Annotated in this window: 867 protein-coding genes, 7 tRNA genes, 1 other RNA gene, 33 pseudogenes and 2 riboswitches (1 of these 910 cut by a window edge); of the genes and pseudogenes, 445 read left to right on the top strand and 463 right to left on the bottom strand. The window is 53.4% G+C overall.

Translation table 11 applies throughout. The features are described from left to right. Window positions 1-116 precede the first annotated feature (116 nt). Window positions 117-1325 carry a tyrosine-type recombinase/integrase gene (locus tag QFZ34_RS15670; RefSeq protein WP_307282591.1) on the bottom strand — a complete coding sequence of 403 codons (1209 nt, stop codon included), beginning with the start codon at window positions 1323-1325 and terminating at the stop codon, window positions 117-119. A gap of 4 nt (window positions 1326-1329) precedes the next feature. Further along, the gene (locus tag QFZ34_RS15665) at window positions 1330-1809 is read right to left on the bottom strand and encodes an Arc family DNA-binding protein (RefSeq protein WP_370878796.1); all 480 of its coding nucleotides are present in this window, start codon (window positions 1807-1809) and stop codon (window positions 1330-1332) included. A gap of 165 nt (window positions 1810-1974) precedes the next feature. Here QFZ34_RS15665 and QFZ34_RS15660 point away from each other — a divergent pair, with 165 nt between their 5' ends. From QFZ34_RS15660 to QFZ34_RS15610, 11 genes are all read left to right on the top strand, one after another. After that, window positions 1975-2160, top strand: a complete 186-nt coding sequence (locus QFZ34_RS15660; protein WP_307282586.1) for a DNA-binding protein — start codon at window positions 1975-1977, stop codon at window positions 2158-2160. Window positions 2161-2331: 171 nt separating this feature from the next. After that, on the top strand, window positions 2332-2661 hold the full coding sequence (locus tag QFZ34_RS15655; RefSeq protein ID WP_307282584.1) for a winged helix domain-containing protein: 330 nt from the start codon (window positions 2332-2334) through the stop codon (window positions 2659-2661). 169 nt (window positions 2662-2830) lie between these two features. Then, window positions 2831-3418, top strand: coding sequence for a hypothetical protein (locus tag QFZ34_RS15650; protein ID WP_307282582.1), 588 nt, complete (start codon window positions 2831-2833; stop codon window positions 3416-3418). Window positions 3419-3499: 81 nt separating this feature from the next. Continuing rightward, on the top strand, window positions 3500-3814 hold the full coding sequence (locus QFZ34_RS15645; protein ID WP_307282580.1) for a DUF6074 family protein: 315 nt from the start codon (window positions 3500-3502) through the stop codon (window positions 3812-3814). Then, complete coding sequence (locus QFZ34_RS15640; RefSeq protein WP_307282576.1) at window positions 3811-4023, top strand: hypothetical protein; 213 nt, start codon at window positions 3811-3813, stop codon at window positions 4021-4023. The genes QFZ34_RS15645 and QFZ34_RS15640 overlap by 4 nt, the downstream gene beginning before the upstream one ends. A gap of 892 nt (window positions 4024-4915) precedes the next feature. Further along, window positions 4916-5086: a hypothetical protein gene (locus QFZ34_RS15635; RefSeq protein ID WP_307282574.1), complete on the top strand. Its 171-nt coding sequence runs from the start codon at window positions 4916-4918 to the stop codon at window positions 5084-5086. Window positions 5087-5112: 26 nt separating this feature from the next. Beyond that, a complete protein-coding gene (locus QFZ34_RS15630; RefSeq protein WP_307282572.1) occupies window positions 5113-6807 on the top strand; it encodes a hypothetical protein in 1695 nt (564 codons plus the stop codon). Between the two features lie 261 nt (window positions 6808-7068). After that, window positions 7069-7242, top strand: coding sequence for a hypothetical protein (locus QFZ34_RS15625; protein ID WP_307282569.1), 174 nt, complete (start codon window positions 7069-7071; stop codon window positions 7240-7242). Between the two features lie 87 nt (window positions 7243-7329). Next, the gene (locus tag QFZ34_RS15620; RefSeq protein ID WP_307282567.1) at window positions 7330-8241 is read left to right on the top strand and encodes a hypothetical protein; all 912 of its coding nucleotides are present in this window, start codon (window positions 7330-7332) and stop codon (window positions 8239-8241) included. Then, the gene (locus tag QFZ34_RS15615) at window positions 8238-8729 is read left to right on the top strand and encodes a terminase small subunit-like protein (protein ID WP_307282565.1); all 492 of its coding nucleotides are present in this window, start codon (window positions 8238-8240) and stop codon (window positions 8727-8729) included. Before QFZ34_RS15620 ends, QFZ34_RS15615 begins: the two co-directional genes overlap by 4 nt. 11 nt (window positions 8730-8740) lie before the next feature. Beyond that, a complete protein-coding gene (locus QFZ34_RS15610; RefSeq protein ID WP_307282563.1) occupies window positions 8741-9028 on the top strand; it encodes a hypothetical protein in 288 nt (95 codons plus the stop codon). An 18-nt stretch (window positions 9029-9046) separates the two neighbouring features. Here QFZ34_RS15610 and QFZ34_RS15605 read toward each other — a convergent pair whose 3' ends face one another. Next, complete coding sequence (locus QFZ34_RS15605; protein WP_307282561.1) at window positions 9047-9838, bottom strand: sulfotransferase family protein; 792 nt, start codon at window positions 9836-9838, stop codon at window positions 9047-9049. A gap of 146 nt (window positions 9839-9984) precedes the next feature. Between QFZ34_RS15605 and QFZ34_RS15600 the strand changes: the two genes are divergently transcribed. After that, window positions 9985-10689, top strand: a complete 705-nt coding sequence (locus QFZ34_RS15600) for a sulfotransferase domain-containing protein (protein ID WP_307282559.1) — start codon at window positions 9985-9987, stop codon at window positions 10687-10689. A gap of 2 nt (window positions 10690-10691) precedes the next feature. Here QFZ34_RS15600 and QFZ34_RS15595 read toward each other — a convergent pair whose 3' ends face one another. Then, window positions 10692-11429, bottom strand: a complete 738-nt coding sequence (locus QFZ34_RS15595) for a class I SAM-dependent methyltransferase (protein ID WP_307282557.1) — start codon at window positions 11427-11429, stop codon at window positions 10692-10694. Between the two features lie 1320 nt (window positions 11430-12749). Between QFZ34_RS15595 and QFZ34_RS15590 the strand changes: the two genes are divergently transcribed. From QFZ34_RS15590 to QFZ34_RS15565, 6 genes are all read left to right on the top strand, one after another. Continuing rightward, window positions 12750-13547, top strand: a complete 798-nt coding sequence (locus tag QFZ34_RS15590; RefSeq protein WP_307282555.1) for a class I SAM-dependent methyltransferase — start codon at window positions 12750-12752, stop codon at window positions 13545-13547. Between the two features lie 852 nt (window positions 13548-14399). Further along, complete coding sequence (locus QFZ34_RS15585; protein WP_307282553.1) at window positions 14400-14591, top strand: hypothetical protein; 192 nt, start codon at window positions 14400-14402, stop codon at window positions 14589-14591. A 629-nt stretch (window positions 14592-15220) separates the two neighbouring features. Next, window positions 15221-15895 carry an SOS response-associated peptidase gene (locus QFZ34_RS15580; protein ID WP_307282551.1) on the top strand — a complete coding sequence of 225 codons (675 nt, stop codon included), beginning with the start codon at window positions 15221-15223 and terminating at the stop codon, window positions 15893-15895. 11 nt (window positions 15896-15906) lie between these two features. Continuing rightward, complete coding sequence (locus QFZ34_RS15575; protein WP_307282549.1) at window positions 15907-16326, top strand: hypothetical protein; 420 nt, start codon at window positions 15907-15909, stop codon at window positions 16324-16326. A gap of 21 nt (window positions 16327-16347) precedes the next feature. Beyond that, complete coding sequence (locus QFZ34_RS15570; RefSeq protein WP_307282547.1) at window positions 16348-16701, top strand: hypothetical protein; 354 nt, start codon at window positions 16348-16350, stop codon at window positions 16699-16701. An 85-nt stretch (window positions 16702-16786) separates the two neighbouring features. Further along, complete coding sequence (locus QFZ34_RS15565) at window positions 16787-17083, top strand: hypothetical protein (protein ID WP_307282545.1); 297 nt, start codon at window positions 16787-16789, stop codon at window positions 17081-17083. A gap of 142 nt (window positions 17084-17225) precedes the next feature. Here QFZ34_RS15565 and QFZ34_RS15560 read toward each other — a convergent pair whose 3' ends face one another. After that, a complete protein-coding gene (locus QFZ34_RS15560) occupies window positions 17226-18104 on the bottom strand; it encodes a tetratricopeptide repeat protein (RefSeq protein WP_307282543.1) in 879 nt (292 codons plus the stop codon). 158 nt (window positions 18105-18262) lie between these two features. On the opposite strand from QFZ34_RS15560, the gene QFZ34_RS15555 reads away from it, so the two are divergent. Next, complete coding sequence (locus QFZ34_RS15555; RefSeq protein ID WP_307282541.1) at window positions 18263-18541, top strand: DUF982 domain-containing protein; 279 nt, start codon at window positions 18263-18265, stop codon at window positions 18539-18541. On the opposite strand, the gene QFZ34_RS15550 is transcribed toward QFZ34_RS15555, so the two are convergent. Continuing rightward, window positions 18538-18765: a hypothetical protein gene (locus QFZ34_RS15550; RefSeq protein WP_307282539.1), complete on the bottom strand. Its 228-nt coding sequence runs from the start codon at window positions 18763-18765 to the stop codon at window positions 18538-18540. The two genes, QFZ34_RS15555 and QFZ34_RS15550, sit on opposite strands and share 4 nt — an antisense overlap. A 160-nt stretch (window positions 18766-18925) precedes the next feature. Here QFZ34_RS15550 and QFZ34_RS23430 point away from each other — a divergent pair. Next, window positions 18926-19246, top strand: a pseudogene (locus QFZ34_RS23430) (Y4lK-related protein). A gap of 580 nt (window positions 19247-19826) precedes the next feature. On the opposite strand, the gene QFZ34_RS15540 reads toward QFZ34_RS23430, so the two are convergent. Genes QFZ34_RS15540 through QFZ34_RS15530 form a run of 3 tightly spaced genes read right to left on the bottom strand, consistent with a single transcriptional unit; the run spans window position 19827 to window position 21198 of the window. After that, entirely contained in the window at window positions 19827-20363 is a 537-nt protein-coding gene (locus QFZ34_RS15540; protein ID WP_307282535.1) for a hypothetical protein, read from the bottom strand. Window positions 20364-20419: 56 nt separating this feature from the next. After that, the gene (locus QFZ34_RS15535; RefSeq protein WP_307282533.1) at window positions 20420-20590 is read right to left on the bottom strand and encodes a hypothetical protein; all 171 of its coding nucleotides are present in this window, start codon (window positions 20588-20590) and stop codon (window positions 20420-20422) included. Then, window positions 20590-21198 carry a hypothetical protein gene (locus tag QFZ34_RS15530; RefSeq protein ID WP_307282530.1) on the bottom strand — a complete coding sequence of 203 codons (609 nt, stop codon included), beginning with the start codon at window positions 21196-21198 and terminating at the stop codon, window positions 20590-20592. Before QFZ34_RS15530 ends, QFZ34_RS15535 begins: the two co-directional genes overlap by 1 nt. A gap of 162 nt (window positions 21199-21360) precedes the next feature. On the opposite strand from QFZ34_RS15530, the gene QFZ34_RS15525 reads away from it, so the two are divergent. Beyond that, complete coding sequence (locus QFZ34_RS15525; protein WP_307282528.1) at window positions 21361-21606, top strand: helix-turn-helix domain-containing protein; 246 nt, start codon at window positions 21361-21363, stop codon at window positions 21604-21606. Between the two features lie 184 nt (window positions 21607-21790). Here QFZ34_RS15525 and QFZ34_RS15520 read toward each other — a convergent pair whose 3' ends face one another. Next, window positions 21791-23755: an AAA family ATPase gene (locus QFZ34_RS15520; RefSeq protein WP_307282525.1), complete on the bottom strand. Its 1965-nt coding sequence runs from the start codon at window positions 23753-23755 to the stop codon at window positions 21791-21793. A gap of 752 nt (window positions 23756-24507) precedes the next feature. Further along, entirely contained in the window at window positions 24508-25479 is a 972-nt protein-coding gene (locus QFZ34_RS15515; protein ID WP_307282523.1) for a site-specific integrase, read from the bottom strand. Between the two features lie 848 nt (window positions 25480-26327). Here QFZ34_RS15515 and QFZ34_RS15510 point away from each other — a divergent pair. The 3 genes from QFZ34_RS15510 (at window position 26328) to QFZ34_RS15500 (ending at window position 28887) form a co-directional block, all read left to right on the top strand. Next, window positions 26328-27656, top strand: a complete 1329-nt coding sequence (locus QFZ34_RS15510) for a deoxyguanosinetriphosphate triphosphohydrolase family protein (protein ID WP_307286364.1) — start codon at window positions 26328-26330, stop codon at window positions 27654-27656. Window positions 27657-27691: 35 nt separating this feature from the next. After that, window positions 27692-28375 carry an HNH endonuclease gene (locus QFZ34_RS15505; RefSeq protein ID WP_307282521.1) on the top strand — a complete coding sequence of 228 codons (684 nt, stop codon included), beginning with the start codon at window positions 27692-27694 and terminating at the stop codon, window positions 28373-28375. A gap of 296 nt (window positions 28376-28671) precedes the next feature. Continuing rightward, a complete protein-coding gene (locus QFZ34_RS15500) occupies window positions 28672-28887 on the top strand; it encodes a hypothetical protein (RefSeq protein ID WP_307282519.1) in 216 nt (71 codons plus the stop codon). A gap of 472 nt (window positions 28888-29359) precedes the next feature. Here the strand turns inward: QFZ34_RS15500 and QFZ34_RS15495 are convergent, their stop codons facing one another. After that, window positions 29360-29698 carry a hypothetical protein gene (locus QFZ34_RS15495; RefSeq protein WP_307282517.1) on the bottom strand — a complete coding sequence of 113 codons (339 nt, stop codon included), beginning with the start codon at window positions 29696-29698 and terminating at the stop codon, window positions 29360-29362. Window positions 29699-30624: 926 nt separating this feature from the next. On the opposite strand from QFZ34_RS15495, the gene QFZ34_RS15490 reads away from it, so the two are divergent. Further along, on the top strand, window positions 30625-31053 hold the full coding sequence (locus QFZ34_RS15490; protein ID WP_307282516.1) for a hypothetical protein: 429 nt from the start codon (window positions 30625-30627) through the stop codon (window positions 31051-31053). A 29-nt stretch (window positions 31054-31082) separates the two neighbouring features. Here QFZ34_RS15490 and QFZ34_RS15485 read toward each other — a convergent pair whose 3' ends face one another. The 8 genes from QFZ34_RS15485 to QFZ34_RS15450 form a co-directional block, all read right to left on the bottom strand. Beyond that, window positions 31083-31328: a hypothetical protein gene (locus QFZ34_RS15485; protein WP_307282514.1), complete on the bottom strand. Its 246-nt coding sequence runs from the start codon at window positions 31326-31328 to the stop codon at window positions 31083-31085. Window position 31329: 1 nt separating this feature from the next. Continuing rightward, window positions 31330-31551: a hypothetical protein gene (locus QFZ34_RS15480; protein WP_307282512.1), complete on the bottom strand. Its 222-nt coding sequence runs from the start codon at window positions 31549-31551 to the stop codon at window positions 31330-31332. Then, window positions 31548-31850, bottom strand: a complete 303-nt coding sequence (locus tag QFZ34_RS15475; protein WP_307282510.1) for a hypothetical protein — start codon at window positions 31848-31850, stop codon at window positions 31548-31550. The genes QFZ34_RS15480 and QFZ34_RS15475 overlap by 4 nt, the downstream gene beginning before the upstream one ends. Before the next feature lie 167 nt (window positions 31851-32017). Continuing rightward, window positions 32018-32215 carry a hypothetical protein gene (locus tag QFZ34_RS15470; protein ID WP_307282508.1) on the bottom strand — a complete coding sequence of 66 codons (198 nt, stop codon included), beginning with the start codon at window positions 32213-32215 and terminating at the stop codon, window positions 32018-32020. Between the two features lie 19 nt (window positions 32216-32234). Continuing rightward, window positions 32235-33017 carry an HNH endonuclease gene (locus tag QFZ34_RS15465; protein WP_307282507.1) on the bottom strand — a complete coding sequence of 261 codons (783 nt, stop codon included), beginning with the start codon at window positions 33015-33017 and terminating at the stop codon, window positions 32235-32237. Beyond that, window positions 33014-33472, bottom strand: a complete 459-nt coding sequence (locus QFZ34_RS15460; protein ID WP_307282505.1) for a hypothetical protein — start codon at window positions 33470-33472, stop codon at window positions 33014-33016. The genes QFZ34_RS15465 and QFZ34_RS15460 overlap by 4 nt, the downstream gene beginning before the upstream one ends. After that, on the bottom strand, window positions 33444-34214 hold the full coding sequence (locus tag QFZ34_RS15455; protein WP_307282503.1) for a hypothetical protein: 771 nt from the start codon (window positions 34212-34214) through the stop codon (window positions 33444-33446). The genes QFZ34_RS15460 and QFZ34_RS15455 overlap by 29 nt, the downstream gene beginning before the upstream one ends. Before the next feature lie 229 nt (window positions 34215-34443). Further along, window positions 34444-34517 (bottom strand) — tRNA-Gln (locus tag QFZ34_RS15450). 183 nt (window positions 34518-34700) lie between these two features. Between QFZ34_RS15450 and QFZ34_RS15445 the strand changes: the two genes are divergently transcribed. Both QFZ34_RS15445 and QFZ34_RS15440 read left to right on the top strand, forming a co-directional pair. Further along, a complete protein-coding gene (locus QFZ34_RS15445) occupies window positions 34701-36125 on the top strand; it encodes a phosphomannomutase (RefSeq protein WP_307282501.1) in 1425 nt (474 codons plus the stop codon). 235 nt (window positions 36126-36360) lie between these two features. Then, window positions 36361-37335, top strand: coding sequence for a LacI family DNA-binding transcriptional regulator (locus tag QFZ34_RS15440; protein ID WP_307282499.1), 975 nt, complete (start codon window positions 36361-36363; stop codon window positions 37333-37335). Window positions 37336-37376: 41 nt separating this feature from the next. Here the strand turns inward: QFZ34_RS15440 and QFZ34_RS15435 are convergent, their stop codons facing one another. Genes QFZ34_RS15435 through QFZ34_RS15425 form a run of 3 tightly spaced genes read right to left on the bottom strand, consistent with a single transcriptional unit; the run spans window position 37377 to window position 39522 of the window. Further along, window positions 37377-37832 carry an RbsD/FucU family protein gene (locus QFZ34_RS15435; protein ID WP_307282496.1) on the bottom strand — a complete coding sequence of 152 codons (456 nt, stop codon included), beginning with the start codon at window positions 37830-37832 and terminating at the stop codon, window positions 37377-37379. 18 nt (window positions 37833-37850) lie between these two features. Continuing rightward, a complete protein-coding gene (gene rbsK, locus QFZ34_RS15430) occupies window positions 37851-38780 on the bottom strand; it encodes a ribokinase (protein WP_115051349.1) in 930 nt (309 codons plus the stop codon). A gap of 25 nt (window positions 38781-38805) precedes the next feature. Next, window positions 38806-39522, bottom strand: a complete 717-nt coding sequence (locus QFZ34_RS15425) for an ABC transporter permease (RefSeq protein ID WP_307282494.1) — start codon at window positions 39520-39522, stop codon at window positions 38806-38808. 7 nt (window positions 39523-39529) lie between these two features. Between QFZ34_RS15425 and QFZ34_RS15420 the strand changes: the two genes are divergently transcribed. After that, the gene (locus tag QFZ34_RS15420; RefSeq protein ID WP_307282492.1) at window positions 39530-39709 is read left to right on the top strand and encodes a hypothetical protein; all 180 of its coding nucleotides are present in this window, start codon (window positions 39530-39532) and stop codon (window positions 39707-39709) included. A 101-nt stretch (window positions 39710-39810) separates the two neighbouring features. On the opposite strand, the gene QFZ34_RS15415 is transcribed toward QFZ34_RS15420, so the two are convergent. From QFZ34_RS15415 to QFZ34_RS15390, 6 genes are all read right to left on the bottom strand, one after another. Next, window positions 39811-40788, bottom strand: a complete 978-nt coding sequence (locus QFZ34_RS15415; protein ID WP_115051351.1) for an ABC transporter permease — start codon at window positions 40786-40788, stop codon at window positions 39811-39813. Then, complete coding sequence (locus QFZ34_RS15410) at window positions 40785-42284, bottom strand: sugar ABC transporter ATP-binding protein (protein WP_307282490.1); 1500 nt, start codon at window positions 42282-42284, stop codon at window positions 40785-40787. Before QFZ34_RS15410 ends, QFZ34_RS15415 begins: the two co-directional genes overlap by 4 nt. A gap of 85 nt (window positions 42285-42369) precedes the next feature. After that, window positions 42370-43413 carry an autoinducer 2 ABC transporter substrate-binding protein gene (locus QFZ34_RS15405; protein ID WP_115051353.1) on the bottom strand — a complete coding sequence of 348 codons (1044 nt, stop codon included), beginning with the start codon at window positions 43411-43413 and terminating at the stop codon, window positions 42370-42372. Window positions 43414-43621: 208 nt separating this feature from the next. After that, a complete protein-coding gene (locus QFZ34_RS15400; RefSeq protein ID WP_307282486.1) occupies window positions 43622-45004 on the bottom strand; it encodes an FAD-containing oxidoreductase in 1383 nt (460 codons plus the stop codon). Then, the gene (locus QFZ34_RS15395; protein ID WP_307282484.1) at window positions 45001-45462 is read right to left on the bottom strand and encodes a DUF4126 domain-containing protein; all 462 of its coding nucleotides are present in this window, start codon (window positions 45460-45462) and stop codon (window positions 45001-45003) included. The genes QFZ34_RS15400 and QFZ34_RS15395 overlap by 4 nt, the downstream gene beginning before the upstream one ends. Window positions 45463-45784: 322 nt before the next feature. After that, window positions 45785-45964 carry a nucleotide exchange factor GrpE gene (locus tag QFZ34_RS15390; RefSeq protein WP_162802384.1) on the bottom strand — a complete coding sequence of 60 codons (180 nt, stop codon included), beginning with the start codon at window positions 45962-45964 and terminating at the stop codon, window positions 45785-45787. Window positions 45965-46167: 203 nt separating this feature from the next. On the opposite strand from QFZ34_RS15390, the gene QFZ34_RS15385 reads away from it, so the two are divergent. Then, a complete protein-coding gene (locus QFZ34_RS15385) occupies window positions 46168-47094 on the top strand; it encodes a transglutaminase-like domain-containing protein (RefSeq protein ID WP_115051607.1) in 927 nt (308 codons plus the stop codon). A gap of 113 nt (window positions 47095-47207) precedes the next feature. After that, the gene (locus QFZ34_RS15380; protein ID WP_115051356.1) at window positions 47208-47474 is read left to right on the top strand and encodes a hypothetical protein; all 267 of its coding nucleotides are present in this window, start codon (window positions 47208-47210) and stop codon (window positions 47472-47474) included. A gap of 4 nt (window positions 47475-47478) precedes the next feature. Here QFZ34_RS15380 and QFZ34_RS15375 read toward each other — a convergent pair whose 3' ends face one another. The 6 genes from QFZ34_RS15375 to ffs all read right to left on the bottom strand — a co-directional run bounded on the left by QFZ34_RS15375 (window position 47479) and on the right by ffs (window position 52715). Continuing rightward, the gene (locus QFZ34_RS15375; RefSeq protein ID WP_307282481.1) at window positions 47479-48726 is read right to left on the bottom strand and encodes a lytic murein transglycosylase; all 1248 of its coding nucleotides are present in this window, start codon (window positions 48724-48726) and stop codon (window positions 47479-47481) included. A gap of 30 nt (window positions 48727-48756) precedes the next feature. After that, window positions 48757-49206, bottom strand: coding sequence for a pyridoxamine 5'-phosphate oxidase family protein (locus QFZ34_RS15370; RefSeq protein WP_115051358.1), 450 nt, complete (start codon window positions 49204-49206; stop codon window positions 48757-48759). A 95-nt stretch (window positions 49207-49301) separates the two neighbouring features. Continuing rightward, the gene (gene recR / locus QFZ34_RS15365; protein ID WP_307282478.1) at window positions 49302-49907 is read right to left on the bottom strand and encodes a recombination mediator RecR; all 606 of its coding nucleotides are present in this window, start codon (window positions 49905-49907) and stop codon (window positions 49302-49304) included. A gap of 437 nt (window positions 49908-50344) precedes the next feature. Further along, window positions 50345-50668: a YbaB/EbfC family nucleoid-associated protein gene (locus tag QFZ34_RS15360; protein WP_008122553.1), complete on the bottom strand. Its 324-nt coding sequence runs from the start codon at window positions 50666-50668 to the stop codon at window positions 50345-50347. 17 nt (window positions 50669-50685) lie between these two features. Continuing rightward, window positions 50686-52503: a DNA polymerase III subunit gamma/tau gene (locus QFZ34_RS15355; protein ID WP_370878791.1), complete on the bottom strand. Its 1818-nt coding sequence runs from the start codon at window positions 52501-52503 to the stop codon at window positions 50686-50688. A gap of 115 nt (window positions 52504-52618) precedes the next feature. After that, an RNA gene (ffs, locus tag QFZ34_RS15350) (signal recognition particle sRNA small type) lies at window positions 52619-52715 on the bottom strand. 70 nt (window positions 52716-52785) lie between these two features. Between ffs and QFZ34_RS15345 the strand changes: the two genes are divergently transcribed. The 3 genes from QFZ34_RS15345 to QFZ34_RS15335 are packed head-to-tail and all read left to right on the top strand — an operon-like array spanning window position 52786 to window position 55008. Beyond that, window positions 52786-53190 (top strand): HIT domain-containing protein, encoded by a 405-nt coding sequence (locus QFZ34_RS15345; protein ID WP_115051608.1) that lies wholly within the window; start codon window positions 52786-52788, stop codon window positions 53188-53190. A 39-nt stretch (window positions 53191-53229) separates the two neighbouring features. Further along, complete coding sequence (nudC, locus tag QFZ34_RS15340) at window positions 53230-54174, top strand: NAD(+) diphosphatase (RefSeq protein WP_307282475.1); 945 nt, start codon at window positions 53230-53232, stop codon at window positions 54172-54174. Window positions 54175-54198: 24 nt separating this feature from the next. Beyond that, window positions 54199-55008 carry an alpha/beta fold hydrolase gene (locus tag QFZ34_RS15335; protein WP_307282473.1) on the top strand — a complete coding sequence of 270 codons (810 nt, stop codon included), beginning with the start codon at window positions 54199-54201 and terminating at the stop codon, window positions 55006-55008. Here the strand turns inward: QFZ34_RS15335 and QFZ34_RS15330 are convergent, their stop codons facing one another. Both QFZ34_RS15330 and QFZ34_RS15325 read right to left on the bottom strand, forming a co-directional pair. Then, a complete protein-coding gene (locus QFZ34_RS15330; protein ID WP_307282471.1) occupies window positions 55009-55872 on the bottom strand; it encodes a prephenate dehydratase in 864 nt (287 codons plus the stop codon). It abuts the gene before it with no gap. Further along, entirely contained in the window at window positions 55872-56615 is a 744-nt protein-coding gene (locus QFZ34_RS15325) for a 3-deoxy-manno-octulosonate cytidylyltransferase (protein ID WP_370878854.1), read from the bottom strand. Before QFZ34_RS15325 ends, QFZ34_RS15330 begins: the two co-directional genes overlap by 1 nt. Window positions 56616-56791: 176 nt before the next feature. Here QFZ34_RS15325 and QFZ34_RS15320 point away from each other — a divergent pair, with 176 nt between their 5' ends. The 7 genes from QFZ34_RS15320 to QFZ34_RS15290 all read left to right on the top strand — a co-directional run bounded on the left by QFZ34_RS15320 (window position 56792) and on the right by QFZ34_RS15290 (window position 66187). After that, a complete protein-coding gene (locus QFZ34_RS15320) occupies window positions 56792-57448 on the top strand; it encodes a c-type cytochrome (protein ID WP_307282466.1) in 657 nt (218 codons plus the stop codon). Window positions 57449-57587: 139 nt separating this feature from the next. Continuing rightward, window positions 57588-59468 (top strand): extracellular solute-binding protein, encoded by a 1881-nt coding sequence (locus QFZ34_RS15315; protein WP_370878788.1) that lies wholly within the window; start codon window positions 57588-57590, stop codon window positions 59466-59468. Continuing rightward, on the top strand, window positions 59465-61333 hold the full coding sequence (locus QFZ34_RS15310; protein WP_307286356.1) for an extracellular solute-binding protein: 1869 nt from the start codon (window positions 59465-59467) through the stop codon (window positions 61331-61333). The genes QFZ34_RS15315 and QFZ34_RS15310 overlap by 4 nt, the downstream gene beginning before the upstream one ends. Window positions 61334-61363: 30 nt before the next feature. Next, entirely contained in the window at window positions 61364-62467 is a 1104-nt protein-coding gene (locus QFZ34_RS15305; RefSeq protein WP_307282463.1) for a microcin C ABC transporter permease YejB, read from the top strand. After that, window positions 62467-63603, top strand: a complete 1137-nt coding sequence (locus QFZ34_RS15300) for an ABC transporter permease (protein WP_307282462.1) — start codon at window positions 62467-62469, stop codon at window positions 63601-63603. Before QFZ34_RS15305 ends, QFZ34_RS15300 begins: the two co-directional genes overlap by 1 nt. Further along, entirely contained in the window at window positions 63600-65231 is a 1632-nt protein-coding gene (locus QFZ34_RS15295) for an ABC transporter ATP-binding protein (RefSeq protein WP_307282459.1), read from the top strand. The genes QFZ34_RS15300 and QFZ34_RS15295 overlap by 4 nt, the downstream gene beginning before the upstream one ends. Then, entirely contained in the window at window positions 65228-66187 is a 960-nt protein-coding gene (locus QFZ34_RS15290) for a 2-hydroxyacid dehydrogenase (protein ID WP_307282457.1), read from the top strand. The genes QFZ34_RS15295 and QFZ34_RS15290 overlap by 4 nt, the downstream gene beginning before the upstream one ends. A 171-nt stretch (window positions 66188-66358) precedes the next feature. Here the strand turns inward: QFZ34_RS15290 and QFZ34_RS15285 are convergent, their stop codons facing one another. The 3 genes from QFZ34_RS15285 to QFZ34_RS15275 all read right to left on the bottom strand — a co-directional run bounded on the left by QFZ34_RS15285 (window position 66359) and on the right by QFZ34_RS15275 (window position 69009). Next, window positions 66359-67228 (bottom strand): C40 family peptidase, encoded by an 870-nt coding sequence (locus QFZ34_RS15285; protein WP_307282455.1) that lies wholly within the window; start codon window positions 67226-67228, stop codon window positions 66359-66361. Then, complete coding sequence (locus QFZ34_RS15280; protein ID WP_115051373.1) at window positions 67225-67572, bottom strand: MarR family transcriptional regulator; 348 nt, start codon at window positions 67570-67572, stop codon at window positions 67225-67227. The genes QFZ34_RS15285 and QFZ34_RS15280 overlap by 4 nt, the downstream gene beginning before the upstream one ends. A 66-nt stretch (window positions 67573-67638) precedes the next feature. Then, the gene (locus QFZ34_RS15275) at window positions 67639-69009 is read right to left on the bottom strand and encodes a leucyl aminopeptidase family protein (RefSeq protein WP_307282452.1); all 1371 of its coding nucleotides are present in this window, start codon (window positions 69007-69009) and stop codon (window positions 67639-67641) included. A gap of 123 nt (window positions 69010-69132) precedes the next feature. On the opposite strand from QFZ34_RS15275, the gene QFZ34_RS15270 reads away from it, so the two are divergent. After that, window positions 69133-69966, top strand: coding sequence for a tetratricopeptide repeat protein (locus tag QFZ34_RS15270; RefSeq protein ID WP_307282449.1), 834 nt, complete (start codon window positions 69133-69135; stop codon window positions 69964-69966). A 42-nt stretch (window positions 69967-70008) separates the two neighbouring features. On the opposite strand, the gene QFZ34_RS15265 is transcribed toward QFZ34_RS15270, so the two are convergent. The 9 genes from QFZ34_RS15265 to QFZ34_RS15225 all read right to left on the bottom strand — a co-directional run bounded on the left by QFZ34_RS15265 (window position 70009) and on the right by QFZ34_RS15225 (window position 78846). Next, window positions 70009-71034, bottom strand: coding sequence for a type II secretion system F family protein (locus QFZ34_RS15265; RefSeq protein ID WP_115051376.1), 1026 nt, complete (start codon window positions 71032-71034; stop codon window positions 70009-70011). A gap of 15 nt (window positions 71035-71049) precedes the next feature. Then, the gene (locus QFZ34_RS15260; protein WP_115051377.1) at window positions 71050-72063 is read right to left on the bottom strand and encodes a type II secretion system F family protein; all 1014 of its coding nucleotides are present in this window, start codon (window positions 72061-72063) and stop codon (window positions 71050-71052) included. 27 nt (window positions 72064-72090) lie between these two features. Next, window positions 72091-73536, bottom strand: coding sequence for a TadA family conjugal transfer-associated ATPase (locus tag QFZ34_RS15255; RefSeq protein ID WP_307282447.1), 1446 nt, complete (start codon window positions 73534-73536; stop codon window positions 72091-72093). A gap of 23 nt (window positions 73537-73559) precedes the next feature. Then, the gene (locus QFZ34_RS15250) at window positions 73560-74843 is read right to left on the bottom strand and encodes a CpaE/TadZ family protein (protein ID WP_115051379.1); all 1284 of its coding nucleotides are present in this window, start codon (window positions 74841-74843) and stop codon (window positions 73560-73562) included. A gap of 20 nt (window positions 74844-74863) precedes the next feature. Beyond that, the gene (locus QFZ34_RS15245; protein ID WP_307282442.1) at window positions 74864-75541 is read right to left on the bottom strand and encodes a CpaD family pilus assembly protein; all 678 of its coding nucleotides are present in this window, start codon (window positions 75539-75541) and stop codon (window positions 74864-74866) included. Window positions 75542-75555: 14 nt separating this feature from the next. Then, window positions 75556-77115 carry a type II and III secretion system protein family protein gene (locus QFZ34_RS15240; protein WP_307282440.1) on the bottom strand — a complete coding sequence of 520 codons (1560 nt, stop codon included), beginning with the start codon at window positions 77113-77115 and terminating at the stop codon, window positions 75556-75558. A gap of 1 nt (window position 77116) precedes the next feature. Beyond that, window positions 77117-77914, bottom strand: coding sequence for a Flp pilus assembly protein CpaB (gene cpaB, locus QFZ34_RS15235; RefSeq protein ID WP_115051381.1), 798 nt, complete (start codon window positions 77912-77914; stop codon window positions 77117-77119). A 203-nt stretch (window positions 77915-78117) separates the two neighbouring features. After that, window positions 78118-78642, bottom strand: a complete 525-nt coding sequence (locus QFZ34_RS15230; RefSeq protein ID WP_307282438.1) for an A24 family peptidase — start codon at window positions 78640-78642, stop codon at window positions 78118-78120. Between the two features lie 3 nt (window positions 78643-78645). Beyond that, window positions 78646-78846 (bottom strand): Flp family type IVb pilin, encoded by a 201-nt coding sequence (locus tag QFZ34_RS15225; RefSeq protein ID WP_115051383.1) that lies wholly within the window; start codon window positions 78844-78846, stop codon window positions 78646-78648. A 223-nt stretch (window positions 78847-79069) separates the two neighbouring features. Here QFZ34_RS15225 and QFZ34_RS15220 point away from each other — a divergent pair, with 223 nt between their 5' ends. The 5 genes from QFZ34_RS15220 (at window position 79070) to QFZ34_RS15200 (ending at window position 83190) form a co-directional block, all read left to right on the top strand. After that, window positions 79070-79504 carry a pilus assembly protein N-terminal domain-containing protein gene (locus QFZ34_RS15220; RefSeq protein ID WP_115051384.1) on the top strand — a complete coding sequence of 145 codons (435 nt, stop codon included), beginning with the start codon at window positions 79070-79072 and terminating at the stop codon, window positions 79502-79504. A 161-nt stretch (window positions 79505-79665) separates the two neighbouring features. Next, complete coding sequence (locus QFZ34_RS15215) at window positions 79666-80211, top strand: TadE/TadG family type IV pilus assembly protein (protein WP_307282434.1); 546 nt, start codon at window positions 79666-79668, stop codon at window positions 80209-80211. Window positions 80212-80224: 13 nt separating this feature from the next. Continuing rightward, window positions 80225-80818 carry a TadE/TadG family type IV pilus assembly protein gene (locus QFZ34_RS15210; protein ID WP_307282432.1) on the top strand — a complete coding sequence of 198 codons (594 nt, stop codon included), beginning with the start codon at window positions 80225-80227 and terminating at the stop codon, window positions 80816-80818. A 645-nt stretch (window positions 80819-81463) separates the two neighbouring features. Beyond that, window positions 81464-82744: a sensor histidine kinase gene (locus tag QFZ34_RS15205; protein WP_307282429.1), complete on the top strand. Its 1281-nt coding sequence runs from the start codon at window positions 81464-81466 to the stop codon at window positions 82742-82744. Then, window positions 82645-83190, top strand: a complete 546-nt coding sequence (locus QFZ34_RS15200) for a response regulator transcription factor (protein ID WP_307286353.1) — start codon at window positions 82645-82647, stop codon at window positions 83188-83190. Before QFZ34_RS15205 ends, QFZ34_RS15200 begins: the two co-directional genes overlap by 100 nt. Window positions 83191-83279: 89 nt before the next feature. Here QFZ34_RS15200 and QFZ34_RS15195 read toward each other — a convergent pair whose 3' ends face one another. After that, on the bottom strand, window positions 83280-83612 hold the full coding sequence (locus tag QFZ34_RS15195; protein WP_307282427.1) for an autotransporter outer membrane beta-barrel domain-containing protein: 333 nt from the start codon (window positions 83610-83612) through the stop codon (window positions 83280-83282). 1121 nt (window positions 83613-84733) lie between these two features. Here QFZ34_RS15195 and QFZ34_RS15190 point away from each other — a divergent pair. The 8 genes and pseudogenes from QFZ34_RS15190 (at window position 84734) to QFZ34_RS15155 (ending at window position 94834) form a co-directional block, all read left to right on the top strand. Next, complete coding sequence (locus QFZ34_RS15190; RefSeq protein WP_307282425.1) at window positions 84734-85963, top strand: phosphopentomutase; 1230 nt, start codon at window positions 84734-84736, stop codon at window positions 85961-85963. Further along, window positions 85956-86849 (top strand): bifunctional DNA-formamidopyrimidine glycosylase/DNA-(apurinic or apyrimidinic site) lyase, encoded by an 894-nt coding sequence (mutM, locus tag QFZ34_RS15185; RefSeq protein WP_307282424.1) that lies wholly within the window; start codon window positions 85956-85958, stop codon window positions 86847-86849. The genes QFZ34_RS15190 and mutM overlap by 8 nt, the downstream gene beginning before the upstream one ends. Window positions 86850-86860: 11 nt before the next feature. Continuing rightward, window positions 86861-87635 (top strand): annotated as a pseudogene (locus QFZ34_RS15180) (enoyl-CoA hydratase). Window positions 87636-87854: 219 nt separating this feature from the next. Further along, window positions 87855-88121, top strand: a complete 267-nt coding sequence (gene rpsT, locus QFZ34_RS15175) for a 30S ribosomal protein S20 (RefSeq protein ID WP_008122492.1) — start codon at window positions 87855-87857, stop codon at window positions 88119-88121. 845 nt (window positions 88122-88966) lie between these two features. Then, entirely contained in the window at window positions 88967-90547 is a 1581-nt protein-coding gene (gene dnaA, locus QFZ34_RS15170) for a chromosomal replication initiator protein DnaA (protein ID WP_115051395.1), read from the top strand. Window positions 90548-90714: 167 nt separating this feature from the next. Further along, entirely contained in the window at window positions 90715-91833 is a 1119-nt protein-coding gene (dnaN, locus tag QFZ34_RS15165) for a DNA polymerase III subunit beta (RefSeq protein WP_115051396.1), read from the top strand. Window positions 91834-91850: 17 nt separating this feature from the next. After that, window positions 91851-93014 (top strand): DNA replication/repair protein RecF, encoded by a 1164-nt coding sequence (recF, locus tag QFZ34_RS15160; RefSeq protein WP_307282420.1) that lies wholly within the window; start codon window positions 91851-91853, stop codon window positions 93012-93014. Window positions 93015-93172: 158 nt separating this feature from the next. Continuing rightward, window positions 93173-94834, top strand: a complete 1662-nt coding sequence (locus QFZ34_RS15155; RefSeq protein ID WP_307282418.1) for an L-lactate permease — start codon at window positions 93173-93175, stop codon at window positions 94832-94834. Window positions 94835-94893: 59 nt separating this feature from the next. On the opposite strand, the gene QFZ34_RS15150 is transcribed toward QFZ34_RS15155, so the two are convergent. Both QFZ34_RS15150 and QFZ34_RS15145 read right to left on the bottom strand, forming a co-directional pair. Beyond that, entirely contained in the window at window positions 94894-95307 is a 414-nt protein-coding gene (locus QFZ34_RS15150; RefSeq protein ID WP_307282417.1) for a pyridoxamine 5'-phosphate oxidase family protein, read from the bottom strand. 109 nt (window positions 95308-95416) lie between these two features. Further along, window positions 95417-95635 carry a hypervirulence associated TUDOR domain-containing protein gene (locus QFZ34_RS15145; RefSeq protein WP_307282415.1) on the bottom strand — a complete coding sequence of 73 codons (219 nt, stop codon included), beginning with the start codon at window positions 95633-95635 and terminating at the stop codon, window positions 95417-95419. 134 nt (window positions 95636-95769) lie between these two features. Here QFZ34_RS15145 and QFZ34_RS15140 point away from each other — a divergent pair, with 134 nt between their 5' ends. Both QFZ34_RS15140 and QFZ34_RS15135 read left to right on the top strand, forming a co-directional pair. Further along, window positions 95770-96216: an SRPBCC family protein gene (locus tag QFZ34_RS15140; protein ID WP_307282413.1), complete on the top strand. Its 447-nt coding sequence runs from the start codon at window positions 95770-95772 to the stop codon at window positions 96214-96216. Then, window positions 96203-96532, top strand: coding sequence for an ArsR/SmtB family transcription factor (locus QFZ34_RS15135; protein ID WP_307282411.1), 330 nt, complete (start codon window positions 96203-96205; stop codon window positions 96530-96532). The genes QFZ34_RS15140 and QFZ34_RS15135 overlap by 14 nt, the downstream gene beginning before the upstream one ends. On the opposite strand, the gene QFZ34_RS15130 is transcribed toward QFZ34_RS15135, so the two are convergent. After that, on the bottom strand, window positions 96509-97123 hold the full coding sequence (locus tag QFZ34_RS15130) for a TetR/AcrR family transcriptional regulator (RefSeq protein WP_115051402.1): 615 nt from the start codon (window positions 97121-97123) through the stop codon (window positions 96509-96511). The two genes, QFZ34_RS15135 and QFZ34_RS15130, sit on opposite strands and share 24 nt — an antisense overlap. 115 nt (window positions 97124-97238) lie before the next feature. Here QFZ34_RS15130 and QFZ34_RS15125 point away from each other — a divergent pair, with 115 nt between their 5' ends. Beyond that, the gene (locus QFZ34_RS15125) at window positions 97239-98444 is read left to right on the top strand and encodes an MFS transporter (protein ID WP_115051403.1); all 1206 of its coding nucleotides are present in this window, start codon (window positions 97239-97241) and stop codon (window positions 98442-98444) included. 154 nt (window positions 98445-98598) lie between these two features. After that, complete coding sequence (locus QFZ34_RS15120; protein ID WP_307282406.1) at window positions 98599-101337, top strand: autotransporter family protein; 2739 nt, start codon at window positions 98599-98601, stop codon at window positions 101335-101337. Between the two features lie 268 nt (window positions 101338-101605). Here QFZ34_RS15120 and QFZ34_RS15115 read toward each other — a convergent pair whose 3' ends face one another. Beyond that, on the bottom strand, window positions 101606-102757 hold the full coding sequence (locus QFZ34_RS15115; RefSeq protein WP_307282405.1) for a DUF2778 domain-containing protein: 1152 nt from the start codon (window positions 102755-102757) through the stop codon (window positions 101606-101608). A gap of 205 nt (window positions 102758-102962) precedes the next feature. Then, a complete protein-coding gene (locus QFZ34_RS15110; RefSeq protein ID WP_307282403.1) occupies window positions 102963-103889 on the bottom strand; it encodes an adenylate/guanylate cyclase domain-containing protein in 927 nt (308 codons plus the stop codon). Window positions 103890-104156: 267 nt separating this feature from the next. On the opposite strand from QFZ34_RS15110, the gene sugE reads away from it, so the two are divergent. From sugE to QFZ34_RS15090, 4 genes are all read left to right on the top strand, one after another. Continuing rightward, the gene (gene sugE / locus QFZ34_RS15105) at window positions 104157-104471 is read left to right on the top strand and encodes a quaternary ammonium compound efflux SMR transporter SugE (protein ID WP_307282400.1); all 315 of its coding nucleotides are present in this window, start codon (window positions 104157-104159) and stop codon (window positions 104469-104471) included. Between the two features lie 287 nt (window positions 104472-104758). Further along, window positions 104759-105538 carry a molybdopterin-synthase adenylyltransferase MoeB gene (locus QFZ34_RS15100; RefSeq protein ID WP_307282399.1) on the top strand — a complete coding sequence of 260 codons (780 nt, stop codon included), beginning with the start codon at window positions 104759-104761 and terminating at the stop codon, window positions 105536-105538. Further along, complete coding sequence (locus tag QFZ34_RS15095) at window positions 105528-106784, top strand: aconitase X (protein WP_307282396.1); 1257 nt, start codon at window positions 105528-105530, stop codon at window positions 106782-106784. The genes QFZ34_RS15100 and QFZ34_RS15095 overlap by 11 nt, the downstream gene beginning before the upstream one ends. Next, window positions 106781-107185, top strand: a complete 405-nt coding sequence (locus QFZ34_RS15090; RefSeq protein ID WP_307282395.1) for an aconitase X swivel domain-containing protein — start codon at window positions 106781-106783, stop codon at window positions 107183-107185. Before QFZ34_RS15095 ends, QFZ34_RS15090 begins: the two co-directional genes overlap by 4 nt. Window positions 107186-107384: 199 nt before the next feature. On the opposite strand, the gene QFZ34_RS15085 is transcribed toward QFZ34_RS15090, so the two are convergent. After that, window positions 107385-108386 carry a 2-hydroxyacid dehydrogenase gene (locus tag QFZ34_RS15085; RefSeq protein ID WP_115051612.1) on the bottom strand — a complete coding sequence of 334 codons (1002 nt, stop codon included), beginning with the start codon at window positions 108384-108386 and terminating at the stop codon, window positions 107385-107387. A 200-nt stretch (window positions 108387-108586) separates the two neighbouring features. On the opposite strand from QFZ34_RS15085, the gene QFZ34_RS15080 reads away from it, so the two are divergent. Next, window positions 108587-109153: an SH3 domain-containing protein gene (locus QFZ34_RS15080; protein WP_370878853.1), complete on the top strand. Its 567-nt coding sequence runs from the start codon at window positions 108587-108589 to the stop codon at window positions 109151-109153. On the opposite strand, the gene QFZ34_RS15075 is transcribed toward QFZ34_RS15080, so the two are convergent. After that, entirely contained in the window at window positions 109150-110676 is a 1527-nt protein-coding gene (locus QFZ34_RS15075; RefSeq protein WP_307282393.1) for an MFS transporter, read from the bottom strand. The two genes, QFZ34_RS15080 and QFZ34_RS15075, sit on opposite strands and share 4 nt — an antisense overlap. Window positions 110677-110806: 130 nt before the next feature. Between QFZ34_RS15075 and QFZ34_RS15070 the strand changes: the two genes are divergently transcribed. After that, window positions 110807-111697 carry a LysR family transcriptional regulator gene (locus QFZ34_RS15070; protein ID WP_115051411.1) on the top strand — a complete coding sequence of 297 codons (891 nt, stop codon included), beginning with the start codon at window positions 110807-110809 and terminating at the stop codon, window positions 111695-111697. A gap of 118 nt (window positions 111698-111815) precedes the next feature. Here the strand turns inward: QFZ34_RS15070 and irrA are convergent, their stop codons facing one another. Further along, entirely contained in the window at window positions 111816-112247 is a 432-nt protein-coding gene (gene irrA, locus QFZ34_RS15065) for an iron response transcriptional regulator IrrA (protein ID WP_115051412.1), read from the bottom strand. A 307-nt stretch (window positions 112248-112554) separates the two neighbouring features. On the opposite strand from irrA, the gene fabA reads away from it, so the two are divergent. The 3 genes from fabA to fabI are packed head-to-tail and all read left to right on the top strand — an operon-like array spanning window position 112555 to window position 115151. Continuing rightward, window positions 112555-113070: a 3-hydroxyacyl-[acyl-carrier-protein] dehydratase FabA gene (gene fabA, locus QFZ34_RS15060; protein WP_008122449.1), complete on the top strand. Its 516-nt coding sequence runs from the start codon at window positions 112555-112557 to the stop codon at window positions 113068-113070. 29 nt (window positions 113071-113099) lie between these two features. After that, complete coding sequence (fabB, locus tag QFZ34_RS15055; protein WP_115051413.1) at window positions 113100-114326, top strand: beta-ketoacyl-ACP synthase I; 1227 nt, start codon at window positions 113100-113102, stop codon at window positions 114324-114326. A 9-nt stretch (window positions 114327-114335) separates the two neighbouring features. After that, entirely contained in the window at window positions 114336-115151 is an 816-nt protein-coding gene (gene fabI, locus QFZ34_RS15050) for an enoyl-ACP reductase FabI (protein ID WP_115051414.1), read from the top strand. A gap of 143 nt (window positions 115152-115294) precedes the next feature. Here fabI and QFZ34_RS15045 read toward each other — a convergent pair whose 3' ends face one another. The 3 genes and pseudogenes from QFZ34_RS15045 to rpsO all read right to left on the bottom strand — a co-directional run bounded on the left by QFZ34_RS15045 (window position 115295) and on the right by rpsO (window position 119022). Then, window positions 115295-116311 carry a class I SAM-dependent methyltransferase gene (locus QFZ34_RS15045; RefSeq protein ID WP_307282387.1) on the bottom strand — a complete coding sequence of 339 codons (1017 nt, stop codon included), beginning with the start codon at window positions 116309-116311 and terminating at the stop codon, window positions 115295-115297. Window positions 116312-116392: 81 nt separating this feature from the next. Next, window positions 116393-118535, bottom strand: a pseudogene (gene pnp / locus QFZ34_RS15040) (polyribonucleotide nucleotidyltransferase). 217 nt (window positions 118536-118752) lie between these two features. Continuing rightward, entirely contained in the window at window positions 118753-119022 is a 270-nt protein-coding gene (gene rpsO / locus QFZ34_RS15035; protein ID WP_008122441.1) for a 30S ribosomal protein S15, read from the bottom strand. Window positions 119023-119264: 242 nt separating this feature from the next. On the opposite strand from rpsO, the gene QFZ34_RS15030 reads away from it, so the two are divergent. Continuing rightward, the gene (locus QFZ34_RS15030; RefSeq protein ID WP_115051417.1) at window positions 119265-119612 is read left to right on the top strand and encodes a gamma-glutamylcyclotransferase family protein; all 348 of its coding nucleotides are present in this window, start codon (window positions 119265-119267) and stop codon (window positions 119610-119612) included. Here QFZ34_RS15030 and truB read toward each other — a convergent pair. The 6 genes and pseudogenes from truB to rimP all read right to left on the bottom strand — a co-directional run bounded on the left by truB (window position 119609) and on the right by rimP (window position 126920). Further along, on the bottom strand, window positions 119609-120580 hold the full coding sequence (gene truB, locus QFZ34_RS15025; protein ID WP_115051418.1) for a tRNA pseudouridine(55) synthase TruB: 972 nt from the start codon (window positions 120578-120580) through the stop codon (window positions 119609-119611). The two genes, QFZ34_RS15030 and truB, sit on opposite strands and share 4 nt — an antisense overlap. Beyond that, on the bottom strand, window positions 120581-121036 hold the full coding sequence (rbfA, locus tag QFZ34_RS15020; RefSeq protein WP_115051419.1) for a 30S ribosome-binding factor RbfA: 456 nt from the start codon (window positions 121034-121036) through the stop codon (window positions 120581-120583). It abuts the gene before it with no gap. Window positions 121037-121115: 79 nt separating this feature from the next. Then, the gene (infB, locus tag QFZ34_RS15015) at window positions 121116-123935 is read right to left on the bottom strand and encodes a translation initiation factor IF-2 (RefSeq protein WP_307282379.1); all 2820 of its coding nucleotides are present in this window, start codon (window positions 123933-123935) and stop codon (window positions 121116-121118) included. Further along, window positions 123932-124585, bottom strand: a complete 654-nt coding sequence (locus QFZ34_RS15010) for an RNA-binding protein (protein ID WP_115051421.1) — start codon at window positions 124583-124585, stop codon at window positions 123932-123934. The genes infB and QFZ34_RS15010 overlap by 4 nt, the downstream gene beginning before the upstream one ends. A 16-nt stretch (window positions 124586-124601) precedes the next feature. Further along, window positions 124602-126203, bottom strand: coding sequence for a transcription termination factor NusA (gene nusA / locus QFZ34_RS15005; RefSeq protein ID WP_115051422.1), 1602 nt, complete (start codon window positions 126201-126203; stop codon window positions 124602-124604). A gap of 62 nt (window positions 126204-126265) precedes the next feature. Continuing rightward, window positions 126266-126920: pseudogene (gene rimP, locus QFZ34_RS15000) on the bottom strand (ribosome maturation factor RimP). A 268-nt stretch (window positions 126921-127188) separates the two neighbouring features. Here rimP and QFZ34_RS14995 point away from each other — a divergent pair. Beyond that, window positions 127189-127353, top strand: coding sequence for a hypothetical protein (locus QFZ34_RS14995; RefSeq protein WP_307282376.1), 165 nt, complete (start codon window positions 127189-127191; stop codon window positions 127351-127353). Window positions 127354-127379: 26 nt separating this feature from the next. On the opposite strand, the gene QFZ34_RS14990 is transcribed toward QFZ34_RS14995, so the two are convergent. The 16 genes and pseudogenes from QFZ34_RS14990 to QFZ34_RS14915 all read right to left on the bottom strand — a co-directional run bounded on the left by QFZ34_RS14990 (window position 127380) and on the right by QFZ34_RS14915 (window position 145758). After that, window positions 127380-128924 carry a tripartite tricarboxylate transporter permease gene (locus tag QFZ34_RS14990; protein ID WP_307282374.1) on the bottom strand — a complete coding sequence of 515 codons (1545 nt, stop codon included), beginning with the start codon at window positions 128922-128924 and terminating at the stop codon, window positions 127380-127382. Between the two features lie 5 nt (window positions 128925-128929). Next, window positions 128930-129421, bottom strand: a complete 492-nt coding sequence (locus tag QFZ34_RS14985) for a tripartite tricarboxylate transporter TctB family protein (protein ID WP_307282372.1) — start codon at window positions 129419-129421, stop codon at window positions 128930-128932. Next, complete coding sequence (locus QFZ34_RS14980) at window positions 129418-130368, bottom strand: Bug family tripartite tricarboxylate transporter substrate binding protein (RefSeq protein WP_115051426.1); 951 nt, start codon at window positions 130366-130368, stop codon at window positions 129418-129420. The genes QFZ34_RS14985 and QFZ34_RS14980 overlap by 4 nt, the downstream gene beginning before the upstream one ends. Before the next feature lie 206 nt (window positions 130369-130574). Continuing rightward, window positions 130575-131273: a tRNA (guanosine(46)-N7)-methyltransferase TrmB gene (gene trmB / locus QFZ34_RS14975; RefSeq protein ID WP_307282370.1), complete on the bottom strand. Its 699-nt coding sequence runs from the start codon at window positions 131271-131273 to the stop codon at window positions 130575-130577. A 22-nt stretch (window positions 131274-131295) separates the two neighbouring features. Beyond that, window positions 131296-132561 (bottom strand): methionine adenosyltransferase, encoded by a 1266-nt coding sequence (gene metK / locus QFZ34_RS14970; RefSeq protein WP_115051615.1) that lies wholly within the window; start codon window positions 132559-132561, stop codon window positions 131296-131298. A 514-nt stretch (window positions 132562-133075) separates the two neighbouring features. After that, complete coding sequence (locus tag QFZ34_RS14965; protein WP_115051428.1) at window positions 133076-133495, bottom strand: helix-turn-helix domain-containing protein; 420 nt, start codon at window positions 133493-133495, stop codon at window positions 133076-133078. 100 nt (window positions 133496-133595) lie between these two features. Then, window positions 133596-135185, bottom strand: coding sequence for an apolipoprotein N-acyltransferase (gene lnt, locus QFZ34_RS14960; RefSeq protein WP_307282366.1), 1590 nt, complete (start codon window positions 135183-135185; stop codon window positions 133596-133598). Between the two features lie 22 nt (window positions 135186-135207). Further along, a complete protein-coding gene (locus QFZ34_RS14955) occupies window positions 135208-136290 on the bottom strand; it encodes a hemolysin family protein (RefSeq protein WP_115051430.1) in 1083 nt (360 codons plus the stop codon). Window positions 136291-136304: 14 nt separating this feature from the next. Next, window positions 136305-136794: pseudogene (gene ybeY / locus QFZ34_RS14950) on the bottom strand (rRNA maturation RNase YbeY). A gap of 9 nt (window positions 136795-136803) precedes the next feature. Beyond that, entirely contained in the window at window positions 136804-137829 is a 1026-nt protein-coding gene (locus tag QFZ34_RS14945; RefSeq protein ID WP_307282363.1) for a PhoH family protein, read from the bottom strand. A 51-nt stretch (window positions 137830-137880) separates the two neighbouring features. Continuing rightward, window positions 137881-139299: a tRNA (N6-isopentenyl adenosine(37)-C2)-methylthiotransferase MiaB gene (gene miaB / locus QFZ34_RS14940; RefSeq protein ID WP_307282362.1), complete on the bottom strand. Its 1419-nt coding sequence runs from the start codon at window positions 139297-139299 to the stop codon at window positions 137881-137883. Between the two features lie 82 nt (window positions 139300-139381). Then, complete coding sequence (olsA, locus tag QFZ34_RS14935; protein ID WP_307282360.1) at window positions 139382-140173, bottom strand: lyso-ornithine lipid O-acyltransferase; 792 nt, start codon at window positions 140171-140173, stop codon at window positions 139382-139384. Window position 140174: 1 nt separating this feature from the next. Then, window positions 140175-140693 carry a ribosomal protein S18-alanine N-acetyltransferase gene (gene rimI, locus QFZ34_RS14930; RefSeq protein ID WP_307282357.1) on the bottom strand — a complete coding sequence of 173 codons (519 nt, stop codon included), beginning with the start codon at window positions 140691-140693 and terminating at the stop codon, window positions 140175-140177. Continuing rightward, window positions 140690-141376: a tRNA (adenosine(37)-N6)-threonylcarbamoyltransferase complex dimerization subunit type 1 TsaB gene (gene tsaB / locus QFZ34_RS14925; protein WP_307282354.1), complete on the bottom strand. Its 687-nt coding sequence runs from the start codon at window positions 141374-141376 to the stop codon at window positions 140690-140692. The genes rimI and tsaB overlap by 4 nt, the downstream gene beginning before the upstream one ends. 93 nt (window positions 141377-141469) lie before the next feature. Further along, window positions 141470-143638 (bottom strand): malate synthase G, encoded by a 2169-nt coding sequence (locus QFZ34_RS14920; protein WP_307286347.1) that lies wholly within the window; start codon window positions 143636-143638, stop codon window positions 141470-141472. Window positions 143639-143742: 104 nt separating this feature from the next. Then, on the bottom strand, window positions 143743-145758 hold the full coding sequence (locus tag QFZ34_RS14915; protein ID WP_115051434.1) for a hydantoinase/oxoprolinase N-terminal domain-containing protein: 2016 nt from the start codon (window positions 145756-145758) through the stop codon (window positions 143743-143745). Window positions 145759-145889: 131 nt separating this feature from the next. Between QFZ34_RS14915 and QFZ34_RS14910 the strand changes: the two genes are divergently transcribed. Further along, on the top strand, window positions 145890-146852 hold the full coding sequence (locus QFZ34_RS14910) for a cation diffusion facilitator family transporter (protein ID WP_307282351.1): 963 nt from the start codon (window positions 145890-145892) through the stop codon (window positions 146850-146852). Between the two features lie 37 nt (window positions 146853-146889). Here QFZ34_RS14910 and QFZ34_RS14905 read toward each other — a convergent pair. Beyond that, window positions 146890-147996, bottom strand: a pseudogene (locus QFZ34_RS14905) (DNA recombination protein RmuC); the annotation flags it as partial. 242 nt (window positions 147997-148238) lie between these two features. Here QFZ34_RS14905 and def point away from each other — a divergent pair. From def to truA, 4 genes are read left to right on the top strand one after another with little or no spacing between them, the layout of a single operon-like run. Next, window positions 148239-148769, top strand: coding sequence for a peptide deformylase (gene def / locus QFZ34_RS14900; RefSeq protein WP_115051437.1), 531 nt, complete (start codon window positions 148239-148241; stop codon window positions 148767-148769). Window positions 148770-148778: 9 nt separating this feature from the next. Beyond that, window positions 148779-149708 (top strand): methionyl-tRNA formyltransferase, encoded by a 930-nt coding sequence (gene fmt / locus QFZ34_RS14895; RefSeq protein WP_307286343.1) that lies wholly within the window; start codon window positions 148779-148781, stop codon window positions 149706-149708. Next, the gene (locus QFZ34_RS14890; RefSeq protein ID WP_307282348.1) at window positions 149705-150199 is read left to right on the top strand and encodes a GNAT family N-acetyltransferase; all 495 of its coding nucleotides are present in this window, start codon (window positions 149705-149707) and stop codon (window positions 150197-150199) included. Before fmt ends, QFZ34_RS14890 begins: the two co-directional genes overlap by 4 nt. Beyond that, window positions 150199-150978 (top strand): tRNA pseudouridine(38-40) synthase TruA, encoded by a 780-nt coding sequence (truA, locus tag QFZ34_RS14885; RefSeq protein WP_115051439.1) that lies wholly within the window; start codon window positions 150199-150201, stop codon window positions 150976-150978. Before QFZ34_RS14890 ends, truA begins: the two co-directional genes overlap by 1 nt. Here the strand turns inward: truA and QFZ34_RS14880 are convergent. Together QFZ34_RS14880 and dapE are read right to left on the bottom strand one after the other, a co-directional pair. Beyond that, on the bottom strand, window positions 150936-151550 hold the full coding sequence (locus QFZ34_RS14880) for a hypothetical protein (RefSeq protein WP_307282344.1): 615 nt from the start codon (window positions 151548-151550) through the stop codon (window positions 150936-150938). The two genes, truA and QFZ34_RS14880, sit on opposite strands and share 43 nt — an antisense overlap. A gap of 7 nt (window positions 151551-151557) precedes the next feature. Beyond that, complete coding sequence (gene dapE / locus QFZ34_RS14875) at window positions 151558-152745, bottom strand: succinyl-diaminopimelate desuccinylase (protein ID WP_307282342.1); 1188 nt, start codon at window positions 152743-152745, stop codon at window positions 151558-151560. Window positions 152746-152828: 83 nt separating this feature from the next. On the opposite strand from dapE, the gene QFZ34_RS14870 reads away from it, so the two are divergent. Then, on the top strand, window positions 152829-153845 hold the full coding sequence (locus QFZ34_RS14870; RefSeq protein WP_307282340.1) for a 2-dehydropantoate 2-reductase: 1017 nt from the start codon (window positions 152829-152831) through the stop codon (window positions 153843-153845). On the opposite strand, the gene dapD is transcribed toward QFZ34_RS14870, so the two are convergent. Further along, window positions 153842-154696 carry a 2,3,4,5-tetrahydropyridine-2,6-dicarboxylate N-succinyltransferase gene (dapD, locus tag QFZ34_RS14865; protein WP_307282338.1) on the bottom strand — a complete coding sequence of 285 codons (855 nt, stop codon included), beginning with the start codon at window positions 154694-154696 and terminating at the stop codon, window positions 153842-153844. The two genes, QFZ34_RS14870 and dapD, sit on opposite strands and share 4 nt — an antisense overlap. Window positions 154697-154846: 150 nt before the next feature. On the opposite strand from dapD, the gene QFZ34_RS14860 reads away from it, so the two are divergent. Beyond that, complete coding sequence (locus QFZ34_RS14860; protein WP_307282336.1) at window positions 154847-155689, top strand: LOG family protein; 843 nt, start codon at window positions 154847-154849, stop codon at window positions 155687-155689. 36 nt (window positions 155690-155725) lie between these two features. Here QFZ34_RS14860 and QFZ34_RS14855 read toward each other — a convergent pair whose 3' ends face one another. Beyond that, entirely contained in the window at window positions 155726-156463 is a 738-nt protein-coding gene (locus tag QFZ34_RS14855) for a pyrimidine 5'-nucleotidase (RefSeq protein ID WP_307282334.1), read from the bottom strand. Between the two features lie 184 nt (window positions 156464-156647). Between QFZ34_RS14855 and QFZ34_RS14850 the strand changes: the two genes are divergently transcribed. Then, window positions 156648-157403 carry a GGDEF domain-containing protein gene (locus QFZ34_RS14850; protein ID WP_307282332.1) on the top strand — a complete coding sequence of 252 codons (756 nt, stop codon included), beginning with the start codon at window positions 156648-156650 and terminating at the stop codon, window positions 157401-157403. 6 nt (window positions 157404-157409) lie between these two features. On the opposite strand, the gene phhA is transcribed toward QFZ34_RS14850, so the two are convergent. Beyond that, window positions 157410-158243 (bottom strand): phenylalanine 4-monooxygenase, encoded by an 834-nt coding sequence (gene phhA, locus QFZ34_RS14845; RefSeq protein WP_307282330.1) that lies wholly within the window; start codon window positions 158241-158243, stop codon window positions 157410-157412. A 122-nt stretch (window positions 158244-158365) separates the two neighbouring features. Between phhA and QFZ34_RS14840 the strand changes: the two genes are divergently transcribed. Beyond that, window positions 158366-158848 (top strand): Lrp/AsnC family transcriptional regulator, encoded by a 483-nt coding sequence (locus tag QFZ34_RS14840; protein ID WP_307282328.1) that lies wholly within the window; start codon window positions 158366-158368, stop codon window positions 158846-158848. Here the strand turns inward: QFZ34_RS14840 and argB are convergent, their stop codons facing one another. Beyond that, window positions 158849-159751 carry an acetylglutamate kinase gene (gene argB, locus QFZ34_RS14835; protein ID WP_115051448.1) on the bottom strand — a complete coding sequence of 301 codons (903 nt, stop codon included), beginning with the start codon at window positions 159749-159751 and terminating at the stop codon, window positions 158849-158851. A 172-nt stretch (window positions 159752-159923) separates the two neighbouring features. Here argB and QFZ34_RS14830 point away from each other — a divergent pair, with 172 nt between their 5' ends. From QFZ34_RS14830 to QFZ34_RS14820, 3 genes are all read left to right on the top strand, one after another. After that, on the top strand, window positions 159924-160463 hold the full coding sequence (locus tag QFZ34_RS14830) for a sigma-70 family RNA polymerase sigma factor (protein WP_115051449.1): 540 nt from the start codon (window positions 159924-159926) through the stop codon (window positions 160461-160463). After that, a complete protein-coding gene (locus tag QFZ34_RS14825; protein ID WP_307282325.1) occupies window positions 160460-161164 on the top strand; it encodes an anti-sigma factor in 705 nt (234 codons plus the stop codon). Before QFZ34_RS14830 ends, QFZ34_RS14825 begins: the two co-directional genes overlap by 4 nt. Window positions 161165-161247: 83 nt before the next feature. Beyond that, window positions 161248-161799: a fasciclin domain-containing protein gene (locus QFZ34_RS14820; RefSeq protein WP_307282323.1), complete on the top strand. Its 552-nt coding sequence runs from the start codon at window positions 161248-161250 to the stop codon at window positions 161797-161799. An 82-nt stretch (window positions 161800-161881) separates the two neighbouring features. Here QFZ34_RS14820 and yihA read toward each other — a convergent pair whose 3' ends face one another. The 4 genes from yihA to rpmH form a co-directional block, all read right to left on the bottom strand. Further along, window positions 161882-162517 (bottom strand): ribosome biogenesis GTP-binding protein YihA/YsxC, encoded by a 636-nt coding sequence (yihA, locus tag QFZ34_RS14815; protein WP_307286340.1) that lies wholly within the window; start codon window positions 162515-162517, stop codon window positions 161882-161884. Window positions 162518-162737: 220 nt separating this feature from the next. Next, window positions 162738-164576, bottom strand: a complete 1839-nt coding sequence (yidC, locus tag QFZ34_RS14810) for a membrane protein insertase YidC (protein WP_115051452.1) — start codon at window positions 164574-164576, stop codon at window positions 162738-162740. Window positions 164577-164623: 47 nt separating this feature from the next. Continuing rightward, entirely contained in the window at window positions 164624-164986 is a 363-nt protein-coding gene (rnpA, locus tag QFZ34_RS14805; RefSeq protein WP_307282321.1) for a ribonuclease P protein component, read from the bottom strand. Between the two features lie 47 nt (window positions 164987-165033). Next, the gene (gene rpmH / locus QFZ34_RS14800) at window positions 165034-165168 is read right to left on the bottom strand and encodes a 50S ribosomal protein L34 (protein ID WP_040853797.1); all 135 of its coding nucleotides are present in this window, start codon (window positions 165166-165168) and stop codon (window positions 165034-165036) included. Between the two features lie 260 nt (window positions 165169-165428). Between rpmH and QFZ34_RS14795 the strand changes: the two genes are divergently transcribed. Beyond that, window positions 165429-166943: a sensor histidine kinase gene (locus QFZ34_RS14795; RefSeq protein ID WP_370878777.1), complete on the top strand. Its 1515-nt coding sequence runs from the start codon at window positions 165429-165431 to the stop codon at window positions 166941-166943. A gap of 17 nt (window positions 166944-166960) precedes the next feature. Beyond that, window positions 166961-168422, top strand: a pseudogene (locus tag QFZ34_RS14790) (phospholipase D-like domain-containing protein). Here QFZ34_RS14790 and QFZ34_RS14785 read toward each other — a convergent pair. From QFZ34_RS14785 to QFZ34_RS14775, 3 genes and pseudogenes are all read right to left on the bottom strand, one after another. After that, a pseudogene (locus QFZ34_RS14785) lies at window positions 168394-169261 on the bottom strand (endonuclease/exonuclease/phosphatase family protein). The pseudogenes QFZ34_RS14790 and QFZ34_RS14785 overlap by 29 nt on opposite strands. A 41-nt stretch (window positions 169262-169302) precedes the next feature. After that, on the bottom strand, window positions 169303-170586 hold the full coding sequence (locus tag QFZ34_RS14780; protein WP_307282306.1) for an NAD(P)/FAD-dependent oxidoreductase: 1284 nt from the start codon (window positions 170584-170586) through the stop codon (window positions 169303-169305). An 88-nt stretch (window positions 170587-170674) separates the two neighbouring features. Further along, window positions 170675-171601 (bottom strand): LysR family transcriptional regulator, encoded by a 927-nt coding sequence (locus QFZ34_RS14775; RefSeq protein ID WP_307282304.1) that lies wholly within the window; start codon window positions 171599-171601, stop codon window positions 170675-170677. A gap of 122 nt (window positions 171602-171723) precedes the next feature. Between QFZ34_RS14775 and hglS the strand changes: the two are divergent. Both hglS and amaB read left to right on the top strand, forming a co-directional pair. Further along, window positions 171724-173113 (top strand): annotated as a pseudogene (gene hglS / locus QFZ34_RS14770) (2-oxoadipate dioxygenase/decarboxylase HglS). A gap of 72 nt (window positions 173114-173185) precedes the next feature. Beyond that, window positions 173186-174697, top strand: a complete 1512-nt coding sequence (gene amaB / locus QFZ34_RS14765; RefSeq protein ID WP_307282302.1) for an L-piperidine-6-carboxylate dehydrogenase — start codon at window positions 173186-173188, stop codon at window positions 174695-174697. A gap of 72 nt (window positions 174698-174769) precedes the next feature. Here amaB and QFZ34_RS14760 read toward each other — a convergent pair whose 3' ends face one another. The 4 genes from QFZ34_RS14760 to QFZ34_RS14745 all read right to left on the bottom strand — a co-directional run bounded on the left by QFZ34_RS14760 (window position 174770) and on the right by QFZ34_RS14745 (window position 177692). Next, window positions 174770-174985 (bottom strand): Fe-Mn family superoxide dismutase, encoded by a 216-nt coding sequence (locus QFZ34_RS14760; RefSeq protein ID WP_307282300.1) that lies wholly within the window; start codon window positions 174983-174985, stop codon window positions 174770-174772. Continuing rightward, a complete protein-coding gene (locus tag QFZ34_RS14755; RefSeq protein ID WP_307282299.1) occupies window positions 174960-175454 on the bottom strand; it encodes a superoxide dismutase in 495 nt (164 codons plus the stop codon). Before QFZ34_RS14755 ends, QFZ34_RS14760 begins: the two co-directional genes overlap by 26 nt. A gap of 96 nt (window positions 175455-175550) precedes the next feature. After that, window positions 175551-176801, bottom strand: a complete 1251-nt coding sequence (locus QFZ34_RS14750) for a serine hydrolase domain-containing protein (RefSeq protein WP_307282297.1) — start codon at window positions 176799-176801, stop codon at window positions 175551-175553. A gap of 90 nt (window positions 176802-176891) precedes the next feature. Continuing rightward, the gene (locus QFZ34_RS14745; RefSeq protein WP_307282295.1) at window positions 176892-177692 is read right to left on the bottom strand and encodes a sulfite exporter TauE/SafE family protein; all 801 of its coding nucleotides are present in this window, start codon (window positions 177690-177692) and stop codon (window positions 176892-176894) included. 120 nt (window positions 177693-177812) lie between these two features. On the opposite strand from QFZ34_RS14745, the gene QFZ34_RS14740 reads away from it, so the two are divergent. Further along, entirely contained in the window at window positions 177813-178703 is an 891-nt protein-coding gene (locus QFZ34_RS14740) for a LysR family transcriptional regulator (RefSeq protein WP_307282292.1), read from the top strand. Window positions 178704-178741: 38 nt separating this feature from the next. On the opposite strand, the gene QFZ34_RS14735 is transcribed toward QFZ34_RS14740, so the two are convergent. After that, the gene (locus QFZ34_RS14735) at window positions 178742-178981 is read right to left on the bottom strand and encodes a hypothetical protein (RefSeq protein ID WP_307282290.1); all 240 of its coding nucleotides are present in this window, start codon (window positions 178979-178981) and stop codon (window positions 178742-178744) included. A 136-nt stretch (window positions 178982-179117) separates the two neighbouring features. Here QFZ34_RS14735 and QFZ34_RS14730 point away from each other — a divergent pair. Beyond that, window positions 179118-179194, top strand: a tRNA-Arg gene (locus tag QFZ34_RS14730). A 77-nt stretch (window positions 179195-179271) separates the two neighbouring features. On the opposite strand, the gene QFZ34_RS14725 is transcribed toward QFZ34_RS14730, so the two are convergent. Then, on the bottom strand, window positions 179272-180474 hold the full coding sequence (locus QFZ34_RS14725; protein ID WP_307282288.1) for an MFS transporter: 1203 nt from the start codon (window positions 180472-180474) through the stop codon (window positions 179272-179274). Window positions 180475-180777: 303 nt separating this feature from the next. Between QFZ34_RS14725 and QFZ34_RS14720 the strand changes: the two genes are divergently transcribed. Continuing rightward, window positions 180778-181170 carry a nuclear transport factor 2 family protein gene (locus tag QFZ34_RS14720; RefSeq protein ID WP_115051464.1) on the top strand — a complete coding sequence of 131 codons (393 nt, stop codon included), beginning with the start codon at window positions 180778-180780 and terminating at the stop codon, window positions 181168-181170. A gap of 86 nt (window positions 181171-181256) precedes the next feature. Here QFZ34_RS14720 and QFZ34_RS14715 read toward each other — a convergent pair whose 3' ends face one another. Beyond that, window positions 181257-181496 (bottom strand): hypothetical protein, encoded by a 240-nt coding sequence (locus QFZ34_RS14715; protein WP_115051465.1) that lies wholly within the window; start codon window positions 181494-181496, stop codon window positions 181257-181259. Window positions 181497-181725: 229 nt separating this feature from the next. Here QFZ34_RS14715 and QFZ34_RS14710 point away from each other — a divergent pair, with 229 nt between their 5' ends. Continuing rightward, window positions 181726-182757: a fatty acid desaturase gene (locus QFZ34_RS14710; protein WP_307282282.1), complete on the top strand. Its 1032-nt coding sequence runs from the start codon at window positions 181726-181728 to the stop codon at window positions 182755-182757. Window positions 182758-182781: 24 nt separating this feature from the next. On the opposite strand, the gene QFZ34_RS14705 is transcribed toward QFZ34_RS14710, so the two are convergent. After that, complete coding sequence (locus QFZ34_RS14705) at window positions 182782-183957, bottom strand: MFS transporter (protein WP_307282280.1); 1176 nt, start codon at window positions 183955-183957, stop codon at window positions 182782-182784. A gap of 121 nt (window positions 183958-184078) precedes the next feature. Between QFZ34_RS14705 and QFZ34_RS14700 the strand changes: the two genes are divergently transcribed. The 3 genes from QFZ34_RS14700 to QFZ34_RS14690 all read left to right on the top strand — a co-directional run bounded on the left by QFZ34_RS14700 (window position 184079) and on the right by QFZ34_RS14690 (window position 185108). Then, the gene (locus QFZ34_RS14700; protein ID WP_115051468.1) at window positions 184079-184459 is read left to right on the top strand and encodes an ArsR/SmtB family transcription factor; all 381 of its coding nucleotides are present in this window, start codon (window positions 184079-184081) and stop codon (window positions 184457-184459) included. Continuing rightward, entirely contained in the window at window positions 184456-184857 is a 402-nt protein-coding gene (locus QFZ34_RS14695; protein WP_115051469.1) for a (R)-mandelonitrile lyase, read from the top strand. Before QFZ34_RS14700 ends, QFZ34_RS14695 begins: the two co-directional genes overlap by 4 nt. 62 nt (window positions 184858-184919) lie before the next feature. Beyond that, a complete protein-coding gene (locus QFZ34_RS14690; protein ID WP_115051470.1) occupies window positions 184920-185108 on the top strand; it encodes a hypothetical protein in 189 nt (62 codons plus the stop codon). Window positions 185109-185114: 6 nt separating this feature from the next. Here QFZ34_RS14690 and QFZ34_RS14685 read toward each other — a convergent pair whose 3' ends face one another. Then, window positions 185115-185354, bottom strand: a complete 240-nt coding sequence (locus QFZ34_RS14685) for a hypothetical protein (RefSeq protein ID WP_307282276.1) — start codon at window positions 185352-185354, stop codon at window positions 185115-185117. Between the two features lie 120 nt (window positions 185355-185474). Between QFZ34_RS14685 and gcvA the strand changes: the two genes are divergently transcribed. Continuing rightward, on the top strand, window positions 185475-186365 hold the full coding sequence (gene gcvA, locus QFZ34_RS14680) for a transcriptional regulator GcvA (protein ID WP_115051472.1): 891 nt from the start codon (window positions 185475-185477) through the stop codon (window positions 186363-186365). Window positions 186366-186398: 33 nt separating this feature from the next. On the opposite strand, the gene QFZ34_RS14675 is transcribed toward gcvA, so the two are convergent. Continuing rightward, window positions 186399-186560: a Thivi_2564 family membrane protein gene (locus QFZ34_RS14675; protein ID WP_115051473.1), complete on the bottom strand. Its 162-nt coding sequence runs from the start codon at window positions 186558-186560 to the stop codon at window positions 186399-186401. 170 nt (window positions 186561-186730) lie between these two features. On the opposite strand from QFZ34_RS14675, the gene QFZ34_RS14670 reads away from it, so the two are divergent. Next, on the top strand, window positions 186731-187144 hold the full coding sequence (locus tag QFZ34_RS14670; protein ID WP_115051474.1) for a VOC family protein: 414 nt from the start codon (window positions 186731-186733) through the stop codon (window positions 187142-187144). Between the two features lie 10 nt (window positions 187145-187154). Continuing rightward, window positions 187155-188012 carry a DMT family transporter gene (locus QFZ34_RS14665; RefSeq protein WP_307282270.1) on the top strand — a complete coding sequence of 286 codons (858 nt, stop codon included), beginning with the start codon at window positions 187155-187157 and terminating at the stop codon, window positions 188010-188012. A gap of 6 nt (window positions 188013-188018) precedes the next feature. On the opposite strand, the gene QFZ34_RS14660 is transcribed toward QFZ34_RS14665, so the two are convergent. Genes QFZ34_RS14660 through QFZ34_RS14650 form a run of 3 tightly spaced genes read right to left on the bottom strand, consistent with a single transcriptional unit; the run spans window position 188019 to window position 189603 of the window. Further along, complete coding sequence (locus QFZ34_RS14660; protein ID WP_307282268.1) at window positions 188019-188360, bottom strand: hypothetical protein; 342 nt, start codon at window positions 188358-188360, stop codon at window positions 188019-188021. 49 nt (window positions 188361-188409) lie between these two features. After that, window positions 188410-188640 (bottom strand): helix-turn-helix domain-containing protein, encoded by a 231-nt coding sequence (locus QFZ34_RS14655; RefSeq protein ID WP_115051477.1) that lies wholly within the window; start codon window positions 188638-188640, stop codon window positions 188410-188412. 60 nt (window positions 188641-188700) lie between these two features. Beyond that, complete coding sequence (locus QFZ34_RS14650; protein ID WP_115051478.1) at window positions 188701-189603, bottom strand: LysR family transcriptional regulator; 903 nt, start codon at window positions 189601-189603, stop codon at window positions 188701-188703. 138 nt (window positions 189604-189741) lie between these two features. Here QFZ34_RS14650 and QFZ34_RS14645 point away from each other — a divergent pair, with 138 nt between their 5' ends. The 3 genes and pseudogenes from QFZ34_RS14645 to QFZ34_RS14635 all read left to right on the top strand — a co-directional run bounded on the left by QFZ34_RS14645 (window position 189742) and on the right by QFZ34_RS14635 (window position 193327). Then, on the top strand, window positions 189742-190566 hold the full coding sequence (locus tag QFZ34_RS14645; RefSeq protein ID WP_307282263.1) for an aldo/keto reductase: 825 nt from the start codon (window positions 189742-189744) through the stop codon (window positions 190564-190566). 218 nt (window positions 190567-190784) lie between these two features. Then, window positions 190785-191970: pseudogene (locus QFZ34_RS14640) on the top strand (MFS transporter). Between the two features lie 67 nt (window positions 191971-192037). After that, window positions 192038-193327, top strand: a complete 1290-nt coding sequence (locus tag QFZ34_RS14635) for a hypothetical protein (protein WP_307282260.1) — start codon at window positions 192038-192040, stop codon at window positions 193325-193327. A gap of 1 nt (window position 193328) precedes the next feature. Here the strand turns inward: QFZ34_RS14635 and QFZ34_RS14630 are convergent, their stop codons facing one another. The 9 genes from QFZ34_RS14630 to QFZ34_RS14590 form a co-directional block, all read right to left on the bottom strand. Next, window positions 193329-193901, bottom strand: coding sequence for a hypothetical protein (locus QFZ34_RS14630; RefSeq protein ID WP_307282258.1), 573 nt, complete (start codon window positions 193899-193901; stop codon window positions 193329-193331). A gap of 4 nt (window positions 193902-193905) precedes the next feature. Then, complete coding sequence (locus QFZ34_RS14625; RefSeq protein ID WP_307282257.1) at window positions 193906-194493, bottom strand: hypothetical protein; 588 nt, start codon at window positions 194491-194493, stop codon at window positions 193906-193908. Next, window positions 194493-195077 (bottom strand): hypothetical protein, encoded by a 585-nt coding sequence (locus tag QFZ34_RS14620; protein WP_115051484.1) that lies wholly within the window; start codon window positions 195075-195077, stop codon window positions 194493-194495. The genes QFZ34_RS14625 and QFZ34_RS14620 overlap by 1 nt, the downstream gene beginning before the upstream one ends. 114 nt (window positions 195078-195191) lie before the next feature. Then, window positions 195192-196049, bottom strand: coding sequence for a D-alanyl-D-alanine carboxypeptidase family protein (locus QFZ34_RS14615; RefSeq protein WP_307282253.1), 858 nt, complete (start codon window positions 196047-196049; stop codon window positions 195192-195194). Between the two features lie 82 nt (window positions 196050-196131). Beyond that, the gene (locus QFZ34_RS14610) at window positions 196132-197178 is read right to left on the bottom strand and encodes an L-idonate 5-dehydrogenase (protein ID WP_307282251.1); all 1047 of its coding nucleotides are present in this window, start codon (window positions 197176-197178) and stop codon (window positions 196132-196134) included. Continuing rightward, entirely contained in the window at window positions 197175-198581 is a 1407-nt protein-coding gene (locus QFZ34_RS14605; protein ID WP_115051487.1) for a TRAP transporter large permease, read from the bottom strand. The genes QFZ34_RS14610 and QFZ34_RS14605 overlap by 4 nt, the downstream gene beginning before the upstream one ends. 3 nt (window positions 198582-198584) lie before the next feature. Beyond that, the gene (locus QFZ34_RS14600) at window positions 198585-199157 is read right to left on the bottom strand and encodes a TRAP transporter small permease (RefSeq protein ID WP_307282249.1); all 573 of its coding nucleotides are present in this window, start codon (window positions 199155-199157) and stop codon (window positions 198585-198587) included. 66 nt (window positions 199158-199223) lie between these two features. Beyond that, window positions 199224-200198, bottom strand: a complete 975-nt coding sequence (locus tag QFZ34_RS14595; protein ID WP_115051489.1) for a sialic acid TRAP transporter substrate-binding protein SiaP — start codon at window positions 200196-200198, stop codon at window positions 199224-199226. 33 nt (window positions 200199-200231) lie between these two features. Next, on the bottom strand, window positions 200232-200975 hold the full coding sequence (locus QFZ34_RS14590) for a FadR/GntR family transcriptional regulator (RefSeq protein ID WP_307282244.1): 744 nt from the start codon (window positions 200973-200975) through the stop codon (window positions 200232-200234). A gap of 304 nt (window positions 200976-201279) precedes the next feature. Here QFZ34_RS14590 and QFZ34_RS23385 point away from each other — a divergent pair, with 304 nt between their 5' ends. After that, on the top strand, window positions 201280-202053 hold the full coding sequence (locus tag QFZ34_RS23385) for a transglycosylase SLT domain-containing protein (RefSeq protein ID WP_370878774.1): 774 nt from the start codon (window positions 201280-201282) through the stop codon (window positions 202051-202053). 22 nt (window positions 202054-202075) lie between these two features. On the opposite strand, the gene thiD is transcribed toward QFZ34_RS23385, so the two are convergent. The 12 genes from thiD to QFZ34_RS14525 all read right to left on the bottom strand — a co-directional run bounded on the left by thiD (window position 202076) and on the right by QFZ34_RS14525 (window position 216573). Beyond that, window positions 202076-202876 (bottom strand): bifunctional hydroxymethylpyrimidine kinase/phosphomethylpyrimidine kinase, encoded by an 801-nt coding sequence (thiD, locus tag QFZ34_RS14580; protein ID WP_115051492.1) that lies wholly within the window; start codon window positions 202874-202876, stop codon window positions 202076-202078. Continuing rightward, the gene (thiE, locus tag QFZ34_RS14575; protein ID WP_370878852.1) at window positions 202873-203538 is read right to left on the bottom strand and encodes a thiamine phosphate synthase; all 666 of its coding nucleotides are present in this window, start codon (window positions 203536-203538) and stop codon (window positions 202873-202875) included. Before thiE ends, thiD begins: the two co-directional genes overlap by 4 nt. A 64-nt stretch (window positions 203539-203602) precedes the next feature. After that, window positions 203603-203706: riboswitch (TPP riboswitch) on the bottom strand. Window positions 203707-203756: 50 nt separating this feature from the next. Beyond that, entirely contained in the window at window positions 203757-204725 is a 969-nt protein-coding gene (locus QFZ34_RS14570; RefSeq protein ID WP_307282240.1) for a TadE/TadG family type IV pilus assembly protein, read from the bottom strand. 148 nt (window positions 204726-204873) lie between these two features. Next, complete coding sequence (locus QFZ34_RS14565) at window positions 204874-205644, bottom strand: ABC transporter ATP-binding protein (protein WP_307282238.1); 771 nt, start codon at window positions 205642-205644, stop codon at window positions 204874-204876. Further along, the gene (locus QFZ34_RS14560) at window positions 205641-206474 is read right to left on the bottom strand and encodes an ABC transporter ATP-binding protein (RefSeq protein ID WP_307282236.1); all 834 of its coding nucleotides are present in this window, start codon (window positions 206472-206474) and stop codon (window positions 205641-205643) included. The genes QFZ34_RS14565 and QFZ34_RS14560 overlap by 4 nt, the downstream gene beginning before the upstream one ends. Further along, on the bottom strand, window positions 206471-207394 hold the full coding sequence (gene nikC / locus QFZ34_RS14555; protein ID WP_115051496.1) for a nickel transporter permease: 924 nt from the start codon (window positions 207392-207394) through the stop codon (window positions 206471-206473). Before nikC ends, QFZ34_RS14560 begins: the two co-directional genes overlap by 4 nt. Beyond that, a complete protein-coding gene (locus tag QFZ34_RS14550; RefSeq protein WP_115051497.1) occupies window positions 207391-208443 on the bottom strand; it encodes an ABC transporter permease in 1053 nt (350 codons plus the stop codon). Before QFZ34_RS14550 ends, nikC begins: the two co-directional genes overlap by 4 nt. 31 nt (window positions 208444-208474) lie before the next feature. Beyond that, entirely contained in the window at window positions 208475-210082 is a 1608-nt protein-coding gene (locus tag QFZ34_RS14545; protein ID WP_115051627.1) for an ABC transporter substrate-binding protein, read from the bottom strand. Window positions 210083-210153: 71 nt separating this feature from the next. After that, window positions 210154-211206 (bottom strand): dipeptidase, encoded by a 1053-nt coding sequence (locus QFZ34_RS14540; protein ID WP_307282232.1) that lies wholly within the window; start codon window positions 211204-211206, stop codon window positions 210154-210156. Between the two features lie 281 nt (window positions 211207-211487). After that, a complete protein-coding gene (gene gyrB / locus QFZ34_RS14535; RefSeq protein ID WP_115051499.1) occupies window positions 211488-213929 on the bottom strand; it encodes a DNA topoisomerase (ATP-hydrolyzing) subunit B in 2442 nt (813 codons plus the stop codon). 479 nt (window positions 213930-214408) lie between these two features. Then, the gene (locus QFZ34_RS14530) at window positions 214409-214837 is read right to left on the bottom strand and encodes a hypothetical protein (RefSeq protein ID WP_307282229.1); all 429 of its coding nucleotides are present in this window, start codon (window positions 214835-214837) and stop codon (window positions 214409-214411) included. Further along, window positions 214834-216573: a S10 family serine carboxypeptidase-like protein gene (locus tag QFZ34_RS14525; protein ID WP_307282227.1), complete on the bottom strand. Its 1740-nt coding sequence runs from the start codon at window positions 216571-216573 to the stop codon at window positions 214834-214836. Before QFZ34_RS14525 ends, QFZ34_RS14530 begins: the two co-directional genes overlap by 4 nt. Window positions 216574-216825: 252 nt before the next feature. Here QFZ34_RS14525 and QFZ34_RS14520 point away from each other — a divergent pair, with 252 nt between their 5' ends. The 3 genes from QFZ34_RS14520 (at window position 216826) to QFZ34_RS14510 (ending at window position 219526) form a co-directional block, all read left to right on the top strand. Next, window positions 216826-218205, top strand: coding sequence for a cytochrome P450 (locus QFZ34_RS14520; protein ID WP_307282225.1), 1380 nt, complete (start codon window positions 216826-216828; stop codon window positions 218203-218205). A gap of 213 nt (window positions 218206-218418) precedes the next feature. Beyond that, complete coding sequence (locus tag QFZ34_RS14515) at window positions 218419-218802, top strand: MbcA/ParS/Xre antitoxin family protein (protein ID WP_115051504.1); 384 nt, start codon at window positions 218419-218421, stop codon at window positions 218800-218802. Beyond that, window positions 218762-219526, top strand: a complete 765-nt coding sequence (locus tag QFZ34_RS14510) for an RES family NAD+ phosphorylase (RefSeq protein WP_115051505.1) — start codon at window positions 218762-218764, stop codon at window positions 219524-219526. The genes QFZ34_RS14515 and QFZ34_RS14510 overlap by 41 nt, the downstream gene beginning before the upstream one ends. Here the strand turns inward: QFZ34_RS14510 and fghA are convergent. The 4 genes from fghA to QFZ34_RS14490 are packed head-to-tail and all read right to left on the bottom strand — an operon-like array spanning window position 219523 to window position 222618. Next, window positions 219523-220356 (bottom strand): S-formylglutathione hydrolase, encoded by an 834-nt coding sequence (fghA, locus tag QFZ34_RS14505; RefSeq protein ID WP_307282224.1) that lies wholly within the window; start codon window positions 220354-220356, stop codon window positions 219523-219525. The two genes, QFZ34_RS14510 and fghA, sit on opposite strands and share 4 nt — an antisense overlap. A 20-nt stretch (window positions 220357-220376) precedes the next feature. Continuing rightward, window positions 220377-221033, bottom strand: coding sequence for a DUF1345 domain-containing protein (locus QFZ34_RS14500; RefSeq protein WP_115051507.1), 657 nt, complete (start codon window positions 221031-221033; stop codon window positions 220377-220379). Beyond that, entirely contained in the window at window positions 221033-221506 is a 474-nt protein-coding gene (locus QFZ34_RS14495; RefSeq protein WP_115051508.1) for a GNAT family N-acetyltransferase, read from the bottom strand. Before QFZ34_RS14495 ends, QFZ34_RS14500 begins: the two co-directional genes overlap by 1 nt. Then, window positions 221506-222618 (bottom strand): S-(hydroxymethyl)glutathione dehydrogenase/class III alcohol dehydrogenase, encoded by a 1113-nt coding sequence (locus tag QFZ34_RS14490; protein ID WP_307286334.1) that lies wholly within the window; start codon window positions 222616-222618, stop codon window positions 221506-221508. The genes QFZ34_RS14495 and QFZ34_RS14490 overlap by 1 nt, the downstream gene beginning before the upstream one ends. A 197-nt stretch (window positions 222619-222815) precedes the next feature. Between QFZ34_RS14490 and hrpB the strand changes: the two genes are divergently transcribed. The 3 genes from hrpB (at window position 222816) to QFZ34_RS14475 (ending at window position 227360) form a co-directional block, all read left to right on the top strand. Next, the gene (hrpB, locus tag QFZ34_RS14485; protein ID WP_307282223.1) at window positions 222816-225263 is read left to right on the top strand and encodes an ATP-dependent helicase HrpB; all 2448 of its coding nucleotides are present in this window, start codon (window positions 222816-222818) and stop codon (window positions 225261-225263) included. Between the two features lie 136 nt (window positions 225264-225399). Continuing rightward, the gene (locus tag QFZ34_RS14480) at window positions 225400-226701 is read left to right on the top strand and encodes an ActS/PrrB/RegB family redox-sensitive histidine kinase (protein ID WP_115051509.1); all 1302 of its coding nucleotides are present in this window, start codon (window positions 225400-225402) and stop codon (window positions 226699-226701) included. Between the two features lie 95 nt (window positions 226702-226796). After that, window positions 226797-227360, top strand: a complete 564-nt coding sequence (locus tag QFZ34_RS14475; RefSeq protein WP_115051510.1) for an ActR/PrrA/RegA family redox response regulator transcription factor — start codon at window positions 226797-226799, stop codon at window positions 227358-227360. Window positions 227361-227966: 606 nt separating this feature from the next. Here QFZ34_RS14475 and QFZ34_RS14470 read toward each other — a convergent pair. Further along, window positions 227967-228461 (bottom strand): MmcB family DNA repair protein, encoded by a 495-nt coding sequence (locus tag QFZ34_RS14470; protein ID WP_115051512.1) that lies wholly within the window; start codon window positions 228459-228461, stop codon window positions 227967-227969. A gap of 174 nt (window positions 228462-228635) precedes the next feature. On the opposite strand from QFZ34_RS14470, the gene QFZ34_RS14465 reads away from it, so the two are divergent. Together QFZ34_RS14465 and QFZ34_RS14460 are read left to right on the top strand one after the other, a co-directional pair. Continuing rightward, complete coding sequence (locus QFZ34_RS14465) at window positions 228636-229253, top strand: L,D-transpeptidase (RefSeq protein ID WP_115051513.1); 618 nt, start codon at window positions 228636-228638, stop codon at window positions 229251-229253. Window positions 229254-229481: 228 nt separating this feature from the next. Beyond that, window positions 229482-231110, top strand: a complete 1629-nt coding sequence (locus QFZ34_RS14460) for an alpha-D-glucose phosphate-specific phosphoglucomutase (RefSeq protein WP_307282218.1) — start codon at window positions 229482-229484, stop codon at window positions 231108-231110. Between the two features lie 112 nt (window positions 231111-231222). Here QFZ34_RS14460 and QFZ34_RS14455 read toward each other — a convergent pair whose 3' ends face one another. After that, entirely contained in the window at window positions 231223-231915 is a 693-nt protein-coding gene (locus tag QFZ34_RS14455; RefSeq protein ID WP_307282216.1) for a winged helix-turn-helix transcriptional regulator, read from the bottom strand. 152 nt (window positions 231916-232067) lie between these two features. Here QFZ34_RS14455 and QFZ34_RS14450 point away from each other — a divergent pair, with 152 nt between their 5' ends. Continuing rightward, window positions 232068-233231 (top strand): acyl-CoA dehydrogenase family protein, encoded by a 1164-nt coding sequence (locus QFZ34_RS14450; protein WP_370878851.1) that lies wholly within the window; start codon window positions 232068-232070, stop codon window positions 233229-233231. 36 nt (window positions 233232-233267) lie between these two features. On the opposite strand, the gene QFZ34_RS14445 is transcribed toward QFZ34_RS14450, so the two are convergent. Beyond that, entirely contained in the window at window positions 233268-234485 is a 1218-nt protein-coding gene (locus QFZ34_RS14445) for an Mrp/NBP35 family ATP-binding protein (RefSeq protein ID WP_307282212.1), read from the bottom strand. A gap of 311 nt (window positions 234486-234796) precedes the next feature. On the opposite strand from QFZ34_RS14445, the gene QFZ34_RS14440 reads away from it, so the two are divergent. From QFZ34_RS14440 to QFZ34_RS14375, 14 genes and pseudogenes are all read left to right on the top strand, one after another. Next, window positions 234797-236014 (top strand): efflux RND transporter periplasmic adaptor subunit, encoded by a 1218-nt coding sequence (locus tag QFZ34_RS14440; protein ID WP_307282210.1) that lies wholly within the window; start codon window positions 234797-234799, stop codon window positions 236012-236014. Continuing rightward, window positions 236011-237963 (top strand): MacB family efflux pump subunit, encoded by a 1953-nt coding sequence (locus QFZ34_RS14435; RefSeq protein ID WP_307282208.1) that lies wholly within the window; start codon window positions 236011-236013, stop codon window positions 237961-237963. The genes QFZ34_RS14440 and QFZ34_RS14435 overlap by 4 nt, the downstream gene beginning before the upstream one ends. Window positions 237964-238195: 232 nt before the next feature. Continuing rightward, a complete protein-coding gene (locus QFZ34_RS14430) occupies window positions 238196-238579 on the top strand; it encodes a hypothetical protein (protein WP_307282206.1) in 384 nt (127 codons plus the stop codon). A gap of 83 nt (window positions 238580-238662) precedes the next feature. Beyond that, entirely contained in the window at window positions 238663-240027 is a 1365-nt protein-coding gene (locus QFZ34_RS14425) for a PepSY-associated TM helix domain-containing protein (protein ID WP_307282204.1), read from the top strand. Window positions 240028-240049: 22 nt separating this feature from the next. Continuing rightward, window positions 240050-240580, top strand: a complete 531-nt coding sequence (locus QFZ34_RS14420) for a copper chaperone PCu(A)C (protein ID WP_307282202.1) — start codon at window positions 240050-240052, stop codon at window positions 240578-240580. Beyond that, window positions 240580-241170: an SCO family protein gene (locus tag QFZ34_RS14415; protein WP_115051524.1), complete on the top strand. Its 591-nt coding sequence runs from the start codon at window positions 240580-240582 to the stop codon at window positions 241168-241170. The genes QFZ34_RS14420 and QFZ34_RS14415 overlap by 1 nt, the downstream gene beginning before the upstream one ends. 390 nt (window positions 241171-241560) lie before the next feature. Continuing rightward, window positions 241561-242067 carry a hypothetical protein gene (locus tag QFZ34_RS14410; protein WP_307282198.1) on the top strand — a complete coding sequence of 169 codons (507 nt, stop codon included), beginning with the start codon at window positions 241561-241563 and terminating at the stop codon, window positions 242065-242067. A gap of 15 nt (window positions 242068-242082) precedes the next feature. Next, window positions 242083-242259, top strand: coding sequence for a hypothetical protein (locus QFZ34_RS14405; RefSeq protein ID WP_162802393.1), 177 nt, complete (start codon window positions 242083-242085; stop codon window positions 242257-242259). 254 nt (window positions 242260-242513) lie between these two features. After that, window positions 242514-243500: a sulfate ABC transporter substrate-binding protein gene (locus QFZ34_RS14400; protein ID WP_370878850.1), complete on the top strand. Its 987-nt coding sequence runs from the start codon at window positions 242514-242516 to the stop codon at window positions 243498-243500. A gap of 60 nt (window positions 243501-243560) precedes the next feature. Then, on the top strand, window positions 243561-244403 hold the full coding sequence (gene cysT / locus QFZ34_RS14395) for a sulfate ABC transporter permease subunit CysT (protein ID WP_115051527.1): 843 nt from the start codon (window positions 243561-243563) through the stop codon (window positions 244401-244403). Continuing rightward, complete coding sequence (gene cysW / locus QFZ34_RS14390; protein ID WP_162802394.1) at window positions 244387-245274, top strand: sulfate ABC transporter permease subunit CysW; 888 nt, start codon at window positions 244387-244389, stop codon at window positions 245272-245274. Before cysT ends, cysW begins: the two co-directional genes overlap by 17 nt. 11 nt (window positions 245275-245285) lie before the next feature. Beyond that, on the top strand, window positions 245286-246326 hold the full coding sequence (locus tag QFZ34_RS14385) for a sulfate/molybdate ABC transporter ATP-binding protein (RefSeq protein ID WP_115051529.1): 1041 nt from the start codon (window positions 245286-245288) through the stop codon (window positions 246324-246326). 274 nt (window positions 246327-246600) lie between these two features. Next, window positions 246601-255190: pseudogene (locus tag QFZ34_RS14380) on the top strand (GH36-type glycosyl hydrolase domain-containing protein). 135 nt (window positions 255191-255325) lie between these two features. Then, window positions 255326-255754, top strand: coding sequence for a Fur family transcriptional regulator (locus QFZ34_RS14375; protein ID WP_115051630.1), 429 nt, complete (start codon window positions 255326-255328; stop codon window positions 255752-255754). A 45-nt stretch (window positions 255755-255799) separates the two neighbouring features. Here QFZ34_RS14375 and ptsN read toward each other — a convergent pair whose 3' ends face one another. The 6 genes and pseudogenes from ptsN to lptC form a co-directional block, all read right to left on the bottom strand. Beyond that, entirely contained in the window at window positions 255800-256264 is a 465-nt protein-coding gene (ptsN, locus tag QFZ34_RS14370) for a PTS IIA-like nitrogen regulatory protein PtsN (RefSeq protein ID WP_008127044.1), read from the bottom strand. A gap of 80 nt (window positions 256265-256344) precedes the next feature. Then, window positions 256345-256935, bottom strand: coding sequence for a ribosome hibernation-promoting factor, HPF/YfiA family (hpf, locus tag QFZ34_RS14365; RefSeq protein ID WP_115051531.1), 591 nt, complete (start codon window positions 256933-256935; stop codon window positions 256345-256347). Between the two features lie 200 nt (window positions 256936-257135). Next, entirely contained in the window at window positions 257136-258773 is a 1638-nt protein-coding gene (rpoN, locus tag QFZ34_RS14360) for an RNA polymerase factor sigma-54 (RefSeq protein ID WP_307282188.1), read from the bottom strand. Between the two features lie 167 nt (window positions 258774-258940). After that, window positions 258941-259669, bottom strand: a pseudogene (gene lptB, locus QFZ34_RS14355) (LPS export ABC transporter ATP-binding protein); the annotation flags it as partial. A gap of 118 nt (window positions 259670-259787) precedes the next feature. Beyond that, window positions 259788-260396, bottom strand: coding sequence for an LptA/OstA family protein (locus QFZ34_RS14350; RefSeq protein ID WP_115051534.1), 609 nt, complete (start codon window positions 260394-260396; stop codon window positions 259788-259790). Between the two features lie 54 nt (window positions 260397-260450). Beyond that, window positions 260451-261188, bottom strand: coding sequence for an LPS export ABC transporter periplasmic protein LptC (gene lptC / locus QFZ34_RS14345; protein WP_115051535.1), 738 nt, complete (start codon window positions 261186-261188; stop codon window positions 260451-260453). A 247-nt stretch (window positions 261189-261435) separates the two neighbouring features. Between lptC and sppA the strand changes: the two genes are divergently transcribed. From sppA to QFZ34_RS14270, 15 genes are all read left to right on the top strand, one after another. Beyond that, complete coding sequence (gene sppA, locus QFZ34_RS14340; RefSeq protein WP_162802402.1) at window positions 261436-262422, top strand: signal peptide peptidase SppA; 987 nt, start codon at window positions 261436-261438, stop codon at window positions 262420-262422. 78 nt (window positions 262423-262500) lie between these two features. After that, window positions 262501-262785, top strand: a complete 285-nt coding sequence (locus QFZ34_RS14335) for an integration host factor subunit beta (protein ID WP_115051536.1) — start codon at window positions 262501-262503, stop codon at window positions 262783-262785. A gap of 37 nt (window positions 262786-262822) precedes the next feature. Then, complete coding sequence (locus tag QFZ34_RS14330; protein ID WP_115051537.1) at window positions 262823-263155, top strand: LapA family protein; 333 nt, start codon at window positions 262823-262825, stop codon at window positions 263153-263155. 19 nt (window positions 263156-263174) lie between these two features. Further along, complete coding sequence (gene lhpI / locus QFZ34_RS14325; RefSeq protein ID WP_115051538.1) at window positions 263175-264140, top strand: bifunctional Delta(1)-pyrroline-2-carboxylate/Delta(1)-piperideine-2-carboxylate reductase; 966 nt, start codon at window positions 263175-263177, stop codon at window positions 264138-264140. Between the two features lie 33 nt (window positions 264141-264173). Continuing rightward, the gene (locus QFZ34_RS14320; protein ID WP_307282181.1) at window positions 264174-265280 is read left to right on the top strand and encodes an RsmD family RNA methyltransferase; all 1107 of its coding nucleotides are present in this window, start codon (window positions 264174-264176) and stop codon (window positions 265278-265280) included. Further along, a complete protein-coding gene (locus tag QFZ34_RS14315; protein WP_115051540.1) occupies window positions 265277-266146 on the top strand; it encodes a TrmH family RNA methyltransferase in 870 nt (289 codons plus the stop codon). Before QFZ34_RS14320 ends, QFZ34_RS14315 begins: the two co-directional genes overlap by 4 nt. Window positions 266147-266159: 13 nt before the next feature. Continuing rightward, the gene (gene lspA / locus QFZ34_RS14310) at window positions 266160-266657 is read left to right on the top strand and encodes a signal peptidase II (RefSeq protein ID WP_115051541.1); all 498 of its coding nucleotides are present in this window, start codon (window positions 266160-266162) and stop codon (window positions 266655-266657) included. 113 nt (window positions 266658-266770) lie between these two features. Next, window positions 266771-267661, top strand: coding sequence for a l-ornithine N(alpha)-acyltransferase (gene olsB, locus QFZ34_RS14305; protein ID WP_370878770.1), 891 nt, complete (start codon window positions 266771-266773; stop codon window positions 267659-267661). 105 nt (window positions 267662-267766) lie between these two features. Continuing rightward, a complete protein-coding gene (mutS, locus tag QFZ34_RS14300; RefSeq protein ID WP_442439616.1) occupies window positions 267767-270490 on the top strand; it encodes a DNA mismatch repair protein MutS in 2724 nt (907 codons plus the stop codon). Window positions 270491-270586: 96 nt separating this feature from the next. After that, entirely contained in the window at window positions 270587-273400 is a 2814-nt protein-coding gene (locus tag QFZ34_RS14295) for a [protein-PII] uridylyltransferase (RefSeq protein ID WP_115051542.1), read from the top strand. 1 nt (window position 273401) lies between these two features. Beyond that, complete coding sequence (murJ, locus tag QFZ34_RS14290) at window positions 273402-274994, top strand: murein biosynthesis integral membrane protein MurJ (RefSeq protein ID WP_307282175.1); 1593 nt, start codon at window positions 273402-273404, stop codon at window positions 274992-274994. Next, window positions 274994-275380, top strand: a complete 387-nt coding sequence (locus tag QFZ34_RS14285; protein ID WP_307282172.1) for a VOC family protein — start codon at window positions 274994-274996, stop codon at window positions 275378-275380. The genes murJ and QFZ34_RS14285 overlap by 1 nt, the downstream gene beginning before the upstream one ends. 87 nt (window positions 275381-275467) lie before the next feature. Beyond that, window positions 275468-276547, top strand: coding sequence for a tryptophan--tRNA ligase (trpS, locus tag QFZ34_RS14280; RefSeq protein WP_307282171.1), 1080 nt, complete (start codon window positions 275468-275470; stop codon window positions 276545-276547). 42 nt (window positions 276548-276589) lie between these two features. Continuing rightward, on the top strand, window positions 276590-277078 hold the full coding sequence (locus tag QFZ34_RS14275; protein ID WP_008127009.1) for a universal stress protein: 489 nt from the start codon (window positions 276590-276592) through the stop codon (window positions 277076-277078). A 99-nt stretch (window positions 277079-277177) separates the two neighbouring features. After that, a complete protein-coding gene (locus tag QFZ34_RS14270) occupies window positions 277178-277756 on the top strand; it encodes a NifU family protein (RefSeq protein ID WP_115051546.1) in 579 nt (192 codons plus the stop codon). A 41-nt stretch (window positions 277757-277797) separates the two neighbouring features. Here the strand turns inward: QFZ34_RS14270 and QFZ34_RS14265 are convergent, their stop codons facing one another. The 3 genes from QFZ34_RS14265 to xylF form a co-directional block, all read right to left on the bottom strand. Continuing rightward, window positions 277798-278577: an ATP-binding cassette domain-containing protein gene (locus QFZ34_RS14265; RefSeq protein WP_115051547.1), complete on the bottom strand. Its 780-nt coding sequence runs from the start codon at window positions 278575-278577 to the stop codon at window positions 277798-277800. Window positions 278578-278591: 14 nt separating this feature from the next. Further along, the gene (locus QFZ34_RS14260; RefSeq protein WP_115051548.1) at window positions 278592-279899 is read right to left on the bottom strand and encodes a sugar ABC transporter permease; all 1308 of its coding nucleotides are present in this window, start codon (window positions 279897-279899) and stop codon (window positions 278592-278594) included. An 81-nt stretch (window positions 279900-279980) separates the two neighbouring features. After that, window positions 279981-281024, bottom strand: coding sequence for a D-xylose ABC transporter substrate-binding protein (gene xylF, locus QFZ34_RS14255; protein WP_115051549.1), 1044 nt, complete (start codon window positions 281022-281024; stop codon window positions 279981-279983). A gap of 207 nt (window positions 281025-281231) precedes the next feature. Between xylF and QFZ34_RS14250 the strand changes: the two genes are divergently transcribed. From QFZ34_RS14250 to xylA, 3 genes are read left to right on the top strand one after another with little or no spacing between them, the layout of a single operon-like run. Continuing rightward, the gene (locus QFZ34_RS14250) at window positions 281232-282473 is read left to right on the top strand and encodes an ROK family transcriptional regulator (RefSeq protein ID WP_307282165.1); all 1242 of its coding nucleotides are present in this window, start codon (window positions 281232-281234) and stop codon (window positions 282471-282473) included. A 15-nt stretch (window positions 282474-282488) separates the two neighbouring features. After that, entirely contained in the window at window positions 282489-283943 is a 1455-nt protein-coding gene (xylB, locus tag QFZ34_RS14245; RefSeq protein ID WP_307282162.1) for a xylulokinase, read from the top strand. Further along, on the top strand, window positions 283940-285250 hold the full coding sequence (xylA, locus tag QFZ34_RS14240; protein ID WP_307282160.1) for a xylose isomerase: 1311 nt from the start codon (window positions 283940-283942) through the stop codon (window positions 285248-285250). The genes xylB and xylA overlap by 4 nt, the downstream gene beginning before the upstream one ends. 67 nt (window positions 285251-285317) lie before the next feature. On the opposite strand, the gene QFZ34_RS14235 is transcribed toward xylA, so the two are convergent. Next, complete coding sequence (locus QFZ34_RS14235) at window positions 285318-286067, bottom strand: SDR family NAD(P)-dependent oxidoreductase (RefSeq protein WP_115051552.1); 750 nt, start codon at window positions 286065-286067, stop codon at window positions 285318-285320. Window positions 286068-286189: 122 nt separating this feature from the next. Between QFZ34_RS14235 and glpK the strand changes: the two genes are divergently transcribed. After that, entirely contained in the window at window positions 286190-287680 is a 1491-nt protein-coding gene (gene glpK, locus QFZ34_RS14230) for a glycerol kinase GlpK (RefSeq protein WP_115051553.1), read from the top strand. 29 nt (window positions 287681-287709) lie between these two features. Here the strand turns inward: glpK and QFZ34_RS14225 are convergent, their stop codons facing one another. Beyond that, window positions 287710-289884 carry a transglycosylase domain-containing protein gene (locus QFZ34_RS14225; protein WP_307282155.1) on the bottom strand — a complete coding sequence of 725 codons (2175 nt, stop codon included), beginning with the start codon at window positions 289882-289884 and terminating at the stop codon, window positions 287710-287712. Window positions 289885-290087: 203 nt separating this feature from the next. Here QFZ34_RS14225 and QFZ34_RS14220 point away from each other — a divergent pair, with 203 nt between their 5' ends. The 4 genes from QFZ34_RS14220 to QFZ34_RS14205 all read left to right on the top strand — a co-directional run bounded on the left by QFZ34_RS14220 (window position 290088) and on the right by QFZ34_RS14205 (window position 294735). Continuing rightward, window positions 290088-290819 (top strand): hypothetical protein, encoded by a 732-nt coding sequence (locus tag QFZ34_RS14220; protein ID WP_307282153.1) that lies wholly within the window; start codon window positions 290088-290090, stop codon window positions 290817-290819. Window positions 290820-290960: 141 nt separating this feature from the next. Next, entirely contained in the window at window positions 290961-291884 is a 924-nt protein-coding gene (locus QFZ34_RS14215; RefSeq protein WP_307282151.1) for a glycosyltransferase family 2 protein, read from the top strand. A gap of 22 nt (window positions 291885-291906) precedes the next feature. Then, window positions 291907-293019 carry a glycosyltransferase gene (locus tag QFZ34_RS14210; protein ID WP_307282149.1) on the top strand — a complete coding sequence of 371 codons (1113 nt, stop codon included), beginning with the start codon at window positions 291907-291909 and terminating at the stop codon, window positions 293017-293019. Between the two features lie 606 nt (window positions 293020-293625). Next, on the top strand, window positions 293626-294735 hold the full coding sequence (locus QFZ34_RS14205; protein ID WP_307282148.1) for an acyltransferase family protein: 1110 nt from the start codon (window positions 293626-293628) through the stop codon (window positions 294733-294735). 4 nt (window positions 294736-294739) lie between these two features. Here the strand turns inward: QFZ34_RS14205 and QFZ34_RS14200 are convergent, their stop codons facing one another. Then, the gene (locus QFZ34_RS14200) at window positions 294740-295357 is read right to left on the bottom strand and encodes a ribonuclease D (RefSeq protein WP_307282145.1); all 618 of its coding nucleotides are present in this window, start codon (window positions 295355-295357) and stop codon (window positions 294740-294742) included. A gap of 13 nt (window positions 295358-295370) precedes the next feature. Continuing rightward, a complete protein-coding gene (locus QFZ34_RS14195; protein ID WP_307282143.1) occupies window positions 295371-296759 on the bottom strand; it encodes a M20/M25/M40 family metallo-hydrolase in 1389 nt (462 codons plus the stop codon). A 414-nt stretch (window positions 296760-297173) separates the two neighbouring features. Between QFZ34_RS14195 and polA the strand changes: the two genes are divergently transcribed. Next, window positions 297174-300125, top strand: a complete 2952-nt coding sequence (polA, locus tag QFZ34_RS14190) for a DNA polymerase I (RefSeq protein WP_307282139.1) — start codon at window positions 297174-297176, stop codon at window positions 300123-300125. 12 nt (window positions 300126-300137) lie between these two features. Here polA and QFZ34_RS14185 read toward each other — a convergent pair whose 3' ends face one another. The 10 genes and pseudogenes from QFZ34_RS14185 to QFZ34_RS14140 form a co-directional block, all read right to left on the bottom strand. Next, entirely contained in the window at window positions 300138-301718 is a 1581-nt protein-coding gene (locus QFZ34_RS14185) for an FGGY-family carbohydrate kinase (RefSeq protein ID WP_307282136.1), read from the bottom strand. Window positions 301719-301741: 23 nt separating this feature from the next. Then, window positions 301742-302404, bottom strand: coding sequence for an HAD family hydrolase (locus tag QFZ34_RS14180; RefSeq protein ID WP_307282134.1), 663 nt, complete (start codon window positions 302402-302404; stop codon window positions 301742-301744). Further along, a complete protein-coding gene (locus QFZ34_RS14175; RefSeq protein WP_307282131.1) occupies window positions 302404-303882 on the bottom strand; it encodes a mannitol dehydrogenase family protein in 1479 nt (492 codons plus the stop codon). The genes QFZ34_RS14180 and QFZ34_RS14175 overlap by 1 nt, the downstream gene beginning before the upstream one ends. A 57-nt stretch (window positions 303883-303939) precedes the next feature. Further along, entirely contained in the window at window positions 303940-304716 is a 777-nt protein-coding gene (locus tag QFZ34_RS14170; protein WP_307282128.1) for an L-iditol 2-dehydrogenase, read from the bottom strand. A 9-nt stretch (window positions 304717-304725) separates the two neighbouring features. Further along, window positions 304726-305724: an ABC transporter ATP-binding protein gene (locus QFZ34_RS14165; protein WP_307282125.1), complete on the bottom strand. Its 999-nt coding sequence runs from the start codon at window positions 305722-305724 to the stop codon at window positions 304726-304728. 42 nt (window positions 305725-305766) lie between these two features. Beyond that, window positions 305767-306597, bottom strand: a complete 831-nt coding sequence (locus QFZ34_RS14160; protein ID WP_307282122.1) for a carbohydrate ABC transporter permease — start codon at window positions 306595-306597, stop codon at window positions 305767-305769. 4 nt (window positions 306598-306601) lie between these two features. After that, window positions 306602-307474, bottom strand: coding sequence for a carbohydrate ABC transporter permease (locus tag QFZ34_RS14155; RefSeq protein WP_307282119.1), 873 nt, complete (start codon window positions 307472-307474; stop codon window positions 306602-306604). 99 nt (window positions 307475-307573) lie between these two features. After that, on the bottom strand, window positions 307574-308884 hold the full coding sequence (locus QFZ34_RS14150; RefSeq protein ID WP_115051590.1) for an ABC transporter substrate-binding protein: 1311 nt from the start codon (window positions 308882-308884) through the stop codon (window positions 307574-307576). A gap of 111 nt (window positions 308885-308995) precedes the next feature. Beyond that, the gene (locus tag QFZ34_RS14145; RefSeq protein ID WP_115051591.1) at window positions 308996-309949 is read right to left on the bottom strand and encodes a sugar-binding transcriptional regulator; all 954 of its coding nucleotides are present in this window, start codon (window positions 309947-309949) and stop codon (window positions 308996-308998) included. A 152-nt stretch (window positions 309950-310101) separates the two neighbouring features. Next, window positions 310102-310374, bottom strand: a pseudogene (locus tag QFZ34_RS14140) (Rdx family protein); the annotation flags it as partial. A gap of 1302 nt (window positions 310375-311676) precedes the next feature. On the opposite strand from QFZ34_RS14140, the gene QFZ34_RS14135 reads away from it, so the two are divergent. Beyond that, window positions 311677-312159: a hypothetical protein gene (locus QFZ34_RS14135; protein ID WP_307282113.1), complete on the top strand. Its 483-nt coding sequence runs from the start codon at window positions 311677-311679 to the stop codon at window positions 312157-312159. Window positions 312160-312347: 188 nt separating this feature from the next. Here QFZ34_RS14135 and QFZ34_RS14130 read toward each other — a convergent pair whose 3' ends face one another. Further along, entirely contained in the window at window positions 312348-312512 is a 165-nt protein-coding gene (locus QFZ34_RS14130) for a hypothetical protein (protein ID WP_307282110.1), read from the bottom strand. 75 nt (window positions 312513-312587) lie between these two features. On the opposite strand from QFZ34_RS14130, the gene QFZ34_RS14125 reads away from it, so the two are divergent. Further along, window positions 312588-313115, top strand: a complete 528-nt coding sequence (locus QFZ34_RS14125) for a hypothetical protein (protein ID WP_307282107.1) — start codon at window positions 312588-312590, stop codon at window positions 313113-313115. 45 nt (window positions 313116-313160) lie between these two features. Here QFZ34_RS14125 and QFZ34_RS14120 read toward each other — a convergent pair whose 3' ends face one another. The 3 genes from QFZ34_RS14120 to lepA all read right to left on the bottom strand — a co-directional run bounded on the left by QFZ34_RS14120 (window position 313161) and on the right by lepA (window position 316233). Further along, entirely contained in the window at window positions 313161-313358 is a 198-nt protein-coding gene (locus tag QFZ34_RS14120) for a hypothetical protein (RefSeq protein ID WP_307282102.1), read from the bottom strand. A gap of 759 nt (window positions 313359-314117) precedes the next feature. Continuing rightward, on the bottom strand, window positions 314118-314399 hold the full coding sequence (locus QFZ34_RS14115; RefSeq protein ID WP_307282099.1) for a hypothetical protein: 282 nt from the start codon (window positions 314397-314399) through the stop codon (window positions 314118-314120). Window positions 314400-314424: 25 nt separating this feature from the next. After that, window positions 314425-316233: a translation elongation factor 4 gene (gene lepA, locus QFZ34_RS14110; RefSeq protein WP_307282096.1), complete on the bottom strand. Its 1809-nt coding sequence runs from the start codon at window positions 316231-316233 to the stop codon at window positions 314425-314427. 148 nt (window positions 316234-316381) lie between these two features. Here lepA and QFZ34_RS14105 point away from each other — a divergent pair, with 148 nt between their 5' ends. Together QFZ34_RS14105 and QFZ34_RS14100 are read left to right on the top strand one after the other, a co-directional pair. Next, window positions 316382-316930, top strand: a complete 549-nt coding sequence (locus QFZ34_RS14105) for a DUF2239 family protein (RefSeq protein ID WP_307282093.1) — start codon at window positions 316382-316384, stop codon at window positions 316928-316930. A gap of 353 nt (window positions 316931-317283) precedes the next feature. After that, window positions 317284-319362, top strand: a complete 2079-nt coding sequence (locus QFZ34_RS14100; protein ID WP_307282088.1) for an alpha/beta hydrolase family protein — start codon at window positions 317284-317286, stop codon at window positions 319360-319362. A gap of 65 nt (window positions 319363-319427) precedes the next feature. On the opposite strand, the gene QFZ34_RS14095 is transcribed toward QFZ34_RS14100, so the two are convergent. From QFZ34_RS14095 to pgi, 5 genes are all read right to left on the bottom strand, one after another. Then, complete coding sequence (locus tag QFZ34_RS14095; RefSeq protein WP_307282086.1) at window positions 319428-321410, bottom strand: PhoX family protein; 1983 nt, start codon at window positions 321408-321410, stop codon at window positions 319428-319430. 135 nt (window positions 321411-321545) lie between these two features. Continuing rightward, entirely contained in the window at window positions 321546-322532 is a 987-nt protein-coding gene (locus QFZ34_RS14090) for a threonine ammonia-lyase (protein WP_307282083.1), read from the bottom strand. A gap of 73 nt (window positions 322533-322605) precedes the next feature. Then, window positions 322606-323352, bottom strand: a complete 747-nt coding sequence (locus tag QFZ34_RS14085; protein WP_307286324.1) for an HAD family hydrolase — start codon at window positions 323350-323352, stop codon at window positions 322606-322608. After that, a complete protein-coding gene (locus tag QFZ34_RS14080; protein WP_115054826.1) occupies window positions 323352-324404 on the bottom strand; it encodes a M14 family metallopeptidase in 1053 nt (350 codons plus the stop codon). The genes QFZ34_RS14085 and QFZ34_RS14080 overlap by 1 nt, the downstream gene beginning before the upstream one ends. Before the next feature lie 44 nt (window positions 324405-324448). Beyond that, window positions 324449-326101, bottom strand: coding sequence for a glucose-6-phosphate isomerase (gene pgi / locus QFZ34_RS14075; protein ID WP_307282080.1), 1653 nt, complete (start codon window positions 326099-326101; stop codon window positions 324449-324451). A gap of 155 nt (window positions 326102-326256) precedes the next feature. Between pgi and QFZ34_RS14070 the strand changes: the two genes are divergently transcribed. Both QFZ34_RS14070 and QFZ34_RS14065 read left to right on the top strand, forming a co-directional pair. Continuing rightward, window positions 326257-326700: an SRPBCC family protein gene (locus QFZ34_RS14070; protein ID WP_115054748.1), complete on the top strand. Its 444-nt coding sequence runs from the start codon at window positions 326257-326259 to the stop codon at window positions 326698-326700. A 108-nt stretch (window positions 326701-326808) separates the two neighbouring features. After that, complete coding sequence (locus QFZ34_RS14065; RefSeq protein ID WP_307282074.1) at window positions 326809-328422, top strand: GMC family oxidoreductase; 1614 nt, start codon at window positions 326809-326811, stop codon at window positions 328420-328422. Here the strand turns inward: QFZ34_RS14065 and QFZ34_RS14060 are convergent. After that, window positions 328413-330044 carry a Na+/H+ antiporter gene (locus QFZ34_RS14060; RefSeq protein ID WP_115054825.1) on the bottom strand — a complete coding sequence of 544 codons (1632 nt, stop codon included), beginning with the start codon at window positions 330042-330044 and terminating at the stop codon, window positions 328413-328415. The two genes, QFZ34_RS14065 and QFZ34_RS14060, sit on opposite strands and share 10 nt — an antisense overlap. 232 nt (window positions 330045-330276) lie before the next feature. Further along, window positions 330277-330936 carry a hypothetical protein gene (locus QFZ34_RS14055; protein WP_307286637.1) on the bottom strand — a complete coding sequence of 220 codons (660 nt, stop codon included), beginning with the start codon at window positions 330934-330936 and terminating at the stop codon, window positions 330277-330279. On the opposite strand from QFZ34_RS14055, the gene QFZ34_RS14050 reads away from it, so the two are divergent. Then, on the top strand, window positions 330854-332605 hold the full coding sequence (locus QFZ34_RS14050; RefSeq protein WP_307282069.1) for a long-chain-fatty-acid--CoA ligase: 1752 nt from the start codon (window positions 330854-330856) through the stop codon (window positions 332603-332605). The two genes, QFZ34_RS14055 and QFZ34_RS14050, sit on opposite strands and share 83 nt — an antisense overlap. A gap of 85 nt (window positions 332606-332690) precedes the next feature. Here the strand turns inward: QFZ34_RS14050 and QFZ34_RS14045 are convergent, their stop codons facing one another. The 3 genes from QFZ34_RS14045 to QFZ34_RS14035 all read right to left on the bottom strand — a co-directional run bounded on the left by QFZ34_RS14045 (window position 332691) and on the right by QFZ34_RS14035 (window position 335684). Next, the gene (locus QFZ34_RS14045; protein WP_307282066.1) at window positions 332691-333068 is read right to left on the bottom strand and encodes a VOC family protein; all 378 of its coding nucleotides are present in this window, start codon (window positions 333066-333068) and stop codon (window positions 332691-332693) included. Between the two features lie 137 nt (window positions 333069-333205). After that, window positions 333206-334795, bottom strand: coding sequence for a peptide chain release factor 3 (locus QFZ34_RS14040; protein WP_307282063.1), 1590 nt, complete (start codon window positions 334793-334795; stop codon window positions 333206-333208). Window positions 334796-334874: 79 nt separating this feature from the next. Then, window positions 334875-335684 carry a class II glutamine amidotransferase gene (locus tag QFZ34_RS14035; RefSeq protein ID WP_307282061.1) on the bottom strand — a complete coding sequence of 270 codons (810 nt, stop codon included), beginning with the start codon at window positions 335682-335684 and terminating at the stop codon, window positions 334875-334877. A gap of 154 nt (window positions 335685-335838) precedes the next feature. Here QFZ34_RS14035 and dut point away from each other — a divergent pair, with 154 nt between their 5' ends. The 7 genes from dut to QFZ34_RS14000 are packed head-to-tail and all read left to right on the top strand — an operon-like array spanning window position 335839 to window position 340187. After that, entirely contained in the window at window positions 335839-336324 is a 486-nt protein-coding gene (dut, locus tag QFZ34_RS14030; RefSeq protein WP_307282058.1) for a dUTP diphosphatase, read from the top strand. Window positions 336325-336340: 16 nt separating this feature from the next. After that, on the top strand, window positions 336341-337159 hold the full coding sequence (locus tag QFZ34_RS14025; RefSeq protein WP_307282055.1) for an isocitrate lyase/PEP mutase family protein: 819 nt from the start codon (window positions 336341-336343) through the stop codon (window positions 337157-337159). A gap of 3 nt (window positions 337160-337162) precedes the next feature. Continuing rightward, window positions 337163-337816: an HAD family hydrolase gene (locus tag QFZ34_RS14020; protein ID WP_307282052.1), complete on the top strand. Its 654-nt coding sequence runs from the start codon at window positions 337163-337165 to the stop codon at window positions 337814-337816. Next, entirely contained in the window at window positions 337816-338820 is a 1005-nt protein-coding gene (locus QFZ34_RS14015; protein WP_307282049.1) for a proline racemase family protein, read from the top strand. The genes QFZ34_RS14020 and QFZ34_RS14015 overlap by 1 nt, the downstream gene beginning before the upstream one ends. Before the next feature lie 59 nt (window positions 338821-338879). Next, on the top strand, window positions 338880-339248 hold the full coding sequence (locus QFZ34_RS14010; RefSeq protein WP_115054738.1) for an ArsR/SmtB family transcription factor: 369 nt from the start codon (window positions 338880-338882) through the stop codon (window positions 339246-339248). A gap of 1 nt (window position 339249) precedes the next feature. Then, complete coding sequence (locus QFZ34_RS14005; RefSeq protein ID WP_307282047.1) at window positions 339250-339795, top strand: SRPBCC family protein; 546 nt, start codon at window positions 339250-339252, stop codon at window positions 339793-339795. A gap of 26 nt (window positions 339796-339821) precedes the next feature. Further along, entirely contained in the window at window positions 339822-340187 is a 366-nt protein-coding gene (locus tag QFZ34_RS14000; protein WP_307282045.1) for a VOC family protein, read from the top strand. Window positions 340188-340204: 17 nt separating this feature from the next. Here the strand turns inward: QFZ34_RS14000 and QFZ34_RS13995 are convergent, their stop codons facing one another. The 5 genes from QFZ34_RS13995 to ubiE all read right to left on the bottom strand — a co-directional run bounded on the left by QFZ34_RS13995 (window position 340205) and on the right by ubiE (window position 345084). Next, window positions 340205-340741, bottom strand: coding sequence for a GNAT family N-acetyltransferase (locus QFZ34_RS13995; protein WP_307282043.1), 537 nt, complete (start codon window positions 340739-340741; stop codon window positions 340205-340207). Between the two features lie 15 nt (window positions 340742-340756). Beyond that, window positions 340757-341269: a GNAT family N-acetyltransferase gene (locus tag QFZ34_RS13990; protein WP_307282040.1), complete on the bottom strand. Its 513-nt coding sequence runs from the start codon at window positions 341267-341269 to the stop codon at window positions 340757-340759. After that, complete coding sequence (gene coaBC, locus QFZ34_RS13985) at window positions 341266-342654, bottom strand: bifunctional phosphopantothenoylcysteine decarboxylase/phosphopantothenate--cysteine ligase CoaBC (RefSeq protein ID WP_307282037.1); 1389 nt, start codon at window positions 342652-342654, stop codon at window positions 341266-341268. The genes QFZ34_RS13990 and coaBC overlap by 4 nt, the downstream gene beginning before the upstream one ends. 68 nt (window positions 342655-342722) lie before the next feature. Next, on the bottom strand, window positions 342723-344300 hold the full coding sequence (gene ubiB, locus QFZ34_RS13980; protein WP_307282035.1) for a 2-polyprenylphenol 6-hydroxylase: 1578 nt from the start codon (window positions 344298-344300) through the stop codon (window positions 342723-342725). 7 nt (window positions 344301-344307) lie between these two features. After that, on the bottom strand, window positions 344308-345084 hold the full coding sequence (gene ubiE / locus QFZ34_RS13975) for a bifunctional demethylmenaquinone methyltransferase/2-methoxy-6-polyprenyl-1,4-benzoquinol methylase UbiE (protein WP_115054731.1): 777 nt from the start codon (window positions 345082-345084) through the stop codon (window positions 344308-344310). 159 nt (window positions 345085-345243) lie between these two features. Here ubiE and upp point away from each other — a divergent pair, with 159 nt between their 5' ends. Then, on the top strand, window positions 345244-345870 hold the full coding sequence (gene upp, locus QFZ34_RS13970; protein WP_115054730.1) for a uracil phosphoribosyltransferase: 627 nt from the start codon (window positions 345244-345246) through the stop codon (window positions 345868-345870). Here the strand turns inward: upp and deoA are convergent, their stop codons facing one another. From deoA to QFZ34_RS13935, 7 genes are read right to left on the bottom strand one after another with little or no spacing between them, the layout of a single operon-like run. Continuing rightward, window positions 345871-347187 carry a thymidine phosphorylase gene (gene deoA, locus QFZ34_RS13965; RefSeq protein WP_307282027.1) on the bottom strand — a complete coding sequence of 439 codons (1317 nt, stop codon included), beginning with the start codon at window positions 347185-347187 and terminating at the stop codon, window positions 345871-345873. Between the two features lie 3 nt (window positions 347188-347190). Continuing rightward, complete coding sequence (locus QFZ34_RS13960) at window positions 347191-347991, bottom strand: purine-nucleoside phosphorylase (RefSeq protein ID WP_307282024.1); 801 nt, start codon at window positions 347989-347991, stop codon at window positions 347191-347193. Beyond that, window positions 347988-348392, bottom strand: a complete 405-nt coding sequence (locus tag QFZ34_RS13955) for a cytidine deaminase (RefSeq protein ID WP_307282021.1) — start codon at window positions 348390-348392, stop codon at window positions 347988-347990. Before QFZ34_RS13955 ends, QFZ34_RS13960 begins: the two co-directional genes overlap by 4 nt. A gap of 2 nt (window positions 348393-348394) precedes the next feature. Further along, the gene (locus tag QFZ34_RS13950; RefSeq protein ID WP_115054726.1) at window positions 348395-349366 is read right to left on the bottom strand and encodes an ABC transporter permease; all 972 of its coding nucleotides are present in this window, start codon (window positions 349364-349366) and stop codon (window positions 348395-348397) included. Next, the gene (locus QFZ34_RS13945) at window positions 349366-350508 is read right to left on the bottom strand and encodes an ABC transporter permease (protein ID WP_307282018.1); all 1143 of its coding nucleotides are present in this window, start codon (window positions 350506-350508) and stop codon (window positions 349366-349368) included. Before QFZ34_RS13945 ends, QFZ34_RS13950 begins: the two co-directional genes overlap by 1 nt. Further along, window positions 350505-351056 carry a cysteine hydrolase family protein gene (locus tag QFZ34_RS13940; protein ID WP_115054724.1) on the bottom strand — a complete coding sequence of 184 codons (552 nt, stop codon included), beginning with the start codon at window positions 351054-351056 and terminating at the stop codon, window positions 350505-350507. Before QFZ34_RS13940 ends, QFZ34_RS13945 begins: the two co-directional genes overlap by 4 nt. Beyond that, on the bottom strand, window positions 351053-352585 hold the full coding sequence (locus QFZ34_RS13935) for an ABC transporter ATP-binding protein (protein WP_307282014.1): 1533 nt from the start codon (window positions 352583-352585) through the stop codon (window positions 351053-351055). The genes QFZ34_RS13940 and QFZ34_RS13935 overlap by 4 nt, the downstream gene beginning before the upstream one ends. 190 nt (window positions 352586-352775) lie before the next feature. On the opposite strand from QFZ34_RS13935, the gene QFZ34_RS13930 reads away from it, so the two are divergent. Both QFZ34_RS13930 and QFZ34_RS13925 read left to right on the top strand, forming a co-directional pair. Then, window positions 352776-352988 (top strand): SlyX family protein, encoded by a 213-nt coding sequence (locus QFZ34_RS13930; protein WP_115054722.1) that lies wholly within the window; start codon window positions 352776-352778, stop codon window positions 352986-352988. Further along, the gene (locus tag QFZ34_RS13925) at window positions 352989-353465 is read left to right on the top strand and encodes a GNAT family N-acetyltransferase (RefSeq protein ID WP_115054721.1); all 477 of its coding nucleotides are present in this window, start codon (window positions 352989-352991) and stop codon (window positions 353463-353465) included. 32 nt (window positions 353466-353497) lie between these two features. Here QFZ34_RS13925 and QFZ34_RS13920 read toward each other — a convergent pair whose 3' ends face one another. The 3 genes from QFZ34_RS13920 to QFZ34_RS13910 form a co-directional block, all read right to left on the bottom strand. Beyond that, entirely contained in the window at window positions 353498-354505 is a 1008-nt protein-coding gene (locus QFZ34_RS13920) for a BMP family lipoprotein (RefSeq protein WP_115054720.1), read from the bottom strand. A gap of 175 nt (window positions 354506-354680) precedes the next feature. Further along, window positions 354681-355346, bottom strand: coding sequence for a peptide-methionine (S)-S-oxide reductase MsrA (gene msrA / locus QFZ34_RS13915; protein WP_307282004.1), 666 nt, complete (start codon window positions 355344-355346; stop codon window positions 354681-354683). Between the two features lie 35 nt (window positions 355347-355381). Further along, on the bottom strand, window positions 355382-355705 hold the full coding sequence (locus QFZ34_RS13910) for a hypothetical protein (protein ID WP_115054718.1): 324 nt from the start codon (window positions 355703-355705) through the stop codon (window positions 355382-355384). 428 nt (window positions 355706-356133) lie between these two features. Between QFZ34_RS13910 and QFZ34_RS13905 the strand changes: the two genes are divergently transcribed. After that, window positions 356134-356224, top strand: a tRNA-Ser gene (locus QFZ34_RS13905). 28 nt (window positions 356225-356252) lie between these two features. Here the strand turns inward: QFZ34_RS13905 and QFZ34_RS13900 are convergent. From QFZ34_RS13900 to QFZ34_RS13860, 9 genes and pseudogenes are all read right to left on the bottom strand, one after another. Beyond that, window positions 356253-357170: a ribokinase gene (locus QFZ34_RS13900; protein WP_307281999.1), complete on the bottom strand. Its 918-nt coding sequence runs from the start codon at window positions 357168-357170 to the stop codon at window positions 356253-356255. A gap of 18 nt (window positions 357171-357188) precedes the next feature. Beyond that, entirely contained in the window at window positions 357189-357839 is a 651-nt protein-coding gene (locus QFZ34_RS13895; protein WP_307281997.1) for a TenA family protein, read from the bottom strand. 4 nt (window positions 357840-357843) lie between these two features. Then, on the bottom strand, window positions 357844-358686 hold the full coding sequence (locus tag QFZ34_RS13890) for a BtpA/SgcQ family protein (RefSeq protein WP_307281995.1): 843 nt from the start codon (window positions 358684-358686) through the stop codon (window positions 357844-357846). A 58-nt stretch (window positions 358687-358744) separates the two neighbouring features. Further along, on the bottom strand, window positions 358745-359512 hold the full coding sequence (locus QFZ34_RS13885; protein ID WP_307281991.1) for a glutamine amidotransferase: 768 nt from the start codon (window positions 359510-359512) through the stop codon (window positions 358745-358747). A 63-nt stretch (window positions 359513-359575) separates the two neighbouring features. Further along, the gene (locus QFZ34_RS13880; protein ID WP_307281989.1) at window positions 359576-360643 is read right to left on the bottom strand and encodes a phosphotriesterase family protein; all 1068 of its coding nucleotides are present in this window, start codon (window positions 360641-360643) and stop codon (window positions 359576-359578) included. Window positions 360644-360648: 5 nt separating this feature from the next. Beyond that, window positions 360649-361647 carry an ABC transporter permease gene (locus QFZ34_RS13875; RefSeq protein ID WP_307281986.1) on the bottom strand — a complete coding sequence of 333 codons (999 nt, stop codon included), beginning with the start codon at window positions 361645-361647 and terminating at the stop codon, window positions 360649-360651. Then, the gene (locus QFZ34_RS13870) at window positions 361644-362465 is read right to left on the bottom strand and encodes an ATP-binding cassette domain-containing protein (protein WP_307281983.1); all 822 of its coding nucleotides are present in this window, start codon (window positions 362463-362465) and stop codon (window positions 361644-361646) included. Before QFZ34_RS13870 ends, QFZ34_RS13875 begins: the two co-directional genes overlap by 4 nt. Continuing rightward, window positions 362462-363412: an ABC transporter substrate-binding protein gene (locus QFZ34_RS13865; RefSeq protein ID WP_115054691.1), complete on the bottom strand. Its 951-nt coding sequence runs from the start codon at window positions 363410-363412 to the stop codon at window positions 362462-362464. Before QFZ34_RS13865 ends, QFZ34_RS13870 begins: the two co-directional genes overlap by 4 nt. A 38-nt stretch (window positions 363413-363450) precedes the next feature. Beyond that, window positions 363451-364474: pseudogene (locus QFZ34_RS13860) on the bottom strand (LacI family DNA-binding transcriptional regulator). Window positions 364475-364809: 335 nt separating this feature from the next. On the opposite strand from QFZ34_RS13860, the gene QFZ34_RS13855 reads away from it, so the two are divergent. Continuing rightward, window positions 364810-365115 (top strand): hypothetical protein, encoded by a 306-nt coding sequence (locus QFZ34_RS13855; RefSeq protein WP_115054819.1) that lies wholly within the window; start codon window positions 364810-364812, stop codon window positions 365113-365115. A 70-nt stretch (window positions 365116-365185) separates the two neighbouring features. Here QFZ34_RS13855 and QFZ34_RS13850 read toward each other — a convergent pair whose 3' ends face one another. After that, window positions 365186-366070 carry a LysR family transcriptional regulator gene (locus QFZ34_RS13850; protein ID WP_307281980.1) on the bottom strand — a complete coding sequence of 295 codons (885 nt, stop codon included), beginning with the start codon at window positions 366068-366070 and terminating at the stop codon, window positions 365186-365188. A 103-nt stretch (window positions 366071-366173) separates the two neighbouring features. Here QFZ34_RS13850 and QFZ34_RS13845 point away from each other — a divergent pair, with 103 nt between their 5' ends. Beyond that, a complete protein-coding gene (locus QFZ34_RS13845) occupies window positions 366174-367163 on the top strand; it encodes a zinc-dependent alcohol dehydrogenase family protein (protein ID WP_307281976.1) in 990 nt (329 codons plus the stop codon). A gap of 6 nt (window positions 367164-367169) precedes the next feature. Here QFZ34_RS13845 and QFZ34_RS13840 read toward each other — a convergent pair whose 3' ends face one another. From QFZ34_RS13840 to QFZ34_RS13830, 3 genes are all read right to left on the bottom strand, one after another. After that, window positions 367170-369122, bottom strand: a complete 1953-nt coding sequence (locus QFZ34_RS13840) for a DUF4139 domain-containing protein (protein ID WP_307281973.1) — start codon at window positions 369120-369122, stop codon at window positions 367170-367172. A gap of 62 nt (window positions 369123-369184) precedes the next feature. Continuing rightward, window positions 369185-370528 carry an MFS transporter gene (locus QFZ34_RS13835; RefSeq protein ID WP_307281970.1) on the bottom strand — a complete coding sequence of 448 codons (1344 nt, stop codon included), beginning with the start codon at window positions 370526-370528 and terminating at the stop codon, window positions 369185-369187. A gap of 37 nt (window positions 370529-370565) precedes the next feature. Continuing rightward, window positions 370566-371630: a histone deacetylase family protein gene (locus QFZ34_RS13830; protein ID WP_307281967.1), complete on the bottom strand. Its 1065-nt coding sequence runs from the start codon at window positions 371628-371630 to the stop codon at window positions 370566-370568. Window positions 371631-371851: 221 nt separating this feature from the next. Between QFZ34_RS13830 and QFZ34_RS13825 the strand changes: the two genes are divergently transcribed. Further along, on the top strand, window positions 371852-373066 hold the full coding sequence (locus QFZ34_RS13825; protein WP_307286319.1) for an MFS transporter: 1215 nt from the start codon (window positions 371852-371854) through the stop codon (window positions 373064-373066). An 8-nt stretch (window positions 373067-373074) separates the two neighbouring features. On the opposite strand, the gene QFZ34_RS13820 is transcribed toward QFZ34_RS13825, so the two are convergent. The 5 genes from QFZ34_RS13820 to argH all read right to left on the bottom strand — a co-directional run bounded on the left by QFZ34_RS13820 (window position 373075) and on the right by argH (window position 377584). Continuing rightward, window positions 373075-373536: a GNAT family N-acetyltransferase gene (locus QFZ34_RS13820; protein ID WP_370878849.1), complete on the bottom strand. Its 462-nt coding sequence runs from the start codon at window positions 373534-373536 to the stop codon at window positions 373075-373077. 79 nt (window positions 373537-373615) lie between these two features. After that, entirely contained in the window at window positions 373616-374446 is an 831-nt protein-coding gene (locus QFZ34_RS13815; protein WP_115054684.1) for an ABC transporter substrate-binding protein, read from the bottom strand. Window positions 374447-374478: 32 nt separating this feature from the next. Next, entirely contained in the window at window positions 374479-375243 is a 765-nt protein-coding gene (locus QFZ34_RS13810; RefSeq protein WP_115054683.1) for an amino acid ABC transporter ATP-binding protein, read from the bottom strand. 2 nt (window positions 375244-375245) lie between these two features. After that, on the bottom strand, window positions 375246-376145 hold the full coding sequence (locus QFZ34_RS13805; protein WP_307281957.1) for an amino acid ABC transporter permease: 900 nt from the start codon (window positions 376143-376145) through the stop codon (window positions 375246-375248). A gap of 5 nt (window positions 376146-376150) precedes the next feature. Further along, window positions 376151-377584 (bottom strand): argininosuccinate lyase, encoded by a 1434-nt coding sequence (argH, locus tag QFZ34_RS13800; RefSeq protein WP_307281955.1) that lies wholly within the window; start codon window positions 377582-377584, stop codon window positions 376151-376153. 127 nt (window positions 377585-377711) lie between these two features. Between argH and QFZ34_RS13795 the strand changes: the two genes are divergently transcribed. Further along, complete coding sequence (locus tag QFZ34_RS13795) at window positions 377712-378620, top strand: LysR substrate-binding domain-containing protein (RefSeq protein ID WP_307281952.1); 909 nt, start codon at window positions 377712-377714, stop codon at window positions 378618-378620. A 107-nt stretch (window positions 378621-378727) separates the two neighbouring features. Next, entirely contained in the window at window positions 378728-378985 is a 258-nt protein-coding gene (locus QFZ34_RS13790) for a DUF982 domain-containing protein (RefSeq protein WP_115054679.1), read from the top strand. Between the two features lie 48 nt (window positions 378986-379033). On the opposite strand, the gene QFZ34_RS13785 is transcribed toward QFZ34_RS13790, so the two are convergent. The 12 genes and pseudogenes from QFZ34_RS13785 to QFZ34_RS13730 all read right to left on the bottom strand — a co-directional run bounded on the left by QFZ34_RS13785 (window position 379034) and on the right by QFZ34_RS13730 (window position 393271). After that, window positions 379034-380692, bottom strand: a complete 1659-nt coding sequence (locus tag QFZ34_RS13785; RefSeq protein WP_307281947.1) for a GMC family oxidoreductase — start codon at window positions 380690-380692, stop codon at window positions 379034-379036. A 1-nt stretch (window position 380693) separates the two neighbouring features. After that, the gene (locus QFZ34_RS13780; RefSeq protein WP_307281945.1) at window positions 380694-381461 is read right to left on the bottom strand and encodes a 3-ketoacyl-ACP reductase; all 768 of its coding nucleotides are present in this window, start codon (window positions 381459-381461) and stop codon (window positions 380694-380696) included. Next, complete coding sequence (locus tag QFZ34_RS13775; protein ID WP_370878760.1) at window positions 381461-382984, bottom strand: GMC oxidoreductase; 1524 nt, start codon at window positions 382982-382984, stop codon at window positions 381461-381463. Before QFZ34_RS13775 ends, QFZ34_RS13780 begins: the two co-directional genes overlap by 1 nt. Window positions 382985-383009: 25 nt before the next feature. Next, window positions 383010-384129, bottom strand: a pseudogene (locus QFZ34_RS13770) (ABC transporter ATP-binding protein). A 4-nt stretch (window positions 384130-384133) separates the two neighbouring features. Next, complete coding sequence (locus tag QFZ34_RS13765) at window positions 384134-385015, bottom strand: carbohydrate ABC transporter permease (RefSeq protein ID WP_115054674.1); 882 nt, start codon at window positions 385013-385015, stop codon at window positions 384134-384136. Further along, entirely contained in the window at window positions 385012-385890 is an 879-nt protein-coding gene (locus tag QFZ34_RS13760) for a carbohydrate ABC transporter permease (protein ID WP_307281938.1), read from the bottom strand. The genes QFZ34_RS13765 and QFZ34_RS13760 overlap by 4 nt, the downstream gene beginning before the upstream one ends. 91 nt (window positions 385891-385981) lie before the next feature. Continuing rightward, window positions 385982-387229: an ABC transporter substrate-binding protein gene (locus QFZ34_RS13755; RefSeq protein ID WP_307281935.1), complete on the bottom strand. Its 1248-nt coding sequence runs from the start codon at window positions 387227-387229 to the stop codon at window positions 385982-385984. Window positions 387230-387334: 105 nt separating this feature from the next. Beyond that, window positions 387335-388844, bottom strand: a pseudogene (locus tag QFZ34_RS13750) (aldehyde dehydrogenase family protein). Next, entirely contained in the window at window positions 388844-389623 is a 780-nt protein-coding gene (locus QFZ34_RS13745; RefSeq protein WP_115054670.1) for an enoyl-CoA hydratase/isomerase family protein, read from the bottom strand. Before QFZ34_RS13745 ends, QFZ34_RS13750 begins: the two are co-directional and overlap by 1 nt. Continuing rightward, window positions 389616-391217, bottom strand: a complete 1602-nt coding sequence (locus tag QFZ34_RS13740; protein ID WP_115054669.1) for an acyl CoA:acetate/3-ketoacid CoA transferase — start codon at window positions 391215-391217, stop codon at window positions 389616-389618. Before QFZ34_RS13740 ends, QFZ34_RS13745 begins: the two co-directional genes overlap by 8 nt. An 18-nt stretch (window positions 391218-391235) precedes the next feature. Beyond that, the gene (locus tag QFZ34_RS13735) at window positions 391236-392237 is read right to left on the bottom strand and encodes a Gfo/Idh/MocA family protein (RefSeq protein WP_307281933.1); all 1002 of its coding nucleotides are present in this window, start codon (window positions 392235-392237) and stop codon (window positions 391236-391238) included. Next, window positions 392234-393271 carry a LacI family DNA-binding transcriptional regulator gene (locus tag QFZ34_RS13730; RefSeq protein WP_307281928.1) on the bottom strand — a complete coding sequence of 346 codons (1038 nt, stop codon included), beginning with the start codon at window positions 393269-393271 and terminating at the stop codon, window positions 392234-392236. Before QFZ34_RS13730 ends, QFZ34_RS13735 begins: the two co-directional genes overlap by 4 nt. Window positions 393272-393530: 259 nt before the next feature. Between QFZ34_RS13730 and QFZ34_RS13725 the strand changes: the two genes are divergently transcribed. Together QFZ34_RS13725 and QFZ34_RS13720 are read left to right on the top strand one after the other, a co-directional pair. Beyond that, window positions 393531-394694 carry a dihydrodipicolinate synthase family protein gene (locus QFZ34_RS13725; RefSeq protein WP_307281925.1) on the top strand — a complete coding sequence of 388 codons (1164 nt, stop codon included), beginning with the start codon at window positions 393531-393533 and terminating at the stop codon, window positions 394692-394694. A gap of 429 nt (window positions 394695-395123) precedes the next feature. Beyond that, a complete protein-coding gene (locus QFZ34_RS13720) occupies window positions 395124-398687 on the top strand; it encodes an autotransporter outer membrane beta-barrel domain-containing protein (RefSeq protein WP_307281922.1) in 3564 nt (1187 codons plus the stop codon). Between the two features lie 121 nt (window positions 398688-398808). Here the strand turns inward: QFZ34_RS13720 and QFZ34_RS13715 are convergent, their stop codons facing one another. From QFZ34_RS13715 to QFZ34_RS13675, 9 genes are all read right to left on the bottom strand, one after another. Beyond that, window positions 398809-400533 (bottom strand): ABC transporter substrate-binding protein, encoded by a 1725-nt coding sequence (locus tag QFZ34_RS13715; RefSeq protein ID WP_115054663.1) that lies wholly within the window; start codon window positions 400531-400533, stop codon window positions 398809-398811. Window positions 400534-400624: 91 nt separating this feature from the next. Further along, window positions 400625-401032, bottom strand: coding sequence for a DUF2160 domain-containing protein (locus QFZ34_RS13710; RefSeq protein WP_307281917.1), 408 nt, complete (start codon window positions 401030-401032; stop codon window positions 400625-400627). After that, window positions 401032-401850: a carbohydrate ABC transporter permease gene (locus QFZ34_RS13705; RefSeq protein WP_115054815.1), complete on the bottom strand. Its 819-nt coding sequence runs from the start codon at window positions 401848-401850 to the stop codon at window positions 401032-401034. Before QFZ34_RS13705 ends, QFZ34_RS13710 begins: the two co-directional genes overlap by 1 nt. Window positions 401851-401929: 79 nt before the next feature. After that, window positions 401930-402796, bottom strand: coding sequence for a carbohydrate ABC transporter permease (locus QFZ34_RS13700; protein WP_115054661.1), 867 nt, complete (start codon window positions 402794-402796; stop codon window positions 401930-401932). 2 nt (window positions 402797-402798) lie between these two features. Then, window positions 402799-403866, bottom strand: coding sequence for an ABC transporter ATP-binding protein (locus QFZ34_RS13695; RefSeq protein WP_307281913.1), 1068 nt, complete (start codon window positions 403864-403866; stop codon window positions 402799-402801). A 3-nt stretch (window positions 403867-403869) separates the two neighbouring features. Then, window positions 403870-404952, bottom strand: a complete 1083-nt coding sequence (locus QFZ34_RS13690; RefSeq protein ID WP_115054659.1) for an ABC transporter ATP-binding protein — start codon at window positions 404950-404952, stop codon at window positions 403870-403872. A 149-nt stretch (window positions 404953-405101) separates the two neighbouring features. After that, window positions 405102-406643: a glycerol-3-phosphate dehydrogenase gene (glpD, locus tag QFZ34_RS13685; protein ID WP_307281909.1), complete on the bottom strand. Its 1542-nt coding sequence runs from the start codon at window positions 406641-406643 to the stop codon at window positions 405102-405104. 113 nt (window positions 406644-406756) lie between these two features. Continuing rightward, window positions 406757-407521 carry a DeoR/GlpR family DNA-binding transcription regulator gene (locus QFZ34_RS13680; protein ID WP_115054813.1) on the bottom strand — a complete coding sequence of 255 codons (765 nt, stop codon included), beginning with the start codon at window positions 407519-407521 and terminating at the stop codon, window positions 406757-406759. 260 nt (window positions 407522-407781) lie between these two features. After that, window positions 407782-408807 carry a LacI family DNA-binding transcriptional regulator gene (locus QFZ34_RS13675; RefSeq protein WP_307281906.1) on the bottom strand — a complete coding sequence of 342 codons (1026 nt, stop codon included), beginning with the start codon at window positions 408805-408807 and terminating at the stop codon, window positions 407782-407784. A gap of 208 nt (window positions 408808-409015) precedes the next feature. On the opposite strand from QFZ34_RS13675, the gene denD reads away from it, so the two are divergent. The 10 genes from denD to QFZ34_RS13625 all read left to right on the top strand — a co-directional run bounded on the left by denD (window position 409016) and on the right by QFZ34_RS13625 (window position 420327). Beyond that, window positions 409016-410005, top strand: coding sequence for a D-erythronate dehydrogenase (gene denD, locus QFZ34_RS13670; RefSeq protein ID WP_307281903.1), 990 nt, complete (start codon window positions 409016-409018; stop codon window positions 410003-410005). Beyond that, window positions 410002-410775: an SDR family oxidoreductase gene (locus QFZ34_RS13665; protein WP_115054656.1), complete on the top strand. Its 774-nt coding sequence runs from the start codon at window positions 410002-410004 to the stop codon at window positions 410773-410775. The genes denD and QFZ34_RS13665 overlap by 4 nt, the downstream gene beginning before the upstream one ends. A 60-nt stretch (window positions 410776-410835) precedes the next feature. After that, window positions 410836-411900, top strand: a complete 1065-nt coding sequence (locus tag QFZ34_RS13660; protein ID WP_307281900.1) for an ABC transporter ATP-binding protein — start codon at window positions 410836-410838, stop codon at window positions 411898-411900. 123 nt (window positions 411901-412023) lie between these two features. Next, a complete protein-coding gene (locus tag QFZ34_RS13655; RefSeq protein WP_115054654.1) occupies window positions 412024-413340 on the top strand; it encodes an ABC transporter substrate-binding protein in 1317 nt (438 codons plus the stop codon). A 171-nt stretch (window positions 413341-413511) separates the two neighbouring features. Further along, entirely contained in the window at window positions 413512-414399 is an 888-nt protein-coding gene (locus QFZ34_RS13650) for a carbohydrate ABC transporter permease (protein ID WP_370878848.1), read from the top strand. A gap of 17 nt (window positions 414400-414416) precedes the next feature. Continuing rightward, window positions 414417-415316 carry a carbohydrate ABC transporter permease gene (locus QFZ34_RS13645; RefSeq protein WP_115054652.1) on the top strand — a complete coding sequence of 300 codons (900 nt, stop codon included), beginning with the start codon at window positions 414417-414419 and terminating at the stop codon, window positions 415314-415316. A 20-nt stretch (window positions 415317-415336) separates the two neighbouring features. Further along, entirely contained in the window at window positions 415337-417139 is a 1803-nt protein-coding gene (locus QFZ34_RS13640) for an IlvD/Edd family dehydratase (protein WP_307281894.1), read from the top strand. 48 nt (window positions 417140-417187) lie between these two features. Beyond that, a complete protein-coding gene (locus tag QFZ34_RS13635; protein ID WP_307281891.1) occupies window positions 417188-417940 on the top strand; it encodes an SDR family NAD(P)-dependent oxidoreductase in 753 nt (250 codons plus the stop codon). A 33-nt stretch (window positions 417941-417973) separates the two neighbouring features. Next, the gene (locus tag QFZ34_RS13630; protein ID WP_115054649.1) at window positions 417974-418813 is read left to right on the top strand and encodes a fumarylacetoacetate hydrolase family protein; all 840 of its coding nucleotides are present in this window, start codon (window positions 417974-417976) and stop codon (window positions 418811-418813) included. A gap of 176 nt (window positions 418814-418989) precedes the next feature. Next, entirely contained in the window at window positions 418990-420327 is a 1338-nt protein-coding gene (locus QFZ34_RS13625; RefSeq protein ID WP_115054648.1) for an MFS transporter, read from the top strand. A 95-nt stretch (window positions 420328-420422) separates the two neighbouring features. On the opposite strand, the gene QFZ34_RS13620 is transcribed toward QFZ34_RS13625, so the two are convergent. Beyond that, window positions 420423-425042 (bottom strand): translocation/assembly module TamB domain-containing protein, encoded by a 4620-nt coding sequence (locus QFZ34_RS13620; protein ID WP_307281885.1) that lies wholly within the window; start codon window positions 425040-425042, stop codon window positions 420423-420425. Then, the gene (locus QFZ34_RS13615; protein WP_307281882.1) at window positions 425039-426967 is read right to left on the bottom strand and encodes an autotransporter assembly complex protein TamA; all 1929 of its coding nucleotides are present in this window, start codon (window positions 426965-426967) and stop codon (window positions 425039-425041) included. The genes QFZ34_RS13620 and QFZ34_RS13615 overlap by 4 nt, the downstream gene beginning before the upstream one ends. Before the next feature lie 346 nt (window positions 426968-427313). Between QFZ34_RS13615 and QFZ34_RS13610 the strand changes: the two genes are divergently transcribed. Together QFZ34_RS13610 and ilvD are read left to right on the top strand one after the other, a co-directional pair. Continuing rightward, window positions 427314-427550, top strand: a complete 237-nt coding sequence (locus QFZ34_RS13610; RefSeq protein WP_008127661.1) for an Lrp/AsnC ligand binding domain-containing protein — start codon at window positions 427314-427316, stop codon at window positions 427548-427550. A gap of 186 nt (window positions 427551-427736) precedes the next feature. After that, on the top strand, window positions 427737-429590 hold the full coding sequence (ilvD, locus tag QFZ34_RS13605) for a dihydroxy-acid dehydratase (protein ID WP_307281874.1): 1854 nt from the start codon (window positions 427737-427739) through the stop codon (window positions 429588-429590). A gap of 84 nt (window positions 429591-429674) precedes the next feature. Here the strand turns inward: ilvD and QFZ34_RS13600 are convergent, their stop codons facing one another. The 7 genes and pseudogenes from QFZ34_RS13600 to aptA all read right to left on the bottom strand — a co-directional run bounded on the left by QFZ34_RS13600 (window position 429675) and on the right by aptA (window position 437646). Continuing rightward, complete coding sequence (locus QFZ34_RS13600) at window positions 429675-430664, bottom strand: ABC transporter substrate-binding protein (protein ID WP_115054644.1); 990 nt, start codon at window positions 430662-430664, stop codon at window positions 429675-429677. Between the two features lie 34 nt (window positions 430665-430698). Continuing rightward, window positions 430699-431805: an ABC transporter permease gene (locus QFZ34_RS13595; protein WP_307281866.1), complete on the bottom strand. Its 1107-nt coding sequence runs from the start codon at window positions 431803-431805 to the stop codon at window positions 430699-430701. Beyond that, window positions 431802-432699 (bottom strand): annotated as a pseudogene (locus tag QFZ34_RS13590) (ABC transporter permease). Before QFZ34_RS13590 ends, QFZ34_RS13595 begins: the two are co-directional and overlap by 4 nt. Beyond that, complete coding sequence (locus QFZ34_RS13585; RefSeq protein ID WP_115054811.1) at window positions 432699-433538, bottom strand: ABC transporter ATP-binding protein; 840 nt, start codon at window positions 433536-433538, stop codon at window positions 432699-432701. The pseudogene QFZ34_RS13590 and the gene QFZ34_RS13585 overlap by 1 nt, the downstream one beginning before the upstream one ends. Continuing rightward, on the bottom strand, window positions 433538-435004 hold the full coding sequence (hydA, locus tag QFZ34_RS13580; protein ID WP_307281862.1) for a dihydropyrimidinase: 1467 nt from the start codon (window positions 435002-435004) through the stop codon (window positions 433538-433540). The genes QFZ34_RS13585 and hydA overlap by 1 nt, the downstream gene beginning before the upstream one ends. A gap of 57 nt (window positions 435005-435061) precedes the next feature. After that, on the bottom strand, window positions 435062-436309 hold the full coding sequence (locus tag QFZ34_RS13575) for a Zn-dependent hydrolase (protein ID WP_307281860.1): 1248 nt from the start codon (window positions 436307-436309) through the stop codon (window positions 435062-435064). 10 nt (window positions 436310-436319) lie between these two features. Then, a pseudogene (gene aptA, locus QFZ34_RS13570) lies at window positions 436320-437646 on the bottom strand (omega-aminotransferase AptA). 222 nt (window positions 437647-437868) lie between these two features. Between aptA and QFZ34_RS13565 the strand changes: the two are divergent. Further along, a complete protein-coding gene (locus QFZ34_RS13565; RefSeq protein WP_307281857.1) occupies window positions 437869-438522 on the top strand; it encodes a TetR family transcriptional regulator C-terminal domain-containing protein in 654 nt (217 codons plus the stop codon). A 205-nt stretch (window positions 438523-438727) separates the two neighbouring features. Here the strand turns inward: QFZ34_RS13565 and preA are convergent, their stop codons facing one another. The 4 genes from preA to QFZ34_RS13545 all read right to left on the bottom strand — a co-directional run bounded on the left by preA (window position 438728) and on the right by QFZ34_RS13545 (window position 446180). Continuing rightward, window positions 438728-440038: an NAD-dependent dihydropyrimidine dehydrogenase subunit PreA gene (preA, locus tag QFZ34_RS13560; RefSeq protein ID WP_115054639.1), complete on the bottom strand. Its 1311-nt coding sequence runs from the start codon at window positions 440036-440038 to the stop codon at window positions 438728-438730. Window positions 440039-440049: 11 nt separating this feature from the next. Beyond that, complete coding sequence (locus QFZ34_RS13555; protein ID WP_307281854.1) at window positions 440050-441507, bottom strand: NAD(P)-dependent oxidoreductase; 1458 nt, start codon at window positions 441505-441507, stop codon at window positions 440050-440052. Between the two features lie 358 nt (window positions 441508-441865). Next, complete coding sequence (locus QFZ34_RS13550; RefSeq protein WP_115054637.1) at window positions 441866-445003, bottom strand: efflux RND transporter permease subunit; 3138 nt, start codon at window positions 445001-445003, stop codon at window positions 441866-441868. A 7-nt stretch (window positions 445004-445010) separates the two neighbouring features. After that, window positions 445011-446180 carry an efflux RND transporter periplasmic adaptor subunit gene (locus QFZ34_RS13545; RefSeq protein WP_307281850.1) on the bottom strand — a complete coding sequence of 390 codons (1170 nt, stop codon included), beginning with the start codon at window positions 446178-446180 and terminating at the stop codon, window positions 445011-445013. A 265-nt stretch (window positions 446181-446445) separates the two neighbouring features. Here QFZ34_RS13545 and pncB point away from each other — a divergent pair, with 265 nt between their 5' ends. Continuing rightward, on the top strand, window positions 446446-447753 hold the full coding sequence (pncB, locus tag QFZ34_RS13540; protein WP_115054635.1) for a nicotinate phosphoribosyltransferase: 1308 nt from the start codon (window positions 446446-446448) through the stop codon (window positions 447751-447753). A gap of 127 nt (window positions 447754-447880) precedes the next feature. Here pncB and QFZ34_RS13535 read toward each other — a convergent pair whose 3' ends face one another. Next, a complete protein-coding gene (locus QFZ34_RS13535; protein ID WP_115054634.1) occupies window positions 447881-448126 on the bottom strand; it encodes a BQ00720 family protein in 246 nt (81 codons plus the stop codon). A gap of 55 nt (window positions 448127-448181) precedes the next feature. After that, window positions 448182-448604 (bottom strand): Hsp20 family protein, encoded by a 423-nt coding sequence (locus QFZ34_RS13530; RefSeq protein WP_115054633.1) that lies wholly within the window; start codon window positions 448602-448604, stop codon window positions 448182-448184. Window positions 448605-448737: 133 nt separating this feature from the next. Between QFZ34_RS13530 and QFZ34_RS13525 the strand changes: the two genes are divergently transcribed. Beyond that, on the top strand, window positions 448738-449676 hold the full coding sequence (locus QFZ34_RS13525) for a nucleoside hydrolase (protein ID WP_307281843.1): 939 nt from the start codon (window positions 448738-448740) through the stop codon (window positions 449674-449676). Between the two features lies 1 nt (window position 449677). On the opposite strand, the gene QFZ34_RS13520 is transcribed toward QFZ34_RS13525, so the two are convergent. Genes QFZ34_RS13520 through cysG form a run of 7 tightly spaced genes read right to left on the bottom strand, consistent with a single transcriptional unit; the run spans window position 449678 to window position 455853 of the window. Continuing rightward, window positions 449678-450022 (bottom strand): 2Fe-2S iron-sulfur cluster-binding protein, encoded by a 345-nt coding sequence (locus tag QFZ34_RS13520; RefSeq protein ID WP_307281840.1) that lies wholly within the window; start codon window positions 450020-450022, stop codon window positions 449678-449680. Beyond that, window positions 450023-451051, bottom strand: a complete 1029-nt coding sequence (locus QFZ34_RS13515) for an NAD(P)/FAD-dependent oxidoreductase (protein ID WP_307281838.1) — start codon at window positions 451049-451051, stop codon at window positions 450023-450025. A gap of 39 nt (window positions 451052-451090) precedes the next feature. Beyond that, window positions 451091-451618 (bottom strand): DUF934 domain-containing protein, encoded by a 528-nt coding sequence (locus QFZ34_RS13510; protein ID WP_370878847.1) that lies wholly within the window; start codon window positions 451616-451618, stop codon window positions 451091-451093. A gap of 5 nt (window positions 451619-451623) precedes the next feature. Further along, complete coding sequence (locus QFZ34_RS13505) at window positions 451624-452379, bottom strand: phosphoadenylyl-sulfate reductase (RefSeq protein WP_307281835.1); 756 nt, start codon at window positions 452377-452379, stop codon at window positions 451624-451626. Next, window positions 452369-454039 (bottom strand): nitrite/sulfite reductase, encoded by a 1671-nt coding sequence (locus tag QFZ34_RS13500; RefSeq protein WP_115054627.1) that lies wholly within the window; start codon window positions 454037-454039, stop codon window positions 452369-452371. The genes QFZ34_RS13505 and QFZ34_RS13500 overlap by 11 nt, the downstream gene beginning before the upstream one ends. Before the next feature lie 20 nt (window positions 454040-454059). Beyond that, window positions 454060-454374, bottom strand: coding sequence for a DUF2849 domain-containing protein (locus QFZ34_RS13495; RefSeq protein ID WP_115054809.1), 315 nt, complete (start codon window positions 454372-454374; stop codon window positions 454060-454062). 18 nt (window positions 454375-454392) lie between these two features. Further along, window positions 454393-455853 carry a siroheme synthase CysG gene (gene cysG / locus QFZ34_RS13490; protein WP_307281829.1) on the bottom strand — a complete coding sequence of 487 codons (1461 nt, stop codon included), beginning with the start codon at window positions 455851-455853 and terminating at the stop codon, window positions 454393-454395. A 348-nt stretch (window positions 455854-456201) separates the two neighbouring features. On the opposite strand from cysG, the gene QFZ34_RS13485 reads away from it, so the two are divergent. Then, window positions 456202-456600 carry a VOC family protein gene (locus QFZ34_RS13485; RefSeq protein ID WP_115054625.1) on the top strand — a complete coding sequence of 133 codons (399 nt, stop codon included), beginning with the start codon at window positions 456202-456204 and terminating at the stop codon, window positions 456598-456600. 107 nt (window positions 456601-456707) lie between these two features. On the opposite strand, the gene QFZ34_RS13480 is transcribed toward QFZ34_RS13485, so the two are convergent. Genes QFZ34_RS13480 through rph form a run of 6 tightly spaced genes read right to left on the bottom strand, consistent with a single transcriptional unit; the run spans window position 456708 to window position 460942 of the window. Next, window positions 456708-457073 (bottom strand): YraN family protein, encoded by a 366-nt coding sequence (locus QFZ34_RS13480; RefSeq protein WP_307281823.1) that lies wholly within the window; start codon window positions 457071-457073, stop codon window positions 456708-456710. 8 nt (window positions 457074-457081) lie between these two features. Further along, the gene (gene rsmI, locus QFZ34_RS13475) at window positions 457082-457945 is read right to left on the bottom strand and encodes a 16S rRNA (cytidine(1402)-2'-O)-methyltransferase (RefSeq protein ID WP_370878846.1); all 864 of its coding nucleotides are present in this window, start codon (window positions 457943-457945) and stop codon (window positions 457082-457084) included. Between the two features lie 54 nt (window positions 457946-457999). Further along, window positions 458000-459166 carry a radical SAM family heme chaperone HemW gene (hemW, locus tag QFZ34_RS13470; RefSeq protein WP_115054623.1) on the bottom strand — a complete coding sequence of 389 codons (1167 nt, stop codon included), beginning with the start codon at window positions 459164-459166 and terminating at the stop codon, window positions 458000-458002. Then, window positions 459163-459810 (bottom strand): RdgB/HAM1 family non-canonical purine NTP pyrophosphatase, encoded by a 648-nt coding sequence (rdgB, locus tag QFZ34_RS13465; RefSeq protein ID WP_307281816.1) that lies wholly within the window; start codon window positions 459808-459810, stop codon window positions 459163-459165. The genes hemW and rdgB overlap by 4 nt, the downstream gene beginning before the upstream one ends. Continuing rightward, window positions 459807-460214 carry a VOC family protein gene (locus tag QFZ34_RS13460; RefSeq protein ID WP_307281813.1) on the bottom strand — a complete coding sequence of 136 codons (408 nt, stop codon included), beginning with the start codon at window positions 460212-460214 and terminating at the stop codon, window positions 459807-459809. Before QFZ34_RS13460 ends, rdgB begins: the two co-directional genes overlap by 4 nt. Window positions 460215-460225: 11 nt before the next feature. Then, window positions 460226-460942: a ribonuclease PH gene (gene rph, locus QFZ34_RS13455; protein WP_307281811.1), complete on the bottom strand. Its 717-nt coding sequence runs from the start codon at window positions 460940-460942 to the stop codon at window positions 460226-460228. Between the two features lie 124 nt (window positions 460943-461066). Here rph and hrcA point away from each other — a divergent pair, with 124 nt between their 5' ends. The 3 genes from hrcA to QFZ34_RS13440 all read left to right on the top strand — a co-directional run bounded on the left by hrcA (window position 461067) and on the right by QFZ34_RS13440 (window position 463686). Next, window positions 461067-462134, top strand: coding sequence for a heat-inducible transcriptional repressor HrcA (gene hrcA, locus QFZ34_RS13450; protein ID WP_307281808.1), 1068 nt, complete (start codon window positions 461067-461069; stop codon window positions 462132-462134). A 76-nt stretch (window positions 462135-462210) separates the two neighbouring features. Continuing rightward, a complete protein-coding gene (grpE, locus tag QFZ34_RS13445) occupies window positions 462211-462924 on the top strand; it encodes a nucleotide exchange factor GrpE (RefSeq protein ID WP_115054619.1) in 714 nt (237 codons plus the stop codon). Between the two features lie 108 nt (window positions 462925-463032). Then, the gene (locus QFZ34_RS13440; RefSeq protein ID WP_115054618.1) at window positions 463033-463686 is read left to right on the top strand and encodes a trimeric intracellular cation channel family protein; all 654 of its coding nucleotides are present in this window, start codon (window positions 463033-463035) and stop codon (window positions 463684-463686) included. 2 nt (window positions 463687-463688) lie between these two features. Here QFZ34_RS13440 and QFZ34_RS13435 read toward each other — a convergent pair whose 3' ends face one another. Next, window positions 463689-464681: an adenosine kinase gene (locus QFZ34_RS13435; protein WP_115054617.1), complete on the bottom strand. Its 993-nt coding sequence runs from the start codon at window positions 464679-464681 to the stop codon at window positions 463689-463691. A 173-nt stretch (window positions 464682-464854) separates the two neighbouring features. Between QFZ34_RS13435 and QFZ34_RS13430 the strand changes: the two genes are divergently transcribed. Further along, on the top strand, window positions 464855-465571 hold the full coding sequence (locus tag QFZ34_RS13430; RefSeq protein ID WP_307281800.1) for a sulfate transporter family protein: 717 nt from the start codon (window positions 464855-464857) through the stop codon (window positions 465569-465571). Here QFZ34_RS13430 and nth read toward each other — a convergent pair. Next, on the bottom strand, window positions 465568-466326 hold the full coding sequence (gene nth / locus QFZ34_RS13425; RefSeq protein WP_307281798.1) for an endonuclease III: 759 nt from the start codon (window positions 466324-466326) through the stop codon (window positions 465568-465570). The two genes, QFZ34_RS13430 and nth, sit on opposite strands and share 4 nt — an antisense overlap. A gap of 22 nt (window positions 466327-466348) precedes the next feature. On the opposite strand from nth, the gene QFZ34_RS13420 reads away from it, so the two are divergent. From QFZ34_RS13420 to cueR, 4 genes are all read left to right on the top strand, one after another. Beyond that, on the top strand, window positions 466349-466855 hold the full coding sequence (locus QFZ34_RS13420; RefSeq protein WP_307281795.1) for a DUF2244 domain-containing protein: 507 nt from the start codon (window positions 466349-466351) through the stop codon (window positions 466853-466855). Window positions 466856-466931: 76 nt separating this feature from the next. After that, window positions 466932-467831, top strand: a complete 900-nt coding sequence (locus QFZ34_RS13415) for a methylated-DNA--[protein]-cysteine S-methyltransferase (protein WP_307281792.1) — start codon at window positions 466932-466934, stop codon at window positions 467829-467831. Between the two features lie 97 nt (window positions 467832-467928). Further along, complete coding sequence (locus QFZ34_RS13410; protein ID WP_307281789.1) at window positions 467929-470424, top strand: heavy metal translocating P-type ATPase; 2496 nt, start codon at window positions 467929-467931, stop codon at window positions 470422-470424. A 7-nt stretch (window positions 470425-470431) separates the two neighbouring features. After that, window positions 470432-470821 carry a Cu(I)-responsive transcriptional regulator gene (gene cueR / locus QFZ34_RS13405; RefSeq protein ID WP_115054611.1) on the top strand — a complete coding sequence of 130 codons (390 nt, stop codon included), beginning with the start codon at window positions 470432-470434 and terminating at the stop codon, window positions 470819-470821. A gap of 2 nt (window positions 470822-470823) precedes the next feature. Here the strand turns inward: cueR and QFZ34_RS13400 are convergent, their stop codons facing one another. Beyond that, entirely contained in the window at window positions 470824-471114 is a 291-nt protein-coding gene (locus tag QFZ34_RS13400; RefSeq protein ID WP_307281784.1) for a Dabb family protein, read from the bottom strand. A 161-nt stretch (window positions 471115-471275) separates the two neighbouring features. Continuing rightward, a complete protein-coding gene (locus tag QFZ34_RS13395; protein WP_307281781.1) occupies window positions 471276-472058 on the bottom strand; it encodes an SDR family oxidoreductase in 783 nt (260 codons plus the stop codon). Window positions 472059-472153: 95 nt separating this feature from the next. On the opposite strand from QFZ34_RS13395, the gene QFZ34_RS13390 reads away from it, so the two are divergent. Together QFZ34_RS13390 and QFZ34_RS13385 are read left to right on the top strand one after the other, a co-directional pair. Continuing rightward, window positions 472154-472615 carry an OsmC family protein gene (locus tag QFZ34_RS13390; RefSeq protein ID WP_307281778.1) on the top strand — a complete coding sequence of 154 codons (462 nt, stop codon included), beginning with the start codon at window positions 472154-472156 and terminating at the stop codon, window positions 472613-472615. Window positions 472616-472637: 22 nt separating this feature from the next. Further along, entirely contained in the window at window positions 472638-472835 is a 198-nt protein-coding gene (locus tag QFZ34_RS13385) for a glutathione S-transferase (protein ID WP_307281775.1), read from the top strand. A 10-nt stretch (window positions 472836-472845) separates the two neighbouring features. Here QFZ34_RS13385 and QFZ34_RS13380 read toward each other — a convergent pair whose 3' ends face one another. Continuing rightward, a complete protein-coding gene (locus QFZ34_RS13380; RefSeq protein ID WP_307281773.1) occupies window positions 472846-473796 on the bottom strand; it encodes a DMT family transporter in 951 nt (316 codons plus the stop codon). Between the two features lie 193 nt (window positions 473797-473989). Between QFZ34_RS13380 and QFZ34_RS13375 the strand changes: the two genes are divergently transcribed. Then, the gene (locus QFZ34_RS13375) at window positions 473990-474361 is read left to right on the top strand and encodes a hypothetical protein (RefSeq protein WP_307281771.1); all 372 of its coding nucleotides are present in this window, start codon (window positions 473990-473992) and stop codon (window positions 474359-474361) included. Here the strand turns inward: QFZ34_RS13375 and QFZ34_RS13370 are convergent. Beyond that, complete coding sequence (locus QFZ34_RS13370) at window positions 474347-474943, bottom strand: TetR/AcrR family transcriptional regulator (RefSeq protein ID WP_115054605.1); 597 nt, start codon at window positions 474941-474943, stop codon at window positions 474347-474349. The genes QFZ34_RS13375 and QFZ34_RS13370 overlap by 15 nt on opposite strands. A gap of 144 nt (window positions 474944-475087) precedes the next feature. On the opposite strand from QFZ34_RS13370, the gene QFZ34_RS13365 reads away from it, so the two are divergent. Continuing rightward, the gene (locus QFZ34_RS13365; protein WP_307281768.1) at window positions 475088-475825 is read left to right on the top strand and encodes an NIPSNAP family protein; all 738 of its coding nucleotides are present in this window, start codon (window positions 475088-475090) and stop codon (window positions 475823-475825) included. An 11-nt stretch (window positions 475826-475836) separates the two neighbouring features. Here the strand turns inward: QFZ34_RS13365 and QFZ34_RS13360 are convergent. Together QFZ34_RS13360 and QFZ34_RS13355 are read right to left on the bottom strand one after the other, a co-directional pair. Then, window positions 475837-475912 (bottom strand) — tRNA-Ala (locus QFZ34_RS13360). 165 nt (window positions 475913-476077) lie between these two features. Continuing rightward, on the bottom strand, window positions 476078-476458 hold the full coding sequence (locus tag QFZ34_RS13355; RefSeq protein WP_115054805.1) for a TIGR02300 family protein: 381 nt from the start codon (window positions 476456-476458) through the stop codon (window positions 476078-476080). 344 nt (window positions 476459-476802) lie between these two features. Here QFZ34_RS13355 and aroA point away from each other — a divergent pair, with 344 nt between their 5' ends. From aroA to rpsA, 4 genes are all read left to right on the top strand, one after another. Beyond that, window positions 476803-478158 (top strand): 3-phosphoshikimate 1-carboxyvinyltransferase, encoded by a 1356-nt coding sequence (gene aroA / locus QFZ34_RS13350; RefSeq protein WP_307281764.1) that lies wholly within the window; start codon window positions 476803-476805, stop codon window positions 478156-478158. 7 nt (window positions 478159-478165) lie between these two features. Further along, window positions 478166-478483, top strand: a complete 318-nt coding sequence (locus tag QFZ34_RS13345; protein WP_307281761.1) for a hypothetical protein — start codon at window positions 478166-478168, stop codon at window positions 478481-478483. Between the two features lie 341 nt (window positions 478484-478824). Continuing rightward, window positions 478825-479463, top strand: a complete 639-nt coding sequence (cmk, locus tag QFZ34_RS13340; RefSeq protein WP_307286316.1) for a (d)CMP kinase — start codon at window positions 478825-478827, stop codon at window positions 479461-479463. Window positions 479464-479601: 138 nt separating this feature from the next. Then, window positions 479602-481302: a 30S ribosomal protein S1 gene (gene rpsA, locus QFZ34_RS13335; protein WP_115054601.1), complete on the top strand. Its 1701-nt coding sequence runs from the start codon at window positions 479602-479604 to the stop codon at window positions 481300-481302. A 75-nt stretch (window positions 481303-481377) separates the two neighbouring features. On the opposite strand, the gene QFZ34_RS13330 is transcribed toward rpsA, so the two are convergent. Next, a complete protein-coding gene (locus QFZ34_RS13330; protein WP_307281755.1) occupies window positions 481378-481965 on the bottom strand; it encodes a hypothetical protein in 588 nt (195 codons plus the stop codon). A gap of 403 nt (window positions 481966-482368) precedes the next feature. On the opposite strand from QFZ34_RS13330, the gene QFZ34_RS13325 reads away from it, so the two are divergent. Then, window positions 482369-483397 (top strand): LacI family DNA-binding transcriptional regulator, encoded by a 1029-nt coding sequence (locus QFZ34_RS13325; protein ID WP_307281752.1) that lies wholly within the window; start codon window positions 482369-482371, stop codon window positions 483395-483397. A 131-nt stretch (window positions 483398-483528) separates the two neighbouring features. Then, entirely contained in the window at window positions 483529-484497 is a 969-nt protein-coding gene (locus tag QFZ34_RS13320) for a complex I NDUFA9 subunit family protein (RefSeq protein WP_115054598.1), read from the top strand. Window positions 484498-484514: 17 nt separating this feature from the next. On the opposite strand, the gene QFZ34_RS13315 is transcribed toward QFZ34_RS13320, so the two are convergent. The 10 genes from QFZ34_RS13315 to QFZ34_RS13270 all read right to left on the bottom strand — a co-directional run bounded on the left by QFZ34_RS13315 (window position 484515) and on the right by QFZ34_RS13270 (window position 496980). After that, window positions 484515-486137, bottom strand: a complete 1623-nt coding sequence (locus QFZ34_RS13315; RefSeq protein WP_307286313.1) for a GMC family oxidoreductase — start codon at window positions 486135-486137, stop codon at window positions 484515-484517. Window positions 486138-486139: 2 nt separating this feature from the next. Next, window positions 486140-487669 (bottom strand): FGGY-family carbohydrate kinase, encoded by a 1530-nt coding sequence (locus QFZ34_RS13310; RefSeq protein WP_307281747.1) that lies wholly within the window; start codon window positions 487667-487669, stop codon window positions 486140-486142. 32 nt (window positions 487670-487701) lie between these two features. Further along, window positions 487702-488466, bottom strand: a complete 765-nt coding sequence (locus tag QFZ34_RS13305) for a class I fructose-bisphosphate aldolase (RefSeq protein WP_307286310.1) — start codon at window positions 488464-488466, stop codon at window positions 487702-487704. Beyond that, window positions 488442-490265 carry a glycerol-3-phosphate dehydrogenase/oxidase gene (locus tag QFZ34_RS13300; protein WP_307281744.1) on the bottom strand — a complete coding sequence of 608 codons (1824 nt, stop codon included), beginning with the start codon at window positions 490263-490265 and terminating at the stop codon, window positions 488442-488444. Before QFZ34_RS13300 ends, QFZ34_RS13305 begins: the two co-directional genes overlap by 25 nt. 11 nt (window positions 490266-490276) lie before the next feature. Further along, entirely contained in the window at window positions 490277-491272 is a 996-nt protein-coding gene (locus QFZ34_RS13295; protein ID WP_307281741.1) for an aldo/keto reductase, read from the bottom strand. After that, window positions 491269-492279: a sugar-binding transcriptional regulator gene (locus QFZ34_RS13290; RefSeq protein WP_307281738.1), complete on the bottom strand. Its 1011-nt coding sequence runs from the start codon at window positions 492277-492279 to the stop codon at window positions 491269-491271. Before QFZ34_RS13290 ends, QFZ34_RS13295 begins: the two co-directional genes overlap by 4 nt. Window position 492280: 1 nt before the next feature. Then, window positions 492281-493270: an ABC transporter permease gene (locus QFZ34_RS13285; RefSeq protein ID WP_115054591.1), complete on the bottom strand. Its 990-nt coding sequence runs from the start codon at window positions 493268-493270 to the stop codon at window positions 492281-492283. A gap of 22 nt (window positions 493271-493292) precedes the next feature. Then, window positions 493293-494831 (bottom strand): sugar ABC transporter ATP-binding protein, encoded by a 1539-nt coding sequence (locus QFZ34_RS13280; protein WP_307281736.1) that lies wholly within the window; start codon window positions 494829-494831, stop codon window positions 493293-493295. Between the two features lie 72 nt (window positions 494832-494903). After that, window positions 494904-495932, bottom strand: a complete 1029-nt coding sequence (locus QFZ34_RS13275) for a substrate-binding domain-containing protein (protein ID WP_307281729.1) — start codon at window positions 495930-495932, stop codon at window positions 494904-494906. A gap of 241 nt (window positions 495933-496173) precedes the next feature. Beyond that, window positions 496174-496980, bottom strand: coding sequence for an undecaprenyl-diphosphate phosphatase (locus QFZ34_RS13270; RefSeq protein WP_307281727.1), 807 nt, complete (start codon window positions 496978-496980; stop codon window positions 496174-496176). A gap of 260 nt (window positions 496981-497240) precedes the next feature. Here QFZ34_RS13270 and QFZ34_RS13265 point away from each other — a divergent pair, with 260 nt between their 5' ends. From QFZ34_RS13265 to QFZ34_RS13255, 3 genes are read left to right on the top strand one after another with little or no spacing between them, the layout of a single operon-like run. After that, window positions 497241-497933, top strand: a complete 693-nt coding sequence (locus tag QFZ34_RS13265; RefSeq protein ID WP_115054588.1) for a glutathione S-transferase family protein — start codon at window positions 497241-497243, stop codon at window positions 497931-497933. Between the two features lie 36 nt (window positions 497934-497969). Then, complete coding sequence (queG, locus tag QFZ34_RS13260) at window positions 497970-499121, top strand: tRNA epoxyqueuosine(34) reductase QueG (protein WP_307281722.1); 1152 nt, start codon at window positions 497970-497972, stop codon at window positions 499119-499121. Then, window positions 499118-499987: an SDR family NAD(P)-dependent oxidoreductase gene (locus tag QFZ34_RS13255; RefSeq protein ID WP_307286307.1), complete on the top strand. Its 870-nt coding sequence runs from the start codon at window positions 499118-499120 to the stop codon at window positions 499985-499987. The genes queG and QFZ34_RS13255 overlap by 4 nt, the downstream gene beginning before the upstream one ends. 9 nt (window positions 499988-499996) lie before the next feature. On the opposite strand, the gene QFZ34_RS13250 is transcribed toward QFZ34_RS13255, so the two are convergent. Then, a complete protein-coding gene (locus tag QFZ34_RS13250) occupies window positions 499997-500986 on the bottom strand; it encodes a zinc-dependent alcohol dehydrogenase family protein (RefSeq protein WP_307281718.1) in 990 nt (329 codons plus the stop codon). Window positions 500987-501162: 176 nt separating this feature from the next. Between QFZ34_RS13250 and mepA the strand changes: the two genes are divergently transcribed. The 7 genes from mepA (at window position 501163) to QFZ34_RS13215 (ending at window position 507494) form a co-directional block, all read left to right on the top strand. Beyond that, window positions 501163-502155, top strand: coding sequence for a penicillin-insensitive murein endopeptidase (mepA, locus tag QFZ34_RS13245; RefSeq protein ID WP_307281715.1), 993 nt, complete (start codon window positions 501163-501165; stop codon window positions 502153-502155). An 88-nt stretch (window positions 502156-502243) separates the two neighbouring features. After that, the gene (locus QFZ34_RS13240) at window positions 502244-502696 is read left to right on the top strand and encodes a methylglyoxal synthase (protein WP_307281711.1); all 453 of its coding nucleotides are present in this window, start codon (window positions 502244-502246) and stop codon (window positions 502694-502696) included. Between the two features lie 15 nt (window positions 502697-502711). Continuing rightward, complete coding sequence (locus QFZ34_RS13235) at window positions 502712-503740, top strand: glucokinase (protein WP_307281708.1); 1029 nt, start codon at window positions 502712-502714, stop codon at window positions 503738-503740. Between the two features lie 178 nt (window positions 503741-503918). Further along, window positions 503919-505751 (top strand): ABC transporter ATP-binding protein, encoded by a 1833-nt coding sequence (locus tag QFZ34_RS13230; RefSeq protein ID WP_115054801.1) that lies wholly within the window; start codon window positions 503919-503921, stop codon window positions 505749-505751. Next, window positions 505748-506584 (top strand): 4-hydroxy-tetrahydrodipicolinate reductase, encoded by an 837-nt coding sequence (dapB, locus tag QFZ34_RS13225; RefSeq protein ID WP_115054582.1) that lies wholly within the window; start codon window positions 505748-505750, stop codon window positions 506582-506584. Before QFZ34_RS13230 ends, dapB begins: the two co-directional genes overlap by 4 nt. A gap of 26 nt (window positions 506585-506610) precedes the next feature. Beyond that, window positions 506611-507231 (top strand): 2,3-bisphosphoglycerate-dependent phosphoglycerate mutase, encoded by a 621-nt coding sequence (locus QFZ34_RS13220; RefSeq protein WP_115054581.1) that lies wholly within the window; start codon window positions 506611-506613, stop codon window positions 507229-507231. Window positions 507232-507409: 178 nt separating this feature from the next. Then, a tRNA-Leu gene (locus QFZ34_RS13215) sits at window positions 507410-507494 on the top strand. Between the two features lie 192 nt (window positions 507495-507686). On the opposite strand, the gene QFZ34_RS13210 is transcribed toward QFZ34_RS13215, so the two are convergent. The 5 genes from QFZ34_RS13210 to QFZ34_RS13190 all read right to left on the bottom strand — a co-directional run bounded on the left by QFZ34_RS13210 (window position 507687) and on the right by QFZ34_RS13190 (window position 513988). Next, entirely contained in the window at window positions 507687-509693 is a 2007-nt protein-coding gene (locus QFZ34_RS13210) for an aldo/keto reductase (RefSeq protein ID WP_307281699.1), read from the bottom strand. Window positions 509694-509838: 145 nt separating this feature from the next. Further along, window positions 509839-510927, bottom strand: coding sequence for an ABC transporter ATP-binding protein (locus QFZ34_RS13205; protein ID WP_307281696.1), 1089 nt, complete (start codon window positions 510925-510927; stop codon window positions 509839-509841). A 14-nt stretch (window positions 510928-510941) separates the two neighbouring features. Further along, window positions 510942-511778, bottom strand: a complete 837-nt coding sequence (locus QFZ34_RS13200) for a carbohydrate ABC transporter permease (protein WP_307281692.1) — start codon at window positions 511776-511778, stop codon at window positions 510942-510944. After that, window positions 511775-512635, bottom strand: a complete 861-nt coding sequence (locus QFZ34_RS13195; protein WP_307281689.1) for a carbohydrate ABC transporter permease — start codon at window positions 512633-512635, stop codon at window positions 511775-511777. Before QFZ34_RS13195 ends, QFZ34_RS13200 begins: the two co-directional genes overlap by 4 nt. Window positions 512636-512707: 72 nt before the next feature. Next, window positions 512708-513988 carry an ABC transporter substrate-binding protein gene (locus QFZ34_RS13190; protein WP_307281685.1) on the bottom strand — a complete coding sequence of 427 codons (1281 nt, stop codon included), beginning with the start codon at window positions 513986-513988 and terminating at the stop codon, window positions 512708-512710. 86 nt (window positions 513989-514074) lie between these two features. On the opposite strand from QFZ34_RS13190, the gene QFZ34_RS13185 reads away from it, so the two are divergent. The 3 genes from QFZ34_RS13185 to QFZ34_RS13175 all read left to right on the top strand — a co-directional run bounded on the left by QFZ34_RS13185 (window position 514075) and on the right by QFZ34_RS13175 (window position 516130). Continuing rightward, window positions 514075-514965 carry a helix-turn-helix domain-containing protein gene (locus tag QFZ34_RS13185; RefSeq protein ID WP_115054575.1) on the top strand — a complete coding sequence of 297 codons (891 nt, stop codon included), beginning with the start codon at window positions 514075-514077 and terminating at the stop codon, window positions 514963-514965. Window positions 514966-515070: 105 nt separating this feature from the next. Next, window positions 515071-515685: a dihydrofolate reductase family protein gene (locus QFZ34_RS13180; protein WP_307281682.1), complete on the top strand. Its 615-nt coding sequence runs from the start codon at window positions 515071-515073 to the stop codon at window positions 515683-515685. Between the two features lie 115 nt (window positions 515686-515800). Next, complete coding sequence (locus QFZ34_RS13175) at window positions 515801-516130, top strand: PepSY domain-containing protein (protein WP_115054573.1); 330 nt, start codon at window positions 515801-515803, stop codon at window positions 516128-516130. A gap of 196 nt (window positions 516131-516326) precedes the next feature. Here QFZ34_RS13175 and QFZ34_RS13170 read toward each other — a convergent pair whose 3' ends face one another. Continuing rightward, window positions 516327-516653: a hypothetical protein gene (locus tag QFZ34_RS13170; protein ID WP_162802590.1), complete on the bottom strand. Its 327-nt coding sequence runs from the start codon at window positions 516651-516653 to the stop codon at window positions 516327-516329. Here QFZ34_RS13170 and QFZ34_RS13165 point away from each other — a divergent pair. Next, window positions 516553-517168 (top strand): annotated as a pseudogene (locus tag QFZ34_RS13165) (transglutaminase-like cysteine peptidase). The gene QFZ34_RS13170 and the pseudogene QFZ34_RS13165 sit on opposite strands and share 101 nt — an antisense overlap. A 49-nt stretch (window positions 517169-517217) precedes the next feature. Here the strand turns inward: QFZ34_RS13165 and QFZ34_RS13160 are convergent. The 6 genes and pseudogenes from QFZ34_RS13160 to QFZ34_RS13135 all read right to left on the bottom strand — a co-directional run bounded on the left by QFZ34_RS13160 (window position 517218) and on the right by QFZ34_RS13135 (window position 523223). Beyond that, window positions 517218-517514, bottom strand: a complete 297-nt coding sequence (locus QFZ34_RS13160) for a metallophosphoesterase family protein (protein ID WP_307281677.1) — start codon at window positions 517512-517514, stop codon at window positions 517218-517220. Between the two features lie 244 nt (window positions 517515-517758). Beyond that, complete coding sequence (locus QFZ34_RS13155; RefSeq protein WP_307281674.1) at window positions 517759-519309, bottom strand: YifB family Mg chelatase-like AAA ATPase; 1551 nt, start codon at window positions 519307-519309, stop codon at window positions 517759-517761. Between the two features lie 106 nt (window positions 519310-519415). After that, window positions 519416-520358, bottom strand: a pseudogene (gene gshB / locus QFZ34_RS13150) (glutathione synthase). An 87-nt stretch (window positions 520359-520445) separates the two neighbouring features. Then, window positions 520446-520799 (bottom strand): septal ring lytic transglycosylase RlpA family protein, encoded by a 354-nt coding sequence (locus tag QFZ34_RS13145; RefSeq protein WP_307281671.1) that lies wholly within the window; start codon window positions 520797-520799, stop codon window positions 520446-520448. Window positions 520800-521225: 426 nt separating this feature from the next. Then, on the bottom strand, window positions 521226-522416 hold the full coding sequence (uxuA, locus tag QFZ34_RS13140; RefSeq protein WP_307281668.1) for a mannonate dehydratase: 1191 nt from the start codon (window positions 522414-522416) through the stop codon (window positions 521226-521228). Between the two features lie 36 nt (window positions 522417-522452). After that, window positions 522453-523223, bottom strand: coding sequence for a GntR family transcriptional regulator (locus QFZ34_RS13135; RefSeq protein WP_115054567.1), 771 nt, complete (start codon window positions 523221-523223; stop codon window positions 522453-522455). Window positions 523224-523418: 195 nt separating this feature from the next. Here QFZ34_RS13135 and uxaC point away from each other — a divergent pair, with 195 nt between their 5' ends. The 6 genes from uxaC to QFZ34_RS13105 all read left to right on the top strand — a co-directional run bounded on the left by uxaC (window position 523419) and on the right by QFZ34_RS13105 (window position 530495). Continuing rightward, window positions 523419-524816 carry a glucuronate isomerase gene (uxaC, locus tag QFZ34_RS13130; protein ID WP_307281664.1) on the top strand — a complete coding sequence of 466 codons (1398 nt, stop codon included), beginning with the start codon at window positions 523419-523421 and terminating at the stop codon, window positions 524814-524816. Window positions 524817-524832: 16 nt separating this feature from the next. After that, window positions 524833-526311 carry a mannitol dehydrogenase family protein gene (locus tag QFZ34_RS13125; protein ID WP_307281661.1) on the top strand — a complete coding sequence of 493 codons (1479 nt, stop codon included), beginning with the start codon at window positions 524833-524835 and terminating at the stop codon, window positions 526309-526311. A 117-nt stretch (window positions 526312-526428) separates the two neighbouring features. After that, window positions 526429-527607: an ABC transporter substrate-binding protein gene (locus tag QFZ34_RS13120; RefSeq protein WP_115054800.1), complete on the top strand. Its 1179-nt coding sequence runs from the start codon at window positions 526429-526431 to the stop codon at window positions 527605-527607. 61 nt (window positions 527608-527668) lie between these two features. After that, entirely contained in the window at window positions 527669-528736 is a 1068-nt protein-coding gene (locus QFZ34_RS13115) for an ABC transporter ATP-binding protein (protein ID WP_115054564.1), read from the top strand. 5 nt (window positions 528737-528741) lie between these two features. After that, entirely contained in the window at window positions 528742-529647 is a 906-nt protein-coding gene (locus QFZ34_RS13110; protein WP_370878748.1) for an ABC transporter permease, read from the top strand. A 2-nt stretch (window positions 529648-529649) separates the two neighbouring features. Beyond that, window positions 529650-530495 carry an ABC transporter permease gene (locus tag QFZ34_RS13105; RefSeq protein ID WP_307281657.1) on the top strand — a complete coding sequence of 282 codons (846 nt, stop codon included), beginning with the start codon at window positions 529650-529652 and terminating at the stop codon, window positions 530493-530495. Window positions 530496-530551: 56 nt separating this feature from the next. On the opposite strand, the gene QFZ34_RS13100 is transcribed toward QFZ34_RS13105, so the two are convergent. The 4 genes from QFZ34_RS13100 to QFZ34_RS13085 all read right to left on the bottom strand — a co-directional run bounded on the left by QFZ34_RS13100 (window position 530552) and on the right by QFZ34_RS13085 (window position 535511). Beyond that, entirely contained in the window at window positions 530552-531568 is a 1017-nt protein-coding gene (locus QFZ34_RS13100) for a Gfo/Idh/MocA family protein (RefSeq protein WP_307281655.1), read from the bottom strand. Then, complete coding sequence (locus tag QFZ34_RS13095) at window positions 531565-532605, bottom strand: Gfo/Idh/MocA family protein (protein WP_307281651.1); 1041 nt, start codon at window positions 532603-532605, stop codon at window positions 531565-531567. The genes QFZ34_RS13100 and QFZ34_RS13095 overlap by 4 nt, the downstream gene beginning before the upstream one ends. Window positions 532606-532617: 12 nt before the next feature. Next, window positions 532618-533808, bottom strand: coding sequence for an extracellular solute-binding protein (locus QFZ34_RS13090; protein WP_307286300.1), 1191 nt, complete (start codon window positions 533806-533808; stop codon window positions 532618-532620). A gap of 176 nt (window positions 533809-533984) precedes the next feature. Further along, complete coding sequence (locus tag QFZ34_RS13085) at window positions 533985-535511, bottom strand: UxaA family hydrolase (protein ID WP_307281649.1); 1527 nt, start codon at window positions 535509-535511, stop codon at window positions 533985-533987. A gap of 549 nt (window positions 535512-536060) precedes the next feature. Between QFZ34_RS13085 and QFZ34_RS13080 the strand changes: the two genes are divergently transcribed. Continuing rightward, complete coding sequence (locus QFZ34_RS13080; RefSeq protein ID WP_115054558.1) at window positions 536061-537500, top strand: calcium-binding protein; 1440 nt, start codon at window positions 536061-536063, stop codon at window positions 537498-537500. 138 nt (window positions 537501-537638) lie between these two features. On the opposite strand, the gene QFZ34_RS13075 is transcribed toward QFZ34_RS13080, so the two are convergent. From QFZ34_RS13075 to QFZ34_RS13040, 8 genes are all read right to left on the bottom strand, one after another. After that, window positions 537639-538910 carry a polyhydroxyalkanoate depolymerase gene (locus QFZ34_RS13075; protein WP_307281645.1) on the bottom strand — a complete coding sequence of 424 codons (1272 nt, stop codon included), beginning with the start codon at window positions 538908-538910 and terminating at the stop codon, window positions 537639-537641. Window positions 538911-539096: 186 nt separating this feature from the next. Beyond that, complete coding sequence (locus QFZ34_RS13070) at window positions 539097-539384, bottom strand: DUF1330 domain-containing protein (RefSeq protein ID WP_115054556.1); 288 nt, start codon at window positions 539382-539384, stop codon at window positions 539097-539099. 103 nt (window positions 539385-539487) lie between these two features. Then, on the bottom strand, window positions 539488-540198 hold the full coding sequence (pyrF, locus tag QFZ34_RS13065; RefSeq protein ID WP_115054555.1) for an orotidine-5'-phosphate decarboxylase: 711 nt from the start codon (window positions 540196-540198) through the stop codon (window positions 539488-539490). A 62-nt stretch (window positions 540199-540260) separates the two neighbouring features. Next, window positions 540261-540857: a phospholipid N-methyltransferase PmtA gene (pmtA, locus tag QFZ34_RS13060; protein WP_115054554.1), complete on the bottom strand. Its 597-nt coding sequence runs from the start codon at window positions 540855-540857 to the stop codon at window positions 540261-540263. Window positions 540858-540940: 83 nt separating this feature from the next. Next, window positions 540941-542071 carry a molecular chaperone DnaJ gene (gene dnaJ, locus QFZ34_RS13055; protein WP_307281632.1) on the bottom strand — a complete coding sequence of 377 codons (1131 nt, stop codon included), beginning with the start codon at window positions 542069-542071 and terminating at the stop codon, window positions 540941-540943. 300 nt (window positions 542072-542371) lie between these two features. After that, window positions 542372-544291 (bottom strand): molecular chaperone DnaK, encoded by a 1920-nt coding sequence (gene dnaK, locus QFZ34_RS13050; protein WP_115054552.1) that lies wholly within the window; start codon window positions 544289-544291, stop codon window positions 542372-542374. 239 nt (window positions 544292-544530) lie between these two features. After that, on the bottom strand, window positions 544531-545517 hold the full coding sequence (locus QFZ34_RS13045; protein ID WP_307281628.1) for a Gfo/Idh/MocA family protein: 987 nt from the start codon (window positions 545515-545517) through the stop codon (window positions 544531-544533). Between the two features lie 74 nt (window positions 545518-545591). Continuing rightward, the gene (locus tag QFZ34_RS13040) at window positions 545592-546482 is read right to left on the bottom strand and encodes a LysR family transcriptional regulator (protein WP_115054798.1); all 891 of its coding nucleotides are present in this window, start codon (window positions 546480-546482) and stop codon (window positions 545592-545594) included. A gap of 138 nt (window positions 546483-546620) precedes the next feature. Here QFZ34_RS13040 and QFZ34_RS13035 point away from each other — a divergent pair, with 138 nt between their 5' ends. Then, the gene (locus QFZ34_RS13035; protein WP_307281625.1) at window positions 546621-547616 is read left to right on the top strand and encodes an aldo/keto reductase; all 996 of its coding nucleotides are present in this window, start codon (window positions 546621-546623) and stop codon (window positions 547614-547616) included. Between the two features lie 38 nt (window positions 547617-547654). Here QFZ34_RS13035 and QFZ34_RS13030 read toward each other — a convergent pair whose 3' ends face one another. The 3 genes from QFZ34_RS13030 to QFZ34_RS13020 all read right to left on the bottom strand — a co-directional run bounded on the left by QFZ34_RS13030 (window position 547655) and on the right by QFZ34_RS13020 (window position 549116). After that, window positions 547655-547858 carry a hypothetical protein gene (locus QFZ34_RS13030; RefSeq protein WP_307281622.1) on the bottom strand — a complete coding sequence of 68 codons (204 nt, stop codon included), beginning with the start codon at window positions 547856-547858 and terminating at the stop codon, window positions 547655-547657. 97 nt (window positions 547859-547955) lie between these two features. Then, window positions 547956-548270, bottom strand: a complete 315-nt coding sequence (locus QFZ34_RS13025) for a hypothetical protein (protein ID WP_115054548.1) — start codon at window positions 548268-548270, stop codon at window positions 547956-547958. 60 nt (window positions 548271-548330) lie between these two features. Continuing rightward, entirely contained in the window at window positions 548331-549116 is a 786-nt protein-coding gene (locus QFZ34_RS13020; RefSeq protein ID WP_307281616.1) for a helix-turn-helix domain-containing protein, read from the bottom strand. Between the two features lie 121 nt (window positions 549117-549237). On the opposite strand from QFZ34_RS13020, the gene QFZ34_RS13015 reads away from it, so the two are divergent. Beyond that, window positions 549238-549627, top strand: a complete 390-nt coding sequence (locus QFZ34_RS13015; protein WP_307281613.1) for a hypothetical protein — start codon at window positions 549238-549240, stop codon at window positions 549625-549627. 205 nt (window positions 549628-549832) lie between these two features. After that, complete coding sequence (locus QFZ34_RS13010; RefSeq protein ID WP_307281610.1) at window positions 549833-550645, top strand: aspartyl/asparaginyl beta-hydroxylase domain-containing protein; 813 nt, start codon at window positions 549833-549835, stop codon at window positions 550643-550645. A gap of 75 nt (window positions 550646-550720) precedes the next feature. Here QFZ34_RS13010 and pheT read toward each other — a convergent pair whose 3' ends face one another. The 6 genes from pheT to infC form a co-directional block, all read right to left on the bottom strand. After that, the gene (gene pheT / locus QFZ34_RS13005) at window positions 550721-553135 is read right to left on the bottom strand and encodes a phenylalanine--tRNA ligase subunit beta (protein ID WP_307281606.1); all 2415 of its coding nucleotides are present in this window, start codon (window positions 553133-553135) and stop codon (window positions 550721-550723) included. Window positions 553136-553199: 64 nt separating this feature from the next. Continuing rightward, window positions 553200-554282 carry a phenylalanine--tRNA ligase subunit alpha gene (gene pheS / locus QFZ34_RS13000; protein WP_307281603.1) on the bottom strand — a complete coding sequence of 361 codons (1083 nt, stop codon included), beginning with the start codon at window positions 554280-554282 and terminating at the stop codon, window positions 553200-553202. 153 nt (window positions 554283-554435) lie between these two features. Further along, window positions 554436-554837, bottom strand: coding sequence for a 50S ribosomal protein L20 (gene rplT / locus QFZ34_RS12995; protein ID WP_008127401.1), 402 nt, complete (start codon window positions 554835-554837; stop codon window positions 554436-554438). Between the two features lie 41 nt (window positions 554838-554878). Next, on the bottom strand, window positions 554879-555079 hold the full coding sequence (gene rpmI, locus QFZ34_RS12990; protein WP_008127399.1) for a 50S ribosomal protein L35: 201 nt from the start codon (window positions 555077-555079) through the stop codon (window positions 554879-554881). Window positions 555080-555272: 193 nt separating this feature from the next. After that, complete coding sequence (locus QFZ34_RS12985; protein WP_307286297.1) at window positions 555273-555890, bottom strand: methyltransferase family protein; 618 nt, start codon at window positions 555888-555890, stop codon at window positions 555273-555275. Window positions 555891-555980: 90 nt separating this feature from the next. Next, a complete protein-coding gene (gene infC, locus QFZ34_RS12980; RefSeq protein WP_040855885.1) occupies window positions 555981-556517 on the bottom strand; it encodes a translation initiation factor IF-3 in 537 nt (178 codons plus the stop codon). Between the two features lie 213 nt (window positions 556518-556730). Between infC and QFZ34_RS12975 the strand changes: the two genes are divergently transcribed. The 10 genes from QFZ34_RS12975 to QFZ34_RS12930 all read left to right on the top strand — a co-directional run bounded on the left by QFZ34_RS12975 (window position 556731) and on the right by QFZ34_RS12930 (window position 565926). Beyond that, window positions 556731-557522: an alpha/beta hydrolase gene (locus QFZ34_RS12975; RefSeq protein ID WP_307281584.1), complete on the top strand. Its 792-nt coding sequence runs from the start codon at window positions 556731-556733 to the stop codon at window positions 557520-557522. An 11-nt stretch (window positions 557523-557533) separates the two neighbouring features. Continuing rightward, entirely contained in the window at window positions 557534-558679 is a 1146-nt protein-coding gene (locus QFZ34_RS12970; RefSeq protein WP_307281581.1) for a benzoate/H(+) symporter BenE family transporter, read from the top strand. Between the two features lie 115 nt (window positions 558680-558794). Continuing rightward, window positions 558795-559244: a DUF2852 domain-containing protein gene (locus QFZ34_RS12965; protein ID WP_115054540.1), complete on the top strand. Its 450-nt coding sequence runs from the start codon at window positions 558795-558797 to the stop codon at window positions 559242-559244. Between the two features lie 109 nt (window positions 559245-559353). Then, window positions 559354-560124, top strand: coding sequence for a M48 family metallopeptidase (locus QFZ34_RS12960; RefSeq protein WP_115054539.1), 771 nt, complete (start codon window positions 559354-559356; stop codon window positions 560122-560124). Further along, on the top strand, window positions 560124-560765 hold the full coding sequence (locus QFZ34_RS12955; RefSeq protein WP_307281576.1) for a YdcF family protein: 642 nt from the start codon (window positions 560124-560126) through the stop codon (window positions 560763-560765). Before QFZ34_RS12960 ends, QFZ34_RS12955 begins: the two co-directional genes overlap by 1 nt. A 69-nt stretch (window positions 560766-560834) precedes the next feature. Further along, window positions 560835-561494 (top strand): phosphoribosylanthranilate isomerase, encoded by a 660-nt coding sequence (locus tag QFZ34_RS12950; RefSeq protein ID WP_307281574.1) that lies wholly within the window; start codon window positions 560835-560837, stop codon window positions 561492-561494. Further along, window positions 561491-562759 carry a tryptophan synthase subunit beta gene (trpB, locus tag QFZ34_RS12945; protein ID WP_370878747.1) on the top strand — a complete coding sequence of 423 codons (1269 nt, stop codon included), beginning with the start codon at window positions 561491-561493 and terminating at the stop codon, window positions 562757-562759. Before QFZ34_RS12950 ends, trpB begins: the two co-directional genes overlap by 4 nt. 2 nt (window positions 562760-562761) lie before the next feature. Further along, window positions 562762-563601: a tryptophan synthase subunit alpha gene (trpA, locus tag QFZ34_RS12940; protein WP_307281572.1), complete on the top strand. Its 840-nt coding sequence runs from the start codon at window positions 562762-562764 to the stop codon at window positions 563599-563601. A gap of 44 nt (window positions 563602-563645) precedes the next feature. Further along, window positions 563646-564566 carry an acetyl-CoA carboxylase, carboxyltransferase subunit beta gene (accD, locus tag QFZ34_RS12935; RefSeq protein ID WP_115054534.1) on the top strand — a complete coding sequence of 307 codons (921 nt, stop codon included), beginning with the start codon at window positions 563646-563648 and terminating at the stop codon, window positions 564564-564566. A gap of 31 nt (window positions 564567-564597) precedes the next feature. Beyond that, window positions 564598-565926 carry a bifunctional folylpolyglutamate synthase/dihydrofolate synthase gene (locus QFZ34_RS12930; RefSeq protein ID WP_307281567.1) on the top strand — a complete coding sequence of 443 codons (1329 nt, stop codon included), beginning with the start codon at window positions 564598-564600 and terminating at the stop codon, window positions 565924-565926. A gap of 57 nt (window positions 565927-565983) precedes the next feature. On the opposite strand, the gene trxA (QFZ34_RS12925) is transcribed toward QFZ34_RS12930, so the two are convergent. The 13 genes from trxA (QFZ34_RS12925) to QFZ34_RS12865 form a co-directional block, all read right to left on the bottom strand. Then, window positions 565984-566310, bottom strand: a complete 327-nt coding sequence (trxA, locus tag QFZ34_RS12925; protein ID WP_115054532.1) for a thioredoxin — start codon at window positions 566308-566310, stop codon at window positions 565984-565986. A gap of 450 nt (window positions 566311-566760) precedes the next feature. Further along, the gene (addA, locus tag QFZ34_RS12920) at window positions 566761-570258 is read right to left on the bottom strand and encodes a double-strand break repair helicase AddA (protein WP_307281561.1); all 3498 of its coding nucleotides are present in this window, start codon (window positions 570256-570258) and stop codon (window positions 566761-566763) included. Next, the gene (addB, locus tag QFZ34_RS12915; protein WP_307281558.1) at window positions 570255-573395 is read right to left on the bottom strand and encodes a double-strand break repair protein AddB; all 3141 of its coding nucleotides are present in this window, start codon (window positions 573393-573395) and stop codon (window positions 570255-570257) included. Before addB ends, addA begins: the two co-directional genes overlap by 4 nt. Further along, window positions 573388-574110 carry a nucleotidyltransferase family protein gene (locus QFZ34_RS12910; RefSeq protein ID WP_115054529.1) on the bottom strand — a complete coding sequence of 241 codons (723 nt, stop codon included), beginning with the start codon at window positions 574108-574110 and terminating at the stop codon, window positions 573388-573390. Before QFZ34_RS12910 ends, addB begins: the two co-directional genes overlap by 8 nt. Further along, a complete protein-coding gene (gene tsaE / locus QFZ34_RS12905; protein WP_307281555.1) occupies window positions 574107-575621 on the bottom strand; it encodes a tRNA (adenosine(37)-N6)-threonylcarbamoyltransferase complex ATPase subunit type 1 TsaE in 1515 nt (504 codons plus the stop codon). The genes QFZ34_RS12910 and tsaE overlap by 4 nt, the downstream gene beginning before the upstream one ends. Window positions 575622-575626: 5 nt before the next feature. Next, complete coding sequence (locus QFZ34_RS12900) at window positions 575627-578155, bottom strand: sensor histidine kinase (protein WP_370878845.1); 2529 nt, start codon at window positions 578153-578155, stop codon at window positions 575627-575629. A gap of 205 nt (window positions 578156-578360) precedes the next feature. Then, window positions 578361-579761 carry an adenosylhomocysteinase gene (ahcY, locus tag QFZ34_RS12895; protein ID WP_115054527.1) on the bottom strand — a complete coding sequence of 467 codons (1401 nt, stop codon included), beginning with the start codon at window positions 579759-579761 and terminating at the stop codon, window positions 578361-578363. Between the two features lie 173 nt (window positions 579762-579934). After that, a complete protein-coding gene (locus QFZ34_RS12890; protein WP_307281547.1) occupies window positions 579935-581080 on the bottom strand; it encodes an alpha-hydroxy acid oxidase in 1146 nt (381 codons plus the stop codon). A 49-nt stretch (window positions 581081-581129) separates the two neighbouring features. Then, window positions 581130-581444: an HPr family phosphocarrier protein gene (locus QFZ34_RS12885; protein WP_115054525.1), complete on the bottom strand. Its 315-nt coding sequence runs from the start codon at window positions 581442-581444 to the stop codon at window positions 581130-581132. A 9-nt stretch (window positions 581445-581453) separates the two neighbouring features. Next, the gene (locus QFZ34_RS12880; protein ID WP_115054524.1) at window positions 581454-581855 is read right to left on the bottom strand and encodes a PTS sugar transporter subunit IIA; all 402 of its coding nucleotides are present in this window, start codon (window positions 581853-581855) and stop codon (window positions 581454-581456) included. A 162-nt stretch (window positions 581856-582017) separates the two neighbouring features. Further along, a complete protein-coding gene (locus QFZ34_RS12875; protein ID WP_307281543.1) occupies window positions 582018-582485 on the bottom strand; it encodes an HPr kinase/phosphorylase in 468 nt (155 codons plus the stop codon). A gap of 4 nt (window positions 582486-582489) precedes the next feature. Then, entirely contained in the window at window positions 582490-584277 is a 1788-nt protein-coding gene (locus QFZ34_RS12870; RefSeq protein WP_115054522.1) for a sensor histidine kinase, read from the bottom strand. Between the two features lie 108 nt (window positions 584278-584385). Next, window positions 584386-585105 carry a response regulator transcription factor gene (locus tag QFZ34_RS12865; RefSeq protein WP_162802600.1) on the bottom strand — a complete coding sequence of 240 codons (720 nt, stop codon included), beginning with the start codon at window positions 585103-585105 and terminating at the stop codon, window positions 584386-584388. A gap of 311 nt (window positions 585106-585416) precedes the next feature. Between QFZ34_RS12865 and QFZ34_RS12860 the strand changes: the two genes are divergently transcribed. From QFZ34_RS12860 to QFZ34_RS12845, 4 genes and pseudogenes are all read left to right on the top strand, one after another. Continuing rightward, window positions 585417-587027 (top strand): phosphoenolpyruvate carboxykinase, encoded by a 1611-nt coding sequence (locus tag QFZ34_RS12860; RefSeq protein WP_115054795.1) that lies wholly within the window; start codon window positions 585417-585419, stop codon window positions 587025-587027. A gap of 93 nt (window positions 587028-587120) precedes the next feature. After that, window positions 587121-587559, top strand: a pseudogene (gene arfB, locus QFZ34_RS12855) (alternative ribosome rescue aminoacyl-tRNA hydrolase ArfB). A gap of 116 nt (window positions 587560-587675) precedes the next feature. Continuing rightward, window positions 587676-588134, top strand: a complete 459-nt coding sequence (lysM, locus tag QFZ34_RS12850) for a peptidoglycan-binding protein LysM (RefSeq protein ID WP_307281536.1) — start codon at window positions 587676-587678, stop codon at window positions 588132-588134. A 66-nt stretch (window positions 588135-588200) separates the two neighbouring features. Beyond that, window positions 588201-588815 (top strand): alpha-ketoglutarate-dependent dioxygenase AlkB family protein, encoded by a 615-nt coding sequence (locus tag QFZ34_RS12845; protein ID WP_307281533.1) that lies wholly within the window; start codon window positions 588201-588203, stop codon window positions 588813-588815. Here QFZ34_RS12845 and coaA read toward each other — a convergent pair. The 7 genes from coaA to hisB are packed head-to-tail and all read right to left on the bottom strand — an operon-like array spanning window position 588802 to window position 593430. Then, complete coding sequence (gene coaA / locus QFZ34_RS12840; protein WP_307281530.1) at window positions 588802-589815, bottom strand: type I pantothenate kinase; 1014 nt, start codon at window positions 589813-589815, stop codon at window positions 588802-588804. The genes QFZ34_RS12845 and coaA overlap by 14 nt on opposite strands. A 2-nt stretch (window positions 589816-589817) precedes the next feature. Then, the gene (locus QFZ34_RS12835; RefSeq protein WP_307281528.1) at window positions 589818-590141 is read right to left on the bottom strand and encodes a phosphoribosyl-ATP diphosphatase; all 324 of its coding nucleotides are present in this window, start codon (window positions 590139-590141) and stop codon (window positions 589818-589820) included. Window positions 590142-590154: 13 nt separating this feature from the next. Beyond that, window positions 590155-590940 carry an imidazole glycerol phosphate synthase subunit HisF gene (gene hisF, locus QFZ34_RS12830; RefSeq protein ID WP_115054517.1) on the bottom strand — a complete coding sequence of 262 codons (786 nt, stop codon included), beginning with the start codon at window positions 590938-590940 and terminating at the stop codon, window positions 590155-590157. Next, window positions 590937-591680 (bottom strand): 1-(5-phosphoribosyl)-5-[(5-phosphoribosylamino)methylideneamino]imidazole-4-carboxamide isomerase, encoded by a 744-nt coding sequence (gene hisA, locus QFZ34_RS12825; RefSeq protein ID WP_115054516.1) that lies wholly within the window; start codon window positions 591678-591680, stop codon window positions 590937-590939. The genes hisF and hisA overlap by 4 nt, the downstream gene beginning before the upstream one ends. Further along, a complete protein-coding gene (gene hisH, locus QFZ34_RS12820) occupies window positions 591677-592327 on the bottom strand; it encodes an imidazole glycerol phosphate synthase subunit HisH (RefSeq protein WP_307281523.1) in 651 nt (216 codons plus the stop codon). Before hisH ends, hisA begins: the two co-directional genes overlap by 4 nt. Window positions 592328-592329: 2 nt before the next feature. Beyond that, window positions 592330-592818, bottom strand: a complete 489-nt coding sequence (locus QFZ34_RS12815; RefSeq protein WP_307281520.1) for a DUF2628 domain-containing protein — start codon at window positions 592816-592818, stop codon at window positions 592330-592332. Between the two features lie 3 nt (window positions 592819-592821). Then, the gene (gene hisB, locus QFZ34_RS12810; RefSeq protein WP_307281516.1) at window positions 592822-593430 is read right to left on the bottom strand and encodes an imidazoleglycerol-phosphate dehydratase HisB; all 609 of its coding nucleotides are present in this window, start codon (window positions 593428-593430) and stop codon (window positions 592822-592824) included. Window positions 593431-593624: 194 nt separating this feature from the next. On the opposite strand from hisB, the gene hslV reads away from it, so the two are divergent. From hslV to QFZ34_RS12785, 5 genes and pseudogenes are all read left to right on the top strand, one after another. Then, window positions 593625-594179, top strand: coding sequence for an ATP-dependent protease subunit HslV (hslV, locus tag QFZ34_RS12805; RefSeq protein ID WP_115054512.1), 555 nt, complete (start codon window positions 593625-593627; stop codon window positions 594177-594179). Beyond that, window positions 594169-594729 carry a GNAT family N-acetyltransferase gene (locus QFZ34_RS12800; protein WP_115054511.1) on the top strand — a complete coding sequence of 187 codons (561 nt, stop codon included), beginning with the start codon at window positions 594169-594171 and terminating at the stop codon, window positions 594727-594729. The genes hslV and QFZ34_RS12800 overlap by 11 nt, the downstream gene beginning before the upstream one ends. Beyond that, window positions 594726-596028 (top strand): annotated as a pseudogene (hslU, locus tag QFZ34_RS12795) (ATP-dependent protease ATPase subunit HslU). Before QFZ34_RS12800 ends, hslU begins: the two are co-directional and overlap by 4 nt. Before the next feature lie 79 nt (window positions 596029-596107). Continuing rightward, window positions 596108-596521, top strand: coding sequence for a lysozyme inhibitor LprI family protein (locus QFZ34_RS12790; protein WP_307281511.1), 414 nt, complete (start codon window positions 596108-596110; stop codon window positions 596519-596521). An 88-nt stretch (window positions 596522-596609) separates the two neighbouring features. Then, window positions 596610-597579, top strand: a pseudogene (locus tag QFZ34_RS12785) (DUF1402 family protein). 29 nt (window positions 597580-597608) lie between these two features. On the opposite strand, the gene QFZ34_RS12780 reads toward QFZ34_RS12785, so the two are convergent. From QFZ34_RS12780 to QFZ34_RS12765, 4 genes are read right to left on the bottom strand one after another with little or no spacing between them, the layout of a single operon-like run. Beyond that, window positions 597609-597980, bottom strand: coding sequence for a helix-turn-helix domain-containing protein (locus QFZ34_RS12780; protein ID WP_115054508.1), 372 nt, complete (start codon window positions 597978-597980; stop codon window positions 597609-597611). Further along, window positions 597977-598522: a Smr/MutS family protein gene (locus QFZ34_RS12775; protein WP_307281508.1), complete on the bottom strand. Its 546-nt coding sequence runs from the start codon at window positions 598520-598522 to the stop codon at window positions 597977-597979. Before QFZ34_RS12775 ends, QFZ34_RS12780 begins: the two co-directional genes overlap by 4 nt. Then, window positions 598519-599619 (bottom strand): murein transglycosylase A, encoded by a 1101-nt coding sequence (gene mltA / locus QFZ34_RS12770; RefSeq protein ID WP_307281505.1) that lies wholly within the window; start codon window positions 599617-599619, stop codon window positions 598519-598521. Before mltA ends, QFZ34_RS12775 begins: the two co-directional genes overlap by 4 nt. Window positions 599620-599638: 19 nt before the next feature. Continuing rightward, a complete protein-coding gene (locus QFZ34_RS12765) occupies window positions 599639-600334 on the bottom strand; it encodes a Tim44/TimA family putative adaptor protein (RefSeq protein ID WP_307281502.1) in 696 nt (231 codons plus the stop codon). A 177-nt stretch (window positions 600335-600511) separates the two neighbouring features. On the opposite strand from QFZ34_RS12765, the gene QFZ34_RS12760 reads away from it, so the two are divergent. Together QFZ34_RS12760 and secB are read left to right on the top strand one after the other, a co-directional pair. Next, the gene (locus QFZ34_RS12760; protein WP_307281498.1) at window positions 600512-600994 is read left to right on the top strand and encodes an FxsA family protein; all 483 of its coding nucleotides are present in this window, start codon (window positions 600512-600514) and stop codon (window positions 600992-600994) included. Window positions 600995-601123: 129 nt separating this feature from the next. Then, entirely contained in the window at window positions 601124-601609 is a 486-nt protein-coding gene (gene secB / locus QFZ34_RS12755) for a protein-export chaperone SecB (RefSeq protein ID WP_008127318.1), read from the top strand. Window positions 601610-601653: 44 nt separating this feature from the next. Here secB and dnaQ read toward each other — a convergent pair whose 3' ends face one another. The 5 genes from dnaQ to QFZ34_RS12730 all read right to left on the bottom strand — a co-directional run bounded on the left by dnaQ (window position 601654) and on the right by QFZ34_RS12730 (window position 605299). Then, on the bottom strand, window positions 601654-602361 hold the full coding sequence (dnaQ, locus tag QFZ34_RS12750) for a DNA polymerase III subunit epsilon (RefSeq protein WP_307281491.1): 708 nt from the start codon (window positions 602359-602361) through the stop codon (window positions 601654-601656). Window positions 602362-602428: 67 nt separating this feature from the next. Beyond that, window positions 602429-603022: a dephospho-CoA kinase gene (coaE, locus tag QFZ34_RS12745; RefSeq protein WP_115054502.1), complete on the bottom strand. Its 594-nt coding sequence runs from the start codon at window positions 603020-603022 to the stop codon at window positions 602429-602431. Further along, entirely contained in the window at window positions 603019-603855 is an 837-nt protein-coding gene (locus tag QFZ34_RS12740) for a shikimate dehydrogenase (RefSeq protein ID WP_307281487.1), read from the bottom strand. The genes coaE and QFZ34_RS12740 overlap by 4 nt, the downstream gene beginning before the upstream one ends. After that, window positions 603848-604441, bottom strand: a complete 594-nt coding sequence (locus QFZ34_RS12735) for a Maf-like protein (RefSeq protein ID WP_370878745.1) — start codon at window positions 604439-604441, stop codon at window positions 603848-603850. Before QFZ34_RS12735 ends, QFZ34_RS12740 begins: the two co-directional genes overlap by 8 nt. Before the next feature lie 24 nt (window positions 604442-604465). Further along, window positions 604466-605299 carry a pyruvate, water dikinase regulatory protein gene (locus QFZ34_RS12730; RefSeq protein ID WP_370878744.1) on the bottom strand — a complete coding sequence of 278 codons (834 nt, stop codon included), beginning with the start codon at window positions 605297-605299 and terminating at the stop codon, window positions 604466-604468. A 404-nt stretch (window positions 605300-605703) separates the two neighbouring features. On the opposite strand from QFZ34_RS12730, the gene hemE reads away from it, so the two are divergent. From hemE to rho, 3 genes are all read left to right on the top strand, one after another. Next, a complete protein-coding gene (hemE, locus tag QFZ34_RS12725; protein ID WP_115054499.1) occupies window positions 605704-606732 on the top strand; it encodes a uroporphyrinogen decarboxylase in 1029 nt (342 codons plus the stop codon). 64 nt (window positions 606733-606796) lie between these two features. Continuing rightward, window positions 606797-607273 (top strand): protoporphyrinogen oxidase HemJ, encoded by a 477-nt coding sequence (hemJ, locus tag QFZ34_RS12720; protein WP_370878844.1) that lies wholly within the window; start codon window positions 606797-606799, stop codon window positions 607271-607273. Between the two features lie 196 nt (window positions 607274-607469). Continuing rightward, window positions 607470-608735: a transcription termination factor Rho gene (rho, locus tag QFZ34_RS12715; RefSeq protein WP_115054498.1), complete on the top strand. Its 1266-nt coding sequence runs from the start codon at window positions 607470-607472 to the stop codon at window positions 608733-608735. Here the strand turns inward: rho and QFZ34_RS12710 are convergent. After that, the gene (locus QFZ34_RS12710; protein ID WP_307281473.1) at window positions 608732-610738 is read right to left on the bottom strand and encodes a thioredoxin domain-containing protein; all 2007 of its coding nucleotides are present in this window, start codon (window positions 610736-610738) and stop codon (window positions 608732-608734) included. The two genes, rho and QFZ34_RS12710, sit on opposite strands and share 4 nt — an antisense overlap. Before the next feature lie 68 nt (window positions 610739-610806). On the opposite strand from QFZ34_RS12710, the gene mnmE reads away from it, so the two are divergent. From mnmE to QFZ34_RS12685, 5 genes are all read left to right on the top strand, one after another. Continuing rightward, window positions 610807-612129 carry a tRNA uridine-5-carboxymethylaminomethyl(34) synthesis GTPase MnmE gene (gene mnmE / locus QFZ34_RS12705; protein ID WP_307281470.1) on the top strand — a complete coding sequence of 441 codons (1323 nt, stop codon included), beginning with the start codon at window positions 610807-610809 and terminating at the stop codon, window positions 612127-612129. 208 nt (window positions 612130-612337) lie between these two features. Beyond that, window positions 612338-614203, top strand: coding sequence for a tRNA uridine-5-carboxymethylaminomethyl(34) synthesis enzyme MnmG (gene mnmG, locus QFZ34_RS12700; protein ID WP_370878743.1), 1866 nt, complete (start codon window positions 612338-612340; stop codon window positions 614201-614203). Then, on the top strand, window positions 614200-614832 hold the full coding sequence (gene rsmG / locus QFZ34_RS12695; protein WP_307281466.1) for a 16S rRNA (guanine(527)-N(7))-methyltransferase RsmG: 633 nt from the start codon (window positions 614200-614202) through the stop codon (window positions 614830-614832). The genes mnmG and rsmG overlap by 4 nt, the downstream gene beginning before the upstream one ends. 63 nt (window positions 614833-614895) lie before the next feature. Next, window positions 614896-615690, top strand: coding sequence for a ParA family protein (locus QFZ34_RS12690; protein WP_115054493.1), 795 nt, complete (start codon window positions 614896-614898; stop codon window positions 615688-615690). 39 nt (window positions 615691-615729) lie between these two features. Further along, window positions 615730-616632, top strand: a complete 903-nt coding sequence (locus tag QFZ34_RS12685) for a ParB/RepB/Spo0J family partition protein (RefSeq protein ID WP_307286286.1) — start codon at window positions 615730-615732, stop codon at window positions 616630-616632. A gap of 15 nt (window positions 616633-616647) precedes the next feature. Here the strand turns inward: QFZ34_RS12685 and holA are convergent, their stop codons facing one another. Beyond that, on the bottom strand, window positions 616648-617700 hold the full coding sequence (holA, locus tag QFZ34_RS12680; RefSeq protein ID WP_307281462.1) for a DNA polymerase III subunit delta: 1053 nt from the start codon (window positions 617698-617700) through the stop codon (window positions 616648-616650). Window positions 617701-617926: 226 nt separating this feature from the next. Then, window positions 617927-618001: transfer RNA gene (locus QFZ34_RS12675), tRNA-Gly, on the bottom strand. A gap of 196 nt (window positions 618002-618197) precedes the next feature. Here QFZ34_RS12675 and QFZ34_RS12670 point away from each other — a divergent pair. From QFZ34_RS12670 to QFZ34_RS12645, 6 genes are all read left to right on the top strand, one after another. Further along, entirely contained in the window at window positions 618198-618695 is a 498-nt protein-coding gene (locus QFZ34_RS12670) for a prolyl-tRNA synthetase associated domain-containing protein (protein ID WP_307281459.1), read from the top strand. Between the two features lie 71 nt (window positions 618696-618766). After that, window positions 618767-619738 carry a thioredoxin gene (gene trxA, locus QFZ34_RS12665; protein WP_115054489.1) on the top strand — a complete coding sequence of 324 codons (972 nt, stop codon included), beginning with the start codon at window positions 618767-618769 and terminating at the stop codon, window positions 619736-619738. A gap of 51 nt (window positions 619739-619789) precedes the next feature. Continuing rightward, entirely contained in the window at window positions 619790-620452 is a 663-nt protein-coding gene (locus QFZ34_RS12660; RefSeq protein WP_115054488.1) for an LON peptidase substrate-binding domain-containing protein, read from the top strand. Between the two features lie 9 nt (window positions 620453-620461). Then, the gene (locus QFZ34_RS12655) at window positions 620462-620656 is read left to right on the top strand and encodes a Trm112 family protein (protein ID WP_115054487.1); all 195 of its coding nucleotides are present in this window, start codon (window positions 620462-620464) and stop codon (window positions 620654-620656) included. 63 nt (window positions 620657-620719) lie between these two features. After that, window positions 620720-621142 carry a metallopeptidase family protein gene (locus tag QFZ34_RS12650; RefSeq protein ID WP_115054486.1) on the top strand — a complete coding sequence of 141 codons (423 nt, stop codon included), beginning with the start codon at window positions 620720-620722 and terminating at the stop codon, window positions 621140-621142. 18 nt (window positions 621143-621160) lie between these two features. Continuing rightward, the gene (locus QFZ34_RS12645; protein ID WP_307281445.1) at window positions 621161-621502 is read left to right on the top strand and encodes a YunG family protein; all 342 of its coding nucleotides are present in this window, start codon (window positions 621161-621163) and stop codon (window positions 621500-621502) included. Here QFZ34_RS12645 and QFZ34_RS12640 read toward each other — a convergent pair. Beyond that, window positions 621499-621708, bottom strand: coding sequence for a DUF1737 domain-containing protein (locus QFZ34_RS12640; RefSeq protein ID WP_115054484.1), 210 nt, complete (start codon window positions 621706-621708; stop codon window positions 621499-621501). The genes QFZ34_RS12645 and QFZ34_RS12640 overlap by 4 nt on opposite strands. 35 nt (window positions 621709-621743) lie before the next feature. Then, window positions 621744-622628, bottom strand: a complete 885-nt coding sequence (locus QFZ34_RS12635) for an HpcH/HpaI aldolase/citrate lyase family protein (protein ID WP_307281439.1) — start codon at window positions 622626-622628, stop codon at window positions 621744-621746. Between the two features lie 150 nt (window positions 622629-622778). Between QFZ34_RS12635 and leuD the strand changes: the two genes are divergently transcribed. Continuing rightward, the gene (gene leuD, locus QFZ34_RS12630; protein ID WP_115054483.1) at window positions 622779-623384 is read left to right on the top strand and encodes a 3-isopropylmalate dehydratase small subunit; all 606 of its coding nucleotides are present in this window, start codon (window positions 622779-622781) and stop codon (window positions 623382-623384) included. A gap of 177 nt (window positions 623385-623561) precedes the next feature. Then, window positions 623562-624674: a 3-isopropylmalate dehydrogenase gene (gene leuB, locus QFZ34_RS12625; protein ID WP_307281434.1), complete on the top strand. Its 1113-nt coding sequence runs from the start codon at window positions 623562-623564 to the stop codon at window positions 624672-624674. Window positions 624675-624741: 67 nt separating this feature from the next. Here the strand turns inward: leuB and QFZ34_RS12620 are convergent, their stop codons facing one another. Beyond that, complete coding sequence (locus tag QFZ34_RS12620) at window positions 624742-626628, bottom strand: MFS transporter (RefSeq protein WP_307281430.1); 1887 nt, start codon at window positions 626626-626628, stop codon at window positions 624742-624744. 581 nt (window positions 626629-627209) lie between these two features. Here QFZ34_RS12620 and QFZ34_RS12615 point away from each other — a divergent pair. Further along, complete coding sequence (locus QFZ34_RS12615) at window positions 627210-628244, top strand: aspartate-semialdehyde dehydrogenase (protein ID WP_115054479.1); 1035 nt, start codon at window positions 627210-627212, stop codon at window positions 628242-628244. Window positions 628245-628293: 49 nt separating this feature from the next. On the opposite strand, the gene QFZ34_RS12610 is transcribed toward QFZ34_RS12615, so the two are convergent. Next, complete coding sequence (locus QFZ34_RS12610) at window positions 628294-628758, bottom strand: MarR family winged helix-turn-helix transcriptional regulator (RefSeq protein ID WP_307281424.1); 465 nt, start codon at window positions 628756-628758, stop codon at window positions 628294-628296. A gap of 155 nt (window positions 628759-628913) precedes the next feature. On the opposite strand from QFZ34_RS12610, the gene QFZ34_RS12605 reads away from it, so the two are divergent. Then, the gene (locus tag QFZ34_RS12605; RefSeq protein ID WP_307281422.1) at window positions 628914-629336 is read left to right on the top strand and encodes an organic hydroperoxide resistance protein; all 423 of its coding nucleotides are present in this window, start codon (window positions 628914-628916) and stop codon (window positions 629334-629336) included. A gap of 177 nt (window positions 629337-629513) precedes the next feature. Then, window positions 629514-630335, top strand: coding sequence for an alpha/beta fold hydrolase (locus QFZ34_RS12600; protein WP_307281420.1), 822 nt, complete (start codon window positions 629514-629516; stop codon window positions 630333-630335). A gap of 10 nt (window positions 630336-630345) precedes the next feature. Here QFZ34_RS12600 and QFZ34_RS12595 read toward each other — a convergent pair. Both QFZ34_RS12595 and QFZ34_RS12590 read right to left on the bottom strand, forming a co-directional pair. Continuing rightward, window positions 630346-632395, bottom strand: a pseudogene (locus tag QFZ34_RS12595) (M3 family metallopeptidase). Window positions 632396-632500: 105 nt separating this feature from the next. Beyond that, entirely contained in the window at window positions 632501-633724 is a 1224-nt protein-coding gene (locus QFZ34_RS12590; protein WP_307281418.1) for an argininosuccinate synthase, read from the bottom strand. A gap of 171 nt (window positions 633725-633895) precedes the next feature. Here QFZ34_RS12590 and QFZ34_RS12585 point away from each other — a divergent pair, with 171 nt between their 5' ends. Beyond that, the gene (locus tag QFZ34_RS12585; RefSeq protein ID WP_115054475.1) at window positions 633896-634537 is read left to right on the top strand and encodes a LysE family translocator; all 642 of its coding nucleotides are present in this window, start codon (window positions 633896-633898) and stop codon (window positions 634535-634537) included. Window position 634538: 1 nt separating this feature from the next. On the opposite strand, the gene QFZ34_RS12580 is transcribed toward QFZ34_RS12585, so the two are convergent. The 4 genes from QFZ34_RS12580 to QFZ34_RS12565 all read right to left on the bottom strand — a co-directional run bounded on the left by QFZ34_RS12580 (window position 634539) and on the right by QFZ34_RS12565 (window position 637477). Next, entirely contained in the window at window positions 634539-634958 is a 420-nt protein-coding gene (locus QFZ34_RS12580) for a hypothetical protein (protein WP_162802599.1), read from the bottom strand. A 6-nt stretch (window positions 634959-634964) separates the two neighbouring features. Continuing rightward, a complete protein-coding gene (gene rlmN, locus QFZ34_RS12575) occupies window positions 634965-636203 on the bottom strand; it encodes a dual-specificity RNA methyltransferase RlmN (RefSeq protein WP_307281413.1) in 1239 nt (412 codons plus the stop codon). A 125-nt stretch (window positions 636204-636328) separates the two neighbouring features. Next, window positions 636329-636832 carry an invasion associated locus B family protein gene (locus QFZ34_RS12570; protein WP_115054472.1) on the bottom strand — a complete coding sequence of 168 codons (504 nt, stop codon included), beginning with the start codon at window positions 636830-636832 and terminating at the stop codon, window positions 636329-636331. A 258-nt stretch (window positions 636833-637090) separates the two neighbouring features. Next, window positions 637091-637477, bottom strand: a complete 387-nt coding sequence (locus tag QFZ34_RS12565) for a YkvA family protein (RefSeq protein ID WP_115054471.1) — start codon at window positions 637475-637477, stop codon at window positions 637091-637093. A 131-nt stretch (window positions 637478-637608) separates the two neighbouring features. Here QFZ34_RS12565 and QFZ34_RS12560 point away from each other — a divergent pair, with 131 nt between their 5' ends. Beyond that, entirely contained in the window at window positions 637609-638079 is a 471-nt protein-coding gene (locus QFZ34_RS12560; protein ID WP_115054470.1) for a low molecular weight protein-tyrosine-phosphatase, read from the top strand. On the opposite strand, the gene thpR is transcribed toward QFZ34_RS12560, so the two are convergent. Beyond that, window positions 638031-638627: an RNA 2',3'-cyclic phosphodiesterase gene (thpR, locus tag QFZ34_RS12555; protein WP_115054469.1), complete on the bottom strand. Its 597-nt coding sequence runs from the start codon at window positions 638625-638627 to the stop codon at window positions 638031-638033. The genes QFZ34_RS12560 and thpR overlap by 49 nt on opposite strands. A gap of 113 nt (window positions 638628-638740) precedes the next feature. Continuing rightward, on the bottom strand, window positions 638741-639430 hold the full coding sequence (locus tag QFZ34_RS12550) for an arylesterase (RefSeq protein WP_307281405.1): 690 nt from the start codon (window positions 639428-639430) through the stop codon (window positions 638741-638743). 69 nt (window positions 639431-639499) lie between these two features. Between QFZ34_RS12550 and QFZ34_RS12545 the strand changes: the two genes are divergently transcribed. From QFZ34_RS12545 to QFZ34_RS12530, 4 genes are all read left to right on the top strand, one after another. Next, entirely contained in the window at window positions 639500-640204 is a 705-nt protein-coding gene (locus tag QFZ34_RS12545; protein WP_115054467.1) for an ABC transporter ATP-binding protein, read from the top strand. Further along, window positions 640201-642765: an ABC transporter permease gene (locus QFZ34_RS12540; RefSeq protein ID WP_307281399.1), complete on the top strand. Its 2565-nt coding sequence runs from the start codon at window positions 640201-640203 to the stop codon at window positions 642763-642765. The genes QFZ34_RS12545 and QFZ34_RS12540 overlap by 4 nt, the downstream gene beginning before the upstream one ends. Window positions 642766-642957: 192 nt before the next feature. Beyond that, window positions 642958-643734, top strand: coding sequence for a Bax inhibitor-1/YccA family protein (locus QFZ34_RS12535; protein ID WP_307281396.1), 777 nt, complete (start codon window positions 642958-642960; stop codon window positions 643732-643734). A gap of 156 nt (window positions 643735-643890) precedes the next feature. Next, on the top strand, window positions 643891-644439 hold the full coding sequence (locus QFZ34_RS12530) for a GNAT family N-acetyltransferase (RefSeq protein WP_307281393.1): 549 nt from the start codon (window positions 643891-643893) through the stop codon (window positions 644437-644439). A gap of 43 nt (window positions 644440-644482) precedes the next feature. Here QFZ34_RS12530 and QFZ34_RS12525 read toward each other — a convergent pair whose 3' ends face one another. The 4 genes from QFZ34_RS12525 to QFZ34_RS12510 are packed head-to-tail and all read right to left on the bottom strand — an operon-like array spanning window position 644483 to window position 648319. Continuing rightward, window positions 644483-645280 (bottom strand): ABC transporter ATP-binding protein, encoded by a 798-nt coding sequence (locus QFZ34_RS12525; RefSeq protein WP_307281390.1) that lies wholly within the window; start codon window positions 645278-645280, stop codon window positions 644483-644485. An 8-nt stretch (window positions 645281-645288) separates the two neighbouring features. Beyond that, on the bottom strand, window positions 645289-646323 hold the full coding sequence (locus QFZ34_RS12520) for a FecCD family ABC transporter permease (RefSeq protein ID WP_307281388.1): 1035 nt from the start codon (window positions 646321-646323) through the stop codon (window positions 645289-645291). Window position 646324: 1 nt separating this feature from the next. After that, window positions 646325-647302, bottom strand: coding sequence for a FecCD family ABC transporter permease (locus QFZ34_RS12515; protein WP_307281385.1), 978 nt, complete (start codon window positions 647300-647302; stop codon window positions 646325-646327). Window positions 647303-647353: 51 nt separating this feature from the next. After that, on the bottom strand, window positions 647354-648319 hold the full coding sequence (locus QFZ34_RS12510) for an ABC transporter substrate-binding protein (protein WP_307281381.1): 966 nt from the start codon (window positions 648317-648319) through the stop codon (window positions 647354-647356). Between the two features lie 338 nt (window positions 648320-648657). On the opposite strand from QFZ34_RS12510, the gene QFZ34_RS12505 reads away from it, so the two are divergent. From QFZ34_RS12505 to QFZ34_RS12470, 8 genes are all read left to right on the top strand, one after another. Next, complete coding sequence (locus tag QFZ34_RS12505; RefSeq protein WP_307281378.1) at window positions 648658-650079, top strand: ABC transporter substrate-binding protein; 1422 nt, start codon at window positions 648658-648660, stop codon at window positions 650077-650079. A 201-nt stretch (window positions 650080-650280) separates the two neighbouring features. After that, window positions 650281-651234: an ABC transporter permease gene (locus QFZ34_RS12500; RefSeq protein ID WP_307281377.1), complete on the top strand. Its 954-nt coding sequence runs from the start codon at window positions 650281-650283 to the stop codon at window positions 651232-651234. Next, window positions 651197-652069 carry an ABC transporter permease gene (locus QFZ34_RS12495; protein ID WP_307281375.1) on the top strand — a complete coding sequence of 291 codons (873 nt, stop codon included), beginning with the start codon at window positions 651197-651199 and terminating at the stop codon, window positions 652067-652069. The genes QFZ34_RS12500 and QFZ34_RS12495 overlap by 38 nt, the downstream gene beginning before the upstream one ends. Continuing rightward, window positions 652069-652911 (top strand): ATP-binding cassette domain-containing protein, encoded by an 843-nt coding sequence (locus tag QFZ34_RS12490; protein WP_307281371.1) that lies wholly within the window; start codon window positions 652069-652071, stop codon window positions 652909-652911. Before QFZ34_RS12495 ends, QFZ34_RS12490 begins: the two co-directional genes overlap by 1 nt. Beyond that, window positions 652911-653237 carry an ATP-binding cassette domain-containing protein gene (locus QFZ34_RS12485; protein ID WP_307281368.1) on the top strand — a complete coding sequence of 109 codons (327 nt, stop codon included), beginning with the start codon at window positions 652911-652913 and terminating at the stop codon, window positions 653235-653237. The genes QFZ34_RS12490 and QFZ34_RS12485 overlap by 1 nt, the downstream gene beginning before the upstream one ends. Before the next feature lie 59 nt (window positions 653238-653296). Beyond that, window positions 653297-654061 (top strand): type III PLP-dependent enzyme domain-containing protein, encoded by a 765-nt coding sequence (locus QFZ34_RS12480; RefSeq protein ID WP_307281365.1) that lies wholly within the window; start codon window positions 653297-653299, stop codon window positions 654059-654061. Next, window positions 654058-655125, top strand: a complete 1068-nt coding sequence (locus tag QFZ34_RS12475) for a PLP-dependent cysteine synthase family protein (protein ID WP_307281363.1) — start codon at window positions 654058-654060, stop codon at window positions 655123-655125. The genes QFZ34_RS12480 and QFZ34_RS12475 overlap by 4 nt, the downstream gene beginning before the upstream one ends. Window positions 655126-655129: 4 nt before the next feature. Then, on the top strand, window positions 655130-656548 hold the full coding sequence (locus QFZ34_RS12470) for an MATE family efflux transporter (RefSeq protein ID WP_307281360.1): 1419 nt from the start codon (window positions 655130-655132) through the stop codon (window positions 656546-656548). 87 nt (window positions 656549-656635) lie between these two features. Here QFZ34_RS12470 and QFZ34_RS12465 read toward each other — a convergent pair whose 3' ends face one another. From QFZ34_RS12465 to acnA, 3 genes are all read right to left on the bottom strand, one after another. Further along, entirely contained in the window at window positions 656636-657007 is a 372-nt protein-coding gene (locus QFZ34_RS12465) for a DUF2794 domain-containing protein (RefSeq protein ID WP_115054455.1), read from the bottom strand. Window positions 657008-657386: 379 nt separating this feature from the next. After that, window positions 657387-658241 (bottom strand): DUF1223 domain-containing protein, encoded by an 855-nt coding sequence (locus QFZ34_RS12460; RefSeq protein WP_307281356.1) that lies wholly within the window; start codon window positions 658239-658241, stop codon window positions 657387-657389. A gap of 106 nt (window positions 658242-658347) precedes the next feature. Next, on the bottom strand, window positions 658348-661035 hold the full coding sequence (gene acnA / locus QFZ34_RS12455) for an aconitate hydratase AcnA (protein WP_115054454.1): 2688 nt from the start codon (window positions 661033-661035) through the stop codon (window positions 658348-658350). A 283-nt stretch (window positions 661036-661318) separates the two neighbouring features. Here acnA and ccmA point away from each other — a divergent pair, with 283 nt between their 5' ends. From ccmA to QFZ34_RS12430, 5 genes are read left to right on the top strand one after another with little or no spacing between them, the layout of a single operon-like run. Then, window positions 661319-661927, top strand: coding sequence for a heme ABC exporter ATP-binding protein CcmA (gene ccmA, locus QFZ34_RS12450; protein ID WP_115054453.1), 609 nt, complete (start codon window positions 661319-661321; stop codon window positions 661925-661927). After that, window positions 661927-662592 carry a heme exporter protein CcmB gene (gene ccmB, locus QFZ34_RS12445; protein ID WP_307281353.1) on the top strand — a complete coding sequence of 222 codons (666 nt, stop codon included), beginning with the start codon at window positions 661927-661929 and terminating at the stop codon, window positions 662590-662592. Before ccmA ends, ccmB begins: the two co-directional genes overlap by 1 nt. A 47-nt stretch (window positions 662593-662639) precedes the next feature. After that, entirely contained in the window at window positions 662640-663404 is a 765-nt protein-coding gene (locus QFZ34_RS12440) for a heme ABC transporter permease (RefSeq protein WP_307281351.1), read from the top strand. Further along, window positions 663401-663577, top strand: a complete 177-nt coding sequence (ccmD, locus tag QFZ34_RS12435) for a heme exporter protein CcmD (RefSeq protein ID WP_307281349.1) — start codon at window positions 663401-663403, stop codon at window positions 663575-663577. The genes QFZ34_RS12440 and ccmD overlap by 4 nt, the downstream gene beginning before the upstream one ends. Beyond that, the gene (locus QFZ34_RS12430; RefSeq protein ID WP_307281347.1) at window positions 663574-664173 is read left to right on the top strand and encodes a DsbE family thiol:disulfide interchange protein; all 600 of its coding nucleotides are present in this window, start codon (window positions 663574-663576) and stop codon (window positions 664171-664173) included. The genes ccmD and QFZ34_RS12430 overlap by 4 nt, the downstream gene beginning before the upstream one ends. A gap of 13 nt (window positions 664174-664186) precedes the next feature. Here QFZ34_RS12430 and QFZ34_RS12425 read toward each other — a convergent pair whose 3' ends face one another. The 6 genes from QFZ34_RS12425 to QFZ34_RS12400 all read right to left on the bottom strand — a co-directional run bounded on the left by QFZ34_RS12425 (window position 664187) and on the right by QFZ34_RS12400 (window position 670557). Next, complete coding sequence (locus tag QFZ34_RS12425) at window positions 664187-664855, bottom strand: septation protein A (protein WP_307281344.1); 669 nt, start codon at window positions 664853-664855, stop codon at window positions 664187-664189. Beyond that, entirely contained in the window at window positions 664855-666363 is a 1509-nt protein-coding gene (gene ftsY, locus QFZ34_RS12420; protein ID WP_307281340.1) for a signal recognition particle-docking protein FtsY, read from the bottom strand. The genes QFZ34_RS12425 and ftsY overlap by 1 nt, the downstream gene beginning before the upstream one ends. Window positions 666364-666380: 17 nt before the next feature. Continuing rightward, on the bottom strand, window positions 666381-667676 hold the full coding sequence (mtaB, locus tag QFZ34_RS12415; RefSeq protein ID WP_307281336.1) for a tRNA (N(6)-L-threonylcarbamoyladenosine(37)-C(2))-methylthiotransferase MtaB: 1296 nt from the start codon (window positions 667674-667676) through the stop codon (window positions 666381-666383). After that, window positions 667676-668563 carry a diaminopimelate epimerase gene (gene dapF / locus QFZ34_RS12410; RefSeq protein ID WP_307286283.1) on the bottom strand — a complete coding sequence of 296 codons (888 nt, stop codon included), beginning with the start codon at window positions 668561-668563 and terminating at the stop codon, window positions 667676-667678. The genes mtaB and dapF overlap by 1 nt, the downstream gene beginning before the upstream one ends. A gap of 103 nt (window positions 668564-668666) precedes the next feature. Beyond that, window positions 668667-669686 carry an NADPH-dependent curcumin/dihydrocurcumin reductase gene (gene curA, locus QFZ34_RS12405; protein WP_307281334.1) on the bottom strand — a complete coding sequence of 340 codons (1020 nt, stop codon included), beginning with the start codon at window positions 669684-669686 and terminating at the stop codon, window positions 668667-668669. A 64-nt stretch (window positions 669687-669750) separates the two neighbouring features. Continuing rightward, window positions 669751-670557 (bottom strand): siderophore-interacting protein, encoded by an 807-nt coding sequence (locus tag QFZ34_RS12400; RefSeq protein WP_307281331.1) that lies wholly within the window; start codon window positions 670555-670557, stop codon window positions 669751-669753. A 150-nt stretch (window positions 670558-670707) separates the two neighbouring features. Between QFZ34_RS12400 and QFZ34_RS12395 the strand changes: the two genes are divergently transcribed. From QFZ34_RS12395 to lpdA, 11 genes are all read left to right on the top strand, one after another. After that, window positions 670708-670905, top strand: a complete 198-nt coding sequence (locus QFZ34_RS12395) for a hypothetical protein (RefSeq protein ID WP_307281329.1) — start codon at window positions 670708-670710, stop codon at window positions 670903-670905. Beyond that, on the top strand, window positions 670893-671426 hold the full coding sequence (locus QFZ34_RS12390; protein ID WP_115054442.1) for a protease inhibitor Inh/omp19 family protein: 534 nt from the start codon (window positions 670893-670895) through the stop codon (window positions 671424-671426). Before QFZ34_RS12395 ends, QFZ34_RS12390 begins: the two co-directional genes overlap by 13 nt. A gap of 34 nt (window positions 671427-671460) precedes the next feature. Continuing rightward, window positions 671461-672630 (top strand): cell division protein ZapE, encoded by a 1170-nt coding sequence (gene zapE, locus QFZ34_RS12385; RefSeq protein ID WP_307281325.1) that lies wholly within the window; start codon window positions 671461-671463, stop codon window positions 672628-672630. A 278-nt stretch (window positions 672631-672908) separates the two neighbouring features. Further along, window positions 672909-673871: a malate dehydrogenase gene (mdh, locus tag QFZ34_RS12380; RefSeq protein WP_115054440.1), complete on the top strand. Its 963-nt coding sequence runs from the start codon at window positions 672909-672911 to the stop codon at window positions 673869-673871. Between the two features lie 70 nt (window positions 673872-673941). Beyond that, window positions 673942-675138, top strand: a complete 1197-nt coding sequence (gene sucC, locus QFZ34_RS12375) for an ADP-forming succinate--CoA ligase subunit beta (RefSeq protein WP_307281321.1) — start codon at window positions 673942-673944, stop codon at window positions 675136-675138. 3 nt (window positions 675139-675141) lie between these two features. Then, window positions 675142-676056 (top strand): succinate--CoA ligase subunit alpha, encoded by a 915-nt coding sequence (sucD, locus tag QFZ34_RS12370; RefSeq protein WP_115054438.1) that lies wholly within the window; start codon window positions 675142-675144, stop codon window positions 676054-676056. 173 nt (window positions 676057-676229) lie between these two features. Continuing rightward, the gene (locus tag QFZ34_RS12365; protein ID WP_307281316.1) at window positions 676230-679241 is read left to right on the top strand and encodes a 2-oxoglutarate dehydrogenase E1 component; all 3012 of its coding nucleotides are present in this window, start codon (window positions 676230-676232) and stop codon (window positions 679239-679241) included. A gap of 67 nt (window positions 679242-679308) precedes the next feature. Continuing rightward, window positions 679309-680601: a 2-oxoglutarate dehydrogenase complex dihydrolipoyllysine-residue succinyltransferase gene (gene odhB, locus QFZ34_RS12360; protein ID WP_115054436.1), complete on the top strand. Its 1293-nt coding sequence runs from the start codon at window positions 679309-679311 to the stop codon at window positions 680599-680601. Between the two features lie 172 nt (window positions 680602-680773). Beyond that, window positions 680774-681412, top strand: a complete 639-nt coding sequence (locus QFZ34_RS12355) for a LysE family translocator (RefSeq protein ID WP_115054435.1) — start codon at window positions 680774-680776, stop codon at window positions 681410-681412. A gap of 6 nt (window positions 681413-681418) precedes the next feature. After that, window positions 681419-681946, top strand: coding sequence for a hypothetical protein (locus QFZ34_RS12350; RefSeq protein ID WP_115054434.1), 528 nt, complete (start codon window positions 681419-681421; stop codon window positions 681944-681946). A gap of 29 nt (window positions 681947-681975) precedes the next feature. Then, a complete protein-coding gene (lpdA, locus tag QFZ34_RS12345) occupies window positions 681976-683382 on the top strand; it encodes a dihydrolipoyl dehydrogenase (RefSeq protein ID WP_307281311.1) in 1407 nt (468 codons plus the stop codon). Window positions 683383-683451: 69 nt separating this feature from the next. Here the strand turns inward: lpdA and QFZ34_RS12340 are convergent, their stop codons facing one another. From QFZ34_RS12340 to QFZ34_RS12330, 3 genes are all read right to left on the bottom strand, one after another. Next, window positions 683452-683799 carry a hypothetical protein gene (locus QFZ34_RS12340; RefSeq protein ID WP_307281309.1) on the bottom strand — a complete coding sequence of 116 codons (348 nt, stop codon included), beginning with the start codon at window positions 683797-683799 and terminating at the stop codon, window positions 683452-683454. A gap of 93 nt (window positions 683800-683892) precedes the next feature. Beyond that, window positions 683893-684954 carry a TraB/GumN family protein gene (locus tag QFZ34_RS12335; protein ID WP_307281306.1) on the bottom strand — a complete coding sequence of 354 codons (1062 nt, stop codon included), beginning with the start codon at window positions 684952-684954 and terminating at the stop codon, window positions 683893-683895. A gap of 21 nt (window positions 684955-684975) precedes the next feature. After that, window positions 684976-685932 carry a tyrosine recombinase XerC gene (locus QFZ34_RS12330; RefSeq protein ID WP_307281304.1) on the bottom strand — a complete coding sequence of 319 codons (957 nt, stop codon included), beginning with the start codon at window positions 685930-685932 and terminating at the stop codon, window positions 684976-684978. A gap of 123 nt (window positions 685933-686055) precedes the next feature. Here QFZ34_RS12330 and rimM point away from each other — a divergent pair, with 123 nt between their 5' ends. From rimM to leuC, 6 genes are all read left to right on the top strand, one after another. Beyond that, window positions 686056-686631 (top strand): ribosome maturation factor RimM, encoded by a 576-nt coding sequence (gene rimM, locus QFZ34_RS12325; protein ID WP_307281301.1) that lies wholly within the window; start codon window positions 686056-686058, stop codon window positions 686629-686631. Then, the gene (gene trmD, locus QFZ34_RS12320) at window positions 686631-687317 is read left to right on the top strand and encodes a tRNA (guanosine(37)-N1)-methyltransferase TrmD (RefSeq protein ID WP_307281298.1); all 687 of its coding nucleotides are present in this window, start codon (window positions 686631-686633) and stop codon (window positions 687315-687317) included. The genes rimM and trmD overlap by 1 nt, the downstream gene beginning before the upstream one ends. Before the next feature lie 176 nt (window positions 687318-687493). Further along, on the top strand, window positions 687494-687946 hold the full coding sequence (gene rplS / locus QFZ34_RS12315; RefSeq protein ID WP_115054427.1) for a 50S ribosomal protein L19: 453 nt from the start codon (window positions 687494-687496) through the stop codon (window positions 687944-687946). Window positions 687947-688167: 221 nt separating this feature from the next. Next, a complete protein-coding gene (locus QFZ34_RS12310; RefSeq protein ID WP_370878843.1) occupies window positions 688168-688920 on the top strand; it encodes a transporter substrate-binding domain-containing protein in 753 nt (250 codons plus the stop codon). A gap of 14 nt (window positions 688921-688934) precedes the next feature. After that, entirely contained in the window at window positions 688935-689753 is an 819-nt protein-coding gene (locus QFZ34_RS12305; protein ID WP_307281292.1) for an amino acid ABC transporter permease, read from the top strand. A gap of 118 nt (window positions 689754-689871) precedes the next feature. Continuing rightward, complete coding sequence (gene leuC / locus QFZ34_RS12300) at window positions 689872-691281, top strand: 3-isopropylmalate dehydratase large subunit (protein ID WP_115054424.1); 1410 nt, start codon at window positions 689872-689874, stop codon at window positions 691279-691281. 204 nt (window positions 691282-691485) lie between these two features. Here the strand turns inward: leuC and queF are convergent, their stop codons facing one another. The 5 genes from queF to QFZ34_RS12275 form a co-directional block, all read right to left on the bottom strand. Further along, on the bottom strand, window positions 691486-691917 hold the full coding sequence (gene queF, locus QFZ34_RS12295) for a preQ(1) synthase (protein ID WP_370878842.1): 432 nt from the start codon (window positions 691915-691917) through the stop codon (window positions 691486-691488). 23 nt (window positions 691918-691940) lie between these two features. Continuing rightward, on the bottom strand, window positions 691941-692327 hold the full coding sequence (locus QFZ34_RS12290) for a 6-pyruvoyl trahydropterin synthase family protein (RefSeq protein WP_115054422.1): 387 nt from the start codon (window positions 692325-692327) through the stop codon (window positions 691941-691943). Between the two features lie 69 nt (window positions 692328-692396). Beyond that, entirely contained in the window at window positions 692397-693050 is a 654-nt protein-coding gene (gene queE, locus QFZ34_RS12285) for a 7-carboxy-7-deazaguanine synthase (RefSeq protein WP_307281288.1), read from the bottom strand. Next, on the bottom strand, window positions 693047-693757 hold the full coding sequence (gene queC, locus QFZ34_RS12280) for a 7-cyano-7-deazaguanine synthase QueC (protein WP_307281285.1): 711 nt from the start codon (window positions 693755-693757) through the stop codon (window positions 693047-693049). Before queC ends, queE begins: the two co-directional genes overlap by 4 nt. A 73-nt stretch (window positions 693758-693830) precedes the next feature. Then, the gene (locus QFZ34_RS12275) at window positions 693831-694253 is read right to left on the bottom strand and encodes a hypothetical protein (RefSeq protein ID WP_307281282.1); all 423 of its coding nucleotides are present in this window, start codon (window positions 694251-694253) and stop codon (window positions 693831-693833) included. A gap of 136 nt (window positions 694254-694389) precedes the next feature. On the opposite strand from QFZ34_RS12275, the gene QFZ34_RS12270 reads away from it, so the two are divergent. From QFZ34_RS12270 to QFZ34_RS12250, 5 genes are all read left to right on the top strand, one after another. Then, a complete protein-coding gene (locus QFZ34_RS12270; protein WP_307281279.1) occupies window positions 694390-694863 on the top strand; it encodes a GNAT family N-acetyltransferase in 474 nt (157 codons plus the stop codon). A 372-nt stretch (window positions 694864-695235) separates the two neighbouring features. Then, a complete protein-coding gene (gene sdhC / locus QFZ34_RS12265; RefSeq protein ID WP_307281276.1) occupies window positions 695236-695634 on the top strand; it encodes a succinate dehydrogenase, cytochrome b556 subunit in 399 nt (132 codons plus the stop codon). Between the two features lie 12 nt (window positions 695635-695646). Continuing rightward, complete coding sequence (gene sdhD, locus QFZ34_RS12260; RefSeq protein ID WP_115054416.1) at window positions 695647-696030, top strand: succinate dehydrogenase, hydrophobic membrane anchor protein; 384 nt, start codon at window positions 695647-695649, stop codon at window positions 696028-696030. 8 nt (window positions 696031-696038) lie between these two features. Continuing rightward, complete coding sequence (gene sdhA / locus QFZ34_RS12255) at window positions 696039-697871, top strand: succinate dehydrogenase flavoprotein subunit (RefSeq protein ID WP_115054415.1); 1833 nt, start codon at window positions 696039-696041, stop codon at window positions 697869-697871. 15 nt (window positions 697872-697886) lie between these two features. Continuing rightward, window positions 697887-698666, top strand: a complete 780-nt coding sequence (locus QFZ34_RS12250) for a succinate dehydrogenase iron-sulfur subunit (RefSeq protein ID WP_115054414.1) — start codon at window positions 697887-697889, stop codon at window positions 698664-698666. A gap of 59 nt (window positions 698667-698725) precedes the next feature. Here the strand turns inward: QFZ34_RS12250 and QFZ34_RS12245 are convergent, their stop codons facing one another. Continuing rightward, window positions 698726-699163 (bottom strand): OsmC family protein, encoded by a 438-nt coding sequence (locus QFZ34_RS12245; RefSeq protein WP_115054413.1) that lies wholly within the window; start codon window positions 699161-699163, stop codon window positions 698726-698728. A gap of 157 nt (window positions 699164-699320) precedes the next feature. Between QFZ34_RS12245 and QFZ34_RS12240 the strand changes: the two genes are divergently transcribed. Beyond that, a complete protein-coding gene (locus QFZ34_RS12240) occupies window positions 699321-699845 on the top strand; it encodes a hypothetical protein (protein WP_115054412.1) in 525 nt (174 codons plus the stop codon). 23 nt (window positions 699846-699868) lie between these two features. Beyond that, window positions 699869-700909, top strand: a complete 1041-nt coding sequence (locus tag QFZ34_RS12235) for an aldo/keto reductase (RefSeq protein WP_307281264.1) — start codon at window positions 699869-699871, stop codon at window positions 700907-700909. A 21-nt stretch (window positions 700910-700930) separates the two neighbouring features. Here QFZ34_RS12235 and QFZ34_RS12230 read toward each other — a convergent pair whose 3' ends face one another. After that, the gene (locus QFZ34_RS12230) at window positions 700931-702154 is read right to left on the bottom strand and encodes a ubiquinone biosynthesis hydroxylase (protein ID WP_307281262.1); all 1224 of its coding nucleotides are present in this window, start codon (window positions 702152-702154) and stop codon (window positions 700931-700933) included. 84 nt (window positions 702155-702238) lie between these two features. Between QFZ34_RS12230 and tesB the strand changes: the two genes are divergently transcribed. From tesB to QFZ34_RS12195, 7 genes and pseudogenes are all read left to right on the top strand, one after another. Then, window positions 702239-703123 (top strand): acyl-CoA thioesterase II, encoded by an 885-nt coding sequence (tesB, locus tag QFZ34_RS12225; protein ID WP_307281260.1) that lies wholly within the window; start codon window positions 702239-702241, stop codon window positions 703121-703123. Between the two features lie 253 nt (window positions 703124-703376). Then, on the top strand, window positions 703377-703715 hold the full coding sequence (locus QFZ34_RS12220; RefSeq protein ID WP_008122182.1) for a P-II family nitrogen regulator: 339 nt from the start codon (window positions 703377-703379) through the stop codon (window positions 703713-703715). A gap of 25 nt (window positions 703716-703740) precedes the next feature. After that, window positions 703741-705117, top strand: coding sequence for an ammonium transporter (locus QFZ34_RS12215; protein ID WP_115054409.1), 1377 nt, complete (start codon window positions 703741-703743; stop codon window positions 705115-705117). 118 nt (window positions 705118-705235) lie between these two features. Continuing rightward, window positions 705236-705519 (top strand): annotated as a pseudogene (locus tag QFZ34_RS12210) (GIY-YIG nuclease family protein). Between the two features lie 369 nt (window positions 705520-705888). Beyond that, window positions 705889-708519 carry a DNA translocase FtsK gene (locus QFZ34_RS12205; protein ID WP_307281253.1) on the top strand — a complete coding sequence of 877 codons (2631 nt, stop codon included), beginning with the start codon at window positions 705889-705891 and terminating at the stop codon, window positions 708517-708519. A gap of 221 nt (window positions 708520-708740) precedes the next feature. Next, entirely contained in the window at window positions 708741-709388 is a 648-nt protein-coding gene (locus tag QFZ34_RS12200; protein ID WP_115054407.1) for an outer membrane lipoprotein carrier protein LolA, read from the top strand. A 98-nt stretch (window positions 709389-709486) separates the two neighbouring features. Then, the gene (locus QFZ34_RS12195; RefSeq protein WP_115054406.1) at window positions 709487-710293 is read left to right on the top strand and encodes an exodeoxyribonuclease III; all 807 of its coding nucleotides are present in this window, start codon (window positions 709487-709489) and stop codon (window positions 710291-710293) included. 130 nt (window positions 710294-710423) lie between these two features. Here QFZ34_RS12195 and QFZ34_RS12190 read toward each other — a convergent pair whose 3' ends face one another. Both QFZ34_RS12190 and QFZ34_RS12185 read right to left on the bottom strand, forming a co-directional pair. Continuing rightward, window positions 710424-710882, bottom strand: a complete 459-nt coding sequence (locus QFZ34_RS12190; RefSeq protein ID WP_115054405.1) for a cyclic nucleotide-binding domain-containing protein — start codon at window positions 710880-710882, stop codon at window positions 710424-710426. 38 nt (window positions 710883-710920) lie between these two features. Further along, window positions 710921-711604 (bottom strand): response regulator transcription factor, encoded by a 684-nt coding sequence (locus QFZ34_RS12185; RefSeq protein WP_008122166.1) that lies wholly within the window; start codon window positions 711602-711604, stop codon window positions 710921-710923. A 129-nt stretch (window positions 711605-711733) separates the two neighbouring features. Between QFZ34_RS12185 and QFZ34_RS12180 the strand changes: the two genes are divergently transcribed. Then, window positions 711734-712267, top strand: coding sequence for a L,D-transpeptidase family protein (locus QFZ34_RS12180; protein ID WP_307281243.1), 534 nt, complete (start codon window positions 711734-711736; stop codon window positions 712265-712267). Here QFZ34_RS12180 and QFZ34_RS12175 read toward each other — a convergent pair. From QFZ34_RS12175 to tsaD, 5 genes and pseudogenes are all read right to left on the bottom strand, one after another. Continuing rightward, window positions 712264-712939: pseudogene (locus QFZ34_RS12175) on the bottom strand (class I SAM-dependent methyltransferase). The gene QFZ34_RS12180 and the pseudogene QFZ34_RS12175 overlap by 4 nt on opposite strands. Then, a complete protein-coding gene (locus QFZ34_RS12170) occupies window positions 712936-713364 on the bottom strand; it encodes an EVE domain-containing protein (RefSeq protein WP_115054402.1) in 429 nt (142 codons plus the stop codon). The pseudogene QFZ34_RS12175 and the gene QFZ34_RS12170 overlap by 4 nt, the downstream one beginning before the upstream one ends. An 8-nt stretch (window positions 713365-713372) precedes the next feature. Further along, window positions 713373-713663, bottom strand: a complete 291-nt coding sequence (locus QFZ34_RS12165; protein ID WP_307281239.1) for a YciI-like protein — start codon at window positions 713661-713663, stop codon at window positions 713373-713375. An 8-nt stretch (window positions 713664-713671) separates the two neighbouring features. Continuing rightward, window positions 713672-714658: an NAD(P)H-dependent glycerol-3-phosphate dehydrogenase gene (locus tag QFZ34_RS12160; RefSeq protein WP_307281237.1), complete on the bottom strand. Its 987-nt coding sequence runs from the start codon at window positions 714656-714658 to the stop codon at window positions 713672-713674. After that, window positions 714655-715734, bottom strand: coding sequence for a tRNA (adenosine(37)-N6)-threonylcarbamoyltransferase complex transferase subunit TsaD (gene tsaD / locus QFZ34_RS12155; RefSeq protein ID WP_307281235.1), 1080 nt, complete (start codon window positions 715732-715734; stop codon window positions 714655-714657). Before tsaD ends, QFZ34_RS12160 begins: the two co-directional genes overlap by 4 nt. An 87-nt stretch (window positions 715735-715821) precedes the next feature. Between tsaD and hemC the strand changes: the two genes are divergently transcribed. From hemC to QFZ34_RS12125, 6 genes are all read left to right on the top strand, one after another. After that, window positions 715822-716751: a hydroxymethylbilane synthase gene (gene hemC / locus QFZ34_RS12150; RefSeq protein WP_307281232.1), complete on the top strand. Its 930-nt coding sequence runs from the start codon at window positions 715822-715824 to the stop codon at window positions 716749-716751. Beyond that, window positions 716705-717460, top strand: coding sequence for a uroporphyrinogen-III synthase (locus QFZ34_RS12145; RefSeq protein ID WP_307281230.1), 756 nt, complete (start codon window positions 716705-716707; stop codon window positions 717458-717460). Before hemC ends, QFZ34_RS12145 begins: the two co-directional genes overlap by 47 nt. A 106-nt stretch (window positions 717461-717566) precedes the next feature. Then, a complete protein-coding gene (locus QFZ34_RS12140; RefSeq protein WP_307281227.1) occupies window positions 717567-718853 on the top strand; it encodes a COG4223 family protein in 1287 nt (428 codons plus the stop codon). 7 nt (window positions 718854-718860) lie between these two features. Continuing rightward, complete coding sequence (locus QFZ34_RS12135; protein WP_307281225.1) at window positions 718861-720543, top strand: heme biosynthesis protein HemY; 1683 nt, start codon at window positions 718861-718863, stop codon at window positions 720541-720543. 109 nt (window positions 720544-720652) lie between these two features. After that, complete coding sequence (locus QFZ34_RS12130) at window positions 720653-721129, top strand: tellurite resistance TerB family protein (RefSeq protein ID WP_115054394.1); 477 nt, start codon at window positions 720653-720655, stop codon at window positions 721127-721129. Window positions 721130-721140: 11 nt separating this feature from the next. Then, on the top strand, window positions 721141-721878 hold the full coding sequence (locus QFZ34_RS12125) for a glutamine amidotransferase (RefSeq protein WP_307281222.1): 738 nt from the start codon (window positions 721141-721143) through the stop codon (window positions 721876-721878). Between the two features lie 5 nt (window positions 721879-721883). Here the strand turns inward: QFZ34_RS12125 and QFZ34_RS12120 are convergent, their stop codons facing one another. Beyond that, window positions 721884-723125, bottom strand: coding sequence for an MFS transporter (locus tag QFZ34_RS12120; RefSeq protein WP_307281220.1), 1242 nt, complete (start codon window positions 723123-723125; stop codon window positions 721884-721886). Window positions 723126-723266: 141 nt separating this feature from the next. Further along, window positions 723267-723953, bottom strand: coding sequence for an aquaporin Z (gene aqpZ, locus QFZ34_RS12115; RefSeq protein WP_115054391.1), 687 nt, complete (start codon window positions 723951-723953; stop codon window positions 723267-723269). Window positions 723954-724209: 256 nt separating this feature from the next. Between aqpZ and QFZ34_RS12110 the strand changes: the two genes are divergently transcribed. Both QFZ34_RS12110 and QFZ34_RS12105 read left to right on the top strand, forming a co-directional pair. Then, window positions 724210-724536, top strand: coding sequence for a YggT family protein (locus tag QFZ34_RS12110; RefSeq protein WP_307281216.1), 327 nt, complete (start codon window positions 724210-724212; stop codon window positions 724534-724536). Next, window positions 724505-724822, top strand: coding sequence for a DUF167 family protein (locus tag QFZ34_RS12105; protein WP_115054389.1), 318 nt, complete (start codon window positions 724505-724507; stop codon window positions 724820-724822). Before QFZ34_RS12110 ends, QFZ34_RS12105 begins: the two co-directional genes overlap by 32 nt. Before the next feature lie 5 nt (window positions 724823-724827). Here QFZ34_RS12105 and ppa read toward each other — a convergent pair whose 3' ends face one another. The 6 genes from ppa to QFZ34_RS12075 all read right to left on the bottom strand — a co-directional run bounded on the left by ppa (window position 724828) and on the right by QFZ34_RS12075 (window position 733444). Then, entirely contained in the window at window positions 724828-725370 is a 543-nt protein-coding gene (gene ppa / locus QFZ34_RS12100; RefSeq protein WP_115054388.1) for an inorganic diphosphatase, read from the bottom strand. Between the two features lie 156 nt (window positions 725371-725526). After that, window positions 725527-726033 (bottom strand): GNAT family N-acetyltransferase, encoded by a 507-nt coding sequence (locus QFZ34_RS12095; protein WP_115054779.1) that lies wholly within the window; start codon window positions 726031-726033, stop codon window positions 725527-725529. Between the two features lie 120 nt (window positions 726034-726153). Further along, window positions 726154-727983 (bottom strand): translational GTPase TypA, encoded by a 1830-nt coding sequence (gene typA, locus QFZ34_RS12090; protein ID WP_115054778.1) that lies wholly within the window; start codon window positions 727981-727983, stop codon window positions 726154-726156. A gap of 137 nt (window positions 727984-728120) precedes the next feature. Continuing rightward, window positions 728121-729494: a magnesium transporter gene (gene mgtE, locus QFZ34_RS12085; RefSeq protein WP_115054387.1), complete on the bottom strand. Its 1374-nt coding sequence runs from the start codon at window positions 729492-729494 to the stop codon at window positions 728121-728123. A 408-nt stretch (window positions 729495-729902) separates the two neighbouring features. Further along, window positions 729903-732344: a GcvT family protein gene (locus QFZ34_RS12080; RefSeq protein WP_307281207.1), complete on the bottom strand. Its 2442-nt coding sequence runs from the start codon at window positions 732342-732344 to the stop codon at window positions 729903-729905. Between the two features lie 194 nt (window positions 732345-732538). Then, the gene (locus tag QFZ34_RS12075; RefSeq protein WP_307281205.1) at window positions 732539-733444 is read right to left on the bottom strand and encodes a choline/ethanolamine kinase family protein; all 906 of its coding nucleotides are present in this window, start codon (window positions 733442-733444) and stop codon (window positions 732539-732541) included. A gap of 344 nt (window positions 733445-733788) precedes the next feature. On the opposite strand from QFZ34_RS12075, the gene QFZ34_RS12070 reads away from it, so the two are divergent. Both QFZ34_RS12070 and QFZ34_RS12065 read left to right on the top strand, forming a co-directional pair. After that, window positions 733789-734553 carry a DeoR/GlpR family DNA-binding transcription regulator gene (locus tag QFZ34_RS12070; protein WP_307281202.1) on the top strand — a complete coding sequence of 255 codons (765 nt, stop codon included), beginning with the start codon at window positions 733789-733791 and terminating at the stop codon, window positions 734551-734553. A gap of 69 nt (window positions 734554-734622) precedes the next feature. Continuing rightward, a complete protein-coding gene (locus QFZ34_RS12065) occupies window positions 734623-735192 on the top strand; it encodes a methylated-DNA--[protein]-cysteine S-methyltransferase (RefSeq protein WP_307281199.1) in 570 nt (189 codons plus the stop codon). Between the two features lie 64 nt (window positions 735193-735256). Here the strand turns inward: QFZ34_RS12065 and QFZ34_RS12060 are convergent. Beyond that, window positions 735257-735998: pseudogene (locus QFZ34_RS12060) on the bottom strand (3-oxoacyl-ACP reductase family protein). A 100-nt stretch (window positions 735999-736098) separates the two neighbouring features. Between QFZ34_RS12060 and QFZ34_RS12055 the strand changes: the two are divergent. After that, on the top strand, window positions 736099-736704 hold the full coding sequence (locus tag QFZ34_RS12055) for a TetR/AcrR family transcriptional regulator (protein ID WP_307281197.1): 606 nt from the start codon (window positions 736099-736101) through the stop codon (window positions 736702-736704). A gap of 6 nt (window positions 736705-736710) precedes the next feature. Here QFZ34_RS12055 and QFZ34_RS12050 read toward each other — a convergent pair whose 3' ends face one another. Next, window positions 736711-737118 (bottom strand): DUF2000 family protein, encoded by a 408-nt coding sequence (locus QFZ34_RS12050; RefSeq protein ID WP_115054381.1) that lies wholly within the window; start codon window positions 737116-737118, stop codon window positions 736711-736713. Here QFZ34_RS12050 and QFZ34_RS12045 point away from each other — a divergent pair. Continuing rightward, window positions 737117-738022 carry an AraC family transcriptional regulator gene (locus QFZ34_RS12045; protein WP_307281194.1) on the top strand — a complete coding sequence of 302 codons (906 nt, stop codon included), beginning with the start codon at window positions 737117-737119 and terminating at the stop codon, window positions 738020-738022. The genes QFZ34_RS12050 and QFZ34_RS12045 overlap by 2 nt on opposite strands. A 78-nt stretch (window positions 738023-738100) precedes the next feature. Here QFZ34_RS12045 and rpsP read toward each other — a convergent pair whose 3' ends face one another. The 5 genes from rpsP to QFZ34_RS12020 all read right to left on the bottom strand — a co-directional run bounded on the left by rpsP (window position 738101) and on the right by QFZ34_RS12020 (window position 741295). Beyond that, the gene (gene rpsP, locus QFZ34_RS12040; RefSeq protein WP_307281193.1) at window positions 738101-738550 is read right to left on the bottom strand and encodes a 30S ribosomal protein S16; all 450 of its coding nucleotides are present in this window, start codon (window positions 738548-738550) and stop codon (window positions 738101-738103) included. 75 nt (window positions 738551-738625) lie between these two features. Further along, entirely contained in the window at window positions 738626-738931 is a 306-nt protein-coding gene (locus QFZ34_RS12035; protein ID WP_115054378.1) for a chorismate mutase, read from the bottom strand. Between the two features lie 2 nt (window positions 738932-738933). Next, window positions 738934-740511, bottom strand: a complete 1578-nt coding sequence (gene ffh, locus QFZ34_RS12030) for a signal recognition particle protein (protein WP_307281190.1) — start codon at window positions 740509-740511, stop codon at window positions 738934-738936. A 247-nt stretch (window positions 740512-740758) separates the two neighbouring features. After that, on the bottom strand, window positions 740759-741067 hold the full coding sequence (locus QFZ34_RS12025; protein WP_307281187.1) for a BrnA antitoxin family protein: 309 nt from the start codon (window positions 741065-741067) through the stop codon (window positions 740759-740761). A 72-nt stretch (window positions 741068-741139) separates the two neighbouring features. Continuing rightward, complete coding sequence (locus tag QFZ34_RS12020) at window positions 741140-741295, bottom strand: BrnT family toxin (protein ID WP_307281185.1); 156 nt, start codon at window positions 741293-741295, stop codon at window positions 741140-741142. 362 nt (window positions 741296-741657) lie between these two features. On the opposite strand from QFZ34_RS12020, the gene QFZ34_RS12015 reads away from it, so the two are divergent. Continuing rightward, entirely contained in the window at window positions 741658-742479 is an 822-nt protein-coding gene (locus QFZ34_RS12015) for a lytic murein transglycosylase (protein ID WP_115054375.1), read from the top strand. A gap of 85 nt (window positions 742480-742564) precedes the next feature. Continuing rightward, window positions 742565-744046, top strand: a complete 1482-nt coding sequence (locus QFZ34_RS12010) for a sensor domain-containing diguanylate cyclase (protein WP_307281180.1) — start codon at window positions 742565-742567, stop codon at window positions 744044-744046. 12 nt (window positions 744047-744058) lie between these two features. On the opposite strand, the gene QFZ34_RS12005 is transcribed toward QFZ34_RS12010, so the two are convergent. Further along, a complete protein-coding gene (locus QFZ34_RS12005) occupies window positions 744059-745162 on the bottom strand; it encodes an NADH:flavin oxidoreductase/NADH oxidase (protein ID WP_307281177.1) in 1104 nt (367 codons plus the stop codon). Window positions 745163-745252: 90 nt separating this feature from the next. Next, window positions 745253-746005, bottom strand: coding sequence for a GGDEF domain-containing protein (locus QFZ34_RS12000; protein ID WP_115054372.1), 753 nt, complete (start codon window positions 746003-746005; stop codon window positions 745253-745255). A gap of 480 nt (window positions 746006-746485) precedes the next feature. On the opposite strand from QFZ34_RS12000, the gene QFZ34_RS11995 reads away from it, so the two are divergent. Together QFZ34_RS11995 and QFZ34_RS23380 are read left to right on the top strand one after the other, a co-directional pair. Beyond that, a complete protein-coding gene (locus QFZ34_RS11995; protein WP_307281172.1) occupies window positions 746486-746668 on the top strand; it encodes a hypothetical protein in 183 nt (60 codons plus the stop codon). 326 nt (window positions 746669-746994) lie between these two features. Continuing rightward, a pseudogene (locus QFZ34_RS23380) lies at window positions 746995-747078 on the top strand (BA14K family protein); the annotation flags it as partial. A gap of 74 nt (window positions 747079-747152) precedes the next feature. Here the strand turns inward: QFZ34_RS23380 and QFZ34_RS11985 are convergent. Genes QFZ34_RS11985 through QFZ34_RS11970 form a run of 4 tightly spaced genes read right to left on the bottom strand, consistent with a single transcriptional unit; the run spans window position 747153 to window position 749606 of the window. Then, the gene (locus QFZ34_RS11985; protein ID WP_115054775.1) at window positions 747153-747830 is read right to left on the bottom strand and encodes a carbonic anhydrase; all 678 of its coding nucleotides are present in this window, start codon (window positions 747828-747830) and stop codon (window positions 747153-747155) included. Between the two features lie 60 nt (window positions 747831-747890). Then, window positions 747891-748427, bottom strand: coding sequence for a GNAT family N-acetyltransferase (locus QFZ34_RS11980; RefSeq protein WP_307281165.1), 537 nt, complete (start codon window positions 748425-748427; stop codon window positions 747891-747893). 4 nt (window positions 748428-748431) lie between these two features. After that, complete coding sequence (gene pdxY / locus QFZ34_RS11975; protein ID WP_307281162.1) at window positions 748432-749313, bottom strand: pyridoxal kinase PdxY; 882 nt, start codon at window positions 749311-749313, stop codon at window positions 748432-748434. 50 nt (window positions 749314-749363) lie between these two features. Then, window positions 749364-749606 (bottom strand): hypothetical protein, encoded by a 243-nt coding sequence (locus QFZ34_RS11970; protein ID WP_307281161.1) that lies wholly within the window; start codon window positions 749604-749606, stop codon window positions 749364-749366. Window positions 749607-749739: 133 nt separating this feature from the next. Here QFZ34_RS11970 and QFZ34_RS11965 point away from each other — a divergent pair, with 133 nt between their 5' ends. The 5 genes from QFZ34_RS11965 (at window position 749740) to QFZ34_RS11945 (ending at window position 758338) form a co-directional block, all read left to right on the top strand. Further along, window positions 749740-750357 carry a LemA family protein gene (locus QFZ34_RS11965; protein WP_115054774.1) on the top strand — a complete coding sequence of 206 codons (618 nt, stop codon included), beginning with the start codon at window positions 749740-749742 and terminating at the stop codon, window positions 750355-750357. Window positions 750358-750375: 18 nt separating this feature from the next. After that, window positions 750376-751206 carry a TPM domain-containing protein gene (locus tag QFZ34_RS11960; protein ID WP_307281159.1) on the top strand — a complete coding sequence of 277 codons (831 nt, stop codon included), beginning with the start codon at window positions 750376-750378 and terminating at the stop codon, window positions 751204-751206. 1 nt (window position 751207) lies between these two features. After that, on the top strand, window positions 751208-751840 hold the full coding sequence (locus QFZ34_RS11955; RefSeq protein WP_307281157.1) for a TPM domain-containing protein: 633 nt from the start codon (window positions 751208-751210) through the stop codon (window positions 751838-751840). Between the two features lie 106 nt (window positions 751841-751946). Further along, entirely contained in the window at window positions 751947-756740 is a 4794-nt protein-coding gene (locus QFZ34_RS11950) for an NAD-glutamate dehydrogenase (RefSeq protein WP_307281153.1), read from the top strand. 236 nt (window positions 756741-756976) lie between these two features. Continuing rightward, window positions 756977-758338 (top strand): MFS transporter, encoded by a 1362-nt coding sequence (locus QFZ34_RS11945; protein ID WP_307281149.1) that lies wholly within the window; start codon window positions 756977-756979, stop codon window positions 758336-758338. Here the strand turns inward: QFZ34_RS11945 and purH are convergent. The 6 genes from purH to htpX all read right to left on the bottom strand — a co-directional run bounded on the left by purH (window position 758328) and on the right by htpX (window position 766597). Next, window positions 758328-759944 (bottom strand): bifunctional phosphoribosylaminoimidazolecarboxamide formyltransferase/IMP cyclohydrolase, encoded by a 1617-nt coding sequence (gene purH / locus QFZ34_RS11940; RefSeq protein WP_307281147.1) that lies wholly within the window; start codon window positions 759942-759944, stop codon window positions 758328-758330. The genes QFZ34_RS11945 and purH overlap by 11 nt on opposite strands. 87 nt (window positions 759945-760031) lie before the next feature. Next, a complete protein-coding gene (locus tag QFZ34_RS11935) occupies window positions 760032-761264 on the bottom strand; it encodes an MFS transporter (protein WP_307281144.1) in 1233 nt (410 codons plus the stop codon). 40 nt (window positions 761265-761304) lie between these two features. Then, window positions 761305-762360 (bottom strand): aldo/keto reductase, encoded by a 1056-nt coding sequence (locus tag QFZ34_RS11930; RefSeq protein ID WP_307281140.1) that lies wholly within the window; start codon window positions 762358-762360, stop codon window positions 761305-761307. Window positions 762361-762488: 128 nt separating this feature from the next. Further along, window positions 762489-764198, bottom strand: a complete 1710-nt coding sequence (locus QFZ34_RS11925; protein ID WP_115054358.1) for a heparinase II/III family protein — start codon at window positions 764196-764198, stop codon at window positions 762489-762491. A gap of 60 nt (window positions 764199-764258) precedes the next feature. Beyond that, window positions 764259-765632, bottom strand: a complete 1374-nt coding sequence (locus QFZ34_RS11920) for an RsmB/NOP family class I SAM-dependent RNA methyltransferase (RefSeq protein ID WP_307281138.1) — start codon at window positions 765630-765632, stop codon at window positions 764259-764261. After that, a complete protein-coding gene (gene htpX, locus QFZ34_RS11915) occupies window positions 765629-766597 on the bottom strand; it encodes a zinc metalloprotease HtpX (protein WP_307281134.1) in 969 nt (322 codons plus the stop codon). Before htpX ends, QFZ34_RS11920 begins: the two co-directional genes overlap by 4 nt. Before the next feature lie 128 nt (window positions 766598-766725). Here htpX and QFZ34_RS11910 point away from each other — a divergent pair, with 128 nt between their 5' ends. Continuing rightward, entirely contained in the window at window positions 766726-766971 is a 246-nt protein-coding gene (locus QFZ34_RS11910; protein WP_307281132.1) for a DUF1674 domain-containing protein, read from the top strand. Window positions 766972-767067: 96 nt separating this feature from the next. On the opposite strand, the pseudogene QFZ34_RS11905 reads toward QFZ34_RS11910, so the two are convergent. Next, window positions 767068-768466: pseudogene (locus tag QFZ34_RS11905) on the bottom strand (MATE family efflux transporter). 197 nt (window positions 768467-768663) lie between these two features. Between QFZ34_RS11905 and QFZ34_RS11900 the strand changes: the two are divergent. The 3 genes from QFZ34_RS11900 to QFZ34_RS11890 all read left to right on the top strand — a co-directional run bounded on the left by QFZ34_RS11900 (window position 768664) and on the right by QFZ34_RS11890 (window position 770931). Then, window positions 768664-768951, top strand: a complete 288-nt coding sequence (locus tag QFZ34_RS11900; protein ID WP_307281129.1) for a type II toxin-antitoxin system RelE/ParE family toxin — start codon at window positions 768664-768666, stop codon at window positions 768949-768951. Further along, window positions 768952-769248 carry an addiction module antidote protein gene (locus QFZ34_RS11895; RefSeq protein WP_115054353.1) on the top strand — a complete coding sequence of 99 codons (297 nt, stop codon included), beginning with the start codon at window positions 768952-768954 and terminating at the stop codon, window positions 769246-769248. A 405-nt stretch (window positions 769249-769653) separates the two neighbouring features. Then, window positions 769654-770931, top strand: coding sequence for an SAM-dependent methyltransferase (locus QFZ34_RS11890; RefSeq protein WP_307281126.1), 1278 nt, complete (start codon window positions 769654-769656; stop codon window positions 770929-770931). Between the two features lie 463 nt (window positions 770932-771394). On the opposite strand, the gene acs is transcribed toward QFZ34_RS11890, so the two are convergent. Together acs and QFZ34_RS11875 are read right to left on the bottom strand one after the other, a co-directional pair. Then, entirely contained in the window at window positions 771395-773347 is a 1953-nt protein-coding gene (gene acs, locus QFZ34_RS11880) for an acetate--CoA ligase (RefSeq protein WP_307281121.1), read from the bottom strand. Between the two features lie 170 nt (window positions 773348-773517). Then, a complete protein-coding gene (locus QFZ34_RS11875) occupies window positions 773518-774195 on the bottom strand; it encodes a YggS family pyridoxal phosphate-dependent enzyme (protein ID WP_307281119.1) in 678 nt (225 codons plus the stop codon). Between the two features lie 279 nt (window positions 774196-774474). Between QFZ34_RS11875 and leuS the strand changes: the two genes are divergently transcribed. Together leuS and QFZ34_RS11865 are read left to right on the top strand one after the other, a co-directional pair. Further along, window positions 774475-777093, top strand: coding sequence for a leucine--tRNA ligase (leuS, locus tag QFZ34_RS11870; protein WP_307281115.1), 2619 nt, complete (start codon window positions 774475-774477; stop codon window positions 777091-777093). Next, window positions 777080-777661 (top strand): LPS assembly lipoprotein LptE, encoded by a 582-nt coding sequence (locus QFZ34_RS11865; RefSeq protein ID WP_115054347.1) that lies wholly within the window; start codon window positions 777080-777082, stop codon window positions 777659-777661. Before leuS ends, QFZ34_RS11865 begins: the two co-directional genes overlap by 14 nt. A 79-nt stretch (window positions 777662-777740) precedes the next feature. Here the strand turns inward: QFZ34_RS11865 and fsa are convergent, their stop codons facing one another. Continuing rightward, the gene (gene fsa, locus QFZ34_RS11860) at window positions 777741-778394 is read right to left on the bottom strand and encodes a fructose-6-phosphate aldolase (RefSeq protein ID WP_115054346.1); all 654 of its coding nucleotides are present in this window, start codon (window positions 778392-778394) and stop codon (window positions 777741-777743) included. A 105-nt stretch (window positions 778395-778499) separates the two neighbouring features. Between fsa and QFZ34_RS11855 the strand changes: the two genes are divergently transcribed. The 7 genes from QFZ34_RS11855 (at window position 778500) to QFZ34_RS11825 (ending at window position 786864) form a co-directional block, all read left to right on the top strand. Continuing rightward, complete coding sequence (locus tag QFZ34_RS11855) at window positions 778500-780683, top strand: primosomal protein N' (RefSeq protein ID WP_307281112.1); 2184 nt, start codon at window positions 778500-778502, stop codon at window positions 780681-780683. Window positions 780684-780964: 281 nt separating this feature from the next. Then, window positions 780965-781354: an AGROH133_08824 family phage infection protein gene (locus QFZ34_RS11850; RefSeq protein ID WP_115054345.1), complete on the top strand. Its 390-nt coding sequence runs from the start codon at window positions 780965-780967 to the stop codon at window positions 781352-781354. 244 nt (window positions 781355-781598) lie between these two features. Next, window positions 781599-782159, top strand: a complete 561-nt coding sequence (locus QFZ34_RS11845; RefSeq protein WP_115054771.1) for a F0F1 ATP synthase subunit delta — start codon at window positions 781599-781601, stop codon at window positions 782157-782159. Continuing rightward, on the top strand, window positions 782159-783688 hold the full coding sequence (gene atpA, locus QFZ34_RS11840; protein ID WP_115054344.1) for a F0F1 ATP synthase subunit alpha: 1530 nt from the start codon (window positions 782159-782161) through the stop codon (window positions 783686-783688). The genes QFZ34_RS11845 and atpA overlap by 1 nt, the downstream gene beginning before the upstream one ends. A 19-nt stretch (window positions 783689-783707) precedes the next feature. Beyond that, window positions 783708-784586, top strand: a complete 879-nt coding sequence (locus QFZ34_RS11835) for a F0F1 ATP synthase subunit gamma (RefSeq protein ID WP_115054343.1) — start codon at window positions 783708-783710, stop codon at window positions 784584-784586. 18 nt (window positions 784587-784604) lie between these two features. Continuing rightward, window positions 784605-786224 carry a F0F1 ATP synthase subunit beta gene (atpD, locus tag QFZ34_RS11830; RefSeq protein ID WP_307281103.1) on the top strand — a complete coding sequence of 540 codons (1620 nt, stop codon included), beginning with the start codon at window positions 784605-784607 and terminating at the stop codon, window positions 786222-786224. A gap of 232 nt (window positions 786225-786456) precedes the next feature. Continuing rightward, a complete protein-coding gene (locus QFZ34_RS11825; protein WP_115054341.1) occupies window positions 786457-786864 on the top strand; it encodes a F0F1 ATP synthase subunit epsilon in 408 nt (135 codons plus the stop codon). Between the two features lie 285 nt (window positions 786865-787149). Here the strand turns inward: QFZ34_RS11825 and QFZ34_RS11820 are convergent, their stop codons facing one another. From QFZ34_RS11820 to QFZ34_RS11805, 4 genes are all read right to left on the bottom strand, one after another. Further along, entirely contained in the window at window positions 787150-787683 is a 534-nt protein-coding gene (locus tag QFZ34_RS11820; protein ID WP_307281099.1) for an RNA pyrophosphohydrolase, read from the bottom strand. Between the two features lie 32 nt (window positions 787684-787715). Beyond that, complete coding sequence (locus QFZ34_RS11815) at window positions 787716-788867, bottom strand: divergent polysaccharide deacetylase family protein (protein WP_370878841.1); 1152 nt, start codon at window positions 788865-788867, stop codon at window positions 787716-787718. Between the two features lie 95 nt (window positions 788868-788962). After that, entirely contained in the window at window positions 788963-790288 is a 1326-nt protein-coding gene (locus tag QFZ34_RS11810) for a S41 family peptidase (protein ID WP_115054338.1), read from the bottom strand. Then, complete coding sequence (locus QFZ34_RS11805) at window positions 790278-791636, bottom strand: murein hydrolase activator EnvC family protein (protein WP_307281095.1); 1359 nt, start codon at window positions 791634-791636, stop codon at window positions 790278-790280. Before QFZ34_RS11805 ends, QFZ34_RS11810 begins: the two co-directional genes overlap by 11 nt. A 289-nt stretch (window positions 791637-791925) precedes the next feature. Here QFZ34_RS11805 and QFZ34_RS11800 point away from each other — a divergent pair, with 289 nt between their 5' ends. Then, the gene (locus tag QFZ34_RS11800) at window positions 791926-792645 is read left to right on the top strand and encodes a glycosyltransferase family 2 protein (protein WP_307281093.1); all 720 of its coding nucleotides are present in this window, start codon (window positions 791926-791928) and stop codon (window positions 792643-792645) included. Here QFZ34_RS11800 and QFZ34_RS11795 read toward each other — a convergent pair. The 3 genes from QFZ34_RS11795 to QFZ34_RS11785 all read right to left on the bottom strand — a co-directional run bounded on the left by QFZ34_RS11795 (window position 792587) and on the right by QFZ34_RS11785 (window position 795254). Beyond that, complete coding sequence (locus QFZ34_RS11795; RefSeq protein WP_307281091.1) at window positions 792587-794053, bottom strand: glycosyltransferase family 39 protein; 1467 nt, start codon at window positions 794051-794053, stop codon at window positions 792587-792589. The two genes, QFZ34_RS11800 and QFZ34_RS11795, sit on opposite strands and share 59 nt — an antisense overlap. 159 nt (window positions 794054-794212) lie before the next feature. Further along, complete coding sequence (locus tag QFZ34_RS11790; protein ID WP_115054334.1) at window positions 794213-794377, bottom strand: DUF1328 domain-containing protein; 165 nt, start codon at window positions 794375-794377, stop codon at window positions 794213-794215. 82 nt (window positions 794378-794459) lie between these two features. Beyond that, window positions 794460-795254 carry a response regulator gene (locus QFZ34_RS11785; RefSeq protein WP_115054333.1) on the bottom strand — a complete coding sequence of 265 codons (795 nt, stop codon included), beginning with the start codon at window positions 795252-795254 and terminating at the stop codon, window positions 794460-794462. Between the two features lie 182 nt (window positions 795255-795436). On the opposite strand from QFZ34_RS11785, the gene QFZ34_RS11780 reads away from it, so the two are divergent. Further along, window positions 795437-795628, top strand: coding sequence for a NepR family anti-sigma factor (locus QFZ34_RS11780; RefSeq protein ID WP_370878741.1), 192 nt, complete (start codon window positions 795437-795439; stop codon window positions 795626-795628). Window positions 795629-795640: 12 nt separating this feature from the next. After that, window positions 795641-796192: an RNA polymerase sigma factor gene (locus QFZ34_RS11775; protein ID WP_115054331.1), complete on the top strand. Its 552-nt coding sequence runs from the start codon at window positions 795641-795643 to the stop codon at window positions 796190-796192. Here the strand turns inward: QFZ34_RS11775 and QFZ34_RS11770 are convergent. Beyond that, the gene (locus QFZ34_RS11770; RefSeq protein WP_307281082.1) at window positions 796175-796588 is read right to left on the bottom strand and encodes a response regulator; all 414 of its coding nucleotides are present in this window, start codon (window positions 796586-796588) and stop codon (window positions 796175-796177) included. The two genes, QFZ34_RS11775 and QFZ34_RS11770, sit on opposite strands and share 18 nt — an antisense overlap. A gap of 155 nt (window positions 796589-796743) precedes the next feature. On the opposite strand from QFZ34_RS11770, the gene QFZ34_RS11765 reads away from it, so the two are divergent. After that, window positions 796744-797499 (top strand): Crp/Fnr family transcriptional regulator, encoded by a 756-nt coding sequence (locus QFZ34_RS11765; protein WP_307281080.1) that lies wholly within the window; start codon window positions 796744-796746, stop codon window positions 797497-797499. Window positions 797500-797512: 13 nt separating this feature from the next. Here QFZ34_RS11765 and QFZ34_RS11760 read toward each other — a convergent pair whose 3' ends face one another. After that, window positions 797513-797734 carry a hypothetical protein gene (locus QFZ34_RS11760; protein WP_115054328.1) on the bottom strand — a complete coding sequence of 74 codons (222 nt, stop codon included), beginning with the start codon at window positions 797732-797734 and terminating at the stop codon, window positions 797513-797515. A gap of 154 nt (window positions 797735-797888) precedes the next feature. Here QFZ34_RS11760 and QFZ34_RS11755 point away from each other — a divergent pair, with 154 nt between their 5' ends. Continuing rightward, the gene (locus QFZ34_RS11755; RefSeq protein ID WP_307281074.1) at window positions 797889-799397 is read left to right on the top strand and encodes a sensor histidine kinase; all 1509 of its coding nucleotides are present in this window, start codon (window positions 797889-797891) and stop codon (window positions 799395-799397) included. Here QFZ34_RS11755 and QFZ34_RS11750 read toward each other — a convergent pair. The 4 genes from QFZ34_RS11750 to QFZ34_RS11735 all read right to left on the bottom strand — a co-directional run bounded on the left by QFZ34_RS11750 (window position 799377) and on the right by QFZ34_RS11735 (window position 801524). Then, entirely contained in the window at window positions 799377-799850 is a 474-nt protein-coding gene (locus QFZ34_RS11750; protein WP_307281072.1) for a hypothetical protein, read from the bottom strand. The genes QFZ34_RS11755 and QFZ34_RS11750 overlap by 21 nt on opposite strands. Before the next feature lie 2 nt (window positions 799851-799852). Next, window positions 799853-800191, bottom strand: a complete 339-nt coding sequence (locus QFZ34_RS11745; RefSeq protein WP_115054325.1) for an ElaB/YgaM/YqjD family protein — start codon at window positions 800189-800191, stop codon at window positions 799853-799855. Window positions 800192-800316: 125 nt separating this feature from the next. After that, window positions 800317-801177 carry a PRC-barrel domain-containing protein gene (locus QFZ34_RS11740; protein WP_307281069.1) on the bottom strand — a complete coding sequence of 287 codons (861 nt, stop codon included), beginning with the start codon at window positions 801175-801177 and terminating at the stop codon, window positions 800317-800319. A 188-nt stretch (window positions 801178-801365) separates the two neighbouring features. After that, entirely contained in the window at window positions 801366-801524 is a 159-nt protein-coding gene (locus QFZ34_RS11735) for a DUF3309 domain-containing protein (protein ID WP_115054323.1), read from the bottom strand. A gap of 179 nt (window positions 801525-801703) precedes the next feature. Here QFZ34_RS11735 and QFZ34_RS11730 point away from each other — a divergent pair, with 179 nt between their 5' ends. From QFZ34_RS11730 to QFZ34_RS11715, 4 genes are all read left to right on the top strand, one after another. Continuing rightward, a complete protein-coding gene (locus QFZ34_RS11730) occupies window positions 801704-803674 on the top strand; it encodes an AI-2E family transporter (RefSeq protein ID WP_115054322.1) in 1971 nt (656 codons plus the stop codon). 255 nt (window positions 803675-803929) lie between these two features. After that, a complete protein-coding gene (locus tag QFZ34_RS11725) occupies window positions 803930-804121 on the top strand; it encodes a CsbD family protein (protein ID WP_115054321.1) in 192 nt (63 codons plus the stop codon). 108 nt (window positions 804122-804229) lie between these two features. Beyond that, window positions 804230-805036 carry a transglutaminase-like domain-containing protein gene (locus QFZ34_RS11720; protein WP_115054320.1) on the top strand — a complete coding sequence of 269 codons (807 nt, stop codon included), beginning with the start codon at window positions 804230-804232 and terminating at the stop codon, window positions 805034-805036. A gap of 167 nt (window positions 805037-805203) precedes the next feature. Next, window positions 805204-805440, top strand: coding sequence for a DUF768 domain-containing protein (locus QFZ34_RS11715; protein WP_115054319.1), 237 nt, complete (start codon window positions 805204-805206; stop codon window positions 805438-805440). A gap of 6 nt (window positions 805441-805446) precedes the next feature. Here the strand turns inward: QFZ34_RS11715 and QFZ34_RS11710 are convergent, their stop codons facing one another. Beyond that, entirely contained in the window at window positions 805447-805875 is a 429-nt protein-coding gene (locus tag QFZ34_RS11710) for an Lrp/AsnC family transcriptional regulator (protein ID WP_115054318.1), read from the bottom strand. A gap of 121 nt (window positions 805876-805996) precedes the next feature. Between QFZ34_RS11710 and QFZ34_RS11705 the strand changes: the two genes are divergently transcribed. Continuing rightward, entirely contained in the window at window positions 805997-807100 is a 1104-nt protein-coding gene (locus QFZ34_RS11705; RefSeq protein WP_115054769.1) for a saccharopine dehydrogenase family protein, read from the top strand. Between the two features lie 63 nt (window positions 807101-807163). Here the strand turns inward: QFZ34_RS11705 and QFZ34_RS11700 are convergent, their stop codons facing one another. The 3 genes from QFZ34_RS11700 to QFZ34_RS11690 all read right to left on the bottom strand — a co-directional run bounded on the left by QFZ34_RS11700 (window position 807164) and on the right by QFZ34_RS11690 (window position 809883). After that, window positions 807164-808414 carry an aminopeptidase gene (locus QFZ34_RS11700; protein WP_307281056.1) on the bottom strand — a complete coding sequence of 417 codons (1251 nt, stop codon included), beginning with the start codon at window positions 808412-808414 and terminating at the stop codon, window positions 807164-807166. Window positions 808415-808519: 105 nt separating this feature from the next. Beyond that, window positions 808520-809371: an SDR family NAD(P)-dependent oxidoreductase gene (locus QFZ34_RS11695; RefSeq protein WP_307281053.1), complete on the bottom strand. Its 852-nt coding sequence runs from the start codon at window positions 809369-809371 to the stop codon at window positions 808520-808522. Between the two features lie 65 nt (window positions 809372-809436). Continuing rightward, entirely contained in the window at window positions 809437-809883 is a 447-nt protein-coding gene (locus QFZ34_RS11690) for a hypothetical protein (protein ID WP_307281050.1), read from the bottom strand. A 257-nt stretch (window positions 809884-810140) separates the two neighbouring features. Between QFZ34_RS11690 and QFZ34_RS11685 the strand changes: the two genes are divergently transcribed. Together QFZ34_RS11685 and QFZ34_RS11680 are read left to right on the top strand one after the other, a co-directional pair. Beyond that, window positions 810141-810428: a DUF6074 family protein gene (locus QFZ34_RS11685; protein WP_115054314.1), complete on the top strand. Its 288-nt coding sequence runs from the start codon at window positions 810141-810143 to the stop codon at window positions 810426-810428. 66 nt (window positions 810429-810494) lie between these two features. Continuing rightward, on the top strand, window positions 810495-810674 hold the full coding sequence (locus QFZ34_RS11680; RefSeq protein ID WP_115054313.1) for a hypothetical protein: 180 nt from the start codon (window positions 810495-810497) through the stop codon (window positions 810672-810674). 60 nt (window positions 810675-810734) lie between these two features. Here QFZ34_RS11680 and QFZ34_RS11675 read toward each other — a convergent pair whose 3' ends face one another. Both QFZ34_RS11675 and QFZ34_RS11670 read right to left on the bottom strand, forming a co-directional pair. Further along, complete coding sequence (locus QFZ34_RS11675) at window positions 810735-812237, bottom strand: argininosuccinate lyase (protein WP_115054312.1); 1503 nt, start codon at window positions 812235-812237, stop codon at window positions 810735-810737. Window positions 812238-812323: 86 nt separating this feature from the next. After that, entirely contained in the window at window positions 812324-813658 is a 1335-nt protein-coding gene (locus tag QFZ34_RS11670) for a dicarboxylate/amino acid:cation symporter (RefSeq protein ID WP_115054311.1), read from the bottom strand. 241 nt (window positions 813659-813899) lie between these two features. Between QFZ34_RS11670 and QFZ34_RS11665 the strand changes: the two genes are divergently transcribed. Beyond that, on the top strand, window positions 813900-815756 hold the full coding sequence (locus QFZ34_RS11665; RefSeq protein ID WP_307281046.1) for a sensor histidine kinase: 1857 nt from the start codon (window positions 813900-813902) through the stop codon (window positions 815754-815756). A 2-nt stretch (window positions 815757-815758) separates the two neighbouring features. Continuing rightward, window positions 815759-817102, top strand: coding sequence for a sigma-54-dependent transcriptional regulator (locus tag QFZ34_RS11660; protein ID WP_307281043.1), 1344 nt, complete (start codon window positions 815759-815761; stop codon window positions 817100-817102). A gap of 40 nt (window positions 817103-817142) precedes the next feature. Here the strand turns inward: QFZ34_RS11660 and QFZ34_RS11655 are convergent. After that, a tRNA-Ser gene (locus QFZ34_RS11655) sits at window positions 817143-817232 on the bottom strand. A gap of 327 nt (window positions 817233-817559) precedes the next feature. Between QFZ34_RS11655 and rplU the strand changes: the two genes are divergently transcribed. The 11 genes and pseudogenes from rplU to QFZ34_RS11600 all read left to right on the top strand — a co-directional run bounded on the left by rplU (window position 817560) and on the right by QFZ34_RS11600 (window position 827936). Further along, window positions 817560-818036, top strand: coding sequence for a 50S ribosomal protein L21 (rplU, locus tag QFZ34_RS11650; protein WP_008121909.1), 477 nt, complete (start codon window positions 817560-817562; stop codon window positions 818034-818036). Window positions 818037-818060: 24 nt separating this feature from the next. Next, window positions 818061-818333: a 50S ribosomal protein L27 gene (gene rpmA / locus QFZ34_RS11645; protein WP_115054309.1), complete on the top strand. Its 273-nt coding sequence runs from the start codon at window positions 818061-818063 to the stop codon at window positions 818331-818333. A gap of 119 nt (window positions 818334-818452) precedes the next feature. Then, window positions 818453-819055 carry a GNAT family N-acetyltransferase gene (locus QFZ34_RS11640; RefSeq protein WP_115054308.1) on the top strand — a complete coding sequence of 201 codons (603 nt, stop codon included), beginning with the start codon at window positions 818453-818455 and terminating at the stop codon, window positions 819053-819055. Window positions 819056-819223: 168 nt separating this feature from the next. Further along, window positions 819224-820258: a GTPase ObgE gene (gene obgE, locus QFZ34_RS11635; protein ID WP_115054307.1), complete on the top strand. Its 1035-nt coding sequence runs from the start codon at window positions 819224-819226 to the stop codon at window positions 820256-820258. Between the two features lie 8 nt (window positions 820259-820266). Further along, on the top strand, window positions 820267-821463 hold the full coding sequence (gene proB, locus QFZ34_RS11630) for a glutamate 5-kinase (RefSeq protein WP_307281033.1): 1197 nt from the start codon (window positions 820267-820269) through the stop codon (window positions 821461-821463). A 3-nt stretch (window positions 821464-821466) separates the two neighbouring features. Continuing rightward, window positions 821467-822762: a glutamate-5-semialdehyde dehydrogenase gene (locus QFZ34_RS11625; protein WP_115054306.1), complete on the top strand. Its 1296-nt coding sequence runs from the start codon at window positions 821467-821469 to the stop codon at window positions 822760-822762. 47 nt (window positions 822763-822809) lie between these two features. After that, on the top strand, window positions 822810-823406 hold the full coding sequence (locus QFZ34_RS11620) for a nicotinate-nucleotide adenylyltransferase (protein ID WP_115054766.1): 597 nt from the start codon (window positions 822810-822812) through the stop codon (window positions 823404-823406). 154 nt (window positions 823407-823560) lie between these two features. Beyond that, window positions 823561-823944, top strand: a complete 384-nt coding sequence (rsfS, locus tag QFZ34_RS11615; protein WP_115054305.1) for a ribosome silencing factor — start codon at window positions 823561-823563, stop codon at window positions 823942-823944. Between the two features lie 77 nt (window positions 823945-824021). Then, entirely contained in the window at window positions 824022-824504 is a 483-nt protein-coding gene (rlmH, locus tag QFZ34_RS11610; RefSeq protein ID WP_307281028.1) for a 23S rRNA (pseudouridine(1915)-N(3))-methyltransferase RlmH, read from the top strand. A 195-nt stretch (window positions 824505-824699) separates the two neighbouring features. Then, on the top strand, window positions 824700-825989 hold the full coding sequence (gene macA, locus QFZ34_RS11605; protein ID WP_307281025.1) for a macrolide transporter subunit MacA: 1290 nt from the start codon (window positions 824700-824702) through the stop codon (window positions 825987-825989). A 2-nt stretch (window positions 825990-825991) separates the two neighbouring features. Next, window positions 825992-827936: pseudogene (locus tag QFZ34_RS11600) on the top strand (MacB family efflux pump subunit). Window position 827937: 1 nt separating this feature from the next. Here the strand turns inward: QFZ34_RS11600 and QFZ34_RS11595 are convergent. Beyond that, window positions 827938-828819 carry a LysR family transcriptional regulator gene (locus QFZ34_RS11595; protein WP_307281022.1) on the bottom strand — a complete coding sequence of 294 codons (882 nt, stop codon included), beginning with the start codon at window positions 828817-828819 and terminating at the stop codon, window positions 827938-827940. 127 nt (window positions 828820-828946) lie between these two features. On the opposite strand from QFZ34_RS11595, the gene QFZ34_RS11590 reads away from it, so the two are divergent. Beyond that, window positions 828947-830443: a CoA-acylating methylmalonate-semialdehyde dehydrogenase gene (locus QFZ34_RS11590; protein WP_115054765.1), complete on the top strand. Its 1497-nt coding sequence runs from the start codon at window positions 828947-828949 to the stop codon at window positions 830441-830443. 53 nt (window positions 830444-830496) lie between these two features. Here QFZ34_RS11590 and QFZ34_RS11585 read toward each other — a convergent pair whose 3' ends face one another. Then, entirely contained in the window at window positions 830497-831150 is a 654-nt protein-coding gene (locus tag QFZ34_RS11585; RefSeq protein ID WP_307281017.1) for a GntR family transcriptional regulator, read from the bottom strand. A gap of 81 nt (window positions 831151-831231) precedes the next feature. Between QFZ34_RS11585 and QFZ34_RS11580 the strand changes: the two genes are divergently transcribed. The 11 genes from QFZ34_RS11580 (at window position 831232) to QFZ34_RS11530 (ending at window position 845809) form a co-directional block, all read left to right on the top strand. Continuing rightward, a complete protein-coding gene (locus QFZ34_RS11580; protein WP_115054299.1) occupies window positions 831232-832125 on the top strand; it encodes a dihydrodipicolinate synthase family protein in 894 nt (297 codons plus the stop codon). Window positions 832126-832147: 22 nt separating this feature from the next. Further along, window positions 832148-833401, top strand: a complete 1254-nt coding sequence (locus QFZ34_RS11575) for an NAD(P)/FAD-dependent oxidoreductase (RefSeq protein ID WP_307286272.1) — start codon at window positions 832148-832150, stop codon at window positions 833399-833401. A gap of 5 nt (window positions 833402-833406) precedes the next feature. Then, complete coding sequence (locus QFZ34_RS11570) at window positions 833407-834408, top strand: 4-hydroxyproline epimerase (protein WP_115054297.1); 1002 nt, start codon at window positions 833407-833409, stop codon at window positions 834406-834408. 267 nt (window positions 834409-834675) lie between these two features. Continuing rightward, the gene (locus QFZ34_RS11565) at window positions 834676-835584 is read left to right on the top strand and encodes a branched-chain amino acid ABC transporter permease (protein ID WP_115054296.1); all 909 of its coding nucleotides are present in this window, start codon (window positions 834676-834678) and stop codon (window positions 835582-835584) included. Between the two features lie 4 nt (window positions 835585-835588). Continuing rightward, window positions 835589-836995, top strand: a complete 1407-nt coding sequence (gene livM / locus QFZ34_RS11560) for a high-affinity branched-chain amino acid ABC transporter permease LivM (protein WP_307281012.1) — start codon at window positions 835589-835591, stop codon at window positions 836993-836995. Further along, window positions 836995-838521, top strand: coding sequence for an ATP-binding cassette domain-containing protein (locus tag QFZ34_RS11555; RefSeq protein WP_307281010.1), 1527 nt, complete (start codon window positions 836995-836997; stop codon window positions 838519-838521). Before livM ends, QFZ34_RS11555 begins: the two co-directional genes overlap by 1 nt. Further along, the gene (locus QFZ34_RS11550; RefSeq protein ID WP_115054293.1) at window positions 838521-839252 is read left to right on the top strand and encodes an ABC transporter ATP-binding protein; all 732 of its coding nucleotides are present in this window, start codon (window positions 838521-838523) and stop codon (window positions 839250-839252) included. The genes QFZ34_RS11555 and QFZ34_RS11550 overlap by 1 nt, the downstream gene beginning before the upstream one ends. Before the next feature lie 47 nt (window positions 839253-839299). After that, the gene (locus tag QFZ34_RS11545) at window positions 839300-839653 is read left to right on the top strand and encodes a DUF6867 family protein (RefSeq protein WP_307281007.1); all 354 of its coding nucleotides are present in this window, start codon (window positions 839300-839302) and stop codon (window positions 839651-839653) included. A 126-nt stretch (window positions 839654-839779) separates the two neighbouring features. Continuing rightward, window positions 839780-840895: a branched-chain amino acid ABC transporter substrate-binding protein gene (locus QFZ34_RS11540; RefSeq protein WP_115054291.1), complete on the top strand. Its 1116-nt coding sequence runs from the start codon at window positions 839780-839782 to the stop codon at window positions 840893-840895. Between the two features lie 168 nt (window positions 840896-841063). After that, window positions 841064-844522, top strand: a complete 3459-nt coding sequence (gene pyc / locus QFZ34_RS11535) for a pyruvate carboxylase (protein WP_307281002.1) — start codon at window positions 841064-841066, stop codon at window positions 844520-844522. A gap of 105 nt (window positions 844523-844627) precedes the next feature. After that, a complete protein-coding gene (locus QFZ34_RS11530) occupies window positions 844628-845809 on the top strand; it encodes an MFS transporter (protein ID WP_115054763.1) in 1182 nt (393 codons plus the stop codon). Between the two features lie 36 nt (window positions 845810-845845). Here QFZ34_RS11530 and QFZ34_RS11525 read toward each other — a convergent pair whose 3' ends face one another. Together QFZ34_RS11525 and QFZ34_RS11520 are read right to left on the bottom strand one after the other, a co-directional pair. Continuing rightward, window positions 845846-846946, bottom strand: coding sequence for a patatin-like phospholipase family protein (locus QFZ34_RS11525; protein WP_307280999.1), 1101 nt, complete (start codon window positions 846944-846946; stop codon window positions 845846-845848). After that, window positions 846946-847725, bottom strand: coding sequence for a 3-hydroxybutyrate dehydrogenase (locus QFZ34_RS11520; protein ID WP_307280997.1), 780 nt, complete (start codon window positions 847723-847725; stop codon window positions 846946-846948). The genes QFZ34_RS11525 and QFZ34_RS11520 overlap by 1 nt, the downstream gene beginning before the upstream one ends. Before the next feature lie 201 nt (window positions 847726-847926). On the opposite strand from QFZ34_RS11520, the gene ispG reads away from it, so the two are divergent. Continuing rightward, window positions 847927-849177, top strand: coding sequence for a flavodoxin-dependent (E)-4-hydroxy-3-methylbut-2-enyl-diphosphate synthase (ispG, locus tag QFZ34_RS11515; protein ID WP_370878840.1), 1251 nt, complete (start codon window positions 847927-847929; stop codon window positions 849175-849177). Window positions 849178-849185: 8 nt separating this feature from the next. On the opposite strand, the gene QFZ34_RS11510 is transcribed toward ispG, so the two are convergent. Further along, complete coding sequence (locus QFZ34_RS11510; protein ID WP_307280994.1) at window positions 849186-850103, bottom strand: polyprenyl synthetase family protein; 918 nt, start codon at window positions 850101-850103, stop codon at window positions 849186-849188. A 230-nt stretch (window positions 850104-850333) separates the two neighbouring features. Between QFZ34_RS11510 and mtgA the strand changes: the two genes are divergently transcribed. From mtgA to QFZ34_RS11495, 3 genes are all read left to right on the top strand, one after another. Then, window positions 850334-850993, top strand: coding sequence for a monofunctional biosynthetic peptidoglycan transglycosylase (gene mtgA, locus QFZ34_RS11505; protein ID WP_162802612.1), 660 nt, complete (start codon window positions 850334-850336; stop codon window positions 850991-850993). A gap of 177 nt (window positions 850994-851170) precedes the next feature. After that, entirely contained in the window at window positions 851171-851353 is a 183-nt protein-coding gene (rpmF, locus tag QFZ34_RS11500) for a 50S ribosomal protein L32 (protein WP_008121851.1), read from the top strand. A gap of 86 nt (window positions 851354-851439) precedes the next feature. Further along, window positions 851440-851844 carry a hypothetical protein gene (locus QFZ34_RS11495; RefSeq protein WP_115054288.1) on the top strand — a complete coding sequence of 135 codons (405 nt, stop codon included), beginning with the start codon at window positions 851440-851442 and terminating at the stop codon, window positions 851842-851844. Window positions 851845-851851: 7 nt separating this feature from the next. Here QFZ34_RS11495 and QFZ34_RS11490 read toward each other — a convergent pair whose 3' ends face one another. Beyond that, window positions 851852-852133: a cupin domain-containing protein gene (locus QFZ34_RS11490; protein WP_307280960.1), complete on the bottom strand. Its 282-nt coding sequence runs from the start codon at window positions 852131-852133 to the stop codon at window positions 851852-851854. Between the two features lie 26 nt (window positions 852134-852159). Beyond that, entirely contained in the window at window positions 852160-852771 is a 612-nt protein-coding gene (gene phaR, locus QFZ34_RS11485) for a polyhydroxyalkanoate synthesis repressor PhaR (protein WP_307280957.1), read from the bottom strand. Window positions 852772-853027: 256 nt separating this feature from the next. Here phaR and QFZ34_RS11480 point away from each other — a divergent pair, with 256 nt between their 5' ends. The 6 genes from QFZ34_RS11480 to QFZ34_RS11455 all read left to right on the top strand — a co-directional run bounded on the left by QFZ34_RS11480 (window position 853028) and on the right by QFZ34_RS11455 (window position 860438). Then, complete coding sequence (locus QFZ34_RS11480; RefSeq protein WP_115054285.1) at window positions 853028-854212, top strand: acetyl-CoA C-acetyltransferase; 1185 nt, start codon at window positions 853028-853030, stop codon at window positions 854210-854212. Between the two features lie 116 nt (window positions 854213-854328). Then, complete coding sequence (locus QFZ34_RS11475) at window positions 854329-855054, top strand: beta-ketoacyl-ACP reductase (protein WP_115054284.1); 726 nt, start codon at window positions 854329-854331, stop codon at window positions 855052-855054. Window positions 855055-855444: 390 nt separating this feature from the next. Then, a complete protein-coding gene (locus tag QFZ34_RS11470) occupies window positions 855445-858459 on the top strand; it encodes a helicase-related protein (RefSeq protein WP_307280949.1) in 3015 nt (1004 codons plus the stop codon). A 4-nt stretch (window positions 858460-858463) separates the two neighbouring features. Then, window positions 858464-858880 (top strand): RNA-binding S4 domain-containing protein, encoded by a 417-nt coding sequence (locus tag QFZ34_RS11465; protein WP_370878839.1) that lies wholly within the window; start codon window positions 858464-858466, stop codon window positions 858878-858880. Between the two features lie 260 nt (window positions 858881-859140). Then, window positions 859141-859479, top strand: coding sequence for a ferredoxin FdxA (fdxA, locus tag QFZ34_RS11460; RefSeq protein ID WP_115054282.1), 339 nt, complete (start codon window positions 859141-859143; stop codon window positions 859477-859479). A gap of 344 nt (window positions 859480-859823) precedes the next feature. Beyond that, the gene (locus QFZ34_RS11455; RefSeq protein ID WP_307280942.1) at window positions 859824-860438 is read left to right on the top strand and encodes a CarD family transcriptional regulator; all 615 of its coding nucleotides are present in this window, start codon (window positions 859824-859826) and stop codon (window positions 860436-860438) included. 50 nt (window positions 860439-860488) lie between these two features. Here the strand turns inward: QFZ34_RS11455 and QFZ34_RS11450 are convergent, their stop codons facing one another. From QFZ34_RS11450 to pcaD, 5 genes are all read right to left on the bottom strand, one after another. Further along, window positions 860489-861922, bottom strand: coding sequence for a M48 family metalloprotease (locus QFZ34_RS11450; RefSeq protein WP_307280939.1), 1434 nt, complete (start codon window positions 861920-861922; stop codon window positions 860489-860491). A gap of 198 nt (window positions 861923-862120) precedes the next feature. Next, entirely contained in the window at window positions 862121-862864 is a 744-nt protein-coding gene (thiQ, locus tag QFZ34_RS11445) for a thiamine ABC transporter ATP-binding protein (RefSeq protein WP_307280936.1), read from the bottom strand. Next, entirely contained in the window at window positions 862857-864488 is a 1632-nt protein-coding gene (gene thiP / locus QFZ34_RS11440; protein WP_307280932.1) for a thiamine/thiamine pyrophosphate ABC transporter permease, read from the bottom strand. The genes thiQ and thiP overlap by 8 nt, the downstream gene beginning before the upstream one ends. A gap of 5 nt (window positions 864489-864493) precedes the next feature. Then, window positions 864494-865507: a thiamine ABC transporter substrate binding subunit gene (thiB, locus tag QFZ34_RS11435; protein ID WP_307280929.1), complete on the bottom strand. Its 1014-nt coding sequence runs from the start codon at window positions 865505-865507 to the stop codon at window positions 864494-864496. A 45-nt stretch (window positions 865508-865552) separates the two neighbouring features. Further along, window positions 865553-865664, bottom strand: a riboswitch (TPP riboswitch). A gap of 699 nt (window positions 865665-866363) precedes the next feature. Continuing rightward, window positions 866364-867194: a 3-oxoadipate enol-lactonase gene (gene pcaD / locus QFZ34_RS11430; protein ID WP_307280926.1), complete on the bottom strand. Its 831-nt coding sequence runs from the start codon at window positions 867192-867194 to the stop codon at window positions 866364-866366. Window positions 867195-867346: 152 nt separating this feature from the next. Between pcaD and pcaF the strand changes: the two genes are divergently transcribed. From pcaF to QFZ34_RS11405, 5 genes and pseudogenes are all read left to right on the top strand, one after another. Next, a complete protein-coding gene (pcaF, locus tag QFZ34_RS11425; RefSeq protein ID WP_307286264.1) occupies window positions 867347-868552 on the top strand; it encodes a 3-oxoadipyl-CoA thiolase in 1206 nt (401 codons plus the stop codon). 54 nt (window positions 868553-868606) lie between these two features. After that, window positions 868607-869242 (top strand): thiamine diphosphokinase, encoded by a 636-nt coding sequence (locus QFZ34_RS11420; protein ID WP_115054113.1) that lies wholly within the window; start codon window positions 868607-868609, stop codon window positions 869240-869242. Between the two features lie 94 nt (window positions 869243-869336). After that, window positions 869337-869618, top strand: a complete 282-nt coding sequence (locus QFZ34_RS11415; RefSeq protein ID WP_008128299.1) for a YMGG-like glycine zipper-containing protein — start codon at window positions 869337-869339, stop codon at window positions 869616-869618. 137 nt (window positions 869619-869755) lie between these two features. Further along, window positions 869756-870085 (top strand): annotated as a pseudogene (locus QFZ34_RS11410) (YMGG-like glycine zipper-containing protein); the annotation flags it as partial. Between the two features lie 194 nt (window positions 870086-870279). Continuing rightward, window positions 870280-872101: pseudogene (locus QFZ34_RS11405) on the top strand (ABC-F family ATP-binding cassette domain-containing protein). An 89-nt stretch (window positions 872102-872190) separates the two neighbouring features. Here QFZ34_RS11405 and QFZ34_RS11400 read toward each other — a convergent pair. The 3 genes from QFZ34_RS11400 to QFZ34_RS11390 form a co-directional block, all read right to left on the bottom strand. Further along, window positions 872191-873030 (bottom strand): tripartite tricarboxylate transporter substrate binding protein, encoded by an 840-nt coding sequence (locus QFZ34_RS11400; RefSeq protein ID WP_307280919.1) that lies wholly within the window; start codon window positions 873028-873030, stop codon window positions 872191-872193. 219 nt (window positions 873031-873249) lie between these two features. Then, on the bottom strand, window positions 873250-873615 hold the full coding sequence (locus tag QFZ34_RS11395; RefSeq protein ID WP_115054117.1) for a cell division protein ZapA: 366 nt from the start codon (window positions 873613-873615) through the stop codon (window positions 873250-873252). A gap of 17 nt (window positions 873616-873632) precedes the next feature. After that, window positions 873633-873905 carry a DUF4164 domain-containing protein gene (locus tag QFZ34_RS11390; RefSeq protein ID WP_115054118.1) on the bottom strand — a complete coding sequence of 91 codons (273 nt, stop codon included), beginning with the start codon at window positions 873903-873905 and terminating at the stop codon, window positions 873633-873635. Between the two features lie 294 nt (window positions 873906-874199). Here QFZ34_RS11390 and tkt point away from each other — a divergent pair, with 294 nt between their 5' ends. The 5 genes and pseudogenes from tkt to QFZ34_RS11365 all read left to right on the top strand — a co-directional run bounded on the left by tkt (window position 874200) and on the right by QFZ34_RS11365 (window position 880617). Further along, a complete protein-coding gene (gene tkt / locus QFZ34_RS11385) occupies window positions 874200-876185 on the top strand; it encodes a transketolase (protein ID WP_307280908.1) in 1986 nt (661 codons plus the stop codon). A gap of 57 nt (window positions 876186-876242) precedes the next feature. Continuing rightward, window positions 876243-877250 carry a type I glyceraldehyde-3-phosphate dehydrogenase gene (gap, locus tag QFZ34_RS11380; protein ID WP_115054120.1) on the top strand — a complete coding sequence of 336 codons (1008 nt, stop codon included), beginning with the start codon at window positions 876243-876245 and terminating at the stop codon, window positions 877248-877250. 123 nt (window positions 877251-877373) lie between these two features. Then, window positions 877374-878568, top strand: a pseudogene (locus QFZ34_RS11375) (phosphoglycerate kinase). A gap of 173 nt (window positions 878569-878741) precedes the next feature. Continuing rightward, window positions 878742-879767, top strand: a complete 1026-nt coding sequence (locus QFZ34_RS11370; protein WP_307280904.1) for a class I fructose-bisphosphate aldolase — start codon at window positions 878742-878744, stop codon at window positions 879765-879767. An 88-nt stretch (window positions 879768-879855) separates the two neighbouring features. Beyond that, window positions 879856-880617, top strand: coding sequence for an SGNH/GDSL hydrolase family protein (locus QFZ34_RS11365; RefSeq protein ID WP_307280902.1), 762 nt, complete (start codon window positions 879856-879858; stop codon window positions 880615-880617). A 5-nt stretch (window positions 880618-880622) separates the two neighbouring features. Here QFZ34_RS11365 and QFZ34_RS11360 read toward each other — a convergent pair whose 3' ends face one another. Continuing rightward, the gene (locus tag QFZ34_RS11360; RefSeq protein ID WP_307280899.1) at window positions 880623-880784 is read right to left on the bottom strand and encodes a hypothetical protein; all 162 of its coding nucleotides are present in this window, start codon (window positions 880782-880784) and stop codon (window positions 880623-880625) included. A 121-nt stretch (window positions 880785-880905) separates the two neighbouring features. Here QFZ34_RS11360 and QFZ34_RS11355 point away from each other — a divergent pair, with 121 nt between their 5' ends. From QFZ34_RS11355 to QFZ34_RS11335, 5 genes are all read left to right on the top strand, one after another. Next, a complete protein-coding gene (locus tag QFZ34_RS11355) occupies window positions 880906-882816 on the top strand; it encodes a propionyl-CoA synthetase (RefSeq protein WP_307280896.1) in 1911 nt (636 codons plus the stop codon). 48 nt (window positions 882817-882864) lie between these two features. Continuing rightward, on the top strand, window positions 882865-883650 hold the full coding sequence (locus QFZ34_RS11350; RefSeq protein ID WP_115054126.1) for an SDR family NAD(P)-dependent oxidoreductase: 786 nt from the start codon (window positions 882865-882867) through the stop codon (window positions 883648-883650). 86 nt (window positions 883651-883736) lie between these two features. After that, entirely contained in the window at window positions 883737-884036 is a 300-nt protein-coding gene (locus QFZ34_RS11345; RefSeq protein WP_162802576.1) for a DUF1127 domain-containing protein, read from the top strand. A gap of 27 nt (window positions 884037-884063) precedes the next feature. Then, the gene (locus QFZ34_RS11340) at window positions 884064-884663 is read left to right on the top strand and encodes a DJ-1/PfpI family protein (protein ID WP_115054127.1); all 600 of its coding nucleotides are present in this window, start codon (window positions 884064-884066) and stop codon (window positions 884661-884663) included. Window positions 884664-884666: 3 nt separating this feature from the next. Beyond that, on the top strand, window positions 884667-885377 hold the full coding sequence (locus QFZ34_RS11335) for a helix-turn-helix transcriptional regulator (protein WP_115054128.1): 711 nt from the start codon (window positions 884667-884669) through the stop codon (window positions 885375-885377). 6 nt (window positions 885378-885383) lie between these two features. On the opposite strand, the gene QFZ34_RS11330 is transcribed toward QFZ34_RS11335, so the two are convergent. Next, window positions 885384-885926, bottom strand: coding sequence for a GNAT family N-acetyltransferase (locus QFZ34_RS11330; RefSeq protein WP_307280885.1), 543 nt, complete (start codon window positions 885924-885926; stop codon window positions 885384-885386). A 77-nt stretch (window positions 885927-886003) separates the two neighbouring features. Further along, window positions 886004-886696, bottom strand: a complete 693-nt coding sequence (locus QFZ34_RS11325; RefSeq protein WP_115054130.1) for a DUF1013 domain-containing protein — start codon at window positions 886694-886696, stop codon at window positions 886004-886006. A gap of 249 nt (window positions 886697-886945) precedes the next feature. Between QFZ34_RS11325 and QFZ34_RS11320 the strand changes: the two genes are divergently transcribed. After that, a complete protein-coding gene (locus QFZ34_RS11320; protein WP_115054131.1) occupies window positions 886946-889144 on the top strand; it encodes an esterase-like activity of phytase family protein in 2199 nt (732 codons plus the stop codon). 52 nt (window positions 889145-889196) lie between these two features. Here QFZ34_RS11320 and QFZ34_RS11315 read toward each other — a convergent pair whose 3' ends face one another. Continuing rightward, on the bottom strand, window positions 889197-890201 hold the full coding sequence (locus tag QFZ34_RS11315; protein ID WP_307280878.1) for an NAD(P)H-quinone oxidoreductase: 1005 nt from the start codon (window positions 890199-890201) through the stop codon (window positions 889197-889199). A gap of 96 nt (window positions 890202-890297) precedes the next feature. Here QFZ34_RS11315 and QFZ34_RS11310 point away from each other — a divergent pair, with 96 nt between their 5' ends. The 3 genes from QFZ34_RS11310 to QFZ34_RS11300 all read left to right on the top strand — a co-directional run bounded on the left by QFZ34_RS11310 (window position 890298) and on the right by QFZ34_RS11300 (window position 892146). Then, on the top strand, window positions 890298-890483 hold the full coding sequence (locus QFZ34_RS11310; RefSeq protein ID WP_115054133.1) for a DUF1192 domain-containing protein: 186 nt from the start codon (window positions 890298-890300) through the stop codon (window positions 890481-890483). Window positions 890484-890594: 111 nt separating this feature from the next. Next, window positions 890595-891836 carry an MFS transporter gene (locus tag QFZ34_RS11305; protein ID WP_115054134.1) on the top strand — a complete coding sequence of 414 codons (1242 nt, stop codon included), beginning with the start codon at window positions 890595-890597 and terminating at the stop codon, window positions 891834-891836. Window positions 891837-891882: 46 nt separating this feature from the next. Further along, window positions 891883-892146: an ArsR/SmtB family transcription factor gene (locus QFZ34_RS11300; RefSeq protein WP_008128262.1), complete on the top strand. Its 264-nt coding sequence runs from the start codon at window positions 891883-891885 to the stop codon at window positions 892144-892146. 137 nt (window positions 892147-892283) lie between these two features. On the opposite strand, the gene QFZ34_RS11295 is transcribed toward QFZ34_RS11300, so the two are convergent. Next, window positions 892284-892463 (bottom strand): YdcH family protein, encoded by a 180-nt coding sequence (locus tag QFZ34_RS11295; protein WP_115054136.1) that lies wholly within the window; start codon window positions 892461-892463, stop codon window positions 892284-892286. Between the two features lie 224 nt (window positions 892464-892687). On the opposite strand from QFZ34_RS11295, the gene QFZ34_RS11290 reads away from it, so the two are divergent. The 5 genes from QFZ34_RS11290 (at window position 892688) to QFZ34_RS11270 (ending at window position 895584) form a co-directional block, all read left to right on the top strand. Next, the gene (locus QFZ34_RS11290; protein WP_008128260.1) at window positions 892688-892891 is read left to right on the top strand and encodes a YdcH family protein; all 204 of its coding nucleotides are present in this window, start codon (window positions 892688-892690) and stop codon (window positions 892889-892891) included. 91 nt (window positions 892892-892982) lie between these two features. After that, window positions 892983-893480, top strand: coding sequence for a 5-(carboxyamino)imidazole ribonucleotide mutase (gene purE, locus QFZ34_RS11285; protein ID WP_115054137.1), 498 nt, complete (start codon window positions 892983-892985; stop codon window positions 893478-893480). A 2-nt stretch (window positions 893481-893482) separates the two neighbouring features. Then, complete coding sequence (locus QFZ34_RS11280) at window positions 893483-894556, top strand: 5-(carboxyamino)imidazole ribonucleotide synthase (protein ID WP_115054138.1); 1074 nt, start codon at window positions 893483-893485, stop codon at window positions 894554-894556. Between the two features lie 166 nt (window positions 894557-894722). Continuing rightward, window positions 894723-894848 carry a type B 50S ribosomal protein L36 gene (gene ykgO, locus QFZ34_RS11275; RefSeq protein WP_040856283.1) on the top strand — a complete coding sequence of 42 codons (126 nt, stop codon included), beginning with the start codon at window positions 894723-894725 and terminating at the stop codon, window positions 894846-894848. Window positions 894849-894909: 61 nt separating this feature from the next. After that, complete coding sequence (locus tag QFZ34_RS11270) at window positions 894910-895584, top strand: tetratricopeptide repeat protein (protein WP_307280856.1); 675 nt, start codon at window positions 894910-894912, stop codon at window positions 895582-895584. A gap of 306 nt (window positions 895585-895890) precedes the next feature. Here QFZ34_RS11270 and pyk read toward each other — a convergent pair whose 3' ends face one another. From pyk to QFZ34_RS11255, 3 genes are all read right to left on the bottom strand, one after another. After that, window positions 895891-897327, bottom strand: a complete 1437-nt coding sequence (pyk, locus tag QFZ34_RS11265) for a pyruvate kinase (RefSeq protein WP_115054140.1) — start codon at window positions 897325-897327, stop codon at window positions 895891-895893. Next, window positions 897324-897797, bottom strand: coding sequence for a DUF1036 domain-containing protein (locus tag QFZ34_RS11260; RefSeq protein WP_307286259.1), 474 nt, complete (start codon window positions 897795-897797; stop codon window positions 897324-897326). Before QFZ34_RS11260 ends, pyk begins: the two co-directional genes overlap by 4 nt. A 210-nt stretch (window positions 897798-898007) precedes the next feature. Then, a complete protein-coding gene (locus QFZ34_RS11255; protein ID WP_307280849.1) occupies window positions 898008-898130 on the bottom strand; it encodes a hypothetical protein in 123 nt (40 codons plus the stop codon). A 252-nt stretch (window positions 898131-898382) separates the two neighbouring features. On the opposite strand from QFZ34_RS11255, the gene QFZ34_RS11250 reads away from it, so the two are divergent. The 3 genes from QFZ34_RS11250 (at window position 898383) to QFZ34_RS11240 (ending at window position 899874) form a co-directional block, all read left to right on the top strand. Beyond that, window positions 898383-899186: an N-formylglutamate amidohydrolase gene (locus QFZ34_RS11250; RefSeq protein WP_307280847.1), complete on the top strand. Its 804-nt coding sequence runs from the start codon at window positions 898383-898385 to the stop codon at window positions 899184-899186. Continuing rightward, the gene (locus tag QFZ34_RS11245; protein WP_115054144.1) at window positions 899179-899484 is read left to right on the top strand and encodes a DUF1244 domain-containing protein; all 306 of its coding nucleotides are present in this window, start codon (window positions 899179-899181) and stop codon (window positions 899482-899484) included. Before QFZ34_RS11250 ends, QFZ34_RS11245 begins: the two co-directional genes overlap by 8 nt. 120 nt (window positions 899485-899604) lie before the next feature. Further along, window positions 899605-899874 carry a DUF2312 domain-containing protein gene (locus QFZ34_RS11240; protein ID WP_008128240.1) on the top strand — a complete coding sequence of 90 codons (270 nt, stop codon included), beginning with the start codon at window positions 899605-899607 and terminating at the stop codon, window positions 899872-899874. Here QFZ34_RS11240 and QFZ34_RS11235 read toward each other — a convergent pair. Further along, window positions 899847-900116 carry a hypothetical protein gene (locus QFZ34_RS11235; protein ID WP_307280842.1) on the bottom strand — a complete coding sequence of 90 codons (270 nt, stop codon included), beginning with the start codon at window positions 900114-900116 and terminating at the stop codon, window positions 899847-899849. The two genes, QFZ34_RS11240 and QFZ34_RS11235, sit on opposite strands and share 28 nt — an antisense overlap. Before the next feature lie 106 nt (window positions 900117-900222). Between QFZ34_RS11235 and QFZ34_RS11230 the strand changes: the two genes are divergently transcribed. Further along, window positions 900223-900375 (top strand): hypothetical protein, encoded by a 153-nt coding sequence (locus QFZ34_RS11230; protein ID WP_307280839.1) that lies wholly within the window; start codon window positions 900223-900225, stop codon window positions 900373-900375. Window positions 900376-900521: 146 nt separating this feature from the next. Here QFZ34_RS11230 and QFZ34_RS11225 read toward each other — a convergent pair whose 3' ends face one another. Further along, window positions 900522-900800 carry a hypothetical protein gene (locus QFZ34_RS11225; protein ID WP_115054145.1) on the bottom strand — a complete coding sequence of 93 codons (279 nt, stop codon included), beginning with the start codon at window positions 900798-900800 and terminating at the stop codon, window positions 900522-900524. 839 nt (window positions 900801-901639) lie between these two features. Between QFZ34_RS11225 and QFZ34_RS11220 the strand changes: the two genes are divergently transcribed. From QFZ34_RS11220 to QFZ34_RS11210, 3 genes are read left to right on the top strand one after another with little or no spacing between them, the layout of a single operon-like run. Further along, entirely contained in the window at window positions 901640-902119 is a 480-nt protein-coding gene (locus tag QFZ34_RS11220) for a carboxymuconolactone decarboxylase family protein (RefSeq protein WP_115054146.1), read from the top strand. A gap of 57 nt (window positions 902120-902176) precedes the next feature. Then, a complete protein-coding gene (locus QFZ34_RS11215) occupies window positions 902177-902932 on the top strand; it encodes an SDR family oxidoreductase (protein WP_307280832.1) in 756 nt (251 codons plus the stop codon). 33 nt (window positions 902933-902965) lie between these two features. After that, window positions 902966-903382 carry a cupin domain-containing protein gene (locus tag QFZ34_RS11210; protein WP_370878740.1) on the top strand — a complete coding sequence of 139 codons (417 nt, stop codon included), beginning with the start codon at window positions 902966-902968 and terminating at the stop codon, window positions 903380-903382. Window positions 903383-903437: 55 nt separating this feature from the next. Here the strand turns inward: QFZ34_RS11210 and QFZ34_RS11205 are convergent, their stop codons facing one another. Beyond that, window positions 903438-903923, bottom strand: coding sequence for an RrF2 family transcriptional regulator (locus tag QFZ34_RS11205; RefSeq protein ID WP_307280830.1), 486 nt, complete (start codon window positions 903921-903923; stop codon window positions 903438-903440). A gap of 415 nt (window positions 903924-904338) precedes the next feature. Between QFZ34_RS11205 and QFZ34_RS11200 the strand changes: the two genes are divergently transcribed. The 6 genes from QFZ34_RS11200 to phoB all read left to right on the top strand — a co-directional run bounded on the left by QFZ34_RS11200 (window position 904339) and on the right by phoB (window position 910867). Continuing rightward, on the top strand, window positions 904339-905388 hold the full coding sequence (locus tag QFZ34_RS11200) for a PstS family phosphate ABC transporter substrate-binding protein (protein ID WP_115054150.1): 1050 nt from the start codon (window positions 904339-904341) through the stop codon (window positions 905386-905388). Between the two features lie 88 nt (window positions 905389-905476). Then, the gene (gene pstC / locus QFZ34_RS11195) at window positions 905477-906850 is read left to right on the top strand and encodes a phosphate ABC transporter permease subunit PstC (protein ID WP_115054151.1); all 1374 of its coding nucleotides are present in this window, start codon (window positions 905477-905479) and stop codon (window positions 906848-906850) included. Next, window positions 906843-908582 carry a phosphate ABC transporter permease PstA gene (pstA, locus tag QFZ34_RS11190; RefSeq protein ID WP_307280825.1) on the top strand — a complete coding sequence of 580 codons (1740 nt, stop codon included), beginning with the start codon at window positions 906843-906845 and terminating at the stop codon, window positions 908580-908582. The genes pstC and pstA overlap by 8 nt, the downstream gene beginning before the upstream one ends. A gap of 14 nt (window positions 908583-908596) precedes the next feature. Beyond that, a complete protein-coding gene (gene pstB, locus QFZ34_RS11185; protein ID WP_307280822.1) occupies window positions 908597-909412 on the top strand; it encodes a phosphate ABC transporter ATP-binding protein PstB in 816 nt (271 codons plus the stop codon). Between the two features lie 23 nt (window positions 909413-909435). Then, window positions 909436-910164 (top strand): phosphate signaling complex protein PhoU, encoded by a 729-nt coding sequence (gene phoU, locus QFZ34_RS11180; RefSeq protein ID WP_115054154.1) that lies wholly within the window; start codon window positions 909436-909438, stop codon window positions 910162-910164. A 16-nt stretch (window positions 910165-910180) separates the two neighbouring features. Further along, window positions 910181-910867 (top strand): phosphate regulon transcriptional regulator PhoB, encoded by a 687-nt coding sequence (gene phoB / locus QFZ34_RS11175; protein ID WP_008128223.1) that lies wholly within the window; start codon window positions 910181-910183, stop codon window positions 910865-910867. 162 nt (window positions 910868-911029) lie between these two features. Here the strand turns inward: phoB and QFZ34_RS11170 are convergent, their stop codons facing one another. Continuing rightward, entirely contained in the window at window positions 911030-912883 is a 1854-nt protein-coding gene (locus QFZ34_RS11170; RefSeq protein WP_307286250.1) for an ABC transporter ATP-binding protein/permease, read from the bottom strand. A gap of 166 nt (window positions 912884-913049) precedes the next feature. Next, complete coding sequence (locus QFZ34_RS11165; RefSeq protein WP_307280808.1) at window positions 913050-914843, bottom strand: chloride channel protein; 1794 nt, start codon at window positions 914841-914843, stop codon at window positions 913050-913052. Between the two features lie 271 nt (window positions 914844-915114). Here QFZ34_RS11165 and QFZ34_RS11160 point away from each other — a divergent pair, with 271 nt between their 5' ends. From QFZ34_RS11160 to QFZ34_RS11130, 7 genes are all read left to right on the top strand, one after another. Beyond that, window positions 915115-915348, top strand: a complete 234-nt coding sequence (locus QFZ34_RS11160; protein WP_115054158.1) for a hypothetical protein — start codon at window positions 915115-915117, stop codon at window positions 915346-915348. 212 nt (window positions 915349-915560) lie between these two features. After that, complete coding sequence (locus QFZ34_RS11155; protein WP_115054159.1) at window positions 915561-916559, top strand: BMP family protein; 999 nt, start codon at window positions 915561-915563, stop codon at window positions 916557-916559. 257 nt (window positions 916560-916816) lie between these two features. Then, the gene (locus QFZ34_RS11150) at window positions 916817-918379 is read left to right on the top strand and encodes an ABC transporter ATP-binding protein (protein ID WP_307280801.1); all 1563 of its coding nucleotides are present in this window, start codon (window positions 916817-916819) and stop codon (window positions 918377-918379) included. Continuing rightward, entirely contained in the window at window positions 918379-919464 is a 1086-nt protein-coding gene (locus QFZ34_RS11145; RefSeq protein WP_115054161.1) for an ABC transporter permease, read from the top strand. The genes QFZ34_RS11150 and QFZ34_RS11145 overlap by 1 nt, the downstream gene beginning before the upstream one ends. A 1-nt stretch (window position 919465) precedes the next feature. Further along, window positions 919466-920407, top strand: coding sequence for an ABC transporter permease (locus QFZ34_RS11140; RefSeq protein WP_115054162.1), 942 nt, complete (start codon window positions 919466-919468; stop codon window positions 920405-920407). A 7-nt stretch (window positions 920408-920414) separates the two neighbouring features. Continuing rightward, a complete protein-coding gene (locus tag QFZ34_RS11135) occupies window positions 920415-921707 on the top strand; it encodes an amidohydrolase family protein (RefSeq protein ID WP_115054268.1) in 1293 nt (430 codons plus the stop codon). A gap of 111 nt (window positions 921708-921818) precedes the next feature. Further along, on the top strand, window positions 921819-922746 hold the 5' portion of the coding sequence (locus QFZ34_RS11130) for an ABC transporter substrate-binding protein (RefSeq protein ID WP_115054163.1). It continues 20 nt past the right edge of the window; only the first 928 of its 948 coding nucleotides appear in the window; its start codon is at window positions 921819-921821; the stop codon falls past the right edge of the window.

The raw sequence follows: 922746 nt of genomic DNA, 5'->3' as shown, positions 1-922746 counted from the left end.
TTGCATAATCGGGGATTGATATTTGGCTGGGGAACCTGGATTCGAACCAGGACTAACGGAGTCAGAGTGTTTCGGCATCCGTTGTTTTAATTACACTATTAGTCGACATGTCGCATCTATGTCGCATTGACTGCCATTAGTCGGTTTTCAGCATCGGCCAACGCTTGAGCTTCGTCAGCAGCCGGGAACAGATGGCCATAGGTATCATAAGTCACTTGAATAGACGAATGCCCCATGCGCGCTTGCACCGCCTTCGGTGATAATTCTAAGCCACCGTCTGCTTTGCTGTTGATGCACCACGACGCGAACCAATGCCGCAAGGCGTGAAGTCCAGTGTATTTGGCTTTTACAATTGGATTGCCTTCATCATCTTTGTTCTCAGAATCCACCACCACGCCAGCCTTTTTCATAGCCGGATGCAACCCGCGCTTGATAATGTTTTGATGCCATTCGACATTGCCCTCGCCGTTTGGAAAGACAAGGTCCAAATCACCTTTCGGGCAAGCTAGCTTCCATTCTTTCAACGAGTTGACTGCCATTGGCGTCAACGGGATGGTTCGTTGCCCTGCATCAGACTTTGGCATCCCAATTACATGGTATTTGTCTGCGCGTTGACGGACATGAAGTTGAGCCTTCTTTAGGTCCACATCCGGCCAGGTCAGGCCGCGCAACTCGGAAGCGCGCAATCCCGTAAATATCGCCACGATGAGAAATGGCCTATAGCGCCCTTCCGCAGCCCCTAGAATCACCCTCACCTCTTCCATGGTCGGAATATCCACGCCGTAGCGAAGCCGCGCCTTTTGGCGCTTCTCAGCCTGACCCGATCCCTTCCCGCGCTTCCTCGATATCTCGTGCACTGCATTGCGAATGACAAGTCCTCGCTCTTGAGCATCCGACAAGATGCTACCGAGGCTCACTGTGACCCGCTTTATCATGGCAGCCGACCTTTCGGCATCGCGCAGTTTGTCTTGAAAGGATCGAACAGTAGGAACCGTTAGTTTATTCAACTTCCAAGTGCCGATCATGGGAACGATGTGGATATTCAAATGCTGCCGGTATTGGTCGACAGTTGAGCGTTCCAATCCCGCGCTATCACAACTGGCCAGCCAAAGCTTGCCTGCTTCGGCAACAGTTACTGTCGCACTATCAGCAACGTGCACTCCCTCGCGAACTTCCACGCTGGCAGTCGAGGCGAAAACGTCTGCCTCCTTTTTTAGCTTGAAGGTTTTTAATCTGCGCACCCCCGTCGCATCAAAGTAATCGACTACCCAAGCAGTTTTTTCTTCGCCTTTTGCATTCGTCCATGTGCGCTTGCGGATAGACATAGTTTTACTGCCCGCCTTTCGCCTCAAGCCTCATTGCTCGATATTTTTCATACAACTGAAAAAACTCTTCCTCGCGCTCATTGTTTGTCTTCAGATCGGCGTTGAAGATTCTTGCCTCTAACTTGTCGATCTTCAAATTTCCCTGACGACTTATTTCACCAAGATGAAGGGTAATTTCTTGCCAAGAAAGCGGGAGGCCGTTCGCATCGAGTATCACGTAAATGGTTTGGTCCTCAGGTACCGTGATATAGGGAAAGTCGCCTTCTTCGGCCTTTTCAAGACGCTGCTCTAAAACTTTCCGCAAGTCTTCGAGATAAGCATTAGTGGTAATTGCTTCCTGCAGCTTGATGCGCTGCTCATCAAGCTTGTTCATCAATTTTTCCACTATCATTGGTTGTAGGAAGCTGCCTTCCAAGCGCGCAATGATTTCAGCCGTCATGCTTCGATGGTTTTCGGTCGCCGCTTTCTCGACCTCCTGTTTCAAGGCCTCTGGTATCCGAAGTCTGAAATGTAAATCTTCTCTAGCCATGCCCCACCAATGCCACACTTTATCGTTGACAGATATGCCACACCTATGACACACATGTCACGCCACACCAATAACACACAATCAAATTGATTCCGTCAAACTGGTTAACGAGGTTTTACAATGAACACCAAAAATGAGCCGGAACTGGTCTGGGGTTTGGAGGCAATCTCCAAAATCATTGGCCGCACGGTGCGCCAGACCCACTACATGCTTTCGACGGGCAAAATACCGGCAAAGCAGATCGGCACCCGCTGGGTCGTAGAGCGCGGTCAGCTCATGCGTTTTTTCATGGAGAGTGCAGCATGACTGACACGAGCGGAAAACGTCAATCTTCTCGCTTGGAACAAAACAGGAATATCTACTTAAAAACCACTGATGCAATGCAAATAGAAACTCCGTTGACGGTCGTCCAGTTTGGCGACGAGCGACTGTCAACGGAGCGCAAACTGAACCTTCCTCCAAGAAAGCAACAGCGCGATGATAGTATCATTTACTAACGATTCCACAACCTCAAAGCGCGGTGCGTACAGGATTTGCGTTGCCATTAAAGACAAGGGTAACCCGATTATCCTGAAGGGCCGCGTAGCTTGGACAGCAGAGCAATTGGTCAAAGCTGGCAGCCAGGGAATTACCACTGTGCAATTCCCGGGTGTTCGGCTCTCTGAACACGTCCGGGTCCTACGGCATGATTTTGGCATCGAGATTGAAACGATTGTCGAAAAACATGATGGGCCTTTCCCAGGCTCACACGGAATATACAAGCTTGTAACCGAACTAGCTGTTCTCACAGAGAGCGAGGTGGCCTGATGGATACACCTCCGTTGAACGCCAAGACATTGGTAGCCAGCCAATGGTTAGCTATTCAGCCAAAACCATTGAATACCACTGTCGTCGAGTTACGTGAACGATTTGACCTAACGCCTCTTGAAGCCTGCCTGGCTATTCGTCACGCTCAAGAAATTCGGAGGGCTGGATAATGGCCGTATATTCCGAACGAGAGCGAACACGGATCGTCACGCCCAAGAAAGAGGCACGTATAATCAAGCATAATGCCCCTGAGAAGGATAGCCCGTGGATCTGGTTGTCTGAGGAACTTCTGTTTTCGCCCTCATTCACCAGCCTGTCAGTCAACGCTCTTAGATGCCTATTCCGAATTCTCGGTGAACATTCGATTAAGGGTCGTAAGTGGAATGGTCAGCTCATAGTAACCCACCCCGACTTTGAGCGTTACGGAGTCACCCATCGATTTATCGCCGACGGTTGTGATGAGTTGGTCTTTAAGGGCCTGCTGGTGAAGAAGACGGGTCGTGCTGCTGACGGCACCGCCCACCCCAATCTCTACCGGTTGACGTTCTTGGGTGACTATGAGGGCAATCCACCTACTCACGAGTGGAAGAATGTCGGTACTGACAAAGCCCTCCAATGGAAAAAGGTGAAGCCGCAAAAGGCAGAAGAACGGTCAAAGGAACATGGCCGAAAGAAAAAACTCTCGCTACACAAAAGTGAAATCACCCGCTTCCCCTTTGTGAAATCGGATATCAATTTTGAAAGGAAGGCTTCATGAAAAACTCAACAAAATCAGTGAGTGCACCAATTTCACAATTGTGTAGTGCTTATCAGAGTTTGGCAGGGGGTATCAAAGCCTATGAATAGTACCTTCAACCGTGGACTCCCCATAAGAAGAAATCCTGCTAGTCCATGCCAAATCATCCTTTTCCCACTGACGCACCGTATAGGAAAGGTTCGTGACGTTGCTGAAAAGCTTGTCGAAAAATCGTCGGCCCGCGCTGCTGACTACTATAGAACGCAAGTATCTGATGCCTTGTTCAAACATTTGGAAAAGCTAGGCCTATCCGAAGACGAACAAGACGAGCAAGTAGGAGCATTCTTTTCTGCGGTCGATGTTGAGGCAGAGCGGCTCGTATACTGGTGGAACCAACCGGGAGGCAAATCGGCATGAGTGATTGCAAGCCAATTTCGCTCTACGATGCATCTTTAATCGCCAAGAAATCTGAGGACACAATTACTCGTTGGGCGAAAAGGTACGACATCGGGAAACAACTTCACAAGGGCGCATCATGGCAGATTGATCCCGTGGGTCTGGCAATTGTTCTTTCCGCCGATGCAGATGCCCTTGCAGTTTACCAAAGCGAAAGGGCGCGGCGATGAAACCAGAAATCCATATAGTTCAGATCGACAACCCCTCCTTCTCTCCTCAGCATACTGGCGAAAAATGGAACACGCCGAAGGTCACTGCTCGGAAAAATGTCCGGGAGAGTGCTGTTGAAACAATGTTTGCTCGGAAATGCATTGATCCCGCTCAGAAGGAGGCGGCTGATAGGTTCAGGGCCTTGTGCGAGGACATGGGTGCAGCCGGAGCTAAGGCCTTCGACTACACCCGAGTTCGCGTAGATGGCGGGTCATGCGGTCAAGCTGGGGCAGACAAAGCCCTTGATGCAGGAACAGCAATGAAAAGATGCCACGATGTCCTCGATAGAATTGATCGAGGTGCATTCGATTTGCTCTGGCGCATAGTAGGCACAGGTTCCGCTCTGTCCGAGTCGGGCTTATCAGTTCGCGACCAGCGATGGGCGCGAGCTTTGCTCTATAGCGGCCTTGATGCTCTCGCGGTCCATTGGGGTTTAAAGACAGCGGAAACAGAGCTGCCCCGCCCCTACTCACCCATGTCCAAGGCTCCAGAGTCAATTTCCGTTAGAGACGCTGCAATCCAGGCGAAGAAGTCTCCTGACTGCATTAAACGCTGGATTCTAAGGTATGGAATTGGCTACCGGATAAGTCCGAAGGCCCCGTGGCGTGTAGACCCTATCGGACTTGATATAGTTCTCTCGGCAGACGCATTGGCACTCGCTGATTATCAACGCTCTGCACGATAGGAATATGCGGAATGTGAGGAATTTAAGCGTTGCTTTGGTTTGAGTTTCACTCAATAGTGGCATAGTGGGAATCCGCGCTAAAGCGGCAGGCAGATACCACATATAGCGGGCCAAGCAATATTGGCCTGATAAGCAACTACATTTAGCTCACAATCAAGGACTCTGACATGGCTGCAATTCGCAGATGCCATCCGATGGTGGAGGCTGTGCATGCTCGCGTTTCGTTGGAAGAACGCCAGCTATTTGAAAGAGCTGCCCGCAAGCGTGGGCAAACCCTAGCTGACTTCGCCCGTGACGCTTTGACCCTCAAAGCTTTGATTGAACTCGACCTCGTCTAACCGTTTCTCTGGAGTGGAGCATTATCGTGCCGATATTAGATATTCAGGGTAAGCAAGTGGAAGTTGATGACAGCTTTCTACGGCTATCACCCGAACAGCAGAATGCGACTGTTGACGAAATAGCCGAACAGATAGGCATCAAGCCACATCAACCTGTTCAATTGGATGGGCGTGATCCGCAAGCTGCTGCTATGGCCGACATGTCGCAAATGACAACTGGCTTCCAGAATGCGCCACAGGAAGACACAGATCGTTTTGTCCGTGCCAATCTTGAGGCATCCAAAATCAATGAAATGCAGGGCGAGCGCGGTCTAATGCGCCGTGCTGCCGATGCGACAAGCGCTAATCTCCCGTTTGCAGATGAAATGTATTCTGGCACCGTTGGCGGCGTTGCACGTATGGCACGCGATGGTGTCGGTTATGGCGAGGCATATAAGCGCGAACAAGCTCTACAAGCCGCTCTAAAGGAAAAGCGCGGCACCGCTGCCAATTTGATTGGCGACGTAGCTGGCGGGATTGCCTTGGGCGCTGGCGTTACATCTGGCCCCCTTACAATGGGTGGCGGTGGTACTGTTGCCGCTTCACGGCCCGCGTGGGGCGGCGCAACGCTTATGGGCCGTGCATCCGGTACTGGTGGCAAACTAGCTGCTGGTATGGGAGAAGGTGCTGCATATGGCGGTCTATATGGTGCCGCCAATGCGGAAGAGGGCAAGCGCCTGGAAGAAGCCGCAAAAGGAAGTGCTTTGGGTGCACTCACTGGCGGCGTCTTCGAAACTGGTGGCAATGTTCTTTCCCGCTTACGCGCGCCAAAGGCAACCACCCCGGCTCCTGGAGTTGATGAGCTTGCCAGCGCATCGCACGCTCTCTACGAAAAGTCACGCGCTGCCGGGATAGCTATCAAGCCCGGATCGTTCGACAAGCTTGCAAACAACGTGGCGATGGCTGCTGGTCGGCCCAATCCTACCCTCCGCCCAAACACGCTTGGCATTATCGACGATGTAGCTTCCATGAAAGGCAAGCCTGTCGATCTGCAAACATTGGATGAGCTTCAACAGTCTGTTCGTATGGCAATGAAGAATGCCCAGCCTCAAGACAAATTCACCTTGGACCGTGTTCAGAAGGTCATCAATCACTATTCAGATAACGTGAACGCAACGGACATCACTGGCGACATTCGAGGTTTCGGTTATGTCAAAGATGCCCGTAAACTATGGGCGCAGAAATCCAAAACACAGACGATTGAAGACCTTCTAGATTTGGCTGACGTTGATACGGGTAAATATACCCAATCCGGCATGGCAAACACGATCCGCCAACGTATGTCTCAGCTTTATAGCCAGATTAAAAAGGGTAAAGCCACCTCTGGCTGGTCACACGACGAGATTGCATTGATCCGTCAAATGGCAAAGGGTGGGTCCAACTCACAGATGGTCAACTGGCTGTCGAAGCTGGCCCCGCGCGGCGTGATTAGCGCGTCTTTGCCGCAAACGGTCGGAGCGACGTCTACCCTCGCACTGGGTCCAGCGGGACTTCTTATCAATGCTGCCGCTCCCATCGCTGGGCATCTTGCTGGCAGAGCCGCTGATAGAGGCGCTGTAACGGCTGCAAATAGCTTAAGGGACGCTGCTGCCCGAGGGTTTGTTTACAGAGCCCCTCAACTCCCCAATCATCTCCGCAGAGCGATCAGTGGGGCCACAGCAGGGGCCACAGAGCTCCAATAATAACCTTCGCGATGAGACAACTACCAATTGCTAAAGGGATAGACCAAAGAAACTCCTCACCGTTTGGCCCAAGGATCGGCTCTCGTTTGCCGGTCCTTACCCATTCGGATTCATGCAGATCAATAATCGGCTTCTGCTGTTCGTCGTTCATAAAACCCCGTTTTCCGTCCTGTACGCGCAATATCGTATTTCCCAGCCTCTAAAACAATAGTCGCTTAACCAGCGCACCTTTCGAACCTTCATAGAAAAAGGAAAACCCTCATGACCAACGTTAGTAGCGGTGTTCCCGCAACCGTGTCTGCAATTCAGTTTGCAAAGCAAGCGGCTGCTTTAGGAATGTTGGGTATTTGGCCGGTGGCTGAAATGGTGCGGCGCGACTGCCCCCGACTGGAGGCGGCGTTCCGCCATGATTACGGAAATCTCCTAGCGACATAGACGAGTTTTTTATCGCAGCAGCTCAGCTTTAACCCCTCTCCTCTTTATAGCTTTCAAGCTAGCAACATACGAAGTTAGGATTTTATCATGCCGGTATCAGGTTGGTCGTCAACGGCCTCTCTAAACACGTCTGTAGGTGGCCTCACTACGGACGGTAATATCCAAGTTGTAGCCAACATTGATGGCATGTTCCGAGGAATGATGGCAGATATTGCCACGGCTCGCGACGATGGCACAATGACCACTTACGCCCCGCGTGGTTATCTTCATGGCTTGACGCTTTCCAACAATGTGGGCGATGCAGTTAATGACCTTGATATTGCGGTTGGTGAATGCGCCGCCGACACCTCGCCCTATAGAAAACTGACATTGGCTTCTGCCATTTCCAAACGGCTTGATGCTGGTTGGGCAGTTGGGTCAAACCAAGGGGGGCTGGACACCGGGTCCTTAGCCGATGGCACCTACCATATATGGCTTATCCAAAGGTCAGATACGGGTGTTGTGGATGCCCTGTTCTCCACCTCTGCGACTGCTCCGACGATGCCAACCAATTACGACCGCAAGCGACGGATTGGTTCTATTATACGCGAAGCGGCAACGATTATAGGGTTTCATCAAAAAGGTGATAAGTTTAAACGCCGTGTATCGGTAACACCATACAATAGCACTGCTGCGGTATCTCCACCCGTTTTAAGATTACTTTCCGTTCCCGATGGCATTGTTGTTGAGCCTATTATGCAGGTCAACCTCGTCGTTAATCCATCTTCAAATGCCTTCAATACTTTTGGGGATGCTGAAAACGGTACGGCGGGCGTAACTGTGGTCCAGAATGTTGCCGCTCCGGCCGGAGCAAATGCTACGTCAGGCAACTGGATTGAGGGCGGGTTTTTTACTGATACTTCCCGTCAGTTGTATCACGGCGTCGGTATCCCCGCCGGTACGATATCCTCTAACACCATTAATATGTGGGGGTGGATTGATACAAGAGGGCGGGTATGATGAGCAGTGACGACAAGACAAGCGGCAGACCATCCATTTACAGCGACGAGCTGGTAGCCAACATATGCGTTGCCTTGGCCTCGGGCCGTTCTCTGCGTGATGTATGTACCGACAAAGGCATGCCAGCCGCTAGCACCGTATTCTTGTGGCTTTCAAAGCATCCCGGCTTTTCGGAGCAGTACGCGCGCGCAATGGAGGCTAGAACTAATGCCCTGGCAGAGGAAATTCTGGAAATTGCCGACGATAGCGCAGGCGATGTACACGTTACTGAGGATGGGAAGGAACTGATCAAGCCTGATGTCATTGCCCGCGCACGTCTGCGAGTAGACACAAGAAAGTGGCTCATGAGTAAGATGGCGCCCAAAAAATATGGCGACAAAATTTCTCAGGAAGTTTCGGGGCCAGATGGAAAGCCAGTTGAGACGGTCACGCGCATTGAGCGCATTATCGTCAAGCCAGCGGACAGAAATGAATCCAGTGAGGCGTAAGGTGTGAGTCGATGAATAAAATAGGCGAAAATACGGGAAATCGAGGCAAAGGTCGGCCAGCCGGTTCACCGAACAGGATCAGCGCGTTACTTAAGGATGCCATACTCAAAGCGGCTACTAACGCTGGCAAAGGTGATATGGTCGCCTACCTGACACAACAAGCAAGAGACAACCCGGGCCCATTCATGGCCCTGCTTGGCAAAGTTCTTCCTCTCCAAATATCAGGAGATGCCGATAGCCCGTTGTCGATTGTCACCCGAATAGAGCTTGTCGCTCCCAGACATGAAGGCATGCAGTAAGGTTTAAAACGAATTTCTTTAATCATACCCAAAGTGCTGAATTACGTCTCCAAGGTGCTTTTTATAGAGCCCGCGAAGGTCGACATCCATTTCATCTTGCCATCGGGCTATAGAATTTGCCCCTTTGGGCGAAGTTATGTGACCGTCAGGAATATCCAGCCCTTTTGAAAGGCAGCCTTGAATAGTTTCAAGTGAAGAGTTGATCTCCAAGTAATTGCAAATGAGACGAAGGCAAGATGCGGTATCCGCGATTAATCTCTCATAGTGGACAATCAACGCGTTACTGGATTTTTGGGCCGACACGAGCTGATCGAACACCTCTTTGTACTTTAGAACTACCTCTTCATTTGTATCGCCGTCTCGCTCTCGAAACCCTTTAAATCCGCGCTTCTGATCGAAGGCTCTCGCAGAGATAAGGACATCCCGCGGATCACGAACCAAACAAATAAACCTTGCGTTTGGTTTAGCGCTAAAAACTGCGTTTAAATCCAGTCTCGGGTGAAACTTCTCGAGAAAATACTGGGGGCGTTTCTCTCTCGCAAGCATGGCGTAGATTGGATCGATATTCTCAATAGGGAGACGATCCGCGTTCACCAAAGTTGAAAGCAAAGGTGTTGCCTCGTCGGCAAAATACTGGGGACTATTTGTGCTCCCCCTTAGCGTTGCATCCTCAGGAAACAAAGCAGAAAGGAAAGGGGAAAACTCAAGAGGATAAGCCGTGTGTGCGACGATTTCCGGATGTCGAGACAACATTGCGTTCAAGTATGTGGTACCTGACCGGCCGACGGCAATTACGAGAAGAGGCTTCATCGCCTCATTAGTGAGGCGAATAGTTGCAAGTCAACTGGCGAGGTGTAAAACAGGAAAAGTTTGCTACGCAACATTAACAAAGGAATCTTTTGTCTCTTGACTCTGTAGCTGTTCGAACGGGCCGAGAGCGAGCGACAGGATTGAAAGTGGTAATCGTGAATAAACATATATTACTTGCATGCATGCCCAAATCTGGAAGCACGTATTTGTCCAATGCGATTGGCGATCTACCAAATTTCAATGTTGGCGTTGCCGTGCCTTCCTGGGGACGACGGGAGCAGGAACTGGATGACGCCTGTTTGTGCCGCTTAGAGGATCAAAATTACGTTATTCAAGTTCATGTGCGCTATTCCGATGCCACTCAACATCACATTGAGAACCACCATCTCGTGCCAATAGTTTTGGTACGGAACATATTCGATGTGGTTCCTAGCTTGATTGATCACCATAGGAAAGAGAGCCTGTTGCACCCGATGGCTTTCGTTCCCGAGGGTATTCAAGGCTGGTCTTTCGAAGCATCGGCGCGTTTTGTCACGACCATGGTTTTGCCTTGGTATTTCAATTTCTATGTCTCTTGGGCCGAGGTTCCCAACAAATTACTGGTCAAGTACGAGGATTGGATATTGAATCCTGAGAAGGAGCTTTTGCGCATCTCGGACTACGCGAAGCTGGACGTCTCAAGTCAAGAGGTCTCCCGTGCGATTTCTAATACCGTCAATTCTTCCCCCCGAAAAAACGTGGTGACTCCTGGTCGCGGTAATGCTCTCCCTGTGGATTGCATATCTCAAATCCACGCAATGGCTGAATTTTATCCGGGCGTCGATTTCGCCCCTATCGGGATAACACACTAGGTTCACACACGGCGAAACAATCTTTGCAAGAGAGGTCTTTGTATCGGTCCGTTGCCGTCCGACGCACTTATGGCAATTGCGGCAGGATAATCAAATGTATCCATTCGAACGTTATCAAATCCAGCTTGCAAGACCTGTTGCCACATGTCAGCGCCATATTCGGTATGGACTAAATAATCATCAGATCCGGTATCGGGAAAACCGTGATAGCTCTTTTGCAGTCCATTACGGGAGCGAGTAACCCGGTCCACGATCACCGGCACCGTATAAGCCAACACTCCGCCCTTGCGGAGCACCCGCCTGCATTCCAACAGGGCCAAGACAGGCTCTTTGATATGCTCCAGTGTATCAGAGTGGATAACCAGATCAAAGGAACCATTGGCATAGGGCATACATTGCATGTCAATTGCGGGATATTCACCAAGCACCCGATTGGGCATTTCCTTTAGCCATTTTGTCAGGTCAGACGCTTCGTTTAGCTCCAGTATTTTCAGAGACTTATATTTCTTGACAAAATCCTGAAAAGTGCCCTGAAAGGACCAGTGGCGCATGACGGCTTTGGAAAGAGCTAGGCTGCGGAAGTTGCAGCCACACTCATCACAGCGCGAACCCTGCTGGCGATTGATGTATTCCCGTTCGAATTCGTTGATTTCCCATTCATTGACCAGTGCGTCCCACAAGATTTTGCCGTGGGTGAATGATTTACCATTGCAAACATTACAAATCATAATACTCCCCACCCTTACTATTAAACACTATTACAGGCGGGCTGCCCCAACATAGCGACAGGATCGCTCAGGCGTTATGTGGCCCAAAAGGCAATCCAATGGAAACAATCACGCGGATTGAGCCGATTTTCATTAGGCCATAGCCCTTCTCTCCCGCAACCGCCAGAATTATCGACGCCGTGTGTGTGAACGAACGTAAGTACCGTTCTTGCGATAGTATCCACGTACAAAAGTGGCCCTACCCGACGATGCGCGATAACTTGACCTGAAGGTGGGAGCCCAAGAGCTGTATCCGTCATATCCACCCGGGCGCGATGCGGCGCTTCTACCGCCACACCGCCTGCCAGCAGCGTCATAGCTATCAGGGGTAGGGCAGTTACTGGCGTAGGTGCGCGATGGTGTCGATGAGTAATTGGGCGAGGTAGAGGCATAGACCGGTGAATAGCTTGTCGGGTACTTTGATGATGCAGTACCATAGACTGGTGCAGTCGATGTTGATGAAATCGACGATGCTGTGGTACTCGCGTCTGCAGTTGCTTGAGCAACTGTGGGTGTGGTTAGGATCGATCCCGCATTGTTCCCAAAGGCGACAATACCACGCTGCCCATCTGAAGTTGTGACATATCCGCTGCCGCCTAACCCATCGGGCGTGCGAGTAACAACAGCCGCCCCATATCTCCCATCGCTACATGAAACAGGTATGGAGATGGTCGGCCTTGTATCGAGTGCGTTGTAGTTACCGCTGCAAGTAAGGGAACTGTTTGGCGATGACAGTTGAAAAGTGCCGCCCGAAACTGCCGCTGTAGTCGTGCCGATTAGAGCTGTGCCATCGTCAAGTTTAACGGCAGCAGGCGTAGTATATGTGCCGCAGCCAGCGACTGCTAAAAGCACTGGCAAATAACACGTTTTCAAGTTGCCCCCCACGTTCTCCGGCCCAGTCACCCGTCTCGCCTAAAGCTGGCCACGGCAACTATAACTTTCCCTGTTTCTTCACGACTTCGGCAGCTCAAAAGCCCCCTGCGCCCCAGACTTAAACATCACGACAAGTCAATAGCGATCCGCTTCATAATCCCCCGATGAAGCTATACGCCTTGCCTCGCGCATGTATAGTAATCCGAATTGACTAGGGATTTTCTTATTGGTCACTTTCTCACCTTACCGACTTCGGCGTATGTGATTGCACAACTCTCATCGCAGGTCTGAATAATCTTGGTATGGCGCGTTATTACATTGGTTTTTACAGAGAATTAAATCGCTACAAAGACTGTCTTGCCGCAATCACTTTGCGACTGGTAGAGTACATTTCTAAACTATGGATACTCGGGAGGGGTAATGGATAGTTTTATTGGTCGAATACTTGCCAGCGCCGACGCAAAAGACGGTGATCTACCTGGCTTTCCGCCACCAGAAGTGCAGGCTCGGTTTGTGGGGCGGAGCGGTCGCGATGCGCTAAGTGAAGTGTTGCCGTTCGTCTCGCTTATTCAGGACTATTCGTTACCTTCGAACAGCACGCAAGTGCTGGATTTTGGTTGTGGGTGGGGTAGGATTGCTCGTTTCTTTCAGAACTCTGTAGACGCAGAAGCCCTGAAACTGGCCGATGTCGATCCAGAAGCGTTGAATTGGTGCAAAGACAGTGGCGTAAAAGGAACAAGGTATCTCTTGGAGCCGACCGGAAAGTTGCCGTTCGACAACAACTCTATCGATGTCGCCTATTCCTATTCCGTGTTTTCTCATCTGTCTGAGGTGTCTGCAGTCCACTGGTTGAATGAGTTGCATCGTGCGCTTCGACCCAACGGAATATTGATCTTCACGACGCAATCTATGCGGTTCTTACAATTGGTTTTGGCCTGTAATCAAAAGACCGATCCGAGCGCAATGGAAGCTAGCATTGGGACATACATGGGACGGAATCCTCAAAGATCCGTCGAACAGTTCCAGTCCGGTCAACACGCGTATTCTGATGTGAATGGCTTAGGCGGCGGTGGGATGTTAAGCGGGGACTTCTACGGATGGGCTGCCATCCCTCAGAAATGGTTTGAAAACCACTTTAGATGGGCCTTTCATGTGGAGGAATACATTGATGATCCAGCTGTGCTCGAACAAGCCGTCTATGTTGCGCGTAAAAAATAACTGACGGTAGACATTCAGCTACGGAGGCATGCAGGATCAATTCTTAATGACCGACCAACCAATCAAAGATCCAGAGAGTGGCCGTTTCCTCACGGGAAATATCGGAGCGGCAGGCCGAAGGGTTCCCGCAATAAGTTGGGTGAGGCATTTCTCGATGATTTGCTCGCGTCATGGGGTATTACTCGGATAGCAATAAGACACGCCATAAAAAGGGCTGTTGCTGGATTGTTCACGACGACTTTTGCGACGCCATAAAAAGCGGTCAGTTAAAAGAACTGGATTTAACTAAATCAATGACTTGGCTCCTGAGAACAGGAGGTAGCCCGATAGCCTAAAATAGGCTCATTTAGGGGCCACAGTTCCGTTTTCTAACGGGGAATAACGGGGTGATTTGTGTTTTAAAAACGGAAAAAACGGCGATTGAACCCACAAGGCCTTTTCCGATGACAACAAATGAAAACATTTCAGACAGCCGCTTTCAGCAAAATCAATGCGTTAAATGAATTTAATAGAGGGTTTTTGCACCTCGGCTTGATAGCGCAACCTCACAAAACCTAACTCGTCCCTTCCCCGGCTAAAAACGGAAAGCCTCGTAGAAGCCCATACAGCGCGCTCTAAAGAATTCTGAGGGATTTGCACATCCTGTGCAGTTAATCGCGCCCCTCGACTCGATATGAGTCACCTGAGCTCAAATCTCGATTGCAATCACGCCAACAGCTCTTGACTCTTATTGAGGATGAGAACATTTTAGGAACATCGCAGCAGATTGCGGCTGCTTCAAAACACAATTTGGACTGAAACTCTGTCTGGCATGGGGAGCGGACAGGCTTGTCTCAAAGAAAAGGGAAAGCCATGAACGAACCCGAGCTAAAGCACGACGACGAGGTTGAGCAGCTTATAGCGGAACACGGTGGAGACGTGCAGGCGGTCATTGCCAAACTGATGGACGAGCGCAGCTTCCTGATCAAGGAACTTGAATATGCTTCGCTTGCCATGGGCTTCGGCTATGCCCGTGGTTGGAAACCAAAGCTGTCGAGGCACTGAGATGGCCAGAAGCAGAGGCGAACCGCCACCCACTTTGATTGACAAGGAATACCCTTTTCATGTCGCGCTGCATTGCGAGGACGTAAAGCTGCATTTTGACCAAGTGTGCTTCCTGTCCCAACAGCTCGGCTGCTATCGCTTGAGCCGGAATGTTTACGTTCATCCCGATCGATACATTGTCTATATGTTTGCAGAACAGCGAAACGCCGAGTGCTTTTTAAAAGCCTTTGATGGGGAATGGATAACGCCTGGACAAAGCAGGAGAGGCAATTGGGTGCCACGTTACACCCGAATGCTGGTTGGCTATGATATCGAAAAGGCACCTTAGAGGCATCCGCGAAACAACGCGGTTCTGTGACCTCGACCCTTGGGACGATCTTTATGCCTACTGCTACAAATGCGGCCAGATAAGCCGTTTGGATCGGGATTCGCTTCAGTGGAAGTACGGCGCACATGTGCGGATAATGTCGCTGACGACCAAGCTGCGCTGCACGATTTGGAGCTGCAAGAACAATGAGCACAATATGATCGGCACCAAGAACAAATTGCGAGATTAACGCCCGCTTGCGCGCAACCAAGGATCGAATATCATCGTGTGAAACAAAGCAAGAAATGGGGCGGGTCTTGCCATGTGCAATCTCTACAAAATATCGACTGGCTTTGATGCGGTCCGCAATCTCTTCAATGGGATCGGAAATCGAACAAACATCACAGATTTCAACCATGAGATTTTTCCGGACTATCCAGCGCCTGTAGCTCGAAAAGATGATAGTGGCGGCTTGGAAGTCTCCATGCTTCGTTGGGGCATGCCAACCCCTCCTTCTAAGATGAAAGGTCCCGTCGATTACGGAATAACAAACGTCCGAAACGGAAACTCGGGTCACTGGCGGCGCTGGCTGGGACCTGAAAATCGATGCATCGTTCCGGCAACAAGCTTTTCCGAATATGGTCAGGTGCGCGATCCGGAATCGAACAAACTGCCGCTGTACTGGTTTGCCCTTAATGAAGAGCAGCCCTTGTTCTGGTTTGCCGGTATCTGGACGTCTTGGTATAGCATGCGAAAGAAGAAGGAAGGCCCTGTCCAGGCTGATATTTTCGCATTCCTGACCACTGACGCCAATGAGGTTGTGAAGCCGATCCATCCCAAGGCAATGCCGGTCATACTGCGCACACGCGAAGAACTTGATATCTGGATGAATGCACCGGCAGAAGAAGCGCTTCAGTTACAACGGCCCCTGCCCGACAATGATTTGGGTGTACTAGCGCCGCCAAAGAAGGTCGAAGAACAGCCGCTTTTGCTCTGAGGGGTTTCAACATGACCGGATATTTCGAACGTGACGCCAAACGTAAGCTCCAAATCGGCTTCCTCGTCGAGTTTGTACTTTTGCTCATTCTTATCGCGGTTCGCGTCGCACTATTAATTGGTGATTCGCTGCCCGCTACGCTCAAGGGATGGCTGATCGAGTATACAAACCCATCCTTTGTTCTGAATCTAGTTCTCATATTCCTCGCTACGGCAACCTGCCTGATGCTGTATATCAACAGGAACTATGACAAGCTGGTCAGGAGTGTTGATTCATACAAGCGTTACGCTCCGCCGGGGTTGCTTCCCAATCAGTCTGCGGGCTTCATTGCCAGTACTCAGGTGCATGGAATGATTGGCGGTGTTCAACTAGGATCAATCGTCGTCACCTTCATATTTGCGGACATTGTCATTTCGCACATTCTGCGATGACCGGAGCAAAGGAGAAGTGTCATGCCTTGGAAAGTCAGATTTCGCGGGAAAAACTACAGCATCGAAAGCTATTTCGATGAAGACTACATGGCAGAAGTCGAAACGAATATGACTGACGTTGAGGAACTGCCCGGTTCATTCAATGTCCAATCGCACGGCGAGCAAATTGTGGAGAATATCACCATCGCGGAGTCTGCTGATCCGACCGAGTTTCCTTTTGAAGCTATAAAAGCAAATCATCCTCAACTTGGCGAGATTTATATTTTCACTGGCGTGCCGGATGAAACCGAGGGTGAGTTACACGTCCTTTATACCAATGCGGCTGCAAACGATCCCGCTTACAACGATACAGCATTTGAGGGCGATGGCACATGATGGGCACAGTTCCGAAGTGGTATGCGCCGTATCAAGGCAGAGAGATTTCTGGCATAAGTATTTACATCCGCGGGGGGCTGTCAGTATGACCAAGTTTGCTTGTTTAGTTTGCCTTGCGCTTTTTTGTTTTTTATTCATTTCAGTGGTTGGTCTAACAGCGTATTATTCTGGACAAGACGGCAGCCCACCACATTCGGTTGAAGTACTCTTCACTGTGATATCTTTGGCAGTGGTGGGGTTATTTCCTTTCAGTATTGCAAGTCTCTTCCTTACAATGGGGTGGCCAATAATAGCGCGCGATAGCTTGTTCTCTAAAAATGCAGAAAACCACCCAATTACTTGGTTCGTCTGGCGTGAAGTGCGCAATAAAAAATGGCGCTGACAACGTCCTTGCCGGTGATCAAAACGTAGCGCAGTCCGTCAAAATACATATGTCGAAATTGAAGAAGAAGACTGATGTCGGAAACACCGCCCTCGCCTAAGCCCGAGTACCCGTCGCATCACCGTCGTTGCTGAGTGCCAGCTTATCCTTTAACAAGCAGTCCCGCCTCTGTCATTTGGTCTAAGATGCGCTGGGATGACTCATGACCGTTTGCAGCAGCCCTTCTAAACCATTCGGCAGCTTTGCTGGTGCTTTGTTCAACACCGTCACCTCTATAGTACACCCCACCTACATTGTATTGAGCATATGCGTCGCCTTGATTGGCCGCTTTCTCAAACAGTTCCAATGCACGTTTGTAATCGACAGGTACTGACCGGCCGTCGTGGTGCATGAGACCTAGAGCGTTTTGGCAGTTTGACAAATTCAATTCTGAGCATTTTTCAAGCCAAGCATAAGCCTTGGCGTCGTCTTGAGACACCCCCAAACCGTTAAGATACATGTTTCCAACATTGTACATCGATTCCGGCACGCCGCCGTTCGCTGCCTTTTCATACCAGTTGAAGGCAGTAGCATCATTTTTTACCAGCCCTAGTCCAGCGTCATAAGCCCCACCGAGCTTGTATTGAGCGAGCGGATAATTGCCGTCAGCGGCCAATCGATACCAATATAAGGCTTGGCTCCGATCACTTGGCACCCCCTGACCAGTTTCATAAAGCAAACCTAAATTAAACTGAGCAACGGTATCGCCTTTATTTGCGGCCTTCCGATAAAGGTCCGTCGAAATATTGAAGTTTACATCCACGCCCAGACCGGTGTGGTACATGTATCCGAGATTAACCTGAGCTTGCGCTACGCCGTTTTCTGCGAGCGGCGTGAGAAGACGCAGTGCTTCGGCATAGTCTTTCTTTTCCAAAGCGACTCGAGCGCTAGCCAAATCTCTCACAACTGAAGTTGAAAGATACCAGACAGCCCCACCGAGACTTATAACCGACAAAACAATAATCAGGATAAATCTCTTCAAGTCCCCCTCCCGACGTGCGCAATGCAGTTCGCACTAGATACACAATAACGCAATTCTGCTTTAAGCATAAGCACGAAGGCAAGGTTTAGCGGAACTGATTCGCTGCAAGAGTCGTTCACCGACTCATGGAAGATAAACCCTTCAAAGAAGTAACCGTAATGACCCGCCAGATCGGCAAGATGAAGGTCATAACCTCCATTAAGCAGGCGGCAGAGTTCATCGTGAATGAGTGGCCGGGCACGGATACCGAAAGGCTCGATATCGCCAAGCATGCGCTGCTGGAATGCTATGATGGCAAGCTGTCACCCGGTGTTGCCCGAATGGCTTTCATCGAGGCCGCCAAGGAAGCTGACATTTACGTCGAAGCAGTTGGCCGCCCGCCATCAACCGGCAAGCTAGAAAAATGGCGCAAGGGAAAGATGCGGCGGAGGGCCTAACAGGGCAAATCCTTGCCCGATTCCTTTGCCTTTTCCAGCACAAGCGCATCGATAGCCCGCTCCACCTCTGGCAAGCCCCAGCCTGCTTGGATAGCCTCTTGGTGAATAGCGTACATATCTTTCGAAGAAACCCTGTCGAGGAACTGATCTTTCATTGCCTCCCGGCATTCGGCTTCGCGCTGTTTCTCATCCTCGTAGTTAAATCGAGGGGATGCGATACTCATGGCACTCACTCCTACGAAACGGACTCAATGCGGAGTGTGCGAATCAGTTCCAACGCCGACGTTCGAATATTTACGTCGGTTGGCACTGTAGGATTATACAGTAGAAAGTTTCGAAGCAGCTGCCTTACTGGTTTGTCTTTCCGAACAGCGCGGAAAGGCCATGACCACGAAAGGACATTGTCAAATGGCAGACAAACGACAGAGATTAATGCTTGAAAGCGAAATACCCGCCTTCGTCGATGAGGTCATCAAGACCGGGTGCGATACCTGCGCAATTGGACATGAATATTACACTATTGGTGACGCCGATTTGCCGAAAGAGAAGATCGACTAAGTGACCGCCGAACTTATCCGCGTCATGGGAAAGTATGGCGACCGAGACCATCTTATACTTGAGATTGTCGCACACCTGCGTTCGCTAGGGCGGTATATCGACGACTCATCCATCGATCATTGGTCAAAGAACCCACAGGCAAATTAAAGAGCGCAACGGCTGCCGTATAGAGGTGGTAAAACCGCTGGATGGTCTTCCGAACGTGACCTATAGTCCATCAAACCGATGGGAGGAACTATGGCTAGCGACATTCGAAAGAGCGAAAAGGGCGGCAACAATGCGAAGTTGGCAAGGGCTATGAAAGAAGCCAGGCGTGCCAGGACCGGAAATTCCTGATAACGAATGACGCTCAAAGCAATAAAGTGCCGCCCCATTCCGAAGGACAGAGCGGCCTCTATTTATAGGGATTTGGTTGTTCTTTCAGTCTTTGGCTCTCAATAATTTTACGAAGCCTATCAATACGTTTGATTTCAAAATGACCATTTATTCGAAGTACCGTTCCTACAACAAAACCTAAAGCCCCAAGGCAAAAAGTAATAAAAGGCCATCCTGTCGGCGCTTTAGGGGAGGTTCATATACACAGTAACAACAGCGCCAACCATGAAGACTACCGCCATAAAAATAGTCATGTTGAATGCGGTGTTTCTATCTTCGAAGTAAATCAACTCAGCTATGAGATAGGAGTCAACCTTATCGTTCGTCCATTCGTCCCATAGATCCAAAGTCGTCATTTAAGGCTCCGCTTTTTCTTAGCGACAGATTTTTTGGGTTTGGCTCTGGCTTTGTCTGTTAGCTCATGCGCTCTCCTTTGCTCCAAGCGATATGCCACAAGCCCATTAAATCCGCGATATAACTCGGATTCACCGGCGCGTATTTGTGTATTCTGGTCGAGCAGTCGGGAGGCCACAATTTGCAATGCGCCAGATACCATCGTCTCTGTGTGACTCAATCGTTCGGCCTCATCCTCGGAGAGGACAAAACCTTCTGGGTAAACAGTCTCTTTGCTTATGGCTTCTTGTAGGTCCCAAGAAGGCGGCCAGTGCCCTACTTCTTCGTGGTAGGCTTGGAGCGCTCGGATGAGTTTTGCACACTGATGGCCAATATTATTGGCCTTTCCAGCACCTCGCGAAACCCGCAATAGGTTTGCTGTGAGTTCTCGTAAGTGAAAACCCACATCAGCCATAACCCGATTTTTGTCGACTGTTTCTTTGTTGTTGTCCGCCACCAGTTTAAGGCGTGGCTTGTCGTCATCTTTCTTCGACATCTATTCCCCCGTCTTTGAGGGAATAGAATCACCAATCCGATCAAATTGAAAGAGTCCTACGCGTCGATAGCGTGTGGGGTCCAGTCGCACATGGTGCGTACAAGCCAGTCATACCAAGCTTTAAGCTTAGGTTGCACGACTGGTGCTATGACAATTGACGCCGTAAGTTGGCCTGCCAAGGCAGTCGCGGTGTTCTGGATAAACAGGCGGCGTGTGACTTGATGCACTATGCAGCCTCCTTAATTACCATGGAACGCAGCACCTTAATCAAATGCTCCTCATCCACACTGTTTTCGTCCTCTTCTTTCATCGCGAGAAAATATTGAGCCTTAGCGGACATATCGGCAGTGCTGCTTGCTGGTTCGTTTATCAGTTTCCACCAAAGATCTATCTCGACCCGGCCCATCTCATCTTGAGTAGCCTCAAGCTCAGGTATGTTGAATGCATTGAGGGTGTGATTATACCGTCCTGTTAGTATACGGAGCTCCTCACACTTTAATCGCCGCATTTCTTCAAATTTTGCGGGAGTTGCTCCCGGTCCAAATGAAGTTTTTTCTAGTCTATCGACGTAGGTGATTATTTCCTTCTCGGTCCAAGCCAATACAGATGGTCGTGACGAAATCTCGACTTGGAGCGGTGGGAAGTATGGTTGCGCTTCATCATACGCTGCATCTACCTTGGCACCAGCCTCTAGGTAAGCAGTTCTTGCGGCCCGATGTTTCTCGATCAGCTCAGCAATTTTGCTAACGTGGTGCTTTGACCGTTTTGCCTTAACCGAAAGCGGGTTGGTGGTGCGAAACTCAGGGGTTGCGATAACTTGTGTATGTTGTCCCATAATCATCTCCTATTGGTATTGAAATTGATCAGTCGCATCATTTTCAACCGAGCTCCCACTACGGTCGTTATCTAAAAAGTATAACCAAAACGCTTGGCTTGTAAAGACTTAAAAAATAGAATATTATCTGAAACAGATATCAAACAGGATAAAATGTATCACATGGAAGCCACGCAGATGCGCGCCGCTCGCGCCCTACTAGGTTGGACACAAGGCGAACTTGCAAAACGATCAGGTGTTTCGGAACCAACAATTAAGCGTATGGAATTGCTTGGTCCTGGGCGAAGCGCCGGAGACACGATTAAAGCTGTACAAAAGGCTATGGAGAATGCTGGAGTTCAGTTCATTCCGGAGAATGGCGGCGGGGCTGGCGTACGCCTTGCGAAACCAAAGGGAGCCGCTGAATAGCGCTGAGAAAATGCGCGACCAATTGAAATAAAGATTCATAGAAGCCCGTACAGGGCGCTCGAGGGGCTAGCGAAGGTTTACGCGCCCAACAATCCCAAACCTCCCTATGACTCAATAGGGCAGCTTTCGTGGTGCCTCTGATAATAGGGAAGAGAACAGAGAAGCGTGGTTCGTCCAGCCCGTCTCACATTTCCCTCTGAAGCATTTGAGTAAAGGTGTCGAGAATTGCGATGGGAGTATGGCCCGGGAATTCTCTCACAACTTCGTTGGCAATATAAAACATCAAATCCGTATGGTCGCGGTTGGTAATGCCGCGATTCATTTTTCGCCGGAGCGACGGAAACCCTTTCAAAACTAGATTCCCTAAATTGTGGTCATCCATGGAATAGTATAATTCGGAAATATCAAAGCATTTTCCGTTGATATATTTTGAAGGCACACAATCAAAGACAAGTCCTGCGAAAACTTTATTTTGCACTCTCTCAATTATGGTCTGTATGGCTTTGTCGTCGAGAGTTGAGAACGCGAAGAAATTTATACCTTCTATGCCGAGCTCCCCTCGATGGACAGGTATATCCTTCAAAATCGCGCATGCTATCAAAAGTGGGTCGAACAGGTAATTTTCCAGTGCATCCCTTTCAGCGTTACCAACCACATAGATTCTTTTGCCTGGTTTATTTGGGGGATTGTCTCGATCAATAAGACCTAGAACGGTGTTATTTCCCCCCGCAATTAGACTGTTTACTATTTTCTCCACGACCCTACATCCGGTATTGATCGTTTCACCGGCAGCAAATTCGCCTCTGCTTGCCATGGTAGACAGATTAAGACCGCTCGACATGAATGTTAAAGACCGCTCACTGTCGCATTCGTGTTTAAGATTTCTGTATAGCGATGAGTAAATCATTGCATCGGACGCATCTTCGCAAAAAACTTGGCGTATACCGGAATAATCAATTGCTAGCGTTGCAACGCCTGCCGTGAGCGTATTCAGCGCCCGTTGCTTGGTCACACATTCCAATCTGGTGGGATTCTTCGTTTGGACCCATATGTTGTCTTTAGGAAACAGCGCTACTGTTGATGGAGAATGCGTCGCCAGAAACACAGTGCAACCGAATTTTTCCACCAGAACATTTTGAACAATTGACAAGAATGTACGTATCATTGAGGGATGAAGCGGTGCATCCACTTCATCCAACATCACGAGTTTTGGATATACGACATTGTTCAGCTTTGCTTCAGTGTGATATCCGACCAGTGCGAGGCTTAATAAAATCTTCTCGCCCGATGACGTTTGATCCATAGGAAGCTCTTTACCGTCTGGCCTGATCAATTTCGGTTCGTAGCTTCCATAAGCTCTTCTTTCCGGAACGCTTATTTTTGTATCAAAGCCTAATCTCACTAGGACGCTGTTCACAACATCCCAAGGTGGCGGTCCAAACTTTTGTTCGAATTGTTCGCCTGCGAGCGCTACGTCGTCGAGAACTCCCTCGTCATTGTCCAACTTCAAAGCTCTGTTATGGGCCCAGATATCGCGATAGCGCTCGAATGTCCGCTTCAAGGACTGTGAGAATAATGGGATGGGCAACATTCCGTCATTTTCAATATCTTCGCTAGTCAGCAAACAAATAGGCAAACCGAGCTTGGATGCGATTTCCTTCACACCTGCAAAATGAGCTCCGCCAATCTTTTCCAATTTTTCTTCATATTCTCTGAGCTTTTCTACGCACTCTTGGAAGCGTATGTCCATAAAGCCTCCACGCCCCCTTGGCACATTAGGTTTGGGCCAGGACGCCCGCGCATCCTTAAGCATGATCTGTTTTTCAGCGAGCCACGCGTATATTTCCGGTCGCGTGGGGCCGCTGATTTTTTCGACGGCAGCCGACAACATCGCACGTCTGATATTTTCTTGTGGTGTTTGGCTTTGAAGAACATTGCTCGATAAAAAGTCTTGAGCGTTGAACGTAACTCTGGACTCGCTAACTGGTGATCCATTTTGATCGAACAGCTTTATATGTCCGTCGCTGATCGCTTTGAATAACTGGGTCTTTCCAGAACCATTAAGACCCGTGATGAGATTAAGGTTATCAAATCCGTCCTGCTCGAAAGGGGTTAGCGCACTGTGAGGTTCATCAAGTACAAGTCGCATGGTTAAACCCCTTAATCGCAGTGAACACAGCTTAAAATTATCTCGCCGCCGCTTGTTATCGTAAGGTAAGCTCGAAGCGCACACGCTGCAAGATAAATGGCGGGCTATCAAACTACCCCCAGACAGCAGACGGCCCGTCAGCGGGTATCCCTTGCAGTGTCAAAGCGATGGGAACGCTATACTTGCAAAAAGGCATTATCGAAGGGAGTGCATTAGCTGATAATACAGCCTAATTACAGCCAACGGCGAGGTCTGATCCAGTCAAATGGATCGTCCCCTTTTCTCTGTTAATACAGAGAAAATACAGAGAGACGGTTATTAACGGGAACCTAACAAAACCCGACATTCAACATCGCCATTGCAATCATTGGCTGCACGGCTTTAAACGGAAGCTAACAGGGGTATATTCACTCGGCAGCGACGAAATTATGTAAACAAATGTGAACATTCCAGCGCCTCCAGAATGCTAACAAATGCTAACATTCCACGCTCACGCCAATGATGACAAATGATGACATTTCAGGAAGGGGGTTAAAATACGATTGTTGTTTGTTTTTAATGATTTGGGCATTTTAAAATGGGACTAAAAAGGCTCGGCACTGATGATATCAAATGATATGGTTTTCACCTATATCCACTTTAGGTAATTATAGCATGAGTGCCTTATAACTCTATAATTGCTAGCAATGGCGCTACCACCAGTCAGCTCGAAAACCGGCACCTTTCCAAGGGCTTACATCCAAAATGACGAATTAAAGGAAGCCAGCCCCGGCATGGTCTTTGTAGCGTTCGGCCCGACGAATATAGCTGCGCACTGTCCTAGGGTCTGTATGGCGGGTTTGATCCATGATGCGGTTAATATCCGCGCCGCGATCCGCTGCACTGGTGACAAAGCCAGCTCGCAATGAATGGCCGGAGAAGTCGGCAACGGTCAGGCCAGCCTTGGCCGCATAGGTCTTCACGATATTTGCAACAGACCTATCCGTTAGCCGTTCCTTGGAAACTCGACCGCCTTTGTTGATGGGCCGGAACAACGGACCGCTTGTAATGCCCGACACATTCAACCACTCACGCACAGCGTTAACAGGCTTTAGACTTTCCCCGTGTGGAATGGCAACCAAGTGGCCTTGGCCCTCCTGATCTGTCTTTGACTTGCGAATGGTGACATCGAGGCCGTTTATCGTTTCGGCTAGATCCTCCACATTCAAGCCTACCAGCTCAGAGCGCCGCATTGCTCCAGCCATTCCAAGCAGGATAAGAGCGCGGTCCCGCTTTCCGGCCATGTCATGCCCCATGTGAGCAAGCATCGCTGCAAGGCGCTCGGCTGTTGCCGGTTGCTTGCGAGTTGGTGCGGTGCCAATGGTGCGACGAATACCGCGCATGACATTCTGCACACCGTCGCTCTCAGATGGGGAGATAAATCCCCGTGCCTTGTGATAATGCCGGATAGCGGACAGGAACACACTAAGGCTAGCGGCCTTCGTTCCATCCTTCATGCGAGCAGTCATATAAGCCGCTACTGTTTCCGGTTCGGCTGGCAGAGTGGTAACAGAGCGAACCTGGCCCCATGTAATAAAGTCCTGCATTGCCTTCTTATATGCCTTCAAGGTGTTTTCAGACTTCGCGGACTGCACCAGCCCGATAACATCGCTATCGACTAAGGCAACAGCGCGAGCGCGCAGCTCATCGGATGAATCAGTCGAAACTGGTAGATTGTTCGTCATAACGTGATTACTTCCGATAAGTGTCATTATCGGAAACGATATAGCACCCGCATTGAGTGCTAGCAAGCTAGCTTGATATCTTTATACTTTGACACGTTCCAAATGGTGTTTTGGCCCCTTATGAGGAAAGCCAGAACCCCACGTTATTAATGGCTGCTATCACGTCGCCGTGTTGTCCGCGAACAGTCAAGGCATGGGTTGCAACGCAGGACATCTGCACACAAGCTGCTTATGCCGACAGCGGCACGTTTCTACGCACTGATGAAATGCTGAAGCAGGGATTTGCGGGCTTGGATTCAGTGAAGAGCAGGTAGAGGCGTTCTTTACAGCTGCTGTAGGACGTTAACCATGAGTCCAGCGTGCATATGTATCTCGGCATTCCGCACGCAGGCTTTTTACTGGCTGTTAGGTCGAGTACAGAGAGCGTGCCCTCGTAGGGTTAATGTTTGGTTAAGGGTGGGTGACTGGACACTTAGAGGGTCTGCCCCTACTACTTTCAACTTGAGCGTCGCGCCCCCTTTGTCGCCTGTGGACAGCATGGAAATCGTGTATTAATGTGTTGTTATGTGATTTGCATCAATCTAAGAAAAATTGAGTTGGCTGCGATGGGAACAAAATACGTTCTTCGTCATTCAATTCAAGTGCATTGGAGGGAGAATTATGCCGTACGCAGAGATTCCATCTGACGACGCAGTCGTATATGCGTTGCGCTCCCTTGGAGGTCGCGCAACGGCTGCCAAATTGTGCGACGAGTTGGTCAAGAACAAGCATCCCCGGCGCGATAGCCAGTTAGCTATCCAGCGCGCCTCAGAGCGGGAACGAATCTTGGTTGGTTCTGATTGGACTTTGTGCTTACCCGCAGAGGCGATTGCTGCCTGACAAAAAAATTGTGGGACATTGATAATCGCAGCACGCGAAGACATGAACGAGGCGGCGGCGATCAGCGATCTGAATTCGAGCGCGATAGAGATCGCCTCTTGTATTCCTCTGCCTTTCATCGCCTTGCAGGCATCACGCAGATCGTCCGCGCAGGTGAAGCAAACGTATTTCATACTAGGCAGCAGCACACCATTAAAGTGGCTCAAGTGGGGCGGCGCTTAGCTCAAAAGCTTCAAAAAGAGCAGCCAACAGAAGCCGCTTACCGTGGCCTCGATCCCGAAGTTGTTGAAGCAGCCTGCATCGCTCACGATCTAGGGCATCCGCCATTTGGGCACGTAGGGGAACACACCCTCCACGAATTGGTTATCAAGAATGATGACGATGGATTCGAGGGGAATGCTCAGTCGTTCCGCATAATCACTAAACTCGCTATTCGGTTTCCTGATGTAGACGGAATCGATATGACTCGCGCGACGCTTGCGGCTTGCCTAAAATATCCCTGGTATCGGGCTAAAACCGGCAAGGCATCCAAAAAATGGTCGGTCTATAAGTCAGAAAAAGAAGACTTTGAATTCGCAAGATCGCGTCACCAAGGGCATAACGAAAAGACGCTTGAGGCAGAATTGATGGATTGGGCTGATGATGTAGCCTATTCTGTCCATGATTTAGAGGATTTTCATCGCTGCAACGCTCTCCCTTGGCAGAAGGTATTTGTAGAGAAGGACAAAATTATCGCCCACGCACTCGGCGGGCAGTCCTCCGTCAAGGCCAAGGAAAGATTTAACGCCGCGTACGATCGGTTGAAGGGGTTCCTTGAGGGAACGTATTCCGAACTACTATCCGAACCATATGAGGGTACCCGCGAACAGCGAGAACAGCTCCGCAGGATGACGTCTACTTTGATAGGAAATTTTATAAACGCAGTAAGAATTAACACAGATAGAGCATCCGACGTAGCTATAACATTCACTCAAGATAGAGTGGATGAGGTCCAAATCCTAAAGCAAATTACCCGTGACTATATAATAGGCAGCCCAATCTTAGCGGCGCAGCAATATGGACAAATGAAGATCATTCGGGATCTATTTGAGGCTCTGACATCAAACCCAGAAAGTTCGACAGGGTACCCCTCGTTTCTGCCGGTTCGACTTCGATATTTGCGCCCAATGGCCGGCACAAGTCCGGCTAGATTTGTCGCTGATTGCATTGCAAGCTTATCTGAGTCTGAAGCGATTGCTCTGCATTCTCGGTTGACGGGACATGTGACCGGTTCTGTACTTGATCCGATCGTGCGGTAGAATGCATTCAACCAAGTCTAGGAAAACTATCGACAATGTTTTTCACTATAATCGATGAACAGTGGGATATTCTTAGAACCGAGCTTACTGGACCGTTCACGACCCAAAGTTTCCGACTTCTCTTGGAAGATCGATTCCCACAGATCTGGGAAAAGCTGGTCGCAAAATATGGAGCGGGTGGAAAAGGCAGCGGAAATTTCTACTCGCCGTCGAACGTTCTTTTCAACTATTTGGAAAGGAAAACTAGGGATGGCGTCCTGATTAAACATGGCTTTGCCCCTTCTCTCATAGGCTGGGGTGCCAATCGCGTGATGCAGTGGGAGTTGACCAACGTCGTCGCGCCACCCCCAACACAAGAAGACCGCAAATTCATCGAAGGAAAGCCGATACTGCGCACTCATTTGGTGCGGGAACGCGCGCAAGGTTTGCGGGCCCACGTACTAAACGCCAGGAAGGATGTTGGCCTTTCCTGCGATCTTTGCCTTACAACTGGTGACGATTTGCCTGACGAGCTTCGCGACGCAATGTTCGAGGTCCATCACAATGAAAAACCACTAGCGTTCTCTGGGGAAACGACCACAACCTTAGACGCGCTCGCTCTATTGTGTGCCTCCTGTCATAGGGTAGTTCATCGGCTTGTGTCAGTAAGAAACGAGTGGTTTACCGTTGAGCAAGTAAAGGCTGAACTTCAATTATCCATGACAGATCATCGGCCGTGACCTTCAAAGTCTTTAGGGTAATAAAAAATATCAACTCGGCACTTATTCCAGTCGTCAAGAGTGCAGCTAGACGAGTCGACGTCGAGTGTTTGATCGAACCAGTTTTCCATTGCGATAGTCATGGCAACCGGACCATGGATCTGAAAGTCTACTTCAGATCGAAACGCGACAAGGTTCAGGTTTTTTCCCAACTCGCCGTGGATAACGTACTGAAGCCTAGGTATGATACTTAAGAGATTGCTTAATATATTTACTCGATCGTGCCATGAATGTGCGTGCTCAACCAAGGTGCTTTCATGCTGACAGAGATTGAAATTGAAGACGTTGGCACGTACCGGCTTCCGAACATGTGGCAGTGGAAACGGATACAACGAGTGCGTGGCCTAAACCGCCACATAGCGCCGCTGGCAGTGGGTCTGGGGCTCACCTACAAAGAATTCCGCTTTGCCATTGGAGAAGCAGAAGGACGCTCAGCGGGCCTACTTGGACCTCACATCACCGGCCAATATTGATCCACTTCCGAGAAGCGGCCCGCCGCCTCGTACAGTGGCATTCCGTCCTCGCATCCACCGCACAGACGAGGAAAAGGCGGAGATTGGTCGATACCTTCTGCAGGTCAAGAAATCGCTTCCACGGGGCCATTTCGGCCCATGGCTAGAGAGCGAAGCCGGCATATCAGAGGCTACAGCCAGATTGTGCGTGCGACTAGTTAGGGACATGTGAGATGAATGCCAGGCATGGTTCTATCCTTGCTGGCATGGGATCAAGCGAGAGTTGCGGCCGAGCCGGATCGCGTTTGCGGCGCACCGTGCCTTGCAAAGAGCGCTCTAGTTCGCGAAGCAGCGGCTTTGATGACTTATGCGGTACTTTTGTCATGAGGATATTTCACGACAAAAAGGTAAACAAGTCGAGACCAAGATAACTACGCCAAATGGCCGCTTGTCAGGCTTAAATCATGACCCACTCTATTCCGATCGTATTTTTTCACTTTCCCTGGGCGATGCGGATTACGTTAGGAGTTGGATTTCCCATCGTATAAGATAACATGTCATCGGACGACATTCGGCCAGCGCGAAGCCCTTGAGCGGCCCGTTCGCAATATACTGCTTGGGCTTGCCTCTCGCCTACACCAGTGATGCGGGCCATATTTTGTTTTTGGAACCTTGTTGTATAAGCGCCTTTGCAGTCGTTGACGAATGGCTTGTAATAGCTTGGATCTTGCATCGCCACTTGAAAAAGAGCTACTTGCGTGTTGGACATGGCGGCGCAACCGGCCATTGCGGTCAGCCCGATCCCAGTAAGAAGTCCAATCAGGTTTCTCAATTTCAGACCCCTTTAAGTGTGCACGAGCCGGGTGGTGTGTGTTTTCCGCCTGATTACTAATTCATTGATTCCTAGCAATGCGGATGACATTGGGAGTTGGCATGCCGGTGTTCAGAGACAGTATATCATTCGATGACATCCCGCCGTTGCGCAGGGCTTTCGCAAATCGCTCACAGTATACTGCTGGGAACTCCCCAAGACTTACATTAATCAAACGTGCCATATACCTACGTTTTTCAATATTAGCTGCTCGCACGTGATTGCTGCACTTTTTTACATATGTGTTATAATGTTCCGGGTTTTGGAACGATTTATGATAAATGGCAGCAGTTTCGTCGGAGGTGGCACATCCTGCCACCATTGCCAGCGACATACACGTTAATGCAATAACCCAAGCTCTCAAGTTAGTTCTCCTCACCGGTATAATGCTCAAGACAATTCTTTGGCGAATTATCAATACCTGATGTGATGTGAAATGCGAGCATTTACACGCTGACCAGAAAGTGTTGGGCCGGTTGGTTTTCTATTGGCGTTTTCGTATTGTCACACGGCATGGTTTGTTCCCGGTTGTGTATGCGTGTCTTCTTCTCAGAAAACGTCTCAGCACCTTCTATCATATGTGGCATCCTGCAATTGCCATTTGATAGTAGTGCAGCGGTAAGCCAAACGTGTTGCTACCATTTTGCTACCCATGCCGATCGAAGTTGAGGTTCGGGAGCATTAGCGCACCAAACCCATTGAAGTCCCACCAGCATCAGCGCCGCTCTGTCCTTCGGGACGGAGCCTCGCTTAGCCATCGCTTGTAGCGCGGGCTTTGGCGCCGAACGTGCGACCATCGGTTGAAAATTTGCCTACGCTTTACTGCACGCGGAATTCGGATATCAATTGCGCTCGGGGCAAAGGTATGACCTCAGTAGGAGAGATAATTGAAACTATCAAAGTTAGTGGCGTGCTTTCTAACATTGGCAACGACGGGTTGTGCGACAACGTATGAGGGACACGGGTTAACCGACGCTTCTAAGGTATCGGGAAATGTAACTGTAAAGTCAGGGCGCATGACGTACGTCGATCAATTGCTTTCATATGATGAGGCATGTCGTGAAGGTGGCCCTGTCTCGATGAAGGTGATGAGACTACCGAAGAACGGAAAAATTGGATTTTCAACGGTTAGAAACCAACCTGTGACCCTTCCAAAGAGTGCCAAATTTTATCATTGCAACAACAAGAAGTTGATGCATATCAACGCCGTGTATATGTCCAAGCCGGGGTTTGTAGGAAATGATAGTGTCACCATCCGCAATCTTGGTGTGGGCTTTACGCAGGACGTGACGGCTCATATTACTGTCACCAAGTAAAATGAAGGATTGAATCTGCTAAGCCTGCGTCAGCTCGGCGATAGCATCCCATCCAAGAAGTTCTTTGGTTCTTCGCTCGGTAGATCACTGAACGCTGCATCCAGTGCGAACCTGTCCCAAACCACCCGGCCATCAATCCGCTTGGGTTTTGGCATTCGTCCATCATTCACCAATTGATCGAACTTCGTGGTGCCTACACCGATATATCGGGCAGCTACTTCACGGGGCATGCCTCGGGGTGGATAGGAGATCGCGTCTGGGCGAAGGCGAGACATCTCACACGTAACCGTGCTTGCGCTTGAACGCATCAAGTTCGCGATCGAGCTCTTCTTCAGTGGGATTGTTTGGGTCGGAGACTATTGCTGGAACGAGACTGTTTGGAACCAGCGTAACGATAACATCACCAATCTTGATCTCAACTCGGCAGCCGGCCTTTACGGCGCCCTTCGCGATGGCCTCCACCTGAGGCTGGGTGATTTTCAAAGGTTGACCGGTCATTGTTTATGCATCTTCATCTCTAAACGGCGCAGAAGGGCTTGCTGAGACGCCTTTCCATCAAACGAGTGGGATGGAACCTTAGCCGATGGCGATCGGTCAACAGGCTTCCTACGGCATCTCTCCATCATCTCTCGGATGCCTTCCTTCGTCACGAAGTCCTTTCGTGCGATCTGGATGATTTCAAGGTTGCCTTTTGCTGCTTCGGTACGCAGTGCGGACGGTGTGAGTCTACCGTGGAATATCTTCTCGCACGCTTCCTGGAGGCTCATCAGGCCAAGGTCGTTGGGATTGTCGCTCATAAGTACCCCCTGCCCTTATCGCGATCGATGTTCCACTTGAATTCGACATCATCAAATAATCCAGGCATAGAGCGTGCCATCCGCCCCCAGTTTAATTACCACCTTCTGTTCCTTGGATATCTTGGCTGCCGCCCGGATTTGCTTTTCTGTCCATATCAGTCGTTTCGTCATTCGTCGTTTTCTTCCGGAGCAATTTCAATCGGCTCCAAGCCTTGCATACTGCGCAATCGGCTTACCGTCATAGAAGCTTCACTTTCACTGATATCCGGAAAATTGAGCGTGCAGCCACATTGTTGGCTACCTGCCACACCAACCCCATTTGTTCCTGCAGCGGTGATATCCAATCCATCGGCATAAAATCCCACTAATCAGACTTGCAGGCGCTCAGCCGACAGCCGATTTGGCTGATGGCGTTTTTCGAGGCGCCCTCCAATCCAAGCCAGGATATAGCGCTTCTGCCTGTTTGAGCTTCCTTGCTCTATCTGCGCCGCGCTCCGGGGCTGCGGGGTCGTCATCCAAATAAGGTGACTTGGCGTGATCTCGCAAAACCTCTTCTATCGCATCAATCGTGTGATTTCGTGCGTCTTTGAGTTGCTGTATTGCGCGTATCGCTGGTCCCCTAATGTGATGTGGTAGGCGATCAATCGGAAAATGAGAAATAGCTAATATGCCCGCCGTCACGGCAGCATCGCATTCGGTGAGACGCATCCTAAGGTCCCTAAGACGACACAATGCCTCACGGTTCAAATCTAACGCCTCTAGGGAATACCAGCCAGTATTCGTGTCCGATATGAGTGTCGACCCGTCACGGTGAAAATGCTCGGTGTAGACGTCGGTATCCGGGCGGAAAAAGCGGAGACCGTCCTCGCGAGCTTTCGCCGGTGGTGTTCTGTTTCCTTTTCGACGGTTGCACTCATCGCACGCCCACATCAGATTGTCGTAGACGTTTTCCAAGTCTGGACGTGAACCGCGTGGTTCGTAGTGATCAATGGTGAAGCGAATGGCCTGCGCCTCCGCTTCAGACATTGTGCAGTACGCGCAACTATGGAAAAAATCTCGCCTGAGAGGTTGCTTGTACTCGTTATATGGAAGTGCTGGCGCGACTACCGATCTAACGACGAGCGGTACTTCATCTCTCTTTACCTCTGGCGATGTCGTTGAATTCATCGATTTTTGCGGGGAATCTTCGAATTTAGTTGGTCGTAAAATTTGTTCAATTCTACGTTAAGGTTCTCGAATACGTTGACTTGGGACTCCAGAACATCCAGCGACATTCCGAATTTAGCGTCCTCAATTCTATCAAGCGACCACCTAACATAGGCCAGGCGATTCTCTTCCGCTTTCGTGATAGTTCTGTCGAGTTTCTTATCGAGCAGGCGCTGCCGCTCCATAAGAAGGCGATCATGCTCGATCGCCGAAATCCGCGTGGCAGCTATCCGACCTGCAATCTTAGCAGTTCCTGCCGCTGCGCCGGAAAGTTTGGGAAGCTCCAATGCCGTAGAACTCCAATTGCCGCTAACTCGTTGACCGTCGCTGGAAGGTATACTTTGCGCATCACGATCGGGCAAGATTCCGGCCGTAATGTCGTCTGTCTTACGGCCGCTCTTTAATAAGGTGCTCATCGAACGCGTTTCCCTCTGCGACTTCCTCAAGATACTCTAGTGCGGAATTCTTGGCAGTAACAACTTCTTTGAACAAATTGTCTCTAACGATCGTTATAGGCCGTTCAAATGTTTTTTGCCAATCGAAGCGAAGCGTCATTAATTGCACCGGGTCGTCTGGTTTAACAACTGTATGAATGCAGCGAGTGAAAAAATTGTCGGTTTCTCTCAATTTTGAAATGATCGTAAAGTTGTAGCTTTCCACTCCTTGTCCCCATGGTCGCGATACATACTTTATAAATCTCAGAATGCCGGGCGGCAAATCATCTTCGGTGACGACTGTTGTTGTAACAATACCAATACGCTTGACTGACCTTTCCTTCGCCATCGGCATCATAAGAGAAATATCCAAGAGTTGCTCTAGCGCATCGTCAAGCAATGATGTGAAAGGAAGAGGTTCTGATGCAAACTCAGCCACCGGGAGGCCACCACTTGTCGGACGAAGCCGCATCTGATGTTGAAACGCAACAGACGACTTCCAAGGATCAAATTGATAAAGGAATCCATTCTCCCGCTGGACGTTTAGAGTAAAACTGTCTTGGCTGGTAATCGAAAATTCACTCTTATTGGGTGTGCTCCATTGGTCAAGCAAAGGGCTCAATGCAGTGAGTAAAGTGTCACTTCCTGCATGATGAGCGCTGTCGTATTGGAAACCTATGGTGGGTGTCGAAGCCAATTTATCGCACCACGTTTCGGTTGTCATTGCTCGCCTCCCAATTTTTCACGTCAGAATATATCAAACAAATGTAAACGAAATAGGATGGAATGGACCGGGTTCATGCCATGTTGCATCCATGTCGCATGGATTTGCGGATAGTGACAGAAAACCATTGTAAATCAATCGGATCATGTTGCACTGGATTGCAACATGCAATTGAACAAGGGCGGGCGCCTGCCCTAGCTTAACTGGATGATTTTATTGAGAAAAAGAGTGGCTGGGGAACCTGGATTCGAACCAGGACTAACGGAGTCAGAGTCCGTGGGTCTACCGTTAACCTATTCCCCAACAGTTGCCCGAGGGACAACAGTGATGCGGGTCGTCATATAGTTGAAATCAATCGGCTTGCAAACCCCTTGATCGCATCTTTTGACAATTGTTTTATCTTGTCGAAAAGGCTGCCCTGATCATAAACTGTTATATATGTGCATTACCACATATGCGCAGGCCCGGGGGCATGAAGAATAAACAATGACAAGCTTGAAATTTGGAACGAGCGGCCTTCGCGGTCTGGTAAGCGAACTTCCCGATGCGATTTGCCGGGCCTATACGCTGGCATTCCTGCGTCACATGCAAAAGGCTCATGCTATTGCGCCAGGCGGTAAGCTGCTGGTCGGTTATGATCTGCGCGAGAGCAGCCCGCGAATCGCCGCCGCCTGTATCGACGCTGCCCGGGTTTTCGGTATGGAGGTTGAAAATAGCGGCCCTCTGCCGACGCCTGCGCTGGCTCTGCGGGCGCTGGCCCAAAAGCTTCCGGCTATCATGGTTACTGGCAGCCACATTCCCGCTGACCGCAATGGCTTGAAATTCTATCGGCCGGATGGCGAGATCGACAAGAGCGATGAGGCGGGTATTCTCGCCGTGCTCGACCTTGCCGGGAATGATATCTCCGTTCCCGACGATGCCGGGGATATTTCGCCAAAGGCGCTGGCAGAATATGAAAATCGGTGCATATCCATACTCGACGCCGGAGCACTTGCAGGCAAGCGCATCGGCGTCTATCAGCATAGCTCGGTCGGGCGCGATCTGATCGTGCGCGTGCTCGGGGCACTGGGCGCGGAAACGGTCGCCATCGCCCGTTCGGATGTATTTGTGCCAGTGGATACGGAAGCATTGCGGCCTGAAGATATTACGCTGGCCGCTGGCGCTGCCGAAAAATACCGACTCGATGCAATGGTCTCAACCGATGGCGATGCGGATCGCCCGCTGGTTGCCGACGAAACCGGGACCTTTATTCGCGGCGATAGTCTTGGCTTGCTGACGGCGCGCTTTTTGAATGCCGATGCCGTCGTGACACCCGTCACCTCCAATACAGCTATTGAGCTAAGTGGCCTTTTTGCCAAGGTCTATCGCACAAAAGTAGGCTCGCCCTATGTCATTGAGGCGATGCAACAGGCCGCCAGGGATGGCTATCAGCGGATCGTCGGCTTTGAGGCCAATGGCGGTGTGCTGCTGGGTTCAAATGTTGATTTGGGCGACGGCATTGTGGTGGCATTGCCTACGCGCGATGCCATGCTGCCGATCATCGCGGTGCTTGGTATGGCGGCGAGAGACAAGGTGCAGGTGTCGAAATTGCTGGAAGACCTTCCCGCGCGCTTCACGCGGAGCGGCCGCATTGAGCATGTTGAATCCAGCAAGAGCAGCCCATTCCTTCAGGCTTTGCTTGACGATGACCAACGCGCAAGCTTTTTTGCCCAGCTCGGCATTATTGAGGCTAATGACGCCATTGATGGCATACGCATTGTTTTTGCGACTGGTGAGGTGGTCCATTATCGCGCCTCGGGCAATGCGCCAGAATTGCGCTGCTATGCGGAAGCTGCAACTGATGCGCGGGCCGAACAATTGCTTGAGTGGGGCTTGCAAAGAGCTGGCGAGCACTTACGCAAATATGGCTGAGCTGGCCTCACGGGAATAGAGCATGCGATTGGAGTGAGGCTGACACCAATTGTCAGCTGGTTGTCTGATTCTAACTGTCTTGGGCACGCTCGTAGCGACTGTTAGCATCAACAAGGCTTCAGTTAAGTATATGTATCTGGTGGCGTTTACGAATTTGACATTTGTATAAGAGTTTGCGACCGGATGGGATACAAGTATCAAATTCACTCCACCAGCGATTCGGAAAAGGTTCTCGATGGTCAACATTAAGGACGTAGCGGCGCGGGCCAATGTTTCCGTCGGTACAGTCTCTCGCGTGCTGGCCAAAAACGAAACTGTCGGGAAAGAACTGCGCGAGCTGGTAGAGGCAACCATCCGGGAGCTGAACTTCCGGCCAAGCGGCGTTGCAAGGGGCTTGAGACGCAGCCGAACCGATATGATCGGTCTGGTTATTCCCGATATTACCAATCCGTTTTTCGCAGAACTTGCAAAACACGTGGAAGCCAGCGCGTCGCAAGCCGGTTTTTCCGTTTTGCTGTCCATCACCAATGATGATCCGAAGATCGAGCTTTCACAGATAGAAACTCTGCTTCGCAGTTATCCGACCGGCTTGATCGTCGTTCCCACGCAATTTGGCGCACCTGCAAAGTGGCAGAGCGATATTGCGACTGTTGCGGTAGACCGCCGCTTGAAAAATTATCCGCTGATTTCGGTGGATCATTATGCGGGTGCTGGCCTTGCCGCGCAGCACCTTTTGCAACTCGGCCATAGGCGTATTGCCTACATTGCGGGGCCCAATGAATCCCCCGTTTCCCGGGAGCGACGCAAAGGGTTTCTAGATACACTTATTGCCGCCGGCATTCAGCCAGAGGTTGTAGAGGGGCATTTCGATTATCAGTCGGGCGAGGTCCTGGGAAAACACTTGCTGAGCAGTCCTGAAGACGTCCGCCCCACCGCAATCGCTACCGCCAGCGACCAGCAAGCTATTGGCTTGATGCGCGCGGCGAGCGATCTTGATCTTAAAGTTCCCGATAATCTCTCAATCATCGGATTCGACGATATTCCGCTCGCTAATCTGATCACGCCAAGACTGACCACGATCAGCCAGCCTGTGGAACAAATCGCAGCGCGAGCAGTGGCGTTTGTTATCGGTGAAAACGCCGCGGGTACCAACGCCGGATTGCTTGATGCGACATTGGTTATACGCAATTCAACGGCTGCACCGCGCTAAGACACTCGTAAGCATCTAGTGGAGCGGCCTTTGCTCCAGGCTCAAGCGTTATCCGGCGCGATGACGCCCTTCGTCAGGATAAAGCATCCATAAAAGCGGCGCTCACCTGTTGCGATAACGCAGTAGGCGTTTTTGGCATGCTCATAAAACGCCATCCGGTCGATTGAAACCATTGGCCAATGCTTACCTTCAGCCTGATCAATCTCCGCCTGCATTTCGATTTGCACATCCGGCACTTCGTCTGGGCTTCCGACAATCTCCATTCGCGCCGCTGCGTCGTCGATGAATGTATCAAGCGGCATAACCGAAAGGATCGCTCGGGCAGCACGTGGCGCCGTTACGGCGTCGATACGCAAAAGACGGCCCAATTTCGTTTGCCGCGCGATGGAATCGCCCGGGAAATTGGTGTCGCAAATAACAAGCCGGTCACCATGCCCCATGGATTTCAGGGCGTAGAGAACATCGGCATTCAGCAGCGGATCGAGATTCTTCAGCACGGTTGCTTACCTCTTCATTTAAGCGGATTGGGTGGTCAGAAACTGCTCGAATTCCCTGGCTGTGGCATAGGACTTCTGCGTGCCTGGGCGTGTGATGGAATCTGCCGCATAAATGGCAGCTTTCTTCAGCGATGGTTCAAGTTCACCGGTTTCGACATAGAACCGCGCGAAGCTGCCTATAAAGGCATCGCCAGCGCCGGTTGTATCTTTCGGCGTGACCTTGACCGGAGCAATCATTGTTGATTGATCTTTTGTTATCAAGCGGGCTCCGCGCGCGCCCAGCGTGACGATGACTGTGCGTATACCTTTGGCGATCAGCGACCGCGCTGCTTGTTCGATTTCGTCATCTGTTCCCGTCGGCAACCCGGTCAACAAGGCCAGCTCAGACTCGTTAGGAACGACGAAAGTGGCTGTCGTGACTTTTGAAGGATCCAAATCCGGTGCAGCAGGTGCCGGATTGAGAATTGTTTCAATTCCATGTTTTTCGGCAAAGGCGAGCGTGTAATACACAGTTTCCAGCGGCACTTCCAACTGCATCAGTATCAGACTGCACTTTTTCAAATCGTCCGCCGCCGCATCAATGTCAGCAGGCTTCAGATCATTATTGGCACCCTTGATAATGAGGATGGAGTTTTCACCCGTTTCATCAACGAATATTGGCGCAACGCCGCTCGATTTGCCTGGAACTGTCCCGACATGGGAGATATCAATTCCGTTGTCTTTGAGATTATTGATCGTGCTTTGACCAAAAACATCATCACCTACTTTGGTGAGCATCAAAACGTCAGCACCAAGTCTTGCCGCAGCAACAGCCTGATTTGCGCCCTTGCCGCCAAAGCCCATGGAAAACTCAGGCGCTTCCAGTGTTTCACCGGGTGCAGGCATGCGGATGATCGATGTGACCAGATCAGTCATGTTGCTGCCGACCACTGCGATGCGTCGTGCCATATGTATGTCCCTCAAATTACAACTCTTATCTATCTGTATTGCGGAAAGCATTCAGGGCAATAACGATGAGCAGAAATCCACCCCATATGAAATCGATCAGATGGTTGGAGAACCGCAATATCTGGAAGCCGGAAGAAAGCAGCATCAGCGCAATCAATGCAATGGAGACGCCAAGCACCCTGCCTTTGCCGCCCGCGGGGTTGGTGCCTCCAAGAACGGCAATCAAAACAGCTTGCAGAAGATAGGATGCACCATAATCCGACTTGGCAGCATTTGTGCGACCGGAAAGGATAATCCCGGCGATGGCGGCCATCATGCCTGTCAGCATATAAGAATAAAGGATCATGCGATCTTTGCGCAGACCGGCAAAAATTGCAGCACGGGGGTTGGTACCGATGAGCATCAGGTTGACGCCGAAGGTTGTACGCGTCAGCAGGATGGCGACCGCACCTGCTACGATAACGAACAGCACGAATGGCGTTGCCAAGCCCAGCACCTTGCCATTGCCAATGAAGTTCCAGCCATCCGGAAAGCCCGTGATTGCGGGACCGCCGGTGAGAACCACGGCAAGACCAGTGAAAATCTGTCCAGTTCCCAGCGTCGCAAGGATAGGCGTAATCCGCAGCTTCGAAATCAGGAACCCGTTCAATAATCCCGCCAGCAATCCGATGCCGAGCGCGAGCAATATGCCGATACCTGTATAGAGCAGGATCATCCCCGGTGGATTGATCTGTTCCGACAATGACCGAGTGGAAGAATACGCCGGCAAGAATGCCGGCAAGATTGGCAATGCCTACCACCGACAGATCGATGCCGCCAGTCAGCATGGCAATCATCATGGCAATCGCCAGAATGCCAAGCTCAGGCATGATGTAGGTAATGGACTCAAAATTATAGTAGCGCAGGAACTTGTCCGGATTCAGCCATGACATCAGTGCAAAAACCAGAATGGTGATGGCGATAAGCTGCAGGATATTGCGGTCCTGCCCGAAAATACGTTTGGCGATTGAACGGTCTGACATTGTGCTTCTCACACCAGTTTCTTGCGATCGCGCCACGCTGTCAGCGCAGTCGCTCCAACGATAATCAAGCCGACGACAACGCGTTGCCATGTTGTATCGACCTTCATGATGATCAGGCTATTCTTGACCATGACGAGCATGAACACTCCGAGCAAGGTTCCGGCAACGCTGCCGCGTCCACCAAAGATCGAAGCGCCGCCCAGCACGACCGCTGCAATGACATCAAGCTCGAAACCTGCGAAATCACGCGGGTTCGCTTGCCAGATCATCGAGCCCTGCAAAAGACCGGCAAATCCTGCCAGAGCGCCTGCAAAACAATAGACAAAGAACAATGTTTTGCGCGTATCGAAGCCCACGCGCTTGGCAGCTTCCGGCGCACCGCCATAGGCAAAAATGCTGCGTCCGATCATCGTGTAGCGTAGAAAAAGATGCGTCACGAGCGCAAGGCCGAGATAGATGAGGATCATGGCCGTCAGGCCGAAATTCGTTCCGGTTGCCGATGTTGAATTGACGAGATTGACCTTGGCAAAATTGATCAGCTCCGGCGGCATCTTATCGATATTGATGATGCTGGTACCGACCAGGCCGAGCAACAGACCGCGCACGACACTGCCGGTTCCAAGCGTGACAATGAGCGGAATCATCCGGAATGTATGAATGAAAAACGCATTGAACGCGCCAAGAACGAGGCCGATAAGGGTTGCAGCTATAAAGGGCACAAGCACGCCTTCATAACCGAAATAGAGCATGCCCTTGACGGTCAGATACATCGCCGCCACCGCAAAGGCGGTGAAGGATACGTCGATACCGCCGGAAATCATTACGACAAGGACGCCCAGCGCCATAATACCGATGATGACATTGCTGCGGAGCAACCCGAACATATTGTCCAGCGACCAGAAGGCCGGGTTAATCAATCCAATAAAGATCATGGCGACCAGTAGAATGGCGGCGATGATAAATTCTGATCGGCGAAAAATCGTCATTTCAAAGCCTTCAACCGGTCGTTCAATGCGTCTTCGTTCAATGCATCTGCTGCGACTTCATCAACAAAACGTCCGCGATGCATGACAATGACACGGTTACAATTCTGCACGAGTTCGGGAACATCGTCAGATATCATCAGCACAGCCAAACCATTCTCGGTAGCCAGCTCACGGATTTTCCGATGAATTTGGGCTTTGGAGCCCACATCGACGCCAACGGTAGGGCCGTTGAGGATAAGGACACGCGCGCCTGTCAACAACCACCGGGCGAGCACCACGCGCTGCTGGTTACCACCGGAAAGATGGTTGACCGGAGTCTGGGGACCGGGTGCTGCAATCTGCATCGCTCCAAACATGGCTTTCGTCGCCGCATCCGCTTTTTTGCGGTCAATGAACATACCGCTGACGAAGTTTTCGAAGGAGGTAGCGAGCATATTGCGCTCGATTGACTGGGTAAGAAACAGCCCTTCGGTCAGACGGTCCTCGGGCACATAGGCAAGACCGCTGGCGATGGCGTCCTGTACGGTCTTCGGGTGGACGGCCTTGCCGTCAATTGTCACCGAACCCGTATATTTTGGGTTCATCCCGAAAAGTGCCAGCGCAAGCTCCGTACGACCGGAGCCGATCAGACCGGACAAGCCGACGATTTCGCCCGCGTGCAATGTCAGGTCAATATTCTCCAACGTGCCCGGAATACTCAACTGTTTGACATTCAGACGCGGCTGCTCATCACCTTTTACAGGCGTCCATTCATAGGTCTGATCCGTGAGGTCATGCCCTGTCATGGCGCGGGTAATGGCCGCCTCGTTAAAATCGCTGATCGGACCTTCTGCAACTTTTTTGCCATTGCGAAGAACAGTCAGCCGCTCGCTGATTTCAAGCATTTCGCGCATTTTATGGCTGACGAAAAGCACTGCAATTCCCTGAGCCTGAATATCGCGGACAATACGGAACAAGGCGTCAACTTCTGGGCGTGTAAGGGCAGTTGTCGGCTCATCCATGATGATAAGCCTGGCATCACCCATCATGGCGCGGGCAATTGCCACGATCTGCTTGCCGGATGTCGGTAGCGATTCCACGTCGGCATCAAGGTCCATGGTGACGCCAAGACGCGCCAGGGCTTTGGTCGCCAGATCGCGAATCCGTTTCCAGCTGACTGACTTTTTGCCTTCAAGAAGCAGCGTGTTCAGCGCCAGATTTTCTGCAACGGTCAAGTTCCCGAACAGAGAAAAATCCTGATAGATAACTTGGATGCCCTGTTGTACGGACCGCGCAGGCGTAAATCCTGTTACTGGCTTACCGTCAATCAGGATCTCCCCCTCGGTGGGCGTATAAACGCCTGCTATGGTCTTGATGATCGTCGACTTGCCGCAGCCGTTTTCACCCGCAAGGCAGTGGATTTCCCCGGGCTTCACAACAAGCGAAACATTATCGAGCGCCACAAGGCCGCCAAACCGCTTGCTGATATTCTTAAGTTCCAGAAGGTTTTCGCTCATGCTTTCCCCGCTATGGTGGAGATCCGCGAATATCAGGAAAGCGGGGGCCTTCTGCAACGCCCCCGCTTTCCTGTCACGTTAAAAATCAGAAATTATATGAATTCATATTGTCTGCGGTAACACCAACCCAACCGGCACCAAAAAGTACATTTGGTCTGGATGCATCTGGAGCGAGCAGATTGTCATAGCCGGGCAGTCCGAGATTGAGACCAGCCTTAATAAGGTCCGTCTTTTTGTTGAGGGCCATGACAGCCAGTTCATTCATGGCATAACCGGCTACTGCTGGATCCCAGAACTGAATGTACTGGATATCGCCATTCTTGAGATATTCGCCTGCAACCGAAACAAGACCTGTACCAGCAAAGAAGACTTTACCCTTTAATCCGCCTTCAGAGATCAGACGTCCAGCACCCGCAGAGGTCGGCATTGGTGCGCCGAGGATACCTTTGACGTCCGGATAGGTTGTCATGGCTTCCTTCAGCTTGGTGTAATCCTGATTGGCATCATCATAGGTTTCCAGACGTTCTGTCGCGAGCGACATGTCGGGGAAATTCTTCTTCTGATATTCAATGGCGCCGTCAATCCAGTCCATCTGCGATTTCGATGTCAAGCTGCCGACGGTAGCAAGATACTTACCCTTGCCGTCCATGGATTTACCCAGAACTTCCATCAACTTGGCCCCGTAGGCCTTGTTGTCAAATGCTTCCAGGACATAATCAGCGTTGACGATGTTCGAAGCTTCATGCGCAATCACGACGATGCCGCGCTCGCGTGCTTTTTTCAGAACCGGCTCAACAGCCTCTACCGAGAATGGCACGATGCAAATGGCATCTACGCCCTGGGCAATAAGATTTTCTACGATCTGCACCTGTGCAGCAGCATCCGCAGAGCTAGGACCGACCATCCAGACGTCAGCGCCTGTTTCGGATTTGAACTGCTCGACACCCTCGCGCATGCGGTCGAACCAGGCAATGCCATCGACCTTGACGACAGTTGCGATCGTATAGGACTTGCCGTCGGCTCCGGTCACATATTCCTTGTTGACCTTCGAGGTGTCGACGGGGCCCTCAGCCAGCGCCGGCACGGCCAGTGCCAGCGTTATTGCCAGTAATGCTAAAAGTTTCTTCACGAGGCTTCCTCCCTTGGTTGCTCTTCGGAGCGAGCACAAACCCGCCAACTCCATCTCTCCCTGACAACCGCAATCATTCTTTTGAATTCATCCGGTCATCGCCGCTTCTTCAATATGAAACGTTTCATTTGACTTTCCAGATCATACGGCAGTTGTCAATACGTTTGTATGTCCATTTAAGCAAATGTATCCGATTATGGATGTCTGTCTAGTTATCGACAGGCTTCAAATCACCAAGCAAGGTGGGAATCAGCTCCGAAACGGTAGGGTGGATAGGCACTGCCCATTGCAATTTCCCATAATCGACATCGGCATTCATCATGTCGAGTATGCCATGAATGGCCTCATCACCGCCGGTTCCCAAAATTGCGGCACCTAGAATCTTCTTTGTTTCCGCATCGACAATAACTTTCATGAAACCCTTGGTCTCATCCTTTTCAATTGCGCGCCCGACGCGTGTCATCGGCCTCTTGGAAATCAGAAGTGGTCGGCCTGACTTGCGCGCCTGTGTTTCGTTCAAACCTACTCGGCCAAGCGGCGGGTCGATATAAAGCGCATAGCCCGGAATACGCGCGCTGACCTTGCGATCCTCTCCGTCGAGCAAATTGGCTGCGACAATCTCAAAATCATTATAGGACGTATGCGTGAAGGCCCCTCGCCCGTTGCAATCACCAAGCGCCCAAATTCCATCCGCGCTGGTCGAAAGATCATCATGGACCTTGATGTAGCCGCGTTCGTCCATCTCGATACCGGCTTTTTCTACATCCAGATCATCGGTATTGGGTAGCCTCCCGATAGCCAAAAGCACATGCGAACCGACGATAGCCGGTGCGCCCGAACTGCAATCGACACTGACTTGCGCGCCCTTCGCATGACGTTTGAACGAAATACATTCGGCATTCAGACGACATTCAATGCCCTCGGCCTCAATTATCTGTCTGATTGCTTCGGAAACATCTTCATCTTCCCGGGAAACCAGTCGCGGACCCTTCTCGACAATTGTCACTTTTGCACCGAACCGGCGGTACATCTGTGCAAATTCGAGTCCGATATAGCTTCCGCCGATCACGACCAGATGTTCGGGAAGTGTGTCCAGCTGCAAGATGCCGGTATTGGTCAGATAATCGATCTCATCAATTCCGGGCATATCCGGAATGACGGCGCGTCCGCCAGTATTGATGAATATTTGAGGCGCCGTATAGGTTTCGCCGCCAACGACTATTTCATGCGGACCGATAAATTTCGCATGACCCTGCACAATGGTGCAATTATCCATGCCCTTCAGCCAACTCTCGATATTATTTCGGGCGGTTGAGGAAACGGTATCGGCTCGTTGCCATATGCGTTTCATGTTAATGCGGATGGGCGTGTCGATCGTAACGCCAAAATCAGCGCCACGTCGCGCCAAATGCGCTGCATAGGCGCTTGCCACCAGCGCCTTGGTCGGCATACAGCCAGTGTTAACGCAGGTGCCGCCGAAAAGCTTCCGCTCAATGAGTAAAACCTTTCTGCCGGCGCTTGTAAGTCTTCCTGCCAGCGCGGGCCCCGCCTGCCCCGCCCCAATAATGATCGCGTCGAAAGAATTACTCATGGCAGCGAAGCAACAATCAGATAGGCACCGATAATAGCCACTGCGTCCTCGATCAATGCCGCAGGCCGATCCTGTCCGAAGCGGGCAGCAAGCGCGCTACGGATATAAGCACCACCATAGGTGCCGATGACAGCGCCTATTGCCCCGGCAATCAACCCGGCAACCAACATGCCGCCGGCAATGCCTATGGCAGCGCCACTGACTGCGCCCATTAGAACGCGTGTGCCAAATTGCACCGGTACTTTTCGACTCGGGGTCGATGGCAACTGATCTGTGATGAGCTCGCCAATGGCGAGTATTGAAATGATCCAGGGCGTGAAGGCATAGCCCAAAAACGCCAGCCAGCTATCACCCAGATTGAGCCAACCCAAATAGGCAGCCCAACTCACCGCTGCCGGCGCGGTCATAGCTCTCAAGCCTGCAATGACACCAATCAGAAGTGCTAGTGTAATGATCATAAAAGTCCAACCCCCGTTGAATTCGCGATCGACCGACAACACAAATGCTCGATGAACAAGAGGTTCAGGCGGCGTTCATATTGCGACACATAATTTGTAAAAATTCAACTGCTGCGCGCGTTACTATTCGCAGCAAATACCGACGGGATTTGTCATGCTTGTTCAGCGTCTTGGCATCGTATTTGTAATATTCTTCGCCTTTGCACTCTCGTTTGGATCCTTCGTGCACAATGCAAAATCAGGACGTGCGCCCTATCATGACAGCTTGATGCAAATCAAAAACTAAGCCTGGTGACTTGTTTTTGATAAGATAGCCACGCTGTTAACGGATTTGCTTCTTTTCCGCCGCATCAAGTCTTTGCAAAAGATCACGTAGAACGTCCGGAATATTCTTTTCGACTTGTGATGGACGGGCCGTTTCGATCGTTCGGCGATAATCAGCGCGCACGACCTGCTCGCGAAGCACATTTGCAGTCCGGTCGTTCACTGGATGTCGTGCCATGATCATTCCAATCCACTCCATGCGGCGCATCTCGCACCGTACTAGCATAACTCAAATAAGCTGATTTGGTTCGAATTGCCGTGATTTATAGTCAACAGTTTATGAATCAACCGAATTGCAAAATCCTTCTACGCAAAAAATTCAAGGCGGCGGAACCAGCATCCCGTCCCGGCGTTGTTCTGAAAAGATTAAAGGATATGCCCATGTTGATCCGTGTTGGTTACGAGATAGGAATTCGTTGCAACGAGCCAACCCCTATGACGACCTATCTAAATCTGGAATCCGCACGGCTGAAAGATGTTCAATGCGAACGTGGACCCACGGCAACGCCAGAGGTTAATCTGGAAACATTCACAGATCTGTTTGGTAATAATTGTCTGCGGCTGGTTGCACCGGCAGGCAATTTGTCACTGAAATATGATGCTGTTGTCAACGATGATGGCCTGCCAGATCCGGTCGATGAAAATGCCGAAGAAGTTTCCGTCGACAAACTTCCCACGGAATGCCTGGCTTACCTTTCTGCCAGCCGCTATTGTGAAACAGACGAGTTGAGCAATCTTGCTTGGAGCCTGTTCGGGCATGTCAAACCGGGTTGGACACGAGTTCAGACAATCTGCGATTACGTCAATCAACGCCTGACATTCAGCTATGGTTTTGCAAGGGCCACACGCACGGCTGCACAGGCCCATGAAGAACGTGTCGGCGTGTGCCGGGATTTCGCTCATCTTGCCGTGGCCTTCTGCCGCTGCATGAATATTCCTGCCCGTTACGTGAATGGCTATATGGGCGATATTGGCGTACCCGCTGATCCGGCCCCGATGGATTTCAATGCATGGTTCGAAGTCTTTCTAGGTGGCAAATGGCACACGTTTGATGCCCGCCATAATCAGCGCCGCATCGGCCGGATTGTCGTCGCCCGCGGCCGTGATGCAGCGGACACCCCCCTCATTTATACATTTGGCCCGCATGAATTGACCAATTTCAAAGTCTGGACGTTCGAAGAGAACGCTCCAACATTTACCAACAGGCGTTTTGAGAAAATATCGCTGGTAACCCCGTGGTTTAGCCAAAGGTGGTCCCGGCTTTCACGGCATATCCGGCAAGCATCCGAGACAGAACCAACGATTTAGAGCCCTTTCTCGCTCGGAATCATTGTATCGGAACAAACATGCTTGAGGTTTGCCATGCCACATTTGGCAGGGTAATTTGCTGCTTCGGTTCGGTCTGAGGAGGAGCCCACAGGATGCTTTTCGATAATGCGTCGAAGTCGATTTACTCGCAAGAAGACTGGAACATCATGCAAGCGGCCTACGACAAAGCCGCCAAAACGCTCGTTGTAAAGTCCAGTACCGATGACGACGCCAGGATCATTGCAGAAACTGTTATGACAGCCTTCAACCGTGGCAATAAGGATATTAATTCTCTGGCGGCCTTGGCGGTTATTACCGCGATCAACTCGCATCCAAGCCTGAACCAAAATGGATTTGAGCAGCGCAAGCGGTCAGGATAAGCGTTTATCTGATCGCTTTGACAAGCGCATTGTCCGGAAAACAGGTTGGCTCCATTCCCTGTTTTGTCTGCCATGCTCCAATTGACCGCCGCGTCTTGAAACCGGGAAACCCATCCGCGCCGCCTGCGTCATATCCCTGCTTTTCCAGCGTCTTTTGCATGCTGGCAATGTCAGAGCGATAAAGTCCGCCAACGTCGCCCCAGCCAGTGCTGAATCCTTTTGCACCATGGGCAATCCGATCACCAATATGCCCGATGAACAGGGCATATAGATCACTCATATTGTACTCTTTTAGGACATAAAAATTCTTGGTAACGATGAATGCAGGCCCGTGCCTTCCGGCGGGCATCAAAAGGAAGCCTTCGCGCTTCATCTCGCTGGACGGAAAAGCCTTGCCATTGACCCGGGTGATACCCAGTTGTTCCCAGGCGGAAAACAGCTTGCCCTGATCCGGCCCCTCGAGGGAACAGCTCACGGTTTCCGGCACGGTGACCTCATAGCCCCAATCCCGTCCTGCCTGCCAGCCATATTGCTTGAGATAATGACCGATAGAACCCAGCGTGTCCGGCACCGAGTTCCAGATATCCCGTTTGCCATCACCGTCAAAATCCACCGCATGTTGCAGGTAAGAGGTCGGCATGAATTGCGGCTGACCGAGCGCTCCGGCCCAGGAGCTTTTCATGGCACCAGCGTCAATATATCCCTTCTGGACAATCTCCAGCGCAGCCATCAGTTCCTTGCGGAACATTTCCTTTCGCGAGGCCAGAAATGCTTTTGTACCAAGTACGGTAAAGGCGTTATTTGGAATTTTTACGCTGCCATATCCGCTCTCGCGTCCCCAGACCGCAAGCACGATCTCACCCGGGACACCATATTTGCTTTCGACGGCCTTCAGGGTCCGGGCATATTGCCCTGCCCGCGCCACGCCGCCAGCAGTTGTGGCATTTATGGTCTTATCATTGAAGTATTTTCCCGGCGAGCCGAACTCGGACTGAGCCTGCTTCTTTGGTGTCTTTGGCTTTTCGCCCGGCAGAATCAGATCAGGCAAGTCCAGATTGGGCGATACGCCGGCAAAAGCCTGATCGAACACTGCTTTCGAAATGCCCGCTGTCTTGGCATCAGGCCAAAGATCATTGGCAAGCCAGTTTTGGAATTGCGCATCAACCTCGGGCTTGGACGCCGCCAAGGCAGATAATGTGCTTGTGCTCAGCACAAGCAGAATACCCAACCCAATGATAAAATGCTTTTTCATCAAATCTTTGAGCCCCGCACTGTTGGCGTCTTAACTGGCAACGGTTTTGTGGCCGGTGGTATGAATGATGGCAACACGGAAATATACCGGTTCCAGCGGACGGACATGATTTCTTGAAATCGTTTTTACATAGGCCGGTTCCCACCACTCAGCCGTTCGGCTCAAAAGACGATGCGCATTATTGCGCGCCTCTATATGGCCGGGTTCGCTTGTCAGCTCTTCGAAAATTCCGGTGACGACGACGCTTTGCCAATTATTAGTGGCAACGATCTCATCAAACTCTATGCACACTTTGGGATTTTCACGCATCCAGTCGACTTTCGTGCCCGCTGACGTGAGTGAATAAAGAGAAACGGCATCGTAAGCGAAACTCAGGGGAATAACGTAGGGTTGATTATCTTTCGCGCACGCCAATCGCCCGATTGTTGCGCGTGCCAGAAACTCCTTGATTTCCTGCTGCGTCATATCCTGGATAATCATGAAACTTCGCCCCTGTTGCCCGGCCCCGAAATTTTTCGGTCCTATCGCATTTTAGTATAACGACCATAAATCTCGAAAAAGACAAGTTAGCGGCTTCACAGTGTGGTTCTTGCGCGCAAGGCAGCCGTTAATGTTCCTTCGTCAAGATAGTCAAGCTCACCCCCAACCGGCACGCCATGAGCAAGCCTGGTAATTCGGACATCAAAATCTGCCAGCTGATCGGTGATATAGTGTGCTGTTGTCTGACCCTCGACAGTCGCATTCACCGCAAGAATAATCTCCTTGATCTCCCCTTCGGCAACCCGTCCGACAAGCGTCGCAATATTGAGATCATCCGGGCCGATACCATCAAGCGGAGAGAGGCGTCCGCCAAGAACATGATAACGGACATTCATCGACCCGGCACGTTCCAACGCCCAAAGATCGGAAACATCCTCGACCACGATCAGTGTCGCGCGTTCGCGGCGTGGATCGGTGCAAATCATGCAGGGGTCGGATGTATCCACATTTCCACATGTTGAGCAGATGCGCACCTTCTCGGCCGCATCCTGCATCGCGGTGCCAAGAGGAATCAGCAGCGCTTCTTTCTTCTTGATAAGGTGGAGGGCGGCGCGCCTGGCAGAACGCGGACCAAGCCCCGGCACTTTGGCTAGGAGCTGGATTAGGCGCTCAATTTCTGGACCGGCGATTCGTTTCGACATATCGCCGGTTTAGAGCAATTCGCGGCTTTAGGGAATCAAAGACCGGCGGAGTGTTCAACCCATCCAACATTTTGGTCGAAATAATACAATCTTGGATTGGTTGTTCCGGCTCCAAGACCCGATAAGGATCGTATCGGCGATCGCAACGGGTTTGAGGGCAAAAGCAGCAGCACTGTGCCAGCCAGTGTATTGGAGAGGACGGGCTTCTCCAACTGCGGCATCAGCCATGCTCTCGACTTGGAGGTGAAACTATGCGGAGATTTCCGTTTAGCGTAACTCTTATTGTGAAAAGAACCCGGACCAGCTGGTCACTGACATCCGGGTTCAATTTTCAAAATGAGACCAGGGGACGGGCGAAGGCTCGTTCCCTACTCCAAGAACAGTCTATCTTAATAAGACATTCTTTCCAATAAACTTCTGGTTGCTTTCGAATAGGATTAAAACGGCAACTTGAATCCCGGAGGAATTGGCAGGCCCGCAGTCAAGGCTTGCGTTTTTTCTGCCATGATTGCCTCGACCTTCGCCTTGGCCTCATTGTGCGCAGCGATGATGAGATCCTCAATGACTTCGATATCATCTTCCTTGAAGAGTGAAGGATCAATGGTCAGTGCAGTCAGTGCGCCTTTGCCGGAAAGCTTGACAGTGACAAGCCCGCCACCCGCCTGCCCTTCGGCCTCAAGTGCGGAAATTTCCTCCTGCATCGAAGCCATCTTCGCCTGCATTTCCTTGGCCTGTTTCATCATGCCCATTATGTCACGCATGGGTTATCTCCTATCGTTCAATCATCTTCTTCAACGGGCGCCAATGTATCATCACCTGCACCTGCAGATAATTCATCATCGGCTTGCCCCGCGGGCGTGGCTATGCGCACGTTGATAATCTTGGCGCCCGGAAACTTCGAAAGTATGGCGGCCACATCCGGATCTGCACGCGCATCGCTCAGCAAGCCTTCACGCTTTGCCGTTTCGACTTCGTTGAGTGTCTTGCTGCCTTCCTCGCGCGAAAGCGAAACCATCCAGCGAATGCCCGTCCAGTCGCCAAGCTTTTGCGATAAATCTGTCAGCAGGGTTTTCGGCGCAGCTTCAGTCAGGTTAATCTCAAGACGCCCGGGCTTGATACTGACCAGCCGCACGCAATTCTTGACCATGATCTTGAACTGCATATCACGCTGCTTGTCTGCAAGTGCGATGATATCTTCAATACTGCCTATCTGAACCGAAGGTACGGCCTCTTCAACAACCTGCGGCGAAGCGAGCATGGCCGGTTCCGGTTGGATAGCTGGTTCAACCAGCCGCATGGTTGCGCCGCCACTCGCGTTCACAGTGCCGCGAGCAGTTGCCACCGCATCGCTGGCACGTGCCATCGAGGCACCGCCATTGCCCGGATTCGGACGCGGCCCATTATTGTCGCCGGCGGTACCAGGCAAAGCTGTGCCGTCATCCAGCGACTTCAATGCTTCATCAAGCGTGGGCAAATCTGCGGCATGGGCAATGCGGATGAGCAGCATTTCGGCTGCCTGAACGGGGCGATTTGAATTCTCGACCTCGGCCATACCTTTCAGCAACATCTGCCAAGTCCGGGAAAGGACGCGAATGGACAATTTCTCTGCAAAATCACGTCCGCGCAGCCGCTCGTCTTCTGACAATGAAATATCGTCGGCAACATCCGGGGTAAAACGAATGCGTGTGACCAAATGATTGAAGTCGGCAAGGTCGGTCAACACTACGCTGGGATCAGCTCCAACATCATATTGCGAGCGGAACTCACGCAATGCCGAAGCCACGTCGCCACGCATCAGCATTTCGAACAAATCGATGATCCGCGCACGATCCGCCAAGCCGAGCATCGAACGCACAGCCTCGCCATTCACTGTGCCTGCTCCATGCGCTATGGCCTGATCGAAAATGGACAGCGAATCACGCACGGAACCCTCGCCTGCCCGCGCGATCATGGACAGCGAGGTATCGTCCACCGTTATGTTTTCCAGACCTGCGATCTTGCGTAAATGCGAGGTCAACAGGCTGGTATCTATGCGGCGCAAATCGAAACGCTGGCAGCGCGACAGAACGGTGATGGGAACCTTGCGGATTTCCGTCGTCGCAAAAATAAATTTCACATGGGGCGGCGGCTCTTCAAGCGTCTTCAACAGGCCGTTAAAGGCCTGATTGGAGAGCATGTGCACCTCATCGATGATGTAGACCTTGTAGCGGGCCGATACCGGACGATAACGAACCTGTTCGATAATCTCGCGAATATCATCAATGCCCGTATGGGAAGCAGCATCCATCTCGATCACGTCGACATGCCTGCCTTCCATGATTGCCTGACAATGCTCGCCCATGACAGAGAGGTCTATGGTTGGCTTGTCTATATCGCCATTCTTGTAATTGAGGGCGCGGCCAAGAATTCGCGCAGTCGTGGTCTTGCCGACACCGCGCACACCCGTCAGCATCCACGCTTGCGCGATCCGTCCTGTCTCGAACGCATTGGTCAGCGTCCTGACCATTGGCTCCTGGCCAATCAGATCGTTGAAATTTTCGGGGCGATATTTGCGGGCGAGCACGCGATAGGCGCTGTCTGGCTTTTTCGTGTCCATCGCGTTTGTTCCGCTCCTGCATTTACTTCTTGTATATGGCGCAAGTTTGGACCGCCATGCACCATAGCGTCAATGCCGGTTGCGGCTTTGACACAGGCAGGTACACATAAAAAGGGTGGGAGGCTGGCACGGCGACCCGTGCCTGGCTCGTTGGGGCTGCTTCCTTCCGGACCTGACCCGGTTGGCGAGTGGCTCGTCCACCACCAACCTCCCGGTTTTCATATCGGCAATCCGAACGCAAAAAGCAAGCGCACACAGAAAAAAACTGCTATTTACTCGTACATCATGACATTCGCACTCGACGCAAAACTAAACGCAGATACCTTCCCCATCGTTAAACTGGGTCTTTGTGACCTGCGCTTGATGAATGACCGGCGTTGGCCATGGCTTATTCTTGTGCCGCAAAGACCGGGAATCACTGAAGTTCATGAATTGACGCCCCTCGATCAGACGATGTTGACATTCGAGGCGGGCATCGCGGCGCAGGCACTCAAGTCGATTACCAATTGCGAAAAGATCAATACGGCTGCACTTGGCAATATAGTTCGCCAACTACACGTTCATGTCATTGCACGGAACACTGGCGATCCGGCATGGCCTGGGCCGGTCTGGGGCCATGGAACACGCGAGCCTTACAGCAAAAACGACGCAAAGGTCTTTGCGAAAACGATTCTCGACGCTATTTAAACAATCCCGTCCAGTTTCCCCGTTCTGGAGCTTCCATTCATGTCGTTTCGTCTTTTTGATGCTCCGCTAGCCGAGCCCAGCCATTTTGTGGGATTCGCCGGGAACAGGATCAATCGGCATTCGGAAAAACGGAGTGACGACGTTGTCACCCTTGCGCTGGCAAATGCCGACGCGCGCATGTTGCTGGTGGGCGATGGCAAGATACTGGTTGATCGCAGCGCCTCGGAAGGGAATGCGTTTTTCGGGATGGAAGCAACCTCGGCGCTTCTCCCGGGATTGAACAAGACAATTTATCTCGGCCTTCAAGACGATATGCCAATATTGGCAGGACCGAGCGGCCTTTCTCCGGAAGCGCTACCTATGGGCATTGAGGCGGTTGACTATCGTTCGGCCTATACGCAAGGGCTTATTCCCCCAGATCAGATAGGAGCCATGGCGCAAGCCGTGTCACTGCTCTCATGGCATGACACCCACAAGTTTTGCGGGCGCTGCGGCCATGAAACCGTCATGCGAGATGGCGGCTATCGTCGTACATGCCCCAATTGCGAGGCTCAGCATTTTCCGCGCACAGACCCGGTTGCGATCATGATGGTCGTGCGCGGCGACAAGTGCCTACTGGCGCGCGGGGCACATTTTGGGACCGGCATGTATTCCTGCCTCGCCGGGTTTATCGAACCCGGAGAGACTATCGAAAATGCAGTGCGCCGCGAAACCATGGAAGAAACCAACCTGCCTGTAGGGCGCGTTCTCTATCATGCCAGCCAGCCTTGGCCTTTTCCCTATTCTTTGATGATCGGTTGCCATGCCGAAGCCCTCTCCGACGATTATATATTGGATACGGCAGAGCTTGAGGCTGGACGCTGGTTCAGCCGCGAGGAAGTCAGGACCATGATGGACCGCACGCATCCAGATGGCCTTATGACGCCGCCCGCAGGGGCCATTGCAGCCCACCTCATCCGCAGCTGGGTGGAGAGCAAGTTTTAATCATTGGATAGAAAGGCGACGCCTGTGGACTTTCGCGATGATGAGCTGAAAAACTTTGAAGCCAATGGTGCGCTGCCATTACCGGATGTGACCGACGAGGGTTTCGTTGAGAACGATGGAGCCAGCATCCACTATTCTGCCTATGGTGCCGGAGCGCCGGTAATCCTGATTCATGGCGGATTGGGCCATGGTGGCAATTGGGGCTATCAGGTTCCAGCTCTTGTCGATGCCGGATACTGCGCGCTTCTCATCGACAGCCGTGGACATGGCCGCAGCACGCGTGACAGTAAATCCTATAGCTATGAGCTGATGGCATCCGATGTGCTTGCGGTCATGGATCGATTGAGCATTGCCAAGGCCGCTCTAATTGGCTGGAGCGACGGCGCCTGCACATCAATGGTGCTCGGCATAAAGGCATCGCATCGCGTCACCGGTGTCTTTTTCTTTGGCTGCAACATGGACCCGAGCGGCACCAAGGAAGTTCAGCCAAGCCTAGCGCTCGATCGTTGCTTCAGCCGCCATGTCAAGGATTATGCCGAGTTATCGGCAACGCCTGATCAGTTCGAGGACTTTCTGGCAGCTGTCGGCAAAATGATGAAAACGGAACCTAATTATGGTGCCGCCGAGTTGGCGAAGATTACGGTGCCGGTCACTGTCGTTCAAAGCGAGCATGATGAATTTATCAAGCAGGAACATGCCGAATATCTCGCGCGCACCATCCCAGGCGCAGAGTTTCTCCTGCTACGGGGTGTCAGTCACTTCGCGCCGCTGCAACGGCCTGACCAATTCAATCAAGCAGTCCAGCAATTTCTCGACCGACTCTCAGCTCAATAATTAGTCTTCGCTTATTTGCGAGCTTCGGAATGTCGTGTCAGCTGGGTAGACACCCAATACACGCACTTCCTTCGAGAAGAATTCCAGCTCCTCCAACGCCTGGGCGACATTCTTATCGTCCGGATGGCCTTCAATGTCCGCGTAAAACTGCGTCGCCGTGAATTTACCGTCGATCTGGTAGCTTTCCAGCTTGGTCATATTCACCATGTTCGTGGCAAAACCGCCCATCGCTTTATAAAGTGCAGCCGGAACGTTGCGGACGCGGAATACAAAAGTGGTCATCATCAGCGCATCGGAGGTACGCGGTGCCCATTTTTTGGTTTTTGTCAGCACGACGAAGCGCGTGACATTGTTTTCAGTGTCCTCGACATCCTCTTCGAGAATATCCAAACCATAGAGGCTTGATGCCAGACGCGGCGCCAAAGCAGCCATCGTCCTGTCCTTGACTTCCGCGACCAGCCGCGCTGCACCGGCGGTGTCGCCAGCGATCACCGGCTTCCAGCCATTCTTGCGAATATATTTGCGGCATTGGCCAAGTGCATGGATATGGCTGTGGACAGAGGTGATCTCGCTGCGCTTCGTGCCCGGTAGAACCATCAGCTGAAAATGGATCGGCAGAAAATATTCGCCAACAATGTGCAGTCGCGATTCCGGTAGCAGATGGTGGATATCGGCAACACGTCCGGCAATGGTATTTTCAATTGGAATCATTGCCAGATCGGCTGCACCGCTTTCAACCGCATTGAACGCATCTTCAAAGGTCGGGCAAGGCATGGGTTCCATCGTTGGAAACATGTTGCGGCAAGCCGTATCGGAATTTGCGCCGGGTTCACCCTGAAAAGAGATGCGGTTGGTCTTGGTCATTATCCTTGGCCTTGTTTCATATTCAATAATTCGCGGGCGCGATCCAGATCTTCCTGCGTGTCCACACCCAACGGCACAGAATCGACAATCTCGACATCAATGCGCATCCCAGACTCAAGCGCGCGCAGTTGCTCCAGCCGCTCACGCCGCTCCAGCGGCGAGGGTCCCAGCCTGACAAAACGCTCAAGAGCGGCCCGGCGATAGGCATAAAGTCCGATATGGTGGTAAAGCGGCCCCTCGCCCCAAGGGGCTGTCGCACGCGTGAAATAGAGTGCACGCAACTGGGTTTCACTCAAAGGCGAGCCGATGATCTTGACCACATTGGGATTGGTCTTTTCCGCTTCGTGGCGAATCTCGACCGCCAGCGTACCAATATCGGCAGGACCATTGAGCAATGGCAATAGAGCGCGCTTTATAACATCCGGTTCGATGGTTGGCAGGTCACCCTGCACATTAACAACCGCATCAATATTCCCATCAGGGTCGAGTGCTTGCAGCGCTTCATAGATGCGGTCGGAGCCGGATTCGTGATCGCTTCGGGTCATGACAGCTTCCAGCCCGTAAGCTTCGACTGCCAACTTTACCTCAGCCGTATCAGTGGCCACAACGGTGCGGCCAAGGCCCGCAGCTATGGCGCGCTCAGCAACGTGAACAATCATCGGCTTGCCTGCAATATCGGCCAAAGGCTTGTTGGGAAGCCGTGTCGAAGCCATTCTTGCCGGTATCAGGTTCAATATTCTCATCATTCCTCACACCCCTACGGTGTCAAAAAGTCTCAGGCAGAACCGCCCTTATATGTGTTGCAAGTGGGAGATAAAACCCCTAGTTTCCGCGCAATCACGAGGGGTTTCTGCCACAAATGCAGCGGTTTGCATTGATCAGATATTGAAGCCCTCCGCAAGAGGAGTAATGAGCGACGATGGGATCCGCATTTAATAAGTACGCCATGGCGTTTCTGGCAACAGTGTTCGTTGTCATGTCCGCGGCCATCATGTCCGACTCCCTGTTCAATTCGCACGCTCCCGAAAAGCCAGGCTTTATTATTGAAGCACCTGAGGGCGGCGAAGCAACCGCAGGCGAAGAGGCTCCTGCCGCAGCGGTGCCGGTGGCAACCCTGCTCGCTTCAGCTGATGCGAAGCGCGGTGAAGCTGTGTTCAAGCGTTGCGCTGCTTGCCACACCGCAGAAAAGGGCGGCGCTAACAAGGTCGGCCCGAATCTTTGGGACATTGTTGAGCGCCCGATCGCGACCCATGAAGGTTTCAGCTATTCCGGCGCCATGAAGGAATTCTCCAAGGGTGGCCAGGAGAAGTGGACCTATGATCACCTCAATCACTTCCTGACCTCGCCAAAGGGCTATATCAAAGGCACCGCCATGGGCTTTGCGGGTGACAAGAAAGATCCGGAGCGTGCCGATTTGATCGCCTATCTGCAGACGCTTTCAGATAGCCCGAAGCCATTCCCTGCAGCTGATGCTGCTCCAGCCGGTGAAAAGCCTGCTGAAGGCGCTGCACCTGCCGCTCCGGCACCAGCGGGCGAAACACCCGCAGCGCCTGCTCAGCCAGCGCCAGCACACTAAAACCTACTCATATCGATCTAAAAGCCGGGCTCAATGCCCGGCTTTTCTGTATCAACTCCCCGTGTTTTTTAAGCGAAGGCCTGTTCTCTGCCGCATTTTCTCTTAGACTGCCTGTCAGATAGAACTGTGGAGACCTATTTTGAGATTTCGCCGCTTCGTTATCAGCCTTGCGCTGCTCGCTGCCACAACCCTTGGCACCCTTCAGATTGCACATGCGGCGGAACCGGAATGGCGTCATGCTACGAGTGCCTTGGGCGAGCCCAAATATAAGGCCGGTTTCAAGCATTATGACTTCGTCAATCCGGATGCACCCAAAGGTGGAACTCTCAATCTCATAGCTCAAGGTTCCTTTGACAGTCTGAACCCATTCATCGTGCAAGGAACCTCTGCTGCGGGCCTTCCCGGCGGTACAATTATGGGAGGGCATCTCTACGATACGTTGCTCGACCGTGCCCTTGACGAACCCGCCACGAGCTATGGTTTGCTCGCCGAAGCGGTCTCTTATCCTGAAGACTTTTCATGGGCAAAGTTCCGATTAACCCCGACAGCAAAATGGCACGATGGTCAGCCGATTACGGTCAACGATGTAATATGGTCATTCAATGTGCTGAAAGAGCAAAGCCCGCTATATAACAAATATTATCACGACGTGACCAAGGCCGAGAAAACAGGGGAACGTGAAGTGACATTCACCTTTGGCGTTAAGGGCAATCGTGAACTTCCAAGTATCATCGGTGAGTTTCCGGTACTTCCAAAGCATTGGTGGGAAGGAACCGATAAAAACGGCAATAAGCGCGATATAACAAAGCCTACATCGGAAATCCCGTTGGGCTCCGGCCCCTATAAAATTGAAAGCGTCGATTTCGGTAAGACAATCATCTGGGTTCGTGTCGCTGATTACTGGGCAAAGAATGCTCCGACCGTTCTTGGACGCAACAATTTTGAGCGTATCCGGTATGAATATTTTCGGGATGCCAATGCCAGCTGGGAAGCTTTCAAGAAGGGTGGCTTTCAGGATTTTCGTGGCGAACCCAGCATTGGACGCTGGACACGTGAATATGACTTTCCGGCAATTGTCCGGGGAGATGTCATTAAAACGATCTTTCCGACCCGATCTTCGGGCCGGATGCAGGGTTTCCTGCTCAATACACGGCGCGACAAGTTCAAGGATATACGAGTTCGGCAGGCGCTAAACCTGGCTTTCGACTTTGAGACCATGAGCAAGAATATGTTCTTTGGCGAATACAAGCGCATCAACAGCTATTTCTCAGGTACAGAACTCGCTTCGAGCGGACTTCCTCAAGGCAAGGAGCTGGAAATCCTCCAAACTGTCAAAGGCGAAGTCCCCGAAGAAGTATTCACTCAGGAATTCAAGAATCCGGTTTCTGATACACCGCAAGCGTTGCGTGAGAATTTGCGCAAGGCAGTGGGATTGTTGCGTGAGGCTGGGTATGAACAGAAGAATGGCAAGCTGGTCAATCAAGCCGGCCAGCCAATGACCATTGAGTTTCTTGGTGATGATCCTCGTGATGAGCGAACAATCGGGCCGTTCATGGCCAGTTTACGCAAACTGGGAATCGATGCACAAATAAGAGCTGTCGATGCCGCGCAATATGCGGCAAGAGTGAATGATTTTGATTATGATGTTTTGGCAATTATGGGTATTGGACAAACGCTTTCTCCCGGCAATGAACAACGCGATTACTGGGGTTCAGCCAATGCGGACGTAAAGGGGGGGCGCAATTATATGGGCATTAAAAACCCCGCCATCGACAAACTCATTGACAAGGTAATCCTTGCTAAGGATCGCGAAGAGCTTATTGCCGCAACCCATGCGCTGGATCGTGTACTCCTGTGGAATTACTACGTCGTACCGCAATGGTATGACGACCGAAGCAGGGTGGCATACTGGAACAAATTCGGAATGCCGGAAAAACAGCCCGACTATATTGGCATGGATCCCTTTTCATGGTGGATCGACACCGCAAAGGAACAGGCTTTGAAAGCGCGCGCCCAATGACGGGATTTAACCGCCGCGAACTTATGAAGCTTTCGGGCGCTGCGATGCTCACTGCCATGGCTCCAAAACTGGCTTTGGCAGATGTGCGGACGGACGTTCCGCTTCATGGCCTCTCTGCGTTTGGCGAGTTGAAATACCCGAAGGATTTTACGCATTTTGACTATGCCAGTCCCGATGCGCCCAAGGGCGGAACCTTCGCTTTTTCGCCCAATACGTGGGTTTTTAATCAGTCGCCCCAAACCTTCAATACGCTCAATACGTTCTCGAACAAGGGAGATGCTCCGCCCCGTATGGAACTCTGTTTCGATACGCTGATGGCATCTGCACTGGACGAACCGGACTCGATTTATGGTCTGGTGGCAGAAACAGTTACCGTTTCCGCCGATCGCAATAGCTTCACCTTCAAACTGCGGCAGGAAGCCCGCTTCCATGACGGCTCGCCAATCACTGCGGAAGATGTTGTTTTCAGCTTTGAAACCCTCAAGGACAAAGGGCATCCCCAACTCCGTCTGGTTCTGACGGAGTTGAGCAAAATTGCTGCACTGGACGCGCATACCGTGCAGCTGATTTTTTCAGGCAAGCATTCTGACCGTGCGATACTCAATATTGCCTCAATACCTATTTTTTCCAAAAAATGGTACGCCACCCGCGACTTTGCGGCATCAACAATGGAACCGCCGCTTGGCTCGGGGGCATATCGTGTTGGCCGTGTCGCTCCTGGCCAAACCATAGAGTATGAACGCGTGGCGGATTATTGGGCCAAGGACCTGAATGTACAACGCGGTCAAAACCACTTTGATCGTATTAAAATTGATTTCTACCGGGAGCGCCAACCGGAATTCGAGGCTTTCAAAAAAGGCGATATTTTCTGGCGATATGAAGCAACCGCAAAAACATGGGCGACAGAGTACAATTTCCCTGCGGTACAACAGAAACGTGTCATTAAACGCAAGTTTACAACGGAAAAGCGCCCGCAATTGCAGGCTTGGGCCATTAATCAGCGCCGCGAGCATTTCCGCGACCCCCAGGTACGCGAAGCTATTGCACTGTGCTTTGATTTTGAGTGGACCCAGAAAAATCTTTTCTATGGTGCATATGAGCGCTCCCATTCAGTGTTTGAGCAATCGGATTTCCGGGCAAGCGGAAAGCCCTCTGCGGAAGAACTCGCCATTCTGGAGCCTTTTCGTGACAGGCTGCCCGAGGCCATATTCGGCGATGCATTGTTGCAAACACCTTCTGATGGCAGCGGGCGTGACCGCAAAAACTTGAAGCGGGCATCCGACCTTTTAAATCAGGCGGGATTCAAACGGGATGGTGACAAGTTGGTGGATGCGCAAGGCAGACCGCTCAATCTTGAACTCTTGATTTATGCTGAAGTCTTCACCCGCAGTTACTCACCTTTCGTAAACAATCTGAAGGCCTTGGGCATCAACGCCTATCTGCGCTTGGCCGATCCCGCGCAATATCAAAGCCGCATTCAGAATTTTGATTTCGACATGATCGGTATGGCGGTGCAACTCTCCCCTACGCCAACACGAGAATCACTGGAGGAGATATTCGGCTCCAAGGGCAGGGATATCCCGGGTTCGTATAATTTTCCCGGCACAGCCGATCCGGTTGTCGATGCGCTTATCGCTAAAGTGAGCGATGCAAAAACGCGTGACGAGCTGGTTTCGCTATTGCGGGTTTTAGATCGGCTCTTGCGTATCAGGCGTGATTGGATTCCAAACTGGTACTCAGCGAATCATCCGATCGCCTATTGGGACATGTTCGGCTTCAAGGAGCCCAAACCCGATTATGGTTTCCCGGTTGAAACGCTGTGGTGGTTCGACGAAGCAAAGGCGAAGGCAATTGGCAAAGTTTGATGGACTGAAAGCGATGAGAGGGCGCCCCTGATGGGAGCCTATGTTCTGCGACGCCTTCTGCTGATGATACCGACATTGTTCGGCATTTTGCTTGTCTGCTTCGTCATCGTGCAATTCGTACCCGGTGGGCCGGTTGAGCGTATTATCAGCCAACTGACCGGACAGGGCGGCAATGCCATGGACCGCATCAGCGGTGGCGGCGGCGATATTGGCCAGGCTCAGGATCAGCTTGGGACGGGATTGGGCAACTCCAAATATCGTGGCGCACAGGGCCTCGACCCGGCCTTTATCGCCAGCCTTGAGAAACAATTTGGTCTTGATAAGCCGCCATTGGAGCGCTTCGGCCTTCTGGTCTGGAATTATATCCGCTTCGATTTCGGGCGAAGCTATTTCCGCGATATAAGTGTGATCGAGCTGATAAAGGAAAAACTGCCGGTCTCCATATCGCTTGGTTTGTGGACGACCCTGCTGTCCTACATGATTTCAATACCCTTGGGCATTCGCAAGGCCATCAAAGACGGATCATCCTTCGATATCTGGACCAGCGGAATTATCATCATTGGCTATGCGATTCCCGGCTTCCTGTTCGGTATCATGCTCATCGTGTTTTTTGCAGGCGGCTCGTTCTTTGATTGGTTTCCGCTACGCGGCTTGACCTCAAATAATTTTAGCCAGCTATCCGGATTTGAGAAGATCGTGGATTACGCCTGGCACCTTGTTCTGCCTTTGACAGCGATACTCCTGTCGGCCTTTGCCACGACCACCCTGCTGACCAAGAATTCATTTCTTGATGAGATTCGCAAACAATATGTCACGACGGCACGGGCAAAGGGCCTCTCGGAACGAAAAATTCTTTATGGCCATGTTTTCCGCAATGCCATGCTGATTGTGATCTCCGGATTTCCCAGCGCCTTCATATCCATCTTCTTCACAGGTCAGCTGCTTATAGAGGCCATCTTCTCTCTCGATGGCCTTGGCCTTCTTGGCTATGAGTCGATCCTCAACCGCGATTATCCCGTGGTTATAGCCACCGTGTATATTTTTGCCCTTATCGGCATTCTCATGACCCTTTTATCTGACCTGCTTTACACTTGGATTGATCCGCGCATCGACTTTGAGCGGAGGGACGTGTGATGACCGATATCGTCGGAACCGCTCCCGCCTCCGTGAAGCGACCGCGCCTTTCGCCGCTCAATGCGCGACGCTGGCAAAACTTCAAGGCAAACCGGCGCGGCTGGTGGGCGCTTTGGATTTTCCTTTTCCTGTTTGCTGTCTCGCTCTGTGCGGAACTTGTTGCCAATGACAAGCCGATCATCGTCTCCTACAAAGGCGAGATTCTCTTTCCAGTTCTGGTCGATTACCCAGAAGAAAAGTTCAACGGCTTTTATGCGGTTACGGATTACCGCGATCCGGTCATTCAGGATGAGATCAATGCCAATGGCTGGGCCATCTGGCCGCCGGTGCGCTACTCTTACAGGACAGTCAATAATGAACTGCCCGAAACGGCGCCTTCAAAGCCCTTCTGGCTCTATACGCCTGAAGAGCGTTGCAATCGCTATGCGCTCGGCGTCAATGATCCCAATTGCACTTTCGGCAATATGAATATTCTCGGGACGGACGATCAGGCCCGCGATGTCTTTGCCCGGGCACTTTATGGCTTTCGCATTTCTGTGCTGTTCGGCCTTATCCTGACCGCCTGCTCCGCGGTCATTGGTGTTACTGCGGGCGCACTGCAAGGCTATTTTGGTGGCTGGGTCGATCTTATCGCCCAGCGTTTCATCGAAATCTGGTCTTCGGTACCCACGCTCTACCTCCTGCTTATCATGTCATCCATATTGCCTCCCGGCTTCTGGATTCTGCTTGGTATCCTGCTGCTATTTTCCTGGGTCAGCTTTGTTGGCATTGTCCGTGCCGAATTTTTGCGCGCCCGTAATTTCGAATATGTGAACGCAGCGCGTGCGCTTGGCGTCCCCGACCGGACAATCATGTTCCGTCACCTTCTGCCCAATGCAATGGTGACGACACTGACCTTCCTGCCCTTCATCCTCAATGGATCAATCACCACATTGACCTCGCTGGATTTTCTCGGTTTCGGCCTGCCTCCGGGCTCGGCATCGCTTGGCGAGCTGCTCGCACAAGGCAAGAACAATCTGCAGGCTCCCTGGCTGGGCATTACTGGCTTCGCCGTGATTTCGTTGATGTTGTCACTGCTGATCTTTGTCGGTGAGGCAACACGTGACGCCTTTGATCCACGCAAGGCTTTCAAATGACCAAAGCTCCCCTCCTCTCCGTCCGCGATCTCTCCGTTGCCTTCACGCAAAACGGGCGGGAAACGCTCGCGGTTGATCATATTTCTTTCGATATTGCTGAGGGTGAGACGGTCGCTCTGGTTGGCGAATCCGGTTCGGGTAAATCCGTCTCGGCCCTTTCAGTGCTGAAGCTTCTGCCCTACCCGCCTGCTTCGCATCCTTCAGGCCAGATTCTGTTCAATGGCGAGGATTTACTCGACAAGGATGAAACTGACCTGCGCCGTGTGCGTGGCAATGACATTACGATGATCTTCCAGGAGCCGATGACCTCGCTCAATCCGCTCCACACGATTGAGAAGCAGATCGTTGAAGTTCTCAAGCTGCATCAGGGCATGCGTGATCAGGCTGCGCGCAAGCGCACTCTGGAATTGCTTGAAGAGGTTGGCATCCGCGACCCTGAAAAGCGTCTGGACGCCTATCCGCACCAGCTTTCCGGCGGACAGCGGCAGCGCGTCATGATTGCCATGGCTCTCGCCAACAAGCCAAAGCTTTTGATCGCCGATGAACCGACAACGGCACTTGATGTGACCGTGCAGGCCCAAATTCTCAAACTCCTTGCGGAGCTGAAATCTGCGCAAGGCATGTCGATGCTCTTCATCACCCATGATCTTGGCATTGTCCGTAAAATCGCGGATCGCGTCTGCGTCATGACAGGTGGCAAAATTGTCGAAACGGGGCCGACAAAGGAAATATTCGACAATCCTCAGCACGCCTATACCAAGCATCTGCTTGCAGCCGAACCGAAAGGCAATCCGCCTTCGGCTGATCTTTCGGCTGAGCCTGTCATGCGCGGCGAGAATATGAAGGTCTGGTTTCCTATCAAGCAGGGCTTTTTCCGCCGCACAATCGACCATGTGAAGGCCGTTGACGGCATCGACGTGACCATTCGCGCCGGTCAGACATTGGGCGTCGTGGGCGAATCCGGTTCCGGCAAGACCACGCTCGGCCTTGCCCTGTCACGCATGATTTCTTCGGAAGGTGTCATCCGTTTCGGCGAAAAGGATATCAACCAGTTTTCCTTCAAACAGATGCGTCCCTTGCGGCGCGAAATGCAGATCGTGTTTCAGGACCCGTTCGGCTCGCTATCGCCGCGCATGTCCATCGCAGAGATTATCGCAGAAGGTTTGAAGGTTCATGAGCCGAAACTTTCTGCCGATGAACGCGATGCGCGCGTCGTGACTGCTCTTAAGGAAGTGAACCTTGATCCGGAAAATCGTTTCCGCTATCCGCACGAATTTTCCGGTGGTCAGCGCCAGCGCATCGCCATTGCGCGCGCCATGGTGCTTAACCCGCGTTTCGTCATGCTGGACGAGCCCACATCTGCGCTCGACATGAGCGTCCAGGCACAGGTTGTCGATCTTTTGCGTTCATTGCAGCAGAAGCATAATCTGGCGTATCTTTTCATCAGCCATGATTTGAAAGTTGTCAGGGCGCTTGCCAATGATGTTCTCGTGATGCGCAATGGCAAGGCGGTGGAATATGGACCATCGGAGGAAATCTTCGCACGTCCGAAGACAGATTATACAAAAGCCCTGATGGCCGCGGCCTTCAGGATAGAAACGGCCGAACAGGGAGCGGTTAGCGAATGACAAGCTTGGAGAGTGATAAGATCCTGCTGGCGGTAACCGGCTGGGATCCGGAGGTTTGGCAGACGGAATTCGCTAAATCAGCGCCCAAGCGCAAACTCGTGCTTGATAGTGAAGCTGACAAGAATGATGTTCGCTATGCACTTGTCTGGAAACAGCGCCCCGGTTCGCTGATGAATCTGCCCAAGCTCGAAGTGATTTTCTCATTGGGTGCAGGCGTCGATCATGTGTTTCATGACACGCAAATCCCTGATGTTCCAATCGTCCGTATTGTCTCGCCTGATCTTACCATGCGCATGAGCGAATATGTGGTCTGGCAGGTGTTGGACCATCACCGTCTTGGTCTTCGCTATCGCGAGCAGCAAAAGCAGCGCGTGTGGCATGAAGATCGGCGCCAGCCAGCCGCTCATGAAGTGAATGTGGGCATTCTCGGTCTTGGTGTGCTTGGACGTGACGCCGCGCAAAAGCTTCGCACGCTCGGGTTCCGCGTCAGTGGCTGGAGCCGCCGCCTGCAAACCATCGAAGGGGTTACAACCCATTATGGCAAGGATGGATTGAAGGATTTTCTCAAGGATGTAGATATTCTTGTCTGCCTGCTTCCCTTGACGCCGGACACGAAGAACATCCTGTCGATGAACATATTTGCGCAGCTGAAGCCGGAAGGTCCTCTCGGCGCGCCTGTCCTTATCAATGCCGGACGTGGCGGCCTGCAAAATGAGGCGGATATTCTGGCAGCGCTTGATCGCGGCATGCTCTCTGCCGTGACCCTCGACGTGTTCAACAAGGAACCATTGCCGAAGGACAGTCCTCTCTGGACTCATCCGCAGGTCATTGTCACACCGCATGCAGCTGCAAGTTCAAGCCCGCAAGCACTGGTGCCTGAAATCGTCGCCCAGATCGAATCCTATGAGCGCGGTGAGCCATTAAAGAACATTGTCGATAAGGCTGCTCAATACTAAGCTTGCATAATCAATGGTGCGTGGTTCGACAGGCTCACCATGAGGAATGTGGGCTGGTTGCAACGACAATCGCAATTTAACGCGCTATGTTCCTGCAAGGAACCCACTCCCTCATGGTGAGCTATCCTGAGCTAGTCGAAGGGCGAACCACGCACCACATGACTGCCAATACTACAACCGCCGCACTGCTGTTGGCTTCCCATACAAATAAGCGATGCGCTCGATAGCATCGGGCAAGGGTTCCAGCGTAACGCTCATTGTATGGCCGCTTGCGTGAAGCAGCGTGGAATGGCTGGCCATGATGCCCACATGGCCTTTCCAGAACACGAAATCACCGCGCTTGAGATTCTTGTAATGTTCATCGGGCTCGATCAATTCGCCGACAGATCCCTCCTGCAAGTCCGTGTCCCGCAAAGCGCCTTGACCGGTCATCAACAGAGACAGTTGCACCAGACCTGAGCAATCAATGCCAAAGCCGGAAACGCCTCCCCAAAGATAGGGCGTGTGCATAAGGCTTTCGGCCACGGCAACATGGTCCTGTGCCACTTCATCAATAGGCACGAGATGCTTGGCAATGACCGCCTCACCGCTTGGCAGCATGGCGTAAAGCGTGCCGCGACGCTCCTGCCCGCCAGTGATTGTCACGAGGGAACCCATCGATAAGGCACGGGATCGCGGATAACGCAGATCGGAGCCGACATAAACGAATGTACGGGGAGCAATGACAATATGCGTCGCTTCATCGGCGCGGCGATAAAGCGATGTATCCACCACATAACCGACATAACCATCGCGCTCGTTCTGCACCCAGCACCAGCCATTATCGTCTTCGAAAACAAGGACGTCATCGCCGTAAAGAAACTGCGTTGTCATGCCTGCATCGCCGCGCGGCTCGGAACGGACATCCACCACAGGGTCGGCGATGCGCATCGGCTTGCCTTCGACGAAGCGCTCAGCCTCGACAAGCCCGCGCAGACTTTCGTCGGCAAGATCAGGCCTATATGCATTCAGCCGCTTGTCGAGTTTCTCGGGTGATTTCAAAGTGGCAATCCTCTCGCTTTGGCGATCACAAGATCACCGAGCCTTTCAACATAGAGCGCACCTTTTACCGTTCTCTTGACGAGAACGTTGCGCTTGTCCTTTTCGTCGCGGTGACGATCAACCAAACCATAGGCCCCCATTGTGTCGAGAGCACGGGTGATGACCGGTTTTGTTACGGCCAGCTTTGCAGCCATCGCGCGGATCGTGTGCGGCGGCGGCTCCAGATAGATCGTAAGCAGGATTGCAAGCTGGCGCATGGTCAGATCATGGGCGTCATCACGCACTTCTGAAAGGGCGATTTCCTTCCACAATGTCAGCGCCTGCAAGGGCTTGAGTTCAAGCATGAACGGCTTCCGCAATCATTTCGGTTCCGTTCCATTCTACTCTGTCACATTTGCGATGCAAGCCGCTCAACTTGCTGGATAGCGTTCTTTCAAAAGACGGTAAAGCGCCCTTATGGCTTGGGCCTCTCCGCCAATGGGTGAATGCGCTTTCTCTACCGGGTTCCAACCAAATATATCGAAATGAGCCCAAGTCTTCGTCCTGGTTACAAAGCGCTGCAGGAACAAGGCGGCCGTAATCGAGCCGGCAAACCCATCCGTGGTGACATTGTTCATGTCCGCGACACGCGAAGAAAGCTTGGCCTCGTAAGGTGTCCAAAGCGGCATGCGCCAAACCGGATCGGCAACAGCGGTTGCACTGGCAGCCACGTCCCAGGCAAAAGCATCATCGTTGGAGTAAAATGGCGGCAGGTCGGGTCCAAGCGCCACACGTGCAGCACCGGTCAACGTCGCCATGTCGATGAGAATCTCAGGCTCTTCTTCATCGGCAAGCGCCAGCGCATCGGCCAGAACCAGCCGGCCCTCTGCATCAGTATTGCCAATTTCTACCGTCAACCCCTTGCGGCTGGTCAGCACGTCGCTCGGCCTGAAAGCATTGGCAGCTATCGAATTTTCAACAGCCGGTATTAACAGGCGCAGGCGCACCGGCAATTTCGCGTCCATGATGAGTTGCGCAAGCGCCAGTACATTGGCTGCGCCGCCCATATCCTTTTTCATCAGAAGCATGCTGCTGGCTGGTTTGATATCCAGACCGCCCGTATCGAAACAGACGCCCTTTCCTACCAGCGTTACTTTCGGCGCGTTCTTTTTTCCCCATTCCAGATCAATCAGCCGGGGTTCTTCGCTGCCAGCGCGCCCTACCGCATGGATCATAGGAAAGTTCTTCTTCAACAGGGCATCGCCCTTTACGACATTGACCGAGGCTTTATGCTCGTCGGCCACATCGCGGACTGCAGTTTCAAGCGCAACCGGCCCCATATCATTGGTTGGCGTATTGATGAGATCGCGCGCGAGAGCGACTGCCTTGGCCAAGCGCTTTACATCCGCCTTGTCCGCGCCTTCGGGCAGCGTCAGGCTGATGCTTGTCTTGTCCTTTTTGGTGTAGCGGGTGAACTTGTATCCTCCAAGAAGGAAGCTCAAAGCTGTCAAATCAGGTTCGTTGACAGCGCCCGCAATATGCCAGGCCCCGTCCGGCAAAGCCGTTGCAAGTTTCCCCGCTGCAAGTCGATTTTCGTCCTTACCCAAACCGAAGAGCGCACCAGCAATTTCGCCGTTCACGCCAGGAACCGTCAACACACGTCCAGCCTGTCCGTCAAAGCCATTTGCTTTTGCCCAGCTGAGTGTTGCGCTTTCAAGACCGGCAGCTTCCAACTCGCCTTTGCGTACAAACCATATGGGTTTGCTGTCACGCGACTTTCTCGCTGTAATTTCGGCGGCCATGGGTTTCTCCTGATCAAACTTCTGCATCCCGGATCGACGTTGTTAAGAGTCCATTAGGGTTAACAGATTATTTCTTTCATACGGGAATGAGTCGCAGACGATAAACTGCGCGTGGGGCAAATTATGACAGGTCCAGCTTTTATTCAACGTAAGCGCAGTTTCATTTTGTCAGTAGCGTTAATCGCTCTGGCGAGCGGCATATCCGGGTGTTCCACCACGGATAAAACGACGACCGGTTCCATAAGTCCGGCGGCCAGCAATTCACCCACAATGCCAGCCGGCAATTTCGACCAGATGAACCAGCAACAATTGATGCAGGCATCGACTAGTCTTGGAACACGCTATCAAGGCAATCCGAAAGATAAAGCGACTGCAATCAATTATGCCACTGTCCTTCGCATGACAAATCGGAGCGATCAGGCATTGGCTGTCATGCGCAGTCTTGCCATCGCCTATCCCAAAGATCGCGATGTTCTGGCGGCCTATGGCAAGGCACTGGCGAGCAGTGGCCAGTTTGAAGCCGCGCTGGACTCTTTGCGCCGGGCGCAAACACCGGAATATCCGGACTGGAGATTGCTATCGGCTGAAGGCGCAATCCTCGACCAGCTCGGCAAGACTGGAGAAGCGCGTGACCTCTACCGCAAGGCCTTGCAGGTCAAGCCCGATGAAGCTTCCATCCTTTCCAACATGGGGATGTCCTACGTTCTCTCGGGCGAGCTGAGTACAGCTGAAACCTATATGCGTAAGGCAGTTGGTGCACCGGGTTCGGATAGCCGTGTTCGCCAAAACCTCGCGCTTGTTGTCGGCTTGCAGGGTCGCTTCGATGAAGCCGAACAGATTGCCAGTCAGGAGCTTTCCGCCCAGCAGGCAAAAACAAATGTTCAGTATTTGCGGTCCATGCTCTCGCAGCAGAATTCATGGAACATGCTCAAGGACAAGAAGTCACCGAAAGGCTGATCGTCTGATCTGCGACCTCCGGGTATATAGCGGCTTCCACCGCTATTTCGCTGTGGCGTGACCGAAGATGCCGCCTTGCGCGTTGATCTGGATGATTGCCGGGCCAAGAATGACGCAGAACAATACCGGCAAAAGAAACACGATCATGGGCACCGTAAGCTTCGGCGGCAATGCGGCTGCCTTCTTTTCCGCAGCCATCAATCGCATTTCGCGGCTTTCATCTGAAAGCACCCGCAGCGCTCCACCAATCGATGTGCCATAGCGTTCAGATTGTGTCAGCGCCTGCACCACCGATTTGACCGTTTCCAGCCCGGTACGCAGGGCCAGGTTTTCATAGGCCTGACGACGCTCAGACAGAAATGATAGCTCCGCATTGGTCAGAACAAGTTCCTCGGCAAGCTCAGCAGATTGCACGCCAATCTCCTCCGATACTTTTTTGAATGCCGCCTCAATCGACATACCGGATTCGACGCAGATTAACAGAAGATCAAGCGCATCCGGCCATGCGGCCTGTATCGCTGTCTGACGTTTGGTTCCGGCATTCTTCACGTAGAGATTGGGCAGATAGAAGCCAACATAGGCACCGGCGAAACATGCGGCCATCCGGACAAATGTGTTCTGATGGGCAAGACCACCCATCGCGAATATCCACAATGCAGCAATTCCGAGCGTCAGGAAAGGCAGGCCAAAACGGGCCGCGAGAAAAATGTTGAGAGCATTTTGCCCGCGAAAGCCAGCAATCCGCAGTGCCCCTGCGGTTTTCTCATCCGCCAGGGCACGTTGAAGATCAAGTCGTTCCACGAATTGGCGAATGCCTTCCCGCTCAACCCGGCGTAGAGAATTCGAAGAGCTTTTCCGCTTGCTATCGCTTTCTGTCGCCAGTCGCGCTCGTTCGCGCGTGCGGATCTGATCCCGTTCCAGTGCAACGGACTTCATTCTCGATTTTAGCGTGGAGCCAGAAAACACCGGCATGAGCAGCGTCACGATTGTCCCGAAAATGGACACTGCCACCAAAACAGCAAAAATGAAGGCTGGATCGTGAATGGCTTTGGTGAAGGTGTTGATCATGGCATACCCACGCTACTAGAATTTGAAGTTGATCATCTTTTTCATGATCATGATGCCAATCGACATCCACGTCCCTGCACATGCCAGAACGAAATTCCCGCTGGAAGTTGTGAAAAGGATCATGATGTAATCGGGGCTTGTCAGATAGACCAGCGCGGCGACAACAAAGGGCAATGCGCCAATAATATAAGCAGAGGCTTTCGCTTCCATTGAAAGCGCCTGTACCTTGGCCGCCATCTTCTTGCGATCGCGCAAAACCCGCGAAAGATTGCCCAGCGCTTCTGAAAGATTGCCACCGGCCTGTGATTGTATCTGGATAACGATGCCGAAGAAGCTTGCTTCCGAACAGGGCATATATTCTGACATGCGCATAGCGGCATCCGGGATGCTTATCCCCACCTGCTGCTGGTCGACGATGCGCCGGAATTCGGTTTTCACCGGCTCGTGCGCCTCCTGCGCAATAAGCCGGATACCGTCATTCAAGGGTAGGCCCGAACGAATGGCCCGGACAATAACGTCGATGGCGTTCGGAAATTCATGCAAGAATGCCTTGATCCGCCGGCCACGACGAAAATAGACATACCAGCGTGGCAAGCCCACTGTTCCGGCAATGAAAAGCCCGGGCAGCAGATAAAGCGGCGAGCCAAAGAACAGCCCCAGCACCGCAACGACGAGTCCGGCTATCGCTGAATAAAGATAGAAACGCGATGGAGACACGCGCATGCCCGCCTGCTGAATAAGCATTTTAAGCGGAGGTGACTTGATATTCTTGTCGCGCAATTTCTGGCGCTGCTCGATATCTTTCAGCGTATCTTGAACTGACTTGCGACGCTTGTTCGCCTCGGCCTGCTTGTCACGTATGGCGAACTTGCCAAAAGACTCGGCATTGGCCAATTTGATCGTGCTGAGACGTTCCTCGGTTTTCTTCTGACGCGCCATCGAGTCAAAGAGGAAGACATAGGCCAAGGCAGCAAAAGTGAATGCCACCAGACCGATGAAGGCCAGCTGTGTCAGATCAAGCCCGGCCATTCGACTGTCCTTCGATACGGGCTAAGCTCATAGCTTGGCCTTTTCCATGGAGTCGAGTGCGTTGGCGAGCCGCCTGTCTTCATTGTAATACCGCGCCCTCTCCCACATATGCGGTCGGCTGATCCCCGTAGAGACATGATGTCCGGTAAGCTTGCCATTGGCGTCCTCGCCGGTAATCTCATAGGTCAGAAGATCCTGCGTAATGATCACGTCGCCCTCCATGCCTATGACCTCGGTCACATGGGTAATCCGCCGTGAACCGTCGCGCAGGCGAGCCGCCTGAATAATGATGTCGACCGAACCGACGATGATTTCGCGCACTGTTCGCTGCGGCAACGCAAAACCACCCATGGCGATCATCGACTCGATACGGCTCAGACACTCGCGTGGACTATTGGAGTGGATCGTACCCATGGAGCCGTCATGGCCGGTATTCATGGCAGACAAGAGGTCGAAAACTTCAGGCCCGCGTACTTCGCCGACAATGATCCGTTCGGGGCGCATGCGCAGGCAGTTTTTAACGAGGTCTCGCATGGTAATTTCGCCTTCGCCTTCGAGGTTAGCGGGGCGTGTTTCGAGGCGTACCACATGCGGCTGCTGTAATTGCAATTCAGCTGAATCTTCGCAGGTGATGATGCGCTCATCCTTGTCGATGTAATTGGTCAGGCAATTCAACAGCGTGGTCTTGCCGGAACCCGTGCCGCCGGAAATCACGATATTGCAGCGGACACGTCCGATAATTTGGAGAAGCTCGGCTCCTGCCGGAGAAATAGCTCCAAACCGCACGAGTTGATCCAGCGTCAGCTTGTCCTTTTTAAATTTGCGGATTGTCAGAACAGGGCCATCAATGGCCAGTGGCGGAGCAATCACATTGACGCGCGAACCATCCGGCAGACGCGCGTCGCATATCGGGCTGGATTCATCGACACGCCGCCCCACCTGGCTGACAATGCGCTGGCAAATATTCAAAAGTTGCTGATTGTCACGGAACCGGACACCAGATTCCTCAACCTTCCCGAGAATTTCGATATAGGTCTTGCGAGCACCATTGACCATGATGTCGGAAATCTCATCGCGAGCCAGCAATGGCTCCAGCGGACCGTATCCCAGCACATCGTTGCAGATATCGTCGAGCAGTTCCTCCTGCTCCGAGATCGACATGGCAAAATTCTTGATTGCAATAATGTCATTGACGATATCGCGGATTTCTTCGCGCGCCACTTGCGGATCGAGCTTCGATAATTGTGCCAGATCAATCGCATCGATAAGAGCGGTAAAAACCTGCGACTTTGTATCGTAATAGGCCTCGTTTCTCTCGCGCACCGGCATGGCGATCTTCGGCACCTCTATCGGTGAGCGTTTGGGCTCCAAAATATCGCGCGGCAGCCGTCCCGCCTCCGGCTTGATTGACGCGAGGGGTGGTGTTGGAGCTCTGAACTCACTTGGCTGGGCATTACCGCGTTTACCGAACATGATGTCGCTTTACCTGCTCACAACTATTTCTTGCGTTTTAACTTCGAGAACACCGAACCCAAACCGGCCTTCTTCCGCGGACTGACCTTTTGCCGTCCTGTCAGAATATGGGCGATCTCATTGATGCTCTGGACCACTGGATTTGCTGGCTCCGTTTCACCCAGCATGCGTCCATTGTTGGAAGCCTGACCGAACAGGCCGGGGTCAAAAGCGATTGTCGCGATGGCCTTGAGTCCAAGCGGGCTGCAAAAATCAGTGGGAGCTATCTCCGGACGTTTTGGAATACCCACCTGATTAAGAACAAGCTGCGGCGGCGTATCGTTCGGACGCAATTGCTTTAAAGCGTCGATGAGATTTTTCGTGTTGCGCAGATTGGCAAGTTCCGGCGATGCGACAATAACCACCTCATCTGCGCGGGCCAGCGTCGTGCGTGTCCAGCCGTTCCATGTATGCGGAACATCAAGGATGACATGTGGAACCGAACGCTGCGCTATGTCGATCAGATGCGCAAATGAGTCATCGCGAAAATCGAACACGCGTTCCAGACTGGATGGAGCTGCCAGGAGCGAAAGATTTTCGGCACATTGTGCCAGCAACCGATCAAGGTAAACGTCGTCGATGCGTTCGGGGGAAAACACCGCTTCCGCGATACCCTGAGCCGGATCCTGATCGAAGTTTATATTCGCCGTGCCATAGGGTAAATCCATATCGGCAATCACGACTTCGCTTTTGAATAGCGAGGAAATGGCCCAGCCAACATTATGAGCAATGGTCGAAGCGCCGACGCCGCCTTTTGCACCGATGAAGGCAATCGAACTACCCAGCGGCTTCAGGCCCGGATCGCTGTACAAACCGCCAATGACGCCGATAATATCCGATAGATCGATCGGGGCGACCATATATTCCGAAATGCCGTTGCGCATCAGTTCGCGATACAGCCACACATCATTGTAGTGACCGATAATGATGACTTTGGTGCTCGGGTCGCAAACTTCTGACAGGGCAGCCAATGCCGCAAGCATTTCCTTGGGCGCCGCGCCTGTTTCCAGCAGAATGAGGTTTGGCGTCGGCACCGTTTGGAAAAGTTCAACGGCAGTTTCCAGCCCGCCCATATGAATCTGGGCATGAGTTTTCGCCATGCGGCGGTCGTCACGCGCGCGAGACATTTGCTCAGCAACCGCTTCCGTTTCGCAGAATATCTGTATCGAAATGCGCGGAATCGGCCTGTGGGCATTCAGCCGCCCTACATGAGCGACACGGTTTGCCTCTTCCAAATATGGGTCTGTGTCCAAGGCCAATTGACTCATTGTCGTTTCCACCGGTGGGATTAATAGGTTACTTCCATTTCGGGCTTGTAGACCCATGTTGGCGCTTTACGGTATCCATCAATGACGGTACCGCGCCGCTCCGCATCAATCGGCGAAGATGCCCGCGGTCCGAGCAAGTCGGCGGGATTGGCAATCTGCGCAGCAAGGTTATTTTGGCTGGCACAGCCAAAATTCGCGTAGTGTTTATTGTCTGCCGTATCCAAAATATCTTTGGGCCACTGGCCACATTGATTTGTCGAGGCAGTCATCGCCGAATAGGACAAACGCACGGGCGCAGAAGCTCCCGGGGCTTGGTATGTTTCGCTGGAAATATTGAACGGCTTCACACCACCACGCCTCAAAGTAGCGGTAATATCGTTACGCAACGCCGCCGCCGCACGCTCATTTGGCGAACCGGCAGGCGTCAGAATATGAATAACGCCGGATCCGTTGGCGTGGTAGTTGCTGATGACCCGCTCCACGATGCTGCGCTGCGTAATGGACAAGCGCTTATCTGCATGGCCGACAGGAATGTCTGCAACTTGTTCCTGTTCGGAAATGACGATGGGATGGTTCGTACGATAATCGTCCGGAATGCTGCCAGTCGTATTGCTCTTTGATGCGCATCCCGCCAGCAAAGCCATGGCGAGGATAGCCAGTACAGTCTTGCAATGCGAACGCTTTACGGTGTCGAACATGATCCTGTCCTTGTTCATTTGTAGATATATCCGACATTGCCCTCGTAACGGGCATCAGGCAGTTTTGCCTCTCTGGACCCGTAGACGCGGTTAACCTGGCCGAGGAATATCCCGGCCGCATCGCTGGCCAGATTAAGATTGTCATCCGGTCTCGCCAGCGCAGTACGCGCCACCGGGCGAACCAGATAAGGCGTGATGATGACGACCAGTTCGGTTTCGTTTCTTACAAAATCACGGCTGCGAAAAAGAGTTCCGAGGATTGGAACCTTTGCCAATCCGGGAAAGCCGGAGATTGCCTGTCGTGACTCATCCCGCATCAATCCGGCGATCATCATGGAACCGCCAGAGGGAAGTTCAACCGCCGTATCGGCAAGCCGCTTGCGGATTGAGATAAGGTTGGCGTTAGGCTCCCGGACAGAAGTTCCAACGGTGAGCGATCCTTCAACCGTAGGTTCTGAAACGGATGTCCGCACTCTCAGACTGATACGCCCAGGTGAAAGCACGACGGGCAAAAACTCGAGAGCGATGCCATATTCAATTTTTTCATGCTCGCGGGTGATCTGTCCCTTATCGTCGACTTCCTGCCCCGACAGAACATTGTACTCGCCGCCTACTTTGAACGTGGCCTTCTCTCCGGAGATGGCCGTCAATGTAGGCTCGGCCAGCGTCTTCATGACGCCTGCCAGTTCCATGGCATTCATGTAGGCACCGATGGACGTGTTCCCGATGGAGCCGGATAGACCCAGACCTGAGCCGCTCAAGGTCTGCCCCAGTCCCGTGGCGTTTTGCGATATGGCGCCATACTCGATGCCGTTGCTTGAGCCCGAGGCAACCAGATTGACACCAAGCTGTTTCATGACGGTGCGACTGACTTCAGCCACGGTAACTTTAAGCGTCACCTGATCTTCACCGGCAATTTGAATGAGATTGATGATCTTGCTCGTCCGGCGCTCTTCGTCCTGGTCACCGACAACGACACTCGTACCGCCATTGCCCGCACTAACCGAGGTTTGGGCATATTGGCCCGTCGTGGCTTCACCACCTGAAACCAAAAGATTGGCAAGTTCTGAAGCGCGTTTGGCATCCAGCGGGGTCTGCACCGTTCCCGTAAGAATGACATTGTCATTCATCAACTCGACCTTGATATCGGAATCCGGAATGTACTTTTTCAGACTGCCTTCCAGACCGGCCACGTCGCGTTCAATCACCAGATCGAAGCTGGCGAGCTGCTCGCCATTGGGGCCAAAGACGAAAACATTCGTTTGGCCGACCTGTTTGCCAAACAGATAGATCCGCCTTGCTGTGCGGGTAACCGCATCTGCAACACCCGGATTGGCAACCAGAATGTCATAGGCATCGGCTGGAAGATCGACAACCAGCGACTTGTTGAGGCCAAGATTGATGCGTTTGGCCTCGCCATGCCCCTGATTGAGTCGAACGACATTACTCTGTGCTGTTGCTGGGCTATGCACAGCTATTGACGCGAGCAAACAGCCCATGGCCGCTGCTGCAAATTTTGCTGCTATCGAATTCGTATACTCGCGTGAGAAAACCTTGCCTGGCTTGTTTGCCATGTTATTTGCGCCCCAGAATTTCGGTGACTGTACCGGACTTGATGAGTTTGACATTGCCGGCACGGCCGGGAGAATTGACAAGATATCCAGCTCCAGGACCGGTTGCTTCCTGCGCATCCTGAATAGAACGCAGCACCAGCGCGAGGCGCGTTGCCATCTGTTGCGAGACAGTCAGGATTTCCGCCTGCTCCGGCGTCAATTCAAGCGTCGCCGTTGAGCCGACTTTTGTTTTTTCACCCGATTCATCTTCCTGAATGGTCTGGTCGATCGCCAGCACGCGGATGTTGCTTAGAATTGTTTCCGTAACATATTGCTTCTGCTCGCCTTCCATCTGGCGGATCATGATGACATCGACATAATCATTGGGGAGAATGAACCCGCCTGCCGAAGTATCTGCCGCAATTTGCGTCGCTACTGCGCGCATGCCAGCTGGAAGCTGGGCTGACATGAAGCTTTGACCTTTACCGATCAGTTTGGCTTCGCGAATTGGTTCTCCTGGAAATATCTGAAGACGAACGGTGGAACCTTTCAGCTCCTCTTCGGCGCTAGGGCGTTCCGAGCGGGTGATGTACCCTTCCGCAAGAGCTGAAACAGGCCAGGCCTGCCACCGCATCTGGTCCTGCATTTCAGCTCCGACACCGAGACTTTCCGTGGCGACCAAGATATCCTGAAGTTCCAGCTGTGGCTTCTCTGCGGGCTGAACGACGGTCGCTTGCGGCTTCATGTTCATGGCCAAATATCCGGCCGCACCCGCAGCAGCCACTGCCACGATCAGGATGACCAGTCGTGCTTTTTGCATGTATGCGCCCCGTTAGACTTTTGTCTTGATACTAAGGTCGCAGAATGCCTGCCATTCGTGTATTTATGGTTAATAAAACGCTTATAAGTATGATTAATGTCGCTTAACGTCTTAATTTTTCGCGCGATTATGCGGGTATTACTTTTACGCCAAGAAGATCAAAGCATAAGTCTTGAAGGCCGATAGAGAAAACCTGCTCTGGGTCAGGAGTGCGCTAGTTGCTGCACGACCCAGGAGCCAAGCGGCGATGCGGGAAAACTCAGCAGTCCAGCGAGACCCAATGCAACACCGTATGGAACGCCTTCTTCTTTCTGGGCAAGGCGTCGCATAAAAGCAAAGCGTGCGGCGAATACAATAATGGTCTGTGAGTTGCGATAGCTCAGGATTGCGAGTGTAAGAACCCCGCCCAATAGCGAAAGCGTCAGCAGATAGCTGACGAGTTCAAGATTCCATCCGAGCCATATCGCAGTTGCGGACATGAGCTTTGCGTCACCACCGCCCATGGTGCCGGTCGCGAAGAGCCCGAAGGTTGCCGCCAGCACCGCGGCTCCGGCAACGAAATGCATGGCATAGGCATCCCAACCCATGCCCGTTAAAGGCGCAAGGATAACGAACGATACAAGCAGTATAATTGACACGCGATTCTGAATTGTCATGGAGAGCAAGTCGGAGATGGCAGCAAAAACCATGGCAAAGGGGAAAATGATAAGGATTGCAGCTTCAATCATCTTTCATTTCCCCGTAGAGGCGGTGACTTCCGTCGCAACATCGGTGAAAAGCGTGTTTACGGCCCTGCCCATGGAATTCGCACCAGCTAGAATACCTATGCTGACGATGGAGGCGATGAGCGTATACTCAATGACCGTTGTGCCTGAATCTTCCTTGAAAAGCTTGGCCAGTATGGCAGGAAAGCGATTAACGCCGCGCTTCATCTTCAGCCTCACATCTTCTTGGATATTGTCTGGTCCAAAAATATCGTTTCGGCATTGCAATCAGTTTAAGAAACAGACTTAGGAAATAGTAAATTCCGCTCAACAACGTTTATTGCTGCGCTGATACCCGCGATATTATGCTTAATATTTCATTGCAGATTTAAATCTTCCTTCATGAATACTATCCATTCTATAGCCGACAGTTTCGGGTGAAGGGCTTCCCATGTTTTATACTAAATTCCAGCCAATACAAATATATGGAATGGCATTGCTCGCAGCCTTGCTCGGTCCACTGCCTGTCGCACAGGCCGATACCGGTATTCACGTCGTTATGAATCAAGCGCGTATCCTCAAGCTTGCTCGCCCGGCTGACACGGTTGTGGTCGGCGACCCCGCGATTGCAGATGCTGTTGTGAAGGATGCCCGCACTGTCGTCCTTACGGGCAAAGGCTTCGGAATCACCAATATTGTTATTCTTGACGCCGAGGGCGGGGCCATCGTCGACGACGAGATCATGGTCAGCCGTAGCGTCGTCAATACGACGCGCGTATATCGCCGCGCCAATGTACAAACTCTTTCCTGCACCCCCTATTGCGAAACAGCGCAAAAGACCGACGCTGAAAAAGAGTCTGACCGCACAATCGGCACGAGCGAGTAAAGCATTCGCGAGACCTGGTTTAATCGGAAACACCCTCAAACCCTCTACACTTCAAGGTTGAGAAATAGTGAATCCTCCGCTTGCAATTTACGGGGTTCCCGGAACCGGTTTCTAACGATTGGCATGTTAATTCTCCCCCGAAATAAAGTGCGGGGAAATGCATGTCGCCCATAAAAAGAAAAACACCCCATAGGCAGGGTTTACTGACGCGGTTTTGGGGCAACCGGCGCGGCACCGTTGCAATTGAATTTGGAATGATCGCGTTGCCGTTCTTCTTCATGATCTTTTCGATTATGGAAGTGGGCGTCGGCTTTACCGCGCAACAGGCCATGGCCAATTCTACCGATATTGTGGCTCGCCAAGTTCTCACCGGGCAATTGCGTCCCGCCGACCTGACGATGACTTCCCTCAAGGCGAAGATTTGCGCTGGACTGCTCATGCCCGAAAAAGATTGCCCAAATCTGGTGGTTGATCTTCGGTCCTATGCAAACTTTGCAGCCATACCCAAAACCTTGCCCATAACATCAACTGGTGACGTGAACAGTACGGGGTTTGTCAGCACGCCGGGCGGGGCCGGTACGATCAATCATTTGCGGGTGTTTTACCGTTATCCCGTCGTGACGGATTTCCTGACACGGCGGATCACTGGAACAACACGTATTCTCCTTTTCTCAAGTGCGACGTGGCGAAATGAATCCTATTTATAAAATGAGTTCGGCCATGGGACGCCTCTTTCGCTCCGGCAAGCGGTTTTGTATTGACCAGCGCGGTGTTGCGGCGATGGAATTTGCGCTCATCGCCCCCGTACTAATCCTGATGTACATGGGCAGCGTGGAGACAATCACAGGCGTGGATGTCGACCGCAAATTAAATCGTGCAGCAACGATGATGTCTGCTTTGCTTACTCAGGAAAAAGGCACGATCACCAAGGCGAAAATTAGCGATATCATGAATATCGGGACAACCACGCTGCTACCCTATACACGCGATACGCCAAAGATAACCGTTACCTCCATCAATGTTTCTGACACAGGTGTAGCCACCGTCGAGTGGTCGCGTCGAAAAGTAAACGGAATTGAGACGCGGCCCTTTACCAAGGGAACAGTGGTTACGCTCGATTCCAATCTGCTTATCAAGAAAACATCCGTGATACGGGTGGATATGAGCATCGCCTATGTCCCCATGATCGCATGGACCATAACTGGTGCGGTCGAAAAGGCAGATGGCAGTGCCGCTGTCGGTATTGGGCTTTCCGACCAATCGTTTGGACGCGTCAGAATCGGTCAATCGTCAACCACATGCTCGGATTGCTGATCTTATCCAGCTTGCGGGAAACCCTCATTTTATTCGCGATCAGTCGAAGCTCAGAAATTCAGCGGTGCGGCACCAGCATTTCAACCGCTTGGCGCTGTTATCTGGCGCGAGACTTGTTATTGTAGATTTTTTTAATGACGTTTTGATTTTGCTTTATGAGATTTCATGAACCCCAGACGTTTTCTAATTCTTGTAGTAACGGTGTGGCTTGCTGCTCAAATCGGCAACATTCTTATATCGGGATTTATTGCCTGGAGCTCCATATCGGACGAGTTCCTTGAGCAAAACCAAAAGATCGCGGAATTGGTTTCCAATCGATTAGCCCATCATGAAGCGATCATGGGATCGCTCAAAGCTTTGACGAGAGGCACATCCGACAAGATTTTCCAACGGCTCACGTCAAACGTCTTCAAAAATTACCCAAGAATTCAAAGCGTCAAAATCTACCGGTTCGATTCCCGTTCCTATAGTGCAAAGCCTGAATTGCTCTATGAGGCTCCCAGCAAAAGCCCGGCATTTCCGATATCGGTTTTGAATGCCTTGCCCAGACAAGAGACAAACACAGTGCGCGTCTATGATGCGCCGGCAATCCCCAATCATTATCTTTCGACGATGGTTTCGAATAACCGGCAAGGTCTCATCGCAGTGGTTTTGCTAATCGACTCAACAAAACTTTTCGATTTGCCCCCGGCATCATATCCTCCGGAAATTAATCTCACCCTGAATGACGTGCTTGTTTTTGGCAGTACAGACCATGACAATGGACGCCACGATCATGAGAAGGATATTTCATCCATTCTCAAGAATGCTCTATATGCGGATCTTGATTGGGATCGGTCCGGCTATCGTTTCAAGATCCATGCACATCGCCCCATTGAGTTTGGTGAATTGGTCACTTTGCCTGAAGTGATACGCTTCGCCTTATTGTCGCTGGCCGCCATTTTGGGCGTCTCTTATGGGCGGTATCAGACCTTGGTTTCCCGGCAATCAAAACAAGCTGAGGAAAAAGCAATCAAACGCTCGGCAATGCTCGAACACGAAAATCGTCTCAGTCACGCCGCACGAGTCAATCAGGTGGGCGAATTGGCGTCCGGCATAATCCATGAGCTGACACAACCACTTTCGGCGCTCCTAAGCCAAAGCCAGGCCGGCATCATGATTATGGAAAAGCTTCAGATCACCGATGATTTATTAAATCGGGCTTTGAGCGCCAATATTATTGAAGCCAAGCGAGCCGGTGAGATCATGGATCGCATCAGAGATTACATTGTAAAAAAGCCCGTTATTTATGAAGAGCTAGACCTCAATATTGTCGTCAGCAACACCGTCAACCTCTTGCAGGGTGAACTGGATAAACAGAACGTGGTACTTGAATTGCAGCTGTTGCAACCGTCCCCCCGGTCGAATTTCAGTGCCATAGAGCTTGAGCAGGTGATTCATAACCTCATTCGTAACGCGACGGATGCATTGGGAACCACAACTCAGCTCGCGAAAAAAATCATAATAAAAACAGACATGGTGGGTCCGATGAATATCATCCGTATCTCTGACAATGGACCCGGAATAAAGGAGCATGTCCTTTCAAAAATATTCGAGCCTTTCTTCACCACGAAGACAAATGGCACGGGCCTTGGTTTGTCCCTTTGCTCGAAATTGCTCGAGCGGGTGGGAGGCACCCTTCACGCAGCAAGTGCAGATGGCGCGGTTTTTACAATAGCTCTGCCGAAGCTGGTCGGCTTGACCGATGCTGGTGCTGATCCGGCTGCCGCATCACGAAGCATTATCCTGTTTATTTGGTCGATGATGATGCAGCCGTTCGCAATGGGCTGTGCATTCTCTTTGAGGCCCATGACAGAAAAGCCCTGGCATATGAAGACCCTGTTGGTTTTCTTCGCTCTATTCCCAGTGCAAAACCCGGCTGTTTAATTCTTGATTTGCAGATGCCTCATCTGACCGGATTGGAGCTGCAAGCCGAACTCCTGCAGCGTGGATTTCGATGGCCCATTATCATGATTACCGGGCACGGAGATGTGCATCATTGTCGGGTTGCGTTTAAATCCGGCGTGATTGACTTTCTCTCGAAACCCATCGATTCTGGTCTGCTTTTTGAAGCGCTCCAAAAAGCCGATCAAGTGCTTGAAGCGCTGGTTGAGGTGGAAAAAGCACGCGCAATTCTTGCAACATTGACACCGCGCGAAGATGAGATTGTCAGGCTCATTTGCCGTGGGTGGGGATCGCGGGAAATCTCCGTAGCACTGGACATTGCCCTGCGAACTGTGGATGCGCATCGCGTCCATATTTGTGAGAAACTGGGGACCAGATCTCCCGCCGAATTTGCTCAAATCATCATGACAGCCGATAGGCAGTCCTAGCGCAAGTTTTGCCGATCACCCGGCTGGCGGCCGAGATGCGAAGTGCAGTCCAAACTCACCACCTGGCGGGTTCGGACTGTATAGACTACTCAAAACCTGAGCGACAAATTTGCCTTGACCGCATTATCGCGGCTTTGTTGCGAAAATTGCCCGGTATATTTGATGCCAAGACGGGTACTTTTACCAATGTCGATATCAATTCCAGCTTCAACATTGAGCGCGTCCTTTGCAATCGGCAAGCCCTGGATGGCGAAATTTCCGCCGCCTGCAAAGGCATGCTGCCCCGTCACTGTCACGTCTCCCATTGCATGATTCCATCCGACCATGCCGTGAGCGGTCAGCGTGGTCTTCTCGCTTAAGAGTAAACTAACATGGCACCTTCTTTCAAAGGGGACAGTCCGCATCGCCTTCACCCATTCCATTCCGCCTCGCACCATAGCAACGGCTATCTGCAAGTGTTTCCAGCGAAGATGGAGCCAAGCAAATGCTCCAATTCTTTGCTTTTGCAAATTCCAACTAACACTACACGTTTGTTGGAACTGCACTTATCTCCTGTCAAAAACTCTAGATCGCCGGGCCTCCTCACGGACGCAAGATGGCAATCTTTCCTCTTGTCTTAGCATCAGATCATCCGAAAACCGGAATTCCACTTTTCAAGCGATGCTTCAGCTTGGCCAAGACCCTTCCGGGCAGAAAACGCAACCTATCTTTTACTTGGCATCGGATTTGCGAAAATCAGGATTCTATTTTGATCTGCATTAGGCGAATGAATTGTCTGAAGCGTGAGCACTGAGTAAATCAACGTCTGTATATTGACATACTCCACAAATATATACCGCACTCACCATCAACTCTATCCGTACGGATACCTATTTTATGAAAATCATCAAGTTTTAATAGAATTTAATCTGGGACTTCGTGACAAATTCTTACCATATTTGTGACAAATTGTTAAATTTTTATCATTTCCAACTTATTATTGCACTTTTAATACTTAATAATTTGAACCGTTTTAAGTATACATTAGAAATAAACTTTCGAGAACCTATCCTATGCCAAAATGGAAATTTACTTCCGCAAATCCATTTTTTCCTGACAACGGCAACCGCTATTCCTCAGAATGCTCGGTAGTTTTACCGGTATTTAGCGCCACCAAGTTTCAGTAAATGCGCAAGCATACTAATTCAAACTGAAACTTCTAAAGATTGCCCCTTGAACCCATTCGTCCGATCTCGCTTGATCAGATCAACCTGAGATAGTCTGTAAACAGTGTTTCAAGGGTGAAATAGCGTTAGGGTTGCATTCCACTTGCATGATTGTCGACCGTACCTCAGGGCGCAATTAGTAATTTTATCCAGAACCCCCGCACATCGCTGATCCGAGAAAATTATCGACGCCGAGGAGCCTTGGCACGTCTGCCCGGACCCTGAAAAATCCATACTCAAAGGCATGATGTATCCACAATTTGTCTTTGGGCGCCGTTTCACCTATCTGTGGTTTTTGGAGCAAAACAAGATCTGCTCAAACTTTCGTGGAGTGGGCCATGTCTCGCGCTTTTCTTTTTGTACTGGATAGTTTTGGCATTGGTGGCGCGCCGGATGCCGCAGCCTTTGGCGACGAGGGTTCCAATACCTATGGCCATATTGCTGAAGCTTGCGAGGCGGGACGAGGTGACAAAGCCGGACTTCGCTCGGGCCCGCTTTCATTGCCTAACCTCAGTGCGCTCGGGCTGGCCCACGCCGCCCACCTGGCTTCCGGCTTTCAATTACCACCCCAGCCTCTAGAACTTACCGGCCTATGGGGTGCAGCGCAGGAAGTCTCCAACGGCAAGGACACGCCGTCCGGCCATTGGGAAATTGCTGGTGTGCCGGTGACTTTCAACTGGGGTTATTTTCCGCAAACGATACCCGCCTTTCCGGCAAGCCTTGTCAGCGCGGCTGTACAGCGTGCCAGCCTGCCCGGAATTCTTGGAGACAAACATGCATCCGGCACAGATATTATAGATGAGTTCGGCGAGGAACACATTCGGACCGGCAAGCCCATCTTCTATACATCCACCGATAGCGTGATCCAGATCGCCGCCCACGAAACGCATTTCGGGCTACAACGGCTTTATGACCTTTGCCAGATCGTGCGCGAGCTGGTCGATCCACTCAATATAGGGCGCGTGATAGCGCGGCCCTTTCTGGGAGAAAGCAAAAGCACATTTGAGCGGACTGGCAATCGCCGTGACTACTCCGTTCCACCGCCGGAACCGACGCTTTTGGACAGGCTCACCGAGGCTGGGCGCACTGTCTTTGCAATCGGCAAGATTGGCGACATCTATGCCCATCGCGGGGTAAGCCATGTGCGCAAGGCGAATGGCAATATGGCGCTGTTCGACGAGACGTTGAAAGCAATGGATGAGGCAAAGGATGGCGACTTGGTTTTCACCAATTTTGTCGATTTCGACATGCTGTATGGCCATCGCCGTGATGTAGCGGGCTATGCGGCCGCGCTTGAGGCGTTTGATCGTCGTCTTCCTGAAGCCCTTGCCAAGCTGAAACCCGGCGACCTCATGATCCTGACGGCTGATCATGGCTGTGATCCAACCTATAAGGGAACCGATCATACGCGTGAGCGGGTTCCGGTTCTGTGCGCAGGGACTGGCCTGCCCCATGCCTCATTGGGGCTTCGCCTCAGCTTCGCAGATATTGGCGAGACGATTGCCGCCCATCTGAATATTGCCGCTGGCAAGCATGGTAAAAGCTTTTTGAAGGGCACCGATGCCTGAATTACCCGAAGTAGAAACTGTAAAGCGCGGCTTGCAACCCTCAATGGAGGGCGCAACCATTCGCCAGGTGGAGCAGCGGCGTCCTGATCTGCGCTTTCCCTTTCCCGAAAACTTTGCCGGGCGTTTGATCGGACAGCGCATCTCATCGCTGGAGCGGCGGGCAAAATATCTCATATTCCACCTTGATAATGGCCTTGGCCTTATCAGTCATCTTGGAATGTCTGGCTCCTACCGCATTGAGCAGGAGGATGGCAGCAATATTCCCGGCACTTTCCATCATGAACGCTCGAAGCTTTCAGCCCATGATCATGTGGTGCTGCATTTGGCAGGAGGCGACGGTATTAACCGCCGTGTCGTCTATAATGATCCGAGACGGTTCGGATTCATGCTTTTTGCCGAGCCGGACCAACTCAATGCCCATCCTCTTATCAAAGGTCTTGGCACGGAGCCGACAGGCAACCGCCTTGATGGTTCCCTCATCGCCAGGCTTTTTGCAGGCAAGTCTGCGCCCCTGAAAGCAGCATTGCTAGACCAGAAGCTCATTGCCGGACTTGGCAACATATATGTCTGTGAAGCATTGTGGCGTGCAGAGCTTTCTCCGGTGCGCATGGCTGGCAGTATTGCGGGCAAGGACGGCGAAGCGACGCCCATGTCCGATCGGCTCGCGACATCGGTCCGGGCTGTTATCGCCGATGCAATCAAGGCAGGCGGTTCCAGTCTTAAAGACTATGCACAGACCAATGGCGAGCTGGGATATTTCCAGCACTCGTTTTCTGTCTATGATCGCGAAGGTTCCCCTTGCCCCCGCAATGGATGCGGTGGCACGATATCGCGCATTGTCCAAAGCGGCCGTTCAACATTTTATTGTCCTGTCTGCCAGCATTAGGAGATTTATTCATGGCCTATGAGAACATCATCGTCGAGACGCGGGAGAAGGTTGGTTTTATTCAGCTCAACCGGCCCAAAGCCCTCAATGCGTTGAACTCCGCTTTGCTGACCGAATTGACAACGGCGCTCGAGCTCTTTGAGTCCAACGCCCGAATAGGCGCAATCGTGATTACGGGCTCTGAAAAAGCCTTTGCTGCTGGCGCCGATATCAAGGAAATGCAAACGTTGCAGTTTGCCGATGCCTATACGGGTGACTATTTCAGCGGCTGGGAGCGCGTTACCGCTATCCGCAAACCCATGATTGCAGCTGTGGCCGGATATGCGCTGGGCGGTGGCTGTGAACTCGCCATGATGTGCGATTTCATCATTGCTGCCGATACGGCCAAATTCGGCCAGCCGGAGATTACTCTTGGCGTGATGCCCGGCATGGGCGGCTCACAGCGGCTCACTCGCTTTGTTGGCAAATCCAAAGCCATGGACATGTGCCTGACAGGCCGAATGATGGATGCGAATGAAGCAGAACGCAGCGGGCTGGTTTCCCGCGTGGTTCCAGCAAATGAACTTGTTGAGGAAGCGCTGAAGGCCGCCCAAAAGATCGCGTCCTTCTCCCTGCCTGTCGTCATGATGACAAAGGAGACGGTGAAACCGGGCTTATGAGACGACGCTGACTGAAGGTCTGCGTTTTGAGCGGCGCGTGTTCCATTCCATGTTTGCGCTGGAAGACCAGAAAGAAGGCATGGCCGCTTTTGCCGAAAAACGCGCCGCCAACTTCAAGGACAGGTAAAAACCGTTTCTCGACAGGCGGATCCAGTGCCCTTTTTGCCCTCCGATCAGCCTGTCGATGCCGACCTTGCGAATTTGCGGGAACTCTCCACAGATTCCAAGTTGACGCATAAGCAAACCTCATCTATAAGCCCGTCAACGTTCGGTGGCCCTTGGCCGCCCTATTATTTTGTGACGACAGCCTGAAGCTGTCGATTAGCTGACAGAAAAGAGAGGCATCATGGCCAACACTCCTTCGGCCAAGAAAGCGGCGCGTAAGATCGAAGCCCGCACCGAAGTAAACAAGTCCCGCCGTTCGCGCGTGCGTACCTTCCTTCGCAAGTTCGAAGATGCGGTAGCAAGTGGCGATCAGGCAGCTGCTGCCCTTGCCTTCAAGGCAGTGGAACCAGAAGTAATGCGCGCTGCATCGAAGGGTGTCTTCCACAAGAACACCGCTTCGCGCAAGGTATCGCGCTTGTCATCGCGCCTGAAGGGCATGACTGCTTAAAACCATTCTAAATTTACATATGAAAACCCGGCTATTCCTTAGCCGGGTTTTTTTATTGGCGTTTTTTTGGGAATAAATTCGTTTCCCGAGGAAAACAATACGGCTTGCCCATGCAATGTCATATGCTTGTCACAAGCAATGTGAGACAGAAAGCGACAGCCACTCTTTATCGTTTATTTTCAATAAGTTAGCGAAGGTAGCCTCCATAGATCAAATGGAGGGTTCGGATTCTCCGGCTGGAGCTACTGTCAAGCGAATATTTATTATTTTTTTTTGGTCGTCGGACTCCGCACTGCAACAAAATGTGAGCTCTAAAAAAGGCGTTGAATCCGAACACTTTTTCCCGCTTGCCCCGACAACAGTTAAAAAAAATGCAATTCCGTTAACCCTTGCTTCATTAAAAATCCCGCGACTCGCACTTGCCCTCACCGCAAAGGTTTTTGTAAGGTCCAGACATCGACGGGGTGGGAAAAACCCAATTAACAGGCTTATAAAATTTTGGTTGTGAACGCAGATTTCTAGTTTGCGTAACGGGTAGTTTTTGTCAGTGCTCAGGTCCAACGGACTTGGAGTCATTTCATTAAACGAGGGCGTTGACGGCGCTGGCGAGAGCCGGGCGTGAGTCTTGTCGCGCTCAAAACTTGAGAAGGATAGAACGGTGACATTGATCGAAAATTCGCAATACGGGTCTTCATTCCAAATGCGTGTCAGCGTTTCAAACTTCAACAACTAGCTTAAAATGAACGGACCGTTCGCAAAGCTGAACGTCCGGATTTACTGTGCGGTGAAAGCCGGCACGCAAAAACCACGGGCAAAACAAAAAGACCCGATACATATCTTTCAGGATGAGGCGAATGACAATGAACAGCGGAATAATGGAAAACGGCGCAAAAGCAGCCATAGTCCCGCTCCATATGGGTGAGGGGAAAGCTATGGAGATAGCCACCAGTCCGGGCGAAGCGATCTTTGAGCGTGTAAAACTCAAACTGAAAGCAAAACTGGGAAGCGAAGTTTATTCGAGCTGGTTTGGCCGCCTGAAGCTGGATGAAACATCAAAGAGCATCGTTCGCCTGTCTGTCCCCACAGCGTTTCTCCGGTCGTGGATCAACAATCACTACGCGGACATGATTGCAGCGCTATGGCGCGAAGAAGACGAACAGGTTCTCAAGGTCGAGATCGTTTTCCGTAGCGCAAGCCGGGCCGCTATCCGCCCATCCTGCGATGAAAGTGCATTGCGCAGCGAAGCCTCTGGAGCTGATCGCGCCGGATCTGACAAGTCCAGCTTCGCCCGCGAAAAGCCGGTATTCCCGGTGGGCAACCTTGCTTCCGACAAGAAAACGCCTGCCCACTTCACCGACCGTGCGCAAAATGCTGTTTTCGGCTCGCCGCTTGATCCCCGCTATACATTCGACACCTTTGTCGACGGCACACCAAACCGTGTCGCTTTGGCTGCTGCCCGCACCATAGCGGATGCCGGCGCCAGTGCTGTCCGCTTCAATCCGCTGTTCATTCACGCCTCGGTTGGCCTCGGCAAGACCCATCTCCTGCAAGCCATTGCAGCCGAAGCCTTGAAGCGGCCAGAACGCGCCCGCGTTGTCTACCTTACCGCTGAATATTTCATGTGGCGCTTTGCAACCGCTATTCGCGACAATAACGCGCTGTCTTTCAAGGAGCAGTTGCGCGATATCGACCTTCTCATCATTGATGACATGCAGTTCCTGCAGGGTAAGTCGATCCAGCATGAGTTCTGCCATCTTATCAATACGCTGCTCGACAGCGCCAAGCAGGTCGTTGTTGCGGCTGACCGTCCCCCATCAGAGCTGGAATCGCTTGATCCACGCGTTCGTTCGCGTCTTCAGGGCGGCGTCGCGCTCGAAATGATCTCGCCAGACTATGCAATGCGCCTTGAAATTCTCCAGCGCCGGCTTGTGGCGGCGCAGGCGGAGGACAAGTCGCTGGATATCACGCCGGAAATTCTTGATCACGTCGCACGTTCCGTTACCGGTAGTGGCCGTGAGCTTGAGGGTGCGTTCAATCAGCTTCTGTTCCGCCAGACTTTCGAGCCCAATCTTTCGGTTGATCGCGTTGACGAGCTTTTGAGCCACCTAATGCGTGGCGGTGAAGCCAAGCGTATTCGCATCGAAGAAATTCAGCGCATCGTTTCGCGTCACTATAATGTTTCCAAGCAGGATCTTCTGTCGAACCGACGCACGCGGACCATCGTCAAGCCACGCCAGATTGCCATGTATCTGGCAAAGATGCTCACACCACGCTCGCTTCCCGAGATCGGTCGCCGTTTCGGCGGACGGGATCACACAACTGTGCTCCATGCCGTGCGCAAGATCGAGGATATTGTCGGCAAGGATCAAAAACTGTCGCAGGAACTTGAACTACTCAAGCGCCTCATCAACGATCAGGCGCAATAAGCAGCGCCATTCAACAGCTTATCAACAGAAAGCCTGCGGCGAGAACGTGTGTTGCTCCCCGCAGGCTTGCTTTTTACGTCTGTTTTCTGCCAATTTGCTTGACCTAAGGGGAATGCCTCCCCACCACCAGACACTTGTTTGGCAAAAGTCAGTGAGACCGGTTTATCATGCGTGTAACTCTTGAACGTTCCAACCTTTTGAAGTCGCTCAACCATGTCCACCGCGTGGTCGAACGGCGCAACACTATTCCGATCCTGTCGAACGTTCTTCTCCATGCCGACGGGGCCAGCCTGGCTCTGAAAGCAACTGATCTTGACCTTGAAGTGACCGAAGCGACTGCGGCACAGATCGAGCAGGCGGGCGCCACCACCGTTCCGGCGCATCTGCTTTACGATATTGTCCGCAAATTGCCCGATGGTGCGGAAGTCATGCTCGCAACCAATGCGGATGGCAATTCCATGGCCGTGACGTCCGGTCGCTCAAGCTTTCGTCTCCAGTGCCTACCGCAATCGGATTTCCCTGAGCTTACAGCCGGTACCTTCACCCATACATTCCGGCTGCCGTCGAGCGCCATCAAAGGCTTGATCGACCGTACGCAGTTTGCAATATCCACCGAAGAAACCCGCTATTATCTCAATGGCATCTATTTCCATACCATTGAAAGCGACGGCACACTGAAGCTCCGCGCTGTTGCAACGGACGGGCACCGTCTTGCCCGGGCCGAGCTTGAGGCTCCCGCCGGTAGTGAGGGCATGCCTGGCATCATCATTCCGCGCAAGACCGTGGCTGAATTGCAAAAACTCGTCGACGATCCCGATGTTGTGGTGACGGTTGAATTATCGGAAACCAAAATTCGCTTCACGATTGGCTCCGTTGTTCTTACATCCAAGCTGATCGATGGCACATTCCCGGATTATCAGCGCGTTATTCCATCAGGCAACGACAAGAAGCTCACAATTGACAGGCAGAGCTTCGCCGCCGCCGTTGACCGCGTTTCGACAATTTCGAGCGAACGCGGTCGCGCCGTCAAACTGACGATCGCCGAAGGTCAGGTTACGCTTACGGTTAATAATCCGGACTCTGGCAGTGCCACTGACGAGCTGGCGGCAGACTATGATTCAGATGCTATCGAGATTGGTTTTAATGCCAAATATCTCCTCGATATCACGGCCCAGCTGACGGGATCCGAAGCGATCTTCATGCTCGCCGATGCTGGCTCACCAACATTGGTGCGTGATACGGGCGATGAGAATGCGCTTTATGTGCTCATGCCGATGCGGGTCTAGCTGCACCTTGCAGTCTCATGGCCGATGATCCCCCTATGGACGCGGGCAAGCCAGCCCGCGTTTCGATCAGCAGGCTGAAGCTCAGAAATTTCCGCAATTATGAAAGCCTGTCCTTACGGCTGGCGCCTTCGCATGTGGTGTTGACGGGCGAAAATGGTGCAGGCAAGACCAATTTGCTTGAAGCCGTTTCGTTTCTGTCTCCAGGTCGGGGTCTGCGCCGCGCGACCTATACCGATGTCACCCGCAACAATGCAATTGATGGCTTTGCCATTCATGCGTCTATCGACACAACCGAAGGTACGGTCGATGTTGGAACAGGCTTGGCCGGAAATGCACCAGGCGATACGGCCCGCCGCGTCCGCGTTAATGGCGTAACGGCCACCAGCGCAGACGATCTTCTCGACTATTCACGCATTCTCTGGCTCGTCCCCGCCATGGATGGGTTGTTTACCGGCCCTGCCGGTGACAGGCGGCGTTTTCTGGATCGCATGGTCCTTGCCATCGATCCGGCCCACGGCAAGCGTGTTCTAGACTATGAAAAGTCGATGCGAAGCCGTAACCGCCTGCTTACAGAGGAGCGTGCCAACGCTTCATGGCTTGATGCGATCGAGACGCCCATGGCGGAACTTGGCATCGCTATTGCTGCGGCGCGTGCGGAATTGATGCGCCTCATCAATGGCATGATAGAGCGAATGCCTGACGACACCCCCTTCCCCAAGGCTGACTGCCTGCTTGAGGGCGAGCTGGAACAGCGCATTGGCATAGAGTCCGCGACGGATGTGGAAGAAACATTCCGCCGCGCGCTGCATGATGGCCGCTCGCGTGACCGGGCAGCGGGGCGCACGCTTGACGGACCGCATCGGTCCGACCTGCTCGTGCGCCATCGGCCCAAATCCATGCCTGCGGAACTTTGCTCTACCGGTGAACAAAAAGCACTGCTGATAGGATTGATCCTTTCCCATGCTCGCCTCACTGGCGAACTTGCAGGGATGGCTCCGATCCTGCTGCTTGATGAAATTGCGGCCCATCTGGACGAAGGGCGCCGGGCGGCGCTCTTTGACATTATCGAAGAGCTGGGAGGTCAGGCTTTCATGACTGGCACGGACCAGGCACTGTTTAAAAGCCTTGAAGGACGTGCGCAGTTTTTCGATGTGTCGCATGGCGAGGTAACTGGCGTCTAAATAGCGCTACACCACATCATTTGCAGCCCATGGTGCAATATCAAGTGGATTAATGCCCTCTACATCCCATGACTTACAAGTTGCGCTTGCAATATCTCCTGATCACGTAACTACTAAGCGAATCTGACACATATATTAATGATGGGAGAGCATTCATTATGTGGAATCAGGTTTACAATCCCTTCAACAATGCTGTTCTGTCGACGCTTGCCGCAGCTGTACCTGTCGTCATTCTGCTTGCGCTGATAGCGTCAAACAAGGTCAAAGTGCATCTGGCGGCGATTATTGCGCTTATCGCTGCCAATCTGGTTGCGATCTATATTTTCACCATGCCTGCTGATCTGTCCCTGCGCGCTTCGCTTTTGGGGGTCATCACCGGCTTTTTCCCGATCGGCTGGATCGTTCTCAATGTCATTTTTCTCTACCGGCTAACGGTTGAGAAAGGTGTCTTCGAGACCTTGCAGAACACGATTGGCGGCGTGACGCGCGACAGGCGCCTGCAAATCCTGCTTATCGCCTTTTCGTTCGGGGCCTTTTTTGAAGGCGCATCCGGCTTCGGCACGCCGGTCGCTGTCACGGCGGCCATTCTCATCGGCCTCGGTTTCTCGCCGCTCGCGGCATCCGGTCTATCGTTGATCGCCAATACCGCTCCTGTTGCCTATGGCGCTCTTGGTACCCCGATAGCCGGTCTTTCGAGCGTGACGGGGATCGATCCATTTTTGCTCGGCGCGATGGTCGGGCGGCAATTGCCATTCTTTTCGGTGATTATTCCATTCTGGGTGGTGTGGGCCTTTGCGGGCTACAAGGGTATGAAGGAAGTTTGGCCCGCCATTCTAGTCACCGGCCTGTCCTTCGCCATCCCGCAATTCCTGATTTCCAACTATGTTAATCCATGGATCGTTGATATTGGCGCTTCGTTGATTTCGATGGCCTGTCTAATTGGCTTCCTGCGCATCTGGCAGCCAAAGGTCATCTGGACATCGACAGCCTTGCGTATCCGCGATGATTCCGCCAGCCAGGTACCGCCGGTCAAACAGACAAAGAAAGAGCCGACGAGAGCGGAAGTCTGGGCTTCCTTGACACCATGGATCATTGTCTGCGCCGTGCTTTTGGTGTGGGGCACTGACTGGTTCAAAGGCATGGTCAACCCGTGGGCCACCTGGAGCTATCCCGTACCCGGTCTTAATGAGCAGATCATGAAGGTCGCGCCAATTGCCGCAACGCCGACACCGGAAAAAGCCGTATTCGCCTTCACATGGCTCTCTTATACGGGTTCGGGCATGTTGATTGCGGCGATCATTTCCGGCTTTCTCATGGGCTATACGCCGGGCGAGCTTGTCCGCAGCTATGGACGCACACTCAAGCTCTGCTCCTATTCACTCATTACCATTTCCGCCATGCTGGCAATCGGCACGCTCACACGGCTGTCCGGCATAGATGCTACCCTCGGGCTGGCTTTTGCGACAACCGGCGTTCTCTACCCGTTCTTCGGCACGTTGCTTGGTTGGCTCGGGGTGGCGCTCACAGGCTCCGATACCGCATCCAATGTGCTGTTCGGCAATCTGCAGAAAATTACTTCCGAGCAACTTGGCCTATCACCAATCCTCATGGGTGCAGCCAATTCATCCGGCGGCGTCATGGGCAAGATGATCGACGCTCAATCCATTGTTGTCGCCTCCACGGCGACCAATTGGTACGGGCATGAAGGAACAATCCTGCGCTTCGTCTTCAAGCACTCGATTGTACTGGCCTGTCTCGTTGGCATCCTCGTCATGCTACAGGCCTATGTCTTCACCTGGATGATCGTGACACCGCCTTGATTGATCGATAATGGCATAACAAAAGGCGCTGCTTACGGCAGCGCCTTTTGTTGGAAGCATCAGATTTTTATTTCGCCCTCTTCCATGCCATCCCAATAATGAGCGCGCTCAGCGCTAACCCTTATCATCGCCATTCCTTTTGTATCGACACCGTCCTTGAACCAATCATCGAGATCCGGTGTCCAATGTTCCTCAAATTTCTTCTTGTCTTTGATGATCTCGGCTTTCCCTTCGAGAGAAATGGAAAATGCCTTTTCACCTTGAAAAGTCAGAGCCACCTTGGGATTTCCCTGGATATCTGAAACCATGTGAGAGTCATCCCAAGTGAAAAAGTAGGAATCCCCATCATATTCGACATCACGATTATTGCTCATGGGGCGTCCTGCAATTGCCCCGTTTTTGGCATGGGTCATCAGCATGCAAATATCGATGTCACGCATCTTCTCTGCCAGATAGGAAATGTTCTTGCTCATGGTTTTCTCCCTTTTATCGTGAAAGGGCAACGCGCTAAGGGTCATTTGGTTCAGCTTGAAACCAATTTTCGGTTTGTTGCCTTGCCATATCAATTTAGAGCCTTGTCTATTACTCAGCAGGCTTCAGTTCCGACCCGCTTTTGAGAACCTTGTCGCCATTTTCCTGTTCGATCAGATAGGCAGGATCTTCCTTGGAAGCTTTGCGTGTTACCTCCGCGCCTTTTATTTTCCGCGTCACCTTGCTCGTGAACGTATGAACAATTTTACCGCTGCCGGTACCATTGCCCCAATTCCATTCAACCGTGTTGCCATTATAGAATTTCGTCATAGTTCTTCCTGTCGATCTCTAAAGACATATTAATCAGGAAAATTCCCATCTGCCTATTCAAACCAGAACCGCAACTTTTTGGTTGCATTTCTTTTCTTGATCTGCCAGATTAAAAGCAACCAGGAGGTTGCATAATGTCTGACCGCATTGAAAAGAACATTGAACTGAATGCGCCTGTCGAAAAGGTTTGGCGCGCGCTCACCGATCATCTCGCATTTGGCGAATGGTTTCGTGTCAAGCTTGATGGGCCCTTTGTTCCCGGTAAGGTTTCCACTGGCCATATTACCTATCCGGGCTATGAACATGTGAAGTGGCACGCGACGGTGAAAGCTATGGACGCGCCTCGTCTGTTCAGTTTTACGTGGCACCCCCACGCAATTGATCCCGATGTGGATTATTCAGATGAGACACCGACCTTGGTCGAGTTTCGCTTGCAGCCTTCGGCCAAGGGAACGCGGTTGACCGTCACCGAGTCCGGATTTGACGCCCTGCCCGCCCATCGCCGCGACGAAGCTCTGCGCTCAAATGACGGCGGTTGGGATGAACAGATAATGAATATCAAGACCTATGTTGAACGATAGCCATCTTCCCGATCCCGCACCTTTATTTGCGGCCTTGGGTGATCGAACCCGCCTGTCGCTGCTGACCAAGCTCAGCGACGGCCAAACTCGTTCAATTGCGGGCCTTTCTTCGGATGCGCAGATTACCCGTCAGGCTGTCACCAAGCATCTCAAGGTTCTTGAGGACGCTGGATTGGTGATCAGCACAAAGGTGGGTCGGGAGAGCCATTTTGCGTTCCGGCCGGAGCCGATCAAAGATATTCGTGCTTATCTTGATGGCGTTTCCCGGCAATGGGATGATGCTTTGGAACGCTTAAGAGTGTTTGTCGAGCGCTGAGGGTTTTGGCAATAATCCATCCAGCAACTGCCGGATGGCCTTGACTGCCTTGCGCAACGTGGCTTCCGGCTCTGTGGAATTCGCGACCCAAAGCGAAGCGTGGGTTAGCGCTCCATTGAGAATGCGGGCCATTGCTTCCGGCTCGACATCCCTTATCGCCCCCTCATCACGAAGTTGCGTCAGGCTGTCGGTCATGGAGCGAATACAGCTATTTGTTGTTGGCCAGTTTGCCGGGTCGCCCAGAACGGCAGGCCCATCCAACAATACAATACGCTGTATTTCCGGCTCGATCGCCATTTCGACATAGGCCACGCATTCATCGACATAGCCCTGCCAGCGGTTGGTTGCTTTCTCATTGACCTTGATCAAGCGATCATTCATCTCCGCATCGATCTGTTTGATAACAGCTTCGAGCAATCCCTTTTTGTCTCCAAAATGGTGATAGAGCGCCCCGCGGGTAAGCCCCGCCGAAGAGGTGAAATCGTCCATTGATGCGTCCGCATAGCCCACTGTACCAAAGGCGTGCCGGGCAGAAGCCAATAGTTTTGCTCGGGTTTCGACGATCATTTCACTGCGCGGCTTATGGGCCATCAAATTTCCTTTCACATACGCAACGTATATTAGTTGACATACGCGGCGTATGCAACTATTTCATTTATATACGTCGCGTATGTAAATGGCGGCTGTTCAACAAAGGATGTCTTTCATGGCCAATCCATATAAAGAAATTTTCGCTGCGCCGGGAAGCGTCGCTTTCTCGGCATCCGGTTTCATCGCCCGCCTGCCACTCGGCATGGTAACGCTCGGCATTGTCACCATGCTATCGCAGACTCACGGCACCTATTGGCTTGCCGGCGCAGTCTCCGCGACATTCGCATTGTCCAATGCGCTCATTGCGCCGCAGGTATCGCGTCTTATGGACCGTTTCGGTCAAAGCCGCGTTCTGCCGATTTCGTCCCTTATCACAATCGCTGCGCTCGCCGGACTTATGCTGGCCGCTCACTACCGCACCCCCGACTGGACATTGTTCCTGTTCGCCATGCTCGCCGGCTTCATGCCCAGCATGACGGCACTCGTTCGTGCACGCTGGACGGAAATTTATCGCGATACACCAAAGTTGCGCACAGCCTTTGCCTTTGAGTCGGTCGTTGACGAGGTGATCTATATGGTTGGCCCGATCATCGCCATCGGCTTCAGTGTTGCTCTTTTCCCGCAAGCTGGACCTCTTGCCGCAACTTTGCTTCTCGCTGTCGGGAGTGCACTGTTCGTTGCACAGAAATCCACTGAACCCGCCATCCATCCGCAGGACCGCACAGACAACGCCTCGGTAATCCGCCTGCCATCGCTGCAAATTATCGCTATCACACTGGCAGCTATCGGAGCGCTGTTCGGTACGGCCGAAGTCACCGCCATCGCCTTTGCCGAAGGGCAGGGCCAGAAGGCCGCCGCCGGTATTGCGCTTGCGAGCTACGCCGCAGGTTCGCTCATTGTTGGCCTCGTCTTTGGTGCTCTAAAGCTCCAGATGCCTTTGGCAAAACAGTTCCTGCTGGCAATCGGCCTTGCCATGCTGACGACGCTGCCCCTGCTCATCGTTGAGGGCATTGGCGGCCTCTCTATTGCTCTTTTTCTGGCAGGCGCTGCGGTATCCCCAACCATTATCATCTCCATGGGCCTGATCGAGCGTATCGTTCCAGCGGCGAAACTGACCGAAGGCATCACATGGGCAATGACGGGCGTCATGATCGGCATGGCGCTAGGCTCTTCCCTTTCAGGCTGGGTAATTGACGAATATGGCGCAAGCCGCGGTTTCTATGTTTCGGTAGGCGCTGGCGTGCTTGCATTCGTCGCCGCCTTTGCCTTCTGCCTCAGATACGGCCCCAAGCCGCAGGTACAGCTAAAAACAGCTGTTTGACAGCCAGCATCACAAAGAAACCAGCAGAGATGTTCGCACCTCTGCCGGTTTTATTAAGTTAATCTGCAACTCTTCAATAAAATGGCTTGTCTACACCTAAAGTATTACCTAACTTCCGCATCGAGTTCACTACATCGCACTTGGGGGGAAGTAGATGGTTCTGGATTTTCTGCGCGGCAAACCTGTGTTGTGCAATGGATTACACAGGACGATACTAACCGGCATCCTTCTTGCCTCAACTACATCAACATTTGGGCTTCTCGCATTCTCCGGCGTTGCGCAAGCAGCCTGCGATCTTACGCCGACAGCTGGCGACAGCACCTATGTCTGCGATAGCGGCGTCAGCACCGGCCTCACCGATAATACCGGCAACAATACGCTTACCATGCCTGCGGGTGGCAGCGGCGCGGTCAATGGAAGCATTGTTTTTGGCGCAGGCGCCGACAATGTGACAATTGGCTCCGGCACAATTACCGGCAATGTCCAGCAGGGCAGCGGCATAGACAATTTCAGTATGACTGGCGGCTCTGTCGGCTCCCTCAACCAGGGTGACAATCTCGATACCTTCTTCATGTCGGGCGGACATATCATCGATGCCTTTGATGACGGCGACCGGGCAATCATGACTGGCGGTCGCATCGGGCGCGTCAACATGAAGCTCGATGACAATCTGTTCGATATGTCCGGCGGTGTCATTGACCGCAATCTTGTTACTGGCTTCGGCAACGACACGATCATACTGTCCAACGGAACGATCGGCGGCAATATCAGCGTGAGCGGCGGCACTGACAGCGTTACAGTTACAGGCGGCAGCGTCGGCGGTAGCATCCTTCTCAGTTTCGGCACTGACACATTCAACTGGGACAGTGGCGGTATTATCTATGGAGCGATTGATCTAGGCGGCGACAATGACGTTGCCACACTCACCAATCTGACCGCTGCAAATATTGGCGCGACGACACAGGTTACGGGCGGCGCAGGCAGCGACGCATTGACCTTCAGCAATGTCGCTGCAGACAATGTTTCGCGGTTTCAAAATTGGGAAAACATCGCTGCGACCAATGACACCGAGCTTACTTTCAACGGCGCCTTGACACTGGGCGATGCGGGTACGCAGACGGGCAACCTCTCGGTTGATTCAACCAGCACTATATTTGGCGGCGGCGCAAACTCAGCCGTTGCATCCTTCGTGGCTGGCCAGTTCGTCAATGTAGCCAATGCAGGCCGCATTGATCTGACCAATGGCACCGGCACAAGTGACAGCTTCCGCATTACCGGTAATTATACCGGTAATGGTGGGCTGCTGTTTCTAGACACTGTGCTTGGCGATGACAGTTCAGCTTCCGATAAGCTCACCATTGACGGCGGCGTTGCTTCCGGTACGACTGGCATCAGCGTTATCAATAATGGCGGCACCGGCGCCAGCACGACGCAAGACGGCATTCTTCTGGTAGAAACCGTCAATGGTGCAACGACCACCAGCAATACATTTGCGCTCAACAATGCTGTCGCGGCAGGTGCCTATGAATATTACCTCTTCAAGGGCGGCATCAGCGACGGCAGCGAACAAAACTGGTATCTGCGCTCCACGCTGGTAAGCTCCCCTGAGCCACCTGCCCCGGCTCCGGCACCCTCGCCAGTTGATCCTGGCCCGGTCGTCGAGCCGCAACCGCCGGAAGTATCTCCGCCACCGCCGCCACCACAGCAAGAGCCAGCGCCACCTTTGCCGGTAAATCCGGACGACCCGAATCCGGTCGATCCCTCGCCGCCTGTGCAGCCGGGAGACATAGCACCGGTCGCGCCTCCACCACCGGCGGAAGCGGCAGCGCCAACACCGCCGCCATCCGCACCGCCTATACCCGGAAATCCGGCGCCGGTGCCCGGGGCTGGTTCAGCCCCGCCGACGCCTGGTGCAACCCGCGTCCTCGGCGATATTGTGTCTCTATACCGCATCGAAGTGCCAACCTATTCGGCAGCAATTCCAGCACTGCGGCAGACAGCCTTTGCAACGCTCAGCACATTCCACGAGCGGCGCGGCGCTCAGGAAATTCTTGCTCCGGGCGAGATCGGTTCAGCCGCATGGGCCCATGTCTTTGGCGAAGACGTCGAACAGGGTTGGGGCGGCACCGTTTCCCCGACCATCGATGGTACGCTCTGGGGCGTACAGGCAGGACTCGACATTCTGCGCTATGAGAGCGAGAGCGGCCATAAGGATACAGCCGGGCTATTCTACGGCTTTGCTTCGCTTGATGCCGATATTCGGGGACAAGCACTTGGTTGGAACAATCTGAAGACCGGCAAGATGGATACGGACACCCACAGCGCCGGTACTTATTGGACCCATATCGGCCCCACAAACTGGTATGTCGATGCCGTTGTCATGGGAAGCTGGTTTAGCGGCACCGCCCGTTCTGATCGGGGCGTTGGCGTTGACGTGGAAGGCAATGGCGTAACGGCATCGCTGGAGGGTGGTTATCCGTTCAAGCTCAGTGATAATTGGGTTTTGGAGCCGCAGGCGCAGATCATCTGGCAGCATATCTCCCTGGACGATCAGGAGGATGAGTTTTCTGATATCGCCTTCGATGCCGATGATGGCTGGACAGGCCGTGTCGGCGCAAGGCTGCAAGGCAATTATCAGACATCATCCGGTCTGTTCCAACCTTATGTGAAGGCCAATCTCTGGCATTCGTTCAAAACCAAGGACAGCGTGAAGTTTGGCGGCGATGATATTGTCACGGAAGGTGAAAACACCTCGCTGGAACTTGGCGGTGGTATCGTTCACAGTTTCAACAAATCGGTCAGCGCTTTCGCTGTGGCTGACTATACGTTTGATATTGATGGCGACAAACGTGAGGTCTTCGAAGGCAATATTGGCCTTAAAGTAAGCTGGTAGGCGGTCATACCGCCTGGAGTATCTTGCGTTTGACCAGTAAATGGATAGTGCGTGCTTCGACAAGCTCGGCATGAGGAATGTAGAGACTGGCAGGGAGCCTAGTCTGAGACGTTGCAAGTAGACACTGCAATCCACTTCTTTCCTCACGCTTAGCTTGTCGAAGCACGCACAACATCCATGCAAAATTACTGAGTTTGCAAAACATTTGGAGCAATTGCAGCGAGAGCGTCAGCGGTTTTGCGTCAGGAATTGCGCAAGACCAACGGCTTTACCGTGACGCAACACTTGTGGATCCGCCAGGCAAACGGGCGACCACGACCAATTGTGTAATTTCGCCACGTTTGAAAGCGGCAAGGAAGCGCTTGTAGTCCTTGAACACAAGGCAACCATTGGAATCGCCGCGCTTGCCCAGCATGTAAGTGTGAGCCAGCAAGCCATCGCGCCCGAAAATCTTGCTCGGGTCGACCGGGTTGAGCCGGATTGCTTCCACTCCATGGAATAGGGCTTCCCGCATGGTCAGCTTATAGGTATGTGGCGGCGTCGCACCGCGCATTTTCTTATGCACGAAGCGTGGGTCGTCTAGCATTGGCCCCAGACCCGAATGTGCTTCAAGACGCTCCCCACTCGGCATATAGACCGTCTTCTGCTCGATACTGTAGATCGCCGTTCGAGCGCGAGCCGTAATAACAGGAGCGGGCTTGTAGCTCGGCGCCATATCCTGAATGTTGTTTTCCTGCGGCGCGTAAGCCATGACTTGCGCGTCGCGCTTTGCCGCATCCGCAAGCCGCTTTGGCTTCATGCCGGGCAATGGAACTTCCGTCTCGACATCAGTCTCCGCCAGAACAAGGCTGAATGGTTCTTGCGGCGACGTGCCAAGGGCTGGACCGGGCTCCTGCAAGGCGACGATTTCGGCAGGTGCAGGCGCGTCCAGAGAACTATAGGATCGGACAGGCGTATAGATTGACGAAACCTGCATTGTATCAAGCCCTGCAGCCCGCGCATCGAACGCATCTGCCTCAAGCGGCGGCTTTGCTGCCACCACCACCTTCGGCTTGGGCGGGGTAATGACAATGACTTCGCCGTTCTTCCCGATAACCGAGCCTTCATCCATGTCACTGACCTGCCAGCCAGTCCGGTTCAACTCCGGCACACGCGGGAACTTTGGTGCGCTTGGATTGGCATCATAGGCAACATGTTGCATGGCATGCCCGGAAAATGGGCTAAAAGCCTGGCCACCGGCACTTGCCGAAACGTGGGGGATAAAGGCGCGCTGCAGGCTGACGACAGCGGCAACCGCACTCAGTGATCCAACGACCCCGAAACCGGCAAGAATAGCCGCGGAAAGGAAGCCGCGCGCCGGCTGACGGCCCTTTTTGGCTTCAGGCTTGGCGCCCCCGACCGTCTTGACTGCAAACGCCATGATACAAGCTTCCCGAACTCTTACTCGATACATATCAGCGCCCCGCAAAATCACTGCTTACAAGGCAGGATTGAGGCCGAGGGCAAAACATGCGCCCATGGCAGGTACTGATGAGAACAGAGAATGAAGAAACTTGGTTACCAAGTGGTTGATGGGGAGAAAATTCAGTCTGAAGTCCTTCTTCGCTCCCGGTGCAAGCCGGTAATCAACCGCCAGCACTGCGGCGATAGCGCATGACCCAACGAATACCTCCAATAACTGCTATGGCGAGTAATGGCCATGCCGCCCAGAATCTCCCTTCCCAGGAAATCATGTTGATGCCCGCTATTGTCAGTCCGATGACCACAAGAGCGGCAATAAAGCGATCAATGCGCTCCGCCGTTTTAGCCCAGCGCAGCCCCCATATTGCTGCCAACACAAGAAGCGGCCAGCGCGACCAGAAGGTGCCGTCCCATGAGAGAAAATTGATGCCGACCAGTCCGATGGCAATGATCGCAAGCAAAGCCAGGCTTGTGCTTTTAGATGCTGCGGCCGTCGCGCCTGTTCTGGTCAAATCAGCTCTGTACCCGTCATTTACTGCAGGAGTAACAGGCTGCGCCTGCTTTGTGTCTTCACCAATCCGCACCGCATAGCTGAGAACGCCACCCTCAATATTCTTGACCTGAAGTTGCCCGAGGCATTCAAATCCGACCGCCAGTTTGTTGCGAACCTGATCATAGACCGTATTGGATATAACGATGCCGCCAGCAGAAGCCGATGCCTGCAAGCGCGCAGCAACATTCACGCCGTCCCCGTAAATATCGTCGCCTTCTGCAATCACATCGCCAAGATTGATGCCGATACGAAACAGCATGCGGGTTTCATCCGGACGGTCGGCATTATAACCGGCAAGTTCCGTTTGCACATCGAGGGCAGCGCGCACCGCCTCCACGACGCTGGAAAACTCCGCGATCAACCCATCGCCCCAAGTGTTGATGACCCGGCCGTAATGTGCCTCAATCAGCCTGCTCATCGCTTCCCTGTAAAGCTTGAGCGTGTCAAGCGTGCCTTCTTCGTCAGCGCGCATCATGCGCGTATAATCCTGCACATCTGCGGAAAAGATCGTGGTCAGCTTGCGGCGCGTTTCGGGCATGGCATCCGTTCTCCCCCGGCTCTTGCCTTGCTTTTGCGGCGAGAAACCCTCGCGACTGAGTTGGAGAATATAGTTTCAAACCGTTTGTGGGAAGGACTGTTCTGCTCTTTCACTCCCCTTGATGTTAAACACCAAAAATACTCATCGCGTCGCTGGCTTGCCTAATTCGCCGTCCGACCTTAAATCAATCTGTGAAGGACGACCTTCACGCGATAATGCGCTTCAGACAAATCCGGGACGGCCCGACAGTTCAAAAGGATGGTCGTCATGGCCTGGATTATTCTCATAACCGCAGGACTTTTCGAAATCGGCTGGGCCATCGGGCTCAAATATACCGATGGCTTTACCAAGTTTACGCCTTCAATTCTCACCGCTGGCAGCATGATTATCAGCGTCGTGCTTCTTGGTCTTGCCCTACGCGATCTGCCAGTTGGTAGCGCCTATGCGGTGTGGACCGGCATTGGCACAGTGGGCACCGCGCTGCTTGGCATGTATATTTTCGGCGAGCCTGCTACTGTGGTGCGGCTTGTCTGTATCGGGTTGATTGTTGCCGGTATCGGCGGGCTGAAGTTTTTGGCGTAGCACGAGAGCTGCACATAAGTATTGCGTGGTTCGCCCTTCAACAAGCTCAGGGGGTTCACCGTAAGAAAGGTGGGATGATCGCAATAATACCGCGGGCATCTCCGTGACATTCCATCCAGACCACCTCTCCGTCACCCTCGGGCTTGATCCGAGGGTCCAAAGACAGATGGTAGAAAATTGGATCCTCGGGTCAAGCCCGAGGATGACGAAGAGGTGGTGGTGTTTTCCTTGAGGGAGGGATAATTCGGCGCATTGGTTTCAGGTTCATCATCCCCTAGAGTAGCAGCATGATCGATCAGCCGAATACTGCCCTTTCCTCTTCTGAAGTTGAACGCTATGCCCGCCATATCATTCTTGGTGAAATTGGCGGCCCTGGTCAGCAAAAGCTGAAGCGCGCCCGCGTGCTCGTGGTGGGCGCGGGTGGGCTTGGTGCGCCTGTGCTGCAATATCTGGCTGCGGCGGGCATTGGCACACTCGGCATTGTCGATGATGACCGTGTTTCCCTGTCAAATCTGCAAAGGCAGATCATCCATTCGACCGAGCTGGTCGGCTCCCCCAAGGGAGAAAGCGCGGCGCGAGCAATCGCAGCGATTAATCCGCATGTCATCGCCGAGGTGCATGAAATGCGCCTTGCGCCCGACAATGCCGCCGATCTCGTTTGCCGCTACGATATTGTTGTCGATGGCTCAGATAATTTCGATACACGCTATTTGCTGGCCGATACTTGCCTTGCTCAAAAGCGCCCGCTGGTTTCGGCAGCGCTGGGGCGGTTTGACGGATCGCTGACCACACTCATGCCCTATGCCACCAACAGCGACGGGGGTTCAAATCCCTCCTACCGCGATCTCTTTCCAAACCCGCCGCCACCCGGGCTTGTTCCTGCCTGCGCCGAAGCGGGGGTGCTTGGCGTCCTTCCCGGCGTCATCGGCACCTTGCAGGCAACCGAGGTCATCAAGCTTGTCACCGGCATAGGCGAGCCGCTGATCGGCAAGCTCCTCCTTTACGATGCGCTGACCTCTCGCTTTGAAACAATCAAATACCGGGCCAGAAAAGCCGATGGCGCTTGAACTTTCCGAGGAACAGCGCGCAATCGCCAGCGGTTCGCGCGGCAAAGGTTCCGCCATGGCCATGCGTATCGTTGCTGCGACAGCGCGGCTAATGGGTGCGCCATCGCTGATCCCGATTGCCTCCGCGCATATTGATGGCGCGCTTTACCATGGCGATAGCGGCACGCTTTTCGCAGAAAAGCTGGTTGAGGGCGGCGCCAAGGTTGCCGTGCGCGCCACGCTGAATGTCGGCTCGCTTGATCTTACCGGCTGTTCTAAAAATCGCTTGCCAGCCCATGAGCGCGATATGGCGCGGCGAATGATGGACGCCTATCGCGTGCTTGGCTGCGAGCCAAGCTGGACCTGCGCGCCCTATCAGGCCGGTCATCGTCCGGCGCTTGGCAGCGATGTCGCATGGGGCGAATCGAATGCGGTTGTGTTCTGCAACTCAGTACTGGGCGCACGCACCAATCGCTATGGCGATTTTCTTGATATTGCCTGCGCCATTGCCGGTTTTGCCCCCTATTATGGGTTGCACATACCGGAAAACCGCCGTGCCACAATCATTTTTGACGTCGGTGCGATTGATCTGGCATTTTTGCGCTCGGAAGTTGCATGGCCCATTCTTGGCAGTCTGTTTGGGCGCGAGATTGGCGATGCCATTGGCGTTGTGGCTGGTGTCCATGCCCATCCTGGAGAAGATGCCTTGAAAGCTTTCGGCGCTGCATCGGCTTCGGCGGGCGCTGTCGGACTTTTCCATGTAGCAGGCGTGACACCCGAAGCGCCGGATCTGGCGACCGCGCTACATCATCAAGCGCCGCAAGCGCTCATCCATGTAACGAACGAGATGATTGCGGATTCGCGTCGGCGTCTTTCTACCGCGCGCGACATGGCGCGCATTGATGCCGTCGCCATTGGCAGCCCTCATCTTTCGGTGTCGGAGTTTGACCGGCTTGAAACTCTCATTGCCGGACGCAAACTCAAGATTCCGCTTTATGCCTGCACTGGACGCCACGCGCTTGCCGCATTGGAGGGCAATGGCCGCCGCCAGTCGCTGGAGGCGTCGGGCGTGGTCATTGTCGCTGATACCTGTGTTGTGGTTACGCCGATTCTGCCGGATATTGAAGGCGCGGTGCTTATGACCAATTCCGGCAAATTCGCCCATTACGCGCCGGGCAATACGGGCTATGGCGTCATTTACGGCTCCATGGCTGAATGCGTGGAAAGCGCTATATTGGCGCGTCCTGTCTTTGGTGCATCGCCATGAGGGCGGAAATTCTGGTTCAGGGGCAAGCGACGCGTGCCGATGCGCTGGTGCTGACCGCGCCGATCAGCTTCTGGGGCGGGGTTAACCCCAAGACAGGCTTGATCGCCGATGTCCGCCATCCGCAGCATGGTGTTTCGATCACCGGCAAAGTGCTTTGCCTGCCGGGAACGATTGGCTCATCTTCGGCAGCAGCCGTTTTGCTGGAATTGGTCTCGGCGGGTCTGGCGCCTGCCGCAATCGTCCTGCACGAGCCCGACGCAATTTTGCTGCTTGGCCTCATCGTTGCGCAGGAAATGGGCCATGCAACGCCGATGGCCCTGCGGATGGATCGCGGAGACTTTGCAGGGTTTGTTGAGCGTGAGCTTTGTATTAGCACTGACGGTTCGATCAGCGTTATTTAAAATCCTAGCATTGGCGTTTTGCGTGGTTCGACGGGGCTCACCATGAGGAATGTAGTGGGGTGCAGCAGATAGAGCCAACTTGTTGGCTCTATGCGTTCTGCTTCTCTTGCAATCAGCCAATCTTCCTCATGGTGAGCTCATCCTGAGCTTGTCGAAGGGCGAACCACGCAAAACAGGTTTGCCAAATCTCGATAAATTCTCACCGGTCCCTTGGCAGCACGCGATCTGGCGGTCTGTGCCCATCGATAAAGGTGCGGATATTAATGATGACCTTCTCGCCCATATCAATACGACCTTCCAGCGTAGCGGAGCCCATATGCGGGAGGATGACCACCTTGCCCGCCTTGGCCAGTTTGCGCAGCTTGGAATTAACGGCTGGCTCATGTTCAAACACATCCAGCGCTGCGCCGGACAATTTGCCCTGATCCAATTGGTCGATCAGCGCCTGCTCATCAATGATCTGGCCGCGTGCCGTATTAACGATAAAGGCAGTTGGCTGCATCAGCGCAATGCGGCGGGCAGAGAGCAAATGGAATGTCGCGGGTGTCGACGGGCAATTGACCGAGATAATATCCATGCGCGCCAGCATCTGGTCGAGGCTTTCCCAATAGGTCGCCTCCAGCTCTTCTTCGGTCTTCGGGCTCACCGGCTTGCGGTTGTGATAATGGATTGAAAGGCCAAAGGCCTTGGCGCGGCGGGCAACGGCAGTGCCGATGCGGCCCATGCCGACAATGCCGAGACGTTTGCCCCAGATGCGGCGACCAAGCATCCAGGTCGGACCCCAGCCCTCCCATTTTCCGTCATCGAGCAGAATGGACGCACCCTCTACGAGACGACGCGGTACTGCCAGCATCAGTGCCATGGTCATGTCGGCGGTGTCTTCGGTCAAAACGTTTGGAGTATTGGTTACAGTGATGCCGCGTGCAGCCGCGGCTACAACATCAATATTGTCGGTGCCATTGCCGAAATTGGCGATCAGCTTGAGATTTGGACCTGCCGCCTTGATGACCTCTTCATCAATACGGTCGGTTACGGTCGGCACGAGAACATTGGCCTGAGAAACCGCCTCTATCAACTCCGCCTTGGTCAACCGCCGATCATCAACATTCAACCGTGCCTCGAAAAGTTCGCGCATGCGCGTTTCGATGGGGTCCGGCAATTTGCGGGTAATTACGACCAGAGGCTTTTTGCTCACCGATATTCCCCTCCCTTTCGCCTGCAATATTGAGAGCTCTTTAACCAAACCATTGCAAACTGCAATTGCTGTTATGCCGCTCCGGCGCGAAACTTGTCACGCCTGAACAACTGTCTACCAAGGCCAGACATAGAAGACAAAGAAAAACAAGGATCGTTCCGCGATCAGATGAAAATCACCAGGTTGAACGGAACGATGAAGGACCAATATTGTTGACGATTAAGAAATTCCACCTTTTCGCCGTTTCCACAAGTCTTGCCGCAGCGCTCGTTACGGCAGCACCGCTGAGCCTGCCCGCGCTTGTCAAAGCCGAGGCCGCCGGGCAGATTGGCCCCAGTGGATTACCCCTGCCGCGTTTCGTCAGCCTCAAGCCCGGACGCGTCAATCTGCGTGTTGGCCCCGGACGCGATTATGCGGTGACATGGCTGTTTCTTAAATCCGGCCTGCCAGTCGAAATTGTCCAGGAATATGATAATTGGCGGCGGATACGCGATTCGGAAGGCACTGAGGGCTGGGTGTATCAATCATTGCTGTCAGGCAAACGGACCGGCATGACTGCACCTTGGCAAAAGGACAAGGACGGGGTCATGCTCAATGTCTTTGCCAAGGCAGATGACAAGACACCCGTTGTTGCGAAAGTACAGCCGGGTGTTCTTGGCACATTGAAGAATTGCAATGGTGATTACTGCCGTGTGGTTTTTGGTGGCGCAAGCGGCTGGATGCGCCAGAACGAGATTTGGGGTGCCTATCCCGGCGAGAAATTCGAGGATTAGGCCGAGGCTATTTTTTCCGACAATTGCTTTGGCCGGAAAACCAAATAGCTGCAAAGCGCCAGAATCCACACCGAGACTGCACCGTAAAGCAGCACCCAGCCATAGCCATGGATAAGCGCAGACCGAATGACCGAGGCGGAAAGGCCCGGCAATTCGGTTGCTATTGCCGCAAGGTTTCCTGATGCGATGCGCTCTGCTGCCGAATAGAGCGCCGTTCCGGACAGAGCCTCTTGCGCAACGCTTTGCAAATGCGCCGAAACACCACTGATAAGGATAAAGCCCATAAGCGCTATGTTGATTGCAAGCGCAGTCAGGCGCGCACTCATATCAATCCCCGACGCCATGCCGGCACGGTTGCTTGCCACAGCTCCAGTTGCAGTGTTGGTGACTGGCGTATTGGTCAGGCCCAAGCCTGTTCCCGCGAGCACCGCACCGGGCAGCATGGTTAGCCAGCTTGCATTTTCCATGCCTGATCCCAACCACATGAAAACAAAGCCAAGACCGATGATGAAAAGTCCCATCGGAATGACAGTACCGGGTCCGAATCGCAGGGTCAGCTTTTCGGCAATAGGCGGGACAATCAAGGTTGGCAGCGTATAGGCAAGGACGGCAAGTCCCGTCGCCACATTGCTATAGCCAAGCGCGGCTTGAAAATAGAGCGGCAGATAAATCATGAATGGCCAGAAACAAAAATTCATGCCCATGGAGCCAAACATTGCACCGGAAAAATTCCGCACCTTGAAGACCGAAAAATCAAACATGGGATAGGGATGGTGCCGCTCGATCATTACAAAGGCGAAAAGACCAGCTAGAGACAGCCCGATCGCGCTCAGAGCAAGAGTGCTGGCAAACCCGGTAACAGGCCCCTGCGTGATGAAAAATACGAGGCAGAAAACCGCAACCGAGTAGGTTCCCATGCCAAAAAAGTCGAGCGACTTGGCTTCCTGATCCGAGGATTCCTTCACGCCCGCATAGGCAAGTACAAAGGTTACAGCTGCGACAACCGCGTGAACCAGAAACACCCATTTCCAATCCAGCAATGCCAGAATCATACCGCCAATAATGGGTCCGAATCCTAGGCCTATGCCAAAAATGACGCCCCATACAGCAAAGGCACGAGCGCGCTGTTTGGCGTCGGAAAATAAATGCGACAAAACCGATATATGACCGATCAGCATGATGCCGCCGCTGATCCCTTGCAGAAATCTGGCGGCAATCAGCACAGCCATATTTTGTGCCAAGCCACAAACCAGCGATGTCACACCGAACATTACAATACTGATCAAAAAGACCCGCTTGCGGCCAAACCGGTCAGCAAGCGTCCCTGCTGCCATCAGGACCGAGGTGCAAGCCAGCGTATAGGCGGTCATGACCCATTGCAGCTCATTGAAACTGCCGTGCAAAACCTGCTCCAGGACTGACAAGATGACCGGGACGCTGGAGATTTCGAGCCCGAACATGAGCGAAGCCAAACAGACCGCTGCCAAAGCAAGCGGTGTTCTGGCCGAGGTAGAACTGATCATGGGTAAATACTCTCTGGTTAAACGATGCCGGAGGGCCAAACAGCAGGTGCCCTGTGGCTATCGTTGTAAAGGGAGATGTCTTATGATAGAAATGATATAATTTCGCGTATTAATTAACATTGGTCATGAAATGAATCCCGACTTTGATCCCCCGCTTTTGCGTGCTTTCATTGCCGTTGTCGATACCGGCAGCTTCACTCATGCAGCGCAACGCTTGCACCTGACCCAATCGGCGATCAGCCATCAGATAAGACGTTTGGAGGAGCAGGTCGGCACGCCTCTGCTCTACAGGACAACGCGCGCTTTAACTTTGACCCCGAGCGGCGTCGATTTCTTGCAATGCGCCAAACAGATTATTGTGATGCTGGACAGTCTGTCCCAGCGGTTCAATCCGTCGCCAGTCACAGGGATCGTACGGTTCGGCGTTATCGAAAATTTCCTGGGTGATAAATTGGCGCATCTGCTTTGCCAGTTCGGCCGCACATATCCCTCCATTACCCTTGATGTGAATGTCAGCCCCAATCTTGATTTGACAGCGATGGTTGCCGCCGGGCAACTCGATTTGGCAGTGCTGCTATGCAAGGAAAATGACGCTGATTGTGGTTCCGTCCTGCGTAAAACACGGCAAGTATGGGTAGCAGCTGACAATTTTACGCTTGCTCCCGGTGCATCGCTGCCGCTTGCCTTGTCCCCTTCGCCCTGTTTTCATCGGCGTGCCTGCGCCACTGCCCTTGAAGAGACCAATTTGGGCTGGCACATTGTTTTCACCTCGCCAAGCCAGCATGGCCTTCACGCCGCTGTTCTCTCAGGACTGGCAATTACCATCATGCCCGATGATGATGTGAGGCCCGGCATGCGAATTGTTGATGGTCAATATGGCTTGCCGCCGCTGCCCGACGCCGCTTTTGTTCTTGCATGGAGTGAAGGCAATAAAACTGATGCGGCCTGTGAATTTGGCAAAATGATCGAAGAAATGTCCCGTGCGCCCATGCAATCACAAAAGATTACGGTTCCGGCATAGGCAGGAAAGCGCATCATTGAAAGCGAAGTTAAGAGGCGGAAGGCGATGTTTACAGCGTCGGCGCTTTACAGAAAGATGCGTATCAAGCTTTCCCGTGGACGCTCGACCGTTCTGCGCTTCAGCCGCGCTTCTTGCGCAGTCGAATGACGATATCGACGTTGACGATTTCCATGCCCTCAGGAACAGGCGGCAGATGACCTACCATGGCGGAGCCATCTGGAATATCGATGACCTCGTTTTCACCTTCAACGAAAAAGTGATGATGGTCGGAGGTATTGGTATCGAAATAAGTCTTTGCACCTTCAACCGCCAGAATGCGCAACATTCCGGCTTGCGTGAATTGATGCAGTGTATTGTAGACCGTCGCCAGCGAAACGGGCACATCGGCGCCAAGCGCCTCTTCGTGCAGCTCTTCGGCTGAAAGATGGCGGTCGCCTTTGGAGAAAATAAGGTTTGCAAGGGCAATACGCTGACGGGTGGGCCTCAGACCAGCAAAGCGCAGGCGCTCCTGTAAGGGAACGTCGGCGTCAATTTCATAAGAAATATGCATGGCGCTTGTGCCACTCCGTTAACTGATATCCAAAGTCGCACAACAGATTTTTATTCAGCGTGCTACACCATTCATATATGCCGTCTTGCGAAATCGATCAATAGGCAGCAAATACGCCGATAATATGTGCTTTGCCAAGGATTCAGTCACATAAGTTTCGCACTGTTTCCAGTGAAAGCAAGGGTTCCATTTGCGCGTGGTTTGCTCTAGGAAGCGTTTTCAGGCGGAAACACTCTATGATAGGGTCCTGCAGCCTGGATGTCGTGTGCCCCAAGCGCAAGATTTGAAGTTACCGATGGGAGAAAGAATGCCAGAACAGAAATCAAGCTACGGCTACGAAGAGCTCCTGGCTTGCGCCCGTGGAGAGATGTTCGGTCAGGGCAATGCCCAACTGCCAGCACCACCTATGCTGATGTTCGACCGCATTACCGAGATTTCTGAAACGGGCGGTGAAAACGGCAAGGGCTATATCCGCGCTGAATTTGATATCAAGCCTGACCTCTGGTTCTTTCCCTGCCACTTCATTGGCGATCCGGTCATGCCAGGTTGTCTCGGACTCGATGCCATGTGGCAATTGACCGGCTTTTATCTGGGCTGGCTCGGCGAGCCTGGCAAAGGCCGCGCTCTATCCACGGGCGAGGTAAAATTCACCGGAATGGTTACGCCAAAAAATAAACTTGTCGAATATGGCATTGATTTCAAGCGTGTAATGCGCGGTCGTCTGGTCCTTGGCATTGCCGATGGCTGGCTAAAGGTCGATGGCGAGACTATCTACAAGGCAACCGACCTGCGGGTTGGCTTGTTCAAGGAAAGCGCGGCGTAAGCCGATGCAATACCTTTAAGGAGATCGCAATGCGGCGAGTGGTTGTGACGGGCATGGGTATTGTGTCCTCTATAGGCAATAATGTGCAGGAGGTTCTCGAATCCCTGCGTACAGCGAAATCGGGCATCGTCTTCGCAGAAGAATATGCAGCCCATGGTTTTCGCAGCCAGGTCAAGGGCGCTCCAACGCTCGACCCGTCTACTCTGGTTGACCGGCGCGCCATGCGTTTTCACGGCGGCGGCACGGCATGGAACCATGTAGCCATGGATCAGGCCATTGCTGATGCCGGCCTTGACGAGAGCCATATCTCCAATGAGCGCACCGGCATCATCATGGGCTCTGGCGGCTCCTCCACACGAACGATTGTTGAGGCCGCTGAAAAGACCATTGAATCCGGCTCCAGCAAAAAAGTCGGGCCCTTCGCTGTGCCAAAGGCCATGTCTTCAACTGCGTCGGCAACGCTTGCTACATGGTTCAAGATCAAAGGCGTGAATTATTCTATCTCTTCGGCTTGCGCGACCTCCAACCATTGCGTCGGCAATGCCTATGAGATGATCCAATATGGCAAACAGGACATGATGTTTGCTGGTGGCTGCGAAGATCTGGACTGGACGCTCTCCGTGCTGTTTGACGGAATGGGCGCGATGTCATCGAAATTCAATGACCGGCCGTCCGTCGCCTCGCGTGCCTATGATAAGAATCGCGATGGCTTTGTTATCTCCGGTGGCGCAGGTGTTCTCGTTCTTGAAGAGTTGGAACATGCCAAAGCGCGCGGCGCCAAAATTTACGGCGAACTGGTCGGCTATGGCGTGACCTCTGACGGGGCCGATATGGTTGCACCGAGCGGCGAAGGCGCTGCACGCTGCATGCGTATGGCTATCGCCAACGTCAAGGGCAAGGTCGATTATATCAATCCCCATGCGACCTCTACACCTGTTGGGGATCTGAAGGAAATTGAGGCGATCCGCGAAGTTTTCGGCTCCGGCGATCAGTGCCCGCCGATTTCTGCCACCAAATCTTTGACCGGCCATTCGCAGGGCGCGACAGGCGTGCATGAGTCGATCTATTCGCTGCTGATGCTCAACAATGATTTTATCGCGGAAAGCGCCAATATCGAAGAACTCGATCCGGCATTTGAAGATATGCCAATCGTGCGCAAGCGCATCGACAATGTAAAATTAAACACAGTCCTGACCAATTCTTTCGGATTTGGCGGCACGAATGCGTCGCTGGTCTTCCAGCGCTACGAGGGTTGAGGAATCAAAATGGGTGATCTGATGAAGGGCAAGCGCGGTCTCATCATGGGAGTCGCGAACAGCCATTCCATTGCCTGGGGCATTGCCAAGGAACTCGCCGACAATGGTGCTGAGCTTGCCTTCACCTATCAGGGTGATGCATTTGGCAAGCGTGTGGCACCTTTGGCCGAACAGCTTGGCTCCAAGTTGCTGCTCCCCTGTGATGTCGAAGACATTGCAACAGTCGATGCTGTTTTCGAGACCCTGGAAAAAGAATGGGGCACGATCGATTTTGTCGTGCATGCCATCGGTTTTTCCGACAAATCACAATTGAAGGGCCGCTATGCGGATGTAACCACGCGCGATAACTTCTCGCGGACAATGGTTATTTCAGCCTATTCCTTCACCGAGGTTGCGCAGCGCGCTTCAAAGCTGATGAAGGAAGGGGGCTCTATCCTGACGCTGACCTATGGCGGCTCCACCCGCGTTATGCCGAACTACAATGTCATGGGTGTCGCCAAGGCCGCTCTTGAAGCCATGGTGCGTTATCTAGCCGCTGATTATGGTCCGGAAGGAATTCGCGTCAATGCAATCTCTGCGGGTCCTGTGCGGACTTTAGCGGGTGCTGGCATTGGCGATGCCCGCGCCATGTTCTCCTATCAGCAGCGCAACGCACCTTTGCGACGCACGGTTGATATTGGCGACGTTGGCCGTTCGGCCCTCTATCTCCTGTCAGATCTATCAAGCGGCGTGACTGGCGAAATCCACTATGTGGACTCCGGCTATAACATTGTTTCAATGCCTACATTGGAAGAGCTGAAAAAATCCGATGACGGCAAGGAATAATCTCCAGCCAGTATCTATAATTGAGAACTGATCTGCCGGTTTGAACCTAAAATTTAGAGAATCGGCAGATTTTCACCGAAAAACCATCGAAAATGACCGAGAATTCTCTACCCTAGATCGAAAATTAGTTGCGTGCGGTAGAGCTACTTCTTCGCTTCAATGATTTTGTACCCGGAATTGTCCTCAATGGGCGTCACGTGCTTGAACAACGATTTCAGTCCTGCTTCGTAGGGCATTTGCCGGTTGGCAACGAGTAGGAGCCGACCACCCGGCTTCATTCGTTTTGCAGCCGCTGCGATAAATCCCTGCCCCATTGTGGGATCGGCGCTTCGCCCGGCATGAAATGGCGGATTCATCACGATCGTGTCGTAAATCTCTGTAATTGCTTCGCTATTTACATCATGCCAGTGGAACTTAACGGGTATTGCGCCACCCGTAATATTGGTTTTCGCAGCTTCCAGCGCTTCGAAATCGGCCTCATATAGGTCCAGCGATTTCAGCTTTTCGGGGTATTTCAGCACCTCACTGGCAAGATAACCCCAGCCCGCTCCAAAGTCCGCTACATGACCGCTGATGCGTCCTGCGAAATGCTTGACCAGCATTGCTGAACCATTGTCGATAGCGGTGTGTGAGAACATGCCTGGCGCCGTATTGAAACGACTTTCAACTTGCGTTGGCGTCGGTATAAGTGACTGAACTTTCTCTTTATTTATCTCTACAGAGCGGTTGAACCAGAAGACCACTGCGTGGTTTTTTGACAGCCTGTCTTCTACCGGAGCAATGCTTTCTACGGTCTTGCGAAAGCTATCTACACCCAGTTTTTTATTGCCGCAGACAACTATTCGCCCGCCTGCTTTGACCTGATTCAATGCCTGGGCCAACCAGCCTTCGTTGCGGCCACGATGCTTGCCAAGCAAGATCAAAGCGCCATCAAACTGTTCATCGCCCTGTAGTCTTGGAACAGCGTTAAATCCTGCCTTCTGCAAGGTGAGATAATCCGGTTTGAACGGTTGAAGACAGGTCAGGATAGACTTCCACTCATCTGCAATAGCGCGATCAGCTTCCGCGCCGAGAAACAACCATGACGCGCCTTTACCAGGCACGGGCAGTATCTCGTCTTCGAACGGAAGGAACAGTGTCTGGAGAGCGCCGTTGGCCATGAGTGGGTCCATCTATAGATAGTTATAACAAGAAAAAAGCGCGCCACTGGGGCGCGCCTTTATTATTACATGGAAGAAAGATTACTCAGCGTCTTCCTGAGCCTTCTTTTCCTGAACGATTTCCTTGCCGGTTTCCTGATCGACAACCTTCATCGACAGGCGAACCTTGCCACGTTCGTCAAAGCCCATGAGCTTGACCCAGACCTTCTGGCCTTCTTTGACAACATCTGAAGTCTTGGCAACGCGATCGGAAGCAAGCTGCGAGATGTGAACCAAGCCGTCGCGTGGACCAAAGAAGTTTACGAAGGCGCCGAAGTCAGCAGTCTTTACAACTGTGCCTTCATAGATCTCGCCTACTTCAGGTTCTGCAACAATCGAGTGGATCCACTTGCGGGCAGCTTCGATTTCCTTGGCAGAGGACGATGCAATCTTGACTGTACCATCGTCTTCAATGTTGATCTTCGCGCCCGTCTTTTCGACGATTTCGCGAATGACCTTGCCGCCTGAACCGATAACATCACGGATCTTGTCGGTCGGAATGTTCATGACTTCAATGCGTGGTGCAAATTCACCGAGTTCCGAACGGCCTTCAGTGATGGCCTTTGCCATTTCACCAAGAATATGCAGACGACCATCTTTGGCCTGAGCCAAAGCAACCTTCATGATCTCTTCGGTGATGCCGTCGATCTTGATATCCATCTGCAGAGCAGTGATACCATTTTCAGAACCGGCCACCTTGAAGTCCATATCGCCAAGATGATCTTCGTCGCCGAGAATGTCGGAAAGAACAGCGAATTTCTCGCCTTCCAGGATCAAGCCCATTGCGATACCAGCAACGGGACGCAGCAGTGGAACGCCAGCATCCATAAGGGCAAGCGATGTTCCGCAAACCGTAGCCATCGAAGATGAACCATTGGATTCAGTGATCTCGGAGACTGTACGCAGCGTGTAGGGGAACTGTTCCTTGGCAGGCAGAACCGGGTGAATAGCACGCCATGCAAGCTTGCCATGACCGATTTCACGACGGCCTGGCGAACCCATGCGACCTGTTTCACCGACCGAGTAGGGCGGGAAATTGTAGTGAAGCATGAATGTCTCTTTGTACATGCCGGTCAGCGAGTCGATATATTGCTCGTCTTCGCCTGTGCCGAGCGTAGCAACAACGATGGCCTGTGTTTCACCACGGGTGAACAGAGCCGAACCGTGTGTACGGGGCAAAAGACCAACTTCCGAAACGATAGGGCGAACTGTTGAAAGATCGCGGCCATCGATGCGGCTGCCTGTGTCGAGAATGTTCCAGCGAACGATCTTCGCCTGAACTGACTTGAATACGGTCGCGATTTCTTCTGCGGAAAATTCTGGCTCTTCAACGCCTTCAGGGAAGAAATGCGCCTTCACCTTAGCCTTGGCAGCGTCAACCGCGTTGTAGCGATCCTGCTTGTCAATGATCTTGTAAGCGGCGCGCAAATCTGCCTCAACAACCTTGAGGACAGCAGCTTCTGCTGCTGAAAGGTCATCGGTCTGGAAATCGCGTGGCTCTTTGGCAGCGACTTCAGCAAGCTTGATGATCGCATCGATAACCGGCTGGAAGCTGCGATGACCGAACATGACAGCGCCGAGCATGATGTCTTCAGCCAATTCCTTGGCTTCCGATTCAACCATCAGAACTGCCTCGCCTGTACCGCGCGACGACCAGATCTAGGCTCGATTCAGGCATTTCATCGACAGTTGGGTTCAGGCGGTATTCGCCATTGATGTAGCCAACGCGTGCGCCACCGATCGGGCCCATGAAAGGAACACCGGAAAGTGTCAGAGCAGCGGAAGCGCCGATCAGCGAGATGATGTCCGGATTGTTTTCAAGATCATGCTGGATAACAGTCAGAACGACCTGGGTGTCATTCTTGTAGCCGTCAGCAAAGAGAGGACGGATCGGACGGTCGATCAGGCGCGAAACCAGTGTTTCGTTTTCGCTGGGACGGCCTTCACGCTTGAAGTAACCACCAGGAATTTTGCCGGCTGCGTAGGTCTTTTCCTGATAGTTGACAGTCAGTGGGAAAAAGTCCTGACCAGCCTTTGGTGCCTTGGCGGAAACAACAGTGGCAAGCACGACTGTCTCACCATAAGTGGCCAGAACCGCGCCATCAGCCTGGCGGGCGATCTTGCCGGTTTCCAGAATGAGCGGACGTCCGCCCCATTCGATTTCAACTTTGTGTTGATTAAACATATCTTGTCCTTGAGTGGAGAAAAACGCGCTTCCCTTTGGATCGCAGCATCTTTCTTCCGTTTCGTTTAGACCAATCACGGGCAAGACAATTTGCAACTCGCATAACGAGTTGCCAGCAATCCTGCCCCATGACCTGTCTCATGGGTATTCTTCATTCCTTGAAGGAATGAGTAGAAACCGGCGGGACAGAAATGTCACCGCCGGTTTCAATCCGTTATTAGCGGCGCAGGCCGAGCTTTTCGATCAGCGTCTGGTAGCGGCTCTGATCAATCTTCTTGAGATAATCAAGAAGGCTGCGGCGCGTCGAGACGAGCTTGAGAAGACCACGGCGGGAATGGTTATCCTTTTTGTGGTCCTTGAAATGTTCGGTCAAATTGACAATGCGCTCTGTCAGAACTGCAACCTGGACTTCCGGAGAACCGGTATCGCCTGGCTTCGTTGCATATTCAGTGATCACTGCCTGCTTGCGTTCAGCGGTTATCGACATCGTATATCCTTTCTTTTGAAGAGGAAAACAGGATGCCCACGGCCGGGATGTCGTCCAGCGGGGGCCAGTTAAAGCGACAGACAAAGCCTGAAGCTTGGGGCCGTATAGTCGAAATTGTGACGAATTACCAGTCGCAAATGATTCTTGGAGCTTTTCCGGCCGATAGCGCTGATTTTCGCTATTGCGAATGTGAAAGCATTTGCCGCAAATATGCTCCCAACTAAATTGGGAAGCCTTGCATTATGAATGACACTCCTTGGATCAACCTATTCTCCTACGGGACCCTGCAATTGGAGAGCGTTCAAATATCGTCGTTCGGGCGGTTGCTTACCGGTTACAAGGATGCCATTCCGGGGTTCAGCCGCTCAATGGTGGAAATCACTGATCCCGATGTCATTCGGGCAAGCGGTAGCAATGTTCATCCCATTGTCAGGCCGAGCAGTAATCCTGCAGACGAGGTAGAGGGAACCCTATTTCACATTACCGAGCAAGAACTCGCTGCTGCCGATGCCTATGAGGTTTCAGACTACAAGCGAATTGAAGTCCGCCTGAAATCCGGCATCAAAGCCTGGGTCTATGTAAAGGCCTAATGCGCAAAAACCCGCTTGGGGTTGAATTGTCCATGCTCGATAAAGCCAATGGCTAGAAGCTTGCCCTTGGCTGTTACACAGGCCTCATCAGCCTCCACAGGTGCGTCACGGCCTCGCAAAATAATCGGATTGCCCATGCGAATCCGATGCGCCTGATCGTCAGATATGGCAATTTGCGGCAGACTTTCCAGCGCAGCGCCCGTATCGATCAAAAAGGCATCCATAACAGAGAAACGTTCGGCAAGACGCTCATATGAGCCTTCGTCACCCTCCCCTTCGGCGGGTGCCGGGGGATGTGCAGCTTCAAGTTCTTCGAGTGTTACAAAATCTGCCTCATCGAAAGGCGCAACTTCCGTTCGACGCAGATCGGCAATGTGGCCGTAACACCCAAGATCACGACCCATATCGCGGGCGAGCGAGCGCACGTAGGTGCCTTTGCCACACTCAACTTCAAAAATTGCAGTAGCCTCGTCAGGGCGTTCAATCAGCTCAAGCCGGTCAATCTCGACTTCTCGCGCAGGTATCTCGACCTCTTCGCCGCCGCGTGCCAGATCATAGGCCCGTTCGCCAGCGATCTTGATGGCTGAGAATTTCGGTGGGGTCTGCTGAATCACGCCAGTATATTTCGGCAGTACCGCCTTGATCGCCGCTTCGTCTGGGCGATTATCCGATGTAGCGCTGATTTCACCTTCCAGATCATCTGTCGTGCGTTCGGCACCCCAGCTCACCGTGAAGCGATAAATCTTTGTGCCATCCATCACATAGGGCACGGTTTTGGTCGCCTCGCCCAGTGCAATCGGCAACATGCCCGAAGCCAAGGGATCAAGCGTGCCCGCATGACCAGCTTTTTCCGCTTTGAACAGCCATTTTATTTTGGAGACGGCCTCCGTCGAGCCCATGCCTTTCGGCTTGTCAAAGATCAGCCAGCCGGATACCGGACGGCCCTTTTTCTTGCGCTGTCTTGCCATTTAATTATCGCCATGCCCCGGCACATCGCCCGGATTCGGATCGCCGCCATCATCATCGTCATGGTCATCATCCAGATCGCGTGTGACCTCCGGTTTGCGCAGCAAAGCGTCAATCTTCGCGTAATTATCGAAGCTTGTATCAATGCGAAAGCGAAATTCCGGCATATATTTCATGGATTTAAGGTATGTGCCTGCACGCCCGCGGATAAATTTAGCATGCTTGTTCAAGGCGGTAATGACACCTTCACTATCCGTTGCACCGACGGGCGATACGAAACAGGTAGCAATCTTCAAATCCGGTGACATGCGCACTTCGGAGATTGCAATGACGGCATTCTCAAGCTTGTCATCCCGCACATCGCCCCGTTGCAGCACTTGTGAAACCGCATGTCGCACCTGCTCGCTGACGCGTAGCTGGCGTTGAGATGGACCTGATCCGGTAGCAAAACGAGCCATTATTACCTATCCAGACAAACAAGAGATCGCCGGATTATTATTCCGGCGATCCTGTTATCAATAATCGAGACGCTTGAGTTTAGAGCGTGCGGGTTACATGTTCGACGCGGAAAGCTTCGATTGTATCGCCTGCGCGAATATCCTCGTAGTTTTCAAACGCCATACCGCATTCCTGACCCATCGGCACTTCGGATACTTCATCCTTGAAGCGCTTGAGCGTCTTGAGCTTGCCTTCGTGGATGACAACGTTGTCGCGGATAAGGCGTACGCCTGCACCACGTTCGACCTTGCCTTCCGTGACACGACAACCGGCGACCTTGCCGACCTTCGTGATATTGAAGACTTCCAGAATTTCCGCATTGCCGATGAAGGTTTCGCGGCGTTCTGGAGAAAGAAGACCGGACATTGCTGCTTTCACATCATCGACCAGATCGTAGATGATGTTGTAGTAGCGAATTTCGATGCCTTCGCGTTCAGCCAGATCACGAGCCTGCTTGTTGGCGCGTACGTTGAAGCCGATGATTGCAGCGTTCGATGCTTCTGCAAGCGCGATATCACTTTCGGTGATTCCGCCCGCACCCGAATGGATGATGCGCGCGCGTACTTCTTCAGTACCTAGCTTGTCGAGAGCGCCGGCAATGGCTTCGATTGAGCCCTGTACGTCACCCTTGATGAGCAACGGGAACTCTTTCAAGCCGGTAACTTGCAACTGGCTCATCATCTGCTCAAGCGATCCACGAGAACCGGCTTGCTTGGCCACAGCCTTTTCACGGGCCAGACGTGTGCGATATTCGGAAATCTCGCGTGCCTTGGCTTCGTTTTCAACAACGGCAAAACGATCACCCGCCTGTGGCGGTCCGCCAAGACCGAGAACCTCAACCGGCATGGCCGGTCCGGCATCCTTCATGTTTTCGCCACGGTCATTGATCAGTGCGCGAACACGGCCCCATTCACTACCGGCAACAATGATGTCGCCAGGGTGCAGAGTACCCTTCTGCACGAGAACAGTAGCCACCGAACCGCGACCGCGATCAAGCTTGGCTTCGATAACCACACCTTCCGCCGTACGAATTGGATCGGCCTTGAGATCCAGAACTTCTGCCTGAAGCAAGATTGTTTCAAGAAGCTTGTCCAGGCCAACGCCGGTTTTCGCAGACACCTCAACGTCCAGCGTTTCGCCGCCCATCGATTCTACGAAAACTTCGTGCTGAAGCAATCCGTTACGCACCTTCTGCGGATCGGCAGAAGGCTTGTCGATCTTGTTGATCGCGACAATGATCGGAACGCCTGCCGCCTTGGCATGATTGATTGATTCAATCGTCTGCGGCATCACGCTATCATCAGCCGCAACCACCAGAATGGCGATATCGGTTGCTTGGGCACCGCGTGCGCGCATTGCCGTGAAGGCAGCGTGGCCCGGCGTATCGATGAAGGTGATCTTCTGACCGTTCTGCTCGACTTGGTAAGCACCAATATGCTGGGTAATGCCACCGGCTTCACCGGATACAACGTTCGCCTTGCGGATAGCGTCCAGCAATGACGTCTTGCCGTGATCGACGTGACCCATAATGGTGACAACAGGTGGCCGTGATACGAATGCACCCTGATCATCCTGAACGTTAAAGATGCCCTCTTCAACATCCGATTCGGCAACGCGGCGAACCGTGTGACCGAATTCTTCGGCAATCAGCTGAGCCATATCGGCATCGATCAAATCGCCCGGCTTCATCATCTGGCCTTCTTTCATCAAATATTTGATGACGTCGACCGAACGCTCAGCCATACGCTGGGCAAGTTCCTGAATGGTGATGGTTTCCGGCAGAACGACTTCACGCGCGATCTTTTCGCGTGTTTCCTGCTGCATGCCGCGCTTGAACTTTTCCTGGCGGCGGCGCATGGCGGAAAGCGAACGGCTGCGGCCTTCATCATTGAGCGCAGAGCCCAATGTCAGCTTGCCGCGACGGCGTTCATCTTCACCTTTGACAACCTTAGGGGTGCGAACTTCAGGCTTTGCCGGGGCAGCACTGCTGCCGCGACGCGCGCCTGCCGGACTACCGCGGCGGGTCTCTTCTTCTTCCGCAACGTTGGTCTTGCGAACGGATACTTTCGAGCTAGCCTCTTCAGTAGCAGCAGACTCGGGTTGACGCTTGCGTGATTCTTCTTCAGCGCGCTGCTTGGCCTGAGCTTCCTTGCGCAGACGCTCTTCTTCTTCTGCCTGACGGCGAGCGGATTCTTCACGCTCCTTGGCGCGCAATGCATCTTCTTCTGCGCGGCGGGCAGCTTCGATAGCTGCCTTGGCCCGATCCTCAATATCGCGTGCTTTAGACCCTTCAAGAGCCTTGCGGCGCGCTTCAAGCTCGGCTGCCGATAGCGTATTCAAGACCATGCCTGAACGATCATTCGGCCGCTGACCGGACGAACGGTATGGCTGTCCGGGACGCTGCGGCGATGATGGTTGAGCCCCACCGCGCTGTGCAGGGCGAGCAGGGGTGGCCGGTGCCGTAGCCTTGCTGGATGGAGCGGCAGCGGGTGCCGGCGCAGCCGAGCGAGGTTCTGGCGCAGGTGCAGGAGCAGCAGCAACTGGCTGAGGCGCAGCGGCAGCTGGCTGGGATACAGCCGGCGCAACTGGTGCCGCCGTCACTGGCGCAGCAGGCGCTGGCGCAGCAGGCGCTGTCTGAACAGGTGCTGGCGCTGGAGCCGGAGCAGCAACAGGTGCAACCTCCGGCTTCTGGTCCGGCAGGCTGAACTTGCGCTTCTTCGTTTCAACGACAACAGACTTCGTCCGCCCGTGGCTGAAATTCTGGCGCACCGTGCTTTGTTCGATACCGGGCCGCTTCAGGGTCAGGGTTTTCTTATTGACGCCAAGCGTCTTGTCGTCTGTCGATTTTATATCGCTCATTCCGTTTCCGTTTCCTTCGCAGCAGTTGCCGCTTTAGCGCTGGTCTGCTCGTCCAGACCCACGCGAAAATGCTGTAGCATCCAGACTCGTTTCATGAGTCCGGCAGCTGCCCTCCCTCTGAGTACGGCAGCATGTATCACATTAACCCCACCCAATGCCAAATCCATTTCATCGCTACTGAACAATGAAAGGGCGGGTATATCAGGTCCGTCGGCATAAACTACCGAACGCCGGGCCTGGTCAAGCTTTCGGACGCCGTCTTCCGCTGCTTCAGAAGCATGCAGCACAAGTCCTGCTGTGCCGTTGCGGATGGCGATATCCACTTTTGCGGCCCCTGTTATCACAACACCGGCCTTTCGCGCCAACCCAAAACTTCCCAAAGCCGATTTTACCAGCATCTGGTCGACGATCTGCCCGAAATTATCGGGAACTGTCACCGCTGTTTTCAGTCCACGCGGGAAAAGCTTTCGCTTTACCGCTTCGTCAATATAGCGCCGCTGGGCCTTGACCCAACATCCCCGTCCGGGAAGGTTGTGCTTTAAGTCAGCAACAACCGATCCATCGGGGCCAGCTACAAACCGGATCATGTCATCGACAGAACCTGCTTCACGCGTGACGATGCACGTTCTGTCGTTCATATCCGCTTCCATTTTCAAGCTACTGGGCTCAGCCAGCAACCTCTTCTTCAGCGTCGGCTTCGGTCTCGGTTGCAACGAGATCATCTTCCGTGATCCATCCAGCCTTCAAACGAGCAGCGAGCACCATCTGTTCCGCATCTGCACGGCTTACTTCAAATGCCGACAAAATGCCGGGGAAATTTACAGTTTCCCCGTCCTTGCGCTCACGCCATCCGGTCAGTTCGTCAACAGCATAGCCAGCAAAGTCTTCCACGGTTTTGACACCGTCTTCACCGACGGCAACCAGAATCGCGTTGGTCATGCCTGGCAGATCACGAAGTTCGTCCGAGACACCCAATTCCTTGCGGCGGGCATCACGCTCTTCTTCGATTCGGCCCAGATATTCCTGCGCGCGCTGTTGAATTTCAGTCGCCGTGTCCTCGTCGAAACCATCGATCGAGGAAATATCGTCGCTATCAACATAAGCGATTTCTTCAACGCTGGCAAAACCTTCGGAGGCAAGAACCTGACCGACCATTTCATCAACGTCCAAGGCTTCCATGAACAGGTTGGAGCGTTCGACAAATTCCTTCTGACGGCGCTCGGACTCTTCCTGCTCTGTGAGGATGTCGATATCCCAGCCTGTCAATTGCGAGGCCAAGCGGACATTCTGACCGCGACGACCGATCGCTAGTGATAATTGGTCATCCGGAACCACAACTTCAATACGCTCGGCATCTTCATCGAGAACAACTTTAGAAACTTCCGCCGGCTGCAATGCATTAACGATAAAGGAAGCAGGCTCTGGTGACCAAGGAATAATGTCGATCTTTTCGCCCTGAAGCTCACCGACAACAGCCTGAACGCGCGAACCACGCATACCGACGCAAGCGCCGACTGGATCAATCGAGGAATCACGCGAAATAACAGCAATCTTGGCGCGTGAACCCGGATCACGGGCTACTGATTTGATTTCAATGATGCCGTCATAAATTTCCGGTACTTCCATGGTGAAAAGCTTCGCCATGAATTGCGGGTGCGTGCGGCTCAGGAAAATCTGCGGACCGCGCTGTTCGCGGCGCACATCATAAACATAGGCGCGAACACGGTCCCCATAGCGGAAAGTTTCGCGGGGGATCAATTCGTCACGACGAACAATAGCTTCACCGCGACCGAGATCGACGATCACATTGCCATATTCAACGCGCTTGACGCTACCATTGATGATTTCGCCGACGCGATCCTTGTATTCGTCATACTGGCGGTCGCGCTCTGCTTCGCGCACTTTCTGCACGATAACCTGTTTTGCAGACTGTGCCGCGATGCGACCGAAATCCATCGGAGGCAATTGGTCCGCAAGGAAATCGCCTGGCTGCGCATCGGGGTTACGATCGCGGGCGGCATCCATACCAATCTGCGTGACCGGATCTTCAACGGTTTCGACGACTTCAAGCAGGCGTTGCAACTTGATTTCGCCCGTCTTGGCGTTGATGTCGGCGCGGATATTGGTTTCCTGGCCATAACGCGAGCGCGCAGCTTTCTGAATGGCATCGGCCATAGCCGCAATAACGATCTCGCGGTCAATCGACTTCTCGCGCGCAACCGCGTCGGCGATCTGCAGAAGTTCTAGCCTGTTTGCACTGACTGCCATTTTCTTCTCCTTGGGTTCACCACCACGCTTCCTCTGCGGGCGTATGAAATTCAATCCGGTTGTTAGCTCTGCTCTTCGTCCGAAGCGTTCGCTTCGTCAGTGTCCGAGCTATTATCTTCTGGTATGCGGCCTTCGCGCAGATCCTTGTCGCGGCGCAATGCATCGCGAATGAGATCATCCGTTAAAATAAGACGGGCATCGGCAATCATTTCGAATGGAACCTCGACAGCTGGCTTGTCGCCATAGGTCGCCTGATCGCTTTCGATCGTTATTGATTGATCTGTAACGTTGGCCGATCCGGCCGCGAAACTTTTTCCTGCCATCGAGAACTGCGGAAGTATCGACCTTTACGATATGCCCACTCCAGACCGAAAAATCCGACTTCCGCACGAGCGGACGGTCGATCCCCGGGGAGGACACTTCCAGATGATAATTCCGGTCAATCGGATCTTCAACATCAAGAACCGGAGACAGCGTGCGGCTCACAAGCTCACAATCTTCAACGGTCATGGTGCCATCGTTCCGCTCAGTCATAATCTGTAGCGTAAGTCCATTAAGACCTGAAAGGCGCGCCCGAACAAGCCGGAAACCTATAGACTGAAGTACCGGCTCAATAATTGAAGCAACACGTGCATCAATGCCGGTTTCCGTAATAATACGCTCTTCCAGGCCAGTTGCCGGTATAGCTTGCTCTTCTGTATTGGTGCCGTCTGTCACGCAAATTTTCCTTGTTTTGGCCCCAAGAAACAAAAAAGAGCGGGACCTGTGTGGACCCACCCCTGTTCTAACGACCAAGAATATACGATCTATATACCGAAACGGGCGGAGACTTTCAAGCGCCGTGACAAATTTCTGCGAACCCAGACCTCCTGTGGTCTGTATAGGTCAATTCGCATAGCTGCCTTGCATAAGAAGCTCTTACTAAACTTGCCTCCCATCCCTATCTTTGTTGCATCGCAATATAAACGCGAAAAGGATGAATAAAATGAGCAAGAATTCCGCAAGTTCCAAGATCAGCCGCATGCTGAACGTATTCGGCAGCGCCGTCGCAGTTGCATCAGCCACACGCACTGGCCACCAGCCAATTGCTTCGGATCTGCGCACGCTGGGCATTGATCCGGTTCAGTTCAGCTCCATCCACCGGAACTAATCGGTCCGGTGGACGGTGAATGAAGCTTAGTCTTCGTTCGCTGCAAGCGAGGCCAGAACTTTACCTTGGCCTCGGGCACGCATGATGAGCGGTATAACCACCGCACAGACAGCCAGAACCAGCAAGGTTACCGCGATTGGTGACCCGACCAATACAGCGAAGTCGCCCTGACTGATCTGGATGGCGCGACGTAGTTGCGTTTCAGCCATCGGGCCAAGGATAAGGCCGACAACAACCGGCGCAATCGGATAACCGAATTGCCGCATGAAGTAGCCAAACAATCCAAAAAGTATCAGCATTGCCAATTCGAACGAGAAGGCGAGCCATCCAAGTTGAAAGACTGCGGAATTTGCTCCTATCGTGCCTAACGTCGCGAAAACAAGAATGCCCGCATAAAGCCATGGCTTGGGAATAGACAGCAAGCGCACCCAAAGGCCGATAAGTGGCAGATTCAGTACCAGCAGCATAAGGTTGGCTACCAGAAGGCTGGCAATCAAGCCCCACACCAATTGCGGGCTTGTTACAAACAGCAATGGCCCGGGCTGAAGTCCGAATTGCTGGAAACCCGCAAGCATGATCGCTGCAGTTGCAGTTGTCGGCAAACCAAGCGTCAGCAGTGGAACCAATGTACCAGCGGCAGAGGCATTATTGGCCGCTTCCGGTCCTGCCACACCCTCAATCGCGCCATGACCAAACTCTTCCGGCTTTTTCGCAAGTTGCTTTTCCACGGAGTAGGAAAGGAACGTACCGATTTCAGCACCGCCGGCAGGCATTGCCCCGATAGGAAAGCCGATAAATGTTCCGCGCAGCCATGGCTTCCACGAACGTGACCAATCTTCCTTGGTCATCCAGATCGAACCTTTAACCGCTTCGATTTTTTCGTCCATTGAAGAGCGTGAGGCCGCAACGGCAAGTGTTTCGCCAATCGCAAAAAGAGCGACTGCCAAGGTGGTGACTTCAATCCCGTCAAGCAAATCGGGAATGCCGAAGGCAAGCCTTGCTTGTCCTGTCAATTGGTCCTGCCCCACCAGACCCAGTGCCAGTCCGATGAACAGCGCTGTCAGGCCGCGTAAAGTAGAATCACCAAAGGCCGCGGAAACCGTCATGAACGCCAGAACCATGAGAGCAAAATACTCCGCAGGTCCAAACGACAAGGCGAACTTCACTATCCAGGGCGCGACAAGCGCCAGACCGATGGTCGCAATCAAACCTGCTACAAAGGAACCAATTGCTGCCGTGGCAAGAGCCGGTCCGCCGCGTCCCGCGCGGGCCATCTTGTTGCCTTCAAGCGCCGTGACGATCGAAGAGCTTTCGCCCGGTGTGTTCAGCAGGATGGATGTCGTCGACCCGCCATACATGCCCCCGTAGTAAATACCGGCAAACATGATGAGTGACCCGGCAGGGTCCAGTTTGTAAGTGACGGGTAGCAAAAGCGCCACCGTCAAAGCCGGGCCGATGCCCGGAAGCACGCCAACAGCGGTGCCCAATGTCACGCCGATCAGGGCGTAGAGAAGGTTCATCGGGTCCATCGCAACGGCGAAGCCCTGGAACAGCAATCCAAACGTGTCCATTGACCTTAACTCCCAAAAAAGAAGTGTTCTGGCGGCCCTGCCGGCAGAGACAATTGAAGCCCCTTGGCAAAGAGTACCCAGACAACAAAGGAAAGGACGATGCCCGCAGGTATCGTTATCCAAAGCTTCGTTTTGCCGAAGCCTCGCGCTGTCGCGGCAAACAACAGGCCCGTGGCAATTGAAAAGCCGACAACGTTAAGAAGGAGCATTTGAGCGGCGAGTCCACCGACAATCCACAGGACCGGGCCCGGCGCCTGTGCCTCTCGCTCAGGAAATTCTCCACGGAAGGCTTCGAACACAGTCCAGATAGCCAAAATAAATAAAACAATACTGATGGCGTATGGGAAAACAGCGGGGCCAATCCGCGTGACGCTGCCGCCATGAGTGGTGGCCGTGCTGTATCCGATTATGATGGCCAGAACCGCCAGAAAGGCGGCAATGCCCAACGCCGCCCGATCAGGGCGGCGCGTTTTTGAGGTTGATGACTGCTGCGTCATTTTACCAAGCCGATATCTTTCAGGATAGCGGACGTTGCTTCCGTATCCTTGGCCAGCTGTGCCTTGAATGCATCGCCTGCAAGATATGTGTCAGCCCAACCTTTGGCCTTCAACTGTTCCTGCCAGCCCTTGGACTTAACCAATTTTTCGATGTCGGCGCCAATAGCCGCTTCCTGCTCCTTAGTGATGCCGGGAGCCGCGGCGACCATGCGCCAATTCTGGATGGAAACGTCGAGGCCACCTTCCTTGAAGGTTGGCGCATCAATGCCCTCAACCTTGGTCTCACTGGAAATACCGATAATACGGAGAGTACCTGACTTGATCTGCGATTCGAACTCACCGTAACCCGAGATACCAACCGTCACCTGATTACCGAGAATGGCTGCAAGTGCTTCGCCGCCGCCAGAAAAGGCAATGTAGTTTACTTTGGTTGGATCGACACCCGCTGCCTTGGCCAAAAGACCTGCAGTGATATGATCTGTACCGCCAGCCGAACCGCCACCCCAGGATACTGCGCCGGGATCAGCCTTAAGCTTCTCGACCAGATCGGCTATCGACTTGATTGGAGAAGCAGCCGGCACGACCAATGCCTCGTATTCGCCAGTAAGGCGCGCAATTGGCGTTACCTGCTCCAAAGTAACTGGCGATGCATTGGTGAGAATTGCACCAACCATCACGTAACCGCCCACGATGAGCTGCGACGGATCGCCTTTGGCGGAGTTTGCAAATTGTGCGAGACCAATCGTACCGCCCGCGCCGGTCACGTTGACGACCTGCACATTGCCCGAGATTTTCTCTTCCTGAAGCACTGTCTGGAGAGTGCGGGCGGTTTGATCCCAACCGCCGCCGGGTGCGGCTGGCGCCATTATTTTATAATCTGCGGCAAAGGCATTTCCGGAAATAGCCATTGCACCGGCAGCTACAAAAGCGAGCAACATCTTACGCATTGTGTGAAGTCCTCCCAAAACGGCCCTCGGCCATCGATTTTTTCAGTTTTTCGAAGATTGGAAAGTTGTCGCCATAGGATTGCGCAGGCATTGTTGCCACGATTAACGCGCATATCTATGGACAGCCTCCCAGCGGTCTCCTCGTCTTTAGAATGATACTAGAAAACTGTCAGGAAGCTGTCACGCGAAATAGCGTGCAAAGAGGCTTAGCGTCGTAGAAATGTCAGATAAGCGCCGACCCTGCCTTCGCGATGAGCTTTCTGCTCATAGCGGGTGCCCGGCCATGCTTCGTAAGGTGTATGCCAATCAGCGGCTGTTTCAGCAAGCCAATCGAACTCACTATGTTCATGACAGTGCTGCAATGTCCAATTTACATAGGTATCTATGTCGGATGCAAAGCGAAAGCGTCCGCCCGATTTCAACACACGAGCAAAGCGACCGAGATTTTTCTGGCTGATAAAACGGCGCTTCCAATGCTTCTTCTTGGGCCAGGGATCAGGATAGAAAAGATCTATTCCATCAAGCGATGCTTCCGGCAGCCAATCGAGCACTTGCGTTGCGTCGTCGTCGTGAAGCCTGATATTGGCGAGCGGATTGTCGTGAAGATCAACAACCAGCTTCGCCATGCTGTTGACGAATGGCTCAACGCCGATAAAGCCCGCTTCAGGGTGACGCGCGGCTTCATGCACAAGATGCTCGCCGCCCCCGAAGCCAATCTCCATACGCACCACGTCAACCTCGGCAGCAAAAAGACTGCGGAGGTCGACGGGTGCTGGGGAAGTAAGATCGAGCTTTAATTCAGGCAGGAGTTCATCCCTGATGGAACGCTGCAAAGGGCGCAGCGCCTTGCCGCTTCTCCTGCCGAAGAATGCTTCTGTTGAACGCTCGCGTCTGGGCTCGGTCATACCATTTATCCACATTGGCCGCTTAGGCGGCCAATGCTGTCTTCAATTGCTTGGCAAGATCTGTCTTTTCCCATGAGAAAGACCCATCGCGGCCGGGTTTCCGTCCGAAATGGCCATAGGCCGAAGTCTTGGCATAGATTGGCTTGTTAAGGTCAAGATGCTTACGAATGCCGGAGGGCGACAGGTCCATAACCTTGCGCAGGGCTTCCTCGACCGCATCTTCCTTTACTTTGCCCGTGCCATGCAGATCAACATAGACCGAAAGCGGCTGGGCAACGCCAATTGCATAGGAAAGCTGGATCGTGCAGCGATCAGCAAAACCCGCGGCTACAACGTTCTTTGCAAGATAACGTGCTGCATATGCCGCAGAACGGTCAACCTTGGTTGTGTCCTTGCCCGAGAAAGCGCCGCCGCCATGAGGAGCAGCACCGCCATAGGTATCGACAATGATTTTGCGGCCAGTGAGGCCAGCATCGCCGTCTGGACCACCAATGACGAACTTGCCCGTAGGATTGATGTACCAGACGCAATCGTCAGCAATCTTCAGATCACCCATGGCTTCGCGAATATAGGGTTCAACGACGCTGCGGACCTTTTTTGAGTCCCAGCTTGCATCCAGATGCTGCGTTGAAAGCACGATTTGGGTTGCTTCTGCCGCCACACCGTCCACATAGCGGACAGTAACCTGGCTCTTGGCATCAGGTCCAAGCTTGCCAGCATCGCCTTCGCCCTTGTGACGGGCTGCTGCCAGCAATTCCAGAATCTTATGGGAATAATAAATTGGAGCAGGCATGAGATCAGGTGTTTCGCGGCATGCGTAGCCGAACATGATGCCCTGGTCGCCAGCGCCTTCTTCACCTTGGCGATCGGCTGCATTATCGACGCCTTGGGCAATATCTGCCGATTGGGGATGCAGCAGAACTTCAATCTTCGCCGTCTTCCAGTTGAAGCCTTCCTGTTCATAACCAATGTCGCGAATGGCGCGACGGGCGGCAGCACGGAATCTGGAAGGATTGATAACCGGATGGCCTTTGGCATCCTTGACGACAGCGCCGTTTTTATCTTTCTTCAGCAATGTATCCGGAACCCGGACTTCGCCAGCTATTACGACCCGGTTCGTTGTCGCCAGAGTTTCGCAGGCAATACGAACAGTCCAGGGATCAACTCCTGTTTTCTTCGCTTCTTTGTAGATCATGTCAACGATTTCATCGGAAATACGGTCACAGACTTTGTCTGGGTGACCTTCCGAAACGGACTCACTGGTAAAAAGATAAGAACTGCGCGTCACGGGGAACCCCTCTTGAAAGCAAACGAACGCCAGCAGGCATATGCCGACTGGCTGCATAGTGTTTGCCAAGCTGCGGCGGTTCCGTCAATTGCTTTCACTTTTAAAAGGATCGCGCCAAGAGGATTTTTTTCCCGTTTCACACCATAAACAGATGAAAAGTTATGGTTGGAGCCTTTCTTGCTTAAGGAGAATCCTTCTACTGAAGGGAATCTTGGGGCAAAATCGAAGGGTTTAGCGAGGTTGATCTCGCCCCATTATGCGTAGGTGCACCGGAAGGATTTGGCCCAATTGCACGCGCCACGGATCGAACTGCATTTGTTACGAATCCAGTCAGCGCGACCGGCGGATTTGAAAGCTGGTTGGTTTGCTTTTGCAAACCAACCAGCTTGGGGTTTCAGCGCGCGTCCAGCCGCTTTGTCACGCAACTTCGGAGAGACGTCGCCCTCGCCACTTTCGGTGTCCCTTGTCACGCCTTTGGCGGAACAGAATTGCTTTTCTTTAAGCAGAAAGGCCTCTAGACCGCATCATCCTCTTGGCCAAGCGTGCGTACGAGGTCGAGCACTTTACGCCGGATTTTCGCGTCGCCAATTTTTGCAAAGGCGCGCGCCAACTGGATACCCTCTGAACTGTTCAGGAAACCAACGACATAGGTTGTCTCGTTTTCTTCCTCAAAACCACGAGGTTTGTCTGACTGACCGGGCATGTCGTCAAAAAAGAATGTAACCGGCACGTTGAGGATATTGGCTATTGCCTGAAGGCGACTGGCACCCACACGGTTCATGCCTTTTTCATATTTTTGAATCTGCTGAAACGTTATTCCTAGGCTCTCACCGAGTTTTTCCTGGCTCAAGCCTATCATATTGCGTCGCAATCTAATTCTTGCGCCAACATGGATATCAACGGGGTTCGGACTCTTTTTACTATTATCAGACATGAAAATCTCATTCATATGAAATGGAATTGAAAATGAATTTTACCATCAATGTATCAACGTACCAAATATCACTTTATTCGACAGGGCTGTATCGGAAATGTCAACCAACACGCCTTCTACCGCGCAAAAAATACCCCAACGCCACAATTAGAACCATTATTAATACAACCAGAAATTGAACCGTATGAACCCCCTCTCCCCAAGGTAGTTCTACGCGTCCTGGAAGTTGAGCATCAATCACACCGACCCCATTGAGTGCAAGCGCATCAATGATTCGTCCATAGGGGTCAACGACTCCTGAAAGACCGTTATTGGCGGCCCGCACCATCGGCAGCCCCTGTTCCACTGCGCGCAATTGCGCCTGTCTGAAATGCTGGTAAGGACCAGGAGTATCGCCATACCATGCATCGTTGGTGACGTTGACAATGGCATTGGCGGCTGCGCCTTGGTAGAACATCTCACCCGGAAAGATGGCCTCATAACATATGAGCGGCAGTACTGAGAAACCGCTGATAACCTCAAGCGAGCGGCGCACCGAAGCTGCGCTGAACCCTCCCGGCAGTTCCACCACTTCGCTAATGCCGATCTTTCGGAGAATGCTCTCAAGCGGCACATATTCCCCGAAGGGCACGAGATGAACTTTATCGGCCGCTCCGGTAATTTCTCCCGAGCTGTCGATGGTATAGATGGTGTTGTAGTAGAGAGGTTCCTCCGCCCCGCCAGGCTCTTCCATTCTGATGGCACCAGCCAAAAGAGTCTGCCCGTCAGCCAAATTATCGGCGATAGCTTGCAGTGCTTCTGGAGTTTTCGTCAGAATATAGGGAACTGCTGTTTCCGGCCAAACTATAATCTGCGGCTTAACTTTCCCCTCTGCTGGCTCTTCAGCGGTCATGGCAAGGTACTTGTCAAATATACCGCGCCGCGCCTCTGCGTCCCATTTGAGATCCTGCGAAATGGAGGGCTGCACGATACGAATATGCGGGCCGTCGAGTTTGATATCCGCTGTGGAGAGCCGGAAAACGCCGAAGCCGACATGAGCGATGATCAGGATGAGTGCAACGGCAAGTCCAGCTATCCGGCCTTGCTTGGCATTATAAACCGCAGGCATGGCAAATACGATTACCGCCAGAATATTCATTGCGAGCAAGCCCACAATAATAGACGATTGCATCAGAACCGGTATTGGCATTGCGGCATAGCCGATGGCGTTCCAGGGAAAACCGGTTAGCACAAAGGAACGCAACCATTCGGCGAGGCCGAAACCAAGGCCGAGCGCAAATATGCGCCCGATCCCGTCGCTCCATATGAGACGCGCAATTACTGCTGCAAAAGCATAGAAAAATGCGAGAAATGCAGGAAGGCCAAAAATTGCCAAGGGAATTGCCCAGGCAAAATTTGCAGCATCGACCAGCAAAGCATTGCCGATCCACCACAGCCCGAAAACAAAATAGCCAAAGCCGAACCACCAGCCGACTATTGCGGCGGGAACCAGCCGACGGATCGGGCCGCTTCCGGCATTATCCACTGCGCCATCAAGCAGCCAGACCAAAACAGGAAAAGCAACAAATGCTACGGCAAAAAAGTCGTAGGGCGGCAAGGCAAAGCTCGCCAGAGCGCCCATAAGAAATGCCAGCCCCCAACGCCGCCAACCCGACAGAAGCACGATCCTATCGATTAGACCCCGGATCATGCCTTGACCAATTTACACAAGATCATTCGTCATCCGCTGATGGCTCGACAACACCTTGGCGCTGGCTACGCGGCCTGCGTTCTGCGTGACGCAGGGGAACAATTCTAACCTTACGTATGCGGCGTGGATCGGCTTCCAAAACGTGAAACTCATATCCGGGAACGGCCTGGACCATTTCGCCACGCACGGGAATGCGTCCGAGAATCGAGAAGATCAGGCCACCGACCGTATCAACATCCTCACCATGTTCGCCGACGACGAAGCCTGAACCGATCTTTTCAGACACTTCGTCAAGATCCGCCCGGGCATCCGTAATGAATACACCCTCCGGATCCTCGACGATCATCACTTCATCATCGTCATGTTCGTCTTCAATATCACCGACAACCATTTCCACGATATCTTCCAGCGAAACCAGACCATCAGTGCCGCCATACTCGTCAATCACGAGCGCTATCTGGATACGCTGCGCCTGCATGCGCCCCATCAAATCACTGGCAAGCATGGAAGGGGGCACGAACAGGATCGTGCGCATCAAGCTCAAATCTGAAATCGTTTTGGTGAGATCAACATTGGAGAGATCAAATTTTGCCGCAACCGGGGACTTGGGCGCGCGCGCCGTTTTTCGTGGCGTTTTAACCCGGGACGTCTTGGTAATGTGATTAACCACGTCGCGGATATGAACCATGCCGCGCGGGTCATCCAGCGTTTCGGCAAAGACTGGCATACGCGAATGACCGGACTTCTCGAATATTTCCAGGAGATCGCCAAGGCTCGTGCTGATTTCGACCGCTTCAATATCAGCGCGCGGAATCATCACATCTTCGACCCGCAGCTCCCGCAGGCGCAAAATGTTATGAAGCATTGCGCGCTCTTCAGGAGAAAAGGCCGTGTCACCATGATGATCCTCGGCAAGCGCAGCATCAAGATCGTCCCTTAAGGACGTTCCGGGGCGTGCGCGCAAGAATGGAAAGATCGTGGAAAGGAGCGAGCGCTTTTCTAAAACAGGCGCTCTGGTGATACTTTGCCCTTCGGCATCACTTTCCTGCCCATTCATGCCTTTGGCTGGCGCGGCAGGATCGTTTTGGTGCGACGTGTCAGACATGGTCCTCAATCAAATTAATCGTCTATGACCGATAGCGCATATGGATCAGGAATTGCAAGCCGCGCAAGAATTTTGCGCTCAAGCTGCTCCATCGCTTCGGCTTCATCATCTGTTTCGTGGTCATATCCGAGGAGATGCAAAACCCCATGAACGATCAGATGCGTGAGGTGATGGTCGAAGGATTTTTCTTCATCTTCCGCTTCCCGCCACAACGGTTTCGCGGGCAATAACGATATCGCCAAGCATCGGTCCGGGCGCTTGACCCGGTTTGATCGGAAAGGCCGGAAAGGACAAGACATTGGTAGGTTTGTCCTTGTCGCGCCAATCGTTATTAAGTTCCTTGATCGCCGCATCATCGGTGAAAACCAGACTTAGCTCGCTGTCGGGCTGGTTTCCGCTAGCCAGTTCGTCCCAAACTGCAGCAATAGCAATTGATGCAAGGTCCGACAGCGCCGCCTCCTCTGGCCAGCCATCGGTTTCAACCAATATGTCAATGTCGATCAAGATACTCCGTCAAGCTTTAGGCTTGGCGCCTTCCTTATCGTAAGCACGAACAATCGCCGCAACCAGCGGATGACGAACCACATCGACATCCGTAAACTTTACGGTGACGATACCCTGAACATCGTTCAAAATATTGAGCGCTTCCACCAATCCGGACTTCTGGCCTGGCGGTAGATCAATCTGGCTCGGATCGCCAGTAATAATCATACGTCCGTTTTCGCCAAGGCGGGTCAGGAACATCTTCATCTGCATTGCAGTCGTATTTTGCGCCTCATCCAGAATAATTGCAGAATGAGCCAGTGTACGCCCGCGCATGAAGGCGAGCGGTGCGATTTCGATAACGCCTGCGGCGATGGCACGCTCAACCTTATCAGCAGGCATCATGTCGTAAAGCGCGTCATAGAGAGGGCGCAGATAAGGGTCGACCTTCTCTTTCATGTCGCCGGGAAGAAAACCAAGCCGCTCACCAGCTTCGACGGCTGGGCGGGAAAGGATGATGCGGTCCACCAGACCACGCTCCAGCAGCATCGCCGCATGGGCGACCGCCAGATAGGTCTTACCCGTACCCGCTGGCCCTACGCCGAACACCATTTCCGACCGGTCAAGCGCGCGCATATAAGCATCTTGCGTCGGCGTGCGAGCGAAGATCGTCTTCTTGCGGGTCGATATCTGGGCTACAGCCATCTTGCTCTTGTTTTCCATTGTGGGAAGCGTCAATTGATCGTCGGCAGCGATAGCCATTCGCAAAGCACCATCAACATCCGATGCGGATATATCATGGCCTTTTTGCAAATGTTCGTAGAGTTGATCCAGAGCGCGCCGAGCCTGCTCCGTTGCTCCTGGCTCGCCACGAATAGCGAGCTGATTGCCTTTGGAACGGACGTCAACGCCCAGCTTCTTTTCGATACGAGCAAGATTCTCGTCAAACTGGCCGAATAGCGCACTCGCCAGCCGATTGTTATCAAATGTCAGTACGATATGCGCCAGGTCCGAGGCTCCGGAAGGAGCGGGTTTCAGTTTTTCGGTGGCGTTCAAACGGCTCTCCTAAAAAAGTATTCGCCTGTTCATATAGTCGCTACTTGTTCCTCAAACCATCTCCCGGAGACCGATAAGGCTGTTGGTTCCCGTGTCAATGATTCGTACATTGATAATGTCGCCGATTCTGCCGCCGTGTACATCGATAATTACAGGTTGTAACCAAGGAGATCGTCCAACCATCTGTCCAGGCACTCTTCCGGCCTTTTCAATGAGCACATCAAAGCTTTTATTCACAAGGCTGCGTTGGAAGGCATATTGCTGTTCGCTGAGCAAAGCCTGCAAACGCTGCAATCTCTCGTCTTTTACCGCTTCATCAATATGGTCAGGCAGATCGGCACCGGGTGTTCCTGGTCGCGGCGAATATTTGAACGAATAGGCTGCGGCGTAGGTAACGTCCCGAACCAGCTGCAACGTCGCCTCAAAATCCTCGTCCGTTTCTCCGGGGAAGCCAACAATGAAGTCACCCGACAGCGCTATATCGGAGCGGGCGTTTCGTATCCGCTCAATCAGACGCAGATAATCGTCGCCCGTATGCTTGCGATTCATCGCTTTCAAAATACGGTCCGAACCAGCCTGAACCGGCAGATGCAGATAGGGCATCAACATATCGAGATCACGATGCGCATTGATCAAAGCGTCATCCATGTCGCGCGGGTGACTGGTAATGTAGCGTAGTCGCGCAATGCCGGGTATCTCGGCCAGCCGGTAAAGCAATTCGCCCAGCCCCCACTCGCGGCCATCATGCCCCTCGCCATGCCACGCATTGACGTTCTGCCCAAGCAGCGTCAGCTCACGTACACCGGCATCGGCGAGTTTTTCGGCTTCTTTCAGAATCTGGGCAACAGGACGCGAAACTTCAGATCCCCGTGTATAGGGGACCACGCAGAACGTACAGAATTTGTCGCACCCCTCCTGGACAGTGAGAAATGCAGTAACGCCGCGGCTTCTCGTCTGCTCCTTTTTGGGAGCGGGCAAATGTTCGAACTTGTCCTCAATCGCATATTCCGTTTCAACGACACGTTCGCCTTTTGCCACACGCGCTAGCGCCTGTGGCAGGCGGTGATATGTTTGGGGGCCGACAACCAGATCAACAACGGGCGCACGCCGCGTAATTTCATCGCCTTCGGCTTGCGCCACGCATCCAGCAACGCCGACCGTGAGTTCGCGGCCCTCTTTGGCGCGCGCATCTTTCATTTTGCGTAGCCGGCCAAGCGCCGAGTACAGCTTTTCAGACGCCTTCTCACGAATATGACAGGTATTGATCAAGACCAGATCGGCATCATCCGCCGTGTCTGTCGGGCTATAACCCTCAGCTGCGAGACTGTCCGTCATCCGCTGGCTGTCATAGACATTCATCTGGCAGCCATAGGTCTTTACATAGACCTTGCGGGTATTGGCCAGTGATGGCGAATGGGCAAGCGCTGCCGACGTCTCGTCCAGCTGATGTTTAATAATGATATCGTCCATGCAGAGGCTTCTAAAGCTTTTTAGCCTCTTTGAAAATAGCCGGATCGGTGAGATTCGTGGCAGTTGCGATCTCCGGCTCGATCTAGTCACGGTCCTGCAGCGACCTTTGCATCATCGCCCGCACTTTCTCTTCCATCAACCGCGCCAAGGCTTTCCGGTCAGACTTGCTGTCAATCACAACTGGCTCGCCAAATCGGACATCAACATCATAGGCGCCCTCCTTGAGCATCCCGATAAGGCTGGGACCAAGCTCCACGTCCCCCGGCCATGCGATGATCGGGCGATGAAACCTGCCCATTGGCAGTCCGTGCACCCGCGTATAAGCGATGGCAACAGGTTGGATCGTGACTGTTTCGACGCTGGTTTCGCGGATTGCTACCTGCGCAGCACCGAACAGCGATGTCTTGAAGGGCAATATACGGTTACCGTCTGATGTCGTGCCTTCCGCAAAAAGCACCATGACATCGCCATCGGCAAGACGCGTTGCTATTTCACTTGCCTGATCATGGGTCTTGCCGCGTTTTTCACGCTCAACGAAGACAGAGCGCTGCAACTTGGCGAAGAGACCGAATAATGGCCAGGTAGCCACCTGAGACTTGGCTATGAAAGAGACTTCCGCGATAGCCGATAAAACGACTATGTCGGCCCATGAGGAATGATTGGCTGCAAGCAGCAATGGCCGATTCTGCGCCATTTTGCCGTGCACATGAATGCGAATTCCAAGCAAATGGCGAACAACCTTATGAAAAAGCACAGGAAGCTTTTTCTGTAATGACCAGCCGGTCTTAACGAAAAGCAGTTGGACCGGCAGCAAGATTATTGTGATGAGTGCAAAGCCGGCCGCTGCCAGAATAAGTCTTAGATGTGCGATCATCTTAGCGGCCAGAACCCGTTTCGCGATGTCCCAGGTCACGGCGCATCGTCAAGGCCGCTGAGCGTCCTGAAGGCGTTTCATAATAGCCGGGCCGTTTTCCCACCTGTTTGAATCCGAGACTGCGATATAGGGCGAGCGCCGGTGCGTTCAGCTCATCCACCTCAAGAAACAGCATGGTCGCACGCGCATTGTACAAATGGCGCAATGCCGCGTCCATCAAGGCATGACCGACGCCCTTGCGCTGAAACTGCGGAGCGACGGCGATGGTTAGTATCTCGGCCTCATCCAGAACAAGCCGTGCAAGAACAAAACCACCGGGCTGCGCCGCACGATTTCCCTCTTCGCGCGCGATAAAACCAAAGACGTTGGCTTCACCAAGCAGCGCGTGAAAATCGTCTTCACTCCACGGCTGCCGGAACGTACCGGCATGAATCGGCACCAGATGAGTTGCGTCCTCCCGCGCAAGCGTTTCGATTACGAAGCTGCGCTGACGCAGATTATCGAAAGGCAGGCCCATCATTCTGCGACCTGCCGCTTCAATACGAAACCCTGTTGCGGCTTAACGTCGAGACCACGCAAATAAAGGGGGCTGGGCAAGGCTGTGTCTTGTGATCGTATTCCAAGTTGCGCAAACGCTTCGATCGTACCGGTCGCCATTGCCGACGTCACGTCCAATGGACGTTCCAGCTTTGCATTGATCAGCGCTGAGGCGGAACCGGCAAGAACAAGATTTTGCCCATGGCCGGCCAGTTGTTCCACGATCCCGGGCAAGGTAACAATCATGGGCTCGGAGGCAGGCGTACTATCGCTTGCGAAAAACTGCGCATAAAACTCATCGCGGCGCGCATCGATCACACTGAGAACTGGTCTTCCGGAGAGGGCTTTTCCGGCATCATAAGCCAGAGCCTCAAGCGTGGTAATCCCTATCGCAGGACAGCGCAAAGCCAAAGCCAGACCGCGCGCCGTTGCCACCCCTACCCGCACGCCAGTAAAGGATCCCGGTCCAATACTGGTGACGACCTTGCTAATTTCGTTGATTGCAATCCCAGCATTGGCAACGGCTTGTTCCATGATTGCCATCAACCGCTCGGCATGGCCTTTGCCAATATCTTCACTGATCTGCGCCAGCATCGTGCCGCTTTCAGCATCGAAGATGGCAACAGAACAAAGATTGGCGGCGGTGTCGAGCGCAAGCAATTTCATGTGCTATCGCCTAAACAAGAATCAGTCGGCAAACAAGAGCACACTCGGCACGGGCAGCTATTCATGTTGATCGCCGCCCGGCATCGAAAAGGTTTATTGGCTTGCTTTCAACTCCAGGCGCCTGCGGTGCAGGACAGGTTCTGTATAGCCATTGGGCTGTTCGCGGCCCTTGAGAACGAGATCACATGCGGCCTGAAACGCTACCGACTTGTCAAAATTACCAGCCATTGGCTGATAAAGAGGATCATTGGCATTTTGCTTGTCGACGACGGCTGCCATACGCTTCATCGTCTCCAACACCTGAGCTTCATTGGTGATTCCATGATGCAGCCAGTTGGCAATATGCTGGGCAGAAATACGCAAAGTTGCCCGATCTTCCATCAATCCGACATTGTTGATATCGGGCACCTTGGAACAACCAACCCCTTGATCGACCCAGCGCACCACATAGCCTAAAATGCCTTGCGCATTATTGTCGAGTTCACGCTGAATATCCTCCGGCGTCCAGTTGGGGCGCAATACGACAGGCACAGATAGAATATCGCTGAGCTTTGCACGCCCCCGTGATTTCAATGCCGCTTGAACTTCCGCAACATTGACCTTGTGATAATGTGTGGCGTGCAGCGTTGCGGCTGTTGGCGATGGTACCCAAGCAGTATTCGCACCAGCCTTCGGGTGACCGATCTTCTGTTCAAGCATTGCCGCCATCAGATCGGGCATCGCCCACATGCCCTTGCCGATCTGGGCATGACCGGAAAGACCACATTCGAGGCCGATATCAACATTCCAGTTCTCATAGGCTCCGATCCACGACGCCTGCTTCATGTCGCCCTTGCGGATCATCGGTCCAGCTTCCATGGAAGTATGAATCTCGTCGCCAGTGCGATCAAGGAAACCGGTGTTGATGAAAACGACCCGTTCTTTTGCTGCACGGATGGATTCCTTCAGGTTGACCGTCGTTCGGCGTTCCTCATCCATGATGCCCATCTTCATCGTATTCGGCTGCATTCCCAAAAGTGCTTCTACGCGCCCAAACAATTCAGCCGCAAAAGCAACCTCTTCTGGGCCATGCATCTTTGGCTTCACCACATACATTGATCCGGCACGGGAGTTCATATGCCGGCCATTTGGACCAATATCGTGAAGTGCCGCCAAGGCCGTGATGGCCGCGTCCATAATGCCCTCAGGCACCTCATTGCCATCCTTGTCGAGGATTGCAGGATTGGTCATCAGATGCCCGACATTACGTACCAGCATGAGGGAGCGTCCCGGTACCGTTAGCGGCTTGCCGTCCTTGCCCGTATATTCCCTATCCGGGTTGAGCTTGCGGGTGACTGTCTTCCCGCCTTTTTCGAAACTGTCTTCAAGATCGCCATTCATCAGGCCGAGCCAATTGCGATAGACAATGACCTTATCCTGCGCATCCACTGCCGCGACGGAGTCTTCGCAATCCTGAATTGTTGTCAGGGCAGATTCCAACAGAACATCGGCAATGTGCGCCTTGTCTGTTGTGCCAATTGGATGATCGGCATTAATCACGATCTCCACATGCAGCCCGTTCTTGATCAGAAGAATTGCCGTCGGGCTTGCCGGATCACCGCGATAGCCCGCGAACTGGCTTTCATTCGCAAGGGAAACAGCCTCATTCCCTGATTTGAGCGCAAGTTTACCGTCTTTAACAGTAAGAGCGGAAATATCCGCCCACTGCGCACCCTGCAATGGCACACTCTCATCAAGAAAAGACTTGGCCCAGGCAATGACTTTCGCACCGCGTACCGGGTTGAATGCTTTTCCTTTTTCCGCCCCGCCTTCATCCGAAATTGCGTCCGTACCGTAAAGCGCATCATAGAGCGAACCCCAACGCGCATTGGCAGCATTGAGCGCATAGCGGGCATTCATGACAGGCACAACAAGCTGCGGACCCGCTGTCACGGCGATTTCAGGATCTACATTGCTCGTCGAGACAGCAAATTTGTCGCCTTCAGGCAGCAAATAACCAATCTCACGCAGGAATGCTTCATACTCCTCCGGTGAGTAACCATTGTCACGCCTGCCCTTGTAGAAATCATCGAGTTGAAGCTGGAATGCGTCGCGTTTTGCCAGCAAAGCGCGATTCTTCGGCGCCAGATCATCAACGATCTGCGCAAAACCTGACCAAAACTGTGCCGCATCGACGCCTGTTCCGGGAATGGCTTCATTCACAACGAAATCGTGAAGCTCTGGAGCCACTTTCAGACCATTCATTTCGATACGTTCGCCCATGATCATGTCCTTATAGATTTGCATTGCATATCCTTGAACACGCCAAGGCCAGTGCAGTCAATTCTCCGATGGTCTGTGTTGAAATCTGTATCGATTGAAATCGATTAGTGTGCGATCCGCGGACGCCCTGACGCTGTAGCGATCAAGATCGCTTCAATGAATTTTCGCTGATCTTCCACCGTTGCCGCGCTGATCTTGCGAATAATTGTGATGTGAGGCTCGTCCGTACCGGCCTCGAGCGCCAGTCGCTGCACCTGATCCTTCAGTGTTGATTCGGCAAATGCGATTGAATCTTCCTCAAGCTGAAAATCCTGAACAGCTTCACCCGCCATTACCCGGAAAAGACCTTCAACAGGCTGGCTTATATGCGCTTCCAGTGACACCCGGACTTGTCCGACAACGGCTCCCAAAGCGTTTGCCACATCCGTATCAACGGGAACGATACATTGAACACCAAGCTCGTCGCCCACAGCAGGGTAATAGACGGGTGCTGACGCTCCAAGTCCGATTAGGGGCCGGTCGATATGCAATTTGATACCGGCAATACCGCCCACCCCAGATAATGCTCGCTGAACGAGTGCGCTTGCGACGGTTTCCTGCCCCTCAAGCCCGTCCTCCGCAAAGACTGTTTCAAGAACGACCTCGGATGAACGCCTGATAAGAGCATCATAGGTTCGGCGCGAAACCTCTTCCGGCGTATCGCAAAAAGGACGACCCGCCCCATCCTTGCGCCTTGCATAAAGAATAGCACCATACCGCGCTGCTTCGGCATTCCAATTGTTCTGAAGACCCAAAACATGACAGGCATCCGAGGGCGTGAACCCCGCAAGATGAACCAATCCGCGAGAGACCAGCCGTGTTATTGCTGCCGTCTGCGACACCGAGGCCAATAGACGATCAAGCGGCTGTGGCTCTGTGGTCATACGCTCGTAAAGCTCGGCCTCTCCCTTGCTCAGGCCAGACGCCATTTGCACCGGCACACCTGTGCGCAAGGCGAAACGTCCATCTAGCCGTCCTGCATTGACCGCTTTAACCTGACGGGCCAGATGCTCGATAACCATGGAACCGTGATTGGCCGCGAGAAGCGCCAGCGGCACAAGCCGTCTTGGTCCAAGCTTGATCCCGGGTGTCATGGCATTGTCGTCCAGCGACACTTCCGAGTCCCCGCCAAGGCCAAAGGTACGCATCGCCACGGCTTCAACCATGGTGCGAAACCCACCAACTGTGGCACCATTGGGATCAAGCCTGGGGCGGCCATCATCCAGCACGGCAACATCAGTCGTCGTGCCGCCAATATCGGAAATAATCGCATTGTCGAGGCCGGTCATATGACGCGCGCCAACGAGACTTGCTGCCGGCCCCGAAAGAATGGTTTCAATGGGCCGGTGGCGGGCAAATGCGGCAGAAACCAGCGCACCATCGCCGCGAACGACCATTAAAGGTGCATGAATCCCGCGCTTGTCCAGAAAACCTTCCGTGGCCGCGACAAGCCGGTCAATCATCGCAATCAGCCGGGCATTGAGGACTGTCGTCAATGCCCGTTTGGGACCGTTCAATTTGGCCGACAATTCATGGCTGCATGTGACTGGCAGCCCTGTCTTATCATGCACAAGATCGCGCACGGCAATCTCATGCTCCGGATTGCGCACGGCAAAATAGGCGCAAATGGCAAAGCCTGTCACTTCAGATTTCAGATGTGGCAATGCCTTTTCAAGGGATGACGCATCGAAAGGTTGAGCACGACCATAGACGTCATGACCACCCGGGATAAATATGACAGGATCGTTGCCAAGAGCATCTTTCAATCCTGCCTTCTCCAGATCAGCATCGGAAAATCCGATCATCACCAATGCGATGCGCCCGCCCTGGCCCTCAACCAACGCGTTGGTGGCCAGTGTCGTCGACATTGACACAAGCCGGATGTCGGCTGGAAGCACAGAAGCTTCGGCAATGATGGCATCGACCGCGCCAGAAATGCCAACACTCAAATCATGGCGTGTCGTAAGCGCTTTTGCCTTGGCAATAACGCCGCGCTCTTCCGACCAGAGTACGGCGTCGGTATAGGTCCCGCCCGTATCCAACCCTAGAAATATTGCTTGCTCTACTGTGGAATCAGTCATGTCGCCCTACACTGTTTGTGGAAGAGTTAGCGCATGAGATGCAAAACCACTAGCATCATATCGACCACTTACTGCCGCAAGCCGGAACCTTACAAAACATTTGGCGTTCTCCGAAGGACAGGGGGCAGACCATGGCAACACAATCGGCGAAAGCGCATGCCGGATCCAAAAAAGTTATTTACGCAGCGATACTTGGCAATCTTCTGATTGCCGTCACCAAGTTTGTCGCGGCTTTCTTTACCGGCAGTTCCGCCATGCTTTCGGAAGGTGTCCACTCTCTGGTTGATACCGGAAATGGAGCGCTTCTCCTCTTTGGTCTGCGCCGCGCGGCCAGACCTGCCGACCGTAGTCATCCGCTCGGCCATGGCCGGGAGCTATACTTCTGGAGTTTCATCGTCGCCTTGTTGGTCTTTGCCGTGGGTGCCGGGGTGTCCTTCTATGAAGGCGTGATCCATATTCTTGATCCGGAGCCCGTTGAAAATCCTATCATCAACTATGTTGTTCTTGGCCTTGCCATGTTGTTCGAGGGAACCTCCTGGTACATAGCGTTGAAGGAATTTCGCACTGTTAAAGGCGACCTTGGTTACGTCGAGGCGGTGCGGATTAGCAAAGATCCAAGCGTCTTTACGGTATTGTTCGAAGACACAGCTGCCCTGCTCGGGCTTGTTATTGCTCTTGTTGGCATTTCCGCCGCGCAACTCTTCGATATTCCAGAATTGGACGGTGTCGCCTCTATCGGAATTTCGATCATACTTGGCGGAACCGCGATTTTTCTGGCGCGAGAGAGCAAGGGCTTGCTGATGGGCGAGGCTGCACTCCCAGAGGTGGATCAGCAAATCCTCGACATTGCCAACCAGGACCCGGCAGTTCAACGCGCCAATGGGGTGCTAACAGTCCATATGGGTCCAAAACAGATCGCGGCGAGCCTCAGTGTGGAATTCGAAGATCACATGCGCGCGCCAGAAATCGAAGCCTGTGTTCAACGCATCGAAGCGGCTCTGAAAAAAGCCAATCCTGATATTATCAGCCTCTTCGTCAAGCCGCAGACGACCGGAACCTGGGAGGTTCGGCGCAAAACCATCGAAGCTGGCTAAGATCGGAATTATCCGTCAGGTCAGATACAGTCTGGCCTTACTCCTCGCCATCGACCACCCGCAAGCGCAATTGGCCTGTCGTGGAAGCTGCCGACCGCGTTGTATCGGGCGCTTTTGTTTCGCCCACTGGCGCTTCCGCAAATTCCAGCGCTTCGATCTTCTGGCCGCGCTTGGTCACCTTGCTGGAAGATACCAGAATATCGTCAATATCCTTGTTTGCCTGACTGAAATGGGTTTGCAGACGCCGCACACGATCATCAAGACGGCCAACATCTTCCATCAACCGGATGACTTCGCCCTGTATCAAATGCGCCTGTTCCCGCATGCGTACGTCTTTGAGCACAGCCTGAATGACCTGAATGGATAGCATCAGCAATGAGGGCGATACGATCACGATACGCGAGCGATGCGCCTTCTGGATCACGCCTTCGAAATTCTCATGAATTTCAGCAAAGACCGATTCCGAGGGCACAAACAGAAACGCCGTATCCTGCGTCTCGCCATTGATAAGATATTTTTCTGCAACATCACGAATATGAATCTCGATATCGCGCCGGAACTGAGTAGCGGCGATCTTCTTGCCTTCCGGCGTTTCGGATTCACGTATGGCGTTCCAGGCTTCCAGGGGAAACTTGGCATCAATGACCAGATTTGCTGCACCATTGGGCATGCGAACCACGCAATCAGGTCTGCTTCCATTCGACAGGGTTGCCTGAAACTCATAAGCGCCCTGCGGCAGACCATCGGCGATAATCGCTTCCATCCGCGCCTGACCGAAGGCCCCACGCGTCTGTTTATTGGCAAGAATTGCCTGTAATTGGACGACCTGACCCGCAAGCGTTTGAATATTATTCTGCGCCGTATCGATGACCGCCAGCCGTTCTTGCAGTTTGGCGAGATTTTCGTGCGTGGACTTGGTCTGATCGGTCATGGTCTGGCCAATTCGGGTGGTCATGCCGTCAAGCCGCTCCCGAATGGATTGATTAAGCTCTGCCTGACGAGAACCGAAAAGTTCAGCCATTGTCTGCATGCGACCTTGCATTTCAGATTGGCTTTTAAGAATTTCTCCCATTCGCGCTTCCGCGTCGCGGGCACGATCTTCCGCCTGTATCTCCGCGACAAGCCGCATCCGTGCTGCCCGCATGGACAGCAACAATGGCAAAAATCACCACCAAAGCCATGACAAACGCCACTGTAAACAGTGTTGCGCCTACAGATATTGAGGTCGCGCCGAGCTGAAACAGCGTTTGATCGAGAGAAATTGAAGTTTCCATAACCCTAGAGTAACCGATTCGATTGGCAAATGTGAGATCAAAACATGAACATTTTTATGATTGGGTCTGATGCCGCATTGACGGCTGAAAATCGAGATATTAGGTGAAGGACATGTCTATCAAACCGCTCGTCATCCTTCCCGATCCGCTGCTTCGTCAAGTTTCCAAACCTGTCGAAAGTTTTGACGTGGATTTGCGCAAATTTTCCGCTGATATGCTGGACACAATGTATGATGCGCCCGGCATTGGTCTGGCGGCCATTCAGGTCGGCACACCCATCCAGATGCTGGTCATTGATCTTGCCAAAGAGGACGAGCCGAAGGCGCCGCAGGTTTACATCAACCCACAGGTGCTTTGGTCCAGCGACGAGCGGAATATTTACGAAGAGGGCTGCCTTTCCATCCCTGATTACTATGCGGAAGTCGAGCGGCCCAAACAGGTTCGCGTTTCCTATTTCGATATTGAGGGGAAGCCCCAAGAAGTCGAAGCGGACGGACTTTTGGCCACATGCCTTCAACATGAGATCGATCATTTGAACGGTATTTTGTTCATCGATTACATTTCGCGGTTGAAGCGTGAAATGGTGGTGAAGAAGTTCAAGAAACTCGCCAAGGATCGCCCCACAAGTCGATTGGCGGTTTAGGCGATGAGTTTGCGAATTATATTTATGGGCACGCCGGATTTTTCCGTGCCTATTCTCAATGCGCTGATCGGTCAGGGCCATGAAATTGTTGCGGTTTACAGCCAGCCACCACGCCCTGCTGGCAGGCGTGGACTTGAGCTGACCCCTTCGCCTGTTCACCGGAATGCGGAGCAATTCGGCATCGAGGTCCGCACACCCAAGAGCCTGAAAGATCCGGATGAGCAGCAGGCCTTTATCGACCTTAAGGCCGATGTTGCGATTGTTGTCGCCTATGGCCTGATTTTACCGAAAGAAATTCTCGAGGGCACCCGCCTCGGTTGCTATAATGGACATGCCTCATTGCTTCCGCGCTGGCGGGGAGCTGCGCCAATTCAGCGTGCCATTATGGCTGGTGACCTTGAAACCGGCATCATGATCATGAAGATGGATGAAGGTCTCGATACTGGGCCGGTCGCCATGGTCGAGAAAATCAACATTACGGCTGACATGACGGCGGGCGAACTGCATGACCAGCTTAGCATGGCCGGCGCTGATCTGATGGTGCGCGCCGTTGCCGCTCTGGAACGCGACAGCCTAACCCTCACGCCGCAATCCGATGAGGGCGTAACCTACGCCTCCAAGATTACCAAGGTCGAAACCCGCATCGACTGGACCCAGCCAGCCATAGACGTTCACAACCGTATTCGTGGCCTGGCGCCGTTTCCCGGTACCTGGTGTGAAATGGAAATTGGCGACGATCTGGAGCGTGTCAAACTTCTGCGCTCAGTGCTCGCCACAGGCGTAGGTGCCCCCGGAACCGTATTGGACGACGATTTGCGCATTGCCTGCGGCGAAGGAGCTGTCCGTCTGCGGACATTGCAGCGTGCAGGCGGCAAAGCCATGGATGGGCAGGAGTTTCAGCGCGGGGCTAAAATCGCGCAAGGCACACGACTGCCATGAGTGACGTCACGGTCCAGACTACAAGCCCTGACGATTATCCTGAAGTTGCCAACCTTGTCGAGCGTGCCTTCGGGGAAACCGGCGAAGTTGAGTTGATTTCTCGGTTGAGAGAAAATAATGATGTTCTGCTCGAGCTTGTTGCCCGGAAAAACGGGATTCTGGCAGGACACATCCTGTTTTCACGCGTGAAGATCACCGGTAAGAACCACGACGCTGTCGCTTTGGCGCCTTTGGCAGTATTGCCGAAGTTTCAAAAGCAAGGTGTTGGGAGTCTCCTCATTCAAACGGCCCATACGGAACTTGTCGCTGCAGGAGAGACCTTATCGCTCGTTCTTGGCGATCCGGCTTATTACGGCAGATTTGGCTATGAGCATCTGCGCGCTGCTGGTTTTGAGAGCGCTTATCAAGGGGAATATCTGCAGGCTTTAGCTTTTGCCGATGCGCCATCGACCGGCGTCCTGCAGTATGCTCTAGCTTTTGGAGCACTCTAATGCCCCGCTACAAGCTTACTGTCGAGTATGATGGTACGCCATATGCAGGTTGGCAGCGTCAGGAAAACGGCCACACCGTCCAGGCCGCCATCGAACAGGCCATCTTCAAGTTTTGCGGTGAGAGCATATCTCTTGGCGCAGCCGGACGCACAGACTCGGGCGTTCATGCCAGCGCGCAGGTTGCCCATGTCGATCTCGTCAAGGACTGGAGCAGTTCAAAAATTCGCGAAGCGCTCAACGCCCATCTCGTTTTTGCGGGCGAAACTGTCAGTATCATAAATGTAGAACTGGTCAGTTCTCAGTTTGACGCGCGATTTTCAGCAACGGGCCGCCACTATCTCTACCGGATCGTCAACCGCCGCCCCCCTGCCCCGCTGGAGGCTTATCGCGCATGGTGGGTGAAAAAGCCGCTTGATGCAGAAGCCATGCACGCTGCAGCGCAGAGGTTGATCGGAACACATGACTTCACCACATTTCGTGCAACGCAGTGCCAATCAAAAAGCCCTGTTAAAACGCTCGATTTCTTGAGCGTCAGCCGCAAGGGCGAAATTGTCGAGATCAGGGCGTCCGCGCGGTCATTTCTGCACAATCAAATTCGCTCTTTCGCTGGAACGCTGCAGGAAGTTGGCTGTGGGCGATGGGATGCGGATGATGTGAGCGCTGCTCTTGAAGCGCGCGATCGGCAGGCGTGCGGCCCTGTAGCACCCCCCCACGGTTTATACCTGATCGGCGTAGACTACCCGCTCACCGACGGCATCGCAATTCCCAGAGCATTTTGAAACGTGATCACCATCAATATCGAACCGATGATGAATGCGATGAAAAACGTCGCTGACCAAATATAGGGTTTTTTCAATGCCACATGCACCAGCCTGTAGGTAAAAACGATAATCAGCGCATAAACCATCATGCTCATGCTGCCAATCAGAGTTGGCCAGTCAGGAAAAAGCATTCGTACCAGCGTGGCTGGCACCGTTAGCCACGCACCTATCGCAGACCCCCAATTGGTGGCGACGACATAAGGGCTGAAACGCTTTACGATTCCCAATGGTCGGGCAAGCAATGCCACTATCACCAACGGCAGAACCCAGCTTGCAAGATCGATAAAGGCAGCACTTCCGATTATGGAAAGCCGGCTTCCAGTTCCCGGACGCAAAGCGACAAGGTCATTGGCAAAAACAATCCAGCCCAGAATGAGCGGCGGCAGCGATATTGTTATGGCGTGAAAAGACTGCCAAAAACCGTCTTCCGAAAAATCAAGCTCTTCAAGACCGTCTGCATGACCATTCATCATGCGCCAGGTGCCGCGAAGATAGCGTTGTATTTCGTTCCAGTCGGGTATGTCGTTCATCAACTCGTCACGCAAAAAAATCCGCAATGAACCGCTCGTAAATCTGCGTCAAGGTTTCAAGATCGGCAACCGATACGCGTTCATCGACCATGTGCATGGTCTGGCCAACAAGACCGAATTCAACCACCGGGCAATAGTCCTTGATGAAACGGGCATCTGATGTGCCGCCGGATGTCGAGAGCTGAGGACGCTTTCCCGTCACCTTTTCAACCGACGAGGTCAAAGTTCCGATCAGCTTTTCATTATGCGTCAGGAATACGTGGCTTGGACGATCGCGCCAGACCAGGTCGTAGTTCACCGGCGTCTTCCTGCCCGGACGTAGCTTGCGGCGGCCTGCCGCCTTGTCGAGCCTGTTATGTATCTCGGCCATCAGCGTCTCATCGGTCCACGTGTCGTTAAATCTGACATTGAAGGTCGCACTGGCTTCGGCAGGGATAACATTGACTGCTGGGTTTCCAACATCAATCGTCGTTACTTCCAGATTGGTCGCCTGGAAATTCTTGGTGCCCTTGTCAAAGGCGGGATAGAGAAGGCTGTCGACGAGCATGGTCAGGCCACGGATCGGATTGTCCGCAAGATGCGGATAGGCAGCATGCCCTTGTATACCGCGCACGATAATCGTGCCCGATAGAGAACCGCGACGGCCAATCTTGATCATATCACCGAGCGTATCCGGATTGGTCGGCTCACCAACGATTGCCGCGTCCCAGCTTTCTCCCTTGGCTTTTGCCCATTCGAGCAATTTACCGGTACCGTTGATGGAAGGCCCTTCCTCATCCCCGGTTATCAGAAATGAGATTGAGCCTTTGAGCTCATCGTTTTTCTCCAGATAGCGGGCAACAGCTGCGGCGAAACAGGCGATGCCGCCCTTCATATCCACAGCCCCGCGCCCATACATCTCGCCATTATGAATGGTCGCAGAGAATGGCGGATAGGTCCATGCCGCTTCATCGCCCACAGGAACCACATCCGTATGTCCCGCGAACATCAAATGCGGTCCGTTTCCGGAACGCCGTGCATAAAGGTTCTCTACATCGGGCGTCCCATCTTCGCTGAAAACGGGTCGTTCGACCGAGAATCCCAACGGTGCCAGCAGGGATTGGACTGTCGTCAGTGCTCCGCCTTCCAAAGGCGTCACGGAAGGGCAGGCGATGAGCCGGGCGAGGTTTTGTACTGGATCAGCAGAGGATTTCATGTGTAATGCGATAATGGAAAAGCGCGATCCTGTCACGCTTCACGTGACTGATTTCGTGCCGCTTTTTGCTTGAAGGATGTGTTATGGTCTCCAACAAGTCGCGCATTGTTGTCGCTGGTTCAGGATCAATCGGGTGCTATGTCGGTGGAAGCTTGGTAGCAGCTGGACGCGCGGTCTGTTTTTTGACGAGGCCTCGCACCGAGGCAAAGCTTCGAGAGGCCGGACTTAAGGTCATCGACCTTGATGGGACACAGCAACTCATTCCACATCATGAGTTCGAACTGAGCAGCGATCCTGCAGTAGCCTTTGCGGATGCCGACATTGTTCTGATCACAGTTAAAAGCGGCGCCACCGAGGAAATGGCCGGACTTGCCGCAAAACATGCGCCTGCTGGTGCCATTATCGTCAGCCTTCAAAACGGCGTCGGCAACACGGAAATTTTACGCCGCATACTGCCGGAAGGAACGGTCGTCATTGCCGGCATGGTGCCATTTAATGTCGTCCTGTCCGACAATTCCGCAGAACCGCTCACGGTAAGGCGAACCACTCAAGGCACAGTCCTCATCGACAAGGTTTTGGCTGAACTGCCCCGCGTCCTTTCCGTGCCCGGCCTGCCGGTGCAAGCGCACCCGGATATAGAGGGTGTTCTTTGGGGAAAATTGCTGATGAACCTCAACAATGCGCCAAATGCGCTGTCAAACTTACCGCTTGCCGAGCAATTGGCAGATCGCAAATGGCGGCAGCTTGTAGCCGACCAGATGAGCGAAGCCCTCAACATCATGACGGCGCACGGCATCGAGCCGGCAAAAATCCAGGGCGTAAAGCCCGCTCTTCTTCCCTGGATTTTAAGATTGCCAAATTTTTTATTTCGCGTCGTCGCGCGCAAGATGCTGGCCATTGATCCGAGGGCACGATCATCCATGTGGGAAGACTTTGCGCGTGGCCGGCCAACGGAAGTGGATTATCTCCAAGGAGTGATTATCCAAATGGCACGGGAGAAGGGCCTATCGGCTACGCTCGCCCGTAAAGTTCTGTCCTGCGTCAAGCAAGCGGAGGGGAAACCCCTCCGCAGCCATTCCATTGAAGAAATCCGGTCTTAATCGCGCAGAAGCTCATTTATCGAGGTCTTGGAGCGGGTCTTTTCGTCAACGCGCTTGACGATAACGGCGCAATAGAGACCTGGCCCCGGCTCACCATTTGGAAAAGGTTTTCCAGGCAGTGTTCCTGCAACCACGACAGAATATGGCGGCACTTCACCATAAAAGATTTCGCCCGTGGCACGGTCGACGATTTTGGTCGATTTGCCGATGAAGACGCCCATACCGAGAACGGCACCTTCGCGAACGATACAGCCTTCAACAACTTCCGAACGGGCGCCAATGAAGCAATTATCTTCGATGATCGTCGGGCCAGCCTGCATGGGTTCAAGAACGCCGCCAATGCCTACACCGCCTGAAAGATGCACGTGCTTGCCGATCTGCGCGCAGGAGCCAACCGTTGCCCACGCATCGACCATAGTGCCCTCGCCGACATAAGCACCGAGATTAACAAAAGACGGCATGAGGATTGCGCCTGGCGCAATATAGGCGGAACGGCGAACGATCGCATTGGGTACTGTGCGTATGCCAGCCTTGGCAAATTCAGTCGCGCCCCAGCCATCGAACTTGGATGGAACCTTGTCCCACCAGGTTGCGCCACCTGGTCCACCTTCGATAATGCCCATTGGGTTGAGGCGGAATGACAGGAGTACAGCCTTTTTAAGCCACTGATTGACCTTCCAATTTCCGTCGGCCTGTTTCTCTGCCACGCGTGCTTCGCCGCTATCAAGGAGAAGCAACGATGTCTCGACCGCATCGCGGATTTCACCGCGTGTTTCAGTGCTGATCGCATCGCGTTCGTCGAAGGCCTTGTCAATCGTCTTTTCGAGGCCATTCAGATCGGGCTTGGACATTTTAAGGTCACTCCATTACACGGGCAATTAATATCAATGGCCTAGTAAGATAAGTCTGCGAGAGGGTCAATCGCAGCACCATAATGTTGGATAAGGAATCCGATTGGATGTCTGCCAGCGTCATCTACGCCGCAGAAGGAGAAGTGAAAATTGAATACTGACGAAAAAAACGGCTGGACGCCATTTTCCCACTCTTCTGAAGCGGTTCGCCGTGTAGGCGAAGCGCCTTCAACACCGCAGACCGAGTCCGACACCTATCGTCTTGCCTTTGCCGATCCCGATTTCATGACCAAACGTGAATTGCGTGCCGTGCGGCTGCAACTCGAATTGCTCAAGCCGGAAATGGCTTTGACCGAGCGTGGCATCCGCTCGACAGTTGTGCTGTTTGGCGGGGCGCGCATTCCGGAGCCCGGCGGTGAGGCATGGGCGGCCAAAAACGAGGTTCAGAAGAAAAACCTTGAAGCAAACTCACGCTATTATGCCGAGGCACGGAAGTTTGCGCAGCTCTGCTCCGTCTATTCGGCGACCACCTACAACCGTGAATTCGTCATTGTGACAGGTGGTGGCCCCGGCGTGATGGAAGCGGGCAATCGCGGTGCTGCCGATGTTGGCGCGCCGACGATCGGTCTTAACATCGTGCTGCCGCATGAACAGGCGCCCAACGCTTATGTTACGCCGGACTTGTGCTTCAATTTCCATTATTTCGCGATCCGCAAGATGCACTTCCTGATGCGCGCCAAAGCAATGGCCATTTTCCCGGGCGGGTTCGGGACAATGGACGAAACATTCGAGGCGCTGACCTTGATTCAGACCGGTCGTATGGAGCGCATACCATTCCTGCTTTTCGGCAAATCATTCTGGGAAAAGACGATCAACTTTGAGTTTCTCGCGGAACAAGGTGTCGTTTCTCCTTCTGATCTCGAACTGATTACGTTCGTGGATGAGGCGGAAGAAGCATGGGACGTCATTCGTAAATTCTACGATTTGCCTTGAACGCAATGATGGCCGCGCATTAACTCCAAGCGGCTCTCATTCCTCAACTTGAGCGGGAACCTGCCTGTCGACCTGACCCGGCAGGATCGCGCTCAAAAATGCCGACAGATTATCGGTGACATAATCAACATGATCCGTTTGACCAGGATCGCGTTCCCAAATTTCTGAAAAAGTTGGTTCGAAATTGTGCGGCACGATCAATACTGTTTTCATGCCCAGCGCTTTAGGCTCGATGAGATTACGAGCAAGATCCTCAAACATGACGCTGCAGCCGGGGTCTATCTTGTACAGGTCTAGAAACCGGTCATAGGTCGCCCTTTCAGGCTTGGGCATCAACTGCGCGGCGACAATATCAAAAATATCGTCAAACTCGTCCAGAACGCCTAGCTGTCTGGCGGCGCGTTCCGCATGACCGCGATCACCATTGGTGAAGATAAATTTGCGGCCGGGCAATTGGCGAAGCGCAATGGTCAATGATGGATCGGGAACCAGCCAAGAATAATCGATATCATGCACTTTCTGCAGAAAGTCATCTGAATCAATATCATAACGATCCATCAATCCCTTGAGGGTCGTGCCATATTCTTTGTAAAATTGTTTTTGTACAATGCGCGCATCTGCACGCGAAAGCTTCAACAAATCGGCTACATAACCCGTCATTTTCATATCAATCTGTGAAAACAGGTTGGAATGATGCGGGTAAAGGGTATTGTCGAGATCGAAAACCCAATCTGTCACATGGGCAAAACTTAAAGGATCTGGTTGGTTTGTCATATTCGCTTGGGTTTCCGCTCAGCTTTCCATCATAGAAAATTGGAGACTCTGCTCATTCTTTTGAAGCAATAGGAGAAAACCGACTTAACTGCGACCGCTTTTAAGTTTTTCGCTAACTGCTGTTTCATGAATTCGTCGTAGTAAACCGTGTTGTTGCTTCCGAGGTTAGGGTCAGGACCCATTAATGTCCAGAATTCTTCTCAAATGTCTGACCATAACGATCGTCTCGGTGATATGCTCATTGTTGATCACCGGAATCATTATGCATGCCAATGACATGCATAATGCGATGGGTTATGTCATCGCGACGGTTTGTCCGGTGCTGATCTCTCCGATCCTCTCCTTTATCGTCATCCGGCAATCCGAGCGGCTAAGCCGCGCTTTGGAAGCGCTCAGGCGCGTGAAAGAAGAGCTGGAAGTCACAAATGCAAAGCTCTTTGAGAAATCATCACGCGACAGCATGACGGGCCTGCTTAATCGTGAGGCATTTTTCGATCATCTTGACGAAGTAAGGACACGTCAGCCCTGCTCGCTTCTCATCATTGATGTCGACCATTTCAAGAAGATCAACGATGTTCACGGCCATTATGTGGGCGATGGTGCCCTGATGGCTATTGCGCGTTGCATAACGGATTGCGTTGGCACAGACGATAGTATCGGACGCATTGGCGGTGAGGAATTCGGCGTCTATCTGGCGACAAAAGAAAACAGCCGCGTAACTGCGGTTGCCGAGATAATCCGGGCAGAGGTAAACCGCATGGATTACCGAACACCCCATAGCGAGCGCGTCAGACTGAGCGTCAGCATTGGCGGGATCGTCGACATATCCAGCGGCGCGGTCGTCGATCATTTTCAGACCGCCGACCGCAAACTCTACGAGGCCAAGCGCAATGGCCGCAATTGTGTATTCATCCAGTCCGGGATGAAAGAAGCGGCCTGAGAAAACTCACACAGCAGCCGCGTCCAGCGGTTCTGCATCCCTCCATTTCGCAATCAAGGCCGGCATATCAGCATTGCTGAACGCATCCCGCAGCGTGTCAAATGTGGGCAGCACAAAATATGCCCGCTGGAACTTGTCAATCTCGTAACCGGTACGCATGACTGTTTCCAGATCAAATGCCACATGATGGGCATCAGAGCTTGTCACCGCAAATTGCAGTTCGCTGAAGGACGACATCAACCCGGCACCAAATGCCTTTAGCGGTGCGCCTTCTTCCTGGATCAAGCCGAATTCGGCCGTATACCAGTACAGCCGCGAAACCATCTGATCGCCGCCCATTTTTACGGCTTCACCGCCCTTTTGTCCGTAAAGCTGCATGAAATCCGCAAAGACCGGCTGGCTCAAGATTGGCACATGGCCAAAAAAGTCGTGAAACATGTCCGGCTCGACGATGTAATCGAGTTCCCTCTTGCTGCGCAGCCAGTTCGTCACCGGGAAACGGCGATTGGCGAGATGATCGAAAAATGGCTCGATCGGGATGAGACCCGGAACAGCAACAATTTCCCAATTTGTCAGCTTGTGCAGACGCTCGCTGACCTCGTGAAAATCCGGGATCTGCTCCAATAGGCCTAGTGCTTCAACACCATCGAGATAGGAGCGATGAGCAAGCTTTGAGGTGAGTTTGGTCTGGCGGTCGCAAAGGGTGCGCCAAACCTCCTGATCCTCGTTTGAATAATCGTAATTTTGCTCCACGGTAAAATCTGGCTGACAAACCGTATAATTACCACGCAGTCCCTGCTCGGCACATTCGCGCGCATATGCTTCTACCGAAACGGTCATGATACCCTCCTCCTCCAATTGTATCGAAATCAGATTAGAGCGAGGCTTGAGGTGAATTTGACCTATTCATCTCCTTAAGCGAATATTTGGAGGCAATCACACCTATAATTTGGGAGAATCGGGTGAAAGAACCTCAATTTGATGAATTTGAAATCAGAATGCTGCGATCCTTGCAGGATAATGGTCGTATTCCGGTTACGGACCTCGCGCAATCTGTCGGCCTTTCGGCCACTCCCTGCGCCAGAAGGTTTGAAGCGCTGCAGGAAAGCGGAGCAATCAAAGGCTTTGCTGCCATTATCGACAGAAAAGCCATTGGCTTGATGGTGGAAGTGTTCATTCAAGTGCGTCTGAATACGCATAGCGACGATTCGCCGGAACGTTTCATCGCAGAAATTCAACGGCTGGACGAAGTTTCATCCTGCTGGACGATGACTGGCACGCATGATTTTCTGTTGCATGTGATGGTTCCAGACGTTGATGATCTCAACGCCTTCGTCATGCATCGGCTCATGCGGTTAAAGGGTGTGCGCGACGTGCACACCCAGCTGGTTTTACAGAATATCAAAGGTCCCGGGAAAATCCCTCTTGATCACTTGAAAAAATGATCAGGGGACGATGAGCGTTCCGGCACCCCGCTCGGTGAACAGTTCCAGAAGCACTGAATGAGGTGTCTTGCCGTTGAGAATGACAACGCCTTCAACGCCGCGATTGATCGCGTCAATACAGGTTTCCACCTTCGGGATCATTCCACCGGAAATTGTGCCATCCTTGATCAGCGCACGCGCTTGTCCGACGGAAAGCTCCTTGATGAGTTCCTTGTTCTTATCGAGAACGCCCGGCACATCTGTGAGGAATAATAGACGTGATGCCGCCAATGCACCGGCAATCGCGCCAGCAAAGGTGTCAGCATTGATGTTGTAGGTGTTTCCATCCCGCCCCGGCGCAACGGGAGCGATGACCGGAATCATTTCGGACCGGGCCAGCAGATCAAGCAGCGTACGGTCTATTTCAACCGGCTCTCCGACAAAACCCAAATCGACGATCTTCTCGATATTGGAGTCCGGATCGATGATGGTTTTCTTTGCCTTCTCGGCAAAGACCATGTTTCCGTCCTTGCCGCACAACCCGATAGCCCATTCGCCCTCTGCATTGATCAGAGCTACGATCTCTTTATTGATCGATCCTGCCAGCACCATCTCAACGATTTCCAGCGTCTTTGCGTCGGTAACGCGCAATCCGCCTTCGAACTTTGATTCAATGCCCATTCTTGCGAGCATTGACGCGATCTGCGGACCACCGCCATGGACGACAATCGGATTGATTCCCGACTGTTTTAGAAGGGCGATATCGCGTGCAAAGGCTTTGCCCAATGCCGCATCCCCCATGGCATGACCGCCATATTTCACCACAACGGTCTTGTTTTCATAGCGCTGCATATAGGGAAGCGCTGCAGAAAGCAGGCTGGCCTGAACTTCAGCAGTGCGGTCGGCTTCAGTAGGGGATGACATGGATGCGAGAGCTCCAGTTTTGCAAGGACGGTGGGTTCTTAACGCTAAAGTCGAGACGGGGCAAACATGATTTCGGCTATTTGCGAATGTTTTTGCCCGATGACCATTGACAGCAAGTCTGTCAGGCAGATTTAACTTGGTTCAAATAGAAGAAAGTTGGAAACGCTGTTGTATGACGCCTGAAGGCATCTCCCAGCTCATAACACGAGTCTCGCTTCGGGACCGCAATGCTTTCGATGCCCTCTATTCATCAACGAGCGCGAAACTTTTTGGTGTGTGCCTGCGTATCTTGAGCAACCGAACGGAGGCTGAAGACGCGCTACAAGACATCTACGTCAAGATCTGGAACAAAGCCGACCGATTTGCGATCGCCGAAACCAGCCCTATTTCATGGCTGGTTGCAATTGCCCGGAACCATTGCATCGATATCTTGCGTGCACGCAAACCATCGTCCAGCGATCTCGATCAGGCAGCCAACATCGCAGAACCTTCAGCCAACCCGGAACAATCTTCTATCGCTGCGAGTGAGTCACGGCGTATCTATGATTGCCTCGGCCAATTGGATCAAGCCAGAGCAAGTGCCGTGCGAGGTGCCTATCTGAATGGCGACAGCTATGAGGATTTGGCGGCGCGGCACAAAGTACCACTGAATACGATGAGGACTTGGCTGCGGCGCAGTCTTCTCAAATTGAAGGAATGTCTCGAAGCATGAGCGCGACCCCAACAGATAGCACGCCGCCGGACGATGATTTCATCGCCGCTGAGTATGTGCTGGGCGTGCTTGCACTGGACGAGAAGCAAAGCGTTGAACGGCGTATCGCCACTGATGTGTCATTCGCCCGGCTTGTGGCCCGCTGGCAGCAGCAGTTCGATGGAATGAATGCAGAGTTTGATCCGGTAACTCCGCCATCGCATATGAAGGCTCTTATCGACAAACGCCTGTTTGGGACCGTTAGTCAGCAATCTGCTCCATTCTTCGGTAATCTTGCCTTCTGGCGCGCCGTTGCCTTTGCCGCGCTGGTTCTCGCTGCTATCGGCTTCGGCCGCGATTTCCTGAACAATTCTTCTGCGCCCGATAGGCAGCTCATTGCGTCAATGGATGCAAGTGGTAGCGCCTACCGCACGGTTGCTGTGTATAATCAGGATCGCAAGCAATTGAAGGTCAGCCTCGTGGCAGGCGAGTTGCCAGCAGATCGTTCACTTGAACTATGGCTGATTGCCGGCACCGACGCGCCTGTCTCGCTTGGCCTCATCAAGTCAGCACAACTTACTGAGTTTCCCCTCGACAGATCACTTGCGGGAAAGCTGCAGGAAGGGACAACGCTCGCCATTACATTGGAGCCTCTCGGCGGCTCACCTAACAAGACAGCAACTGGCGCAATTGTTGCGGCCGGTACCGTGCGCGAAATTTAATGTAGGTGTTTTGAAACTTAAATCAAACCGGCCCCGTATCTCCATCTGACCTCAACCGAGGGAAACAAACAGTGGAGAGAGACATGTTAAAGAAATCACTTGGTCTGATCGCGCTTTCGACAATGCTGATTGCCGGCGTAGCCTACGCAAAGAACCCTATGGTCGGCGGCGCTGCCATGTATGAAAACAAGAACATCATCGAAAATGCCGTTAACTCCAAGGATCACACCACGCTCGTGGCCGCTGTCAAAGCTGCCGGACTGGTCGAAACTTTGTCAGGCAAAGGCCCGTTTACCGTGTTTGCCCCGACAAATGAGGCCTTTGCCGCTTTGCCAAAAGGCACCGTAGACACTTTGCTCAAGCCTGAAAACAAGGACAAGCTCGCCAAAATCCTGACCTGCCACGTTGTTGCGGCCAATGCGTCTTCAAAGGCAATCATGAAGATGGTCGATGATGACAAGGGCGCGCATCCGGTAAAGACTGTTGGCGGATGTCTCTGGACTGCAAAATATGAAGGCAAAAAGCTCACACTTACCGATGAGAATGGCACCGTCGCCAATGTAACCATTGCTAACGTCAATCAATCGAATGGTGTGATCCACGTTATCGACAAAGTATTGTTGCCAAAGATGTAATCTGAGCAACAGACATGCGCAGACTGGCATCTGCGCATAATTGCCCCGCAGAATCCACCGACACCCGGATCAGCGGGGCTTTTTATCGATTTTCCTGCTCTTCCAGCAGCTGGGCAATTGCCGCTCGCAACTCATCAAGACCGGAGCTTTTTTCCGACGACGTTGCCAATATGTGCGGATAGGCGGCTGCACGCTTCTTGATCGCCAATGCCGTCTCATCCATCAACCGTGGAACACCGGCGGGTTTGATCTTGTCGATCTTCGTCAGGACGATCTGATACGAGACCGCCGCTCTGTCGAGCAGATCAAGCACTTCGGCATCATTCTTCTTAATGCCGTGGCGGGCATCTATCAGAAGATAGACGCGTCGAAGCGTTGTGCGTCCACGCAAATAATCAAAAACAAGTCGCGTCCAGGCATCGACCTGCTCTTTCGGCGCCTCTGCAAAGCCATAGCCCGGCATGTCGACAACGGCGAGTGGTGGCAGATCACCATCTTCGCCTGAATAGCCTTCGGGAACAAAGTAATTCAGTTCCTGGGTCCGGCCCGGTGTATTCGACGTACGTGCCAGGCCCTTTTGCCCAATTATCGCGTTGATCAATGAGGATTTACCGACATTTGAACGTCCGGCAAACGCGATCTCAAGCGGCCCTTCCGGCGGGAGGAATTTCATCGCAGGAACCCCGCGGATGAAAACCCATCCCTTGGCGAAGAGCATCCGGCCCTTTTCGATGAGCCTGTTTATATTGTTTTGCGCTTCGTTCACGTCTTTTCCATTCGTTAGGCGGTCGGTACCAGTGGTCTGCGACCGGTGGGACGCAAATGTCAAATTTGCTTTAGACTGCATTCAATATTGATCGGGTTGTTATCAACCGGAAGCCATCAAAAGAAAAGCCCCCGATCATGCCGGGGGCTCCTAAGCTCTTGCCGAGCCGATGTTATTCGGCCGGTTTTGGCTTTTTACGGAACAGCCCCGAAAGATTGTCCCAAAGCTCCACCTTCGCGCCCTGGCGCTTCATGATGATCGCCTGCTGTGTGATGGATAGCGTGTTGTTCCAGGCCCAGTAGATCACCAGACCAGCCGGGAAGCTGGCCAGCATGAATGTGAAAATAACGGGCATCCAGTTGAAGATCATCTGCTGTGTTGGGTCTGGAGGTGTCGGGTTCATGCGCATCTGCAGGAACATCGTCACGCCCATGATCAGCGGCCAGATGCCGATCATCAGGAATGCTGGAACTGTCCAGGGGATAAGACCAAAGAGGTTGAAGATCGATGTGGGATCGGGCGCCGCCAAGTCCTGAATCCAGCCGAAGAATGGCGCATGGCGCATTTCGATGGTGACGTACAGTACCTTGTAGAGCGCGAAGAACACCGGAATCTGGATAAGAATTGGCCAACAACCGGCGATCGGATTGATCTTTTCGGTCTTGTATAATTCCATCATGGCTTGCTGCTGCTTGACCTTGTCATCCGCATATTTCTCACGGATTTCAGTCATCTTGGGCTGCACAAGTTTCATGCGCGCCATTGAAGCATAGGACTTGTTGGCAAGCGGGAAGAACAGCGCTTTCAGGAGAACGGTGACAACAAGAATGGCGACGCCAAAATTGCCGATTGCCTTATAAAGCCAGTCGATGAGGTAGAACATTGGCTTGGTTATGAAGTAGAACCAGCCCCAGTCGATCAGAAGATCGAACTGAGGAATGTTGCGTTCTTTTTCATAGGCGCTGATCTTGCCAACTTCCTTGGCACCCGCGAAAATCATGTTTTCGATGCTTGTCGACTGACCTGGCTCAATCGTCGTTGCGTCCGAAAGGTAGTCACTCTGGTACAAGGGACGGCCACTGTCGAAATAGGACATGCGCGCTTGGAACGGCTTTGCCGGAGATGGTACAAGTGCCGCAGCCCAATATTTATCGGTTATGCCTATCCAACCGGTATTGGTCTTTTCCGGCAAAACTTCTTTTTCTTTTTCAATGGCTGCGAATTTATATTCAAGCAGCTTGCCGTTGGTTACGGCAATAGGCCCTTCCTGAATGACATAGGTGCTTGCATGCAGGGGCTTGGAGAAACGGGTTACACGGCCATAGGACGCCAAGGAGATCGGTGTTTGAGTGCCATTGGTCACGGCATCCTTCACCGTGAACATGTAATTGTCATCAACGCTGATTGTGCGCTTGAATGTCAGGCCCTTTTCGTTGGTAAAGGCAAGCGTGACAGGTGTTGCGGGCGTCAGCTTATTATTGCCCTCCACTGTCCAGACCGTGCTTGGTCCCGGGACCGCACCCGTGGTGTCGTTGCCGGTAAATCCGATTTCGACAAACTGGCCATCGACCATCTGCGAGGGGCTGAGAAGCTGAATAGTCGGCGAGCTATCATCGACCGTCTCGTGATATTGCTTCAGCCGCAGATCGTCCAAACGCGCGCCCGTCAGGCTCAACGAACCGCTAAGGCTGGGCGTATCGATCTGGATACGGCTTGTCTGACCCAGCGCTGCCTCACGGGTCACAGTTCCTGCCGCTTCCGGGGACTGACCTGGAATATTTGCGCCGGGGGCCGCTGGTGTCGATGATGGGAGAGTGGCCGTTCCGTCAGGATTTGTCCCAGCGGGCGCGCTGGCCTGCCCGTCAACACGCGTTTGCCCCTGGCGGGTCGCTTCGATCTGGGCTTGCTCTCGCTGCTGTTCAACGCGGGGGTTCATATAGAACACTTGCCACAGCGTCAGGATCACAATGGATAAGGCAATGGTGATGAAGAAATTACGGTTGGTTTCCATTGTCAGTCCTTGGTCTAATCCAGTCGGGTCGGGTTCAACTGTGCCTGTCAGGGCTTGGATGAACGCCGGGTCATTGATTTCTTGGCAACCCGTTTTGAGAGTTCCCGGGTCAAATCCGCAAACGATGCCTTCAGGGCGTCGGGGCGGGCAACGATCACATAGTCGGTTCCGGCAGCCATGTCATCAGCAACATTGACGCGCACAGCTTCTCGCAGGCGGCGTTTTATGCGGTTGCGGACAACAGCGTTTCCGTTTTTCTTGGTGACCGTAAAGCCTACGCGGGTGGGACCGTCCTGATCGTCCCGCTGTTTGACTTCAACAAGGAAATAAGCACCGCGGCGCTTTTCCCCGTTACGGACAGCCAAAAACTCCGCTCTCTTGCGAAGGCGGAGTGGCTTTTGCTCATTCATTCTATAGTGCCAACTTTGGCCATCCGCACGAAATCGCGCGGAATGACTTATGCCGACAACCGCTTGCGACCGCGAGCGCGACGCGCTGCAATAACCTTGCGGCCGCCTGCCGTTGCCATGCGGGCACGAAACCCGTGACGACGTGCGCGGACAAGCTTGGATGGCTGATAAGTACGCTTCATTTGTTAAATACCGCGGTGTGCGGCCCTTCTTGTGGTCTGTTCTATGACAGGAGCATATCAGGACCGCCGTTAGCGTATTAAAAATACACCGTTGATAAAACGTCACGCGGGGCGGTCAACCCGGACGTGCGCGGCTTATAGATGCGTGAGGCCTATAAGTCAATTGATGGACGTGATTCAAAAATAGGCAAATTCGCACAAGTGATTTATTGTATGGCATGGGCATTTGACCTACACAATGTAGGGTCAATGGAGCTTATATGGTCATCAGTCAGCAAAAGCCGGAACAAAGCCCGCAAATGAGTGCGGGAAGGCGTTTGCCTGTGCTGAAGCGTCTTTCTGGCAAGTTGCTGCGCCTGACCCTCCTGTTTGGCCTGCTGGCCGAGGTCATGATTTTCGTTCCCACCATCGCAGATATGCGCATTCGCTGGCTATCTGACAGGCTCAATACTGTTGCTGCCGCAAGCGTGGTGCTGGCAGCCAGCGACGCCAAAGACGTTCCGCAATCTGTGCAGGATGATGTCTTGCTGGCGACGGGCACCAAGGCCATTGCATTGAAGGAAAATGGAGCTTCCCGCTTGCTAGCGGTATCCGATATGCCTTCGAAGGTCGACAAACACATCGACATTACCGTAACCGACCCTCTGACAATGATCCGGGGTGCATTTGACGAACTCATCTATGGCGGCGACCGCATTATCCGGGTCTACGGCCCTGTGGGCGATACGGGAAAGGTCATAGAGCTACTCACATCCGACGCTCCGTTGCGCAATGCCATGCTGCTTTATGCCCGCAACGTTGCCCTGATCTCTTTGTTCATCTCGGTCATTACAGCCAGTCTCGTTTTCCTCGCCATCAGCCGCCTGCTTATTCGCCCGATACAGCGAATGAGCGATAATATGCTTGCCTTTGCGCAGCAGCCCGATGACCCTCAGCGTATCATCGTACCCGGAAAACGGGAGGATGAGCTGGGTATTGCAGAGCGTGAGCTTGCCGATATGCAGCACCGGCTGCAACGTACCCTCTCCGAACAGAAACATCTGGCTGATCTCGGCCTTGCTGTCTCAAAGATCAATCATGACATGCGCAATATTCTCGCATCCGCCCAGCTGATATCCGATCACCTTGCCAATTCCAGCGATCCGGCAATACAGCGTTTTGTTCCCAAGCTCGTACGGACAATCGACCGGGCCATCAACTATTCACAAACTGTTCTCGCCTATGGGGGGACACAGGAAGCTCCGCCGCAAAGACGCAGGGTCAAGCTCCACGCCATCGTCAATGACGTCGAGGAAATGCTCGATCTTGATGCAAAGGCGGGAGCCGAGACGAAACCAACTATCGAATTCAAGAATCTTGTGCCGGAAACATTCGAAATTGATGTCGACCCCGATCAATTTTTCCGAATTATTTCCAATCTCTGCCGAAACTCTGTCCAGGCCATGCTCGGAGATACCCGTAGCGATCCATCATTGGTCCGGCGGCTGACGGTCACGGCCGGACAAATCGGCACGACCTCAATCATTGGCGTAGACGATACCGGCCCCGGTCTGCCTGCGAAGGCGCGCGAGAATCTCTTTACCGCGTTCAAGGGTTCAGCGCGTTCAGGCGGCACCGGCCTTGGCCTTGCAATTGTTCACGAACTCGTTCGGGCTCATGGCGGCACCATAGAATTGCGTGATCATGAGGGCGCTGGAACCAGTTTTGAAGTCCGCATTCCTAATCAGCCCGTATCGCTTGCTGAATGGCGATCCCGCCGCAGTTCAATTTCTTGACATGAAGTTCAAGCGCAATGTCTGAATACCTCCCTGCTTATTGGCCGCAAATTTTCTTCGTCCTGTCGATTGTTCTTGGCGTTCCCGCGGCCATCCATGCGACCATGACCAAGGAGGAAGTGCGCGCAGCAATTGGTTGGGTTGGCGTTATTATCCTCTCGCCGGTCATTGGCGCTGTCATTTATGCCGTGGTGGGCATCAACCGCATACGGCGCTCTTCCATTTCATCGCAGCGCGCATTCTTGCATGAGATCGGGCAAGGCCAGTTCCTGCGTTTTGATGCTACTGAAAAAGATGTTCTGGCACATTTCGAAAAACGCCTTTCGGCAATGAAGACATTAGGCGATCGCGTAAGCCGCTGCCGCCTCACCACCGGCAACACTATCACCATGCTTCAGACCGGCGACGATGCCTATCATGCAATGCTGGAAGCAGTGGGCTCGGCGGAGCGAAGCGTACTCGTCGAGACATATATATTTGATCGCGACAAGATTGGTTTGCGCCTTGCGGACGCGCTTATCGCTGCATCAAAGCGTGGAGTGGAAGTTCGGGTTTTTAATCGATGCGGTCGGGGCGCGTTATTCCATTCCGAGTATTGTCGGCTACCTTTCCAAGCACGGCGTCAAGGTGGATGTGTTCAATGGCAATATTATCATTGGCCTCCGCCTGCCCTATGCCAATCTTCGAACTCACCGCAAGATATTGGTCGTTGATGGAAGGGTGGTCTTCACCGGCGGCATGAACATTCGAGCCGGTTTCTCGGCCGAGGTTGCAGGCGAAGACAATGCACGCGATACGCATTTTTGCTTGACTGGTCCCATCGTCACCGATCTCTTCCATATAGCCGCTGAAGACTGGCGGTTTTCCACGAACGAAGCTTTGACGGGAGAGGCCTGGCACATCGCTCCTCCGGAAAAGCAATCTGGTGAACCGGTATTCATCCGTGCTGTACCCTCCGGGCCGGACCGCAGCCTTGAAGCCAATCACAAGATGCTCATGGGTGCGTTCTCCATAGCGCAAAGCCACATTCGCATCATGTCGCCCTATTTTCTGCCGGACCGGGAGCTTATCAGCGCCCTGGTCACTGCGGCTCGACGTGGCGTTGAAGTTGATATCGTCATTCCATCCAACAACAATCTCAAACTGGTGGATCGCGCCATGACGGCACAGTTCGACCAGATTTTGAAAAGTCACTGCCGGATATGGCGCGCCAGCGGCAACTTCAATCATTCAAAGTTGCTTTCAGTCGATGGCGTTTGGGCCTATGTGGGCTCATCCAATCTTGACCCCCGATCGCTGCGCCTGAATTTCGAGGTGGATCTTGAGGTCATGGATGCAGAGTTTGCATCGAAGGTAGAGGGATTGGTTCAGAAAGCTCTGAACGATGCAAAACCTGTCCTGCTTCAGGACCTGCGCGCCCGTTCGTTCTGGGAACGTTTGCTGGACAGGATTATCTGGCTAGGCTCACCCTATCTTTGACAAAGGCGGCATCCGCTACAGCCGATTTCAAATCAACATAGGCCTTGATCGGGAGATGATCGGAGGCAACGCGCGCGCAGGGGCGTGTCGTGAACTTCGATAGTTGTCACCAGACTATGGGGATGCCCCAATACCCGGTCCAACGCCAATACCGGAAAGCGTGACGGAAAGCTTGGCACGGCATTTTTTACCGGGTCAAAGATCGGCGATAAGAAATGCAAGGAAGAACCCTTGCCAATGCGCCATTCATTCAGATCGCCCATCAGCAGCGTTGGCCGCGAAGGATCGGCATTTACAGCCCGTAAAATCGCTTCTGACTGCTGCTGGCGCGAATGCCTCAACAATCCGAAATGTGCCGCGATTATCCGTAAAGGTCCGGCGGCGAGATCAATGTCAACGACCAATGCGCCCCGCGGCTCAAGTCCCGGCAGGACGAGCTGCTGCACATGACGCACAACCCCTTCCCTGAACAAAAGAAGGTTGCCGTGCCATCCATGACCTTTGGGATGAAGCGACGTGACCGGCACAGGCACAAGGCTGTTTTCGCGATGCAAACGCGCAAGATCAAGCAATCCGGTACGCTCGCCAAAACGCTTATCAGCCTCTTGAATGGCGATGACATCCGCGCCGATTTCACTGATGACGTGTGCGATGCGGTCCGGATCAAATTTCTTGTCTATCCCGACGCATTTATGAACATTGTAAGAGGCAATCAGCAAATCATTGCGCACGACACGGGTCACGCCTGTAGGGCGCTTGTTGCGATTTCTGACAGCTGCCAAAATACTTGCTGAGACGCTTGGCTTGATTGGCCGCGCCGGTTTCTTGCTATCCATCAAATAGAGATAAGTCGGTATGCGCCGAATGGCAAGCAGGTGTTTTAGAGCCTGTTACCAACCAGATGGGCCAATTGCGCGCCTACCTCGTAATAACCTTCCCGAAGACCGCGCATCCCCTCCTCTTTCGGCTGGGACACCGGAAGCGGCAGATCGGCTCCACTGACGCGGCCGGTAATATGTTCGGCAAGCAAGCGCCCAAAAACAGTTCCTGGAGCAATGCCGCGGCCGTTATAGCCACTGAAGCTTATAATATTGGGCGCGAGCGTGTGGAACCTTGGAAGATTATCACTTGTCATGCCGATCTTGCCGTACCAGCCAGCTTCGAAGGTCACGTCCTTGATTTGGGGGAAGAGTTTGCGGATCGATCTTGCAGCCCAGGCTTTGTGAACAGCCATTCCTGTTCCGCGCAACGCACCGACGCTTCCGAAAACAAGGCGTCCGGCACGGTCCATCCGGAATGAGCTGAGAATTTCCTTCGTATCCCAGCCACCCTGACGTTCAGGCAAAATCGTGTCGCGCACATTTTCCGGCAAAGGCGTCGTGGCGAAATTGAAATAGGGCAAGTGCAAAAGTTCAGCTCTGAGAGCGGGCCATGGCGATGTGGTATAGGCGTTGGTGGCGACAATTACCCAGTCAGCCGAAATGGTACCGGAAGGCGTCCGCACAAGCCAACGCGAGCCGGATCGCTCAGTCGCGCTCACGGCTGTCCTGGTATATATCGCAACGCCAATTGCCTGTGCTGCTCTGGCCAAGCCACGCACATAACCAAGCGGCTGTATCGTACCTGCCCGATTATCCAACAGTGAGCCAGTATATGCGCTCGATCCTACTTTGGCTGCCGTTTCCGCCGCATCCAGAAGATGAACAGCTGCGCCACGCGCCTGCCATTGTTCTGCACGCTGTTCGAGCTGCTTCAGCCCGCTTTTTCCCACGGCGCAGTGCAAGGTGCCCTTGCGCTCCAGTTCGCACTCGATCTGATGTTTGTCCACGAGATTGAAAACGGATTGCGGCGCGTTGCCCAGAAGTTCAAGCAGGCGCTCGCCATGCAATTGCCCAAGCACGGCAGGCAAATCATTTGGCATTACCCACATGCCCGCATTGACGAGGCCAACATTGCGGCCAGAACCACCAAAGCCGATGTCCACCGCGTCGACAACTGCAACCTTCGTTCCGGCTTCAGCAAGATGCAATGCCGCCGAAAGGCCGGTAAAGCCTGCGCCGATTACCGCAACATCGACGGAAATATCGCCACGCAACGGTTCTGTTTTCGGTGCGGGAGGCGCCGTTTTTTCCCATAGGCCGTGCGAGTGTTCATCGTTCAGCATAGCATCACCGTTTGGCCAGTATTATAGATTGCCGTTATAGATCGGGTTTCATTTTGCGAAAATGAAATTCTTGGAAGACATGATGCTTTCAGCGAATGACTGACATATCTGGTTGCTGGTCAGTAACCTGCGCCGCAATCCAGCTGATAAAGCTTTGCACAAGAGGATTCTCTTTTTTGTGCTCCGGCACGACAAGATAGTAATTATTCTCGGTTTGCAGTGGTTGGTCAAAGAGCACCTGCAGGCGGCCCGTCTCCAGCTCCTTTTCGATGAGATAGCGCGGAAGCAGCGCAAATCCCAGTCCCGCCAGAGCGGCTTCAATGACCATGGAAAAATGCTCGAACCGATGTCCCTTATAGGGACTGATGACTTCGGCTTGCTGTGTCTCGAACCACGACGCCCAAGCTTTCGGTCTCGTGGATAAATGCAGCAATGGTGCCGAATTTGCCAATCCGGCAGGCGTATCAACAGGATTGGCGCTGCATAATTCCGGGCTGCCAACAGGGACAATCATTTCGCTGCACAGATAGGTGCATGTGGCATGCGCCCAGACCGGCTGACCATAATGGATTGCCAAATCGAAAGGTTCTTCATCAAAATCAAACGGCTGGGAGCGGGATGCGACGCTTAACGCCATTTCCGGATGATCATTCAAAAAATTTGGCAGTCTTGGCATGAGCCACCGGCTGCCAAATGTCGGCAATGTCGCAATGCTCAATGATGATGCGGATTGCGATGCAGCCATGGCGCGCAACATTGTTTCTTCCGTCAAACCAAGCAGACGCCTGACCTCTGGCAAAAACTTCTGTCCCGCATCAGACAGTACAACCCGCTGACGTATGCGCTCGAACAAGAGCACGCCGATCTGGTTTTCAAGTTCGCTCAATTGCCGCGACACGGCGCTTTGTGTGAGACTCAACTCCTTTGCCGCCTGGGTGAAACTGCCATGGCGGGCCGCACATTCGAATGTTTGAAGAATATCGATGTCGGGGATCAGGCGTCTCGTTAACTTCATTCTCTTCTCGCATCAACCAAGTTTGAATCGTCGTAATACGTGGGGGCTGATAATCTGTATAATCCATGTTGAGCATGACAGGAAAAGATTTGCTGTCCAAATTCAATGCGGAATCGATCATTATGAATTCATCGACGTTTCTTTCGCCGGATGCGATCCGGGCGTCTTTCTCTTCGGCCATGTCTTCCATGTATCGCACTGAGGTGCCTGCTTATGGAACATTGCTGTCACTGGTTGCCGAAGTGAATGCAAAAACACTCGCGGCCTCGCCCGAAATGGCACAGCGCCTTGAGCAAACCGATACGCTTGAACGTATATCGGAAGAGCGTCACGGCGCCATTCGCGTTGGAACCCCAGCCGAGCTTTCCATGCTTCGCCGCGTTTTTGCGGTCATGGGAATGTATCCTGTCGGTTATTACGACCTGAGTGAGGCCGGTGTACCGGTACATTCCACCGCATTCCGTCCCGTTGGCGATGCGGCCTTGAAGATCAATCCTTTCCGGGTCTTCACTTCCTTGTTGCGCCTTGATCTTATCGAAGATGCGGCGCTGCGCGAAGAGGCGCGCAAGACCCTTGATGCCCGTCAGATATTTACGGCAAAGGCTATTTTGCTTCTCGAGAAGGCTGAAATGAATGGCGGGCTTGACGCAACTGATGCTGCATCCTTCGTCCAGGAGATACTCGAAACTTTCCGCTGGCATGATCATGCAAGCGTCAGCAACGACCTCTATCGGCGTCTGCACGATGCCCACCGCCTGATTGCCGATGTTGTGTCCTTCAAGGGACCGCACATCAACCATCTGACACCCCGCACTCTCGATATTGATGCTGTTCAGGCATTGATGCCCGCCAATGGCATTTCGCCGAAAGCGGTCATTGAGGGTCCGCCCACGCGCAAATTGCCCCATCCTTTTGCGCCAGACATCATTCAAGGCATTGGAGGAGAGCGTTTCCTTCATCAATGCTGAAGGCAATTGGGAGAAAGGCTCCCACACTGCACGTTTCGGTGAAATCGAACAGCGCGGGATTGCACTCACGCCCAAGGGCCGCGCGCTATATGACCGGCTGCTGACGAAGTCACGCGAGGTCATTCGGCCGGCCGCGGATGGCTCCAACGCGCAGGCCTATATTGACGCCCTGCAGGATGCGTTCGCCGGCTTCCCCGATGATTGGGCAACCATTCGCACGGAGAAACTCGGCTATTTCCGTTATTCCCCGGTTGCCACCTCGACTGTCCGTGGCAGCGATCTTGAAGAGCTTATCCGCAAGGGTGCGGTGCAGTTCGATCCCATTGTCTATGAGGATTTCCTGCCCGTCAGCGCAGCAGGCATCTTCCAGTCAAACCTTGGCGATACGACGGCTCAAAACTTTGCGGCCAGCCCGAGCCAGCAAGAGTTTGAGCTCCATCTCGGTGCTCCGGTCCTTGATGAATTCGAGCACTATGCCAATCTTGAGAACGCTTCCATCGAAGCCTGCTTACAGCAATTGCGCCCGGTCGCGCTTGCCAGCTAGGCCGTTTCAATAATCCGCGCCGGCTGATAAAAGCCGGTCAGCTCATTCGACAGATAATAAAAGGTAAGCAAGATGACTATTGCTCAGGAAGTAAAGACACTCCTTTCCAAGCTCGGCGTCGCAGACGCGGCTTATACGGGCGGCACGATGGCTTCATTCAGCCCGGTTACTGGTGAAAAAGTTGCCGATGTTGCAGTTCACTCCGCCGCAGATACTGCACAAGCAATCGAAGCTGCTGACGCCGCCTTCCGCGAATGGCGTCTTGTTCCAGCGCCGAAACGTGGTGAACTGGTACGCCTTTTTGGTGAAGAACTGCGCGCGCACAAGAATGACCTTGGCCGGCTTGTTTCCATCGAAGCTGGCAAAATCCCGTCAGAGGGTCTGGGCGAAGTTCAGGAAATGATCGATATCTGCGATTTCGCGGTTGGTCTTTCGCGTCAGCTCTATGGTCTCACCATTGCCACGGAACGTCCCGGCCATCGCATGATGGAAACCTGGCATCCGCTCGGCGTCGTTGGCGTTATCTCTGCCTTCAACTTTCCTGTCGCTGTCTGGGCGTGGAATACGACACTTGCCCTCGTGTGCGGCGATTCCGTTGTCTGGAAGCCGTCAGAAAAAACCCCGCTGACCGGTCTCGCCTGTCAGGCAATTTTTGATCGTGCCGCCAAGCGTTTCGGTGACGTTCCCGCCGGACTTGCGCAAACGCTCATGGGCGACCGCACGATCGGTGAAGCCCTTGTCGACCATCCGAAAGTGGCACTGGTTTCAGCCACGGGCTCCACACGGATGGGCCGCGAAGTCGGGCCGCGCCTGGCCAAGCGTTTTGCCCGCTCAATCCTTGAGCTGGGCGGCAATAATGCCGGTATCGTTTGCCCATCAGCTGATCTCGATATGGCGCTGCGTGCCATTGCTTTTGGAGCCATGGGAACAGCCGGTCAGCGCTGCACCACGCTTCGTCGTCTGTTCGTCCATGAGAGTGTTTATGACACGCTCGTCCCGCGCCTCAAAAAGGCCTATGAAAGCGTTTCCGTCGGCAGCCCGCTTGATACGCCTTCTTTGGTCGGTCCATTGATCGACAAGGCGGCATTTGACCATATGCAAAAATCAATCAGCGAAGCTGTTGCGCATGGCGGCAAGGTTACTGGCGGCGCACGCGTCGACACAGATCATGCCAACGCCTATTATGTGCGCCCTGCCCTGATTGAAATGCCAAAACAGACAGGACCTGTCGTTGAAGAGACCTTCGCTCCAATCCTTTATGTGATGAAGTATAGCGATTTCGATCAGGCGATTGTCGAGCACAATGCCGTCGGTGCTGGTCTGTCATCGTCGATTTTCACGCTTAATTTGCAGGAAGCCGAACGCTTCCTCAGCCCGGACGGTTCGGATTGCGGCATTGCAAATGTCAATATCGGAACATCCGGCGCTGAAATCGGCGGCGCATTCGGCGGCGAAAAAGAGACTGGCGGCGGGCGCGAATCCGGCTCGGATGCGTGGAAAGCCTATATGCGCCGCGCAACCAACACTGTGAACTATTCCAAGGCTTTGCCACTCGCTCAAGGCGTGTCATTCGACATTGATTGATTGATTGAACTTCACTGCGATATTGTTGCTCCCGCTGTTCAAACGGCGGGAGCGATACTTCCATAAACCCGCCTAGGCGGACTGGAATTTCTCTCCAACAAATTGCCAGTTGACCAGCTTTGCCAGCACTGCGGCGACATGCTCGGTTCGCCTGTTCTCATAGTCGAGATAGTAGGCATGTTCCCACACATCGATACCGAGTAGCGTCTTCTTGCCATCTGCCAGCGGATTGCCTGCATCCTGCATTCCAACGACGGCAAGTTTATCGCCATCCTTTACCAACCACACCCAGCCGGTGCCAAAACACCTTGTCCGATTCCGCGACGATCTGCTTTTGCAATTCGTCAATGCCGCCGAATGAACTTTTCGCCGCATCAAGCAAAGCACCCTCAGCGGCGGCAGGTCCACCTTTGAACTGTTCCCAATACAGATTGTGATTCCACGCCTGCGCAGCATTATTGAAAATCGCCGTTTCATTTTCCTTTTTAGCGCGCACGACAACCTCCTCCAGAGGCAGTTCCGCGTAAGGCGTTTTCTCGGTCAGCGTATTGAGCTTTTTGAAGTAGCCCGCATGGTGCTTTCCAAAATGTAAGCCGACAGTGCGAGCTGAAATGACCGGGCTCAATGCCCCTTCTTCATAGGGCAGTTCAGACTGCTTGAAAGGCATTGAAGCCTGGGCACGAACCGAGGGAGAGAAAAGCGTCGTGGCGGCTGCCGCGCCGGATAGCGCGAGCATATGACGGCGGTTCATTTTCATTTTTCATTCTCCTGCGTTCGGTGAATCTCCAGATACATCGCAAACGACTGCAAAGCGCCAGAGTTCCACCGTACACATCTGCTTGTGCAGCTCAATTTATGGTTTTTTCAATTCTGCAACGACTGCATCAAAGAATACATTTGGATCGATCGGCTCCTTGCCCACCGGTTTGGGTTGCGCGCCAAAAGTGACAATGACGACCTTTTCAGCCGGGTCAATATAGATGTTTTGACCTTGAATCCCGATGGCGGAAAATGCGCCATCCTTGATGGAAGGTTCTGTCCATGCGGTCCACCACATATAGCCGTAATCGAGCTTTTTGCCGCCTTTAAGCGTCTTTGGCGTAGTCGCTTCCTTTACCCAGCCCTCCGGCAATATGGACTTTCCATCAATAACGCCATTGTTCATGAAGAAGAGGCCGAAACGCCCGTAGTCGCGCAAGGTCGCGCTAATCCCACTGCCGCCAATCTCAACCCCGTCGGGCGAATCCAGCCACCAGGTCGCATCGGTTTCCATTCCGAAAGGCGCCCAGATTTTCTCCGACAGATAATCCGCAAGCGGCTTTTTCACCGCACCCCGTACTATCTCACCAAGAATCTGTGTTTCGCCCGTGCTGTAGGTATTCAATGTGCCAGGCTCAGCAGCTCGCGGCAGTTTCGCCATAAGCTCTACGGCAGAGCGTGGCTTTTGCGATATCTGCGCTTTTAACAGGGCGCGCCGGTCAGAGTTTGGGTCGGTATAGGTTTCATTCCATTTGACGCCAGACGACATCATCAAAACATCCCGAACCGAAACGCCATCATAGGCGCTGCCTTTCAGCTCAGGCACATAGTCCACGACTTGCGCATCGAGGCCCTTTATCAGCCCATCCTTTATCGCAATGCCCGCAAGGGTAGAACTGATGGACTTTGCCACCGACATCGACATCCAACGTGTCTTTTCCGTATTGCCGCGTTGATATGTTTCAAAGGCAATCTTGCCGTCCTTGATGACGAGCATGGCTGTAATATTGTCCAGCGCCACGAAATCGTAGAGATCGTAATCCTTTTCCTCATACTTGAATTTGACATTCGTGAGCTGCTTGTCAGCTTTTGGAAGATCGAGAGGCTTCGTTCCGGCTTTGATCGTACGTGTTGGAAAGAGCCGGTCAATGTTCCGGTAGGTACTGACAGCCAGATCCGGCAAGAGTGCGCCATCATAAACCTGTTCGACAGTCCCAATAGGCTCATTGCCATGCGGATATGTGCTTTCATCCGCCATCATGGGCGAAGTCGCCCCTATAAGAAGCGCTACCGTACTAAACATCGTGGCTCTGAATGACGGCACAATCATATAATTTCGAAACATTCACATCTCCTCCTTTGTTGCCAGGCGAGAGTGCGGTGTTCTTCGCTTCGGTTCAATGCTTGAAACCGGTTTTTTCCATCATAGCGTGCATTAACTCAGGGACGTGATCGCCAGATATATGCCGAGCAATAGCAGCCCGCTGAAAAAGACACGCCTGAATGCCTCGGCGCTCATTCGCGCTCTAAGCATTTGTCCAATGAACATGCCCAGTAAAGCGGGAATCAGCGCAAGCAGCGAGACACCAAGCAACGGCACAGGTGCCATTTGATCATCAGCATGCAGCGCGAGCCCAAGAGCCAGTGCAATCGTGGATACTGTGAATGACAGCCCCAATGCCTGAATCAGCTCTTCTTTTTCCAGCATCAACGCCTGCAAATAAGGAACCGCCGGAATAACGAATACGCCGGTTGCGCCGGTCACGAGCCCCGTTATCAGCCCGACCAGCGGCGAGAGCAGATTTTCATAACGCACGCTCACCTGAAACCTGACTTGTAGCAATCCCAGCATTGCATAGATCGTCAAAGCTGCACCAAGGCCGGAGAGCGCAACGCCGGTGTGACCGCCTGTCAGCCAACCGCTTCCAGCAACGGTTCCAACAGCAACACCCGCCATCATGGTCCAGAGACGCTTGAAAAGCCGCTTGAACGATGGGCCTGCCAGCAACTGCCATATATTGGTGACGAAGGATGGAATAATCAGGATTGCCGCGCCCTGTGCGGGAGGCATGGTAATTGCCAGAAGGCCCATTGCGACGGTGGGCAAGCCCATTCCCACGACACCCTTTACAAGGCCGGCCAACAAAAACACCGATGCAACGGTAATCCAGATCACCGGAAAGGAGATAAGATGGCCGGTTGCGAGATTGACCAGATTTCCGGCGACTTCCATCATAGCAGCACTTCCTGTTCTTTTGAGCTATTCCACGCCGACTCTTGACCTTTCCCTATCAAGTCCACAATCTGGAATTGCCCGGGCCAGCCTTCGTTATGGCCGAAGTCACGAGGTGTTGGTTTGCGATTTGATCTGGTTGACCTGAGGTTGTTTTTGCATATCGCTGAAAGCGGCAGCATCACTGCGGGTGCAGATCGCTCGGGCCTCGCGCTTGCATCGGCAAGTGCCCGCATAAAGGGCATGGAGGAAATGCTGGGTGTGCTACTCGTCGAGCGGAAACGGCGCGGCGTCACACTTTCCTCGGCAGGCCATACTCTCCTTCACCACGCACGGACAATCCAGAACCAGATTGAGGCGATGGCTGGCGATCTGAGTGAACATGCCGGTGGCGTCAGGGCGCGCATTCGTCTACTGGCCAATACGGCAGCGGCTACACAGTCTCTTCCTAAACTTCTATCGACTTTTCTCGTGGCAAATCCTCATATTGATGTGGACCTTGAGGAACATCCCAGCCACCTGATTGCTGAAAAGCTTGTCAATGGCTATGCGGATCTTGGCATTGCTGCCAGTTGGGCCGATCTTTCGAATCTCGAACAACGGCCCTTTTGCACCGACCGCCTCGCAATCATCGCAGCGCATAATTCCCCATTTGCTCCCGGTGCCCGCTCAATCCGCTTCGAGGATGCGGTAAACGAACCCTTCATCGGCCTCAACATCGGCAATGCCTTGCAGGAGCACATCATCCGGCGGGCAGCACAGCTGGGACGGCACCTCAACTTTCGCGTCCGCGTCACAACGCTGGAAACCGTCGTCCAACTTGTTTCGAATAATGTTGGAATTGCCATTGTCCCGGAAGGGGCGACACGCAAGGCCTCTCGCACACGTAAATTGAGGATAGTTCCTCTCAGCAATGATTGGGCCACACGCCGCCTGTGCCTCTGTGCCCGTCGCTTCAGTGACCTCACGCCGCAGGCAGCACGCCTTGCTGATATTTTGTCTCAAACGGGATAAGACGGCGGCGTTGAAAGCCAAGACGTCCTGCGGGGCGTCTACGACCCGCCGACTTTCGGATCGCCCGCCTTGCCAAGAGCCTCGATCATGTAATCAACAACATCGTCCCCTACTGCCTCTTCGATCTCCGCCTCGTTATAGCCAGCAGCCTTTGCATCGGCGAGCAACGCGCGCGCAAGCTCCTCTCCTCGCTTTTCCGCATCACCAAGCTTATCAAGGTGGACGTTCTGCGCCGTCCAAGTCTTTACGAACGCCAGTGCTGGACCAAGTGTGATCATAATTTCTCCTCCAATTCAGCGCAGCGCCAATGAGAGCGCTAGAACCCTAATACCGTTCATATTCAAAATTCGCCATTGAAGCCTTGACGCGCATCGGCTAGAACCGCTTCGCGCATGCGAGCTGTCGCAGCCCCATGCACCCGTAGCTCAGCTGGATAGAGCGCTGCCCTCCGAAGGCAGAGGTCACAGGTTCGAATCCTGTCGGGTGCGCCATTTCAGTAGAGAACTGCTGGAACTGCGGACTTCGCCCGCTGGGGGGGGCATAGCCTGCTCGGGACCGTTTGAGACAGTCACCTGACAATAGTGGTCGATGGCAAAACTTTGCGCTTTTTCCAGCCAAGCCAGATCAGGGCGAGCGCGGCAGCACCCATCCAGGGCAGCAGTAACAGGTTGAGCATTTGCCATCCAAGGAATTCCAGCAGCGCTGCTGCGCTCACCGAAGACATAAGCCCACAGGCAAAGATCGTCATGTCATTGGTCGCTTGCGCACGCCCTTTTTCGGCTGGCGTATAGGTGCTGGTCAGCAATGTTGTGCCGCCAATATAGAGGAAGTTCCAACCGATTCCGAGCAGGACAAGCGCGCCTGCAAACGAACCGAAACCAGTTCCCGTCAATGACATGGTCACATGACCGGCCAAGAGAACCAGGCCCGTCAGCATAATAGGCAGCACGCCGAAGCGCGCGATCAACGAGCCTGTAAAGAAGGACGGCAAAAACATCCCAAGCACATGGAGTTGAATGACTGTCGCAGTGGCTGGGAGGTCGTGATGATGATGCGCCATGGCAAGCGGCGTTGCGGTCATGGCAAGAATCATGATTCCGTAGCCGGTCACGGCCCCGAAAAGCGCAACGAGATAGACTGGCTGAGTAATGATCTGGCCCCAGGACCGCCCCTTATCCGCATCACTATGAATGGCCTGCGGGGTGGGAACGCGAAGCCAGAGCAGCGCTCCGGCGGCAACCAGAGAGACCAGTGCCAAAAGCAGAAATGAACCGACATATTCGGGCTGCAGCAGCGGACCACCGAGGCGTGCAAGCATGGGACCCGCCACAGCCGCGACGACACCGCCACCCAGCACGAGCGAGATCGCCCGGGAGCGGAAGGTCTCGTCAGCGACCTCGCTCGCAGCGAAGCGGTAGAATTGTGCAAAAGATTGATAACCTCCGACCAGAAACGTGCCGAATGACAAAAGAAGTAGCGACTCCAGCCAGATGCCCAGTGCCGCGCAGAGCCCGCCAACAACACCAAGCAGCGCCCCGGCGACAAAGCCCGTCCGGCGGCCGACCCGTGCCATCCACATTGATGCAGGAAATGTCGCTGCCGCGGTGCCCAGAAACATCGCAGCGATCGGCATAGTTGCCAGCCCCGGACGCGAGGCGACCTGACCGCCGGCCAGAGCGCCGACAGTCACGACAAGCACCGTGACCGTTTGAAAGAGCGCTTGCGCGCTCGCTAGCAAAAATACCTGCCGATGCATGGGATTGCCGATCATGCGGATGCCCTTCAATGCAGCTTAAAGTTGATATACATCTCTAACAACAATCACCAATTATCAAAAGTATAGAATTGCCGGAAAACCATGGCGGCTCATTCTCGCAATGCTTCTGGGGGTCCGGCCCCTGCCTCAACGAGACGGAATGGAACAAAACGTCAAAAATACTGTTGCAATGTGTACGGCAAGACGGCATGCGTTGACTTGCCTTCATCGGCACCCAACAGGGCCGTTCATCAGACCTTAATCGGCATTCGATTATTGCTGGACGGCTAACATGACTGGTCAACGACAGAGCTCATTATGACACTGGAATCCGACTTGAACTTCTCCATCACTGATATTGAGCAGCTTGAAGACAGCCTGCGCAAGGCGATGCTTTCCAGCGATACTGCCGCGTTGGATGAATGTCTCGACGACAATCTCATCGCGATAGATCCTTTTGGACGCAGGCTGAACAAGCAGGAAAACCTCGATTTCCATCGTGCCAATATCCTTAAACTTGATCAGATTGACATGTTGGATTGCTCGGTGCGACTCATGGAAAATGCCGCGACAGTCTCATGGTTCGGAAAAATCGCCGGAACATATTACGGGGAAAGCTTTTCCGAAAAGCTCGCTTATAGCCGGGTCTGGTCACGAACTGACGGGCGGTGGACATTGATCCTCATCCACAGCACCAGAATTACGATGTGAGTTATCCGTCTTAAGTACCGCGATATCTGGGACCAGAGCCAACTCACCCCAGTCGCAGATCAATGATTCAATGTGCGGAAACTGCTCTATTCGAGCTCCAGCACCTCTCCCGCTGTATAGATAATTTCCGGCGGGCCATACTCGCCAACATCCGGCTTCGCTTCCCGGGCCCAAGCGATAACACCAGCATGTTTTGAAGCCAAATCCTTGGCCGTGCGGATGGCGCGATCTTTTGTTTCGAATTGCTGCGGTTCTCCAACCGGGAAAAGCTCGCCAGCATCCCCTTGGTCGAACGCTATGACGACAATCAATTGCACTGGGTCCATTACACTAGCCTTACGTTAAACGATAATCTTAATACTGACCCAAGATTTCAGAGGCAGACCTTCGATCCAGAAAACATCAGTAAACACACGGGGCCATAGGTGCCCTATTCGATACTAAACGCCAAGCACTAACAGCGGTTCCAATAGCGGCACTGTGTTACTGCTTTTGGTAACGTTTTATTTCAAAGCGCACCTTGCGTGATCTTATTCGGCGGCCATATAATAGCGGATGATAACTCCTCCACAAAAAAATAGCCCTGCAGCAAGCTCTGATGCTCGTCCTTGGCTTAAAATTCTAAGCCAATATCGGAAGCCGCATAGAGGTCGGAGCGCCTTTGAACTTGCGGTGACGCTTGTTCCTTTCGCTATTTTCTGGGCTTTGTGCTGGGCCGCTGTCCATTATGGCTATTGGTGGGGTTTGGTTCTCATTATTCCAGCTGCAGGCTTCCTGTTGCGATTGTTCATGATCCAGCATGATTGCGGCCACGGATCATTCTTTGCTCACCGCCACACGGATGACTGGACTGGCCGGGTCATTGGCGTGCTGACATTGACACCTTATGATTATTGGCGACGCAGCCACGCTATTCACCACGCCTCGGCGGGAAATCTGGATGAACGCGGCATTGGTGACATTACTACGCTGACGGTTGCCGAATATCGCGCGCTGTCGCGTTGGGGCCGGATTGGCTATCGCTTCTATCGCCACCCGGCGGTTATGTTTGGTGTGGGGCCTGTTTGGCTGTTCTTCTTCAAGCAGCGTTTGCCCTTCGGCATGATGCGGTCTGGTGCTGCGCCGTGGATTTCAACCATGGCAACCAATCTTGGCATCGCTGTCTGCGCCATATTTCTGATGTGGCTTGTCGGCGTCGGTCCATTTCTGCTGATACACCTGCCCATCGTTACGCTTGCGGGAGCGGCGGGTATTTGGCTGTTTTACGTTCAGCATCAATTCGAAGAGACGCATTGGTCATCGGCACCGGAATGGCAGTTCCATGAAGCCGCCCTGCATGGTTCTTCGCATTACATATTACCGGGTTTTCTCCAATGGATCACGGGCAATATTGGCATTCACCATGTTCATCACCTTTCCAGCAAGGTTCCCTGCTACCGGCTTCCGCAAGTTCTGAAGGACTATCCCGAGCTTGCCGATATTGGCCGTATTACAATCATGGAAAGCCTGCGCTGCGTGAAGCTTGTATTGTGGGATGAAAACCGCAAAAGACTGGTTTCCTTCAGGGAAGCAAGGGCGCAGGTCTGATATCAGCGCCCGGCCCTCGCGCGATCACGCAATCGACAGATGCTCTTTGGGCCTCGCGGTGCGGGCCAGCCTTATTACCGCAAGACCCAGGATTGAGAATATACTGCCAACAGTGCCCAGATAGTTCAGCCCCAGATTGGTGATGACCAGCCCTCCGATCATTGATCCTATGGCAACCCCAAGGTAGAGCGCAGAATAATTGAGCGATAAAGCGAGCGGCGCGCTTTCCGGCGCTATCGCCAATATGCGGCTTGCCTGTGCCGGTGGAAACATCCAGGCGATAACACCCCAGACCACCATGTGCGCGATCAAGACAATACCGGCAAACTCATGTGGCAAGGTCATGATCCAACTGACCAGGATCAGGGCAACTGTATTGAGAATGGATGCAGCAATCACCGTTTTCGTTGCACCGAAGCGATCGGCCAACTGCCCGCCAAGAAAATTGCCGAATGCCGCGCCAACTCCAAAAGCCAGAAGGATAATCGGCAAGTATTCACGGGAAAGACCTGTCCCCTCCAGTGCAACAGCCGCGATATAGGTATATACGGCAAAGCCTCCGGTCATATAGAGAAGCATGGTCAAGAGTGCGGGCAGTAGGCCCGGATGACGGATGACGCTCAGGCGCTTGGCCAAGGTCATTTTATCCGCGTAAAGGCCGCGTGGCAGCAATAGCCAAACGATCAACGTGGCCAGAACACCGATCAGGGCAATGAACAGATATGTGCCGCGCCAGCCCGCAAAGCTGCTTATAAATGCCCCCAATGGCGCGCCAAACGCCACGGCCAGAGTTGTTCCCCCGACGATCACAGAGATCGCTCTGGCGCGATGATGCGGCTGCGATATTGCAACGGCTGTCGCCTGCGCTGTCGCGGCATAAAGCCCGGCAACCACTGCAATCAGGAGGCGTGCTATCAGCAAGAGAATATATGTCGGGGATATTGAAGCAAGAATAGCACCGAGAACAAAGACCAATGCGCTTCCAGCCAGCACGATACGCCTATCCAGCGCACCTGTGAGGGCAGCGACGATGGGCGCTCCAATTGCATAGGCGAAAGCATAGGTCACAACCAGATAGCCTGCCTGAACAAGACTTACCCCCGTGTCTCCAGCGATCTCGGGCAGAAGGCTTGCCACGACAAAGCCTTCAATGCCGATTGCAAATGTGCCCAGCGCCAGTCCTACAAGACGAATGTCCATGGCTAATACCTAGATGTTCAACGATCATTGAACTATTCGCCTCCTCCAAATCAAAGTCAAGCGGTAAGTTCAATAATTATTGAACATTGAAATCTCTCCTGCCAATTGCTATTACATAGGTATGACGAACGCTCTGTATCATCCTGCTCCGGAAGAAATCGCTCTGCCAGCTGTTCTTGCGGCACTGGGCGATGAAACCCGCCTGACAATCATCTCCATGCTTGCGAGATTTGGCGAAGACGAGCGCAATATGACCTGCAGCTATTTTCTAAGCCTCGGATCAAAAACCGCGTTGAGTTATCATATTGGCAAGCTTCGTGAGGCGGGCATTATTTACGTTCGCCCTGAAGGGACAAAGCGCTTGCTGTCCTTGCGGCGCACGGATTTGGAAAAGCGGTTTCCCGGTTTTCTGGATTCAATTCTGGCATCAGCAGCGCAGCTCTCACCTGGCGCTGTTCCCTCCTCCACTGAATTTCCGAAACAATCAGGATTGCCATCATGAGAATAACGCCAAACGGCTCTGTCCCCTCGCGCCGCCCTCCTTCCGATTGGTTTACCGGAACTGTCTGGCAGGATCCAATCATTGAAGCGGAAGAACCTGCGCGATTGCGCGCTGTAACTGTCCGTTTCGAGCCAGGTGCTCGTACGGCCTGGCACACCCATCCACTCGGCCAGACTTTGCACGTGACATCCGGCTCCGGGCTTGCTCAGGTTTGGGGCGAAGCAATAAGGGAGATCAAGGCTGGGGATACAATCTGGATCCCACCGGGCGAAAAGCATTGGCACGGCGCCAGCCCCACTACTTTCATGACCCATATTGCCATGCAGGAAGCGCTCGACGGCAAAGCGGTGGAATGGATGGAAAAGGTTTCAGATACGCAATATTCCGGCCACGATTAGTCTGCTACATTTCTGTTACCTGTTCGGGTTGGAAATGTATGTTCGCATGAAAGGGAATAATCATGGCATTCGAAGACGTCAAAGCCAGAATCGCACTTTTGGTTGAAGAGATGGTCAAGCGGCCAGCGGATGCTCATGAAATCCATGAAACCCTGCGCGAACATTTGAATGAGCTCAGGGCCATGGGCATGCCCTTGCCCGATGACCTTGTAGCGCTTGAACGCAAGCTCGAGACTGATTTCGATTCATAACCGCCATTATAGCGGCCCATTGAAATTATCGTCGAGCCGTCCGTCGACAGAGTGCCTGCGCCTGTAGCCCGTTGAGCTCCTGCCATCCAGGGCTCCAATATCACGCATCATATGGTCTGAGAACTCATCCATACGGACATGACTGACAGGCGCGTTTTTGCCGTGCCCGGTTCTCAATCCCTTGATCCAATTTATCCATGCGGAGAATACTGGTTTGGGTGGTGTATGCGCTTTTGACATGTTCATTTCTCTAACTCCGAGTAAAGGCTGTTGGCCCTTTGTTGAAGCGAAGATGCGCCATACCCCAGTTGTTTTCCAACAAAACGGCAAGTAGTATGCATAAGGACAGCTTATGCGAGAAACTTGATGCAACTCCCTCCCTTATCTGCCATCCGGGTTTTTGAAGCCGCTGCACGCCACGGCAATTTTACCAAGGCCGCCGAAGAGCTGGGCATGACCCAAGCGGCTGTCAGCTATCAGATCAAGCTGCTGGAAGAGCGTATTGGGGCGCTGCTGTTTTTACGCAAACCGCGTCAGGTTGTGCTTACTGAAGTGGGCGTCCGGCTGTCTCCAGCGATCAGCGAAGCGTTTGAGCTCATGCGCGCTGCCATCGCCGCCACACGTGAAAATGCTGACGGCGTCTTGACCGTCAATACAATACCGACTTTTGCTTCAAACTGGTTGGTGCCGCGATTGGGGTCTTTCCAGCTATCACACCCGCAATTGGCGGTACGATTGCAGGCGAGTCGGGAATTGATCGACTTTAACCGCCATCAGGTCGATGTTGCCATCAGGTCGGGAAATGGAAAATGGCCTGGCCTGACGAGCCATAAGCTTTTTGCTGCGGAGTTTTCTCCGATGTTGACACCGGCATTGGCTGCCTCGGTCGGAGGGATAGAAACCCCAAGGGATCTTCTCAAATTACCAATTGTCGACACGGGAGATTATTGGTGGAAATTATGGTTCAGGTCGGTAGGCATTGATAATCCGGATTTGAAAGGCGACCCTCGCAACCGCTTTGGCGATCAGCATCTGGAGGGTAAAGCTGTTTTGGCTGGCATGGGCGTTGGAATTCTCACCCCCGCCTTTTATCAATCCGAAATTCAACAAGGTCAGCTTATCCAACCATTCGATATGGTTGGTGCCGATGCGGATCATTTTTATTGGCTAGTCTATCCTGAAGCACGCAGAAATGTCCCAAAGATCCGCGCTTTTCGCGACTGGATGCTGGAGCAAATCGGCAGCAACGGCAATTGAAAAGGGCGGGTTTAATCCCGCCCGCTCCGATCTTTAAAATACTGCGAGATAGCGCAGCAGCGAGATAATACCGATCACCACCACGATGACCTGAATAATCTGCTTGGCACGGCCATCCAGTGGCAGCATCTGGATGAGATAGAGCACGAGAAAAATCACCAGAACGGTGATCAAAAGACTGATCAAAATCGACATTATTTATTTCCTGTTTTCGGGATCAATACGAGTGTAGCCCTTAGAAACTCTCGTGAGCCGGCTTTTGTTCCATGCAATGCACGTAAAGAGTGCATTGTGCTCGTCCTGCATTGTTTGCTCTGGGCTGCACTGATAGTTTGCGGCAACCGCCATGCTTTCAGGAAATACCCATGCGCTCCTTGTTTCATTTTGCCTATCATGTAACCGATCTCGATGAAGCTCGTCGCTTCTATGGCGAGATTCTTGGCTGCGAGGAGGGTCGCAGCACGGAAACATGGGTTGATTTCGATTTCTTTGGTCATCAGATTTCGCTGCATTTGGGCAAGCCATTCGAGACAACCAATACCGGCAAGGTGGGAGATCACATGGTGCCCATGCCGCATTTCGGCATCATACTTGCGCTTGAAGATTGGAACAGGCTGGCAGATCGGCTGAAGGCTGCAAATGTGGAATTTGTCATGCCACCGGTTGTACGCTTTAAGGGCGAGCCGGGCGAACAATGGACAATGTTCTTCCGCGATCCGTCAGGCAATCCCATCGAAGTCAAAGGCTTTGCCGACTTCGCCAGCATCTACGCCAAGTAGCTTAAAATTCATGGAAGTGCCGCCGTCCAATATCAAGGCTGCGTTCTGGATGACCGGATCGCTGGCAGCCATCATTCTGATGGCGGTCTCCGGCCGCGAAGCTTCCAAAGAGCTGAATGTCTTTCAGATCATGGAGATGCGGTCGTTGATCGGCCTCGCCATGCTTTATCCGCTTATCCGCTCATCGGGCGGTATAAGAGCGATGCGAACCAGCCGCATCTGGCAGCATTTGGGCCGTAATACTGCACATTATGCCGGTCAGTTTGCATGGTTGATGGCGCTGTCAATGATCCCCTTGGCGCAGCTCATTGCAATCGAATTCACCACGCCAGCCTGGACCGCGATCATGGCCGTGGCGTTTTTGGGCGAGCGGCTCAATATCTGGCGCATGCTTACAATAGCGCTTGGAATTATCGGCGTGATCATTATCGTTCGCCCCGGTATCGGCACCATTGAAATCGGTCAATTGATCGTGCTTGGCGCCGCTTTTACCTTCGGGATTTCTTTCACTATGGTCAAATCTCTGACGCGCACGGAAAGCGTGGTCAAGATCATTTTCTGGATGCTGGTCATTCAGTCGGGCATCGGTCTTTTACCTGCCCTGTATAGCTGGCAATGGCCGAGCCTACACGTCATGCCATGGGTTATCATTATTGCCTTCACCGGCACATTCTCGCATTTCTGCATGGCGAAAGCTTTGCTCTATGCCGATGCCACTGTGGTCATTCCCATGGATTTTCTTCGCGTGCCCCTCACCGCAATCGTCGGCTGGCTGGTCTATTCCGAACATATCGATGTCTATACTGCCATCGGCGCGGCGCTGATCCTTTCGGGCAATTTGCTCAACCTCAAGAATCGCAAGTCCTAGAGAGGTCTATTCGTCGGGCTTCTGCATGTCTGATTTATCGGCGTCATTCTTGGCCAGATCCTGCATTCGCGCTTCCGCAGCAGAGGACAGATGCGACCAGATTTTTGCAAGGCTGCCAGCGGCGCGGCTATAGGTTTCGTCAAGCCCCGGCTTGTTGACCAGTTCCTGAACCTCCTTGAAATCATCGACACCTTTTTGAATTACCCGGTGCAGCCTGGAAACCTGTTCCAGCGTAAGGCTGGGCTTTGAAAGGGCCGCGGGAACCTGCTTTACAAGCTGCTGAACCAGATCGGCATGCTGCTTGAGCCGCGCGACCCCAGTGTTTTGTATCTTTCCATCTTCTGTCATGGCTGCATATTCGCCTGCATCCGGCACGAAAGACAGCCCATATTGCTAATTAATGCTGAATCTGGGGTGTCACGTCGGGCAGCCCAACCGAATGCGCTATCCGATGTAACTTGCTTGGCTCGGCCTCAGCGCCCGTCTCGATACCATTGAGCTCTTCCACGGTCAGGCCGCTGGCAATTGCGAGATCTTCGACCGTATAACCGAATTTTTCCTTGATTGTTTTTACAAGATTGACCCCGGCAGTGATCGCGGAGGCTGTTGTTTCAATCACATCGGCCATTGTCATCTCCTTGTTTGGAAAATTTGCGTCTCCGGTAATGCGCCGCCGCGAATTTGGTTCCTATGCTTTCGGCATATTCTCCGCCAGAAAATCAATAAATGTGCGCACGCGAGTAGCCAGGTAATCATGCCCGACAAATACAGCATTGATCTGCTCCATATCGCCAGCATTGTAATCCTCCAGAATGACCTCCAGCCGACCAGCTTCTATGTCATCGGCCAGATGAAAATATCCGAGGCGCGCTATGCCCAACCCAGCCAGACACATCTGCCGCACGATTGCGCCGCTGCTCGCCAGAAAATTGCCGGAAATACCCATCCGCTCGATTTCACCGGTATCGCGATTTTTGAATGGCCACTCCTCAAGAGCGCGGCGGAAATTGAAATTCAGGCAATTGTGCTTCTCTAGATCGGCTGGCTGCTTGGGCCTGCCTCGCCTTGCAATGTAGTCCGGAGATGCAACTACAACCTTGCGACTTTCACACAGTTTGCGTGCTTTCAGGTTCGAGTCGCGCATCGGGCCAACGCGAATTGCGATATCTGCTCGCTCGCCGATAAGATCGACCACGCGCTCGCTCAGGGTGAAATCAAGTTCTACCTCGGGGTATAACTCCAGAAATTTCGGCATAAGCGGAAGGATGAGAAATTGACCGACCGCAACCGACGAATTGACCCGCAACAATCCATGCGGCGCGACCGATGCACCAGAGGCGACGACACGCTCGGTTTCTTCTATTTCAGAAATGATCCGTAGCGCACGCTGGCGGTAAATCTCGCCTTCAGGCGTCAATTGCAATGAGCGTGTTGAGCGTACGAGCAAGCGTGTACCGAGCCGATCCTCGATACGGCGGATCATTTTACTGACCGCCGATGGCGAAAGGCCAAGCTTTCTGCCTGCCGCAGAAAAACTGTCCAATTCAACCGCCGTCACGAAGACGTCCATTTCTCCGGCTCTATTATCCATATCAGACCCCGCTACCGCTTATGAATTAATTTCACAACAGCTGGTCGATAACAAGGAATTATCACACTGGCTGTTTAAGCCCATATGAGGCTTTGGATCATGAGATTTTGTAGCTGCCGCAAATGAGAGGAATAAAGAATGTTCAATGTAAGCGCTCATGGAGCCAAAATTCCGGCAATCGGGTTTGGCACGTTCCGTATGCCTGGCGCGGATGTGCTTCGCATGGTTCCCGCTGCTCTGAAGCTCGGCTATCGCCATATTGATACCGCACAGATCTACGGCAATGAAGCTGAGGTGGGTGAAGCAATCAAGAACTCCGGCGTCTCGCGCGGCGATATATTCCTGACCACCAAGGTTTGGGTCGATAAATACAAGCATGATGATTTCATCAAATCGGTCGATGACAGCCTGTCGAAACTAAAGACAGACTATGTTGACCTCCTGTTGCTGCATTGGCCAAAGAGCGATGTGCCTCTGGCTGAGCGCATTGGAGCGCTCAACGAAGTCCGCGATGCGGGCAAGGTCCGTAATATCGGTGTCAGCAATTTCAGTTCAGCCCTCATGGCTGAATCAGTCAAGTTGAGCAAAGCTCCGATCGTGACAAATCAGGTGGAATATCACCCCTATCTCGATCAAAGCACTGTGTTGAAGGCCGCGCGGGATAGCGGCATGAGCATCACCGCCTATTATGCCATGGCCGATGGCAAAATCATTGGCGATCCGGTCATCAAGGCAATCGCCGCAGCCCATGGCAAGAGCGAAGCGCAGGTTGTTCTGCGTTGGCTCATTCAGCAAGAAGGCGTCATCACGCTTTCCAAAACTGTCAGCGAAGAACGCGCCAAGAGCAATTTCGAGATCTTTGATTTCGAACTGACCAATGAAGAAATGCAGGCCCTGCATGCACTTGCCAAGCCAGATGGACGGATTGTCAATCCGGGTCATCTTGCTCCAAAGTGGGATTAACTCTCACCAACTTTGCTATTGGAACGCGGCATCTCCTCAACCGAGGAGGTGCCGCAGTCGCGTTTAGACCTATCTGTGAATTGAATTCATAACCATTGAGCATGATCTGGTCATTATCAATGGAATTGCGATGGCTCATATTGGGGGCAACCAACCGGCCATCAGTAATTTCTATTTGAGGGCTGGCTTAACGCAGCATCCAATCAAAGGATAGGATCATGCCTCTCGCACTTCTGGCGCTGACGATCAGCGCCTATGCCATCGGAACGACAGAGTTCGTCATTGTCGGCCTCTTGCCCACAGTTGCCACAGATCTCAACATTACGTTGCCGCTCGCCGGGCTTATCGTCAGCGTTTATGCGCTTGGCGTCACCTTCGGCGCACCCATACTGACCGCCCTCACAGGCAGAATCGAGCGCAAGCCATTGCTGCTCGGTCTCATGGCCCTGTTCGTCGTCGGCAACACGGCGGCAGCACTCTCGCCTACCTATGAGCTATTGCTCGTCGCCCGCGTCATCAGCGCATTTGCCCATGGCGTGTTCTTCTCGGTAGGCGCAACAATCGCCGCTGATCTGGTTGCACCCAATCGCCGTGCCTCAGCAATCGCCATGATGTTTCTCGGCCTGACTGTTGCTATCGTCACAGGTGTTCCACTCGGCACATTTATCGGCCAGCAACTTGGCTGGCGTGCAACCTTCTGGGCCGTAACCGTGCTTGGCGTCATCGCATTCCTTGCCATTGCATTCCTTTTGCCATCCAAGATCGCAAAAGCCGCCCCTGCCCGCATCATTGATCAGATTCGTGTTCTGGGCAGTGGCCGTCTTCTGCTTGCCTTTGCCATGACCGCGCTTGGCTATGGCGGCACCTTTGTGATGTTCACATTCCTTGCGCCTGTTCTGGAGCAGATCACTGGCTACGCCAATTCCACAGTCAGCCCTCATCCTCGTTCTCTACGGTCTGTCGATTGCTGTCGGTAATATGGTCGGTGGACGTGTTGCCGATGGCAATCCGGTCAAGGCGCTTTCTGTCATGTTCCTGTTGCAGGCCATCACTCTGGCAGTCTTTACCTTTACCGCCATCTCGCCTGTCTGGTCCTTGGTAACACTTGCTGCACTGGGGGCATTGTCCTTCTCCAATGTGCCCGGCCTCCAGCTCTATGTGGTGCAACTCGCCAAGATCCATACACCTGAAACGGTTGACGTGGCTTCGGCGCTGAACATCGCTGCCTTCAACCTTGGCATTGCCGGTGGTGCCTTCCTTGGCGGCATTGTCGTTGCTTCGCCGCTTGGCCTTGGTGCCACACCCTGGGTTGGCTCGCTGCTTGTTATCGGTGCGCTTGGCCTTACCCTTTGGAGCCAGATGCTCGACCGACGCGAGTCTGCCCGGGTTCTCGCCCACGCCTGACAGGCTCAAAACTTGGCAGCCTTGTAAAAATCGGTAAGGTCAGCATGAGATTCGCAAGAGGTTTTTCATGCTGGCCGAAGTGGCACTGCCCATCAAGCTGACTTTCAAGCTCTGGTTGCGCTTCTGGCCCCAATTGGTGGCGGTGGTGCTTCTGGGACTTACTGCTTCCCATATATTGATGTATCTGGCCGTCAAAACAGCCTATATGAACCATTATGCCGGGCTTGGCGTGTTGACCCTCGTTGCGCTTACGCAGCTGGTAACAACTGTTTCCATGATCCAGATTGTGCGCCCGGGACTGCCTTCTGTCAGCGCTGCCCAAGCACAATCCGACAAGGCAGCGGCGGGCAGCGGCTCCGGATTTTCCCGTTTGACGACGATTATCGCTGTCGCCCTTATCCCGTTCTTTGCCTATTATGCAGCCTGGGGTTTTCTTGGCGATACGGTTCGCCAATATTCCCGTTTGGCCCTGTCGATGATGCCCTTTGGCGGAAATGGCAATGTCTTGGATGTCCTAGACTCCAAATGGATATTGCTGTCCGTTGCGCTCTCCTGGCTTGTTCGCTGGTTTGCCAAGACCATGAAAGAACGCACAAAGCGATCTTTCTGGGAAATCGTCATTGTGGTTTGCGAAACCAACTGGATTTTCATCGGTCTCTACATTGTCAGCCGCTGGAAAGATGACTGGATGCAGGCACTGGTCAATGGCAAACTATGGTCATGGTTTGAGCAATTGCTTGCCGGGATCGCGCAACCTGTTTCGGTTGCCTATGCGGCGACAATGATCCCGGTAGAACAGATTCCCGAAAGCTTTGGCACAATTGCCACCAACCTGTTTTTCCACGCGCTTTTACCCGTGATCTGGCTGGTCATGATTGCGCTGGTCTATGGCTATGATGTTCGTGACCAGACAGAACTCATGCGGGTGCATCACCGGGTCGAGCGTTTTGGCGAACGCTACCAGGCAGTGCCTAAATTTATCCGAGACTTTATCAATCACTTCGTCAGCGGCTACCGCTCGCGTTATCTTCCAATCGCCAATGGCGTGCGGCTGACACTGAATTCCGGGCTGCTGCTCATCGTCACGCTCATCCTCGGCTATCGCTTTATCGAGTGGGTGGCCGCTTGGGCGTGGCTGGGCGCAGCCCATATAATCGGCCCGCAACCCGGCAGGGTTTGGGAATTTGCTGGCAATGCGATTGTCTTTTTGTTGGGCAGCCCGATGCAGGATTCTTCCACCGGTCTGCTCGTGGAGCCCTTGCGCATCTGCTTCCTCGCTGCAATTTTGGAAACAGCCTTCTCGATGAGAAAGACAGAGCCTCAATCGGACACCAGCCTTGTGGCGAAGCCAATCTGATCTATTCGGTGCGGGCGAACCTCAGATAATAAGGCCGCTCGCTATAGACACCCAATGTCGGTCGCAATTCACCTGCCACATCGCTTGGCACGAGGAACCGCTCTTCGATCACCATTCTTGTGCCTTTTTCCGCTCCTGAAAATATGGCCGACGTGCATGTCTGGATACCCTCTTTTGCAGGGCGCATTCCGGGAATGGACGTTGGAGACCACGAGCGACCAGCCTTGTCTGTCAGTCGGATTGCACACATGAGCCATCGCTCCTGCAAATTGGTATCGCCGATCTCCACGAGAAATCTTGCAATCACAGGCACGGAACCTGCGGGCAGCGAGCCGGGGCGAATGCCCTCTTGCACCTTCCGCGTCCCGTAAAACTGCCAGGCGCTGCCACCATAATGCTTGACCTCACCCGCAGCCACTTCAGTGGGGTATAGATCGGTATAACGGCTCATTTCCAAATAGTCGCCATAACTGATGGTGAACAATGAGACCGGGACAATCACCAGCAGGGCCCACAGGCCGCGGCGGCGCCAGCGTCGCTCGGAAGGTTGGGTATCATGATCCGTCACGGCCATCGCGTCAGCTTCCCGCAGCCGGTTGTGGACGTGATATGTCGAAACGATCGACGATCAACGGCAGGCCATCATTGAATTTTTTGAAGTCGTCGATTTTGATCCGCGCTTCGGAATCCAATGAGGGTTTCATCTGCGCCGATAGAAGCAGCGTCGCGCCATTGACCTGATCAGGCAATATCTCAAACGCCAGTTGCACCTGTTTCGGCAATCCGGGCTCGAGCATGTAAGGCGGTTGTCCGGGCAACCAGCCAACGCGATTGCTTTGTGCAAATCTGAGGCCGGTAGGTCCTCGCCAGATGGCCGTTGAAACGCCCGTACTTTTGGTTGTTGCAGCAAGCTCTACCAAGGCGACCGCCCAAAGACCGGAGGTCGTAAGCACCTTTTCTTTTCCGAACTGTGTATAAGTCAATTCGCGCGCAAAAATCACCTGATTGAGCGTTACGTCAAATTCGCGTGTGTGCACTCGATCATGCATCTTGCCATAAGCAGCAATCGGCCCTGTGAGTTCGCCATAACGCGGTTTCGTCACCCACATGCCGTACAGCAAGGCCACCGCCACAAGGATGACGGCAATATTCGCCAAGCGGCGCATCAGCCCTGCTCCCTTTGCAGCGGCAAGCGCACCGAACCCACAATGCTTTTGCTCCCCCACCCCGGCGTTCCGGTCAAATTGTTGCGATGCTTGAATCCCCAAGCCTCAATTGCCAGTTCAACATCATTGCCCGCCACCACATCGCTGGGCATCAGCCAGACATAAACCATTTTCTCCGGCATCCCGGGTTGCAGATTTGGCGACATGGATTCATCGCGCGTAAGATAGACCATCGGTTGTTCGGTCTTTTCTGCAATATTGGCAGGCCATTGAAAGATTTTGTAATAGCCGCTATCGGACTCGATCGTGCGGTTCATCAATTCCACTTCAAGGATGATCGCCTTTTGCCCGTCCTTCGGTGTCGTACTGTAAACTTTCTGGTCAGTTACCCGAATTGAAAGAGGCTTGATAAGCCACTTTCCCGCCTCCATGGATTGACCGGCTGTAATTTGCGGAAGCTGCGGCTTTTCAGCCGCTTCAAATGCTCCCAATACAAAGGCGAGCCCCAACGCCGCGAATGAACCAAGCCCTGCTGTCAGCCAGGCCGTAGCCTTGCTGCGAAACGTGACGAAATGGGACCACATCTATCTGCGTCTCTCCACAACCATTCCGTAACCCAGAAAATGAGTCGCGCTGGACAGACCATGCAACAGCAAGGGGGTGTTTTTCAACCCTGCGGAGAAACCGTCCTGATAAGACTACTTGTGTGCGACTTGCGGCAGATAGGCATTAACAAGACTTACAACTTGCGCATCGCGCTGTCTGGCAGTTTCGCCGCCCATCACGACAGCGACGAGCTGGCGGCCATTATCACTGATCGATGTGACGATATTGAAACCGGAGGCGCGAACATAGCCTGTCTTGATGCCATCTGCGCCGTTCAACTGGGCCAGAACACGGTTATGTCCACGGATGATTTTGCCGTCGAACATGAAATCCTGTGCTCCGAAGTAATGATATTGCTGCGGATAATGCTTACGCAAAGACAAGCCCAGCAAAGCCATATCTCGCGCAGTGGTAATCTGCTGCGCGTCGGGCAACCCGGAAGCGTTGTGAAAAATCGTGCCGCGCATACCGAGCTGTCGGCCTTTTGCGGTCATCTGTGCCGCAAATTGCTCTTCAGTTCCGCCCAGATACTCGGCTAAAGCCACGGCAACATCATTAGCGGATTTAACCACCAGCGCCTTGATTGCAGTATCCACATCAATCGTTCTGCCGGGTTTAAGACCAAGCTTGCTTGGTGCCTGCGAGGCCGCACGAGCCGAAATCGGTATCTGCGTATCCTTGCTGATCCGCCCCGATTGCAACGCCTCGAATGTCAGATAAAGCGTCATCATTTTGGTAAGCGATGCCGGTATGCGCGGCAGATCGGCACCCGCTTGATAAAGCACGGCACCCGTGCTGCCATCAACCACGATGGCAGCGGATTTTTCAGTCGTTGGGGCTGGCGTAATTGCCCCAACGGAATCGAGCGACGTTGCCGTCGTGCATCCACTTGCAACGCTTAAGGTCAGACCCAACACAGCTACGAATTTCACGACAGAATGCAAAAACATGGATACTCGCGGCATATTGTGGTTGGACCAGATGCGCCTTGTTAGCTGATTTCAGCGGCAACGCCAAGCGGTCGCATGAGCATCAGGCTGTCAGAACAACCTTGACGCTGCGCGACCTGTCCAGCGCCGTACGGAAGGCCTCTGGCGCGTCGGCGAGTTTGTATTCGCCTGTTACCAGCTTGAGGACATCAATCTTGTTTTCAACAATCAATTCCACAGCCTCGAAGAATTCATCGCCAAAGCGGAATGTGCCGATCAGATCGAGTTCCTTGGACATGACCGCATTGGCAGGCACGGGAATTGATCCACCGGCAAGATTGCCTATCTGAACGACTGTGCCACCACGCCGCACCGTGCGAATGGCCGAGGCAAGCCCTGCAGGGGTGCCCGAGATTTCAAAAGCAATGTCGAATGGTGTTGCCGCAGCAACTTCGGCCAATCTTTCCTCTCCGCCGGAGACATCGACGATCTGGTCTGCGCCCAGCTCTTCGGCAAACTTCAACGGGGCAGCCGCGATATCGACCATTGTCACGGATTCCGCCCCCGCATGTTTCAGTGCCAGCAATGTCAACAGTCCGATTGGCCCGGAGCCAAAGATGATTGTTGACGTGCCCTTCACATGACCGGCACGGCGTACGGCATGCAGGCAGACTGCCAGCGGCTCAGCCAATGCCGCAGCTTGGAATGGCAGATCGTTCGGGACTTTGACGCATTGCGCGGCAACCGCGTCAAACACACTGGCGAAACCGCCCTGCATGTGAGGCGTCTTGGATGCAGAACCCATGAAATAGATATTTTCGCAAAGGTTCGGGCGTCCCTCATGGCAATAGGCACAGGTTCCGCACCAGCGCGACGGATTGACCGCAACACGGTCGCCAACGGCAATACCAGTAACGTCGCGGCCGATTTCGATGATCTCACCGGCAACTTCATGGCCGAGAATGAGCGGCGAAGTGACCACGAAATCGCCCGTCTTTGCATGCCGGAAATAGTGCATGTCAGAGCCACATATCCCGCCGGCACCGAACTTGACCCGCGCCATATTGGGCGCGAGTTCTCCAAGTTCAATGTCAACGACGCGGAGATCTTCCGCTGCAAAAAGCGTGGCAGCGATACCTTTATTACTCATTTTATCAGGCCTAGTTGGGTTGGGAGCCAAAGTGTAATCGCCGGAATGAAGGTAATGGCGATCAGTGCGATGAAGAGCGGCACCAGCCAGGGCAGAATTGCCATGGTGGTTCGCTCCACGGAAAGCTTCGCGACGCGGGACAGTACAAACAGCACCATGCCTAGCGGCGGATGCAACAGACCGATCATGAGATTAAGCGTCATGATCAGTCCGAAATGAACCGGATCAATGTCGAAACCCAAGACCAGCGGCAAAAGGATCGGCACAAGAATTGTGATTGCCGCAATGGTATCGAGGAAGCAACCGACAAACAGCATCAGTATATTGACCAGTATCAGGAACACCCATTTGCTGTCGGTAATCGAGAGGATGGCCGCAGAAAGAAGCTGCGCCGCCTGACTGACCGTCAGGAGCCAAGCGAAAACCGAAGCGGCAGTGACAATAAACAGCACGGAAGCGGTGGTCTCGATTGTATCAAAGCTCGCTTTGGCGAGACTAGCCATTGTCATTGTACGATAGCGTACCAACCCAAGAAATAGTGACCAGAGAACTGCGGCAACTGCTGCCTCGGTTGGCGTGAACCAACCCATGGTCATGCCGCCAATAAGGATCACAGGTGTCATCAGTGCCATGACGGCGGAAAAGTCGAAATACCAGTCGGCAGCCAGCAGAACCACAAGTGCAATGCCGACCGAAGCATTTATAGACAAGCCGGTAAGCGTGAGCAGATAGATGAGGACTGGCACGCAGGCGACGACGACGATTTCCAGCGACGCTTCAAGCAGATTCTTGAGTTCGAATGGCGTGTCGGAACCCCAGCGTTTCACATAGGCGAAGATAGCAACCGTAATCATCATCAAGACGGTCATGACAATGCCCGGGACGATACCGGCCATAAACAGCGCGCCAATGGAAACATTGGCCATCATGCCATAGATAACGAAAGGCAGGGATGGCGGGAAAATAGGACCAAGCGTTGCCGAAGCTGCCGTAACGCCAACCGCTGCTTCCACCGGATAGCCATGATCCTTCATCGCCTTGATTTCGATTGTGCCGATACCGGCGGCATCGGCCAGTGCCGTTCCCGACATGCCAGAAAAGATTACCGAGCCAATAATATTGACCTGCGCCAGTCCGCCCTTCATCCATCCCACAAGCGAAACCGCAAAGGAATAGATGCGGCCTGTCACACCGGCCGAATTCATCAGATTGCCGGCAAGAATGAAAAACGGCACGGCGAGCAGCGGAAAGCTCTCAACCCCGGCGATCATGCGCTGGGCGACAATAATGTCGGGTGCAACACCGAAAAACACGAGATAGAGCACTGACGCCACGGCCATCGAAATTGCGACCGGCACACCGACAATCATCAATAGTAGAAATGAACCAACAAGCAGCAACATTGATCAGCCCTCGATGCTCTGGAATTCTTCGGGACGTTCCAGAACGGAATAGCCACGGCGGATATTGGCAATAAAAACCTGAATGGAACGAAGCAGCATCAGGACGAAAGATAAGAGAACCCCGTAAAAAACGATGTTGCGCGGCAGATCGATTGTCACCATCATTTCGTCGGCAACAATCTCGACATAGCGCCACATCAACCATACAGCGTAAACGAAGAAGCCAATGCGAACGAGATCGACAAAAGTTGCAAGAATGCGGGCAATGGGAGCAGGCAGATAGTGGTAGAGCACGTCTACCTGAATATGGCGGGAAACACGCACACACATGACAGAGCCGAGAAACACGACGCCGATCAAGCAGTTGATGGCGATTTCCTCAGTCCAGGCATAGCTGTCATTGAGGACATAGCGTGTGAAAAACTGCAAGAAAACGCAGCCGGTCATCAGCCAGAAGACGACGAGCGTCAGCCAATCCTCTACGGCGTATTCGCGCAGGTTAATAACCGGCGCCGCATCCTCGAATGAATGGGCAATTTCTTCCGCTGTGATCTGTGTATGAACTTCCTTGGACATGGCTGTCTCCGTCCTCAGGGCAGAAAAAGAGGCCGGGAGCCAAGGCTGCCCGGCCAGACTGATAGGTTACTTGATGGCGCGAATGGCTTCCCAGTCGGACTTTTCGTAACCGAAGTCTTCAAACTTCACCTTCTCCAGAACGGTCTTTTCAAAGTCAGCCTTGTCGACATCGGTGACTGACAGGCCGCGCTCCTTGAAACTCGCAACAAGTTCCTTTTCCCTAGCCGCAATCGTCTTGGTGGTCTTTTCGGCGGCTTCCTGCATCACATCGCCGAAGATTTTCTTGTCTTCGTCGCTAAGGCTGGCCCAAAGCTGCTTGGAAATGACGGTATTCAGGTGATCGACAATATGGCCGGTCAAAATGATGTTCTTCTGAACTTCGAAGAACTTCTTGGCCTCAATCGTCGTCAGCGGATTTTCCTGCGCTTCGACAGTGCCGTTCTGCAATGCCAGATAGACTTCGGCAAAAGCGATTGGTGTTGTGTTGGCGCCGCAGGCACGCGGCATTGCCAGATAGGCTGGAACGTCCGGGACGCGGATTTTCAACCCGGCCATATCCGAACACTTGGCGATGGGCCTGTTGGCGGTAGTGTGACGCGTGCCATAATAGCTGACCGATGCAATATGATTGCCGGTCTTTTCCTCATAGCCAGCGGCAAGCCGCTTGAAGACATCGCTTTTGGTATAGGCGATCAGATGGTCGGAATCGCGGAAGATATAGGGGAAATAGGTAACGCCGATCGGCTTGGAATCACGGGCAGCAAAGCTTGAACCCGAAATGATGATATCGACTGTGCCGAGCTTCAATCCCTGGTTGATGTCAGCTTCCTTACCAAGCTGAGATGCTGGGAACACGTCAATCTTGTAACGGCCATTGGTGCGCTTGGCGATTTCTTCCGCCGCCCATACGGACTCCGTATGGAATGGTTCGGACGTCTCATAGACGTGCGCCCATTTCAGCGTGGTCTGCGCCTGTGCAACCACTGCCGAAATGGCAAGCGCCGCAGCGGCGCCAAGAAGTGTAGCCAGTTTGAATTTCATTGCTATTTCCTCCCTTATTGAATTTAGTTCGCGTTATTTCTGTCGAGACATCTTTGCAGATTGGTCTCTTTCCGTTTCCAGCTCCTCGTCGAAACTTCTGGAAAATCTCAGCTGCGATTGATGCAGATGATATTGCATCGCAGATTTTGCGCGAGCGGGATCACCACCTGCTATGGCATCGCGTACTGCACGGTGCTCCTCAAAAGCCTCCCGCCATGAAGCCGCACTCTCGAAATAACTGGCCAGCCTGGTGAAATAAGGCGTCATGCGCTGGTCGAATAACTCTCCGACAACGCGGTCGAGCGCGGAATTTTCCATGATGCCGGCAATGGTCGTGTGGAAGGTGCGATCGAGCGCAATCGACACCTGCGGGTTGTTGAATGTGCGCGCCATTTGCGTCAGCACATCGTCCATCGCTTCTATATGTTTCGTTGTCACTGTGCGGGCGGCTTCTTCGGCAATAGCACACTCGATCAGCGCGCGTGCCCGCAATAGCTCGAACGGCCCTTCAAGCTCGTCAGGCTGAATCCGCAGGTGTTTCTCCCGCGGCGACCGCGCCACGTAAACACCTGATCCCATGCGAATATGGATGAGCCCCTCGACCTCAAGGACAATTAAAGCCTCACGAATGGTGGGACGGGAAACGCCAAGTTCCTCCGCCAGTTCACGCTCACCGGGCAAACGTTCTCCGACACCAAGCTGACCATGTTCGATCTGGCTTCGTATCTGGTCTGCCACCTGCCGGTAAAGCCGGCGTGACTGAATGGCTGCGAACATTTAAACCTCCCCACCCGGCTTCCCATTTCCGGCAACTGGTAAACTGGCCTTACCAATATATAACTGATACATTGATATATATGAACGAGTCAACCGCTGGTTCGGATCGGTTTTTACAGGGCAGGTTTTCGCAACTTGTCTCACCTTGACAGGGCGCCCATGAGCATTGTTACATTTTGTATCAGAAAGTGATTGCCTCTAAACCGAACGAACGCGCTATGAGAAACCAATCGTTAAAAGAGATGCTTCGTCAAACCGGTGATAAATGCTGCCTGATACACGATCACTTCGGACATTTGCTTGCTTGAGTTTCGCCTTGGTTTTGGGCGCTTGCACCACGACTGATCCCAAGCTGCCCGAGGCTGCATCACTGCCAATTCCTGAACAATCTCCGCGTGTTGCTGCGGCCGAAGCGCCCGCTAATTCCGATGTGGCCACGGACAGCAAGAGCACCGTCACGGTTGCCACAAGCACGAAAAGCGCCCCTGAATTCAAAGATAACGGTACGCCGCTCGACAGTTTGATTTCAAAATATTCGGTTGCCTACGAAGTGCCTGAATCGCTGGTTCGCCGCATTGTGCATCGGGAAAGCCGCGGTAATCCACAGGCTCGCAACGGTCCCTATTGGGGTCTGATGCAGATGTTGCCCGCGACAGCACGCGGCATGGGTCACACCGGCTCCGCGCAGGATTTGCTGGATGCAGAAACAAATCTCAAATTTGGCGTGAAGTATCTTGCTGGCGCCTACAAGGTTGCCGATAACAATCCTGATCAGGCCGTGCGGCTTTACGCTCGCGGCTATTATTATCAGGCCAAGAAAAAGGGCCTTCTGGAAGAGACCGGCCTGAAACCGTCAAGCACGCCTGTTGCACCCGCGACGATGACGGCGATGGCTCCCGCTGAAACACCGGCTGCCATGCCGGCGCAACTCGCTTATTCAGAAGAACCCGCTGTGGCGTTTCCGGCAGCGATCCCGTTGCCGATGCAACGGCCTGACATTGCTTCGGCAGCCTCCACCAGTGGAGCAACCACAGGCTTGAGCAACGCGACACCAGCCAGCACCGCCGCTCCACTCTGAAATCAAAACTGCACCGGTGCTGCTAGGCCGCCCACCAGCGATGGAAGTGGTGAACCGGCCCACGCCCGCTGCCGACTTTGAGCATTTCGCCAGCCGCCATGGCAGCCGTCAGATAGTCCTTGGCTTCACTAACGGCACCATGCAGAGCCATTCCTTTTGCCAGGCCAGCGGCAATGGCAGACGCTAGTGTGCATCCAGTACCATGATCATTGACTGTCTTGATACGCGGCGTCGAAAATCGCTCCATTCCGGACCCATCAAGCAGAATATCGGTGCTCATATCCCCCTTGGCATGTCCGCCCTTTATAAGTACGGCTGAGGGACCGAGTTCGAGCAGCTTTTTCGCTTGCCGCACCATCTGGGCTTCATCTTCGGCAATCGGCATATTTGTTAGCAAGGCCGCCTCCGGCAAATTGGGAGTCAGCAGCAGCGCGCGCGGCAAGAGAAGCTGGCGCAGAGCGTCGATTGCCGCTGGCTCCAGCAAAGGGTCGCCCGCAGTTGCAACCATGACAGGATCGAACACCGCTTTGCGCTGCCAGCGATCAAGCCCCTGCGCAATTGTCTCTATGGTTGATACTGTCGATACCATGCCGATCTTGATTGCATTCACCTCAAGGTCGGAAAGAACCGCGTCCATCTGAGCCCGGATGATATCGGGCGAAAGATTCTCAATGGCCGTAACACCATGGGTGTTCTGCGCAGTGATCGCGGTGAGCACACTCGCGCCATAAACACCGAGCGCCGAGAAGGTTTTCAAATCGGCCTGGATTCCTGCCCCGCCGCCGCTGTCAGACCCGGCAATAGTCAGCGCTATTGCGGTCATGCTGGCTCTCTTACCTGCAATGCCTCATCCACCGCCGACCGCAAAGTGTGCGCCGCTCCTTGCGGATCGTCCTGACGGAAGATCGCAGAAATGACCGCTACACCATCAGCACCCGCTTCAATGGCAAGCGGCGTGCGCTCGAGCCCAATACCGGCGATAGCGCCTATAGGCAAATGCGGTTTTGCCTTGCGTATGATGGCAGCCAGGCGCTTGAACCCGTCAAAGCCGATCGGTTGCAGGTTTTCCTTGGTGGGTGTTTCAAACAGGCCGCCAATACAGGCATAGTCAATATCGCCATCAATCGCTGCTTGCGCGTCCGGTTCATTCTTGACGGTCAGTCCGATAATCGCATTTGGCCCGAGGAGATGTCGGACATCGGCAACCGCCATGTCTTCGCGCCCCACATGGACACCTTCCACGCCTACGGCAAGCGCAACATCAATCCGGTCATTGACGAGCAGCGGCACGCCTGTCGCCTTGATCGCGGCGTGTATCTGCCGTGCACGATCAATCATGTCACGCGTTGCGGAGTTTTTGTCACGATACTGGATAATTGTTGCACCGCCACGCACCGCAGCCAGAGCCAGCGCCCCTAAATCCTTGTCAGGGCCAATAGCATCAAAATCGACAATAGCATTGAGGCGGTAATCTACATTTGGCACGTCACGGACTCCATTTTCAAAACTGGAGACCCGGATATGTGCGAAGAAAGACGAACCAGCGCGATAATTGCTCAATTCCCGTTCCTACGCCGGCATGATCCGGATCAGGTTCAAGGGTCTTGGCTCAGCGCCATCTCAGCATCGTACGATGCCCCCCTCGGAATGAAATCATGATGAGACGGCGCATCATGGAAGTCAATGCGCCGGTGTTATTTGGCTTAACGCGTCAGGCGGACATATTCCCCGTCAACGGCCTTGCATGCGGCCTTGATCTTGTAAAAGAAGTCCTGCTTATCCCAACCGCCTCCATCTTCCCATCCGTGAAAATGCCATTGCTGATCGCAGTCCAGCAACTCCTCAAGCGTTGCGCCATCTTCTAGTTGCTTAAGCGTGTCCGCTGTGTCCCCTACAAAAAGATACTTTGATTGCGCGGGGTCGTTCGTTGTGAACTTCAGATCATAGTTTTTATATTCGCTATTCGTTGTCGGGCTGCATGTAACATAGCTGCTACTGGTATTGGAATCATATCTACCGATATTGCAGGGCTTCTTTTTGACCTCCATGCGAAGAAAGAACTCTTTGTATTCACCGAGCAAGATCTTGCCGTCAGCCGGGTCTATTATCGTTTTTCCAGTGCCTCGACCATCTTCAGCGGAGAGGTCAGATGCTTCATATATTACCGTTCCCAGCACGACCTCTTTTGTCGTCCCAGGACGAATGACAATCACAGAAACTTTCTTAGCCCAATGTCCATACGCTGCTCCGATCTGGATTTCAGCGCTTGACGGTTTCAATGGTGCCAATGCTTCCGCAAGCACACCTATAGCTACTTTTTCCTTGGCTAGGACCTTCATGAAAAGCGTATTTGTTTCGCCCGCGAGCGATACAATCACGCGTTGATTGCTCGTATCAAAGCCGACCTGCATTTTATCCATCTCGGCGCCGAGATGAGCACGCAGATAGGCGCGTGCACTTGCTTCGGCAGCAGCCTTGTTTTCACCCGTAAAGACGGAGGCTCCGGCCAATGCCGCGGAATCTGCAATGCCCTGCAATCGTGAGCGATCGCCGCTTGCGCGGGTATAATCCACGGCAAGCCCGGTCATTCCCACCATAGGTACGAGCAACAATGCAAATGTGACGGCTGTCGCGCCACTACGGTCTTTCAGAAAGTTTCTTATTTTTTTCATGGCCCACTCCAGTCGCTGGGCAGACCATTGATTCAGCCATGTGAATGACGGCTTATGAAATTCATTCAGATTTTCACCATTCTGCATTCAGGCAGTAAAGAGCGCCTGAATGTTCAGCAATGGTAAAAATCCGGTGAACCTTACAGCTCTATATGGATGCTTCCGGCCGGACAAAACCCTCGCTCGCCAAAAGAAGATTGCGCGTGTAATCTTCCTTGACTGCGTGGCGGGCAAGGTCTGTCGCCGACAGGCGTTCCACCTCTGCGCCATTCTGCATCACCATCAGCCGGTCGCACATATGGGTGACCACCGCCAGATCATGGCTGACCATCAGAAAGGTCAGCTTTCTATCCCGCCTTATCTGCTCCAGCAGGTTGAGAACTTCCGCTTGTACCGAAGCATCAAGGGCTGATGTCGGTTCATCAAGAAGCAGGATTGAAGGCTCCAGGATCAATGCACGGGCAATGGCGACCCGCTGGCGTTGACCGCCGGAAAGCTGATGCGAATAGCGAAAGCGAAAGCTTGAACCAAGACCCACTTCATCAAGCGCGCGCAGGATACGTTTTTCGATATCGGCAAAGCCATGCACGACCAATGGTTCCAGCAACAGCCGATCCACCGTCTGGCGCGGATGCAGCGAACCATAGGGGTCCTGAAACACCATTTGCACTTCGCGGTAAAATGCTTTTGTACGCGACGAGCCAAGCGTCTTGCCATTGACTGTGATCGCGCCGCCGGTAACAGGTGCAAGTCCCGCGACGGCTCGCAGCAAGGTTGACTTTCCCGAGCCGCTCTCGCCCACCAGACCAAAAGACTCGCCCTGCTGGACGTCCAGACTGACGCCGCGCAATGCGCGAAAACGATCATACTTCACTTCAAGATTTTCGACACTGAGAGCCGCCACTTGCAGATTGTTCATGCGGCCCACTCCGGCTTGCGGTCAAGGACCGGCAGCGGATGCCGGTCGGTGCCGATCTGCGGCATGCAATTCATCAACCCGCGTGTATAGGGATGTTTTGCGTTCTTAAGGTCTGCAGCGGCGATTTCTTCGACGATCCGTCCTGCATACATGACGATAACGCGGTCGCAAAAGGAGGAGACCAGCCGCAAATCATGGGAGATGAAGATCAAACCCATGCCGCGATCCCGCACCAGATTGTCGAGGATTCGCAGCACATCCAGCTGCACCGTCACATCAAGCGCGGAAGTCGGTTCATCCGCGATCAGCAGCTCCGGTCCGGTCACCAGCATCATCGCGATCATGGCGCGTTGTCCCATGCCGCCGGAAACTTCATGCGGATGCAGATTAAAGACCCGTTCCGGATCACGTATCTGCACAGCAGCAAGCATGTCGAGCGCGCGCTTGCGCGCCTCGGCTTTGCTCACCTTTTCATGGGTACGCAGCGTTTCAACAATCTGCCTGCCGATGCTCATCACAGGATTGAGCGAATATTTCGGGTCCTGGAGGATCATGGCGATGCGGTTTCCACGCAGGCTTCGCCGCTCCTTTGCCGAAATATCCAGAAGATCCATTCCGTCAAAATTCAACGTATCGGCAGTGATCTTTGCGTGATGTGGCGTCAGTCCCATGATTGCGCGACCGGTCTGGGATTTTCCTGAACCGGACTCGCCAACAATGCCGAGCCTTTCGCGGCCAAGCGTGAACGAAACGCCGCGCACAGCATCCACGACGCCCGTGCGGGTCGGAAATTGCACGCGAAGATCCTTGACTGTCAGCAAGGCGCTCATTGGTTGTTCCCCCTTGGATCGAGCGCATCGCGCAAGCCATCGCCAAGAAGATTAAAGCCCAGACTGACGATGAGAATTGCAAAACCCGGTGCGGCTGCCACCCACCATTGATCCATGATGAACCGGCGGCCGGATGCGATCATCGCACCCCATTCCGGCAATGGCGGCTGTGCGCCCAGACCAAGGAAACCAAGGCCTGCGGCGACCAGGATAATTCCAGCCATGTCGAGTGTCACACGGACGATCAGAGATGAAAGGCAAAGCGGCATGATGTGGCGCAGGACGATACGCATGGGTGATGCACCCATGAGCTGCACGGCGGCAATATAGTCGGAATTGCGCACGGTCAGCGTTTCAGCTCTGGCAATGCGTGCATAGGGCGGCCACGAGGTAACCGCTATGGCAATGACGGCATTCTCAATGCCAGGTCCCAGCGCCGCCACCAAAGCGAGAGCCAGAATGAGCTTTGGAAATGCCAGGAAGATATCGGTGAGCCGCATAAGAATTGCGTCTACCCAGCCTCCGGCATAACCGGCGATGGTGCCGACAAGCAACCCAATCGGCGCGGCGATGATAGCCACGAGGACAACTACATAGAGCGTCAGACGCGAACCATAGATAAGGCGCGAAAGAATATCGCGGCCCTGATCGTCTGTGCCGAGCCAATAATCGCCACCGGGCGGCAAAAGCCGTGCATTGCGCAGATCGCCTGCAACCGGTGAATGCGGCGCAAGCAGAGGAGCGAATAGCGCCACCAGCACCAGCGCAAAAATGATGCCAAGCCCGATCACGGCGAGCCTGTTGCTGGCAAAACGGCTCCAGATCAGATAAGCGCGGCCAAGCCGGGCCTGCATACGCGATTGCGGCCGGTCGCTCATCAGCCATTCACGGCGGGAAATTGGTTTTGCGATCTCGCTCATCGTGCGCGTGTCCGTGGGTCAAGTAGCCGATACAGAAGATCGGAAAGAAGGTTGATGGCGATGAACACGGCACCAATGATAATCGTGCCGCCGAGCACCGCATTCATGTCGGCATTTTGCAGCGAATTGGTGATGTAGCTGCCAAGGCCGGGCCAGGAAAAGATCGTTTCGGTCAACACTGACCCCTCAAGCAGATTGGCAAAGGAGAGCACAATCACAGTCAGCAACGGCACTGCCGCATTGCGCAAGGCATGAGCCCAGATGATACGGGTTTCGGACAGGCCCTTGGCGCGCGCCGCAACAATATATTCCTGCTCAAGCTCGTTCAGCATGAAAGAACGCGTCATCCGGCTGATATAGGCCAGCGAAAAATAACCCAGCACTGAGGCGGGCAGGATGATGAAGCTGAAAATATTGCGGAAGACTTCCCAATTGTTCTGCAAAATCGCGTCAAGCAGGTAAAGGCCGGTAATCGGCGTAAACGTGTACTCGTAGACAACGTCGATACGTCCTGGTCCCGATACCCAGCCAAGCTTGGCGTAAAACAGCACGAGACCGAGCAGCCCCAGCCAGAACACCGGCACTGAATAGCCGATAAGTCCGATAACTCTGACAATCTGGTCGAGGATCGTGCCTCGCTTGACGGCAGCAAGCACTCCAAGCGGAACACCAATAAACGCGCCAATAAGCGTGCCCAATGTTGCCAATTCGAATGTAGCGGGAAAGACGCGGATAATATCGGTCATAACCGGATTGCTGGTCAGAACGGAATTGCCGAACTCACCTTGCAGGACACCCTTAAGATAAAGGAAAAACTGCTGGTAGAGCGGCAGATTCAGTCCGAGCTCTTCACGCACACGCGCCACGACGTGGGCAGGCGCGCGATCGCCTACAATGGCCAGCGCGGGATCGATCGGGATGACACGGCCAATGAAAAACGTGACGGCCAGAAGACCAAGAAATGTGATGGCGCCAATGAGCAGAAACCTGCCCACGGCCCAAGCGAAGTTTGAAGCCCAGGCGCCTGAGCGCCTGGCCTCCAATTGCATGTCAGATGTGCTCACCGGTACGGATTCCGGATTACTTCGTTACATTGAAAACGTAGTTGGTATCAAATGATGGACCAAGCTTGAAGTTCTTGATGTTCGCACGCAGTCCTGCCACTTCCGTCTGCTGGAAGATGATGATGAAGGGGCTGGTTTCAAGCACTTTCTTCTGCAGGTCCTGATACATTGCCGCGCGCTTGGCATTATCACGCTCCAGCAGGGCTGCCTTGGTTTCCTTGGTCAGCTCCGGCACATCCCAGGCATTGCGCCATGCGAGTGTCTTGTTGGTGCCGGTATCAGCATTGTCCGTATTGCTGGTGAAGGTCTCGGCGTTGGAATTCGGATCCCAATAATCCACGCCCCACTGACCAATATAGGAATCATGCGTACGGGCACGATATTTGGTCAGGGTCTGCTTACCGTCGCCCGGGATGATCTCCATTTTCACACCTGCCTGCGCGAGTGTTTGCTGAACTGATTCAGCAATACCCGTCACCGGCTGGTTGTTACGTACATCCATGGTGAAGGAGAAGCCGTCCTTCAATCCTGCCTTCTCGAGCAGTTCCTTGGCCTTAGCCACATCCAGCTTGAACGGCTTTTCATCCAGCTCGCCCAGAATATTCTTTGGCAAGAAGGTCTGGTGGATATCACCGGCACCCTTGATCAGCTGTTCGCCGATGGCATCATAATCGACCAGATATTTAAACGCCTGCCGGACTTCCGGCTTGGCCAGGTTTTCATTTTTCTGGTTGAGGCTGATATAATAAATTGTTCCCTTCGGCGCACTGACCGTGGTGATGTCCTTGTTCTTGGTAACCTGCTCCATATCATTTGGTTCAAGATTACGGGCAACATCAACATCGCCTTTTTCAAGCAGAAGGCGCTGCGCCGCGCTTTCCTTGACGTGGCGATAAATAACACGGGCGAGCGGAGCCTTGGTGCCATAGTAATTGTCATTACGCTCCAGAACGATAATCTCGTTGGCGCGCCAATCGCGAATTTTCATCGGCCCGGAACCCGCATAATTCGTCTTCATCCAGGCATTGCCGAAATCATCATTGACGATGTGCTCGGAGATCAATTTCTTGTCTACAACCGAAGCAACGGTCGATGTCAGGCAATTCAAGACGAAGCTTGGTGCATAAGGCTGATCGACAGTGAAAACAAAAGTGGACGGATCAGCCGCTTTTGCCTTTTCGGTCACATTGTCCTTGTTCAGGCCAAACTGCGTCAGAATGAATGCCGGGCTCAGATCGAGCTTGACGGCACGCTCAAAGGAATAGGCAACATCTTCAGCGGTAAGCGGGTTGCCGGAAGCAAATTGCAGATTGGGCTTGAGTTTGAATGTATAGGTCAGGCCATCATCGGAAACTGTCCAGCTTTCGGCGACATCCGCAACGATCTTCGATGGATCATTGATGTCGAGCCGTACCAGCTTGTCATAGGTGTTGCCGTTGATCTCGCCCATGGTCAGCTCAAAAGCTTCACCCGGATCAAGCGTGATGACGTCATCAATCGCCCATGCCTCGACCAGCGTATCGGCGGGCGTTTCGGCGAAGGCCGGCATGCCCGACAACATTACGGCGGAGATGGCCGCGCTACCGAGCATCATGCGGAACTTTGGGTTCATCTTGGTCATCAACATTGTTCTGGTTCCCTGTTTAGAGCTATTGGCCGGAATCTCTTGAGCTTGTTCCGAACCTTTGTTTATTTTTATTGTTCATGCCAGGCTGAGCCAAGCACGCGCAGCCAGTTTTTACGACAGATTTTTGCAAGATCATCCTCACCATAGCCAGCCTCGCGCAATGCTTCGACCAGTTTCTGGTTGCCGCTTGCATCAGCAATTTCGCCGGGGATTTTAGCACCATCGAAATCAGAACCAAGTGCCACGCAATCAATACCCATGCGATTGACCATATAGTCAATATGACGAACCATATCCGTCAGCGGTGTGTCGGCATTTTCGCGGGCGTCGGGACGCAACATGGCCACGGCGTAATTCAAGCCGACAAGTCCCTTGCTTTCGCGGATTGCATCAAACTGCTTGTCGGTAACATTGCGCGCGACAGGCGTCAGTGCGTGCACATTGGAATGGCTGGCAACCAGGGGTTGGTCGCTGAGACGTGCCACGTCCCAAAAACCCTTTTCAGTTATATGCGCGAGATCAATCAGAATGCCGAGGCGGTTGCATGCCTTGACCAATTCTTCGCCTGCCCCTGTCAGACCGGGACCCGTATCGGGGTCCATTGGATAGGCAAACGGGACGCCATGCGCGAATATGTTGTTCCGGCTCCAGACCGGACCCAGCGAACGTAAGCCAGCTGCATAAAACACATCAAGTGCTGTCAGATCAGCACCAATCGCCTCGCAGCCTTCCATGTGAAGAACTGCCGCAAATTGATCCTGATCGATGCATTCGTTGATTTCCGCTGTACTCCGGCAGAGTTTCCATCCGCCTGCCTGCTGCAACCGGAGGGCTATAGAAGCCATTTCCAACGCAATATCGAGCGATGGAGCGCGTTCAAGCGGCGCTGCAAGCGGTGTCGAATAATGGCCATTGGCATCCGGAGCCTTGAATGCCAAATCACCGGACGGAACGTAGATGGCGCAAAGCCCGCCAACCAGACCGCCTTTCAGTGCACGCTTCTTGTCTATATGGCCTAAACTTGTACCTTCGATGAATTCCTGAACCGGATCCGTTCCGCTTTTCGAATGTTTCCACAACCGGTAGAGCACGTCGTTGTGACCATCGAAGACTGGCTGCATTTCAATTTCCGTTCAGATTTATCAAAAGCCTTGCACCGGCGGATAATCATTTCGTCGAATATCCCAGCACCAATTCTGCCAAAAGATCACGCCCGCAATGAACATTCAAGGGAGTTGTTAGACAAAAGTATAAATACAAGGCTGCCGGACAATTTGCCCACACATTGTGCACTTACCGAACGTGGCTAGGAGCGCAGCCAAGACGCAGCAAGGCGATAATCTTTTGATTACCGCCTTGATATTGATCGGAATGTTTGGGGTGATAAGCGATGCTGTGTTTGTTAAACGTCCAGATTTGCTACGCTGAGCGCATTGTCCTGAATGAACTCACGACGCGGCTCAACATCATCGCCCATCAGACGTGAGAACAGGCTGTCAGCGTCGGTCGCATCGTTCACCTTCACCTGCAGCAGCGAACGTGCGTTTGGATCGAGCGTGGTTTCCCAAAGCTGATCAGCATTCATTTCGCCCAGACCCTTATAGCGTTGCAGCGAAAGCCCCTTGCGGCCAGCGGCGAATACCGCTTCGAGCAATGAGATCGGGCCGGCAATCATATCGGTTTTTTCCTTGCGGCGCAGAACAGGCGGCTTGGAATAAATCTCATGCAGACGGGCGGAATAACGATCCAGCTGGCGCGCGTCAGCCGAGCCAATCAGCGCCATATCCAACGTTACGGTCTCTTTGACGCCGCGCAATGAGCGCTCAAAAATATAGCCGTCAATACCATCATCAGGCGTTGCAAGACGGCCACTCCAGCCCTTTTCCGTTTCTTCGGCAATAAGGTCGAGACGCCCTGCAACTTCTGTCACCAGCGCTTGAGCGCGTGCCGTATCGGAAATGGCTTCGGGGTTCAGAGCACCGGCAATTGTTGCCTGCTCGACAACCGCCCGGTCATAGCGTGTATTCAGGCCCTGCAGCAGATGGCGAACAGCCATCGCGTCATTGATCACCGCACGCAGATCGGAACCAGCGCGAACTTCGCCGCTGTCCAGCTCCATCGAAGCTTCTTCCAAACCGGATTCAATCAGGAATTCTTCGTAGGCGACTTCGTTCTTGAGATATTGCGAGGATTTGCCGCGCGAGACCTTATAAAGCGGCGGCTGTGCAATATAGATATGGCCACGCTCGATCAATTCCGGCATCTGGCGGAAGAAGAAGGTCAACAGCAATGTACGAATATGAGCACCATCGACGTCAGCGTCGGTCATGATTATGATCTTGTGGTAACGCAGCTTGTCCGGGTTAAACTCATCCTTGCCAATGCTCGTTCCCAGCGCCAGGATCAGCGTGCCGATCTGGTCGGATGAAAGCATCCGGTCGAGCTTCACGCGCTCCACATTCAAAATTTTACCACGAAGTGGCAAAATGGCCTGGTTTTGACGCGAGCGTCCGCCCTTGGCAGAACCACCGGCGCTATCCCCCTCGACGATGAAGATTTCCGACTTGGCCGGATCTTTTTCCTGACAATCGGCAAGTTTGCCCGGCAGTGAGCTGATGCTGAGCGAGTTCTTGCGGGTGATGTCGCGCGCCTTGCGCGCGGCTTCGCGGGCCGAGGCTGCCTGAATAACCTTGTCGACCAGCACCTTGCCTTCAGTCGGGTGCTCTTCAAGCCAGGTCGACAATGCCTCATTGACCAGACTTTCCACGACAGCACGCACTTCCGAAGAAACGAGCTTGTCCTTAGTCTGCGACGAGAATTTCGGGTCCGGCACTTTTACCGAAAGCACGGCTGTAAGGCCCTCGCGGCAATCGTCGCCCGTCAGTGTTACCTTGGCTTTCTTGGCCTGACCGGTGCTTTCCGCATAGCCGGTCATCTGACGCGTCAGCGCGCCACGGAAACCGGCAAGATGCGTTCCGCCATCGCGTTGCGGAATATTGTTGGTAAAGCACAGGACATTCTCGTGATAGCTGTCATTCCACCACATGGCGACTTCAACAGTCGTATCATCCCGCTCGCCGCGAATATAAATCGGCTCGCCTACGAGCTCCTTCTTGGAGCGGTCGAGATATTTCACATAGGCAGTCAGTCCGCCCTCGTAAAACAGCTCCAGGTCGACCGGATCGGCATGGCGGCGGTCAGATAGAAGAATACGCACACCGGAATTCAGGAAGGCCAACTCGCGCAGGCGATGTTCCAATGTCTTGAAATCGAATTCAACCATGGTGAAGGTTTCGGTCGAAGGCAGGAACGATACTTCCGTTCCTGTGAGGCCTTCAGAATCGCCGGTCACAACCAGCGGACTATCCGCCACACCATGCGTGAAGCTCATCTCATGAATCTTGCCCTGACGGCGAATCTTCAGCTTCAGCCAGACAGACAGCGCATTGACAACCGAAACACCAACGCCGTGCAAACCGCCGGAGACCTTGTAAGAGTTTTGGTCGAACTTACCGCCCGCATGCAACTGGGTCATAATGACTTCGGCAGCGGAAACGCCTTCCGAGTGCATGTCGGTGGGGATACCGCGGCCATTGTCGGTGACAGTGCAGGAACCATCGGGATTGAGCGTCACTGTAACGCGGGTCGCATGACCGGCAAGCGCCTCGTCAATAGCGTTGTCCACGACTTCGTAAACCATGTGGTGAAGGCCGGAACCGTCGTCCGTGTCACCGATATACATTCCGGGGCGCTTGCGAACTGCATCCAACCCCTTGAGAACCTTGATGGACTCCGCGCCATATTCCGGCGAGGTTTCGGTTGTCATCTCGGGTGTTTCACTCATGTAAATTCAATCTTTTCTAAAGGCAGGAACAGTGCATCTGTCCTTATAGCATATCTTGGGCGAATCATGCCCAAACCTATGCTTAGATATAGTGATTTCTGTTGGTTTTTCCAATTCATGCCGCATGGCTGTCCACGGATGATCGTTAATCTGCGCCAGCACTATGGATAATCTGTGTCCTAGCGGGGTAATTTTGACATTCATGCTCCATCCGCCCGCAGGCTCCTATGCAAATGTCAAATGCGTAAACTCCACTAGAAATATATACTTACCTTTGGTTTTGTTGATTTTGACCTTGGCTACTGGCGGGACCGAACGGACGGGTCGTGGAAACACGACCACCAGCGCTTTGAAAAAGGTTTCAAGCGCACTGGCGAGCAGCCTTGAATAACCGCTCGTTGTGCATTTGGAACCTTGCCGGGAACTGGCCCCGGGCTCTTGGCATCATCGTCTGGCCGCAACCATTCCGGGCCGCCCAACTATTCGATAATCTGTATTTCCTTTGAGGCTGGCCTTTTTATGGGTGACTGCGCATCAAAAAAACCTTTGACCTCGCTATATCGAAGGCTGCCATCCTGATCACGGTCAATCAGTGCGAAATTATCGACAAAGTACCCCACTCCTGCCCTATTGGCAGATTCGATAGTCACCAGATGCGTCGAAGGATCCGCAGCGCGGTCAAAAAGCGCACGAATGCGCGCGTCAACCGCATTGAGCACCGTTTCAGGCGTGATTGGCATAGCGGTTCTTTCGACCGCGCTCTTGGCTGGAGGGTATATTCTCCCCGACATTGTTGCGCCAAATTCCGGGGGCTTTGTCAGCGTGATAACATCGTCAGCAGCCGATCCGGCAACCTGCAAAACAACCGAAGATATAATCGCCACGGTAAAGACCATTCCACGCTTCATGGGTTCCTCGCTTCCGGAAGAGCGGCATTGAACGCGGCAAGCTTCACCACTGCTGGCTGGTCATAAAAGGCATCGAGTTCAGCGAGCACCTTTTCATAGCCATCCGTCTTGCCCGGCCCAATCCCATGCCCGCCAAGGTAGGTTTTTATCGGGATTCTGGAGGACAGATTTGCATTCTCTATATCCACCTCCGTCTTATGGAAGGGCGTATTGAGATCATAATAGCCGTGCTGAATAAGAACCTTCAGATTTGGATTTAGTGTTACGTCGAAAGTCAGATCGGGAATGGCACTTGCAAATCTGTCGCCTGTAACTGACAAATGCTGATCCGGCATATAGTTCCAATGAAGGATAATTTTGCCATTGCTGCCGAGATATCTTGATTTCGCTTTATAGTCGGCAAATCCTGCCAGATAGGATTTGATGTGATCGTAATTAACGTCAGTGCGATCAACGACTGGATCGACCGTGTCTTTCTCCAGAAAATATCGCCCATCATTCATCTGTAATGTCTCTTGAGGGCTGAACCTCTTTACAAACTCCCTGCTATCCATATTCGGATTTGCAATCCATGGATTGCTGTCCGCGCCTTCGCCCAGCTTGTACAGTTTCCCTATCCCTGTGATTTTATACAATCTATTGAGGAAAACTTCAGATTCTGGTTTTTGAAGATAGATGTTCCATTGCGACCGATCGGATATTTTCTGGTCAACGCTTTTAAACACACTTTTGTAGAGATTGTTGAAAGTGACCGCGAAAAGCCTTGCGTCACCCAGAAAGGCTGGCAGATCAAAGTCTGGCTTTTCGACCGACTTGTCATGAAATGCCTTTACCATTGCATATGTTGGCAGAACGCCATGACAGGAAACGTAGCGAGAAGAACAATCGCTATTGATATCAAGAATTGGCGAATTCAGGATCAGACCACTTAAGACCTTCGCTGGTTTTTTGCTGGGATCAGGCAGATAACCACTTTCACCCTTTTCTATCAGCAACTGCGCGATGATCGGCACGCGAAATCCGCCATAGGAAACGCCGTAAATATATTTTGGCGAGCTCTGGCGATTATTGGCGTTGATGTAGCGTGTGATGAAGCTGCGCAAAACTTTTGCATCGCTGTCGACACCCCAAAAATCCTCGTTTTTATTTGGCCAGATAGCTTCAGAATAACCCGTGCCTACCGGATCGACAAAAACGAGGTCCGTTTTGTCCAGTATCGTATTGGGATTATCCTTCCAGAGCAGAGTTTTCGCTTTGTCCGAGGCATCGTCATCGTAACTCTTGGGGCCAAGGAAGCCCAGATCAAGAGCCGCTGATGCGCCACCCGGGCCGCCATTGAATACAAATGTAACCGGCCGGTTTTCTTTTGGCAGATCATCACGCGTATAAGCCGTGTAGAAAATAGCGGCATCGACATCTCTATAGTTCAGACCCGTTTCAATAGGTATCGAGCCTGTCGAAATCAGATGACCAGCGCTTGCGGTAAACTGTACCGGTATCCCCTTCACGGTAATTTTCTGCGACTTGCTTGCCGGCTCCTCGCTAACGGACGAGCGTGAAATGCCATCCTCAGGTCCGTAAGAAAAGACAGCAGAGCCAGGTGTCGGCGCATCAATCTTGGGAACGGTTACCTGCGGTGTAAATGATGATGGCGCTTTTTCAGGCTCTGAATCTGAGCCACCACTACAGGCCGAGAGAAAAACTGCAAGCGTCAGCCCGCACAAGCGATAATGCATGATTAAAAACCTCACAGTATAAATATTTATGCAATAAGATATTGATATTATTACGTAATACTTTGGTCGTATAATGCCAAAATTAAAATAAAATATTGCCCGAAACCGATCTCACTAGAGCTCAAAGGAGGCTGAAGGTCAAGAAAATTACTGCTGTTTCGGCCTTTCCATTTTCCCCTCTCTTCGCCCTGGCTGGGCGAAACTTGTGGACATGAGACGCAATCATACCCACATCGCAATTATGGAGGCGCAATGGATATTTTGAAAACCGCATTCACACCACCGGCACCCGTTCCCCGCACCGGACCTGTCGGTACGCTGCAATTGATCCGGACCATCTATCGCAATCCGCTGGAGCTGTGGGGTGAGCCCTCCTATAACGAACCTTGGGTATCCATTGATTGGTCTTTCGCCCATACGATCATTGCCAATGATCCCGGCCTCATTCGTCATGTCCTTGTCGACAATGCCAAGAACTACAAGATGGCGGCTGTACGCCAGCGTATCCTGCGCCCAATCCTGCGCGACGGACTATTGACGGCCGAGGGCGATACGTGGAAGCGCTCGCGCAAAGCCATGGCACCCGTGTTTACGCCGCGCCACATTAATGGCTTTGCGACAAGCATGCAGCGCGCGACGGAAAATTTCGCTGAGCGTTATGACGGTCATAGCGGCATAACTGATGTTTCACGCGACATGACCATGCTGACCTATGATATTCTGGCCGAAACCCTGTTTTCAGGTGAAATTGCAGGCGATCCTGACCAGTTTTCGCATGAAGTCGATCGGCTTTTCGAGACCATGGGGCGGGTTGATCCATTTGATCTTCTGGGTGCGCCGGAATGGTTGCCGCGCTTTACCCAAATTCGCGGACGCCGTGCTCTCGCTTTCTTCCGGCAGATCGTGGCCAACACGATTGAGATGCGCAAAGCACGCATGGATAAAGAGGGCGACAAGGTTCCAAACGACTTTCTCACTCTGCTCCTGCGTGCGGAAGGGCCCGATGGCCTGTCACGCGCCGAGATCGAGGACAACATCATTACTTTCATCGGTGCTGGCCATGAAACGACCGCACGCGCGCTTGGCTGGACGCTTTATCTGCTGGCAAGAGCGCCATGGGAGCGCGAACTGATCGAACAGGAAATTGATACATTCATGGACCAGCGCGATATGCCGCCGCCCCATGAATGGCTGGATGCATTGCCCTTTACGCGCGCCGCGTTCGAGGAGGCCATGCGGCTCTACCCACCCGCACCATCAATCAACCGGGAGCCGATTGAAGATGATCAGTACCAGGACTTGAAACTGCCTAAAGGGTCAGCCGTTCTGGTCATGCCATGGACCGTGCATCGGCACCGTCTTTATTGGGATCAACCTGACGCGTTCATACCGTCGCGTTTTCACCCGGAAAACCGCGGTAAGATTGATCGCTTCCAATATCTGCCCTTCGGTGCCGGTCCGCGTGTGTGTATTGGTGCCAGTTTTGCCCTGCAGGAAGCCATCATTGCATTGGCCGTGCTGCTGCATCGTTATCGCTTTGATATGGCAAGCTCGGTAAAACCCTGGCCGGTGCAAAAGCTGACAACGCAGCCAAATGGAGGTCTGCCAATGAGTGTTATTGCAAGGCGTTGATGTATTGCGTGGTTCGACAGGCTCACCATGAGGAAGATGGATGATTGCAGGGAGTCAGTATTTGCGATGTATCTGCAATATTGATGATTAGCGTTCAGCCCACCCCACCCTCCTCATGGTGAGCCTGTAGAACCACGCAATACTTTGATGCATGCATTCGCTTGATTTCACAGGAAATTTAATGTAATTATATTTCTAGTGAAAGGACATGCCATGCGAACCAACGCACAACACAAAACTGAAACACCCAGCAAGACCACCGTTGTTTCCAAGGCATTGCTACGCTCTGCCGAATTGCTCGGACTGACCGCCAAGGAGCTTTCCAATATTGTCGGCCTGTCGGAACCTAGCCTTTCGCGCTTGAAGCGCAGCCTTGATGGCTCGCCGCTCACCGGCAAGAGTTACGAGCTTGCCCTGCTCTTCATTCGCCTCTACCGGTCACTGGATGCCATTGTCGGCGGCGATGATGCTGTGGCGCGTCAGTGGATAAGAACCGATAACACCATGCTCGGCGGCAAACCGCTCAACCGTATCAAAACCATTGACGGTCTCACCCATGTCCTCGCCTATCTGGACGCCCGACGCGCTCCGATCTGAAGCCCACGTTCTGCATGGCGCCTGCTGGCGTCTGGTCGAAGCGCAGCACCGTGTTTCTACAATGAAGCTTGTCGACACGCTTGATGAGCAGGCTTTGCTTGAGGATGAGCTGGAGGCCACCAAGCCGCCACTGCCAGCCAATTGTGCGCATCTTGACTACCTGCTGGCCACACCTTTTCGCTATGGTCGATATCCCGGCAATTCAAGGTTCCGGCGCGAAGGGTATTCGCCCGGCGTGTTTTATGCCAGCGAGGCTGTTGAAACAGCCGTTGCTGAAACCGCCTTTTACCGGCTGCTGTTTTTTGCCGAAAGTCCGGGCACTCCATGGCCGCACAATGCACTGGAGTTCACTGCCTTCGAGGCGCGCTATGCCACCACCAAAGCGCTTGATCTTATGGCGCCACCTTTTCTGAAGCAGGCCGCGCAGTGGACTCACCTCAGCGACTATTCCGCCTGCCTCGACCTTTCCGATAAGGCGCAACAGGCAGATATTGAGTTGATCCGCTATCAATCGGTTCGCGACCCTGAAGGCGGTGCCAATCTTGCACTGCTTTCATGTGCCTGCTTCGCGCTGCCGCGGCCAACCAAAATGACAACTTGGCGGCTGCATTTTTCAAGCTATGGCGTCAAGGCAATCTGCGACCAGCCAGATTTGCGTCTAGGCTTTGACCGGGAAACATTCGCTGCCGATCCGAGGATGGCCGCGGCCGGACGCGCCAATTAACCCAGCCTTTCCGCATGCCAGGCAATGTGGTCGGCCATGAAGGTCGAAATGAAGAAGTATGAATGGTCGTAGCCGTCACGCATGTTCAGCGTCAGCGGAATACCTGCCTTCTCACAAGCTTCCTCAAGTAGCCAGGGCCGCAGACCATCGTCCAGAAAACCATCGGCTTTGCCCTGATCGACCAGCAATTCCGGTAGGCGATATCCGTCTTCGATCAAGGCAACAGTGTCATAAGCACGCCAAGCCGTTTCATCACTGCCGAGATATTTCTCGAATGCCGGGCGCGACCAGCCAGCAACCATCGGCCTGGCTATTGGGGCGAAAGCGGAAACGGATTTGAAGCGGCCGGGGTTTTTCAGCGCCAAAGTGATCGCGCCATGGCCACCCATGGAATGGCCGAATATACTCTGGCGCTGCATATCGATTGGAAAGTTTGCGGCGATCAGTGTAGGCAATTCTTCGGCAATATAAGTCGCCATGCGATAGTTTTCGGCATAGGGCGATTGCGTTGCGTCGAGATAGAAACCGGCGCCGCTCCCAAACTGCCAATTGTCCTTCTCATCCGGCACATTCTCCCCGCGAGGGCTGGTATCGGGACAGATGATCGCAACGCCAAGCTCTGCGGCTGTGCGGCGATATTCTCCCTTGTCCATGACATTTTGATGCGTGCAGGTCAGGCCGGAAAGATACCACAAGACGGGCACAGGCCCTTCTTTTGCCTGCGGCGGCAAGAACACTGCAAATGTCATATCGCAAAGGCAGGCATCGCTGCGATGGCGATAAACACCCTGCGTTCCATCAAAACTTTTTGCGACTGAAAGCGTTTCCATGACTGTCCTTATGACTATTCTTATTGGCCAAGCGAGACGGCAACATTGACCGCAGCGGCAACGAGCACCGTGTTGAAAAAGAACGATACAATCGCATGTAGCAGGTTAATCTTGCGCATTTGGGTACTGGTGATACCCGTATCGGAGGTTTGCGCCGTCATGCCGATGACATAGGAAAAATACAGGAACTCAATCCCGCCAGGTTCCTTGCCACCGGGAAAATCCAGCCCGCCAACATGTTTTCGTGTCTTTGTCTTTGCGCCTTCTGCACTCTCATCGGGCTGCCAGTAAAGATGCGCATAATGAATTGCCGTCATCATGTGGATAGTCAGCCAGCCGAGAGGCACCGCGGCCAATGCCAATGTGAGATCAAGGGGCTGCGGGTTCTGGCCTGAATTGATCAGGACAAAAAGCGAGCCCACGGCCACGACCACCGCGCAAAATGTGACCGTGAAAATGATCCATACGGGCTCGTCGGATTTGGCCGCATTGCGGCGCAGATAATCTGCCGTCAATTTTGGGATTCTGATCGTTGTAAAGCCCAAATAGACGAGAAAGAACGCATTGGCAGAGATAACATAGGCAATGCGTGGCACAAAGGCCAAGCCCAATCCCAAAGCTGCAAGCCCGATGAGGGCGGCAATGTAAAAAGGCTTATGCCGCTTGTTCATGGCCACTACTCGGATGTCACAACGGCTGGACGCTGCATATCAATATGGGGGATATTATCCTCCAGATATTCCTCCGACACGGACACGAAACCGAACGAGGCGTAAAAGCGTGACAAATGGCTTTGCGCCGAAAGCTTGATCGGGCTTTCCGGATAGAGCCGTTCGCATTGCGCAATCGCCTCAACCATGATCCTGTCGCCCAGGCGTTGTCCGCGATGTTCCGGCGAAACCACAACGCGCCCGATCCGGGCCGCTGGATCGGTTTTGGCCGGTTTGCGGATACGCGCGCTCGCCACCAGATTCTTGCCGCTCAATATTCGCAGATGCAAGGCATCGGCGTCCTTGCCGTCCAGTTCCGGATAGGCGCATTTCTGCTCGACGACAAAGACATCGACGCGCAGTTTCAGCATGGCATAAAGATCGCGCGGCGACAGCTCGTCCAGCCCGCAAAGGACGACCTTATAGGCATTTGCTTCCATCAGAAGGTCACAACGCTACGGATTGATTTGCCTTCGTGCATCAGGTCGAAAGCCGTATTAATTTCTGTCAAAGGCATGGTGTGGGTAATCAAGCTATCAATATCGATCTTGCCCTCCATATACCAATCGACGATTTTCGGAACATCAGTACGTCCGCGTGCGCCGCCAAAAGCAGTGCCGCGCCAGTTACGACCCGTAACCAGCTGGAAAGGCCGCGTTGAGATTTCCTTACCTGCTTCTGCAACGCCGATCACGATACTGGTGCCCCAGCCGCGATGACAACATTCCAGTGCCTGCCGCATGACATTGGTATTTCCGGTTGCGTCGAATGAAAAGTCCGCGCCGCCGTCGGTCAGATCCTGAATGGCGGAAACCACCTTATCATTGCCAATCTCTGTCGGATTGATGAAATGGGTCATGCCGAATTGCTTTGCCATTGCCACTTTGCCGGGGTTGAGATCGACACCGATGATCTTGTCCGCGCCCACCATGCGAGCGCCCTGAATGACATTGAGGCCGATACCACCCAGACCGAATACAACGACATTCGCGCCGGGCCAGACTTTGCCCGTATAGATCACGGCACCAATGCCGGTAGTGACGCCACAGCCAATGTAGCAGATTTTGTCAAAAGGCGCGTCCTCGCGCACTTTTGCCAAGGCAATCTCTGGCAAAACAGTAAAGTTCGAGAAGGTCGAACAGCCCATATAGTGGAACACTTCACCGCCATCGCAGGAAAAGCGGCTTGTGCCGTCCGGCATGACACCCTGCCCTTGCGTGGCGCGGATGGAAGTACACAGGTTTGACCGTTGCGACAGGCAGGTTTTGCATTGGCGGCATTCCGGCGTGTAGAGCGGAATCACGTGGTCGCCGACCTTCAGTGATGTGACACCGGCGCCAATTTCGCGCACGATCCCTGCACCCTCATGGCCGAGAATTGCCGGGAACTTGCCCTCGGAGTCCAACCCCGACAAAGTATAGGCATCCGTATGGCAGACACCGGTCGCCATGATCTCGACGAGAACTTCGCCGGGCTTGGGTCCGCCAATCTCGATTGTTTCGATGGTCAGTGGCTTGTTGGCTTCCCAAGCGACGGCAGCGCGCGATTTCATGAATGTGTCTCCCAATGCGTCTTCAGTGATTTGCTCACTATCAGGATCGCAGCCCGGATCGTCAATCAAATCGGCGACATTTCTCGTCATGAAACCGCTTTGTCGCAGATGATTGTTTTCCGCTTCAACATTAGAAATCAATGGACTTGGCTCGGGAAAAATTGTCAAAGGCGACGATAACAATTTGCGGATATGCCGTGACAGTTCTTCCAACCCTGCCCGTCACCGAAATCTTTCCCGCTCTTGATAGAGCGCTGGATGCGAGCAATTCTGCGGTGCTTGTCGCCCCGCCAGGTGCTGGTAAAACCACGCTCATTCCCCTGCATCTGCTTGATGCGCCATGGCGCGGCGAACGCACGATCATCCTGCTTGAACCCCGCCGTCTTGCCGCCCGGGCTGCGGCCAGCCGCATGGCGAGCCTGCTGGGCGAAGAGGTTGGCACAACCGTCGGCTATCGTATGCGGCTCGAAAACAAGGTTTCCGCCAAGACCCGCATCCTCGTTGTGACCGAAGGCGTTTTCGCCCGGATGATCCTCGACGATCCCGATCTGACAAACATCGCCGCAGTGCTTTTTGACGAGTTTCACGAACGCAGTCTGGATGCGGATTTCGGCCTTGCGCTGGCCCTTGATGTGCAGGCCGCCCTCCGTCCCGATCTCAAATTGCTGGTCATGTCGGCAACATTGGATGGTGCGCGCGTTGCCAAGCTGCTTGGCGATGTACCGGTGCTTGAAAGCAAGGGGCGTTCTTTCCCCATCGATATTCGCTATCGTGAGCGCAAGCCCGACGAGCGTATTGAAGATGCCATGTCGAAAGCCATCCGCGACACGCTTGCAGACGAGACCGGCAGCATTCTTGCTTTTCTTCCCGGTCAGCGCGAGATCGAACGCACGGCTGAAGCACTGCAAGGCCGCGTGCCTGCCGATACGTTTATCGTGCCGCTCTATGGCGCGCTTGAGGGGCGCGATCAGGATGCGGCAATCAAGCCGGCACCATTTGGCAAGCGCAAGGTGGTGCTTGCCACCTCCATTGCAGAAACATCAATCACCATTGACGGCGTTCGGGTCGTCATTGATAGCGGCCTTGCCCGCTTGCCTAAATTTGAACCCGCAACCGGCTTGACGCGGCTGGAAACTGTGCGCGCGGCACGGGCTGCCGTGGATCAGCGCGCGGGTCGTGCAGGACGCACGGAGCCGGGTATTGCAATCCGCCTTTGGCGTGCCGAACAGACCGCCGCGCTTGAAGCCTTTGCTCCGCCTGAAATTCTGGAAGCAGACCTGACGGGTCTTGTGCTGGATTGCGCTGCATGGGGCGTTTCTAACCCCGCAACGCTCGCCTTTCTCGATGTTCCACCTGCTCCGGCAGTCAAGGAAGCAAAGAGCCTTTTGGAAAATCTCGGCGCACTCGGCAAGGACCATCGTGTCACGCCAATGGGCAATGAAATGCGTGCGCTGGCTCTGCCTGCCCGCCTTGCCCATATGGTGCTGACCGCGCGCGAACGGGGGCAGGCATTACGGGCTGCCGAACTTGCAATCCTCCTTACCGAGCGTGGACTTGGCGGCAATGACATAGATCTCGATGTAAGGCTTTCCCGCTTCCAGCGTGAGCGCGGTGATCGCGCCACCCGTGCCCGTGGATTAGCAAAGCGTCTGGCAGGGTCTGGTCCCGTTGCGGCGGAAGCTGACAGCGTTGGGCGGCTGCTGATCGGTGCCTATCCTGATCGCATTGCCAAATCGCGTGGCAATGGCCAGTTCACTCTGGCCAATGGGCGCGGCGGCGAAGTTGATACTAGCTCTGCACTTGCCAAATCCCCTTGGCTCGTCGTCGCTGATCTGTCCGGACGAGCCGGACGCGCGCGTATTCTTGCTGCTGCCGAGGTAAGTGAGGCGGAAATACGCGAGGCTATGGCGGATCGGATCGTCAGCGGTCGGCAGGTCACCTATGATGCCTCCCGCAATGCGCTTCAGGCCCGCGATGCCACGCGGATCGGTGCCATAGCCCTGTCAGAAAAGACCATGCCCGCCCCAACCGGTGAGGAAGCTGATCTTGGGGTGATTGCTGCTGTCAAAACCCATGGGCTTGATATTCTCCCATGGTCAAAGGAGGCATCGACGCTGCGCCGCCGCCTTGCCTGGCTGCATCAGGGTCTGGAGGCGCCTTGGCCCGCCATGGATGATGACACCTTGCTTGCCACGCTTGACGATTGGTTGAAACCCTTCCTCAAGGGTGGCGCGCAGCTTAACCAAATTCCCGCGCATGTACTGATCGAGGGATTGCGTTCTACCGTTCCCTACGATCTGCAACGCAAGATTGAAACTCTCGCGCCAACCCATTTCGAGGTACCGACCGGATCGCATATCCCGATCCGTTATGATGAGGGCGAGCCGGTTCTTGCCGTGCGGGTGCAGGAACTCTTCGGACTGGCAACCCACCCGGCCATCGCCAATGGCACCATACCGCTCTTGCTGGAACTTCTATCTCCCGCGCACCGGCCCATCCAGATAACACGCGATCTTCCCGGGTTCTGGAAAGGCTCCTGGGCCGATGTTCGCAGCGATATGCGCGGTCGCTATCCCCGCCATGTCTGGCCGGAAGATCCTGCCAATGCTGCCCCCACTGCCCGCGCCAAACCACGGGGAACGTGAGGTGGTTTCCAGCTAATTGCATCTCGACAGACAAGCCCCGTCGAACCACGCACTATATTCTCGCAACACGCAGCCTCCGTTACCCTCGCCGAACTCTCCAATTCCATTTTTGCCACATTTGATCTAAAGCACCTTCATGGTTCAGGATTTTGGCATACGCTCTTCATATTTGTCGCGCCGGTTACGGTTGACTACGCTCATTCGCCTGCGCTGGCTCGCAGTGGCAGGTCAAAGCATCGCGGTGTTGTTTGTCGCGCTCTACCTGAAATTCCCCTTCCCGGTCAGTGTATGTTTTGCGCTGATCGCCTGTTCGGCATGGCTCAATTTGCTCATGTCATTCCGCTATCCGATCAACCACCGGTTACAGCCACGCGCGGCCATTCCCGTGCTTGCTTTTGATATTTTGCAGGTTGCGGGCCTGCTCTACATGACCGGCGGCTTGCAAAATCCCTTTGCTGTTCTGATGATTGTTCCTGTCATCATATCGGCAACGTCTTTGCCCTCATGGTCGACCATTCTGCTTGGACTTCTCGTCACCATCTGCGCCACTGTCCTTGCCTATATTTACCTGCCGCTTCCCTGGTATCCGGGCGAAAGCATGCATCTGCCTTTCATACTCATTGCAGGCGTGTGGTGCTCGGTCGTTTCCGCTCTGGCCTTCACTGCGGTCTATGCCTATCGCGTGGCTGAGGAAGCACGCCTGCTGGCCGATGCGCTGACAGCGACAGAATTGATTCTCCAGCGCGAACAGCATCTGTCCGCGCTGGATGGCCTTGCCGCCGCAGCCGCCCATGAACTTGGTACACCGCTTGCCACCATCGCCCTTGTTGCCAAGGAGATGGAGCGCAGCCTGAAGCAGGATGACCGTTTTGCTGAAGATATCGAGCTTTTGCGTTCGCAGACCCAACGTTGCCGCGAGATTCTGAAACGTCTCACCAGCCTTTCATCCACCAGCGAAGAGCATATGTCCCGGTTGAAGATTTCCTCGCTTATCGAGGAAGTCATTGAACCGAACAGGAACTTTGGGATCGGCATTGAAGTCACCAAATTGCGCGGCGAAGGCATCGAACCATTTATCCGCCGCAACCCCGGCATCATTTACGGCCTGGGTAATCTGGTCGAGAATGCCGTCGATTTCGCCAAGCATACGATTAGGGTCAGTTGGGGCTGGAACGACAAAACCGTCGAGATCATCGTCAGCGATGATGGCAAGGGTTTTGCTCCCGAAATTCTGGACCGTATCGGTGAGCCCTACACGACGGGCCGCGACCGCGAAGTGAATGAACATGGTGGCGGTCTTGGCCTTGGTCTGTTTATTGCAAAAACGCTTCTGGAGCGTTCCGGTGCCACAATAACATTCCGCAACCGCAATGATCCGGGACAGGGCGCGGAGGTCGTCGTGATCTGGCCAATCAGCGAATTGACGACCAGCGGCTAGTTCGCCTGTTAAACAAAACTTGCTCTAGCCTTTGACTTTTTCTTCATTGCGAACCATTACATCACTAACTATTACAAAATGAGCAGGAAACCCTGATGGATAATACGGATCAGGACGATATTGCCGCCATTGGCAACGATCCGACACTTCTTCTTGTTGATGACGACAAGCCGTTCTTGCAGCGTCTGGCGCGCGCCATGGAAACACGCGGCTTCACCGTGGCGATTGCCGATTCGGTGGAGGCGGGGCTTGCCAGCGTCAAAAGCCATGCCCCGGCCTATGCGGTTGTCGATATGCGCCTTGGCGATGGCAATGGTCTCGATATTATCGAAGCCATTCGTGCTCGCCGCGAAGATACGCGCGCGGTGATTCTCACCGGCTACGGCAATATTGCGACAGCGGTTAACGCCGTAAAGCTCGGCGCAATCGATTATCTTTCAAAACCGGCTGATGCGGACGAGGTGTTCGCAGCCCTGACCCGCCGTTCCGGTGAAAAGGTGGCGCCGCCTGAAAATCCGATGTCGGCCGATCGCGTGCGCTGGGAACATATTCAGCGCGTTTATGAAATGTGCGACCGGAATGTTTCTGAAACAGCACGCCGGCTTAACATGCACAGACGCACCTTGCAGCGTATTTTGGCCAAGCGCGCCCCGCGCTAGATTGCCGGACGCTTTACGGGCGATCTATACCCTTTTCTTGTATATTGCACTGCTTCGTCCCACAGGATAACAGCCGTCCACCCTATTATAACCGTCATTGCACTGATGCAGTGCGTGGTTCGACGGGGCTCACCATGAGGGAGGTTGAGGATAGCAATAGCGCTAACAGGACAACCTCCCTGCAGAGCCCCCGGCCTTCCTCATGGTGAGCCCTCCTGAGCCTGTCGAAGGGCGAACCACGCATCGCGCTCTTGCAACCAAGGGCAAACCACAAGGCTCTTGCCACAGGTCAATCTGCCTTCCTGTTATATAGAAGCAACAAGGGCGGCATCATCTGCCGCCCTTGTTTACCGCTCCTAAGCCATAAAGAAACTCCGATACACAATACAAAAATCAGATACGCTTTACAGTTGCATTTAATGAATGTTGCATAACCATAGATTGCATATGGAGGCCGTCAATTAGGCTTTAGGCTTATGGAAATTTGCATTTGCTCCGCAGAAAATATTAGTTGGAAGATCGCAATATGGGCGATAACAGGAGGGAGTTTTCCAACCGTAGGCTAGATTTAACTTACTGATTACAAATATCTTTTTTTAACGCACCCTATTCCATGTCCGTCTGCGGCAGGTCGATGCCGGATAATTCGGCAAGGGTCATGCGCGCGGCGCTGACGCGGGCAAAGCGTAACGTCATTGCCTTGCGTGTTGCGCCTGCCAGCTTGTGCTCGGGCGCATCACGGATGATCTCGGCACCATATCCATCAGATAGAATGAAGCCGCAATCGTCGGGGAATATATCGGCTGGAACACCCGGATGAGTAGCAAAAAACAGCCGGTCGCAATAATCGCGATAGGTCGGCCATTTTCGATCAACCTTCCAGTCCTCGATCGATGATTTTATTTCGACAATCCAGATTTCACCATTGCGGGACAAGGCCACAAGATCGGCGCGACGGCCGGAAGCAAGCGACAATTCCGGCATGACTGCCAAGCCCATTTCGAGGAAAAGCCGCTGCACGCCGCGCCGCACCAGCATGGCATTTTCGGATTGGCGGCCATCAATAAGCGGATTGGTCTGGCTCAGACTGACTATAGGCATGACGGCGAATCTATCGGCAATTTTGCAACCATGTGGTGGAAAATACACCCACAGGTAGGTGAAAACCATGGTTAATGGAAAACTAAGCTTTACGGTTAATGAAGCTTTAACAATAATGGCGCTAAAGAGGCAACAATAAGTAACATATAGATTCGCACAACCAACGGGGTGATCATGCGATTTAAAACTATCGTTCTTGCGGCTGGCCTTATGGGCGCAACTGCTCTAGCCGGCTGTTCCACGATCGGGTTTAATTACTCAACAGCCTCCTATAGTTCAGTTTCGGATGCAGGTTACGTTCTCCCCGCCATTCCCCGTGCAAAAATCCCGCCGCAATTCCTGCGACAGGAAGTTCGCTATGATGGCGGTGAAACACCAGGAACGATCATCGTCGATACACAGACAAAATTTCTCTACTTCGTTCTGGGCGGCGGCAAGGCCATGCGTTACGGCATAGGCGTCGGCAAGGAAGGCTTTGAGTGGAACGGAGCGGCACGCATTGCACTTAAGCGTGAATGGCCGACATGGACCCCGCCAAAAGAAATGATCAAGCGCAAGCCGGAACTGGCTGAATTCCGCAACGGCATGGGACCCGGCCTTCAGAACCCGCTTGGCGCCCGCGCCCTCTATCTCTTCAACAAGGGCGGCGATACCGGCTATCGCCTGCATGGCACGCCGGAGTGGTGGTCCATCGGCAAAGCCATGTCTTCAGGATGCATCCGCCTGATGAATCAGGATATTATCGACCTTTACAATCGCGCCGAGGTTGGTGCCAAGGTTGTCGTCCGCTAGAAGAATTCCGCTCAGGCGGAACCACAAAACATTGCAGCAAAAGGCCACTTTCGAGTGGCCTTTTTGTTGGATGAGTAGGGTCCGGACCCTAGAATACGGCGAAGGCTTCAACCCGTCTTTATTTCCCTCCCCTGATTTTGCCGTGTTGACCTGATCATCTGCCGCCTCATAGATTGCACCTGTCGATCTTGGACCAACCCGGATAGAGGCTAAAACTGGAAAGTGAATATGTTTAAAACCGTTGCCACCACACCATTCGATGACCAAAAGCCCGGCACGTCAGGGCTTCGCAAGAAGGTTCCTGTTTTCCAACAGCCCAATTATGCGGAGAACTTCATTCAGTCCGTATTCGACGCGCTTGAAGGATATGAAGGCAAAACACTGGTGATCGGCGGAGATGGCCGCTTCTACAATCGCGAAGTCATCCAGATCGCCTTGAAAATGGCAGCCGCCAATGGTTTCGGCCGGGTGCTCGTGGGGCAAGGCGGCATATTATCCACTCCGGCGGCGTCCCATCTCATTCGCAAATATGGAGCCTTTGGCGGGCTGATTCTGTCTGCCAGCCACAATCCCGGCGGCCCCACCGAAGATTTCGGAATCAAGTATAATATCGGCAATGGTGGCCCCGCGCCGGAAAAAATTACCGAAGCTATTTTCGCCATTTCCAAGACCATCAAGGAATACAGGATCGCTGAGAGCGCCGACATTGATATCGACACAATCGGCACGCAAAAGCTTGGCGATATGCATGTCGAGATTGTCGATTCGGTTGCCGATTATGCGGCCTTGATGGAAACACTTTTCGATTTTGAAGCTATCCGCGCCTTGATCAAGTCGGGCTTCACCCTGCGTTTTGATTCCATGCATGCGGTTACAGGCCCCTATGGCAAGGAAATTCTCGAAAAGCGCCTTGGCGCGCCGGAAGGTACCTGCCTCAACTTCGTGCCATTGACTGATTTTGGCGGCCACCACCCTGATCCTAATCTGGTTTACGCCAAGGAACTCTACGACCTTCTCATGTCTGCGGATGGTCCTGATTTTGGTGCAGCTTCCGATGGCGATGGCGACCGCAACCTCATCATTGGCAAGGGTATCTTCATCACCCCTTCAGACTCGCTTGCCATGCTGGCAGCCAATGCCCACCTTGCGCGAGGCTATAAGGCCGGGCTTAAGGGCATTGCCCGTTCAATGCCGACAAGTGGCGCCGCCGACCGCGTGGCGGAGAAGCTGAAAATCGGCATGTATGAAACCCCGACGGGCTGGAAATTCTTCGGCAATCTGCTCGATGCGGATATGGCGACCATCTGCGGCGAGGAAAGCTCCGGCACAGGTTCAAACCATGTGCGCGAGAAGGATGGGCTTTGGGCTGTTCTGCTCTGGCTCAATATTCTTGCAGTGCGGCGCGTGAGCGTGCAGGAAATCGCGCTTGAGCATTGGGCCCAGTATGGCCGCAACTATTATTCGCGCCACGATTATGAAGGCGTCGACACGGCCAGTGCAAACAAGGTTATCGACGCGTTGCGGGCCAAGCTCGCCAGCTTGCCGGGCACCTCCGTTCAGGGACTGAAAATCGCAGCTGCCGATGATTTTGCCTATCATGATCCGGTCGACAAATCCGTCAGCGAGCATCAGGGCATTCGCATCCTGTTTGAAGGCGGCTCCCGCGTTGTCTTCCGCCTGTCCGGCACAGGAACATCCGGCGCTACGATCCGCGTTTACATTGAACGCTATGAGCCGGACCCGTCACGACATGATCTGGAAACGCAAGGGGCGCTTGCAGATCTTATCCTTGCTGCCGAAGAGCTTTCCGCCATCAAAGCCCAGACGGGCCGCAAAGAACCGAGCGTAATCACTTAAAGGTGGAGGTTCAGGGCAGACGCAACGGACCTTGATTTGAAAACCGGATATCCGGCAGAGTCGCCCTGCCGGATATCTGTTGCATTACCTCACACTCTTGCATTTTGCCCGATCATGAAACGCGGCGCGGTTCCTGCGCAAACGGGCTTAGCCCCAGCCACTGCTGCATGGCTGCGGCAATTGCCGGATCGCCATCAAATTCGAGATTTCCGGCATCCACTTCGGTCCGGACCCGTGACAGGCCCATCCAGATGGCCGTCATGCTTTTCAATGAACTGGTGATCAGCAGGTCGATGTCATATCCCGGATCGAATCCGCAAAGGTCAACAGAACCGTCCTCAACGACAAGCCAGAAATTTTGCCGCGCTTGAGGCAGTTCAGGGTACAGAAATTGAATCGTACACCGGCGCTGCGGCAATGGTTTCGGATTGAGATGACGGCGCATATCCCACATCAGCAACGATGGATCGAGATTCTTCAGCGAAACCTTGGATTCCACCCAGCGCTGCCCCCAAAAACCGATCCCCATGATTACGGGGCGCAAATCCTCACCGGCCGCCGAAAGATGATACTCCAGAACGCCCCCAGCATTTGGAACAGTCATTATGACGCCAGCGCGTTCAAGCTCTTTCAGGCGTTTTGAAAGGAGTGCGGGCGACATGCGCGGCACGCCCCGGCGCAAATCATTGAAGCGTGTCGTGCCACATAAAAGCTCCCGCAAAATCAGCGTTGTCCATCGAGAGCATAATATTTCAGAGGCCATCGACACCGGACAGAACTGACCGTATCCGCCATGCGTTTCCATGAGTCCCCCTCAGGACTTTATTTTGTTTGAAGGTACTCCAAAAGATCGGGCAAGGGAACGGGCTAGTTCATTTCGTGAACTAGACGAAGCCCGTCAATGAGAGGATTTTTACTTTCACTAAAAACAAAAGCGAGGAGAACATCATGAACACCATGGCACATTCATCATCGGTTGATAATGCCGAGACACATTCTCATGCGAGCCCTGCCGCTGAGATTGCTCGCACATTGTCATCCGCTTTCGCCGATAATGCCGGTCATATCGATGCGACGGATACATTTGTCGCCGATAATTACAGGTTGCTCCAAGAAGCCGGCCTTGTCGAAATCGGCGTACCACTTGAACTTGGAGGTGGAGGCGCGAATGTTACGGAACTGGCGGAAATGTTGCGGATTATCGCACATGCATGCCCCTCGACCGCGCTGGCTTTTTCCATGCACACCCATCAGGTGGCAATTCCCGCTTGGCGTTGGCAGCATCAGAAACTGGCCGCCGTAGAACCTCTGTTGAAACGTGTTGCGGCCGAAAAGCTGATCCTGCTTTCCAGCGGCGGTTCCGACTGGATTGGCGGCTCCGGCAAGGCCGTTAAAGTTGATGGCGGTTATCGCATCTCGGCGCGAAAAATATTCACCTCGGGGGCTAATGCGGGCAATCTTTTGATGACGGGCGCCATGGTTGAAAATGACGACGGATCACATAACGTCATCCATTTTGCTGCTCCCATGAAGGCCGAGGGAGTGAGCGTCGTTGAAACCTGGAAGGCAATGGGCATGCGCGGCACTGGTTCCAACGACGTCATTTTCGATAATCTGTTTATTCCTGATAGCGGCGTCGCCCTCTCACGCAAGGCTGGCGAATGGCATCCTTTGTTCCAGATCATTTCCACAATTGCCTTTCCGCTGATCTATGCGGTTTATCTTGGCGTTGCTGAAAGCGCGCGTGATATTGCCGTTGGTCTCGCCGGTAAGAAACCCTTGAGCGCTCACAGCTTCAATCTTGCTGGCCGAATGGATACAAACTTGCGCGCCGCGCAACTGGCGCATCAGTGGATGGTGAACATAGCTGCCCGCAACGCGCCCTCTGCGACAACCGTCAATGAAACTATGATCGGCCGGTCTCTTATCGCCGAACACGCGATTAAAGCCGTAGACTTGGCAATGGAATTGGCGGGCGGCAGCGGATTTTACCGGGATAACCGTCTTGAACAGCGTTTCCGCGACATACAGGGCGCCCGCTACCACCCGCTACAGCAGGGCCCGCAGGCCCATTATGCCGGAGCGATGGCTTTGGGCCAGCCTGTGGACCATATCTTTTAAAGGGGATTTGGAAGGCGGCCTAAGTGCCGCCATCCTCTAATCAAAAACGATTGCAGGAGCGGTGCGCCCACCCTTGGCCAGTTTCAGCTGTTCCCAAACCTTCGCAGCGATCTCACGATAGACCCTGGTTTGCGGTCCATCCGGATTGCTGATGACGACCGGTGTTCCTGCATCCGACATTTCGCGGATTTCCATGACCAGCGGCACTTCGCCAAGGAATGGAACGCCAAGGCGTTCTGCTTCCTTGCGTGCACCGCCATGGCCGAAAATATCGTAGCGCGCGCCCGTATCCGGCGCGATGAAATAGCTCATATTCTCAACAATGCCGAGCAGCGGCACATCGACCTTTTTGAACATGTTGAGCCCTTTGCGCGCGTCGATCAGCGCCAGATCCTGGGGTGTCGAAACGATCACCGCACCGGCAAGCGGCACCTGCTGCGCCATGGTCAATTGTGCGTCGCCGGTACCGGGCGGCATGTCCACCACCAGCACATCGAGATCGCCCCATTGCACTTCGCGCAGCATTTGTGTCAGCGCCGACATGACCATGGGGCCGCGCCAGATCATCGGCGTTTCCTCGTCCACAAGGAAACCGATCGACATGACCTTCAGCCCATAGCCTTCCATCGGCTTCAGCACCCGGCCGGAAACCACTTCCGGCTTGCCGGAAATGTGCAGCAGACGCGGCATGGAAGGTCCGTAAATATCTGCATCCAAAATACCGACGCGCTGACCATTGGCCTGCAAAGCCAAAGCCAGATTGACAGCGGTCGTCGATTTGCCAACCCCGCCTTTGCCGGATGCGACTGCGATAATGGCGCCAACGCCGGGCACTCCGGATTTGACCGGCGCTGCCGCATGGCTGTGACCGGCATGGCCGGCAGCGGCTGGCGGAGCTTTAGCCGGTACACGTTGCGGCGGCACCGCGCCTGCCGGTGCCGGTCTTTGCGCAGGTCTTGGTGCAGGCGCAGCACGCGGCGCGTCATCGCTTGTCGGGCCGCCGCGTTTTTCGGCGGTCAATGCAACCACTGCGCCTTTTACATCGGGCATTGCCTTGACCACACGTTCGGCGGCAGAGCGGAGCGGCTCCAGCTCTTGAGCACGTTCGGCAGGGACGGTGATCGAAAAGAACACTTTATTGTCGGCGATAAAGATGTCTGACACCAGACCAAGCTCGACAATATTGCTGTTGAAATCCGGACCGGTCACCGTCCTCAATTGTTCCAGGACCTCGGTCTTCGTCACATCTGCCATTGCAATTCCATCCCTGTCATTCTTGGGGTCAGACCCTGACACTTCAGATAATGCAGTTGAGCAGAAACGCCAATGGACATTTGTACGCGGCCTGTCTCTGCGGGCAATAATCCCGCTTTACAATCGCAGTTCAGTTCCCGGTTGGTGGATCAGTTCGTCATTTTCACGCAATATTCATGGAGCAACCCTATCCGGCGATAAGTGAAAACTCGACTCGCGGGATATGTTCGATGTGAAAAAGCCATAATGTGGCGTTCTAGCCAAATCCCTCTATCGCCCATAAGCACCCGCATTTCCGTCAGGTCAGAATCATGCCTCAAGTCCGTTCCCGCTTTCGCAGCCGCGCTCTGAAACTGATCGTCTTCGCCATTATCGCAATTCTTGTCGTCTGGCTGTTGATGACAAAGGTTTTTTCCTCCGGCAAAGCACCAGAGCAGAGCGTGTTCACTGCTCCTGTCGCACTTGGTTTCATTGAGGAGACCGTGCTTGCAACGGGTACTTTGGAGCCGGTACAAATGGTCAATGTCGGTGCGCAGGTTTCTGGGCAGGTGAAAACGCTTTATGTTGAATCCGGCCAGCCGGTAAAGGCCGGTGATCCTATTGCCGAGATTGACTCTGTCCCGCAGGAAAATGCATTGCGTGTTGCCAAGGCGGAACTGGCAAACAGCCAGGCATTGCAGCGGGTCAAACAGGTTCAGCTCAAAAAGGCACAGGCTGCCTATGAGCGGCAGACCGCCTTGCTTGAGCAAAGGGCCGCCTCGCAAATGGCCTTCGATACGGCTGAGTCTGACTATTTTGCCTTGCAGGCGGAGATTGCTTCCCTTGGCGCGCAGATCGAACAGGCGGAAGTCAATGTTGAAACGGCCACGGCCAATCTTGGTTATACGCGAATCGTCTCGCCCATTGATGGCACTGTCATTGCAGTTGTCACCAAGCAGGGCCAGACGCTGAATTCCACACAAACCACGCCAACCGTGGTGATCGTCGCCAAGCTCGATACGATGAATGTGAAGGTCAAAATTTCTGAAGCCGACGTCTGGCGCACCAAGCCCGGCCAGAAGGTGTGGTTCACCATTATGGGCGATGCTCAAACCCGCTATGAAGCCGAACTTCAGCGCATCGATTTTGCCCCGCCATCAATCACCACCGATGCCAAATCCAGCGTCGAAACCGACAGCAGCAAAGGCACCGCAATCTATTATGACGGGTTGCTCACTGTACCGAATCCGGACTCTCGTCTGCGGACGAAAATGACCGCGCAAGTCCATATCATCATCGGCTCGATCAAGGACAAGCCAATCATTCCGTGGTCTGCCCTTTCCAACAGAGAGCCGGATGGCCGTTACAAGGTACAGGTCAAACTGGCTGAGGGAAAAACCGAACAGAGATTTGTCAGGATCGGCTTGACCGACATGATCAAGGCTGAAGTCGTTGAAGGTTTGCGCGTTGGCGACGAGGTTGTCATTGAGGGCGGCACTCCCGCGGCTGACGCCAGCAAGGCTGCAAGCAGCGAGACACCCTCGTCATGAGTTCAGCCCTGCTCGAAGTCAAACAGCTATCGCGTATTTTCGCGGCGGGCAGCGAGGAAGTCATTGCCCTCGATAATATCGACCTGACCATAGAAGCCGGGGAATTCGTCGCCATTGTCGGGGCCAGCGGTTCCGGCAAGTCGACCCTCATGAATATTCTTGGCTGCCTGGATCAGCCGAGCAAGGGCAGCTATATCATGGCCGGTCGCGAGACTTCCGACCTGACGAAAGACGAGCTTGCCGAATTGCGGCGCGAACATTTCGGCTTCATCTTCCAGCGTTATCATCTCATGCCCGATCTTGGCGCCATCGGTAATGTCGAAATACCTGCGGTCTATTCCGGCGCACCAAAGGGCCAGCGCCGGTCGCGCGCCATCGCCATTCTTGAGCGTCTCGGGCTTGGTGATCGCATGGACCATCGGCCGAACCAGCTTTCTGGCGGGCAGCAACAGCGCGTTTCCATCGCGCGGGCCTTGATGAATGGCGGCGAAATCATTCTTGCCGATGAACCGACCGGCGCGCTGGATAGCAAGAGCGGCGAAAATGTCCTCGACATTCTCAAAGAGCTTCATGCTGCCGGTCACACGATCATTATCGTGACGCATGATATGGATGTGGCCGGTCATGCGGACAGGATCATCGAAATCAAGGATGGCGCTATCCTTGCCGACCAGCGCAAACCGGACAGACCCGTGTCCACGACAGCCAAACTGACGCAACAGCCTGCATCTGCCGGATGGCTCAGCGGTTTTATGCGCCGACTTATGGAAGCACTGCCCATGGCTCTGCGTTCCATGATCGCGCATCGCACTCGCACAGCGCTGACCATGCTCGGGATTATCGTTGGTATTGCAGCCGTTGTTGCGGTTGTCGGCCTTGGTGAAGGCGGCCAGCGAATGGTGCTGAACGAAATCAATGGTCTTGGCGCCAGTACGATCAGCATTTTCCCCGGCAAGGATTGGGGCGATGAAAACGCCGCCAAGATTAAAAGCCTCGTGATTGCCGATGCCGAAGCCTTGAGCTCGCAGCCCTATGTAGACAGCGTAACGCCCTCGGTCTCGGCGACCGGCAAAGCCCAGTTTGGTAATGTTTCGGTCGACGCGACAATCAACGGCGTAGGAGATAATTATTTCCGCGTTGTCCAGCGTAAAATCGTGCAAGGCAGTTTCTTCGATGCGCGAAGCCAAGCCATGGGTTTGCAGCAAGTCGTCATTGACGACAATACCAAACAGGCATTGTTCAAGAATGTGGCGAACCCTGTCGGACAGGTGATCGTGGTTGCGCAGGTTCCGGTCGTCGTCATCGGCGTCGCAGCCAAGACCACCGGCGGCATGGGCGAGGACAAACGGCTGCAAATCTACATGCCTTACACAAGCCTCTTTACCCGGATAAGCGGTGCAGGAAGCCTGAGCGAAATCACTTTGCGCGTGTCGGACAATGTGGACACCCAAGCTGCTGAAAAAGCCATCGTCGCGCTGCTTGAGCGCCGTCACGGCACCAAGGACTTTTTCATCTTCAACAGTGATCAGATGCGCAAGACCATCGAAAACACGACGAAGATTCTCTCACTGCTCATGTCATCCATCGCCGCCATCGCCCTCGTCGTCGGCGGTATCGGCGTCATGAACATCATGCTGGTTTCGGTGACCGAGCGTACAAAAGAGATCGGTCTGCGTATGGCGGTCGGCGCACGCCAGATCGATATCATGTTGCAATTTCTGATTGAGGCTTCCGCGGTAACTGTGACCGGCGCAATTATCGGCGTTGGACTCGCTTTGGCGATAGGTGCAGTCTTCGCTCCCATTGGCAGTTCCTTCCCGATGATTGTCTCGGTCAATGCCATCATGGTTGCCTGCATCACCGCCGTCATTGTCGGACTGACATTCGGATTCCTGCCCGCCCGAAAAGCCGCACGACTCAATCCGATTGATGCTCTGGCGCGCGATTAGGGGCAGCAAAACGGACACTTGAACAGTGCTTTCCGATTTCGACCGGGTTTGCTCGACATGTGGCACGGTTTTTCAGAACAATTGGAGAAATTTGCCGAAGAATCGTCGATTCTTGCTCAAAAAAAGTGATCTTAGCGTGCAGTTTGGTTGTCGTCGGTTGCATTACTCTTTGCCGCATGGCTTTTCATCAAAAGTACAGCTATGAAAATGTTGGACTGCTAACGAGGCGATAATGCGCGAAGTTTGGAACAATTGGCGAATGGCGGTGCGCATGCTTTGCGCATTGGCGCTCGTATTTGTTGCCTTTGCCCATCAGCCGGTTTCCGCTGCGCCTGCCCTGGATGATCTTTCAGCCTATACCCTTCCCGACGGCTCTTTGCCCGTGCTTTGCCTGACCGATACCGGCAATGAAAAGGATCATCACAAGACAGCCTGGCATGGCACTGGTTGCGAGGCATGCCGTCTTGTTTCTTCGGTCATATTGCCCGTTCCGGCTACAGTCGCCAGCGCAAAAATTGAACCGTTACAATCACTTGCGATCAAGCGGGAAGCTGCTCTCATTGCGCGGCACGCCTATCCGCCATCCGCTCCGCCGCAAGCACCGCCATCAGTCTGACACCCATTGCGCCCTTTGGCGCTTGAATATGGCCCTGCCCGCGCAGGTCCATCTCCTTTGGCCGTCAGACGATTGGAATAATTATGGCCGTTCTTGCCGAGGCTGGCAAAAAGCCTAACAATATCAGTATATCTCTTTATCGCGCCGTGTGGCGCTGGCATTTTTTAGCGGGACTTTTCGTCATTCCGTTCATGATCAATCTTGCCGTCACGGGCGGGCTCTATCTGTTCAAGGACGAGATTGACGATACGGTTTTCGCCTATCGCAATATTGTGGAACCGCAAGGCCAAACCCTGGCTCCATCAGTGCTTTCGGAAAATGCGAGGGCAGCGGTACCTGGTTCAAAAATTGTCCGATACCGCGTTCCCGCCGATCCATCGCATTCGGTTCGTGTCACTGTCGGCACTTCTACTGAGAACGTTCTCGTTTTCGTTAATCCCTATAGCGGGGCCGTTCTTGGCACTGTTGCGGCCGAAAATGAATTCAATAAGGTGGTCCGGAATATTCACAGCCTGAAATATTTTGGCTTTGTTCCCAATAGGATAATCGAAGCTGTCGGAGGAATGGCGCTTATTTTGGTCGTCACCGGTTTTTATTTATGGTGGCCGCGCTCACAAACCGGCGGCGTTGTCAGCGTCCGTGGAACCCCTTCAAAACGTGTGTTCTGGCGTGACCTCCATGCCGTTACCGGCGCATCTGCCGGAGCGCTGATCTTTTTTCTGGCGATCTCTGGAATGCCTTGGTCGGGCTATTGGGGCGAGCAGGTTAATGCAGCGCTTTCCAGTGCAGGAATGGGTTATCCAACCAAGCTCTGGGATGATGTTCCCCTTTCGACAGTGCCCACTAAGGATGTGGTCGATCATGCTGGCTGGACTGTAGAAAACGCCCCCGTACCGGCGTCCAATACAGCTTCCAAAGGAGAGAACGTCAGTCTTGATCAGATCGTCACCGCTACCAATGAAGCGGGTATGTTTCCCGGCTATGAGGTTTCGCTGCCCAGGGGCAAGGGAGGTGTTTATACCGCCGCGATTTTTCCTGACGACATAGCAAGGCAACAAACGATCCATTATAACCAGTATACGGGTAAGCCATTGATTGACATCAAGTTTTCCGACTACGGCATTGGCGGCAAAGCGATAGAATTTGGCGTTGGGGTTCATATGGGTCAGTACTTTGGGCTGGCGAACCAGATCCTCATGCTCCTGACCTGCCTCGCCATTGCGCTAATGTCGGTAACTGCCATTGTCATGTGGTGGAAACGCCGCCCATCAGGCCGATTGGGCGTGCCGCCCATGCCATCTCAAACCAGCGTCTTTGTCATGCTGACCGTGGTAATCCTGGGCTTCGGCGTAGCTTTTCCGCTTACCGGCTTTGCCATCCTGGCCATGTTGGTCATCGATCAGCTGGTCACTCGTATCCCCTCTCCCCTGAAACGCGTATTCTCGTAAACATTCGAATTGGAGACGTTCCATGAAGACACTATTCCGAATTGCCGCACTTGCATTTGTCGCCACGTCCCTTTCCTTTGCAGCGCAGGCTCACGACCACTCCAAGATGGGGCATGACGCCCCAGCGAGCCAGTCCGAAGATGCAATGGAACCGGTGAAAGCTGGAGATTTGACGCTTAGTAACGCGTTCACCCGTGCTACTTTGCCCGGTGCAAAAGTAGGTGGTGGGTATCTCAAGATCGCCAATTCGGCCAACGAGCCCGACCGGTTAATAGGCGGCACGACACCTGCCGCCGAGCGCGTTGAGGTGCATGAAATGAAAATGGCAGGCGATGTCATGCAAATGCGCCAGCTCAAGGAAGGACTCGAAATACCCGCTGGCGGAACTGCAGAACTTGCTCCGGGGGGACTTCATCTGATGTTTATGAATATAGCCGAGCCGCTGAAGGAAGGCGACATGATCCCCGTGACGCTTGAATTTGCCAAGGCAGGCAAGGTCGAAGTTCAATTTATGGTGGGCGCAGCAAACGCTGCAAGCATGGAGCACAACTGATGAATATGCGGTGGGTTCGCTATGGTCTATGGGCGGCAATCGCTGCCCTTACCATCTTTCTGGTTCTTACTTACGTCAGTGGTCGGCAGGCCAGTACACAAAAATCAGTTGAACTGGGCACGCCTTTTAATCTGATTGATCAAAACGGTGCTCCTATTACCGAGGCCGCATTCAAGGGCCATCCGACAGCTCTGTTTTTTGGTTTCACACACTGCCCTGAGGTCTGCCCAACTACATTGTTCGAAATGGCCGGGCTGCTGAACACGCTTGGCGACGAAGGCAAGGATTTGCGCGTTTTCTTTATATCCGTCGACCCTGAGCGCGATACGCCGGAAGTGATGAAAGGGTATACTGCGGCCTTTACCGACCGGATAACCGGCATTACAGGCAAGCCGGAAGAGATCGAAAAGCTGGTCAAAAGCTGGCGTATCTACGCCAAGAAGGTTCCAACTGAAGATGGTGATTACACAATGGATCACACAGCATCTATCATGTTGCTCGATCGCGATGCGCGCCTGAAAAGCACGATTGATTATAAAGAAGATGCCGACGTTGCCTTGAAAAAGTTAAAGCTGCTCATCGCAGGCTGATTCCATCAAACCGTTCTCCTCCCGCAATCGGGAGGGGATGCCGGCAGAAACTGAAGCTATCAGAACATTTGTATACTAAAAAACTCATAATTTCCTAGAATTATTCTAAGCTATTGATATTTTTGAACGTTTTAAACATTTAGTATTTGACAACCGTTTTTTCAGCAGCCTTTATGCATTTGTACAATGAGTACACCCTTTGATGTTTGGGCCTTGAACCCGTTCGATTGGAGGACCTTATGATTGGTCTTTTTTTGCCATGCCAACGCGTGGTCTCTTTGCTGAGGCGTCAGCGTCCGTCGTTTGCTTTAGGCTCTGATGAGCTTCTGCAGCGATTACGCAATAGCCTGCTTGCTCCTACCCGCAATCTTCCGCAGGACGGAGGTCGCGATGTTTCCTGGCTTATCTGAATCGCGGAACCATACCGGCTGTTATTTCGATCGTGCTCCTGAAAAGCTGGTGCTCGAAGGATATCGCCGCTGGACTGCCGGATTTGAAACCGGCTCTGTTGTTGCATGGGAAATGGCCTATGGTCTCTACAGCGAGATTCTTGGTGATCGCAACGGCAATCATGCCTTGTCAGAACTGTCTTACTTCGTGCGTACATTGCGCCATTGCGCCCTGTGCCCGTTGAAAACATTTCCCTTTGGCTCCCATCACGTCTGCCGAGAAGAATGCATGATATTGGGACTCGTTGCCGGTCTTCAAAATTGCGACATGGTTGCAGCACGAACATGCCTCAATGCAATGGCATGTCCCTCCCGTCACGAGGAAGTCGAAAACGCTGCAATCGCATTTGCCGAAACACTCGTAGAACTGGATCAGGTGCTCCTGCCCATTCCAAAATCTGCGATCGACGACATTATTTCCCGCCCTATGCGCGCGAAATATCACTAAGGAAGGGGAGAAATCATGATTATCAGTTCGCGCCGGGAACGACAATTATCGGTAGCAGCGACAGTGCTATTGACTGCAGCTATCTTTGTCATGCCCATCAAACTACCCAAAGAAGATACAACACGCGCCGAGCTTGCCGGTTACGTCAAAATTGCTGATGCGACGCCCGTGAAACTGACAGTTCGCAAATAAATACCGCACTATTTTTGACGCTGGATCACGACAAGACCCAGCAATTCTTTTTGCGACAGAACCAACACGGCCAAAATATAGACGACTATTCCTATAGACTATGGCTATCCGGTAGAGTTTTCTAATTTTGTGATATAAAAGGAATTCTTTCTAACGCCTCATTTTCAGAGGCTCTGCTACCCTTCAGTTTCAATCACACGGAGGCAGGCATGAAAAATTCCCGATTATCGATAGCCTTCGCGACCGTTCTGCTTATGGCAACGGTCGCGTCACAACCAATGTCTGCTGCCTTGGCGGACACCACGCTCTTGAACGTTTCTTACGACCCAACGCGCGAGCTCTATAAGGATTTCAACGCGGCATTCGCAGCCAAGTGGAAAGCTGACACAGGAGAAACTGTTACCATACAGACGTCCCATGGCGGATCAGGTAAACAGGCACGCGCGGTAATAGACGGCTTGGATGCCGACGTCGTAACACTCGCGCTTGAAAGCGATATTTCGGCGATTGTCTCGGCCACAAAGAAAATTAATCCTGATTGGCGAACAAAATATCCCCATAACTCCGCACCTTACACATCGACCATTGTCTTTCTGGTTCGGAAGGGCAATCCAAAGGGCATCAAGGATTGGGGTGACCTTATCAAGGACGGCGTTGAGGTTATTACACCAAACCCCAAGACATCGGGCGGCGCACGCTGGAATTATCTTGCTGCCTGGGCATGGGCAAATGGCCAGTTCGGCGGCGACGAAGCCAAGATCAAAGAATATATCGCAACACTGTTCCAGCACGTTCCTGTGCTCGATACCGGCGCTCGTGGCTCCACCACGACCTTTGCGCAGCGTGAACTGGGTGACGTTCTCCTAGCCTGGGAAAATGAAGCCTATCTTTCGCTAGAGGAGTTTGGTGCCGACAAGTTCGATATCGTTGTGCCGCCCCAATCAATTTTGGCTGAGCCGCCCGTTGCTATCGTAGACGCGAATGTTGATGCCAAAGGGACAAGAAAAGCGGCGGAAGCCTATCTGCAATACCTCTATTCTGAAGAGGGTCAGACGCTCGCTGCCAAGCATTTCTACCGTCCCAGCGAGCCAAAACTCGTCTCGGCCGATCTCCTCAAGAAACTACCCGAGTTGAAACTGGTGACAATCGATGATCCAATCTTCGGTGGATGGGCCAAAGCACAGCCCTATCACTTTGGAGATGGCGGAACATTTGACCAGATTTACAAGCCGAAACAGTAAAAACATGAAATCCAACCTTGTGAAAACAGGTTGGCAGCCAAACCGCGATGGAGTTACCCAATGACTCCATTCCGCTTCAAGAGGCCAAGTATCATTCCAGGATTTGGAATGACACTTGGCTTCACGCTTGCCTACCTAGCACTTATTGTCCTTATTCCACTTGCCGGTCTGGTGTGGCGCTCTGCCGCTCTCGGCTGGGAGGGCTTTTTCAATGTTGCGATTGATCCTCGGACCGTCAACGCGATGAAGATTAGCTTTGGTACATCATTTATCGCCGCCTTGGTGAACGTCGTCTTTGGCGTTATTGTTGCCTGGGTTCTCGTGCGTTACCGCTTTCCCGGCCGCCGCATTATTGATGCTATTGTCGACTTGCCCTTTGCACTGCCGACCGCTGTTGCCGGCATCGCGCTCACAGCCCTTTATGCCAAGAATGGCTGGATTGGAAAATGGCTCGAACCCTTGGGTATCAAAGTGGCATTCACACCGCTGGGTATCGTCATCGCTTTGATTTTCATTGGTCTTCCCTTCGTTGTTCGCACAGTCCAGCCCGTCATGGAAGAAATCCGCAAGGAAGTGGAAGAGGCAGCTGCGACGCTTGGAGCAACCCGTTTCCAAACCATAACGCGCGTGCTGCTGCCGGGCCTTCAACCTGCCATTCTGACAGGCTTTGCACTGGCCTTCGCCCGGGCAGTTGGAGAATATGGGTCCGTTATCTTCATTGCAGGCAACTTGCCTTATGTTTCGGAAATTGCGCCCTTGCTGATCGTCATCCGGCTCGAGGAATTTGACTATGCGGGTGCCACGGCCATTGCGACAATCATGCTGTCCATCTCCTTCCTGATGCTGCTCGTGATCAATCTCATTCAGGCATGGAGCCGCAGGAGGTATGGCTATGGCACATGATCTGCCGATATCGAATGAATCTGCCAAGGCATGGCATCCTGCCACCACGGAAAGCCGCACGGCACGCTTTGTTCTCATAGCCACTGCACTGGCATTTCTCGGGCTCTTCCTGTTGCTGCCGCTCATTGCTGTTTTTGTTGAGGCTTTCCGCAAAGGTCCAGAAGCCTATCTTGCTGCTTTTGCAGAACCCGATGCGCTTGCCGCAATACGGTTAACCTTACTGGTTGCGGCAATTGCAGTCCCGTTAAACATTGTCTTTGGTGTCGTTGCCGCTTGGGCTATCGCCAAATTCGAATTCAAGGGCAAAGCTTTTTTAACAACACTGATTGACCTGCCATTTTCGGTATCTCCGGTCATTTCTGGTCTGGTTTACGTTCTGCTCTTTTCATCACAAAGCTTCCTTGGTCCCTGGCTGAAATCACATGGCATAGAAGTTCTCTTTGCCGTGCCGGGCATCGTGCTTGCCACCGTATTCGTCACCTTTCCATTCGTGGCTCGCGAATTGATCCCTCTCATGCAGGATCAGGGAACAACGGATGAGGAGGCAGCATTGTCCCTGGGAGCAAATGGCTGGCAGACTTTCTGGCATGTCACCTTGCCCAACATTAAATGGGGCTTGCTCTACGGCGTTCTTTTATGCAACGCCCGGGCAATGGGAGAGTTTGGTGCAGTTTCGGTCGTATCCGGGCATATTCGCGGCCTGACAAATACGATGCCGCTGCATGTCGAAATTCTCTATAATGAATATAATTTTGTCGCTGCTTTTGCAGTGGCTTCGCTACTTGCGCTGCTGGCGCTGGTGACGCTCGTTCTCAAAACTCTGCTGGAGTTGCGATATGGGGCAGAACTTCGCGCTGCTGGTGGACACTAAGGGGAATATTTATGGAAGTTCGAGTAAGTGGTGTGCGCAAGGAGTTTGACCGGTTTCCGGCGCTGCACGACGTATCATTGGATATAAATTCGGGTGAGCTTATTGCATTGCTCGGCCCTTCGGGATCGGGAAAGACAACGCTCTTGCGCCTGATCGCAGGGTTGGAAACCCCGACCGATGGGAAGGTTTTCTTTGGTGATGAGGATGCTTCCTTAAAATCAGTGCAGGAACGCAATGTCGGTTTTGTTTTCCAGCACTATGCCTTGTTCCGCCATATGACTGTCATCGATAATGTCGGCTTCGGTTTGAAAGTGCGGCCCGGCGCCAATCGGCCAAGCAAAGAGGAAATCCGCAGACGTTCGAGCGAACTTCTTGATTTCGTCCAGCTTTCGGGCCTCGAGAAACGTTATCCCGCGCAACTTTCCGGCGGGCAGCGGCAGCGTGTCGCCTTGGCCCGTGCCATGGCTATCGAACCGCGCGTACTGCTGCTTGATGAGCCATTTGGCGCGCTTGATGCCAAAGTTCGGAAGGAACTGCGTCGCTGGCTGCGTGAAATTCATGACAAGACCCAGCACACCACTGTGTTTGTTACGCATGATCAAGATGAAGCACTTGAACTTGCCGACCGTGTGGTCGTGATGAGCCAGGGGAAAATCGAACAGGTTGGCACGCCCGATGAGGTCTATGACCGCCCCAACTCGCCCTTCGTCTATAGTTTCATCGGCGAGTCGAGTTCCCTGGACGTGAGCATCCAATCAGGGACGATCCATCTCGGCGATAAGGCGCTTGATCTGAAAAGTGAACAAGCCGACGGAAAAGGCGTGCTTTATTTTCGCCCCCATGATGTGGAGCTTCTCGGCGGCTCTGAAGCTCGTATCAGTGGCGTCGTAATAGCCAGCCGGCGCGTAGGCGCAACACGCCGTGTCGAACTTGAAATTGATGGCACTGAAAGCCGCGTCGAGATCGAAATTCCAGCTGATCATCCCGCAAAAGTCGGCTCGCCGCTGGCATTCTTGCCAAAGCACTGGCGCGTATTTGGGAAAAGCGCCTAGTAACTGATTGGTAAAAGCCGGAATCTTCAAATCCCGGCTTTTATTTCAGCAAATAAATTTTTCGTCTTAGCGATTTCAGAGTCATTTTATTTATTGTTGCCGACTATCTCGGCGACCACACATAATTCGTTATGGCAATCTGACTCATTTTCATCAAAACTGATCGATAACAACAAAGTGGTGATAGCGTCATTGCTCTGAACCGATTAGATCGTAAAATGCCGCCTTATATTGCAATCTCGAAGATTTTTTTCTTCCAACAGAAACGAAGCAAATGCCCTCATTAAGCTTTTTTCCAGCGTTCGCATCTCAGAAGAAAACCGTCGGCCAGATTTTTTCTGTCCAGCCAAACCCGATCCGGGCACATTATAAGTCGATTGACGATTTGCGTGATCTTGGCGCACGGGTTGCCAAGGGCGAAGATGTTCGCCTGCCTGATTACGAGCCCATGGTTTTTGAGCAAAGAACCGTTGAAAATGCACGGTTGATCTTACACTCTTACCGATCTTCGGATGCCGCGGCCCGTAAAGGCGAAACCATTACCCCGGCGGCTCAATGGCTGCTCGACAACTACTATCTTGTTGACCAAAACATCCAGCAGGTCGAACGCGATCTGCCCAAGAAATTCATTCGGCAATTGCCTTCGCTTGTAAGTCAGAGCGATATACCGCGCGTTATGGCTCTGGCGTGGCTCTATGTGGCCCACACAGACAGCCAATTCTCGCTGAACAGCCTCAGTGCAATTGTTGAAGGTTTTCAAACTGTCGAGCCGCTGCATATCGGCGAATTGTGGGCTCTGCCCTCTGCCGTCCGCTTCATCCTGATCGAAAATGCAAGACGTCTTTCCTTGCGTGTTGAGCGTGCGCGGCGCATGCGCGCCTTTGCCAATAGCGTTGCTGATGAGATTACGCTGAACGCGGAAAAAGACACACTGCCCCAGATGTTGGAACAGTATACGACGGCAGCGCGGGACAGCACCTTTGCGACGCACCTGCTTTATCGCCTGCGTGGTGGCGCCATGCACTCCGGAGCGGCAGTGGCGTGGCTGGAAGAGGTGCTGGAAAAGAACGGCAGCGATGCCGAGGACGCGATTATTCAGGAACATACCCGCCAATCCACTGGCGGCGTGACGATGGGAAACCTTATCCGCAGCCTGAAGGCTATCGACGATGTTGACTGGATTACATGGTTTGAAACAGTCAGTGGTGTAGATGCTGTTCTGCGCGAAAATTCCAATTTCGACGCGCTCGACTTTCATTCGCGTAATGCCTACCGCGTTGCCATCGAAAAGATTGCGCGTCGTTCCGGCAAAAGCGAAAATGACATTACGCAGGCCGCACTTGAGCTTGCGCATAAGAGCGCGGAACAGACCGGCGGTGAAGGCGGGGTTCCCGAACAGCGCAAACGCGACGTAGGCTATTACCTTGCCGGCGATGGGCGGCCCGAGCTTGAGGCAGTTTGCGATTATACACCGACGCTGATTTTGCGTTGGGTGCGTTTCTACCGCAATCTTGGTCTTGCAGGACTATGGGTGCCAGCCTCCATTTTTTCGATCGCCATATTGCTTGTGGTCCATTACTGGCTGACGCGCGCTGGCTTGCCCCGCGATCTGGTTCTGCTGTTTACAGTCCTGGCGGTTTTTCCAACCATGGAAACTGCAAACGGCTTTGTTAATTGGATCATTCCAATGTTCATGCCGCCCACGCGGTTGATTGGTTTTGAGTATAAGAACGGCCTGCCTCCAGAGGCGAAAACACTTGTAGCCGTGCCCACATTAATCACTTCGCGGGATTCAGTCGATGAACACATCCGTAATCTCGAAGTTCACTATCTGACCAATCCGCGAGGCGAAGTCTATTTCGCACTGCTGACGGATTGGGCGGACAGCAAAGTTGAACAAAGCGACGATGATCTGGACATATTGGATTATGCCCGCGAAAAAATCACCGCGCTCAACAACCATTATACACAGAGCAATCCCCGGTTTTTCCTCCTTCATCGCAAGCGCCTTTTCAATGCCCAAGAAAATCGCTGGATGGGTTGGGAGCGCAAGCGCGGTAAACTGCATGAGCTGAACCTGCTGCTACGCGGTGATAAAGATACTACCTATTTCCCCTCCAATGAAGTTATCCCGACCGACATCAAGTTCGTGATGACACTGGATTCGGACACACGTCTTACACCTGATTCAGTCAACCGCCTTGCGGGCAAGCTCATCCATCCCCTCAACCGTCCGATTTACAGCGAGAAAGCCGGTCGCATTGTAAGTGGTTATGCAATTTTGCAACCGCGCGTCACGCCGTCGCTGACGACTGGTGACGATGCCTCCTTCCTGCAACGGGTATTCTCCGTCAATCGCGGCATTGACCCTTATGTCTTTGCGGTTTCTGACGTTTATCAGGATGTCGTTGGCGAAGGCACGTTCACCGGCAAAGGCCTTTATGACATCGATTTCTTCGAGCTCGCCCTTGATGGCAAAATTGGTGAAAACACAATCCTGAGCCACGATTTGCTCGAAGGTGGTTATGCCCGTGCGGCTTTGGTCAGCGATGTGGAAGTCGTCGAAGACTATCCTACCGGCTATAATGTCGATATTTCGCGTCACCACCGCTGGACCCGTGGTGACTGGCAATTATTACCGTACCTGTTCAGCACCAAGCCTGGAATTACCGCTGTTACCCGATGGAAAATGGTGGATAATCTGCGCCGTTCGCTGACGCCGATTTTCTGGATTCTGGCATCCATTGCAGCTTGGACATTGCTGCCGCCCGGCATCGCTGCCTTGTGGCAGTTCTTCATGATTTTCAGCATGTTCATCGTACCAACGATGATCCTGTTCACCAATCTTGTGCCTACGGACATGAACCTTTCACTAAAGGGGCATTTCCAAGCCATTTTAACGGACATATTTGCTGGTGCTGCGGATATTGCCCTGCGCATTACCTTCATTGCCAACATGGCTTGTCTCATGGCAGATGCAATTGCGCGTACTTTGTACCGCCTGTTTGTCTCGCGCAAAAACCTTCTGGAGTGGCGCGCTGCCGCCCAAGCCAAAACAAGCTCGCCTGACACGTTGCAATATTATACTCGTCTGATGTGGCCAGCGGTCATCGTTGCACTGGTTGCAATTATCCTGCCGCTCGCTGGCCATAGCCGCGCCTGGATGCTTGCGGTCCCGTTTGCCGCAATCTGGTTTTTCTCGCCGGTTATTGCCTGGCTGGTCAGTCGGTCTGCCAAGCCTCTGGACGATCTGATCGTGCGATCATCCGACAAGGGCGAATTGCGCCGTTTTGCCCGCCGGACCTGGCATTATTACGATACATTCGTAACCAAGGAACAAAACTTCATTCCTCCAGATAACTTCCAGGAAGATCCCTTTCCCGTTATCGCAACGCGTACCTCGCCAACCAATATCGGCATGTATTTGCTCTCAACTGTTGCCGCCCGTGACTTCGGCTGGATCAGCTTCAACGAAACATTGACGCGTATTGGCGATACAATCGACACGCTCGAAAAAATGGAGAAGTATCGCGGCCATCTTTATAACTGGTACGAAACAACGACACTTCGCCCGCTGCTCCCGCTATACGTATCAGCGGTAGATAGCGGTAATCTCGCCGGTCATCTTGTTGCTCTGTCTTCCGCTCTGGAAAAATGGGCGGAAGCGCCGTCTGTCTATCTTCAAAGTGAGCTCGACGGGATTCTTGATGTTAGCGATATCCTTGAAGAAACAGTTGCCGAAATTCCGGATGACCGCCGTGTTCTGCGGCCTCTCCGCCGCCGTCTTGAAGAGCGTGTGGCCAATTTCCGCCGGGCAATTACAACGATCAAGGAAGAGCCTGAGACCGCATCGCTCCGGACAATCAATCTTGCTCTGTTCGCGGGCGATATTCAACGCCTGACCGAAGAGCTGCATGGTGAGCTAGAGACACCGATAAGTCTCACGGCGAATGAATGGGCGCTGCTTTTGGTCAAAACCTGCCAGGGTCATACTGACGATGCCATGGGCGGCCATGAAAGCACCGACGTTTTGCGTGAAAGGCTTGTTTCTCTCGCAACACGTGCTCGTCAATTGGCCTTCGATACCGACTTCACCTTCCTTGAGCGGAAGGAACGCCGCTTGCTTTCCATCGGCTTCCGGGTTGAAACCAATGAACTCGACGCAAGTTGCTATGAACCTTCTCGCGTCCGAGGCGCGATTGGCCAGCCTTTTTGCTATCGCCAAAGGTGACATACCTGTCGACCATTGGTTCAAGCTCGGCCGGTTGCTCGTCCCAGTGGGCTGGCGCGGAGCGCTGATCTCCTGGTCCGGCTCGATGTTCGAGTATCTGATGCCACCCCTCGTCATGATCGAACCCCTCGGATCGATGCTTGACCAGACCAACAAGCTGATCGTGCAACGTCAGATCGAATATGGCGACTCCAAGGGATTGCCATGGGGCATTTCGGAAGCGGCTTACAATGCGCGCGATCCGGAAATGAATTACCAGTACACCAATTTTGGTGTGCCGACCCTCGGCTTGAAACGCGGCCTGTCCAAGAATTATGTAGTCGCCCCTTATGCAAGCATCATGGCAAGCCAGTATCAGCCAGCGGCCGCTGTCAAGAACCTGAACCGCCTGCGTGAGATGGGAGCGCTTGGAAAATACGGCTTTTATGATGCCGTTGATTTCACCAAATCGCGTGTTCGCGAAGACGAGGAATACGCAATCGTACGCAACTACATGGCGCATCATCACGGCATGTCGATTGTAGCAGTCAACAATGTTGTCTTCGAAGGCCGTATGCGGGAACGCTTCCACGCTGATCCGGTTATCGAAGCCGCCGAGCTTTTGTTGCAGGAAAAAGCTCCACGCGAAATACCGGTATTACAGGCCAAAGCCGACAATCCCATGCGTAAAGCTGTCGAAAGTTCGGAAGAACCGGCTTCAATCCGTTATATTCCGAACCCAATGACCGCACCTTGTGCGACCCAGATCATGTCCAACGGACATTATTCTGTGATGGTCACGGCAAATGGTGGCGGATATAGCCGCTGGAATGGTCTGGCCATCACGCGATTCCAGCCTGATCCTATAGAGAGTGGCTATGGTACATTTCTCTTCCTGCGCGACATGGAAAACGGAGAATGGTGGTCCGCCACCAGCGACCCAGTTCGCTTGGCAGGAGAGAAAAGCACCACGATCTTTACCGATTACAAGGCTGAATTCATCAAGGAAACGGGTACGATCCACTCTACTGTGGAAACTATCGTTGCCTCCGATTCCGATGGTGAAGGCCGCCGCATCGTTATTACCAACACTGGTACCAAGGATCGTATCATCGAAGTTACGTCCTATGCCGAATTGGTTTTGACCAATGACGACACAGATACCGCTCATCCGGCTTTTGCGAAAATGTTCGTGGAAACGGAGATCGATGAACGCGGCGATGCCATTTATGCAACGCGCCGCAAACGAGGTGTGGATGACCCCGATATTCACGTTGCCCACGTCGTTAGCGATGGCTCGGGCGCTATGCGTGAAGTGCAGGTCGAAACCGACCGCCGGGCATTTATAGGTCGGGGGCGTACCCTTCGCAATCCAGTGGTATTCGACGAAGGCGTCACTTTGAGCGGCAATCATGGGTTCGTTCTCGACCCTATTGCCTCCCTGCGATGCCGCGTTCGCGTTCCGGCGCACAAGAAAGTTTCTTTGGTATTCTGGACGCTTGTAAGACCCAACCGCCAGGAGCTTGAAGAAGTGGTCGCCCGCTTCCGTCATCCGGATTGCTTCGCTCGCGAATTCTCGTTGTCCTGGACAAGTTCGCAGGTCCGTCTACATCATATCGGCATTAACCCCGATGAAGCAGCTGTCTTCCAGCGTGTGGCGACCAATCTGATTTACCCGGAAAAATCGTTGCGGTTGCCTTCGAGCAGCATTGCAAGCGGTCTGGGCAGTCAATCTGAACTCTGGCCAATGTCGATTTCAGGCGATTTTCCGATCCTCGCGCTGCGTATCGACGACGAAGCTGATATGGAAACGCTGAGAAACATTCTCAAAGCGCACGAATATTGGCGGGCAAAAGGACTGGTGGTCGACGTTGTTGTAATCAACGAACGCTCTTTCTCATATGCTCAGGATTTCCAGCGTGGACTGGAGGCGATCTGTGAGAATAGCCGCGCACGCGGCGGTCAGTATGGGCCCCGGGTTCACATCTTCACTGTTCGCAAGGATCAGATGAGTGATGCCAGCTACAATACGCTTCTGGCCTCGGCCCGTATCGTATTGCACGCTCAAAATGGCTCGCTTTCCGAACAGTTGAACCGTGTTACTGAACTGAATGCCGAAGCGTTCCCGGCATCCGACATCAAAAGCAAAGCACTGATCGAGGCCGAAACAGATGATCTGCATGGCGTTGCACCAGCGCCGAGCCAGCTTATAGGCAAAGTCCCAGCTAAAACATCAGGCGATGATCTTCAGTTCTGGAATGGTTTTGGCGGGTTTGATCTGGGGACCGGCGAATATGTCGTGCGTTTGAGCGGACTGGCTTGCACGCCGCAGCCATGGATCAATGTGATTTCCAATTCCAGTTTTGGCTTCCATGTTTCTGCGGAAGGTGCTGGCTTTACATGGTCGGGCAATAGCCGTGACTATCAATTGACGCAGTGGTCGAATGATCCGGTAATCAATCGCTCCGGTGAAGCTATCTATGTCGTGGACCTTGATGCGAATACGGCATTCGCTCCAACTGCATCGGTTTTGCGTGACCCATCGGTTCAATATGAAACACGCCACGGACAAGGTTACTCAACCTTCATTTCCAAACATGGCAATATCGGACTTGAACTGACGCATACGATCGACCCTGTGCTACCGGTCAGGGTTTCCAGCCTGAAAATCACCAATCACGGTCGATCATCCAAACAGCTTCGCATTTACGGCTTCGTTGAGTGGATGCTCGGCAATGTTCGCGCAAAGACCGCCCCCTTCATCGTGCCGTCTTACGATAGCGAGAAGGGAGTTCTGTTTGCCCGAAATCCTTACGGGGTCGAACGACGCAATCAGATGGCTTTCTTTGCAAGCAGCGTGAAGCCACAATCCGTCACCGCGGATCGGACAGAATTTTTGGGAAATCTTGGCTCGGTAGAGCGTCCCGCGGCTGTTCTAGAGGCAAAGCGGCTGTCCAATCTGGTGGAAGCTGGCGGCGACCCTTGTGCCGCGCTTGCGGTGGATATTGAGGTTGGCCCCGGCGAAACCAAGGAAGTGCTGTTCTATATGGGCGACACGGGAAACACTGAAGATGCCCACAAGATACTTGCCGAGCACGCAACCCGTACGTTTGAAGACACATTGTTGGCTTCCAAGGCGATCTGGGCCGACTTCCTTGACGGTCTTCAGGTTGACACGCCCGACGACGCTTTCGACATCATGGTCAACCGGTGGCTGCCCTATCAAAGTCTGGCTTGCCGTATATGGGCGCGCTCGGCATTCTATCAAGCCAGTGGCGCTTTCGGGTTCCGCGATCAGTTGCAGGACACATTGTCGATGCTGATCCTCGACCCAGCGCTTGCCCGCAAGCAAATCCTGAATGTCTCAGCACGACAATTCAAGGAAGGTGATGTTCAGCATTGGTGGCTTCCGACAACCGGAGCCGGTGTGCGGACAAAGATTTCCGACGACGTGGTCTGGCTTGGCTATGCAATCGCGCATTACACGTCCGTGACAGGCGATATGAGCATTCTTGATGAGCAAGTTGCCCTTATCGAAGGACGTGCTCTGGAAGAAGCCGAACACGATGCCTTTTATCAGCCGACAATTTCCACCGAGATTGTCAGCGTCTACGAGCATGCTGCCAGAGCGCTTGATCTTGCTGTTGCCCGTACAGGCAGCAATGGATTGCCACTTATGCTGACCGGCGACTGGAACGACGGCATGAACCGTGTCGGCGAAGAGGGCAAAGGCGAGAGCGTGTGGCTTGGCTGGTTCCTGATCAGCACCTTGCGCGATATGTTGCCTATAGCTGAACGCTATAATGATGCTGAGCGTGTAAAACGCTGGCAAGCACATATAGAAAGCGTGAAGGCTTCATTGGAAAAGAATGCTTGGGACGGAGAATGGTATCGCCGCGGCTATTTCGATGATGGCTCTCCATTGGGCTCAAAGATGAGCGAGGAATGCAAGATCGATTCTATCGCTCAATCTTGGAGCGTCCTTTCCGGTTATGGCGATCCGGACCGGGCCAAGCAGGCAATGGGATCGGTCGCCACCCATCTGATTGACGAAGAAGCACAGGTCGTCAAACTGTTTACGCCTCCGTTCAACAAATCGCGCCACGATCCGGGTTATATCAAGAGCTATCCGGTTGGTGTGCGCGAGAATGGCGGACAATATACGCACGCGGCAACTTGGGCGGTTCTGGCAATGGCCAAACTCGGCAATGCCGATGAAGCCTATCGCTGGTTCAGCATGCTTAACCCGGTCAATCACTCCCTTAATGCTGACAAGGCTGAGTCGTATCGTGTTGAACCCTATGTCGTCGCTGCGGATGTTTACTCAGTCGATCCCATGCGCGGTCGCGGTGGCTGGACTTGGTATACGGGCTCCGCTGGCTGGTTATATCGCGTTGCGACGGAAGGAATTCTTGGCATTACCCGACAAGCCGACCGATTATTCGTTGATCCGGCCCTGCCCTCCACATGGGATGGCTTCAGCTTTGTCTTGCGCAATGGTGATGCCAAATATTCAGTTGAGGTCAAACCACTTGCCAGCGGAACCAAGAAGATTACAGTCAATGGAAAGAAGCTGACAAAGCCAGAAGGCGGTATTCCCATGGAGACATCCGGCGAACACAAGGTCACCGTGGAAGTGCCAAGAGTGAGCTAGCTCACCTTTTACAGAGAAACCGCCGTAATCGCCGCCGATGAAATTCATTGGCGGCGATTTCTTTATAACCAAATTTAAAGGCGTCCTCAGTTGAGAAAATTTGCAACTGAGAGCGATCTGACGCATATTCCAGCTATGAAACATGCTTTGAATCAGAAACCTGAATATGAAAAGGAATTGCGCAAAGCGGGCGTACGTATTACGCGGCCCCGGCGCATTATCCTGGATATTTTGAGCTCAACGGAAGACCATCCTGACGCGATGAAAATATTTCATCGTGCCATTGAGATTGACGACAGCATTTCGCTTTCCACAGTCTATCGAACGATGAATTTGCTTGAAGATATGGGTGCCATACATCGCCATGCGTTCAATGGCGGACCATCGCGTTTTGAACAGGCGCATGGCGACCATCATGACCATCTGATTGATATTGATACCGGCGCAGTCATCGAATTCAAATCGGACAAAATTGAAAAACTGCAGGAGGAAATCGCCAAATCGCTCGGGTACGATATTGTACACCACCGACTTGAACTCTATGCGCGAAAAACCGAAAAATAAAAAGCCGCCCAAAGGCGGCCTTTTTTAAAACTACGCAATAAGCCGTCAGGCCGCATTGGAGGCTGGCTGCGACGTCAGCAACTCATAAAGCAGGCTGGCATCATGGGCGGTACGCAATTTGGCGATCCGCTCTGGATCGCGCAACATGCGAGCAATCCTGGACAATGCCTTCAAGTGGTCAGCGCCAGCATTTTCCGGAGCTAGCAAGAGAAACACGATGTCGACGGGCTGATCGTCCAACGCCTCAAAATCGACAGGCGTATCCAACTGGGCAAAAACCCCGGCAATACGCTTTACGCTGTTGATCTTGCCGTGTGGAATGGCAATGCCATTGCCGACACCGGTTGATCCTAGACGCTCGCGTTGCAAAACCGTATCGAAAACCTCGCGCTCGCTCAAACCGGTCAAGGCGGCTGCCTTTTCCGACATGATCTGCAAGAGTTGCTTCTTGGAATTGACTTTCAATGCGGGCAGGACAGCGTCGGGCTGAATGAGATCACCCAGATCCATTATTCTCTTCCTTCCAGTTACCGTCCGCACCTTGTTAAGAGTGCGAACGGTAGTTCAACTCGCCATGAACTTGTTTTTTGTTACCGGGATACGACTTGATCGGCCACCGTTGAGGGATCGATCCAACCAATATTCCCATCTGCGCGGCGATATACGATATTAACCTGCGTACTACCAGCGTTGCGGAACACAACCACAGGACTATCTTTCAAGTCGAGCTCTACGACCGCAGATGCAACACTCATGCTTCTCAAAGCCATCGAGGTTTCAGCGACGATTGTGGGAGCATAATCCTCCGGAATATCCTCATCTTCATCCGGTACAGGTGCCATCACGCGATAAGAAACATCATCGAAAACACCGTTTGAGCCAGGAGCCTGATGCGATTTCAGCCGACGCTTATAGCGGCGCAACCGCTTGTCAACACGCTCACCAGCGGCATCAAATGCCAGTTGTGGATCTTGAGCTTCACCAGCGGCCTGCAATACCGTTCCGGTATCGAGACGCACGAGACAATCTGCGATAAATCGGGAGCCCTGCTTTTCCACAGTAACGTGGCCAGAATACCCGCCACCGAAATATTTGGTGACCATTTCAGCCATCCGCTCTTCGATTTTGACGCGGAAAGCATCGCCGATGTCCATATGTTTTCCAGATACACGCAGACTCATGATACCTCACCTTCATTGTGATTTCATTGCCCGATCCAATCTACACTGTTGTTTCGAATCGAGCAAAGACATCCCGCAAAATCGCGGGGATGATCAATCACATTTCACTTTCCTGATGTTCCATCCTTAGGCGCGCTTCAACTCCATCGTCGTAAACTATCAGCGCTTCGTTCTCCCTGACTGGACTTCTTTGGCCCAGTTCATTTGCCCACTGCCAGTAATCCTACACGTGGCGGAGCAATGAATCCAGACCTTACATTGCTCTTGGTAGCGGAAGCCTCAGCTTTTTTCTCGCGGCGCCGTTGCACCGAGGAAGCGATGTTCATCGCTTCGCGGTATTTGGCTACAGTTCGCCGCGCAATATCAATATTTTGTTCCTTCAACATTTCCACGATTGTATCATCCGAAAGGATTGAATCCGGCGACTCAGCATCAATGAGAATTTTGATTTGATGCCTTACAGATTGCGAAGAATGTTGCTCGGCGCCCTCACTGGCAGCAATGGCTGCATTGAAAAAGTATCGCAGTTCGAAAACGCCACGCTTGGTGAGCATGTACTTATTTGTCGTGACCCGGCTAACCGTGGATTCGTGCATCCCAATGGCATCGGCAACATTGCGCAGATTGAGAGGTTTCAAATATGCGACGCCCTGCAAAAGAAACTGCTCCTGCTGGCGAACAATCTCCGTGGCGACCTTAAGAATCGTCTGAGCGCGCTGGTCAAGACTTCGAATCAACCAGTTCGCATTGTGCATGCATTCCCCCAGAAATGTCTTTTCGTCCGGAGATGTTTTCGCCCTCATTATAGTTGCATAGTAGTTGTTGTTGATCAGCACCCTGGGCAATGTCTCCGAGTTAAGCTCGATACGCCAACTGCCATCGGGAGCCTGGTCAACCTGAACATCGGGGATGATACTATCGGCTATGCCAGACGAAAACGCAGTGCCTGGTTTTGGGTCAAGCAACTGTATTTCCCGAAGCATATCGATAATTTCGGTGTCTCCAAGCCGGCACAGTTTTTTCAAACTATGAAAATCGCGTTTGGCGAGCAGCTCAAGATTTTGAAGCAGGATATCCATCGCTGGTGAGAGGCGTTTTCTGGCACGCAATTGAAGCCGCAGGCATTCAGCAAGATCGCGTGCAAACAAGCCTGCGGGCTCAAATCCCTGCAGGACAAAAAGCAGCTTCTCCAGATGTTCAACGGAAGAACCAATCCGGATGGCGAGTTCGGCAATATCACCACGAAAATAACCAATTTCGTCGACCTGATCAGCGAGTTCGGCTGCGATCATTCGATCTTCTGCTTTTTCGAAAGCGAAAATGATCTGTTCCCTGATATGCTCCTGCATATTGAGAGGCGCTGCGGTCACCTGTTCAAGATTATAGTTCTCTCCACCCGACGAGACATAGCCATCGCCTGCAGATGACTTCCACTGAGAAGCAAGATCACTTGCAATAAAATCGCGGCTACCGGGATCGTCAGGAAAAATATTCTCGAGCGAGCTATCAAACGTATCGGACATTGCACTTGAGCTGGTGGTCTCGCCGCTATTCAACCAAAGACTATCGGCATCATCAGATAAAACCCTGTCGGCACTACTGTCGCTTCGTAGATCCTGATCGCTGTCTGAACGATGTTCGGAATGAACGCCGCCAAACAAAATAGTGTCGTCTGAAGCATCCAGTCTTTCCAATAATGGGTTTTTTTCGATTTCCTGCTCTATGAACTGCTCAAGCTCGATATGATTCAGCTGCAGCAGCCGTATCGACTGCATCAGCAATGGAGTCATCACCAGAGATTGGGTTTGCCTCAAATCGAGTTTTGGCGACAGAGCCATAATATACGCAGCTACTCCATACAGAATTAGTTACTGCAGTACAGAAGTGGCCCAATCCTTGCTTGTCAATTGAAAAGCTCCAAAAACTCGCGTGCTGATGTCATTTTCAACCAGTACGGGTTTGAAAGTTGAGATTTTTATGTCACCGGAGGGCCTGATCGGCAAAATCAGAGCTTGAACTCATCACCAAGATAAAGTCGGCGGACATTCGGATTAGCAATTATTTCGTCCGGGCGACCATGGGTCAAAACCTGACCGGCATGGATAATATAGGCCCTGTCGATGAGCTTGAGCGTTTCGCGAACATTGTGGTCTGTAATCAATACGCCAATGCCACGGCCAGTCAGATGCCTTACCAATTGCTGAATATCCGCAACAGCAATCGGATCAACACCAGCAAACGGCTCGTCGAGCAACATGAAGTTTGGACGCGAGGCCAAAGCACGCGCGATCTCTAGGCGCCTGCGCTCACCACCGGAAAGGGAAATCGCTGGAGCTTTTCGCAAATGGGCAATGTGGAACTCTTCAAGAAGTGAATCCAACTCCTGCGCGCGGGCGTGCCTGTCCTTTTCGACAACCTCGAGCACGGCCTTGATATTATTTTCTACTGATAATCCGCGAAAAATTGAGGCCTCTTGCGGCAAATACCCGATACCAAGGCGCGATCGCCGATACATGGGCATTGTTGTGACATCGAACCCGTCAATTTCTATCGTGCCCTTGTCGACTGGCACGAGCCCGGTCACCATATAAAAACATGTTGTCTTGCCAGCGCCATTCGGCCCAAGAATGCCAACAGCCTCACCGGAACGCACGCCGAATGAAACGCCATTTACGACTTGGCGCCCATTATAGCTTTTCGTGATCCCACGCGCGACGAGTGTGCCCTTCATGCGATCCACGGCCAAGGGATCCGCCGGGCGCATCTCCTGTGAAACACTGGAGTTTGGCCGTGCGGCATTTGTGCTGGGTGAGCGGCGTGAAAATAGGGACACTTACAATTCTTCCGGCGGCTTAGTTCTTTTGGGCGTTTTTAGGCGCAACGACGATTGAAACGCGTCCGGTCTGGCCACTCTTGCAGCTTTCCAGCTGAGCTTCACCGGTTTTCAGCTGAGCTGTAAGCTTACATCCAACAGCAACATTGTCCCCTTGGGAAAGGACGACCTTGCTTCCCGTCAGGACGAGCACTTCGGTCTTCATGTCAAATGTACCGTGATCCCCGGTGGCTACTTGGTCTTCAGACTTCACATAGACTTTATCGCTGACTTCGAGATGATCAATGTCCTGGGCTCCGGCACCAGCCACGCCGCTCGAAACTTTCGAAGCATCTGCGTTTGCGGCATCTTTATTGCCACCTTTAACGTAGTAGACGATCATTGAGCCTGCTTTTAGCAAGGTTGCGCCCTGAACAACCGTAACATTTCCAGTGAATGTTGCGGTACCTGCATCATTATGCAGCACGACCTTGTCGGAATCGATCTGAATTGGCTGATCGCCTGAAAGCTTTATACCGCCGGGCGCTGCACCTGGAGTCTGCTGCGCCATGGCAGGGACAACCAACGCGGAGGCCAACAAACTCACTGCAACCGATGATATCCTGATCAGTTTTGCCCCGAAAGACATTGCTCTCTCTCCTAATCCGAGAAATTTCTTCAAAGTAACAATCCCGACTGTAGATCAGTTGGACGATTTTACCTCATTGTCACCTTCTTGCAGCTTTGTAGGTTGAATGACAAGCCTTACACGCTTTTCAAACGTCACTACCTTACCACCCTCAGTGATCTGCATACTATCGGCAACAATACTGCCATTACGATTTTTTACGCTGACTGGATCATTGGTGGACATGGTATTTCCGGCAATATCAATATCGGCAGATTGCAACTGAGCAGTTATGCCATCCGATGTCACCAAACTTATCTCGCTGTCGAGCTTCAACTGCCTGTTGGCATTGTCGAAAACCCCTGACTTCGCTTTAACCTCAGCGCGCATGTCTTTGCCGATTGGAATTTCCGCGTCAATACCTTCAAGCGATATGACTGAACTGTTTCCAACCTGCTGCAAGGCTCTTACAGCACTCATTTTGTAGGGAAGCTTATCCTTGGTAAAGCCGTCGAGCTTGGGATTCGTCATCACAAGCTTGCCATCCTCGATTCCAGCACCATCCAGAGCAATGTTGTTTGGAACGCCCGAGGCGGAAAAGAATGTAAACCACGAAAATACCGCAGCGCCCACAAGGGCAATTACAGGCAAAGAAAACTTCAACAACCGAACGCGGCGCGAATGACGTTCCGCAGCTTCGAAAACAGTCGATCCCTTGTCGGATGCCGCAAATTGCCGTGCAACCGTCGCATGATGCTCGGCGTCTGCGGCGGCATTTCGCACACCAGTGATATCGGTTTTTTCAATAGACATGGGTTTGGCTGCTGTTACCGTTTATAATATTTCTAGCTAGTTCAACGCCAATATGGTTATTTTTCGATGAAATAGACGTGATTTAGAGCATATGCGATGCGTGTAGGAACAAGTATGTGGTGAGATGGCCAGTTACAAGGTCATTCGCGCACCCATATTTGTACTCATCGATTGGCGCACTGTCTGGACTTCCACTGGGCGATATCGCAAAAGAGTATCACAAACATTGGCGAAACGGACAAAAATGATGGCCAACACAGCGGATGCAATTATCGATAGGCGCAAGCTACGGCGAAAGGTAACTTTCTGGCGTATTGTTGCTTTGCTGGTGGCTGCTTTTGCTTTGATTGCGATCTATCTCATCACCAGCGGTTCGGAAGGCTATACAAGCAAATCCGTTCCTCACATTGCAAAAGTGCGTGTTGAGGGAACAATTCTTGAAGATGAAGAGCTTCTCAAACGCTTGAAAGATATTGGGGAGTCCGACGCCGTCAAAGGTGTTATCGTGTCCATTGATTCACCCGGTGGCACCACTGCTGGCGGTGAAGCAATTTACGAATCTGTCCGCAAAATTGCAGAGAAAAAACCCGTCGTTGCGCAGGTTGGGACTTTGGCTGCCTCAGCCGGATATATGATCGCAGTCGCTACGGATCATATTGTTGCAAGGCAGTCGTCCATTGTCGGTTCCATTGGCGTCTTGTTTCAGTATCCGGATATATCGGAGCTTTTGACAAAGGTCGGTGTAAAAGTCGAAACTATTAAATCCAGCCCGCTAAAAGCTGAACCCAATTTTTTCAATCCTGCAAGCGATGAAGCCAAGGCAATGATCCATCGCATGATAATCGATTCCTACAATTGGTTTGTGGGCCTCGTTGAGGATCGTCGCAAATTTAACCACGAACAGGCGTTGGCGCTGGCAGATGGCTCCGTATTTACTGGTCGTCAGGCTCTATCGAACAAACTTATCGACGCGCTTGGCGGTGAAGAAAAGGCGCTTGAATGGCTTGAAGGTAAGGGCGTAGACCCGAAACTTAAGGTCGTTGAATGGAAACCGGTTGAAAAATCCACCTTTGGTTCTCTTTTCTCGCAATCGGCGATGAAAATGGCTGCCAAACTGCTGGGTCTGCCTGAGACAAGCACTGGAGTGCTCCACGAAATTACTGGCGACAGGATGTTTCTTGACGGACTCGTTTCGGTTTGGCACGTTGACGGCAAGCCCGTGGGAGCGCAATAAGCTATTTACATATAAGATCAGTGGCATAGTCCAGTTCGACTGTGTATCCTGATCTCAAAACCAGAAGGGAATTTTGCTGTGATCAAATCAGAGCTTGTGCAAATAATTGCCAACCGCAATCCGCACCTATTCCAGCGCGATGTGGAGAATATTGTCGGCGCCATCTTTGACGAAATTACAGATGCTTTGGCTGAGGGCAATCGCGTCGAGCTACGAGGCTTCGGTGCATTTTCCGTAAAGAACCGGCCGGCCCGCAGCGGCCGCAACCCGCGAACAGGTGAAAGCGTTGACGTCGAAGAGAAGTGGGTACCGTTCTTCAAGACCGGCAAGGAACTCCGCGACAGGCTGAATGCAAACAGCTGAATCCACACTTGGTAAATAAGCAAAAAGAGGCTTCGATATGATTAATCGCGTGGTCGCCGTACTGATTCTCGTACCGATCGCGATTATTCTGATCGCTTTATCGGTTGCCAATCGCGGTAATGCCCTGTTTACGATTGATCCCTTCAATCCGGGCAACCCTGCGCTTTCCTACTCGGCTCCTTTGTTTGTCTGGTTGTTTGCCGCTTTGATCATCGGTCTTGTTCTCGGCAGTCTTGTCACTTGGTCCAATCAGGGCAAGCATCGCAAGCTGGCGCGTCAACGCAAGCTCGAAGCAGAAATGTTACGCAAGGAAGCGCGCAAGGCAGCCACTGAAACGGCCTCGACACCCAATCTTCCCTCCTTGCATTAATTTCTATCAAGGACCTTTAATGAAACTCGTCTCCCCCGTTGAGGTCGATGCACTGTTGAACTGGCCCGACATGATTAACGCAATCGAGCTGGCATTCCGCCAAGGCGTGATCCAGCCCGTGCGCCACCATCATACTGTTGAGCGCCCGGATGGAGCGGCCTCCACACTGCTTCTAATGCCCGCATGGTCCGATTTTGATGCGCTGGGCGACTCGTCCAAGGGTTATATGGGCGTCAAGATTGTAACTGTCTCGCCAGATAATGGTGCCGTCTCGAAACCTGCCGTGATGGGTGTATATCTGTTGCTCGACGGTAAGACCGGTGAACCAAAAGCTCTTATAGATGGTCAACGCCTGACCTTATGGCGGACAGCAGGGGCGTCCGCTCTTGCAGCACGCTATCTCGCCCGGGAAGATGCATCAAAGCTTGTGGTTCTCGGTGCGGGCGCACTTTCGGGCTTTTTGGCCCGAGCTCATAGCGCCATACGTCCAATTAACGACATCTCGATCTGGAACAGAAATTTTGCCGGAGCCGAGAAAGTAGCGGCAGAGTTGATCCGGGACGGTTTTAACGCCAGAGCTGTTGAAGACAAGGATGCAGCGATCGCGGAGGCCGATATCATCACCGCCGGTACGCTATCCACCGAGCCGTTGATCCTTGGAAAACATCTGAAAGCCGGCGCACACGTCGATCTTATCGGTGCTTTTACGCCGAAGATGCGAGAAAGTGACGATGAGTGCATCAAACGAGCGCGTGTTTTTGTTGATACGAGAGACGGAGCGCTAAAAGAGGGCGGTGATATCGTCCAGCCGATCAAGGCCGGGGTAATCGATTCCGGCCACATAATTGGCGATTTGTTCGACCTCACACGAGGAACAATGAGAGGTCGTCAATCGACGGGCGAGATTACATTGTTCAAATCTGTTGGCGCAGCTCTTGAAGACCTTGCTGCGGGTATCCTTGTCTATGAAAAGGCAATGGCGTAGTAACCTTGGAAAAGGTTGCAAGGAAAATACGGTTTGAAATCGCCCGGCGGTAAAATTAGAAAAACGAAAAACGGCAGTGGCCGACAAGGTGACGTTTCAAAAAATGCTGTGCAGCGGCAAAGCGTAACGAAGCCCCGCCCGCAATTCGCCAAAGCGCACCGTTCCTCCGATGAAGAAACGGAGCGTGCATCGCCGCGAACAGAACAAACTCCAAAGCGCGTGGTTACCCGCCGTACCGGTGCACGTCCGCAGGAAAAGACTGGGCTTATTCTGGAAACGCTTCCGTCTGAAAATTATGCGCTTCTTGATAGCGGCAATGGTTTGAAACTGGAACAGTATGGCCCTTACCGGATTGTCCGCCCGGAAGGTCAAGCGATCTGGCTTCCGGCGTGGAGTAAGAGCGAGTGGGACAAGGCCGATGCAATTTTCACCGGCAATACAGATGAAGAGGGCGTTGGGCGCTGGCAGTTTCCTAATGTGCCGTTGGGTGAAACCTGGCCGCTCGCTTATGATGGCATTTCGTTTTTGGGTCGTTTCACCTCATTCCGGCATGTTGGCGTATTTCCTGAACAGGGGACGCATTGGGCGTATATGCATGATCTGATCCGCGGTGCAAAACGCCCCGTCAAAGTGCTAAACCTCTTTGGTTATACGGGGGTTGCTTCACTCGTAGCAGCCCGGGCAGGCGCCGAGGTCACGCATGTAGACGCGTCGAAGAAAGCCATTCTCTGGGCACGCGAAAATCAGGAAATGGCTGGACTATCGAGCAAGCCTATTCGCTGGATATGCGAAGATGCAATGAAATTCGTGGCGCGGGAAGAACGCCGCGGAAATGGTTACGACATCATCCTCCTTGATCCACCTGCCTATGGGCGCGGCCCCAACGGCGAGGTCTGGCAACTTTTCGACAATTTGCCAGACATGATTGATTTATGCCGATCAATTCTTACCCCAAATCCCTTGGCGGTCGTCTTAACTGCCTATTCGATCCGCGCATCATTTTTTGCCATTCACGAATTGATGCGGGATACGTTTACGGGCCTTGGCGGCGAAGTGCAGTCCGGCGAACTTATTCTTCGCGAGCGCTCCTCAAAGCGCGCCCTTTCCACATCTCTCTTCAGCCGCTGGGGTGCATCATGAGCAAGCAGGACGACCACCATCGCGGCAGCGGCATTGTCCGCCCGGGCAAAGTCAAGGAAGTCACCAGCCTTACAAACCCGATCGTCAAGGATCTGCGTTCGCTGGCATTGAAAAAATTCCGCGATCAGCAGGGTGTGTTTCTTGCCGAAGGACTAAAGCTCGTCATCGACGCACTCGACCTTGGTTGGACAATCAAGACCTTGGTTTACTCCAAAGCCGGTAAGGGAAACTCGCTTGTCGAGCAAGTTGCCGCCAGAACGGTGGCCAAGGGCGGCGATGTGCTGGAGGTCAATGAAAAGATCATCTCGGCAATAACCCGGCGTGACAACCCGCAAATGGTAGTCGGGGTGTTCCAGCAAAACCTCCAAATGCTTTCCAACATCCGTCCACAAGCCAACGACGTTTTCGTGGCTCTGGATCGGGTTCGGGACCCTGGAAACCTCGGTACAATCATTCGAACTGCCGACGCAGCAGGCGCCAAAGGTATTATCCTCATCGGCGACACCACGGACCCGTTCTCGCTTGAAACGGTTCGCGCGACAATGGGGTCGGTATTTGCAGTTCCCCTCATCAGGGCAACGGAAGCAGAATTTCTATCCTGGAGAAAGAGTTTCACGGGTCTGATCGTTGGAACGCATCTCAAGGGTTCAGTGGACTATCGGACTATCCCTTACGCCAATAAGCCGGTCGTCTTGTTAATGGGCAACGAGCAGCAGGGCCTACCCGATCAGCTGTCCTCGGCATGTGATCGGCTGGCGCGAATACCCCAAGCCGGCCGAGCTGACTCCCTTAACCTTGCCATCGCAACCGGAGTAATGCTGTTTGAAATCCGGCGTGACGCCCTGAAGCTTGACGCGACCACTTGAGAAAATGCCATTTATGAGCCGCACGCGTTTTTTTAGCCTTTCTGCAATCATCATGGTTGCTGTCCTGACCGACCAGATAATCAAATATCTCGTCGAAACAGGTATGGATTATCAGCAGCAAATCGATCTTTTACCCTTTCTGGCATTATTTCGTGTTCACAATGAAGGCATTGCCTTTTCAATGTTGAGCGGAATGCACGACATTGCGCTCATAGGGCTTACACTCGTCGTCATAGGCTTCGTAAGTTACCTTTGGTGGAGTACAAACCCGGATCGGTGGATTTCTCGTGCGGGCTTTGCGCTTATTATTGGCGGCGCTCTCGGTAACCTCATTGATCGCAGCGTTCATGGCTATGTAATCGACTATATTCTTTTCCATCTGCCATCATGGTCATTCGCCGTTTTCAATCTCGCCGATGCCTATATTTCTGTTGGTGCAGCATTGGTTGTAATTGAAGAGTTTTTTGTTTGGGCTAAAGAGCGGAAGAACCCACCTGATAAGGCAAACTAGCTGATCAAGCATCGCCGGTTTGGCCTTCGTTTTACGTCATGTTGCCGTCATTAAATCGTAGTAATGAGGGCGAGAACGACTACCGGTCAACCTCCGACGAGGGTCAAATCGATATGGACATCTCCTTGCTTGAATCCGCTTCAATCTCTAAAGATCAAAGCATCATGTCGCAGGTTGATTCAACATCTTCGCCATTTACGGCTCCACAGATTGTCTCGGTGCTTGGCCGAATCGGGACTATGGAGGTTTGCCTTGCGCAAACCGAGGACGAAATTGCCTCCTCCCAGCAATTGCGGTTCAAAGTATTCTTTGACGAACTGGGCGCCAAAGGTTCTGCAACATTAGAGCAGCGCGACGCTGATCGGTTTGATCCCTTTTGCGATCACCTCCTTGTTTATGACACGGCAATACCTGGACCAAAGCACAAACAGATCGTTGGAACATACCGACTCCTGCGTTCCGAAAAAGCGTTCGAGACAGGCGGTTTTTATACTGCAAGCGAATTTTCCATCGAACGCCTCGTCGCCGCCAAGCCGGATTTGCGTTTTCTCGAACTTGGCCGTTCCTGTGTCCTGCCTGAATATCGCTCGAAACGTACTGTCGAATTGCTCTGGCAAGGCATCTGGACCTATTGCCGGTTCCATTCAATTGGCGTGATGTTTGGATGCGCATCCTTCCAAGGCACTGTTCCGGCCGCCCATGCTTTGCCGCTCTCCTTTCTTCATCACAATTGCCGGGCAACGGCCGACTGGGATGTCAAAGCTTTACCTGCTCTTTATCAAGCCATGGACCTTGTTCCGAACGAAGCTATCAATGCCCGTGTGGCACTCTTTGCGATGCCACCCTTGATCAAAGGTTATTTGCGACTTGGTGCAATGATAGGTGATGGTGCCGTTATCGATCACGATTTTGGCACAACGGATGTTTGCATCATTTTGCCCGTTAGCCGCATCTCCGAACGCTACGTCAGCCATTATGCGGCCGAATCGAAACGTTTCGGATAGACATCGTTTTATCACCTGTGGAGAATATCGCAGTTTGACTCTGCAGAGGTGTGTAAATTCGCGGATACCGAATAGATTGCTCCTGCTTAGCTCAGGAGACAAGTTTTGGCCGAATTGGCATCCTCTGTAATTGAACAATCCCCATATGAAGCGAATATCTCGGCGCGTCCAACGCCGATGATGGAGCAGTATATCGAGATTAAGGCGACTAATCCTGACAGTCTTCTGTTTTATCGAATGGGCGATTTTTACGAGCTTTTTTTCGACGATGCCGTCGAAGCTTCCAGGGCCCTCGGGATTACCCTGACAAAGCGTGGAAAACATCTTGGCGAAGATATTCCCATGTGCGGCGTCCCGGTCCATGCCGCTGATGACTATTTGCAGAAACTGATAGCACGAGGCTTTCGGGTTGCAGTTTGCGAACAGGTGGAAGATCCGGCCGAAGCGAGAAAGCGTGGTTCAAAATCCGTTGTAAAGCGCGATGTTGTTCGATTGGTTACACCGGGAACGATCACTGAAGAGAAACTCCTTGATCCTTCTGAAGCAAACTATCTGATGACTATGGGCCGCGTCAAAGGCGCGGATAGGACCCAATTTGCCCTTGCCTGGATCGACATCTCAACCGGAACTTTCCGCGTCAGTGAATCGGACGCTTCGCGTTTACTGGCAGATATACTCCGCGTCGACCCTCGCGAACTGATTGTGGCGGACACAGTTTTTCACGACCCGGAATTGCGTGCAGTTTTTGATATTGTCGGGCGCGCTGTGAGCCCCCAACCGCCGAGCCTGTTTGACAGCGCCACAGCAGAAAATCGCATACAACGCTATTTTGATGTCAGCACTCTAGATGGGTTTGGTCAGTTTTCACGCGCTGAACTCTCCGCCATATCGGGCGCTATCGCCTATGTTGAAAAAACACAGCTCGCGGAACGCCCTCCCTTGATGCGTCCGGAGCGGGAGTCGGAAGGTTCTTCGCTTTTCATAGATCCAGCGACGCGAGGGAATCTTGAGCTCCTACGCACGCTTTCCGGCAAACGTGAAGGTAGCCTGCTGCGAGCGATTGACCGAACAACAACGGGCGGTGGTGCACGTCTTCTGGCCGAGCGCTTGACATCGCCCTTAACAGATCCGGCAGCTATCGCCGAACGCCTTGACTCCATTTCGTTCTTCCTTGCAAGGCAACCCCTGGCCGATCTGATGCAATCGGCCCTAAGAGGCGTTCCTGACATGCCTCGCGCGTTGTCGCGGCTTGCAGTTGGCCGCGGTGGTCCGCGTGACCTTGGAGCTCTCGCGCTTGGTCTGGAAGCCGCCTCCGAGATTTTTCACTTGTTTTCGGGTGAAGAATTACCGTCGGAACTTACCCGCGTTCGCGAATGTCTCGCCCAATTGCCACTGGATTTTACCGCACACCTTGACCGGTCTTTGGCTGATGAATTGCCGTTGCTAAAACGTGATGGGGGATTTGTTCGTGCGGAATATCACGCCGAACTCGATGAAATGCGTGCTCTGCGGGATCACTCGCGCCGGATCATCGCCGGCTTGCAAGCCGACTATATGGAAACCACAGGCATCCGATCGCTGAAAATCAAGCATAATAATGTGCTGGGCTACTTCATCGAGGTAACTGCGAACAATGCTTCCGTCATGACGGATAGTGTTGAGGCAAAGAGCAAGTTCATACATCGTCAAACAATCGCCAATGCCATGCGGTTTACAACCACCGAGCTGGCTGAGCTTGAAACCAAAATCGCAAATGCAGCAGAGCGGGCTCTTTCGATCGAACTTGGCATCTTCGACGCTTTGACAAATGAAACGATTCTCAATGCTGACGCCATACGTGCTGGCGCACTCGCATTATCAACCCTTGATGTATCCGTTGCTCTGGCTGCTCTCTCCGGCGAACAAGGATATTGCCGCCCACTGGTCGACGACAGCTTAGCCTTTGAAATTGTCGCCGGGCGTCATCCCGTGGTCGAGCAATCCCTTAGACGGCAGGCAGAAAGTCCTTTTGTTGCTAACGACTGCAATCTCTCGCCGCTCACCACCGGTAAAGGAGCCATTTGGCTCCTGACGGGCCCCAATATGGGCGGTAAATCAACTTTTCTGCGCCAGAACGCGCTTATAGCCATCCTCGCCCAAATGGGTTCTTTTGTCCCTGCGGGTTCAGCGCATATAGGCGTGGTCGATCGGCTGTTCTCCCGCGTTGGTGCATCCGATGATCTGGCGCGCGGCCGCTCTACATTCATGGTAGAAATGGTTGAAACGGCTGCGATTTTGAACCAGGCAACGGATCGTTCCCTTGTGATCCTTGATGAGATCGGACGCGGCACTGCCACTTTCGATGGTCTTTCCATCGCGTGGGCAGCGGTTGAATATTTGCATGAGAAAAATCAATGCCGCGCAATCTTTGCAACGCATTTTCATGAAATGACTTCGCTTTCCGAAAAGCTTGAGCGCCTAAGCAATGTAACAATGCGTGTAAAGGAATGGGACGGAGACGTTGTATTTTTGCATGAGGTTGCCAAGGGTGCAGCCGACCGTTCCTATGGTGTGCAGGTGGCACGTCTGGCGGGTTTGCCTGAAGCTGTCGTAAATCGGGCCCGTGATGTTTTGCATCAGCTGGAAGCTGGCGAAACCTCTGGCAAAGCGGATAAGCTAATTGATGATTTGCCGCTGTTTTCCGTAGAGGTAAAACGACAGGCACCCAAGCCAGTCCAAGGGAAAGACAGTGCGCTCCTTGTCGCCCTATCGGCAATTAACCCCGACGAGTTGACCCCACGCGAAGCACTTGAAGAACTTTACCGCCTGAAAGGACTAAGCGCACATTAGCGCCAAGACGTATTACTGCCTGCTTCAAAATGTAATCGTTTCGTTTGGCGCAAATTCGCGCTATAGCGTGCGGCCATCATTTGTAAAGTCGTGTTCATGAGCGCCACAGACCTGAAACTGGAACAGATCGTCAGCCCGGACAGGCTTCATCAACAATTTGAAGATCTCGTCAAAGCGGCAGCCAAGCAGGGCAAACCGTCTGTCGAGCGCAGCGATGTTTTGCAGCTCATCAAGCAAACGCTGGAACTTGGCCGCAAAAGCGCTGAAACGATGCTGATGCAAGATGCACGGGGCACACGATGCTCCGTGCGCCTCTCATGGTTGATGGATCAGATCATTACGGCGCTCTATAATTTTGCAACCCGCCATGTTTATCCCGCAGTCAATCCTTCGACTTCAGAGAAAATGACGATCATAGCGGTTGGTGGTTATGGCCGCGGCGGTCTGGCTCCAGGTTCTGATATCGATCTGTTATTTCTCCTACCCTATAAGCAAACCCCCTGGGGTGAGCAGGTGGTCGAATACATTCTATATATGCTTTGGGATATTGGCCTGAAAATCGGTCATGCTACCCGCAATCTGGATGAATCAGTCCGCTTATCGCTTTCGGATATGACCATCCGCACCAGTATTCTGGAGGCACGCTATATTTGCGGCAATCAGGAGCTGTTCGACAAGCTCATTGAGCGATTTGATAAAGAGGTTGTTGAGGGCACCGGTCCCGCCTTCATCGAAGCAAAGCTTGCAGAGCGGGATGCGCGCCACAAGAAATCCGGCGCAACCCGCTATCTCGTCGAACCGAACGTAAAGGAAGGCAAAGGCGGTCAGCGCGACCTGCATACACTCTTCTGGATCGCCAAATATTATTATCGCGTCAAGACAAGCGATGAATTGGTCAAACTGGGCGTGCTTTCGCGCGCGGAACACAATATTTTCCGCAAGGCTGAAGACCTTTTATGGGCAGTTCGCTGCCACATGCACTTTCTTACAGGAAAGTCCGAAGAACGTCTTTCTTTCGATATACAGAGCGAAATCGCAAGGCGCCTTGGCTATACCGCGCATCCCGGACAACGGGATGTCGAGCGCTTTATGAAACATTACTTTCTTGTGGCGAAAGAAGTTGGCGATCTAACGCGTATCATTTGTGCTGCGCTGGAAGAGGAGCAGGCGAAGCATGTTCCAGGTTTCAACCGGATTTTCCTCACTTTTTCGCGCCGAAAACGTAAATTGGCGGGAACCACGGATTTTGTTGTCGACAATCACCGCATTACGATTGCCAATGACGGAGTATTTCACAAGGACCCTGTGAACCTCATCCGTCTTTTCCATCTTGCTGACAAACATGGGTTGGAATTTCACCCGGATGCGATGCAACTGGTTACGCGCTCTCTTTCTCTGATCAAAGCAGACCTGCGCGACAATCAGGAGGCCAATAAACTCTTCCTTGAAATCCTGACTTCAGAGCGCAATCCGGAACTTATCCTACGCCGCATGAACGAATCCGGCGTATTGGGTAAGTTCATTCCGGATTTTGGCAAAGTCGTCGCGATGATGCAGTTCAATATGTACCATCACTACACCGTTGATGAGCATTTACTGCGATGCATCGCAGTAATGTCCGAAATCGAGCGCGGGGAACTCGAACAGGAGCATCCCTTAGCCAATCAGATCATGCCCGGCCTGAAAAAGGACCGTAGTCTCATATATATTGCGCTTCTGCTACATGACATTGCGAAAGGCCGCCCGGAAGATCATTCCATTGCAGGTGCACGTATTGCTAAACGCATATGCCCGCGCTTGGGTCTTTCTAAGGCCGATACCCAAACCGTGGCCTGGTTGGTCGAACAACATCTGACAATGAGCATGGTCGCGCAATCACGCGACTTGAATGATCGCAAAACAATCGAAGACTTTGCCGAGATTGTACAAACGCTCGACCGCATGAAACTGCTGCTGATCCTGACGATCTGCGACATAAAAGCAGTCGGCCCCGGTGTGTGGAACGGCTGGAAGGGGCAGTTATTGCGAAATCTGTTCTACGAAACGGAATTGATGCTTACAGGCGGTTTTTCGGAAGTGCCGCGCAAAGAGCGAACCGACCACGCCAGAGCGCAGCTTGAGCATGCTCTGTCATCGTGGCCGCAGGTCGAACGTCAATCTTATCTCGCACTTCACTATCAGAACTACCTGCTGACAGTGAGCATTGCCGATCAGGTGCGCCATGCGACCTTTGTTCGAGAATCTGACGCCAGTGGCAAGACACTTGCTACCATGGTGAAAACTCACGATTTCGAAGGTGTGACGGAAATTACTGTCCTTTCTCCAGATCATCCGCGACTTCTATCCGTCATCGCGGGTGCATGCGCGGCTGCAGGCGCGAATATCGTCGACGCACAGATTTTTACCACTAGTGATGGGCGGGCGCTCGACACAATCCTGATCAGCCGTGAATTTGCAACTGACGATGACGAGCGGCGGCGCGCCACGCGCGTTGGACGTTTAATTGAGGACGTATTGTCGGGTAAAACCTATCTGCCTGAGATGCTTGCCTCCAGAACAAAGCCTAAGCGCGCTGCAAAGGCATTCAAGATTACGCCCCGGGTGGAGATCAACAATACTCTATCAAACAAATTCACGGTAATCGAAGTTGAAGGTTTGGATCGTCCGGGCGTTCTGTCAGAGATTACAGGAGTAATCTCCGACTTATCGCTCGACATTGCCTCGGCACATGTGACGACATTCGGCGAAAAGGTTATCGACGTTTTCTATGTGACCGACCTTGTTGGCCATCAAATTACCAATACGACCCGACAAAGCCGCATCCGTAAAAAACTTCTCGCGCTTTTCGGCGAGGGCGACATTATTACAGCCCAGCCTCAACGGCAAAACGCCCTCATGACGGCAGAATAGTATGAGCCTCGTCAAGAAATTTGCGACCGTCGCGTCCGGCACATTGATGAGCCGTGTCTTTGGTCTTACCCGCGAAATGCTTATGGCCGCAGCTCTTGGAACGGGTCCGGTTGCGGATGCGTTCAATGCTGCCTTCCGATTTCCCAACACCTTCCGCCGATTGTTTGCGGAGGGTGCATTCAACGCAGCCTTTGTACCTCTTTTTGCAAAGGAAATTGAAGCCAACGGTATGGAGGGGGCCAAGCGGTTTTCGGAAGAAGTCTTTGGCGTTCTGTTCAGCGTTCTGATGGCTCTGACCATTATCATGGAACTGTCCATGCCTCTCATCGTGCGAACCGTGATTGCTCCGGGATTTGTCGATGATCCGCAAAAGTTCGGCAATACGGTTTCGATGGCGATCATCATGTTTCCATATCTGGCATGCATGTCGCTGGCAGCCATGATGGGGGGAATGCTGAACTCCCTTCACCGTTATTTTGCCGCTGCAGTAGCGCCGGTTTTCCTGAATATCATTCTGATTGGCGTGCTCGCCTATGCCTGGTATGCCGGCCATGACGGCATTGCAATTGGCTATGGCCTTTCCTGGGGTGTAATGGCTGCGGGGCTGGTGCAATTGACTATCGTCTGGTTTGCCGTGCGTAAAGCTGGAATATCGATTGGCTTTCGCCGCCCCCGCATGACTGCAAACGTCAAACGACTTTTGGTTTTGGCTCTACCCGCAGCAATTACAGGCGGCATAACGCAGATAAATCTGCTGATAAACACCAATATCGCTTCCGGTAAGGAAGGCGCAATTACGTCACTGGCAAACGCTGATCGCGTCTATCAACTCCCACTCGGCGTTGTAGGTATCGCTGTCGCAACTGTGCTCTTGCCAGAACTTGCCCGCGCCCTTCGCTCTGGAAATTTGAAAGAAGCGGGCAACCTCCAAAATCGTTCGGTCGAGTTCATCTTGTTTCTTACATTGCCAGCCGCTGCAGCGCTTCTGGTCATGTCCGAGCCGATTATTCGGCTCTTGCTCGAACGCGGCGAATTTACCGCTGAGTCAACAAGCCGTGTTGCGAATATTCTTGCGATATATGGTCTTGGCCTACCCGCCTTCGTGCTGATCAAGGCGTTCATACCCGGCTTTTTCGCACGTGAAGATACCAAGACGCCTATGATCTTTGCGGCCGTTTCGGTGGTCATCAATATAGCCATGGCGCTGACACTCTTTCCCATTTTGGCAGAGACAGGCATTGCCACCGCCGAAGTGACAGCTGGATGGGTCAACGCCATCCTTCTGTTTGCTACTCTTATCTGGCGAGGGCATTGGGGACGTGACATCCCGCTTTTGACCCGTATACCGCGATTGATCATTGCCGCTGCCATTATGGCGCTTGCATTGTCCTATGCAATCAAATGGGCGGAGCCCTATCTCGTCGCGCAAGCACCTGTCCATGTTCAGGCAGCTGGCGTTTTCGGTCTCATCTTCATGTCGATGGTCATATATTTCGCATTGGCCTTTGGCAGTGGCGGCGCAAGTCTTGGCATGATCCGCCGCAACGTAAAGCGCCGTGCAAAAGCACCTGAACCACCAGCGGAGAATCCATAATGGCCCGCGGAATTGGACTGATCACACTCGTCGTTGATGACTATGATGAGGCGATTGCCTGGTACACAAATGTGCTGGGTTTTTCCGTTGAGAGCGACACTAAACAATCGGAAACAAAGCGCTGGGTGGTTGTCTCACCGGAAAGAGGTGGCGCAAAGCTGCTTCTTGCTCAGGCTGAAGGCCCGCAACAACAGCAAGCGATAGGCAATCAGACAGGTGGCCGTGTTGCCCTGTTTCTCTATACGGATGACTTTTCAAACGATCACGCGAAAATGCTGCGTGCAGGTGTGAAATTTCCCGAAGAACCAAGACATGAAGCCTATGGCAGCGTAGCTGTTTTCGAGGATCTCTACGGCAATAAATGGGACCTGTTGCAGCTCAAATGATGGTAGGGCTTGAATCCCATGCTTTGCTCTGCCAGAACCGCACGTCATGGCTATCCACCTTGGCCGAAGAAGAATTAAGGACGATTTATGAGCACGTTTGAACCGCTCGTTTTTTCCGGTGTTCAACCAACCGGAAATCTGCACCTTGGCAACTATCTTGGCGCAATCCGCCGTTGGGTCGCTTTGCAGGAAAACAATAATTGCATCTATTGCGTGGTCGATCAGCACGCCATAACGCAGGCGATTTCTGTCTGGGGGGGGCCTTCGGAGCTTTTGCGCAACACGCGTGAGGTTACAGCTGCCTTTTTGGCTGCTGGAGTCGATCCGAAGAAACATATAGTCTTCAATCAAAGCCGTGTTCGCCAGCATTCTGAACTCGCTTGGATATTTAACTGCATCGCCCGGATGGGCTGGCTGAACCGCATGACACAATTCAAGGATAAGGCTGGCAAGGATCGTGAAAACGCGTCCGTTGGCCTATATGTCTACCCCAATCTGATGGCTGCTGACATTCTCGTCTATCGCGCTACGCATGTGCCGGTTGGCGAGGATCAAAAGCAACATCTCGAACTGACCCGTGACATCGCGCAAAAATTCAACACTGATTTTTCCGACCGGATCTCTGAACTTGGCCTTGGAATAGAGACCCAGTCAGGCGACGAAACCATATCAAGCTTCTTTCCATTGACTGAACCAGTCATTGGCGGCCCTGCCGCACGGCTTATGAGCTTACGCGACGGCACCAAGAAAATGTCGAAGTCCGACCCGTCGGATCTTTCCCGAATCAATCTCATCGACGATGCCGATACGATTTCCAAGAAGATCCGAAAGGCAAAGACAGACTCCGATCCTTTGCCTTCCGAAGTCGATGGCTTAAAAGACCGACCCGAGGCGGACAATCTGGTCGGCATTTATGCCGCTTTGACGGATACCGACAAGGAAACCGTACTTCGCAACTTCGGCGGACAGCAATTTTCCATTTTCAAGCCAGTGCTAGCTGAGCTAGCTGTTGAAAAGCTCTCGCCTATCGCTGATGAAATGCGCCGCATTTCCGCTGACCCCGGTTATGTCGACAACGTTCTCAAGGATGGTGGCGAACGGGCTAGTGTCCTTGCGGAAAAGACGATGCATAAGGTTCGTGATATCGTTGGCTTCCTTCAAGACTAGACAAGGCTTGCAGACGATCGACGCTTAAGGCAGGTTGCACAAATGGTATCAAAACGTCTCAGCCGCGAAGCTGGCCATCGCCGTAAATTTCTGGCCATTATTGATGAAACCCCTGAATGTGAGCGGGCGGTTGCTTATGCAGCCCGCCGTGCCAAGACCACTGGGGGTGTTTTGCTGCTCCTGTTTGTCATCGACTCAGCGGACTTTCAAGCGTTTCTCGGAGTTGAGCAAATCATGCGGGCCGAGGCTGAGGAAACCGCAAATTCCACGCTTAGCAAGTTTGCCGCCAGCGTTCGGGAAAGTATTGGCATAGAGTCTGAACTTGCCGTACGAGAGGGGATAACCTCAGAAGAGATCCAAAAACTCATCGAAGAAGATCAGGATATTGCCATCCTGGTTTTGGCTGCCGGTTCCGGCAAGGACGGCCCGGGGCCACTCGTTCAGTCATTAGCAGGTCGGGAAACCTTCTCTATTCCCGTGACCGTCGTGCCCTATAACCTCTCTGACGAAGATCTGGACGCTATTACCTGACGGCATTCTTAAAACGTGATATAATCTTGACTTGAAGAGAATGGTTTAAAGGCCTATATGCCTTTTGAATAGTTCTAAACTAGGGACGCGAGATACGCCATGTTTATCCAGACCGAAGCCACGCCTAATCCAGCAACATTGAAATTCTTGCCGGGAAAGGTGGTGCTTGAGGAAGGCACCGCTGATTTTCGGGATGCAGCTACCGCAGGTGACGCGTCACCTCTCGCTGCCAAGATCTTTGCAGTTCGCGGCGTTTCCGGTGTATTCTTCGGATATGATTTTGTAACTGTGACTAAAACGGATGCGCCCGAATGGCAGCATTTGAAGCCGGCGATCCTCGGCGCCATCATGGAGCATTTCATGTCCGGCGCTCCAGTTATGGCGAATGTGACAGATATTGCTGACAATGCTCAGCGTGAAACTGAAGGCGAGTTCTTCGACAGTGCCGACACCGAGATCGTTGATACGATCAAGGAATTATTGGAAACACGGGTTCGCCCCGCTGTCGCTCAAGATGGTGGCGATATTACATTTCGCGGCTTCGAAAATGGCACGGTGTTTCTCCACATGAAAGGCGCATGCTCAGGCTGCCCCTCTTCCACCGCAACGCTCAAGCACGGTATCCAGAACCTGCTGAAGCACTTCGTTCCGGAAGTTCAACAGGTCGAAGCTATCTGATGTAAAGCTCGAAGCCCGCGCAAGCGGGCTTCTTCTTTATATCAGTTAACGGCGCCTGGTCCAGGAATTGCTCCGGGTGGACATTTGCCCAAGATGATCATGCCGAGCACCTCATCCTCATTTACATCGCCGACCTTTGCGGTTCCGACGACCTGACCATTCTTCATCACCGCGACACGATCTGCGAGATGGAAGACGTCATGAATATCGTGGCTGATAAGGAAAATGCCTATCCCTTCGCTCTTTAGCTGCTTGATTAGCTCGCCGACCTGCGCTGTTTCCTGCGGGCCAAGTGCTGCTGTTGGCTCATCCATGATAAGTATGCGCGCGTTAAAGAGAATAGCTCTCGCAATTGCTACAGACTGACGCTGACCACCTGATAGGGCCTTGACCGGATCCTTAAAGCGTTGAAAGCGCGGGTTGAGACGCCCCATCACTTCTCTTGCACTGTGTTCCATCGCAACATCATCCAGCGTACCCCATGGCGTCATCAGTTCTCGCCCGAGATATAGATTGGCCGCCGTATCCACATTGTCGGCCAGTGCAAGGGTCTGGTAAATCGTCTCAATGCCGTAGGCTTTCGCGTCGCGCGGATTGTTGATCGTGGCCTCTTCGCCACTAACTTTGATCGTACCGCTATCCCGTTTGTAAGCGCCGGATAGAATTTTGATCAATGTCGATTTTCCGGCACCATTATGCCCAAGGAGAGCAACAACTTCCCCCGGGAAAAGATCGATTGATGCGCCATCAACTGCACGGATACCTCCGAAGGCAATTGAGATATTTTCCATATCGATGAGAGCGGTTTGTTTGTTTGTCATAATTTTCTCCTCCCTCAAGCGGTCCGACGGCGATAAATTGTATCAAGCCAAACTGCTATGACGAGCACCAGGCCAACAACGATATTCTGCAATGGAGTGTCGAGGCCCAACAAGACCATCCCGGAACTAAGCGATTGCATTAAAAGCGCTCCGATCATTGCCCCGGCAATCGTGCCCACACCGCCAGCCAATGAGGTGCCACCGATAACAGCGGCTGCAATCGTCAGCAATTCATCCAATGTACCTTGCGCGTTGGTGGCGGCGTTCAGGCGTGCCGTCGAGATGGCGCCGGCTATCGCGCAGAGAATTCCCATAATGATAAAGATTTTCATCGTGACCCAACGCGTATTGATACCCGCAAGGTCGGCTGCTTCCGGGTTACCCCCCATTGCAAAAACGTAACGGCCAAAACGCGTGCGTGTTGTCACGAAAGTCATGATGATGCCTGTCGCCACCGCGATAAGGACTGGTACAGCAATGCCATGGGAAATAAACAACCCACCTTCCGGGATCACAATGCTGTTTGCTTCCGCATATTTACGAACAATGCCTATGGGCCAGTAATAGGCATTTGCGACTGCGACAACGCCCAGCACCAAACCACAAGCGACAAAGCCCATGAATATCTCCGCCCACACAGGGCGACGCGGGAAATTGAAACGTTTCCGCTGACGACGGCTATTAATGATCATGACGACCAAAGCGACACAGGCGACCAAGCCGACAATCCAGCTCCACATCGCGCCAATTGATCCCTCGGGCCCACCGCCCATAAGGCGGAAAGTGGAGTCCATTGGCGCTACGGTTCTGCCGGAGGTTACCCACCACGCAGCACCACGCCAGACCAGAAGCCCGCCGAGCGTTACGATGAATGCAGGGACGCCCATAAATGCAATGATAAAACCTTGAGCGGCGCCGATAATGGCACCCGTTAAAATACCAATGGCAAGGACTATCAGCCAAGTTGCTGAGTGTTCAAACCCCAGCAGTTTGGGTAGAAATTCTGCTTGCGTAACGCCCATGATCATGCCGACAAACCCCAATACCGAGCCGACTGACAGATCAATATTCCGCGTAACAATGATGAGAACCATGCCAGTTGCCATGACAGCCACCGACGAAGTTTGCACGGAAAGGTTCCAGAGATTTCGCGGGGTCAGAAACTGGCCACCAGACAGGAACTGGAAAGCCACCCAGATGATCACCAGCGCCCCTATCATACCGAGGAGCCGCGTATCTAGTTCCGTCGCTTTGAAGAAGCGGGCAACAACACTCAGTTCAGAAGCGCGAGCGCGGTCAAGGCTAATAGCCGGATCACTCATGAAATTTCTCCCAGTTATCTTGTTTGAACGCCGCCGACCCGGAGGATCAGCGGCGTCAAATTTCAGGATATCTTGATCAAACTATTTGCAAGCTGCCACTGCATCGGCTTTTACGCCTTGGCATACGACGTCTTTCGTGACCCAGCCGGCGTCGATGACAACACCCAGATTGTCCTTGGTAACCGGAACTGGTGTCAGAAACACTGCATTGACCTCAACCTTGTTGGCACCGCCAGCAAACTTCTGGACGTTTGGAATTTCTTCCATCTTTTTGCCATCAGCCAATGCCGCCGCGATGTCTGCAGCTTCTTTGCCAAGTTCACGCGAGTCTTTCCAGATTGTCACTGTCTGCGTGCCTAGAGCGACACGATTAAGCGCAGCGAAATCGGCATCCTGACCTGAAACCGGCACGGATCCGGCTAGACCCTGAGCCTGGAGCGCCGCGATGGCACCGCCAGCCGTTCCGTCATTGGCAGCAACAACAGCGTCAATCTTGTTGTCGTTGGCAGTAAGAAACTGCTCCATGTTCTTCTGCGCGTTGGCCGGCAACCAGCCATCTGTATAAGCCTCACCGACATTCTTGATCTTACCGGAATCGATAGCATCTTTGAGTACTTCCTGTGCGCCGGCGAAGAGGAAGTCAGCATTAGGATCGGCCGAGCTGCCCTTGATGAAGGCATAATTGCCTTCTGGCTTTACAGCCAATACGCCGCGAGCCTGCATGCGTCCAACTTCCTTGTTGTCGAATGTGACATAGAACGCATCTTTATTTTCAATCAAACGGTCATAACCCACAACAGGAATGCCTTCAGCGACAGCTTTTTCTACCGCTGGACCAATTGCGCTGGAATCCTGTGCCAAGATGATCAAGGCATTGGCGCCCTGCGAAATCAGGCTTTCTACGTCGGTTAACTGTTTTGCCGCAGACGACTGCGCATCGGCAGAAATGTACTTGTCACCATTTGCCTCGAGAGCCTTCTTGATGGCAGCTTCATCGGTCTTCCAACGCTCTTCCTGGAAGTTCGACCAAGACACGCCGATGATCTTGTCCTTCGCCAAAACAGGTCCTGCAAACGAGACAGCTAGAATCGTTGCCCCCGCCAATGCGGCCGCATATTTCTTCATGATAACCCTCCCAGTGCCTTTAGCACGCTGACTATTTATTGCTGGCTTCACCTCCGCCCAGCAATTAAACCTCTTTATTTCGAGGCTCGAAAAAAATAGTGACTTAAAACTAATTCCGTGTCAACTTGGTTTTTGAAGACGCAAGTCATTGCACTGCAACAACTTTTTTGCGTCGCACAAAAAAAGATTTCGGGAGGAAGTCATTTGTTGCTGGATGAGATTGCGCGACCGGACGATGTCCGCCGTCAGAATCGGCGGCTTATATTGGGGTCCATACGACAGCATGAGCATTTATCCAGAACCGACATCGTGGCCCATACGGGGCTAAGTCCATCGACGGTTTCAGCCATTACTACGGCCCTTATAGCCGAAGGTATTATTGGCGAAAACCGCGGCGGCGACCCGGCTGAAACGAAGCGGGGACGACCTCAAATAGCCTTGGCTTTAAACCCTGAAATCGCAACAGTCGCTACGGTGGAACTCGCGCTCAACCTTATCCATGTCGTGCTGTTCGACTATACTGGCCAAGTCACTGCGGAGCAGTTTCGTCATTTACCCACTTTAGAAGCGACAACCGGCGAGTTGATCGCAACTGTCTCATCCATGCTTGATGAGTTAATCGAAAACAGCCCGAAGAATGCTGGTCCCCTGCTCCACATCTCAATGGGTGTGCAGGGCGTCACAGACGCTGCAAGCTCTGCGATGCTTTGGTCTCCCATTACGCCTGACACAAATATCGCATTCGGCAATGCTCTTTCGCAGCGCTATGGAGTGGGTGTAGCCGTTACCAATGATTGCAACATGATAGCGGAAGCTCTGCGCTGGACTGACCCTCAAAATTATACCGAGGATTTTGCTGCTATTTTGCTTTCTCACGGCATCGGTATGGGCCTTTACTTGAAAGGAAAACCCTTTGTCGGCGCCTACTCCTCCGCATCCGAGTTCGGGCATATGTTGCATGTACCCAACGGAGCGCTATGCCGGTGCGGGCGGCACGGATGTATCGAAGCCTATGCCAGCGACTACGCCATCTTGAGAAACATCGCTGACGAAGATGAAAAAACACAACCTATACAGGGCGTCGACGCCGCAAGTTTCAACAAGGTTGCCGACATTGCACGGGCAAAGGATGGTCCGGAACGTGCGGCCTTCGCCAAAGCAGGACAGGCAATCGGTTCAGGACTACGCAGCCTTTTTTCGCTGATTGACCCCGTTCCCGTTGCGCTGGTTGGCCCGGGCGCAGGTGTTTTCGATCTTCTTGAAAAGGATTTGCGCGCCATCATTTCGGGAACATCCGGCTGGGGCGCGACAGAGGACCTCAATATTCGCTGCTATCCTGATGAACACCCGCTTATTTTACAAGGATGCATGATGACATCCCTGCTTCATCTCGATACGCACATTTTTGCCCCCGGAGATGCCCCGGTCAAACGGGCAATTTCAGCATAGTTCAGGAGAAATCTTATGTATCTCGGTCTCGATCTCGGCACATCAGGTGTCAAGGCGTTATTGATTGACGATGAACAGCGGATCATAGCTTCCGGCAATGGATCGCTGGAAGTCACGCGGCCCCACTCCGGCTGGTCGGAGCAAGACCCTGAGCACTGGATCAGAGCAACAGAACACGCTGTACAGGAACTGCGTGCCAGTCATGGCAAGGAACTTGCTGCCGTAAAGGGCATCGGTCTTTCGGGTCAAATGCACGGCGCAACGCTACTCGACGCCAATGATCAGGTGTTACGCCCATGTATGCTTTGGAACGATACACGAAGCCATAAAGAAGCAAGCACGCTTGATGCAGATCCGAGATTCAGGGCGCTCACGGGCAATATTGTTTTCCCGGGCTTTACGGCGCCAAAAGTGGACTGGGTTAGAAACAATGAGCCAGATATCTTCAGTAAAACCCGCCATATTCTTTTACCAAAAGACTATTTGCGCCTTTGGTTGACGGGCGAGTACGTCTCGGAAATGTCGGACGCTGCGGGCACATCCTGGTTGGACGTTGGTAAGCGCGCTTGGTCGCAAGAACTTTTGGCCGCCACAGAACTAAGTCTCGATCATATGCCGTCGCTGGTGGAAGGCACAGATGTCTCCGGCACATTAAAATCCGATATTGCTTCGCGTTGGGGAATGAAAAGTAACGTCGTTGTTGCTGGTGGAGCCGGCGACAACGCAGCATCCGCATGTGGCATGGGAACTGTTGGCGAGGGTCACGCTTTCATTTCTCTAGGCACGTCCGGTGTGCTTTTTGCCGCAAACAATGCCTATTTGCCCAATCCGGAAAGTGCCGTGCATACGTTTTGCCATGCATTGCCGAATACATGGCATCAGATGGGGGTAATTCTGTCGGCTACCGACGCGTTGAACTGGTATGCCGGGATAACCTCGCGCAATGCAGCTGAGCTCACAAACGAGCTTGGGCCAGATTTACGGGAACCATCAGGCGTCACGTTCCTTCCCTATCTTTCCGGCGAGCGCACTCCGCTTAACGACTCCTCTATTCGCGGGTCGTTTTATGGGTTGGAGCACGCAAGTGACCGCGCAGTATTAACACAAGCCGTTCTGGAAGGTGTGGCCTTCGCATTTTGCGACTGTTCGCGTGCATTGGCGGCGGCGGGCACACAGCTTGAACGCGTTACGGCTGTCGGCGGCGGCTCGCGCTCAACCTATTGGTTGAAAACCATAGCGACGGCGCTCAATATCCCAGTTGACGTGCCAGCAGACGGCGATTTCGGCGCAGCTTTCGGGGCAGCGCGTCTCGGATTGATCGCCGCCGAGCAAGTTAACCCACGTGAAATATGCGTCGCGCCTTCAACCGCCTCGACCATCGAGCCAGAAACAAAACTGACCGCTCAATTTGATGCGGCCTATCATCGTTATCATAATCTATATCCAGCATTAAAAGGAGTTCAGTCATGAACAGCGGATTTTTCGGCGACACCAAACCAGTCAAATATGAGGGGCCGGACAGCACAAATCCGCTAGCCTACCGCTTCTACAATGCGGATGAAGTGGTTTTGGGGAAACGCCTTGAAGACCATTTGCGTTTTGCCGTTGCCTATTGGCACTCCTTTGTCTGGCCGGGCGGCGATCCGTTTGGTGGGCAGACATTCGAGCGCCCCTGGTTTAATGAGACCATGGAAGGAGCGAAACTGAAAGCAGATGTTGCCTTCGAAATGTTCTCGATTCTGGGCGCACCTTATTTCTGTTTCCACGATGCCGATGTGCGCCCGGAAGGCGATACACTTGCAGAAAGCAACAAGCGCCTCCATGAAATAGCGGACTATTTTGCCGGGAAGATGGAGAAGACTGGAACAAAGCTTCTCTGGGGCACAGCTAACCTCTTTTCCAACCGCCGTTATATGTCAGGTGCCGCAACCAATCCCGATCCAGACGTATTCGCCTATGCCGCCGCAACGGTGAAAACCTGCATCGACGTTACGCAGAAGCTCAAGGGCGAAAACTACGTTCTCTGGGGCGGTCGCGAAGGCTACGAAACGCTGCTGAATACCGATATGAAGCGCGAACTCGACCAGATGGGACGTTTCCTGAGCCTTGTCGTCGATTATAAGCATAAGATTGGCTTCAAGGGCGCCATCCTTATTGAACCGAAGCCACAAGAGCCGACCAAACATCAGTACGACTATGACGCGGCAACTGTTTACGGCTTCCTCAAGCGCTTCGGTCTTGAAAATGAAGTGAAGGTCAATCTGGAGCAGGGTCATGCCATTCTTGCAGGCCATTCCTTTGAGCATGAACTTGCGACTGCCTCGGCTCTGGGCATCTTCGGTTCAATCGATATGAACCGTAATGACTATCAGTCCGGCTGGGATACAGACCAGTTCCCTAACAACGTTCCGGAAGTTGCGCTGGCATATTTTGAAATTCTCAAAGCAGGAGGATTTACGTCGGGTGGCACGAATTTCGACTCGAAATTGCGCCGCCAGTCACTTGATCCGCAGGATTTGTTGATTGCTCATATTGGCGGCATGGACACTTGCGCTCGTGGCCTCAAGGCGGCAGCAAAGATGATCGAAGACAAGGTGCTGACAGGGTTTGTCGATGAGCGTTATGCTGGCTGGTCAAAGCCGGAAGCCCAGCAAATGCTTTCGGGCAAGCTTTCGCTTGAGGACATTGCGAACAAAGTTGAGGGTTCAGGACTGCAACCGCAACCGCGCTCCGGACGTCAGGAATATTTGGAAAATGTAGTCAATCGCTACGTTTAAACCACCAAAGATAAAAGCCACGTCTAATAAACAAGCTCTCATATGAGAGCTTGTTTATCCTTTAGAATCAAACGTGTTGGCCACCATTGATGTGTATTTCCGAGCCGGTTACATAAGATGAGGCCTCGGAACAGAGGAAGAAGATCGTTTCGGCAACTTCGGCTGTTTTGCCAAGCCTGCGAAGCGGCAAATGCTCTACCAGCTTGTCGGTTCCGGGAGAGAGAATTGCCGTATCGATCTCGCCAGGCGCGATGGCATTGACTCGAATTCCGTGGGGACCGAAGTCGGATGCCATTTCGCGGGTCAATGACGCCAAAGCTGCCTTGGATGTAGCATAGGCTGTACCTGCAAATGGATGTACGCGACTGCCGGCAATTGATGTCACGTTCACCACAGAACCTTTTGCAGTGGCCAACTCATTGAACAGGCCACGCGCCAGCATGATTGGGGCAAAGAAATTTACCTGGAACACGCTCATCCAGGTCTGCATTGGCGTTTCAATGGAATCGAGACGATTACCCGAGCCATTCTTTGGTGAAATACCCGCATTGTTGACTAGGGCGTTAAGCATCCCGCCTTCGACCTTAAGCCGCTGCCTGATCTCCGACACCGCATGATCTACATCAGCAGGATCAGCAAGATCGACCTTGATATGATCGTCTGGACCAGCAGGCCAAGGGCAGTTGTCATCGAAACTCTGGCGAGAGCAGGTGATAACGCGCCAACCTGCACGCGAAAAACGCTTAACAGTTGCGTGGCCAATACCGCGGCTTGCGCCGGTCAGTACGAGGACCTTGCGAGGTTCTTTTTCACTCATGAGAAATTCTCCGTTGGAGACTCCATAGCCGATCAGCAGTTGAATATCGAGGCATAACATTCGCGGCGTTATTGATCCCGTTGAACGAAATCAATAACGTCGTTCAAAACGCGGGAGGAAGCATGAACGGATATATATTGGCCATCGACCAGGGCACGACATCAAGCCGCGCAATCATTTTTGATAAGAGCCGGAAAGTTGTCGGCAAAAGCCAACAAGAATTCACGCAAATATATCCGCAGTCTGGCTGGGTTGAGCACGATCCTGATGAAATCTGGCAATCCGTTCTGGCAACTTGTGAAGTTGCTATCGAGAATGCAAAAATCCAAGCAGGCGACGTTGCGGCAATCGGCATTACCAATCAGCGCGAAACGGTGATCGTCTGGGAAAAGGCAACGGGCAAACCGATACACAACGCCATAGTTTGGCAGGATCGCCGAACCGCTTCCCTTTGCCAAAAGCTGAAGAAGCAAGGGCTGGAAAAGAAATTCACCCGGAAAACGGGCTTGCTGCTCGATCCCTATTTTTCTGGCACCAAGCTTTCCTGGATTTTGGATAAAGTGCCCGGTGCCCGCAAGCGCGCAGCCAATGGCGAACTGCTTTTCGGTACAATCGACAGTTTTTTGATTTGGCGACTGACTGGCGGCAAGGTTCACGCGACAGATGCCACCAATGCCTCACGCACGCTGCTTTTTAACATTGCTACCAATGAGTGGGATGACGAACTGCTCGAAATTCTCCGTGTTCCTCGTGCAATGTTGCCGGAGGTTAAAGACTGCGCGGCAAATTTCGGCTCGGCGGAAGCGTCTTTATTTGGCGCAACAATTCCAATTCTCGGTGTTGCCGGTGATCAACATGCAGCGACCATTGGCCAAGCTTGTTTTGAACCGGGAATGTTCAAATCCACTTATGGTACGGGCTGTTTTGCCTTGCTCAATACGGGCAGCGATATGGTGATCTCCAAAAACCGGCTCCTGACAACCATCGCTTATCGTCTCAACGGCAAAACGACCTATGCGCTGGAGGGTTCGATTTTCATTGCAGGTGCGGCGGTGCAATGGCTGCGGGACGGGTTGAAAATCATTGGATCCGCGCCCGAAACCGGTAAGCTCGCTGATCAGGCAGACCCGAGCCAAGATGTTTATCTCGTTCCCGCCTTCGTAGGGCTAGGGGCACCCCATTGGGACGCAGAAGCACGTGGCGCGATATATGGACTGACCCGAAACTCTGGCCCTGCGGAATTTGCAAGAGCCGCGCTGGAATCTGTGGCCTATCAAACGCGCGATCTCCTTGACGCCATGCGAAAGGATTGGAAGACTTCTGACACCAAGACCGTGCTGCGCGTCGATGGCGGGATGGTCGCCTCGGACTGGACCATGCAGCGCCTTGCCGATATTCTTGATGCGCCCGTGGATCGACCAACCATTCTCGAAACAACGGCACTTGGCGCAGCATGGCTTGCCGGCTCCAAGGCGGGCATATGGCCAAACCGCCGCGAATTCTCCAAAACATGGGAAAGAGACACGCGCTTTATACCGAAAATGGATGAGAAGACCCGCAAGGCCAAGATTGCCGGATGGAAGATCGCCGTGAAAAGAACCCTGACAAGTTAGTTCCTGGCAAGACGCTTGGTATCGCTCGTTCAATTTCCCATGATGAGATCGAACAGCGTTGTCTTGCGACCTGCCTGACCGTTTTGACCCACGTCTCCCGGTGGAATAGGTCTCGTAGATCCAGTCTGGTCGCCAAGTCCAACCTGCGTGCCGGGGTCGAGTTGTGCTGATGGAGCTGAAGGATCAACACCCGAATCAGGCAAAATATCATTGCCCTCTTCGATCAATTTATCGAGGCGATAATCTCCGGGAAGCGGTGCGATGGGAACGCCCTTATGGGCTGCCACCATGAAATCTTTCCAAGCGATTGCCGGTAACGATCCGCCGGTGATCTTCTTCGTTGGCTTGCCGTTATCGTTGCCGAACCACACGCCTGTCGTCAGATTGGACGTATAGCCAATAAACCAGGCATCACGGAAGTTCTGGCTGGTTCCGGTCTTGCCAGCTGCCGGCCAGCCAAATCTTGCCTTGGTTGCCGTGCCAGTCTCGATAGTCTGGCTCAACATGGCGTTCATCATGCTGAGATTGCGCGGGCTTACAACACGGTCCGGTGTCGGCCCCTTATACTCAAAAAGCAGCTTACCGCTATTCGTGGTGACACGGCGAATAATGTGGACAGGCGCCTTGTAGCCTCCATTGGCAAATGGGACAAAGGAATCTGTCAGTTCCAACAAAGTTACTTCAGATGTGCCGAGGGCCAGCGAAGCATTTGACGTAAGGCTGGAATCGATGCCAAGACGATGAGCCGTTGAGACAACGGTTGCAGGTCCCACTTCCATGACAAGTTGCGCAGATACGGAATTGAGCGAGCGGGCCAGTGCTTCAGCCAATGTTACTTTGCCAAAATATTTTCCATTGTAATTTCCTGGTGTCCATTTGCCGATGCGGATTGGCGCATCATTGCGAATAGATTCCGGCGTAAGTCCCTTTTCCAAAGCAGAAAGATAAACGAAAGGCTTGAAGGCCGATCCCGGCTGGCGCTTTGCCTCGCTGGCCCGGTCAAACTGACTGTTGGCGTAATCATACCCGCCTACGAGAGCGCGCACGGCGCCTGTTCCATCAACTGAGACCAGCGCGCCTTGCGAAACATTCAACTTCTCACCGTTTTTACTGATGAGATCGCGGATCGATGCTTCTCCCAACTTCTGCAAGCCAAGATCCACAGTGGTATCAACCACAATATCATTCGATACATCGCCGATTAGATTTGGCAACTCCTCCATGACGCGGTCAGCAACATACTGTTCTGATCCTGACCAATAGGAAGCGGCGCGTGCTGTAGGCTGCTTCATCGCCACATCCAATTCGTCAACGCCGATCATGCCTTGCTCACGCATTGCAGCAAGCACCAATTGCGAACGTTCGCGGGCAGCTTTTGGATCACGTGCAGGTGACAAACGCGAAGGAGCCTTGAGCAGACCCGCAAGCAGCGCAGCTTCTGGCAAGGTCACTTCTTTGGCTGATTTGTTGAAGTACCGGTGCGATGCAGCGGCCACACCATAAGAGCCAGACCCCAGATAGACCCGATTAAGATACATCTCCAGGATTTGTGTCTTGGTATATTTCTGCTCCAGCCACAGCGCCAGCAATACCTCCTGAACCTTGCGTTCAAGGGTGCGATCAGGTGTCAGGAAAAGATTCTTGGCCAACTGCTGGGTGATCGTCGAGCCCCCCTGTACCAAGCGACCCGAAATCACATTGGTTACCATCGCCCGGGCAAAGCCAATAGGATCGACGCCAAAATGCGAATAGAACCGGCGATCTTCAATGGCAATAACCGCCTCAGGTATATAGGGCGACATATCATGCAGCCCGATTGCCTCTCCGCCCGAAGCGCCACGATTGGCAATCAATTCGCCTTCCACGGAAACTATCCTAACGTTGGGTGCACGGTCAGGAATGGTCCATGTCGTCGTCTGGGGCATCTTGGCGGCGAAATAGAGAACCGTGGCTGTCAGAGCGATTCCACCCCAAATGCATAAAACAAACGACCAATAAACTGCGCGGCGCAGCAACCCAATAAATCCACTGCCGTTTTTGCCGCGGCGTGAGCTGCTACGCTTTGACTTTGAGACTTTGCGCACTGCCGATTTGCGTTTTGCCACGGGCCTATCCTCCGGATCTGCACGCATGTCATCGCTCGAATCCCGACCGGAGCCAAAGCCGGGTTCGATGCGTTGCCTGCCTTTATCGCGTGGTGCCATTGATGATAAATTCCGCGCCGTTGTACCCATCTGGAGTGATAGCCACGCGTTGCAGAGTAAATGCGGCGATTTAAGGTGCGGTTAAGGACCAGTGAAGTTAAATTCGTTTAACAAAACAGCGGCGCGAAGACAGGCCAGCCAAAGCAGCTCTATCGTGTGCAGTTGCAGTTTTTGCAACTAATACACTAAAGGGTTGCGATAGTGTGCAGCTTCCTTTAGGTCTCGGCGCTTCGCTGTCTTATAAGGTCCGTGACATGGAACAGGCAAAGTTCACAACGGGTTTCGCGCTGCTTTTACTGGCTGCACTCGTTATCAACATCGGTTATTTCGCGTTTTCAATCGACCCACTGGACGTTTCTGTTTCGCTGGATGAGTCGGGTGCGATTGAAACTTTCCAGCTGGCATATATCGCCGGTGCAACTGCCCTGTTCTTCATCGCAGGCCTGCTCCAGCATAAAGCTGGCCGAATGTTTTCCATTGGCATGGCTGTGCTTTGTATCGTTTTTTTCCTGCGTGAGCTTGAGGTTGATCGCGTGGGTCCAATAACGACCTATATGAACAGCAAAGTATTCCGTATTCACGAAGCTGTTATAATAATTGCGGTGGCATGTGTTTATCTGGCCTTTCGCTGGCGGACAGTTGGCGAAATTGCGCGATTTGTTTTCAGCAAATCTGCTTGGCCATTCTACGTCGCGGCAATTTTTCTTCTTATTGGTGCCTATTGTGATTCACAGCACGGCACAGTTTCCATGCAGATAAAAGAAGAGATTGCGGAAAGCGCAAGCTATCTTGCATTAATGGTTACAGCGGCGGGCCTGTGTTACCAGCATTCTCGCCACAGTGAGCATAAGAATGGAATTAATGCCTTGATTATAAGCATTTTTATGTTGGTATTGGTGGGCGCATATGCACATGGTCTTTACGTGCTGACATAAAACTCAATACCGCAATCGGACACGCTTTTTACATTGTCAGAAACGAATTTGGCATTTCCCGACAAGGGCTCACCGGCAATCGAACGCAGTCTTTTTCAAAGGCTGAGGAGCCGTCTGGATTCGTGGCGGATCGAGACGCGATTGAAGCGCCGAAAAAATAATGTTGCCGCGATATCACCTCTTGGTTCTGGAATGCGCCCGTTACAGAATACGGACATTCCACTCATTTTCCTGACGCGCAACAGCGTAAATTTCCTGCCCTCATTTCTGTCTCACTATCGCAAAATTGGTGTCACACGCTTCCTATGTATCGATGATAATTCGTCTGATGCTACCCGGGACATATTGCTGCAACAGCCCGATGTCGATCTCTTCAAGTCACCCCTACGCTATGGGGAAGCTGACCGTGGGAAGCTCTGGAGACATGAACTTCTGAAACTGTATGGAATCAATCGCTGGTATCTTAATGTCGATTGCGATGAATATTTCATTTATGACAATTGCGAAGAAGAACCGTTACCGGAGCTCATTGCAAATCTTGAGCTAAAGGGCATTAGGCATTGTCCAGCGCCCATGATTGACCTTTATCCTTCGGGCCCGCTGTCATCGGCAGTATTCGATGGTTCCAGCGAGATCATGCCTTGGAAAATTGCCGATATGTTTGACGCGTCCGGCTATCGCATGAGCGCGGATAACCGTTTCATGTCTTTAACGGGTGGCCCCCGCGGACGTATTCTCAAGGAACATGTTGAATTGATGAAATACCCGCTTCTATACGTGGAGACGACGATGGCGTTCGCTTCCAGTATTCACAAGCCATTGCCATTCTATCGCAATTTTTCTCCTATTTATGGCTCGCTATTGCATTTCAAATTTTTCAGTGATGCCTTGCTTTTCGCGCAGGCCGCTGTTGCGGACGCGCAATATTATGGTGGCTCACATGTTTACAAAAACGTGATTGACGTGCTTGGTGCCGAAGAAAATGTGAGCTTGATTGGGCCGGACTCCATAAGGTTTCGAGATTCCCGTCAATTTACAGAGCTGGGACTCTTCGCGCGCCCGTGATGCTCCGATAGGACGATGGCTGATGCGTTTTCTTTTTATTATCGCAGATCTCGGGCCGAACGGAGTCACCTATTCGCGACTCCGTTATGCAGGGGAGTTGGCGCGTCGCGGCCACGAGGTCACGATTTTGGCACTTGTAGATGGCGAGACGAGGCCCATCCCAGACGGGGTTGAATTTGAGGTTTTGGATCGCTCGACGACCAGGCTAAGTGGTTTCGTTCAACAGATAAAATCCGCGTTACGTCTGCGGCAGTGGTTCAAACAGGCCTCACGCCTTCAGCCCTTTGATTTTGTTTCTTCTTCGCTCACGCCGGCTGACCGCGTTGTAGCCAGAGCCGGGCTGATAAACGTACATCATTGGATACATATTGCGACATCAGAGCTTATTGCGGGCGTGTCCGATCTTCGAAAACGGCGGCGGCGCGCGCGGCTTTTATCTAGTATCTATCACGGAAAACCGGTCATAGGCGTATCAAAGGGCGTGATTGACGATCTTGCAAAACTGGATGCCATCCCATCCAGCGCAACGCTGATACATAATGGCTACAATGTTGAACACATACGCAAATTGGCAGCTGAAAAGCCTGCCGATTTGCCCTCCGAACCGTATTATATCCATGTGGGCCGATTTGCTGCGGCCAAACGCCATGACGTGCTGTTCGAAGCGTTGAAGGGCAGCGGATCAACACGCAGGCTCTTGCTTTTGACTGATAAGCCCGATGAAGCCATGCAACTTGCGCGGCAATATGCATTGGAAGACCGAGTGGCTGCCCTTAACTTTCGCGACAACCCCTTTTCCTATATGGCGCGCGCAGACGCTTTATTGCTGTCATCCGATTTTGAAGGCTTTCCAAACGTTCTGGTCGAAAGTCTTATCTCGGGAACGCCTATCATATCCACCGATTGCCCCTATGGACCGGCAGAGATCCTCACAGACTCCTACGCACAATGGCTCGTTCCCACCGGCGACGCCCAAGCGCTGTCCGACAAAATCGCGCTTTTCGAAACTTTACCATATAAAGTTGAGCCTTGGCTTTTTCAGCGCTTCACTCTTGCAGGTGCGATGAATCAACTTGAAGAACTTGCCCGCATGCCGGAAAAGCCATCTTTGGGACAATTTCGTCCGCTGCTTTGAATGACCTGCCGCCAGTTGAGAAATCCATCTGCTGGGGTTAATCTTGCGTATCAATGAGGAATGTTCATGCGCCTTATCATGCTTGTAGTTCTCACGATTGGAATTAGCGGATGCGGTGGCGGTGCCATTAAGCGCCTCAGCCCCTCACCCGACTCAGAGGCGCAATACCGTCTTGGCGGGTGCCAGTTACGGGGACACGGGGTATGCAAGGACAGCCAAGAATTTGAAAAACAATCTCCGGCTGCTCAATAGCAAAAGATTATTATTTGCAGGCTCTTGAATATTTCTTTTATCAGCTATACTTTAATCCTTGCGTAACGAGCGGTTCTCCTCCCATTTTTCGCTCGTTGCGTGTTCCCCTCTGGACGCATTAGCGTTCACAATTCGCCGGGCTCTTGCCCGGCTTTTTTGTGCCTTGTACAGTCTCGTACGCGTAGCACTCCGAAGAACGACTTCTGATAATTACAATAAAAATTCGATCGCTCGAAATACGGTCTAGCAATCATGTTTTATGGAAACATCTTCGGGCATTCGTCCATCACCTGAATTTTACTTCCTATTCTGAATCTTCGCGTATCAAAGACGAATGGTGAGGGAGCACGACGAATGAGTACCGTGGAAAAGATGCGGGTAGACTGGGTCGACATTGCCAAAGGTATCTGCATCATTTTTGTAGTGATGATGCATTCTGTTCTGGGTGTAGAGAACGAGACTGGCACGCAAGGGTGGATGCATCCGGTTGTAGCATTTGCTCAGCCATTTCGGATGCCAGATTTCTTTTTGATATCGGGGCTTTTCCTAAGCGTCGTCATTAACCGCTCGTGGCTGCGCTATATTGATCGAAAGGTCGTGCATTTTGCCTATTTCTACGTGCTTTGGCTAACCATTCAATTTGTGTTCAAGGCACCAGGGGTTGTGGCGCAAGACGGAGCGACGGGTGCCATATCGGCTTATCTGCTCGCATTTGTGCAACCATTTGGCACATTGTGGTTCATATATTTGTTGCCGGTGTTCTTTATCGTTACCCGATTGCTGAAGACGACAAATGTCTGGCTGGTCTTTGCAGCATCGGCACTTTTAGAAACGTTGCCGATCCACACGGGATGGCTTGTTATTGACGAGTTTTGCAGCCGATATGTGTATTTTTTTGCAGGATATGCATTTGCTCCAGCAATCTTCAAACTGGCCGAGAAATTGCGGGCCAGCCCCGCTATTGCTGCAATCATTCTAGGTGCATGGGCTGTCTTAAACGGGTGGCTGGTCTTCCATCCTGCACCGGCCCCATTTAGCGCGTGGATACCACAAGAGACTTATACTTCGGGCGGGCTTGGTGGCTGGGCAAGTGTGCCGGTTATCTCGTTGATCGCCGGTTTTGCTGGAGCACTGGCTATTGTTTCAAGCTCAGCTCTTATTGCAAGTGTGCCATGGAAGCCCATAAACGCAACGCTGCGCTGGCTTGGTGCTCACTCAATCGTGGTGTACCTGGCCTTCTTTCTGCCCATGGCAGCCGCTCGCACTATAGTGCTTAAAACTGGAATCATCACTGATATCGGCACTATTTCACTACTGACGGTGATGAGCGGCGTCATCGGCCCGGTCATTCTTTATAGAATCATTCAACTCACTAGCTATGGGGAATTTCTATTCAAAAGACCGGCTTGGGCGCATGTAGATCGCGCTCCACAGCAGGAAACAGCTCAAGCCACCGCCGCGTAATAACTCAGCTATGCGCAAAAATGTCCTGCTCGTCCCATCCCATCAAATCCAGTTTGGCGCGGGTAGGCAAAAACTCAAAGCAAGCCATCGCCTCTTCTGCTCTCCCGTCCCGTTCCAGACGCTGCTGGAGAATGGTTCGCAGGCGATGCAGATAAAGAACGTCGGAGGCCGCATATTCCAGCTGTGCCTGACTGAGCTGCGGTGCACCCCAATCTGAAGACTGCTGTTGTTTGGAAAGGTTGATTTCCAGCAGTTCACTGCAAATCTCTTTCAATCCGTGGCGATCCGTATAGGTGCGTATCAGCCGGGATGCGATCTTGGTGCAGAAGACAGGTTTCGGCATGATGCCAAACGTATGAAATAGAACTGCAAGGTCAAAACGTCCGAAGTGAAAAATCTTGGTGACGGCATTATCGCCCAGCAGCCACTCCAAATTCGGAGCACTTTTCTGTCCCTTATCGATCTGGATAACGTCCGCTGTACCATCGCCAGGTGAAATTTGAACGACACAAAGCCTGTCGCGATGCGGATTGAGACCAAGTGTCTCGGTATCGATGGCAACCGCATCGACCTGATAGTTGCTCAGGTCAGGCAGGTCATTGCGGTGAAAGCGAATGGTCATATTCTTTTCCTGTTTATTTCGCGAGGGCGTCGAGAATGCGCGCCCAAGACCGCTGGCCTTTGTGGAATGAATTCAATTCATATTTCTCATTCGGAGAATGAATCCGGTCATCTTCGAGGCCGTAGCCTACGAGCAAAGATTCCATGCCCAGCATATTCTGGAAGTCACCAACAATCGGAATTGAGCCACCCATTGCAATCAGCACTGCCGGGTTTGGCCATTCATCGCTCAGGGCATTTTTTGCCTTGGAAAGCAGCGGCGATTCGTAGGAAAGCTGGATGGCGGGTGATCCACCATGCTCATGGAACTCAACTGTGCAATCGGCAGGAACACGCGCTTGGACAAAGGCGCGGAAAGCCTCGCGGATTTTCGCCGGACTTTGCTTGTGGACCAATCTGAACGATACTTTTGCAGAGGCTTGGGCCGCAATGACGGTTTTGAACCCTTGTCCCGTGTAACCGCCGGTTATGCCGTTAAATTCGGCGGTCGGACGCGCCCATATCAGTTCAAGGATTGAACGACCCTGCTCGCCTGATGGTATAGAAAGACCAACAGGACCAAGAAAGTTTTCCGGCGTGGCATCGAGCCCTTCCCACATCTGCAATATTTGCGTGGGTGTTTCTTCAACGCCATCATAGAAACCAGGGATTGTCACCGCGCCATTCTCGTCATGAATATCAGCGAGAATTTTAGTAAGGATGCGGATCGGGTTTGCCGCTGCGCCGCCAAACATACCGGAATGCAAGTCCCGGTCGGCCGCTTTGACAATAATCTCTTCGCCAACTAATCCGCGCAGCCCGACAGAAATCGCAGGCGTTTCCGAATCCCACATTCCAGTGTCGCAGACGAGCGCAAAATCGGCCTTCAGCTCATTCTTGTGCGACTCAAGAAATGGCTTGAGAGACGGCGAGCCCGATTCTTCTTCGCCTTCAAACAGAATGGAAATCTTTATCGGCAATTGGCCATGTACCGCTTTATAAGCACGGCAGGCTTCAACAAAGGTCATCAACTGGCCCTTGTCGTCAGATGTGCCGCGACCGGTCAGAATTTTGCGGCCATTGCCCATGTCCTTGATCGCAGGATCGAATGGATCGTTTTCCCACAATTCGAGAGGATCGACAGGCTGGACATCATAGTGGCCGTAAAAAAGCACATGGGGAGCATCTTCGCTAGGGCCAGCATGATGTGCGACAACCATCGGATGCCCCGGCGTGTCGCGTATACTTGCTTCAAATCCAATCGATTGCAGATCAGCTACCAGCCATTCAGCGGCTTTGCGACAATCCACTTTGAACGCCGGATCAGTTGAAATGGACTTGATTCTCAGCAGATCAAAAAGGCGCTCCAAGCTCTTGTCGAGGTTTGTATCAAGCGCATTCAAGACAGGTTCGAGAGCTGACATAATATTTCCTGAGTTCATTGACCGGGATTCGTGAAGGGAGCTCTTCTTAGCGTATTTTCAAGCCAACGGCATAAAAAAATGGCAGGGCGGCACGCTATAAAAGAAATGGCCGCCTTGGCGGGGGGACCAAAGGCGACCAGATCACTACTACACTCATTTGCAGCCACCCTGGAGAGGGGAATGGGAGGCTGCGACACTGGTGTCAGGCGGGGGACGAGCCTTAAAAACCAGCGATCGATCTAATGTCGATGAACTGGATTTGGGGGGTAAACCGTGGCAATTCAAGGGCACAGAAGATTACATCTTTGTAACAAAGGCGTGAAGCGAAATTAACGTCAGGATGCCCACAGGAGTCGCTGGAAACAACACAACTCGTCATTTCCTTTTTTACCATGTTCATTTATTTCTGTTGCCATGAAAAAAGGTGATCATCTGTTCCTCGTCGACGGCTCCGGCTATATTTTCCGCGCCTACCACGCTCTTCCGCCCCTGACGCGGAAATCGGATGGCCTGCCGGTCGGCGCCGTTTCAGGTTTTTGTAACATGTTGTGGAAGCTGTTGCGGGAAGCGCGAGACACGTCTGTACGCGATACGCCCACACACTTCGCAGTAATTTTCGATTATTCCTCGACCACCTTCCGCAAGGAAATTTATCCGGAGTACAAGGCAAACCGCTCTGCCCCTCCGGAAGACTTGATCCCGCAATTCGGTTTGATCCGGCAAGCAACGAAAGCCTTTAATCTGCCGTGTATTGAGAAGGAAGGTTATGAGGCTGACGATCTCATCGCCACCTATGCCCGCATGGCAGAAGCTGTGGGAGCAGAAGTTACGATTATTTCATCAGACAAGGATTTGATGCAGCTCGTTACGCCGCTGGTGTCCATGTATGACAGCATGAAGGACAAGCAGATCGGCATTCCTGAGGTAATCGAGAAGTGGGGCGTGCCGCCCGAAAAAATGATTGATCTACAGGCAATGACGGGCGATTCGACCGATAATGTTCCTGGAATTCCCGGCATCGGACCAAAAACAGCGGCGCAGTTGCTGGAGGAGTTTGGTGATCTCGATACGCTGCTTGCGCGTGCCGGAGAAATCAAACAGCAGAAACGACGCGAGAACATAATCCAGTATGCCGAGCAGGCATTGATATCCCGCCAGCTTGTGACCCTGAAAACCGATACGCCCATTGACGTAGGTCTTGAGGATTTCGGACTCGAGCCTCAGAACGGACCAAAGCTGGTTGCATTTCTCAAATCGATGGAATTCAACGCCCTGACACGTCGCGCTGCCGAGGCAACCGGAGTGGACGCCAGCGAAATTGAAGCTGCCAACCTTAAGATTGAGGCCGTCGCCGAAGCGCGCGGCCCGGATTTAGATAGTGCTGGATCTGATGCCAGCCCTGAAGCTGCAACCGCATCAAGCCAGATGGTTGTCTCCAGCAAACCGCCATCATCAAACGTGTCCGCTACACCTGCTGACCTTGTAAAGGCTCGCACCGACGAAGCGTTGTCAGCCAAAATTGATCGCAGTGCCTACACAACGATTCGCGATGTTGCCTCGCTGCAAATCTGGATTGATGAAGCCATGGCGTCGGGTATCGTCGCTTTCGATACGGAGACAACATCCGCCGATCCAATGCAGACCGAAATTGTGGGCCTATCCCTCGCCACGCGGCCGGGCAAGGCTGCGTATATTCCAATCAATCATAAATCACGCGACGGCGATCTGCTTGGCGGTGGACTGCTTGAACATCAGATTCCTGAAGCAGAGGTTTTCCGTCTGTTGAAGCCGATGCTTGAAGACGCATCGGTTCTCAAAATTGCCCATGCCATGAAGTATGAGTGGCTGGTCATGCATCGTCACGGCATTGATCTTCATCCGGTCGATGACACCATGCTTATTTCCTATGTGTTGGATGCTGGCGAAGGCCACCATACCATGGATAGTCTGTGTGATCGATGGCTGGGTCACAAGCCTTTGGCTTACAAGGATTTGGTCGGTTCTGGTAAATCCTCACTCACATTTGACAAAGTTGAAATAGAAAGAGCCACCGAATACGCCGCTGAGGATGCAGACGTTACTTTGCGGCTATGGCGACTTCTGAAGCCTCGGCTTGTCGCCGATGGCCTTTCCTCGGTTTACGAGCGGCTCGAACGGCCCCTTATTCCTGTGCTCGCCCGTATGGAGGAACGAGGGATTTCTGTCGACCGACAGATTCTGTCTCGCTTGTCAGGTGATCTCGCACAGTCAGCAGCGGCTATCGAGGACGAAATCTACAAACTTGCAGGAGAGAAGATCAATATCGGGTCTCCCAAGCAGATGGGTGATATCCTGTTCGGAAAAATGGGGCTGCCGGGGGGATCGAAGACGAAAACTGGGCAGTGGTCAACATCTGCTCAGCTTCTCGAAGACTTAGCCGCTGAGGGCCATGAACTACCTCGCAAAGTCGTTGACTGGCGTCAGCTGACAAAGCTGAAATCAACTTATACCGACGCCCTTCCCGGCTACATTCATCCCGACACCAAGCGGGTCCATACGTCCTATGCCATGGCCGCAACCTCGACAGGGCGTCTGTCGTCCTCAGAGCCCAATCTGCAAAACATTCCGGTTCGCACCACCGAGGGGCGCAAAATCCGTACGGCCTTTATAGCCGCGCCCGGTAATAAGCTGATATCGGCAGATTATAGCCAGATCGAACTCCGTGTGCTTGCACATGTTGCGGAAATTCCACAGCTGACTCAGGCCTTTGCCGATGGCATCGACATTCATGCTATGACCGCTTCTGAAATGTTCGGCGTCCCGGTGGAAGGCATGCCTTCGGAAGTGCGACGACGCGCAAAGGCCATCAACTTCGGCATTATCTACGGTATTTCCGCATTCGGTCTTGCCAACCAGCTCTCCATTCCGCGCGAAGAGGCCAGCCAATACATCCGGACCTATTTTGAACGCTTCCCGGGGATCAAGGATTATATGGAAGCGACGAAAGCCTTTGCCCGTCAACACGGCTATGTCGAAACCATTTTTGGCCGCCGTGCGCATTATCCCGAAATTCGTTCGTCAAATCCGCAACTGCGCGCGTTCAACGAACGTGCAGCGATCAATGCACCCATTCAAGGCTCTGCAGCGGATATTATTCGCCGGGCAATGGTACGCATGGATGCCGCTTTAAAAGATGCAAAACTCACGGCGCGCATGCTGCTTCAAGTGCATGATGAATTGGTTTTCGAGACCATTGAGGATGAGGTGGAGGCAACGCTTCCTGTTATTCGCGAAGTGATGGAAAACGCGGCCATGCCAGCAATTGCGTTATCAGTTCCACTACAGGTGGATGCACGTGCTGCGCATAACTGGGAAGCGGCGCATTAGAGCCCTTCCCAGTTACTGCAAAGCGTCCAATGCTTTGCGCTGGGCATGCATTTCAAGGAAGATTCGATAGTCGCGATCAAGGCGCTGACGCGCTGCCGGATCAGGTCGACGGACATGCCCGCCCTGCTTCATCGCTGTGCAGGCCGAAGGTAGATCAGCATACACGCCCGCAGCCGCCGCAGCTACCATCGCTGTGCCAAGGAGCACCGCGTCCTCCGCCGCAGAGGTTATAACCGTACAGCCGGTCGCATCGGCATAAAGCTCCATAAGCAGCGGGCTCTTGATGTGGCCGCCAGTGACATGCATCTTGTCGATTGCGTAACCCTTGTCATTGAACGCATCCAGAATATGGCGCACGCCGAGCGATATGCCGATAGCAGTACGCCAATAAAGACGGCACAGGCTGTCGAAGGATGAATCAAGTGTCAGACCACTGATAACCCCGACCGCATGCGGGTCAGCCAGCGGCGAACGGTTTCCATGGAAGTCGGGCAGGACGTGTAAACGATTTGCGAGATCCGGCTCGGTTGCACGAAGCTCCATGATACGTGCTGTGATCTTTCTGTGCACATCGCCACTTGGCTCGCCTCCAGCCCCATGCCAGCGGATAATATGGTCGAGTAAGGCACCAGTTACGGATTGACCGCCTTCGCTCAGCCAAACATCTGGAAGTGCAACGCCGTGATAGGGGCCCCAACCACCGCGAAACGAGATCGGCTCCCGGGACAAGGCCATCAGGCAGCTTGACGTTCCAGCTATCAGCGCAAGATGGCGATCAATCTGTGAAAGATCGCCAGCAAAGCCACCTAGAACGCCAAGCGAGCCGGCGAATGCATCAATGAGTCCGGCTCCTACATGACAGTTTGGCGTGAGGCCCAACTCTTTTGCCGCTTCGCTTGTCAGTGCGCCTAAATCCGTTGCCACAGGACTTGCGACGTCCGGAAGATTGCCGCGTTCAATCAAGTCCTCCAAGCCGATTGCTTCCAGATAATCTACCTGCCAGCCCTGCTTTTCATGCGCGAGATAGGTCCACTTACAGGTTAACGTGCATTGCGACCGCGCCAACGATCCTGTTGCTTTCCAGCTCAAATAATCGGCCAGATCAAAAAAATACCCCGTCTTGTTCCAAGTGGTCGGCAAATGACGCTTCAACCACATCAATTTTGGCGTCTGCATTTCCGGCGACATGACACCGCCCAGAAAATCGAGGACTTTGTGGCCCGTTGCCGTGCATTCATCGGCCTCGTCCAAAGCGCGATGATCGAGCCAGACAATTGTATCCCAGCGCTGCTCGCCAGATGTTGAGACGGTAAGCTGCTTGCCATGGGTATCGCGAACGACCAATGAACAGGTGGCATCAAAACTCAAGCCCACCACATCTGCAGGATCAATTTTAGCCGCCGCAATCGCGCCTTGCACAGAAATACATACAGATTTCCATATATCTTCCGAATCGTGCTCGGCATGATCACCCATTGGGCGATTCATTAAGATTGGGTGCTCCACGCGGCCCAGAAGGTTGCCATTTGCATCCAGAATGCCCGCACGGGCGCTTCCTGTACCAACATCTACAGCGCAGACAAATTGCGGCATCAACGAACTTTCAGTACGGCTTCCTACGACTTGAGTAGGTCAGGCAATTGCAACATGTCGTCGTATATAAGGTCTGGGCCAAGAGACGCAAGCGTTGACTCCAGCCTGCCACCGCGGGAATGCGTCCCGCCCGTAAATGCGAAAACGCGCATACCCGCCGCTTTGGCAGCTTGTATACCTGCTGGGCTGTCTTCGATCACCACACATTCAGCCGGATCGACATTCATTGTGTTCGCAGCAAATAAAAACAGGTCTGGAGCGGGCTTGCCATTCTTGACCATAGTGGCGCTGAAAATATGCGGATCAAGCAGGTCGATGAGCCCGGTCAACCTTAGCGATAAACGAATGCGTTCTGGCTGGCTCGACGAAGCAACACAGCGGCGCTGTGGCAATTTCTTCAATGTATCAGCGATGCCGGGGATGGGCTGGAGATCCAATTCGAAGCGCGAATAGAGATTGGTCCGCATTTCGTCGAGGTCGGCTTCGCTGGCAGCGAAACCGTATTCTTCGTGGAGAATCTTGCTAATGGTCGCCATGCTACGACCAAGAAAACGATCATAGGCATCATCTTCTGACATGGTGACACCGCTTTTGGCGATCATCTCCAGCAGCACCGCTATGGAGATAGGTTCACTGTCGACCAGAACGCCATCGCAATCGAAAATAATAAGCGAGGGATCAGCCATTAGAGTTTATTTTCAAGATAGAGTTCCAAAGTTTCGCGTGCTCCCTTGTCCCATAGTGTCCGGAGAATACGCGAAAATGATTCGACGAAAACCGGTGCTGTCCCTACATCGCCAAAAATATCTGTCATGGCAAGGAATGCCTTCGGATCGCCCTTTGCCTTCAAAGCCTCGATCTTTAATCGCTCAGCGCTCGCATCCAGATAGTCGGTCGGTTTGCCACTATCCGTTGTCCCTGCGCAGAACCGGCACCAAAGCGCAGACACCAGGGATAGGCCGGTAATGCTGTCGCCTGCCCTCAACCTGTCGGCAGTCGTCGGCAGAATGAATTTTGGCTGGCGGTTCGATCCATCTTGGCAAAGTCGCTGAATGGTATCGCCGATTTTTGGATTGGAAAAACGCCGGATAATAAGATCAAAATACTGATCGAAAGGCATATCAGGTACGGGTGGCAACACCGGAATGATCTCTTCGCGCTCAAGCTTCGTTAGAAAATTGCGTATCAATGGCTCTTCCATCGCTTCGTGAACAAAATGGATGTCCATGAGTGAAGCCGGATAGGCGATTGCCGCGTGCCCGCCATTGAGAATGCGTATTTTCATTAATTCATACGGTGCAACATCTTCGACAAACGTCACCCCGACCTTTTCAAGCGCAGGACGACCAGTTGGAAAATGATCCTCGAGCACCCATTGCTTGAACGGTTCGCAAAATACCGGCCAATTATCTTCAACTCCAAATTCCGTTGCCAGGAAGTTGCGCTCGCGGTCGGTTGTTGCTGGTGTAATACGATCCACCATGCCATTCGGGAAAGCCACATTTTGCTTCACCCAATCTGCAAGCACAGGATCAATCAGCGCCGCCAATCCACAAATGGCATCGCTGGTGACGTGGCCATTGCCTGGAATATTGTCGCAAGACATAACCGTAAAAGCAGGTGTGCCCTCGCTGCGCCGACGAATCAGGCCAGCCAAAATCAAGCCGAAAACGGTTTTCGGGCTGCCTATATTGGCCGCATCTGCCGCAATGGCAGGATGTTGCGGATTGAATTTTCCTGAGGCCGGATCAATAAAATAACCGCCCTCGGTAATGGTCAATGACACGATCCGGATTTCAGGATCAGCAAGACGAGCAATTGTGTTTGCAGCGTTACCCGGCTGAATATAGTCGATCATTGATGATGTGACATATGCTTTGCGATGCCCGCTGTCTTGTTCAACTACAGTTGTAAGCCAGTCTTGGTCCTTGAGTTTCTGACGCATGATTTCATCGGAAGGCAGGACCCCAGCACCAACCAGACCCCATTCGTGATCCGTCCCTGCATTGAACAACTCATCAAGATAAACCGCCTGATGTGCACGATGAAAATTCCCGATACCAAAGTGAATAATCCCGGCTTTCAAATCCGATTGCTTGTAACTGGGTACGCTGACATTGGCCGAAAATTGGGGCAAAGCGTTCTGCGAAAGTTTAATTGTCATCGGGATCAACCCTTCTTTTCATTCATGCTGCAAGCGTCCATCACGACCGACTTACAGTCAGCTCATCCAGTTGCCGCCATCGACATTGTAAGTTTGTGCGACGACGTAATCGCTATCACTTGAAGCCAGAAAAACGGCCATGCCAACGAGATCGTCTGCGGTGCCCATCCTGCCGAATGGTACAGCTTCGCCAACGAGTCGCTTCTTTTCTCCACGCGGCCTGTTCTCGTATTTTGCAAAGAGGGCATCCACGCCTTCCCAGTGCTCTCCATCAACGACACCGGGCGCAATGGCATTCACGTTGATGCCGTGCTTGATAAGGTTGAGGCCTGCCGATTGGGTAAGACTGATTACTGCTGCCTTCGTTGCACAGTAAACAGCGACAAGCGGCTCTCCGCGGCGCCCCGCCTGGCTGGCCATGTTAATGATCTTGCCGCCTTTTCCGCGAGCAATCATGTTTTTGGCAACGGCTTGCAGTGTGAAAAGTGTTCCTGCAAAATTTACTGCAAACAATTTATTGTAGCTATCGCGGGTGATATCGACGATTGGCGCGAGATCGAAAAGCGCTGCATTATTGATCAGGATATCGACGCCGCCAAAATGCTCGACCGTTTTGGTAATTGCCGCATCGATGGACTGCTGATTGGTCACATCAAGCCGGACCGCAAGAGCCTTGTTGCCCAGGTCAGTTGCGGTTTGCTGCGCGCGCTCCAGATCGATGTCAGCAATTACCACATGGTCTATGCCTTCACGTATATAAGCCTCTGCAAATGCACGGCCGATACCTCGTGCCGAACCTGTGATAAATGCCGTCTTGCCCGCAAGCCTGCTCATTTCGAGTGCCTATATGGCTTGGCCGTTTGCATCAAAAAGATGCAAACGGGATGGATCAGGTGTCAAGTACACTGACTGCCCATGTTCCGTAGCGAAATCGCCATCTGTGCGCACCGTGATCTTTCCGGTATTCTCGGTCTGTACATGGATAAATGTATCGGACCCGAGATGCTCGGTTACTCCAACAGTGCCTTTCCATAAGCCCTCAGTTTTGGAAATTTGGACATGTTCCGGCCGTACACCCAACGTTACCGCATTGTGTTTTGCAGCAGCTGGCCCTTCGACCAAATTCATGCGCGGTGATCCAATGAACCCGGCTACAAAGACGTTTTTCGGGCTCTTATAGAGTTCCAGAGGCGATCCCACTTGCTCAATGCGACCTGCATTCAGCACCACGATCTTATCTGCCATTGTCATGGCTTCCACCTGATCATGCGTCACATAGATCATGGTGGTTTTTAGCTGATGATGTAGATCGCTGATTTCGAGACGCATATTGCCCCGAAGAGCCGCATCAAGATTGGAAAGCGGCTCGTCAAATAGAAACGCCTTCGGCTGACGCACAATAGCACGGCCGATAGCAACGCGCTGGCGTTGACCGCCCGATAGTTGTCCAGGCCTGCGATCGAGATAGTTTGTCAGATTGAGGATATGTGCTGCGTCCTTGACCTTCTTGTCGATCGCGGACTTTTCCTGGCCATCCATCTTCAGCGGAAAAGCTATATTCTGGTAGACGCTCATATGCGGATAGAGCGCATATGACTGAAACACCATCGACAATCCGCGCTTGGCTGGCGCTTCGTTGGACATGTCTTTACCGTCGATAACGACACGCCCACCGCTCAAATCTTCCAGACCAGCGATCATGCGCAGCAATGTTGATTTTCCGCAGCCGGATGGCCCTACGAAGACAACGAATTCGCCGTCATTGATTTCAAGATCGATTTCCGGAATGACCGAAGTGCTACCGAATGACTTCGATACTTTTTCAAGTGTTATGCTTCCCATAATATTGTTCCCATCTCTTTTGGCGAGGCCAAAGGTCAGAAATTATTTGACGGCGCCAAAGGTCAAACCGCGAACCAATTGCTTCTGGCTGAACCAGCCCATAATCAGGATCGGGGCGATTGCCATGGTGGACGCAGCCGACAACTTTGCCCAGAACAGCCCTTCGGGGCTGGAATAGGAGGCGATGAAAGCTGTCAGTGGCGCAGCATTTGCGGCTGTTAGGTTGAGCGTCCAAAATGCCTCGTTCCATGCCAGAATGATGTTCAGCAACATTGTCGAAGCAATGCCGGGAATGGCCATGGGCGTCAGCACATAGATAATCTCTTTCATCAGCGATGCGCCGTCCATACGGGCAGCCTCGAGTATCTCGCCTGGTATCTCCTTGAAGTAGGTGTAGAGCATCCAGACAATGATCGGCAGATTGATCATGGTGAGAACCGCAACAAGGCCGAGACGCGAGTCGAGCAGGCCCCAATCGCGGAAGATCAAGTAGAGCGGAACAAGCACGCCGACAGAAGGCATCATTTTGGTGGATAGCATCCACATCAAAATATCCTTGGTGCGTTTGGTTGGGGAAAATGCCATCGCCCAAGCGGCCGGGATTGCCAATACGAGGCCGAGTAGTGTCGAGCCAACCGAAATAACTATCGAGTTCATAACATGCTTGCCGTAGTCAGAACGGCTCTGCACTTCGTGATAATTTTCCAGCGTCCAATCGAAGAACAGGAATTGAGGCGGCGTTGCCACGGCCGTCCCTTCCGTCTTGAAGCTGGTAAGAAGCGTCCACAGGATCGGGAAAAAGATCAGGAACCCGATACTCCATCCAATTATTGTAAAGATGAGTTTGCGTTGCGTGGTAACGGACCGAGCCATTTTTCTACCTCTCCAGGTTCTTGCCGATGAGGCGAATGAGGAAGAAGGCAACGATGTTGGCGAGGATGACCGCCACAATACCGCCAGCGGAAGCTCCACCCACGTCGAATTGCAAAAGCGCTTGTGAATAGATCAGATATGCAATGTTTGTGGTCTGCAGGCCCGGTCCCCCATTTGTGGTCACCAGAATTTCAGCGAAAACACTCAGCAGGAAAATGGTCTGAATCAGAATAACAACGGTGATCGCGCGAGCAAGATGCGGAAGGACCAGATAGATGAAACGCGATATCGGTCCGGCTCCATCCATTTCTGCCGCTTCTATCTGCTCGCCATCCAGCGACTGCAATGCGGTCAACAGGATAAGCGTTGCGAATGGCAACCACTGCCATGCAACGATCAGGATAATCGAAAACAGCGGAACCTGCGCAAACCAGTCCACCGGCTGAATCCCGAAGGATCGTGCGATCCAGGCAAACAAGCCGTTGACGGGATGCATGAGCATATTCTTCCAAACCAATGCCGAGACGGTTGGCATAACGAAGAATGGCGCGATGACCAGAAGGCGGACAATGCCTTGGCCCCAGAATGGCTGGTCCAGAACAATCGCCAAAAGAATGCCGCCAATCACCGTGATCAGCAATGTTCCACCAACCAGAAGCAAGGTATTGCCAAGGGCAGTGAAGAAGGCGGGATCAGTCAGAAAATACTGGTAATTGAGAAAGCCGACATATTCTTCGGTTCCCGGCATCAAGAGATTGTAGCGCAGGAACGAAAAGTACAGCGTCATGACAAGCGGCACGATCATCCACAGGAACAAGAGGATGACGGCGGGCGACATCATGATACGGGCAGTTGCGCGTGTCTGAAGCGTAGCCATGGTCAGGATCCAATACAGCGATCATTGAAAATGCAGATGAGCAAAGGAGGCCCGGGCGGCTCCGGCATTTGCGCCGAAACCGCCCGGAGCCAGGAGGATCTACTTGATGTAACCGCCCTTCGTCATTTCGCGGGTTGTCAGTGCCTGTGCGCTCTGCAAAGCCTGATCAACGGTTACAGAACCGGCAAGCGCCGCCGAAAACTGCTGGCCCACTGCCGTGCCGAGCCCTTGGAACTCGGGAATGGCAACGAACTGACCACCCGTATAAGGCACTGGCTTGACGGTCGGCTTGCTTGTATTGGCTGCCGTCATGGCTTCGAGCGTAATCTTGGCGAAAGGCGCAGCCTTCTGATATTCCGGATTGGCATAAAGCGAAGTGCGTGTGCCGGGCGGAACGTTTGCCCAACCTTCTTTGCTCGCAACCAATTCCGTATAAGCCTTGTCAGTCGCCCAAGAGACGAATTTCTGTGCTGCTTCTGCCTTTTTCGTACCGGCAGGAATGCCAAGATTCCATGCCCATAGCCAGTTGCCGTGGTTCTCCACACCGCCCGTGGGGAAGAGGGCGTAGCCCACCTTATCTGCAACCTTCGATTCTTTCGGATTGGTCACGAAGGACGCCGCAACTGTAGCATCGATCCAGATGCCGCACTTGCCCGTCTGGAAAAGTGCGAGGTTTTCGTTGAAGCCGTTTGAGGAGGCACCGGCAGGTCCGGCTTCCTTCATCAGGTCGACATAGAATGTGAGTGCCTTTTTCCATTCCGGCTGATCGAACTGCGGTGTCCACTTTTCATCGAACCAGCGCGCACCGAAGGAGTTTGCCGTTGCCGTCAACAGCGCCATGTTCTCGCCCCAACCGGCCTTACCGCGCAGGCAAATGCCGTAAGTCTCGGTGGACTTGTCGGTCATCTTCTTCGCAGCATCAGCGATCTGGTCCCAGGTCGGCTTTTCAGGAATTGTCACACCGGCCTTTTCAGCCAGATCCTTGCGGTACATCACCATCGCGCTTTCGCCATAGAATGGCGAGGCATAGAGCTTGCCGTCAACGGAAACAGCATCGCTGATCGATGGCAGAAGATCGGCCTTGTCATAATCCGCACCCAGACCGTCGAGCGGCAAAAGCCATCCCTGCTTGGCCCAGATCGGCACTTCATAGGTGCCGATTGTCATCACGTCATACTGGCCGCCTTTGGTGGCGATATCGGTTGTGACGCGCTGGCGAAGAATGTTTTCTTCCAGCGTTACCCATTCGAGCTGAATGTCCGGATTTTTCTTGGTGAAATCTTCGGTCAGTTTCTGCATGCGAACCATGTCGCCATTATTGACCGTGGCAATGGTCAATGTCTCCGCATGTGCAAAGCTGACCATCGCCGCGACAGAAACCGCGCCGAGCAGAAGCGTTCTCTTAAACATTTCATTCCTCCCGAATGTTATGAGCAATTGCTTGTATTGTGGGCAAATACTCACACATGGGCGAAGTTAGTCAAGGGCAATTCGTCGCTGCAGTGCACAATGAAAGGGAGTTTAGTCTGCGAGCAGAGCCTCGGCAGTGTGCTCGTCGGTGATCAACCCATTGATAAGACTGCCCTTGAGGGCGGCCGCTATGCCGGGCATCTTCTTTTCGCCTTTGGCGATAGCAATGACCATGGCCGTCTCACGGGAAGGAATAAGGGCGCTGGCAACGCGCTCATTGGTCAATCCTTCAATAGCAATACCATTGCGATCAAAGGCGCGCCCGACGATTTCAAACACCGCACCCGCCCGCTGCAAGGTCTGTAATTCGGCGCGGGAAATAAATCCGTCGACAAAAAGCGGCGCGTCATCCCCCAGATCGCCAATGCCGATAAAGGCGACATCCGCCTTGGCCGACAATTCCAGCACGGAGCGGATCATTGGCTGACTGTGCAGCAATTCGCGCTCTTCGGGTGAAGAGGCGATGACCGGCAGCGGCATAGGGAAACTGCGCGCCTTTATCTTTTCGGCAATATTGAAGATGACGTTATAAAAGGCGGCCGAACCATCCGGCGCGATATTGCCCGTCAGCGATACCACCTTGTGTTGGGGGCAATCGATGGGCGACAACATTTCAATGGCAGCCTTCAGCGTGCGTCCGGTGCCGATACCGACAACCACCGGCGCTTCCGTCTTCAGCCAGCGCGTCATTTCCGCCGCCGCTGCATCGGCAACACCAAGCGTGGTCGAGGTGGAGCCGGGATCAGTCGGCACCACTTCGGCCATCTTCAAGCCAAAGCGCTTTTTCAGCTGTGCCGCCAGATCAAGACAATGGGCAATCGGATGATCAAGCCGAACCTTGACCAGCCCTTCCGAAACAGCCAACGACACCATGCGCTGGGCCGACTGGCGCGAAACGCCAAGCTTTGCGGCAATCTCATCCTGCGTATTGCCGGCAACATAATAAAGCCAGCCCGCGCGTGCCGCGTCATCCAGCTTGGTATTGGTAATTTCGGGCTTACTCAATTCTCTGCCTCATCTTGTGAGACTGGGATTCCTGTTACGCGTGGTTCCACAGGCTCACCATGAGGAATTGTGGCAAGCTCCCTCCCATCTTTGGCAGGCACTTCCTTCCTCATCCTGAGCTTGTCGAAGGACGCACCCTTTGCCTTATGCCCGTCGGAATGGCCGAGGTCACGCTCCGGCCAGACAATATCGCGCAGCTTCTGCTTCAAAACCTTGGCTTCCGGAAAGCCGCCATCGCGCTTGCGCTCCCAGATAAGGTCGCCATTGACGTGGATTTCGAAGATGCCGCCTGTGCCGGGAATCAGCGCCACTTCACCCAGATCAGCGCCGAATGTGGAGAGCAGCTCCTGCGCCATCCAGGCGGAGCGAAGCATCCAGCTGCATTGCGTACAATAGGTGATGGTGATGCGCGGTTTCGTGGTCATGGCTCGACTTCTAGCATTTTCTCGCCGGGATGTAAGGTGCCGTCGGGTGCGACGAGCGGGTTGTAACCGGATTTCAGAATAGCAAGCATCTTGGGTACGGCCGCGCGTGCCCGCTCCGCCATCTCCACCGTGCCGCAAAGCGGAAAAAGCACGACAGGATAGTCGTCTTTCGGGAAAAAATTCGCGCCGTCCTATACAGCATTGTTTGCGGCGGCAGGCGGGCTTGTTGCAAATCTTATGGTAGCCAAGTGCCGTTGCCATGGCCTGAAACAGCGAGAGCATCACCACATAGCGACGGTGGGCGCGCTTTTGTCCCTCTATATCGGCAGCATATTGCTCATCTGTTTGTTGCGGATGTCTTGGCTGCAGCGTGAAGGGCAATTCCGGCAGCGGGTTTGGTATGAATGAGCAAAATGGCACCAGATCATCCTGCGAAAATTTTTTGCGCTTACCCATGCTGATTTTCTCCGTGCTTTTTCCTTGCCACGCCCGCTTTTGCGTCTGGCTATTGAGATGGTGGGAAAGACGGGCGGTCATCGAAGCGCGTCTTTGTAGTAGGTAAGCGATCCGAAGACCGCCCGTCCGGCGATTTTGCATTCTGTCCGTTCCGCTTGGGAGGCCTCGGCTACCCAAGGCATGCCATTTGCGGCACACCATGCGTTAGCCTTGCGCCCCTTAAAGTGCTCGTCCAGCACGCGCCGTTCCTAGTAACGGCAGGGGAACCCTTGGACAGAACGTCCCCGGATAACGGGTCCGTAACCCGCCATCGGAGGCGCCCATCCTTCCCCAAACTTCGAACGGCTCCGGAAGCTGTTCCCCGCGGGAAGGACAGGAGCAGAATAATTCAGAGCGGGAACTGTTGGATAAGTTTGTCGAGATTATTTTTGGAAAGCCTGATTTGCACAAGCCAAGTGCGTCCTTCGACAAGCTCAGGATGAGGGAGGTGGTTTGATTGCAGGGCACCAACTCTTGCAACTATTGCAACTATTGCAACGCTAGCAAGTTGTCGCTGCAACCCACAAAACTTTCCTCATGGTGAGCTTGTCGAACCACGCACACCAGCAAACGCAGCCAAGAGACAAACGCTGCCATCAATCAGCGACGGGGCATCTCGAGGGCAATGCGGTTACCCCCTTGTGGGGGTCTGAAGGACAGAAGAGACAAGTGGCGCCCCGGGGCGCGAAACGTCAGGGAGGGGAATTTTATGAATCAAACATGCCACCCAACTGACACCCTCCTGACAGAAGGTTGTCAGGAGCCCTGCGCTATAAAACATGCGCGAAACGGGCGGGAGGCGCGGACATGGACGGATCAGCACATATCAATGGCAGTGCGACGGATTTTGATTTCCTCATTGGAAACTGGAACATTCGCAATTTGCGGCTGAAGGAGCGCTTTGCCGGATGCCATATATGGGATGAGTTTCACGCCACATCGACTGTGCGCAAGCTTTTGAACGATACCGCCAATCTTGAAGAAATGGACATGCCGAGCCAAGGTTTTTCCGGCATCACGCTGCGCCTGTTTAACCCGCGCGATGGATCATGGTCGCTCCATTGGGCCGACAGCCGCAGCAACTTCCTGTTTCCGCCGGTCATCGGCCATTTTGACGATGGCAAAGGCGTGTTTTACGGCAATGATACGGATAATGGCACGCCGGTGCGCGTGCGCTTTCACTGGACGCCCTCGCCCAAAGCTCCGCTCTGGGAGCAAGCCTTTTCCAAGGATGGCGGCGAGACATGGGAAACCAACTGGGTGATGAAATTTACGCGCATGCCCGCATAGGCTTCGCCCTCAAATCAAAAGACCCCACCATGGCATCCAGGCACGACAAGCCGAAAGCAATGGCCAGCGGCTGAAGATGAGGGAAAAGGTGGAGGCATTTTTCTTGCCTCCGACTTCCCCACCCTCACCCTGAACTTGGCAAGGATTGAGCCTGCCAAACGGCAGGCCGTGCACTGCCATCAAGCAGATTAGCGGCGGGTCATCTCGCGGGCAATGCGGGTGAAATCCGCTTGCTTGATGCCAATATCGGCGCGGTCTGCGGCGCTCATGCTGTTCAGCAAAGCTAGCGCATTACGATAATCCGCATCATTGCGGCGACGCCCGCGTGTGGCAAAATCAAAGATAAAACTCATGGCCTGATCCTATGGCGCTGTTTGGTTAGCCATAGAGTATGCGGAGATGAGCAGATTGTGCAGTGCAATATTGGAATGGCAGGTATGCCTAGATTGGAACTTTACCTGTCAGCAAACAGCGAATGCCTTGCAATTACCTCTAAATACCTCTATATAGTTCCTATACCCTCTGAATTGGATGCAACCATGCGTGAAATAGCAATTACAACTGATGTCTTTGCTGCGATTTGGGCAGCACGTTTAAAAGGCGAAAACTCCGAAAGTGAAATCTTGGAACGCATTCTTGGTGTAGTCGGACCAAATAAAAAGTTGGGAGAGGCTAGCAATCCGAGAATTCGTTGGGTTGATGACATCATAACCGCCTTAAATGAGCTTGGTGGCTCTGGATATTATTCAGATATTTACAAAAAGGTGCGGGAAATAAGATTGGCGAACGCTCGATCCGCGCCGCGTTCATTTGCAGAAGTTGTTAGAAAAGAAATTGAAATACACTCATCGGAATCAGAAGCCTTCCAACACAGAGAGGACCTCTTTACGGCGCCGAAAGGTTTAGGTGCGGGCTTTTGGGCGTTGAAAAACCTACCTCCATCACCAGAAACATGAGTACACTTCGAGGGTACCAACGCCCGTAGGCGTTGGTACTTTTCATCATGCAGCGCGCTGCTTAAGTGCCTCTTCCTTGCTTCCCCGATGCGCTCGTTCTTTTAGGATTTCATTCACGCGACCAGGGTTTACATCGAAATTAGCCGCTATGCGATTTTGAAACTCTCCATCTAAGTAGCGTAGCCAAATGACTACTGCATCTTCAAAAGTGAGTTTGTAGCTCGGTTTCCCGTTATCATTCATAGGATTGTCTTCCTGCTTCAAGTTGCCCCTTGAAACGGAGACAAAGAAATGCGATTCTATGACTGTGAAGTTCAGAAAATCGACATCCTCAGTTACTCCGCTCAGCGGATTGGGGCTTGTCTGCTGACACCATGGGTCACATTACAGTCGAGTACCAATCGACGTGTGGTGTGGCCCTTTCTGTTACTGCTGTCTGATACGGTGTTCAAATATCAGATAGCTAGATCTCTTCTTATCATCATTCTTTTTCCTAATTATTGTCTAAAGCGCACAAAGGTTAGTCCTTCGTGGTTGGTTGAATCGAGGCACGCCCTAGTTCAGTGAGCACGTAAGCTCCTCTTGTATAAGCAGTACCCTTTCGATACTTCGCCAAACCCTTTCTTTCCAAGGTTCTGTGACTGACCAGATTCCGAATAACTTGGCTGAGTTTATCATCCTTCCTGCCGCCCAATATTTCTCGGTCCTCAGCAGAAGGGCGTACTATTTCACGCAACTTTTTCGCAAGAACGGTGCTCTCCAAACCAAATTCGCTATCACCAAACGCCGCTATCAACCGTAGAGCTGGTATTATTAAATCGTTTTCACGGATGCGAGACATGTAGACCATATATAGAAAGAATCCATTTTCTTATACAAAATATAGGCAAGAATCCGCTTTGTCAATGATTCGTTAACCATATTTCTTAAGATTTGTTCATGCGATGTTCTGGTTTGTATTTGGAATGGGACGGCAGGTGCACGCCTTCCACCAATTGATATTCAGCAAATATGAGGGTTAACGTTCTTGCTCACCCACTCCTCCTGCTCCACCGTCAAGGGCTTGATGCCCGGCGTGGCAGGTTCGGGGCGTTGCGGGTCGATAATGACCGGCGTGGGGGCTGGGCGCGGCGTGGTGCAGGCTGAGGCGGTGCACAGGACAAGCGCGCAGCCAAGAAAGCCGCAGAGAAGGCGCAAGGGCCTGTGGGCGCGGGAAATGGCGCGAGGGAAGCGCGGATAGCGGCGGGCCGCTATCCGGTTTTGTCTGGTTCGTGATCCCGGCAAAGCGGTTCCACCATCCGGCACTATATTAGTTATCGCTCATCTTCAGCGCCTGAATGAAGGCTTCCTGCGGAATTTCGACCTTGCCGAACTGGCGCATACGCTTTTTGCCTTCCTTCTGCTTTTCCAGAAGCTTGCGCTTGCGCGAGACGTCGCCGCCATAGCACTTTGCCGTCACATCCTTACGCAGGGCCGAGATGGTTTCGCGCGCGATCACCGTGCCGCCAATGGCCGCCTGGATCGGGATTTTGAACATGTGCTTGGGGATGAGGTCTTTCAGCTTTTCGCAAAGGTCGCGGCCGCGCTTTTCGGCAGCGCCGCGGTGCACCATCATCGACAGGGCGTCCACAGGCTCGCCATTGACCAGCACGGACATCTTGACCAGATTACCCTCGCGGTAATCCGACAGATGATAATCAAACGAGGCATAGCCCTGGCTGATCGATTTCAGGCGGTCATAGAAATCGAACACGACTTCATTGAGCGGCAGGTCATAGGTGACCATGGCGCGCTTGCCGACATAGTTGAGATCGATCTGGATGCCGCGGCGGTCCTGACACAATTTGAGGATCGAGCCGAGATAATCATCCGGCGTTAGGATGGTTGCCCTGATCCATGGCTCTTCAATGGTGGCGATCTTCATCACGTCCGGCATGTCGGCAGGATTGTGCAGCTCGATCTGCTTGCCGTCGGTCATGTTGAGCTTGTAGACAACGCTTGGCGCGGTGGCGATGAGATCAAGATTGAACTCGCGCTCCAGCCGTTCCTGAATGATTTCCAGATGCAACAGCCCAAGGAAGCCGCAGCGGAAGCCGAAGCCCAGCGCCGCGGAGCTTTCCATCTCAAATGAGAACGACGCATCATTGAGCCGCAGGCGGCCCATGGCAGCGCGCAGATCCTCAAAATCCGCCGCGTCGACGGGGAAAAGGCCGCAGAACACCACAGGCTGCGCAGGCTTGAAACCGGGCAGGATGGAATCTGTCGGGCGCTTGTCCTCGGTGATGGTATCGCCAACGCGCGTATCGGCCACTTCCTTGATCGAAGCGGTGATGAAGCCGAACTCGCCGGGTCCAAGCTCATCCATGGCAACCATTTTCGGCGTGAACACGCCGGTGCGCTCAACCGGATATTTCGCGCCGGTGCCCATCATGCGGATGGTCTGGCCCTTTTTGAGCACGCCATCAATGATACGCACAAGCACGATAACGCCGAGATAGGAGTCATACCAACTGTCAACCAGCATGGCCTTCAGCGGCTTGGTGCGATCTCCTTCGCGCGGGGGCGGCAGCTGCTTGACGATGGCTTCCAGCACATCAGGAATGCCAAGGCCGGTCTTTGCCGAAATCAGCACAGCCTCGCTGGCATCAATGCCGATGACATCTTCCACCTGCTCGCGGATACGCTCCGGCTCGGCGGCGGGAAGATCGACCTTGTTCAACACCACGACGATTTCGTGGTTATTGTCGATGGCCTGATAGACATTGGCCAGCGTCTGCGCCTCAACGCCCTGCGAGGCATCGACCACCAGCAGTGAGCCTTCGCAGGCCGAGAGCGAGCGCGACACTTCATAGGCAAAGTCGACATGGCCGGGCGTGTCGATCAAATTGAGGACATAGGTCTCGCCATCATTGGCCTTGTAGTGCAGCCGGACAGTCTGCGCCTTGATGGTGATGCCGCGCTCGCGCTCGATATCCATCGAGTCGAGCACCTGCTCCTTCATGTCGCGAAGCTCCAGCCCGCCGGTCGATTGGATCAGGCGGTCAGCAAGGGTGGATTTGCCATGGTCGATATGGGCGACGATGGAGAAATTACGGATGTGATCTAGTGGAGTGCTCATGCGCGCCACATAGAGCATTTTCAGGCGATTTGGAAGGGCGAGCGTAGCGGCAGGCAATATTCGCTGCGAATAGTTTTACCCGGGTATATTGACGGCGGAGTTTTATCCGGGTAAATCCAGGGCAACGTTTGAGCAATGGATGATGATTATGAACAGTGTGAGCGCCTTTCAGGGCAACAGGAAAATCGCAAGTGGAACACCGGCGGAGGTGGCTCTGACGCTGAAGCGTCTGGACGATAATGGCGAGGCGGTTCTCATTTTCGATGATGCAACAGGCAGGCAGATTGAATTTGATCTGCGCGGCACCGATGCGGAGATATTGGCGCGGCTGGACAATAGTGAACCACGCAAGCCGGGCCGTCCGAAACTTGGCGTTACGGCACGCGAGGTAACGCTCCTGCCGCGCCATTGGGACTGGCTCGCAGCGCAACCGGGCGGCGCCTCCGTTACGTTACGCAAGCTTGTAGATGCTGCACGGACCGCAAATGGTGGGCGCGAGGCAAAGCGTCAGGCGCAGGAAGCGGCAGACCGCTTCATGCTGGCCATGGCCGGCAATCAGCCGCATTATGAAGAGGTCACCCGCGCGCTTTATGGCGGAAACTATCAGCGCTTCGCTGAACTGACGGAGGACTGGCCGCGGGATATCCGCGACCATGTACGCGCTCTGGCAGATCCAGCGTTTGATTGGCCGGACTGAACCAGCCTAATACGTTCGTTGAATACGTGCCTTTTTGGCACGTTTATTGCTCTGTTATCGGCATCCACTTGGCGCGAGGCCCTCAGCCGACACGCCAGTGAATGCCGAATTTTATTTTAAGCGCGTGGCTGGAATATTTTAGCAGCCTAATAATAAGGATTACTGTTTCATGAAGGATATTTTTCGAAAACGCATTATTCGATCATGCATAATTTCAGCCGCTGTTTGCCGTTTTATCAGGCTGCAGCGAGAGTAACGATACAACTTCCGAAACTGCGTCAACCTTTCCCGCCATCGTTGCGGAAAAGATCGTTGCACCTCCTGCCTTAGTAGATAGCTCGGACGAAGTAGTCGTGGGGATAGTAACGGCAGTTCCCGGCACGTCATCTGCTGTCCCGCCCGAGGCGAGTGTCGTGGTCCAAGACCCGCTCGTTATATTCGATGGTGGGAAGGTGACAACAACAGAACAGGAAATAGCGCCATTAGCTGTGAAGGAGCGGGAAGAGGTTACACGCTTTGTCACAACCTCGCCCGATACGATTGAAAATCCGACATTCTGGTCTTCACCGGCCTATGAGTATGATCTCGGCAATCTTGTAGCATCCGTGAGCACTGACTCCAGCAGTTTCACATACGGGCAGATTCTGATCACCCCGATCAAGGGATGGATTCGCTATCCCATGAAGTCAGTCTCGCCGACGCCGCCAGGCCAATATCCCGTCATTGTCTTTCTACATGGACAGCACACCCCAGCAGATCCAAATTATCGGGGTTATGATTATCTGGCAGAGAATCTGGCCACTCACGGCTATATTGTACTCTCGATTGACGCTAACGCCATCAACGCTGATGGCGACCAATCCGGTCAGTCGCGGGCGCAACTGGTTTTAGGGACATTGGACCGGCTACGCCAGATTAACGAGCATGGTCAAGTTGACAAAAATGGCAATGCTGGCGCACTGAACAAACTCAAAGGAAAATTTGACTTTGAGCGCATTGGCATTATGGGCCACTCGCGAGGAGGACAAGGTGTTGCAAACACAATCAAATTCAACAAGAACCGTCGAGGTGCCAGCTATGCGGGACTGGCAGTAGCGCTTTCGGTCAATCCAACAAAATACATAACCGCATATCCGGACTTTGCCGATGTGTTTATACCAAAAACAGCTAAAACTGTTGTAAGTCTCGACGAAGAAAAATTCAGAGCAGCGATAGCCAAATACAATATTTTCTATGCAGAAGGTAGTGACACGGCTTCACCCTATGACTTCAGGGCAGCCTTTCTTCTCGCGCCTACAGATTTCGGCGGCAACAAGGATTTGAACGGCGTGCCGCTTGCTGCACTTCTACCCACCTGCGATGGCGACATGCTCAATCTGCAAGGAGCAATCTCCTATGATCACAACAGATTTGGCAATGGCAGCGATACGGCAACACGCTATCAAATAGCGGTTCAAGGCGCCAACCATAATTATTACAATACAACTTGGATCAATGACGATTTCTCCACTACCGCGGGACCTGGCCATTGCATGGCGAACCACACAGATACCATAAGGGTCAGCGATGAAGACCAACGACGCAACGGACTTTATCTTATTAATTCTTTCATGCGCTATCATGTGGGAGGAGAACAACAGTTTGCAAGCTGGTGGAACGGAATGGCCCAACTGCCAGAGGCTGCCTGCCCTGTAGGACGCGGCCCCTGTGACGAACGCGTTATCCTGACAATTCAGCGAAATGAGGGCCAACGCAAACTGATTCAGCACTTCGCATCGGCAGAAAGCCTTAGCATCAATTCGCTCGGCGGCCCGGTCACCTCTACCGGCTTCAACAACTTAGCCCGGTGTGACATGCCTGATGGAGCGCGGAGCGCAGGCAATTGCTCACCTGCCCGCATAGCAGGCTTTGAATTCAATAGTTGGGGTGGTTCTGGCCTACGATCCATAGCAGAACATGCTGAACTTTCGTGGACCAAAGCTGGCGCCACAATTACAAATGATCTACTTGGCACTTCGGCAGCGCCCCACGATACTTTGAGCTTCCGCATAGCGGTCGTGCGCCCGATGGGGCAGGAGGTTTTGGTAACACTGACTGATAATGTTGGTAAGGAAGCGACTATCGAAGCCAGCGATTTCAGTGGTGCGCTCTATAACGCACCAAAAACCAAGGCTGAAGGCCGGCCCATGATTGATGATCCCATCGACAAGCCCTATTCAACCGGGCAGGTTAAGATGCTTCTCAACATGGTGGCGATACCACTGAAAGCATTTGCTGGAATTGACTTAAACAATCTGAAAGAACTCAAGCTGACGTTTCCTAAAGACAGAGGCAAGGTTGCTCTTGCGGACATCCAGTTCCAGACATTGGGACGGGATCAGTTCGGCCCTCGAATGGTCGCTGTCCAAAATAAGAACAGCAAAGCGCAATAGTAATATACGATAAGGCCCGGCTCTGAGCCATTTCAGAGCCGGGCCTTTCTCAATGATTGTGCTAATCAGACGCCGATCTTGCCACCACCCTTTTTGGTGATTGCGACGACGGACGGGCGGACGGGCATATCGTCCTTGAAGTCCGGCCAGCGGGTCGAAAGGTCTTCATAATAGGACGGACGGCCAAAACCTTCCCAATCTTCGCCGCCATCAGCGGGATGCTGAACGGCGACCATCATGGTTGCCATATCCGGCAACATCAGCGGACCGCACATTTCTGCGCCGATCGGCACGCGGAAGAAAAGTTTCGAGGTCGCACGGGCAGCACCTTCCGTATCAACCGCCCATAGACCATCGGTACGGCCCGTGTCCTTCGGCGAGTTGCCATCCGTTGAAACCCACAGCCGTCCATCAGCATCGACAGAGCAATTGTCCGGCATGCCGAACCAGCCATTCTTTGTGGTTTCGGTGGAGAAAGATGCGCCGACATCGGCAATGGAAGGATCGCCGCACTTGAGCAATATTTCCCATTTGCCCTTTGTTGCGGCGAAATCGCCATCAGCCTCGGCAATTTCAACGATATGGCCGAACGCGTTCTTGGCACGTGGATTGACAGCGTCGATCTGATCGTCCTTGCGTTTGGTATTATTGGTCAGCATGACATAGACCTTGCCGTTGACACCATTCGGCTGGATGTCTTCCGGCCTGTCCATCTTGGTAGCGCCCAACAGATCGCCTGCACGACGGGTTTCAATCAAAACATCCGCTTGCGAGGCGAACCCGTTTTCGGCTGTCAAAGGACCGGTGCCATGCACTATCGGCAACCAGTTAACAGTTCCGTCGGCTTCAAACTTTGCGACGTAAAGCGTGCCTTCGTCCAGCAGGTCCAGATTAGCAGCGCGATCATCAGGATTGAACTTGCCGGTGGTTACAAACTTATAAACGTAGTCGAAACGCTCGTCATCGCCGAGATAAAACACGACTCGGCCATCTTTGGAAACGATCGACTCAGCGCCTTCATGCTTGAAGCGGCCCATGCTGGTGCGTTTCTTGGGGACAGATACCGGATCGTTCACGTCGACTTCGACAATCCATCCGAACCTGTTGGCTTCATTGGGGTCTTTCGAGACATCGAAGCGATCATGGAATTTGCCCCATTCATAACTGCCCTCCGGAAGGCCGAGGCGTTTGTAGTTTGCCGCTTCCTTGCTGTCGGCAGCCAGTTCGCCTGTGAAATAGCCATGAATATTTTCTTCGGCCATCACATAGGTGCCCCAGGGCGTGACGCCTCCAGCACAATTATTAATTGTCCCGAAGACTTTTCTGCCGGAGGAATCTGCATTGGTTTTTACACGGTCATGACCGGCAACAGGACCGGACAATTGCATCTCGGTATTGGCGGTGATGCGGCGATTCAGCTTGCCGTCCTTGACGACCTGCCATTTACCATCGGTCTTCTTGATCTCGACAATAGTGCCTCCATGGGCAGCCATCTCGATATCAACACGCTTCTTGTCGGCAGGAGCGACTTCGATCTTGCCCTCAGCAACCTTAACGATGCCTGGGAACATGAGATGTTCATTCGTGTATTCATGGTTGACGACCAGAAGACCATGCTCAGACGAGCCATCTATCGGAATATAACCGACATAATCATTATTGTAGCCAAACTGCTTCGCCTGAGATTCCGGAGTCTGATTACGCGGATCAAACTCTGGAGAATCCACGAAAATTCCATCGCCCCAGCGTAGAAGCACATCCGCATCATATCCGGCTGCAACATGGTGTTTTTCATCAATGCCGGCTTCTACTTCCTCAAAACTGAAAGCAGATTTGGTTTCAGCGCGAGCATCATCAGCCAGCATCAGCGCCATCGGGCTGACGGTGGCTGCAATAGCTGAAACCGCGAGTGATCCTTTCAGAAAGCCACGGCGGGAGAATCGAGCTGCAATGAGCTCGCCCATTGTTGGATTGTCGGTCGGATTGTGGCCAGGACCATCATTCTCTTCAAGCTGGCTGGTTCTGAAAACGGGAGTTTGATCATTCATGGCGTGACCTCTGGCTGTCTGGCTGGGTTGCGGATTAGAACCGTTCCAGAATGGCTAGAAGTTCAGCGTAACAAACTGATGACAAGAGTTCAGCTTTTATAGCGGTAGCTACCAACGATTAAAGTCAGAAACCTATTAAGACGCAATCAGCTTACTGAAAGAGTCGAGGTCCACATTGCCTCCTGAAAGGACGACCGCCACCGTCTTGCCCTTGATATCGACTTCGCCAGAAGCCAGCGCAGCAAGACCAACAGAACCGCCGGGCTCAACCACCAGTTTCAAATGGCTTGCTGCCTCGCGCATGGCTTTGCGCACGGCGATATCGGAAACAGCGATGCCGCCGGCCAGATTTTGCCTGTTGATTGGAAATGTGAGATCGCCGGGTTGAGCAGTAAGAATTGCATCGCAGATTGAGCGATATCCCGTCTCATTGCTGCGAATTTCACCAGCGACCAATGAACGGCGCAAATCGTCAAAGTTTTCCGGTTCGACGCCCCAAATGCGCGTTTGCGGAGAGCGCGCTTTTACTGCAATCGAGACGCCACTGATGAGACCACCACCGCCGCTGGGCACAAATACATCATCCAGCGTGATACCGCGTTCTTTGGCTTCATCAGCAATTTCAAGCCCGATCGTGCCCTGACCCGCAATAATGGATGGGTCATCGTAAGGCGGCACCAAAACCATGCCACGCTCTTCAATGAAGGGGGCGGCAATCACGTCCCGACTCTCGGTGTAACGGTCAAAAAACACAACCTCCGCCCCGTAGGAGCGGGTATTATCAACCTTAACCTGTGGCGCATCGCTGGGCATGATGATGACTGCCTTGATGCCGAATATGCGGGCAGAACTTGCGACGCCTTGTGCGTGATTGCCTGAAGAGAATGCAACGATCCCGCGCTCTTTCTCTTCCGGCGTAAATTGACTGATACGGTTATAGGCACCGCGAAACTTGAATGAGCCGGTCCGTTGCAGGCATTCTGGCTTGAAGAAAATACGCGCATTGTAGCGGTCGTTGAGACTTTCCGATTCCATCAGCCGTGTCGGCACAAGCTGCCCGGACAATCTCTTTGCGGCAGCTTCGATATCGGCAATCCCGGCGGCGAAATTCTGATGATCCATGAGCCCTCTCCTGTCAGCTATCCAGTCGATAGCATTCTATAATGCAGCAGGCATCCAAATCATTGTCATCATATCAATCTGGCACGAATACCGCGTTGGCACGCTTTTCCAGAAACTCGGGCAACTCTGCAATCGAGCCAAGGATCGCGTCACTAAGGTGAGCAAGGTCATCCAATGTGCTGTTTCCTGACAGGACGCCTATGGCAAGTCCCGCTCCAGCGGCATGGGCCATTTCCAGATCGTGGGAATTGTCACCCACCATGGCAATCGCTTCGACTGGGAGGCCTGTTTTCGCGGCAAAGAGGTGAAGCTGGTCTGCATGCGGCTTGGCGCGGGCAACGGAGTCATATCCTATGATTGCCGAGAAAAGCGGTGATAGCCCCAAGGCTTCAGCTGTAGCGCGAGCGCCTGCTTCAGAATCATTGGTTGCTATGCCAAGCACGAAACCCCGAGCGACAAGAGCTTCGAGCGTTGCGTGCAATCCATCGATTCCGACTGCGCGGCGCGAGCCTTCCTGAACTGTATAATGATCATAGTCACGAATACATTGCCGTTTCTCTTCGAGAGAAAGCTCGGGATGCCACAGATCAACAACATCATTGATGGTTCCCGCAGCGACCACTGAGCCACCGCGGAACTTTTGCATCTCCCAATCATATCCCCCAGCCTCAACGAGAGCCTTCGCGCGGGTTTCATCACCCTTGGCGGCCATGTGCGCTAGTTCCATGGTGATGCCAAACCACGTTTTATTGAAATCGACCAGCGTTCCATCCTTGTCGAACAGAATACCGCGTATCTCGTTAGACTGGGTGGTTCGCATCATGATTCCAGCGAGCCGGGCTTGGCATTTTCAGATCGTCTGCTGCCAAGAAGTTTCAGGAGATCGTCGCCACGGCGGGTATAGCGATGGCCGCGCCTTGTCAGAACTCGGCCAGCCTGTGGAGCGGTCAATATTATATCACCGGCGGGATCCCCCGGCACGGTCACAACAGTGACCAGCTTGTCACCCGCCTTCACTTGAGCACCAATATCGACATGGAACAGGATCATCCCGCCTTGAGGAGCTCTGATCATCTCGACATTTTCAAGCGGCGTGACAGGTCCGTTGAAATCTACCGTCAGTGCAATACTCGTATCGACGATGACGCCGCGATGAACAAGGAACTTGTAAAGACCTTCCGCATCAGACTTTCCAGTATCGATATTGACATCACTGAGGCCACGAAACTCCACTGTGGTGACGGCTCGGGTTTTCTGTTCTGTTTTCGGTAGTTGGAGCACCGGATGCGCGCAAGCTTCTTCAAAAGCTGCATCGGCGGTGCTGTCCCACGAAAGAATAGCGGTAGAGCCGAGGGCGGACGCCAGATCATACATTTCCGGCAAAAACGCCTGGTGGATGTAGAGGTAGCTTTCGCTTTCATCGTCACAATGCAAATCGAGGACAATCTCGTGCGGGAGTGCCTGACGCAGAAGTTCGGCTTTCAGTCGCTCTGCCAGTGGCACCGGTCCATCAATGGCGGGCAAGGATGATGTGTCAAAATTCTCCAGAAGGGGAAATGAACGGTTGAAGTTCGTACTGGAGAAAAATTCGAAGCGACCAATATGCTGATGGGCCATCCACTGTGCAGAGCCTATCGGGTTGGCTTGAGGAATGACCGTTATATCCCCGGCAATACGCCCTTCCCTGGCAGCTTTTTCCAGCATGGGAATAAGGAAATGCAATGCAGCCTGGCCGGGTAGCTCCGAGCCGTGGAGGGACGATTGCAGATAAGCGCTTGTTGCCTCCCTGTCCTTGCCCTCAAAACGCAACACGCGCAACTCAATGCCGTTGCCCGGCACATCGCCAGCCAGCTGTATAGTCTCGGTCTTCATCATGCTATTTCCTGGTCTGTTGACTGCTTCTACGTAGTCTATTGTTATTTTTCGCGGCGTTTACGCAGGTGCGCGACGAGTCCTTGCGTGGATGCGTCCTTGTCCTTTGCGCTGACCTCGCCCGAAACAACAGGAAGAAGCTCCGTAGCCAATTCCTTGCCAAGTTCGACGCCCCACTGATCAAATGCATTGATTCCGTAGAGCTGCGCTTCGACAAAGACGCGGTGTTCGTAAAGTGCGATGAGACGGCCAAGCGTATAAGGATCAAGCTTATCGTGGATGATCGTTATCGATGGACGGTTACCGGTGAATACGCGATGCGGGGCAATGCGATTGACTTCTGATTTTGGCAGGTTTTTTGCAGTGAGCTGTGCCTTGGCCTCTTCCAACGTACGGCCCTTCATCAAAGCTTCAGACTGTGCCAGGCAATTTGCCAGCAACATCTGGTGCTGATTATCAAGTTCCGGCTCATGTCCGTTGGCAGCGACAATGAACTCGACGGGAATGGTATCGGTGCCCTGATGCAAAAGCTGGAAGAATGCGTGCTGGCCATTGGTGCCGGGTTCGCCCCAGACAACGGGTCCTGTCGGGCCTGAAACCGGCTTGCCATCAATGGTAACGCCCTTGCCATTCGATTCCATGTCAAGCTGTTGGAGATAGGCAGGCAGACGCGCAAGGCGCTGGTCATAGGGGATCACGGCCCGGCTCGTATAACCGGAGATGGCGCGGTGCCAATACCCGACGAGACCAAGCATCATTGGCAGGTTCTTCGAAAGCGCTGCCTTGCGGAAATGTTCGTCCATTGCATGGGCGCCATCCAAGAACCGACCGAAATCTTCCGGGCCAATGGCGATCATCAAAGGCAGGCCAATGGCCGACCAGATTGAATAGCGTCCGCCAACCCAGTCCCAGAAGCCGAAAATACGATCTGCCGGAATCCCGAACGCATCAACTTTTTCAAGAGCTGTCGAGACAGCCGCGAAATGCTTGCCGACAGCCTTCTCACCCAAAGCATCGGCAATCCATTTACGGGCTGCCTTGGCATTGGTGATTGTTTCAATCGTCGTGAATGTCTTGGAGGCAATGATGAAGAGGGTTGTCGACGGCTCAAGCCGGGCCAACGTGTCGGCTATATCCGCACCATCAACGTTGGAAACGAAATGGGCTTTCGGCCCATCGTGATAGGGCGACAAAGCAAGCGTTGCCATGGCTGGACCAAGATCAGACCCGCCAATGCCTATATTGACGATATCGGTGATCGGCTTGTTTTTTGCGCCTTTGATTTCCCCGGAGCGAATACCGGTCGCAAAAACGGCCATACGGTCAAGCACGTCCTTGATGCCCGGCATGACATCCTGCCCGTCGACTTTGACAGGTTTACCTGAACGGTTACGCAGCGCAACGTGGAGAACGGCGCGGCCCTCGGTATTATTGATGGGTTCGCCCGCAAACATTGCTGTGCGACGGCCTTCAACATTTGCAGCTTTGGCAAGATCACCAAGTAGCGCAAGCGTTTCATCATTGACGAGGCATTTCGACCAATCAAGCAGAAGGTCATCAAGATTGAGGGAATATCGGGAATACCGTTTTTTATCCTCGGCGAATGCATCGCGCATGTTTCTGGGTGCGCCATTCTTCCAATGGGCTTTCAACGCCTGAACCGAACGCTTGATGCTGTTCGCTTGTTCTGAGGCCATAGTCTATCTCCTGAAATAATCGTCTCATGCAAATGTCGCGCAAACCTGCCACTAGAACGACTTTAGTTCAATCGACGAAAGGTGGAATATCTTGGCTTTCCGCGATAAGTGATTGCTATGCCTAAAATCGGGCGATGTATCAGGAGATGCCAAATATGGATTTGACGGGTGAAGAACGGATTGCCGCAAACCGCGCGACTGTCTGGAACGCCCTTAACAATCCGGACATATTGAAAGCGTGCATTCCCGGATGCGAACAACTTGAATGGGTGAGCGAGACAGAACTCGAAGCCACGCTTGCTGTCCGGCTCGGTGTCATCAAACCGCGTTTCAGCGGTGCTATTTACCTCAGCAACCTTAACCCACCCTTTTCCTATACGATAAGCTGCGAGGGCAAGGGAAGCATCGCCGGTATCGCTAAAGGCGGTGCGGATGTCGCCCTTGTAGAGGATGGAAATGAGACGCGCCTGATCTACACAGTGAATGCGCAAGTGGGCGGAAAAATCGCAAAATTCGGCAGTGGCTTGATTGCTTCGACGGCGAGCAAAATTGCCACCCGCTTCTTTGAAAAGTTCAACGAAGCTGTTTCTGCCGCATAACTTCCATGCTGTCGTAATTTCCACAGCTCATGGCGGAAAGCCGTTTGGCTCAGGATCGGCTAAGGCGGATATGCTGACGGCGCGCAATTTTGCGCCGGACAGCCAGTCATGCGCATTTACGATTTCATCATTGTCGGGTCTGGATCGGCCGGCTCAGTCGTTGCGAACAAGCTATCGGAAAACGGGCGTTACTCCGTTCTCGTGCTTGAAGCCGGAGGGTCTGACCGGCGATTCTTCATCAGCATGCCGCTTGGCTACGGCAAAACCTTCTATGACAAATCGGTCAACTGGATGTATCGCGCCGAACCAGACCCCGGCCTCGGCGGCAATGCTGACTATTGGCCGCGTGGCAAGGTGCTCGGCGGATCAAGCTCTATTAACGCAATGGTGTATGTGCGCGGCGCACCGGAAGATTTCGACGAATGGCGCGATACCGGAAATCCGGGCTGGGGTTATGCGGACGTGGCACCAATCTTCCGTTCCCTTGAGCACCATGACGGCCCGGCAACCAGCCTGGGAAACGATGGTCCCTTGCATGTTACCGATTGCTCCAGGCTCTTCCATCCTCTGGCTAACAGGATGATCGCGGCAGCACAGGAAGCGGGTCTTTCTTACAACCCCGACTTTAATGGCGCAGCGCAGGAGGGCGTAGGACCTTTCCAGCTCACGACAAAAGGTGGTCGGCGCATGTCAGCCGCCAAGGCATTTCTGCGACCAGCGATGAAGCGCCGAAACGTGACGGTGCTTACGCAAGCAATGGCGACGCGGATCATATTTGATGGGAAGCGCGCTATCGGTGTGCAATTTACCCGCAAGGGCAAAACGGAACTTGCCAAGGCTGGCCGCGAAGTCATCCTGAGCAGCGGTTCGGTCAACACCCCGCAATTGCTTGAGCTGTCGGGTATTGGTGACGCAAATAGGCTTCAGGCGCTTGGAGTAGAGGTTCTATACGATAATCCGCAGGTCGGCGAAAACCTCTGCGATCATCTCGGCATCAACTACACTTACCGGGCGAACATACCCTCGCTCAATCAGATACTGCGCCCGTGGTGGGGCAAGGCTGTAGCCGGCATGGAATATCTATTGCGCCGAACGGGGCCGCTATCGATCAGCATGAATCAGGGCGGTGGATTTTTCCGGACCGATCCTTCCCGACCGCGCGCAAACATGCAGCTCTATTTTCAGGCATTCTCAACCCTTGTGCCCAAAAATGGTGAGCGACCCATTTTGACGCCGGATCCATGGCCCGGCTTTTCTCTCGGCCTCTCCAACTGCCGGCCCACCAGCAGGGGTTCGATTCATATTCGCTCCAATAATGCGCATGATGCGCCGCGAATTATCGCCAACGCTTTTTCCACAGAGCATGATGTTGCAGAAATGCTGGATGCGGTGAAGTTCCTGCGAAAAATCGCAGCCACTCCAACAATGTCCATGCTGATTGAAGAAGAGCTTCTGCCAGGACCGGATTGCAACAGTGACGACGAGCTAGTTGAAGATTTTCGCAAACGTAGCGGGACAGTTTATCATCCCGTCTCGACATGCAGAATGGGGCCTGATCCGTCCCGATCAGTCGTTGACCCGCGCTTGAAGGTTCATGGACTATCTGGCCTGCGTGTTATTGATTGCTCGATATTTCCGAACATCATTTCCGGCAATACGAATGCTGCGGCAATGATGGTCGGAGCGAAAGGCGCGCAGATGATTTTGGAAGATCATCCATAGCGCGCCTCCATCATATCAATATCGCGCACCATTTTACTGGCAATCGTGCTTTCCAGCCGCCGAGCCCGAACCAGTCGATAGATTTCCTGCCGCTCCGCTTTAAGCGCGGTAATGCGTAGCCGCTTTTCAATCTCTTCGCTGAGAGCCGTCAATTCACGCTCTTCACCAAGATGCATCCGGCCATCGATGCGCTTGCGGTAAAGCTCCATGATGCGGGTTGCGACGTCCGTAAAAATATCGGCATCGGCACGCCCTGCCGCCAAATCGTGCTGGGCTTTTTCAATGGCCATAATCGCTGCTTCGGCGGCGGCAATACGTGCGTAATCTTCTTCCTTCTGGTGTGAATCCTCCGCTGGGAGATCGATGTTTTTGAGCAGTTTTGGCAAGCATATGCTTGCCGCAACCAGCGACAGAATAATCACACCGGCGGCCAGGAAAATAACGAGATCACGGGCTGGAAAGAGGCTTCCATCGTTCAGGAAAAGTGGCAATGTCAGAATACCGGCAAGGGTGATTGCACCGCGCACACCGGCGAATGACATTGTGGCAACAAGCTGCCAACTTGGCCTGACAACTGTCTGCTGACCGTCGGAGCGGCGTGAAAGCGCATAACGCCATGAGGCCCATACCCACAAGAAACGAAGCCCAACGAGAGCCGCAAAAATAACGCCTACATAAACTGGCAACCACCAATAGCTGTATCCGTTTGCGTGAACGTTTTTGACCGCGCCCCAGAATATGCTTGGAAGCTGTTCACCAAGCAGAACGAAGATGGCACCATTGGCGGCAAATTGCGCGGTATCCCAGACCGCTGTGCGCCTCACCCGCGTGACTGCCAGTGACTGACTGGAGCTTTCCGCGTAGCTCATCGTGATGCCTGCGGCCACTGCCGCAAGAATTCCCGACGCATGAACATGCTCGGCAAGAAGATAGGCGCCGAAGGGGATGAGCAGACTGATAAGTATCTGCGAGCCGCTTTCCTCACCCAGTCGCCGTGTGAGAAACGCTTTGCCACGCGTGACGCCAATCGTGACGCCAATGCCTATGGCAATGCCTGCAAAGGCGAGCCACAGGAACGTGAAAAATGCTGCCGAGAATGAAAATGCGCCAGTCAACATGGCTGCTACCGCAAAGCGCATGCAAACGAGCCCTGACGCATCGTTCAGCAGTGACTCGCCCTCAAGTATATGCATCATTCGGGACGGAATGGGCACACGGGCGGCAATTGCCGAAACGGCGATCGGGTCTGTCGGCGACACGATTGCCGCCAGGGCAAAGGCAACGGGCAATGGTACAGACGGTATCATCCAGTGAACCAGAAAACCGACGCCAAGAACAGTGAAGATTACAAGCCCCAGCGCCATCTCCAGAATGATGCCCTTATCCCTGAACAGTCCTTCCTTGGGTATGCGCCATCCATCCAGAAACAATAGTGGCGGCAAAAACAGCAGAAAGAAAATATCGGGATCAAGTTCGACGCGGACTTTGGCAACCGAGGCGATCGCCGCGCCCAGACCAATCTGCACCAATGGCAGCGGCACCGGCAAAGGCAACACACGCACAATACTGTCACTGACAACAACCGCCAGCAGCATCAAAAGGACAATGGTAATCGTTTCCACGGCGAATCCTGTTTCGGGCTTATATTCAGGAGAGAGAAGTGCCGGTGCTTTGTCGAGGTGAACCTTGGCAACTTTGTGCCGAGATGTGGCCAAATGAAAGAAATGGAGCGTTACATTGAAACTATGATGAATAAGATTTTTTACGTTTACGTTAATGTAATTGCTTGCAACAGTATGGCTCTCGCCATAGGAGAGATTGTTGAGTAGCATGGTGTAGGGGAAAGATACCAAGCTAAAAAACTAACTGGGAGGTTAATGTGGCTAAACAGGCGAATCCGGTAACAAAGTCTAAGATTGCGGCGTCCAAGATCGCAACCAAAAAAACGGCACCATCTGCAGCAAAGAAATCCTCCGGAAATGTCAAAGAGGCTGTAGCCAGCGCGCAAGCAATATCCACCAAGAAAGCTGCGGTTGCTGCTAAACCGGCTACGACTGCAAAAATGGCTGCTGCCAACAAAGCAACGGCGAAAGCGCCTGCCTCCCAGAACTCTGCTGAAAGCAAACCGGTAGCTGCAGCTGTAAAACCAGCCACACCCGCAAAAACGCCAGCTAAAAACATATCCAAAGCACCGGCCACTAAAAAAGAACCAGCTATCACGCCTGCTGCAAAGCCGAAAACTGCCGCAAAAGCAGTGCCAGCCAGCAAAGTGACGGCCAAAGCGCCTGCAGCCAAGAAATCTGCTGAAAGTAAATCGGTAGAACCCGCCACACCCGCAACAGCGCGGGAAAAAAAGATATCAGCGACGCCCACCACTAAAAAAGAACCAACCACCCCATCTACTGCAAAGTCGAAAACTGCCGCAAAAGCAGTGCCAGCCAGCAAAGTGACGGCCAATGCGCCTGCACCCAAGACAACAGCTGAGAGCAAACCGGCAGCCAATAAGCCGATCATGCCGACGCCAAAAATGTGGGTGAAACACTATCCCGAGGGTGTGCCGGCGGACATTCCGGACCTGCCTCATCAATCGCTCGGCGCATTCTTTGAGGATGCTTTCAAAAAATTCAGCAACAAACCTGCATTTAATTGCATGGGCAAAAGCATGAGTTATGGGGAGCTCGACAAACACTCCCGCTCCATTGCGGCCTGGCTGCAATCTCGCGGACTGGTCAAAGGCGACCGTGTCGCGATCATGATGCCGAATGTCTTGCAATACCCGATTGTGATCGCCGGTATTTTGCGAGCCGGACTAATCGTTGTTAACGTCAACCCGCTTTATACGCCGCGCGAGCTGGAATACCAGTTGAAGGATAGCGGTGCCAAGGCCATCATTGTTCTCGAAAATTTTGCTGCCACGCTGCAGAAAGTCATCACCAAAACCTCTGTGCAACATGTCGTTGTTACCGCTATGGGCGACATGATGGGCCTGAAAGGCCATCTGGTAAATCTGGTGGTAAGGCGCGTAAAGAAGATGGTTCCAGCATGGTCATTGCCTGGACACATCCCTTTCAAGACAGCATTGGCAAAGGGCGCTTCCATGTCCCTCAAGCCGGTTGATGTCAAAAGCTCCGACACTGCTTTCCTGCAATATACAGGCGGCACAACCGGCATTTCAAAAGGCGCGACTCTCACCCACAGCAATATTCTTTCCAATATAGAGCAGATGAGTCTGTGGTGTGATGTTGGCTTCAGGGCCAAAGGCAAGCCCGACAGCATTGTTTATGTCTGCGCGCTGCCGCTCTATCATATTTTCGCGCTTACCGTGAATGCGATGATCGGTATCAAGCAGGGTGGCCTGAATATTCTTATCCCGAATCCAAGGGATATTCCCGCATTCGTCAAAGTGCTGCAGAAACACAAATTTCATTTCTTTCCTGGGCTGAGCACCCTCTTCAATGGCCTCATGAACAATGAAGAATTCCGCAAGCTAGACTTCAAGGAACTCAGAATGTCCTTCAGCGGCGGCATGGCCATGCAAAGGCCGGTTGCGGATCGCTGGCAGGAGTTGACCGGCAGCCTTATGATCGAAGGTTACGGGCTTTCCGAAACTTCACCCGTTGCCTCGGCCAATCCGCTTGATGCAAAAGAATTCTCCGGCACAATTGGCATGCCCATGCCATCGACGGATTTTTCCATACGCGATGATGATGGCAAGGAACTGCCCTTGCTGGAAGTTGGCGAAATTTGCATCCGCGGACCGCAGATCATGGCAGGTTATTGGAACCGTCCGGACGAGACCGCCAAGGTCATGACTGCGGATGGATTTTTCCGCTCCGGCGATATGGGTTATATGGACGAGCGTGGCTACACGAAGATCGTCGATCGCAAAAAAGATATGATCCTTGTCTCTGGTTTCAATGTTTATCCGAACGAAATCGAAGAAGTGGCCATGGAACATCCAGGCATTGCCGAGGCTGCTGCCGTAGCAATCGCCAATGAGCATTCCGGTGAAGCCGTGAAGCTTTATATCGTGCGCAAGGACAAGACATTGACCGAAGAGGCTGTGAAAGCATTCTGCGCCGAACGCCTTACAAATTACAAACGTCCGCGCGTGGTCGAATTCCGGGATGAACTGCCCAAGAGCAATGTCGGCAAGATTTTGCGCCGCGAATTGCGGGACTAAAAACAAAGGGAGGGTCTCTTTTATGCAATTGCGATCGGAAAACCGCAACACGCTTTTCCAGGAATTGCTTCGATCCTCCCTTATTTTATGCGGGCTGCCCTACATCAATTCTGTTGCCGTCCCTGTCTTCAAAAACGAAGGACCTGAGACCATAATCGTGGTCGCGCAGTCCTTTGATGATACGTAGCCCTTCCCGCTGGCAAATTGCGTGAAGAGCATCAGCATCATCTACGATGATATGCGCCACATTGAACGGTGGTGCGTCATAATCTTTCTGCAAACTTAAGTGCAGCTCGGCACTCTCGCGCTTCAGAATCATAAAACCGACGGGATTTCCGTTTTCGAACGTCTTGGTGAAGCCAAATACCCGCGTATAAAAATCATGTGCGCGGACCATGTCCTTGACCGGAAGCACGGCTGCAATACGCCTGAAGTGAACAGCGTTGGTGGACTTGTCATTCATTTCATAACCTCAAATATCGAAAGCACATTCCATCACTCACGCACGGTGGCGAAGCGATGGCTGTAACTTTCCCAAAAGATCATGAGACGGTGCCCACGCAGTTCCTATAATACGGCAATCTATTACTGGAAAGAGCTTCAGGCCACCTTGTCGCGCACCTGATAATCCTTGATCGCCGCGAAACGGATCGCCTTCCAACGCTCCGCTTCATAGGAAAGCGAGAAGGAATTTTGCGCAAGGAATACTGGATCATTGTCCAGATCATGCGCGATATCGGCGCGATGACCATTGATGAAACGCTGAAGCTCAGCGGGATCATCGGCAGAAATCCAGCGCGCAACAGTAAAGCGTGCTGGCTCAAAGCCTACAGGCAAGGTGTATTCCACCTTTAGACGTTCGGTCAAAACGTCGATCTGCAGGGCGCCGACAACACCAACAATAGCGGGAGAGCCATCATCAGGCAGGAAGAGCTGAACCACCCCCTCCTCCGCCATCTGCTGGAGCGCTTCGCGCAGCTTTTTGGCTTTCATTGCATCATCCAGCCGCACGCGACGCAGGATTTCCGGTGCAAAGTTTGGAACACCACGGAAAAGCAAATCTTCGCCTTCCGTCAGCGTGTCGCCAATACGCAATGTGCCATGGTTTGGGATGCCGACCACATCGCCGGCCCATGCCTCATCCGCGATCTGGCGACTACGGGCAAAGAAAAATTGAGGCGCCGAAAGGCCCATCGGCTTACCGGTGCGCACAAGCTTTGCTTTCATGCCACGTGAAAGCTTGCCCGAGCAAACGCGCAGAAACGCGATCCGGTCACGGTGATTGGGATCCATATTGGCTTGAATCTTGAACACGAAACCTGTCATCTTTTCTTCCGTGGCTTCGACCCGGCGCGTATCGGCATCCTGTGCACGGGGGCTCGGACCAAAATCACAGAAGGCTTCAATAAGATCGCGGACGCCGTAATTGCGCAATGCGGATCCAAAGTAAACGGGCGTCATATGGCCTTCGCGAAATGCCTTAAGATCGAATGGGTTGCAGGCATCACGCGCCAGCGTTACTTCGTCGATCCACGCCTGACGCTCATTTTCGGGCAGGAGACCGGCTGCGCCGGAGGATTCCGGTCCATCGACGGGGCGCGGAGTCTCTTCCGAATCCCGCTGGCGAACCGTATTGTTCTGAAGATTATACGTTCCGGCGAAGCTCTTGCCTCGTCCTATCGGCCAGGTGATCGGTGCTGTATCCAAGGCGAGCTTCTGCTCAATCTCATCAAGGATCTCATAAGGATCGCGGCTTTCACGGTCCATCTTGTTGATGAAAGTGACAATCGGGATATCGCGCATACGGCAAACTTCAAAAAGCTTGAGCGTGCGCGCCTCAATACCTTTGGCGGCGTCAATCACCATGACCGCGCTGTCTACCGCCGTGAGGGTACGATAGGTATCGTCGGCAAAGTCTTCGTGACCCGGCGTATCGAGCAGATTGAAAATGCAATCCTTGTATTCGAATGTCATGACGGATGTCACAACAGAAATACCGCGATCGCGCTCGATATTCATCCAGTCCGAGCGCGTTTGGATGCGATCTTTCTTCGCCTTGACCTCACCCGCAAGCTGAATGGCTCCACCAAAAAGCAACAGCTTTTCGGTCAGCGTGGTTTTACCGGCGTCAGGATGCGCGATAATCGCGAATGTACGACGTTTGGAAACAGGATGGTCAGCAGAAGACATAAATCGGCTCAAAACTAAAGGAAAGGTTGGCGCCTTCTATCAGCCCCAGTCTTTCCCGTCGACCTTCAATTCCAATAGGTCAAACGCTTTCCAGCGCAGGCGTGAATTCATCTGCAATCATGAACGGCTCAATGGCAATGCGTTTGGTATCTTTGACAGTCACGAAACTGTTCGGAGGAACCGGCATCCAATTGCCTGCTTCACCGTCAAGAGGCTCCGAAACAACGCATAAACCCGCATTTGGCGAAAGCGTTGCGGTATAAAGGGACGGCGCAAAGCGATCTGTTGCATAGCGGACCGCATAGAGATGCTGTCCATCGGAAAAGGCTGCTGTCAGCCGGATAAAGGCGGGGACGCCGATACGCTCCGCTTCGGCTTTGATTGTATTGACCGTTGCAGCAAGAGACTGCGCGGGATGCTGATCAAGGCCATGTTGCAGCATGAGCAAGAATATCAGTTCGGAATCTGTCGAACCCAGTTTCTGCGCATAAATTGAGTCATCCAGACGAGACTCCAAACCACGTCGCAGCCTGTCAAAATGGCCAATCTGCCCATTATGCATGAAGCTCCATTTTCCCGAGACGAAGGGATGGCAATTCATGCGGCTAGTCACCCCGCCGGTCGATGCCCGAACGTGAGCCAGGAAAAGATGCGACTTGATCTGACGGGAAAGACTCCGCAAGTTCTGATCGGACCATGCGGGGAGAATATCGCGGTAAAGCCCAGGTTCGTCACGCGCACCATACCAGGCCACGCCAAAACCATCACCATTGGTACGCGTTTTGGCCTCGTGCGCATCATGGCTTTGCGCAATCAGCGAATGGCAGGGAGAGGCAATAACATCTTCAAGAAACAGTTCAGGTCCAAGATAGGCAGCCCAACGGCACATGAATCACCCGATTTCGTAACATAATATTATCTGTAACTGCACTTGTGCGAATCGCCAGCACGCTGCTGGGATAATAGCAGATTATGTGCAAACAATGGGCCCAGCGCATCTTGTCAGTTGACGGTGTGCGCTGACTGGTGAAAAAGGTCTCTTCATGTCACAGAAAATCGATTCCGCTCACCCGAAAAACCCTGCACTCGGCCTGGTCCGCCTTGACCACGCCAAGGGGCTAGACCTGCCCGCCTACGAAACATCCGGCTCTGCTGGCATGGACCTTCGAGCTGCTGTTCCGGAAGACAGACCATTGCTGTTGCTTCCAGGAAAACGGGCATTGGTTCCCAGTGGCCTGATCTTCGAAATCCCGGCCGGATATGAGGCGCAAATCAGACCTCGCTCGGGTCTCGCTCTGAAACATGGGATTACCTGCCTCAACACGCCAGGTACGATTGATTCAGATTATCGCGGTGAAGTAAAAGTGATACTGATCAATCTGGGCGATGACGATTTCTACGTCGAGCGAGGCATGCGCATTGCGCAGGTTGTTCTTGCACCGGTTGTGCAGCTCAACGTTGAGGAGCGACAGCATGCCAGCGAAACGTCACGTGGCTCTGGCGGATTTGGCTCGACAGGTACTGCATAGCAATTAGGAGGGTACCATGGACAAAGGCAAAACATTTCGTCTGTTGCATCAAGGGCCAGATGTGTTGCTGATGCCCAATCCATGGGATCCCGGCACTACAAAGTTTCTTGCTTCACTTGGCTTCAAGGCAATGGCGACCAGCAGTGCAGGCTTTGCTTTTTCTCGCGGCCTTGCTGACGGGGCCATAACATTCGATGTCATGATGCAGCACTGCCGCGACCTTGTTGCCGCCACGGATCTTCCTGTATCCGGCGATCTGGAAAAGGGCAAAGGCGACAGCGCGGACAGTGCTGCCGAAACGATCTTTGCAGCGGAAGCTGCAGGGCTGGCAGGTTGTTCAATCGAAGATTTCTCCGGGGATCCCGACAAGCCCGTCTATGAGTTTTCCCATGCCGTCGAAAGGGTCGCCGCAGCCGCTGAGGCAGCCCGTGCTTTGAAGCGCGATTTCGTCTTTACCGCGCGTGCCGAAAACTTCTTGCGGGGACAAAATGATCTGGATGACACGATCAAGCGTCTTCAGGCATTTGAGGAAGCGGGAGCGGATGTCCTTTTCGCCCCGGGTATTTCCGACCTTGAGAGTATCAAAATTCTTTGCGATTCAGTCTCCAAGCCGTTGAGCGTTTTGGCTCCTCCTTCGCTGACAGTTAGCGAGTTGGCGGCGGCCGGCGTGAAGCGGATTTCGCTTGGACCAAGGCTCACGACAGCTGCGTTCAGTGCTATCCACGTCGCTGCCCGACAGGTGCTCGACAAGGGTACATTTGAATTCGGCACAACAGGCGTAACATTTGGCAATTTACAACAGCTCTTCTCACAGGGTGCAACCAAGGAAGTCTGAAGTATGGCCCGTCCAGACCTGGTGATTTTCGATTGTGACGGCGTGCTTGTCGATACCGAAACCGTCGGCAATCATCATCTGGTCAAGATGCTTGGGGAAGCCGGTTTTAAAACCAGCTTTTCCGAACTCCGCAAAACCTATACCGGCATGCCGATGCGGGCGGTTCAGGAGAAGGTCGAGGCGCTGGGCTATTCATTAGGCGATGATTTTGTCGAACGTTGGTATCAAGCTATTCCCGTTATCTTCGAGAATGTAGAGGCCATCCCCCATATCGAGAGTGTTATTGCTGCTGTTAAGGACGCGGGGCTTCCCTATTGCGTTGCATCTTCCGCCAATGTGGAGAAAATGCACATCACACTCGGCAAAACCGGGCTGATTGATCATTTCGAAAGTGTTCTTTACAGCGCATCAATGGTTGCGCGCGGAAAGCCCTTCCCTGACCTGTTTCTCCATGCTGCTGCCAAGATGGGGTATGATCCAAGCCAGGCTGTCGTGATTGAAGACAGTGTGGCAGGAACGGTGGCCGGGATAGCAGCGGGCATGCGCGTATTTTCCTATTGCGGCGATGAGCATGCCGATCATGAAGGCCTGGCTGCAGCAGGCGGCATACTCTTTGACGACATGCGAAAACTTCCTGCCTTGCTGGAAATCAGCTGATGAATAGTCCCCTGAAAGTGATCGATATGCACACGGGTGGCGAACCTCTGCGTATCATTATTGATGGCTATCCCAAGCTGCCAAAGGGAACCATTCTAAGCAAGCGGGCCTATGTTCGCGATCGGCTCGATCATCTGCGGAAGATATTGATGTTCGAACCACGCGGTCATTTCGATATGTATGGCGCGTTGCTGGTTGATACCGATCTTCCCGATGCCGACCTCGCTGTGCTGTTCATGCATAATGAGGGTTATTCTACCATGTGTGGCCACGCCATCATTGCGCTTGGCCGTTATGCCGTTGACTATGGTCTCGTGGCCAAGGTGGAGCCAGTAACCACCGTTCGCATCGAATGCCCTTGCGGTATGGTCGTCGCTTCCGTGGAAGTTCGTGACGGAAAGTCTGGCAGCGTCTCGTTCGAAAGCGTTCCGGCCTTCCTTTTTGCAAGCGACCAGATCGTCGACGTTCCGGATTTCGGCAAGATCAGTTTTGATGTGGCCTATGGCGGAGCTTTTTATGCTCTCGCCGATTGCCATCAATTCGGCCTCGAATTCGGACGCGACGCCGCCTCTGCATTTAAACATGCTGCCACAGTGCTGACCGAGGCCGTGAAAGAAGCAGTCCCGCTTGATCATCCCGATCACAAGGATTTGGCATTCCTTTACGGTTCGATTTTAACCGATGGTGCCGATGAGTGGAATGAAGCGCCGACGAAAAACGTCTGCATCTTCGCTGACGCACAGCTGGACCGTTCCCCGACAGGCTCGGGTGTTACGGCCAGGCTTGCGGCAATGCACGCCAAGGGGCAGATTGTTAAGAGCACAGCCCGGATATTCGAAAGCATTGTCGGCTCGCGCTTTGCGGGTTTTGTTGAGACCACGACGAAGGCGGGGCAGTTTGATGCAATAACCGCGCGTGTTTCCGGGCATGCTTATTACAGCGGTATGGCCGAATTCATCGTTGAAGATGGCGATCCGCTCGGAACTGGATTCCTTATTTCCTGAAGATTCTAAATAGTAAACCATATGGTTGACTATCTTTTATTGCCGTGATACTAAACCACATGGTTGAATTTCATACATCACATCTCGACGCCGTATTTCATGCGCTTTCCGACCCGACACGGCGGGCGATATTGCAGCGACTTACAGCGGGCGAACATTCTGTCAGCGATCTGGCAACGCCCTTTCAGATGTCCCTGGCAGGGGCATCGAAACATATCAAGGTTCTGGAGAGTGCCGGCCTCGTTCGACGGCGCATCGAAGGCAGAACCCATATCTGCCAACTTGAAGCTGCCAAGCTCGCGCAGGCGCAACAATGGTTGAGCACTTATGAGAAATTCTGGACCGCAAGGCTTGATGATCTAGAAGCTATCCTACGTCAGGAAGATGCCGCAGCATCAAAGTCTGCAACCGGGAAAGGAGGAGAATGAAATGAACGAGCACCTTGGAAATAATACCCTCGGCGTCGTCACTGCACCGGGAACCGTTTGTATCAAACGGGTGCTGCCGGGTCCCGTCGAGCGGGTGTGGGCTTATCTGACTGAATCGGACAAGAGGCGTAAATGGCTGGCGAGAGGGCCCATCTCCAGCTTCGTCGGAGGCGATGTGGAACTGACCTTTCACCATTCAGAACTATCGCAAGATCCCGTACCCGAGGAATACAAGAAATATGAGGGTCATACGAATAAGGGGAAAGTGACACGCTATGATCCTCCGCATATCCTCAGTTACACATGGCCTGATGGGCCAAACGAACCTTCGGAGGTGACATTCGAACTTGCCGCCCTGGGGACTGATACGCAACTGACGATTACACATACACGCCTTGCAAGCAGAAATTCCATGGTCAGCGTAGCGGCTGGCTGGCACGTCCATCTCGCGGTGCTGATTGCCCATATGGAAGGGCGGCAGGTCAAGGATTTCTGGGAAAACCACAGTCGTATTGAGCCGGAATACCAGCAGCTCATTGGCAATTGAACAAGCATCTTATGGGAGAGAAAATCATGAGACCTTCTTATGAGGGAAGCCACAATATTGCGATGAAGGTTCCCCCTCATCAGTATGAGGCAACAGTCGCATTCTACAGGGACATCATCGGTTTGGAGCCACTGACGAACCATCTGCCCTATGTGGGCTTTCATTTCGGATCAAATCAGCTTTGGATCGACAAGGCACCCGGTCTCAGCCAGTCCGAGCTTTGGCTGGAAATCGCAGCTGACAATGTCGGCGCTGCCGCCGGAGATCTTGCTGAGGCAGGTATCGTGCGTTGCGACGAAATCGAAGAATTGCCGGAAGGGCACAAGGATTTCTGGATCACCAGCCCTTGCCAGATCATTCATCATGTGTCGCAAAAGGGCGAAGGCTGGTAGCTAGAGCAAAATTTTCTCTAGCGTTCAAACAGCCTTTCATGCAGCCAGACGGGCTCACCTGTATAAGTGGTTTCCGCGATTTTGCGGAAGCCATTTTTCTCGGCAATCCGGCGCGAAGCGATATTGTCCGGCGAGATGATGCAGCGTGTGCTTGTGGCCTTGAAGAAACCCGTTCCCCAATGAAGCATCTTTTCCAGCGCTTCATTGCCATAACCCTTGCCGTGAATCTCTTGCGATAATACCCATCCCATCTCCGGCGTGTCCCCGAAGGGTGGCTCGATTTCTCTGTTGAAATTGGCAAAGCCGACATCGCCAATATAACGACCGGTCGCCTTCTCTTCCAAGGCCCAGAAACCATAGCCAATCGCATGCCACATGCCGATATATTGCAGCAGACGTCCCCATGAGCGCTCGCGCGTGGACGGCTGCCCCGAGATATATTGATAGACTGCGGGCTGGGTCCAAACTTCATGCAGCACTTCGAAATCATCCTCGCGATGACCACGCAGGATCAACCGTTCGGTTTCAAGAACTGGGACGGAAATTTTGGTCATGCTCAATTCCAATAACTAAAAAACTTTTACCAGAACATCGTTGGCATGACGTTCACTTTCAAGCACAAAATCCACCGTGCCGATCTTTTGAAACAACTTACGTTGGTAAAACCTGTAAGCCGGCAAATTCTGCTGATTCACCGTGAGCCATGCCTGGCGATGGTCATGCGATTGACATGCTTCAACGGCGTGATTGAGCAGGGCGCTTCCAATGCCGCAACCAGCGAAATGTTCCTGTACATAAAGCGTCTCTATTTCCGGCTGGCCGATATGACGAATTGGACATTCCGCTTCAAGATTGAGCCGGACATATCCAACGAGGTGATTTTCCACCTCTGCCACGTAGAGCTGTTTTATTCGGCTTTCTATTTCTCCGGCAAAACGTTCAGCAGTAAACTCTGCAAAGACATAGCGCGAGAAAACGTCCCGGATACCCGCCTTGGCATATGTGTGCAGCCATACTTGAATGGAGAGCGCGGCGAGATTTTGCGCATCGGAATGCAAAGCTTCGCGAATGACAATCTTCATGCTTCAAGCTGCTGCAGAGCCGTGGCGATCTTCTGAGCAAGACGCTCCGCAACTTCCTCCTTGCTCATGTCCGGCCATTCTTCAACGCCTGTATGGGTCACGATGCGCACGGCATTCCGGTCGCCTCCCATAACGCCCTTGGTGTGACTTACATCATTGGCAACGATCCAATCGGCGCCTTTCTTGTCGAGTTTTTTTTGCGCATTAATCAGCAAATCCTGCGTTTCCGCTGCAAAGCCGATGACCAGCCGCGGGCGCAGTTTGCTATGCCCTACTCCTGCCAGAATATCCGGATTTTCCACCATCTGCAGGGCGGGTGCTTTTTCGCCCGGGTGTTTCTTTATCTTTTCATTCGCTTCATTCGCATATCGCCAGTCTGCGACTGCAGCCACCATCACGGCAGCATCCGCAGGCAGAAGCTGCTCGACCGCATCACGCATCTCACGGGCGGATTCCACATGAATCACTGAGACACCTTCGGGATCCGGAATATTGACCGGGCCGGATACCAGCCGCACCGTCGCACCAAGGCGCGCAAGAGCTGCGGCAATCGCATGCCCTTGCTTGCCCGACGAACGGTTGGCGATATAGCGCACCGGATCAATTGGCTCATGCGTCGGGCCGGACGTCATTATGATAGTCTTCCCGGATAGTGGCTTTGGCGTGCGGTCGAGTAGTTTTTCGATGGCACCAACGATTTCCATCGGTTCCGCCATTCGCCCTGCGCCACTCTCGCCGCTTTCTGCCATTTCGCCCCTGTTGGGGCCGATGAAACGGATGCCATCCTTTTCCAATGTGGCGCGATTGCGCCTGGTCGCAGCGTGATTCCACATCTTCGGGTTCATTGCCGGGGCAATCAGCACGGGCTTGTCCGTCGCCAATAAGACGGCACTGGCAAGATCATTCGCCAGACCATTTGCCATCTTCCCCATAAGATCAGCCGTTGCCGGAGCCACAACAATCAAATCGGCCTCGCGCGACAGGCGGATATGGCCGACATCGTGCTCGTCTTCCCTGGAGAAAAGCTCGGTGAATACCTTATCGGCGGCCAGAGCGCCCACGGCCAGAGGCGTTACGAATTCTTCGGCAACCTTGGTCAATATGGGGCGAATTTTAGCGCCGCGTTCCCGCAGGCGCCTGATAAGATCAAGACACTTATAAGCCGCTATGCCGCCGCCTATGATCAGAAGAATACGCCGCCCCGCAAGCGATCCTGAAGCGGTTGAAAGAGCATGTGGCAAAGTCGCTGGAGTTGGCGGCTCATTGTCAAGTTCACCAAGAACAAGCCGGACTTCTTCTTCCATTGAGCGCCCATTCAAGGCCGCGCGAAGTCGCAATCTTTCCTTGGTGGCGTCATCCAGATTTCGGATCGTTATGCTGGCCATTTGATTGCACTCCACAAGAGAACGATTGCAAATGTGCAATCATTGCAATCAACTTAGCGCAAATTCTGTTAAGATAAAAGCTCGTAGGTTATAATGACGAAGCAAATTGCAATCACCCAGAGGGCAATTCGGCCTGATCGTGTGTGCCGCGCTTCGGCCTTGCCGATGGCATGGGCCGTCTGATCATCAAACCGCAAACCCTTTTCGGCCATGCGATCCAGTTCAAGCGACAACCTGTCAGCGCGAGCCACCAGATCAGGTGCTTGACGCGCCAGATGCAACAGGGACAACGCACCCTCGCGCGCGTCAACAAGAATACCTTGCGGACCCAGATTACGTTTGATCCAGTCGCCAACGACAGGCTCGGACGCTTTCCACATGTTGAAATGCGGATCGAGCGTACGTGACACACCCTCGACAACAACCATGGTCTTCTGGAGCATAACCAATTCAGGGCGCGTTTCCATGTCGAAAAGTTCCGTTACCTCAAACAGCAAAGTAAGGAGCTTGGCCATTGAAATGGTTTCGGCAGGCTGGCCATGAATGGGCTCGCCTATCGCACGGATCGCTTGGGCAAAGCTTGCAACATCATGATGATGTGGCACGTAGCCAGCCTCGAAATGCACTTCTGCTACACGCACATAATCGCGCGTAATAAAGCCATAGAGTATCTCGGCAAGAAACCGGCGCTCTTTTTTGCCGAGGCGGCCGGTAATACCGAAATCCACAGCAACGATGTTGCCGTCAGCATCGACAAACAGATTACCCGGATGCATGTCCGCATGGAAAAACCCATCACGCAGTGTATGACGCAGGAATGACTGGATCAGTGTTTCGGCGAGCTTGATGAGATTGTGGCCAGCGGCGCGCAACCCTTCAATGTCCGACATTTTGACCCCGTCGATCCACTCAAGCGTCAGCACGTCGCGCCCTGTACGCTCCCAATCGACGGCTGGCACCCGGAAGCCCGGATCATCTTTCGTGTTTTCACCAATTTCTGAAAGAGCCGCGGCCTCAAGGCGCAGATCCATTTCAATACGTGTGGTCTGCGCCAAGGTGCGCGTTACTTCGATGGGCCGCAAACGGCGGCTTGCCGGAACGTAACGTTCCTGCCAGCGGGCAACCAGAAAGAAGCTCTCAAGATCATTGTTAAAACGTTGCCGAACACCTGGACGCACAACCTTGACGGCAACCTTTTTGCTTCCTTCACTGGTTTTCACATAAGCAGGATGCACTTGGGCAATAGACGCCGCAGCAATGGGTGGCTCAACATTGACAAAGAGATCGTCGACCGAGCGGCCCAACGATCCCTCAATCGCTTTGATCGAGGCCTCCATCGGAAAGTAGTCGAGCTGGTCCTGCAACAGGGCCAGATCATCGGCGACCTCAGTCCCGACGACATCGGGGCGGGTTGCCAGGAACTGGCCCAATTTTACGTAGGATGGCCCAAGCTTGTTGATGGCCCGGGACATGCGCTCCGAGCGGCGCGCCGTCAGCGCACGGCGGCGAGCGAGAAGGCCTGCAATCTTGTGCCCAAACGCGGGAATACCGCTCAAACCATCAGCGGGAAGTGCGGCTATTACGCCCTCACGGGTCAATATCCACCCGGCTCGCATCAAGCGAAATGTTGCTGCAAAACTACTCATTCAGAAATCACAACTTCCAGCCGGAATGCAGCGCCGCGATGCCGCCGGTGAAATTGCGCCAGCTAACCCGTTCAAAGCCCGCCTTTCGGATCATGTCAGCAAAATCCGACTGTCGCGGAAACTTGCGAATGGACTCCACCAAATACTGATAGCTGTCGGCATCACCTGTTACGGCCTTGCCGATCTTTGGAATGGCATTGAAGGACCAGGCATCATAAAGCTTGTCCAGAACAGGCAGTTCAACTTCGGAAAACTCAAGGCAAAGGAAGCGCCCGCCTGGTTTTAACACGCGATATGCTTCAGACAGGGCGCGATCAATATGCGGGACATTTCGAATGCCGAATGCGATTGTATAGGCATCGAACCTGTTGCTTTCAAACGGAAGCTCTTCCGCATTGGCTTCAACGAATTCGGTATTTTCGGCGAGGCCTTTTTTGGCAGCTCGGTCTTGACCAACCCCAAGCATGGAGCCGTTAATATCCAATACCGTCGCATGAGCATTGCGCCCGGATGCCTCCACAATCTTGAACGCAACATCTCCCGTGCCACCGGCGACGTCCAGCACCTTCCAATTTGCGGTTTTCGACGGGGACAGCCATGCAATCATCGAGTCTTTCCAGACCCTGTGCAGACCGCCTGACATAAGGTCGTTCATGACATCGTAGCGCTTGGCTACCCTATGAAAGACGTCATTGACCCGGGTCTGTTTTTCGCCGTCGCTCACATCCTGAAAGCCGAAGGATGTTTCCATGCCACCCTGTGCACCGGTGCGTTGCTGGTTCATTTTCTTACCTGCCTGTATAATTCGCCGGAACCATAGAATATTGAGACGCAGAAGACCATCGCCTGTTGCGCGACAAAACTGTGCGTCTCCAGCACACACGCTTTGCGGTCACGCTCATCAACAGATAAGGTCGGGCAAGTTCAGTTTAAAGGAATCCCCATGGGCGTGACCATCGTTTCCCACCCGCTTGTTCAGCACAAGCTAACTATCATGCGCGACAAGGACACCTCCACCGCCGGATTTCGACGGTTGCTGAAGGAAATATCCCTGCTGCTTTGCTACGAAGTAACCCGCGATCTGCAACTGACAAATATCACGATACAGACTCCGCTGGTGGAAATGGAGTCGCCGGTCATAGAAGGCAAGAAGCTGGTCTTTGCATCGATCCTGCGGGCAGGCAATGGTTTGCTTGAGGGCATGCTGGACCTTGTGCCTGCGGCACGCGTTGCACATATCGGACTATACCGCGATCACGATACGTTGCAGCCAGTTGAATATTATTTCAAGGCACCGGAAGATATCGTCAACCGCCTCATCATTGTCGTTGACCCCATGCTTGCAACGGCCAATTCGGCAATTGTCGCAATTCAGAAATTGAAAGATCGCGGCGCCAGCAATATCCGCTTCCTTTGCCTGTTAGCGGCGCCAGAAGGAATCAAGCGCTTTACCGAAGCCCATCCGGATGTGCCAGTTTTTACCGCTGCCATAGACAGCCACCTCAATGAAAAAGGCTATATCGTTCCGGGGCTCGGCGATGCTGGCGACCGCATGTACGGCACGAAGTAATTACGCGCCAATGCGGCGCAGGACCGGGTTGACTGTTCGGGGCTTGCGATCCGTAAAACCATAAGCTTTTTCGATAGCAAGCGCCGCAGTCTTCGCATCATCCTGCGTGCGGGCATGGACCCGCGCAACTGGCTCACCCTTCTCCATTTTAGCACCGATGGGTTGTAGCGCTGTGATCCCGACAGCGTGGTCAACGGGGTCTTGCGGTCTGATACGGCCACCACCCAGCGCCACGACTGTGATGCCAATGGCACGGGTATCAATGGATGCAACATAACTGGCAACAGGCGCACTTACTTCGACTGTGATGGGCGCGCTCGGCAGATAATGACCGAGCTTTTCGATAAAGTCGCTCGGCCCGCCTAGACCAGCAACCATGCGTCCGAACACTTCTGCAGCCTTGCCGCTGTTGAGTGCTTCCCGCGTCTTGTCTATTGCGGCCTTCAGATTTGGCGCAAGCCGTGCAGATAAGAGCATTTCTCCAACGAGTGCCAGTGTGACACTTTCCAATCGGGTATCGCGACGATCACCCGTCAGGAAATCAACAGCATTTTTGACTTCAACCGCATTACCAGCGGCCAAAGCAAGCGGCTCATTCATGTCAGTCAAAAGCGCTGTCGTTGGCAGGCCTGCGCCGTTTGCCACCTCGACTATACTGGTTGCCAAGGCCACCGCGTCGCGGTTTCGGGCCATAAACGCACCATTGCCGGATTTCACGTCAAGGACGAGCGCATTCAACCCTGCAGAAAGTTTCTTCGATAGTATCGAAGCCGTTATCAGCGGAATGGATTCCACCGTCGCTGTAACGTCCCGGATGGAATAAAGCCGCTTGTCCGCCGGTGCAAGATTGGCGGTCTGGCCAATAATGGCGCACCCGACTTCCCGCACAACTTTCCGGAACAGAGTGTTATCCGGCTGGCTGATATAACCGGGGATCGAATCCATCTTGTCCAACGTCCCGCCTGTATGACCGAGACCTCTTCCCGATATCATCGGGACATAGGCGCCGCAGGCAACTGCGAGTGGTGCCAACATCAAGGACACATTGTCCCCAACGCCGCCGGTTGAATGTTTGTCAACAACGGGGCCGGGTAAATCCGACCAATCCAGCACATCCCCTGAATCGCGCATGGCGAGGGTGAGTGCCACTGCCTCCTCGCGTTTCATGCCGTTGAAAAAAACAGCCATAGCGAAGGCCGCAACCTGACCATCGGTAATGGAACCTGCGCTCATGGCATTGACGAAGGCGGTGATATTGGCTGCACTCAGTGTCTCGCCATCGCGCTTGCGGCGGATAATTTCTTGCGGCAGCTCCATTGGCTAACCTATTTCCTGAATAAGAGAGTGGAGGATCTTCTGCAAACGCGCACCACCCTGCGGAGCAACATCCTTGGTCTCTTCATGCGACAGTTCCGCCCCGGTCATTCCAGCACCGAAATTTGTGATGACTGAACAGGCCGCCACGCGCAATCCATAAAACCGCGCGAGAATGACCTCCGGCACTGTCGACATGCCCACAGCATCTGCACCAAGAGTCCTTGCCATACGAATCTCTGCAGGCGTTTCGAATGATGGCCCCGAGAACCACATATAAACACCTTGCGCCAATTTCTCGCCAACTTCACTGGCAGCAATGATCAGGGCATCTTTCAATTGCTGATCATAGGCTGTTGTCATGCCGACAAAACGTTTGTCAGACGGCTCACCTATCAGCGGATTCAGCCCTGAATAATTAATATGGTCGTCTATAAGCATCACACTGCCCGGTGCCAAATCATGACGTATCGAGCCCGCTGCATTGGTTAGAATAATGCTCTCAATGCCTATTTCAGCAAGCGCCGCAATTACCGGGCGCATAACAGAGGCATCACCCTTTTCGTAATAATGCGCCCGCCCTGCGAGCATCAGGATCGGCTTGCCCGAAAGATAACCGGCAACCACCTCGCCCGCATGGCCTGAAACGCCACTGTGCGGGAAACCGGGCAAATCCGAATAGGGAATATGGATCGCATTCTCGACAGCATCAACCAGCGATCCGAGGCCGGAGCCGAGCACCAAAGCAATACGAGGGGCAAGACCGTTCAGTTTTTGAATGAGCGTGGTCGTGGCTGGCGAAATCATGCAGCACCTTTGCCAAGCACTTCCGCTTCAAAACCGAAGGGGAATATTTCTTTCATCGTCAGGGTTTGAATGATCCCGTCATTGTCGCAAAGATGGAGCAGCGTATCGGGGCTAGCAAACTCGGCCAACCGTTGGCGGCACCCGCCACAGGGTGTGCACTTTGCCTTCTTCTCGGCCACGACAGCGATCTCGGTAATCGTGCCTCCACCACCCATCACAAAATGCGAAAGCGCAGTTGTTTCGGCGCACCAGCCTTCCGGATAGGAAACCACTTCAATATTGCACCCCGAATAGATACGCCCGTCACTGGTCCGCAGTGCGGCGCCCACCGGAAATTGCGAATAAGGCGAATGGGTTTTCTGCATGGCGGCGAATGCCGCGTCAAACAAGTCCGTACTCATAGCTATCTTTCCTTGACATAGGCAACACCGCCAGCTTTTGGCGGAATTGCCTTGCCGATGAATCCGGCAAGCAGAATTATCGTAAGAATATAGGGCAGCGCCTGCATGAGTTGCACCGGCACCTCACCGATCAACGGCAGAGTCTGGCCCTGAAGACGGATGCCCAACGCGTCGAGGAACCCGAATAGGAGGCAGGCATACATTGCCTGGACTGGACGCCACTTTGCGAAAATCAAAGCGGCAAGGGCAATATAGCCTTTGCCTGCGGTCATATCCTTCACGAAGCCAGCGCCTTGCGCTGTGGCGAGATAGGCACCGGCAACACCACACAGAATTCCGCAGCAAATGACCGCGCGATAGCGCAGCCACGGAACTGAAATACCCGCTGTGTCAACGGCCGCCGGATTTTCACCCACAGCGCGCAAACGCAGGCCAAAACGTGTGCGATAAAGCACCCACCATGTCAAAGGCACCAGCAGGAAAGCAAGATAAACGAGGATGGAATGGCCGGATATGAGTTCAAAATAGATCGGTCCGATGATCGGAATCTCACGCAAAGTTTCGGCGCCGGGCAGATTGATCGCATTGAACCGCGCAGTGTTCGGCAAAGACGGAGTCCGTCCCCCCTGATGAAACCATGCCTGTCCAAGAATAACTGTCGTTCCCGCTGCAATGAAGTTTATTGCAACGCCCGAGACGATCTGATTTCCCCTGTGGGTGATGGAGGCAAAGCCGTGCACCAGGCCTAAAGCCACCGACACGGCAATGGCAGCTAAAAGGCCAAGACCAGCAGAACCGTACCATGTTGCAACAGCGCCCGCTGCAAAAGCACCGGCCAGCATTTTGCCTTCAAGGCCGATGTCGAAGATGCCAGCACGTTCGGAATAGAGTCCCGCCAGACAGGCGAGCAGCAAGGGAGCCGACAGGCGGATCGTCGAATCGAACAATTGCAGGATGGTGATGAAGCTTTCCATTACTGGCCACCTCCAGCAATAATGGGCGCTGTCTGGTCTTTTTTAAGTGAAAAGCCATGGAAAATGCGCTGCAAGGTTGGCCGGAACATGTGTTCGAGTGCTCCAGCGAAAAGAATGACCAGACCTTGAATAATCACGATCATGTCGCGTGAAATATTTGGCATATCGAAAGCGATTTCAGCGCCGCCCTGATAGAGCATACCGAAAAGGATTGCCGCCAGCACAATACCGACCGGATGGGAACGACCCATGAGCGCAACGGCAATGCCTACGAAACCAGCCCCCGCAACAAAATCAAGCTGCAGGCGGTGCTGCGCTCCCATGATCGGATTGAGTGCCATCATACCGGCCAAGGCGCCTGAAATCATCATGGCGATGATGATGATACGCATCTCGCTTATGCCGGCATATCGAGCCGCCTTCGGGCTAAAGCCCATTGTGCGGATTTCATATCCAAGCTTTGTCCGCCAGATCAGTACCCACACCAGAAACGCTGCAATGAGGGATACGAGAAAACTGAGATTGAGTGGTGCGGAACGCATGTTGAGACCCACAGCGTTCAACAACCATCCAAGGCTTGGCAATTGCCCACCCTCTCCAAAAACACGCGTTTCCGGCGATTGGATGTTCATTGGCTTGAGAATTTGCACCACGATATAGACCATGATGCTGGCCGCTATGAAGTTGAACATGATGGTGGTAATAACAACATGCGAACCACGGCGCGCTTGTAGCCACGCGGGAATGAGCGCCCACAAGGCACCGGCTATGCCGGAAGCCACAATTGCCAATGGAAAGACGATCCACCATGGCAGGGTATCGCCGAGGCCAAGACCGACGAAAGCAACGCCGAGACCACCAATATAGGCTTGGCCCTCGCCGCCAATATTGAAGAGGCCGCAGTGGAAGGCAACTGCAACGCAAAGCCCGGTAAAGATGAAATTGGTTGCGTAGTAGAGCGTATATCCAACGCCGTCGCCTGTGCCAAAAGCACCCTTAACCATAAGAACCGCAGCTTCGATCGGGCTTTCACCAACGAGCAAGACGACAAGACCTGCCACGAAGAAAGCGACGATGAGATTGATCAGCGGCAGAAGTCCATAATCTGCCCAAGCGGGTAGTTTTGCAAAAGGCTGGCTCATGGCAGGTTTCCGATAATTTCTGTCGATGTCGTGATACGGGCATATTCGCCTTCAAGCACAGAGAGCGCTAAGGCATGCACGTCTTCGGCGACCCATTTTTTGCCCCGGTAGTCTTTGCGATCAATGCTCGCGACAGCATCTTCCGGAACAATCACCTCGAAACCGAGATTGGCAGCCATTCGAACCGTCGCATCAACGGAATTTTCCAGAAGCACGCCCGTGACCACCAGGCTGCGCGCCTGCAATTCATCGAGAACATCCATCAAATCAGTACCAATGAACGCATTGTTTGTGCGTTTGTCGATGACTGGCTCGCCCATCTGCGGGGCAACCTCATCTTTAAATTCATTGCCATGGGTGCCGGGGCGGTACGGCGATGCAGGATCGGTTGAATCATGACGGATGTGGATGACGGGCAGACGGCGTTCACGCCAAGCGCCGAGTAATTCACCTATACGCGCCTCTGCTTCAGGCTGGCCTCGACGCCCCCATTTGGGATCATCAATAGCATTCTGGACATCTATAATAATGAGCGCCTGCGTTGTCATTCAGCGGCCTCCAGCTGTTCGACGCCGGCCATGAGGCAGCCGAGCTCGCCTTCGTCAGCTTCAGCATCCCGCTCTCCAACGATGCGGCCGGCGAACATAACGAGGATACGATCCGACAAAGAACGGATTTCGTCGAGTTCCACGGAAACAAGCAGGACCGCCTTGCCCGCATCACGCATTTGAATAATCCGCTTGTGAATGAACTCGATTGCACCAACATCCACGCCGCGTGTCGGCTGGCCGATAATCAGGACACCCGGATCACGCTCAATCTCCCGGGCGAGTACGATTTTCTGCTGATTGCCTCCGGAAAAATTTGCGGTCTTGAGATTGGGGTCACCCGGACGAATGTCGTATTTCTCTATTTTCTTGCGCGCATCTGCTTTGATCGCATCAATATCAAGGAACGGTCCTTTGAGATAAAGCGGATCATCGTGATATCCCAGGATCGAATTTTCATATTCCTCGAATGCGAGGACGAGCCCCATATGGTGGCGGTCCTCTGGCACATGCGCTAATCCGCGATCGCGCAACTCACCCGGATCGGCAGCACCTGTAATATCGATAAGCTGTCCGTCAAGGAGAACGCGGCCTGATACTGCAGCGCGAATTCCGGCAATTGTTTCAATCAACTGTGATTGTCCATTGCCAGCCACCCCAGCGATGCCGACGATCTCACCCGCCCGCACAGTGAACGAGGCATTGTCGACCATGACCACGCCACGACTATCGCGCACGGTCAGATTTTCCACCGATAGTTTCACTTCGCCAGGCTGTGCCTCGCCCTTCTGGACACGCAACAAAACACGCCGTCCCACCATGAGTTCAGCCAGTTCTTCCACCGAAGTTTCGCTGGTTTTTCTTGTCGCTACTACTGCACCTTGGCGCATGACGGATACGTTGTCCGTTGCGGCCATGATTTCGCGTAATTTATGCGTGATCAGGATAATGGTCTTGCCCTGATCCCTCAATTGCTCGAGAATCCGGAAAAGATGGTCTGCTTCGGGCGGCGTGAGAACGCCGGTCGGTTCATCAAGAACGAGAATTTCGGCACCGCGATAGAGTGCCTTGAGAATCTCTACGCGTTGCTGCAGCCCAACAGGCAACTCTTCAATCAGGGCATCGGGATCCACGTCGAGTTCATATTCCTGCTCGAGACGCTTCAATTCAGCACGGGCTTTGGCAATACCGTTCTTCAGAAGCGGTGCGCCCTCTACACCGAGCATCACATTTTCAAGGACGGTGAAATTTTCAACAAGCATGAAATGCTGATGCACCATACCAATGCCCATTCCGATTGCAGCATTCGGATCGGTGATCTTGGTCGTTTTTCCATTGATGCGAATTTCGCCACTGTCCGCCTGATAAAATCCATAAAGAATGGACATCAGGGTCGATTTTCCGGCACCGTTTTCACCGATGATGCCGTGAATCGTCCCTTTCTCAATTGTCAGATGAATATCGCGATTTGCGTGGACGGAGCCGAAACGTTTGTCCACGCCAATAAGTTCGATTGCAGCTGCGCTCATATCCCCATCCGCTGTTGATCAGCTCTTGTTGTTTTTCGAAGCTTACGACCCTAACACGGGAATTTTTTCTTTCCAGTCAAGAAAAGCAACATTCAACAGCCGCTATCATCTCTTCATACCTTGACGCAATGGCCATCAACTTGTTCAAATATCAAAACGCGGGACAGAAAAAGAAGCAACGGAGACGGGAATGACAGCCGAAAGCAATGACCGCCTTACTCGGCTTGAAATTCTGGTAACCGAGCAAGAACATACGATTGACGAACTCTCTGGTCAGCTAACCGAACAATGGAAAACTATTGAGGCAATGCGGCGCAAGCTGGACGCCCTGACAGATCGTTTTCTTGTCTTGGAAGAGCAGACCTCCGAAGATACGCCCGTAACCAAACCCCCTCATTATTAAATGATGACAAAAGTAGAGTTGCTCGAAAACCACCCCGAACTCGTGCCATTATGTGCGCGCTGGAATTATATAACGTGGGGCCGTGACGGCGGCCGCAGCCGGGAAGAAATCATTGATAGCTTCCTTGGTTTTCTTAATTCTGAAAGTCGCCAGAAAGCACTTGTCGGCTTTGTGTCCGGCTTGCCCGTGGGCCTGTCATTGCTCATCGACAACGATCTTGAAACGCATCCTCATCTGCAGCCTTGGCTCGCAAGCCTGTATGTTACGCCGGAAATGCGCTTGATCGGCGTTGGCAAGGCCATGGTAGAAGCAACGGAAAAGATTGCACAACAGCAAGGCCATCAGCAGCTTTATCTCTATACGTCTGAGACCGGCTACTATGAACGTATAGGCTGGCAAAAAATAGAAGAGCTAGACGGTGAGAATGCCGGAATGTGGATAATGAAAAAGCCATTAAAAAAGCCGCCGATGATCTGACCGGCGGCTTTTTTCAACTTTGATGCGTCGTTTTATTTGTACGGGCAAGCATTATCTGAAAAATAGCTGTGCACCTTCACCTTGCCGGAGATGATATCGGCCTTGGCGGCTTCGACAGCTGCCTTGATATCATCCGTCAGAAGCTTGGCATTGTTCTCGTCGGCAGCATAGTCAACACCGCCTTCTTTGACGCCGAGATAGCTCACACCGGCAGTAAATTTACCGTCGGCACCATCCTTGAAGGCGTTATAGGTGGCGACATCAACACGCTTGAGCATCGAGGTCAGAACCTTGCCCGGATGCAGCCCGTTCTGGTTGGAATCAACACCAATGCTTAGCTTGTCGGCATCGGCTGCCGCCTGAAGAACGCCAATACCAGTGCCACCCGCTGCGGCGAAAATGACATCAGAACCCTGATCCATCTGTGATTTGGCGATCTCGCCACCTTTTGACGGATCATTCCAGGCAGCCGGCGTATCACCGGTCATGTTCTGGATGACCTTGGCATCCGCATTCGTCGCTTTAACGCCGCCTACATAGCCACAGGCAAAATTACGGATCAACGGAACGTCCATTCCGCCAATAAAGCTGACAGTACCAGTCTTGGAAGCTTTGGCAGCTATGACGCCGACGAGATAGGAACCTTCATTGTCGTTGAATATGACCGAACGAACATTGGGCTGTTTAACTTCAGCATCGATAATAACAAATTTAGTATCGGGGAATTCCGTGGAAACCTTTTCAATCGCGGCAGCAGCGGAAAAGCCTGCAATGACGATCGGCGAATTGCCGTCCGATGCGAATTTGCGCAGCGCTTGTTCGCGCTGAGCTTCGTTCTGGATTTCGAATTCGCGATATTTCACGCCGGAATCAGCTGCATATTTTTCAGCGCCATTGAATGCAGCTTCGTTGAATGATTTATCGAATTTGCCGCCCAGATCATAAATCAAAGCGGGTTTGTCGTCCGCAGCGTTCGCTGCTCCAAGTGATATCAGGGGCAATGCCGTAGCAGCCAGGAGACCAAGAACAATACGCTTCATTTTATAGCAACCCTCTGGATTTTGTTTGAGGACACAACTTTCCGCTGTGCCCTAGACCATTGCGGCGAGGCATTCAACCCGCCGCACCTACGTCAATCTTGCATGCCATTAAGCAAAATTCACGCGGAATTTTGCCAAGTGATCAAAATTCAGATCGAAACCCGTTTTACCCAGGTTAATTTACTGCTCTGGCACTCGGTATAGGGCAAGAGACTCCTGTTCCACGCAGCCCGCAATAACCGTCGGGATTCTTGGCCAGATATTGCTGATGATAGTCCTCGGCATAGTAAAATATCGGTGCTTCGAGAATCTCGGTGGTGATAGTTCCGCGCCCTTTGGCCGTTAGTGCGCTTTGGTAATCAGCGCGGCTTGCCTCAGCCACAGCCTGTTGCTCTGGTGTGAAAGTATAGATTCCGGAACGGTATGTTGTACCGACATCATTGCCCTGCCGCATGCCTTGGGTTGGGTCGTGCTCTTCCCAAAATATCGTCAACAGCTCTTCATACGAAACTATCGCCGGATCGAATACCACCAGTACCACCTCGTTGTGGCCGGTCAGACCGGTACATGTTTCCTGATAGGTTGGATTTGGTGTAATTCCGCCAGCATAGCCCGCGGCAGTCAGATAGACGCCGGGCACTTGCCAGAACAGACGTTCAACGCCCCAAAAACAACCCATTCCGAACATGGCGGTTTGCAGATTGTCAGGCCAAGGGCCCTTTAATGGGCGCCCATTAACAAAATGCGTTTCTGCGGTTGCAATTGGCGATGAACGGCCAGGCAACGCCTGCTCTGCCGTCGGCATTTCGGATTTCTTGCTCAGCATGCTGAATATGGACATTGCGTTACCTCCGGTGGATGGGCTTCGACGATGCTTCAGCGGGCAGCGAACCTGCCTGTTTTGTCGGCGCGTCTGTAACCTATCGCGTATAACAACAGCGCGAGAAGAGCGAAGACGAGCACTGTAGGCGCGTCCAGTACCCAAAGCATCAACGGGTCCCAGAATATGCTGTATAAATGGGTTCTGATGCTTGTTTCGACAAGTGCAAAAGAGTTGGCTGAAACCGATTGCCAGCTATCTCTCAGCGACGTGATGACCAGGTTGGATGCGCCAACTGATCTGGCGGCATCCAACACAGCGGCAATAATAGCCAGGCTAAGGCAGATATAGGCTAAAAGCCTGAAAATAAGACGTAGCAATATTCTTCTCCAAGGGCGAAACGTCCTTCACCTGAAAGGATGTTGGATCGCTTGATCTTCTATCCTCTAACGCAAAACCCCGGAACCCGGAATCGCTTTTCTGGACATGATTGCGATCCGTTGCGACGTGAACAGAATTGCGCGCCGTGTGCCTCCGAGGAGCCGTCAGCCATATCTATACCTATAACCAATTGTAATTAAATGATAAAATGGTGATTTTGCCGTAAACCAAAAATATATTGAATTAGGAGTTGAACAAGTGCTTGTTCTGGCTATAGTGCGCGCCGCACAGGGTAGCTGCCGACTAACCATCGTATAGCGCTGTGTCTGTATCGAAGAATGAGTGGCCGATGGTTGACGGTGCTCTTGCAGCCGGTCTTTTCGGTTGCACATAATTAGCCCGATCAGCTATGTGCTGGGCGTATTGCGGAGAGGTGGCCGAGTGGTTGAAGGCGCACGCCTGGAAAGTGTGTTTACGTTAATAGCGTAACGCGGGTTCGAATCCCGCTCTCTCCGCCATTATTTCAATTTTATGCAGAACTATCCGTTAGTTGACGGCATCCAGCTGGCCGTCACTCAGAATTTGATCGAGTTCTGAAGTTGTGGGGAAAGCGGAGCGTGTGCCAACTTTCGATATAGTGATTGCCGCTGCATGAGACGCATGTTCGAGCGCTTTTCTATCGAGCTGGCAGCCGCGTTTTAAAGATGATGCCAAAGCGACGGACATGAACGTATCGCCAGCTCCGGTCGTATCGACAACCATACCAGGTGATGCAGCCACTACGATAGTTTCCCGCCTGTTCACCAGCAAGGCACCTTCACTCCCCAAAGTTAGAACCACCTCTTGAATTCCTTTTTGCAGGAGATATTTGGCGGCAGCTTCACCTTCAGCACCTGTTAAAGCCTGCGCTTCCCAGCGATTGAGAAACACTATATCCACCAACGCCCAAATATCCGAGAAAAATGACCGCTGTGGCGACGGATTGAAGGCGGTGATCATGCCAAGCGATTTAGCGAATTGAAGAATTCCTACCGTCGCCTCGGGGGAAAGATTTCCCTGCAGAATGGCAAGATTGCCTGGTTTGGCTTCCGCCAGAGCGGGCGCAACATGTGAAGCGCATAGCCTTTGAGCAGAGTCCGTTGTCGTAACGATCGCATTTTCTCCGTCGGGCAGGCGGAAAATAAGAGAAATGTCGCTCGATATCCCCTCAATGCTGATGAGTTCGCTGGTTAAGGGCTCCCCCTGAAGATGTTTGCGGATCGTTGCAGCTCTCGAATCCTGCCCCACCGGAGCCACAAGTACCGTGGGAATGCCGCAGCGCGCCATTACGACAGCCTGGTTTGTCCCCTTCCCTCCGAGATCGTGCGTGCCCACATGCCCAAGGATCGAAGCGCCGGAGATAGGAAGCTCATCGACAATGATCGTTTCATCCATGGCAATATTGCCGATTACATAGGCACGCATGCGGTCACTTCCTTGAAGTCAGAGATATGGCGCGTCGTGAAAATCAATTTCAAGCTGCATCGCGTAGCCAAAAATACTGCTTAGCCGGACGCACAAGCCTTCAGGGAGCCCCTGCTGACCTGCCATATCGAGCTGATCCTTGAGCCACGTGGCCTGATCCGCAAATGCCTGATCCACATGCATTGCAACCCATTCCTTTAAAAGCGGATCACTGATGTTGCCGGCAGACGCCTCCTTCGACCAAGTCCAGTACATCCATTCTGCCGCAAACATTGCTGCGATAATATCGAGAAACTCACCGTCCTTGGCGATGGCCAGCATGCCCGAACAAAAGTTTTTGACGGCCGGTATACTGGTATCGAACGATGAGGGATCGATGCGACGGCTGGCAAAGGTCCGCTCGAAATAAGCAATCTGGTCATTTGCAAGAGCGATAACGACTGCTGCAAGCCAGCGCTTTTGCTCGATGGTCTGCGCTTTTGCCACCGAGAAAGCGAAGATGGAAATTGCCGTATCAACAAAAGCCCCCTCATAAACGAGGTAGCGCTCGAATACAGTATTGCTCAATACATCGTTCTTGATGTCCACGACAAAGCGATGATTGATCATCTCTTCAAGAACGCCCGCGTTTTCGCGAAGAATACGTTCGGAGAGGGTTTCGGTTGCCATCGGTTCAGGCCTCCAAACCTGGCTCCGCCGCCTTGCGGAATGCCTTTACGCGATCGATATCCACCGCATTCCACCACACGCCATCATACTTGAGTGATGAGGCAACAATAACGCCATTGGTGCGACCAAGAATATCTACGATATTGTCCTTGGTTACGCCGGATCCAACGAGCAGTGGAAGGTGCGTAGCAGAGCCGATTTCGTCGATCTCTTCCATCGTTGCACTGTTGCCCGTCCGCTGGCCCGTAGCAATGATGCCATCTGCATCAAAGAATGCCAGATCGCGGGTTAGTTCCTCGATTGAACGGTCGGCAACAATAGCATGGCTGCCGTGTTTGACGTGGCTGTCGGCAAATACCTTGATGTGCTCTGCCCGCAGCATGGAACGGTAACGCATGGCTTCGGCGGCGCGTCCTTCCATGAACCCTTCATTCGCCACATAGGCATTGGCCCACTGGTTAACGCGGATGAACTTTGCTCCGCCTGCCATGGCAATGGCGAATGCCGGAATTGGTGCATTGGCAAGGACATTGATCCCAAGTGGAACGCCAATGGCGCTTGCAATACGGTCCGTCACCACGGACATGAAACCCGTTGTTTCAGGACCGATATCGTCCGGCTTCGAAAATGGAATGTCGCCGTGATTTTCAATGACCAGACCATGCAAGCCGCCTTCAATGCAAGCTTCGGCATCGCGCATGCACGCATCATAGATCACATTCATATCGGCGCCCCTATATCGTGGAGAACCGGGAAATGCCGGGCAATGGATCATCCCGATGAGCACCTTATTGGTGCCGAATATTTCCTGCACAGCATTGGATGCGCGATCCGATATTGCTTGCATGTTTTTCCCTTTCATGGAGACTTCATATGTGTCAGCTGGTTGTCCCAGACGCCTGTCTTCAGTCGCGCGTTAGCCAACCGAGAATGTTTTTCCAAAGCCTGCCATAACCTTCCCACTCGCAGAATGCAGGCGATAGCCAATGCGGGCCAATATCCGATGTCCATGCCGCGGTCTTACCTTTGCCGAAACGTCCGAGAACCAGAAGCGGATGCCCGCCCTGATCGTCAGGCAGGCGTGCGATTACCTCCACATCTTCCCGTTCGCGAAGCTCGACCTCGTTGACACCGAGAAGCAACGGCCATTCGCCATCGAGCCCGGCCATGACTGGGTGATCCGGTAGTTCGATCTTCGGCGTCGTTCCTTCCGGTATCTCGACACGATCGTCGTAAGGAAGGCAGGTAACAGGAAGAACGTCTTCCACCGCAGTGCGCCGCCAGCGGGCCTTCCCATCAATGCCTTGAAAGGAGAAGTATCCGCCAACCATCAAGAGCGAGCCGCCCTTTTCGACCCAGGCCTTGATCAGCTTGAGGCGGTTGGGGACTGTACGGGAATGCAGCCAGACATCGGGTGGCAACAGCAGCGAGTTTGCACCTATGTCGGAAAGGATGATGACGTTATACACGTCCAGACCGGCCATTTCGAAGGGAAATTTCTCAACCGCTTCGTGCGCGGGCATGTAGGTCAGTTCGAAATCGCTACCCGCGAGCGCCTTGACCAATGGTTCGGCACCAAGATGAAAGGTAACGCTGCCGAACTGATCGAAACCTTTGTAATGTGTTGCAGAACTAACCCAGCTCTCGCCAACGAGCAGTACTTTCTTTGTCATCGTCTTACCATTCTTTCTTAAAATTTCCGGGTCCTTCCCAAGACTCCGGACAGGCAACTCGCGTTAAACACCTGCGTGAAAAACTGAGCGGGGGTTGGCTCGCATCATTTGATCGAGAGCCGCTTTATCCAGACCGTGGCGTTGCAGCCGCGGCAGAAAATGACGCAAGACATAGGCATAGCCATTGCCACCGTATCGGGTCAGCATCATCTTGAGGAAAACGTCGTGCGACAGCAGCACCCGGTCGAGATGACCGACATCTGCGAGGCGGACAATGGCCCGTGCTGCCTCTTCATCACTTGGACACTGGACCTGCTGATCAGCATAGAAGAAGTCCATGCCGATCATATCATATTCGAGGAAAGCGCCGCGGGCGGCGAGTTCGCTCTGATAAGCAAAATCGTCATGGGAAGGGTTCATATGGCAGAGGACCGTATGTCGCAGGTTCGCACCCTCTTCCGCAACGATATCGAGGACGCGGTGGCCCAACCTGAACCAGCCAGGCAGATGCACCATAAGCGGCAGGCCGGTTCGCACCTGCGCCTGAGCAGCGCCACGCAATGACTTCTCTTCATCAGCAGTGAAGTCCGAAGAGACGCCGATTTCGCCGATCAATCCAATCCTGACATCGGTCCCGTCCACTCCCTCCACCGCCTCGCGGACAATCTCCGTCGCTATATTTTCAACGGTCATTGCCGCAACCTCAGGGGGGTGCGAGGAGCCAAGATAATATCCGGCTCCCATCACCACATTGAGGCCGGACGCCTTGGCAATACGCCTCAAGGCAAGCGGGTTCCGGCCGATACCCCGGCAGGTCGGCTCTACAACTGTCTGCCCACCCTCAGCGACAAAGGCCTTCAGCTCCGTTACCGCCAGCGGTTCATCATCAAGCGTAATATTATGCTTGTTGACAAAGGGATCCTGCTTCAGCTCGCCCAGTATTTCGATGCAGACAAAACCGCCTGCAAGATATTGGCGCTCCGGGGTCTTCGGCGCATGCCACCAGCACCGGCAGTCGTTCAGAATATGCTCATGCATCAAGGTAATGCCAAGCTTCTCCGAGGCTATCGGCCCGTTGACGGTCATCACCTTGCCGGAATGGATATGGGCTTCCGAGAGATCTTTGCTCATGGAAGTCAGCCTTTTCTGCCGAACCGGAAATTCGCGGTGAATATCCGGGTATTCAACCAGATGGCGACAAGGATAATTGCGCCTGTGACGATCTGTGTGAAGAAGGGCGAGATGTGCATCAGGATCAAGCCATTGCCGATGACCGCAATGGTGAACGTTCCAAGCACCGTGCCTATGATTGTCCCCCGGCCGCCCATCAAGGAAGTTCCCCCGAGAACGACAGCGGCAATCACTTGTAGTTCAAAACCCACAGCAGCGTTGGACGAGCCTGACCCCAGCCGGGCTGCAATCAGCAGACCCGCGATCGCACATGCCACGCCGGATATGATGTACACTGATGCGATGATCCATCTGGCAGGCATGCCGACACGGCGGGCAGCTTCCATGTTGGAGCCGACGGCCACAACCTGACGTCCGTATTTTGTCGACCGGATCGCCACATAACCTAGAAAGGAAATAACGACGGCAATGATCGCGGGTACCGGAAACCCGGCGACGATACCCCGTCCCAAAGCAAAGAACCCCGGCGCATCCTGAATTGGGATAGAATAACCTTGGGTGAGATAAAGGGCAAAGCCACGCAGAATCGACAGTCCTGCCAGCGTGACGATAAATGCCGGGATGCCCTGATAGGCAATGAACCAGCCCTGTGCAAATCCTAATCCACCGCCCAGTACGATCATTGCAACCACCACAACCGGCCACGGAAAGCCCATCGCCATCACAACAGCGGCGACTGCATTGATCAGCGCAACCTGAGAACCAACGGAAAGATCAATGCCTCCGGTGATGATGACGAAGGTCATGGCGATGGCGACAATCAAGATCGGAGCAGCCTGCCGGATGATATTGAGAATGTTTCCGGAGGTTAGAAAAGTCTCGCTGCCAACTGAAAAGAATATCATGCAGGCGGCAAAAAACACAGCAATCGAAAGAACCTGCGCATGCTCGCCGAAGAAATCTGCAATGCGCGACCCCTGGCCACGCTCTGTATAAACGGTCATTGTCTGGCTCCCTCACCGACAATCAGCTTCACGAGGTCTTCAAGATTAGTGCCGCCGATCTGCCGCTCGGCAACCTTCGTGCCCTCGTACATGACGGCAATCCGGTCACAGACCCGAAAGAGGTCTTGAAGACGATGTGTAATGAGAATGACCGAGACGCCCTGCGCCTTGACCCGGTTGATCAGTGCCAGCACCGCTTCAACCTCGGCAACTGCAAGTGCCGATGTAGGCTCGTCCATGATCAAGACCTTGGGCTTGAACGATGCGGCGCGGGCAATGGCAATGGCCTGACGCTGCCCGCCTGAGAGTTGCGCGACCTTACCCGTCAGCTTTGGAATTCTGATTTCCAAAGCGTCCAGCATCGCGCGCGCTTCAGTCAGCATTTTCTTGCTGTCGAGAAACATGCCCTTGCTGAGTTCACGGCCCAGAAAGAGATTGCCGACAACGTCGATCTGGTCACAGAGGCTGAGATCCTGAAATACCATTTCGATGTGCCGATTGCGCGCATCGGCGGGTCCGGACAGACGAACTTCCTCGCCTTCGATCGCCATCGTGCCGCCATCGGGAATATAGGTTCCTGAGATGATCTTGGTTAAGGTGGATTTCCCTGCCGCATTGTCGCCGACCAATCCAAGGCATTCGCCAGGAAAGATATCTAGATCGACACCGCGCAAGGCTTGGTGCGAACCAAAGGATTTACGGATACCGCGCAACGAGACGCGGGGATTGGAATCAGTCGCGCCGCTTGTTCCACCTCCGGAGGGAACGCCCCCTCCGGAGTGAACGGCGGCCGCTACCTGCCGGCCGTTCTGGTTCATTTGAAGACAGCCCTGTATGGATCGACATTGGCTTTTGTCACGATGGTAATCGGCACGGAAATGTTCTGATCAACAGCCTGGCCAGCAGCCACCTTCTGCAAGGCATCCACAGCCGCTGCCCCCATTGCCGACGGGTCCTGCTGGATGACAGCTGCAACGAATCCGGCATCAATGCCTGCGATGGCTTCCGCCGTCAGATCCCAACCGAAGACCTTGATCGTATCCTGCTTGCCCTGGCTTTGAACAGCAGCAATGGCTCCCATAAGCGCCGGTTCGCCTGTCGCGTAGATCGCAGTCAGGTCAGGATTGGCGGTGATAAGGTTTTCTGCCGCCGAAAGCGCATTGTCCTGAACGTTCTGTCCATCAACGACTCCGGCAATCTCGATACCATCAGTGCCCTTGATCGTCTTTTCAAAACCTTCCTGACGGACATTCTGAATGTAGGAGTTCAACGCTCCAACGACGCCGATCTTTGCTTTGCCGGCCATGTTTGTCTTGACGTAGTCAAGGAAAAACTTGCCCATGTCGGCACCCGCCGTCGCGTTGTCCACGCCGATCTGCGCTTTTTGCGGGCCCGCCGGCAAGATGGCATCGATAGCGACAACGGGAATACCCGCATCCGCTGCCTGCTTGACTGCAGGCATCAGTCCGTTGACGTCGATAGCGACTACAGCAAGGCCAGAAACCTTTTCCTGAATATAGGTTTCGATAGCGCTGTTCTGCGCCGTTGGTTCATTATTGGAGTTGAAAATCACCAGCTTCACACCGGCTGCATCGGCCGCTTTCTGTGCGCCTTCATTCATCTGGTTGAAGAAAAGCGCCTGCTGGTTGATCTGAACCAGCGCGATCGTCTTTTTCTCCTGAGCCACGGAGGCCGAAACGGCACAGCTTAATATGGTAAACCCTGCCAGCGCGATCATCATTCTTCTTGTTAGATTCAAAGTCATGTTCTCATCCTCTGTTGTTTTTAGCCGTCGCTTTTTTGTTATTTCGCTGGCGGAGCAACGGAGTTCCGCACCACGATTTCGACAGGCAAAAGCTCTTCCGAAGCGGAGGGTTTCCACTCTTGCCAGTTTGTTTCCAGAAGCAGTTCCAATGCCCGGCTGCCAAGCTGCCGGACTGGCTGGCGGATCACCGTCAGCGGAGGCGCGAAGAGATGCAGGGGCCCGACATCATCGAAACCGATCATCGATACGTCGCCCGGAACTGAAACGCCCCTATCTTTGAACACTTCCAGCATGCCAATGGCGATTTCATCCGAGCTGGCAAAAATCGCGGTGGCCTCATGGCGTTCTTCAAGGAAACGCAACGCAGCCTGACGGCCGTAATTGATGGTATATTCACCGGCGTAGCGGTCCACCCGGGCCAGACCTGCATGGTGCTCGCGAAGAGCTCTCATCACGCCATCGAAACGGCGACGCGCACTAATCATGCGCTCATCTCCACCGATAAACAGGACATGCCTGTGCCCATGGCCAGCCAGATGCAGTCCAGCAAGATATCCGCCATGATCATTGTCACAGAAAAGCTTTGGGCGCTTTGGAGCCAGGGATATCTTCGTCAACCACAATGACCTTGCTGGAACGATTGATCAGATTAGCAAGCGCGCCGTCGTCAGGATGGTTTGTGACAAAAATCAAGCCATCGACATGATTCCGCTCGATGAGCTGGAGATATTCTATTTCCCGGCCCGGTCGGTTAAGCGTTGCATGCAGCGAAACAGCCAACTTTTTCTCGTCCGCCGCCTGCTCCACCGCTGCCACGAATGTAGAGAAGAATGGATTGGCGATTTCCGGTACTACCAGACCAATCGTATCGGAGCGCCCCATGCTCAACCGCCGCGCATGTGGGTTTGGAACGTATTTGAGCGTGGTGATCGCATCTTCGATGCGTTTCTTGGTGTTGTGGGGCAGATCAAGGCTGCCATTTACGAAGCGCGAGATCGTCGTCACTGACACACCCGCAGCGGCGGCTACATCTTTCAAACTTGGCATCGTTCGCTTAACCAAGAGCCAAACCCCATTGTAAAGCGGTTTAGTAAACCGATTTACAAGAATGATATTACTTTCCGTTGGTTGTCAATTACGTTTTTTGCACCTTTTAAATTATTCCGCACACCGCGACGTTCATCGTCGCCAGTACCCTGTCGCTGACTCAGCTCTCAAGCAAATCAGCACCGCCGACTGATGAACTGTCTCCAACCAGGTACACTTTTGTCCTAGCCACCTTTGGCCACGACGCGATGCACGGTGATTGAACTCACCCCGGTCCCTCTAAAAAGTTTGTCTTGACGGCTTTCAACAGTGAGGCGACACTTGCAACCATGGCAGGACAAGAGAAAACGATGGATGAGCCAAACCGCTGGCGTCACATGGCGAGCGCACCGAAAGACGGCAGTCGCATCCTTGTAACAATCCGTCCATCCGAACAGGGACAGGCGGAAGTTGATCTCGCTTACTGGTCTAATGGTGATCAGTTCGGTGCTGAAGGTTGGCGCGCCTCCGATTCCTCACCTGGCCGCATCGTCGAATATGCCGAACCGGAACTGAAGTGCTGGATGCCGATGCCCTCAGCTAATTTGAATCGTACATCCATGCCCCTACCTTGGGAAGGCGACGACGCCAAGCAGCTTGACGGTTCAGGAATTTAAGCACTCGCGTCGATTCGAAAAACCGACATGCGAAGGGCTGCTTTTCCCATCCCGACTGGTCATTGAATGGCTACATCATCTTCGGCAGCGCGATTGCCAACGCATCCACAGCAATGCGTACCTTTAACGATAAATGAGGCGTCTGCAGCCACATCGCATAGCAATCGTAAGGCAGTCCGGGCTGATCGGATAAGAGTTGGACAAGCGTCCCTTCTTGCAGACGGTCCCGCACCAGCCAGCTTGGCAGCCAGGCCAGTCCCATCCCGCTGCTGGCAGCGTCGGCAATAGCATCGAGGTCGTCGAGACGTATTCGATTGATCGGCACCAGCATCTCGCCTCCCGGAAAACTCCATGAGGGTATCCGGCCAGAACGGCGGTACATGACGCCCTGGTGTTGATTGAGATCAATAATCTGCTCAGGTTTGCCATGCTTTTCGAGATAGGACGGCGACCCGCATACGATCATTTCTTGACGTGCGATACGGCGCGCGATGATACCGGCCCTGTCTTCAGGGACACCCGTTCTAACCGCCAGATCGAAACCGTTTTCCGCAAGATCGTAAAAGTCATCATTATACGATAAATCCAGCTCCAACGCGGGATATTTCCGCGCCAGTTCCAGCAAGACAGGCGTTACGCAACGCCGCCCGAAATGCACCGGCATCGTCACGCGCAATTTTCCGCGAGGCTCCAAAAGCTGATCAGCCGCCTGTGCATCGGTTGCATCCACTTCGGCAAGAATAATGCGGCAACTCTCATAATAGACATGTCCAAAATCCGTCAGACTTTGGCGGCGTGTCGTCCGGTTGAGGAGACGCAACCCAAGTCGCTCTTCGAGAAAGCGGATGTGCTTTCCAACCATTGGTCCCGACAGGCCGAGTTCTTCCGCGGCTGCCGCAAACGAGCCCAGATCTACGGCTTTGACGAATACAGCCATACTCAGAAGACGATCCATATTCGAAACTCTCAGTTTCTACTGCATTACTTTTAAGCATATTTATCGCCAATCCAACTCCTGTCATACCCCATTTAATTCAAATAATTTGGAGTTTTGACTTATGGCTCGCGTCGTTCGCTTTCATGAATTTGGTGGACCGGAAGTTCTACGTATCGAAAACGTTGATCTACCAGCACTTGGCCGTGGCGAAATACGTCTTCGCGTTAAAGCGCTGGGTCTCAATCGCGCTGAAACCCTGCTACGCATGGGACGCTACATTGAAACCCCATTATTGCCTTCAGGGTTGGGATTGGAAGCTGCGGGTTTTGTCGAAACGGTCGGCGAAGGCGTAGATGATTTTGCACCAGGTGACATTGTCAGCGTTATTCCGCCCGTCTCAATGGTTCGTTGGCCTGCTTACGGCGAAGTCGCAACTTTTCCAGCAAGGCTGCTCGTCAAGCATCCGCCATCGCTTGGCTGGGTAGAGGCTGCCGCTCTCTGGATGCAATATCTTACCGCCTATGGTGCTTTGATCGATATCGCCGGCTTGCATAAGAATGATTTTGTGGTCATCACCGCAGCATCCAGCAGCGTTGGACTCGCTGCAATCCAGATTGCAAACATGGTAGGCGCCACGCCAATTGCGGTTACGCGAACATCTAGCAAAGCGCGTGCATTGCTTGACCATGGGGCGGGCTACGTCATTGCCTCGCAAGAGGAGAATCTAGAGAGACGCTTGGAGGAGATTACGCAGACCAAGGGCGTAAGGGTGGTGCTGGACGCTGTTGGCGGCCACATATTTGAACCACTGACCGCTGCAATGTGCGAGGGCGGCATTCTTATCGAATATGGCGGGTTAAGCAACGAACCCACCCCCTTTCCATTGTTCAATGTCCTAAGCAAACGACTAACGTTACGCGGTTATCTTGTTCACGAAGTTATCAATGATCAAGACAGATTGGATACTGCGAAGTCATTCATTCTGGCCGGGTTGGCATCTGGCGGTTTGCAGCCGGTCATCGCAAGAACATTTGCATTCGATGATATTATTGAAGCTCACCACTTTCTCCAGTCAAACCAGCAATTCGGCAAAATCGTCGTGACGCTTTGAGTATGCCTAGAATGTACGGATAATCCGCGTAACATCCTCGTTGAACTTCCCGATGATTTCCTGCGCGGCATCCCGCTCCTTGCGCAGCTCTCCCAGACGGTCTTCTTCTTCACCCATTTGCGCCAGATATCTGCTTTGAAGATCGCCATTGGGTACAGCTCGCAAGTTCTCGCGGGTACGATCCTGAGATTCAGCTACCTGATCATACTCTCGTTGAACGCGGTCAAGCGCCTCTTGGGCATCGACCTGCTTCATTCGCGCTTCCGCCAATTCTTTCAGCTTGGTTTTTACTTCCGGATCTTCCGCGGCATCAGCCCAACTTGTTATCATCTGAGGAGCGGCATCCGACAATGCAAATTCTTCAGCCTGAGTTTGCTCACTGACCGTTTCCACATTGCGCGTTTCGCCTGCCTTCAAGGCAATACGAACGCGGTCATGGGTCAGCGTCGAATCGGCGGTATTTTCGGCCCTGAATGTCCAGCCCGGGCGTTTCTCCTGCTCGATGAGCACAGTGCGATCACCATCAGCTGCACCATTCACTGTAAATATAGTTACTTCCCGTAACAGCGTCTTTGCATGAATGATTCCATCAACGACCTTTATCGAAGTGATCATCCTTTGAGGTTTCGTGTCGGCACCCACTGAAACCTTTTGATCAAGCGCAAAACTGGCAGCCCGCTTTTCGCCAGATGGCATTCCAGCTATCTGAGCATCTCCCACATAGCCGGACTTGCCATTATAGACGGTCAATATGCCTTGCGGAAAACTGGAACCACTATCATTTTCAAGCATGACAGAAGCTGTCGGGTGCTCACCACTGCGACCGACCTGATAGACCGAAACCATTTCAACCTTCACGTCCTTGTCCAGCAAAGGCACGGAAATTGTTTCGCCGTTCTTCAGATCAAATTGACCTGGAAGGGAGAAGTTGGACGTAACCTCCTGCTCCTCAATGGCGGTTTGCTGAGCGGCCGGGGCCATTTCGATTGGCCTTTGTGGCATCTGCATCTCTGGAGCCGGGGCTGCATAGCCGGCTGCTGCATCCTGCTCTTGTGCCAGCTTTTGTCTGCGAGAGGTGCCTAAACTTGCGATTGCAGGATTTTGCGCGGATGTATCGACGACAAGTTCAGCCCGGTCTTTCCAGTAGCGCCTGTGAAGTGCCTGCTTCAGCGTGACAGGCTTGCCCGACGAAAGCACGATAGAAACGTCGTTCCAATCTTCGCCGGAAGCGTTCTCGAATATGGCCCAGGCCTGTAGCCGCGCCGTGCCATTTTCACCCGTCACCATGCGGTAACTGGTTTTCCAGATCGGGGCCGAGACAACATATGAAATGTCTACGGTGCGGGTACCCTGCCCATCCAGCTCGATTTTAATTGTGCGGGAGCCATCCACGGCGCCCTTGCCTGCGACAAGAGTTGCGTCGGCTATTTTAGCGTTCAGAGTCTTGTCCAAAATTTCAACGGATACTGAACTGTCGAGCGGGACCGTCGTGATGTCTCCCTTGACGGTAAGTATGGAGAGAACCGCATTTTGTGCACCGTTTGCGCCGGTTTGATATTCGACACCAAGTATGCTGCCTTCGAGCTCGCGCGCTCCCGATATGCGGATGCCCGTGCCCTTTACGGCATTCAGCAATCGGGGAAGCGAGTTCAGATCATCAACGCTAAAGGGCAGTGTACGAAACGTTTCTTCCAGCGGATTAGGACCCGCCAATGAGAGATTTTTAACCTTGCCATTGGCATCTCTGATGATGAGACTTTTCAGGATGTCATCTACCTGATCCAGCGGAACATTGATCGTAATCTCGCTATTATCGCCAACATTGGCGGAGCGAACAATTTCCGACAGGCCGCCCGATGATAGCGTCACGGATTTTACGGGTCCGTTCACGGCGGCCAATGCAGTCGTGCAGATCAACGGAAAAAGCAAAACCGGCAAAAGCTGACGTTTCAATGCCATGGACAGTTCTCCCCAATGTGTCGAAGTGACAATCACGCCCCTATCCGGGAAAGGTGAAGAATTTAAGATTTGGCAGGCTCAGTCTCAATCTTCTGCATTCTCTCGGCTGCTCGCGCAGCAAAAGATTCCGATCCGCTATCTTCTACGGGAAGGAAAATGCTGCAAAGGAAGCTTATTCCAGCGATGAAAATGAACAGACCCGCCAGCGGTGCCCACTGGACTCCATAGGTGTGAACGAGCCAGACACCGATAACCGGCGTAAGACCACTGAATATTGCACCGCTAAGTGAAGAGCATAGCGAGATGCCTGTATAACGCAGATGGACTGGAAACGCCCGGGTCAGAAACGGTGCCATAACTGCGTAATGGGCGGCGAGAAACACGGTTGCGACCAGAATAGCAATGTAAATATTGGTTAGATTACCGGTAATGATGAGCATCATCATTGGTACCGCAAAAAGCAATGCCGCTCCGGACATGGCAATCAGGAGAAAGCGCTCGCCAAACCGCGTAGCAATGTATGAACCGGCAGGAAATGCAAAGAGCTCAATAACGCCGACCCATGAAACAAGCTCCAGCATGTCAGAGCGGTTGATTCCAAGCGATGTTGTTGTGAATGTCATCATCAATGTGGTGATGAAATAGAAGCCTGCGACACCGAGCAGACAAAGTCCCATGCCAAGCACCAGCGACTTCTTTTTCGTTAGAAAAATTTCCTTGGCCGGGATGACGTTTTGTACCGTCTTCTCTTTCAATCGCTCTTCAAGCTCAGGACTCTCATTGATGCCCGCGCGAATGATGAAAGCAAAGATGATCAATATGCCGCTAAGCAGGAAGGGGATTCGCCAGCCCCAACTCAAAAAGTCTTCTTGCGGCAGATCAGACACTGTACGGAAGGCCAGCGTTGCAAGAATAAGCCCAATCGGGCTTCCATATTGCGGTGCTGAGGCGAGAAAAGTCCGCCAGCGAGGTGGAGCATGTTCGGCGGCAATCAGCACAGCACCACCCCACTCGCCCCCGACTGCCACGCCCTGTACGAGGCGCAGCAGCACAAGCATAACTGCCGCCGACATACCGATGGAGTGATAGCTGGGCAAAACACCGATCAGCACTGTTGCGGCGCCCATCAGCAGAAGAGTTATGATCAAAGAATTCTTGCGTCCGACCTTGTCGCCAAAATGGCCGAAAAGAAGCGCGCCGACAGGTCTTGCCACAAATCCAATAGCGAACGTGCCCAGGGACGCAAGCACCCCCATCACAGGATCTTGCGAGGCAAAGAAGACATCCCCGAAAACCAAAGCAGCAGCAGTGCCGTAAATATAAAAATCGTACCACTCAATCATGGTGCCGACAAAGGCACCTGTTGCGGCACGAATTGGCTGGCGTTTTGCTGCGATCTGATTCATCTACTTTCCCCGGTGACGATATAGTGACCGCAGTCACTCATACTGTTCTATTAGCCTGATAGGCGGCCATGAAACGTGGCGCAGCTTCCGATACGGCGCTGAGCGAATAACCACCTTCCTGCACGATTGCGGTAGGCAAGCCAGCGGCTCCCCAGATTGCTCCTATTTCGGCATAGGCCGCTGTCGTCACGTTAAGCCTGGAAAGTGGGTCTTCGTGGTGCGCATCCCATCCAGCTGAGATAACAAGCGCCGTAGCACCATGATCGGCCACTGCGGCCGCAAGCCTGCGATTGGCATCAATGAAGGCATCATCACCGCTGCCTTCCGCCAGCGGTAAATTGAGGTTCGCACCAAGGCCGCTACCGGCGCCGGTTTCATCCGCATAACCACTATAGTGGGGATAGTAGTTGGAAGGATCGGTATGGGTTGAACCAACGAAAACATCATCACGGCTGTAGAATATGGCCTGTGTTCCGTCGCCGTGATGTGTATCAAAATCAATGATTGCCACACGCTCGTGCTGCTGACGCAAATGTTGCGCAATGATTGCCGCATTGTTGAAGTAACAAAATCCTGCGGCGCGATCGACATAGGCATGATGGCCCGGAGGGCGGCAAAGAGCAAAGGCTGCCTTCTCGCCACTCAACAAAGCATTGGCAGCAGAGATCGCCGTTTGGGCAGAGGCATAAGCCGAAACATAAGTGCTTTCCATCATGGCGCAGGAAAGCCCGTTAATGTACCAGCCAGCCTGTCCAAGCACACCAACAGGTCTTGGTCTTGGACGGGCAGCATAGTTTTGATCTGCGCCTTGATACGCACTCACATTCGGCAGAACTTCAGGGCCATGATTTGGCAGTTGCATGAACCGGTCATATGCCGTCTGTAAAAACTCGACATAGTGGTCCGCGTGAACGGCAAGTATGGGATTAAGTCCCGCGTCACCGGTCGCTTCTTGCGAAAGTCCAAGATCAGTCAGCGCTTTTATCAGGGTTTGGGCACGTGCCGGATTTTCCAGCGGGTCGGTAATTCGGCCATTTACCATATATTGTTTAGGCTGATGAGCCATTTGCTGGCTGGAAAAGAAAAGTTTCATGATGCTCATTTTCGATGCTATTTGCCGTGAGTCGGCTCAGAGCCTATTCGCTGGGGCGAACAATGCAAGTTTGGACTTGCAATAATGATCAACGCGCTCTCATTAACCTGCGATTGATTGCTCCAATGTTGATCCATGATTGCTCTCCCGAACCATAACTACAATGTCTAGGAGCTACGGAAGATTTCCCGTTCAAAATGAGCTGCCCACGGCAAATATAGTTGGATGAATTGACTGACACGGACACAGACTCGAGTTCAGGGGAATCAATTTACTGGAAGCAGAATCTATTGGTCTGCCTTCTCGGGTCGTTCACAACAATTGTTGCGATGACTTTGATACTGCCTTTTTTACCGCTCTACATAGAACAGTTGGGGGAGACAGGTCATGCCGCGATCGTCCAATGGTCTGGCATCGCCTATGGCGCAACCTTCTTCACCGCCGCTCTGGTCGCTCCATTGTGGGGCCGTCTTGCAGATATCTATGGACGCAAGCTGATGCTGATCCGCGCCAGCCTTGGCATGGCCATTGCGATGTCTTTGATGGGCATGGCCACAGAGGTCTGGCATCTCATTGTCCTTCGGCTGCTCACCGGCCTGCTTGGTGGTTACGCATCCGGATCGACTGTCCTTGTAGCCACACAAACGCCCAAAGCGAGAACTGGCTGGGCTCTGGGTACGCTTGCCTCGGGCATCATGGCAGGAAACCTTATCGGGCCTCTGATTGGTGGCGGACTGCCTCCGTTGATCGGCATCCGCGCAACATTCTGGCTGATAGGTGGGGTCATATTTGTCACATTTCTCGCAACAAGCCTCTTTATCAAGGAAGAAAAGCGGCCGCCCAAAAGCCAGACGCAAAAGCAGAACAGCGGATGGAAGGCAATCCCGGACAAGCGCCCGGTAATTGTCATGCTACTGGCGGGAATGCTTTTGATGCTCGCTACTATGTCCATTGAACCCATCATCACAGTCTATGTGGCACAACTCGTAGACAACCCGGCCCATGTAACCATGGTTGCAGGTATCGTGATGTCTGCGGCAGCGCTAGGCAGCGTGTTGTCCGCATCCAGACTGGGCAGACTGGCGGATCGTATCGGGCACTGGAATGTTATCGTTGCAGCTCTCGGCATATCTGCCCTGCTGCTGATCCCTCAGGCTTTTGTGACCGAGGGCTGGCAGCTGGTCATTTTGCGCTTTCTGATGGGACTATCTCTTGGAGGGCTCCTTCCCTGCATAACCAGTGTTATCCGCCACAATGTTCCAGATAGAGTTGCGGGCAACATTCTTGGCTATGCGACATCCTCGCAATATGCAGGCCAAGTCATCGGTCCGCTCATGGGAGGATTTGTCGGTGGGCATTTCGGCATGCGAGCGGTTTTTCTTGGCACGAGCATATTACTTGCCGGCAGTGCGCTTTATGGATGGATCATCCGGCCCAAGCCCTAACGAGGCAGCTAACCACCCTGCTTTGCTGCTTCATGCAAGGCCGATCCCTCGAAACGATAGAACAACTTTTCCGGCTTCGGGACACCGCCTAACCCTTCATAGAAGGCACGCAAGCGCGGGTTGTCGCGATCAGCTGTCCAGTCGATGCGTGCATGGCCCCGCTCAAGCGCCAATTTTGCCAGCCCCTGTATCAGGCTTTTCCCCACGCCGGATCCGCGGTGTTGCTTTGAAACAAAAAGCTCTTTGAGGAACAGACCAGACCCAAGACCGGGTCCCGGATAGACTGGCGTGATCGCAGCAAAGCCCACAATCTCTCGCTGGGTGGCAACAAGAATTTCTGTACCTGTTGGCATCGAGGCCAAGCCTTCGAGTATTTTCTCGCGCGGCGGGCATGGTACATCGTAGTGCGCTTGCATTTCCTCGAATAGAGCAGCCAGGGCAGCGTGGTCCGATGCGCTTGATAGTCTCACTTCCAACAATTCAACGAACTCCAGGTTACAAGAATGGCAACTTCACATTGCCATTCTTGTATAATTTCATAACCGAAATCTATTCGCCCATGTTGACCGTGATTGGCGACAGCTTGTTGGCTTTGAGACCGTATTTGTCGAGAAGAGCGTCATAGGTTCCGTTCGTCTGCAGCTTTTCAAGCGCCACTTTCACGGCATCGCGCAATTGTGGTTCGGATTTTAAAACCGGAATACCAGCCAATGATTGGCTGAACGCATCGCCAATTGTAACATATGTGTCAGGTTCGAGCTTTTGATTATAAGGTAGAGTTTCATTTCCCTGAGCGGCTGCCTGCAAACGCTGGCTTTTGATTTGAGTTCGGGCATCAGCAGACCCTTCCGTACCCGTCACGTTGATTGCAGGCTTGCCCTTTGCAACGCAATTTTTCTCGCTCCAGGCGGTAATTTGCGCTGGCCAGTCGGTTGAGCGGCTGGCACCGACGGACTTTCCGCAGAGATCATCTACTGTCTTGATTTCTGCTGCCATAGCCTTGGACGTATAGAACTGAGCACCCGACTTCATGTAATCAACAAAGTCGGCAGTTTCCTGACGGGCCTTCTTGTCGCTCATTCCGGCCATTGCCAGATCAACGCGGCCTGTCTGCAAGGAGGGTAGCATTTGGGCGAAAGCGATTTCCTGCCACTCGACCTTTACGCCAAGCTCTTTGCCTATTGCTTCACCCAGATCAATATCGAAGCCCTGAAGCTCATTTGTAGCCGGGTCCTTATAGGTGATCGGCGGATAGTTTGGCATTGTCGCGATGACGATCTTGCCAGCGTCCTTGATACGCGCTGGAAGTTCCTGTGCTGCAGCCGGAAGGCTGACGACGATGGCAGCGCCCAATAGGGCAATCGTTTTATAATTGTTCATATTCTGTGTTCCTCTTTTATGTTTATGATATTTCAAGCCAATACGGCTGCGATAAAATCCTGTGTACGCTTTTCTTTCGGGTTACTGAGAATCTCTTGTGGTGTTCCGCTTTCAATGATCTTACCTCGATCCATGAAAACAACGCGGTTGGCGACTTCGCGCGCAAAGCCGAGTTCATGGGTGACCACAACCATGGTCATTCCGCTGGTCGCCAGATCACGCATAACATTGAGAACGTCGCTGACGAGTTCTGGATCAAGCGCTGATGTGGGTTCGTCAAACAGCATGAGCTTTGGCTTCATCGCCAATGCCCGGGCAATGGCGATGCGCTGCTGCTGGCCGCCCGAAAGCTCGCTGGGATAGGCGTTTTTCTTGTCCGTTAGCCCCACTTTTTCGAGCAAAGCCATCGCTTCCGGAATGACCGCGCTTTTGGTGCGCCGTTGCACAATGACAGGGCCTTCAATTATATTCTCAAGAACTGTCATATGTGCGAACAGATTGAAGCGTTGAAACACCATGCCACTTGAAAGCCGCTGCCGCGCAATTTCCGTGTCATTGAGTTGATAAAGCTTATCGCCTTCTTGCCTGAAGCCGATGAGTTCATCGTCAATCCATATTGCACCGGAATCAATTCGCTCAAGCTGATTTATACAGCGCAGCAATGTGCTTTTTCCTGATCCCGACGGACCAATAATGCACAATACTTCACCATGTTCGATTTCCAGCGAAACCTTATCCAATGCCTGAAAATCACCGAAAAATTTGTTGAGATCGACTGCAACCACCATCGAAGACATCGTTACACTCCCTCCGCTTCCGTGAGTGTCACGCGCTTGACGTCACGGCGGCCCTGGCTTTTCGCATAATGCTTCTCAAGCAGATGCTGTCCGATAGAAAGTATGGTCACCACAACCAGGTACCAAATGGCGGAAACGATCAGCAATTCCATCACCCGGTTATTTGCATAGTAGACAGACTGCGCATTGCGCAAGATTTCTGCATAACCGATCACGCTGGCGACTGATGTGAGCTTGACCATGCTGATGACTTCGTTGCCGACTGGCGGAATGATAACCCGCATCGCCTGGGGAAGGATGATCCGGCGCAGCATGGTAAGGCGGGTCATGCCAATAACTTTCGCCGCCTCGATTTGACCGTTGTCGACAGAGAGAATCCCGCCGCGCACCACTTCCGCAGTATAAGCCCCTTGATTGATGCCCAGTCCGAGCAGGGTCGCCATGAATGGGGTCATGAAATCGACGGTGCGCATTTCAAACAGACCGGGAATCCCCAATGTCGGAAAAATCAGTGCGAGGTTGAACCAGAGGAGCAATTGCAGAAGTAGCGGTGTCCCCCGGAAAAACCATATGTAGAATACGGCGACATATTTGAGCACCGGGTTCGGTGACATAATCATGATGGCAAAAACGACGCCGAGAAAAAGCCCCAGCGCCATAGCACAAATCGTCATCAAAATTGTGTTCCAGAGCCCCGACAGAATGGCGGGAGCTGTGAAAAACTGGGCGACTACCGGCCATGCGATCTGCCCCTGAGCGAATGCTTTGACAATTAAAGCCAGTGCCAGAATGATAAGGCTGGCAGCCAACCAACGTCCGTAGTGTCGCCGGGGCTGATGATGAAGATGAGCAATCGAATATTTTGCCGGAGGAATGGAGATGGTGCTATCGACGTTTGCCATATCTCTTACCTTTCAAATCGGGGACCGGAATAAAGTTTCAGCCACTCCTGTTGCTTGTTCAACAGATCACGCAGCCGCCCGATTTGTTCTTTAACCCTGTCAGGTGCCGTTCCGCCATAAGCTTTGCGGGCTTCAATCGCCGCTTTCGCGCTTAATGCTGACTTGATGGAAGGATGCAGCCGCGCATCAACAGTGGCTAGATCGTCCTCACTCAAATCCTCCAGACCGATCGACCGGTCCTCGCAATACCGCACCAAGGCCCCTGTAATTTCGTGTGCTTCCGAGAATGGCACACCATTTTTTGCCAACCAGTCAGCAACTTCGGTGGCCAGTGTAAAGCCTTCGACCGAGTGCTGCTGCATCCGGTCGACATTCACTCGCATTGTGCGGATAAGCCCGGTCATCGCGGGAACGACCAGTTCCAGCGCATCGATCGTATCAAACGCTGCATGTTTGTCTTCGGCCAAGTCACGATTATAGGCGAAGGGCAAACCCTTCAATGCGACCAGCATCGTCGTCAAACTACCGATCAAACGCGATGCACGACCGCGCGTCAGCTCCGCAATATCGCAATTTTTCTTTTGCGGCATGATCGATGAACCCGTTGCATAGGCGTCATCCATTTCTATCCAGCGGAATTGCCGCGACGACCACAGGAATAATTCCTCGGCGAGACGCGACAAATGGACACCGAACATCGCCATGACAAAAAGGAATTCGGCGACGTGGTCACGGCTGCCGACCGCATCGATGGAATTCTCGCTTGGAGCGTCATACCCAAGTTCCTGCGCGGAGATTTCCGGATGCATTGCAATGGCGGAGCCTGCCAGTGCCGCTGCACCCAGGGGCGAGCGCGCTGCACGGCGATCCCAGTCCTGTAACCGCTCAAAGTCACGGGCAAAGGTTTGAGCATGCGCAAGCAATTGATGCGCAAAGCTGACAGGTTGCGCCGGTTGCAGATGTGTGAAGCCAGTCGTCACTGTCTCGACATGCTGATTTGCCTGCCCAATCAATGCTGATTGGAGATTCAATATATCCAAACCGATCCTGTGGGCCACATCACGCAGATATAATTTCAGATCATTGGCGGCCTGATCATTGCGTGACCGTCCTGCGCGCAGCTTCCCCCCCACTATGCCAACGCGTTCTCCCAATACTCGTTCGAGAAATGTATGTATGTCCTCATCGGCTGGAGAAGGAATGACAGCGCCTGATCGATGCTCTTCTCCAATTGTCTGCAAGGCTGAACATACTTGTTCGGCTTCCGAAGCGGTCAGGATGTTGGCACGAACAAGCTCGCGGGCATGAGCAGCCGAGGATGCAAGATCGTAGGGGACGAGCCGGAAATAGCTGCTTTCTGATCTTGATAGTGCTGTAAGCTCTGCAGATGGGCTCGCTCTGAAGCGGGCGCCCCACAGACGCGCGGATTGCTCAGCCATAATATCGTTCCCTTATTCTTGTTATTTTGAAGCTTATGGTTGTGCTTTAAGCGCGACAAACGAAATTATTTCGCGTAACCATTCCAAAATGGAATACCCTGCCACCAATAACTAACAGGCAGTCGAAATGGTTACCGGCCGCAACTATCCATCTACGCGCGCATTGCAAGTGATCGTCACGATTGCAGAGCAGGGAAGCACTACGGCCTGTGCAAGAGCTCTGAACATGACCCAGAGTGCTGTCAGCAAGCAACTTCAGACGCTCGAACAAATGGCAGGAACTGCGCTTTTCACGCGAACTCCCTATGGGCTATCCGCTACGGAAGCAGGCCGGATTTATGTCGCTGAGGCACGCGTGGCCTTGGGCGCTTTGGAAAACGCCACCTTGCGTATTGCTGCTTTGGGTTCATCACCAAATGCGATCAAGCTGCATATTCTGCCGATCATGGGAGACCGCTGGGTAATTCCCCGCTTCGCCGGGTTTGCCGATGAGCACCCCGAAATAGACGTTGAACTATCAACCTTTGCCACAACTGACTTGATCAACCAGGCAGACGCAGCATTTCGGTTTGGAGAGGGCGATTGGCCCGGACAGAACAGCTATTATTTGTTTGGGCGTCAGGTCGCGCTCGTGGGAGCGCCACACTTTCTTGCCAAAAATGGCGGCATTCAAAAAGCCGCGGATATTCGCTCATTTCCCCTTCTCGACCACAAACATACGCCCCTTCGCTGGAGCGAATTCGCTTCTGCTCACAAGATCACAAATTTCACTCCGGAACGCATTACCCACTTTGGCTATTATGCTCTCGTCATTCGTGCTGCAATAGCAGGGCAAGGTCTTGCCTTGGTGCCACGCGGCCTGATTGCCGACGAGCTTGAATCGGGCAAGCTTGCCAACCCGCAAGGCTTTGGTTTTAAAAGCAATTATGGCTATTGGCTGACCTGTCCTGATGACCGCCCTCAACGTCCTGCCATGCAGCTTTTCCTGAAGTGGCTCCTGGAGGAAGTCGGCTCGATGCCCCCGGAAATGCGATAACAAAAAAATCATCGAATTGTCATGGAACCCAATGAACTCCAGACACATTGAAGTGTCAGTCTGACGGATGATCATCCCGTCTGACGATTCTACATATGGAGGAAGTGATGAACGACAAGCGTTTTCCCATCCCTGTTATGATTACTCTTGGAGAAACCGGACAACGGGCGGTATCCAGCGTTTGGGAAGCGATCGAATGCCTTCGCAGTCTTTGGCCCGTGAAAAACGGGCCGGGTTATCGTCGCGCCTTGCAGGCATGTATGGACGCTCTCGATGGCTGGAAACCTGCTCATAAAGCCCGGCACGCCTTTATCCGCGCCGCTCGCGAAGCGGGAGTTTTTCTCGATACAAGGCTGCATCAATAGTGGCTGGGCGGCACCTCCGCCGCCTAAAGTCTTTCTGGCATAAATCAGTCAGCTTATGTGCGCCCGTGACCGCGGGCGTTTTGCGTTGAGTTCGTTAGAAAATATGGTGGGAGGCAAAGGCACCATATTGCGGATGATATCGGCACCCTTTTCACCAATCATGATCGTTGGCGCATTGGTATTTGCCGACGGAACACGCGGCATGATTGAACTGTCACAGACGCGCAGTCCTTCCATTCCATATACTTTCAACTCCAGATCAACGACAGCCATGCTGTCTGTTCCCATCTTGCACGTGCCGACCGGATGATGATCCGTCTTGGCGTTGGCGCAGCCATATTCGAAGAGCTCTGCGTCGGAGTTGTATTTCGGCCCCGGCAAACGCTCGGCGAGAACATAAGGCTTGAGTGCCGCTTGCTGCATGATTTCACGCGCGAGCTTCAGCCCTTCAATCGACATCTGGCGGTCATGAGGATCGCTCCAATAATTCGGATCGATTAGTGGTGCAGCAGTCGGGTCGCCGGAACGCAGGCGCACTGTTCCACGCGAACGCGGATGTAAATAGGCTGAGTTAAGGGTAACGCCTGCATTCTTCAAACGCTCTACTCCAGCCTCAATACCTGAGCCGAGTCCCAGGTGAAACTGAATATCTGGCGAACGCGCATCCGCGTCTGCATACCAAAAACCACCTGTTTCGAAGAGGCTTGAGGCAACCGGGCCAGAGCGGAACATCACATATTGAAGTCCTGCCCACAATGTACGGTGGAGCTTGGCGACGCCGTCATAGGTATGATCGCCAGTGCACTCGCTGATAACAAAAAGATCAAGGTGGTCTTGCAGGTTTTCACCAACCCCCGGCAGATCGTGCACCACTGAGACGCCTGCACTTGTTAGGTGATTAGCAGGGCCGATACCTGATTGCAGCAAAAGCTTGGGCGATCCTATTGCACCGGAACTGACCACAACCTCGCGATCTGCACGGATCACCTCGCGCCTGTTTCCTGTTATGACCTCCACACCAACAGCCCGCATACCCTCAATGACAATCTTCGCCACTTGTGCGCCCATACGTACCGTCAAATTCTTCCGGTTCTTTATGGGGGCGAGATAGGCCATCGAAGCGGAAGAACGCCGCCGATTGCGCTGCGTCAATTGGTAAAAACCAACGCCCGCCTGTTGTTTTCCGTTGAAGTCATGATTGTAGGGAATACCGAGTTCCTGCCCCGCCCGAATATAGGCATCGCAGATTGGCAAAGTGGCAGCGGGCATCGAAACACCGAGCGGGCCGCCATAGGAGTGGTAATCATCGGCAAAGCGCTGATTGTCTTCAGCTCTCTTGAAATAAGGTAGAATGTCCCGATAGCTCCAGCCCGTGCAACCATCCTCCTTCGCCCACAAGTCGTAATCTGTTGCATTGCCGCGTGCATAAAGCTGCGCATTGATACTGGAACCGCCGCCGATGACCTTGGCTTGTGTATAGCGCAGAACGCGATTTTTCATGTGCTTTTGGGGCACGGTTTCCCAGCCCCAGCTGGCGACACCCTTTGTCATTTTGGCAAAGCCTGCGGGCATGTGAAATAGCGGGTTCCAATCACCCCCACCGGCCTCAAGCAGCAGAACCGACACATCTCTATCTTCGCTCAACCGGTTGGCCAGGACACAACCTGCTGGTCCGGCCCCGGTGATGATATAGTCATAGCTTTTCATTTCAGAGCCTGCTTATGGAAAGTGCCCCATCCGCATGGATGACGGAGCCTGTGGCAAAACTGAAGTCACCGCTGGCCAGTGCAGCGGCAATGCGACCAAGATCATCGGGCTCGCCCCAACGTTTCATCGGCACCAATCCGCCCGAAATCAGCTTGTCGTATTTTTCAGTGACGACGGCGGTCATGTCAGAACGGATAATTCCGGGACGTATATCGAAAACGCTGATGCCGTGCTCGGCCAATCTCAGCGCAAGCCCTTGTGTGAATGCGGCAAGTCCGGCCTTTGTCATGCAATAGTCAAGACGGTCGGGTGAGGTCATTGTTGCTGATACGGATGAAATATTGATGATCGAGCGTGGTGTTTTGGCAGATTTTTCCTGAAGCATTGCGCGAACAACAGCCTGTGTGAAGAATACTGTCCCACGCAGGTTAACGTCAAAAATCGCATCGTAATTTGCCGGGTCAAGATTAAGGAAATCACCCCGGACCTTCGAACCAATCCCTGCATTGTTGACCAGACAATCGATCTTTCCAAATGCACCGGTGATTGTTTGTACTGTTTCCTCATGCGAGGAAAGATCGGCAATGTCAGCTGGGATAAAGAGGGTTTTTGCACCGAGATTCTGCAATGTTTCGACTGCCGATTCACTGGCATTGTCGACTGCAATATCGGTAATCGCCAGATCGAACCCCTTGGAAGCCAGCGCCTTGGCAATTCCAAGGCCGATACCCCGGCGAGCCCCTGTGACAAGTGCAACCGGTCGCCGCATCAGTTCAGCTCCTTTGCAATAATGTAATCTGCCACGCGCAATGCTTGTGCGGCAATCGTCAGCGCAGGATTGACCGCAGCAGAGGTTGGCAAGAATGCGGCATCAACCACAAAGAGGTTCGGATGCTGATAAGCCCGGCAATATATATCTAGAGGTGCAGTCGAAGGATCATTGCCCATGCGCACCGTTCCGCACTGATGAGATGGGGTCTTGCGATCGAATGCTTTCGAGATAACCAGAGGGAAACCTGCTGCCCGAAGCACTGTTTTTATCTGCGCAACCAGTTTGAGATGTGCTGGCCAGTTGCTCCTTATCCACTGCAGAATGATTTTGTCACCATCAATTCGGACGCGGCTTTCCGGCTTTGGTACGTCCTCGCTCATGGCTAGAAAATCCACCGTATGAGCGCAGAACCTTTGCAGCAGCCACTCCGGAACAAGTTTCAAATCTGATTTCAGAACGGGTGCACTAATGCGGCCAAGGAGTTGGACATTACCTAACGGTGCTCCACCCTTTCCGTCCGAAAGATAGAAATCGTTAAAGCCCAACGTCTTTTGATAGACGGAATCATTTCTGAATCTTGGATCAAAGCCAATCACGGCGGACAGATTATGATTCATGAAATTACGCCCGACCTGATCGGAGCGATTAGCCAACCCTGTTGGATTTGCGTCATTCGCCGAGCGTAGAAGCAGGACTGCCGATTGTACCGCGCCAGCAGACAGAATGACGAGCTTGGGCTTGATCATAAAACGTTGGCCGCTGCGTTCATAGTGGACAGCAGTAATCATTTTACCATCAGCGGCTGTTTCAAGCCGGATGACGCGGGAGTTCGTCTGAATCTGAACGTTTGCATGCTTCAACGCAGCGGCCAAAGCGGTGGTTTCAGCGTCCATTTTTCCATTGAAGCTATTAGGATGGGCATCCCAAGGGGTCTTCCCGTGTGAAAGCCATGTGTCGATATCGACACCGAGCGGCAACGAGAACGGATGAACGCCAACACCTTTGAGCCGCTGGCGAAGCAAGCCGATAGGCGCTTCATCCGGCACTGGACTGAAATTATATGGTCTCGAATGTTCCGGCTCAGTCGGGTCTTCGCCAAGCGCGCCCCGCACCTGAAATAACGCCTCGGCTTTGCCGTACCAAGGCTCAAGCTCCTTATAGGAGAACGGCCAGGCCGGAGAAACGCCCTCCATATGCTGCATTTCCTTGAAATCCTCAGCACGATACCGTGTAAGCACCGCACCATAAAATTTCGAGTTGCCACCTACATTGTAGTAGTTGCCGGGATTGAAGGCTTTCCCCTGCTCGTCGTACCACGTCTCATTCGGCCGGAAGACGCCTTGTTGAAAAATGGCTCGCGGGTCACGGTTTTCGGGGCGTTCGGGAAGATGATCGCCCGCTTCCAGAATAAGTATGTCAGCACCTGACGCGGCAAGTCCCGCCGCCAAGGTGGCGCCGCCCACGCCAGAGCCTATGATAACGATATCAGCAGTTGTCCGCGGTTGCATATCCATTGACATGAGCCCTGACCCATCAGCGCCTCAATCAGGCACCAATACGGAGTTGTGATGTTGGGTCAAAGAAAACGGCTTTATCCAAATTAAACGATAGCTGTGTCTTTTGCCCCGGCAGAATACGCGCATCGGCACGTAGACGCGCCACCACTTCCTTACCGCCGAGCTTGGTCACAGCAAAAGTATCGGATCCTGCAGGTTCCACCACTTCGATCAGGCATTCGCCTTCGACCAAAGATGCTGCGTTCCTGTCTGCACCGTCCGGGTCGGTGAGTGCTTCAGGGCGGATGCCGAATACAACCTCCTTGCCATCATAAGTTGCGAGCGCCGCATTGGCCTTTTTGATTGGGAGCCTTAAAGGGGCTGCATCCGGACGCTCTAGGGACACATGAAGGTCTGATGCTCCTCCATCAATCTTCGCATGAAGCAAATTCATGGCGGGTGAACCCATGAAATCCGCTACAAAAAGATTGGTCGGATTATTGTAGATTTCCGCTGGCGTTCCGAACTGCTGCAAAATTCCCGTCCTTCAGAACGGCGATTTTGGTAGCGAGCGTCATGGCTTCGATCTGGTCGTGGGTGACATAAACAATCGTGGTTTTCATACGCTGATGCAGGCGTTTGATTTCCGTGCGCATATCAACACGCAGCTTGGCATCCAGGTTCGATAGCGGCTCGTCGAAGAGAAACACTTGGGGGTTACGCACAAGCGCCCGCCCCATGGCAACGCGCTGACGTTGACCACCGGAAAGCTGGCTTGGCTTGCGATCGAGCAAATGGCCAATCTGCAACATGTCGGCAACCTGTTTGATTGCCTTTTCGCGCTCGGGCTTCGGAACACCGCGAATTTCCATACCGAAGGCAATATTACCACCAACTGTCATGTTGGGATAAAGCGCATAAGACTGAAAAACCATGGCAATATCGCGCTTGGAGGGATGCAGCCCGCTGATCGACTTTCCCTTAATGGATATGTCGCCCGACGTGATCGGTTCAAGGCCAGCGATGGTATTGAGAAGCGTGGACTTGCCGCAACCGGATGGACCGACGAGAACGAGAAAGCCACCCTCATCAATCTCGATGTTGATATCCTTCAGGATCGGCACATTGCCGTATGATTTATGCAGGTCTTTGATTTGGAGAAATGACATTGAATTATCCCTTCACGGCGCCGGACATGAGGCCGCGGACGAAATAGCGTCCGGAGACGATGTAGACGATGAGAGTTGGCAGCGCAGCGAGAATGGCGCCAGCGAAATGCACGTTATATTCCTTCACACCCGTGGATGAGTTGACAAGATTGTTCAGGGCAACCGTCATGGGCGTGCTGCTGAATCCGGAAAACGACGCACCAAAAAGAAAGTCATTCCAGATATTGGTGAATTGCCAGATCACCGACACAACAATGATCGGGCCAGAGGAAGGCAGCAGAATGCGCCGGAATATCTGGAAAAAGCTCGCGCCATCTATCTGTGCAGCACGCACAAGTTCTGTTGGAAATGCTTCATAATAATTGCGGAAATACAGCGTCGTGAATCCCAGCCCATAAATGACGTGAACAAGAATCAATCCCTGAATAGTGCCCGCCATGTTTAATATGCCGAGGACACGCGCCATCGGAATGAGCACGATTTGAAATGGTATGAAGCAACCGAGGAGCAGCATGCCGAACATTACATTCGAGCCGCGAAACTTCCACTTTGTCAGAACGTAGCCATTCAATGCGCCGAGGATTGTCGAAATCGCAACGGCGGGAACAACCATGATAATCGAATTGATAAAGTAAGGCCGAAGGCCCGTTGGCTGCACGCCGATCTGGGCGGTTGACCAGGCGGACAGCCAAGGCTCGATTGTCCATTCGCGCGGCGGAGACAACATTCCACCCTGCCGGATTTCATCAAGCGTCTTGAGCGAATTCACCACCATTACATATAGCGGCAGGAGATAGTAAAACGCGAACAACAACAATGCCGCATAAATGAGAATACGCGTAAGCTTGCCGCTAGAGATCGCATTGTCGGGGCTGGGAGCACTCATTTGTTGCCTCCCCGGATTTCCGAATAAAGATAGGGAACAATGATCGAAAAGATCATGATCAGCATGATGATTGCCGACGACGCCCCTATGCCCATCGAGTTACGAGTGAATGTATAGGAATACATGAAGGTTGCAGGCAATTCGGTGGCCTGCCCCGGTCCGCCGCCTGTCAATGCTATGACCAGATCGTAAGCCTTGATTGCAAGATGGGCGAGCACGACGAAAGCGGAAAGAAACACGGGGCGCATCAGCGGAATGATGATACGGCGGTAAATCATGCTGGTCGATGCGCCATCGATCTGTGCCGCCTTGATGATTTCATTATCAACACCGCGTAGCCCTGCAAGGAACATGGCCATGACAAAGCCTGACGATTGCCACACAGCTGCAATGACAACCGTATAGATCGCCATCTTTGAATCCTTGATCCAGTTGAAGGAAAAACTCGCCCAGCCCCATTGATGCATGGTGTTTTCAAGCCCGATGCCCGGATCGAGGAACCATTTCCATGCAACGCCGGTCACAATGAAGGATAGCGCCATGGGATAGAGATAAATCGGGCGCAGGAAACCTTCAATGCGGATTTTCTGATCCAGCAGAATAGCCAAACCAAGCCCGATAACCGTGCAAATAATAATGTACAAGGAGGCGAAAATGCCGAGATTGGTGATGGCGCGCCACCAATGCGGCAGGGCCCACAATTTGCGGTAATTTTCCAAACCGACGAATCCATAAGTGGGCAGCATTCTGCTGTCCGTAAAGGACAAGACGCCCGTATAGGCAATGAACCCATAGACGAAAATCAATATGATCAGGAAGCTCGGTCCTAATACCAGCTTCGGTATAAGGTCCTGTATGCGGCTGCGGGTATCCATAGCCTCACCCCTTCAATTAAGTATTATTATCGCTGCCGCGCAATTGCGGAAAACTGTTCGGGGCGAAATCGCCCCGAACAGAGATGTATGCTCACTTGGCAGCGTCAACGGCTGCAACAAGTTCCTTGACAGCATCTTCAGACGACAGATCGCCGTTGAACTGGCGTGTTACCACGTCATAAATCGCATTCTTCACGGCAGCCGGGTTGGCATGGCCGTGAGCCATCGAACCATAGAGCGTGCCCGCCTTGTTGGCTTCAGCCAGATCCTTGATGGCTTTTTTGCCGCAAGCATCAAATGCTGTGTCCGGAACGTCCGTACGTGCAGGAGCAGACCCCTTGACCACGTTGAATGCTGACTGGAAAACAGGGTTTTCGATTGCAGAAGCCATAACGAGCTGAGGCTTTGCTTTTTCTTCGCTAACCTTGAACATGGCAAACTGGTCAGAGTTGAATGTCACAGAGCCCTGAGTGCCCGGGAATCGCATGCAAACGAAGTCCTTGCCTGGCTCTTTCTTGGCTTTGACAAACTCGCCCTTTGCCCAGTCACCCATAAACTGCAGGCCTGCCTTGTTCTCGATGACCATTGCAGATGCAAGATTCCAGTCACGACCAGAGAAATTGTCATCCACATAGCTGCGCAGCTTGGTCATGCGGTCGAAAGCTTCCTTCATTTTCTCGCCGCCGAGAGCAGCCGGATCAAGATCGATGAATGCGGCCTTGTAGAAGTCATTGCCGAGCGACAGAACGACAGCATCGAAAATCGTCGCGTCCTGCCAAGGCTGACCACCATGAGCGACTGGTGTAATGCCCTGCTCCTTGAATTTGTCGAGAAGAGCAATCAACTCGTCCCAGTTTGCAGGTTCCTTGCCACCGGCCTTGTCCAGCGCTGCCTTGTTGATCCAGATCCAGTTGGTCGAATGCACATTTACCGGGGCTGCAATCCAATGGCCGTCATATTTCGAGAACTTCTGCAGAGCTGTCGGGATTACATCGTCCCATTTTTCTTTCGCTGCAACTTCATCGAGATTGCCCAGCGCGCCTTGCTTTGCCCAATCGAGAATGTCAAAACCCAGCATCTGCACCGCTGTCGGAGCATTTCCCGCTGTGACGCGAGCACGAAGAACTGTCATGGCTTCTGTACCGCCACCACCAGAGACAGGCATATCAGACCAGCTGATACCCTTGCCTTCCAAATCCTTCTTCAGCACTTCCAGTGCTGTCGCTTCACCACCGGATGTCCACCAGTGCAGAACCTCAACGTTTTCAGCAGCGCGAGCTGCTGTTGTAACACCCATCAGCATGGCTGCTGCGGCAACAGTATTCATCAACTTTTTCATTTAGTCCTCCCGTGAGAAAAAAGAGATAAAAATCCAACAAACCGACTGAAGTTCCCCCAAGTCCGGAACATTCATACAGCATGCAGAATGGCTCTTACAATCGATTTAATTGGTCGACCATACTACTTTCCTACTACCTATATGCATGTTCAATGTCTTGGTTTCCGTGTAGTCCTCGACGGCATGCCGCCCGAGTTCCCGGCCAAGGCCGGATTGCTTGTATCCCCCAAATGGCAGCTCCGATGCTCCATCCATGAAGGTGTTCATCCAGATCGTGCCCGCACGTACTTTACGCCCGACCGTCAAACACGTATCAAAATCCCGGCTCCATACCCCAGCCGATAGGCCGTAATCGATGGAATTGGCTATACGAACCGCATCATCCAAGGTTTCGAACGTCAAAACTGAAAGGACCGGACCGAAAACCTCCTCGCGTGCAACTGCCATTTCGGGCTTCACCGCAGAGAGAATTGTCGGCGACATGAATTGCCCCATGCCCAGGTTTAGCGGCTCGCCGCCGTGGCTGATATCTGCTCCTGACGAGGCGGCATTGCGAACATAATCATTGATTTTCGTCAGGTGTTCAGGTGTGATAATGGCCCCAACCTTGGTGTTAGGATCAAGCGGATCGCCGACTTTCACGCGAGCGGACAAAGCCGCGACGCGGGCCACAACGTCATCCGCGATGTCCCGATGGACAATCAACCGCGACCCGGCATTGCAGCACTCACCTGCATTGAAATAAGCCCCAAAGACAGCCGCATCGATAAAGTCATCCAGATTTGCATCGGGGAATACGATCTGGGGATTCTTGCCGCCCAGTTCCAGCGATACTTTTTTCAAAGTCTGTGCAGCATTCGCCATCGTTAGCCTGCCAACCCCGGTCGAGCCGGTGAAGGAAACCATGTCGACATAGGGGTGCGTCGTCATCGGCGCGCCAACTTCAGGACCTGTTCCGACAATTATATTGACGACACCCGAAGGAATGCCTGCTTCCATCAATATTTCGCCAAGCAGCAAAGTTGAACCCGATGTGAGTTCCGATGGCTTGACCACTGCGGTGCAGCCCGCAGCAAGCGCAAATGGCAGTTTTTGACTGACGATCAGGAATGGAAAGTTCCAAGGCGTAATGATGGAGACAACGCCAATAGCCTCGCGCAGGACAACGCCCAATGTTCCGTCACCAAGTGTGTTGTAGCTTTCGCCATGAAGATCACGACCAAGTGCAGCAGCATAACGCCAGATATCCACTGCACCGCCAAGCTCGGCATTTTGCCTGACTTATCGGTTTTCCTGACTCAATGCAGTCAAGATAAGCAAGCTCGTCGGCACGGGCAGCGATGAGATCGGCTGCTTTAAGCAATATATTAGAGCGTTCTGCGCCCGTCATATACGGCCATGGGCCAGTATCAAACGCAGAGCGCGCGGCAGCGATTGCGCGCTCTGCGTCAACTTTCGTACCCGCCTGATACCGTGAGACCACAACGCCATGTCCCGGACTTTTGCGCTCAATAACATCGCCCGCAGCGCCATTGGTCCATCTGCCATCAATCAGCATCTGGAATTCACGCACCTTGAAATTTTCAAGTGCTTGTGGACGTACCAGAACTGTCATTACCATTCTCCTTTGAACGCGGGCTCACGCTTTTCGGTAAATGCCGAAACACCTTCTTTCAGGTCCGCTGTCTTTGCTACGAGGATCGAGCCTAGGGCTTCGACCGCTGTTCCATTGTCTTCGCCATTGGCAGAAGCGATCATGAGTTTTGCCACTTCGATGGCGGATGGTCCGCGTTTGGCAATGCGTTCTGCATAAGCCCTGGCGGTATCGAGCGCAGTGCCTGTTTCAACCACATGATCGACAAGCCCTAGGGCGTGTCCTTCGTCAGCACTGAAAACCTCGCCACCCAAAGCCATCCGCCGCACAGCCTGCGCGCCAAACCGCAATGTGAGGCGCTGCGTGCCCGACCAGCCGGGGATCATTCCCAAGCCAGTTTCCGGTAGACCAAGCTTGATATGCGTTTCTGCAATACGGATATCCGCAACCGCAGCAAGCTCGAGCCCGCCACCCAGTGCATGCCCGTTAAGTGCTGCAATCAGCGGCATCCGCAAAGTCGCAAGGCGCTCGAAAACGCGATGACCAAAACGGACCCAGGCATGTCCGAATTCATTTGGCGTCATTGCTGCCCAAGCCTTGATATCACCGCCAGCGGAAAACGCTTTTCCCTCTCCTGTCAGGACTGCGACACGTACCCGGCCATCAGCTTCAACTGTGTCACAAGCCGCGCTCAACTCCTTCAACATGTCGATGTCCAGAGCGTTCAGTTTTTCGGGCCGCGCAATGGTTATGATTGCGACATGACCGTCAATTGAAACGTGGATACGAGCCTCAGTCATGGAGTGTCCTCGGCTTTTTCTGTGGCAGTTTCAGACCAAATGGCTCCGAGGCAAACAGATGGGCGTCCATTAGTTTCAGATCGCGCGCAACAACCAGCGGGAAATCGGATTGATCGAGAATATGCGCTTGCAGATCGATCCCCGGCGCGATTTCCGTCAAAACCAGGCCTTCTGGCCGTAGAACCATAACGCAGCGTTCTGTCACGTAAGTGATGTCCTGACCCTGTTCTATCGCCCGGCGGCCGGAGAAGGTGACATGTTCGACTTCGTTGACAAGCTTTTTAAGCTTGCCTTCCTTCTCGATAACAAGTTTGCCGTTTTCGATATGGACTTTCGCACCGGCATTAAACATGCCCGAGAAGACAATCTTCTTTGCCCTTGCCGTGATATCGACAAAGCCTCCGGCACCCGCCGTAACGTGAGGACGGAAACTGAGCTTTGAAACATTGACCGACCCGGACTTGTCGATTTCCAGAAAAGAAAGAAGCGATGCATCGAAGCCCGCGCCTTGGAAATAGGTAAATTGGTGCGGTGAAGGAACAAAAGCTTCGGCATTGGATGCACAACCGAATGCGAAGTCCAGCAGCGGGATGCCACCGACCGGCCCTTGCTCGATCACCCAAGTGACAGTGCCATGCAGGCCTTCTTCAAGCAGAATGCGAGGCACATTTGCTGAAATACCGAAACCGAGATTAACGGCGCTGCCTGCCTCCAATTCGCAGGCAACCCGGCGTGCAATCACTTTTTGAATGCCGAAATCAGCGAGGGCAAAATCCTCAAGCGGATGAGAAATTTCTCCGGAAATTGCCGGATCGTAAATGGTTTGCGTGGTTTGTTTCTGATCTGGATCTACAATAATATAATCGACCAGAATGCCGGGCACGCGCACATCATGCGGCTTCAAGGACCCGCTTTTGGTAATTCGCTTTACCTGCGCAATAATAATTCCGCCGTTGTTGCGCGCGGCCAATGCTTGATCAAAACCACCAAGATAGGCGCCCTCATGTTCGTAAGTCAGATTGCCGCGCTCATCGGCAGTCGTGGCACGAATGATAGCAACCTGCGGAATAACAGGCTTGAAGAACAACCATTCCTCACCCTCGAAATTAACCTTCCGGACGAGTGCTTCTTTCGCGGCTGAGGCATTCATAGCGCAGCCCTGCCGGTCCGGATCGACAAATGTATCCAAACCAATCTTGGTCAATACGCCCGGACGTTTGGCGGCGGCTTCGCGATGCATATCAAACAGAATGCCGGACGGAACATTATAGGCCGCAACCTCATCATTACCGATCATTTGCCAGATCAAGGGCGGCTCAGAAGATGAAGGCCCCGACGGATAGGAACCACCGATAATCTTTTTCAGCAGCCCCTTCTTCGCAATATAATCGACGCCCTTAATGCCACTCATATCACCGGCTGCGATTGGGTGCAGCGTGGTGAGGTCGCGCGGATGCCCCGTTGCATCGAAACGGGCACCAATTGCCTTTAGCATCAGATCTGGACAGCCGAGACCACTTGATGAAGATACCGAGACAACGGCTCCATCAGGGATGAGTTCTGCAGCCTGTTCTGGTGTTATGTGCTTGTTCATACTTCTTTTTCGTTCTTCTCAAAGACCAGGATCAATTGGTTGGGTCACCCCGGTTTTCGCCGCTTCCGCTACAGCCAGACCCGCAGCCAGCGACCAAAGTCCATCTTCGCCGTCTGCTGCCGGTTTGCCGTTTCCGGCTATTGCTGCGTGAAATTTGGCGATGCCAGTTTCGTAAAGGTTTTGGTGATCGAGTTTTAATTCGAATTCGCCATCGGCATTGCGCAATGTCACGATGCCGACGGGCTTTTGCGACATCACATTACGGCCAACGAGAGATCCTTCAGTGCCATGCACCTCGAATCCGGTATCGGCGTATTTGGTTGTGAACCCGTCATGAAACATGGCGATCAAGCCGGATTTGAAGCGCATGATGCCCATAACGGCATCAGCAAGATCAGCCTTAGCCAAACCGCTTTGTTGAGTGGAAGCAATGACTTCTACCGGATCATCGCCCAAAACATAACGCAACGTATCCGTATCGTGTACGGTGATGTCGAGGATGACTCCCCCACCCGCATCCGGGCGATCAAGTCGCCAGCCCTGCAAATGCGGCGGCAAGTAAACAGCGTGAAATACCCTCGCCGCCAGTGGCTTGCCGATCTTGCCGGCGGCAATCGCATCACGCATGGCTGTATGGGTCGCGGCATTGCGCAGATGATGGTTGGTGGCGAAGACAACATTCGCAGCTTTGCACGCGGCCACCATCGCCTTCGCATCGTCCAGACTGGTCGCCAAAGGCTTCTCGCAAAGCACGTGTTTTCCGGCCTTTGCCGAAGCCAGAACCTGATCTTTGTGCAGCTCGTTGGTAGTCGAAATATAAACGGCATCAATGGGTTGTCCGCTCAGTAATTCGTCCAGCGCCGTAACCGAATGAGCAATGCCATGATCGGCGGCATATTTTGCACCGCGCTCGGCATTGGCGCTCATGACTGAAACGATCTCGCCGCCATTGGCGCGGATTGCATCGATCACCCATTCATGCGCAATCGTGCTGGCCCCGATCAATCCCCAACGTATCACTCTATTTCCTCCAATTGCTTGACAGGTGCACCGCAGCTCTGGCGAACGACGAGCCGTACCGAAGTCGTGATCGCCTCCTGATCCCGTTGCCCCGAATTGATTTGCTTGAGCAGCAGCTGGGCTGCTCGCTGGCCCATTCCCTGCGGATCAACAGATACAGTTGTCAGTGCCGGCACCGCAGTCTTCGCCTCGATCACATCATCGAAGCCTATGATTGCAAAGGATTTTCCGGGCTCAAGGCCATGGGCGCGCAGACCATCGCAAACACCAAAAGCCACAGCATCATTCAAGCATAGTGCTGCTGTTGGGCGCTCTGGAATAGTCATTAGACGCTCCAATGCGACGACTCCGCCAGCGCGTGAAGGCGCCGAATGAATGGTGTATTTTTCTTCCGCCGCGATGCCCGCATCCTGCAACGCATCGCGGTATCCGCGAAGCCGTTCACCAAACACGGCTGTATCCTGGAAGCCGCCCATGAAGGCGACCCGGGAATGTCCCAGCGAGATCAAATGGCGCACAGCCGCTTTTGCACCGGCATAATTATCGGACAGAAGTGTCGATACTTTTGCGCCGGGCAGATTACGCACAACGACCACAACCGGAATGTCGCCGCCCACTAATGCTTTGATATCACTAGCTTCTGTTCCCCGCGCCGGTGACAGGATCAACCCTGCAATACCGTTCTCCCGCATGGAAGCGATGACCTCGCGTTGGCGGTCGACGCTCTCGCCGCTATGAGCAAGGAACTGAACATAACCAGCCGATTGAACCACCATATCCATCCCGACGGCCAGTTCGGCGAAGAAACTATTGGTCAAATCATTGACGACAATGCCAACGATTTTCGATTTGGACTGACGAAGATTGGCGGCGCCGCGATTATAAATATAGCCAAGCTCCTTGATGTGAGCATTGACCTTTTCACGGGTAGTCTCGCTGACGAGAGGGCTTTTCTGGAGGACCAACGACACAGTGGATTTCGACACACCAGCGGCGCGCGCAATATCCACGATGCTTGTTCTGGTCCGGCTCAAAAGCATATCCTCCAACCTATGCGATATATAATTGGAACGTTCCAAAAAGGTCAAGTGAATATTTAACACAACCTAACACACCAATTATTCCATTTATGGTAGAAATTTTTGGGGAATTTTCGTGCATTCTTCGGCAAAAATCCGGAGCTTTTTGGCTATACGCTCCCATTACACGCCGACCTTCATCCAATTTCCATTTATTGCTTGTATTTTGGATCGTTCCAAAATAATTTGTGACTTGTTCGATGGGAGCCAAGCAATGACCCACACCTTGAAGTTGCCAGATCAGGATAGTGCAATCTGCGATTACAAGCTGATAGGCACCCCAATTGCCTTTCCAGCCAGCCCGCCAGTCTTCAATCGCATTGCATACGCAGCTGCGCATATTGTCTCTGATCCGCTTCGGGATTCGACACCTTGGGGTTCGCCAGCCATTGATTGGGATGCAACCTTGGCGTTTCGTCACCACCTCTGGTCACTTGGTTTCAAGATTGCAGAGGCGATGGATACAGCGCAGCGCGGTATGGGGGTTGATTGGCCAGTTGCACGCGAATTGATCCGCCGGTCACTGGCAGAGTCGCGCACTGTTCCGGGTGCTGATCTTGCCTGCGGTGCCGGTACAGATCAGCTTGCACCCGAAAACGCCAAGACGCTTCAGGATGTCATCGACGCCTATGAAACCCAGATTGATTTTATTGAGGCTGAAGGTGGACGCGCAGTAATGATGGCCAGCAGAGCGCTGGCCCGCATAGCTCGCTCAGCGGAAGACTATCGCGCTGTCTATGGAAATATTCTCGCGCAGACGCGTGAGAAAGTCGTGCTGCATTGGCTGGGTGACATGTTTGATCCGCAACTTGCCGGTTATTGGGGTTCCTCCTCTTTCGACAAGGCGCTGGAGACAGTGCTCGCGATTATCAATGACAATAGAGACAAGGTCGAAGGCATCAAGATTTCCCTCCTCGACAATGCCAGCGAGATCGAACTGCGCAAACGCCTGCCGGAAGGCGTTCTCTGCTTCACCGGCGATGACTTCAACTATGCGGAACTGATAGAAGGTGATGGGGAACGCTACAGCCATGCTTTGCTCGGCATTTTTGATGCGGTAGCCCCCTCGGCCTCCAAAGCGCTAGCTCATCTCGCCAAAGGTGAAACACAGGCATTCCGTTCAATCATTGAGCCTACTGTTCCGCTCTCGCGCAAAATTTTCGAAGCGCCCACACAATATTACAAAGCCGGCGTTGTATTCCTCGCCTGGCTCAACGGCCACCAGCCACATTTCATCATGCCCGCAGGTATGCAATCGGCACGCGGCATTGTTCACTATGCGGATATTTTCCGTCTCGCCGATCAGGCAAACGTTCTGGACAAGCCTGATTTAGCAGTGGCCCGCATGACGAGCCTGATGCAGGTCTACGGATTGTAAAAATGGGATAACGACCATCTAAGCCAAAAAGAGCATTGATTTTTGTAATGTTATTTAATAACTAAACGCATTTCCTATAGACGGCACGGCGGAATTTTCTGCTCAAGCATCGTCAATTTTCGTCAGCTCTTTCCAATCCAAGGAGGTCAACGCGCTGATCCATTTGCGCAGCAAAGGCACGTGCTGGAGTACGTTTAACCATCCGTCCCAAGTTTATTTTAAATTTTGCATATTTCCGGAGTTCATTATGAAGATCGACTTTTTGAGCAATTCAAACCGCTCACCGCTTTCGTACCATAGTTCTTACGTTCCCTCGAAGAGAACAGGCCATCTCAAGTTTTGGAAGGCCGCAAATTAGCATCAATTGCCGGGATCGCTTGCTTTTGCCTCAATCCTCTCGCCCAGGCAGACCCTGCCCCAGTCGTAAGTGTGGTCGGCAAACAAGGAGACAACGGTCAGGTAGGAGATGATAGCCATGATGACAAAGAGGAGCTTGGCGGAACCGGAGGATCAGGCGGTGTGGGCGGTGTGGGCATAACCATTTTGCAATCAAACGATCCGACCTATAATGGCAATGTTATCGGGGGTAATGGTGGCATAGGTGGGCAAGGCGGCAAAAAACACCATATCCACACGAAAGAGGAAGTTGGCCACTCCGGAAAACACCTTGAAATGAGAGGTGGCTCAGGCGGTTACGGTGGAGTAGGCGGACTAGGCATTTTCGTGAAGAGGGACGAATTGACTTTTCACGGGACCGCAACCGGCGGAACTGGTGGAAAAGGTGGCTCAGGCGGCGAAGGTATGGAAGTCGATGGTGATGCTATTACATCAACCGCTCCTACCAATGATCCCTCTAATATTCCGGGCGAAAAACAATATTCCTCTGCAGAGGAACACAATGGCGGAGACGGCGGAAAAGGCGGAGACGGTGGCGTCGGCATTTATGCAAAAAAGCTGGAAAATAACGGCACAATTATCGGCGGCACAGGCGGCTTAGGCGGTGATGCGGGCTATGGCAACAATGGCATCGGTGCTCATGGGCAAGGCGGCAAAGGTGGCATCGGTGCCAGCGTTGCTGATCTGCTTAATAAAGGAAAGATTCAAGGTGGCATTGGCGGTAGTGGTGCCGGAAAACCAAAATATGGCCTCGGGGGTAATGGTGGAACAGGTGTCCTTGGCCGCAGGGACAGTATTATAGTTAATGATCAAGACATTCTGGGGGGCATTGGCGGGCAAGGTGATTCAAGCATGGCCTCTGGCGATGGCGGCGCTGGCATGGAAACGATGTCCGGCAGTCAAATTACCAATAATGGTACTATCCGGGGTGGTGACGGCGATGCCAACACTCAGGGAAGAGGTGGTATAGGCGTATCTCTTATAGGAACTCTTATTAATAACGGAACCATAAGTGGTGGTGACGGCGGTAGAATACGCTCGCTTGTGAAAACACCGGACATGCCCGAAGCGATCAGGGGGACAGACAGCCTTGGGGTCAATGTTGGCAAGGGTTCTGGTAGTACGATCATCAATAATGGCACTATCACCGGCGGTTTTGGCCCGGACAACCAACAAGGCGAGGCCATACAGTTTTCCGAAAAGGCCGAGGACGGCGCACTTATTCTACATGCCAAATCAAATATTATTGGTAACGTAATAGCCAAAAAATCGATCAGTTTGAAACTAGGCGGTACGCAAGCAGCAAGCTTCGATGTCTCCAAAATTGGCCGCGCAGCGCAGTATCGCGGTTTCGGCGCATTTTCGAAAATTGATAGCGGAACCTGGACACTTGAGGGTGAAACAGACGCTGTTATGCCTTGGGCAGTCTCTGGGGGTACGCTTGCAATTTCTTCGAAGCGAGGTCTTGGCGACGACAAGGGGCAACTCAATTTAGACGGCGGCACTTTGAAAACGATAAAGGAGATGGAGCTGACAAAGTCTATTCTCCTCTCCGACAAGGGCGGAACAATCGAAAATGAAAAAGCCCTCACCCTTTCCGGCCCTATTCTTCAATCTGGCCCCTTTACAAAGACGGGTGCAGGTCGTCTCGCACTGCTTGCGAAGAACACCTATAAGGGCGAGACAATTGTTGAAAGCGGCGAATTAAATATCGCGGCAGGAGCGGCAATTACCTCCAACACCACTGTCAAAAGATTGGGGCGTCTGTCTGTAGATGGCACAGCGCAAGATGTGACGCTGGACAGTGGCTCCCGCATTTCCGGTGTCGGAACAATAGGTGATCTGACTGTAAAGTCCGGCGCAACGGTTTCGCCGGGCAATTCGGTTGGCACGCTTCATCTTGGCAAGGATGTCACTTTTAACAAGAGCAGCATTTTTGACGTCGAAATCAAACATGATTTCTCTCAAGCGGATCAATTGTCGGTTCAAGGTTCGGCAAAACTTCTTGGCGGTGTGGTCGACATACGGCTTGAAAATGATTTAGCAGTTCTAACTGAGGATATGGGCAAGAGCCTGCTCTCAAAAAGCTATAACATCCTCGTTGCAGCCAATGGTGTTACGGGCCAGTTTGATGGCGTCTTGTCGCGCTATAATTACATTAACCCGAAATTGAACTATGCCGCGACCCACGTGGTACTCGGTTTTGAACTCGCGCCGACTGTAAAGAGCGCAAAAACTCAAGATCTGGAGAAACAGCTGGCAGAGCTTGAGGTTGAGAGCGCTGGCATTGCTGCTGATGCGGATGCCAAGCCATTGGCAACGCCTGAGGCAGAGGCGTCTCGCTTCGTCGCCGAAGAGCAGTTGGTCCAACTTGAAGTCAAAAAACAGGTTTTGGAAACAGAACTTCAAAAAGCAAAGTTGGAAACCTTTTTGTCTGCGGATTTCCTCGCCGCAGGTGTTGCAACATCCAACCAGAAAAACCTTTGGGCAGGTGTTCAATCCCTCGGCATGGATAATAACAGGCCGCTGGAGGAAGTTTTGAAATCCACCATCGACAATCCGCTGAATTTCGATGCCCTCTCCGGCGAGGTTCATGCCACGCTTTCCGGTGTTCTGGCGCAGGACAATCACTTCATCTCCGATGCGGCGGCTTCGCGTTTGCGCAATGGCTTTGGCGGGGTGGCAGGCAAGGCCCAGGCCGTTACCACACCATTGGCCTATGGTTCCGAGGGCAAGGCAAAGCAGAGCAATGCCTTTACTGCTGTTGAACCTGCCGCTGCCACCACGGCGTTTTGGGGTGAGGCCTATGGCGCATGGGCGCATGCGGATGGCAATGGCAATGCTGCCGGCTATAGTCGCAACACGGGCGGGTTCATCACTGGCATGGATGGCGTGATTGCCGAAGATTGGCGGCTTGGATTGCTTGCCGGTTATGGCAGCACATCGCTGCATGGCAATGGCAAGGCATCGGTGGAGAACTATCAGCTCGGTGTCTATGGCGGCGCCAAGCTTGATGCGCTCGAGCTTCGCTTTGGCGTCAATCTTGGCCAGCATGAGATCGAGACCAAGCGGAGCGTTGCGTTCGGCGGGCTGAATGAGGAGCATGAGGCTTCCTATGAGGCGGGTTCCGTACAGGTCTTCGGAGAACTCGGCTATCAGCTCGATACGCCCTATGCGGTGCTCGAACCCTTTGCGGCGGCACGCCATGTCCATGTCAAAACCGATGGCTTTGGCGAAGATGGCGCGATCAGCAATCTGACCGGCGCAGCATCAAGCACCGATCTGACGGTGACAACGCTGGGTCTGCGTGCCTCGCGCCAGTTCGCGTTGGGTGAAAGCACGACCCTTACGGCGCGCGGCATGCTCGGCTGGAACCATGGCTTTGGCGATGTGACGCCGCAGGCAAGCCTTGCTTTCAACGGCGGGCAGGGCTTTACGGTTGAAGGCACCGGCATTGCCAAGGATGCCGCTCTCATCGAGGCGGGATTGGACTTCAGCATTGGCAAGGCCACCAGCATCGGCGTCAGTTATACCGGCCAGTTCTCCAGCCAGTCACATGACAATGCCATCAAGGCCGATCTGAGCGTGCGGTTTTAGGAGCGATAAACAAGGGCGGCAGATGAGGCCGTCCTTGTTGCTTCTATTCTAGGGCAATCGCAATATACCAAAGAAAAAGGGCGGCGCCGAAGCGCCGCCCCCTCCACTCAATGCCTCAAGCTTACTTGTTCCAGCTCTTGACCAGTTCGTCATAATTGATGGTCTGGGGCTTTTCTTTTTCGTTTTCGATCTTCAACTGTGGTGCGAGGTGGCCATTCTTGACCGCATCGGCATTCCAGTAGGCAAGATCATGTTCTTCAGCCATTTTCGGTCCAATATCGCCCTGAATGCCAGCGCGTTCCAGACGTTCCATGACCTTTTCCTGCTCGGCGCAAAGTGAGTCCATCGCTTCCTGTGCAGTCTTGGCACCGGAGGATGCATCGCCGATTGCCTGCCACCATAGCTGAGCCAGCTTTGGATAGTCAGGAACGTTGGTGCCGGTTGGCGACCACTGAACACGGGCAGGCGAACGATAGAACTCGATCAGACCACCAAGCTCCGGAGCGCGCTTGGTGAAGCTTTCATGCTGGATGGAGCTTTCGCGGATCAAGGTCAGACCTACATGGCTCTTCTTGACGTCCACAGTCTTTGATGTGACGAACTGGGCGTAGAGCCAAGCTGCCTTGGCGCGATCATCCGGTGTCGACTTCAGCAAGGTCCAGGAACCCACATCCTGATAACCAAGCTTCATGCCGTCTTTCCAGTAAACGCCATGTGGCGAAGGAGCCATGCGCCATTTCGGCGTGCCATCATCATTCATGACCGGCAGGCCCTTTTTGACCATGTCGGCAGTGAAGGCCGTGTACCAGAATATCTGCTGGGCAACATTGCCCTGTGCAGGAACGGGACCGGATTCCGAGAAGGTCATGCCCTGCGCTTCCGGCGGTGCATAGGCCTTCATCCAGTCAAGATATTTCTGGATGGAATAGACGGAAGCCGGGCCGTTGGTATCACCGCCGCGCGCAACGCAGGAGCCGACCGGCTGTGACTTTTCGTTGACCTTGATGCCCCATTCATCGACGGGCAAACCGTTTGGAAGACCCTTGTCACCATTGCCTGCCATGGAGAGCCAGGCATCGGTGAAGCGCCAACCGAGCGATGGGTCCTTCTTGCCATAGTCCATGTGACCATAGACTTTCTTGCCGTCGATCTCGCGACCGGTGAAGAATTCGGCAATGTCTTCATAGGCTGACCAATTGACCGGCACACCGAGGTCATAACCATACTTCGCCTTGAAGTCGGCCTTGTTCTTTTCGTCGTTGAACCAGTCATAGCGGAACCAATAAAGATTCGCGAACTGCTGGTCCGGCAACTGATACAGCTTGCCATCAGGAGCAGTCGTGAACTTGGTGCCGATAAAGTCAGCCAGATCAAGACCAGGATTGGTAACGTCCTTGCCTTCATTGGCCATCCAGTCGGTCAGGCTGCGCGCCTGCTGGTAGCGCCAATGCGTGCCGATCAGATCGCTATCATTGACGTAAGCATCATAGACGTTTTCGCCGGACTGCATTTGTGTCTGCAGCTTCTCAACGACATCGCCTTCACCGATGAGATCATGGGTGATCTTGATGCCGGTAATATCAGTGAATGCTTTAGCCAGAGTTTTGGACTCATATTCATGGGTGGTAATCGTTTCCGAAACCACCTTGATATCCATGCCTGCGAAAGGCTTTGCAGCATCGATAAACCACTGCATTTCCTTTTCCTGCGCCGCCCGATCAAGGGTCGACATATCGCCGATTTCCTTGTCGAGAAAAGCTTTGGCTTCGTCCATGCCCGCATAGGCACTTCCCGCCCCCAATAGCAGCGCAAGTGCTGTTGTTGTCGTTAGAATTCGCGTTCGCATTTCAGTCCTCCCAGAGTTGCGATTTGCAGGTGTTGAATGACTGGCGAATGCCAGACCTTCAATTTAGGGCATCGGATTTCAGTCCGATGCTTTAGACAAAGCGGAATACGCCAATGGCGTAGACCACAGAGATTGCTAGAGCCCACCAGATATTCGGGCCAACGAGACCGAGCCAGGCGAGGTGGATAAAAGCACTGCCGAGCAGCGACACGAAAAGCCTGTCGCCGCGCGTGGTTTCAAAGCGCAATATGCCGATGCGCGGATTGCCGCCCGGCGAGGCATATTCCCAGACCGCCATCAGCGATATGAGCGCAAAGATGGTCAGGAAAAACAGCGCTGTCGGAAATGTCCAGGCCATCCAGCCGCCACCTGCAAGTGCTCCGAACCAATCCCGCGCGCCGCTTTTCAACGGCACAGCTGTGACAAGCAGGCCCGCCAAGATTGCATAGGCCGCAAGAACAGCGAGAAGCGCCAGAGGCCAACGCCGTGTGTTTTCCATTACACCCTCCCCAGGGCAAAGCCCTTGGCGATATAGTTGCGGACGAAGTAGATCACGATGGCGCCGGGAATGATGGTCAAGACGCCGGCCGCAGCCAGCACGCCCCAATCCATGCCCGACGCAGAAACCGTGCGCGTCATGATAGCAGCGATTGGTTTTGCCGCAGTCGTCGTCAACGTGCGGGCAATAAGCAATTCCACCCATGAGAACATGAAGCAGAAGAAGGCAGCAACGCCGATGCCGCTTGCGATCAGCGGAATGAATATCTTCACGAAGAAGCGCGGAAAGGAATAGCCGTCAATATAGGCGGTCTCGTCGATTTCCTTTGGCACGCCCGACATGAAGCCTTCCAGAATCCACACAGCCAGCGGCACGTTGAACAGACAATGCGCCAGAGCAACGGCGATATGCGTATCGATCAAGCCGAAGGCCGAATAAAGCTGGAAGAATGGCAGCGCAAAAACAGCTGGCGGTGCCATGCGATTGGTCAAAAGCCAGAAGAACAAATGCTTGTCGCCGAGGAAGCGATAACGCGAGAAGGCGTAGGCCGCAGGCAAGGCGACCAGCACCGAAATCACTGTGTTCATGCCCACATAAATGATCGAGTTGATATAACCCTTATACCATGAGGGATCCGTGAAGATGACCGCATAGTTCCGCAAGGTCGGACTTTGCGGCCAAAGGGAAAAGTTTCCCAAAATCTCCTGATTGGTTTTGAAGCTCATATTGATGAGCCAATAGATCGGCAGCATCAGGAAAAAGATGTAAAGCGTCGGGATCAACCACCAGAATTTCGATTCATCCCCGCGCTTGCGCATGCGGCGGGCAAGAGCCTTATCCATTCTGGCCTGTTCAGGGCTGACACTAACTGCGGTACGGGCAACAGATTCTGACATCTCAGCGCTCCGCATCATAATTGGTCATGACGGTGTAGAACACCCATGACATCAGGAGGATAATAAGGAAGTAGATGAGCGACATGGCTGCCGCCGGTCCAAGATCGAACTGGCCAACCGCCATCTTGACCAGATCAATGGACAGGAAAGTGGTCGAGTTGCCGGGACCACCACCTGTGACGACGAAGGGTTCGGTATAGATCATGAAACTGTCCATGAAGCGCAGCAGAACGGCGATCAAAAGCACACGGTTCATCTTTGGCAACTGAATGTAGCGAAACACTGCCCAGCGCGATGCACCATCAATCTTTGCCGCCTGATAAAAGGCATCGGGGATCGAAACCAGCCCGGCATAGCACAGCAGCACGACCAAGCTGGTCCAGTGCCAGACATCCATAATGATGACCGTGAACCAAGCATGCAGCGGATTCTGCACATAATTATAGTTGATCCCGAGACGTTCCAGCGTATGGCCGAGCAAGCCGATATCAACACGCCCGAACACCTGCCAGATCGTACCAACCACATTCCACGGAATAAGCAACGGCAAAGCCATCAGCACGAGACAAACCGGAACACCCCAGCCCTTGCGCGGCATATTCAGCGCAATGACGATCCCCAGCGGAATCTCGATGAGAAGGATAATGAACGAGAAGAAGAGGTTGCGACCAAGAGCCGAATGGAAGCGCTCGGAAGTGAGCATTTCCGTGAACCATTCTGTGCCGGCCCAGAAGAACTGGTTATTGCCGAACGTATCCTGCACTGAATAATTGACCACGGTCATCAGCGGGATGACTGCCGAGAAAGCCACGAGCAGCAAAACCGGCAGGACCATAAACCAGGCTTTATTGTTCCAGGTTTTTTCCATGATTATAACCCTCCCACGCGCCAGCTATCGGCATAGATATTTATGCCCTTCGGGTCGAAGGTGATGTGCGGATCGGCAGGGATATCCTCGCCTTCGCCAACGATGACGGCAATGTCCTGATTTTCAAGTCGGGTACGCACGATCTTGTGTCGTCCAATATCTTCCACTTTGGCAATTTTTACCGGCATGCCGGAACGACCGATGCGGATATATTCCGGGCGGATACCAAGCTCGATTTTCTTCGCATCGGCGGGGGTAACAGGTGTAGGAAGTTGTATTGCGTGCGCACCAATTTGCGCCATTCCGCCTGCAAGCTTGACCGGCATGACATTCATGCCTGGCGAGCCGATGAAATAACCAACGAAGGTATGCTTTGGCCGCTCGAACAATTCTTCTGGCGTACCGATCTGCACGATCTCGCCATCATACATGACGACGACTTTCTGGGCGAAAGTCAGCGCTTCCGTCTGATCATGTGTGACATAAACCATTGTATAGCCAAAACGCTGATGCAGCTGCTTCAGCTGTGAGCGAAGAACCCATTTCATATGGGGGTCGATCACGGTCAGCGGCTCATCGAAAAGGATAGCGTTCACATCAGACCGGACAAGGCCGCGACCGAGCGATATCTTCTGCTTCTGATCCGCCGTCAGACCACGGGCTTTCTTGCCGGACCAGCTCGCAAGATCGATCATCTCCAGCGTTTCGCGGACCTTGACGTCGATCTCGGATTCCGCAACTCCGCGATTGCGCAACGGGAAGGCAAGATTATCATAGACGGTCATGGTGTCGTAGATGACCGGGAACTGGAACACCTGTGCGATATTGCGTTCCTGCGTCGAAAGGTTTGTGACATCCTGACCGTTGAACAGCAATTGTCCATGGGACGGATGGATCAGGCCTGAAATGATGTTGAGCAGCGTGGTCTTGCCGCAACCGGAAGGTCCCAGCAGCGCATAGGCACCGCCATCTTCCCAGCTATGGTGGACCTCGCGCAGCGCATAGTCCTTATCCGACTTCGGATTAGGACCGTAGGCGTGGCGGATATGGTTGAGATCAATACGTGCCATTATCTATGCCGCCAATTTCTGCTGGCGGCGAATGGAATTGCCGCTGCCGTCGAAGATCATCAGGTTGCGCGGGTCGATGAAAATGTCGATTTCTTCATCGGGCGTGTAAATGTGGATGCCGTGAGCGAGCATTGTCCAGCGCGCATCGGCGAAGGACAGATGGACGAAGCTTTCCGAACCGGTAATTTCAGTGGCTGTCACGCGGGCCTTCAATCCGATTTCATCGGCACTGCCGCGAACCGTATTGATGTGGTGCGGCTGGAAGCCGATCGTATAGGTGCCGTCAGCGATATCGGTCAGATGCGACGGGATCGGCAGGGTAACGCCGCCTTCCAGCTGGAATGCCTTGCCGAACTTTGCCAAGGCAATTGTGTTCAGCGGCGGGTCGGCGAAGGTCTGCGCCGTGATAAGATCATCCGGTTTGCGGAACACATCAATTGTGGAACCAAACTGTGTTACCCGCCCCTCGGAGAGGGTTGCCGTGCTGCCGCCGAGCAGCAAGGCTTCATGCGGCTCAGTGGTCGCATAAACAAAGATCGTGCCGGATTCGGCAAAGATGCGGGGCAATTCCTGACGCAGCTCTTCGCGCAGCTTATAGTCAAGATTGGCCAAAGGCTCATCGAGCAGCACCAGCTTGGCGTTTTTGACGATGGCCCGCGCAAGCGCAGTGCGCTGCTGCTGGCCGCCGGACAGGCTAAGCGGCGTGCGGTCGAGATAGGGCGTAAGCTTGAGGATTTCAGCGGCCTTGCGCACTTCGCGATCAATAGTTGCCTTGTCAGCACCGGCAACACGCATTGGCGAAGCAATGTTCTCATAGACCGTGAAGGCCGGATAATTGATAAACTGCTGATAAACCATGGCAACCGAGCGCTTTTGAACCGGAACGCCCGTCACATCCTGACCATCGAACCAGACAGAGCCGGAAGTTGGCACATCGAGACCTGCCATGATGCGCATGAGGCTGGTTTTGCCGGACAGAGTGGGTCCAAGCAACACATTCAGCGTCGCATGTTCCAAAGTCAGCGATATATCGCTGAGGTGGAGCTTGCCGCTCACCATTTTGGATACATTTCGCAATTCCAGCATTACTTCTCCTCCCGAAGCACTTCCACCCAAACAGAAACGGGAAGCGCTCTAACTCTTTGCCTTTATGCAATTCCGGACGGAAAACCGGTTCCCACCTTCCTGGAATTGCTCTTGAGCCGATGCACGTTTACCGCGCCTCAGCAGTATATTTATTCTGCAGCCATGGCGCGCCGCCTGTCGACTGCACCTTCCATGAATTGATCGAGAGCAGCCGCTTCATCAGCGCTCAAATGCAAGCCTCTTTTGGTCCTGCGCCACAGCACGTCCTGCGCGGTAAGCGCCCATTCATGCTCAATTTGATAGCGTATTTCCGCCTCGTAAAGATCCGATCCAAAATGCTTACCCAAATCGCCAAGCGATTTTGCATTTCCAAGCAGCACACGTGCCTTGGTGCCATAAAGCCGGAAAAGCCGATGTGCATGGGCAGCTGTCAGAAACGGATAGTCAGACTTCAATATCTGCAATTCACTGTCGAATGCGTTTACTGCGAAATTCCCGCCGGGCAGCGTACCGGTTGCCGTCCATGGCTTACCACGCTTGCCAAGCTGGTCTTCAATTTTCTCAAGCATATGCTCGGACAGACGCCGATATGTGGTGATCTTGCCACCAAAAATGTTCAAGATCGGCGCCCGGCCGTCCGACGCATCGGTTTTCAATACGTAATCGCGCGTTGCTTCCTGCGCCTTGGACGCACCATCATCATAAAGCGGACGCACACCCGAATAGGTCCAGACCACATCTTCGCGCTTCACCGGCTCGACAAAATATTCGCTGGCCGCCGCACAAAGATAATCAATTTCGGTATCGCTGATTTTCACGTCCGCCGGATTGCCGTGATAATCCTGATCGGTTGTACCAATCAGCGTGAAATCCTGCTCATAGGGAATGGCGAAGATAATACGCCCATCTGTATTCTGGAAAAAATAGGCCCGTGGATCGTCGAACTTTTTCTTTACGACGATATGGCTGCCCTGCACCAGGCGTACATTATGCGCATCATTGCTGCCCACTACGCCGGTCAGAACTTCATCAACCCAAGGTCCGGCAGCATTGACGACGAGCTTTGCCTGCACATCTTCCTTGGCGCCGGTCAAAGTATCCTGCAATGTCAGCGTCCAATGATCGGCACCGCGCATCGCACTTACAACTTTTGTCCGCGTGCGGATGACCGCACCTCGATCGGCGGCATCGCGGGCGTTGAGCGCCACGAAGCGCGCATCATTAACCCAGCAATCGGAATATTCGAAAGCCTTGGTATAAAGCGACTTCAACGGCTTTGCGGCCGGATCGCGCGTCATATCCAGAGTACGGGTTACCGGAAGCTTCTTGCGTCCGCCAATGTGATCATAAAGGAAAAGACCAAGCCGCAGCAGCCATGCCGGACGCAGGCCTTTATGATGCGGAAGCACGAAACGCATGGGCCAGATAATATGCGGCGCGCAGGCCCAGAGAACTTCACGCTCCATCAACGATTCGCGCACAAGGCGGAATTCATAATGTTCGAGATAACGCAAACCACCGTGGATAAGCTTTGTCGAACCGGAGGAGGTGCCGCTGGCAAGGTCGTTCATCTCGGCAAGGAAAACCGAATAGCCGCGGCCCACAGCGTCACGCGCAATGCCGCAGCCATTAATGCCGCCGCCTATAACGAAGATATCGTAAACCTGACCCTTCAATTTCCCCACCCTCATTTCGCAACGCACCATCTCTTCGCATATGCGAAATGAAAATGCTATAATTGCGAAAGCAATACGAAACTAAAATGAACTATAGCGCGCAATGGAAGAGCGCACAAGAGGCGGTTTCAGACAGATGTTTCGATCAATCTGACGTCTGCATCGCTGCATATCCGGCGTATTGCCTCACTTTCGCAGCGGTCGGTAATGAAGGTGTTGACCTGCGACAAGTGGCCAATGCGAACGGGTGCAGTGCGCTCGAACTTGGTCGAGTCCGAGACAAGGATCACGTGGCGCGCATTGGCCATGATCGCCTGCGCGACTTTGACCTCGCGAAAATCAAAATCAAGCAAGGCGCCATCACTGTCGATTGCCGAGGTTCCTATAACAGCGAAATCCACCTTGAACTGGCGGATGAAATCGACCGCTGCCTCGCCGACTATACCGCCATCGGAGCCACGCACGACACCGCCGGCAATGACCACCTCAATATCGGGGTAAATTCGTAACCTGTTGGCAACATTTATATTATTGGTGATTATCATTAGACCTTTACGGTCCAGCAAGGCCTGTCCAACAGCCTCTGTCGTCGTGCCGATATTCACAAACAGCGATGCATTGTCGGGGATCAACTCAGCGGCAGCTTTACCTATGGCTTCCTTCTCGCCCGCTGCTATCAAGCGCCGCGCCTCATATTCCAGATTTTGCACGCCTGAAGGAAATAAAGCGCCGCCATGAATACGGTTAAGCAGGCGCTGGTCGCAAAGATCGTTAAGGTCTTTGCGGATGGTCTGCGGCGTTACATTGAAATGCATTGCCAGATCATCAACAAGGACGCGACCATGCTCCTTGGCCATCTCCAGAATTTCGGCATGTCTGGGAGCGAGGAACATGGAACCAGCTTTCATTTTCGTTTTTGTAGTGTCTATACGAAAACGAAAATTGCTTTATGTCAATCGTGAGTAAAGCGAAAGGCATTTTAAAGGTGGGTGGGAATTACTGCCTGCATGATTGGTGTGCGTGGTTCGACAAGCTCACCATGAGGGAAGTTGAGGATTGCAGGAGTCAAGATTTGCACCGCTGGCCGTTAATCATGCAGCCCATTACCTTCCCTCATGGTGAGCTTGTCGAACCACGCACGAAGCTGCTGCACCTAAGCAGTAGCGCCCTCGATAATGTCAAAACCAGTATTGATAATGGTTTTTTCCGGGGGACGCTCGCGGCTTTCAAGCAGCTTTTCCGCCGCAGTTTTGCCAATCAGAAATCGCTTGGAAAGAATAGTTGAGAGCGGCAGAGGCATTGCCTGCCCGATATCCAGCCCATTGAAGCCGAATATGCCGAGCCTCTCTTTGATGACAATTCCCGCATGGATGCAGTAGAAAATACCGCCCATAGCCATGTCGTCATTAGGGAAAATCACCACATCCAAATCGGGATGGGCTGCAAGCAGTTTTTCCAGAAGCTCCCGCCCGGCTATTGTTGAGCCGCCGCCGGGGACACGCATTTCGCCGACGAGCGAAAGACCAGCCTCCCTTAAGGCTTCACACAGCCCCTGATAGCGCGCCTTTGCACGGTCATCGGAAATCAACATATGACCGGCATAGCCAAATCTTCGGTATCCGCGCTCGATAAGGTGCCGCCCGGTTTCATAGCCAGCCTGGCGATGCGACATGCCGACAGCTATATCCACAGGATCGCCATCAATGTCCATAAGCTCCGCAACCCGGAACCGGCCCTGCTCGAGATGTTTTCGCGCTGTGGGCGTGTGATGCAAGCCGGCCAGAATCACAGCGGCTGGTTGCCAGGCAAGAAATGACAGAAGAATACGCTCTTCAATCAGCGGATCATAATCGGTAACACCAATGACCGACTGAAACCCTGTTTCGGTGATAGCAGTGTGGATTCCGCGCAGGACATCGGGAAAGACAATGTTCGACAATGATGGCAAGAGCACAGTCATCAATGTCGAAGCGGCGGAAGCGAGGCTCCCCGCAGCGCGATTGGGAATATAGCCAAGCTGGGAAATGGCGGCCAAGACGCGTGTTCGCGTCGCATCCGCAATGGGACCTTGATTACGAACGACGCGCGAAACCGTGATCTCACTCATGCCAGCCAGCCGCGCCACATCCGCCAAAGTCGGTGCACCGGCGTTTCGATTGGCATTTCTCTTGCGGGTCATAGGCTCGAATCCAGAGCATTTTCCAAGAATAATGACAGCGCTACCATAAAACGCTTGATGAACGCTAGTCAGTGTGCATAACTTTATGACAGCGCTAACATACAAATGTTCAGTCGCTGGCTTGTTTTCACAATTCTGGACGAAAACCGGGTCCATTCTGCTGGAATTGTTTTAAGCCCGGGAGGGGCTTGAGGGAGGAATACCGCATATGCATGTTTTGGTGATCGGCGCAGCCGGAATGGTTGGCCGCAAGCTTCTGGACAAGATCGCTGCCGAACCGGGCGCGCTTGGATCCGACATAGACAAGCTGACACTGGTTGATGTTTTCGAACCCGTAGCACCGGCAACCTTTGCCGGTATTGCGCAGACAATTGCCGCTGATTTGTCCGATCCCGGTGTGGCAGACAGGCTCGTTGCCGCCCGTCCGGACATGATCTTCCATCTGGCAGCAATCGTTTCAGGCGAAGCGGAAGCCGATTTCGAGAAGGGCTACAAGATCAATCTCGATGGCACGCGCTGGCTTTTCGAAGCCATCCGCATTGAAGGCCAAAAAGCGCCTTACAAGCCGCGTGTTATATTTGCCTCCTCCATCGCGGTTTTCGGCGCGCCTTTCCCCGACAAGATCGGCGACGAGTTTTTTACGACACCACTCACGAGCTATGGCACGCAAAAAGCAATTTCGGAGCTTTTGCTTTCAGACTACAGCCGCAGAGGTTTTTTTGACGGGATCGGCATTCGCCTGCCCACAATCTGCATTCGCCCCGGCAAGCCGAATAAAGCGGCATCTGGATTTTTCTCCAATATTCTGCGCGAGCCGCTATCGGGACAGGAAGCAATTCTTCCCGTCGATGAGAATGTGCGGCACTGGTTTGCCAGCCCGCGTTCGGCGGTCGGCTTCTTTATCCACGCCGCAACGCTAGACCTTGAACAGGTCGGTCCAAGGCGCAATCTTTCCATGCCCGGCCTTTCGGCGCTTGTTGGCGAAGAAATTGCCGCTCTTCAGCGCGTTGCAGGTGACAAGGCAGTCAAACTCATCCGCCGTGAGCCCGATGCCACGATCCAGAAAATCGTGTCCGGCTGGGCAACGGATTTTGATACGTCGCGAGCCAGCAAGCTTGGTTTCAAGGCAGAGACCGCCTTTGACGACATTATCAAAGCGCATATTGACTACGAACTCGGCGGAAAGATTCCAGCATGAGCGTGATCGATTCGGGCAAGGGAAAAATTGCGCTGGTGACAGGTGGCGGCACAGGCGTCGGCAAGGCTATTACGACCGCATTGCTTGGCGTTGGCTATACGGTGGTCATTTCCGGCAGGCGCCAAGACGTGCTTGACGATGCGGCCAATGCTTTGGCCAAAGATACTGGCGGCACGGTCAAGCCGATCACCGCGGATGTCAGCGATCCCCACTCTGTCGCAGCGCTTTTTGAGGCGATCAAGAGCGAGTATGGGCGGCTGGATCTTCTGGTCAATAATGCGGGTATCAATGTCCCGAACATTGCCATGGAAGAGCTGACTTTCGAGCACTGGACGTCAATCGTCGGCGCCAATCTGACAGGTGTATTTCTTTGCACCCAGCAGGCGATGAAGCTGATGAAAGCACAATCGCCCCGAGGCGGCCGCATTATCAATAATGGCTCGATTTCAGCCCAGACTCCGCGCCCCAATACAGCGCCCTATACGGCGACGAAACATGCCGTGACCGGCATGACCAAATCGACGGCGCTGGATGGCAGACCGTTCGATATTGCTTGTGGGCAGATCGATATTGGCAATGCCACGACTGAGATGACATCGAAAATGGCGGGCGGCGTGATGCAGGCAAATGGCGAGATCGCCAGTGAGCCAACCATACCGGCGCATCACATTGGCGATGCTGTTGTCTATATGGCAAGCCTGCCACTGGACGCGAACGTACTGACAATGACGATCATGGCAACTAAAATGCCGCTGGTCGGACGCGGGTAAAGCAGAGGGGCAGCGCTTTGGGAGAAGTGATGTCCAAACATAATTTCTGGAGGAGAGCGCATGGCATCGGTTGAATTCGCCGACGTACGAAAATCATTCGGTACCCACCCGGTCATCAAGGGTGTGGATATCAAGATTGAAGATGGCGAATTCGTCATCCTTGTTGGACCATCGGGCTGCGGTAAGTCCACCTTGCTGCGAATGCTGGCCGGGCTGGAGAATATCTCGGCAGGAGAAATCAAGATCGGCGGCCAAGTTGTCAATGGTCTCGCTCCAAAGGAGCGCGACATTGCCATGGTCTTCCAGAACTATGCGCTTTATCCGCATATGACTGTTGCCGATAACATGGCTTTTTCGCTGACGCTGAAACGCGCATCAAAGGCGGAAATTGAAAAACGCGTAAAGCCTGCGGCGGAAATTCTCGGCCTCACCCCGCTGCTGGACCGTTTTCCGCGCCAGCTTTCCGGAGGCCAGCGCCAACGCGTTGCCATGGGCCGCGCAATTGTGCGCGATCCGCAGGTTTTCCTGTTTGACGAGCCCTTGTCCAATCTGGATGCCAAGCTGCGCGTCGCCATGCGCGCTGAAATCAAGGAACTGCACCAACGGCTGAAAACCACCACGGTCTATGTCACGCATGACCAGATCGAAGCCATGACCATGGCCGACAAGATCGTCGTCATGCATGACGGTCTGGTCGAGCAGATCGGCGCGCCGCTTGAACTATATGATCAGCCGGCAAATCTTTTTGTTGCCAGCTTCATCGGCTCGCCTGCCATGAACATGATCAAAGGCAAGCTCGATCCAAACAGCACGCTGAAATTCAAGACCGATAATGGTGTCGAATTGCCCGTTGCCAAAGCGCCGGAGAGCGCCAAGGGACGCGCATTGATTTATGGTTTACGGCCCGAACACATGACAATCGTCGATGGCGGCATACCTGCCGAAGTGGTGGTGATTGAGCCAACGGGTTCGGAAACGCAAATGATCATGCGGGTTGGCGGCGATCTCGTCACCGGCGTTTTCCATCAACGCATAAATGCAAAGCCGGGCGAGACAGTCGGCCTCTCCATACATGCGGAAGCGACCTATCTGTTCGATGCAGAGACCGGCAAGCGCCTGGTCTAGAGCTCTAGCATAAGCGGTGCCTGCCGGTCGGTAGCAGGTCTTCGTCATAAAGCACCGACATAGCCCGTGGCCCCAGAATGTGGGAGCATTTTGAAGGCCTTTTACAACCAAGGAGGAGCAAGAATGACCATTAACAGAAGACATCTTCTCGGCGCATCAGCCGGACTAGTCGCTGCCGCAGGGCTCAACCGTTTCGGGCTTACGCCTGCCTTTGCTCAAGCCGCAGCACCAACCTACAAACCGGAAGAAGGCGCCACATTGCGCCTGCTGCGCTGGGTTCCATTTGTTCCAGCCGAAGAAGCCGCATGGCTTGCCAACACCAAGAAATTCACTGAGGCGACTGGCGTGCAGGTACGGGTCGACAAGGAAAGCTGGGAGGACGTTCGTCCGAAAGCTGCCGTTGCCGCCAATGTCGGCTCCGGCCCGGATATGGTGATGAGCTGGTTCGATGATCCGCAGCAATATCCGGACAAGCTGGTCGATGTGACTGAGCTTGGCGAATATCTGGGTGGCGCGCATGGCGGCTGGTATGCCGGCCTTGAAGGCTATGCCAAACGCGACGGCAAGTTCATTGCGCTTCCGCTTTGCGCCATCGGCAACGCGGTCGTTTACCGCGACAGTCATATGAAAGCCGCGGGCTTCCAAGAGTTTCCGAAGGACACTGCAGGCTTCCTTGAATTGTGCAAGGCCTTGCAGGCAAAAGGCACACCGGCTGGCTTTCCGCACGGCAAGGCAGTGGGCGACGGCAATAATTACGCTCATTGGTTGCTTTGGAGCCATGGCGGCATGATCGTCGATGAAAGCGGTAAAGTTGTCCTCAACAGCCCTGAAACGCTCGCATCGGTCAAATATGCGCAGGAACTCTACAAGACCTTCATTCCAGGCACGGAAAGCTGGCAGGATGTCAATAATAACCGCGCCTTCCTTGCACGGCAGGTATCGCTGACGGCAAATGGCGTGTCGGTCTATTATGCCGCCAAGAAAGATCCGTCCATGGCGGATATCCTTGAAGACATGCGCTCGACAAACCTGCCAATCGGTCCGGTCGGCAAGTCGATCGAGCTGCATCAGACTTCAACGATTTCGATCTTCAAGCACACAAAGTTCCCTGAAGCTGCAAAGGCCTACCTGCAATTCATGTATCAGGCCGAGAATATGAATGCCTGGATCGAGGGTGCCAGCGCTTATTGCTGCCAACCCTTGAAGGAATATGCAAGCAATCCGGTGTGGAAGTCCGTTCCGATCCACGAAGCCTATGCGCGGGCTTCCGAAACGCTTCGCCCGAACGGTTTTGCCGGACCGCTGGGAACAGCATCGGCGGGCGTCATGGCCGATTATGTGCTCGTCGATATGTATGCGACAGCCGTGACCGGTCAGATGACCGCAGAGGATGCCATTGCACAGGCGGAGAAGCGCGCAAATCGCTACTACGCCACTTAAGCAGCCATAAAAGCCTTCCGCCGTCCAACGCGGCGGAAGGCGTTCTTGTTTCGCAATTCCTGACGGAAAGCCGGCTATTGCTTTTCCTGGAATTGCTTTCGAAGCCGACGCAACCGGAGATATCCGATGACAATGACGCCGACTGCAAAACGAAACTCTGCCTTTGGCACAATGGCCCGCAGCAATACTGCGGTCGGCCTGTTCTTCATGCTGCCTGCGGCAGTGTTCCTCATCTGCTTTTTGACCTATCCACTCGGACTGGGCGTATGGCTCGGCTTTACCGACGCAAAGATCGGTCGCGACGGCGTCTTTATCGGCATCGAAAACTATCAGGCGCTTGCCAATGACTCGGTCTTCTGGATGGCCGTTTACAACACCGTTCTCTATACTTTTATCGCGTCCATATTGAAATTCGGTTTCGGCCTCTGGCTGGCGATGATCCTCAACGAACATCTGCCGTTCAAATCATTCTTCCGCGCCATTATTCTCTTGCCCTGGGTGGTTCCGACGGTATTGTCCGCCCTCGCCTTCTGGTGGATTTATGATGCGCAGTTTTCGATTATTTCCTGGTCGCTGATGCAGCTTGGCTGGATCGACGGTCCTATCAATTTCCTTGGTGATCCCAACAACGCGCGTGCCTCGGTGATTGCCGCCAATGTCTGGCGCGGCATTCCTTTTGTGGCGATCTCGCTGCTTGCCGGCCTGCAAACAATTCCGCAATCGCTGCATGAAGCAGCATCGCTGGACGGCGCGACAGGTTGGCAGCGTTTCCGCTTTATAACCTTGCCCATGCTCACACCCATCATCGCTGTGGTGATGACGTTCTCGGTGCTTTTCACCTTCACCGATTTCCAGCTGATCTACGTGCTGACCAAGGGTGGCCCGGTCAATGCAACGCATCTGATGGCAACCTTGTCATTCCAGCGCGGCATACCTGGCGGACAGCTTGGCGAAGGCGCGGCGATTGCTGTTGCGATGATTCCATTCCTTCTGGCTTCGATCCTGTTCTCATTTTTCGGCCTTCAGCGCCGCAAATGGCAACAGGGCGGACAAGATTGAACGGGAGGGAGACAATCATGAGCATTTCCGAGCAAACAAACGCCCAGCCGCTGAACGACGAAGCGCAGGGCATGAGCTATCTCAACCGGTTGCCACGGCGCATTGTCGTGCTTTACCTTCCTCTGCTGGTCTTCATCATCGTATTGCTGTTTCCATTCTATTGGATGGCAATCACCGCGGTTAAGCCCAATGACCAGTTGACGGACTATAATAATTACAGCCCGTTCTGGGTGGTGAAGCCAACGCTCGACCATATTAAATATCTGCTGTTCGAAACCTCCTATCCAGGCTGGTTATGGAACACGATTGTCGTATCGGTCTGCGCGACCGTGCTGTCGCTTGCCGCATCTGTTTTCGCCGCCTATGCGATTGAGCGTGTGCGCTTTTCCGGCTCTCGCCCGGTAGGTCTTTTGATCTTCCTTGCCTATCTGGTGCCACCGTCGATCCTGTTCATCCCGTTGGCGGTTATCGTGTTCAAATTTGGCATTTACGACACCAAATTCGCATTGATCTTCACCTATCCGACCTTCCTCATCCCCTTCTGCACATGGCTGCTCATGGGCTATTTCCGGTCCATACCCTTCGAGCTTGAGGAAAGCGCTTTGGTGGATGGCGCGTCGCGCTGGCAGATTCTGGTCAGGGTCATATTGCCGCTGGCAGTGCCTGGACTGATATCTGCCGGTATTTTTGCCTTCACTTTGTCTTGGAATGAGTTCATTTATGCGCTGACCTTCATCCAATCCTCTGAGAACAAGACTGTCCCGGTCGGTGTGCTGACGGAGTTGGTGCGAGGCGATGTTTTCGAGTGGGGTTCACTGATGGCGGGCGCACTGTTCGGGTCGCTGCCCGTTGTCATCCTCTACTCATTTTTTGTCGATTATTACGTTTCTTCCATGACCGGTGCGGTCAAGGAATAAGTCCCCCAGGAGTTACTTAAATGACCAGCAACAAAGCCCCGAAAAAACTGCGTTCTCAGGAATGGTTCGACAATCCTGACAATCCGGGGATGACCGCGCTTTATCTTGAGCGCTATCTGAATTACGGCCTGACCCGCGGCGAATTGCAATCGGGCAAGCCGATCATCGGCATCGCACAGACCGGTTCGGATATTTCACCTTGTAACCGGCACCATATTGAACTGGCCAAGCGCGTGCGTGACGGTATCATTGCTGCTGGTGGCATTCCTTTCGAGTTTCCGGTTCATCCTATCCAGGAAACCGGCAAGCGCCCCGGCGCAGCACTAGACCGCAACCTTGCCTATCTTGGCCTTGTTGAGGTTCTTTTCGGTTATCCGCTTGATGGCGTTGTTCTCACCATCGGTTGCGACAAGACCACGCCAGCCATGTTGATGGGCGCCGCCACGGTGAACATTCCAGCTATCGCGCTGTCAGTCGGACCCATGCTGAATGGCTGGCATCGCGGCGAGCGCACCGGCTCCGGCACCATCGTCTGGAAGTCACGCGAGAAGCTCACCTCTGGCGAAATCAACTATGACCAGTTCATGGATATTGTCGCATCATCGGCGCCGTCGGTCGGGTACTGCAATACGATGGGCACGGCTACCACCATGAATTCGCTAGCCGAAGCACTTGGTATGGAATTGCCGGGCGGCGCAGCCATCCCCGCGCCTTATCGCGAACGCGGCCAGATTGCCTATGACACCGGCAAACGCATCGTCGACATGGTACGCGAAGATCTGAAGCCATCCGATGTCATGACACGGGCCGCCTTCGAAAATGCCATCGTTGTCAATTCCGCGATTGGCGGATCGACAAATGCACCAATCCATCTGAATGCCATTGCACGCCATCTCAATATTCCGCTGGACAATGATGATTGGCAGGAAATCGGCCATGACGTGCCGCTTCTGGTTAATTTGCAACCAGCCGGTGAATATCTGGGTGAGGACTATCATCGCGCAGGCGGCGTGCCTGCCGTGGTTGCCGAACTGATGAAGGCCGGGAAACTTCCGCATCCGGGCGCTGTGACGGTCAACGGCCAAAGCATCGGCACCAATTGCGAGCATGCAGAAAACCTCAACACGGATGTGATCAAGACCTATGATGCGCCGTTGAAAAAGAAGGCCGGGTTCATCAACCTCAAGGGCAATCTCTTTGACAGCGCCATTATGAAGACGAGCGTTATTTCCGAGGAATTCCGCCAGCGCTATCTATCCAATCCGGATGACCTGGAGGCCTTTGAAGGCATTGCCGAAGTTTTTGATGGACCGGAGGACTATCATCACCGCATCGACGATCCGGCGCTTGGCCTTAGCGAGAACAGCATTCTGATCATGCGCGGCACTGGGCCGATCGGCTATCCAGGTGCGGCAGAGGTGGTCAATATGCAGCCGCCAGCCTATCTGCTGAAGCAGGGTATCCATGCGCTGCCTTGTCTTGGCGATGGCCGTCAATCCGGCACATCCGGTTCCCCATCCATCCTCAACGCCTCGCCGGAAGCAGCGGTCAATGGCGGACTTGCGCTCGTTCGCTCCGGCGATCATCTGCGCATTGATCTCAACAAGGGCACTGCAAACATCCTGATCGACGATGAGGAATTGCAAAAGCGCAAGGACGATCTGATCGCTGCGGGCGGCTATAAATATCCGGCAAGCCAGACGCCGTGGCAGGAAATCCAGCGCGGCATGGTCGGTCAGCTTGATGAAGGCATGGTTTTGAAACCTGCCGTTGACTACCAGCGCATTGCTCAGACCAAGGGGCTTCCACGCGATAATCACTAAATCGCCGGACGCCCTGACAGATGCAAAAGCCATATATCGGGAGGAAGCATGGCGAATTCCATAAGGCGCTATGAGGGGAGGCACGCGGTTATAACCGGCGGTGCCTCCGGCATAGGTTTCAGAACAGCAGAGCGGATCGTGTCGGAGGGCGGCACGGTCACTCTGTGGGACGTCGATGCAGCAAAGATCGAGGAGGCAAAGGCAGCGCTTGGAGCCTCCTCCCACGGCGTTAGTCTCGATGTGTCCGATCCTGACCAGGTCGAGAAGGCCACGCAGGAAACCGTATCCGCCTTTGGCAAGATCGACGTGCTTGTCTGCTCGGCGGGAATAGCCGGACCAAATGCCAAGGTTGCCGACTACCCCATTGATCAGTGGAAACAAGTCTTTGAAATCAATCTGCACGGATTGTTTTATTGCAATCGATTTGTCGTGCCGGTCATGCAGAAGAACGGCTATGGCCGGATCGTCAATGTTGCTTCCATTGCGGGCAAGGAGGGCAACCCCAATGCCTCGGCCTATAGCGCATCAAAGGCTGCGGTCATCGGCCTGACAAAATCGCTGGGCAAGGAACTTGCCGGTGATGGAATTACCGTCAACGTGATAACACCGGCTACCGTTGATACGCCCATCCTCCAGCAATTGAAGCCGGAGTTCATCGATTACATGCTTTCGAAGATTCCGATGCAGCGTTTTGGCAAAGTTGATGAGCTTGCCGCGCTGATTACGTGGATTGCCAGTGAAGAATGCTCATTCACGACCGGAGCAGTATTCGACATTTCCGGTGGCCGTGCTACATACTAGGCCACTACCCACCAGTGAAGAGAAGGTTGACCAATGAAACTCTTGCGTTATGGCCCGCTCGGCCAGGAAAAACCCGGTCTTGTCGACAAGGACGGCAATGTCCGCGATCTTTCCGGCCACGTGAAGGATATAGCCGGTGAAGCAATTTCACCCGAGGGCTTGAAGAAACTCGCTGCGATCGATCCCGCTTCACTGCCACTCGTTGAAGTAGACCGCTATGGCGCCTGCGTTTCCGGAACCGGCAAATTTATCTGCATCGGCCTGAACTATTCCGACCATGCCGCCGAAACCGGCGCGACCGTGCCGCCGGAGCCAATCATTTTCATGAAGGCCACATCGGCGATTGTCGGCCCGAACGATAATGTGGAAATTCCCCGCACCTCGCTGAAGACAGACTGGGAAGTCGAGCTTGGCGTTGTAATCGGCAAACATGCCAAATATGTCAGCGAAGATGAGGCAATGGACTATGTTGCGGGCTATTGCCTGATCAATGATGTTTCCGAGCGCGCCTTCCAGGCTGAACGTCAAGGACAGTGGACCAAGGGTAAGAGCTGCGACACATTTGGCCCGACAGGCCCCTGGCTTGTGACCAAGGATGAAATCAAGGACCCGCAAGACCTGAAGATGTGGCTGGAAGTCAATGGCCATCGCTATCAGGACGGCACATCGGCGACGATGGTCTATGGCGTGAAGTATCTGGTTTCCTACCTGTCGCAATTCATGAGCCTGCATCCGGGCGACATCATCTCGACCGGCACACCTCCCGGCGTTGGCCTTGGCCAAAAGCCGAATGTGTTCCTCAAGGAAGGCGATATTATAACGCTCGGTATCGAGGGTCTGGGCGAACAGCGCCAGCAGGTCGTACAAGCTTAATTTAACCTGCACATCAGTTCTGCGTGGTTCGACAAGCTCACCATGAGGGAAATTGAGGATTGCAAGATCAATCTTCGACGTTGCAAGTATTTTTGCAGCCCAATCCCAGTCCTCATGGTGAGCCTCGTCGAACCACGCACAATTGTCTCCGCCTTTTGGCGGCAAAGGAGTACAAAATGTCCTCAGCTACAAAAGCTGCCCATCCCCCACGGAAGGCTCCAGCGGGTGCCAGCAAGGTTCGCTACATCATTCTCGCGATGTGCTTTCTTGGTCTGACAATGAATTATCTCGACCGCGCCAATATGAGCGTGGCGCTACCCTATATCGATGCTGAACTTGGCCTCAACCTCAGCAATGCCGAGAAGGGCCTGATCTTCGGCGCGTTCTTCTGGGCCTATGACGGCATGATGCTGATCGCTGGCTGGTTTACCGATAAGGTCGGCGCGCGCCGGTCCTTTTCTCTTGCTGCCGTCTGGTGGTCTGTATTCACGGCGCTGACACCGCTCGCCACGACTTTCTGGGGCTTCTTCGGCATGCGTTTTGCTTTGGGAGCGGGTGAGGCCCCGGCCTACCCAAGCGCAACCAAGGCCGCATCGCGCTGGTTTCCAAAAAGCGAGCGCGCTTTCGCTACCGCAGTCATCGACTCCGGCTCACGCGTTGGCACTGTTCTCGCATTGCCTATCGTGACCGGCATTATCGCGCTCGCGACTTGGCACTATTCATTCATCATCCTCGGCGCGCTCGGCCTTGTATGGGCGTTCTTCTGGTACATGATGTATCGCGACCCTGCCGACCATCCGGGCGCAAACGATCTGGAGCGTCAATACATCACCGATAATGGTGGGCGCACGGAAGAGAATGACGATGCGGAAGCGGTAAAAATCCGGTGGCGCGACCTTTTCCGTTATCGCACCGTTTGGGGCATGATGATCGGCTTCTTCTGCCTGAACTTCGTCATCTATTTCTTCCTGACCTGGTTCCCCGATTATCTGAAGAATGCGCGCGGCCTCAATCTGGCCGAGCTTGGCACATTCGGGATGATCCCAGGCCTTACCGCTGTTGCTGCGGCATGGGCGGCAGGCATCTGGGCCGATCGCGCTATTCGCAATGGTGCCGACGTGACGACAATCCGCAAGATCATCATGGTTGGCGGTCTGCTTGGTGGCGCGGCCATTCTACCCGCTGCAATGGTGACATCGCTCTATATGGCGCTGATCTTCCTTGCGATTTCCTACAGCAGTCTGGCTGTTGCGGCCACGGCAATCTGGTCGCTGCCAGCAGACGTTGCGCCAAGCTCGCATCATGTGGCATCAATTGGCGGCATCCAGAACTTTGCCTCAAACATTGCAGGCATTATCAGCCCGTTCCTGTTTGGCTATCTGCTTGATGTGTTTAATGGAAACTATATTCCGTCATTCGCTCTGGCTGCCGGCGTCGCCGTCATCGGCGCGTTCAACTACGCATTTGTCGTAGGTCGTGCAGAGCCACTGCCAGTTCTGCCAGCACGCGGCTAAAAACATTAAGGGCGGTGCTTTGCGCCGCCCTTTTTCATAGGTTTTTATGCATTGCCCGAATGCGAAGCGGCTTCGCACCTTTGCTGGAAATGCACTTAGTAGTCTTTTTCGAAGAACAGACCAGCGCCGGAATCGCCATCGCTGCCAACAGCACCCTTGGCTTTCAGATTGGGCGTGATGTCGAGATTGATCGTGCCTTTGGTATTGCCACCGGCACCTGCCTCGACCCCCAGATAAATATTATCCCTGATATAACGCCCGGCGCGAACGCCTGCGTTGCCTTCGCTATCGGTAACAACATCAAGATCATCAAGCCCCGTGCTCTTACGCAGGCTATCGATCAGCGACGAGTTGGAACCACCTGCCAGTTCCGCAGCGGCGGTAGCAAGCCGAGCAATCTGCAGCGGTGTCAACTCGCTGATCGAACGATTGAAGATCAAGCGCGCCATGACCTCATCCTGTGGCAGTTCCGGCTGCGACGAGAAGACAATCTGCAAATCGGATACGCGGCCCTTTACAGTCACACTGACGGTTATGTCGCTGCTTTGGGTAGTGGCAACGAAGTTGATTTCAGGATCAAGATCGCCAACCAGCGTGACCTGACCTTCCGTGAAGGTGATGCGCTGGCCAAGAATGCCAAGACGGCCACGGATGAGATCAAAACCGCCTACAGGCTGAACATTTGTGGCAGGACCGGTCAATCGCACGGAACCGCCGATCTCCGCATCAAGGCCGCGACCACGCACGAAGATCTTGTTGGGTGCTGTAACATTGATATCGAGCCGCACCACACTTGGACGCGATGTCGGTGTTGCGACCTCGCGCTGATCAGCCTTGGCACGCTTAAGTGTTTGTTGAACCTTCTTCGAAGCATCTTTATGCTTTACGTCGATAACCGCCGACGGACCGCCAAAGGTTTCCGGAACAGTGATTTCAGCGCGATCAATATTGATGTTACCAGCAATGACGGGATCACGGGTCAGAGGACCATTGATGCCCAGCGCGCCCGTCACAGTGGCGACGACAAGATTGCCGTCGGCATAGCGCGCCTTATCCAGCTTGATATCAATATTAGCGGGGAAATTCGCAGCAGCATCCGTTGAGATCGTACCTGTCGCGCTGACGGTACCACCTGTTGAAATCCCGGCCGTCAGCGTGCGGATTGTGACAGTCGTACCCTCCATGCTGCCAAGCAGGGTAATCCGCTGCAAGCGCAGATTCGATTCCGGATCCATGATTTCCGCACCATTGGCCGAGAACATGCCGCGAATCTGTGGTTGGGCAAAGCTGCCGGTTACATTGGCCGTGACATCAATATTGCCCTTGGCCTGTGTTCCGCGATCCGCGAGGAAGCGGTTAGCCAGAGACAGCGGAATATTACCGGTGACATTGATGCCAAGTCCGTTGCCGGAAATGGGAACTTCACCACTGGCTGATACTGTAAAGCCCTGCGGTCCATCGACCTTTGCGGAAGAAAGTGAAAGGCGCTCATTGGCGAAGCGTCCTGCTGCCGTCAGTTGCAGAGGGGCTAGCCCGGCTTCCTGCAAGGGCTTGGCGGAAATGCTCGAACCCTTCAGGTCAAACTCCGCATTTGGCTTTTGCAATGTGCCTGTAACACGACCGCGGCCGGAAACAGCGCCCGCGAGGTTCTGATCTTTGACAATGCCGTTGAGAGTCGTCAGCGGGAAACTCTTCAGATCGAGATCGACGCCAAGCTGGCCTTGTGCCAAAGGCACCGATCCGCGTGCCGAAGCGTCCAGTCCATTTGCCCCGGTCAAATGGGCATCGACATTTAACTGATCAGTCGTTGATGTGCCTTTGGCATTAAGATTAAGCGCTTCAAGACCCGCTTTCTTCAGTGCTGCTGCCGTTATGCCGCGCGCTTGCATGTCGAAATTGACGTCCGGCTTCTCGCGCGTACCACCGATCTTGGCGGTGCCATTGATTTCTCCGCCGAGCCCAAGATCAGGTTTGATCGTATTGGCGATATCTAGCGGCAGTTTCTCAATCGCAACCGCCAGATTGAGCGTTTGGGCAACTTCACCACTGACGGTCACCTTGCCATTGCCGATATCAAGGATGATGTCACCAAATGAGACATCACTACCAGCAACATTGATTGCTGCGGGCTGTACGAGGCGGGCAGCAAGCTTGTCACGTGTCAGTTCCGCCTTTGCCAGCGACAGCAGATAGCCTTTATCCGTGGGTTCAAGAGCGCCGCCAAGGGATGTTTTCGCGCCGTTTTTCAGCGCTGCATCAAGAGTGAAGTTCGTAGCCTTACCGCTCTGGCTCGCCTGGGCGTCAAGGCTTGTAATATCAATTCCGGAGGCCGAAATATTGGTTGCGCTTACCGTGCCGTTGGCGGCTGGAACATTGAAAATATCCTGTGCCACAAGCGCAATTTCTGCTTTGCCAATGGCAACATTATTAGCCTTGAGACTATCAATCTGTCCTTTGACATCGAGGTTCTGCTTATCGTCATCATGCGATAGCGCAATCGTCGCATCGGCCTTGCCTGTCGCTTCGACTAGGAAGAGCGCAGCGGCGGTGGACACATCGGCGGAACTCAGCGTCAGATTGCCTTGCAGCAATCCTTTTTTGTCTTGCGTAACATCACCGCGCAGACGCGTTCCACCCGCGATAAACAACAAATTGCTGAGGCGTTTCTCATCTTTGCGTAACGCGATCTCGGTGGAAAGATCCGCACGGATGCCATCGAGAAAAGCCAAGCCTGAAAGCTTGCCGTCAATATTGTCTTCAAGCAGCGTTCCATTGAACGAAATATCGCCTTCGGTCAGCTTGCGTCCCGATAATGTGCCCTGCGGCACACCCGCATTAAAGGCAAGGGCGATGATCTTGTCCTGACCGCGCGCGCTGCCCTTTACCTTCAATGCCCCGCCCGCCTTCTCCGAAAGAAGTGCCAGATCGGTAAGGTCGAGGCCAAAGTCGAAATTGGCGGCACCGCTGGCAAATATTCCATTGGCGGTGACAAGCGTCTGCGGATTTTCGATCTTGAAATTCTTGGCACTCAGTCCGTTTTCGCCACGGGCGAGGCCGCCGGTGATCCGTGTTTCGCCCGCCAGCACTTTATCGGCTGCATCAATGCCAAGCTTCATACCCGTAGCATTGCCGTCCAGCATCAGATCAAAACCGCCTGTCAACGCCTCAACAAGACCGTTGGCTTTCAGGTCCAGCGAACCGGCCAATTCCCGGCCGGCAAGCGCCGAGAAGGGCGAGATGCTTGAAGCTTTAACAAGAATATCGCCGCGATAGGCGAATTCGCTGATCGCGCCTGCCAGAGAAGCACTGAATCCATTGGCCGCGATCAAGGCCTGCTTAAGATTGACAGGGGTACCAGCCTTCCAGTCGCCATTGATCTTAAGCTGGACAAGATCACCGAGGGCTTCAGCTATATCTGCCCGTTTTGCGGTGATACCGGAAATGTCGCCGTTTAAATCATAGGTCAGCGAACGGGCCGCAGGGTCATCAACATTTTGAGCCAAGCCTTTGGCGACAAGGTTGGCCGATTTGGCGGCAAACATTTCCGTTGTCAGGTTGGTGACTTCCAAAGTGCTTGACCAGGCATCATTTGCATTTGCATTCGTGCCGAAATCGACGGCGAAGACCGCCTTATCCACAGTGGTCTGACCGCCGGCAACAGGCAGGATAACCTTCTTGCCCGTTGGGTCGGCTATCGTTGCGTCGACCTTCAATCGGCGCAGGAACCCGTCATTCGTGGTCTCACCTGTGGCATCAACCAGCAGCGCATTGCTTTTGATACTGAGACGGTCAAGCGCAAATCCACCGGCATCACGTACCACGCCATTGACCACCAAAGCAGTGTCATTACCGAAGAAATCACGAAATATCGGCGGGATAAGGGCTGCAACTTCGCCGTCCAGCGTCGTCTTGAAACCAAGCCCGTCAGCCTGGCGATCAATCTTGGTATTGCCGGTAAGAACGCGCTTGCCCGCTGCGTCGAGGGTCAACTGCAAAGCCAGATCGCTTAATGGGCCGGAGCCCTTCAACGCCATGACAACAGGCGGGCGTCCTTCAATATTAAGAAGGTTGGCCATAATGCCATTCGCCGGTTCGTTCAGCAAAAGGTCGAGATCAAGCTGCTGGCTCTCATTGGCATAAGCGGCTTTGATCGTGAAATCACCGCCTGGACCATCCAGACGCTTTATCTGCAAATTGGAATCGAGCGAGCCGCCGTCAAGCGTCAGATTTCCCGCAACGGAAATCTCTGATTTCAGGCCAAAAACTGTATCCCCAAACGCTACGCGACCGATCTTCAACTCCTGAAGAATAACCGCAAGCGGCAGTTCCGGCAGACTGAAACCTTTCGCTTCCGGCGAAGGCAAACCTTCGTCCGGTAGCGGCTTGCGCATGACATCGATGGAGTCTGCCGCCAGCGTATTGATATCCAGACGTCCACGCAGCAGCGCAAGGCGGCTCCAGACGATGCGGGCATTGGTGATCTTCAGCCAGATACCTTGGCGATCCGCAACCGTGATGCTGCCAATATTTGCTTCGGAGGAAAGCACGCCCTGAATTTCAGAGATCACAATCTGACGATTTGGTGTCGATAGCTGGTTTTCAACAAAGCTGAGAAAATATGACTTCTCTGCCTCGGCGCTGGCAGGCGCAGGCGACTGCGCCACGGACGGGCCGACGATAAGGAGCAAGAGAAGGGTTGCAAGTATCCGGATCAAAACGCCTGTCCTATGCCAACGTAGAAAGCAAAACTTGGATCGTCATCGGTCCGGTCAAGCGGAACGGCAACATCAAGCCGGATCGGACCAAGGCCGGTATTATACCTTATGCCCGCGCCAACACCGAGCCGTAGCTGCTCTGCAAAATCCGGGAAAGATTCTTCGCCGACATAGCCCGCATCGACAAAGCCGACCGCGCCGATCGTATCGGTAAGGCGCACGCGTGCTTCCACCGAGCTTTCGACAAGCGAGCGTCCGCCGATCACATAATTATCGCCATCGCGGCTGACATTCACGCCAATATTGCGATAGGCATAGCCGCGAACTGAACCACCCCCACCAGCAAAGAACAGTTGATCCGGTGGCAGCTCGCCGATTTCAGCGCCAACAATCGACCCAAGCTTCAGACGCCCGGCGAGGACGAAACGATCATCGGCACCGAAACCGTAATAGGTGCGCCCTTCCGCCGTAAATTTGGTGGCGAAGTTGCCATATTCTACTTCGTAGAATGGCGACAAAAGCCCCTCAAGATAATAGCCATTCTTTGGATCAACCTTGCTGTCGCGGCTGTCATAGGTCAGCCCGCCAAGGACACCCACTGTCAGGAAATCACGGCTTCCGAAGAAATCATCTTCAAATTTCGACTTCGAGACACTCGCAGTGAGTTTGCCGGAAAGCTCGTCCGAAAATATATGGGTTAAGCCAGCTTCAGCAGTGACTGAAGTCTGCGTATAGGCATCCAGAACCTTGCGCTCGCCAATCAGCGAGGAAATGAAATCCGTATCCGGCGTCCAGACACCAGGCTTGGTGAAACTGACACCCAGCATGTAATTATAGTCCTGTGGGTCGTAGGATTGCCCGCCAATGCCACCGATTTTGGCATCGAACCGCAGACGCTCGGCCCGGCCAAAAAGATTGCGGTGCTGCCAATAGGTCTCAAAACCGGCGCCGTCCAGGGTCGAATAGCTGCCACCAACACCGAAGCGGCGCAGCTTCTGCTCCTGCACGGCAACTGTAATCGGCAGAAGCCCATCGCTTGTGATGGCGTCTGCTTCTTCGATACGGGCCGAGCGGAACACCTCAAGTCGAGACAGACGCTTTTTGGCGCGCTCGATCTCGTCAGGATCATATTCGCGTCCGGGCTCCAGACCCGTGATGAAGGCGACAAACTCAGGATCCATGCGCTCAGTACCGGTGACCTGCGTCTGGCCGAACGATGCGCGGCGACCGGGATCAACATCGATAATCGCATCAACTTTGCTGTTGTCGTGATCGGCGGTGACGTTGCGCGAAACGATCTTCGCCTTGGGATGGCCCTGCTCGCGCCATGCATCAACAGCAAGGCGCTCTGCCTTTACGATTGACGTGGAACGGGCAATATCGCCCACCGCGAACCCCTGATTTTCAGGTAGGTCGATAATATCCTTCTTGTCGACCGGCGGCGGAGCGACATTCTTGATGCGTGCGGTAGAGAAAAGAAACTGCGGTCCCGGATCGACCGAAATTGACACGGCTGCGGGATCTGGCAAAACCGTGTCGGGAGGAAGATCACTCGCCTCACGCCCATCAACTTTAATGCTGATATTGCCGCCATAACGACCATCGGCGTAAAGCGCGCCAAGAATACGGCGATAATCGCCTCTGGCTTTGGCTAGAAGCCCTGCGGCACCGGAGGCAGGCTTTTCCTTGTCAGCGACAAGGCTGGAAGCACCTTCGACGAGCTTTTTGGTCTCTTCGTTTTCTTCGTTGGCGATTTCTACGGTATATTTTTGCGGATCGGCAATGACGGAATCCGCGTCATCGTCTTTTTTCTCTCCCCAAAGATGAATGCCGAAGATTTCGAACGCGTGCGCGGGCGATACAAGGGCTGAGCAAGCCAGCAATGCGGCGGCAAACAAACTGGCCTGTGGGCGCTTGAAGTCCATCAACCAGTATAATCCCTAACTCAAACAAAATGACACAAACCAACAGGAATGATTACCCCATATCCCGTGATCGTTAAAATTCGCCTCTCTAGCTTAAGAAAACGATAACATGGTGGTTAATACAGGCCAACCCGCAAAGGCATTACACAACCCATCCGAAACTGTCGTTGTGACCATATCGCCACAAAACAGGCGTTTACGAGGGAACCCGACGCGGTCACTTTTTATTGGCGGCTGTATTGTTTATTAAATCGGCTGGAAAGCTCCGCGTGAAAACCTGTGATTGCGCTATCCCTGCAACCCAAATAGATTAGCCGCAACCAATCAGTCCCTCCGGAGCATATGAATGAAACCCGTATTCCTGCAGTTGCAATGCTTCCCTGGCAAAACCTATGAAGTTGCGGCTGCCCTTTTTGAGCGCGAGATCGTCTCGGAACTCTATTCGACCAGCGGCAATTTCGATCTGCTGGCGAAGATCTACATTCCCGAAGACCAGGATGTCGGCAAGTTCATTAATGACAATGTGCTCGACATCCAAGGTATTGCGCGCTCGCTGACGACCATGACTTTCACGGCATTTTGACCCTCAGGCAGCAATTTTAAGCGGATAACCGAGACATTAAGTCTCGTTTCATGCGATAATAATGTCCCCTATGTAATGTTTGCAATAAAAACACCGCATTCGGGTAACAAAATTCCATTCTTTGCCTAAGAAGCTGTTCTTCTATAGATTGTTTCTTTTGCAATTCACTATCAGGATAGTTTGAAAATGCCGCCCTATCGTTCACGTACAACCACACATGGCCGCAACATGGCCGGTGCCCGCGGCCTTTGGCGCGCCACCGGTATGAAGGACGAGGATTTCGGCAAGCCAATTATTGCCGTCGTAAACTCGTTCACTCAGTTCGTGCCTGGCCACGTGCATCTGAAAGATCTTGGCCAGTTGGTGGCGCGTGAAATCGAAAGCGCGGGCGGTGTTGCCAAGGAATTCAATACGATTGCAGTCGATGACGGCATCGCCATGGGACATGATGGCATGCTCTATTCGCTGCCATCGCGCGAGATCATCGCCGATAGCGTTGAGTATATGGTCAATGCCCATTGCGCCGACGCTATGGTCTGCATTTCCAATTGCGACAAGATCACGCCCGGCATGCTGATGGCAGCCTTGCGGCTGAACATTCCTGTCGTTTTCGTTTCCGGCGGCCCGATGGAAGCCGGCAAGGTTACCTGGGATGACAAGGAAAAGAAGCTCGATCTGGTCGATGCCATGGTTGCCGCTGCTGATGATCGCATTTCCGATGCGGAAGTAACGGCTATTGAGCGCTCTGCCTGCCCGACTTGCGGTTCCTGCTCGGGCATGTTCACCGCCAATTCGATGAACTGTCTGACCGAAGCGCTGGGCTTGTCCCTACCGGGCAATGGTTCAACGCTGGCTACCCATGCGGATCGCCGTCGCCTGTTTGTCGAGGCCGGGCACCTCATTGTTGATCTGGCCCGTCGCTACTACGAACAGGATGATGAAACAGCGCTGCCACGCGCTATCGCATCCTTTGCCGCCTTTGAGAACGCGATGACGCTCGATATCGCGATGGGCGGTTCGACCAATACTGTTCTCCACCTGCTTGCGGCGGCGCATGAAGGCGAAGTCGATTTCACCATGAGCGATATTGACCGGCTTTCCCGTCGCGTTCCCGTACTGTGCAAGGTGGCTCCTGCTGTTGCCAATGTGCATATGGAAGACGTACATCATGCGGGTGGCGTCATGGGCATTCTTGGCGAGCTTGATCGGGCAGGTTTGCTTGATACCTCAGTTTACTCCGTTCATGCAGCAAATCTGGGCGCAGCGCTTGATCGCTGGGATGTGATGCGCAGCAAGAACCAGTCTGTCCATGATTTCTTCAAGGCAGCGCCGGGCGGTGTTCCTACCCAGGTTGCATTCAGCCAGGATCGCCGCTTTGCCGATGTTGACCTGGATCGCGAAAAGGGCGTTATCCGCAATGCGGAACATGCCTATTCCAAGGACGGCGGTTTGGCTGTGCTTTACGGCAATCTTGCCGAAGATGGCTGTATCGTCAAAACGGCAGGCGTTGATGAGTCAATTCTGAAGTTCTCCGGTCCTGCGCGCATTTTTGAAAGTCAGGATACCGCCGTTCTTGGTATTTTGAACGGCGGCGTAAAGCCGGGCGATATTGTGCTGATCCGTTATGAAGGTCCTCGCGGCGGCCCCGGCATGCAGGAAATGCTCTACCCAACCAGCTATCTGAAATCCAAGGGCCTCGGCAAAGCTTGTGCCTTGATCACTGACGGGCGTTTCTCCGGCGGTTCGTCAGGACTTTCCATTGGCCACGTTTCTCCGGAAGCAGCCGAGGGCGGATTGATCGGTCTGGTGCAGGAAGGCGATATAATCGACATCGACATCCCGAACCGCAAGATTCACCTTGCCGTCGATGATGCGGTCATTGCCGATCGCCGTGCGCATATGGAAGCCAAGGGCTCAGCCGCCTGGAAGCCTGAAGAAAAGCGCAAGCGCAAGGTCACAACTGCACTGCGTGCTTATGGCGCAATGGCAACAAGCGCTGCACGCGGTGCTGTAAGGCAGATTCCCGACCATTGGGAGTGAGATGATTGGCAGTAATATCGTGCGTGGTTCGAACCACGCACAACAAAAATGCAGCCCTTTTACCAAGGGCTGCATTTTTGACTTTTACTTCGCTGCATCAGTAACTTTTGTTGTCCAGGCACCTTCCGGCTTCTTGGTAATAACCGGGTCTGAACCACCACCAAGCAAGGTTTCCACAGTCCGGTCGGCAGCTGCCGTATCAAGCACGCCGTCTGAACCTTCCGTCAGCTTATTGATTTCAGCAACCATGCGCTTCTGGTGCTTCTCTGTCTGGGCCCCGCTGGCATCATTCTCAAGCACAATTTCAGCAGCTTCGTCCGGATTGGCCCGTGCATATTCCCAGCCCTTCATTGAAGCCTTGACGAAGCGGGCCAGCTTTTCGACCATTGCCGGATCGTCGAGACTCTTCTGGAGCACATAAAGACCGTCTTCCAGCGTTGCTACTTTTTCATCCTCGTACTTGAAAGTGACGAGCTGATCTTCCGGAATGCCCGCATCAATTACCTGCCAATATTCATTATAGGTCATAGTGGAAATGCAATCGGCTTGCTTCTGGATCAGGGGATCAACATTGAAGCCTTGTTTGAGAACTGTGACGCCTTCCGGCCCGCCATCGGTCTTCAGGCCAAGATGGTTCATCCATGACAGGAACGGATATTCATTTCCGCCGAACCAGACACCCAGCGTCTTGCCCTTGAAGTCTTCAGGCTTGGTAATGCCCGTTTCCTTGCGGCAGGTCAGCATCATGCCGGAGCGCTTGAACGGCTGGGCAATATTGACAAGAGGAAGACCCTTTTCACGCGTGGCAAGCGCGGAAGGCATCCAGTCCACCACGACATCTGCGCCACCACCAGCAATGACCTGCGGCGGCGCAACATCTGGGCCGCCTGGCTTGATCTCGACATCCAGATTGGCCTCTTTATAGAAGCCCTTATCTTTAGCCACATAATAGCCAGCAAACTGCCCTTGCGTGACCCATTTGAGCTGAAGCGTCAGTTTATCGGCGGCCAGCGCCGAGCCCGCCATCAGGGTGCTGATGGCGAGTCCCAACGAGAGTGCAATGGTCTTCTTCATGTTTCAGTTCTCCTCTGTTCTTGTATTTAAATGTTCAGGATCGGTAGGAAGGATGCCAGAAAGTGACGGCCCTTTCGATAAGGGTAATCAGTCCATAGGAAAGTGAACCAGCAAGGGCGGCAACAAAGATTTCCGCCCAGACCATATCGACATTCATGCGGCCAACTTCTGCGGAAATGCGAAAACCCATGCCGACAATGGGGGAGCCGAAAAACTCGGCAACAATTGCGCCGATGAGCGCCAAAGTCGAGTTGATTTTAAGCGCATTGAAGATGAACGGCATGGCAGCGGGTAGACGCAGCTTGAGCAATGTCTGACCATAGGTTGATCCATAGGTGCGCATGAGATCACGTTCCATGGCGCCCGAGGCAGCAAGCCCGGTAACTGTGTTCACCAGCATCGGGAAGAACGTCATGATAACAACAACAGCGGCTTTGGACTGCCAGTAGGAACCGAACCACATGACCATGATCGGAGCAATGCCAACGACGGGCAGTGCTGCCACCAGATTGCCAATGGGTAAAAGCCCCTTGCGCAGAAAGGGCACGCGATCAACGACAATCGCGGCCAGGAAACCCGAGCCGCAGCCCATGACATAACCGGCAACCGCGGCCTTCAGATAGGTTTGTTGGAAGTCCGCCCAGAGCGTCGGCACGGAAGCCGCGATACGCGCGGCAATCATTGATGGTGGCGGCAGAAGGATTGCAGGAACACCGAAGCCGCGCACCACCACTTCCCAAAGGATAAGCAGCCAAGCACCGAACAGCACCGGCAATGCCAGATTGATCAGACGCTGACCATCTGGCGATGAGACACGCCAGCTTGCAAGCCGCTGCACTGTCAGCCAAGCCAACAGCCATGCCGCCACAACCATGCACCAATAACCAAGCAGCGCTCCTGCCGGACCCATGAAACCGAGGAGCGTTATCAGGCACCAAGCCGCGACATGGATCAAAATGAGCAATGCAATTGTGGAGGAGACCGAGGTCGAGGCGAACAGCGCCACCGCGGCAGCGACAAAGAGCATGATCGGCGTTGCATAGGATAATGTGGTTTGAACATCCGCGCCTGTCGGGACCACAAGAGCCGCAGCGGACAAGACAAAGGCAGCAATGGCCAAAGGAGAGCGCGAAAACCTCATGGCCGCACTCCCATTCGCCGGTTAACAAGCGTCGAGATTACCCCTATAAGGCTGACAAGAACGGCCGCCATGAGTGCGGCAGCGATAAGGGCAGCCCAAATTTGCACGGTCTGACCGTAATAGGAGCCAGCAAGCAGGCGTGCCCCGATACCCGCCACAGCTCCAGTGGGCAATTCACCGACAATGGCACCAACCAGACTGATGGCAACGGCAATTTTCATTGAGGTAAAAAGATAAGGCATGGAGGCCGGCCAGCGCAGTTTCCAAAATATCTGAGCCTTTGAAGCGTTATAGGTGCGCATCAAATCAAGGTGCATGATTTCGGGTGAGCGAAGACCTTTGACCATACCGACAGCCACTGGGAAGAATGAAAGATAGGTTGAGATCATCGCTTTGGGCAAAAGCCCGGTAATATTGACCGCGTTGAGGACAACAATAATCATCGGGGCAATGGCGAGGATCGGCACGGTTTGCGAGGTGATGATCCAAGGCATCAGGCTTTTGTCGAGCGTTCGCGAATGCACAATAGCGATCGCCAGAAGAATACCAAGCAAAGTGCCGAATGCGAAACCGAGCAGCGTGGACGATAGAGTGACACCGCCATGATAGATCAGGCTACGCTTTGACGTTGGTGCAATATCGAAAACCGTCTTACGAATTTCAGCGGCAACTTGATGCGGAGCAGGCAAAACCGGCCCGTTCCTGCGCCATCGTATTGGCAACCAACTGCCCTGTGGAAATGGTGGTATTGGCACGCGCTGCCTGGTCGCGTTCGAATGGCGCGTTGAGAATGATGGCAAAAACATACCAGAGTGCGATGATAACCAAAAGGATGGTTCCGACCGGGATCACCCTGTCGTGGAGCACGGCTGCAAGGCCTTGACGCTCCTTCATCACAGATGAGCCTCATCATAGGAATGACCGTGCCGCAAGCCTTCACGTACGCGGTGAGCGATTTCCAGAAATTCCGGTGTTTCGCGAATATCCAACGTCCGCTCAGAGCCGAGATTGCAATCGATGATTTCGTGTATCCGGCCCGGACGCGGACTCATCACAACGATCTTTGTCGAGAGAAAAACTGCCTCGGGAATCGAGTGCGTTACAAAGATGACTGTCTTTTGCGTTTTAGCCCAAAGCTTCAGTAATTGTTCGTTGAGGTGATCGCGGACAATTTCATCCAGCGCACCGAAGGGCTCATCCATTAAAAGCATATCGGGATCAAAAGACAGGGCGCGGGCAATGGATGCGCGTTGCTGCATACCGCCTGATAATTGCCATGGAAACTTCTTGTCAAAACCTGCCAGATTAACCAGCTCGAGATTCTTGGCGATCCGCGCCTTGCGCTCCTCCTTGGGTATGCCCATCACTTCCAGTGGCAGGGAAATATTGCCGCCAATGGTGCGCCAAGGATAGAGCGCGGCCGCTTGGAAAACATATCCATAGGCACGTTTTTCGCGCGCCTGCGATGGCGTCATTCCATTGACCGATATGCTACCCGAGGTGGGCTGCTCCAGATCGGCAATCACGCGCAACAAGGTGGTCTTTCCGCAACCGGAAGGGCCGATAAAGGAAACGAACTCGCCGCTGTTAACTGCAAGGTCGATGTTCGACAAAGCATTGACGGGGCCATCATTGGTCTGGAAGACCAGCGAAAGGTCTTTGACATCAATTACATTTTTTGGCGCCGCATCAGCCATTATTTTCGCCTTGGGTCGGAGCGCGACGACTGTCATCATACGCCTGCCGGAATGTTCTTCGGATCGCGATCCACTCTACGCGGTGCGGTTAGTTCCTTCCAAGTGGAAAGTGCGCGGCTGGCAGAGGGGTTGGCCTCACGCTCGACAAAGCGTCCGCTGCCCGTCGGCGCAAGCACTTCGCCATCCCTATAGGCAATCTCTCCACGCGAAATAGTGATGCGCGGCAGGCCCGTCACTTCAATGCCCTCAAAGACATTATAGTCGATGGCCGACTTCTGCGACTTTGCAGAAATGACCTTGGTTGCATTGGGGTCCCAGATAACAATATCCGCATCGGAACCCGGCAAGATCGCTCCCTTGCGCGGGTAGATATTGAGAATTTGGGCGATATTGGTCGACGTTACCGCGACAAACTCATTTGGCGTCAGGCGGCCGGTACGCACGCCTTTGGTCCAAAGCACGGGCATGCGATCTTCCAGACCACCAGTGCCATTTGGGATTTTGGTAAAGTCGCCGACACCAAAACGCTTCTGCTCGGTGGTAAAGGCGCAATGGTCTGTCGCCACGACCTGAAGACTTCCCGATGCAAGGCCAGCCCACAATCCATTTTGGTTGATCTTGTCACGGAAAGGCGGCGACATGACCCGGCGCGCGGCATAGTCCCAGTCCTCATTTTTATATTCACTCTCATCCAGAACAAGGTGTTGAATCAGAGGTTCGCCATAGACGCGCATACCCTTGGCACGCGCGCGGCGAATGGCTTCATGGGACTGTTCGCAGGAAACATGCACGATATAGAGCGGCACGCCTGCCTGATCGGCGATCATGATGGCGCGGTTAGCCGCCTCACCTTCTATTTCGGGCGGGCGCGAATAGCCGTGAGCCTCCGGTCCGGTATTGCCTTCGGCGAGGAGCTTCTGCTGGAGATGGGCAACCACATCGCCATTTTCCGCGTGGACAAGCGGCATGGCGCCGATCTCGGCACAGCGCAGAAAGGAAGCGAACATTTCATCGTCGTCCACCATCAATGCGCCCTTATAGGCCATGAAGTGCTTGAACGTATTGATGCCGCGTTCAACGACTTTGGGCATTTCGTCGAAGATCTGCTTGTTCCATCCGGTTATCGCCATGTGGAAGGAATAGTCGGTGCGCGCTTTGCCAGCCTTCTGGAACCAGTCCTGCAAGGCGGCAAGCAACCCGTCTTCGCCGGGGAGCACAAAATCGACAACCATCGTTGTTCCACCTGCCAGCGCCGCGGCGGTGCCGGTGTCAAAATCATCGCTGGAATGGGTGCCCATGAAAGGCATTTCAAGATGCGTATGCGGGTCGATACCGCCGGGCATGAGAAAGCAACCGGTTGCATCAATAATTTCGCAATTGGCGTCCTGGCCGGAAAGATCTGAGCCGATGGCAGCGATCTTGTCGCCATCAATCAGCACATCCGCTTTATAAGTGCGGTCAGCGGCAATAATTGTTCCGCCTTTGATCAGTTTCGCAAGCATTGTGTTCGTTCCCCTTTTTGGTCTTTTGCCGAACATGTTGCATATGTGGTTGCTAGGTCAGGCTTGAATCTCCGCCGTCTCCAGAACCGCATGCAACAGGACATCTGTACCGGCAGCAGCCCATTCCTTCGAAATCTCTTCATCCTCATTGTGGCTGAGGCCATCCACGCAAGGGCACATTACCATCGCCGTCGGCGCAACGCGGTTGATCCAGCAGGCATCATGTCCGGCGCCGGAAACAATATCGCGGTGACTGTAGCCAAGCCGATCCGCAGCATTGCGCACGGCAGTGACGCAGCCTTCGTCGAAGATAACGGGATCAAAATGCCCGGCTTCTTCAATCTCGATGCCGAGGCCAAGCTCCTTGGCAATCTTTGGTGCCTTCGCCTCAATTTCCGCTTTCATTGCGGAAAGCGTCGAAAGGTCTGGCGAGCGGATATCAACCGTGAACACGACTTTGCCCGGAATGACATTGCGGGAATTGGGATAAACATCGACATGGCCGATTGCCCCAACCGCATTTGGCTGGTGGGCCATAGCGACGGCGTGAACCAGTTCAGTAATACGCGCCATGCCGAGGCCCGCATTCTTGCGCATAGGCATTGGGGTTGAGCCTGTGTGGCTTTCCTTGCCCGTCAATGTGATCTGCAACCACCACAGGCCCTGACCATGGGTGACAACGCCGATATCCTTGCCCTCAGCTTCCAGAATGGGTCCCTGCTCAATATGCAGTTCGAACAGCGCATGGATCTTACGGGCGCCGACTTTCTCGTCACCCTTCCAGCCGATTCGCTCCAGTTCGTCGCCAAACTTCTTGCCCTTGGCATCTTCGCGAACATAGGCCCATTGCTCATCATGAATACCGGCGAATACACCGGAAGCCAGCATGGCCGGGGCAAAGCGCGTACCTTCCTCATTGGTCCAGTTGACAACAACAATAGGATGCTTGGTCTTGATATTAAGATCGTTGAGCGTGCGGATCAGTTCCAGTCCGCCGAGAACCCCCAACACACCATCATATTTTCCGCCCGTCGGCTGTGTATCGAGGTGGCTGCCGACATAGACCGGCAGCGCATCCGGGTCAGTTCCTTCACGCGTGAAAAACATGTTGCCCATGGTGTCTACGCCCATGGTCATGCCGGCTTTCTCACACCAGGATTGAAACAGCCTGCGGCCCTCGCCATCCTCATCGGTCAGGGTCTGGCGATTATTGCCACCGCGCAGACCCGGCCCGATTTTGGCCATCTCCATCAGGCTATCCCAAAGGCGGTCGCCATTGATCCGAAGATTTCCCGTCAGCGACATTTGCCCGCTCCTATGCCAAGTTCTTCAACACATCGGCGAGCGTATCGAACAGATGATCGATCTGTCCTTTGCTGATTGTCAGAGGCGGAGACAAGGCGATGATGTCGCCAGTCGTGCGGATCAGCACGCCCTTTTCGTATGCATTGAGGAAAGCCTGGAATGCCCGTTTTGTCGGGGCGCCGTCGATGGGTTTGAAGTTCGATGGCGCCGATCAACCCGAGATTGCGAATGTCTATGACATTCGGCAGTCCCTTCAGCGCATGCAGAGCATTTTCCCAATAATCGGACAGTTCCGATGCGCGGGTCAACAAGCCTTCTTCCTCATAGGTGTCGAGCGTTGCGAGAGCCGCTGCGCAAGCGACCGGATGGCCGGAATAAGTGTAGCCATGGAAAAGCTCTATCAGATTTTCCGGACCATTCATGAAGGCCTGATAGATGTCCGACGAAGCGAAAACCGCGCCCATCGGAATAACGCCACTGGTGATACCCTTGGCGGTTGTCACCAAATCAGGCACCACGCCGAAATAATCTACCGCAAATGGTGCACCAAGACGGCCGAAGCCGGTGATTACTTCATCGAAAATCAGGAGAATATCGTGCTTAGTGCAAATCTCGCGCAGGCGCTTGAGATAGCCCTTTGGCGGAATGAGAACGCCAGTCGAACCCGCCACCGGCTCTACAATGACGGCCGCAATATTTGACGCGTCGTGCAGCGCAATGACCTTTTCCAGATCATCGGCAAATTCAACGCCATATTCAGGCTCGCCGCGCGTATAGGCATTTCGCGCCAGATCATGCGTATGGCGAATATGGTCAATGCCACTTAAAGCATTGCCAAAGGTCTTGCGATTGCCGGAGATACCACCAACGGAAATACCGCCAAAGCCAACGCCATGATAGCCGCGCTCGCGGCCAATCAGCTTGACCTTGGTGCCATTGCCTTTAGCGCGATGATAGGCTAGCGCGATCTTCAGCGCCGTATCAACCGATTCAGAACCGGAATTGGTGAAAAACACATGGTCAAGCGGCGATGGCAGCATGGCAGCCAGGCGCGCGGCTAGTTCAAAGGCCTTGGGGTGCCCCATCTGGAATGCAGGCGCATAATCAAGCTCTGCAACTTGCTTTTGAACGGCTTCGACGATCTTGGGGCGGCCATGGCCCGCATTGCAGCACCAGAGACCGGCAGTTCCATCGAGGATCTCGCGTCCATCATGAGACTTATAGTGCATGTCTTTAGCACTGACGAGAAGGCGGGGATTTTGCTTGAACTGCTTGTTTGCCGTAAAAGGCATCCAGAACGCGTCGAGATTGTTTGTCCCCATTGCCGTTTTAGACATGTGACGAAGCCTCCTGATTGCGGATATTACCGCTTGTTTTGTGTTCCCGAATGATTGAACCTTTAAGGGGATTCAAAAACCAATTGCCAAAAACTTGACTAGTTGGTCAAAATGCAGGCTAGAAGAGCATAGTTAGGTGGTCAAGCGCTTTATAGGCATTTCAACCCGTTGCCGGGACAAGCGGAATTGCCATTTTGTCGCGGGTGGGTGGAGCAATCAGCAATGGCGAAAGCTGCGAAGCAGAAAACGAATGGCGGCCCGGAACGAACAACCCGTATCCAGGAAATAAACCGCCGTTTGATCCTTGATGCGGCGCTTGATGTTTTTTCCACTTACGGGTTCCGCGGCACGACTATCGACCAGATTGCCGACAAGGTCGGCATGTCAAAACCCAATCTGCTTTATTATTTTCCACGCAAGCAAAATATCTATGTGACGCTGCTGGAAGAGACGCTGACGGAATGGCTTGCCCCGCTCGCTGATATTGATCCGGCGGGCGACCCGATCGAGCAATTGCGCAAATACATCACGCTCAAAATCAAAATGTCCGAAAGCCATCCGGAAGCATCGCGTCTGTTTGCCAATGAAGTGCTGCATGGCGCACCGGCAATCAGTGACTTTCTGGCCAAGAATTTGAAACCGCTGGTTGACGAAAAGGCCGTCGTCATTCGGCGCTGGGTTGGCGAAGGCAAACTTGCTCCGGTTGACCCCTATCATCTGATTTTCATGATTTGGGCAACCACCCAGCATTATGCGGATTTTGACGTACAGGTTCGCGCTATTATGGGTAGCCAAGTTGGCCGTCCAGGCTTTCGCGAACAAACCGCGCAGGCAGTTCTGAGCATAATTCTCAACGGCATCCGCCCGCGCGATTGAAATAAAATGGTGCCGCGTTCGATTGCATTGCTCTCCTGCGTGGTTCGACAAGCTCACCATGAGGAAAGTTGTAGGTGCTGCAAAGCCAGCCTTTATCGCAACAGAGCTGGGCTCCCTTGCCAATTACGACTTTCTTCGTGGTGAGCTTGTCGAACCACGCACAAACTGGGTTGCCATAAGTTTAAATAGAACTACGGCTAACCCATCACTCCGCCGCAACCTTTGCCATTGGATTGTTGGGGTGCGTCGTCCAGTTGGCATAGTCTGGCTGAACCGGTGTTTTGGTGCGCGGATCGACTCCCGAGAGCATAGGCACCATATCGATGCAGTTCTCTACAGGGCAGACATTCACACACAGATTACATCCAACACACTCTTCATCGATGACTTCGAAGTGCCTCACACCATCGACCATTGATGTGATCGCCTGATGCGATGTGTCTTCGCAGGCGATGTGACAACGACCACATTTGATGCATAGGTCCTGATCGATCTGTGCCTTGGTGATGTAGTTCAGATTTAGATATTGCCAATCGGTGACATTGGGCACAGCCATACCGCGGAAATCTTCGATGGAGCGGAAGCCGCGTGAATCCATCCAATCGGACAGGCCCGAAATCATCTCCTGCACAACCTTGAAACCATAGGTCATGGCAGCGGTGCAGACCTGAACATTGCCGCAACCCAGAGCGATGAATTCTGCCGCGTCGCGCCACGTTGTGATGCCGCCAATGCCGGAAATCGGCAGGCCGCGTGTTTCCGCATCGCGGGCGATTTCCGCAACCATATTCAGGGCAATCGGTTTGACTGCCGGGCCGCAATAGCCACCATGCGAACCGCGTCCATCAATGGAAGGGTTGGGCGCAAACGTATCAAGGTCAACTGAAACAATGGAGTTGATCGTGTTGATCAGCGAGACGGCATCCGTTCCGCCGGATTTGGCAGCACGGGCTGGCTTACGCACGTCGGTGATATTTGGCGTAAGCTTGGTGATGACGGGCATGCGCGTATATTGCTTGCACCAGCGCACCACCATCTCGATATATTCCGGTACCTGCCCAACCGCAGCGCCCATGCCACGCTCGGACATGCCGTGCGGACAGCCGAAATTCAACTCAATCCCATCGCATCCGGTTTCTTCGACACGTGGAAGGATGGCCTTCCAAGCCTCTTCCTCACAAGGCACCATGATCGATGCAATCAATGCACGATCCGGCCACTTTTTCTTGACCTCGGTCATCTCACGTAAATTGACCTCAAGCGGGCGATCCGTGATGAGCTCGATATTGTTGAGGCCAAGCAAGCGCCGGTCCGGCCCATGGATCGCACCATAGCGGGGGCCATTGACGTTAACGACGGGAGGCCCCTCTTCTCCAAGGGTTTTCCAGACAACGCCGCCCCAGCCTGCCTTGAATGCACGCTCAACATTATAAGCCTTGTCGGTTGGGGGCGCCGAAGCCAGCCAAAATGGGTTTGGAGATTTTATACCAAGGAAATTCGATGAAAGGTCAGCCATGATCGTTTCCTTTAGCCGCTAATATGGCTTGGATTGGCAGGATGTTGCGCAGATGCGGTCGCGGGTTCGGAATTGCTGGCAATGACTGCCTCGGCAAAGCCGCTGACTTTTTCCGGCTGCATCGATAAAGCGCGATGAATCGACTCAGCTGCAAGCTTGCCATCCTGCACGCCCGCTACAGTCAGATCCTGACCGCCGGCAATACAGTCGCCGCCCGCCCAAATTCCTGGAATTGATGTACGGCGCTCCTCATCGACACTGATACGGCCACGCGAAAGCGCCATACCTGCTTCGGCAAGAATTTTTTCCGCGGGCATTTGGCCAATCGCCTTGAAAATCTGATCGCTGGCCAATGTGACGCTTTCGCCGGTTGTTTCCAGCCTGCCATCATTCATGGTTGTGTAGTCGAGGGTGATGCCGCAAACCTCGCCACGTTCATTGCGTGTCAATGCGCGCGGCTGCAGCCAATGGCGGATAATCACGCCATTCTTCAATGCAAGTTCCTGTTCGAACTCGCTGGCATTCATGCTTTCCGGACCGCGTCTGTAGGCAATGATGACGTTCTCCGCGCCGAGCAGCTTCGTCTGGACTGCAACGTCGATGGCAGTCATGCCACCACCGATGACGACGACATCCCGTCCAACGGCGATTTCCGAAAGGTCGTTGCTCTGACGCAGAACGGAAATGTAGTCCACAGCGTCGATGCAGCCTGCCGCATCCTCGCCATCAAGGCCAAGCTCATTGACACCCGGCAAACCCACTCCAAGGAAAACAGCATCAAAACCGGCACGCAACGCATCAAGGCTGATATCCCTGCCAAGTGCCTTGTCGTTCTGAATGGTGATACCGCCAATCTCCAGAATAAAATCCAGTTCTTTCTGGGCGAAATCATCGACGCTCTTATAGGCGGCGATACCATATTCATTGAGGCCGCCAGCCTTTGGGCGGGCCTCGAAAATCGTCACATCATGGCCATGCATGGCCAGACGATGAGCGGCAGAAAGCCCTGCCGGACCTGCGCCGACCACTGCCACAGACTTGCCGGTAGGAGCCGCGCGGGTGAAAGGGTGCTGGCCGTTTTCCATCAGGTAATCTGTTGCGTAACGCTGCAGCAGGCCGATCTTTACAGGCTTTCCTTCGGCCGCTTCACGCACACAGGCCTGCTCGCACAACGTTTCCGTCGGGCATACACGGGCGCACATACCACCAAGAATATTCTCGCTCAGGATGGTCTTGGCCGATCCGGTGGGATTTCCCGCGGCGATCTCGCGAATGAAAAGCGGAATGTCTATCCCCGTAGGGCAGGCATTCATGCAAGGCGCATCGTAGCAGAAGTAGCAACGGTCAGACTCAACGAAAGCCTCATGCCGCGAAAGCGGCGGATGCAGATCGGAAAAGACCTCGCTATACTCACTGCTCGCGAGCCGGCCAGCCCTGACGTCACGGATTCCTGAATCCATCGATCCCATGAAATGGCATCTCCCATATCTGTGGCAGCGTCCGGTTCCCGTGGATCACAGCCATTTGCAGATGAGCCGGTTCGTCCGGCTCCATTATGGAAAGAATGGCATATTTTTACAAAAGGTCAAATTTTTTATCAAATGGTCAAGAATCATATTCTTATGAGGGTGTTGTCGGTCTCACTACACTCCTACTGTGCGTGGTTCGACAAGCTCACCATGGGTAAGATAATAGATGTTAAGGAACCAGGCTCGGCGAGCTAGCGACTATCTTGCGAGCAACACATTCCTCATGGTGAGCCCGTCGAACCACGCACAACGCCATCCTGCAGTCAGAGTTAAAGTTTGTAGGCACTGGACGAAATATTTACTCGGCAGGGAGTTGTGCTTTTGTACTGACCTGCAGCAATTCACGCTGGAGCCTTGCCTCTTCCTCGGCCTTTGGCTTGGAGAACCCCGCCAGAAGAAGATAAGCGACTGGTGTGAGAAACAGCGTTGAGGCTGTAGCCAGACCAAGGCCACCGACGATGACCCAACCGAGCGCAATACGGGCTTCCGCGCCGGCACCGCTGGCGAGAACCAGCGGGACACCGCCAAGAATCGCGCAGAGCATTGTCATGACGACGGGGCGAAGACGGATCGTTGCCGCTTCCTCAATGGCTTGCCGGACATTGCGGCCCTGATCACGCAGATGATTGGCAAACTCGACGATAAGAATACCATTCTTTGCCATGATACCGACAAGCAGCACCAAGCCGATCTGACTATAGACGTTCATGCTGGTCCCGGTGATCACCATGGCAAACACCGCGCAGGCAAGCCCAAGCGGAACTGTGGCCATAACGATCACAGCGCTGATGAAGCTTTCGAACTGGGCGGCGAGTACCAGAAGGATGATCAGGATGGCAAAGCCAAATGTGATGATCATGCTTGAGGAATTTTCGCCAAGTGTGGCAGCTTCGGCCAGAGGAATGAGACGATATCCAGCTGGCAGCAATGGCTCGGCAATTGCCTGCGCCTGCGCATAGGCATCGCCAAGGGCGAAAGAAGGCGACAGGCTTGCCGTGATGGCTACGGATCGCATTTGCTGTTCACGGGTCAGTGCGGGCGGCACAGCGACTTCCGTCAGTCGCGCAATCGTCGACATCGGTACAAAGCGGCCATCCTGGGTTCGCAAGAACACATTTTCCAGATCGGTTGGATCATTGATCGGATCAGTGGTGGAGACGAGTTTTACGTCGAAGCTGCGATCTTCGATGTATACGGAACCGATCTTGTAGCCGTCCAGTACCGACTGCAATGCTTGTGCCAGACCTGTGATGTCTATGCCCAGATCCGAGGCCCGTTCGCGGTCTATCGTAACAGCCAATTGCGGCTGGGTTGGTTCATTAGTCAGACGCGGCCTGTCAAATCTTGGATCTTTTTCCAGTTCGGAAACGATCTTGGCGGCAGTCGTGCCCAATTCGGCGTAGCTGGTGCCCACGACAGCAAACTGGAGACCGTTGCCTGCGCCGCGAATACCGAGCGAATTGGGTTGCGAGGCAAAAACCTGAATGCCCGGCACTGCGCGCACACGCTTGGAAACATCGGCCACGATCTCTTGCTGCGTCCTTGTACGCTCATTCCATTTGGCAAGGCTGAGCACCATGAAGCCGCGATTGGTGTTGCCATTCTGCCCGGCAATGGAGAACGTATTCTCGATTTCTCCCGAATCACGCAAAGGCTGGATCAATGTTTCGATCTGGCGCATCTCATCATTGAGATATTCGAGACTGACACCTTGGGGCGCCGTTATGCGCAGGAAGGTCGCTGCACGATCTTCTGTCGGCGTTAGCTCCTGTTTGAGCAGGGAGAATGCACCAAAGGCGGCACCGGCAAAAAGGATCGACACGATGACCACGATCCAGGGCGCAGCAAGACAGGCATGCAGCAACCATTTGTACCAGCCGCCAAAGCGATTGCCCATACGGCCAACCACACCCGGTGCATGGGCAACTTCATGATGACTTGCCTCGCTCGCGCTCAGCAGACGGGATGCGAGCATGGGACACAGCGTAAGCGCCACGACCGCCGAGAGAAGCACGCAGATGGCCAGAACAAAGCCGAATTCGCGAAACAGACCGCCTGTCTGGCCGGGAAGGAACGACAATGGCACAAACACCGCCGCCAATGTGACCGTTGTCGCGATGACCGCGAAGAACACTTCCTGCGTGCCAAGAACAGCAGCTGCGCGTGGGCCCATGCCCTGATTACGGCGGCGGACAATATTTTCCAGCACGACAATCGCATCATCCACCACAAGACCTGTCGCCAGAACCAGAGCCAAAAGCGTAAGAATATTGATGGAAAAACCTGCCAGATAGATCGCCGATATTGTGCCGATCAGTGCAACCGGCATGCTGACCGCCGGAATCAAAGTCGCCCTGATGTCCCACAGGAACAGGTAGATGATGGCGATAATGATGATAACCGAAACGCCCAGCGCTATTTCCACCTCATGGACAGCGCCGTTGATGAAATCTGCATCATCGCTGGTAACGCGAATATCAACACCTTCCGGCAAGGTCTGCTGAAGCTGAGCGACTGCAGCGCGGACACCTGTCGAAATATCCAGCGTATTGGACTGTGCCTGGCGGATAATACCAAGGCCGATACCGGTCTTGCCATTGGCACGCAAACTTGACGTGCCAATGTCGGGGCCAAGTGTCACCGTGGCAACGTCACGTATTTTCGTGCGGCCTTTGATGATGATGTTTTCGAACTCTTCAGGCGTGGTAACGGGTGCGGTCGCCCGCACAACAATGCTTTGGTCATTGCTGTTCAGCTGGCCTGCCGGAGTATCAAACGCCATGGTCGTCAGCGCATTGCGGATGTCGGCGACGTTCATGCCAAGGCTTGCAAGCTTGCCCTGATCGATATCGATCCGGAAAATCTTGTTGCGATCGCCGTTGATTTGCACATCGGCAACGCCGGGGACAGAGGCCAGTACATCTTCGATCTGATCTTCGACCAGCACTGTCATATCCTCAACCGCCATCGTATCGGACGTAACAGCAAGCCGCATAACTGCATCGGAATTCGCATCCGCCTTGACGATCTGCGGAGGATCGGCCTGTTCGGGCAGCGTGTTGGTGATACGGCTGATGGCGTCGCGCATGTCGGCAGCGGCAACGTTCAGATCAACGCCATCATTGAATTCGACTGTGACGCGGCTGCTACCGAACGAAGAACTCGAGGAGATGGATTTAACACCGGAGACACGTGACACGGCGCCTTCGATTGCAGAGGTCAGTTCCCGGTCAACTGTTTCGGCGGCAGCCGATTCAAATATTGTGGAGACGGTGACCACCGGCCTGTCCACATCGGGAAGCTCGCGGACGTCAACGCCATAATAGGCGGCCAAACCAGCCACCACGATCAAGGCATTGAGTACCAGCGCCATGACCGGACGGCGAATGAAAAGGGCGGTAAAACTTGTATCGAGATTGTCGTTCTGTTTTGTCATGACGTCCTCAGCCAGCTTTGCCGGCGGAGGCGAGAGGACCTTCTTCGCTGTTTTGTTTGGGCGCAGGTTGCCCTTTAATGTGAACGGTGCCACCTTCGCGGACCGACTGGACACCTTCGGTAACAATCGCGTCGCCCAGCTTAATATTCGCATCAACCAGAACATTGGCGGCATTGCGCTGGACAATACGAACCGGAACGCGGCTCGCTTTGTCGTCTGCAATCTTCCAGACATAGGCACCGTCAGTGCCCCACTGGATCGAGAGTGGGTCCACCGCAGCATAAATGTCGCCCGGGAATGCAATGGATATCTGGAAAGCCATGCCTTCGCGTAGCGTATCTTTCGGATTGGTGATGCGTGCCTGCACGTGCAGGGTACGGCTGGCGGGATCAACCCTGCTGTCGATCGCGCTTACCGAGCCTTGAAATGTTTCGCCGGGGCGCGCAATTGAGTTCGCAGATACGGGAGCGCCAACGGCAATCAACGGCGCAAAACGCTCCGGAACCCAGAAGTCGACAAGAACTTCTGAGCGGTCGTCAATCGTAGCGACCTGCGTAGAAACGGTAATATAATTGCCCGCATTGACAGGTAGAATACCGATTATGCCGCTGATGGGCGCCTTGATATCGCGCCGGTCCAAAGCCAGCTCTGCCTCGCGCAAATCCAATGCCGCGTTCTCCACCGCAAGTTCGGCATCAGAGACCTGAACGGCTGACACCGTATTGGTTGTACTGAGGTTTTCAGCGCGCTTCAGCTTGTTTTGCGCATCTTTGAGCGCACTTCTAGCCTTTTCCGCAATAATCGTCTCGGCTTCTGAATCAAGCTTGGCGATGACGTCACCGGCCATGACTTTTGACCCGGACTGGACAAGCAATTCCGTCATTCTGCCGGCTGCAAATGGTGTAACTGAAACGGAGCTTTTGGCTTTTCCGGTACCGATTGCTGAAAGCCGGTCATTGATCTTGGCTTCAGTTGCCGTTTTCACAACGACAAGCGGCAAACTCTGTCCGCCACCCCGCCTGCCGGAGCCTGCCGCGGTTTCGGCGGTTGCATTGGAGGGCGGAACAACTCCGGCCTTCTTTAACAGCTCATTGGAACCTGGGGAAAAATACAACCAGCCAGCTCCAGCACCAACCAGAACCAATATGGCAATCAGAATTTGTTTCCAGGCCTTCATCCAACACTCCAAGGCCGGTTCCGGTAAGGAGCCAGCGAATACTTTCGTCAAGTGCATCTGCGATCCGCAGAGAGCAACTCTATCTGTTGCAGAGAATAAAGCGCTTTGATGTCGCCGTTAATGACAAATCGGTGAGATTACAAAGATTTAATTGAACGGTCCAAATCAACTTTGCCCGTGAAATGAAGTTTCTCCGTCGCTCTTCTTGATGAGTGGGGTCTGCCGTGCAACATGGCGGGCGACATATTCGTAAGGATAGCATTCGATGGCGACCAAAACCGATATAGCGCGGCGTGTTTTCAACCATACGTGGAAATTGGACCCCATCGTCCGCAGCCTGCTCGACACGGATTTTTACAAACTCCTGATGCTTCAGATGATTTGGGGCGTTTATCCCAAAGTGGATGCCACCTTCACGCTCATCAACCGCACCACTAAAGTGCGGCTGAGTGACGAGATTGACGAGCAGGAATTACGCGAACAGCTTGATCACGCGCGGGAAGTGCGTTTCACAAAGAAAGAGATGATCTGGCTCGGCGGTAACACGTTCTACGGCAAGCGCCAGATATTCGAGCCGGATTTCCTGAGTTGGCTGGCAAATTTCCAACTACCCGAATATGAGCTGATCAAGCGCGATGGCCAATATGAACTCAATTTTCACGGGCCGTGGATGTACACCACCATGTGGGAAATTCCCGCGCTTACAATCATCAACGAATTGCGCTCCCGCGCGGCGATGAAGCGTTTGGGGCGGTTTGAGCTTGATGTGCTTTATGCCCGTGCGAAGGCCAAAATGTGGACTAAGGTCGAGCGCTTGCAAGCTCTCCCCGACATCAGAATTTCCGATTTCGGCACCCGACGCCGCCACTCATTTCTGTGGCAGCGCTGGTGTGTTGAGGCATTGAAGGAAGGCATTGGCGCTTCATTTACCGGCACGAGTAATGTGTTGATGGCGATGGATAATGATCTGGAAGCGCTTGGAACAAACGCTCACGAACTACCGATGGTTCTGGCAGCACTGAGCAAAACCAAAGAAGAACTTCTGGCATCGCCCTATAAGGTGCTTCAGGACTGGAACCGCTATTATGGCGGTAATCTTTTGATAGTACTTCCCGACGCCTTCGGTACAGCGGCGTTTCTGCGCGATGCGCCGGATTGGGTTGCAGACTGGACGGGCTTTCGACCCGATAGCGCGCCGCCCATTGAAGGCGGCGAGAAAATCCTTGCTTGGTGGAAAGCCAAGGGTAAGGACCCGCGCGAAAAATTGCTGGTGTTTTCCGATGGGCTTGACGTCGATACGATTGAGGAAACCTATCGCCACTTCGATGGGAAAGTGCGTATGAGCTTCGGCTGGGGCACCAATCTCACCAATGATTTCGAAGATTGTGCGCCACGGTTCAACGACCAGTTAAATGCGATTTCGCTGGTGTGCAAAGTCAGCTACGCCAATGGCCGCCCGGCTGTAAAGCTTTCGGATAATCCCAAGAAAGCCACTGGCGAGCCTGCGGAAATAAAACGATATTTGGAGATTTTTGGCGCGGAAGATCGCGTGGAGCAGACCGTAAAAGTCTGACCCACGCGATCGATTGGCTTTGCAAGCTGGGCTAGGAAACCGGCGCCCACTTTTCCTGAGCTTGCTTTTGTCTTCGCAAGCTCGAACGGAAAACCGGTGCCCACTTTTCCTGAGCTTGCTTTTACAATTACTGCAGCATCACCGTGCGCAATTCATGCTCCTGCGCGCCGACAAGAACGTTTTCGCGTTCATCGGAAAGCACAATAGGATCTCCATTGGCTGCAAAGAGCGCCCAAAGCTCAACACCAGGCGCCATCGGCGGAAGAGCCGGAAAGCTGGTGGCGAGATCATCGGTCTTTACCTTGCGCAGATAAGCTACCTGACCGGCGCCGAGACGGGAGAATTCAAGTTCGGTAAAAGGATTCGTTTGCATTATAGCCTCCTTATTTGGACAGTCTCTGGTGAGCCCTGTCCTGTTAGAGCCCTGATCAGTCTTCGACCGCAATATTGATGCGCTTGACCAATCGTTCAGGTTCCGGCCGGTCGAGGTCGATCGACAGTAGCCCATTCTTCAAAGTGGCATTGCTAACCCGCATTCCATCGGCAAGAACAAATATGCGCTGGAACTGGCGGGCCGCGATGCCGCGATGCAAATATTCGCGCGTTTCTTCATCGGTCTGGCGACCGCGAATAATCAGCTGGTTATCTTCAGTGGTAACTTCGAGATCGTCGCTGGAAAATCCCGCCACGGCGAGAATAATACGCAACTGCTCACGATCGTTATTGCAACGGATACGCTCAATATTATATGGCGGGTAGCCGTCGCCGGATTTGGCGATACGCTCCAACGTCTTTTCCATCGAATCGAATCCAAGCAGCAATGGGCTTGAAAAAGGTGTCATTCGTGTCATCCAAGCAGTCCTTTAGTAAAGCGACCTAAAGCAAAACCCGTAATTCAACAGCATTTCGCTCCTGTACTCAGATATGGTCTATCGACCTTGAGACTTCAAGAGAGTGCGGCATATAGATGAGAGAAACCGACAAATGGCACGTAAAATCATAATCGATACAGATCCGGGGCAGGACGACGCTCTCGCGATTCTTTTGGCTTTTGCCAGCCCGGAACTGGATGTGCTGGGTATTACAGCCGTTGCCGGCAATGTGCCGCTTGCCTTGACCGAAGTGAATGCGCGTAAAATCTCCGAATTGGCCGGGCGCTCCGATACGCGTGTCTTTGCCGGTGCGGATCGTCCGTTGATGCGCCCCTTGATCACGGCCGAACATGTTCACGGCAAGACCGGCCTCGATGGTCCCGACTTGCCTGAACCGTCCATGCCTTTGCAGGATCAGCATGCGGTCGATTTCATTATCGAGACTTTACGCAGTGAACCGGCGGGAACTGTCACGCTTTGCGTGCTTGGACCACTTACCAATATCGCCCATGTTCTGTTGCGCGCGCCAGAACTTGCACCGAGGATCAAGGAAATCGTCCTGATGGGCGGTGGCTTTTTTGAGGGTGGCAACATAACGCCGACTGCCGAGTTCAATATCTATGTCGACCCACAGGCTGCGCAAATCGTTTTGCAGTCAGGCGTTCCAATTGTAATTCTGCCGTTGGATGTGACACACCAGGCCCTGACCACTGCCAAACGCATCGATCGGTTCCGCGCTTTGGGCACCAGATGCGGCGACGCCTCGGTCGCACTGCTGGAGTTCTTCGAGCGCTTCGACGAAGAAAAATATGGCAGCGATGGCGGACCTTTGCATGATCCCAATGTGATCGCTTATTTGCTCAAGCCGGAGCTCTATACGGGGCGTCACTGCAATGTCGAAGTGGACGCAGCCAACGAATTGACGTTCGGCATGACGGTGGTTGACTGGTGGGGGATTACTGACCGCCCGAAGAATGCTTTTTACATTCGGAACGTGGATTCTGATGGCTTCTTCGAGCTTTTGACCACCCGCATAGCAACGCTGCCATAAATCAGGCTGCAACGCTGTCCTTCTGAGTGCCTGGAGCGAGAGTAATCTCCAGGCCATTCAGTTCTTCCGTCATGATCAGCTGGCATGAGAGGCGGGAGTTCTCCTCGACGTGAAATGTCACGTCGAGCTGATCGATTTCTTCATCCAGCGGTGCAAAAAGCTTCTCAGTCCATTCCTCCTCGACATAGCAATGGCAGGTGCCGCAAGCAGCAGCGCCGCCGCATTCCGCCTTGATGTCGAGGCCCCAATCCCGAATGACTTCCATGACACGGAAGCCTTCCAAGGCCTCCAGCGTATGACGTTCGCCCTTCTGATCGGTGACGTGGATGTAAAGAGAATCAGACACTCAAGCTGCTTTCAGTTTCTTCTGGAGGGATGTTGAGGACGTCGTATACTGGAAAACGATACGTTCGCCAGGGGCCACGATCCGTTTTGCTGCATGGGACATCAAAGCCGCCTCATGGAAACCTGACAGGATAAGCTTCAGCTTTCCCGGATAGGTATTGATGTCGCCAATCGCGAAAATACCGGGCTCTGATGTCTCGAATTTCTCCGTATCGACCGCGATCAGATTCTGATCGAGGTTCAGGCCCCAATCCGCGATTGGACCTAGCTTCATTGTCAGGCCAAAAAATGGCAGCAAACGGCTGGCCTCGATAATTTCTTCCCCGGCTTCGCCGCCCTTCAGCAGCACCTTTGATATCTGGCCATCCGCGCCCTCAAGGCTACCAAGTTGCCCCATGCGGAATTTTACACGGCCTTCTTTTTCAAGCGCCCACATCTTGTTGACACTGTCGGGAGCGGCACGGAATTCCGGGCGGCGATGCACCAGCGTGACGGACTTGGCAACGGGCTCAAGATTTAATGTCCAATCAAGCGCAGAATCGCCACCGCCAACAATGACAACGTCATGGCCGCGGAAAGCCTCGATCTTGCGAACAGCATAGTGGACGCTGACGCCTTCATAATGTTCGATTTCCGGCACAGGCGGGCGCTTGGGCTGGAACGATCCACCACCAGCTGCAATGACAATGACCTTGGTCAGGAAAACTTCATCCGCATCGGTTTCCACACGGAATCGACCATCTTCAAGACGCGTAAGGGCAGTGACCATTGTGGAAAAATGGAATTGCGGATCAAAGGGAGCAATCTGCTTCAAAAGATTATCGGTCAGATCCTGCCCTGTCACTTCCGGCAGACCCGGAATGTCATAAATCGGCTTTTCCGGATAGAGTTCGGCGCATTGGCCGCCCGGACGATCAAGAATATCGATGACATGGGCGCGCAGGTCCAAAAGGCCAAGCTCGAATACGGCAAAGAGGCCAACAGGACCGGCACCGACGATAACGACATCTGTTTCAATAAGTTCTGACATATAAGTGCTTTCCAACAAACCGAATTGAATTTTATTGTTTCAGGCGCCCGGAACCCGGCGCCAGCTATAGGCGCCCGGTACGGTGTGCGAACCTCTACCGGGCTGATAATAGCCGGGTGCATCATGCAGATTGTGCTCCGCAAGGCGTGTCAGCGTTACGGCATGTGTAACCTTCATCGTATCGAAACCGGTACGCAACATGTAGGCGACCTGATCGATCAGTACATCGCCCACCGCACGCAGCTCTCCCTTGAACTGATGTTGGTTTTTCAAGATGTCCGCCTTCGAATAAGAGCGGCCATCGTTGAAAGCCGGAAACTGCAGCGCAATAAGCGGTATTGTATCCAGCAATGGCAGAAGAGGGTCGATACTTTCGCCCGGCGCGACCGATACCCCGATCTTGCGGTTGGTATTGTTGCGGATGCTCTCATCCAGGCCTAGCCATGCAGCCAGAGGAAGAATTACAGCCGGCGCATCACCTGTTTCTTCGAGTGTCTCAGCGGCAATGTAAGGATCTTCACGAAATCCTTCGCGACCCCAAAGTTCACCAGCTACGCTTTCAGAAATGTCACTCATAGGCTCGAATCCGTCAGGGAAATATTGCTCAATTGATCGGTAAGTCCCGTCAGGTGGATACCGCATTCTGTTTTGTCGCTGCCAGCCCAACGACCGGAACGCGCATCTTCACCTTCTTTCACCGGCTGCGTGCAGGGCATGCAGCCGATCGAACGATAGCCTTCCGCAACCAATGGATGCGGAGGCAAGTGATTAGCGACCATGTAGTTCTGAAGGTCCGCCGATGTCCATTGGGCCAGCGGGTTGATGCGAATACGCTCACCCACCGATTCAAACACAGGTAATGCATTACGCGTCGATGCCTGAAACTGTTTGCGACCGGTCATCCATGCGCGATAAGGCGCAACGGCCCGGGCCATCGGCTCCACTTTACGGATATAGCAGCAGCGATCCTTATTGGTCATCGACATGGCGCCATAGGGATCCTCATCCTTGAGCGTCTGCTGCAAGGGATGAATGTCATGAACATCTGTCATGCCCAATTCGCCAACAAGCTCGTCACGATAACGCAAGGTTGCCGGAAAATGTTTGCCGGTTTCCAGAAACAGAACCGGCGTGGCACGATCCACCTGCGCAATCAGGTGCAGAAGCACCGAAGATTCGGCGCCAAATGATGACACGACAGCAATTTCTTCATTGAACAAATGATCTATCGCCAGCTCGATAATATCGGCCGGTTCGAGATTCCCATAGCGGGCCTGAAGCGCGCGCGCTTCGTCCGCCACGGTACGTTCATTTGTTTCAAGCAGCATTTGCAGTCTCGTTGTAAAGCGCGTCCTTGAACGGTGCAGCGCCCAGACGGCGATAAGTTGCAAGGAAGTTTTCTTCCTTGTCCGTCCGCACCTGAAGATAGCGATCAACTATGGTTTCCACCGCATCGACAATTTCTTCGGAAGAGAAGCCGCGACCGGTAATATCGCCAATCGTGCAAATCTCATCACCGGAGCCACCGAGCGAAATCTGATAAAGCTCTTCGCCCTTCTTCTCGACGCCGAGAATGCCAATGTGGCCGACATGGTGATGGCCGCAGGCATTGATGCAGCCGGAAATCTTGATCTTGAGCTCGCCAATATCCGCCTGACGTTCCGGCTGGCCGAAACGCTCTGAAATGCGCTGTGCGACCGGAATGGAACGGGCATTGGCCAAAGCGCAATAATCAAGGCCGGGACAAGCGATGATATCCGTGATCAGTCCGGCATTGGCTGTTGCTAGGCCATCGGTCAGCAGCAGATCATAAACAATGCGCAGATCAGCAATGGCGACGTGCGGCAGAACGAGATTCTGTTCATGGCTGACGCGGATCTCATCATTCGAGAACTTCTCGGCGATATCTGCCACCAGATCCATCTGCGCGTCTGTTGCGTCGCCTGGAATACCACCAATCGGCTTCAAGGAGATTGTGACGACCCCGTAGTCCGGATTCTTGTGCGGCGTTACATTTTGATCGACCCAGCGCGCAAAGGAAGGATCGGCCTTACGCGAGATCGCAAGCTGCGACCAGCCTTCGGGACGCTGCGGCAGGTTTGGCATGCGGAAATAATTGTCGATGGCATCAACATCCTGTTGCGGCATCTTCAAGTCGGTATCCTTGATTGCCTGCCATTCAGCCTCGACCTGACGGGTAATTTCCTCGGTGCCGGTTTCATGCACTAGGATTTTAATACGTGCCTTGTATTTGTTATCGCGGCGGCCATGCAGATTATACACACGCACGATTGCCGTCGTGTAGGTCAGCAAGTCCTCAATGGGCAGAAAATCCCGGATCTTTTTGGCAACCATCGGCGTGCGGCCCTGGCCGCCACCAATATAGACCGCAAAGCCAAGTTCTCCGGCTTCATTCTTTTTCAGATGAAGCCCGATATCATGGACCTGAATGGCTGCGCGATCCCGATCAGCACCGGTGACTGCGATCTTGAATTTGCGTGGCAGATAGGAAAATTCCGGATGCATTGACGACCACTGACGGAGAATCTCCGCATAGGGACGCGGATCGGCAACTTCATCAGCGGCGGCACCGGCAAAATGATCGGCTGTGACATTGCGGATGCAATTGCCCGATGTCTGCAAAGCATGCATTTCGACAGAGGCCAATTCATCAAGCACCGCTGGCATATCGCTCAAAGCCGGCCAATTATACTGGATATTCTGTCGTGTGGTGAAATGGCCATAACCGCGATCATAACGGCGCGCAATATGCGCCAATTTATGCATCTGCCGACCTGACAATGTGCCATAGGGGATCGCAACACGCAGCATATAGGCATGCAGCTGAAGATAGACACCATTCATCAAACGCAGCGGGCGGAACTGCTCTTCAGTCAGCTCGCCAGCAAGACGCCGCTCAACCTGATCCTTGAACTGCTCGACGCGGGCAGAGACAAACGCGTGATCAAACTCATCGTAACGATACATTCTATGCGGACCTTCAGAAATTAGGCGGCGTTGGCGCTGGTTTTCTCGGCTTGCTTGCCAAGATCAAGACGGATTGTCGGGCCGAGCTGGCGGATACGTTCGCGCAGGCGTAGCGGATATAGGTTTGTGCCGCGTTCCTCAACATCGATGACATTAACGTCGATGACGAGATTGGACTTTATCGCGGCTTTACCGGCTTCCTCAAGCGCTGCCACAGCCTCGGCATGACGTGCGACAAGGGCACCATCAATATGGTCCAGCCACTCACCATTGGCACCAAGCCAAACTGCTTCGCCATCGGTCAGGCGGTTCGCTGTTAAAACTTTGACACTCATGATCATCATCCTTGCGGTTCAGACAGCTTGCGCTGCCATGTGGCGCTCAGCCACGAAATCTTCAAACTTTGTCTTCGTTGCAGAAAGCGGTTCTGCCAGATGAATGGCGGCACCGGCGACAGCATCGCCAATAACAACCATGACCGGCCCTTCCAGATCGCTGCGTTGTTCAAGTGCTGGCAAATCTTTCAATGTCCCGTGGAACATGCGACGTTCCGCACGTCCGGCATTTTCAATCACAGCAACGCCGGTATCCGCATGAAGGCCAGCCTCAATCAGGCGATTGGCAACGGAAGCGGCAACACTTCGACCCATATAAACGGCGATGGTTGCACCGGAAATAGCCAGGCGTGCCCAATCCGGCAGTATATCGCCCGTCATATCGTGGCCAGTGGTAAAGACCAGCGAGGATGCAACGCCGCGCAATGTGAGCGGAAGCTGCATATCTGCTGCGGCAGCGAAGGCAGATGTAATACCAGGGACAATCTCAAAGGCGATACCGGCATCGCGCAAAGCGGCCATTTCTTCGCCAGCGCGACCATAAACCAGCGGATCACCAGATTTCAATCGAACGACGCGCTTGCCTTCGCGGCCAAGCGTTACAAGAAGATCATTGATCTCGCTTTGGCTCTTGGAATGGCAACCCTTGCGCTTGCCCACAGACAGTCTCGTGGCATCGCGGCGGCCCATGGCAACAACAGCCTCCGGCACCAGCGCATCATAAACAATCACATCAGCTTCCATCAGGACGCGGTGCGCACGCAAGGTCAGCAAATCCTCAACGCCGGGACCCGCCCCTACCAACCAGACATAGCCTTTGGGAGAACCCTGATTTTCGAGCAGATTTGCGGCGGCGTCATGGGCTCCGGTCAGATCATTCTTATAAACATTGCTTGCTACATCGCCCGAAAAGAATGAGCGCCAGAAAATGCGCCGCGACAGTCCCTTTTTCACCAGCCGTTCAACGGCAGGCCGATAGGCATTGGCGAGACGGGCCAGATCCCCGAGACGCGGGGAGAAAGCCGCATCAATGCGTGCACGGATGAGCTGGGTCAGCACAGGGCCTGTACCCTCGGAGCCTATAGCGATGGCGATAGGTGCGCGATTGACAATGGCAGGCGTGTAGAAGTCACACAGATCAGGACGGTCAACGACATTAACAGGAATATTCTGGCGGCGCGCTTCATCGGCAATGGCAATATCCTGATCTTCATCGCCAGTGGCGACAAAGACCAGCTTTGCGCCGGTCAGATGCTTGGGAGCAAATTTTTCTACAATATGGTCGTAGTTACCGCTCCGCAAAAAGGCGGCAAGTTCTGGTTCCGGTTCGGCAGCGACTATGCGGATGGTGGCACTGGTTTGTGTCAGAAGACGAGCCTTGTTCAAGGCCTCTTCCCCATTGCCTATAACCACAAGTACCTCGTTCCGAACACGGAAGAAGGCTGGAAAGACAGATAGCTGGTTGGAACGAATAGGCATGAATCGTGGGTATCCCAATGGCTATGGGAATTATCCGATATCAATGACCTGATTATAAGAAACAGAAATGCGCCGTTTCACGCGCAGGAGCATATAATTTCTGAAAAACCGAAGGTAATCGGATTCTCTTTCTGCGCCATACATAGTTGCACCTCCCTTCGCTCCATAAAAGGAGGTGGGAAAGGCCAAAGGAACGCAGCCGCAAATGAACGGCGCTCGATACACGACCATTCTTATCGGGTTTAAATTCGATTGCAAGTTGTTTTTTATTTTTTCATGACTGTCGGGATCTGGCAATTCTATTCGTCATTCGGAAGTGAGTTATCAAACAGAGAGGATTTTATCCCGATGCGTATGATTTTCGTAAACCTGCCGATCAAGAATCTTGCTGCTTCAAAAGCCTTTTTTGCGGCTTTGGGGTTTAGCTTCAATCCGGACTTCTCTGACGAGAAAACAACCTGCATGATTATCGAAGAGAATATTTTTGCAATGTTGATGGAAGAAGACCGCTTCAAGGACTTCATCAATAACGGCATTAGCGACGCAACGAAATCTCAGGAAGTGCTTATTGCGCTTTCGGCAGCAAGCAAGGAAGAAGTCGATGAGACTTTTGCAAAGGCGATTGCTGCGGGAGGCAAGGAATGGAAGCCAAAGCAAGACTATGAAGGCTTCATGTATGGATGCAGCTTTCAGGATATTGACGGCCATGTCTGGGAAATCGTCCACATGGTGCCGCAAGCCCAATGATGCTCATACCAAAATGCGATAATCTTGACTCTTCGCATTTTGGTAAAGCCCGTGTGGCGCTTGAACATCTTCAAGGCGTGATGCGTCAGCATCTCAGCGCCTTGGTATCAGGCGATAAATATAGCCGGAACATGAACGGGCCAACGCCAAGGCAAGATCGCAACCAGATCAAAGCGAAGCGAAAGGCGGTCATGATCCGGCTGACGGGCCAGCCATTGGTCGGCGGCAGCCTCTATTCGGCCCATGGCGAGCGGATTGACCGAATCCATCGCCTGCTGAAGGGTACGCCGCGCTTTGACCTCGATAATGAGGACAATATTGCCGCGTCGCGCAATCAGATCGATTTCTCCAAGCTTCGTGCGATAGCGGCGATCCACAATCCGATAGCCTTTCAGAGCCACAGCAAATGCGGCTAGGCGTTCGGCTGAGTGGCCGCGACGGTAAGCTTTATGACGCTTGTCCTTCGCGCCCATCGGCATTCCTACTTCATGGCCAGCAAACGTTGGTAAAGCTCGCCTTTTGGGCGACCTGTCATGCGGGAGGCTTCCCCCGCCGCCTTTGCAGGCGACATTTCCTGACTGAGGGCTTTCAGCAATGCGTCAATATCCTCATCGCTGCGCGCCACATGTTCATCTTGCCGTGGTGGTCCGATCACCAGAACAACCTCACCGCGAATACGGTCTTCACCATCGAACTCCGCAGCAAGTTCTTTTAAAGGCAATGTAGTCACCGTCTCATATGCCTTGGTCAACTCGCGGCACAGCGAGCCTTGGCGCTCAGGTCCAAAAATCTCAACCATATCGGCCAGGGTCGCTGCGGCGCGATTGGGCGATTCAAAGAACACCAGCGCGGCATCCAATGTCTTCAACTGTTCCAGCTTTGCCCGGCGCTGGCCCTGTTTGGAGGAAAGGAATCCGGCAAAGTAAAACGCATCCTTGAACAGGCCAGAAGCAGTCAAGGCTGCAAGGACAGAGGATGCGCCAGGGATTGGCACGACACGAATGCCAGCCGCTTTGGCTTCAGGAACAAGCCGCCCGCCTGGGTCTGAAACCAGCGGCGTACCGGCATCGGAAATGAGCGCAACGCTCTTTCCGGCAAGGAGTGCCTCGATAATTTTGGGCCCTGCCATCTCGGCATTGTGCTCGTGATAGGCGTAGGGACGGCGGGAAATACCATAGCGATCAAGCAGGACGCGGCTGACGCGCGTGTCCTCGCAAGCGATAATGTCGGCTGCCGCCAAGGTCTCAATACCGCGAAGGGTCATGTCGCCAAGATTGCCTATGGGTGTCGCCACGATGTAGAGCGCAGGCTCAAGAGGCCGCGCACGATAGGACGAACTGCCAATCTGGTAGCTCCGGTCCTTTTCATCAGATTGGTGGGCCTCAGACACGCTTTATCCTCAAGCTGCGAGATCAGCGATAACGGCATTGAGCACGATAGCGCCTTCGGGTGTTGTGCGGATGCGACTATTACCGATATATTCGATAAGCCCCTGTTCCGCCAAAGAGATTACACGGCTTTCCTTGACACCATGGCCGGTCAGGCGCTCATAACGGGAAAGATCAATACCCTCTACCAGACGCAGGCCCATCAGCAGAAACTCGTCTCCCTCCTGCTCGCCCGTCAGAAACTCTTCTTCGACAATGCCATGGCCATCCGCCTCGACCTTCTGCATCCATGTTTCAGGATGACGCTCGGTGATGGTTACAGCACGCGTACCATTTTCGATAAAACGCCCATGGGCGCCTGGACCAACTCCAACATATTCACCATAGCGCCAATAAACGAGATTATGCTGGGATTCTGCGCCCGGCGCGGCATGGTTTGAAATCTCATAGGCTGGCAGACCATGCTTTGCAGTGACTTCTTGCGTTTCAGCGTAAAGTGCCGCCGCGTGGTCGCCGTCGGGCGTTATCAGTTTTCCTGCCTTCCATAGATTGTAGAAAGGCGTGCCCTCTTCAATTGTCAGCTGGTAAAGCGACAGATGATCTGCCGCATAGGAAATTGCTTTGGCAAGCTCGTCCCGCCACGCTTCGATGGTCTGGTCCGGTCTTGCATAGATCAGATCAAATGAGAGCCTTGGAAAAATCTCCCGCGCAAGCTTGATCGCAACCAGCGCTTCGTCAACATTATGCATGCGGCCAAGACGACGCAGATCAGGATCATTCAGCGCCTGAACCCCCAAGGACACCCGATTGACACCAGCCGCGCGATAGCCACGAAAACGATCCGCCTCAACGCTGGTTGGATTAGCCTCCAGCGTAATTTCAATATCGTCCGGCACATGCCAGTTGCGCGCGATCTCGTTCAGGACAGAGGCTACGGTTTCCGGCTGCATCAATGATGGTGTGCCACCACCCAAAAATATGCTGGAGACTTTGCGCTGGCCCGTACGCTCGCGCATGGTTGCCATTTCGCGGGCAAATGCCGCTGCAAAGCGTGGCTGGTCGACAGCTTGATGCCGGACATGCGAGTTGAAATCGCAATAGGGGCATTTCGCCATGCAAAAGGGCCAGTGGACATAGATCCCGAAGCCGGATTCGGACCTATGGTCGCTATGACTCATGCAACGTCCAGACAATCTTTGGCAAATAGCTGAAAAGCACGGGCACGGTGGGAGAGCGCCAATTCATCGCCAGGTTTCCAGCCATGTTTTTGTTCTGCGGTCATTTCACCGAATGTCGTCGCGTAGCCTTCTGGCCTGAAAACGGGATCAAAACCGAAGCCAGCTGTGCCACGCGGCGGCCAGACGATTTCGCCTTCCACTTCACCGCGATAATAATTTGCTTCGCCATCGGGCCAAGCAAGGCAAATGACAGAAACAAATCGACCGCTACGGTCTTCAGCCTTGGTCACACCCGCATCCTGAAGCGCCGTTTCGACCTTCTGCATACCATGCGCAAAGTCGCGCTTGCCATCCGGCAATTCAGCCCAATTGGCCGTGTAGACGCCGGGATTGCCGTCCAAAGCGTCGACACACAGGCCGGAATCGTCAGAAAGCGCCACCAGCCCAGTGGCTTTGGCAGCGGCAAAGGCCTTGATATAGGCATTCTCTTCAAAGGTCGTGCCTGTCTCATCCGGCTCGGGCAGACCTAGCTCTGCGGCAGAGACGACCTCAAAACCAAAAGGACCAAGCAGATCAATCATTTCGTTGATCTTACCCTGATTGTGGCTGGCAACCAGCAGCTTGCCCTTTTCGAGTGTTCTCATTTCAGATTCCATAATTTTGGTTCGGCGAACTCGACCGAATTACCGGCGGGGTCACGAAAATAAAGCGAATGTGCGCCACTTGGCCAATCGAATTCGCTTTCGATGGCAATGCCATGTTTCTCGAGATGGGATTTCCATGCAGCAATTTCATCCCGTGTGGCGCGAAAACACACATGACCCGGACCTTCCGCTCCATGCTTTGGAATGGGCAGCCCACCAGCGGGGCGCTGTTTCAGCTTTTCCACGTTGAAAACGATGAGTACACCTGCCCCGCAGACGAAGAATGCAGATTCTTCCCCTGCCCGCAAAATGCACTCAAGCCCGAGAACGCCACTATAGAACTGCGCCGCAGCCTCGACGTCATCAACATAAAGCGCTGTTTCCAGAATAGATGATGGCTGCATGGTCATTACTCTTAGCTAACCGCCATTTTTTGCAGTGAGACCAGCCGCGTAATGCCATTACGGGCCAAATCCATCAGCGCCAGCAATTCTTCCTGTGAGAACGGTTCACCTTCGGCAGTACCCTGCACCTCAACAATTCCACCCTTGCCGGTCATGACAAAATTGGCGTCAGTCTGTGCCGTGGAATCTTCCAGATAATCGAGATCAATGACGGGCGTTCCGTTGGATATACCGCATGAAATCGCGGCAACATGATCCTTGAGAACCTTGTCAACTTTCAGCATCTGGCGTGTCTCCATCCAGCGCAAGCATTCATGCAAGGCAACCCAGCCTCCGGTGATTGCCGCAGTTCGCGTGCCGCCATCGGCCTGAATCACATCGCAATCAACCGTAATCTGCACTTCGCCCAGCGCCTGCAGATCAATGACTGCACGCAAGGAACGCGCGATCAGCCGCTGAATCTCAAGCGTGCGGCCGCCCTGTTTACCCGAAGATGCCTCACGGCGCATGCGATCACCCGTCGAACGGGGCAGCATGCCATATTCCGCTGTCACCCAGCCCTTGCCGCTATTACGCATCCAACCCGGTACTTTTTCCTCAAGGCTGGCTGTGCACAAAACATGGGTATCGCCAAATTTAACCAGGCACGAGCCCTCGGCATGTTTTGAAATGCCGCGCTCAAAGGAAATGGCGCGCATTTCGTCGGGGGCTCGTTTGGAGTGACGCATGGATAGACCTCTTGTTGATAAGCTTTCCGCCTTTTAACCGCGATGATGTTATGAAGCAAAGGCTTTGATGATTGCTCTAACAATGCTTATATCTATGGCACAGTCATGAGATAGATGAGGCATAATGAACAAAGCAGTCGCCCCGGAAGCACTCCAATCGCTCGATCAGAGATCACGCGATATTTTCCGGCGCATCGTCGAAAGTTATCTAGGCGACGGTGAACCTGTCGGATCGAGAAACCTGTCCCGCATATTGCCCGTCGCCTTGTCGCCGGCAACGATCCGCAATGTGATGAGCGATCTTGAACATCTCGGTCTCGTTTATGCGCCGCATATTTCCGCAGGACGCCTGCCCACACAGCTTGGGCTGCGCTTTTTCGTGGATGCCTTCATGGAGGTCGGCGATCTTTCATCTTCCGAACGCAATTCCATTGAGGCGCAGGTTCGTGCCGGTGATGCGCAGACCGCCGAGAACGTACTGACACAGGCCAGCCAGATCCTGTCCGGCATGTCGCGCGGCGCGGGCCTTGTGCTCGCGACGAAGGTGGAAGGCGCGTTGAAACACATCGAATTTGTGCGGCTGGAACCAACCAAAGCCCTGGCGGTTCTCGTGACGCAGAATGGCGATGTGGAAAACCGTGTCATTGACCTGCCAATCGGTGTCACGCCCTCACAACTGATCGAAGCATCCAACTTTCTCAATGCGCATATTCAGGGGCGTACCATTACCGAGGCAAGGCAGGAAATCGCCCGCCTGAAGGATGAGACGCAACAGGCTCTCGATAGTCTTTCGCAGCATCTGGTGCAGCAGGGTCTGGCTGTCTGGGGTGGTGACGGAGCTGGCCAGCCGGCACGCCTGATTGTCCGGGGCCGGGGTAATCTACTCGATTCCATCCATGCGGAAGCTGATCTGGAACGCCTGCGCCATCTTTTCGATGATCTGGAAACCAAGGAAGGCACGCTGCAACTGCTCGATCTGGCCGAAGCCGGACCTGGTGTGCGTATTTTCATCGGTTCAGAAAACAAGCTGTTTTCGCTATCCGGCTCCTCTTTGGTAATTGCGCCCTATCGGGATTCCGAACAGCGTATCATCGGTGCGCTTGGTGTCATTGGTCCGACCCGGTTGAACTATGCCCGCATCGTACCGATGGTGGACTATACGGCACAACTTGTCTCAAGACTCTTGCGTTAGCGCGGTTTGCACTTGATTTTCGGATGCTAAACCTCGATATCCAGCGCAACTTACGAATATAGGACGGACTGGATAGATGACTGACGAAAAGAACAATCACGACACACCTGATCTCGATCAGCGCGATCTGAAAAATCCGCGTGATCGCGATGCGCTGAAACGCGCTGCCGATGATTTTCTGAAATCGCGCAAGGCAGAGGAATATGCTCTGGCCAATGAAGACGAAGTCGAGACAAATGCTCAAAACTGGGCCGAGCTGGACAAGCTGCGCGCGGAAAATGGCGACCTGAAAGATCAGCTTCTCCGCCTTGCCGCCGACATGGAAAATTTGCGCAAGCGCACCGCTCGTGACGTGCATGATGCGCGCAGCTATTCGGTTGCAAACTTTGCGCGCGATGTACTCTCGGTTTCAGACAATCTGAAGCGCGCGCTGGAGGCGATTCCCGCTGATGCGCTGGCGCAGGGTGATGCTGGCTTCAAGGCACTGGCAGAGGGTGTGGAAATTACCGAACGCTCGCTGATGTCGGCTCTGGAGCGCCACGGCGTCAAGAAGATTGAACCGCAGGGTCAAAAATTTGATCCTAATTTCCATCAGGCAATGTTTGAAATTCCCAATGCTGACGTACCGCATAATACAGTGTTGCAGGTAGCACAGTCCGGTTTCGTTATTGGCGACCGCATGCTGCGCCCGGCTCTGGTTGGCGTTTCCAAAGGTGGCCCCAAGCAGGCCGCGGCTGAAGGTCAACCTGAACCCGGCCCAATTAATCCACAAGCGGAAAAAGACGCCTGAGCCAATCTGAGTGATTGAAAGAGCCGCGTTCCCAAGGGACGCGGCTCTTTTCATTTTGGCCGCTGCGTGCTGTATCTTCCAGCCAGATAAATGCGCGGAGCACTGCCCATGACCATGATTCAGATATTCAATTATGCGGGCGTGTTTGTGTTTGCTGCCACGGGCGCGCTTGCCGCTTCCCGGCGACAACTCGATATCATAGCCTTCATCTTTCTGGCTGCTGTTACCGGGATCGGCGGCGGCACGTTACGAGATCTAATTTTGGGCGTTCCAGTGTTTTGGGTTGAGGACCCGGGCAATTTGCTCGTCTGCATGGCAGCTGCCTTCATTGTCTATTTCTCGGCAAACTTACTGGAGTCGCGCTATCGCTTGCTGTTGTGGCTCGATGCGATGGGCCTTGCGGCCTATAGTGTTCTTGGTGCTGCCAAAGGACTGGCTCTGGGCTTCGATTCCACAATCGCAGTTGTAACGGGAATTTTGACCGCAACCTTTGGTGGTATATTGCGTGATATCGTTTCTGGCGAACCGTCGGTGCTCATGCGCCGCGAGATTTACGTCACGGCGGCATTGGCTGGCTCCAGCGCGTATACGCTTTTGTACAAACTCTCCGTTGCTCCCGAGATCGCAGCAGTTGCAGCCGCGCTCGCCGCTTTTGCCGTTCGCGGCGGAGCGCTATATTTCGGCTGGATATTACCCAACTATCACAAGCCCGGCCGCACCGATGAGGAACTCAAACGGGACGGATATATCCGCTCGGAATAGGTTTATAGCAACCCCGCCTGTTCAGCTGCCGTCTTCAGATTTTGTTGAGGGCGAGGACCGATCTGCTGGATTACGAGTCCAGCTGTCAGCGAGCCAAGTTTTGCACAGTCGGTCAATGACCGGCCACTGGTATAACCAAACAGAAAGCCCGCAGCATAAAGATCACCTGCCCCGGTTGTATCCACCAGTTCTTCAATTGCTATTGCCGGAACTGAAACGGTTACATCCCCCGACACGACGACCGAGCCTCTTTCGGAGCGTGTGATCGCAGCCAGCTTGCAATCCTTGCGGATCAACTCCAAACCGGTCTCGAAATCATCGGTTTGGTACAATGATTTCAACTCGGCTTCATTGGCAAAGACTATGTCGACCGTGCCTGAACGCATCAAATCAAGAAATTCGTCACGATATCTATCTACACAGAATGGATCCGAAAGCGTCATCGATACTTCGCGGCCATATTCGTGGGCGATTTTTGCGGAAAGCCGGATCGCTTCCTTCGCGCGGGGCGGGTCCCAAAGGTAGCCTTCGAAATAGGTTACCTTTGCTTCAGAAACTTTCGAGCTTTCGACATCTTCCGGTCCAAGCTCAATGCAGGCGCCGAGATAGGTATTCATCGAACGTTCGCCATCGGGCGTTACAAAGATCATGGATCTGGCCGTGGGGGGCGGCGCCTGTAACACGCGCGTGTCGAATGCTACGCCTTGCGAGCGGATATCATGGGTAAAAATATGGCCAAGCTGATCATCGGCAACCTTGCCAAAATAAGCAGCACGGCCTCCAAGGCTAGCGATGCCAGCGGCGGTATTGCCGGCACTTCCGCCCGAAGCTTCGATCGCGGGGCCCATACGCCCGTAGAGAAATTCCGCACGCTCGGCATCAATGAGGTTCATTGCATTTTTGATGATGCCGTTCTTCACGATGAAATCGTCATCGGTGCGGGCAATGATATCGACAATAGCGTTGCCGATGCAAAGCACGTCATAGCTGGACATGAATTCTCCGGATTGCGAGGCCTTAGCGGCGATTACACCTTAAGTGAATATTCCGGAGCACTTGGTAGCGCGTCAGCAGCGGCTTTACCACCCCCTCCGTTGCATGTTGCCTTGTCATCAACCATTACCGAACCTATGTCCCCTATATAGGAACAACTGGAGCACGGAACGCCATGATACTCGAAAGCGCTCGCGCTGCTGCTGGGCATCTATTCAGGCCGGAGTTCCGCTCCGTGCTGTGGAAATCGATCGGACTGACAGTTCTGCTGCTTGCTGGGGTGTGGTTTGGCTTGCGCGAACTCTTTGAAATTCTGGCTTGGCCATTTGTTGACCAAATGATACCGGACCTGCCTTCCTGGGCTGGCTGGATCGGTTTTATCGCTGGGATTCTGGCAAGTCTGGGACTGGCTCTCGGACTGGCATTGTTGATCGCGCCAGTGACCGCCATCGTTGCAGGCCTGTTTCTCGATGATGTTGCTGAAGTCGTGGAAAAAGAAGATTACCCGCTTGATCCCAAGGGAAAGCCTCTTCCGGCATGGCGCTCTTTTATTCTTTCGGCAAAGTTTCTGGGTGTCGTCATCGTCGGCAATTTCATTGCATTGCTTCTGCTGCTGATCCCTGGCGTCAACATCGTCGCGTTCTTCATGGTGAACGGCTATTTGCTGGGCCGAGAATTCTTTGAATTTGCCGCCATGCGATTCCGCCCTGAAATGGAAGCAAAGGCTTTGCGCTCCAAACATTCGACCACGGTATTTCTGGCAGGATTGGTGATTGCAGCTTTCATGGCCATTCCGATTTTGAACCTGCTGACACCCTTGTTTGCAGCAGCAATGATGGTGCATCTGCACAAGGCCGTTGCACAGTCCGAGCCTCCTGCGGCGGTGAGTTAGAAAACCTGAGGCGGCAGAGGCACCAGGGGCGCGGGTATTTCCGACGTCTTTTCGGCGGCCTTGCAGATATCGGCGACGACACAGGCAGGGCATTCCGGTTTGCGGGCCTTGCAAGTGTATCGCCCGTGCAGAATAAGCCAGTGATGAGCATGATAAAGATATTCCGCAGGAATAATCTTCATCAGTTTGTCTTCCACCTGTTCAGGGGTTTTGCCGGGTGCCAGACCAAGGCGATTGCCTATGCGAAAAATATGGGTATCGACCGCCATCGTTGCCTGACCGAAAGCCATTGAAAGCACGACATTAGCGGTTTTGCGCCCTACACCCGGCAGCTTGACCAGTTCATCCCTGTCATTCGGAACAACACTGCCATATTTGGTGATCAGCGTTTGTGAGAGCGTAATGACGTTCTTTGCCTTGTTACGCCAAAGGCCTATTGTTCGGATATATTCGCCGACTTTTTCTTCGCCAAGCGCCAGCATCTTTTCAGGCGTATCGGCAATTTTAAACAGCGCACGCGTCGCCTTGTTTACACCGACATCCGTCGCTTGTGCCGAAAGCACCACAGCAACAAGCAGCGTAAAGGGATTGACGTGCTCAAGCTCCCCCTTTGGTTCTGGCCTCTGAACCGCAAACCGCCTGAAAATTTCATGGATTTCCGCTGCAGTATAGCTTGTACCAGCCACGCGGCGAGGCTTGGCTGATACAGGGCTACTCACGCTAATCTGATCAATTTTATGCTTGGGATTTTCCATTTGCCTTCTATACTTATACACCATGAGCCAAACAATCGACCCAATTGACGCTGGCGCCCACAACGAAGAAGAGATTTTTCGCGCTCTTCTGGTGCCACACCGTTCGCTCGGAAAAATGGGGTTTCTCGTGGTTATGGGAGCGTTGGGGATCAGCAGCTTTGTAACCGGTATTTTCTTCCTGATGCTGGGCGCTTGGCCGGTATTCGGGTTTTTCGGTCTTGATGTTCTGCTCGTCTATATTGCGTTCCGTCTGAACTACCGGTCTGCGCGTGCACATGAGGAAGTGAGCATTTCGCGCATCGCTTTGCAGGTCCGTCAGGTTGCGCCATCAGGGCGGAGCAAGTTGCATGAGTTCAACCCCTTCTGGACAAGGTTTCTCGTGTCTCGTCACTCGGAGATTGGTATTACATCGATGCGGGTCGAGAGTCGTGGTAAAGCTTTGCCTATAGGCTCATTCCTTAATCCGGATGATCGCGAAAGCTTTGCTTCCGCTTTTCAAAGGGCGCTGGCGACCGCCAAAAGCCGGTAGTGCAGAGCGTGCAAGAATCGGGTGGCGGCAAAGGCTTATCAATGGTCATATAGCCTCAACAACGAGGTACAGAACCATGAAACCACAGGCCATACTTCAAAAGGACATTACGCCGAAGGGTGATGATTACGCCATTGTGAGCCATATCATAGAGCGCATCAGCAAGGATTATCGTGACCAGCCTTCGCTTGAGACACTGGCGCGCGACACTGGCCTCTCACCAACGGGACTGCAAAAGCTTTTCACGCGATGGGCAGGTCTGTCGCCAAAGGGTTTTTTGCAGGCAGTGACTATCGATCACGCCCGGCGCCTGCTTGATGAGGGCATGCCTCTGCTGGAAACAGCGTATGAAACCGGCCTTTCAGGACCAGGTCGCCTGCATGATCTGTTTGTAACCCATGAAGGGATGTCGCCCGGTGATTACAAATCGCGCGGTGCAGGACTTACCATCCGTTACGGTTTCCTCATCTCACCCTTTGGTCAGGCTCTGATCATGGTGACCGAAAGGGGATTGGCCGGTCTGGCCTTTGCCGATCCTGGCAAGGAACGGGATGCTCTCGCCGATATGTCTTCGCGCTGGCCCAACGCCACCTATGTGGAAGACCTTGCCGCGACGGCCCCATATGCGGCACGTGTTTTCAATCCGTCAGAATGGCGCGCCGACAAACCCCTAAAGGTCGTAACCATCGGTACGGACTTTCAACTTCGCGTTTGGGAAGCGCTGTTAAAGATTCCCATGGGCAAATGCGTTGCCTATTCTGACATTGCTGCCGATATCGGATCACCCAAAGCATCGCGCGCCGTTGGCGCGGCGGTAGGAGCCAATCCGGTTTCCTTCGTCGTGCCTTGCCATCGGGCAGTGGGGAAATCCGGAGCTTTGACGGGTTATCATTGGGGCCTTACCCGCAAGCGGGCAATTCTTGGCTGGGAGGCAGGGCAGCTTGGCACCGGAGAAGAGATAAGCCAAGCAGGATGACGAATTAAGCAATTCCCGGTCATCCTGCCCTTGACCTTCCAGTTACTGGAAAGATTATCTTTGATGCACTATCTGGTTTCTAACCGAAAGCTGCATCATGAAACACGATCATAGCCATCATCATAATCACTCCTGCTGCGGAGGATCTCAGCCTCCATTGGATGCGGTTATACGCGATCCCGTTTGCGGAATGATTGTGGACCCGAATGCTGGCAAACTGTCGGCCACGCATGGCGGACGGGTGTTTCATTTCTGCTCCGCATCTTGCCATGCAAAATTCACAAAAGAGCCGGCAAACTATCTTGAAGCCACAGACCCTGTTTGCGGTATGAAGGTCGACCGCGCCAGCGCCAAACATTTTCTGCGGCATGAGGGCGAGAAATATTATTTCTGCTCAGCCAGCTGCATGGCGAAGTTTGAAAAGGCCCCGCAAGATTATTTTGGTGACCGCCCTGCGCCGAAGCCAATGCCTGCCGGAACGCAATATACCTGCCCTATGCATCCGGAAATCATCAGCGATGTTCCCGGCTCTTGCCCGCTTTGTGGAATGGCTCTGGAGCCAATGGGAATACCGACGGGTGATGAGGGACCCAATCCCGAACTTGTCGACTTTACCAAGCGCTTCTGGATCAGTGCGCTTTGTTCAGTGCCGCTTTTGCTCATGACAATGGGACCAATGCTCGGACTGCCCTTGCGTTCGTGGATTGGAGAGGAACTTGCGATCTGGCTGGAATTTGCTTTAGCAACGCCAGTCGTCCTTTGGGCGGCAATCCCCTTCTTCGAACGCGCCTGGTCGTCCTTCGTCCATCGCAGCCCGAACATGTGGACGCTTATCGCCATTGGCGTTGGTGCGGCCTATGCGTTCAGTGTCATTGCAACATTTCTGCCGGATATTTTTCCCCATTCCTTCCGCATGCATGGCGGTTCGGTGCCGGTTTACTTTGAAGCGGCAGCGGTTATCGTTACGCTTGTTTTCCTTGGTCAAATTCTTGAGTTAAAGGCGCGCGAGCGAACCGGCTCGGCGATCCGTGCCCTGCTTGACCTTGCGCCAAAGACTGCCAGACGCCTCGCCAAGGATGGCACGGAAACAGATGTCCCGCTGGATGACGTGATGGTGGGTGATCGTCTTCGTGTTCGCCCCGGCGAAAGCGTGCCGGTGGATGGCATTGTTGTTGAGGGCCGTTCGTCAATTGACGAATCCATGCTGACCGGCGAACCGCTTCCAGTTGAAAAGAACGTCGAGGACACTGTCACAGGCGGCACGCTCAATCGGAATGGCACTTTGCTGATCACGGCGGAAAAGGTGGGGGCGGATACTGTTCTATCCCAGATCGTTGGCATGGTCGCGTCGGCACAGCGCTCGCGTGCGCCGATTCAGGGCATGGCAGACCGTGTCGCCAGTTACTTCGTTCCTGCCGTGGTTGTTGTTGCTCTCGTCGCATTCGCTGTCTGGGCTCTCATTGGACCAGAACCTGGCATGATCTATGGCCTCGTTGCAGCCGTTTCGGTGCTTATCATAGCCTGTCCCTGTGCGCTTGGGCTGGCAACGCCAATGTCAATTATGACTGCCACAGGGCGCGGTGCCCAGGCCGGCGTTCTCATCAAAGACGCAGAAGCGCTTGAACGCTTTGCCAATGTTGACACGCTCATTGTCGATAAAACCGGAACACTGACGGAGGGGAAACCGAAATTGACGGATATTGTAACCGTCGGTGGCATTTCCGAAAATGATTTGCTCGGCTTTGCGGCAAGCCTTGAAAAGGGCTCCGAGCATCCTTTGGCCGAAGCCATTATTGAAGGTGCAAAAGCACGAAATCTGACGGTTCAGAACGCGGCTGACTTCAATGCTGTCACCGGCAAAGGCATATCGGGCAAAATCGGCACCAGCAATGTTGCGCTTGGTAACCTTGCCATGATGCAGGATATCGGCGTCGATATCGCTGCCCTTACCCAACAGGCTGATGCCCTGAGAGCAGCAGGCAAAAGCGCGCTCTTTATTGCCGTCGACGGCAAGGCCGCTGGTATTCTTGCGGTCGCCGATCCCATCAAATCAACGACCATCGAGGCCATACGAAAACTGCATGATGCAGGACTTCGCATCATTATGGCGACGGGCGATAACAAGGTGACAGCGCTGGCGGTCGCCAAAGAGCTAGGCATTGATGAGGTTCGCGCCGATATGCTGCCCGAGACCAAAAAACAGTTAATCGACGAATTGCATGCCAAGGGATCGAAGGTCGCCATGGCGGGTGATGGCGTCAATGATTCCCCTGCGCTTGCAGCCGCCGATGTTGGCATCGCAATGGGAACCGGAGCAGATGTCGCAATGCAAAGCGCCGGAATAACCTTGGTAAAAGGAGACCTCAACGGTATCGTTCGCGCCCGGACGCTGGCTACGTCCACCATTCGCAATATCAAGCAAAACCTGTTCTTCGCCTTCATCTACAATGTGCTTGGCGTACCTGTAGCGGCCGGCGTGCTCTATCCGGTTTTCGGCCTCCTATTATCGCCGATGCTCGCTGCCGCAGCGATGAGTCTTTCCTCTGTTTCCGTAATCGCCAATGCGTTGCGGTTACGCACTATCAAACTGTGAGGTTTCCATGAATATTGGCAACGCTTCCGAACGCTCCGGCCTGCCGGCAAAGACAATCCGGTATTACGAGGATATCGGCCTGCTAAAACCAGACCGGGCCGATAATGGCTATCGCGACTACTCAATGTCCGATGTCCACAAGCTGCGCTTTTTGCAACGTTCGCGGGGGCTAGGATTTTCTGTGGAAGAGTGCCGCCAGTTGCTGGCATTATACGAGGATAAGGATCGTGCCAGCGCCGATGTCAAATCAATGGCGCAATCCAAACTTCAGGAAGTTGAGCGTAAGATCACTGAACTTCGTGAATTGCAGCATACGCTGAACCATCTGGTCGCCCATTGCCATGGCGACCAGAGGCCAGACTGTCCGATACTCGAAAATATTTCAGGCGAAGCTTAAAGCTAAAGCGTCGACACGACATCCGCAGAGATGCGCAGCTCGCGCATGGGTTTTACCAGCGCGGTCGTTGCCGAATATATGGGGTGGGCCTTGTAGGCTGCGAGCGCGGCGGCGTCCTCAAACTCGCCATAGACGACGACATCGATCTCATCGGAAACCGGATCTACCTTTGTGTTCTTCATCACTTCGAAGGTGGTTGAGTGCGGTATTTCACCAAGCTGTTTCAGCCCGGTGATGATTGCTTCAACATCATCTTTGTTACGGGCGCTGAAGAATACAATATGGCGGATCATAGCTGTTTCCTGATGCAATGGATTGCGCAGGACTTTTCATATCTGACCCCCGCCCGTCAATAGATGCGCTGTCGCAGGTTGGTCTCAAAGTTGATGGAGTGGGTCACGACTTCGTTTGCACGATGCTCGCCGTGACCCCGATAGGTTCTAGGGTCCAGACCCTAGCCCAAGGTTGAGTTGAACGCCCCGCCATCCAGCAAAAGATTTTGGCCTACAATGAAGCCGGAGAACTGGCTGCACAGAAAGGCGGCGGCAGCGCCGAACTCTTCTGCAGTACCGTAACGCCCAGTCGGATTTCCCGCATATGCTTCTGCGCGAGCTTCCTCCAAGGAAATTTTCTTGGCAGCGGCGGTGCGCTCGATAAAGCCTTTGGTCCGATCGGTATCGTGAGATCCGGGCAACAAATTGTTGATGATAACACCGTGTCGGGCGACCTGCCTTGCAGTTCCCGCGACGAAACCGGTGAGGCCGCTGCGCGCTGCGTTGGACAAGCCAAGCTGTGCGATAGGCGACTTCACCGAGCCCGACGTAATATTGACGACGCGGCCCCATTTGCGTTCGATCATGCCGGGTAAAATTGCGTTCATGAGCAGGATCGGCGTCAGCATATTATTATTGACGGCCTGCAGCCATTCTTCTTCGCCCCAATCAGACCAGACACCGGGAGGCGGGCCACCCGCATTGTTTATCAGAATGTCAGCGTTGGGTTCCGCCCGCAACAGGGCCAAGCGCCCTGCTTCCGTTGTTACATCCTCCGCAACAATCTGAACCGCAACGCCATACTTTCCTGCGATTTCATCCGCTGTGGCGCGCAAGGTCGATTCCGTGCGGGCATTAAGCGTGAGATTGACACCTGCTTCTGCCAGCTTCTCAGCAACACCCCGGCCAAGCCCCTTCGAACTTGCGCAAACAATTGCGCGCCTTCCCTTGATACCCAGATCCATACCATTACCATCCTTATTATCGATGATCCCTTATCGACAATTCCGGCATGCTTTGACAAGCTCCCGCAACGCAGATCAAAACCGGGAATCAGATCATGGCAACATTCGGAGCGACTATTTTATGGAATAGGGATGAAGGCGCTGCTTTCACCGACAACAAATATAGCCGGGCCCATCTCTGGCAATTCGATGGCGGCGCAGAGGTCCCAGCCTCGTCTTCACCGCATATTGTGCGCCTGCCCTATTCCGTGGCCGAGAATGTCGATCCTGAGGAAGCCTTCGTTGCCTCGATTTCGAGTTGCCACATGCTGTTCTTTCTTGCCGGTGCGGCAAAAGCCGGATTTGTCATTGATGAATACCGCGATGAGGCGCAAGGCGAACTGGCAAAGAACGAAAAGGGGAAAGTCTATATCAGCCACGTGGTTCTGCGTCCGCATGTGACCTATGCCGGACAGTCACCGGACAAAGCCGCCGAAGCGGAATTTCACCACGCGGCCCATGAGCAATGTTTTATTGCCAATTCAGTGATTACAAAAGTCGATGTTGAACCTGCCTGACCGTTGACGTTGGAGGAATATAATGCACACCGAACTCAAGATCGCGGACGCGATAAACACGACCTGTCCTTGGTCGGGCGATGCCATCAAGGAAGACAGCCTGACGTTTTATAATGGAGCCGTTGTCGGCTTCTGCAATCCTGGCTGCCGGGACAAATTCGAAAAAGCGATCAACCACTTCGACACGGAACTGGTCCATCGCCGGCATGAAAGTCTCTGATCTTATTGGTTCAGGCACCGTCGCCTGAACCGGCCACAACTGCTTCTGCTGGTCGCTTCATCCGGCCTTGCCGCTTTAATTGCTGTTCGCGGAAGAAGATGAACAGGCCTGATGCGATAATGAATCCAGAGCCTACGAGCATCGACATGCGCGGTACGTCGCCAAACACCATCCAACCAAACAGGATGGCCCAGAAGAGGAGCGTATATTGCAGCGGCGCTACCGTGGCTGCATCGGCAAGTTTCAATGCCCGGTTGACCAGCACATGGGCAAGCATGGCGACAATCCCCAGTAGTCCGAGCAATAATAGATCGCGCATCGTCACCGGTGTCCACTCGAAACAAATCCAGGCGAGTCCCGCCAACCCTGCTCCAATAATCTGCCAGAACACCAAAGTCGTATCCGGCGTTCTGCGCAATGTGCGGCCCAGCAGCAGCATGAACGCAAAGGCAATACTGCCAAATATCGAAATGACCGCCTGCGGCGTAAGTGCCTGCGACGATGGTTCAAGTGCAATTATCACCCCGACAAAGCCAAGAATGATAGCGCTCCAGCGCCTCCAGCCAACCGGCTCTTTCAAAATGAAGGGAGAGATCGCCGCCACATAGATTGGCGCAGCGAGCCAGTAGGTCATGACATCGGCCAAGGGCAAATAAATGACTGCGAAGTAGAATGCGAAAACTTCAGCCGTCGAAAGAATGACCCGCGCTACCTGTGTCCATGGTTGGTCGACCTGCACGATCTTCTTGGGGCCATTAAACCATATAAATGGCGCCAGCACGACCAAGGCGGCAATGCTGCGAATGAATACAACTTGCCCAACCGAATAAGTCGAAACCAACCACTTTCCCATGACGTCATTAAGCGAAAACATTAACATGCCAAGCAACATGAGCAATATCCCGGTACGTGCTGTTGATGCTTCGGGAGAGTGGGCTACGGTTACCGGAGTCGAGGGCATGAGCATTTCCTGAATTAAGTCTTTTGTCCAAGCTCTGAGCCATTTTCGGCTTTCAATCCAGTATAAAAACGCCACTTTTGCTTTTGGCTACGAAGAATCCCGACCGAATTGCTTAGAATACGCTCAATTGGCTGGCTGGAATGGTTTTTGATTTGAGAGTATGTTCTTGGCTTGGGCTTCCGGGGGGACAATTATGCCTAAGATTTCTCAGCTCTTTTTCAAATCGGCGACGATTTTCTTCATCATTGGAGTCATGATGGGGCTTCATATGGGGTTTTCTGGTGATCACAGCCCTGTCCCCGCGCATGCCCACCTTAATCTTTTAGGCTGGGTAAGCAGCGCCATCTTTGCAACCTACTACGCCCTTAACCCCAAGAAGGCAGAGGGGAAACTGGTGATGTGGCAGTTTGCTGTCTACACGACCGGGATCGTGGTGATGATCCCCTCGCTCTATTTCATGGCGCTGGGAAACGCAGCTTTGGAGCCCCTCGTAGGCATAGGCTCATTGATCGTGTTTGCCGGTGTTCTACTCTTCGCGGTTGTGGTTTTCTCAAGCAAGAACTAGGGCCAATTGCCGGGCGCTGGCACGCAGCGGCTCCGCACTCTGGCTCGCCTTTGCCATCGCCATTGCACCCGAATAGCTGGCAACGACCAGCGTCGCCAAATCTTGCGCATCAGATGCACTCATTGCCGGCCTGTCGGTTTTAAGCCGCACGACAATCGCCTCGCGCCATTCATCGAACACCGTGCTCACCGCTTGGCGAAAATCACTATCAGCCAAGGAGAGCTCCAGAGCCAGATTGTTAAGCGGACAGCCGGACACCACCTGATTGCGATCCAAAGTCGTGGCGACATTATCGAGAAAAGTCGCGACACCCTCGCCGACCGATGCGGCTGTCGAGACTGGCTTGATTGCAGTTTCCTGAACCTCTGCCGCAACACGCTCGGCAATCACCGCCAGGCCGAGCGCTTTCTTTGTCGCGAAATGATGGTGCAAGGCCCCACCGGTGGTTGTCGCCGCCTGCACCACATCCTGAATGCTGGTACCATTATATCCGTTTTGTTGAAAAAGAGCGGCAGCCACGTCCAAAATCCGCGCTCGCATGGCCAGCGGATTGTTAGTTCTTTTCGGCTTCTCTTTCTGCATCAAAAGCTCTCGCTGCGCGCAAATTTCAATCGCTGTGACCGGATTCGGACGGCTCCGTGATTCTCCGTTCTAGACTATCAAATTGACAAAACAGGACAACCGGTTTTATTAAACAGGATGATTGACCTGTTTTTGGAGAAGGCGATGACTGAACCAGCAAAGACATCGAACTACAGCCCCATTATCGAGCTGCGGCGCTATACACTTCATCCCAACCGGCGCGACGAGCTGATTGGCGTTTTCGATGAGCATTTCCTTGAAGGCCAAGAGCATTGCGGCATGAAGATCATTGGTCAGTTTACAGATATGGACGATCCTGATGCGTTCGTCTGGTTTCGTGGGTTTAATGATATGCGGGCAAGGCAGAAGGCTCTGACCGCGTTCTACGACGGACCGGTCTGGGGCGAGCATCGCCATACGGCCAATGCCACGATGGTGGATTCAGATGATGTCCTGTTGCTGCATCCTGCTTATGACGGCTTGGATTTCGAGCTGCCTGTGAGCCGCAATGCAAATCAAAAGGCTGCACCTGCTTCAAGCATATTCCGGATCGCAACATACAAGCTCCGAGCCCCCGCGGAGACAGGTTTTATCGAATTTTACAAGACTGACCTCGCACCTATTCTTAACGATTCTGGCGATAGACGGATCGCTCTTCTGGCTTCTGAACACAGTGAAAACAGCTTCACCCGCCTCCCGGTGCGTCTCGGAGAGAATGTCCTCGTCAGCGTCTCGCGGTTTGATTCTGCTGCGGAGGAGGCAGATTTTGATCGTGCTTTGGCTGACCGCATGGATTTTGACCAAGCCAGACTTGCGACTTGGCTTATCGCACCGCTCGTTACTGCGCGATTGAAACCGACTGCCGGTTCATTATTGCGGTAAATTGAGAAATTTGGTGGAGCCAAGCGGGATCGAACCGCTGACCTCTTGCATGCCATGCAAGCGCTCTCCCAGCTGAGCTATGGCCCCATTCCAATCGACCCATTGGGCCGTGCCGGTAAACCGGCTTATATTCAACAAGGACTGGTAACCTTGTTATGCCATCCGAAGATGGCGGGTTATTAGCTTCCGCTCACGCGAAGATCAAGCCCCGTTCGCCGCTTATTTCTCGGCGAACGGAACTTATTTTTAGAATCAATTCTCGTCGTCGTCGCCTATGCCGCCGCCAAGAATGTCAGTGACGTCGTCATCTTCGTCTTCTTCGTCGGTCGCGAGGAATGTATCGTCATCGTCCGAATCATCGACTTCAACATCGTCGCCCAAATCCGGAACATCACTGTCTGTGTCGCCATCAGCTTCTTCGAGAGCCACGAATTCCGGCTTCTCCAGTGCTACATCCAGCTCTTCAGTTTCTACTTCTTCCTCTTCCTCCCGGGCAGAGACCGTCGTCTCAAAATAGCTGAGCGGATAGGTCTTGCCTGTGAACGGCGAAACAATAGGGTCGCGGTTCAGGTCATAAAATTTCTGCCCGGTTTCCGGGTCAACACGCTTGGTGCCAAGTTTTGGATTAGCCACGTTCTGCCTCGTCTTGCTGCGCTTGCCTGCATTCGGCTGACAATCATTGCGCCATGTGCTCCCAGGGACCCACGTGCACGCAATAACACTTTGTATTGGCGCATAATCCTTATCCAAAATCGAATCGATTTTTGGGGTTATACGCTTGTTTCCTGAAGACGCAGCTTTTCCGACCGCACCTCATAAAAAAATTCGTGGTCCCATAAACGCAATTCGCCGCATTTGTCAAAGCGAAAAAAGCACTGCGTGAGGATTGAATTTGCAAGATGACCAAGGAACCAAGCTGTGTTAGAGCCTACCGAGTTTGCCCCGCCCACCCTATTTTTCGCGATTGACCCTTAATCATGTCCCACGATTCGCTGCCAAAACCTGCAATATCCCGCCGCTCAAACGCCCTTACAGGCGATATCCGTATTCCCGGCGACAAATCGATCTCGCATCGCTCTTTCATGTTTGGCGGTCTGGCCTCTGGCGAAACCCGCATTACCGGCCTGCTTGAAGGTGAGGACGTTATCAATACAGGACGCGCCATGCAGGCCATGGGTGCAACAATTGCCAAAGAAGGCGACGTTTGGATTATCAAGGGAACGGGCAATGGCTGTCTGTTGCAGCCTGAAGCGCCTCTCGACTTCGGCAATGCCGGCACCGGCGCACGTCTTACCATGGGGCTTGTCGGGACCTATGCCATGGAAACCACCTTCATCGGCGATGCATCCCTATCAAAGCGGCCGATGGGCCGCGTCCTCAATCCACTGCGCGAAATGGGCGTTCAGGTTTCCGCTGCCGATGGCGACCGGATGCCGCTCACCTTACGCGGCCCCAAAGTAGCCGCTCCTATCACTTACCGGGTCCCAATGGCTTCGGCGCAGGTGAAATCAGCTGTTTTGCTCGCTGGTTTGAACACACCCGGCATAACCACAGTGATTGAACCGGTGATGACCCGCGACCATACGGAAAAGATGCTGCAAGGCTTTGGCGCGAATCTCTCCGTGGAAACTGACAAGAATAATGTGCGCCATATTCGCATTGAAGGCCAGGGCACATTGACCGGCCAGACAATCGATGTACCGGGTGACCCTTCCTCGACAGCTTTTCCACTGGTCGCCGCTCTGCTGGTTCCCGGCTCGGATGTCACCATCCGCAACGTCCTGATGAACCCGACCCGCACCGGGCTGATTCTGACCTTGCAGGAAATGGGTGCGAATATTGAAATCATGAATGCCAGACTTGCAGGGGGCGAGGATGTTGCCGATCTGCGTGTGAGATATTCTGAACTGAAGGGCGTGGAGGTACCGGCAGACCGTGCGCCGTCGATGATCGACGAATATCCCGTTCTGGCTGTTGCGGCGAGTTTTGCCAGCGGTGAGACGGTGATGAACGGGCTGGAAGAATTGCGGGTGAAGGAGTCTGACCGGCTTTCTGCCGTGGCCAATGGCTTGAAGGTCAATGGCGTCGATTGCACGGAAGGCACCGAAACACTGAGTGTGCGCGGACGCCCGAACGGCAAGACGATCGGCGGCGGTATAGTGGAAACCCACCTTGATCATCGTATCGCAATGAGCTTCCTCATCATGGGATTGGTTTCAGAAAAACCGGTTACCGTCGATGATTCGACCATGATTGCGACAAGTTTCCCTGAATTCATGGCGATGATGGCTGGCATGGGGGCACAGATCACTGAACTTGCTGCGCCAGCATGACGACCCAATGAATTCATTTTTTTCGGCTATTACAGTTTATGGGCTTTACGGAATGTCCAGTATCCCATTCATCGTGTGGGCCGCAAAGAGTGCCCATGCCGGCACGCTCGCCAGCAGGTCCGACCGGCGGTGGCCGGGTATAAGCTGTACGATTTTTCGTATCGTTCTTCCTTTACTGCTGATCTTCCTCTATGCGTGGAACATCTCCGAAGCTGCGGTTGCGAGCGAGTGGATGCCTTACCAGTTTCTCCTGCTGCCACCAGCACTTGGGTCGATAGCCGGTTACGGTATAGGGTTCTTTACAGGCAACAGGACAACCAACTGATGTATTTCCTGCTGGCATCAATTGCGATTACGGCTATCCCCTACGCTATAGAGCGCATCGGACTCAAAGTTCGCTTCGGGCTGTTCGCGCTGCTATTCTGGCTATTTGTTTTCCAGCTGTTTCTCATCCTCGCAATTGATACATTCCTGCAAAATCTGGCTACCTATCTGCCCGAGTGGCTCGAATCGATGATGACGACGCTTGGCGGCTTTGCCTTTGTAACCATCGGCATTACACCGCTCATCACGCTAGTTCTGGCCGCAGCCTATCTGCTTTTTGCGCTCTGGCAGTGGTTCTTCGACAAGGATGAACTCGAATTATCGCCGCCGAAACATTTCACCATCGCCATTGATGGTCCAGCGGCCTCAGGCAAGGGCACGCTTGCACGGCGTCTAGCCCAATTTTACGGATATCATCATCTCGACACGGGTCTTACCTACCGCGCGGTGGCCAAAACCTTGCTGGATCAGGGCATGCCGCTCGACGATGAGTTTTTGGCCGAGAAAGCCGCACGTTCAATCGATCTGTCGACATTGGATCGTACCGTTCTGTCCGCACACGATGTTGGTGAAGCAGCATCAAAAGTCGCCATCATGCCGGCCGTACGCCGGGCACTAGTCTCGGCACAGCAGGGATTTGCCTTGCTATCGCCGGGTGCAGTGCTGGATGGGCGCGATATCGGTACCGTTGTCTGCCCTGATGCTCCCGTGAAGCTTTACATTACTGCCTCGCCAGAAGCGCGGGCCAAGCGGCGGCATGATGAAATCAAAGCCAGCGGCAAGGACGTAAATTATCAGGATGTTCTCGACGACCTTACCCGCCGCGACGCGCGTGACATGGGGCGCACAGACTCTCCGTTGAAGCCGGCAGCGGACGCGCACTTGCTTGATACGACAGAAATGGATATAGAGACCGCGTTTCTTAATGCCAAAACTCTGATCGATCAGGCCTTGGCGCGGGAAGCCCGTAATACCAAGTAATACATTTGCAGTCAGCCCTCGCACCGGATTGCCCTCATAGGGCGGGTTGGCATGTGAATGATCCGTAACTCGAACCACCGGTGCCTGTGTCCAAAAACCTTTCCTAAAAGCGGAAAGCCGGACACTTCAGGAGTATATATGTCTCAAGCCAATCCATCGCGCGAAGATTTCGAAGCTCTTCTCGCCGAGTCCTTTGCCACCAACGACCTTGCAGAAGGTTATGTTGTAAAGGGCCGTGTTGTTGCCATCGAAAAAGATATGGCGATCATTGACGCCGGTCTCAAGGTTGAAGGCCGCGTTCCGCTGAAGGAATTCGGCGCGAAAGCCAAGGACGGTTCGCTCAAGCCAGGCGATATCGTTGAAGTTTATGTTGAGCGCATCGAAAATGCGCTGGGTGAAGCTGTTCTGTCGCGCGAAAAAGCACGCCGCGAAGAGAGCTGGGTTCGCCTGGAAGAGAAGTTCAACCGCGGCGAACGTGTCGATGGCGTGATCTTCAATCAGGTCAAGGGTGGTTTCACTGTCGATCTCGATGGCGCCGTAGCCTTCCTGCCGCGCTCACAGGTTGACATCCGTCCGATCCGCGATGTTACCCCGCTTATGCACAATCCGCAGCCCTTCGAAATCCTCAAGATGGACAAGCGTCGCGGCAACATCGTTGTATCGCGTCGTACAGTTCTCGAAGAGAGCCGTGCGGAACAGCGTTCTGAAATCGTCCAGAACCTCGAAGAAGGTCAGGTCGTTGAAGGCGTTGTCAAGAACATCACCGATTACGGTGCGTTCGTTGACCTCGGCGGTATTGACGGTCTTCTGCACGTAACAGACATGGCATGGCGCCGTGTGAACCATCCTTCGGAGATCCTGAGCATTGGCCAGACGGTCAAGGTTCAAATCATTCGTATCAATCAGGAAACACATCGTATTTCGCTCGGCATGAAGCAGCTCGAAAGCGATCCTTGGGATGGTATCGGTGCGAAGTACCCAATCGGCAAAAAGATCACCGGTACGGTTACCAACATCACTGATTACGGTGCATTCGTTGAGATCGAGCCAGGCATCGAAGGCCTTATCCACGTTTCTGAAATGTCCTGGACAAAGAAGAACGTGCATCCGGGCAAGCTGCTCTCGACAACACAGGAAGTCGAAGTCGTTGTTCTCGAAGTGGATCCGGTCAAGCGCCGCATCTCCCTCGGTCTCAAGCAGACACTCGACAATCCTTGGACCACTTTTGCTGAAAAGTTCCCTGTCGGTACGATCGTCGAAGGCGAAGTCAAGAACAAGACCGAGTTTGGCCTGTTCATTGGCCTCGATGGCGATGTAGACGGCATGGTTCACCTCTCCGATCTCGACTGGAATCGTCCAGGCGAACAGGTCATCGAAGAGTACAACAAGGGTGACATGGTCAAGGCGCAAGTTCTCGACGTTGACGTCGAGAAAGAGCGCATCTCGCTTGGCATCAAGCAGCTTACCGGCGACAAGGTCGGCGAAGCAGCGACTTCGGGTGAATTGCGCAAGAACGCCGTTGTAACCGTAGAAGTTACGGCGATCACCGATGGTGGCCTTGAAGTGCGTCTGGTCGATCACGACCTCGACACCTTCATCCGCCGTGCTGATCTGTCCCGTGACCGCGACGAACAGCGTCCAGAGCGCTTCACTGTTGGTCAGAAGGCAGACGCGCGCGTCATCGCTTTCGACAAGAAGACCCGCAAGCTGCAGGTTTCCATCAAGGCGCTTGAAATCGCTGAAGAGAAGGAAGCTGTTGCCCAGTATGGTTCGACAGACTCCGGCGCTTCGCTCGGCGACATTCTCGGCGCAGCCCTGAAGAACCGCGAAAAGAACTAAGTCCACTTTCGGACTTGAGTTAAAAAACCCGCCGGTTCGCCGGCGGGTTTTTTGTTGCAAGGGCTTGTTCCTAAACTAGATCGTATCGAACTGAACGAGGATGAAAGCCATTTGAATGATTAGAGCTGCGACCAGAATTGCAAGTCGGGCTCTTCGGTTGCTAAAGTAAATCCCGGCACTGAGCAGCCCTATCAGCGCCAGATTACGCAAGGGATATTCAGGCCCGAGAGAGAGGAAGTGGGCGTACCCCTTCATTGCGGTATCGATAAAATCGAAAACAAATATCGATATCATAATGCCGAAAAACCAGGCTCTGCGGGACATGAAGTAATCTTCATAGCCGTCATAGCCCTCCATACTGTCCGGAAACAGCATGGCGCATGCCAGAAAGTGCAAGCTGGCGAAAAAGATGACGAAGAGATAGGCCTCGAATTTCCATAGCACCAGCTGGTGAAGATAGAACTCAAACCACCAGAAATGGACCACCGTAAGCAGGGTAAAAAGCACCCAGCCCAAATGAACGACATAGATATTTCTGTGCTGCGGATGCTGGATGATCCGGGCAACACCGGTAAGCAGACGCGATACGCTGAGTCCGAGAATAATGCCTATGATGACCCGTACGTGTGTGAATACTTCCGGATTTGGTATTGCGCCTTCCATCAGTCAATCTCCATGCCATGTCTCTACGAAATCGACATTTGCGTAGTGCTGCGATGGTATGGGCGCAAATGTCATATTCACTCCTTAGCAGTCTGGATTTGAATACTATTTCAACAATATCGAATCTGGCAGCTAGAAATTTATTCCAGCATAGATTATTAAAACCTATTGGTTCAGATACGTGCATTAATCGGCTGGAAAAGTATTTATATGGTTTTTTGCAATCAATGAATTAACATTAGATCTTTAGCAAATGAATATCATCTCACTATACGCTTAATTGCTACTTTTACGAATATTTGTGCAACTGAAAGTTGCACAGTTTTGACCTCATTCATTTATCAGGACTCAGCCTGCAATTCTTTTTTTCGGATTGCCTGTGGTCCAAAAAGGAATTTAACCGATGCCCAAAGACATCAAAACTATGGAAGACTTTTCCGAATTTGCTGGTCTTTCGCGCCCGACAGTGTCGAAATACTTTAACGATCCATCGTCTGTCCGCAAAAGCACGCGCAAAATTGTCGAAGCCGCGATCCTTCGCTCCGGTTACAAGCCCAACCTTTTTGCCAGCAATCGAAGAACGCATATTCTTGGCGTGATCGTGCCTAATTCCAACGATCCATTCTATATGTCACTGACACGTCGCATACAGGATTTGGCGGGTTTGGCAGGCTATATGGTTTTCATGCAAAGCTCCGAAGGACGACCGGAGCTTGAGCAGCGCGCGCTTGAAACATTCCAATCCATGAATGTAGCTGGCGTTATCATAGGCGCGCTCGGCTCGTCATCACATCAGGAAAAACTGGCAAAAGCCGCTGAGTCAGTACCCATTGTGTATATTGACTCCTCGCTTGATGATACGTCCCCCTTCGTGGGAACCGATAACAGGCAGAGCGTCAAGCTCATCGTGGATTATCTAACCAGATCAGGCGACGCTCCATGTTATTTTGGCATGCCGCCGCTTAACAATAATGTGCAGGGTCGCAGGAGCGCCTATGTCGCGGCAATGGATGATCTGGGCTTGGAGCCGCTTTTTGTGCCCGTGGATCCAGAAAACACATGGAACCTTGAAAAATTCGCCTTTGATGCCGCTATTCGAATCTTGCGAAATGGATCTTTTCCGACCAAGACCGTGCTATGCGGCAATGACCGCATAGCGGCAGGTCTTTCGGCCGCGGCCTATCAAGCGGGACTGAAGATTGGCCGGCGTCAGAATGATGACCTTCGCTTGGCAGGGCACGATGACCAGCCCTTTGCTCGTTATATGTGCCCGCCGCTCACCACTGTTGCGCAAAACCATAAGGAAATCGGTCGGCTGGCGGTCGAATTGATGTTTCAGAAGCTCGGCGAAACGCGTGACACCAAAACAGTATTACCGGCAAATGAGCGCATTCTTTTAAACGCCGAAATCATGCTGCGCATGTCGGCCTGACGATCTATATGGTTCAAAGCGCGGCAACGCGCCGCGAGATTCGTGAGACAACAGGCCTTTGCGTCGACATCAAAACGCATTAAACAGCATAGAAATAGCTGTTGTACGTTTTGACTGCTCAGGAGAGTTCAATGACAATCACCAAACCAAAACTGGTTACTGTTTTTGGAGGCTCTGGCTTTGTCGGTCGTCACGTGGTTCGCGCGCTCGCCAAACGCGGCTACCGGGTTCGGGTCGCGGTTCGACGCCCTGATCTTGCATTTCATCTGCAGCCATTGGGTGGCGTTGGTCAAATTCAGGCAGTTCAAGCCAATCTGCGCTACCGTTGGTCGGTGGATCGCGCAGTCGCCGGTTCTGACCATGTCATCAATCTGGTTGGCATCCTTTATGAGGGAGGCAGCCAGCGTTTCAGCACGGTACATGATTTTGGCGCGCGTGCTGTTGCTGAAGCAGCCCGTGCAGCAGGCGTTCCCCTTACCCATATGTCGGCGCTGGGTGCTCATTCGCAATCGCAATCCGCATATGCCAGTACGAAAGGGCGCGCTGAAGAAGCCGTTCTGAAAATTCTGCCGGAGGCGTATATTATCCGCCCGTCCGTTATTTTTGGACCAGAGGATGGATTCTTCAACAAGTTTGCCGGCATGGCGCGCATATCCCCGTTCCTGCCATTGGTCGGCGGTGGTCATACAAAGTTTCAACCGGTTTATGTCGGCGATGTGGCCGAGGTGATCGCGCGTTCTGTCGACGGTGCCTTGCAGCAGGGCAGAATTTACGAATTAGGCGGCGGAGAAGTTCTGACGTTCCGCCAGTGCATGGAAGAAATGCTCCGTGTTATTGGCCGCAAGCGGGCATTCCTCCCCATTCCATTCTGGGTAGCATCCATACAAGGCTCGATCCTTGGGCTATTGCCAAAGCCGATGATTACTTCCGATCAGGTGATCCAGCTTAGAAATGACAATGTCGTTTCCGAACAAGCAAAGGCAGAAGGGCGCACGCTTGAAGGCCTCGGCATTCGTCCGCAAACCATTGAGACGATTTTGCCGTCATATCTTTGGCGCTTCCGTGTGCAGGGTCAGTATTCCAGCCAGAAGCCTGCTTGATTAGAGCAAAATTTGCCCTAGCGGGCTGCTGTCAGAATTAGGTCGGCAGCTTTTTCTGCGATCATGATAACCGGCGAGTTTGTATTGCCAGAGACGATGGATGGCATCACCGATGCATCCACAATCCGCAACCTTTCCAGCCCATGCACCTGCAAGTCCGTATTGACGACCGCCAAATTGTCACGGCCCATCCGGCACGTACCAACCGGATGAAAAATCGTCGTTGCAATATCACCTGCGCGATGAATTAACTCGTCATCGCTTTGATATTGCGTTCCAGGCAGCATTTCCTGTGGTTGGTATTTCATTGCAGCCTTGGTCGCCATCAGATTTCGGGCATGACGAATTGACCGGGCTGCAAGCAGCCTGTCGCCCACCGTCGACAGGTAGTTCGGCTTGATATTGGGTGGAAGGCTGGAATCAGCCTTGCTTATATGGACTGTACTTCTGCTTTCTGGCCGCAAATTGCAAACCGAGACGGTAACAGCGGGATAGCGATGCAGAGGCTCGCCCAGCCGATCTGTGCTGAGCGGTTGCACGTGGTATTCAAGATCAGGCGTTTGGAGTCCGGGATCGCTTTTTGCGAAAATGCCGAGCTGACTCGGGGCCATGGACAAAGGTCCTGAGCGGCGTAGCGCATATTCGAACCCCATGGCAGCCCGCGAGAAGAGATTGTGATAAAGTTGGTTCAATGTTCGCGCACCTTCGATGCGGAACACTGTCCTGATTTGAAGATGGTCCTGCAGATTTTCACCCACCCCAGGCAGATCGTGCAAGGGCGCAGCGCCTGCATCTTTCAAAATGGCAGGGTTTCCGATGCCGGACAGTTCCAGGATTTTCGGAGAGTTGATTGCGCCTGCCGACAGAATGATTTCGCCCGAAGCGCGTGCAATGCAGGCTCGGCCCTGCAAACGATAACCGATCCGCACGGCCCGCTTGCCTTCGAATTCCACCCGCTCCACTTCTGCCCCGGTCACGACCCGCAAGTTGCGTCGCTTCATGGCAGGGCGAAGAAACGCCTTGGTGGTATTCCAGCGTAAGCCGCCACGCTGATTAACTTCGAAATAGCCCGAGCCTTCATTATCGCCGGTATTAAAATCTTCCGTTTTGGGAATGCCAAGCTCTTCCGCCGCATCCCGAAATGCATCGAGAATGGGCCAGGATAATCTTTGACGTTCCACCCGCCATTCACCGCCAGCTCCATGCAAGGCGGACTTTCCACGATAATTGTCTTCAGACTTGAGAAAATAGGGCAGCACGTCATCCCAGCCCCAGCCAGTATTGCCTGCCTGACGCCAGCCATCGTAATCGGCTGCCTGTCCGCGCATATAGATCATGCCGTTGATCGACGAGCAGCCACCCAGCACCTTACCGCGCGGATAGGGAAGAGTGCGGCCATTCAAACCTGGTTCAGCAGCGGTCTTCATCATCCAGTCGGTTCTGGGATTCCCCATGCAAAAGAGATAGCCGATTGGCACGTGTATCCAGTGGTATCGGTCGTTTCCGCCAGCCTCAAGCAAGAGAACGCGATGCTTTGGATTGGCAGAAAGCCTGTTGGCAAGAACGCACCCCGCCGAACCAGCCCCGACGATGATAAAGTCGTAGACGCCCTCATCGAAGGCTTGCTCGGTGCGATGCATATTCACGCTGCCACCTCGGTCGCGACTGCATCGCTTTCCGCCATTTGCCGCCAGATTGGAGCCATAGCTGCGGCAATCTCGAGGTATAATTGGTAGCGACGTTCATAATGCTTTGCTCGTTTTGCATCGGGCTTGTAGTGCCGCTCACTGGTGACCATTGCTTCAGCACCAGCAGAAAAATCTGCGAATATGCCAATTCCCGTTCCTGCCGCGATGGCAGCCCCCAGCGCACCCGTCTGGCTTGAGCGGGCAATGGATACAGGCAAACCCAGCACATCGGCGAATATTTGCGGCCAGATCAAGCTGCGCGAACCGCCTCCGGAAAGCACGGCCTCGTTGAAGCTCGCTCCGGCGGCGCGCATCATTTCGATGTGCTGGCGATGGCCGAAAGCTACGCCTTCCAGCAATGCTCGAACCATATGGCCTTTTGTATGCCAGCCTGCAACACCGTAGAAACCCGCCCGCGCATTACCGTCCTGTTGCGCGCCATAAAGAAAGGGATGGTAGATTGGATCATTTGCCGCTGGCTCAATTGATGATGCCAATTCGCAGCAGACATCGAATGGTGATTGACCATCCGGCTGCTCGCCATGGAAGAATTCACGCACCAGCCATTCAAGATTGGCTGCTGAAGTAGCACTCGATTCAATCGCCATATAGCGATCGCGATCAAAGGTCGATGACATGAACACCGGGCCTTCCAGGCGCGGACGATCAATGATCACCTGGTTAATACTCCATGTTCCAGCAATGATGGAAGCGGCACCCGTGCGCGTGACCCCGGACCCGATGGCGGAAGCGATCACGTCAAAGAATCCGCCAATGACTGGCGTTCCAGCGGCCAATCCGGTTTCAGCAGCCGCCTTCGCCGTGACCGTTCCCGCAATGTCCGCACTTTCGATCAAAGGCGGCAGCATGTCCATGCAGTCGCCCAAACCGAACGCGTCCAGAAGGTCTTGGTCATAGCGGCGTTCGGCAACATTCAACAATCCGCAGCCGGTCATGTCGGACACTTCACTGACCCGCGCACCCGTTAAGCGATTGACCACGAAATCCTTGCACAGAAACACTGTCCCGATCTTGCGAAAGGTTTCCGGGCGATTACGCTTGATCCACGCCAGCAGGGTTGGGGTTTGGGATGGCCAGGGACGTTGCAAACCTATCGGATAGGTGCGATCTCCGACGCCTTCAGCCAATAATGACTCGACAAGTGGTGCTGCACGTGTGTCCAGCGACTGGATTGCAAACAATGGTTCACCGGAATGATCCAGCGTATAAAGCCCATTGCCATGTCCCGCACAGCCGATTGCTGCGATATCTTCAGGCTCGATCCCGGCCTGTTCGATGCAGGTTCTGATGACAAGCTTGGCATTCTCCCAAAGTTCCCCGAGACCCCGCTCCACATGCCCGGGAAAGGGCATCGCACTGTGCCCTTCCTGTGCAGCTGAAGCGATTTCACGGCCTTGCCTGTCAAAGATCACCGCCTTGATGATCGTGTTGCCAGCATCGAGCCCTAATAGATATTCTCCCATCCGGAACCCCTCCTCAGGTTCTATGCTTATGCTCAGCCCTCTTGATAAAGCGCGTAGGCATCCTCGCCGCTGGCATCGTCATGGATTATGGCCATTAGTCCACGAACCACAGCGCCCGGATTTGCATGCTGGTAGATATTGCGGCCATAGACCATACCCATCGCGCCCTGCTGCATTAAAGCTGCCGATTTGACGAACACGTTCTTCAAGTCTTCTTTGCCGCCACCGCGCACAAGAACCGGGCAGCGGGCAGCTTCAACAACGCGATGAAAATCCTCTGCATTGGTTGTCGGATCAGCCTTGACGATATCGGCCCCCATCTCGCGGGCAAGCCGTGTCAGCGTTACGATCTTATCCGCATCGCCATCAACCATATAGCCTCCCCGCTCGGTGACCGGCTGCATGACCAGCGGCTCAATCATCAATGGCAACCCGTATTTGTCGCAATCGGCGCGCACACGTGAAATGTTTTGAACACATTGCCGAAACAGGTCCGGCTCATCGGGCAGCATGAACAGATTGACGACGACGCAGGCTGCATCCATTTCGATCGCGCCAATCAGTGGCTCGGCTTCATTCTGCAAAACCGCCCACATATTGCGGTGACGAAACGGGTTGTAAGGATTGCCCATGTCGATACGCATGACCAATGCGGGCTTATCTTTCCCGTCCACGTTTTGCAAAAGATCGGCTTGGCCGTAATTCATCTGTATGGCGTCTGGAGCTGCAGCAACCAATGCCTTCACGACAGATTCCATATCCTCCAGACCACTCAGGAAGGTCGGCTCATTGCACACTCCGTGATCGATCGCCACGTCGAGGCAGCGCCCCTTTGCCGAAAAGACGGTTCATCCGAACCTTGCTGTTGTTTCTCATGATAGTCTCCTTCTTCATTTCGTGCGCTTTGTGCGGCGATATCAGCGCCATGCCGCTCTGAGAGCAGGCATAAAAACTTCGCTCGCTCATCATTGCGGCGTGCAACAGACCATTCCTTTTCAGCGGCGAGCAGGCCCAGAACCGCGTCTGTCATCGATAGTGAAAGCTCTCCGCTGATCGCCAAGGTGGTGCGCCGCAGCAGGATGTCGTCCAAATGCTCAACCGCTTCGTTTCTAATCAGGAACAGAATCTCGCGCCTTGAGTAGCCTGGATGCGGCATTGCTTCATCGTTCCCCGCAGCAATGAATTGTGCGAGCACTTCAGCATCTGTTCCATATCGTTGGAACAATTGATCAATACGCTGTTCCTCAAGGCCGGTCAGGGCAGCGACACGCGATATCCATTCATCACTATTCGCCGGGAAAGCCCGGCCTCCGCCAATGGCGCGATCCTCTGTAACCACTCGTCGCTCACGGCCAAGTTTGGACAGAGCCATATTGGCAGCCAGTTCGCCAAAGGAACGGAACGTTGTCCACTTGCCGCCGATCATGCAAAGGACGGGCGGGCCGCTTTTATCCAGTTCGATAAAGGTGCAAAAATGATCTCGCGGAATGCGCCCCGTAAACTGATCCTTGCTCGCAGGCAGCGGACGCACGCCGGAAAACTGATAGACGATTTCTTCCGGCTTTATCTTGATTGCCGGCAGCACGAAGGCCAAGGATTGCAGAATGTAGTCTCGTTCCTCCGGGGTGCAGGTGACATTCTCCGGGTTATCAACCCGAATATCCGTAGAGCCAACCAGCACCTTACCAAGATAGGGAAAGAGAATGCAGACGCGGCCATCCTCATTCTCGTAATAGATCATATGGCCATCAAGGGCTTTCAGAAGCTCGGCATTGTCGATGATGAGGTGAGATCCCTTGGTGCCGCCCATGAGCGGTGCGGACAAGGCATTTTTTGGAAACAATGTGGCGTTGGCCATATCTATCCAGCCGCCCGTAGCATTGACAATCAGGTCAGGCTTTATGGTTATGGCGGCTCCGCTGATATGGTCATGGACAGCAAAAACGCCCGATGCATCCCGGCGAAGTTCGGCATAATTGACCACACGGGCCGAAGCATTGGCTGACATGCCATCCTGGAGCAGTTCAATTCCTATTCGCTCTGGATGGCTGACCCAAGCATCGTGATAGGTCGCCGAACTTTTGATGGCTGGGTTGAGCGCTGGCCATTTGCCAAGACTGGCTTGCCGCCCGCGAAATTGATGTTTGGGCATCAAAGCGCGCTTGCGTGTCAGAAAATCATAAATGCTTAAGCCTGCCTTTATGGCGAGAGCACCGCGCCTGCTTGGTTTGCGAGTCAGGCCAAGAAAACGCACAGCACCGTTGGCAAGGCCAGAGAATAAACTGAAAACCGGCACGGTCGTAGGCAAGGGCGCGACCATATGTGGGGCGTTGCGAAGCAGGCGGTCGCGTTCAACCAGTGATTCCTTCACCAGATTGAATTCACCGTTTTCGAGATAGCGAAGACCGCCGTGAACCATGCGCGAAAGAGCTGAGCTGGCGCCCGAACAATAATCATTCCTCTCGACAAGCAGAACATTGATGCCCTGCAGCGCCAGTTCACGGAACACGCTGAGGCCATTTATTCCGCCGCCGATGACACACACGTCCACCTTCGGGCTCCGGCGAAGCCCGTCAAATACTTCTTCACGCTTCATGATGCAGCCCGTTACCTGTCCATATTTGTCAGTTTCACTGCGATGGCCGCGTCAAGGGCCGCAAGGTCTTGCTCATCAAGTCTTATTGTTCCGGCTCTGGAATTTTCCAAAGCCTGTTCCGGATTTCGTGCACCGCACAGGGCAAATGTCACGCCGGGTTGTGCCAGCGTCCATGCAATCACTGCTTGGGCGATACTCGCCTGATGCTTTTCTGCTACGGGCTGGATTGCCTCGGCAAACTGTTTGGCCTTCAAACGATTACTGGTAGAAAAGCGGGGACTATCCTTGCGTTGATCATCACCCGAAAATACGCGATGCGGATCAATCGTCCCGGCAAGGAGCCCAAGCGCCAAAGAAGAATAGCTCAGTGTAGATACGCCTTGCTCTCGAGTGACCGGAAGTAGATCCGTCTCGATTTCGCGATCGATCATACTGAACCGTTCCTGTATAGCATCCAGCGAGCCGGTTGCGACATAGGCTTTGAGTTCGTCCTGGCTAAGATTGCTTGCGCCGATTGCGCGGATTTTGCCGGCACTGCGCAAATCTTCCAGTGCCTGTACGGTCTCCTCGATGGGTGTCGTCGGGTCCTGCCAATGCGTGATATACAGATCTATATAATCGGTACCCAGCCTTTTGAGACTCTCATCGATCTCGTGGAAAATCGCATCGCGCCCGAGATAGCGATGAACCGGTTTTCCATCCTGATCGAAAAAATGCTGTCCCTTCTGCGTGTGCCAGACCAGCCCGCATTTGGTGGCAATGATTGCCTTGTCACGCCTTCCCTTCAACGCCCTGCCAACGATCTCTTCCGAGCGCCCAAGGCCATAGGCGGGAGCTGTGTCGATTAAACTGACACCGGCATCAAGGGAGGCCTGTATTGCGGCTATGGACTGATTTTCATCAGTGCCACCCCACATCCAGCCGCCGATGGCCCATGTCCCCAAGCCAACAGCCGAGGCATTTACACCGGACTTGCCAATGGCACGCGTTAATTGCCCGACACTCATGCCCAGTCTCCTTCAGCTTCTGCAATTTCTAGAATACGCATCCCCGTTGCTTCATCCGTCACCAGCGTATCCAGATGGTTGCCGCGCATAATGCTGAGAATTGGCTTTGCCTTGTTCGGCCCACTCGCCACGCCAATCTTTGTTGGAATCGAGGCGAATTCACTTAAGGTGAGTGAAACGAGGGAATCGTTTAAGCTGTAGCCGCAAACCTGCCCCCGGTCGTCCAGCAGATGGGCCAGCAGTTCACAGCTTGCACCGGAGCGCTCAATCGCTTCCCGGTCGGTACTCGACGATGGGTGCAAGTCATAATAGCTCGAATCATCGGTCAGGATGGAGCCAATACCGACAACTGCGACTTTGGCTTCCCGCGCACGCTTAAAAACATCCGCGACCGACCGCATATTGATAAGCATCGATCGTTCTGCCGCCGTATCTGCAAAGAGTGGCGCATGAATTTGATAAGCCCGTCCGCCGAGCTTGTCGGCCAGCAATGTCGAAACGTGATTGACATCAGTGTAATGCTTGCCCTGGACACAGCCAGTTGCGGGCACAACCTCGATATTGAACGGCCGCGACACCTGCAGACCGGCAACAACGGCACTGACACCCTTGCCGCCTGTGATACAAATCGTATCGCCATCGGAGATTTGCTGCAGGAGCAACCTAGCCGCCGCTTCACCAACCGCCTGCAATGCTGTTTGCGGATTGTCCGACACTGTGGGCACCACGACAGCCCGATTGATACCCCCCAGCGCCAGCAACCGTTCTTCCAGATCGATAAGCGGTTCAACAGGTGACTTGATCTTGATTTCGACCAATCCGAGCTGACGCCCGCGTTTAATGAGGCGATTGACTGTCGGCTGTGATACCCCGAGCTGATCGGCGATCTGCGCTTGTGTCAGGCCTTCCACGAAGTGCAATACCAATGCCTGATGCATTTGCCTGGCAATGACAATCTCCTCGCGTGGTGCCGGAGATAGTTTTGCGTTGAGTCTGACGACAGTCATATCAGGAAGCCTTACGCTTGTGCAAAAAGTGGTCAATGGATACTGCGCCGAGTAGAATGCAACCCTTGATCATGTCCTGCCAGTAAACCGATATATTAAGCAGAACCAGCGAGCTTGTGACCACCGAAAGCAGGGCAATGCCGAGGATCGCACCAAGAATTGTTCCCGATCCGCCATTCAATGACGCGCCGCCAATAACAGCCGCTGCGATGATGTTCAGCTCCATGCCGACGCCGAATGTAGGGGTCGCCGCACCAAAGCGTGACATGTAGATAACGCCCGCAACACCGGCAAGGGTTGAACAAAGAACCGTTACCCAGAACTTTACCTGATTGGTCCTGATCCCGGAGTAGAGAGCGGCCTTTTCATTGCTTCCCGTGTAGAAAACTTTTCGCAAAGCTGTTGCACGCCGCAACAGGAAGTCGAAAAGTACAACGACAGCAATGAAAATTATGATGACATAGGGCACGCCGTGGAAACTGCCCTGCCCGATTGCCTTGAACGCGGGGGGTAGGGTGAAGAGCGAGAGCGGCGTTCCTTTGGTGATTATAAGGCAAAGGCCACGTACAATCACCATTCCGGCGAGCGACGTGATGAAGTGATTAAGTCCGACAACGGTAACAAAGAAGCCCATCACGCAGCCAATCAGACTGCTTGCCAGAATACCGATAAGAGAGGCGCTCCACGGGTCCAGTCCCGCAAGGAAAAGCGAGCCTGAAAGCACCATTGCGAAGCAGACTACGGAACCCACCGCCAGATCGATACCGCCGACGATGAGCAGAATTGTCATGCCAACCACAACAATGCCTTCAACGGAAAAGCTCATCAGCATGGCGCGGAAATTGCCGAGGGTCAGAAAATGCGGTGAAGCAAAGCTCATGGCAATGCACAGCGCCAGAATGATCGCGATCAGCCCAGCTTCCCGCATTGAACCCAGCCTTTTCCAAGACGGTGTCCGCGTAGCACTTACTCCGATTGTTTCAGCCACCATGTTATTTTCTCCCATAGACTTTTCAGGCAGCATGATCTGTCGCCAACCGTGTTTGTTCGCTTTGATTGACACCGGAAGCCAGCCGTATCACCGCCTCCTCCGTCATCTCATCTGCGCCGAGTTCACCTGCGATCGTTCCCTCCCGGATAACCAGCACCCGGTCACATAATCCAAGCAATTCCGGCAGCTCTGACGAGATGACAATGATTCCGATGCCGGACCTTGCCAGATCGCGAAGCAACAGGTGAATTTCGGATTTTGCGCCGACATCAATGCCGCGCGTCGGCTCATCCATCAGGATGACCTTCGGTTGCACCGCGAGCTGTTTGGCAATCGCGACCTTTTGCTGATTGCCGCCACTGAGCGCTGATACAGGCGTGTCGATGTTGGCCATACGAATATTCAGCCGCTGCGCGAATGCGTGGGCAAGCTGTGCTTCGCCCCGCGCATTAATCAGCCCCAGATGTCCCGTCAGCGCCTTGAGATTGAGAACGGAAATATTCTGGGCGATCGACATGTCGAGGAAAACGCCAGAACCTTTGCGGTCCTCGGAAAGATAGACGATGCCAGCCTCTACGGCATCCGTGTAAGTCTTGATTGCCTGTACCTGACCGTGCAAGCGGATTTCGCCATCCGTGATCGCCCGCAGACCGCAAATGCCCTCGGCAATCTCCGTGCGGCCAGAGCCGATCAGACCGCCAATGCCTAGTATCTCGCCTTTGTTCAACTCGATATTGATATCAAGGAAGCGGCTTCTGTCACCAAGGCCACGAACCGAAAGGATTGTCTCGCCTGACACCTCAGCGCTTTGCTGTTTAGGCGGATAGAGCTGGGTTATTTCACGGCCCACCATACGGCGGACAACATCATCGGGCGTCACATCTGCCACCCTCTCCGTGGACACATATCGGCCGTCGCGCAGAACCGTGACACGGTCGCAGAGCGAGAAAATCTCAGCCATTCGATGACTGATGTAAATAATGGAAATGCCGTTCGCTTTCAGATCCCGAATAATATCGAACAATATGCGGGTTTCGGCTTCGGTCAATGCAGCTGTTGGTTCGTCAAAGATCAGTACCCGGCAATCCAGTGTCAGAGCCTTGGCGATCTCCACCAGCTGTTGGCTGGAAATGGACAGATCCGCAACCTTTCGGCGCACGTCGATCGGTGCAAGCCGGTTCATGACTTCCTGCGCCTTACGTTCCAGTTTACGATAGTCCATCAGGAACGATCGCTGGCGGCTCGTCGCGGCCATGAAGATATTTTCCGCTATGCTTGCATCAGGACAAAGCGCGATTTCCTGGTGCACAAGCCCCAGACCAAATGATTGGGCTATTGAAGGAGAGGCGATTTTCACCGCCTCACCTTCCACGAGGATTTCACCCTCATCCGGTTGCAGCACACCGGCAATGATATTCATCAGCGTCGATTTGCCGGCTCCGTTTTCGCCGCAGATCGCGTGAATTTCCCCGCGATGGAGGCTGAAACTTACATTCGTCAACGCCTTTACCGCACCGAAGTGCTTTGTGACGTTGTGGATGTCCAGAACCGGTTTCGGCATGATGACGCTCCTCCCCAATACTTCACAAGACGCTACCCGGACTTTGCAAATCCGGATAGCGGATTGCGAAGTCTACTCCTCGATCCCTTTGGTACCGCGACGCTTCAGGTACTTGTCCCAGAAGAAATCATCCGCATTTTCCGCTGTGACGATGGACAGACCATTGTCAACGAATGGAATGCTCATCGGGTTGAACCCTGCCCGCTTGGCATCGTTCATAGGATCGATCAGTTCCGGATGCTTGGCCAACCAGAGCAGCATGAAACCCATATAGCCCTGCATGCCCTGATTGGGGTTGATTGAGCCAAAGACTTCACCGGCTTTGATCATGTCGAGAATATTGGCGTTGACGTCCGCGCACATGACGAGGATTTTACCGCCGCTTTCCTTACTTGCCTGGGCTGCGCCGATGGCCGAGTTGGCCTCCGGCATGAACACTGCACCAAGATTAGGATTGGCCTGCACGATACTCATCAAGCCTTGATAGGCTTTTGTCGGGTCCTGATTGGAGGCAGCGCGGCCAACCAATTTCATATCCGGCCACTTTTCCTTCATGCGGTCAACAAATGCCGTTACACGCTTGTCGTGATTATCCTGACCTGGATTTTCCAGCACCGCATATTCGCCCTTGCCACCAAGCTTGTTGGCAATGGCATCAGCCGCATAGGTGCCTTCACGAATATTATCCGAAGTGATGAACGATATGCGTTTTGACAATGGCGAGTCCGCCGCAAATGTCACGACTGCCGTTCCCTGACCGATAGCGCGGTTGATTGGCTCGATGAAGGGATCCGAGTTCATTGGGTGAACCAGAATGCCTGCCGGGTTCTGTGCCAATGCCTGATCAAAACTGGCGATCTGCTTGTTGACGTCATATTCCGGTGTTCCGGTATAGGCCGTCTCGCAGCCAAGCTGCTTGCCTGCCTGCTTGAACATCTCATAAACCGGGAACCAGTATTCGACACCCGACACCATGACGTTCATGACATATTTTTCGCCCGGCTTGCAGCGAAACGGCGATTCCGTTTCAGCCTTGGCTGGCGATGCAAATAATGTTGCTGCAAGGACCGCCATCGCGGTCGTGCCCAAAAAAGTACGCAAGTGTCCTCCTCGAGGCCGAAGCCCCTCCCATTTGTCCGCGGCGCTTCGAATGCAGCCACTTTACTTTGCGAAAACTGGCACTCCTCCTCGAATGCCAGCATGGGTAACTAATCTCAAAGAAAAGAGACTGTCAATAAAATTCATCACGTGAATAATAATTCATCTATACTTTGCAAAAAACCTCTGGCGGGCGGAAATATTCCGCCCATTGGCTGTCTTCAGTCTATGGAAAAGCCGTGACTTAGCGCATCAATATCAAAGCGACCAGGCCCACCGTACCGACAACAAGCCGCCACCAGGCAAAAAGGCCATAACCGTGGCGAGATACGTAACCCAACAGATAACGCACTACGAGCACGGCGGAGATAAAGGCTGCAAGGAAGCCGACGCCGATCAACGTCACATCATCGAATGTCAGGATATTGCGGTTCTTGAAAAGGTCGAGGGCAAAAGCGCCTGCCATGGTGGGCATGGCAAGAAAGAACGAGAACTCAGCCGCCGAACGCTTGTCAGCGCCCAAAAGCAAAGCTCCGACAATGGTCGAGCCAGAACGCGACGTGCCAGGGATCATGGCAAAGCACTGGAAAAGGCCGATTTTCAAATAGAGCGGCAATGGGAAATCCATCGCATCCGTATAACGTGGCTTCAGGTCGAGCCTATCCACCCATAGAAGGATAAGCCCACCCAGTATCAGCATCGTACAAATCAACATTGGCGATTCAAACAGGATTGCCTTGATCAACCCATGAGCAAGAACGCCAATGAAAACGGCGGGCAGAAATGCAATCAGCACACCGATTACAAAACGCCGGGCCTTCGGATCATTGGGCAAATCACGTGCTATTTTCAGAAGGCGTGCGGAGTAAACAGTCAGAATAGCAAGGATAGCACCGAGCTGGATCAGCACTTCGAAGGTCTTACCATTTGACTCGAAACCGAGAAAATGGCCTGCAAGCAGCAGGTGTCCTGTCGAAGAAACAGGGATGAATTCGGTAAGCCCCTCCAGCAATCCCAAGAAAAGCGCTTCGACAATTGTCTGAGTTTCCATGTTTATGCTTACCGCTTTCTTAATCCGTATTGCGGTTCCCGCCCGCCAAAAGGGCACCGCTACAATTGAATACACTGCACAATTTTTGTCTTAACCGATTCTCGTTTAAGAAATTATTCAGCGATAAGGACCTGCCCGTTAAATCGTGTTTACTTGTCTCATGCCGCCGTTGCGCCTATAGCATTGGCCCGGTGTCTGCCATGTTCGCAATACGATGCCGACCCGCAAAATGCCAGTTCGAAAGATTTAGAATATCTGCCATGTTGACGCTTTTTCATCATCCCATGTCCACCGGCTCGCGATATGTGCGACTGATCCTCAATGAATATGACATTGAAGTGCAGTTGATCGAGGAAAACAGTTGGGCACGCCGCAAGGAATTTCTGTCGCTCAATCCCGCAGGTACATTGCCCGTATTGCTTGCAGAAGGCGACGTGCCTGTGGCCGGGGCATCGGTGATTGCCGAATATATTGACGAAACACGTGGCGCATTAAAACGCAGCCGCCGTTTGTTTCCGGAAGACTCGCTCAATCGCGCAGAGGTACGCCGGCTTGTTGACTGGTTCTTGAGCAAGTTTGAAAATGAAGTGACACGGCATATGGCGCGTGAACGCATCTTCAAGTTGCATATGACAGCCGAGCAGGGTGGAGGCGCACCTGACAGCGCTGCCATCCGCGCCGCCCGGGCAAATATTACCCAGCATATGAGATATATTGACTGGTTGACCGCCACACGCAATTGGCTGGCTGGACCTGCACCGACCTATGCAGACATGGCTGCTGCGGCCTCCATCTCCATTCTAGACTATCTTGGAGAGATAAAATGGGCCGAGTATCGTGCGGCACGCGATTGGTATACCCGGATGAAGTCCCGACCCTCCTTCCGCCCGCTTCTTTCGGACCGCGTGCGCGGCTTGCCCCCTGCATCGCACTATGGTGATCTGGATTTTTGATCTTATAGGGTATTTAAGTTCTCATGCACGGGTGTCATGCAAATGAACCTAAATCAGCAAGAGCGGCTTAAACAATTCATTATCGAAGAATCGCGGGCTGCTGGCTTCGATGTCATCGCGATCACCAGTCCGGACTCAATCCCACAAGCTGAAGAGAGGCTGCGCGAATATTTGTCGCTTGGACGTCACGCAAGCATGGAATGGATGCGGGAAACCGAGGAGCGTCGAAGCAGTCCGCAAGCTCTTTGGCCGGAAGTTCGCTCGATCATTGTTCTGGCCATGAATTACGGCCCCGACAGCGATCCGCTCACTATCCTTGAGCAAAAAGACAAGGCAGCGATTTCCGTCTACGCGCAGAACCGTGATTATCACGACATTATAAAGGGCAAGTTGAAAGGCGTAGCCAGCCGGTTTGCCTCGCGGGCCACTGGCGAAGATCTTAAAGTGTTCGTTGATACGGCACCTGTCATGGAGAAGCCACTGGCAGAAGCCGCAGGACTTGGCTGGCAAGGCAAGCATACCAATCTGGTCAGCCGGACACATGGGTCCTGGCTCTTTCTAGGCACCATCTTCACAACAGCAATGCTCCCTGTAGACACCAAAGAGCAGGACCACTGCGGCTCGTGCCGTGCTTGTCTCGATACCTGTCCGACCTCGGCTTTTCCTGCTCCCTATCAGCTCGACGCACGCCGGTGCATTTCCTATCTCACTATCGAGCATAAAGAACCGATCGCACTCGAGTTCCGCAAGGCGATGGGCAACCGTATCTATGGTTGCGATGATTGTCTTGCCGTATGTCCGTGGAATAAATTTGCTGAAACTGCACGCGAGTCCAAGCTGCGTGCCCGCGACGATCTTCGCTCGCCCTCTCTTGCTTACCTGCTGACCTTGGATGACCCTACATTCCGAACCCTGTTCTCAGGCTCACCTATCAAGCGCATTGGTCGCGATCGCTTCCTGCGAAATGTATTGAACGCCTGCGGCAATTCCGATGATCCGAATTTGATAGAACCGGTCAAGCGGCATCTGTCCGATCCTTCGCCGCTCGTGCGCGGCTCAGCGGTGTGGGCTTTGAGCCAGCTCCTGAACGCAGAAAGCTTTTCAAACCTCAGATTGATCCACGCAGTGAAGGAAAATGATGCTGGCGTCTTGACCGAATGGCACAATGGCGCGAACAATCAGCTATGAAGATTTTCCTGTTTGGCGCCGGTTATTCAGCGCGCGCCTTTGCCAGAGCAATTGCTCCCACAGCCGAGTTTATTGGCGGGACGACGCGTGACGGAACGAAGTTGGCGGCACTCACCAAGGAAGGTATCACGCCTTTCCTTTTCCATGGCACCCACGCGTCGCAGGAGATTGCAGACGCGCTGGAAACCATCACTCATCTGGTTATTTCAACATCTCCAGCAAAAACCGGCGATCCCGTGATCGCGCTGTTCGGAGAGACGATCCGTCGCGCCATGCCAAAGCTGCAATGGATCGGCTATCTATCGACAGTAGGCGTCTATGGCAATCATGCCGGTGCCTGGGTGGACGAAACAACGCCCTGCAGCCCGGTTTCGACGCGTTCGGTTGAGCGTGTCGATGCGGAGCATAGCTGGCAGGCTTTGGCAGATGCTCGCGGCGTTCCGCTGGCAATATTGCGGCTTTCGGGAATTTACGGACCGGGGCGTAATGCTTTTGTCAATCTCACCAATGGAACAGCGCGGCGTCTCAACAAAACCGGTCAGGTTTTCAACCGCATTCATGTGGATGACATTGCCGGTGCCCTTCAGTTCCTCAGCATGCACCACCAGGGTGGCATATTCAATATTACCGATGACGAACCGGCTCCGCCCCAGGATGTTGTCGCCTATGCCGCCGAGTTAATGGGTGTCGAGCCACCGGAAGAGTCTGACTTTGAATCAGCGCAACTGACGCCGATGGCCCGCTCATTTTATGGCGAGAACAAGCGTGTTTCCAACAAGCGCATCAAGTCTTTGGGTTTCACATTCCGCTATCCCGACTATGGCACTGCCTTCGCAGCCATGTGGCGAGACGGCAGCTGGCGTTAACGCCTGCATTTAGCGAAAACTCGTAATTACATTGATTCCGATGCCTTCAAAGCGGTCCATCGCCATCAGGGCCGCTGGCGCGTCATCCAAGGTGATTTCCTTGCCAATCAATCTTTGCGGTTTGAGCTTGCCAGTCTCCAGCATGTCCATCAGGGCATTATACCGAAAGGCCTGCATGCCATGGCTGCCATATATTTCAAGCTCATGCGCAATGACCTTATCCATGGGAATGGGAGAGTGTGCGTGACCACCAAGCATTAGTCCCACCTGCACATGACGGCCACGGCGACGCAGATTCGCGATTGAATTAAAGCATGTTGTGGGGTGCCCCAGTGCGTCTATGGAAACATGGGCCCCACCCTTGGTAATCTCTCGGATTGCACCAATAACATCTTGTTTCTCACGTCCATTGACAGAAGCGACAGCCCCTAATTCTCGGGCAAAAGCAAGCTTCTCTTCGGACAAGTCGACCGCAACAACATTCGCGCCCATCGCAGTGGCAATCATAATTGCGGAGAGGCCCACCCCGCCGCATCCATGCACTGCCACCCATTCGCCTGGCTTCACTTTCGCCTGGTCGACAATGGCGCGGAAAGAGGTCACAAATCGGCAGCCAAGACTTGCCGCCGTGGCAAAATCCAGCGAATCCGGCAGGGCGACAAGATTGGTATCGGCGAAGTCGAGCGCGACATATTCCGCGAAAGAGCCCCATGCGGTGAAGCCGGGCTGAAACTGACTTTCACAAACCTGATGATTGCCCGAATTACACTCAAAACAATGTCCGCAACCGCCAACAAAAGGCACTGTTACGCGCTGGCCGATTTTCCATCCTGTCACATGTTTGCCAATAGCTTCAATTGTTCCCGCAAGCTCATGTCCTGGCACGTGCGGCAGAACAATATCCGCATCGTGCCCCATCCAGCCATGCCAATCACTGCGGCAAAGTCCGGTCGCTTCAACTTTCACTACGACGCCGCTTGCGGCAGGTTCGGGATCCATAACGTTCTGCACGCCGGGGCGGATGGCCAAACTGCTCGAAAATGACTGCTCTCATAATGCGGACCCCACCGAATCAAACCTAAATTTGTTTCCATATTGCGGGTTTCATGCGAATCTTGCCATCATAAAGCTCGGATGACCGAAGCAATTTTGCTTCCCATCCATTGGACAATAAAATGATATCAAAAACTCTGCTCTCCTTTGCTGTTGGCATATTAGTTTCGCTAGCAAGCACACTCAATGCTGTCGCCGAAGACGGGCCTGCAAAGCGCTTGTTCGGCTCGCAATCATTGCCCAGTCTCGGAGCACCGCAATCAACCGGTTTTTACGCCAAGGGTTGCCTTGCAGGCGGCGTTGCATTGCCCGTGGATGGACCGGCCTGGCAGGTCATGCGTCTGTCGCGAAATCGCAATTGGGGCCATCCGCACATGATCGCCCTTCTGGAACGGCTAGCCCGTGATGCTTCCGCCAAGGACGGCTGGCCCGGCCTACTGGTTGGCGATATTTCGCAGCCACGTGGCGGTCCGATGTTGACCGGTCATGCTTCGCATCAGGTAGGGCTTGATGCCGATATCTGGCTGACTCCGATGCCGAAACGCCGCTTCACCAATCAGGAACGTGAGACGGTGGAGGCGAAGTCCATGCTTCAAGGGGACACGCTTTTTGTTGACCCTGATAAATGGAGTGCAAGTCGCACGGCTCTTTTGAAACGAGCTGCGAGTTACCCTGAGGTTGAGCGGATTTTTGTCCACCCCGGCATCAAGAAAAAGCTGTGTGACAGCGTGCAGGGCGACCGTAGCTGGCTGAACAAAGTACGTCCCTATTGGGGTCACTATTATCATTTCCATGTGCGCATCAAATGCCAGCCCGGATCTCCCGAATGCAAAGCACAGGAGCCGACAGGGACTGATGATGGCTGCGGCAAACCTTTGGCCTGGTGGTTCACCGATGAGCCGTGGAAGAAAGCACCTCCACCCAAAAACCCGGTCAAGCCCAAGGTCATGATGCTCTCGGACCTACCGAAGCTTTGCGCCCAGATATTGAATGCACCCGGGCCAAAATCGGTTGAAGAGGTTACGCTTGGCGTTGGTGCGAAGGTTCCACAGGCATCTACAGATACCAGCCAGGACTTTCCAGAAGACGTTCCGGTTCCCGGTCAAAAGCCTTGAGGTCTTTTTGTGCTCTGCCCTTTTCACGGAGACGTGAATTGTTTATAGAGTTTCAATCGATTTAGGGCCCACCCGAAAAAGAGTTTTGATGACACAGCCATTCCGCCTTGCGTTGATTGCCCATGACCAGAAGAAGGACGACATGGTGGCGTTTGCGCGCAATTATGAGGCCTTGCTTGCACCATGTGACATCGTCGCGACCGGCACGACCGGCCGCCTGATACAGGAAGCGTGTCCCTCACTGACAATCGCCCGCGTAAAGAGCGGACCGCTTGGCGGCGATCAGCAGATCGGTGCGTTGATTGCGGAAGGACGAATTGACGGGCTTATATTTTTCGTCGACCCGTTGTCACCTTTGCCACACGATGTTGATGTAAAAGCACTGATGCGGCTTGCCAGCGTTTACGATATTCCCATGGCATTGAACCGGGCGACAGCTGAGGTTCTGGTACAAAAAAGAGGCTTGCTACGGGATGACGCGGCCGACAATACATTGATGCGCCATGTGTCCGATCGGGATAAAGGCACGCGTGGCATTTAAGACAGGAAAGCGATAATGGTTACACAGGCAGATACCGACCACATCATGAAATTTCCGATTCTGGTCGGGGATATTGGCGGTACCAATGCGCGCTTCGCAATCCTTGTCGATGCCTATGCAGAGCCGAAGGAATTTCCGGTTCTGCAAACTGCCGATTTTTCAACTATTGATGAAGCTATCCAGAACGCGATCCTTGACCACACCTCGATCCAGCCACGTTCTGCAGTGCTTGCCATTGCTGGTCCTGTCGAAGGTGACGAGATCGACCTGACCAATTGCGCCTGGGTCGTCAAGCCGCGCCAGATGATGGAGACACTTGGCCTCTCGGACATTACCGTCATCAACGATTTCGAGGCGCAGGCACTTGCCGTTGTTTCGCTTGAGCCAAAGCATCTTGAAAAGCTTGGCGGTGGCGCGGGTGATCCGCATGGCAGCCGTGCGGTGCTCGGGCCCGGCACTGGTCTTGGGGTTGCCGGCATGGTTCGTTCTCGCGCAAGCTGGGTTCCTGTCCCTGGTGAAGGTGGTCATGTGGATATGGGTCCGCGTACTGAACGCGATCTCGAACTTTTCCCTCATATCGAGCATATTGATGGCCGCATTTCCGGCGAACAACTGCTTTGCGGGCGCGGACTTCAGAATATCTATCGCGCCATTTGCAAGGTTGGTGGAACGGAACCAGCGCTTGAAACGCCTGCCGACATAACTGCCGCTGGTCTTTCCGGTGAATCTCCGGAAGCGAAAGAAACCCTGGCTCTTTTCGTCACCTATCTTGGCCGTCTGGCGGGCGATTTTGCTTTGACTTTCATGGCGCGCGGTGGTGTATATCTCGCCGGTGGCATCGTTCAAAAGATCGTGGAGCCGCTAAAAAATCCGGCCTTCCGCAAAGCTTTTGAAGATAAGGCCCCGCACCAGCAAATATTACGCGAAACACCGGTTTATATCATCACGCATCCTCTGGCAGCCTTAAGTGGTCTGTCTGCATTTGCCCGCACACCAGCCCGATTCGGCGTTGCTACTGAGGGTCGTCGCTGGCGCCAAGGCTGAACTGTTCGCTGAACCCTTTCTGGGGCATCAAGGCAACACTGCCCGCCGCATTCCGCCAAACGGGGCAAAACCGATAGGCAAGGCGAGGCAATAACGCTATAGGGACAAGATCACGCGGCAAACTTCCTGCAAAAGGAGGTTTGCCTGACATTTTAGTCCCAGCGAGTTGCCGCCTGTCATGAATGGTGTACCCAAGAAGAACAAAATCGACCCGACCGAGGCCAGGCGCGTCGTCGGCAGGGTGCTTGGCGAAAATGTCCGGCAGCACCGCTCTTCATACACTGTTGCAGTTTTCGCAATGCTGGCCGTGGCGCTAAGTACCGCTTTTGTTGCCTATATCTTTAAGGATGTAATCAACAAAATCTATTATGAGCGCCGCGAAGACCTCATCATACCGATCAGCCTCGGCATTCTTGCCGCGTTCGTTATCCGCGGCGTCGCGACCTATGTACAATCAGTAACGATGGCAAAAGTCGGTAACAGCATTGTGGCGCGTTACCAGCATCGCATTTTTGACCATCTGATGAAGCTTGGGCTCGACTTTTATCACGATACGCGTTCCGCACAGCTGGCGGCGCGGATCAATCAGAATATTGGTGGCGTTCGTGAGCTTCTTGATATTGTGGTCACGACAATCGGCAAGGATATTCCAACCCTGATCGCTCTTGTCGGCACAATGATCCTGCTCGACCCGCTGCTATCGCTGTTCGCTTTGCTGATCGGCCCACCAGTGCTCCTCACCGTCCGTTACCTGACCAAGCGCCTGCGGGTCATTCATCGTGAATCAGTGACCCTGAATTCACACCTTTTGGGCGCGATGCAAGAGGCTACGCAAGGGATAGCCATCGTCAAGGCTTTCACCATGGAAGACCAGTTGCGCGGCAAGATCAGCAAATTGATCACACGCGCCGAGGAGCGAGCCAATAAGATTTCACGCGTGTCCGAGCGGCTCACTCCCGTGACAGAGCTCATTGCGGGTACAGCCATTGCATCAATGATCATGTATACGGGCTTCCGCGCCGTTTATGATGCACAGCCTCCCGGCGCCATGTTCAGCTTTATCACCGCTGTGCTCCTCGCCTATGACCCGGTTCGCCGTCTTGCCCGTGTGCAGGTTGGCCTTGAGCGCTCGCTCGTTAACGCCCGCATGATCTATGAAATTCTCGACATTGAGCCGCGTCAGGCAGATAGCATCGGCGCCGTGCCGATTACGGTGCCCAATGGCGAGGTTCAATTCGATAATGTGAGCTTCGGTTATGGCAATGGCATTCAGGTTCTCCACAATGTCAGCTTCACCGCAGATGCAGGCAAGACCACCGCAATTGTCGGTGCATCGGGCGCCGGTAAATCGACACTGATCGGTCTCGTTCAGCGCTTCTATGATATTGATGGTGGACGTATTCTGGTTGACGGCCAGGATATTGCCCATGTCAGCAAGCGGTCGCTGCGCCAATCCATCGCTTATGTCTCGCAGCAACCCTATTTATTCGAGGGCACTATTGCCGACAATATTCGCTACGGACGACCCGACGCGACTGATGAAGAGGTTATCGAGGCGGCCAAACTTGCCAATGCCGATGAGTTCATTATCAAGCAGCCGCAAAGCTACGGCACCGAAGTGGGCGAAAACGGTATAACGCTTTCAGGCGGTCAACGACAGCGCCTTTCCATCGCGCGCGCCATTGTCCGCAATGCGTCCATTCTCCTGCTCGATGAGGCCACTTCAGCGCTCGATAATGAATCCGAAAAGCGCGTACAGCAGGCTCTTGAACGCAGCATGCAGGGCCGCACAACCATCGTCATCGCCCATCGTCTTTCGACTATTGTCAACGCGGATCATATTGTCGTTATGGAAGCGGGACGGGTTGTGGAAGAAGGCGTTCATGAAACCTTACTTGCCCGGCCAAATGGCGTTTACGCGCGCTTCTATCAATTGCAGGGCAAGGATGAGTCACCCATTATTCTTATGGATGAAGACGAGACTGCCGAACGCATGGGACCAACGGAATGAGCATAGAAAATCCGATGAAGCTTGCCGTAACCGGTGCTGGCGGGCGCATGGGGCAGACCTTGATTCGCATCATACAAGCGACACCGGGCGCCACACTTGCCGGTGCCATAGAGCGCTCTGGCTCGCCGCATATCGGTCAGGATGCAGGCGAACTTGCCGGCGTTGGTCACCTCGGTATTCCAATTACCGATGACGCGCTTTCTGTTTTTGTCGGCGTTGAGGGCGTGCTTGATTTTACCACCCCTGCCGCGACCATTGAATTTGCCGAATTGGCTGCACAAGCGCGTATCATTCATGTGATTGGCACGACGGGCTGCTCCGCTGAGGATAATGCCAAGATTGATGCCGCAGCGCGCCATGCAGTGGTCGTCAAATCAGGCAATATGAGTCTTGGTGTCAATCTGCTTGGCGTTCTGGTCAAACAGGCAGCAAAAGCACTAGGTGAAGAATTCGATATCGAGATTCTTGAAATGCACCACAAACATAAGGTCGATGCGCCATCAGGCACAGCCCTGCTGCTTGGAGAAGCGGCTGCTGATGGCCGGGAGATCGGCCTTAGCCAGCACAGTGTTCGCGTGCGCGACGGACATACCGGCCCCCGACAGACTGGGACGATCGGTTTCGCCACCTTGCGCGGCGGCTCGGTGGTCGGTGACCACTCTGTCATTCTTGCGGGTGAAGGCGAGCGCATCACGCTGTCCCACCATGCGGAGGACCGCACTATCTTTGCGCGCGGCGCAATCAAGGCCGCACTTTGGGGCAAAGGCCGCAAGCCTGGTCTTTACTCCATGCTCGATGTGCTTGGCCTCAGCGATCAAAGCATTTCCAACTAAATACTGCCTTAAAAGGAGTCTTCAGAATGTCCGGAACCCTCGTCCTCGTTCGCCATGGCCAGAGCGAATGGAACTTGAAAAATCTTTTCACAGGCTGGCGTGATCCGGCTCTGACTGAGCTCGGCCACGAAGAAGCCAAGGACGCCGGCAAACGCTTGAAGGCCAAGGGTCTGAAATTCGATATTGCTTACACTTCCGTCCTTTCGCGCGCGCAAAACACCCTACAGCACATACTCGAAGAGGTTGGTCAGACCGGTCTTCAAACCATCCGCGATCAGGCCTTGAATGAACGCGATTATGGCGATCTCTCCGGTCTCAACAAGGATGACGCGCGCGCCAAATGGGGCGAAGATCAGGTGCATATCTGGCGCCGTTCCTATGACGTGCCACCACCCGGAGGCGAGAGCCTGCGCGATACCGGCGCTCGCGTTTGGCCGTATTATCTTCACGAGATTCAACCCCACGTCCTGCGCGGCGAAACAGTTCTGGTGGCTGCGCATGGCAATTCATTGCGCGCGCTGATCATGGCGCTCGACGGCCTGACAGGCGAAGAGATCGTAGCGCAGGAACTCGCCACAGGCGTACCGATTGTCTACAAGCTCAATGCCGACTCGACGATCGCATCGAAGGAAGTGCTAGCAGGGTAATAGTTCAAGCGGCTGAGCGATTCCGCCGCTTCACCATGCAAACAGCGCTCGGGAATCATGTATTGCGTTTCTGCAATTGTCCCACACTTGTCGTGGCATTCAATTTAACAATGAATGCCCGATATTGGCCAATATATGCATTGACAGACTCTTGAGCGCCCCTTAGATGAGACGCGCTGCCCAGATGGCGGAATTGGTAGACGCGCACGGTTCAGGTCCGTGTGCCGCAAGGCGTGGAGGTTCGAGTCCTCTTCTGGGCACCAATTCTCTTTTCACACAGGTCCCATGACCTGTTGGAAACACTCAAAAAGCCCGGTTTTCTCTGGGCTTTTTTGTTACCTGCTGATGTCTTAACCGAGTTTGGACGATTGATCCGCAACAGGGTTGCTTGTTGTCATCCGTCAGCTCGGCCGGACGGCAATCAACTACCGTCCGGCCGAGGTACCCGATAAACACTATCCTTCAAGCCATTTAACCTCTTCCGACGTCAATTCTATATTGAGCGCCGACAGGCTGTCTTCGAGTTCATCGAGATTGCGGGGTCCGATCAATGGGATAACGGGAAAGGGTTGTGCAAGCACATAGGCGAGCGCGATGTGGATAGGGCTACGACCAAGCTTTTTGGCTAGCTCATATGCCCTTTCACGTCGGCCGAAATTCTTTTCAGAATACCACACCCGCACAAGCTCTTCGTCATCCCGCTTATCGCGCCCTGCCCGCTCTGTGAAAAAGCCGCGTCCCTGGCTGGACCAGGCAAAATTGGGAATCTGCGTGGCATCAAGCCAATTTTTCCATGTATCATCCGATGCTGCTACACAACCATCCCATATCGGCACAAGCATTTCAGCGAGGGAAAAATTATTGGACAATGCCGCTGGCGCTGTCTTGCCGTTCTTTTCGGCATAGGCGATGGCTTCGTTCATTCGCTCGCGGGTCCAGTTCGAACCGCCAAAAGGTCCGCGAATACGGCCTGCTTTTACCTCTGCATCCATCGCATCGACAAATTCTCCAACCGGGATATCGGTATTGTCGCGATGCATGAAATAGATGTCGACATGATCTGTTTTGAGCCGGTCAAGCGAACGGGATAATTGCTTGCCGATCATGTCTGGATAGCAGAGTGGAGAATGTGCACCTTTTCCTATCATGACAATCTCTTGCCGTGGAATGCCTCGACTGGTGTGCCAGTCACCCAGAATCTCTTCAGTCTTGCCATTGGCATAAATATAGGCCGTATCGAAAAGATTTCCCCCGGCTGCGTAATAGGCATCAAGGGTTAGGGAGCCTGCCGCAAAGTTTGGGAAGAACTCGAAACCGAGCGCGACAGCAGATAGAGGTTTTTCGAGGCCAGCTATGGTCCGTTTCGGTACAGTGTTGCCGGGCCTGAGCACATCACCAGAAATAGTTTTTGTGCGAGAAGTGGCTTTTTCGGCCGTATATTCGAGACCAATTGCCGCCCGCCACTGATCAAGCACCCGCAAATTGCCGATAGAATCAGCCCATTCCATACCCGGGGCAGCAAATTGTTGATGTCCCCCATGGATAGCATCGCTTACCGCATCAACTTCGAACGAATAAAGCCAGCGTTCCTCTTTTATCTCAATCGTTTCATGCGTCCCATCGGACTTGAACAATTCCAGCTTGCCAACACCACCCTTTTGACCAGAGGCATACCAGAAATCCTTGACTTCAATCCTGCCGCGCGAACCGATAATGCGAAGTGTATTGTCCTGCTCGGCCATAATGGAGCAGGAAACTTCGGCGATCACGCCATTTGGAAACTTGAGAATGGCTGAAGCCCATTCATCGACGCCTGTCTCGCCAAGATGGCCTGCGCCGAATAGAACTTCAGGCTCAAGGAAATTCTTCCCTTCCATACTTCCTGCAATCAGGCGCGCCATAGAGACCGGATAACAACCAACATCAAGTATGCCGCCGCCAGCGGTAGCATTTGCAAAGAGACGATGATCCGGTTGTACACGCCCCATATTGAACCCGAAACTTGACCGGATGATGCGAAGATCGCCAATGGCTCCTTCTTTGATAAGCTCTATCAATCTTCGGGTTTGTGGATGAAACCGGTACATAAACGCTTCGCCGGCAAACTTGCCTGCCTTTCGTGCCTCGTGGAAAATGGCTTCCGCCTCGAAGGCGCTCAAGCCTATGGGCTTTTCCACCAGCACATGCTTGCCCGCACGCAGAGCCTTAATCGCCCACTCCGCATGGCCGGTATGGGGCGTCGCGATGTAGATCGCATCTATATCGGACTCATTCAACAGAGCCTCATAGCCGTGGACAATACGGGCGTTTGGGAAACGCTCCACAAGCAGAGGGTTGTCCGGGTTACGCGAACCTATGGCGATGAGTTGACCGGAGTGGGAATGGGCAATGCCATCGGCGAAGGTTCTGGCGATGCTGCCTGGGCCGATAATGCCCCAGCGGATCAGCTTTGTATCATTCATGATATGTCCTCCTTGGGACTTTTGACGGGTTTTGCCTTGGGAGTTGGCGCGGCTGGACTTAGATCGCCGGATTCTGACGGAGGCAGAGTGGCGATCGTGGGTGCAACGGAATTTCCGAAGTCGTGCCTAAGTTACGGACCGATTTTTAGCGGATTCTGTTGCCGGTATTGTCGAACAGGAAGACGTTGCTTGCCCTGATGGCGATCGTGAGAGTGTCGCGATTGCTTTCATTGCGGGATTCCTCGCGTTCGATGATGATTTGTTCGCCGCTGCTCACATTGGCGTAGACGTAGCTGGTATTGCCAAGATGTTCGGCGACATCGACCTTGATCGTCAGATCTGCATCGCCTTGGCCGGCTTTGAAAAAATGTTCAGGACGGATGCCAAGCGTCACTTTCTCGCCGATACGGGGTTCGAAATTTTCAACCGGCAGGGTGATTGGTACATTTCCCTGATTTGAGAGAGCGACAGTAATTGTTTGACCCTGCGCTTCGATGACCGCTCCGCTCATGAAATTCATCTTGGGCGAGCCGACAAAACCGGCCACAAACTGGTTGGCGGGATTGTCATAAAGATCGAGCGGCGCACCGATCTGCTCAATATTGCCACCCCGCAGCACGACGATCTTGTCAGCCAGCGTCATCGCTTCCGTTTGATCGTGGGTAACATAGATCATTGTCGCCCCAAGTTCCTTATGGAGTCGGGCAATCTCAACACGCATTTGCACCCTCAATTCCGCATCGAGGTTGGAGAGTGGCTCGTCGAACAGAAACACTTGCGGTTCGCGCACAATAGCCCGGCCAATGGCAACACGCTGACGCTGACCGCCGGAAAGTTGCCTTGGCCGCCGGTTCAACAACTCCTTGATCTGCAAAATGTCGGCAACACGCTGGACCCGGCGCTCGGTATCGTTCTTCGGGTTTCCCGTCATGCGCAATCCGAAGGCCAAATTCTCTTCGACCGTCATGTGCGGGTAGAGCGCATAGGATTGAAAGACCATGGCAATGCCGCGATCAGCAGGCTCCACATCATTGACGATTGTCCCGCCAATGTGGATTTCTCCGCCCGATATGGTTTCAAGCCCGGCGATCATGCGCAACAAGGTAGACTTGCCGCAACCGGACGGGCCGACGAAAACGACGAACTCGCCATCGGCCACGTCAAGGCTGGCATTGTGGATAATTTCATAAGTACCGAAACGTTTGACAACATTTTTGAGAGCAAGTTCAGCCATGCGGCGGTCTCCGATTATTTGATTGCGCCAGCGGCTATGCCGGCGATGAAGTGGCGCTGCAATAAAACGAAGATGACGAGAATTGGCGCGGTGAGCAGGACGGCGCCCGCCATGATACCGCCCCATGAAACCTTGGTAAGACCAATCAGGGTTCCAAGCGCCACCGGCGCTGTCATCATGTCCGGCCGTGAATTAATCAGCAAAGGCCAGAGATAATTGTTCCATGACGCAAGAAAGAGAATGATCGCAAGGGCGGCCATCGTCGGTCGTGCCAAAGGCAATGCGATGCGCAGGAAAATCTGCCATTCCTTGACGCCTTCAACACGGGCAGCGTCAAATAATTCTGCCGGCATCATCGAAAAGGACTGCCGCATGAAAAGAACGCCAAGCGAGTTGAACAGTGGCGGCACGATGAGCGCGGCCCATGTGTTCGCCATTTTGAACTCGCGCGCCACCATGATGAATTGGGGAATGACCACGACAAAATAGGGCAATGTGATCGTGCCCAGAATGATGCCGACCACGACGGATTTTCCCAGAAAATGGTATCGGGCGAGCGCCCAACCGGCCATGGAAGTCAGTAGAACCGACAAGAGCGTGTAAATAAGCGCGACGCCGATAGAGATCATCAAGGCACGGATGAAATTCGTGTCCGCTTGCAGATTGCTCACATTCTCGAAAAAATGTGTTGAAGGCAGAAGTTCAATCCCAGGGCTAAAAATGCCGTAATCGGGCATCGTCGCGAAGATGAACATCATCCATAGCGGGAATAACCAGATAGTGGCCAATGGAATAAGCAGCGCATGCAGCGACACGGAGCGAATAAAGGTGGATTTGGATTGTGATCTCATTTTGGTTCACGCCCCAGCCACAGGTTTAAAAGTGAAATCACGATCGCCAGCCCTGCCATTGTGTAGGCAATGGCCGATGCATAACCAAAGTTCAGTGAAGCGAAGCCTTGCCTATACAGGAACAGGCCAAGCGTTTCAGTGCCCCCGCCTGGCCCACCTCTGTTGGTGATCAGGAACGGTTCAGTGAAAAGCTGCATGGAACCTATAATCGACAGAACCACGCAAAACAGAATCACGGGTCTGAGCAGGGGCAAGGTAATATAAATGAACTGCTTGAACTTGCTTACCCTGTCGAGCGTTGCTGCCTCATAAACATCTTCGGGGATCGATTGAAGACCGGAGAGAATGATGATGGCGTTGTATCCCGCCCAGCGCCAGGTCACGGCAATAATCAACAAGGCCATGGCAAAAGGAGCTTCGGCGAACCAGGATATGGAAGGGATGCCGATCTTGTTCAGCAGCTTGTTGATGATGCCGAAGTCAAGGTTGAACATAAGCCGGAAAACCGCTGCATAGGCGACCTCACCCACAACCACCGGCGCAAAGAAGGCAAAACGAAAAATGCCTCTGGCTTTCAAGAGCGGTGAATTGAGAAGAACCGCGATAACAGTTGCAAGCGTGATCATCACGGGCACCTGAATGACAAGGATAATCATCGTATTCTTCAGCGCATTGTAAAACGCCGGATCAGAAAACAGGCGCCCCCAGTTCATGCCGGGGTTGAAGACCCACGGATTTACGCGCGTGTTCTGAAATGACATCCAGAACGAACTGATAATCGGCCATATCCAGAAAATGGCAAAGATCAAGAGATAGGGCGCCAGGAACCCATAGGCGGCGCGGTTTCGCAGCTGCATCGTTTCTCCCCTTGGCGTGAATGCCAATCGACAGGCAACCGGACAGGCATACTGCCCGCCCGGTGATGAGGATTATTCCGCGACCGGAAGGCCGGTCGCCGATGCAATCTGAGCTGCGGCATCGCCCAGAGCTGTCTTTGCATCTGGATACCCACCTTCGAAGTATTTGATCTGGGTTGCCTTGAATATATTATCAGCATCCCCCTGGAACGCCGTTCCGCGGCTTGGCACGATTTTGGGGAGTGTAGCCAGAATATCAGACCAGATTGCCTGCCCGCCCCAATAGGGCTGGGGTTGCGAAATGAAAGGATCACTGGCAGCACTTAACAAAGAAGGCACAAGGCCATACCCTTTGAGCATGGCAACCTGCCCCTCATTGGTCCCAAGGGCATAATTGAGATATGCCCATGCCGCCTCCTTGTTTTCCGAAGTGCCGCTGATAGCCAGTGCTGAACCGCCTATATTGGCGGCGTGCGGACCATCAGCAGTCAGGCTCGGCATGGGATAAACACCCCATTTGCCATCCAGCTTGGGAGAATTGGAGCGAATAGTGCCTTCGTACCAGCCGCCGTAAAGCTGACTTGCGACTGTACCCGCCGTGCTGGACTGAATCTTTTCATTCCAATTGCCGGCTGCCAGCGTACCGGCGCTTTTCATCTCCTTCACCTTTTCCAGCGCCGCCACGCATGCCGGTCTATTGATCGTAATAGACTGACCATCCGTGGAAAAATATCCACAACCTTGCTCATTAGCGAGCATCCGGAACCATTCGCTGTCGCCATTGAAATCGGCTTGCGCCATGCTGACACCGGAATTGGTGGCAGCGATTTTTTTACCCGCCTCGATAAAATCATCCCAGCTCTTGATCGATGCCGGATCAACACCGGCCTTTTCATAGAAATCCCGCCGATAGAAAACCGCCACCGGCCCAGAATCCCAAGGCATAGCATAAGCGACATCGCCGACTTCCAGCTCGGTACGTTTAAACTCCGGAAATTTGGCCTGTATGTCGGCCGTATAGCCCAGATCCTTCAAATTGCTGAAGCAATCGGGAAAGCGGTTCCATATAATTTCAGCTTCGAAATTTTCGACTTGCACAATATCGGGCAGTCCCGCGCCACCGGCAGCACAGGCGGCCAGCGTCTTGTCGAACACTTGCTGATTGCCCAAATCCTGAACGTCAACCTTGATATCGGGAAACTTCTTGTTGAAATCCTCAAGTACCAACTTCAAGGATGAAGCCGCTACATCCCATGCCCAAATTGTTATATTGCCGGATTGCGCCAATGCCGGCGCGGTGCTTAAGCCAAGTATCGTGACAATCGCTGTCACGCAAAAAGATTTGAAGCGCATTGAAATTCCTCCCTTTTCAATTGCTCGCTCTTTGCAAACATGGCTACAGTAGCGGCAAGGGAGCACCTGTCTCCTAAAAAGGACACATGAACTGGGCGGAAAGTAAGATGCGGGAAAGGCCGGTTTACCATCCCGGAGCAAGCAGCGTCGAGGGAATGCCGACTTCGTTGCAGATGTTTTACAACCACCCCGCAACTATGACTATGCCTCATTGGCATGCGCAGGTAGAAGTCAACTATATCATCAGCGGCACAGTTCATTATCGAATGAATGATCATGCCATTCGCCTCAATGCAGGCGATATGTGCCTGTTCTGGGGTGGACAACCCCATCAAATGGACGATTCATCCGACGATGCGATCTATGCAGGTGCGCATCTGCCGCTTGTGCATTTTTTTCGGATGCATCTGCCCGAAACCGTACCCAGCCAATTGATGCAGGGCCGAACATTGGTCACATCGGCGACTGATGCCGCCGACAAAGAGAATTTTGTACGATGGTTTCATTATGCGCGTTCCGGCAATCCCTCCAAAGAAGCGCATGCGGTCAGCGAATTATTGCTTCGAATTGAGCGCATCTGCTTCGAGCCCTATCGAATGGTTCCTGAAAAGCCGGTTGGGGCGTTCGAAGCTTCGTCCATTCAGCAGTCGGCGCGTGCAGTCAGCCGCATGTGCGATTTCATATCCGCCAATTTCCTGGAAGATATCGATTCCGTCGATATCGCTGTCTCGGCCAATCTGCATCCAAAATATGCGATGAGCGTTTTCAAGAAATCGACAGGCATGACGCTCAATAATTATGTCACTTTGCTACGGCTTTCCTATGCACAGGCAATGCTGCTCCGGCAGGAAGTCAATGTCTTGCAGGTGGCTATGGAGAGCGGGTTCGGTTCGCTGAGCGCTTTCAACAAGTCATTTCGCAATATTGCCGGCATGTCTCCGTCGGACTTCCGCCGCGATGTGAAGTGCCGAACATAGCAACGTCAGCCTGGAATCCTATTGCTAAAAAAATCAAAAACCATGTCGGGAAAGACAAGGCTTGTTCGTCCTAGTTTCATACAACCCAAAGTGAGGAACACAGACATGAGAAAGATCATCGCAACAGCCTTCCTGTCACTCGACGGTATAATGCAGGCGCCAGGCGGCCCCGAGGAGGACACGGATGGCGGCTTCAAATATGGCGGCTGGACATTTCATTACTGGGACGAAATCATGGGTGAGGTCATGGACAAGGCCATGGCTACACCTTTCGATCTTCTGCTTGGCCGCAGAACATATGATATTTTTGCAGCACATTGGCCACGAGTCGAAGCGGGTGACCTTATTGGTGACAAATTCAACGCTGCCACAAAATATGTAGCCACCGCTTCCCCCGATACGCTCACCTGGAAGAACACTGTCGCACTTGATCCCAATATAACCGAAGCAGTGCGCAAACTCCGCCAATCTGATGGTGCCGACATACTTATTCAAGGCAGCAGCCAGCTCGTGCACGCATTGCTGGCGGATGATCTTATCGATGAGCTGAACCTTTGGGTTTTCCCGATTGTGCTGGGCAAAGGCAAAGCCTTTTTCAGCGCGGAGGCCAAGCCCGGCGCACTGAAACTGGTTGGTTCGAAGGCTTCAACGACCGGCGTGGTCATTAATACCTATCATAGGGCCGGTGAAATCAAGACTGGTTCCTTCGCGCTGGAATAGTCAATCCTGTGCAGATGCCACACTGATAAGACACAACCAAGGGAACGCTATTGCTTATAAAGCGTTTCCTTGAGCAAGCTGGGGAATTGACTGTTTATCGGAGGAGACGAAAATCATGTTGAAGAAATTGATTATTATTGGTGCGGCATCCCTTATGGCACTCACGGCTGTGCCACAGACTTTCGCGCAAAGTATCCAGTTGGGTCCCGATGGTGTGCGTATCGTTGAGCCGGATCGTATGGACCGGCGCGACCGCAGAGATCGGGATCGCCGCGAGATCAGCGAGCGCCAGGCCGTTCGTATTGCGCGCGCTGAAGGGGTGAGGACCGTCGATGAAGTGAAAAGAACACGCTCGCGCTATGTGATTGAAGGCCTTGATCGTCGCGGCCGGGATATCGAGGTCAGTGTTGATCGTCGCACGGGAGATGTTCTTTCTGTCGATTGATAAGGTTTGATCGGAACAGCCAAAGGATGCGTGCATTCTTTGGCTGAACTTTTAAGATCAGCCAACTTTAGCACGACACGGCCGTTGTCAGGGCTTTCAGGCTAATCCATTAGATTGAGCACCAAGTACAAAACCTTCCGGCAGGAACCAATCCGCACAGAACGGCCACTTTTAAAAGGCGCGCCATATCAATTATTTACGGAGCAAGGCAGCGCCGTTCCAAAGCGTTGTCCGGATGGCTTTCCTTCAACAGGATATGACAAAAAGCGCCGAAAATTACATCATCACTATTGCGGAAGTGCGAAAGTTCAAATTTTAACCATATATTAACAATGGCGGGATCGTGGCGCCATTGTGATTGACTCATGGTCCACTCCGACATTAACGTTTTGTTAATGATCGGCAGTCGGTTGGAGTTAAGAATGTTTGCAGCAGTCAACAAAATGAAATCCTTGGGCTTTGCCCTTGCGCTTTTCACTGCTGCATTTTGTGCAAATCCTGCCGCCGCCGCGGAGCCTTTCATGCAGACGGGTGGAATGACATCACAGCCGATCGGTCATTACGAGTTTTGCAAAAGGCTTCCCGCAGAATGTAACATCAAAAGCCGGAATGTAATGCCGGAAACGATGAATCATGATTTCTGGCAGCTCATTGTCAGCGTCAACAGCAATGATAACCAGAAGATCAAGCCACTGACCGATATGGAAATCTATGGTGTTGAAGAATTCTGGGCTTATCCCGATGCGGTCGGCGATTGCGAAGATTACGTTCTTTTGAAACGTCGCGATTTGATGGAAGCTGGTATTTCGCCAGCCAATCTTTTGATAACTGTCGTTCGCAAGCCTGATGGCGAAGGTCATGCCGTCTTAAACCGTACGCACCGATCGCGGCGACTTCATCCTCGACAATCTCGTTGATGGCGTGAAGAACTGGTCGGAGACCGATTACACCTTTCTGAAGCGTCAGGCCTCCAACAATACAGGCCGTTGGGTCAGCATTGAAGCCCCAAGCAACATTCTGGTTGGTTCAGTTCAGTAACAGCGTTCAACCCATCTTTAAGTAAATCGCTCTGTTGAACGAGAAGGCTCTAGCTAAAAATATCCGCATTGCGTTCGACCAGATGCCAATGTTGGTTCACCGGTAAGTCTTTAGCGCGTTGCCTGATCGTATCAATGCGGACCGGCATGAAATTCCAAAGATCGACACCAACATTAATGCTGTTACACGAACCCTGCCAGTGTTGGTGGACATGCCCGAACAGCTGAATTGCTCCACATCTTGCATGGCTCCAGGTAAACATAGGATAGTGACACAAGGTCAGGCTTTGCTCGCCGTCCTTGATTTCAATCAATTGGGAAATGGGTGCCCAGCCGAGTGTTTTCACCTGTCTGTTGTCGTGATTGCTAACAAATAAGATGCTTGTTGCCCGGGACTCGCTCAAACAGCGATTTTAGATAACCTGCCTTATGCTTTTGCCGACCATGGCTGAAATCTCCAATGATCCAGAATTCATCATCTGGCATCACGCATTGCGTATAATTGGCCAATATCGCCATCGCCGCGTCCATTTCGCTGGCGCAGGATGTTTTCATGACCGAAATGGGGATCAGCCGTTTATCAATGTGCCATCAATAACCTCTTATACTTTCATGCTGCGTCGTCGCCATATCTGCACCCATTCGGTATGAGATAGCTTCGGCGAGATGGATACGACCGATTGTTTCCTGTCCTTCCAGATCCGCCAAAGTTCGCGCTACCTTGAGCACCCGGTGATAGGCTCTGGCCGAAAACTTCATCTGCTCGCTGGCTTGATGCAGCAGAGCCGTGCGTGCTTTGTCCGGTTGAGCTATTTTCTCGATTATCGCGACAGAACATTGCGCATTGGTCGTAATGGCCGAAACCCCCAGCTGCTCGAAACGCAGCTTCTGCATCGTGCGGGCGCGCGCAACGCGTTGCGCCACCACTGCGCTGCTTTCCGAAGCCGAAGGCTTGATAAGATCAGCCGCGCTCACGGAAGGTACGTCAATCCTGATATCAATACGATCCAGCAGTGGGCCTGAAATCCGCGCCTGATAGTCCTCGCGGCATCTTGGGCCTCTTGCACAACGGTGCCCCGGTTCACTCGCCATGCCGCATTTGCACGGGTTCATGGCAGCAATCAGCTGGATTTGCGCCGGATAGGATATGCGATGGTTGGCCCGGGCAATCATGCACTCTCCAGTCTCCAGCGGTTGCCGCAGCGAATCCAGAACTTGCGGTGTAAATTCAGGAAACTCATCGAGAAACAATATGCCGCGATGGGCGAGCGAGACCTCGCCCGGTCTCGCCCGTATTCCTCCGCCCACCATCGCCGCCATGGATGCAGAGTGGTGGGGCGCACGGAAGGGACGTCGGTCGGTCAGCTTACCACCCATCAGCTCGCCTGCGATGGAAGCTATCATCGATACATCCAGCAATTCGCGCGGCAATAATGGCGGCAGGATAGAGGGAAGCCGTTGCGCCAGCATGGATTTTCCGGACCCTGGAGGGCCCGACATCAGCATATTGTGTCCGCCGGCAGCTGCGACCTCCAAAGCACGTCGGGCACTCTCCTGCCCCCTTATATCGGTCAAATCCGGCAAGCCCGTCGCACTGGCCTGCATTGCAGGTTCCGGGCGCGACAAAACCTGCGTGCCACGAAAGTGATTAGCGAGGGCAATCAGGCTGCGCGGCGCGAGTATATCGATCTCCGAACCAGCCCATGCCGCTTCTGGTCCACAAGGCGCAGGACATATAAGGCCACGATCCTGCCGGTTTGCCGCAATGGCAGCGGGCAGGACGCCTGCAACGTGCGTTATTGTGCCATCAAGTGAAAGCTCGCCCAGCACGACATAGGATTGCAGCGCATCAGCCGGAATGGCTCCAAGGCCAGCCATAAGCCCAACCGCAATGGGCAAGTCATAATGACTGCCTTCCTTGGGCAAATCTGCGGGAGCAAGATTTACGGTAACCTTCTTGACGGGCATCGAAAGTCCGGATGCATGCAAAGCTGCCTGTACGCGCTCGCGGCTTTCGGCAACAGCCTTGTCCGGAAGACCAACAATATGCATCCCCATTTTCCCGGGAGCGATCATCACCTGCACATCGACGGGCTGGGCCTCAATGCCCTGAAAGGCGACCGTACGGACACGGGTAACCATGCAATGATCCTTGAAAATACAATAATCCAAAATGAAAAAGTGCTAATGTTTTCACATCAGCACGTTTCATCACGCATGACAAGAACATTGAGTGAACAGGCGAATTTTATCGCCGCTTGGCTTCCACTGAATCCCAGAACAAAGCCGCAATATCAGCACCGCCGAACTTTTTGACTTCCCTTACACCGGTCGGGAGAAGTCACATTGATTTCGGTCATATAGTCGCCAATGACATCGATCCCGACGAGGATGAAACCTCTTTCACGCAATGACGGGCCGATCCGGGCACAAATTTCGCGCTCGCGGTCTGTCAGCTCGGTCTTCTCGGCCCGCCCGCCAACATGCATGTTGGACCGTGCATCGGTTTCGGAAGGAACCCGGTTGATCGCGCCCACTGGTTCACCGTCAATCAGGATGATGCGCTTGTCGCCGGCGCGGACATCCTTGAGATAGCGCTGCGCGATAAAGGGTTCGCGGAACATCTGGCCGAACATTTCCAGCAGCGATGTCAGATTGCGGTCACCATCAGCCAGATGAAATACGCCTGCGCCGCCATTGCCGTAAAGCGGCTTCAGAATAATGTCGCCAAACTCTTTACGAAAATCAGCGATTTCCTGTGGGTCTTTGGTGATAAGCGTTTCCGGCATGAGATCGGGAAACTCGGTAACGAAAATCTTTTCCGGACTGTTGCGCACCCAGGCAGGGTCATTGACAACGAGCGTCTTCGGATGAATGCGCTCCAGCATATGGGTTGTCGTGATGTAGTTCATGTCAAACGGCGGATCTTGCCGCAGCAACACCACATCCATCTCTGACAGGTCGCGGGATATCTGCTCACCAAGCGTGAAGTGGTCACCCTCTATGTCGCGAACACTCAGCTCTTCAACCCGTGCATGGACAACACCATCGCGCATGCTCAGCCGGTCGGGCGTATAGTGATAAAGCTCATGACCGCGCTTTTGCGCTTCAAGACAAAGCGCGAAGGACGTATCGCCGCCGATCCGGATAGAATTGATATGGTCCATCTGGACCGCGACTTTCAGTGCCATGGAACGCCCCCGATTTTAACGCGAATGTTCACATGGCGATGTCACGTTCAACGATCAAGGTCAATGCCGAGATTATTGGCGCATTTATTAGAGACGGGCCATGCAGATATTTGTGTGACCCGCGCCGACAAAGCCCAGACGGTTTGCAGCTCCCTTTGAAAGATCGATCACACGACCTTTGATGAACGGACCCCGATCATTGATACGCACGACGATGGATTTGCCATTGCGCTGATTGGTAACTTTAACCTTGGAGCCGAAAGGAAGCGTGCGATGCGCAGCTGTGAGAGCGGAAGGGTTCATGCGTTCACCTGAGGCGGTTTTGGAGTGAAGTGCATACCAGGAAGCGCCACCGCATGCGGCATTGGCGGAAGCCGCACCAAACATTAAAAGAACAATGGAGGTGACGAGTACCGAACGGATACCTGCAAAAGAGATCATAAATAAATCGCACTTTAAATGGCCCACGGCAGAAACGCCTGATGAAGAAACACGCTCGGAAATGATCTTGGGCAAGTAGATCGCAGCGCGGATGATGCGCCTCTTCTATTTTGTAGAAATGTGGCACCGAGGTGTCGCGATTGATAAGAACAGTTGAGTCTATCTGAATAGAAATGCCAAGTTACTAAAAAAACTTGTCTTATTGTGACTCAAAACGTGATCACGGTTGCTTATCTGGGGTTTAGATATGCCTCTGGGGCTTTCGAACTATGGCGATAATGTGATGATTTATGATCGAATTATTAAACAGGATGCCATTAAGATGTGGGTTGGCGCTAAAAGGATTAAAAACCATTAAGTCTTTAGATGTAGAAACCCCGGCTCGATTTGAACCGGGGCTGAAGAAAATCCAAAATGTGATCAGATTTAAACGAGTGCGCTCGCGTCCAGAGCGTGAATAATACCGCGCAGCTCGGCAAGCCCCCGCAGACGACCGATTGCAGGGTAACCGGGGGTAACTTCCTTGTTCAGATCATCAAGCATGCGATGACCGTGGTCCGAGCGGAAAATAATGCTGTCCGACTTGGCACGCTTTCTATCTTCGGCGAGCAATTCGCGCAACACCGCAACCATATCAACATCGCCTTCCAAATGCGCTGCTTCATGGAAACTGCGCCCATCGCCCTCACGCGTTGTTGCACGCAAATGGGAGAAATGAATGCGCGAGGCAAAGCGCCGCGCAATCTTTGGCAAATCATTATCGGCGCGTACGCCAAGGCTCCCTGTACAGAAACACATGCCATTTGCAGCAGATGGCACAGCGTCGAACAAGGCGGCATAATCGGCTTCTGTCGAAGCAATACGCGGCAAGCCAAAGAGCGAACGGGGCGGATCATCCGGATGCAAGGTAAGCTTCACGCCAAGATCGTCGGCCACAGGCGTCACAGCTTCAAGAAATTCGATCAGATGCTTGCGTAAACGCGGTGCATCAATGCCAGAATAGGCTTCAAGCTTGTCGCGGAAGGCTGGAATAGTAAGCGGTTCAGTAGTCGACCCTGGAAGCGCACTCGCAATATTGCGGGTGAGGTCAGAAATCTCCTGTGCGCCCATGGCTTCGTAAAGATCGCTGGCGATTTCACGATCGGCAGCAGAATAGTCTTTTTCAGCGCCGTTACGCTGCAGGATATGCAGATCGAATACGGCGAAGCTATTATGGTCGAAACGCATGGCCGTCGAGCCCGTGGGCGTTACATAATCAAGATCTGTACGGCACCAATCGACGACGGGCATGAAGTTGTAGCAAATGACCTTGATGTCATTGGCGCTAAGCGCCTCCATGCTGGCGATCCACGCGGCAATTTCGTGCTTTGCCGCGCCACCAAGACGCTTTACGGCATCAGGAATTGGAATGCTTTCCACCACGGACCATGTGAGCGGTGTACGATCCGATGGAGTCGATTCAATTAATGATTTACGAGCGCGAACCTGATCTGTCGTCCAAGCCTCGCCGATTGGCACTTCATGCAGGGCAGATACAATATCGGTCGCGCCTGCCTGACGCACATTATCCAGCGAAACCCCGGCCTTGGGTCCAAACCATCTCCATGCCTGACGCATTATTCCTCCGTCAAATTTTCGTATTCCAACCGCGGATCAGACAAATGATCCAGGGTGGGTTTTTCTCAATGTTTCAATGTCGGGAATGACGGCATTCAAATGCTGCTTCATTGCCGCGCAAGCGGCGGGAACGTCATGGCTTTCAATCGCGTCGCGAATGATCTTGTGTTCGGAAAGAACATGGTTCATGCGGCCCAGACCCGGCAGCGTCATACGCCGTGCCCGGTCAATCTGCACTTTCACGGGTTTTAAATAGTGCCAGATGCCAGGATGTCCGGATATTCCCGCGATGGCCTCATGAAAGGCCTCATCAGCTTCGTGGAATGCGCTCATATTCTGCCGATCGGCAAAGAAATGCTGGCGGGCGAGTATCTCGTCCAGCCATTCCACATCCTTCGCCGTCGCAACCGCCGCCGCGCGTTCGACCGTAGCGCCTTCAAGCGCCTGCCGGATGATCACCGCTTGCGGTATCAATGCTACAGGAATACGGGCAACGAAAGTTCCCGATTGCGGAAACACGTCGACAAGTCCGTCTTCAACGAGGCGGATCAATGCTTCGCGGACAGGCGTGCGGCTCACACCGAAACGCTCCGTCAAAACTTTCTCGTTAAGTGCGGTGCCAGGCGTCATTTCCATGGCGACAATGGCTGCATGAAGTTCGCGATAAATAGCCATCGCGGTGGTCATACGCCCTGCCGGAGCGCCTCTCGAACTGGATCGCGCAGCTTGAACGGCGCGATCAGGCTTGGATTCCGGCGCTGGCGATGCTAGCTCCGCAGTCTTCCCCCCGACATTCTCTGCTGTCATTTCAGCACTCCATTTCCACCTATCACAGACCGTCAGTCTCATTGAATGATGGAATTCCGTATAAATTCATAGTCCAATGGCATCGTTATCCGGCGATATAAACGCGATCGCACGCTGTTGACATACTAATATATTATTATTTACTCTTCGCCAAGATCATCGTTCACATCAATTGAACGGCGGCGAGGAACATCCATGGCACTCCACCCAGACAGACTATTCCCAATTGAATCTGACGCGCGTTTGATTGCGAGACGCTTGTTCGACGCAGTGGAGCGTCTACCTATCATCTCACCACACGGCCATACGGATCCATCATGGTATGCCAAGGATGAGGCTTTTCCCGATCCTGCCAGCCTTTTTGTAAAGCCCGACCATTATATTTTCCGCATGCTTTACTCGCAAGGTATCCAGCTTGAGGATCTTGGTGTGCCAAGACAGGATGGCGGGCCGGTCGAGACCGACGGGCGCAAGATATGGCGCTTGTTTGCGAAACATTTTTATCTGTTTCGAGGCACTCCATCACGACTTTGGTTCCAGCATGCACTCGAAACCGTATTTGGGATTGAAGAGCGCCTTACGGAGAAAAATGCAGACGCGCTCTATGACAAAATCGCTGGTCGGTTGGCTGATCCATCAATGCGTCCCCGGGCCCTCTACAAACAGTTCGGGATTGAAGCCATCTCCACCACGGATGCCGCTACAGACGATCTGGCCGCACATGATGCGATACTAAAATCCGGCTGGGATGGCCGCGTGGTGCCAGCCTATCGCCCCGATGCCGTGATTGACGCATCGCGTCCGGATTTCCGGAGCAATGTTGAGAGCTTCACCGCTTTGGCTGGCACGAAGCTTGATTACCAGGGTTATCTTGAAGCTCATCGCATAAGGCGAGCCTACTTCAAGAAGCGTGGCGCTACATCATCAGATCATGGCCATCCGAACGCGCGTACCGCCAATCTTTCGGCTTCGGAAGCTTCGGCATTGTTTGAGCGTGTATTGAAGAACGCCTCAGTGGCCGATGCGGATCTTTTCCGAGCTCAAATGTTGACCGAAATGGCGCGCATGAGCACCGAAGACGGGCTGGTCATGCAGATACACCCGGGTTCCTTCCGAAACCATAATGCATCGGTGTTCGAGCGCTTTGGCATGGATAAGGGTGCCGACATTCCGCGATCAACAGGCTATGTGGAGGAATTGAAGCCGCTATTAGACGCATTCGGCAATGATAGCCGCCTGACACTCATTCTGTTTACGCTGGATGAGACAAGTTACAGCCGGGAACTTGCACCTTTGGCAGGTCATTACCCTGCCCTGCGGCTCGGACCTGCATGGTGGTTTCATGATAGTCCTGAAGGGATGCGCAGGTTTCGTGAATTGACGACTGAAACCGCTGGTTTCTACAATACGGTCGGCTTTAACGATGACACGCGAGCTTATCTCTCCATCCCGGCGCGGCACGATATGGCGCGGCGGGTCGATTGCTCATATCTTGCCCGGCTTGTTGCCGATCATCGACTGGACGAAGACGAGGCGCATGAAATTGCCCATGACTTGGCCTATCGCCTGGCAAAACAAGCCTACAAGCTTTGACTGAAAGAATACAAAAATGACTAAACCAGCACGTCTCTCCAATGCAACACTTTCACATCTGTCAAAGGAGGTGACGCGCCCTGGATATGATCGAAGCCAGACAAAAATTGGCATAGTTCATCTTGGCATTGGAGCTTTTCATCGCGCGCATCAGGCAGTTTATACGGATAGCGTATTGGCCAGCGGCGATAATAGCTGGGGTATCCTCGGCGTGTCTTTGCGCAGTGGTGATACACGTGATGCTTTGGAGCCACAGGACGGGCTTTATACCGTTGCAACACGCAGTGGAGATGAAGACAGCTTCCGTGTGATCGGAAGCATTGGCGGGCTTATAGTCGCCCCGGAAAATCCGGCTGCCGTTCTCGACGCCATGACGAATGCGGCGGTTCGGATTGTCTCGCTTACCGTGACCGAAAAGGGCTATTGCTATTCACCGGCTTCCGCAGCGCTCGACGAAGCTCATCCCGACATTGTTCACGATCTTGCGAACCCCGCTGCTCCGAAATCGGCGATAGGCTTCATCGTTGAAGCTATTTCTCGTCGGCGCGCCAATAAGATCGAACCTTTTACGCTTCTATCGTGTGACAATCTTCCCGCAAATGGCGAGACGTTGCGACGTGTAGTGACACGCTTTGCTGAACTGCGCGATTCCGAACTTGCAAATTACATCAAGGAGAACATCGCCTTTCCATCAACGATGGTTGATCGCATTGTTCCAGCGACCACTGAAGCTGACCGCGCAACGACTTTGAGCGCAACAGGGCTGGTTGATGCCTGGCCGATTATGACCGAACCCTTCACGCAGTGGGTTATAGAAGATCATTTTCCGGCTGGCCGACCAGCTTGGGAAAATTTCGGCGCAACCTTCGTGGAAGATATTGATGCTTTTGAACTGATGAAGCTTCGGCTCCTGAATGGCAGCCACTCCACATTGGCATATCTTGGCTATCTGGCGGGCCATGAAACGGTCTCGGACGTTATGAAAGCTCCAGGTTTCAGCGAACTCATCAAAGCGATGATGGATGAGGAAATTTCCCCTACGCTTCCACCGCTTCCGGGTTTCGATCTGGAGGCTTACAAGGCGCAATTGCGTGAACGCTTCTGTAATCCTGCTCTTAGGCATCGTACGTGGCAGATTGCCATGGACGGCTCACAGAAACTGCCCCAACGCCTTTTGAATACTATCCGCAAATGTATCGACAACGGCTTGCCGTTTGATCGTCTGGCGCTCGGAGTAGCCGCCTGGATGCGATACGTGACTGGCGCAGACGAAAAAGGAGACGCTATCGACGTTCGCGATCCGCTTGCAGCTGAACTCAAGAAGCGCGCAGCGAACAAGAACAATGCCGAGGAGTTGGTGACCGCATTTATCGGAATGGACCAAATATTTGGACGGGATTTGCCAGAAAATGAAGCATTCGTTCAATTGGTAAAGACCCAACTTGCGAAGTTGATGCGACTTGGAGCAGCAAAAACCGTTACACAGATAGTCTAAGATGAAGGCCCTTGCTATCTCCATCTGATAGATTAATATATTAGACAATACTGACCAGTCGGGAAGCTGGTCGTGCCCGAAAATAGGGCGAGAGAATTAAACAGGGAGGAAGTCATGATCCGCATTACACGCAGGCACGCTATTGCCGGATTGGCAGCGGTTGCCACCTTGCCGGCAACACGTCTTTTTGCTCAATCCAAACTGGCTTTGCCGAGTTCACCCATCACATTGAATATTGCTGACGTGGCGGGCAACCTTGCACTGACGCAAACGGCGATCGAAAACTACGCCAAGGCAAAACCGGAACTCGTTTCTAAGATCACCTTCACGAAAGCGCCGGCACCGGAACTTCCCGGAAAAATCAAGGCACAGCAGGCCGCAAACAGGCTCGATATCGATCTTGTATTGACGGGCACAGATGCGCTTTCGGCGGGTCTTGACCAGGATTTGTGGGTCAAGCTTTTGCCGGATCATTCAGCTTCCTTGCCCGATCTTGCTAAAATCTATCTCGAGCCTGCGCACCGCATGCTCGCCTTGGGCAAGGATCACGGCGTAATCGTAACCTATTACCCCTCTGGGCCGCTCCTCGAATATATGCCGGAGCGTGTGAAAAAAGTTCCAACGACCGCCGAGGAACTGCTTGCGTGGGCAAAGGAAAATCCAAACAAGTTCCTCTATGCGCGCCCCGCAAACTCCGGCCCGGGCCGTACATTTTTGATGGGCCTGCCCTATTTGCTGGGCGATATCGACCCGCGAGATCCGGTCAAAGGCTGGGACAAGACCTGGGCCTATCTTAAGGAATTGCACAAATATATTGAATACTACCCAACCGGCACGGGCGCCTTGATGAAGGAACTCGGCGAAGGAACGCGCGACATGACCGTTTCCACCACCGGCTGGGATATCAATCCACGTGTGCTGGGCGTTGTCCCGAAGGAAGCCGCTGTTGCACCGTTGAAAGGTTTCCATTGGGTCGCTGACGCGCATTACATGTGCGTGCCAAAAGGTATCGCCGATGAGAAGCTTGCTGTTCTGCTTGATCTGATGAGCTTCCTGCTTACACCAGAGCAGCAGGCATATACTTATGATCAAGGTTACTTCTATCCGGGTCCTGCGGTGAAGGATGTTCCCATTACGATGGCCCCCCAGGAAAGTCAGGATGCCATCGCTGAATTCGGTCGTGCCGAATATGCTGACTGGATCGCCAATAACCCGGTCGAAATTCCCCTCGAGCCATCATCCATGGTCGTGGCTTTCCGCCGCTGGGATGAAGAAGTCGCAGCCAAAAAGTCCTGATCCCTAGACGAACATGGAGCCACCCGGTGAGACCGGATGGCTTATAATTATGAGGTAATCGATGCTGCTTGCGTCATCCCCGTTCAAGGAAATCCGTCTCGATCGGATGAGCCGTGCCTTCGGTTCGCACAATGCGCTTAAAGATGTTTCTCTTTCGATCCGAAAAGGAGAATTCATCGCTTTGCTCGGCCCTTCCGGCTGTGGCAAATCCACGGCGCTGAACTGCATCGCCGGTCTTCTGTCCACTACGGGTGGAGGTATCTTCATTGACGACAAGCGCATTGACACGTTGAAGCCCGAAGATCGCGGCTTTGGTATGGTGTTTCAGAACTATGCGCTTTTTCCGCATATGACCGTCAGACAGAATATCGGCTTTGGATTAAAGATGCGCCGCGTGCCCAAGGCTGAGGCTGAAAAGCGCATCGAAGAAGCCTTGAATCTGGTGCGGTTGCAAGGACAGGGACATAAATTGCCAGGCCAGCTTTCCGGGGGCCAACAGCAGCGTGTCGCCATTGCCCGTGCCATTGTCATCGAACCGCCTTTGGTGCTGATGGACGAGCCGCTTTCAAATCTCGATGCGAAGCTGCGCCTTGAAATGCGCGCCGAAATCCGCCGTATTCACAACCAGCTTGGTGCGACAACCATCTATGTAACGCATGATCAGGATGAAGCTCTGTCGCTTGCTGATCGGGTTGTCGTGCTGCGGGATGGCGAAATCCGTCAGGTTGGCGTGCCGAGCGATCTCTATGAGCGTCCCGACCATTTGGATGTGGCTGAATTCATGGGATATCGCAATCGCCTGACCGGGAAAGTCATTGCGGTTGACGGAGATAAGACCAGCATTGCCGTTGGCGCTTCAACGCTATCCGGAATTGCCCGAGACACGTTGAAGGTTGGTGACACTGCAGTTGTGGCAGCTCGTGCCGATGATGTTGTCGCGGGGACGAAATCCGGAACGACTGTCGAAGCTGTCGTCGAAACCATCGAATATCGCGGTCGTGAATTCGTTGGGACCGCTCGCACTGCTGAAGGGCTTGAGCTTGTATTTCATGCACCTCAGACGGCTGCACTGGGCAGCGCTATCTGGCTTTCAGTCGATCCGGCGCGTGCGCTGGCTTTTGCGGCGTGACAGCCATGACCAGTGTGACCTCAACGCCTTCGGTCAACCATTTATCTTTGCGCCAGCGGCTCGCCCTGCGCGGGATTGACGGTGTGACATTGCTTGTCTTGCCAGCGGTTATTTTCCTGCTGGCGGTTTTTATCTACCCGTTCATTTACGGTCTTATCCTCTCCTTTGAACCCAAAGAGGGAGGCATGTTTGCCAATTATCAGAAGTTCTTCTCCGACCCGTTTCTCTATGACACGATCCTGACGACGCTTTGGCTTGCGGTGCCGGTTACCCTGATAAGCATTGCCATATCCCTGCCGGTAGCCTTCCGTGTTCGTCTGATGACCCACCAGCGTTTGTTGACGACGATACTGGTTTTGCCAGTTACGCTTGGCACGGTGCTGGTAGCAGAAGGATTGTTGAACTACCTTGGTCCGCAAGGTTGGTTCAGCCGTACATTGATGATGATCGGCATGATCGACAGTCCGGTAAAGCTCACCAATAATTATTGGGGCGTTTTCGCATCGCTGATCATTACCGGCTTTCCATTCACCTTCCTGCTGACCCTGTCCTATGTTTCAGGCATCGACCCGGCATTGGAGCAGGCTGCCGCCACGCATGGCGCAAAAAGTTGGCAGCGTTTTCGTTATGTGATGTGGCCTTTGCTTGTGCCCGGCCTCACCATTGCGTTCTGTCTGTCCTTTGTGCAGGCCTTCGCAGTCTTTCCTTCAGCCGTTCTGCTTGGCGCGCCGGCAGGACCCACCCGCGTCATTTCCATTGCGGCCTATCAGGCAGCTTTCGAGCAGTATGACTATTCAATGGCATCGGCCATCGCCATGATCATGGCAGCCGTCCAGTTACTGATTGTGGTGTCACTGCTCTCTATTCGTAACTTGTTCTATCGCGGCTCGACCGCTGGCGGAAAGGGCTGACGATGATCCGCGATACGACCATTGGAGCAAAGCTCTGGATCACTGCCGTATGGGTGGTGGTCGCCTTCTTCATCATCAATCTTCTGGCGATGATCGCAACAGTCGTCATATCCTCTTTCGGTACGCGTTGGCTTGGCACTTGGCTACCCGCCGGATGGACGACAAAATGGTATTTCACCGCATGGTCGGAATTCCAGCTTAGCGACGTGCTGATCGTTACATTCCAGATTGTCTTCACGGTGGTGGCGCTTTCGGGCCTGCTCGGCGTTACGGCTGCCTATGCTTTGGCGCGCCGCAACTTTCCCGGCAAGAAACTGATCATGCTCCTGTTTCTTTTGCCGCTGCTCGTGCCGCCGATTACCTTTGGTATTCCACTGGCCACGGTGCTCTATCAAGCGGGCGTAGGCGGCACTTTCTGGGGTGTGGTTCTTGCCAATCTGGTGCCGACAGTGCCGTTCGTTATTCTGGTGATGATCCCCTTCATAGAGCAGATCGATCCGAAGGTTGAAGCTGCCGCACGGGTGTTTGGAGCCGGCACATTCCAATTGTTCCGATATGTGCTGCTGCCAATGCTCCTGCCCGGCATACTTGCAGCACTGCTATTGGTACTGGTGCGCACGGTGGCCATGTTCGAGCTGACCTTCCTGACCGCCGGACCAACCAGCCAGACGCTTGTGGTCGCCCTTTACTACTCGGTATTTGCATCCGGCGTTCGTGCCGTGCAGTCGATCGACGCGATGGCGGTTGTCTATATGGTCACCACGCTGGTCTGGTTGCTTATCGCACTGCGTTTCGTCAACCCGACACAGATCGTGGCACGGGCAAAGACACAACAGACAACGGCCTGATCTGCAGATGCAAAACTCGCCGGAATCATTCCGGCGGGTTTTCATTTCAAAGCTGCTCAAACTGGCTGGAGATTGGACGGATCCGCCCGGATGATATCCCCGATAAATTTTTGGGTCGCCAGAGCTTCTTCCCCTGTCACTATTGGGTCCCGTTTTTCGGCGACTGCGGCCAGAAAATCCGCAATGAGCGCCCGATGCGCATCATGGGGGAAATCCATGATATTCGCCCCACTGCCGGACTTGCCTTCCGCCTCGATGATTTCCTCGTGTCCATCCAACCAGGAAAGCTTCAAGGCGCCGCCCACAAGATGAGCCGAACCAAGCGATCCGGTGATTTCCAGGGTTTCCGGAAAACCCGGAAAGGCGGCTGTCGTGGCCAAAAGAGATGCAGGCGCGCCATTGGCCAGGGTCATTAAGGCTGTCACATGATCTTCCGATTCCATGCGATGCAGAGCGGTCGTTCGTACCTGCGAGGCCACAATAGTGCTGATGGGAAGAAGCGAACGGAACAAATCCAATGCGTGGATTGCCTGCGATAGCAGCACGCCTCCCCCATCGCGAGCGAAGGTTCCCCTTCCACCTTCATCATAATAACTCTGCGGACGCCACCAGGGTACGCGTAGCGACGTTGCCTGCACATCACCCAGACTCTTGTCTTCCAGCGCTTGGCGTAGCCTGAGGCTGGCGGGCCTGAACCTGTGCTGCAATACAACACCGAATGTCAGCCCGCTGGCACGGCCGCGTGAAACAATCTGCTCCGCACGTTGCAACGTAATGTCCAACGGTTTTTCCAGAAGCACATGTTTGCCAGCGGCAAAACTCTTCTCGGCGATTTCAAGGTGGGCATTGGCCGGTGTCAACACCAGCACAATGTCCACCGCAGGGTCTGCGATGGCAGCATCAACATCGTTGGTCACCGGAAAAGGAAAACTCTTTGAAAACTCTTCCGTACGCTCCTTTGTCCTGCTGGCCGCCCATATCACATCCACCTTGCCCTGAAGGTCGACAAGGCTCTTCGCATGGGGCAGCGCCGCGGGACCAAGGCCGATGATTGCAAGGCCCGGCTTTTTCATTGCTTGTTCTCCTGCGGTCGAAACGCGGGGCGGTGCGCGAGGATGGTCGCGCGTTTTTGTGCGTCAAGCGCCAGTCTGCTCACGGTAAAGACATGGCTTTGCTTCATCGTAGTTTCACTGCGCTCGCGCACATCCGTCAGAAAGGTCCTGAAGTAAGTGATCGGTTCCTGGCTCGCATCTATATGTTTTGTGCCCTTGCCGTTCACGAGGAACACGTGGTCCGCCCCGTCGCGACCAGCAATATCGACATATTTACGCAGCTCGATCGTGCCTTCTGTGCCAAGAATGATCAGCCTGCCGTCGCCCCAGGTGGAAAGCCCATCGGCGGTGAACCAATCCACGCGAACATAGCCGGTTGCGTGATCGCTGCGCAGTAACACTTCGCCAAAATCCTGAAACGCCGGAATATCGTCGGCACCAAAATGGCCAATTGCGCTGGATATGATCTCCGCAGTGTCAGACCCTGTATAGATCAGAAACTGATCGATCTGGTGCGAAGCAATATCGACCAGAATGCCGCCGTAAAATGCAGGATCGAAGAACCAGTCAGGCCGAATGAGGCGGTTCAGCCTATGGGGTCCAAGACCGATAGTCTGGATTACACGCCCGATGGAACCCTCATCAATCAGCTTCTGCGCCACTCCGGTTGCTGGAACAACGAAACGCTCCGAAAAGCAGATGGAGAATATGCGTCCCGTTTCCGCTACGACCTTTTCGATCTCTGCAAGCTGTGCGTAATCGGTGATACCCGGCTTGTCCGCCATTACGTCCTTGCCAGCCTTCATGGCTGCAATGGCAATTGCTGCGCGCTCACTTGGCACTGCCGCTGTAACGATTATCTCAATCGATGGATCATCGATAAAAACCCGGCCATCGGGTACGGATTTCAGGTCGGGAAAACGCTCGGCAATGCCTTCGAGAATTTTCCCGTCTGATGTTTGCGAAACGAAACCGGCGCACTCAGCGCCGGCTTCAATCAGACCATTGATCATATGGTAGATATGACGATGATCAATGCCAATGACGGCAAACCGCATGACTTTTACCTGCTACTTGTTCATCTTATTGGCACCGACTTCACGGTCCCATTTTTCAAAAGCTGCAACAAGCAATTGCGGCTTCAAGGGAGCCTCCACCGGATATTTCGCGATCAAATCTTCATAGATTGGGCGCCCAAACTCGGCGATGACATCCTGGCTTTCCTGCGGCGCCATATTGAGCGGAACGTCCTTTACTGCCGGACCGGGATAGAAATAGCCCTTGTCATAGGTATAGGCCTGCTGCGCCGGTTCGAGCATGTAGGACATGAGCTTGAGCAGCACGGCAACCTTGTCATCACCAACCCCGCGCGGAATACACATGAACTGGGTGTCCGGAACCCAATGGGTGCTATCAAGCGCAAAGGTTTCTGCTTCCTTGGGTACCACGCCAAGGACGCGCGGATTAATGTCCCAACCGAAGGTGGACACGATCATATCACGCGTGCCTTCAGCAAACTCCTTCATGGTCGCGGTGGTGCCGGGTGGGTAATAATCAATGCCCTGATCGAGTTCTTTCAAATATGCCCATGTCTTTTCCCAGCCATTGATGGGATCGCTGGGGTTTTTATCACCGAGAATATAGGGCATGGCCATCAAGAAGGTCCATCCGGGTCCCGAATTAACCGGGCGCGCGTAACAAAAACGGCCGGGATTCGCCTTGACCCAAGCGAGCAATTCTTCCGCATTCTTCGGCACTGTTTTGACGCGATCCGGCGCATATTCAAACAATGGTCCGGAGGGTGAGTAGACGACAGCCACGCCTTCATTTTGGCCGAAATTCTTCTGCATCATGAGTGCCTTCTCATGATAGATTTCATCTGCTTTCGGCAAGAGGTCCGGGTATTTCGTCCAGACATCGATCCAAAGACCTTGTGTAATGCCATCTGACATAGCGCCGGGGCCTGTCAGCACCAGATCAATATCGACCCGGTTGGCAGTCTGCTGCGCCTTGAGCTTGGCCGGAAGCTCCGGTGAAGGGGCGCGCGAGAAAATCACTTTCGATATAAGTGCTGGATTTTCCTTGGCAAACTTCTCGATTGCCGCCTGTGTCAGCTGCAGATTTCCAGCTACATCGATGATGTTCAGCGCGACAGGTGACGATGGCAGAGGTAGTGATTGCGCAAAAGAAAAGCGCGGCATTGCAGTTATTCCGGCAATGCCAGCCAATCCCCCGATTGCTTGTCTGCGATTAATTCGGATCATTATTTTCCTCCCAGAAATGACCGATTATTCTTATTTCTCCCAAAACAAGAATAATCATATTAGTATATTAATCGGAGGAAAAGCAACCCGCCCTCAATATTCGCCTAAGTCGGGAATTCCATAAAAAAGGGAGCCCCGGCTCCCTTGATTTAACTCATTTCTTTGGGGAGACCTTACATTGTGGCCCCGATTTGCCATGGCACGAATTCCGCATCGCCATAGCCCAGGGCCTCGGATTTGCTGCGCTCACCTGAAGCGATCTTCAGGATATGCTCGAATATTTCGCGTCCCTTGTCTTCGATGGAGACACCGTCGAGGACGTCACCGCAATTGATATCCATATCCTCGATCATCTGCGTATACATCGGGGTATTGGTAGCGAGCTTAATGGAAGGCGTCGGCTTGCAGCCATAGGCAGAACCACGGCCCGTGGTGAAGGCAAGAATATTGGCACCGCCTGCCACCTGGCCCGTCGCGGAAACTGGATCGTAGCCGGGAGTATCCATGAAAACCAGACCGCGCGCCGTAACTGGTTCCGCATAGCCATAGACCGCTTCGAGCGGCGTTGTGCCAGACTTTGCCACCGCGCCAAGCGACTTCTCAAGGATAGTGGTCAATCCGCCCGCCTTATTGCCGGGTGAAGGATTATTGTTCATTTCCATGCGGTTACGCGCCGTGTAATCTTCCCACCAAGCGATGACCGATTGCAGGCGTTCGACCGCTTCAGGGTTTGAAGCGCGCTCAATCAACAGGTGTTCTGCACCATAAATCTCCGGCGTTTCGGAAAGAATGGCGGTGCCACCCTGCTGCACCAGAAGATCAACGGCCGCGCCCAACGCCGGATTGGCGGTAATGCCGGAATAACCGTCCGAGCCGCCGCATTGCAAGGCGAGCATGAGTTCCGATGCGGGAATGGTTTCGCGCTTCACATTTGCCGCTGTCGGCAGCATGTCACGCACGGCAGCGACACCCGCTTCCATGGTCTTACGCGTGCCGCCCACCTCCTGAATTGTCAGGCTGCGGAATGTGTCGCTTTCGACAATATTATAGGCTTCTTTCCAGCGTCCGATCTGGAATCCCTCGCATCCAAGGCCGACCATGAGCACTGCGGCGATATTGGGATTGGTCGCATAGCCCCACTGGGTACGCTTCAAAACCTCGTAACCCTCACCCTTCACATCAAGCGCGCATCCACCGCCATGAACCAGCGGAATTATGCCGTCAACCATCGGATATTCGTCAAGAATACCGGACTTTTGCACTGCCTCAGCGATGAACCGGGCAACCGAAGCGGAGCAGTTCACGGAGGTCAAAACGCCGATATAATTGCGCGTTCCGGCACGCCCATTGGCGCGGCGAAACCCTTCAAAAACAGCACGTTGGCTAATTGGCAGTACGCCATGCACGGAGGTCGCGTGAGCCGTATCAGGTTCGCGCGCGAAATCGCTGTAATCGAGATTATGTTCATGCACCCATTGGCCTGGCTCGATCTGCTTGGAAGCAGAACCAATGATCTGGCCAAATTTGCGAACCGGCTCGCCCTTGGCAATCAACCGCGAAGCGAGTTTGTGGCCGCGCGGCACGCGATCCGTTACGGTAACATTTTCAATGCGTTGCCCGACCTGAAACGTGTCGACAGCAACGACGACATTGTCGCTGGCATGCAGGCGCAAATGCCGCGGTGCAGTGAGGGTGTCCATGTAACTCTCCAATTGGTCAATTAATATATTAGTCGCGTCGCGCTGGCTTGCAATGTGTCAAGATGAAACAGCGGAAACATTCCGGGTCAAAAGGCTGGGCTCACGGTGAATTATCAACCGATCACAACTAAAACACACGTAGCGATAGAGAATATTCGGCAAAATTTGCCAGTTTTTGGGAAAAAATCGGCAAACAATGCGAAGTTTCCAACCGATACGGTCAAATCACGCAGGAGACAAAGCTTTCTTTTCAATTTTCCAGGAAGCAAACTTCACAGAGCCTCCATGAATTTCGGCGGCCATGGCCAAACTTTTTTTCGGAGGCAATTGGCGGCATAGGGCGGCGTACCCTTCGTTACTCAAACCTGCGTTCGTTGAAAGATAAGCGAAATTCCAAATATATTTTAATTCAACTTTTGAAATATATTGAAGCTATATTTCAAACATACTTTGTCATAAAAATTTGGGTTGGAATAGAACTAAATTTGTAGTTCATATTCAAAATATATCCAAGCTTATCTGAGTTAAACTCTCCAATCGAGGACTGCCATGGCGCTCAATCAATCCCTGCTCGACCTTTTGAATATTCATCCGGAAAATGGTCTCGACGAGGTCATTATCGGCAATAATGGTGACGACACAATTTTCGGTGGCAGCGGCAACGAATATATCGAAGGTGGGAGCGGAACCGATTTGCTGTTCGGCAATGAGGGTATCGACACGCTGGGTTATGCCGGTTCGAAAGAAGGAGTCATGGTACGTCTGGGCGGACTTGACGGTTCGGGCACGCTCGGCGGTTGGCATGGCGATGCGGAAGGTGACCGGCTTGCCGTCGGTTTCGAAAACGTTGTGGGTTCCGGTTTCAACGATGTCATTTCCGGCGATGCCGGAGACAATGTTCTGGCTGGCCTCGACGGGGATGACGGCCTTGGCGGCGGCGCCGGCAATGACACATTGGTCGGCGGTGCCGGCAATGACTGGCTGGACGGCGGAACAGGCGACGACAAGCTGCTCGGCGGCGAAGGCGAAGACTACGCCTATGGCGGCGCTGGCAATGATGTTCTCGACGGCGGCAATGGCGATGACCGGCTTAGTGGCGACGAAGGCGATGACCAATTGCTCGGCGGTGCCGGTAATGACTGGCTCGACGGCGGTACAGGAAATGACTATCTCAATGGCGGTCTGGGCGATGATCATATTCGCGGCGATGCTGGCGACGACACACTGATCGGCGGCGCTGGCGATGACGTTCTGAATGGCGGCGACGGCGACGACCGCATCAGTGGCGGCACCGGCAATGACGCGATTGACGGCGGCGAAGGAACCAACTGGATTGATGCCGGGGCTGGTGATGACGAGATCCACACCAGCGGCGCTGCAAACTGGGTCAATGCTGGCGACGGCGATGACAAAGTGTTTGGTGGCTCCGGCGATGACAGGATCAGCGGCGATGGCGGCGATGATCAGCTGAATGGTGGAGCCGGCACGGATTGGATTGATGGCGGCGATGGCAATGACACGCTGTTAGGCGGCGAAGGCGATGATTTCCTTCGTGGCGGGTCGGGCGACGATGTCCTGAATGGCAGTGCGGGCGATGACCGCTTGAACGGCGGCGAAGGCAATGACATTCTTAATGGTGGCGACGGCAATAATTGGCTGAGCGGTGGGTCTGGAGCAGACACGTTTATCTTCGAGACGTTCGGGCGGACTGCCCACATTACCGACTTCAGCGCAACTGACGGTGACAAGATCGATCTGAGCCGTCTCGATGCGGATACAAATACCGCTGGCAACCAGCCTTACCATTTCATTGGCGAAAGCGACTTCTCCGGTGCGGCAGGCGAATTGCGGATCGTGGTGCCGGAACAGGCAAGCGATACGCAATATCTGCATATCGAGGCTGATAGTGACGGCGACGGAATTGCCGACCTTATTATTGAGGTCAATAATACGGACCATGACTGGTCGGCAAACGACTTCAATCTGTAATGGAAATGAGAAAGGGCCGCTGATCAAGCGGCCCTTATCTTATGGACTATTTGGATGATGCTGCTAATTTTGCCAGAGCGCCGGGCGCTTTGTAAGTCGGCAAACTAATCTCCAACCCGCCCGACGTTTCCGCTCGTATCAAGCGCGTCGCGTGATGGGTGTTACATTTGATTGACGTTTTGCCTGTGCGTGGTCATTGACGAATTTGACGATCCGCGGCGCGATTTCAGCGCGGAATCTCGACCCATTGAAAACGCCGTAGTGGCCAACCTTGGGCTGTAGATAATGTAGCCGCATGTCTTCAGGGATATTGACGCATAGCGTTTGCGCGGCCTTTGTCTGACCCACGCCCGAAATATCGTCGTTCTCTCCCTCAACAGTCAGAAGCGCCACATTGCGAATCGCAGATGGGTCAACCGGCAGGCCGCGATGCGTCATCTCCCCTTTTGGTAAAGCCTGGCGCACAAAAACCGTATCCACAGTCTGCAAATAAAACTCGGCTGTCAGATCCATAACCGCAAGATATTCATCGTAGAACTCCCGGTGCTTGTCTGCGGAATCGCCATCTTCCTTGACTAGGTGCACAAAAAATTCCTTGTGGGCAGTAATATGCCGGTCGAGATTCATGCTCATGAACCCGGAAAGCTGTAAAAACCCTGGATATACATCGCGCATGAAACCGGCATGCGGCCATGGAACAGACATGATTACATTTTCGCGGAACCAGTCGATGCCCTTTTCTTCGGCAAGCTTGTTCACCGCTGTCGGATTCTTGCGGGTATCAATTGGCCCGCCCATCAGCGTCATGCTCGACGGGGCAAACCGATCGCCATTGGCTTCCATGACTGCCACGGCAGCAAGCACGGGCACAGAGGGCTGGCAGACCGCGACAACGTGGGTATCCTCGCCCAATGCATGAAGTATTTCGATGACATAATCGATATAGTCGTCAAGATCGAAAGAACCTTCGCTCAAAGGAACAGTGCGCGCGTCGACCCAATCGGTAATGTAAACCTCGGCATCCGGCAGCAAGGCCTCGACTGTGCCGCGCAGCAAAGTCGCATAGTGCCCGGACATGGGAGCCACGATCAAGATCTTGGGATCGGCAGCCCGTTTTGCCGACAATGAGCGCTTGAAATGAACCACGTTGCAGAATGGCTTTGACCAGACCGTTTTCTCGCGAATTTCCGTTTCAACGCCATCAACGACAGTCGTCGGAAGGTTGAACTTTGGTTTTGCATAGGCTCTCGTGGCGCGCTCAAACAGCTCGCAGCCAGCAGTAATCGAACGCCCTAAAACCGTTTGTGACAATGGATTCAACGGGTTGTCGTAAAACAACTTGGTAGCGTCAGCCAGAGCGCGATAGGGCTGAAGCGCCGCATGGTTGAGTTCATAAAGCTGGTAAAACATTCCACCATCCGATCCATCAGCACAACTGCAACCTAAAGAGCATCTCACTCACAGGTGAAAAAGTTCTTGATTGATCAGTGAGCCTATCCGGTTTTGGTAATATTGCAATGCAACAAACGGCTAAGGCCGGATAAAAATGCCTTAGCCCGGCATGGCTGGAAACCATTGAAATTATTAGTTAAAGCGTCAAGCGCCCTCGACAATCAGCATTTCAGCGTCAGCTACGCTTTGCCGAATTGCTTTAGCCGCCTGATATTCCGGCGAATTGTAACAATCCAATGCTGCTTGGACCGACGGAAACTCGATCACGACATTGCGGCCACGGGCTTGCCCTTCCAATGTGTGAAATGGACCGCCCCGTGCCAGGAAATTGGCGCCAAACTTTTCAAAGGCCGGTTTTGCCGTCGAGACGTAATCCTTGTACCGTTCAGCATCCCGAACGTCGACACGTGCTATCCAATATCCCTTGGCCATAGTCCCTCTACCTTCTGCAATTGGTTACTCTTACAGCTTGAGACTGTGCTCTCATTTCCAGCCATTAGCTCGATTTGAGAATCACATCCCATCCTAATCGAGCTTATGCTGGCGCAAATCCGTTTGCCATTTCGCTCAATATCGATTCAGCCGCTGAACGCCGATCTTGCGCGGCAATAATTGGACGCCCGACCACAAGATGTGTCGCCCCGCCACGAAGCGCATCCGCAGGTGTCATTACCCGTTTTTGGTCTCCAACATCCGCACCTGCCGGGCGGATACCCGGTGTCACAATATTGAGTTTCGGCCCGACAATCTCGCGTACGCCCGATGCTTCGGCGGCAGAGCACACAATGCCGCCCATGCCGGCATCGGCGGCCTGTTTTGCGCGCTTTAGAACAAGAGCTTCGGGACTGTCGGCGTAACCGGCCTCAATGAGGTCTTGCCCATCCATCGAAGTCAGAACAGTGACACCGAGCAAGCACAGATCCGATCCGTGCGCTGCTTCGACCGCTGCCCTCATGGCCTTCGGATAAGCATGCAAGGTGAGCATCGACACGCCCATTTTAACAATATTCTCGACGCCCTTGGCGACAGTATTGTCGATATCGAGAAGCTTCATATCCAGAAAGACTTTTTTGCCCGACCGGACCAGGTCAGATGCAAAATCCAATCCCCCGGCAAATACCAGCTGATAGCCGATTTTATAGAAGGTCACCATATCGCCAAGTTCGCCGACAACCTCATTGGCCACTTCAACCGTAGGCACATCAAGGCCCACGATCAGGCGCTCGCGCAAAGCCGCATTCGTCATGACAAATCACCTTTTCTGTTGATCGTATTCCAATCGCACAGAAACGGCCAACAGGAAAGAACCTAATCGGCGCGCCGATACACCCAAAGCCGGGCTGGCGGCACATTGCGGATAATGAAGTCGAGATGTTCGACCTTGTAATTACCGCGTCCAGCAGGAACAGGCGACATGGGGCCATAGGTGATCTGAACGACCGGGCGGCCATGGGGGATACGGCGCAACAGATCTTCGATGATTTTAACGCGGTCGCCGACGGGGAAGTTCAACAAGGGCACCGCCGAAATGACCGAATCAAACTTCTGGTCACGCTTGTCGCCAAGGGTCGTATCCAGATCGAAAGCATCGCCTTCGATAATGTTTACGCCTGGAAAATCTTCTCGCAAATGTTCAGCAAAATCCGCTGAATATTCAACGCAGTAAAGGTCGGATGGCTCTACACCGCGCTTCAAAATGGCTTTGGTAATAACGCCCGTGCCCGGCCCCAACTCCAGCACAGGAAGGCCGGAATGCGGATTGATGACACTTGCCATGCGGCGAGCCGTGACAGAACTTGTCGGCAAAATTGACCCGACAGCCTTCGGCCCATGCATCCAACCCTTGAAGAAGCGGATTTCCTCGCCGAATTTTTCGGCAAACTTCTTGCCCAGTGGTCGTGACATGCCATTCCTCCGTCGCAGCAAGAACAATTTATGACGCAACCGACGATAGATGCAAGGCTGCAACTTGCGAAAAACTCAATAAACTACTCGCTCAACCCCTCAAAGAAATCCTTCATGCGGGAAAAGAAGCCTGTCGATTGCGGGCTATTGTCCTGCGAAGAAACGCGTTCGAATTCTTCCAGCAATTCGCGCTGCTTCTTGTTGAGGTTTTGCGGGGTTTCAATTGCGATCTGAATATAGAGATCGCCCATGGCGGGTTGCCGTAGAACCGGCATGCCTTTGCCTTTCAGGCGGAACTGCTTGGCGTTTTGCGTACCATCTGGAATCTTGACGCGCGTCTGGGTGCCGTCCAGTGTCGCCACCTCGAACTGTCCGCCAAGCGCGGCTGTAGTCATCGAGATCGGGACTTTGCAATAAAGATCGGCACCATCGCGCTGGAAGAATTCATGTGGCTTCAGCGAGAGGAAAATATAAAGATCGCCTGAGGGGCCGCCCCGAAGTCCTGCCTCGCCCTCACCCGTGAGGCGAATGCGTGTTCCATCTTCAATGCCGGCTGGAATATTGACCGAGAGAGAACGCTCTTCGGTGATACGTCCCTGGCCGCTGCATTTCGGGCAAGGGTCCTTGATAATCTGGCCGCGGCCATGACAGGTCGGGCAGGTGCGTTCAATGGAAAAGAAACCCTGAGCTGCACGCACGCGGCCGGAACCGCTACAGGTGCCGCATGTGAACGGTTGCGTGCCGGGCTTGGCACCACTGCCGGAGCATTCGTCGCAAGTAATCGATGTCGGGACATGGATTTGCGCCGTCTTGCCTGCATAGGCTTCTTCAAGCGTGATTTCCATATTGTAGCGCAGGTCCGCACCACGCTCGCGGCCACCAGAACGGCGCTGGCGTCCGCCGCCCATCATCTCGCCAAAAATGTCTTCAAATATGTCGGCAAAGCCACCGCTACCGCCGCCACCGAAACCACCGCCGCCCATGCCGCCATTTTCAAAGGCAGCGTGACCGAAGCGATCATAGGCCGCGCGCTTTTGCGGATCTTTCAGCGTTTCATAGGCTTCGCCGATTTCCTTGAACTTGTGCTCGGCATTGGCATCGCCCGGATTCTTGTCAGGGTGGAATTGCATTGCCAGTTTACGGAAAGCGCTCTTCAGCTCTTTCTCATCAGCGCCTTTGCCTACGCCGAGGGTTTCGTAATAGTCAGCCTTCATCCAAATACTCGTTCCATGGGATCGCCAGAACTTCCGCAGAAGCTCGTTCAAGAGCGGTATTTAGGTGCTCACGCCCGTAAATGCCATAGTTAACTTACATTGATTCTAATCAAATGGCGCATATTTGCCGTTTAAAGCGTTTATGTGGCAACAATCTGCGCCAAGCCAGCCAATCAATAACGCGGCAAATCGAACGACCAAATTTTTCTTGAACTTCGAAGGCCGTTCCAGCTTGACCGCCGAGCAAACAAAAAGCCCGGCTCAATGGCCGGGCTTTTCGTTAAACGCTGGGCGTTAGGATCAGGCAGACTTCTTCTTGCCGTCTTCGTCGATCTCTTCGAAATCGGCATCGACAACATCATCATCTGCCTTTGCAGTCGCATCGGCTTCAGCACCTTCGCCAGCTTCCGCAGCCTGTGAGGCTTCATACATGGCCTGACCAAGTTTCATCGAAACTTCGGCAAGAACTTGCGTCTTGGCCTTGATGTCTTCAGCGTCATCGCCTTCGACAGCGGTCTTCAGCTCGGCAAGGGCGGTCTCAATGGAGCCCTTGTCTTCAGCCGAAACCTTGTCGCCATAATCTTTCAGCGACTTTTCAGTCGAATGGATCAGAGCTTCAGCCTGGTTCTTCGACTCAACGGCCTCACGGCGCTTCTTGTCGCTCTCGGCATTGGCCTCGGCGTCCTTGACCATCTTCTCGATATCGGCGTCGGAAAGACCGCCCGATGCCTGAATACGGATCTGATGTTCCTTGCCAGTGCCCTTGTCCTTGGCCGAAACGTTGACAATACCGTTCGCATCAATGTCGAAACCGACTTCGATCTGCGGAATGCCGCGTGGTGCCGGTGGAATGCCAACGAGATCGAACTGACCGAGCGACTTGTTGTCGGCAGCCATTTCACGCTCGCCCTGGAAGACGCGGATCGTCACGGCGGACTGATTGTCTTCAGCCGTGGAGAAAGTCTGCGACTTCTTGGTAGGGATCGTGGTGTTGCGTTCGATCAGACGTGTGAACACGCCGCCAAGTGTTTCGATGCCGAGTGACAATGGCGTTACGTCGAGCAAAAGAACGTCCTTGACGTCGCCCTGCAGAACGCCAGCCTGAATGGCAGCACCCATGGCAACAACTTCGTCCGGATTCACACCCTTGTGTGGTTCCTTGCCGAAGAAGGCTTTGACGATTTCCTGAATCTTCGGCATGCGGGTCATACCGCCGACGAGGACCACTTCATCGATTTCGCCAGCCTTGAGGCCTGCATCCTTGAGCGCGGCCTTGCATGGCTCAACCGTGCGCTGGACCAGATCGTCAACGAGGCTTTCGAACTTCGAGCGCGACAGCTTCATGGTCAAGTGCTTTGGACCCGAAGCATCTGCCGTGATGAATGGCAGGTTGATTTCAGTCTGCTGCGACGAGGAAAGCTCGATCTTGGCCTTTTCGGCAGCTTCCTTGAGGCGCTGCAAAGCAAGCTTGTCGTTCTTCAGGTCGATGCCCTGTTCCTTCTTGAACTCGGCTGCGAAATATTCAACGAGACGCATGTCGAAATCTTCACCGCCAAGGAATGTATCGCCATTGGTGGACTTAACTTCGAAGACACCATCGCCGATTTCCAGAACGGATACGTCGAATGTACCACCGCCAAGATCGTAGACGGCAATGGTCTTGCCTTCCTTCTTGTCGAGGCCATAGGCCAGAGCAGCAGCAGTCGGTTCGTTGATGATACGCAGAACTTCAAGACCGGCAATTTTACCGGCATCCTTGGTTGCCTGACGCTGGGCATCGTTAAAGTAAGCCGGAACGGTGATAACGGCCTTTTCAACCTTTTCGCCCAGATAGGCTTCGGCTGTTTCTTTCATCTTCTGCAGGATCATTGCAGAGATCTGCGAAGGCGAATACTTCTTCTTGTGCACTTCTACCCAAGCGTCGCCATTATCGCCTTTGACGATTTCATAAGGAACAAGCTTCTTGTCCTTGGCAACAGTCGGGTCTTCGTAGCGGCGGCCGATAAGGCGCTTGACCGCAAAAACGGTTCCTTCCGGATTTGTTACAGCCTGACGCTTGGCCGGCTGGCCAGCAAGGCGCTCATCACTATCCGTAAAAGCGATGATCGAAGGCGTTGTACGTGCACCTTCTGCATTTTCGATGACCTTCGCGCTCTTGCCGTCCATAACGGAAACGCAGGAATTGGTCGTACCCAGATCAATACCGATAACTTTAGCCATTACTCTTCTCCATTCAGCAGGCTGCCGGGACCTCTGCCGAGCATTCCATACGGGCAGCCCCTAGGGTTTAACAAAATCAGGGCTGCCGGGGCGGGCAGTTCCTTACAGTGTTGAGGGCTATATAAGAAGGGGTAAATTGCCATGCAAGTAAGAAGCAGTGCATTTACACCCTTAATAGCCCAAAAAGACACATAAAATGGGGTTTTCAGCCCGTTTTATGCGGTTACTTATAAGAGTCGTCAGACGGTTTCCCACTTGCCGCTCTTGTCGGAGCGATAAACGGCATCAATGAGCTTTTGATTCCGTACCGAATCTTCCAGCGAAAACACACCGGCTTTTTCGCCTTGGGCCTCGCGGGCAAATGCCTCGACCTGCAACCTGTAGTGGTTGACGCCACCAAAGTTGAATTCCTGCGCACCGTCATGTGCCGCGTTATGCAGCCAAACCTTTGCGTGGTCGTACTTGCCTGTGTTGAACGGCGCCAGGACCTCGATATAGCCCTTGTCGCCATGAAAAACGATGGACTGGCGCGACGCAAGCTGGGTCCCGACATAGAAACCCAGTTCAAAACCATCAAAATCAGCACGGACGCTGGCATAGCGGTCCGTGCCGAAATCCGGGTCACGCTCGACTGTGGCGCTCACCCGAAGCGGCTCCTTGCCGGTGACGAAACGCGTGACAACAGTCGGATAGACGCCAATATCGGGCAAGGCACCGCCACCCAGCGATAGCTGATTGCGCATATTGCCCGCATCCTTGTTGAAATAGGTGAACGCTGCCTGAACCTGACGCAAGGTTCCGATGGCTCCACCCTGCACCAACTCACGAACTTTCAGCCATTGCGGATGATAGGTGACCATGAAGGCTTCTGAAATCAAGACGCCATGCGTATCGCGGGCATGCTGCAAGGCGGTGATCTGATCGGCATGCAGCGAAATCGGCTTTTCGCACAGGACATGCTTTCCAGCTTCGGCTGCCTTCAACGACCATTCGACATGCTGCGAGGTCGGCAAGGGAATATAGACGCCGTCAATATCCTTGGAGGCGAGCATTTCCTCGTAGGAGCCGAATGCATGGGGAGCGCCAAAACGATCCGCCACCGCGCGTGCTTTCGACAAGTCACGGCTGGCAACGGCCGATAGAACCGAATTTTCCGCATCGCAAATGGCGGGAATAACCACGGTGACGCCAATTTTGGCAGTAGACAGAATACCCCAGCGAAACATGCAAACTCCTTCTATGACCGGCCCGATAGGCGGTCAGCACCCTATTGTATTTCGGTTACGGAAGGAAAGACCGCTCAACCGGTATATTTGAAGAAATCGATAAATGCGCGCAGTGCCGGACGCATTTGCCTGCGGCTGGGGTAATAAAGATAGACGCCGGGAAATGGCGTGCACCAATCCTCCAAAACGCGTTGCAGCCGCCCGTCGGCAATTGCTTTGGGCACCATATGCTCCAAAAGAAAAGCAATGCCCACGCCGCCAAGCACTGCTTCAAGAACCAGCGTGTCATCACCCAGAATAAGCGGGCCATCGACATCAAGGACGATTTCTTCCACGCCTTTTTCAAACTCCCAGCGATAGACTTGGCCGCTGGAAAACCGGCGGCGGATACAGCGATGATTGAGCAAGTCTCTCGGGTGTAACGGCACCGGATTGCGTTTGAAATAGTCCGGCGTAGCAACGACACTTCCAGAAATCGTATCGCTCATGCGCACAGCGATCATGTCCGATTCCAGGCTCTCTCCGAGCCGCATGCCCGCATCCATGCCAGCGGCAACGATATCATTGAATTGTTCCTCCACCCGCAATTCCAGCGTGATTCCGGGATAGGTCTGGCTAAAATCCGCGAGTCTTGGACCCAGCAGCCAATGCGCGGCGAAGGGCGGTACGCTGAGCCTCAGATTGCCTGCCACACGATTATTGGCTTCTTTAACTGCACCCAGCGCCAGGTCGATCTCACCAAGGGCAGGCTTCAAGCGCTTCAGCAGCATCGCCCCTTCATCCGTCAGGGCGACGCTGCGCGTGGTGCGGGTCAATAATCGAACCCCCAGCGATTGCTCCAGCGCGGCTATGGCATGACTGACCGCCGAAGGCGCAATGCGAAGCTCCTTGGCGGCACCGCGAAAACCACCGCAGGCGGCGACAGTGGTGAAAATGGCGAGTTGGGGCAAATGAGAACGATCCATTGATCTATAATATAGAACAAGCTGTGAAATTTTAAGCGAATTATCGAACAGCAATTTACGACCTATGTTTGCTTCACCACACCAGGCAATTTCAGCGAAGCGGTTTTCCGTCAGGAATTGCGTAAAAGGAGATAAGTGATGGAACAGCGTAAACTTGGAACCAATCTTAACGTATCAGCGGTCGGTCTCGGCTGCATGGGCATGACATTTGCCTATGGCGGACAGGACGAAGCGGATGCGATCCGCACCCTTCACCGCGCTATCGATATCGGCGTTACATTCTTCGATACTGCCGAGGTATATGGTCCGTTCGACAATGAAATTCTGCTTGGCAAGGCTTTCAAGGGCCGCCGCGACGAGGTTGTGATCGCCACCAAATTCGGATTCAAGATTGCCGATGAGGGTGAAGGCGCCGCCCGCATGATAGGCGTCGATAGCCGACCGGAACATTTGAAGGCTGTTGCCGAGTCCTCGCTCGGACGACTGGGTATTGAACAGATTGACCTGTTCTACCAACATCGGGTGGATCCCAATGTTCCTATTGAGGAAACAGTCGGAGCCATGGCCGAACTGGTCCAGCAGGGTAAGGTGAAGGCGCTGGGCCTATCGGAAGCAAGCGCCGCCACGATCCGCCGCGCCCACAAGGTGCATCCCATTGCTGCGGTCCAAAGCGAATACTCCCTATGGAGCCGCGAGCCGGAAGACGAAGTATTTGCAGTTTGCCGTGAGCTCGGAATCGGCTTTGTGCCTTACAGCCCGCTTGGCCGTGGCCTCCTGACCGGGACGATCAACAAGCCTGACGAACTTGGCGCTGACGATTGGCGCAAGACATTGCCGCGTTTTCAAACGGAAAACATGAACGCCAATGCCGCACTGATCGCAACATTGAAGGGGCTGGCTGCCGATAAGGGCGTGACAGCAGCGCAATTGGCGCTTGCCTGGGTGCTCCATCAGGGCGACTTCATCGTGCCTATTCCCGGTGCCCGCAAGATCAAGCACCTGGAGGAAAACACTGCCGCCGCCGACATCAAGCTGACAGAAGCTGAGCTGATCCGCATCGGCGGTGCTTTAACGCCGGATCAGGTGGCCGGGAGTCGCTACACGGAAGCTGCATTGGCCTTGGTGAACGGCTAAACGACAAATGCGGGGCGCTGGGCAATCAGCGCCCCTGCTTATTTTTGAATCTCTGTCGGATCAAGCGGAATACTGTTGCCGTCCGGATCGACAAGCGCCTTCTTTATGGCGTTGAGAAACATTTCGGGATCGTCAATGACAACCCTGACGCTCCTGTGTTTCTTGAACGGATTCAGACCAGAGAACTTTAATGTCGCTGTCCTTTCGTCATACCGAATTTCCTGCAATTCGCGGATACGCATGTCGCCAAGATCCTTGCTCTAGCATTTGCAGCTAAGCTTTTCCGAACCTTGTGTCACAATCAAGTCCGGCAATAGGTAGCGCGATTTGAAGACCTGTCTATACCGCGAGAAACACACCGGAAATGGTTGTGAGCATCAATGCGCCACCAGCCACTCCGGCGGTCTGCTTCCTGTTTAAAACCACATGGGACGCTGCAAATTCAACAGCGACAAGAAACACGATAATTGCCAACACCGGGTTTGAGGCAAGGCTGGGATAAATGACCGACATGATGATGTAGAACAGCTCAATAGCAGACAGGCCGAACACGCCGATCAAACCACCTTGCCAAAATTGGGCCCCCGTCTGGATTGCGCCAATCATACTTCCAAGCACCGTGGTAACGGCCAGCACGAATAGCAAAACATGCATCAATTCACTCCTGGTTTCAGGCGTGTATCTGCACCGGCAAGCTGACAATGCGCTGAACGATCAGCGGCCCGTACTATCGGCAATGGCGCGCGTTGCGTCATCGGCAGGAAAATACTGCTCGATGAAAATTCCCTCCGTCAAAACCTCTTGCGCTGAACCGAATGACGTAAGCGTCGTGATCCAATTTGTCTCCGTATCGCCAAGCCGTAATCGGGCTGTGATAATTGGCGGTGGATTTCTCTCGCCTTCATCGTTGCGTAATAAAGCGGAAATCTCCGTATCATTTTCATAGACCGCCAGGCGCTGCGCCAAACCGCTTTTCGGCCCATAAAGACGGGCTTCATTCCGCGCTCTTTTCAGGAAGAGCAGGGCAACTTCCGGCCAGTTGGTCATTGCCTGCCGTACAGGACCCGGCTCAAGCACGAGCGCCAGAATGTTTATTCCCGGCGCGACCGATATGCCGAGCGCACCCGCCAAAGCAGCAAACCCCGCATTGGCAGCAAGAATATCGTGGTCGGCATCAAAAGCGACGGCGGGCCATGGTTCATGTTTTGTCAGTATCAGATGCAGCGTGTCGCGGACCAGAACAGGCAATCCTGCCAGTCCGTCCCGCTCCGCCGAGAAATAACGCGGCGCGAAACCGGCAGCACTGAAGAGCTCGTTCTGTATTCTGTAAGGCAGGTCAAGCGCTTCGCAAATGCGGATGATCATGCCTTCCGAGGGCCGGGAACGTCCGGTTTCAAGAAATGACAAGTGCCGGGAGGAAATGCCCGCCTCAAGGGCAAGGTCCATCTGACTCAGGTGCCTGTGCGAGCGCCATTGCTTCAGATGATCGCCGAACTCCATGCCATTCTCCTTTTGGCAAACCTGACTTAGGCCCGCTGGGATATCCATTACCTCCAAGGTAATTGTTTTGCTTACGTCAAATTGACATGCTTGCCTCATCAACGCAACAAAGGAGAGCGACATGATACAGATCAATCTGAAAGATGGCATGATGACCAATGCCGTTTTGACCGGCGTAACCGGACTTGGACTTTCCGTATTTTCCGAGCTTGCCACGCAATATCTCATGCCCGGCGCACCGAGCTGGCTGGTCCTGGGACTTGGCATTGCGCTTCTGCTTTTCGCCGCTGACGTTGGCATGATAGCTCAGTGGAAAACCCGGTCGCGACCTCTCGTCGGCTTTGTCTTTATAGCGGACTTGCTATGGGTCATCTGCGTCCCGGCGATCCTGGTGCTGATGCCCTCTGCCTTTACGTCGCTGGGTGTGGTCGCAACTGTTGCCGTTACTGCCGTGGTTGCTGTCTTTGCCTTGATCGAATGGAACGGATTGAAGCATTTGCAAGCGGCCTGAATTGCCTAAGGCAGATGAGCAAACCAGCCGCTCGTCTGCCTTAGTCTTGCCAGAAACCGGCCGCACTCATATTCACCGCCGCTGTTCTGTTTCGCTTTGGAGTCAGCGCGCAATATACAAAAATTTATTGTCCTGTTTGTCCCCAACACACGCCAGCCACCCCTGTATATTCATCGATGGTCGGGCCTTCAAAAGCTGGAATATCATGGAAAAATCCACCAGAAAGTCACTTCGGCGCTGGATTGCCGGAATCGTAATTCTCACCTTTCTCGCCTTCTTCATTCCTTATCTCGAATTTTTCTATCTCGCCTGCGGTCTTTATGATCTGGCCCGTAACAAAAACCTGAAACTCCAGGTCGTCGAACAATATTTCTTTGGCAATGGACTGTTCACCTGGCTGCTATCGCCCTTGAACATCCTGCTCGATATTCTTTCTTTGCCCTACAGGAACAAGGGCGTTTACAAATTGCAAGATCTGCCGCCAGCCTATCAGGCGGAAGTGAAGCGCCTGATCACCGCGACACAGAAGGAAAACATTATAGGACAATTGCAGCAGCGGGCAGAACAGCAAGGCCGCAGCATGTTCTTCTTCAAATGGTATGGCAAAGACCAGCCAAGCTTTGCCAATGTCCCTTCATTTTATGAGCACTATGACTTCGTGAAGACGATTGGCGTTTCTGTGTTCAACAAGAAGAACTCGACTTCAAAGCATTTCGGCCCGATCCGGGCAACAATCCGCGTGCTTTACAATATCAACGATATGAATGACCGGACTGCCTATATCTGGTGCGGCGATACCACCAGCTACTGGAAGGATGACAAGCTGTTTATTTTTGATGACACGCTGATGCATCAATCCGTCAACCAGACCGATCAGACGCGCTATTGCCTATTTGTCGATATATTGCGCCCGTCATACATGCCGGGGTTTTTTGCCGCGATCGTCACATTCATGGGTGTGATCCTGAAAGGCAGCAACTCGATATTCTACAAGAACTGGAAGGTGATCCAGAAATAGTATCAGCAGGGTAAGAGAGGGGGGGGTGATTTGCCCCCTCTCTCACAATTTCTCTCCCCCGATGGGGAGCAAGGCTTACCCGCGCAATACGCCGCCTGTCTGCTTGGCAACGCTTTCGACCACGCGCTTGGTCAGCGCGTCGAGATCCTCATCGTTCAAGGTGCGCTCCTGTGGTTGGATCGCCACTTCAATAGCCACGGACTTCTTGTCCTCGCCCAGCGAAGCGCCCTCGAACAGATCAAATACCTGCACGCCGACAATCAGCTTCTTGTCGCTGCTCAATGCCGCACGGACAATGGTGCCAGCTTCGACAGATTTGTCGACGACGAAAGCAAAATCGCGGCGTAGAAGCTGCAAGTCAGAAAGGTTGAGCGCCGGTTTCGTCCGGGTGGCTTTCTGCTTCGGCTCCGGTATCGCATCAATGAAGATTTCGAAGCCGCAAAGATTGCCGCCGACATCCAGTGTTTCCAGAGTTTTCGGGTGGAATTCGCCGAATGTGCCAAGGATGACTTTTGGACCAAGCTTGATCGTGCCGGACCGGCCTGGATGATACCATGCTGGACCGCCTGCCTCGATCTGCAACTTGTCGACGGGTGCACCGCATGCCTCCAGAACCGCAATGGCATCGGCCTTGGCATCGAATACGCCAACGGGCGAAGCATTGCCTGACCAGTGGCGACCAGTTCCCTCGAAACGAGCCGTGCCACGACGAACACCTGCCGCAACGCGGCGCTGGTCTTCCGGAGCATTGCCTTCATAAGTGCCGGAAACCTCGAACAATGCGAGATCGTTGAAACCGCGATCCGCATTGCGTTGAGCAGCGGCAAGCAGGCCGGGTAACAAGGAAGGACGCATGTCGGACATATCGGCGGCAATCGGATTGCTCAATTTAAGCTCCGGCTTTCCGCCACCAAAGGCTTTAGCAGCGCTTTCCGAAATGAATGACCATGTGACAGCTTCCATCATACCGCGCGACGCGAGTGCTCGCTTGGCATTGCGCGTGCGGATCTGCAAAGTCGTCAAAATCTTGCCATTGACTGCGGCGTGGCTGACCAGCGGCTGCGGCTCAATCAGAGTGATACCGTGAATACGCATGACTTCTTCAACCAGATCGGCCTTGCCATCCACATCCGGGCGCCATGACGGCACCACGATATCAACAAATTCGCCTGTACCCTGCGGCACGAAACCCAGGCGGGACAAGATATCGAGACTGGTCTTGGCCGGCACGTCGATACCAGTCAGGCGCTTGACTTCAGATGCGGGGAACTTGACCATCTTAGGAGTGTGGCCCTTGTAGCCCACAACCTTGGTTTCAGACGGCGTGCCACCGCAGAACTCAAGAACCAGTTGCGCAGCAAGTTCAACACCCGGGATCATCTGCTCAGGATCAACACCGCGCTCAAAGCGATAGCGGGCATCGGTGATAATACCGAGCGTGCGGCCCGTGCGAGCAACGTTCATCGCGTCCCATAGCGCGGACTCAATGACGACATTGACCGTGTTTTCGTCACAACCGGAGTGCTCGCCGCCCATGACGCCAGCAATGGATTCTACCCCGTTGTCGTCAGCGATAACGACATTCTCCGGGCTCAAAGTATAATCCTTGCCATTGAGACCAAGGATCGTTTCACCGTCGCGGGCGCGGCGGACCGTCAGCTGGCCCTTGACCTTATCCGCATCGAAAACATGCAGCGGGCGGCCACGGTCAAACGTGACGTAATTGGTGATGTCAACCAGCGCATTGATTGGACGCAGGCCAATAGCGATAAGACGTTGCTGCAACCATTTCGGGCTTGTGCCATTCTTGACACCCTTGACGGTGCGCCATGCAAAGCCCGGGCACAGATAGTCTTCGCCCTTAAGGTCCAAAGCTACTTCGACCTGCGGCGCACCTGTGCCTTTTACAGGTTCAATCGCAGGTGTTTTCAGCGTGCCAAGACCAGCGGCAGCCAGATCGCGGGCGATGCCATAGACACTGGTACAATCCGGGCGGTTCGGTGTCAGGTTAATCTCGATGACCGGATCATCAAGGCCAGCATAGGCGGCAAAGCTCGTGCCGACAGGGGCATCAGCAGGCAGATCAATAATGCCATTATGTTCATCGGACATTTCCAGCTCACGCTCGGAGCACATCATGCCGTGGCTCTCCACGCCCCTGATCTTGCCGACCGAAAGCGTGATATCGATACCCGGCACATAGGCGCCCGGCGCTGCAAAGGCTCCAATCAATCCGGCACGCGCGTTGGGTGCACCGCATACAACCTGAAGCGGCTTGCCGTCGCCCGTATCAACGGTGAGCACCTGCAGCTTGTCCGCATCCGGGTGCCTTGAAGCGGTCAGAACCTTGGCGATGACAAATGGCTTAAGCGCTGCCTTGTCGTCGAGAGACTCGACCTCAAGACCGATCATGGTCAGGGTTTCGACGATTTCATCCAGCGAGGCTTGCGTCTCAAGATGATCTTTCAGCCAGGAGAGTGTGAATTTCATGATTTCACTCGTTTCTCAATATTATTCGGGCTAGGCCCGATATCTCGGTCGGTTCTGCCGCGCCTTAAGCGCTCAGACCTCCAAACAGGGTTGGCATGTCGAGCGGACGGAAGCCGTAATGCGACAGCCAGCGTACATCGGCATCGAAGAAGGCACGAAGATCGGGCATGCCATATTTGAGCATGGCAATGCGATCAATGCCCATGCCCCAGGCAAAGCCCTGATACTCATCCGGGTCCAATCCGCCATGACGCAGTACATTTGGATGCACCATGCCGCAGCCGAGAATCTCCATCCAGTCATTGCCTTCACCGAACTTCACTTCCTTGCCGGAGCGGTCGCACTGGATATCCACTTCCAGCGATGGCTCGGTGAAAGGGAAATAGGACGGACGGAATCGCATCTTCAAGGATGGGACCTCGAAGAAAGTTTTGCAAAATTCTTCAAGCACCCATTTCATATTGGCGACATTGGCCGTCTTGTCGATGACCAGCCCCTCGACCTGATGGAACATGGGCGAGTGGGTGGCATCGGAATCCATCCGGTATGTCTTGCCCGGAATGACAATGCGGATCGGCGGCTTCTGCGCTTCCATGGTACGGATCTGCACAGGGCTCGTGTGGGTACGCAGCACACGCCGGTCATTCTTCTCATCTGGATTGAAGAAAAACGTATCGTGCATTTCGCGAGCCGGATGGCCTTCGGGAAAATTGAGCGCCGTGAAATTATAGTGATCGGTCTCGATATCCGGACCTTCGGCAATAGCGAAACCCATATCGGCGAAGATCGCCGTGATTTCGTCAATGACCTGACTGATCGGATGAATACGACCGCGCTCTGCTGGAGAAGCTCGCAAGGGAAGCGTCACATCAAGCTTTTCCCTGGCAAGACGCTCGGTTATTGCAGCATCCTTGAGCATCGTCTTGCGAGCGCTAAGTGCTTCAGTAATGCGATTCTTCAAGCCGTTGATTGCCGGGCCTTGGCTCTGGCGCTCTTCCGGCGACATGGAACCAAGCGATTTCAGCTTTTCGGAGATAGACCCCTTTTTGCCCAGCGCCGCTACGCGAACGGCCTCAATCGCGGCTTCATCGTTGGCAGTATCGATCTGCGCGGCAAGGGCGCTTTCCAATTGTGTAAGCTCATCCATGGCTTTTCACCTGTTATTCTACAGTGACATGTCGGATGCCGCTTTTTCCTTGCAGAACAGAGCGGCGTTAAAAATCGAAAAACCCGCGCCAGCCGAGCCAGCGCGGGTTTCCCAAACTTAAATTTTCGAATGCTTTGGGAGCGGCGGCTGGACTTAGCGGACAGCGCCTTCAAAAGCGTTCGGTGTGGTATCTTTAAGATATTCGAGCGCCTTCTTGGCAGAAGCCACGATTGCACCGAATGCTTCAGGCTCATGGATCGCGAGATCCGAAAGAACCTTACGGTCAACTTCGATGCCCGACTTTGTCAGACCATCGATGAAGCGGCTATATGTCAAACCATGCTCACGCACAGCAGCGTTGATGCGCTGTGTCCAGAGAGCGCGGAATGTGCGCTTCTTGTTCTTGCGATCGCGATAGGCATATTGCTTCGAACGATCGACAGCAGCCTTGGCGGTCTTGATTGTATTCTTGCGGCGACCGCGGAAACCCTCGGCCTGCTTCAGAACTTTTTTATGCTTGGCGTGGGACGTAACGCCCCGTTTTACACGTGCCATGATATGATCTCCTTAACTTAGGATGGATAACGTTGCCCGGATCAGAGACCGTTAGGCAGGAACTTCTTCACGATTTTCGCATCGGCATCAGCAAGAACCATGGTTCCGCGAGCGTCACGAATGAATTTGTTCGAACGTTTGATCATGCCATGGCGTTTGCCAGCGGCGGCGGCTTTGATTTTGCCAGTTCCGGTAATCTTGAACCGTTTCTTGGCAGCAGATTTGGTCTTCATCTTGGGCATTTTGCTACTCCTGATTTATTGAGGCTTGCGTCATTTCAAAGAAACAACCACCTCTTGATTGACTTCAGGCCGACCAAAGCCTGAAAGCATGTAAAACCGCCACGGCATGCCCTGCCGGGCGGTTTGAACGGGTGCTTCTTACCAGAAGACACCAAAAGCGCAACTGTTGAATCCTGCAGCGCTGCTGAATTTATCAATAAAGCCGCAACAAAACCGGCAAAACATGGGTCGATTGCAGATATTCAACAAATTCCAACAAGGGGTATGACACAAAAAATACCAGCCCGTCAGCCAGCGTCTTATACAGCATGGATGCCCTGACGCTCAATAATTCACTTTCCCTATAAATGGATAGATTCGGGAAAAATCGCGGCACAGCGCGTTTATAGGATATGTAGGTCTCGCCAAAATTCCGCTCAAGGTAGCCTTCCTCGGCAAGAATGACAAAGTGGAAGGCCGCATAACAGATGAGGGAAAGAGCCACCCCCACGATCAGACTACCGGTCATCATGCCGATACCCGCAGCGCCCAGCGCAGAAAACACATAAAGCGGGTTCCGGCTGATCGAATAGGGGCCGAGCCGCACAATTTCAGCGCTCTTGCGCCCGCCAATATAGAGCGTGCACCACATTCGCCCGAGAATTGACAGGACGATCATGCCCACGCCGATATCCTCGATATATTCATGCGCCCAATCATCCAGCCATGCCGAACGGATTGTCAAAAGAGCCATGAGGACAAGTGCAGTGATGCCCGCAACAACCAAACGCCTGCGCCGCTGAAAACGCGACATGTCTTTCGGGGAATTCAATGCCATGGGGATGTCATCCATTTGCCAGGCATTATGCCATGAACGGAAAAAGCCGCCCGAAGGCGGCTTTTCAAAGGCAGTAGATCGATTTTAGCGAGGTGCCAGAACCATCATCATCTGGCGGCCTTCAAGCTTGGGCTCGGCTTCCACTTTGGAAATCTCCACGGTGTCTTCCTTGACCTTGTCGAGGAGACGCATGCCAAGTTCCTGGTGGGCCATTTCACGGCCACGGAAACGCAGTGTTACCTTGACCTTATCGCCTTCTTCAAAGAAACGCTTAATCGCGCGCATTTTCACGTCATAATCATGCGTGTCGATGTTCGGGCGCATCTTGATTTCTTTGATTTCAACTGTCTTCTGCTTCTTGCGAGCTTCCGCAGCCTTTTTCTGGCCCTGGTATTTCAGCTTGCCAAGATCAACGATCTTGCAGACCGGCGGCTCAGCATTTGGCACGATCTCGACAAGGTCGAGTCCCGCCTCGTCGGCCATCGCCAACGCTGCCTGAATCGTTACGATACCGTGGTTTTCACCTTCGGCATCAATGAGCTGTACCTGGGGTACCCGGATATCACGATTGGAACGTGGTCCATCTTTCTGGACCACCTGGGCTCTAAAGGGTCGGCGAATGGCAGTAGTCTCCTTGAATTATTTCGGACCCGCAAATAGCATCACACGGCCTTCGCCGCAATGCTTATGCGTGCTGGCAGGCACCAATGTTACTATTTTCAGGATAAATCACTCAAATTAGAGATAGGAATATTTCAGTTTTATGCAATGGGGCAGGCTTTATCGTTCTGTTTTCCCATGCAAGAAGAAGAATATCGAGAGTGAGTCCCGCCCATGACACAATCCCCGCCCGAGTTTCTTGAGCTGAACGGAATCAATATTGCCCTGCGAAAGCGTGCCGGAGCCAATCCCGGCATAGTCTGGCTGGGCGGATATCGCTCGGACATGCTCGGTAGCAAAGCAAATTTTCTGGACGAATGGGCCACGGAACATGGGCATGCTTTCCTGCGCCACGATTATTCCGGCCATGGGGAATCGGGCGGCGAATTTCACGACGGAACCATCTCGCTCTGGCTTGAACAAAGCCTTGCAGTTTTCCGGCAGTTCTCATCGGGCCCGCAAATTATCGTCGGCTCCTCCATGGGCGGCTGGATTGCCCTGCGTCTGCTCGCAGAATTGCAAAGGCTCGGAGAAGGCAGCCGCATTGCCGGTCTGGTGCTGATTGCACCGGCACCGGATTTCACGTCAGAACTGGTCGAGCCAAAACTGACCAATGACCAGCGCCGCCAGATTGCCGACCGCGGTTATATGGAAGAGCCATCCGAATATTCGGACCAGCCCTATATCTACACAAAGGCCTTGCTTGAAGATGGCAGGATCAATCAGGTCTTGAAAGGCGTTATCCAGACCGATTGTCCGGTGCACATACTGCAGGGCATGCAGGATGAAGATGTGCCTTATAGCCACGCAATGAAGCTCGTAGACCATCTTCCCGTCGATGATGTAACGATTACGCTTATTCGCGATGGAGATCACCGGCTTTCGCGACCACAGGACCTTGAACTTTTGGGTCGTACCGTGTCTTCAATGGCTGGCAGTATCCAGCCCACTCCCTCTGTTCAATAATCAGGTCCGCCATGCGCTTTTCCGTCATCGCCTCCGCTGTCGTTGCTGCCGTCGTCGGATTTGGCGGAACTTTGGCTCTTGTCATTGCGGCAGCCAACGCTCTGGGCGCTACCCAGGCCGAAACAGCAAGCTGGGTTACGGCAAACTGCCTCGCCATGGTTGCAGCCACGGGCTATCTGAGCTGGCGCTATAAAATGCCGATCATCAGCGCGTGGTCGACGCCGGGCCTTGCACTGATTGGCAGCTCAATCGGCTTTACCATGCCGCAAGCCGTTGGTGCATTTATCGTTACGGCGATCGCCATTATTCTTACGGGGCTAATCAAGCCCATATCCACCTTTGTATCGAAGATACCTGCATCGATCGCTTCAGGAATGCTGGCGGGCGTGCTCTTTGCCTTTCTGACGGGAGCCGCCCGCACGATCCCTATCGATCCCTTGTTCGTCTTGCCGCTCATTTTGCTGTTTTTCGTCATCAGGCTATTCAACCCGGCCATGGCGGTACTTGCGGTTCTTTTCGGCGGCGTGATTTTTGCTTTTCTCAGCGGGCGCGTGGCCAGCGTTCCGGCGATTGAACTATCCACGCTCACGATTATCATGCCGGTATTTGATATGCAGGCGATGATCGGCCTCGCCTTGCCACTCTACCTTGTGACAATGGCATCGCAGAATCTGCCGGGATTTGCGGTAATGCGTGCTGCAGGTTACGAGCCGCCTACAGCGGCCGCACTGCAGGTGACAGGGCTCGTATCGCTGCTCACCGCACCCTTTGGAGCGCACACCAGCAACATGGCGGCAATTTCCGCCGCGATATGCACCGGGCCGGATGCTCATCCCGACCCGGCCAAACGCTGGCTGACCGGGCCGTTTTATGCATTAAGCTATCTTGTATTTGCAATTTTCGGGGCCTCGCTGGTTGCGCTTTTCGCGGTTCTTCCGGCGCCCTTGATTGCGCTTGTGGCTGGTCTTGCCCTCATTGGCGCATTCGTTAACGCGCTGACTCTGTCGTTGAAAATCGAAGAGGAGAGACTGGCGGCAATTGTCACTTTTGCCGTGACTGCATCCGGCATTGCCATTGCCGGTATTGGTGCTGCATTTTGGGCTTTGGTGGCAGGACTACTCGTTGCCGGACTGGAGCACGCAAAGAAACGGGCCTGATTTCAAACTCTTAGAGTAATTGAAATCACGTTTTCTTGAAAAGCCGCAAAGTTTTTCCCATGTCGTTCATAATCGACCAATTGGGGTCGGGGTTCTTAAGAAGGAAGGGCTCAATATGAACAATGCTGCTTTGATCCGGCCGGGCTGGACTCCCGCGACCATCGCTCTGATGATTATCGGGTTCATGTTATTCTGGCCGCTGGGTTTTGCCATGCTCGCCTATATTCTCTGGGGCGATCGCCTTGAGGGTTTCAAGCAGGATGTGAATCGCAAGACTGACAGTTTCTGCGGTGCGTTTCGCCGCAACAAGCGTTCGGCACATTTTGGCCGCGCTCCCTTTGGCACAGGCAATGCTGCTTTCGACGAATGGCGTGACAAGGAATTGGAACGTCTTGAGGAAGAGCGCCGCAAGCTTGACGAAATGCGCGCGGAATTTGAAGACTATGCCAATGAGCTTCGTCGCGCCAAGGATCGCGAAGAATTCGATCGCTTCATGGCAGAACGCAACGCAGTCTCCAAAAAGCCATCTGGCACCGTGCCCGATGTGAATGAAGACCAGCAATAATCCGCTTTGTTAAAATCCAAAAAGCGGCGGCGGAAATTTTTTCGTCGCCGCTTTTGCTTGTCGAACCACGCACGATGATTTTGCCACCGAATCATTTAATATCATCATCATGATCCTATCCTTGTTTCGGGCTTCACCTCCCAAACCGGTCAAGAAATCAGCCACACTGAGGGCCGAGCGGAGCTATGAAGTTGCGGGCCGAATTTTGCCCTTGCGCGTGGTAGAAAATGCACGGGCGACACGGCTGACCCTGCGCATTGATGCGGGTGGCAAGGGTTTACGCATCACCGTGCCTCCCGGCGTTCCATCGCGCGAAATCGACAAGTTTCTTGTGCGCCATGAGGGCTGGATTGAAACGCGTATTGCCAAAATGCCGGATCAGCCCAAGGTGCGGCCCGGCGTAAAAATACCGGTGCGCGGTGTGCCGCATCTTATCGTTCACGAGCCGGCGGCGCGTGGAACTGTGCGGCAGGAAAACGGTGCTGAAGGCCCACGCCTTATCGTTTATGGCGACAGACCTCATCTCGCTCGGCGTGTTGGCGACTTTCTCAAGCGTGAAGCCAAGCGCGATCTCGAAATTCTTGTGGCACGGCACACGGCAACGGTTGGGCGGCGTGCCAAAGTCATCCGCATCAAGGACACAAAAAGTCGCTGGGGCTCGTGCACATCCGATGGCACGCTGGCGTTTTCCTGGCGTATCATGATGGCTCCGCCGCCGATTATCGACTATCTGGTCGCGCATGAAGTGGCGCATTTGAAAGAAATGAATCACGGCCCGAAATTCTGGAAGCTGTGCGGCGAGCTTTGCCCCGATACCGAACGCTGCAAGGCTTGGCTGAAGCGCAATGGCGGCTCTCTGCAGGCGATCGATTTCACCTGATGTCTGCTGTTGTTTCACCCGCCGTGCTTGGGGCAAGCCGCGTGCTTTGGGATTTTCACCTTGTCTATGACGAGCTTTCCCCGGCAGATTTGATTATCGGGCTTGGCAGTTATGATCTGCGTGTTGCGGATCATTGCGCAAAGCTATTGCATCAAGGTTTGGCCAACCGGATTTTGTTTACCGGAAAATCAGGCAATTGGACGGGTCGGCTTTACCCGACATCGGAGGCAGAAGCCTTTGCCGCGCGCGCCGAGGAGCTTGGTGTTTCCGGCAAAGCAATATTGGTCGAGCCCAATGCAACCAATATCGGGGAAAATGTCCGCTATGCCCGCGACATGGCGGGCGATGCTACCAAGCGCATTATCATCGTTACAAAACCGCAGACGCAGCGCCGCGCTTTTGCAACGGTTCGGGCGCAATGGCCGAATGTCGAGGCGATGGTAACGGCGCCGCCGACTTCATTCGAGCAGCAGCCTACCAATGCCTATCCCCTGGACAATTTCATCAATGAAATGGTGGGCGACGTGAAGCGCCTGATCGATTATCCCGCCAAGGGCTATCAAATTACGCAATCCATCCCGGCGCATGTCGCGGATGCATTCGATTTTCTTGTTAAAGCCGGTTACGACAACCATCTATAATTGGTGGCTGCAAAAGCGTTTTGCACCAAAATCCTCGACTTTGACGCATTTTCATGCGAGTTGCGCCCTATGAACCTTGATATCAAAATATGCGGATTGAAAACCGACGATGCTGTTGCTGCAGCGCTGGATGGTGGCGCATCGCATATTGGCTTTATTTTCTTTGCAAAAAGCCCGCGCAATATCGATCCGGTTGAAGCAGGAAGGCTGCGAAAAGCAGCCATTGGCAGGGCAAAGGCAGTTGCCGTGACTGTTGACGCCGATGATGCAACGCTTGATGCGATTGTTGCTGCGATGAAACCGGATTTCCTGCAATTGCACGGGCACGAAACTGTAGAGCGTGTTGCCCAGGTGAAGGCGCGTTTCGGGCTGCCTGTAATCAAGGCTTTTGCCTTACGCGAGCGCGATGATCTTGACCAGATCAAACCTTATGATGGCGTGGCCGATATGTTTCTTTTTGATGCCAAGCCGCCCAAGGGATCTGAGCTTCCGGGCGGAAATGGTGTTTCTTTTGACTGGCAGCTGCTCAGCGCGCTTGACGGGCAGGTTCCATACATGCTTTCCGGCGGGCTGAACGCGGCTAATATTGGCGCGGCGCTGCAAGCGACGAATGCGCGCGGTATTGATATTTCATCGGGTGTGGAGTCCGCTCCGGGCGTTAAAGATGTTAGCCTGATCAAAGAGTTTTTTCAGGCGGTACGCGCCGCTCAAAGCGTGAATGCGGTATGACAGGGAGTATGGTGGTGGACAAGGTGGCGGAACCCAATTCATTTAAAACAGGCCCCGATGAAGAGGGCATGTTCGGTATATTCGGCGGACGGTTTGTTGCCGAAACCTTGATGCCGCTCATTCTTGAACTCCAGCAGGCCTATGATGATGCGAAGAACGACCCTTCCTTCAAGGCGGAGCTGCAGGAACTCTCCACCCATTATGCCGGACGGCCTTCAAAGCTCTATTATGCCGAAGGTTTGACCAAGCATGTCCGTCAGCTTGCCAAAGATCAGGGTCTTGATGGCGGTGCCAAGATTTACTTCAAGCGCGAAGACCTGAACCATACGGGCAGCCACAAGATCAATAATTGCCTCGGCCAGATTCTTCTCGCCAAACGCATGGGCAAGACCCGCATCATCGCGGAGACTGGTGCTGGCCAGCACGGTGTCGCTTCGGCTACGGTTTCTGCGCGCTTTGGCCTGCCTTGCGTTGTTTATATGGGCGCGACCGACGTTGAGCGTCAGAAGCCAAATGTTTTCCGCATGAAGCTGCTCGGCGCTGAAGTGAAGCCCGTATCATCGGGACACGGCACGCTGAAAGATGCGATGAATGAAGCGCTGCGCGACTGGGTTTCGAATGTTGATGACACTTATTACCTGATTGGCACTGCGGCGGGTCCGCATCCTTATCCAGAACTTGTGCGCGACTTCCAGTCTGTCATCGGATCGGAAGCGCGCGAGCAGATCCTGGAGCGTGAAGGCCGCCTGCCCGACACGATTATCGCTGCTGTTGGCGGTGGTTCCAACGCAATCGGGTTGTTCCATCCATTCCTTGACGACAAAGGTGTCGAGATCATCGGTATTGAAGCAGGAGGACGTGGACTGGACGGCGAAGAGCACTGCGCTTCGATGAGCGCTGGCCGCCCGGGCGTGCTACATGGCAATCGCACCTATTTGCTGCAAAATGCCGATGGCCAGATTCTCGATGGCCATTCGGTTTCCGCCGGTCTTGATTATCCCGGCGTCGGTCCCGAGCACTCATGGCTGCGCGACACGGGCCGTGTCTCCTATGTGCCTATCCTCGATGATGAAGCGCTGGACGCTTTCACGCTGACAACGCGCACGGAAGGCATTATTCCTGCGCTGGAATCGGCGCATGCGATTGCCCATGCGGTGAAAATTGCGCCCAAAATGGCGCAGGACAAGATCATGATCGTCAATCTTTCAGGCCGCGGCGACAAGGACGTGCATACTGTCGGCCAATTGCTTGGAATGGATATCTGACAATGGCGACACGTATCGATGCAAAATTCGCGGCTTTGAAGGCTGAAGGCCGTCCGGCACTGGTCACCTATTTCATGGGTGGCGATCCGGACTTTGAAACCTCACTCAGGATCATGAAGGCCTTGCCGGGTTCCGGTTCGGACATTATTGAGCTTGGCGTGCCTTTCTCCGATCCGATGGCCGACGGTCCGGCCATTCAGGCTGCCGGTCTTCGCGCCCTTAAAAAGGGCATGTCGTTGACTAAGACGCTTGATCTGGCGGCGCGGTTCCGGGAAACGGATAATACCACGCCAATCGTCATGATGGGTTACTACAACCCGATCTATATTTATGGCGTTGACCGCTTTCTGAAAGATGCGGTTGCCTCGGGCATTGATGGTCTAATCATCGTTGACCTTCCACCGGAAATGGATGAAGAGCTTTGCATTCCTGCAATCAAGGCCGGTATCAATTTCATCCGTCTTGCCACACCCACGACTGATGAAAAGCGCCTGCCAAAGGTTTTGCAGAATACATCCGGCTTCGTTTACTACGTTTCGATGAATGGCATTACCGGTTCAGCTTTGCCGGACACGACAAGGATTGCCGCAGCCGTTCACCGGATCAAACAGCACACGGATTTGCCTGTCGTGGTTGGTTTCGGCGTCAAGACTGCCGAGCAGGCCAAGGTCATGGGGGCTTCCGCTGACGGCGTTGTGGTCGGTACCGCAATCATAAACGCGGTGGCCAATACGATTAATCCGGATGGTTCGCTGGTAGCCGATCCTGCCGAAGCTGTAGCGACGATGGTTCAGGGCCTGTCGAGCGGCGTACGCGCAGTGCGACTTGCAGCAGCCGAATAGAAGTCTTAAATCAACATTCCGATAGATAAAAAACAGGACCGATCATGAACTGGATCACGAACTACGTCCGGCCGAAAATCAATTCGATGCTTGGACGTCGTGAAATGCCGGAAAACCTCTGGATCAAAGATCCCGAGTCCGGCGAAATGGTCTTTCATACGGATCTGGAAAAGAACCAGTGGGTTGTGCCATCGTCCGGCCACCACATGCGTATTCCAGCCAAGGATCGTCTGAAGTTCTTCTTCGACAATGGCGTTTACGAAACATTGGAACAGCCGAAGGTTGCGACCGATCCGCTGAAATTCCGCGATGAGAAACGCTATGTCGACCGCCTGAAGGAGCATCGCTCCAAGACCGGGCAGGAAGACACGATCATCAATGCGCTTGGCACGATTGAAGGCCTGCCGGTCGTTGTTACAATCCACGATTTCAACTTTATCGGCGGATCGCTTGGGATGGCAGCCGGTGAAGCCATTATCAAAGGCTTCGAAACTGCTATCGCCCAGAAGAAGCCGCTCGTTCTCTTCGCTGCATCTGGCGGCGCGCGCATGCAGGAAGGCATTCTTTCGCTGATGCAATTGCCGCGCACGACAGTAGCGGTGGAAATGCTGAAAGAAGCAGGTCTGCCCTATATTGTTGTTCTTACCAACCCCACGACAGGCGGCGTTACTGCTTCCTACGCCATGCTTGGCGATATTCACATTGCCGAGCCTGGTGCGCTTATCGGCTTTGCCGGACAGCGTGTTATCGAGCAGACTGTACGCGAGAAGCTTCCTGAAGGTTTTCAACGGGCAGAATATCTCAAGACGCATGGCATGGTTGATATGGTCGTTCCCCGCACGGAGCTGAAAACGACAATTGCAAGGCTTTTGAAGATGTTGATGGGCGAACCGGCAACGGAGAAAGTTGTTGAGCCGGAAGCGGAAACGCCAGCAGTTCCGGCAATAGCTGAAGCGCAATCTTGACGGGTTTCGGTTTATTGGAAACCGCATTTTGATGTCATCACGCGCGTCACAGGAAATAGAGCGGCTTCTCGGACTGCATCCTAAAGGTTTTGACCTTTCGCTGGGCAGGATTACCCGGCTTCTGGATACGCTCGGTAATCCCCATTTGAACCTGCCGCCGGTCATTCATGTGGCTGGCACAAATGGCAAAGGCTCTGCCACCGCCTTTTCCCGCGCATTGCTGGAAGCGGCGGGCTATACGGTCCATGTTCATACGTCCCCGCATCTTGTGCGTTGGCATGAGCGTTATCGCCTTGGTGCGCCCGGAAAGGGCAAGATTGTCAATGACGATACGCTGTTCGAGGCGGTTCGGCGTGTGGCTGATGCCAATGCAGGGCAGCAGATTACGGTCTTCGAAATTCTGACCGCCGTGACTTTTGTCCTTTTCGCCGAGCACCCCGCCGATGCCGTCATCCTTGAGGTTGGGCTTGGGGGACGTTTCGATGCAACCAACGTCATTCCAGAGCCTGCCGTCAGCGTTATCATGCCGATTTCGCTCGATCATCAGTCCTATCTCGGAGATCGAGTTGAGCTGATTGCCGCCGAAAAGGCCGGTATCATCAAGGCGGGTTGTCCGGTTATTATCGGCGCACAGGAACATGATGCGGCACGCACAGTGTTGATCGAGACTGCCGAGCGCCGTGATTGCCCTTATAGTGTCTATGGTCAGGATTTCCTGAGTTTCGAAGAGCGCGGACGCATGGTCTATCAGGACAATGTAGGCTTGATGGATCTGCCTCTGCCCAACCTGCCCGGCCGCCATCAATTGGCAAATGCCGCCGCAGCGATTCAGGCGGTCAGGACTGCGGGCTTTACCATTCCCGACCACGCCGTTGAAACAGCGATGGGTACAGTTGAATGGCCCGCCCGGATGCAGCGCCTGACCAAGGGCAACCTGGTCGATATGGCAGTGCCCGGCTCAGAAATCTGGCTCGATGGCGGGCATAATCCCGGAGCTGGCATGGTGATCGCTGAGGCAATTGCCACGTTGGAGGATCGCAGCCAGCGTCCGCTATTTTTGATTACCGGAATGATCAATACCAAGGACCCTGTAGGGTATTTTGAGGCTTTTACGGGCATGGCGCGGCATGTTTACACGGTGCCGATCAGATCAAGCGATGCAGGCATTCCCCATGAGGAACTCGCTCTGGCGGCGCAAGAAGCCGGACTTTCCGCCGAGCCTGTTTATTCGGTGGAAAACGCCTTGAAAATCCTGCGCGATAGCTGGGACAAGTCCGAGCCCGCTCCACGGATATTGATTGGCGGATCGCTCTATCTGGCTGGCGACGTGCTTTCAGAAAACGGAACGCCGCCGCAGTAACTTCCAATAACAAAAAGCCCGCTTTACAGCGGGCTTTTCGATGAATATCAGAACTGATCAAGCAGCCGAGTTTTTGATCCAGTCGGAAAGCTTGCTCTTTGGAGCAGCGCCAACCAGATTGGCAGCGAGCTCACCATCCTTGAACATCAGCAAAGTCGGAATCGAGCGCACGCCAAACTGGGCAGCCAATTCAGGGTTCTCATCAATATTAACTTTGGCGATTGTAACTTTGCCATCCATTTCCGCAGCGATTTCTTCAAGCGCCGGTGCAATCATCTTGCAAGGGCCACACCATTCTGCCCAAAAATCCACAACGACAGGCTGACCGGCCTGAATTACATCGGACTGGAAATTGCTGGTGTCAATTTTGACGGTGGTAGCCATGAAGCTGTTCCTTAACCTTGTGAATGTGTTGCCCATCATGTGGTGAGTCTGCTGTGCCTAGTCAAGCCGACTCATGTCACGATTCAGTGCAATCTGTCACCTGACGGCTTTCAACCCTGCGTTTGTTGCTCAAAGCACTACTTCAATCGTATTTCGTCAAGCAGTTTGAGGGCGAAGCAGCAGCACGAATCCAGCCAGTGCACCAGAGAGATGGCCTCCCTGGCTGAGGCATACGGCCATATGCCCTCAAACTTGGAGCAATAGATATGTGGTATCTGCCAATGTCTATTACCTTTGAGGTACGAAAAACCCGGACCAGCTGGACACTGACAATCCGGGTTTCATTCGTAACATCATAGGGAAGTGGGGTGGGCAAAGCTCACCCCACACTCCAAAATCAATATAGCAGCTTTCTTGCCGATTCCAAGACGGGAACAATCCTGTCCAGTTTCAAGCCATTCGCTCAAGAGCAATCTGCATGGCGTGCACCGGTATGTCGATAAGATGGGGACCTTCGGTGAAAAGCAAAGCCGCTTCTACTGTCTTGCCGGGATAAAGCGGCTCAAGCAGCTTCCGGTAAAGGGCGAGCTGAGCGATATAGGCATCTGGAACCGTCGACAGATTTTGCGGCGGAGGACGGTTAGTCTTGTAGTCGACAATTACAACCCGGCTTTCGCTCACAGCAAGCCTGTCAATAACGCCGGAAACCGCATGATCCTTGCCGCGAATATGCAGCGTTCCCATGATTGCGACTTCCGCCAATGAACCTGGCGCGAAGACCGGCGCAAAATCGGCTGAATTCAGCACAGCAAAGACCGAGTTAAGCGCCTTCTCGATCTCCTCCGGTTCCCAATCATAAGCGGCGCGGCTGAGATAACGCTGAGCCGCCTGCGCACGTTGTTCGTCCGGAATATCGGGCAAAGTCTGCAACAGCGCGTGGATGACCGTGCCGCGGCGGATGGCGAAAGCGGGATTCTTTCCATCTGTCAGTAGCACCGGCGAACCTGTGACCAGCGGCGCCTCATCATCGGGCTCGATCAGCACCGATACGCCCGATGGTGCAAGGGGCCTTGGCAAGCCCGCTTCCCGAGGCATCGGTATGCGATAGGTAGGAGGAAAGGGAACGGCCCTTGGCTCAAGGGGAAGCTCAGGTTCTACAGGTCCCATGGTCGCCCGTTCAGTCAGCCTGTAAAATTTGGCGGTGACGGATTCGACAGGATGTTGCATTGGTTTGCTCAATTCGCCCAAGGCGGCTTCCACCAACCCATGCCATGTGTCCGGCGCCTGCCGCGATCCACGATAGCCACAAATGATGAGTCTATCTTCAGCACGTGTCATGCCGACATAAAGCAGGCGGCGATATTCTTCTTCTGCCCTTACCTTCAGCTTATCGACAAGGCCCGCCGAGAAAGCAGTCGCATAGGCCTTTCCGGGTACGAACAAAAACCCTTTGCCCTCCCAGCCGCTATATTCTCTCATATCGAAAGAAAGCAGATTGGACATACGCCCGCCTGAAGAAGCCGAACTGCCGGAATCGACGAGGAATACCACGGCGGCTTCAAGGCCCTTTGCAGCATGCACCGTCATGATGCGGACTTCATTACGGCTTTGATCCAGCTCCCGCTTGATTTCCGGCGTTACTGCTTCCAGCGTTTCCAAAAATGCCTGCAAGCCCGGCAAACCGGTTTTTTCGGTTGCGATTGCGTAGTTTTGGAACTCATCGATAACATCGCCCGCCTCATGGCCAAGACGTGCAAGAAGCTCACGGCGCGCGCCGCCGCGTCCAAGAATATCCGCATAAAACTCGAAGACTGGTACAGTATCGGCACGGTTGCGCCACTCCTGAAGACGCGCGGCAACCGGAGCCAGCAGCAGATCATCCTTTGCCTGCGCCAATAGCCGCTCATAAAGCGTTTCATCAGTCGCCCGCTCATAACCGAGCGTAAAGAGCTGATCGTCATCCCACTTGAACAGGGGGCTTTTGAGGAGTGCCGCCAAGGACAGATCATCGGATGGCAAAAGCATGAACCGCCCGAGCGCCATGAGATCCTGGACTGCGATGTGATCCGTCAATTTCAGACGGTCTGCACCGGCGACCGGAACATGGCGCTTCTTTAATTCGCGCGACAAAGCCGGCATGAACTGGTCACGCTTGCGTACCAGCACCATGATATCGCGCGCTTCAAGGCGCCGGTTCTGCCCTTCAATGATTTCACCATTCTTCAACCAGTGCTCAATGGTTCGGGCAATTTGCTCCGCAAGACGCACGGGTGGTGCTGGCAAACTATCAACTGGTGTTCGCCAGTCATCCTCTTCCGGTGTTGTTTCCGGTGTCAGCATATCCCAGATCTGCACTTCACCCGGATCATGGTCGCGAATGGCTGTATGGACAGTCGGACCGTGATCGACACCAAAGCCGCGATGGGCTTCCGGCCGCTCGAACACCTTGTCCACTGCAGACAGAACGTCCGGTGCAGAGCGGAACGAGAAGTTGAGATTAACCCGTTCAAAGGTCAGTTCAGCTTGGCCGGTTTTTTGCTCCGTCGCCTTGCCGTGTCTGGCAAAATCCTCCGGAATCGCACCTTGAAACGAGTAAATCGATTGCTTTTCGTCGCCGACTGCAAAAAGGGTGCGCCGCACATTGCGTGCGGTATTGCCGGTAAAGAATTCCTCGCTGAGAAGCCTTATCACGTTCCACTGGTTTGGGCTGGTATCCTGCGCTTCGTCGACGAGAATATGGTCAATTCCCTTGTCGAGCTTGTATTGCACCCAAGGCCCTGCATCCTGCCGCGCAAGCAATGCCACGGTCCTGACAATGAGATCGTCAAAATCGAGAAGTCCGCGATTTCTTTTCATGTGCTCATAGCGGCCGATAAGGTCATCGACCACCACCAAGGCTGAAAAAGTCAGCCGGAGAAGGCGCAATTGCTTTAATTTGTCCAAACCCTCGAACACGCGCTGTGCAGCGCGGTCGAATCGCTCGATGAAATCCGGGAACCGCTCTGTTACCCCTTTGGACCCAATGAAAGACCCGCTTTTGGGCTCTCCTGTCGCCTTGATAAACGCGGTTCGCAATGCCTCTTCGCGTTGGTCAGACTCGGGCCCAAACTTGGCGTCGAGCAGGATCATCGCAAATTCCTGCGCTCGTGCGGCACTCTTTTGAATATCGAGGATCGAACGCAGCATTTCCCGGTCAAATTCCTGAACCGGCCACAGTGCAGAAAGGATATCGTCTTCTGTTTCAGTGCCGGTAAATCCGAAATGGGAGTAGAACGCCGTCCTGCGCAGGTCGTCTTGCCCGACTTCTCGAATAAAGCGGGTAAGATCATTGCGCTTGGTGACCGCCTCATCAAGAAGCTGTTGCAGGCCGAACTCCCCGGCAGCGTCAAGCACATCCGCAAAGGCTGAAGCAAGCTCGACATTATGATCAAGACGCGCTGCTTGCAGCACCTGCCGCCGCGCTTCGCCAATAAGCGCAACCTGCATCATGTCGTCCATCAGTTCGAAATGACCGGCAATATTCGCCTCTAACGGAAACTGATGCAGAATGGCTTCGCAAAAGGCGTGAATGGTTTGTATCTTGAGGCCGCCGGGGGTTTCAAGCGCCCGCGCAAACAAGCGGCGCGCCTGAGCCAGCCGCTTTGGTCCGGGCCGTGCACCGTCAATGTCCTCAATGATTTTTGCCAGTGCGTCGCCATCCATGGTTGCCCAATCGGAAAGGCGTGCAAAGACACGGTTTTGCATCACCGCCGCAGCAGCTTTCGTATAGGTCAGGCACAGGATTTTCGACGGGTCGGTGCCATCCAGCAGCAAGCGGATGACACGGTCCGTCAAGACATAGGTTTTGCCGGAGCCCGCATTTGCCGACACCCAGACAGAGTCCTTTGGATTTGCTGCCCTGCTCTGGTTGCGCGTGGTTTCCGGCGGGATGGTTCGAGGCTTTCTCATTCGCCCTCCCCTCCCTCTTCAGCGCCACCAGCCGACCACTCCAAAACGCGGGCCAGATGGTCATAATCGCCGGTCAAATCACTTTCCCTGAATGGCAGAGCACGGGACAGATAGCCCTTATGCGGATCACCATAGGCCGTCAGCAATTCGTTGAGGCGCAACCAGGACAATTCGCCCAACTCCGGCGCAGTTTTTTCACTTCCATTGGCAGCCGTGCCGATTCTTAAAATGGATTCCGGATCGACTTTTCCATTTGGCCGTAACCGCACATAGAGAAGATCGGCAGCTTTGCGTGCCCCAACCTCATGAAACGCACCCCGTGCCAGCAATGCGGCTTCCAGCGCTAGCTGCGGCGACAAAAGAACATGGGCCTGCCGCTTGGATGGCGTTGATCCGGTCTTGTAGTCAATGATGTCAACCGTACCGTCGCGGCGCAAATCCACCCGGTCTGCCCGGCCTGAAAGTGTGACGCCAGTTGCTTCGACGACAATCTTTTTGGAAGCAATTTCGGGATGACGTTCGGAAATCAGATGGTCTCGGAGCCGCTCCCAGTTCAGATATTCCGGCACCAGCGATTGGAACCTGGGCCACCAGACTGCATCGATTTCTTCCGGTAACGCGATGTCGTCAAAATACTGCCTGCCTATTTCCAGAAGACGTCTGGCGGCATTCGCATCAAGAGGATCAATGCCCTGTTCCGTGAAATGCGCGAGGATATTGTGAAAGAGCGAACCGCGCTCAGCCACGTCAGGATCACGGATCAATGGCTCAATGGGCCGCAACCGCAAAATGCGCTTGGCAAAGATGGCATAGGGATCGCGCCGGAGCGTCTCTATTTCTGTAACTGAGAAGTGCTTGGGGCGGGCTGTTAAAGGCGGCTTCGGTTCCGGTCGTTTGACAAAATCCTCATCCGGCGCGTGGTCGATTTCCCGCGCCCATCCAAGATACTTTGCCCCACGCCTGCGCAGCTCTCCGGTAGCGTCATTGCCAAGAACCGTCTCCAGCCTTTGCAACCAGCGCGAAGCAACCGTTGGCGCATTGGCTGAGCGCTGTGCACGCGTAAGAATAACCTGATCCATTCCCAGCGCCATCTGAAAATCGTGCGCGGCAAGGCCGGTGCGCCGCTCCGGCGGATCAAGATTTATAATGGATTTCATCGGCCGTGACATGAACGGATCATTGCGCGTTTTACCCGGCCATGAGCCCTCATTCAGTCCGCCGATAATCATCGTATCGACCGTTTGCAATCGCGCTTCCAGTGCGCCCCAGATAAACAGGCGCGGATGCGCGCCCGCTTTTGGTTTTACAACCTCTCCCGCAATCAAAGCTTCCATCATTGCGGGGAATTCGCCGACAGAAAAATCGAGCTGCGAATCTGCCGAGATCAGATTGCGCAGGAAGGCGGCGAATTGTTCACCGGCCGCTCCACTATAAAGTGCAGCAATATCTCCCTGATCATCCCGCACCAGATTTTCCAGACTGGCAACAACCGCCTGAATGATCTGCGGCAGCTGTACAGATTCCGTGACTCCAACAAACTGAATCAAGGGTTCCATCGCACCGCTAAGCGCCTTGCAGACGATATGCGCGGACTCAATTCTTGCAGCGCTGATCTGGCGAAGCCAGGCCGGTTCAAATGGCGTAGATCCTGTTTCGGCAAGGCGTCTTTCGAAATGTTGCTGGAAATCCGATAGGGTGGCTCGCCCTGTACCACCACGCAGCGCAACCAGTTCAATAGTTTCTGCAGCCTGGCGAACCCTGACACGATCAAGGCCAAGCCGCGTCAGTGGATGTTTTAGCAAAGCCAGTAACGCAACCGGATCCCCGGGATTGAAAACAATATCCAGGACCAGTCGCATCAAAGCCGCAGGTTGCGTTTCGCGCATGGCATGTCCACCGGAATCATCAGCGGCTATATTGAACCGCGCGAGTTCCGTTGACACACGGCGGGCAAGATCGCGATCGGCGGTGATCAAAGCTGCGGTCTTGCCCGGTTGTTCTATGGAATCGCGCAAGGCCACTGCGATGCTCAGCGCTTCCTCGCGCTCATTTGAGGCTTCAATCAAGGCAATGGAGGCAACGGCGGCGGAAAACTGACCGCTGTTCCGGTTAATTTGTGCCCACGCCTCACTCGTGTCGGCGGGGCGCATCGCCTCGGCCAAAAGGTTTTCGCGTTGGCGTTTTTCTGGAGTGACGCCGCCCAGCACAATCACATCCTGACGCAGCACACCCAGTTCACCGAGCAGTTTGCGCAGTCCATATTGCGGGTGACCAAAAATCGAAGGATTGTCTGCAGTGCTTGCCAAAACATCCCAGCTGACGGCATCCATGTCGCGATCAAGCCCTGGAAGGACCAGGGCACCCATGGGCAATGAAGCAATAGCAGCCAAGAGCTTTGCCGTTGCAGGTATGGATCCAGTAGAGCCCGCCGCAATGACAGGACCCTGCGACGCCTTGCGCAGGAGCCTTTCGGCTTCAAGCTCGATCAGGCGATTACGGTGGGCAGCGGGGTTGGAACGTCTGCGTTCAGCCAGAATCTCGGGCCAAAGGCTTGTGACGATGTTTAGAAAATCGAGAGTGACCTGCCACCAATTCGGCAGTTCTTCAGAAACAATATTGGAAAGCGTTGACCATCCGGCAGCTTCAGTCTCAACCTGATCCATGAGTCCGGCAAGATCGCGGGCAAGCCAGATCGCATCAGCGGTCGTTGCCGGAATGGCAATTTCCTCATTTCCAAACAAGGCACGCACATGTTCTGGCAGGCGTTCGCGCCAAGGCCGGACCAGTCGCGCTAAAAGCAAAAGTCTCTCGACACTGCCTATTGCCGGCAGAAGGTCGAAGAAGGCATCGGAACCCATGTCGAACATGGCTGCATCTTCATCGACATCGCCCAATGCTCGGATTACTGGCAGGATCGCTGATTTAACCGGGCTTTTCTCGACAAGTAGCGAACGCAGCGTTCGCGCTGCACGACGGGTCGGCACATAGATTGTAGCATGGGCCAGCGCCATTGGATCATTGGGGTTTGCAGGATAACCCGGAATCAAGGCTCCCGATTGCAGCGCATCCACAAGCGCCGGAAGAAAAGGCGTACCCGGCGCTATGGAGAAAATATTCGGATTCTGGCGCTCAGCCATGAATCCCCTGCTTGGCAATAGCGGCATCTGCCTCTTCTATTGCATCCGGCGTGCCGACTGTCAGCCAAATGCCATCCATCGGCAGTCCAAAGAGCCTGTCAGCGGCAATCGCTTCATCGAAATATCGGTTCAATGATACTTTACCCGATGGAGCATTCGCGAAAATGCGCGGATGGATGATCGCCGCTCCGGCATAAATATAGGGCGATGTCTCACCCGGCTTCAAACGGCGCAATTGCCCGGTATTGCTCATGCTGAAATCGCCGCCACCTTCGCGTCCAACGGCTTGATCCATATGGGCAATCATCAAGAGAATATCCATGCTCGCATCATTCCACCCTTCGGCAAGCAGGACAAGATTGGGTTTGTCGCTATCGGTCCAGAAAGTATCGGCATTCAAAACATAGAATGGTTCAGAGCCAATTTGCGGCAGGGCTTTGATGATACCCCCCGCAGAGTCGAGCAACTGCTCTCTTTCATTGGAGATTTCGATCAATGGCGCTGTGCGCTCCATCAGATGCGTTTCAAGCTGGTCGGCAAGATAATGCACATTGACCACGGCGCGTCGCACGCCAGCGCCGGCAAGCGAATCCAGCCCCCAATCGATCAATGATTTGCCGGCTACCTTTACCAAAGGTTTTGGTATTGTATCGGTTATCGGTGCCATGCGTTTTCCCAAACCGGCAGCGAGAACCATAGCTGTATGCGGTGTCATGCCTTAATCCTTTGGGCGAGTATTCCATTCTTTTCGCACCAATCCTTGACTGGCGCCAGAGCCGGATGATCAATAACCCGCTCCAGATAAGTTTGAATACGCGGAAGATGCCTCAAATAAAATGGTTTGCCGTCGCGCTCATCGAGCCGAACGAATATGCCAAGAATCTTTGCATTGCGCTGCGCCGCCATAATGGCAAAGGCTTTTTTGAAACCGGTCTCATCAAAAGCTGTGCTTCCCGCGCGACGCTCTTCAATATAGGCCGCAAGCAACAAATCCTGCATGTCGGGCTCAATCGTCACGCGCGCATCCATGATGAGAGATGCGACATCATAGGCCGAAGGACCGAGCATCGCATCCTGAAAATCAATCAGGCCAACGCGTTCAATGCCTGATCTATGAGCCTGCCAAAGGATGTTGGGTGAGTGAACATCGCGCAGAAGCAGGGATTGCTCGGCATTACTAAGCTGGCTAAATACTTTATCCCATGCAGCGATATAACTGCTCGTCAAATCGGGACTTATCACTGTTCCGTTCATGCGCGGCACATACCAGTCCGACAAAAGCTCAACTTCAATCATCATCGCATCCCGGTCGAAATGATGCAGACGATGCGTAGCTCCATTTCCTACGGGGATATCCTGCGGCCATATGAATTGATGGAGTTTGGCCAGCAAGCGCACAGCAGCCTCATAGCGCTCGAAGATGGGCGCTCCATCCTTATCAAGAATACCATCACTGCCGAGATTTTCGATGACGAGAAAACCATGCTCCAAATCTTCGGCGTTGATATGCGGGACATTGAAGCCTTTGGACGCCAGGAGACGATCCAAGGCCACGAAAGCATTCACTGACTGGGAAAGATGCGCAATCTGCATGTAGGTTTTGCCATCGCGCAGGATTGGACCGCCCGGATTATAGGGTGAGTTCATCAGGATGAGCGGGGTTCCGCTGCCCGTCGACAGGGTCTCATAGCCCCGGGCGGATGCATCGCCGAGAAGATATCGCCGTTCAGCATGCGCTAAACCCGATCTTGCCAGAAAAGAGCGGATGGCCAGAGAACGTTCCAATCGCGCCAGAACATCAGGGGGGCCCTCGATGAAGGCTTTGCGGCCACTTCCATGATCCTGCAACGTGATGCTCAAGCTGACCGGCGGCAAAAACCCGTCAGCGCGTTCGGGCCATTCGACCAGTACAATTCCATCAAGCAGCGCCTCGTCGAGCCCCAACTCGTCAATCTCATCGGCAGTCGAAAGACGGTACAGGTCGACATGGCTAATGGGCAGCCGCAATTCGGGATAGGATTGCACGATAGTAAAAGTCGGGCTTGGTACATCATAATCCGCATCATCAGCGATCGTACGGATTAAACCACGGGCAAATGTCGATTTGCCCGCACCAAGATCGCCGCTCAAAGCAATGAGATCCCCTTTGCGTAGGGACAGACCAACATCTTGGCCCAAGCGTGCCGTATCTTCAGCGTTCGCAAGTTCTACAGAAAGCGGGGGCATTCAGACTATTCGGCAGCGAGGCTGAAGGTACGCGCCTCCAGCGGGAATCGACAGGTAACCAGCGTGCCCTTGCCCGCAGAACTGTCTATATCAACTGTTCCACCATGCAATTCGACAAAGCCCTTCACGATGGACAGGCCCAGCCCCGCACCGCGTTTGCGCCCGCCATTCGGGTAAGGCTGGAAGCGCTTGAAAATGCTGTCGAGCACATAATCCGGCATTCCGGGGCCATTATCCATGACACTGAACACCATTTCCGTTTGTTCGCGCCAGCACTTGAGCGTAATCGTGCTGCCTTCCGGAGCATAGTTAGCCGCATTGCTCAAAAGATTGGACAGCACCTGCTTGATACGGGCGGCATCGGCACGGAACGAACCTGTTCCTGTCTCAATACGCGTATCGAGCAGAATATTATGTTCCTTGAGCCGGTCGGCGACTTTCTCCGATGCAACAGTGACGGCATCGGTGACGGAAACATCGCTGATATCGAGCTCCATGATCCCCGCATCCACAGTGGCCAGATCAAGAATATCATTCACGATGGTCAAAAGCACTGATGAAGAAGTGCCGATATGATCAAGATAGTCCCGTTGACGGTCGTTCAACGGTCCGGTCATGGGCGTTTGGAGAAGCTCGGTAAAGCCCATAATATTGGTCAGCGGCGAACGCAGTTCATAAGAGACATGCTGGACAAAATCATTCTTCAGCTCGTCAGTACGCTCCAGCGCTTCGTTCTTTTCTTTCAGCGCACGCTCAACCTGAACAGAATCCGTCACATCGACGAAGGTGAGCATTGTCTGGCCATTGGGCAGTGGCGCCGTTGCATAAGACAATATTTTACCCGTTGTCAGCTCTATATGGCCGGAGAGCGAGCGGCGCTCATCATCAAAACCAGTGACTGTCGTTACAAAGGATTCCCAATTATCCGCGTCCGATACAGGTTCGCACACCCGCCGGATTGCGGAAATATGCGTGCCCTCCGCTACCTGTTCGCTCTTCAGCGACCACAGGGATGCAAAAGCAGGATTGGCAAGACGTACTTTTCCGTCTGACCCAAACACCGCAACACCTTCAGCAAGGTAGTCCAGCGTCTGGCCTTGCACTTTGATCAGCGTGTTATAACGGCTTTCGAGTTCAAGCTTTTCAGTCAGGTTCTCGAACACCCAGGTAACGCCGCCCTTCGGCTGGGGATTGACGATAACCCGCAATGTGCGGCCATCGGTCAGGTGCCAGACATATTCCTGCGATTCAATAGAATGATAGGCGGAAAGAACCTGTTCCTTCCAGCGCCGCCAATCCGGCTGCTCGGGCAATATGCCATCGCTGCGGAAACGGTCGAGCAACATGGCATTGTCAGGATTGCTCTCAAGGAATGGTGTCTCGAGGCCCCACAATTTGGCGAATGCCTGATTGAAGAATTGCAACTTTCGGTTGGCATCAAACATTGCGACAGCCGAATTCAGCTGATCCAACGTATCCGAATGATTGAGAACAGTCCGTTTAAATTCCTCCCGGATCAACTCAGCTTCGCTGATATCGATTGCCATACCGGCAGATCCATTGCTTGCGGCAATATCGGTAACGCTGAATACGTGCCTGTCGCCGCCAACTACGGTCGAGAGTTGATCGTGGAATTTACGGTTCAGTGTCTTGTCGCGCTCTATGCGTTCGCGCGCCTGAACACCGAAAAGCTCGCGACCATCGCGAACCGCGCTATTGGGGTCGCGCTCGTCGACAGCCTTTGCATAGGCCAGATTAACCCAATTCAACTGACCTTCACTGCTACGGCTCCAGGCTGGCATATCGATTGCATCCAGCAGACCACGCAGCGTCGCGACAGCTTCGCTTAAATGATAGTTTTCGGCTTTAAGCATGGCTTGAGCGGCACGAACTTCGCCTGGATTGATGAAGCGCACGATAGCATATCCGCCAGAAGTGCGGCCCTGCACCTCCAGCGGCGTGCCTTTCGAGGTCTCGATGGCTATGTCGAAAGGACGGGCTTTCTCGCGCAGCGCCGATACTGACCGGTCCAGAAGCGTGACGGATTCAACCCGCAACCAGCGGCCAAAGGCCAGAAAAAGCGAGCGGCTTTCGGGCACGCCAATTTCAGGCGGCAGACTGCCGATGAGCACGGGAGTCGACGAGCTTCCCTCCCAAACTATAACGCGCTGATCCTTAAGATTGAGCAGGGCTTCGTTGCGTTGAACCGTGACATTCAGATCGGCAACCTTGTCGCGCAAATGGCGGTTCTCATGGGCAATGCGGCTACGCTCCCGAATGAGCCAGCCCGCGGAGAGCAGGGCAGCACCCATGGCACCAAGAAACATTGCGAACTGAACGACTTCAAACGTGCCGACTTTCATCCCGAAGGGAGTATCGATCAGGCCAAGCATATCTTCAGCGTGAGCAGAGAAGGAGGCAGTCAAAAGGATTGGCAGCGCGGAAACTGCGCTCAATGCCCGGGTTTGCAGCCTGCTCAGCACGGATCGTTTGTGTGCTGCATCTTCACTGCGAACATCACCTTTAATTCTCATGTCAACCGTCGCAGCCCCATCCAGACGAATGACGATCCTCTTTTCCATCCGGCTTATCACCATTTGGCCCATCAAGAGCAACGTCATCCCGAATCACTACAATAAACCTTGAGGGAATCGACGGGAAGAACTATGCGCAAAAAAGAAAGCCGGAGAATTTGTCAATTCTCCGGCTTCTATATATTGTAGGTATATTCTAGCTATATCAATATCTGTAGTGGTCAGACTTGAATGGACCCTTTGGAGTCACCCCGATATAGGCAGCTTGTTCTTCCGAAAGAACCGACAATTTCGCTCCGAGCTTGTCGAGATGCAAGCGCGCAACCTTTTCGTCGAGATGTTTCGGCAGGACGTAAACTTCATTCTTGTACTGATCACCACGGCTATAAAGCTCAATCTGGGCCAGAACCTGATTGGTGAACGAGGCTGACATAACGAAGCTTGGATGGCCTGTTGCGTTGCCCAAATTCAGCAGGCGGCCTTCGGACAGAAGCAAAAGACGCTTGCCGTCTGGGAACGAAATCATGTCGACTTGCGGCTTGATGTTGTTCCATTTGAGATTGCGCAGGGCCGAAACCTGGATCTCGTTGTCAAAGTGTCCAATATTGCCAACAATGACCATGTCTTTCATCTGACGCATATGGTCGATGGTGATGACGTCCTTATTGCCGGTCGTGGTGATGATAATATCAGCTGTTGGTGCTGCATCTTCCAGCGTGACGACTTCAAAACCATCCATGGCTGCCTGCAAAGCACAGATCGGATCGACTTCAGTTACCTTGACACGAGCACCGGCACCCAGCAGCGACTGGGCCGAGCCTTTGCCGACATCGCCGTAACCGCAAACAACAGCGACCTTACCGGCCATCATGACGTCGGTTGCGCGGCGAATACCGTCAACCAGCGATTCCTTGCAGCCATATTTATTGTCGAATTTCGACTTGGTAACACTGTCATTGACGTTGATTGCGGGGAAAGGCAGCAGGCCCTTCTTTTGCAACTGATAGAGACGGTTAACGCCCGTTGTGGTTTCTTCGGTAACACCCTTGATCGCATCGCGCTGCTTGGTGAAGAAGCCCGGAGTTTCCTTCATGCGCTTCTTGATCTGCGCGAAGAGGATTTCCTCTTCTTCGCTTTCCGGCTTCGAAAGAACATCTTCGCCAGCTTCGGCGCGCGCGCCGATCAGAATATACATTGTGGCGTCGCCGCCATCATCGAGAATCATGTTGGATGGCTGACCATCCGGCCACTGGAAAATCTTATCCGTATAGGTCCAATATTCTTCGAGCGACTCGCCTTTAATCGCAAATACCGGCGTGCCGGTTGCGGCAATGGCTGCTGCAGCATGGTCCTGGGTAGAGAAAATATTGCATGATGCCCAGCGCACTTTTGCACCCAGCTCCTGCAAAGTCTCGATCAGAACCGCTGTCTGAATGGTCATGTGCAGTGAGCCGGTGATGCGCGCGCCTTTGAGCGGCTGCGACTTGCCGAATTCTTCCCGGCTGGCCATCAGACCTGGCATTTCGGTTTCAGCAATGTCCATTTCCTTGCGGCCCCACGCGGCCAGCTCAAGGTCCTTGACTACGTAATCCTGCTTATCGGCCATCTTTTTTCAGCTCCGTCTTTGTTATTTGGATCGGCAAGGCCCAGTTTTTCAGACCGCCGGAGATGCGCTTGACTAGCAGATATGCCATCCGCACACAATGGGATATAAAGAAATCCTTATGCGTGCATATGCGGCATCAAGCAACTGCGCCATTTCTGTTGATGATTTTGATTTTACCGGAAGCGCAGGTTCTCGCGGGAAAGCTGATCAATGGAGGTGCAGCCCATAAGCTTCATGCCTCTTTCAACCTCTATTCTCAAGAGATCGACAGCGCGATCGACCCCTTCCTGCCCTGCGGCAGCGAGCGGAAACAAATAATACCGGCCGACACCCACCGCCTTTGCGCCTAGGGAAAGCGCCTTCAAGACATGCGTTCCCCGCTGAACGCCGCCATCCATGATCACGTCAATCTTGTCGCCGACAGCATCGACAATTTCGGCCAGCTGATCAAAGGCAGCGCGCGATCCATCCAGCTGGCGGCCACCGTGATTTGAAAGGATGATACCCGTGCAGCCGATATCAACTGCTCTTTTTGCATCGGCCACCGACATGATGCCCTTAAGACAAAACTGCCCCGACCAGAGCTTGACCATTTTTTCCACATCATCCCAATCCAAGGATGGATCGAGCATCTCCGTGAAATATTTGCTGATCGACATGGCTCCGCTTTCCATCTGCACATGCCCTTCAAGCTGCGGCAGCCTGAACTTTTCATGTGAAAGATAGTTCAACGCCCACATCGGCTTGATGGCGAATTGCAGCATTCCTGCCAGATTGAGTTTGAAAGGAATGGAAAAACCGGTCCGCTTGTCACGTTCGCGATTTCCGCCGGTAATACTATCGACGGTCAGCATCATCACTTCAACGCCCGCACCCTTGGCGCGCTCCATCATGGCGTGGTTGAGCCCGCGATCCTTGTGAAAATAGAATTGATAGACCTGTGGGCCGCTATGCTGCTTGCGCAACTGCTCAAGATCGACAGTTCCTAGCGAGGAAACACCAAACATTGTGCCATATTTGGAAGCGACATTGGCCACGGCATGTTCGCCGCGATGATGGAAGAGACGCTGCAAGGCTGTTGGAGACAAATAGAATGGCAGGGCCAATTTCTGTCCCATAATCGTTACCGACATATCGACGGATTCAACGCCGCGAAGAACGCTTGGGAGAAGGTCGCAATTTTCAAAACTTGCAGCGTTGCGGCGCAGCGTAATTTCATCATCAGCCGCTCCATCGATATAGTCGAAGATGGGGCCGGGCAGACGCCGCTTGGCCAAGGCTCTGAAATCATGGAAATTATAGCAATCGCGCAGACGCATCGAAACCTCGTATCGGGCTCAGGAAAAGTGATCTCTCAGCGATCGAGGCTCAGGCTTCTTCACCAAATTTATCCGCAATCAAAACGCCAAGCGCTTTCATGACTTCGGAAGCCTGGCGACCAGAGGCGCTGACTTTGATGCAGCAACCGGGCGAAGCTGCCAGCATCATCAATCCCATGATTGAGGTGCCGCCGACGGTCATTCCATCTTTTTCGACACGCACATGAGCATCATATCCGTCAACCAGTTGGACGAACTTCGCAGAAGCACGCGCATGCAAGCCACGCCTGTTGACGATCTCGAACAATTCAACGAGCGCGTTTTCCGCATTAAATGTGCCAGTCGTTTCGGCAGTCAGACGCATTTACTACCTCTATTTGGCTGTCAGCACCTGGCTGGCAACATTGATGTACTTGCGTCCGGCATCCTGACTTTCCTTCAAGGAGGCAGCCATGTCGTTGGTAAGCCGAACACTGGAAAGCTTGATCAGCATTGGAAGATTAACGCCGGCGATAACTTCCACACGTCCAGCTTCCATTACCGAAATTGCAAGGTTGGAAGGTGTTCCGCCAAACATGTCGGTGAGGATAATGACGCCTGAGCCATTGTCAGCGCGAGCGACAGCATCAACGATGTCCCGCCGGCGCTGCTCCATATCATCATCTGCACCGATCGAGACGGTCTCCAGATATTCCTGCTGCCCGACCACATGCTCAACCGCATGATGAAACTCTTCGGCCAGTCTTCCGTGCGTCACAAGCACGAGTCCGATCATTCTGAAACTGCTCCTGTCGCGCCAGCCCGTTCAAGAGTAGGCTTTTTCTGCGCTCTAAAATGCCCCGTTTGGCAGGTGTCGCATTCTGGCAGGACGAATCGCGAAGGCAAGCAGAAAATGTCATCCACATGGCAGTCAGTCATTTTATCGCAGGATAACTCGTTAACCCGCTGAATCCACCAGCTTATTTTTCCACTCTGGCTTGAATAACCATGCTTCAACCGAACGGCAGGCGGATTCAACTTCACCCGCAGGTAGGTCCAAATGCGCAATTGCGACACCTTGCAGTTGTATATGGGTGTTTTCATGTAATCGCACAACCTGCGCGGGCTCGACCAGACGTACCATAAGGTGAATCACCGCGTGCGGTTCATAGGCAAATGCGTGCAACCCTGAGCCGCGCACTTCCATTCCACCGCGTAGCGTATCGGGAGGCGAGCAAATCAATCGTCCGGAAACGGCTCGCACCAGACATTGATCATCACTGACCAATGTTGCATAGCGGCCCTCGGCAAAGGCTCTTTGCAAAAGAGCATGGGCGAGAGACGATTTGCCGGAACCCGAAGCCCCGATAATTATGATACCCCGATCACCAATCACGACAGCAGTGGCATGAATCAGTTCGGACATCCGATTATGCCTCGACCGGCAAAATGGCTATGAACCGTGCGCCAAGGTAATTTTCCGGATTTTTCGGATCAATGATATTTTCGGCATTCAACGTGCCGCCATGGGCTTCGATGATCTGGCGGCTGATCGAAAGACCAAGTCCTGAGTTTTGTCCAAAGGCCTCACCCGCTGGTCGATCCGTATAGAAGCGCTCAAAAATGCGGTCTATCTGTTCGACGCGAATACCGGGGCCATTGTCTTCAACGAGGATGCGGATTCGGTCGCCCAAATGCTGGAGCGTGACTGTGATGACGCCATTTTCAATGGGAACAAACGAGCGGGCATTTTCAATAAGATTTGAGACCACCTGCCCAAGCCGCAAATCATGGCCAACGACAAAAAACCCTTTTCGGTTATTTGGCAGCTTGTCCACGACGAACTCGATACGTGTATCTTTCTTGTTCCGCCGAACCTCGCGCGCGGCTACCACCAGATTGCCCAACAGGAATTTGAGATCCACATGCTCGGAATCTTCACGGGCAAGTTCTGCATCAAGCCGTGATGCATCGGAAATGTCCGTGATCAAGCGATCAAGACGGCGCACGTCGTGCTGAATGACATCCATCAACCGTTTGCGGGAATCATCATTCTTGGCCAATGGCAAGGTTTCAACAGCACTACGCAGGGATGTGAGCGGATTCTTCAACTCGTGGCTGACATCGGCAGCAAAGCTTTCGATCGATTCAATCCGCGCGTAAAGCGCATTTGTCATGTCACGAATTGAGGTCGAAAGGTGCCCGATTTCATCCTGCCGCTCGGAAAAATCAGGGATTTCCTCGCGATTTTTCACACCATGGCGAACGCGATCCGCGGCCGCAGCAAGCCGACGCAACGGATTGGCAATTGTCGAGGCCAGAAACAGGGAAAGAATGGCCATGACCAGCGCTGCAACCGTGAATACACGGATAATTGCATAGCGTTCACCTTGGACGATCTTATCAATGTCACCGCCTTCGGTCGACAGGAGCAAAACACCGAGCACAGCACGAAAACGCTGGATCGGTACGGCAACCGATACGATCTGCTCGCCTTTTTCCGTCATGCGTACGACAGTTGCCGGTTGTCCCGTCAGGGCTTTGACGATTTCCGGATAGGACGAGCCATTACCGCCGGGCAATTCCTGGTAGATCGGCAGATCGCTTCGACGCAAAAGCCGTGTCATGCGATTGGTAAGACGCTCGAAAAAACTGGGCTCTTCCCCATCAATGGGTGGGAGGTCATAACGGAGCACCTGCCCGCGTGAATAAAGATGACGAGAATCGAGCAGGAGATTCGAATCCCGGTCATAAATGCGAGCACGGGTGCGTGTGGGAGAAATCAGCCGGCGCAGGACAGGAGCCACGCGTTCGGGATTGATGGGAAAATCGAGATTGTCGAGAACGTCAGGGGAAGGCGTGATGCTTTGCCCTGCCTGGAGCTCCAGCAGTTTTTCCGGATCAATCGCAATGGAATTTGTATCCACAGTGGCCGATGAGGCAATTGCACCAGCGATGATCTCGCCCTGCGTCATCAAGCTTTCGACGCGTGCATCAATCAACCCGTCGCGAAATTGATTGAGATACATGATGCCGGAGAGCAGCACCGCCAACCCTGCGAGATTCAGGAAAAGAATGCGCCGTGTCAGACTTGAGAAGAGATAATTTCCAAAGACGCGATTGAGCGGCTTGAACAGCCGACGCAAGGCAACCGAGCGCTTCCGGCGCATGACGGCGCTCTTGCGCGTAATATTGCCGCCTCGCAGTTCGGCTACCATCTTTGCCTCAAAACATCAGGAACGGGTTGTCTCATCGCACTCATATCACGTTGAGACAACCGAATTTTACAGCCGATTGGTCGGCTTTGAAAGCAGGCTTGCCCGCAATCAGGTTTCGCGGAAGCGATAACCAACGCCATAAAGCGTTTCAATCATATCGAAGTCGTCGTCAACGACCTTGAACTTCTTGCGCAGGCGCTTGATGTGACTATCGATTGTACGGTCATCAACATAGACCTGCTCATCATAAGCAGCATCCATCAAAGCATCGCGGCTTTTCACAACGCCGGGGCGCTGTGCCAAGGAATGCAGAATGAGGAATTCGGTGACTGTCAGGGTTACCGGCTCACCCATCCATGTGCAGGTATGGCGTTCCTGATCCATGACCAATTGGCCACGCTCAAGCGACTTGGCCTGTACGCTGCCTGGCTTGGCGGTATTTTCACGTGCGGCGACCCGGCGCAAAACTGCCTTCACACGCTCGACGAGCAGGCGTTGTGAAAACGGCTTGGTGATAAAATCATCCGCGCCCATCTTCAAACCGAACAGCTCATCGATCTCATCGTCTTTCGATGTGAGAAAGATAACGGGCAGATCCGATTTCTGACGAAGGCGGCGCAAAAGTTCCATGCCATCCATACGCGGCATCTTGATATCGAAGATCGCGAGGTTGGGTGGACGTGCAGTCAGGCCATCCAATGCCGAAGCACCGTCTGTATAGGTCTCTACGCGATAGCCTTCCGACTCCAGTGCGATGGATACGGATGTCAGAATGTTGCGATCGTCATCAACGAGCGCAATAGTCTGCATTGCGGGTACTTCCCTCATGCCCTGCCTTCCTGTGTGCTACAAACCTGTGCGCTTGTGCCGGACAAATTAGGTACAAAATGTGGCACAGATCGCAAACCTTGTCATCCAATCACTTTTACAGGTGTTTTTTGCAGGTAAATAAGGCGGGCGTTCTCCTTCGCAACTAAACCGATTTAAAAAAAATTAAAATCTTTAAATCGATTAAACGTTTGAAACTATTTGATTTTTCTGCTTTTGACCAATTCATGTCGCATTTTACATTGAACATGTAGAGTGAGATTAACCAAAAGTTTGACCCATGCACCTTCTTAAACAATGGCGGACAGATGATTAGAGAGATCGGCATCCACAACGCGGCAATCGCGCTCGGCAACTCAGGTTTAAAGGGCGTTTCGGCGGCCTATTATAATCTTGGAACTGCTGAACTCTATGAGGAAACATTGCGCCGCGGCGAAGCTGTCTTGACGGCGCAAGGCGCACTCGTCGCCCGCACCGGCCAGCATACGGGCCGCTCTCCCAAGGACAAGTTCGTCGTTCGCGATGCCTCCACGGAGGGTAATGTCTGGTGGGACAACAATTCGGCAATGTCGCCTGAGGCGTTCGAATTGCTTTATACGGACTTCATGGAGCAGGCAAAGGGCAAGGAACTCTTTGTTCAGGATCTCGTCGGCGGCGCTGACGAAGATTACAAGCTTAATACGCGCGTGATCACCGAGTTTGCTTGGCACTCCCTGTTTATCCGCAATCTTCTCATTCGTCCGGAACGCGAGGCTTTGGCCGATTTTGTTCCGCAAATGACCATTATTGATCTGCCCTCTTTCCGCGCTGACCCGGCGCGGCATGGCACGCGGACAGAGACGGTCATCGCCGTCGACCTCAATCGACTTATCGTTCTGATTGGCGGCTCGGCCTATGCCGGTGAAATGAAAAAGTCAGTCTTCACGGCGCTCAACTATATTCTACCGGGTAAAGGCGTCATGCCTATGCATTGCTCTGCCAATGAAGGTCCTGATGGCGACACCGCCGTGTTCTTTGGCCTTTCCGGCACCGGCAAGACAACACTTTCGGCTGATCCCACCCGCACCCTGATTGGCGATGACGAGCACGGCTGGGGTGAGCATGGCGTTTTCAATTTCGAAGGTGGCTGCTACGCCAAGACCATTCGCCTTTCCGCGGAAGCCGAACCGGAAATTTTCGCAACGACACAGCGTTTTGGCACTGTTCTGGAAAATGTCGTTCTGGACAACAAGCGTCAGCCCGACTTCAATGATGGTTCGTTGACGGAGAACACGCGCTGCGCCTATCCGCTCGATTTCATTCCCAATGCATCGAAAACCGGCAAGGCGAGCCATCCAAAGAATATCATCATGCTTACAGCCGATGCTTTTGGCGTCATGCCGCCAATTGCCAAGCTGACACCCGCCCAGGCAATGTATCATTTCCTTTCCGGATACACCGCCAAGGTTGCGGGCACCGAGCGTGGCGTTACCGAGCCGGAGGCGACATTCTCTACCTGCTTCGGTGCGCCATTCATGCCTCGGCATCCTTCGGAATATGGCAATTTGCTCCGTCAACTGATCGCTGACCACAATGTTGATTGTTGGCTGGTAAATACCGGTTGGACAGGCGGTGCCTATGGCGTTGGCAAGCGCATGCCGATCAAAGCAACGCGCGCACTTTTGTCCGCCGCTCTAGACGGCTCACTAAAAAGCGCTGAATTCCGTACAGACCCGAATTTTGGTTTTGCGGTGCCTGTTTCTGTAAATGGCGTTGACAATGCGATCCTCGATCCGCGCTCAACATGGGCAGACAAGGCGGGTTATGATGCGCAAGCGAACAAACTTGTCGCCATGTTCATCCGTAACTTCGACAAGTTCGAAAGCCATGTAGACAGCGATATTAAAGCCGCTGCCCCACACACGCCGGTTGCAGCGGAGTAAGGGTAGCGGTCCCATATTTGAAGGCCCCGCTCACCATGCGGGGCTTTTTTTATGGTTCTTCCAGAGAATCAAAGTTTAGGCTACCAATTTGTCATGGAAGAAAGCCGTAGCCGCATAAAGATCAACAACCGAATCTGGATCGACGAGAGCGATCTGGAAGAGAATTTTATTCGCTCGGCAGGTCCCGGTGGGCAGAATGTCAATAAGGTTTCCACCGCCGTTCAACTGCGCTTCTATGCTGTGAAAGCAGGTTTGCCGGAGGAAGTTCTGGCAAGGCTTATCGCGCTGGCTGGTCAGCGGGCAACCAAAGACGGCGAGATTCTGATTGAAGCAAATCGCTTTCGTACACAGGAACGCAACCGTCAGGATGCGCGCGAGCGCATGGTGGCGCTGATTGCGAAAGCTGCTGAACCACCACCGCCGCCGCGCAGAAAAACCCGCCCGACAAAAGGATCGATAGAACGGCGGCTTTAAAGAAAAATCGGGCCGTTCCGGGGTTAAAAAGATGCGCGGGAAGGTTCAAGGCGATTGATGGGATCAATTGGCTCATTACCGCGTTATGGTTCGGGTTCAAATCATCCTTTCCAAAGCAGGTATGAAATGTCACAACAATGCCTGTCGATTTGAACAATCAACAAGGAGCCAGTTATGGGACTATTTGATTTCGTAAAATCCGTAGGCAAGAAAATCGGTATTGGCGATGAAGAGCCTAGCGCCGAAGATCTGAAGAAGGAACTCGATTCCCACAAGCTCGGTACCGAAAACGTTGAAGTGGCAATCGAAGGTGACAAGGCAGTGCTCAAGGGCAATGTCACCAATCAGGAAATTCTGGAAAAGGCGATTATTGCGGTCGGCAATTCGCTGGGCGTTTCCAAGGTGGATACGGGCGGCCTGACGGTTGACCAAACCACAACCGGTTCCGTGGTAAAGGAACCTGTGTTCTATACGGTGAAGAAGGGCGATAATCTTTGGAAAATCGCCGAGTCCCAATATGGCAAGGGCAAGGGTGCCAAGAACACCCTGATTTTCGAGGCCAACAAGCCTATGCTCAGCCATCCGGACAAGATTTATCCAGGCCAGGTGCTGCGTATTCCTGAACTTGGCTGAGTAAAGCTTCATGAACCCACAAACCCGGTGCATGGCGCCGGGTTTGTTTTTTGAGGTCGCAGGTCAATGATATTGCTCGCGCCGGGCATCCGCTACTTTCCTGATTATTTCACCCAACAGCAGCAGACCGCGCTGCTGGAAGAAATCCGGACCGTAGTAGCGGCAGCGCCGCTTTATGTTCCGGCAATGCCGAGAACCGGCAAGGAAATGAGCGTGCGCATGACCAATTGCGGCTCACTGGGCTGGGTTACTGACAAAGAATTTGGCTATCGTTATCAGCCGACACATCCCGTCACGCAGCAACCTTGGCCCGCGATACCACAATCGCTAGTCGAGCTTTGGCTCAGCGTTGGCGATTATCCGCAGCCTGCTGAGGCCTGTTTGATCAATTTCTATTCCGAAACAGCAAAAATGGGACTTCATCAGGATCGCGATGAGCAGAATCTTGAGGCACCCGTTGTCTCGGTTTCCTTGGGGGACACGTGCCTTTTCCGTTTTGGTGGAACGAACCGGAACGACAGGACGCAATCCATCAAGCTTTCAAGTGGCGATGTTGTTGTGCTGGGCGATGAAGGCCGATTGGCATTTCATGGGGTAGATCGTATTTATCCCGGAACCTCTACTTTGCTGAAAAGCACAGGCCGGATTAATCTGACACTCAGGCGCGTTACAGCTTCCTGAGCGCCACCTCTTCCACAAGGTGATTATCGCCCTTGCGCAGGATAAGGTCCGCACGGGGCCTCGTCGGCAAGATGTTTTCACGCAGGTTTTTCAGGTTGATATTTGCCCAGAGGCTTTCGCCAATTGCCCTGGCGGAATCATCGGAGATTGTCGAATAGCGATGGAAGAATGAGCTTGGGTCCTTGAACGCTGTCTCACGCAAGCGCATGAAGCGATCAATGTACCATTTGTGAATTTGCTCTTCATCCGCATCAATATAGATCGAAAAATCGAAGAAATCCGAGACAAACGGCACCATCTTGCCGTCTTCCGGCAAGTCACGCACCTGCAGCACGTTGATGCCCTCGAAAATCAGGATGTCTGGCGCATCGACAGTCTGAAATTGCCCCGGCAATACGTCATAAGTTAAATGGGAATAGAGCGGCGCATTGACGTTGCGCTGGCCTGCCTTGATCTGCGAGAGGAACCGCAGCACCATGCCGACATCATAGCTCTCCGGAAATCCCTTGCGTTCCATCAGGCCTTTGGTCCGCAAAACATCATTGGGATAAAGAAAGCCATCCGTCGTCACGAGATCAACTTTCGGGCTTGAGGGCCAGCGCGCCAGCAGCTCTTTCAATACACGCGCCGTGGTCGATTTACCCACCGCAACCGATCCCGCAACGCCAATGATGAAGGGGGTCTTGAATGCGTCACCCGTATTGAGAAACTGGCGGCGCTGGTAGAACAGTAATTGACTGGCCTCGACATGGGCCGAAAGCAGACGCGAGAGCGAGAGATAGATCCGGCTCACCTCATCAAGATCAATCGGATCGTTCAACGAACGCAGGCGCTTGATTTCTTCATTGGTGAGGGTAATTGGCGTATCGGCGCGAAACTCAGCCCAGCGTTCTGCACTGAAGAAGTGGTACGGAGAAAATTCGCTGGGTGCCAATTGATCCACGACGTCGCCCTCCACAGCTATGATCGCCTGCCTGCCGCTTGCCGGGCCCGTGAACATGGTCAGCCCTGCCCCCGCGCAGCTTTCTCCTCAAGTCCGGTCTGTCTTGTCCGATGTTCCAGCTCTTGCAGAACCTCATCGAGCTTGACGCCGGAAATTCCCAGGACGACCAGCAAATGATAGAGCATATCCGCGCTCTCGGAAACAACGCCTTCCCTGTCGCCGGAAACTGCCGCAATGACTGTCTCGACGGCTTCCTCGCCAAGCTTCTGGCTGGCCTTGCCAATGCCTTTGGCATAAAGGCTAGCGGTATAAGACTGGATATCCGTGGAGCTGGCGCGCGTTGCAACGATACGTTCCAGATCCGCCAAGGTGAATGCAGTCATCAAAATTCTCCAGTCAACGAACGGGGTCCAGCCGCATCGGGATTCCCGCAGCGGCCATATGCGCCTTCGCTTCCGCAATCGTATAGGTTCCGAAATGGAAAATGGATGCAGCGAGCACCGCTGATGCATGGCCTTCCCTGATGCCCTCAACCAAGTGATCGAGATTGCCCACGCCACCAGACGCTATGACAGGGACACGCACGGCATCAGCGATGGCACGCGTAACAGGCAGGTCGTAGCCGATCTTCGAGCCATCGCGGTCCATGGAGGTCAGCAGAATCTCGCCTGCCCCCAGATCGACGACCTTGCGGGCAAATTCGACGGCATCAATGCCCGTTGCATTGCGGCCGCCATGGGTGAAAATTTCCCAGCGATCCACTTCGTTGCCGGTTGATACTTTTTTGGCATCTATGGCGACCACGATGCACTGATTGCCGAATTTGTCCGCGGCCTCGGCGATAAAGTCGGGATTTACCACCGCAGCCGTATTTATCGATACTTTGTCGGCTCCGGCCAGCAACAATTTGCGGATATCGGCTACGGTCCGAACACCGCCCCCAACTGTCAGCGGCATGAAACATTGCTCCGCAGTGCGGGCAACAACGTCGAAGATCGTCTCGCGATTGTCCGACGACGCCGTAATATCGAGGAAACAGAGTTCATCTGCCCCTGCCGCATCATAAGCCTTTGCTGCCTCCACGGGATCACCGGCATCAATGAGGTCAACGAAATTGACGCCCTTGACGACACGCCCATCCTTGACATCCAGGCAGGGAATAACGCGCGCTTTCAAGGTCATGCTGCGCGCTCCCGTGCCTGGCGAAGTACATTCAACGCTTCTTCAGGATCGATGCGACCGTCATAAAGCGCGCGACCTGAAATAGCGCCCTCAAGCCTGCGAGCATCCGGCATGGTCATGCGAACAATATCGGCAATCGAGGCGAGACCACCTGACGCAATGACCGGGATGGAAACGGCTTCTGCAAGCTGCAATGTCGATTCCCAGTTAATACCGGCGAGAATGCCATCCCGGTCTATATCCGTATAGATAATCGCGGCGACGCCAGCGCCCTCGAACTTTTTCGCAAGCTCGATGACGCCAAGTGTTGATGCCTCTGCCCAGCCCTCGACAGCAACTTTGCCGCCTTTGGCATCAATGCCGACAGCCACTTTGCCCGGGAAATGTTTACAGGCTTCGACAACAAGTTCCGGATCACGCACAGCAACTGTCCCCAGAATGACACGGGACAGGCCCTTTGCCAGCCAAGCTTCAATATGATCAAGGGTTCGGATACCGCCACCGAGTTGCACGGGATTTTTCGTCGCCTTGAGAATTGCTTCTACAGCCGCGCCATTGACGGACTCCCCGGCAAAAGCGCCGTTAAGATCCACCACATGCAGCCATTCAAAACCCTGATCTTCAAATGCCTTCGCCTGCGCGCCTGGATCGGTATTGTAAACCGTTGCCTGATCCATATCGCCAAGCCTCAAGCGGACGCATGCTCCGTCCTTCAGATCAATCGCCGGAAAAAGGATCATGGGTTCCACCTCAAGAAATTGCCTATAAGCGCAAGGCCAAGGGCTTGGCTCTTTTCCGGATGAAACTGTGTTCCAGCCATATTGTCGTTGGCAACTGCCGCGGTCACTGGTCCACCATAATCGGTAATAGCAAGAACGTCATTTTCTATCTCCGCATCGAGGAAATAGGAATGAACGAAATAGGCATGCAGCCCCTTCGGTCCGGTTTCGATACCGTCGAACAGCGGATGCGGCCGGGTCAAACGAATGGTATTCCAGCCGATCTGCGGGATTTTCAAGTCTTGATCGGACGGCACCATTTCGCGGACATCGCCCTTGATCCAGTCAAAGCCGGTCGAAATGGTCTTTTCGAGGCCACGTGACGACATTAATTGCATGCCGACACAAATGCCGAGGAAGGGTCGCGCTTTTTCAACGGCTGCCTCATGAATGGCCTCGACCATGCCCTCTACCGCGTGGAGCCCGCGACGGCAATCAGCATAGGCGCCAACGCCGGGAAGCACGATGCGATCGGCCGTGCGCACACGTTCCGCATCCGATGTCAGATCAATGGTCGCATTGATCCCATTTTCATGCGCCGCACGTTCAAAGGCCTTCGTGGCCGAGCGCAAATTGCCCGAACCATAGTCAATAATCGCAACGCGCATGTTCAGTTCTCTCCGCGATGGCTTACAAGCCCGACCATTCCATCAAGCGCTGGCGTCGTGCTTGAACGATAGGCCGGCAGGTCGGTCTTTGGCGCCGGTTCGCTCAACGGCTCGGCCATAAAGTCAGATCCATGGAAATAAGCGATTTCTGCGTCAGCCGCAGTTTCTGCATTAATGACGGTACGCTGCTCGAAACCATTGCGTTCAAGCTTTGCATAACGCCAGCGGCGCGCCTCGAGCCCAACGAACAGGGAAAGAAGCGCAGTGATGAGAGTCGCCAGACCTGCATGGTTGGTATAGTTTCCAACCAGCGAGATGATTATTGTTGCCACAAACACCAATGCGGCCTCAAACCACAGACGTTGCAGCACGAGCCACGGCACGGGGAAAATGAACCCAAGCCATGCAAATCCGTCACGGATGAAAACCGTGCGGTCATCATCCCGTTGACCGTTACGTAACTGCGGCGTCAGTACAACAAAGCTGGCCATAACTCAGCCTTTCAGACTGCCCTTCGTTGAAGGAATAGCATCCTTCTGGCGCGGGTCGGTTTCTATTGCGTGCCGTAACGTACGGGCCACGGCCTTGAAGCAGGTCTCGGCAATATGATGATTGTTGTCGCCATAAAGATTGGCGACATGCAATGTAATGCCGGCATTTTGCGCCAGAGCATGGAAGAATTCGCGTACCAGTTCCGTATCAAACGTGCCGATCTTAGGTGCCGAGAATTTTACGTGCCAGACAAGATAGGGCCGCCCAGAGACATCCAGCGCCGCGCGCGTCAATGTTTCATCCATGGCCAGATCGAGCGAAGCATAACGATTAATGCCACGGCGCTCACCCAAAGCCTTGGCGATGGCTTGGCCGATAGCAATGCCGGTGTCCTCAACGGTATGATGATCGTCGATATGCAGATCGCCATTGGCCTTGATATCCATGTCTATCAGGGAATGCCGCGACAATTGCTCCAGCATATGGTCAAAGAAACCGACACCGGTTGCAATATTGAATGCACCGGTTCCGTCCAGATTGACCGAAACGGCAATGCTGGTTTCCTTGGTTGTCCGCTCTACCTTCGCTTCACGCGTGCTGACGCTTGTCATGCCTCTATCCCGCTTGGAGAAATACCTTTAATTGTGGCCTTCTAAAACACGAATGCCGAATCTCCAAATGCTTTGATGGCTTAGGGTTATAGACTCATTTGCATTTCCGTAGCGGCATCATACATAAGTGGAACAGAAGGGGTTCGCTGCACTGCTTTGATTAGGGTACAGGCGAACGCGCTTAAGGAGTTAATATGCAAGAACACAACCCCTCCACCATGTATGGAACCACCATCGTAACTGTCCGCAAGGACGGTAAGGTGGTGATCGCCGGCGACGGACAAGTCAGCCTCGGCAATACTGTTATGAAAGGCAATGCCCGCAAGGTACGCCGTATCGGCAAGGGCAATGTCATTGCCGGTTTTGCCGGTGCTACAGCAGATGCCTTCACATTGCTTGAACGGCTCGAATCCAAACTTGAACAATATCCTGATCAGTTGATGCGCGCATGTGTCGAACTTGCCAAGGATTGGCGTACAGACCGGTATTTGCGCCGCCTCGAAGCCATGATGCTGGTCGCCGACAAATCGGTTACGCTCGCGCTTACCGGTAATGGCGATGTGCTCGAGCCTGAGTATGGCGTAATGGCCATTGGTTCTGGTGGCAATTTTGCCCTTGCAGCAGCAAAGGCACTGATCGATACGGACAAGAGCGCCGAAGAAATCGCCCGCCGTTCCATGCAGATTGCAGCTGATATCTGCATTTACACAAATACAAGTGTAACGCTTGAGTCGCTTGATGCCGCCTGAACTAGAATCCGGACAGAAGTTTCGTTACCGCTTCATCCCGGTTGAACCACGCCATCTGAATATGATTTCGCAATGGCTGGCAGAACCGCATGTGGCACAGTGGTGGAACGAAGATCCTGAAAAGGAATTGGCCGACATCGCGGACCATATGGATAGTATTTCGGTTGAGCCGTTCATAATCATGCTTGGTGACGAGCCTATCGGCTATCTCCAGACCTATGATCCACATCTTGAGGATGATCATCCTTACCAGGATCAGCCGGGTGGAACACTTGGGATCGACCTGATGATTGGTGAGCCGGACCTTATCGGCCAAGGGCATGGTGCACGGCTGATCGATGAATTCGTATCGCTCCTTTTCGACGAAGGGGTGCCACGCGTGATCGTCGATCCGGACCCGGCCAATAAGCGGGCAATCAGGGTCTATGAAAAGGCTGGCTTTGCGGCATTTGATACGAGGACGTCAATTTATGGTCCCGCCCTTATGATGGCACGGGATAATTTGGAAATTTGGCCCGAAGACGGGCAGGAAGAAACGAGAATCCAATGACAACATTTTCTCCAAGAGAAATCGTCTCCGAACTTGATCGTTATATTATCGGCCAGAATGACGCAAAACGTGCCGTTGCTATTGCGTTACGTAACCGTTGGCGTCGCCAGCAGCTGGAAGGCCAGATGCGCGAAGAGGTCATGCCCAAGAACATTTTGATGATCGGACCGACTGGCGTCGGCAAAACGGAAATCTCACGTCGTCTCGCCAAGCTTGCGGGCGCGCCGTTCATCAAGGTCGAAGCAACCAAGTTTACCGAAGTCGGCTATGTGGGCCGTGACGTTGAACAGATTATTCGTGATCTGGTCGAGGTTTCCATCGGGCTTGTACGCGAGAAAAAGCGTGAAGATGTGAAGGCCAAGGCCCATGTCAATGCGGAAGAGCGGGTGCTTGATGCACTGGTCGGCAAGACCGCCAGCCCTGCAACCCGTGACAGCTTCCGCAAGAAACTGCGGGATGGCCTGATCGACGACAAGGAAATCGAAGTCGAGATTGCTGACTCCGGCTCGCCAAGCTTTGAACTACCCGGCATGCCCGGTGCAAATATCGGCGTCCTCAATCTCAGCGACATGCTTGGTAAAGCTATGGGCGGACGCACCAAGACGGTGAAAACCACCGTCAAGGAGTCCTATGGTGTCTTGATCAATGACGAGTCGGATAAACTTCTCGATCAGGATCAGATCACACAGGAAGCGCTACGGTCCGCCGAGAATGACGGCATCGTCTTCCTTGACGAAATCGACAAGATTGCAGCGCGTGACGGCGGAATGGGTGCAGGCGTATCGCGTGAAGGCGTGCAGCGCGATCTGTTGCCGCTCGTGGAAGGAACGACGGTCGCGACCAAATATGGTCCGATCAAGACCGATCACATCCTGTTCATCGCGTCAGGGGCGTTCCATGTGTCCAAGCCTTCCGATCTGTTGCCGGAATTGCAAGGCCGCTTGCCCATCCGTGTCGAGCTTAGCGCCCTTACACGCGATGACATGCGCCGCATCCTGACGGAGCCGGAAGCAAGCCTGCTCAAGCAATATATTGCGTTGATGGCGACTGAAGAGGTCAAACTCGATATTACCGATGATGCAATTGATGCATTGGCCGATATTGCCGTTGATCTCAATTCGACCATCGAGAATATCGGAGCACGGCGTCTGCAGACGGTTATGGAGCGCGTGCTGGATGAGATTTCGTTCAATGCGCCGGACAAATCCGGAGCTGAGTACACGGTCGATGCCAAATATGTGCGCGAGACTATCGGCGACATGGCTAAATAACGCTGATCTTTCGCGTTTCATTCTCTAGCATTGCAAATAAGGGAAATCGCGATGGAAAACCATCGCGATTTCTTATTTAATGGGCGAGTCGCAACAGGAGATATCCCATGCGTTTCTTGCAATCCGTTCTGACGCTCATCATACTTTTCACGACCGTGCCTGCTGCCCTTTCGGCTGAATCCTGTGACAAGCCTAATAGCAGCCAAGCGGATCTCAACGAATGTTACAGCAATACCTATAAGCACTCAGACACCCAGTTGAATGCGCTTTACAGACAGATTACTGCTCGCCTGAAAGACGATGCGCAAACAACGAAACTGCTTGTGACTGCTCAAAAGGCTTGGGTTGCCTTTCGTGATGCAGAGTGCAATTTTTCAACATCGGGAAGTGCAGATGGCAGCGTATACCCTATGATGCAGTCCATATGTCTGAACGGTTTGACTGCATCACGCATCGAAGATCTGAAATCCTATTTGAAGTGCGAGGAAGGCGACATGAGTTGCCCAGTTCCCGCACAGTGAACTGACTTGATATCCAGATTGAGGTTTTTCTGGCTTTCGTCTGAACAAGCCGCTATTGCGGGCTTCTGACTGGATTTCTGGATCGATGATGAAACGAACCCTTTGCCTTTTTGCAACCAGCTGTTTTTTGCTGTTTTCCGTAACTGCCCAATCCGCATTGGCCGTAACCATAGTTCCGGAGGGCAATCGCAATGCAAGTCAGCCTGGCGTGCCAGCCGCTTCCGCCAAACGGACGCGCGAGATGAACACCACCTATGAGGCCAAATATCAAAAAATTTACGGCCTGCTGAAGAGCGACACGAAGCTGCGATCAAAAATTGCCAGCGTTTCCAAAACCTATGGCATTGATCCCGTTCATGTTGCCGGCGCCTTGGTCGGTGAACACACCTACAATGTCGATGCCTATGACAGGTTGCAGACCTATTACGTCAAGGCGGTTTCATATCTGAAACAAGGCCTCAGCTTTGACTATAAGGGGGGAAACCATTGGTGATTTTGTCAAGCGACCCCAGTTTGCTGAATGCAACAAGTTCAAGGACAGCCTGCGCCTTTGGTCATGCCGGGAGAATGTCTGGGATACTACTTTTCGCGGGAATAATGTCGGCGGGATCAGCTACCCGAACAATCGCCTGAGCGCGGTTTTCTTCCAGCCATTCTATGCTGGCCAGAGTTTCGGCTTGGGCCAGCTCAGCCCGCTTGTCGCATTGCAAATGACGGACATGGTCAACCGCTATTCGGGGTTGCCGCGTCTTGATGCGGATAATGCCAGTGAAGTTTACAAGACAATCATGGATCCTGACCTGACGTTGCCCTATATGGCGGCAACATTGAAACACTCGATCGATGTGTATAGGCGGGTTGCGGATCTCGATATATCCAAGAATCCCGGTTTGACAGCGACACTTTATAATACAGGCGGCGCGGATGCGCGCGCTCGGGCTCTGGCAAATATCAACGCACAACGTGTTGCCAATGGCGAACCGCTGCAAATGCCGGAAGAAAACTATTATGGTTGGCTGGTCAATGAGAAGGCTGATCAGCTTAAGGCGCTTTTCTAAAGCATTTCAAGCAAACAGGCGCAGGCAAGCTAGCGTTTGCGTCTGGGGGGCAGCAGTTTCAACTTGCCAATGAACAACTGCGTCGTTTCCTGATCCATATCCTCAATCCGCATGGCAAGCAGATTTGCAAGCTCAGTTACAGACGGCGAAAGCCCACCCGTATCGATCGTTACACGGGGTTGCGAAATCAGAGCCAGTCTCTGCAATTCCTCCGCCTCATCCCAGATAATATTGAAATACTGAATGATGCGCTGGAGCTTGTCCCATGTCGGTTGGCCACGACGCCCATGTTCAAGCGCCGAAAGATAGGCCGCTGAAACGCCTATGGCTTTCGCCATGTCCTTTTGCGAGACGCCGCGTTCCTGGCGCAAATCCCGCAGCCTTTGACCAAAGGGGGTCATGATGCCTCGCGCCGCAGACGGACATAAATCGCTCCGGTCCCGCCATGATTGCGCGCAGCATCCTCATAGCCATTGACCAGAATGCGAAAAGCCGGGGTTGTAAACCATAAAGGCACGGCTTGGCGAAGCACACCATCACTTCCGAAAGATGATCCTTTGCCCGTGATGACAAGCACATGACGTAGTTTCCGCAAATGAGCACGCTGCAGGAAACCGAGCAGCAAACCATAGGCCTCGCTTTGCGTCAGCCCGTGAAGATCAATACGACCTTCTATGACCACGCGGCCCTTGGCGATTTTCTTATGGGTAGGTTTGTCGATTGGATGGAGCAGATGAGGCCTGGGTGCCGGTTTTGCAGGAAATACGGGTGCCTGCTGTTTTGGCCTTTCGGGAGCAGAAGGTTGCTGTTCCGTATTGTCAGCTTCATCCGCCAAGAAAATCGGCTTATCCTTACCCTTGAGAGGGCGCGCTGTCTTGGCAACCGTTTCCCAAAGTATCCGGTCCTCAAGCGTGGCAAATTCTGGTGTTGCCTTTTTTTTCATTGGCTTGGACCCAACAGGCTACGCGGCACCAGTACATAGAAATCCGCATTGTGCCGAATAACACCAGCTATCTCGCCAGCCTCATCACCGGAACCTGCGAAAAGATCGCCGCGGGCGGGTCCGACAATTGCCGATCCGGTATCCTGCGCGATCATAAGACGGGAAAAACTTTTACCTCCAAATGCGTCCAAGTCGGGAGCATGAATATAAAATGGCGTGCCGAATGTATGGAGAAGCCGGTCAACAGCCATAGAACGGCCACCCATGAGCGGCACTTTTGCCGCTGCAATTGGCCCGAGATCTCTCTCAACAACCGGGGCTTCCCGGAAAAAAATGTAAGAGTGGTTGTTCCACAAGAGTGCCTGCGCCTGTTCCGGATTATCCGCGAGCCATTTGCGGATCGACTGCATCGAAATATTTTCGGGTTCGATTTCGCTGCGATCCAGCAATATCTTGCCGACGCCCGTGAAACGATGTCCGGACTTTGCCGCATAGGTTATACGGCGCAGACTGCCATCAAGCATCTTAAGCCGTGCGGCACCTTGAACATGGATAAAGAACGCATCGATAATACTGTTCACGAAAGCGATTTCGAGCCCTTGCCCCTCAAGGGCACCGCTTTCGATCGCCTGGCGATCGAAATATTCGACAGGTCCATCCCGGGTCTGCCGGGCAAAAGCAAAATAGGGATCAAGCCCGGCGGGACGGTTGTCATCATCTATATCGATCAGATCGGCAGGCCGCCTGAGAAATGGAACGGGATATTCCCGGGTGCGGATCGGGGATGCAATAACTTCCGGTTCGTAAAACCCGGTAACAAAACCGCTTGCCGAATTGTCAGGTTTTATAAAAGCGGGCCGGAACCATCTGGCGAAAAATTGGCGGGCTTGCGCGTCTGTTTCGACAATTGTTTCACGTGAATCAGCAAAAATTGGCTTAAGCGCTTCAAATGAAATGCCAAGCGATCCTGATTTATAGGGCTTTTCCAGAACATGGTGGGTCGAGCGCCGAAAGGCTTTGAACGCCTCGAGCTGATTATCCTCCTCCCAACCGGGGCAATTATTAAAGTCCACCGGTTGCAACAGGGGCGATAACATATTCTCTGATTTCAAAAGGTCAGTCTTCGGCTTCGGTGGCTACAAGCTTCCAGTTCGGATCCCTGGATTTCGTGTCACGGGCAAAGGTCCACACATCCTTCACTTCAACAACGGCTTCCTTATCGCCATCAATGACCGCGTCATCCTTGTCCAGCGTCGCCGAGATAAGCTCGCTAATGATGCGAACAGTGACGTGGGATTCATTACCTTTCATCTCGGCGCCAATAATCTCGGCCTTATTGATACCGACGAAGGATGACTGAACCTTCTCCCCGCGCGACTCGCGGTCGGTGATAGCTGAGACAAAGCCGTCAAAGACTTCTCTCGACAGCAAGGATTTCAAGGTTTTGCGATCACCATCGGCGAACGACATAACAATCATTTCATAAGCCATCTTTGAACCATCAAGGAATTTTTCCGGTTCGAATGTGGGGTCCGCAGCTTGAATTGCGCGCAAACCATCGTTCAACGGCGTCCCCGGCTTTGCCAGACTATCGATTTTCTCGAAATCGTTCGCTTTGGCTTCACCGCGCCTGGGCAATGCAACAACATTGTCACCGGGCTTCGCCTTCTCGTCTGCTTCCGAGGTTCGCGTATAGGGATTGAAAGGCGGACGTTCGCTTCCGGTGCGGCGGCCAAGGACTTTGCGCAACTGGAGAAAGATCACCACAGCCGCTACGAAGAAAAAGATTGTTCCAAAGTCCAGATATTCCATATCGCTTGCCACTCATCCAGATGTTCGTTTCCGCTTTCGATCTTTCGTCGAAATATCAAAAACATATAGATTGCCAATTGCAATCATACAAATACTCTTCACGCTTACCTATATAGGCATGAAATTGACATGAGCTATCCATAATAGCCGGATATGTCCTTTGAAAGGTAAAATAGTTTGCGATCTCTTATTCCTCTGTTCCTGCTGGCGCTGCCATTTCTGGAAATAGCCGGCTTCATCCTCGTTGGAAACGAGATTGGTGTTCTGGCAACGCTCGGCCTGATTATTCTGGCAGTGTTTGTCGGTGTATTCCTGTTGCGCTTGCAAGGCTTTGGCCTGATCCAGAAAATACGCGAGGAAACGGCTGCAGGACGCTCTCCAAAACGAGAGCTTGTCCATGGCGTGATGCTATTTTTTGCTGCGCTGCTGCTGATAATTCCCGGTTTCATCACGGACATTATTGGTTTGCTGTTGTTCATTCCAGCTGTGCGGGATCTGGGTTGGCGCTGCATCAGTGACAGAGTCGTGGTGGTGAATTCCGGTAGCCGGCGGCCAACTGGCACACGGCAAACACGGATCAAGGAAAATGTCATTGATCTCAACCCGGAAGATTATACCAGCAAGCCTGATCCCGAATCTCCCTGGAAGGCCGATAAGTAAGGTTTGCCCGATATATGGGACGATAGGATTAGAGCGGGCAGCTTGCCTCGCCAAACAACACATGCTAGCCAGCCACCATTGATTTTCTAGACCGCTACGGCGGATGCAACATTAAAAGGTTTCCAGACAATGGCTGATGAAAACGCAGAGAACGGCAATGGCAACGGTACTGTCCAGCCACAGACCCTGAATATCCTGGCGCAATATGTGAAGGATCTTTCCTTCGAAAGCCCTGGCTCGCCGCTGTCGCTGCGCCCGCGTGACAAGGCTCCTGGCATCAGCATCAATGTCAACGTGAATGCCAATCCTATTGCCGAGAATGATTTTGACGTTGTTCTGACCCTTTCCGCCAAGGCTGCGGAAGGCAAGGAAGTTCTGTTCAACGCAGAATTGGTTTATGGCGGCGTGTTCCGGCTTGAAGGCTTTCCTCAAGAGCACCTTCTGCCATTGCTTTTCATTGAATGCCCTCGCCTGCTGTTTCCTTTTGCACGCCAGATCATCGCTGAAGCCACCCGCAATGGCGGTTTCCCTCCACTCATGATCGACCCGATTGATTTCGCGCAAATGTTCCAGCAGCGCATGGCTGAGGAACAGGCCAAGGCCAAAGTCAGCTAAAATCTGACAGGATGAGTTTTAAACCCGGGCTGGTCCCGGGTTTTTTATTGCGCTTCTATGCGCTCGTTCCAGATGGCTTTTTCGCCAAGTTTGGCCACAAGGGCGGCATGCGCAAGCTTTTCTGCTTCGCTCAAGCGTGACGGCAAAGCCACCTTGCGTTGCATGATAACGATCGCGGCGCTTTCCCCTGCCTCGTTCCGGTTTTTTGTCTGGTCGGAGACTGTCAGACCCAGCGCCGTTTGCTTGCCGCCAATAAGCTCAATGTAAACTTCGGCCAGCAACTGAGAATCCAGAAGCGCACCGTGCATGGTGCGATGGCTATTATCGATGCCGTAACGCCGGCACAAAGCATCAAGCGAGTTTGGCCCCATAGGGTGCTTGCGACGCGCCAGCGCCAGCGTATCGACAACGCGATCATTGTGGATTGGTGGATGTCCCAACCGGTTCAGCTCGGCGTTGATGAATCCCATATCGAAGGTCGCGTTGTGCGCGATCAACTTTGCGCCATCGATGAAATCGAGAAAATCCTGAAGAATTCCGGCGAACAAGGGTTTGTCGAGCAATTGTTCATTGCTGATTCCATGAACCGCCAGCGCTTCTGGATTAACCGGTCTTCCTTCAGGATTGATATAAACGTGAAATGTGCGCCCTGTCGGAAATCGGTTAACAAGCTCTACGCCGCCGATTTCGATGATGCGATCATCCAGCCGGTCGAGACCTGTCGTTTCCGTATCAAATATAATTTCGCGCATGGAATCACCTTTGGCCTAAATTCCACGACTTTCTCAACTCTTGCAAGGCTGTGGTGTCACAGGGTGGTTAGTCCGCAGACATATCCACCAATGAGTGTATGATTTGTTGAACATGCTCACGCGCTGCTACAAGCCCCTGACTTGTATCAATGATAAAGTCGGCGCGGTTGCGCTTTTCAGCGTCCGGTACTTGCCTGGCGAGTATGGCCTCGAGTTTATCCTCCGTCATGCCTTCGCGGGCAAGCACTCTTTCCCGCTGTACTTCTTTGGGCGCGGTAACAACCAAAACCTTATCCACCCGCTTTTCAGCTCCAGTCTCAAAAAGCAAAGGAATATCCAGAAGGACAAGTTTGGCTCCGCTATTTTCTGAGTCCTGCCGAAATCTGTTCTCTTCGGTGCGAACAAGCGGATGAACGATCTCCTCCAGCCGTTGCAATGCCTCCGGCTTACCCATAACGGCTGCCGATAATTTTGCGCGGTCAACCTCGCCATCGCTTGTCGTGCCAGGAAAGTCCTGTTCGATCAGAGGAGCGGCCTTTCCACTGTAAAGCCGGTGCACAGTTTCATCGGCCGAATAGACAGGAACTCCTGCATCCAGAAACATCTGGGCAGTCGTGGATTTTCCCATGCCGATTGATCCGGTTAGACCAAGGACGATCATGGTTTCTGGCCGCCATTCATGTCGGCGAGGATAACGTTACGCAACTCCGCAGTCACCTCTGGTCGAACACCAAACCAATGTTCAAATCCTGGCACTGCCTGATGCAAAAGCATGCCGAGACCATCACCGGTCTTTAATCCAGCCATGTGGGCAGCCTTTAGCAATGGTGTTTCAAGCGGGACATAAACAATGTCCGTTACCAGCGCATCGCGCCTTACATCAGAAAGATCGATTGACAGGCTCTCCTTGCCTTCCATTCCCAACGATGTTGTATTCACGATGAGGGAGACATCCTGCAGCAGTTCCGGCACGGCAATCCATTCATGCGCGCTGATCCCTGAGCCAAATCGATCGGCCAATTCTTCAGCCCTTGTCAGAGTCCGGTTGACGATTCGGATATCTGTCAGTCCACGTTGTTTAAGAGCGTAAATAATTGCCCGGCTCGCTCCTCCGGCCCCAAGTACCAACGCGGTTTTGTGTTTATCCCATCCGGGGCTGCTGGCATCGAGATTTGCGAGAAACCCGTAAGCATCGGTATTACCGCCGCAAAGTTGTCCACCTTCAAACCATAATGTATTGACTGCACCGATCTCTTCGGCTGCGGGTTCGCGTCTCTGACATAAAGCAAACGCCATTTCCTTATGCGGAATGGTGACATTGCCGCCGACATAATCATTGTCTTTTAAACTGTTGAGAAACGCAGGGAAGCTGTCTGGGGCTACTTCAATGGCTTCATATGAACCTGGAAGATCGTATTTTTTCAGCCAATGGCCGTGAATCAAGGGCGACCGGGAGTGTTTGATCGGAAATCCGGTTACGAAAGCTTTACGCATCAATTGCTCCTTGCTTGCGCAGTTCCGCAAGCAGCGGCAGAAGCGGCAATCCTACAATAGTAAAGTAGTCGCCATCGACTCTCTCGAACAATTGCACCCCCTCGCCCTCGAACTGATAAGCGCCAACGCTTTGTAATGCCACGGACCCTACACGAGACAAATGCCGGCCAATGAACTCTGGTGTTAGATTGCGCAATGTCATCCGAGCCACTGACACATGCCTCCAAAGGGTCTGACCATCTTTGCAAAGCACCACAGCGCTATTGAGATGATGGGTCTGGCCGGAAAGCTTCAACAATTGGCGGCGGGCTGCCTCCATATCTTCCGGCTTATGCAAGACTTCGTCGCCAAGCGACAATGTTTGATCCGAACCAATAACCAGCGCCGAGGAATTGCGTTCACTGACATCAAGTGCCTTTGCCTCTGCCAGTACCAAAGCAACATCTTCCGGTGTTGCGCCGCTATTATAGAGAGGAGCTTCGACTGCGCGTTCGTCAATGTTTGCTGATTGCGCCGTGAACTTCACCCCGGCATTTTTCAGCAACATTGCACGGAAAGGGCTTTTTGAGGCGAGTATAATGTCCATGTTTTTCTCTTGTGTCATGTTCAGCTACCGACCTTGCGCCCGCAGAGCGAGCACGGCGGCAGCTGTTTCTTCAATTGAACGCCTCGATACGTCGATCATTGGCCAATTGTGCCTGTGACAGATTTGGCGAGCATAGGTCAATTCCTCGATAATATTTGCCCTGTCGAGATAATGATCGGCATCAAAGCCTTGAGTGGCCCCAAGCACACGATGTTGGCGAACCTGGGAAATACGCTCCGCCGATGCGACCAGCCCCACAATCAGGGGCTTTTGTGAGTTCACAAGAGCATCAGGCACCGGTACGCCGACAACGATTGGCACATTGACCGTTTTGATGCCCCGATTGGCAAGATAGATGCTTGTGGGCGTTTTTGATGTGCGCGAAATACCGATCAGAATGACATCTGCTTCTTCAATATCTGGCGGCAACTGCCCGTCATCATGTTCCATCGTGAAGTTGAGTGCATCAATTCGCTGAAAATATTCAGCATTGAGCACATGCTGTGCGCCTACCCTGCGTCCAGCGGGAGCGCCAAGGTAGGATTGAAACAGCGTGAGCACGGGTTCGAGTACGGAAACGCAAGGCACGCCCAGTTCAGCGCAACTGTCATCAATCATCGCCGCAAGCCTTTGGTCGACAATCGTGTAAAGAACAATTCCGGGTTCCGCATCGATACCCTCAAGCACTTTGCGTATCTGTTTTTCCGTCCGAATGAGGGGATAAACATGCTCAATGGCCCGTGCATGGGCATATTGCGCTGATGCGGCCCGCCCCGCTGCGATGAGAGTCTCTCCGGTCGCATCAGAAATCATGTGAAGATGAAAGTAGTTAACCGGTTTCGTCACAGAAATTTCCATGTCCTGTTGATGAATGGGGACAAATTGGCGGAACTTACCCAAGAGATGGCAGCCATGTGGATTGTTGGCAAGTCATCCACAGTGAGCTCACCTGTGCGCAACATCGCCGTTGGCATCCGGATACTGTGGATTGTTGCGACTTTTCGTCTGCTATTGGTTCATTATCCACAATATATTCAGAACCAATACCATTGTAAATGTTTGAAATTGTTTATTATTTTGTTTTTTCCCTGCTATCCCGCCATTAGGGTGTAATTGTTTTCTCTTGGAACAGGGCTGATTGTTTGCTGTGGGAAAATTCTGACAATGTGTTAATTCCCGCTACTAACAGACTCTAAGAATCAGAAAATCCAAAATAGATCTGAATTTCTTTTTTAAGAAAGGCCAGGGAGAGGGATCACCTAATGACCGATCGCAAAGTGATGAAAGTCTTGAGAGGTGAAACTGTTTTCCCACCTCCGATCTGGATGATGCGACAAGCAGGTCGTTATCTTCCCGAATATAGGGAAGTCAGAAAGAACGCAGGGACGTTTCTCGATCTGTGCTATTCTCCCGATCTGGCAGTTGAAGTGACGTTACAGCCAATTCGCCGTTTTGGTTTTGATGCGGCTATCCTGTTTTCAGATATTCTTGTTGTGCCTCATGCTCTTGGCCGGGACCTTCGTTTTGAAGAAGGGCGTGGCCCTTTGATGACCCCGATCGATAAGGATGGAATATTCTGGCTGGAATCTGCCGGTGCTGCAGACAGGCTGGAGCCGGTCTACGAGACGGTTCGTCTGCTGAGACAGCAATTGCCTGCTGAAACAACACTCCTCGGCTTCTGTGGGGCTCCCTGGACCGTAGCGACCTATATGATCGCTGGTCACGGCACGCCGGATCAGGCTCCGGCTCGGTTGTTCGCCTATCGCGAACCTGAAGCTTTCAGGAAACTGCTTGATGAGCTTTCGGATGTTTCGGCAGAATATCTGATACGTCAGATCAATGCAGGTGCGGATGCGGTTCAAATCTTTGACAGCTGGTCAGGTGTGCTTGACGAGGCCTGCTTTGAGGAATTTTGCATAGCGCCAGTCGAAAAGATTGTCAGAAAGGTACGCGCTGTACATCCGAATGTTCCGATTATAGGCTTTCCAAAGGGAGCCGGGGCGCTCTACACCAATTATAGGCAGCGTACTGGTGTGACCGCGCTTGGACTGGATTGGACCGTACCGCTTTCAATGGCTTCATCATTGCAAGGCGATGGTGCAGTCCAGGGAAATCTTGATCCATTGCGCGTTGTTGCAGGCGGAAAAGCAATCGATGCCGGTGTGGATGCCATATTGGAGTCGCTGGGCCATGGACCGCTTATCTTCAATCTTGGCCATGGCATTACACCCGATGCACCTGTTTCCCACGTCGAACAAATGATTAATCGCGTACGCCTGACGCATAGATAGGGAGAGAGTTTTGACCAGTTCATCAGGCACAAGTCGAAATGTCCCTGTTTTACCGCGCCTGATCATGGCGGCAGTGGCTATTGCAGCAGTTGGCCTGGTTTTAATCTATCCGGACAGAGCATATCTTTGGGTCAAGGCAATCCATGTCATTGCGGTCATATCGTGGATGGCGGGCATGCTCTATCTTCCACGTCTTTTCGTTTATCACTGCACTGCTGAAACTGGCTCCGTTCAGTCTGAGACATTCAAACTGATGGAGAATCGACTTCTCAAAGCGATTATAAATCCAGCCATGGGACTGACATGGATTGCAGGCCTCTGGCTGGCCTGGCAAAGTCAGGCATATCTGGACGGCTGGTTTCACGTGAAGTTTCTGGCAGTCATTCTTCTATCCGGCGTACATGGCTTTTTCACAAAGGCGGTCCGGTTATTTGCAGAAGATCGGAATGAAAAATCCGCGCGTTTCTGGCGGTTGATGAATGAAGTACCTACATTGCTCATGATTGTTATTGTAATCATGGTCATTATTAGGCCATTTTGATTCATCATAAAAACAACAGTCTTATATCAATAGGACTCATGAAACCTCTTGCCCTTGGCTGGTCTATTAGCTAGATAGGGGCTCTTCCTACGGAAATACCGCCATAGCATCACCGGCCATGTCATCATGGCACTGCATTCAGGCATCGTCATTTCCCTTCCCCATTTCAAACAACAAGAATTAGAGTTCCGCACACATGCAGGAAATGAAACTACAAGAACTTAAGAACAAAACCGCGGTAGACCTTTTGGCTTTCGCGGAGACGCTGGAAGTGGAAAACGCCAGTGTCATGCGCAAACAGGAATTGATGTTTGCGATCCTCAAAAAGCTCGCTGCTCAGGAAGTTGAGATTATCGGCGAAGGCGTGGTTGAGATTTTGCAGGACGGGTTCGGCTTTATGCGCTCCGCCAATGCAAACTATCTCCCGGGCCCCGATGATATCTATATCTCACCCTCGCAGATTCGCCGCTTTTCCCTGAAGACGGGCGATACAGTTGAAGGTCCGATCCGCGGGCCAAAGGAAGGCGAACGATATTTCGCGCTTCTGAAAGTAAATACAGTCAATTTTGAAGACCCTGAAAAGATCCGTCACAAGATCCATTTCGATAATCTGACACCGCTTTATCCAAATGAACGATTCAAGATGGAGTTGGAAAATCCGACTACCAAGGATCTTTCGGCTCGTGTCATTGATCTTGTGGCACCACTTGGTAAAGGTCAGCGCGGGCTTATCGTTGCACCGCCGCGTACTGGTAAAACTGTTCTTTTGCAGAATATTGCCCACTCAATTACTGCCAATCATCCTGAATGTTATCTGATTGTCCTGCTGATCGATGAACGCCCGGAAGAAGTGACAGACATGCAGCGTTCCGTGAAGGGAGAAGTTGTCTCTTCCACTTTCGACGAGCCGGCATCCCGTCACGTGCAAGTTGCGGAAATGGTCATAGAAAAGGCCAAGCGTCTTGTCGAACACGGGCGCGACGTTGTCATCCTGCTCGATTCGATCACGCGTCTCGGCCGCGCCTACAACACTGTCGTGCCATCATCCGGTAAGGTCTTGACCGGTGGTGTTGACGCTAATGCATTGCAGCGCCCCAAGCGTTTCTTTGGTGCTGCCCGTAATATTGAAGAAGGTGGTTCGCTAACCATTATCGCGACGGCGCTTATCGATACCGGTAGCCGTATGGATGAAGTCATCTTTGAAGAATTCAAGGGCACGGGCAACTCGGAAATCGTGCTTGACCGTAAGGTTGCCGACAAGCGCATCTTCCCGTCAATGGATATTCTCAAGTCCGGTACGCGTAAGGAAGACCTGCTGGTTCCACGTCAGGATCTGCAGAAGATTTTCGTCTTGCGTCGTATCCTTGCTCCAATGGGCACAACAGACGCGATCGAATTCCTTATCGACAAGTTGAAGCAGACCAAGACCAACAGTGACTTCTTCGACAATATGAATACCTAAAAGCTGGATCGCAGCAGCTCTTCGAGTTCTGCTTCTGTCTCGACCGGTGGAAGACAAACAAACCCGCGGCACAAAAAAGCTGCGGGTTTATTTATTGTAATCTCACCACTGCCGGCAACCAGCTCAATCTTCCGGTTTTCTCTATATTCGATCCATAGATCAATCCGGCGTGGATCGGCGATGCGATCGGCCATCCTCATGAGAGGATGATCTTTGTCTGGTGTTACGATTACAAGCTTTATCTGGTCGAGCATTAGCCCGGCACTATTGAGGATTCCCGCTTGTCCGTAACGTTGTTGCAGGATGCGCCCGAGGGCTTTTTCTGTGATCGAAATGGTGCGCAACCGCAGCTCCTCATCGCTTGTTACCAATGCCAGCCGCGCCAAAGCTTCGATGATCTGGCTTGTGGCGCTTGGCACGGCCTCGTCCTGATCGCCTCGAACCCGGATGATAGTGTCCGTACTATCATTGGCGCTAAGGGAATAAAGCCCATATTCGTCTTGATGCCAGCGGTCCAGCATATCCTTCCAATGCTTTGCATGATTGATAAAATCAGCGTTCTGTGTTGCCTGGTGGAGTGATATTGCCGCATTTATCATGGCGGCGTAGTCAGATGACAGCGCAGGAAACAAACGCGAATTTCCAAGTACCGAGTGCGGCAGTCGCCCGTCCACCATCGATTCGGATATGGAACGGTATGCGTCTGTCGCAATATTAATCCAATCACTTCTCTCAAATGTACGCCCGGCCTCTGCAAGAGCCCGTATCATTAGCCCGTTCCAATCGGTCAAGGCTTTGTCATCACGGCCAGGACGAATGCGCGCTTCGCGTGCTTTGAAGAGTCTGTCTCGGGCTTTTGCCAGATTGTCTTCCGACGAAGCATCCAGGAGATTGATGGATTGCAAGCGATTAAGAATGTTTTTACCTTCCCAGTTGCCCTCTTCAGTAACATCATACACTTCACGAAAGTGTTGGAATTCATCTGTTGTCGGAATTTCGGCGTCTTGCCAAACATAAAAGCGTCCCTCTTCGCCTTCACTGTCCGCATCAAGACTGGAAGCAAATCGGCTATCGACAATCATCTCGCGCTGGAGCCAAGCAACCGTCTCGTCGATTCGCTGATGAAACAAATAATTTCCTGTCTGGCAAAAGGCATAGGTGGCATGTCTTATAAGCTGCGCATTGTCGTAAAGCATTTTTTCAAAATGCGGCACAAGCCATGCATCATCGACAGAATATCGGGACAGGCCGCCACCGAGATGATCGTAGATTCCTCCTTGAAGCATGGTCTGGAGGCTTTTCAAAAAGATATCCCGGTGCGTTGAATCGCCAGTGCGGAGCCACGAAAGCCAGATTGTGTCCATGAAAGGGGCGCTCGGAAACTTGGGTGATCCGGTCAGACCGCCTTTGACAGTATCCATTGCCCCGAAAATGTTAGACGCGAACTGGTTGATCAAAGCCGGATCAAGCTTTGTTTCTTCTGCCTGGGCATTGAGCCGCGCACTAATGTGCTGGGTCAGGGCAATAACGTTCTGTTCCACGCGTTGGCGGTCATTGCGCCAGGCGCCGTCAATGGAACGTAAAACATCAAGAAATCCGGGCCTGCCATAATGGGAATGCTTCGGAAAATAGGTACCTCCCCAAAATGGCTTTCCCTCAGGTGTTAAAAACATTGTGAGCGGCCAGCCACCCTGTTCGCCCATGGCGCCGAGAGCCGCCATATAAATCTGATCGATGTCGGGCCGTTCCTCGCGATCAACCTTGATGTTGATGTAAAGCTCGTTCATTAGCGCCGCGACTTCATTGTCCTCAAAACATTCATGGGCCATGACATGGCACCAATGACACGCAGCATAACCTACGGAGAGGAGAATTGGTTTATTCGTCAGGATAGCTTCGTCCAGCGCCGCCCTGCCCCAAGGCCGCCAGTGGACGGGATTATCGGCATGTTGCCGCAAATAGGGGCTGGATTGATTACCCAGCAGATTAGCTGCCTCGGACATGGATCACCTCTCCCTTTCCCAACTACACTAAGAGGGTTATCAAGGCCTGTGTAGTAGGAACTGATTAAATGTATATTTTTGAAGATACCATCTTTGCCCTATCAAGTGGGCGCCTGCCCTCGGGCATAGCCGTCATACGAATATCAGGCTCGCGAACTCGATTCGTAGTCGAAACGATCTGTGGTAGCCTAACGGAACCACGCCTGACCAAGCTGTCCTCCTTCAAGAACAGCGATGGCGATTTGATTGATCGCGGCCTGGCAGTGTTCTTCCCCGCTCCGCACAGTTTTACAGGAGAAGATTGCGCCGAGTTTCACCTTCACGGCGGCAAGGCCGTAGTGGATGCCATGATTACCGCTCTGTACGGATTTGACGGGTGCAGAATGGCAGAAGCTGGGGAGTTTTCCCGGCGAGCTTATGCAAATGGCAAATTTGATCTGACAGCAGCAGAAGGACTGGCAGACCTCATCGCGGCTGAAACAGACAGCCAAAGACGATTGGCTCTACAAATATCATCCGGCGCGCAGGCACAGCTATATTCGGGCTGGCGCTCGGAACTCATCCGCGCCCGCGCCCTCATAGAGGCTGAACTGGACTTCGCCGACGAGTCAGATGTCCCCGGTTCAGTTTCCGACTTGGTTTGGGAACAAATGGCAGATCTCGCCGGGCGTATTACTAAACATGTAGGCGACGGAAGGCGCGGGGCAATTGTGAGAGATGGCTACAGAGTCGTTATTATTGGGGCTCCCAATGCTGGTAAATCTTCCCTGCTCAATATTTTGGCCGGTAGCGACGTTGCCATTGTGTCTGACGAGCCAGGCACAACCCGTGATCTGATTGAGATTAAGCTCGATCTTTCCGGGATCACTGTCCTGATCACGGATACAGCCGGAATTCGCAATACCACTGGAGCGGTGGAAATGATGGGCATAGAGCGAGCGCTCGACCGAGCTCACTCCGCTGACTTGATCTTGAGCGTCACAGATTTGTCCGATCCCATCCCGTTGGACGATGTGCCTTTGACAAAGAACGTACTAAGAATTGGCACGAAGGCGGATCTGGTGACCGAATCCGAAATCGGTGAGTATGATCTGGTAATTTCCACACGCACTAATGCAGGCGTTGACGCCCTTTTGACGCTTCTATCGCAAAAGGCCGAAGCAGCAGCGGGGGACATTTCTGACCCACTCCCCACTCGGCGCAGACATATGGAGTTGCTCAACGAGGCGAGTATTGAGCTTCGCGCTGCTATTGAGGATATAGCAGCGCCCCTGGAAGTTCGCGCCGAATATTTAAGACGGGCTTCATACTCTCTGGGACGCATAACCGGGGATGTCGATGTGGAAGACATATTGGACGTTGTGTTTTCGCAATTCTGCATAGGGAAATGATTCACGTGAAACATTGGGGTCGGCAGCGGCTTTAACGCCCATCCGGGCAGATAGCCGACTGATGGAAACACCCCGGCGAATCCATAAGATGATCTATCCAGAAATAGAGAAAATGTTTCACGTGAAACACCATTCATCCGGTTATACTTGACTCAGGGCGCGGTTTTGACCATCAAGAGCTCAAATCGAATCCAGAAAGTTTTGCATCGTGCAGAGATCATTTGACGTCATCATTATCGGTGGTGGGCATGCGGGCTGTGAGGCTGCGGCTGCGGCTGCACGTCTTGGCGCGAATACGGCACTGGTCACTCACCGCGCAGACACTATCGGCGTTATGTCATGCAATCCCGCGATTGGCGGCCTGGGTAAAGGCCACCTCGTCAGGGAAATTGATGCTATGGATGGGCTGATGGGGCGCGTGGCTGACGCTGCCGGTATCCAGTTCAGGCTGCTCAATCGCCGCAAGGGGCCAGCTGTACGCGGCCCTCGCACACAAGCAGATCGCAAGCTGTATCGACTGGCAATGCAACGTGCGATCCAAGAGCAGGAAAACCTTACCGTTATTGAAGGCGGAGCAAATGACCTCATTATAAGCGATGGCCGTGTGAAGGGCGTCCAGTTGATGGATGGACGTGTTCTCGATTGTGCAGCGGTTGTTTTAACTACCGGGACTTTCCTTCGAGGGTTAATCCATATTGGCGAGAAGAAAATTCCTGCAGGACGCATGGGCGAGGCCCCTGCCCTTGGATTGTCCGAGACGCTGCTTCAACAAGGCTTCGCACTAGGACGATTGAAAACGGGAACACCGCCTCGGCTGGATAGTAAGTCGATAGACTGGAAGAGTCTTGAAACCCAGTCGGCCGATGAGAATCCTCTGCCATTTTCCTTGATGACGGATAGGATTAACAATCCACAGATAGACTGCGGCATAACCCGAACAACTGCGGCCACGCATGAGGTGATCCGGGCGAATATTCATCGATCCGCGATGTATTCCGGCTCTATCGAAGGGATAGGCCCACGCTATTGCCCGTCGATCGAAGACAAGATCGTAAAATTCGGCGATCGGGATGGTCATCAGATATTTCTGGAGCCGGAAGGATTAGACGACGATACGGTTTATCCTAACGGAATTTCCACCTCCCTACCGGAAAGCGTTCAGCTCGATATACTCAAAACGATTCCTGGCCTCGAACATGCGACAATGCTGCAGCCGGGTTACGCAATCGAATACGACTTTATTGATCCGCGTGAGTTGGACCGGACTCTGCAAACCCGCCGGGTCAAGGGATTCTTCCTGGCGGGCCAGATCAATGGAACGACCGGGTATGAAGAAGCGGCTGCGCAGGGGCTCCTGGCTGGTCTCAATGCAGCCCGCCTGGCGAGTGGAACCGAGCCGATTATAATGCAACGCACCGACGCCTATATTGGCGTAATGGTTGATGATCTTACTTCTCGCGGTGTGAGCGAACCATATCGCATGTTTACGTCGCGCGCCGAGTTCAGATTGTCTTTGCGCGCTGATAATGCTGATGAGCGTCTAACTCCTCTGGCTTCTCGTCTCGGGATTTTGGGGAAAGAGCGTGAGCAACGCTTCAAGCAACGTACCGAGGCGCTCGACCTTGCGCGTGATTTGGCCAAAAATTTGATGATTACGCCCTCCGCGGCTGCGAATATGGGATTGCGCCTAAACCAGGATGGCGTTCGACGCTCGGCTTACGATCTGATGGCTTTTCCCGATATTGATTTGCAGCGTGTGAAAGATATTTGGCCTGAGTTGGCTGCTATCGAGCCACGTATCGGCGAAGCGCTAGAAATTGAGGCGCAATATGCTGTTTATCTTGAACGCCAGAAAAGCGATGTCGCCGCCATGCAGCGGGATGAAATGCTGACGATTCCTGCGGGAATAGATTTCGAAGCCACAGCCGGATTATCGAATGAACTAAAACAAAAGCTTAGGCAACGGCAACCGAAGTCGATAGCTGAGGCACAACGAATTGACGGCATGACACCCGCGGCTCTAGCCCTGATCATTACACAAATAAGACGCACGTCCACACGGAATGTGGCGTGACCAAAAATCGCGAAGAAAGCCTGCAAGAAATCCTTCCACATGTTTCACGTGAAACATTGGAGGATTTATTTGCTTTTGAGACACTTTTCAGAAAGTGGTCCAAAGCGATAAATTTGGCGTCGCCTTCCACCCTTGATCAACTTTGGGAAAGGCATATCCTTGATAGTGCACAGCTCTATCGCTTGGCCCCAGATGCTAAGGTCTGGCTTGATCTTGGCTCCGGCGGCGGATTTCCGGGTGTTGTCCTTGCTATTTTTCTGAAGCAGTCAGTTGGTAGCAGGATTGATCTTGTCGAAAGCAATTCCAAGAAGGCCGCATTCCTGCGTACAGCTATTGGTCAAGCTTCTGCTCCAGGCACGGTTCACGCGGCCAGAATTGACGCGGTATGGCAGAAGATTGCTACTCCTGAGATAATAACGGCCCGCGCCCTCGCCTCTTTGAAAGAGTTATTCGTGCTCGCTGAACCTTGGCTAATCGGAGGAGCAACAGCGCTTTTTCAAAAAGGTAGGGATTACCGCCGGGAAATCGACGAAACTCGTGACGACTGGACCTTTGATCTGGTAGAACATAGAAGCGTTGTCGACAAAGATTCTGTAGTTTTGCAGATAAGCAATCTCTGCAGACTTTAAAAACCGCGCCACCTAATGCTCCATTTTATCGGCAACGAACAGTTTAGTGTTCAGGAAAAGCCAATGAATAACCAGACTCGCATTATAACAATAGCAAATCAGAAGGGCGGCGTGGGTAAGACGACGACCGCGATTAACCTCGCGACCGCGTTGGCGGCAATCGGCGAAAATGTGCTCATTGTTGATCTTGATCCGCAGGGAAATGCGAGTACTGGCCTAGGCGTTGATCGAAAGAGCCGGGCGATATCATCTTACGATGTCTTGATGCAAACGGCCACGGTGGAAGAAGCTGCAGTGCCCACGGCTGTGCCAAGCCTTTCCTTGATACCCTCAACTTTGGATCTTCTTGGTGTTGAAATGGAAATCGCTAACGCGGCTGATCGTGCGACCCGGCTACGGAAGGCTTTTAGAGGCAATTCGTCAACATCAGCTTTCACCTATATCCTTATAGACTGTCCGCCATCGCTCAATCTGTTGACGATGAATGCCATGGCGACCGCGGATTCGGTGCTTGTGCCATTGCAATGCGAGTTTTTCGCTCTCGAGGGCTTGAGCCAATTGCTCGAGACCGTTAGCCAAGTGCGTACGTCGCTTAATCCCGCACTAATGATTCAAGGCATTGTTCTGACAATGTATGATGGGCGAAACAATTTGGCGACCCAAGTGGTCGACGATGTCCGATCCTTTATGGGCGATAAGGTCTATCGTACGGTAATTCCGAGGAATGTCCGTGTTTCTGAAGCGCCCTCTTACGGAATTCCTGCCATTTTGTATGACTTGAAGTGTGCCGGCAGCCAGGCCTATTTGCAGCTGGCGTCGGAAGTCATACAGAGAGAGCGTCATTTGCGCGCTGCCTAATCGATTCGTGAACGAAACATTTTTGAAGAGCCTATGACAATGAATGAAGATCTTTCAAAGAAACGCTTGGGTCGTGGTCTGGCCGCATTGATCGGAGAGATGGATCGTGTGCCGGATGAGGCAGCTGCGCCTGTCGCAACGCTGGATCGCCAAATCCCTATTGAATTCATTGCACGCAATCCACGCAATCCTCGTAGACTGTTTACGGAAAGCGATTTGGAAGACCTGACGAATTCCATCCGCGAACACGGAATAGTGCAGCCTGTGGTCGTCCGTTTGGCCAAGGATTCGGCTGATCGATATGAGCTGATAGCCGGTGAGCGCCGGTGGCGCGCTGCGCAGCGTGCGGGTCTTACCACAGTTCCTGTCATCATCCGTGAGGTCGATGATCGCGTTGCCCTCGAGCTTGCCATTATTGAGAATGTGCAGCGCGCCGACCTTAATCCACTGGAAGAAGGTATGGGATATCAACAACTTATCGATGATCACGACTACACGCAAGCTGACTTGGCGCAGGTTATTGGCAAGAGCCGGAGTCATGTTGCCAATACGCTTCGGCTGCTGAAATTGCCAGAGCCGGTGCGCGATATGATCACTAACGGTTCGCTTTCTGCAGGGCATGCGCGCACATTGATCACTGCAGACAATCCTGCTGCTTTGGCCGATAAGATCGTCCGTGACGGCCTGTCGGTCCGCCAAGCGGAAGCTTTGGCGCAGGGCGAAGGCGGAAAACAGCCCTCACCCAAGGCCAAAACGGTTGATGAAAAGGATGCTGACACGCAAGCGCTTGAAAAGCTCCTTTCCGATGTGATGGGTATGCGCGTTACAGTCAATCATCTCAACAAGGGTGGTGACGTACGTATTCACTACACCACGCTTGAGCAGTTGGATGAGATTTGCCAGCGTTTGCAGAACCGCACAAAATGGGGCGGCTTGGCCTGAGATTTGACTTCAGCCTTAGCGCCCGTTTGAGCGCCCAGCCCGGGCAGCTTCTGCCACAAGTGCGATCATTGTTTGACGAATGATTGGAACCGAGAGAGCAGCATTGCGCCTGCTGTCGAGGACTGTCTTTTGCAGCCTCTCGATCGCTCTGGCACAAGATGCCGTGGACCAGCGCTGAAGGGCTGTTTCCATGAGCTTTTTTCGTGCAAAGAAAACGGGCGGGCGCGCCGTGGCAACGGCGGAGGCTGCATTTTTATTTTCGGTTTCCATGCCGTAACGGAGCGTTTGTAACGCTTGAAACTGCCGTATGGCTGAACTGAGGATCAAAAAGCTGGGACTACCCGTGTTTACGACCCGGTCAAACGCCGAAGTAAAATCATTCAGATTACCCGTTATCATTGCATCGACGATGGTTTCGTAAGAGGTGGCGCTGACATCACCTATGATGTCACGAACATCTTCTACGGTTATCCGTTCCTTGCCATGAGCATAAAGACAGATTTTTTCCAGCTCGGCACGAGTCGCCAGTCTGTCGCCGCCCAGACTTTCTTTGAGCAAGTTGCGGGCATCCAATGCGATCTGCAGGTTGTTTTTTGTCAACATGTCATCAATCGTGCTGTCAATGCCGCGCGCGTCGTCGCTGTAGCAGGGTAGCGCCATGGCGCTGGCACTTTGCTCGACAATGCCCCGCAAGCCTGCGCCTTTCTTGAGATCGCCAGCTTCAATGAGGATGAAGGTCGCAATCGGCGGATTTTTCGCCAAATGAGAAACAGCATCAGCCAGCCCCTTCTGGCCGGAAGCGTTTCGCACCCAGATCAACCTCTCTCCGCCAAACATGGATATTGTGTTGGCTTCGTCAGATAGCCGCCCAGGCTCCGCCTGAACAATATCAGCATCCAGCCGGATAACCGCGAAAGGGTCATCTTTCGCCAAACCAGTCATCGTGATGAAGAGGTCGGCTCTTTCGCTAACCAATCCCTTGTCGGGCCCGTAAAGAAGCACGATCGGATAACTGCGATCCAAACGTTTTAAAAACGAATCTACTTCATGAGCTTTCTTCTGTGCCATGGAGCAATGGTTTAGCTATTTAGCCGGACATTGCAAACATCATTCCAATGCTATGGCCCGTCAGAAGGAAATGGCAAATAGCTTCGCGATGGGGTGAAGCGCGACATTCCACGGATGAATTTGATTCGATCCGAGACATTGCATAGCGATTAGCAATATTTGGTGTCAGATATTCCGGAAAGCAAAAAGGCCCAGGTAAACCTGAGCCTTTTGATCTTCGGACAACTGGAGCGGGAGAAGGGATTCGAACCCTCGACCCCAACCTTGGCAAGGTTGTGCTCTACCCCTGAGCTACTCCCGCATGTGCCAGTTAGTCTTGCGAAGCGGGTGCTATATGACCCAAGCGCAGACCAATTGCAACAGGGAAAATTGGACTTTCTTTCGATATCCGTAAAATTTACCGATTGTCTCACGAAGTCTCAGGGTTTTGCTTGAGGCAAGGCTCTCGAGCCATTAGACAGTTTTACAAATGCATGATGAATTTGAGGAGGATGCAGATGCCGAAGTCGTATGAAGAACTGATGCAATTTATCAGTGACCTTGGCATTGAGGTATCTACAGTTCGCCACGCCCCGGTTTTTACCGTGGCGGAAGCTCAGGCGCTGCGCGGAAAAATTACCGGTGCCCATACGAAGAACCTCTTCCTTAAAGACAAGAAGGACAATTTCTTTCTGCTGACAGTCGATGAAGAGGCAGAGGTGGATTTGAAAACCATTCACACCAAGATTGGCGCAGCGAGCCGAGTGTCTTTTGGCAAGCCAGAAAAACTGTTGGAGTATCTGGGTCTGGTTCCAGGCTCTGTCAGCGTGCTCGGTGTCATCAATGATGTGGAACGCAATGTGAAGGTCATCCTTGACGAAAGCCTGTTCCACCATGAAATGATCAATGCGCATCCGTTGACTAATGAAGCAACGACATCGATACGCCCGGACGATCTTTTAAGATTTCTCAAAGAGACCGGGCACTCGCCTTTGATCTTGAAAATTGAAGCATAAAACCCGAACTGAGTGTTCTAGACATGCCGGCATGTCGGCAGTTAATTCATCCAAAGGTGACGGAGAATTTTATGAGCAATATAGATAATCCGTTCAGCGGTGGATATGGCAGCGAGTCAGCAGCAACGACGCTGACTTTCGGTTCCAATGAAGCCTCTGCACCGGCAGGCGATGTCATAAAGGATACGACAACCGCTGCATTTTCGGCCGATGTTATTGCTGAATCAAAGAAACAGCCCGTCCTTGTTGATTTCTGGGCTCCGTGGTGCGGGCCGTGCAAGCAGCTCACTCCAATTCTGGAAAAGGCGGTTCAGGCGGCTGGCGGTCGCGTCAAACTTGTCAAAATGAACATTGACGATCATCCGGCGATTGCCGGGCAGCTGGGTATTCAATCAATACCTGCGGTGATCGCGTTTTCTGATGGCAAACCCGTAGATGGATTTATGGGCGCCTTGCCCGAATCCAAGGTGAAGGAATTCATCGATAAGATTTCCTCACCAAATGGTGGACGTGACGAAGCGATAAAGGATGCGCTTGCTGCTGCGGCTCAAATGGTCGAGGCTGCTGATTTTGAACAGGCCGGCCAGATTTATTCTGCTGTGCTTGCCGAGGTTCCCGATCATCTGGCGGCACTTGCAGGTCTTGCAAATTGCCTGATCGAGCTTGGGGATATCCCGACGGCACAGGCGACGCTGGACATGGTGCCGCCAGCCGGGAAAGAGGATGCGGGAGTCAGGGCCGCTCAAGCCAAAATTGCACTGGCCCTGCAAGTGGCTGAACTCGGAGATCCAACGGCCTTGGAAGCTCGCCTTGAGGCCAATCCGGCTGACCATCAGGCACGATATGATCTGGCCATGATACTCAACGCCAAGGATCAACGTGATGAGGCGGCTGACCATCTTCTCGCCATCATGAAGGCAGATCGTAATTGGAACGAGGACGGCGCGCGAAAGCAACTCTTGCAGTTTTTTGATGCGTGGGGAGCGGGCGATCCTGCTTCCATGAGTGCACGTCGCAAACTTTCCTCCCTGCTGTTTTCCTGACAAGTATAGTATACAGAAAAGCAGATTAAAGGGCTTGGCCCGGAGCTAGTTATGCAAGCTGGAAATGTACGCTATCGTACTTTGGATGATATTCCTGAAAGCGTTCCGATTTTTCCTCTTTCGGGAGCGTTGCTGCTGCCAGGTGGGCAATTGCCGCTCAATATTTTCGAGCTACGCTACCTTGCGATGATAGATGCCGCGCTCGCCTCCAAGCGTATCATCGGCATGATTCAACCTCGCCTTGACCAAGAAGATGAGGAAGGTCTTGAGCTGAGCGAAGTGGGATGTCTTGGAAGAATAACTTCGTTTGCAGAAACCGGTGATGGCCGGATCTTGGTTACGCTCCAAGGTATTTGCCGGTTCCGAGTTGTGAAAGAGCTCTCAACACGCACGCCTTTCCGTCAGTGCAAGATTGCGCCCTTGCGTGCGGATCTCGACGAGGCGGACGACAGGGAGGTGGACAGGGCTGCATTGCTGCGTGTTTTCCGCGCCTATCTGGACGCGAATAGCTTGGAGGCTGATTGGGAAGGTATTTCTCGGGCTGGCAATGAAACACTGGTTAATGCGCTTGCCATGATGTCTCCCTTCGGCGCAGCGGAAAAACAGGCTTTGCTGGAAGCGACAGATCTGAAAACAAGAGCCGAAACCTTGATCGCGATTACCGAGATAGCTCTTGCGAAGGATCAGGACGATTATGAATCAAGCCTCCAATAGGACGCCGCTATGACAGAAGCTGATCGTGAAACACCCCTTGATCGCAAGTTGCTGGAGCTTCTGGTTTGTCCTTTGACAAAAGGACCACTCACCTATGACAAGAAAAAATCTGAATTGATTTCCAAAAAAGCGCGGTTAGCCTATCCCGTGCGAGACGGTATTCCCATCATGCTTCCCTCCGAGGCGCGTGCGCTTGAGGATTGATGCCCTCGCATACATGCTGCTGACGCACTATATAGGGCCATAAACACCTTATCAGGAATTGTGATGGCCAGAAGTAACCAAACGGCTGACTGGGCGAACCGCCTTTCGCCTTCAATCGCTGAAATTGAATCACTGGCAATTGATGCCTATGCCCATCTGCCGGAAAATTTCCGCAGTCTGTGCGGTGAAATCACCATGCAGGTTTCTGACTTTCCCGATGATCAGATTATTGAAGATATGGGGCTGGAATCGCCTTTCGATCTCATGGGCCTTTTTGAGGGCAATGGTATCGGTGAACGTTTTTCATTGCAGACAGGCGACCAGGTCAATCGCATAACGCTTTATCGACGGGCCATTCTTGATTATTGGGCGGAATATGAAGAGGCGCTTGGCGATATTGTCACGCATGTCCTTATCCACGAAATCGGGCATCATTTCGGATTGTCCGATGAGGAGATGGAACGTATAGAGGCTAGCGTCGAATAGCTATCACAGGGGATTGCCTTGACCGCCGATTACTCAACGCCATACGGGCTATATGAGAGTCTCAAATCCGCATGGAGCAGGGAAAGCTCAGCCTCCTGGTCGGCTGAAAACCCCGCAAAAGGCCAGTGCAGCGTAACATCGATTATTGTGCAGGACATATTTGGCGGCTCGATCCTCAAGACGAAGACCTATGGCGGCACTCACTTTTACAATCTGATCGATGGCGTTCGCTGGGATATGACCATTAGCCAGTTTGACCGGCCCATTCCGTTTGAGGACAGACCAGCCACGCGCGATGAAGCCATGGCTGATACGTCAGAGCCGCAATATCAGGCGCTCAAGCGTCGGTTGGGTGTCTAGTGATCGCTGAGCTTTGTTGTGCCGGGTATATAGTCGACGCCATCGACATCTTTGACCACAGCCTGCCCGCATTGCATGATGCCGGTTACAGAATTGAACGCATATGTCGGTGAGCCATAAATATGCCAGCCCTTGTTAAGAGCGGCTGTTACTTTATGGCAAAAGCTCGCATCATCGGGACCAGTCAAAAATCTGTAGAGCTTCATAGTGAATTCCCATTCTCGTGCTTGTTTGATTTGCACTAATTTGAATGATTGATTGTTTCAATCCTTGCCAGCAATTTTTGGGCGGTTTCAAGATGCATCCGCTCCACCATCCGGCCATTCAACGAAATTGCGCCCTTGCCTGCATTTTCGGCAAGGTCGAAGGCTTGGACAATAGAGCGGGCATCAGTCACTGCCTCGGAAACGGGGGTAAACGCTTTGTTTGCCGGTTCAATTTGCGATGGATGGATAAGGCTTTTCCCATCAAACCCCATTTTGAAAGACTCGCCGCATTCACTTTCAAAGCCGGACATATCGTTAAAGTCGTTATAGACGCCATCAATAATATCAAGATGACCGGCTTTGGCGCATAGCAGAATCTGCATGAGCCACGGTGTGAAAAAATGCCGGCCTTTTTCCAGAACAGTTCCGGTTTCTTTGGCAATGTCATTCGTGCCTACGACAAAACAATCCAGTCTTGAGGTTGATCGCAGGCCAAGCTCGGCAATCTCGTCGGCATTGATGATGCCGCGTGCCGTTTCGATCATCGCCCATAAACGCACGTTTTCTGATGCGTCGGTTTCTTCCAAGACTTCCGCCACTCCGGTCACATCCTGCAGATTCTCTACCTTTGGTAGAAGGATCGCATTGGGCTTACAGGCGCGTGCGGCCAGAAGGTCTTCGCCGCCCCATTCGCTGGTGAGATGATTGATACGGATGATGCGCTCAGCTTTGCCTGCAGGATTGGCTGCAAAATAAGCGCGCAGAGCTTCGCGGGCATCTTCCTTGGCTTCCGGAGCGACCGCATCCTCGAGATCGAAAATAATCGCATCGGCATTGAGCGACGCCACTTTAGCCAAGGCTTTCGGATTGGAGGCCGGAACATAAAGTACAGATCGACGCGGACGGAAAGGCTTGCTCATGACAACTTTTTGCCCCGAAGACAGAAGCAAGGCAAGGGCTGAGATTTGCCAAGCATAAAGTGCCACAGGCGAAAAGCTTTGATTCATGGCCGAGCTGGTGTAAAGCCAAGGATAAATCTCACCTACGCATGGACCGTACAGGCAGCTATTATGGATAAATTCACCCAGCTCACGGGCGTTGCCGCCCCACTGCCCATCATCAATGTCGATACAGACATGATCATTCCCAAGGACTACCTTAAAACGATCAAGCGCACTGGCTTGGGTACGGGGTTGTTCGCTGAAATGCGTTACAACGAAGATGGCAGCGAGAATCCTGATTTCGTTCTTAACAAGCCAGCTTATCGCAAGGCGCAGATTCTCGTCGCTGGTGACAATTTCGGGTGCGGCTCAAGCCGCGAACATGCACCGTGGGCTTTGCTGGATTTTGGTATTCGTTGTGTCATCTCAACGAGCTTTGCTGATATTTTCTACAATAACTGCTTCAAGAACGGTATCTTGCCGATCCGAGTCAGCCAGGAAAATCTTGATAAGCTAATGGACGATGCGCAGCGCGGTTCCAACGCCACGGTATCAATCGATCTTGAGGCCTTGACTATCAAGGGGCCGGACGGTGGAACAATCAGCTTTGAGATCGACGAATTCCGCCGCTACTGCATGCTGAACGGTTTGGATGACATTGGTTTGACGATGGAAAAAGCATCGAAGATCGACAGTTTCGAAGCGTCCAATGCGCAAGCCCGCCCTTGGGCCTGACCATTTTAGGTCAGTATTACCAAAGCCCGGTTTTTGCCGGGCTTTTTCGTGCCTGACAGGCGCGCATATCGGTGAGGGGATTTAAGATAATTTCCCAAAACGCTTTTCTTCTTTGCTCAAGTTGCGCTAAGTACGCGCCATTCCCACGAGAGCCAATCACATAACGAGGTTTCCAGCATGGCATCGAAAAAGCTTTTCCTTCTTCCTGGCGATGGTATCGGTCCTGAGGCAATGGCCGAGGTCCGCAAGATCATTGCCTATATGAATGCCGAGTTGAAAAGCGACTTTGAACTGGACGAAGGTCTGGTCGGTGGCTGCGCTTATGATGCCCATGGAAAGGCCATTTCCGAGGCAGATATGGAAAAGGCATTGGCATCGGATGCCGTGCTGTTCGGTGCCGTTGGTGGTCCAAAGTGGGATAGCGTTCCCTACGATGTTCGGCCGGAAGCCGGTTTGCTGCGCCTGCGCAAGGATATGGAGCTGTTTGCAAATCTGCGCCCAGCCATTTGCTATCCTGCACTTGCCGATTCATCTTCCCTGAAAAAGGAAATCGTCGAAGGTCTGGATATTCTCATTGTGCGCGAGCTGACTGGTGGCGTGTATTTCGGGGAACCGAAGGAAATTCGCGATCTTGGCAATGGTCAGAAGCGCGGCATTGATACTCAGGTTTACGATACATATGAGATCGAGCGGATTTCCGGAGTTGCCTTCGAGCTCGCCCGGACGCGTGGCAACAAAGTCACCTCAATGGAAAAGCGCAACGTCATGAAGTCGGGCGTCTTGTGGAATGAGGTTGTTACTGCAACCCACAAGGCAAAATATTCAGACGTGAAACTCGATCATATGCTGGCCGATGCAGGCGGCATGCAGCTCGTACGTTGGCCGAAACAGTTTGACGTTATCGTAACAGACAATCTGTTCGGCGACATGCTTTCCGATATTGCGGCAATGCTGACGGGTTCTCTGGGCATGCTGCCCTCAGCCTCGCTTGGTGCGCCCGACGGCAAGACAGGAAGCCGTAAGGCTCTGTATGAGCCCGTACACGGCTCTGCGCCGGATATCGCTGGTACTGGTGCGGCCAATCCAATTGCGATGATCGCCTCGTTCGCCATGTGCCTGCGTTATTCGTTCAATATGGTGGCTGAAGCGGATCGGCTGGAAGCGGCTATTGCAGGTGTCCTCGATGACGGAATTCGCACCGCTGACATTATGTCCGATGGTATGACCAAAGTCGGAACCGTCGAAATGGGCGATGCCATTCTTGCGAAGTTCAAAGCTCTGGCCGCCTGATATATAGCGGCTGAAATAAAAAGCCCGGCGCGAGTGATCGCGCCGGGCTTTTGTATTTGTGAGGATGCTATTTTACTTCATCCAGATCGGTATCTTTTGTATCGCGAACGAAGAGCAGGCCGATGATCAGCGTCATCGCGGCAATCACAATCGGATACCACAGACCGTAATAGATATCGCCCTTGGCGGCGCTCATCGCGAAGACCGTCGCCGGTAGCAGACCGCCGAACCATCCATTGCCGATATGATAGGGCAGGGACATGCCGGTATAGCGGATACGGGTTGGGAACATTTCAACCAATATTGCTGCAATCGGCCCATAAACCATCGTCACATAAAGGACGAGGATAAACAGAATACCGATAATCATTGTCCAGTTGACCGCTGCCGGGTCGGCTACCATCTTGAATGCACCAGCTTTTGGCACGCTATAAACGGTAACTTCGGTGGCACCTGCCGCCTCTTCTGCTGTGATCAGCTTATCTTTGATAGCTTGAGCCACAGTCACAACCGTCTTTTCGCCAGCACGGATTGCAGCTGCATCCAATGCCAGTTTCGGATTGCTTGCAACCAAGGCATCAAGCTTGCTGTCTGCAACCTTTGCTGGATCGCGAACCAGCGGGTAACCAGCATCCTGAAGTGCAAGGTTTACCCCTTTTTTGAATGCACCATCCTTCGCGGCAGCTTCAGCACCCGCAGCGGTTGCATCGTAGGATTCAACCGTTTCCTGGCCAATTTTGACTGTTGCGGCAGATCCGGCCGGAGCCGTTGCTGCGATGTCATAAGGAATGGAGTTTTTAGCCAGGAAGTCAGTTGCGATATCGCAGGATGTGAGCGGCTTTCTTGTACCAACCGGATTGAACTGGAAGTTACAATCTCCAGGTGCCGCAGTTACAGTTGCACGCACATTCTGCTGAGATGAGGCCAGCGCTGGATTGGCGGCCCAGGTCAAAGCCTTGAACAGAGGGAAGTAGGTAAGAATGGCAAGTGCCAGACCAGCCATGATGATTGGCTTACGTCCGATCTTATCCGACAACCAGCCGAAGAAAACGAAAAAGCCAGTGCCGAGCAAGAGCGCAATGGCAATCATGATATTGACGGACTGCCCGTCAACTTTCAGGACGTTCTGCAGGAAGAACAGGGCGTAGAACTGACCTGAATACCAGACAACCGCCTGACCGGCTGTAAGACCAAAAAGCGCCAGCAATGCAATCTTTGCATTCTTCCATTGTCCAAATGCTTCAGACAGCGGTGCCTTTGATCCCTTGCCTTCTTCTTTCATCTTTTTGAAGGCTGGCGATTCGCTAAGCGACAAGCGGATCCAGACCGAAACGCCCAAAAGAACGAATGACAGAATGAAAGGAATGCGCCATCCCCATGCGGAGAACGCTTCTTTCGTCATCGAATTCTGGATGATGAGGATAACGATAAGTGACAGGAAAAGTCCGAGCGTTGCTGTCGTCTGAATCCATGATGTATAGAAACCGCGCCGGTTGCTTGGCGCGTGTTCAGCAACGTAAGTTGCCGCACCACCATATTCGCCGCCGAGCGCAAGACCTTGAAGCATGCGCAAAGCGATCAGAATGATCGGCGCTGCGATACCCCAGCTCGCGGAACCTGGCAGAATACCGACCAGAAATGTCGACAGACCCATGATCAGGATTGTGACAAGGAAAGTATATTTGCGGCCGACGAGATCGCCGATGCGTCCGAAGACCAGCGCGCCGAACGGACGAACGAGAAAGCCCGCGGCAAATGCAAGCAAGGCAAAAATGTTGCGCGTTGCTTCCGGATATTCACTGAAGAAGGCGGCGCCAATAAAGACAGCCAATGAACCGTAAAGGTAAAAGTCGTACCATTCAAAAACGGTGCCGAGAGAAGAAGCGAAGATCACCTTCTTTTCTTCCCGCGTCATCCCCCGGCTGGTAGTGCCGGACACGGTAGTGGATGCCATTTCTATTCCTCCCAGTAAATAGCAATTAAGCCCAAAGTCAAAGAGACATGCTCAGCCCAAACCTTTTGTCATGTCCCCACTATCGATAATTTCGCGCGTCATTTTTGCTTAGCTTGTTGCTAATGCACATCGCGCGCCAGCCAATGTCCTTGTGAATTTCTTTCCCCCCAAGGTCATACAACCCAATGCACTATTCAATTGTTGACTAAATATTGAAGAAAGCAAAGCCCGTAACTTATACCAAATGTCTAAAATTGTGCGTAACACGACATATTCTTGCCCTTTAAAGATGTAATTGACTCTTTTTGGAAACCGCGTACAAGCACAGGCGGAACAGGAGAGCCTTCGGTGCGCAGCGAATCAACGTCGCTATTTTTGCTGAACAGTTCCGGCATTATCGCCGGATGTGTCGGTGTGCCTGCTTTCCAGACCAAAATTTCGGCCAAAAAACTCTCGAAAACGACCACTAAAACGGTCTGATTTCCCTTGGCCTGCTCGCCCCCTCCCGAGCCCGGCTCGGGGGATAAGACCCGCGGTGGCCAGCGGGTTCGAAGCAGCGGAGAGGGACAGGAGAATACATAATGAGTTTCAAGGTTGCGATTGTTGGCGCCACAGGCAATGTGGGCCGCGAAATGTTGACAATACTGGAAGAGCGCGGCTTTCCCGTGAGCGAAGTTGTTGCTCTGGCTTCACGCCGGTCGCAGGGGACTGAAGTTTCCTACGGGGACAGGACGCTGAAGGTTAAAGCGCTCGATACCTATGACTTTTCCGATACCGATATCTGCCTGATGTCTGCAGGTGGCAATATTTCGAAGGAATGGTCGCCGAAGATTGGCGCACAGGGATGTGTCGTTATCGATAATTCATCCGCTTGGCGCTATGATTCCAACGTGCCTTTGATTGTGCCTGAAGTAAATCCTGATGCGATTGTCGGTTTTAGCAAGAAGAACATTATTGCCAATCCCAATTGCTCCACGGCGCAACTTGTCGTTGCCTTGAAGCCATTGCATGACAAGGCGCGCATCAAGCGCCTCGTGATTTCCACCTACCAGTCCGTATCTGGGGCAGGCAAGGATGGCATGGATGAACTTTTCCAGCAGTCACGCGCAGTTTTCGTTGCAGATCCGGTGGAAGCCAAGAAGTTTACCAAGCGAATTGCCTTCAACGTTATTCCACATATCGATGTATTCATGGAAGATGGATACACGAAGGAAGAATGGAAGATGGTTGCTGAAACCAAGAAGATGCTTGATCCAAAGATCAAGCTCACAGCAACCTGCGTGCGGGTGCCTGTTTTCATCGGCCATTCCGAAGCAGTGAACATTGAGTTTGAAAGCCCAATGAGCGCTGAAGAAGCCCGGGACATTCTGAGCGATGCGCCTGGCTGCCTTGTCATTGATCGTCATGAAGACGGCGGTTACATCACACCTTATGAAGCAGCTGGTGAAGACGCCACCTATATTTCGCGTATCCGCGAAGACATAACGGTCGAAAATGGCCTGTCGCTCTGGATCGTTTCTGACAATCTTCGCAAAGGCGCGGCCCTGAACACCGTTCAGATCGCAGAACTCCTGGTTGCACGTGGGCTTATCCAGCCCAAAAAGATTGCCGCATAATCTAAAGGCGGATGAAAAACCTGAAAGGGCGCTGGTGACAGCGCCTTTTTTATGCGTTGTCGATACTTGCCACGAGATTGTCGCGCAAGCTGATGAGTTCAGCCCGCATGCCACGTGCTTCGCCCAGCGTGCAGCCAAATGCCTGTCCCATGGCAAGGGGCACTGACTCCGCGCGGGCCCGCAAGGCGCGACCCTCTTCTGTCAAATTTATCAGCACTTGACGCTCGTCGGTCTTGTCACGTTGGCGTGATATGAGACCGGCTGTTTCCAAGCGTTTCAAGAGCGGCGTCAATGTGCCGGAATCCAGACTGAGCTTGTCTCCAATTGCCCTGACAGTCTGGTTCTCTTCTTCCCACAATACCACCATCACAAGATATTGCGGATAAGTCAGCTTTAACGCCGACAGCCGAGGCTGATAGGCACGTGTCACGGCGTTGGCGGTGGAATAAATGGCGAAGCAAAGGAAATTCTCCAGCTTCAACTGCGATTCCGGTTTTTGCGTTCCAGCGTTCATTTGTCTTCCTTCCCAAAGGCCTGGACTATAATAGCCATGCGTATTCAATTGTGCATCATTTAATTTTTCATCATCTATAAAATAAGTATTGCACACAATTCAATTGTGTGCAATTTAATAGGTATTGAGAAAATCAACTTCGAGAGGAAAACCAGATGAGCATTCTTTATACAACCAAGGCGACGGCAACAGGTGGACGCGACGGCAGCGCGAAGAGCGAAGATGGCCGTTTGGAAGTAACGCTCTCAACCCCCAAGGAACTGGGCGGCAATGGTGCGCAGGGCACCAATCCTGAGCAACTGTTTGGAGCAGGGTATTCGGCTTGTTTTCTTGGCGCGTTGAAATTCGTTGCTTCCCAGAAGAAGATCAAGCTTTCGGAAGATACCGCCGTAACAGCAACCGTCGGCATCGGTCCTCGCGAAGATGGCAAGGGTTTCGGGCTGGACGTTGCTCTGGCTGTCACATTACCCGGTATCGAGGCTGGGCAGGCACGCGAGCTTGTGGATGCAGCACATATTGTTTGCCCTTATTCGGAAGCAACGCGCAGCAATCTCGACGTACGCATTTCGATTAACTGACGCAAAACTTACTCTAGCGTCATGATCAACAGCCTGAAGAAATTGACCTCGCGCCGTTCTGTTTTGACGGCGGGTATTGGAGTGGCGGCTGCTATCAGCCTCCCTTCCATTCCCGCGATGGCCACCGATAAATCCAAGCAACTTAAATCCAATCAGCCAGTAAAGGGACAAAGGACAATGACCACGATCACCACGAAGGACGGCACAGAGATTTACTACAAGGATTGGGGAACAGGGCAGCCGGTAGTTTTCAGCCATGGCTGGCCGCTCACTTCGGATGCCTGGGAAGATCAGATGTTCTTTCTTGCGTCCAATGGCTACCGTGTGATTGCTCATGACCGCCGGGGCCATGGCCGTTCCAGCCAACCTTGGAATGGCAATGACATGGACACCTATGCCGATGATCTGGCCGAACTATTCGAGAAGCTCGACTTGAAAGACGCGATCATGGTTGGGCATTCAACTGGTGGCGGCGAAGTCGCCCGCTATATCGGCCGTCACGGTACGAAGCGTGTCGCCAAGGCCGTTCTTGTGGGGGCAGTGCCGCCTCTGATGCTGAAAACCGCTGCAAATCCTGAGGGTCTGCCTATCGATGTTTTCAACGGCATTCGTGATGGCGTGATTGCCGATCGCTCACAGTTCTTCAAGGATCTGTCGCTGCCCTTTTATGGCTACAATCGGGCTGGCGCCAAAGAGTCTGAAGGCATTAGAAACGCTTTCTGGCTGCAGGGTATGATGGCCGGAATGCCAGCCTCGTATTTCTGCATCAAGGCGTTTTCAGAAACGGATTTCACCGAAGATCTGAAGAAGATTGATGTGCCGACATTGTTTATCCACGGCGATGATGACCAGATCGTGCCCATTGATGACACGGCCCGCAAAGCCGTGAAGCTTGTAAAGAACGGCACTTTGAACGTCTATGCCGGTGCGCCGCATGGTTTGGCTACGACGCACAAGGACAAGCTGAACGCGGATCTTCTGGCTTTTGCCAAGTCCTGATTACAACCGCTTAAAGCCCACGCTTTTCGATCATCGCATCGGGCGTGGGCATCTTGCCCCGGAAAGCCTTGTAAAGCTCTTCGGGGTCTTTGCTGCCACCAGCTGAATAGATATATTTTTTCAGCTTCGCGGCGAGGGCACCGTTGAATGTATCGCCGGTTTCCTCAAAAGCCTTGAATGCATCGGCATCCAATACTTCTGACCACAAATATGAGTAATATCCTGCGGAATACCCATCGCCGGAGAACACGTGCTTAAAATGCGGTGTCCGGTGGCGCATGATAATCGCCTCTGGCATGTCCAACTGCCGAAGCGTTGCCGCTTCAAACTGTATGGGGTCCTCCGGAGGGGTGCCATCGGCATGGAATGCCATATCAATCAAGGCAGACGACGTGAATTCGACCGTTTTGAAACCAGCATTAAAAGTATCCGCGGCCAATACCTTGTCGAGCAGAGCTTTCGGCATAGGCTCGCCAGTACGGTAATGGATTGCGTATTTTTCAAGGATTGCTGGCACAGTCAGCCAGTGCTCATAAAGCTGGGAGGGTAGCTCCACAAAGTCCCGTGACACTGATGTGCCTGAAACTGCAGGCCAGGTAACATCTGACAGCAGCCCGTGCAAAGCATGGCCAAATTCGTGGAATAGGGTACGTGCGCCATCAAGCGAAAGCAGGGCTGGCTCGCCTTTTGGCGGCTTGGCGAAGTTCATCACATTATAGATGATCGGCTTTTGCACGCTGCCAAGTTTGTGTTGTGACTGCAATGCACTCATCCATGCGCCGGAATGCTTTGACTGGCGGTTGAAGTAATCGCCAAGAAATACCCCGCATTCTGTTCCATCCGGATTGAAGACTTCCCAGACCCGCACATCCGGATGCCAGGCAGCTATGCCGGTTTTTTCCTTGAACGTAATACCGAACAGACGCGTTGCCACGTCGAAACAGGCTTCAATAATTTTCTCGAGCTGCAAATATGGCTTCAACTCGGCTTCATCGAACGCAAAGCGTTCGCTGCGCAGCTTTTCCGTGTAAAACCGCCAGTCCCAGGGGGCTACCTTGTGGTTGCGGCCCTCATTGGAGATCAATTGTTGTAGATCACTTTCTTCTTCGCTGGCACGTGTCTTTGCCTTTTGCCAAACGGGCTCCAGCAGATCCATAACTGCCTGTTGGCGTTTTTGCCATGGTGTTGTCGAGCTTGTACGCGGCAAAGCTTTTATACCCGAGTAGCTTTGCCTTTTCAGATCTGAGAGCTACCGTCTGGGCAACGATGGCAACATTGTCCGTATCGCCGCCATTTTCGCCCCGTGCCGCCCAAGCCTGGAAGGCTTTTTCCCGCAAATCCCGGTTCTCGGCAAATGAGAGAAAGGGTTCGATGATTTCACGCGACAATGTAACGGCCCAGGTGCCTGTGCGATTACGCTCCTCGGCAGCTCCTTGCATCGCATCGCGCACAAAATTCGGCAATCCTGCAAGATCTGCCTCGTCTGTGATGAACAAAGCCCAGTCCGACTCATCCTTGAGAACATTTTGATCAAACTGCGCACCGAGACTGGCGAGCGTCTCATTGATATCTGCAAGACGTGCCTTGCCCTTTTCATCCAGTCGCGCGCCGCTGCGCACAAAGCTTTTCCAGATCTTTTCCAGAACGCGGTCTGTTTCGGCATCAAGGCCGAGAAGATCACGCTGTTCGTAAAGTGAGTCTATGCGGGCAAACAGGTGCGGATTCATCATGATGGACGATGAATGGCGCGACAGTTTTGGCGCAATGGACCGTTCTAATGCCTGTATCGCGTCGTTGGTATTTGCCCCGGCCAGCGTCCAGAAAATGGAAGACACCCGATCCAGCGACTCGCCGGAAAGCTGCAGCGCTTTGAGGGTATTTTCGATGGTGGGCGCTTCAGGATGGCCGATAATCGCATCAATGTCGGCAAGATCATCCGCCAGGGCCATATCAAATGCCGCGGGAAAATCCTGATCACTAAAAGCTGTAAAGTCCGGCAGACCAAGAGGCCCTGTCCAGTTCGTCAATGCAGTGTTGATGGCCGGTTTGGCAGACGACATGGGAACTCCATCGTATGAATTAGGTCGTTAATATCTAAGATACCGATGCAAGGGTCACAAGCGGCGAAAATGAAAACGGCGGGACCAGCCCGCCGTTTATTGTCTTTAGCTGTTCCGTTTGCGGGCAGCCAAGGTGCGTAACCGCAAGGCATTCAGGCGGATAAAGCCTGCCGCATCCTTCTGATCATATGCGCCGCGATCATCTTCAAATGTTACGAGTGCGTCGGAATAAAGCGATTTGTTCGACTTACGGCCTGAAACCATGACATTGCCCTTATAGAGTTTCAGGCGAACAGTGCCTTCCACGTCCTCCTGGCTCTTGTCGATCATGGCCTGCAGCATTTCACGCTCTGGCGAATACCAGAAGCCATTATAGATCAGTTCGGCATAGCGCGGCATGAACTCATCCTTGAGGTGAGCTGCGCCGCGATCAAGTGTGATCGATTCCATCGCCCGATGCGCGGCAAGCAGGATGGTGCCACCTGGTGTTTCGTAAACGCCACGCGATTTCATGCCAACGAAACGGTTCTCAACCAGATCAAGGCGTCCGATGCCATTGTCTCGGCCAAGATCATTAAGCGTCTTCAGCAGTGTCGCGGGTGAAAGAGGCTTGCCATCAATTGCGATTGCATCGCCCTTCTCGAAAGCGATCTCGATTTCTGTGACCTTATCGGGCGCATCCATCGGAGAGATTGTGCGCTGGTGCACATATTCGGGTGCTTCCTGCCATGGGTCTTCCAACACTTTGCCTTCCGAGGAAGAATGCAGGAGATTGGCGTCCACGGAGAAAGGTGCTTCGCCAAGTTTGTCTTTGGCGATTGGGATCTGGTGTTCGCGCGCAAATTCCAAAAGATCTGTGCGGGATTTAAAGGTCCAATCGCGCCAAGGCGCAATGACCTTGATGTCAGGATTGAGTGCGTAGGCGGAAAGCTCGAAACGAACCTGATCATTACCCTTGCCCGTTGCACCATGCGCAATTGCATCAGCGCCGGTGCGGGCAGCGATTTCGACGAGGTGCTTGGAAATGAGCGGGCGGGCTATCGATGTGCCGAGCAGGTAAACGCCTTCATAGACAGCATTGGCGCGGAACATCGGGAAGACAAAGTCGCGAACGAATTCTTCGCGGACATCTTCAATGTAGATTTCCTTGATGCCGAGCATTTCGGCCTTCTTGCGTGCGGGCTCGAGTTCCTCGCCTTGTCCAAGATCGGCAGTGAACGTGACGACTTCAGCGCCAAGTTCTGTCTGCAGCCATTTCAGGATGATCGATGTATCCAACCCGCCCGAATAGGCCAGCACGACTTTCTTGACGTCTTTCCATTTATTCATTGCATATGTCCTGTCTGTTGATCGCCGTCGCGATCCTGAAATTTCAGTTGGGGTCTTGTAGCATTTGCGCCGCTATTGGCAAGCACAGCAAAAACGAGATCAGGCGCAAATACGTATGGCGTGAAGCTGTTTTTCGCGTTAGCTTCCGGCAGTTTTTTCCGGAGCCCTGTGATGACCTTCATTCCTGATTGGCCAATTATACTGCAATTCATCGTTGCCACTTTTGTCCTCTCGATTACCCCGGGGCCGGATATGACATTGTTTGTCGGACGCGCATTGTCCGAGGGCAAGGCTGCAGGTTTTGCCTGTCTGGCGGGTGCCTGCACCGGGATCGTCATACACACGACCATGGTGGCAATTGGCCTCTCGGCACTGATCGTTGCTTCGCCGTCTGCGTTTCTTGCGCTCAAGGTTGTGGGGGCCGGCTATCTGATGTGGCTTGCCTATCAGGCAATCCGCTATGGTTCGGCGTTCTCGCCGGAAAAAAAGACCGGCCAAGCCCATACATTGTTTCAGAACTGGCTGACGGGGCTGGGTATCAATCTTCTCAACCCAAAGATCATTCTGTTTTTCATGACATTCCTGCCGCAGTTCGTTTCTGCGGGCGATCCGCACGCTCCGGGTAAATTGTTTTTCCTTGGCGTACTTTTCATACCCCTGTCATTGCCAGTGGTCGCGCCAATGATCCTTGCTGCCGATAGATTTTCGATGCTGCTGAGGAAAAATCCGACAGTGACACGCATTACGGACTGGTTGTTTGCCGGGGTGTTCTCGGCATTTGCTGCCAAGATTTTGTTGGCGCAAGCGAAGTGATTCAGATCTGATTATTGGGGCTCGGCGGGATGATACCGGCGCTGCGTCCGGAAATCATCCAGTAGACAAAGCCGCCCACAACGCCCGTGGCGAGGATTGCAGCGAAGGTGCTGATATCCTCGGTTTGCGGGCGCCACTTCCAGACAATGATGACAACTGCTGTGGCAGCGCCGCCGAGCGCATAGAAAAGCCAGTCACGCCATGCGGTCAGTTCAGCGTAGATGATAATCAGCGCCGCCGGAACGAGTACGCTATGGCCTATCGCGGAAGCGAAGACAGGTATGGTCAAATACAAAAACGGACCTTCGCCTCCCAGCCATTCTGTGCTGCCGATAAGAAGCATGTTCAGAAACAGCGATGCCGCGAAGGTGGCGCAGACAAACCCGATAGTGATCAGCGCAAAGCGTATGAGATACAACACGTCGGTTCAGTCTTCGCCGTGACCGGCAATCATTGCCGCTTCAAATGCCAGACGCTCCGTTTTCTTCATGCGTTCCGACTCCGATTTTAGCTGTCCGCATGCGGCGAGAATATCGCGGCCGCGCGGTGTGCGGATAGGCGATGCATAGCCAGCGGCGTTTACATAGTCAGCAAATTTCTCGATCTGCTCCCAATCAGAACACTGATAGTTGACACCTGGCCACGGGTTGAACGGGATCAGATTGATCTTTGCCGGAATGCCCTTGAGCATTCTTACCAGTTCCTTGGCATCAGCAAGCGAGTCATTGACGCCCTTGAGCATGACATATTCAAATGTAATGCGTTTTGAATTGGACAGGCTTGGATAGGCGCGGCACGCGGCAAGCAATTCCTTGAGAGGATATTTCTTGTTGATTGGCACCAGCATGTCACGCAGATCATCAGTCACCGCATGCAGGGAAATTGCCAGCATCACGCCGATTTCTTCGCCAGCGCGATAAATTTCCGGTACCACACCCGAGGTTGAAAGGGTGATGCGGCGGCGTGAAAGTGAAAGACCGGCATCGTCCGCTGCAATCAGCAGGGCCTTTTTGACGTTCTCGAAATTATAGAGCGGTTCACCCATGCCCATCATGACGATGTTGGACACTTTGCGGCCCTCTGCCGGAACCATGGTGCCATCCGGTGTGTTGCGATCGGGAAAATCACCAAGGCGATCGCGTGCAACCAGCAATTGGGACAGGATTTCTTCGGCGGTCAGATTGCGCACGAGCTTCTGCGTGCCTGTGTGGCAGAAGGAGCAGGTCAGTGTGCAGCCGACCTGGCTGGAGATACAAAGAGTACCTCGCCCTTCTTCGGGAATATAGACTGTCTCGATTTCTACAGGACGGCCGGCACCACGCGGTGGAAACCGGAACAGCCATTTGCGCGTGCCATCATTGGAAATCTGCTCTTCTACAATTTCAGGCCGGGCAATATCGAAGTTCTTATCCAGCAATTCGCGCATATCACGCGAAATGTTCTGCATATCGTCAAAGTTAGAAACGCCGCGCACATATAGCCAATGCCAAACTTGGGCTACGCGCATTTTAACTTGCCGTTCGGGCACGCCGACGGCCATCAGTGCCTCCGCAATTTCCGGGCGTGTCAGGCCGATCAGCGAGGGCTTTTCAGCCGCTGGGGCGCGAATGGCATCACGGGATTTATCCCGGGCAACAGGATGTGTCAGGTCAAGCGATACGGACATGGGTTTTTCTAACGTTCTTAACGGAAGCGCGGCTCATACCACGTTCCGGCGGCCACGTCACCTCTGCAAGCAAAAAGGCCCGGCAATTCGAGCCGGGCCATCGCGGGAGATTGGTATTTCGTTGATTATTTACAAGTGGAGATCGCTTTAAGAGCAGCTGAAACGCCCTTCAGCGAATAGGCGTAGCTGGTCTTTGTTCCACGTTTGGAAACAGCGTTGATGGTCATGTTCTTACCGCCCCGGAGAGCGGCAACAAGCTGCGGCTCTTCTGCGGCATTTTCCATCCAGCCGTGGCTGCCGCTGGTGAACATGGAGAAGGTACGCTCATCAATCTTGACCAGGACCTTTGAATTCTCCTGCAAATCATATCCGGCCTTGAACTGTGGCTCAAAGCTGACATTCTGGCCGGGCTTCTGGCTTACCATGAAGAAATTGTCACCATGATCGATTTTCGCAGGCTGTTTGTCGACTGGAACCGACAGAACGTAACAGACCTTGCCCTTGCCCTGCTGATAGCTATAGGCACCCCACGCGTTAAACTGGCTGATCTGACTCGGGGTCTGGGCAAAAGCTGTCCCCACCAGCCCAAGCATGAGCACAGAGGTTGCTACGATCGATTTTCCAAACATTTTACCTACCAGTTTTATTTGTTCACTTCATAACTCATGAACCGGCAATGGTCCGGAAGATAATCCGGGTGCCGCATTGTCCAGTTCGCTTGTCTTAATTTGGCTTAATCTGGGTTACCAAACGGTGAAGACAGGTCAAAAAAGCAATTTTTAGAGCTAGAAAGGTCACAGCCTCGTTCAAGTCCAATGCCGTAACACCAGCCAAATAAAAGCGGCGAGACTTTGGCATTTGGGCACTTCACACTCTTGTGATGCCGGTCAATCTTTCTCGTCCGTGTCCAGATCGGCGATCGCCTGTCGCGCGGCAGCCCTGTGTGCAGGGGTGATATTGTTTCGGATAGCGCTCAGCGCCGCCATCATCACAGCCACGTCGTCAGTAAAACCGAGACCAAGGAGGAAGTCTGGAATGATATCCAGCGGCAGGACAAAATAAGCCAGCGACGCCAGTAATATACCGCGCACCTTGGTCGGCGTGGCAGGATCGAGCGCGCAAAAGTAGCCCGCAACCACTTCGTCAAGAAACGGAATATTCTTTGCCGCCTTACGCACGGTTTTCCAGAAAGAAGCGCGAACACGTTCCTCGCGCGAGCGCTGCTGATGCGCGCTGCCCGGCTCCAGAATTTCGCCGATCTTGATCTCGTCCATTCCTTTTCCTTCGATTTGTTCGTTAAGAACATGGGAAGGAGTAGGGGGCGGTGCAAGAGTTTTGCTCACAATGATGTGAATTCTTTGGTAAGTGGGATCGTCAACGCTATCTTGCCTATTATGGTGCCGAAATGAAAACTTTGCCGCTTCGTTCCGTTCTTTTTGTTTGCCTTGGCAATATTTGCCGGTCGCCCTTGGCAGAAGGCGTATTCCGAGCCGTGTTGGAAGCAGAAGGCAAAGCCGGAGGAGCGTTGATCGATTCTGCCGGAACCAATGGCTATCACACCGGCGAAGCGCCGGATGCGAGATCGATCAAAATAGCGCGTCGTTATGGTATCGATATTTCCAACCAACAATGCAGGCAGCTGGTGGCCGATGATTTTCATCGCTTTGACCTGATTGTCGGCATGGACAGAATGAACATGGCTGCCATTGAAAAGCGCCGTCCTGCCGGTGCATCCGCGCAAACAGGACTATTTTATGGGGTTGCCCTCGGCGATGCCAAGCAAATTCCCGACCCTTATTACGGCACAGATTCTGATTTCGAAGCGATCTACCGGATGATCCTTGCGGCCTCAAAAGGCCTTTCCGCAAGGTTCTGATAGGACGACCGGCGCGACTCCAGAGGCCAGGCCTCCTCGACGATATAAGGCCCGCCACCGACTGAATCGCGTGATGACATCAGCACAAAACGCCCGACAGGAAAGGGTGCCGTGGAGAAATTGCCCCGTGAAGAGAGATAATGGGCTATTTCCTCGTTGCGGACATTGCGTAGCCGGGCCAGCGAAACATGTGGCGTAAACTTCCGAGGATCGGGAGCAAGCATAAGTCTTTGGCAGATACGCTCTATCTCAGCTTGCAGTGCCTGAATATCGGGCGAGGGCGCTACAGAAGCAACCACGCTGTGCGGCTTCTTGGAACCAAAGGCGTTAACGCCTGAAAGACGGAGAGTAAATTCAGGACGTCGAATGCGGTCAAGAGCGTTTGCCACTTCGTCGGCAACGTGACCTTCGACATCCCCGATGAAACGCAATGTGATGTGATAGTTTTCGACATCGATCCATCGGGCTCCCGGAAGCCCGCCGCGCAACAACGACAGCGAGAGTGCGGCGTCGCGCGGAATTTCGAGGGCAGTAAAGAGACGCGGCATAAGGCATCCTCCCCGAATCGAGTTGTGCACCTAGAGAATCATTGAACCCGTCCGGGGGCAAGCCATAAGTTCATATTCTTGCCCTGCGCGACAAATTGGTCACGGTATGTGTTCTACTGCGATATGTTGGAATTTGTGGCTTTGTTAGACGACGATGTATCGTCGGCGATGGTTTTTTCGATGACCGGCAAAAACCCTTCCACCATCTTAGCGACGCCTTGCGTATTTGGATGCATACCGTCTTCAAGTTGCAATGATTTCTGCGCGGCCACGCCTTCCATGAAGAAGGGATAGAGCGGGACGTCGTATTTCTGCGCCAATCTGGGGAAGATCGCGTTGAATTTGTCCTCGTAATCACCGCCCATATTCGGTGGCGCAAGCATTCCGGCCAAAATGACCTGAACTTTGCGCTTTTGCAGCTTTTCGATGATTTCCGCGAGGTTTTTTTCACTTATTTCCGGTGAAATGCCACGCAATGCGTCATTGGCGCCAAATTCAAGAATAACCAGGCCCGTGCCTTCCGGTACAGACCAGTCCAACCTGCTCACCGCGTCAGTTGTTGTCTCACCCGCCACGCCTGCATTTGCGACTGTGACGTTTATCCCCTTGTCCTTCAACGCCTTTTCCAGCTGGGCTGGAAACGAGTCCTGAACGGGTAATTCAAATCCCGACATCAGGCTGTCACCGAAGCCCACAACCGACAGCGGTTGTCCGGACACGGTATTTTGATTGGCCAAAGCCGAAACAGGCAAGGCAACAAGACTTAGAAAAACAACAATTCTTATCAACGGTTTGAATATCATTTCGGGACACCCATATCAGATCAGCTGCGTTGCATGTTGTGTGGACCATATCGCAAAGGAAGTCTTTTCGTGACGAAATCCGTTATCAAGCTCGATCACATTGAGTTGACACTTGGCACAGGCGCTTCGGCCGTGCATGTCCTCAAGGGTATTTCCCTCGATATTGATACGGGTCAATCCGTTGGGATTGTCGGTCCCTCAGGTTCCGGAAAATCCACGCTTTTGATGGTTTTGGCAGGACTTGAACATGTGGATTCCGGCTCGGTTCAAATATCAGGCACGAGGCTTGAAACGTTAAGCGAGGATGCCACTGCAGCTTTTCGCGGCCAGAATATCGGCATTGTGTTTCAGTCATTTCATCTCATTCCGAACATGACAGCATTGGAAAATGTGGCCGTTCCCTTGGAGTTGGCCGGAAATTCCGATGCTTTTGCCATTGCAGAACGCATGCTTGCGGCCGTGGGTCTGGCAGATCGCGTCACCCATTACCCGGGCGAACTTTCAGGCGGTGAACAACAGCGCGTGGCTATTGCCAGAGCCCTTGCACCGTCGCCCAAGATACTGATTGCCGATGAGCCAACCGGAAACCTTGATACGGCGACAGGGCGACAAATCGCCGATCTCCTTTTTGAAAAACAGCGCGAACTGGGAATCACCTTGGTCCTTGTCACACATGACACCAGCTTGGCCGGTCGCTGCGACCGGGAAATTCGTGTGCGCTCGGGCCTGATCGAGTCGGATGAAGGCGCGCCGGCCTTGGCAAAAACCGCATGAGCAATTCGTCGTTTGGTTCGGGTCCAACATTGAAACTGGCTCTGCGATTTGCGCTGCGTGAAATGCGCGGCGGTCTTTCGGGATTCTATATATTTCTCGCCTGCATTGCGCTCGGTGTCGCCGCGATCGGCGGCGTCAACTCGGTGGCCAATTCGGTAACTTCGGGAATTTCCACCCAGGGCCAAAGCATTCTTGGCGGCGATATCCGCTTCCAGCTTAACCAGCGCGAAGTCACGGCAGAAGAGCGCGCCTTCCTTGAAAGCAAGGGCAAGTTGGCCGTGAGTGCCAATATGCGCTCCATGGCACGGCTTCCCGATGGCAGCGATCAATCATTGGTGGAGGTCAAGGCCGTCGATGGTTCTTATCCTTTGAATGGAAAACTCGAAACAACGCCAAAGCTTGATCACGGGGCGCTGTTTGATGAAAAAGAAGGCGCCTATGGTGCCGCGGTAGCTGAGATATTTCTGGAGCGTCTGCACTTGAAGCTTGGCGACCGCATTCTCCTCGGCTCGGCAAGTTTTGAGGTTCGTTCGGTTATTGTGAATGAGCCGGATGCACTTTCGGACGGCTTTGGTTTTGCACCACGCTTCATGGTGTCGCTTGAAGGACTCGGTGCCGCCGGACTTGTTCAGCCCGGCAGTCTCGTCGATCACAATTATAAAATTTCTCTTCCGGCAGCCTTCAGCGAGGAGACCATCACACGCATACGCGACGAAGCGCAGGAAAAGTTTCCGCAAGCTGGTTGGACAATTCGCAGCCGCACCAATGCTGCGCCATCGCTTAGCGCCAATATTGAACGCTTCTCACAGTTCCTGACGTTGGTCGGATTGACGGCGCTTGTCGTTGGCGGTGTTGGTGTCGCCAATGCCGTCCGTTCCTATCTTGACGGCAAGCGCGGCGTTATCGCTACCTTCAAATCACTCGGCGCGCCGGGTTGGTTTGTTATTGCGGTCTATCTCTTTCAAATCGTCATTCTGGCCATTGTCGGCATTCTTGTAGGTTTGATTGCAGCTGCGGCCATTCCCTATCTTGCAGCCTACGCACTTCAAAACGTCCTCCCCATTGCGGGAGCAGGCGGTTTTTATCCCGGTGCATTGCTCTGGGCTGCCCTGTTCGGTCTTTTAACGACGCTAGCCTTTGCAATCCTACCTTTAGGGCGGGCGCGCGACGTTCCGGCGACTGCCTTATTCCGCGAGCAGGGTTTCGATCAGCGCGGCTGGCCAAAACCCACTTACATCGGCATTGCCGTCGCGCTGATGGGAGCGCTTTGCCTCCTGGCGATCTATTTCGCTTATGACCGGCGCATTGCTATTGTATTCGTGGGCGCCGTTGCCGTTTCATTCATTATCCTGCGTGCCGTTTCCAGCCTAGTTCAATGGCTTGCGCGTCGTGCGCCCCGTGTCTCCTCGACAGCACTCCGTCTTGCTATCGGCAATATTCATCGGCCCGGCGCCTTGACACCCTCCGTGGTTTTGTCGCTCGGCCTCGGTCTGACCCTGCTTGTTTCCCTAGCCTTGATTGATGGTAGCCTCAGGCAGCAATTGGCGGGCAATCTGCCGGAAAAGGCTCCGAATTTCTTCTTCGTGGATATTCAAAGCAGGGAAATAGATCAGTTCAAGGATCTGCTGCAAAAATCAGCGCCCAATGGAAAGATTGTAAGCGCGCCTATGCTGCGCGGCCGTATCGTTGCTTTCAACGGCACGGACATTACCAAGATGACTATTTCACCAGAGGGCGCATGGGTGCTGCGTGGTGACAGAGGCATTACTTACGCGAAGAACGTACCGGAAAATTCAACCTTGACTGAAGGCAGCTGGTGGCCAGCCGACTATACGGGCGAACCATTGGTGTCCTTTTCAGCAGAAGAGGGCCGCAATCTCGGCCTAAAGCTTGGTGATACAGTCACCGTTAACGTGCTCGGCCGCAACATGACGGCGCGAATTGCCAACTTCCGCGAAGTGCAATGGGAATCACTTGCAATCAACTTCGTCATGGTTTTCTCGCCTAACACCTTTGCAGGCGCCCCACATGCATGGTTGGCAACGCTGTCAGATCCCGCCGCGACCACTGCACAGGAAGCCAATGTGATGCGGGAGGTAACCAGCGTTTATCCTGCCGTCACGTCAGTTCGCGTCAAGGATGCCATCACCATTGCCAATGAACTGGTGGGGCAATTGGCAGTGGCCATTCGAGCCGCCGCGTCCGTTGCCTTGATCGCGTCGATACTGGTCTTGGGCGGCGCATTGGCGGCAGGGAACCGGGCACGTATTCACGATGCTGTGGTGCTGAAAACACTTGGGGCGACGCGGCGTACGCTCATCAAGGCCTTTACGCTGGAATATGTGCTGCTTGGGCTGTCGACGGCGGTGTTCGCGCTGCTGGCCGGAGGTTTGGCAGCTTGGTACGTGATCGTCAGGGTCATGTCCCTGCCAGCTTCATTCCAGCCGGAAGTTGCGGTCATGACTGTTGCAGTAGCCCTGATTCTGACAGTGGGATTCGGCCTTGCAGGAACATGGCGCATATTGGGACAAAAGGCTGCGCCGGTGCTCAGAAATCTCTGAAATGATTAAAATCATGTAATATTTGACCATTTGAGCCCTATTTTGCGATTGCGCACGCAATCTTGAGTAAAACAGGACTTGTTATGGGGCGGGTTAATCACCATAATTCTTTTCAAGGCATGCTGGGGTCCCGCCAGCGGAGCCTGGGGATAGTCCCCGACACAAGGGCGGGACGAAGCAATGAGGAAAACCATGGCTGACTATCGCAACATCCAGGCCCAGAATACGGCCGGAGTGCGTGTGGACGCGGGGATCGATCAAGGTCTGCGCAGCTACATGCTGAAGGTCTATAATCTTATGGCGATCGGTCTCGCAGTGACCGGTCTTGCCGCCCTCGCAATCGTTTATATGACGACGACAAATGATCCGTCGCTTGCGGCTGCTACTTTGCCAAATGGCAAGATGCTGACCAGCTTCGGTGTTACGTTCTACGTATCGCCGCTGAAGTGGGTCGTCATGCTCGCGCCGCTGGCTGCAGTGTTCTTCCTGAGCTTCCGCATTAACTCGATGAGCGTTGCCGCAGCCCAGACGACCTTCTGGGTCTATGCCGCGCTCGTTGGCGCGTCGCTCTCGTCAATCTTCCTGGTCTATACTTCAGGAAGCATTGTGCAGACGTTCTTCGTCACAGCGGCGTCGTTTGGCGCGCTTTCGCTCTATGGCTACACAACCAAGCGTGATCTTTCCGGTTTCGGCTCGTTCCTGTTCATGGGCGTAATCGGCATCCTGCTCGCTTCGGTGGTCAATATCTTCCTTCAGTCAAGCGCATTGCAGTTCGCTATTTCAGCGATTGGCGTGCTGGTGTTTGCAGGTCTTACCGCCTACGACACACAGCAGATCAAGGAAATGTACTATGAAGGCGACGATTCGGACTCCTATGGCCGCAAGGCAATCATGGGTGCACTTCGCCTCTATCTCGACTTCGTCAATATGTTCATGTTCCTGCTGCAGTTCCTGGGCAACCGCGAATAGTTTTGCGCAGGCAGTGATACTGAAAAGGGCAGCCGCAAGCTGCCCTTTTTTATGCCTTGAATATAGGTTTTTGATCCCGTTTGGGGTGTCAGCACCTTTAAGTCTGCACCAAATAGGTGCATGAAAGCTGTCAGTAATTATTCATCAAGCGAAGCCATGTCTGACATTCATATCCGCCCCGCGCAGCCTGCCGATCTCGAAACCATCACTGAAATCTACCGCGATGCCGTCCTTCACGGCACAGCTACTTACGAGATCGACGCGCCCGATCTTCAGGAAATGACGAAAAGGTTTCATTCGCTTGTTTCAGATGGCTTTCCCTATGTGGTGGCCGAGCAGGGCGGTAAGGTTATTGGTTATGCCTATGCCAGCTATTTCAGGTCACGCCCTGCCTATTGGTGGACAGTAGAAGACTCGATCTACATCGCGCCGGAAGCCAAAGGAAAGGGCTTGGGGAAAATCCTCATCCAGAGACTGATTGATGACTGCACTGCCTTGGGGTTCCGTCAGTTTATCGCGGTTATCGGCGACGGTCACGAAGGCTCTGCATCCGTAAAGCTTCATACCAAGGCAGGCTTCCGGCATTGCGGCAAGATAGAAGCCTCTGGCTTCAAGCATGGTCGCTGGCTGGATACGGTTTTGATGCAGCTTGATATGAATGGCGGGGCAGCAACGCTTCCAGATCAGCCACCGCTAAAGGCTTAAGGTTCTGCTTGGATAGAATCGTTCTGCCCGCTACAGAAGAGCTCTAAATCCTGGCGCCTGGCATTCGGGCAAGCTCAATATCAAAGTGCGGACGGCTCTCCGGCGTGATGCGGACAAAGTTGCCTTTAACCCGGAATACTTTTTCGATCAGGCCACTTTCGGCAAGGGCATTGGGCTCGCCATCGAATAGCAACTGACCTTTTTCCAGCAGCGAAATTCGGTCGCTGACGGAGATGGCCTGATTGATGTCATGAATGGCCATGATAATTGTCACGCCCCTTTCGCGGCTAAGACGATGAACCAGATTGAGGACTTCCACTTGAAAACCGATATCGAGAAACGATGTCGGTTCATCCAGCAGCAGGATCTGGGCCTCTTGTGCCAGCGCCGCTGATATCCAGGCGCGCTGCCGCTCGCCTCCTGAAAGCTCGAGCAGGCTTCGGTCAGCAAGAGCGGTCAGCCCTGTGCTTTCCAACGCCCATTCGATGGCCAGTTCATCATGGCTGTTGTAGCTGCGAAACAAGCCTACATGCGGATAGCGGCCCTGCCTGACGAGCTGTTCAACAGTCATCTCGTCGGGAGCCGAAGGTTGTTGCGGCAGGAAAGCCATCTGTTTGGCAATAGTTCGTCGCGACATTAGTTTGGCGGGTTTGCCGTTGATTTCAACGCGACCTTCCCGCGGCACGATCAAACCTGAGAGTGCCTGCAATGCAGTGCTCTTACCCGAGCCGTTGGGCCCGATGAGCGCCCGAACCTCTCCGGCCTTCAGGTCAATGTTGAAGCTGTTCAACGCTTTGCGCGATCCATAGAAAACCGACAATTGCGAGCAGGAGAGGGGCATTATGATCCTCAAGGTATCTTGCGAAGCAGGGCGATCAATACCGGCACCCCAAAGACCGCCGTGACCACCCCGATGGGGATTTCTTCGGCCTGCCCGAGGAGACGGCCAAGAAGATCGCCCAAGGTAACAATGAATGCGCCGAGAGCAACGGTAAAAGGCAGTACAAGCGCGAAACGTTTTCCTGCCAAAAAACGGGCAAGATGCGGAACGACAAGTCCCACAAAAATGATGGGGCCAACAGCACCCACGGCACTTGCCGCAAGCGCGCAAGACAACAGCAGAACAACCGACAATTGTTTGCGATAGGAGAGACCGAAGGATCGTGCAACCGGGGGATCGAACCGCAAAAGGTCTATGGAGCGCCGCAGGATCGGCAACACGGCGAGCCCTGCAACTGTAAAGGGCAAGAGGAAAAGCACATGATTCCAGCTGCGTGCGTAAAGACTGCCGGATAACCATTCCAGGAGGATTTCAATGCGCGCTGAACCCCATCCGGCAATCAATCCGATAGCGGCGGCGTGCAGGACGGCGCCGATTGCGATGCCGCACAAAGTGATCCTGAGCGGTCCCAGATCGAGCCTGAAGGCGAGGAGATAAATGATGCCACCCGCCATGATGCCGCCGACAGTGCCAATAGCTGGTAGCCATGCGACCGGCAGTACCGCGAGCGTATTGGAGCCGGGATCGTAAATATAGACGGCAAACAAAAGGAAAATTGTGACGGCCAGCGTTGCACCCTGCGAAATTCCCATGATCGAGGGATCGGCGAGTGGATTTCGGGTGATGGTTTGCAACAAGAGTCCAGCGACGGCGAAATGAATACCTGCAAGTATTCCAGTAACAATACGCGGTAGCCGGATATCCAGAATGATTGATTTGGCTTGGTCAGAACCATGGCCCGCCATGACCGCTGCTACATCGGTCGTTGGAAGATCCGCAACGCCCAAGAACACCGCGGCCAAAAATACCAGCACCATTAATGCGAGCAAAGCGAATAATGGTGCAATGAGAGATGGGCGTTGGACCGGGGCGGACATTGTCATGTCAATGACCGCCTTTCAGCGAAAAACTTTGCGTTTGGACGAGATAGACAAAGAATGGGCCACCCAGCAATGCGGTGATAATTCCCACCGGAAGTTCGCGCGGCAGGGCAATGCTGCGGGCAATCACATCGGCAGTTACAACCATCAAGGCACCAATGGCGGTTGTCAAGGCAATTGACCATAGGGTGCTCTGCGGCTTGAGCAGTCGAGCAATATGGGGCGAGACAAGACCAACGAAAGCAACTGGCCCCGCGACCGGCGCGACACCGGCTACGGGCATAACAGCAAGCACAAGGAGTATCGGTTTCCACAAATTCATATTCAGGCCCATGCCGATGGATGCATGCTCGCTGAGTGCCAGCATGCCGATGACACGCTGGCAGGCAAAAGCGCCGACCACGGCAACGGCAACCCAAGGTGTCATGTACAGAAGCTGCGGCCATGATCTTCCCTGAAAACCGCCGGATAACCAGAAAAGGAGGGAAGGTGTTTGCGGTCCGCTGAGCAGCAGAACATAGGTGGTTATTGCTCCCAGAAAAAGTGAAACGCTGATGCCGCCAAGAGCAAGATGCAGCGGACGGCCCCTTCCGCCACGCGATATCCAAAGTGTCACCGAGGCAGCAGTCAGACCGCCAGCCAACCCGACAAATGGATGATAGACCGACGAAATCCACGGTAGAAATACAAAGCAGAATACGATGGGTGCTACGGCGCCCGATGCGACGCCGGTAATATCCGGACCAGCCAGAGGGTTGCGCGTTAGCGCCTGCAACAGATAGCCCGACACTGCCAACCCCGCGCCTGCCACAAGGGCCGAAAGGCTCCGGGGCAAGCGCAGTGTCCAAACAAGGATTGATTCAATCTTGCCATCGGGCGATACGAGAACCGATAGAACCTTGGACAATCCTAGCGGTTTGGAGCCGACGAGCAGGCCGGCAACCACAACCAGCAGGCCTGTTGCCACAATAAGGGCGGTCATAGTTGCTGATCGCCCCATCCCCGTTTTTTGCCGCTGCGCCAAGAAGTATAACTACTGAATGTCTGAAGGTATCAGCTTAGCGGCTTCCGCTCTGACATCGACCTTCGGGAAGGTGTCCGGATAAAGATAGTGCGCTGCTTCACGCAAAACGATTTCGCGGGCGATTGGACCGTTGGTTTCTACCCAATGATCGGCCACATAAAAAACGCGGCCATTCTTGACTGCAGAAAGCTGCTGCCAGATCGGGTTATTCTCGTGGGGGCGGTCGGGGCCAGAATCGTAGACAAAAATGACCTCGGGGTCTTTTTCCAGCATAGCCTCAAGACTGAGCTCTACCCCAAACGGTCCGCCGGGACGCATTGAACCTGCGATATTGTCACCGCCAAGAGCCGCCACAATCGAGGCCGTCGTATTCTCGGTATGGAAAGACCACGGGGTATCTCCAGCCCACATGATCTGAAAACGCGGATGCACATTTTTCGGCGCTTTGGCACTGTATTCGGCAAGGTGCTGGGAGAATGCCACATTCAGTTCATCGCCACGCTCGGGCTTGCCGAGTATCTTTGCAAGTTGGGAGATCTCGCGATCGCTTTCGCTCAAAAGCTCCATATTGTAAGCCACATAAGGCGCGATCTTCTGCAACTGTTCGGCATTGCCGATAGTGTAGCGGCGCATGGCAACGATAATGTCGGGTTTGGCTTCCGACAGCAATTCCAGATTTGGTTTGGCCCGCTGGCCGATTTGTTTGATCTGCTTTGTCATGCCCAGAAGAAAATCGGGGTCGCGACCGGCCGCCATGTAGGTGGTCGCCACTGGTTTGATGCCAAGCGCGAACGCAACATCCGTCGCGAAATAAGAAATGGCGGCTATGCGCTTGGGTTCAACCGGCACTTGGACCGTCGTTCCCCGCTCATCAACGATGGATTGCGTCTTTGTGCTGTCAGCCGTAGCGGACCCCACTGTCAAAATACCAATCAAACCAATTGTACAAAGTGACTTAAGCCCATTGCCAAGCATAATAAGACCTTCTTGATTATGTGTAATAATATATCATCTAACATATAAATTGACTAAAACAATCATATTATCATACGGCTATCATCCGTATGCGGTGCTGTCAATAACAGCGCGCCGATCGCATCTACCGAGATCTAAAAACCGGAAAATTTCACGCCATAAAAAAACAGCTTGTGAGAAGATACGTTATGTTATTAAGTATCGATTTGCGTGAATTGAGTTTGGAAATTTTTCTCCACGCCGCGCCGATTAATTTTGCAGTTTGTATTAAAAGGATTGATTTTTTAATGACCTCTTTAATGAACGTCAGGTGCTTGCTCGCTACTGCAATTACAAGCATGATTTTGGTTATTCCGCCTGCCTTGGCGGAAACATCGTCCCCTTCGGTCAACACCGTTATCATCATCGATGGAGATATGCTGGGCCGGTACAATCCAATCACTGGTCACGGCCGCAACGGCGACTCGCATATCTATCAAGGTCTTTATCGGATTGAGACAGGCCTTTTCAACAAGCAACCTGCCCTTACGCCAATCCTTGCTTCCGGTCCCAGTGTCCCAAGCGACAATAATCGCGTCTGGACGGTACCACTTCGCTCCGGTGTGCGTTTTTCCGACGGCACGACGTTTGGTCCCGAGGATGTCGTGGCCACCTTCAAGGCCCTGCTTGATCCTCGTTCCGCATCGTCGGAAATCTCTGCGTGGGACGAAGTGGAAAAGGTCGAGGCGGAGGGTAGCGCAGTTAAGTTTACACTCAAGGAACCCTTGGCGGAGTTTGGTCGCCGCTTGCTCAATTCAATCGCCCCTTCCGAAGCGTTCGATTTCGTCAATCTTGGTAAAGCGGAAAACTCTTCGCTTAATGACAAGCCTATTGGCACGGGTCCATATGTGCTGACCGAACTTCGGCCTGACCAAGCTATCATGAGTGCGCGTGCCGATTATTGGGACAGCAAGCCACAGGTCGACAAGATCATCATCCGCCACACGGCCGATGAAAATGCCCGCGCTCAGCAACTGCGCGCCGGTGAGGGTGATGGCAGTATGCTGGCTGCCGAGCTGGCGCAAACATTTCAGGCTCCTGAGTTTGAAGTAATTTCCGTTCCTACTGCCGATTGGCGAGGCCTTACGCTCCCGGCTGGCGATCCGGTTGCCGGTGACGATGCGGTGCGCCTTGCTGTTAATCTCGCAGTGGATCGTGAGAGCATGGTCAAGCATGTGCTGAAAGGGCATGGCGTTGCGAATTCCACCTTTTTGGCTTCGTTTTATGGTGACAGCTATGACCCGGGTCAAGAGTTTCCATATGATCCCGAACAGGCAAAGAAAATTCTCGACAATGCGGGGTGGGTCGTGGGGCCGGATGGCGTGCGCGCTCGGAACGGTCTGCGTGCAGCATTCGACGTTATCTATTTCCCCAATCGTGATCGTGCGCGCAAGGATCTAAGTCTTGCTGCCGCCAGTGATCTTAAGAAAATTGGCATTGAGCTCAATCTGGTAGCGCAGGACTCCAAGTCAGTAACTGCGGAAGTCTACGCCCGCACCCCAGTCATGCTGGGCGGCGGCGGCATACCTTACTCGATTGATGGCCAGATTTATCATATTCTGCACTCAAAATATGCCAACCCGGAGTGGGAGCGAAATGGGACAATGGTTCTGATTACATCAATCCGACCGTCGATCGCTTGCTGGATGAAGCGCGCGTTCAACAAGATTCCGATAAGCGGGTCGATTTATACCGGCAGATACAGCAGCAATATCGATTGAAGCCTGCCATGCTGCAACTGGCCTATCTCAATCATGTTTATGTGAAGCGGCAGCAAGGTTTCACAAGGGATGCTGCGATTCTGGAGCCTCATACCCATGGAGTGGGGTTTGGCCCATGGTATGCGATCGAAAATTGGCAGAGGCAATAGTGTGGGTATGTTGCATGAAAGGTGGCGCCGTCGGCGCCACGATATTCTTGTCATGGTTGCCAGACGCTTCGGATTTTTGATCCCACTTCTCGTCCTCGTCACCATTGGTGTCTTTGCGCTTGCGGCGGTGAGTCCTTATGATCCTCTTGATGCCTATATGGACGGCCGTGCCGGAGAGCTCAGCATTGCGCAACAGGCAAAACTCGTCACAGAATTGCGTCTGGATGCTCCCTGGTATCTGACATGGTGGGAGTGGATAAGCAGCCTGTGTCGCGGAGAACTCGGCATATCCCGATCGTACTATCAGCCGGTTGCGCAGGTTCTTCGGGACCGATTGCCATGGACCCTTCTATTGGGCGTAACAGGATTGATGATCAGTGTGGTTGTATCGCTCCTGTTGGGCGCCATTGCCGGCTTTCGACCGCAAAGCCTGATCAGTCGCTCGATCGGTGTTCTGACGATCATATTGCAGGCAATCCCTCCATTTGTCCTTGCGCTTTCCGCACTTGGTCTTTTTGCTTTGTCACTGCATTGGGCGCCGACTGGAGGGCTGACATATCCGGGGCAGCCAATAGACTTTGCATCGACAGTGAGCCACCTTCTGCTTCCAGGCCTGGTTTTGGGCGTAACTCAAATACCATGGCTGGTTTTAAGCCTGAAGGATTCTATTGCCGAAGTGTTGACCTCTGATGCGGTGCGGGGCGCGCGTGTTCGCGGCATCCCGTACCCGATGATTCTGCGCCGACACGTCCTGCCAACTGCATTGCCACCTTTCATAGCGCTGGTGGGCGCGCGGCTACCGGAGCTTGTTGTCGGTTCTGTTCTCGTTGAAACAATTTTCGCCTGGCCGGGCTTGGGAAGCGCGCTCGTCAGAAGCGCGCAATCTCTGGACTTTCCTCTGCTGACCTTTCTCACGCTTGCCATAACAATGCTGGTGCTGATCGGAAATCTGCTGGCGGATGTGATCTATGTCGTTCTCGATCCGCGCGTGGACGCCGATGCTTGAGGTCTCCTGGAATCGACGATTTTTGCCCTCTCCAGCCGTATCAATAGCCTGGGCTGTACTTATGCTGATCGGCGGCTATGCGTTTATTGTGCCTTGGGTAACCAATGTTGATCCCCTATCGGCTGACTTTGCGCGCAGCGGGCTTGCGCCTGGTGCAGGTGGTCTTTTCGGCACGGACTCTGCTGGCCATGATCTATTTATCAGAGTGGCGGCCGGGCTGCGAATATCGTTGACGATTGCGCTGACGACGGCCGTCGGATCGAGCCTGTTTGGCATGCTGCTTGGAATTCTTGCGGGTATGACGGGCGGCTGGGTCGACCGAACCATTACGCGCCTTATGGATGGAATGAACGCGTTGCCACATGTTTTGCTCGGGGTGATCATCGTGTCCCTATTCCGAGGCTCACTGCTGGCAATTGTTGCCTCTCTTGTTCTAACGCATTGGATTCAGATTGCGCGCATCGTGAGAGCGCAGATATTGGGACTTCGACATGCCGAATATGTCGAGGCGGCATGGCTTTCAGGGATGAGTCGCTGGCAGATCATTTGGTACCATCTTGTGCCTGCATCACTTGGTCAAAGCATGATCGGACTCGTACTCCTCATACCGCATGCAATCTGGCATGAATCGACCTTGTCGTTCCTTGGGATTGGACTCCCCGTGCACAAAGCATCGCTCGGTACGCTCCTTGCTGATGCGCAAGGGGCTTTGCTGCTTGGGCAATGGTGGCTGCTTGTATTTCCAAGCCTGTTTTTAATCGCGGTTACCTTGTCTATCGGGATTGTGGGTACGAACCTCACGGGCCGCATGAATGGCGTGCGGGGTTCTATTTGATGACTATAATTATAGACGATCTCACCATCCGGCTGCCACTTTTGAACGGCGGTGTCGTACATGCGGTTACACGGGTCAGTCTTACGCTGGAGCGGGGCCGCATTCATGCGGTGGTGGGCGAATCCGGTTGCGGAAAATCAATGATTGCGCAAGCTCTTACAGGGATGTTGCCACGCTCGGCCAAGGTCACAGGCAATATTACTTATGATGGGCAGAGCATTTTTGGGCGGGAACGTGAACTGGCGGGCCGCAATATTGCGCTTATACCACAATCGGCAGCCACCTTCCTGACGCCGGTGCGCACCGTGGGATCGCAGCTCACTGAGACTGTCACTGTCCTTGGCGGCCCGCTTACGCCTAGCGAGCTGATGAGCCATGTTGATCTCAGCCCCACCGCGCTCAGCCTCTATCCGCATGAACTGTCCGGCGGAATGGCCCAGCGCGCCGCGGTTGCCTTCGCGTTGGCGGGAAATCCGCAAGTAATCATTGCTGACGAGCCGACGGCTTCTCTGGATCCCGATCTTACGGTGGGCCTCTTGCGCCTTTTACGCGGGACAGCAGATGCGGGCGCTGCCGTGATCCTCATCACGCATGATATAGCGGAGCTCATCGATAGCGGTGCTGCTGACACTGTAAGCGTCATGTATGCTTCCCGAATGGTAGAGAGCGGGCAAGCACGCGATATATTGGCTGGCGGAGCAAAGGAGCGTTACACCCGCGACCTGCTTGCCGCATTACCCCGCAATGGATTGCACATGATGCCGGGCGTGCCACCCGTGCTTACTGATTTGCCCGAAACCTATAATTACGCGGCACGGCTTTCAGCCGCCGGAGCGCTGTGATGGCTTGCTTGAAAGCAGAGAATGTAATTGTTGAATTCGGGCGTTCCCAGTCTGGTCCCGTCCGGATTCTCGACAAGGTTTGCCTCACTGTTCATGCCGGGTCGATATTGGGTTTGACCGGGCCATCCGGGACAGGAAAAACAACCCTCGGGCGGGTGATGGCGGGCCTTATCCAACCATCATACGGACTGGTCACTTGTGATGGTTTTAGCGTCGGAAATGTCCGTGGCCGCTCCGGCCGAACGGTGCAGGGCAGAATAGGCATGATGTTCCAGTCTCCCCGCCGTTGCTGCCTCCCCATGCGCCCAATAGTCGTTTTGGGCTGAACCAGGCAGACCTGGATACTGCGCTGAAGCGTTGCGCCGAATCCCGTGAATACGTCATCATGAATGGCTATTCTTTCCACCTTGATGGCTATGCGGTCGCTCCGCGTGCTGAATTGGCATTGGCGCTCATTGATCGCTGCCTTGAAGCGCGCAAGCAAGGGTTTCCCAGTGCCGCTATCTCAATTGGCGGCGGCTTTGCCTGTCATTATATCGATGAGCAGGACTGGCATTCCTTTCTTGAAGCAATGGACCCGTCACAGTTTCACGCCGGGAAGACCTTTAACCACTTTTATCCATACTACCAGTCGCCAACCGGCGCCGCGATGCTGGATGCCGTACTCCAATCACCCGCCACGACTGGCACTTTGGCTTCGCGCCTCGCTGATGCGCAAATTCAGCTCTATCTGGAACCTGGAAGAGCTCTGCTGGATGGGGCGGGGATGACCGTCTTTCCGGTGCAGGGATATAAACAGAACGACAAACACGGGATCGTTACGGTTGCAGGGATCAGCATGAGCTTGTCCGAGCAATGGAAGAACAGTGAGTTTCTGCCTGCACCATTTCTTGTTCAACACGGAGAGGCTCGGCCACAGAACCCCGTCAGCGCGGCGATCGGTGGATCGAGCTGTATGGAATATGACGTCCTGACGTGGCGGAAAATCAATTTCCCTGCGCCACCTCGTTATGGCGACCACATCATCTACCCCAATACTGCCGGCTATCAGATGGATAAAAATGAAAGCGAGTTTCACCAACTTGCCTTGCCCCCCAAGATCGTCGTGACCGAGGACAATGAGCGTTTTACGTGGAGGATTGACCGATGAATGTGTATAGCAATCCTTCCTTTGAACGTATTAAAACCAAATCTTCCGAGCTGATTGGCGACACACCATTATTGGAGCTGTCGCGCACCGGTTCGGGCAGCCGGCTGCTGCTGAAATTGCAACAGTTTAATCCAACCGGCTCATGTAAAGTGCGGATGGCCCGGGAGATGATTCTTGCGGCCGAGCGCGATGGCAAGCTCAAACCAGGAGGACATATTGTTGAACCAACCTCGGGCAATACAGGAACCGGGCTTGCATTGATCGCTCTTGAGCGTGGTTATAAATTTACGGCCGTTGTGGATAATCATGCCTCGCGCGACAAACTGCGGGTCATGCAAGCGATGGGCGCCGAGCTTGTATTCGTGGAAAGCAATACCGAGGGTCCGAGCACGGTTGCCAGACGCCGTGTAGCTGGCGAGATTGTAAAGGCTACCGGCGCTTTCTGGCCGGATCAGCACTACAATCCGAGCAATAATGAAGGCTATGCCGGGCTAGCCATGGAACTGCTTCGGGATGTTGGAACAGATATCGACTATCTGGTTGGCGCGGTGGGAACAGGGGGAACACTGTGTGGAACGGTCAAAGAACTGCATCGTCTCGGTTCTCATGTGACAAGCATTGGCGTGGAGCCTGCCGGATCGATTATTTTCGGCGGAGCCCCGGGCAAATACTGGCAGACCGGGGCCGGAGCGCCGGCCGGTTTTACGGTTGGACCCAATGTCGAGCACGAACTGATCGATGAGGGTCTTACAGTAAAAGATATTGATGCATTCACGGCGGCACGTGTGGTGGCGCGCAGGACCGGCCTTCTCGTTGGCGGCACTGCAGGCGCTGCCATCCACGTTGCTCTCAAACGTTTGGCGCTCGTGGAGCCAAAGAGCATTATGGTCGTCCTGGTTTGTGACGCCGGAGAAAAATATCTCGACAGCGTTTTCAATGATGATTGGCTTAACGAGCGGCAGCTTCTGGACAAACCGGCGCATCGTCGCCTTGACCAGCTTTTTGACGCCTATATTGAATCGATAAGGTTGGCATCAGTGCCTCCGACGACGTTGTGGGCCTAAAGCGATGCCGATAAATTTCAGACAGTATAAAGAAATTCTGGATTTGGCTGCGCCCATTGCAGGTATCCAGTTTGCCCAGGTTGCCCTGACAAGCACCGATCTGCTGATGATGGGTTTCATCAGTGTTCAGGCCGTTGCAGCCGGGGGCCTTTCGCTGCTGCTTTATAACCAGCTGCGTACCATGTGCGTTGGTATGGTGACGGGGGTGGGCAATCTCATTGCTGCTTCGGTCGGACGCAGCGAGAAACGTACCGGAACATCTGCAATTGACGACGTCGCGACTGACGAAATACGCGACCTGCTGTGTGCCTCAATGTTGATTGCAACAATTGCGGCGACGATTGCCGGCGTCATATTGGTGATTTTCAGCCAAATCCTGACTTTCCTTGGCCAAGCGACTGCGGTGGCAACTTTGGCCAAGCCGATCATGCTGACCTTGGCCCCGGGCTTGCTGCCAATGCTGTGGCTAAACGTGTTGCGGCAGTTCGCGGTCGGCATGCGCCGCGCCGGTTCCTTATTGACCGTTACGATAATATCCATAGCCGTCAATGCTGGCCTGAACCTGATCTTCATCTATGGTTGGCTCGGGATACCTCCGCTTGGATTGGCTGGAATTGGCCTTGCCACCACCCTGGTTCAGGCATGGACATTTCTGGTCTATCTCAGAACCGTCCGGCGTGATGATGCGCTCAGGCCTCTGCTTGCGCTCGATGGATGGCGGGCACGCCCGGCAACATTGGCGATCATTACCCGGATGGGCCTGCCGATTACGCTGACATATGGTTCGGAAGCAGCGATCACTTCGATAGCAACGGTCTTCATGGGAACCTTCGGGCCATTAGCATTGGCGGCTTCCAATATCGTCAATCAACTTGCCTATATTGTTTACCAGCTTAATATTGGCCTCTCGCAAGGTTCATCAATTCTTGTGAGCAGGACGGTCAGCAAGGGGCAAGCAGATCAGGTCAGCGCTATTGCACGACGAACGTTCGCGATCAGCTTCAGTGCAATGGCAATTATCGGCCTTGTCTATGTGTTCCTGCCTGAAATAGTTTTGCTTCCATTTCTCGGTGGCCGGGCCGATCCATCCCTGTTCGGGGCGGCAGCCACATTATTATGGTTCGCCATTGCGCATCAATTCTTCAAAGGCTCACAGAATATCTGTGTCGGCTTGTTACGTGGGCTTGGAAAAACGAAGGTGGCCCTGTTCAATACACTTGTGGGCTACTGGCTTATCGGCATTCCCGCGATGGTGTTGTGCGCATACGGGCTCGGATGGGGCAGCTATGGCATCTGGTTCGGGTTGTGCCTTGGCTTTGGCAGTACAAGCATTCTGTTATGGTGGCGCTTTATTGCTGAGCTTAACACCGCCCGGCTGGCCATTTCTAAAAATCAGCAAGCTTTCCAGATAATATCGGGCTGATGCGCTTCAGAAAGATAAAGCCATGCGTGGGCAATGTTTCAAAGATCGCGCTTGGCAGATTTGGCATGCGCTATTGAGCGGCCTGTTCTAGCTGCGTACGATGCTCAGCGTCTTGTCAAAAATGCGCAAGACCCTGTCGAGTTCGTGCCCGCGTTTAAGAATAAGGCCGCTTGCGGCGATAACGCTATAGGCACCCTGTTTGCGTGACAGTTTCGGGTTCTTTTCAATGCGGAACATCGGGACTTCGCTGGTGCGCCGGAAAACCGAAAAGATTGCTCTGTCGGAAAGATGGTCAATGGCATAATCCCGCCATTCGCCAGCGGACACCATAAACCCATAAACACGCAAAATTTGATTGAGTTCGCGCCGGTCGAAGGTAATCGGCAAATCATTATTTCGAACGAGGGGGATGAGTTTCGCCTGGCGCTGCGAATCGTCGCCACCTGCATTGCTTTCCATCAATCAACCGCCTTTGAATTTGTCGTGTGACACCTGGATGACAATAAGGTGACCCCATCTGGACAATTTTACAAGCTTGCAATTTTCTTGCTGCGCAAATTTTGTGAAAACAGTGCCTTCGTTTCCGCACCTCACGAACCAATACGGGGTGAAGCCAATGGTGATGATGCGACACATTCTCGCCATCTTCCTTACGCATTGCCGCCGAAATTCAAACCGAACATCCAGCTGTGTTGCCAGAGATGGTTTGATCAGGGCAGTTCGATTACCCAAGCCCCCCGCCCAAGCGGATTGTTCAGATCAGATCAATAATCTCAGTATATTTGGCAACATGCCCCAATAGCTCAGGCCGGATTTATCCGGCCTGTTTTTGTTTCAGCTATTTGGACGCCATGATTGACGCACCGATGATTGGCCCGGGCTTGCCGTCGCCAAGCATCTCTTGCAACAGCACCGCGCAACCTGAGGCCTTCTTGCTGGCAAGCTCACTCATTGGGATCTCGATCTTTTGAGCATTGCCATCCCACATGCCCACGGTTTCCATGGCACGAACGCTATTGGCATAACTCACCATACGTCCGGTATTTTCGCCGCCGGGGATAGAGACGATGCTCTCGCGATTGAAATATGCAAGGACGACACGGACAGGATTAGCCGTAACCGATCCCGAGCCTATATCAATAAGAAGCCGGTTTTTTGCAGCTTTCTCAATGGAAACCGACACTGTCAGCCCCATGGGTGTATTGCGCATATCGGCAATGCGGCGGCGAATCTTCGTTTCGTCCTGCCCATTCATATGCTCGCGTCCATTGACGATGACCTGCGGCGTATAAACGCCATTGAGACTCAAGGCTTTGCGATATTCGTTCTGGCGTTCGGTGTTTTCGGGCAAAGCAAGATTGTCGGTCCAGCCCCGATAGTCCCAGTAGTCGACATGGAAAGCCAGCGCCACAACCTTTCCTTCCCCCGCCAGTTCTTTGAGAATAGCATCGGCAGGGGGACATGAACCGCAACCTTGCGACGTATAAAGCTCGACGACGCCTTCCGGCTTGGTTCCCGCATCTTCTGCGCAGACCGGAACCACATAAGCAATCGCTGCCAAAACGGGCAGGCCGATCGCCAAGAGTTTTGAAGTGGTGCGCGTAAGCAAGATTGCGGGGCTTTCTTCGTGAAATTTATAAATCTTATCTGTCAGATTGGTTGCCAGAAGATTGATAGGAGTCCGTTCATTCAAGGGGAAGTCACTTTGAGGTGAATTCGATCACGAATGCTGTACCATTCAACGATGAAGGGCCGCCGATCGCCCGGCGGCCCTTCAAAATCAATTATATGATGTCGAATCAGGCAGCCAGATCGCGCAGAACATATTGCAGGATGCCGCCATTCTTCAGATACTCCAGTTCATCGATAGTATCGATGCGGCAGATCAGAGGAACCTGCTTCACTTGACCATCAGCGAATGTCACTGTCGCAAATGTTTTCTGGCGGGGCTGGATCGTGGCAAGACCCTCGATGGAGACAATTTCATCACCCTTCAGACCCAGTGACTGCCAGCTTGTACCTTCTTCAAGAACGAATGGAACAATGCCCATGCCGACAAGGTTCGAACGGTGGATACGCTCGAAAGACTGAGAAATAACCGCGCGAACACCGAGTAGGTTTGTGCCCTTCGCCGCCCAGTCACGTGATGAGCCATTGCCATATTCCACGCCAGCGAAAATCACCAGCGGCACATTCTCGCGGCGATATTCCATTGCCGCATCATAGATCGGCATTTCTTCCTTGGTTGGATAATGGATGGTGTAACCACCTTCGCGGCCATTCTCACCCAGCATGTGATTGCGGATGCGGATATTGGCAAAAGTACCGCGCATCATCACTTCATGGTTGCCACGACGCGTGCCGTACTGGTTGAAGTCCAGCGGAGCCACGCCATGATCGGTCAGATATTGACCAGCAGGTGAGGCGGCCTTGATGGAACCGGCCGGAGAAATATGGTCGGTCGTGATCTTGTCGCCGAACAGGCCAAGAATGCGCGCACCCTTGATGTCGTTGACAATGCCCGGGGTTTTACCCATGCCGACAAAGTAAGGCGGGTTCTGCACATAGGTGGAATTGTCATCCCATGCATAGGTCTGACCGGCTGGCACTTTAACGTTCTGCCAATTTTCATCGCCCTTGAACACATCCGCATATTTTGCCGAAAAGAGCTTGCGGGTAACGTTCTTGGTGATGAATTCCTGGATTTCATGGCTGGAAGGCCAGATATCCTTGAGGAAGACAGGATTGCCATTCTGATCTTCGCCGAGCGGCTCGGTTGTCAGATCCTTGGTAACCGTTCCGGCCAAAGCGTAGGCAACGACTAGAGGCGGTGAGGCAAGGTAGTTAGCCTGGACGTCTGGCGATACACGGCCTTCGAAATTGCGGTTGCCGGAAAGAACGGCAGCGGCAATCAAACCCTTATCATTGATCGTCTTGGAGATCGGCGCAGGCAATGGACCGGAGTTGCCGATGCAGGTGGTGCAACCGAAGCCGACAAGATTGAAGCCAAGCTTGTCGAGTTCAACCTGCAGACCTGCGCTTTCCAGATAAGCGGCAACGACCTGCGAGCCGGGGGCGAGCGAAGTCTTGACCCAAGGCTTGGATTTCAAACCCTTGGCAACTGCGTTGCGGGCGAGGAGGCCAGCGGCAATCAGAACACTTGGATTTGACGTATTGGTGCAGGACGTGATGGCGGCAATGGCAACGTCGCCATGGCCCAGATCATAATTCTCGCCCTCGACCTGATAACGCGCATCGAGTTGTTCAGTCTTCTTGTATTCCTTCTGCAATGATTCGCGGAAGCCGGAAGCAATTCCTTCCAGCGCGATACGGCCTTCAGGACGCTTGGGGCCAGCCATGGAAGGCACAACCGTGCCGAGATCCAGTTCCAGCGTATCCGTGAAGACCGGATCAGCAGAGCCCGCTTCACGCCACATGCCCTGAGCCTTTGAATAGGCTTCAACCAACGCCAGACGATCTTCGTCACGGCCAGACATATGCATATAGTTGATGGTTTCATTGTCGATCGGGAAGAAGCCGCATGTTGCGCCATATTCCGGACCCATATTGCCGATGGTGGCGCGGTCAGCCAATGTCATCGAATCAAGACCAGGGCCGAAGAACTCGACGAACTTGCCGACAACACCCTTCTTGCGCAGCATCTGAACAACGGTAAGAACCAGATCGGTTGCCGTAACGCCTTCCTTGACCTTGCCGGTCAGGCGGAAGCCGATGACTTCCGGAAGAAGCATGGAAACTGGCTGACCGAGCATGGAAGCCTCGGCTTCGATGCCGCCAACGCCCCAGCCAAGAACGCCAAGACCATTGACCATGGTGGTGTGCGAGTCCGTACCAACGCAGGTATCAGGATAAGCGACAGTCACGCCGTCTTCTTCCTTGGTCCAGACGCCTTGTGCCAGATATTCGAGGTTGACCTGATGGCAAATGCCCGTGCCGGGCGGAACAACGCGGAAGTTCTTGAATGCCTGTTGGCCCCATTTCAGGAAGCGGTAACGCTCGCCATTGCGCTCATATTCCAGATCCACATTGCGCTTGAAGGCTTGTGGATTGCCGAATTCATCGACGATGACGGAATGGTCGATAACCAGATCGACCGGGACGAGCGGATTGATCTTTTCAGGGTCACCACCAAGATTGACCATTGCATCACGCATGGCGGCAAGATCGACGACTGCTGGAACGCCGGTGAAATCCTGCATGAGAACGCGGGCAGGGCGGTAAGCAATTTCTGCCCCGGCAGAACCGCGATCAACAAGCCACTTGGCGACATTCTCAATATCTTTCTTGAAAACCGAGCGGTTATCTTCAAAGCGAAGCAGGTTTTCAAGCAGGACTTTCATGGAGAATGGAAGGGCGGAAATGCCTTCCAGGCCGTTCTTTTCGGCTTCGGTCAAACTGAAATAAACATATTCCTTATCCCCTACGGTGAGGGTTTTACGGCATTTAAAACTATCGATCTGAGACATTTTGCGTTCGTCCTTATGCTGCGGCCTAACCCGGGACGAACGCCTTTGCCGCGTTTCAAGGACGCGCTAAGGTGCGGGTGCAGTCATTTCCGCTGTCCGTCCCAGCAAATACCGGGAAGTATTCGCTTGAGATCGGCCAAAATTGTTTCCATGCCGACCGCTGGCATGGTTGACTGGTATATAGAGTTTTTCCGCGATTTGTGCCAGACCGTAAGGCGCAAAAATACGGGCTGCGGCGAAATGGTCATTTGGTTGCGCTCAAAACAGAAAAAGCGGGTTTTTCATGCAGTTAGTGGCCAAAGGGTTGGGCGGAGAGCGGGGCGGGGAAATCTTGTTTTCTGACCTCAACTTTACCATTCAGGCTGGCGAAGCCCTACTCATCACCGGGCCAAATGGCGTCGGCAAATCGACCTTGTTGCGAATCGCGGCAGGATTGTTGCGGCCAGCCGAGGGAGAAATAGTGCTGCAGGATAATCGTGAGCAATTCGAAACGTTGGGCGCGGCATGTCATTTTGTCGGGCATATGAATGCGATGAAACCCGCGCTGACGCTGGACGAAAATTTGCGGTTTTGGCAATCCTTTTATGGCGGCGGAGCGCGGCATGTGTCCGAAGCGCTTGAAATGGTGGGATTGGCCGACATCAGCCATTTGCCCTTTGGCTATCTTTCCACCGGCCAAAAACGACGCGCCAGCATAGCGCGGCTTCTTTCCAGTGACAGGCCCGTATGGCTTTTGGATGAGCCGACCGCTGGACTGGATAAGTCATCCGAAACACAGTTTTCGGCGTTGATGCAGGCTCATCTTGGCAATGGCGGTATCATCGTGGCGGCCACGCATCTGCCTCTCGGATTGCCGCATTCGCAAGAACTGACACTCGAGGCTGTTCACTGATGGGCGCATTGTTCGTGCGAGATGCCCGCCTTGGTTTACGGGCGGGCGGCGGCGCACTGGTCGGGATATTGTTTTTTCTGGCTGTGATTGCTGTCGTGCCTTTCGGCGTCGGGCCCGATCTCAAGCTCCTCGCGCGCATTGGCGCGGCCATGCTGTGGATCGGCGCACTGCTTGCAACTCTCCTTGGCCTCGACCGGCTGTTTCAGGCAGATCGTGATGATGGCTCGCTTGATCTTCTCATCATGAACTCCGAACGCCGCATGCTGGCGATCACGGTGCTGGTGAAATGCCTCGCCCATTGGACAGTGAGCGTTTTGCCGTTGGTTATTGCCGCGCCCTTGCTGGGCCTGTTCATGAACATGGAGCCGCTGGCAATTGGTGCAGTCACATTGACCCTTCTGATAGGAACGCCGGCCATCACGCTTATAGGGGCTGTCGGTGCGGCTGTTGCAGTCTCGCTGCCGCGTGGTGGACTGCTTGTTTCGGTGATTGTTCTGCCTCTTACCATTCCGGTGCTCATCTTCGGTGTATCTGCGTCCTATGGCGCAATTGAAGATCCGGCCCCATTTCTGGCACCTTTGCTTATTCTAGGTGCGATTACATTGTTCTTTGCGGTTATCGGTCCGTGGGCGGCGGCAGCTGCACTTAAATCATCCGCCGACTGACAGACTGGTGAATTGCGCAACGAAATATGAAAAGCTAAGAGATATTTATGAGCAATGTGGCATCCAAATCTGGGCGGTGGACCGATCTGGCGAACCCGACAAGGTTTTTGAACCTTGCGAGTAGCGTCTTGCCTTGGCTTGCCGGGGCAACGCTGATCACGCTTGCGATCGGTTTCTGGATGTCGATGATGGCGCCGGATGATTATCAGCAGGGCATAACCGTCAAGATCATGTTCATCCATGTGCCTTTCGCCTGGCTTTCCATGATGTGCTACACGATCATGTCGATTGCAGCGCTTGGCACGCTTGTCTGGCGTCATCCTCTGGCCGATGTTGCGGCAAAGGCAGCGGCCCCCATCGGCGCTGTTTTTACAGCTCTCGCCCTCATCACAGGTTCGCTCTGGGGCAAGCCCATGTGGGGAACATGGTGGGTCTGGGATGCGCGCCTGACTTCGGTGTTTGTGCTGTTTCTCATGTATCTTGGTGTGATTGCGCTGACGCGCGCCATGGACGATCCGGCGAGATCCGCAAGGGTCACTGCCATCCTCACGCTTGTGGGCTTCGTCAATATCCCGATCATCAAGTTTTCCGTCGATTGGTGGAATACACTTCATCAGCCAGCGTCGGTTATTCGCATGGGCGGCTCGACAATAGACCCTTCCTTGCTCTGGCCATTATTGGTTATGGCAATCGGTTTTACGCTGCTGTTCTTCACATTGCACATCATGGTCATGCGCAATGAGATATGGCGTCGCCGGGTCACTGCCATGCGGCGTATCGCAGCGCGCAGCGCAGAACGAAAGGCCCCATGATGAGCAATCATATGGCTTTCGTACTCGCTTCCTATCTTTCCGCAGGCATAGCCCTGTCAGGTTTGATCGCTTGGATTCTCCTCGACCAGCGCAACCAACTCAAAGCACTGCGCGACCTCGAAGCGCGTGGTGTCCGCCGTCGTTCAGGTTTCGGCAAAGATGGTGCATCATGAGCGAGGACGTTCAAAGGCAATCGATGCCTCGCAAGCGCAACCCAATCTTCGTTTTTCTGCCCTTGATCCTGTTTATCATTCTTGCGGCTATCTTTGCTTTGCAGCTTGCTTCGGGCCGCGATGAATCTGTCATCCCTTCCGCATTGTTAGGCAAGCCAGCACCGAATGTTTCGCTGCCAGCGGTTGCGGGACTCATGAAGGATGGCCAAGCTGTTCCAGGCCTTGATCCGTCCAAGTTCAAAGGTCAGGTCACGCTGGTCAATATATTCGGCTCGTGGTGTCTGCCCTGCCGTCAGGAGCACCCGCTGTTGATGAAGCTGGCACAGGACAAGCGGATTGTGCTGACTGGCCTCAATTATAAAGACAAGCCGGAAAACGCAGTCGGATTTCTTGAGGATCTCGGTAATCCCTATGGGGCAATTGGTGCCGATCTCAATGGCCGCGCGGCAATCGAGTGGGGCGTGTACGGTGTGCCGGAGACATTCCTGATCGGACGCGACGGGATCATTGCCTACAAGCATGTCGGACCATTTTCTGAAGAGACGATCCGTACAGATTTGATGCCTGCTATAGAGGCCGCGCTAAAGTCGAATTAGAGCAAACTTTGCCCTAATTCTTCTTGCTGGCGGCCTTTTCATTGGTTAGCGGTTCGGTCGAATATTTCATGATCAGCGGCATTTGCGCGAAGGTGAAAAGTAGGGTGATCGGCATTGTGCCCCAGACCTTGAACGCCACCCAGAAATCTGTCGAAAAGCTGCGCCAAACCACTTCGTTCAGCACTGCAAGAAAGAGAAAGAAGATACCCCAGCGTAGAGTCAGTTTACGCCAGCCTTCAGCATTGAGTTTGAAGGCACTGTCAAAAACATAGCCCAAAAGCGCTTTACCAAAATATAATCCGCCAAGCAGAATGACGCCAAATAGAGCATTGACGATTGTCGGCTTCATTTTGATGAAAGTCTCATTGTGCAGCCAGAGCGTCAGCGCGCCAAATATCAATACGACGATGCCGGAAATGAGTGGCATGATCGGCAGGCTTCGGGTCAGGACCCAGGATACTCCGAGAGCAATAAAGGTTGCAGCCATGAATAGGGCAGTGGCGACGAAGATCGGTTCGCCAATATTTGACAAGACCGGAAACCGCTCCAACAGCCATTCACCTTTTGCATTGGCAAAAAAGAAGATCATCAGCGGGCCCATTTCCAGCGCCAGTTTCAGCAATGGATTGACCTGTTTGTGTGCGGGATCGGATGGATCGCGCTCGAAAATCGGTTCGTTCATCATGCAACTCCAGCAATGGCTTTGGCAAAATCGCTTGCCGCAAATGGCTCAAGGTCATCGACCTGCTCGCCTACGCCAATAAAATACACCGGCAATTTATGCTTTGCCGAGATGGCGACAAGAATGCCGCCGCGCGCCGTGCCATCAAGCTTGGTCATGACCAATCCGTTGACACCGGCGATATTCCGGAAAATTTCAACCTGGTTAAGCGCATTCTGGCCGGTCGTCGCATCGAGTGTCTGCAGAACCGTGTGTGGCGCTTCGGGATCATGCTTACCGAGAACACGTACAATCTTGGCCAGTTCTTCCATCAGTTCTACGCGGTTTTGCAAACGACCGGCGGTGTCGATGATCAGAACGTCACTTCCCGCTTCCTTGGCCTGCTTCCACGCGTCAAAGGCAAGTCCGGCAGCGTCGGCACCAAGCTTGCTGGAGACGACCGGCGCGCCAGTGCGCTTGCCCCAAATATGCAATTGTTCGATTGCTGCCGCTCGGAACGTGTCGCCTGCAGCCAGCATGACATTCAGACCACCGGCTGTCAGCTTTGCGGCGAGCTTGCCGATTGTCGTGGTCTTGCCGGTGCCATTGACACCGACAACCAGAATGACGTGCGGCTTGTGCGAAAGGTCCAGTTCCAGCGGCTTTGCCACCGGTCCAAGCACCCTCTCGATTTCCGTTGCCATGATATTACGCACTTCATCAGTGCTGATATCCTTGCCGTAGCGTGTGGCGCTCAAAGCACCTGTAATCCTGATCGCCGTTTCCATCCCGAGATCGGCCTGGATCAGGACGTCTTCAAGGTCTTGCAACGTATCTTCATCGAGCTTGCGCCTTGTGAAGATACCACCGATAGAATCGCCAAGTTGTTGCGAGGAACGCGATAGCCCTTTGCGAAGGCGTTCAAACCAGCTGATGCGTTTTTCCGGTTCTACCGGTTGTGGTTCTTCGTCCTGCTTTTCCTGAACAGTCTTTGACACCGTAACTTTCTTGACCAGCGGCTTGGGTGTCGCGGGCATGTCTTCGGGTGCCACGACAACGGGCGTTTCAATTACCGGTTCCGGCTCAGAAATAATCTCCGGCGCTGTTTCGGGAGCAAACTCGGGTTCAGGCTGAAGCTCCGGTTCTGGTTCAATAACCGTTTCAATCTGCTCTTCCTGCAGTACTTCGATCTCAACCGGAGCAACGGTTTCAATGATCGCCTGTTCGAGAGGTTCCGTTGACTCGATATTTGCTTGCGGGATGATCTCCGGCTCAGATTCCGACAGAATTTCAGGTTCGGGCAGGGGTTCTTCAACGTGCGCCGCAGACTTTACGGGCGCATCAGACTCTTCGACCTCGATGACAGAAGTCTCTTCTCCAACAGGCAATGTTTCCTGCGCAGCAGTATCTTCATAGATCTGCTCAACCGTTTCGATCTTGTCCGACTCGATAAGAGGTACATCGGCAGGGGTTTCCTCAACCTCCTTCTTGCCGAATGAAAATATTTTCTTGATAAAACCCAGAGCCATGAATGCTGCTTTACTTTTTATGCCGCGTGGCGATTGCTGCCATTGTCACTGGCGTTGGCCAACAGTTTGTTACCATCATGCCCTGTTATAGTCCGCTCGATGATGGTTCCTGCCGCATCGGCATCAACACCGACAAGTGTAAAGCCTTCCGTGCGGCCAATGCCTTCGCGTTCAACGAGAATTTTCTGACGCGTTCCAACAAGGCTGCCCAGATGCTTATTATAGTTCGCATCACCTGCAGCCCTCAGCCGCGCGGCACGATCCTTGATTATCCTGCGATTCATTTGTGGCATGCGCGCGGCAGGTGTGCCTTCGCGTGGGCTGAACGGAAAAACGTGAAGATTTGTCAGCCCGCATTCCTCGACAATGCGGATCGAATTTTCAAACATTTCTTCTGTTTCCGTCGGGAAACCTGCGATGATATCGGCGCCAAACACGATATCCGGCCTGATACTGCGCACAGTTTCGCAGAACGTGATGGAATTTTCGCGCGAATGCCGACGCTTCATCCGCTTCAGGATCATATTGTCACCGGACTGAAGCGAAAGATGCAGATGCGGCATCAGACGGCTTTCTGTGGCCAATGCTTCCATCAAATCCTCATCGGCCTCGATGGAATCAATGGAAGAAAGGCGCAGGCGCAGCAAATCAGGCACTTCTTTCAGGACGGTCTTTACCAGCTTGCCAAGGCGCAGATTGCCGGGAAGATCCGGGCCATAGCTGGTCATGTCGACGCCGGTCAGGACCACTTCATGATAGCCATTGCCGACAAGCCGCTTGACCTGTTCGATTACGCCGCCCATCGGCACCGAACGCGAATTGCCCCGGCCATAGGGAATAATGCAGAAGGTGCAGCGATGGTCACAGCCATTTTGCACTTGTACAAAGGCCCGTGCGCGCCCTTCAATGGCATCAACCATGTGTGACGCGGTTTCGCGCACTTCCATGATGTCGTTGACGCGCACTTTTTCAAACTGGTTCACGCCAAAATCCGGCAGCATGCGATATGAGTTAGATTTGAGCTTTTCCTCATTGCCGAGGACGAGATCAACCTCATCCATGGCGGCAAAATCATCGGCGCCTGTCTGGGCCGCGCAACCGGTCACAATGATCCGCGCTTGCGGATTATCCCGGCGGGCTTTGCGGATTGCCTGCCGCGCCTGCCGCACCGCTTCGCTGGTTACGGCACAGGTGTTGAAAATAATCGCGCCATTTTCAAGCGTACCAAGACCGGCAGCATCGGCTTCCCGCTTCATCACCTCGGATTCATAGGTGTTAAGACGACAGCCGAAGGTAACGACGTCCACAGCCATCAGGCCGCTCCCTGTGCGTCTTCGCTGCGTGCCCAGTTGCCATTTTGAGGATCGAGAGAGCCTGAAAATTCCCACTCGGCTGGCCCTGTCATCAGGACATGATCGTTTTCCAGCCACTCAATAACCAACGGGCCGCCTGGCACAGTTACAGTTACGGCACGGTCTGTCCGGTCGGTGCGCGCCGCCGATACACCGGCGGCACATGCGGCAGAACCGCAGGCGCGTGTAATGCCCGCACCACGCTCCCATGTGCGCAGCGTTATTGCGTTACGGCTCGTTACGTGAGCGATCGAAATATTGGCCCGTTCCGGAAACATGGGGTGGTTTTCGAGCATTGGACCAAAGCGTTCCAGATCATAATTCCAGACATCCTGATCGACCCAGAAAATGGCATGTGGATTGCCCATGCTGACAACGGAAGGCGAATGCAAGACCGGCGCATCGATAGGCCCGATCTGCAATTCGATCTTACGCGTGTCGTGGAAGGGTTCGGAGAGCGGGATTTCTTGCCATTCAAAGTGCGGCCTTCCCATATCGACGGAAATCTGGCCGTCCGGGTGCTCGCTTGCGGTCAGAATTCCCGCGATTGTCTCGAGGGAGAATTCGCGCTTGCCCGTCTGGGCGCTGAGCGCCTGCACGACGCAGCGCATACCATTTCCGCAGGTTTGTGCATGAGTACCATCAGAATTGATGATCTCGACATAAGCATCCGTGCCATCGCTGTGGGGAGAATGGATCGCCATGATTTGATCGAACTTGGTTGCAGGATCGCGATCAAGCGCTATCGCCGCTTGCGGTGTAATTCTGTCCGCACGTCCACGCATGTCGGCAACGATAATTTCATTGCCAAGCCCGTTCATCTTCGCGAAGGGTGCGCGCGTGATCATGCCGTCTGGTCCTGCCATCAGTTTTCGTGTCTATCGGGTCTATATGGCGGAAAAGGTGAAGAAATGCCAGTCCCTGCAAGCATTGGCGGCGCGCATCATTTGCTCAATCTGTCACATGGATAACCAGTTTTCCGAAATTGTGCCCCTGAAGCAGTCCCATAAAGGCTTCTGGCGCATTGGCGAGGCCCTCGACAATATCCTCGCGATACTTCACCTCACCGCTCTGCAGCCACTTTCCCATATCTTCAGTGAAGGCTGGGCGCTGATCCACGAACTCCCGCTGTATGAAACCGCGTATCAGGAGGCTCTTCTTCAGGACATCGCGCATGAGATGGGGGAGACGGTCCTTACCGGACGTATCAAGGCCATCATATTGGGCGATGAGGCCGCAAACCGGTATGCGAGCAAACGTATTCAGCAGCGGAAAGACAGCGTCCCAGACAGCGCCGCCGACATTCTCGAAATAGACGTCAATTCCATCCGGGCATGCCAGCTTTAACTGTTCGGAAAAGTCAGGCGAGTGGTGGTCTATTGCTGCATCGAAGCCAAGTTCATCCCTGATGAAAGCGCATTTTTCTGGGCCACCTGCAATGCCTATGGCACGCGCTCCTTTTAGCCTTGCAATCTGGCCGACAGTGGAGCCGACCGGACCACTGGCAGCCGCAACGACAACGGTTTCGCCGGGTTTCGGCTGGCCAATCGTGAGTAAGCCCGTATAAGCCGTAAAGCCCGGCATGCCGAGGATGCCAACGGCGGTTGAAAGTGGTGCGACTTCAGGGTCGAGCTTACGCAAACCGCCGCCGTCGGAAATCGCATAGCTTTGCCAGCCAGAATGCGAAAGAACAAAATCTCCATTTTTATAGCCGGGATGCCTGCTTTCAATAACCTCCGCTACGGTGCCGCCCTCCATCACAGCATCTATCGCGACAGGAGCTGCATAGGATTTTGCATCATCCATCCGGCCGCGCATATAAGGATCGAGCGACAGATAGAGGATTTTGAGTAGCACTTCGCCATCACGGGGCGTTGGGATCGCGGCTTCTTCTATCCGGAAGTTCCCAGGTTTGACCCGCCCCTCAGGGCGAGAGGCGAGAACGATACGGGTATTCGTTGGCTGTGACATGACTGCTCCCATAGAGTTGCAGACGAACCTAACTGACCCGTTTCAACGTCGCAACGTCAAGAGATCAATGCGGCTCGTGCGCGTCTGCAACGCCGCGCAGCCAATAGCCCGCTGCTTTTACCCATTCGCCGTTCAGGCCACGATGCTCAACCAGATATTGGCGTATTGCTTTTGAAGCGCTGCTTTCGCCGGCTATGAAAGCATAGCAATCGCCGCTTGGCAGATCGAGCGTCTCAATTTTCCGTAGCAGTAGATCATTATTCCCGGCTTCAGCGCCATTGCGATGAACCCAGATGATCTCGGCATTTGCGTCGGTGTTGATCGATTGCTCTTCTTCCTTACCGGCCACTTCTATGACTGCGATGGCACGGGATGAAGCAGGGAGTTCTTCCAACCGGCGGCTGATTGCAGGGAGCGCAGTCTCGTCTCCCGCCAGAAAATACCAGTCGAAGGCATCGGAAACAATCATCGAGCCTCGGGGCCCGCCGATCACGAGCTTCTGTCCAATAGCAGCCTGGGCAGCCCAGCTTGAGGCTGGCCCATCACCATGCAGGACGAAATCGACATCAAGCGTGTTGGTGGCGGCGTGATAATTGCGCGGTGTATAATCGCGCATTTGCGGTCGTGGCTTGCCTTCCGGGAAGGTAACGCCATCGGGGCCAAGTGTCGGCAATACAGGCTCTTCACCAAGCGGCGAAAAGAAAATCTTGATGTGATCGCCATATCCGGGGCTGGTAAAACCTTCGAGTTGATCTCCAGCAAGGGTGACGCGCAACATGAGCGGCGTCAAATGCCTCACAGCTTGAACCTCAAGCACGCGAAGGCGGGTTTCGTGACGAATTCTCTGGGGTGTTTTATTTATGACTGTCATTGTCAAGAAATACGTCGGCACTTGTGGAAGTTCAATGGGTTTGGGCTTTAAATTTTGGTCGCAGCTTCGCACGACATAATAAGACTTTATTCACCTTGAAATGCTTAAACTGGTTAATGCGACTCAACTGACCGAAAGGCTGGCGCGGTCATGTGTGGCGATATTGTCATTCCGGCCAGCTTTTGGGTGCATTTGCCAATGGAAATGCCGTTGAACGGTGGTTTTTTTGGTATTTGGGTTGAGAATTTCGGCCAGATGGCCATTGTATCATGGTTAATCACAGGGGAATGGGTTGGTATTCCCGAATCAGATTATGCAGATGGAGAACTGAGGTTATGGGAACTTTGAAGGTCAATTTGCTGACCGTTGCCGCTGTTGGCATGGTGTTGGCCGGATGCCAGAGTTCGCGGATGGAACCGATGGATTCGGGACCAGCACCGTTGCAAGCGGCTCCTTCCGGCTCTGTCAGGCAGAGCCAGCTTCCACCGCCCGGCGGCAATCAGTTTCCGACGGCGCCAACCACTGCTGGCGCGGCTCCAAGCGCTCAACCCAATACGCAAGTGGCATCGTTGCCGCCTGAAAACGCGCCTGACCTTACCGCTGGCAGCGTGGCCGGTGTATGGAATGCGAGTATGGGCGGTCAGAGCTGCAAGATTGCGACCCCGCAGACAAAATTTGGCCAGGGTTATCGCGCCGGTCCGCTTCGTTGCCCCGGGGAGCTAGCAACGCTGTCCTCGTGGGCAGTCAGTGGCAAGCAGCTTACCCTGTATGATGCAGCAGGCGGTACTGTGGCGCGGCTTTATTCGTCAGGTGGGTCAAAATTTGACGGTCAGACATCCGGTGGACAGAACCTGACGCTCTCGCGCTAAAAACAAGGCGCGGCCTTGAGAGACTGCTTCCCGCATGTCGCATGATAATCTGAAAGTGTTTCCCTCGGTGAACGAGCGCTACCAGGCGCTCGTTCAGTCGGGGGAGCTTGATATGGACCCCGCGCAACAGCAGCTGGCCTTGCGTTTCGACCGGCTTATCCGCGATGTCGCAACGAAGCGTCTTGCGACGAAATCCAGTGCCCTGGGTTGGCTTTTCAGTCGAAAATCCCCGCGCAACGAGATCGTCAAGGGCCTTTATATTTATGGTGAAGTTGGACGGGGCAAAACCATGCTCATGGACATGTTTCATCAACTTGTCCCGGTAAAACGCAAGCGCCGCGCCCATTTTCTCGATTTTATGGCCGATGTTCATGAGCGTATCAATGCGCATCGCAAGGCTCTCAAGAACGGCGAAACAAAACAGGAGGATCCGATACCGCCTGTTGCCGACGCTCTGGCTGAACAATCATGGGTGCTCTGTTTCGATGAGTTCACGGTTACGGATATTGCCGATGCCATGATCCTGTCGCGCCTGTTTCGAGCCTTGTTCGAACGCGGCGTTGTCCTTGTTGCCACCTCTAACGTTTTGCCCGATAACCTTTATCGCGACGGGCTCAATCGCCAGCTATTCCTGCCGTTCATTGATTTGCTGAAAACCCATGTGGACGTCATCAATCTGGATGCGCGCACCGATTACCGGCTGGAGAAGCTTAATCGCATGCCGGTTTATCTTTCCCCTCTGAACGATGAATCGAATCGTTTGATGGATGAGGCATGGCACGCAGCCACCGAAGGCGCGACAGTCGCATCCGACAGCGTGACGGTAAAGGGCCGCTCGGTGGTGATACCGAAGGCCGGCAGCAACGCAGCAAGATTTACCTTCGCTGATCTCTGCTCCAAACCGCTCGGGGCGGCGGACTACACAGCCATCATCCAACGATACAAGACGATTTTCATCGATGCGGTGCCTGTGCTCGATCACGCGCGCAGGAATGAGGCCAAGCGTTTCATCATCCTTATCGATATTCTCTATGACAATCACGTGCACATCGTGATTTCGGCCGCCGCTTCTCCCGACAAACTTTATGTCGCCAACCGCGGAACTGAGGCTTTTGAATTTGACCGTACCGCATCACGGCTGTTCGAAATGCAAAGCGAAGATTATCTTGAACATGCCGCCCGCCCAACGGCCGCAGCTTCATGAGACTGATACTTTTGGCGTGTAAAGAGACTCTCGAAATAGCTCAAAATGCTAAATCTGATTGACGTTTACGTAAGTCCCATCAAATCTAAACGATTGAATTCATTGAGGGGAAAATTTTAAGTTGAGTTATTTTTGAAAGAGGAATATTCGAACCACCCAACGCAGAGGCATATGGCGACAGATTGCCGACTAGCATTTCTGATAATCGTTATTTTGGTCTTTGACGTCGGTTAAGGCATTAAGTTCAGGCAAAACTTCAGATCAGGGAAGTATCCAGCATGGCACGTAACAAAATCGCCCTCATCGGCTCAGGTATGATCGGTGGAACGCTTGCACATCTGATCGGGCTCAAAGAGCTCGGCGACATCGTTCTTTTCGACATCGCAGAAGGGACGCCTCAGGGCAAAGGTCTCGACATTGCTCAGTCCTCCCCGGTTGATGATTTCGACGCCAAGCTTACCGGCGCCAACGACTATGCAGCCATTGAAGGCGCAGATGTTGTCATCGTCACCGCCGGTGTGCCCCGCAAGCCGGGCATGAGCCGCGACGATCTTCTCGGCATCAATCTAAAGGTCATGGAGCAGGTCGGCGCGGGCATCAAGAAATACGCCCCCGGCGCTTTCGTGATCTGCATCACCAACCCGCTCGACGCAATGGTCTGGGCGCTGCAGAAATTTTCCGGTCTGCCAAAAAACATGGTTGTCGGCATGGCCGGCATTCTGGACAGCGCACGCTTCCGCTATTTCCTTGCCGATGAATTCAAGGTTTCGGTTGAAGATGTCACCGCTTTCGTTCTCGGTGGCCATGGCGACTCCATGGTTCCGCTTGCGCGCTATTCGACTGTTGCCGGTATCCCGCTGCCGGACCTGGTGAAGATGGGCTGGACCAGCCAGGAAAAGCTCGATCAGATCATCCAGCGTACCCGCGACGGCGGTGCCGAAATCGTTGGCCTGCTCAAGACCGGCTCTGCCTTCTACGCGCCTGCTTCCTCGGCCGTTCAGATGGCTGAGGCCTTCCTCAAGGACAAAAAGCGTGTTCTTCCTGTCGCTGCGCATCTTTCCGGCCAGTATGGCGTTAAGGATATGTATGTGGGCGTGCCGGTCATTATCGGCGCAGGCGGTGTCGAGCGCGTTATCGAAATCGACTTGAACAAGGCAGAAGAAAAGCAGTTTGAAGCTTCGGTGGCTTCGGTTGCCGGGCTTTGTGAAGCTTGCATCAATATCGCACCGAACCTCAAGTAATTTGGTTCACGAAACAATTCTGAAACGATCCTGAGCTACGGCTCAGGATTATTCGTAGAGGAAATATCATATGAATATTCATGAATATCAGGCCAAGCGTCTGCTGCACACATTTGGTGCGCCAATCGCCAATGGTGTTGCCGTTTACTCGGTCGAGCAGGCGGAAGAATGGGCAAAGACACTGCCCGGTCCGCTTTATGTGGTGAAGAGCCAGATTCATGCCGGTGGGCGCGGTAAAGGCAAGTTCAAGGAACTCGGTCCGGATGCAAAGGGCGGTGTGCGCCTCTCCAAGTCCGTCGAGGAAGTTGTTGCAAATGCCAAGGAAATGCTCGGCAACACATTGGTTACCAAGCAGACCGGTCCCGCTGGTAAGCAGGTCAACCGCCTCTACATCGAAGATGGCGCTGATATTGATCGCGAACTTTATCTGTCGATCCTGGTCGACCGTGCTGTTGGCCGTCCCGCATTCGTGGTTTCCACGGAAGGCGGCATGGATATTGAAGCTGTTGCTCACGATACGCCTGAAAAGATCATCACTGTTGCAATCGACCCTGAAAAAGGCGTTACGGCAGAAGATATCGCGACGATTAGCGATGCTTATGGTTTGAGCGGCGAAGCACGCGCCGATGGCGAAAAGCTTTTCCCGATTCTCTACAAGGCTTTCACCGAGAAGGACATGAGCCTGCTCGAAGTGAACCCGCTGATCGTCATGAAAGACGGTCGTCTGCGTGTTCTGGATGCCAAGGTTTCATTTGATGGCAATGCTCTCTTCCGTCATCCGGATGTGGTCGAGCTGCGCGACACCACCGAAGAAGACGAGAAGGAAATCGAGGCATCCAAATATGACCTCGCCTATGTCGCTCTTGATGGCAATATTGGCTGCATGGTCAATGGTGCAGGTCTTGCCATGGCAACGATGGATATCATCAAGCTCTATGGCGCGGAGCCAGCAAACTTCCTCGATGTTGGCGGTGGTGCTAGCAAGGAGAAGGTAACGGCTGCGTTCAAGATCATCACTGCTGATCCAGCTGTAAAAGGTATTCTGATCAATATCTTCGGCGGCATCATGAAATGCGACATCATCGCAGAAGGTGTTATCGCTGCGGTCAAGGAAGTTGGCCTCAAGGTGCCGCTGGTTGTTCGCCTCGAAGGCACCAATGCTGAACTCGGCAAGAAGATCATCAATGAGAGTGGTCTGAATGTCGTCTCCGCCGATGATCTGGATGATGCGGCGCAGAAAATCGTCAAGGCTGTGAAGGGAAACTAAGGCATGTCTATTCTTGTTAACAAAGACACCAAGGTTCTCGTTCAGGGCCTGACCGGTAAGACCGGCACATTCCACACCGAACAGGCTCTTGCCTATTACGGTACACAGATGGTTGGTGGCATTCACCCGAAGAAGGGTGGCGAGACCTGGGAAGGCAATCTGCCTACCGGTTCGAGCGCGCAGTTGCCGATTTTTGCTTCGGTTGCCGAAGGCAAGGACCGGACCGGCGCAAATGCTTCCGTGATCTACGTTCCGCCAGCAGGCGCGGCAGAAGCCATTCTGGAAGCCATTGAAGCAGAGATTCCTTTGATCATCTGCATCACCGAAGGCATTCCGGTCATGGATATGGTTCGCGTCAAGGCTCGCCTTGACCGTTCGTCGTCACGCCTGATCGGACCGAACTGCCCGGGTGTTCTCACCCCTGAAGAATGCAAGATCGGCATCATGCCAGGCAATATCTTCAAGAAGGGTTCGGTGGGTGTTGTATCGCGCTCCGGCACGCTTACTTATGAAGCAGTGTTCCAGACGACCAATGAAGGCCTTGGCCAGACAACAGCTGTCGGTATCGGCGGTGATCCAGTCAAGGGCACCGAGTTCATCGACGTTTTGGAAATGTTCCTAGCTGACGAAGAAACCAAGTCGATCATCATGATCGGTGAAATCGGCGGCTCGGCGGAAGAAGACGCAGCGCAGTTTATTGCTGATGAAGCAAAGCGCGGCCGCAAGAAGCCAATGGCCGGTTTCATCGCCGGACGTACAGCTCCTCCCGGACGTACCATGGGTCATGCCGGCGCAGTTATTTCCGGCGGCAAGGGCGGCGCTGAAGACAAGATCGCAGCAATGGAAGCAGCGGGTATCCGCGTTTCGCCATCGCCTGCGCAGCTTGGAAAGACATTGGTCGAAGTCCTTAAGGGATAAGACCTTAAAGGAGGCGAACTTTCGCCTTTATCAGAGCTAAGAAGGATCGGGGCAGTTGCTGCCCTGATCAATCCGCGGGGACGCTCATAGCTTGAGCGAGCCTCACCCAGGGTGGCACCGGAAGGCCGGTGCGCTCTTATCAAGGGAGACGGGGCACAGCTCCGGTCACGAATATGGCACGTCAAGAACAGGCCAACGATCTTTTTGCCCTCACTTCATTTCTCTATGGTGGCAATGCCCATTATATCGAGGAACTTCACGCACAATACGAGAAAGATCCGGCATCGGTGGATGCTGAATGGCAGGAATTCTTTGCCAATCTCGGCGATAATAAAGACGATATCCAGAAAAACGCCAAGGGTGCGTCCTGGGAAAAGCCAAATTGGCCAATCGCGGGTAATGGCGAGCTGGTTTCTGCTCTTGATGGCAATTGGGGCGAAGTCGAAAAGCACATTACGGACAAGCTGAAGTCGAAAGGCACCAACGGCGCAGCGGCAACAAACGGCGCTGCCGCAGCGAAGGCATCTGACTCCGACATCATTCATGCGGCGCGCGATTCTGTTCGCGCCATCATGATGATCCGGGCTTACCGCATGCGTGGTCATCTACATGCCAAGCTTGATCCGCTGGGATTGGCCGAGGTCAAGGAAGACTATAACGAGCTGTCGCCAGAGAGCTACGGTTTCTCACCAGCCGATTATGATCGTAAGATCTTCATCGATAATGTGCTGGGTCTTGAATATGCGACCATTCCGCAGATGCTCGATATCCTGCAGCGCACCTATTGCTCGACGATCGGTGTGGAGTTCATGCACATTTCCGATCCGGTGGAAAAGTCATGGATTCAGGAACGCATAGAAGGCCCGGATAAAGGCGTTGCCTTTACCGCAGAAGGCAAGAAGGCGATCCTTTCCAAGCTGGTCGAGGCTGAAGGCTTTGAACAGTTCATTGATGTCAAATATAAAGGCACCAAGCGCTTCGGTCTTGATGGTGCGGAATCGCTGATTCCGGCGCTGGAACAGATTGTCAAGCGTGGCGGCTCGATGGGCCTCAAGGAAATCGTCCTTGGCATGGCTCACCGTGGACGCCTCAATGTACTTAGCCAGTTCATGCGCAAGCCGCATCGCGCCATTTTCCACGAGTTCAAGGGCGGTTCTTACGCACCGGATGACGTGGAAGGTTCGGGTGACGTAAAATATCATCTTGGTGCTTCGTCGGATCGCGAATTTGACGGCAACAAGGTGCATCTGTCACTGACAGCCAATCCCTCGCACCTGGAAATTGTAAATCCGGTTGTCATGGGTAAGGCCCGTGCCAAGCAGGATCTGCTCGCCGGCCGTGACCGTGATGAAGTTGTGCCGCTTTCCGAGCGTGCCAAGATCATGCCGCTGCTGCTGCATGGCGATGCGGCATTTGCCGGTCAGGGCGTTGTTGCCGAGTGTCTTGGCCTTTCCGGTCTGCGCGGTCATCGCGTCGGCGGTACGGTGCATTTCATCATCAATAACCAGATCGGCTTTACCACCAATCCGCGTTTCTCGCGTTCCTCGCCCTATCCATCCGATGTGGCGAAGATGATTGAGGCGCCAATTTTCCACGTCAATGGTGACGATCCGGAAGCCGTTGTTTATGTGGCGAAGATTGCCACCGAATACCGCATGACCTTCCACAAGCCGGTCGTCATTGATATGTTCTGCTATCGCCGCTTCGGCCATAATGAGGGCGATGAGCCTGCATTCACGCAGCCGCTGATGTACAAGACCATTCGAGGCCAGAAAACGACTGTACAGCTCTATTCCTCCAAGCTGATCGAAGAAGGCCTGATTACTGAAGCCGATCTTGAAAAGCTGCGTGCCACATGGCGCGAAAACCTCGAGCAGGAATTTGAGGCCGGTCAACACTACAAGCCCAACAAGGCCGATTGGCTGGATGGCGCCTGGAGCGGCTTGCGCACAGCAGATAATGCTGATGAGCAGCGCCGTGGCAAAACGGGGCTTCCGCTGAAGACCATCAAGGAAATCGGCAAGAAGCTGGCAGAAGTGCCAGCGGGCTTCAATGTTCACCGCACCATTCAGCGCTTTCAGGATAATCGCGCCAAGATGGTCGAGACCGGCGAAGGTTTCGATTGGGCGACGGCAGAAGCACTGGCATTCGGCTCACTGGCAATTGAGGGGCATCCCGTTCGCCTGTCAGGTCAGGACGTCGAGCGCGGTACATTCAGCCAGCGGCATTCGGTGCTCTATGATCAGGACACGGAACAACGCTACATTCCGCTGAACAATCTTCAAAAAGGTCAGGCAATTTACGAAGTCATCAATTCGATGCTTTCGGAAGAGGCTGTCCTTGGGTTTGAGTATGGCTATTCGCTGTCCGATCCGCGCGCGCTTACCCTTTGGGAAGCTCAGTTTGGTGACTTTGCCAATGGCGCGCAGGTCATATTTGACCAGTTCATTTCATCGGGTGAGCGTAAATGGCTGCGTATGTCGGGCCTGGTTTGCCTGCTGCCACACGGCTATGAAGGTCAGGGTCCGGAGCACTCTTCAGCTCGTCTTGAGCGCTATTTGCAGCTTTGTGCGGAAGACAATATGCAGGTCGCGAACTGCACAACACCTGCAAATTACTTCCATATTCTGCGCCGCCAGATGAAACGCGACTTTCGCAAGCCGCTGATCCTGATGACGCCGAAATCTCTGCTGCGTCATAAGCGTGCGGTATCGTCGATCAGCGATTTCACCGGCGATTCCTCCTTCCACCGTCTGTTGTGGGATGATGCGCAGCTGCTGAAGGATCAGCCGATCAAGCTGCAGAAGGATTCGAAAATCCGCCGTGTGGTTCTCTGCTCCGGCAAGGTCTATTACGACCTTTACGAAGAGCGCGAAAAGCGCGGCATTGACGATGTCTATCTGTTGCGCGTCGAACAGCTTTACCCGTTCCCGGCCAAGGCGCTGATCACTGAACTCTCGCGTTTCCGCAATGCGGAGATGGTCTGGTGTCAGGAAGAGCCCAAGAACATGGGTGCCTGGGCTTTTATCGATCCTTATCTGGAATGGGTGTTGGCGCATATTGATGCCAAGCATCAGCGGGTCCGTTACACCGGACGTCCTGCCGCAGCCTCAACGGCGACCGGCCTGATGTCCAAGCACCTTGCACAACTTGAAGCATTCCTTGAAGATGCTCTGGGTTCATAAGTAAACAAAGATAGAGCGGCGTGACGTCGCTTTGAGCAGTTAAAATAGATCAACGAGAGCTGAGAATATGGCAACCGAAATCCGCGTCCCAACACTGGGCGAATCCGTTTCCGAAGCAACAATCGGCAAATGGTTCAAGAAGGTCGGCGAAGCTATTGCTGTCGACGAACCGCTGGTCGAGCTTGAGACCGACAAAGTGACTATTGAAGTGCCCGCTGCGGCTGCTGGTTCGCTTGCCGAAATTACCGCCAAGGAAGGCGATACGGTTGAAGTTGGCGCCTTGCTTGGCATGATCGGCTCCGGCGAGGGCGCGGCCGCTGCACCTGCCAAGAAAGAAGAAGCCAAGCCTGACGCGGTAGCACAGGCATCCGGCCCAGGTTCAGCGGCAACCACAGGTGAGGCAGAAAACAAGGCTGCTCAGGTTGCAGGCAATACGCCTATTTCCGAGCGCAAGCCCAGTGAAATGCCAGCTTCCCCGGCTGCTTCCAAGCTGTTGAGCGAAAAAGGTGTATCTGTTTCGCAGGTCGAAGGTTCCGGCAAGCGAGGCCAGGTTCTCAAGGGTGATGTTCTTGATGCCGTTGCCAAGGGCTTTACGTCGCAACCGGCTGCTGCCGAAGCACCGAAGGCCGTTGCCCGTCCGGCTTCCGCGCCAGATGATGCTTCGCGCGAAGAGCGCGTGAAGATGACACGGTTGCGCCAGACCATTGCGCGCCGACTCAAGGATGCGCAGAGCACGGCTGCCATGCTTACCACCTATAATGAGGTGGATATGTCTGCGGTCATGGACCTTCGTAACCGCTACAAGGAAATTTTCGAGAAGAAGCATGGTGTCAAACTCGGCTTCATGGGTTTCTTCACCAAGGCTGTCACCCATGCCTTGAAGGAAATTCCTGCGGTTAATGCCGAGATTGACGGCACCGACATCATCTACAAGAATTTTGCCCATGTCGGCGTTGCCGTCGGCACGGATAAGGGCCTTGTCGTTCCGGTCGTGCGTAATGCAGACCAGATGTCGATTGCCGAAATTGAGAAGGATATTGGCCGTCTGGGTAAAGCTGCACGCGATGGCGCGCTGTCGATGGCGGACATGCAGGGCGGCACATTCACCATTTCCAATGGTGGCGTCTATGGCTCGCTCATGTCTTCGCCGATCCTTAACGCACCGCAGTCCGGTATTCTTGGAATGCACAAGATTCAGGATCGTCCGGTTGTGGTTGGCGGTCAGATTGTCATCCGCCCGATGATGTATCTGGCTTTGAGCTATGACCACCGTATTGTTGACGGCAAGGAAGCAGTTACCTTCCTCGTTCGCGTCAAGGAAAGCCTTGAAGATCCGGAGCGTCTCGTTCTCGATCTCTAGAGCAATTCCAGGAAAAGTGTGTAGCGGTTTTCCGTCCGGAATTGCGTAAAATAAAGGTTTAGAGCGTCGTTTTGAATCTCAAAACGCAAAACGCTCTAAGCAATAAAGCTGTGCCGGTTGCTCTCGGGTCGGGAGCAGACCGGCACCAGTATGTCGTCTCTGGAGAATAAGCATGTCGCACTACATGTACGAATTCCTTGGTCTGATGGCGGTCTTTTCGATCATGATCGTCTCGCCCGGAGCTGACTTTGCCATTGTTGTCCGGCAGAGCATCGTGCATGGCCGCCGCAGCGCTATCATGACGAGCCTCGGCATTGGCTCTTCACTGCTTTTCCACATTAGCTACACTGTGCTCGGGCTTGGTCTGCTTGTATCAAAATCGCTGCTTCTGTTTGGCTTGCTGAAGTGGGCGGGTGCGGCCTATCTCGTTTATCTCGGGATCAAGGCCCTGCGTGCACCTGCCATGGAAGCACCGGCGGATGTCGTCGAGAATGTTCCGCAGAAGAAGATTTCCGATGGGCGTTCTTTCCTCATGGGTTTCGTGACAAACGCGCTGAATCCGAAAGCCGTCCTGTTCTTCCTGTCATTGTTTTCGGCGCTGGTCAGTCATGAAACACCGGTTTTGATTCAGGCTAGCTATGGCGTGTTCATGGCGCTTGCGCTGATTGCATGGTTCGTTGCGGTTTCCACCTTCTTTACGATCCAGTCAGTGCGGGATCGCTTTGTATCCTGGGGCAAGTGGTTCAATCGCGTAACCGGCATGGTTTTTATCGGGCTCGGTATCAAGCTCGCGACCAGCCAGGCAAGCTAGAGCGCTATGACTGTTTTTTTCCCCAACGCCAGAAAACAAGGTCTTGCTGCCATATCGGCGCTCGGAGTTCTGTTTGCCTCTTCGGCCTATGCCGCTTGTACGCAGGACCGGGCTGTCTATACCGACCGCGACGATGACTACACGCTGACATTCAAGCACTTTCCCGAAGATCAGCCTGTTGCAACATCAAACGAGTTTGTCCTGCAGCGCAATGACGCGGATTTGAAGCTTCAAGGTGTTGTCATGCATGACGAAGCCGCAAGGCCGAATGCGCTGATTATGTATAATTGCCCAAGCGGCGATGCGACAGGTGATGAACTGGCGGCTTGTACAGTGTGGGAGGGCGTGCCTTATGCGCTGAAAGACGGCGCACAAGCCGACTATCTTCCACAAGCCAAAGAGCCGGCAGCGCAAGCTTTGCTGATGCCCAATCTCTCCGGCGCAATGAGCAATTTCAACTTCAAGCTGGAAAAGCCGATCGAAACGTTTCCGTGGGAAGTGTTCCGCTTCAAGGAATGCGTTCCCCAACAATAATTATGTGAGTTAAAGCAAAGGAATCAATCATGGCATATGATGTCGTCGTCATCGGATCAGGCCCCGGTGGCTATGTGTGCGCAATCAAGGCAGCACAACTCGGGCTAAAAACCGCCGTTATTGAAAAGCGCGCAACCTTTGGCGGCACTTGCCTGAACATTGGCTGCATTCCCTCAAAGGCCTTGCTCCACGCTTCTGAGGTTTTCCATGAGGCTGGGCATTCCCACGCGACGCTTGGCGTTGATGTGAGTACGCCAAAGCTCAATCTACCGGCCATGCTTGCCCATAAGCAGGCAACCGTGGATGCCAATGTGAATGGCGTTGCGTTTCTGTTCAAGAAAAACAAGATCGACACGTTCATTGGTACCGGCAAGGTCGTTGCCGCGGGCAAAGTTTCAGTAACCGGTGAAGATGGCAAGGTTCAGGAAGTCGAAGCAAAGAATATCGTGATTGCCACTGGCTCCGATGTTGCAGGCATTCCGGGCGTTGATGTGGCTTTTGATGAGAAGGTCATCATTTCTTCAACCGGTGCTTTGGAGCTTGAGGCTGTTCCGGAGCATCTTGTTGTCGTTGGCGGTGGTGTTATCGGTCTGGAACTTGGATCGGTTTGGGCGCGCCTTGGCGCCAAGGTGACAGTGGTCGAATTCCTTGACAAGATTCTCGGACCAATGGATGGCGAAGTCTCGAAGCAGTTCCAGCGCATGCTGGAAAAGCAGGGTATTGAATTCAAACTCTCCGCCAAGGTGACCGCTGTCGAGAAATCCGGCAAGGGTGCAAAGGTAACTTTTGAGCCAGTCAAAGGCGGCGATGCCCAGACAATCGAGGCCAATGTTGTTCTCGTATCCACAGGTCGCAGACCCTACACAGACGGTCTCGGTCTTAAAGAGGCAGGTGTCGAGGTGGATGATCGCGGCCGCGTTGCCATCAACGATCATTGGCAGACCAATGTCTCCGGCATTTATGCCATTGGAGATGTGGTCAAGGGTCCCATGCTGGCGCACAAGGCGGAAGACGAAGGTATCGCGGTTGCCGAAATTCTCGCCGGACAGGCTGGTCATGTCAATTTTGATGCCATTCCAAGCGTTGTTTATACGCAGCCGGAAGTTGCTTCTGTTGGCAAAACAGAAGAAGAACTCAAGGCGGCTGGTATCGAATATAAGTCGGGTAAATTTCCGTTCACTGCCAATGGCCGCGCCCGTGCCATGCTGCATACGGACGGTTTCGTTAAAATTCTCGCTGACAAGGCCACAGATCGCGTTCTGGGCGTTCATATTCTTGGCTATGGTGCCGGAGAGATGATTCACGAGGCAACGGTTCTCATGGAATTTGGCGGCTCATCTGAGGATCTGGCGCGTACAACGCATGCGCATCCGACAATGTCGGAAGCCGTGCGCGAAGCCGCATTGGCCACATTCGCCAAGCCTATCCATATGTAACTTTGTCAAAAAACTGCACAAAAAAAGGCCCGAACATTCGGGCCTTTTTATTATGGTTCACCGCATTAATTAGCAGGGGCTGGTGCAGGCGCCGGGGCTGGTGCGGGCTCGGCGGGAGGCTGGCGCAGGAGCAGGTTCGGCAGGAGCCGGTGCAGTTGATGCTGGAGGTTCAGCCGGCGCCGGTGCTGGCGGCGTTGTGGTATCGGTGGCTGGCGCTGTCGGCGCCGGAGCGTTCATTTCGGTATTCCCGTTCAGGAAGTAATAACCGCCGATAACGATTGCAGCGATAATGATGGCAGCAACCAGATAGGTTCCGCCACTACCGGACTTATTGTTGATAACTGTAGAAGGCCGATCTGTTTTGGCCGGGTCCAACGGATCATTTGCCGGTCGTTGCACATTTGGATCGTAGGTCATGTTCTATCCTCCATGGCATTCAAGCGATGCCGATGAATGGATAACGGATGGCATGCTGTAAAGTTCCAGAACCCTTTATGCCTGTTCCGCGCTCTACTGCGCTGTCACTGTATAGTTTTGCTCTTTGAGAAGAGATACCAAGCCTTGTTCGCCGGGAAGATGCAAAGCACCGACAGCTATAAATGCGTTTCCTTTGGCAATTATTGGCTCTGCACGCTCCGCCATGGTTCGATTGCGTGCGCTGACCATTTTTTCTTCAAATTCCGCATAATTTTGGCCGCTGGCTGTGCCGTCGGGCGACACTGATCGCATGAGCGGAAATATCATGCCAATATCACCCTGCACATAAAGAACGGTCATTGTCTCGAATATGTCTTTCATCTTGGGACCGAGCGCCAGCATTTCGACTACGCCATCAATATGAAATTTTGCAGGCAGCGAGGCCATGGCCCCCAACTGGTCGCGGATCGTTTCCAGTCCGGCAATCTGCTTGCCTTTTTCCTTGGCTTCCTGTGCCAGCTTGATATCAAGAAACGCGGCACCCTGCTTTTTCCGGGCCATTTCACAGGCGGGTAGGGCAAGCATGCTTGTGAGCATCCAGGGTTGCATCTTGTTTACAGAGCTCAACGGAATTCCCCGTTCGGAAAGGGCGGCTTTGACACCATCCAGCTTGTCTGCGGGGATGACCTTTTCCAAGGTCGTTCCATCTGTGAACATCATCAGTTCCGGCGACTCGGCCATTACCTTCATTATGCCTTTGGGATCCAGAATTTCATCTGTTTCGATCACAATCGGATCGGCGGCACTATAAGCCGCTTGAGCCGCATCGGAGAGCTTCAGAACGCGCGGATCAGTCAGATGCATTGTGCCGTAAAGCCAGGAAGGTTTGATGCCGGGCTTTTCGATTTTCCAGAGCAGCCCATGGCCATTGGGTGTGGTGGCGGCCTCTTTGCGCAATGTTTCAAGTTTTGCAGGGTCCGATTTGGCCATTTCCTCTATCAGATTACTGCCCGCGCACGTTTCGTCCGCGCGGGCATAGCCAGCGCTGAAAACCACGGCGAAAAATGATGCCAGCAGAAGCCAGCTCAATCCCGCGCAAAGCCGCAACAAAGCATCGGCATAATGGTCAAATGGAGACGAAATATTATTGTCCATCAATAGTCTCAACTGCTTCAATCACGCGCGGGGATGCGCTTTGTCGTAAATTTCCATCAGGCGATCAGTATCGACGCCCGTATAGACCTGTGTCGTTGAAAGGCTGGCATGACCGAGTAGTTCCTGAATGGTCCGCAGATCACCGCCACGACCCAGCAAATGCGTCGCAAAGGAATGGCGTAGCGCATGTGGCGTTGCAGTATCAGGCAGGCCCAGCGCTCCACGCATTTTCTGCATATCGCGCTGGATTATGGCCGAATGCAGATCGCCGCCGCGCGCACCGCGAAACAGCGGCTTGCCTTCCTCCAAATCATAGGGGCAAAGCTTGCGATATTCCGCAATCGCCCGGTGTACAACCGGAAGCAGGGGAACCATGCGTGTCTTGCCGCCCTTTCCGGTAATGGGAATTGAGCGGGCATCGGGATCGGTCAATGCTCCACCATCCAATCCGAGCGCTTCGGAAATGCGCAGGCCACAGCCATAGAGCAGTGTCAGCACGGCGGCATTGCGGGCTGCGATCCATGGCTCTTCATTGAGCTGCCCGCCAATCTCGACAACGCGCCGTGCGTCGATTGTTGTTAGCGGCTTTGGCAGTGATTTGGGCTGTTTTGGCGCACGCATGGCGATGGAGGCCGCTGCATTGGCCATCCCCTGCTTTTCCAGATAGCGCAGGAAGGAGCGGATACCGGCAAGCCCGCGTCCGAGCGTGCGTGCGCCCGCACCATCGTTGCGCCGCCGCGCCAGAAATGAGCGAAGATCGGCGATCCGCAACGTCGCAACATCTTTCAGGGCCGGAGGCTCACCCAGATGGCCAGTCAGGAACTGGAAAAATTGCCGTGTGTCACGTTCATAGGCTTCAAGCGTGTTTGTTGCGAGGCGGCGCGTGTTCTTGAGCGACTTCAGCCAGTTTTCGCGCGCATCGATCAGATCGGGGCGCGCGGAAATAAGAAACTGTTCGGTTTTCGGTTGGACACCCACGGCATCGCTCCTCGGCTTTGTTATGCGGACAATGGCATAGGAACCCTTACGAGAACGTTTCGCCTTGGTTTTATCCGGCGTTTGCTCTAATTCGGGCAGAACAGATTTTAAATGGATAGACCAATGGCAAAGTTGAATGATCCGGTTCAGTTGGCGGTGATCGGTGCGGCACATGGAACGCGCGGCGAACTCAGGGTAAAAACATTTACCGGCGACCCCATGGCGCTTGCCGATTATGGGCCGCTTTATGATGTGACCGGCAGGGCTTTCGAAGTGCTGGATATCCGTCCGTCCAAGACTGTCGTTGTCGTGCGTTTTCGCGGCGTCAATGACCGTAATATGGCCGAGGCACTGAATGGAACAACGCTGTTTATTGAGCGTTCGCAACTGCCGCAGGATCTGGACGAAGACGAATATTACCACTCGGATCTGATCGGGCTGGAAGCAATCGACGCAGATGGCAACAGGCATGGCAAGGTGTCGGCCATGTTTGATTTTGGTGGTGGCGATCTGTTGGAGCTTTCCATACCGGGCAAACGTCCCATGCTGATCCCTTTCACATTGGCTGCTGTGCCGCAGGTTGACCTCAAGGCCGGACATATCGTTGTCGATCCTGCCGCCGCTGGTCTTCTTCCTGATGAGAATGAGGATGAGGAGCGCCGCCGTCAGCTTGGCGGTGAAGGCAAAGACAAGTCCTGATGACCGGCTTTCGCGCAACTGTCCTGACGCTTTACCCTGAAATGTTCCCGGGACCCCTTGGCATTTCGCTGGCAGGCAAAGCCTTGGCCGAGGGGGCATGGTCGCTCGAGACCGTACAAATACGCGATTATGCGACAGACAAGCACCGCATGGTCGATGATACGCCTGCGGGCGGCGGTGCGGGCATGGTGATGAAACCCGATGTACTGGGGCGTGCGGTTGATCAGGTGGCGGACGAGCGTCCGAAACTGTTCATGAGTCCGCGCGGCAAACCTTTGACACAGGCGCGTGTGCGTGAACTTGCGGCAGGGCCGGGGGCGATCCTGCTCTGCGGACGTTTTGAGGGCGTGGATGAGCGCCTCATCGAAGGCCGGAATTTCGAAGAAGTCTCCATCGGCGATTATATTCTGTCGGGCGGCGAAACAGCGGCCATCGTGGTGCTGGATGCGATTGTACGGCTTCTGCCCGGTGTCATGGGCAATGCGCTTTCCGGCGAAACTGAAAGTTTTGAAACGGGGCTGCTGGAGCATCCGCACTACACCAAACCGCAGGAATGGGAGGGACGCCGTATTCCGGATGTGCTTCTTTCCGGCAATCATGGCGCTATCGATAAATGGCGGCGGGCCGCAGCTGAAAGACTGACGCGCGAGCGGCGGCCGGATCTTTGGGATAAAAAGAATCGGTAAAACAGGTGACAAAGCGGCTTTTATGGTGTAATTGCCCGCCAACTCGGAAAATCCGAAGTCTGTTAATCAATGGATGGTGAATTCGCCCCTGTCTCTCGCGAGACATAGAAACGCGGCCAGGATGCTGCTTTCAAGTGTGGACGCTCTGACTGTTTGAACAATAAAAGGATAAGACAATGGCCGTCGATATTATTCGTCAGCTCGATCTCGAACAGAGAGCAAAAATCGAAGCCAAGCGCGTGCTTCCAGATTTCAAGCCAGGCGACACAGTTCGTGTCAATGTTCGTGTTACCGAAGGTACACGTACCCGCGTGCAGGCCTATGAAGGCGTTTGCATTGCCCGTAATGGCGCCGGCATCAATGAGAACTTCACAGTTCGCAAGATTTCCTATGGCGAAGGCGTAGAACGCGTATTCCCGATCATTTCACCGCTGGTCGAAGGTGTTGATATTGTTCGTCGCGGTAAGGTACGTCGTGCGAAGCTTTACTATCTGCGTGGTCTTACAGGTAAGGCTGCTCGTATCGTCGAGAAAAAAGACAACCGCAAGAACAAGACTTCAGTTCCTGCAACAGGCACTGCCGAAACAGTGACTGAAGCAACTGTTGCAAAGGCACCTGCTGCTGAATAAGCGCTATGCATGAATTTTGAAAAAGGCGGTCCTTGGGCCGCCTTTTTGTTTTTGAGCGTTTTTTCCTCGTGACTGCCGTTAGAAGAAACAGACATGCTTGCGGGGATTGACGCGCCGGTGACAAGGTGAAATCAGTTTGCCAACTATTTCACGACAAGGGGACTCCGATGAACTTGCGTTCCATTTTTTCGGCCGTTTTTCTGGCAGCGATAACGCTGGCCATGCTTCCCATTTCCGCTTTCTCCGCTGATCTGCCTGATCTGGGCGGCAAAGAGGTGACTGTGGTTACGGAGAATGCCTATCCGCCGTTACAATTCGTCGATCCCAAGACCGGTAAGCCGGTGGGCTGGGAATATGATGCGATGAACGAAATCGCCAAGCGCCTCAACTTCAAGATCGAGTATCTCAATACAAGCTGGGATGCGATGATCCAGGCTGTCTCCGATAATCAATACCAGATCGGTATGACCGGCATAACCATCAATGACGAGCGCAAGCAGAAGGTGGATTTTTCCGAGCCCTATATGCGGTCGGAACAATTCATGCTCGTCCGCAGCGACGAGAAGCGCTTTACCGACGCCAAGAGCTTTTCGGAGTCGAAGGATACGCTGGTTGGCGCGCAGCCGGGAACGAGTAATTTCTATGTTGCCGTCTACAATGTCCTCGATGGCAATGAGCAGAATTCGCGTATCAAGTTGTTTGAAACATTCGGCGCAACCATTCAAGCGCTGAAAACCGGCGATGTTGATCTGGTCCTGACTGACAGCACCGCGGGCAAGGGCTATGTGGATGCATCCGGCGGTGCATTGAAGCTGATTGGCGGGCCGCTCGGTGCGGAAGATTTCGGCTTTATCTTTCCAAAAGGCTCCGATCTAGTCGCTCCGGTTAATGCGGCCATTGCTGCATTGAAGGCTGACGGCACATTCGACGCGCTGAACAAGAAGTGGTTTCTCGACTACAAGCTTGGTCAATAGGTGAGTATGCGTTCTTGAAGCCCGAAGCCGCATCACGCCCGGCGGAAAAGGCTGACTTTCCGTGGTGGCTCATTGTCGCCGCGGGGATCGCTATCGCCTTGGGCCTCGCTATTCTCATCAATCCGCTTTACGGGCAGGTTTTTTCAACCGTTGCGCAAGGCATCTGGATAACCGTCTGGGTGTCTATCGTTGCGTTCTTTCTTGCATCGGTGTTGGGGCTCGTTTTGGCCATTATGAGCCGGTCGGAATATATCGCCGTCCGGCAGATCGCGCGGTTTTATGTGGAGATCATGCGCGGTGTTCCACTGCTGGTGCTGTTGTTCTATATCGCTTTTGTCGGCGCCCCGGCCCTGGTCTATGCATGGAATTTCATAACGCACCCATTGCAAAATGCTGGCTACACTGAGCCGCTGCTGGTGCGGGATTTCTCCCTGCTCTGGCGTGCGATCATTGCGCTCGTTCTTGCCTATTCAGCCTTTCTTGCCGAGATTTTCCGCGCTGGCATTCAAGCTGTCGATGCAGGCCAGATCGAAGCAGCCAAGGCGCTCGGACTTCGTCGGTTTCCGCGATTCCGGCTGATTGTGATGCCGCAGGCGATCCGCACTATTTTGCCGCCTTACGGCAATGATTTCATCGCCATGGTCAAGGATTCATCGCTGGTATCGGTCCTCGGGGTTGTCGATATTACGCAGATGGGCAAGGTCTATGCCTCAGGGTCTTTCCGCTTTTTTGAAACCTATTCTGTGGTCGCCTATATATATCTTATCTTGACCATCAGCCTTTCTTTGCTGTTGCGATGGGTTGAACGGCGTCTTGCGCAACGCAACCGGTGATTTCACCTGACAGGTAGCGGCGCATTGTCACTTTTCATGCTTGTTTCTTGACGTTGAGAGGCCTCAAGTGCATATGTCCACGAAATAATCGAAAAGACCCCACTGCCAGGATATCGCGATGATTGCGCCACGCACACTTTATGACAAGATCTGGGATGACCATTTGGTTGACAGTCAGGATGACGGCACCTGCCTTCTCTATATTGATCGCCACCTTGTGCATGAAGTCACCAGCCCGCAGGCCTTTGAAGGTTTGCGTTTGACCGGTCGCAAGGTTCGCCATCCGGAAAAGACGCTTGCCGTGGTCGATCATAATGTTCCGACCTCGCCGGATCGTATCAACGGTATCAAGAATGAAGAAAGCCGTATTCAGGTTGAAGCATTGGCGAAAAATGCTGCGGATTTCGGCGTCGAATATTATTCGGAAAAAGACATTCGTCAGGGCATCGTTCATATTATCGGGCCGGAACAGGGCTTCACCCTGCCTGGTATGACCATTGTCTGTGGCGATAGCCACACTTCGACCCATGGCGCGTTTGGCGCATTGGCCCATGGTATCGGCACGTCGGAAGTCGAGCACGTGCTCGCCACACAAACGCTGATTCAGTCAAAAGCCAAGAACATGCTGGTGCGTGTTGATGGCGTCCTTCCGGAGGGTGTGACAGCCAAGGATATCATTCTCGCCATCATCGGCGAAATCGGCACCGCTGGCGGCACCGGCTATGTCATCGAATATGCGGGCGAAGCCATTCGCGCATTGTCGATGGAAGGTCGCATGACCATCTGCAACATGTCGATTGAGGGTGGCGCACGCGCTGGCCTGATTGCGCCTGATGAGACGACATTCGCCTATGTGAAAGACAAGCCGCGCGCCCCCAAAGGCGAGCAGTTTGATCGTGCTGTGGAATATTGGAAGACTTTGCAGAGCGATGAGGGCGCGCATTTCGACAAGGTTGTTGTTCTGAATGCCGCTGATTTGCCGCCCATCGTTTCCTGGGGCTCATCACCGGAAGACGTCATCTCCGTCATGGGTGCTGTTCCAAATCCAGACGATATTGCGGATGAAACCAAGCGCTCCTCAAAATGGCGCGCTCTGGATTATATGGGCCTGAAGCCAGGTACTCCGATCACTGATATCAAGCTTGATCGCGTCTTCATCGGTTCATGCACCAATGGTCGTATCGAAGACCTTCGCGCTGTCGCCAAAGTTGTTGAAGGCCGCAAGGTCAGCCCAACTGTGGATGCGATGATTGTGCCAGGTTCCGGTCTGGTCAAGGAAATGGCGGAAGCCGAAGGTCTCGATAAGATTTTCAAGGAAGCAGGCTTTGACTGGCGCGAGCCGGGCTGCTCCATGTGCCTTGCCATGAATGATGATCGCCTGAAGCCAGGTGAGCGTTGCGCATCGACATCAAACCGCAATTTTGAAGGCCGTCAGGGCTTCAAGGGCCGCACACATCTCGTGTCGCCTGCAATGGCCGCCGCCGCTGCAATTGCCGGACATTTTGTCGATATTCGTGAGTGGAAGTAGGCCTACCGTAGCTTTCTCTCCATAGGGAGCAGGGTTGTTACTGCACAGGATTGGAATCCAATCGCTTCCCTCTCCGTCATCCTCGGGCTTGACCCGAGGACCCACTCTTACCTTCTGTGCGAGTATTAGGGGGCAAGCCCCTCCTCAACTAGTTCCTCGGGTCAAGCCGGAGGATGACGGAGAGGCGGGGCTTTATGAAACGAATTACCGTCCCCGATAGCTCGGCACGCCCTGATCCGGCAACCACAACCCTTCCGGCATCGGCCCTGTTTGCCAAAAGACATCAATGGGAATGCCGCCGCGCGGATACCAGTAACCGCCAATGCGCAGCCATAAGGGCTTGACGGTTTCAACAATGCGCTTGCCAATACTCACAGTGCAATCTTCGTGAAACGCGCCATGATTGCGGAAACTGCCCAAAAACAACTTGAGTGATTTGGACTCAAGCAATGTCTCGCCCGGCGCATAATCGATAACCAGATGACCGAAATCCGGCTGGCCCGTCACGGGGCAAAGCGAGGTGAATTCGGGGCAGGCGAAACGTGTGAGGAATAATGTTCCGGCCTGCGGGTTGGGAACTGCTTCCAGAATTGCCTCATCGGGATGCTGCGGCAGCTTCACATCCTTGCCCAACATGGTTGAGCTTTCTGCATAATGGCTCATGCTGCGACCCTCCGCGTTTCATACTCACCCTGATATTCGCAGCCTTCGCCGCAAGTATCGCGATAGACACCGATCTGCGCAAGGCTCGGCAACTCAGGATAGAAATGCCGCCACAGCCACATGGCGATGTTTTCCAGAGTTGGGGTTTCGAGCCCTTCGATCTCGTTCAGATAGCGATGGTCCAGCTTTTCCCGGGCAGTGCCGAAAGCGGTCTCGACCTGTCCAAGGTCGGCGATAAGACCGGTCCTTTTGTCAGGCTTTCCCTCGAGCGTCACACGCACGCGGAAACTATGTCCGTGCAGGCGCGTATTGACGTGCCCGTCAGGAAAAACATGCGGCAAATGATGTGCCGCCTCAAACGTAAATTCGTTGAAGATTCTCATAAGTGCTCCATTAGCCTTGGCGCAATACAGGCGCCCGCAAAGTCAAACACGGCACCGAAAGGGTTTGCCCTATGGAAGACCGTTCATCTTATGTGTCTGCGTGCTCAGCCGCCAAAGCGGGTGGGCGAGGCAATAGGCCGCTGCAGATGCCACATGCGCGGCGGTTTGCGCCGGATCACCGATGACGTCAAGAGGTTGAAGGTAGAAATGCTCAAAGGAAAGCTGCTCGAAACGTGAAGGATGCGCCTCAATTTCCTTTTGCGGGAAGACCAGTTTCAGTTCATTGCCCCGCGTCTGTACCAGCGGCGCTGCCGCTTTTGGCGAGACGCAAATCCAGTCAATGCTGCCCGGGGCTTCCAGCGTGCCATTGGTCTCGATCCCGACCTCAAAGCCCCGTGCATGAAATGCGTCGATGAGCGGCGCATCAAGTTGCAGCAGAGGCTCACCGCCTGTGCAGATCACATAGGGCTTGCCACCGCCACCTTGCGGCCAGCGGGATGCAACAGCATCGGCAAGCGCGTCGGCAGTTTTGAATTTGCCGCCGCCCGGTCCATCAATGCCGATAAAATCCGTATCGCAAAACTGGCAGATCGCCTTTTTGCGATCCCGCTCGAGACCAGACCATAGATTGCATCCGGCAAAGCGCATGAATACCGCTGCGCGGCCCGTATGATTGCCTTCGCCTTGCAAAGTCAGGTAGATTTCCTTGACAGCGTAGGTCACGCGGCCTCCGCCTTGAACTTTTGCCAGCCGCTTGATCGCAGCTCGCAGGCGGGACATGTGCCGCAACCATAGCCCCAGTCATGGCGCTTGCTCCTATCGCCGAGATAGCAGGTATGGCTCTTCTCCACGATCAGATCGAGCAGCGATTGGCCGCCAAGTTCTTGGGCCAGTGCAAATGTCTGCGCCTTGTCCAGCCACATGAGGGGTGTTTCGATGGTGATACGGCGATCCAGCCCCAGCGAAAGAGCCACTTGCTGGGCTTTCAGCGTGTCGTCGCGGCAATCAGGGTAGCCGGAATAATCGGTTTCGCACATGCCTCCGACGATCACCCGCAATCCGCGGCGATAGGCCAATGCCGCCGCCAGTGTAAAGAAAAGCAGATTGCGCCCCGGAACGAATGTATTGGGCAGGCCATTTTCTGCCATTTCAATGGCAATGCTCTCAGTCATGGCCGAGCCGCCCAGCTGACCGATAATGCCGGCGTCGAGCATATGGTCCTCGCCAAGCCGCAACGTCCATTCGGGAAATTGTTTGGTCAGCGCCGCACGGAATCCTTTGCGGACCTCAAGTTCAATTTTGTGGCGTTGGCCATAGTCGAAGCCGACAGTTTCAACGCGGTCAAACTGCGATAGTGCCCAAGCCAGACAGGTGGCGGAATCCTGTCCGCCGGAAAATAGAACGAGGGCGCCCCCGGAGCGCTGAGTCATATTCAATACCTTTCAAATGTGCGGGTGCCATACAGGCGCTGCGCATTTGAGGCAAATTAAATCTGTCCTTAGATCAGTCGGGGCAGCCGGGATGTCCGAGGATTGCGATCTCGTTACGATCCAGACTATAGCGATAGCTCAAGCCCTTGATGACGATTGGTGCATCACAGCTCGTATTGGGGGCGGGTATGACACCCACGACCAGGGGATCGGCAGCAGGGTAAATAACAGAAGGTCCGCTGGCGCGTTTATAGATAGGTGTTGTGCGCCGCACATCCCGTCCGATCACGTCGGACTTTGCCGCTCTTGACTCGACGAAGATGATCTTCGGACCGCCCGCTTCCTGCATGATGACATTGCCATATTCATCGCCATAGGTATTGCCGTCAGCAAACGCGATACCCGGTAGACCCGACAGGACGGACAAGACCAGAAGTGATGTGCGCAGCATGAAGCAGACCTCAAGACAGGTGGCGGTTACATCAGCTTTAACCATTTGTTAACGATTGTCATCTGCCTGAATGGATTCAAATCGATTTTCATTCCGGGTTAAGGTTGACGCGAACGGCACAATCAACCAATCCTGAAGCACCCCGGCAACGGTAGGCAGTAATAAAGGGACGGAAGCGACAATGACCAAGAAAGCTCCAGACGAACACGCCATTGATATATCCCTGCTGCATTTGAACGATGCGCATGAATTTTCACCACTGCTTGCCAGCTACGCGCAAGCGCTGAAGCGTGGCGCACCGCGCCGCCCGGACGATTACTATGCTGAAAACCTCTTGCGCGACCGTGCCGCGGAGATCGCTGGTGCGCGGCTGGATAGAAAGCTGGTCGGGTTCGTTATTTTCTATGATCTTCCGGAACCGGTTTCAGGCATGCGGGCAGGGCAGGTGGACCATATTTATGTACATCATGATCATCGCGGCAAGGGTATCGCCAAGGCGTTGATCGACGTGCTTGCCGATAAGGCGGAAGAGCGCGGCTGGACCAAGCTGTCCCTCAATGCGCCGCGTGTGCCGGAGGATGGCCGCAAGCTATACGAGCAGGTTGCAGCGCCTGCGGACTGGACGAGCTTCGTCATCCGCTTCGGCAATCAATAGTCGGCAAATAGAGGATGGAGTCGCTCCAACCTGTGAGCGACTCTTATCGTCGCAGATGAACTTGCCCATATTGCGCTGAATTCAACCGCGCTAGGGTAAATCTGGATAGACTCACTCAACTATTTTTAACGGCATTTTGATTGGTAAATCTGACCTTCGGATCGTCAATTTTCCGCGTTTAAACGATTGAATTTTATAGAAAAACCTTATTGACTTGCTATTCGGGCCAATTCGCCGCATGAGGGTTTTGAATGGGGCTTTGACGCAGTGCAAAAACCGCATTAAAACCCTTCTAAATTGGCTTTAACAGCCTTTCGGCCCTGCCCGCCTTTCTGTCATCCCTGCGGCGTGGCTTTTCTCATTGGGGACGCTATGAGCAAAACAAATTTGCATGCAAACCGGCCTTTGTCGCCTCACTTGCAAATCTATAAACCAATTCCGACCATGGTCATGTCCATTGTCCACCGTATTACCGGTTGTGCGCTCTATTTCGGTACACTGCTGGTTGCATGGTGGTTGATCGCAACCGCGACGAGCGAACAGCAGTTCGATATTGTTTCCATGGTTTATGGTTCCTGGATCGGCCTTCTGGTGCTTCTTGGCTACACCTGGGCGCTCATTCATCACATGATTGGCGGCATCCGCCATCTGATCTGGGATACAGGGCGCGGGCTGGAAAAAGACACGACCACCAAAATGGCATGGGCGTCGCTCATTGCATCCGTTCTGCTGACGGCCCTTGTCTGGGTCGCCGTATTCACACTGCGTTGAGGAGCTTTAGCAATGGCTGATATGCGCACGCCGCTTGCCAAAGTTCGCGGATTGGGTTCTGCGAAAGAAGGCACCGAACATTTCTGGCGTCAAAGGCTGACAGCAGTCGCAAACATTCCGCTGATGCTGTTTTTCATCGGCCTGATTGTTTCGCTGCATGGGGCAAGCTTTGAGGAAACCCGCGCGGCACTCTCACATCCGCTGACAGCGCTGGTTCTCATTCTGGTACTTTTGTCCGGACTTTACCATATGCGCCTTGGAATGCAGGTCGTTATTGAGGACTATGTGCATGCAGAAGGCGCAAAGCTCGCCTGCATCATGCTCAATACCTTCTTCACCATCGCAGTCGGTGTTGTTTCGCTCTTTGCGATCCTCAAGCTGAGTTTCGGAGTTTAAGCTCTATTATGGCAACTACAGAAAACAAAGCCGCAAAGCCCTACACATTCGTTGACCACAAGTTCGATGTGGTTGTCGTCGGTGCTGGCGGCGCCGGTCTTCGCGCCACGCTTGGCATGGCCGAACAGGGCTTGAAAACAGCCTGTATTACCAAGGTATTCCCGACCCGTTCCCATACGGTTGCGGCGCAGGGCGGTATTGCCGCCTCGCTCAGCAATATGGGTGCAGACTCCTGGCAGTGGCATATGTTCGATACCGTCAAGGGTTCCGACTGGCTCGGCGATACCGATGCCATGGAATATCTGGCCCGCGAGGCACCAGCTGCGGTTTATGAGCTTGAGCATTATGGTGTGCCTTTCTCCCGTACCGAAGAAGGCAAGATTTACCAGCGTCCATTTGGCGGCCATATGATGAATTATGGCGACGGTCCGCCCGTGCAGCGTACTTGCGCTGCGGCAGACCGCACCGGTCATGCTATCCTGCACACGCTTTATGGCCAGTCATTGCGCCACAATGCGCAGTTCTTCATCGAATATTTCGCGCTTGATCTCATTCAGGATGAAGACGGCACGATTACTGGCGTTGTTGCTTGGAACCTTGATGACGGCACAATTCACCGCTTTGCCGCCAAGATGGTGGTCATGGCAACAGGCGGTTATGGCCGCTCTTATTTCTCCGCAACCTCGGCGCATACTTGCACCGGTGATGGTGGCGGCATGGTTGCCCGCGCTGGCTTGCCTTTGCAGGACATGGAATTTGTGCAGTTTCACCCGACCGGCATTTATGGCGCCGGCTGCCTGATTACTGAAGGTGCGCGCGGCGAGGGTGGCTATCTGGTCAATTCCGAAGGTGAGCGCTTCATGGAGCGTTATGCCCCTTCCGCAAAGGATCTTGCTTCCCGCGACGTGGTTTCCCGCTGCATGACGTTGGAAATTCGCGAAGGTCGCGGTGTCGGCAAGGACAAGGATCATATTTTCCTGCATCTGGATCATCTTGACCCTGCGGTTCTGCACGAGCGTCTGCCCGGCATTTCCGAATCGGCAAAGATTTTCGCCGGTGTCGACCTGACCCGCGAACCCATTCCGGTTCTGCCGACGGTTCATTACAACATGGGCGGGATTCCCACCAATTATTGGGGAGAGGCGCTCAATCCGACGCCGGAAAATCCGGATCGCATCCAGCCCGGTCTGATGGCTGTGGGCGAGGCCGGTTGCGCTTCGGTTCATGGTGCCAATCGGCTCGGCTCCAATTCGCTGATCGATCTGGTTGTGTTCGGTCGTGCCGCTGCCATTCGCGCCGGTCAGGTGATCGACCGCAATTCAAAAATCCCGGAAATAAACGAGGCCTCGGTCACGAAGATCATGGATCGCTTTGACCGGCTGCGTCATGCCAATGGCGGAACGCCAACGGCTGTGCTGCGCGAGAAGATGCAAAGGACAATGCAGGAAGATGCTGCTGTGTTCCGCACATCGGACTCGCTGAAGTCCGGCGTCATCCGCATGGAGAAAATCTGGAGCGAGTTGCCTGACGTGAAGGTGACCGATAGGTCGATGATCTGGAATTCCGATCTGGTGGAAACGCTGGAGCTGGAAAACCTCATGGCCAATGCTCTGACCACAGTTGTTGCTGCGGAAGCCCGCAAGGAAAGCCGCGGCGCGCATGCGCATGAGGATTTTCCGAACCGCGATGATGTCAACTGGCGCAAGCACAGTCTTGCATGGCTGACGCCTGAGGGCAAAGTTACGCTCGGCTATCGTCCTGTCCACCTTGATCCGCTGGTCAAGGAAGAGGACGGCGGCATCAGCCTCGCCAAGATCGCGCCAAAAGCGCGCGTGTACTAAGGGAATAAGAGCATTATGGTTGAACTTGCACTTCCCAAAAATTCGAAGATGCAGCCCGGCAAGACCTGGGAGCGTCCGGCCGGTGCCAATAATTTGCGCGAATACCGGATTTACCGCTGGTCGCCGGATGATGGTGAAAACCCGCGCATCGATACATATTATGTCGATCTGGATGATTGCGGCCCGATGGTTCTTGATGGGCTGTTATGGATCAAGAACAAGATCGATCCGACGCTAACTTTGCGCCGCTCCTGCCGTGAAGGCATTTGCGGCTCATGTGCCATGAATATTGATGGTACAAACACACTCGCCTGCACCAAGGGTATGGATGAGATCAAAGGCGCAGTGAAGATTTATCCTTTGCCGCACTTGCCGGTGGTCAAGGATCTGGTGCCGGACCTGTCGAATTTCTATGCGCAACACCGCTCGATTGAGCCTTGGCTGAAAACCGTTTCGCCGGAGCCTGCAAAAGAATGGCTGCAAAGCCATGAAGACCGCGCCAAGCTGGACGGTCTTTACGAATGCATCCTTTGCGCATGCTGCTCGACATCCTGCCCAAGCTATTGGTGGAATGGCGACCGCTATCTCGGCCCTGCGGTTCTCCTGCAAGCCTATCGCTGGCTGATTGACAGCCGTGACGAGGCAACAGGCGAACGCCTGGACAATCTGGAAGATCCTTTCCGGCTTTATCGCTGCCACACGATCATGAACTGCGCGCAAACTTGCCCCAAGGGTCTGAACCCTGCCAAGGCAATTGCCGAAATCAAGAAGATGATGGTGGAGCGCCGGGTTTAACATAGCAACGGGCGCAAGAGCGCCCGTTCTTAATTTTATGCAATTTTTGATTTATCAGATCAAGCCAGCTTGGCGTCCAGCGTTACTTCAATCGCGCCGAGTGCCTTTGAAAGCGGACAGGTTGCCTTGGCCTGACCGGCAAGCTTTGCAAATGTATCGGCGTCAATGCCGGGAACATCGCCGACAAGCGTCAAGGCGCTTTTGGTGATCTCAAAGCCACCGCCCGCTGCAGGGCTGATGGAAACAACTGCCTTGGCATCGAGGTTGGCGGCCGGTGTGCCGTTCTCAGCCAGAAAATGCGAAAGCTGCATGGCAAAGCAGCCGGCATGGGCAGCAGCAAGCAATTCTTCCGGGTTGGTGCCTGATTTGCCGCTTTCATCTTCGAAGCGCGCCTTGAAATTATAGGGAAGAGCTTTCAGGGCACCACTTTGCGTGTCCAGCGTTCCTTTACCGTCTTTCAGCGCGCCCTGCCAAATTGCCGTTGCTTGTCTGTCCATGAGTATCTCTCCCTCGTTGAGATATGTATCGGTGTACGTCCGTTAACGTGTAATATCTATCAGTGTTCCGTATCAAATCCATGGCGGCCCTACCTTGGCATAATATACAAACGGATATCCTCCCTGTAGAACGAAAAAATCAAACGGGATCTTGTAAATGCATATTCTTCTGGCTTTGCTTGGAATTGTCGGGGGCGGTCTTTTCTGGTGGTATCGTATGCGCACCTTGGGTGACGCAGCAAGTGATGTCATTGATACTGCCGGAAAGGCGCGTGGCTATCTGCGTCGCAGAAAGATACGCATTCAGCATGAACACTCGCCTTTGACGGCGATTGAGGATCCGGTTCTTGCTGCGGCAACGCTCATCTTCGCCATTGTTTGTGAAGATACTCCGATCACAGAAAAACACTACGAAGCCGTCCGGAATGCGATTATCGATATTTGCGATCCTGCCAAGGCAGATGAGGCCGTGATCTATGCAAAATGGGCTTCAAGCCAGATCGATGATGCGGTCACCGTCATCGAAAAGACCGCGCCACTTTTGCGGCAGAGGTTAAACGATATGGAAAAGCTTGAATTGATTGATATGGTAGGCAAAGCTGCGGCTGCTGTCACCGTTCCTCCCACTTACGGCCAGCGTGTCAAGAAGCTCAAACAAAAGCTTGGCCTTGAGGTCGACTGATCAATCGAGATAGGAAACTTCCCTTGAAACTGAAGAAACTTGGCCGGACGGATATTGACGTCACGGAAATCTGCCTCGGCACCATGACCTGGGGTGTACAGAACACTGAAGCCGATGCGCACAACCAGATCGATTATGCTCTGGATGCGGGCGTCAATTTCATGGATACGGCGGAAGTCTATGCGATTCCATCCAGTCCCGAAACCTATGGCAAAACCGAGTCCTATATTGGCAGCTGGTTCAAGAAGACCGGTAAGCGTGATCGCTTTGTTCTGGCGACAAAGATTTCGGGTGGCGGCAATAGCTGGATTCGTGAAGGCAACAAGCCAAGCCGTGCCAGTGTGCGCGAAGCGGTGGAAGGCAGCCTGAAACGACTGCAGACCGATTATATCGATCTTTATCAGGTGCATTACGCCGCGCGCGGCCATTATCATTTCGGTACAGCATGGAAGTACGCGCCGCATACCCAAAACCAGACTGAGGTTCTTGACCAGATTGAAGATGCGCTGCTTGGCCTTGGAGATATGGTCAAGGAAGGCAAGATCAGGCAGATCGGCCTTTCCAATGAAACCGCTTGGGGTATCGGTCAATGGCTGAAACTTGCGGAGCGCAGCGACTTGCCGCGTGTTGTCTCCGTGCAGAACGAATACAGTCTGATCCAGCGCGTGTTCGATCTCGACCTTGCCGAACTCAGTCACCATGAGGATGTGGGCCTATTGGCCTATTCATCGCTCGCTTCAGGTGTGCTCACTGGCAAATATCTGGATGGAAAAATTCCGGCCGGTACACGTGGTGCGATCCAGACCGGCGGGCTCTGGCGCAATAATGAGCATTCCGAGCCAGCGGTGCGCGCCTATGTGGAACTGGCGCGGAAACACGGCCTTGACGTGGCACAAATGGCCATTGCTTTCGCGCTCATCCGGCCATTCATGACTTCCGTGATCATCGGAGCAACTTCAATGGATCATCTGAAGACCGACATAGCTGCGGCCGATCTCGAGCTTTCGCCGGAAGTTCTGGCTGAAATCGAAACGATCTACCGGAAATATCCGCGCCCGCTTTAGGCGGCGACTGTAGTGCAAATGTTAAATCGACTGCCCCTGTAACAGCTTGGGGGCGGTCGGTGACAAGCCCGCGGCTTGGCGGATGAAGAACCCCTTGAGCCGCGGCATGCGCTCGACAAGGCCGAGACCAAAATCACGCAAGGCGCGTATGGGCACGTTGTCATTAGAGAAAAGCCGGTTGAGAACGTCCGTAGTTACTCCCATCTGCACCGTATCGAAACGGCGCCATGTCTGGTAGCGCTCCAGCACTGCAATAGAGCCAATATCGAGGCCGAGCCGATCCGCATCGACGATCGTTTCCGCCAGCGCTGCTGCATCCTTGAAGCCGAGATTAAGGCCCTGTCCGGCAATTGGGTGGATGCCATGGGCCGCATCACCGACAAGCGCGAAACGGGGCTTGATGAAATCCCGTGCCAGCGTCAGGCTTAGCGGGAAAGCTTTGCGCGGACCTTCCACGCGCAATTCGCCAAGCTTCAAACCGAAGCGTTGTTCGAGTTCGGCATCAAATACGAATTCATCCTCCTTGACGAGCCGGTCAGCATCCGCAGTCCGTTCAGTCCAGACCAACGACGAGCGATTGCCTTTCAGCGGCAGCACCGCAAAGGGTCCGGCAGGCAGGAAGTGCTCTTCCGCGCGGCCATTGTGCGGGCGCTCATGGGCGACTGTGCACACGATCCCGGACTGGCCGTATTCCCAATTGACAGTCTTGATGCCTGCCATATCGCGCAGGCGTGATTTCACGCCATCCGCCGCAATCAGCAGCCGCGCCACCAACGATTCTTCATCGCCATAGCGGACCGTCAGACCGTTATCACCTTGCTCAAAGCCATGCACCGGCGCGCCTTCAATAAAGACAATGCCCAGCTTGTCGGCCTTTTCTCGTAGCGAAGCATTCAGAAGCCGGTTTTCTACCATATGCGCAAATGGCTCTCCCGGTTCAATCTCGCCATCAAAGGTCAGGAATACGGGCCGAACTGGATCGGCGGTGCGTGAGTCCGTCACGACCATCTCATTGATCGGTTGAGCCTCCGGCAAGATACTCTGCCAGCATCCAAGCTTGTCCAGCATGCGGCTCGCCGCCGCCGCGATAGCCGATGCACGTGTATCATTACGCCAGACACCAGCGGGGGCTGCATCGATAACGGTCACTCCGAGATGCGGTGCAGAAGACTTCAGCGCGACAGCAGTGGCCATGCCGACATAACCTGCTCCGGCGATAATAATGTCTGTGCGGGTTGCGTCCATGATTGCCTCCGGATGGTGAATACTTGACTTGTCGGGCTGTTCCTGTTGCAAGCGATGAAACAGACGAACTGGAGATGTCCGATCATGTCCGAAGCACCCAAGTCAACAGCTATGACCGAGCTTCTGTCCATACTCGACCTTGAGACGCTTGAACACAACCTGTTTCGAGGTCGCAGCCCCCAGGTGGGCTGGCAGCGCGTTTTTGGCGGCCAGGTTATCGGACAGGCGCTTGTTGCGGCACAGCGCACCGTTGACCCGCTCCGGCACGTACATTCCCTGCATGGTTATTTCATGCGGGCGGGCGATCCCAAAGTGCCGATTATCTACGAGGTAGACCGTATCCGCGATGGTTCGAGCTTTACCACACGGCGCGTTGTGGCAATCCAGCACGGCCATGCCATCTTCTCTCTGGAAGCCTCATTCCAGATTGAGGAGGAAGGACTCGAGCACCAAAAGCCGAAACCGTTGGATGTTCCCGAACCGGAAAATCTCATTTCTGACAAAGATATGAAGGAGCAATATCTCCAGAACGCTCCCAAGATTATCCGGCAATATTGGGAGCAGGACCGGCCCATCGAGATCAAGCCGCTTTCGCTTCGGCATTATCTGACCCGCGATAAGCTCCCACCTGAGCAGAGCGTGTGGATAAAGGCCACCGGTCCCGTGCCGGAGGATCGTGCGATCCAGGCAGCAGTTCTTGCCTATCTTTCAGACATGACGCTGCTCGATACGTCGCTTTACGCGCATGGCCGTAATATTTTTGATCGGGATCTGCAGGTTGCCAGCCTCGACCACGCCATGTGGTTTCACAGGCCCTTCAGTTTCGATGATTGGATGCTCTATACCGCAGATAGTCCCAGTACATCGGGCGCCAGGGGCTTTAATCGTGGCGCACTTTATAGCCGTGACGGCACTTTAATCGCCTCTACCGCGCAGGAAGGCCTAATTCGTGTGCATAGTGCGGAGTGAACTCTGATCGCCACCTGCTAATCGCCTAAATTTTAGGCATATTGCTGCATTGCACTGATATTGTAAGCCGAACTTAAAAAATATCTTTTTGATTTCAGTATATTAGAAGTATTTTTCGAATCTGGCACGGAACTTGAATACTCCTGAGCAGTCACCAATGGCCTATGGCCAGAGGCGATGGGTTCAACGCGGTTGCTGAGAGTTCAGATAATTCCATCTGAGGGGCACCGCGCAAAGCGCAGGGGTATAGTCAATGAAAATTGTGATGGCCATCATCAAGCCGTTCAAGTTGGACGAGGTGCGCGAAGCACTCACCGCTGTCGGCATCCAGGGCCTGACCGTCACTGAGGTGAAGGGTTACGGCCGCCAAAAGGGGCACACCGAAATTTATCGTGGCGCGGAATATGCCGTCAGCTTTCTTCCCAAACTGAAGGTGGAAGTCGCTGTCGCATCCGATCTCGTCGATACCGCCGTCGAAGCCATCACTGCCGCCGCCAAGACCGGCCAGATCGGTGACGGCAAGATTTTCGTTCTCAGCATCGAGCAGGCCGTCCGTATCCGCACGGGTGAGACCGACACCGAAGCGCTGTAAATTATTGGGGTTCAAGGAGAGCATAATGAAAATTCCAAACAGTTTAACCAAAGCGGCAGGCAGCTCCCTTCTGGGATCGCTGGCTTTGACCGCATTCGGCTCGCTGGCCGCTTTTGCGCAGGAAGCAGCGCCCGCCGCTCCTGAAGCTGCAGCTGCAGCCGTGGCGACAATCAACAAGGGCGACACCGCCTGGATGATGGTTGCCACAATCCTCGTCCTGTTCATGATCCTCCCGGGTCTTGCCCTGTTCTATGGCGGTCTTGTCCGCGCCAAAAACGTTCTGTCAGTGCTCATGCAGTGCACAGGTATCACGGCTGTCGTGATGATCATCTGGGTTGTCTATGGTTATTCTTTTGCGTTTGGCGGCAGCACCAGCCCTTATTGGGGCGGATTGGGCAAAATTTTCCTTGCCGGCGTTACCCCTGATTCTGCCGCTGCCACCTTCACCGATGGCGTCCAGATTCCGGAATTGGTTTTCATCTGCTTCCAGATGACATTCGCTTGTATCACTCCGGCGCTTATCGTCGGTGCCTTTGCTGAGCGTATCAAGTTCTCGGCGACCATCCTGTTCGTCGCGCTTTGGGTTACCTTCGTTTACTTCCCGATTGCACATATGGTCTGGGATGCAAACGGCCTGATCTTCGGCTGGGGCGCTCTTGATTTTGCGGGCGGTACGGTTGTTCACATCAACGCGGGTGTTGCAGGTCTGGTCGGTGCTATCGTTATCGGCAAGCGTGCTGGCCTCGGCCGCGATATGATGGCTCCGCACTCCATGCCGCTGACCATGATCGGTGCTGCAATTCTGTGGGTTGGCTGGTTCGGTTTCAATGCCGGCTCGGCGCTCGAAGCCAATGGCACAGCGGCGCTTGCCATGATCAATACCTTCACCGCAACAGCCGGTGCTATCGTAGCTTGGGTTGCCATTGAAGCCTTTGCTCGCAAGACAGCATCCATGCTCGGTGCAGCATCAGGTATTGTTGCCGGTCTGGTCGCAGTCACGCCAGCAGCGGGTACTATCGGACCGGTGGGCGCAATCGCCCTTGGCGCGATTGCCAGCGCGATCTGCTACTACATGGTCGCAGTGGTCAAGCCGAAGCTCGGTTATGATGACAGCCTCGATGTGTTCGGCGTGCATGGCATTGGCGGTATCGTCGGCGCTATCGGCACTGGTATCTTCACCAGCGCGGCCCTTGGCGGCACAGGTTTCGCCGATGGCGTAACAATGGGCAGCCAGGTCTTTGTACAGATCAAGGCAGTTGCCGTGACCATCGTATGGAGCGGTGTGGGTTCGTTCATCCTCTACAAGATCGTCGACGTGCTGGTTGGCCTGCGTCCAACGGCCGAAAACGAGTCTATCGGTCTCGACCTCACCTCACATGGTGAAGCTGCCTATCACAATTGATAGCTGCACCCATGGATTTCGAAAGGCCCGGTTTTCCGGGCCTTTTGTTTTGAGGTTAGACCTTCGTTGAATTTACCCGCCCGAACTTGATGTGCAGTCTTACGCGCGGAGGACTTGCATGCCGGGCTATGTCTACATCCTTGCCAACCAGAAATATGGAACGCTGTATATCGGTGTGGCGTCCGATCTCGTCGCGCGTGTTTACGACATCGTGAAGGCAGAACTACCGGATTTGCATGGAAATATGGCTGCAAGCGTCTGGTCTGGCACGAAGAGCATGACCGGATTGTCGATGCAATTCAGCGGGAAAAATCCTTGAAACGCTGGTACCGGCAATGGAAGATAGAATTGATTGAAGGAATCAATCCAAATTGGGACGATCTCTATGAAGTGCTTTGGTGAGTTCCTTTGTTTCTCACATTATTGTAGCTCCCTAGCCCTCAAGGATCATAAGCACCTTCCTTTCCGTCATCCTCGGGCTTGACCCGAGGACCCATTAAACATTTGCAGAGATCAGCGAAGCACCTTCTCAATATCCAAAATCTAAAACGGGCATTCAAGATCGGTCCTCGGGTCAAGCCCGAGGATGACGGAAAGGGGCGTGCCAAGATCAGGGCGAGGCGAAGTCTCCGTCAGCATCCTCTGCTAACCTGACAATTTCCATGACATTCGCCCATGGTTAATAGCCCCTTAACCATCCACCCCGTAAGTTTGGAATCAGCTCCGTGGATTGCACAGCCACAGGGATAGACTCACGTGGGACCGGATTTCATGCGTCAAGGTTATTCAGCCTCTTATGCCATCGATGACGATAGGACTGGCTTCTACAGCCTTTTCCGCAGGCAGATAAATATTCTGATCGGCTTGGCGATCCTTTGTCTTGTCGCTTTGGCTGTCGGTAGTCTGGCAACTTGGAATGTGCTTGATCCAAGCTTCAGTCATGCCACGTCCAATCCCACGCAAAACGCCCTTGGTTATGCCGGAGCAGTGTTCTCCGATCTTGGAATGCAGTTTTTTGGCCTGTCGACCGTTGTTGCTCTGATGCCTGCCGTGTTCTGGGGTGGGTTGTTCATGACCGGTCGCGGTGTTGATCGCATGGCGCGGCGCGCTGTTGCTTGGTTCTGCGCGTCGCTGCTTGCTGCAGCCATGGCCGGTTGTTTTGCCATACCCGAAAGCTGGCCAATGCCCATTGGTCTTGGCGGCGTTCTCGGAGATATGGTTCTCAAGATTCCTGCTATTTTCACGGGCACTTTCCCGCGCGGTGGCCTTGCCATGATCCTGGTCGGTGTCCTTGCCGTTCCTACTTTATGGATATTTGCCTTTGCCAGCGGTCTTACCTATCGCGGCAGCGAGCCTGCCATTGCCAAAAAGACAACGCGTCACGTGGCCGAAGCCGATGACTTCGACGATGACGAGGATGAGGATGATGAGCGCGAAGGCGGAGGCTTGCTTGCTCTGGGTGCTGTCACGCATTTCTTTTATAGTACGCGTGCCTTGTTCCGCCGTCTCTCCGGCAGGGGCGCCGGAATCTATAATAGCGCGCGTAATATTGGCGCTCGCCATGACGATGGGTTTGATGACATTCCGGTGTCGCGTCAAAAAGTCAGCAATAATGGCGAACGCCGCGAGCCAGGCTTTTACAGCGCATCGCCGCAAATTGAAGCGCCGTCGATTGAAATCGACAATGATGATTTTGACAGCCAAGCTGACCGCTTTGATCCCTTGGCCTTCAGCGACGAAGATGAGGCCGTGGATGACTGGACACCGCAGGCAGCCCCCGCTCGCCCGTCAGCGAAGCCCGCGACCCGCGTAGCAACCCCGGCGCCAGCTCCAAAGGCTGGAGCGCGCATTCAGCGCGAGGCGCAAGCCTCGCTTATCAAATCTGATGGTTTTGAAATGCCACCGCTGCATTTCCTCAGCGAACCAAAGAATGTCGTGCGCAACCCCAGCCTTTCCAAAGAGGCATTGGAACAGAATGCGCGTCTTCTTGAAGGTGTCCTGGAGGATTTCGGTGTACGCGGCGAAATAATCCACGTCCGGCCTGGCCCGGTTGTCACGCTTTATGAGCTGGAGCCAGCACCTGGAATCAAGTCCTCGCGCGTCATCACGCTTGCCGATGATATTGCCCGCTCCATGAGCGCGATCGCTGCTCGCGTTGCCGTTGTCCCGGGCCGCAATGCTATCGGCATTGAGCTGCCCAACCAGACACGTGAAATGGTTTATCTGCGCGAACTGCTGGCCAGCCGCGATTTTGAGCAGACCAAAACCAAGCTTGCACTGGCATTGGGCAAGACCATCAATGGCGAGCCGGTCATTGCAGACCTTGCCAAGATGCCGCATTTGCTCGTGGCTGGTACAACAGGCTCGGGTAAATCTGTCGCCATCAATACCATGATCCTCTCCTTGGTCTACCGGATGACGCCGGAACAATGCCGCCTGATCATGATTGATCCGAAAATGCTCGAACTTTCCATCTATGACGGCATTCCGCATCTGCTCACTCCGGTTGTTACCGACCCCAAGAAAGCCGTTGTGGCGCTCAAATGGACGGTCAAGGAGATGGAAGACCGCTATCGCAAAATGTCGAAAGTCGGTGTCCGCAATATTGACGGCTTTAACCAGCGCGTTGAGCAAGCCCGGCAGAAGGGGGAGCGTATTGCCCGCACAGTGCAGACCGGATTTGACCGCGCCACCGGCGAGGCAGTCTATGAGACCGAAGAACTCGATCTGACCGCGATGCCCTATATTGTGGTCATCATCGACGAAATGGCCGACCTCATGATGGTTGCCGGCAAGGATATTGAAGGTGCCGTGCAGCGTCTGGCGCAGATGGCGCGTGCCGCCGGTATTCATGTGATCATGGCGACGCAGCGTCCGTCAGTCGATGTTATCACGGGTACGATCAAGGCCAACTTCCCGACGCGTATCTCCTTCCAGGTTACCTCCAAGATCGATTCGCGCACCATCCTTGGTGAGCAGGGCGGCGAGCAGCTGCTTGGCATGGGCGACATGCTCTACATGGCTGGTGGGGGACGCATTCAGCGTGTGCATGGACCATTTGTTGGTGACGATGAAGTTGAGAAAATCGTTCAGCACCTCAAATTACAGGGCGTGCCGGAATATCTCGATTCGATCACCGAGGAAGATGATGAGGACGATGGCGGGGCAGGACCTGCAGGAACGTCCAATCTTGAGGATTCCGATGACCCCTATGATCAGGCCGTCGCGGTCGTGCTGCGTGATAAAAAAGCTTCGACCAGCTATATCCAGCGCCGTCTTGGCATCGGCTATAATCGTGCTGCTTCGATTATTGAACGCATGGAAGAGGAGGGGCTTGTCGGCCCGGCCAATCATGCGGGCAAGCGTGAGATTCTCGTACCAACGCAGGATGATGATTTTTAACAGGCAAAAAGGCATTAAACTGCTGAGACTGCTTAAAAATTCAAACATAACGTAACGGCACATCATGCGTTATGGAACTGAGTCCTTCCAGTTCCTGTGGCAGTCCGGTGTTACGTGACGGAAATATGGAACCGGGTGCCGCAACCCGCCGTTTCTTAGCCATACTCAAGCCAAACTGATCGAGTATTGCTTAAGGCAAGATGACAGGAGACCCTAAACCCATGAAAACCATCACAGCATTGTTTCGCGTTGCAGGCCCGCTCGCACGGCGCGTTGTAGCTGCTTCGATACTTGGCGTGGGACTCCTTGCTGCACCGGCTCTTGCTCAGAATGCGGTGCCGGGCGCAGCCCAGCAGATTGCCAATCAGTTTTCGAGCGTTAAAACCCTGACGGGTGACTTTGTCCAGTTTGGCCCGCGCGGGGAGCAGACCGAGGGAACGTTCTATATAGAACGTCCGGGCAAGATACGTTTCAACTACAACAAACCATCACCGATTCGTGTCATTTCGGATGGCGAATCCGTTGTGATCAATAATCGCAAGCTCGACACATGGGATTTGGTCCCGCTGTCGAAGACGCCATTAAAGCTGCTTCTGAGCGATCAGATTAATTTGACCGGCAATACGGTCAAATCGGTCAAGGAAGAGCCCGATATGACAACGATCGTTCTTGGCGACAAATCAATCTTCGGTAATTCGACCATAACGATGATGTTTGATCCAAAGACTTTCGAACTGCGTCAATGGACTATCACCGATGCGCAGGGTCTCGATACGACAGTGATGATAACCAATGTCCGTACCGGTGTTCGCTTCGCCAAGGATATGTTTACAATTGACTACACCCGCATTGCGATGAAGAACAAATAAGGCTTGAACAGTCGTTCAAGCTGGCGATATCCGGTTCCAATCATCCGTAACTTGTTTTAGTCTTGCTGCTCATTCACCACCCGCGAGACTAATTTTCCATGCCTTTTTCCGTTGCTACCTGGAACATCAATTCGGTGCGCTTGCGCTTGCCGCTCGTTCTGCAATTTCTGCGCGATTATCAGCCTGACGTGCTGTGCCTGCAGGAAACCAAATGCCCCGACGATTTGTTTCCGCGGGAAGCTTTCCACATGGCCGGTTATGAACATATCGAAATCAGCGGCCAGAAAGGGTATCACGGGGTAGCAACGCTCTCCCGCCGTCCTTTGACAGAACCGGCACGTGTTGGTTTTTGCAATATCCCCGATTGCCGTCATTTGAGCACAGTTGTAACTGCCGGCTCAAAGCGGATGCGTATCCACAATTTCTATGTTCCGGCAGGCGGAGATGAACCCGATCCGGAGATCAATCCCAAGTTCAAGCACAAGCTCGGTTTTCTTGACGAGATGAAAGCGATGAATGCGGTCTATGGGGATGGCCATGCCTCATTGCTGGTGGGCGACCTCAACATCGCACCGCTTGAAACCGACGTCTGGTCGCATAAACAGTTGTTGAAGGTTGTAAGTCACACGCCCATCGAAACGGAAGGTCTGGAAGCCTTGCGCAAAAATGGCGGCTGGAGCGATCTGATGCGCCATCATATTCCACCCTCCGAGAAAATTTATACATGGTGGAGCTATAGGGCCGCCGATTGGGCGGCTGCGGATCGTGGCCGGAGACTGGATCATATTTGGGGATCGCCCGACCTTGAGGCCGATCTGAGAGACATCACAATCCTGCGCGAAGCACGTGGGTGGGAACGACCCTCCGACCACGTTCCGGTTATCGCGCGGTTTGATCTGGATTAATCCGATTTTGAGCAGGATTTCCGCGACCTGACATTAAATTCCACAAGATGCGGCGATTTTTGCCGAGAAAAGGTCGATTCTTGCTGAAGATTTTCAATCGTAGCGAGAAAATCAGTTGTGTAGAGGCGAGTTAGCTCTCGCCAAACAGCTTTTCATACTTGGAAATTTCCGCGATCATTTCGGTCAGATCTGAGGAAATCTGGTCGTGCAGCGCAGCGGCAATTTCCGGATATTCTTCAAGGATACGCCGGAACAATGAGCGGTTGAGACGGATGACCTCGGTCTCGGTGTCTGCCATTGCGCTGGTGAGGCGCTTGGTCTGGGCGATGATTGCCATTTCGCCAAGAACCGCTCCTGGCCCCACGGTTTTCAGAGCGACGCGACCGGAAGGACCTTCGCGGAACAAGGAAATCGTACCGCGATCAATGACATAGGCGCAATCAGCCGACTGACCCTCGCGGTAAAGCTCGCGGCCTTCCCGCAGGACAAGCCGCTCTGTTCCGAAGGCGAGCAGACGCAACTGGTCGCGCGTAAACGTGCCGAACAGCCCCACTGTCTCCAGAATTCGAATATCATCTTCAATTGCCATGCAATTACAGACATATACCTAGATTGACCCGATCGGCATCAAGGAATGAGCTTGTATCCCCCGCTTTCCGTGACGAGTATGGTTGAATTCGATGGATCCTGCTCGATTTTCTGCCGTAGTCTGTAAACATGCGTCTCCAACGTGTGCGTAGTCACCCCAGAGTTGTATCCCCAGACTTCCTCCAGAAGAATATCGCGTGTGATGACCTTGCCACCGGCGCGATACAAATATTTGATAATTGCGACTTCTTTTTCAGTCAGCCGGATTTTGCCGCCCTTTGCATCGATCAGCATTTTCTGGCCGGGCTTGAACGTATAGGGGCCAACAACGAAGGTAGCGTCTTCGCTCTGCTCATGCTGGCGCAGCTGCGCGCGAATGCGCGCCAGCAGTACAGCGAAGCGGAATGGCTTGGTGACATAATCATTGGCGCCGGATTCCAGGCCAAGAATCGTATCAGAATCAGTATCATGGCCGGTCAGCATGATCACCGGAGCCTTGAAACCGCCCTTTCGCAAAAGCTTGATGGCTTCACGTCCATCCATGTCCGGCAAGCCGACATCCATGATCAACAGGTCAACAACGCCATTGCGGGCGGCCTGTATGCCTTTAGTTGCATTGTCTTCCTGAACAATCTGAAACTCTTCATAAAGGCTCAGTTGCTCAACCAGAATGGCCCGCAGGTCTGCATCATCGTCGACGATTAGAATGGTACGTGCTGTCATGGGATCTCCCGCGGATGGAAAGAAGTCGTTGGAATTTAAGTCGAATTCTACAGGAAAGAAAGAGCATCGACTTGATATTGCTTATGCGGCGCATCAGTCTGACATAAAAATGCTTTTTATGAGGCAAGCATGCCACTAACCACTTTGAAGTATATCGATGTCCGCCCGCGCCCCGGCCACAAAAGCCAAGGCCAGCTGATTGCTGGCCCGATCGTCTTGCGTTGCGCACTTGGCAAGGGCGGTATTACATCGAGGAAACGTGAGGGTGATGGTGGAACTCCCTTGGCATCCATGCGGCTTCTTTATGGGTTTAAAAGACCGGATAAACAGGTGAAGGCTACGGCGCTATTGCAGCTTAACTCATTGAAAATAAACGACGGGTGGTGCGAGGTCAGCAGTGACCGCAACTATAATAGGCAAGTTCAGGTACCCTATAATGCGAGCCACGAAACCATGTGGCGCAAGGACGATCTGTACGATGTCTGTATTGTTCTTGACTGGAATATCCGGCCACGCAGAAGGGCCGGGGGCAGTGCGATATTCTTCCATCTGGCGCGGCCGGGCTATACACCAACTGAGGGCTGTATTGCTTTGAGTCGCGCAGATATGAACCGACTTTTGCCGCTTCTGTCGGATAAAACAATCATTCGTGTGCTGCGTTAGGTTGGAAAACGCCAAACCGTGGTTTTCTTGATTTCAGCATCTTCAAGAACGCGCGTCACCGGAACCGAATAAACAGCCAATGGCTGAAGAGAACCCTTGGGAAAATAAGATCGCCCCGGATCGCCGACGATTACCTCGGCGCCGCGTGAAGCAAGTTTGGCAAACCAGGGAAGAAGCAGGTCTGCCAAAGGTTTATCATAGAAAACATCGCCTGCCAGCACGACATCCCAAACCCGCATCTGTGCCGATGAGATCAGCTATTTGCACGTCCATCACTACATCATTGGCAGCGGCGTTGAGGGAAATTGCGGGTTGAGTAAAAGGATCGATATCGCAGCAAAGAACATGTTTCGCATTGGCCATTGCAGCGGCGATACCAACCAAACCTGAGCCTGAAGCGAAATCAATAACCGAGCGGTCGCTGACCATTTGCGGGTTATCAATTACATAGCGGGCGACACCTTGCCCGCCCGCCCATGCAAAGGCCCAAAATGGTGGCGGAAGCCCGATCGTTGCGAGTTCGTCTTCCGTGCGTTGCCATAGATCATGAGCTTCATCGGCGAGATGAAGCTTTATCTCCGGAACGTGGGGCGGTGATTGTATTGACGTATTTGCCAGTATGAATTGGCGGTAGCGTTCACTGGTTGGATCTAGCGCAGTCTCAGTGATCATTTGGGGGCTGGAACGAGACCACCCATCCGGCAAACTTCTTCCCACTCGTCCTCGGTAACCGGTTGCACGGAAAGCCGCATCGAGGTGACAAGTGCCATTTTTTCAAGCTTTGGATTGGCTTTGACGTCCTTAAGAGTCACCGGCTTTGGCATATCTTGAACCGCGCGGATATCAACGCAATCCCAGCGCGGATCATCAGTTGTCGAATCCGGATGGCTGAGTGCGCAAACTTCGACGATACCGACGACTTCGAGACCCTCATTGGAGTGATAGAAGAAGCCTTTATCGCCAATCTTCATGGCGCGCATATTATTGCGGGCGAGATAGTTGCGCACGCCGGTCCATTCTGTGCCCTTAGCACCTGCAGCTTTCTGCTTTTCCCACGACCATGCGTCGGGTTCTGATTTGTACAGCCAATATGCCATGTTGAAACCTATTTGTTGTCCGGATTCTTGATTGCCCAATTCCAAGGGCGGATATCGACAGAGGCGAAAAGTCCTGCCTTTGCATAGGGGTCATTGGCAGCTATCTGCTTTGCTGCCTCCAGATCGACAGAATCTACGATGACCAGACTGCCATTTGGCTTTGTGTCATCGCCCAGAAAAGGGCCGGCGAATTTTAGCTGATCACCAAGGCCATTCAGATAATCAAGATGCGCGGTCCGCGTATCAAGGCGCAATTGCAGGCTATCGGGCTTGTCGTTGCATAAAAACGCAAAAAGCATGATTTTTCCTAGTCTTCATTTTTGAGTGGCCGAGAAAGCAGAGCTTCCATGGCCTCATCGACAGTTATGTCTTCAGCCAGGATTTTTGATACAGCTGAAATGATCGGGACATCGATATCATGGCGCGCGGCGAGTTCAACTGCAATGGAGGCTGTTGCGACGCCTTCTGCCAGCGGACGCCCCGTCAAGTCTTCGCCTTTGCCCAATGCAAGACCGTAAGAGTAATTGCGCGATTGCGGTGTCGAACAAGTCAGCATGAGATCGCCAAGCCCGGAGAGGCCCATGATGGTCTCGGATCTTGCCCCCAAGGCATGCCCGATCCGGCGCAGTTCAACGAAACCGCGCGTCACAAGCGCCGCCTGTGCGCTGGCACCATATCCCCTGCCTATAGCGGCACCGGCGGCGATAGCGAGCACGTTCTTCAGTGCTCCGCCGATCTCAACGCCGGTTACATCATCTGTCGAGTAACAACGGAACGTTGTGCCTGAGAGAGCGACGGCAATGCTGTCAGCCAGCGCTTGATTACGGGACGCGACGGTTACTGCGGTAGGCAACCCTTTTGCAACGTCACTTGCAAAGCTTGGCCCCGAAAGTATGCCAAGCGGATGACCGGGAAATATTTGATCTGTCACCTGCGACATGAGAAGTCCGGTGGATCGGTCAATTCCCTTGGCGCAGATGATCAGCGGTGTCGACGCGGGAATGTGATCTTTAAGCTCGTTTAAAGCCGTCGAAAGTGCCTGCGCCGGAACAGCGCACAGAATATACTGTCCATGTGTCAGAGCGGTCCGGGCATTGCTGCTGGCTGTCAGTAATGGGTGGAGGGAGATGTTCGGCAAATGGGCATCATTGCGATGCGTGTTATTTATTGCTGCGACTGTGGTGGAATCACGGGCGTAAAGCACCACTGAGCTGCCATTGGATGCAGCCATTGTTCCAAGCGCCGTACCATAGGCGCCTCCGCCCAATACGGCGATTGGTGGCCGCTCATTCATGCCTTTGCTCCACGACGGCCGGCGCCGATCAGGGGTGCGGAATACATATCCAATGGCCAGCGTGAGCGCGGCGCAATATTGAGGGAATCGGGAGGTGTCTGGTTTGCCCGTTCGGCACCCGCCCATGCAATCATGGCCGCGTTATCTGTACATAGAGCCATTGGAGGAGCAATGAAACGAAAGCCATTCTTGTCGCAAAGCTGCTGGAGCACGCTACGCAGAACCTTATTGGCGGCAACACCTCCGGCAACGACCAAAACAGGATGATCTACAACAGGAAATGTTTCGCGAAACCGCATAAGAGAGCGTGCAACGCGGTCGTCCAGCGTATCGGCCACGGCGGTCTGGAAAGCTGCGCAAATATCATTGACATCCGTTTGAGATAGCGGTTCCAGACTGGTGGCCAGTTGTCGCACGGCAGTTTTGAGGCCAGAGAAAGAAAAATCCAGGCGTTCTTCACCCTTCAACGGGCGCGGGAGGGAGAAACGCGTCGAATCGCCGAGCATTGCCGCCTTTTCAACCTCAGGTCCGCCCGGATAGGCGAGCCCGAGCATTTTGGCGGTTTTGTCGAATGCTTCACCAAGCGCATCGTCAATGGTCGTGCCAAGTCGCTCATAGTCTCCCAGTCCCTTGACCAGAACCATTTGCGTATGACCGCCGGAAACGAGGAGCAAGAGATAGGGAAATTCAATGTTATCGGTCAGGCGAGGTGTCAGTGCATGACCTTCAAGATGATTGATTGCGTAAAATGGTTTTTGGCTTGCCAAGGCTATTGCCTTGCCGGTCATCAGTCCAACAATCAGTCCGCCAACAAGCCCTGGTCCCGCAGTTGCGGCTATGGCGTCAACATCGTTGAGCGTCAAATGCGCTTCGTGCAGTGCTTGTCCGATAAGCCGGTCGAGCACTTCAACGTGAGCGCGTGCGGCAATTTCCGGCACGACACCGCCATAGGGCGCGTGCTCTTCGATTTGGCTTAAGACGACGTTTGAAAGAATGGTGCCATAGCCAAGCTCATCACGCTCGACAATGGCTGCCGCCGTCTCATCGCAGCTTGTTTCAATACCCAGAACCCGCATCGATATCCTTCGTCGCATTGCCCGTCGAATAAAAGCCCGTTAGTAGAGGCCATGAACATGGAACTCGCGTAACACGGACTGCGGCCAATGCAAACAAAAACGCTCAAGATCGGTACACGTGGGAGTGCTCTTGCGCTTGTGCAAGCCCATGAGACACGCGACCGGTTGGTCAAAGCTCATGGTTTGAACGAGTCCGATATAGAGATCGTCGTTATCTCGACAAGTGGCGACCGGATTCAGGATAGGCCCCTGTCGGAAGTTGGCGGCAAAGGTCTTTTCACATTGGAGATTGAAGAACAGCTTGCGGATGGGCGTATTGATTTTGCTGTTCATTCCTCGAAGGACATGCCGACATTCCTGCCCGAAGGGCTGCATCTGTCGGTGTTTCTTGAGCGTGAAGATCCCCGGGATGCTTTCATCGGACGGGACGTTAAATCGCTGGCCGACTTGCCCTTGGGCGCAATTGTGGGCTCTGCATCACTTCGGCGCCAGGCATTGATCAAGCGCCTTCGGCCTGATCTGAAACTTGTCAATTTTCGCGGCAATGTGCAAACGCGCCTGCGCAAGCTTGCCGATGGAGAAGTTGACGCAACATTTCTGGCCTATGCAGGCTTAAAGCGCCTTGATCTTGGCCATGTCGTAACGGAGTTGATGGATTCCAGGGCTTTTCCCCCAGCACCAGGACAAGGTGCAATCACGGTCGAAAGCCGTATCGGCGATGACCGGATCGACAACCTGCTCGCTCCGATCAATCATCTGCCAACTTCGACTGCCCTGGCTTGCGAGCGTGCGTTCCTTGGCACTTTGGATGGTTCCTGCCGGACCCCGCTCGCCGGGCTTGCGACAATCTCGGGTGAGGTATTGCATTTCCATGGAATGATCTTGCTGCCTGACGGTAGCGAGGTTCATGAGGTTACCGGTGAGGGAGCTGTTGCCGATGCCGCACAGATCGGACGCGATGCGGCGCTGCGTGTTCGGGAAATGGCGGGTGCTCATTTCTTTACGGATTGGCTCTGATATGAAATCTGTTTTGGTTACACGGCCCGAACCCGGAGCAACCAGAACAGCCCAACGACTGGCCGATTTGGGCTTCCAGCCTCTGGTTTTGCCGCTTAGTGCAATCAAACCCCTGCCAATATCACAAGTGTCCGGGCACTATGATGCCGTTGCATTTACCAGTGCGAACGCGTTGCGGCATGTGCCAGAAGAATTTCTTGCTACGCTTTATGACCTTCCCTGTTTTGCGGTTGGTAGCTCCACCGCGCAAATAGCTCGTGCAAAAGGTTTCAAACAGGTTCTTTCGGGAAACGGAGATGGGCTATCACTGGCTGAACAGATCAATAATTCAACGTCTGAAAACGCACGGATACTTTACCTTACCGGGCGAGTCAGGGCGCCTCAGTTTGAAGATATTCTGGGGCAGTCAGGTCGAAGGGTGATAGCAATTCCTGTCTATGACACGATTTTGAACCATTATGAGACCGATTATTTGGCCCAGCTTTTCGAGTCATCGCCCGTCGATATTTGTCTACTCTATTCGAAAAGGGGTGCTTTGGCGCTTCTCGCCGTCATTGGCAAAGCGAATGCTCATCATCTATTTGAAAATGCACAGTTTTTATGTCTGTCTGACAATATAGCGCACATCGTTTCAGACCAGGGTTTCCGCCATGTCCACGTTGCCAGAGTGCAAGATGAAGCAGGATTATTTGAATTACTGCATGCTTGATCCCGCCTGTTAGCAGCGAAGCTTGTACGACGGGTGGTTTCATATGAGGAACTTCCTTGCTAGCTTTAGAGTTCAATCGAAGCATCTGTTCCTGAAGAGAGTTTCCATGGCCAAATCTACTGTTCCGCGTCATTCCAAAACGACCCGCAAATCGATGACGATCGAACTGGAGCCCTCTTCGATACAAAAGTCCGCCGTACTCCCAAAAAATGTGCCGGAGCCGGAACCCGTAGGCTTCGATCCAGCAGCTAAAGCAACTGCAGCAGCGGCAGTTGAAACGGTCGAACTAAAGGTAAGTGCAGAGCCGCCATCCTCAGTGCCAAATTTCGGTCGCGCTGACCCGGCGCCGGACAAAAATCCGCCAAGGATGAGTTCTGTCAGCGCCGCCCCTCCCCAAAAGTCGACCGACTCATTGGGGCGACTCGTTTCAGGTCTCATTGGCGGTGTTGTTGTTCTTGCCGGTGCTGCTGCGCTGCAATGGGCTGGTATATTTCCCTCACCCAAGACAGACGTTTTCGCTTTAGAACAGCAGATCGCGCAGTTGCGGGATGCGCCGGCAAAACCGCTTGATGAAGCCAGTCAAACGGCGCTGAATGAGGCTTTGGCGAGCGCCAAGCAGGCAGCTGATCAGGTTGCTGGGCTAGCGGCAGAGTTGAGTTCGGTAAAACAGAGCCTTACTGAGATCCAAAACGGTGCTTCGCCTACGGGTGCTGCTGTCGACACCAGCGCTATCGATGCACGCATCGCGACTTTGGAAAAGGAAATCAGTGACAACAGGCAGCAGGCTGTTCAGGCTGATGGTGCGGCTGCGGGCGCAACAACAAGGCTTGACGCGCTCGAAGCGAAGGTCAATGACACGTCCGGACAAGCCAATATGGCGCTCGCAATGGCCGCAACGGGATTAAAGGCTGCCGTTGATCGAGGCGAGCCTTACAAAGCCGAGCTTGATACCTATCTGGCTGTTGCTCCGGCGGCAGGAGAGGTTGAATCGTTACGGCCAGCAGAAACTAAAGGCATACCCACCGTCAATGCGCTGGCAAGCGAATTTGGCGATGTCGCCGCCAGGATCATATCAAGCACCCGCACTGTCGACCCCAATGCCGGAATTCTGGATCGTCTCTGGGCGAGTGCATCTGGTTTGGTCGAGGCGCGACCAGTCGGTATGGTTGAAGGCGAGGGCGCCGACGCGATATCGGCGCGTATCGAAGCTCATTTAAATGCCGGTGATCTGAGCGCTGCGATTGCTGAGTGGGAAAAACTCCCAGATGCAGCTAAAACGGCGTCTGCAGATTTTGGCAGTGCTATGAAGGCACGGCAGAATGCAAGCGCAGTGGTGTCAAAAGCCCTGTCCGATGCCCTGAGCGGCATCAAGACCTCGACCGGTCAGGAGTAAGAAGATCATGATGCGCATTCTGTTCTTCTTCATTGTCGTGTTGTTGCTGGGTGTCGGCTTTGCCTGGCTGGCAGATCGACCCGGCGATCTGGTTCTGACCTTCGCTGGCATGCAATATAAAGTCAGTCTTATGGTGGCAGCAACGAGCATTGTTGCCATTGTTGCCGGCGTCATGCTGAGCTGGTGGCTGGTGAAAAGCATCGTCACCTCGCCATACGCCTTGCGGCGGCATTTCCGTGCGCGCAAACGCGACCGTGGTTATCAATCACTTTCCACAGGCCTCATTGCCGCTGGTGCAGGCGATGGGCAAACAGCACGTTTGATGATCAAGCAGGCTGAAAAGCTTCTCAATGTCGATCAGGAGCCATTGATCAAACTGCTGGATGCGCAAGCTGCAATGCTTGAAGGCCGCACTGATGATGCGCGAGCCAAGTTTGAAGCCATGTTGGATGATCCTGAGACGAAGTTGCTCGGTTTGCGAGGGCTTTATCTGGAAGCACAAAGATTGGGTGCACGTGATGCGTCCCGCCATTATGCCGAAGAGGCTGCCTTGCTGGCTCCCAATGTCGAGTGGGCGGCTACCGCAGCACTTGGTCAAAAAACCACCCATGGCGATTGGGATGGTGCTCTGTTGCTGCTCGACAAGCAGAAAGCGACCAAGCAGATCGACAAGGAAAAGGCCAAGCGCGAGCGCGCCGTCATCCTTGCCGCAAAGGCAATCGAGACATATGAGAGCGATCCGGTGAATGCGAAGCCACTGGCCATAGAAGCCAACAAGCTGGCTCCTGACCTTGTTCCGGCGGCAATCGTTGCGGCCAAGTCGCTGTTTGCTCAAGGCGATTTGCGCAAGGGTTCGAAAATTCTTGAGTATACCTGGAAGCGGGAGCCGCATCCCGGCGTTGCAGATACCTATGTTCATGCCAGGGTTGGGGATTCACCTATTGATCGCTTAAAGCGCGCGCGCCACTTAGCCGGGCTCTATCCGCATCATGCAGAATCCAATTTGGCAATTGCTCACGCTGCTCTTGCCGCTGGCGAACTCAAGGAAGCGCGTGAAGCTGCCGAAGCAGTTCTGCGCAGTACGCCTCGTGAAAGTGCTTATTTGCTGCTTGCGGATATTGAGGAAGCGCAGACCGGCGATCAAGGCCGTGTCCGGCAATGGCTGTCCCGCGCGGTAAAAGCGCCACGCGATCCCGCATGGACCGCCGATGGCTACGTCTCCGAGCGCTGGGCGCCAGCCTCCCCGGTAACGGGAAAGCTGGACGCATTTGTGTGGAAAGTCCCGGTAGAACAAATTGGTCCTGTGATCGATGCGGGCGATGATTTTGACAAAGCGTTGGCGACGGAGCCGTCAAGACCGGAGCAGCCTACAATAGAGGCAAAACCGATTTTACCCCCACGCAAACAGGACACAAAATCGCAGCCGGTGGAGCTTCCTGAGGATCAGGACGTGGTGGATGCGGAAATTGTGCCGTTTGAGCCGCCAACACAACAAACTGCAAAGGCTTCGTTGGACAAATCTTCGGCGAATTCGGATTCGCCCCAGAGAATTGCATCGGTTCTGCCACGACTGCCGGAGAAGCCCAAGGAATCTACTAGCGAGCCATTTGTTGGACCGGTACCGGATGATCCAGGTGTGAAACCGGAGTATAAATCATCGCAATCGAACAAGAAATTCAAGTTGTTCTGATGGTGGCAAAAGCCATCGGGTCTTGTTTGCGGCAAGATGCACAGTAGCGGGATAGGACGACTCGGGCTATCAATTGAAAAGTGATACCAAAGCGGAAAGACTCCCATAAATGCTTGATCGCCTTGTTACTTTTTTTAAAACCTTACCGTCCGGTGAAAGTGGCGCCGAGCATTTTTCAAAATCTGATCCCCGTCTTGCGGCCGCTGCCCTCCTTTTTCATGTCATGGATGCAGACGGTTCAAGCAGCAAAGAAGAACGCAAGCGTGTCTCACAACTCATATCCAATGCTTATGGGCTGAAGGGCGAGGCACTGAAGCGCCTTTTGAATGAGGGTGAGCAGGCCGATCAAGAGGCAGTTGATCTTTACAGCTTTACCAGCATCATAAAGCGCAATCTTGACGAGGATGCCCGGATCAAATTCATTGAGTTGATGTGGGAAGTTGTTTTTGCAGATGGGGTTGCCCATGAACTTGAGGACAATGTTGTCTGGCGGGTTGCCGAACTGATCGGCGTATCCACCCGAGACCGGGTTACCATGAAGCAACGTGCTGCAGTTCGAGCCGAACGGGATGTGCCCGAAGAATAGGACAAAAGCGGATGTTCCAGACAGAATGGATGGAAGCGGCGGGTCATACACAGCGCCCAAAAATCCTCGCAGTTCTGCATCAGGAAAGATCTAGCACTGGACGCGTCGGACAGCTGCTGCTGGAAGCCGGGTTTGTGTTGGATATCCGGCGCCCGCCGCTTGGCGATCCATTGCCGGATACTTTGGAAAATCACGCCGGCGCTGTTATTTTTGGCGGGCCAATGAGCGCCAACGATCCAGAAGAATATATAAGGCGGGAAACAGATTGGCTGTCGGTACCGTTGGCTGAGGAAAAGCCATTTCTTGGTATCTGCCTTGGGGCCCAAATGCTGTCCAATCACCTCGGTGGAAAAGTTTCCCCTCATCCCGACGGGCTGGTCGAAATAGGCTGGTACCCTTTGCAACCGACAGAGGCTGGCAGGACCCTTATGGACTGGCCATCCATGGTCTATCACTTTCATCGTGAAGGCTTTGAACTGCCAAAATCAGCCACTTTGCTGGCTACGGGCAACACCTATGCCAATCAGGCTTTCCGCTACGGCAAGAATGCCTGGGGCGTGCAGTTCCATGCGGAGTTGACGCGCGCCATGATGCAGCGCTGGGTGGTTCGCGGGTCGGAACGGTTTTCGCTTTGCGGCGCCCAGCAGGGCCGGGATCATCTGGAAGGCCGGATGATCCATGACGCTGTTCTAAAAGCTTGGCTACAACGCTTTTTAGGTATTGTTTTCGGCGCTCCGGTTGCTGCCTAAAAGCTTCAGGTCCTGCCTTGCAAGTTACGAGCCTTGCGAAGCTGCGGAAACCACCAAGCCCACAATCCGGCAACGGCAACAGTTCCAATTCCACCAAACACCACGGCTGGAATTGTTCCAATCATAGAGGCCATGATCCCTGCGCGGAATTCTCCCAATTCATTTGAGGCGCCGACAAACACCATATTCACGGCATTAACGCGGCCACGCACATTATCCGGTGTCCAGAGTTGAAGCAGCGTTTCGCGAATGTAAACGCTGACCATATCTGCCGCGCCCATCAATGCGAGAACCACTATGGAAAGCCAGGCAAGGTTTGACACGCCAAACATGATGGTGAGCAAGCCAAACAGGGCTACGAAGACAAACATGATAAGTCCGGCATGATCGCGGATGGGATGGCCTGTCAACCAGACAGCGGTCAGGATTGCGCCGATACCGGGTGCCGCACGCAGCATGCCCAGCCCCCATGGTCCGAGCTCCAGAATATCCCGCGCATAGACGGGCAATAGCGCTACAGCACCACCGAGCAAAACTGCAAAAAGATCCAGTGAAATGGCACCAAGGACGACTTTCTCTTTCCAGATGTAGTGGAAGCCTGCCAGCAGGGTTTGAAGAGATTTTTTCTCATTCAATGTATGTTGCGTGGGTTTAGGAATGGAGAATATGGCGAGGACGGAAATGAGCAACATGATGCAGGCGACGCCATATGCTGCCACAGGCGATATACCGTAGAGCAACCCTCCGGCGACGGGACCAACCAGCGTAGCGATTTGCCAAGCCGAGGAGTTCCATGAAACGGCGTTCGAGAATATCTCTGCAGGCACGAGATTGACGACAAGTGACGAAGAGGCAGGGCCGAGAAATGCCCGCCCGACGCCGAAACCAGCCAGCACGAGGAAAACATGCACAGGGCTGAAGCTGTGTGTCACGGTAAGCAAAAGCAACAGCGCAGCGCAGATCAACTCGACGCCGATCGACAATCCCATGATAAGGCGGCGCCCGAAACGGTCCGATGCAGCGCCGGTAACCAGAACCAGCAAGAGCGCTGGTGCGAACTGCACGAGCCCCACCATGCCAAGATGAAAGGGATCGCGTGTCAGATCATATATCTGCCAGCCAACAGACACACTGATGATCTGAATGGCAAATGAGCCAAAAAATCGTGAAAGCCAGTAAAATGTGAAGGAAGAGTGGCGAAAGGCGGCGTAACGATCGTGAACCGCATCCGTTGCAGGAATGGTCATTTCGGTGAGGAAAACTCCGGGAGATGGAAATTTCTTCTAGAACAATTTACTGCGGAAGTAGAGAAAAAAGCGGCACTTTATATTGCAGAGTGAAAGTAAGTGGGAGCGAGCAGGTTTTACGCGGCTCGCTCCGGCAGGTTGTTAGTCTTTGCCGAGCAAAGATTTCCAAATAACTGCACCAATGGCAGCGCCAATGAGTGGGGCTACCCAGAAGAGCCAAAGCTGGCCGAGGGCCGCAGTTTCGGCAAACAGGGCCACGCCCGTGGAGCGGGCCGGATTGACTGAAGTGTTGCTGACAGGGATGGAAACCAGATGGATCAATGTCAGACCAAGGCCAATAGGAATTGGCGCGAAGCCTGCTGGAACGGAAGCAGAAGTTGCCCCCAGGATAATGATCAGAAAGAATGCCGTCAGCACGACTTCGGCCACAAGCACTGCTGTTAGTCCATAGCCGCCCGGTGAGAGCGTATCATATCCATTTGATGCAAAGCCCCCAGCGGCAAATCCGGCCTTCCCTGATGCAACAAGATAGAGCACGGCTGCCGCAGCGATTGCTCCAATTACCTGTGCTATCCAGTATGGGATCAGCTGTTTAACGTCGAAGCGACCGGCTATAGCCAGTCCAAGCGATACTGCCGGATTGAAATGCCCCCCTGAGATACCGCCGACCGCATAGGCCATGGTGAGAACGGTAAGACCAAAGGCCAATGCAACGCCTAGATAGCCGATACCAACGTCAGGTAGCCCGGCTGCCAGAACAGCACTGCCACAACCACCAAGAACTAGCCAGAATGTACCGAAGAATTCCGCTGATAGTCTATTTAGCATGGTAACCCCCTAGATGAAAAAGGGCCGGATTGGCCCGAATCACACGCTCTATATTTATTCCTGTTTTTTTGGTTCAACAATATCTAGTGGGTTACCTTGGTAAATGGACCGGCTCTAGTCTTTCTAAGACAGTACACGACATGGAAATACTATGAGCGACCTTTGAACGAGTAACTGGGAAAATACGCCTGGCCATTGGCCTCTTGCTCGTAGGCCAGTCAATCGCTACATAACCTGTGACTTTCAGGAGAAACAGATGCTCGCTATCATCCGAACCATAGATCTTGCCCTCGATATCTATACCTGGATTCTTATTGCCAGCGCGATTTTTTCATGGCTTTACGCTTTTAACGTCATCAATTCGAGCAACAGATTCGTCGCTTCCATTGGCGATTTTCTCTATCGCGTGACCGAACCCGCCTTGCGCCCGATACGGCGGTTCCTCCCCGATCTCGGTGGGATCGATATTTCTCCCATAGTCCTGCTGTTGCTGATCTTCTTCATCCGTCAGCTGCTATGGACCACTATTGCGCCAATCCTGCTTTTAAACAGTGACGAGCCAGTACTTTCGCAAGGAAGTTGACGGTCTAACGGTTTTTGTGCGGTTGACCCCAAAATCTGCAAAAGACGCAGTGGAGGGTGTGGAAACAACGGATGATGGCCGTGCGCATCTCAAGGTGCGGGTGCGGGCAGTTCCCGAAGATGGGAAGGCCAATGCAGCACTTATAAAGCTATTGGCAAAATGGCTAGATGTTGCACCGCGAAGTATCACGATTGTTGCAGGGGCAACGTCGCGGCTTAAACAAATCAGATTTGAAGGCGATCCGGGCAGCCTGATTGCCAAGCTGTCCGGTTCAATAAAACTCTAAATAGATTACGCAGTGCCAACTTTAGCGTTATGGCGCTCAATCGCTTCTCTGATCAACTGGCGCGCGGCATCTTCATCGCCCCAATCGCCGATCTTCACCCATTTGCCGGGCTCTAGATCCTTATAATGTTCAAAGAAATGTTGGATCTGCTTTAGCGTGATTTCCGGCAGGTCTGTGTAATTATGGACCTTCTCGTAACGCAGCGTCAGATGCGGCGAGGGAACAGCAATGATTTTTTCGTCCTGGCCCTTATTGTCTTCCATGACAAGAACGCCAATCGGACGGACATTGATCACGCTTGTAGGCATCAATGCGCGGGTATTGCAGATAAGAACGTCGATGGGATCCCCATCATCCGATAATGTATGGGGTACGAAACCATAATTGCCTGGATAGGTCATGGGCGTGTGCAGAAAGCGATCGACGAAGAGCGCGCCGGAATCCTTATCCAGTTCATATTTGATAGGTTGACCGCCGACGGGGACTTCGATGATCACGTTAACGTCTTCAGGAGGATTGTTGCCGACAGGAATGGCATCGATGCGCATATTCTAGGAGTCCTTGTTGGTTTGGGAGTGCTGTACTGATTTTTGGCCCTTTGCGCAACAAGGCGCCGCCTTTTAGGTCGTCATCCAACCTATTCTTGCGACGATTGGGCGCAAAATCAGGATATATCGTAGTATGATTGATGCAGAGAGATGATTTTAACTCCAGACGAAAGCGCGCTTCTTGAGCATCTTGCCGTCGAAACATTCAACACCCTCAGCTACGTCACGGCCCCCCGCGCCGTGATAGAACGAAACGGCAAGATCATTGTCCTCAAGCACCCAGATGACCATACCCTTAAGACCTTGGTCGCCCAAGCTGCGCCTTGCTGCGCCGAGCAATCGTGAGCCGAGACCGCAGCCTTGATATTCCGGACGGATGTAGAGTTCGTAAACCTCGCCCTTCTCCGGCAATTGGCGGGCGCGGTTAGGCCCGAGTGTTGCGTAACCGGCGACGACGCCCCCAATATCCGCCACCAGAATTTGCGTAGAGCGCTTGATGGCTCGTGCCCACCAATCTGCTCCTCTGCGTTCCAGCATGGTGTTAAGAGCGCGATGAGGAATGATGCCGGTGTAGGCACCGCGCCAAGCAGCCAGATGAATGGCAGAAATTGCCACCGCATCAGCCAAACCGGCTTTTCTTATCTCGGTTACGTGCGTGCTCATGGCAAAGAGCATAAACCTGCGACACGCGATTTCGCAACGGCATTACGAACGATTTTTGGGAGCATCAAAAAGAAAAGCGGCGATAAACGCCGCTTTTCCAAAGTCTATAAGTTATGGCGATTAAGCTGCGCCGGCAGCCTTATTGCTCTTTTCGAAACGCTTGCGTTCATTCGGATCAAGGTAAAGCTTGCGCAAACGAATGGACTTCGGCGTAACTTCCATAAGTTCGTCATCCTGAATCCAAGACAGAGCGCGTTCGAGCGTCATGCGGATTGGCGGGGTGAGCTTGACGGCTTCGTCCTTGCCGGCAGCGCGGATATTGGTCAGCTTCTTGCCCTTGAGGATATTCACTTCAAGATCATTGTCGCGCGAATGGATGCCAATGATCATACCGGCATAGACCTTAACGCCTGCTTCGATAATCATCTGACCACGGTCTTCGAGGTTCCACATGGCGAATGCCACGGATTCACCCTGATCGTTGGAGATCAGAACGCCATTGTTGCGACCTGCGATTTCGCCCCGGAAAGGCTCATAGGCGCGGAACAGCCGATTCATGATCGCGGTGCCGCGTGTATCTGTCAAAAGCTCTGACTGATAGCCAATGAGGCCGCGTGTCGGTGCGTAGAAAACCATCCGGACACGATTGCCGCCAGAGGGACGCAGCTCAACCATTTCGGCTTTGCGCTCTGACATCTTCTGAACAACCGTACCGGAATATTCTTCATCAACGTCGATCAGAACTTCTTCGATAGGCTCGAGCAGATTGCCTGCATCGTCCTTTTGCATCACAACGCGCGGGCGGGAAACACCAAGCTCAAAGCCTTCACGGCGCATGTTCTCGATGAGAACGGCGAGCTGCAATTCACCGCGACCTGATACGAAGAATGAGTCCTTTTCGCCCGATTCCTCGACCTTGAGCGCAACATTGCCTTCAGCTTCCTTCATCAGGCGATCACGAATGACGCGGCTGGTAACCTTGTCGCCTTCAGTACCGGCGAGCGGGCTGTCGTTGACGATGAAGGACATGGTAACCGTTGGCGGATCGATAGGCTGCGCATGAAGCGGTTCGGTCACTTCAAGAGCGCAGAAAGTATCAGCAACAGTTCCTTTTTGCAGACCGGCGATTGCAACGATGTCGCCCGCATGGGCTTCGTCAATCGATTGGCGCTCAAGACCACGGAAGGTCAAAATCTTTGAGATACGGCCGGTTTCGATCTGTGTGCCATCGCCGTGCAAAACCTTGACGGGCTGGTTGGACTTGACTGTACCGGAATGGATGCGGCCTGTGATAATGCGACCCAGGAACGGATCGGCTTCAAGGATTGTTCCGATCATCTTGAAAGGGCCTTCGCCAACGGTTGGCGCGGGCACATGATCAAGAACCATGTCAAACAAGGCGGATAGGCCCTGATCCTGCGGGCCTTCTGGATTTTTTGCCATCCAGCCATTGCGGCCTGAACCATAAAGGATCGGGAAATCAAGCTGTTCGTCAGTAGCGTCCAGTGCAGCAAAAAGATCGAAAACTTCGTTTACGACTTCTTCGTGACGTGCATCAGGACGGTCGATCTTGTTGATCGCTACGATTGGACGAAGCCCAACTTTCAAAGCCTTACCGACAACAAACTTTGTTTGTGGCATCGGACCTTCAGCCGCATCGACGAGAACGATGGCGCCATCGACCATCGAAAGAATACGTTCGACTTCACCACCGAAATCGGCGTGGCCAGGTGTATCAACGATGTTGATGCGGGAATCTTTCCAGACTACGGAAGTGGCCTTGGCGAGAATGGTGATCCCGCGTTCCTTTTCGATGTCGTTGGAGTCCATCATTCTTTCGGCAACGCGCTGATTATCGCGGAAGTTGCCGGACTGTTTCAATAGTTCGTCAACAAGCGTGGTTTTGCCATGGTCAACGTGTGCGATGATCGCGATGTTGCGCAGTTTCATGAGGTTCTCTTTGGAGGATTGTGGACGCAAAATTGCATGCGACGCTTTACATTTGCGCGCTCCATACATGTTTTTTCGCAATTGCGAAAGGGGGCGGCACAGGAATATGCCGCCCAGATCGCATTCCGCCTGTCTTTTTAGAGCAAGGTTCCGGACAGGATAACCAGCGCAATGCTGAAATAAATCACCAAACCCGTGACATCGACGAGCGTTGCGACAAAAGGTGCAGAAGCACTTGCCGGGTCAAAACCAAGCCTTTGCATAGCAAAAGGCAGCATCGAACCGACGAGCGAGCCGAAGGTCACAATACCGACCAGCGCAGCGCCGACAGTGGCGGCAACCAATTGCCAATGCTGGCCGTAATCATAAAGACCAAGCATTTGCCAAGCGGCAATACGTGCAACGCCGATCAAGCCCAAGAATGATCCGAGCACCAGTCCGGTTGGTATTTCGCGCAGGGCGACCCTCCACCAATCCTTCAGCCGCAGGTCCTGCAAGGCCAAGGCACGGATAAGCAGGGACGTAGCCTGAGAACCGGAATTACCGCCGGAACTCATGATCAGAGGAATAAACAGTGTTAAAACAACAGCCTTTTCCAGTTCACCCTCGAAATGCTGCATGGCGCTGGCGGTTAACATTTCGCCCAGGAGCAAAATCCCGAGCCAACCGGCACGCTTATGGATCATCTGAAAGAAGCCGATTTGCATGTAAGGCTTGTTCAAAGCCTCCATGCCACCAAACTTCAGAGTATCCTCCGTCATCTCCTGCGTCATGGTATCAATGACGTCATCAACAGTAACGATTCCAATGACTTGATTGTTGTCGGTCACAACTGGCACGGCCAAAAGATCGTGCTTGCGGAATAGACGTGCAACATCTTCCTGATCGGTCAGCGGGGTAACCACGACAGGAGCAACGTCGCGCCCAACGCTCAATATGGAAGCCTCGGGCTCACTGCTGATCAGCCGACGCAATGCTACGGTGCGAAGCAAAACTTTCGTTGCAGGATCAATAACATAGATCGCATATATTGTTTCGCGGGAACGCTCTACCTCGCGGATATGTTGCAGGGTTTGCGCAACGGTCCAGCCGGATGGCACGCTGACAAACTCCGTCGTCATCAGGCTACCCGCCGTATGGGGTGGGTACCGCAGGAGCTTGCGAAGCGCAGCGGTGGTTTCAGGCCCGAGACCAGCAGCAAGACGCGCCCGGTCTTCTGGTCCGAATTCCTGAAAAATGTCGGTAACCCGGTCAATTGACATCTCATCAAGAATGTCCCGGGCTTTGGCGGCAGGCAGACTCTTGATGATGGCCGGTGCTGAATGCAGCTCGGGTTGATCAAGAATAAGCACGGCATGTTCAAGCGGCATTTCATTGAAAATATCAATGATATCAGTAAGTTCTAGTTCATTGAGAAGCTCGATCGCATCGGCTGCATGCATGGATGCGAGGCGCTGCGTGATGTTCAGGTCTGCGTTTACCGCATCCTGATGTACGAGGATGTTGTTCATTTTACTCGCCTTTCCGTCGATCCGCCGTCAAGGGGGATCAAGGCGAGCTGATTTCAAATCAGGCCAGGATCACCGCTGACGGCGCAAACAATCGACTACTGTCGTCGTTGGGCATGGAAGTAGATTCCTGGTTAAAACAAGCAGGCGCGGAATGCGGACCCTGCATGGCGTCATTTGGCTCCGCGGCAAGGGAAAGTCAACCCCGCATGAACATTGCTACCGAGCACAACCAAAACACACCAACAAATAGCAAAAATTGGGTAAGAATCGACGATTCTTCGGGAAAAATCGGCGAAACTCCAGCCATGGTCTGCCATTTGAGGAAATTCTCCCCGTAAAACGCCGGAAGAGCGTTGAACTGATCCGAATTTTATTGCGGGCTCGGAAAGAACGAGGTGAAATTTCCGTTCAGGCTTTCACTTTCACGTTCTGCGGGTCGTAAAGCGGTTCGATGTGCAACTCTGCCGCGAAACGTTCATTGGCAATGATGAGTTCATATTTGCCCTCCCGAAGGAAGTCGCCGGTAACGCCTTCATCATTTCGCACATACCCATATCCAACCGGTTTTCCGATCGTATATCCGAAGCCGCCGCTGGTGAGGTATCCGGCAAAGACTCCGTTGCGCAATATTGTTTCACGGCCAAGAAGGACAACATTGCTGTCTGCGACGGTAAAAGCCGCAAGGCATTTCTTCAGCGGTTTGGCATTGATGATTTCGCTGGGAGCGCGGCCGATAAAATCGGTATTCTTGCGAAGCTTGACCGCCCAGCCAAGTCCGGCCTCAAATGGGGAATCATTGGGTGTAATATCCGAGCCCCAGGCTCGGTACCCTTTTTCGAGGCGGAGCGATTCAATGGCGCGGTATCCGACAGGCCGGATACCGAACTCTTCGCCCGCTGACATGAGTGCGTCGAATACCGCTCCGGTTGCAGCAAGCGGTACATGTAATTCCCAGCCGAGCTCGCCGACATAGGTGATGCGCAATGCACGAATAATCGTTCCGGCTATTTCAATTTCGCGAACATGACCGAACGGAAAAGCGCTGTTGCTGACATCGGCACTGGTAACCTTTGCCAACACCTTCCGGGCCATTGGGCCCATAAGCGAAAGCGTCCCGTAATTTTCAGTTATGTCGGTGAGTTCGGCGTCAAGACCTTGGCCGATATGATCCCTGATCCAGGCAAAATCGTGGGTGCGGAAACCCGTTCCGGTGACGATGTAGAACTTGTCTTCGGCAAGCCGCGCGACAGTCAGATCGCACTCAATGCCGCCTCTGGTATTGAGGAGCTGGGTATAGGTGAGGCGGCCTGCGGGCCTGGAAACATCATTGGCGCAAATGTAATCCAGAGCCTTGGCGGCGTCCTTGCCTGAAAGTTCAAACTTGGCAAAGGATGATTGGTCGAAAATGCCCACTTTTTCCCGGACCAGCCGGTGTTCTTCCCCCACGGCGTCAAACCAGTTCTGGCGACCCATAGAATAGACGTCTTCGGAAGGCGCGCCTTCCGGCGCAAACCAGTTGGGGCGCTCCCAGCCAAGTTTTGAACCAAAGACGGCGCGATACTTTTTCAAACGTTCATAAAGCGGCGAAACAATAGCGGGACGGCCAGAGACATATTCCTCATGCGGGAAGCCGATTGTGTAATGCTTGCCATAGGCTTCCAGCGTCCTGTCCCGTACCCAAACCCGATTGCGATGAAGATTGGAGAAGCGGCGAATATCGACGGCCCACAGATCGAGCGGTGCTTCCCCATCGATCGCCCATTGCGCCAGAACCCAGCCTGCACCACCGCCGGAGGCAATGCCGAAAGCATTGAAGCCAGCGCCAACAAACATATTCGAGCATTCCGGTGCGACACCGAGGATGAAATTGCCATCCGGGGTGAAGCTTTCCGGTCCGTTGATCATTTGCTTGACGCCTGCCGTTTCCAGCGCCGGAATGCGTTCAATGGCTTGAAGCATATGTTGCTCAAAATGATCGAAATCATCGTCAAACAAGCGGAATTGCCAGTCATTGGGCACGTCGCCTGTCATCCAGCTTTGCGGATTGGGCTCATAGCCGCCCATAACCAGTCCGCCGACCTCTTCCTTGAAGTAAGTGCGCCGATCCGGATCACGCAATGTCGGCGCGTCGGCAGCAAGCCCTTCGATCTTTTCAGTGATAATATATTGGTGTTTTACCGGCTGCAAAGGCACGTTGATACCTGCCATATCCCCGACCTGCCGAGCCCATTGCCCGGCGCAATTAATGACTTTTTCGCAAGCAATATCACCCTGGTCCGTCTTGACCTTCATGATCCTGTCGCCGTCCATTTCGAAGCCGGTAACCCTTATGTTCTCGATTATCCGGGCGCCATTCATCCGCGCGCCCTTGGCCAGCGACTGCGTGATATCCGAAGGGCTGGCCTGTCCATCCGTTGGCAACCAGCTTGCGCCGACGAGATCATCGACATTCAAAAGCGGCCACATCGCCTTGACCTCTTTCGGCGATAAAAGCTCCATATCCATACCAAAGCTGCCAGCTGTTGTTTTAAGCCGCTTGTATTCGGTCCAGCGGTCCTGATTGGTGGCAAGCCGAAGGCACCCGGTCATTTTCCACCCGGTCTCAAGTCCCGTTTCCGCAGCAAGCCGCTTGTACAGATCAACGGAGTATTTGAGAACGCGCGTTATGGATGCCGAGGAGCGCAGTTGACCGACCAGGCCAGCGGCATGCCATGTGGACCCGGATGTCAGTTGACCCATTTCGAGCAGAATAACATCAGCCTTGTGATCCTTGGCAAGATGGTAGGCTGTGGAGCAGCCAATAATGCCGCCGCCAATGATGACAATTTGAGCGTGGGAAGGAAGGGTCATGATGTGAGTACTCTGCTGTTTATTGCATATCGATATTGCGTGTTTCGCCCTTCGACAAGCTCAGGAGGGCTCACCATGAGGAAGGTCAAAGTGTTGCAACGAGAGCCGCCAGCGTTGTGCACTTCACGCCCTGCAAGCAAACCATCATGGTGAGCCGCGTCGAACCACGCACAACTAGGATTGCAGTTTGGAATTTATCCATAACTTGTCCGATACCTCTCCAATGCCTGATCGAGCCGAAGCAGGTTTTCAGCCGTATAGGCGGCATAATCAACGCCCGGCGCGCTGAGATGAAGTTCTGAAACCATGCTCCACATGGCTTCGCGCAGCAGAGAAGCGCATTGCATCGCCGCGTGAGAACGCTGGAGTTCAGGGTCAGGCGGGCCGCTGAAATAGGCCTCGAGCAAGGCATTGGATTCTTCGCCGTCAAGTCCGGCATTTGATGCAAGGCCAGCAAGGTCAAACATCGCTGTCGAGAACCCCGCATATTCAAAATCAATCAGCCACAGCCGCTCTCCATCATCGAGGATATTGGCAGGAAGCAAGTCATTATGGCTGAAGATAATGGGCAGCGGTTTTTGCACGGCTTCCATTTCCTCGGCTATTTCGAGATAGGAGGGAAGTTGAGAAACGAACCGGCTTTTACCGGCCTCGAGCGTGCGGGCATAATCGCGGATTACATGAAATGCCCAGAACATGAAGCCGGGCCCTTGAATATATTCCGGCATGCTGGTGTGAAACTGCCGGATGAGCTGGGCAATACGTGGGATGTTTGCCCGCACATCATCGGCATTCCATGTTTTCGCACCAAGGAAGGCGGTGACCATAATGCCATCTTCCGCGTGGAACAGCTCAGGCGCGAAGCCAGCGCGATGTGCCGCCTGCGCCGTCATTGCCTCGCGGGCGCGAAATACATGATGAAAAGGATAATCCGTGCCGAAACGAACCACATACTTGCCCGTATCGTCCTCGACCACATAGCTTTCATTGCTGATGCCGCCCTTAAGCAGGGCAATGCTTATATCGCCTTTCCACAAGGGCAAGGCGGCAATCCGCGATTCCGCTAGCCTGTTATCGGCAAGGCTTGTCACAGATTTCATGCTATGCATCCGCTCCTCATTGCTCGCTGACGGAGCGCAAAGTGCAGTCAGGCAGACTCATCATGAGCAACGAACTTGTTTCATGGGATTGTGAGCTCTCCATGAACAGAACGGCTATTCAAGATGTACTGCGTAGCATCCCACTAACTGCTTTTTATTATTTGAGGATGCTTCCCCTCACGATGAGCCTGTCTAACCACGCTTCTTATTTGTCCAGGCAGGTTCCCGCATCCCAAGACGTCTGTCAACAGAATTATGTGGGATTTTGTGGTTTTTGTGACTGGTAATATGAAATTCTGTGATATTTATGCCTGTATTCTTACGTTTTCGTCAAAGGTTCGGTCATGAGTTCGAAACGGCGCGGTGAAATTAAACGCCTTTTGCAAGATGAGGGGACAATTTCGATTGCCGATCTTGCCTTGAAGCTGGGTGTTTCTCTTGAAACAATCCGGCGTGACGTGAAGCCCTTATATGATGAGGGCGCAATTACCCGCGTCCATGGAGCAATAGGCCTGCCGCTCCACCTTGGAGAGGCGCCATTTGAGCTGCGTATGCGAGAGAATGCCGATGCAAAGCGTGTGATCGCGCATTATGTGGCGCGCACCATCCAGAATGGCGAATCCATCATGCTGGATACTGGAACAACGACAAGCTTTCTCGCCCGTCAACTTCTGCAGCATCGCAATCTGACGGTGATTACCAATTCGTCCGATATTGCCCGCACTCTGGCAACGGTTAACGGAAACAGGGTTTTCATGGCCGGCGGGGAATTGCGCAGCGATAGTGGTGCTGCGTTCGGAGTATCCGCAATGGAATTTGTCAACCGGTTCAGTGTCAATCACGCCGTCATTTCCATAGGCGCAATCGATGCCTCGGGCGGCATTATGGACTATGATCTGGAGGAGGCAGAATTTGCGCGTACCGTGCTTTCGCGGGGCGCCCGCAAACTGGCGATTTCCGATGCCACAAAATTCGGGCGGCGCGGATTGGTCAAAGTGTGCGGTTTCGATGGGTTTGACGAGTTGGTGACGGATCGGGAGCCGCCCGCGGATATAGCCCAGGCTCTGGCTGATGCCGGGGCGATTTTGACCATAGCCGCGCGCCAATAGCTATCGAGCAAGAAACGGATTGGCTCTGGAACATTCGCAGCTATTCTTAAGCTGAGTCGGAGCGCGCCTATGTCCAAACTGCTGCTTAGCAAATCCATCCATACCAAGATCGGTCCAATGATTGCCATGGCTACCGGCGAAGCCCTGGTTCTGCTGGAATTTCACGACCGGCCGATCCTGCCTTATGAGTTGAAAGAGTTGCAGCAACGCTACGGCTATTCGATTGCCTCGGGAAGCAATGCCGTACTTGAACAGACACAAGCAGAATTGGACGCCTATTTCGATGGGGAATTGACAAAGTTTGAAACACCTTTGGTGTTGCCAGCCATGCCTTTCCAAAAACAGGTCTGGACGGCGCTGCAAGATATTCCCTACGGAGAAACCCGCACCTATGGCCGTATCGCTGGCGATCTCGGAAGGCCGAATGCGAGCCGGGCAGTCGGGGCGGCCAATGGACAAAACCGTTTGGCGATTATTATTCCCTGCCACCGCGTGATTGGTGCCGATGGAGCCCTGACCGGATATGGCGGGGGCAAACATCGCAAACGCTATTTGCTGGATCTGGAACACCGCGTAGTTGCGGGTATTTCCGGAAGCCCGGTGTTTCACCCGATTACTGCGCAAAGCAGTATGTTCTAGGATCGTGACGCCGCTATCTCTCTTTAGCGCGGAGAGATAGCGGCCTATTAGAGCGGCGGCAAAATCAGATATTCGCGCCGCCATCAATGACGAAACTTGACCCGGTGATGAAGCGGCCCTCTTCACCTGCGAGAAAGGCTACCAGTCCGGCAATATCCTTCGCTTCGCCAAATTTCGGGATCGCCATTCGGGCGCGTTGGACTTCGGCATGGTCGCCATTGGCGGGATTCATATCCGTATCGGTAGAACCGGGGTGGACGATATTGGCTGTGATTTCCCGTGGGCCAAGATCCCGGGCAAGCGCTTTTAGTCAGGCCAATGAGTGCCGCCTTGCTGGTGGAATACGCGATCAGCCCGGCGGAGGGAACGATCTCGGCAAGATTGCTGCCGATGGAAATGATGCGGCCGCCGGCGCCCATATGCACTGCTGCGGCCTTTGAGGCGACGAAGCTGGCGCGGACGTGAATGGACATAACCCGGTCAAATTCAGCCAGTTCCAGCTGGTCTACGGTATCCATGGTGTAGACGCCTGCGTTATTGACGAGGATATCGAGACGGCCAAGCTTGGCGTGGGCTTCGTTAACAGCGTTTTCGAGGGCCTTAACATCAAGATTATCCGCCTTGATGGCGAGAGCGCGGCGGCCTAGCTTCTCGATAGCCTTGACAGTTTCATCTGCTTTGGCTGCGGCGCTGGTATAGGTGATAGCAATATCTGCCCCATCCTGTGCCAGTTTAAGCGCAATGGCTGCGCCCATTCCGCGGCTTCCGCCAGTGATGAAGGCTACTTTATTGTCGAGGCGGGACATGGCATTTCCTTTTATGTAATGCTCGATACATAATGCTTGTCATGGTTGCATCCAGAGGTCAAGTGATTTATGTATCGATCATTATAGAAAGGATTCCATCATGTCAGCGAAAGGCCGTCCGCGCGCATTTGACCGCGATGCTGCGCTTGAACGCGCGATGCAGGTTTTCTGGAAACGGGGCTATGAGAGCGCCTCGATGGCTGACCTGACGGCGGCAATGGAAATCAATGCGCCCAGCCTTTACGCGGCATTTGGCAGCAAAGCTGATCTCTTCAAGGAGGCCGTGGAGCTTTATACCAACAAGATTGGACAGCGCATAAAGAACTCCCTCCCCAATGCAGCCACCGCAAAGGAAGGCGTTGCCGACTTCCTCATGCAAACCGCAATATCGCATACGGACCCCGACCAGCCGCATGGATGCATGGTGGTACTCGGCGCGCTGCATGGTGACGAGGCGGTGGGCACGCCGTGCTCGCTATTGCGCGAGCGCAGGCTCGACAATGTAACGTTATTGCGCGGAAGGCTGGAGCGCGGCGTGCGTGAGGGTGAAATTGCGCCTTCCGTCGATCTTCAGCAAGTGGCCGAATTCTATGCGACCGTGCAGCATGGCATGTCGATTACGGCGCGGGATGGAGCCACATTGGAGCAATTGACCAAGACCGCCCAAGCTGCCATGGCGGCGTGGGAAGGTCTGGTCTCGGAGTGACCGGCATTAAGGGTGCATGATTGCTCCCTTGGTGATTTTGTCGACAGCTCTTTTTTCAGCCCGTAATGCGATTCCAACCAGCTTGGCATTGTCTGGTTCGAAACGGCCGAACATTTCGCGGTTGGCAACGTCATTGCCGGTTGCAAACATCTCCTCGACATAGGCTGAGGTGGTTATGTTGCGTTCAAGTGAACGTCTGTGAATTTTCCGCAGCGTCTCTTGATCTGCAGCCAGCACCACCATGGGCTGGATTGCCATCGCATTATAGACATTTCCCGCGCCATCCCTATATGGTTCGCCAATGATGGCCGGATACTGGGCCGTAATGCCGCTTGTCAGAAAGGCTGCTACATTGAGCTTTTGCCAAGTGGCAAGGTCATCGCGCAGAACGATAACAATCTTGGTATCAGACATGAAATCAAACTCCATTCGTGGATATGCTGAAACGTCGGCCATAGCAGTCGGGGGAACTGAGGGTCTTGTACGTTTGTGCAACACGGGGAGGGATGGAATCGTCCAGGCGCCGCCCTCACGAGGTATTGAAAGGATTGAAGCCCGTTTCTCTGGCCAGGGTTTCGAACCACACCGGCATGACACCTATGCCCTTGGACTAACCCTTTCAGGCGTTCAGACCTTCCGATATCGCGGCGCTTCGCGCTTCAGTCTGCCAGGCAATATTATCATTCTCCATCCCGATGAAGTGCATGATGGTGCGGCCGGAACCGATAGTGGCCTGAGCTACCGGATGCTGTATCTCCCGCCGGAACGCCTTATCGAAGCGGCGGATACATTGCGTTCCCTGCCATTCGTTGCCGATCCTGTGATTTCGGATGTAACATTCCAACGCTGTCTCGCCGAGGCTCTTTGTCAGATTGAAACAAGGTTGGATGACCTTCAGCTTGACGATCTTATCGGGCGGTTCGCTGAAGGACTTGATCGTCATTCCGGCCAAAAATCGCGCACATCGAACCGAATTGCGGTAAAAGCGGTTCTGCTATGCCGTGAATTTCTCCAGGACAATTGCGACCGCGTTGTTTCATCTGGAGAACTGGAAGCAATCTGTGGTCTTGATCGATATACGCTGGCCAGACATTTTCGCTGTCTTCTTGGCACAAGCCCGCATCGTTATCTCCTGATGCGTCGTCTGGACAAAGCCAAGGCGTGGCTATCGAAAGGTGCCGATCTTGCCGATGTGGCAGTGAGTTCCGGATTTGCCGACCAAGCCCATTTTACACGGCACTTCAAGAAGACCTTCGGCATGACGCCGGGTCATTGGAAAGGGCTTACATTTGCCGCCAGCCGACGCGTCGCAATTTGAATGAAGACAATTCATGCGCCGAAAGCAAAACGGGCGGCACAAGGCCACCCGTTTGCATTCAATAAGTGAAACTGCCGATTAGCTGGCAGCTTCTTCTTCGGCAGGTGCTTCTGCAGGAGCAGCAGCAGCTTCGGCGGCAGCGGCCTTGGCAGCTTCAGCGGCTTCTGCTTCAGCGGCAGCCTTTGCCTTCGCATCTTCTTCAGCCTGCTTGGCCATAGCAACGCGTTCCTGCGCCTTCTTGCCTGGCAGTGCCTTTTCAGGATTGCTGCGGGTGTCGCGCTTGGCGATACCAGCCTGATCAAGGAAGCGAAGAACGCGGTCTGTTGGCTGTGCGCCGTGACCGATCCAGTAGTTGATACGCTCTGCATCAAGCTTGACGCGATCGCCATCCTTGGGGAGCATCGGGTTCCATGAGCCGACGTTTTCGATGAAACGGCCGTCGCGTGGCGAACGGACGTCAGCAACGACGACGTGGTAGTAAGGGCGCTTCTTCGACCCTGCACGGGCCAGACGGATTTTCAATGGCATTGTTAGTCTCCTAGCTTTCTTTTCTGTTGCCGCAATTCCTGATGGAAAACCGAAATTCGCTTTTCCTGGGATTGCTTAGCTGCCGTTTTCTTTGGCAGCTGTTGTTTCGTGATGCCTGATCACTTCCTTGACGATGAAGTTCAGGAACTTCTCGGCAAAATCGGGGTCGAGGTCGGCAGACAGCGCCAGAGTGCGCAGTCGTTCGACCTGTTGTTTTTCGCGGTTCGGGTCAGCCGGAGCCAGACCGTTCTTCGCCTTGAGAACGCCAACCGCCTTGGTGCAGCGAAAGCGCTCTGCGAGCATGTGGATCAACGCGGCATCGATATTGTCGATGGATGCGCGCAGTTCGAGCAATTCTTTTGGCAGGGATGATGAGCTCATGATCAGCCTTTCTTCTTTGGAAAGCCGGGCAGACCGCCGCCACCAAGTCCTGGAAGCCGGGGTAATCCGCCTGGACCGCCAAGGCCACCTGGAAGTCCACCAAGTCCGCCCGGCAGGCCACCGCCCTTACCGAAACCTGCTGCTTCAGCCTGTTTCTGCAAAGCCTCAAGCTGCTTGGGATCCATTTTCGACAGATCGGGCATTCCTCCCATGCCGCCGAGCCCGCCAAGGCCCATCTTGGCGCCGAGACCGCCCATCATCTGCTTCATCATGCCGCCTTTGCCCTTGCCCATCGACTTCATCATGTCCGCCATCTGGCGATGCATTTTCAGAAGCTTATTGATGTCGGCGGCATTGGTGCCTGAACCCTTAGCAATGCGCTGCTTGCGGGAATGCTTGAGCATATCGGGATTGCTGCGTTCGGCCTTGGTCATGGACGAAATAATGGCGAGCTGGCGTTTGAAGATGGAGTCGTCAAGACCGGCAGCGGCCATCTGATCCTTCATCTTGCCCATGCCGGGCATCATTCCCATGATGCCACCCATGCCGCCCATCTTCTGCATCTGGCCAATCTGGTCCGCCAGATCATTCAGATCGAATTTGCCGGACTGCATCTTCTTGGCCATCGCAGCGGCTTTTTCCGCATCGATGTTTTCAGCCGCTTTCTCGACCAGCGAAACAATGTCGCCCATGCCGAGGATGCGATCAGCGATACGGCGGGGATAAAACTCCTCCAGCGCATCCATCTTTTCGCCGGTGGCGATCAGCTTGATGGGCTTACCGGTGACAGCACGCATGGAGAGAGCAGCACCGCCGCGTCCATCGCCATCCATACGGGTAAGAACAAGACCGGTAATACCAACGCGCTCATCGAAGGAGCGGGCAAGATTAACAGCATCCTGACCGGTCAGCGCATCGGCCACCAGCAGGATTTCGTGCGGATTGGCCTTCTTTTTGATGTCGGCCATTTCGAGCATAAGCGGCTCGTCAATATGGGTTCGGCCAGCAGTATCGAGAATGACGACATCATGGCCGCCGAGCTTGGCAGCCTGTACGGCGCGCGCGGCGATCTCTACGGGTGTCTGACCAGCGATGATCGGCAACGTATCGACGCCAGTCTGAACGCCGAGCTGGCGCAGCTGTTCCTGCGCGGCGGGACGGCGCGTATCAAGCGAGGCGAGAAGAACTTTCTTCTTTGAGCGTTCCGTCAGGCGCTTACCGATCTTGCCGGCGGTAGTGGTCTTACCCGAGCCTTGCAGACCGACCATCATGATGACAACCGGAGCCGGGGCGTTCAGATCAATGGTGACGCCTTCGGCGCCCAGCATGTCCACCAGTTCGTCATGGACGATCTTGACGACCATCTGGCCGGGCTTGATGCTTTTCAGAATATCTGCGCCGACAGCCTTGGCACGAACCTTGTCAGTAAAAGAGCGGACGACATCGAGCGCAACGTCAGCTTCGAGCAGCGCACGGCGCACTTCGCGCAGGGCTGCCGAAACATCGGCATCCGATAGCGCGCCACGGCCTGTAAGGCCGTTCAAAATAGAACCTAAGCGTTCCTGTAAGCTCTCGAACATTCAAACTTTCCTTTATCCCTTCGAAGACCGTTCCCCGAAAGATAAGTACCAACCGCGCCATGGCAAAGAGCTCAAAGCAAAATGACACCCGAGGGCGCATCGCGCTGTCGGGTGTTGACCTCCGGGATCGTTTGAACCCTTGCGGGGTCCCGGTTGGCTGCTCGGAGTTTATTGCTCGTCGCGGATTGATGCGCGGCTTAAACAGGAAATAGGAGGCGGAGTCAAGATGTTTGGCTCCAACTGGCGCTTAAGCGTTCTTTTTCAACCCGGCTGCTTTACGCAAGGTTTCATCAATACGGCTTTGCCAGCCGGGACCGGTTGAGCGGTAATAGTCGAGCACGTCGGGGCTGAGGCGGATGGAAACCGGCATCTTGGGCGCAGCGGCAATGGGACGGCCGGGGCGGCGTTTGGTCAAAGACGTGATCAATACGGTATCAGGATCATCAAGAGCAGCCTTTGTCAGAGCGGCATCTTCTTCAGGCGTAATGCTATCTATAGCGCGTTGTATACGGGCACGGTGAACCTTGCGCTCTTCCTCAGTCATAATTTTGTGCATATTTCACCATTTCCGGTTTTGTTGATTTTCGAAGCGAAATAACCCTAATTTTCTCCCCACGCTCCGTGTAGGTCAGGTAAAAAGTGTACCGCCAATAAATCCCAGCGCGACAATGCGCTCTTCACCATAAAACTCCCTGTCATCTACATGCTCCAGGCACGTGCTAAACTCAAAGTCGTAAGCTTTGGCGAAGGCCACACCATGCTTTCGCTGGTTGCTTCGGTTCATTTCTTCGTCCCATTCCAGCCTACTCACAAAAATAGCTTTGGTCAATAATTTTTGTATATACAAAAATACGATGAACTCGCGGTTATCAGAATAGATTATCACACTGAAAAGCAGTCAGACCCTTATCAATTAGTACAAGATCCAGAAGCGAAAAACCCCGCAAGCACAACCAAAGATTGTACTTGGTGCGGCCTAGGAAACAGTCTGTGCTTGAACCAAAAGTGTGTGCTTTTAGCCAAAACCGCCTGAAAACCGCCGAAACAAGCGTCATTTCCGGGGCTATGGTGCAATTCACCCAGATGACAGGACACGTGAAAAGTGGCAGATAGGCATGAGACGATTCAACTTTTAAGGAGATATCCATGGCATTTGTTGCCAAAAGCAGATTTTTTGCGGGCGTAGCGACCGCTCTTCTCGGCTTGGCCGGTACAGCGCATGCGGCCGCTCAATGTGGCAACAATTCGTCTGGTTTCCCCGAATGGATTCAGCAGTACAAGCAGGAAGCACAGGCGCAGGGTATTGGCAGCCGTGGCATCCGGGCGCTGGACAATGTTACTTATGCCAGCAAGACGATCAATGCCGACCGGAATATGAAGAGCTTCAAATATTCGCTCGACAAATTCATGCAGGTCCGTGGCGCGCAGACAATTGTCTCCCGTGGCAAGAAGCAGAAAGCCCAGAACGCGGCATTGTTTGATCGAATTGAACAGCGCTATGGCGTGCCTGCAGGTCCTCTTTTGGCCATATGGGGCATGGAAACAGGCTTCGGCGCTTATCTTGGCAGCCAGAATACGCTTTCCGCAGTCGCTACACTTGCCTATGACTGCCGCCGTCCTGATTATTTCCGCCCGCATCTGAATGCAGCGCTGCAACTCGTCGACAATGGTACCCTTTCTCCCGATGCAAAGGGCGCAATGCATGGCGAAATCGGCCAGACCCAGTTCCTGCCGCTCAACGTGTTGAAGTATGGAGCCGATGGTGACGGCAATGGCCGCATCGACATGGTGCGTTCCAAGGCCGATGCACTGGCTTCCACGGCAAACTTCCTGCGCGGTCATGGATGGCAAAAGGGTGCTGGATATCAGCCCGGACAGCCTAATTATTCGGCTATTCAAGGATGGAATGCCGCGAGCGTCTATCAGCAGGCAATCGCCATCATGGGTGCACAGATCGACGGCCAATAACCATCGTCGGACCCTGTAGACCCGGTGCAAAGCGCCGGGTCTACCCAAGCAGAACGCTCCTCAAAGCCCAAGAGTCCAAACTGCAATGAACGACCATATTGATCAAAGTACCGAGAGCGATACATTCGATCTCGCGCCTATTTCATTGTGGCTGGAAGATTTCAGCGATGTCCGGACTCTTTTCGAAACGTGGCGCAAGGCCGGTATTACGGACGTCAAAGCCTACCTGCTGGAAGATGTTGCGCGTATTCGCGAATGTTCGCGTCGGATCCGTGTTCTCAAGGTCAACAGGAAGACGCTTTCGCTTTTTCAGGCAGAAAGTTTCGAAAGCCTGACAGCCAATCTTGGCTCCATCTTCCGCGATGACATGCTTCAGTCCCATGTTCAGGAACTGGCAGCGCTGTGGAATGGAGAGACAGAGTTCTCCAGTAATACGGTCAACTATACTTTGTCGGGAGGGCGGCTGGATATTCAGTTGCGAGGTGCGATACTGCCTGGCTACGAACAGACCTGGGAACGTGTTCTGCTTTCCATCGAGGACGTTACGGACCGGGAAGATGCGCGCCGTCAGCAGGTTGCCAGCAAACAATATGCAGAAGGGCTGTTCGAACATTCTCCCGTTTCATTATGGGTCGAGGATTTCAGCCGCATAAAGAAGCTGCTGGATGAAGTGCGCGACCGGGGCATAACGGATTTTCGGATATTTACTGACGTTCATCCGGAGTTTGTCGGGCAGTGTGCCAGTGAAATCCGCGTCATTGATGTTAATCGCGAAACGCTGAAGCTTTTTCTGGCTCCGGATAAAATGACATTGCTGCGGCGTCTGCCGGACGTTTTTCGCGACGTCATGAACACCCATTTTCGCGAGCAACTCATAGAATTATGGAACGGCAATCTGTTTCACACTCGCGAGACAGTGAACTACGCGCTCGATGGTACGGAGCGCCATGTTCTTCTGCAGTTTTCAGTCCTGCCGGGACATGAACAGGATTGGTCGCTGGTTCAGATTTCACTGACGGATATTACCGCGCGCAAGAAAGCGGAAGCCTATCTGGAATATCTGGGCAAGCATGACGTGCTGACGAAGTTGCACAATCGTGCATTCTATGTCGACGAGTTGAACCGGCTTGAGCGACGCGAATTTTTCCCGGTTTCCATCATCATCCTGGACCTCAACGGTCTGAAAGCCGTTAATGATCAGTGGGGCCATGGGGTTGGCGATGGCCTGTTGCGGCGCATGGGCGAGGTGCTCGGCGAAGCAGTAAAGTCTCCTTCCTATGCGGCACGCATAGGCGGTGACGAATTTGCGGTGCTCCTGCCATCAATCGATGAGCTCGGTGTAGCCAGCATGGTCGATGAAATACGCAGCCTGATCGAGATCAACAACCAGTATTATTCGAACATTGTGTTGAAGGTCTCAATTGGATGGGCGACGAGCGCAATGGGAGAAAAACTAGAAGCCGTTGCCAAAAGGGCTGATCTGCTCATGTATGAGGACAAGCACCAGCACTATACGAAAGCTGGGGACAGCCTTCCAAGCCGATCCCCACGGAACGATTCTATTTGAACGAGAAAGGCTTTAATCTGTGTGGGCGAACAGTTTCGGGTAAGCACGGGGCTGGCAGCGCAGATATTGCGGTGGTGCAAATGTCTGGGCACCGAGTTTGGCTGCTGCGTGCCATGGCCAGCGCGGGTTATAGAGAATTGCGCGGGCAAGTCCGATCGCATCCGCATCTCCATTGGCGACAATCGCCTCGGCATGTTCCGCCTCGTTGATCAGACCCACAGCAATAGTTGTCATCCCGGTTTCCGCCTTGATCTTTCGAGCAAGATTGACCTGATAGCCGGGGCTCAGCATCATTTGCTGCAAGGGTGAAAGACCACCACTCGACACATGGATTGCCGCACAACCAAGTTTCTCCAGCGCCTTGGCAAAAGTTACGGTCATATCGGCATCCCATCCTCCTTCAACCCAATCGGTTGCTGAAACACGGATCCATACGGGCCTATCGGCAGGGAAGGCCGAACGAACCGCTTCAAATACTTCAAGCGGAAAGCGCATGCGATTTTCCAGGCTGCCGCCATACTCATCCTCACGCTTGTTAGAAAGCGGTGAAAGGAATTCGTGCAGTAGATAGCCATGGGCGCCGTGCAACTCAATGCCATCTATTCCCAGCCGGGCGGAACGCTCGGCAGCAGTTGCGAAGGCATCACGAATGCGCGCAAGCCCAGCCTTGTCCAATGCGACGGGTGCATCATATTCATCCAGATAAGGAATTGCTGATGGTGCTTCGGTTTTCCAGCCATCCGCATGATCGGGTGCTATTTGTTTGCCGCCCTTCCAGGGCAGATCAACCGATGCCTTGCGTCCCGCATGGGCCAGTTGTATCGCGACTGGCATGGGCGAATGTTCCCTTATCGCCAGCAATACACGGGCGAGAGCAGCTTCGTTGTTGTCGTTATAAAGTCCAAGGTCCTTGTAGGATATGCGCCCTTCCGGGGTCACGGCGGTTGCTTCGGTGATCAACAAGCCCGCGCCTGACAAAGCGAGATTGCCCAGATGCATCATATGCCAATCCGCTGCGTTGCCGCCCTCGGATGAATATTGGCACATGGGAGCAATGATAATGCGGTTTGAAAGGTCTAGCGTACCCAAACGCAATGGCTGGAACAAATGGCTCATGATCGTACCTCGGGAGATTTTTCGGAAGGAGATAGCTGCCCTCCAAGATGATGGGAGTCTGCTGTTAATTCAAGTCACTCAAGGCGGCTCTCAACTGGAAGGGCCATAGACAATACGGTCGCGCCCCTGTTCCTTTGCCTGAAAAAGACATTGGTCAGCACTATCAACAAGCTGCTCGAGAGTTTGGCCGGACGCGTGAAATGCGACGCCAATACTGACGGTGACCGATACATCGCGCTCGCCTGCGCGCCGCGTAACAGCCCGGCAGCCGGCAAGTATCCTGTTGGCAACCCAGGCCGCCTGGCCATAATCCGCATCGGCGAGAAAAACGGCAAACTCCTCGCCGCCAAAGCGTGCGCCAACGTCGCGGCGTCCCATCATTCCACGAATTAATATGCCGATATCCAAAAGGATGTCGTCTCCCAGCGCATGTCCGTATCGGTCATTGACCTGTTTAAAGTGATCGACATCGACGTAGAGGATAGCGCCTGCACTCAAAACGGGATTGCCGGACTGAATGAAATGGTCCACGCGCAGGTAAAACTCATGCCGGGTGAAGAGCCCTGTCATCCCATCCTTGCGAAAGGCTGTATCCAACTCACCGGTCATTTGTTTCAACCGGTGATTCCAACTGACGAGAAACGCGCAAAGAGGCCCGCCGACAGTGAGGACAATGAGGGTCGTAAGATAAATTGTCTTATCGAGCCGGTTGTAACCGCCAAGCAAAAAGAACGCCGCAGCCATGGCATCTGCCAGCACAGTGCCAATCACTACCATGATCAAAACTTGCATTACCGGCGACAGACCTGCAAATCGTGTCGACCAGAGGTTATAAAAACGCATTTCCACCTTTCAGCATTCATGGGCAAGCATAGGCTTTAGCCATGAAAAAACCTTTCCGAAACAAGGTGAATGATTATTGTATAAATTTTGTATGCGATCTTGAATTACGGGCAAAAAAAAGAGCCGGACTAAAAAGCCCGGCCTGAATTGTGAAGGTTAAAAACCTCCAGAGGGGAACAGCCATCGCGGCAAAATGGGAGGAGTACCGCGATGACTGATTGCTACATAAGCCTCTTTTTGCAGCGCAACAATCGCTATAAATGCATAGCTGCTATGCATTGCGGTGAAATTATAATCATTGAAGGTGCATTTCTGAGCAGGTGCAGCATAATTACCCAATAGAATACCCGGCCTGGCAACGGTATTCCTCAACAAAGACGCTGAAAGATTGCGAATTAACGCGATCATCCGGCTGTTGCGTGATAGGCATGCGACGGATGTCACGTTATGTCCTCACATACCGGCAAGGAGATCAGGCAAATGGCGATAAAATTCGCACAAAAGACAAGCGACACGAAAACTCCGCCGGAAAGCAAGGCGACGCCAAAGGCAAAGCCTGCGGAAAACGCCGAAATTTCGGCTATTGAAGTAAATAAGAGTGAAGACGGCACGGATCTTTTCGAAACCAAGGCCGAAACCTCCAAGCGTAAAAAGAAACGCTAAGCCGCATCCTTGAATAATAACCGATCGTTCACACTCTGTTCATGAGTGAAGGCGCACTCATAGGTTGTGGAATTCAAGGAGCATTCATGAAACGAATAATCTCAGCGATTGGTGCCGGTGTTGTAGCCGTCATTATCGGTTTTACTTCGGTGGTGTCATCTTACGCAGCACCTGTTGCGCCATCACAGGTTCAGGTCACCTCTCTCGTCGAAAAGGCGCAGTATCGCGAAAATCGCAAGCACCGTGCCGAGAGACGCCATGATCGCCGTGATCGATATGATCGCTACGAGCGTCGCTCACATTATGACAACAGGCGCGAGCGCCGCTGGAATGGTCACCGTGGTTACCGCGAAAAGCGCCATGGCTATCGCCGCGGTCATGATGGCTGGTGGTATCCGCGCGCGGCCTTCATTATCCGCGCCTATTGATAGCTGGATAAAAACTAAAGATTGTTACTAAAGAGCGGCCTCGAAGGCCGCTTTTTTTAACTCTGTTCTGAAATCTCGGCGACACCATTCTCTTCCGGGTCCGGTCTTAGAAAATCGCCTGTTTCAGGATTCATGATCCACAGTTCACCGGTGGAAATATCGAACCAGGCACCATGGAGCGTGAGCCGGCCCTTTTTCTCCAGAATATCAACGCAGGGAAAACTGCGAAGGTTTTTCAGGGAGTAGCGGATAGAGATGCGTTCCAGTGCGGTCTGGCGTTCGAAAGGCGTCATCAGCTCATTGGCAGCAACAGCTTCTGCAGCAGGAGCCACAAGGCTCATCCATTTGCCGATAAAATCGCCCGGCGACAACGGCTGGCTATCCGGATTGAGCGCAGCTTTGATACCCCCGCAACGGCCATGGCCCATGACGACAATATGCTTGACCTTCAGGCTCTGCACCGCAAATTCGAGTGCCGCCGAGGTGGAGTGATATTCGCCGTCGGGCGAATAGGGCGGCACGAGATTTGCCACATTGCGAACAACGAAGATTTCGCCCGGTGCCGTGTCAAAGATGATTTCCGGGGCTGATCTCGAATCGCAACAGGCGATGACCAGGGTTTCGGGCGTCTGGCCTTGTTCTGCCAATTGCTTGTAGCGCATCGTCTCGTTGGAGAAGCGATGAGCCATGAAGTTGCGATAACCGGTGAGGAGTCTCTCGGGAAGCAGGGTCATGGGCATGCTCTAATCCTGATTGCTCAAAAATTCAATTGGGCTGGCACCAGCGGCTGGGTGCTAGAACAACAGATACCAGAATAATGCTGTTTCATCGTGGGTAGCAGGAATAGCGGAGTAAATGCCTGTGTCGAAACCACGCAGGATAAAGCCGTAACGCTGATAGAAAAGGCAGGCATCAACATTGTTATCCTGGGTTTCGAGCATAATTCCGGAAAGGTTGCGTAACCTTGCCCATTCCATTGCCGCGTCAAGCAGCATTCGCCCGATACCAGCCTTGCGGTGGCTTATATCCACCTTGATACTGTCAACAATCGCATAGCCGTTCCAATTCTCGCTGACGAGAAGCAGGCCCGCCGGCCGCTGATTGTTATAGGCAATGATGGCAAGCTTGGTTTCGGCTCCAATATAGCTGGCGAGATCGTCAGGGTTGTCATGCTCGTAGCGTTTTACGCGTGGCTCTGCAGGAACAACCGTAAAATCAACGATGTTTTGGCTTGATGAAAGCAATAGGCGGGACTTAATATGAAATGACCCGTCAATTGCCTCCACATCATCAGCATGTGCTGCTGTGAGGTTGTTCAGCACGATTGTCATGACTTCAGGCCCTGATGCCCTTGGTAGGGTGAGTCAGACGGCGCATTTGCACCATTGCCATTGGTGTAGAGAGGCTCGAGGCATCGGCTTCGAGCATGAGTTCGTCCGCGCCGCGCTTGGCAGATCGCGCCATGATCTCAAAAACAGAGGCGGTGGTTCGTTGCAGCACCTGTTCCAATTCGATTCCTGAAAGCATACGGGCAAGGAACAAGGCAGAAGTCAGATCACCCAGGCCATTGGTCGGCCCGGTGACGAGGCGATGCTCGGCAAGAAGCGCGAGCGCGTGATTGATCAGAAGATTACCTGTTCCGCCTGCCAGCATGGGATGGGCTGACGTGACAAGCATTGTGGCGGGACCCGCGTGAAGCGCTGCCTGCATGACAGCCTTGTTATCAGGCAGATCGGCTCCGGCCAACCACGCAAGCTCAAACCGATTGGGCGTCGAGATATCGGCCAGCGGCATAAGTTCGTCTCTAATAGCGATCGCTGTCGCCTCGGGAACATAGAGGCCCTTTTCATCACCGATCACGGGATCACAAAGGTAAAGTACTTTCTTGTTTTTTTCCTTAATGGTTTTGACAAGACGGGCCACGGAAGAGGCCTGCGCAGCATTGCCAAGATAACCACTCATGATGCCGGTTATTTCGCCGAGCCAAGGCGCGCGTTCAAGATCCGCAATCAGGTCGTCGAACTGTTCGGCAGGCGGCACAATCCGCTTGGCCGGGCCATGTCCCGGATGCCATGGCAGGATGACGGTCGGGACGGCCCAAACGGGATGCCCCAGTGTCTCCAGCGCAAAAACAGCAGCGCGATTGCCCACCGAGCCGCGCACCACATGACTGGAAATGACGATGACGGCATTGGAAGATATAGCGGGATTATTCATTGGGTACTCATGCGCGAGTTGGGAAAAGGCGGCCTAGGCGGTCCATTTTACTAGCCGAAGAACGAGATCAAAAACCAGATAAACATGGCAATGACGACAAGCAATCCCAAAGCCCTGCCAATGCGTGTGCCGAGAACCTCGATAGGGTCGGAAGCATCGGCGTCCTTGGCCGAAAAATGGCCTTTGGTGCGATCAGTAAATGAAAGGCCGCTTGAAACGGTTTCATCTCCTACACGTTGCAGGATACGCTGCGCTTCCTTGCCCTGCTGATTGTCTTTGTTGCTGCCTGTCATGGTGGCCCCATTGCTTCACACTCAGCATAGCGCTTTGCCAGTTCCTTTTGGAATAAAAAATGGCTAGGCTCACACATATGCGGTCATGGCCGCTTGGGGACGAGTAGAAATTGGAGAGTGGACTATGCTGTATATGAGCTCATCGCTGGCACCCCGTCGCAAAATGGGACGGGTTCTTTCCGTCTTGGCACTGGCGTTGCTTGTCCCGCTGCTATCGGCCTGCGGATTCAACACGATCCCGACCAATGAAGAACGCGCCAAGGCAGCATGGAGCGATGTCCTGAACCAATATCAACGCCGAGCCGATCTGATCCCCAATCTCGTGGAAACCGTCAAAGGTTATGCCGCTCAGGAAAAGGACGTGCTGACCTCCGTGGTGGAGGCGCGTGCCAAAGCCACTTCGGTCCAGGTGTCGCCGGAGACATTGACCGATCCCAATGCGATGAAAGTATTCCAGGAGAATCAGGCTCAGCTGACCGGCGCGCTGTCGCGGCTATTGGCGGTGGTCGAGAACTATCCTGACCTGAAATCCAACCAGAATTTCCTGGCCCTGCAATCGCAGCTTGAGGGTACGGAAAACCGCATTGCCGTTGCGCGGCGCGATTATATCGAAGCGGTGCGGGTCTATAATACGGCGCTGAAAACCATGCCGACAATGATCTGGGCGTGGATATGGTTTACCGGCAATGAGCCTTATCAGACTTTCAACATCGAAGATTCGGCGAAGCAGACGCCTCAGGTAAAATTCTAGGCATTTGATGTGAGAGCAATGCGTCCGATAGCTGCCGGTGCCAGCCGCCTTTGGCTGGCTCTTGTTCTGCTGGCTGTCTTTTCCGTTCATGCCTTTGCAGCAGAGCTGCCAGCGCTGACCGGCCGTGTTGTTGACGGTGCAAATGTCATCGAGCCTGAAACTCGCGAAGCGATAACACGTCAGCTGGAAGCGTTTGAAACGAAATCCTCAGATCAGGTCGTCGTCGTGACAGTGCCTGATCTCGATGGTCAAGATATTGAATCCTACTCCAACCGGCTTTATCGCCATTGGGCACTCGGACAGAAGCAGGAAAATAACGGCGTCTTGCTCGTCGTTGCCCCGAATGACCGCAAGGTCAGGATAGAGGTCGGTTATGGTCTTGAAGGCACGCTGACCGACCTGCTGTCAAAGCTCATAATTGAGAACAGCATTATTCCCGGTTTTCGGTCCGGTGATTATTCCGGGGGAATAGCGCGCGGTGTCAATGATATAGTCCAGGTTCTTTCCGGTGATTCAGCCGAGCTTGAGGCTCGCGCCAAGCGCAATATCAAAGAGCCCAATACCGATATCGACTGGTTCATGGTGATCTTCATCACGGTATGGGTCATCATTTTCTTCGGCGGTTTCGGCATGGCGGTATTGGCCCCGGTTTTCGGGCAAAAGATCGGACCCGGCCAATATCGCTGGCTCGGAATGAATATCGATACAAGGCCATCAAGGCGCAATGGCGGTGGCGGCAGCGGGGGTTGGTCTTCCGGTGGTGGTGGCTGGTCGTCCGGTGGCGGTGGTGGTGGATTTTCGGGCGGCGGCGGTTCTTCCGGCGGCGGCGGCGCATCGGGGAGCTGGTAGATTGGCCTTAATCACAGACATTGATCACAAACGTATTGCCGAGGCGATCCGGTCTGCTGAAAGTCGCACGAGCGGCGAGATCTATGCCGTGGTTGCACGGCGGAGCGACAGCTACTTCTTCGTTGCCGGTTTTACTGCCGCATGCGGTATTTTACTCGCCGCCGTGATCGTCGCGCTTGCCGCACATTGGTACTGGTTCATCATACCGCTACCGACATTTGGCCTTGCCATTCTTGCCGCATTCCTGACCGCAGTGCTGGTGCTTTGGCTTGTGCCCGGCATAACGATGCTGCTCGTGCCGCGGCAGGTCCGATATCGCCGCGCGCATCAAAATGCCATTCAGCAGTTTCTTGCGCGCAATGTTCACCTGACAACGGAGCGAACCGGCATATTGCTGTTTGTTTCGCAGGCCGAGCGCTATGCGGAAGTGATTGCCGATGCCGGAATCAATGCCAAGGTTGGACAGGAAGAGTGGAACGGGATTGTCAGCCTGCTTACGGATCACGCAAAAAAAGGCGAAGTTGCATCAGGATTTCTTCAGGCGATTGAGAGAGCCGGTTTGCTGCTGGAGGAACATTTCCCGATTGGTCATGAAGATGTCAATGAACTCGATGATCATCTCGTCGAATTGTAATATTCTTGCGTGTCACGCTATTTTCACGTTTGCATGCAATTTGAGGTCGAAAAGCCTTATTTAATAGCTATGATTAGCCAGTTTTGAGAATTCAGGGGGGTATTTTATGGTTTCCAGCGAAAATTCCGCGAAGAAATCCGCACCGACGTCGAAAACTGCAAAGTCTGCAAACGCCAAAAACAAGGTCCGGCTCTTCGAGGAACTGCTGTTTGTGCGCGCTCCGGAAGAGGATCTGGCGGTCTATGATGCGGGTGCTCTGACAGCTTCTGCAAAGCTGGCAGAAGATGCACTGAGGCGCTTCAAGTCGGGCAAACCCCTCATAGATATTTCCGATGGAAGTGCTGTTTCCCGTGATGGCCGCCCGATCACCGTCATCACACTGATCAATGACAATATGCCCTTCCTGCTCGACTCTGTCCTTGGCGAGATCAGCGAGAGGGTCAGCTCTGTCTATCTGGTGCTGCATCCGGTGATGGATGTGGACAAGAAGAGCGGTGCCGTTATCGGTGCCGCTGGTCCCGATAAGCCCGGCAAGGACGAAGCTCGCGTCTCAGTGATGCAGATCCATGTGCCTGCGCTGGACGCTCCAGCGCGTGAGATCATGCTGGCTGCGCTTAATCTTGTGCTCAAGCAGGTCCGGGAAGCGGTCAATGATCGCGGCGCGATGGCGGCTCGTCTTGACGATGCAATCGAGGCTTACAAGACCGGCAAAACACCGATGAAGAAAGCCGCCTGCGATGAGGCGGTCGAATTTCTCGAATGGTTACGCGACAATAATTTCACCTTTCTGGGTGTCCGCGAATATGATTATCAGGGCGATGGCAGCCAGGGCGAGCTGGAACGTTCGGGCAAGCCTGGCCTTGGCATTTTGCGCGATCCGGATGTTCGCGTGCTCAAGCGTGGCAATCAGGGCGTAACCACCACGCCGCAGATCATTGCCTTTCTCACCGGCCCTGAGCCGCTGATTGTCACCAAGGCGAATACGAAGTCGCTGGTGCATCGCCGTGGTTATATGGATTATATCGGCGTCAAAACCTATGATGCGGAAGGCAAGGTTAGCGGCGAGTTGCGTTTTGTCGGCCTGTTTACATCAGGCGCCTATACGCGCTCCGTGCTGAAAATCCCCTATCTGCGCTCGAAGACCGAAAGCGTTATCAGCCGCCTTGGTTTCAACCGGGAAGATCATTCCGGCAAGCAGCTGATAAAGGTTCTTGAGGGCTATCCACGCGACGATCTTTTCCAGATCGACGTCAAGACACTGACCCGAAATGCCGAGATCATTCTTGCTCTGGGAGAGCGGCCGCGCGTGCGTGTTCTGCCACGCATTGATCCGTTTGGCCGATTCGCCTCGATCATTGTCTATGTCCCCCGTGAACGCTACGATTCTGTTGTTCGCGAAAAGATGGGGTCCTATTTTGCCGCGGTCTATGATGGGCATGTGTCGGCTTATTATCCGGCTTTTCCGGAAGGCAATCTGGCCCGCGTCCACTTTATCATAGGTCATGCGGAAAATGACTTCCCCAAGGTCAAACGCGAGGTGCTGGAAGAAAATGTCCGCGCTATCGTCCGCACCTGGGAGGATGCTGTTGCCGAGGTTGGCGACCGCACTGGCGCGGCGGAATTTACCACTCTGGCTGCGGCCTTCCCTGACAGCTACCGTGAAAACTTTTCACCGGAAGAAGCGCTTGTCGATGCCGGGCGTATTGCCGGGCTGACACGCAACAATCCGCTGTTCGTGGATTTTTATCGCCATCGCACCGATGGTCCGGGCGCCGCTTCCTTGAAGATCTATCATTATGGTTCGGCGGTTGCGCTTTCGCAGCGCGTGCCTCTTCTTGAGAATATGGGCTTTCGCGTCATCAGCGAGCAGACTTTCGCTCTGCCCGCAGCCGATGGCAGCCCGCTCTTTGTCCATGATATGGAACTGACCAGCACATCTGAAATCCCAATCGATCTTGCTGATGATGGGGATCTGTTTGAGGAGGTTTTCCGCAGTATCTGGGATGGTGCCTCGGACAATGACGGCTATAACGCGCTGGCACTTACGGGACAGCTTTCATCGCGCCAGATCATCATCCTGCGCGCCTATGGCCGCTATTTGCAGCAGGCCGGCATTCCCTATTCCCAGGATTTCATTGCAGCAACGCTGAACCGGTATCCGGCTATTGCCAAGCAGATTTTTGGTTTGTTCGACCAACGTTTCAATCCTGCGAAAAACAAGGCCGGAGCAACAAAATCCCAATCGGCGCAGCAAAAGCTTCGGGCTTCCATCGAGGAAGGCTTGCAGGGTGTGCCGAGCCTTGACGATGATCGCATTTTGCGGCGATTCCTCAACCTGATTGAATCGACATTGCGCACCAATGCCTTTGCGCCGGAAGAAAATGGCAGCGAACGCGTCACCCTGGCCTTCAAGCTTGATCCACGGGCTCTGGATGAATTGCCTGCGCCGCGGCCTTATCGCGAGATTTTCGTTTACGGCCCCGAGGTCGAGGGTGTGCACCTGCGCTTTGGCCCGGTTGCTCGTGGCGGTCTGCGCTGGTCGGATCGCGCTCAGGATTATCGCACCGAGGTTCTCGGACTGGTCAAGGCGCAGCAGGTCAAGAATGCCGTCATCGTGCCGGTTGGTGCCAAGGGCGGTTTTTATCCGAAGCGTCTGCCGACAGGAAGCGACCGCAATGCGATCTTCGAAGCAGGGCGCGCGGCCTATATTACCTTCATTTCGACATTGCTTTCCGTGACCGATAATCTGCAGGGCGAAACTGTCGTACCGCCGGAAAACGTCATCCGGCTTGATGGCGATGATCCCTATTTCGTCGTTGCTGCCGATAAGGGCACGGCAACTTTCTCCGATACGGCAAATGCAATCAGTCAAGCCCATGACTTCTGGCTGGACGATGCTTTCGCCTCTGGCGGCTCTGTCGGCTACGATCATAAGAAAATGGGTATTACCGCGCGCGGTGCCTGGGAAGCGGTCAAGCGCCATTTCCGTGAAATCGGCACTGATATCCAGACCACGCCATTCACGGTTGTTGGTGTCGGCGATATGTCGGGCGATGTGTTTGGCAATGGCATGCTGCTGTCGCCACAGACAAAGCTGATTGCCGCCTTCGATCACCGCGATATCTTCATCGATCCGGAACCGAATGTAAAAGCAACGCTGAAGGAGCGGCAGCGTCTGTTTGATCTGCCGCGTTCCAGCTGGCAGGATTTCGACAAGTCGAAGATTTCCGCTGGCGGCGGTGTATTCTCGCGTTCGCAAAAGTCCATTACGCTTTCCAAGGAAGCGGCGAAAGCCATTGGACTTGGCAAGACCACAGCGACACCATTTGAAATCATGACGGCTATCCTTAAAGCGCCGGTTGATTTGCTCTGGTTTGGCGGTATCGGCACCTATATCCGCTCCTCGCTCGAAACCGATGCGGAAGCTGGCGATCGTTCCAATGATGCCATCCGCATTACCGGCAGCGATGTTCGGGCCAAGGTTATCGGCGAAGGTGCCAATCTCGGCGTTACCCAGAAAGCACGTATCGAATTTGGCCTTTTGGGCGGCCGCTGCAATTCAGACGCCATCGATAATTCTGCCGGCGTCAATACGTCGGACGTTGAGGTCAATATCAAGATTGCATTGGCGCAGGCCATGCGCAGCGGCAAGCTGAAGCGTGAGAAACGCGATAAGGTGCTGGAATCCATGACCAATGAGGTCGGTTCTCTGGTTCTGCGTAATAATTACCTGCAAACACTCGCGCTTTCGCTGGCACAGCGGCGCGGTATTGTGGATCTTGCCTATCAGGCCCGTTTTATCACCGATCTGGAAGCGCAAAAGCTGCTCAACCGCAAGGTGGAAACCTTGCCGGAAGACAAGGCATTGCAGGAACGCCAGATCGAAGGCATTCCGCTAACCCGCGCCGAGCTTGGCGTGCTGTTGGCTTATGCCAAGATCGTGCTTTCGGACCAGCTTCTGGCCAGCGATCTGCCGGATGATCCCTATTTTGAGCGCGAGCTGATGGAGTATTTCCCCATCCAGATGAAGGAAGGCTTTGCCGACGAAATACGTACGCATCGCCTGCGCCGTGAAATCATTGCAACGCAGCTCGCCAATGATGTGATCAATCGGGGCGGACCGACTTTTGTCAGCCGGCTTTCGGACCTGACCGGCCAATCGGGGCCGGAAATCGTCCGTGCCTATGTCATCGTTCGCGATGGTTTTGAAGTGGACGGTCTGTTCGACGCGATTGATCGCCTGGATAATCTCATGCCGGGCGATGTGCAGAACGGGCTTTACGCCAAGGTTGCGCAGATGTTGAACTGGACGACAGCCTGGGTTTTGCGCAATCGCAAGAGTGCCGACCTTGGAGGCGCTATTGCCGAGATCAAGGCTGGTCGCAATGCGCTGCTGCCGCGGCTCGACAAGCTTCTGCCAGTAACGATGATGGCACTCATTCGCGAAGATACGGCCAATAATGTTGCGCTTGGTGCGCCGCAGGCGCTTGCGGAACAGATGGCGCGTCTGGAAATTGCGCCGATCATCCCGGATATCGCAGCGGTGGCGCAGGCGGCCAATGTCGATATTGCCGCCGCGGCCAAAGCCTATTTCGATATTTCGGAAGCGTTCCGTATTGGCCGCATCGAGGATGCAGCACGCAGCGTATCTGTTGCTGATTATTATGATGGTCTGGCGCTTGCCCGGGCCACAGATCTGATCAGTCAGGCGCGGCGGGGCATTGCGGTGTCAGCACTGACCCAGCATGGCAAGAAGGCCGACCCAGCCAAGGAATGGCTGGCAAGCCGGGGTTCGCGTTTGGATGAAGTGCGCCAGCGCATGGCAAATATCGTCGAAACCGGTGATCTTACCGTGTCACGTCTGGCTGTCGCAGCGGGGCTGCTGTCTGATTTGTCGTGATTTGGAGGTGGCTATCTCCCCCTTTGTGGGGGAGAATGTGATTTCAGCACCTTAGCTCTTGCTAAGTGCTAGGAATCACAAGAGAGGGGATTTTGTCATCGAACTATCCCCTCACTTGGATTATCCAAGGATTTAACAAAGAGGCTAAATCCAGGAAAATCCTATCTCTCCCGCAAGGGGAGAGATAACCAGTGCCATAGATTTGCGAAGTTGATCTTCCGATCACTGGAGTCTGCATGGAACAAGCACCAAAACGCGGTATCTGGGGTTGGATGTTTTTCGACTGGGCGGCGCAGCCTTTTTTCACAGTTGTAACGACCTTTATCTTCGGGCCTTATTTTGTTTCGCGCATGGCTGCCGATCCTGCAATGGGGCAGGCAGCATGGGGTTATGGCATCGCTATTTCCGGCCTGTTCATCGCCATATTATCGCCGGTCCTCGGTTCAATTGCGGATCAGACCGGACGGCGCAAACCCTGGATCGGCTTTTTCGCTGCCGTTAAAATCCTGTCACTATGCATGCTATGGTTTGCAGAGCCGGGTTCGGGACTGATAGCACCGCTGTTTTTCTTTTCGCTGGCCTCCATTGCCGCCGAATTTTCCATCGTGTTCAATGATTCCATGATGCCGCGCCTGGTGGCGCAAAAAGACATTGGCCGTATTTCCAATATTGCCTGGGGTCTTGGCTATCTTGGCGGGATGATTGTGCTAATCTTTGTCGTGGCTTTCATGGCTGCCTCTCCGGAAACGGGAAAGACCCTTCTCGGGGCGAGCCCGATTTTCGGGCTTGATCCAAGTCTTTCCGAAGGGGATCGGGCCACCGGCCCCTTGGCGGCGCTCTGGTATCTGATTTTTATCCTGCCCATGTTTTTCTTTACGCCGGATTCCCTGAAGGACTTGCCAGCGGGCAGGGCCGTGCGCGCTGGCCTGAGCGAACTGAAATCCACCTTGAAGGAAGCAAGGCAGAGGCCCGGTATCGTGCGCTTTCTCGTCGGGCGCATGATCTATCAGGACGGCGTTAATGCGCTGATTGCCCTTGGCGGGGCCTTCGCTACAACGATGTTTGGCTGGGTAACAGCGGAGATCGGGATTTTCGGGATTATCCTGAATGTCGTGGCTATTTTCGGCTGCCTTGTCGCCAGCAAGTTTGACACAGTGTTCGGGTCAAAAACCGTGGTCATCGCATCGCTGATCTCGCTTACCATCGCGACGCTTGGGATTGTTTCGACCGGACCCGGCTATACGCTTTTTGGCTTGCTGCAATTGCCTGGTGTTGACACTGGTGGCCTGTTCGGTACGCCAGCGGAAAAAGCCTATATCGGTTTTGGGTTGCTGATAGGCATCGCATTCGGGCCGGTGCAGGCTTCATCGCGCTCCTATATGGCGCGCAGTATTTCCGCTGACGAAGCGGGACGGTATTTCGGCCTTTATGCATTGTCAGGAAGGGCGACAAGCTTTCTAGCGCCCTTCATGGTAGCGACCGTAACGGTTCTCAGCGGATCGCCACGCCTTGGCATGGCGATGATCATGATCTTTTTGCTCATCGGTCTGGCGATCCTTGCAAGAACGCCATATCCAGCCGCAAAGATCAGTGTCTGAAATGGCGCATGCCGGTAAAGACCATGGCGATGCCATGTTCATCTGCAGCGGCGATCACCTCATCATCGCGCATTGAACCGCCGGGCTGAATGACAGCCGTTGCACCAGCCGCGACAGCGGAAAGCAAACCATCGGCAAAGGGGAAGAAAGCGTCTGACGCAACGACTGAGCCTTTTGTAAGTGGCGTTGTATGGCCTGCAGCCTCGGCAGCATCTTCCGCCTTGCGGGCAGCGATGCGGGCGCTGTCCACGCGGCTCATCTGACCGGCGCCGATACCGACCGCTGCACCATCCTTGACATAAACAATTGCGTTGGACTTTACATGTTTGGCGATACGGAAGGCGAGCTTGAGATCGGACATTTCAGCCTCGGTCGGCGCGCGCTTGGTGACGACTTTTAAATCCAAATCGTCAACAACGCCACTGTCGCGGGACTGAACCAGAAGGCCGCCTGCGACCGTCTTTGCACTGATACCGCCAGCGCGCGGATCAGGCAGGCCGCCTGTCACAAGCAGCCGCAGGTTTTTCTTGGCCGCAACAATGCCCTGCGCTTCGGGCGTCGCATCAGGGGCGATAATGACCTCGGTGAATGTCTTGACGATCTCTTCAGCGGCATCCGCATCCAGCGTCTTGTTGAGCGCGACAATGCCGCCAAATGCGGAAACCGGATCGCAGGCGAGGGCCTTCAGATAGGCCTCCTTCAAGGTCGCGCCTTCAGCCACGCCGCATGGATTTGCATGTTTGATGATGGCAACGGCGGATGTACGGGCGGGATCAAACTCGGCAACCAGTTCAAAGGCCGCGTCGGTATCATTGATATTGTTATAGGAGAGCTGCTTGCCCTGTAGCTGGGTTGCCGTGGCGACGCCCGGGCGCTTTTCGCCGGTGAGATAAAAACCAGCCGATTGATGTGGGTTTTCGCCGTAACGCATGACCGAATGGAGATGCCCGCCGATCGCGCGGCGTGATGGTGTTTCCGTCATCAGCGCTTCGGCAAACCAGCCGGAAATGGCTGCATCATAGGTGGCTGTGCGCGCATAGGCCTTGGCAGCAAGGCTCTGGCGGAAAGAATAGGGCAGCGAACCGTCATGCTTGTCCAGCATTGCAATGACCATGTCATAATCGCCGGTTTCGGTAACAACGCCGACATAGGCATGGTTCTTGGCGGCGGCGCGGATCATCGCGGGGCCGCCAATGTCGATATTTTCCACGATATTGGCATAGTCGGCACCGGAGTGACGGACTTCTTCGAATGGGTAAAGATTGATAATCACGAGATCGATTTCGCCAATGCCGTGGGCCTTCATCGCCTCGACATGCTCGGGATCATCGCGCACCGCAAGCAGGCCGCCATGCACCTTGGGATGCAATGTCTTGACGCGGCCATCCATGATTTCGGGAAAATCAGTAATGTCGGAAACATCACGTACCGGAATGCCCTCGGCGGCAATCGCCTTGGATGTGCCGCCAGTCGAGAGGATCTCGACGCCATGACGATGCAGCGCATGAGCAAGCGCAGTCAGGCCTGTCTTGTCGGAAACGGAAATAAGCGCCCGCTTGACCGGATGGAGATTGGGAGCGGGAAAAGATTTCGCGGCGACGGCCATGGATTCGTCCTTAAATTTCGTAGGGGTCAATGGATTGGCTTGGCCGTTAGCACAGGCCGAGCCGGAATCCTACCTTTTTGCACAAGTTCACACGGGTGATTTGGAGGCTTTTTCTGTAGCGAAGGCCCCGAGAACGATAAGCCCCATGATTGCACCGGTCATGCAGGTTGCCCACCAGCCGCCATAAAAATAGCTGGCGGCGGCAATCGCTGATCCGCTCGAGCCAAGCAGAAAGACGATGGTCATATAGACCGCATTGAGCCGTCCGCGTGCCGCGTCATTCAATGAAAAGATAATGCGCTGGCTAAGAATCTGGTTGGTCTGAACTGCACTGTCGATGAAAATCGCGCAAAGTACCAATGCGGCAATTGAGATGGCAGTGCCTGCCCAGCCGGCAATCAAAAACCACAGGGTCAGCGTTACCATCGCGATAGCTGTACCTTGGCGGGTATAGCCACGATCTGCCAGCCTGCCAGCAATGGGCGCGGCAAGAGCACCGGCTGCGCCTGCCAATGCGAACAAAGCAATCTGGCGCTGACTATACCCGAACTGTTCGCTCAGAAGCAGCGGAATGCCAGTCCAGAACAAGTTGAAGCTGGCGAAAATGATCCCTTGGTAAAAGGCGCGCCGCTGCAAGGCTGGTGTCGTGATCAAAAGATGCCACATGGATTTGATGATCGCACCATAGCGCATTCCACCCTGCGGCTGGCGTTGCGGCAGGGCAATACGCAGGAGCACAAGTACTGCCAGCATTGCGGCTGCCGATATCCAGAAGATGGCGCGCCAGCCAAATTCCGACGCTACCAGATTGGCCAGTGGCCGCGCCAACATGATGCCGGTCAAAAGGCCCGCCATCACGTTGCCTATAGTCCTGCCGCGCGAGGCAGCAGGAACAAGATGGGAGGCAAAGGGCACAAGCACCTGCGCACCACAGGCGAAAAAGCCGATGGCGAAGGATGAAATAAGAAAGGTGGTTGCAGAGCCGGACACTGCAGCGCCTGCAAGACCCAGCGCCGTGCCACCGAGAGTGAGCAGCACGAGACGCCGGTTTTCGAACAGATCCGCAAGGGAGACAAGCAGCAGAAGCCCCGCGCCATAACCGAGCTGGGTTACCGTAACGATGAAGCCCGCCATCCCGCCGTGCAGATTGAGATCGTCGCTGATCAGTCCGATCAGTGCTTGAGCATAGTAGATGTTTCCAACCATCGCCCCGCAGGCGAAGGCAAACAGGAAGGTCAGAGCAGGCGACAAGCCGTTGGGCTCTGCCGCTGTCACTTCCGATTTATCAGATTGATCGGCGGGCTTGTTTGAATAGGCCATTATGTTCTCTCTGCCGGTGGCCTCCCTCCGCCGGACCTTTTTACTTGCTGAGGTAAGGTTCGATGAGGGATAGATCTGCCGCAGAAAGGCGATCAGATGCAGTGCGTGCCTGATGCCAATAAGGATAGATCAATGGTGGCTGGCTTACTCTGTCGAGGTTTGCGCGCTCATCGGCAGTCAACACCAGGTCGGCAGCTTTAAGATTATCTGCGAGCTGCGCGTCCGTTCTTGCGCCGATAATGAGAGATGTCACTCCCTTGCGACCAAGAAGCCATGCGAGTGCTACCTGCGCCGCCGAAACCTTATGGGCTTCAGCAATGCCAATCAGCACTTCAATAATATCATAGAGGCGTTCCTCGTCGCGGATAGGTGGTTCCCCCCAATTGGCAAGCTGACGCGTACCTTCCGGCGTAGGAGTGCCGCGGCGATACTTGCCCGAAAGCAATCCTCCGGCGAGCGGGCTCCAAACGAGTACACCAAGCTGCTGATTGAGTGTGGCTGGGATCAGTTCATATTCTGCGTCTCGCGATTCGAGACTGTAGTGAATTTGCTGACTAACCGGCGCGATGAATTTTTCCAGTGCGGCAACGCCCATCGCCTTCATCAGATGCCACGCAGAGAAGTTTGAGACACCAACATAACGAACCTTGCCCGAACGAACGAGTGTGTCCAGTGCTTCGAGGGTCTCGTCGAGCGGTGTCATACCGTCCCACTGGTGGAGTTGGTAAAGATCAATGTGATCTGTGCCGAGACGCTTCAGGCTCACTTCGGCAGCACGGATAAGATGATAGCGCGACAGGCCCGCATCGTTGATTTCCTCGCCCATGCGGAAACGCGCCTTGGTCGCAACAAGAACCCTATCGCGCTTGCCCTTTAAAGCTTGGCCAAGGATTTCCTCGGATGCGCCGTTCGAATAGATATCAGCGGTATCGAACAGATTGATGCCTGCATCAAGGGCCATATCGACCTGTCGCCTTGCACCCTCAATATCCGTGTCGCCGGTTTTGGCAAAATTGCCTTTGCCGCCAAAAGTCATGGTTCCGAGGCTGAGCGAGGATACTTTAAGACCGGAACGGCCAAGCTGACGATACTCCATGATCGGCTCCTGATAATATATCTGAGAATGGGATTGTGCCGGAAAATGCGGCGATGGCGTTAAGTTCCGTATAGCCGATCAGCGGGCATTTGTCGCCTCTTGCTCATACAAGATTCGGTGAATTCGGATCAGCCGTAAACACCGAGGGTCGTGCGGGTAAATTGCCATTCAACTTCCGGGCGATTGGCAGCGTTGACTGAAAGCGTGATCTGCCGGGTTTTCACGGGTCCGCGAAAACCGGCAAAGAACAGCGAATCTTCGACGAAGGGCTGAATGGTCGATGAGAACATCCAGATGTCGTCATTATCGGCTTGCAGCACAATCAGGCCGTGATCATCCACGCTGACATTCACGGATGGATGCAGGTGAAAACGGATGACGATTTCTTCTGCTCCGGTGTGGCGCAAGGGATTGCGTCCGGCAGCAAAGAAACTGTCGATACCTTCGATCACGCTGCCATTGTGCGACAGAACAATCTGGCGCTCGTGGTAAATGCCAAAGGGGCGGACATAGCCATTGTGATTTGCAACAAAGCCAATCACGCCCGGTTTTTCAATCCGCTCAATATTGACCTTGCTCGGGCCCGCAATGATGGGCGTGCCGATCATCGTCGAAAGGCCGGATGTGTTGCTGAAGCGGCAGGATGATGTGTCGTTAATCGTTGCTGTCGAATGCGCTGCGGTGGAGCGTGCCAAGGGCCGGAACTCCGCCGGTCCGTAACGGTCTACACCGGCATTTACGATATAGCGGCTGCGCCCGGAAGACATTTCAAAGGATAGGCAACCCGCATGTGCGTCACGTGATGCCGTAACGGGAGGCGCAAGGCCCGTATCGGCAATGATGGTTGTCGAATCCATGGAAAGGCGTTCGTAACCGGAATGAGCGGCATGTATAAGCGGGAGGCCGCCAATGTCGTCGTGCCGTAACACGGCGATTACCCGTTCCGGCATGGTCGCGCCAACGCCATTGAAGAGCGCCAGGCTACCATCATGATGACGGAAGAAGCGCAATGCAGGCAGCATGCGCTCGATTGCTTCGATGAGCGCTTTAGGCGGCGCTTCCTGCCCGCTGGCATAGGTTTGGCGCAGGGGCAGCAGATCGGCCAGCAATTCCAGAATCGCCAGCGGATTGCGCGAGATATGGCCGCCATCGGGTAATATCTGCCGGACAAGTTCCAATTCCAGATTGCGGCGAGCCGAGCGGCTGGTGCTTGAAGAGACGGGCAGGGCCAGAGCGGCAAGAGCCAAGGCGATGCGCGCACGCAGCTTTTCTTCGCCATCATCCATAACGGCGGCCATGGTGCGCAGATAACGCACCTGCATGGCAAGTGAGCGCATAAATTGGCGATAGGTGCGAAGTTCTGCACCGGCCAGAATAAGGTTGGAGTGCTGCAGCCAGGCTATGATTCGCTGGGCCGTGACCTCGGGTGCCCAGGCAGGTCCGCTGATCGAGCGGCCATGGGTGGTGATCCAGTCACTGAGAAGCGCGCGGGCATTTGCGGTTGCAAGTTCTGTACCTGCTGCACGCAGATTGCGGAGCCAGCCGAAATTATGCAGCGCAGCTTGCCAGGCGGCATTGGGTGGCTCGACAAGGAAGGGCGAGCGTCCGCCGGTCTCGACCACGCGGCCAGCAAGCGCGAAACGGCCATGGTAAAACTCTTCGGCGAGCTGCGGATCGGCAGGGCGTAAATCTTGCGGTGCTATGAGCACACGCTCGGGCGTAAAGCCGGTAAAACGCCAGCGGTAAAGCGGGCCCATACGCACACGTCTGCGGAAACGGCGCCAAAGCTGCGCTGTTGCAAGTCCCCATAGTTGCGGTGTTTCGCTCAACGCGACCATATTGTTATTGCTTCGAATTTGCCGACAGTCAGTAATTATGCGGCCAGAAGAGTTAAAATTTTAGTATTTTCGGCGAAAACGTGCTGCAAAGAAGCCGTCCATGCCGGAAAGGGCGGGATTTTCGTTGGGCAGGTCCGCTGGCGTCGAGCGGACGAATCCCTCCGCCGTGATCAATTCCGCAAGGCCGCCGACTTCATCTTTCGTTACGGGCACGAGTTCAATGGCGGGGTTCTTTGCAAGAAGATCACGGGAAACAGTTTCACCCTCAAGCGGGTCGAGCGAGCAATTGGAAAACACGACAATCCCGCCCGGACGAACAATGGTCACCGCATGATCAAGCAGTCTCGCCTGAAGATTGGCAAGCTTGCGCACATCCTCCGGCGTTTTCGTCCAAGGCACATCCGGATGCCTGCGAACTGTGCCTGTCGAAGAGCACGGGGCATCAAGAAGAATGGCGTCGAATGGTTCTGCGGGATTATAAGCAGAAAGATTGGCTTCAACGGTTTCAGCTACCAAGCCCAAACGTTCAAGATTGCCGCGCAGACGCTTCAGCCGGTTGGCGGAAAGATCAAGCGCGGTAACATTAGCGCCTGCATGGGCCAATTGTGCTGTCTTGCCGCCGGGCGCTGCACAAAGGTCAGCAACGCGTTGGCCTTTAATATCGCCAAAGAGCTTGGCGGGAAGGCTGGCTGCGGTGTCCTGCACCCACCAATCGCCATCCGTAAAACCGGGAAGTTCAGTCAGTGAGCCCTCAACGGTACCAAGCCGCACCGAGCCTGTGGGCAGAGCAATGCCGCCTAGCTTTTCCGCCCACTCTGCGGGGTCACCCTTGACCGTCAGATCGATGGGAGGCTCCTTCGCCTGGATGTCGAGAATGGCTTTCGCCTTATCCTTGCCATAGGCGGAAATAAGTGTCTCTTCGAACCATTCTGGCACATTGCTGGCGCCCGCTTTGAATGTATCTTTCTCACGGGACAGGCGGCGCAAAACGGCATTGACCATTGAGGCAAAACGGCGATTGCGCGGATCATTATTCGCAGCGGTCACCGCAAGATCGACGGCAGCGCGATCGGGAATATCCAGATAAAGAATCTGGGCTGCTGCAACGTGGAGCAGATGTTTCAAGGCCACGGCATTTTCAGGCAATGGCCGGTCGATCATCTGGCCGATCGCTGTCTCGATCGTGCCGCGGTTACGCAAGGCAGCACCGAGAATCGCCCGCACAAGCGAACGGTCCCGGTCTTCAAGCTCCATATATTGCGGATGGCCATTATGATTATCGGTCAGCCCGTCGAGCGACGTATGTTTTTCAATCACAGCCCCTAGAAGCCGCGTCGCGCATTGCCGGGCAGCAAGACCCGGACGGTCTTCAGCGTCGATATAATCTTTTGGCTTTTTACCGAATGGCCGTTTCGTACCGTGCTCCACACTCATGCCCATGGGCCTTTACGCCCACCGCCATTGCGTCCCCAGGGCGAAGGGCGGTCGTCCTCCACTTCGTCTTCTGCGGGAGCTTGAACGGCACGTCCCTGCTGCGGCGCCGGTTGAGCCTGGCGAAATTCCTGCACCATGGCTTCCAGCGCTGCAATACGATTTTCCGTGGCCGGATGGGTTGAAAACAGACTATCCGCGCCGCGACCACTCAAGGGATTGATGATGAACAATGGGGCGGAGGCAGGATTGCGCTCGGCATCCTCATTGACGATTTGTTTTGCGCCACGCGCGATCTTGTTCAGCGCAGAAGCAAGCCACAGAGGATTGCCGCAAATCTGCGCTCCGCGCCGGTCGGCCGCATATTCGCGGGTCCGGCTAATGGCCATCTGAACAATCATTGCAGCAAAGGGCGCAACAATCATGGCGATAATAATACCGATAAACCCGACAGGATTATTGTTCTGGCGGTTGCCGCCAAAGAACATGGCGAAATTGCCAAGCATGGAAATGGCACCAGCCAGCGTAGCCGTGATGGTCATTATCAGTGTGTCGCGATGTTCTACATGGGCCAGTTCATGTGCCATGACCGCTGCGACTTCCTGCGGGGACAGGGCTTGCAGAAGACCGGTACTGGCGGCAACAGCGGCATTTTCAGGATTGCGCCCGGTCGCGAATGCGTTGGGCTGCGCATTCTGGATCAGGTAAACCTTTGGCATGGGCAGATTGGCGTTGGCTGCAAGATCGCGCACGATCCCGTAATATTCGGGCGCATTCGCCTCATCGACCTCGACAGCATGGTGCATCCGCAACACCATCTTGTCGGAATTCCAATAGCTGAAAAGGTTCATGACCGCAGCTACAACAAAGGCGATCATCATGCCGCCGGTTCCTCCGATGAGAAACCCTACGCCCATGAATAGCGCTGTCATGAAGGCGAGGAGCATGCCTGTGCGCATTACGTTCATGATAGAAGTCTCTCTTCCAGTAACAGCAGGATAGTCAAGGTTATTCCTTTTATTGCGTTTATTCCGCCTATATGATGGGGTTTCGCATCGCAAGCTTCAATGATCAGTATATTCGGAATGAGTATAACATGACCCCGTCCAATTTTGGTGAACAGTCATCCACGCCGCCGCAGGCCGATAATGACGACCAGCGCCCGCGTCCAAGTTTTGACCAATTGCCACCGGCAGCGCAACGGGCATTAAAGGAAGCTAAAGCGCGGCATGCGGCGGAAAAAGCTGCATCTGATCAGCCCCGCGAAATCGGCGGACGAGGTGGTAAGGACCCCGCCCGATTTGGCGATTGGGAGATCAAAGGCCGGACAATCGATTTTTAGATCGCCGGGCGCCCTCACGGGCGCAAGATGGCGATCTATCCTTTTGTTTTGGCATCGGATTACTCGAAAACCGGGATTCCAGTTTTCGGTCCGATGCTAGCGGATAATCTCGATCCCGAGCTTCTCTCGTCTTAGCCAGCGACCCAGCAGCAGCACAGAAGCGGCAGCCAAGCCGCTCAAAAGGCCTAGCCAGATTCCAACGCCCTGCATGCCTAGCCAGAAGGCAAAGGCTACGGATAGGGGCAGGCCAATCCCCCAATAGGCAATCGCGGCATAGACCATCGGAATAGTTGTATCATGCAGACCGCGCAGCATGCCGCTGGCAACCGCCTGCGCGCCATCGAAAATCTGGAACAGGGCGGCCAGAGCCAGAAATGATATGGCCAAACCAATCACTTCGGCATTGGCCGGATTATGAATATCGATGAAGGCGCGGATGAGCTGTAAAGGTGCCAGTATCATCAACAGGGCGGTAAGCGCCATGAAACCTGTACCGGCAGTGAAGGCGACCCAGCCGGCTCTTTTTAATTCCGTCGGAATCCTGTGCGCCATAGGCACGGCCGACACGAACAGTGGCGGCCTGCCCGAAGCCAAGCGGGACCATGAAACTTATGGATGCGATCTGAATGGCGATGGCATGCGCAGCAAGGGAGCTTGGCCCGATAATGCCCATGAGGAAAGCGGCAGCATTGAAGATTGTAACTTCAAAGCTCAGGATCGCAGCAATCGGCAGGCCCAATCGCATCAATTGCGCATAACGCGGCCAGTCGGCGCGCCAAAAGCGGCCAAAAAGCCGATAGCGCCGGAACCGCCGATCAAGTGAAATAACGGCCACAAGGCCGGAAAACATCAGGACCGAGGAGAGAGCAGTCGCTATTCCCGAACCGATAATGCCCATCTTGGGAAATCCGAAATGGCCGAAAATTAGGGCATAGTTTGCCAGCGCGTTAAAACCAACGGCCAGGAAGGCGATGACCAACGCCCAGCCGGGACGCTCCAATGCGGCCATGAATGAGCGCAAGACGATATAGAAATAGAATGGCAGCACGGCCCATTGCAGCGCCCGAACATAAGTGCCGGCTTCCTGAGCCAAATCGGCATCCTGTCCCATTGCCAGAAGAATGGGTGTTGCGTTCCACAGAACAAGCCAGATCGGTATGGAAATGGTGACGCCGATCCACAAACCCTGCCGTACGGTGCGACGGATTTCCCGCACCGTAAACCGGTTACGCCCAAGCTCGCGTGCGATCATTGGCGTTGTTGCCGTCATGAGGCCCAGACCGAAAATCATCGGGACGTAATAGAGATTTGTACCAAGAGCACCTGCAGCCAGCGCATGCGGACCCAGCCAGCCCAGCATCATCACGTCGGTAGCGGTCATCGCGACCTGCGCGACATTGGTCAGGATGATGGGCCAACTCAAGGTGAGCATCGCCACAATTTCATCACGCCATGCATGCTGCGGCACGGCTTCTTGAGTTGTAACCACCGACATTGTTCAGTCTTTCAAAAGGGAATGCCTTTTTTAAAAGGCGAGATGCACCATTTTCAGGCAAATCAGGTGGTATCATTATTAAAATCGGAAGCAAAGCACTTCCTCTGCAATCGCGAGTTGGTGTCGTTTAAACAGGTATCCGATTACAGTGATCTTATATTGACAATATGTAATTTAAAAAATTCAATACCACGAAGTTGAAGCAGACAGATACCTTCAGAAAATGGCGATTGGGTCTTAAAAATCCAAGAGTACGCGCATTGATATCCTCTCGACTCGACCGTCTTTCTTTTGGCCATTTTGGTGATGTAGCACCGGTAGGCCTAGGTGTTAGTGAACTGCGCATCCATGAAGTGCCGGGATATCGGATTTATTTCCAGCGTAGAGGCGACGTGATTGTCATTCTGTTGTGTGCTGGCGATAAAAGTACTCAGGCACGAGACATCAAAATGGCGAAGCGTCTTGCAGAAGAGTGGAGCGAATAAATGGCCGAAAAACTTTACGACTATGATCCGGCAGAAGATCTTACTTCCGATCAAGCGGTTGCTGTTTTTATGACGGAGGCATTGGACACAAATGATGCTGCCTATATCGCGCATGCTCTCGGCGTCGTCGCGCGAGCAAAAGGGATGACTGGAATATCCAGGGAGACGGGACTTGCGCGCGAGCAGCTTTATCGTTCCTTGAGCGAAAACGGCAATCCTACCCTTGAAACAACACTTGCAGTTTTGAAGGCGCTCAATGTCGGGCTCACCGCCCATGTCAACAAATCTGCGCTATAAGGAACGCCCGCAACAACCCCAAAAGGAAAGGGCCACCCTTGAAGGATGGCCCCGTAATTCCGTCTGGCCTAAGGGCCTATACCCGGTCGCGACCGGGCTGCTGTTTTCAACGGAGAGATGATCTCCGCAGAGTAGCATCAGACGCCTTGTGGCACATATCGAAATCACTAGACATCGGATCACCTCCTTTACGTTCGTTGAACACACGAAGAGAATGGGGTGGCTTTTGGCGGATTTCAAGAGAAAAATCATCCGTGTGCGCCGGTTCGATTGCAAATGGGCTTTCTGCAAGCTTCTTTGTCGAGGATTTTACCGCAAAACCGTTGGACAGTTTTCAGAAACCTGCTTAGAGCAAATCAGGTTTCGTATTTATGCAAGCACTGTTTCAGTGCCTGGAGGCAAGAAATGGCAGCTGAGCACCGGGCAGCGCGAATTATCCGCACCGTGATTGATCTGATCGAACCGCAATTTTCGGTCGAACTGTGGGATGGCACCCGTATTGGCGATGCTGACGGGCCTGTGCTGGTGATCAATGACCCGATGACCGTGCGCCAGCTGGCACTCAAGCCGAACATTGGTTCCATTGTCGAATTGTGGGTTTCCGGTCAGATCGATGTAAAGAATGGCACATTGTTCGATCTTGTCGAGCGCGGGCCAAAGGGCAAGCTGAAAGAGAAGATCAAGGCATTGCCGAAATGGCAATTGTTAAAGGACATTCCTGCACTGCTTTTGAGCGGCGGCAAGAGAGGATCATCCGGCCTCGGTGGCAAAAATCCCTATGTCAGTGGCTCGAATAAAGAGGCGATCACACATCACTATGATGTTTCGAACGCATTCTATCAGCTCTTCCTCGATGATCGCATGGTCTATACCTGTGCCTATTTCACGGACTGGAACAACACTATCGATCAGGCGCAAGCGGATAAGCTCGAACTGATCTGCCGCAAGCTGCGCCTGAAGCCCGGAGAGCGGCTTTTGGATATTGGTTGCGGCTGGGGTGCCATGCTGATCTATGCGGCCAAGCATTATGGTATAACCGGCACAGGTGTTTCCCTGTCGGAGGCGCAGACGGCGCTGGCGCGGGAACGGATCAAGGCGGAAGGTCTTGAGGACAAGATTACGATCCATGTCAAATCCTATGAGGAATTGGCAAAGGACCCGCAAATGCGCTTTGACAAAATCTCGTCTATCGGCATGTTCGAAGCGGTTGGTATCGCGCATTACGATACTTATTATTCGAGCGTGCACAGGCTTTTGAAGCCGGGCGGGCTTTATTTGCACCACGCGATCACCCGTCGCATGAAGCGCAATAAAAAAGCCTTCGGTCGCAAGAGTGCAGAGCATCTGGCGCTGGTGAAGTATATTTTCCCGGGCGGCGAACTAGATCATCTTGGCATGACTGTCGAGAACCTTGAAGGTCATGGTTTCGAAGTGCATGATGCGGAAAATCTGCGCGAACATTATGGCAAAACCTGTCGCATATGGGCTGACCGGCTGCATGCGCGCTTTGATGAAGCAATTGCCGAAGTAGGTGCACCCAAAGCCCGGCTCTGGCTGCTTTACCTCACCGGCTGCGCACTGGCATTCGAACGCGGGACCGTACAGATCAACCAGACATTGGCATCCAGACGCAAGCGCGGGATATCAGCCGTGCCGCAAACGCGGGCTGATTTATATAAATAGAAGGTAGGATAGACAAATCTACTTCTGGTTGTATCGTGGCATGAGAACCATTTTTTGGGGTATTCATGCGCCTGCCGAGTTTTGCCTGTGTGTTCATCGGAGTCGCTTGTTCAGTCGTAGCTACGACCGGCGCGCTCCCAGCCCCGATTTCACAAACGACTGCAAAACCACAGCAATCCCCCTGGTTGGTGCTGTCTGCCAGAACAACTTGCAAACAGGTCAACTCCTGCGAGGAGGCCGTGCAGATATGGTGCGATGGATATGCCCGTGCCGATGCTGATGATGACGGCATTCCCTGTGAGAATATCTGTCATTCGAAAGAACAAGTTGACGAGATCAGGCGGCAGATCGGCTGCTGATTGGTTCACGGAATTTGTATGCGAATTGCTGCAAAACGCACAATGCGTGGTTCGCCCTCCTGAGCTTGTCGAAGGGCGAACCACGCACGATAATTCCTGCAGGCCTAGCCCTTCTTGTTCTGGCGATTGGCAATCAGATCATCGACAACTGCCGGATCGGCGAGTGTCGACGTATCGCCAAGTGAGCCGAAATCATCCTCGGCGATCTTGCGCAAAATACGGCGCATGATCTTGCCGGAACGTGTTTTCGGCAGGCCCGGCGCAAACTGGATTTTGTCCGGCGAAGCGATAGGGCCGATTTCCTTGCGCACATGGGTGACGAGTTCCTTGCGCAATTCATCCGACCCTTCAAGGCCAGCCATCAAGGTCACATAGCAATAGATGCCTTGGCCCTTCAGATCGTGCGGATAGCCAACAACTGCCGCTTCCGACACCGTATCATGCGAGACCAGTGCCGACTCAACTTCTGCCGTACCCATGCGGTGGCCGGACACGTTGAGAACATCATCAACACGGCCTGTGATCCAGTAATAACCATCCTTGTCGCGGCGACAGCCGTCTCCGGTAAAGTACTTGCCCTTATAGGTGGAGAAATAGGCTTCGATGAAACGTTTGTGATCTCCATAAAGGGTGCGCATTTGACCCGGCCATGAATCGGTAATGCACAGATTGCCATCGGCTGCGCCCTCAACAACATCGCCTTCATTATCGACCAATTGTGGCTGGACGCCGAAGAACGGACGCGTTGCAGAACCGGGCTTGAGGGCCGTTGCACCGGGAAGCGGAGTAATCAAGATGCCGCCGGTTTCGGTCTGCCACCAGGTATCGACAATAGGCGAACGCTTCTCGCCCACTACCTGATAATACCATTCCCATGCTTCCGGATTGATCGGCTCGCCGACGGAACCCAGAACGCGCAGGGATTTGCGCGAGGTCTTCTTTACCGGTTCGTCGCCCGCACCCATCAAAGCGCGCAGGGCAGTGGGGGCTGTGTAGAAGATATTTACCTTGTGCTTGTCGATAACTTCCCAGAAACGCGATACGGAAGGATAGTTGGGAACGCCTTCAAACATGAGGGTGGTCGCGCCATTGGTAAGCGGGCCATAGACGATATAGGAATGGCCCGTAACCCAGCCAACGTCGGCGGTGCACCAGTAAATATCGCCCTCATGATAATCGAAGACATATTCATGCGTCATGGACGCGTAGACGAGATAGCCGCCTGTGGTATGCAGAACCCCTTTCGGCTTGCCCGTCGAGCCTGACGTATAAAGAATGAAAAGTGGATCTTCCGCCTTCATCTTTTCCGGTTTGCACTCGCCTTTCACCGAGGCGATTTCCTCGTGATACCAAAGGTCACGGCTGGTCGCCCAAGTCGTCTTGCCGCCGGTGCGGCGGACCACCAATACGTTCTTGACCATAACGTGATGCTTGGCAGCAATGTCGATCGCCTTATCCGTATTGTCTTTGAGCGGGATTGGCTTGCCGCCCCGCATACCCTCATCGGCGGTGATGACAAATGTCGATTCGCAGTCGATGATACGCCCGGCCAGAGCGTCAGGTGAGAAGCCGCCAAAGACCACGGAATGAACAGCGCCGATACGCGCGCAGGCCAGCATCGCATAGGAGGCCTCGGGGATCATCGGCATGTAGATGGTAACCCGGTCGCCCTTCTTGACGCCGTGCTTTTTCATCACATTGGCGAGCCGGCAAACCTGATCGTAAAGTTCGTTATATGTGATTTTCTTGTCGAGATAGGGATTATCGCCTTCCCAGATGATCGCAACCTGATCGCCGCGCTTTTTCAGGTGCCGATCAATACAATTATAGGCAACGTTGGTGACGCCATCCTCAAACCATTTGATCGAGACTTTTCCGGAAAATGAAGTATTCTTGACTTTCGTGTAAGGCTTGAACCAGTCGATACGCTTGCCATGCTTGCCCCAGAATTTCTCCGGATCCTTGATGCTCTGCTTGTACCAGCTGAGATAGGTATCATTGTCGATAAGCGCGTTCTTCTTCGCGCTGGCCAGCACGGGATATACCTTCTCGGACATTCATTTCCTCCAAACTGATCTGACGGGCCTCCACCCGGAATCCTTCCCGGGGGAAGGCATTTGATTTCATTATCACCATGCAAATTGCTGCGTAAATACAGCAAATGATATCTAACGAAGGCGTTCCGTCGCAGATGTGCGACAACGGGCCATTATTTGTGTGAGCACAGTTATTTTGCGGGCAAAGGACGGCCCCCAAAGATTGCCGAGCCAACACGCACGGAAGTCGCGCCGAAACCAATGGCAACCTCATAATCTCCCGACATTCCCATGGATAGTTTTTCCACCTTTGCCTCTCCTGCGATTTTACGCAGCAGGGCAAAATGAGGTCCGGGATTTTCTTCAGCGGGGGGGATGCACATCAGTCCCTCAATCGCGAGGCCATGCACGTCGCGGCACCGCTGCACAAAAGCCACCGCTTGCTTGGGCTCGATACCAGCCTTTTGCGGCTCAGAGCCGGTATTGACCTGAACATATAGTTTGGGAAAGCGGTTTTGTTTCTTCATTTCAGTCGCCAGTGCTGCTGCGATCTTCTCACGGTCGACAGTCTCGATGACATCGAACAGCGCGACAGCATCCTCGCACTTGTTGGATTGCAGCGGCCCAATGAGATGGAGTTCAAGACCAGAAAACTCAGAGCGAACGGCTGGCCATTTGCCTTGCGCCTCCTGAACGCGGTTTTCTCCGAAGACGCGCTGACCTGCATCAAGCACGGGACGTATTTCGTCCGCGCCGAAAGTCTTGGATACCGCTACCAGCTGTACCGAATCCATCTTGCGCCCAGCTTCAATGGAAGCTTTTCCTATTGCGGCACGAACGGCAAAAAGTTGATCAACAGCAGTCGACATGGCAGGTTCTGTTCCTATTTATATGGTTCGAGCCGGTTTTCGCCCGCCCGAAAGTCTCAAGTGGTTGACGGTTCACTTAATACGTGGTGAAGGTCCGCCCAACTAGGGTGTGCGAGATTCACGCCATGGTGGCCTGCAAATGGCACTTTTCTGTGCTTCCGGTACTCATGAACCAAAAGTTCACTCCGTTCCGGTTCTCGAAAACTACCATTTTCGGCTCACCCTGACCTGAACTTCGACGCACCCTAATCCAGTATCCTTTGCAAGAGAATCCCGTTCATGGCAACCGAACGTTACAACCCGCGTGTGGCAGAAAAGCACTGGCAGAAAGTTTGGGACGACGCCAAGCTCTTTGAAACCAGCAATGATGATCCGCGTGATCCTTATTACGTGCTGGAAATGTTTCCCTATCCATCGGGCCGTATCCACATGGGTCACGTGCGCAATTATGCCATGGGCGATGTTGTAGCGCGCTACAAACGTGCCAAAGGCTTCAATGTCCTGCACCCGATGGGCTGGGATGCTTTTGGCATGCCTGCCGAAAATGCAGCGATGCAGAACAAGGTTCACCCGAAAACCTGGACCTATCAGAACATTGATTCGATGCGCAAACAGTTGAAGTCCATGGGCCTGTCACTCGACTGGTCGCGTGAATTCGCAACATGCGATGTTGAATATTATCACCGCCAGCAGATGCTTTTCCTCGATTTCGTTGAGAAGGGGCTCGTGACGCGCAAATCCTCCAAGGTCAATTGGGATCCGGAGGATATGACGGTGCTTGCCAATGAGCAGGTCATTGACGGACGCGGCTGGCGTTCCGGCGCTCTGGTTGAGCAACGTGAGCTGACGCAGTGGTTTTTCAAGATCACCGACTTCAACGAAGAATTGCTGAGCGCGCTGGACGGGCTGGACCAATGGCCGGACAAGGTGCGCCTGATGCAGCGCAACTGGATCGGCAAATCGGAAGGCATGCTGATCCGCTGGGCGCTGGATGAGACGTCAGCCACGTCCGAAGCTAGCGAGATCGAAGTCTATACAACCCGCCCCGATACGCTGTTCGGTGCCTCGTTCATTGCGATTGCTGCCGATCATCCGCTGGCGAAAAAAGCCGCTGAGCACAATGCTGCTCTGGCGGAATTCAATGAGGAATGCCGCCGTGCGGGAACCTCCGTTGCTGCCCTGGAAACGGCTGAGAAGAAGGGTTTCGATACGGGCCTGCGCGTTGTCCATCCGCTGGATGCGAGCTGGACATTGCCGGTCTATGTCGCCAATTTCGTCCTGATGGACTATGGCACGGGCGCGATTTTCGGCTGTCCTTCCGGCGATCAGCGCGATCTGGATTTTGCCAATAAATATGGTTTGCCGGTGGTGCCGGTTGTCATGCCGAAGGATGCAGATGCTGCGACCTTCCAGGTAACAGAGACGGCCTATGTGGATGATGGCGTGATGATCAATTCACGTTTTCTGGATGGGTTGACACCTGCTGAGGCCTTTGACGAGGTTGCAAAAAAGCTGGAGAACCAGACAATCGGCAATCGCCCGCAAGGCGAACGCAAGGTCAATTTCCGTCTGCGCGACTGGGGTATTTCCCGCCAGCGTTACTGGGGATGCCCGATCCCCATGATCCATTGCGATGATTGCGGTGTGGTGCCTGTGCCAAAAGCTGACTTGCCGGTGAAGCTCCCCGACGATGTGGAATTTGACCGTCCCGGCAATCCGCTGGATCGTCATCCAACATGGCGTCATGTCAACTGCCCGAAATGCGGCAAGGCTGCGCGCCGCGAAACCGACACGATGGATACATTCGTCGACTCATCGTGGTATTTCGCACGCTTTACGGCGCCATGGGAAAATGAACCGACCAATCCGAAAATTGCCAATCATTGGCTGCCGGTCGATCAATATATTGGCGGCATCGAGCACGCCATTTTGCACTTGCTTTATTCGCGCTTCTTTACGCGGGCGATGAAAGTTGCCGGTCATCTGGACATTAGCGAGCCTTTCAAGGGTCTGTTCACCCAAGGCATGGTCGTGCACGAGACTTATAAGGGCAAGGAAGGCTGGGTTACTCCGGCTGAAATCAAACTGGAAGAAATCGATGGCAAGCGCCGCGCGGTCTTGCTTGCCACGGGCGAGGAAGTCGAAATCGGCTCGATCGAGAAAATGTCGAAGTCGAAGAAAAACGTCGTCGATCCGGATGATATTATTGCTTCCTACGGTGCTGATACAGCCCGATGGTTCATGCTGTCCGATTCACCGCCCGAACGCGATGTCATCTGGACAGAAGCGGGAGCAGAGGGCGCGCACCGTTTTGTGCAGCGCGTTTGGCGGCTGGTATCGGAGGCAGCAGAGAGCCTGAAAGGTGTGGCGCCAGTGGCAGCGACTGACGGTGACGCCTTGCAGATTTCCAAGGTGGCCCACCGGACAGTCAAGCTGGTTGGCGAAGACCTGGAGAAACTGGGCTTCAACAAAGCCGTGGCCCGTCTCTATGAGCTGGTGAATCTTTTGGCTGGTCCCTTGCAAAAAATTGCCGCAGGCGAAGCAGATGCTGCGTTGACCGGCGCTTGCCGTCAGGCCACGGAAATGCTGCTTTCGATGATTGCGCCGATGATGCCGCACTTGGCCGAAGAATGCTGGAAAGCGTTGGACGGGCAGGATTTGATTGCGCACCGTCCGTGGCCTCAGTTCGATCCGGCATTGATTGTCGAGAACGATGTCACCATGCCCGTGCAGATCAACGGAAAGAAGCGCGGGGATTTGACAATTGCCCGCGATGCGGATCAATTGACGGTCGAAAAGGCCGTGCTTGCACTTGATTTCGTGCAGACAGCGTTGAATGGCAATTCGCCGAAGAAAGTCATTATTGTACCGCAGAGGATCATCAATGTCGTTGTCTGATCGTTGGATGCAGGGCTTTAGCTCCAAGCGTTTGTTGTCCCTATGCGTTGTAGGATTGGCGCTGGTTGCCAGTGGCTGTCAGGTGCGCCCGCTTTATTCTGATGCCGGTCCTGCTGTTGGCAGCAGCGTCGGTGTCGATGGCAGCATGCGCTCCAAGCTTGCGAGTGTTTCCATCAACCAGCCTGGCGACCGCGTTACGCAGGAGGTGCGGAACCATTTGATCTTCCTGTTTGCAGGTGGTGCTGGTCAGCCAGCAAGTCCCGCATATTCGCTGCAGCTCGGTGTGAGTTCGAAGGACCTTTCTCTGGCCCTTATCCAGAACGCGACCAATGATAAATCAGGCCAGCCGACGGCGGGCTTGATCCGCATGACCGGCACTTACGTTTTGAAGCGGACGTCAGACGGGCAGGTTGTTGGTCAGGGAACGAGAATTGTGACGTCGAATTATGATTCGCCACGGCAGCGTTTTGCGGCCACCCGTGCAGCGCGCGACGCAAATAATCGTGCCGCACGTGAACTGGCCGAGGCACTGAACCTGAGTGTCGCGCAGGACCTTTCCAAATTTTGATTTGAAAATCTCTTACCTAACAAAACGCCCGCCTTGATTGAACAAGACGGGCGTTTTTGTATTTATAGATCAGATCAAACTAAGCGATGGATTGGCCTGTCTTTGCCCAATCGGCCAGGAATGTTTCGAGACCCTTATCTGTCAGCGGGTGCTTGACCAACGCCTTCAAAGTGGCAGGCGGTGCTGTGACGACATCAGCGCCGATCAATGCCGCGCTCTTGACGTGGTTGACGGTGCGCACAGACGCAGCAAGAATTTCAGTCGGATAGTCGTAATTGTCATAGATGGTGCGGATTTCGGAGATCAGCTCCATGCCGTCAATGCCAATATCGTCAATACGACCAATGAAGGGGGAGATGAAGCTTGCACCGGCCTTGGCAGCAAGAAGCGCCTGATTGGCGGAGAAGCATAGGGTGACGTTGACGAGATGACCGTCGGAGCGAAGCGCCTTGCAAGCGCGAAGGCCGTCAAGCGTCAGCGGAACCTTGATGCAGATATTGTCAGCGATCTTGGCGAGAACAGCAGCTTCCTTCATCATCTGCTCATATTCCACGGCAGCAACTTCTGCAGAGACAGGTCCCTTGACGATGCTGCAGATTTCCTTGGTGACTTCGAGAATGCTGCGGCCGGATTTGAGAATGAGCGAAGGGTTCGTCGTAACGCCATCGACCAGTCCTAGGTCGTTAAGCTCGCGGATATCCTTAACATCGGCAGTATCGACAAAAAACTTCATTGGGGCATTCCTTCCTAATATGACAGCTGGTCTGGAGAGGAGATGGGATATATCTCCGGAAAGTGGCTTTTCTTTAGACCAAAGCCGCGTCAAGGTCACGCACATATGAGTGAAGATTCGCGCCTCCCGCAAAAAATCGTTCCGGTGCTCGTGCCTATGCCGGCAGAGCGGCCCTATAGCTATGCCGTGCCGGAGGGAATGGATGTAAAGCCGGGATCAATCGTACGTGTGCCGCTGGGCCCGCGCGAGGTCGCTGGCATTGTCACAAGTGATGTGACCGATGATATTTCCGCCAAGAAATTGCGGCCAATTTCGGAGCTTTTCGATTGCCCTCCTGTTGATGATGGCATGATGCGCTTTATGCGCTGGGCCGCCGATTATACGATTTCGCCGCCGGGAATGGTGGCGCGCATGGTCTTGCGAGTTCCCGCTGCATTCGACCCCGAGCCACACGTGCCGGGCTTGCGCTTTTCGGGCAGGGAGCCGGAGCGGATGACGGGGGCACGCGCCCGCGTTCTTGAGCTTGCCGAAGATGGCATGGCGTGGACCCGCACCGGCCTTGCCCATGCCGCCGGTGTTTCCGCTACCGTGATCGATGGTCTTCATACGGCTGGCGTGTTTGAGCAGGTGATGATCCCGCCGCGTCCCATCGTGGCTGCGCCGGATATCAATTATGCCAAAGCGGTTCTTTCCAGCGATCAGGCTGAAGCTGCCGACAGGCTCGTGGAAGCAGTATCGAGCAAGGACTTTTCGGTCACTCTGCTTGATGGCGTCACCGGCTCGGGCAAGACCGAAGTCTATTTCGAAGCGCTTGCCAAGGCGATCGAGCAGGGCAAGCAGGTGCTGATCCTTTTGCCGGAAATCGCGCTGACGCAGCAATTCCTCGATCGTTTCCACGACCGTTTCGGGACCAAGCCTGCGGAGTGGCATTCGGACCTTGCGCCAAAAACACGCGAGCGTGTCTGGCGGCAAGTGATGGAAGGGCAGGTCCGGGTTGTGGCGGGCGCGCGGTCAGCACTGTTTCTGCCATTCAATGATCTTGGCCTGATCATTGTCGATGAAGAGCATGACTCTGCCTACAAGCAGGAAGACAGGGTGTTTTATAATGCCCGGGACATGGCTGTGGTGCGTGGGCATATCGGCAGTTTTCCCGTGATTCTTGCCTCGGCAACACCGTCAATTGAAAGTCAGGTCAATGCGATACAGGGCAAATATACCCGCATACGCCTGACCGGGCGTTATGCCGAGGCGGCGATGCCTAATCTACGCGCCATCGACATGCGAAAATCGCCGCCGCGTCCGGGCGGGTTTCTGTCGCCCGCACTGGTCGAGGCGGTTAATCAAACATTACAGCGCAAAGAGCAGTCGCTGCTCTTTCTCAATAGGCGCGGTTACGCACCTCTAACCCTTTGCAGGGTTTGCGGTCACCGTTTCCAATGTCCCTGTTGCTCCAGTTGGCTTGTCGAGCACAGGTTTCGCGGGCAGCTAGTCTGCCATCAATGCGGACATCATGAACCCAAGCCGGACGCATGTCCTTCCTGCGGGACGCTCGACCATCTTGTCGCCTGCGGGCCAGGGGTCGAGCGTATCGCGGAAGAAGCCGAAAAAACGTTTCCGGATGCACGGATTATCGTGCTGTCATCAGATTTGATGGGCGTGAAGCGCCTGCGGCTGGAGCTTGATGCCATTGCGCGCGGCGAGGCCGATATTGTGATCGGCACGCAGCTTGTCGCCAAGGGGCATAATTTCCCCAATATGACGCTGGTTGGCGTGGTCGATGCCGACCTTGGCTTGGCCAATGGCGACCCGCGTGCTGCGGAGCGCACCTTCCAATTGCTTAATCAGGTAACGGGCCGCGCCGGGCGAACCGGCAAGAAAAGTACTGGCCTGTTGCAAACCTATCAGCCGGACCATCCGGTGATGCGGGCCATTGTCTCAGGCGATGCCCAGGCATTTTATGACCGGGAAATAGAAGAGCGTGAGCGCTCTGGCCTTCCGCCGTTCGGACGGCTTGGAGCATTGATTATCTCCGCAGCCACAAGGCCGGAGGCAGAGGCGCATGCGCGCGCCCTGCGCCGCGCCGCGCCCACATCACAACAGATCAATGTTCTGGGCCCGGCAGAAGCGCCGTTGGCGCTGGTGCGGGGCCGTCATCGCTTCCGGTTGCTTATCCACGGCACACGCAAAGCGGACATTCAGGGCTTTATTCGCGCGATGCTGGGTGCCGGTCCAAAAGAAAGAGGGTCGATTAGGGTGCAGGTTGATATTGATCCGCAGAGTTTCCTATAAAACCCGTCATGGAGGGCTGCAAATGGCGCTCTGCACTCCGGTGCTCATGTACCCAAAAGTACATTCCGCTCCGTGGTTCGAAAATCACCATTTTCGCCGCCCCATGACAAGTTTAAGCGCGGCGCTATAAGAGGGGCTGTTAGAGCATCGGACCGAAAGTGGAATTCCGGTTTTCGGATAATCCGATGCTATACAAAACTATAGATCGCCATCTTGCGTCCGTGAGGACGTCCGGTGATCTATAAGCGGTCGAGTTGTTTGTTTAGAAAAGGGTGCAAGAAATGGAATTTTACTGGCCAGCAAGTCAGGGGGAGTGGATGGCCTGGTTATCTGCGGCCATCACTGTGGCGTTCGGTATCATCCTGTTTTTTGCGCCGCGCATAGCCTTGAAAGTTTTGCGCCTCCAAACTGTTCCCGCGCATCCGGAAGCTCTTTCGGCGGTTCGTGGCCCGCTTGCCGGTTTTTATCTCGGCCTTGGCCTCTCCGCGCTGATTTTCTCGCAGCCCTTTTTGTGGATCGCTTTGGGCGTATCCTGGGGAATTACGCTTTTCGGTCGCCTGATCTCGATGATGTCAGATCGTGGCAATACGATTTACAACTGGGTAATGGTCATTATTGAACTGGCCCTTGCCGCAGGTCCATTGCTCTTTGCTTTCGGCTTTATCGCATAGTCAGAAAGGCCAGAGTGGAATAGTTGACTCAAGATTATCCAGAGTTCAGGCAATTCTGATCGCCATTTTACCGGATTCCCGTGTTGCGAGTCCGGTATTCCTATGCTAGACGGCAATCAAATCTCGTCAGGGATGGCCTTCGGGTCATGTTCTGAGGTTAAAAAAATCAATAATGCCAAAGATTTGACCCGAAATCCCTTCAGGTCGCCCGATTTTTGGCCAAAACGCAGAGAGCTTGTCGTTCGTGGCAGAAACTTCGTCGCTCATTTCCGGTGTTGCCCAGCGCTATGCGGGTTCATTGTTTGATCTCGCACTGGAGGCAAACTCCGTTGCGCAGGTAGAGAAAGATCTCGGCAGGTTCGAGGCTCTTATCGATGGCAGTCCTGAACTGAAGCGTTTGATCATTAGCCCGGTTTTCTCGTCAGGCGATCAGGTCAAGGCGATCTCCGCCATTCTGACCAAGGCCAAGATTAGCGGTCTCGTCAATAATTTCCTGCGTCTTGTCGCGCAGAACCGGCGCCTTTTCTCGGTGCCTGCCATGATCCAGTCATTCCGCCAGATCGCAACCGCCCATCGCGGTGAGGTTGCGGCGGACGTTACTTCCGCGCATGCCTTGACGGCGGCGCAGCAGACAGAATTGAAGGCCACGCTGAAAAGCGTCGCCGGCAAGGACGTGACAATCAATGTCACCATTGATCCGTCGATCCTTGGAGGTCTCATCGTCAAGTTGGGGTCCCGCCAGATCGACACTTCGCTTCGCACAAAACTTTCTTCGCTTAAGCTTGCACTGAAAGAGGTCGGCTGATGGACATCCGCGCCGCGGAAATTTCCGCAATCCTTAAAGATCAAATCAAGAATTTCGGCCAGGAGGCAGAAGTCTCCGAAGTTGGTCAGGTTCTGTCCGTCGGTGACGGTATTGCCCGCGTTTACGGTCTGGATAATGTTCAGGCCGGTGAAATGGTGGAGTTTCCTGACGGAACTCGCGGCATGGCCCTGAACCTTGAAAGCGACAATGTTGGTGTCGTTATTTTCGGTTCCGACCGTGACATCAAGGAAGGTGATACGGTCAAGCGCACAGGCGCGATCGTTGACGTTCCTGTCGGCAAGGAATTGCTCGGTCGCGTTGTTGACGCTCTGGGTAATCCAATCGACGGCAAGGGCCCAATCAAAGCCACTCAGCGTTCACGCGTTGACGTCAAGGCTCCTGGTATCATCCCACGCAAGTCGGTGCATGAGCCAATGTCGACCGGCCTCAAGGCTATCGATGCTCTGATCCCGGTTGGCCGTGGACAGCGCGAATTGGTCATCGGCGATCGCCAGACCGGCAAGACTGCAATCATTCTCGACACATTCCTCAACCAGAAGCCAGCGCATGATGCGGGCGACGAGAACCAGAAGCTGTATTGTGTTTATGTCGCTATCGGCCAGAAGCGTTCAACTGTTGCCCAGTTCGTGAAGATCCTTGAAGAGCGCGGCGCGCTTGAATATTCGATCATCGTTGCCGCAACTGCTTCTGATCCTGCACCAATGCAGTATCTGGCACCGTTTGCCGGTTGCGCCATGGGTGAATATTTCCGTGATAACGGCATGCACGCTTTGATCGCTTATGACGATCTTTCCAAGCAGGCTGTTGCTTACCGCCAGATGTCGCTTTTGCTGCGTCGTCCTCCGGGCCGTGAAGCCTATCCAGGCGACGTTTTCTATCTGCATTCCCGTTTGCTGGAGCGTTCTGCCAAGCTCAACGACGAAAATGGCGCAGGTTCCTTGACCGCCCTTCCAGTCATCGAAACGCAGGCTAATGACGTGTCGGCCTATATTCCGACCAACGTGATTTCGATCACCGACGGTCAGATCTTCCTCGAAACCAACCTGTTCTATCAGGGTATCCGTCCAGCTGTTAACGTTGGTCTGTCGGTTTCCCGTGTTGGTTCTGCTGCGCAGATCAAGGCGATGAAGCAGGTAGCGGGTTCGATCAAGGGCGAGCTTTCGCAGTATCGTGAAATGGCTGCTTTCGCGCAGTTCGGTTCCGATCTCGATGCATCGACACAGCGCTTGCTTAATCGCGGCGCGCGTCTGACCGAGCTTTTGAAGCAGCCACAATTCTCGCCGCTCAAGACGGAAGAACAGGTTGCTGTGATTTTCGCCGGTGTTAACGGCTATCTCGACAAGCTTGCTGTCAATCAGGTCAGCAAGTTTGAACAGGGCCTGCTGACATGGCTGCGCACGGAACATAAGGATGTTCTGAGCACAATCGCATCAGAAAAGCAGATCAGCGACGACACCAAGGGCAAGCTTAAGGCAGCAGTTGATGCCTTTGCCAAGTCCTTCGCTTAACCACTGACGGGATGAACGGATGCCTTCGTTAAAGGATCTGAGAAACCGGATCGCCTCGGTCAAGGCGACGCAGAAAATCACCAAGGCGATGCAGATGGTCGCCGCGGCGAAGCTGCGTCGTGCGCAGGAAGCTGCGGAAGCCGCGCGCCCTTACTCGCAACGTATGGCTGCGGTTTTGGCGAATATTGCTTCCAATGTGGATGGTGATGACGCGCCTGTACTGATGAGCGGAACCGGAAAAGATGATGTGCATCTTTTGATTGTCTGCACATCGGAACGCGGACTTTGCGGCGGTTTCAACTCGCAGATTGCGCGTTTGGCCCGTGACCACACCCGCCGCCTGCTTGCAGATGGCAAGACAGTGAAGATCATCACCGTTGGCAAGAAGGGCGCGGACATTCTGCGCCGCGATCTTGGCAAGCTTATCATCGATCACGTTAATCTGCGTGAAGTGAAGCAGGTTGGTTTCACCAATGCTGACGAGATCGGTCACAAGATCATCGGACTTTACAATGAAGGCGCTTTTGATGTCGCTACATTGTTCTATTCCGAGTTCAAGTCTGTGATTTCGCAGATTCCAACTGCACAGCAGCTGATTCCGGCCAGCGCCATTGGCGATGCCGAACCGGAAACCGCGGGCGATGCAGTCTATGAATATGAACCGGATCCGGCTGCCATTCTCGGCGACCTGATCCCACGCAATATTTCTGTCCAGGTTTTCCGCGCTCTCCTTGAAAACGCGGCATCGGAACAGGGTGCGCGTATGTCCGCCATGGACAACGCAACCCGCAACGCCGGTGACATGATCAACAAGCTGACAATGTCGTATAACCGCCAGCGTCAGGCCCAGATCACCAAAGAACTGATTGAAATCATTTCGGGCGCGGAAGCGCTCTAATCGCGAAGGTAAGGATCGATGGCAAAAGCAGCGACCCCGAAAACACCCGCAGCCGCAAAAGCAGCTGCACCCAAGGCAGCCGCTAAGCCAGCAGCGGCGAAGGCAGCTCCAAAGGCTGAAGCCAAGGCTGCACCTGCCGCCAAGGCAGCAGCAACGAAAGCTCCTGCAGCAAAGTCTGCCAAGGCGCCTTCGGCACCGAAGACTGCCCTGAAGGCAACCGGCGTTGTCGGTCGTGTCAGCCAGGTCATCGGCGCTGTGGTTGACGTTGCCTTTGATGGCGGCGTTCTGCCAAAGATCCTCAACGCGCTGGAAACCGACAATCTCGGCAATCGCCTGGTTCTGGAAGTTGCTCAGCACCTCGGTGAGAACACAGTTCGCACGATCGCCATGGACTCGACAGAAGGTCTGGTTCGCGGTCAGGTCGTATATGATACGGGTTCTGCGATCATGGTTCCGGTTGGACCTGAAACGCTTGGTCGTATCATGAACGTTATCGGTGAGCCGGTTGACGAAGCTGGCCCGATCAAGACAACTTTGACCCGCGCTATTCACCAGCCAGCGCCTGAATATGTTGATCAGTCAACAGAAGCTCAGATTCTGGTCACAGGCATCAAGGTTATCGATCTTCTCGCGCCTTATGCTCGTGGTGGTAAGATTGGTCTGTTCGGCGGTGCCGGCGTGGGCAAGACCGTTTTGATCATGGAATTGATCAACAACGTCGCCAAGGCGCATGGTGGTTACTCGGTATTTGCCGGTGTGGGTGAACGTACCCGCGAAGGTAACGATCTCTATCACGAAATGATTGAGTCCGGCGTGAACAAGGCTGGCGGCGGCGAAGGTTCCAAGGCCGCACTTGTTTACGGTCAGATGAATGAGCCACCAGGGGCACGTGCTCGTGTTGCTCTCTCCGGTCTGACAGTTGCGGAGCATTTCCGCGATGAAGGCCAGGACGTTCTGTTCTTCGTGGATAATATTTTCCGCTTCACGCAGGCTGGTTCGGAATTGTCGGCTTTGCTCGGACGCATTCCTTCTGCTGTGGGTTATCAGCCAACGCTGGCAACCGACATGGGTCAGATGCAGGAACGCATCACCACGACGCATAAGGGTTCGATCACTTCGGTTCAGGCCATTTACGTGCCCGCCGACGATTTGACCGATCCGGCGCCTGCGACATCCTTCGCGCATCTTGATGCGACGACGAACTTGAACCGTGCGATTTCCGAGAAGGGTATTTACCCGGCTGTGGATCCGCTCGATTCAACGTCACGCATGCTCGATCCGTTGATCGTTGGTGAAGAACACTACCAGATTGCCCGTCAGGTGCAGTCAATTCTGCAGCGCTACAAGTCGCTTCAGGACATCATCGCCATTCTCGGCATGGACGAGCTTTCGGAAGAAGACAAGATTGCAGTGGCACGCGCCCGCAAGATCGAACGCTTCTTGTCGCAGCCGTTCTTCGTTGCGGAAATCTTCACCGGTTCGCCGGGCAAGCTGGTTGATCTGGCCGACACCATCAAGGGCTTCAAAGGTCTTTGCAATGGCGACTATGATCACCTGCCGGAAGCAGCATTCTACATGGTTGGCTCGATCGACGAGGCAATCGAAAAGGCACAGCGTCTGGCAGCAGAAGCAGCCTAATTCGGAAATGATGGCGGGCTACGGCCCGCCCTTTTCTATCTAATTTGGCAATTTCTATTGGGAAACCTATTCCCGCGTTTTGCAATTGCTTGAACTGATCGGGTCTAAAGCAATAGCAGCAAAAATGTGAAACGGTTTTGCGTCCGGAGTTGCGTAGGAACAAAGGCTTAGAGTGCAGTTTTGATCCATCAAGACGTCAAGCGCTCTAAATCACAGGAATTGAGTGGATATCATGGCTGAAGCCTTCCAGTTTGAACTCGTCTCGCCAGAACGCCTGCTTCTTTCGGAGCAGGTCATTGAAGTCGTTGTTCCGGGCACGGAAGGCTATATGACCGTCCTGGCTCACCATGCTCCATTGATGGCAACGATCAAGCCAGGCGTCGTCACAGTAAAGACACCTGATGGAAAGCCCGACAGCTATGTTGTTTTCGGCGGCTTCGTTGATGTGACGCCAGATGGCTGCATTCTTCTCGCGGAATCGGCGGTACACGTCACTGATATAAAGGCTGATGAACTGCAAAACCGCATCAAGGACGCCAAGGAAGACTTCGAAGATGCGACTACACGCGAAGAGAAGTCGCGTGCGGAAGATCTGCTCGGTCAGTTGACAACATTGCAGGAAGCCATCAAGGCAGCTTGAGTATTTCAGCATGAGCTATAATGATGAAGCGGGCATTGGCCCGCTTTTTTATTATGCTTTTTCGCGAGCCACGATGTCTCGAATCCGGGGTGTGCATTGTGTCTCTTGAAACGCCTGCGGTTCGCCTTGGGTTGTGCGATAAGTACTGTGCGGGGTTCGGCTCGCAGCCAATCACTTTGTCAGGCGGCATCTGACGATGAATAAACATCGACTTCGCCACCTTGCGCGTGAATTGCGGCGCCATCCGAGAGAAAGAACGGTTTCCTATTTAGACCGGAAAAGTCTTTAGCCTGGGCTTGCCGCCAAATGCTGGAACGCGGCGACAACTTCTTCATAGACGGCGCGCTTAAATGGAACGATCAGATCAGGCAATTGCGCCATTGGCTTCCATGCCCATTCGTCAAATTCGGGGGTATGTCCGCCGGGCGGCGGGTTGATGGCGATCTCGCTTTCGTCGCCTTCAAAGCGATAGGCAAACCACTTTTGTGTCTGGCCGCGATATTTGCCCTTAAGAGCAACACCCATCAGATGCGGTGGCAGATCATAATTGATCCAGTTTGGCGCTTCGGCGAGCAAAGATACGGACTTCATGCCGGTTTCTTCGTAGAGCTCGCGCAGCGCTGCCGGTTGCGAAGCTTCACCTGGATCAATGCCGCCTTGCGGCATTTGCCAAAGCTGGGTCTGCCCATCCATCTCGTCATTGGGGATGACGATACGATGACCGGCCCAGACAAGTCCTTCCTTGTTGAGCACCATGATGCCGACACAGGGGCGATAGGGCAGGGATTGTGGATCGACAGGCTTTTTGTTCTTGCTCATGCGGATGCTCCAGTGCGCGCGTTCGAGGAGTGCTAGCCCTTTTGCGGATCGCGGACAAGCGCCGATATGGGGACGATTTCTATGCCACGCGCCTTGGCTTCATTCGCCCATGCGGCGACTGCTTCAACAGTTACATCGAACGCCGAGCCAGTCGCAATCGCGGTGCCTTTGGCGCGGGCAATGCGTTCCAGTTCATCCAGTTTTTTCAGGATGCTGCCGCGCTCCTGCGTTGCATCAATCAACAAGTCTGCGGCAGCGTAGGGCGTGCCTTGCTGTGTGGCAATTGCATCTGCTTGGCTGCGTGCCGAGGTGCCGTCATCCAGATAAAGCAAGCCACGGCGGGTAATCTCTTGCATGACAGGCGTCATTGCCGCTGCCTCCGATGTGAAACGCGCGCCCATATAGTTCATGACGCCCGTATAGTTGGTAATGCGTCCCATTGTCTTGTGCAGGTTCTCAATCGTGGCGGCGGGTTGTGCATCCACGGTGAGTGTATTGCGGCCGGGGTTCACCCGCGGATAGTCGAAAGGCTCCAGAGGCAATTGCAACAATATTTCGTGGCCTTCCTGACGGCCCGCCTGCATCCAGCGGCCCAGGCTATTACCTTCAGGCGAGAAGGCCAAAGTTATTTCCGGCGGCAAGACGCGGATAGCATTTTGAGAGCCGGTCTGAGACAGGCCCAAACCGCCGATAATAATCGCCACACGCGCACCGCGCGCGCCTGACCACGGTCTTGCATAGGCATCAAGCGGACGACGCCCATCCGGCGCAATGATCGGGAGCGGCCCTTGCGGGGACTGCTCGAGCAAATCCGGTTCTGGCAGATGCGCAGTTCGAGGGTCTTGGGCACGTCTTGCCGGGTCACCAACGACAATGACCTTTGGTCCGCCCGCAACCTCATTGGCTATATTGCCTGGCAACTGGTTGGAGATTGTTGTTTTCGGCAGGGTAGGTGAAATCGGCTCGGGAGTAGGAGCTTGCGTGGCAATGGGGATAGCTGGTTTTGCTTCAGGCCGCCGGAAGCCTTGATGGCTGGTATAGGAAATTACGGATGACGCAACCAGCATGAGCGTAAAAACAGTCGAGGGCAGTATCCATGACCCTGCCGTTTTATTGCCCGCTCTGACGTTCGGCCCTTTGCCGGTTTGCCCCAGCGGCCTGTTCAATTCTGAATTCACGCTTATTGGCCGGAAAAAGGGAGGAAGTGCTGGCAGCAAATACTGCGATAAGGGAGGAAAGCGGCTGGGCTAATCAAGGAATCCCGGCCGCTTTTATCATATTAGTTGGGTACACCCTTTTTGGGGTCAGCAGGAAAGGCTGCATTTGCCTGTTCGCCGCGTAACAACTTCATTGCCTGTATGAGCTGCAGGTCGTCCTTTGCTTCCGGTGGAACATAAGGAATGGAGCCGGAACCTTCTGCATCTTCCTGAGCGCCCTTGATATGGCCCTTCAGGCTTGATTCGCTCATTGGCTCAACCTTGCCTTTCAGCTCTTCCGGCAATGGCTGCTCAACGGTAATGTCCGGTATGATGCCCTTGCCCTGAATGGACTTGCCGGCAGGCGTGTAATAGAGCGCTGTTGTAAGACGCAGCGCGCCATTCTCGCCAAGCGGGATAATCGTCTGGACCGAGCCCTTGCCGAACGAGCGCGTGCCAAGAATCGTACCACGGCGATGATCCTGCAAGGCACCGGCAACGATCTCGGATGCACTGGCGGAGCCGCCATTGATAAGCACGATCAGCGGCTTGCCATCAGTCAAATCCCCTGCACGGGCATCAAACCGGGTGATGTCCTGGGGATCACGGCCACGAGTCGAGACAACCTCACCCTTATCGAGGAAAGCATCCGAAACGGCCACCGCCTGATCGAGAAGACCGCCTGGATTCAGGCGAAGATCAAGAACAAAGCCTTTGAGCTTGTCCTTGGGGATCTTGCTCTGGATATCTTTGATGGCCTTTTGCAGATCGTCAAATGTCTGCTCGGTGAATGAAATCACCCGAACATAGCCAACATCATTCTCAACGCGAGATTTGACAGCCTGGACCTTAACCACGTCGCGAATGATCGTCAGCACGATCGGCTTGTCGGCACCCTGACGGATAAGCGTAAGTTCAATCGGGGTTTTAATCTCACCGCGCATCTTGTCGACAGCGTCGGTGAGCGTCAGTCCACGAACTTCAACGCCATCGATCTTTGAAATGTAATCGCCGGCAAGAACGCCTGCTTTTGCGGCTGGCGTGTCATCAATCGGTGCGATGACCTTGACCAGTTCGTTTTCCATGGTGACTTCGATGCCAAGACCGCCAAATTCACCCTTGGTCTGAACACGCATATCCTGCGCCTGTTCAGCATTCATGTAGGATGAGTGCGGATCAAGCGAGGTCAGCATGCCGTTAATGGCATTCTCGACTAGCTTCTTGTCATCCGGCGGCGTGACGTACTGGGCGCGGACACGCTCGAATATATCACCAAAAATTGATAGCTGTTTATAGGTGTCGTTGCCCGCAGCCTCTGCAGCGGTAGTGGGCAGGGCACCCTGCACAACAACCATTGCCGTAGCGCCCATCAGTGCTCCAGCCATGAGAAGCGATAGTCTACGTATCATTTGCGGTCCTTCCAGCAAGTCGATCCGCCCACCATGGAGCGGGATTAACAGGTTTTGTATCTTTCCGGAACTCAATGTAAAGCATTGGAGCTCCATTTCCCATCGGTACAGGTGCACTGCTCGCAATAAGTTGTTCGTTCATTACACCGACCGGCTCTCCTGCCAGAACAAACTGGTTCTGCGAGACATTGATTCTGGACATTCCCGCCAAAACGACATGATAGCCATTGCCGGCGTCAAGTATCAAGAGTTGACCATAAGATCGGAATGCGCCCGCATAAAGGACAAGGGCATCCGCCGGAGCTGTTATTGTCGCTCCGGGGCTGGTTTCCAGCGTGTCGCCCTGAAGAGCGCCGCCAAGACCGTCATTATCGCCAAAGTGCTTAACGAGTTTGCCCGCCGCCGGCATGGCAAGCCGGCCTCGCAAGGAAGCAAAATTTTCCTGCGCAACCAGGCGGTTCTGATTTGCTGCAAATTCTTCGGCCCGTTTGCGGCTGGCTTCCAGCCTCTGCTGCTCTTCGCTGCTGGCCTCGGTGGCGGCTTTTTGCACCTCCGCCATATCTTTTTCCATAGAGGCGATAAGACCTTGCAGCGAAGTGGCGCGCTTGGCCAAATTCTCTGCCCGCTGTTTTTCAGCGGCAAGAGTTGCCTCAGAGGTTGTTTGCAGCTTTTGCTTTTCAGCCAGCAGCAGGTCGAGCCGTTTCTTTTCCTCTGCCTGACTGGACAGCGCCGCGGTCAACCGGGCTTGCTCTTCTGAGATCGACGTCTTGATCCTGGTCAATTCTTTCAGATCAGCGATCAAGACTTCCGTCTGTTGGCGCATTTCAGGTACAACCGCGCCCAAAAGCACAGCACTGCGCACAGATGCCAGAGCATCATCAGGGCGTACCAGCAGGGCTGGAGGCGGGCTTAGGCCCATTCTTTGCAAGGCGGCGAGAACTTCGGCCAAGGCGCCCCGGCGCTGCCGCAAGACCAGCCTTACGCCGTCCTCGCGCTCCCGCAGGCCGGTGAGCCGGTCCGTAAAGCTGGTTATATCTTCGCTAAGTTTTTTTTCTGTTTTCGCCGCCTGAATAAGAGCGGCCGTAATTGTCGTCTGGTCTTTTTTCAAACCCGATATTTCTTTATCGAGCGAAGCGACCTTGTCGGCCGAGAGCGATATTTGACTGGTCAGATCCTGAAGCTCTTTTGCGGTTTCCGCACGTTTTGCCTCGATTGAAGATTGCTCGGCTGGAGTGATCGCCGTCTGGGCACGGGTAGCTGGACTGAAAGCCATGGCGCAGGCAAGAATAACCGCTCCGGAAATGCTTTTCCCCGAACCGATAAACGCTCTGGTTAGCTCAACTTTCATTACCTGTCCGGAATCAAGATGTTGTTTGAACCACTCTAGAAAGCTCCGCCTAATGAAGCATTAACCATGATCGGTTCGTATCGATAGCCCTTTATCTACTAGCAATCGGGATGGCGGAATTGCGGCGTTAAATAACGAGCCACATAGTTGCACGGCGAAAGGCCTGATTTTGTCCAATTAGAAGGGATGGAAATCGTTTCGACGTATCTATACATAGCAAATTATCGTATCGAGTGTGAACTGGTTCTGCCGCCAGCACTCTGCCGGTATTGTTTAATGGTTTCCCGATATGATCGAACTCACAATCATTGTTCCTGTATATAATGAGGCTGGCAATATTGGTTTGCTTGTCAAAGAGATCAGCGCCGTCATGGCCGATGGTCCGGCCCATGAAATCATTATCGTTGACGACGGTTCGACGGATGAATCAGCGAGCGAAGCCTTGCGCGCGGACGGCAAGGTTCGCGTGCTGCGGCACGAAAAGCGTGCTGGCAAATCGCGCGCGTTGCTCAGCGGTTTTCAAGCCGCGAATGGTCGGTGGATTGCCACGCTGGATGGTGACGGCCAGAACGATCCTGCCGATATAAAGAAACTGTGGAGCCGTATAGAAGCATCACCCCCTGTGCTTTTTGCAGGTGTGCGCAAGCGTCGGAACGATGGTTTGATCAAACTTCTCACTTCTCGCTTTGCCAATTTCGTTCGCAAGCGTCTTCTGAAGGATGATTGCCGGGATGCGGGATGCGGTTTCAAAATCCTGCCGGCTGCCGCTGCGCGGCATTTTCCTTATTTTGATAATATGCATCGATTTATCCCGGCGCTGTCACGACGCGCCGGGATGCCTGTTGTCGAGGTCGATATAGAAGATCGGCCAAGGCTGGCTGGCGTTTCGAAATATGGTTTCTTTGATCGGGCCGCTGTTGCTTTTCTCGATACGGTTGGCGTGTTCTGGCTTATCCGCCGTTATTCTGATCCGATACAGGTGACGGAGATGAAAAGCGCTGAAAGCTGAAAGTTCGCAACTCTCCGCTGAAGTTTCTGACTGGTGCGGTAACACGGGTAACCGGGCTCGCGGGTAAAACATTGGCGGGTAATTGAGCGAGAAGATTTTCGGCCGGGGCATCATTACCCTGCCAGACAAGCACGACATCGCTGGCTGTACCCCGCTCGGGCGGCCAATGCAGGAGAACAGAGATATTGGCTGCATCATCCTGACGATTTGAGATGACTGTCGCCGGAGCCGGATTTTGACCGCGAATGGCGCTGCTGATCGCATCAAAAGGAAATGTGAATCGCGGCGTCCCGAAAAGCGCTACGCCGGCAAAGCCTAGCGGGGCGAGCACGAACATGCAGGCCGCCAGAATCAAAAGGTTGCGTGCTCCAAGAACTTGCGGGAAACGCAATGCAAGCAAGATCGCCGTTGGCGCCAGAATGGGTGCCATGTAACGCTGGGCTACCGAGTGATAATCGGCCAGCAATACCAGCAGTGCGAAAGCGCCCAGGCCAATCAATATCGTGCGCAAGAGCAGTTTCCGCACGTCTTCATCGCCGTCGGCTGCCGGTCGCGGATGATCCCGGGTTCTGCCGATGACATATACGGCAAAAGCCCATCCGGACCAAAGCGCAGCGGAAACAATGAGGCTAAGAAACCCATCCAGACCTATATGGGGCAGGTCGATCACATTGAGATAATCTACGGGTTGATTCAACTTTACCATACGCCCTGCCGTTGCAGTGAGCGGGGCATATAGTGAGGCGATAGCAACCGGAGCGAACGCCGCCATGAAGATCAGGATTGATATCCAGATTCGCCGGTTAAAAAGCTGGCGGCGGATAGATGATGTCAGGACCGCGGCGACCAGGAAGCTGATCAGAAATATAAAGAAATTATACTTGGCCAGTGCACCTATGGCAGCCCAAAGCCCGAACCACGCATAAGCAACGTTGCCTGCACCGGATCTCAGCAGCGCCAGAGAATGAATTATTCCAATCGCGGCAACGAGAACAAGAACGGTGTGCGCCGTCGTTTGTATCGACATCCATACGATTTGCGGCAGAAACGCCGAAGCTATAAGTGCCAATACGCCCGCCCGGTCCCCCGCCAGACGTCTTGCTGAATCAAATACCAGCCAATGATAAAGACCGAGCAATGATAGGCGCACAAGCGCAAGCGACAGCACCCAATTCCAACCTGTCAGCTCAAGCGCCAGCCGAACCAGCCAATTGTACAGCGGAGGGTGTGAATTGCCATATATCCATGAAAAATCGACAGCGCCGACAAACTGGGCTTCATCAATTTCCATGAAGCGGGATAGTAACAGGCGCACGGCCAGAAGAAGGATAATGTAAACTGCGATTGTGCGAGGCGCGCGGCGCGCAAACCACGCCCAATTTATTTCCGGCCCGTCAAGTGAGGCCAAGTTGAATTTCCGCCAAGTCACTCCCAAACCCCACCGCTTGCTTATTGGGGTGGACTACTACGATAGATGGACAGGTGCAATCCCGCCTCGCGATCAAGTTGAATTTAAGTGTAGGTGGCTACCAAAAAGCCGCCAGTTTTACTGGCGGCTTTACTCGATTCAGGCCCGTCGTATGATACTTGCTATCAGCGACACAACAAGCAGAGCCAAGAACACATAGAATATAATCTGCGCAATACCCGCAGAAGCGCCTGCAATTCCGCCGAAACCCAAAGCACCCGCGACAAGCGCGATGATCAGAAAAATTACTGCATAATAAAGCATTGTCATCTCCCTTTATTGTTGAATCAGAAACGAAACAGAGTTCGTTTGGTTCCCGCAATATTCAGGGAGATTGTTTGCTTTCCTATGCTTTTGCCTTACTGCTTTCTTTGAAGAACAAAGCTTGAGTGATAAGCGCCTTTACCATGTCCGGATTAAATGGCTTGGTAACAAGAAAGGTTGGTTCGGGACGCTCGCCCGTGAGCAGGCGTTCTGGAAACGCAGTGATGAAGATTACGGGGACAGCGTCCTGGCTGAGGATGTCGTTGACAGCATCAATGCCCGAGCTGCCATCTGCCAACTGAATATCCGCCAATATCATGCTCGGTTGCGTCTCGGCATATAGCTTCAACGCTTCATCTTTGGTGCGGGCAATGCCTACGACCTTATGGCCCAGGCTTTCCACCATGTGCTCAATATCCATAGCGATCAAAGGTTCATCTTCGATGATAAGAATATCTGTTGCGATCTGCCTGGAGATGCCGACGGACGCCTCATCAAGAAGTGCGTAGAGTTCATCATCGGAAACGTCGAGAATTTCCATCGTTTCGGATTGGCTGAACCCTTCAAGGCTTATAAGCAAAAATGCCTGACGCGCCTTCGGGGCAATCGAGGTCAGATTTGCAGCGGCGTGTTTTTCCCAGCCATATTCCGACTGCATCTCCAAAGGCCGGACATTGACCGAGTTGAAGTGCTTGACCAGCAATTTGTACAGACCAACCCGATCCGATCCCGCGTCGGGGAACAGGGAAACGTCGGTTATCAAAATTTCGAGCGTCGCTGCTACGTAAGCATCGCCTGAAGACTGCGAGCCAGTGATGGCACGGGCGAAGCGGCGGAGATAAGGCAGGTGGGGGGCTATCCGGGTGGACAATGACATTCGTGAGCGTTCCTGTTCAGGCGATATTGATCAGAATAGAAAGAGAGTTCCGTCCTACAACACTTATCCAAAAAAAAAGTTCCCCCGCTCGGAACTTTTTCTGCATTCAGACATTATCGGCATTAATGTGCCTATAGACATCGCGTCGACATATCAGCAAAGATTTAGCAATGAACGCAAAAATGAAAACGTCCCCTGCGCCCGCCAAGGCGCGTGTTCTTCGCCGCGATGCAAAAAATGCTGAAACGGAAATTGGTTTAAAGCTCAGGGCGCTATATGCGTCAGTACAAGAAGAAGAGATACCGGCGCGGTTTCTCGATCTTCTTGAAAAGCTCGACGAGGCTGAACGCCTGCATTCGCGATCCTCGAAGTAAGCGGGCCCTTGAATGGTACATGAATCGAAGGACTTCAAAAGAAATCTGATTGCCTCGTTGCCTAAATTGCGAGCCTTCGCGGTTTCGTTGATCGGCAACCCTGACAGAGCAGACGATCTCGTTCAGGACACGATTATGAAGGCGTGGGCCAAGCAGGATTCGTTTGAGCTTGGCACCAACATCAAGGCGTGGCTTTTCACAATCCTGCGTAATGAGTTCTATAGTCAGATGCGCAAACGCGGTCGAGAAGTGCAGGATTCAGACGGGATTTTCACGGAACAATTATCGGTTCACCCTGCGCAATACGGGTCCTTGGATCTGCAGGATTTCCGAAAAGCTTTGGAAAAACTTCCCGATGATCAACGCGAAGCAATCATTCTCGTTGGAGCCTCTGGGTTTTCCTATGAGGAAGCCGCTGAAATCTGCGGATGTGCCGTCGGAACGATCAAAAGCCGCGTCAGCCGTGCCCGAACCCGGCTGCAGGAACTTCTGGAAATTGAGGGGGAGGTCGACTACGGCCCGGACGCGATCGCTACACAGGTTACTTCAAACAAGTTCGCCTGATGAATTGCCTTTGCTCGACGATTGATCGTTTGCAGAGCCACTGAGCGAAGCGACTGCCCGTATAATCTGGCTTCTGCCGTAAGGTTTTCCCACAACAGGGGTACCTGCGAATTCGGCAATACCACTCAGATCGGCATCATAGGCGCTGGTGAACAGGAGAGGTACGTCACGCGTCCGAAGCAATGAGGCGGCTTTAAGGGAGGACACACCACGGGCTTCTACTTCAAGTATTGCGAGATCGCATATTTGACCGCTATTTATCCAGCTCATCAATTGGTCGATCGTAGAAACAACATGAACGGATTTGGCGCCGCACTCTTCTGCGATTCGTTCAAGTTCCAATCCTATCAAATATTCGTCTTCGAGCACCAAAAGGCGCTTGCCAGCCAATTCCATATTCCAATACTCCAATTTGGAGTTGGTTATGGGGCTGGCTTGACAGTTCTGTCATTTAACAAAGACATATCAATTGCGAAGAAAGCTCATATGAATTTTTGAAGGCATGCTAGGGTCCGGACCCTAGCTTGCGCCCAACAAAAACCGGACAAACAATGAAAAATAATGGAGCATCGACGGTAAGACAGTATCCTTGCGAAAGGTGCCCTTTACAAAATTATCCACATTTCCAGCAGCATGAAAAAGATGAAGTCGAGTTTCTGTCCGGGTTCAAGATGGGCGAGCTGGTTGCCGATGTCGGCACGACCGTACTTGGCGAGGGCAGAAGCAGCGCGCATCTCTTCACCGTCCTTTCCGGTTGGGCGTTCCGGTATAAAACTCTCGAAGATGGCCGCCGGCAAATTCTGAATTATGTGTTGCCGGGCGACCTGATTGGCCTGCAAGGCTCATTGATGAAAGAAATGCAACATTCGGTCGAGGCGTTATCGCCCTTGGTGATGTGCATGTTTCAGCGAGACAAACTGCCAGCCCTGTTTCAAAGTTATCCAACAATCGCCTACGACATTACCTGGTTAGCCTCACGCGAGGAGCAGATGCTTGATGAGATATTGCTAAGCGTTGGTCGCCGGTCGGCGCTCGAGCGGGCAGCCTATCTTTTCGCATTCATATATCAGCGCGCCAAATCGGTCGGAATGGTGAAAAACAACACGCTGATGGTGCCGCTTCGCCAGCAGCATGTTGCCGATACTTTGGGTCTATCAATTGTTCACACGAATAAGACCTTGAAGAAACTTGCAGCCAAAGGCGCATTGCGTTGGCTTGATCGGGGTTGTGAAGTCATTGATCATCAAATTCTTCTGGATATTGCCAAATGGCAGGGGTTACCGCCTGCACCCCGGCCTTATATCTAAGGGCACCTCCATTTCAGAGGGTGGCGGCACCGGTTTCAGGCTTCTCCGCGTTTAATTGATCCAGAGCAAGTTCAATATCACGCAGATTCCTGGTGACTCCGTCATCGGGGTCCATCCCGCCCTCAGTGGCCGCTCTCTGCAGTCCGCGGGCTTCCGACAGAAGTTCTTCCAACTTTGCAATTTTTTGGACTTTGCTAAGGCCCGCGTCCGATAGAATGTCGTTTGCGTTGAGCATTTTGTCCTCCTTGTAATGGCAGATTAAAAACGAATGGGGTGATTAAATGTTCCGTGCGAGGAACAATGCCAACGTGGCGGCGTTGAAGTCGTTGGATATATAACTTAGTGAAGTAGGGGCGCCTTTCAGACGGGCTGTCACGTGGGATATGAAGTTGACCGACACTTCCGAGAGTAATTTTCTGTTCCTGGCGGAATCGTCGCGTCGTGAGGTTCTTTCTACGCTCCGGCCTATAGGCAAAGATGATAGCGATCTGGACAATCTAACGGAGCTGGCATTATCGATTTTCAATGTTGATGGGGCGCGCTTGTCTCTGGTGGACAGCGATCAAAGCCACGTTTTGTCTTTTTGCGGGCTCGTGGGTAATATCGATATATGGACGCTCGAGGCGCATTCAATTGCTGCATCGGAACCATGTTTCGTTGTTCCGGATGCTTCCGGGGATGTGCGGTTTGCTGAAACCAGCGCGGTCGTACAGGCACCGCGCATAAGGTTTCTGGCTATTGCGCCAATTCATGTAGCAAATGAGCGTGTCGGCACTCTAAGCATTCTGTCGCTCAAGCCGCATTCCGAATTTACCCATGAGCAGCAACAAAAATTGATACAATTGGCCCGTCTGGCGGGATCGCTTATGGAGTTGAAGCGCAACTCCCGCCTTGATGAAACCGCTGTCAAAAAACTGCACCTCGAAGAAGATCGCAATGCCATGGCGCTGGAGGTGGGAAACGTCGGCAGTTGGGTTTGGGATTTGAAAACCGGAATCTTTACCGGCAATAAGATGGCTTATTCCATGCTGGGCTTGAGCGAAGACAGCCCCGTTACAGGCGAGGACGTTTTCCGGGCAATGCATCCGGATGATTTTCCAATGATGAAGTCGTCAATCACCCGCGCTCTGGCACATGACCAGGATTATGCGGGAGAATTCCGCGCCGCCTCTTCAGGCCAATGGCTACTGGGTCGAGGACGGATCTTTGAACGCGATGAATCAGGCCGCCCTACTGTTGCTGTCGGTGTAAACATCAACATAACCGCGACAAAAAATGCTGCCGAGAAAACACGGCTCTTGCTTCGTGAGCTCAATCATCGCGTCAAGAATACTTTGGCCATGCTGCAATCACTGGCACGCCAGACCTTAAATCGGACAGCTGACCCGGCCGAATTCATGGAAGCCTTCTCAGGTCGGCTGCGCGCCATTTCTGAAGCGCACACGCTTTTGTCCGACCGCGAATGGAGTGGAATCAACCTCATCGATTTGATCACGAGACAGGTTGAACCCTATGCGATCTACGATGCCGGTCAAATGGTGCTGGTTGGCGAAGATGTCATCCTGCCGCCTGATCACGCCTTGGGTCTGGGTATTGCCCTGCATGAGCTTGCGACGAACGCGGCCAAGCATGGTGCGTTCTCAGTGGCTGGGGGCCAGGTGCGCATCTCTTGGGAGATTGAGCAGGGACTGGACGGATCACGCGTGATTATTCACTGGATAGAAGCGGGCGGGCCGCCCGTAGCCACACCTGCGACACGTGGACTGGGCGAGCGTCTCATTGAGCGGAGCCTTGATAAGGTGATATCGAGCAGCGTCAGGTTAAGTTACTCGGAAAGCGGCATGGAGGCGATTATCTCCATGCCCATCAAGGATAATTCAGTCCCTGAGTTCCTCTGATACATCGCGGCGGCGCCGTTGCCGTGTTTTGGGTTTTTTCCCGAGCATCGACAGACCGCCAAAAGCAAGCACGGGTAGCGCCAGCATCAGCAAGCCACGTGAACGCAGGAGCATTGGTGCAGCAGCGATGGCAGCGACAGTCAATAGGGCTGTTGTGTCGGTTTTTGCCCGGTCACGCTGGCGTTTTCGAATGATGGCGTCGGATATTTTCATGATGATATACAATATGATCGCCACAGCAATTGCGCCGCCGCCAATATAAAGGGCAGCTCGCAATTCACCGAAACGATCCGACAAGGCAATATAGGCTGCGACCAGCAAAAAGACGGCACCGATGGCGCCGAATATTCCGATAATGCTCAGGAAGATTGCGCTTCGCTTGACGCGACTGAGGGTCAGGCCAATCTCACCGGCGGCGAGACTGGTCAAAAAAGGAGTTAGCAGTTTCAACATGATCAGCGACGTGACATCAAAGCGAGAAGAAAGCCGACTCCAGCTGCCACTGCTATAGATGTCAGCGGTTTGTCGCGGATAGTTTCGGCCAACTGATCTTCAATATCCAAAGCTTGCGATTTCAGTTCTTCGAACACTTCCTCGCCGCGCACCCTGGCTGTTTCAAAGGAATTTGCAGCATTGGCGCGCGCATCCTTGGTCGAATTTTTACCGATTTTTGCAAGCGTTGCAGCAATATTTGCAATATCTTCCTTCAGCGCCGCGACCTGCGCCTGCAAATCAGGGTTGGTTTCGGTGGCATCATCGACTGCTTTTTTAATTTTCGAGGAAACTGTGGCCATACGATAACTCCTTGGAAAATAGATGCATATGATTTCGAAACGTTGCTCGAAACTATTTGTTCCATGCGAAACCGGCCACCGCAAGCCGCGATGACCGGACCGTTATCGCAAAGCAACTGCTTTTATTATTCGGCAGTGCCCCGTAACAGAATTTTCTCGCTGTCGGCCTTATAGGCTTCTGGGGTGTAAGCGGGCTGCGCCTCCAGTTCCTTTTTTGTGAAGGGCGTGAAAACCGAGATTTTGCCGCTGTCATCGGCAAGCAAATCGAGATTTTCAATGGAGACGGCGATAGGTTTTTTGCCCAGGCCCAGAAATCCTCCCACATCCACTACAAAGGCCTCAATTTGACCGTCCGGTGTCATCAGCGCGTCACCAACACTTCCAAGTGTTTCGTCTTCCGGTCCATAAACCGCCGAGCCGATCAGCTTATCGGCGCTCATTGCACTTGAGGGCACCGCTTTCAGGGCGCTGCGAAGTTTAGCGGGTGACTTTTTTATGTCTTGTTCTGTCGCGTTGATGGCTGGTTCAGGCGCCTTGGCGGGATCCGAGGCGCCATCTGTCAACAATACGGAGCGGTCATAGGCAGGAGCTTTTTCCAGCTCTTCTTTGCTGGCGGCGATTACCAACCACCGTTTATTATCCGGCTTTTCCGCCCATGAAAGCTGATCGAGACTTACCGCCACTTCTTTCTGGCCGACGCCGAGAAATCCGCCCACAGCAATGACGGCACTTTCAGTGCGCCCTTCAGGATTGAGCACAACATCTTTGATCTCGCCAATGGAAGCCGCATCGTCATTCGAACTATTATAGACCGTCTGGCCGATAAGACCGGCGGTCAATACCTGCCCTGGGGCCGCTACAAGATATCGATCCTGTGCGGGTGCTGCCACGATTGGTTGGCCAAATATGTCGGAGCCATCCTGTGCTGCTACCGTGATAGTGAGAGCCACCACTATGGCAGAACTGGAGATAAGTCGTTTTAACATTCATGTTCCTTTGCACCGGAAGGGAAACACCAGCCCAGGGGGAGCTGGTGTTTTTGTAAATGACTGAATTTAAATGGTTTTATGAAAGATAGCCCATCAGCCAAAGAATGATGATTATTGGAAGCGGCAGGCCGATAAGCCAAAGTAAAGCGCCACGCATCATGGGTTTAATCTCCTTTTCGTTTATATCAGATACGGCCCATCAGCAGCAGAACCAGTAATATTACCAGAACGATGCCAAGAAGACCGGAAGGGCCGTAACCCCAATTGCGTGCATGGGGCCAAGTGGGAAACACGCCAATCAATGCAAGGATGAGGATAACGACAAGAATTGTTGTTAGCGACATGTTCAAACCCTCCGATTTATTCTTCGGATAATAAACACTGCGACAGCGAATTTCGTTCCAAACCTTTGCAGTTAAAGATGAAACGCCGATGCCGATGCAACCAATTTGCTCAGGCGGCGTTGGAGTGGCGGGATTTAATGGAGAGGTGCGTTCTATGCATTTTGGATTAGGGGTATTTCATGCCTTCTGAAGATTTCAGCGGGCGGTCGCCGCGTGCCGTGGAGCGCGTGACGAGAAAGTCTGTCTCTTCACCAGCAATTGTTGGAGTGGATACCCGAGCGCAGTTTCCACCAATTATCGTCGCCATAGCTATTGTTGCAGCGCTTTATCTGGCCAGTGATGTCTTTGTGCCATTGGCATTGGCATTGCTTCTGACATTTGCTCTTTCGCCGCTGGTAACGCGGTTGCATCGTAACGGCATACCAAAAGCCGCGGCTGTCATCAGCGTGGTTGTCACGGCCTTTATGGTGATTGCCATATTTGTCGGAATTGTCGTGAGCCAGCTAACGGTTTTGGCGCAGAACCTGCCAAGCTATCAGTATAATATCGAAACAAAGATCCGGACGATCAAGGATGCTCAATCTGGTAACAGCATCTTCGACCGCGGCGCCCGCATGTTCAAAAAATTCAGTGAAGAGATCGGGCGATCGGATGAAGTGGAGCGTTTTCCCGTCGACAATGGCCCTGACAGTCGGGATCAGGCACGCAAACCACCGGAAAATGTCGAAGTACAAAATCAGGAAATCGGCACTCCACTGAAAGCACAAGATCCGAACAAGCCTGTGCCCGTCGAAATCCGTTATCCTCCGCCTGATCCGCTGAGCCTTTTGCAGACATTTGCCGGACCGTTGATTCAGCCATTGGCAACCATCGGTATCGTCATTGTCGTGGTTATCTTCATGCTCATGCGCCGGGAAGATTTGCGGGATCGCTTCATAAAGTTGGTCGGAGCAAGTGATATTCACCGAACGACGACAGCACTGCACGATGCCGGCAAACGTGTGGGGCAATATTTGCTGATGCAGCTTATCATCAATATCAGTTTTGGCGTGCCGATTGGGATCGGGCTATGGCTGATAGGTATTCCCAATCCGATGTTGTGGGGCATGCTGGCAATTGTCTTGCGGTTTGTGCCCTATATCGGTCCCATTATGGCGGCGTTTTTCCCCTTGATGCTATCGCTTGCCGTCGATCCGGGATGGATGCTGCTGGTCTGGACCGCAGCCCTTTTCATCGTGCTTGAGCTGATCAGCAATAATATTATGGAGCCATTGCTCTATGGGTCGAAGACGGGCCTTTCGCCCGTTGCCATTCTCATGGCGGCAATCGTGTGGACATGGATTTGGGGACCTATCGGTCTTATTCTCTCGACACCGTTGACCGTGTGTCTTGTGGTCCTCGGCAGGCATGTGCCGAAGTTTGAGTTTCTAGATGTGCTGCTTGGCAACGAGCCTGTGCTTCTGCCACCACAGCAATTGTATCAACGATTGCTGTCGGGGGACCCCGATGAGGCAACAGAGAAAGCGGAGGAATATCTCCAGTCAAACTCCATCGTCGATTATTATTCGTCTGTGGCCGTTCCTGCACTTCTATTAGCCGAACATGATCGCGGGCGCGGGGTGCTGGATGCTCCCAGACGCAATCGCGTTGCGCAAAGCATGGTGTTTCTCGTTGAAAACCTGTCTGACTATCATGAAATTCTCGAAGAAGAGATCAAGGTAGATGAGCAAGCCAAAACCGCCAAGGCAAAGACCAAAAAGGTAGAACCGACCAAACCAAAGACCATTATATCGGCTGGCGGACGCGGCAATCTGGACGACGCTGCCGCTGTTATTATGGGTGACATCCTTGAGCGCAATGATTGTGAGGTTGACGACATCACCCATGACGAGCTCGAGGCTGCGAATATCGCCAAGCTCGAACTTGCCGGTGTGAGCGCTATCTGCATCAGCTACCTTAACACCTCATCCATTGCCCATGCGCGATATTTGATACGGCGGATCAGGCGGCGGAACGCACGAATAAAAATCATAATCGGTTTTTGGGGTGAGGATGCCGAAAATGTGGACGCTGCAAAGATTGTCGGCTCCACACGCAACTGCATTTTTGCCTCTTCGATCGAGGATGCGATCGGCGAACTATGTTCCTGAGCCGTCGTTTTATGTATTTCTTTTTCGGGACGGATTTCAGCGGAACCAAGATATAGCTGCAGCGTTTCTCACAAGCTGATCGAGCCTTTGATCGGTAACATAAGACCCGGTGCCTGTTCCCCCGTGGGTGCCGGGTCGTTCGTTATTCGAATATTTTATCTATTTATATCAATAGTTTAATTGATTTTCTCTGGGAACAATCCTGCGTGAAGCCCGTTTAGTGATGTAGTTGAAAAAGCTTTCAGGGAGTATCCAATGGGTAGCACTAGCGACAAGATTTCCGGCGCGGCCAACAAGATGGCCGGTAATGTAAAACAGGCAGCCGGCAAGGCCACTGGTTCCAAGAAGATGGAGGCTGAGGGAAAGGCGCAGGAGCTGAAAGGCGATGTGCAATCAGCCAAGGGTAAGGCAAAAGACGCCGTTAAGAAGGTCGTCGACAAGGCTTGATAGTCCAAGAATGTGAAAAGTTTAACCGGTCCGCTTTTGGGCCGGTTGCTTTTTGCGCCAGACTCTGCCGATGCTGTTTCAACACAAAAATAATCAAGGGAACCGTGGATGATATTACATGTAGGGTGCGAGCTAACATTTGAGTTCACGCAGGAAACACCCCTTGTAGCGATATTGAATGTCCATCATTCACGTTTTGACGATCTGGAAGGTATCGAAACTTTTCAGACAAACTTTGATTCAACGATCACAGGCTATCACGATCAATTCGGTAATTGGTGCAACCGCATTGTCGCCATGCCAGGCACCTTTATCTGTTCTACGAATGCTCTTGTGCGGGATAGCGGGTTGCCGGACCCTGTTGTGCTGGATGCTGTCCAACATCGCGTACAGGACCTGCCGGATGAAACGCTCGTATATCTCATGGGTAGCCGTTACTGCGAAACCGATCTGCTGAGTGACGAGGCCTGGCGCTTGTTTGGCAATACGCCGGAGGGATGGCAGAGGGTGCAGGCTGTCTGCGACTTTGTGCACAACCATATCACCTTTGGCTATGAGTTTTCCAATCCGACCCGCACAGCTTCGTCTGGCTATTATGAAGGGCGTGGTGTTTGCCGTGATTTTACCCATTTGGCCGTTGCATTTTGCCGGTGCCTGAACATTCCAACCCGCTACTGCACCGGCTATATCACCGATATCGGCGTGCCGCCGCCGCATGCCGAGATGGATTTTTGTGCCTGGATGGAAGTTTATCTTGGCGGTGCCTGGCACGCTTTTGATCCGCGCAACAATAAGCCTCGTATCGGCCGGATAAAGGTAGCGCATGGCCGAGACGCGGCAGACGTGCCTTTGACCAATATTTTTGGCCCGAATTTGCTGACGAAGTTCAAGGTATGGGCGAAGGAAGCCCGCTAGATCGCCGGACGTCCTCATGGACTCAAGATGGCGATCTATCCTTTTATTTTAGCAACGGATTATCCGAAAACCGGGATCCCGCTTTTCGGTCCGATGCTTTAATGCGCAACCTTATCGCTATCTAATTGTTTTACTGGATCGACGGGCAATAATTCCAGGAGCACAAAATGAGTCAGCGAGCTATTGATTTCGTTAATAACTGGATTGAAGCTAATATCGATACCAACAAGCCAGTTGATATGGAGCATCACGATCGTCGCCCTCAGCGTCTCGCGGAACGTTGTGCTGCCGATGCCGAGGCTGCGGGTATCACCGAAGCCGAGATCAAGGATGGTTTGGGTGATCTCGAAGTATGCATGATTGCCGCGGTCGACAGGGTTGCACTGGCTAAATCTGAGAAATAGGTCCGATCAGCGTTCTATGCGTGTGGAAAGGATGATTGACGACATCGTTCTTTCGACGCCTTCCAATGCGCCGATTTCGTCGAGCAACCTGTCCAGTTCCTGGATTGATGGGGCCTCAACAATAACAATCATATCGAACTGCCCGCTAACCGAATGCAGGGTTCTGACCCATGGTATTTTGCGCAACGAAGCTTCGACCCGTACAGCAAATTTGGGCAAGGCAGTGACCAGCACATGCGCCTTGACCAAATTCTGCTGATATTCCGGCGACAGCTGGACGCTGTATCCGCGGATCATTCCCCGATTTTCGAGCCGTTCGATGCGGCTTTGCACTGTGGTTCGTGACAGCCCGAGCTTACGCGCAAGGTCGGCTGTGGAGGCCCGGGCGTTTTCCCGGAGCAGGGAAAGCAGGGCATGATCAGCTTGTGTCAGCATAATGACAAATCCACTCGGCATATTAGTTAAACTTAAGAGTTATATCGTCAGTATATACACTGCATTTCGCCGAGCAATATGAGAAAATTCCGAAAGGTTTATGCATATTCAGGGGAATCACATGAAAGAGATCGTCGTTGTAGGGGCAGGTAAAATCGGAGGAACGATTGCCAATTTGCTGAGCGAGACAGGGGAATATCACGTAACTGTCGTTGATCGCGCGCAGACGCAATTGGATGCACTTGAAGTTTCAGCGCATGTGGCTACCAGCTGTATTGAAATTGCTGAAGCGGGTGTGCTTGAAAAAGTGCTGGACGGCAAGTTCGCTGTTCTGAGCGCGGCACCGTTCCATCTGACCACACGCATCGCTGAAGCCGCTGCCAAATCCGGCGTCCACTATCTCGATCTGACGGAAGACGTTGCCAGCACGCGCATTGTCAAGCAATTGGCGACAACAGCAAAGACTGCGTTCATTCCGCAATGTGGTCTCGCGCCCGGGTTTATCTCCATCGTTGCCAATGACCTGGCCAAGCGCTTCGATACGCTAGAAAGCGTTCGCATGCGCGTTGGCGCGCTGCCGCAATATCCATCCAACGCGCTCAACTATAATCTTACCTGGTCGACGGATGGCGTGATCAATGAATATTGCGAGCCATGTGAAGCGATTGTCGACGGTGAACTGACCGAAGTTCCACCGCTTGAAGAGCGCGAAGAATTTTCGCTCGATGGTGTAACCTACGAGGCATTCAACACATCGGGCGGACTTGGCACATTGTGCGAGAGTCTCTTGGGCAAGGTGCGTACGCTCAATTATCGTACGATCCGCTATCCCGGCCATGCCGCCATCATGAAGGCGTTGCTGAACGATCTCGGACTGCGCGATCGCCGGGATGTTTTCAAGGACATTCTTGAAAACGCCTTGCCATCAACCACGCAGGACGTGGTTGTGATCTTCGTAACGGTCAGCGGCCGCAAGAAGGGTCGCCTGTTGCAGGAAACCTATGCAAACAAGGTCTATAGCGGCCATATCGGATCGCAGCTTTATAGCGGTATCCAGATCACCACAGCATCGGCCATTTGCGCTGTTGTGGACATGCTTGCGAAGGGTGACCTGCCACAGCAGGGCTTCATCAAACAGGAAGACATCGCACTTGATGCATTTCTGGCCAACCGTTTCGGCAAGGCCTATGCCCAGACCGAGACTGCCGGGCGTCTCGTTGCCTAATAGTATTTGAGATCAAATAGATCGCCACCGCCTTCGCGGTGGCGATTGAATTGCGTGGTTTAACTATGCCCACTCGCCATTGCGCATAACGGGAACAGTCGAGCCATCCTTATGGATGCCATCCACATCGATTTCTCCAGATCCAATCATCCAGTCGATATGAATAAGGCTCTTATTTCCGCCCTTTGATGCTATCTCCTCCGGACTCAACGTTCCGCCATTGATGAAGCATTTCGAGTAGCATTGACCGAGTGCTATATGGCTTGCAGCATTTTCATCGAACAGCGTGTTGAAGAACAGCAGCCCTGAAGCAGAAATCGGCGAAGAATGCGGGACAAGCGCCACTTCACCGAGGCGGCGGGCACCTTCATCCGTACCGAGAATTTTATTGAATACTTCCTCGCCGCGTGTCGCCTTGGCTTCGACGATCTTTCCAGCTTCAAAGCGAACCTGAATATTTTCGATCAAAGTACCCTGATATGACAATGGTTTGGTGCTGGATACGTGACCGTCAACCCGAAGAGCATGCGGGGTGGTGAATACTTCTTCGGTCGGAATATTCGGATTGCAGGTGATGCCATTCTTGGCCCTTGAAGCGCCACCTTGCCATTCATGTTCATCGGCCAGCCCTACGGTCAGATCTGTGCCGGGGCCTTTGAAGTTTAGGGAAGCAAAGTTCAGGCCGTTCAGCCACTCCCTGCGCTTGAGCAATGCGGCATTGTGGTCGCGCCAGGCGCTGACCGGATCATCAATATCCACACGGGAAGCAGAGAAAATGGCATCGGCAAGCATTATGACAGCCGTATCGGGTTCCTGATCGGGAAAAACCTGCCTAGCCCAAGAGGGGTTTGGATAGGAGACGATGTTCCAGTTAACGTCGAAGCCAGTGATTTTTTCCAGCGCTGGTTGATAGGCTTTCGATTGCGCCCTGTTCGCCCGCGCGACTTTCTCGGGATCTTCTGCCGATAACAACATGGGATTATCGCCAGAAATGGCGAGGCGCGCCGTATTGGCAGAAAACGCTTTTGCCATCCCTTCGTAAAGCCAGCCTGCGGAACGGTCGAAACTATCCTCTGGCGCATTGCGATAACGCATCAGCGTTGTTTCTTCGTCATTGTAAAAGGTTGTGACCAATCCCGCGCCTGCCTTATAGGCATGCTCAGTGATGCGGCGAACAAGAGGAAGGGCGGCAAGCGGTGCTGTGATCAAAAGGTCCTGTCCCGGCTGCAATTGCAAACCGATTTTCACGGCAACCTCGCCCAGCCGATCGAGTTTGACTGGGTCGATGGAAGGGATCTTTTGAGATGAATTCATAATATACCCATGCGGTTAAAAAGTTTGCGTCAACATAAAGCGGGTTTACCGCCCTCTTCAAGTCGGTAATGTGGATTTATTCAGCCCACACGCCGGACTGATTTCTCAGGCATTTTGTTTGAGAAAATTGGCAAACCGGGATTCAAAATCCGGATGCCACCGCGAAAGCGGCGGACGGTTTTGGATAATATCATTTGCTGCCCAGAGAATTCGCTTCTCGTCCAAAGCGCGAGTGACGTCATTATCAGGGCACAGAATGTAAAAGTCGCCAGCCGCCACGCTCTCCAACATGAAATCAACTGTCTGTTCCGGTGTCCACGCGCCAGCGGGTTTCTCAACGCGGTCGCCCTTTGTAAGGGCCGTATAAACAAAGCCCGGAATGAACAGATGTGCGGTTACGTGACAGTCTTTCGTGTTACGTAACTCGTGTTGCAACGCCTCCGTAAAGGTCTTTACCCCTGATTTGGAAACGTTATAGGCGGGGTCACCCGGTGGAGTGGTTATGCCTTGCTTCGATCCCGTGTTGATAATCAAACCCGGCGTCTGACGCTTGATCATTGACGGGCCGAATATCTGACAGCCGTGAACCACGGCCATCAAATTGGTTGCAATAATGCGATCCCAATTGCTGCCGTCGAAGACGCTGCTTCCAGGTTGGATGCCGGCATTGTTCATTAAAATGTCGGTCTGGCCGAATTTCTCATCGACAATCTGTTTCAAATTCCGCAGATCATCGGGGCGTGTCACGTCTGTAGCAACTGCGATGACGGCATCCGGATGAGCTGGCTGCAAATCTGCAACTTCCCGACACGCCTGCTCCAACCTCTCTCCGCCCAGATCGGCAATGGCAACCTTCATCCCCAAACCGGCAAAACGCTTTGCCGCCGCCAGACCGATACCCGAGGCCCCTCCAGAAATTACGGCAACACAGGACGGGGATAAAGCGGGATGGTTCATGACAGTCGTCCTCAAATGCGTTGCGAAATGAAGGAGCTTTTCAAGGCGTTGAACTTACGAGGCCATCAGCCGAAATTGGGCACACGCAGATAATGAGGAAGCGGGGTTATTTGTTCCTTGGGCAGGCGGCTTTCTGGCGACACCCGCGTCTCAGGCTTGATAACTGCCTTTGCAGACTTCAGACGCCGGGCCTCAATGATTTCTCTTTCCGAACTCTCTCCCATTGAAAGTGCTTTCAAAAGGATCATTCGCGCTTCGTCGACTATCGACGACTGATTTTCATTGAGGGCGATGTCGAGTATAACGCGCCGGAAATCTGTAAGCTCGATCGGTTTTCCTGCGGCTGCGCGCTGCCGTGCAGCATTCTCTTTATCGATCAGAGCATAAAGTTTTTCTCGCAGATCGGCTCCCACATTTTCATACTGCATGGCGATATCGGGAGCTACCGCGGCCAGTTTTTGCTTCTGCCGTTCGCGGTGCCGTCTCTGTCGTTCTGCGTTGCTCAGTGCCATGTATGAATGTCTACGCCGTTAACAAACGAATCACTTACCCCACCTGTGATAGGCCTGCATGCCGTAACGGGCAAGATTCAGGAGGTGTTACGCACAAATCTGTTGCCCAATAAAGTGTGGTTAAATGTTACGTAACGTTTGAAAACATTGAATTTTTTTCTGAAAATTTATGCTGAACAAATTGTTAGGAACCTTGCTCGTATTCTTGCTCACGAATCAATGCAAACGCGGCAAATGCCGTCCGGGAATAAGCGAGCATGCAAAAAGTTAACCCTGCTACGAATTGCCAAATAATCCCTTTTCCGATGACGAAGAGGCTAGCTACGGTTCGCGAAGTTGCGGCCACGCTGAAGGAAAAAAACGGTCGCCAAGCTGAAGCCTATCGAAACAAGGTCGCTGATGGCCTGTTCGAACATCTGGCTCGGATCGGCCTTTCCGAAGACGAGCAGGATGAAGAAGTCGGGGCGTTTTTCAGCGCGGTGGAGCTGGAAATGTTCCAGATGTACGATCCAAGCGGCATTTATGGAGACCGCTCCGTTTATTGACAAGGTGCGCCCGTCCCAGGGCGCTATACAATTTGCTTTTGGCCTTGCAATACATGAAAATGCTGCATGACAAGCGAACAGAGATGCTATGTGCACACCGACAAGAAAAGCGACGGCAAATGGTATTATGTCGTCGTTATCGATGGTGAGACAGGCGCCTTGATGGGGCCGCACGATACCGAAGACCAAGCTCTCGCTGCTGGCCAGAAAGATCTGGAAAATCTTAGTATCAATGATGATGAATAGCCCGTTTGCAGCCGGGCGAGCATTCCAAACTCGCCGGGCTCTATCTGTCAGCCAATGCTGTTAATTTGGGCTTGTGGAAAGCTTGTCGAAATCCTCATCCAGCCGTTTAAGCGCTGTGGTTACGACGCGCCGTCTGTCTGCGACCCAAGCTTCTTGCGAGGCGATTTTTTCTTTGGCCGTTTTGATCATCCGCGCCATTTCCTTGGGCTGCGGCCCGCCGCTAGTGGCTCGATTCCTAACGATTGCGACTGGGTCGAGCGTTGCTCGAAACTCTTCCTCGTTCATAGGGAGCTGGTCTGAAAAGCTCGATCCCTTGACAGCTTCCTTGTAGATTCGCTGCGCATCGGCATAGGGGAAGTCGAGTGGCTTGATATTTTGTGATTTGGCAAAATCCACGATCTCGGACGCAAAGTGATGCCCGACGCGGAAAGGCAGTTTATATTTGCGCATCAAAACATCCGCGAGTTCTTGCGAAGCAGTCCAGTCGCTGTTCAGCTCTTCAAGGGAACGGTTCGGGTCGATCACGAGTGAGCCGATTATTTTTTCCCAGCCTTCCAGCGCTTTGATCGCGCTTTCGACAATTTCTGTGTTGGCATCCTCGTCTTTTGCATCCGGCATGCCGGGCGTAATGTTGTGCGCTTGGATAATGGGTCCCATAGCCAATGTCACTGCCGTGGAAGCAGCTTGCCTTGTGGAATTGAGAATTCCAGGATTGCGCTTCTGGGGCATCGCGCTGGACACATATGTGTTGCCTCCCCCTGTTTGCAGCAATATCCACGGGCGGGGCTGCGCATATTGCGTCATGATATCTTCAATGAACTGTCCGGTATGGAGTGCGATACTCGTAACGATCGCTCCAACTTCGACCGGTTCATCTACCGGGGATATTTGTGAGGCGTCATATGCATTGTCAACGATGCCACTGAAGCCGAGATAATCCGCCATTCGAGTTCGATTGAGTGGCCAGCTTGTGCCGTTCAGTACAGTGGTTCCCATCGGGCTTCTGTCAACACGGGCATAGGCTTCCCTGATACGCTGAGCATCTCGCTCCAGACCTGCTGCATGGCCAAGCAGGTAGTGTCCGAAACTATTGGGTTGCGCCGCGACGCCGTTGGTATAGTTGGGTACGATCGTATCGACATGGCGCTCTGCAAGATCAACGAGGGCGCTTGTTGTTTTATCCAGCTGGTGTGCAAGTCTTAGTAGATCATCCCGCATGATGGCGGCCCTGTAGGTCGAATGCATATCCTGGCTTGAACGCCCGGCATGGATTAACGTGACCTCCGGGCCTGCTGCTTCAATGAGCAAAGGCTCAAATGCGATTACGGTTGAGGGCCGCTTTGCTCCAGGTTGAGCCCCATCTGCAAGGACCTTCTTCAGCCCGGCGGCGATCTTTGGCGTGAGGTCTTTGTCGAGCAATCCTTCGTCGGAATTGATAATGATCGTTGCCTTGTTGATCATGCCCAACCAGAAGAATTCGTCCCTCGGTGGTTGTTCTGCAGCGATTGCAACGCCGCTATGAACACTCGCAACCAATGTCAGTGCATAAAGAAGTGTTTTCATGATACCTCCCAGCGCCTGCGGCGACACCAAAGGAAATGGCACACCGCAGGACTTTTATTACATGGACAAGCGATCAAACTGAATAATCAGTTTGCCAAGACCAGTGCTTCTTCTTCGGCCAGTTCGCCGTTAAGCGCCTGGGCCAGTTTGTCTTTGTCGAGCTCGCCTTCCCAACGCGCTACGACAATCGTTGCAACGGCATTGCCAACAAGGTTGGTCAAGGCACGGCATTCTGACATGAAGCGATCAATACCCAGGATTAGCGCCATGCCCGCAACGGGAACCGCCGGCACAACAGAAAGCGTCGCCGCAAGGGTAATAAAGCCGGCACCGGTGATACCGGCAGCGCCTTTGGAACTCAGCATGGCGACGAGCAAAAGCAGAATTTGATCCGACATGCTCAAATGGATGTTTGTTGCTTGAGCAATGAACAGGGCCGCCAGGGTCATATAAATGTTTGTGCCGTCCAGATTGAAAGAATAGCCGGTCGGGATAACGAGGCCGACCACGGATTTCTTGCAACCCGCCTTTTCCATCTTGGCCATAAGGGTTGGCAGCGCTGCTTCCGAAGAGCTGGTACCAAGCACCAGCAAGAGCTCTTCCTTGATGTAGCGGATCAGAGCCAAAATGGAAAAACCATTATACCAGGCAACCGCGCCGAGAATGACAAGCACGAACAGGAGTGATGTCAAATAGAATGTGCCGATCAACATGATCAAATTGGCGACAGACCCGATGCCATATTTCCCGATGGTGAACGCCATTGCTCCGAATGCGCCAATGGGCGCTGCCTTCATCAAGATGGCAACAAGTTTGAAGATCGGCGCCGAAAGCGTCAGAAGAAAGTTGGTGACTGGCTCGGCTTTCTCACCGACCATGGCAAGCGAAAGACCAAACAGCACCGAGAAGAAAAGCACCTGCAGAATATCGCCGGATGCGAAAGCGCCGACGATCGTGGTCGGGATGATATTGTTCAGGAATCCAATGATGCTCTGCTCATGCGCCTGCTGCGTGTAGGTTGCAACCGCTTTTGGATCAAGCGAGGCAGGATCAATGTTCATGCCTGCACCGGGTTGAACAACATTGGCAACGACCAGTCCGACGATCAAGGCAAGCGTCGAAAACGTCAGAAAGTAGATCATGGCCTTGCCAGCAACGCGGCCGACTTTCTTAAGATCGCTCATACCGGCAATGCCGGTGGATACGGTCAGAAAAATGACAGGGGCGATGATCATTTTTACCAGCTTGATGAAAGCATCGCCAAGCGGTTTCATACTGGTTCCAAGGTCAGGATAATAATGCCCAAGCGCGATGCCGATGGCGATTGCGACAAGTACCTGAAAATATAAATGGCTATAGATCGGAGCCTTTTTTGATGGCTGCAGGCCAGCATTGGCCGTGGTTAGTGTCACCGGACTCATGACTTCCTCCATGATGCGAGCCTCGTCTGACAGGACCAACCTGCTAGCCTCCCAGGCTCAATTACAGACGGACCGGCCGTCTGCAGCCATGGAATGCAAATGGCGTGCCAATTATTTGTAATTCTATAACTCTTTGAAATTAATGCATTTTTTTATGCATAAACGTCGACTCCGCCTCAAATTGTGTGGTATGCCGCACAGATTAATTGTATTTTGTGCGGATATATGCACACCTATGTTCATGGATGATCATCCACAAAAGGCCTCTGAAATCCTCACCCCGACAGCGCGATCTGGTTGGGCCAGCAAGGCTGTTCTGGCCACCTTTGCTGTAATCATAATTTTTGCGGCGCTTTTTGTGGCGGGCAATATTGGCCGCGAACGCGGGTATCAGATCGTGATGGACCGTGCGAAAAGCACAGCTGAATTAAATGCAGTTCTCCTGCGCACCGTGCTCGAAAAGCAAAGAGCGGTTCCTTTTGTCCTGTCCCAAGACAGGGATGTCATGAGTGCGCTTTCCACTCGCAGCGAGAGCCAGCTCCAACGTCTCAATCATAAATTTGAAAGCCTTATCGGTGGCACCGGATCTGCTGTAATTTACCTGCTTGATGCAAGTGGACTGGCAATCGCTGCGAGCAACTGGAACGAGCCGATCAGTTTCGTCGGAACCAATTACAGTTTTCGGCCCTATTACACACGCGCCATCAGAAATGGCAGCGCAGAACATTACGCCCTTGGCACTGTCAGCAAGCGGCCGGGACTTTATATTTCAAAGCGCATTGATAGCCCGGCTGGACCACTAGGCGTCATTGTTGTCAAACTGGAGTTTGATGAAATCGAAGCGGACTGGCGCCGCAACAGCGATCCGACCTTGGTGGTTGATCAACGCGGTATCGTGCTGGTCACAAGCTTTCCCGACTGGCGTTTTATGACAGAAAGTGTCATCCCCGCCGAGCGAATGGGGCCGCTTCGTGAGAGCCTGCAATTTGGCGGCGCGCCATTGGAGCCGCTGGATATTTCTCCGCCCATGCCAACGGTGCAGCCGGATATTGTTCAAGCCAGGTTGCCGGGCGCCCCGTCCCGAAGAGAATTCGTACGGGTTCAAACCTCGGTTCCGACCACGAGTTGGAAATTGCAATCATTGACGCCTGCCGCACCAACGGTGACCGAGTCTGTCCGTACCGCTCAGTTGATTACACTGCTCTTTCTTGCTCCCTTGCTGGGTCTCACTGCTTTTATTCTTCGCCGGCGCGGACTGGCATTGCGCCGGGCGCACGAACAGGAAGTGGCGAGGGTTGAACTTGAGCGCCGTGTTGCTGCCCGCACTGCGGATTTGAGTGCGGCGCATGCCGAGCTGGTCATGCAGGCGGAAGAACGTCAAAAGACGGAAACAAAACTCCAGTCCGTCCAATTGGAGCTTGTGCAGGCGAACCGCCTGGCAATTCTCGGTCAGGTGACTGCAGGGGTGGCGCATGAGATTAACCAGCCTGTGGCGGCCATTCGATCCTATGCTGATAATGCGGCAACGTTTTTGGGGCGCAATCAGGTCGATTCCGCCAAAGACAATTTGAAGACTATTGCCGGGCTGACGGAACGCATCGGAAGCATCACCGACGAACTCAGGACCTTTTCCCGCAAAGGCACGGGAGATTCTGGGCCTGTCAGTGTCAGTGATATCATCGAAGGTGCAATGCTGCTTCTCGGAAGCAGATTTCGCCAGCGTGCCGGACAAATCCTGACTGAAATGCCCCCTCCCGAGGTGAAGGTCTATGGCAACCGCATCCGCCTCGAACAAGTTCTGATCAATCTCATGCAAAATGCGCTGGAAGCGACCGAAGGTGGACCCGCCAGCAAGATCAGCGTGCGCTATTCCATTGACGAAGACGAACTGCGATTGATTGTTGCTGATAATGGTCCCGGAATACCCGATTCAATCATGCAGATGCTCTTTACACCCTTCAACACGTCCAAGGATCGGGGCCTGGGGCTTGGGCTGGTGATCTGCCATGACATTGTCGCGGAGTATGGGGGGCGCATCGAGGTTGAAAGCAGCTCTGCCGGGACCGAGTTCACCGTGCATCTGAAAAAGGTGGTCTGACCATGGATTCAAATCATATTGCCTTTGTTGAAGATGATGACGACCTGCGTGCTGCAAATTGCCAGACGCTTGAACTGGCAGGCTTCAACGTGCAGCCCTTTCCCAATGCAATGCTCGCTTTGCGATTCCTGACGCCGGACTTTCCGGGTGTCGTCGTGACCGATGTGAGGATGCCTCACATTGACGGGCTTGAATTGTTTCGCCGTTTGCGTGAAATGGATTCTGATCTGCCCGTCATCCTTATAACCGGACATGGTGATATCGATATGGCTGTCGAGGCGATCCATAAGGGCGCCTATGATTTTATCGCCAAGCCCTATCCAGCCGATCGCCTTGTGCAAAGCATAATGCGAGCATTGGAGAAACGCCGGCTCGTCATGGAGAACCGCGAATTGCGTTTGGCGGTGGAAAACACGAATGAATCACTGCCGCTGATCGGTCAAACGCCCGTTATGCAAAACCTTCGAAAGACCCTGCGCCATGTGGCAGGTGCCGATGTAGACGTATTGATTGCCGGTGAAACAGGGACGGGAAAAGAGGTTGTTGCCGGACTTTTGCATGAATGGAGCAGGCGCAAACAGGGGAACTTCGTTGCGCTGAACTGCGGGGCTTTGCCGGAAACAGTCATAGAAAGCGAATTGTTTGGCCACGAAGCCGGAGCTTTCACGGGGGCTCAAAAGAAGCGTGTTGGCCGCATCGAGCACTCTAGTGGCGGAACCTTGTTTCTCGATGAGATTGAGAGCATGCCTCTTTCAACGCAGGTAAAACTTCTACGCGTTTTGGAAAGCCGGGAAATTACACCGCTTGGCACCAACGAACACCGGCCCGTCGATTTGCGCGTGGTGGCCGCGGCCAAGGTTGACCTTGGGAGCGCCGACCAGCGCGTCAATTTTCGCGAGGATTTGTTCTACAGGCTCAATGTCGTGACTGTTTCAATTCCTCCGCTGCGTGAGCGGCGCGATGATATCATGCTTCTGTTTACCCATTTTCTGCATCGCGCTTCGGCAAGATTCAAAACAGATGTGCCAGAGATCACAGCCGCGCAGCGCTCCTATCTCATGCAGCATGACTGGCCCGGAAATGTGCGCGAGCTGGTGCATTTTGCCGAACGTGCTGCACTTGGTCTTGATGGCATTGAAACAACAAAATCAGATATTGAAAGCGACGGTTCGAGTTTGCCGCAAGCCATGGAACGATATGAGGCGCGGCTTATCCAGCAAGCATTGGCAGCAAATGGCGGGGATGTGCGCTCCACGATCCAGGCACTCGGTATCCCGCGCAAAACCTTCTACGACAAGCTGCAGCGTCACGGGATTGACCGATCCGACTACGTCTCAGGCAAGTGATAAGTGAGCTCTCTGAACGCGCCTGCTGGCGCAATGTAAATGGCGGAGAGGGAGGGATTTGAACCCCCGATGGAGTTGCCCCCATGCCGCATTTCGAGTGCGGTGCTTTCAACCACTCAGCCACCTCTCCGCATATCGGATCCACGTAAAGACCCGTATTTTTAGTGCTGCGATGCCCCAAAGGGCTTGGCTTGAGCGTGCGACGCGCTAGATAGCGGGCAAAGCGCGCAGATACAAGAGCAATTTTGCGTTAAATTTCTTGACTCCGCCTCGCTCCTGATCTTATAAGCGCCCAACGACTGGCGTGGGGGATTCTCCGCGCCGTTTGTTTTTGAATTCGGGTGCCTTCGTTCTTATGGATAAAAGTGCCTTTCGATCAATCTGTCACGACTGACAAAAAGACGGTTATTGCCGGGAAACTGGCAGAAAACCGAACCGAACGCCGAAAGGGCACAAAATGTTCGCAGTCATCAAGACCGGTGGTAAGCAGTATCGCGTTGCCGCCAATGACCTACTCAAGGTCGAAAAAGTTTCCGGCAATGCCGGCGATATCGTACAGTTCGCAGAAGTTCTGATGGTTGGCGTCGGTGCTGACGCAACAATCGGCGCTCCTGTAGTCAGCGGCGCGCTGGTCACAGCCGAAGTCGTTGAACAGGGCCGCGCACGCAAGGTTATTGCCTTCAAGAAGCGCCGTCGCCAGAATTCGAAGCGTACACGCGGTCATCGTCAGGAATTGACAACGATCCGTATCGCTGAGATTCTTACCGGTGGTGCCAAGCCTTCGAAGACTGCCGCTGAAAAGCCGGCCAACAAGAAGCCTGCAAAGGCTGAAGTTGCTGCTGCTGACGCGACAGAGACCAAAGCCGCCCCAAAGGCCAAAGCTGCGCCCAAGAAGGCTGCTGCCAAGGCTGAGAAGCCCGCTTCGGGCGAATAAGAACAGGTTTAAAGGAGCAATCCCATGGCACACAAAAAAGCTGGTGGTTCATCACGCAACGGTCGTGATTCAGAATCAAAGCGCCTTGGCGTAAAGAAGTTCGGCGGCGAGCGCGTGCTTGCTGGCAACATTCTCGTTCGTCAACGCGGCACCAAATGGCACCCCGGTGTCAATGTTGGTCTTGGTAAGGACCATACTCTGTTTGCGCTTGAAGCAGGCACAGTTTCTTTCCGTACCAAAGCCAACGGCCGTAGCTTCGTGTCGATCGTCACCCCGATCGCCGAAGCAGCAGAATAGCCGGTCATGCTTGAAGCACCGGCGTCCCATCGGACCCGGTGAAAAAATGGCAATCGCCAAAAGATCAAAGGGAGATGGGGCACTACCCGTCTCCCTTTTCGTATCTGGAGGAATGAAAAATGGTTGCTGATATACTTGAAGAAGAAGATGAACGGCTGGATCTGATAGACTGTCCGGTTCTCGTTACGGACCGCCTTATCTTGCGGGCGCCTCATATTGAGGACGTGGACGCAATTGCCAATCTTGCCGATAATCTGCGCGTGGCAGAAATGCTGTCACGCATGCCGCACCCCTACACGAAAGCCCATGCGGTTGATTTCGTGCGCCGCGCCAATGCGGGCGAGATTGGCAAATGCGTCTATGCCATTACCCTTGCTCAAAATGGAACCTTCGTTGGTTGTTGCGGAATCAATTATCGACGTGGCGCCGGCAAGGATGAACTGGAAATAGGCTACTGGCTTGGTGAGCCGCATTGGGGCAAGGGGTATGCGACCGAAGCTGCTCATGCGCTGGTGGATCTGGTGTTCCGCGCAACGCAGGTCGAAAAGCTTTACGCTTCGTGCCGTGTGTCGAACATTGCATCGCGCCGGGTGCTCTATAAGAGCGGATTCCAGTATACGAATACGGGTATGATGGATTCCATCAATGCGGGTAATGTTCCAGTGGAGCGCTATATGCTCGACAGACGTACCTGGATTGGTCTTCGGAGTTGGACTTCCTAACGCCCTGGATGAAGTAAGATGGTGCTGGAGGTATTTTCGACCTCCAGCGCTGACAATAAAAACTCAACGCGCTGGTTCCCGAATGCTCAAACTGACGGGAACTGGCCAGTTTTATTCTCGCTGGAATTGCTGTATTGCCTGCAAGCGACACAAAAGGACTGAATTTCCATGAAGTTTCTCGATCAGGCGAAAGTCTATATCCGCTCCGGCGACGGTGGTGCCGGTTCGGTATCTTTTCGCCGTGAAAAATTCCTGGAATTTGGTGGCCCTGATGGCGGGGATGGAGGTCGCGGTGGCGATGTATGGGCCGAAGCCGTCGATGGCTTGAATACATTGATCGACTATCGCTATCAGCAGCATTTCAAGGCCAAGACAGGCATGCACGGCATGGGCCGGGACATGACCGGCGGCAAGGGCGCGGATGTCGTTTTGAAAGTGCCGGTCGGCACGCAAATTTTCGAAAATGATAATGAAACGCTGATCGTCGATTTCACGGTGGTGGGGCAGCGCTATCGTCTGGCCAAGGGCGGTAATGGCGGCTTTGGCAATGCGCATTTCAAAACCTCGACCAATCAGGCTCCACGACGTGCCAATCCCGGTCTAGAGGGTGAGGAGCGTAATCTTTGGCTTCGTCTGAAATTGATTGCGGATGCCGGACTTCTTGGAAAGCCCAATGCCGGTAAGTCGACATTTCTTGCCAGTGTCACGGCTGCCAAGCCCAAGATCGCTGACTATCCATTTACGACGCTTCATCCCAATTTGGGGGTCGCGCGTGTTGACGCTCGCGAGTTTGTTATTGCCGATATTCCCGGTTTGATCGAAGGCGCTCATGAAGGCGTAGGGATCGGCGACAGGTTCCTTGGTCACGTGGAGAGGACACGTGTCCTTTTGCACCTGGTCTCAGCTCAGGAAGAAAATGTTGCCGAGGCCTACAAGACTGTGCGCAATGAATTGAAAGCCTATGGCGGAGGACTGGCGGAAAAGCTGGAAATTGTTGCCTTGAGCCAAATCGATACATTGGACGCCGCAGCACGCAAAAAGAAGATTGCCGCGCTGAAGAAAGCATCCGGTGTTGAGCCGATGCTCTTGTCTTCAGTCAGCCGCGAGGGCGTCGAGCAAGTCTTGCGGGCATTGTCAGCGATTATTCTTGAATCGCGAAAATCAGAAGCGCCTGTAGAGGTCGATAACCGCTACAAATATTGAGTATCGCAATGTCTGTGAAATCCACACAACACCGCAGTGATAATGAGCATGGCGCAGCGGGCGCTTCGCCAACGCTGCGGAACTATCGGCGTATTGTTGTGAAAATCGGTTCGGCATTGCTTGTCGACCGGACCAGCGGATTGAAGAGGCAGTGGCTGGAAAGCCTGGGCGCGGATGTTGCCGCGCTTGCCGCTTCAGGCGTGGAAGTGATGATCGTCTCATCGGGTGCCATCGCTCTTGGACGGAATGTGCTGGGTTTGCCAAAAGGCGCGTTGCGGCTGGAAGAAAGTCAAGCCGCCGCAGCAGCCGGACAGATCGAACTTGCCAAGGCCTATGCCGAGGTCCTGAGTGGTCACAGTTTACGGGCAGGGCAAATCCTTCTTACGCTAGCTGATACGGAAGAGCGGCGCCGCTATCTTAATGCACGTGCGACTCTCAGCACATTGTTACGATTGAAGGCCGTGCCTGTGATCAATGAGAATGACACGGTTGCCACAACGGAAATCCGTTATGGCGACAATGACCGGCTTGCGGCGCGTGTTGCAACGATGATGAGCGCAGATTTGCTGATCCTGCTTTCAGATATTGATGGGCTCTATACGGCTCCGCCGCATCAGAACCCTGACGCGCAATTCATACCAATGGTTGAGGCGATTACGCCCGATATCGAAGCCATGGCGGGAGCCGCAGCTTCTGAATATTCGCGTGGCGGCATGAAAACCAAGCTTGATGCGGGCAAGATTGCAAATGCTGCGGGCACGGCGATGATCATCGCTTCGGGAACGCGGTTGAACCCGCTTGCGGCCATTGACGGTGGCGAACGCTCGACTTTATTCCGGGCAAGCACATCACCGGTAAATGCCTGGAAAACATGGATTTCCGGCAATCTGGAACCATCAGGCCGACTGGTGATCGACGATGGGGCTCTGGTGGCATTGAAATCAGGCAAATCGCTGTTGTCGGCAGGGGTTCGCGAGGTTTACGGACAATTCATGCGCGGTGATACTGTTGCCGTCGTGGGGCCCGATGGCAAAGAGGCGGCACGGGGGCTGATTGCCTATGATGCGGCAGATGCCGTAAAAATTGCTGGCCGCAAGACGAGCGAGATTGCGGAAATATTGGGTTATGATGCCCGCTCAGCGATGATACACCGCGATGATCTGGTGGTGCGCGCAGCAAAACAGCTTGCTGTTGCGAAGGAGTAGAACATGTTGACACGTACAGGTGCAAACACTCCAGAGGCTGAAGCCATAGTTGAATTGATGGCAGAGACAGGCCGCAAGGCACGAGCGGCCGCGCGTCCATTGGCTATAGCATCGCCGGAAGTCAAAACGGCTGCGCTCTTGGCAATGGCGGATTGCATCGAACGCCGCAAAGCGGAAATTCTTCAAGCCAACGAGCAGGATATGACCAATGGCGCAGCTGCGGGAATGACGCCTGCGCTGCTTGACCGGCTCAAGCTTGATGACAAACGGATCAGTGGTATCGCCGACAGTATCCGTGTCATTGCCGACTTGGCTGATCCTGTCGGTCAGGTTATTGCAGAGTGGGACCGCCCGAATGGTTTGCATATTGAGCGTGTCCGTACTCCGCTCGGCGTTATCGGCGTCATCTATGAAAGCAGACCGAATGTTACAGCGGATGCTGGAGCGCTGTGTTTAAAGTCCGGCAATGCCGTAATTTTGCGTGGCGGCTCGGATTCAGTGCATTCCTCACGGGCGATCCATGCGGCCCTTTCAGAGGGGTTGGAGTTGGCGGGTTTGCCACGCGACGCAATCCAACTCGTATCGACAACCGATCGTAGCGCCGTTGGAGAGATGCTCAAAGGACTTGATGGCAATCTCGACGTAATCATCCCACGTGGCGGAAAGAGCCTTGTTGCAAGAGTGCAGGCAGAGGCACGTGTTCCGGTTTTTGCGCATCTGGAGGGGCTCTGCCACGTCTATATTGATGGATCGGCCGACCTTAATCTGGCGCGCAAGATTGTTGTGAATGCTAAAATGCGCCGGACAGGCGTTTGCGGATCCGCGGAGACGCTTCTGGTCGACCGGCTCATTGCACCGACTTATCTCACGCCGCTATTGAATGATCTTGTTGAAGCGGGCTGCGAAATTCGCGGAGACGAGCAGGTGACCAAGCTTTACGGCAAAGCGAAAGTTGCGACGGAAGCGGATTGGTCAACTGAATATCTGGATGCGATCATTTCCGTGAAACTGGTCGATGGTATTGAGGGTGCGCTGGATCATATAAATCGCTATTCATCGCATCACACGGAAGCGGTCATCGCCGAAGATGAAAGTGTCGTGGAGCGGTTCTTCAATGAAATCGACTCAGCGATTCTGTTGCACAATGCATCGACGCAATTTGCCGATGGCGGTGAGTTCGGCATGGGTGCAGAAATCGGTATCGCCACCGGCAAGATGCATGCGCGGGGTCCTGTTGGAGTTGAACAACTGACTTCATTCAAATATCTCGTCCGCGGCACGGGTCAGATACGTCCGTGATATTTACACCGGCGAGTATCCCCGGCATTAGCGATGCGCATCTGCGTATGCCATTTGTTGAAAAGGGTATGGCTGTCGGCTTGTTCGGTGGATCGTTCAATCCCCCGCATGCGGGTCACGCGCTTGTCGCAGAAATCGCGATGCGCAGGCTCAAACTCGATCAGCTCTGGTGGATTGTCACGCCGGGAAATCCCCTGAAGGACAAGCGGGAACTAGCGCCGCTCTCCGATCGCCTGGAAAAATGTGAAGCGTTGATTCATGATCCCCGGGTGAAGGTCACGGCATTTGAAGCGGCTCACCACATTCGTTACACGGCGGATACGCTGGCTTTGATAAAACTGCGGAATCCCGGCGTGCATTTCGTATGGATAATGGGTGCGGATAGTCTGGCGGACTTTCATCATTGGCAGCGATGGCAGCAAATTGCCACGACATTTCCGATTGCCGTTATTGATCGCCCCGGATCAACGCTGGCATTTCTGTCGTCGCGCATGGCCAAGACATTTGATTACGCCCGTATCGACGAGGATGATGCGCCCATTCTCGCGCGAGCTCAAGCGCCGGCGTGGACGTTCATTCATGGGCCAAGGTCATTGCTTTCATCCACTGAAATACGCAATGGGAATATGAAAACAGGCGGCTAAAAGAACCTGTTGCGGGTTAGATCAAGATGACGTCTTGAAACTGCCATGCGACTCTGCCTATCTTATACGTGTGCAGTGAGTTTAGTAGCTGCGGCGCGTTGTTCTTAAAGGGAAAGGAATTACACTGAGAACAGCAATTCAAAAGAAGGAAGCTTTGGCTCCTTCAACGGCAGAGATCAGCGGTATCAATACCGTCGCTCGCGCCCTCAAATCAGTGCTTGATAGTCTCGATGACTCCAAGGCTGAACAAATTGTCCCCATCGACCTTCGCGGCAAATCTGTCATCGCTGACCATATGGTCATTGCGTCCGGACGTTCGCATCGCCATGTCACGGCGGTTGCGGATCAGCTCCTTCGGACTCTGAAAGAGAACGGATATGGCAATAATGCCAAGGTTGAAGGTCTTACCAGCGGTGATTGGGTGCTGATCGACACGGGCGATATCATCATCCATATTTTCCGCCCCGAAGTGCGGGAGTTCTACAACATCGAAAAGATGTGGCAGGCTCCGGAACTTGACGGTGAAACCGTACACTAGCGCCGAATAGCTCTGGTGTTTTTTTAGCCGGCGAAAGGTCCGGTTGAGCAGTTTTAGGTCTGCCGGACTGGAGTATCATGCGTATCAGTGTGTTTGCCGTGGGCCGCATGAAGTCCGGTCCGGAACGTGAGCTGGCGGACCGCTATCTCGACCGGTTCAAAAAGACAGGCGCTTCATTGGGCCTCGAATTTTCGTCTGTGACGGAAATAGTGGAAAGCCGTGCGCAGCAGGCAGACCTGCGAAAACAGGAAGAGTCTGCTCAGTTATTGAAAGCTCTTGATGCTGGTGGTGTGTTGGTGCTTCTCGACGAACGCGGAAAAACCATGGCGTCTGATGTATTTGCATCCAGCATCGCCAAATTTCGCGATGAGGGGAAACGGCAGCTGCTGTTGGCGATTGGCGGGCCGGATGGTCATGATGCTGCGTTGAGGGAGCGTGCGGACCTTGTTCTCGCGCTTGGTGCCATGACTTGGCCGCACCAAATCGTCCGTATTCTTGTCGCCGAACAACTTTATCGGGCCACAACAATACTTTCAGGTCACCCGTATCACCGCGTTTAAGCGCGGGATTTTGAGTAAAAACATTACAAATAAGTAATTCAGCCATCATTCATCTGAGCACTTCATAATAGGCGTTCTTGATCATTACAAAAATATAATGATCTCAAAGCTTTTCGAACGAACCACTCCTGTCCATTTCTTGATAGTATCAATCGAGGTGGAGTGCTTCATCTGCGAAGAAGGTGGAATGGGTCGATGACTAAAATTGCCAAGGTGACCGGTCATGAGAAGCCAACGCTGGAAGACTCGAACGTAACGTTTATCCCAGGCGCGGTTCCTCCAGGACGCAAGAAAAAGCGCTCGCGTCTTTGGCTGTGGTTGCCTGTCGCTATCCTTGCAACAGGCGCCGGTTACTATGCATGGACGTCTTACAGTGCTTCCACATCAACAACCGCTGTGATCACCCAACCCGTTGTGAGAGCAGACATCGAGAACGCAGTCACTGCTGTTGGCACGCTGGATTCGATTAAGTCAGTCGATGCTGGTGCGCAGGTTTCTGGTCAGTTGAAAGCTCTGCATGTCGAAATCGGTGACAAGGTAACCCAGAATGAACTGATTGGTGAGATCGATCCGGCAACCATTCAAAACCGGATTGAGATCGATCAGGCGGAGCTTGCCAACCTACAAGCGCAACTCGTGTCAAAAAAGGCTCAGCTTGTGCTGAAACAGGCAAATATCGAACGGCAGCGTAACTTGGTGGCAACCCGCTCAGTCTCGCAATCGACGCTCGATCAGGCTGTTGCCGATCTGGCGACGGCGGAGGCTGATGTGAATGCGCTTGAAGCGCAAATCCGAAAGCAACAGGCGACCCTGGACGGCGATCAGGTCGATCTCGGCTATACGAAGATTTATGCGCCAATGGCTGGAACCATCGCAGCCGTGCCGGTCAAGGAGGGGCAGACGCTGAACGCCAGCCAGACAGCGCCGACTATTGTGACAATCGCCGATCTTTCTACGATGACGGTCAAGGCACAGGTCTCAGAAGCTGATGTCAGCAAACTCAAGCTGGGAATGGACGCGTATTTCACACTGCTCGGGCAACCGGGCAAACGATATACCGGCAAGCTTCGCCAGATACAGCCTACGCCTGACATTGAAAACAACGTCGTGCTTTACTATGCGCTATTCGACGTGCCCAATATTGATGGCGACCTTATGATTTCAATGAGCGCACAGGTCTTCTTCCTGCAATCAGCGGCGAAAGATGTGCTGGTGGTTCCGAGCTCGGCAATTCGCGCGAAAAAAGGTTCCAGCGCGGCTGCGGATGACAAACGCCAGTTCGAGGTCAGCGTCGTTGATGCCTCCGGAAAAACATCCACACGCGATGTTGAAGTTGGCATTCGCAATCGCGTGAATGTGGAGATCAAGAGCGGCCTGAAGGAAGGCGATCTTGTTGTTGTCGGTCAGGCAAGCGATTCCACCAATGCCGCAAACGGTTCCGGCAATCGCTCGCAGCGCGGCCAACGCATGCCACGGATGTTCTAGATATGGCAGCGCTCATATCGCTCAAGGACATCAGCAAAACCTACTATAATGGCGACCTTTCAGTCGAGGTTCTGCATGGCATCTCACTCGATATAGAGGCGGGTGAGTTCGTTGCCATTATCGGGCAGTCCGGGTCGGGCAAATCAACGCTGATGAATATTCTGGGCTGTTTGGATCAGCCGACCAGTGGCAGTTATCAGCTGGATGGAGAGAGTGTTTCGGGGTTTGAGCCAGATGAACTGGCCGGATTGCGGCGACGAACCTTTGGCTTCGTTTTCCAAAGCTATAATTTGATTCCCACTGCCAGTGCGCAAGAAAACGTTGAGGTGCCCGCAGTCTATGCCGGTGCTTCGGCACAAGACCGGCACGATAGGGCGGAAGCGCTGCTGAACACACTCAACCTGGGTGATCGGTTGGATCACAGGCCGAACCAACTGTCCGGTGGACAGCAGCAGCGCGTTTCGATTGCACGGGCTTTGATGAATGGCGGGAGGATCATTCTGGCAGATGAGCCAACCGGCGCTTTGGATAGCCAAAGTGGTGAAGAAGTCATGGCGCTGTTGCGAAAAATGAACGAGAGCGGCCACACGATTATTGTTATTACCCATTCGCGAGAAGTGGCCGAGCAGGCGGATCGTTTAATCGAACTGCGTGACGGGCACGTCGTCTCTGATCGTACCAAAAAAGGACGCAGCAATCCTGAAGCGGCTTTTGGTTTGAAGCAGAAGGCGGTTGATGGGGTTGCCGCGATCGCAGACGTATCCGAAGCAATCAAGATGGCGGTTCGCGCTTTGCGCGCAAATCTGTTTCGCACAATTCTCACCCTGCTGGGCATTGTGATCGGAGTCGGCTCAGTGGTGGCAATGCTGGCGATTGGCACGGGGGCCCAAAACTCGGTTCTGGACCGCATTTCATCAATGGGTTCAAACCTGCTGGTTGTGCGACCGAACATGGCGAATTTTCGCGGGGGGCAGGGCGGCAGCATTGTAACGCTGGTTCCGGCCGATGCCGATGCAATTCTGGACGTTCCAAATGTGTCATTCGCCGTTCCTGAAATGACCAGTACAGTGACTGTTCGTTATGGGAATGTTGATTATCAGACGTCAGCCAATGGGACAGTTCCGCAATTTACCGATGCCAAATCATGGAAAGTCGGAGCGGGGGAGTTCATCAATCAACAGGATATGACCAATTATGCGCCGGTGGCCGTACTTGGCCAAACGGTCGCCAAGACGCTCTTTCCGGACGGTGAAAGCCCGCTTGGAAAATATGTCCTCGTCAGCAAAATCCCTTTCCAGATCATTGGTGTCATGAGTGAAATGGGAGCAGGGCCGGGCGGAAATGATCAGGATGATACGATTATCGTGCCGCTGACGACGGGTAGCACGCGGCTATTCGGCCAACGGAATGTGCGCTCTATTACTGTGCAGGTTAAAGACGGCTCGCTTATAGATGCCACGCAAACGACTATCCAGCAATTGCTGGATGAGCGTCACAAAAAGGCAGGACACGCAAATTACCAATATGGCTTCAATTCGTGAGGCTGTGACAGAGACTTCGAATACGTTGAAATTGTTTCTTGGCGCCGTGGCGGCCATTTCGCTTCTGGTAGGCGGAATTGGCGTGATGAACATCATGCTCGTCAGCGTCAGTGAGCGGACGCGCGAGATTGGGGTGCGTATGGCTACGGGCGCGCGACAGCGCGATATTCTGCTGCAGTTCATCATAGAGGCGCTGGTCGTTTCGGCGGTAGGCGGAGCCATTGGCGTTGTGGCGGGCCTTGGCACAGGAGTTCTGGCAAAGCTGATGGGCGCGCCCATCAGCTTCACCGTTGGGCCAGTTGCGCTGGCCTTTGCCTGTTCGTTTCTCACGGGTCTGGTCTTTGGTTATCTGCCGGCCAGAAACGCCTCCAAGCTACAGCCGGCGGTTGCCTTGAGTTCAGAATAGATCAGGAAAAGCGGCTCGCTTCACTGTGAACCAGATCGGAAATAAAACCTGATACTGCGGTTATGCGGCGAAGCGTACGCACTGACTCGTGATAGGAAAGCCAATAGGAGCGGCGGATTTTTCGTTCTGGCATAATGGCTACCAGTTCCTCATGCTCGCGCGCGATAAAAGTATGAAGAATGCCGATCCCAGCGCCAGCCTTGACCGCTTCGACCTGACCCAAAGCACTCGATATCTCAAAACCAGGGTGCCATTCGCGGGTAATTTCCGGCGCATAATTCAGTGACTGGCTGATCACCAGATCATCGACATAGCCGACCAGTCGGTGCTGGGGTAGTTCTTCGATTGATTGGGGTTCGGGATGGGCGGCTAGATAAGCGCGGCTGGCATAGAGGCACAGACTGTAATCGACGAGTTTTCTTGCGACCAGACGACCCTGGTCGGGACGGTCCACGGTAATTGCAATATCGGCTTCCCGCCGTGACAGTGAGAAAGAGCGTGGAACCGGAACAAGCTGAATCTTGAGATCCGGATAATTCGCCGTTAGCCGGGCAAGCCGCGGTGCCAGGAAAGTTACGCCAAATCCGTCCGGCGCGCCGATGCGAACTGAACCGGATATGGCCACGTCAGCATCTCCGAGGGAAGAGCGCGCAGCCAGCATTTCCGCTTCCATACGCTCGCCTGAAAGAAGAAACTCTTCTCCCGCGCGCGTCAGTTCGCAACCATTTGTGCGTCTGGTCAGCAGCTTGGTGTTGAGCGCTGTCTCCAGAGCCGTTAGTCGCCTTGCTACCGTCGCGTGGTTGACGCCCAGCCTTTTCGCTGCGCCGAGTATCTGGCCTGAACGTGCTACGCTCAGGAAAATGCGGACATCATCCCAGTTCATCAACCACCTCCTAATGTATCTTACATTGTTTTTTGCACAACGGATGCGCTTTTGCACGTCTTGCATTTAACATTTTGAAGCGCCTATTATGCCGCATACGAAGATCATCAAAGGGAGGTTGCTCGCAATGCGCGAAGTTGGACATTTTATCGGTGGCAAGCATGTCGCTGGCACAAGCGGTCGCACGACCGAAATTTTTCAGCCCATGGATGGTACAATTCAGGGAACGGTTGCACTGGCCACTCCGGCCGAAGTACGCGCAGCCGTGGAAAACGCCAAAGCAGCTCAGCCTGCATGGGCAGCAACCAATCCGCAGCGCCGCGTTCGTGTCATGCGCAAGTTTCTTGAACTTGTTGAAGCGGAATACGACTCATTGGCTGAACTCCTTGCCCGCGAACATGGCAAGACCATCCCTGATGCCAAAGGCGATATCCAGCGCGGTCTGGAAGTTGTTGAAGTTTGCCTGGGTGCGGCTCACATGCTCAAGGGCGAATTTTCCGACAGTGCAGGCACGGGCATTGATGTATATTCAATGCGTCAGCCGCTTGGCGTCGTTGCAGGCATAACACCCTTCAACTTCCCGGCGATGATCCCGCTGTGGAAAGCTGGCCCCGCCATTGTCTCGGGTAACGCATTCGTCCTGAAGCCTTCAGAGCGTGATCCCGGCGTGCCGATGCGTCTTGCAGAACTCTTTATCGAAGCTGGATTGCCCGCAGGCATTTTCAACGTTGTCAATGGCGACAAGGAAGCCGTGGACACGCTGCTCGACGACCCGGACATCAAAGCAGTTGGCTTTGTCGGATCCACGCCGATTGCTCAATATATTTACAGCCGTGCCACGGCAAATGGTAAGCGTGCACAGTGCTTCGGCGGTGCCAAGAACCATATGATCATCATGCCCGATGCTGATATGGATCAGACAGTGGATGCGCTGATCGGTGCAGGTTATGGCTCGGCTGGCGAGCGCTGCATGGCGATTTCGGTTGCGGTTCCAGTGGGCAAGGAAACAGCAGACCGTCTCGTTGCAAAGCTTATTCCACGCGTTGAGGCTCTGAAGGTCGGGCCGTCTACTGACCTGACGGCAGATTACGGTCCAGTTGTAACGAAACAGGCGCTTGAGCGTATCCAGGGCTATGTTGATCTTGGCGTGAAAGAAGGCGCGAACCTCGTCGTTGATGGGCGCGGCTTCAAGATGCAGGGTTATGAAAATGGCTACTATATGGGTGGCTGCCTCTTCGACAATGTGACGCCTGACATGCGCATCTACAAGGAGGAAATCTTTGGGCCGGTGCTCGGTATTGTCCGCGCCGACACTTACGAAGATGCACTTCGTCTGCCTAACGAGCATGAATATGGCAATGGCGTCGCTATCTTCACCCGCGATGGCGATGCGGCGCGTGATTTTGCATCACGTGTGCAAGTCGGCATGGTCGGTATTAATGTGCCGATCCCGGTTCCAATTGCCTATTATACATTCGGTGGCTGGAAAGGTTCAGGCTTTGGTGATTTGAACCAGCATGGTCCGGACGCATTCCGGTTCTATACCAAGACAAAGACGGTCACATCTCGTTGGCCTTCGGGCGTCAAGGATGGCGCGGAATTTGTTATTCCAACAATGAATTAAGCTGTTCTGCTGGAATAGTATCAAGCCGCCTGCAATTTTGCCGGCGGCTTTTTTTATGGTGCAAGTACCCTGAGATGTTCGATCAGCTTGCTTGCCGCATCTTCGGCACGTTCCGGATTGCGGTTGATGATCGCTTCAATCAGCGCTTTATGCGCTGCGACTGACTGTTGCAGTCCGCCGGGTCGTTGCAGGCGAAACCAGAAACGCCGGCTATGGGTTTGCAAGGGCGAGGCAAGGCGGGCTGCAAATGGATTTCCAGCGGCCTGACCCAATACAGTGTCGAACGTCTTATCGGCTGTCAAAAACCCGGCAACATCCTCCGAACTCACCGCTTTGCTCATCGCATCGGAGGCTTCTCTTAACCTGCGGTGATGCAACTGCGCACCAAATTGCGCTGCACCGCGTGCCAACACGCGTTCTATCCCTTCACGGGCATCGAGAACTTTGGAAAAATCCTGCGGATTCAGTTCGGCAATCGCTATCCCTGAGCGGGGTCTGATTTCCATCAACCCTTCCCATGCAAGCTTCTGCACCGCTTCCCGAACAGGTGTGCGCCCCATTCCCGTTATATCGGTTAGCGCACGTTCATTGACGATAGCGCCGGGCTCAAGGCTGAGCGTAACGATCATTTCTTCAATCTGCCGGTACGCCAGTTCTGCGAGGCTTTCACCTGATTGGACGGGTGTATGTGCAGTGGTTTGAAACATGTGCAAGGATCTTTCAATGAAACGATTGACAGTAACGCATCCTACAGATATATTTCTGATATATCAACAAGGAGTATGATCATGTGGTCAGGTGTTCTTCCCGCAGTTACCAGCAAATTCACCGATGATGATAGGCTTGATCACGGCGAAATGGAACGTTGCTTCTCCCTGTTGATGGAGGCTGGCTGCGATGGTCTGATTGTTGCCGGTTCGCTTGGCGAAGGCCCTATGCTTAGCCATGATGAAAAACTTGAAGTTCTGAAAATAGCGCAAGGTGTAGCCAAGGGTAAGCCGGTTCTGCTCACAATCAATGAGGCGGCCACCCGCGACGGGGCAGCTCTTGCAAAACGCGCTGCCAAGGCAGGTGCAGACGGGTTGATGCTTGTTCCAAGCCCCATCTATCATACCGACCCGGAAGAGACGGTCACCACATTGAAAGCCGTTGCGGCTGCGGGCGATCTTCCAGTGATGATTTATTCAAATCGTATCGCCTACCGCGTCGACGTTACCAGCGCGATCTTGTCCGAGCTTGCTTCGGATGATCATTTTGTTGCGATCAAAGAGTCATCAGATGATATTCGCCGCACGACGGACATTATCAATGAGTTCGGCACACGTTTCGATCTGTTCACGGGTGTCGATAATCTCGCTTTTGAGGCATTGACTGCCGGTGCTGTTGGCTGGGTTGCAGGTCTCGTAACAGCTTTCCCGAAAGAAACAGTAGCCATCTACAAGCTTGTGCTCGCGGGGCGTTACGCTGAGGCGCTGGAAATCTACCGTTGGTTCCGCCCGCTTCTGGATCTCGATGTTTCAACCTATCTTGTGCAGAATATCAAGCTGGCAGAAGTGCTGGAGATCGGAACGAATGATCGTGTACGCTTGCCGCGTCAACCTCTGCGCGGAGAACGCCGAGCATCCGTTGAAAAGACAGTGAGAGATGCAATAGCTTCACGTCCAGCGTTGCCGTCGCTTTGAGTTTCGTGTCACTTTATTGATCATGCCAAGAGACAATATCGATATTCTGATTATCGGCGCCGGTATTGTCGGTGTAGCGGCAGCAGCTATTCTTGCAGAGAGTGGCCGCAAAGTACTCGTCGTCGACCGTCAGGGTATCTGCGAAGGAACAAGCTCCGGCAATGCCGGAGCTTTGGCTTTTTCGGATATATTGCCGATGGCCTCGAAGGGCGTGCTTGCAAAAGTCCCTGGCTGGCTTATGGACCCGCTTGGTCCATTTACTATCCGCCCGTCATACCTCCCAAAACTTTTGCCCTGGTTGTATCGATTCTGGCGGGCCAGCAGCGCCGACATGCTTGAGCATACAGTACGGGCGCAAGGGGCGATGATGCGTCTCGCTGAGCCTGAAATGCTCGGGCTGATGCAGCGCGCCGGTCTCGGCCGGATGGTCCGTGAAGATGGTTCATTGGAGCTTTACGAGAGTGAAGATGAACTGAATGCGTCGTTATCCGGATGGAATGCGAGACGCGCTGCCGGGATTGCCTTTGAGCATTTGCGGGGCAGTCAGTTGCGAGAGTGTCAGCCGGGCCTTTCCCCCCGGTTCATCGCCGGAACGTTTGTGCCTGGGTGGAAGACCGTCAGCGACCCAAAACATGTCGGTGAAGGTTTGTGGAATTATGCGCAGCGGAATGGTGCGATTTTTTACCAAGGGGAAGTTGCCTCAATAAGTGCAGGAGAGCAGGGCGCAATTGCGCATTTTGCCGATGGGCGCACAATCAATGCTGCCAAGATCGTGGTTGCTGCAGGAGCCTGGTCACATCATCTGGCCCAAAATCTTGGTGATCGGATTCCGCTGGAAACGGAGCGTGGGTACAATACGACGCTGCCCGTTGGCGCCTTCGATCTGAAACGGCAATTGATCTTTTCCGGGCATGGGTTTGTGGTTACTCCGCTGGAAACAGGTGTGCGTGTTGGTGGTGCTGTGGAGCTGGGCGGCTTGAAATTGCCACCCAATTACAAGCGCGCTGAAATCATGTTGAGTAAAGCTGAGCAATTCATGCCGGGATTGCAATCAAAGGGTGGGCGTCAATGGATGGGATACCGGCCTTCGACGCCAGATTCACTTCCTGTTATAGGTACTTCCCGATTGACGGATAATGTTCTCTACGCTTTTGGGCATGGCCATCTCGGACTTACCCAATCTGGGGTAACAGCCCGGCTGATCAGCGATCTGATTGGTGGTCATGCTTCCTCTATATCGATTGACCCTTACAGTCCCAAACGCTTCAGGAGTTAGCTCAGATGGCACGTCATTCATTCTTCTGTATAGATGGCCATACTTGCGGAAATCCAGTTCGGCTGGTGGCTGGCGGTGGCCCAAACCTGACGGGCGCATCAATGATGGAAAAGCGCGCGCATTTTCTCAGCGAATTTGACTGGATCAGAACCGGTTTGATGTTTGAGCCTCGCGGACACGACATGATGTCGGGCTCGATACTCTATCCTCCAACACGGGATGATTGCGATATCGCTATCCTGTTTATCGAAACATCCGGATGCCTTCCCATGTGCGGTCACGGAACGATCGGGACCGTGACCATGGCGATCGAGCATGGACTGGTTACTCCAAAAGTGCCGGGTATTTTGCGGCTGGACACGCCCGCTGGTCTTGTCGTCGCCGAATATACACAAGAGGGGCAATATGTAACGAGCGTGCGAATCACCAACGTACCTGCCTTCCTTTATGAGGAGGGTTTGGAAGTCGAGTGTCCGGATCTGGGGACGCTCCTTGTCGATGTGGCTTATGGAGGAAACTTTTACGCCATCGTAGAACCTCAGGCCAATTATAGGGATATGGCTGATTACAGGGCGCTGGATCTGATCGGGTGGAGTCCTGTGTTGCGGGAGCGCTTGAATGAGCGTTACACATTCGTTCATCCGCAGAATCCCGGGATCAATACACTCAGCCACATCCTGTGGACCGGAGCCCCGATTCATCCGGAGGCTCATGCGCGGAATGCTGTTTTTTACGGCGACAAAGCGATTGATCGCTCACCCTGCGGCACGGGCACATCAGCGCGCATGGCGCAGCTTGCGGCCAAGGGAAAACTCAAGCCGGGCGATGATTTTGTGCACGAATCGATCATAGGCTCATTGTTTCATGGGCGGGTTGAAGAGGCGGTGACAGTGGGAGAAAAGCCAGCGATTGTTCCGTCCGTGGCGGGATGGGCGCGCATGACCGGCTACAATACAATTTTTATAGATGACCGGGACCCGTTTGCCCACGGTTTTGTGGTGAAGTAACGCTTTTCGCTGCATTGCAAAATTATGGCTCAGGTGGTGATTTCTGCTAAAATGGACGGATACGCTGTAAAAAACGCCAAGGATTGGGGCAAATTTGGTGCAAAATTCTGGAGAATCTGTGCCAGCAAATATAAAGTGTGTGGCGGGTCGCAAAAAAGCATTTGCTTTCTGTATTGCACGCGCTAGGTGTAATAATGTTGGGGCAACAGTAACCGGATAAAAAAACCGGACAAGAAACTTCCCAATAAAACGAGGGGTATCGTTGCAATGGAGTATTTCATCCAGCAATCGATCAATGGGTTGACGCTTGGTTCAATTTACGGCCTGATCGCCATTGGTTACACGATGGTCTATGGGATCATCGGTATGATTAATTTCGCCCATGGCGATGTATTCATGCTTGGCGCCTTTATGGCGATGATTGTTTTTCTTGCATTAACAACATTTATCGGTGGCGTTCCGGTTGTGCTGGCGCTGTTATTGATGATGCTTGTCGCCATGCTATTGACCGGCCTTTGGAGCTGGACAATCGAGCGATTAGCTTATCGGCCCTTGCGCGGTTCATTCCGGCTGGCACCATTGATCACCGCTATCGGCATGTCGATTGCGCTGTCCAATTTTGTGCAGGTTACACAGGGCCCTCGCAACAAGCCAATTCCACCGCTGGTCAATGGCGGCATTATAATTCCTGGTACCGATATCAGCATTGCTTACAAGCAGATGGTGATCATCATTGTTACCGCAATCCTTCTGGTTGCCTTCTGGTACCTCGTTAACAAGACGACGTTAGGCAGAGCCCAGCGCTCCTGTGAGCAGGACCGCAAGATGGCCGCCTTGCTTGGCATTGACGTTGATAAAACAATTTCCATGACATTCGTGATGGGCGCGATGCTCGCAGCTGTCGCTGGTACGCTATACCTGATGTTCTATGGCGTTATTTCCTTCACGGACGGCTTTACGCCCGGTGTAAAGGCTTTCACGGCGGCTGTTCTTGGCGGTATCGGCTCTTTGCCGGGCGCGGTGATCGGCGGACTGCTGATTGGCCTGATTGAGGCTCTCTGGTCGGCCTATTTTTCTATCGACTACAAGGATGTTGCGGCATTCTCGATCCTGGCGATCGTTCTGATCTTCCTGCCGTCGGGCATTCTCGGCCGGCCCGAAGTCGAAAAGGTTTAAGCATATGGCCGATGTACAAACGTCTAACCCGGAATCTAATTTCGCCAAAGCGGTGAAAGAAGGGCTGGTCGCTGCCGCCCTTGCCTTGGGATTGTTCCTTCTCATTGTCGGCTTTCGCACGGATCAGAATATTCGCAATGAGCTTGTGCTAAACCAGCGTTGGGGCCTGCTTGCGATATTTGTTCTGGTTGCTGGTGTCGGCCGGTTTCTGCTGACGGCATATGTCACGCCCTGGAATGCAGCACGCGCGCTGAGCAAGCGAACCGTTGCGGCAAAAGAGGCAAAAGAACAGTCTGCCTTTCGCAAGAGCTTTCCCAAAATCGGTCTTGCGCTGCTGTTTGTCTATCCATTTTTGGTGATCGGAACGCTTGCGCTCTATAATGGCTCGATGATGGGCGGACTGCAGGGCTCGCTCAAATATGTCGACAATTTCGGTATCCAGATTCTCATCTATGTCATGCTGGCATGGGGTCTGAACATTGTTATCGGACTGGCCGGGCTGCTGGATCTTGGCTATGTCGCCTTCTATGCGGTCGGGGCGTATTCCTACGCGTTGCTGTCGTCGCATTTTGGTCTGTCATTCTGGCTTCTCTTGCCCATGGCAGGTATCTTCGCTGCATTGTGGGGTATCGTGCTGGGCTTTCCGGTCCTACGCCTGCGCGGCGACTATCTTGCCATCGTGACCCTGGCCTTCGGTGAAATCATTCGCCTTGTGCTGATCAACTGGACCGTCGTTACCAAGGGCACATTCGGTATTTCCGGTATCGCTAAGGCAACATTGTTCGGCATTCCGTTCACGCCCGGACCCGGCGGCTTCGCCAATTTGCTCGGCCTGCCCAATTCCGGCGTCTATTACAAAATATTCCTCTATTACCTGATCCTGCTTCTGGCACTTTTGACGGCCTGGGTGACCATACGCCTGCGCCGCATGCCGATCGGTCGCGCATGGGAAGCTTTGCGCGAGGACGAAATCGCCTGCCGCTCGCTCGGTATCAATACCACGACCACCAAGCTGACGGCCTTTGCCACAGGCGCAATGTTCGGCGGTTTTGCCGGATCGTTCTTCGCCGCACGTCAGGGCTTTGTCAGCCCGGAAAGTTTCGTCTTCCTTGAATCTGCAATTATTCTGGCGATTGTGGTTCTGGGCGGCATGGGTTCGCTCGTCGGTATTGCGATTGCTGCTGCTGTCATGATCGGCGGTACGGAACTATTGCGCGAGCTTGAATTCCTCAAGCACATTTTCGGCAATGATTTTACGCCGGAGCTCTACCGCATGCTGTTGTTCGGTTTGGCCATGATTGTGGTCATGGTGTGGAAGCCGCGAGGTTTTGTGGGGAACCGTGAACCAAGTGCATTCTTGCACAAACGAAAACTGGTATCGAGCGAATTCACCAAAGAAGGGCACGGCTGATGGTTTCGGAAGTGCAAAAAAATAACAACGCAATTTTGCGTGTAGAGCGTCTGTCAATGAAGTTTGGTGGTCTGATCGCCATCAACGATCTGAACTTCGAGGCAAAGCGCGGTGCCATCACCGCACTGATCGGCCCCAACGGAGCAGGCAAGACAACGGTCTTCAACTGCATCACCGGCTTCTACAAGCCGACTGAAGGCATGTTGACCATGACCCGCCAGAATGGTGAGGAATATCTGCTTGAACGCATGGCGGATTTTGTCATCACCAAGAAGGCGAAAGTGGCGCGTACTTTCCAGAATATCCGGCTGTTTTCCGGCCTGACTGTTCTGGAGAATCTGCTCGTTGCCCAGCACAATCCTTTGATGCTGTCATCGGGCTATACGATACTCGGGTTGCTCGGCTTTCCGACCTACAAAAAGGCCGCGGCTGACGCGATTGAGAAAGCCAGGTTCTGGCTGGAAAAGATCAATCTTGTGGATCGAGCCGATGATCCTGCTGGCGATCTTCCCTATGGTGCGCAGCGCCGTCTGGAAATTGCGCGTGCCATGTGCACCGAACCGGAATTGCTTTGCCTTGATGAACCAGCTGCTGGCCTCAATGCACGTGAATCGGCCGAGCTTAACAAGCTTCTGCTCGACATTCGCGACGAGACAGGCACATCCATCCTTTTGATCGAGCACGATATGTCGGTTGTGATGGAAATTTCCGATCATGTCGTCGTGCTCGAATATGGCACCAAGATTTCTGACGGCACGCCGGATAGCGTGAAGAACGATCCAAAGGTTATTGCGGCCTATCTCGGCGTTGAAGACGAAGAAATCGTCGAGATGCTTGAGCAGGCAGAAGCTGCTGGTGTTGACGATCTGACTGCTGCCGTCGATCTCATGTCGAGCGAAGCTATTCATAAATTGGAAGAAACCCATCCGGATGCGGCGGCTGTCAGCCTCGTTACCACGGGACCGGCTCGCCCGGCAAAACCCGCAGCAGCGAAAAAACAGTCTGTAGCCAAGCCGGCACGGACAACGGCGTCCACGGCGACGGGAACTTCAGAAGCCAAGCCAGCAGCGAAGAAAACGCCAGTGAAAGCTGCACCAGCCAAAGCTGAACCAGCAAAACCCGTCGCTACAAGGCCCGCTGCACCCAAGAAAGCCGCCCCCGCTGCGGCAGCACCAGCGGCTGCAAAAAAGCCTGCACCAAAGGCGCCTGCCAAAGCTGCGGCTTCGGCCTCACAGATCAAGGCAGGCGCGACAGCCAATGCGCTGGCGGCACCACGTGGCGGGAAAGCCGACAGATTGATCGATATCAAGGGCATTGGGCCGGTTAATGAGCGCAAGCTCAATGAGCACGGCATATTTCACTTCGATCAGATTGCTTCCTGGAAGAAAGCGGATGTTATTGCGGCCGAGGCCTATCTGGCATTTGACGGGCGCATTGCTCGCGAAGACTGGATTGGTCAAGCCAAGGCCATGGCCAAGGCAAGCCAAAAGAAACCGGCACCCAAGAAGAGCGGAGGAGCTGAATAATGGCGGAGAATAAAGCTCTTCTCAGCATCGAGAATGTCGAGACCTATTATGGCAATATCCGTGCGCTGAGCGGTGTGACCGTTCATGCGGATGCGGGTGAGATCGTCACGCTGATCGGCGCCAATGGCGCAGGCAAATCAACGCTGATGATGACGATTTTCGGCATGCCCCGCGCGCGCTCGGGCCGCATCATGTTCGATGGCAAGGATATCACGCAGTTGCCGACGCATGAGATCGCAAGGCTGCGCATTGCACAATCTCCTGAAGGCAGACGGATTTTCCCGCGCATGACCGTGCAGGAAAATCTGCAGATGGGTGCCAGTCTCGACAAGCTGGAATATTTCGATGAGGACGTGCGCAAGGTCTTCGACCTGTTTCCGCGTCTCAAGGAACGTATCAATCAACGTGGCGGAACGCTTTCGGGTGGTGAGCAGCAGATGCTCGCCATTGGCCGCGCGCTAATGGCCCGGCCCCGGCTGCTGCTGCTGGATGAACCTTCGCTTGGCCTGGCTCCCCTGATCATCAAGCATATTTTCGAGGCGATCAAGGAACTCAACAAGACAACCGGCCTGACTGTGTTTCTGGTCGAGCAGAATGCCTTTGGTGCGTTGAAGCTAGCCGATCGCGGTTATGTGATGGTCAACGGCATTGTGACGATGAGCGGCGCGAGCAAGGACCTTCTGGCCAATCCGGAAGTGCGGGCGGCCTATCTCGAAGGCGGGCGTCACTGACAAGACAAGACAAGACGGCTCAAAAGGGCCGCAAGGAGAACTTCGCCATGCAGGGCATATTATACGAAGAACCTTCCATCTGGCTGTTCATTCTGGTCACCTGCGTCATGGGTGGCTGGGCCGCATGGATGGCTGGACGGGCTTGCGCCAAGACGTGGCGGCCAATCGCTATCCTTGTCTTCTACATGCTGCTGCTGGGCGTCGGCGTACGCTTCATCCATTTTGCCCTTTTCGGCGGCACAATGGTCACGCTGCACTATTACATCATCGACACTATCGTTCTCATCATGATCGGAACACTGGGGTATAAGTACACAAGAACAAACCAGATGGTGAGGCAATATCACTGGCTCTACGAAAAAGTTTCTCCTTTCAATTGGAAGGAAAGAACAGGAGCCTGATCTATCCCGCTGATGCGAAATGAATCAGCGTGACAACCGCCGGAAAATCGGCAAATGTAGTCTTAAGCGATGCCAAAAATCGTCGCGAGGGGTTTGGTAAGTACCTAGAAAAATGGGAGTTTTCAAATGAAGAAGTCACTGTTTTCAGGCGTTGCATTCGCTGCGATGCTCGCTCTGAGCAGCAACGCCTATGCTGACCTTCTAATCGGTGTTGGTGGCCCAATGACCGGCCCGAATGCTGCATTTGGTGCGCAGCTGCAGAAGGGCGCAGAGGCAGCCGTTGCGGCAATCAATGCCGCTGGCGGCGTAAATGGCGAGCAGATCAAGCTTTCGCTCGGCGATGACGTTTCCGATCCAAAGCAGGGTATTTCGGTTGCCAATAAATTTGTTGCAGACGGCGTGAAGTTTGTTGTCGGTCACTTCAACTCCGGCGTTTCAATCCCGGCTTCTGAAGTTTACGCGGAAAACGGCATTCTGGAAATCACACCAGCTGCGACCAACCCGGTATTCACTGAACGCGGTCTGTGGAACACATTCCGTACATGCGGCCGTGATGACCAGCAGGGCGTCGTTGCCGGCGGTTACATTGCCGAAAAGTTCAAGGATGCCAAAATCGCTGTCGTTCATGACAAGACACCATATGGCCAGGGTCTTGCTGACGAAACCAAGAAGACACTGAATGCAAAGGGTGTAACCGAAGCCCTTTATGAAGGTGTCAATGTTGGCGACAAGGATTTCTCCGCGCTTATCGCCAAGGCGAAACAAGCTGGTGTAACTGTTCTTTATTGGGGCGGTCTGCACACGGAAGCTGGTCTGATCATTCGCCAGCTCGCCGATCAGGGCCTGAAAGTTACATTCATTTCCGGTGACGGCATCGTATCGAACGAATTGGCTTCAATTGCTGGTGATGCAGTTGCAGGCACGTTGAATACGTTCGGTCCAGATCCAAGCAAGGATCCTGCAAACAAGGAACTCGTTGAGAAATTCCGCGCACAGGGCTTCGAACCAGAAGCTTACACGCTGTATTCCTACGCAGCGACGCAGGTTATTGCCGCAGCAGCAACACTTGCCAAGTCCAATGATCCTGAAACCGTCGCCAAGACGATGAAGGAAAAAGGACCATTCAAGACTGTGCTCGGTGATATTGCTTTCGACGAAAAGGGCGATCCAAAGCTTCCAGGCTACGTCATGTACGAATGGAAGAAGGGCGAAGACGGCAAGTATACCTATACACAGCAGTAATTTTCCTGCTTTTGACATTAGCGAATGCCCGGTCTTGTACCGGGCATTTTGCTATTGGAAATTTCCTGTTCCTGTGATCAATATGTATTGTTTGCACTGCAGCAATCTTTCAGCCGTCTTAAAAACCTCAAATCAATTTTGATTTGCTTCTCGCCCGGAGTTTTCATTTTGCCCATCAAGAAAATCCTCGTCGCCAATCGATCAGAAATTGCCATCCGCGTATTCCGTGCGGCCAATGAGCTTGGCATGAAAACCGTGGCGATATGGGCGGAAGAGGACAAACTTGCCTTGCACCGATTCAAGGCTGATGAATCCTATCAGGTTGGTCGTGGTCCGCATCTGGCAAAGGATATGGGACCAATCGAGAGTTATCTGTCGATTGAAGAAATAATTCGGGTAGCGCGGCTGTCGGGTGCTGATGCAATCCACCCTGGCTACGGACTTTTGTCAGAAAGCCCGGAATTTGCTGATGCGTGCGCAGAAGCCGGCATAACATTTATCGGCCCAAAGCCTGAAACCATGCGCCGCCTTGGCAATAAGGTTGCTGCCCGCAATCTGGCAATTGAAATTGGTGTCCCGGTTGTGCCTGCAACGGAACCTTTGCCGGATGACATGGATACCATCAAGGAGATGGCGGAGAAGATCGGCTATCCGGTGATGCTCAAAGCTTCTTGGGGCGGCGGCGGTCGCGGCATGCGGGCCATCTTCAAGCCGGAGGATATTGCCCGTGAAGTCACCGAAGGCAAACGCGAAGCCAAAGCAGCCTTTGGCAAAGACGAAGTTTATCTGGAAAAACTGGTCCAGCGCGCCAGACACGTTGAAGTACAGATATTGGGCGACACGCATGGAAATGCGGTTCATCTGTTCGAACGCGACTGCTCGATTCAGAGACGTAACCAGAAAGTGGTTGAACGTGCCCCAGCGCCTTATCTCAGTGAGGAACAGCGCAAGGAGATCGCCGATTACGGCCTGAAGATCGCCAAGGAGACGGCCTATATCGGTGCTGGAACCATCGAATTTCTGATGGATGCAGATACCAATGAATTCTATTTCATCGAAGTGAATCCGCGTATTCAGGTCGAACACACGGTTACTGAAGAAGTAACCGGTATTGATATTGTCAAAGCGCAGATCCGTATTCTTGAGGGCGCAACGATTGGTACGCCGGAATCCGGGGTTCCTGCCCAAAAAGATATCCGGCTAAATGGTCATGCCTTGCAATGCCGCATCACAACGGAAGATCCGGAGCAGAATTTCATTCCCGACTATGGCCGTATCACTGCCTATCGCGGGGCAACGGGCTTCGGCATACGTCTTGATGGTGGAACTGCCTATTCCGGCGCAGTCATCACACGCTTCTATGACCCGCTGCTCGAGAAGATCACCGCCTGGTCTCCAACCGCTGAGGAAACCATCCACCGCATGCATCGTGCCTTGCGGGAGTTCCGCATTCGCGGTGTTGCAACGAACCTGACATTTCTAGAAGCAATCATTACCCACCCCAAGTTCACGGATAATACTTACACAACGAATTTTATCGACACGACGCCAGAACTGTTTGAGCAAGTTAAACGTCAGGACCGTGCGACCAAGCTTCTGACCTACCTTGCTGATGTGACTGTGAACGGCCATCCAGAAACCAAGGGACGGGCAGTCCCGCCTGCCGAGGCAGCATTGCCGCGCGTTCCATTTATCGAAACGCCTATTCCGGATGGGACAAAACAGCTTCTTGATCAGTTAGGGCCGAAAAAATTCGCGGAATGGATGCGCAACGAAAAACGCGTCTTGTTCACCGATACCACCATGCGCGACGGCCATCAGTCGTTGCTTGCTACACGTATGCGCACCTATGATATTGCGCGTGTTGCAGGCACTTATGCGCGCGCTCTGCCACAACTTTTCTCACTGGAATGTTGGGGCGGCGCGACGTTTGATGTGTCAATGCGGTTTTTGACGGAAGATCCTTGGGAGCGGCTGGCGGAAATCCGGGAGCAGGCGCCAAACATCCTGCTCCAGATGTTGCTGCGGGGAGCCAATGGGGTTGGCTATAAAAGTTACCCGGATAATGTTGTAAAGTATTTTGTCCAACAGGCCGCACGCGGTGGAATTGATGTATTCCGCGTTTTCGACAGTTTGAACTGGGTCGAAAACATGCGCGTGAGCATGGATGCAGTGCTGGAGGAGAACAAGCTTTGTGAGGCCGCGATCTGCTACACGGGCGATATTCTAAACTCCGCCCGACCGAAATATGATCTCAAATATTATGTTGCTCTGGCACAGCAGGTGGAGAAGGCCGGAGCGCATATCATAGCGGTCAAGGACATGGCTGGTCTATTGAAGCCAGGCGCCGCCAAGGTGCTTTTCAAGGCTTTGCGAGAAGCTACGGATTTGCCATTACACTTCCATACCCATGACACGTCCGGCATTGCCGCGGCCACTGTTCTGGCGGCGGTGGATGCTGGCGTCGATGTGGTCGATGCCGCTATGGATGCGCTTTCAGGGAATACTTCACAGCCTTGCCTTGGCTCCATTGTGGAAGCGCTGAAAGGAACGGAACGTGATCCGGGTCTTGATCCAGAATGGATTCGCCGGATTTCGTTCTATTGGGAAGCTGTGCGCACGCAATATGCCGCATTTGAGAGTGACTTGAAGGGGCCTGCCTCGGAAGTCTATCTGCACGAAATGCCGGGTGGTCAGTTTACCAATCTCAAAGAACAGGCCCGCTCGCTTGGCTTGGAAACGCGCTGGCACGAAGTCGCGCAAGCCTATGCGGATGTCAACCAGATGTTTGGCGATATCGTCAAAGTAACGCCGTCATCGAAGGTTGTTGGTGATATGGCTCTGATGATGGTGAGCCAGGATCTTTCGGTCGAAGACGTGAAGAATCCGGAGAAGGATATTTCTTTTCCCGACTCCGTTGTTTCGATGATGCGCGGTGATCTGGGCCAACCGCCACAAGGCTGGCCAAAGGAAATCCAGAAAAAGATATTGAAGGACGAGAAGCCCTTTACCGAGCGTCCCGGCGCGTTGCTGGCGGCTGCGGATCTTGCTGCGGAACGCAAGGAAATCGAAGAGAAGCTGGAGCGCAAAATCAGCGATCAGGAATTTGCGTCCTATCTGATGTATCCCAAAGTGTTCACTGATTTTGCTGTGACGCACAATACATATGGTCCAACCAGCGTCTTGCCAACGCCTGTCTATTTTTATGGTCTGGGACAGGAAGAGGAAGTCTTTCTTACCATTGAACGTGGGAAGACCCTGGTTGTGCGCAATCAAGCCGTGGGCGAGACGGATGAAAAGGGCATGCGCACGGTCTTCTTTGAGATGAATGGCCAACCGCGGCGCGTCAAAGTTCCTGACAGAACCCACGGGGCTAGCGGTGCCGGCGTAAGACGTAAGGCAGAGCTTACTAATGAGAAGCATGTTGGCGCGCCAATGCCGGGCATTGTATCGACTGTTGGTGTCTCGGCAGGCCAGAAAGTTAATGCGGGTGACGTTCTTCTATCGATTGAAGCGATGAAGATGGAAACTGCACTGCGTGCGGAGCGTGACGGGGTGGTCGCAGAAGTGCTTGTTCGTTCAGGCGATCAAATCGATGCAAAGGACCTAATGATCGTCTATGAATGAGTCGATTGCGCAGAATTCATCTCAATTTTGTTCATATATGATCAAAAAGAGTGATTTGACAGGAAATTAAATCGATTTAAAAGTTCGGGCGACCGCAATTTTCGTATGGCTGTGAAATCAATGGATGCTTCTGTTTATCGCAAACGTGCCGTATATGGCCGTTGGGCTGTTGCCTGCGCGTTTTTCTTCAATGGTTTCCTCGTCGGCAGTTGGGCACCACAAATACCAGTATTCATGACGCGTTTGAATATTAGCGAATTTACGCTCGGTCTGATGATATTGATTTTCGGAGTTGGCGCGCTCGTTGCCATGCCTTGGTGCGGCTATCTGATAGGCAGGTTTGGTTCGCGTGCCGTCGTTAAAGGCTTTGCCTTCTTTTGTTCGTTTTCGCTTCTTCTGGTTGCCCTGGCGCCGAATCTCATCACCGCAGCACCGGCGCTCTTCCTTTTTGGTGCCGTCATTGGCGCCATGGATGTTGCGATGAATGCCAATGCAGTTGAGGTCGAAAAACAACTATCGCGTGCCGTCATGTCATCCTCGCATGGCTTTTGGAGTCTTGGCGGTTTTGCGGGAGGTGCTCTCGGCGGCTTCCTCATCGAAGCGCAGGGACATTTGATCCACGCAATTGTGGTGACGGCGATTGCAATTGTTCTGGGACTGGTGGCGTTCCGGCATATGATCACTGAAGATAAACCGGTCGTTCATGAAAAGCAGAAGCTCTCCTTCCCCACCAATCCGCTGATTTATCTTATTGGACTGATGGCCTTGTTCTCCATGGTCCCTGAGGGATCGGTTCTCGACTGGGCCGCCCTCTATCTGCAGCAGGAAAAAGGGGCGGATATAGCAACCGCCGGACTCGCATTCGCTGCATTCTCGGGCACAATGTCAATTATGAGGTTCCTTGGCGATGGCGTGCGTAACCGTTTTGGCGCTGTGAGAACCTTGCGCATCTCCGCTCTCATTGGCGCTTCCGGACTTTTGGTCGCGAGCATTGCACCGACGCCATGGATAGCAATTCTCGCCTTTGCATTTTCGGGTCTCGGCATTGCAAATATGGTACCGATCGCCTTTTCCGCCGCAGGCAATCAACCGGGCACATCATCCGGCATAGCGCTTAGCATGGTAACGCTGATGGGCTATTCGGGAATATTGGTAGCGCCTTCAGCGATCGGATTCGTCGGTGGACGCACAGGTTTCGGCCCTATCTATATGGTGCTCGCCGCGCTGCTCATTGTCGTTTTTCTGATGGCTAACCTTGCCGCTACCGCCGATCGGGCAAAGAATTAGAGCAAGTTTGTTTATGAAACCTCGTCAAAAACTGCTCTAGGCGGCTGGCTTTTTGCGCTGAATGAGGAAGTCGGTAACCCGTCTGCCAGGCTTCTTCTTCTTCAAGCCAATATTCATTTCCGGCGCAAGTTCATCTGAAAGGTCGAGTGTTTCGTGTTCGCCGATTGCGTCGAAATGTTCTTCAAGCCAGTCTTCGGCCGCTGCCCGGCCAAGATCGCGAAGATATTCGAGAAAAGCCCATTCCGCGTTGATTTTGGATGAGGCCGAAAGGCCTGCCAATGCTTCGTCCGCATCAATCCTGTGCATGCGAATGTTGCGGTATTCCCCATGCTCGATTCTGCCCGCTTTGATCAGCGAGTTGACAAAGGCAATTGAGCGGAATTCCCGTAGAAGCGCGGCATTGAAGGTAATCTCGTCAATGCGATCGGTAATATCGCGGGCCGTCTGCGGTGTTCCTCTGCGCTCGATAGGATTGATCTGGATCAGGAGTACATCTTCACTGGCGCCGGAATAGAAAAACGGAAACAAGGCCGGGTTGCCACCATAACCACCATCCCAATAGGGTTGGCCGTCAATTTCCACAGCCTGGAAAATATAGGGAAGACATGCGGATGCCATGATGACATCGGCATTGAGCTCACTCTGTGAGAAAACCCGCAATCGTCCGCTTTCGACATTCGTCGCAGAAATGAAAAGCTTAAGCGCCGAACAGGCTTTCACCCGTTCGAAGTCTATTTCTTTCTCCACCAGATCGCGAAGCGGGTTCAGATTGAGCGGATTGTATTCATAAGGCGAGAACATCCGGGTGATATTCTCGAAAATATTGTAACCAATGCCGTTTTCGACAGACCAATTGCCGAAGAAGACATCCCATGGCGTGCGTTGCACAGGGCTGAAGCGCCCGCTACGACCAACCGCCCGCCAGAATTCGTGAAGCTTGGCCCGCGCGCCTTCGGGACCATTTTGTGACCATCCGTCGGCAAGTGCTACGGCATTCATGGCACCGGCGCTGGTGCCGGAGATGCCTTCGATAGTCAGCCGGCCGTCTTCAAGAATGCGATCAAGAACGCCCCAGGTGAAGGCCCCGTGAGAACCGCCACCCTGTAAGGCAACATTGATGGTTTTGGGCTTGGCCATTATGCAGCAGTCCAACCGCCATCGACAGATATAGATGTTCCTGTAATCTGTGCGGCGGCATCACTGGCCAGAAATACGACTGTAGCACCGATCTGGTCTACCGTCGCAAACTCCTTGGTTGCCTGTTTCTCAAGCATAACGTCGCGAATAACGGTTTCACGATCCATGTTATGCGCTTTCATTTGGTCTGGAATCTGCGCTTCGACTAAAGGAGTAAGTACATAACCGGGGCAAATCGTATTGCTGGTGATGTGCTGTTCAGCAACTTCGAGCGCCACAGTCTTGGTAAAGCCGATGACACCATGTTTGGCAGCAACATAGGCGGATTTGAAAGGCGAGGCACGCAGCCCGTGAGCGGATGCGATATTGATGATCCGGCCCCAGCCAGCCTTCTTCATATGGGGTAAGGCGGCGGCAGTGGTGTGGAAGGCAGATGTCAGATTGATCGCAATGATGGCATCCCATTTTTCAACGGGGAATTCATCGACCGGGGCAACAAACTGAATACCAGCATTATTTACCAGCACATCGACAGTGCCAAATTTCTCGGCTGATTTTTCGACCAGCGTGCGGCAGTCGGCGCCATTGGACATGTCGGCCTTGATATAAACAACACCAGTTGAGTATCTTTTGGCAAGTTCCTGGGCGAGTGCATGGTCTTCTGGCCGGTCGGTAAACGAATTTATCACGACATTATAACCCGCCGCCGCAAGCGCATGTGCTGCCCCAAGGCCAATGCCTGAATTCGAACCGGTAATAATAGCTGTCTTTTTGGCCATGATTTAAGCTTCCTGAACTGCAATAGGTTTCTGCGACCCGTGCGGGGAATATATTGCATTGCAGCAAAATTACTAGATTGCGATCATGAACACTTTGTCATGCGGTTTTTTTGCCAGCCATTGAGGCAATAGGCTAATGTTGCTTGGTGTTGACAAATGGCCGTGTCTGCGCCACCTGAACAGCATCTTTGGAGCTTGATGATGTCCGACTATATTTCGCAACCTTTTGCCCGGCGCTCGTCGATTGGTGTCGATGTGGGCGGCGTTATGGTTGGCGGCGGTGCCCCGGTTGTCGTTCAGTCCATGACAAACACCGATACAGCGGATGTGGATGGAACTGTTGCACAGGTTGCCGCGCTATCACGTGCAGGTTCGCAGATTGTGCGCATTACGGTAGATCGTGATGAATCCGCTGCGGCTGTTCCACGTATTCGGGAGAGACTCGATCGGCTTGGCTTGAATGTGCCACTTGTCGGGGATTTTCATTATATCGGGCATAAATTACTGGCCGATCATCCGGCGTGCGCCGAAGCATTGGCAAAATACCGGATCAATCCCGGAAATGTGGGCTTTAAAGATAAGAAAGATGCGCAATTCGGTGCCATTATCGAAATGGCAGTCCGCTATGACAAGCCTGTGCGTATTGGCGTTAATTGGGGATCGCTCGATCAGGAACTGCTCACAGTCCTGATGGATAAAAACAGTGAGGCAGGTTCGCCGCTGACAGCCGAAGCCGTTGTGCGCGAGGCGATTGTCCAGTCTGCCTTGATCTCATCGCAATTGGCGGAAGAAATTGGTTTGCCGCGCTCAAAGATCATTCTTTCGGCGAAGGTGAGCCAGGTCCAGGATTTGATTGCTGTCTACGCTGAGCTGGCACGCCGATGCGACCATGCATTACATTTGGGGCTAACTGAAGCTGGCATGGGAACAAAGGGCATAGTGGCTTCATCAGCCGCCATGGGCATTCTCTTGCAGCAGGGTATTGGCGATACGATACGCATTTCATTGACACCCGAGCCTGGTGGAGACCGTACGCGGGAAGTACAGGTGGCGCAGGAACTGCTGCAAACCATGGGCTTTCGTCAGTTTATTCCCATCGTTGCTGCCTGTCCCGGCTGCGGCCGCACAACGTCAACAGTATTTCAGGAGCTGGCGCAGTCTATTCAAAGCGATATCCGGACAAACATGCCGATCTGGCGCGAGAAATATCCCGGCGTTGAAGCTTTGAATGTGGCCGTCATGGGCTGCATCGTCAATGGTCCTGGCGAATCCAAAATGGCTGATATTGGAATATCGTTGCCCGGAACCGGTGAAACACCATCCGCACCAGTGTTTGTCGATGGCAAGAAAGTTGCGACACTACGTGGTGTAGGCATCGCTCAAGAATTCCAGAAAATGGTTGCAGATTATATCGAAAATCGATTTGGACAGGGCAGCCAGGCCGCCGAATAGCAAGGCTGCTAGTTCTTCCGCTCGGCAATAAAGCGGGCCGCTTCCTTTAAAAGCCCGGCCTTCTCGCCGAAAGGTTCAAGCAAAAGCTGCGCTTGCTCGACAAGACCTGATAGCTGGCGCTTGGTCCACTCGATCCCATGAATGGAAACAAGTGTGGCTTTGCCGGCTGCCACGTCCTTCCCTGTCGCCTTACCCATATTGCCAGCATCAGAAGTCACGTCCAGCAGGTCGTCGGCAAGTTGGAATGCCAGACCGATTGCAGAGCCATATTCGGCAAGGCATTCGCGCTCGCGCTGGTCAGCATTGCCAATAATGGCACCCGCTTCACACGCAAACCTGATAAGGGCTCCGGTTTTCATTGCTTGAAGCCGAATGATACCCTGCTCATCAGGCTTCACTTTTTCAGCTTCCAGATCAAGCGTCTGACCGCCTGTCATGCCGCCAATTCCTGCGGAACGCGCCAGCTCTGTTATGAGCGAGAGGCGCGCCTGAGCGCTGATTTCGGTTGCCTCGCTTGCGACGAGTTCAAAGGCATAAGTCAGAAGGCTGTCACCGGCAAGTATCGCTGCGGCTTCATCAAATTTACGATGAACAGTGGGCTGTCCCCGGCGCAAATCATCATTGTCCATAGCAGGCAGATCGTCGTGAACGAGCGAATAGCTGTGGATGCATTCCAGCGCTGCTGCAACCCGCAAAGCCGCCGAATTGTCGGCGCCAAACAATGCTGCGCTTTCCATGACCAGAAAAGGCCGAAGCCGTTTTCCGCCGTTGAGAACCCCATGTCTCATTGCCGCGAGCAATCTTGGTGGGCGCGTAATCTCACCGCTCTGCGGACGGTCGGATAAAAGCTCTGACAGCAACATCTCCACAGATGCTGCCCGTTGCTGCAAACTTAGCTGAAAAAGTGAGAAATCATTATCGTGCATGGTTGCCCAATGACCAATAAATGGTCTTTTGGTCAAGCATGAGATAAATTTTCTGCTCAATTGGCAAATGCTATGCAGATTCTTGCAGAAAGAATTCCCTTCTTCTTCCTGATGCTCTATGTCCGTGGAGGCAATTCAAGCGGAAGGTCTACGTGGCAAGGGTTTTGGTCAGAAACAAGCGGGGCAGGGGATATCTTGTCGATCCGGGACGCTCGCCTTTAGGGCGCATCATGCGCTATGTGATTCTGATCGGCATTGTATTGGTGATGCTGCCTTTAATTCTGCTGTGTTTGTACAGATTGCCCTTTGTTCATCCGATTTCCACCTTGATGGTCAAGGACCTCGTGACGTTCTCCGGTTATGACCGTCAGTGGGTTTCCATTGATGATATATCGCCAACCCTCGTCAATTCAGTTATGATGTCCGAGGATGCCAAGTTCTGCTCGCATGCCGGTGTTGATTGGGACGCATTAAATTCGGTCGTGTCCGATACAATCGATGGGGAGCAAACGCGAGGCGCTTCGACCATTCCAATGCAAACGGCGAAAAACCTGTTCTTGTGGAACAGCCGCTCATTTATTCGCAAAGGGCTGGAAGTTCCGCTGGCAGTCATGACAGATCTGATACTGCCAAAACGGCGCTTGATGGAGATTTACCTCAATATTGCAGAGTGGGGGCCGGGGATTTACGGAATAGAGGCTGCGGCACAGCACCATTTCAATACCAGCGCCGCAAAACTATCTGCACGTCAGGCCGCCTATCTCGCGGTCACGCTTCCTAATCCTATTATGCGAAACCCGGCTAAACCTGGCCGTGGCTTGCAAATGCTGGCAAGGGTGAATGAGCGGCGCGCGCGGGCCGCAGGAGCCTATGTCGGATGCATCGGTTAGGCGTCAATAGCGGTCAAATGCCTCGTTTAACAGCTTCATGACAAAAAATATGAGACTCATGCTGGTCAAAAGCTCTTTGGCGGTGTATAGCCCAGCCGAACTTTCCGGATTTTTGTCCATTGTGACAGGCTCAGTTGGGCCAGTGCCGGATTTTGACTGATTACTGGAGCTGGAACAATGGCTGTACCTAAACGAAAAACTTCTCCGTCGAAGCGCGGCATGCGCCGTTCCGCTGACGCGTTGAAGGCACCGACTTACGTCGAAGACAAGAATTCAGGCGAACTGCGTCGCCCGCATCACGTCGATCTCAAGACCGGCATGTATCGTGGCCGTCAGGTTTTGACGCCTAAAGAAGGCTGATCTTTCCTTCGAAAGCATGCTAAAAGGACCGGCCATGTGCCGGTCCTTTTATTTTGGGGCCAGCGGCTTTTGTGGGAGATTGCTTCGTGATTTCAAATATACCGTTGATGATCGTGCCGCTCATTGTCTTCAATCTGGTTATTGCCGGATTGGCTGGCATTGGTGGCGCTGATCCTTGGGCTACCCAGCTTTATTCAATGCAGATGCTGTCAGGTGGCAATTGGGTCATGACGCTCGGCGACCTGATGATCGTTTTGTCGCTCGCGCTTCTGTTCTTTGAGATCATGAAGTCAACGCGCACGAGCAATGCCTCAGTTGTCGATCATCTGCTCTCTACATTTGTGTTTGTGGCGTTTCTCGTAGAGTTTTTGCTTGTGCCAAGCGCTTCGCACTCACTCTTCTTCATTCTCATGGCGATGGCGTTTTTTGATATTCTTGCGGGCTTCACCGTATCTCTTCGGTCAGCGGGCCGCGACGTAAATTTTCGCTAGAAGCGGGCTACTTCAGCTCTATTTCAATGAAGGCGTATTCGCCTTCATTGGCGTTTACGACATCGTGTTCCACGCCCTCGGATCGAAAATAGGGAACGCCCTTCTTCATCTCGGCTATTGATTCTCCGTCTTTTGTGAGGAGTTTCACTTTTCCGTCCATCAATGGCACGACAACGTAGTCATGGCCATGACGGTGCCAGCCGGTATTATCCCCAACCTCAAACCGATATTCGGTTACAATGACTTTTTCATTATCGATGAAAACGGTTGCTTTGGCTGACCCGGTCATTCTTCCTCCCGCACGTGCTTTGAAAATTATTTGTCGAGAGAATCCAGTTTGCGCTGCATCGCTGCGATCTGCTCTTTTAGTTCATTCAACCCGGATGTATCGGCCGGTTTCTCAGTGGCGGAACTTTCGTCCGCCTCAACCGCATTCGTGGACTTGTTGAGCGGAAACGGGGTGAACATCTTCATCGCGTGCTGCAGCATCTCAGTGTTCCGGCGCACCTGCTCCTCGACCAGTTTAATCGGCGTGCTGACATTCATCATATCAATCGGCGACTTGCCAAAAGCGGCTGTCAGCTGTTCCCGCATGCGCTCCTGTTCCTTGGCAAAGGCAGACATGGATTGTTCGAGGAAAGTTGGAAGTACGACCTGCATCTGGTCGCCATAGTATGCAATCAGCTGGCGAAGAAAAGGGATGGGAAGCATGTTCTGCCCATCCTTGTTTTCCAATTCAAAAATGATCTGGGTCAGGACGGAATGAGTAATGTCTTCACCTGTCTTAGCGTCTTGCACCGTGAAATCCTCATTACGCTTAACCATGCCAGCCAGGTCCTCAAGCGTCACGTAAGTGCTTGTGCCGGTGTTGTAGAGACGTCGATTAGCGTATTTCTTGATGATGATTTCGCCGGTCTTCGCTGCCATTACTTAACTCCCCAAGCATATCCCATTGCCGAACTCACGCGCCAGCTTGACGGTAGAAATAAAGGATAGGGGCAAAGCGCATCATTTCAAAGTGTTTTGTGCACTGCATACAACCGGTTACACCCAAACTTATGCTGCACTGCGGGAAGGATAAATCTACTTCTAGCTGGATTGGGCCTTGTCAAATGTACGAAGGGAGGGAATTCTGTTCGGCAGAAGTATTTTGAATTGAGCATTAAAAAATGAGGAAACGTTTATGACCCAATCCATCGTTATCGCCAGTGCAGCGCGCACCCCGGTAGGCTCTTTCAATGGTGCATTTGCCAATGTGCCCGCGCATGAGCTGGGGGCAGCGGTTATCAAAGAGGTGCTCAGCCGCGCTGGGGTTGATGGTGCAGACGTGGATGAAGTGATCATGGGTCAGGTTCTTGGCGCGGGCGAAGGGCAAAATCCGGCGCGGCAGGCTGCGATGGAAGCAGGAATCCCGCAGGAGGCTACAGCTTGGGGGTTGAACCAGCTTTGTGGCTCCGGTTTGCGGGCTGTCGCCTTGGGCATGCAGCAAATCGCCACCGGCGATGCCAACATCATTGTCGCTGGCGGACAGGAATCCATGTCGATGGCACCCCATTGCGCCCATTTGCGCGGAGGCGTCAAAATGGGCGACTTCAAGATGATCGACACCATGATCAAGGACGGTTTGACTGATGCGTTTCATGGCTATCACATGGGCATTACTGCGGAAAACATCGCCCGGAAATGGCAGTTGACGCGGGAGGAGCAGGATAATTTCGCCTTGGCCTCTCAACACAAGGCTGAGGCTGCGCAAAAAGCCGGACGATTCAAGGATGAAATCGTGCCCTTCACCATCAAGACCCGCAAGGGCGATGTGGTCGTTGCCGATGATGAGTATATTCGTCACGGCGCAACGCTGGAGTCGCTGTCGAAGTTGCGCCCGGCCTTCGATAAAGAGGGAACAGTCACCGCCGGTAATGCATCGGGGCTGAATGATGGCGCCGCGGCTGTTGTCCTCATGAGCGAGGACGAGGCAAAGCGCCGTGGCATCACGCCATTGGCGCGCATTGTTTCTTGGGCAACGGCAGGTGTTGATCCGGCCATTATGGGAACAGGGCCAATTCCGGCCTCACGCAAAGCACTGGAAAAGGCTGGCTGGAAGGCAGAAGACCTTGATCTTGTAGAAGCAAACGAAGCCTTTGCGGCCCAAGCCTGCGCGGTCAATAAGGATCTGGGTTTCAACCCGGATATCGTCAACGTCAATGGTGGGGCGATCGCTATAGGCCATCCAATTGGTGCCTCCGGTGCGCGCGTGTTGAATACATTGCTTTTTGAATTGAAGCGGCGCAACGGGACCAAGGGTCTTGCCACACTTTGCATTGGCGGCGGTATGGGCGTCGCTCTCTGCGTCGAACGCATCAAGGAATAAACCAAATTTTGCCGGCTCTGCGCTTAGCGGGGTCGGCGTTTCTGCGGTGCGTCGTGCACTTCACACTTGTGATTTATTGACTGCATTTACGAGAGATTATTTCAGGGAGGGGAAACATGACAAAAACAGCTATCGTAACCGGTGGTACGCGCGGTATTGGTGCCGCAATCAGCATCGCTTTGAAAGATGCAGGCTACAAAGTCGCAGCAAGCTATGCAGGCAATGATGAAGCGGCAAAAAAATTCAGTGATGAAACCGGTATAGCGACCTATAAATGGGATGTATCGAGTTACGAAGAATGTACAGCCGGTATTGCCAAGGTGGAGGCCGATCTGGGACCCATTTCGGTGCTCGTAAATAACGCCGGTATCACGCGCGACGCTATGTTTCACAAGCTCACACCAGGGCAGTGGACGGATGTCATCAATACCAATCTGAATGGCCTGTTTAATATGACTCATCCGCTCTGGACGGGGATGAGAGACCGCAAATTTGGACGCATCATCAACATATCGTCGATCAACGGGCAAAAGGGTCAGGCTGGACAGGTCAATTATTCGGCTGCCAAGGCGGGCGATATAGGATTTACAAAGGCACTGGCACAAGAGGGTGCACGGGCTGGCATTACTGTCAATGCGATCTGTCCCGGTTACATCGGAACGGAAATGGTGCGTGCAATTGATGAAAAGGTTTTAAACGAGCGCATCATCCCGCAGATTCCGGTCGGTCGTCTTGGCGAGCCTGAAGAGGTGGCGCGCTGTGTCGTTTTCCTGGCCTCAGACGAATCCGGTTTCATAACCGGCTCAACGCTCTCAGCCAATGGCGGACAATATCTGAGCTAAGACCGTTTTTACTGCAGGCGCTCTGCCGGCTGGAGAATCCAGTCGGCAGAGGTGCTTGACTCTTGGTAAAAACTGATAATTCGCGGCGATGCGCAAAAGTTAATTTTTTTGCGCGATGTGGGCTTCCAACAAGTTGAGTGATTCAGCATGTAGTGATTATGCTTGGAAAAAATCTATATATCGCCGTGAACAAATCAGGAATATGAGCCTAAAGCTGATTCGTAGCCGATTCGTTCTGCTCGCGTTCTATTTCTTAACGGTATATTCCGTGAATCGATTAATGATTGTTTATCTGGATTGAGCCACTTACGTTCTGTAGATGCTGAGAATGCTGTTTGGATGAACGCCAAACTTTGGTTTGCTCATTTGGGCGGTACTGGATTGTAGTTGATGAACCTTATGCCCAAGACCGAACTGCCTCTCACACTGACTGGCCGCGATGTTACGGCAGTTTTGGGGCCTACAAACACTGGCAAGACTCATCTTGCGATTGAGCGCCTGCTCGCGCACCGATCCGGTATGATCGGTTTGCCGCTGCGGCTTTTGGCGCGCGAGGTTTATAATCGTGTCGTGGAGCGAGCAGGCATTGCCAATGTCGCGCTGATTACCGGCGAAGAAAAAATCAGTCCGCCTGGCGCCCGTTATTCAGTTTGCACCGTAGAGGCCATGCCGCGCCATACGGATATGGATTTTGTTGCCATTGACGAAGTTCAGCTTGCCAACGATCTTGAGCGTGGCCACATTTTCACGGATCGCATTCTGCATCTCCGCGGGCGTCAGGAAACAATCCTCCTGGGCGCTGCAACGATGCGTGGCATTCTGGAGAAGCTTTTGCCGGGCATATCCGTGGTTACACGGCCAAGATTGTCCAATCTCGCCTATTCCGGTTCGAAAAAGATTACCCGCCTGCCACCGCGCACGGCGATTGTGGCTTTCGCGGCGGAAGAAGTCTATTCAATCGCGGAATTGATCCGGCGGCAGAATGGTGGCGCTGCGGTGGTCATGGGAACGCTAAGCCCACGAACGAGAAACAAGCAGGTGGAGCTTTATCAGTCCGGGGATGTGGACTATCTGGTGGCAACCGATGCCATTGGTATGGGGCTCAATCTCGACGTGGACCACGTTGCGTTTGCACAGGACCGGAAATTTGATGGATATCAGTTCCGCGATCTTTCACCGGCAGAAATCGGTCAGATAGCCGGGCGAGCCGGGCGCCATTTGCGTGACGGAACATTTGGCGTGACGGGCCATGTGTCAGGTTTCTCCGAAGCGCTTGTTCAACGTGTTGAATCCCATGCTTTCGATGCAGTGAAGATTTTGCAGTGGCGGAGTGCTCATTTTGACTATTCCAGCCTCGATGCGCTGAAGCGCTCCATTGACACTCCGGCACCGATTGATGGTCTGACCAGAGCTCTTCCGGCGGTTGACCAGCAAGCTTTGGAGTTTCTTTCGCGTGATCCCGATATTGCTCCACTCGCAAATACGCCCGAACGTGTAGCACTTTTATGGGACGCCTGCGCCTTGCCGGATTATCGCAAGATTGCACCGGCGCAACACGCTGACATCATTGCGTCCGTATATACTGATCTTGTTGAAAAAGGTCATGTGAACGAAAATTATATGGCAGAAGAGGTTCGGCGGGCTGATTCCATTGATGGCGATATCGACGCTCTTTCGCGGCGTATAGCCCAGATCAGAACGTGGACATTTGTGTCTCATCGACCCGGTTGGCTGGCAGATCAGGCACATTGGCAAGAAAAGACGCGTGAAATTGAGGACAGATTATCCGATGCACTGCATGAACGGTTGACGAAACGCTTCGTAGACCGCAGGACAAGCGTGCTTATGAGGCGCCTGAGAGAGAATACAATGCTAGAAGCCGAAATTAGCCCTGCCGGGGACGTTGTTGTCGAGGGGCACCATGTTGGACGATTAGACGGGTTCCGTTTCACTGCGGATGCTCAAGATGATGGAGCGGACGCCAAGGCGATCAAAGCTGCAGCGCAAAAAGCGCTGGCGGCAGAGTTCGAAAATCGCGCTGAGCGGTTTTCGGCATCCGCCAATGGCGATTTTGCTTTGGCGTCAGATGGGACGCTGCGCTGGATCGGTGCGACTATTGCTTCCGTTGTATCCGGAGAGCAAGCGCTCAAGCCGCGCGCCGTATTGCTGGCTGATGAGCAGCTCACTGGCCCGGCTCGCGACAAGGTTGCCGCGCGGGTTGATCGCTTTCTCAACCACCATATAGTCACGGTGTTAAAGCCGCTTGTTGATCTTGCCAATGCGGATGCGCTGGTTGGAATCACGAAAGGTCTTGCCTTCCGGCTGGTCGAAAACTTCGGTGTTTTGCAGCGCCGGGATGTTGCAGAAGAAGTTCGCGGGTTGGATCAGGACTCCCGAGCAGCCTTGCGCCGTCTCGGCGTGCGCTTCGGCGCGTATCATGTATTCTTGCCGGCTCTGCTGAAACCGGCTCCCGCTGGTCTCTTGACGCTGCTCTGGGCGCTCAAAGAAGATGCCAAGGACCGTCCCGGGTATGGCGACGTCGTTCAGGTATTGTCCGCAGGCAGAACCTCTGTGGTGACCGATGCAAGCTTTGATCCCGCATTCTATCGTCTGGCAGGATATAGATTGCTTGGTCGCAGAGCTGTCCGCATCGACATCCTTGAACGTCTGGCGGATCTCATCCGTCCTGCGCTGGCCTGGAAGCCCGGCACGGGCACTCGTCCCGATGGCGCCTATGACGGATCACGCTTTCTGGTAATCCCAGCCATGATGTCGATCCTCGGTGCAACTGCCGATGATATGGAGGAGATCCTCAAAAATCTTGGCTATCGTCAGGAAGCCGTTGAACCTGCGATTGTTGCTGCCAAATTGGCGGAGCTAGAAGCGGTCGCAAGTGCTGCACCAACGAAAGACACTGCAGTGCCTGCTGCAGAACCGGTTGGTCCAGGGTTTGCAAATGCACCAGTGGTGCAAGCTGTAGCCAAACCATCCCAGCCGACTGCTGAAACAGCAACGCCAGCGGTGCCGGAAGAAGCACCAAAGCCAATTCTCTTGTGGCGTCAGGCACGTTTCGATAATCGCAATAATCGTGGAAATCACGAGAAACGCGATCATCAGCGTGGTGGGCAAGCACGGAACGGCCAATCTGAGCAGAGAGCTGCCCAGCCCAACCGCCCGGCTGCGCCGCAGAATGAACGTGGTGAACGCAAGGAACATTCCCGGGGCAAAGGCAAGCCCGCAGGCAATGAGCGCTTTAAACAGGATGGCGCGAAACATGGCGGAAAACCACAGGGACAACATAAGGCTCCAACCAAGCGTCCCGAGCGTGAGGAACGTCCAGTTAAAATCGACATGGACTCGCCTTTTGCCAAGCTGCTCGCTTTGAAGGAACAAATGAAAAAATAAAATGATGGCAGAGGCCGATAACGAAGGAAAGAAAGGACGGCGCATTGATAAATGGCTGTTCTTTGCGCGGGTGGTAAAATCCCGCTCCCTTGCGGCCAAGCTGGTATCCAGCGGGAATGTCCGTCTAAACAAAGTGAAAATTGATCAGCCATCGCAGAATGTCAAAGTAAGCGATGTGCTGACAATTTCCTTGGACCGTCGTGTCCTGGTTTATGAAGTTGTTGCGGGTGGAGAAAGGCGCGGGCCAGCTGAAGAGGCGAAGAAACTCTACAGGGATCTGTCTCCGCCGCCCATGCCGAAAGAAATTAGCCGTCTGGACGCTTTGCCAAAGCGTGATGCCGGCAGCGGCCGACCAACAAAAAGGGAGCGCCGGCAAGTTGATCGTTTGATGCACGACAAAAACGATGATTCCAACTCATAATGTCGCCGACGTTTAATCGAAATAAATTTGCTCGATTTTGACCTAAGTAGAGTACACTATACCGATAATACACCATTCGCCGGGAATGAATTGCTTGTTTGCGCTTGTTGAAGGTGCGAACAATGCGATCAAAGGCTCGCCGGTAAACCAACGCCCGCGTTCTGGTGCCGCAGTCTTGTTCTTACCTCTTGTCAGTTTGGCAGCAAACCGTTACCTCACGATTGTACCCCGCTGATCGTGGTGTCTTCTGGAGCCAGTAAATGACTTATGTTGTGACCGACAATTGCATCCGCTGCAAATATATGGATTGCGTTGAGGTCTGTCCGGTCGACTGTTTTTATGAAGGTGAAAACATGCTCGTCATTCACCCGGACGAATGTATTGACTGCGGTGTTTGTGAACCTGAATGTCCAGCGGAAGCCATCAAGCCGGACACTGAGCCAGGTTTGGACAGCTGGTTGCAGCTGAATGCCGAGTATTCCGAGAAGTGGCCGAATATCTCTACAAAGGGCGACGCCCCGTCGGATGCCAAGGAAATGGACGGTGTGGCAGGCAAATTCGAGAAATTCTTTTCTCCGGAGCCTGGCGAAGGCGATTAATAGCCTAGGAATCAGACTTGGCTAAACTGGAGTTGGTGCAATAAGCAAGGCTTTGAGCCCCATTTTTTGAGCAATTGCAGCAAAAATTTGATTCTACGCGGTTTTCATGTTATGGTGCTGAAATATGTTGATCATTGGACGTCAATTTCGTGGCGCTAAAGTATAAATCACCACTTGGCTAGATTTTTTTCGGACGCAACAGTTCAGGGTATGCTTGTTTGTCATTCAGCCCAACTGATCCGTCCGGATTGCTTTTGCGCGACACTATTGACGACCGACAAACCGGGTTCCGGTTTCCAGTGGTTGGTTTAACCGGTGCGTTTTGCCGGGCGCAGCAGGGAGTAATGAAGCGCATGACAGTAGTTCCGCAGAAAAAAGCCGCCCAGCGTATTGGATTTAAAACGGGCGAATTTATTGTATATCCGGCACACGGCGTTGGTCAAATTGTCAATATTGAAGAACAGGAAGTTGCGGGCCACAAGCTTGAACTGTTTGTTATTGATTTCCAGAAAGACAAGATGCGTCTGAAAGTGCCAGTTGCCAAAGCAACAGCCATCGGCATGCGGAAACTTTCTGAAACAGATTATGTAGAGCGCGCATTGAAGGTCGTCCAGGGACGGGCCCGTATCAAGCGCACCATGTGGTCTCGCCGCGCGCAGGAATATGATGCGAAAATCAATTCAGGCGATTTGATTTCGATTTCGGAAGTTGTGCGTGATCTATTCCGTGCCGACAATCAGCCGGAACAGTCTTATTCAGAACGCCAGCTTTACGAGGCAGCACTTGATCGCATGGCTCGTGAAATTTCTGCCGTCAACAAGATGTCAGAAACCGAAGCTGTCCGTCTTATCGAGGTAAATCTCGCTAAGGGTCCTAAGCGCGGTTCTAAGGCCGATGATGCTGAGGCAGAAGTTGAAGCAGATGTAGTTGCTGAAGACGAGCAGGAAGAGGCAGCATAAGAGCTGTCTTTCTCGCCAAACACAGCCCGGCGGCGATGCCGGGCTTTTTACTATTCGCTGATAAGCTTCACCTTGTCGCCGACGGATACGGTTCCGCCGGGCGGCATGGCGTTGATCAGGCGAAAGAGGTCAAGCTTGCGGTCTGTACCCAGGATTTTGCTTGAAAGTGATGAAAGAGTATCGCCCGGCTTTACTGTCACAACGCGGATGCGCAAAGGCTTTATGGCGGCTTTCTCTTCAGGCGTCAGGAGCTTGAAGCTCTGAACAACCGTTTGCGAGGCGGGTATTAGCGCTGAGCTTCCTGCTGGAGCCGCAGTCAGGAAGCGATAAATGCGATTACCGGCATTGATCACGAAAATATCAAACTCCCAGCGATCGGCCTTTGCCTTGGCGCTGGCCGCAGGCATGCCGTTAAAGGTCGTAGCGGTAACGCTGGCGTCGACAAGCCCGGTCACCCAGCCGCTGCGCATGTAGTCGGTCATTGACGGATTGCCGGATATTTGTGTCCCATCAAACCGGACGGCTACTTCTCCCGGGCCCGTCGCCATAACGGCATCGGCGCTGTTGTCGATGGTGAAGCCTTCAGGAACAGTGAAGCTCACGCCCAGAAGTGGATGGACGAAATTGCGGCCCCGCACATAGCCTTCTTCCGGCGTATCGCCATATAGGATGCCGTCTATACCCTGCAGGAACGATTCGCGGTCGGTCGTGCCAACGCCGGGGGCACCGATACGGCGGGCATGCCCACGCGCAAGTTCAATTCGCTGCGGTGCCGAGGGGTGGCTGGCAAGGAAATCGAGGCTGGCATCGGTAGCGCCAGACACGTTACGGAAATCAGCATAGGAAGCCATGGATTGCAGGAAACGTGGCGCAGCAAATGGATCATAACCCGCTTCGCCAATCATCTTGATGCCGATCGCGTCGGCCTGAAGTTCCTGATTGCGTGAAAACTGCGCCATCCGCAGCTTGCCGCGGATCAAGGCTTCCTGTCCGGCGGTGTCGCCCTGCAGAACTTCCGATACGACGCGTCCGGCAATAACGGCTTCCTGTTCGCGCTGCTGGCGCTCTATACCGTGATTGGCGATTACGTGGCCCATTTCGTGAGCAATCACGGCGGACAGTTCCGCGCTGTCATTGGCGAGGGCGAGGAGGCCGCGAGTGACATAAAGATACCCGCCCGGCAAGGCAAAGGCGTTGATGTTGGGCGAGTTGAGAATCGTTATGCGATAGGTGTGGGTCGGGTTGTCCGAAACCGTTGTCAGATTGCCAACGACTTTGGCGACCATGCGCTCCAGTTTTGCATCCTTATACTCGCCGCCATAGGTCGCGAGAATACGGGGATGCTGCTCAGCGCTAAGTTTGGCGAGCCGGTCGTTCTTATTAACATTGTCTACCGTGACCGGGTTCGATGACGGGCCAAGCGCCGCATCTTCCTTGCTAATATTCAGCACTTGGCAACCTGAGAGAAAGGCAAGCATCAGCATGAGCTGCGCCGGCTTTCTGCCCTGCTTAGCTGCTTGAAACCATCCTGTATTCAAGGGAGACGTGTGCGAACCCAGAATCATATCCTTTTTGTATTAAGTGCCAGGAGACTCGTATGTCTTTGTTCTTGCTAGCCCGATGTGCGGCCCGGAGCAAGAATTTCATTGTTTTCCTGACCGGGGCAAGGCGTCGAAAATATGTCAAAGACCAGACTCTTTGCTACCGAGGTAATTTCGCAACAGGGCAGGGCCATCGTCTGACAGAAGATCCTTGGCCGGGCCGGAAGCAGCAATGTGCCCATTATCAACGAAGATCAGCGTCGATGCCAGCCGCAAAGCGTCGTCGGGATGATGCGTGACCATGATAATTGTCATTCCGGTTTCTTTTTGAAGATTCTCAATAAGTTCCAGCATTTCGTGACGCAAAGCAGGGCCAAGGGAAGCGAAAGCTTCATCCAGAAGCAATACGGGACGGTTGCGCACCAATGCGCGGGCGATTGCCACGCGCTGACGTTCTCCCCCGGAAAGAGCCTCGGGCTTCCTTCCCTCTTTTCCGGCAAGCCCGACTTTCCGAATCGCTGCCTGAATTTCCACTTTGTCGACTTCATCAAGCCTCAAATCCGAACGGCGGCCCAATCCGACATTGGACATCACATCCAGATGGGAAAAAAGATTATTGTCCTGAAACACCATGGAGACTGGACGGAGCGATGGCGGAAGACTGGTCACGTCAACCTCATTGATTAGTACCGAGCCACCAACGGGCTTCTCGAACCCGGCGATGAGATTAAGCAGCGTCGATTTTCCCGATCCGCTCGGGCCGATGACGGCGGTTATTGTGGAGGCTTGAATGGACACATCAAAGTGCATTGCCATGTCCCCATAGTCGAAACGCACGGCGTTGAGACGAACAGAGACGCCATTTGTTTTTGCGGGCTTAGCCATTTGCACTGCTGTCCCTTTTGGCCAGTCGAATTGCGCCTCTATCGGCGATGATCATGAGAATGAGGCACAGCGCAGCAAGAATTAGTGCCAACCCGGCGGCGTCGGCGGTACGATAGCTTCCCATGCGTTGCAACAGCAAATAGGGCAGGGTCAGAACAGTGTCGTTGCCAAACAGGGCAATTGTTCCGAGATCACCAAGGGACAAAGCCATGGCAAAGGCAAAGGCTATGCCGAGCGGATGTTTTAAAATTGGCCAATCGATAATTCGGAGTCGGTTCCAACCCGCAATGCCCAATTGCTCGCACAGTCTGTTGTGGCGGCTTGCCGCTGTATCCCATGACGGTCGAAGAATCCGGAACGCAAAAGGGATGGCCATAGCGGCATTGACGCATATTACCATGAAGGGTGCGAGGCTGAATGGATCGACAAAGTGGTGGGAAAGAATGAACCATCCCGCACCAATGATGATAGGCGGCACTACCATGATCAAGCTCGTACCAAGATCAAGCGAGCGCTCAAATATTCCAGCTCTGGCGTAGCGCCGCCGGGTTGCCAAAAACTCCCGCGCAATCACAAGACTAAGCGAAATTATCAGTGAAAGTGCGGCCGCGATTGCACCAAGAACAAGACTGGTGGCAATTGCGCGCCAGACGGTCGCTTCGGACAGGAGACGGGTAATATCTGCCGACAAGCCGGAAATGACAGTGCCTGCCATGGGCAAGGCGACGAACAGAAAACCGGATATAATCAGAACAATGTTCCATAGTCTTTGCGGCAATGAAGGCATGTCGAAGCGGCGGGTCGTGGTACGCAAGCTGAAGCCTTCTTCTGTCGGACGCCCAGCGAGCGATAGAAGGCCGAGCACGATAATTGTCAGGCAAAGCTGAAGAAGCGTCAGGGACACCGCTCTGGCTATATCAAAATCGAAATGAAGCGACTGGTATATTGCAACTTCGAGTGTCGTGGCGCGAGGCCCTCCGCCGAGTGTCAGCACCACGGTGAATGAAGTAATGCACAGCATGAAGATCAAGCCAGCTACACCCGATATACTGCGTAAAATGACCGGCCATTCGATTAATTTGAACTGTGTCCAGTTGCTCATCCCCAGTTGTGAGGAGAGTTTCCAATAATCTTCGGGAATGGAATCCAGACCTGAGAGAATGAGCCGTGTCGCCAATGGCAAATTGAAAAATACATGGGCGAGAAGAATGCCCGTCAGCCCGTAAATATCGGGAACCAAATCAAGCCCCAGCCATCCGAGGATAGCAGCCAGCAAACCGTTTCGTCCGTAAATGCTGGTGACACCGAGCACGGCAACGAGCGCTGGCAGCGCCAGAGGCAAGGCAAACAGACGCAGGAGCATTGCGCGTCCCGGAAAGCTCTGCTGCGCATGCAATGCACGGGCAAGCGGGATGGCAAAGCCGACAGAAAGCACCATGGAAAGGAGCGCTTGAAGGATTGTGAAGCGTGCAATCCGCCAAATGTAGCTGTCAAAAGTAGCAAAGCCCTCCGTGCCTCCACGGAAAGATTCAATGGCGAGACTGAGGAGAGAGCCGCCCGCCAATATGCCCAGAAAGGCGAGAGCGAGACCTCCCGCCAAGGGTTTCATCGAAGAGGCGGCCATCTATGCTACTTGCTCATGGCTTCAAGCCACTCGTCGATCCAGGCTTTGCGATTTTTCGCCACTTCTTCAGATGTGAAAGTCAGTGTCTTTGCTGGCTTTACCAATGTGTCAAAGGCTGGATTGAGCGGATTTGAGGTTTTAGCTGCAGGATACATCCAATTGTTTTCGGGAATGGTATCCTGAAATGCCGTACCGGTAACAAATGTCAAAAACTGCGCAGCAAGCGGGTTCTTGGCTCCGTTTACAGTTTGCGCTGCAACCTCGACCTGCAGGTAATGTCCTTCATCGAAGGATGCTGCCTGGTACCGATCGGTTTTGTCCGCGATCAGATGATAAGCGGGCGACGTAGTATAGGAAAGCACCATGGGCGCTTCACCTTTGGTAAAAAGCCCATAGGCTTCTGACCAGCCGGGCGTGACGGTTAAAACGCGATCCTTGAGTTTGGCCCAGGCTTCACTGGCCTTGTCCCCGTAAACTGATTTCATCCACAATACGAGACCAAGGCCCGGTGTAGACGTGCGAGGATCTTCAATAACGATCTTCTGCTTCGGATCGCCATCAACCAAATCCTTCAGACTAACCGGTGCGTCTTTGACTTTCTCTGTGTCATAAATGACAGCGAAGTAGCCATAATCATAGGGAACGAAAATGCTGTCCTTGAAGCCACCAGGAATGTCGATAGCAGTTGTATCTATGCCATGCGGCGCAAAAAGTCCGGTTTGCTGAGCTTCAAAAGTCAGGTTCGTATCCAGACCGAGAACAATATCCGCCTTTGTCGATGCGCCTTCAAGCTTCAGACGGTTAAGCAGCGCAACGCCATCGGCGACTGCTACAAAGTCAACAGTACAGGTGCATTGCTTCTCAAAGGCTTCTTTGACTTTTGGCCCTGGCCCCCATTCAGAGGTAAAGCTTTCATAGGTGTAGACTGTCAGCTTGCCATCCGCATTTGCTGGGCTGGAAAGGCCAAATGCCAATGCGCTGGAAACAAGGGCAAATTTCATAAATTCGAGTGGCTGCATAGGCGCCTCCTAAAGTTGAATTTCAAAAGGATAGGTGCGCCGGCTTGTGAAGCCGCATCTAATCCCTCCGCCGGTACAAACCGGATCAGGTTCCGCGGGTTGACTGGATTGGTTCCAGTCTCTCAGCCTGTTGATGCAGGCACCCCGTTAGAGCAAAGCCAGATTAGTGACTGTGTCCTGCCAACGCAAGCGCCCATCGCCTAGCTGGTTGTTTTTGTTATGCCTTCCCCTTGCCACGCCCGCTTTTGCGTCTGGCTATTGAGATGGTGGGAAAGACGGGCGGTCATCGAAGCGCGTCTTTGTAGTAGGTAAGCGATCCGAAGACCGCCCGTCCGGCGATTTTGCATTCTGCCCGTTCCGCTTGGGAGGCCTCGGCTACCCAAGGAGTGCCATTTGCGGCACGCCATGCGTTAGCCTTGCGCCCCTTAAAGTGCTCGTCCAGCACGCGCCGTTCCTAGTAACGGCAGGGGAACCCTTGGACAGAACGTCCCCGGATGGCGGGTCCGTAACCCGCCATCGGAGGCGCCCATCCTTCCCCAAACTTCGAACGGCTCCGGAAGCTGTTCCCCGCGGGAAGGACGCGAGCAGAATAATTCAGAGCGGGAACTGTTGGATAAGTTTGTCGAGATTATTTTAGGAAGGCCTGATTTGCACAAGCCAAATGCGCCCTTCGGACAAGCTCAGGATGAGGGAGGTCGGTTGATTGCAGGGCACCAACTATTGCAACTATTGCAACTCTTGCAACGCTAGCAAGTTGTCGCTGCAACCCACAAAACTTCCCTCATGGTGAGCTTGTCGAACCACGCACTATATCGAATGCAGCTTATCCACCTCACTCGCGGCGAGTCATCCTGAGCTAGTTGAGGGTTGAGTTGCTCAAAATTGGATTGCCCTCAAGTTTGAACTCATCGATAAAGGCGCGAATGATCGCGACGAGCATTTCGGGTTGTTCCACGCAGGGAATATGCCCGGCATCCTTGATGACTTCGTAGCGCGCGCCCGGAATCAATTTAGCCATTGAAAGCACGACGTCCGGCGGTGTTGAGCCATCTTGATCCCCCACAATACAGATTGTTGGAACCGATATTCGGCCTGCGTCTTCTGTCAGGTCTGCATCACGAATTGCTGCGCAGGTTCCGGCATATCCGGCCAATGGTTGACGGATCAGCATGTTCCGGTAGCCGGTTAAGGCAGGGCTGCTTTCACGATGAAATGTCGGGGTAAACCAGCGTTCGAGGATCGTGTCGGCGATGCTTTCAATACCATTTTCCTCAAGCGCGGCAATACGTGCGTTCCAGGAATGGGCATTGCCAATCTTGTGCGCGGTATCACACAAGACCAGTGCCCGAACCAGATCGGGACGGGAAGCATAAAGCCCCTGCGCAATCAGTCCGCCGACAGAAAGACCGCAAATGATTGCATTTTTAACATTGAGGAAATCCAGCAGACCTGCCAGATCGACGACATGATCGTCGAGAGAATAGGGAGACGTGCCGACACTCGAAAGCCCGTGGCCGCGCTTATCATAGGTGACGATAGCAAAATCACCCGCCAGGCGAATAATGACATCGCGCCAGATGCGGAAGTCAGTGCCCAGAGAATTGGCAAAAACGATCACAGGTTTTGACGCTGGTCCGCCAATCAGCTGATAATGCAGCGTCACACCATTTATATCGGCAAATTGCACCTTGCTCTCCCTTTTATCCAGAATGATATGTGCGTACGGTTCTGTAGAATGAATGATCAGGGACGATCAACCGCCGAATAATTATCTATTGATGAAGCGGCAACAGTCCGGCTCAAATCAACAGGCAAGAAGAAAGCATATGAGGCAGCATGATGGGTGACGTATTTATCTGCGACTATATCCGGACGCCCATTGGCCGTTTTGGTGGATCACTGGCTGGAGTTAGGGCGGACGATCTTGGGGCTATTCCAATCAAGGCATTGATGGAGCGTAATAAATCGGTCGATTGGGCAGCAATCGATGAAGTGATTTATGGATGCGCCAATCAGTCTGGCGAAGACAATCGCAATGTCGCCCGCATGTCGGCACTGCTTGCGGGATTGCCCGTGGAGGTGCCCGGCACCACGATGAACCGGCTATGCGGTTCCGGCATGGATGCCATCATCACAGCCGCACGCGCCATTCGCGCCGGTGAAATGGACATTGCCATTGCCGGCGGTGTCGAGTCCATGTCACGCGCGCCCTTTGTGCTGCCCAAGGCAGACAGCGCCTTTTCCCGCAATGCAGAAATTTACGATACGACAATCGGCTGGCGCTTCATCAATCCACTTATGCAGCAGCAATATGGTGTGGATTCCATGCCTGATACCGCCGAAAATGTTGCCGAAGAGTTTCTTGTCTCCCGCGCCGATCAGGATGCTTTTGCTGTGCGCTCCCAGCAGCGAACCGGGCGGGCTCAGGAGAATGGTCGGCTTGCCAGCGAAATTACCCCGGTTCGCATCGCGCAAAGAAAAGGCGAGCCCATTATCGTTGATAAAGACGAGCATCCGCGCCCCCAAACGACAATTGAGGCTCTAGCCAAATTGCCGACGCCATTTCGATCCGGCGGAACTGTGACGGCAGGAAATGCTTCCGGCGTTAATGATGGCGCGGCAGCCCTCATCATTGCCTCCGAAGAGGCTGTAAAAAAGTACGGCCTCAATCCCATCGCGCGCATCCTGGGCGGGGCGACGGCGGGCGTGGCACCCCGTATTATGGGAATTGGCCCAGCGCCTGCGACGAAGAAGCTTTGCGCGCGCCTCGGTTTGGCGCCAGCTGATTTTGACATTATCGAACTCAATGAAGCTTTTGCCTCGCAGGGACTTGCAACATTGCGCGATCTTGGAATTCCCGATGATGCGGAACACGTAAATCCGAATGGCGGCGCTATCGCCCTGGGGCATCCGCTGGGCATGTCAGGAGCACGCATTGCGGGAACGGCAGCGCTTGAATTGCAATTGCGCGAGGGAAAACTCGCTCTGGCGACAATGTGCATTGGCGTTGGACAGGGCATTGCTATCGCGCTTGCAAGCGTTTGATATCGGACGCAGAGCTGTCTGGTGGAAGCGTTTGACGCATGCTATGGGCGGGTCATGAGCAAATTCGTTCTTCTTTTGGGCGGTTCCGTCCATGTCACCGATCGCCTTTTGAAACAGGTAGCCGGAGCCAGGGTTCTGGCGGCTGATGGTGGTATCGCCCATGCCGCACCACTGGGCCTCACGCCTGAACTTTGGCTAGGCGATTTCGACTCGACATCGCCCGAGCTGGAAAAAGAATATGCGCATGTGCCGCGCCAGGTTTTTCCGGCAGCGAAGGATATGACCGATGGCGAACTGGCCTTGAACGAGGCATATCGACTGGGGGCGACCGAGCTTGTACTTTGCGGTGCATTTGGTGGAGTGCGCACCGATCACACGCTTCTGCATTTGACGATGGCGACCGCCCATGCGGCGCAGGGACATAAGATCATCCTCACCAGCGGAAGCGAAGAAGCCCACCCACTTGTGGGCGGCGAATATGCTTTCGATTTCGTCGATAAGACGCAGTTCAGCATTGTTGCATTTTCGCAATTACACGGACTTTTTATCGATGGAGCACGCTGGCCGCTTGAAAATGTGGAACTTTCTTTCGGTTCATCGCTTACTGTCTCGAATGCCGTATGTGGAACCCTCCACGTATCGCTCCATTCGGGCAAAGCAATCCTGATTGCAGCGCCGCCAGTTGCCTGACGCTTGTCAATATAAGCGGAAAGTGTAATGTGTGCAGCACAGCATTGGGGACGCAAGCTGGTAAGTTTGGTTTTAGAAACGGGAGAGGTCTTCCATGTTGAAAAGTTTATCTACAGTTGCAGTTGCCGCAGTTTTGGCATTCTCGGTTGCTGGTTGTACAACGAGTGAACAGCGGACAGCCGGATATGGTGTCGGTGGTGCAGCACTTGGTGCATTGGCAGGTGGCGCTATCGGTGGTGGTCGTGGTGCTTTGGCCGGTGCGGCAATCGGCGGCGCATCAGGCGTTGTCGTTGGCGCAGCAACATCAGACGGCGGACGCCGTTACTGCACATATGAAAATCGCTACGGCGAGCGCTATCGCGCACCTTGCCGTTAAGCAGCTAGAGTTTTCGAAAAACAGGCCGGTTTTCCGGCCTGTTTTTTTGTGCGTACCGGACGCGTGTTCCGTTGATCTTTCTTCTGCCGTATTGAGGAAGCAGGATTTTCCCGCACTTTTTAAATGGAGAGGTTATTATGAAAATTCGTTTTGCTGCCATAGCAGCCACAGCACTTCTGGCATTTACGATCGCCGGATGTGAGACGAGCCAGCAAAATCAACGTGCCGGGACGGGTGCATTGATTGGTGCTGGCGCTGGTGCCCTGGCCGGACAGGCTTTGGGGCGTGATACGAAAAGCACGGTAATCGGTGCTGCGGGTGGCGCTTTGCTTGGCGCGGCTGTTGGTACAGCCACAACACCGCGCGGTGGAAACGAGAATCTATGCCGTTATCAGCGGCCTGACGGATCGATTTACAATGCCCCCTGCCAAGGCAATGGCGGGGGTGCCTATGGAAATGGACGATATCCGGATGATGATGGATACCGGTCTGAGCGCCGCCGGTATAGTTCCGACCCATACCGCGATGACAATTACTGATCACAGAATATCGATTTAGCGCAAGCAGGCCGGAATTTCCGGCCTGTTTCGTTTGACAGAACAGATATTCTCATCGACAAGCCCTGACAAAACCTGCTCGAACTCCCGGATTGATACGTTTGATGGCTCCACCACTGTTACGCCTTGATAGAATTGCCCTGACTTTCGGTGGCACGCCCCTTTTGACCGATGCGGCCATCTCTGTCAGCGAGAATGATCGCATTGCGCTTGTAGGACGCAACGGTTCGGGCAAATCGACACTGCTTAAAATCGCCGCCGGATTTGTCGTCCCAACGGACGGCGAAGTCTTCAAACATCCGGCTGTCACGGTACGCTATCTGGCTCAGGCACCCGATATGGATGGATTTGCCAATGTGCGGGCCTATGTCGAAGCGGGGCTTGGACCGGCAGATGATCTTTACCGTGTCAGTTACCTGCTTGAGCATCTGGGACTGACGGGCGAGGAAAAGCCGGAAAATCTTTCGGGAGGAGAAACACGTCGTGCTGCTTTAGCAAAGGTTCTTGCACCGCAGCCGGATATCCTTCTGCTTGACGAGCCGACCAACCATCTTGACCTGACAACCATTGAATGGCTGGAAACCGAATTACGGCAGATACGCTCGGCCATCGTGGTAATATCGCATGACCGGCGGTTTCTGGAGAATGTCAGCCGTTCTACCATCTGGCTTGATCGAGGCGTTACGAAACGGCTTGATCAAGGGTTTGGCTCGTTCGAGGAGTGGCGCGACAAGGTTCTGGAAGAAGAAGAGCGCGACCTGCACAAACTTGGACGTCAGATTGTACGCGAGGAACATTGGTTACGATACGGCGTTACGGCACGGCGCAAACGTAACATGCGTCGGCTCGGCGACCTGCAATCCATGCGCAGCGAGTTTCGCAACCATCGTGGCGCGCAGGGCAAGGCGGTTCTCAAGGCCAGCGATGCCAAGGAATCTGGCAAGCTTGTTATCGAGGCGGAACATCTTTCCAAGAGCTATGATGACCGCATTCTCGTGGATGATTTTTCCACCCGTATACAACGCGGAAATTGCGTGGGATTTGTCGGGCCGAATGGAGCGGGTAAGACGACGCTCCTCTCCATGCTGACAGGATTGCTCAAGCCGGATAGCGGCTTTGTCAAACTGGGAACAAATCTTGAGATTGCGGTGCTGGATCAGCGGCGGGACAGTCTAAATCTTGAACAAACCTTGTCAGACTATTTGACCGACGGGCGCGGAGAGAATGTCATCGTCGATGGCGAGCAGCGCCACGTTGCCTCCTACATGAAAGACTTCCTGTTTCAACCGGAGCAGTTGCGCACGCCAATCCGCGAGCTATCGGGTGGTGAGCGCGCACGTCTGATGCTGGCGCGGGTCTTGGCACGGCCTGCCAATCTGCTGGTTCTCGATGAGCCGACGAATGATCTCGACATGGAAACGTTGGATCTGTTGCAGGAATTGGTTGCTGGCTTTGCCGGGACAGTGCTGCTCGTCAGCCATGATCGCGATTTCCTTGACCGTACCGTAACGTCAGTCATTGCTCCCGAAGGCAGTGGGAAATGGTTGGAATATGCCGGCGGCTACACGGATATGCTGGCGCAGCGCAAGGAAACGGCGATTGCGACCCGGAAGGAATTGAAAGCCGCCAAGCCGCAGGCTTCATCTGGTGTGGCTGCTGAAAAGGCGCCTGCTGCACGCGATGAAAAGCGCAAACTCTCCTACAAGCAGAAATTTGCGCTCGAAACGCTTCCAGCTAAAATTGAAGCGCTGCATAGCGAAATTATCAATTTGGAAAAGAAGCTGGCCGATCCCGATCTTTTTGCAAAGAATCCGGCCCCTGTTCAACAAGACGGTTGAGGAGATCGGCAAGAAGCGTGCAAGTCACGAAGCGCTCGAGCACGAATGGCTGGAGCTTGAAATGCTGCGCGAGGAAATCGAAGGCTAGATTAAACTTGCAATTGTGCCCAACGATCGGAACGAAAAACCGGGATTCCAGTTCTCGTTCCGATTTGAAAGACAGCAGTAAATAAGCGGTTATTCTACGAGCTTAAGCTCACGGAATGTTGCGAGGACCGTCGCCTGCTGTTCTTTGATATAAGCGGCAAATTCGGTGGATGGCTGGTAAAGATCAACCCAACCATGCTTTTTCAATGTTGCTTGCCATTCCGGGCTTTGCGCCATTTTAGAAAAGGCTGCATCAAGATCCTTCGTCTGTTCTTCCGACAGGTTGGCTTGTCCGAGGAAGCCGCGCCAATTGACCAACTCAACATCGACCCCTTGTTCCTTCATCGTTGGCACATCAATGCCTTCGAGCCGCGTTGCAGAAGAAATCCCGAGTGCTCGCACTGTTCCGGCTGAAATTTGTCCGGCAAACTCGGAATAGCCACCTGCACCAACGGAAATATGCCCTCCCATCACCTGTCCGAGCATCTCACCTCCGGCACCGATGGCGACGTAATTCATCTTGGAAAGATCGCCGCCAATTGCCTTGACGATCATGCCATACAGCAAATGGTCGACACCACCGGCGGCAAAACCGCCCAACGATACTGATCCCGGATCAGCTTTGAAGGCTTTGACCAGATCATCCATATTTTTCAATGGCGAATCTGCCGGGACGACCAGCGTAAGACACTCGCCTGTCATCCGCGCGATGGGCTTGGTCTGGTCCATTGTTACGGGTGCGTTATTGGTCAGGATCGAGCCAACCATGCCGATCCCCGTAACAATGAGGCCCGTATCGGGATATTTCTTCGAAACAAATTCGGCCAAGCCAATAGTGCCACCGGCTCCCGGTCGATTAACAACCTGGATGTCGCCAGCGAGCTCGAGGTCCCTGAAGCGATTGTTGTGTCGAGCGTGCCAATTGATCATAGCCGCCTCCCGGACCTGCCGGAGCGATGATTTCGATATTCTTTACCGCGTCGGCCTGAGCCGATGAGGCCATGGCAAAGGCCAGCGCAAAAGCAAGCGTGCGAAGTTTCATGTATTTCCTCCCTGAAAGCTCCCTTGCTCTGCACTTTTGTACAAAGCCTTCAGAGGCTGCGGGAAGAATCTGTCATGGAGCTGTCTTTGAGGAGGGCAGGAAATCCGTCAATTGGCCTTCGGAGCGAGACGCGCTGCAAGCGTTTCGATGCGTCCAGCCACCTCGGACAGAACGCCAGTGATAGCCGAATCATTCTTGTCGGCCTTGGCTAACGCCTCATCCCGGCTCTTTCTCAAGGCTTCCGCTTCGTTTTCCAGACCGGTCAGACGCAACTGCAATTCATGGAGTTCGTCTGTAACCATGATGCCGGCCATAACTGTCAGGCGCAGATCTCCTATCTCGCCGAACGAGGATTTCAGATGCGTCACGTAACGATCAAAACGTTCTGCCAGACCGGTCAGATGTTGTTCCTGACCCTCGTCACAGGCCATTCTGTAGGCTTTGCCATCGATCGTTACGGTAACGGTAGCCATGGTTGTTTCTTCCTGTTCTATCGATCAAGGACCGTGCGGATGGATTCCATCGCAGCGACAAGGCGGCGGGAAACTTCTTTGTTTGCCGCCTCAAGACGCTCAGCCCGCCCTTCAGACGCATCAAGCTCCTGAGCCAGCTTACGCCGGTCCATGTTCATCCGCTGGACCTCTTCTTCCGCTTCAGCAAAATCGCCCTCATGCTCAAGACGCATTTCAACTGCATTCTCAAGCGTGGAGAGGGATTTGGCCAATCTTTCCAGTACTTGTTTGAGGGTGGCTTCAGATGCCATTTTCGACGTTTCCCCTGTGTCTCAATCTTTTCAACGAATCGCAAAAAGAAGAACGACTTATGACAGAGAGTCTAGTGGTTACATTAATGCTGCGTCAATCAATCCGAACGGCGCCGTGGCACTCATGCACCGATAATAATGTGCTCCAATGAATGTCTTCCTGCAATACCGTCCCAATTTGGCCAGCTTTTGTTGACTCCCTCTCGACACCTGCTATTTGTCGCGTGCCTTTTGGATATTGTCTAACCGGCATCCAGAAACGGCATCTCTTTTCCACTTCGAAAGACGGTGACTATGACCAATTCTGAAAAATCCAATCAAATGGCCAACGCAATCCGCTTTCTATCTGCGGATGCAGTGGAAAAAGCAAATTCCGGCCATCCCGGACTTCCCATGGGCGCAGCCGACATTGCGACCGTCCTTTATACAAAGTTCCTGAAATTCGATCCAAAGGCTCCGCACTGGCCGGACCGCGACCGTTTCGTACTGTCCGCAGGTCATGGTTCGATGCTGCTTTATTCGCTGCTTTATCTGACCGGCTACGAAGATATTGACATCGACCAAATCAAAAATTTCCGCCAGCTTGGCTCCCGTACCGCTGGGCATCCTGAATATGGTCATGCTGCCGGTATTGAAACAACAACCGGTCCATTGGGTCAGGGCCTTGCCAATGCTGTTGGCATGGCGCTGTCCGAACGCATCATGAATGCGCATTTCGGTGATGCTCTGGTCGATCACTACACATATGTCATTGCCGGTGATGGTTGCCTCATGGAAGGCATCAGCCAGGAAGCGATTTCACTTGCTGGTCATCTCAAGCTGAACAAGCTTATCGTTTTCTGGGACCACAACAACATCTCGATCGATGGTCCGGTTACATTGGCCGACAATACCGATCAGCCAGCCCGTTTCGAGGCTTCCGGGTGGAATTCAATCAGCGTCGATGGCCATGATCAGGATGCGATTGCCACCGCTATCGAGCGCGCCAAGAAATCCGACAAGCCGACACTGATCGCCTGCAAAACCACAATCGGTTTTGGTGCTCCGACCAAGGCTGGGACGAACAAGGTTCACGGTTCGCCGCTTGGTGCCGAAGAACTCGCCGGTGCGCGCAAAGCGTTGGGCTGGACTTCGGAGCCTTTTGTCGTACCTACAGAAACTCTCGACGAATGGCGCCTTGCCGGCCTGCGTTCTGCCAAGGAACATACCGCATGGACTGAGCGTCTGAATGCGACTGACGCGGAGATCCGTTCGGAGTTTGAGCGGCGCATGCGCGGTGATCTGCCGGGGAACTTCGAAGCAACAATTACAGCTTACAAGAAGAAGCTTTCTGAAGAAAAGCCAAAGGTTGCGACCCGCAAAGCTTCTGAAATGGCGCTTGAGGTTATCAATGGCGTGGTTCCTGAAACAATTGGTGGCTCCGCCGATCTGACAGGTTCGAACAACACCAAGACCAGCCAGACCAAGGGGATCACTCCTGAGGATTACGGCCAGCGCTATGTTCACTACGGTATCCGGGAGCATGGCATGGCAGCAGCGATGAACGGTATCGCACTTCACGGTGGACTCATTCCATATTCTGGTACCTTTTTGACTTTCTCCGATTACGCACGCGGCGCCATGCGTCTGTCGAGCCTGATGGGTATCCGCGTCATCTATGTCATGACCCACGATTCCATCGGTCTTGGTGAAGATGGCCCGACGCATCAGCCGGTCGAACATCTAGCTGCCCTGCGTGCAATTCCAAACAATTATGTCTTCCGTCCGGCGGACGTTGTTGAAACAGCTGAGTGCTGGGAAATTGCGCTCAAGTCACGCACCACGCCATCAACCATCGCATTGACCCGTCAGAATCTGCCGACGGTTCGTGACGTGCATTTTGATGAGAATAAATGCGCTTACGGCGCCTATGAACTTGCCACTGCAAGCGGCAAGGCTGAAGTGACCATATTCGCAACCGGTTCGGAAGTCGAAATCGCTCTCAATGCAAGAGCACAGCTTGAGAAAAACGGACATCCAACGCGGGTGATTTCGGTTCCTTGCTTTGAGCTCTTCGAAGCTCAGAGTGAAGAATACAAGCGCACATTGATTGGCGATGCGCCGGTCAAGGTGGCTGTTGAAGCTGCGATCCGCATGGGCTGGGACCGGTTTATCGGCACGGACGGGATTTTCATCGGAATGAACGGCTTTGGCGCGAGCGGTCCGATTGAAGAACTCTACGAGCATTTTGGCATTACGGCGTCACATATCGTCACTGCTGCTGAAGCAAAGTTGAAATAATCCATCTCGTTCCTCTATGATCCATTCAAGGGCTCCATACCCCTCAGGAGAAAAAACATGACAGTTCGCGTTGCAATTAACGGATTTGGCCGCATTGGCCGCAACGTTCTTCGCGCTATCGTAGAATCAGGCCGTACCGACATCGAGGTTGTTGCCATCAACGACCTGGGTCCTGTCGAGACCAATGCTCACCTTATGCGTTACGACAGCGTTCATGGACGCTTTCCCGGTACGGTAACAGTGGCTGGCGACACAATTGACGTGGGCCGTGGCCCGATCAAAGTCACCGCTGTTCGCAATCCAGCCGAATTGCCTTGGAAAGAGTTGAATGTCGATATTGCGCTGGAATGCACAGGCATTTTTACGGCCCGCGACAAGGCTGCAGCGCATCTTGAAGCTGGCGCAAAGCGCGTTATTGTTTCGGCTCCTTCCGATGGCGCCGATTTGACTGTCGTTTTTGGCGTAAACGATCACAAGTTGACCAAAGACCATATGGTCATTTCCAACGCTTCCTGCACGACAAATTGCCTTGCGCCGGTTGCTTATGTACTGAATGAAGCCGTTGGTATTGATCACGGATTCATGACCACGATCCATAGCTATACGGGCGATCAGCCAACGCTGGATACTATGCACAAGGATCTCTATCGTGGACGCGCAGCTGCCCTGTCCATGATCCCGACTTCGACCGGTGCTGCCAAGGCTGTCGGTCTGGTATTGCCTGAACTCAATGGCAAGCTCGATGGCAGCTCCATTCGCGTTCCAACACCGAATGTGTCTGTGGTCGACTTCAAATTCGTTGCCAAGAGATCCACTAGCGTTGCGGAAATCAATGATGCGATCAAGTCGGCGGCCAATGGCAAGCTGAAGGGCATTCTGGGCTTTACCGATGCGCCAAACGTGTCAATTGATTTCAATCACGACTCGCATTCATCGATATTCCACATTGACCAGACCAAGGTTATGGACGGCACATTTGTTCGTGTCCTTTCCTGGTATGATAATGAGTGGGGCTTCTCCAGCCGTATGAGCGACACAGCAGTTGCTTTCGGCAAGTTGATCTGACCGGCTTTGAAGTGATTTGATTTCAAATGGCGGGTCGACACACCCGCCATTTTTGTTTTTGATGGTTATACAGTCGGCTATACGGGCTTTCCCAAGCGGCTGTGTGCAGATGAGGTGAGTTTCATGACAAATTTCAAAACGCTTGATGATGCTGATGTTGCCGGAAAGCGTGTTCTCGTACGCGTTGACCTGAATGTTCCGGTGAGCGATGGCGTCGTGACAGATGCGACACGGATAGAACGCGGTAGCTCCAACTATCCAGGAACTATCGAAAAAGGGCGCAAAGGTCATTTTGCTTGCCCATTTCGGTCGCCCGAAGGATGGCCCGGACCCACAGTTTTCGCTGGAGCCGATCGCCCATGCCGCCGCAAAGATAATTGGCCACAGTGTGCATTTTGCTGCCGATAGTATCGGTGAAAAGGCTGCTGAAGCTGTCGGCAAGTTGAAGAATGGCGATGTGCTGCTTTTGGAAAATACGCGTTTTCATAAAGGCGAAGAAAAGAACGACCCGGAATATGTCAAGGCGCTGGCAGTCAATGGTGACATCTACGTCAATGACGCTTTTTCCGCCGCGCACCGTGCGCATGCTTCGACAGAAGGTCTGGCTCGTGTTCTGCCAGCCTATGCCGGACGAACGATGGAAGCAGAGCTTAAAGCGCTGGAAAAGGGTCTCGGTGCACCAAAACGCCCTGTCGTGGCCATTGTTGGCGGCGCAAAGGTTTCGTCCAAGCTGGATCTGCTCGGCAATCTGGTAGAAAAAGTCGATGCACTGGTCATTGGCGGCGGCATGGCAAATACATTTCTGGCGGCGCAGGGCGTCAAGGTCGGCAAATCGCTATGCGAACACGATCTGGCCGGAACCGCGCGCGAGATCATGGCAAAAGCAAAAGCAGCTAACTGCACAATCATTCTTCCGGTGGATGCCATTGTGGCTTGGCATTTTGAGGCCAATGCTCCATTCCACGCCTATGGGCTCGATGCGATCCCCGATGATGGCATGATCCTTGATGTGGGGCCGCAATCCATCGAGCGCGTAAAGGCGGCAATTGATGATGCATCCACCCTCGTCTGGAACGGCCCGCTTGGTGCCTTTGAGCTGACGCCATTCGACAAGGCAACGGTGGCCGCAGCCCGTCACGTTGCGCAGCGTACCAAGGCCGGACATCTGGTTTCGGTTGCTGGCGGCGGAGATACCGTGGCGGCGCTCAATCATGCCGGAGTCGCCGATGATTTCAGCTATGTTTCAACTGCCGGAGGCGCTTTCCTTGAATGGATGGAAGGCAAGCCATTGCCCGGCGTCGATGTGCTGAAGAAGTAAGTTTTGCTCCCTGATCAAGCCCGGAAATCGGGCTTGATTACCAATTATAAGAAAATGTTATCCGGTTAAATCGGTTGAAAAAATTTCAATCGTTTCAGTTACTTGGTGCACCGTTTCGTTTGTCATAGGCTTCTGTTATGGGGCGGATAAGGGAAAAAGGAGTACATCAGTCTATGAGCGAACGTCTGGAAGATATAGCGGTTGCAATGGTTGCCAATGGCAAGGGCCTCCTTGCCGCCGATGAAAGTTCAGGAACAATCAAAAAGCGGTTCGATAGTATCGGGCTGGAATCCACCGCCGATAGCCGCCGCGACTATCGTGAAATGCTGTTCCGCTCCGATGAGGCGATGAAGAACTACATTTCCGGTGTCATCCTTTACGATGAAACCATTCGCCAGAATGCCAAGGACGGAACATCACTGGTCAAGATCATGCAGGATGCAGGCTGCATTCCAGGCATCAAGGTTGACGCAGGCGCCAAGCCGCTTGCTGGGTTTCCCGGCGAAACCATCACAGAAGGTCTGGATGGTCTTCGCGAGCGCCTAGCGGAATATTACAAGCTTGGCGCACGCTTCTCCAAGTGGCGGGCTGCTATCTCGATTTCCGACGGTCTGCCAACATGGGGTGCCGTGAAGCAGAATGCCCAAGCTCTGGCACGCTATGCCGCGCTTTGTCAGGAAGCTGGAATTGTACCAATCGTTGAGCCGGAAGTGCTTATGGACGGCACACCGGGCAATCACTCGATCGAACGCTGCTATGAAGTCAGCGAATGGGTTCTGAAGACCGTATTCGACGAGCTTTATGATGCACGCGTTGTTCTGGAAGGCATGATCCTCAAGCCGAACATGGTCGTTGCAGGACAGAAGGCCCAGAAGGCTTCCGTCGAGCAGGTTGCTGAGCTGACTGTGCGCCTGTTGAAGTCGACTGTTCCATCCGCTGTACCAGGCATTGCATTCCTGTCCGGCGGTCAGACGGAAGAAGAAGCAACAGCGCATCTATCGGCGATGAACGCTAATTTCACCATGCCTTGGAAGCTGACTTTCTCCTATGGTCGTGCCTTGCAGGCAGCAGCGTTGAGCGCCTGGAACGGGAAGTCAGAAAATGTTGCAGCAGGTCAGCGCGCCTTTGCACATCGTGCAAAAATGAATGGTCTTGCTGCCACTGGCGGCTGGAAGAAAGACCTGGAAAAGGCTGCTTAAGGGTCTCTTAAGCATTTTTTATCCAAAAGCGTATCTCATGGAGCCCGGGGAATCAGCCCGGGCTTTTTTATGGGACAACCAAAGACGAATGAAACCTGCGCCATTCCATCCTTTGCTGAGTTGGTTTCTTTATCCTGTCTATGCATGGCAGGGGATAAATGTACGATTGAAGACAGAGCGAATGATTCCGCCTGTTGGCCTGCCCGTGGGGGAAATTGCGGGCAAAGATCCGGCTATCCGGCTGCTTGTTCTGGGGGACTCGTCTGCCGCAGGGGTGGGTGTCACTGATGCATGGCAGGGGCTTTGTGTACGGTTGGCGGTCTATCTGCAGGGCCGGACAGGCCGTAAGGTCATCTGGCGTGCTGCAGGGTTCAATTCAGCAACATCGGGACAATTGCGCGATCATGTCGTGCCAAATCTTGAACGCGGAATGTGGACGCATATCGTGCTATCAACCGGCACAAATGACACAAAGAATTTTCACTCGCTGCCACGCTTCAAGCGCGAATTTGGCGGGCTTCTTTATGCACTGAGAGCGAAATGGCCTGAGGCCCACGTGGTATGGTCACAGGTTATCGATTTTCGCGATGTTCCGGCTATGCCTCCATTGCTCGGGCGTATTCTGGAAGGACGCGCTGTCGCAATCAACAAGCTCGGCGAAAGATTGTGCCGCGAGCGAATGGCTATTCCAGCGCTTCGCCTACCAGTGGAATCTGCCGAAGGTTTTTCCACGGACGGCTTTCACGCTTCGGCATTGGGCTATGATGCTTGGGCAAAACATCTCGTCCCCTACATCCTCAATCGCCCCCAGGTCGATGAGAAGGATGCCGCTTCCCCCGCTGGCGGCTAAACGCACTATCCTACGTGTCTTGAGACGCCAACGACCAAAATAGCCAGCACTGCTCCGACGGCGATTTTCCAGAAATCCTTGCGCTTTTTCAATCCGGGCAAGCCGAGCGGCTTGAATAGATGCAGCGCCATAATGACGATGAAAACAAAGGACAGGATTTTGGTCATGGATGATCTGTCTGCAATATCCTGTTGATTGAATTGAGCAGTGTGCCAAGCGCGGAGAATTGTCAATTCGCCCTTTGACTCCGCCTTCCGGATTTAGGATGCTTCTTACGGGAGGAATTTCATGACATCACTATATGCGCAGGTCTATCAGGATTGGCAGACCGATCCCTTGGCATTCTGGGCCAAAGCAGGAGTAGCCATCGATTGGATCAAGCCGTGGGATACGGTTTTTGATCCAGACAGTGGCCCTTATGGCCGCTGGTACGCGGGAGCTGAATGCAACACCTGTTACAACGCCGTAGACAGGCATGTTCTCGCAGGGCGTGGCGATCAGGACGCGCTGATCCATGATAGCGCCATAACAGGAACGGTTCGCAAGATAAGTTATAGTGATTTACAGGCCGAAATCGAGGCATTGGCGTCGGTGCTGGTCGATAAAGGGGTGGGGAAGGGGGATCGCGTCATTATCTACATGGCGATGGTGCCTGAAGCCGTTGTTGCAATGCTCGCATGCGCGCGCATTGGTGCAGTTCATTCGGTTGTCTTCGGAGGATTTGCCGCTAACGAGCTTGCCACAAGGATAGACGACGCCAAGCCGGTTATGATTATCGCTACGTCCTGCGGGCTGGAACCGGGCAGGGTGGTTGCTTACAAGCCAATGCTCGACAAGGCTATCGAACAGGCCCAGCACAAAGTGGCTACTTGTCTGATCCTTGTGCGCCCGCAACAGCCGCATGAACTGGTTTCGGGGCGGGATATTGACTATGCCCAAGCAGTTGCCGCCTCTGTGGGGCGTAAGGTTCCCTGTGAGCCTCTTAAATCGACTGATCCGCTTTATATTCTTTATACATCAGGTACGACGGGACAGCCAAAAGGCGTTGTTCGCGACAATGGCGGCCATCTGGTCGCCTTGGCGTGGTCGATGGGCGCAATCTATGACACCTACCCGGGAGATGTGTTCTGGGCGGCTTCGGACATAGGCTGGGCCGTCGGCCACTCCTATATCGCTTATGCGCCACTTTTCGTTGGGGCGACGAGCATTCTTTATGAAGGCAAGCCGGTTGGAACGCCCGATGCTGGTACATTCTGGCGCGTAATCGCTGACCACAAGGTCAAGGTACTATTTACCGCGCCGACCGCATTTCGGGCGATCAAGAAAGAAGACCCCAAGGGCGAGCTTATAGGCAGATATGATATTTCTTCGTTGAAGTATCTTTTCCTGGCGGGAGAGCGCGCCGATACGGATACGATCAAATGGGCCGAACAAAAACTAGGCGTTCCGGTCATAGATCATTGGTGGCAGACCGAAAGCGGCTGGCCCATGGCAGCCAACCCGGCGGGGCTTGGAATGTTGCCGGTAAAATATGGCTCGCCGACGGTCCCAATGCCCGGTTATGACGTGCAGGTTCTTGACGATGCAGGTCATCCAGTCAAGCGCGGCGAGCTTGGCAATATCGTGGTCAAACTGCCCTTGCCGCCGGCATTCCTGCCGACATTGTGGAATGCGGACCAGAGGTTTCGCGAGGCGTACATCAGCGAGTTTCCGGGATATTACAAGACCGCAGATGCAGGCATCATGGACGAGGACGGTTATATCTATATTATGAGCCGCACCGACGACATCATCAATGTTGCCGGTCATCGCCTGTCGACCGGGGCGATGGAAGAGGTTCTTTCCAGCCATCCGGATGTTGCCGAATGCGCTGTTATCGGCATTGCCGACAGTGTGAAAGGTCAGGTTCCTTGCGGGTTCATTGTGCTGAAATCCGGCGTTACAAGGAGCGAAGCCGATATTGAGCAAGATTGCGTTGCTTTGATGCGGGAGAAGATTGGCCCGGTTGCTGCGTTTAAAATGGCCATAACGGCAAAACGTCTGCCCAAGACGCGCTCCGGTAAAATATTGCGGGGCACCATGCAGAAGATTGCCGATCAGGAGCCGTGGAATATGCCCGCAACGATTGACGATCCAGCGATTCTTGAGGAAATCCAGTTGGTGCTCAATGCACGAGGAATTGGTCTGGTTACTGGTTGACCATCTGCCATCCAAGGTTAAGCTCTGTTGTCAAATTGGAGACTGGCAATGGCATTGGATGGCAAAATCGCAATTGTAACGGGTGGCGCTCAGGGTATCGGGCTGGCCATTGCAAGGCGCTTTCTTCAAGATGGGGCCAGTGTTATGCTTGCTGACATCAATGATGCTCAGGGAGCCGCGGCGGTAAAAGAGCTGTCCCCTTTGGGTAAAGTCCGCTTTTCCTCAACAGATGTCAGCAGCAGGCTGGATGTGCACAATCTCGTGGCTGGAACAATCGAGGCATTCGGTGATGTGGATATACTGGTCAATAATGCTGGTATTGTACACACGGCCGATTTTCTCGACCTGAACGAGGATGATTTTGATCGGGTTCTGCGGGTTAATCTAAAAGGATCGTTTCTTTGTGGTCAGGCTGTAGCCCGGTATATGGTCAAAAAGATAAAAGACGGAGGTAATGCAGGCTCCATAGTCAATATGTCGTCAATCAATGCAGTCGTCGGTTTGCCGGAGCAAATTGCCTATTCGGTTTCGAAGGGTGGCGTCAGTCAATTGACCAAAGTCATGGCTCTTTCGCTCGCACCCTATGGGATTCGCGTGAACGCAATCGGTCCAGGCTCGATCAAAACCCAGATGCTGGATACGGTCAATTCGGATATGGCCGCAAAACAGCGGATATTGTCCCGTACACCGCTGGGCCGGGTGGGAGAGCCCTCCGAAATAGCTGCTGTGGCGGCGTTCCTGGCTTCAGATGATGCGAGCTACATAACGGGGCAAACGATCTATGCCGATGGTGGTCGATTACCATTGAATTATACAGTGCCGGTCAATGGATGATTTTTTAGGCTGTTGACATCCTACTGACAGAAGGTTGTCAGGAGGGGTATGCCATTATGTTCCCGTAGTCAGAAGGAGACAGGGATATGGCTTACCTCGATTTTGATATCGTACAGAGTGTGAAGCATTGGTTTTCCGAGTTTGCAATTCACCGGCAGGAGCTGCGTACGGAACGGCATCTTAACTCGCTTCCCGAGCATCTCTTGAAAGACATTGGCTGGCCGGATGCCTATGCTGAACGATTGGCAAAACGCAATTCCCTAGGCGAAGACGACACTGCCGTGCCTGCCACCAGTGATGAGCTTACGCCATGGCAGTTGGATTGGCCAAAACACTATGAGAGCTTAAAAGCTCGCAAATCCAGCCCCTTAGAGCTGGGATGTTGAATTTGACTGCCATGGAGGAGGGCTTCAATGGAAAAGAAACGAACAGTTGGATTTGTTTTCGTTGAAGGCTTTGCCGATTGGGAATTTGGCATGCTTTCCGGCTCGGTCAATGAGTGGTTTGGTGGCCGAGCCGTCTGCCTTTCACCTTCTCCGGGTCCGCTAAAATCAATTGGCGGCTTTCGCATGCTCCCGGATCGCGGTGTCGATCCATCAGACAATCTTGATCTTGATGCGGTTGCCGTCATTGGATCCGACACATGGTCGGACGCGGATGCTCCTGACATAACACCCTTATTGAAGGATGTTCTGGCGCGCGGTGGAATTGTCGGTGGCATATGTGCCGGTACTCTTGCACTGGCGCGTGCGGGCCTGTTTTCAGGCCGCAAGCATACCAGCAATGGAGCCGGTTGGATCGAATCGCGTCTGGATACTTATGCCGGGTCTGAGCATTATCAGGATGTGCCCTATGCAGTACGCGATGGGCATGTTGTAAGTGCGGCGGGAACTGCGCCCGGAACCTTTGCCATTGCCTTCCTCGAAGCGCTCTTTCCCGAACAAGCGCCCCAAATCGCCGAGATGCGTGAAATGATTGCAAGAGAATTTACTTCCCGAAGTGAGAAGGCTTGAGCGATGCGTAGAGCAGACCGACTTTTCCAGATTGTGCAGAAGCTGCGTGGCGGGCGACTTGTAACGGCAAGGCAACTTGCCGAAAAGCTTGAAGTGTCAGAACGTACGATCTATCGCGACATTGCCGATTTGCAGTCTACGGGTGTTCCCATTGATGGCGAAGCGGGCGTTGGCTATATTTTACGGGAAGGTTTTGACCTACCACCCTTGATGTTCACCCGGGATGAGGTGGTAGCGCTTGTTGCTGGCGCGCGGCTGATAACTGCCTGGGGCGGTGCTTCCATGGCGCGCGCGGCCGAAGAGGCGATTATAAAGATCGGAGCCGTCCTGCCAAAGGAGGATCGCCCGCGTATCACCAATACACATATTCACGCATCGGGCACCAATATTAGTGATAGCGCACGCGCTTTGATTGATCTGGCAGAAAATGCTGCCGAACAATGCCGTGTGCTTTCGATCACCTATACCGACCTTGAGGGCAAGGACAGTACGCGGGATATCAGGCCACTCGGTCTGTGGTTTTGGGGAAAAGTCTGGACATTGATCAGCTGGTGCGAGCTGCGTAATGACTTTCGGACCTTCCGGATCGATCGCATCACGAAGGTTGAGAAGGCTGATCGCATCTTCCGTCAGGAGCGCGGCAGGACGCTTGCCGATTTCTACCGCAGGGTGGAACTTAGCGAAACACCCAATACCGAAGCCCGTGCTTCATAAAGCCTTTTAACTGGGCAATTGATCAATGGCGGTCTGGAAAGTTGCGCGCAGTATTGCGTAGGTTACGAAATGATAGCCGTCCTCCTCAGTTTCGCCCATCAGCTCCATTCCAAGCTTTTCGGCGACTCGGACTGATGCGCTGTTGCGAGGATCAATAGCGGCGATAATTCGATCCACGGTGGTCGCCTTGAAACCATGTTCAAGAACAGGCTTGGCTGCTTCCGTTGCGATTCCTTTGCCCCAAGCCAGACGGTTGAGACGCCAGCCGATTTCCACATCGGGCCCGATAGCATTATGGGGAATCAACAGCACCCAGCCAAGAAATTGATCCGAACGGGTTTTCTCGAAGATTGACCAGTAGCCAAGGCCGATACCGAAATCGGTTGTTATCCGATCCGTCAGAAACTGTCTGTGACTGGTGTCATCGGTCCATGGACCGGGGATGAACTTTGTCACAGCGGGATCGCGATCCATGGCAATGCAATCTTCGAAATGATCCATGGTCCGAGGTCGCAACAGCAAACGTTCAGTTTCAAAACCTGGAAGCATTGCTCACTCCTTGACGTAAAAAGCCTCGTCACGGACGAGGCTTTTGCTACATAGTCAGTCGAATGGTGCGGAGACGATTATTCCTCGTCTTCGTCGTCCTGACGGCCTTTCAACGACGAAAGCTTGGCGAAAACCTTGTCTGCGTCAAGCTCCTGGTCTTCTTCACGAACCGTTGGCTGAATGTCGAGATTTTCAGTCGCGGAAGCTGGCAGAAGTGTATCGCCACCTTCGCCCGGTTGTACTGGACGCCCGCGCGAAGAACGTTCGACCTCAATATCCAGATCAATCTGCGACGAGAGGCCCAGTGTAACCGGGTCCATTGGTTGCAGATTGTTGGAGTTCCAATGGGTGCGGTTGCGGATCTGTTCGATTGTCGATTTGGTCGTACCGATCAGGCGCGAAATTTGCGCATCTTTGAGCTCTGGATGATTGCGAACGAGCCAGAGAATAGCATTCGGACGATCCTGACGCTTGGACAATGGCGTATAGCGAGGGCCCTTGCGCTTGGTCTCGGGAACGCGAACCTTGGGGTCCGAAATCTTGAGCTTATGGTTCGGGTCTTTTTCGCCCTTGGCAATTTCTTCGCGGGATAGCTGTCCGGTGATCAATGGATCAAGGCCCTTGATGCCTTGGGCCGATTCACCGTCCGCGATAGCCTTAACTTCAAGCGGATGGAGCGTGCAGAAAGCAGCGATCTGATCAAAAGACAGGGCCGTATTATCGACAAGCCAGACGGCCGTTGCCTTTGGCATTAGAAGCTGGGTGGCCATAGATATAGTCCTCTTGTTCGTCCGCTCCGGAGGGGCGGGACGTGGGTTCAACCACAATTTCCGGGATTTCGAGCCGTTATATAGCGGTATTTTAATCGATGAGCAAGAATCGCTTTGGGGATTCGTGCCATGTTCCAAATAACCGCACATTCCCTCGGGCAAGTGTTTCATCAAACTGTCATGTAAATGTCATGACACTGCAACAGACGCACGCGATCAGTCTCTTCAATTCAATCGGAGATTGTTCCAATGTCGCATCGTTTTCTCACCATCGGTCTTTGGACCATTCTGGCTGCATCCACAGCAATACCTGCAATGGCAGAACCAGTGTTCAACCGCATTGCAAGCTTTCCCGTGATTTCCAACCTGCCAAAGGATTCCGATCTCTCGCAGGTTACTTCTTCCGAGATCATCACAGCATCAGAAGATGGCAAGACATTGGTTTATTCTGACAGCCCAAATGGTGCGATCGGTTTTATTGATATCACTGAAGCAGGCAAGCCGCAGCCGCTGGGACAACTTAAGCTGGATGGCGAACCCACATCGGTAGCAGCCGTCGGTGCAAACGTCCTTGCCGCGGTCAATACTTCCAAGGACAAGGCTAATCCTTCAGGCCGCCTCGATGTGGTCGAGCTGGCCTCCCGCAAGGTGATTGCTACATGTGATCTCGGTGGACAGCCCGATTCTGTCGCTATCTCTCCCGACAAGACTTTTGCTGCCATAGCAATCGAAAATGAACGTGATGAAGAGTTGAATGATGGAGAAATCCCGCAGCTTCCAAGCGGCAATCTCAAAATAATTTCGCTGAAGGATGGTGCTCCGGATTGCGCAACAGCGAAAACCGTTGAACTTACCGGACTTTCCGAAATCGCACCGGAAGATGCCGAACCTGAGTTTGTCTCCATCAACCGGGAAAACCAGATTGCGGTAACACTGCAGGAAAACAACCATATCGCAATTATCGATGCGGCGAGCGGAAAAATTACAAATCATTTCTCTGCCGGCACTGTCGATCTGGATAAAATCGACGTGGAAAAAGATGGCGCTCTCAAGTTTGATGGCAGTGCAAAAGGTGTTCTGAGAGAGCCTGACACGATCAAATGGCTCGACAATAACCGCGTGATTGTTGCCAATGAAGGCGATTACAAAGGCGGATCGCGCAGCTTTACAATATTCACCAAAGACGGGAAAGTTGCCTACGAATCCGGCGCATCGCTTGAGCATAAGATTGCTGAAGCTGGTCACTATCCCGATAAGCGCAACAAGAAGGGCGTTGAGCTTGAAGGGGCTGAGGTCGGGAAATTCGGCGATACAAACTACCTGTTTGTTGCCAGTGAGCGTGCTTCGATTGTCGGTGTCTACAAGGACACGGGCGCTGAGCCGGAATTTGTTCAATTGCTGCCATCAGGCATCGCCCCCGAAGGTGTATTGGCAATCCCATCACGCAATCTGCTGGTAACAGCCAATGAGGCTGATTTGATTAAAGATGGCGGCGTACGCTCGCATGTTATGATTTATGAACTCAAGGATCAGAAGCCGAATTATCCGCAGATCGTTTCGACGATGAAGGATGATGGAACGCCGCTTGGCTGGGGCGCTCTATCGGGATTGGTTGCTGATCTAAAGGAAGCGGGCAAGCTCTATGCCGTATCGGATTCCTTCTACTCCGCGGCGCCTTCGATCTTCACGATTGATGCGAACCAAAGCCCGGCAAAGATCACCAAAGCACTGGTCGTCAAACGCGGTGGGCAACCGGCACAGAAACTTGATCTTGAAGGCATCACCACGGATGGCGATGGCGGTTTCTGGCTCGCCAATGAAGGTGACCAGGCCAAGCTCGTGCCCCATGCAATTCTCAACGTAAACGGGAAAGGCGAGATCAAAAAGGAAATAGCACTTCCCGAAGAACTTCTGCCAAACCAGGTTCGTTTCGGCCTGGAAGGGATTACGCGTGTTGGGGAAGGTGATGACGCCACATTGTGGATGGCGATCCAGCGCGAGTGGAAGGATGACGAAAAAGGTTTCGTCAAACTGCTGAACTACAACATCAAGGATAAATCCTGGACTGCTGTTTCCTATCCGCTCGATAAAAGCGGAGCAGGTTGGGTCGGTCTTTCCGAAATTACCGCTCATGACGGTCAGCTTTATATCGTTGAACGCGATAACCAGATTGGTGATAAGGCTGCCAACAAACGGTTATATCGTGTGGCGCTAGAGGGTTTGAAACCTGCCAAGATCGGCGAAAAGCTACCCGTCGTTGAAAAGGTGCTGGCACATGATTTCATTGACGATCTCAAGAGCGCCAATGGCTACATTTCGGAAAAGCTTGAAGGGTTCGCTATTGATGTTGATGGCAATGGTTATGCCGTTACTGACAATGATGGTGTCGATGACTCATCGGGGGAAACCCTGTTTTTCGGCATCGGTAAGGTCCAGGCTACAAACTGATAAAACCGGAAATAAGATAAAGGCCGCATATAGCGGCCTTTACAGTCTTGGTTCAGCTTACATCTAAAACAATTTTGCCAATATGCTGGCCATCTTCCATACGCTCATGCGCGCGCCAGGCTTCATGCAGTGGATAGACCATATCGATCACCGGCGCGACTTTACGCTCAGCCAATAGCGGCCAAACGTTAAGTTCAAGCTCGCGGGCAATTCCGGCTTTGAACTCGATTGTTCGGGCCCTTAACGTTGATCCCGTATGTTGCAGTCGCTTGACCATCAGCTTGGTCATATCAGTCGTTGCCTTTGCCCCGTTGAGAAAAGCAATCTGCACGATACGGCCATCAATAGCCGCCGCGTCATAGTTCCGGTCGACGTAGTCGCCGCCAACCATGTCGAGGATCAGATTGGCACCTTTGCCATCCGTAAGTCGCTTAACAGCCTCGACAAAATCCTCTTTGCGATAATTGATTGCGTGATCGGCCCCAAGCTTGACGCATGCTTCGCACTTGTCGCCTGATCCAGCCGTTGTAAATACGCTCGCCCCGAAGGCCTTGGCCAGCTGTATCGCTGTCGTGCCGATACCAGACGAGCCGCCATGGACGAGAAATGTCTCGCCGCTTTGCAGGGCACCCCTCTCAAAAACATTGTGCCAGACGGTGAAGAATGTTTCGGGAATTGCGGCGGCCTCTATGTAGCCGTAGCCTGCCGGGATCGGCAGGGCGTTGGATTCATGAACCGTGCAATATTGGGCATAGCCGCCGCCGGCCACGAGTGCCGTAACACGTTCACCAAGGCGGAAACGGGTTACACCTTCCCCTGTTGCGACAACATCCCCGGAAATTTCCAACCCCGGAATGTCTGAAGCGCCTTGTGGCGGTGGATAATGGCCTTGCCGTTGCAAAACATCGGGACGATTAACACCGGCGGACCGCACTCGCACAAGAAGCTCCCCGGATTTGGGCGCAGGAACGGGTCTCTCGCCCGCTTTGAGAACCCTTGGGCCACCTGGAGAACTGATCTCAATCGCCGTCATCACTGTTGGAATCTCTTCTGCCATTATGAACTTCCCTGATATTGATTCATTGGAATAATTTGCAATTCCAAGTGGTTGGAATGTATCTTACTACGCGGAGGCGACAAGTGGAGGAAAGAAATGTCACTTTTCGATGAAGAGCCCCGGCGCAAGACTGTTCATGATATCGGCCAGGACTTGTCTTTGCTATCTGTTGCAGAACTTGATGAGCGTATAGGCTTGTTGCGTGCGGAGATTGTACGTCTTGAGGAGGAGCGTTCGCGAAAGGGAGATAGCAAGGTTGCTGCAGAGGCGCTCTTTCGCTGATTGATTTCAATTTGGTGCAGGTGCCATCAAGTTTCCGCATTGATAACCGAGAGAAAGCTGCATCCCTATCAATACAGAGCCGTCTTCCCCCGCTCGTCCGAAGGATATCTCGTGTTTCGTTCATTCATTCAGGTCTTTGCGCTTCTTTGCGGCACATCTTTTCTCGTCATGGCTTCAGGCCTGCATGGATTATTACTACCCTTGCGCGGCGGCGCCGAAGGGTTTTCAACGACATCGCTCGGTTTGCTGGGAACAGCATGGGCAGGTGGCTTTATAACAGCCTGCCTTCTTGCCCCGCGACTGGTGAGAAGAGTCGGACATGTTCGTGCATTCAGCGCCTTTGCCGCGATTGCGGCAATCGTTGCGCTGATGACCGGAATACTCGTTAATTCAACGGCTTGGATTGTCCTGCGCGCCCTCACCGGATTTGCCATGGCAGGCTCCTATATGGTGATTGAGAGTTGGCTTAATGAGCGGGCCACGAACGCCAATCGCGGCCAAATATTCGGTCTCTATATGGTGGTCAATTTCGGGTCGATAACGGTTGGCCAGCTGATGATCGGTTTTGGCGACGTGCATAATGGCACGTTCTTTATGCTGTCCGGCATATTGTTCTGTCTCGCATTGATTCCGACAGCTATTTCAACAGCCAGCAGTCCAAAACCATTGACGGAAGTGCAGCTTGATTTGCGTGCGCTTTACCGTAATTCGCCGGTGGCCTTTCTTGGCTGCATACTTATTGGCGTTGCCAATGGCGCATTCGGTACGCTGGGCGCTGTATATGGCGCTGCGACAGGGATTTCGGTCGGTGAAATCGCCTTGATGATGAGCGCCTCGGTGCTCGGCGGCGCGCTGATGCAGATTCCGGTCGGGCGTATGTCTGATCGAACCGACCGGCGTTATGTATTGGCCTTCGTTGGCGGTGCTGCGGCATTGATCGGGCTGTTGATTTTCTTCATCGCTCCAAGGCATGCCACGATCATTCTCATCATGACGGCGATATATGGTGGCTTGGCCTATACGCTCTATCCCGTGGCTGTTGCGCATGCCAACGACTTTTCGGACTCCGAAAACTTCGTCAAAGTGACGAGTGGCCTGTTATTGCTCTATGGTTTTGGCACGATGATCGGCCCGGTACTGGGCGCCTGGGCGATGGAGACCATCGGAGCCGAAGGATTGTTTGCGATCACGGCACTGGCTCATGCGGCAATCATGTGTCATGCAATCATTCGCTCGCGAATGCGCGCGCCGGTGCCAATCGAACTGCGGGATAATTTTCAGACGGTGCATTCGGAACGTGCAACACCCGAAGGTGTAAAGCTTGATCCACGTGCGGAAACCCTGCCCGAATAGCGACAAATCCGTTGACATTGCTGGCGGTTTAAACCGAAACTGCAACATGGTCGAAACAGATGCTTTTGTTGCAATTTCCGATCCCAACCGCCGATACCTTCTTGAGGAATTGAGGCGGGGTCCAAAAACCGTGAATGAGTTGGCGTCCGGTCTTCCTATATCGCGCCCCGCGGTCTCCCAGCACCTTAAAGCACTGCTTGATGCGCAACTGGTTTCGGTGAAATCAGAAGGCACCCGCCGCATCTATGCAGTCGACGATAGCGGCTTTTTCCATTTGAATTTGTGGCTTGATCAGTTCTGGAATGAATAATCCGCCATAGCACCGGCAGAAAACTAATCCAAAGACATGAAAACCCGGCTGTCTGACCGTGCCGGGTTTTCGGATCTGCCGCGTGATATACTCAGGCGGAATTCGGGGTCTATCTTGCCTTGCGACCCGGAGTCGTTTTAGTGGTGAGTAACGAGCGTACGAATTTTTTCGATTTGCTCTTTCAGCACAAGCTTGCGACGCTTGAGGTCGCTAATCTTAAGATCGTCCGTAGCTGGACTTAGCATTGCATCGGAGATTTCTTTCTCAAGTGCTCCATGCTTACGTTCAAGCGTTTCAAGATGAGACTCAATGGCCATGCGGCTTCTCCCTTGGTTAATTTCCTTGCTCGTAATGCCCTGTCAGCCAAGTAGCGGCTTTATGACAGAGCCGTGACACTCTGCCACTACTTGAAGCAATTGTCGAATATGTTTCGCAGGATTTTATTGTCACATGAAATGTGATATTGCGGCATACCGGCAAGTGACAGTGTTACTCCGGACCGCTTTTGATAATTCTACAGCAAAATACCGGGAATCACTGCATGTCCGATCAAGATCAGGCTGACATTCGATTGGCAGTCGCAAGATTGAAGCAAGAGCATCTGGACTTCGACGCAGCTATCCAGGCAATGATCCAAGTTGGTTGCGACCAGCTGCGTATCCAGCGCATGAAAAAGAAGAAACTCATCATCAAAGATAAGCTCATCGAGCTGGAAGACAAAATCATCCCCGACATAATCGCCTGATATCCAAGAGCAATCTGCGGTGCTGTGACTTATGCTTGCAGGCTCTTTGCTTTTACACTAATTCCCCCATTCCATTATTAGAGGATGCTCAATGGCTGATACACGTGCTGACGTAGCAATCATTATGGGAAGCCAGTCCGATTGGTCGACCATGCGTCATGCGGCTGAAACGTTGGACAGCCTTGGAATTTCTCACGATGACCGGATCGTTTCGGCGCACAGAACGCCGGATCGATTGGTCGAGTTCGCCAAAAGCGCGAGAGAATCTGGTTTCAAGGTCATTATTGCGGGTGCAGGCGGTGCTGCACATCTGCCAGGCATGGCTGCGTCCATGACGCCTTTGCCGGTTTTTGGCGTACCTGTTGAATCGAAGGCTCTCTCCGGCCAGGACTCGCTGCTTTCCATAGTGCAAATGCCAGCGGGCATACCCGTCGGGACATTGGCAATTGGCCGGGCAGGCGCGGTCAATGCCGCATTGCTGGCAGCAGCGGTTTTGGCTCTGCACGATAAGGAACTGGCAAAACGACTTGATGCTTTCCGGCAGGCACAAAGCGAGAAGGTTGCGATGCGGCCTTCCGACGAGGTTTGAGAATGATTTCTGCAGGTTCGACGATTGGTATAATCGGTGGTGGTCAGCTCGGACGCATGCTGGCTATAGCTGCTGCACGTCTCGGCTACAGAACAGTGATACTGGAGCCCCAAGCAGATTGCCCCGCAGCGCAAGTTGCCAATGAAGTTATTACCGCAGCCTATGATGATCATGACGCGTTGGAGCGATTGGCTGAGCTAAGCGACGTCATTACCTACGAATTTGAGAATGTGCCCGTCGACTCAGCGGAACTTTTGAGTGAAACGAAGTCAGTATTTCCGCCAGCAGAGGCACTGAAAGTCTCACAGGATCGCGTCACCGAGAAACGGTTTCTCAACAAGCTCGGCATTCAGACCGCGCAATGGCGCGTCGTCGAAAATGAGGTGGAGCTGGAAGCTGCCCTGCTTGCTTTTGGCGGCAAGGGCATCCTTAAGACCCGGCGCTTCGGTTATGATGGAAAAGGCCAGGCGAAGTTTTCCGGCGTGCCGGGCGAAACGGCCAAGGCCGGATTTGCCGCCGTTGGCAATGCTCCTTCCATTCTTGAGGCGCTGGTGGACTTTACTCACGAGATATCGGTCATTGCGGCGCGTGACGAAGCCGGCAATATCCGGGTTTATGACATTGCCGAGAACGTTCACAAGGATGGAATTCTCGCAAGCTCGACAGTTCCTGTTTCCGTGTCTTCGACAATGGCGGGCCTGGCTGCGGATGCGGCCCGCAAGCTGCTGGAAGGATTGAACTATGTCGGCGTGCTCGGCATGGAGTTCTTTGCGCTTGCCAATGGAACTTTGCTTGCCAATGAATTTGCACCGCGCGTGCATAATTCCGGCCACTGGACAGAAGCAGCCTGCGCCGTTTCACAGTTCGAGCAGCATATACGCGCCATTACAGGATTGCCTCTGGGCGATACGAGGCGGCATTCCGATTGTGTGATGGAAAATCTCATTGGCGATGATATTGCCCGCGTGCCAGAGATATTGAAAGAAAGCGGAGCCGTGGTGCATCTTTACGGCAAGGCCGAAGCGCGTCCGGGGCGCAAGATGGGGCATGTGACTCGCATAACCAAACGCCTCTGAATGCTGGAAAAGATAAGTTTTCTCGCTGAATCATGCGATGAATCGCGGGATGGGAGTTGACAATGCAGGCATTCCTTGGCTATTTCCCCGCAACGTGTTTCCGGCGCGCTTAAAAGGCGCGCTTTTTATTGGTGCCCGGTTTCGGGCGAAAGATACCGGTGCTGAAATGAAGATCAAGAACTCCCTTAAGGCCCTCAAAGCCCGTCATCGTGACAATCAGCTGGTCCGTCGCAAGGGCCGCATGTACATCATCAACAAGACTGCTCCGCGCTTCAAAGCACGCCAGGGCTGATCTTACCGTTTCACGGTTATTTGCATTTGACGTTTTGCTGATACGGACTAACATTCGTGTCATGCAGAACGTCTTTGCTATTTTACTCGGGCTCTCAACGGTACTTTCGCCAATGATTTCAATGGCGGAGAGCGCTTGGGCGCAAGAAAGAACGGGAACGGAAGATAGGGCTGATACGCAGGGGAAACCTGCTGAAGGCCAGGCCCTCACTCCGCAACAGGCCGCATTGCCCGGCAAAACATTGGCGGAAAAGCGTGCCGCCCGGCTGGATGAGCTTTTCGGTCAATTGAAGCGGGAAACCAACGCGATGAAAGCATCGCGGATTGCCTCGCAAATCCAAGCCCAGTGGCAGAATTCCGGCAGCGCAAGCATCGATCTGATGATGGGCTGGGCCTCTAAGGCCATGGAAGATAAGAAGTATTCCGTTGCGCTGGATTTTCTTGATCAAGTCATCGTCATGAAGCCGGACTATGCGGAAGGCTGGAACCGCCGCGCCACATTGAACTATGTGATGAATGATTACGGCCGCGCCATGGCTGATATTCACAAGACGCTGACATTGGAACCACGGCACTTTGGAGCCATGGCCGGTATGGCTTCCATCCTCAAGGAAACGGGCCGCAAAGAGGCAGCGCTGGGCGCATTCGAGCAGGTTTTGAATGTCTATCCGATGATGCGTCAGGCTCAGAAAGAAGTCGGTGAACTGGCAGATGAATTAACCGGCCAACGCACGTAATTTCGTTGATTGCAACTAATCACAACTAAATCACCACTATCGATTGTAATTCTTCGGCAAATTTGCCCGTTTTTTCGGGAAAATCATTTAGCTTTGTGGGTATTTTGCTTAAGATGCTGAAAATGAGCGGGAAGCTCCATAGCTGTTGCGCTGGCGGCTCGTTGCAATGCCGTCCGCACTCTTTTCTAAACTGCCGTAGCTTTCGTTAGAGTAGCAACCAGCAATATGCTCAGCTTAAAATTGCAAATTCCGGCAATGCTTACGCATGCCGGAATTTTTATAATCAACCGCTTGCAGCGCTAGACGTCAGACGCTGGTCAGACCGTCGGAGCCGATATAGGCGATGCGCAGCATATTCGTTGAACCTGGGGTACGCAGGGGCACGCCAGCCGAGATGATGATGCGATCACCCGGATTACCGAACTCTTCCTGATAGGCAATGTGGCAAGCACGATCGACCATCTCATCAAGATCATAGGCCTCGTCGGTTACAACGCAATGCAACCCCCAGACGAGCGCTAGCTTGCGGGCGGTTTCAACGACAGGCGACAGCGCGATGATGGGTAAAAGTGGCCGTTCGCGCGCGGCACGCAAGGCAGTGGTTCCCGAGGCGGTATAAGTGACGATAGCCGAAAGATTGAGCGTTTCGGCGATCTGGCGGGCGGCGAGCGAAATTGCATCGGCGCCGGTCGCATTGGGCTCGGGGCGCTGGGCATGGATGATGCCGGGGAAATTTGGATCGCGCTCCACCTGTTCGGCAATGCGCGCCATTGTTGCGACGGCTTCTACAGGATAATCGCCAGCTGCAGATTCTGCCGAAAGCATAACCGCATCGGCACCTTCGAACACGGCTGTGGCAACGTCGGACACTTCGGCGCGGGTTGGCACGGCGGCAGTGATCATCGATTCCAGCATCTGCGTGGCGACGACAACGGGCTTACCTGCCCGGCGACAAGCACGAATGATCTGCTTCTGGATGCCAGGCACTGATTCCAGCGGCATCTCAACGCCGAGATCGCCGCGCGCAACCATAAGCGCATCGGAAAGCTCGATGATCTCATCAAGGCGGGTAACGGCCTGTGGCTTCTCAATCTTTGAGAGAAGAGCAACGCGGCCGCGCGAGATCTTGCGGACCTCGGCAAGATCCTCCGGCCGCTGGATAAAGGACAGGGCAACCCAGTCGATTTCTTCCTGCAGCACGGCATCGAGGTCGCGGCGGTCTTTCTCGGTCAGAGCGCCGACATCAAGTGTGGTGTCAGGCAGGCTGACGCCTTTCTTGTCGGAAATACTCGTTCCTGAAACAACCCGGCAGCGAATATGCTTGCCATCGGATGCTTCAGCGACAAGCGCCAGCTTGCCATCGTCGATCAACAGGCGATGACCCGGCTCAACGGCTTTGAGAATTTCCGGATGCGGCAGGTAAACGCGGGTGTTATCGCCAAGCGCTTCATTGTTGTCGAGGGTGAAGGTCTGGCCTGCAACGAGTTCCACCTTGCCTTCGGCAAATTTGCCCACACGCAGCTTGGGTCCCTGCAAATCGGCGAGAATGCCGATTGGCCGTCCGACTTCTTTTTCCACATTGCGCAAGCGGCGCACAAGTTCACGCATCAGGTCGTGGCTGGCATGGCTCATATTGATGCGGAAGACATCGGCACCGGCTTCGAACAGTTTGCGAATCATGCCTTCGTCGGAGGAAGCAGGACCGAGCGTGGCGAGAATTTTGACCTTGCGGCGACGTCTCATTGAGGAGGGGTATCCGTTACAATTGGAGATGAGGGAGGATTTTCTTCTGTCAGCTGGACCATCCAGCTCGTCTGCTCGCCCGTATCATATTCCTGAAATCCGGAACGCTGGAAACCGCGTGCGAAGCAGTCATTGATACCGGTTATCTTGAACTGGTTTTCGGCAACGCACATGTTGATCTTGCCGTCCCAGCGCCCGCCGCTTTGAGCATCTTCGGCGTAAAGGTAATAATAGCGCGATGTCAGCGGTCCGACAACCAAGGTGGTGCAGGAAGAGGCGTTGACATGCCACCAGCCTTCCGTGATCCAGCCAGTCTTGGCGCGGTAGCCCAGAGCAACGCCGACCAGATTTTGGGTGGAATTGCACACGCGGAAATCGGCATGGGCCTGGGTCGGCGCAAAAACGCTTCCCGAAATGAATATGAACAGAAATGCCGCGAGGAAGCTTCCCCATCTTAGCTTTATGCTCATACTCAATATTGCCTCCGTCCGGTCTTTTAGGGTCCTGCCAGCACCAAAATTAAGCCAATGGCTTCAGGGCAGGTAGACGAGGTTCCTTTTCGGTAGTTTCGCGCGCATTGTCAACGCGTGAATAAGTCGTAGAGGGGTGCCACGACAAGATTGTGATCGGCTGTGGTGTTTTTGGGACGATCCGGCTCAGGCTTCGATCTAATCGATTTGTTATGGCGCCTTGTCCGTGGTCACTTCATCCTCTTCGTCTTCATCGTCAGACTCAATTATGTTCCACATAAAGGCGTGCAAGCGCTCCTCGATATCCTTCTTCGAGGCTCCGGATTTTTCCATCTCACGTTTTATTTTGAAGAAGTGATCTCTGTCCGCAGACGTGAGATATTTAGTGGCGTTTTCTAACGATGATATTCGACTGGACATGCAGTGCTATTATCTTCTTAGCCGCCGCAATGGAAGTAACATATCGTGCTCCAATCTTTATTGCTCTTGTGGTTCCAATAGGCCGGCGAACAATCTGCCTTGCATTGCTGCCTAGGGCATGAAAGACAAAAGCGGTCAGATTCACCGTTGCAAGAGCCTGTCTTCATGTCCTTTTCTCCCTATCATCTGGTTGATGGCGATTATGCCAAGGGCCTTGTCCTGCTTGCCGATCATGCGAGCCGCGCGTTGCCGGAAGAATATGGCTCGCTGGGGTTGGATGCCGCGCAATTCGAGCGGCATATTGCGTATGATATTGGCGTCGAGCAGTTGACCCGCAAACTTGCCGCCATGCTTGGTGTGCCAGCGGTGCTTGGCGGGTTTTCGCGGCTGTTGATTGATCCAAATCGCGGCGATGATGATCCAACCCTGATCATGCGTCTCTCTGATGGTGCCGTGATACCGCGCAACAATCCAATGTCTGAAGATGAGCGAAAGAAGCGCATAGACCAATATTACAGGCCCTATCACGATGCGGTTGCCGCGGCGATCGCGGAAACGGTGGAACAGAGCGGCAAGGCGCCCCTGGTTATTTCCGTTCACTCGTTTACCGCATTCTGGAAAGCGACGCCGAGGCCCTGGCACGCCGGCATACTTTGGGACAAGGATCCACGCGCTGTGCTGCCTTTATTGGCGGGTTTACGGGCAGATCCCCTGCTGGTCGTTGGCGATAATGAGCCCTATGACGGGGCACTCAAGGGCGACACAATGTATACGCATTGCATCCTGCCGGGTTATGCCCATGCGTTGATCGAGGTACGCCAGGATCTGATTGGCGATGATGCGGGCACGACCTTATGGGCTGAGCGTCTGGGGCCAATCCTTGAAGGCATGAATGCAGTACCCGATATGCATGAGGTTCGGCATTATGGTTCAAGAACGGGAATAATTGAGGAGATCATCCATGACTGATTTAAGCCGGGAACAGCAAACCGAATTGGAGGCGGCGGCTTTCCGGCGTTTGGTGGAGCATCTGCGCGCCCGCAGCGATGTGCAGAATATTGATTTGATGAACCTGGCAGGGTTTTGCCGCAACTGCCTTTCCAACTGGTATCGCGAAGCGGCGGAAGCTTCCGGCATCGCGATCAGCAAGGATGAATCGCGCGAGATCATCTATGGCGAGCCCTATGCCGATTGGCAGGCAAAATATCAACGCGAAGCAAGTGACGCAGCCAAGGCAGCCTTCGAGACAAACAAGCCCGGGCATTGAAAGGTCCGGATGGCTGCGGTCGCAGACTCTATTTCCTTGACTCCCTAGCCCTTCGTCGGGCATCGGAACGCTCCGCGCGGCTTAACCCCGAGTCGCCAGTTACGTTTTACGGAGTGAAATATGAGCATGGATGATTTGGGCGCACAGGGCGGTGTCGAAGGTGTAGCGGCAGCAGAATTGCGTCAATTCATCGAGCGCATTGAGCGCCTCGAAGAAGAAAAGACCACGCTTTCCGACGATATCAAGGAAGTAATGGCTGAAGCCAAAGGCCGCGGCTACGACACGAAGATCATCCGCACCATTGTTCGCCTGCGCAAGAAGGACGCCAATGAGCGCAAGGAAGAAGAAGCGATCCTTGAACTTTATATGAATGCCTTGGGTATGGAATGATAGCCAGCCTGCGGGCTGGGTTTTAGTGAACGATGCGGGATCGTGCGATGCACGGTCCTTTCGTTTGGGCGCGGCGCTGGGGATGAAGTGGCGTCCTCTTTGGTAGCGAAACCATCCCTGATCTGACCACTGTCGCCCCAAACAACAAAACAGCCCGAAAGTTCTTCCCATAGGATCGTATATCCACCGGAAGCCATCCGGTCATGCAATTCAGGAAGTTTTGGATTTTCAATCTGGCCCATAGCGGTCTCCTTGACTCACTTGGACGGTGTCAGCACTTGCAGTTGAAAGGATAGTTGCCTCCTGAAAAGGTTGAGAAACGTCCAATGTTTCGATCAGCAGTTCGAAATGGGTAATGTCGCGCAGAGCCTTCAGATAGGTGTCGCGGATTTGATCGCCCGCTCCGCCTCGGCCTACACGGATAAACTGGCATTGCTCGCCAGCATCGATGGTTCCAACGATGTCCTCCGATTCAGAGAGCTTCAGGACGATCCAATTTAACAGTGTTTTTTGCTGCTCAACCCTGTCGCCGGATATAACAAGGCCTTCGGTAACAATTTACCACCACTGAAATTCACCAAAAGTTCCGTTTTTTCCCTCAAGGGGCGTGGAGATGAGCGGACGAGTTGTTCCGCTTCAAAAATCGATCAACGCCGCTCTGTCCTTCGCGGTAGAGCGGCGTTCTTTTGGGCTTCGGGTTCAGATTTTTGCGCAAGCTTCAGGTCGTGCCGTGAAATGACTTCCCGCAGATGGTGAGCGAGGCGGCGGTAATGGTCCGCAGTTTGCAGGGAAATGTCTTCCTTCTCGCCTGACCGCGATTTACGAAAGGCTTTTTCGACACCTTCCTCCAACCGGACAATGCGCTCTTCATGCTCCTGAACGGCCAGACGGAGTCTTTCGATAAATTCATTGTAGACTTTACCCATTACATCAATGCCCTGAGCCCGTTCATGCTTGCCTGCCAGTGGCAGCTATCTGGCAGTCCCGAAACGAGCGTAATAGCGATCAGTTCCATCGCAGACACTCGGTTTTGAATTCGTCCGGTGTCATGGGACCATGATCATTGATGTGAACTTTCCACACCGAATGAATATCCGCGAATGCTTCCGCAGCGGTCGTAAATGTCATGACATTCGAAGTGGTGATTTCATCAGGCACAAAAAGCTGGATCTTGGAATTGGATCAATTGGCATCGCCGTATCCGTCTAATTTTTCGACTGGTAAAGCTGTCTGGTTTTCCGGTTGCGAGTTTCTTTTTCGGACGGGGTCAACCGTCGGCGTCTGAGCATGCCATAGGCCATTATTATCCCGAGAATAATGGGTCCGCCGAGCACAACAAAAAGCCAAAGATATTACGGTTACCTCCTTTCGAAAAGTAACCGGTGTCGGTGAATTTTGGTTCCAACCATTAAAAGCTTTCAAGCAATACAAAGCCACAACCTTTGTCCAGCGCTTCGGCGGCCTCTCAATGTCGCCTGCCTTTGATTGCTGTGGGCACCATGCATCACAGGGCCGGCTGGTGAAAAATAGAGCATCCCGAAGGCGTGAGGGCGACTGACGGAGGCACAGGTCTAAAACAACCGGCTTGATGGCAATTTTTTGGATCGCCGATAGTTCGTTAAATCAAATACTTACGTGAAATGTGGGCAGCTGAGCGAGCGCAGGCGCAATTTATTGCAGGCGCCCCACTTTACATTTTTTCTATTAAGGATATTAAATATCCTTAAGGATAATAAATATCCATAATAGACGAATGGAGAGACATATGAGCCAGCGCCTTAACTACATTCAGCAGTCGCCCGAGTTTTTCAAAAAGTTCATGGATTTCAGCCTGGCGCTCAAGGACAGTGCCATTGAAGAGAAGATCGAGGATCTCGTACATATCCGCGCCTCCCAAATGAACGGCTGCGCCTTCTGTCTCGATATGCATGTTAAGCAGGCCAAGATGCATGGGGAGACCGAGCTTCGTCTTTACCACATTGCTATTTGGCGGGAATCGACACTGTTCTCCCCGCGCGAGCGCGCAGCTTTGGCCTGGGCCGAGATTTTGACAAAGCTGCCGGAGCAGGGCGTTCCGGATGATGTTTACGAACGCGTTCGCGGCCAGCTCTCCGAGAAGGAGCTGTCTGATCTAACCTATACGGTCATGGCTATAAATGCCTGGAACCGCGCCAATGTGGCCTTCAGGACTGTGCCCGGATCATCGGACAAGGCCTTTGGTCTCGATAAGGCTGGCCTGAACTAAACCTTTGAACATTGATCTCTTAACACCCGGATTAACGGGCATCGAAGGACAATTGCCATGAAAATCGTTATTATTGGGGGAACTGGTCTGATCGGATCGAAGACCGTTGAACGCCTGCGCAAGAAGGGTCATGAGGTGGTCGCCGCCTCGCCGAATACCGGGGTCAACACGATTACCGGAGAAGGCCTGACCGAGGCGCTTGCCGGTGCGGATATCGTCCTTGATCTGGCCAATTCGCCATCCTTCGCGGACAGGGATGTTCTCGAATTCTTCCAGACCTCCGGTAAGAACCTGCTTGCAGCCGAAGCAGCGGCAAGCGTGAAGCACCATATCGCGCTTTCCGTGGTCGGCACCGAACGTTTGCAGGAAAGCGGCTATTTTCGCGGCAAGCTTGCGCAGGAAGAACTGATCAGAAAGTCGCCGATTCCCTATACGATTGTTCACTCAACGCAATTCTTCGAGTTTCTCAGCGGCATCGCAGAACCCGGGACGGTCGGCGACAAGGTGCATTTATCCCCTGCCTATGTACAGCCTATTGCTTCTGATGATGTGGCGGACGCCATGGCTGAAGTGGCGCTTGCACCGCCGGTCATGGGGACGGTGGAAATCGCAGGCCCGGAAAAGGTCCGGCTGAGCGATCTGGTTGGCCGTTACCTGAAAGCAACCAATGATCCAAGGTCGGTCGTGGTCGATGCTCACGCCAGATATTTCGGCGCGGAACTCAACGATGAATCGCTCGTGCCCGGCCTTGATCCGCGGCTTGGATCCATCGGTTTTGAAGAATGGTTCGCAACGGCGCCCCGCCGCAAGTGAGCCGCCAGACAGCGAAAGTCGAAGGAGACTGAAATGATCAAAACCTCAATCACCGCATTGGCGCTTGGCTTGCTGCTCATGAACAGCGCTGCCACACATGCCGACGGGACAGATGCCAAGGTTACTATTGTTTACGAACATGAACTGCCGAATGTGCCGGGTAAAAGCATCAAGGGCATTCTTGTGGAATATGGGCCGGGCGGGTCTTCGCCGGGACATACCCACCCGAATTCCGCCTTTATCTATGCGACTGTTCTGGAAGGGGCCATTCGCAGCCAGGTCAATGACGGCCCCGTGAAGGTCTATCGAGCCGGGGAAAACTTTTCTGAAATGCCGGGTGATCGCCATAGTGTGAGCGCGAATGACAGTAAAACCGACCCGGCACGGCTGCTTGCCGTATTTGTCGTCGATACCAACGAGAAAACCCCTTTGACCACCCCGATCAAGTAACATTCTTGTCGATATAACAGCCGATCACGCCGAACCGGGTTGGCCCGCATGTTATCTACGTGCGGGCCATAACCCATTCGGAACTCTTTTTCCAAAGATCAGCTGGAACGTCCTTAGCGAGTGTTTCGACCAGGCTGGCCAGCGTTACACTGCGCAACTTGCTGCGCCACGCCTCATCAGCATCCCACATGATGCGAGCCACGGAGCATGGCTTCGTATCGCAATGGTCTGCGGAGCGGCAAGGATTGTTCTCTCTGATATTATTGCAGACAAAGGTCGGGCTTTTCCCCTCAACAGCCTCGACAATATCCAGAAATGTAATTTCTGAGGTCGGTCTTGCAAGCCGGTAGCCACCGCTTGGCCCAAGTGTCGTCTCGACAATCGCGGCCTGCGAAAGATTTTGCAGCGCCTTCGATAGATATTCCTTGGGAACACCATGAAACTCAGCCAATGTCTTGGTTGAAAGATAATGGTTTTCCGGCAGCCCGGCCAGAAGGGCGCAGCAATGGAGTACCCATTCGACCTGACTTTTCAGTATCATTGCTCAATCCTGCCCGTGACAGTTTTAGGGCTCAAATGCTCGATTTAAGGATAATAAATATCCTTAAATAGGAAATTTGTAAATCATATCAACGGCAGGGCGAAAACGGGCCTGAAATTTTTGCCAGCATTGCGCAGGACAAGAACGGACATCCATCAAATGGAGAGCTGCATCCCCTTTCGACGGGCTCCGGATATCGTGATATAATTCAACAGGGTTGAAATTCGCCGCCGAAGTTTCATTTGCTGCCACGGGAATAAGCGTGGCTAAAATATATAATAAATACAAATGTTTAATCGTAACGCTTTTGCGGCTCGCTCATTGTGATCAAACCGTAATATTAGTGTCACATGACTGTTATAAACCTTCTGTAGATAGCGGTGACTTCAAAAGTTTTCAAACAGGAGTAAAACCCATGAACAAGCTTTTTTCAACGGTGGCAATTGCGGCCATCGGCATTGCAGCCTCGCTCGGCACTGCATCTGCACGCGATCAAATCCGCATCGTCGGGTCTTCGACGGTTTATCCTTTCACCACTGCTGTTGCAGAAAATTTCGGCAAGACATCCGGCATGAAGACGCCAGTTGTCGAATCCACCGGCACAGGCGGCGGCATGAAGCTTTTCTGTGAAGGCGTTGGCGAAAAGTTCCCGGATGCAACCAATGCATCGCGCGCAATCAAGAAGAGCGAATTTGCCGATTGCAACAAGAACGGCGTCAAGGACATCGTTGAAATTCTTGTTGGCTTTGATGGTCTGACCGTTGCCCAGGCAAAGGCCGGTATTCCTCTGAAGCTTTCGCGCAAGAACTTCTTCCTCGCTCTTGCCAAGGAAGTTCCGGGTGCTGATGGCAAGCTCGTTGCCAACCCATACAAGAATTGGTCTGAAATCGATCCTTCGTTGCCTAACGAGAAGATCGAAGTACTTGGCCCGCCTCCAACATCCGGCACACGCGATTCCATGCATGAGCTTTTCATGGAAGCCGGTGCGCTTGAAATTCCTGCTCTGAAGGAATTGAAGGGTAAGGACGCCAAGGCATTTGAAGCTGTCTGGAAGTCACTTCGCGAAGATGGCGCCTATGTGGAAGCAGGCGAGAACGACAATGTGATCGTTCAGAAGCTTGAAGCAAATCCAAAGGCATTTGGCGTATTCGGCTATTCCTTCCTTGAGGAAAATGCATCGAAGCTGGCCGGTGTGCCAATCGACGGTGTTGTTCCGACCTTCGAAACAATTTCCGACGGTACTTACAAGCCTTCTCGTGAACTTTACGTCTATATCAAAAAGGCCCATGTCGGCGTTATCCCGGGTCTGGACAAGTTTGCTGCTGAATACGTGTCGGACACTGCAAGCGGCGAAGAAGGTTACCTTTCCGAAAAGGGCCTCGTGCCGCTGCCAGCTGAGCGCCATGCTGAAGCTGCCAAGGCTGTTCTGGCCATGGAGACCATCAACGGCGACAAGCTGAAATAAGCTTTATATCAAGAATGGCAGCCGGTGATCTGACCGGCTGCCATTCAAATACATTGAAGCCAAGCCTTGGACCTGGATCGGTAGGCCTATGACCGCAACATATTTCCTGATACTCGCGCTATTGACAGTCTCGCTGTTTCTGGTGGGTCGCCAAAGGGCGTCATCCCTTGCCGGAGCGGAGCCTTCGTCTCTCCATTCGCTTCCGTCCTATCACGGCATGTTTCTTGCGGCTTTGATCGCGCTGTCCATGCTTCTGGTCTATGTTCTGGGAGCGCCGCTTGCCAATCGATATGTCGAGGCGCAGGCACTTGCGGGTATTGACCCGGCCACTATTGCTGATGGTCTTGGCCGCAGCGCGGTGTTTCGCGACATTCATTCAATTCTTGCCGGTACTTATGCAGGCACTGCCTCGCCCGAACTGGCCAATGCCGCATCGGCCTATTCAAGCGCTGTCAGCCTTACTGGCTGGTTATTGCTGATTGGCGGCGTTGCCCTTGCATTGGCCGCCGCAATGATGGGTTTTCGTCTGATCGGGCCGCAGTTTCGCGCGCGAAACAGCGTCGAGCGACTGATCAAATATGTCTTGCTGGCCTGTTCGGCCATTGCTGTCCTGACGACAATCGGCATTGTTTTTTCCGTGGTTTTCGAAACCATCCAGTTCTTCACCAAAGTATCGCCGATCGACTTTTTGTTTGGTCTGCAATGGTCGCCGCAAACGGCGATCCGGGCTGATCAGGTCGGTTCATCCGGCGCATTTGGCATCGTGCCGCTGGTGGTCGGCACATTGCTGATCACTGTGATCGCTATTGCAGTTGCTGGTCCGCTCGGCCTGTTTGCAGCGATCTACATGGCTGAATATGCCAGCCCGCGCACGCGTGCAATTGTGAAGCCTATTCTCGAAATTCTGGCCGGTGTGCCTACTGTTGTGCTCGGCTTCTTCGCTGCCTTGACAGTCGCGCCATTCATCCGCGGATGGGGCGAAACCTTTGGTCTCTCGGTCTCGTCGGAATCGGCACTCGCTGCCGGACTTGTCATGGGCATGATGATTATCCCCTTCGTGTCGTCGCTCTCGGATGATGTGATCAATGCGGTGCCTCAAAGCCTGCGCGATGGTTCCTATGCGATGGGCGCAACAAAGTCCGAAACCATCAAGAAGGTTATCCTTCCTGCGGCTTTGCCGGGCATCGTGTCGGCATTCATGCTGGCAATTTCCCGTGCAGTCGGCGAAACGATGATCGTGGTCATGGCAGCCGGACTTGCTGCCAACCTCACATTCAATCCGCTCGAAGCGGTCACGACCTTTACCGTGCAGATCAAGACCATTCTGGTTGGAGACCAGGAATTCGACAGTGCCAAAACGCTCTCGGCTTTCGCTCTCGGCTTCGTGCTTTTCTTCTTCACGCTTGTCCTCAACTTCATCGCGCTCCAGATCGTCAAGAGATATCGGGAACAATATGACTGACATCACCATATCCAACGGCATTCCCGTTACCGACTACCCACGCGATGCATTGGTCAAGAAGCGCTACCGCGCAGAGCGGCGCTTCAAGTTCTACGGGATCGCGGCAATTATTCTGACGGCACTGTTTCTGTCGGTTGTTCTGCTCGATGTTCTGTTCAAGGGCTTGCCCGCGTTTTCAGAATATCGGGTGGATCTGAAGGTTACCGCAGATCAGGCGGCACTGGATCCACAGAACACCCGCGACCCTGTGACGCTTCTTGCTGGTAATTACGACAAGATCATTCGTGACGCATTGGCCGCTCAGTTTCCTGATGTTTCAACCCGTGCGGAACGTCGCGCGTTGAATGGCCTGCTCAGTTCAGGTGCATCCGACGATTTCCGCCGCATGATTTCGGGTAATCCTTCGCTGATCGGTCAGGAAGTGACCGTCCCTGTTCTGCTTTCAGATGATGCAGATCAGTTCCTGAAGGGTTATCAGACATCGGAAATCGTGCTGGAAGGTACGGGAACGCTTTCCCAGACCCTTAACGGCGAGACCTATTCGCTGCGTTCATCGGGTGATGATTTCGCCAAGGCTTTTCAGGAAATGCAGGGTTTTCTGTTTGAGCGTCTGGAAAAGTTGACGACAGAATCCGCACGTCTTGAAAAGCTGATCCCTGGCCTTGATGCAAATGCAGCAAGCTCGTTGCAAAGCCAGATCGATGCGATCAAAGCAGAGGCGCAGACGCTGAATGCCCGCATCACCGACGCTAATGTCGCTATTGAGTTGGATGAGAAGCTGCCAAGCCTGCTTGTCAACGTTAATGGCGGGACGATCAAGGCGAGCCAGATCAGCCCCTCGGGCATTGATGGCGTCAAGCTGATAACACCTGCAAGCGCCGAAGCTGCTGCTCCCGGCAGCTGGTCCATGCTGACGCTTGTCACGCCGGAATCAAACCGCCGCGTGCAGGATCAGGCTGCGATCTGGCTCACAAAGATGAAGTCCGAGGGCTTGGTGGAACGTGCTTTTGCGACCCGCTTCTTCACCTCGGGTGACTCGCGTGAGCCTGAACTTGCAGGTATTCGCGGTGCGTTGACCGGAACGCTCTGGACGCTCGCCGTAACATTGCTGCTCTGCTTGCCACTAGGGGTCGGCGCTGCCATATATCTTGAAGAGTTTGCGCCGAAAAACCGCGTGACCGAGATCATTGAAATCAACATCAACAATCTTGCAGCCGTTCCATCAATTGTCTTCGGCTTGCTCGGACTGGCGATGTTCCTGAATTTCTTTGACCTTCCACGTTCCGCCCCTTTGGTTGGCGGGCTGGTGCTGGCACTGTTGGTAATGCCGACAATCATCATTGCATCGCGCGCTGCACTTCGCTCCGTACCTCCTTCAATCAAGGAAGCGGCGCTGGGCGTCGGTGCATCGCATCAGCAGGCCATCTTCCACCATGTGCTGCCTCTGGCCATGCCCGGCATCATGACCGGCACGATTATCGGCATGGCGCATGCTCTGGGCGAAACGGCTCCGCTGCTGATGATCGGCATGGTCGCGTTCATCGTCGATATTCCTGGTGGGATAACCGACGCTTCGACGGTGCTGCCGGTGCAGATTTATCTGTGGTCCGACCTTCCTGAAGTCGCCTTCCAGGCAAAGACCGCCGCAGCCATTCTGGTGTTGCTGGTGTTCCTATTCGTGATGAATGCTGCGGCGATCATGCTGCGCCGACGTTTTGAACGTCGCTGGTAATGAGGTACAAGGACATGAACATGTTATCCGAAGTTGATGTGGAAAAGAAATTGCATAACTCCTCGAACCAGCCTGCGATAAAGATGAAGGGCGAAAACGTCTCCGTATTTTACGGAGCCAAACAAGCGCTCTTTGAAGTCAGTCTCGATATCAGGGAAAAGGAAGTCACCGCGCTTATCGGACCATCGGGTTGCGGCAAGTCGACTTTCCTGCGTTGCCTGAACCGCATGAATGATACGATTTCGATCTGCAGGGTCACGGGCAATATCACGCTTGATGAGCGCGATATCTATGATCCCAAGATCGACGTGGTTCAGTTGCGCGCCCGTATCGGCATGGTATTCCAGAAGCCAAATCCATTTCCGAAGTCGATCTTCGAAAATGTTGCCTATGGCCCGCGCATTCATGGTCTTGTCAAAAGCAAGAGTCATCTCGACGAAATCGTGGAAAAAAGCCTGCAGCGTGCAGGCCTGTTTGCGGAAGTGAAAGACCGTCTGCATGAATCTGGCACCGGTCTTTCCGGCGGACAGCAGCAGCGTCTTTGCATCGCGCGCGCCATTGCGGTCAGCCCGGAAGTGATTTTGATGGACGAGCCTTGCTCGGCGCTTGATCCTATCGCGACGGCAAAGGTTGAAGAACTGATCGACGAATTGCGCCAGAACTACACGATCGTCATCGTCACACACTCAATGCAGCAGGCGGCACGCGTGTCGCAACGCACGGCAATGTTCCATCTTGGAAATATTGTTGAAGTCGGTGACACTGAAATGATGTTTACCAGCCCTACCGAAAAGCGCACGCAGGACTACATTACCGGACGTTTCGGTTGATCTCACGGGAAGAGGGTTAGACAATGACTGACACAGCACAACACACCGTCCGCTCTTATGACGATGAACTGAAGTTTCTGACGCACAAGATTGCAGAGATGGGCGGACATGCGGAGCGCATGGTCGAACAGGCTGTGTCGGCCATGGTCAATTCGGACAATGCGCTTGCCCAGCGCGTGATCTCTGATGACCTTATCCTCGACGCCGGTCAGCGCGAGATTGACGAAAAGGCGATCACCATCATCGGCAAGCGCCAGCCAATGGCGATCGACTTGCGCGAAGTAATCGGCACGATCCGCATTTCATCCGATCTTGAGCGTATCGGCGATCTTGGCAAGAACATTGCCAAGCGTGTCGTAGCTGTCAACGATACGCGCCAGACGCTCTCTGTCTATCGCGGCCTGCAGACCATCGCAGAACTGGCATTGACACAACTTAAGGATGTTCTCGACGCTTATGCGACACGCTCGGTGGCACAGGTCAATATCGTCCGTGAACGCGATGATGAGATTGATGCGCTTTACACGTCGCTGTTCCGCGAACTCCTGACCTATATGATGGAAGATCCGCGCAATATATCCGCTTGCACGCATCTTTTGTTCTGCGCCAAGAATATTGAGCGCATCGGTGACCATGCCACCAATATCGCCGAGACGGTCTATTACATTGTAACGGGAACACAGCTTCCGGCGGAACGCCCGAAGGAAGATCAGTCGCATACCGTTATTCTTGACGAGCCAGTAACGCCATAATTGCCGGAAGCAGACCATGCCTATAGCTCCCAGAATCACAGTCGTTGAAGACGAAGATGCCCTCAGTGTTCTCCTGCGTTATAATCTGGAGGCAGAAGGCTATATTGTCGAAACCATCAGCCGTGGTGACGAAGCCGAAATCGCCTTGCGCGAAAAGGTGCCGGATCTGCTGATCCTCGATTGGATGCTTCCAGGCCTTTCCGGTATTGAACTTTGCCGCCGCCTGCGTGCTCGGCGCGAGACAGAAATCCTGCCGATCATCATGTTGACCGCGCGCGGTGAAGAAAGCGAGCGTGTTCGCGGTCTTTCAACCGGTGCGGATGATTACATGGTCAAGCCGTTCTCGACACCGGAATTGCTGGCACGCATCAAGTCCATGCTACGCCGGGTCAATCCAAGTCTCTTGTCGCATGTGTTGAGCTTTGGAGATCTGAAACTTGACCGCGAACAGCACAGGGTTTTCCGCAAAGAGCGTGAACTCAAGCTCGGACCGACAGAATTCCGCCTGCTGGAATTCCTGATGCAGTCTCCAGGCCGGGTGTTCTCGCGCGGACAGCTCCTGGACAATGTATGGGGCGCGGATATTTACGTCGATGACCGCACGGTTGACGTGCATGTTGGCCGTTTGCGCAAGGCAATCAATATTGGCAGATCGCTTGATCCGATCCGGACCGTGCGCGGTGCAGGCTATTCCTTCGGATAGGATTAAAGCGCGTTTTTCTTTATCGAATTTCTGTCTCGGCCGGGAACAGAATCGGCGTTATATGAGCCAATTTGCGCTAGAGATGGCTTGCGCAAATGACCGGTAGTCTCATTTAAACAGAACTGCTTCTACCGGACAAAAAGCGCGGTGTTCCGAAAAGGGCTATTCGGCGGCAATCAGCGGGAAGTTTGTTGTTGGTAGCGGATCTGGCTCGACCAATGTCTCCAGAAGTGGCCGTTGGATAGCTGTGCCGCCATTGATCTCCAAAATATGCGTATAGAAGTTTTCGCCGGAAACCGAGCGTGGCGCTTCGATCTCATGCATCACGCTGATAACGGTGGTTCCGGCACAATGATCCTTGATGGCCTGATGGAAGGCGATCTTGGAGTCCGGGTCCAGCGCGCCGGTTGCTTCATCAAGAAACAAAACCGCAGGCTTGTGCAGCAATATGCGCGCAAGCACCAGTTTCTGCTTCTGGCCACCCGACAGGAGCTGGTCCCAAGACGTGCCATCGCGGCATTCTTCACCAAGGTTTTCAATAAAGTCGCCCATGCCGGCGCGGTGCAGGGCGGCCGCAACGGAGGAATCGCCAAAACGGCTTTCATCCATTGGGAGGCATACGAGCTGTTTCAGCGACACGCCGGGAAGTTTGACCTCCTGCGCCGCATACATTGTTGCCGCATCTTTCGGGTAAAAGATTTCACCACGGCCATAGCCCCAAAGCCCGTTCATTGCTTTGAGCAAACAGGTTTTTCCACTACCGGAATCACCCTTGATGTAAGCCCATTGGCCCTTGCGCAACCGCATATTTCCAAGTGTGAGAAAAGCTTTGGCCTCGCTGTCGCGATGCATCAATTCAAGTCCCCGCACCGAGACGCCAAAGGCTTCATGCTGTGTGGCAAATTTGAACTCGCTGACACCTGTGGACCGATAATATTCCGAGGGCTGGCTGACACGCTCGACCGCTTGGGCCAATTCGGTAACGCGCCGTGCATTTGCCTTCAAATTGGCAATTGCGGGCATGACATGGATAAACCAGGAGCATTCATTGATCATCGAACCAACAAGCTCGGAACCGGTAATATAGTTCTTGAAGCTGATGGTATTACCCATATAGGGCAGAAGACCGGGTATATAGGCGACAATACGGGCGGAAAAGAAATTGTAGATCGAGGTGAACGACATATAGCAGGCATCGAACACATTGAAACGCCCCCAATTATTGTCGACGCTTCTGTAGAGCTTGTCATTTAACGACTTTTGAACAGTCTCGCCATTGGCAGCGGCAACCTGAAAGCTGCGGCGCAACAATGTGGTCAGCTCACTTCTGTAACTGCCTTCGGATTGCTGCATGGCGAGGGTGAGTTTTTCAAGAGCGCGGCCAATACGCATAGCAATCCATGTGCTGACCGGCACGTAGAGCGCAATGGCCGTAAAGGCCAGCGTGGCACTGCCATAATCTCCAAGAAAATCAAGGCCGGGTATTGGCGTTGAAAGTTCAATGAGTTTCTGGCCCACGAAAAGAATGGACATTGTGACGCCCAGCACGCCCATGGCCAGGCCAATGGCGCCGCCGGTCATTCCCTTGATGGATTCCTGAATGCGCTGGTCGATATTGTCGGGAGTCTGCTCCGCCGAACTTCCCTGCTGCAAATGATAATGTGTGTGCTGTTCATCAAGCAGCGCCTCACCGAAGCGGCCATTGAGCCAGCCGCGCCATTTACGATGCAAGGTTGTCGAAAGGAGATGACGGACACCGATGAAGCCAATTTCCTTGACTGCAACAATTGCAACGAGAATACCGGCATTTGCGAGGATCACATTGAGCGGATTAACGACAAAAGGGTCGTGTATATCGACCAGCGAGTTGATCAACTCGCCCGACGCCATCGCCATCCAGACGCTGGCCTTGCTGGCTGCGGCGGTCAAAAGCGCAATGGCGATTGTCAGCGTCCAGGCTTCAACCCAGCGCTCGGAGGTCCAGTACGCCCTAAGCAGTCCCCAGAAGCTGCACATTGATGCCAATGCGGAGTTTCCGTTGACGGGAGATGATTTCCCAACTGACTTGGTGCCTGATTGCAAGAGATTGCCCCGGTTTGATTCCAATTACAGTAACACAATGTTACGCATTGCAACAAACCGTGGTTAAAATGGGGTTAAAATTTGCGAATATGATGAGCGATCAGATTTCGCCGGACACGTGTCGGCGTTGCCGGTCGAGCTCTTCACTGTATCGCCGCAGCGTGTGGCTTTCGCTCAAAAGCCCGACGACCTTCAGTTCCACAATGTCATTAACGACGGCCAAAGCTTCGGCTTCGGCATTGTCGAACAGGCGTACGGCCTGTCGCGCATTCATTTGCGGTTGTAGATACTCACCCTGATATTTGATCAATGGGCCAATAGGTTGCGCTTCATCGGTTGTCTCCGTGATGCCTGAATGCGCTTCCGCAACGATTATGATGCCGACATATTTATTCTCATCGCTGACAATGATGACACGCTGCGTTGAGCCGAGCGGAAACTCCTGACGGAATTCGCTGATCCTCATCTTGTCGGAAGCCGTGCGCACATCTGTACGCATCAGCTTGGCCACTGTCAGATTGCGAATCCAACCCACATCGTGGGCGCTACGGATGCTTTCACCCCGCAAGTGAAAGCGCCATGTGGCAAAGGAGTAGCCGAATGTATTCCGGACTGTAATGGATGCCGCAATGACAGCGGCAAGCACGAGAACCGTTATCGGAAAGTCCCCTGTGATTTCCAATGCGAGGAAGGTCATAGTCAAAGGGCCACCGATCACCGAGACTGCCAGAGCGCTCATGCCGACAACCGCATAGGTCACCGGCGTCAGGGTTGCGTGGGCAAAGACATAGGGTGCGGAAAAAGCAAAGAGCTTGCCAAGGAGTGCACCTAGGAAAAGTGAGCCGAAGAACAGGCCCCCGCGAAAACCCGAACCGATGGAAATGGCGGACGCAAGCGCTTTCAGCAAGATAATACCGATAATGCCGGCAATAGGCCCTGTGTAATCCAGATTGAGATGCAGCGCGCCATGACCTCCCGACAGCACCTGCGGGGAAATCAAGGCCAGTCCGCCGACAACCGCACCGCCAAGGACGGGTCGCATCCAGAATGGGATGAAGCTTTTGCGGGCGAGTTCTTCAACGAAAGCGACGCCCTTCATCAGCGCGATACCAGCACCGGCACAAAGCAAGCCGAGGAGAAGCGCCGGGACATAGTCGGCGGGAACAACGGTGCCGAACTCGCCAATGTCGATAACGAAATTATCACCGGCAAGTGCCCGCGCGACAAGATTGGATACAAGTGCGGCGGCAACAACGGGTGTCAGGCTTAAAATAGTATAGGAACCAATGATCAGCTCGAAGGCATAGAATGCGCCAGTCAATGGAGCGTTGAACGCGGCGGCGATAGCGCCGGCAGCGCCGCAACCAACGAGGATGCGCATATCCGAACGTCTCAAGCGCAAGGACAGACCAAACTTTGACGCCAAACCGGAGGCGAGCTGGGTATAACCTGCCTCCAGTCCCACGGAAGCGCCAAAGCCATTGGAAATCAGATTCTGGACGGTGACGATGATGCTGTCATTGAGTGAGAGACGGCCACCATGCAGGGCATTCGCCTCAATCGGATCGACAATCGGCTTTTTACGGTAGAGCGCCAGAAGGAAGAGCAGGACACCAAGAATAGCACCCCCCACAATTGGAGCGAAAAAGAGCGCCGTATGACTTGCGGACATTGATGATGACAGACGTTCACCGGGTTGCAGGTTGAAGATCACCAAGTGCAGATATTGGGCGATGCGGCTCATCGCGGTCACGACGAAACCTGAAACAATGCCGACGAGTACGGCAACCAGAACAAGACCTGCTTCATGACTTCGTGCAAAGGCACGCAAGCGGCTCGGTGCGAGAAAAATGGAGAAGACGCCGAGACGACGCAATGTAAACTTACGGAGCATGGAACAGTCTTTGAATTATTCGAACTGCGGGAAAATATGCCGTTTCGGGCGTCTTTTGGTTATAGCGACAAGCCCTGACCCTAAGCCGCTTGGCAGCAAAATTCAAATGATGCATGCGCATGCGTCCATTGATTGCTTTTGGAGTTTTCCACTTTATGGCAAGATTTTCCAGATCGCCCGAAGCAATTCTTACAACCGCCATAATGACGACATGCAAGCGACATTGAGCGCGGTCAGATTACCAGCACTGTCATCATTTGAGGAGAGAATCATGCTGGAAGCGATTGAACCAACACTGAACGAATTGCTGGCTGAACCGATCATCCGTCAAATGATGGCGAGTGATGGCGTGAAGTCGGATGAGGTTCGCACATTAATGGCGCGCGTCGGCAGGCTGAGCCAGGCACCGCAAAGACAGGAACGCGCATTTCACGTTCTGAAAATGCCACCCAATTGGCTTTATCGTCCGGGTGCGGCAGAGCGTTCAATGTGCTGCCCGAAATAGAGCTGCATGATATACCGGACCTTCCGGCATGAGATGGCGCCTGTCCTGCCCGACACGGCGCCAATTTCTTTTGGTGCTCTTGCGCAGTTGAGCTGTGCAGAATCTAGATAATCCTCTTGTCATTTTCCCTTTCACATTGCGAAAAACTGCCATTGCCTATTAAGTAGCGGTGATGGGGTTGTGATCAAAAAATAAACAATAAGGGGAATGATATGAAAACTGTTTTCCAATTAGGCCGCAGGGCTTTCATCGGGCTCGTCGCTGGCGCTGCCTTGACAATGGCCGCTTTTGGACCGGCGGCAGCTCAGGAAAAAATCAAAGTGGTTGGCATCTACACGGTTCCGATTGAGCAACAATGGGTTAGCCGGATTCATCTGGCGCTAAATGCCGCCAAGGAGCGTGGCGATATTGACTATTCCTACTCGGAAAATGTCTCCAATACGGATTATGAGCGCGTTATGCGCGAATATGCCGAACAGGGAGCAAATCTGATTGTTGGCGAGGCATTTGGCGTTGAAAAGCCCTCGCGCGCTGTTGCCGCCGAATATCCAGATATCAAATTCCTCATGGGTTCTTCGCTACCGCCGGTAGAGCCGAACTTTGCCACCTTTGATAATTTCATTCAGGAGCCTGCCTATCTGACCGGGCTCATTGCTGGCGCCAAGACCAAAAGCAATATAATCGGGCTTGTCGGTGGCTATGCAATTCCGGAAGTTAACCGGCTGATGAATGCCTTTATTCAAGGCGCCAAGGAAACCAATCCTGACGTCAAGTTCCTCGTGACCTTTATCAACTCCTGGTATGATCCGCCCAAGGCCAAGGAAGCGGCATTCGCGATGATCGATGCCGGTGCGGACATTATGTATGCCGAACGCTTCGGCGTGTCCGATGCTGCCAAGGAGCGCGGCGTTCTGGCCATTGGCAATGTGATCGATACATCTAAGGATTATCCCGGAACAGTTCTTGCCAGTGCGCTTTGGCATTTTGAGCCGACGGCCGACAAGGCGATCGCGGAGGTGAAGGCGGGCAGCTTCAAAGCGGCTGATTTCGGGATCTATTCATTCCTCGGTGCCGGCGGCGGCAGCATCGTCGTCGATGAAAAGCTTGCAACTCCGGAATCAATCACGATCGCAAAAGCCAAGGAAGCCGAGATCAAGGCGGGGACGCTGAAGATCGAGATCAATGACGCGGAACCCAAATCGACGAAATAGGGCAATCAAGGCAGACTATAACGCATTGAAGAGGGTGGATTAATTGCACAGTTTGCGCTGCGTGGTTCGCCCTTCGACAAGCTCAGGAAGCTCGCCACGAGGGAGGTGGGTTGATTGCGTGGATAATCGCGACTGTGCAAATCATTGCTTCTTGCCAAACGCCACCTTCCTCATGGTGAGCTTGTCGAACCACGCATGATGTGTATGCCAAGGATAATATAAGAAATGGACAAGATCGCTTTTGGTGGGGCAGAGACATGACACAGACAAAAGGACAGGCGGAGAATGGCTCTGTCGTCCTGGCTCTCGACAACATCACCAAGCGCTTCGGTTCTCTCGTTGCCAATGATGATTTGAGCCTTTCCCTCAAACGGGGTGAGATACTCGCGCTTCTCGGCGAAAATGGCGCCGGGAAGACGACATTGATGAACGTTCTTTTCGGGCATTATGTACCGGAAGAGGGGGCGATACGTGTCGCGGATGATTCAGGTGTTCTGCATGAATTGCCCAAAGGCTCGCCGAGTGCAGCTCTGGATGCTGGTGTCGGCATGGTGCATCAGCATTTCACATTGGCCGAAAATCTGACGGGTTTCGACAATATTGTGCTTGGCACGGAATCGCTATGGCAGGTCTGGCGCAGCCGTCGTGCCTTGCGCAAACGGATCGACGCAATCATGCATGAAAGCGGACTGACCGTCGATCTTGACGTGAAAACCGCGCAACTGAGTGTCGGTGAAAAACAACGTATCGAGATTCTTAAAGCGCTTTACCGCGATGTGCGGGTGTTGATTCTGGATGAACCGACCGCAGTATTGACGCCGCAGGAAGCGGACGGGCTTTTTATTATTCTACGCCGGCTTGCTGCAAGCGGATTGGGCGTTATTTTCATCTCACACAAGCTGGGTGAAGTATTGGCGGTTTCACACCGCATCGCGGTGTTGCGGGGCGGCAAGAAGGCCGGAGAATTGACTACGGCTTCTGCGGATAAACGTTCGATCGCTGATATGATGGTCGGGCGCGCTGTGCCGCCATTGCAGCGCAAGCCATCGCAGATTGGCGCGGCAGTGCTGGAATTTGATCAAGTGTCGTTGAAACGCGGATCGGTGCGTCAATCGCTCAACGAGGTTTCCTTTGTCATCAAGGCAGGGGAAATTGTCGGCGTGGCGGGTGTGTCAGGCAATGGCCAATCGGCAATTGCGGCTTTGGTTTCAGGCCTTGAGACAGTCGATAAAGGTTCGGTACGGCTCTATGGCAAGCCCATGAAAACTGGCGATCCGCGCGCTTTGGTTGCGGCGGGCGTTGCACGCATGCCGGAAGATCGCCAGCATGATGGTGTGGTCGGGTCCATGTCGGTGGCCGAAAATATTGCTATAGAAGATCTGCACGGCAAAGAGTTTCAGACCGCCGGATTCATCAAGCGCAAGGCCATGCGCAAAAGGGCGAGCGATGCCATCAAGGCCTATGACATACGCTGCCAGGGACCAGATGCACAGGCGCGGCTTCTTTCGGGCGGCAATATCCAAAAGCTCATTCTGGCGCGTGTATTGGAGCGTTCTCCCAAACTTATCCTCGCCAATCAACCAACGCGCGGCCTCGATATTGGCGCCCAATCGGAGGTCCATCAGCGTATTCTCGCTGCCCGGCATCGTGGTGCCGGCGTGCTTCTGATCTCGGAAGATCTGGATGAGTTGTTTGCACTTTCCGACCGGTTGCTCGTGGTGCATACGGGCGAAGTGATGGATGCAGGACCAGCAGAAGGACTGGACCGGGGATCAGTAGGAATGATGATGGCGGGACATACCCTACAGGTGGCATCGTGATGCGGATATCGTTGCAGCCTCGTAACGATGTTTCGCTCAATGCGCGCATCATCATTTCCGTTATAGCTGCGCTTGCCGCTTTTGCTTTGGTGGCTGTGCCGGTGAGTTTTGCGGGCGTATCGCCACTGACGGCCTATTGGCTCATGTTCAAGGGCTCGTTCGGCTCCATGTTTGCCTTTTCCGAGACGCTTACCCGGGCAACACCGCTCGTTTTGACCGGCCTCGCCGCTGCCATCGCATTCCGTGCCAAGCTCTGGAACATTGGTGCGGAGGGCCAGCTTTATGCCGGAGCTCTCGCGGCAGTTGGTGTGGGCAGCGGGCTTTTATCCTTGCCGGGACCTTTGCTGATACCCGCCATCATCCTTGCCGGTATCATTGCCGGTGGTCTGCTGATGATCGTTCCTGCGCTGCTGAAACTACGCTTTGGTGCCGATGAAGTCGTGGTGACATTGCTGCTCAATTTCATCGTCATACTCTTCGTTCAGATGCTGATAGAGGGGCCGATCAAGGACCCGCTTGCGTTGGGCTGGCCACAATCGGTTCCATTGGCCGATGCAGCTGCCTTTCCCAAGCTCTTTGCGCGCATGCGTGTCCATGGCGGGCTGATTATCGGCTTGGTCGCAGCGCTCATTTTGTGGATTACCGTTTCCAAAACTGTTCTCGGTTTTGAAATCAGGGCTGTGGGTGAAAACAAGCCAGCGGCGCGATTTGCCGGAGTGCCTGTAAATGCGACTGTGCTGAAAGTGGCCTTGATCTCCGGTGGACTTGCAGGTCTGGCAGGGGTGAGCGAGGTGGCCGGTGTCAAGGGCTATCTTTCCGCCGACCTATCGCCCGGTTTCGGTTACTCCGGCATTGTCGTTGCGATGCTTGCTGGTCTGCATCCCCTTGGCGTCGTCCTTGCGGCACTGTTTGTGGCGGCAGTCTTTGTCGGCGCGGATTCCATGAGCCGCGCGACGGGCGTTTCCAACTATCTTGCTGATCTCGTGGTCGCGCTGTCGCTGCTTTGCGTTCTCGTGGGCGGATTTTTCCTGCGCTACCGTTTGAAATTCGAACGTGGCATTTCGCCCCTGCAGGCAGGAGAGTAGAATGGAAATTCTCGAAATCCTGTTGACAGTAAATTTCTGGGCGGCAGCCATCCGCATCGCCACGCCATTGATTTTTGGCGTGCTCGGAGCATTGCTCTGTGAGCGTGCCGGCGTGCTCAATCTCGGCATTGAAGGCATTTTTACTGCTGGCGCGATGGCCGGGTGGATGGCGGTCTGGATGGGCTGCGGCCTATGGACCGGTGTGCTGGTCGCGGCGCTGGCAGGAGCAATCTTCGGATTGCTGCATGCAATTCTGACGGTGGTGCTGGGCCTGTCGCAGCATGTTTCCGGCATTGGCATAACGCTGCTGGCAACAAGCATGGGATATTTCACCTATCGCACGGCCCTGCCCAATGTGTCGACGCCACCGCGCATTGTCCCGTTTCAGCCGCTTGATATCCCGGTTCTTTCCGATATCCCGTTTATTGGTCCGGTACTGTTTCAACAGACAGCATTGACCCTATTGGCTTTCGTCCTGGTCGGCGTGGTCGCGTGGCTGCTTTACCGCACGCCGCTTGGCCTTGCATTGAGGGCTGTTGGCGACAATCCATCCTCAGTGGAAGCGCAGGGCCTTTCGGTGCGCGGCCTGCGTATAGGTGCGGTAATTGCCGGATCTTCGCTTATGGCTCTTGGCGGTGCATTCCTTACAATGTCAGCCTTTGATGCTTTCTTCTTCGGCATGGTCAACGGACGTGGCTGGATATGCATTGCGCTCGTCGTATTCGCGTCATGGCAACCCGGAAAAGCGCTGCTCGGAGCCTTGCTGTTTGGCGCATTTGATGCGTTTCAAATCAGACTGCAAACCGAAGTGGGAGCATTCGTTCCAGGACAGGTTTTCCTGATGATGCCCTATCTCCTTTCCATTCTGGCGCTGGTTCTGGTTGCCCGCAAGGCTGACTATCCGCGTTCATTGCTCGTGCCCTGGTTCAAGGGTCAAAGATAAAGGTTTCATCATGTTCGATCTGAAAGTAACCAATGCAACCCTGCCTGATGGTCGCTCAGGCATGGATATCGGCGTAATATCCGGGCGTATTGCAGCGGTTGAAGCCAATGTGACCGGCGAAGCGGGTGAGGTGATCAATGCGGCGGGTCTCCTGGTATCGCCGCCTTTCATCGACTGCCATTTTCACATGGATGCAACGCTGTCGCTGGGTCAGCCGCGTCTGAACGAGAGCGGCAGGCTGCTGGACGGAATTCAGATATGGGGTGAGTTGAAGCCGCTCCTGACGCATGAAGCCGTGATTGAGCGCGCAATGCGCTATTGCGATCTGGCGGTCACGCAAGGGCTGCTTGCTATCCGCACCCATGTCGATATTTGCGATGAGCGCCTGCTTGGCGTCGAAGCCTTGCTTGAGGTCAAAAAGCGCGTTGCGCCCTATATTGATCTGCAACTCGTGGCTTTCCCGCAAGACGGTTACTATCGTTATCCCGGTGCGGTCGATCTGCTTAAGCGCGCACTGGATTTGGGTGTCGACGTTGTCGGCGGCATTCCTCATTTCGAGCGCACCATGGCAGATGGCGCAGCAAGCGTTCGGGCCTTGTGCGAAATCGCTGCCGAGCGCGGGCTGATGATCGATCTGCATTGCGACGAGACTGACGACCCGCTGTCACGCCATATCGAAACTCTGGCCTATGAAACGCAAAGGCTCGGACTTGGCGGTCGCTCGACAGGCTCGCACCTGACATCCATGCATTCGATGGATAATTATTATGTCAGCAAGCTCTTGCCGCTGATTGCAGAAGCTGGTGTGGCCGCAATCGCCAATCCGCTGATCAATATTGGCATTCAGGGCCGCCATGACACCTATCCCAAGCGCCGCGGAATGACACGCGTTCCGGAACTTCTGGCTCATGGCGTTACTGTCGCCTTCGGCCATGATTGCGTGATGGATCCTTGGTATTCGCTGGGGCAGGGCGATATGCTGGACGTTGCCAGCATGGGACTGCATGTGGCGCAGATGACCAGCCGCGACGCCATGCGCCAGTGCTTTGCTGCGGTGACGACAGAGCCGGCCAAGATTTTGAATCTTGAAGGCTACGGGCTTGATGTCGGCTGCAAGGCCGACATGGTGCTGCTGCAAGCCGCCGATACGATAGAAGCCATACGCCTGAAGGCAACCCGCCTTGCTGTTATAAAGGGCGGCAAAGTGATCGCGAAAACACCGGCAAAGGTGAGCGCGCTTGATCTTGCAGGCAGGCCAGAAAATATTGATCCTGCAAGTTATGCGCCGCGGCTCGGGTGAGTTGGGTTCACATAAATTCTTCGAATATGTGTAGACAAAAGAAACCCGGCCTGCCTATCATATAGTCAGATATCTGCTTGCCAAAAAAATAAACAAAGGGGTTCTGTCACGATGAGTTTAAAAAAATACATCGCAATCGCGTCTGTTGCTTTTGCACTTTTTCCCACCGCTGCACTTGCAGAAACAGCAGTTTCCGTCGGCCTTTCCGGATGGACAGGTTTCGCGCCGCTGACGCTGGCAAAGCAGGCCGGAATTTTTAAGAAGAACGGTCTTGATGTGACGCTGACCAAAATTCCGCAAGCCAGCCGTCATCTGGCGCTTGCTTCCGGCGATGTTCAATGCGCGGCAACCACCGTGGAAACATGGATTTCGTGGAATGCCAATGGTGTCGCGACGAAGCAGATTTTCCAGATGGACAAATCCTTTGGCGCGGACGGAATGGTGGTACGCAGCGATGTCAACGCGATTGCTGACCTCAAGGGCAAATCCGTTGCGGCCTCTGCACCTGGCACCTCGCCTTATTTCGTGCTGGCATGGATGCTGAAGAAGAATGGTCTTTCGATCAAAGACGTGAAAGTGGTTAATATGGAACCTGGACCGGCGGCACAGGCTTTTGTCGCTGGGCAGAATGACGCGGCCATGACCTATGAGCCATATCTGTCCACTGTTCGCGCTGCGCCAGACAAGGGCAAGATCATCGCCACCACATTGGATTATCCGGCTGTGATGGATACTTTCGGCTGCACGAATGAGTTTCTGGAGAAGAATCCTGAAGCTGCAAAAGCGCTGGCCAAAAGCTATTTTGATGCATTGGCCCTGATTGCTTCAGACAAGGATAAATCCTTTGAGATCATGGGAGCAGATGTAAAGCAGTCCGGTGCAAAGTTCGCAGAATCTGCCCAATACCTGAAGTGGCAGGATCAGGCTGCAAACAAGATCTTCTTCGAAAAGGAATTCATGACCTTTTCTGAGGAAGCTGCAGAATTGCTGCTTGAAATTGGCATCATCAAAAAGAAGCCCGATCTTTCAACAATTGTAG

Origin of the sequence: Phyllobacterium ifriqiyense (assembly GCF_030817885.1) — a bacterium.
GTDB lineage: Bacteria > Pseudomonadota > Alphaproteobacteria > Rhizobiales > Rhizobiaceae > Phyllobacterium > Phyllobacterium ifriqiyense.
The sequence above is the reverse complement of the archived record's forward strand: the minus strand, read 5'-3'. Positions and strand labels throughout refer to the sequence as shown.

Coding starts and splice junctions, on each gene's coding strand:
- gap (WP_115054120.1), top strand. CDS start 876,243: ATGACAGTTCGCGTTGCAATTAACGGATTTGGCCGCATTGGCCGCAAC.
- truB (WP_115051418.1), bottom strand. CDS start 120,580: ATGGCAAGACAGCGCAAGAAAAAGGGCCGTCCGGTATCCGGCTGGCTG.
- QFZ34_RS14080 (WP_115054826.1), bottom strand. CDS start 324,404: ATGAAGACCGAGACTATACAGCTGGCTGGCGATGTGCCGGGCAACGGC.
- QFZ34_RS14600 (WP_307282249.1), bottom strand. CDS start 199,157: ATGTCCAAGGAAGTTCATACACAGATCACAGCGGAAGAAATTGCCCAT.
- QFZ34_RS13390 (WP_307281778.1), top strand. CDS start 472,154: ATGGCAACATTCGGAGCGACTATTTTATGGAATAGGGATGAAGGCGCT.
- QFZ34_RS11270 (WP_307280856.1), top strand. CDS start 894,910: ATGCAGAACGTCTTTGCTATTTTACTCGGGCTCTCAACGGTACTTTCG.
- QFZ34_RS14330 (WP_115051537.1), top strand. CDS start 262,823: ATGATTAATCGCGTGGTCGCCGTACTGATTCTCGTACCGATCGCGATT.
- QFZ34_RS12620 (WP_307281430.1), bottom strand. CDS start 626,628: ATGGCATCCACTACCGTGTCCGGCACTACCAGCCGGGGGATGACGCGG.
- QFZ34_RS15455 (WP_307282503.1), bottom strand. CDS start 34,214: ATGACAACCGAAACGTGGTGCGATAAATTGGCTTCGACACCCACCATA.
- QFZ34_RS11730 (WP_115054322.1), top strand. CDS start 801,704: ATGCCTTCTGAAGATTTCAGCGGGCGGTCGCCGCGTGCCGTGGAGCGC.
- hisF (WP_115054517.1), bottom strand. CDS start 590,940: ATGACCTTGAAAGCGCGCGTTATTCCCTGCCTGGATGTCAAGGATGGG.
- QFZ34_RS13190 (WP_307281685.1), bottom strand. CDS start 513,988: ATGCGCTTCAAATCTTTTTGCGTGACAGCGATTGTCACGATACTTGGC.
- queF (WP_370878842.1), bottom strand. CDS start 691,917: ATGTTGGGCAAGGATGTGAAGCTGCCGCAGCATCCCGATGAGGCAATT.
- QFZ34_RS14160 (WP_307282122.1), bottom strand. CDS start 306,597: ATGGCTCGGTCCGTTACCACGCAACGCAAACTCATCTTTACAATAATT.
- QFZ34_RS15440 (WP_307282499.1), top strand. CDS start 36,361: ATGGTCAACATTAAGGACGTAGCGGCGCGGGCCAATGTTTCCGTCGGT.
- QFZ34_RS13330 (WP_307281755.1), bottom strand. CDS start 481,965: ATGGAAGGCGCAATACCAAATCCGGAAGTATTCACACACGTACGGGTC.
- QFZ34_RS14655 (WP_115051477.1), bottom strand. CDS start 188,640: ATGGCCGATGTGATTGAAACAACAGCCTCCGCGATCACTGCCGGGGTC.
- QFZ34_RS12215 (WP_115054409.1), top strand. CDS start 703,741: ATGAAAATTCCAAACAGTTTAACCAAAGCGGCAGGCAGCTCCCTTCTG.
- QFZ34_RS11685 (WP_115054314.1), top strand. CDS start 810,141: ATGCAAAAAGTTAACCCTGCTACGAATTGCCAAATAATCCCTTTTCCG.
- QFZ34_RS15225 (WP_115051383.1), bottom strand. CDS start 78,846: ATGAAGCGCGGCGTTAATCGCTTTCCTGCCATACTGGCCAAGCTTTTC.
- QFZ34_RS15310 (WP_307286356.1), top strand. CDS start 59,465: ATGACGGGATTTAACCGCCGCGAACTTATGAAGCTTTCGGGCGCTGCG.
- hrcA (WP_307281808.1), top strand. CDS start 461,067: ATGAACAAAGCAGTCGCCCCGGAAGCACTCCAATCGCTCGATCAGAGA.
- QFZ34_RS14410 (WP_307282198.1), top strand. CDS start 241,561: ATGTTTCCTGGCTTATCTGAATCGCGGAACCATACCGGCTGTTATTTC.
- QFZ34_RS11480 (WP_115054285.1), top strand. CDS start 853,028: ATGACCCAATCCATCGTTATCGCCAGTGCAGCGCGCACCCCGGTAGGC.
- rplU (WP_008121909.1), top strand. CDS start 817,560: ATGTTCGCAGTCATCAAGACCGGTGGTAAGCAGTATCGCGTTGCCGCC.
- QFZ34_RS12930 (WP_307281567.1), top strand. CDS start 564,598: ATGTCATCACGCGCGTCACAGGAAATAGAGCGGCTTCTCGGACTGCAT.
- QFZ34_RS14440 (WP_307282210.1), top strand. CDS start 234,797: ATGCCTCAAGTCCGTTCCCGCTTTCGCAGCCGCGCTCTGAAACTGATC.
- QFZ34_RS14830 (WP_115051449.1), top strand. CDS start 159,924: ATGACGCCTGAAGGCATCTCCCAGCTCATAACACGAGTCTCGCTTCGG.
- QFZ34_RS11670 (WP_115054311.1), bottom strand. CDS start 813,658: ATGAGTCCGGTGACACTAACCACGGCCAATGCTGGCCTGCAGCCATCA.
- QFZ34_RS12890 (WP_307281547.1), bottom strand. CDS start 581,080: ATGCGTCTGCGCGATTGCTATAATTTCCATGATTTCAGAGCCTTGGCC.
- yidC (WP_115051452.1), bottom strand. CDS start 164,576: ATGGAAACCAACCGTAATTTCTTCATCACCATTGCCTTATCCATTGTG.
- QFZ34_RS15395 (WP_307282484.1), bottom strand. CDS start 45,462: ATGATCATTACACTAGCACTTCTGATTGGTGTCATTGCAGGCTTGAGA.
- QFZ34_RS12045 (WP_307281194.1), top strand. CDS start 737,117: ATGAAATCAAACTCCATTCGTGGATATGCTGAAACGTCGGCCATAGCA.
- QFZ34_RS15475 (WP_307282510.1), bottom strand. CDS start 31,850: ATGAGCGACAATCCCAACGACCTTGGCCTGATGAGCCTCCAGGAAGCG.
- grpE (WP_115054619.1), top strand. CDS start 462,211: ATGACTGACGAAAAGAACAATCACGACACACCTGATCTCGATCAGCGC.
- deoA (WP_307282027.1), bottom strand. CDS start 347,187: ATGGAGCTGCCGCAAGAAATTATCCGCCGCAAGCGCGATGGCGAGACA.
- QFZ34_RS12590 (WP_307281418.1), bottom strand. CDS start 633,724: ATGAATAAATGGAAAGACGTCAAGAAAGTCGTGCTGGCCTATTCGGGC.
- dnaJ (WP_307281632.1), bottom strand. CDS start 542,071: ATGAAGGCTGACTATTACGAAACCCTCGGCGTAGGCAAAGGCGCTGAT.
- QFZ34_RS14795 (WP_370878777.1), top strand. CDS start 165,429: ATGGTCATCAGTCAGCAAAAGCCGGAACAAAGCCCGCAAATGAGTGCG.
- QFZ34_RS13535 (WP_115054634.1), bottom strand. CDS start 448,126: ATGCAAACGAATCCTTTTACCGAACTTGAATTCTCCCGTCTCGGCGCC.
- QFZ34_RS15280 (WP_115051373.1), bottom strand. CDS start 67,572: ATGCTTGAACTCAAGCCCTTGCAGGCGCTGACATTGTGGAAGGAAATC.
- phhA (WP_307282330.1), bottom strand. CDS start 158,243: ATGACCGTTTCGGTAGAAGCATATGCGCGCGAATGTGCCGAGCAGGGA.
- rpsO (WP_008122441.1), bottom strand. CDS start 119,022: ATGTCGATAACCGCTGAACGCAAGCAGGCAGTGATCACTGAATATGCA.
- QFZ34_RS12965 (WP_115054540.1), top strand. CDS start 558,795: ATGAACAATGCTGCTTTGATCCGGCCGGGCTGGACTCCCGCGACCATC.
- sppA (WP_162802402.1), top strand. CDS start 261,436: ATGGCCAACACAGCGGATGCAATTATCGATAGGCGCAAGCTACGGCGA.
- lspA (WP_115051541.1), top strand. CDS start 266,160: ATGAGCCGCACGCGTTTTTTTAGCCTTTCTGCAATCATCATGGTTGCT.
- QFZ34_RS14665 (WP_307282270.1), top strand. CDS start 187,155: ATGGAAGTGCCGCCGTCCAATATCAAGGCTGCGTTCTGGATGACCGGA.
- rbfA (WP_115051419.1), bottom strand. CDS start 121,036: ATGGCTCGTTTTGCTACCGGATCAGGTCCATCTCAACGCCAGCTACGC.
- QFZ34_RS15555 (WP_307282541.1), top strand. CDS start 18,263: ATGACCCGCCAGATCGGCAAGATGAAGGTCATAACCTCCATTAAGCAG.
- QFZ34_RS12615 (WP_115054479.1), top strand. CDS start 627,210: ATGAGTTTCAAGGTTGCGATTGTTGGCGCCACAGGCAATGTGGGCCGC.
- hydA (WP_307281862.1), bottom strand. CDS start 435,004: ATGCTTGCGAAACTGATCAAAGGCGGAACAATTATTGCCGCTGACCGC.
- QFZ34_RS14745 (WP_307282295.1), bottom strand. CDS start 177,692: ATGATGGAAGTCGCCGGAAATCTGGTCAATCTCGCAACCGGCCATCTT.
- QFZ34_RS15645 (WP_307282580.1), top strand. CDS start 3,500: ATGAATAGTACCTTCAACCGTGGACTCCCCATAAGAAGAAATCCTGCT.
- coaA (WP_307281530.1), bottom strand. CDS start 589,815: ATGTTCACGGGCCCGGCAAGCGGCAGGCAGGCGATCATAGCTGTGGAG.
- thiQ (WP_307280936.1), bottom strand. CDS start 862,864: ATGGCTAAGCCCGCAAAAACAAATGGCGTCTCTGTTCGTCTCAACGCC.
- QFZ34_RS13265 (WP_115054588.1), top strand. CDS start 497,241: ATGTTGACGCTTTTTCATCATCCCATGTCCACCGGCTCGCGATATGTG.
- QFZ34_RS12050 (WP_115054381.1), bottom strand. CDS start 737,118: ATGTCTGATACCAAGATTGTTATCGTTCTGCGCGATGACCTTGCCACT.
- QFZ34_RS11660 (WP_307281043.1), top strand. CDS start 815,759: ATGGATTCAAATCATATTGCCTTTGTTGAAGATGATGACGACCTGCGT.
- QFZ34_RS12340 (WP_307281309.1), bottom strand. CDS start 683,799: ATGACCTACGATCCAAATGTGCAACGACCGGCAAATGATCCGTTGGAC.
- QFZ34_RS13865 (WP_115054691.1), bottom strand. CDS start 363,412: ATGACTTTGAATCTAACAAGAAGAATGATGATCGCGCTGGCAGGGTTT.
- QFZ34_RS14045 (WP_307282066.1), bottom strand. CDS start 333,068: ATGAATGACAAGTCCACCAACGCTGTTCACTTCAGGCGTATTGCAGCC.
- QFZ34_RS11365 (WP_307280902.1), top strand. CDS start 879,856: ATGAAACCTGCGCCATTCCATCCTTTGCTGAGTTGGTTTCTTTATCCT.
- ubiB (WP_307282035.1), bottom strand. CDS start 344,300: ATGAGTAGTTTTGCAGCAACATTTCGCTTGATGCGAGCCGGGTGGATA.
- rplS (WP_115054427.1), top strand. CDS start 687,494: ATGGCCGTCGATATTATTCGTCAGCTCGATCTCGAACAGAGAGCAAAA.
- QFZ34_RS12390 (WP_115054442.1), top strand. CDS start 670,893: ATGGGAACTTTGAAGGTCAATTTGCTGACCGTTGCCGCTGTTGGCATG.
- QFZ34_RS11910 (WP_307281132.1), top strand. CDS start 766,726: ATGACCCCGTCCAATTTTGGTGAACAGTCATCCACGCCGCCGCAGGCC.
- QFZ34_RS13945 (WP_307282018.1), bottom strand. CDS start 350,508: ATGAGCCAGCCTTTTGCAAAACTACCCGCTTGGGCAGATTATGGACTT.
- QFZ34_RS12600 (WP_307281420.1), top strand. CDS start 629,514: ATGACCACGATCACCACGAAGGACGGCACAGAGATTTACTACAAGGAT.
- QFZ34_RS11790 (WP_115054334.1), bottom strand. CDS start 794,377: ATGCTTTATTATGCAGTAATTTTTCTGATCATCGCGCTTGTCGCGGGT.
- QFZ34_RS14385 (WP_115051529.1), top strand. CDS start 245,286: ATGGAAGTTCGAGTAAGTGGTGTGCGCAAGGAGTTTGACCGGTTTCCG.
- holA (WP_307281462.1), bottom strand. CDS start 617,700: ATGGCACAGAAGAAAGCTCATGAAGTAGATTCGTTTTTAAAACGTTTG.
- QFZ34_RS13395 (WP_307281781.1), bottom strand. CDS start 472,058: ATGGATCTGGGTATCAAGGGAAGGCGCGCAATTGTTTGCGCAAGTTCG.
- QFZ34_RS12515 (WP_307281385.1), bottom strand. CDS start 647,302: ATGACCGCCCTTATTGTGGCAACAGGCCTGCTGGTTGTGGTTGCCGGC.
- QFZ34_RS15115 (WP_307282405.1), bottom strand. CDS start 102,757: ATGGCGTTTGCAGTCAAGACGGTCGGGGGCGCCAAGCCTGAAGCCAAA.
- QFZ34_RS13440 (WP_115054618.1), top strand. CDS start 463,033: ATGACCATGATTCAGATATTCAATTATGCGGGCGTGTTTGTGTTTGCT.
- QFZ34_RS11230 (WP_307280839.1), top strand. CDS start 900,223: ATGGGTAATGTCGCGCAGAGCCTTCAGATAGGTGTCGCGGATTTGATC.
- QFZ34_RS12485 (WP_307281368.1), top strand. CDS start 652,911: ATGGCTTGCTTGAAAGCAGAGAATGTAATTGTTGAATTCGGGCGTTCC.
- QFZ34_RS12195 (WP_115054406.1), top strand. CDS start 709,487: ATGCCTTTTTCCGTTGCTACCTGGAACATCAATTCGGTGCGCTTGCGC.
- QFZ34_RS12470 (WP_307281360.1), top strand. CDS start 655,130: ATGCCGATAAATTTCAGACAGTATAAAGAAATTCTGGATTTGGCTGCG.
- QFZ34_RS14460 (WP_307282218.1), top strand. CDS start 229,482: ATGTTTAAAACCGTTGCCACCACACCATTCGATGACCAAAAGCCCGGC.
- QFZ34_RS13680 (WP_115054813.1), bottom strand. CDS start 407,521: ATGTTCCTCGCTCCCAGACATGCCGAAATTCTGGAGATGGCCAAGGAG.
- QFZ34_RS13230 (WP_115054801.1), top strand. CDS start 503,919: ATGAATGGTGTACCCAAGAAGAACAAAATCGACCCGACCGAGGCCAGG.
- QFZ34_RS13045 (WP_307281628.1), bottom strand. CDS start 545,517: ATGTTTCGCTGGGGTATTCTGTCTACTGCCAAAATTGGCGTCACCGTG.
- QFZ34_RS14645 (WP_307282263.1), top strand. CDS start 189,742: ATGTTCAATGTAAGCGCTCATGGAGCCAAAATTCCGGCAATCGGGTTT.
- QFZ34_RS14590 (WP_307282244.1), bottom strand. CDS start 200,975: ATGTTCGCAGCCATTCAGTCACGCCGGCTTTACCGGCAGGTGGCAGAC.
- xylF (WP_115051549.1), bottom strand. CDS start 281,024: ATGAAGAAATATGCGGCCGCATTGGCGGGGGCAACGATTCTAGCTGTC.
- QFZ34_RS15145 (WP_307282415.1), bottom strand. CDS start 95,635: ATGACGAAATTCTATAATGGCAACACGGTTGAATGGAATTGGGGCAAT.
- QFZ34_RS11300 (WP_008128262.1), top strand. CDS start 891,883: ATGGTCGAAACAGATGCTTTTGTTGCAATTTCCGATCCCAACCGCCGA.
- QFZ34_RS12880 (WP_115054524.1), bottom strand. CDS start 581,855: ATGATCGGACTCGTGCTTGTGACGCACGGAAGACTGGCCGAAGAGTTT.
- trmB (WP_307282370.1), bottom strand. CDS start 131,273: ATGACCGAGCCCAGACGCGAGCGTTCAACAGAAGCATTCTTCGGCAGG.
- QFZ34_RS15110 (WP_307282403.1), bottom strand. CDS start 103,889: ATGCCCGAAACGCGCCGCAAGCTGACCACGATCTTTTCCGCAGATGTG.
- infB (WP_307282379.1), bottom strand. CDS start 123,935: ATGAGCGATATAAAATCGACAGACGACAAGACGCTTGGCGTCAATAAG.
- QFZ34_RS13920 (WP_115054720.1), bottom strand. CDS start 354,505: ATGAAGCGTATTGTTCTTGGTCTCCTGGCTGCTACGGCATTGCCCCTG.
- QFZ34_RS13650 (WP_370878848.1), top strand. CDS start 413,512: ATGGCCCGCAGCAATACTGCGGTCGGCCTGTTCTTCATGCTGCCTGCG.
- QFZ34_RS14550 (WP_115051497.1), bottom strand. CDS start 208,443: ATGCAATTGGAGGCCAGGCGCTCAGGCGCCTGGGCTTCAAACTTCGCT.
- QFZ34_RS13930 (WP_115054722.1), top strand. CDS start 352,776: ATGACAGCCGAAAGCAATGACCGCCTTACTCGGCTTGAAATTCTGGTA.
- QFZ34_RS11200 (WP_115054150.1), top strand. CDS start 904,339: ATGAACAAGCTTTTTTCAACGGTGGCAATTGCGGCCATCGGCATTGCA.
- QFZ34_RS15625 (WP_307282569.1), top strand. CDS start 7,069: ATGACCAACGTTAGTAGCGGTGTTCCCGCAACCGTGTCTGCAATTCAG.
- QFZ34_RS13710 (WP_307281917.1), bottom strand. CDS start 401,032: ATGGAAAACACACGGCGTTGGCCTCTGGCGCTTCTCGCTGTTCTTGCG.
- ffh (WP_307281190.1), bottom strand. CDS start 740,511: ATGTTCGAGAGCTTACAGGAACGCTTAGGTTCTATTTTGAACGGCCTT.
- polA (WP_307282139.1), top strand. CDS start 297,174: ATGAAAAAAGGTGATCATCTGTTCCTCGTCGACGGCTCCGGCTATATT.
- mltA (WP_307281505.1), bottom strand. CDS start 599,619: ATGTTATCGCCCCTGTTGCAACCGGTGGACTTTAATAATTGCCCCGGT.
- QFZ34_RS13640 (WP_307281894.1), top strand. CDS start 415,337: ATGACCAGCAACAAAGCCCCGAAAAAACTGCGTTCTCAGGAATGGTTC.
- upp (WP_115054730.1), top strand. CDS start 345,244: ATGGGCGTGACCATCGTTTCCCACCCGCTTGTTCAGCACAAGCTAACT.
- fsa (WP_115054346.1), bottom strand. CDS start 778,394: ATGAAGTTTTTTGTCGATACTGCCGATGTTAAGGATATCCGCGAGCTT.
- QFZ34_RS12025 (WP_307281187.1), bottom strand. CDS start 741,067: ATGCACAAAATTATGACTGAGGAAGAGCGCAAGGTTCACCGTGCCCGT.
- QFZ34_RS12765 (WP_307281502.1), bottom strand. CDS start 600,334: ATGGAATATCTGGACTTTGGAACAATCTTTTTCTTCGTAGCGGCTGTG.
- QFZ34_RS11640 (WP_115054308.1), top strand. CDS start 818,453: ATGGTTGCTGATATACTTGAAGAAGAAGATGAACGGCTGGATCTGATA.
- QFZ34_RS14420 (WP_307282202.1), top strand. CDS start 240,050: ATGAAGACACTATTCCGAATTGCCGCACTTGCATTTGTCGCCACGTCC.
- QFZ34_RS15480 (WP_307282512.1), bottom strand. CDS start 31,551: ATGACCGGTCAACCTTTGAAAATCACCCAGCCTCAGGTGGAGGCCATC.
- QFZ34_RS15460 (WP_307282505.1), bottom strand. CDS start 33,472: ATGAGCACCTTATTAAAGAGCGGCCGTAAGACAGACGACATTACGGCC.
- accD (WP_115054534.1), top strand. CDS start 563,646: ATGAACTGGATCACGAACTACGTCCGGCCGAAAATCAATTCGATGCTT.
- QFZ34_RS15655 (WP_307282584.1), top strand. CDS start 2,332: ATGATAGTATCATTTACTAACGATTCCACAACCTCAAAGCGCGGTGCG.
- QFZ34_RS12135 (WP_307281225.1), top strand. CDS start 718,861: ATGATGCGCATTCTGTTCTTCTTCATTGTCGTGTTGTTGCTGGGTGTC.
- nth (WP_307281798.1), bottom strand. CDS start 466,326: ATGGAAAATCCCAAGCATAAAATTGATCAGATTAGCGTGAGTAGCCCT.
- QFZ34_RS14705 (WP_307282280.1), bottom strand. CDS start 183,957: ATGGACATTCGTCTTGTAGGACTGGCGCTGGGCACATTTGCAATCGGC.
- QFZ34_RS13950 (WP_115054726.1), bottom strand. CDS start 349,366: ATGGAAAGCTTCATCACCATCCTGCAATTGTTCGATTCGACGATCCGC.
- QFZ34_RS11770 (WP_307281082.1), bottom strand. CDS start 796,588: ATGGAATTGGCTGGCAAGCGCCTTTTGGTGCTCGAAGACGAATATTTG.
- QFZ34_RS11325 (WP_115054130.1), bottom strand. CDS start 886,696: ATGGCCACCCAGCTTCTAATGCCAAAGGCAACGGCCGTCTGGCTTGTC.
- QFZ34_RS13170 (WP_162802590.1), bottom strand. CDS start 516,653: ATGAAAGGCTCCGCGGCGGCGGCAGGATTTGCACAAAATGCAGCAGTG.
- QFZ34_RS12010 (WP_307281180.1), top strand. CDS start 742,565: ATGAACGACCATATTGATCAAAGTACCGAGAGCGATACATTCGATCTC.
- QFZ34_RS11455 (WP_307280942.1), top strand. CDS start 859,824: ATGAAGCGCATGACAGTAGTTCCGCAGAAAAAAGCCGCCCAGCGTATT.
- gyrB (WP_115051499.1), bottom strand. CDS start 213,929: ATGAGTGAAACACCCGAGATGACAACCGAAACCTCGCCGGAATATGGC.
- htpX (WP_307281134.1), bottom strand. CDS start 766,597: ATGAACGTAATGCGCACAGGCATGCTCCTCGCCTTCATGACAGCGCTA.
- rplT (WP_008127401.1), bottom strand. CDS start 554,837: ATGGCACGTGTAAAACGGGGCGTTACGTCCCACGCCAAGCATAAAAAA.
- leuD (WP_115054483.1), top strand. CDS start 622,779: ATGGATAAATTCACCCAGCTCACGGGCGTTGCCGCCCCACTGCCCATC.
- QFZ34_RS14015 (WP_307282049.1), top strand. CDS start 337,816: ATGAATAGTCCCCTGAAAGTGATCGATATGCACACGGGTGGCGAACCT.
- QFZ34_RS12335 (WP_307281306.1), bottom strand. CDS start 684,954: ATGGACAATAATATTTCGTCTCCATTTGACCATTATGCCGATGCTTTG.
- QFZ34_RS12815 (WP_307281520.1), bottom strand. CDS start 592,818: ATGGCCAGCTTTGTTGTACTGACGCCGCAGTTACGTAACGGTCAACGG.
- QFZ34_RS11875 (WP_307281119.1), bottom strand. CDS start 774,195: ATGTCGACTGCTGTTGATCAACTTTTTGCCGTTCGTGCCGCAATAGGA.
- QFZ34_RS14985 (WP_307282372.1), bottom strand. CDS start 129,421: ATGACGCAGCAGTCATCAACCTCAAAAACGCGCCGCCCTGATCGGGCG.
- glpD (WP_307281909.1), bottom strand. CDS start 406,643: ATGAGGGTGGGGAAATTGAAGGGTCAGGTTTACGATATCTTCGTTATA.
- QFZ34_RS14710 (WP_307282282.1), top strand. CDS start 181,726: ATGATAACTCCTCCACAAAAAAATAGCCCTGCAGCAAGCTCTGATGCT.
- QFZ34_RS12200 (WP_115054407.1), top strand. CDS start 708,741: ATGAAAACCATCACAGCATTGTTTCGCGTTGCAGGCCCGCTCGCACGG.
- QFZ34_RS15010 (WP_115051421.1), bottom strand. CDS start 124,585: ATGGAAGCGGATATGAACGACAGAACGTGCATCGTCACGCGTGAAGCA.
- QFZ34_RS14040 (WP_307282063.1), bottom strand. CDS start 334,795: ATGTCTTCTGCTGACCATCCTGTTTCCAAACGTCGTACATTCGCGATT.
- QFZ34_RS15465 (WP_307282507.1), bottom strand. CDS start 33,017: ATGAATTCAACGACATCGCCAGAGGTAAAGAGAGATGAAGTACCGCTC.
- tsaD (WP_307281235.1), bottom strand. CDS start 715,734: ATGCGGGTTCTGGGTATTGAAACAAGCTGCGATGAGACGGCGGCAGCC.
- xylB (WP_307282162.1), top strand. CDS start 282,489: ATGTATCTCGGTCTCGATCTCGGCACATCAGGTGTCAAGGCGTTATTG.
- secB (WP_008127318.1), top strand. CDS start 601,124: ATGGCTGATGAAAACGCAGAGAACGGCAATGGCAACGGTACTGTCCAG.
- QFZ34_RS15380 (WP_115051356.1), top strand. CDS start 47,208: ATGCTTTTCGATAATGCGTCGAAGTCGATTTACTCGCAAGAAGACTGG.
- def (WP_115051437.1), top strand. CDS start 148,239: ATGTCTATCAAACCGCTCGTCATCCTTCCCGATCCGCTGCTTCGTCAA.
- QFZ34_RS15045 (WP_307282387.1), bottom strand. CDS start 116,311: ATGGCCAACGGCGCTCTCCAGACACTGTTCCTTCCGTTCGAAGACGAG.
- lpdA (WP_307281311.1), top strand. CDS start 681,976: ATGGCATATGATGTCGTCGTCATCGGATCAGGCCCCGGTGGCTATGTG.
- rpmF (WP_008121851.1), top strand. CDS start 851,171: ATGGCTGTACCTAAACGAAAAACTTCTCCGTCGAAGCGCGGCATGCGC.
- leuB (WP_307281434.1), top strand. CDS start 623,562: ATGGCATCGAAAAAGCTTTTCCTTCTTCCTGGCGATGGTATCGGTCCT.
- irrA (WP_115051412.1), bottom strand. CDS start 112,247: ATGCATATTTCTTATGAAATTGACGCCGACGTTCCCTTACAGGAGCGC.
- mepA (WP_307281715.1), top strand. CDS start 501,163: ATGATATCAAAAACTCTGCTCTCCTTTGCTGTTGGCATATTAGTTTCG.
- rph (WP_307281811.1), bottom strand. CDS start 460,942: ATGCGTCACTCCAAACGAGCCCCCGACGAAATGCGCGCCATTTCCTTT.
- QFZ34_RS11865 (WP_115054347.1), top strand. CDS start 777,080: ATGTCGTTGTCTGATCGTTGGATGCAGGGCTTTAGCTCCAAGCGTTTG.
- QFZ34_RS11725 (WP_115054321.1), top strand. CDS start 803,930: ATGGGTAGCACTAGCGACAAGATTTCCGGCGCGGCCAACAAGATGGCC.
- QFZ34_RS13705 (WP_115054815.1), bottom strand. CDS start 401,850: ATGCGCAAGCGCGGGGATGAATCGAAATTCTGGTGGTTGATCCCGACG.
- QFZ34_RS13740 (WP_115054669.1), bottom strand. CDS start 391,217: ATGAACAAGCACATAACACCAGAACAGGCTGCAGAACTCATCCCTGAT.
- QFZ34_RS13645 (WP_115054652.1), top strand. CDS start 414,417: ATGAGCATTTCCGAGCAAACAAACGCCCAGCCGCTGAACGACGAAGCG.
- rpsP (WP_307281193.1), bottom strand. CDS start 738,550: ATGCCATTGAAAATCCGTCTGGCCCGTGCAGGGTCGAAGAAGCGCCCT.
- preA (WP_115054639.1), bottom strand. CDS start 440,038: ATGGCTGACCTTTCATCGAATTTCCTTGGTATAAAATCTCCAAACCCA.
- QFZ34_RS11895 (WP_115054353.1), top strand. CDS start 768,952: ATGGCCGAAAAACTTTACGACTATGATCCGGCAGAAGATCTTACTTCC.
- QFZ34_RS14450 (WP_370878851.1), top strand. CDS start 232,068: ATGGCACATTCATCATCGGTTGATAATGCCGAGACACATTCTCATGCG.
- rpsA (WP_115054601.1), top strand. CDS start 479,602: ATGTCTCAAGCCAATCCATCGCGCGAAGATTTCGAAGCTCTTCTCGCC.
- QFZ34_RS13530 (WP_115054633.1), bottom strand. CDS start 448,604: ATGACACGAATGACACCTTTTTCAAGCCCATTGCTGCTTGGATTCGAT.
- phaR (WP_307280957.1), bottom strand. CDS start 852,771: ATGGCAGCGAAGACCGGCGAAATCATCATCAAGAAATACGCTAATCGA.
- QFZ34_RS12800 (WP_115054511.1), top strand. CDS start 594,169: ATGCCGCCTGAACTAGAATCCGGACAGAAGTTTCGTTACCGCTTCATC.
- QFZ34_RS15550 (WP_307282539.1), bottom strand. CDS start 18,765: ATGAGTATCGCATCCCCTCGATTTAACTACGAGGATGAGAAACAGCGC.
- mnmE (WP_307281470.1), top strand. CDS start 610,807: ATGTATATTTTTGAAGATACCATCTTTGCCCTATCAAGTGGGCGCCTG.
- purE (WP_115054137.1), top strand. CDS start 892,983: ATGGCTGATACACGTGCTGACGTAGCAATCATTATGGGAAGCCAGTCC.
- QFZ34_RS13960 (WP_307282024.1), bottom strand. CDS start 347,991: ATGATTTCGCCAGCCACGACCACGCTCATTCAAAAACTGAACGGTCTT.
- proB (WP_307281033.1), top strand. CDS start 820,267: ATGTCTGTGAAATCCACACAACACCGCAGTGATAATGAGCATGGCGCA.
- QFZ34_RS12605 (WP_307281422.1), top strand. CDS start 628,914: ATGAGCATTCTTTATACAACCAAGGCGACGGCAACAGGTGGACGCGAC.
- xylA (WP_307282160.1), top strand. CDS start 283,940: ATGAACAGCGGATTTTTCGGCGACACCAAACCAGTCAAATATGAGGGG.
- QFZ34_RS14430 (WP_307282206.1), top strand. CDS start 238,196: ATGCGCGAAGTTTGGAACAATTGGCGAATGGCGGTGCGCATGCTTTGC.
- QFZ34_RS13715 (WP_115054663.1), bottom strand. CDS start 400,533: ATGCGAACGCGAATTCTAACGACAACAACAGCACTTGCGCTGCTATTG.
- QFZ34_RS15250 (WP_115051379.1), bottom strand. CDS start 74,843: ATGAGTCAATTGGCCTTGGACACAGACCCATATTTGGAAGAGGCAAAC.
- QFZ34_RS13700 (WP_115054661.1), bottom strand. CDS start 402,796: ATGGAAAAAACCTGGAACAATAAAGCCTGGTTTATGGTCCTGCCGGTT.
- QFZ34_RS12845 (WP_307281533.1), top strand. CDS start 588,201: ATGATATTGCTCGCGCCGGGCATCCGCTACTTTCCTGATTATTTCACC.
- tsaB (WP_307282354.1), bottom strand. CDS start 141,376: ATGAAATTGCTTGCGCTCGACACCGCCGCCAATCTTTGTTCTGTTGCC.
- QFZ34_RS13415 (WP_307281792.1), top strand. CDS start 466,932: ATGAAACCACAGGCCATACTTCAAAAGGACATTACGCCGAAGGGTGAT.
- QFZ34_RS12740 (WP_307281487.1), bottom strand. CDS start 603,855: ATGCGTAAAGCTTTCGTAACCGGATTTCCGATCAAACACTCCCGGTCG.
- QFZ34_RS14540 (WP_307282232.1), bottom strand. CDS start 211,206: ATGCAGCCAGTCTTCGATGGTCACAACGACGTGCTCTACCGGTTGTGG.
- ccmD (WP_307281349.1), top strand. CDS start 663,401: ATGATGAGCAATCATATGGCTTTCGTACTCGCTTCCTATCTTTCCGCA.
- QFZ34_RS11240 (WP_008128240.1), top strand. CDS start 899,605: ATGAGCATGGATGATTTGGGCGCACAGGGCGGTGTCGAAGGTGTAGCG.
- QFZ34_RS14695 (WP_115051469.1), top strand. CDS start 184,456: ATGAGAATAACGCCAAACGGCTCTGTCCCCTCGCGCCGCCCTCCTTCC.
- QFZ34_RS11820 (WP_307281099.1), bottom strand. CDS start 787,683: ATGAGCAAGAACAAAAAGCCTGTCGATCCACAATCCCTGCCCTATCGC.
- zapE (WP_307281325.1), top strand. CDS start 671,461: ATGTCGCATGATAATCTGAAAGTGTTTCCCTCGGTGAACGAGCGCTAC.
- QFZ34_RS15355 (WP_370878791.1), bottom strand. CDS start 52,503: ATGGACACGAAAAAGCCAGACAGCGCCTATCGCGTGCTCGCCCGCAAA.
- QFZ34_RS11580 (WP_115054299.1), top strand. CDS start 831,232: ATGTGGTCAGGTGTTCTTCCCGCAGTTACCAGCAAATTCACCGATGAT.
- QFZ34_RS11620 (WP_115054766.1), top strand. CDS start 822,810: ATGCCATTTGTTGAAAAGGGTATGGCTGTCGGCTTGTTCGGTGGATCG.
- QFZ34_RS14980 (WP_115051426.1), bottom strand. CDS start 130,368: ATGCGTAAGATGTTGCTCGCTTTTGTAGCTGCCGGTGCAATGGCTATT.
- QFZ34_RS11745 (WP_115054325.1), bottom strand. CDS start 800,191: ATGGCCACAGTTTCCTCGAAAATTAAAAAAGCAGTCGATGATGCCACC.
- QFZ34_RS13515 (WP_307281838.1), bottom strand. CDS start 451,051: ATGTCAGAACTTATTGAAACAGATGTCGTTATCGTCGGTGCCGGTCCT.
- QFZ34_RS11720 (WP_115054320.1), top strand. CDS start 804,230: ATGATATTACATGTAGGGTGCGAGCTAACATTTGAGTTCACGCAGGAA.
- rpsT (WP_008122492.1), top strand. CDS start 87,855: ATGGCCAACACTCCTTCGGCCAAGAAAGCGGCGCGTAAGATCGAAGCC.
- QFZ34_RS15660 (WP_307282586.1), top strand. CDS start 1,975: ATGAACACCAAAAATGAGCCGGAACTGGTCTGGGGTTTGGAGGCAATC.
- QFZ34_RS15360 (WP_008122553.1), bottom strand. CDS start 50,668: ATGCGTGACATAATGGGCATGATGAAACAGGCCAAGGAAATGCAGGCG.
- trpB (WP_370878747.1), top strand. CDS start 561,491: ATGACAGGGAGTATGGTGGTGGACAAGGTGGCGGAACCCAATTCATTT.
- dapF (WP_307286283.1), bottom strand. CDS start 668,563: ATGATCACGCGCGCACCCTTCGCGAAGATGAACGGGCTTGGCAATGAA.
- QFZ34_RS15195 (WP_307282427.1), bottom strand. CDS start 83,612: ATGGAATGGGTGAAGGCGATGCGGACTGTCCCCTTTGAAAGAAGGTGC.
- rnpA (WP_307282321.1), bottom strand. CDS start 164,986: ATGAATGAGCAAAAGCCACTCCGCCTTCGCAAGAGAGCGGAGTTTTTG.
- QFZ34_RS14630 (WP_307282258.1), bottom strand. CDS start 193,901: ATGGCCGTGACGGATCATGATACCCAACCTTCCGAGCGACGCTGGCGC.
- QFZ34_RS14000 (WP_307282045.1), top strand. CDS start 339,822: ATGAGACCTTCTTATGAGGGAAGCCACAATATTGCGATGAAGGTTCCC.
- QFZ34_RS13080 (WP_115054558.1), top strand. CDS start 536,061: ATGGCGCTCAATCAATCCCTGCTCGACCTTTTGAATATTCATCCGGAA.
- cueR (WP_115054611.1), top strand. CDS start 470,432: ATGAATATTGGCAACGCTTCCGAACGCTCCGGCCTGCCGGCAAAGACA.
- QFZ34_RS13895 (WP_307281997.1), bottom strand. CDS start 357,839: ATGGCAACCGAAACCCTCTCCGAACGTATTCTTCGCGAAAACGCGGGC.
- QFZ34_RS14105 (WP_307282093.1), top strand. CDS start 316,382: ATGAACAGTGTGAGCGCCTTTCAGGGCAACAGGAAAATCGCAAGTGGA.
- QFZ34_RS11735 (WP_115054323.1), bottom strand. CDS start 801,524: ATGTCGCTAACAACAATTCTTGTCGTTATCCTCATCCTTGCATTGATT.
- QFZ34_RS15580 (WP_307282551.1), top strand. CDS start 15,221: ATGTGCAATCTCTACAAAATATCGACTGGCTTTGATGCGGTCCGCAAT.
- QFZ34_RS13180 (WP_307281682.1), top strand. CDS start 515,071: ATGAGAAAGATCATCGCAACAGCCTTCCTGTCACTCGACGGTATAATG.
- QFZ34_RS11220 (WP_115054146.1), top strand. CDS start 901,640: ATGAGCCAGCGCCTTAACTACATTCAGCAGTCGCCCGAGTTTTTCAAA.
- QFZ34_RS12095 (WP_115054779.1), bottom strand. CDS start 726,033: ATGAGCACGCACGTAACCGAGATAAGAAAAGCCGGTTTGGCTGATGCG.
- QFZ34_RS11340 (WP_115054127.1), top strand. CDS start 884,064: ATGGAAAAGAAACGAACAGTTGGATTTGTTTTCGTTGAAGGCTTTGCC.
- QFZ34_RS11370 (WP_307280904.1), top strand. CDS start 878,742: ATGAGCGAACGTCTGGAAGATATAGCGGTTGCAATGGTTGCCAATGGC.
- QFZ34_RS14400 (WP_370878850.1), top strand. CDS start 242,514: ATGGCAACGGTCGCGTCACAACCAATGTCTGCTGCCTTGGCGGACACC.
- QFZ34_RS14990 (WP_307282374.1), bottom strand. CDS start 128,924: ATGGACACGTTTGGATTGCTGTTCCAGGGCTTCGCCGTTGCGATGGAC.
- QFZ34_RS15505 (WP_307282521.1), top strand. CDS start 27,692: ATGTTTTTCACTATAATCGATGAACAGTGGGATATTCTTAGAACCGAG.
- QFZ34_RS12355 (WP_115054435.1), top strand. CDS start 680,774: ATGTCGCACTACATGTACGAATTCCTTGGTCTGATGGCGGTCTTTTCG.
- QFZ34_RS14825 (WP_307282325.1), top strand. CDS start 160,460: ATGAGCGCGACCCCAACAGATAGCACGCCGCCGGACGATGATTTCATC.
- QFZ34_RS11625 (WP_115054306.1), top strand. CDS start 821,467: ATGTTGACACGTACAGGTGCAAACACTCCAGAGGCTGAAGCCATAGTT.
- QFZ34_RS12080 (WP_307281207.1), bottom strand. CDS start 732,344: ATGACCCTTCCTTCCCACGCTCAAATTGTCATCATTGGCGGCGGCATT.
- QFZ34_RS11750 (WP_307281072.1), bottom strand. CDS start 799,850: ATGTTGAAACTGCTAACTCCTTTTTTGACCAGTCTCGCCGCCGGTGAG.
- QFZ34_RS14880 (WP_307282344.1), bottom strand. CDS start 151,550: ATGAACGACATACCCGACTGGAACGAAATACAACGCTATCTTCGCGGC.
- rimM (WP_307281301.1), top strand. CDS start 686,056: ATGGCAAAGTTGAATGATCCGGTTCAGTTGGCGGTGATCGGTGCGGCA.
- QFZ34_RS12310 (WP_370878843.1), top strand. CDS start 688,168: ATGCTTCCCATTTCCGCTTTCTCCGCTGATCTGCCTGATCTGGGCGGC.
- trxA (WP_115054532.1), bottom strand. CDS start 566,310: ATGGCTACCACCGTCAAAATTGACACCAGCAATTTCCAGTCCGATGTA.
- QFZ34_RS13295 (WP_307281741.1), bottom strand. CDS start 491,272: ATGAGTGTCGGGCAATTAACGCGTGCCATTGGCAAGTCCGGTGTAAAT.
- QFZ34_RS13175 (WP_115054573.1), top strand. CDS start 515,801: ATGTTGAAGAAATTGATTATTATTGGTGCGGCATCCCTTATGGCACTC.
- QFZ34_RS12015 (WP_115054375.1), top strand. CDS start 741,658: ATGGCATTTGTTGCCAAAAGCAGATTTTTTGCGGGCGTAGCGACCGCT.
- rho (WP_115054498.1), top strand. CDS start 607,470: ATGCAGGAAATGAAACTACAAGAACTTAAGAACAAAACCGCGGTAGAC.
- QFZ34_RS12540 (WP_307281399.1), top strand. CDS start 640,201: ATGAGCAATTCGTCGTTTGGTTCGGGTCCAACATTGAAACTGGCTCTG.
- QFZ34_RS13690 (WP_115054659.1), bottom strand. CDS start 404,952: ATGCTGGAATTGCGAAATGTATCCAAAATGGTGAGCGGCAAGCTCCAC.
- QFZ34_RS13345 (WP_307281761.1), top strand. CDS start 478,166: ATGAATTCATTTTTTTCGGCTATTACAGTTTATGGGCTTTACGGAATG.
- QFZ34_RS14025 (WP_307282055.1), top strand. CDS start 336,341: ATGGACAAAGGCAAAACATTTCGTCTGTTGCATCAAGGGCCAGATGTG.
- QFZ34_RS13075 (WP_307281645.1), bottom strand. CDS start 538,910: ATGTTTTACCAGCTTTATGAACTCAACCATGCGGCGCTTCAGCCCTAT.
- QFZ34_RS11705 (WP_115054769.1), top strand. CDS start 805,997: ATGAAAGAGATCGTCGTTGTAGGGGCAGGTAAAATCGGAGGAACGATT.
- QFZ34_RS12570 (WP_115054472.1), bottom strand. CDS start 636,832: ATGTTTGGAAAATCGATCGTAGCAACCTCTGTGCTCATGCTTGGGCTG.
- QFZ34_RS15210 (WP_307282432.1), top strand. CDS start 80,225: ATGGGACGCCTCTTTCGCTCCGGCAAGCGGTTTTGTATTGACCAGCGC.
- QFZ34_RS13955 (WP_307282021.1), bottom strand. CDS start 348,392: ATGAGTACGGACTTGTTTGACGCGGCATTCGCCGCCATGCAGAAAACC.
- QFZ34_RS11420 (WP_115054113.1), top strand. CDS start 868,607: ATGAGCAAATTCGTTCTTCTTTTGGGCGGTTCCGTCCATGTCACCGAT.
- QFZ34_RS13925 (WP_115054721.1), top strand. CDS start 352,989: ATGATGACAAAAGTAGAGTTGCTCGAAAACCACCCCGAACTCGTGCCA.
- pncB (WP_115054635.1), top strand. CDS start 446,446: ATGGCGACCAAAACCGATATAGCGCGGCGTGTTTTCAACCATACGTGG.
- QFZ34_RS15610 (WP_307282563.1), top strand. CDS start 8,741: ATGAATAAAATAGGCGAAAATACGGGAAATCGAGGCAAAGGTCGGCCA.
- QFZ34_RS12610 (WP_307281424.1), bottom strand. CDS start 628,758: ATGAACGCTGGAACGCAAAAACCGGAATCGCAGTTGAAGCTGGAGAAT.
- QFZ34_RS14055 (WP_307286637.1), bottom strand. CDS start 330,936: ATGATCGGCTTATTGGCTGCCGGTTTGCTCTCAGCTGTTGTCTTGGGT.
- livM (WP_307281012.1), top strand. CDS start 835,589: ATGGCCGATGTACAAACGTCTAACCCGGAATCTAATTTCGCCAAAGCG.
- QFZ34_RS13435 (WP_115054617.1), bottom strand. CDS start 464,681: ATGTCCAGCTATGACGTGCTTTGCATCGGCAACGCTATTGTCGATATC.
- QFZ34_RS11960 (WP_307281159.1), top strand. CDS start 750,376: ATGCGTCCGATAGCTGCCGGTGCCAGCCGCCTTTGGCTGGCTCTTGTT.
- sdhC (WP_307281276.1), top strand. CDS start 695,236: ATGAGCAAAACAAATTTGCATGCAAACCGGCCTTTGTCGCCTCACTTG.
- QFZ34_RS13695 (WP_307281913.1), bottom strand. CDS start 403,866: ATGGCACGTATTGATCTCAACCATATCCGCCACGCCTACGGTCCTAAT.
- QFZ34_RS12510 (WP_307281381.1), bottom strand. CDS start 648,319: ATGCTTGGCAATGGGCTTAAGTCACTTTGTACAATTGGTTTGATTGGT.
- QFZ34_RS14850 (WP_307282332.1), top strand. CDS start 156,648: ATGTCCAGAATTCTTCTCAAATGTCTGACCATAACGATCGTCTCGGTG.
- QFZ34_RS15620 (WP_307282567.1), top strand. CDS start 7,330: ATGCCGGTATCAGGTTGGTCGTCAACGGCCTCTCTAAACACGTCTGTA.
- QFZ34_RS13600 (WP_115054644.1), bottom strand. CDS start 430,664: ATGAAGAAGACCATTGCACTCTCGTTGGGACTCGCCATCAGCACCCTG.
- QFZ34_RS11525 (WP_307280999.1), bottom strand. CDS start 846,946: ATGGCCAAGCCCAAAACCATCAATGTTGCCTTACAGGGTGGCGGTTCT.
- QFZ34_RS11465 (WP_370878839.1), top strand. CDS start 858,464: ATGGCAGAGGCCGATAACGAAGGAAAGAAAGGACGGCGCATTGATAAA.
- QFZ34_RS11675 (WP_115054312.1), bottom strand. CDS start 812,237: ATGAAAACACTTCTTTATGCACTGACATTGGTTGCGAGTGTTCATAGC.
- QFZ34_RS11765 (WP_307281080.1), top strand. CDS start 796,744: ATGAAAAATAATGGAGCATCGACGGTAAGACAGTATCCTTGCGAAAGG.
- QFZ34_RS11810 (WP_115054338.1), bottom strand. CDS start 790,288: ATGATACGTAGACTATCGCTTCTCATGGCTGGAGCACTGATGGGCGCT.
- QFZ34_RS13315 (WP_307286313.1), bottom strand. CDS start 486,137: ATGCATCGCACCGAGCAAGCCTTCGATGAGGGCGTCTACGACTTTATC.
- QFZ34_RS12560 (WP_115054470.1), top strand. CDS start 637,609: ATGAAAACTTTGCCGCTTCGTTCCGTTCTTTTTGTTTGCCTTGGCAAT.
- QFZ34_RS14265 (WP_115051547.1), bottom strand. CDS start 278,577: ATGACAAACAAACAAACCGCTCTCATCGATATGGAAAATATCTCAATT.
- QFZ34_RS12735 (WP_370878745.1), bottom strand. CDS start 604,441: ATGGACATTATACTCGCCTCAAAAAGCCCTTTCCGTGCAATGTTGCTG.
- QFZ34_RS15125 (WP_115051403.1), top strand. CDS start 97,239: ATGGCCAATCCATATAAAGAAATTTTCGCTGCGCCGGGAAGCGTCGCT.
- rimI (WP_307282357.1), bottom strand. CDS start 140,693: ATGATGGGCCTGCCTTTCGATAATCTGCGTCAGCGCAGCTTCGTAATC.
- QFZ34_RS12865 (WP_162802600.1), bottom strand. CDS start 585,105: ATGAGGGAAGTACCCGCAATGCAGACTATTGCGCTCGTTGATGACGAT.
- QFZ34_RS14065 (WP_307282074.1), top strand. CDS start 326,809: ATGCGCATTTACGATTTCATCATTGTCGGGTCTGGATCGGCCGGCTCA.
- sdhD (WP_115054416.1), top strand. CDS start 695,647: ATGGCTGATATGCGCACGCCGCTTGCCAAAGTTCGCGGATTGGGTTCT.
- QFZ34_RS14715 (WP_115051465.1), bottom strand. CDS start 181,496: ATGGACCCAGTGCAATTGATTGTCGTCATAGCGTTCGACCAAGGGGAT.
- QFZ34_RS11470 (WP_307280949.1), top strand. CDS start 855,445: ATGAACCTTATGCCCAAGACCGAACTGCCTCTCACACTGACTGGCCGC.
- dnaK (WP_115054552.1), bottom strand. CDS start 544,291: ATGGCTAAAGTTATCGGTATTGATCTGGGTACGACCAATTCCTGCGTT.
- QFZ34_RS13095 (WP_307281651.1), bottom strand. CDS start 532,605: ATGCGGTTTGCCGTCATTGGCATTGATCATCGTCATATCTACCATATG.
- QFZ34_RS12075 (WP_307281205.1), bottom strand. CDS start 733,444: ATGAAATCTGTGACAAGCCTTGCCGATAACAGGCTAGCGGAATCGCGG.
- QFZ34_RS11555 (WP_307281010.1), top strand. CDS start 836,995: ATGGTTTCGGAAGTGCAAAAAAATAACAACGCAATTTTGCGTGTAGAG.
- QFZ34_RS15330 (WP_307282471.1), bottom strand. CDS start 55,872: ATGACCAAGACCAACCGCATCTCTTTTCAGGGTGAACCCGGCGCAAAT.
- QFZ34_RS15265 (WP_115051376.1), bottom strand. CDS start 71,034: ATGATCAACACCTTCACCAAAGCCATTCACGATCCAGCCTTCATTTTT.
- QFZ34_RS15520 (WP_307282525.1), bottom strand. CDS start 23,755: ATGCGACTTGTACTTGATGAACCTCACAGTGCGCTAACCCCTTTCGAG.
- QFZ34_RS11590 (WP_115054765.1), top strand. CDS start 828,947: ATGCGCGAAGTTGGACATTTTATCGGTGGCAAGCATGTCGCTGGCACA.
- QFZ34_RS11400 (WP_307280919.1), bottom strand. CDS start 873,030: ATGATCAATTGGCACGCTCGACACAACAATCGCTTCAGGGACCTCGAG.
- QFZ34_RS14195 (WP_307282143.1), bottom strand. CDS start 296,759: ATGTCAGCTCTCGAACCTGTCTTGAATGCGCTTGATACAAACCTCGAC.
- QFZ34_RS15525 (WP_307282528.1), top strand. CDS start 21,361: ATGGAAGCCACGCAGATGCGCGCCGCTCGCGCCCTACTAGGTTGGACA.
- QFZ34_RS11255 (WP_307280849.1), bottom strand. CDS start 898,130: ATGGAAAAATCCGGAGCCTCGAAGAAGGATATCGAGGAGCGCTTGCAC.
- QFZ34_RS11920 (WP_307281138.1), bottom strand. CDS start 765,632: ATGAGTGTGGAGCACGGTACGAAACGGCCATTCGGTAAAAAGCCAAAA.
- QFZ34_RS15650 (WP_307282582.1), top strand. CDS start 2,831: ATGGCCGTATATTCCGAACGAGAGCGAACACGGATCGTCACGCCCAAG.
- QFZ34_RS13035 (WP_307281625.1), top strand. CDS start 546,621: ATGGAACAGCGTAAACTTGGAACCAATCTTAACGTATCAGCGGTCGGT.
- QFZ34_RS12275 (WP_307281282.1), bottom strand. CDS start 694,253: ATGGTTAAAGCTGATGTAACCGCCACCTGTCTTGAGGTCTGCTTCATG.
- QFZ34_RS13110 (WP_370878748.1), top strand. CDS start 528,742: ATGACCAGTGTGACCTCAACGCCTTCGGTCAACCATTTATCTTTGCGC.
- QFZ34_RS12875 (WP_307281543.1), bottom strand. CDS start 582,485: ATGTCCGAACTGATTCATGCCACTGCTGTCGTGATTGGTGATCGGGGT.
- QFZ34_RS15615 (WP_307282565.1), top strand. CDS start 8,238: ATGATGAGCAGTGACGACAAGACAAGCGGCAGACCATCCATTTACAGC.
- QFZ34_RS15410 (WP_307282490.1), bottom strand. CDS start 42,284: ATGAGCGAAAACCTTCTGGAACTTAAGAATATCAGCAAGCGGTTTGGC.
- QFZ34_RS12655 (WP_115054487.1), top strand. CDS start 620,462: ATGACAGAAGCTGATCGTGAAACACCCCTTGATCGCAAGTTGCTGGAG.
- QFZ34_RS13885 (WP_307281991.1), bottom strand. CDS start 359,512: ATGACAAAGAAAGTACTGCTCGTTGGCGAGAGCTGGGTTAGTTCTGCA.
- QFZ34_RS15575 (WP_307282549.1), top strand. CDS start 15,907: ATGACCGGATATTTCGAACGTGACGCCAAACGTAAGCTCCAAATCGGC.
- QFZ34_RS13875 (WP_307281986.1), bottom strand. CDS start 361,647: ATGACCGTTTATACAGAGCGTGGCCAGGGGTCGCGCATTGCAGATTTC.
- QFZ34_RS12290 (WP_115054422.1), bottom strand. CDS start 692,327: ATGAGAATCTTCAACGAATTTACGTTTGAGGCGGCACATCATTTGCCG.
- QFZ34_RS15290 (WP_307282457.1), top strand. CDS start 65,228: ATGACAAGCTTGGAGAGTGATAAGATCCTGCTGGCGGTAACCGGCTGG.
- QFZ34_RS14445 (WP_307282212.1), bottom strand. CDS start 234,485: ATGGCAGATGTGACGAAGACCGAGGTCCTGGAACAATTGAGGACGGTG.
- QFZ34_RS12670 (WP_307281459.1), top strand. CDS start 618,198: ATGCCGAAGTCGTATGAAGAACTGATGCAATTTATCAGTGACCTTGGC.
- QFZ34_RS12180 (WP_307281243.1), top strand. CDS start 711,734: ATGCCACTAACCACTTTGAAGTATATCGATGTCCGCCCGCGCCCCGGC.
- QFZ34_RS15400 (WP_307282486.1), bottom strand. CDS start 45,004: ATGAGTAATTCTTTCGACGCGATCATTATTGGGGCGGGGCAGGCGGGG.
- QFZ34_RS13200 (WP_307281692.1), bottom strand. CDS start 511,778: ATGAGATCACAATCCAAATCCACCTTTATTCGCTCCGTGTCGCTGCAT.
- QFZ34_RS11545 (WP_307281007.1), top strand. CDS start 839,300: ATGCAGGGCATATTATACGAAGAACCTTCCATCTGGCTGTTCATTCTG.
- QFZ34_RS15240 (WP_307282440.1), bottom strand. CDS start 77,115: ATGGCAAACAAGCCAGGCAAGGTTTTCTCACGCGAGTATACGAATTCG.
- QFZ34_RS12170 (WP_115054402.1), bottom strand. CDS start 713,364: ATGGCATATTGGCTGTACAAATCAGAACCCGACGCATGGTCGTGGGAA.
- QFZ34_RS11550 (WP_115054293.1), top strand. CDS start 838,521: ATGGCGGAGAATAAAGCTCTTCTCAGCATCGAGAATGTCGAGACCTAT.
- QFZ34_RS12710 (WP_307281473.1), bottom strand. CDS start 610,738: ATGTCCGAGGCAGCTAATCTGCTGGGTAATCAATCCAGCCCCTATTTG.
- QFZ34_RS13745 (WP_115054670.1), bottom strand. CDS start 389,623: ATGACTGAGGCTCGTATCCACGTTTCAATTGACGGTCATGTCGCAATC.
- QFZ34_RS13805 (WP_307281957.1), bottom strand. CDS start 376,145: ATGGCAAACGTCGATAGCACCATCTCCATTCCTCCGGCAAAATATTCG.
- QFZ34_RS14270 (WP_115051546.1), top strand. CDS start 277,178: ATGTTTATCCAGACCGAAGCCACGCCTAATCCAGCAACATTGAAATTC.
- QFZ34_RS11215 (WP_307280832.1), top strand. CDS start 902,177: ATGAAAATCGTTATTATTGGGGGAACTGGTCTGATCGGATCGAAGACC.
- QFZ34_RS11170 (WP_307286250.1), bottom strand. CDS start 912,883: ATGTGCAGCTTCTGGGGACTGCTTAGGGCGTACTGGACCTCCGAGCGC.
- QFZ34_RS12885 (WP_115054525.1), bottom strand. CDS start 581,444: ATGCGTCTGACTGCCGAAACGACTGGCACATTTAATGCGGAAAACGCG.
- leuS (WP_307281115.1), top strand. CDS start 774,475: ATGGCAACCGAACGTTACAACCCGCGTGTGGCAGAAAAGCACTGGCAG.
- QFZ34_RS14415 (WP_115051524.1), top strand. CDS start 240,580: ATGAATATGCGGTGGGTTCGCTATGGTCTATGGGCGGCAATCGCTGCC.
- QFZ34_RS13320 (WP_115054598.1), top strand. CDS start 483,529: ATGACAATCACCAAACCAAAACTGGTTACTGTTTTTGGAGGCTCTGGC.
- QFZ34_RS13250 (WP_307281718.1), bottom strand. CDS start 500,986: ATGGATCCCGAACCTGCCGCAAGCGGCGTCGTAGTGAAAGTTGAAGCG.
- recR (WP_307282478.1), bottom strand. CDS start 49,907: ATGTCGAAACGAATCGCCGGTCCAGAAATTGAGCGCCTAATCCAGCTC.
- QFZ34_RS14780 (WP_307282306.1), bottom strand. CDS start 170,586: ATGCTGAACGATGAACACTCGCACGGCCTATGGGAAAAAACGGCGCCT.
- QFZ34_RS13655 (WP_115054654.1), top strand. CDS start 412,024: ATGACCATTAACAGAAGACATCTTCTCGGCGCATCAGCCGGACTAGTC.
- trpA (WP_307281572.1), top strand. CDS start 562,762: ATGGCGACACGTATCGATGCAAAATTCGCGGCTTTGAAGGCTGAAGGC.
- QFZ34_RS13660 (WP_307281900.1), top strand. CDS start 410,836: ATGGCATCGGTTGAATTCGCCGACGTACGAAAATCATTCGGTACCCAC.
- msrA (WP_307282004.1), bottom strand. CDS start 355,346: ATGTCCATATTCAGCATGCTGAGCAAGAAATCCGAAATGCCGACGGCA.
- QFZ34_RS13880 (WP_307281989.1), bottom strand. CDS start 360,643: ATGAGCAAAGATCTCTCGGAAGCCCATATCCATTCCGGCAAGGTGATG.
- QFZ34_RS11330 (WP_307280885.1), bottom strand. CDS start 885,926: ATGCTTCCAGGTTTTGAAACTGAACGTTTGCTGTTGCGACCTCGGACC.
- QFZ34_RS11700 (WP_307281056.1), bottom strand. CDS start 808,414: ATGAATTCATCTCAAAAGATCCCTTCCATCGACCCAGTCAAACTCGAT.
- hemW (WP_115054623.1), bottom strand. CDS start 459,166: ATGAGTCATAGCGACCATAGGTCCGAATCCGGCTTCGGGATCTATGTC.
- uxuA (WP_307281668.1), bottom strand. CDS start 522,416: ATGCGTCAGGCATGGAGATGGTTTGGACCCAAGGCCGGGGTTTCGCTG.
- QFZ34_RS11415 (WP_008128299.1), top strand. CDS start 869,337: ATGTTGAAAAGTTTATCTACAGTTGCAGTTGCCGCAGTTTTGGCATTC.
- QFZ34_RS11970 (WP_307281161.1), bottom strand. CDS start 749,606: ATGACAGGCAGCAACAAAGACAATCAGCAGGGCAAGGAAGCGCAGCGT.
- ispG (WP_370878840.1), top strand. CDS start 847,927: ATGTCCGACTATATTTCGCAACCTTTTGCCCGGCGCTCGTCGATTGGT.
- pstA (WP_307280825.1), top strand. CDS start 906,843: ATGACTGACATCACCATATCCAACGGCATTCCCGTTACCGACTACCCA.
- ubiE (WP_115054731.1), bottom strand. CDS start 345,084: ATGAACCAGCAACGCACCGGTGCACAGGGTGGCATGGAAACATCCTTC.
- QFZ34_RS11390 (WP_115054118.1), bottom strand. CDS start 873,905: ATGGCATCTGAAGCCACCCTCAAACAAGTACTGGAAAGATTGGCCAAA.
- QFZ34_RS12975 (WP_307281584.1), top strand. CDS start 556,731: ATGACACAATCCCCGCCCGAGTTTCTTGAGCTGAACGGAATCAATATT.
- rpmH (WP_040853797.1), bottom strand. CDS start 165,168: ATGAAGCGTACTTATCAGCCATCCAAGCTTGTCCGCGCACGTCGTCAC.
- rlmN (WP_307281413.1), bottom strand. CDS start 636,203: ATGTCCGTATCGCTTGACCTGACACATCCTGTTGCCCGGGATAAATCC.
- QFZ34_RS15385 (WP_115051607.1), top strand. CDS start 46,168: ATGTTGATCCGTGTTGGTTACGAGATAGGAATTCGTTGCAACGAGCCA.
- QFZ34_RS15100 (WP_307282399.1), top strand. CDS start 104,759: ATGATCGATCAGCCGAATACTGCCCTTTCCTCTTCTGAAGTTGAACGC.
- QFZ34_RS14915 (WP_115051434.1), bottom strand. CDS start 145,758: ATGACTGATTCCACAGTAGAGCAAGCAATATTTCTAGGGTTGGATACG.
- QFZ34_RS15320 (WP_307282466.1), top strand. CDS start 56,792: ATGGGATCCGCATTTAATAAGTACGCCATGGCGTTTCTGGCAACAGTG.
- phoU (WP_115054154.1), top strand. CDS start 909,436: ATGACTGACACAGCACAACACACCGTCCGCTCTTATGACGATGAACTG.
- QFZ34_RS14085 (WP_307286324.1), bottom strand. CDS start 323,352: ATGCGAACCACCCAGTCTAACGAGATACGCGGTATTCTGTTCGACAAG.
- QFZ34_RS12020 (WP_307281185.1), bottom strand. CDS start 741,295: ATGAACCGAAGCAACCAGCGAAAGCATGGTGTGGCCTTCGCCAAAGCT.
- mtgA (WP_162802612.1), top strand. CDS start 850,334: ATGCGCTATGTGATTCTGATCGGCATTGTATTGGTGATGCTGCCTTTA.
- QFZ34_RS15270 (WP_307282449.1), top strand. CDS start 69,133: ATGACAGGTCCAGCTTTTATTCAACGTAAGCGCAGTTTCATTTTGTCA.
- QFZ34_RS11245 (WP_115054144.1), top strand. CDS start 899,179: ATGACTGATTTAAGCCGGGAACAGCAAACCGAATTGGAGGCGGCGGCT.
- pyk (WP_115054140.1), bottom strand. CDS start 897,327: ATGAGACGTCGCCGCAAGGTCAAAATTCTCGCCACGCTCGGTCCTGCT.
- QFZ34_RS14610 (WP_307282251.1), bottom strand. CDS start 197,178: ATGAGTAATAAAGGTATCGCTGCCACGCTTTTTGCAGCGGAAGATCTC.
- QFZ34_RS14095 (WP_307282086.1), bottom strand. CDS start 321,410: ATGAATGATCAAACTCCCGTTTTCAGAACCAGCCAGCTTGAAGAGAAT.
- QFZ34_RS14010 (WP_115054738.1), top strand. CDS start 338,880: ATGGTTGAATTTCATACATCACATCTCGACGCCGTATTTCATGCGCTT.
- QFZ34_RS15530 (WP_307282530.1), bottom strand. CDS start 21,198: ATGGGACAACATACACAAGTTATCGCAACCCCTGAGTTTCGCACCACC.
- QFZ34_RS11965 (WP_115054774.1), top strand. CDS start 749,740: ATGAGCTCATCGCTGGCACCCCGTCGCAAAATGGGACGGGTTCTTTCC.
- QFZ34_RS11665 (WP_307281046.1), top strand. CDS start 813,900: ATGGATGATCATCCACAAAAGGCCTCTGAAATCCTCACCCCGACAGCG.
- QFZ34_RS14475 (WP_115051510.1), top strand. CDS start 226,797: ATGGATAATACGGATCAGGACGATATTGCCGCCATTGGCAACGATCCG.
- QFZ34_RS13100 (WP_307281655.1), bottom strand. CDS start 531,568: ATGAAAAAGCCGGGCCTTGCAATCATCGGCCTTGGTCCCGCGGCGCTG.
- cysG (WP_307281829.1), bottom strand. CDS start 455,853: ATGCCTATTCGTTCCAACCAGCTATCTGTCTTTCCAGCCTTCTTCCGT.
- queC (WP_307281285.1), bottom strand. CDS start 693,757: ATGACTCAGCGCTCCGGGGGCGCCCTCGTTCTATTTTCCGGCGGACAG.
- hemJ (WP_370878844.1), top strand. CDS start 606,797: ATGGCGGCAGTGGCTATTGCAGCAGTTGGCCTGGTTTTAATCTATCCG.
- QFZ34_RS13410 (WP_307281789.1), top strand. CDS start 467,929: ATGAAACACGATCATAGCCATCATCATAATCACTCCTGCTGCGGAGGA.
- cpaB (WP_115051381.1), bottom strand. CDS start 77,914: ATGCAAAAAGCACGACTGGTCATCCTGATCGTGGCAGTGGCTGCTGCG.
- coaBC (WP_307282037.1), bottom strand. CDS start 342,654: ATGGCCAGCATAACGATCCGAAATCTGGATGACGCCACCAAGGAAAGA.
- QFZ34_RS11925 (WP_115054358.1), bottom strand. CDS start 764,198: ATGGTCGCGTTGAGCGAAACACCGCAACTATGGGGACTTGCAACAGCG.
- rlmH (WP_307281028.1), top strand. CDS start 824,022: ATGCGTATCAGTGTGTTTGCCGTGGGCCGCATGAAGTCCGGTCCGGAA.
- phoB (WP_008128223.1), top strand. CDS start 910,181: ATGCCTATAGCTCCCAGAATCACAGTCGTTGAAGACGAAGATGCCCTC.
- cysT (WP_115051527.1), top strand. CDS start 243,561: ATGACTCCATTCCGCTTCAAGAGGCCAAGTATCATTCCAGGATTTGGA.
- QFZ34_RS12350 (WP_115054434.1), top strand. CDS start 681,419: ATGACTGTTTTTTTCCCCAACGCCAGAAAACAAGGTCTTGCTGCCATA.
- QFZ34_RS13325 (WP_307281752.1), top strand. CDS start 482,369: ATGCCCAAAGACATCAAAACTATGGAAGACTTTTCCGAATTTGCTGGT.
- QFZ34_RS13935 (WP_307282014.1), bottom strand. CDS start 352,585: ATGAGCGCAGCTGCAATCGAACTTATTGGCGTGGACAAACGTTTCGGC.
- pcaF (WP_307286264.1), top strand. CDS start 867,347: ATGGGTGACGTATTTATCTGCGACTATATCCGGACGCCCATTGGCCGT.
- QFZ34_RS13525 (WP_307281843.1), top strand. CDS start 448,738: ATGGCACGTAAAATCATAATCGATACAGATCCGGGGCAGGACGACGCT.
- QFZ34_RS13365 (WP_307281768.1), top strand. CDS start 475,088: ATGACTGAACCAGCAAAGACATCGAACTACAGCCCCATTATCGAGCTG.
- QFZ34_RS15640 (WP_307282576.1), top strand. CDS start 3,811: ATGAGTGATTGCAAGCCAATTTCGCTCTACGATGCATCTTTAATCGCC.
- QFZ34_RS15245 (WP_307282442.1), bottom strand. CDS start 75,541: ATGTTCGACACCGTAAAGCGTTCGCATTGCAAGACTGTACTGGCTATC.
- ppa (WP_115054388.1), bottom strand. CDS start 725,370: ATGCGCATCGATGCCATTCCTGTCGGCAACAATCCTCCTGAAGACGTT.
- QFZ34_RS14235 (WP_115051552.1), bottom strand. CDS start 286,067: ATGAGTGAAAAAGAACCTCGCAAGGTCCTCGTACTGACCGGCGCAAGC.
- QFZ34_RS11760 (WP_115054328.1), bottom strand. CDS start 797,734: ATGCTCAACGCAAACGACATTCTATCGGACGCGGGCCTTAGCAAAGTC.
- QFZ34_RS13505 (WP_307281835.1), bottom strand. CDS start 452,379: ATGCTGCTTGAAACAAATGAACGTACCGTGGCGGACGAAGCGCGCGCG.
- QFZ34_RS11145 (WP_115054161.1), top strand. CDS start 918,379: ATGCGGATATCGTTGCAGCCTCGTAACGATGTTTCGCTCAATGCGCGC.
- fabA (WP_008122449.1), top strand. CDS start 112,555: ATGCCAGAACAGAAATCAAGCTACGGCTACGAAGAGCTCCTGGCTTGC.
- cysW (WP_162802394.1), top strand. CDS start 244,387: ATGGCTATGGCACATGATCTGCCGATATCGAATGAATCTGCCAAGGCA.
- lepA (WP_307282096.1), bottom strand. CDS start 316,233: ATGAGCACTCCACTAGATCACATCCGTAATTTCTCCATCGTCGCCCAT.
- purH (WP_307281147.1), bottom strand. CDS start 759,944: ATGGCCGTCGCCGCGAAATCTTTTCCCGCTCCCAATCTCCATCCGGTC.
- hisH (WP_307281523.1), bottom strand. CDS start 592,327: ATGCGCGTTGCGATTATTGACTATGGTTCGGGCAATTTGCGCTCGGCC.
- mgtE (WP_115054387.1), bottom strand. CDS start 729,494: ATGAACAACATCCTCGTACATCAGGATGCGGTAAACGCAGACCTGAAC.
- QFZ34_RS13020 (WP_307281616.1), bottom strand. CDS start 549,116: ATGGAGTTCGGCGATCATCTGAAGCAATGGCGCTCGCACAGGCACCTG.
- QFZ34_RS15275 (WP_307282452.1), bottom strand. CDS start 69,009: ATGGCCGCCGAAATTACAGCGAGAAAGTCGCGTGACAGCAAACCCATA.
- ilvD (WP_307281874.1), top strand. CDS start 427,737: ATGCCGCCCTATCGTTCACGTACAACCACACATGGCCGCAACATGGCC.
- QFZ34_RS15130 (WP_115051402.1), bottom strand. CDS start 97,123: ATGGCCCATAAGCCGCGCAGTGAAATGATCGTCGAAACCCGAGCAAAA.
- QFZ34_RS12950 (WP_307281574.1), top strand. CDS start 560,835: ATGAACCTTGATATCAAAATATGCGGATTGAAAACCGACGATGCTGTT.
- dnaA (WP_115051395.1), top strand. CDS start 88,967: ATGAGGCGAATGACAATGAACAGCGGAATAATGGAAAACGGCGCAAAA.
- QFZ34_RS12205 (WP_307281253.1), top strand. CDS start 705,889: ATGCGTCAAGGTTATTCAGCCTCTTATGCCATCGATGACGATAGGACT.
- QFZ34_RS12960 (WP_115054539.1), top strand. CDS start 559,354: ATGATCCTATCCTTGTTTCGGGCTTCACCTCCCAAACCGGTCAAGAAA.
- tesB (WP_307281260.1), top strand. CDS start 702,239: ATGTCCGAAGCACCCAAGTCAACAGCTATGACCGAGCTTCTGTCCATA.
- QFZ34_RS11320 (WP_115054131.1), top strand. CDS start 886,946: ATGTCGCATCGTTTTCTCACCATCGGTCTTTGGACCATTCTGGCTGCA.
- hslV (WP_115054512.1), top strand. CDS start 593,625: ATGCAAGAACACAACCCCTCCACCATGTATGGAACCACCATCGTAACT.
- QFZ34_RS14295 (WP_115051542.1), top strand. CDS start 270,587: ATGAGCGCCACAGACCTGAAACTGGAACAGATCGTCAGCCCGGACAGG.
- dapD (WP_307282338.1), bottom strand. CDS start 154,696: ATGTCCAAGCCCGATCTGAATGGCCTCGAAAAGACGATTGACAAGGCC.
- thiB (WP_307280929.1), bottom strand. CDS start 865,507: ATGCAGCCACTCGAATTTATGAAATTTGCCCTTGTTTCCAGCGCATTG.
- QFZ34_RS13870 (WP_307281983.1), bottom strand. CDS start 362,465: ATGAACCAGAACGGCCGGCAGGTAGCGGCCGCCGTTCACTCCGGAGGG.
- QFZ34_RS15590 (WP_307282555.1), top strand. CDS start 12,750: ATGGATAGTTTTATTGGTCGAATACTTGCCAGCGCCGACGCAAAAGAC.
- QFZ34_RS12250 (WP_115054414.1), top strand. CDS start 697,887: ATGGTTGAACTTGCACTTCCCAAAAATTCGAAGATGCAGCCCGGCAAG.
- QFZ34_RS13185 (WP_115054575.1), top strand. CDS start 514,075: ATGAACTGGGCGGAAAGTAAGATGCGGGAAAGGCCGGTTTACCATCCC.
- QFZ34_RS15255 (WP_307282447.1), bottom strand. CDS start 73,536: ATGTTCGGTAAACGCGGTAATGCCCAGCCAAGTGAGTTCAGAGCTCCA.
- QFZ34_RS11210 (WP_370878740.1), top strand. CDS start 902,966: ATGATCAAAACCTCAATCACCGCATTGGCGCTTGGCTTGCTGCTCATG.
- QFZ34_RS13810 (WP_115054683.1), bottom strand. CDS start 375,243: ATGTCTTCGATGGTGGTTGCAGTCGATCTCAACAAATTTTTCGGTGAT.
- yihA (WP_307286340.1), bottom strand. CDS start 162,517: ATGCTCTTCGCCAAGGGATGGGTTTTCATCCGCGGGGTTCCTGCGATG.
- QFZ34_RS11945 (WP_307281149.1), top strand. CDS start 756,977: ATGGAACAAGCACCAAAACGCGGTATCTGGGGTTGGATGTTTTTCGAC.
- pheS (WP_307281603.1), bottom strand. CDS start 554,282: ATGGATGAGCTTACACAATTGGAAAGCGCCCTTGCCGCGCAGATCGAT.
- gcvA (WP_115051472.1), top strand. CDS start 185,475: ATGCAACTCCCTCCCTTATCTGCCATCCGGGTTTTTGAAGCCGCTGCA.
- mutM (WP_307282424.1), top strand. CDS start 85,956: ATGCCTGAATTACCCGAAGTAGAAACTGTAAAGCGCGGCTTGCAACCC.
- trpS (WP_307282171.1), top strand. CDS start 275,468: ATGAGCACGTTTGAACCGCTCGTTTTTTCCGGTGTTCAACCAACCGGA.
- QFZ34_RS12140 (WP_307281227.1), top strand. CDS start 717,567: ATGGCCAAATCTACTGTTCCGCGTCATTCCAAAACGACCCGCAAATCG.
- QFZ34_RS15260 (WP_115051377.1), bottom strand. CDS start 72,063: ATGGCCGGGCTTGATCTGACACAGCTGGCCTTCATCGGTCTGGTGGCA.
- pstB (WP_307280822.1), top strand. CDS start 908,597: ATGAACATGTTATCCGAAGTTGATGTGGAAAAGAAATTGCATAACTCC.
- argH (WP_307281955.1), bottom strand. CDS start 377,584: ATGGCTGAGCAATCCGCGCGTCTGTGGGGCGCCCGCTTCAGAGCGAGC.
- QFZ34_RS11395 (WP_115054117.1), bottom strand. CDS start 873,615: ATGGCTACCGTTACCGTAACGATCGATGGCAAAGCCTACAGAATGGCC.
- QFZ34_RS13010 (WP_307281610.1), top strand. CDS start 549,833: ATGGAAAAATCCACCAGAAAGTCACTTCGGCGCTGGATTGCCGGAATC.
- rdgB (WP_307281816.1), bottom strand. CDS start 459,810: ATGAGAACACTCGAAAAGGGCAAGCTGCTGGTTGCCAGCCACAATCAG.
- QFZ34_RS14205 (WP_307282148.1), top strand. CDS start 293,626: ATGAGTACCGTGGAAAAGATGCGGGTAGACTGGGTCGACATTGCCAAA.
- QFZ34_RS11740 (WP_307281069.1), bottom strand. CDS start 801,177: ATGTTAAAACGACTTATCTCCAGTTCTGCCATAGTGGTGGCTCTCACT.
- truA (WP_115051439.1), top strand. CDS start 150,199: ATGCCCCGCTACAAGCTTACTGTCGAGTATGATGGTACGCCATATGCA.
- QFZ34_RS13615 (WP_307281882.1), bottom strand. CDS start 426,967: ATGGACTTCAAGCGCCCACAGGCCAGTTTGTTTGCCGCCGCATTGCTG.
- QFZ34_RS15540 (WP_307282535.1), bottom strand. CDS start 20,363: ATGTCGAAGAAAGATGACGACAAGCCACGCCTTAAACTGGTGGCGGAC.
- miaB (WP_307282362.1), bottom strand. CDS start 139,299: ATGGACGATATCATTATTAAACATCAGCTGGACGAGACGTCGGCAGCG.
- QFZ34_RS13085 (WP_307281649.1), bottom strand. CDS start 535,511: ATGGACACCCTCACTGCACCGCGGCATTTGCGCCTGCATGCCAGCGAC.
- QFZ34_RS12005 (WP_307281177.1), bottom strand. CDS start 745,162: ATGAGCCATTTGTTCCAGCCATTGCGTTTGGGTACGCTAGACCTTTCA.
- QFZ34_RS13495 (WP_115054809.1), bottom strand. CDS start 454,374: ATGAGTGTCAAAGTTTTAACAGCGAACCGCCTGACCGATGGCGAAGCA.
- QFZ34_RS12955 (WP_307281576.1), top strand. CDS start 560,124: ATGTCTGCTGTTGTTTCACCCGCCGTGCTTGGGGCAAGCCGCGTGCTT.
- QFZ34_RS14520 (WP_307282225.1), top strand. CDS start 216,826: ATGGATATTTTGAAAACCGCATTCACACCACCGGCACCCGTTCCCCGC.
- QFZ34_RS14405 (WP_162802393.1), top strand. CDS start 242,083: ATGATTATCAGTTCGCGCCGGGAACGACAATTATCGGTAGCAGCGACA.
- ccmB (WP_307281353.1), top strand. CDS start 661,927: ATGGGCGCATTGTTCGTGCGAGATGCCCGCCTTGGTTTACGGGCGGGC.
- dnaN (WP_115051396.1), top strand. CDS start 90,715: ATGCGTGTAACTCTTGAACGTTCCAACCTTTTGAAGTCGCTCAACCAT.
- QFZ34_RS14670 (WP_115051474.1), top strand. CDS start 186,731: ATGCGCTCCTTGTTTCATTTTGCCTATCATGTAACCGATCTCGATGAA.
- fabI (WP_115051414.1), top strand. CDS start 114,336: ATGGGTGATCTGATGAAGGGCAAGCGCGGTCTCATCATGGGAGTCGCG.
- lnt (WP_307282366.1), bottom strand. CDS start 135,185: ATGATCCGGGGTCTAATCGATAGGATCGTGCTTCTGTCGGGTTGGCGG.
- QFZ34_RS15370 (WP_115051358.1), bottom strand. CDS start 49,206: ATGATTATCCAGGATATGACGCAGCAGGAAATCAAGGAGTTTCTGGCA.
- ccmA (WP_115054453.1), top strand. CDS start 661,319: ATGCAGTTAGTGGCCAAAGGGTTGGGCGGAGAGCGGGGCGGGGAAATC.
- QFZ34_RS12480 (WP_307281365.1), top strand. CDS start 653,297: ATGAATGGCTATTCTTTCCACCTTGATGGCTATGCGGTCGCTCCGCGT.
- QFZ34_RS12970 (WP_307281581.1), top strand. CDS start 557,534: ATGCGCTTTTCCGTCATCGCCTCCGCTGTCGTTGCTGCCGTCGTCGGA.
- QFZ34_RS14495 (WP_115051508.1), bottom strand. CDS start 221,506: ATGGAAGCAAATGCCTATAAGGTCGTCCTTTGCGGGCTGGACGAGCTG.
- QFZ34_RS12185 (WP_008122166.1), bottom strand. CDS start 711,604: ATGACAGCACGTACCATTCTAATCGTCGACGATGATGCAGACCTGCGG.
- QFZ34_RS13485 (WP_115054625.1), top strand. CDS start 456,202: ATGCGTATGATTTTCGTAAACCTGCCGATCAAGAATCTTGCTGCTTCA.
- QFZ34_RS13780 (WP_307281945.1), bottom strand. CDS start 381,461: ATGCGGCGACCGGTTGCACTTGTCACAGGGGCTCGCCGGGGTATCGGC.
- QFZ34_RS15220 (WP_115051384.1), top strand. CDS start 79,070: ATGTTTTATACTAAATTCCAGCCAATACAAATATATGGAATGGCATTG.
- acnA (WP_115054454.1), bottom strand. CDS start 661,035: ATGTCTCAGATCGATAGTTTTAAATGCCGTAAAACCCTCACCGTAGGG.
- leuC (WP_115054424.1), top strand. CDS start 689,872: ATGATTGCGCCACGCACACTTTATGACAAGATCTGGGATGACCATTTG.
- pstC (WP_115054151.1), top strand. CDS start 905,477: ATGACCGCAACATATTTCCTGATACTCGCGCTATTGACAGTCTCGCTG.
- QFZ34_RS13795 (WP_307281952.1), top strand. CDS start 377,712: ATGGTTACCGGCCGCAACTATCCATCTACGCGCGCATTGCAAGTGATC.
- QFZ34_RS12160 (WP_307281237.1), bottom strand. CDS start 714,658: ATGAATGAGCGGCCACCAATCGCCGTATTGGGCGGAGGCGCCTATGGT.
- QFZ34_RS13790 (WP_115054679.1), top strand. CDS start 378,728: ATGAACGACAAGCGTTTTCCCATCCCTGTTATGATTACTCTTGGAGAA.
- QFZ34_RS12230 (WP_307281262.1), bottom strand. CDS start 702,154: ATGGACGCAACCCGCACAGACATTATTATCGCCGGAGCAGGTTATGTC.
- hisA (WP_115054516.1), bottom strand. CDS start 591,680: ATGATCCTTTTTCCGGCGATTGATCTGAAGGACGGAGCATGCGTCCGC.
- QFZ34_RS14350 (WP_115051534.1), bottom strand. CDS start 260,396: ATGTCTTTCGGGGCAAAACTGATCAGGATATCATCGGTTGCAGTGAGT.
- olsB (WP_370878770.1), top strand. CDS start 266,771: ATGGACATCTCCTTGCTTGAATCCGCTTCAATCTCTAAAGATCAAAGC.
- mtaB (WP_307281336.1), bottom strand. CDS start 667,676: ATGGCTGTGGACGTCGTTACCTTCGGCTGTCGTCTTAACACCTATGAA.
- QFZ34_RS14425 (WP_307282204.1), top strand. CDS start 238,663: ATGGCCGTTCTTGCCGAGGCTGGCAAAAAGCCTAACAATATCAGTATA.
- QFZ34_RS13890 (WP_307281995.1), bottom strand. CDS start 358,686: ATGCAAGCAATATCGGATCGCGCATCCAATGCTGTGCAGGAAATATTC.
- rpmA (WP_115054309.1), top strand. CDS start 818,061: ATGGCACACAAAAAAGCTGGTGGTTCATCACGCAACGGTCGTGATTCA.
- QFZ34_RS13550 (WP_115054637.1), bottom strand. CDS start 445,003: ATGACAAAACAGAACGACAATCTCGATACAAGTTTTACCGCCCTTTTC.
- QFZ34_RS11890 (WP_307281126.1), top strand. CDS start 769,654: ATGGCAGCTGAGCACCGGGCAGCGCGAATTATCCGCACCGTGATTGAT.
- QFZ34_RS13025 (WP_115054548.1), bottom strand. CDS start 548,270: ATGCATGTTTTGCTATTCGTGCTGGCCGTTACCACGGTGCTTGGAAGT.
- QFZ34_RS12650 (WP_115054486.1), top strand. CDS start 620,720: ATGGCCAGAAGTAACCAAACGGCTGACTGGGCGAACCGCCTTTCGCCT.
- QFZ34_RS11715 (WP_115054319.1), top strand. CDS start 805,204: ATGAGTCAGCGAGCTATTGATTTCGTTAATAACTGGATTGAAGCTAAT.
- QFZ34_RS12730 (WP_370878744.1), bottom strand. CDS start 605,299: ATGGAAATTTCTGTGACGAAACCGGTTAACTACTTTCATCTTCACATG.
- QFZ34_RS12000 (WP_115054372.1), bottom strand. CDS start 746,005: ATGCGTTTTTATAACCTCTGGTCGACACGATTTGCAGGTCTGTCGCCG.
- QFZ34_RS13210 (WP_307281699.1), bottom strand. CDS start 509,693: ATGAATGATACAAAGCTGATCCGCTGGGGCATTATCGGCCCAGGCAGC.
- nusA (WP_115051422.1), bottom strand. CDS start 126,203: ATGGCAGTCAGTGCAAACAGGCTAGAACTTCTGCAGATCGCCGACGCG.
- QFZ34_RS13635 (WP_307281891.1), top strand. CDS start 417,188: ATGGCGAATTCCATAAGGCGCTATGAGGGGAGGCACGCGGTTATAACC.
- QFZ34_RS13755 (WP_307281935.1), bottom strand. CDS start 387,229: ATGAAAAAGTTGATGAATACTGTTGCCGCAGCAGCCATGCTGATGGGT.
- QFZ34_RS15140 (WP_307282413.1), top strand. CDS start 95,770: ATGTCTGACCGCATTGAAAAGAACATTGAACTGAATGCGCCTGTCGAA.
- QFZ34_RS13205 (WP_307281696.1), bottom strand. CDS start 510,927: ATGGCTGAACTTGCTCTCAAAAATGTTGTCAAACGTTTCGGTACTTAT.
- QFZ34_RS11775 (WP_115054331.1), top strand. CDS start 795,641: ATGGTACATGAATCGAAGGACTTCAAAAGAAATCTGATTGCCTCGTTG.
- QFZ34_RS11935 (WP_307281144.1), bottom strand. CDS start 761,264: ATGGCCTATTCAAACAAGCCCGCCGATCAATCTGATAAATCGGAAGTG.
- QFZ34_RS13155 (WP_307281674.1), bottom strand. CDS start 519,309: ATGGTTACCCGTGTCCGTACGGTCGCCTTTCAGGGCATTGAGGCCCAG.
- QFZ34_RS13855 (WP_115054819.1), top strand. CDS start 364,810: ATGGATGAGCCAAACCGCTGGCGTCACATGGCGAGCGCACCGAAAGAC.
- olsA (WP_307282360.1), bottom strand. CDS start 140,173: ATGATCGCACATCTAAGACTTATTCTGGCAGCGGCCGGCTTTGCACTC.
- QFZ34_RS13775 (WP_370878760.1), bottom strand. CDS start 382,984: ATGTCAATGGATATGCAACCGCGGACAACTGCTGATATCGTTATCATA.
- QFZ34_RS15390 (WP_162802384.1), bottom strand. CDS start 45,964: ATGGCACGACATCCAGTGAACGACCGGACTGCAAATGTGCTTCGCGAG.
- QFZ34_RS12500 (WP_307281377.1), top strand. CDS start 650,281: ATGGTTGCCAGACGCTTCGGATTTTTGATCCCACTTCTCGTCCTCGTC.
- QFZ34_RS11280 (WP_115054138.1), top strand. CDS start 893,483: ATGATTTCTGCAGGTTCGACGATTGGTATAATCGGTGGTGGTCAGCTC.
- QFZ34_RS12365 (WP_307281316.1), top strand. CDS start 676,230: ATGGCACGTCAAGAACAGGCCAACGATCTTTTTGCCCTCACTTCATTT.
- QFZ34_RS14675 (WP_115051473.1), bottom strand. CDS start 186,560: ATGTCGATTTTGATCAGTCTTTTGATCACCGTTCTGGTGATTTTTCTC.
- QFZ34_RS11805 (WP_307281095.1), bottom strand. CDS start 791,636: ATGAAAGTTGAGCTAACCAGAGCGTTTATCGGTTCGGGGAAAAGCATT.
- QFZ34_RS13995 (WP_307282043.1), bottom strand. CDS start 340,741: ATGACCAAAATTTCCGTCCCAGTTCTTGAAACCGAACGGTTGATCCTG.
- QFZ34_RS13555 (WP_307281854.1), bottom strand. CDS start 441,507: ATGGGATCGATGGATTCAGGAATCCGTGACGTCAGGGCTGGCCGGCTC.
- QFZ34_RS12395 (WP_307281329.1), top strand. CDS start 670,708: ATGTGTGGCGATATTGTCATTCCGGCCAGCTTTTGGGTGCATTTGCCA.
- QFZ34_RS13760 (WP_307281938.1), bottom strand. CDS start 385,890: ATGGATACCCGCAGCCGCATACAGGACCTTATACCGAAGCTGGTATTA.
- QFZ34_RS14150 (WP_115051590.1), bottom strand. CDS start 308,884: ATGTTTAAGAGAACGCTTCTGCTCGGCGCGGTTTCTGTCGCGGCGATG.
- QFZ34_RS12495 (WP_307281375.1), top strand. CDS start 651,197: ATGTCGTTCTCGATCCGCGCGTGGACGCCGATGCTTGAGGTCTCCTGG.
- QFZ34_RS15295 (WP_307282459.1), top strand. CDS start 63,600: ATGACCAAAGCTCCCCTCCTCTCCGTCCGCGATCTCTCCGTTGCCTTC.
- ftsY (WP_307281340.1), bottom strand. CDS start 666,363: ATGGCTCTGGGTTTTATCAAGAAAATATTTTCATTCGGCAAGAAGGAG.
- QFZ34_RS15030 (WP_115051417.1), top strand. CDS start 119,265: ATGAATGACACTCCTTGGATCAACCTATTCTCCTACGGGACCCTGCAA.
- curA (WP_307281334.1), bottom strand. CDS start 669,686: ATGTCACAGCCAACGAATACCCGTATCGTTCTCGCCTCTCGCCCTGAG.
- QFZ34_RS13310 (WP_307281747.1), bottom strand. CDS start 487,669: ATGGGAGAATATCTATTAGGGCTCGATGCTGGCAACACGATCATCAAG.
- QFZ34_RS11540 (WP_115054291.1), top strand. CDS start 839,780: ATGAAGAAGTCACTGTTTTCAGGCGTTGCATTCGCTGCGATGCTCGCT.
- queG (WP_307281722.1), top strand. CDS start 497,970: ATGCAAATGAACCTAAATCAGCAAGAGCGGCTTAAACAATTCATTATC.
- QFZ34_RS14210 (WP_307282149.1), top strand. CDS start 291,907: ATGCGTTTTCTTTTTATTATCGCAGATCTCGGGCCGAACGGAGTCACC.
- rpmI (WP_008127399.1), bottom strand. CDS start 555,079: ATGCCCAAGATGAAGACCAAATCTGCTGCCAAGAAACGGTTCAAGATT.
- QFZ34_RS11450 (WP_307280939.1), bottom strand. CDS start 861,922: ATGCTGATGCTTGCCTTTCTCTCAGGTTGCCAAGTGCTGAATATTAGC.
- pyrF (WP_115054555.1), bottom strand. CDS start 540,198: ATGACGAATGCGGCTTTGCGCGAGCGCCTGATCGTGGGCCTTGATGTG.
- pheT (WP_307281606.1), bottom strand. CDS start 553,135: ATGAAATTCACACTCTCCTGGCTGAAAGATCATCTTGAGACGCAAGCC.
- QFZ34_RS13285 (WP_115054591.1), bottom strand. CDS start 493,270: ATGGTGGCTGAAACAATCGGAGTAAGTGCTACGCGGACACCGTCTTGG.
- QFZ34_RS14465 (WP_115051513.1), top strand. CDS start 228,636: ATGCGATTTAAAACTATCGTTCTTGCGGCTGGCCTTATGGGCGCAACT.
- QFZ34_RS12110 (WP_307281216.1), top strand. CDS start 724,210: ATGCTCGCTATCATCCGAACCATAGATCTTGCCCTCGATATCTATACC.
- QFZ34_RS14155 (WP_307282119.1), bottom strand. CDS start 307,474: ATGGCTACGCTTCAGACACGCGCAACTGCCCGTATCATGATGTCGCCC.
- QFZ34_RS14470 (WP_115051512.1), bottom strand. CDS start 228,461: ATGCCTATAGTCAGTCTGAGCCAGACCAATCCGCTTATTGATGGCCGC.
- QFZ34_RS15635 (WP_307282574.1), top strand. CDS start 4,916: ATGGCTGCAATTCGCAGATGCCATCCGATGGTGGAGGCTGTGCATGCT.
- QFZ34_RS11315 (WP_307280878.1), bottom strand. CDS start 890,201: ATGGCAGAAGAGATTCCAACAGTGATGACGGCGATTGAGATCAGTTCT.
- QFZ34_RS12055 (WP_307281197.1), top strand. CDS start 736,099: ATGTCAGCGAAAGGCCGTCCGCGCGCATTTGACCGCGATGCTGCGCTT.
- QFZ34_RS12505 (WP_307281378.1), top strand. CDS start 648,658: ATGATTTTGGTTATTCCGCCTGCCTTGGCGGAAACATCGTCCCCTTCG.
- QFZ34_RS15325 (WP_370878854.1), bottom strand. CDS start 56,615: ATGAGAATATTGAACCTGATACCGGCAAGAATGGCTTCGACACGGCTT.
- QFZ34_RS13135 (WP_115054567.1), bottom strand. CDS start 523,223: ATGACAGCAGAGAATGTCGGGGGGAAGACTGCGGAGCTAGCATCGCCA.
- QFZ34_RS13725 (WP_307281925.1), top strand. CDS start 393,531: ATGACCCACACCTTGAAGTTGCCAGATCAGGATAGTGCAATCTGCGAT.
- QFZ34_RS15230 (WP_307282438.1), bottom strand. CDS start 78,642: ATGATTGAAGCTGCAATCCTTATCATTTTCCCCTTTGCCATGGTTTTT.
- QFZ34_RS15415 (WP_115051351.1), bottom strand. CDS start 40,788: ATGACGATTTTTCGCCGATCAGAATTTATCATCGCCGCCATTCTACTG.
- QFZ34_RS14125 (WP_307282107.1), top strand. CDS start 312,588: ATGGCAGGTATGCCTAGATTGGAACTTTACCTGTCAGCAAACAGCGAA.
- QFZ34_RS13545 (WP_307281850.1), bottom strand. CDS start 446,180: ATGAAGGCCTGGAAACAAATTCTGATTGCCATATTGGTTCTGGTTGGT.
- QFZ34_RS11350 (WP_115054126.1), top strand. CDS start 882,865: ATGGCATTGGATGGCAAAATCGCAATTGTAACGGGTGGCGCTCAGGGT.
- QFZ34_RS11155 (WP_115054159.1), top strand. CDS start 915,561: ATGAAAACTGTTTTCCAATTAGGCCGCAGGGCTTTCATCGGGCTCGTC.
- fabB (WP_115051413.1), top strand. CDS start 113,100: ATGCGGCGAGTGGTTGTGACGGGCATGGGTATTGTGTCCTCTATAGGC.
- QFZ34_RS14625 (WP_307282257.1), bottom strand. CDS start 194,493: ATGCGCCGCTTGGCGAATATTGCCGTCATCCTTGTGGCGGTGGCCTTG.
- atpA (WP_115054344.1), top strand. CDS start 782,159: ATGGACATCCGCGCCGCGGAAATTTCCGCAATCCTTAAAGATCAAATC.
- QFZ34_RS12635 (WP_307281439.1), bottom strand. CDS start 622,628: ATGAGCAAGCCTTTCCGTCCGCGTCGATCTGTACTTTATGTTCCGGCC.
- QFZ34_RS12490 (WP_307281371.1), top strand. CDS start 652,069: ATGACTATAATTATAGACGATCTCACCATCCGGCTGCCACTTTTGAAC.
- QFZ34_RS14275 (WP_008127009.1), top strand. CDS start 276,590: ATGGTATCAAAACGTCTCAGCCGCGAAGCTGGCCATCGCCGTAAATTT.
- QFZ34_RS12870 (WP_115054522.1), bottom strand. CDS start 584,277: ATGGTAGCCGAACTGCGAGGCGGCAATATTACGCGCAAGAGCGCCGTC.
- QFZ34_RS14755 (WP_307282299.1), bottom strand. CDS start 175,454: ATGAAAATGAACCGCCGTCATATGCTCGCGCTATCCGGCGCGGCAGCC.
- QFZ34_RS13665 (WP_115054656.1), top strand. CDS start 410,002: ATGAGCGTGATCGATTCGGGCAAGGGAAAAATTGCGCTGGTGACAGGT.
- QFZ34_RS14135 (WP_307282113.1), top strand. CDS start 311,677: ATGGACGGATCAGCACATATCAATGGCAGTGCGACGGATTTTGATTTC.
- QFZ34_RS13420 (WP_307281795.1), top strand. CDS start 466,349: ATGAGCCAAACAATCGACCCAATTGACGCTGGCGCCCACAACGAAGAA.
- QFZ34_RS12070 (WP_307281202.1), top strand. CDS start 733,789: ATGAGTTCGAAACGGCGCGGTGAAATTAAACGCCTTTTGCAAGATGAG.
- QFZ34_RS12430 (WP_307281347.1), top strand. CDS start 663,574: ATGAGCGAGGACGTTCAAAGGCAATCGATGCCTCGCAAGCGCAACCCA.
- QFZ34_RS11595 (WP_307281022.1), bottom strand. CDS start 828,819: ATGAACTGGGATGATGTCCGCATTTTCCTGAGCGTAGCACGTTCAGGC.
- murJ (WP_307282175.1), top strand. CDS start 273,402: ATGAGCCTCGTCAAGAAATTTGCGACCGTCGCGTCCGGCACATTGATG.
- QFZ34_RS15300 (WP_307282462.1), top strand. CDS start 62,467: ATGACCGATATCGTCGGAACCGCTCCCGCCTCCGTGAAGCGACCGCGC.
- QFZ34_RS13235 (WP_307281708.1), top strand. CDS start 502,712: ATGGTTACACAGGCAGATACCGACCACATCATGAAATTTCCGATTCTG.
- QFZ34_RS12065 (WP_307281199.1), top strand. CDS start 734,623: ATGTCCAAACTGCTGCTTAGCAAATCCATCCATACCAAGATCGGTCCA.
- QFZ34_RS14920 (WP_307286347.1), bottom strand. CDS start 143,638: ATGGGCGAACGTATCGAAATGAATGGTCTGAAAGTGGCTCCAGAGCTT.
- QFZ34_RS12900 (WP_370878845.1), bottom strand. CDS start 578,155: ATGAGAATTAAAGGTGATGTTCGCAGTGAAGATGCAGCACACAAACGA.
- QFZ34_RS15375 (WP_307282481.1), bottom strand. CDS start 48,726: ATGAAAAAGCATTTTATCATTGGGTTGGGTATTCTGCTTGTGCTGAGC.
- QFZ34_RS14855 (WP_307282334.1), bottom strand. CDS start 156,463: ATGACAAACCAACCAGATCCTTTAAGTTTTGCCCATGTGACAGATTGG.
- QFZ34_RS13835 (WP_307281970.1), bottom strand. CDS start 370,528: ATGAATCAGATCGCAGCAAAACGCCAGCCAATTCGTGCCGCAACAGGT.
- sucD (WP_115054438.1), top strand. CDS start 675,142: ATGTCTATTCTTGTTAACAAAGACACCAAGGTTCTCGTTCAGGGCCTG.
- fdxA (WP_115054282.1), top strand. CDS start 859,141: ATGACTTATGTTGTGACCGACAATTGCATCCGCTGCAAATATATGGAT.
- QFZ34_RS15570 (WP_307282547.1), top strand. CDS start 16,348: ATGCCTTGGAAAGTCAGATTTCGCGGGAAAAACTACAGCATCGAAAGC.
- QFZ34_RS12690 (WP_115054493.1), top strand. CDS start 614,896: ATGAATAACCAGACTCGCATTATAACAATAGCAAATCAGAAGGGCGGC.
- QFZ34_RS14735 (WP_307282290.1), bottom strand. CDS start 178,981: ATGATCACACTTGGTCCAGCACTGGCGTTCGTAAAGACTTGGACGGCG.
- nudC (WP_307282475.1), top strand. CDS start 53,230: ATGTCGTTTCGTCTTTTTGATGCTCCGCTAGCCGAGCCCAGCCATTTT.
- QFZ34_RS14775 (WP_307282304.1), bottom strand. CDS start 171,601: ATGAAGTTAACGAGACGCCTGATCCCCGACATCGATATTCTTCAAACA.
- QFZ34_RS11980 (WP_307281165.1), bottom strand. CDS start 748,427: ATGACAATCGTGCTGAACAACCTCACAGCAGCACATGCTGATGATGTG.
- QFZ34_RS15190 (WP_307282425.1), top strand. CDS start 84,734: ATGTCTCGCGCTTTTCTTTTTGTACTGGATAGTTTTGGCATTGGTGGC.
- QFZ34_RS15215 (WP_307282434.1), top strand. CDS start 79,666: ATGTCGCCCATAAAAAGAAAAACACCCCATAGGCAGGGTTTACTGACG.
- QFZ34_RS11310 (WP_115054133.1), top strand. CDS start 890,298: ATGTCACTTTTCGATGAAGAGCCCCGGCGCAAGACTGTTCATGATATC.
- fghA (WP_307282224.1), bottom strand. CDS start 220,356: ATGGAAACGCTTTCAGTCGCAAAAAGTTTTGATGGAACGCAGGGTGTT.
- hemE (WP_115054499.1), top strand. CDS start 605,704: ATGACCGATCGCAAAGTGATGAAAGTCTTGAGAGGTGAAACTGTTTTC.
- QFZ34_RS12780 (WP_115054508.1), bottom strand. CDS start 597,980: ATGACCCCCTTTGGTCAAAGGCTGCGGGATTTGCGCCAGGAACGCGGC.
- QFZ34_RS11585 (WP_307281017.1), bottom strand. CDS start 831,150: ATGTTTCAAACCACTGCACATACACCCGTCCAATCAGGTGAAAGCCTC.
- ykgO (WP_040856283.1), top strand. CDS start 894,723: ATGAAGATCAAGAACTCCCTTAAGGCCCTCAAAGCCCGTCATCGTGAC.
- QFZ34_RS12640 (WP_115054484.1), bottom strand. CDS start 621,708: ATGAAGCTCTACAGATTTTTGACTGGTCCCGATGATGCGAGCTTTTGC.
- QFZ34_RS14375 (WP_115051630.1), top strand. CDS start 255,326: ATGAAACATGCTTTGAATCAGAAACCTGAATATGAAAAGGAATTGCGC.
- hpf (WP_115051531.1), bottom strand. CDS start 256,935: ATGAGTCTGCGTGTATCTGGAAAACATATGGACATCGGCGATGCTTTC.
- QFZ34_RS15120 (WP_307282406.1), top strand. CDS start 98,599: ATGGTTCTGGATTTTCTGCGCGGCAAACCTGTGTTGTGCAATGGATTA.
- QFZ34_RS11260 (WP_307286259.1), bottom strand. CDS start 897,797: ATGAGCATAAAGCTAAGATGGGGAAGCTTCCTCGCGGCATTTCTGTTC.
- QFZ34_RS14565 (WP_307282238.1), bottom strand. CDS start 205,644: ATGAACAATCTGCAAGTGGCGGCTCTCAGTGTCGAAAATCTTGAAGTG.
- QFZ34_RS13015 (WP_307281613.1), top strand. CDS start 549,238: ATGATACAGATCAATCTGAAAGATGGCATGATGACCAATGCCGTTTTG.
- QFZ34_RS14525 (WP_307282227.1), bottom strand. CDS start 216,573: ATGCATTATCGCTTGTGCGGGCTGACGCTTGCAGTTTTTCTCTCGGCC.
- QFZ34_RS13030 (WP_307281622.1), bottom strand. CDS start 547,858: ATGCGTATCCGCGAATTGCAGGAAATTCGGTATGACGAAAGGACAGCG.
- QFZ34_RS12775 (WP_307281508.1), bottom strand. CDS start 598,522: ATGAAAAAAAAGGCAACACCAGAATTTGCCACGCTTGAGGACCGGATA.
- QFZ34_RS13940 (WP_115054724.1), bottom strand. CDS start 351,056: ATGACAACGCAGGCGCTCATTATTATAGATGTCCAGAATGCTATTGAT.
- QFZ34_RS12270 (WP_307281279.1), top strand. CDS start 694,390: ATGACCAAGAAAGCTCCAGACGAACACGCCATTGATATATCCCTGCTG.
- QFZ34_RS11825 (WP_115054341.1), top strand. CDS start 786,457: ATGGCTGAAGCCTTCCAGTTTGAACTCGTCTCGCCAGAACGCCTGCTT.
- QFZ34_RS15150 (WP_307282417.1), bottom strand. CDS start 95,307: ATGAGCAAGAACATTTCCTATCTGGCAGAGAAGATGCGTGACATCGAT.
- QFZ34_RS11290 (WP_008128260.1), top strand. CDS start 892,688: ATGTCCGATCAAGATCAGGCTGACATTCGATTGGCAGTCGCAAGATTG.
- QFZ34_RS13380 (WP_307281773.1), bottom strand. CDS start 473,796: ATGCCCTCGACTCCGGTAACCGTAGCCCACTCTCCCGAAGCATCAACA.
- QFZ34_RS13255 (WP_307286307.1), top strand. CDS start 499,118: ATGAAGATTTTCCTGTTTGGCGCCGGTTATTCAGCGCGCGCCTTTGCC.
- QFZ34_RS14165 (WP_307282125.1), bottom strand. CDS start 305,724: ATGGGAAGCATAACACTTGAAAAAGTATCGAAGTCATTCGGTAGCACT.
- lptC (WP_115051535.1), bottom strand. CDS start 261,188: ATGTCTATTGAAAAAACCGATATCACTGGTGTGCGAAATGCCGCCGCA.
- QFZ34_RS13040 (WP_115054798.1), bottom strand. CDS start 546,482: ATGGATCGTTCTCATTTGCCCCAACTCGCCATTTTCACCACTGTCGCC.
- QFZ34_RS11695 (WP_307281053.1), bottom strand. CDS start 809,371: ATGAACCATCCCGCTTTATCCCCGTCCTGTGTTGCCGTAATTTCTGGA.
- mdh (WP_115054440.1), top strand. CDS start 672,909: ATGGCACGTAACAAAATCGCCCTCATCGGCTCAGGTATGATCGGTGGA.
- thiP (WP_307280932.1), bottom strand. CDS start 864,488: ATGGCCGCCTCTTCGATGAAACCCTTGGCGGGAGGTCTCGCTCTCGCC.
- uxaC (WP_307281664.1), top strand. CDS start 523,419: ATGGCACTCCACCCAGACAGACTATTCCCAATTGAATCTGACGCGCGT.
- QFZ34_RS13565 (WP_307281857.1), top strand. CDS start 437,869: ATGGCGAAAGCTGCGAAGCAGAAAACGAATGGCGGCCCGGAACGAACA.
- QFZ34_RS14570 (WP_307282240.1), bottom strand. CDS start 204,725: ATGAAAAAAATAAGAAACTTTCTGAAAGACCGTAGTGGCGCGACAGCC.
- QFZ34_RS11680 (WP_115054313.1), top strand. CDS start 810,495: ATGACAAGCGAACAGAGATGCTATGTGCACACCGACAAGAAAAGCGAC.
- QFZ34_RS14490 (WP_307286334.1), bottom strand. CDS start 222,618: ATGAAATCGCGCGCTGCCGTCGCTTGGGAAGCCAACAAGCCACTGACC.
- QFZ34_RS11690 (WP_307281050.1), bottom strand. CDS start 809,883: ATGGCACTGAGCAACGCAGAACGACAGAGACGGCACCGCGAACGGCAG.
- QFZ34_RS15445 (WP_307282501.1), top strand. CDS start 34,701: ATGACAAGCTTGAAATTTGGAACGAGCGGCCTTCGCGGTCTGGTAAGC.
- QFZ34_RS13585 (WP_115054811.1), bottom strand. CDS start 433,538: ATGACAGTCGTCGCGCTCCGACCCAAGGCGAAAATAATGGCTGATGCG.
- QFZ34_RS15075 (WP_307282393.1), bottom strand. CDS start 110,676: ATGATCAGTTCTACCTCGGCCAGAACACCGCTTGCTTTGGCAGCGGTC.
- QFZ34_RS14515 (WP_115051504.1), top strand. CDS start 218,419: ATGCGAACCAACGCACAACACAAAACTGAAACACCCAGCAAGACCACC.
- QFZ34_RS14090 (WP_307282083.1), bottom strand. CDS start 322,532: ATGGATCATCAGAATTTCGCCGCCGGGATTGCCGATATCGAAGCTGCC.
- QFZ34_RS11565 (WP_115054296.1), top strand. CDS start 834,676: ATGGAGTATTTCATCCAGCAATCGATCAATGGGTTGACGCTTGGTTCA.
- trmD (WP_307281298.1), top strand. CDS start 686,631: ATGACCGGCTTTCGCGCAACTGTCCTGACGCTTTACCCTGAAATGTTC.
- QFZ34_RS11355 (WP_307280896.1), top strand. CDS start 880,906: ATGACATCACTATATGCGCAGGTCTATCAGGATTGGCAGACCGATCCC.
- QFZ34_RS11250 (WP_307280847.1), top strand. CDS start 898,383: ATGTCCTTTTCTCCCTATCATCTGGTTGATGGCGATTATGCCAAGGGC.
- QFZ34_RS11295 (WP_115054136.1), bottom strand. CDS start 892,463: ATGGCCATTGAGTCTCATCTTGAAACGCTTGAACGTAAGCATGGAGCA.
- QFZ34_RS14020 (WP_307282052.1), top strand. CDS start 337,163: ATGGCCCGTCCAGACCTGGTGATTTTCGATTGTGACGGCGTGCTTGTC.
- QFZ34_RS14955 (WP_115051430.1), bottom strand. CDS start 136,290: ATGTCTGACACGTCGCACCAAAACGATCCTGCCGCGCCAGCCAAAGGC.
- QFZ34_RS11530 (WP_115054763.1), top strand. CDS start 844,628: ATGGCTGTGAAATCAATGGATGCTTCTGTTTATCGCAAACGTGCCGTA.
- QFZ34_RS14510 (WP_115051505.1), top strand. CDS start 218,762: ATGTCCTCGCCTATCTGGACGCCCGACGCGCTCCGATCTGAAGCCCAC.
- QFZ34_RS12125 (WP_307281222.1), top strand. CDS start 721,141: ATGTTCCAGACAGAATGGATGGAAGCGGCGGGTCATACACAGCGCCCA.
- QFZ34_RS14685 (WP_307282276.1), bottom strand. CDS start 185,354: ATGAACATGTCAAAAGCGCATACACCACCCAAACCAGTATTCTCCGCA.
- QFZ34_RS14995 (WP_307282376.1), top strand. CDS start 127,189: ATGAGCAAGAATTCCGCAAGTTCCAAGATCAGCCGCATGCTGAACGTA.
- QFZ34_RS11150 (WP_307280801.1), top strand. CDS start 916,817: ATGACACAGACAAAAGGACAGGCGGAGAATGGCTCTGTCGTCCTGGCT.
- QFZ34_RS11850 (WP_115054345.1), top strand. CDS start 780,965: ATGGAATTTTACTGGCCAGCAAGTCAGGGGGAGTGGATGGCCTGGTTA.
- QFZ34_RS12465 (WP_115054455.1), bottom strand. CDS start 657,007: ATGGAAAGCAATGCAGGTGGCGACGATTCGCAGCGCCAGGCGAAACTC.
- thpR (WP_115054469.1), bottom strand. CDS start 638,627: ATGCCGCGTCTCTTTACTGCCCTCGAAATTCCGCGCGACGCCGCACTC.
- QFZ34_RS13240 (WP_307281711.1), top strand. CDS start 502,244: ATGACACAGCCATTCCGCCTTGCGTTGATTGCCCATGACCAGAAGAAG.
- QFZ34_RS13900 (WP_307281999.1), bottom strand. CDS start 357,170: ATGCGTGCCTATGTAATCGGCAATATTGCCATGGATGAAACGATCATT.
- QFZ34_RS14750 (WP_307282297.1), bottom strand. CDS start 176,801: ATGTTTCGAAATTATATGATTGTGCCGTCATTCAGAGCCACGATGTTT.
- QFZ34_RS14720 (WP_115051464.1), top strand. CDS start 180,778: ATGACACTGGAATCCGACTTGAACTTCTCCATCACTGATATTGAGCAG.
- QFZ34_RS14690 (WP_115051470.1), top strand. CDS start 184,920: ATGGCATTCGAAGACGTCAAAGCCAGAATCGCACTTTTGGTTGAAGAG.
- trxA (WP_115054489.1), top strand. CDS start 618,767: ATGAGCAATATAGATAATCCGTTCAGCGGTGGATATGGCAGCGAGTCA.
- QFZ34_RS11510 (WP_307280994.1), bottom strand. CDS start 850,103: ATGCACGATAATGATTTCTCACTTTTTCAGCTAAGTTTGCAGCAACGG.
- QFZ34_RS11335 (WP_115054128.1), top strand. CDS start 884,667: ATGCGTAGAGCAGACCGACTTTTCCAGATTGTGCAGAAGCTGCGTGGC.
- QFZ34_RS14120 (WP_307282102.1), bottom strand. CDS start 313,358: ATGAATGATAACGGGAAACCGAGCTACAAACTCACTTTTGAAGATGCA.
- QFZ34_RS12400 (WP_307281331.1), bottom strand. CDS start 670,557: ATGACAGTCATAAATAAAACACCCCAGAGAATTCGTCACGAAACCCGC.
- tsaE (WP_307281555.1), bottom strand. CDS start 575,621: ATGCCCCCGCTTTCTGTAGAACTTGCGAACGCTGAAGATACGGCACGC.
- QFZ34_RS11235 (WP_307280842.1), bottom strand. CDS start 900,116: ATGGGCCAGATTGAAAATCCAAAACTTCCTGAATTGCATGACCGGATG.
- QFZ34_RS13500 (WP_115054627.1), bottom strand. CDS start 454,039: ATGTATCGTTACGATGAGTTTGATCACGCGTTTGTCTCTGCCCGCGTC.
- QFZ34_RS12790 (WP_307281511.1), top strand. CDS start 596,108: ATGCGTTTCTTGCAATCCGTTCTGACGCTCATCATACTTTTCACGACC.
- QFZ34_RS13815 (WP_115054684.1), bottom strand. CDS start 374,446: ATGAACAATTATAAAACGATTGCCCTATTGGGCGCTGCCATCGTCGTC.
- QFZ34_RS13675 (WP_307281906.1), bottom strand. CDS start 408,807: ATGACCCGCAAGAGAAATGCCAATCGAAACGCCGGTGCACCGACTTTG.
- QFZ34_RS15155 (WP_307282418.1), top strand. CDS start 93,173: ATGTGGAATCAGGTTTACAATCCCTTCAACAATGCTGTTCTGTCGACG.
- QFZ34_RS11985 (WP_115054775.1), bottom strand. CDS start 747,830: ATGACCCTGCTTCCCGAGAGACTCCTCACCGGTTATCGCAACTTCATG.
- QFZ34_RS15670 (WP_307282591.1), bottom strand. CDS start 1,325: ATGTCTATCCGCAAGCGCACATGGACGAATGCAAAAGGCGAAGAAAAA.
- rbsK (WP_115051349.1), bottom strand. CDS start 38,780: ATGGCACGACGCATCGCAGTGGTCGGCAGCAACATGACTGATCTGGTC.
- argB (WP_115051448.1), bottom strand. CDS start 159,751: ATGTCATCCCCTACTGAAGCCGACCGCACTGCTGAAGTTCAGGCCAGC.
- amaB (WP_307282302.1), top strand. CDS start 173,186: ATGACTATTGCTCAGGAAGTAAAGACACTCCTTTCCAAGCTCGGCGTC.
- lysM (WP_307281536.1), top strand. CDS start 587,676: ATGGGACTATTTGATTTCGTAAAATCCGTAGGCAAGAAAATCGGTATT.
- QFZ34_RS14225 (WP_307282155.1), bottom strand. CDS start 289,884: ATGGCACCACGCGATAAAGGCAGGCAACGCATCGAACCCGGCTTTGGC.
- QFZ34_RS11930 (WP_307281140.1), bottom strand. CDS start 762,360: ATGGAGTATCGTCAGCTTGGCCGTTCCGGTCTTAAAGTATCCTCGCTC.
- QFZ34_RS15305 (WP_307282463.1), top strand. CDS start 61,364: ATGGGAGCCTATGTTCTGCGACGCCTTCTGCTGATGATACCGACATTG.
- QFZ34_RS13430 (WP_307281800.1), top strand. CDS start 464,855: ATGATACTCGAAAGCGCTCGCGCTGCTGCTGGGCATCTATTCAGGCCG.
- thiD (WP_115051492.1), bottom strand. CDS start 202,876: ATGACCGCAATAGCGCTGACTATTGCCGGGTCTGACAGCGGCGGCGGG.
- QFZ34_RS13610 (WP_008127661.1), top strand. CDS start 427,314: ATGAAACCCGTATTCCTGCAGTTGCAATGCTTCCCTGGCAAAACCTAT.
- QFZ34_RS11360 (WP_307280899.1), bottom strand. CDS start 880,784: ATGACCAAAATCCTGTCCTTTGTTTTCATCGTCATTATGGCGCTGCAT.
- pdxY (WP_307281162.1), bottom strand. CDS start 749,313: ATGAATAATCCCGCTATATCTTCCAATGCCGTCATCGTCATTTCCAGT.
- QFZ34_RS14260 (WP_115051548.1), bottom strand. CDS start 279,899: ATGAGTGATCCGGCTATTAGCCTTGACCGCGCTCGCGCTTCTGAACTG.
- dut (WP_307282058.1), top strand. CDS start 335,839: ATGTCACAGAAAATCGATTCCGCTCACCCGAAAAACCCTGCACTCGGC.
- QFZ34_RS12910 (WP_115054529.1), bottom strand. CDS start 574,110: ATGACACCGCATACAGCTATGGTTCTCGCTGCCGGTTTGGGAAAACGC.
- dnaQ (WP_307281491.1), bottom strand. CDS start 602,361: ATGCGCGAAATTATATTTGATACGGAAACGACAGGTCTCGACCGGCTG.
- atpD (WP_307281103.1), top strand. CDS start 784,605: ATGGCAAAAGCAGCGACCCCGAAAACACCCGCAGCCGCAAAAGCAGCT.
- QFZ34_RS12425 (WP_307281344.1), bottom strand. CDS start 664,855: ATGAACGAACCGATTTTCGAGCGCGATCCATCCGATCCCGCACACAAA.
- QFZ34_RS15515 (WP_307282523.1), bottom strand. CDS start 25,479: ATGACGAACAATCTACCAGTTTCGACTGATTCATCCGATGAGCTGCGC.
- QFZ34_RS13385 (WP_307281775.1), top strand. CDS start 472,638: ATGCACACCGAACTCAAGATCGCGGACGCGATAAACACGACCTGTCCT.
- QFZ34_RS13575 (WP_307281860.1), bottom strand. CDS start 436,309: ATGTCGCTGACGGGAAATCTTCGGATCAATGGCGACCGCCTTTGGGAT.
- QFZ34_RS11345 (WP_162802576.1), top strand. CDS start 883,737: ATGGCTTACCTCGATTTTGATATCGTACAGAGTGTGAAGCATTGGTTT.
- QFZ34_RS14175 (WP_307282131.1), bottom strand. CDS start 303,882: ATGACAATTAAACTTTCGCAGAACGCTTTGCCCCAATTTTCGGCCAAT.
- QFZ34_RS15090 (WP_307282395.1), top strand. CDS start 106,781: ATGAGGGCGGAAATTCTGGTTCAGGGGCAAGCGACGCGTGCCGATGCG.
- QFZ34_RS14910 (WP_307282351.1), top strand. CDS start 145,890: ATGGCAACACAATCGGCGAAAGCGCATGCCGGATCCAAAAAAGTTATT.
- QFZ34_RS12130 (WP_115054394.1), top strand. CDS start 720,653: ATGCTTGATCGCCTTGTTACTTTTTTTAAAACCTTACCGTCCGGTGAA.
- QFZ34_RS13290 (WP_307281738.1), bottom strand. CDS start 492,279: ATGACTGTCGTCAGACTCAACGCAAAACTATCTCCGGCACCACGCGAG.
- QFZ34_RS11950 (WP_307281153.1), top strand. CDS start 751,947: ATGGTTTCCAGCGAAAATTCCGCGAAGAAATCCGCACCGACGTCGAAA.
- QFZ34_RS11785 (WP_115054333.1), bottom strand. CDS start 795,254: ATGTCATTGTCCACCCGGATAGCCCCCCACCTGCCTTATCTCCGCCGC.
- recF (WP_307282420.1), top strand. CDS start 91,851: ATGGCCGATGATCCCCCTATGGACGCGGGCAAGCCAGCCCGCGTTTCG.
- QFZ34_RS14005 (WP_307282047.1), top strand. CDS start 339,250: ATGAACGAGCACCTTGGAAATAATACCCTCGGCGTCGTCACTGCACCG.
- hemC (WP_307281232.1), top strand. CDS start 715,822: ATGCAAACAAAAACGCTCAAGATCGGTACACGTGGGAGTGCTCTTGCG.
- QFZ34_RS14605 (WP_115051487.1), bottom strand. CDS start 198,581: ATGTTGCTGCTTGTTGGTTCATTTCTACTATTGATGATTGTCGGTGTG.
- QFZ34_RS13195 (WP_307281689.1), bottom strand. CDS start 512,635: ATGCAGCTGCGAAACCGCGCCGCCTATGGGTTCCTGGCGCCCTATCTC.
- QFZ34_RS14650 (WP_115051478.1), bottom strand. CDS start 189,603: ATGGATAATAGAGCCGGAGAAATGGACGTCTTCGTGACGGCGGTTGAA.
- QFZ34_RS15605 (WP_307282561.1), bottom strand. CDS start 9,838: ATGAAGCCTCTTCTCGTAATTGCCGTCGGCCGGTCAGGTACCACATAC.
- sdhA (WP_115054415.1), top strand. CDS start 696,039: ATGGCAACTACAGAAAACAAAGCCGCAAAGCCCTACACATTCGTTGAC.
- QFZ34_RS12535 (WP_307281396.1), top strand. CDS start 642,958: ATGGCTGACTATCGCAACATCCAGGCCCAGAATACGGCCGGAGTGCGT.
- QFZ34_RS14185 (WP_307282136.1), bottom strand. CDS start 301,718: ATGCCGCAATTTGTCTGCGCTGTAGATGTTGGTACAGGAAGCGCCCGT.
- QFZ34_RS11475 (WP_115054284.1), top strand. CDS start 854,329: ATGACAAAAACAGCTATCGTAACCGGTGGTACGCGCGGTATTGGTGCC.
- QFZ34_RS14200 (WP_307282145.1), bottom strand. CDS start 295,357: ATGACCATTCGCTTTCACCGCAATGACCTGCCTGACCTGAGCAACTAT.
- QFZ34_RS14530 (WP_307282229.1), bottom strand. CDS start 214,837: ATGAAGCGTGGAATGGTCTTTACCGTGGCGATTATATCTTCGGTTGTT.
- QFZ34_RS14635 (WP_307282260.1), top strand. CDS start 192,038: ATGCTGGCCGAAGTGGCACTGCCCATCAAGCTGACTTTCAAGCTCTGG.
- QFZ34_RS12165 (WP_307281239.1), bottom strand. CDS start 713,663: ATGCTTTTTGCGTTTTTATGCAACGACAAGCCCGATAGCCTGCAATTG.
- QFZ34_RS13220 (WP_115054581.1), top strand. CDS start 506,611: ATGTCCGGAACCCTCGTCCTCGTTCGCCATGGCCAGAGCGAATGGAAC.
- nikC (WP_115051496.1), bottom strand. CDS start 207,394: ATGAGCGAGATCGCAAAACCAATTTCCCGCCGTGAATGGCTGATGAGC.
- QFZ34_RS11855 (WP_307281112.1), top strand. CDS start 778,500: ATGAGTGAAGATTCGCGCCTCCCGCAAAAAATCGTTCCGGTGCTCGTG.
- QFZ34_RS15500 (WP_307282519.1), top strand. CDS start 28,672: ATGCTGACAGAGATTGAAATTGAAGACGTTGGCACGTACCGGCTTCCG.
- macA (WP_307281025.1), top strand. CDS start 824,700: ATGACTAAAATTGCCAAGGTGACCGGTCATGAGAAGCCAACGCTGGAA.
- aroA (WP_307281764.1), top strand. CDS start 476,803: ATGTCCCACGATTCGCTGCCAAAACCTGCAATATCCCGCCGCTCAAAC.
- dapE (WP_307282342.1), bottom strand. CDS start 152,745: ATGAAATCCTCTGCTGATCCAGTACAAAACCTCGCCCGGCTCATCGCC.
- QFZ34_RS14725 (WP_307282288.1), bottom strand. CDS start 180,474: ATGATCGGCAATCCCATGCATCGGCAGGTATTTTTGCTAGCGAGCGCG.
- QFZ34_RS11225 (WP_115054145.1), bottom strand. CDS start 900,800: ATGGGTAAAGTCTACAATGAATTTATCGAAAGACTCCGTCTGGCCGTT.
- QFZ34_RS13460 (WP_307281813.1), bottom strand. CDS start 460,214: ATGCAGCCATCATCTATTCTGGAAACAGCGCTTTATGTTGATGACGTC.
- QFZ34_RS12240 (WP_115054412.1), top strand. CDS start 699,321: ATGCATATTCTTCTGGCTTTGCTTGGAATTGTCGGGGGCGGTCTTTTC.
- QFZ34_RS14180 (WP_307282134.1), bottom strand. CDS start 302,404: ATGGCTGATCCCTCGCTTATTATTTTCGATTGCGATGGCGTTCTGGTC.
- QFZ34_RS12520 (WP_307281388.1), bottom strand. CDS start 646,323: ATGACAATGTCCGCCCCGGTCCAACGCCCATCTCTCATTGCACCATTA.
- QFZ34_RS12475 (WP_307281363.1), top strand. CDS start 654,058: ATGAATGTGTATAGCAATCCTTCCTTTGAACGTATTAAAACCAAATCT.
- QFZ34_RS11165 (WP_307280808.1), bottom strand. CDS start 914,843: ATGCTCCGTAAGTTTACATTGCGTCGTCTCGGCGTCTTCTCCATTTTT.
- QFZ34_RS12220 (WP_008122182.1), top strand. CDS start 703,377: ATGAAAATTGTGATGGCCATCATCAAGCCGTTCAAGTTGGACGAGGTG.
- obgE (WP_115054307.1), top strand. CDS start 819,224: ATGAAGTTTCTCGATCAGGCGAAAGTCTATATCCGCTCCGGCGACGGT.
- QFZ34_RS15585 (WP_307282553.1), top strand. CDS start 14,400: ATGAACGAACCCGAGCTAAAGCACGACGACGAGGTTGAGCAGCTTATA.
- glpK (WP_115051553.1), top strand. CDS start 286,190: ATGAACGGATATATATTGGCCATCGACCAGGGCACGACATCAAGCCGC.
- QFZ34_RS13300 (WP_307281744.1), bottom strand. CDS start 490,265: ATGAAGCGTGAAGAAGTATTTGACGGGCTTCGCCGGAGCCCGAAGGTG.
- QFZ34_RS14315 (WP_115051540.1), top strand. CDS start 265,277: ATGAGCAAGCAGGACGACCACCATCGCGGCAGCGGCATTGTCCGCCCG.
- QFZ34_RS15135 (WP_307282411.1), top strand. CDS start 96,203: ATGTTGAACGATAGCCATCTTCCCGATCCCGCACCTTTATTTGCGGCC.
- QFZ34_RS11570 (WP_115054297.1), top strand. CDS start 833,407: ATGGCACGTCATTCATTCTTCTGTATAGATGGCCATACTTGCGGAAAT.
- QFZ34_RS15095 (WP_307282396.1), top strand. CDS start 105,528: ATGGCGCTTGAACTTTCCGAGGAACAGCGCGCAATCGCCAGCGGTTCG.
- QFZ34_RS11710 (WP_115054318.1), bottom strand. CDS start 805,875: ATGCTGACACAAGCTGATCATGCCCTGCTTTCCCTGCTCCGGGAAAAC.
- QFZ34_RS14070 (WP_115054748.1), top strand. CDS start 326,257: ATGGATTTGACGGGTGAAGAACGGATTGCCGCAAACCGCGCGACTGTC.
- QFZ34_RS13850 (WP_307281980.1), bottom strand. CDS start 366,070: ATGGATCGTCTTCTGAGTATGGCTGTATTCGTCAAAGCCGTAGATCTG.
- QFZ34_RS12440 (WP_307281351.1), top strand. CDS start 662,640: ATGAGCAATGTGGCATCCAAATCTGGGCGGTGGACCGATCTGGCGAAC.
- QFZ34_RS13830 (WP_307281967.1), bottom strand. CDS start 371,630: ATGAGCATCATGAAACTTTTCTTTTCCAGCCAGCAAATGGCTCATCAG.
- QFZ34_RS14870 (WP_307282340.1), top strand. CDS start 152,829: ATGGTCTCCAACAAGTCGCGCATTGTTGTCGCTGGTTCAGGATCAATC.
- QFZ34_RS14130 (WP_307282110.1), bottom strand. CDS start 312,512: ATGAGTTTTATCTTTGATTTTGCCACACGCGGGCGTCGCCGCAATGAT.
- aqpZ (WP_115054391.1), bottom strand. CDS start 723,953: ATGCTAAATAGACTATCAGCGGAATTCTTCGGTACATTCTGGCTAGTT.
- QFZ34_RS11995 (WP_307281172.1), top strand. CDS start 746,486: ATGGCGATAAAATTCGCACAAAAGACAAGCGACACGAAAACTCCGCCG.
- QFZ34_RS12685 (WP_307286286.1), top strand. CDS start 615,730: ATGAATGAAGATCTTTCAAAGAAACGCTTGGGTCGTGGTCTGGCCGCA.
- QFZ34_RS13480 (WP_307281823.1), bottom strand. CDS start 457,073: ATGGGCGCGAAGGACAAGCGTCATAAAGCTTACCGTCGCGGCCACTCA.
- ahcY (WP_115054527.1), bottom strand. CDS start 579,761: ATGGCCGATAAGCAGGATTACGTAGTCAAGGACCTTGAGCTGGCCGCG.
- QFZ34_RS12190 (WP_115054405.1), bottom strand. CDS start 710,882: ATGGCAATTGAAGATGATATTCGAATTCTGGAGACAGTGGGGCTGTTC.
- QFZ34_RS11490 (WP_307280960.1), bottom strand. CDS start 852,133: ATGACCGGGTCAGCCAAAGCAACCGTTTTCATCGATAATGAAAAAGTC.
- QFZ34_RS15485 (WP_307282514.1), bottom strand. CDS start 31,328: ATGTCTCGCCTTCGCCCAGACGCGATCTCCTATCCACCCCGAGGCATG.
- QFZ34_RS12585 (WP_115054475.1), top strand. CDS start 633,896: ATGACCTTCATTCCTGATTGGCCAATTATACTGCAATTCATCGTTGCC.
- rpoN (WP_307282188.1), bottom strand. CDS start 258,773: ATGGCTCTGTCGCCAAAACTCGATTTGAGGCAAACCCAATCTCTGGTG.
- sucC (WP_307281321.1), top strand. CDS start 673,942: ATGAATATTCATGAATATCAGGCCAAGCGTCTGCTGCACACATTTGGT.
- QFZ34_RS14595 (WP_115051489.1), bottom strand. CDS start 200,198: ATGAAATTCAAACTGGCTACACTTCTTGGCGCCGCTGCGGCGCTTGCC.
- typA (WP_115054778.1), bottom strand. CDS start 727,983: ATGAAACTGCGCAACATCGCGATCATCGCACACGTTGACCATGGCAAA.
- QFZ34_RS14890 (WP_307282348.1), top strand. CDS start 149,705: ATGAGTGACGTCACGGTCCAGACTACAAGCCCTGACGATTATCCTGAA.
- QFZ34_RS14620 (WP_115051484.1), bottom strand. CDS start 195,077: ATGTGGTCCCATTTCGTCACGTTTCGCAGCAAGGCTACGGCCTGGCTG.
- QFZ34_RS13370 (WP_115054605.1), bottom strand. CDS start 474,943: ATGCAGAAAGAGAAGCCGAAAAGAACTAACAATCCGCTGGCCATGCGA.
- odhB (WP_115054436.1), top strand. CDS start 679,309: ATGGCAACCGAAATCCGCGTCCCAACACTGGGCGAATCCGTTTCCGAA.
- QFZ34_RS13270 (WP_307281727.1), bottom strand. CDS start 496,980: ATGGAAACTCAGACAATTGTCGAAGCGCTTTTCTTGGGATTGCTGGAG.
- addA (WP_307281561.1), bottom strand. CDS start 570,258: ATGAGAAAGCCTCGAACCATCCCGCCGGAAACCACGCGCAACCAGAGC.
- QFZ34_RS13145 (WP_307281671.1), bottom strand. CDS start 520,799: ATGATCTCTTTTGCAGGTATCCGTTCGGTACTCGTCACCTCCATTGTT.
- QFZ34_RS13845 (WP_307281976.1), top strand. CDS start 366,174: ATGGCTCGCGTCGTTCGCTTTCATGAATTTGGTGGACCGGAAGTTCTA.
- QFZ34_RS13375 (WP_307281771.1), top strand. CDS start 473,990: ATGCCTAAGATTTCTCAGCTCTTTTTCAAATCGGCGACGATTTTCTTC.
- QFZ34_RS13595 (WP_307281866.1), bottom strand. CDS start 431,805: ATGAGGTTTTCGCGCTCTCCTTTGGCCATTGCTGCCTTTGTCTTGTCC.
- QFZ34_RS14435 (WP_307282208.1), top strand. CDS start 236,011: ATGAGTTCAGCCCTGCTCGAAGTCAAACAGCTATCGCGTATTTTCGCG.
- tkt (WP_307280908.1), top strand. CDS start 874,200: ATGACCAATTCTGAAAAATCCAATCAAATGGCCAACGCAATCCGCTTT.
- QFZ34_RS13765 (WP_115054674.1), bottom strand. CDS start 385,015: ATGAGTGCTCCCAGCCCCGACAATGCGATCTCTAGCGGCAAGCTTACG.
- QFZ34_RS12120 (WP_307281220.1), bottom strand. CDS start 723,125: ATGACCATTCCTGCAACGGATGCGGTTCACGATCGTTACGCCGCCTTT.
- QFZ34_RS12565 (WP_115054471.1), bottom strand. CDS start 637,477: ATGGACGAGATCAAGATCGGCGAAATTCTGGAGCCGGGCAGCGCGCAT.
- QFZ34_RS14480 (WP_115051509.1), top strand. CDS start 225,400: ATGGTTCAGGATTTTGGCATACGCTCTTCATATTTGTCGCGCCGGTTA.
- QFZ34_RS11780 (WP_370878741.1), top strand. CDS start 795,437: ATGAAAACGTCCCCTGCGCCCGCCAAGGCGCGTGTTCTTCGCCGCGAT.
- ptsN (WP_008127044.1), bottom strand. CDS start 256,264: ATGGATCTGGGTGATCTCATTCAGCCCGACGCTGTCCTGCCCGCATTG.
- QFZ34_RS11800 (WP_307281093.1), top strand. CDS start 791,926: ATGATCGAACTCACAATCATTGTTCCTGTATATAATGAGGCTGGCAAT.
- denD (WP_307281903.1), top strand. CDS start 409,016: ATGCATGTTTTGGTGATCGGCGCAGCCGGAATGGTTGGCCGCAAGCTT.
- QFZ34_RS11140 (WP_115054162.1), top strand. CDS start 919,466: ATGGAAATTCTCGAAATCCTGTTGACAGTAAATTTCTGGGCGGCAGCC.
- QFZ34_RS14170 (WP_307282128.1), bottom strand. CDS start 304,716: ATGAGCAGGCTTGCGGGCAAGACGGCATTTATCACAGGTTCGGCACGA.
- QFZ34_RS13070 (WP_115054556.1), bottom strand. CDS start 539,384: ATGGCCAAGGGATATTGGATAGCACGTGTCGACGTTCGGGATGCTGAA.
- QFZ34_RS11205 (WP_307280830.1), bottom strand. CDS start 903,923: ATGATACTGAAAAGTCAGGTCGAATGGGTACTCCATTGCTGCGCCCTT.
- QFZ34_RS14035 (WP_307282061.1), bottom strand. CDS start 335,684: ATGTGCCGTTGGGCTGCCTATCTTGGACCTGAACTGTTTCTTGAAGAT.
- pmtA (WP_115054554.1), bottom strand. CDS start 540,857: ATGTCACGACCACTGGGCAAGAAGTTTGCCGAAAAATTCGGCGAGGAA.
- QFZ34_RS12550 (WP_307281405.1), bottom strand. CDS start 639,430: ATGATATTCAAACCGTTGATAAGAATTGTTGTTTTTCTAAGTCTTGTT.
- QFZ34_RS12525 (WP_307281390.1), bottom strand. CDS start 645,280: ATGCCCCTCTCCTGCTCGCAATTGTCGGTTTTCTATGGATCGCGCAAA.
- hisB (WP_307281516.1), bottom strand. CDS start 593,430: ATGACAAGCGTCAGCACGCGTGAAGCGAAGGTAGAGCGGACAACCAAG.
- QFZ34_RS12035 (WP_115054378.1), bottom strand. CDS start 738,931: ATGAGCTCATCATCCCTGCCAAAAGAATTGCTCGAACTGCGCGCATCC.
- QFZ34_RS15070 (WP_115051411.1), top strand. CDS start 110,807: ATGAATCCCGACTTTGATCCCCCGCTTTTGCGTGCTTTCATTGCCGTT.
- acs (WP_307281121.1), bottom strand. CDS start 773,347: ATGTCCGAGAAGGTATATCCCGTGCTGGCCAGCGCGAAGAAGAACGCG.
- pgi (WP_307282080.1), bottom strand. CDS start 326,101: ATGGCCTCAGAACAAGCGAACAGCATCAAGCGTTCGGTTCAGGCGTTG.
- QFZ34_RS13630 (WP_115054649.1), top strand. CDS start 417,974: ATGAAACTCTTGCGTTATGGCCCGCTCGGCCAGGAAAAACCCGGTCTT.
- QFZ34_RS11520 (WP_307280997.1), bottom strand. CDS start 847,725: ATGGCCAAAAAGACAGCTATTATTACCGGTTCGAATTCAGGCATTGGC.
- QFZ34_RS14660 (WP_307282268.1), bottom strand. CDS start 188,360: ATGACAGAAGATGGAAAGATACAAAACACTGGGGTCGCGCGGCTCAAG.
- QFZ34_RS13125 (WP_307281661.1), top strand. CDS start 524,833: ATGACTAAACCAGCACGTCTCTCCAATGCAACACTTTCACATCTGTCA.
- QFZ34_RS13785 (WP_307281947.1), bottom strand. CDS start 380,692: ATGAAAAGCTATGACTATATCATCACCGGGGCCGGACCAGCAGGTTGT.
- QFZ34_RS14820 (WP_307282323.1), top strand. CDS start 161,248: ATGTTAAAGAAATCACTTGGTCTGATCGCGCTTTCGACAATGCTGATT.
- QFZ34_RS14285 (WP_307282172.1), top strand. CDS start 274,994: ATGGCCCGCGGAATTGGACTGATCACACTCGTCGTTGATGACTATGAT.
- QFZ34_RS13625 (WP_115054648.1), top strand. CDS start 418,990: ATGTCCTCAGCTACAAAAGCTGCCCATCCCCCACGGAAGGCTCCAGCG.
- QFZ34_RS13105 (WP_307281657.1), top strand. CDS start 529,650: ATGATCCGCGATACGACCATTGGAGCAAAGCTCTGGATCACTGCCGTA.
- QFZ34_RS13400 (WP_307281784.1), bottom strand. CDS start 471,114: ATGATCCGCCATATTGTATTCTTCAGCGCCCGTAACAAAGATGATGTT.
- QFZ34_RS12245 (WP_115054413.1), bottom strand. CDS start 699,163: ATGGACAGACAAGCAACGGCAATTTGGCAGGGCGCGCTGAAAGACGGT.
- QFZ34_RS13840 (WP_307281973.1), bottom strand. CDS start 369,122: ATGGCATTGAAACGTCAGCTTTTGCCGGTTTTGCTTTTTCCGTTGATC.
- sugE (WP_307282400.1), top strand. CDS start 104,157: ATGGCCTGGATTATTCTCATAACCGCAGGACTTTTCGAAATCGGCTGG.
- QFZ34_RS13280 (WP_307281736.1), bottom strand. CDS start 494,831: ATGCCGAAACCGGTTCTGGACATCCACAACGTCACAAAGCACTTCGGT.
- QFZ34_RS13990 (WP_307282040.1), bottom strand. CDS start 341,269: ATGAAGATTGTCATTCGCGAAGCTTTGCATTCCGATGCGCAAAATCTC.
- QFZ34_RS11575 (WP_307286272.1), top strand. CDS start 832,148: ATGCCAAGAGACAATATCGATATTCTGATTATCGGCGCCGGTATTGTC.
- coaE (WP_115054502.1), bottom strand. CDS start 603,022: ATGATCGTCCTTGGTCTAACCGGATCAATCGGCATGGGAAAATCCACG.
- QFZ34_RS14615 (WP_307282253.1), bottom strand. CDS start 196,049: ATGTTTTTGCATTCTGTCGTGAAATTCGTAGCTGTGTTGGGTCTGACC.
- QFZ34_RS13115 (WP_115054564.1), top strand. CDS start 527,669: ATGCTGCTTGCGTCATCCCCGTTCAAGGAAATCCGTCTCGATCGGATG.
- QFZ34_RS14700 (WP_115051468.1), top strand. CDS start 184,079: ATGACGAACGCTCTGTATCATCCTGCTCCGGAAGAAATCGCTCTGCCA.
- QFZ34_RS11835 (WP_115054343.1), top strand. CDS start 783,708: ATGCCTTCGTTAAAGGATCTGAGAAACCGGATCGCCTCGGTCAAGGCG.
- QFZ34_RS12530 (WP_307281393.1), top strand. CDS start 643,891: ATGTCTGACATTCATATCCGCCCCGCGCAGCCTGCCGATCTCGAAACC.
- lhpI (WP_115051538.1), top strand. CDS start 263,175: ATGAAACTCGTCTCCCCCGTTGAGGTCGATGCACTGTTGAACTGGCCC.
- QFZ34_RS14560 (WP_307282236.1), bottom strand. CDS start 206,474: ATGAGCGCCTTGCTGACAGTCAAGGATCTTCGCGTGCAATTTCCGACC.
- QFZ34_RS15565 (WP_307282545.1), top strand. CDS start 16,787: ATGACCAAGTTTGCTTGTTTAGTTTGCCTTGCGCTTTTTTGTTTTTTA.
- QFZ34_RS12835 (WP_307281528.1), bottom strand. CDS start 590,141: ATGACTGCATTCACCTTGGCGGATCTGGAACGTATCGTTGCAACGCGC.
- QFZ34_RS12660 (WP_115054488.1), top strand. CDS start 619,790: ATGCAAGCTGGAAATGTACGCTATCGTACTTTGGATGATATTCCTGAA.
- QFZ34_RS11160 (WP_115054158.1), top strand. CDS start 915,115: ATGCTGGAAGCGATTGAACCAACACTGAACGAATTGCTGGCTGAACCG.
- QFZ34_RS14455 (WP_307282216.1), bottom strand. CDS start 231,915: ATGGAAACGCATGGCGGATACGGTCAGTTCTGTCCGGTGTCGATGGCC.
- addB (WP_307281558.1), bottom strand. CDS start 573,395: ATGGCTGAGCGCCAGAATCCGAATATTTTCTCCATAGCGCCGGGTACG.
- QFZ34_RS14965 (WP_115051428.1), bottom strand. CDS start 133,495: ATGTCTGATAATAGTAAAAAGAGTCCGAACCCCGTTGATATCCATGTT.
- dapB (WP_115054582.1), top strand. CDS start 505,748: ATGAGCATAGAAAATCCGATGAAGCTTGCCGTAACCGGTGCTGGCGGG.